The 712953-nt window shown below is 62.5% G+C and carries 626 protein-coding genes, 11 tRNA genes, 11 pseudogenes and 3 riboswitches; of the genes and pseudogenes, 308 read left to right on the forward strand and 340 right to left on the reverse strand.

The features are described from left to right. Nucleotides 1–146: 146 nt before the first annotated feature. Nucleotides 147–533 (reverse strand): fluoride efflux transporter CrcB, encoded by a 387-nt coding sequence (crcB, locus tag EDC35_RS00005; RefSeq protein ID WP_132974804.1) that lies wholly within the window; start codon nucleotides 531–533, stop codon nucleotides 147–149. Nucleotides 534–617: 84 nt separating this feature from the next. Further along, a riboswitch (Fluoride riboswitch) is annotated at nucleotides 618–684 on the reverse strand. 136 nt (nucleotides 685–820) lie between these two features. Here crcB and EDC35_RS00010 point away from each other — a divergent pair. The 7 genes from EDC35_RS00010 (at nucleotide 821) to lysS (ending at nucleotide 16798) form a co-directional block, all read left to right on the forward strand. Then, nucleotides 821–2980 (forward strand): alpha-amylase family glycosyl hydrolase, encoded by a 2160-nt coding sequence (locus EDC35_RS00010; protein ID WP_132974805.1) that lies wholly within the window; start codon nucleotides 821–823, stop codon nucleotides 2978–2980. Between the two features lie 45 nt (nucleotides 2981–3025). Next, entirely contained in the window at nucleotides 3026–6889 is a 3864-nt protein-coding gene (locus tag EDC35_RS00015) for a DUF1631 family protein (protein ID WP_132974806.1), read from the forward strand. Nucleotide 6890: 1 nt separating this feature from the next. Continuing rightward, on the forward strand, nucleotides 6891–7796 hold the full coding sequence (locus EDC35_RS00020; protein WP_132974807.1) for an alpha/beta fold hydrolase: 906 nt from the start codon (nucleotides 6891–6893) through the stop codon (nucleotides 7794–7796). Between the two features lie 4 nt (nucleotides 7797–7800). Beyond that, complete coding sequence (locus EDC35_RS00025; protein WP_132974808.1) at nucleotides 7801–8655, forward strand: HDOD domain-containing protein; 855 nt, start codon at nucleotides 7801–7803, stop codon at nucleotides 8653–8655. A gap of 203 nt (nucleotides 8656–8858) precedes the next feature. Continuing rightward, a complete protein-coding gene (locus EDC35_RS00030) occupies nucleotides 8859–13847 on the forward strand; it encodes a diguanylate cyclase (RefSeq protein ID WP_132974809.1) in 4989 nt (1662 codons plus the stop codon). Between the two features lie 132 nt (nucleotides 13848–13979). Further along, nucleotides 13980–15078, forward strand: a protein-coding gene (gene prfB / locus EDC35_RS00035; RefSeq protein ID WP_132974810.1) for a peptide chain release factor 2 whose coding sequence is annotated in 2 segments (ribosomal slippage) — nucleotides 13980–14054 and nucleotides 14056–15078 — 1098 coding nt in all. Because the reading frame shifts where the segments join, the coding sequence is not laid out codon by codon here. 202 nt (nucleotides 15079–15280) lie between these two features. Continuing rightward, nucleotides 15281–16798: a lysine--tRNA ligase gene (gene lysS / locus EDC35_RS00040; RefSeq protein WP_132975614.1), complete on the forward strand. Its 1518-nt coding sequence runs from the start codon at nucleotides 15281–15283 to the stop codon at nucleotides 16796–16798. A 146-nt stretch (nucleotides 16799–16944) separates the two neighbouring features. On the opposite strand, the gene ygfZ is transcribed toward lysS, so the two are convergent. Next, on the reverse strand, nucleotides 16945–17973 hold the full coding sequence (ygfZ, locus tag EDC35_RS00045) for a CAF17-like 4Fe-4S cluster assembly/insertion protein YgfZ (protein WP_132974811.1): 1029 nt from the start codon (nucleotides 17971–17973) through the stop codon (nucleotides 16945–16947). Between the two features lie 115 nt (nucleotides 17974–18088). On the opposite strand from ygfZ, the gene EDC35_RS00050 reads away from it, so the two are divergent. After that, entirely contained in the window at nucleotides 18089–19927 is a 1839-nt protein-coding gene (locus EDC35_RS00050; RefSeq protein ID WP_132974812.1) for an RNB domain-containing ribonuclease, read from the forward strand. Nucleotides 19928–20051: 124 nt separating this feature from the next. On the opposite strand, the gene mepK is transcribed toward EDC35_RS00050, so the two are convergent. After that, entirely contained in the window at nucleotides 20052–20594 is a 543-nt protein-coding gene (gene mepK, locus EDC35_RS00055; RefSeq protein WP_132974813.1) for a peptidoglycan L,D-endopeptidase MepK, read from the reverse strand. 387 nt (nucleotides 20595–20981) lie between these two features. On the opposite strand from mepK, the gene EDC35_RS00060 reads away from it, so the two are divergent. Then, entirely contained in the window at nucleotides 20982–21632 is a 651-nt protein-coding gene (locus EDC35_RS00060; protein WP_132974814.1) for a lytic transglycosylase domain-containing protein, read from the forward strand. 23 nt (nucleotides 21633–21655) lie between these two features. On the opposite strand, the gene EDC35_RS00065 is transcribed toward EDC35_RS00060, so the two are convergent. Beyond that, nucleotides 21656–21874, reverse strand: a complete 219-nt coding sequence (locus EDC35_RS00065) for a hypothetical protein (protein WP_132974815.1) — start codon at nucleotides 21872–21874, stop codon at nucleotides 21656–21658. A gap of 163 nt (nucleotides 21875–22037) precedes the next feature. On the opposite strand from EDC35_RS00065, the gene EDC35_RS00070 reads away from it, so the two are divergent. Both EDC35_RS00070 and EDC35_RS00075 read left to right on the forward strand, forming a co-directional pair. Beyond that, a complete protein-coding gene (locus EDC35_RS00070) occupies nucleotides 22038–23174 on the forward strand; it encodes a glycosyltransferase (protein ID WP_132974816.1) in 1137 nt (378 codons plus the stop codon). Continuing rightward, nucleotides 23171–24445 carry a bifunctional O-acetylhomoserine aminocarboxypropyltransferase/cysteine synthase gene (locus EDC35_RS00075; RefSeq protein WP_132974817.1) on the forward strand — a complete coding sequence of 425 codons (1275 nt, stop codon included), beginning with the start codon at nucleotides 23171–23173 and terminating at the stop codon, nucleotides 24443–24445. Before EDC35_RS00070 ends, EDC35_RS00075 begins: the two co-directional genes overlap by 4 nt. Nucleotides 24446–24449: 4 nt before the next feature. On the opposite strand, the gene EDC35_RS00080 is transcribed toward EDC35_RS00075, so the two are convergent. Continuing rightward, the gene (locus EDC35_RS00080) at nucleotides 24450–24884 is read right to left on the reverse strand and encodes a hypothetical protein (protein ID WP_132974818.1); all 435 of its coding nucleotides are present in this window, start codon (nucleotides 24882–24884) and stop codon (nucleotides 24450–24452) included. A 5-nt stretch (nucleotides 24885–24889) separates the two neighbouring features. Continuing rightward, nucleotides 24890–25843 (reverse strand): LysR substrate-binding domain-containing protein, encoded by a 954-nt coding sequence (locus EDC35_RS00085; RefSeq protein WP_132974819.1) that lies wholly within the window; start codon nucleotides 25841–25843, stop codon nucleotides 24890–24892. Between the two features lie 253 nt (nucleotides 25844–26096). Here EDC35_RS00085 and EDC35_RS00090 point away from each other — a divergent pair, with 253 nt between their 5' ends. From EDC35_RS00090 to EDC35_RS00115, 7 genes and pseudogenes are all read left to right on the forward strand, one after another. Next, nucleotides 26097–27851 (forward strand): diguanylate cyclase, encoded by a 1755-nt coding sequence (locus tag EDC35_RS00090; RefSeq protein ID WP_132974820.1) that lies wholly within the window; start codon nucleotides 26097–26099, stop codon nucleotides 27849–27851. Nucleotides 27852–27927: 76 nt separating this feature from the next. Further along, complete coding sequence (clpB, locus tag EDC35_RS00095) at nucleotides 27928–30525, forward strand: ATP-dependent chaperone ClpB (protein WP_132974821.1); 2598 nt, start codon at nucleotides 27928–27930, stop codon at nucleotides 30523–30525. A 105-nt stretch (nucleotides 30526–30630) separates the two neighbouring features. After that, on the forward strand, nucleotides 30631–31239 hold the full coding sequence (locus EDC35_RS00100) for a hypothetical protein (RefSeq protein ID WP_132974822.1): 609 nt from the start codon (nucleotides 30631–30633) through the stop codon (nucleotides 31237–31239). Between the two features lie 23 nt (nucleotides 31240–31262). Next, nucleotides 31263–32285 carry a hypothetical protein gene (locus EDC35_RS18420; protein WP_165903315.1) on the forward strand — a complete coding sequence of 341 codons (1023 nt, stop codon included), beginning with the start codon at nucleotides 31263–31265 and terminating at the stop codon, nucleotides 32283–32285. 86 nt (nucleotides 32286–32371) lie between these two features. Further along, a pseudogene (locus EDC35_RS00105) lies at nucleotides 32372–32818 on the forward strand (ISAs1 family transposase); the annotation flags it as partial. 100 nt (nucleotides 32819–32918) lie between these two features. After that, a complete protein-coding gene (amt, locus tag EDC35_RS00110; RefSeq protein ID WP_132974824.1) occupies nucleotides 32919–35999 on the forward strand; it encodes an ammonium transporter in 3081 nt (1026 codons plus the stop codon). Nucleotides 36000–36063: 64 nt separating this feature from the next. Beyond that, nucleotides 36064–36139: transfer RNA gene (locus tag EDC35_RS00115), tRNA-Lys, on the forward strand. A 708-nt stretch (nucleotides 36140–36847) separates the two neighbouring features. Here EDC35_RS00115 and tgt read toward each other — a convergent pair. Continuing rightward, nucleotides 36848–38014 (reverse strand): tRNA guanosine(34) transglycosylase Tgt, encoded by a 1167-nt coding sequence (gene tgt / locus EDC35_RS00120; RefSeq protein WP_132974825.1) that lies wholly within the window; start codon nucleotides 38012–38014, stop codon nucleotides 36848–36850. Continuing rightward, complete coding sequence (locus tag EDC35_RS00125; RefSeq protein ID WP_243651343.1) at nucleotides 38004–38771, reverse strand: HAD family hydrolase; 768 nt, start codon at nucleotides 38769–38771, stop codon at nucleotides 38004–38006. Before EDC35_RS00125 ends, tgt begins: the two co-directional genes overlap by 11 nt. A 163-nt stretch (nucleotides 38772–38934) precedes the next feature. Here EDC35_RS00125 and EDC35_RS00130 point away from each other — a divergent pair, with 163 nt between their 5' ends. Beyond that, the gene (locus EDC35_RS00130) at nucleotides 38935–39834 is read left to right on the forward strand and encodes a PHP domain-containing protein (RefSeq protein ID WP_132974827.1); all 900 of its coding nucleotides are present in this window, start codon (nucleotides 38935–38937) and stop codon (nucleotides 39832–39834) included. On the opposite strand, the gene EDC35_RS00135 is transcribed toward EDC35_RS00130, so the two are convergent. Both EDC35_RS00135 and EDC35_RS00140 read right to left on the reverse strand, forming a co-directional pair. Next, nucleotides 39808–40095: a hypothetical protein gene (locus EDC35_RS00135; RefSeq protein WP_132974828.1), complete on the reverse strand. Its 288-nt coding sequence runs from the start codon at nucleotides 40093–40095 to the stop codon at nucleotides 39808–39810. The two genes, EDC35_RS00130 and EDC35_RS00135, sit on opposite strands and share 27 nt — an antisense overlap. Beyond that, a complete protein-coding gene (locus EDC35_RS00140; RefSeq protein WP_243651344.1) occupies nucleotides 40092–40361 on the reverse strand; it encodes an ankyrin repeat domain-containing protein in 270 nt (89 codons plus the stop codon). The genes EDC35_RS00135 and EDC35_RS00140 overlap by 4 nt, the downstream gene beginning before the upstream one ends. Nucleotides 40362–40410: 49 nt before the next feature. On the opposite strand from EDC35_RS00140, the gene EDC35_RS00145 reads away from it, so the two are divergent. Next, nucleotides 40411–40779, forward strand: a complete 369-nt coding sequence (locus EDC35_RS00145) for a hypothetical protein (protein WP_132974830.1) — start codon at nucleotides 40411–40413, stop codon at nucleotides 40777–40779. Here the strand turns inward: EDC35_RS00145 and EDC35_RS00150 are convergent. Beyond that, nucleotides 40766–41350 carry a nucleoside deaminase gene (locus tag EDC35_RS00150; RefSeq protein ID WP_132974831.1) on the reverse strand — a complete coding sequence of 195 codons (585 nt, stop codon included), beginning with the start codon at nucleotides 41348–41350 and terminating at the stop codon, nucleotides 40766–40768. The two genes, EDC35_RS00145 and EDC35_RS00150, sit on opposite strands and share 14 nt — an antisense overlap. A gap of 159 nt (nucleotides 41351–41509) precedes the next feature. Here EDC35_RS00150 and EDC35_RS00155 point away from each other — a divergent pair, with 159 nt between their 5' ends. Further along, nucleotides 41510–42106, forward strand: a complete 597-nt coding sequence (locus EDC35_RS00155) for a YceI family protein (protein ID WP_132974832.1) — start codon at nucleotides 41510–41512, stop codon at nucleotides 42104–42106. Nucleotides 42107–42214: 108 nt separating this feature from the next. Here EDC35_RS00155 and EDC35_RS00160 read toward each other — a convergent pair whose 3' ends face one another. Both EDC35_RS00160 and EDC35_RS00165 read right to left on the reverse strand, forming a co-directional pair. After that, the gene (locus EDC35_RS00160; RefSeq protein ID WP_132974833.1) at nucleotides 42215–42448 is read right to left on the reverse strand and encodes a type II toxin-antitoxin system Phd/YefM family antitoxin; all 234 of its coding nucleotides are present in this window, start codon (nucleotides 42446–42448) and stop codon (nucleotides 42215–42217) included. A 29-nt stretch (nucleotides 42449–42477) separates the two neighbouring features. After that, complete coding sequence (locus tag EDC35_RS00165; RefSeq protein WP_132974834.1) at nucleotides 42478–42999, reverse strand: ferritin; 522 nt, start codon at nucleotides 42997–42999, stop codon at nucleotides 42478–42480. A 69-nt stretch (nucleotides 43000–43068) separates the two neighbouring features. Here EDC35_RS00165 and EDC35_RS00170 point away from each other — a divergent pair, with 69 nt between their 5' ends. After that, nucleotides 43069–43665 (forward strand): Lcl C-terminal domain-containing protein, encoded by a 597-nt coding sequence (locus EDC35_RS00170; protein WP_132974835.1) that lies wholly within the window; start codon nucleotides 43069–43071, stop codon nucleotides 43663–43665. 191 nt (nucleotides 43666–43856) lie between these two features. Here the strand turns inward: EDC35_RS00170 and EDC35_RS00175 are convergent, their stop codons facing one another. Together EDC35_RS00175 and EDC35_RS00180 are read right to left on the reverse strand one after the other, a co-directional pair. Then, the gene (locus EDC35_RS00175; RefSeq protein ID WP_132974836.1) at nucleotides 43857–44474 is read right to left on the reverse strand and encodes a response regulator transcription factor; all 618 of its coding nucleotides are present in this window, start codon (nucleotides 44472–44474) and stop codon (nucleotides 43857–43859) included. Nucleotides 44475–44487: 13 nt separating this feature from the next. Further along, on the reverse strand, nucleotides 44488–47046 hold the full coding sequence (locus EDC35_RS00180) for a PAS domain-containing sensor histidine kinase (protein ID WP_132974837.1): 2559 nt from the start codon (nucleotides 47044–47046) through the stop codon (nucleotides 44488–44490). A 106-nt stretch (nucleotides 47047–47152) separates the two neighbouring features. Between EDC35_RS00180 and EDC35_RS00185 the strand changes: the two genes are divergently transcribed. Further along, nucleotides 47153–47605, forward strand: a complete 453-nt coding sequence (locus EDC35_RS00185) for an RDD family protein (protein ID WP_132974838.1) — start codon at nucleotides 47153–47155, stop codon at nucleotides 47603–47605. A gap of 190 nt (nucleotides 47606–47795) precedes the next feature. Here EDC35_RS00185 and ispA read toward each other — a convergent pair whose 3' ends face one another. After that, nucleotides 47796–48689, reverse strand: a complete 894-nt coding sequence (ispA, locus tag EDC35_RS00190) for a (2E,6E)-farnesyl diphosphate synthase (protein WP_132974839.1) — start codon at nucleotides 48687–48689, stop codon at nucleotides 47796–47798. Then, complete coding sequence (locus EDC35_RS00195) at nucleotides 48686–48925, reverse strand: exodeoxyribonuclease VII small subunit (RefSeq protein ID WP_132974840.1); 240 nt, start codon at nucleotides 48923–48925, stop codon at nucleotides 48686–48688. Before EDC35_RS00195 ends, ispA begins: the two co-directional genes overlap by 4 nt. A gap of 279 nt (nucleotides 48926–49204) precedes the next feature. On the opposite strand from EDC35_RS00195, the gene parE reads away from it, so the two are divergent. Together parE and EDC35_RS00205 are read left to right on the forward strand one after the other, a co-directional pair. Next, the gene (gene parE / locus EDC35_RS00200) at nucleotides 49205–51091 is read left to right on the forward strand and encodes a DNA topoisomerase IV subunit B (protein WP_132974841.1); all 1887 of its coding nucleotides are present in this window, start codon (nucleotides 49205–49207) and stop codon (nucleotides 51089–51091) included. A 58-nt stretch (nucleotides 51092–51149) separates the two neighbouring features. Then, a complete protein-coding gene (locus EDC35_RS00205; RefSeq protein ID WP_132974842.1) occupies nucleotides 51150–53150 on the forward strand; it encodes a methyl-accepting chemotaxis protein in 2001 nt (666 codons plus the stop codon). A 145-nt stretch (nucleotides 53151–53295) separates the two neighbouring features. Here EDC35_RS00205 and EDC35_RS00210 read toward each other — a convergent pair whose 3' ends face one another. The 4 genes from EDC35_RS00210 to EDC35_RS00225 form a co-directional block, all read right to left on the reverse strand. Continuing rightward, nucleotides 53296–53661: an STAS domain-containing protein gene (locus EDC35_RS00210; RefSeq protein WP_243651346.1), complete on the reverse strand. Its 366-nt coding sequence runs from the start codon at nucleotides 53659–53661 to the stop codon at nucleotides 53296–53298. 257 nt (nucleotides 53662–53918) lie between these two features. Further along, nucleotides 53919–55142, reverse strand: a complete 1224-nt coding sequence (locus tag EDC35_RS00215; RefSeq protein ID WP_132974844.1) for an HD-GYP domain-containing protein — start codon at nucleotides 55140–55142, stop codon at nucleotides 53919–53921. Nucleotides 55143–55194: 52 nt separating this feature from the next. Further along, entirely contained in the window at nucleotides 55195–56862 is a 1668-nt protein-coding gene (gene recN, locus EDC35_RS00220; RefSeq protein ID WP_132974845.1) for a DNA repair protein RecN, read from the reverse strand. Then, a complete protein-coding gene (locus EDC35_RS00225) occupies nucleotides 56856–57755 on the reverse strand; it encodes an NAD(+) kinase (RefSeq protein ID WP_132974846.1) in 900 nt (299 codons plus the stop codon). The genes recN and EDC35_RS00225 overlap by 7 nt, the downstream gene beginning before the upstream one ends. A gap of 243 nt (nucleotides 57756–57998) precedes the next feature. On the opposite strand from EDC35_RS00225, the gene hrcA reads away from it, so the two are divergent. The 8 genes from hrcA (at nucleotide 57999) to EDC35_RS00265 (ending at nucleotide 65490) form a co-directional block, all read left to right on the forward strand. Further along, nucleotides 57999–59051: a heat-inducible transcriptional repressor HrcA gene (hrcA, locus tag EDC35_RS00230; RefSeq protein ID WP_132974847.1), complete on the forward strand. Its 1053-nt coding sequence runs from the start codon at nucleotides 57999–58001 to the stop codon at nucleotides 59049–59051. A gap of 174 nt (nucleotides 59052–59225) precedes the next feature. Next, on the forward strand, nucleotides 59226–59891 hold the full coding sequence (grpE, locus tag EDC35_RS00235) for a nucleotide exchange factor GrpE (protein WP_132974848.1): 666 nt from the start codon (nucleotides 59226–59228) through the stop codon (nucleotides 59889–59891). Between the two features lie 87 nt (nucleotides 59892–59978). Beyond that, complete coding sequence (dnaK, locus tag EDC35_RS00240; protein ID WP_132974849.1) at nucleotides 59979–61898, forward strand: molecular chaperone DnaK; 1920 nt, start codon at nucleotides 59979–59981, stop codon at nucleotides 61896–61898. Nucleotides 61899–62012: 114 nt separating this feature from the next. Continuing rightward, nucleotides 62013–63155: a molecular chaperone DnaJ gene (dnaJ, locus tag EDC35_RS00245; protein ID WP_132974850.1), complete on the forward strand. Its 1143-nt coding sequence runs from the start codon at nucleotides 62013–62015 to the stop codon at nucleotides 63153–63155. Between the two features lie 54 nt (nucleotides 63156–63209). Further along, the gene (gene dapB, locus EDC35_RS00250; protein ID WP_132974851.1) at nucleotides 63210–64025 is read left to right on the forward strand and encodes a 4-hydroxy-tetrahydrodipicolinate reductase; all 816 of its coding nucleotides are present in this window, start codon (nucleotides 63210–63212) and stop codon (nucleotides 64023–64025) included. A 14-nt stretch (nucleotides 64026–64039) separates the two neighbouring features. Then, nucleotides 64040–64822, forward strand: a complete 783-nt coding sequence (locus EDC35_RS00255; RefSeq protein WP_132974852.1) for a M48 family metallopeptidase — start codon at nucleotides 64040–64042, stop codon at nucleotides 64820–64822. A gap of 140 nt (nucleotides 64823–64962) precedes the next feature. Beyond that, nucleotides 64963–65039: transfer RNA gene (locus tag EDC35_RS00260), tRNA-Met, on the forward strand. Nucleotides 65040–65199: 160 nt separating this feature from the next. Continuing rightward, nucleotides 65200–65490 (forward strand): type I restriction enzyme endonuclease domain-containing protein, encoded by a 291-nt coding sequence (locus tag EDC35_RS00265; RefSeq protein WP_243651347.1) that lies wholly within the window; start codon nucleotides 65200–65202, stop codon nucleotides 65488–65490. Here the strand turns inward: EDC35_RS00265 and EDC35_RS00270 are convergent. After that, a complete protein-coding gene (locus EDC35_RS00270; protein ID WP_207896029.1) occupies nucleotides 65436–66671 on the reverse strand; it encodes a porin in 1236 nt (411 codons plus the stop codon). The two genes, EDC35_RS00265 and EDC35_RS00270, sit on opposite strands and share 55 nt — an antisense overlap. Before the next feature lie 258 nt (nucleotides 66672–66929). Here EDC35_RS00270 and EDC35_RS00275 point away from each other — a divergent pair, with 258 nt between their 5' ends. After that, on the forward strand, nucleotides 66930–67313 hold the full coding sequence (locus EDC35_RS00275) for a DUF779 domain-containing protein (RefSeq protein WP_132974853.1): 384 nt from the start codon (nucleotides 66930–66932) through the stop codon (nucleotides 67311–67313). 21 nt (nucleotides 67314–67334) lie between these two features. Here the strand turns inward: EDC35_RS00275 and EDC35_RS00280 are convergent, their stop codons facing one another. Together EDC35_RS00280 and pedF are read right to left on the reverse strand one after the other, a co-directional pair. Beyond that, a complete protein-coding gene (locus tag EDC35_RS00280) occupies nucleotides 67335–69578 on the reverse strand; it encodes a TonB-dependent receptor family protein (protein ID WP_132974854.1) in 2244 nt (747 codons plus the stop codon). A gap of 227 nt (nucleotides 69579–69805) precedes the next feature. Beyond that, complete coding sequence (pedF, locus tag EDC35_RS00285; protein WP_207896031.1) at nucleotides 69806–70252, reverse strand: cytochrome c-550 PedF; 447 nt, start codon at nucleotides 70250–70252, stop codon at nucleotides 69806–69808. Between the two features lie 244 nt (nucleotides 70253–70496). Between pedF and EDC35_RS00290 the strand changes: the two genes are divergently transcribed. Further along, on the forward strand, nucleotides 70497–72491 hold the full coding sequence (locus EDC35_RS00290; protein ID WP_132974856.1) for a sigma-54-dependent Fis family transcriptional regulator: 1995 nt from the start codon (nucleotides 70497–70499) through the stop codon (nucleotides 72489–72491). A 15-nt stretch (nucleotides 72492–72506) separates the two neighbouring features. Here EDC35_RS00290 and rapA read toward each other — a convergent pair whose 3' ends face one another. The 9 genes from rapA to nifJ form a co-directional block, all read right to left on the reverse strand. Then, nucleotides 72507–75287, reverse strand: coding sequence for an RNA polymerase-associated protein RapA (rapA, locus tag EDC35_RS00295; RefSeq protein WP_132974857.1), 2781 nt, complete (start codon nucleotides 75285–75287; stop codon nucleotides 72507–72509). Continuing rightward, complete coding sequence (locus EDC35_RS00300; protein WP_132974858.1) at nucleotides 75287–76330, reverse strand: DUF4340 domain-containing protein; 1044 nt, start codon at nucleotides 76328–76330, stop codon at nucleotides 75287–75289. Before EDC35_RS00300 ends, rapA begins: the two co-directional genes overlap by 1 nt. Beyond that, nucleotides 76327–79284 carry a Gldg family protein gene (locus EDC35_RS00305; RefSeq protein WP_132974859.1) on the reverse strand — a complete coding sequence of 986 codons (2958 nt, stop codon included), beginning with the start codon at nucleotides 79282–79284 and terminating at the stop codon, nucleotides 76327–76329. The genes EDC35_RS00300 and EDC35_RS00305 overlap by 4 nt, the downstream gene beginning before the upstream one ends. Continuing rightward, a complete protein-coding gene (locus EDC35_RS00310) occupies nucleotides 79277–80215 on the reverse strand; it encodes an ABC transporter ATP-binding protein (protein ID WP_132974860.1) in 939 nt (312 codons plus the stop codon). The genes EDC35_RS00305 and EDC35_RS00310 overlap by 8 nt, the downstream gene beginning before the upstream one ends. Nucleotides 80216–80416: 201 nt before the next feature. Next, nucleotides 80417–80501 (reverse strand) — tRNA-Leu (locus EDC35_RS00315). Between the two features lie 181 nt (nucleotides 80502–80682). Further along, complete coding sequence (locus tag EDC35_RS00320) at nucleotides 80683–82392, reverse strand: cation acetate symporter (RefSeq protein ID WP_132974861.1); 1710 nt, start codon at nucleotides 82390–82392, stop codon at nucleotides 80683–80685. Continuing rightward, nucleotides 82389–82697, reverse strand: coding sequence for a DUF485 domain-containing protein (locus tag EDC35_RS00325; RefSeq protein WP_132974862.1), 309 nt, complete (start codon nucleotides 82695–82697; stop codon nucleotides 82389–82391). The genes EDC35_RS00320 and EDC35_RS00325 overlap by 4 nt, the downstream gene beginning before the upstream one ends. Before the next feature lie 268 nt (nucleotides 82698–82965). Next, nucleotides 82966–83982 (reverse strand): dihydroorotate dehydrogenase-like protein, encoded by a 1017-nt coding sequence (locus EDC35_RS00330; protein ID WP_132974863.1) that lies wholly within the window; start codon nucleotides 83980–83982, stop codon nucleotides 82966–82968. Between the two features lie 217 nt (nucleotides 83983–84199). Beyond that, complete coding sequence (gene nifJ / locus EDC35_RS00335; RefSeq protein WP_132974864.1) at nucleotides 84200–87787, reverse strand: pyruvate:ferredoxin (flavodoxin) oxidoreductase; 3588 nt, start codon at nucleotides 87785–87787, stop codon at nucleotides 84200–84202. A 300-nt stretch (nucleotides 87788–88087) separates the two neighbouring features. On the opposite strand from nifJ, the gene EDC35_RS00340 reads away from it, so the two are divergent. Then, entirely contained in the window at nucleotides 88088–89341 is a 1254-nt protein-coding gene (locus EDC35_RS00340) for a NupC/NupG family nucleoside CNT transporter (RefSeq protein ID WP_132974865.1), read from the forward strand. An 85-nt stretch (nucleotides 89342–89426) separates the two neighbouring features. Here the strand turns inward: EDC35_RS00340 and EDC35_RS00345 are convergent, their stop codons facing one another. The 6 genes from EDC35_RS00345 to amrS all read right to left on the reverse strand — a co-directional run bounded on the left by EDC35_RS00345 (nucleotide 89427) and on the right by amrS (nucleotide 95685). Continuing rightward, the gene (locus EDC35_RS00345) at nucleotides 89427–91061 is read right to left on the reverse strand and encodes a hypothetical protein (RefSeq protein WP_132974866.1); all 1635 of its coding nucleotides are present in this window, start codon (nucleotides 91059–91061) and stop codon (nucleotides 89427–89429) included. Between the two features lies 1 nt (nucleotide 91062). Continuing rightward, nucleotides 91063–93423, reverse strand: a complete 2361-nt coding sequence (locus tag EDC35_RS00350; protein ID WP_132974867.1) for an SIR2 family protein — start codon at nucleotides 93421–93423, stop codon at nucleotides 91063–91065. A 94-nt stretch (nucleotides 93424–93517) separates the two neighbouring features. Beyond that, complete coding sequence (locus tag EDC35_RS00355; RefSeq protein ID WP_132974868.1) at nucleotides 93518–93763, reverse strand: BrnA antitoxin family protein; 246 nt, start codon at nucleotides 93761–93763, stop codon at nucleotides 93518–93520. 6 nt (nucleotides 93764–93769) lie between these two features. Beyond that, a complete protein-coding gene (locus tag EDC35_RS00360) occupies nucleotides 93770–94057 on the reverse strand; it encodes a BrnT family toxin (protein WP_207896033.1) in 288 nt (95 codons plus the stop codon). Between the two features lie 40 nt (nucleotides 94058–94097). Continuing rightward, the gene (gene rimI / locus EDC35_RS00365) at nucleotides 94098–94571 is read right to left on the reverse strand and encodes a ribosomal protein S18-alanine N-acetyltransferase (RefSeq protein WP_132974869.1); all 474 of its coding nucleotides are present in this window, start codon (nucleotides 94569–94571) and stop codon (nucleotides 94098–94100) included. 25 nt (nucleotides 94572–94596) lie between these two features. Beyond that, nucleotides 94597–95685, reverse strand: coding sequence for an AmmeMemoRadiSam system radical SAM enzyme (gene amrS, locus EDC35_RS00370; protein ID WP_132974870.1), 1089 nt, complete (start codon nucleotides 95683–95685; stop codon nucleotides 94597–94599). A 155-nt stretch (nucleotides 95686–95840) separates the two neighbouring features. Between amrS and hemC the strand changes: the two genes are divergently transcribed. Further along, the gene (gene hemC / locus EDC35_RS00375) at nucleotides 95841–96767 is read left to right on the forward strand and encodes a hydroxymethylbilane synthase (protein ID WP_132974871.1); all 927 of its coding nucleotides are present in this window, start codon (nucleotides 95841–95843) and stop codon (nucleotides 96765–96767) included. A gap of 3 nt (nucleotides 96768–96770) precedes the next feature. After that, the gene (locus EDC35_RS00380; protein WP_132974872.1) at nucleotides 96771–97535 is read left to right on the forward strand and encodes a uroporphyrinogen-III synthase; all 765 of its coding nucleotides are present in this window, start codon (nucleotides 96771–96773) and stop codon (nucleotides 97533–97535) included. Between the two features lie 197 nt (nucleotides 97536–97732). On the opposite strand, the gene EDC35_RS00385 is transcribed toward EDC35_RS00380, so the two are convergent. Further along, nucleotides 97733–98386 carry a hypothetical protein gene (locus EDC35_RS00385; RefSeq protein ID WP_132974873.1) on the reverse strand — a complete coding sequence of 218 codons (654 nt, stop codon included), beginning with the start codon at nucleotides 98384–98386 and terminating at the stop codon, nucleotides 97733–97735. A 222-nt stretch (nucleotides 98387–98608) separates the two neighbouring features. Between EDC35_RS00385 and EDC35_RS00390 the strand changes: the two genes are divergently transcribed. The 11 genes from EDC35_RS00390 (at nucleotide 98609) to EDC35_RS00440 (ending at nucleotide 109933) form a co-directional block, all read left to right on the forward strand. After that, nucleotides 98609–99913 (forward strand): TerD family protein, encoded by a 1305-nt coding sequence (locus EDC35_RS00390; RefSeq protein ID WP_132974874.1) that lies wholly within the window; start codon nucleotides 98609–98611, stop codon nucleotides 99911–99913. Between the two features lie 209 nt (nucleotides 99914–100122). Beyond that, nucleotides 100123–100845 carry a hypothetical protein gene (locus EDC35_RS00395; RefSeq protein ID WP_243651348.1) on the forward strand — a complete coding sequence of 241 codons (723 nt, stop codon included), beginning with the start codon at nucleotides 100123–100125 and terminating at the stop codon, nucleotides 100843–100845. 28 nt (nucleotides 100846–100873) lie between these two features. Further along, nucleotides 100874–101491 carry a hypothetical protein gene (locus EDC35_RS00400; protein WP_132974875.1) on the forward strand — a complete coding sequence of 206 codons (618 nt, stop codon included), beginning with the start codon at nucleotides 100874–100876 and terminating at the stop codon, nucleotides 101489–101491. A gap of 160 nt (nucleotides 101492–101651) precedes the next feature. Next, nucleotides 101652–102050: a hypothetical protein gene (locus EDC35_RS00405; protein ID WP_132974876.1), complete on the forward strand. Its 399-nt coding sequence runs from the start codon at nucleotides 101652–101654 to the stop codon at nucleotides 102048–102050. Further along, nucleotides 102040–102816: a MotA/TolQ/ExbB proton channel family protein gene (locus EDC35_RS00410; RefSeq protein WP_243651349.1), complete on the forward strand. Its 777-nt coding sequence runs from the start codon at nucleotides 102040–102042 to the stop codon at nucleotides 102814–102816. The genes EDC35_RS00405 and EDC35_RS00410 overlap by 11 nt, the downstream gene beginning before the upstream one ends. Then, nucleotides 102816–103304 carry a hypothetical protein gene (locus EDC35_RS00415; RefSeq protein ID WP_132974878.1) on the forward strand — a complete coding sequence of 163 codons (489 nt, stop codon included), beginning with the start codon at nucleotides 102816–102818 and terminating at the stop codon, nucleotides 103302–103304. The genes EDC35_RS00410 and EDC35_RS00415 overlap by 1 nt, the downstream gene beginning before the upstream one ends. Beyond that, nucleotides 103294–103932, forward strand: coding sequence for a hypothetical protein (locus EDC35_RS00420; RefSeq protein WP_132974879.1), 639 nt, complete (start codon nucleotides 103294–103296; stop codon nucleotides 103930–103932). Before EDC35_RS00415 ends, EDC35_RS00420 begins: the two co-directional genes overlap by 11 nt. After that, nucleotides 103916–104908 carry a hypothetical protein gene (locus tag EDC35_RS00425; RefSeq protein WP_132974880.1) on the forward strand — a complete coding sequence of 331 codons (993 nt, stop codon included), beginning with the start codon at nucleotides 103916–103918 and terminating at the stop codon, nucleotides 104906–104908. The genes EDC35_RS00420 and EDC35_RS00425 overlap by 17 nt, the downstream gene beginning before the upstream one ends. A gap of 49 nt (nucleotides 104909–104957) precedes the next feature. Next, nucleotides 104958–107630, forward strand: coding sequence for a bifunctional lysylphosphatidylglycerol flippase/synthetase MprF (gene mprF / locus EDC35_RS00430; RefSeq protein ID WP_132974881.1), 2673 nt, complete (start codon nucleotides 104958–104960; stop codon nucleotides 107628–107630). 18 nt (nucleotides 107631–107648) lie between these two features. Further along, nucleotides 107649–109238 (forward strand): virulence factor family protein, encoded by a 1590-nt coding sequence (locus tag EDC35_RS00435; RefSeq protein ID WP_132974882.1) that lies wholly within the window; start codon nucleotides 107649–107651, stop codon nucleotides 109236–109238. Between the two features lie 89 nt (nucleotides 109239–109327). After that, entirely contained in the window at nucleotides 109328–109933 is a 606-nt protein-coding gene (locus tag EDC35_RS00440; protein ID WP_132974883.1) for a hypothetical protein, read from the forward strand. Here the strand turns inward: EDC35_RS00440 and EDC35_RS00445 are convergent. Both EDC35_RS00445 and EDC35_RS00450 read right to left on the reverse strand, forming a co-directional pair. Then, entirely contained in the window at nucleotides 109930–110118 is a 189-nt protein-coding gene (locus tag EDC35_RS00445; protein WP_132974884.1) for a hypothetical protein, read from the reverse strand. The two genes, EDC35_RS00440 and EDC35_RS00445, sit on opposite strands and share 4 nt — an antisense overlap. 60 nt (nucleotides 110119–110178) lie before the next feature. Then, nucleotides 110179–110451 (reverse strand): ATP dependent RNA helicase, encoded by a 273-nt coding sequence (locus tag EDC35_RS00450; protein WP_132974885.1) that lies wholly within the window; start codon nucleotides 110449–110451, stop codon nucleotides 110179–110181. Nucleotides 110452–110789: 338 nt separating this feature from the next. On the opposite strand from EDC35_RS00450, the gene EDC35_RS00455 reads away from it, so the two are divergent. Then, complete coding sequence (locus tag EDC35_RS00455) at nucleotides 110790–112031, forward strand: HDOD domain-containing protein (protein WP_132974886.1); 1242 nt, start codon at nucleotides 110790–110792, stop codon at nucleotides 112029–112031. Then, entirely contained in the window at nucleotides 112021–112596 is a 576-nt protein-coding gene (gene mobB, locus EDC35_RS00460) for a molybdopterin-guanine dinucleotide biosynthesis protein B (RefSeq protein ID WP_132974887.1), read from the forward strand. The genes EDC35_RS00455 and mobB overlap by 11 nt, the downstream gene beginning before the upstream one ends. A gap of 10 nt (nucleotides 112597–112606) precedes the next feature. On the opposite strand, the gene EDC35_RS00465 is transcribed toward mobB, so the two are convergent. The 9 genes from EDC35_RS00465 to def all read right to left on the reverse strand — a co-directional run bounded on the left by EDC35_RS00465 (nucleotide 112607) and on the right by def (nucleotide 124501). Continuing rightward, entirely contained in the window at nucleotides 112607–114253 is a 1647-nt protein-coding gene (locus EDC35_RS00465; RefSeq protein ID WP_132974888.1) for a methyl-accepting chemotaxis protein, read from the reverse strand. A 183-nt stretch (nucleotides 114254–114436) separates the two neighbouring features. After that, nucleotides 114437–115888: a TrkH family potassium uptake protein gene (locus tag EDC35_RS00470; protein ID WP_132974889.1), complete on the reverse strand. Its 1452-nt coding sequence runs from the start codon at nucleotides 115886–115888 to the stop codon at nucleotides 114437–114439. Beyond that, the gene (trkA, locus tag EDC35_RS00475; RefSeq protein WP_132974890.1) at nucleotides 115888–117261 is read right to left on the reverse strand and encodes a Trk system potassium transporter TrkA; all 1374 of its coding nucleotides are present in this window, start codon (nucleotides 117259–117261) and stop codon (nucleotides 115888–115890) included. Before trkA ends, EDC35_RS00470 begins: the two co-directional genes overlap by 1 nt. Before the next feature lie 199 nt (nucleotides 117262–117460). Continuing rightward, nucleotides 117461–118828 (reverse strand): sigma-54-dependent transcriptional regulator, encoded by a 1368-nt coding sequence (locus tag EDC35_RS00480; RefSeq protein ID WP_132974891.1) that lies wholly within the window; start codon nucleotides 118826–118828, stop codon nucleotides 117461–117463. Next, on the reverse strand, nucleotides 118825–121023 hold the full coding sequence (locus tag EDC35_RS00485) for a sensor histidine kinase (protein ID WP_132974892.1): 2199 nt from the start codon (nucleotides 121021–121023) through the stop codon (nucleotides 118825–118827). Before EDC35_RS00485 ends, EDC35_RS00480 begins: the two co-directional genes overlap by 4 nt. Continuing rightward, entirely contained in the window at nucleotides 121005–121577 is a 573-nt protein-coding gene (locus EDC35_RS00490; RefSeq protein WP_132974893.1) for a DUF4390 domain-containing protein, read from the reverse strand. The genes EDC35_RS00485 and EDC35_RS00490 overlap by 19 nt, the downstream gene beginning before the upstream one ends. After that, nucleotides 121574–122950, reverse strand: a complete 1377-nt coding sequence (gene rsmB / locus EDC35_RS00495) for a 16S rRNA (cytosine(967)-C(5))-methyltransferase RsmB (protein ID WP_132974894.1) — start codon at nucleotides 122948–122950, stop codon at nucleotides 121574–121576. The genes EDC35_RS00490 and rsmB overlap by 4 nt, the downstream gene beginning before the upstream one ends. Then, entirely contained in the window at nucleotides 122916–123854 is a 939-nt protein-coding gene (fmt, locus tag EDC35_RS00500; RefSeq protein ID WP_132974895.1) for a methionyl-tRNA formyltransferase, read from the reverse strand. The genes rsmB and fmt overlap by 35 nt, the downstream gene beginning before the upstream one ends. A gap of 113 nt (nucleotides 123855–123967) precedes the next feature. After that, nucleotides 123968–124501, reverse strand: a complete 534-nt coding sequence (def, locus tag EDC35_RS00505; protein WP_132974896.1) for a peptide deformylase — start codon at nucleotides 124499–124501, stop codon at nucleotides 123968–123970. A 114-nt stretch (nucleotides 124502–124615) separates the two neighbouring features. Between def and EDC35_RS00510 the strand changes: the two genes are divergently transcribed. The 5 genes from EDC35_RS00510 (at nucleotide 124616) to EDC35_RS00530 (ending at nucleotide 131770) form a co-directional block, all read left to right on the forward strand. After that, nucleotides 124616–125830 (forward strand): LysM peptidoglycan-binding domain-containing protein, encoded by a 1215-nt coding sequence (locus EDC35_RS00510; protein ID WP_132974897.1) that lies wholly within the window; start codon nucleotides 124616–124618, stop codon nucleotides 125828–125830. Nucleotides 125831–125837: 7 nt separating this feature from the next. Beyond that, complete coding sequence (gene dprA, locus EDC35_RS00515; protein ID WP_132974898.1) at nucleotides 125838–126965, forward strand: DNA-processing protein DprA; 1128 nt, start codon at nucleotides 125838–125840, stop codon at nucleotides 126963–126965. A 51-nt stretch (nucleotides 126966–127016) separates the two neighbouring features. Beyond that, nucleotides 127017–127493 carry a Smg family protein gene (locus EDC35_RS00520; protein WP_132974899.1) on the forward strand — a complete coding sequence of 159 codons (477 nt, stop codon included), beginning with the start codon at nucleotides 127017–127019 and terminating at the stop codon, nucleotides 127491–127493. Nucleotides 127494–127801: 308 nt separating this feature from the next. Continuing rightward, on the forward strand, nucleotides 127802–130096 hold the full coding sequence (gene topA / locus EDC35_RS00525) for a type I DNA topoisomerase (RefSeq protein ID WP_132974900.1): 2295 nt from the start codon (nucleotides 127802–127804) through the stop codon (nucleotides 130094–130096). Nucleotides 130097–130195: 99 nt separating this feature from the next. Further along, nucleotides 130196–131770, forward strand: a complete 1575-nt coding sequence (locus EDC35_RS00530) for an AAA family ATPase (protein WP_132974901.1) — start codon at nucleotides 130196–130198, stop codon at nucleotides 131768–131770. A 268-nt stretch (nucleotides 131771–132038) separates the two neighbouring features. On the opposite strand, the gene EDC35_RS00535 is transcribed toward EDC35_RS00530, so the two are convergent. Further along, a complete protein-coding gene (locus EDC35_RS00535; RefSeq protein WP_132974902.1) occupies nucleotides 132039–133550 on the reverse strand; it encodes a J domain-containing protein in 1512 nt (503 codons plus the stop codon). A gap of 146 nt (nucleotides 133551–133696) precedes the next feature. On the opposite strand from EDC35_RS00535, the gene EDC35_RS00540 reads away from it, so the two are divergent. From EDC35_RS00540 to EDC35_RS00650, 23 genes are all read left to right on the forward strand, one after another. Further along, nucleotides 133697–134116: a PilZ domain-containing protein gene (locus EDC35_RS00540; protein ID WP_243651350.1), complete on the forward strand. Its 420-nt coding sequence runs from the start codon at nucleotides 133697–133699 to the stop codon at nucleotides 134114–134116. 142 nt (nucleotides 134117–134258) lie between these two features. Further along, nucleotides 134259–136028 (forward strand): fumarate reductase (quinol) flavoprotein subunit, encoded by a 1770-nt coding sequence (gene frdA / locus EDC35_RS00545; protein WP_132974903.1) that lies wholly within the window; start codon nucleotides 134259–134261, stop codon nucleotides 136026–136028. Between the two features lie 23 nt (nucleotides 136029–136051). Further along, entirely contained in the window at nucleotides 136052–136816 is a 765-nt protein-coding gene (locus EDC35_RS00550) for a succinate dehydrogenase/fumarate reductase iron-sulfur subunit (protein ID WP_132974904.1), read from the forward strand. Beyond that, nucleotides 136813–137208 (forward strand): fumarate reductase subunit C, encoded by a 396-nt coding sequence (locus EDC35_RS00555; protein ID WP_132974905.1) that lies wholly within the window; start codon nucleotides 136813–136815, stop codon nucleotides 137206–137208. Before EDC35_RS00550 ends, EDC35_RS00555 begins: the two co-directional genes overlap by 4 nt. Continuing rightward, a complete protein-coding gene (gene frdD / locus EDC35_RS00560) occupies nucleotides 137205–137555 on the forward strand; it encodes a fumarate reductase subunit FrdD (RefSeq protein ID WP_132974906.1) in 351 nt (116 codons plus the stop codon). The genes EDC35_RS00555 and frdD overlap by 4 nt, the downstream gene beginning before the upstream one ends. 96 nt (nucleotides 137556–137651) lie before the next feature. Beyond that, nucleotides 137652–138884 carry a glucose-1-phosphate adenylyltransferase family protein gene (locus tag EDC35_RS00565; RefSeq protein WP_132974907.1) on the forward strand — a complete coding sequence of 411 codons (1233 nt, stop codon included), beginning with the start codon at nucleotides 137652–137654 and terminating at the stop codon, nucleotides 138882–138884. 81 nt (nucleotides 138885–138965) lie between these two features. Then, nucleotides 138966–139643, forward strand: a complete 678-nt coding sequence (locus tag EDC35_RS00570) for an endonuclease III domain-containing protein (RefSeq protein ID WP_243651351.1) — start codon at nucleotides 138966–138968, stop codon at nucleotides 139641–139643. Nucleotides 139644–139663: 20 nt separating this feature from the next. Then, nucleotides 139664–140254, forward strand: coding sequence for a class I SAM-dependent methyltransferase (locus tag EDC35_RS00575; protein WP_132974908.1), 591 nt, complete (start codon nucleotides 139664–139666; stop codon nucleotides 140252–140254). An 80-nt stretch (nucleotides 140255–140334) separates the two neighbouring features. After that, on the forward strand, nucleotides 140335–141612 hold the full coding sequence (serS, locus tag EDC35_RS00580; RefSeq protein WP_132974909.1) for a serine--tRNA ligase: 1278 nt from the start codon (nucleotides 140335–140337) through the stop codon (nucleotides 141610–141612). Between the two features lie 79 nt (nucleotides 141613–141691). After that, nucleotides 141692–143101 carry a 3-isopropylmalate dehydratase large subunit gene (gene leuC, locus EDC35_RS00585; RefSeq protein ID WP_132974910.1) on the forward strand — a complete coding sequence of 470 codons (1410 nt, stop codon included), beginning with the start codon at nucleotides 141692–141694 and terminating at the stop codon, nucleotides 143099–143101. Next, nucleotides 143101–143754, forward strand: a complete 654-nt coding sequence (leuD, locus tag EDC35_RS00590; protein WP_132974911.1) for a 3-isopropylmalate dehydratase small subunit — start codon at nucleotides 143101–143103, stop codon at nucleotides 143752–143754. Before leuC ends, leuD begins: the two co-directional genes overlap by 1 nt. Further along, nucleotides 143751–144650: a HindIII family type II restriction endonuclease gene (locus tag EDC35_RS00595; RefSeq protein WP_132974912.1), complete on the forward strand. Its 900-nt coding sequence runs from the start codon at nucleotides 143751–143753 to the stop codon at nucleotides 144648–144650. The genes leuD and EDC35_RS00595 overlap by 4 nt, the downstream gene beginning before the upstream one ends. Then, nucleotides 144650–145588, forward strand: coding sequence for a DNA-methyltransferase (locus EDC35_RS00600; RefSeq protein WP_132974913.1), 939 nt, complete (start codon nucleotides 144650–144652; stop codon nucleotides 145586–145588). The genes EDC35_RS00595 and EDC35_RS00600 overlap by 1 nt, the downstream gene beginning before the upstream one ends. Nucleotides 145589–145699: 111 nt before the next feature. After that, on the forward strand, nucleotides 145700–146779 hold the full coding sequence (leuB, locus tag EDC35_RS00605) for a 3-isopropylmalate dehydrogenase (RefSeq protein ID WP_132974914.1): 1080 nt from the start codon (nucleotides 145700–145702) through the stop codon (nucleotides 146777–146779). 141 nt (nucleotides 146780–146920) lie between these two features. Then, the gene (asd, locus tag EDC35_RS00610) at nucleotides 146921–148036 is read left to right on the forward strand and encodes an aspartate-semialdehyde dehydrogenase (protein ID WP_132974915.1); all 1116 of its coding nucleotides are present in this window, start codon (nucleotides 146921–146923) and stop codon (nucleotides 148034–148036) included. 123 nt (nucleotides 148037–148159) lie between these two features. Then, entirely contained in the window at nucleotides 148160–151063 is a 2904-nt protein-coding gene (locus EDC35_RS00615) for a FimV/HubP family polar landmark protein (protein WP_132974916.1), read from the forward strand. 17 nt (nucleotides 151064–151080) lie between these two features. Next, nucleotides 151081–151869, forward strand: a complete 789-nt coding sequence (gene truA / locus EDC35_RS00620; protein ID WP_243651352.1) for a tRNA pseudouridine(38-40) synthase TruA — start codon at nucleotides 151081–151083, stop codon at nucleotides 151867–151869. A 29-nt stretch (nucleotides 151870–151898) separates the two neighbouring features. Beyond that, entirely contained in the window at nucleotides 151899–152531 is a 633-nt protein-coding gene (locus tag EDC35_RS00625; RefSeq protein ID WP_132975629.1) for a phosphoribosylanthranilate isomerase, read from the forward strand. Beyond that, nucleotides 152512–153762: a tryptophan synthase subunit beta gene (gene trpB / locus EDC35_RS00630; protein WP_132974917.1), complete on the forward strand. Its 1251-nt coding sequence runs from the start codon at nucleotides 152512–152514 to the stop codon at nucleotides 153760–153762. The genes EDC35_RS00625 and trpB overlap by 20 nt, the downstream gene beginning before the upstream one ends. Then, the gene (gene trpA, locus EDC35_RS00635) at nucleotides 153759–154571 is read left to right on the forward strand and encodes a tryptophan synthase subunit alpha (RefSeq protein WP_132974918.1); all 813 of its coding nucleotides are present in this window, start codon (nucleotides 153759–153761) and stop codon (nucleotides 154569–154571) included. Before trpB ends, trpA begins: the two co-directional genes overlap by 4 nt. A 75-nt stretch (nucleotides 154572–154646) precedes the next feature. Beyond that, entirely contained in the window at nucleotides 154647–155540 is an 894-nt protein-coding gene (gene accD / locus EDC35_RS00640) for an acetyl-CoA carboxylase, carboxyltransferase subunit beta (protein WP_132975631.1), read from the forward strand. Nucleotides 155541–155765: 225 nt separating this feature from the next. Continuing rightward, entirely contained in the window at nucleotides 155766–157199 is a 1434-nt protein-coding gene (gene ccoG, locus EDC35_RS00645) for a cytochrome c oxidase accessory protein CcoG (RefSeq protein WP_243651387.1), read from the forward strand. Between the two features lie 138 nt (nucleotides 157200–157337). Then, nucleotides 157338–157856 carry a FixH family protein gene (locus tag EDC35_RS00650; protein WP_132974920.1) on the forward strand — a complete coding sequence of 173 codons (519 nt, stop codon included), beginning with the start codon at nucleotides 157338–157340 and terminating at the stop codon, nucleotides 157854–157856. 14 nt (nucleotides 157857–157870) lie between these two features. Here the strand turns inward: EDC35_RS00650 and bioD are convergent, their stop codons facing one another. The 8 genes from bioD to EDC35_RS00690 all read right to left on the reverse strand — a co-directional run bounded on the left by bioD (nucleotide 157871) and on the right by EDC35_RS00690 (nucleotide 165953). Further along, nucleotides 157871–158512, reverse strand: coding sequence for a dethiobiotin synthase (gene bioD / locus EDC35_RS00655; protein WP_132974921.1), 642 nt, complete (start codon nucleotides 158510–158512; stop codon nucleotides 157871–157873). Further along, nucleotides 158509–159390, reverse strand: a complete 882-nt coding sequence (gene bioC, locus EDC35_RS00660) for a malonyl-ACP O-methyltransferase BioC (RefSeq protein ID WP_132974922.1) — start codon at nucleotides 159388–159390, stop codon at nucleotides 158509–158511. The genes bioD and bioC overlap by 4 nt, the downstream gene beginning before the upstream one ends. Next, nucleotides 159381–160154, reverse strand: a complete 774-nt coding sequence (gene bioH / locus EDC35_RS00665) for a pimeloyl-ACP methyl ester esterase BioH (RefSeq protein ID WP_132974923.1) — start codon at nucleotides 160152–160154, stop codon at nucleotides 159381–159383. The genes bioC and bioH overlap by 10 nt, the downstream gene beginning before the upstream one ends. A gap of 55 nt (nucleotides 160155–160209) precedes the next feature. After that, nucleotides 160210–161538: a 23S rRNA (uracil(1939)-C(5))-methyltransferase RlmD gene (gene rlmD, locus EDC35_RS00670; protein WP_132974924.1), complete on the reverse strand. Its 1329-nt coding sequence runs from the start codon at nucleotides 161536–161538 to the stop codon at nucleotides 160210–160212. Nucleotides 161539–161831: 293 nt separating this feature from the next. After that, nucleotides 161832–162476 carry a PqiC family protein gene (locus EDC35_RS00675; RefSeq protein ID WP_132974925.1) on the reverse strand — a complete coding sequence of 215 codons (645 nt, stop codon included), beginning with the start codon at nucleotides 162474–162476 and terminating at the stop codon, nucleotides 161832–161834. Beyond that, nucleotides 162473–164191: a PqiB family protein gene (locus tag EDC35_RS00680; RefSeq protein WP_132974926.1), complete on the reverse strand. Its 1719-nt coding sequence runs from the start codon at nucleotides 164189–164191 to the stop codon at nucleotides 162473–162475. Before EDC35_RS00680 ends, EDC35_RS00675 begins: the two co-directional genes overlap by 4 nt. After that, nucleotides 164142–165476 (reverse strand): paraquat-inducible protein A, encoded by a 1335-nt coding sequence (locus EDC35_RS00685; RefSeq protein ID WP_132974927.1) that lies wholly within the window; start codon nucleotides 165474–165476, stop codon nucleotides 164142–164144. Before EDC35_RS00685 ends, EDC35_RS00680 begins: the two co-directional genes overlap by 50 nt. Nucleotides 165477–165521: 45 nt before the next feature. Beyond that, the gene (locus EDC35_RS00690) at nucleotides 165522–165953 is read right to left on the reverse strand and encodes a hypothetical protein (protein ID WP_132974928.1); all 432 of its coding nucleotides are present in this window, start codon (nucleotides 165951–165953) and stop codon (nucleotides 165522–165524) included. Nucleotides 165954–166129: 176 nt separating this feature from the next. On the opposite strand from EDC35_RS00690, the gene murJ reads away from it, so the two are divergent. Then, the gene (gene murJ, locus EDC35_RS00695) at nucleotides 166130–167665 is read left to right on the forward strand and encodes a murein biosynthesis integral membrane protein MurJ (protein ID WP_207896035.1); all 1536 of its coding nucleotides are present in this window, start codon (nucleotides 166130–166132) and stop codon (nucleotides 167663–167665) included. Nucleotides 167666–167736: 71 nt separating this feature from the next. Then, nucleotides 167737–167812, forward strand: a tRNA-Thr gene (locus EDC35_RS00700). 258 nt (nucleotides 167813–168070) lie between these two features. On the opposite strand, the gene EDC35_RS00705 is transcribed toward EDC35_RS00700, so the two are convergent. The 5 genes from EDC35_RS00705 to EDC35_RS00725 all read right to left on the reverse strand — a co-directional run bounded on the left by EDC35_RS00705 (nucleotide 168071) and on the right by EDC35_RS00725 (nucleotide 173958). Next, complete coding sequence (locus tag EDC35_RS00705) at nucleotides 168071–168268, reverse strand: zinc-finger domain-containing protein (RefSeq protein WP_132974929.1); 198 nt, start codon at nucleotides 168266–168268, stop codon at nucleotides 168071–168073. A 210-nt stretch (nucleotides 168269–168478) separates the two neighbouring features. After that, the gene (locus EDC35_RS00710; RefSeq protein WP_132974930.1) at nucleotides 168479–169402 is read right to left on the reverse strand and encodes a branched-chain amino acid transaminase; all 924 of its coding nucleotides are present in this window, start codon (nucleotides 169400–169402) and stop codon (nucleotides 168479–168481) included. Nucleotides 169403–169571: 169 nt separating this feature from the next. Beyond that, a complete protein-coding gene (gene glnE / locus EDC35_RS00715) occupies nucleotides 169572–172457 on the reverse strand; it encodes a bifunctional [glutamate--ammonia ligase]-adenylyl-L-tyrosine phosphorylase/[glutamate--ammonia-ligase] adenylyltransferase (protein WP_132975635.1) in 2886 nt (961 codons plus the stop codon). An 8-nt stretch (nucleotides 172458–172465) separates the two neighbouring features. After that, nucleotides 172466–173383 carry a D-hexose-6-phosphate mutarotase gene (locus EDC35_RS00720; protein ID WP_243651353.1) on the reverse strand — a complete coding sequence of 306 codons (918 nt, stop codon included), beginning with the start codon at nucleotides 173381–173383 and terminating at the stop codon, nucleotides 172466–172468. Beyond that, on the reverse strand, nucleotides 173380–173958 hold the full coding sequence (locus EDC35_RS00725; protein ID WP_132974931.1) for a Uma2 family endonuclease: 579 nt from the start codon (nucleotides 173956–173958) through the stop codon (nucleotides 173380–173382). Before EDC35_RS00725 ends, EDC35_RS00720 begins: the two co-directional genes overlap by 4 nt. Nucleotides 173959–174094: 136 nt before the next feature. Between EDC35_RS00725 and EDC35_RS00730 the strand changes: the two genes are divergently transcribed. From EDC35_RS00730 to EDC35_RS00740, 3 genes and pseudogenes are all read left to right on the forward strand, one after another. Then, nucleotides 174095–176635 carry a type I restriction-modification system subunit M gene (locus EDC35_RS00730; RefSeq protein WP_132974932.1) on the forward strand — a complete coding sequence of 847 codons (2541 nt, stop codon included), beginning with the start codon at nucleotides 174095–174097 and terminating at the stop codon, nucleotides 176633–176635. Next, complete coding sequence (locus tag EDC35_RS00735) at nucleotides 176628–177914, forward strand: restriction endonuclease subunit S (RefSeq protein WP_132974933.1); 1287 nt, start codon at nucleotides 176628–176630, stop codon at nucleotides 177912–177914. Before EDC35_RS00730 ends, EDC35_RS00735 begins: the two co-directional genes overlap by 8 nt. A gap of 350 nt (nucleotides 177915–178264) precedes the next feature. After that, nucleotides 178265–178569: pseudogene (locus tag EDC35_RS00740) on the forward strand (HigA family addiction module antitoxin). A gap of 4 nt (nucleotides 178570–178573) precedes the next feature. Here the strand turns inward: EDC35_RS00740 and EDC35_RS00745 are convergent. Both EDC35_RS00745 and EDC35_RS00750 read right to left on the reverse strand, forming a co-directional pair. Next, on the reverse strand, nucleotides 178574–178984 hold the full coding sequence (locus tag EDC35_RS00745; RefSeq protein ID WP_132974934.1) for a type II toxin-antitoxin system VapC family toxin: 411 nt from the start codon (nucleotides 178982–178984) through the stop codon (nucleotides 178574–178576). Continuing rightward, nucleotides 178981–179208, reverse strand: coding sequence for a hypothetical protein (locus EDC35_RS00750; RefSeq protein WP_132974935.1), 228 nt, complete (start codon nucleotides 179206–179208; stop codon nucleotides 178981–178983). Before EDC35_RS00750 ends, EDC35_RS00745 begins: the two co-directional genes overlap by 4 nt. Before the next feature lie 235 nt (nucleotides 179209–179443). On the opposite strand from EDC35_RS00750, the gene EDC35_RS00755 reads away from it, so the two are divergent. Both EDC35_RS00755 and EDC35_RS00760 read left to right on the forward strand, forming a co-directional pair. Further along, a complete protein-coding gene (locus EDC35_RS00755; protein ID WP_132974936.1) occupies nucleotides 179444–182707 on the forward strand; it encodes a type I restriction endonuclease subunit R in 3264 nt (1087 codons plus the stop codon). Beyond that, nucleotides 182708–183406 (forward strand): M48 family metallopeptidase, encoded by a 699-nt coding sequence (locus tag EDC35_RS00760; protein WP_132974937.1) that lies wholly within the window; start codon nucleotides 182708–182710, stop codon nucleotides 183404–183406. 60 nt (nucleotides 183407–183466) lie between these two features. On the opposite strand, the gene groL is transcribed toward EDC35_RS00760, so the two are convergent. The 3 genes from groL to plsY form a co-directional block, all read right to left on the reverse strand. After that, nucleotides 183467–185113: a chaperonin GroEL gene (groL, locus tag EDC35_RS00765; protein ID WP_132974938.1), complete on the reverse strand. Its 1647-nt coding sequence runs from the start codon at nucleotides 185111–185113 to the stop codon at nucleotides 183467–183469. Nucleotides 185114–185183: 70 nt separating this feature from the next. Further along, entirely contained in the window at nucleotides 185184–185474 is a 291-nt protein-coding gene (groES, locus tag EDC35_RS00770; protein ID WP_132974939.1) for a co-chaperone GroES, read from the reverse strand. A gap of 259 nt (nucleotides 185475–185733) precedes the next feature. After that, nucleotides 185734–186330 carry a glycerol-3-phosphate 1-O-acyltransferase PlsY gene (plsY, locus tag EDC35_RS00775; protein WP_132974940.1) on the reverse strand — a complete coding sequence of 199 codons (597 nt, stop codon included), beginning with the start codon at nucleotides 186328–186330 and terminating at the stop codon, nucleotides 185734–185736. Nucleotides 186331–186405: 75 nt separating this feature from the next. On the opposite strand from plsY, the gene folB reads away from it, so the two are divergent. Beyond that, on the forward strand, nucleotides 186406–186765 hold the full coding sequence (gene folB, locus EDC35_RS00780) for a dihydroneopterin aldolase (protein WP_132975639.1): 360 nt from the start codon (nucleotides 186406–186408) through the stop codon (nucleotides 186763–186765). 158 nt (nucleotides 186766–186923) lie between these two features. Here folB and EDC35_RS00785 read toward each other — a convergent pair whose 3' ends face one another. Further along, nucleotides 186924–187562: an SOUL family heme-binding protein gene (locus tag EDC35_RS00785; protein ID WP_132974941.1), complete on the reverse strand. Its 639-nt coding sequence runs from the start codon at nucleotides 187560–187562 to the stop codon at nucleotides 186924–186926. Then, on the reverse strand, nucleotides 187559–188074 hold the full coding sequence (locus EDC35_RS00790) for a DUF2452 domain-containing protein (protein WP_132974942.1): 516 nt from the start codon (nucleotides 188072–188074) through the stop codon (nucleotides 187559–187561). The genes EDC35_RS00785 and EDC35_RS00790 overlap by 4 nt, the downstream gene beginning before the upstream one ends. A gap of 144 nt (nucleotides 188075–188218) precedes the next feature. Here EDC35_RS00790 and EDC35_RS00795 point away from each other — a divergent pair, with 144 nt between their 5' ends. The 10 genes from EDC35_RS00795 (at nucleotide 188219) to EDC35_RS00840 (ending at nucleotide 196126) form a co-directional block, all read left to right on the forward strand. Continuing rightward, complete coding sequence (locus tag EDC35_RS00795; protein WP_424565282.1) at nucleotides 188219–189406, forward strand: class I SAM-dependent methyltransferase; 1188 nt, start codon at nucleotides 188219–188221, stop codon at nucleotides 189404–189406. A gap of 73 nt (nucleotides 189407–189479) precedes the next feature. Beyond that, nucleotides 189480–189926: an ATP synthase subunit C gene (locus tag EDC35_RS00800; protein WP_132974943.1), complete on the forward strand. Its 447-nt coding sequence runs from the start codon at nucleotides 189480–189482 to the stop codon at nucleotides 189924–189926. A gap of 16 nt (nucleotides 189927–189942) precedes the next feature. Continuing rightward, nucleotides 189943–190341, forward strand: coding sequence for a V-type ATP synthase subunit F (locus tag EDC35_RS00805; protein WP_243651389.1), 399 nt, complete (start codon nucleotides 189943–189945; stop codon nucleotides 190339–190341). Beyond that, the gene (locus EDC35_RS00810; RefSeq protein ID WP_132974944.1) at nucleotides 190338–190985 is read left to right on the forward strand and encodes a V-type ATP synthase subunit E; all 648 of its coding nucleotides are present in this window, start codon (nucleotides 190338–190340) and stop codon (nucleotides 190983–190985) included. The genes EDC35_RS00805 and EDC35_RS00810 overlap by 4 nt, the downstream gene beginning before the upstream one ends. A gap of 10 nt (nucleotides 190986–190995) precedes the next feature. Next, entirely contained in the window at nucleotides 190996–192795 is a 1800-nt protein-coding gene (locus EDC35_RS00815; RefSeq protein WP_132974945.1) for a V-type ATP synthase subunit A, read from the forward strand. 175 nt (nucleotides 192796–192970) lie between these two features. Continuing rightward, complete coding sequence (locus EDC35_RS00820; protein ID WP_132974946.1) at nucleotides 192971–193534, forward strand: hypothetical protein; 564 nt, start codon at nucleotides 192971–192973, stop codon at nucleotides 193532–193534. Between the two features lie 98 nt (nucleotides 193535–193632). Further along, entirely contained in the window at nucleotides 193633–194781 is a 1149-nt protein-coding gene (locus EDC35_RS00825) for a phage/plasmid replication domain-containing protein (RefSeq protein WP_132974947.1), read from the forward strand. Beyond that, entirely contained in the window at nucleotides 194781–195020 is a 240-nt protein-coding gene (locus EDC35_RS00830; RefSeq protein WP_132974948.1) for a hypothetical protein, read from the forward strand. Before EDC35_RS00825 ends, EDC35_RS00830 begins: the two co-directional genes overlap by 1 nt. A 622-nt stretch (nucleotides 195021–195642) precedes the next feature. Then, complete coding sequence (gene relB, locus EDC35_RS00835) at nucleotides 195643–195867, forward strand: type II toxin-antitoxin system RelB family antitoxin (protein WP_132974949.1); 225 nt, start codon at nucleotides 195643–195645, stop codon at nucleotides 195865–195867. Beyond that, entirely contained in the window at nucleotides 195851–196126 is a 276-nt protein-coding gene (locus tag EDC35_RS00840) for a type II toxin-antitoxin system RelE family toxin (RefSeq protein WP_132974950.1), read from the forward strand. Before relB ends, EDC35_RS00840 begins: the two co-directional genes overlap by 17 nt. Nucleotides 196127–196379: 253 nt before the next feature. On the opposite strand, the gene EDC35_RS00845 is transcribed toward EDC35_RS00840, so the two are convergent. Further along, entirely contained in the window at nucleotides 196380–196826 is a 447-nt protein-coding gene (locus EDC35_RS00845; RefSeq protein ID WP_132974951.1) for a helix-turn-helix domain-containing protein, read from the reverse strand. Between the two features lie 108 nt (nucleotides 196827–196934). On the opposite strand from EDC35_RS00845, the gene EDC35_RS00850 reads away from it, so the two are divergent. Next, nucleotides 196935–197342, forward strand: coding sequence for a hypothetical protein (locus EDC35_RS00850; protein WP_132974952.1), 408 nt, complete (start codon nucleotides 196935–196937; stop codon nucleotides 197340–197342). 246 nt (nucleotides 197343–197588) lie between these two features. Here EDC35_RS00850 and recG read toward each other — a convergent pair whose 3' ends face one another. Then, the gene (gene recG, locus EDC35_RS00855; RefSeq protein WP_243651354.1) at nucleotides 197589–199706 is read right to left on the reverse strand and encodes an ATP-dependent DNA helicase RecG; all 2118 of its coding nucleotides are present in this window, start codon (nucleotides 199704–199706) and stop codon (nucleotides 197589–197591) included. A 66-nt stretch (nucleotides 199707–199772) separates the two neighbouring features. On the opposite strand from recG, the gene EDC35_RS00860 reads away from it, so the two are divergent. Then, nucleotides 199773–200204 (forward strand): secondary thiamine-phosphate synthase enzyme YjbQ, encoded by a 432-nt coding sequence (locus tag EDC35_RS00860; RefSeq protein ID WP_132974953.1) that lies wholly within the window; start codon nucleotides 199773–199775, stop codon nucleotides 200202–200204. 143 nt (nucleotides 200205–200347) lie between these two features. Here the strand turns inward: EDC35_RS00860 and mltB are convergent, their stop codons facing one another. The 4 genes from mltB to EDC35_RS00880 all read right to left on the reverse strand — a co-directional run bounded on the left by mltB (nucleotide 200348) and on the right by EDC35_RS00880 (nucleotide 203937). Then, on the reverse strand, nucleotides 200348–201409 hold the full coding sequence (gene mltB / locus EDC35_RS00865) for a lytic murein transglycosylase B (RefSeq protein WP_132974954.1): 1062 nt from the start codon (nucleotides 201407–201409) through the stop codon (nucleotides 200348–200350). A 125-nt stretch (nucleotides 201410–201534) separates the two neighbouring features. Beyond that, nucleotides 201535–201921, reverse strand: a complete 387-nt coding sequence (locus tag EDC35_RS00870) for a RidA family protein (RefSeq protein WP_132974955.1) — start codon at nucleotides 201919–201921, stop codon at nucleotides 201535–201537. Nucleotides 201922–202001: 80 nt separating this feature from the next. Continuing rightward, nucleotides 202002–202649: a hypothetical protein gene (locus tag EDC35_RS00875; protein WP_243651355.1), complete on the reverse strand. Its 648-nt coding sequence runs from the start codon at nucleotides 202647–202649 to the stop codon at nucleotides 202002–202004. A gap of 91 nt (nucleotides 202650–202740) precedes the next feature. Next, on the reverse strand, nucleotides 202741–203937 hold the full coding sequence (locus EDC35_RS00880) for a hypothetical protein (protein WP_132974957.1): 1197 nt from the start codon (nucleotides 203935–203937) through the stop codon (nucleotides 202741–202743). 321 nt (nucleotides 203938–204258) lie between these two features. Between EDC35_RS00880 and aceE the strand changes: the two genes are divergently transcribed. From aceE to lpdA, 3 genes are all read left to right on the forward strand, one after another. Then, nucleotides 204259–206916, forward strand: a complete 2658-nt coding sequence (gene aceE, locus EDC35_RS00885; protein WP_132974958.1) for a pyruvate dehydrogenase (acetyl-transferring), homodimeric type — start codon at nucleotides 204259–204261, stop codon at nucleotides 206914–206916. Between the two features lie 195 nt (nucleotides 206917–207111). Further along, nucleotides 207112–208458 carry a dihydrolipoyllysine-residue acetyltransferase gene (aceF, locus tag EDC35_RS00890; protein WP_132974959.1) on the forward strand — a complete coding sequence of 449 codons (1347 nt, stop codon included), beginning with the start codon at nucleotides 207112–207114 and terminating at the stop codon, nucleotides 208456–208458. 75 nt (nucleotides 208459–208533) lie between these two features. Then, complete coding sequence (gene lpdA, locus EDC35_RS00895; protein ID WP_132974960.1) at nucleotides 208534–210237, forward strand: dihydrolipoyl dehydrogenase; 1704 nt, start codon at nucleotides 208534–208536, stop codon at nucleotides 210235–210237. Between the two features lie 66 nt (nucleotides 210238–210303). Here lpdA and EDC35_RS00900 read toward each other — a convergent pair whose 3' ends face one another. From EDC35_RS00900 to EDC35_RS00915, 4 genes are all read right to left on the reverse strand, one after another. Beyond that, on the reverse strand, nucleotides 210304–210993 hold the full coding sequence (locus EDC35_RS00900; RefSeq protein ID WP_132974961.1) for a hypothetical protein: 690 nt from the start codon (nucleotides 210991–210993) through the stop codon (nucleotides 210304–210306). A gap of 13 nt (nucleotides 210994–211006) precedes the next feature. Next, nucleotides 211007–211561 carry a cyclin-dependent kinase inhibitor 3 family protein gene (locus EDC35_RS00905; RefSeq protein WP_132974962.1) on the reverse strand — a complete coding sequence of 185 codons (555 nt, stop codon included), beginning with the start codon at nucleotides 211559–211561 and terminating at the stop codon, nucleotides 211007–211009. A gap of 72 nt (nucleotides 211562–211633) precedes the next feature. Beyond that, nucleotides 211634–212173 (reverse strand): MerR family transcriptional regulator, encoded by a 540-nt coding sequence (locus EDC35_RS00910; protein ID WP_132974963.1) that lies wholly within the window; start codon nucleotides 212171–212173, stop codon nucleotides 211634–211636. A 75-nt stretch (nucleotides 212174–212248) separates the two neighbouring features. Further along, nucleotides 212249–212431, reverse strand: a complete 183-nt coding sequence (locus tag EDC35_RS00915) for a MerR family transcriptional regulator (RefSeq protein ID WP_132974964.1) — start codon at nucleotides 212429–212431, stop codon at nucleotides 212249–212251. A gap of 891 nt (nucleotides 212432–213322) precedes the next feature. Between EDC35_RS00915 and EDC35_RS00920 the strand changes: the two genes are divergently transcribed. Then, nucleotides 213323–214285 carry a 2-hydroxyacid dehydrogenase gene (locus EDC35_RS00920; RefSeq protein ID WP_132974965.1) on the forward strand — a complete coding sequence of 321 codons (963 nt, stop codon included), beginning with the start codon at nucleotides 213323–213325 and terminating at the stop codon, nucleotides 214283–214285. Between the two features lie 176 nt (nucleotides 214286–214461). Here the strand turns inward: EDC35_RS00920 and EDC35_RS00925 are convergent, their stop codons facing one another. Next, nucleotides 214462–214932 carry an Hsp20 family protein gene (locus tag EDC35_RS00925; RefSeq protein WP_132974966.1) on the reverse strand — a complete coding sequence of 157 codons (471 nt, stop codon included), beginning with the start codon at nucleotides 214930–214932 and terminating at the stop codon, nucleotides 214462–214464. A gap of 265 nt (nucleotides 214933–215197) precedes the next feature. Between EDC35_RS00925 and lexA the strand changes: the two genes are divergently transcribed. Beyond that, entirely contained in the window at nucleotides 215198–215662 is a 465-nt protein-coding gene (lexA, locus tag EDC35_RS00930) for a transcriptional repressor LexA (protein WP_132974967.1), read from the forward strand. 99 nt (nucleotides 215663–215761) lie between these two features. Then, on the forward strand, nucleotides 215762–216472 hold the full coding sequence (locus tag EDC35_RS00935) for an SDR family NAD(P)-dependent oxidoreductase (protein WP_132974968.1): 711 nt from the start codon (nucleotides 215762–215764) through the stop codon (nucleotides 216470–216472). An 88-nt stretch (nucleotides 216473–216560) separates the two neighbouring features. Here the strand turns inward: EDC35_RS00935 and EDC35_RS00940 are convergent, their stop codons facing one another. Together EDC35_RS00940 and EDC35_RS00945 are read right to left on the reverse strand one after the other, a co-directional pair. Then, a complete protein-coding gene (locus tag EDC35_RS00940; protein WP_132974969.1) occupies nucleotides 216561–218918 on the reverse strand; it encodes a Tex family protein in 2358 nt (785 codons plus the stop codon). A 229-nt stretch (nucleotides 218919–219147) separates the two neighbouring features. After that, nucleotides 219148–219291 carry a hypothetical protein gene (locus EDC35_RS00945; protein WP_207896036.1) on the reverse strand — a complete coding sequence of 48 codons (144 nt, stop codon included), beginning with the start codon at nucleotides 219289–219291 and terminating at the stop codon, nucleotides 219148–219150. Nucleotides 219292–219371: 80 nt separating this feature from the next. Here EDC35_RS00945 and EDC35_RS00950 point away from each other — a divergent pair, with 80 nt between their 5' ends. Both EDC35_RS00950 and EDC35_RS00955 read left to right on the forward strand, forming a co-directional pair. Further along, nucleotides 219372–220076 carry a 4'-phosphopantetheinyl transferase family protein gene (locus tag EDC35_RS00950; RefSeq protein ID WP_132974970.1) on the forward strand — a complete coding sequence of 235 codons (705 nt, stop codon included), beginning with the start codon at nucleotides 219372–219374 and terminating at the stop codon, nucleotides 220074–220076. Nucleotides 220077–220270: 194 nt separating this feature from the next. Then, the gene (locus EDC35_RS00955; RefSeq protein WP_132974971.1) at nucleotides 220271–221083 is read left to right on the forward strand and encodes an undecaprenyl-diphosphate phosphatase; all 813 of its coding nucleotides are present in this window, start codon (nucleotides 220271–220273) and stop codon (nucleotides 221081–221083) included. A gap of 65 nt (nucleotides 221084–221148) precedes the next feature. Here the strand turns inward: EDC35_RS00955 and EDC35_RS00960 are convergent, their stop codons facing one another. Together EDC35_RS00960 and EDC35_RS00965 are read right to left on the reverse strand one after the other, a co-directional pair. After that, the gene (locus EDC35_RS00960) at nucleotides 221149–222465 is read right to left on the reverse strand and encodes a homoserine dehydrogenase (RefSeq protein WP_132974972.1); all 1317 of its coding nucleotides are present in this window, start codon (nucleotides 222463–222465) and stop codon (nucleotides 221149–221151) included. Between the two features lie 228 nt (nucleotides 222466–222693). Then, on the reverse strand, nucleotides 222694–223272 hold the full coding sequence (locus tag EDC35_RS00965) for a DUF3501 family protein (protein ID WP_132974973.1): 579 nt from the start codon (nucleotides 223270–223272) through the stop codon (nucleotides 222694–222696). A gap of 381 nt (nucleotides 223273–223653) precedes the next feature. Between EDC35_RS00965 and EDC35_RS18705 the strand changes: the two are divergent. Beyond that, nucleotides 223654–223773, forward strand: a pseudogene (locus EDC35_RS18705) (IS630 family transposase); the annotation flags it as partial. Between the two features lie 134 nt (nucleotides 223774–223907). Here the strand turns inward: EDC35_RS18705 and EDC35_RS00975 are convergent. The 3 genes from EDC35_RS00975 to cysG all read right to left on the reverse strand — a co-directional run bounded on the left by EDC35_RS00975 (nucleotide 223908) and on the right by cysG (nucleotide 228113). Next, complete coding sequence (locus EDC35_RS00975; protein WP_132974974.1) at nucleotides 223908–224855, reverse strand: hypothetical protein; 948 nt, start codon at nucleotides 224853–224855, stop codon at nucleotides 223908–223910. 46 nt (nucleotides 224856–224901) lie between these two features. Then, nucleotides 224902–226584 carry a diguanylate cyclase gene (locus EDC35_RS00980; RefSeq protein WP_132974975.1) on the reverse strand — a complete coding sequence of 561 codons (1683 nt, stop codon included), beginning with the start codon at nucleotides 226582–226584 and terminating at the stop codon, nucleotides 224902–224904. A 101-nt stretch (nucleotides 226585–226685) separates the two neighbouring features. Continuing rightward, nucleotides 226686–228113 (reverse strand): siroheme synthase CysG, encoded by a 1428-nt coding sequence (gene cysG / locus EDC35_RS00985; protein ID WP_207896038.1) that lies wholly within the window; start codon nucleotides 228111–228113, stop codon nucleotides 226686–226688. Between the two features lie 88 nt (nucleotides 228114–228201). Here cysG and EDC35_RS00990 point away from each other — a divergent pair, with 88 nt between their 5' ends. The 3 genes from EDC35_RS00990 to dsrE2 all read left to right on the forward strand — a co-directional run bounded on the left by EDC35_RS00990 (nucleotide 228202) and on the right by dsrE2 (nucleotide 229499). Beyond that, nucleotides 228202–228525: a rhodanese-like domain-containing protein gene (locus EDC35_RS00990; protein ID WP_132974976.1), complete on the forward strand. Its 324-nt coding sequence runs from the start codon at nucleotides 228202–228204 to the stop codon at nucleotides 228523–228525. A 181-nt stretch (nucleotides 228526–228706) separates the two neighbouring features. Further along, nucleotides 228707–228937, forward strand: coding sequence for a sulfurtransferase TusA family protein (locus EDC35_RS00995; protein ID WP_132974977.1), 231 nt, complete (start codon nucleotides 228707–228709; stop codon nucleotides 228935–228937). 82 nt (nucleotides 228938–229019) lie between these two features. Further along, nucleotides 229020–229499 (forward strand): sulfur carrier protein DsrE2, encoded by a 480-nt coding sequence (gene dsrE2, locus EDC35_RS01000; RefSeq protein ID WP_132974978.1) that lies wholly within the window; start codon nucleotides 229020–229022, stop codon nucleotides 229497–229499. Between the two features lie 213 nt (nucleotides 229500–229712). Here the strand turns inward: dsrE2 and EDC35_RS01005 are convergent, their stop codons facing one another. From EDC35_RS01005 to EDC35_RS01040, 8 genes are all read right to left on the reverse strand, one after another. Beyond that, entirely contained in the window at nucleotides 229713–230150 is a 438-nt protein-coding gene (locus EDC35_RS01005) for a gamma-butyrobetaine hydroxylase family protein (RefSeq protein ID WP_132974979.1), read from the reverse strand. Between the two features lie 210 nt (nucleotides 230151–230360). Next, nucleotides 230361–231461, reverse strand: coding sequence for a ferrochelatase (hemH, locus tag EDC35_RS01010; RefSeq protein ID WP_132974980.1), 1101 nt, complete (start codon nucleotides 231459–231461; stop codon nucleotides 230361–230363). A gap of 4 nt (nucleotides 231462–231465) precedes the next feature. Then, the gene (locus EDC35_RS01015) at nucleotides 231466–232020 is read right to left on the reverse strand and encodes a hemerythrin domain-containing protein (RefSeq protein WP_132974981.1); all 555 of its coding nucleotides are present in this window, start codon (nucleotides 232018–232020) and stop codon (nucleotides 231466–231468) included. Nucleotides 232021–232085: 65 nt separating this feature from the next. Continuing rightward, on the reverse strand, nucleotides 232086–233792 hold the full coding sequence (locus tag EDC35_RS01020) for a potassium channel family protein (protein WP_132974982.1): 1707 nt from the start codon (nucleotides 233790–233792) through the stop codon (nucleotides 232086–232088). A gap of 192 nt (nucleotides 233793–233984) precedes the next feature. Then, a complete protein-coding gene (locus EDC35_RS01025) occupies nucleotides 233985–234368 on the reverse strand; it encodes a DUF6394 family protein (protein WP_132974983.1) in 384 nt (127 codons plus the stop codon). Nucleotides 234369–234407: 39 nt separating this feature from the next. Then, a complete protein-coding gene (locus EDC35_RS01030; RefSeq protein ID WP_132974984.1) occupies nucleotides 234408–235229 on the reverse strand; it encodes a carbon-nitrogen hydrolase family protein in 822 nt (273 codons plus the stop codon). Between the two features lie 69 nt (nucleotides 235230–235298). Then, on the reverse strand, nucleotides 235299–238739 hold the full coding sequence (locus EDC35_RS01035; protein WP_132974985.1) for a YhdP family phospholipid transporter: 3441 nt from the start codon (nucleotides 238737–238739) through the stop codon (nucleotides 235299–235301). Between the two features lie 277 nt (nucleotides 238740–239016). Continuing rightward, nucleotides 239017–239556: a hypothetical protein gene (locus EDC35_RS01040; RefSeq protein WP_132974986.1), complete on the reverse strand. Its 540-nt coding sequence runs from the start codon at nucleotides 239554–239556 to the stop codon at nucleotides 239017–239019. A gap of 437 nt (nucleotides 239557–239993) precedes the next feature. Here EDC35_RS01040 and EDC35_RS01045 point away from each other — a divergent pair, with 437 nt between their 5' ends. From EDC35_RS01045 to EDC35_RS01060, 4 genes are read left to right on the forward strand one after another with little or no spacing between them, the layout of a single operon-like run. Further along, nucleotides 239994–241091: a polyamine ABC transporter substrate-binding protein gene (locus tag EDC35_RS01045; protein ID WP_424565285.1), complete on the forward strand. Its 1098-nt coding sequence runs from the start codon at nucleotides 239994–239996 to the stop codon at nucleotides 241089–241091. Between the two features lie 20 nt (nucleotides 241092–241111). Next, the gene (locus EDC35_RS01050) at nucleotides 241112–242248 is read left to right on the forward strand and encodes an ABC transporter ATP-binding protein (RefSeq protein WP_132974988.1); all 1137 of its coding nucleotides are present in this window, start codon (nucleotides 241112–241114) and stop codon (nucleotides 242246–242248) included. A gap of 10 nt (nucleotides 242249–242258) precedes the next feature. Beyond that, on the forward strand, nucleotides 242259–243161 hold the full coding sequence (locus EDC35_RS01055) for an ABC transporter permease subunit (RefSeq protein WP_132974989.1): 903 nt from the start codon (nucleotides 242259–242261) through the stop codon (nucleotides 243159–243161). After that, nucleotides 243158–243949, forward strand: coding sequence for an ABC transporter permease subunit (locus tag EDC35_RS01060; protein WP_132974990.1), 792 nt, complete (start codon nucleotides 243158–243160; stop codon nucleotides 243947–243949). Before EDC35_RS01055 ends, EDC35_RS01060 begins: the two co-directional genes overlap by 4 nt. Before the next feature lie 12 nt (nucleotides 243950–243961). On the opposite strand, the gene EDC35_RS01065 is transcribed toward EDC35_RS01060, so the two are convergent. The 3 genes from EDC35_RS01065 to EDC35_RS01075 all read right to left on the reverse strand — a co-directional run bounded on the left by EDC35_RS01065 (nucleotide 243962) and on the right by EDC35_RS01075 (nucleotide 246727). Further along, nucleotides 243962–244585 (reverse strand): flavin prenyltransferase UbiX, encoded by a 624-nt coding sequence (locus EDC35_RS01065; RefSeq protein WP_132974991.1) that lies wholly within the window; start codon nucleotides 244583–244585, stop codon nucleotides 243962–243964. A gap of 118 nt (nucleotides 244586–244703) precedes the next feature. Beyond that, on the reverse strand, nucleotides 244704–246062 hold the full coding sequence (gene mpl / locus EDC35_RS01070) for a UDP-N-acetylmuramate:L-alanyl-gamma-D-glutamyl-meso-diaminopimelate ligase (protein ID WP_132974992.1): 1359 nt from the start codon (nucleotides 246060–246062) through the stop codon (nucleotides 244704–244706). A gap of 116 nt (nucleotides 246063–246178) precedes the next feature. Then, nucleotides 246179–246727, reverse strand: a complete 549-nt coding sequence (locus tag EDC35_RS01075) for a hypothetical protein (RefSeq protein WP_243651356.1) — start codon at nucleotides 246725–246727, stop codon at nucleotides 246179–246181. A gap of 173 nt (nucleotides 246728–246900) precedes the next feature. On the opposite strand from EDC35_RS01075, the gene gltX reads away from it, so the two are divergent. Next, complete coding sequence (gltX, locus tag EDC35_RS01080) at nucleotides 246901–248319, forward strand: glutamate--tRNA ligase (RefSeq protein WP_132974993.1); 1419 nt, start codon at nucleotides 246901–246903, stop codon at nucleotides 248317–248319. 126 nt (nucleotides 248320–248445) lie between these two features. On the opposite strand, the gene EDC35_RS01085 is transcribed toward gltX, so the two are convergent. After that, nucleotides 248446–249129, reverse strand: a complete 684-nt coding sequence (locus EDC35_RS01085; RefSeq protein ID WP_132974994.1) for a hypothetical protein — start codon at nucleotides 249127–249129, stop codon at nucleotides 248446–248448. A gap of 151 nt (nucleotides 249130–249280) precedes the next feature. Here EDC35_RS01085 and EDC35_RS01090 point away from each other — a divergent pair, with 151 nt between their 5' ends. From EDC35_RS01090 to EDC35_RS01110, 5 genes are all read left to right on the forward strand, one after another. Beyond that, a complete protein-coding gene (locus EDC35_RS01090) occupies nucleotides 249281–249526 on the forward strand; it encodes an AbrB/MazE/SpoVT family DNA-binding domain-containing protein (protein ID WP_132974995.1) in 246 nt (81 codons plus the stop codon). Further along, entirely contained in the window at nucleotides 249523–249981 is a 459-nt protein-coding gene (locus tag EDC35_RS01095) for a putative toxin-antitoxin system toxin component, PIN family (RefSeq protein WP_243651357.1), read from the forward strand. The genes EDC35_RS01090 and EDC35_RS01095 overlap by 4 nt, the downstream gene beginning before the upstream one ends. Before the next feature lie 14 nt (nucleotides 249982–249995). Further along, nucleotides 249996–250736 (forward strand): metal ABC transporter ATP-binding protein, encoded by a 741-nt coding sequence (locus EDC35_RS01100; protein WP_132974996.1) that lies wholly within the window; start codon nucleotides 249996–249998, stop codon nucleotides 250734–250736. Between the two features lie 196 nt (nucleotides 250737–250932). Then, nucleotides 250933–251781: a metal ABC transporter permease gene (locus EDC35_RS01105; protein WP_132974997.1), complete on the forward strand. Its 849-nt coding sequence runs from the start codon at nucleotides 250933–250935 to the stop codon at nucleotides 251779–251781. Nucleotides 251782–251794: 13 nt separating this feature from the next. Next, nucleotides 251795–252337 (forward strand): ZrgA family zinc uptake protein, encoded by a 543-nt coding sequence (locus EDC35_RS01110; RefSeq protein WP_165903317.1) that lies wholly within the window; start codon nucleotides 251795–251797, stop codon nucleotides 252335–252337. A 188-nt stretch (nucleotides 252338–252525) separates the two neighbouring features. Here EDC35_RS01110 and EDC35_RS01115 read toward each other — a convergent pair whose 3' ends face one another. Then, nucleotides 252526–252993, reverse strand: coding sequence for an Hsp20 family protein (locus EDC35_RS01115; protein WP_132974999.1), 468 nt, complete (start codon nucleotides 252991–252993; stop codon nucleotides 252526–252528). A 259-nt stretch (nucleotides 252994–253252) separates the two neighbouring features. Between EDC35_RS01115 and EDC35_RS01120 the strand changes: the two genes are divergently transcribed. Further along, complete coding sequence (locus EDC35_RS01120) at nucleotides 253253–253804, forward strand: Spy/CpxP family protein refolding chaperone (protein WP_132975000.1); 552 nt, start codon at nucleotides 253253–253255, stop codon at nucleotides 253802–253804. Nucleotides 253805–253902: 98 nt separating this feature from the next. Here EDC35_RS01120 and mobA read toward each other — a convergent pair whose 3' ends face one another. Continuing rightward, nucleotides 253903–254556, reverse strand: a complete 654-nt coding sequence (mobA, locus tag EDC35_RS01125; RefSeq protein ID WP_132975001.1) for a molybdenum cofactor guanylyltransferase MobA — start codon at nucleotides 254554–254556, stop codon at nucleotides 253903–253905. Nucleotides 254557–254606: 50 nt separating this feature from the next. Between mobA and EDC35_RS01130 the strand changes: the two genes are divergently transcribed. Then, on the forward strand, nucleotides 254607–255857 hold the full coding sequence (locus EDC35_RS01130; RefSeq protein ID WP_132975002.1) for an HlyC/CorC family transporter: 1251 nt from the start codon (nucleotides 254607–254609) through the stop codon (nucleotides 255855–255857). Nucleotides 255858–256003: 146 nt separating this feature from the next. On the opposite strand, the gene EDC35_RS01135 is transcribed toward EDC35_RS01130, so the two are convergent. The 3 genes from EDC35_RS01135 to EDC35_RS01145 form a co-directional block, all read right to left on the reverse strand. After that, nucleotides 256004–258160, reverse strand: coding sequence for a xanthine dehydrogenase family protein molybdopterin-binding subunit (locus tag EDC35_RS01135; RefSeq protein ID WP_132975003.1), 2157 nt, complete (start codon nucleotides 258158–258160; stop codon nucleotides 256004–256006). After that, nucleotides 258153–258617 carry a (2Fe-2S)-binding protein gene (locus EDC35_RS01140; RefSeq protein WP_132975004.1) on the reverse strand — a complete coding sequence of 155 codons (465 nt, stop codon included), beginning with the start codon at nucleotides 258615–258617 and terminating at the stop codon, nucleotides 258153–258155. Before EDC35_RS01140 ends, EDC35_RS01135 begins: the two co-directional genes overlap by 8 nt. A 206-nt stretch (nucleotides 258618–258823) precedes the next feature. Continuing rightward, nucleotides 258824–259774 carry an acetyltransferase gene (locus EDC35_RS01145; protein WP_132975005.1) on the reverse strand — a complete coding sequence of 317 codons (951 nt, stop codon included), beginning with the start codon at nucleotides 259772–259774 and terminating at the stop codon, nucleotides 258824–258826. A gap of 210 nt (nucleotides 259775–259984) precedes the next feature. Here EDC35_RS01145 and ndk point away from each other — a divergent pair, with 210 nt between their 5' ends. The 9 genes from ndk to EDC35_RS01190 all read left to right on the forward strand — a co-directional run bounded on the left by ndk (nucleotide 259985) and on the right by EDC35_RS01190 (nucleotide 268930). Further along, nucleotides 259985–260413, forward strand: a complete 429-nt coding sequence (gene ndk, locus EDC35_RS01150) for a nucleoside-diphosphate kinase (RefSeq protein WP_132975006.1) — start codon at nucleotides 259985–259987, stop codon at nucleotides 260411–260413. A gap of 13 nt (nucleotides 260414–260426) precedes the next feature. Further along, complete coding sequence (gene rlmN / locus EDC35_RS01155) at nucleotides 260427–261533, forward strand: dual-specificity RNA methyltransferase RlmN (protein WP_132975007.1); 1107 nt, start codon at nucleotides 260427–260429, stop codon at nucleotides 261531–261533. Beyond that, nucleotides 261530–262312, forward strand: coding sequence for a type IV pilus biogenesis/stability protein PilW (gene pilW / locus EDC35_RS01160; protein WP_132975008.1), 783 nt, complete (start codon nucleotides 261530–261532; stop codon nucleotides 262310–262312). Before rlmN ends, pilW begins: the two co-directional genes overlap by 4 nt. 15 nt (nucleotides 262313–262327) lie before the next feature. Next, on the forward strand, nucleotides 262328–263350 hold the full coding sequence (locus EDC35_RS01165) for a RodZ domain-containing protein (RefSeq protein ID WP_132975009.1): 1023 nt from the start codon (nucleotides 262328–262330) through the stop codon (nucleotides 263348–263350). 78 nt (nucleotides 263351–263428) lie between these two features. Further along, nucleotides 263429–264691, forward strand: coding sequence for a histidine--tRNA ligase (hisS, locus tag EDC35_RS01170; protein WP_132975010.1), 1263 nt, complete (start codon nucleotides 263429–263431; stop codon nucleotides 264689–264691). 29 nt (nucleotides 264692–264720) lie between these two features. After that, on the forward strand, nucleotides 264721–265347 hold the full coding sequence (locus tag EDC35_RS01175; protein WP_132975011.1) for a YfgM family protein: 627 nt from the start codon (nucleotides 264721–264723) through the stop codon (nucleotides 265345–265347). Nucleotides 265348–265515: 168 nt separating this feature from the next. Then, the gene (gene bamB / locus EDC35_RS01180; protein ID WP_132975012.1) at nucleotides 265516–266799 is read left to right on the forward strand and encodes an outer membrane protein assembly factor BamB; all 1284 of its coding nucleotides are present in this window, start codon (nucleotides 265516–265518) and stop codon (nucleotides 266797–266799) included. Nucleotides 266800–266803: 4 nt separating this feature from the next. Continuing rightward, on the forward strand, nucleotides 266804–268198 hold the full coding sequence (der, locus tag EDC35_RS01185; RefSeq protein WP_132975013.1) for a ribosome biogenesis GTPase Der: 1395 nt from the start codon (nucleotides 266804–266806) through the stop codon (nucleotides 268196–268198). Nucleotides 268199–268405: 207 nt separating this feature from the next. Next, complete coding sequence (locus tag EDC35_RS01190; protein WP_132975014.1) at nucleotides 268406–268930, forward strand: hypothetical protein; 525 nt, start codon at nucleotides 268406–268408, stop codon at nucleotides 268928–268930. A gap of 89 nt (nucleotides 268931–269019) precedes the next feature. Here EDC35_RS01190 and EDC35_RS01195 read toward each other — a convergent pair whose 3' ends face one another. From EDC35_RS01195 to EDC35_RS01220, 6 genes are all read right to left on the reverse strand, one after another. Then, nucleotides 269020–271593, reverse strand: a complete 2574-nt coding sequence (locus EDC35_RS01195) for a S8 family serine peptidase (RefSeq protein WP_165903318.1) — start codon at nucleotides 271591–271593, stop codon at nucleotides 269020–269022. 147 nt (nucleotides 271594–271740) lie between these two features. Next, complete coding sequence (locus EDC35_RS01200) at nucleotides 271741–272598, reverse strand: energy-coupling factor ABC transporter ATP-binding protein (protein ID WP_207896043.1); 858 nt, start codon at nucleotides 272596–272598, stop codon at nucleotides 271741–271743. Beyond that, nucleotides 272595–273347 carry a cobalt ECF transporter T component CbiQ gene (gene cbiQ / locus EDC35_RS01205; RefSeq protein ID WP_132975016.1) on the reverse strand — a complete coding sequence of 251 codons (753 nt, stop codon included), beginning with the start codon at nucleotides 273345–273347 and terminating at the stop codon, nucleotides 272595–272597. The genes EDC35_RS01200 and cbiQ overlap by 4 nt, the downstream gene beginning before the upstream one ends. Next, the gene (locus EDC35_RS01210; RefSeq protein WP_132975017.1) at nucleotides 273334–273663 is read right to left on the reverse strand and encodes an energy-coupling factor ABC transporter substrate-binding protein; all 330 of its coding nucleotides are present in this window, start codon (nucleotides 273661–273663) and stop codon (nucleotides 273334–273336) included. The genes cbiQ and EDC35_RS01210 overlap by 14 nt, the downstream gene beginning before the upstream one ends. Next, nucleotides 273660–274322 carry an energy-coupling factor ABC transporter permease gene (locus EDC35_RS01215; protein WP_165903331.1) on the reverse strand — a complete coding sequence of 221 codons (663 nt, stop codon included), beginning with the start codon at nucleotides 274320–274322 and terminating at the stop codon, nucleotides 273660–273662. Before EDC35_RS01215 ends, EDC35_RS01210 begins: the two co-directional genes overlap by 4 nt. Before the next feature lie 152 nt (nucleotides 274323–274474). Beyond that, nucleotides 274475–274673, reverse strand: a riboswitch (cobalamin riboswitch). A 61-nt stretch (nucleotides 274674–274734) separates the two neighbouring features. Next, entirely contained in the window at nucleotides 274735–275037 is a 303-nt protein-coding gene (locus EDC35_RS01220; RefSeq protein WP_132975019.1) for a YhbY family RNA-binding protein, read from the reverse strand. Nucleotides 275038–275408: 371 nt separating this feature from the next. Between EDC35_RS01220 and EDC35_RS01230 the strand changes: the two genes are divergently transcribed. Together EDC35_RS01230 and EDC35_RS01235 are read left to right on the forward strand one after the other, a co-directional pair. After that, nucleotides 275409–276380 carry an SLAC1 anion channel family protein gene (locus EDC35_RS01230; protein ID WP_132975655.1) on the forward strand — a complete coding sequence of 324 codons (972 nt, stop codon included), beginning with the start codon at nucleotides 275409–275411 and terminating at the stop codon, nucleotides 276378–276380. A 209-nt stretch (nucleotides 276381–276589) separates the two neighbouring features. Beyond that, nucleotides 276590–277174 carry an ankyrin repeat domain-containing protein gene (locus EDC35_RS01235; protein ID WP_132975020.1) on the forward strand — a complete coding sequence of 195 codons (585 nt, stop codon included), beginning with the start codon at nucleotides 276590–276592 and terminating at the stop codon, nucleotides 277172–277174. A 40-nt stretch (nucleotides 277175–277214) separates the two neighbouring features. Here the strand turns inward: EDC35_RS01235 and EDC35_RS01240 are convergent, their stop codons facing one another. After that, nucleotides 277215–277361, reverse strand: coding sequence for a hypothetical protein (locus EDC35_RS01240; RefSeq protein ID WP_243651359.1), 147 nt, complete (start codon nucleotides 277359–277361; stop codon nucleotides 277215–277217). A gap of 152 nt (nucleotides 277362–277513) precedes the next feature. Between EDC35_RS01240 and EDC35_RS01245 the strand changes: the two genes are divergently transcribed. Beyond that, nucleotides 277514–280387: a 2-oxoglutarate dehydrogenase E1 component gene (locus EDC35_RS01245; protein ID WP_132975021.1), complete on the forward strand. Its 2874-nt coding sequence runs from the start codon at nucleotides 277514–277516 to the stop codon at nucleotides 280385–280387. Continuing rightward, nucleotides 280384–281649, forward strand: a complete 1266-nt coding sequence (gene odhB, locus EDC35_RS01250; RefSeq protein ID WP_132975022.1) for a 2-oxoglutarate dehydrogenase complex dihydrolipoyllysine-residue succinyltransferase — start codon at nucleotides 280384–280386, stop codon at nucleotides 281647–281649. The genes EDC35_RS01245 and odhB overlap by 4 nt, the downstream gene beginning before the upstream one ends. Before the next feature lie 103 nt (nucleotides 281650–281752). On the opposite strand, the gene EDC35_RS19060 is transcribed toward odhB, so the two are convergent. The 6 genes from EDC35_RS19060 to aspS are packed head-to-tail and all read right to left on the reverse strand — an operon-like array spanning nucleotide 281753 to nucleotide 287231. Beyond that, entirely contained in the window at nucleotides 281753–281941 is a 189-nt protein-coding gene (locus tag EDC35_RS19060) for a type II toxin -antitoxin system TacA 1-like antitoxin (protein WP_132975023.1), read from the reverse strand. A gap of 11 nt (nucleotides 281942–281952) precedes the next feature. Further along, complete coding sequence (locus EDC35_RS01260) at nucleotides 281953–282765, reverse strand: pyruvate, water dikinase regulatory protein (RefSeq protein WP_132975024.1); 813 nt, start codon at nucleotides 282763–282765, stop codon at nucleotides 281953–281955. 37 nt (nucleotides 282766–282802) lie between these two features. Then, nucleotides 282803–284587, reverse strand: a complete 1785-nt coding sequence (locus EDC35_RS01265; RefSeq protein ID WP_132975025.1) for an ABC transporter transmembrane domain-containing protein — start codon at nucleotides 284585–284587, stop codon at nucleotides 282803–282805. A gap of 3 nt (nucleotides 284588–284590) precedes the next feature. Next, the gene (gene nudB, locus EDC35_RS01270) at nucleotides 284591–285037 is read right to left on the reverse strand and encodes a dihydroneopterin triphosphate diphosphatase (protein WP_132975026.1); all 447 of its coding nucleotides are present in this window, start codon (nucleotides 285035–285037) and stop codon (nucleotides 284591–284593) included. A gap of 40 nt (nucleotides 285038–285077) precedes the next feature. Next, a complete protein-coding gene (locus EDC35_RS01275) occupies nucleotides 285078–285443 on the reverse strand; it encodes a hypothetical protein (RefSeq protein ID WP_132975027.1) in 366 nt (121 codons plus the stop codon). 9 nt (nucleotides 285444–285452) lie between these two features. Further along, on the reverse strand, nucleotides 285453–287231 hold the full coding sequence (aspS, locus tag EDC35_RS01280) for an aspartate--tRNA ligase (RefSeq protein ID WP_132975028.1): 1779 nt from the start codon (nucleotides 287229–287231) through the stop codon (nucleotides 285453–285455). A gap of 200 nt (nucleotides 287232–287431) precedes the next feature. Between aspS and EDC35_RS01285 the strand changes: the two genes are divergently transcribed. Together EDC35_RS01285 and cls are read left to right on the forward strand one after the other, a co-directional pair. Next, nucleotides 287432–287851, forward strand: a complete 420-nt coding sequence (locus tag EDC35_RS01285; RefSeq protein WP_132975029.1) for a hypothetical protein — start codon at nucleotides 287432–287434, stop codon at nucleotides 287849–287851. Continuing rightward, complete coding sequence (gene cls, locus EDC35_RS01290; RefSeq protein WP_132975030.1) at nucleotides 287848–289302, forward strand: cardiolipin synthase; 1455 nt, start codon at nucleotides 287848–287850, stop codon at nucleotides 289300–289302. Before EDC35_RS01285 ends, cls begins: the two co-directional genes overlap by 4 nt. A gap of 131 nt (nucleotides 289303–289433) precedes the next feature. Here the strand turns inward: cls and EDC35_RS01295 are convergent, their stop codons facing one another. Further along, complete coding sequence (locus EDC35_RS01295) at nucleotides 289434–289757, reverse strand: FmdB family zinc ribbon protein (RefSeq protein WP_132975031.1); 324 nt, start codon at nucleotides 289755–289757, stop codon at nucleotides 289434–289436. Between the two features lie 148 nt (nucleotides 289758–289905). Between EDC35_RS01295 and EDC35_RS01300 the strand changes: the two genes are divergently transcribed. Then, entirely contained in the window at nucleotides 289906–290760 is an 855-nt protein-coding gene (locus EDC35_RS01300; protein ID WP_132975032.1) for an SDR family oxidoreductase, read from the forward strand. A gap of 223 nt (nucleotides 290761–290983) precedes the next feature. Here the strand turns inward: EDC35_RS01300 and EDC35_RS01305 are convergent, their stop codons facing one another. The 14 genes from EDC35_RS01305 to hisF form a co-directional block, all read right to left on the reverse strand. Next, entirely contained in the window at nucleotides 290984–293359 is a 2376-nt protein-coding gene (locus EDC35_RS01305) for a tetratricopeptide repeat protein (protein WP_132975033.1), read from the reverse strand. Nucleotides 293360–293534: 175 nt separating this feature from the next. Next, complete coding sequence (gene mutL / locus EDC35_RS01310) at nucleotides 293535–295445, reverse strand: DNA mismatch repair endonuclease MutL (RefSeq protein ID WP_424565283.1); 1911 nt, start codon at nucleotides 295443–295445, stop codon at nucleotides 293535–293537. 40 nt (nucleotides 295446–295485) lie between these two features. Further along, nucleotides 295486–296340, reverse strand: coding sequence for a ferredoxin reductase domain-containing protein (locus tag EDC35_RS01315; protein ID WP_132975034.1), 855 nt, complete (start codon nucleotides 296338–296340; stop codon nucleotides 295486–295488). A gap of 88 nt (nucleotides 296341–296428) precedes the next feature. Continuing rightward, a complete protein-coding gene (locus EDC35_RS01320) occupies nucleotides 296429–296656 on the reverse strand; it encodes a hypothetical protein (RefSeq protein WP_132975035.1) in 228 nt (75 codons plus the stop codon). Beyond that, the gene (locus EDC35_RS01325) at nucleotides 296649–297239 is read right to left on the reverse strand and encodes an electron transport complex protein RnfA (protein WP_132975036.1); all 591 of its coding nucleotides are present in this window, start codon (nucleotides 297237–297239) and stop codon (nucleotides 296649–296651) included. The genes EDC35_RS01320 and EDC35_RS01325 overlap by 8 nt, the downstream gene beginning before the upstream one ends. After that, on the reverse strand, nucleotides 297229–297924 hold the full coding sequence (gene rsxE / locus EDC35_RS01330; protein WP_132975037.1) for an electron transport complex subunit RsxE: 696 nt from the start codon (nucleotides 297922–297924) through the stop codon (nucleotides 297229–297231). The genes EDC35_RS01325 and rsxE overlap by 11 nt, the downstream gene beginning before the upstream one ends. 17 nt (nucleotides 297925–297941) lie before the next feature. Beyond that, nucleotides 297942–298631: an RnfABCDGE type electron transport complex subunit G gene (locus EDC35_RS01335; protein WP_341539418.1), complete on the reverse strand. Its 690-nt coding sequence runs from the start codon at nucleotides 298629–298631 to the stop codon at nucleotides 297942–297944. 160 nt (nucleotides 298632–298791) lie between these two features. Then, a complete protein-coding gene (locus EDC35_RS01340; protein ID WP_132975038.1) occupies nucleotides 298792–299820 on the reverse strand; it encodes an RnfABCDGE type electron transport complex subunit D in 1029 nt (342 codons plus the stop codon). Between the two features lie 3 nt (nucleotides 299821–299823). Next, nucleotides 299824–301170: an electron transport complex subunit RsxC gene (gene rsxC / locus EDC35_RS01345; protein WP_132975039.1), complete on the reverse strand. Its 1347-nt coding sequence runs from the start codon at nucleotides 301168–301170 to the stop codon at nucleotides 299824–299826. Next, nucleotides 301163–301372 (reverse strand): hypothetical protein, encoded by a 210-nt coding sequence (locus EDC35_RS01350; RefSeq protein ID WP_132975040.1) that lies wholly within the window; start codon nucleotides 301370–301372, stop codon nucleotides 301163–301165. The genes rsxC and EDC35_RS01350 overlap by 8 nt, the downstream gene beginning before the upstream one ends. An 89-nt stretch (nucleotides 301373–301461) precedes the next feature. Beyond that, nucleotides 301462–306372, reverse strand: a complete 4911-nt coding sequence (locus EDC35_RS01355; RefSeq protein WP_132975041.1) for a 2-oxoacid:acceptor oxidoreductase family protein — start codon at nucleotides 306370–306372, stop codon at nucleotides 301462–301464. Nucleotides 306373–306651: 279 nt separating this feature from the next. Then, nucleotides 306652–307512 carry a (Fe-S)-binding protein gene (locus EDC35_RS01360; RefSeq protein ID WP_132975042.1) on the reverse strand — a complete coding sequence of 287 codons (861 nt, stop codon included), beginning with the start codon at nucleotides 307510–307512 and terminating at the stop codon, nucleotides 306652–306654. Nucleotides 307513–307735: 223 nt separating this feature from the next. Further along, a complete protein-coding gene (locus EDC35_RS01365; RefSeq protein ID WP_132975043.1) occupies nucleotides 307736–308602 on the reverse strand; it encodes a COG3904 family protein in 867 nt (288 codons plus the stop codon). A gap of 6 nt (nucleotides 308603–308608) precedes the next feature. Next, complete coding sequence (hisF, locus tag EDC35_RS01370; RefSeq protein ID WP_132975044.1) at nucleotides 308609–310198, reverse strand: imidazole glycerol phosphate synthase subunit HisF; 1590 nt, start codon at nucleotides 310196–310198, stop codon at nucleotides 308609–308611. 347 nt (nucleotides 310199–310545) lie between these two features. Between hisF and EDC35_RS01375 the strand changes: the two genes are divergently transcribed. The 14 genes and pseudogenes from EDC35_RS01375 to EDC35_RS01440 all read left to right on the forward strand — a co-directional run bounded on the left by EDC35_RS01375 (nucleotide 310546) and on the right by EDC35_RS01440 (nucleotide 322639). Further along, the gene (locus tag EDC35_RS01375) at nucleotides 310546–311193 is read left to right on the forward strand and encodes a VPLPA-CTERM sorting domain-containing protein (RefSeq protein ID WP_132975045.1); all 648 of its coding nucleotides are present in this window, start codon (nucleotides 310546–310548) and stop codon (nucleotides 311191–311193) included. 118 nt (nucleotides 311194–311311) lie between these two features. Further along, a riboswitch (glycine riboswitch) is annotated at nucleotides 311312–311403 on the forward strand. Between the two features lie 203 nt (nucleotides 311404–311606). Further along, nucleotides 311607–312698 carry a glycine cleavage system aminomethyltransferase GcvT gene (gene gcvT, locus EDC35_RS01380; RefSeq protein WP_132975046.1) on the forward strand — a complete coding sequence of 364 codons (1092 nt, stop codon included), beginning with the start codon at nucleotides 311607–311609 and terminating at the stop codon, nucleotides 312696–312698. A 57-nt stretch (nucleotides 312699–312755) separates the two neighbouring features. Beyond that, nucleotides 312756–313148: a glycine cleavage system protein GcvH gene (gene gcvH / locus EDC35_RS01385; protein WP_132975047.1), complete on the forward strand. Its 393-nt coding sequence runs from the start codon at nucleotides 312756–312758 to the stop codon at nucleotides 313146–313148. A gap of 2 nt (nucleotides 313149–313150) precedes the next feature. Then, nucleotides 313151–314527, forward strand: a complete 1377-nt coding sequence (gene gcvPA, locus EDC35_RS01390; RefSeq protein WP_132975048.1) for an aminomethyl-transferring glycine dehydrogenase subunit GcvPA — start codon at nucleotides 313151–313153, stop codon at nucleotides 314525–314527. A 154-nt stretch (nucleotides 314528–314681) separates the two neighbouring features. After that, the gene (gene tpx, locus EDC35_RS01395) at nucleotides 314682–315179 is read left to right on the forward strand and encodes a thiol peroxidase (protein ID WP_132975049.1); all 498 of its coding nucleotides are present in this window, start codon (nucleotides 314682–314684) and stop codon (nucleotides 315177–315179) included. 188 nt (nucleotides 315180–315367) lie between these two features. Further along, nucleotides 315368–316843 (forward strand): annotated as a pseudogene (gcvPB, locus tag EDC35_RS01400) (aminomethyl-transferring glycine dehydrogenase subunit GcvPB); the annotation flags it as partial. Then, complete coding sequence (locus EDC35_RS01405; RefSeq protein WP_132975051.1) at nucleotides 316836–317207, forward strand: diacylglycerol kinase; 372 nt, start codon at nucleotides 316836–316838, stop codon at nucleotides 317205–317207. The pseudogene gcvPB and the gene EDC35_RS01405, both read left to right, overlap by 8 nt. Before the next feature lie 112 nt (nucleotides 317208–317319). Then, a complete protein-coding gene (gene moaB, locus EDC35_RS01410; protein WP_132975052.1) occupies nucleotides 317320–317850 on the forward strand; it encodes a molybdenum cofactor biosynthesis protein B in 531 nt (176 codons plus the stop codon). Between the two features lie 11 nt (nucleotides 317851–317861). Next, the gene (locus tag EDC35_RS01415; protein ID WP_132975053.1) at nucleotides 317862–319118 is read left to right on the forward strand and encodes a molybdopterin molybdotransferase MoeA; all 1257 of its coding nucleotides are present in this window, start codon (nucleotides 317862–317864) and stop codon (nucleotides 319116–319118) included. A gap of 80 nt (nucleotides 319119–319198) precedes the next feature. Next, nucleotides 319199–319453 (forward strand): molybdopterin converting factor subunit 1, encoded by a 255-nt coding sequence (gene moaD / locus EDC35_RS01420; protein ID WP_132975054.1) that lies wholly within the window; start codon nucleotides 319199–319201, stop codon nucleotides 319451–319453. Nucleotides 319454–319676: 223 nt separating this feature from the next. Continuing rightward, nucleotides 319677–319865, forward strand: coding sequence for a hypothetical protein (locus EDC35_RS01425; RefSeq protein WP_132975055.1), 189 nt, complete (start codon nucleotides 319677–319679; stop codon nucleotides 319863–319865). Then, nucleotides 319850–320281, forward strand: a complete 432-nt coding sequence (locus tag EDC35_RS01430; protein ID WP_132975056.1) for a type II toxin-antitoxin system RelE/ParE family toxin — start codon at nucleotides 319850–319852, stop codon at nucleotides 320279–320281. The genes EDC35_RS01425 and EDC35_RS01430 overlap by 16 nt, the downstream gene beginning before the upstream one ends. A gap of 36 nt (nucleotides 320282–320317) precedes the next feature. Further along, the gene (locus EDC35_RS01435) at nucleotides 320318–321187 is read left to right on the forward strand and encodes a hypothetical protein (RefSeq protein ID WP_132975057.1); all 870 of its coding nucleotides are present in this window, start codon (nucleotides 320318–320320) and stop codon (nucleotides 321185–321187) included. A 240-nt stretch (nucleotides 321188–321427) separates the two neighbouring features. Beyond that, on the forward strand, nucleotides 321428–322639 hold the full coding sequence (locus EDC35_RS01440) for an MFS transporter (RefSeq protein WP_132975058.1): 1212 nt from the start codon (nucleotides 321428–321430) through the stop codon (nucleotides 322637–322639). 303 nt (nucleotides 322640–322942) lie between these two features. Here the strand turns inward: EDC35_RS01440 and EDC35_RS01445 are convergent, their stop codons facing one another. Then, the gene (locus EDC35_RS01445) at nucleotides 322943–324955 is read right to left on the reverse strand and encodes a LamG domain-containing protein (protein WP_132975059.1); all 2013 of its coding nucleotides are present in this window, start codon (nucleotides 324953–324955) and stop codon (nucleotides 322943–322945) included. Nucleotides 324956–325322: 367 nt separating this feature from the next. On the opposite strand from EDC35_RS01445, the gene gloA reads away from it, so the two are divergent. Next, entirely contained in the window at nucleotides 325323–325718 is a 396-nt protein-coding gene (gene gloA / locus EDC35_RS01450; RefSeq protein ID WP_132975060.1) for a lactoylglutathione lyase, read from the forward strand. Nucleotides 325719–325875: 157 nt separating this feature from the next. Here the strand turns inward: gloA and EDC35_RS01455 are convergent, their stop codons facing one another. The 9 genes and pseudogenes from EDC35_RS01455 to EDC35_RS01495 form a co-directional block, all read right to left on the reverse strand. Beyond that, nucleotides 325876–326637: a queuosine precursor transporter gene (locus EDC35_RS01455; protein ID WP_132975061.1), complete on the reverse strand. Its 762-nt coding sequence runs from the start codon at nucleotides 326635–326637 to the stop codon at nucleotides 325876–325878. 22 nt (nucleotides 326638–326659) lie between these two features. Continuing rightward, nucleotides 326660–327952 (reverse strand): LAGLIDADG family homing endonuclease, encoded by a 1293-nt coding sequence (locus EDC35_RS01460; RefSeq protein ID WP_132975663.1) that lies wholly within the window; start codon nucleotides 327950–327952, stop codon nucleotides 326660–326662. Nucleotides 327953–328015: 63 nt separating this feature from the next. Beyond that, nucleotides 328016–328372, reverse strand: a pseudogene (locus tag EDC35_RS01465) (dCTP deaminase); the annotation flags it as partial. A 328-nt stretch (nucleotides 328373–328700) separates the two neighbouring features. Next, nucleotides 328701–329606 carry a 4-hydroxybenzoate octaprenyltransferase gene (gene ubiA / locus EDC35_RS01470; RefSeq protein WP_132975062.1) on the reverse strand — a complete coding sequence of 302 codons (906 nt, stop codon included), beginning with the start codon at nucleotides 329604–329606 and terminating at the stop codon, nucleotides 328701–328703. Between the two features lie 178 nt (nucleotides 329607–329784). Further along, nucleotides 329785–331335: a polyphosphate:AMP phosphotransferase gene (gene pap, locus EDC35_RS01475; RefSeq protein ID WP_132975063.1), complete on the reverse strand. Its 1551-nt coding sequence runs from the start codon at nucleotides 331333–331335 to the stop codon at nucleotides 329785–329787. A 454-nt stretch (nucleotides 331336–331789) separates the two neighbouring features. Continuing rightward, nucleotides 331790–332383 carry a chemotaxis protein CheD gene (locus EDC35_RS01480; protein WP_132975064.1) on the reverse strand — a complete coding sequence of 198 codons (594 nt, stop codon included), beginning with the start codon at nucleotides 332381–332383 and terminating at the stop codon, nucleotides 331790–331792. A gap of 45 nt (nucleotides 332384–332428) precedes the next feature. Continuing rightward, nucleotides 332429–333598 carry a DUF5610 domain-containing protein gene (locus EDC35_RS01485; protein WP_132975065.1) on the reverse strand — a complete coding sequence of 390 codons (1170 nt, stop codon included), beginning with the start codon at nucleotides 333596–333598 and terminating at the stop codon, nucleotides 332429–332431. Nucleotides 333599–333681: 83 nt separating this feature from the next. Further along, on the reverse strand, nucleotides 333682–333909 hold the full coding sequence (locus EDC35_RS01490) for a DUF2835 domain-containing protein (protein ID WP_132975066.1): 228 nt from the start codon (nucleotides 333907–333909) through the stop codon (nucleotides 333682–333684). A gap of 199 nt (nucleotides 333910–334108) precedes the next feature. After that, nucleotides 334109–334405: a PilZ domain-containing protein gene (locus EDC35_RS01495; protein ID WP_243651360.1), complete on the reverse strand. Its 297-nt coding sequence runs from the start codon at nucleotides 334403–334405 to the stop codon at nucleotides 334109–334111. Nucleotides 334406–334690: 285 nt separating this feature from the next. Between EDC35_RS01495 and EDC35_RS01500 the strand changes: the two genes are divergently transcribed. Next, nucleotides 334691–335950 carry a glucose-1-phosphate adenylyltransferase gene (locus EDC35_RS01500; RefSeq protein ID WP_132975067.1) on the forward strand — a complete coding sequence of 420 codons (1260 nt, stop codon included), beginning with the start codon at nucleotides 334691–334693 and terminating at the stop codon, nucleotides 335948–335950. Nucleotides 335951–336061: 111 nt separating this feature from the next. Here the strand turns inward: EDC35_RS01500 and phoU are convergent, their stop codons facing one another. The 6 genes from phoU to EDC35_RS01530 all read right to left on the reverse strand — a co-directional run bounded on the left by phoU (nucleotide 336062) and on the right by EDC35_RS01530 (nucleotide 342213). After that, nucleotides 336062–336820, reverse strand: a complete 759-nt coding sequence (gene phoU, locus EDC35_RS01505; RefSeq protein WP_132975068.1) for a phosphate signaling complex protein PhoU — start codon at nucleotides 336818–336820, stop codon at nucleotides 336062–336064. After that, complete coding sequence (gene pstB / locus EDC35_RS01510) at nucleotides 336820–337683, reverse strand: phosphate ABC transporter ATP-binding protein PstB (RefSeq protein WP_132975069.1); 864 nt, start codon at nucleotides 337681–337683, stop codon at nucleotides 336820–336822. The genes phoU and pstB overlap by 1 nt, the downstream gene beginning before the upstream one ends. 129 nt (nucleotides 337684–337812) lie before the next feature. Then, complete coding sequence (gene pstA, locus EDC35_RS01515) at nucleotides 337813–339126, reverse strand: phosphate ABC transporter permease PstA (RefSeq protein ID WP_132975070.1); 1314 nt, start codon at nucleotides 339124–339126, stop codon at nucleotides 337813–337815. Continuing rightward, entirely contained in the window at nucleotides 339119–340510 is a 1392-nt protein-coding gene (gene pstC / locus EDC35_RS01520) for a phosphate ABC transporter permease subunit PstC (RefSeq protein ID WP_132975071.1), read from the reverse strand. The genes pstA and pstC overlap by 8 nt, the downstream gene beginning before the upstream one ends. Nucleotides 340511–340610: 100 nt before the next feature. Next, nucleotides 340611–341651, reverse strand: a complete 1041-nt coding sequence (locus EDC35_RS01525) for a PstS family phosphate ABC transporter substrate-binding protein (protein WP_132975072.1) — start codon at nucleotides 341649–341651, stop codon at nucleotides 340611–340613. Nucleotides 341652–341793: 142 nt separating this feature from the next. Beyond that, nucleotides 341794–342213 carry a hypothetical protein gene (locus EDC35_RS01530; RefSeq protein ID WP_132975073.1) on the reverse strand — a complete coding sequence of 140 codons (420 nt, stop codon included), beginning with the start codon at nucleotides 342211–342213 and terminating at the stop codon, nucleotides 341794–341796. 83 nt (nucleotides 342214–342296) lie between these two features. Between EDC35_RS01530 and EDC35_RS01535 the strand changes: the two genes are divergently transcribed. Then, complete coding sequence (locus tag EDC35_RS01535; RefSeq protein ID WP_132975074.1) at nucleotides 342297–343484, forward strand: glycosyltransferase; 1188 nt, start codon at nucleotides 342297–342299, stop codon at nucleotides 343482–343484. 39 nt (nucleotides 343485–343523) lie between these two features. Here the strand turns inward: EDC35_RS01535 and EDC35_RS01540 are convergent, their stop codons facing one another. From EDC35_RS01540 to EDC35_RS01555, 4 genes are all read right to left on the reverse strand, one after another. After that, a complete protein-coding gene (locus tag EDC35_RS01540; RefSeq protein WP_243651361.1) occupies nucleotides 343524–343763 on the reverse strand; it encodes a hypothetical protein in 240 nt (79 codons plus the stop codon). Between the two features lie 178 nt (nucleotides 343764–343941). Further along, the gene (locus EDC35_RS01545) at nucleotides 343942–344943 is read right to left on the reverse strand and encodes a S49 family peptidase (RefSeq protein WP_132975075.1); all 1002 of its coding nucleotides are present in this window, start codon (nucleotides 344941–344943) and stop codon (nucleotides 343942–343944) included. Beyond that, nucleotides 344940–345617 (reverse strand): HAD-IA family hydrolase, encoded by a 678-nt coding sequence (locus EDC35_RS01550; RefSeq protein WP_132975076.1) that lies wholly within the window; start codon nucleotides 345615–345617, stop codon nucleotides 344940–344942. The genes EDC35_RS01545 and EDC35_RS01550 overlap by 4 nt, the downstream gene beginning before the upstream one ends. After that, nucleotides 345614–346549 (reverse strand): RluA family pseudouridine synthase, encoded by a 936-nt coding sequence (locus tag EDC35_RS01555; RefSeq protein ID WP_132975669.1) that lies wholly within the window; start codon nucleotides 346547–346549, stop codon nucleotides 345614–345616. The genes EDC35_RS01550 and EDC35_RS01555 overlap by 4 nt, the downstream gene beginning before the upstream one ends. A 790-nt stretch (nucleotides 346550–347339) precedes the next feature. Between EDC35_RS01555 and rne the strand changes: the two genes are divergently transcribed. Then, on the forward strand, nucleotides 347340–350258 hold the full coding sequence (rne, locus tag EDC35_RS01560) for a ribonuclease E (protein ID WP_132975077.1): 2919 nt from the start codon (nucleotides 347340–347342) through the stop codon (nucleotides 350256–350258). A 93-nt stretch (nucleotides 350259–350351) separates the two neighbouring features. On the opposite strand, the gene EDC35_RS01565 is transcribed toward rne, so the two are convergent. After that, nucleotides 350352–350840: a low molecular weight protein-tyrosine-phosphatase gene (locus EDC35_RS01565; protein WP_132975078.1), complete on the reverse strand. Its 489-nt coding sequence runs from the start codon at nucleotides 350838–350840 to the stop codon at nucleotides 350352–350354. 115 nt (nucleotides 350841–350955) lie between these two features. Here EDC35_RS01565 and EDC35_RS01570 point away from each other — a divergent pair, with 115 nt between their 5' ends. Both EDC35_RS01570 and EDC35_RS01575 read left to right on the forward strand, forming a co-directional pair. Then, nucleotides 350956–352950: a reprolysin-like metallopeptidase gene (locus EDC35_RS01570; protein WP_132975079.1), complete on the forward strand. Its 1995-nt coding sequence runs from the start codon at nucleotides 350956–350958 to the stop codon at nucleotides 352948–352950. Nucleotides 352951–353129: 179 nt separating this feature from the next. Further along, complete coding sequence (locus EDC35_RS01575) at nucleotides 353130–354350, forward strand: argininosuccinate synthase (RefSeq protein WP_132975080.1); 1221 nt, start codon at nucleotides 353130–353132, stop codon at nucleotides 354348–354350. A gap of 62 nt (nucleotides 354351–354412) precedes the next feature. On the opposite strand, the gene EDC35_RS01580 is transcribed toward EDC35_RS01575, so the two are convergent. Beyond that, complete coding sequence (locus EDC35_RS01580; protein ID WP_132975081.1) at nucleotides 354413–355579, reverse strand: PQQ-dependent sugar dehydrogenase; 1167 nt, start codon at nucleotides 355577–355579, stop codon at nucleotides 354413–354415. Between the two features lie 380 nt (nucleotides 355580–355959). Then, entirely contained in the window at nucleotides 355960–357255 is a 1296-nt protein-coding gene (locus EDC35_RS01585; RefSeq protein ID WP_132975082.1) for an OmpP1/FadL family transporter, read from the reverse strand. Between the two features lie 136 nt (nucleotides 357256–357391). Between EDC35_RS01585 and EDC35_RS01590 the strand changes: the two genes are divergently transcribed. Together EDC35_RS01590 and EDC35_RS01595 are read left to right on the forward strand one after the other, a co-directional pair. Continuing rightward, nucleotides 357392–357796, forward strand: a complete 405-nt coding sequence (locus EDC35_RS01590; protein ID WP_207896046.1) for a hypothetical protein — start codon at nucleotides 357392–357394, stop codon at nucleotides 357794–357796. Continuing rightward, the gene (locus EDC35_RS01595; RefSeq protein ID WP_132975084.1) at nucleotides 357793–358872 is read left to right on the forward strand and encodes an AI-2E family transporter; all 1080 of its coding nucleotides are present in this window, start codon (nucleotides 357793–357795) and stop codon (nucleotides 358870–358872) included. The genes EDC35_RS01590 and EDC35_RS01595 overlap by 4 nt, the downstream gene beginning before the upstream one ends. Before the next feature lies 1 nt (nucleotide 358873). On the opposite strand, the gene EDC35_RS01600 is transcribed toward EDC35_RS01595, so the two are convergent. From EDC35_RS01600 to EDC35_RS01610, 3 genes are all read right to left on the reverse strand, one after another. Next, complete coding sequence (locus EDC35_RS01600) at nucleotides 358874–359137, reverse strand: FmdB family zinc ribbon protein (protein WP_132975085.1); 264 nt, start codon at nucleotides 359135–359137, stop codon at nucleotides 358874–358876. A gap of 243 nt (nucleotides 359138–359380) precedes the next feature. Then, the gene (locus EDC35_RS01605) at nucleotides 359381–359635 is read right to left on the reverse strand and encodes a hypothetical protein (RefSeq protein WP_132975086.1); all 255 of its coding nucleotides are present in this window, start codon (nucleotides 359633–359635) and stop codon (nucleotides 359381–359383) included. Between the two features lie 383 nt (nucleotides 359636–360018). Continuing rightward, complete coding sequence (locus EDC35_RS01610; protein ID WP_243651362.1) at nucleotides 360019–360369, reverse strand: DUF2782 domain-containing protein; 351 nt, start codon at nucleotides 360367–360369, stop codon at nucleotides 360019–360021. A 153-nt stretch (nucleotides 360370–360522) separates the two neighbouring features. Between EDC35_RS01610 and EDC35_RS01615 the strand changes: the two genes are divergently transcribed. The 3 genes from EDC35_RS01615 to EDC35_RS01625 all read left to right on the forward strand — a co-directional run bounded on the left by EDC35_RS01615 (nucleotide 360523) and on the right by EDC35_RS01625 (nucleotide 363375). Beyond that, the gene (locus EDC35_RS01615; protein WP_132975087.1) at nucleotides 360523–362535 is read left to right on the forward strand and encodes a UvrD-helicase domain-containing protein; all 2013 of its coding nucleotides are present in this window, start codon (nucleotides 360523–360525) and stop codon (nucleotides 362533–362535) included. 74 nt (nucleotides 362536–362609) lie between these two features. Further along, nucleotides 362610–362686 (forward strand) — tRNA-Arg (locus tag EDC35_RS01620). 248 nt (nucleotides 362687–362934) lie between these two features. Beyond that, nucleotides 362935–363375 carry a YqaA family protein gene (locus EDC35_RS01625; RefSeq protein WP_132975088.1) on the forward strand — a complete coding sequence of 147 codons (441 nt, stop codon included), beginning with the start codon at nucleotides 362935–362937 and terminating at the stop codon, nucleotides 363373–363375. A gap of 43 nt (nucleotides 363376–363418) precedes the next feature. Here EDC35_RS01625 and EDC35_RS01630 read toward each other — a convergent pair whose 3' ends face one another. Both EDC35_RS01630 and EDC35_RS01635 read right to left on the reverse strand, forming a co-directional pair. Then, entirely contained in the window at nucleotides 363419–363847 is a 429-nt protein-coding gene (locus tag EDC35_RS01630) for an NINE protein (RefSeq protein WP_132975089.1), read from the reverse strand. Between the two features lie 67 nt (nucleotides 363848–363914). Beyond that, on the reverse strand, nucleotides 363915–364220 hold the full coding sequence (locus tag EDC35_RS01635; RefSeq protein ID WP_132975090.1) for a YebG family protein: 306 nt from the start codon (nucleotides 364218–364220) through the stop codon (nucleotides 363915–363917). A gap of 209 nt (nucleotides 364221–364429) precedes the next feature. Here EDC35_RS01635 and EDC35_RS01640 point away from each other — a divergent pair, with 209 nt between their 5' ends. Then, on the forward strand, nucleotides 364430–365737 hold the full coding sequence (locus tag EDC35_RS01640) for a replication-associated recombination protein A (protein WP_132975091.1): 1308 nt from the start codon (nucleotides 364430–364432) through the stop codon (nucleotides 365735–365737). Between the two features lie 29 nt (nucleotides 365738–365766). Here EDC35_RS01640 and EDC35_RS01645 read toward each other — a convergent pair whose 3' ends face one another. Beyond that, entirely contained in the window at nucleotides 365767–366213 is a 447-nt protein-coding gene (locus EDC35_RS01645; RefSeq protein WP_132975092.1) for a hypothetical protein, read from the reverse strand. Nucleotides 366214–366294: 81 nt separating this feature from the next. Here EDC35_RS01645 and EDC35_RS01650 point away from each other — a divergent pair, with 81 nt between their 5' ends. The 12 genes from EDC35_RS01650 (at nucleotide 366295) to anfO (ending at nucleotide 376112) form a co-directional block, all read left to right on the forward strand. Continuing rightward, a complete protein-coding gene (locus EDC35_RS01650; RefSeq protein ID WP_132975093.1) occupies nucleotides 366295–366762 on the forward strand; it encodes a MarR family winged helix-turn-helix transcriptional regulator in 468 nt (155 codons plus the stop codon). Nucleotides 366763–367012: 250 nt separating this feature from the next. Further along, on the forward strand, nucleotides 367013–368626 hold the full coding sequence (locus EDC35_RS01655) for a sigma 54-interacting transcriptional regulator (protein ID WP_132975094.1): 1614 nt from the start codon (nucleotides 367013–367015) through the stop codon (nucleotides 368624–368626). A gap of 250 nt (nucleotides 368627–368876) precedes the next feature. Beyond that, a complete protein-coding gene (locus tag EDC35_RS01660; protein ID WP_132975095.1) occupies nucleotides 368877–369215 on the forward strand; it encodes a hypothetical protein in 339 nt (112 codons plus the stop codon). Continuing rightward, nucleotides 369205–370032: a nitrogenase iron protein gene (gene nifH / locus EDC35_RS01665; RefSeq protein WP_132975096.1), complete on the forward strand. Its 828-nt coding sequence runs from the start codon at nucleotides 369205–369207 to the stop codon at nucleotides 370030–370032. The genes EDC35_RS01660 and nifH overlap by 11 nt, the downstream gene beginning before the upstream one ends. A gap of 25 nt (nucleotides 370033–370057) precedes the next feature. Continuing rightward, on the forward strand, nucleotides 370058–370375 hold the full coding sequence (locus tag EDC35_RS01670) for a P-II family nitrogen regulator (protein ID WP_132975097.1): 318 nt from the start codon (nucleotides 370058–370060) through the stop codon (nucleotides 370373–370375). Between the two features lie 14 nt (nucleotides 370376–370389). After that, entirely contained in the window at nucleotides 370390–370761 is a 372-nt protein-coding gene (locus tag EDC35_RS01675) for a P-II family nitrogen regulator (protein ID WP_132975098.1), read from the forward strand. A gap of 34 nt (nucleotides 370762–370795) precedes the next feature. Further along, nucleotides 370796–372364: a nitrogenase iron-iron protein, alpha chain gene (gene anfD / locus EDC35_RS01680; RefSeq protein ID WP_132975099.1), complete on the forward strand. Its 1569-nt coding sequence runs from the start codon at nucleotides 370796–370798 to the stop codon at nucleotides 372362–372364. Next, nucleotides 372361–372711 carry a Fe-only nitrogenase subunit delta gene (anfG, locus tag EDC35_RS01685; protein WP_132975100.1) on the forward strand — a complete coding sequence of 117 codons (351 nt, stop codon included), beginning with the start codon at nucleotides 372361–372363 and terminating at the stop codon, nucleotides 372709–372711. Before anfD ends, anfG begins: the two co-directional genes overlap by 4 nt. 16 nt (nucleotides 372712–372727) lie before the next feature. Next, a complete protein-coding gene (gene anfK, locus EDC35_RS01690) occupies nucleotides 372728–374116 on the forward strand; it encodes a Fe-only nitrogenase subunit beta (protein WP_132975101.1) in 1389 nt (462 codons plus the stop codon). 88 nt (nucleotides 374117–374204) lie between these two features. Continuing rightward, complete coding sequence (locus EDC35_RS01695) at nucleotides 374205–374702, forward strand: hypothetical protein (protein ID WP_207896048.1); 498 nt, start codon at nucleotides 374205–374207, stop codon at nucleotides 374700–374702. A gap of 185 nt (nucleotides 374703–374887) precedes the next feature. Next, nucleotides 374888–375382, forward strand: a complete 495-nt coding sequence (locus tag EDC35_RS01700) for a pyridoxamine 5'-phosphate oxidase family protein (RefSeq protein ID WP_132975102.1) — start codon at nucleotides 374888–374890, stop codon at nucleotides 375380–375382. Nucleotides 375383–375419: 37 nt separating this feature from the next. Further along, nucleotides 375420–376112 (forward strand): Fe-only nitrogenase accessory protein AnfO, encoded by a 693-nt coding sequence (anfO, locus tag EDC35_RS01705; RefSeq protein WP_132975103.1) that lies wholly within the window; start codon nucleotides 375420–375422, stop codon nucleotides 376110–376112. A gap of 581 nt (nucleotides 376113–376693) precedes the next feature. Here anfO and EDC35_RS01710 read toward each other — a convergent pair. From EDC35_RS01710 to cadR, 4 genes are all read right to left on the reverse strand, one after another. After that, nucleotides 376694–378784, reverse strand: a complete 2091-nt coding sequence (locus EDC35_RS01710) for a tetratricopeptide repeat protein (protein ID WP_132975104.1) — start codon at nucleotides 378782–378784, stop codon at nucleotides 376694–376696. Continuing rightward, nucleotides 378781–379764, reverse strand: a complete 984-nt coding sequence (locus tag EDC35_RS01715) for a hypothetical protein (protein WP_132975106.1) — start codon at nucleotides 379762–379764, stop codon at nucleotides 378781–378783. The genes EDC35_RS01710 and EDC35_RS01715 overlap by 4 nt, the downstream gene beginning before the upstream one ends. A 521-nt stretch (nucleotides 379765–380285) precedes the next feature. Next, the gene (gene cysE / locus EDC35_RS01720; RefSeq protein ID WP_132975108.1) at nucleotides 380286–381077 is read right to left on the reverse strand and encodes a serine O-acetyltransferase; all 792 of its coding nucleotides are present in this window, start codon (nucleotides 381075–381077) and stop codon (nucleotides 380286–380288) included. 170 nt (nucleotides 381078–381247) lie between these two features. Then, complete coding sequence (gene cadR, locus EDC35_RS01725; RefSeq protein ID WP_132975110.1) at nucleotides 381248–381700, reverse strand: Cd(II)/Pb(II)-responsive transcriptional regulator; 453 nt, start codon at nucleotides 381698–381700, stop codon at nucleotides 381248–381250. Nucleotides 381701–381805: 105 nt separating this feature from the next. Here cadR and EDC35_RS01730 point away from each other — a divergent pair, with 105 nt between their 5' ends. Further along, nucleotides 381806–382516: a cation efflux transmembrane domain-containing protein gene (locus EDC35_RS01730; RefSeq protein ID WP_132975112.1), complete on the forward strand. Its 711-nt coding sequence runs from the start codon at nucleotides 381806–381808 to the stop codon at nucleotides 382514–382516. Nucleotides 382517–382609: 93 nt separating this feature from the next. On the opposite strand, the gene dmeF is transcribed toward EDC35_RS01730, so the two are convergent. Further along, nucleotides 382610–383587 carry a CDF family Co(II)/Ni(II) efflux transporter DmeF gene (gene dmeF, locus EDC35_RS01735; protein WP_132975114.1) on the reverse strand — a complete coding sequence of 326 codons (978 nt, stop codon included), beginning with the start codon at nucleotides 383585–383587 and terminating at the stop codon, nucleotides 382610–382612. A gap of 74 nt (nucleotides 383588–383661) precedes the next feature. On the opposite strand from dmeF, the gene EDC35_RS01740 reads away from it, so the two are divergent. The 8 genes from EDC35_RS01740 (at nucleotide 383662) to EDC35_RS01775 (ending at nucleotide 391108) form a co-directional block, all read left to right on the forward strand. Continuing rightward, nucleotides 383662–383937: a metal/formaldehyde-sensitive transcriptional repressor gene (locus EDC35_RS01740; protein ID WP_132975116.1), complete on the forward strand. Its 276-nt coding sequence runs from the start codon at nucleotides 383662–383664 to the stop codon at nucleotides 383935–383937. Between the two features lie 413 nt (nucleotides 383938–384350). Then, nucleotides 384351–385193, forward strand: coding sequence for a MotA/TolQ/ExbB proton channel family protein (locus tag EDC35_RS01745; RefSeq protein ID WP_132975118.1), 843 nt, complete (start codon nucleotides 384351–384353; stop codon nucleotides 385191–385193). Beyond that, entirely contained in the window at nucleotides 385183–385578 is a 396-nt protein-coding gene (locus EDC35_RS01750; protein ID WP_132975120.1) for an ExbD/TolR family protein, read from the forward strand. The genes EDC35_RS01745 and EDC35_RS01750 overlap by 11 nt, the downstream gene beginning before the upstream one ends. Next, nucleotides 385575–386000, forward strand: a complete 426-nt coding sequence (locus EDC35_RS01755; RefSeq protein WP_132975122.1) for an ExbD/TolR family protein — start codon at nucleotides 385575–385577, stop codon at nucleotides 385998–386000. Before EDC35_RS01750 ends, EDC35_RS01755 begins: the two co-directional genes overlap by 4 nt. Continuing rightward, nucleotides 386000–386878: an energy transducer TonB gene (locus EDC35_RS01760; protein ID WP_132975124.1), complete on the forward strand. Its 879-nt coding sequence runs from the start codon at nucleotides 386000–386002 to the stop codon at nucleotides 386876–386878. The genes EDC35_RS01755 and EDC35_RS01760 overlap by 1 nt, the downstream gene beginning before the upstream one ends. Nucleotides 386879–386980: 102 nt before the next feature. Further along, nucleotides 386981–389098 carry a TonB-dependent receptor plug domain-containing protein gene (locus tag EDC35_RS01765; protein WP_132975126.1) on the forward strand — a complete coding sequence of 706 codons (2118 nt, stop codon included), beginning with the start codon at nucleotides 386981–386983 and terminating at the stop codon, nucleotides 389096–389098. A gap of 23 nt (nucleotides 389099–389121) precedes the next feature. Then, entirely contained in the window at nucleotides 389122–389727 is a 606-nt protein-coding gene (locus EDC35_RS01770) for a hypothetical protein (RefSeq protein WP_132975128.1), read from the forward strand. Nucleotides 389728–389851: 124 nt separating this feature from the next. Then, nucleotides 389852–391108, forward strand: a complete 1257-nt coding sequence (locus EDC35_RS01775) for a DUF4857 domain-containing protein (protein ID WP_132975130.1) — start codon at nucleotides 389852–389854, stop codon at nucleotides 391106–391108. Nucleotides 391109–391210: 102 nt separating this feature from the next. Here the strand turns inward: EDC35_RS01775 and EDC35_RS01780 are convergent, their stop codons facing one another. The 13 genes from EDC35_RS01780 to EDC35_RS01840 form a co-directional block, all read right to left on the reverse strand. Next, on the reverse strand, nucleotides 391211–393316 hold the full coding sequence (locus EDC35_RS01780) for a heavy metal translocating P-type ATPase (protein ID WP_132975132.1): 2106 nt from the start codon (nucleotides 393314–393316) through the stop codon (nucleotides 391211–391213). A 214-nt stretch (nucleotides 393317–393530) separates the two neighbouring features. After that, nucleotides 393531–393905, reverse strand: coding sequence for a hypothetical protein (locus EDC35_RS01785; RefSeq protein WP_132975134.1), 375 nt, complete (start codon nucleotides 393903–393905; stop codon nucleotides 393531–393533). Next, nucleotides 393902–394093 carry a carbon monoxide dehydrogenase gene (locus EDC35_RS01790; RefSeq protein ID WP_132975136.1) on the reverse strand — a complete coding sequence of 64 codons (192 nt, stop codon included), beginning with the start codon at nucleotides 394091–394093 and terminating at the stop codon, nucleotides 393902–393904. The genes EDC35_RS01785 and EDC35_RS01790 overlap by 4 nt, the downstream gene beginning before the upstream one ends. Further along, nucleotides 394090–394455: a magnetosome protein MamC family protein gene (locus tag EDC35_RS01795; protein ID WP_132975138.1), complete on the reverse strand. Its 366-nt coding sequence runs from the start codon at nucleotides 394453–394455 to the stop codon at nucleotides 394090–394092. The genes EDC35_RS01790 and EDC35_RS01795 overlap by 4 nt, the downstream gene beginning before the upstream one ends. Continuing rightward, nucleotides 394452–395081 carry a hypothetical protein gene (locus EDC35_RS18640; protein ID WP_207896049.1) on the reverse strand — a complete coding sequence of 210 codons (630 nt, stop codon included), beginning with the start codon at nucleotides 395079–395081 and terminating at the stop codon, nucleotides 394452–394454. Before EDC35_RS18640 ends, EDC35_RS01795 begins: the two co-directional genes overlap by 4 nt. A 217-nt stretch (nucleotides 395082–395298) precedes the next feature. Further along, the gene (locus tag EDC35_RS01805) at nucleotides 395299–396867 is read right to left on the reverse strand and encodes a cobyric acid synthase (protein WP_132975140.1); all 1569 of its coding nucleotides are present in this window, start codon (nucleotides 396865–396867) and stop codon (nucleotides 395299–395301) included. A 163-nt stretch (nucleotides 396868–397030) separates the two neighbouring features. Next, nucleotides 397031–398677: a magnesium-protoporphyrin IX monomethyl ester anaerobic oxidative cyclase gene (bchE, locus tag EDC35_RS01810; protein ID WP_132975142.1), complete on the reverse strand. Its 1647-nt coding sequence runs from the start codon at nucleotides 398675–398677 to the stop codon at nucleotides 397031–397033. Between the two features lie 405 nt (nucleotides 398678–399082). After that, nucleotides 399083–400180 (reverse strand): homoserine O-succinyltransferase MetA, encoded by a 1098-nt coding sequence (gene metA, locus EDC35_RS01815; RefSeq protein WP_132975144.1) that lies wholly within the window; start codon nucleotides 400178–400180, stop codon nucleotides 399083–399085. Between the two features lie 18 nt (nucleotides 400181–400198). Next, nucleotides 400199–401050 carry an ATPase gene (locus EDC35_RS01820; RefSeq protein ID WP_132975146.1) on the reverse strand — a complete coding sequence of 284 codons (852 nt, stop codon included), beginning with the start codon at nucleotides 401048–401050 and terminating at the stop codon, nucleotides 400199–400201. Between the two features lie 77 nt (nucleotides 401051–401127). Continuing rightward, entirely contained in the window at nucleotides 401128–403152 is a 2025-nt protein-coding gene (locus EDC35_RS01825; RefSeq protein WP_132975148.1) for an ABC transporter ATP-binding protein, read from the reverse strand. A gap of 15 nt (nucleotides 403153–403167) precedes the next feature. After that, nucleotides 403168–404583: an ABC transporter permease gene (locus EDC35_RS01830; RefSeq protein ID WP_132975150.1), complete on the reverse strand. Its 1416-nt coding sequence runs from the start codon at nucleotides 404581–404583 to the stop codon at nucleotides 403168–403170. 10 nt (nucleotides 404584–404593) lie between these two features. Next, entirely contained in the window at nucleotides 404594–405571 is a 978-nt protein-coding gene (locus EDC35_RS01835) for an ABC transporter permease (protein ID WP_132975152.1), read from the reverse strand. Beyond that, nucleotides 405568–407706 (reverse strand): ABC transporter substrate-binding protein, encoded by a 2139-nt coding sequence (locus EDC35_RS01840; RefSeq protein ID WP_132975154.1) that lies wholly within the window; start codon nucleotides 407704–407706, stop codon nucleotides 405568–405570. Before EDC35_RS01840 ends, EDC35_RS01835 begins: the two co-directional genes overlap by 4 nt. Before the next feature lie 387 nt (nucleotides 407707–408093). Here EDC35_RS01840 and EDC35_RS01845 point away from each other — a divergent pair, with 387 nt between their 5' ends. Continuing rightward, nucleotides 408094–408870: an enoyl-ACP reductase FabI gene (locus tag EDC35_RS01845; RefSeq protein WP_132975156.1), complete on the forward strand. Its 777-nt coding sequence runs from the start codon at nucleotides 408094–408096 to the stop codon at nucleotides 408868–408870. A gap of 265 nt (nucleotides 408871–409135) precedes the next feature. Here EDC35_RS01845 and EDC35_RS01850 read toward each other — a convergent pair whose 3' ends face one another. The 14 genes from EDC35_RS01850 to adk form a co-directional block, all read right to left on the reverse strand. Further along, nucleotides 409136–411058: a SurA N-terminal domain-containing protein gene (locus tag EDC35_RS01850; RefSeq protein ID WP_132975158.1), complete on the reverse strand. Its 1923-nt coding sequence runs from the start codon at nucleotides 411056–411058 to the stop codon at nucleotides 409136–409138. Between the two features lie 76 nt (nucleotides 411059–411134). Continuing rightward, a tRNA-Asp gene (locus EDC35_RS01855) sits at nucleotides 411135–411211 on the reverse strand. Between the two features lie 38 nt (nucleotides 411212–411249). Beyond that, nucleotides 411250–411325: transfer RNA gene (locus EDC35_RS01860), tRNA-Val, on the reverse strand. Nucleotides 411326–411416: 91 nt separating this feature from the next. Continuing rightward, entirely contained in the window at nucleotides 411417–411689 is a 273-nt protein-coding gene (locus tag EDC35_RS01865; protein WP_132975159.1) for an HU family DNA-binding protein, read from the reverse strand. 218 nt (nucleotides 411690–411907) lie between these two features. After that, the gene (gene lon / locus EDC35_RS01870) at nucleotides 411908–414370 is read right to left on the reverse strand and encodes an endopeptidase La (RefSeq protein ID WP_132975161.1); all 2463 of its coding nucleotides are present in this window, start codon (nucleotides 414368–414370) and stop codon (nucleotides 411908–411910) included. 221 nt (nucleotides 414371–414591) lie between these two features. Further along, nucleotides 414592–415869, reverse strand: coding sequence for an ATP-dependent Clp protease ATP-binding subunit ClpX (gene clpX, locus EDC35_RS01875; RefSeq protein ID WP_132975162.1), 1278 nt, complete (start codon nucleotides 415867–415869; stop codon nucleotides 414592–414594). 192 nt (nucleotides 415870–416061) lie between these two features. Then, a complete protein-coding gene (gene clpP, locus EDC35_RS01880) occupies nucleotides 416062–416706 on the reverse strand; it encodes an ATP-dependent Clp endopeptidase proteolytic subunit ClpP (RefSeq protein ID WP_132975164.1) in 645 nt (214 codons plus the stop codon). A gap of 97 nt (nucleotides 416707–416803) precedes the next feature. Then, a complete protein-coding gene (gene tig / locus EDC35_RS01885) occupies nucleotides 416804–418099 on the reverse strand; it encodes a trigger factor (protein ID WP_132975166.1) in 1296 nt (431 codons plus the stop codon). Between the two features lie 156 nt (nucleotides 418100–418255). Further along, nucleotides 418256–419641, reverse strand: coding sequence for an oxygen-independent coproporphyrinogen III oxidase (gene hemN, locus EDC35_RS01890; protein ID WP_132975168.1), 1386 nt, complete (start codon nucleotides 419639–419641; stop codon nucleotides 418256–418258). 276 nt (nucleotides 419642–419917) lie between these two features. After that, nucleotides 419918–420841 carry a 50S ribosomal protein L3 N(5)-glutamine methyltransferase gene (gene prmB / locus EDC35_RS01895; RefSeq protein WP_132975170.1) on the reverse strand — a complete coding sequence of 308 codons (924 nt, stop codon included), beginning with the start codon at nucleotides 420839–420841 and terminating at the stop codon, nucleotides 419918–419920. Between the two features lie 133 nt (nucleotides 420842–420974). Further along, nucleotides 420975–421460 carry an Rrf2 family transcriptional regulator gene (locus EDC35_RS01900; protein WP_132975172.1) on the reverse strand — a complete coding sequence of 162 codons (486 nt, stop codon included), beginning with the start codon at nucleotides 421458–421460 and terminating at the stop codon, nucleotides 420975–420977. Nucleotides 421461–421658: 198 nt separating this feature from the next. After that, on the reverse strand, nucleotides 421659–422189 hold the full coding sequence (locus tag EDC35_RS01905) for a DUF1249 domain-containing protein (RefSeq protein WP_165903320.1): 531 nt from the start codon (nucleotides 422187–422189) through the stop codon (nucleotides 421659–421661). 123 nt (nucleotides 422190–422312) lie between these two features. Further along, nucleotides 422313–422684, reverse strand: coding sequence for a thioredoxin (trxA, locus tag EDC35_RS01910; protein ID WP_132975174.1), 372 nt, complete (start codon nucleotides 422682–422684; stop codon nucleotides 422313–422315). Nucleotides 422685–422707: 23 nt separating this feature from the next. Then, entirely contained in the window at nucleotides 422708–423367 is a 660-nt protein-coding gene (gene adk / locus EDC35_RS01915; protein WP_132975175.1) for an adenylate kinase, read from the reverse strand. Between the two features lie 153 nt (nucleotides 423368–423520). Here adk and EDC35_RS01920 point away from each other — a divergent pair, with 153 nt between their 5' ends. Then, nucleotides 423521–424738: an AAA family ATPase gene (locus tag EDC35_RS01920; protein WP_132975177.1), complete on the forward strand. Its 1218-nt coding sequence runs from the start codon at nucleotides 423521–423523 to the stop codon at nucleotides 424736–424738. Between the two features lie 81 nt (nucleotides 424739–424819). On the opposite strand, the gene EDC35_RS01925 is transcribed toward EDC35_RS01920, so the two are convergent. The 3 genes from EDC35_RS01925 to EDC35_RS01935 all read right to left on the reverse strand — a co-directional run bounded on the left by EDC35_RS01925 (nucleotide 424820) and on the right by EDC35_RS01935 (nucleotide 428807). Then, entirely contained in the window at nucleotides 424820–425893 is a 1074-nt protein-coding gene (locus EDC35_RS01925) for a DUF2333 family protein (RefSeq protein ID WP_132975179.1), read from the reverse strand. Nucleotides 425894–425982: 89 nt separating this feature from the next. Beyond that, nucleotides 425983–427449, reverse strand: a complete 1467-nt coding sequence (locus EDC35_RS01930; protein WP_132975181.1) for a glycosyl hydrolase family 57 — start codon at nucleotides 427447–427449, stop codon at nucleotides 425983–425985. Between the two features lie 50 nt (nucleotides 427450–427499). Beyond that, nucleotides 427500–428807: a polysaccharide deacetylase family protein gene (locus EDC35_RS01935; protein WP_243651363.1), complete on the reverse strand. Its 1308-nt coding sequence runs from the start codon at nucleotides 428805–428807 to the stop codon at nucleotides 427500–427502. A 397-nt stretch (nucleotides 428808–429204) separates the two neighbouring features. On the opposite strand from EDC35_RS01935, the gene EDC35_RS01940 reads away from it, so the two are divergent. Further along, on the forward strand, nucleotides 429205–429528 hold the full coding sequence (locus EDC35_RS01940) for a DUF2934 domain-containing protein (RefSeq protein WP_165903321.1): 324 nt from the start codon (nucleotides 429205–429207) through the stop codon (nucleotides 429526–429528). Between the two features lie 58 nt (nucleotides 429529–429586). Here EDC35_RS01940 and EDC35_RS01945 read toward each other — a convergent pair whose 3' ends face one another. Continuing rightward, nucleotides 429587–430261, reverse strand: coding sequence for a DUF3334 family protein (locus tag EDC35_RS01945; protein ID WP_132975185.1), 675 nt, complete (start codon nucleotides 430259–430261; stop codon nucleotides 429587–429589). Between the two features lie 268 nt (nucleotides 430262–430529). On the opposite strand from EDC35_RS01945, the gene EDC35_RS01950 reads away from it, so the two are divergent. Then, nucleotides 430530–432398, forward strand: a complete 1869-nt coding sequence (locus EDC35_RS01950; RefSeq protein WP_243651364.1) for an LTA synthase family protein — start codon at nucleotides 430530–430532, stop codon at nucleotides 432396–432398. Here EDC35_RS01950 and EDC35_RS01955 read toward each other — a convergent pair. Then, nucleotides 432395–435073, reverse strand: coding sequence for a bifunctional acetate--CoA ligase family protein/GNAT family N-acetyltransferase (locus tag EDC35_RS01955; RefSeq protein WP_132975187.1), 2679 nt, complete (start codon nucleotides 435071–435073; stop codon nucleotides 432395–432397). The genes EDC35_RS01950 and EDC35_RS01955 overlap by 4 nt on opposite strands. A 147-nt stretch (nucleotides 435074–435220) precedes the next feature. Here EDC35_RS01955 and EDC35_RS01960 point away from each other — a divergent pair, with 147 nt between their 5' ends. From EDC35_RS01960 to xerC, 7 genes and pseudogenes are all read left to right on the forward strand, one after another. After that, nucleotides 435221–436153, forward strand: a complete 933-nt coding sequence (locus EDC35_RS01960; protein WP_132975189.1) for a histone deacetylase family protein — start codon at nucleotides 435221–435223, stop codon at nucleotides 436151–436153. A 205-nt stretch (nucleotides 436154–436358) separates the two neighbouring features. Next, nucleotides 436359–436475: pseudogene (lptM, locus tag EDC35_RS19030) on the forward strand (LPS translocon maturation chaperone LptM); the annotation flags it as partial. 88 nt (nucleotides 436476–436563) lie between these two features. After that, the gene (gene lysA, locus EDC35_RS01970) at nucleotides 436564–437811 is read left to right on the forward strand and encodes a diaminopimelate decarboxylase (RefSeq protein ID WP_132975193.1); all 1248 of its coding nucleotides are present in this window, start codon (nucleotides 436564–436566) and stop codon (nucleotides 437809–437811) included. Further along, entirely contained in the window at nucleotides 437808–438491 is a 684-nt protein-coding gene (locus tag EDC35_RS01975) for a class I SAM-dependent methyltransferase (protein ID WP_132975195.1), read from the forward strand. The genes lysA and EDC35_RS01975 overlap by 4 nt, the downstream gene beginning before the upstream one ends. Beyond that, on the forward strand, nucleotides 438488–439315 hold the full coding sequence (dapF, locus tag EDC35_RS01980) for a diaminopimelate epimerase (RefSeq protein ID WP_132975197.1): 828 nt from the start codon (nucleotides 438488–438490) through the stop codon (nucleotides 439313–439315). The genes EDC35_RS01975 and dapF overlap by 4 nt, the downstream gene beginning before the upstream one ends. 13 nt (nucleotides 439316–439328) lie before the next feature. Further along, complete coding sequence (locus EDC35_RS01985) at nucleotides 439329–440027, forward strand: DUF484 family protein (RefSeq protein WP_132975199.1); 699 nt, start codon at nucleotides 439329–439331, stop codon at nucleotides 440025–440027. Nucleotides 440028–440046: 19 nt separating this feature from the next. Further along, on the forward strand, nucleotides 440047–440958 hold the full coding sequence (gene xerC / locus EDC35_RS01990) for a tyrosine recombinase XerC (RefSeq protein ID WP_132975201.1): 912 nt from the start codon (nucleotides 440047–440049) through the stop codon (nucleotides 440956–440958). A gap of 9 nt (nucleotides 440959–440967) precedes the next feature. On the opposite strand, the gene ribBA is transcribed toward xerC, so the two are convergent. From ribBA to glyA, 7 genes are all read right to left on the reverse strand, one after another. Next, entirely contained in the window at nucleotides 440968–442098 is a 1131-nt protein-coding gene (ribBA, locus tag EDC35_RS01995; RefSeq protein WP_132975203.1) for a bifunctional 3,4-dihydroxy-2-butanone-4-phosphate synthase/GTP cyclohydrolase II, read from the reverse strand. Between the two features lie 126 nt (nucleotides 442099–442224). Continuing rightward, nucleotides 442225–442884: a riboflavin synthase gene (locus EDC35_RS02000; RefSeq protein WP_132975205.1), complete on the reverse strand. Its 660-nt coding sequence runs from the start codon at nucleotides 442882–442884 to the stop codon at nucleotides 442225–442227. A gap of 19 nt (nucleotides 442885–442903) precedes the next feature. Further along, nucleotides 442904–444043 (reverse strand): bifunctional diaminohydroxyphosphoribosylaminopyrimidine deaminase/5-amino-6-(5-phosphoribosylamino)uracil reductase RibD, encoded by a 1140-nt coding sequence (gene ribD / locus EDC35_RS02005; RefSeq protein ID WP_243651365.1) that lies wholly within the window; start codon nucleotides 444041–444043, stop codon nucleotides 442904–442906. Further along, a complete protein-coding gene (gene nrdR / locus EDC35_RS02010; RefSeq protein ID WP_132975207.1) occupies nucleotides 444044–444556 on the reverse strand; it encodes a transcriptional regulator NrdR in 513 nt (170 codons plus the stop codon). A gap of 72 nt (nucleotides 444557–444628) precedes the next feature. Next, entirely contained in the window at nucleotides 444629–444847 is a 219-nt protein-coding gene (locus EDC35_RS02015) for a type II toxin-antitoxin system HicA family toxin (protein ID WP_132975209.1), read from the reverse strand. Next, nucleotides 444847–445092: a type II toxin-antitoxin system HicB family antitoxin gene (locus EDC35_RS02020; protein WP_132975211.1), complete on the reverse strand. Its 246-nt coding sequence runs from the start codon at nucleotides 445090–445092 to the stop codon at nucleotides 444847–444849. The genes EDC35_RS02015 and EDC35_RS02020 overlap by 1 nt, the downstream gene beginning before the upstream one ends. 119 nt (nucleotides 445093–445211) lie before the next feature. Next, nucleotides 445212–446468, reverse strand: coding sequence for a serine hydroxymethyltransferase (glyA, locus tag EDC35_RS02025; RefSeq protein ID WP_132975213.1), 1257 nt, complete (start codon nucleotides 446466–446468; stop codon nucleotides 445212–445214). A gap of 211 nt (nucleotides 446469–446679) precedes the next feature. Between glyA and ubiG the strand changes: the two genes are divergently transcribed. Further along, nucleotides 446680–447402, forward strand: a complete 723-nt coding sequence (ubiG, locus tag EDC35_RS02030; protein ID WP_132975215.1) for a bifunctional 2-polyprenyl-6-hydroxyphenol methylase/3-demethylubiquinol 3-O-methyltransferase UbiG — start codon at nucleotides 446680–446682, stop codon at nucleotides 447400–447402. Here ubiG and EDC35_RS02035 read toward each other — a convergent pair. After that, nucleotides 447399–447656 carry a hypothetical protein gene (locus EDC35_RS02035; RefSeq protein WP_132975217.1) on the reverse strand — a complete coding sequence of 86 codons (258 nt, stop codon included), beginning with the start codon at nucleotides 447654–447656 and terminating at the stop codon, nucleotides 447399–447401. The genes ubiG and EDC35_RS02035 overlap by 4 nt on opposite strands. A gap of 12 nt (nucleotides 447657–447668) precedes the next feature. Between EDC35_RS02035 and EDC35_RS02040 the strand changes: the two genes are divergently transcribed. The 6 genes from EDC35_RS02040 (at nucleotide 447669) to EDC35_RS18425 (ending at nucleotide 451621) form a co-directional block, all read left to right on the forward strand. Beyond that, nucleotides 447669–448412 carry an SDR family NAD(P)-dependent oxidoreductase gene (locus EDC35_RS02040; protein WP_132975219.1) on the forward strand — a complete coding sequence of 248 codons (744 nt, stop codon included), beginning with the start codon at nucleotides 447669–447671 and terminating at the stop codon, nucleotides 448410–448412. A 99-nt stretch (nucleotides 448413–448511) separates the two neighbouring features. Then, entirely contained in the window at nucleotides 448512–449282 is a 771-nt protein-coding gene (locus EDC35_RS02045; protein ID WP_132975221.1) for a spermidine synthase, read from the forward strand. Nucleotides 449283–449433: 151 nt separating this feature from the next. After that, nucleotides 449434–450018, forward strand: coding sequence for an SOUL family heme-binding protein (locus tag EDC35_RS02050; protein ID WP_132975223.1), 585 nt, complete (start codon nucleotides 449434–449436; stop codon nucleotides 450016–450018). A gap of 35 nt (nucleotides 450019–450053) precedes the next feature. Continuing rightward, nucleotides 450054–450593 (forward strand): hypothetical protein, encoded by a 540-nt coding sequence (locus EDC35_RS02055; RefSeq protein ID WP_243651366.1) that lies wholly within the window; start codon nucleotides 450054–450056, stop codon nucleotides 450591–450593. After that, nucleotides 450586–451392: a phosphodiester glycosidase family protein gene (locus EDC35_RS02060; protein ID WP_243651367.1), complete on the forward strand. Its 807-nt coding sequence runs from the start codon at nucleotides 450586–450588 to the stop codon at nucleotides 451390–451392. Before EDC35_RS02055 ends, EDC35_RS02060 begins: the two co-directional genes overlap by 8 nt. A 67-nt stretch (nucleotides 451393–451459) precedes the next feature. Next, nucleotides 451460–451621 carry a hypothetical protein gene (locus EDC35_RS18425; protein WP_165903322.1) on the forward strand — a complete coding sequence of 54 codons (162 nt, stop codon included), beginning with the start codon at nucleotides 451460–451462 and terminating at the stop codon, nucleotides 451619–451621. 73 nt (nucleotides 451622–451694) lie between these two features. Here EDC35_RS18425 and EDC35_RS02065 read toward each other — a convergent pair whose 3' ends face one another. The 5 genes from EDC35_RS02065 to EDC35_RS02085 form a co-directional block, all read right to left on the reverse strand. Beyond that, nucleotides 451695–453662, reverse strand: a complete 1968-nt coding sequence (locus tag EDC35_RS02065) for a sensor domain-containing diguanylate cyclase (RefSeq protein ID WP_132975225.1) — start codon at nucleotides 453660–453662, stop codon at nucleotides 451695–451697. Nucleotides 453663–453989: 327 nt separating this feature from the next. Next, on the reverse strand, nucleotides 453990–454652 hold the full coding sequence (locus EDC35_RS02070; RefSeq protein ID WP_132975227.1) for a DUF938 domain-containing protein: 663 nt from the start codon (nucleotides 454650–454652) through the stop codon (nucleotides 453990–453992). 109 nt (nucleotides 454653–454761) lie between these two features. Next, nucleotides 454762–455253 (reverse strand): N-acetyltransferase, encoded by a 492-nt coding sequence (locus tag EDC35_RS02075; protein WP_132975228.1) that lies wholly within the window; start codon nucleotides 455251–455253, stop codon nucleotides 454762–454764. Then, complete coding sequence (locus EDC35_RS02080; RefSeq protein WP_132975230.1) at nucleotides 455222–455536, reverse strand: type II toxin-antitoxin system TacA family antitoxin; 315 nt, start codon at nucleotides 455534–455536, stop codon at nucleotides 455222–455224. The genes EDC35_RS02075 and EDC35_RS02080 overlap by 32 nt, the downstream gene beginning before the upstream one ends. A gap of 163 nt (nucleotides 455537–455699) precedes the next feature. Then, entirely contained in the window at nucleotides 455700–460832 is a 5133-nt protein-coding gene (locus tag EDC35_RS02085) for a RecQ family ATP-dependent DNA helicase (RefSeq protein ID WP_243651368.1), read from the reverse strand. A gap of 399 nt (nucleotides 460833–461231) precedes the next feature. Here EDC35_RS02085 and EDC35_RS02090 point away from each other — a divergent pair, with 399 nt between their 5' ends. From EDC35_RS02090 to EDC35_RS02100, 3 genes are all read left to right on the forward strand, one after another. After that, complete coding sequence (locus EDC35_RS02090) at nucleotides 461232–461534, forward strand: lysozyme inhibitor LprI family protein (protein ID WP_279387965.1); 303 nt, start codon at nucleotides 461232–461234, stop codon at nucleotides 461532–461534. 15 nt (nucleotides 461535–461549) lie between these two features. Further along, nucleotides 461550–462080: a DUF4124 domain-containing protein gene (locus EDC35_RS02095; protein ID WP_132975236.1), complete on the forward strand. Its 531-nt coding sequence runs from the start codon at nucleotides 461550–461552 to the stop codon at nucleotides 462078–462080. A 104-nt stretch (nucleotides 462081–462184) separates the two neighbouring features. Further along, on the forward strand, nucleotides 462185–462961 hold the full coding sequence (locus EDC35_RS02100; protein WP_132975237.1) for a hypothetical protein: 777 nt from the start codon (nucleotides 462185–462187) through the stop codon (nucleotides 462959–462961). Nucleotides 462962–463084: 123 nt separating this feature from the next. Here EDC35_RS02100 and EDC35_RS02105 read toward each other — a convergent pair whose 3' ends face one another. Then, a complete protein-coding gene (locus EDC35_RS02105; RefSeq protein WP_243651370.1) occupies nucleotides 463085–463315 on the reverse strand; it encodes a tyrosine-type recombinase/integrase in 231 nt (76 codons plus the stop codon). 64 nt (nucleotides 463316–463379) lie between these two features. On the opposite strand from EDC35_RS02105, the gene EDC35_RS02110 reads away from it, so the two are divergent. Together EDC35_RS02110 and EDC35_RS02115 are read left to right on the forward strand one after the other, a co-directional pair. Next, the gene (locus EDC35_RS02110; protein WP_132975239.1) at nucleotides 463380–463613 is read left to right on the forward strand and encodes a hypothetical protein; all 234 of its coding nucleotides are present in this window, start codon (nucleotides 463380–463382) and stop codon (nucleotides 463611–463613) included. Nucleotides 463614–463705: 92 nt separating this feature from the next. After that, the gene (locus EDC35_RS02115; RefSeq protein ID WP_132975241.1) at nucleotides 463706–463993 is read left to right on the forward strand and encodes a hypothetical protein; all 288 of its coding nucleotides are present in this window, start codon (nucleotides 463706–463708) and stop codon (nucleotides 463991–463993) included. Nucleotides 463994–464346: 353 nt separating this feature from the next. On the opposite strand, the gene EDC35_RS02120 is transcribed toward EDC35_RS02115, so the two are convergent. After that, complete coding sequence (locus tag EDC35_RS02120; protein WP_132975243.1) at nucleotides 464347–464982, reverse strand: trimeric intracellular cation channel family protein; 636 nt, start codon at nucleotides 464980–464982, stop codon at nucleotides 464347–464349. Nucleotides 464983–465220: 238 nt separating this feature from the next. Between EDC35_RS02120 and EDC35_RS18430 the strand changes: the two genes are divergently transcribed. Further along, nucleotides 465221–466483: a hypothetical protein gene (locus EDC35_RS18430; protein ID WP_165903323.1), complete on the forward strand. Its 1263-nt coding sequence runs from the start codon at nucleotides 465221–465223 to the stop codon at nucleotides 466481–466483. 423 nt (nucleotides 466484–466906) lie between these two features. Here EDC35_RS18430 and dbpA read toward each other — a convergent pair whose 3' ends face one another. From dbpA to EDC35_RS02145, 3 genes are all read right to left on the reverse strand, one after another. Beyond that, complete coding sequence (gene dbpA / locus EDC35_RS02135) at nucleotides 466907–468292, reverse strand: ATP-dependent RNA helicase DbpA (protein WP_132975249.1); 1386 nt, start codon at nucleotides 468290–468292, stop codon at nucleotides 466907–466909. Then, nucleotides 468289–468795, reverse strand: coding sequence for a YehS family protein (locus EDC35_RS02140; RefSeq protein WP_132975251.1), 507 nt, complete (start codon nucleotides 468793–468795; stop codon nucleotides 468289–468291). Before EDC35_RS02140 ends, dbpA begins: the two co-directional genes overlap by 4 nt. 87 nt (nucleotides 468796–468882) lie before the next feature. Further along, the gene (locus EDC35_RS02145; RefSeq protein ID WP_132975253.1) at nucleotides 468883–469104 is read right to left on the reverse strand and encodes a hypothetical protein; all 222 of its coding nucleotides are present in this window, start codon (nucleotides 469102–469104) and stop codon (nucleotides 468883–468885) included. A 246-nt stretch (nucleotides 469105–469350) separates the two neighbouring features. Between EDC35_RS02145 and EDC35_RS02150 the strand changes: the two genes are divergently transcribed. Both EDC35_RS02150 and fghA read left to right on the forward strand, forming a co-directional pair. Continuing rightward, complete coding sequence (locus EDC35_RS02150; protein ID WP_132975255.1) at nucleotides 469351–470460, forward strand: S-(hydroxymethyl)glutathione dehydrogenase/class III alcohol dehydrogenase; 1110 nt, start codon at nucleotides 469351–469353, stop codon at nucleotides 470458–470460. A 10-nt stretch (nucleotides 470461–470470) separates the two neighbouring features. Then, a complete protein-coding gene (fghA, locus tag EDC35_RS02155) occupies nucleotides 470471–471316 on the forward strand; it encodes an S-formylglutathione hydrolase (RefSeq protein ID WP_132975257.1) in 846 nt (281 codons plus the stop codon). Here fghA and EDC35_RS18715 read toward each other — a convergent pair. Next, the gene (locus tag EDC35_RS18715) at nucleotides 471286–471609 is read right to left on the reverse strand and encodes a BrnA antitoxin family protein (RefSeq protein WP_243651371.1); all 324 of its coding nucleotides are present in this window, start codon (nucleotides 471607–471609) and stop codon (nucleotides 471286–471288) included. The two genes, fghA and EDC35_RS18715, sit on opposite strands and share 31 nt — an antisense overlap. Before the next feature lie 126 nt (nucleotides 471610–471735). Between EDC35_RS18715 and EDC35_RS02165 the strand changes: the two genes are divergently transcribed. The 4 genes and pseudogenes from EDC35_RS02165 to EDC35_RS02180 all read left to right on the forward strand — a co-directional run bounded on the left by EDC35_RS02165 (nucleotide 471736) and on the right by EDC35_RS02180 (nucleotide 474058). Then, nucleotides 471736–471987, forward strand: coding sequence for a hypothetical protein (locus tag EDC35_RS02165; RefSeq protein ID WP_132975259.1), 252 nt, complete (start codon nucleotides 471736–471738; stop codon nucleotides 471985–471987). A gap of 205 nt (nucleotides 471988–472192) precedes the next feature. Beyond that, nucleotides 472193–472402: pseudogene (locus EDC35_RS19065) on the forward strand (hypothetical protein); the annotation flags it as partial. 25 nt (nucleotides 472403–472427) lie between these two features. Further along, complete coding sequence (locus tag EDC35_RS18720) at nucleotides 472428–472766, forward strand: tyrosine-type recombinase/integrase (RefSeq protein ID WP_279387966.1); 339 nt, start codon at nucleotides 472428–472430, stop codon at nucleotides 472764–472766. Between the two features lie 107 nt (nucleotides 472767–472873). Beyond that, nucleotides 472874–474058 (forward strand): lysozyme inhibitor LprI family protein, encoded by a 1185-nt coding sequence (locus tag EDC35_RS02180; RefSeq protein WP_132975265.1) that lies wholly within the window; start codon nucleotides 472874–472876, stop codon nucleotides 474056–474058. Between the two features lie 246 nt (nucleotides 474059–474304). Here the strand turns inward: EDC35_RS02180 and EDC35_RS02185 are convergent, their stop codons facing one another. The 3 genes from EDC35_RS02185 to EDC35_RS02195 form a co-directional block, all read right to left on the reverse strand. Next, nucleotides 474305–475111, reverse strand: a complete 807-nt coding sequence (locus EDC35_RS02185) for a hypothetical protein (protein WP_132975267.1) — start codon at nucleotides 475109–475111, stop codon at nucleotides 474305–474307. Between the two features lie 207 nt (nucleotides 475112–475318). After that, entirely contained in the window at nucleotides 475319–475603 is a 285-nt protein-coding gene (locus tag EDC35_RS02190) for a PilZ domain-containing protein (protein ID WP_132975269.1), read from the reverse strand. A gap of 119 nt (nucleotides 475604–475722) precedes the next feature. Next, a complete protein-coding gene (locus tag EDC35_RS02195; RefSeq protein WP_132975271.1) occupies nucleotides 475723–476043 on the reverse strand; it encodes a hypothetical protein in 321 nt (106 codons plus the stop codon). A 196-nt stretch (nucleotides 476044–476239) separates the two neighbouring features. Between EDC35_RS02195 and EDC35_RS02200 the strand changes: the two genes are divergently transcribed. Further along, entirely contained in the window at nucleotides 476240–476536 is a 297-nt protein-coding gene (locus EDC35_RS02200) for a hypothetical protein (protein WP_132975273.1), read from the forward strand. 63 nt (nucleotides 476537–476599) lie between these two features. Here the strand turns inward: EDC35_RS02200 and EDC35_RS02205 are convergent, their stop codons facing one another. Next, nucleotides 476600–477319: a putative metalloprotease CJM1_0395 family protein gene (locus EDC35_RS02205; RefSeq protein ID WP_132975275.1), complete on the reverse strand. Its 720-nt coding sequence runs from the start codon at nucleotides 477317–477319 to the stop codon at nucleotides 476600–476602. A 132-nt stretch (nucleotides 477320–477451) separates the two neighbouring features. Then, the gene (locus tag EDC35_RS02210) at nucleotides 477452–479221 is read right to left on the reverse strand and encodes an SPOR domain-containing protein (RefSeq protein WP_132975277.1); all 1770 of its coding nucleotides are present in this window, start codon (nucleotides 479219–479221) and stop codon (nucleotides 477452–477454) included. Nucleotides 479222–479332: 111 nt separating this feature from the next. Between EDC35_RS02210 and EDC35_RS02215 the strand changes: the two genes are divergently transcribed. Both EDC35_RS02215 and EDC35_RS02220 read left to right on the forward strand, forming a co-directional pair. After that, nucleotides 479333–479929, forward strand: coding sequence for a YfbR-like 5'-deoxynucleotidase (locus EDC35_RS02215; RefSeq protein WP_132975279.1), 597 nt, complete (start codon nucleotides 479333–479335; stop codon nucleotides 479927–479929). Between the two features lie 182 nt (nucleotides 479930–480111). After that, the gene (locus tag EDC35_RS02220; RefSeq protein WP_132975281.1) at nucleotides 480112–481728 is read left to right on the forward strand and encodes a methyl-accepting chemotaxis protein; all 1617 of its coding nucleotides are present in this window, start codon (nucleotides 480112–480114) and stop codon (nucleotides 481726–481728) included. Between the two features lie 144 nt (nucleotides 481729–481872). Here EDC35_RS02220 and greA read toward each other — a convergent pair whose 3' ends face one another. The 4 genes from greA to trxC all read right to left on the reverse strand — a co-directional run bounded on the left by greA (nucleotide 481873) and on the right by trxC (nucleotide 487967). Further along, complete coding sequence (greA, locus tag EDC35_RS02225; RefSeq protein WP_132975283.1) at nucleotides 481873–482349, reverse strand: transcription elongation factor GreA; 477 nt, start codon at nucleotides 482347–482349, stop codon at nucleotides 481873–481875. A gap of 299 nt (nucleotides 482350–482648) precedes the next feature. Beyond that, nucleotides 482649–485858, reverse strand: a complete 3210-nt coding sequence (carB, locus tag EDC35_RS02230; RefSeq protein ID WP_132975285.1) for a carbamoyl-phosphate synthase large subunit — start codon at nucleotides 485856–485858, stop codon at nucleotides 482649–482651. A 362-nt stretch (nucleotides 485859–486220) separates the two neighbouring features. Beyond that, complete coding sequence (gene carA / locus EDC35_RS02235) at nucleotides 486221–487372, reverse strand: glutamine-hydrolyzing carbamoyl-phosphate synthase small subunit (protein ID WP_132975287.1); 1152 nt, start codon at nucleotides 487370–487372, stop codon at nucleotides 486221–486223. A gap of 160 nt (nucleotides 487373–487532) precedes the next feature. After that, on the reverse strand, nucleotides 487533–487967 hold the full coding sequence (gene trxC, locus EDC35_RS02240; RefSeq protein WP_132975289.1) for a thioredoxin TrxC: 435 nt from the start codon (nucleotides 487965–487967) through the stop codon (nucleotides 487533–487535). A 150-nt stretch (nucleotides 487968–488117) separates the two neighbouring features. Between trxC and trxA (EDC35_RS02245) the strand changes: the two genes are divergently transcribed. The 12 genes from trxA (EDC35_RS02245) to EDC35_RS02295 all read left to right on the forward strand — a co-directional run bounded on the left by trxA (EDC35_RS02245) (nucleotide 488118) and on the right by EDC35_RS02295 (nucleotide 499728). Beyond that, a complete protein-coding gene (gene trxA, locus EDC35_RS02245) occupies nucleotides 488118–488981 on the forward strand; it encodes a thioredoxin (RefSeq protein ID WP_132975291.1) in 864 nt (287 codons plus the stop codon). A gap of 309 nt (nucleotides 488982–489290) precedes the next feature. Then, nucleotides 489291–490961, forward strand: coding sequence for a nitrite/sulfite reductase (locus EDC35_RS02250; protein ID WP_132975293.1), 1671 nt, complete (start codon nucleotides 489291–489293; stop codon nucleotides 490959–490961). 19 nt (nucleotides 490962–490980) lie between these two features. Then, nucleotides 490981–491709, forward strand: a complete 729-nt coding sequence (locus tag EDC35_RS02255; RefSeq protein WP_207896050.1) for a phosphoadenylyl-sulfate reductase — start codon at nucleotides 490981–490983, stop codon at nucleotides 491707–491709. A 162-nt stretch (nucleotides 491710–491871) separates the two neighbouring features. Next, nucleotides 491872–492786, forward strand: coding sequence for a sulfate adenylyltransferase subunit CysD (gene cysD, locus EDC35_RS02260; RefSeq protein ID WP_132975297.1), 915 nt, complete (start codon nucleotides 491872–491874; stop codon nucleotides 492784–492786). A 43-nt stretch (nucleotides 492787–492829) separates the two neighbouring features. Then, a complete protein-coding gene (locus tag EDC35_RS02265; RefSeq protein ID WP_132975299.1) occupies nucleotides 492830–494176 on the forward strand; it encodes a sulfate adenylyltransferase subunit 1 in 1347 nt (448 codons plus the stop codon). A gap of 198 nt (nucleotides 494177–494374) precedes the next feature. Then, nucleotides 494375–495832, forward strand: a complete 1458-nt coding sequence (locus EDC35_RS02270; RefSeq protein WP_132975301.1) for an NAD(P)/FAD-dependent oxidoreductase — start codon at nucleotides 494375–494377, stop codon at nucleotides 495830–495832. A 36-nt stretch (nucleotides 495833–495868) separates the two neighbouring features. After that, nucleotides 495869–496027: a hypothetical protein gene (locus EDC35_RS18435; protein ID WP_165903325.1), complete on the forward strand. Its 159-nt coding sequence runs from the start codon at nucleotides 495869–495871 to the stop codon at nucleotides 496025–496027. A 62-nt stretch (nucleotides 496028–496089) separates the two neighbouring features. Then, nucleotides 496090–497064, forward strand: coding sequence for a hypothetical protein (locus EDC35_RS02275; protein WP_132975303.1), 975 nt, complete (start codon nucleotides 496090–496092; stop codon nucleotides 497062–497064). Further along, complete coding sequence (locus EDC35_RS02280) at nucleotides 497055–497903, forward strand: spermidine synthase (RefSeq protein WP_341539419.1); 849 nt, start codon at nucleotides 497055–497057, stop codon at nucleotides 497901–497903. The genes EDC35_RS02275 and EDC35_RS02280 overlap by 10 nt, the downstream gene beginning before the upstream one ends. Nucleotides 497904–498049: 146 nt before the next feature. Continuing rightward, nucleotides 498050–498334: a hypothetical protein gene (locus EDC35_RS02285; protein WP_132975305.1), complete on the forward strand. Its 285-nt coding sequence runs from the start codon at nucleotides 498050–498052 to the stop codon at nucleotides 498332–498334. A gap of 70 nt (nucleotides 498335–498404) precedes the next feature. Beyond that, nucleotides 498405–498677: a hypothetical protein gene (locus tag EDC35_RS02290; protein ID WP_132975307.1), complete on the forward strand. Its 273-nt coding sequence runs from the start codon at nucleotides 498405–498407 to the stop codon at nucleotides 498675–498677. A 130-nt stretch (nucleotides 498678–498807) separates the two neighbouring features. Next, nucleotides 498808–499728, forward strand: a complete 921-nt coding sequence (locus EDC35_RS02295) for an EAL domain-containing protein (RefSeq protein ID WP_207896051.1) — start codon at nucleotides 498808–498810, stop codon at nucleotides 499726–499728. A gap of 160 nt (nucleotides 499729–499888) precedes the next feature. On the opposite strand, the gene EDC35_RS02300 is transcribed toward EDC35_RS02295, so the two are convergent. Further along, nucleotides 499889–500902 carry a sulfate ABC transporter substrate-binding protein gene (locus tag EDC35_RS02300; protein WP_132975309.1) on the reverse strand — a complete coding sequence of 338 codons (1014 nt, stop codon included), beginning with the start codon at nucleotides 500900–500902 and terminating at the stop codon, nucleotides 499889–499891. Between the two features lie 231 nt (nucleotides 500903–501133). On the opposite strand from EDC35_RS02300, the gene EDC35_RS02305 reads away from it, so the two are divergent. The 7 genes and pseudogenes from EDC35_RS02305 to EDC35_RS02340 all read left to right on the forward strand — a co-directional run bounded on the left by EDC35_RS02305 (nucleotide 501134) and on the right by EDC35_RS02340 (nucleotide 508526). Continuing rightward, entirely contained in the window at nucleotides 501134–502132 is a 999-nt protein-coding gene (locus EDC35_RS02305) for a sulfate ABC transporter substrate-binding protein (RefSeq protein WP_132975311.1), read from the forward strand. Then, on the forward strand, nucleotides 502132–502401 hold the full coding sequence (locus EDC35_RS18645) for a hypothetical protein (RefSeq protein WP_132975313.1): 270 nt from the start codon (nucleotides 502132–502134) through the stop codon (nucleotides 502399–502401). Before EDC35_RS02305 ends, EDC35_RS18645 begins: the two co-directional genes overlap by 1 nt. Further along, nucleotides 502401–502914, forward strand: a pseudogene (locus EDC35_RS18950) (ATP-binding cassette domain-containing protein); the annotation flags it as partial. The gene EDC35_RS18645 and the pseudogene EDC35_RS18950, both read left to right, overlap by 1 nt. 338 nt (nucleotides 502915–503252) lie before the next feature. After that, nucleotides 503253–505046 (forward strand): assimilatory sulfite reductase (NADPH) flavoprotein subunit, encoded by a 1794-nt coding sequence (locus EDC35_RS02320; RefSeq protein WP_132975315.1) that lies wholly within the window; start codon nucleotides 503253–503255, stop codon nucleotides 505044–505046. After that, nucleotides 505046–506749 carry an assimilatory sulfite reductase (NADPH) hemoprotein subunit gene (gene cysI / locus EDC35_RS02325; protein ID WP_132975317.1) on the forward strand — a complete coding sequence of 568 codons (1704 nt, stop codon included), beginning with the start codon at nucleotides 505046–505048 and terminating at the stop codon, nucleotides 506747–506749. Before EDC35_RS02320 ends, cysI begins: the two co-directional genes overlap by 1 nt. Nucleotides 506750–507033: 284 nt before the next feature. Continuing rightward, the gene (gene cysK, locus EDC35_RS02330) at nucleotides 507034–508011 is read left to right on the forward strand and encodes a cysteine synthase A (RefSeq protein WP_132975319.1); all 978 of its coding nucleotides are present in this window, start codon (nucleotides 507034–507036) and stop codon (nucleotides 508009–508011) included. Between the two features lie 74 nt (nucleotides 508012–508085). Next, nucleotides 508086–508526, forward strand: a complete 441-nt coding sequence (locus EDC35_RS02340; protein WP_207896058.1) for an RBBP9/YdeN family alpha/beta hydrolase — start codon at nucleotides 508086–508088, stop codon at nucleotides 508524–508526. 114 nt (nucleotides 508527–508640) lie between these two features. Here EDC35_RS02340 and nuoN read toward each other — a convergent pair whose 3' ends face one another. From nuoN to tpiA, 22 genes are all read right to left on the reverse strand, one after another. Beyond that, the gene (gene nuoN, locus EDC35_RS02345; protein WP_132975321.1) at nucleotides 508641–510086 is read right to left on the reverse strand and encodes an NADH-quinone oxidoreductase subunit NuoN; all 1446 of its coding nucleotides are present in this window, start codon (nucleotides 510084–510086) and stop codon (nucleotides 508641–508643) included. Nucleotides 510087–510225: 139 nt separating this feature from the next. Then, nucleotides 510226–511800 (reverse strand): NADH-quinone oxidoreductase subunit M, encoded by a 1575-nt coding sequence (locus EDC35_RS02350; protein ID WP_132975323.1) that lies wholly within the window; start codon nucleotides 511798–511800, stop codon nucleotides 510226–510228. A gap of 19 nt (nucleotides 511801–511819) precedes the next feature. After that, nucleotides 511820–513826, reverse strand: a complete 2007-nt coding sequence (nuoL, locus tag EDC35_RS02355) for an NADH-quinone oxidoreductase subunit L (RefSeq protein WP_132975325.1) — start codon at nucleotides 513824–513826, stop codon at nucleotides 511820–511822. Nucleotides 513827–514019: 193 nt separating this feature from the next. Then, nucleotides 514020–514325: an NADH-quinone oxidoreductase subunit NuoK gene (gene nuoK / locus EDC35_RS02360; RefSeq protein ID WP_132975327.1), complete on the reverse strand. Its 306-nt coding sequence runs from the start codon at nucleotides 514323–514325 to the stop codon at nucleotides 514020–514022. After that, entirely contained in the window at nucleotides 514322–514969 is a 648-nt protein-coding gene (locus EDC35_RS02365; protein WP_132975329.1) for an NADH-quinone oxidoreductase subunit J, read from the reverse strand. Before EDC35_RS02365 ends, nuoK begins: the two co-directional genes overlap by 4 nt. Before the next feature lie 125 nt (nucleotides 514970–515094). Then, nucleotides 515095–515586, reverse strand: a complete 492-nt coding sequence (nuoI, locus tag EDC35_RS02370; protein ID WP_132975331.1) for an NADH-quinone oxidoreductase subunit NuoI — start codon at nucleotides 515584–515586, stop codon at nucleotides 515095–515097. A gap of 14 nt (nucleotides 515587–515600) precedes the next feature. Then, nucleotides 515601–516635: an NADH-quinone oxidoreductase subunit NuoH gene (gene nuoH / locus EDC35_RS02375; protein WP_132975333.1), complete on the reverse strand. Its 1035-nt coding sequence runs from the start codon at nucleotides 516633–516635 to the stop codon at nucleotides 515601–515603. 7 nt (nucleotides 516636–516642) lie between these two features. Then, nucleotides 516643–519045, reverse strand: coding sequence for an NADH-quinone oxidoreductase subunit NuoG (gene nuoG, locus EDC35_RS02380; protein ID WP_132975335.1), 2403 nt, complete (start codon nucleotides 519043–519045; stop codon nucleotides 516643–516645). A 24-nt stretch (nucleotides 519046–519069) separates the two neighbouring features. Continuing rightward, entirely contained in the window at nucleotides 519070–519450 is a 381-nt protein-coding gene (locus EDC35_RS02385; RefSeq protein WP_132975337.1) for a pepsin/retropepsin-like aspartic protease family protein, read from the reverse strand. Nucleotides 519451–519506: 56 nt separating this feature from the next. Continuing rightward, complete coding sequence (locus tag EDC35_RS02390; protein ID WP_132975339.1) at nucleotides 519507–519710, reverse strand: type II toxin-antitoxin system HicB family antitoxin; 204 nt, start codon at nucleotides 519708–519710, stop codon at nucleotides 519507–519509. Between the two features lie 74 nt (nucleotides 519711–519784). Further along, complete coding sequence (locus tag EDC35_RS02395) at nucleotides 519785–520003, reverse strand: DUF4926 domain-containing protein (protein ID WP_165903326.1); 219 nt, start codon at nucleotides 520001–520003, stop codon at nucleotides 519785–519787. A 12-nt stretch (nucleotides 520004–520015) separates the two neighbouring features. Next, the gene (locus tag EDC35_RS19070) at nucleotides 520016–520348 is read right to left on the reverse strand and encodes a DUF6883 domain-containing protein (RefSeq protein ID WP_132975343.1); all 333 of its coding nucleotides are present in this window, start codon (nucleotides 520346–520348) and stop codon (nucleotides 520016–520018) included. Between the two features lie 582 nt (nucleotides 520349–520930). Then, nucleotides 520931–521293 carry a hypothetical protein gene (locus EDC35_RS02410; RefSeq protein WP_132975345.1) on the reverse strand — a complete coding sequence of 121 codons (363 nt, stop codon included), beginning with the start codon at nucleotides 521291–521293 and terminating at the stop codon, nucleotides 520931–520933. Between the two features lie 161 nt (nucleotides 521294–521454). Next, nucleotides 521455–522741, reverse strand: coding sequence for an NADH-quinone oxidoreductase subunit NuoF (gene nuoF, locus EDC35_RS02415; RefSeq protein WP_132975347.1), 1287 nt, complete (start codon nucleotides 522739–522741; stop codon nucleotides 521455–521457). Nucleotides 522742–522745: 4 nt separating this feature from the next. Beyond that, on the reverse strand, nucleotides 522746–523273 hold the full coding sequence (locus EDC35_RS02420; RefSeq protein ID WP_132975349.1) for an NADH-quinone oxidoreductase subunit NuoE family protein: 528 nt from the start codon (nucleotides 523271–523273) through the stop codon (nucleotides 522746–522748). Then, nucleotides 523273–524529, reverse strand: a complete 1257-nt coding sequence (locus EDC35_RS02425) for an NADH-quinone oxidoreductase subunit D (RefSeq protein WP_132975351.1) — start codon at nucleotides 524527–524529, stop codon at nucleotides 523273–523275. The genes EDC35_RS02420 and EDC35_RS02425 overlap by 1 nt, the downstream gene beginning before the upstream one ends. Continuing rightward, a complete protein-coding gene (locus tag EDC35_RS02430) occupies nucleotides 524522–525226 on the reverse strand; it encodes an NADH-quinone oxidoreductase subunit C (protein WP_132975353.1) in 705 nt (234 codons plus the stop codon). Before EDC35_RS02430 ends, EDC35_RS02425 begins: the two co-directional genes overlap by 8 nt. A gap of 15 nt (nucleotides 525227–525241) precedes the next feature. After that, nucleotides 525242–525718, reverse strand: a complete 477-nt coding sequence (locus EDC35_RS02435) for a NuoB/complex I 20 kDa subunit family protein (protein WP_132975355.1) — start codon at nucleotides 525716–525718, stop codon at nucleotides 525242–525244. Further along, nucleotides 525709–526065: an NADH-quinone oxidoreductase subunit A gene (locus tag EDC35_RS02440; protein WP_132975357.1), complete on the reverse strand. Its 357-nt coding sequence runs from the start codon at nucleotides 526063–526065 to the stop codon at nucleotides 525709–525711. The genes EDC35_RS02435 and EDC35_RS02440 overlap by 10 nt, the downstream gene beginning before the upstream one ends. 211 nt (nucleotides 526066–526276) lie before the next feature. Beyond that, a tRNA-Leu gene (locus EDC35_RS02445) sits at nucleotides 526277–526361 on the reverse strand. A 53-nt stretch (nucleotides 526362–526414) separates the two neighbouring features. Next, complete coding sequence (gene secG / locus EDC35_RS02450) at nucleotides 526415–526897, reverse strand: preprotein translocase subunit SecG (protein ID WP_132975359.1); 483 nt, start codon at nucleotides 526895–526897, stop codon at nucleotides 526415–526417. Between the two features lie 26 nt (nucleotides 526898–526923). After that, nucleotides 526924–527688, reverse strand: a complete 765-nt coding sequence (gene tpiA / locus EDC35_RS02455) for a triose-phosphate isomerase (RefSeq protein WP_132975361.1) — start codon at nucleotides 527686–527688, stop codon at nucleotides 526924–526926. 268 nt (nucleotides 527689–527956) lie between these two features. Between tpiA and smpB the strand changes: the two genes are divergently transcribed. Next, on the forward strand, nucleotides 527957–528436 hold the full coding sequence (smpB, locus tag EDC35_RS02460; protein WP_132975363.1) for an SsrA-binding protein SmpB: 480 nt from the start codon (nucleotides 527957–527959) through the stop codon (nucleotides 528434–528436). Between the two features lie 15 nt (nucleotides 528437–528451). On the opposite strand, the gene EDC35_RS02465 is transcribed toward smpB, so the two are convergent. The 3 genes from EDC35_RS02465 to hrpA all read right to left on the reverse strand — a co-directional run bounded on the left by EDC35_RS02465 (nucleotide 528452) and on the right by hrpA (nucleotide 536312). After that, complete coding sequence (locus tag EDC35_RS02465) at nucleotides 528452–529288, reverse strand: ATP-binding protein (protein ID WP_424565287.1); 837 nt, start codon at nucleotides 529286–529288, stop codon at nucleotides 528452–528454. Between the two features lie 259 nt (nucleotides 529289–529547). Further along, the gene (locus EDC35_RS02470) at nucleotides 529548–532046 is read right to left on the reverse strand and encodes a glycogen/starch/alpha-glucan phosphorylase (protein ID WP_132975367.1); all 2499 of its coding nucleotides are present in this window, start codon (nucleotides 532044–532046) and stop codon (nucleotides 529548–529550) included. A gap of 162 nt (nucleotides 532047–532208) precedes the next feature. Continuing rightward, entirely contained in the window at nucleotides 532209–536312 is a 4104-nt protein-coding gene (hrpA, locus tag EDC35_RS02475) for an ATP-dependent RNA helicase HrpA (RefSeq protein WP_132975369.1), read from the reverse strand. A gap of 163 nt (nucleotides 536313–536475) precedes the next feature. Between hrpA and EDC35_RS18955 the strand changes: the two genes are divergently transcribed. Beyond that, the gene (locus EDC35_RS18955) at nucleotides 536476–537537 is read left to right on the forward strand and encodes a methyl-accepting chemotaxis protein (protein ID WP_165903327.1); all 1062 of its coding nucleotides are present in this window, start codon (nucleotides 536476–536478) and stop codon (nucleotides 537535–537537) included. Nucleotides 537538–537668: 131 nt separating this feature from the next. Here EDC35_RS18955 and EDC35_RS02485 read toward each other — a convergent pair whose 3' ends face one another. From EDC35_RS02485 to EDC35_RS02495, 3 genes are read right to left on the reverse strand one after another with little or no spacing between them, the layout of a single operon-like run. Beyond that, nucleotides 537669–541187: an ATP-binding protein gene (locus EDC35_RS02485; protein ID WP_132975373.1), complete on the reverse strand. Its 3519-nt coding sequence runs from the start codon at nucleotides 541185–541187 to the stop codon at nucleotides 537669–537671. Next, on the reverse strand, nucleotides 541184–542503 hold the full coding sequence (locus tag EDC35_RS02490; protein WP_243651374.1) for a metallophosphoesterase family protein: 1320 nt from the start codon (nucleotides 542501–542503) through the stop codon (nucleotides 541184–541186). Before EDC35_RS02490 ends, EDC35_RS02485 begins: the two co-directional genes overlap by 4 nt. Continuing rightward, nucleotides 542493–543548 carry an RNA-guided endonuclease InsQ/TnpB family protein gene (locus EDC35_RS02495; protein ID WP_132975375.1) on the reverse strand — a complete coding sequence of 352 codons (1056 nt, stop codon included), beginning with the start codon at nucleotides 543546–543548 and terminating at the stop codon, nucleotides 542493–542495. Before EDC35_RS02495 ends, EDC35_RS02490 begins: the two co-directional genes overlap by 11 nt. A 222-nt stretch (nucleotides 543549–543770) precedes the next feature. On the opposite strand from EDC35_RS02495, the gene EDC35_RS18960 reads away from it, so the two are divergent. Both EDC35_RS18960 and EDC35_RS02505 read left to right on the forward strand, forming a co-directional pair. Beyond that, complete coding sequence (locus EDC35_RS18960) at nucleotides 543771–545132, forward strand: L,D-transpeptidase (protein WP_132975377.1); 1362 nt, start codon at nucleotides 543771–543773, stop codon at nucleotides 545130–545132. Then, a complete protein-coding gene (locus EDC35_RS02505) occupies nucleotides 545129–546265 on the forward strand; it encodes an aminotransferase class V-fold PLP-dependent enzyme (RefSeq protein WP_132975379.1) in 1137 nt (378 codons plus the stop codon). Before EDC35_RS18960 ends, EDC35_RS02505 begins: the two co-directional genes overlap by 4 nt. A gap of 102 nt (nucleotides 546266–546367) precedes the next feature. On the opposite strand, the gene EDC35_RS02510 is transcribed toward EDC35_RS02505, so the two are convergent. Next, a complete protein-coding gene (locus EDC35_RS02510; protein ID WP_132975381.1) occupies nucleotides 546368–546754 on the reverse strand; it encodes a DUF2750 domain-containing protein in 387 nt (128 codons plus the stop codon). Nucleotides 546755–546979: 225 nt separating this feature from the next. On the opposite strand from EDC35_RS02510, the gene EDC35_RS02515 reads away from it, so the two are divergent. From EDC35_RS02515 to EDC35_RS02550, 8 genes are all read left to right on the forward strand, one after another. Further along, the gene (locus tag EDC35_RS02515; protein WP_424565284.1) at nucleotides 546980–547597 is read left to right on the forward strand and encodes a Maf family protein; all 618 of its coding nucleotides are present in this window, start codon (nucleotides 546980–546982) and stop codon (nucleotides 547595–547597) included. 111 nt (nucleotides 547598–547708) lie between these two features. Continuing rightward, nucleotides 547709–549205: a lytic transglycosylase domain-containing protein gene (locus tag EDC35_RS02520; RefSeq protein ID WP_132975383.1), complete on the forward strand. Its 1497-nt coding sequence runs from the start codon at nucleotides 547709–547711 to the stop codon at nucleotides 549203–549205. A 281-nt stretch (nucleotides 549206–549486) separates the two neighbouring features. Continuing rightward, nucleotides 549487–551073, forward strand: coding sequence for a hypothetical protein (locus tag EDC35_RS02525; RefSeq protein WP_243651375.1), 1587 nt, complete (start codon nucleotides 549487–549489; stop codon nucleotides 551071–551073). Between the two features lie 276 nt (nucleotides 551074–551349). Continuing rightward, nucleotides 551350–552456 carry an efflux RND transporter periplasmic adaptor subunit gene (locus EDC35_RS02530; RefSeq protein ID WP_243651376.1) on the forward strand — a complete coding sequence of 369 codons (1107 nt, stop codon included), beginning with the start codon at nucleotides 551350–551352 and terminating at the stop codon, nucleotides 552454–552456. Further along, entirely contained in the window at nucleotides 552453–555539 is a 3087-nt protein-coding gene (locus EDC35_RS02535) for an efflux RND transporter permease subunit (RefSeq protein WP_132975387.1), read from the forward strand. The genes EDC35_RS02530 and EDC35_RS02535 overlap by 4 nt, the downstream gene beginning before the upstream one ends. Beyond that, a complete protein-coding gene (locus tag EDC35_RS02540) occupies nucleotides 555529–556218 on the forward strand; it encodes a DUF599 domain-containing protein (RefSeq protein ID WP_132975389.1) in 690 nt (229 codons plus the stop codon). Before EDC35_RS02535 ends, EDC35_RS02540 begins: the two co-directional genes overlap by 11 nt. 215 nt (nucleotides 556219–556433) lie before the next feature. Continuing rightward, nucleotides 556434–557039, forward strand: a complete 606-nt coding sequence (locus EDC35_RS02545) for a DUF3611 family protein (protein ID WP_132975391.1) — start codon at nucleotides 556434–556436, stop codon at nucleotides 557037–557039. Nucleotides 557040–557417: 378 nt separating this feature from the next. After that, a complete protein-coding gene (locus tag EDC35_RS02550; protein ID WP_165903328.1) occupies nucleotides 557418–558764 on the forward strand; it encodes a saccharopine dehydrogenase family protein in 1347 nt (448 codons plus the stop codon). A gap of 134 nt (nucleotides 558765–558898) precedes the next feature. On the opposite strand, the gene lolA is transcribed toward EDC35_RS02550, so the two are convergent. The 7 genes from lolA to EDC35_RS02585 all read right to left on the reverse strand — a co-directional run bounded on the left by lolA (nucleotide 558899) and on the right by EDC35_RS02585 (nucleotide 567484). Then, complete coding sequence (lolA, locus tag EDC35_RS02555; protein WP_243651393.1) at nucleotides 558899–559504, reverse strand: outer membrane lipoprotein periplasmic chaperone LolA; 606 nt, start codon at nucleotides 559502–559504, stop codon at nucleotides 558899–558901. Nucleotides 559505–559745: 241 nt separating this feature from the next. Next, nucleotides 559746–562370, reverse strand: a complete 2625-nt coding sequence (locus tag EDC35_RS02560; protein WP_132975395.1) for a DNA translocase FtsK — start codon at nucleotides 562368–562370, stop codon at nucleotides 559746–559748. 205 nt (nucleotides 562371–562575) lie between these two features. Beyond that, nucleotides 562576–562788: a cold-shock protein gene (locus EDC35_RS02565; RefSeq protein ID WP_105072743.1), complete on the reverse strand. Its 213-nt coding sequence runs from the start codon at nucleotides 562786–562788 to the stop codon at nucleotides 562576–562578. 458 nt (nucleotides 562789–563246) lie between these two features. Further along, complete coding sequence (locus EDC35_RS02570) at nucleotides 563247–564596, reverse strand: EAL domain-containing protein (protein ID WP_132975397.1); 1350 nt, start codon at nucleotides 564594–564596, stop codon at nucleotides 563247–563249. Between the two features lie 120 nt (nucleotides 564597–564716). Then, nucleotides 564717–565199, reverse strand: coding sequence for a Dps family protein (locus tag EDC35_RS02575; protein WP_243651377.1), 483 nt, complete (start codon nucleotides 565197–565199; stop codon nucleotides 564717–564719). A gap of 31 nt (nucleotides 565200–565230) precedes the next feature. Continuing rightward, entirely contained in the window at nucleotides 565231–565434 is a 204-nt protein-coding gene (locus EDC35_RS02580) for a DUF2061 domain-containing protein (RefSeq protein ID WP_132975398.1), read from the reverse strand. A gap of 136 nt (nucleotides 565435–565570) precedes the next feature. Continuing rightward, nucleotides 565571–567484, reverse strand: a complete 1914-nt coding sequence (locus EDC35_RS02585; RefSeq protein WP_132975400.1) for an ATP-binding cassette domain-containing protein — start codon at nucleotides 567482–567484, stop codon at nucleotides 565571–565573. 253 nt (nucleotides 567485–567737) lie between these two features. Here EDC35_RS02585 and EDC35_RS02590 point away from each other — a divergent pair, with 253 nt between their 5' ends. The 4 genes from EDC35_RS02590 (at nucleotide 567738) to nhaD (ending at nucleotide 571708) form a co-directional block, all read left to right on the forward strand. Beyond that, nucleotides 567738–569117 carry a V-type ATP synthase subunit B gene (locus EDC35_RS02590; protein WP_132975402.1) on the forward strand — a complete coding sequence of 460 codons (1380 nt, stop codon included), beginning with the start codon at nucleotides 567738–567740 and terminating at the stop codon, nucleotides 569115–569117. A 74-nt stretch (nucleotides 569118–569191) separates the two neighbouring features. Then, a complete protein-coding gene (locus EDC35_RS02595; RefSeq protein WP_132975404.1) occupies nucleotides 569192–569497 on the forward strand; it encodes a YkgJ family cysteine cluster protein in 306 nt (101 codons plus the stop codon). Nucleotides 569498–569521: 24 nt separating this feature from the next. Further along, on the forward strand, nucleotides 569522–570145 hold the full coding sequence (locus EDC35_RS02600; protein WP_132975406.1) for a V-type ATP synthase subunit D: 624 nt from the start codon (nucleotides 569522–569524) through the stop codon (nucleotides 570143–570145). A gap of 165 nt (nucleotides 570146–570310) precedes the next feature. Further along, on the forward strand, nucleotides 570311–571708 hold the full coding sequence (gene nhaD, locus EDC35_RS02605) for a sodium:proton antiporter NhaD (protein ID WP_132975408.1): 1398 nt from the start codon (nucleotides 570311–570313) through the stop codon (nucleotides 571706–571708). 53 nt (nucleotides 571709–571761) lie between these two features. Here nhaD and EDC35_RS02610 read toward each other — a convergent pair whose 3' ends face one another. The 14 genes from EDC35_RS02610 to EDC35_RS02675 form a co-directional block, all read right to left on the reverse strand. Beyond that, nucleotides 571762–573402 (reverse strand): complex I subunit 5 family protein, encoded by a 1641-nt coding sequence (locus tag EDC35_RS02610; protein ID WP_132975410.1) that lies wholly within the window; start codon nucleotides 573400–573402, stop codon nucleotides 571762–571764. A 182-nt stretch (nucleotides 573403–573584) separates the two neighbouring features. Then, entirely contained in the window at nucleotides 573585–575126 is a 1542-nt protein-coding gene (locus EDC35_RS02615) for a complex I subunit 5 family protein (RefSeq protein WP_243651378.1), read from the reverse strand. A gap of 14 nt (nucleotides 575127–575140) precedes the next feature. After that, nucleotides 575141–575467 carry an NADH-quinone oxidoreductase subunit K gene (locus EDC35_RS02620; protein ID WP_132975414.1) on the reverse strand — a complete coding sequence of 109 codons (327 nt, stop codon included), beginning with the start codon at nucleotides 575465–575467 and terminating at the stop codon, nucleotides 575141–575143. Next, a complete protein-coding gene (locus EDC35_RS02625) occupies nucleotides 575464–576420 on the reverse strand; it encodes a hydrogenase subunit MbhD domain-containing protein (RefSeq protein WP_132975416.1) in 957 nt (318 codons plus the stop codon). Before EDC35_RS02625 ends, EDC35_RS02620 begins: the two co-directional genes overlap by 4 nt. Then, the gene (locus tag EDC35_RS02630; RefSeq protein WP_132975418.1) at nucleotides 576417–576734 is read right to left on the reverse strand and encodes a monovalent cation/H(+) antiporter subunit G; all 318 of its coding nucleotides are present in this window, start codon (nucleotides 576732–576734) and stop codon (nucleotides 576417–576419) included. The genes EDC35_RS02625 and EDC35_RS02630 overlap by 4 nt, the downstream gene beginning before the upstream one ends. Next, nucleotides 576731–577042: an MrpF/PhaF family protein gene (locus tag EDC35_RS02635; RefSeq protein ID WP_243651379.1), complete on the reverse strand. Its 312-nt coding sequence runs from the start codon at nucleotides 577040–577042 to the stop codon at nucleotides 576731–576733. Before EDC35_RS02635 ends, EDC35_RS02630 begins: the two co-directional genes overlap by 4 nt. Beyond that, nucleotides 577029–577538: a Na+/H+ antiporter subunit E gene (locus tag EDC35_RS02640; RefSeq protein ID WP_243651380.1), complete on the reverse strand. Its 510-nt coding sequence runs from the start codon at nucleotides 577536–577538 to the stop codon at nucleotides 577029–577031. The genes EDC35_RS02635 and EDC35_RS02640 overlap by 14 nt, the downstream gene beginning before the upstream one ends. A 249-nt stretch (nucleotides 577539–577787) precedes the next feature. After that, complete coding sequence (locus EDC35_RS02645) at nucleotides 577788–578870, reverse strand: phospholipase A (protein ID WP_132975420.1); 1083 nt, start codon at nucleotides 578868–578870, stop codon at nucleotides 577788–577790. A gap of 235 nt (nucleotides 578871–579105) precedes the next feature. Further along, complete coding sequence (locus EDC35_RS02650) at nucleotides 579106–580560, reverse strand: GntP family permease (RefSeq protein WP_132975422.1); 1455 nt, start codon at nucleotides 580558–580560, stop codon at nucleotides 579106–579108. A gap of 3 nt (nucleotides 580561–580563) precedes the next feature. Next, entirely contained in the window at nucleotides 580564–581622 is a 1059-nt protein-coding gene (locus EDC35_RS02655; protein ID WP_132975424.1) for a patatin-like phospholipase family protein, read from the reverse strand. A 183-nt stretch (nucleotides 581623–581805) separates the two neighbouring features. Beyond that, nucleotides 581806–582978: an AI-2E family transporter gene (locus EDC35_RS02660; protein WP_132975426.1), complete on the reverse strand. Its 1173-nt coding sequence runs from the start codon at nucleotides 582976–582978 to the stop codon at nucleotides 581806–581808. Nucleotides 582979–583000: 22 nt separating this feature from the next. Continuing rightward, nucleotides 583001–583987: an alpha/beta fold hydrolase gene (locus EDC35_RS02665; protein WP_243651381.1), complete on the reverse strand. Its 987-nt coding sequence runs from the start codon at nucleotides 583985–583987 to the stop codon at nucleotides 583001–583003. A 61-nt stretch (nucleotides 583988–584048) separates the two neighbouring features. Further along, nucleotides 584049–585578 (reverse strand): bifunctional metallophosphatase/5'-nucleotidase, encoded by a 1530-nt coding sequence (locus EDC35_RS02670; protein ID WP_132975428.1) that lies wholly within the window; start codon nucleotides 585576–585578, stop codon nucleotides 584049–584051. A gap of 207 nt (nucleotides 585579–585785) precedes the next feature. Continuing rightward, nucleotides 585786–586535, reverse strand: coding sequence for a hypothetical protein (locus tag EDC35_RS02675; RefSeq protein WP_132975430.1), 750 nt, complete (start codon nucleotides 586533–586535; stop codon nucleotides 585786–585788). A 607-nt stretch (nucleotides 586536–587142) separates the two neighbouring features. Here EDC35_RS02675 and ppsA point away from each other — a divergent pair. Next, nucleotides 587143–589518, forward strand: a complete 2376-nt coding sequence (gene ppsA, locus EDC35_RS02680; protein WP_132975432.1) for a phosphoenolpyruvate synthase — start codon at nucleotides 587143–587145, stop codon at nucleotides 589516–589518. Between the two features lie 140 nt (nucleotides 589519–589658). Continuing rightward, nucleotides 589659–590708: a Fic family protein gene (locus EDC35_RS02685; RefSeq protein WP_132975434.1), complete on the forward strand. Its 1050-nt coding sequence runs from the start codon at nucleotides 589659–589661 to the stop codon at nucleotides 590706–590708. Nucleotides 590709–590712: 4 nt separating this feature from the next. Here EDC35_RS02685 and cbiB read toward each other — a convergent pair whose 3' ends face one another. Beyond that, the gene (cbiB, locus tag EDC35_RS02690) at nucleotides 590713–591672 is read right to left on the reverse strand and encodes an adenosylcobinamide-phosphate synthase CbiB (protein WP_132975436.1); all 960 of its coding nucleotides are present in this window, start codon (nucleotides 591670–591672) and stop codon (nucleotides 590713–590715) included. A gap of 75 nt (nucleotides 591673–591747) precedes the next feature. On the opposite strand from cbiB, the gene EDC35_RS02695 reads away from it, so the two are divergent. The 6 genes from EDC35_RS02695 to EDC35_RS02720 all read left to right on the forward strand — a co-directional run bounded on the left by EDC35_RS02695 (nucleotide 591748) and on the right by EDC35_RS02720 (nucleotide 604075). Continuing rightward, complete coding sequence (locus EDC35_RS02695; RefSeq protein ID WP_132975438.1) at nucleotides 591748–594213, forward strand: YbbN family protein; 2466 nt, start codon at nucleotides 591748–591750, stop codon at nucleotides 594211–594213. 79 nt (nucleotides 594214–594292) lie between these two features. Then, complete coding sequence (locus tag EDC35_RS02700; protein ID WP_132975440.1) at nucleotides 594293–594586, forward strand: DnaJ domain-containing protein; 294 nt, start codon at nucleotides 594293–594295, stop codon at nucleotides 594584–594586. Continuing rightward, on the forward strand, nucleotides 594586–595284 hold the full coding sequence (locus EDC35_RS02705; RefSeq protein WP_132975442.1) for a nucleotide exchange factor GrpE: 699 nt from the start codon (nucleotides 594586–594588) through the stop codon (nucleotides 595282–595284). Before EDC35_RS02700 ends, EDC35_RS02705 begins: the two co-directional genes overlap by 1 nt. A gap of 146 nt (nucleotides 595285–595430) precedes the next feature. After that, nucleotides 595431–597185, forward strand: coding sequence for an Hsp70 family protein (locus EDC35_RS02710; protein WP_243651382.1), 1755 nt, complete (start codon nucleotides 595431–595433; stop codon nucleotides 597183–597185). Further along, a complete protein-coding gene (locus tag EDC35_RS02715) occupies nucleotides 597185–597535 on the forward strand; it encodes a hypothetical protein (RefSeq protein ID WP_132975446.1) in 351 nt (116 codons plus the stop codon). Before EDC35_RS02710 ends, EDC35_RS02715 begins: the two co-directional genes overlap by 1 nt. Nucleotides 597536–597556: 21 nt before the next feature. After that, complete coding sequence (locus EDC35_RS02720) at nucleotides 597557–604075, forward strand: RCC1 domain-containing protein (RefSeq protein WP_132975448.1); 6519 nt, start codon at nucleotides 597557–597559, stop codon at nucleotides 604073–604075. A gap of 23 nt (nucleotides 604076–604098) precedes the next feature. Here the strand turns inward: EDC35_RS02720 and EDC35_RS02725 are convergent. Beyond that, nucleotides 604099–604380, reverse strand: a pseudogene (locus EDC35_RS02725) (transposase); the annotation flags it as partial. A gap of 96 nt (nucleotides 604381–604476) precedes the next feature. Here EDC35_RS02725 and EDC35_RS02730 point away from each other — a divergent pair. The 7 genes from EDC35_RS02730 (at nucleotide 604477) to EDC35_RS02760 (ending at nucleotide 614527) form a co-directional block, all read left to right on the forward strand. Beyond that, the gene (locus tag EDC35_RS02730; protein WP_132975450.1) at nucleotides 604477–604764 is read left to right on the forward strand and encodes a type II toxin-antitoxin system TacA family antitoxin; all 288 of its coding nucleotides are present in this window, start codon (nucleotides 604477–604479) and stop codon (nucleotides 604762–604764) included. Continuing rightward, the gene (locus EDC35_RS02735; RefSeq protein ID WP_132975452.1) at nucleotides 604761–605252 is read left to right on the forward strand and encodes a GNAT family N-acetyltransferase; all 492 of its coding nucleotides are present in this window, start codon (nucleotides 604761–604763) and stop codon (nucleotides 605250–605252) included. The genes EDC35_RS02730 and EDC35_RS02735 overlap by 4 nt, the downstream gene beginning before the upstream one ends. 195 nt (nucleotides 605253–605447) lie before the next feature. Further along, nucleotides 605448–606647 carry a BtaA family protein gene (locus EDC35_RS02740; RefSeq protein ID WP_132975454.1) on the forward strand — a complete coding sequence of 400 codons (1200 nt, stop codon included), beginning with the start codon at nucleotides 605448–605450 and terminating at the stop codon, nucleotides 606645–606647. A 2-nt stretch (nucleotides 606648–606649) separates the two neighbouring features. Further along, a complete protein-coding gene (locus tag EDC35_RS02745; protein WP_132975456.1) occupies nucleotides 606650–607408 on the forward strand; it encodes a class I SAM-dependent methyltransferase in 759 nt (252 codons plus the stop codon). A 265-nt stretch (nucleotides 607409–607673) separates the two neighbouring features. Then, nucleotides 607674–610892, forward strand: a complete 3219-nt coding sequence (locus tag EDC35_RS02750) for a CHAT domain-containing protein (RefSeq protein ID WP_165903329.1) — start codon at nucleotides 607674–607676, stop codon at nucleotides 610890–610892. 90 nt (nucleotides 610893–610982) lie between these two features. Beyond that, entirely contained in the window at nucleotides 610983–612266 is a 1284-nt protein-coding gene (locus EDC35_RS02755; protein WP_132975460.1) for a hypothetical protein, read from the forward strand. Beyond that, nucleotides 612263–614527, forward strand: a complete 2265-nt coding sequence (locus EDC35_RS02760) for a caspase family protein (RefSeq protein ID WP_132975462.1) — start codon at nucleotides 612263–612265, stop codon at nucleotides 614525–614527. The genes EDC35_RS02755 and EDC35_RS02760 overlap by 4 nt, the downstream gene beginning before the upstream one ends. Before the next feature lie 150 nt (nucleotides 614528–614677). Here the strand turns inward: EDC35_RS02760 and EDC35_RS02765 are convergent, their stop codons facing one another. Beyond that, nucleotides 614678–615490: a UDP-2,3-diacylglucosamine diphosphatase gene (locus tag EDC35_RS02765; RefSeq protein ID WP_132975465.1), complete on the reverse strand. Its 813-nt coding sequence runs from the start codon at nucleotides 615488–615490 to the stop codon at nucleotides 614678–614680. 204 nt (nucleotides 615491–615694) lie between these two features. Between EDC35_RS02765 and EDC35_RS02770 the strand changes: the two genes are divergently transcribed. Continuing rightward, nucleotides 615695–616684 (forward strand): serine/threonine protein kinase, encoded by a 990-nt coding sequence (locus EDC35_RS02770; RefSeq protein ID WP_132975467.1) that lies wholly within the window; start codon nucleotides 615695–615697, stop codon nucleotides 616682–616684. Between the two features lie 2 nt (nucleotides 616685–616686). Next, nucleotides 616687–617568 (forward strand): DUF6279 family lipoprotein, encoded by an 882-nt coding sequence (locus tag EDC35_RS02775; protein ID WP_132975469.1) that lies wholly within the window; start codon nucleotides 616687–616689, stop codon nucleotides 617566–617568. A gap of 78 nt (nucleotides 617569–617646) precedes the next feature. Here EDC35_RS02775 and EDC35_RS02780 read toward each other — a convergent pair whose 3' ends face one another. Next, entirely contained in the window at nucleotides 617647–618084 is a 438-nt protein-coding gene (locus EDC35_RS02780; RefSeq protein ID WP_132975471.1) for a BLUF domain-containing protein, read from the reverse strand. Nucleotides 618085–618408: 324 nt separating this feature from the next. On the opposite strand from EDC35_RS02780, the gene EDC35_RS02785 reads away from it, so the two are divergent. Then, nucleotides 618409–620667, forward strand: a complete 2259-nt coding sequence (locus tag EDC35_RS02785; protein WP_243651383.1) for a patatin-like phospholipase family protein — start codon at nucleotides 618409–618411, stop codon at nucleotides 620665–620667. 312 nt (nucleotides 620668–620979) lie between these two features. On the opposite strand, the gene EDC35_RS02790 is transcribed toward EDC35_RS02785, so the two are convergent. Together EDC35_RS02790 and EDC35_RS02795 are read right to left on the reverse strand one after the other, a co-directional pair. Beyond that, a complete protein-coding gene (locus EDC35_RS02790) occupies nucleotides 620980–622536 on the reverse strand; it encodes a GTPase family protein (RefSeq protein ID WP_132975473.1) in 1557 nt (518 codons plus the stop codon). 54 nt (nucleotides 622537–622590) lie between these two features. Then, on the reverse strand, nucleotides 622591–623838 hold the full coding sequence (locus EDC35_RS02795; RefSeq protein ID WP_132975475.1) for a YcjF family protein: 1248 nt from the start codon (nucleotides 623836–623838) through the stop codon (nucleotides 622591–622593). Nucleotides 623839–623962: 124 nt separating this feature from the next. Here EDC35_RS02795 and EDC35_RS02800 point away from each other — a divergent pair, with 124 nt between their 5' ends. The 3 genes from EDC35_RS02800 (at nucleotide 623963) to EDC35_RS02810 (ending at nucleotide 626313) form a co-directional block, all read left to right on the forward strand. Then, nucleotides 623963–624997 (forward strand): serine hydrolase, encoded by a 1035-nt coding sequence (locus EDC35_RS02800; RefSeq protein ID WP_132975477.1) that lies wholly within the window; start codon nucleotides 623963–623965, stop codon nucleotides 624995–624997. Between the two features lie 7 nt (nucleotides 624998–625004). Further along, a complete protein-coding gene (gene trhA / locus EDC35_RS02805) occupies nucleotides 625005–625619 on the forward strand; it encodes a PAQR family membrane homeostasis protein TrhA (RefSeq protein ID WP_132975479.1) in 615 nt (204 codons plus the stop codon). Between the two features lie 97 nt (nucleotides 625620–625716). Continuing rightward, complete coding sequence (locus EDC35_RS02810; protein ID WP_132975481.1) at nucleotides 625717–626313, forward strand: Uma2 family endonuclease; 597 nt, start codon at nucleotides 625717–625719, stop codon at nucleotides 626311–626313. A 10-nt stretch (nucleotides 626314–626323) separates the two neighbouring features. Here the strand turns inward: EDC35_RS02810 and EDC35_RS02815 are convergent, their stop codons facing one another. From EDC35_RS02815 to EDC35_RS02845, 6 genes are all read right to left on the reverse strand, one after another. Beyond that, nucleotides 626324–627463 carry an alpha-hydroxy acid oxidase gene (locus tag EDC35_RS02815; protein ID WP_132975483.1) on the reverse strand — a complete coding sequence of 380 codons (1140 nt, stop codon included), beginning with the start codon at nucleotides 627461–627463 and terminating at the stop codon, nucleotides 626324–626326. Between the two features lie 93 nt (nucleotides 627464–627556). After that, nucleotides 627557–627631: transfer RNA gene (locus EDC35_RS02820), tRNA-Gly, on the reverse strand. A 46-nt stretch (nucleotides 627632–627677) separates the two neighbouring features. Next, complete coding sequence (pgsA, locus tag EDC35_RS02825; RefSeq protein ID WP_132975485.1) at nucleotides 627678–628265, reverse strand: CDP-diacylglycerol--glycerol-3-phosphate 3-phosphatidyltransferase; 588 nt, start codon at nucleotides 628263–628265, stop codon at nucleotides 627678–627680. 3 nt (nucleotides 628266–628268) lie between these two features. After that, a complete protein-coding gene (uvrC, locus tag EDC35_RS02830) occupies nucleotides 628269–630092 on the reverse strand; it encodes an excinuclease ABC subunit UvrC (protein ID WP_132975487.1) in 1824 nt (607 codons plus the stop codon). Between the two features lie 737 nt (nucleotides 630093–630829). Further along, nucleotides 630830–631648 (reverse strand): S1 family peptidase, encoded by an 819-nt coding sequence (locus EDC35_RS02840; RefSeq protein ID WP_132975491.1) that lies wholly within the window; start codon nucleotides 631646–631648, stop codon nucleotides 630830–630832. Between the two features lie 268 nt (nucleotides 631649–631916). Beyond that, nucleotides 631917–632327, reverse strand: coding sequence for a hypothetical protein (locus EDC35_RS02845; RefSeq protein WP_132975493.1), 411 nt, complete (start codon nucleotides 632325–632327; stop codon nucleotides 631917–631919). A gap of 87 nt (nucleotides 632328–632414) precedes the next feature. Here EDC35_RS02845 and EDC35_RS02850 point away from each other — a divergent pair, with 87 nt between their 5' ends. After that, nucleotides 632415–632855, forward strand: a complete 441-nt coding sequence (locus tag EDC35_RS02850) for a hypothetical protein (protein ID WP_132975495.1) — start codon at nucleotides 632415–632417, stop codon at nucleotides 632853–632855. A gap of 14 nt (nucleotides 632856–632869) precedes the next feature. Here EDC35_RS02850 and EDC35_RS18650 read toward each other — a convergent pair whose 3' ends face one another. Continuing rightward, entirely contained in the window at nucleotides 632870–633016 is a 147-nt protein-coding gene (locus EDC35_RS18650) for a hypothetical protein (protein WP_207896060.1), read from the reverse strand. A gap of 224 nt (nucleotides 633017–633240) precedes the next feature. Next, nucleotides 633241–633531: a NifU family protein gene (locus EDC35_RS02860; RefSeq protein ID WP_132975497.1), complete on the reverse strand. Its 291-nt coding sequence runs from the start codon at nucleotides 633529–633531 to the stop codon at nucleotides 633241–633243. Nucleotides 633532–633791: 260 nt separating this feature from the next. On the opposite strand from EDC35_RS02860, the gene EDC35_RS02865 reads away from it, so the two are divergent. The 5 genes from EDC35_RS02865 (at nucleotide 633792) to EDC35_RS02885 (ending at nucleotide 639143) form a co-directional block, all read left to right on the forward strand. Then, the gene (locus EDC35_RS02865) at nucleotides 633792–635150 is read left to right on the forward strand and encodes an SLAC1 family transporter (RefSeq protein WP_165903333.1); all 1359 of its coding nucleotides are present in this window, start codon (nucleotides 633792–633794) and stop codon (nucleotides 635148–635150) included. Next, on the forward strand, nucleotides 635147–635341 hold the full coding sequence (locus EDC35_RS02870) for a Nif11-like leader peptide family natural product precursor (RefSeq protein WP_132975501.1): 195 nt from the start codon (nucleotides 635147–635149) through the stop codon (nucleotides 635339–635341). The genes EDC35_RS02865 and EDC35_RS02870 overlap by 4 nt, the downstream gene beginning before the upstream one ends. A 4-nt stretch (nucleotides 635342–635345) precedes the next feature. Continuing rightward, entirely contained in the window at nucleotides 635346–635693 is a 348-nt protein-coding gene (locus tag EDC35_RS02875) for a hypothetical protein (protein ID WP_132975503.1), read from the forward strand. Nucleotides 635694–635904: 211 nt separating this feature from the next. After that, nucleotides 635905–638031: a TonB-dependent receptor gene (locus tag EDC35_RS02880; protein WP_132975505.1), complete on the forward strand. Its 2127-nt coding sequence runs from the start codon at nucleotides 635905–635907 to the stop codon at nucleotides 638029–638031. Continuing rightward, nucleotides 638031–639143: an ABC transporter substrate-binding protein gene (locus EDC35_RS02885; protein ID WP_207896061.1), complete on the forward strand. Its 1113-nt coding sequence runs from the start codon at nucleotides 638031–638033 to the stop codon at nucleotides 639141–639143. The genes EDC35_RS02880 and EDC35_RS02885 overlap by 1 nt, the downstream gene beginning before the upstream one ends. Before the next feature lie 8 nt (nucleotides 639144–639151). Here the strand turns inward: EDC35_RS02885 and EDC35_RS02890 are convergent, their stop codons facing one another. The 3 genes from EDC35_RS02890 to EDC35_RS02900 all read right to left on the reverse strand — a co-directional run bounded on the left by EDC35_RS02890 (nucleotide 639152) and on the right by EDC35_RS02900 (nucleotide 642372). Then, nucleotides 639152–639790: a Vat family streptogramin A O-acetyltransferase gene (locus EDC35_RS02890; protein ID WP_132975507.1), complete on the reverse strand. Its 639-nt coding sequence runs from the start codon at nucleotides 639788–639790 to the stop codon at nucleotides 639152–639154. Between the two features lie 244 nt (nucleotides 639791–640034). Continuing rightward, complete coding sequence (locus EDC35_RS02895) at nucleotides 640035–640754, reverse strand: hypothetical protein (RefSeq protein WP_132975509.1); 720 nt, start codon at nucleotides 640752–640754, stop codon at nucleotides 640035–640037. Beyond that, the gene (locus tag EDC35_RS02900) at nucleotides 640729–642372 is read right to left on the reverse strand and encodes a TaqI-like C-terminal specificity domain-containing protein (RefSeq protein WP_132975511.1); all 1644 of its coding nucleotides are present in this window, start codon (nucleotides 642370–642372) and stop codon (nucleotides 640729–640731) included. The genes EDC35_RS02895 and EDC35_RS02900 overlap by 26 nt, the downstream gene beginning before the upstream one ends. A 433-nt stretch (nucleotides 642373–642805) precedes the next feature. Between EDC35_RS02900 and EDC35_RS02905 the strand changes: the two genes are divergently transcribed. The 5 genes from EDC35_RS02905 to EDC35_RS02925 are packed head-to-tail and all read left to right on the forward strand — an operon-like array spanning nucleotide 642806 to nucleotide 647328. Continuing rightward, a complete protein-coding gene (locus EDC35_RS02905) occupies nucleotides 642806–643909 on the forward strand; it encodes an ABC transporter substrate-binding protein (protein WP_207896062.1) in 1104 nt (367 codons plus the stop codon). Then, nucleotides 643900–644604 carry a GTP-binding protein gene (locus EDC35_RS02910; protein ID WP_132975513.1) on the forward strand — a complete coding sequence of 235 codons (705 nt, stop codon included), beginning with the start codon at nucleotides 643900–643902 and terminating at the stop codon, nucleotides 644602–644604. Before EDC35_RS02905 ends, EDC35_RS02910 begins: the two co-directional genes overlap by 10 nt. Continuing rightward, complete coding sequence (locus EDC35_RS02915) at nucleotides 644601–645611, forward strand: ATP-binding cassette domain-containing protein (RefSeq protein WP_132975515.1); 1011 nt, start codon at nucleotides 644601–644603, stop codon at nucleotides 645609–645611. Before EDC35_RS02910 ends, EDC35_RS02915 begins: the two co-directional genes overlap by 4 nt. Further along, a complete protein-coding gene (locus tag EDC35_RS02920; RefSeq protein ID WP_132975517.1) occupies nucleotides 645599–646192 on the forward strand; it encodes a nitroreductase family protein in 594 nt (197 codons plus the stop codon). The genes EDC35_RS02915 and EDC35_RS02920 overlap by 13 nt, the downstream gene beginning before the upstream one ends. 8 nt (nucleotides 646193–646200) lie before the next feature. Continuing rightward, nucleotides 646201–647328 carry a glutamate-cysteine ligase family protein gene (locus EDC35_RS02925; RefSeq protein ID WP_132975519.1) on the forward strand — a complete coding sequence of 376 codons (1128 nt, stop codon included), beginning with the start codon at nucleotides 646201–646203 and terminating at the stop codon, nucleotides 647326–647328. A gap of 60 nt (nucleotides 647329–647388) precedes the next feature. On the opposite strand, the gene EDC35_RS02930 is transcribed toward EDC35_RS02925, so the two are convergent. The 8 genes from EDC35_RS02930 to nifE form a co-directional block, all read right to left on the reverse strand. Then, complete coding sequence (locus EDC35_RS02930; RefSeq protein WP_132975521.1) at nucleotides 647389–647769, reverse strand: winged helix-turn-helix domain-containing protein; 381 nt, start codon at nucleotides 647767–647769, stop codon at nucleotides 647389–647391. An 18-nt stretch (nucleotides 647770–647787) separates the two neighbouring features. Then, on the reverse strand, nucleotides 647788–648267 hold the full coding sequence (locus EDC35_RS02935; protein ID WP_132975523.1) for a NifB/NifX family molybdenum-iron cluster-binding protein: 480 nt from the start codon (nucleotides 648265–648267) through the stop codon (nucleotides 647788–647790). Between the two features lie 118 nt (nucleotides 648268–648385). Continuing rightward, nucleotides 648386–649807, reverse strand: coding sequence for a V-containing nitrogenase subunit beta (gene vnfK / locus EDC35_RS02940; RefSeq protein WP_132975525.1), 1422 nt, complete (start codon nucleotides 649805–649807; stop codon nucleotides 648386–648388). 48 nt (nucleotides 649808–649855) lie between these two features. Next, the gene (gene vnfG / locus EDC35_RS02945; protein WP_132975527.1) at nucleotides 649856–650209 is read right to left on the reverse strand and encodes a V-containing nitrogenase subunit delta; all 354 of its coding nucleotides are present in this window, start codon (nucleotides 650207–650209) and stop codon (nucleotides 649856–649858) included. Next, nucleotides 650209–651636, reverse strand: a complete 1428-nt coding sequence (gene vnfD / locus EDC35_RS02950; RefSeq protein WP_132975529.1) for a nitrogenase vanadium-iron protein, alpha chain — start codon at nucleotides 651634–651636, stop codon at nucleotides 650209–650211. The genes vnfG and vnfD overlap by 1 nt, the downstream gene beginning before the upstream one ends. An 870-nt stretch (nucleotides 651637–652506) precedes the next feature. Beyond that, nucleotides 652507–653238 (reverse strand): NifB/NifX family molybdenum-iron cluster-binding protein, encoded by a 732-nt coding sequence (locus EDC35_RS02955; RefSeq protein WP_132975531.1) that lies wholly within the window; start codon nucleotides 653236–653238, stop codon nucleotides 652507–652509. Nucleotides 653239–653286: 48 nt separating this feature from the next. Then, a complete protein-coding gene (locus EDC35_RS02960; protein WP_207896063.1) occupies nucleotides 653287–653925 on the reverse strand; it encodes a NifB/NifX family molybdenum-iron cluster-binding protein in 639 nt (212 codons plus the stop codon). 16 nt (nucleotides 653926–653941) lie between these two features. Beyond that, complete coding sequence (nifE, locus tag EDC35_RS18965; protein ID WP_132975533.1) at nucleotides 653942–656743, reverse strand: nitrogenase iron-molybdenum cofactor biosynthesis protein NifE; 2802 nt, start codon at nucleotides 656741–656743, stop codon at nucleotides 653942–653944. An 806-nt stretch (nucleotides 656744–657549) separates the two neighbouring features. Here nifE and EDC35_RS02970 point away from each other — a divergent pair. The 4 genes from EDC35_RS02970 to rsgA all read left to right on the forward strand — a co-directional run bounded on the left by EDC35_RS02970 (nucleotide 657550) and on the right by rsgA (nucleotide 661003). Further along, complete coding sequence (locus tag EDC35_RS02970; protein ID WP_132975535.1) at nucleotides 657550–659235, forward strand: ATP-dependent nuclease; 1686 nt, start codon at nucleotides 657550–657552, stop codon at nucleotides 659233–659235. Nucleotides 659236–659354: 119 nt separating this feature from the next. Beyond that, nucleotides 659355–659627 (forward strand): BrnT family toxin, encoded by a 273-nt coding sequence (locus EDC35_RS02975; RefSeq protein WP_132975537.1) that lies wholly within the window; start codon nucleotides 659355–659357, stop codon nucleotides 659625–659627. Continuing rightward, complete coding sequence (locus tag EDC35_RS02980; RefSeq protein WP_132975538.1) at nucleotides 659614–659841, forward strand: hypothetical protein; 228 nt, start codon at nucleotides 659614–659616, stop codon at nucleotides 659839–659841. Before EDC35_RS02975 ends, EDC35_RS02980 begins: the two co-directional genes overlap by 14 nt. 88 nt (nucleotides 659842–659929) lie before the next feature. Further along, complete coding sequence (gene rsgA, locus EDC35_RS02985) at nucleotides 659930–661003, forward strand: ribosome small subunit-dependent GTPase A (RefSeq protein WP_132975539.1); 1074 nt, start codon at nucleotides 659930–659932, stop codon at nucleotides 661001–661003. Between the two features lie 90 nt (nucleotides 661004–661093). Here rsgA and EDC35_RS02990 read toward each other — a convergent pair whose 3' ends face one another. Then, the gene (locus tag EDC35_RS02990; RefSeq protein WP_132975541.1) at nucleotides 661094–661483 is read right to left on the reverse strand and encodes a NifB/NifX family molybdenum-iron cluster-binding protein; all 390 of its coding nucleotides are present in this window, start codon (nucleotides 661481–661483) and stop codon (nucleotides 661094–661096) included. A gap of 25 nt (nucleotides 661484–661508) precedes the next feature. Continuing rightward, a complete protein-coding gene (locus EDC35_RS02995) occupies nucleotides 661509–663182 on the reverse strand; it encodes a sigma-54 interaction domain-containing protein (protein ID WP_132975543.1) in 1674 nt (557 codons plus the stop codon). A gap of 618 nt (nucleotides 663183–663800) precedes the next feature. On the opposite strand from EDC35_RS02995, the gene EDC35_RS03000 reads away from it, so the two are divergent. The 6 genes from EDC35_RS03000 to EDC35_RS03025 all read left to right on the forward strand — a co-directional run bounded on the left by EDC35_RS03000 (nucleotide 663801) and on the right by EDC35_RS03025 (nucleotide 670171). After that, the gene (locus EDC35_RS03000; RefSeq protein ID WP_132975544.1) at nucleotides 663801–664604 is read left to right on the forward strand and encodes a phosphonate ABC transporter ATP-binding protein; all 804 of its coding nucleotides are present in this window, start codon (nucleotides 663801–663803) and stop codon (nucleotides 664602–664604) included. 28 nt (nucleotides 664605–664632) lie between these two features. After that, nucleotides 664633–665538 carry a phosphate/phosphite/phosphonate ABC transporter substrate-binding protein gene (gene phnD / locus EDC35_RS03005; RefSeq protein ID WP_132975546.1) on the forward strand — a complete coding sequence of 302 codons (906 nt, stop codon included), beginning with the start codon at nucleotides 664633–664635 and terminating at the stop codon, nucleotides 665536–665538. Further along, nucleotides 665535–666389: a phosphonate ABC transporter, permease protein PhnE gene (phnE, locus tag EDC35_RS03010; RefSeq protein WP_132975548.1), complete on the forward strand. Its 855-nt coding sequence runs from the start codon at nucleotides 665535–665537 to the stop codon at nucleotides 666387–666389. Before phnD (EDC35_RS03005) ends, phnE begins: the two co-directional genes overlap by 4 nt. After that, nucleotides 666386–667465: a FecCD family ABC transporter permease gene (locus EDC35_RS03015; protein ID WP_132975551.1), complete on the forward strand. Its 1080-nt coding sequence runs from the start codon at nucleotides 666386–666388 to the stop codon at nucleotides 667463–667465. Before phnE ends, EDC35_RS03015 begins: the two co-directional genes overlap by 4 nt. Nucleotides 667466–667475: 10 nt before the next feature. Then, nucleotides 667476–668270 (forward strand): ABC transporter ATP-binding protein, encoded by a 795-nt coding sequence (locus tag EDC35_RS03020; RefSeq protein WP_132975553.1) that lies wholly within the window; start codon nucleotides 667476–667478, stop codon nucleotides 668268–668270. Between the two features lie 149 nt (nucleotides 668271–668419). After that, a complete protein-coding gene (locus tag EDC35_RS03025) occupies nucleotides 668420–670171 on the forward strand; it encodes a radical SAM protein (RefSeq protein WP_207896068.1) in 1752 nt (583 codons plus the stop codon). Nucleotides 670172–670231: 60 nt separating this feature from the next. Here EDC35_RS03025 and EDC35_RS03030 read toward each other — a convergent pair whose 3' ends face one another. From EDC35_RS03030 to EDC35_RS18660, 3 genes are read right to left on the reverse strand one after another with little or no spacing between them, the layout of a single operon-like run. Beyond that, entirely contained in the window at nucleotides 670232–670552 is a 321-nt protein-coding gene (locus tag EDC35_RS03030; protein WP_132975557.1) for a HepT-like ribonuclease domain-containing protein, read from the reverse strand. Next, nucleotides 670545–670835 (reverse strand): nucleotidyltransferase family protein, encoded by a 291-nt coding sequence (locus EDC35_RS03035; RefSeq protein ID WP_132975711.1) that lies wholly within the window; start codon nucleotides 670833–670835, stop codon nucleotides 670545–670547. Before EDC35_RS03035 ends, EDC35_RS03030 begins: the two co-directional genes overlap by 8 nt. 59 nt (nucleotides 670836–670894) lie before the next feature. Next, complete coding sequence (locus EDC35_RS18660) at nucleotides 670895–671203, reverse strand: hypothetical protein (protein ID WP_207896069.1); 309 nt, start codon at nucleotides 671201–671203, stop codon at nucleotides 670895–670897. 211 nt (nucleotides 671204–671414) lie between these two features. Between EDC35_RS18660 and EDC35_RS03045 the strand changes: the two genes are divergently transcribed. The 3 genes from EDC35_RS03045 to EDC35_RS03055 all read left to right on the forward strand — a co-directional run bounded on the left by EDC35_RS03045 (nucleotide 671415) and on the right by EDC35_RS03055 (nucleotide 675327). Continuing rightward, the gene (locus tag EDC35_RS03045; RefSeq protein WP_132975559.1) at nucleotides 671415–673487 is read left to right on the forward strand and encodes a TonB-dependent receptor; all 2073 of its coding nucleotides are present in this window, start codon (nucleotides 671415–671417) and stop codon (nucleotides 673485–673487) included. Further along, nucleotides 673487–674548, forward strand: coding sequence for an ABC transporter substrate-binding protein (locus EDC35_RS03050; RefSeq protein WP_132975561.1), 1062 nt, complete (start codon nucleotides 673487–673489; stop codon nucleotides 674546–674548). Before EDC35_RS03045 ends, EDC35_RS03050 begins: the two co-directional genes overlap by 1 nt. 320 nt (nucleotides 674549–674868) lie before the next feature. After that, nucleotides 674869–675327, forward strand: coding sequence for an ion channel (locus EDC35_RS03055; RefSeq protein WP_132975563.1), 459 nt, complete (start codon nucleotides 674869–674871; stop codon nucleotides 675325–675327). Between the two features lie 116 nt (nucleotides 675328–675443). On the opposite strand, the gene EDC35_RS03060 is transcribed toward EDC35_RS03055, so the two are convergent. From EDC35_RS03060 to EDC35_RS03075, 4 genes and pseudogenes are all read right to left on the reverse strand, one after another. After that, nucleotides 675444–675989 (reverse strand): chromate transporter, encoded by a 546-nt coding sequence (locus EDC35_RS03060; protein ID WP_132975565.1) that lies wholly within the window; start codon nucleotides 675987–675989, stop codon nucleotides 675444–675446. A 4-nt stretch (nucleotides 675990–675993) separates the two neighbouring features. Continuing rightward, nucleotides 675994–676587, reverse strand: coding sequence for a chromate transporter (locus EDC35_RS03065; RefSeq protein WP_132975567.1), 594 nt, complete (start codon nucleotides 676585–676587; stop codon nucleotides 675994–675996). Continuing rightward, nucleotides 676580–677524: a hypothetical protein gene (locus EDC35_RS03070; protein WP_207896070.1), complete on the reverse strand. Its 945-nt coding sequence runs from the start codon at nucleotides 677522–677524 to the stop codon at nucleotides 676580–676582. Before EDC35_RS03070 ends, EDC35_RS03065 begins: the two co-directional genes overlap by 8 nt. A gap of 25 nt (nucleotides 677525–677549) precedes the next feature. Continuing rightward, a pseudogene (locus EDC35_RS03075) lies at nucleotides 677550–678315 on the reverse strand (IS1595 family transposase); the annotation flags it as partial. Between EDC35_RS03075 and EDC35_RS18760 the strand changes: the two are divergent. From EDC35_RS18760 to EDC35_RS03085, 3 genes are all read left to right on the forward strand, one after another. Further along, nucleotides 678292–678450 carry a hypothetical protein gene (locus EDC35_RS18760; RefSeq protein ID WP_243651384.1) on the forward strand — a complete coding sequence of 53 codons (159 nt, stop codon included), beginning with the start codon at nucleotides 678292–678294 and terminating at the stop codon, nucleotides 678448–678450. The pseudogene EDC35_RS03075 and the gene EDC35_RS18760 sit on opposite strands and share 24 nt — an antisense overlap. A 522-nt stretch (nucleotides 678451–678972) precedes the next feature. Then, nucleotides 678973–679947, forward strand: coding sequence for an ATP-binding protein (locus tag EDC35_RS03080; protein WP_207896071.1), 975 nt, complete (start codon nucleotides 678973–678975; stop codon nucleotides 679945–679947). After that, nucleotides 679940–681688: a tetratricopeptide repeat protein gene (locus EDC35_RS03085; protein ID WP_132975569.1), complete on the forward strand. Its 1749-nt coding sequence runs from the start codon at nucleotides 679940–679942 to the stop codon at nucleotides 681686–681688. Before EDC35_RS03080 ends, EDC35_RS03085 begins: the two co-directional genes overlap by 8 nt. A gap of 4 nt (nucleotides 681689–681692) precedes the next feature. On the opposite strand, the gene gapS1 is transcribed toward EDC35_RS03085, so the two are convergent. Beyond that, entirely contained in the window at nucleotides 681693–683351 is a 1659-nt protein-coding gene (gene gapS1, locus EDC35_RS03090) for a GapS1 family protein (RefSeq protein WP_132975571.1), read from the reverse strand. Nucleotides 683352–683715: 364 nt separating this feature from the next. On the opposite strand from gapS1, the gene EDC35_RS18665 reads away from it, so the two are divergent. After that, nucleotides 683716–683943 (forward strand): PDDEXK family nuclease, encoded by a 228-nt coding sequence (locus EDC35_RS18665; RefSeq protein WP_207896072.1) that lies wholly within the window; start codon nucleotides 683716–683718, stop codon nucleotides 683941–683943. Between the two features lie 79 nt (nucleotides 683944–684022). Here EDC35_RS18665 and phnD (EDC35_RS03100) read toward each other — a convergent pair whose 3' ends face one another. The 5 genes from phnD (EDC35_RS03100) to EDC35_RS03115 form a co-directional block, all read right to left on the reverse strand. Beyond that, complete coding sequence (gene phnD / locus EDC35_RS03100; protein ID WP_341539420.1) at nucleotides 684023–685054, reverse strand: phosphate/phosphite/phosphonate ABC transporter substrate-binding protein; 1032 nt, start codon at nucleotides 685052–685054, stop codon at nucleotides 684023–684025. 59 nt (nucleotides 685055–685113) lie between these two features. Beyond that, on the reverse strand, nucleotides 685114–685521 hold the full coding sequence (locus EDC35_RS03105; protein WP_132975575.1) for a TonB-dependent receptor domain-containing protein: 408 nt from the start codon (nucleotides 685519–685521) through the stop codon (nucleotides 685114–685116). A gap of 49 nt (nucleotides 685522–685570) precedes the next feature. Then, nucleotides 685571–686119: a WG repeat-containing protein gene (locus EDC35_RS03110; protein ID WP_132975717.1), complete on the reverse strand. Its 549-nt coding sequence runs from the start codon at nucleotides 686117–686119 to the stop codon at nucleotides 685571–685573. Nucleotides 686120–686189: 70 nt separating this feature from the next. Beyond that, the gene (locus tag EDC35_RS18670; RefSeq protein WP_207896079.1) at nucleotides 686190–686420 is read right to left on the reverse strand and encodes a nitroreductase family protein; all 231 of its coding nucleotides are present in this window, start codon (nucleotides 686418–686420) and stop codon (nucleotides 686190–686192) included. Beyond that, nucleotides 686389–687111, reverse strand: a complete 723-nt coding sequence (locus EDC35_RS03115; RefSeq protein ID WP_207896081.1) for a 4Fe-4S dicluster domain-containing protein — start codon at nucleotides 687109–687111, stop codon at nucleotides 686389–686391. Before EDC35_RS03115 ends, EDC35_RS18670 begins: the two co-directional genes overlap by 32 nt. 578 nt (nucleotides 687112–687689) lie before the next feature. On the opposite strand from EDC35_RS03115, the gene EDC35_RS03120 reads away from it, so the two are divergent. Beyond that, the gene (locus tag EDC35_RS03120; RefSeq protein ID WP_132975577.1) at nucleotides 687690–688625 is read left to right on the forward strand and encodes a hypothetical protein; all 936 of its coding nucleotides are present in this window, start codon (nucleotides 687690–687692) and stop codon (nucleotides 688623–688625) included. A 926-nt stretch (nucleotides 688626–689551) separates the two neighbouring features. Here EDC35_RS03120 and EDC35_RS03125 read toward each other — a convergent pair. The 14 genes from EDC35_RS03125 to EDC35_RS03190 form a co-directional block, all read right to left on the reverse strand. Next, complete coding sequence (locus tag EDC35_RS03125) at nucleotides 689552–690013, reverse strand: DUF1810 domain-containing protein (RefSeq protein WP_132975579.1); 462 nt, start codon at nucleotides 690011–690013, stop codon at nucleotides 689552–689554. 15 nt (nucleotides 690014–690028) lie between these two features. Then, nucleotides 690029–690160, reverse strand: coding sequence for a hypothetical protein (locus EDC35_RS18970; protein ID WP_279387964.1), 132 nt, complete (start codon nucleotides 690158–690160; stop codon nucleotides 690029–690031). After that, nucleotides 690145–690771 carry a LysE family translocator gene (locus EDC35_RS03135; RefSeq protein ID WP_132975581.1) on the reverse strand — a complete coding sequence of 209 codons (627 nt, stop codon included), beginning with the start codon at nucleotides 690769–690771 and terminating at the stop codon, nucleotides 690145–690147. The genes EDC35_RS18970 and EDC35_RS03135 overlap by 16 nt, the downstream gene beginning before the upstream one ends. Then, nucleotides 690768–691544 (reverse strand): class D beta-lactamase, encoded by a 777-nt coding sequence (blaOXA, locus tag EDC35_RS03140; RefSeq protein ID WP_132975583.1) that lies wholly within the window; start codon nucleotides 691542–691544, stop codon nucleotides 690768–690770. Before blaOXA ends, EDC35_RS03135 begins: the two co-directional genes overlap by 4 nt. A 276-nt stretch (nucleotides 691545–691820) precedes the next feature. Further along, nucleotides 691821–691897 (reverse strand) — tRNA-Pro (locus EDC35_RS03145). A gap of 37 nt (nucleotides 691898–691934) precedes the next feature. Next, on the reverse strand, nucleotides 691935–692309 hold the full coding sequence (locus tag EDC35_RS03150) for a MerR family transcriptional regulator (RefSeq protein WP_132975585.1): 375 nt from the start codon (nucleotides 692307–692309) through the stop codon (nucleotides 691935–691937). Next, nucleotides 692290–692589, reverse strand: a complete 300-nt coding sequence (ihfA, locus tag EDC35_RS03155; RefSeq protein WP_132975587.1) for an integration host factor subunit alpha — start codon at nucleotides 692587–692589, stop codon at nucleotides 692290–692292. The genes EDC35_RS03150 and ihfA overlap by 20 nt, the downstream gene beginning before the upstream one ends. Nucleotides 692590–692593: 4 nt before the next feature. Next, complete coding sequence (pheT, locus tag EDC35_RS03160) at nucleotides 692594–694972, reverse strand: phenylalanine--tRNA ligase subunit beta (protein WP_132975588.1); 2379 nt, start codon at nucleotides 694970–694972, stop codon at nucleotides 692594–692596. 145 nt (nucleotides 694973–695117) lie between these two features. Beyond that, nucleotides 695118–696149 carry a phenylalanine--tRNA ligase subunit alpha gene (pheS, locus tag EDC35_RS03165; protein WP_132975590.1) on the reverse strand — a complete coding sequence of 344 codons (1032 nt, stop codon included), beginning with the start codon at nucleotides 696147–696149 and terminating at the stop codon, nucleotides 695118–695120. Between the two features lie 211 nt (nucleotides 696150–696360). Continuing rightward, nucleotides 696361–696717, reverse strand: coding sequence for a 50S ribosomal protein L20 (gene rplT / locus EDC35_RS03170; protein WP_132975592.1), 357 nt, complete (start codon nucleotides 696715–696717; stop codon nucleotides 696361–696363). 216 nt (nucleotides 696718–696933) lie between these two features. Then, nucleotides 696934–697131: a 50S ribosomal protein L35 gene (rpmI, locus tag EDC35_RS03175; RefSeq protein ID WP_132975594.1), complete on the reverse strand. Its 198-nt coding sequence runs from the start codon at nucleotides 697129–697131 to the stop codon at nucleotides 696934–696936. A 147-nt stretch (nucleotides 697132–697278) separates the two neighbouring features. Beyond that, nucleotides 697279–697812, reverse strand: coding sequence for a translation initiation factor IF-3 (infC, locus tag EDC35_RS03180; RefSeq protein ID WP_132975719.1), 534 nt, complete (start codon nucleotides 697810–697812; stop codon nucleotides 697279–697281). A gap of 59 nt (nucleotides 697813–697871) precedes the next feature. Beyond that, nucleotides 697872–699791 (reverse strand): threonine--tRNA ligase, encoded by a 1920-nt coding sequence (gene thrS, locus EDC35_RS03185; RefSeq protein WP_132975596.1) that lies wholly within the window; start codon nucleotides 699789–699791, stop codon nucleotides 697872–697874. Between the two features lie 160 nt (nucleotides 699792–699951). Then, nucleotides 699952–700028: transfer RNA gene (locus EDC35_RS03190), tRNA-Val, on the reverse strand. Between the two features lie 142 nt (nucleotides 700029–700170). Here EDC35_RS03190 and EDC35_RS03195 point away from each other — a divergent pair. Further along, the gene (locus EDC35_RS03195) at nucleotides 700171–701694 is read left to right on the forward strand and encodes a fumarate hydratase (protein WP_132975598.1); all 1524 of its coding nucleotides are present in this window, start codon (nucleotides 700171–700173) and stop codon (nucleotides 701692–701694) included. Between the two features lie 79 nt (nucleotides 701695–701773). Here EDC35_RS03195 and EDC35_RS03200 read toward each other — a convergent pair whose 3' ends face one another. The 4 genes from EDC35_RS03200 to kdpD all read right to left on the reverse strand — a co-directional run bounded on the left by EDC35_RS03200 (nucleotide 701774) and on the right by kdpD (nucleotide 708150). Beyond that, nucleotides 701774–703093, reverse strand: a complete 1320-nt coding sequence (locus EDC35_RS03200) for a TldD/PmbA family protein (RefSeq protein WP_132975600.1) — start codon at nucleotides 703091–703093, stop codon at nucleotides 701774–701776. Then, a complete protein-coding gene (locus EDC35_RS03205) occupies nucleotides 703090–704532 on the reverse strand; it encodes a TldD/PmbA family protein (RefSeq protein WP_132975602.1) in 1443 nt (480 codons plus the stop codon). Before EDC35_RS03205 ends, EDC35_RS03200 begins: the two co-directional genes overlap by 4 nt. Nucleotides 704533–704725: 193 nt before the next feature. Next, a complete protein-coding gene (locus EDC35_RS03210; protein ID WP_132975604.1) occupies nucleotides 704726–705415 on the reverse strand; it encodes a response regulator in 690 nt (229 codons plus the stop codon). Next, nucleotides 705412–708150 carry a two-component system sensor histidine kinase KdpD gene (gene kdpD / locus EDC35_RS03215; RefSeq protein WP_132975606.1) on the reverse strand — a complete coding sequence of 913 codons (2739 nt, stop codon included), beginning with the start codon at nucleotides 708148–708150 and terminating at the stop codon, nucleotides 705412–705414. The genes EDC35_RS03210 and kdpD overlap by 4 nt, the downstream gene beginning before the upstream one ends. A 205-nt stretch (nucleotides 708151–708355) precedes the next feature. Here kdpD and EDC35_RS03220 point away from each other — a divergent pair, with 205 nt between their 5' ends. Then, entirely contained in the window at nucleotides 708356–709840 is a 1485-nt protein-coding gene (locus EDC35_RS03220; protein ID WP_132975608.1) for an Eco57I restriction-modification methylase domain-containing protein, read from the forward strand. Then, entirely contained in the window at nucleotides 709837–710790 is a 954-nt protein-coding gene (locus EDC35_RS03225) for a BsuBI/PstI family type II restriction endonuclease (RefSeq protein ID WP_132975610.1), read from the forward strand. The genes EDC35_RS03220 and EDC35_RS03225 overlap by 4 nt, the downstream gene beginning before the upstream one ends. A 53-nt stretch (nucleotides 710791–710843) precedes the next feature. On the opposite strand, the gene EDC35_RS03230 is transcribed toward EDC35_RS03225, so the two are convergent. Then, complete coding sequence (locus EDC35_RS03230; protein ID WP_243651386.1) at nucleotides 710844–711236, reverse strand: hypothetical protein; 393 nt, start codon at nucleotides 711234–711236, stop codon at nucleotides 710844–710846. Between the two features lie 264 nt (nucleotides 711237–711500). Between EDC35_RS03230 and EDC35_RS03235 the strand changes: the two genes are divergently transcribed. After that, nucleotides 711501–712631, forward strand: a complete 1131-nt coding sequence (locus tag EDC35_RS03235; RefSeq protein WP_132975612.1) for a TIR domain-containing protein — start codon at nucleotides 711501–711503, stop codon at nucleotides 712629–712631. 91 nt (nucleotides 712632–712722) lie between these two features. Here EDC35_RS03235 and EDC35_RS03240 read toward each other — a convergent pair. Then, nucleotides 712723–712953, reverse strand: a pseudogene (locus tag EDC35_RS03240) (IS110 family transposase); the annotation flags it as partial.

The following is a 712953-nucleotide window of genomic DNA, read 5'->3' on the forward strand; positions in this document are numbered from 1 at the left end:
CAGTCGTCAGTCGTCAGTCGTCAGTCGTCAGTCGTCAGTCGTCAGTCGTCAGTCGTCAGTCGTCAGTCGTCAGTCGTCAGTCGTCAGTCGTCAGTTTGAGCTTGGCACGACGAAACGGGGCCGCAAGTTTTTCTGCCAACTGCCAACTATCCCCCCCGCGCCAGCAGCAGATGCACCAGTCCGATGCCGAGCGCGGTCATGGTCAGCGAGCCGATGAGATGCGCCCCGATGGCGCTCAATCCCCACAGGATTTCGCCCCGCGACAGCAGATTGACGACCTCCGCTGAAAAGGTCGAAAAGGTGGTGAGCCCGCCGAGAAAGCCGGTGATGACGAATAGACGGATCTCCGGTGCGACGCCGGGGTGGCGCGCAAGCCAGGCGATGACCAGCCCGATCAGCAGACCGCCAGCGAGATTGGCGGCGAGCGTGCCGAGTGGCAGGATCGGAAACAGCGGATTGAGTCGTGCGCCGAGGAGCCAGCGCAGCAGCGCGCCCAGTCCGGCGCCGACGAAGACAGCGAGAGCGGAAAGCAATCAAGCACCTCCAGCAGGGCGGGTCATGGAGGGCGCTGAGGGAAGGCGTGCTGCGGGGCGCGCCTACCTTAACCCATCCAGGTTTTGTCGGTAGGCATCATCAGCCGGATAAAACGGCGGTTCAGGGAGGCATGCCATCTCCACTGGAGCGAAGTGTAATCCGGTTTCCGTTGCGCGGGAAACGCGCCATCCGGTCTCAGAAGCCTGATCGCGCGCATCACCAATCCTCTACAATCGCCGCTTCGCGCCGTCCGACTGGCGCTGCTGACTGAATGGAGGAATCGACGATGCCGGATCTGGTAATTCATTGCGAGCGGCCCGCAGGCTGGGCTGACACCATTCATGTCCATTACTGGAGCGGCCACGCTGATGGTGTCGCGAGCGTCTGGCCGGGGGTGCCCATGACACCGCTGGGGGATGGCTGGTTCAGCCATTGTTTTCAGGGGCTGAAGGCGCTGCATCTGGTCTTCAATGATGGTCAGGGGCGACAGAGCCCGGATCTGTTTCGGGCGGTGAATGGCTGGTATAACGCCTCGGGACACTGGACGCCGAACCGGCCCGCGCCGCATGCGATTGCGCCACCGGTGTCGCGCCAGTCTGTCCCGCGTCCGGTCGTCTCGACCGCGCCGCGCCCGCTGCATGAGCGCACCGATTTCCGCGAAGAGACCATTTATTTCCTGCTGACGACCCGTTTCTACGACGGTGATCCATCCAACAATTTTTTCTGCCGTGACCGCATCCAGTTCGACGAATCCGGCCAGCCGGTCGATCCGCACTGGCGTGGCGATTTCAAGGGGCTGATCCAGCGTCTGGACTACATTCGCGACCTGGGCTTTACGGCGATCTGGATCACCCCGCCGGTCGAAAACCGCTCGGGACTCGACTATCACGGCTATCACGCCTATGACTGGACGCGCATCGATCCGCGTCTGGAGTCGCCGGACGCGACCTATCAGGATCTGATCGATGCCGCGCATGCCAAGGGCATCAAGATCATCCAGGATGTGGTGGTCAATCATTCCTGTCAGTACGGCATTCGCGGCAAGGTACATATCGATCATCTGCCGATCAAATACTATGTGCCACAGGGCTCGGAGCAGGGGAGGGTGGATCACGGTCCCTATCAGGGCCATCTCGGCAACTATGCCTGGACCAACCGCGATGACATCGACAACCCGGTCGCGCCCGACTGGTATCGTGAACGTCACATGCGCGATCCCGAGGGCCGGGAGCCGCTGATCGATCCCAAGACCGGCGAGACGGTGCCCAAGCCCGGTTACAGACCTGGCCGTTTTTTTGGCGTCGATGCGCAGGATCTGGATCCCGACTGGTATCACCAGGAAGGCTTCATCTGCGGCGGCGACTGGGAGAGCGCCCATCCGCTCCAGCAGAAACATCTGGCGGGCGACTGCATCGATCTCGCCACCGAGCGCGAAAACGTCAAGGATTATCTGATCCAGGCCATCAACCGCTATCTGGATATGGGCGTGGATGCGCTGCGCATCGACACCGTCAAGCATGTCGAGCGCGACAACCTGCTCGAATATGTCAACGCCTGGAAGGCGCACAAGCCGGGGCTCTTCGTCTTCGGCGAGAATCTGGTCAAGGGCTATGGCTGGGGCGATCTGGGCGGCGGCGACAATGGTCCCTCACAGATCCGGCCCTGGTGGTACACCCGGCTCGGGCATGATCCGCGCGATCCCGAATCGGGCGGCGACTCGGGTTTTCCGCAGCTCGATTTCGGGCTCTTTTCGACCTTTCGCGATACCGTCAGCAAGGGTACTTATGCCGGCACCGCGCAGATCCTGAGCATGGACTGGATCTATGGCGACGTGACCCAGCTCGTCACCTTTCTGCAGAATCACGATGTCGGCCCGGACAACGATTTCAAATACCGCTTCAAGGGCGAGCAATGGATGGCGGCGGCGGCCTATAACCTGATCTGGACCGCACGCGGCATCCCCTGTCTCTACTATGGCGAAGAGATCGAGTTCATGAAGGGCGCGCCGCAGGATGTCGAGGGCGAGCGCGATGTCCTGAGTCAGACCGGACGCGCCTATTTCGGCGATCATTTATCCGACGAGCGGATCGCCACGACCCAGGCCCATCCGCTCTATCGTCATATCCAGCGCCTGAACCAGATCCGTCGCGCCATTCCGGCGCTCCAGAAGGCACCTATGGCCAAGCTGGCCGAATGGGGCAGCGGTCTGCGTTTCGTGCGTCATGATCCCGATCAGGACAGCTATGTCGTGGTCGGGCTGGCGATCGGGCTGGATCAGCAGTTTGCGGTCGAGGGCGTCAGGCCGGGCGCCTATCGCGATGCCGTGAGCGGGCGCGAAATCGACTGCGACGGTCATTTGAGCTTCCAGGTCAAGGCCAATTCGGCGGGGATCTATGTCCTCAATGGCCCTGGCAAGATCGGTGAAGACGGTCTGTATCTGCGGTGATATTCTCTCGCGAAGCAGGCTGTCTGAACAGGATTGACTCGACCCATGCCAGATCATCAAACAAACGGACGCGACCGCCGCATCCAAACCCGTTACACGGTTGAATTGCATGCCAAGGTTCGTGGCGCGAATCAGCTTCCAACCAGTTGTCGGGTGCTGAACATCTGCAACGGCGGCGTCTTGCTGGATACGCCCGCGAGCGAGCCGGAACTGCCTTTCAAGCGTGGCGAGCACATTGATCTCTATTTCGACCTGCCCGATGCGCAAAGCATGGATCCGGTGCAGGCCGTGATCGAAGTGTCACACCGCGTTGATCGTGGGCTGGGCGCGCGTTTCATTCGTCTGGCCGGAGATGGCCGGATGCGCCTGGCCCGCTTCATCCGCGAAACCGCCGCGAGACAGTCGCCGCCGACGGAAGACACCGGACGCCATCCGGTGCAGGCGCGGGCGCGCGAGGTTTTGGAGCAGGTTGGTCAGCAGGGTTTGGGCGTCCTGCTCGATTCACTGCTGGAAACCCTGGTCGATGAACTCTGGACGCATAGCGAGCGTGCCGAAAGCGATGCCGAGCGCACCCGTTTTGCAGGCGAAATCGCCCTCCTGGCGCGTGCGATCCAGAATGAAAGCGTTCCGCGTCAGCTCAGACAGCAGTTGCTGGATGCCTTGCGCAATCTTGGCCTGGGCGCTTCAGCGCCGTCTGTGGGGCAGGCACAGGATAGCCCGGCGGAAGGGCTGCAACTCGTCGATCAGGATGCCTTCGAGATCTGGCTGGCCAAGTCTGAATTGGCCAACCGTCTGGAGCAGGAATTGCACGAGCCGCTGGAGTCTCTGCGCAATCACCTGGCCGGTCTGTTTCATGATGCTGCGCTCCCGGTGGAGCCACTGGCGCTTGCTGAAACCATTGAGCAGGCATTGCAGGAGATCGGCGTCGGCTTGCAACTGCAACGCCTGTCCATGCAGATTGTCGCCAACCATCTCTCGCGCAATCTGGGCGCCTTCTATCGGGAAGTCTTGAATGCCTGGGTCTCGGCCGGACTGGATGCATCCGGATCGCCGTCCGCCATATCCGGGACACCCGATCTGCCGCCGTCCGCTGCGCCCGTCGGGAACCCGGTTGCCCCCCCTCCCGAGACCGCCCCGTCCTCCGAGCCTGCTGCTCCAGACATCCCCGTCACGCCGCCCGGTGCGACAACTGCCGCTGCCGCTGTCGATGCCCTGCCCAGCACCCAGGCTGTCGCGGGAACCATCGCCAACCTCCTGGCCGCGACCTGTTCTCCGATCAAGTTGAAAGAATCGCGTCAGTCAGGGGCTTTCGCCGGTGGACAGCACATTGCTGATCTGCTCGCCAGTCTGCCAGCGAATGAACAGATCGCCGCTGCGGATCCCGATCAGCCGCTGCGCGAACTGGTCGCCAAATGGCTGGTCGCCGCCGAGGCCCGGCAGCCCGGCGCCTCGTCCGGGCGACAGCCGGTGATGTCGCCGCAGGTGGAGGAGCGGGTCGAGGTCACGGATCGTCTGCTGTCGCACATGCTGGCGGATCCCGTCACCCCGCCCCAGGTCAAATCGCTCATCAAGCCGCTTACAACCCGTCTGCTTGCCATGACCCTTGCCGGATCCGGGGCCGTTGCCGACGGCAGACAGCCGCTGATCAACCTCATCAACCGGCTGGAGCATCTGGCCCGTTTTCTGCCCGGCGACGAAGACAGTCACCAGGGATTGCAGCGCGAGTTCGGGGAACTGGCGCAGAAGCTGGTGTCATCCGACGGGCAGGACCCACAGGCGCTGGGCGACCTGTCCAAACGCCTGGGAAAACTGGAGTCGCGCGTCGGCCACGAATATCAGGACAATGTCACCAACTGGATCAAGGTGTGCGAGTCGCGGGAGCGCGAGCGGCTGGCGCGCGAGGCGGTTCGCAAGCATCTGAACACCGCCTTTGCCGGACGCCGGATGCACCGGATTGTGGACGAACTCCTGCTGCTTGGCTGGCGCGGCCTGCTGGAACTGGTGTGTGTCAATGTCGGGATCGAGGGTCCGCGCTGGCGCAATCTGTGGTGGATCCTGTGCGACCTGCACGGGCTGACCGGCGGCGAAGAGCCGAAAGCCGAGCCTTCCGCCAGGCGGGCGACGGGCAAGGATCTGAAAGCGCTGATCCAGGAGGTGCGTGCCGCGCTGGCCTATATCGGTGCAGATCCAATTCTGTGCGACGACCTGCTCGGGCGGCTTGAAACCGCCGTGCGTCGGGCGCAGGCGGCGATGGATCGGGACGACGATTATCTGCTGTACTGTCCCGCGCCGCCGGATCCCGACAGCGCACCGGAAAAGATCCCGGCAGGACTGTCGCAGGCCGATTGGGAGCGCGGACTGGCGCAGGTCGGAGCCTTGCCGCTTGGCGACCTGATCTGGATGCGGGGCAAGGAAGCGGACAAGGCGCTGCGACTCATCTGGCGCAACGAGGATGGCTCGCGTCTGGCCGTCACCGATACCCTGGCCAAAAAACTGAAGGTGTTGCGTCGCGGTCGGTTGGCGGAGGCCTTTGCCCGTGGTCAGGCGCGCGCCGAGACCCCGAACACGCAGCCCATGGTGACGCGCGCCGCCGATGCGGCGCTATCGGAAATGCACCAGCGTCTCGCCCATCACGAGCATCAGGATGCCTTGACCGGTCTGGCTGATCAGCGGCGGCTGGTGGGCGCGCTGACCGAACTGCTGTTGACCGAACGCGGTTTGCCGCCCGCCTACGCACTGTTTTTCCTGGAACTGGATCGTTACGACACGCTCACCGGCACCTACGGTTACTCGGCTGGCGAACGAATGCTGCAGGCGGTGGCCCGACTGCTGGAAGGCGTGGTTGCGGATGCGGTCTGTCTGGCCTATCTGGGCGGGAGTCGCTTTGGGCTGCTGATGCCCGCCTGCGATCAGGATCACGCCGTCGAGATTGGCGAGTCGATCCGCGCCGGCCTGGCGGTGATGAATTTCGACCTGCAGGGCAGACCCTACCGGATTTCCGGCAGTCTCGGCATTGCCATGCTGACCAGCGACTCCAGCAGTCCGGAAAAACTCATGTCAGCCGCCAGCGTGGCCTGCCTGGCGGCACAGCGCGAAGGTGGCGATCATGCGGTTCTCTTCACCGAGGACAACGCAATCATCGCCAGACAGTTGGAATACATGCGCGGTTGGGCGCAGACGGACGATGTGATCAAGGCCGGACGCCGCCGGCTGCGTTACCAGCGGATCGTTCCGATCAATCCCGCTGCCGAACTCCTGCCCCACTGCGAGATCCTGTTGAGCGTCTACGATCAGCAGGGCAATCCGCTGCCGCTCCAGTCCTTTATCGCGACCGCTGAGGCCTTCAATCGGATGCGCGAAGTGGACCGTCAGGTCATCGACGACGCCTTCAGTTGGGTCCATCACCATCCGGACAAGGTCAGCGCGGTCGGTGGCGTCGCGATCAATCTCTCGGGTCAGTCGCTGAGCGATCCGGGGCTGCTGAATTACATCCGGGCCGCACTGGAGCGGTTGCAGATTCCGGTCGAGCTGGTCAGTTTCGAGGTCACTGAAACGGCCGCCATCGTCAATCTCGATCAGGCGGCGATTCTCTTGGCGGACATCCGGGCGCTGGGGTGCAGCATTGCGCTCGACGATTTTGGCGCCGGCATGTCTTCCTACAGCTACCTCAAACATCTGCCGGTCGATTATGTCAAGATCGACGGCTCATTCATCAAGGACATTCTGGTCAGTCCGCATGATCGGGAAATCGTCAAATCGTTCAATGAGATCGCCCATTTCATGGGGAAAAAGACCATTGCCGAATATGTCGAGAACCTGGAAATCCTGGAGCTGCTGCGCGATATCGGAGTGGATTATGCGCAGGGCTACGCCATTGAAAAACCGCAGTTTATCGATGAGATGATCTGATATGACCGAGACCAACGCCGCACTCGTCAGCGACAGCGGGGGTGATGCGCCGCTCCCCGATGCCCTAGACGCGCCCCGCGCCGATTTCTTGACCGAGCACGGACGGCGTCTGGCCTGTTACGCCGATACCGGCCACCCCGGTCGCCCACTGGTTCTGATCCACAGCATCAATGCCGCGCCCAGCAGTTTCGAGGTCAAGCCCTTATTCGACCATTACCGCCACAGTCGCCCCGTCTACAGTCTGGATCTACCGGGCTTCGGTCACTCCGAGCGCGGCGTCGGCCCCTATTCGCCCGAACTGTTCGCCGGGGCGCTGGCCGATTTTCTGGTGCGGGTCGTGAAGGAACCGGCGGATGTGCTCGCGCTGTCATTGAGTGCCGAGTTCGCCGCGCGTGCGGCTGGCCTGCTGCCACCGGGACAGATCGCCTCGCTGGTGATGATTTCGCCCACCGGATTCAGTCTGCGTCCCCTGCCGAACCCACGCCTCGCCCGCCTGACGCACAAAGTGCTGAGTCTTGGGGTGTTGCAGGGGCTCTATGATCTGGTCGCCTCCCGGCGCAGCATCCGCTATTTTCTCGGTCGCTCCTTCGTGGGCGAGGTGCCGGTTGAGATGATCGATTACGCCTATGCCACCTCGCATCAGCCAGGGGCCAGACACGCCCCGCTGACCTTTCTGTCCACCCGGCTGTTTACCGCCGACGCCATGGATCAGCTTTATGGAAAATTGACCGGGCTGCCTGTCCTGGTCATCGCTGACCGTGATCCTTACATCACCTTCGAACGGCTTGCAGACTTCGTCGCCAGCCATCCCAACTGGCAGGCGGTCAGTCTGGCCCCGCATCTGGGATTGCCGCATTGGGAGCGTCTTCCCGAGACGCTTGCGGCGCTCGACGCCTTCTGGAGCTGACCGCATGACCAGCGAACATTACCCGCCGCGCGCGGACCTCGAAGCTGCTTTTCAGGCCGTGCGACGGGCGCGGGTGCCGCAGATTCCGGATGTGGTGCTTGCCCTGCGCGAGGAGCTGACTCGCCCTGAGCCCTGCGTCAAGGTGGCGGCCGACCTCATTGCCCAGGATCCGGCGCTCACCGGCCAGCTTCTGAAGATGATCAATTCGCCCCTGTTTGCCGCCCGGACCAAAATCAGCAGCGTGCAACAGGCCATTACCATGATCGGCATTGAGCGCCTGACCAATCTGGTGACGGCCAGTGCGATTCAGCGGATGCTCAGTGCGAACGACGGCGCGGCGCGCATTGTCTGGGAATCGACCATGGAGCAGGCGCAGGTGGCGGTCGCCATTGCCGAGCGGGTGCCAGAGGTCAGTGCTGACACGGCCTATCTGTTTGGGATGATGCAGAATGTCGGCAGTCTCATTTTTGCCGATCTGCTGACCGACTATGGTACCGTCTGGGCGCTGCGCAATATCTCGGCACCGGACGATCTGTTGCGTTACGAGCGCACGGCGCTGGGCATTGATCATGCGACGGTCGGTTTCCTGCTGGCGGGCAACTGGCGTCTCCCCGAGCCCGTGGCGCTGGCGATCTATCATCACCATTCGGCCACTGCCGCTGACCTGGACGATCCCGAGACGCGCGCCCTGATCGCGATCTCGAAACTCTCCCACTATCTCATCGCCCTTTCGCTCGGTATCCATGAGCAACCCGAGATGCTCGCCTATCGTGATGCCGCCTGGCAGGAATTGAGCATCCGCGACGAAGACTGGCAGGCCCTCTGCGAGCAGGCCATGCAGGGCGGCTGGACGCATTAAACTGCGCCCGGCACGGCATGCGGTGTTTTTGGGTCGGATCGGCCCCGGCAGGCTCAGGGATTGTCGGAGGCGACGCGGTTTAAGAGATTAAAAAATATCCATTTCTAAACCGCGTCTCCACCGAGGTCGCTGAAATCCACAGCATTGAACACAAAAGAAAAACCATGCATTTCACTCCAGACGCGGTTTAGGCGATTTTCTGAATGGTTTCCCTTGACGGCTATTCCATTCGGGAAATGATTTACGAGAGTGGCCACAGTCAGGTCTTTCGCGGATGGCGGACTTGCGATGCGCTGCCGGTCGTCATCAAAACGCCCTCATCGTCCGGTTTTTCCGTTCGGGAAAACCTGCGCTACCAGCACGAATATAACCTGCTTGCCGCCCTGAATTTAAGCCGGATCGTCAAGGTTTATGACCTCGTCCAGTACCGTTCAGGATTTGCCATCATCGAGGAAGATTATGGCGCCTGCGATCTGGATCAGTGGTTGGGTGAACGCCGGATGGCGCTGGCCGAGTTCCTGCCGGTCGCCATGCAGATGGCCGAGGGTCTGGACCAGATGCACGGGCAACGGATCATCCACAAGGATCTCAATCCTGCCAATGTGCTGATTCATCCCGCAACGGCACAGGTGAAACTGACCGATTTCGGGCTGTCCACCCTGATCGGGGTGGAAACCCAGGAAGCCTGCGCCCCGGAACTGATCGAAGGCACCCTGTCCTATGTTTCGCCCGAACAGACCGGACGGATGAACCGCGCCATCGATTACCGCACCGATCTCTACTCGCTGGGTGTGTGCTATTACCGGATGCTGACCGGAACGCTGCCCTTTGTGACCACCGATCCGCTGGAGCTGGTGCATTGCCATATCGCCCGCCCACCGGTTGTCCCCGCCGTGCTTGATGCCGCCATCCCGCCGGTGCTGTCCGAGCTGGTGATGAAGCTGCTGGAGAAGAAGGCCGAGGATCGCTACCAGAGCGCCTATGGGGTGATGCAGGATCTGCTCGCTGTGCAGGCGGCGCTGGATGCCGGTGAGCCGCCGCCGATGCTGGAACTGGGCCGGTTTGACGTGTCCGGTCATTTTCAGGTCGCGCATCAGCTCTATGGCCGCAATCGGGAAACCCGTCTGCTGCTGGACGCCTTTGATCGGATCACTGAGGGGCGTTCCGAGTTGCTGCTGGTGGGTGGCTATTCGGGCATCGGTAAAACCTCGCTGGTCAACGAGGTCCAAAAGTCGCTGGTGCGCCAGCGTGGCTTTTTCATCGCCGGCAAGCATGATCAGTTTCAGCGCGATATTCCGTTTTCCGCGCTGATTCAGGCGTTTCGCCGGCTGGTGAGCCAGATGCTGACCCAACGGGAAGCGCAGCTTGCTCACTGGCGGGAGGCGCTCATGATTGCGCTGGGCAGCAATGCCCGCGTGATCATCGACGTGATCCCCGATGTGGAATGGATCATCGGGCCGCAGCCGCCAGCACCGGAACTGGCGCCCGCCGAGGCGCAGAATCGTTTTAGCCGGTCCTTTCAGCAGTTCATCGGGGTGTTCGCCCGCCCTGAACATCCGCTCGTGATCTTCCTGGATGATCTGCAATGGGCCGATGCGGCGTCGCTCGCGCTGATGGAGCTCTTGTGCAACAACCCGGACAGCCACCACCTGCTGATGATTGGCGCGTATCGGGATAACGAGGTGTCGGCGTCCCATCCGCTGGTGCTGACCCTGAACGGCATTCGCGACGCGGGCGCTCCCGTTGCAACCATCCTGCTCGGCCCGCTCGCACCCGACGATCTGAATCAGATGATCGCCGATACCCTGCATCAGCCGACGGCAGCCACGCATGAACTGGCGCGACTGCTGCTGGAGAAAACCGGCGGCAATCCGTTTTTCGTCGCCCAGTTCCTCGAGGAACTCCATGATCGGGGCTGGTTCCGGCTGGATCCGGCGCAGGGGCGCTGGCAGTGGGAGATGGCGCAGATCGAGTCCGCCGGTATCACCGATAACGTGGTGGATTTGATGGCGGGAAAGATCAGCCGGATGAGTCCGGCGACCCGGCAGGCGCTGCAGATCGCCGCCTGCATCGGCAACCGCTTTGCCTTGACGGCGCTGGCGACGATTCAGGAGCGGTGTGAGATCGCGACCGGCAGCGATCTGTGGGAGGCGATCCAGGAGGGGTTGGTGGTCACCGCCAAGACCGAGTTCCGGTTTCTGCACGACCGGGTCCAGCAGGCGGCCTATTCGCTGATCGCACCAGAGGACATCGGGCCGCTGCATCTGAAGATCGGTCGCCAACTCTTGTCTAACGCCAGCCCGGCGGAACTCGACGAACGTCTGTTCGATATCACCGGGCATTTGAATGCGGTGCTGGCGCTGATCGATGATCCGGGTGAACGGTTCCAGTGTTCCAGGCTCAATCTTCAGGCCGGGCGTAAGGCAAAAGCCGCGACCGCCTACGAACCGGCGTTACGCCATTTTCAGGCGGCGGCCGACCTGCTGGCCGCCGATTGCTGGACAACGCACGATCGCCATACGCTGGAGATTTACCGGGAACGGGCCGACGCGGCCTATTTGCTGGGCCAGTTCGCCGCCGCCGAGGCGGATCTGAACGCGGCGCTGATGCACGCCGCCGACCGCTATGATCAGGCCGACATCTATCTGCAAAAAATTATTCAGTACAATCAGTTGGGACGCTATAACGAGATGGTGGAGGTGGCGCGAGCCGCCCTGCATCTGTTCGGCGCAACCCTGCCCGACACCAGCGACGAGACGGGGTTGCAAGCCGATTTCGAGCAGCAGATGGCCGAGTATTCCCGCTTGCTGAACCAGCGTCAGATTGGCGACTTGATCGGGCTGGACGATGTGATCGACCGCGAGCAGGACGCGATCATCCGGCTGATGGCGATTCTGACCGATGGCACCTACATCGCCATTCCCAACCTGTTCCCGCATGTGGTGATGGAAGTCGTCAACCGGTCGATGCGCTACGGCCACAATGCCATGTCCGCGATCGGTTTTGCCTGGGCGACGGTCCTGATTGTCCGGCAGTTCGGCAATTATCAGGATGCCTACGCGCTGGGCGCACTGGCGATGCGCCTGAATGACCGTTATCCCAATCCGCGCATCCGCGCCCAGGTCACCTTTCTCTACGCGGTCTGCGCCCTGCACTGGGTGAAACCGCTGGCGGAACAGATCGCGGTCTATCAGCAGGCCTATCAGTACGGGATCGAGAATGGCAATCTGGTGTTCGCCGGCTATGCGCGCACCATGATCCCCAAGACCACCCTGGCCGCGCTGACGGTGGACAAGGCGCTGGAGGAATGCGCGGTCAGTCTGGCGTTCTACGCCAGGAGCGGTTCGCCGTTCCTGATGAGCGAACGGTTCTGCCAGCTTTTTCTGCAACGGCTCAAGGGCGAGGGTGACGACCTCACCTCGTTGAGCACGGACGAGATTGACGAAGCCGCCTGGCTTGCGCGCTGGCAGCACCCGGCCACCCGCTTCGGCCACGGCCTATCCTATTTTCTGAATTTCAAGCTTCAGTTGCTCTATCTATTCGGCCAATGGCGGGCGGCCTGGGACTTTGCGACGACCCACGCCGACTGGATGCAGTACATCCCGATTCTGTACGAAACCACCGTCTTCACCTTCTATCGCGCGCTGGCCGGGGCCACGCTGTATGAGCACGCGGATGCTGCGGAGCAAACGGCAATCACCCGTGTTTTAGGCGCGGCGATGGCCGATTTCACCCTGTGGACGGCCAATTGCCCGGACAACTTCGCCTGGCAGGATGAACTGTTGCGGGCGGAACAGGCCCGGATCAGCCAGCGCCCGGCAGACGCCTTCGCTGGCTACGGTCGCGCCGCCGTGCTGGCCCGTCGGTATCAACGACCGCTGGGGCTGGCGCTGAGTCTGGAACGGGCGGGGCGGCTCCATCTGCAACAGGATCAGCGTAAAGAGGCCAAGCCGGAGCTGGAGGAAGCGGTCTTCCATTATTACCAGTGGGGGGCAACCGGCAAGGCCCAGGCGTTGAATCAGGAATTCGCGGGACTCTTGACCCGCGCCGCTGTCGCGGGGCTGCCGGTCAGGATCCCGTCCGGCAGTGAATCCACGTCCGCCGTTTCCACGCACCGGCTGGATCTCGATACCATCCTCAAGGCGTCGCTGGCCCTGTCCAGCGAGATCCAGATCGACGGGCTGTTGCAGAAGCTGATGGCGATTGTCATTGAAAACGCCGGTGCGGAATGGGGCTATTTGCTGCTGCCCAGCGCGGACCACTGGATGATCGTCGCCCACGCCAGTGTGCTGGATCGCCATGCCCAACTGACGCGAATTCCGCTGACGGATTCGACGATGGTCTGCGAAGCGGCGATCCGCTATGTGATCCGCACCCGGCAGGATTTGACGCTGGACGATGCCCGTCAGGATCCGGCTTTTTGCCGCGACTCCCATGTCCAGCGCCAGGGCGTCCGTTCAGTATTCTGTCTGCCGTTGCTGGCGCAGAACCGCCTGAACGGGGTGCTGTATCTGGAAAACAATCAACTTTCCGGGGCCTTCGCTCCAGGCCGCATCCAGATTCTGAAGATGCTCTCGGCTCAGGCCGCCATTGCCATTGACAATGCCCGGCTGTATGAAAGTCTGGAGCGACAGGTCGCGGAGCGCACCCGCGAACTGTCCGAGGCCAACCGCCGGCTGCAACAACTGAGTGAGTGTGACGGCCTGACCGGCATTGCCAACCGGCGCAAATTCGATGCGGTCTGGATCGCGGAATGGAAACGAGCGGCGCGTCAGGGTTTGCCGTTAGCCGTCGCCATGGTTGATGTCGATCATTTCAAGGCCTACAACGACCATTATGGACATCAGGCCGGGGATGATTGTTTGCGACAGGTCACGCTGGCTCTGGCGGCAACCGTGCAGCGCGCCAATGATCTGGTGGCCCGCTATGGCGGCGAGGAGTTCGTGGTGGTGTTGCCCGGCGTGACGGCACCAGAATCGCTCCAGGTTGCACAGAAATTAGCGGCGGCGGTGGTCGCCTGCCAGATTCCCCATGCCCACAACAGCGCCGCATCCGTGGTGACAGTCAGTATTGGCGTTGCCTGGGGCATCCCGAAACCGGACGCGCCAGTCAATGACCTGATCGCCGAAGCGGATACCCGGCTCTATCAGGCCAAACAGGCGGGCCGGAACCGGGTCGCGCTTGCGCCCTGATCCGGCTTCAGTTCGCCCAATCACTTTGGCGAAGATTCCAACCCGGCGGCTGCATTGAGGGAATCAAGCATTCGCTGGCGTCTGGCGTAACAAGCCCACTATACTTCGCCGTTTTATCCGCCGGAGCCTGCGATGCTCGACATCAATCCGATTGCCGCTCAGATCAACGACCTGAAGGGACGTGTCACGTCCCTCAGGGGGTATCTTTGACTATGCGAACCGCCAGGAACGCCTGACCGAAGTTCTGCGCGAACTCGAAGACCCGACCATCTGGAACGACCCGAGCCGCGCCCAGGCGCTGGGGCGCGAGCGCGCCACGCTGGAGGCGATTGTCATCACTGTCGATGAACTCACCGCCGCCCTGACCGATGCTGACGACCTGCTCGCGATGGCGGTCGAGGAGGGCGACGAGGCGACGGTTGAATCGCTGGTCGCCGACTTGCAGACCCATGAGGCGCGCGTCGGCGAACTCGAATTCCGCCGCATGTTCTCGGGCGAAATGGACGCCAACAACGCCTTCGTCGATATCCAGGCCGGCTCGGGCGGCACCGAGGCGCAGGACTGGGCCGAGATGCTGCTGCGCATGTATCTGCGCTGGGGCGAGCGCAAGGGCTTCAAGACCGAGCTGCTGGAGGTCTCGCCGGGCGAGGTCGCGGGGATCAAATCGGCCACCATCAAATTCGAGGGCGATTATGCCTTCGGCTGGCTGCGCACCGAGATCGGCGTGCACCGGCTGGTGCGCAAATCGCCATTTGACTCGGGCAACCGCCGTCATACCTCGTTTTCGTCCGTCTTCGTCTCGCCCGAGGTCGATGACTCGGTCGAGATCGATATCAACCCGGCGGATCTGCGCATCGATGTCTACCGCGCGAGCGGTGCGGGCGGCCAGCACGTCAACCGAACCGAGTCGGCGGTGCGTATCACCCATCTGCCGACCAATACCGTGACCCAGTGTCAGAACGACCGCTCGCAGCACAAGAACAAAGACCACGCCATGAAACAGCTCAAGGCCAAGCTCTATGAGCTGGAGATGCAGAAGCGGCGGGCCACTCAGCAGGCGCTTGAAGACACCAAGTCGGATATCGGCTGGGGCAGTCAGATCCGCTCCTATGTGCTCGACCAGTCGCGCATCAAGGATCTGCGCACCGGCGTTGAGATCGCCAACACCCAGGGCGTGCTGGACGGCAACCTGGATCCCTTCATTGAGGCCAGTCTCAAGAGCGGGCTTTAGGCCGTTTCCTGAAAATTGATACCTGTCATCGTTTTGAATAGACAGGATTAACAGGATTTCGCAGGATCGACAGGAATTCCAAGTCTCTGTTTTTAAATCCTGTCAATCCTGAAACATCCTGTTAATCCTGTCCATTTCGAAGCGCTGGCGGCTGAGTTATCTGGAGATCCCCAAGCGGATGAGCGACGAGTCACGAAACGCGATGGAGCCCAAGCCGGTTCCTGAAACCGGCGAGCTGCCGGACGAAAACAAGCTGATCGCGCAGCGGCGCGAGAAGCTGGCGCATCTGCGCAGTCAGGGCAACGCCTTCCCCAACGATTTCCGGCGCGATGCCCTGGCCGGCGATCTGCTGGCCGAGTATGGCGAAACCGATGCCGAGACCCTGGAATCCGGCGGTCGGCGGGTGAAGGTGGCCGGGCGGCTGATGACGCGCCGGGTCATGGGCAAGGCGAGCTTTGCGCATCTCCAGGACATGTCGGGTCGCATCCAGATCTTCGTGCAGAAGGATCTGATCGGCGAGGAATCTTACGCCAGCTTCAAGCGCGATCTGGATCTGGGGGACATCCTCGGTGTCGAGGGCGTGCTCTTCCAGACCAAGACCGGCGAGCTGTCGATCCGCTGCGACCGCATCCGGCTCCTGACCAAGGCGCTGCGACCGCTGCCCGAGAAGTTCCACGGCCTGACCGATATGGAGAGCCGTTACCGCCAGCGGTATCTGGATCTCATCATGAATGCCGAGACGCGCGAGACCTTCCGCGTGCGCACCGCCATCGTCCAGTTCATCCGCGATTATCTGAACGGTCGGGGCTATCTCGAAGTCGAGACTCCGATGATGCAGGTGATCCCCGGCGGCGCGGTCGCGCGGCCCTTCGTCACCCATCACAACGCGCTCGATATGCAGCTCTTTCTGCGCATCGCGCCGGAGCTGTTCCTCAAGCGGCTGGTGGTCGGCGGCTTCGAGAAGGTCTACGAGATCAATCGCAATTTCAGGAACGAGGGTCTGTCCACCCGGCATAACCCCGAATTCACCATGCTGGAGTTCTATGAGGCCTATGCCGACTACCGCGACCTGATGGATCTGACCGAGGACATGCTGCGCCGCATGGCGATCACGGTGCTCGGAACCACGCAGATCCAGTATCAGGGCGCGACCTACGACTTCGGCCAGCCCTTCGCGCGTCTGAGCGTGCGCGAGGCGATTCTGCACTTCAATCCTGACCTGACAGCGGATGATGTGGACGATCCGGATCGCGCCCGGCAGGTGGCTGAGCGGCTGCGCATCCATCTCAAACCGGGCTGGGGGCTGGGCAAGATCCAGATCGAGATCTTCGAGCAGACGGTCGAGAGCCGGCTGATGGATCCGACCTTCATCACCCAGTATCCGACCGAAGTCTCGCCGCTGGCGCGACGCAGCGACGCCGATCCATTCGTCACCGACCGCTTCGAGTTCTTTGTCGGCGGACGCGAGATCGCCAATGGCTTTTCGGAGCTGAACGACGCTGAGGATCAGGCCGAGCGTTTCCGCGCGCAGGTGGCGGAAAAGGACGCCGGCGATCAGGAGGCGATGTATTTCGACGCCGACTATATCCGCGCCCTGGAACACGGCCTGCCGCCGACAGCGGGCGAGGGCATCGGCATCGACCGGCTGGTGATGCTCTTTACCGACTCGCCCTCGATCCGCGATGTGCTGCTCTTTCCGCACATGCGGCCCGAGACTTAGCCGCTTCCAGGAAAGCTCCTATCCGCCTGAAAGACCGTTAATTTGGACAGGATTAACAGGATTAACAGGATTAACAGGATTATTCAAGATTAAAATGATTAAAAACAATTGCTTGAAAAATCCTGTTAATCCTGTCTGATTTTCTGTTATTTATCGGCAAAGCCATAGGGCGGTGGGCTGAGATGGAGGATCGGTCCCTGTCCGCCGAGCCGCACCTCGCCCGCGTCGGCAGCCTCGATCTCGACCACGGCCAGTAGCGTATGGCGTCCTGCGCCGAGCGGAGAGGCTTCGACCACCCACCCGCTGGCCTGTTGCGAGGTGCTGGAGGGCGCATGGAGTTCGTCGCCCGGTTGCGGTGACGTCGCGCTCTCGACCTCGGCCACATACATGCGGCGCTTGAGCTTGCCGAGATACTGCATGCGGGCGACCACTTCCTGACCGGTGTAACAGCCCTTGTGGAAACTGAGCCCGTGGAGCAGGTGCAGGTTGACCATCTGTGGCACGAAGGCTTCGGCAGTCCGGTCGTGGATGGTCGGCAGGCCCGCCTGGATGTCGCGCCGGGTCCAGTCAACACGATTGGCCGGGGTCACCTGCGTGGCGAGCGCGTCCCAGAGTTCACTGATGGCGGCACAGGGGCCGAGGATCTCGAAGCGCGGCACGGGATCAGGGAGCCGGATCAGGGCCAGCGGGCCGCAGAGGGCGAGATCGTTTTCGCGTCCCAGCACCGCCAGACCCCGTTCGGCCAGCAGGCGCGGCGCTTCGTCGCCGGCCAGTCCGATGCGGATCAGCTCATCGCTGGCGTCGGACAGCGTGACCTGACTGCGCAGGATGAAGCGGCTCAGACGCTCCTGAAGAACGGGCAGCCGTTCCGCTTCAGTCTGGAGATAGATGGTGTCGTCGATGCCGATGACGCGCAGGATCGCTAGCAGACGGCCTTTCTGGTTACAGTGGGCACTGATCTGGCTGTGGGTTGGCGAGAGTTCGCGGATGTCGTTGGTAAGCTGGCCCTGCAGGAAGGATGCGGCATCGGCGCCACGCACGGCGAGCAGTCCCAGATGGGACAGATCGAACAGCCGGCAGCCGTCTGGCTGGGCTGACTCTGGAAACGAGACCCTGCCCTCCGCGTCGATGCGCGCCTGGCGCGCGGTGAGAAAGTCTCGCCATGGATGTGTCATCAGATGGACCTCAGAACTGGCGGCGCCTGAACAGGCGTCGGGAAGGGTGCACTTGCCGTATGATACTGGCGGAACGCATCGGCGACAAACCCCGAGAATAACCCAAGTGACTGGAATGAAAGGCAACTTGCCGGCATATCACGCAAATCCGCCGGTCGATAGTCTGGTGCTCTACAAGATTCGCCCGGCCCGCGTGGTCAGTGTCGGCGAGAAAATCGAGATCGAACTGGAAGGTGGACACAGCAAGCGGGTGCGGGCCAAGGATGTCGAGGTGCTGCATCCCGGCCCGCTGCGTCAACTCGCCGATCTGACTCCGCAGACGGGTGAGCTGACCGAGGCCTGGGAACTGCTGGAAGGCACCGAGACCACGCTCAGAGAGCTGGCTGAACTGGCCTTCGATGCGTTCACGCCAGCGACCGCCTGGGCCACCTGGCAGCGGGTCGCCGAGGGACTGACCTTCAGCGGCACGCCGAACGCCATTCGCGCACAGACCCGTGAGGCGGTCGAGCGCGAACAGGCCGAGCGGGCGGCCAAAGCCGCCGCCGAGCGCGACTGGCAGGATTTTCTGGCGCGAATGGCGGCGGCCAGTCCGGCGCCGGAAGACGCGCCGCGTCTCGCTGAGGTCGAACGTCTGGCGCTCGGCCAGAGCGAGCGCAGCCGGATCCTGGAGGCGCTCGGCCATCAGCAGACCCCGGAGAACGCCCATCGGGCGCTGATCCAGGTCGGTTACTGGGCGAGCCATCACAATCCTCATCCGCGCCGTTGCGGCGCGCCAATCACGGATGCCGATCTGCCGGTGCCCGAGCTGCCCGAGGACGAGCGGCTCGATCTGACTCATCTTGCGGCTTATGCCATTGATGACGAAGGCAATCAGGATCCCGACGATGCGCTGAGCATCGACGGCGAGCGGCTGTGGGTGCATGTGGCCGACGTGGCGGCACTGGTCGCTGCGGACAGCGAACTGGAGCGCGAGGCGCGCGCCAGAGGCGCCAATCTCTATCTCCCCGAAGGCATCGTCAACATGCTTCCGGCGGCGGTCACCGACCGGCTGGGACTTGGTCTCCAGCCGGTGTCGCCTGCGCTCTCATTCGGCATCCGCTGTGGCGAGGCGGGCGAGATCCTGGATGTCGAGATTCATCGGACCTGGGTGCGGGTTGAGCGTCTGAGCTATGAGACGGTCGAACAGCGCCTGGATGAGCCTGCATTTGCGCCCATGCGCACCATCACGGATCGCTTTCGCGCCTATCGCACGGCCCGGGGTGCGACCAGTCTGGATCTCCCTGAGGTCAGTGTCCGCGTCGTGGACGGGCGGGTGGTGATCCGTCCACTCCCCAAGCTCAACAGTCGTGCCCTGGTCACGGACGCCATGCTGATGGCAGGCGAGGCGGTGGCGCGTTTCTGTCTCGATCAGGGGATCCCCATCCCCTTTGCAACCCAGGCGCCGCCTGAAAATGGCGAGGAGCCGACCGATCTGGCGACGATGTACGCGCGGCGGCGCGGCTTCAAGCCGACTCGCCTCATGATCGAGCCGGATCGTCATGCCGGATTGGGGCTGGATCTTTATACCCGCGCCACAAGTCCGCTGCGGCGCTACTCCGATCTGCTGGTGCATCAGCAGCTTAGATCCTGGCTCGCCGGGCGCGAGCCACTTGTCGCATCGCAGATCGTCGAACGCATCGGCGAGTCCGATGCGGCGTCAGTCGCCATCCGGCGTGGCGAACGTCTCTCCAATCAGCATTGGAAGCTCCTGTTTCTGCGTGACAATCCGGATTGGCGTGGCGAGGGTATCGTGGTCGGGCGCGAGGAGCGCCGGGCGGTCGTGCTGCTGCCTGAATTGGCGATGGAGGCGCGGGTCAGGATCCGCGACGAGGTGTCGCTGAATCAGTCGCTGCGGCTGGCGGTGACGGAAGTGGATCTGCCTGGACTGACAGTGAACTTCCGGATCCTCGGCTGAGGGCGCCATCAGGTCGGCGCGATGTATTGATCTGGGTCAGTTGAACGGGTGTCAGCCAGGGGTTACCCTTGCCTGTGATATGGAATTGGGCCACCCGTCGCGGTGGCCCGGTTCGGAAATGGCCTCAGGCGCCCCAGCGTCTGACTTCACCGGTATCCAGATGGACGAAGTCCGATTTCGGATAATAGCCGACGCCACCACGGTTGAGCGCCACAGCCGTGTCACGGATATAACGGAGCGGCAGGTCGGGGAAGCGGATATCCGCCGCCTGACCGGTCAGGTGCAGGCTTTTTCTGGCGACCCCGCCTGATGTGCGACGGAGCTTCGCATTCGTGGCCGGCGAGCGGTAGGCGCTGACGACATCGAAGCGTGCATCCGGATCACCCAGACGGCTCTTGACATCGTAGAGCAGATCGAACAACTGCGGATCCATGGTTACGGCGTCGCCGGTACGGAAATCGCGGAAGAAGTAGTTCAGTTTCTGCAGCGCGGAACGCTGATAGCGATCACCGATGCGATAAACGACATCAATGCGGTCTTCGGTATGCAGGTGATAGAAGGACAGGACACGCGCCTGATCAGCGGTTTTTCTGGAAAAAACGGAACTTGCAAGAGCAGGCATGGAGGCGGCGGACAAAAGCGCCCCCAGGAAATAACGTCGATTCATGTTCCCCCCGGTACATTCTGGACGTTAACGATATGAAGTGGGCGATTATAGGCAGACAGGATGAGAAATCAATCAAAATTTTCTGCTATCGATATTTCGTTATCAAACTTAAAGTGTTACAAGAGGTTAAAAATATAACCAACTGGAAATCATGTCATCGTAATCAAATCTTCATTATTATCTTGCCGGTCTTCAACCACCTTGATTTAATGAGATTTTTGATTTCGTGGCAGGCCCGTTATCTGTGCCCAGGCATATCTACGGGGTAACGCTGTCTTCTGGTGCGAATTGAACTATGATTGACCTCTTCGCGGATCCCGGGGGTAACCGATGCATGGTTTTTTGATACGGCATGGTCTGATGCGACATGGTTTGATGCGATCCGTCATGATGGTGTGTATCGCCACGATGGCCTCGGCGGGAGTGGTCGAGGCGGATGTTTATAAATACGTCGATAGCGCGGGCAATGTCTATTTCACCGACACGCCGCTCAAGGGCAGCCGCTATCGGCTGGAATGGCATCGCGAGTCGAAGAAGCTGATGCGCGAGAGTCAGCAGAACCGGCAGGCGGTGTTCAGTCCCCGGCAGCGCGCCGCGCCCCCGAGCGGTTCGGTCTCCAAACGACGCGCCAACTACGAATATCTGATCTCGGCCAATGCGCGTCGTTACGGACTTTCCCCCGGACTGCTGCACGCCGTCATTCGCGCCGAATCGGCCTACAATCCCGAGGCCGTCTCATCGGCGGGTGCGCAGGGTCTGATGCAGTTGATGCCGGACACCGCCGCCCGCTACGGGGTCTCGGACAGCTTCAATCCGGTGGAGAACGTGCGGGGTGGCGCCGCTTATCTGCGTGATCTGCTGGATATGTTCGATCAGGATCTGCGGCTGGCGCTGGCTGGGTATAACGCCGGGGAGGGCGCGGTGATGAAACACGGACGCCAGATCCCGCCCTATGCCGAGACCCAGACCTATGTCCGCAAGGTGCTTGATTACTACTGGGCCGAACAGCCGGCCCGTATCGCGATGAGCGTGCGTTAAATCGACACGCCGGTCGTGTCTCCTCAGTCTTCGCTGCTCACGCGCGCATCATCTGTGACCGCAAGGTGTTTTTCCGCTTCTCCCTGCTGCCGCGCAAAGATCAGGCGATACTCGACGCCGGTCTCGCGCGGTTCGGCCTGACGCCTGTTGCGCACCGTCGCCCGAGCATCCTGATAACGCTCGACGGTCGCCAGATGTTCGAGCCGGCGTGGCGGGGCGATTTTGTAGACGAAATAAGGCATGGCGAGCAGATCCGTGGTAAAAACAGGCCATGATTAAACCCGCAGATTTCGCTGTCTTGCAACCTTCCTGTCTGATCATTCCGCTGCACCCCGATCCGTGCGCGAACCTGTATCGCTCCGTTCGGGCTCTCCTGTGTCGGAATGCGGCGTCCTGAGCTGAATCATGCGTATCGCCTGCTTTTTCTCCACCTCGGGACATAGTGGAGTCGATCGTCTGGCCCGCCATCTGATCCCGGCGCTGGCGCGGCGCGGTCATGCGGTGGATCTGCTCAAGGTGCGTCGGCATGGGCCGCATCTGGACGAGATCCCTGAAGGCGTGCGTGTCATCGATCTCGGTTCGCGCCATACCTACGGCTGTCTGCCGGCCATCGTCCGCTATCTGCGCCGCGAGCGACCGGCGGTCATGCTCTCGGACAAGGACCGGGTCAACCGTACCGCTCTCCTCGCCCGCGTCCTGGCGCGGGTGCCGACCCGGCTGGTGTTCAGTTCCGGGACGACGATTTCGATTGATCTCGCCACGCGCGGCCCCTTTGAACGCTGGATCCAGCGGCATTCGATGGGCCGGCTCTATCCCTTTGCCGATCAGGTGATCGTCACCAGCGCCGGGGTGGCCGACGACATGGCTGCTTACACCGGCCTGGCGCGTGAACGCATCCGCGTGCTGCCTTCGCCAGTGGTGCCGGCGAGCCTTTTCACGGACGAACTGCCGCGCCCGGATCATCTCTGGTTCGGTCAGCCCGGTATCCCGCTGATCCTGAGCGCGGGCGAACTCTGCGGACGCAAGGATTTTGCGACCCTGCTGCGCGCCTTCGCGCGGGTGCGCGCCAGTCGTCCCTGCCGGCTCGTCATCCTTGGTAAAGGCGCGGCGCGCGAGCGTCTGCTGATCCTGGCTGCCGAGCTTGGTGTTGACGCCGATGTCGCCCTGCCGGGCTATGTTGCGGATCCCTATGCCTGGATGGCCCACGCCGACCTCTTCGCCTTCACCTCACGCTGGGAAGGGCTGGGGTTCGTGCTCATTGAGGCATTGGCCGTCGGCACGCCGGTGGTTTCAACCGACTGTCCGAGCGGGCCGAGCGAGATCCTGGCGCAGGGACGTTATGGTCCGCTGATTCCGGTCGGTGACGATGAATCGCTCGCCCAGGCCATGCTCGCCACCCTGGATGATCCGCTGCCGCCGGCAATACTCCAGGAAGCCGCCCGTCCCTATGAGATCGAAACCAGTACCGACGCCTATCTGGAGGCGATGGGAATGCGGCGGCCCGCCTCATCACAACACGACCATTCACAGGAAGCGCCATGAAGATCGAAACCCTTGCCATCCATGCCGGCTTTGCGCCCGACCCGACCACCAAATCGGTCGCCACGCCCATCTACCAAACCACCAGCTACGCCTTTGACGACACCCAGCACGGTGCCGATCTGTTCGATCTCAAGGTCGCGGGCAACATCTACACCCGCATCATGAACCCCACCAGCGACGTGCTGGAGCAGCGGGTGGCGGCGCTGGAAGGCGGGGTAGGGGGGCTGGCGCTGGCCTCGGGCATGGCGGCCGTGACCAACGCCATCTTCACCATCGCCCAGGCCGGCGACAACATCGTCGCCGTTTCGACGCTTTATGGCGGCAGTTACAACCTCTTCGCCCATACCCTGCCGCGTCTCGGTATCCAGGTGCGTTTCGCCGCGCCCAACGATATCGATGGCATGGCGGCGCAGATCGACGCCAACACCAAGGCGGTCTTCTGCGAGTCGATCGGCAACCCGGCGGGCAATGTCGCCGATCTCCAGGCCATCGCCGATATGGCGCACGCCCACGGCATCCCGGTCATCGCCGATAACACGGTGCCCACGCCCTATCTCTGCCGTCCATTCGAGCATGGCTGTGACATCGTGGTCCACGCGCTGACCAAATACATGGGCGGTCACGGCACCACCATCGCCGGCGCGCTGGTGGACTCAGGCAAATTCCCCTGGGCCGAGCACGCCGAGCGTTTCCCCATGCTCAACCAGCCCGATGTCTCCTATCACGGCGTGGTCTATACCGAAGCCCTGGGTCCGGCGGCCTATATCGGTCGTGCGCGCGTGGTGCCGCTGCGCAACATGGGCGCCGCCATCTCGCCCTTTAACAGCTTCCTGATTCTCCAGGGCATCGAGACCCTGCATGTTCGCATGGACCGGCACTGCGAGAATGCGCTCGCCGTCGCCGAGTATCTGCAGGACCATCCGAAGGTCGAATGGGTGCGTTACGCCGGACTGCCCGACAGCCCGGACTATCCGCTGGTGCAGAAGTATATGGATGGCGCCAAGGCCAGCTCCATTCTGTCCTTCGGCATCAAGGGCGGGATCGAGGCCGGCGCACGTTTCATCGATGCGCTCAAGCTGGTGGTGCGTCTGGTCAATATCGGCGACGCCAAGACCCTGGCCTGCCATCCGGCGACCACCACGCATCGTCAGCTCTCGCCAGAGGAACTCGCCCGCGCCGGGGTCTCCACCGACCTGATCCGGCTGTCGATCGGCATCGAGCATATCGACGACATCATCGCCGATCTGGAGCAGGCGCTGGCGGCATCCTGACCGGTCACACTGCGGGAAACTGCCCCAACAGCAGCAGCAACAGAATGGCCAGGATGCCGACAGCGTTCCAGGCACGGTTGATCCAGCGTCGGCGCATGCGTCGGCGCTCGATTGCGGCGGACAGACGGGGGTTGGCGGCCAGCTCCGGATCCAGATACTGCACCTGATGTCCCAGATCGATGGCATCGACCGCTGCGACGGCGGTGAGCGGGTCGGTTCGGTACAGACCGGCTTCGACATCGATCAGGCAGCCATGCAGGGCTGTCTGGGCGTGCATGAGTGCGACATCAAGGCTGCCGAAGAAGGCGGCATAGCGGATGCGGGGCATGGCCGGATCCGTAGACTCCGACGCCGGGGCCGGCTGATGATCCACGCTGTAGATGCGCACCAGTCCGGCTTGATCGGCGCGGGTTTCGACGATGAGATAGCCGCTGCGCATCGAATTCAGGGGCGGGCGCTGTCCGGCACGGCCTGCCGCTCGCCGCCGATGCGTCGGACGCTCGTGGGCAGATGGTCGCGCACGACATCGGCGAACGCCTCCAGCGCGCGACAGCGCGGAAAGCTGCGGCGATAGACCAGTGAGATGCGCCGATAGGCGTTCGGCAGATCGAGTGGGCGGGTGACGATGCCGCTGTCGCTCATGCAGCCGCTGCGAATCGCCAGGGCCGGCACCAGGGTGCAGCCGAAGCCCGCACCGACCAGTTGCAGCAGGGTCTCCAGGCTCGCCGCCCGCAGATCGGCCATTTCGCCCTGCGTGGGTCGTTCCGCCAGTCGGCAGACATCCATCACCTGATGGGTGAGACAGTGACCGTCCGCCAGCAGCAGCAGATCCACGCCCTCCAGATCCTGCGCCGTGATCTCGTCACGCGCATTGAGCGGATGGTGCGTCGGGTGGGCGAACCAGAAGGGTTCGTCGAACAGCGGGATGGCCTGGAAATCGGTATTGTCGATGCGTGTGGCGAGCAGTGCGGCGTCGATCTCATGACGGGCGAGACGCGCCAGCAGCGAATCGGTGATCTCTTCGGACAGCACCAGTCTGAGCTTGGGGCAGGTGCGCTTCAGCGGCACCAGCACCAGCGGCATCAGATAGGGGCTCAGGGTCGGGATGGCGCCGATCCGCAGCGGGCCGGCGAGCGGATCCTGATGGGCGCGGGCGACCTGCTCGATGGCGTCTGCCTGTTCGAGCACCAGCCGTGCATGAGCGAGGATCGCCTCGCCGACGGGTGTGATCTCGACCGAGCGGTTGGTGCGCTCGAAGATCACCACATCCAGCTCATCCTCCAGCTTTTTGATCTGCCCGCTGAGTGTCGGCTGGCTGACGAAACAACGCTCCGCCGCGCGCCCGAAGTGGCGCATTTCGGCGACGGCGAGGATATATTTGAGGTCGCGTAGATTCACCCGCGCATGATAGCGGAAATTGCCGCGTTAAATCCTGTCTGCGCCCGATGCTGCATCAACCCGTTCCGGGCTGTTGCGCATGGCCAGTGAGGCTGGCAACGCCAGCCTTGCACTGATCCAGAGCTTGCGACTGATCGATATGCAATTCGTGTGTGCTGATCTTCGCGTCACGGCTGGAGGTATTCGTCGTGCTGTGTTTGAGCTAGATTGGCAGACTACGGATTCGCACCAGCACTGCATTTGAACTGTGAACATGCCAATCTCACCGTCTCATCCGCCATCGACCGATCCTGCGCCGCCCCCGCTGTGGCATGAGACATTGAGCGGTATTCGTGCGCGCCTGATCCTGCTTTTCGGCGGCGTTTCGCTCATCCTGGGGATCCTGTCCACGGTCGTCGTTGAGCATCTGGCCGCGCATAAGATGACGGTGGTCAGCGGCGAGCGGTTGCGCGAGATCTCGCGTTCGATCGCCGACACTCTCTCGCAAAACCTGGTGGAGCGGCTGCGCGAGATCGAACTCATGAGCCAGTCGCCGTTGCTCGTCGAGGGCGATTGGAACACCCCGGCGGTGCGGACGATCATCGAGGCTGTGAAGCAGAGCTATCGTCCCTATGCCTGGATGGGGGTCGCCGATGCCAGGGGGCGGGTGGTGGTGGCCACCGGCGGACTCTTGGAAGGCGTGGATGTCAGCCAGCGCCCATGGTTTGCGGGTGGATCTGCGGCATCCTTCCTGGGCGACGTCCACGAAGCTGTACTGCTGGACCGCCATCTTCGGCCTCAGTCCGAGGGTGAACCGCTGCGCTTCATCGACTTCGCCGCACCAATATACGATCCACAAGGTGTCTGGCGTGGCGTGGTGGCCACACATGCCCACTGGACCTGGATCGAGGCGGTCATCGCCGATGGTCTGCGTCCTGAGCATCGCGCTCAGGAGATCGAGGTCTTCCTGATCGGTCGGGATGGGGCGGTGCTCCATCCCTTCACGCGCGCCGAGGCGGTCCAGATGCCCAGACAGCTGCCTGTATCGACCGATACGATCCTGGAGTTGGACTGGGAATCAGGCCAAATCTACCTGACGGCTCAGGCGAGTATCCTGGCGCCGCGCGCCGACGCGCTGGAATGGCGGGTCGTGGTGCGTCAACCGGTCAGTGTGGCGCTGGCGGCGGTTGCCGAGTTGCGCCAGCACCTGCTTCTGATGGGGGTCGTGCTGTCCCTGTTGCTGGTTGTACTGGCTGATCGGGTGGCGGTCGGTTTCAGCCGCCCGCTGCAACAGGTCGAGCGGGTCGTCTGGCGCATCGATCATGGCGACGAGACCGCCAGCTTCCCGAGTCAATCCTTTCGCATCCGCGAACTGGATGCCTTGGTTGGTTCCATTCGCGGCATGACTGCCACGCTGATCGAGCGCAAGCGCGCCCTGGAAGACCTCAACCAGTCTCTGGAAGCCCAGGTTCAGGAGCGTACCACTCAGTTGTCTTCCGCTAATCAGCGTCTGGCGGCACTGGCAACGACCGATGGTTTGACGGGCGTCGCCAACCGCCGCCATTTCGACGAGACCTTGGCGCAGGAGTGGGAACGCGCTCAACGTGCTGGAACCGCCCTGGCGCTGATGTTACTGGATATCGACTATTTCAAGCGTTACAACGATCACTACGGCCATCAGGCTGGCGACGATTGTTTACGCCGGGTCGCCCAGGTGCTGCGGGACAGCGTGCATCGTGCCACTGATCTGGTGGCACGCTATGGCGGGGAAGAGTTTGTGGTGGTGCTGCCTGACACCCCGGTCGCCGGGGCGGGCGTGCTCGCCGAGGCCATGTGTCAGGCTGTGAGCGCGCTGGCGATTCCCCACGCCGCCTCACCTTTGGGTCGTGTGACCGTGAGTCTTGGCGTGGCGGGCAAGATTCCACTGCTGAACCATGATGCCGGCATGCTCATCAAGTGCGCGGATCAGGCGCTCTATCAGGCAAAGGCGGCCGGACGCCATCAGGTGGCGGTGGCTGGAAACGGTTGATTCGTCACGATCCTGCCCCATTTCCGCGCCAAATCCCCACGAACATTCGGGGCTCAACCGCTGAGAGTCAAATCGCATGAGAATGGACAAACTGACCGCGAAATTTCAGATGGCGCTGGGCGATGCGCAAAGTCTCGCCGTGGGCCGCGACCATCAATATATCGAACCCGTGCACCTGATGGTGGCACTGCTGGATCAGGAGGGCGGCACCGTCCGCCATCTGCTGACCCGCGCCGATGTCAACGTCAACCGGCTGCGCTCCGCGCTGGGCGAGATGCTGGACCGGCTGCCGACCGTGCCGGGGGCAAACGGTGAATTGCGTCTGGGCAATGACATCAACCGGCTGTTGAATCAGACCGACAAGCTGGCGCAGCAGCGCAACGATCAATATGTGTCGTCCGAGCTGTTCGTGCTTGCGGCACTGGATGACACCGGCGCGCTGGGCAATGCGCTGCGCGAGGCTGGCGCGAGCAAAGGGGCCATTGAAAAGGCGATTCAGGCCGTGCGGGGAGGGCAGAGCGTGAACGATCCCAATGCCGAGGAACAGCGTCAGGCGCTGGAGAAATACAGCATCGATCTGACCGAGCGCGCCGAGCAGGGCAAGCTCGATCCGGTCATCGGGCGCGACGACGAGATCCGCCGCACCATCCAGGTCTTGCAGCGGCGCACCAAGAACAACCCGGTGCTGATCGGCGAGCCCGGCGTGGGCAAGACCGCCATCATCGAGGGTCTGGCCCAGCGCATCGTCAATGGTGAGGTGCCGGAGGGTCTGAAGACCAAGCGGCTGCTGGCGCTCGACATGGCCGCGCTCATCGCCGGGGCCAAGTTCCGGGGCGAATTCGAGGAACGGCTCAAGGCGGTGCTGAACGACGTCGCCCGTCAGGAGGGCAACGTCATCCTCTTCATCGACGAGCTGCACACCATGGTCGGCGCTGGCAAGGCCGAGGGCTCGATGGATGCGGGCAACATGCTCAAGCCGGCCCTGGCGCGCGGTGAGCTGCATTGCGTCGGTGCGACCACGCTCGATGAATACCGCAAATATGTCGAGAAGGATGCGGCGCTGGAGCGGCGCTTTCAAAAGGTGCTGGTCGATGAGCCGAATGTCGAGGACACCATCGCCATCCTGCGCGGACTCAAGGAACGCTACGAGGTCCATCACGCGGTCGAGATCACCGATCCGGCCATCGTCGCGGCGGCGGTGCTCTCGCATCGCTATATCGCCGACCGCCAGTTGCCGGACAAGGCGATCGATCTGATCGACGAGGCCGCCTCGCAGATCCGTATGGAGATGGATTCCATGCCGGAAGAAATGGACCGGCTCAACCGGCGTCTGATCCAGCTCAAGATCGAACGCGAGGCGGTGAAAAAGGAGACCGATGAGGCGTCCAAAAAACGTCTGGCCGATCTTGAGGGTCAGATTGAGCGGCTGGAGCGCGAGTTTGCGGATCTCGACGGGATCTGGAAGGCGGAGAAGGCCGCCAGTCAGGGCGCGGCGCAGATCAAGAACACCCTGGACCAGGTGCGGCTGGAGATGGAGACGGCGCGCCGTGCGGGCGACTGGACACGGATGTCCGAGCTGCAATACGGGCGTGTCCCGGAACTGGAGAAGCAACTGGCTGCGGCGGCCAATGCCGAAAAAGGCGAAAACCGTCTGCTGCGTAGCAAGGTGACGGAGGAGGAGATCGCCGAGATCGTCTCCAAATGGACCGGCATCCCGGTGTCGCGGATGCTCGAAGGCGAGCGCGAGAAGCTGCTGCGGATGGAGCAGGACATCGAGCGGCGCGTGGTCGGTCAGGCCGAGGCCGTGCGCGCGGTGAGCGACGCCATCCGCCGCTCGCGCGCCGGGCTGTCGGATCCCTCGCGCCCCATCGGTTCATTCCTCTTTCTGGGGCCGACCGGCGTCGGCAAGACTGAACTCTGCAAGGCGCTGGCGGCCTTCCTCTTCGATACCGAAGAGGCGATGGTCCGCATCGACATGTCCGAGTTCATGGAGAAGCACTCGGTCGCGCGACTCATCGGCGCGCCGCCCGGTTATGTCGGCTACGAAGAAGGCGGCTATCTGACCGAGGCGATCCGTCGCCGGCCCTACAGTCTCATACTGCTCGATGAGGTCGAAAAGGCGCATCCCGATGTCTTCAACGTGCTGTTACAGGTACTCGACGACGGGCGGCTGACCGACGGGCAGGGACGCACGGTGGATTTTCGCAATACGGTCATCGTCATGACCTCGAATCTCGGCTCGGACATCATCCAGCAGCGCGCTGGCGAAGCCAATTACGCCGAGATGAAAGATGCCGTGATGGAGATCGTGCGTCATGTCTTCCGGCCCGAGTTCATCAACCGGCTCGATGAGATCGTGGTCTTCCATCCGCTGCAACCGGCGCAGATCCGGGCGATTGCGCGGATTCAGATCGATTATCTGCAACAGCGTCTGGCTGATCGCGACATGCGGCTGGAGGTTGATGACAGTGCGCTCGATCATCTCGGCACGGCCGGTTTCGATCCGGTTTATGGCGCGCGCCCGCTCAAGCGCGCCATCCGCGCCCAGTTGGAAAATCCGCTGGCGCAGGAGATCCTGTCCGGCAAGTTCGGCCCCGGCGATCTGATCGAGGTTACCATGGGGAACGGACAGCTTGCCTTCGAGCGCGTCCTTCAGGGCGAACTGGTCGATTGAGTTGAATTTGGACAGTATTAACAGGATTAAACAATTTAAATCAACGATTTAAAAATCCTGTTAATCCTGTCAAAAACTTTTAAGGTCTTTAAGGTGGAAGCTGTCATGATCATACTCAAACGCACACTCCTGGCTCTGGCCGTTGCCCTGTCCGTCACGACTGCCGTGTCGGCAGATGAGGTCACGGATCAACTGGAGACGGGGAAAAAGGCCTATGAAGCCGGCGAACTGCGCTCGGCGGTCGAGGCACTGAACTTTGCGGTCGCCAAGATCCAGGAACAGATGACATCACGTCTGCTGACCCTGCTGCCTGAACCGCTGGCCGGCTGGCAGGCGGATCCGGCTGCCTCGCAGTCTGGCGGCATGGCTGCCATGATCACCGGCACCGCACTGAGCCGGCGTTATTTCCGCGAGGATGGGGCCGAGGTCACGCTGAATCTGATGGCCGATTCGCCGCTCCTGCCCATGCTGACGATGGCGCTGTCGATGCCCTTCATGATGCAGGCAAACGATGGCATGAAGACCTATCAGCTCAAAGGTTATCGCGGCACCATCGAACACAAAGACGGAACCAGCGAATACGAGATCAACCTGCTGGTCGGCAGCCGTCTGCTGGTGCAGGGTAGCGGCAAGGGGATCACGGACCAGAAACTGCTGGAGCAGTATCTGGAGACGCTGGATCTGGACGCGATTCAAAAGTCGCTGACCAACTGAGCCCCGGCGATTGGCGTCGCACGATGAAGGCTGACCATCCGCAGGATGACCGACCAGCCGCCACGCCGTTTCTGGATCTGCCCGCCCGTTTGGGATGGCGGACGCGCTACGCCGAGATCATTTTCGCCGATCCGCCTTATGTGATCCTGCACGCGACGCCCATTTTTCCGCTCTGTCATCCCGAACTGGTCGCGCGCGGAATCGTCTGGGACAGCTTCAGTTTGCTCGATTCGCTGGCGCGACCGGGCGCGTACTGGATGCTGACCTGTACCTGCGGGATCGCGGATGATGCCGGCTTGACAACGCCGATCTTCGTCAGCCATCCCGACCGACAGCGGATTGTCTGGGAACTCGATCTCAGGGGACTGGCGCCGGCGCTGGAAGATCGGTTGACCGGCACCGATGGTTTTATCCGCCTGACCTTCGCGCGGGATGAATACGCATCCGATCTGCGCGCGCTGATCGGTGAACTGCGCGAGTGTGCGAGCAATCCCGTCACCATTGAGACGTTAGCCGAAACGGATGGCGTCGAATGGCTGCAACGGGAGTTTTCGCATCTGGCCCCGTTTCAAGTCGAGGAACTGGAGCCCGGTATCGGCGGGATGGCGCTGGAACGCCTGCTGGATCTCGATCCCGAGAGACTCCCGGCAAGAGCGCCGCGATGGCCGCCCGGCACGCTGATCGAATTCGGCTTGTTCGCGGATGGCGATGGACATGAATTGATGCGGGTCAATGGCGAGGTGCCGCGGCCTTCCTCCTGGACACCCCGCCATTTCACGCGCTGGGAAGCCTGGAGCGCCTTTCATCGCTGGATCGATCTGCTCCCGCGCGGCTTCTGGCTTGGTCATCATGGCTGCATCGTGCCGCCGGAGCGCGAATGGAATCGGTTTTTCCTGCTGCACGAAGCGGATCGGGCGCTGTGTCATGCCGCCGGTCGGCATCTGGCGGAGGTGGTTCAGCGCGGCTATGGCGAAGGCGAGACCGCACCGGGCGTCAGGGTCCGCTATGTCGAATGTCCGCTGGACGTTGCCAAGCGGATGAACTGAGCGGACCTGTTGCCGATCTCGGTTGCTTCAAAGGGCCGCGATCCGTCCTATGCGGTCATTTACCGCCTGACGTTGCGGAATTTGATGAGGTCGTCGAGAAGGATCACGGCCGCATCGAAACTCGACGCGGCTATACCTTCGACCAATTGGATTGCCTGCGTGCGCCCGAACGCTGGCCCAACCTGAAATCCTTCACGGTCATTGTTGCCGAGCGCACCATCAAGGACCAGACCACGACCGAGCAGCGCGGCGACATTTCCAGCCTGCCAGTGGATGCCGCCCGGATCAATGCGGCGGTGCGCCAGCATTGGCGCGTCGAGAACAGCTTGCACTGGTGCATGGACGTGGCGTTCAACGATGACCAAATGCGTCTCCGCACCGATTATGCCGCCCATAACCTTGCCGTCTTGCGACAGCTTGCCCTCAATGCCATCCGCCATGCGCCGGCCCCTTGTCAGGGCGGCCTCAAGACCCGGCGACTCGTCGCCGCCTCTTCCGACGACTACCGCGCGCTCATCCTCGGTCTCGTATAGGATTCGTGCGATTGCCCTGGCAGCTTGAGCCGGCCAGGAAAAATCGGCATCGATCTGGAGTACCATTGCGCCCATTTGATTGGTGGTGCCGACTTCCGTCATGTCCGACCCCTTGAATATCGCCTGGATTCTGCTCTGCGCCTGTCTGGTGTTTCTCATGCAGGCCGGTTTCCTCTGTCTGGAAACCGGCCTGGTCAGAGCCAAAAACAGCATCAATGTCGCGGTCAAGAACATCACCGACCTCTGTCTGGCCGTGCTGATCTTCTGGCTGTTCGGCTATGCCCTGATGTTTGGCGGCACCCAGGGTGGCTGGGTCGGCGGTGACGGTTTTCTCTTCGGTCAGGACCAGTCGGCCTGGAACCTGAGCTTCTTCGTCTTCCAGGCGATGTTCTGCAGCACCTCGGCCACCATCGTCTCCGGAGCGGTGGCGGAACGGATGCGCTTCCTGGCCTATGTTCTGACTACCGTCATGATGGTGGCCATCATCTATCCGGTCACGGGTCACTGGGCCTGGGGCGGTCTGCTCCAGGGCGAGCCGGCTGGCTGGCTGGCCCAACTGGGGTTCATCGATTTCGCCGGTTCCACCGTTGTTCATTCGATCGGTGGCTGGGTCTCACTGGCGGCCGTGCTGCGGCTCGGCCCGCGTCAGGGCCGTTTCGATGCCGCCAGCCGCTTTCGCCTGCAGGGCAGCAATCTACCGCTGTCGGCGCTCGGTGTTTTCCTGCTCTGGTTCGGCTGGTTTGGATTCAATGGCGGCAGCACCCTGGCAGTCAATGCGCAGGTACCGCTCATCCTCATCAATACCCTGCTCGCCGGTGCTTGCGGCGGCGTGTCCGCAATCATCTACGGGCATATCCGATACGGCCACTTGGTCGTGATCGACCTGTTCAACGGGATCATCGGCGGTCTGGTCGGCATCACCGCCTCCTGTCATCTCCAGGCACCGCTGCTGGCCGTGCTGATCGGCGCCGTGGCCGGACTCATCGTGCCGCTGGCGACCGACTGGCTGGAGCGTCTGCGTGTCGATGATGCCGTGGGCGCCATCCCGGCCCATCTGTTCGCCGGGATCTGGGGGACGCTGGCGGTCGCGCTCTTCGCCCCGGAAAGCGCCTTCACCCTGACCGGAGGTCGCGCGCAGCAGCTCTGGGTGCAGACGCTTGGCGTCCTGAGCATCGGCGCCTATGCCTTCCTGGTCAGCTTCGCGGCGCTCTGGCTCATCGATCGCATCTATCGGCTGCGGGTCGATCCCGAATCCGAACGGCTCGGGCTCAATATCGCCGAGCATGCCGCCAGCACCGAGATCCTCGACCTGCTGACCGAAATGGAACAGCAGCGCCGGCATGGCGATTTCTCGCAGCCGGTCACTGTCGAGCCCCATACCGAAGTCGGTCAGATCGCCCGTCAGTACAACCATGTTCTGCAACGGGTGAATGACGAAATTCACCAGCGTGAGGATGTCCTGCGTGCCCTGACCGCCAGCGAGAGCCGTAAGGGCGCCATTCTCGATGCGGCGCTCGACTGCATCATCTCCATTGATCGGGAAGGCGGCGTGCTGGAGTTCAATCCGGCTGCGGCACGCATCCTCAGTTGTCCCCAGCGTCGCGCCATCGGGCGCAATCTAGCGGACATCATGATTCCCGAGGAACACCGGGCCGCCTTCGCGCAGGCCATCGGAAGCGGCTTCACCCTGGAAGGGCGCTTCCTGCTCAATCAACGGATCCAGACCGTTCTGCAGCGGATCGACGGGGAAACCTTCCCGGCTGAGCTGAGCATCACCCAGGTGCTCGACGGTCGGCGGGCCGAATACACCCTGCACGTGCGCGATGTCACCCGCCAGCGCAAAATCCAGCGCCGGCTGCATCAACTGGCCCATTACGATTCGCTGACCGGACTGGCCAACCGCCATTATTTTCGTCAGACCCTGACGTATTATCTGGTGGCCGATACGCCCCGTCAGGTGGCGCTGCTCTTCCTGGATCTGGACCGCTTCAAGAACATCAACGACACACTGGGCCATGCCGCCGGGGATCAGTTGCTGCGCGAGGTGGCGGAGCGTCTGCGCCACTGCACCCGCAGCGATGACCTGCTGGCCCGCTGGGGTGGCGACGAATTCGTCATCGCCCTGCTCGGTCTGTCGAGCGTGCAGGCCGTGGAACAGAAAGCGCAGCACATCATCCGGGAACTGGCGCTGCCGCATCGTCTGGAGGGCCGGGCGGTGCGCGCCCCGGTCAGTATCGGCATCGCCCTCTATCCGGACGGCGGTGACAACGCCGATCTGCTGATCCGCCATGCCGATCTGGCGCTCTATCAGGCCAAAAGTACCGGGCGCAACAACAGCCGCTTTTTCACCCCGGAACTGGCGCTCCAGTTATCCGAACGACTCGATTGCGAGAACGATCTGCGCGAGGCGCTGGAACGGGGCGAATTCGAGCTTTTTTACCAGCCGCAGCTTTTCATCGAGTCCGCCGCCCTGATGGGGCTGGAGGCGCTGCTGCGCTGGCGGCACCCCTGCAAGGGACTGGTCGCCCCCAGCGTCTTCATTCCGATCCTGGAGGAGTGCGGGCTGATCGAACCGGTTGGCGAATGGGTGATTCGGGCGGCCTGCCGGCAACATCGCGTCTGGCAGGTCGCGGGGTTGCGGCCGCCGCGCGTGGCGGTCAACATCTCGGGCCGGCAGTTTCTGCGCGCCGGTTTCGCCGAGACCGTCGCCCGCATTCTCGCCGAGGAGGGTTTGGCGCCGGCCTTTCTCGAACTGGAGATCACCGAGACCGTGCTGGCGCGCGAGACCGAACAGTGCATCGAGACCCTGAAATCGCTCAAGGGTCTGGGGCTGGAGATCGCGCTGGACGATTTCGGCACGGGTTATTCATCGCTGAATTATCTCAAGCGTTTTCCGATCAACACGATCAAGCTTGATCGTTCCTTCGTCAGCGAATGCAACACCAAGAGCGAGGATGCCGCCATCTGTGCCGCCATCATCTCGCTCGGACGCACCCTGGGGCTCAAGACAATCGCCGAAGGTGTGGAGCAGGCGGGACAGTTGGATTTTCTGCGCAACGAAGGCTGTCTGGCCTATCAGGGCTTTCTCCACAGCCAGCCGATGTCGGCGCCAAAGATTGCCGAGCTGCTGCGCGGGCGCCAGCCGGTTGCCGCAGTTGAGGAATGTTCGTTCCCGCATTGAAATCTGAGAATGGCTGAATCCCGGTCTTGAAAATATGTAGCGATTCACTATAATTGCGAATTCGGCGCCCTTAGCTCAGTTGGTAGAGCATCTGACTTTTAATCAGGTGGTCGCGCGTTCGAGTCGCGCAGGGCGCACCATAAAAATAACGGCTTAGACGATCACCGCCTAAGCCGTTTTTCTTTGTGCCACAGTTTTCCTCCAGTTCAGGGCCAATGTCGCACCAGCGGAAGGCGGTGTCTGGGTAGACGTTGCCCCGCTAAAGATCGCTGGCAGATCGACTCAGGCGGCATGTCCCTCCCAGCCATGATTTTTTACCATCCGTGGAGCAATCTATCCGTATCCTCAACGACCTGACCATACTTGACCCTTTGCTTCGGGGGCGGATGGACCAATGCGCTCACGATCATGGTGCTTGGGTTTTTTGCCAGCGGTATGTTGATGATGTTGTCGCCTGGAGTCGTGCGGACGGGTCATCCATGCTGAGGGAGGACGCATTCAGGTATGCGAGTGACATCTGGCTCTATCTGCGCACGAATGATCCATCTCGCCGGGCAGGGACGCGGACACCATCAGGGGGTAGTGGGTAATCTCTCAACAAAAAAACCCGCCACTTGGGCGAGCCAATCGTTTGCGTCTCCTTGCTCCTGCTTTTTCTATAAAGCATCAGCCTTGCCTATCCCGTCCAGTCTTTCATGTCATCGGCTGTCATACCGTCCTCGCTCAACACGTCCAGATGGATCCGCAATAATCGCTCAATCTCCGGCCGCTCCAGGCTACGGATAAAGGACTCGAAGTCCTCGCCTGTCGCCGCATGATGTCGGTATGGAACCGGGCGTCATCCTCGTTCAGATACTTGGTGAATCCGTCCTGCCTGCCGATGCGTTGCTCCAGGGCGTTGAGGCGGCGTCTGCCTGACCCGTTTCGCGCAACGCCCTGAACTCGGCGACGAATGACGCGAGCCGACCGGCGGCGATGGCCTCGCGCAGACCGCGCATCAGGGTCTGGTAATAGCGCAGGTTATGGATGGTCGCGAGCCGCGCGCCGAGGATCTCCTTGCATTTGTCCAGATGATGCAGATAGGCCCGGCTGTAGTGGCGGCAGGTGTAGCAGTCGCAGAGCGGATCGAGCGGTCTCTCGTCGGTGCGGTTGGCGGCGTTGCGAATCCGCACCACGCCCTGATGGGTGAAGAGATGACCATTGCGCGCGTTGCGGGTGGGCATGACGCAGTCGAACATGTCGATGCCGCGCTGCACCGCCGCGACGATGTCTTCCGGGGTGCCGACGCCCATCAGATAGCGCGGTCGGTCGGTCGGCAGTTTGTCCGCGAGAAAATCCAGCACCCGCAGCCGGTCTTCCTCCGGCTCGCCGACCGAAAGCCCGCCGATGGCGTAGCCGTCGAAGCCGATGCGCATCAGTCCCTCCAGCGACTCGGCGCGCGGGCGCTCGTGCATCCCGCCCTGCACGATGCCAAAGAGCGCCGCCGGGTTGTCGCCATGCGCCGCGCGCGAGCGTGCTGCCCAGCGCAGCGAGAGTTCCATCGAGGTGCGTGCCTGTTCCTCGCTGGCGGGATAGGGCGTGCACTCGTCGAAGATCATGACGATGTCCGAACCCAGTTCGCGCTGCACCTGCATCGAGATTTCGGGACTCAGAAAGACCGGGCTGCCATCGACCGGCGACTGGAATTTCGCCCCCTCCTCGGTGATCTTGCGCAGCTCGCCCAGGCTGAAGACCTGGAAGCCGCCCGAGTCGGTGAGGATGGGTTTGTCCCAGTGCATGAAACCGTGCAGATCGCCGAGCCGGCGGACGATCTCGGTGCCGGGACGCAGCATCAGATGGAAGGTGTTGCCGAGCACGATTTCAGCGCCGATCTCCAGCAGTTCCTCGGGCGTCATCGCCTTGACCGTGCCATAGGTGCCCACGGGCATGAAGGCCGGTGTCTCGACCGTGCCACGCGCGAAGGTCAAACGGCCGCGCCGTGCCAGACCGTCCTGCCCAAGCCGTTCAAACTCCATCGTCGTCTCCGTTGTGCGCGCCAGTCATCCAGGCCGCGAATTGATGCAGATTCGTCACCGCTGCCAGCGGCGGTTTGAGTTCGGGCGGCCAGTCGCGCCCGGTACGATTGATCCAGACCGCGTGCAGACCGCAGGCCCGCGCGGCCTCAACATCCATCCAGGGATCGTCACCCAGATGCAGACAGTCGGCGGGCTGACAGCCGGTCAGTTCCAGCGCGCGGTTGAAAATGGCCGGGTCGGGCTTGGCCGCACCGACCTCTGCGGCAGTGAGGTGGTGCCGGAAGATGCCCCGCAGGGGCGTGGCCTCGACATCGGCATTGCCATTGGTGACCGAGATCAGGCAATAGCGCGCGGCGAGAGTCCGCAGCACCGGCTGCACATCGGCATAGGGCTCGACCCGGTTGCGGTGCGCCATGAACAGCGTCATGGCGTCGTCCGCGAGCCGGGCCGGATAACCGAACTCGGCCAGCAGCGCGCCAAGTGAGCGATGCCGGATCTGTCCAACATCGTGCGCAATCTCGGGCGATTGCCTCATGATCTGACCCCGATGCCGACGCTGACTCTGTACGTCATGCACCGCCGCGAGCCGGGGGGCATGGATCGACAGCCAGGTCTGCACGGCATCGTCTGCGGCCTGGATCACGGGCGCGCAGGGCCAGAGCGTATCGTCCAGATCCAGGGTGATGAGGCGAATGGCGGCGTGGTTCCGGCTTGATCTGGCGGGCTGCGGCAGGCGGTTGGAAGGGCTGACGGTCACGGCGATGCGGGTGTCTGGGAATACATTGAAGGGTATAGGGATCGGGGCAAGGGCGCATGAGAAACCAAATCCATAGCCCACGCAAGCCCGATTGCTGACGCCAGGATGCCCCTGTTCCCCGCTGGATCTCACGCCCTCTGCCGCATTCGGGTAAACTGACTCTATGCCTCTCATCCCTGATCTGCATACGCACTCGACCGCTTCGGATGGCACCCTGACGCCCAGGGCGCTGATCGAGCGGGCCGCCGCTGCCGGGGTCGGCGTGCTGGCGCTGACCGACCACGATACGACCGACGGTCTGGCTGAGGCGCAGTCAGCGGCGCATGAGCAGGGGATCGCGCTGATTCCAGGAGTCGAGATTTCAGTGACCTGGAATGCGCGCACCATCCATGTCGTGGGCCTGAAGCTGGACGCGGGCAACCCGCAGCTCAGTCAGGGGCTCGCTGCGGCGCTGGCGTTTCGCGCCTGGCGGGCAGAGGAAATGGGGCGTCGGCTGGCAAAGCATGGCATTGCGGACGCCTACGAAGGGGCTAGGGCACTCTCCAACGGCACCCTGATCGGTCGCACCCATTTCGCCCGTTTTCTGGTCAGGCAGCGGATCGCCGCCGATACCGGCGAGGTCTTCAAGCGGTTTCTGACCAGTGGCAAGCCCGGTCATGTGGCCGGTGAATGGGCGACGCTGGAGACGGCGGTGGGCTGGATTCGCGCTGCCGGCGGGCAGGCGGTGCTGGCGCATCCGGCGCGTTACGGCCTGACCCGCACGCGCATGCAGCGTCTGCTGGGCGAATTTCGCGAATGCGGCGGGGTCGGCATCGAGGTCGTCACCGGCAGTCACAGCCGGGATGACGCCTTCAACTTCGCCCGCCATGCGCGCGAGCAGCGTCTCCTGGCCTCGGCCGGGTCCGATTATCACGGACCCGAAAACCCCTGGCTCGATCTGGGGCGTCTGCCCGCACTGCCGGAAGGCTGCCGTCCGATCTGGCATGACTGGCCGGAGATGGCGGACGCGCATCCCTTGCTGCGGGTTGCGGCTGGCTCAATCCTCGCCAATCCAGCCCTGTAGGGCATCGATCAGACCCTGGGCCTGGGCGCGGCTGGAGATGTTGAACTTGGACTGCTGACGATACTCGCCGTTGCGCTTCTGATAACGGCGGATGCTGTATTTGTCCGGCCCGTATGCCTCTTTGGCCCGATCCCATTCCTGGTAGCGGAAAATGATCGTGGTCCAGCTTCCCTTGGACAGGATGACCTTGTCCAGTTCCTTCGTCGTCTCGATGCCGTCTTCGGTATAGGTGACGCTGAGGTCTTCGACCTTCTCGCTCATTCTGGTTTCTCTTGTGTCGTGATGGATGGGTTGATGGCCGTGTCGGCTCCGGTACGGGCACCGTTGCGTTCCAATAATCGCACGATGTCGCGTCCGTCGGGGCGCTGTCTCTGCGCACGTGCCAGATCAAGCGGCAGGCGGCCCTGGTCATCGGGCCGGTTGACATCCGCGCCATAGGCGAGCAGACGCGCCACGGTGGCCAGCCGACCCTGCGCGATGGCGAGATGCAGGGGCGTTTCGCCAGCGGTTGCGGCAAGGCAACGCATTGGATAGGGTGAAACCCTCTTTGCTTCGTCGCCTGAGGACTGAGACGCCATGATCTGGAAACTGCTCCTGACCGCCGCTGTGCTGCTCGGCGCCTACGGCGTCATCCGCGCGCGGATCCGTGCTGACCGGGTCGCCCGGGGTCTGGAGCCGCCGCGCCGGCCAGTGTTCCCGCCTGGCGCGATACGGCTGACGGCCCTGCTGGTGGTGGCGGTCATGGTCATTGGCAGCGCATTCTATTTATTCCAGGGCTGGCTGACCGATCACGAGGAAATCCAGGTTCAGGTCATCAACGCCAATACCGGTGCGATCACGCTCTATCAGTCCCGTCGCGGCAGCGTCGATGGCCGACGCTTCCGGACCCTGGACGGGCGCGAGATCCGGCTCGCCGATGTCGAGCGGATGATCATTCTGCCATAGCGCAGCCAGGGCCATAGATCTGGCCGCCCGTCGCGGCATAGTGGTTCAACACCTCAATCGCCTCATCCCGCAGCAGATCGCGGGTGACGTCGATGCCCCGCTGTGCATAGCCCGCCACCCAATCCGGCGGTTTATGACCCTCATCGAAGCCGATTGCCCGCACGTCCTCATCCCGCGCCGCACACACCAGACGCTCGATGCCCGACCAGGGCAGGGCACCCATGCACATGGCGCAGGGCTCGGCGCTGCTGAACAGGGTGCAGCCGCCGGGCACGGCCTGACGCAGATCCTGATGGCCGAGTCGCTGCTGTGCGCTGGCGATCGCCACCATCTCGGCGTGGGCGCTCGAACAGCCGGAGGACAGAACCAGATTGACCCCGACCGCCAGCAGCCGACCATCGCGGGCGGCGAAGACCGCCGCACTGAAGGGACCGCCGGTGCCGAGCCGGACATGCTCGCGCGCGAGATCCAGAACCAGCGCCATGCGTTGACGGTCATCGGAAAAATGAGTGGGGTATCGGGCCAGATAGCCATCGATCCAGTCAGGAAACACGATCTGAATGGGCTGCATCGGAACTCCGCTGATCAGCGCCGCCGGACGGCGGCTTGTTTCTGGAATTTTCGTGTCCAGCTTGTGAGAGTGGCGCGGGATGGTCAACCAGTGTTTGCTCTGACGTTCGAGTTTTTCCGCCTGCGCCGATCATTCCGTCAACCCGATGTGGAGAAACCCATGCGCAAATTGATTCTGCCTCTCATCCTGTCCGGCATGCTGGCTGCGACCCCCGCGCTGGCCGACTGGAGCCTCGATCCGGCGCGCTCGCATCTTGCCTTCGTCTCCATCAAGGCCAACGATGTCGCCGAAATCAATACCTTCGGCGACATCCAGGGGGTCATGGATGACGAGGGTCAGGTGAAGATCGCGCTCATGCTCGACAGTGTCGAGACCCTGATCCCGATCCGCAACGAACGGATGCGCGAGATGCTGTTCGAGACCACCAACTACAAGGAAGCCGTCCTCACGGCCAAGGTCGATCCCGCCGTAATTGCCAAGCTCGCGGTGGGCGACATCGCTCAGATCAACGCCGAAGGGACGCTCTCGCTCCACGGCCAGACACAGCCCATGACACTCTCGTTGCAGGCCGCCAGGGTCGCCGCCGGGACCGTCATGGTCGCCAGCATCAAACCGCTGATCGTCGATGCGGCCAAGTTCGGCCTGACCGAAGGGGTCGAGAAACTGCGCGAGATCGCCGGTCTGGCGAGCATCAGCAAGGCCGTGCCGGTGAACTTCGTCATCACCTTTGTCGAGACCCCGACTGCGGGTCAGTGATCCTGAATCAGAACCCGCCGGCGGGTGGACGATCGCGAAGATTCCGGGTCGATACGCTGTTCGAGCGCCGGTTTTTTCGCTCTCGTCCTCCCAGTGTGAGGCGCTGGGTTAGCCTTGCCCTGTCTGATCCTGCCGGATCGCGCGCGTCAGGGCCTCGGCATTGGCTGGCGTCGAGAGCAGATGCAGGGTTTCCATCAGGCTGTTGTAATGATCCAGGGACATCACCACCGCATCGCCCTCGGCGTCGCGACGGCTGATAATGGCCACATCCGCATCTCGTACCACGTCATCCAGCACGGTTTTCAGGGCATTGCGCGCATGGGAGTAGGTGACGACTTTCATGGCAAAAGGTCTGTTCCATGGACGTGATTTCAGGCCGCTGCGCTGCTGGCCTGTCCCATGGTCTGCGCGGTGGCGGCGAGTTCGTTGTCGAGCATCAACAGACCCTGGCCCGAGTCGCCAAAGAGCCGGAGACGTCCGAGGATGTCGTTGACCGTGGCTTCCTCCTCGATCTGCTCGGTGATGAACCAGTGCAGAAAAATACTGGTCGCATGATCCTTTTCACTGAGCGCATGATCGACGAGATCGTTGATGGCGGCGGTGACGCTGCGTTCGTGTTCCAGCGTGCGTTCAAACATGGCAAGCACGGTCTGGGCCTTGGGTGGCGGGGCGGTCACTCCGGCGAGCGTGACCTCAGCGCCTTGGTCCAGCAGATAGCGGACCATCTTCATGGCGTGCATCATCTCTTCATGATGCTTGGCGAGAAACCAGGCGCCTGTCCCGCGCAGGTTCATTCCCTCCGCTTCGGTGGACAGGGCGAGGTACAGATAGGCCGAGTAGAATTCGCGGTTGATCTGCGCATTGATCTGAGTGGCCATGATGTCGGAAATCATTGATCGATCCTCTGGTGATGCACGTCGTTGTCGTTTCTGAATACCTGATACATGGAGGATACCGAACCAATGGCAACCCTGTCTCGTGACCGCTCCAATACGATCGGTCTCTGCATCCTGCTGTTGCTCTCCATCCGCATGGCGCAGGCGGCGGACATTCCTGACGCCACCGATGCCTGCATCGCGGGAGTGGCGGAGACGACCCCTTCGACCGAGTTCGTCGCCATCGGTGATGGTGGCGTGGTTCGCCATGAGCGCACCACACTGGAATGGCAACGCTGCACCCTGGGCCAGACCTGGAATGGCAAAGAGAGTCTTTGCGACGGGCGCCCGACCCCTTATCCCTGGGACAAGACCAAAAAGCTCGTCGCTGGATTACAGGACGGCTGGCGTCTGCCCACAGGCGATGAATTGCTGTCCATTGTCGAAAAGTGCCATGTCGGACCTGCGATCAACCCTCAGGTCTTTCCGAATACGCCGGGGGTCTTCTTCTGGTCGTCCTCGACCGACATCGGTGGAGTTGGTCGGGCCTGGAGCCTCAGTTTTTTCAGCGGCACGCCTTACCGGCCCGGCAAGACCCAGAACGGACGGATTCGTCTGGTACGTGGCGTCATGCAGACGAACGACCCCAATCAGGCGCCCGCTCCAAACCCGCCAAACCCCTGATGTCGATCTCGTTAGGTGATTTTGTGAAAAATTCATACCTGCTGCTCGCCTCAAATAGACAGGATTAACAGGATTTTTCAGGATGGGCAGGATTTTCAAATCATTGTTTTTAATACTTTTAATCTTGAATCATCCTGTTAATCCTGTCCATTGACGGTGTTTCGGCGGGTACGAACTTTCCCTGACATCACCTAAAGCGGCGCGTCAGGCGCCGCCAACAGGGCCATCCGCACCAGTTCGGCCAGCGATTCGGCACGCATCTTCTCCATCACCCGCGCCCGATGGGCCTCCACCGTCTTGGCGCTCACGTTCAGGCTGGCGGCGATCTCTTTGTTGGATTTGCCGTCGGTGACCATTGCCATGACCTCGTGCTCGCGCGGGGTCAGTTCAGCCAGCCGCATGACGATCTCGGCCCGCGCGGCACGGCTGGCGCGGTGTTTCTGGTCGAATTCCAGGGCGTTGCGGATACTGCGCAGCAGGTCTTCGTCATGGAAGGGCTTTTCGATGAAATCCATCGCGCCCGCTTTCATCGCCTTGACCGCCATCGCCACATCGCCGTGACCGGTGATGAGAATGACCGGCAGGCGATAACCCTCGCGCGCCAGATAGGCCTGCAGTTCCAGCCCGCTCATGCCCGGCATGCGTACATCCAGCAGGAGACAGCCGGCGCGTCCGGGGTAATGGGCGGCGAGAAAGGCGTCGGCAGAGGCGTAGGTCTGAACCTGCATGCCGGTCGATTCGATCAGCCACTGGAGCGAGGTCCGCATGGCCTGGTCATCATCGACGACGAAAACGGTGGCATCAATCATGAGTGGTCAGTGGTCAGTGGTCAGTGAGTGGACAGCATGAGGCGTCTGGTGTTTCGTCTGGCTCGCCGACTTCTTCATTCGGGGCAGAGAGCGGCAGGGTCACATGGAAGCTGGAACCCTGCCCCAGGACGGATTCGGCCCAGATGCGACCCTCATGATTTTCAATGATCGTCTGGCTGATCGCCAGCCCCATCCCCATCCCGCCTTCTTTCGTGGTCACGAAGGCATCGAACAGACTCAGGATACGCTCGGACGCGATTCCCGGCCCGCTGTCTTCCACCACCACGCGCGCCTCGCCATTGTCCGTCGTGGTGCGGATGCAGAGATGCCGCTGATCCTCCGGTCGTTCCTCCAGCGCGTCCAGCGCATTGCCGGCGAGATTGAGCAGAACCTGCTCGATCTGCACCAGATCGACCCGCACCGGGATGTCTTCCGGCGCCAGAGCCAGCTCGATCTGCACCCCGACCCGATTGGTCTCGAATTCGAGGAAGGAACAGACCTCGCGCACCAGATGATTGAGATCCGTCTGGGCACGCAGCGGTGGCTGTTTGCCGACCAGTGCGCGCAGTCGCCGGATGATCTCGCCAGCACGCTGGGCCTGGGCGGCGATCTGACGCATGGCGCCGATCAATTCGTCCGTCTGACCCAGACCGCTTTGCAGACGCCGGCTGCAACCGTTGGCATAGTTGACGATGGCCGAGAGCGGCTGGTTGAGTTCGTGGGCCATGCCGGTCGCGACCTCGCCCATGGTGCTGAGCCGGCAGACATGCACCAGTTCGGCCTGATGCTGGCGCGACTCCTGCTCGGCGCGGCGCACGGCGGTGATGTCGCGGGCATAGATGTTGACATAGCCCAGATCACGGATCGGCGCGAACAGGAGCGAGTAGACCTGATCCGGCAGATCCAGTTCCTGTTCCAGCGGCTGGCCGGTCTCCAGCGCCCGTGCGACCTCGCTGCGCCAATCTTCCGGCAGACGGTCCCCCGCCTCGGCCTCCCAGGCGAGCAGGAGCGGGCGGCTGGCGTTGTTGGCGTAAACGATCAGTCCCTCAGCCGTCACGCGCAGGATCGGATTCGGGCTTTCGCTGGCAAACCGGGCCAGATTCTTGATTTCCTGCTCGGCCCGTTTGCGACTGCTGATGTTGTGGATATAGAGGGTATAGAAACGCTCGTCCTCCAGCTCGATCAGCACGATCGAGATCTCCACCGGGATCTCCGAACCATCCGGGCGCAGAGCCAGCAGCTCGCCCCGTCCCAGGGGCTCGCGATGCAGATGCTGCGAGCGGTCGAGCAGACGCTTGAAGGCGGCGCGGGTGACATCGGGCAGAAAATGTTCCGCGAAGACGGCGCCGAGCGCCTCCTGACGCTCCAGGCCAAACAGCCGTTCAGCCGCCGGATTGAACTCGATCACCCGACCGCCGTGATCCAGGGTCACGATGGCGTCCAGCGACGCCTCCATCATCGCCGCCTTGAGCGCCTCGCTCTCGCGCATCTCGGCCTGATGCTTGCGGCTCATTTCCTCGCGCGCGGTCAGCACCAGTTGAGTGAAATGCTGGATCCATTCCTCCAGCAGCAGCAGTTGGTTGCCGTCGCGATGAAATCCCGGCTCGGCGATCCCGAGCGCGCGCTGCGAGAACCGCGTCATGCGCTTGAGCACCTTGTTCAGCCGCGAGGACACCAGATAGATGACGGCAGTGAAGACGACGATAAACACGGCTGCCGCGATGAAGCGTTGACGGCGTTCGAAGATCCGCACATGACGCGACATTTTCTCCACGCTGGCATGGGGCACGAAGGTCGCAAACAGCAGATTGGAGTCGGACCCTTCGTATTCGGGCAGCGACTGCGAGGTGATGACATAGATCGCGTTCCAGTCGGCCAGCGATGAGCCAGGGGGCATGGTCCGCGAATCGATGCTGGCAAGGATGTGCTGATCGTCGCTATCAATGAGCGCCACGGCGGCGCGTCCGACATCGAGCCCGCGTTGCGAGGCGGCCAGAAAGGCGTCATTGACGGGCACCAGCACCACCAGATAGCCCATGTTATAACCGCCGGCATCCTCGACTGCATCGCTGGTGAGGAGCGACAGCCGTTCGCCGAACCGCTCGATCACCGAGCGGACCTCGCGACTGTCGAGAAACGACGCCGGCACCTGGGTTGCCAGCTCGGGCGGGACCGGATCCTCGCCCGCCTGAAAGATTTCGCGCACCCGACCCTGCGGATCGGTCAGCAGCACCTGACTCGGCGGCGTCAGCGCATCGCGATCAAAGAAATCCGGCAGCCAGTTGGGCCGGAAGTCTTTGTAAACGACCGGCGTCACCGCCTCGTCCTCCGACCAGAACAGCGGCTCCAGATATTCCGACAGACGCCGATGGTTGGCCAGCAGGCGGGTCGTCGCGGCATGGTTCGACAGATAGCGGTCGAACCGGATCAGACTCTCGCGTGCGCGCAGATCGAGCCGGACCTGCAATTCCTGGCCGAAAATCTTATCGACCTGCTGACTCTGCACCTGATCGAGAATGCCCCAGACCCCCAATCCTGCGACCAGGCCCACGATAATCGCGATCCAGGGCATGGGCACCCGTCGCAAAAGTCGGAACAGAAATGGTTTAATAGCGATCCGAACCCACATCGCGGCTTCCGTCCGAAGCTAACTCATCAACCGATCAAGAATGGATACCATGGAATTCGACATCACCCAGACCAAAACCCCATCCATCCCGCGACGCCTCGGCGCCATGCTCTACGACACGGTGCTGTTGCTGGGCATTCTGCTGGTTGCCAACGCACTTTATTTCATCCCCTATCAGATCCTGATCGGCCACCCGATCGAAGCCGGGCTGCCGCGCCTGTTGCAGCAGCTCTATCTGCTGGCGGTCATTGCCGCATTCTATGTTTACTTCTGGACCCACGGCGGTCAGACGCTCGGTATGCGCGCCTGGCGCTTGCGGGTCATCGACGAGGACGGCAAGGCGCTCGACACCGGCGCGGCGCTCACCCGTTTCGGCTGGTCCATTCCAAGCATTCTGGGCGCTGGAATGGGCCTCTGGTGGAGCCTGATCGACCGTGAAGGGCTTGCCTGGCATGACCGGAAATCCCGCAGCCGGCTGGTCATGCTGGAAAAATCGGCCTGATCGGCGTTCCAGCCTGGTGTCAGGCGATTTTCGGGAAACGCCATGCCCCTGGATCAGGGTTTTTGTTTAGACAGGATTAACAGGATTGACACGATTCTTAAATCGCTGTTTTTAATCTTGTTCATCCTGTCGAAAAAGACCTGATGGGCCGGGAGTCAGGCGATTTCCCGGACCCCCCAATCAGCACAGGTCAGTTTTTCCGCCCCAGCAGGGCGCTGGCGATTCCCCGCAAAGGGTCGGCACCAGCCGGGAAGATCTCGATGGCGGTCAGGGCCTCGCTGATGAGGCTGGCCGCCATCTCCTTGGCCTCGGCCAGACCGACCAGGGAGGGGTAGGTGGCCTTGTCGAGTTCCTGATCGCGTCCGGCGGTCTTGCCGATCTGGCTGGTCTCGCCTTCCACATCCAGCACGTCATCCTGAATCTGGAACGCCAGGCCGATGCATTTGGCGTAGCGATCGAGCCGTTCGGCCTGCTCGGCATCAAGGGCGCCATGGGCGAGAATGCCCATCTGCACCGAGGCGCGGATGAGTGCGCCGGTCTTGTGGATATGGATATGTTCGAGCATGGCGACATCAAGCGGCGTCCCTTCGGCCTCCAGATCCAGCGCCTGACCGCCGACCATGCCGCGCGAGCCGCTGGCGCGGGCCAGCGCCTCCACCATCGCAATCCGGTTCTCCGCCGACAGTCCGGGGGCCTCCGCCAGCGCCTGAAAGGCGAGCGTTTGCAGCGCGTCACCGGCAAGGATGGCAGTGGCCTCGTCGAAGGCGCGGTGACAGGTGGGTCGTCCACGCCGCAGGTCGTCATCGTCCATCGCCGGCAGATCGTCGTGAATCAGCGAATAGGCGTGAATGAACTCGACGGCGCAGGCCGGGTAGTCGAGCAGCGCGGCATCGACGCCCAGCGCCTCGCCGGTGGCATAGGTCAGCAGCGGGCGGATGCGCTTGCCGCCGCCTAGGACCGTGTAGCGCATGGACTCGTGCAGACGAAAGGGTTGCACGGTGGCGCGCGGCAGAAGTTCGTGAAGTGCGGTTTCGATGCGCGCCTGACAGCGCGTACGGAAGGCGTCGAGGGTGTGATCAGTCATTTGGTATCGAAAGGTTCGGGCTCGGCGTCGGGCCGGGCGTCGGTGAGAATACGCACCCGCTGCTCCGCCGTCTCCAGCGTCTGCTGGCAGATCCGGGTGAGGCCGATGCCGCGCTCAAAGGCCGCCAGCGCGTCTTCGAGGGGCATGTCGCCCTGTTCGAGGGCGGCGACGACCCCTTCCAGCTCGGCCAGACTTTGCTCGAAGGACGGCGGGGGCGGGTTGGCTGGTTTTTTCATCTTAAACCGCGTCCAGTGCGAGAGGCTGAGTTTCGGGTGAGTTCGACGTTTGGCGCATCCACCGATCCTGGTGGTGACGCGGTTTAAAATTTTTCAGATTTTTAATATCTTAAATCGCGCCAGCTCCGACAGTCGTGGATGCCGCCAGGGTTCGTTCGAGCTGAAGGCATGGCATACCGCACCGGGCGCGATTTATACGGTACCGTAGCGCGGTTGAGCGGTCAAACCGCGAGAAACCACAAGACCCGACCCTTTCCAGCTCAGGATACGACAGGATTCATGACCGGCCATTACGATGCTTCAGCAATCGAGGTTTTAAGCGGCCTCGACCCGGTGCGCAAGCGCCCCGGAATGTACACCGACACCACCCGTCCCAACCATCTGGCGCAGGAGGTCATCGACAACAGCGTCGATGAGGCGCTGGCCGGTCATGCCCGCCGGATCGAGGTGGTGCTCCATGCCGACGGTTCGCTGGAGGTCGCCGATGATGGTCGCGGGATGCCGGTGGACATGCACCCGCAGCAGGGCATGCCGGGCGTCGAGGTCATCCTCACCAAGCTGCATGCCGGCGGCAAGTTCAATGGCGACAATTACCGTTTCTCGGGCGGACTGCACGGCGTCGGCGTCTCGGTGGTCAATGCGCTCTCGCAGCGTCTGGAGGTCTGGGTCAAACGCGGCGGTCAGGAATATCACATGGCCTTCGCGGGCGGCCTCAAGACCAGCGATCTGGTCCCGGTCGGCGAGGTCGGGCGCGCCAATACCGGCACCCGGCTGCGTTTCTGGGCCGATCCCAGGTATTTCGATACGCCCAAATTCGCCACCCGTCCGCTCATTCATCTGCTGCGGGCCAAGGCCGTGCTCTGTCCGGGGCTGGAGGTACGTTTCCGCGACGAAACGAGCGGCGACGAGCAGGTCTGGTGCTACCGCGACGGGCTGAAGGATTATCTGACCCAGGAACTGAACGGGGCCGAGATCGTCCCGTCCGAGCCCTTTGTCGGCGATCTGGCCGGCTCGACCGAGGCCGCAAGCTGGGCGCTGGTCTGGTTGCCGGAAGGCGGGGAGCCGGTCGCCGAGAGCTATGTCAATCTGATCCCGACCGTGCAGGGCGGGACGCATGTCAACGGTCTGCGCACCGGGCTGACCGAGGCCGTGCGCGAATTCTGCGAGTTCCGCAATCTGCTGCCGCGCGGGGTCAAGCTGGCGCCGGAAGATGTATGGAACCGGGTCAGCTATATCCTCTCGGTGAAGCTGATCGAGCCGCAGTTTTCGGGTCAGACCAAGGAGCGTCTGTCCTCGCGCGAGTGCGCGGCCTTCGTGTCTGGCGTGGTCAAGGATTCCTTCAGTCTCTGGCTCAATCAGCATGTGGCCGAGGGCGAGCGCATCGCCGAGCTGGCCATCGGCGCGGCACAGACACGGCTGCGCGCCGGGCGCACCGTGACCCGCAAGAAGATCACCCAGGGGCCGGCCCTGCCCGGCAAGCTGGCCGACTGCACCGCGACCGATCCCGAGCGCGGCGAGCTGTTCCTGGTGGAAGGCGACTCAGCCGGTGGCTCGGCCAAGCAGGCGCGCGACCGCGAGTTCCAGGCCATCCTGCCGCTGCGGGGCAAGATCCTTAATACCTGGGAGGTCGATCCGGCTGAAGTGCTGGGCTCGCAGGAGGTCCACGACATCGCGGTCGCCATCGGCGTCGATCCCGGCAGCGACGATCTGAGCCGGCTGCGTTTCGGCAAGGTCTGCATCCTCGCCGATGCCGACTCCGACGGCGCCCATATCGCGACCCTGCTGTGCGCGCTCTTTCTCAAGCATTTCCGCCGCCTGGTGGCTGAAGGTCATGTCTTCGTCGCCATGCCGCCGCTGTATCGCATCGATGTCGGAAAGCAGGTCTATTACGCGCTCGACGACGACGAGAAACGCGGCATCATCGACCGTATCGAGGCGGAGAAGATCAAGGGCAAGGTCAATGTCCAGCGGTTCAAGGGACTGGGCGAGATGAACCCGTTGCAACTGCGCGAGACGACTATTCATCCCGATACCCGGCGGCTGGTTCAGCTCACCATTGAGACCGGCGACGACAGCGACAGTCTGCTGGATATGCTGCTGGCCAAGAAACGTGCCGCCGACCGCCGCGCCTGGTTACAGGAGAAGGGGGATCTGGCGGAGGTCTGACACTGTTAAATCGTGTCCAGTACGTTTTTTAGATTGATTCGATGAGAGGAGAGATGAGATGCGGCTCCAGAGGAAGGTCACACTTTATGTTGGCGGGGGCATGCTTTTAGCCGGTGCAGCGATTGGCATGACGACTGGCTATGCGGTCAAAAGCGCCATTTCCGACAATGCGATTAGCTATCTGAGCGGCGAGCTTGATCAGGCGGTGGCGTTAATCGATGCCTATCGTTTTCAGACCGAGCGACTGGTGGAGGAAAGTTTCAAGGTCTGGTCAATGATGACCGATGGTGAATGGAGTCTTTTGGAGCAAACGATGATCGAGACCGGTGGTCGTCCGCTGCCGACGCTGGAGTTTAATGGCGAACCCATCAATAATGATTTCGCCCTGCCGGATCGCTTTACGCAGCAGATGGGTTCGGTCGCGACAGTTTTTGCTCGAATGGGGGATGATTTTTTCCGTGTCACCACATCGCTCAAAAAAGATGACGGGAGCCGTGCTGTTGGAACAAATCTGGGTGAAAAGCATCCGGCCTACGCACACCTGATGAGAGGCGAATCCTATATCGGCCCCGCATTTCTGTTTGGGCGAAACTACATGACGAAATATCACCCTATCCAGAATAATTCGGGTGAGATTATTGGTGTTTTGTTTATTGGTGTTGACTACACGGAAAGCCTGAAAGGTCTGAATCAGGTCTTGAAATCACGCCGAATCGGCGATAGAGGCTATATTTTTAGCGTCGATGTCAGTCAGTCCGTAAACCGGGGTAAGTTCATCCTGCATCCTTCTCTTGAGGGGGAAAACGCTTTTGAGCTAACCGATCAGCAGGGCGAGCATTTTCTTGAAAAGGCGGCGGATCATGAAAAAGGCGTGATCTATTACAATTTACAGGATGAAGCCAAAATTTCCCTGTTTAGACATTACGCCCCTTGGCATTTCCAACTACATTATTCTGTGTATGCCAGTGAGATCGAGGCGGCGTCTCTCGCCGTCGTCAAGCCGTTCATCGCGATGTTTTTAATTGCAATGGCGGCCGTGACCGGAAGCATACTGCTGCTGATCCACCGGCTGGTCCTGCGTCCGCTGGGCGGGGAGCCGGCGGACGCGGCGGCTCAGGCGGCATTTGTCGCGGCAGGGGATTTAACGCATCCGATCAGTGCTCCGCCCGGGACGCTGATGGGCTCGCTGGCGAACATGCAGGAAAAGCTGCGCGTCATTTTTCAGGAAATCATCGAGAGCAGTAGTGAAATTGCCGCACGCTCCGAATCGCTGGCGGTTGCGTCCAGGCAGGTTGGCGCTGCCGCTCATGGCCAGGCCGAATCGACATCGGCGTCGGCGGCCAGTATCGAACAGCTCACCACATCGATTGACCAGGTCTCGCACATGGCGTCAGAGACCGAAGCCAATTCACAAAAAGTCGCGGACATGTCTGAGCAAGGTACGTCGCTGACGAAGGCGGCGTCGCAGGAAATCGGCGCGGTACGCGAAGCGGTGAGCCGTTCCACCGATCAGATCCGCATTTTGCGTGATCGCTCCCAGGAGATTGGCGGCATCGCCGAGGTGATTCGAGGCATTGCCGAACAGACCAATCTGCTGGCTCTCAATGCCGCCATTGAGGCGGCGCGCGCTGGTGAGCAGGGTCGGGGGTTTGCCGTGGTTGCGGACGAGGTGAAGAAGCTGGCCGAACGCACCGGTACAGCCACCACAGACATCGCCCGCATGATCGATACCATACAAAGCGAAACCGGCGAGGCGATGGACAACATGAATCAGGCCGACCCGCTGGTCGCAAAAGGCATGGCGATGGCTGCGGAAGCTGCACAGGTGCTGGAGGCGATCCACGCGCGCGCGCTGGATTCGCAGATCAAGGTGCGGGACGTTTCCAATGCAACGCGCGAACAGGCGGCGGCGGCGACCGAAATTGCCCGGCATGTCGAGAACATCGCCACGATGGCGGAGGAGACCAACGCCATCATGCAAAACAATGCCGAGGCGGCGATGGGGCTGGATCGCATCGCGCGTATCCTGCGCGAGCATGTCTCGATCTTCAAGGTTTAGGACGTGCCGCCGACAATGTTGTTGAGGCGTTTCCGGGAAACCGGACAGGGCGACTGATCGCTTGAGATTGAATGAGAGAAATGGGGTGGTCTGGGTGAGACTTCAGCAGGACGATCCCGGCAGGCGGGATCGTCCAGGGGAGCGATCAGGCAGGGAGGTAGCGTGGCCCGACCGATGCGCTCAGGCTTGCATGACGTGCGGATGGCGAATCCTTCGGTACGACATTCAGCGCGTTGCTCATGATCAGCGGGATCCGGCGTTGAATGTCCGGATGGTCGCTCAGGACGACGACGATGGCACCGATCCGTTTGAGACGTTCATTGAGCATCCACAGCAGCGCCAGACCGGAATCGAAAACCCGGTCGAGACCGGTCAGATCCATGATGCAGGTGCGCAGGCTGGCGGGAATGCTGGCAAAGACCTGACAGACGTCTTCGGACATGGTCAGATCAAGATCGCCGTGGAACGACAGATCAAGTCTGTCTTCGCTTGGAATAAACGATGTACTCATCGGCATAAGGCATCCTCCGCATAACGTACCGCATGCCGAGCTGAATCGACTGCGGCTTGATTGTTGGTCTCGGAACTGCTTGGAACGGCCGATGGATTGGTCGCATGACGTGGATTGAACCGCGTGCATCGCACCAGAACATGGCCACTCCTTTGAATCTCAACCAGTCTCGGAAGCTGAGATCAGGAGAGCCGAAGCCGTTAAAAGCAGATTCTTAATGGTTATGATGCGTTTGCAAAGTCCGTACAACTACTCACTCAGGATGGCAGCCGCATAACCTGCTCGGTATCGATTCGCCACTGTGCGGGCGATTCGGTGCTGACGATCCGCTCTTTCGAGCCTTTGGGAAGACGCGACAGATCCACGTCCTGCGCTGGCAGATAACGACGGTCGCGGGCATCCATCACCACTCGCACTACCGGATGAAAGGCGCCGCCGCGACCGGATTCCATGACGATGCCCAGCCGACCGCTGTGCAGCCGCACCAGCGAGCCGACTGGGTAGATGCCGACACAGCGGATGAATTGCTGCACCAGCGCAGGATCGAAGTGATGCGTGCTCCACTCCAGCAGCTTGCGCAGGGCCAGATGGGATTCCAGCGCCTTGTGATAGACCCGGTCGGAGGTGATGGCGTCGTAGACATCGACGATGGCTGCCATTTGCCCATAGCGGGAAATCGCCGCGCCGGCCTTCCGATGCGGGTAGCCGCTGCCGTCGAAACGCTCATGGTGCTCGCCCGCAACCGCTAGGGCGATGGGCGGAATGCCGGGGACGCGGGACAGAATGTCATGGGAGTGGACCGCATGACTGCGCATGACGACGAACTCCTCGTCGGTCAGTTGGCCCGGTTTGTTGAGGATGGCGGGGGGCACCAGGATCTTGCCAATATCGTGCAGCAGGGCGCCGATGCCGATGTCGTGGATCAGTGCCCGATCCAGCTCCAGAGTGCGGGCAAAGGAGACCATGAGCACAGCGACGTTGACCGAATGCTCGAAGGTGTAACGGCCCACGCGGCGAATCCGGGTCAGGGCCAGCAGGGCGTCCTGATTGCGGAAGATGGAATCGATCATCTCGTTGACCACTGGATTGGCGCGCTCCAGATCGATCTGCTGACCCAGGCGAACGTCTCCCATCAGGCTGCCGAGTACGCCAAGTGCTTCATTATGAATGCGTTTGGCCAGGACGCGCTCCTCGGCCAGCGGGGTCGCCGTGATCTCGCCTGCGCCCGCGTCGGCCATGTGGGCCAGACTCTCTTCCAGTTCGTGCTCGACCTCGGCGACGCTTGGGGCCGAGACGACATCAAGCCCCTGACCGGTATCGATATAAACTTCGCGGATGCCGAGCGCACGTATGCGCTCCAGATCCGCTGCCGCTTTCAGCAGAAAGCGACTGCGCATGAAGCCATGCTCCATCCAACCGCAGTTGAGGTCATGGATATACATGCCTGGTTGCAGTTGGTTGATTGCGATCTTCTTGATCATCTGTGGCCTCGGAATACGAATCTGGCGGGGATGAATTCAGCTAAGGCGATTTTTAACATCCCCAGCCCAGCATCTCGCTGGCATGGTCGCGGGTGCGGGCGGTGATTTCAGTGCCGCCGAGCATGCGGGCGATTTCTTCGACCCGCGCGGCGGCGTCCAGGCTGTCGATGCGGGTATAGGTCTGGCCATCGAGCGTTTCCTTGCGCACCCGCAACTGCTGGTGGGCCTGGGCCGCGACCTGGGGCAGATGGGTGACGCAGAGCACCTGACGGGATTCGCCGAGCCGGCGCAGCAACCGTCCGACGATCTCCGCCACGCCGCCGCCAATGCCGACATCGACCTCGTCGAAGACCAGAATCGGCACCTGTCCGCATTCGGCGGTGGCGACCTGAATCCCGAGACTGATGCGCGAGAGCTCGCCGCCGGAGGCGACTTTGGCCAGCGGTTGCAGCGGCTGACCGGGATTGGCGCTGACCAGGAAATCGATCCGTTCCAGTCCGCCGCCGCCGATCCGTTCGTCCGGCAGCGGCTCGCGCTGGATGGCGAAGCGACCGCCGACCATGCCGAGCGTCTGCATCGCCTGGGTGACGGTCTCGGCCAGACGGTCGGCGGCGCTGGCGCGCGCGGCGCTGAGATGCTCGGCCTGCTGCATGAAGGTCTGCCAGGCCGAGCTACGCGCCTCACGCAGTCCGCCAAGCGTCACATCGGCCTGTTCCAGGTTATCCAGTTCGGCACGGCGCGCCAGCAGCGTTTCCGGTAATTGAATCGGGAAGATGCGATATTTGCGCGCCAGATCGTGGACCTGGGCCAGACGGTTTTCGACCGACTCCAGCGCCGCCGGATCCAGTTCCAGTCCGTCGAGATAATGCCGCAGGCTGGCGGCGGCCTCGCCGAGATGGATGGTCGCGGTTTCCAGCAGATCCCGACTCTCGGACAGCGCCGGATCGATCATTGCCAGTTCCTCGATCTCGGCGGTCGCGCCGCGCAGATGATCTTCGACTGACGGCTCGGCCTCGGCGACTGTCTGGAGGACGCGCCCGGCGGTTTCCTGCAAGCGGCCCAGATGGCTCAGTCGTCGCTGTTCCTGATCCAGATTCTCGATCTCGGCGGCGCTAAGACCCAGCGACTCCAGTTCCTGGACCTGAAAGTGCAGGAGTTCAAGCCGCGCCGCCCGCTCCTGACTGGCCGCTTCCAGGGTCTTGAGCTGCTGATCGAGTGCGCGATAGTCGCGAAAGGCCAAAGCCACTGCATCAGCCAGAGGCAGATGACCGCCATAGGCATCCAGCAGATCGCGCTGCGCGCTGGCTCGCAACAGCGACTGATGCGCGTGCTGGCCGTGGATATCCACCAGCAGATCACCCAGCTCGCGCAGTTGTGCCCCGGTCGCCGCCCGGCCATTGATGAAGGCGCGGGAACGCCCCTCGCGCACGATCAGCCGACGGACGATACAGCCGTCTTCGTCGTCCAGACCCTGTTCGATGAGCCAGGCGTGGGCTGCGGGGCAGGCGTCGAGGTCGAATTCGGCGACGATCTCGGCGCGTTCGCCGCCAGCGCGGATCATGGCCACCTCCGCCTTGTCGCCCAGCGCCAGCCCGAGTGCATCGATGAGAATCGACTTGCCGGCGCCGGTCTCGCCGGTGAGCGCCGTCATGCCGTGCGCGCAGTCGAGTTCAAGACTGCTGACGATGGCCAGATCCCGGACCAGCAGGTGGGTCAGCATGAAGACGCCCGTCCTGAAGAATGTCTGCCCCAGTGCAGCTTGGCGCGCAGGATCTGATAGTGGTCGTGTCCCTTGGGATGCAGCAGACAGGCGCGGTCGGGATGACGTTCAATCCGCAACCAGGCATGGGGCGGAAGCTGGCAGGCGTTCTGCCCATCACAGGTGACCTGAACATGGCCCTGATCCTGTGCGCGCACCCGCACCTCAATGCGCCGGTCGCCGGGGATCACGAGTGGCCGGTTGCTGAGATCGTGCGGACAGATGGAGACCAGCAGGATCGCATCCAGCGCCGGATCAACCAGTGGTCCGCCGCCGGAGAGCGCATAGGCGGTCGAGCCGGTCGGGGTGGCGACGATGAGCCCGTCCGAACGCTGGGCGTTGACGAAGACGCCATCGATATAGGTCTCGAATTCGATCATGCGTGCGGTGTTCCATTTATGAATGGCGACATCGTTGAGCGCCGCATCGGAGCGCTCCGTCCCGGTTTCGGCAACCACGGAGGCGCGCAGCATGGAGCGGTGATCGGATGTGAATTCGCCGGCCAGTACCTGATCGATAGCGGTTTCGATGTCGTCGGGTGAGACATCGACCAGAAAGCCCAGCCGCCCGAGATTGATGCCCAGCAGGGGGACACCGTGCGGGGCCATGGCGCGGGCTGCGTGCAGCAGGGTGCCATCGCCGCCGACGACCACGACCAGATCGCAGCGGGCGCCAAGTTCATCCAGGGTGATGGCGGTTCCAACAACGGCATCGAGCAGGTGTGCGCTTTCCGCATCGAGCAGTACCTCCAGCGCCCGCGCGTGCAGATGCGCACTGAGTCGCAGCAGAGTGCCATGCACCTGCCCCGGCTCGCCTTGTTTGGCAATGAGACCGACAGTCTGGAATGGCGGCATGGCTCGCTGGTTTGAATTGCGGGTGACGGAGATCGCGAGACGTTAGCATGGGCCGGCAGGCGCGCCAAGACCGGGCGTTTTGCGCCCTGTCTCTGCGCATGAGCCTTGACAGGTCCGGATAGAATCCCTAAATTCACGTGTTAGCACTCTATTGAGGTGAGTGCTAAATCCGTTCGGTGCGGCATAGGGTGTTCTGGCTTCGGTCCAACCGCTTCAATTCATTGTGAACAATGGTCATTTACCTTGGCATTCGAGACGCGACAGACTGATGTGCCGGTCAGCGAACGGGCGCTCCATTTTCTGAAGGCGCTGGTCGAGCGCTACATTCGGGATGGGCAGCCGGTCGGCTCGCGCACGCTGGCGAAAGACACCGGACTGGATCTGAGTCCGGCGACCGTGCGCAATGTCATGGCCGACCTGGAAGACCTGGGACTGGTGGCCTCGCCACATACCTCAGCCGGTCGGGTGCCGACGGTGGCCGGGTATCGGCTCTTTGTGGACTCGCTGCTGACGGTGCGTCCGCCTTCCGAGGATGACATCAGCTCGCTGCGGACGCGCTTCGATGTGCGCGCCGACGCCAAGTCATTGATCGAGACGGCTTCGAATCTGTTATCCGGCATTACGCATCTGGCCGGGGTGGTGATGCTGCCGCGCCATGAGCGCAATGTCTTTCGCCAGATCGAACTCCTGCCACTGTCCGACGCGCGGGTGCTGGCGATCCTGGTGACCAGCGAGGGTGAGGTTCACAACCGCATCGTCCACACGGAGCGGCGCTTTACCCCGTCGGAGCTGGAGCAGGCGGCGAACTATCTGAATCAGATCTTCACCGGTCAGGATATTAAGGACGTGCGCAAGCGGCTGGTGGACGACTTGAGGCACACCCATACCAATATGGATCAGCTCATGCTGCGTGCGGTGGCGCTTGCGCATGATCTGGTCGAGACCGCCGAGCGTCGGGATGACTGCTTTATCGCCGGACAGACCAACCTGATGGAATTCGGGGAGCTGGCGAGCATGGAGCGTATCAAGCAGTTATTCGATGCGTTCACGCAAAAGCGCGAGATCCTGCATATTCTGGACCGCTGCATCGCCGCAGACGGGGTGCAGATCTTCATCGGCGAGGAATCCGGTTACGCGCTGCTTGGTGATTGCAGTCTGGTGACGACGGCCTATCGGGTCGAGGATCAGGTGGTCGGCGTGCTCGGCGTCATCGGCCCGACGCGCATGGACTACCAGCGCGTGATCCCGATCGTCGATGTCACCGCCAGACTGCTGGCGGCGGCTTTGCGGCAATAAGGTGATTTCTGGAAATTTCACACCAAGGGGCAGGAATCTTTAGACAGGATTAACAGGTTTAAAAACAGAATCTTAAAAAATCCTGTTAATCCTGTCAAAAATTGACACCCGCCTTGCCGTCGGACGCCGATTCTTGGCATGGCAGCGGGGCGATCTACAGAATTGGAGGTCATCATGAACACGGATCCACATCGCACGGAGTCTCCGGACCCGGATCCATCTTTTGTTGAAGATGCTACCGTGCGCGCAGCCATGGATGCCTACAGCGACGCCCAGACGGCGGATCGCGAACCCGTTCAGGCGACGGCTGCCGAGCAGAGCCAGGAGCAGGAGACGACTCCGGCGCCTGAGCCATTGGCGACACCCGAGGAACTGGCTGCTGCACTCGCCGCCGCGCGCGCGGAGTCGGAGGGGTATCGCGACCAGCTCCTGCGCACCCGTGCCGAGCTGGAAAACATCAAGCGGCGTCATGTCAGCGAGCTTGAAAAGGCGCATAAATACGCCCTCGACAGCTTCGTGCGCGAGCTGCTCCAGGTGCGCGACAGCCTGGAGCTGGGGCATCAGGCCGCCCTGGACGCATCGGCTGATCTCGACAAACTGCGCGAGGGCACCGAACTGACGCTCAAGCTGCTCGGCGATGTGATGGACAAGTTCGGGGTCGCGCCCGTCGCGCCGCTGGATCAGCCGTTCGACCCCGCCTTTCATCAGGCGATCTCCATGCAGCCGCGCGCCGATTTGCCGCCGAACACCGTAGTCGCCGTCATTCAGAAAGGCTATCTGCTCAACGGACGTCTGGTGCGCCCGGCGATGGTGCTGGTCTCCCAGCAGGCGTCCGCGTAAGCGGCTTGAACGGCGCGGGGTTTTGCCCCAATTCATTGCACCACCTGGCGCAGTGGCGCCACACCAAATATTTTGGAGAATCAGTTTATGGGAAAAATCATCGGCATCGATCTCGGCACCACCAACTCGTGCGTGGCCGTGATGGAAGGCGACAATGTCAAGGTCATCGAGAACGCTGAAGGTGATCGCACCACGCCCTCGATCATCGCCTACACCGGCGATGGCGAGGTGCTGGTCGGCCAGTCCGCCAAGCGCCAGTCGGTGACCAATCCGGCCAATACGCTGTTCGCGATCAAGCGTCTGATCGGGCGCCGCTTCGAGGACTCGGTGGTCGGCAAGGACAAGGACATGGTTCCCTACAGGATCGTCAAGGCCGACAACGGCGACGCCTGGGTTGAAGTCAACGGTAAAAAGATGGCTCCGCCCGAGATCTCGGCCAAGGTCTTGCAGAAGATGAAGAAGACCGCCGAGGATTATCTCGGTCACGCGGTCACTGAGGCCGTCATTACGGTTCCCGCCTACTTCAACGACTCGCAGCGTCAGGCGACCAAGGACGCCGGGCGCATTGCGGGGCTTGAGGTCAAGCGCATCATCAATGAGCCCACGGCGGCGGCGCTCGCCTACGGCATGGACAAAAAACGGGGCGATCAGAAGATCGCCGTCTATGACCTCGGCGGCGGCACCTTCGACGTGTCCATCATCGAGATCGCCGAGATCGAGGGCGAGCATCAGTTCGAGGTGCTGTCCACCAACGGCGACACCTTCCTGGGTGGCGAAGACTTCGACATGCGCATCATCGACTTCCTGGTCGAGGACTTCAAAAAATCCCAGGGCTTCGATCTGCGCAACGATCCGCTGGCGCTCCAGCGTCTGAAGGAGGCCGCCGAAAAGGCCAAGATCGAACTCTCGACCAGCCAGCAGACCGACATCAATCTGCCCTATATCACCGCCGATCAGAACGGGCCGAAGCATCTCAACGTCAAACTGACACGCTCCAAGCTGGAATCGCTGGTTGAGGAGCTGGTTGACCGCACCATTGATCCCTGCCGCATCGCGCTCAAGGACGCCAATCTCACCGCCGGCCAGATCGACGAGGTGATCCTGGTCGGTGGTCAGACCCGCATGCCCAAGGTTCAGGCCAAGGTCGAGCAGTTCTTTGGCAAGGCCCCGCGCAAGGACGTGAACCCGGACGAAGCGGTCGCCATCGGCGCCGCGATCCAGGGCGGCGTGCTGGGCGGCGAGGTCAAGGACGTGCTGCTGCTCGACGTGACCCCGCTGTCGCTCGGCATCGAGACCCTCGGCGGCGTCATGACCAAGCTGATCGAGAAGAACACCACCATCCCGACCTCCGCCAGTCAGACCTTCTCGACGGCGGACGACAACCAGACCGCCGTCACCGTGCACGTCCTCCAGGGCGAGCGCGAGCGCGCGGTCGGCAACAAGTCGCTGGGTCGTTTCGATCTGTCCGACATCCCGCCCGCCCCGCGTGGCGTGCCGCAGATCGAGGTCAAATTCGACATCGACGCCAACGGTATCCTCAATGTCTCGGCGAAAGATAAAGCCACCGGCAAACAGCAGTCGATCATCATCAAGGCGTCTTCCGGTCTGTCAGAGGCCGAGATCGCGAAGATGGTCAAGGATGCCGAGGCCCATGCCGAGGACGACCGCAACTTCCATGCCCTGGTCGCCGCGCGCAATCAGGCCGACACCATGATCCACGCGACCCGCAAGTCGATGGATCAGCTTGGCGACAAGATGGAAAGCGGCGAAAAATCGTCCATCGAGTCCGCTATCAAGGAGCTTGAGGAGGCCATGAAGGGCGAGGACAAGGAGCGCATCGAGTCGCTGACCAAGGCGCTGGGTGATGTCTCCGGCAAGATGGCTGAGCGACTCTATGCGCAGGGTGGTGAGGCCGGTGCTGGCGCCGAGGAGCCTCAGGCCAAATCGGCCGCTGGCGACGACGTGGTCGATGCCGAATTCGAAGAAGTCAAAGACGACAAAAAATGAGGTGACTGGCTAGCTGCCGGTCGCCGACCCCCAGGATGAAAGCGTACAGGCGCGGCGAGTGCCCGTGCGCTTTCGCGTTATGCGGGTCGGTCGTCGGTGCCTGGAAATCAAGATATGGCAAAACGCGACTATTACGAAGTTCTGGGTGTCCCGCGCAACGCGAGCGAGGCCGATCTCAAGCAGGCATTCCGGCGTCTGGCGATGAAATATCATCCCGACCGCAACCCCGGCGATGCCGAGGCCGAGGCCAAATTCAAAGAGGCCAAGCTGGCCCACGATGTCCTCAGCGATCCGAAAAAACGCGCCGCCTATGACCAGTTCGGCCATGCCGGGGTCGAGGCGGGGGCGGGCGGTTTCGGTGGCGGTGGCCCCGGCGACTTCGGTGGTGCGGGATCCTTCTCCGACATCTTCGGCGATGTCTTCGGCGACATTTTCGGAGGTCGTGCGGGCGGGCGCCGGGCGCAGCGTGGCGTTGATCTGCGTTACGATCTGTCGCTGACGCTGGAGGACGCCGTCAACGGCAAGGAGGTCAAGATCCGCATCCCGACCCAGGTCGATTGCCAGTTCTGCGGTGGCACCGGGGCCAAGCCGGGTACTCAGCCCAAGACCTGCACCACCTGCGGCGGTGTTGGTCAGGTGCGGATGCAGCAGGGATTCTTCTCCATCCAGCAGACCTGTCCCGCCTGCCGGGGCACCGGTAGTGTGATTGAGGAGGCCTGCTCGCACTGTCGCGGCCGCGGCCGTATCCAGGAAGAAAAGACGCTCTCGGTCAAGGTGCCTGCCGGGGTGGATACCGGCGACCGCATCCGCCTCTCCGGTGAGGGTGAGCGCGGCGAGCAGGGCGGGCCGCCGGGCGATCTCTATGTCCAGGTGCAGGTGCAGGACCATCCCATCTTCACCCGCGAGGACGCCAATCTCTACTGTCAGGTGCCGATCGGCTTCGTCGCTGCCGCGCTGGGTGGCGAATTCGAGGTACCGACCCTGGATGGCAAGGTTATGCTCAAGGTGCCTGCGGGTACGCAGACCGGCAAGATGTTCCGCATTCGCGGCAAAGGCGTGAAACCGGTACGCGGCGGCCCGGTCGGCGATCTGGTGTGCCGGGTCACGGTCGAGACCCCGGTCAATCTCACCGAGCGCCAGAAAGAGTTGCTGCGCGAGTTCGAGGCCAGCGTGCAGGAGGGTGGGTCGCGTCATAACCCGCAGTCACACTCCTGGCTGGATGGGGTCAAGAGCTTCTTCGAGCGTATGACCCAGTGATTGTTTGCGTTGCAAACAATCATAATTTGAATGGGTTTATCTGGAGTCAATCGAATGAGTGAAATCAGAATTGCCATCGCTGGCGCTGGCGGGCGGATGGGCCGGATGCTGGTGCAGGCTGTGACCGAGGCCGATGGCTTGACATTGGGTGCGGCGACCGAGCGCGCCGGGAGTTCGCTGCTCGGGGCGGATGCCGGGGAGCTGGCCGGGGTCGGGCGGCTGGATGTGCCGCTGGTGGCTGATTTATCTGCGGTGCTCCATGCCTTCGATGTGCTGATCGATTTCACGTCACCGGCGGCGACCATGGGCCATCTGGACATCTGTCGCGATGCCGGCAAGCGTCTGGTGATCGGCACGACCGGTCTGGACGAGGCGCAGCGCGCGCAGATCAAGGCAGCGGGCGAGTCGATTGGCATCGTCTTTGCCCCGAATATGAGCGTGGGCGTGAATCTCTGTTTCAAACTCCTGGACATCGCGGCGCGGGTGCTGGGTGACGAAGTCGATATCGAGATCATCGAGGCCCATCACCGGCACAAGGTCGATGCCCCGTCAGGGACAGCGCTGCACATGGGCGAGGTGATCGCCGAAGCCCTGGGCCGCGATCTCAAGGAGGTCGCGGTCTACGGCAGGGAAGGGCACACGGGTGCGCGCGAGCGCCGGACCATCGGCTTCGAGACCATTCGCGCCGGGGATGTCGTCGGCGAGCACAGTGTCTGGTTTGTCGCCGATGGCGAGCGGATCGAGATTGCGCACAAGGCATCGACCCGGATGAACTTTGCCCGTGGCGCGGCGCGCGCGGCGAGCTGGATCGCCGGGCATGAGCGGGGTCTGTTCGATATGCAGGATGTGCTGGGACTGCGTGCCGACTGATGAGGTGAAACCAGATGCCTGATCGATTCCGCCTGCTGTTGACCCTTTTACTGATGGTGCTGGCTGGCTGTGCGACCGCCCCCGAGACCGGACGCAGCCAGCTCCTCTTGATTGATACGGCGGAGGAGGCCCAACTCGGTTTCAAATCCTTCGAGCAGATCAAGCGTGAAACGCCTGTGGCGCGCAACCCGGCGGAGGCGAAGCGACTGCAAGAGGTTGGCGAGCGGATCGCCGCCGTGGTCAACCTGCCACATGCACAGTGGGAGTTCGTGCTGTTCGAGTCCGATCAGCCCAATGCCTTTGCGCTGCCGGGCGGCAAGATCGGCGTCTATACCGGAATTCTGCCGCTGACCAAAACCGATGCCGGGCTGGCGACGGTGCTGGCCCATGAGATCGCGCACGCCACGGCGCGTCATGGCGCCGAGCGGATGTCACAGGGACTGCTGGTGCAGGTCGGCGGGGTGGCGCTGTCCACGGCGCTGGGCGGTCAGTCGGCAGTCAGTCAGGAACTGGCAACACAGGCGTATGGCCTGACGACTCAGCTTGGCGTCATGCTGCCTTATTCGCGTGTCCAGGAGCTGGAGGCGGATCGGATCGGACTGCTCTATATGGCGCGCGCCGGTTACGATCCGGCCGAAGCCATTGGTTTCTGGCAGCGCTTCCAGGTCTATAGCCAGAGTCGTGGCGGGCAGGGACTGGAGTTCCTGAGCACACATCCACTTGATGACACCCGTATCGCACAGATCCAACGCTTCCTGCCTCAGGCTCAGGCCGAATATGCGCGGGCACGTCGCTGACGGCGGATGTCGCCAGGTGAGGCGCTCACGGAGAGCGCAAGTTAAGTGGCCGTTCTAAAAGGAATCGCAAGATTATCTGCCATAAAAAGCAAATAAAGCTTGCATGCAGCGAATGCTGCACATACAATTGCTTTCTCAGTTGCGGGGTGGAGCAGTCAGGCAGCTCGTCGGGCTCATAACCCGAAGGTCGTAGGTTCAAATCCTGCCCCCGCTACCATATAAAACAACGGCTTAGAGGTTTCGCCTCTAAGCCGTTTTTCGTTGCCTCGGCTTCATGTAAGCGCAGGTGTGAGCAAATTCTTGGGTGCCAGCTTGGACGAGCGTCATTGCTTGGATGACAGCACGGTACGAGCCGGCGCAAGCTGCTGAACGATGAGGTGCGCCCGCGCAGTCAGCGCAATGTCGTTCAGGGCAGGCAGTTCTCCGAGCATCTGGACGCGGCGATTGCCCGCCATCACACCAACGCGATCAGCACCGTCGAAATCCTGCAAGAGCTGATCGATCTGGCCCGGGAAATCCGCGCGGCGAGACCGAGGCGCTGTCGGCCAGATGGACGGGTTGAGCATGACCGCCTGTGGATCTGCCCATGGGCAGATCCCGGTGCCCATCAGGCTCAGAAGAAGATGATCCCGCCCAGCGAGATGGTATTCGTATCGAGATCGCCGTAACCGCCGGAATTGATCTGATCGGCGCCGGTCGCGCGCTCCTGATTGTATTCCGCCACCAGGGTGATGTATTTGTTCAGGCTGTGGTAGATGCCGATGGTGCCGCCACGGAAGCGGTTGTTGCCGGCCAGCAGTCCTTCGTCGTCACGGTTTTCGCCATAGTTGATGCCCACTTTGGTGTCGCCGAACTTGTAAGTCCCCTGCAGGAAATAGCCACGGCTCTCGGTCTCGCCGTAGGGTGAAAAGAACAGCGCGCCGACCGTGGAGAGCCCCAGACCCTTGCCGGTGAAGGCATAGGCCGTGGCCTCGAAGTTTCCGAAACCGATCCTGGTGCCCAGTTCGAAGCCGCGTGCGGCGAAGGTCTCGACATCTTCCAGGCCGGTGTCCGTGTCCTGATAGATGGCGCCACCCCAGACTGAGCCGGGCATCGATCCCTTCCAGTCATAGCCCGCGATGGCCTGGACGCCCGGCGTGGAGGTTTCGCCGCTGTCGGTGAAATCGCTGGGCTGGAAGACGCCCACCGAGGCCTTGAAGCCCGAGTAATCGGGCGTCGTATAGGTGATCTGCGGCTGGAAACCGGTATACATGTAGCCGTGGCCGATCATGCCGAAGGTGGTATTGAAGGGGGTCGAGGCATAGGTGTTGCCGCCGAGCCCGAGCAGGGTCATGTCGTTGAGAATGATCTTCTGACCGAACAGACCGATGTCGCGTCCGAGCTTGAAGGTGCCCATCCTGTCCGTGCCAAACTGGAAATAGAGATTACGGGTGTCGATCTGGCTATAGGGCTCGCCGCCGCCGCCGATCGGCAGACCCACCACCGAGGAGTCATTGTTGATGCCGGGCGCAAAGCCGACATGGGCCTTGATATCCAGATCCTCGACCCTGGTGGTGAAAACGAAATTGATCCAGCCCGGCAGCAGGCCGTTGGTGATGCCGGAGTTGCTGACTGTTCCGCGGTCATCTTTGGTTGTACGGTAAGAAAAAAAACCATTGATGGTTCCGTTGATGTCGAGGGTGGCATCGCCCTGGCTGAAACTCACCGCATGCGAGGCGCCGGACAGCGGGATCAGGGCAAGTGCAAGCGTTGCGACAGGGATGGACTGCTTTTTCATGGTTTTCAGGGTCTCCAGAATGGATGGCGTATGGGCGGCGTGTCCGCGCAATGGATCCTTGAGGATCGCCATTGGCGGCGCATCGCATGCTTGCCAGCACCATGCCCGAAACCTTGCAAGACCCCTGAAATACTGACGAAGGCTCGCCAATGCTGGATCCAGGCACCATGCGGGCGCCTGTCGACAGGCCCTGTCATCTGCCCTGGAGTGTCCAGATTGGAGACACCTGCTCATTACCTGAGCAACGATATGGAATTGGAGCGCCAACGCCGCTCAGGCAGGCGTCATGCCCGAGCCATCCACCCACCTGACCGCCGGAGATCGAACACCATGAATGAGCAGATTCCCAGGGTCATCGCTACCGAGACCGCGCTGGCGTTGATCGAGCGACTGAAGGCAATGCATGGCGCACTCATGTTCCACCAGTCCGGCGGCTGCTGCGATGGCAGCGCGCCCATGTGCTGGGCCGCCGACGAATTTCGTACCGGCGCCAGCGATGTGCGGCTCGGAACCATTGGCGGCTGTCCCTTTTGGATGAGCGAATCCCAGTTCGAGTACTGGCGTCACACCCAGCTCATCATTGACGTGGTACCTGGACGTGGCGGGATGTTTTCGCTGGAAGGGCCGGAGGGGGTGCGTTTCCTCACCCGCTCGCGGCTGTTCGAGGATGATGAACTGGCGCGGTTGAGCCCGGTCGAGCACGGCGGCGACTGAGCACCGCCGCCGTGCCGCGACTCAGAAGGCGTAGCTGGCCGTGATGCCGAACAGCACACTGGTGCCGGGGCCGGGCGCGTAGTAACGCCCATTGGCGTCGTTGACGCTGACGGCGGAGATGTAGGAGCGGTCGAGCACATTGTCCACGCGCACGAACTCGGACAGCCTGAACCGGTTCAGCGCCTGCGTGAAGCCAGCGCGCAGATTGACCAGCCAGTATTCGCCTGCCGTCTCGGTGTTGCGGTCGTTGACGTAGACCTCGTCCTGGCCATAGAGATTGACTGCCGCCTCGAAACCCAGGGGTTCATAGGCATAGGCCACTTCGCCGAAGACGGTGAACAGGGGTACGCCAGGGATGCGGTTGCCGGCCTCGACCATGGCGGCGTTGAGCGTCGGCGCGAGCGTCCGGCAGGGGATGTCTACGCAGGCCAGATAGCTGTCGGTCAGCTCGCTGTCCAGATAGGTCGCGGCAACACGTCCGCTGAAGCCGTGGCCGAGCTGGCTGTCCAGCGAAAGCTCGGCCCCCCGGCGACGCGACGCCGGGGCATTCTGATAGGTGGCGCGTCCGCCACGGTTGGTTGCCACCGTCAGCTCGTCCTGGGTATCGATCTGGAAGAGGGCGAGATTCAGCCGGGCATCCGGGCCGATCAGGATCTTGGCGCCGATCTCGTAGTGCCAGCTCATGGCCGGCTCCAGATCCAGGTTCAGGCCCGAGCCGCCGTCGGGACGATAGGCCAGTTCGGTAAAGGTCGGGGTTTCGAAGGTCTGGCCGACGTTCGCGTAGAGATTGATGTCAGGCGTCAGGCCGTAAAGCAGACCGATGGCCGGTGTCCAGGCGCTGTAGGTCTGGCTGCCACTGTCGTCCGGGTTGAAGTTGGTTGCCGTGATGCGGGTGGTCGAGCCGCTACAGGTGCCCGCCTGTGCGCCCGGTGCAGTCACCTGCCCGATGGTACAGATGAAGTGATCGTCGGAGTCGAAGCCGACACGGGTATAGCGCAGACCCAGATCCAGACTCCAGTCGGGCGCGAAGGCCCATTTGCCCTGGATGAAGGTTCCCCAGCTATCGACGCTGTTGTCTTCGTCGCGCTTGAGTGCGTCACGCTCGCCCAGTTGGTTGAGATAACCCGTGCGGTCCTCGGCGGATCGATCGTATTCGCCGCCAAGCGTGAGGGTCAGCGGGCCATCGGCGAGCGCCGTCTCATGGCTCCACCAGAGGCTGCCGCCGGCAAAGCGACGGTCGAAGGTGCTCACGCCGCCAGCGGCAGTGATGGCATTCTGGTTGGTGAGCGGCACGGCGAGAAACTGCTCGTTGCCGCGCGTTCCCGCGTAGAACATGGCGCGCAGGCTGTCCGCGTCGGTCAACGGCTGTTCCAGGATCAGGCCGCCCTGCATGTTGTCGAGCGTGCGGCGGGTCTCGAACTCCAGTGCGCTCGCCGCTGCCTGCCGCGGGTTCTGTTTGACCTGTTCAGCGGTCAGACCCAGCGGATCCTGGCTGTCGGGGAGGTTCATGGCGTTGGCGATCAGACTGAGCGTGCCGCCGCTGTCGAGCGCGACCTTGAGCCTGGCGTTGGCCTGCTCCTTGGTGGAACGGCTCCAGTCGCGATAGCCGTCGGTTTCGGCGTGGTAGGCGTCCAGGACATAGTTGACGGTTCCCGACTGTCCACCGAGCCTGGTTCCGGCGATCCAGGTGCCGTCGCTGCCGCCCATCAGGCGGGCGGAAAGGGTTGGCTCCTGCGGGCCGTCCTCGGTGAAGACCTGGACGACACCGCCCGAGTGATTGCCATAGAGGGCGGAGAAGCCGCCCCGCATCACCTCGATATTGCCCGCCGAGCCGAGATCGAAGAGACCCGGTCCGCCCTGTCCGTCGGGCGTACTCGCCGGGATGCCGTCCGCGATCAGCCGGACCCCGCGTGTGCCGAACTGGGAACGTCCACCGAAGCCGCGAATCATGATCTGCTCTTCCTGGGCAAAGGTGCCGCGATTGGTCACGACCGTCCCCGGGACGCGCGGCAGAACCTCGGAGATCAGGACGCCAGGATTGCGATCCTGGATGACCTGCCGATTCAGGACATCAATGGCGACGGGCAGATCGAAATCAGGCTCACCGACGCGGGTGGCGGTGACAACCACCGTCTCCAGTTGAGTGGGCGCATCGCCTTCTCCGATCACGTCAAGCTGCTCGGCTTCCTGTGCGACCGACACCCCGCACAAGGTGCCTGCGACCGCCAGGGCCAGGCGTCCCCGATGACCCAATGATTTTCCCATCAATCCACCTCGATATAATTGTTATGCGGTCGGCTCAAGCGCCTTATGCAAACCACCTGCAACGGACATCGGCATCTTGAGCCTGCCGTGCCGGGAGACCCGTCACACCTGTTCCGAAATGAAACAGGTGTGCCAGGGTGGAGCGACCCTGAATGGTCAGAGCCTTGTCAATCCAGTCGTCGGCGCCGCACGGCAGAGCGTGCGACCTGCTGGGGACTGGCGCCCATTCAGTCCTCATGGACGCTCTCAAGCCAGGCGCGAATCGCCCACATCCCCTCCTGCGGCAAAATGCCTTCGAATGGCGGCATGAAGACCCGTCCATCGCGGCTGGCGCCGTGGCGAATCCGCTGCATGAAGATCTCGTCGCCTTCGTCTTCCAAAGGTAAAAAGCGCAGATCGGGGGCAATGCCGCCGGAAACGGCGCCCAGCCCGTGACAGCGGGCGCAGTTTTGATTGAAGGCCGAGTCGCCGATGCGGATCGCCTCCGGATCCCCACGGTAGGGATTGGTGACGAGCCAATCCTCGCCCAATGCCTTCAGCGTGGAGACATCGACCGCCTGCGGCACGACATCGCCGTGTGCGCCAGCGAGTGTTGAGGCACCGGCCAGCCAGGCGGCAAGCGCCGTCTGGCGCAGGATGCGAGTGAATGTCTCCTCGTGATGCGTCTGTTCCACTGTGTTTCCCCTCAATGACCGATGGTTGATGCATTCCGCTGCGGATGTGCCCCTATCCCTGCTGGACTCGCCGAATGCAAACACTGCGCCATCGCCTTTCAAACCGAACCGGCAAGAAATTTGCTTTAAATCATGCATTGCCTCAATGGTGATAATTGATGCGATTCGTGACAGGTGCTAAATTCCAACGCATCCGCCCACAACAAAAACAATTCGCCTGCCAGCGAAAATTGAAGGAGGACGCATGATCGATCAAACGATTTCCCACGATCCACACGCATTGCGCCTCTTCGAGGCGCGGCGGAAATTTTTCGATCAGGGATACGGTGATGAGGGAGATGAGCGCGATCATCCTGACTGCAAATTGCCGCACGCGGTGCTGCGCTCATGGCAGCGGTGCCTGGAAAGCGGGCTGGATTATCGCGCCGACGGTCGTGGCGATCCGGAAGGACGGAGTGAACTGGCGGCGGCGCGCGAACGCAGCGAGCGGCTGCTGCGCAACGCCAGCGGGGTCATTGAGCATGTGTTCGACCAGATCCGCGCCTCCGGCAGCATGGTGATCCTGGCTGACGACCACGGCATGATCCTGCACAGCCTGGGTGATCCGGAGTTCTTTACGCGCGCCCAGCGCGTCGCCTTGCAACCGGGTTCCTTGTGGAGCGAGTCGATGCGCGGCACCAATGCGATCGGGACGACGCTGATGGAGGCGGGGCCGGTTGAGGTCATCGGCGCCGAACATTTTCTTGATCGCAACAGCATTCTGACCTGTAGCGCCGCCCCGGTCTTCGACCCCGAAGGCAAGCTCCTCGGGGTATTCGATATTTCAGCCGATTACCGCAACAATCAGCGGCACACACTCGGACTGGCCCGGCTGGCCGCACAGTTGATCGAAAAACACCTGTTCGAGGTCGAATTCTCCACCGACATTCTGGTTGCCTTCCATCTCCGGCCCGAGGGTGTCGGCGGTTTGCAGGAAGGCGTTCTGGCCGTCTCGGCGGAGGGGCGGATTCTGGGTGCAAACCTGGCCGCGCGCGCACTCTTTGCCGAATCGAACGGTCTGGTCGGACTGGATTTCAATGCGCTGTTCAAACCGTCATTCGGTCATTTCGTCGATCGCGGCAGTCGCCCTCCCTTTTTGCAGACGATCGAGACGCGCCATGGCGAGCGTCTCTACGCACGCCTGCGCAGCGCTCCCTCGTTGCGCAGCAATCCACCCGCACGCGGGACATCGAGCGCCGCTGCCGACAGGATGGCGTTCTGCGATGCGCGCCATGAACAGCGCGTCACGCTGAAGTGTCTGGCGACCGGGGATCCCAGTCTTCAGACCGCGCTCGACCGCGCCTCGCGTATCATGGGGAAAGACATTCCGTTGCTGATTCAGGGCGAGTCAGGTGTTGGCAAGGAGCTGTTCGCGCGCGCCTTTCATTACTCCGGCCCGCGTCAGGACGGTCCCTTCGTGGCGCTCAACTGTGCGGCGATTCCGGAGAATCTGATCGAGTCGGAACTCTTCGGCTATGTCGGTGGCGCCTTCACCGGCGCGCGCCGTGAAGGTTCAATCGGCAAGATCCAGCAGGCGCACGGCGGCACCCTCTTTCTCGACGAGATCGGCGACATGCCACTGAACATGCAGGCGCGTCTGCTGCGCGTCCTTCAGGAGCGCTGCGTCACGCCGGTCGGGGCGCAGCGTCAGGTACCGGTCGATATCTCCCTGGTCTGCGCCACGCACCGGGTGCTGCGCGACGCCATGCGTGCCGGCAGCTTTCGCGAGGATCTCTATTACCGGATCAACGGACTCACGGTCACGCTCCCGGCCCTGCGCGAACGCAGCGATATCCGCTCGATCGTGCATAAACTCATCGCTGCGGAAGCGAGCGACGGTGTTCAGGTCACGATCAGCGAACCGGTCATGGATTTCTTCGAGCGTTATCCCTGGCCGGGCAACGTGCGGCAGCTGCAGAACGTGATCCGGCTGGCGGTGGCGCTGCTCGACGAAGGCGAGACCGAGATCCAGAGCTGCCACCTGCCCGAAGACCTGTTCAGCGCGGATCAGATGGGCGAGACCAAGAGCGGTCAGGAGCCGGCGTTTCTGGTCGAGGCCAGCGGTCGCAGCCTGGACGAAATCAAGTGCGAAGCCATTGCGATGGTCATGAATGAATTCGGCGGCAACGTCTCGGCTGCCGCACGTCGTCTCGGCATCAGCCGCAATACCCTGTACCGCAAGATTGGCCGCATGAATTAAACCGCGTCCGGCACGTCACGCCATCACCAGTACCCTGACCGCATCCAGTCGCAGATGAACCCTGGTCAGCGCCCGCTCTAGCTGGTCGCGGCGGTTGCGCAGCGCGTCGATCTCGTCGGCGCGCACGCTGGGGTTGATCTGGGCCAGGGCCGACAGCCGCTCCAGTTCCTCATCAAGCAGGGTTCGCATGTCGGTCATGGCGGCTGTCTCCAGATCCGCAACCGCCTGCCGGGCCAGTTCCTCGCCGCGTTCGAGGAGGCTGGCAAGCAGACTGACCTGCGACTGGATCACCGCGCGTGCGACCTTCATGTTGCGGGTGAGACAGTCGCCGCGCAGGGTCTTGTGCGCGACCTCGTCGGCCAGGTTCCGGCCTTCCGCGTCCAGCAGCAGTCGCACCAGGGTCGGCGGCAGAAAACGTCCGACCTGCAACGCGGGCGGGGCCGGGCAGTCGGCCACATAGAGGAGTTCGAGCAGGAGCGAAGGCCGTTTGAACGGACCCTCGCGCAGGAGCGTGATGGATGAGGTGCCGAGGTCCGAAGCGGTCAGCAGCTCCAGGGTCTCGCGCACCATGGGGTGTTCCCAGGTGAGGAATTCGCGGTCCTCGTGGGCTAGGGCGTCGGCACGCTCGAAGGTGGCGGTCAGACCGTCTTCCGGCAGACGGGGGAAGGTCTCATGCAGCATCTGCGGGCCGGGACGCACTACCACCGAGCCACCGGCGCCGGATTCATGCTCCACCCCGAAGGCGTCCCAGAAGCCTTTCATGTAATCGGCGGCATCGCGACCGGCATCGATTTCTTCGATGGCGTCCACCAGCACGGCAGAGCGGGCAGGCCGATGCGAATGGAGCTCCAGCAGCCGGTCGCGACCGGCCGCCAGGTCGGCGTTGAGTCGGGCGCTCAGGTCGCGGGTGGCAGCGATCAGCGCATCGCTCTCGCACGGATCGGCCAGGGCCGCCAGCAGCCGCTCGCGCAACTGCGCAAAAACGATGGGCGCCGCCGGACAGATGGCGGTGAAGGCGTCCAGACCCTCGGCATACCAGCGAAAGAGCGTTTCGCCGGGGCTGCCGGTCAGCACCGGCACATGGATACGGATGGTCTCGGTCTGGCCGATGCGGTCGAGTCGCCCGATGCGCTGCTCCAGCAGATCCGGCTCCAGCGGCAGATCGAAGAGCACCAGATGATGGACGAACTGAAAGTTGCGTCCCTCGCTGCCGATCTCGGAACACAGCAGGATCCGGGTGCCGTCCTCGACCGCAGCGAAATAGGCCGCCGCGCGGTCGCGTTCGACGATCTCCATGCCTTCATGAAAGATGGCGGCATGGATGCCGGCACGTCGAAACAGCGCCTCGCGCAGATCCAGCACGGTCTGAGCGTGAGCGCAGATCAGCAGCACCTTGGCCGGACGCAGATCGCGCAGTGTGGCGATCAGCCACTCGACACGCGGATCGGTGTCGGTCCAGCCCGAGTCCACCAGACGCTCGGGCGTGAGTCGCGCCACGGCGTCCGCTGTCGATGACCGATAGACATCGGGCGCGGGCAGTTCGGTGTGCAGCAGTTGGCGCGCAGGAAAGCCGGGGATGGCGGCGCGGGTGTTGCGAAAGAGGATGCGCCCGGTGCCGTGACGGTCCACCAGACGCTCGATCAGCTCGTCGCGGCTCAGGCCGGCGGTCTCGCCGAGCAGCGAGCGCAAGAGCGTCTCGTCCGCTGCGTCCAGCGGTTCGTCGTCGAGCAGACGCGCCGCCAGCGCGGCGACCGGCGCATAGTGCGCCTCTTCGGCCTGAAAGGCGGCATAGTCGTGAAAGCGCGCCGGATCGAGCAGACGCAGACGCCCGAAGTGACCGGCATGACCCAGCCGGTCCGGGGTGGCGGTCAGCAGCAGCACGCTCGGCGTGCGTGCGGCGAGTGCGGCGATGATGTCGTATTCGGGGCTGGTTTGCTGCTCGGACCAGGTCAGATGGTGTGCCTCGTCCACCACCAGCAGATCCCATTGTCCGTCGAGCGCGGCGCGCCCGGCATCCGGCTGGGTGGCGAGCAGATCGAGCGGGCAGAGCACCTGCTGTTCGGCCTCAAAAGGATTGCTGTCGGCGATGGCGTCGAAACGCTCGCGGTCGAAGAGCGCAAAGCGCAGATTGAAGCGTCGGCGCATCTCGACCAGCCACTGATTCAGCAGCGGTTCGGGCGTCACGATCAGCACCCGCTGCGCACGTCCGGTCAGCAGCATCCGGTGCAGGATGAGCCCGGCCTCAATGGTCTTGCCCAGTCCCACCTCGTCGGCCAACAGCACGCGCGGGGCGTCGCGTCCGGCGACGTCTGCCGCGATCTGAAGCTGATGCGGGATGAGCGCGACCCGTGCGCCGAGCAGGCCCAGCACCGGCGAGCCGGCCTCGCGCATGCCCTGGCGCCAGGTTCGGTAACGCAGGGTGAACCAGCGGTCACTGTCGATCCGTCCGGACAGCAGACGCTGTTGCGGTCGGTTGAAGCGCAGACGGTCATCCAGTTGCGCTTCCGGGAGCGCGTGCGTCTGTCCTGCCGCATCCTCGCAGAGATAGGTGATGAGTCCGGCATCCGTGCGCAGGCCGGTCACAACCAGCGGGCGCCCGGCGTGATCGCGGATACGCTCGCCGGGCGCCAGTTCGACCCGCAGCAGAGGCGCGTCGAGCATGGCATAGAGACGGGTTTCGCCGGTGGCGGGAAAGGCGATGCGCACACAGCGCCCTTCGATGGCCAGGACAATGCCCAGGCCCAGTTCACCCTGGGTTTCGCTCAGCCAGCGCTGACCGGGTCGGAAATCATGCATTATGGTGTCGCAGTCTCATCGCTTGTGGGTGGTTCCGCTGTCGCGTCCGGCTGGTCGGGCGCTGCGGGCTGAATGGTGAGTTGACTGGCATGCAGATCGAGGAGTCCTTCCAGGTCGTATGCCGACAGCCTGAAATAATAGGGACGATCCGCATCCTTGAGGGCGTAGTCCTGGCTGTTTTCGACCTGCGAGATCCGGTAGCTGCGCGCGGTGCCGTCGGCCAGTCCGACGGTGAGCGTCAGTTTCGGCTCCTGCTGGCGGTAGGCGGGCTGATCCGTGGCGCCGAGTACGCCCCGATAGCCGAGATTGGCGATCCGCATCGCCACGTCGTCGGCCCTGGTCTGGTCCACTGGCTGATCGCCGCCTTCCAGTCGCCAGCCATCCTTGTCCCTGAGCAGGGTCCAGTCCGCCCCGGCGATCCGGGCGATCTGTTCCTGCTCCAGCCGCAGCAGACCGGTTGCGAGCCAGTCGTCGCGCCGGCTGGAGACATCCGCCAGCGACAGGCTCAGATCATAGACCGCCGGATCATCCGCCGGGCGTCCGAAGAGTCGCTTGAAACCGGGCGAGTCGCCCAGCAGAAGAACGCCCAGCGGTCCGTCCTTGCCCTCCAGGGTCAGGCGGCGCTCAAAGCCGGCATCGGCAACCTTGAAACGCTGGCGCGCCTCCTCGCTGGTCGCGACCGGCAGCGGGCGCTTGAGCGCGGCAAGCTGAGTCAGGAGCTGCTCGACCTTGCCCGGCGCGGTCGGGAAATCGGCCAGATCGGTGAGCACCCACTGATCATCCGGGTTGCGGCTGAGCGTCACCCCGGCAGCATCGCCCGCGCCCTCGATGCGGATGCGCGTGATCTGAGCGGGGGCGAAGGCGAGCAGCGGTGTCTGCGTGGTTGCGGCGACCATGTCCGGTTTTCTCAGGCCAAGGCCGAGCGCAAGCAGGAGTTGCAGGACCAGCAGCGCGCCCAGGGTCAGAACCAGCGGCGCGCGCCAGTCCTGGCCCCAGCCGAGGTCGGTACGGTCGAGATAAGAGAGTGTTTTGGTCTGCGTCATGATGTCTTGTCTCCAGTCCCCAGAATGGCCGCATAGCTCCGCTCGCGCCGTGCCCGCGCACGGCGATAAAGCCAATAGACCAGCGCCAGACCGCTCAGAGCCAGCAGATAGTTGAGCGACTCCCAGAACAGCCGTCCCTGCTGGCCGATGGGCTCAAGCAGACGGCTGAACTGGCCGCGTCCGCGCAGCGACAGGAGTCCGCGATCTTCCAGCGACCAGTCCACGGCGTTCTGCACCAGCTCAACAGGCTTGAGATAGCGGGTCTGGGTGGCCTGGGTCGCCAGACTGATGGCGGTGTCGGTCAGGAAGCTCGATGAACCGATGAGGATCAGACGCGCCGATGCCGGTGACGATTCGACCACTCCGGAGACCACCGCTGGCGTTTTCTCTTTTTCCTCGGGCGTCTCCGGCTCATCCTTCTGGTCGTCCGGGCTGTCCGGCGTCTCAGCCGCATCGGCTTCGCTCTCCGTTGGCCTGGCGAGCAGCGGCGAGGGCCTGCCGGCGAAGGGCGACTGGAAGCGTCCCTCAATGGCGACCGCCAGCACTTTGCGCCCCTGATCGTCGCCATGCGCGAAACCAAGGCTGCCGTGTTGGTCGAAATCCGGCTGCATGTTCTCGGACGCGCTGGTCCAGGCTTTGGGCGAGCTTTGGATCAGCTTGACGATCTGCCGCCCGGCGTTCTGCGCCGCATCGATGGCGATGGGCGAGGACCAGTTGACTGTGATCTGGCCCAGACTGGCGGTGATCCCTGAGTCTTCGGCCAGACCGTCGCCGCGAATATCCGGGAAATAGGGATAGTCGAGGGTCTGGATCTCCTGCACGCTGAAGCCGCCGAGATCACGCTGAACCGGGATCGGGAAGGGCGTGTTCTGCGGGTCGAGGACCAGCTTCGGCCCCAGCGTCAGTCCCTGATGCGCCAGCCAGTCTTCCAGTCCGGTGTTCGTCTTGCGGGCCGAGATCGAGCCGCCGCCGAGATCGACCTGGAAACGGGAGGCGGCGAGGATGACGGTTCCGCCCTGCATCAGAAACTGATCAATGGCGAATTGCTGTTTCTCGTCCAGTTCTTCGGGGCCGACGACCAGCAGCAGGTCGGCATCCTCCGGCACCTGGCCCGAGGTCAGGTCGGTTTCATGGACGCTGAAACCCTCGCGCAGACTCTGTTGCAGCAGGCTGTAGTCGCCCCCCGGCGCTGGTCCCATGCCGAACTGGTCGGGAGCGGGGGAGGGCGTATAGAGCGCCAGCGTCCGCAGCACGCCGGGGGCGAAACGCTTGATCCCGGCCTCAATGGCGCGGCTCAGGCCGGCGCGGTCGAGCGATTCGGGCAGCGGGATCGGCACCGCCTGGACGCCGGAATCCTGCTCGCCGGGTTGCAGCGCCATATAGAAATAGAATGGCGTGGGATTAAGCAAATCGACCACCAGCGGCTCGAAGCCGAACTGCTCTTTGATCGTCTTCGCCAGCGCGCCGTCGCCGGTCGCCGGATCCTGGATCTCGAAGCTGAAGCGTCCGCCCGATCTGGCAGCCAAGTCGCCCAGGACCGACTCCAGATCGGCGCGCAGACCGGGCAGGGGCTCCGGCAGTACCGCCGCATCCGAGATGAAGCCCCGGAAATGCAGTGGCCGGGTGATCTGCGCAAAGAGATCCCCGCCGCCCTGATAGCCATAGAGCACCTTTTTGATGGTGCGGGTCAGGTCGTATTCGGGATTGCGCAGACGCACATCGAGATTCGACTCGCCACGCACCTTGACATCGATCAGATCCTGAAAGCCCAGCTTCTCGAACTGGTCGCCGTATTTGACCAGGATGTCGAAGTAGGAATTGACCACTGCCGCCTGATACTTGGTCTCGGTCTGGAAGGCGACCGGACGGATGCCGTACTGCTCGCCGGCCTCGCGCTCCAGATCGGGCGATTCCTGCGGATCGACGAATTCGACCCGTACCCGGCCCTGACCGGCGATCTGCATCTCTTCCAGCAGATCGCGCAACGGCGGGACCAGCGGGGCCAGCAGCGGATGGGTCTGGGCGCTGAAATAGCCGCGAATCAGGAGCGGCTCCTGAAGCTGGCCGAGATAGGCGCGGGTCGCCTCGGAGAGGGTGTAGAGCCGGCCTTCGGTGAGATCGGCCCGCGCCCCGGAGACGTGAGACAGCCAGAGATGCACGGCGATGAGGTTGGCGACGGTCAGCGCCGTGACCAGGGTCCAGCGCCGGTGATGGCGTGGATTGGACTCGTGTTCCGCCCAGCGCAGACGCTCCAGGCTGTAGACCGTCAGGGCCAGAAAGACACCGACGAGGCTCAGATAATAATAGAGATCGCGCAGATCGATGACGCCCCGGGTGATCGACTCGAAGCGTGCGCCGCTGCCGAAGAGACGCAGGATTTCGCCGCCGCCGTGTCCGATCAGGCCGGTCAGCGCCGGGGAGCCGATCAGATAGATGACCGCACAGAGCAGGGTGCTGCCGATGAGCGCGACGATGGGATTGTCGGTGCGCGAGGAAACGAAGAGACCGATGGACAGATAGGCCGCCGCCAGCAGCAGGGTCGCCAGATAGGCGCCGATGACCGGACCCCAGTCGAGCGGGCCGAGCAGGGCGACCGTGACCGGCACCGGCAGGGTCAGCGCCAGCGCAATGGCGACCAGCGCCCAGGCGGCGAGAAACTTGCCGAGCACCAGCCGATAGGCCGCCACCGGCAGGGTCAGCAGGCTTTCCAGCGTCCCGGCGCGGCGTTCTTCGCTCCACAGACGCATGGTGAGTGCGGCGCACAGAAAGATCAGCAGGATCGGCATCCACTCGAACAGCGGGCGGGCGTCGGCGATGTTGCGGGCGAAAAAGGCATCGACCCAGAAGAAGACGAAGAGACAGACCGCCAGAAAGGTGCCGATGAAGAGCCAGGCCACCGGCGAGCCGAAGAAGGCCGCCAGTTCGCGGCGTGCGACGCGGGTGATGTCAGACATGGGCCGCCTCCATCTGTTCCAGGGTCACGGCGCCGAACAGCGCCTCCAGATCCTGCCGTTCGGGTTCGAGTCCGTACAGCGACCAGCCGCGCTGACTGATCGTCTGCGCGACGGCGGGCGCGGTCGCACGCGGATCGGTCGTCTCCAGTGCGAAACGCCGCAGATCGCCATCCTGGTCCAGCAGGGTCACGCCGGCAACGCCGGTCAGTGCCGAGAGCGCGGGCGTTACCTCGTCCGCTGCGCGATCCAGCGTCACCAGCAGCCGGGGTTGGCGACCGATGGCGTGCAGCTCGCTGTCGAGCGCCAGACGCCCGCCGCGCATGATGAGCACCCGCCCGCAGACGGCCTCGACCTCGTGCAGCACATGGGTCGAAATGATGAGCGTCGCATCAACCGACAGCTCGCGCACCAGTGCGCGCATGTGCTGGATCTGCGACGGATCGAGCCCGTTGGTCGGCTCGTCCAGGATCAGGATCAGCGGTTCGTGCAGGATCGCCTGGGCCACGCCGACCCGCTGACGATAACCGCGCGAGAGTGTACCGATGGTGGCGGTCGCCTTGGCGCCGAGTTCGGTGCGCTCCACCGCCCGGCGGATCGCCGTAGCGCGTTGCCCTGGGGCCAGTCCGTGCAGCGCGGCCTGATAATCCAGATAATCCAGCACCGTCATCTCGGGATAGAGCGGGCAGTTTTCGGGCAGATAGCCAATGCGCCGCTGGACCGCGCGGCGTTGCTCGGCGATGTTCAGTCCGTCGATGCGGATGGTGCCGGCGCTCGGTTCGAGAAAGCCGGTCAGCATCTTCATGATGGTGGTCTTGCCCGCGCCATTGTGGCCGAGCAGACCGACGATCTCGCCGCGCTGGATGTCGAACGAGACATCCTGGACCGCCTTGAGCGCGCCATAGCGGCGACTCAGGTCGCGAACCTCGATCATGGGGGAAACTCCTTGCACTCGGGTGAAGGTCTGATTTCGGGACCGCAAGATGGGCCGCCCGTGCACCGATTTCAAGCAGGCACGGGCCGGGAAGGACGAGACGATCAGCAGACCTGGCGTATCCGATCCGGGGAAGGTCTCGGGGCGATGCTGAACGGCCAAGCAGGCAGAGTGTTGCAGGGATCGTGCGACATAAGCCATTGGTGCGCGAGGGGGGAATCGAACCCCCACGGATTGCTCCACTGGAACCTAAATCCAGCGCGTCTACCAATTCCGCCACCCGCGCGAGCCGCAGAATTCTACAGTGGTTTGTGGTCGAGCGGTATGCAAAAAAAACGGGGCCGATGGCCCCGTTAGGGTTTGCCGGGACGTTTTTCAAACCACGTCAATGGCAAACGGCAGACTGGATTTGATCGGCGCCTCCGTGACATCCCGGTCGTGGAGGCGCCGGTTTGGTACGCGGTCCTTTAGTGGTCGGAAGCACCCTCGGCACCAATGCCGGTCTCGCAGCGGATCTTCTGCGCGTCGAAGGCGGCGCGGTCGGTCTTGGCGCGCTCGGAGTTGTCGAGCACCGAGAACAGCCAGATGCAGAAGAAGGAGAAGGGGATCGAGATGATCGCCGGGTTGTCCAGGAAGATCAGGCCAACCGGCTTGCCATCGGCGCCGACGTTGCCGAGCACGTCACCCCACACCGCCTTCGACATGACAGTCAGCGCCACGGCGCTGATGAGTCCGGCGAAGCCGCCGATCAGTGCGCCGCGCGTGGTCATCTTGCCCCAGAAGATCGAGGCGACCAGGACCGGGAAGTTGGCACTCGCCGCGATGGCGAAGGCCAGACCCACCATGAAGGCCACGTTCTGGCTCTCGAAGGCGATGCCGAGTGCAATCGCGACCAGACCCAGGCAGAAGGTGGCGATCTTGGACACGCGGATCTCGGTGGTCTCGTTGCTGCGACCGCGCGCGATGACGCTGGCATAGAGGTCATGCGAGATCGCCGATGCGCCAGCCAGGGTCAGACCCGAGACCACGGCGAGGATGGTGGCAAAGGCAACCGCCGAGATGAAGCCCAGGAAGAGATTGCCGCCAACGGCTTCGGCGAGGCGGATGGCGACCATGTTGGTGCCGCCGTTCAGACCCTTCACGTCAACCAGCGCACCATTGACGATGGCGCCTTCCTTGAACCATTCCGGATGCTGGGTGAGCAGCACGATCGCGGCGAAGCCGATGATGAAGGTCAGGATGTAGAAGTAGCCAATGAAGCCGGTGGCATAGAAGACCGATTTGCGGGCTTCCTTGGCGTCCGGCACGGTGAAGAAGCGCATCAGGATGTGGGGCAGACCGGCGGTGCCGAACATGAGCGCCAGACCCAGTGAGATGGCGTTGATCGGATCCTTGACCAGTGTTCCCGGACCCATGATGGCATCCGCCTTGGGATGGGTTGCAATCGCCTGACGGAACATCTCCTCGGGCGAAAAGCCGAAGGTGGAGAGCGCGGCGATCGCCATGAAGGTGGCGCCCGACAGCAGGAGCACGGCCTTGATGATCTGCACCCAGGTGGTGGCGGTCATGCCGCCGAAGATGACGTAGACCATCATGAGCACGCCGACGATGACCACGGCGATCCAGTAGTCCAGACCGAACAGCAACTGGATCAGCTTGCCCGCACCGACCATCTGGGCGATCAGATAGAAAGCGACCACGACCAGCGAGGAGATCGCCGCCATGGTGCGGATCTCGGTCTGACCGAAACGATAGGAACTCACGTCGGCAAAGGTGAACTTACCGAGGTTGCGGATCTGTTCGGCGATCAGGAACATGATGATCGGCCAGCCGACGAGGAAGCCGATGGAGTAGATCAGGCCATCGTAACCGGAGGCGAAGACCAGGCCGGAGATACCCAGGAAGGAGGCCGCCGACATGTAGTCGCCGGCAATCGCCAGACCGTTCTGGAAACCGGTGATGCCGCCACCGGCGGTGTAGAAGTCCTTGGCGGTGCGGGTGCGCTTGGCCGCCCAGTAGGTGATGCCCAGGGTGCCCGCGACGAAAGCCACGAACATGTAGATGGCGGTGAGGTTCAGCGCCTGTTGCTCGACCGCGCCTGACACGGCCGGTCCGGCAACGAGGGCAAAGGGAATCAGCAGGGCGAACAGAACGCCCCAGGTTGCGAAACGCTTCATTGCAGATCCTCGCGAATGGCCTTGGTCAGCGCATCGAACTTGCTGTTCGCGCGGGCGACATAGATACCGGTGAGAACAAAGGCGCTGACGATGATCGCCACCCCGATCGGCATGCCGACGGTGGTGACGGCACCAGCGGAAAGCGGGGTGGCCAGCAGTTTGGGCGCGAAGGCGATGATCAGGATGAAGCCGTAATAAATCACCAGCATCAGAACCGTCAGGTTCCAGGCGAAACATTTACGGGTACAGATTAACTCCTGATAGCGCGGATGCGCTTTGATGGCGTCGATCGAATGTTGTTGCATTGGCCACTCCTACCGTAATGAGTTGGAACTAAGGTTGTGAGAGTCAGGCAGTGCAGACAGACCCTAGGAGGTCGCGACGGGGGAGTCCCCGCCGACCGGAACACACGCACAAACCACCCCCGTGCTCGTGAGACGGGCACGGTGCCTCTCGTCATTTATTTTCTTGATTGCGCACGTGCGCTCCGGGGAGCGACGGATTGTGCTGGTGGAACCGCCAGCCGTCAACGCACCGAATGATTTTTTTTATCTATCGGGTTTATTTCGACCCTCAGGTCCGCACCCCTGCCGACACCGTATAACTGTCCAGAATGTTGACATAATTGGCCCTTTCGAATGCGGCTGGGTTGGGCACTGACAGCGCACTGACCCGGCCACGGAACTCAGCGACCGACTCGAAACCCTGCTCGGCCATCCAGTCCTGAATGCCGCGCAGAATCTGCGCGGTATAGATCGGGCCGTTTTCGAGCAGCACGCTGCACAGATGCACCACGTCGGCCCCGGCGAGCAGCAGCTTGATGGCGTCTTCAGAAGTGTGCACACCGCCGGTGGCGCCGAGCGACAGATCGCCCAGACGCCCATGCAGGATGGCGATCCAGCGCATCGCCAGCAGGATCTCGGCTGAGGTCGAAGGCCGCAGGGTCGATTGCAGACGCAGACCCTGAATGTCGATGTCCGGCTGATAGAAGCGGTTGAAGAGCGCGACCCCGTTGGCACCCGCCGCCGCCATCTGTTTGACCAGATTGCCGATTGAGCTGAAGGCCGGCGAGAGTTTCATGTTGATCGGGATCCGCACCTGACCGCGCAGCTCACGCAGGAGCGTCAGATAGCGTTCCTCGACCTCGGCGCCGGTCTGGTCGATGTCGCCCGCGACATAATAGACATTGAGTTCCAGGGCGTCGGCGCCGGCCTGTTCCAGTTCGCGCGCATGACGGATCCAGCCGCTGGACGTGACGCCGTTGAGACTGGCGATGACCGGGATGTCGAGCGTGTCCTTGAGTTTGCGGATGTGCTCCAGATACTGATCCAGCGCATTGGCGAAATCGGGCTGTTTGGGCAGGAAGCCGTTGCCGATCTCGGCGTTGCCGGTTTCCTGATGGTGCAGAAAACGCACCATGGATTCGGATTCGGCAGTGATGGCCTCCTCGAACAGCGACCACATGATGATGGCCGCTGCGCCATGGTCTTCCAGCTCGCGCGCGATGCTGACGCTCTTCGAGAGCGGCGAGGCCGAGGGGACGATCGGGTTTTTGAGTTCCAGGCCGAGATAATGGGTCGTCAGGTTCATCTGTTTCTGCTCCGCGAGAGACCCCGGCGTTCACTCCGGGGAAGGGATTTTTGACAGGACAGGATCTGTTTTCTAGTGCAACAGCTTATAAATCCCGAGGCCGTTCGTTGTCGTTGTCGTAATCGAAGATTCGCAAGCCGAAGACGACAGCGACAACGACAACGACAACGACAACAACAACGATCAGAGACGGTCTCGGAGCATCTGCATTGCTGCACTACTCCGCCGTCGGCGTCGGCGCCTTCTGCACCGCCAGATGCGCGAGCTGCTCGTAGAGACTGAAGCGGGTCTGCACATGCTTCTGCGCCAGTTGCAGATAACGCTCGGCGTCCTCGGGATGCGTGCGCGTCAACAGACTGAAACGGGTCTCGGAGGCGATGAAGTCGCGATAGGGCATGCTCGGCGGCTTGGAGTCGATGAGCAGCGGATTTTCGCCCTGCGCGGTGCGGCGCGGGTCATAGCGGAACAACGCCCAGTGTCCGGCGTTGACGGCCATGTCCTGCTGACGGAGATTGTTGGACAGATCCACGCCGTGTGCGATACAGGGCGAATAGGCAATGATCACCGAGGGGCCGTCATAGGATTCGGCCTCCATGAAGGCGCGCACCGTCTGCACATCCTTGGCGCCGAAAGCAACCTGGGCGACATAGACGTTCTCATAGGCCATTGCCATCATGGCCAGGTCTTTCTTGAAGGTCGCCTTGCCGCTGGCGGCGAACTTGGCGACCGCGCCCAGCGGGGTGGCCTTGGACTTCTGGCCGCCGGTGTTGGAATAGACCTCGGTGTCGAGGATCAACAGATTGACATTGCGCCCGCTGGCGAGCACATGATCGACGCCGCCATAACCGATGTCATAGGCCCAGCCGTCGCCGCCGACGATCCAGACGCTGCGTTTGACCAGTTGCTCGCAGAGCGATTCCAGGGTACGCGCCTCCGGGCCGTCGATGTCCCGGAGTTGCTCGCGGAGCGCCGCGACCCGCTCGCGCTGCTCGAAGATCCCGGCCTCGCTGGACTGATCGGCGGTCAGCAGACCCTCAGCCAGCTCGCCGCCGATGCGGCTCGACAGACTGGCGACCAGCTCGCGGGCCTGAGCGGTCTGCTTATCGACGGCCAGACGCAGACCCAGCCCGAATTCGGCGTTGTCCTCGAACAGCGAATTGTTCCAGCTCGGGCCGCGTCCTTCGGCGTTGGTGGTATAGGGCGTCGTCGGCAGATTGCCGCCATAAATGGACGAACAGCCGGTGGCATTGGCGACCAGCATGCGGTCGCCGAACAACTGGGTGGCGAGCTTGATATAGGGCGTCTCGCCACAGCCGACGCAGGAGCCGGAGAACTCGAACAGCGGCTGCATCATCATCGCGTGCTTGATCTTGCTGGGGTCCAGCCGGGTGCGGTCGTATTCGGGCAGGGTCAGGAAGAAATCCCAGTTGGCCTGTTCGCGGGCATGGATGACCCCGGCCTCGACCATGTTCAACGCCTTGCGGCTGGGATCCTGACGGTCGCGGATCGGACAGACATCCACGCACAGGCCGCAGCCTGTGCAGTCGTCCGGGGCGACCTGATAGGTGATGTGATGTCCGTCGGGAAAATCTTTGCCCTTGATGGGCGCATGCTGAAAGCTGGCGGGGGCGCTGGCGGTCAGGGTGTTTGGATAGACCTTGGCGCGGATGGCGGCATGCGGACAGACCAGCGGGCATTTGCCGCACTGGGTACAGAGCGTCTCGTCCCACTGCGGGAGCATGAGCGCCAGATTACGCTTCTCGAAACGGGTGGTGCCGGTCGGCCAGGAACCGTCCGCCGGCATCAGACTGACCGGAAGACGGTTGCCCTGACCCTCCATCAGCGTTGCGGTGACCCGGCGCACGAAATCCGGTGCCGAGTCAGGCACGACAGGTGGGCGATCGAAGTTGCTGGTGATGGTGCCGGGGATCGTCACCCGATGCAGCCCGGCCAGCGTGGCGTCGATGGCCTGATTGTTGCGCTCCAGCAGTTGTTTGCCCTTTTTGCCGTAGGTCTTTTTCACGGCGTATTTGATGTGGGCGATGGCCTCGTCTTTGGGCAGGATGCCTGAAATGGCGAAGAAGCAGGTCTGCATGATGGTGTTGATGCGCCGCCCCATGTCGGTCTGCGCGGCAATGGCGTAGGCATCAATCACATAGAACAGGATCCCCTTCTCGATGATCGCCTGCTGCATCTTGCGCGGCAGCTCGTCCCAGATCCGGTCTGCGGGGGTGGCTGAGTTCAGGAGAAATACCGCACCCTCACGGGCCTTGTCGAGCATGTCATAGCGGGTCAGAAAGGTCGGCTGATGACAGGCGACAAAGCTCGCATCGTTATCGCCGATCAGATAGGTGCTGTGAATGGGGTGGGGGCCGAAGCGCAGATGGCTGATGGTGATGGCGCCGGCCTTCTTGGAGTCGTATTCGAAATAGCCCTGACCGTAGTTGGGCGTCTCTTCGGCGATGATCTTGATCGAATTCTTGTTCGCCGAGACGGTGCCGTCCGAGCCCAGACCATAAAAAACGCAGGCGGTGACGCCCTGGGTCACATCGGGCCGGAAGGCCGGATCCCAGTCCAGGCTGAGACGAGTGACATCGTCGATGATGCCGACCGTGAAGGGATGCTGCGGACGCGCTTTCGCCAGTTCGTCGAAGATGCCCTTGACCATGCCGGGGGTGAACTCTTTCGAGGCCAGACCGTAACGGCCACCCATCACGCGCGGCATGCTCGCCAGCCGGCCCTCGCCATGCGCCTGAGCCAGCGCGGTCAGCACGTCCTTATAGAGCGGCTCGCCGTCGGCGCCCGGTTCCTTGCAGCGGTCGAGGACCGCGATCCGCGTGGCCGTGTCGGGCAGGGCGGCGATCAGATAGGCGGGATCGAAGGGACGGAAGAGCCGGACCTTGATCAGACCCACCTTCTCACCGTGGGCCACCAGATGCTCGACCGCCTCCTGCGCCGCGCCAATCCCCGAGCCCATGAGAATGACGACCCGTTCGGCATCGGGCGCGCCCACATAGTCGAACAGACCATACTGCCGCCCGGTCAGCGCAGCGAAACGGTCCATGACGCCCTGCACGATGGCTGGCGCCATTAGATAATAGCTGTTGACCGATTCGCGTCCCTGAAAATAGACATCGGGATTCTGTGAGGTGCCGCGCAGACGGGGATGATCGGGATTGAGCGCGCGGGTGCGGCAGGCCGCGACCAGCTCCTCATCGATCATGGCGCGGATGGTTTCGATTGGCAGTCTCTCGATCTTCGCGACCTCGTGCGAGGTGCGGAAGCCGTCGAAGAAATGCAGGAAAGGCACCCGGCTTTCGAGCGTCGCGGCCTGGGCGATGAGGGCGAAATCCATCACCTCCTGCACCGAGGCTGCGCACAGCATGGCAAAGCCGGTCGCGCGGCAGGCCATGACATCCGAGTGATCGCCGAAGATCGAGAGCCCCTGCGCCGCCAGCGCGCGCGCCGAGACATGGAAGACCGTCGGCGAGAGTTCGCCGGCGATCTTGTACATGTTCGGGATCATCAGCAGCAGACCCTGCGAGGCGGTGAAGGTGGTCGCCAGCGATCCGCCCTGCAAGGCGCCATGAATGGCGCCCGCCGCGCCGCCTTCGCTCTGCATTTCGACCACATCGGGGACGGTGCCCCAGAGATTTTTGACCCCCTGTGCCGACCATTCGTCCGCCCACTCGCCCATATTCGAGGAGGGCGTGATGGGATAGATGGCGATGACCTCATTGGTCAGGTGAGCAACATAGGCGGCGGCTTCGTTGCCGTCGAGTGTGACCATGGTCTGTTCTGACATCGATCTGTCCCGCATGAGTGATGAATAAAGGATGCGGCCGTGCCAACCCGGTATGGTCTGCGCAGGTCGGGGAGCCGTCTGGGTGGGGCAACTATAGCCCGAAATTGTTCGTCGTTGGCGATGGGGCTGTCTGGCCGCCCGTGCCAATCGATTCTGGCGTTATCGCACGCATTCGGCCTAAAGTGTCCAGCGCGACCGTGACGGATGGTAACGCGAGCAAGCGGATGATTTCTTCAACTCAGAGATGGACGGTCAGGCAGATGGTGCTCCGTCCTGAAAGACGTGGTTTCCTGTACCGCAATGATGACAACTCTCCTGCAACCATTACTCGGACTCAGCGTGCTGACCGCAAGCGCCTGGCTGTTGAGCGAAAACCGCCGCGCCGTGCGTCCGCGCCTCATCGTCGCGGGACTCGCACTCCAGTTTCTGCTGGCGCTGGCGCTGCTGAAACTGCCACCGGTCAAGGCGCTCTTTCTGAGCCTGAACGGGCTGGTGCTGGCGGTGCAGCAGGCCACCCAGGCCGGCACCGAGCTGGTCTTCGGCTATCTCGGCGGGGCCGCCGCGCCCTTCGAGACGCTCTATCCCCATAACAGCTTCGTGCTCGCCTTCCGCGCCCTGCCGCTGATCCTGGTCATCAGCGCGCTCTCGGCCCTGCTGTTTCACTGGCGCATCCTGCCGCTGCTGGTGCGCGGATTCGCCTGGCTGCTGCGCCGCACCCTGGGCACGGGCGGACCGCTGGGGCTGGGTGCCGCCGCCAATGTCTTCGTCGGCATGACCGAGGCGCCGCTGCTGATCCGGCCCTATCTGGCCGGCATGACCCGCCCGGCGCTGTTCGGACTCATGACCTGCGGCATGGCGACCATCGCCGGCACGGTCATGGTGCTTTATGCCAGTCTCATCGGTTCGGTCGTCCCGGACGCCATGGGCCATATCCTCATTGCCTCCATCATCAGCGCGCCAGCGGCACTGATGATCGCCGGGATCCTGATCCCGGAGACGCAGGAGGCCAGAGACGAGACACCCGTGCGGATCGAGAGCCAGTCACGCAGCGCCATGGACGCCATCACGCGCGGCACCCTGGAGGCGATCCCGCTCTGGCTCAACATCCTCGCCATGCTGGTGGTCATGGTCGCCCTGGTCAGTCTGGTCAACCAGTTGCTCGGGCTGCTGCCGATGATTGCTGGCGAACCGCTGACCGCGCAGCGTCTGCTCGGCTGGATCATGGCCCCAGTGGTCTGGCTGATCGGCATCCCCTGGCACGAAGCGCCGACCGCTGGCGCGCTCATGGGCATCAAGACCGTGCTCAATGAGCTGGTCGCCTATCTCGAACTGGCGCGCCTGCCGACCGAGACACTGAGCGAACGCAGCCGTCTCATCATGACCTACGCCCTCTGCGGCTTCGCCAATCTCGGCAGTCTGGGGATCATGATCGGCGGACTGGGCGCCATGGCCCCCAAGCGCCGCGACGAGATCGTCGCCATGGGGCTGAAATCCATCCTCGCGGGGACGATGGCGACACTCATGACCGGGGCAGTGGTGGGGATTTTGATTTGACAATGCAGGAAGCCGACGTTGTCTTCATCGTCGGCCTCGCGGCCGCATTGGCGGCTCCGATCATCGCGGCCCCACTGGATTCGAGCTACGCCTGCCGCAAGAAGGCGCGCAGGTTTTCCATTTCATCGGTGTTCTCAAGGCTGGGGTCTGATTGGCAGAGTTGATCCAACAGGCGCTTCAGCCGATCGCTGTGCCAGGGTTCGGTGGTCCCTGGAACGACAAGGGTATGCAGAAGTCTCAGCAGATCTTGTGGAAAGCGTTCGGCATAGGGGAACGGCTGATCTGAGAGATCGGCTGACGCCTTTTCCTGAGTCAGTGGATAGACGATACCGAAAATATCCTTCGCTCGACCGATTACCGGTTTCTGTTCGAGCAGAAGGCTTGTTGCCTCGGGGAAGGCTTCTCGTGTCTGCAACAACATCGTGCTCAGTCTGGCGCTCAATCCGGGCGATTGCTTGTCGGTCGATAGGGGCCAATAGGTCTCGAAGAAGGGGCCGATTCGTTCTCGCCAAGACTGTGCGGCGTCAAGGCCACGTGCGCGTAGGTCGGTCTCGAATTGACGGGCAATGATTGCGAGTTGCTTAGGCCCGAGGCGGGAGAAGATGTCGGCCAGTGGCTTACGGTCTATCTCTGCGTCGAAAGCGCCAGGATGAAGCAAGTGCGCGGCAAAAAAGTCAAGGAGCCGGTCCGCACTGTCTGGAAACGCCTCGAAATGGCGTAATGACGACCAGAGTGCTGGCTTCAAGCTGCCCCAGAGCTTTGAAGAGACCTGTGCCGGCCAGAGAAACGCCTGCCATAAGCTGACGGCTTGCTGAACATCCGGCTCGAAGCTGGCCATCGGTTCTACGAGATATTGTTGGCACCATGAAGGATCGATGCGATACAGCCAGACCAGCCGAGAGGTGAGCATGAGCCGGGCGTCCAAGTGTGGTGGGCTACCGCCCTTGACCAGAGCGTCGAAACGCCAAAGCAGGTTCTCTGGAAGACCGGCATCCTCATCGAGATCATGCTTCCAGAGCCGCTCCAGCAGCGTCAAAGCCAGTTCTCCGCCCGGAGCGTTCAGCGCTGCTGTGATCCTGTCGGCGCCACCTGCTGACGATGATTGCCGAGACGCGAGAGCCTTGCTCCAGAGCCGGTCCCACAGGCACCAGAACTCGGATTGCTTCTCCAGATCGATCGGCAACTGTTTGGCTGCCGATTGCAGCCATTCGAGAAAGCCCCAGCCGCCGACCTCTGAACTGTCGTCTTGGTCGAGATACCGAAGCAGTCGAGACCCAGCGTCACACAGAGTTTCGGCGTCTTGCGCTTCACTCACGCCTGAGGCCATTGAGTTCAACAAAGACTGGTTCGAATCCTGCCCAGACTCGATCAAGAGATCGAGGATCGCAAAGGCCCGCTCAGGCTTCTCGCGCGCAAGCGTCTTGATTAGCTGGCGGGTTTTCCATTCCCTGTGCTCTGCCAGTCGCGTCGCGACCTCTTCGTTCGAAAGGGTTTCCAAGTCGCTCGCATCGATCGGCTCGACCCAGCGTAAACCGCCATCTGCCGTTGGAACCCAGACGGTGCGGGGGTCTTCGGCCCTAGTGTTCCAGGCTTCCATCTGCCGCTTGGCGCGACGGTCAGCAGAGCCGGTCAGCTCCACGCCCCCAAAAGCGAGCCAGGCAAGACGACGGTCGATCAGTGCTACTCGTTCTTCTCTGTCAAGCTTGCGTCTTTCGCGCATGTCAGTCACCAGATCCTTGTCGCGAGGGTCCTTTCCGTATCACCTCCACTAGCTCTTCGAGCTGGTCTCGAGGTAGTCGTCGACCGAGCGACTCCAACAAGGGGTTGAGTTCTGGCTCCACTTGAGTCTCCCAGAGGAGCACCTCGCGATTACCCAGCAGGAAGCGCAGTCCCAACTCGGGGGAGCAGCCGTCAGACGTACATGCATGAAGCACTAGCCGGCCGAAGAGTATTCCCCAAGGTTGCCTCGCATACTCGACCCAACGCGAGAGCAGTCGTTCACCCGCAGTCGGGTTCTGGGCCACCAAAACAGCCATCGCATCGCGGCAGAGATAGACCAGGTCCACCCATTTGCGACGGCCGAACTCCTCTCGGTCAGCGTTGAACAGGCTCGCCAGGGAGGGTCTGTGCCCGAGGAGAGGTCCTATGTCGCCAATCCAGTCCGCAATCCGCAAGGTCTTTGCCAGGCACTCACCAAGGTCAGCGGCCAGATCCGCGAGCGCCGATTGTTGTTCTGACTGTTGCATCCATTCGATCGCCTCGGCCAGCTGGTAATTATCGCTGTAGTCCGCGAGCTGGATGACTGGCAATGCCACTGGATTGACGCCTGCCTCTTGACCTTCTGCATCGGCGTCGCGCGCTTCTTCGGCTTGCCGGGCTGGCTCACGAATGGAAGGAATCGGCTCGAAGCGATCCAGAAAGCGAGCCCGGCTTTCCGCGTCCAAGCCCCCCTCTGCCGTCAGATGCCGGTGCATCACTGGCTGCGTTTCGTGCAGACGATTGCCTCGTTGATCATGGGCGAAAACGACGATGCGCCAGAAGCGGACCAGATCTTCTGGGAGCTGATCCCTTGCATGCTCGATCTGCCGAACGATCTCGTCTCGCAGCGTATCGCTGATCTTGCCGTTTCGCTCAGCGACGATCAGAGCAAGTTCACGGTCGTACAGGTGAGCCGCGATCCACCTTGCCAGATGCCAACTGATCGGATGCTCCTCGAACCCTCGGGCGGCACGCTCGAACAGATGTGTGAGGCGGATATGGCTTCCCGAGTCATTGCGCCTTGCCGGCGGTGACAGTGGATCTCCTATCCAGTATCCATCGACACAAAAGGATCCGAACGGATTGTGCGGAGGTCTGAGCGGATCGGCCGATCGCGTCGAGTGCACAGGCGTATTCGATCTGTTGTCTGACCAGGCGAGCAGTGCCCGCAGCCAGGAGATGTTGGTGCGCGACTCGGGTGCCGATTGAAGGTCCGAGTTGGCGATCGCCTTCGCCACGGAGCCATCCGGAGCAGTCAGCGCCCAAACGAGGGCTGTGACATTCTGATCCTCGCCGCTCTTCGGTTCATATGGTTTGCTCAGTATTTCTAGCGCTTGGCCGAATCGTGAATCGAAACCACCGCGATGAAGTTCCGCCCACTTGGCGATGGTCTTCCGCAGATCATCATGGTCGTTCGCCGAGTCGTACAGAATCGGCTCGACACGTTTGCTTCGCCATTCACTGGCGGTCGCTTTGCGATTTGCTCCGGCTTCGATGCCGACCAAGGCATAAGGCTGGCGAAAGGGGCGACCCGAGGCGTGGTCCATCGCGATGGCATCGACGAGATAGGTCATGACAGGATCGTTGATGCTGTAGCCGATGAAGAGAACCGTGAACTCACGGAATAATTCGACCACGAAGCGGGCAGCCCAGCCGTCCTGAAGGTAGGCGCGTCCGAAGTCGGCACTGGTGATGACCAGGTCATTCAACCCGCCCGGTTCGGTGGCTTGACCCAGGATCCTGCCGTGCAGGAAGGTCAATGAGCGCCAGCTCTCGGCCCGCGGAGTGGCGATCCGCGGTGCCTCCCAGGTCTGGGACGGTTCAAAAGAAGCTCGGTGCCTGCCACTGGCCTTGGCGGCCTTCGAGGCGAGGTGGAAGCGGTTGTCGAAGTTGGTGGTCACCAGCCGATGTCCGACGCCTTTCAGTGCGGAGAGTTCCAGCAGATCCTGATGGAGCCCGCAGTCCTTCTCCGTCTCTGGTGGGCATTCGAGTAGCCTTTCGCTCAGGTAGCGGCGCATGGCGCCTGGCGACGTCTGAACCTCCAACAGACCCAAGGCGCGATCGAATTTGTCCTGCCAGAACGCAACCTCCCAAGGCTTGTCTGGCAAGCGCGCAAAGGTCTCGCAGAAATCCGCACGTCGCTCGGCGCTTTCCGCTAGTGGCACGTTGCATCGGCGGAACACATCGATGGTCAGTTGGCGGAAATTGGGTAGCTTTGTATAGACCGAGATTCCTGCACCGCAAAAGAAGACCAGGCGCTCCTCTTCGAGCGCCTGGTGAACGTCGTTCGGGAGGTCTACGCCGGTGCTCAGTATGGGCAACATCGCAATATCTTCCGTTCAACCGTCGGTCTTTCCATGCTCAGGGTAAGCGATTGTCGGCTTCCAGGTTTCTATTCCACTGATCGCTACCGGAGCATCAACCTGCCTGTCGCAGCTCTTCGCGAACGACGCGACGTAGCGTGCTTTCCAGGTCGGTGCCCTGCTTGTGCCGGATGTACTCCTGCAGTGCTTCATTGATGAGCGTCTGGTAGTTGCCACCGCCAGCAACCTGATCCCGAAACCACTGGATGATGTCTGGGTCGAGCCGAATCGTGATCCGCTCCTTGCCGGTCTTAATGACCGGCCCACTTTCAGCGTGGGAAAAATCGTATTCACCTCGCATAGATGATCACCTCTGTAAAAATGTTCGACGCTCCGACGGTGTTGCGGCACGTGCGGAAATGATGCGAATGGTAGTGTCGTCAGGTTGGCTGTAGACGACGACCAGCAGACGGCCTGACGTATCTATACCGACGAGGACATACCGATGCTCGGCGTGGTGATCGGGATCGGGAATAACCTTGCTGAAAGAATCATAGAAACACTCCACCGCATCGGCGAAGTCCACGCCGTGCTTGCGACGATTCGCCTGCCGTTTGTTTTCATCCCACTCGAAATCGATGTCATCAAGTGCCATGCCATGAAGTGTATGCACAAAAGACTGACGTTGTCAGCAGTCACACCGAAACCAGTTCCCGCGCCAGCACCGTGGCATCCTCGCGGCCCTTGCCGGCGGGATAATAGTTGCGCCGGGTGCCGATCTCGCAGAAGCCTTCGGCGGCATAGAGTGCGCGGGCGCTGGCATTGGAGGCGCGCACTTCCAGAAAGGCGGTCGTGGCCTGGCGCCTGAGTGCGAGCGACAGCAGATGACGCAGCATCCGCCGGCCCAGCCCCAGCCGCTGACAGCGCGGATGCACGCAGAGATTGAAGATGTGACACTCCCCGACCGCGACCGACATGATGCCGTGCGCGACGATATTCCGGTCGATCTCGCCGACCCAGCAGCAGTACCCGACCCGCAGACAGTCCGCAAAAATGGCCTCGCTCCAGGGATAGGGATAGGCCGCGCGCTCGACCGCCATGACAGCGTCCAGATCCGCCTCACACATGGGTCTGAGCCGCAGGGGCGGATCCTCGGTCAGGGTCGTCATAACAGGTTTGCTCCCGGTCATCGCTTCATCCCATGCCAACACCGGCTATCGCCGTTCCGCACTCGGGGCAGCATCCCTGTCGGATGCGGTTGGAGAGCAGATAGACACCGTAACGCTGGATCAGCCGCTGACCGCAGTGGTGACAGTAGCTGTCTTCGCCGCCTCTGCCCGGCAGATTGCCCTGGTAGACATGGCGCAACCCGGCCTGCCGACCGATGTCAGCCGCCCGTTGCAGGGTGGCCGCAGGCGTGGGCAGGATGTCGCGCATCTCGTAAGCGGCATGAAAGCGCGAGACATGCCAGGGAATGTCCGGCGAGACGGAATGAATGAAGCCCGCGATGTCGGCAAGTTCTTCATCCGAATCATTGACGCCCGGAATCACCAGGGTCGTCACCTCCAGCCAGACGCCAAGCGCATGATAACGCTGGATCGCATCCAGTACGGGTTGCAGTCTGATCCGGCTCAGATGCCGGTAACTCTCGTCACGGAAAAATTTCAGGTCCACATTGGCGGCGTCCAGCACAGTCGCCAGCTCGCGCTGCGGCGCCTCGTTGATATAACCGTTGGTGATGAAGACGTTGGACAGCCCGCTTTTTCTCGCCAGACGGGCGGTTTCACAGGCGAGTTCATAGAAGATGGTCGGCTCGGTGAAGGTGTAGGCGATGGAGCGCGCCCCGCTGTCGTGCGCGGTCTGCACGATCTGCGCGGGTGTCACCCGTTCGCCGGGAACCTGATCCCCCAGACGCGCGAGTCGCGGACAGACGGGCTCTGCGTCGCGCTCTTCGCCATCGGTATCCAGATGCCGGGGAAGGCGTTCCCTCGGCCACTGTGAAATCTCCCAGTTCTGGCAGAAGGTGCAGCGCAGGCTGCAACCCACGGTGGCGATGGAATACGCAGACGAGCCGGGGTGAAAATGGAACAGCGGCTTTTTTTCGATCGGCTCCAGATTGCGGGCGATCACGCGATCCGCCACCAGGGTAAAGAGCGTCCCGCCGCTGTTGTAGCGCACGGCGCAGACCCCGCGACCGCCATTCGCAATGATGCAGTCATGCGGACAGAGCCGGCATTGAACCCGCTTGTGGTCGAGCCGGTCGTAGAAAGCTGCTTCTTTCATCGCGCGCCTCCAGTTGGTTGAAACAGGCTGATGAGATGAGGGCCGTCCTGTGCAGTGACAGCCCGGTATGACACAATCGCGCTTCGCCGCCGCGCCTTGCGCGACTTGCCTTGCGCGACTCAGGGCGTTTTCACTGATTTGTCCCAGGATTCACCATGTCGAACATCATTCGTATCGCCACCCGTAAATCTCCTCTGGCCATGTGGCAGGCCGAGCACGTCACCGCACTGCTCAAGGGTCTCTATCCCGATCTGGTTGTCGAGATCATCGGTATGACCACCAAGGGCGACAAGATTCTCGATGCGCCACTGGCAAAGGTCGGCGGCAAAGGGCTTTTCGTCAAGGAGCTGGAACAGGGCATGCTGGACGGCGAGGCCGACATCGCGGTGCATTCCATGAAGGATGTGCCGGTCGATTTCCCCGAGGGTCTGCATCTGGCGGTCATTATGGACCGCGAGGATCCGCGCGACGCCTTCGTCTCCAATGTCTATCCGAATCTGGATGCACTGCCGCAGGGCGCCTGTGTCGGCACCTCCAGTCTGCGCCGTCAGTGTCAGATCGCCGATCTGCGTCCCGATCTGCGCATCGAGCCGCTGCGCGGCAACGTCAACACCCGTCTGGCCAAGCTGGACGCGGGCGAGTACGACGCCATCATCCTCGCCGCCGCCGGTCTCATGCGGCTGGGTTTCGAGGATCGCATCCGCGCCCGCATCGAGCCCGCCGTCAGTCTGCCGGCCATCGGTCAGGGCGCCATCGGCATCGAGTGCCGCGTCAATGACCCGCGCATCAATGACCTGATCGCGCCGCTGCATCATCGCGAAACCGCCGACCGGGTGCTGGCCGAACGCGCCATGAACGCCCGTCTGCATGGCGGCTGTCAGGTGCCCATCGCCGGTCATGCGGTGCTGGACGGCGACCGTCTCGTCATCAAGGGTCTGGTCGGCAGCCCGGACGGCAAGCTGATCCTGCGCGCCGAGGCCGAAGGTCAGCGCACCGAGGCCGAAGACATCGGCACCCGGGTCGCCGATGCGCTGCTGGCGCAGGGCGCGGGTGAGATCCTGAGCGCGCTCCAGGAGCATTGAGCCATGCCCCCCTGCGATCTCGCCGGTCGCGGCGTGCTCGTGACCCGGCCCGCCGGTCAGGCGGACGAACTCTGCCGCCTGATCGAGGCGGCAGGCGGGCGGGCGGTGCGTCTGCCGACCATCGCCATCGAACCGGCGCTGGAGCCGCAGCCGCTCGCCGCGCGTCTGGCCGAGCCCTGGGATCTGATGTATTTCGTCAGCCGCAACGCGGTGGAACAGGCGCTGGCGCTGATGCCCGATGGGCGCTGGTCGAACGTCGCCCAGGTGGCGGCCGTCGGACGCGGCACCGCACTGGCGCTCGCCGCTGCCGGGCGTGCGCCGGATCTGGTACCGAACGAGCGTTACGAAAGCGAAGCCCTGCTGGCGATGCCTGAACTGGCGGCGATGCAGGACCGGCGGGTGCTGATCGTGCGCGGGGATGGCGGGCGCGCGATCTTCGCCGAGACCCTCGCCGCACGCGGGGCGGAGGTCCGGTTCGCCGAGGTCTATCGGCGGGTCAGACCGGCGTTTGATCCCGCGCCGCTGCTGGCGCGCTGGTCGGAAGCGGTCGCGCTGACGCTGGCGACCAGTGACGAGGTGCTGCTGAATCTGGTCGAGATGCTGGGACCGGACGGTCGCGAGCCACTGCTTGCCACGCCGCTGGTGGTGATCGCCGAACGCACCGAACAGACCGCGCGCGGGCTTGGCTTCGTGACGGTCAAGGTCGCGGCAAAGGCGGAGGACGGGGCGATTGTGCAGGCGCTGTGTGATTTAAATGGACAGGATTAACAGGATTTTCCAGGATTGACAGGACTTTTTACTCTGGTCACGAAGCTCCAGCTTCGTGACCTCAGCGATGAAGCTCTGCTTCACGAGACGGCGACTTTGAGCCTTCGCCTGGATTGATCTGATCGCGACTCCTCAGATTCGTGAAGCGGAGCTTCGTCACCAGGTCCAAACATCGCATCCCGTATATTTTTCGCGGCTTATTCAAACGAACCGGAAGAGGCTTTCTTGGTAACCGCCCCGGCCAGCAGTCCATCCCTGCGCAGTTGCGCGATGACATCGGCGATGACCTGACTGATGGTCTGCTCCGAGTTGGGATCGAGCGGCTGCGAGCGACCGGACCAGACCAGGGTTTCGCGCTGCGCGTCGTAGAGGTTGGTCTCCAGTCGCAGCGATTGATAACCGGTGTAGTAATCGGGTCGGGCGACATCGCTATAAACCTGGTTGTAATAGCGGTCGAAGCGGCGGTAAGTATCAGGAATCGAGGTGGCGCGTGCCGCAGGCTCCGTGCTCTGCGCTGCCTCGGGGATGAGATGGGTGACGATCAGAGCGTCCGCGTCCGCGCCCGACAGGGCGCGTTTGATCTGCGCGGTGCGTCTGAGCGATTTTTCCGACACCAGGGTGTGACTGGGGCGGGCGCTGACCCCGGCGGCGGTCAGGGCCGTCGCAAAGTTGTCTTCGTAGGCGCGTCGCACGGTGGTTTTGGTGGCGATGCCGAACACCACCAGCGTGCGATATTGAGTCGGCTGTGCGCCGGGGTCGGTCCAGACCGAGGTGACGCGCGGCTGGGTTGCGCAGGCTGTTGTCAGCAGGGCGAGCACGCCAACGACTGCGGCGCGAAGGGCGGGAGGCATAGATTCATTCTCCGGGCGAAGGCAGGATGCCGGGGCGGGCGTCAGAGTGTGCCTTGGTGGAGACAGAGCGGCAAGAGGTTAAACCGAAGTTAGCGCGCCCTGGGTGACGGCCCGTCAGTTGCAAGAGGCGGCGGGTTGGTCTAACGTGCGGCGCAAAAATGCAAGCCGAGTCAATCCCGAGCGAGTTGGAGGAAACGCCATGCCGTCAGGGTTGTGGTGGACATGAAGATCCTGCCCAAGGGTGCGAATGCCCCGCTGACGAATGCGGGCGGCGTGCACGTCGAGCTGAACTGGCAGGCGAGTCGTGGCAGTCTGGATGTCGTCTGTTTCGCGGTCGGCGATGATGGGCATGTGCCGGGCGACGACTGGTTTCTGTTTTACAACCAGCTCCAGGCGCCGGATGGCGTCATCCGCCTGTCTGCGCCCGCTGCCGGTCAGTCGCACTGCCTGATTCAACTGGACCGACTCCCGCTCCGCATCCAGAGATGTGTCTTCGCCGCCGCGCTGGAGACCGGTTCGTTCCGACACCTGACCGGCGCGACCCTTACGGCGACGCCGGAGACAGGTGAGGGCGTCAGCTTCACGCTCGCCGATGCCGGCGACGAGCAGGCGCTCATCTTTGCCGAGATCTATCGCCACGGCGCAGGCTGGAAGTTCCGCGCCAACGGCCAGGGTTTTCGTGGCGGACTCCAGCCGCTGGCCGAGCATTTTGGTGTGGCGGTCGCTCAGAACGCTGTCGGCCCGCATTCAGCGCCAGCCGGAACAGGATCGCCGCTGTCAAGCCCTGAACCCGCGCGCGGCTCAACCGAGCCGCTTCCTCCGCCCCAGCCGCTTGAAGCGTCCAATCGTTCGCGCTGGTCCAGACGTTCATGGCTCAGGATTCCGGCGGTGCTGGTTGTCCTGCTGGCTTCTGGCGCTGGCGTCTGGTTTGTTTATCGGGCCGAAAACCATGATCCGATGATCTGGCTCAAAAATGCCGGGTCGTGGTTGTCATCGCACTCATCGACCCCGGCTTCCTCAACAGGGGCGATCCCGCGCAGTGGTCAGAAGGATCCGCCGCCGCTCTATGAGCCTCCGACCTGCACCTGGAGCAATACCGAGGTCTTCGACCGTTATCACGCCCTGGGCGAAAACTACATCAAGATCCTCCAGCGGATCGACCGCAGCAATCAGAACCTGGAGAAGTGGCGGCTGGATCTGCGCAACTCGGATGCGGACTGTCCGACCGCTTTTGTGGACGGCAACCGGCAGGAAATCGAGCAACTGCAAAAACTACCGGTTGCCGAATGGATGACCGAAGCGATCAAGCTCAATAATTGCGCGGGCCTGATCATCAATAAAGTCGAAACGGATCTGAATCAGGAATCCAGGCCAATCATCAGCCAGCGACTGGTGCGCGAGGCCGACCGCGCGCGCAATCTCGAATCGGATCTGACCGATATTTCGCGCGATCTGGCCTATCTGCGCAACAAAAGAGACCGTCTGCTCGAAGGTTTCCAGGAAAATCTGGAAGCCTGTTCGCAGTGAGTCCGCATCCAGGGCATGGAACCGGTTTCAGACGGGACATGTTTCCGATCGTTGTCGTCGTCGTAGTCGTAATCGAAGATTCGCAAGCCGACGACGACGACAACGAACAGCATCGGTGAAGACTGACTCCGGTGAGTCGCTCTAGCCGGCTGGTACGCGATTAAAAAATCCTGTTAATCCTGTCGAGATCCATATTGCATGGGGAGCCGATGAAAGAGACCGAACACCAAACCGATTCTCGTCGCACCGGCTGGCGCACCGCCAGCTTGACCGCGCTCATCGTCTTCCATGCGGTACTGCTCGCCATCCCCGCCTGGGCGCAGGACACCAATTACAGCGCCCGCAATCCCAATCGCACCAACCCGACCGTCATCCTCGAAAACGAGATGTCGAACATCCGCACCTCGAATGCGCAGCTCGGCGCGCGGATCCAGACGGCGATGGAAAAACTCGATGAAGTCGCCCGTCTGACCTCCGAGGACGAAAAGGAGGTGCAGGTCGATAATCTCTTTTTCACCCTGCGCGACGAGGTCTATGGCGTGCTGAACAAGCTGGATCTCAACAGCGATTTCGCCGATGCGCTCAATCGCGCCAAAGAGGGAACCATCGTCCTGAAAAGCTGGTACGAACGCCAGCCGCCCGACTACACCAACCGCGAGCAGAGCATCGCCCAGCTCGAACGCGCCATTCAGGAATACGACATCGTGGACGAGCGTCTCAATCAGAGCCGCACGCTTGCGCAGGAAAAGCTCTCGACCATCATGCGCCAGCATCGCGTGGTTCTTCAGGAAATGAAGATCGGCAAGGTGCTGGAGGCCATCGCCGCCGCGCGTTCAGTGGTCGAAGGACTCAACGACATCACCACGGCCATGACCGTCGTCGAGGAAAAGACTCAGCAGACACTCCAGAGCACGGTGCCCATCTCCAACTGAACGTCACTCAACCCGCCGCGAGGACAACATGAAGACACCCACCATTCTGCTTGCCGGACTCTTCGCGCTCACGACCGCCGGGACATTCGCCCAACCGGGCGGACAGCCTGACATGGCGAATCTGTTTCAGAAGGTCAACGAGGTTGCCCAGCAGCTTCAGGCCAATCTGGGCGATCTGGAAACCAACATCCAGGCCAGCCGCGATTCGATCGAAAAGGGCGGTCAGGTGCTCGACGAGATGCTGGCCTCCGTGACCAAGGTCCACGACAGCATGGCCGAGGACAGCGAGATCTGGAAGGAACTCGATGCGCTGCTGGCGCTCTGGGAACAGCGCCGTCAGGAGACACTGAAAAAGTCCGAGGCCAATCCGGCCTTCCTGCCGGTCGCGCAGTCCTGGCAGACCAAGCTCGATACGGGACGCACCCTGCGCAACCAGATCAGCACCGAGCGCGCCAATTCCGTGGCGCTCATGCGCTCCATCGAGTCTGACCGCGACATCGTGCTGGCCTATTACGAACTGGGACAGGCCGACAAGGCCATCGAAGGGCTGCAAAAGGTCAGCGCCAATCTGAGCAGTCTCAATGCCAATATGCAGGCCATTGTCAAGACCGCGAACGAGGCGCAGCAGACGCCGATTTCGCAGTGAGCGGGTTTTAGGTGGTTTCCGGGAAAGTTTCTACCAGGGCCAAGGCTCCAAATGGACAGGATGAAAAGGATTTCGCAGGATTCACAGGAGAAAAATTCTTAAATCCTGTCCATCCTGAAAAATCCTGTTCATCCTGTCTATTTGAGGTGAGTACGCCGGTATGAACCGTTCAGGAAATCACCTAAACCACGTCCAGTGGCGTCTCATCCCGCTGGCGCTCTGTCTGGCGCTGCCGGGGGGCAATCCCTGCGCCGCCGGGCCGACGGCGCCTGCGGCAAGCGTCACGGCGGATGAACAGGCGATTCTGGCCGCGCGTTTGCAGGAGGTGCGGCAACTCCTGACGACACTCGATGGTCTGGAAACCCATCTCACCAGCGTGGCCCAGCGGGCGCTCGATCAGTCCGACGCCGCGCCGACCCTGGATGAACGTCGCCGTTACGAACAGCTTTACACCGAAACCAGCGCCCGCCTCGGCGAGTTGCGGATCACCCGCCGCAATATGCAGGACCAGCTCGACCGGCTGGACGCACAACTGGATGCAGCCAGTAGTGAACGATAAGCCCCCGCCATTCGACATCGATCGCGTCGGTGGTCTCTTCTCGGAGCGGCAGATCGTCCTGCCGCTGGCGGTGGCCTCTCTCATCACCCTGGCCCTGTCGTTGACCTTTCTCCATGTTCAGACGCTGGTGACGCTGCCGGCTGGACTGAGCCGTTATCTCGACAACGGCTACTGCCAGTCCATGATCGCGCTCTTCGTCGCGATCCTGCTCTATGCCATGCTCCAGTATCTGGGCCTGCATGCCGAACGACTGCATCTGCAACAGCGGTTCGGCACTGATGAGGCGCGTCAGGGCTCGCGTCTCCAGGACTGGCTGGCTTATCTCTCCGGTCGGAGCATGCGGGACGAGGAGACGGTTGCCGCCGCGCTGCAACGCTGGTCCGGTCAGGCGCGCGACCGCGAAGACTGGACCCTGGTGAGCGATTATCTCCTGATGCTGCGGAGCCAGCAGCATCAGCACAACTTCGCCCCCATCGGCTTTGCCATCTGGGTGCTGCCATTGCTGGGCTTCATCGGTACCGTCATCGGTATCACCCAGGCCGTCAGCGGGCTCGAAGCCTCGATCATCCCGTCCGACGGCGGTGCCAGCGGTCTCGGCGGCGTGCTGGGTGGACTCGCGTTCGCCTTCGATACGACGTTCGTCGGTCTGGTGCTGGTGATTCCAACCATGCTGCTGCTGCTGATTCTGCGCGCCAGGGCGCAGAAACTGGACATGGTCTATTACCGGATCCTGCTCGACCGCCTGTTTCACGACCGGCCAGACTGATGCGCCGCCGACCTCCCGAGACGCTGCTTGTGGATATCAATCTGCTGCCTTTTCTCGATCTGGTCTTTGCCTTCATCGGGATCCTGATCGTCATCTTCGCCTTGCAGCAGATCGCCCAGCACGCCACGGGACGCCCCTTGAGCATCGACGATCTGGTGGTCTGTGTCGCCGATGGCGAGGTGACGCTCCATGCCGGCGCGACCGCCGCGCCGGTGCCTTATCGCGAGGAGCAGTTTGCCGCGCTGTTCGCGAGTCTGGCGGGGCAGGGCGGCGAGGTGCGCAATCTGGCGTTCGCCTTCACTGACGCCTGCTTCGATACCCGTCGCGCCTTCGAGGAGTCATTCGCCCGTTTCACCAGTCTGCTGCATGAGCGGACGGGGCCGCGCCGGGTCTTCCGGCTGGTCTTTCGACCCCTTTCCGCCTCGCCCGAGGCCGTGTCGCGACTGCTGACCGACTGGCGGGAAACGGAGACCGCGCATGGACCTTGAGGATTCTGGACAGAGCGCCTTTCTGGACATTGCCACCAATCTGCTGGCGATCATCCTGATCGTGACGCTGTTTTCACTGGTGTCGATACGGCACGCCACCCAGACCGCCGCGCATCCGGCCGCGCGCCCGGTATCCAGCCCGCGTTTCGTCGAGCCGCGACGCGAGCTCTTTCCGCCCTTTTCGCGCTTTTTCTTCGTGATTTCCGGGCGGGTGGTACGCTGGGATCAGGAGTCGGTCGTCGCGGCGCTGATCGCCGCGCCTGACGCCCTGTCCGGCACCACGGCGCAGGGGCGCTTCGAATGGCTCCCCGAACCGCTGGTGACACGCGACATCGATACCTTCCAGATCCGTTTCTTTCTGGATACGCCGGCCATCCTGGCGCAGGAACCGCCGTGGTCGGAGGATGCGACCGAACGTCTCGTCAGCGAGTTGGCGGCGGCTGACGCCAGCTCACGCATCGCGCCGGTCTTCATCGTCCATCCCGCCGGCATGGAGACCTTCGTTCCGCTCCATGAGCGGCTCCAGGCGGCTGGTCTGCGCTTTCGCTGGTTTGCTCAGAAGCCTGACGAACCGCTCCGGCTGGGCCGGCATCCGGAACAGTTCACCGCTCATGCCATCTACTGGTAAATCCGCCGCCGTGTCGGAGGGAACGGGCTTCGGTCCCCGTCGCGTCCTCTTCGCGGTCATCGCGCTCCTGCTGCTGATGCTCCTTCCGGTCAGTCTCCAGGGGTTGATCCGCGCGTCTCAGTCGGACGCCGCTGCTGGCGAGGATCGCGAGGCGCTGGCCTTCGCTCAGTGGCAGGCGCTCTGGTCGGATCTGGCGGCGCGCGGCGAAATCGCCCTGCAACCCGTACAGACCGATTCCTCGCTGCGCGCGGCGGGGGACACGGCCTTCATGCGCTATCGCAACCTCTGGGGCGCGGTGGACGAGCCGACGCGCCGCACCTTCCAGATGGCGGCCCTGAGCGGCGACCCGCAGCGCAAACTCGATCTGCTGCAACCGCTTGCCAGGGCCGCCGATGCCCGGATCCGTTTTCGCGCCCTGCTGGAGATGGCGCGGGTGCAACGGCGGCTGCGTGCGCCCGAAGCGGCGCGGGAGGCGGCGCTGACGGCCCTGATGATTGCCGGAGTACCCGAGCGCATCCGCGCCGACGCCCATTTTCTGCTGGCCGACATCGCCTGGGAGAGCGGCTCGCTCGACGCGGCCGAGTCCGCGCTGACGCTTGCCATTGCCGCCGATCCCGGTTTCTGGGACGCCCGCCAGATGCGTCTGCTGGTGCTGGGACGCCAGCTCGGCCAACCCCGGCAGCACACGGCCGACTGTCTCGACCGCACCCGTCAGATGATCCTCGATCTGGGCGCCATGCCGGCGCTGGCGCAGGATCGGACCCAGTTCCGCGATATCGCGGATCGTTTCGCCGCCGAGGGGTCGTCCGTCAATCCGGCCTTCGCCCTGATCGCCGGGCTTGGTTATCGCTGGTCGGGTGATCTCGCACGGTCGCGCGCTGTGCTCTCCAGCGCGGCAGTCGGGCGCGGACGTCTGCCCGCCGCGTGCGAGACGGCGATTCTGGACAAAGCAAGCGAGTGGATCCTTGCCATTTAAACCACGTCTAAATTGTGTTTCAGACAGATTCTTCAATGAAAAAGGCTCCATGAATCACCTCAAGCACCACACCCGTCATGCCAATCCGGCGAAACCCAGCCCTGGCGCCGATTCCAACCGTCGCGCCATTTCGCTTCTCGGCTGGCTGCGACGGGCGGCCCCGCCGCTGCTGGCGCTGGCTGCCCTGTTGATCCTTTGGTTCGAGCTTCAGGGATTCGACGTTCGCGCCCTGCACGAAAGCGTGCGACGCCTCCCCGTGGCGACGCTGCTGGGGCTTCAGGCTCTGGCTCTGACCGCCGTTTTCTCCATGGTTCTCTATGATTGGTGGGTCGGGCGCTGGCTCAAGATCGGTCTGCCGCTGGCCCGGCTGATCCGCTATAGCTGGGTCGCCAACACCATGAACAACCTCATTGGTCTATCCGGGCTGGCGGGCTCCGGCATTCGCATCCTGCTCCTCGTGCGCGATGGGGTGACGCCCCGTGTCGCCTCGCTCCATTCTGGGGTGATCATGCTCTCGGTTCCGGTGGGACTGTCAGTGCTGGTGCCGTTCATTCTGGCGCAAGGTCACGCCAACCTGCTGCCAGCGGTGATCCCTCAGTGGGCGGTGCTTACCGTTCTGATCGCCTGTGCGGTCTATCTGCCGGTCTTCCTCGCCCTGGCGTCCAGTCGGGCGGTCCTGCACCGAGTTCTCAGCGGAGAGACGCGGATCGGCCTGGCCGGCGGCGTGACCCTGGTCGGGATCTCAGCGCTCGACTGGCTGCTGGCGGTGATCGTGGCCTGGTGCTGTCTCGCCGCCTTCGGAGCCCGGGTCGATCCCGGCCTCTTCCTGAGCGCCTTCACCCTGGCTGCAACGCTGGGCATCGTCAGCCTGATCCCCGGCGGGATCGGGGTCTTCGATGCTTCACTGCTGGCGATGCTGACGCGCTCGGGGATGACTGCCGAGACCGCCTTGGCCGGTCTGCTCATCTTTCGTCTGGTCTACTATCTGGTGCCCTGGCTGATCGGGCTCTATCTGGGGAGCGGCCTGCTGACCCGCGCCGAGTCGCCCATGCTCGGACGACTTGCGCGCCAGTGGCAGGACAATCCGCTGCTCGGTCTGCTGCGGCTGCCGCTGCACTTCCTCGCCACCCTGGGGGTGCGCCTGCTCAGTTTGCTCATCTTTGCCACCGGACTGGTGCTCCTGGTTTCGGCGGCGCTGCCCGCGCTGGAAGAACGCATCGAGCGCCTGTTGCTGGTGCTGCCGCTGCCGGCCATCGAGATCTCCCATTTCCTCTCGGTTGGAGTTGGCGTGCTGCTGATCGCCCTGTCGCGCGGCATCGGTCTGCAAGCGCGCAGCGCCTATCAGGTGGCCATGCCGCTGCTCCTTGCAGCGGCGCTCCTCAGCTTGCTCAAAGGGGCGGCGGCGGGGTTGGTGCTTTTTCCGCTAACGGTAGCCGGTCTCCTCTGGCTGCGTCGGGACGCCTTTTACCGGCTTTCCTATCCATTGTTCGGAAAACGCGGTCTCCTCTGGCTGTTCGCCTTAGTTGCCAGTGTCGCCGCCTACATCCTGCTTGGCTCCTGGCTGCACACCGAGGAGCTGGCCGAGAGCGGACTCTGGCTCCAGTCCGAGCCGCATTTGCACGTCGCGCGCTATCTGCGCTCACTGCCGCTGGCTTTGCTGGTGCTGGCGGGGTGGCTCGCCTGGGGTCTGTTCCGGATGCCGAGACCCAGCTTTCCGCCGACCGACGCTGGCGCTCTGATCCAGGCACGCGACTGGCTGGAAACCCACGGTGGTGGCACCTTCGCCCATCTGCTTTTCATGGGCGACAAGCACCTGCTATACACGGAAGATGGCCGCTGCCTGATCCAGTACAAACGCATCCGTAGCCGTCTGGTGGCGTTGGGCGATCCCATGGGTGCCGAGCAGGGTTTCGGTCGCGCCCTGCTTGAATTCCGTGATCTGGCAGATCGCCACGACCTCGACCCGGTGTGCTACGAAATCGCCAACGAGCACCTGCACCTCTATCATGACTGCGGGTTCGCGCTCTTTAAGGCCGGAGAGATGGGACAGGTTCCCCTGGCCGAATTCTCACTCACCGGTCGGCGTAACCAGTCGCTGCGCACGGCGGTTAACCGTGCGGTTCGCGAAGGGCTGACCCTGGAGCTGTTGCAGCCGCCCCTGGATGCGGCCATCTGGGGGACACTCGAGGCGGTCTCCGACGCTTGGCTGCGGGAACGCGGCGTCGGCGAAAAGCGTTTCTCACTGGGTGCCTTCGACCGCGATTATCTGTCTTGGGCGCCCCTGTTCGTGGCACGGCAGGGACCGCGCATCGTCGCTTTCGCGAGTCTGACCCCCTCCTATCTGGGGCGCCGGGAATTGGGGCTGGATCTGATGCGGCATCTTCCCGACGCACCCTATGGGACCATGGATTTTCTCTTCACCCGAATCATCGAATGGGCGCGCGACGAGGGCTATACCTGGTTCAACCTGGGAATGGCGCCATTGAGCGGCGTCGGTAATATTCGCTATGCCCGTCCGGACGAGCGCTTGGCCGGACTGGCCTATGACTACGGGAGCCGACTTTACAATTACAAGGGTCTGCGCAGTTTCAAGGAGAAATTCCATCCGGTCTGGCAAAGCCGCTATATCGCCTATCCGCTATATCGGCCACTGCCCATGCTGCTGGTGGATCTGGCGGCCTTGGTTGCGGGCGGCTACCGGCGGATTCTGAGCAAGCCCTGAGCGCCGGATTCTTTCCCGATGCCCATCGAGAGGTTCACATCCATGGCGTCCGCCACTGAACATTTCACCACGACCAGGAAGCGTGGACTCCTGGTCTTGTCGCTCTGTCTCTGGCTGCTGTCCCAGCCGGCCCTCGCGGATGTCACCGAAGAGACGCTGATCAGCGACGCCGGTACCCTGCACCTGGTCCACCCGGAAGGTGAGCCGAAGGGACTGGTGCTCTTCCTGCCCGGTACCAGCGGCTGGGACTCAGACGCAGCGGCGACGGCTGGAGAGGTTGCGGATCAGGGACATCTGGTCGCCGGGATCGACTGGCCCGCGCTCGCACAGCAGCGGCCAGAACCGCCCTGGTGGGATTTAGGCGCCGCCTTGTCCCGCTTGCTCCACTGGATCGAAGCACTGTGGTCCGGCCAGCACGCCGAGCCAGCGCCTTCGTCCTGCTGGGACCTGAGCGTGGATCTGGCGCGCATCGAACAGTGGGTGGAGAAGCGCGAAACCTTGCCCAAGGGCGCCTTGCCCATTCTGCTGGGTCGGGCGGAAGGTGGCGCGTTGGTCTATGCGGCGCTGCTGCAAACACCGCCGAACCGTTTTCACGCGGCGGTCAGTCTGGGATTCTGCCCCCGTTGGCCGGTTGTCGTACCGGCCTGCCAGCGCGAGGGACTGACCGCTGCACTGATCCAGGGTGACCGATTGCTGCCCGCCTCTCAAGTGTCGAGCGGTTGGTTCCTGTTCGATGCGGAGAACCCTTCGACCTGTCTGTCGGATCCACCAGCGGATTTCATCAAGCCGATCGCCAATGCCCGGATGGCAGCCGCCGGCCCATCCCCAAGCCCGGCACCGGACGGGGAGGTGACGTTGAGCCCGCTGGCCTCGCTCTTCCAATGGCTGGATCCGCGCATCCCTGATCAGGTCGGTGTGGTGTCCGCACAGGGGGATACCGCTGGTCTGCCGCTGGTGGAGATCCGTGCGTCCCAGGAGGATCCCGCGACCTTCGCCATCATGCTCTCCGGCGACGGTGGCTGGGCGGCGCTCGACCGGGCGGTAAGCGCGCGCCTGGCCATGCGGGGGATCAGCACCGTCGGCTGGGATTCGCTCGGCTACTTCTGGAAGGCCCGCTCCCCCGCCGAGGCGAGTCGCGATCTGGCCCGCGTCATACGTCATTACCTGAGCGTCTGGCACAAGGAGCGGGTGATCCTGATCGGTTTTTCCTTCGGTGCGGAGGTGCTGCCCTTCATGGCCAATGATCTGCCGGACGATCTGCGCCCGCGTGTGGAGCTGGCTGCCCTGCTCAGTGTTGGCCGCACCGCCATGTTTCAATTTCACCTGAGCGACTGGCTCGAAGCCGTGCGGGGGAAGGACGCTCTGCCGGAATTGCCGCAGATTCAGGCGCTCGATTGGACGCGGCGTCTCTGTATCTACGGCGAGGACGACGACCAGAGCCTCTGCCCGGACCTCGTCGGAACCGGGGTCGAGGTCCGCAAGATGCGCGGAGATCATCACTTCGATGAGGATTATGCAGGCGTAGCGGAGATCATCCTTGGACAGCGGCTGGCTACGGGTGCTGACGAAAGGCCGCTGCCGAGCACGATGCGCTTTTCCAACCCCTGAAGCGCCAACTTGAATGCCTTAAGCTTAATGGCAAACGCGCCCCTGATCCGGCAACCTCACCTGAGCAACCGGATGCGATGACGACCCTCATGATTCTTATCTTTTGGTCGATGCTCATCGCTCTGGCGGCCTGGTGGCCGGACTGGTCGCGGCGTCATGGCGTCTGGCTGGCTTTGATCGCCGCGATCACCGCCCTGACGCTCTCGACCGCCTGGCGGGAGCTGACGGGCGGGCAGGGCGACGTTGCGCTGGCCGGTCCTGACGCGGCATTTCTGAGCATCTGGATGCTGGTGCTGCTGCCCATTCTGCAGCGTCGGCTCGATCCGGTTACGCTGGCGCGGATGCCGCTCATGGGATTGATCGCGGCGGCAGCCATTGGTCTGGCGCTGGATGTCGCCAGTCTCGCCCTGACGGGCTGGGCGCCTGAATCGCTGGCCGGTCCCGGCGCAGCGGCGCTGGTGCTGGCGATCCTGATCATTCTCTATCTGGCCGGTTTTGCATTCTGTCTGCTCGCCAGCCCGGTTCATTTTCCCTGGGATTATCCGGCCTGGTATGCGGGGTTGCTGCTGATGGCGCAGACGGCCATCCCCTTGCCGCTCGGGGTCGATCCGGGGGCCGGGCCGGGTCTGTGGATGCTGGGACTGACCACGGGTGTCGGCGCGCTGCTTTGGCGTGTGCTCCGCGCCGGTGGTTAGGGCATGGCCGGACTGATTGAGGCGGGCGCGCCGGTGACGGTTGGTCCAGTCGGCCCGCTCCACAGGAATCCGCCGAGCATCACGCCGATAATGAGCGCCTGCGGCAGCAGCGCCGTCGTCATCGCTGGCGCGATGCGCGGGAAACGCGATGCGGGGGGCGGAGGGGTGTGTTGAGTGCGTGTCATGGTCGCGGATCTCCAGCGGCGGGACGTTGATCGGGATGGTTTGTCATGGCGTTGACAGTCTCAGGCGAAGCTGCTGGTCAGCGGGACGCGCTGACTCGCGGCAAGCCAGCGCCAGTGACGCGCCAGACGGCGATAGGCGCACAACTGCTCGGCATCGCGGCAGTCAGCCGGGTGCAGACACAGCGCCTCGATGTGACAGAGGATGGTCTCAGCCAGTTCGACGGATCGCTGGTGTGCATATTGACGGATCAGGGTCGCGAGCCGACCGCGCAGCTCCGGCGCGGCGAGTTGAGTCAGATCATCGATATCGAGGCGGTCGCTGATCGCGGACATGGCGTATCTCCCGTGCAGTGGTCGGATGAAACACCCGGCGTGGCGATCCGGCAGAGACGACGCGGAATGGCTGGCGGGGAGTCGGCGGCTTTCTTTTTAAGAATTATTCTCATCATATGTGTTTCAGGGGCTCTGTCAAGACCAAAAACATCACATACCGCACGCGACGCGGTTTAACAGGAATCACGCTCATGGGCAAAAAGAAGAAAGACAAGTGCTGCAAGAAATACAGGGACGGTAAGCGATGCAAAAGCTGTCCCAGGGGCCAGAATTAACCGGAGCGAAAAAGGGTCGTGCAAAAATGTCTGCCGACGCTCACTGAACGGATGGATGACCGGATGACTCACACACTCTCCGCTTCGACACTGGATGATCTGATCCCGGTTCATCGACTGCACCGGGATCAGCGCGCACGTCTGGCCGCCAGCGGTCAGATCGCGGTGGTGCCGACCGGCAAAAAACTTACCGCCACACAGGAATATCCCTGGATCGGGTATCTGCTGGCGGGCAGGCTCTGTCTCGTGACGGACAGCGAAAAAGAGATCATCGAGGCCGGTTCGCTGCGGGCCTGTCAGCCGCTGTTCGTGACGGATCGGCTGCTGGATCATGCCGTGGCCCTGAGCGAGGTCGAACTGCTGCGTCTGGATCGTCAGCTTTACGAGAGCCTGAGCGGCGATCCGCCTGTTGCGGAGGATTTGCTCGATGCGCTGGAATTCAGCACGACTGAGACGGCGCTGCTGGGCCGGTTCTGTCAGGCGTGCAAGAGCGGCGAACTGGCCTTGCCCTCGCTGCCGAAGGTGGCGCGTGCGATCCAGGAGGCGATGCAGGATCCGCATATCAATTCGGCACGGCTGGCGCGCATCGTCCAGATGGATCCGGCGGTGACTGGCGGGCTGATCCGGCTCGCCAACAGTGTGGTTTATCGTGGCTCCAAACCCACTGCGGATGTACGCAGCGCCATCATCCGACTCGGTCTGGAGGTTACCCGCGCGACGGTCGTCAGTCTGGCGATGCAGCAGGTCTTCAAGACCCGTTCGCCGCTGATGAAGCACCGGATGAAGGCGGTCTGGAACCGCAGCGTGCATATTTCGGCGCTGAGTTTTGTCATCGCCCGGCATTGCCAGGGCTTCCATCCCGAAGAGGCGCTGCTGGCGGGACTGGTGCATGATGTCGGGGTCATTCCCATCCTCGACTATGTCAGTCGCTATCAGCGTGAGATCGATGACGACGAGCTGGAAGCGGTCATCCTGCGGCTGCGGATCCTGGTGGGCGAGCTGGTCATCCGTTACTGGGGGCTCGGTCCCGAGGTCGTGCAGGTCGTGCGCGAGTCGGGCAACTGGTACCGCGACACGAGCGATCAGCCCGATTACTGCGACATCGTGCTGGTGGCGCGGCTCTATCGTTTGAATCAGTCAGAATCGCGGGGTCCGCTGCCGCGTCATGAAGAGACGCCGGCCTATTTCAAGCTGGGTCTGGGCTTTTCCACGACAAGCGGTCAGGATGTCGATGTAATCGGCGAGGCGAGCGAAGAGCTGTCTGCCGTGATCGGGATGCTCAAGGGGAATGCCGATGTGCGTTGAGAATCGGGTTCTCCCCGACGAACATGGCACGACCGAAAATCGACCGGTGATTGGTTTCGTGGGGCCGAGCGGCAGCGGCAAGACGACCCTGCTGCGTCGGCTGGTCGCAGTGTTCCATGCGCGCGGGCTGCGGGTCGGCTATCTCAAACATGCACATCACACATTCGATCTGGACGTGCCAGGCAAGGACAGCTTTGAGATCCGCGCCGCTGGCGCGGCGCAGACCCTGCTGGCCTCCCGTCAACGCTGGGCCTTGCAGGTCGAAAACCCGCTAAAAGAGACCGACCCGGATCTGCGTGCGATGCTGACGCGCTTTGCGCCGGAGCCTCTCGATCTGATCGTAGTCGAGGGTTTCAAGCATGCGCGTTATCCCAAGATCGAGATCTATCGCGCCGTGCTCGGTCAGGCGCCGCTTTATCCGGACGATGCGGACATCATCGCCGTTGCCACCGCCGACCCGCTGCCCGATGGCGTACATCCGCCAATACTGCCGCTCGATGATGCCGGCATCATCGCGGATTTCATTCTGAGCCGGGTGAATCTGGACCGGATGCCACCGCATTGACAGGTCTGGTTCAGCGCCCGTTGCTCACCTTGAACTGACCGACCAGCAAGGCCAGATCCGTGCTCAGGCGCGATAATTCCAGACTGGCGCCAGCCGTGTGCTCGGAATTTTTTGCGCTCTCGTCCGACAGATCCGAGATGTTGACCACGCTGCGATCGATTTCCTGCGCGACCGCTGCCTGCTCTTCGGCTGCGCTGGCGATCTGGGTATTCATGTCGCGAATATTGCCGATCGTCCGCACGATCCGATCCAGTGCTTCCTGCGCCTGTGAGGCATGAGTGAGCGTTTCAGCGGTGATGACCTCGCCTTTGTGGATCGCGGCGACGGCCTCCTGGGCACCGGCGCGGAGATTTTCGATCATCTTCTGGATCTCGCTGGTGGACTGCTGCGTGCGACTGGCGAGTGTCCTGACCTCGTCAGCAACCACGGCGAAACCACGTCCCTGTTCGCCAGCCCGCGCCGCTTCGATGGCGGCGTTCAGGGCCAGCAGATTGGTCTGCTCGGCGATCCCGCGAATCACGTCCACGACCGTGCCGATGGACAGGCTCTCCGCGCTGAAACGGCGGATGCTGGCGGCGATCTGCTCGACCTCCTGGGCCAACTGCCGGTTCGCGTTCACCACACCGTTGACCGTTTCGCCGCCCTGCTGGGCGCTTTGATCGGCGGCGAAGGCCGCCGCCGCCGCTTCTTCCGCATTTCTGGCGATTTCCTGGATGGTGGCCGACATCTCGTTGACGGCGGTTGCGACCTGCTGGGCCTCGCTCTGCTGGCGGTCCAGTCCAGTGCGGTTGGATTGGGTAATGGCGGATAACTCCTCGGCCGCCGAGGCGATTTCGCTGGTGGCGGCGCCGACGGCGATCACCATGCGCTCGGTCTTGGCTGCGAACTGGTTGAAGCCGGAGGCCATTTCGGTGACTTCATCGCGTCCACTGGCGTCCAGACGCTGTGTCAGATCGCCGTCTCCGGTCGCGATGCCGAGCATGGCGAGCGCGGCCTCATGTACCGGTGTCACGACCGAACGCACGATGAGCGTGGTCAGCAGCAGCGCCACCAGCAGCAGCGCCAGTCCGAAACCGCCAATGACGACCGCCCGCTGCCAGAACAGGGCGTTGACGTCATCGACATAAATGCCGGTCGCCACCACCCAGCCCCAGGCGGGAAAGGAGTGGAAATAGGCGATCTTGGGCACCGGCTCGCTGTGGCCCGGCTTGGGCCAGACATAATTGACGAGACCCTTGCCATCGGTTCGCGCGCGTTCTGCGATCTCCGCGAAGAAAGGCTTGCCGTTGGCATCGGTCTGAGTGCGGGCATCCGTCCCATTCAGCTCGGGCTTGATGGGATGCATGACGATTTTTGCATCCAGATCGTTGACCCAGAAGTAATTGTCGCCGTCATAACGCAAACCGGCCAGGACTCGTAACGCAGCGGCCCGGGCGTCCGCCTCGCTCAGTTCGCCGCTGGCGGCGCGCTTTTGATGCTCGCTCAGGATGCTCTCGGCCGTTTCCACCAGTTGCGCGACCTGCACGGTTTTTTCATCCATGAGCAGCCTGCGCATCTCCAGCAGGGCCAGAGTCAGGGCAAGCATAAGCGTGACGACCAGGAATCCGGACAGGATCCAGAGTCGATTTTTGATGGTGAGCCGACGGAGTGCGTTCATGTTTGACCTGGCTGCGTTCAAAGTGGCTGGTGTGGGTGCTGAGCGGTATCAGTATCGTGCTCGCAAGATGTAACTGGCGAAACAGGGTTTCAATCAATATTTAAAAATAATTACACTGCGTTCAGGGCGGGAGGCTGGGTTTCGACTCAGTTCGAGGTTTGGCGCATCCACGACCATTTGGGTTTACCGCTGCCAGAAGGCCGGACTCAACAGCACCAGCAGGGTGAAGATTTCCAGGCGTCCGAGCAGCATGGCGACGCAGAGTATCCATTTTGCCGGATCCTCAAGATCGGCGTAGTGGGCGCCAACCTGCGCCAGACCAGGGCCGAGATTGTTGATGCAGGCGGCCACCGCCGAGAAGGCTGTCACCAAATCCAGGCCGGTCGCGGCAAGCAGCAGATACATGACGACGAAACAGGCGATATAGAGCGAAAAAAAGCCCCAGACCGCATCCACCACGCGATGGTTGACGCTCTTGCCGCCGACGCGCACCGGGATCTGTGCATTCGGGTGGATGAGCCGCTCGATCTCGCGCACGCCCTGCTTGATCAGGAGCAGAAAGCGGATGACCTTGATGCCGCCGCCGGTGGACCCGGCGCAGCCGCCCACGAAGCTGGTGAACAGCAGCAGAATGGTCAGGAAGGGCGGCCAGAAATAGAACTCGGTCGTGCTGAAGCCGGTGGTGGTGCCGATGGAGACGGCATGAAAGACCCCTTTGATCAGCGCCTCGCCCCAGGTGTCATAGGTGCCGGTGTGGATGAGTCCGAGGACGACGGTCACGATGACCAGTGTCATGACCAGGATGTAAAAGCGGAACTCGCTGTCGCGGACATAGATCCGCAGATCCTGCCGATGCACGGCGACGAAATGCAGCGCGAAGTTGATGCCGGCCAGCAGCATGAAAACCACGGCGATCAGCTCGATCAGGGTGCTGTTGAAATAGCCCAGGCTCAGATCGTGGGTTGAGAAGCCGCCGATGGCGACGGTCGAGAAGGCGTGTCCGATGGCGTCGAACAGGTTCATGCCGGCGCCCCAGTAAGCGAGTGCGCAGGCAATCGTCATCCACAGATAGATGTACCAGAGCGCCTTGGCGGTCTCGGCGATGCGCGGCGTGAGTTTGGTGTCCTTCATGGGGCCGGGCATTTCGGCGCGATAGAGCTGCATGCCGCCGACACCGAGGATGGGCAGCACCGCCACCGCCAGCACGATGATGCCCATGCCGCCGAACCATTGGAGCTGCTGACGGTAGAAGAGAATGGAGCGGGGCAGGTCGTCCAGGCCGATAATGACGGTGGCGCCGGTCGTCGTCAGACCGGACATGGACTCGAAGATGGCGTCGGTGAGTGACAGGTCCGGAAGCGGCGCCAGCACGAACGGCAGTGCGCCGGCCAGTCCCAGGGTCACCCAGAAGAGCACCACCACCAGGAAGCCGTCGCGCAGCCGCATGGGATGGCTGGACTGTCTGACCGGCAGGAAAATCGCGAGTCCCGCACCCAGGATGATGGCGAAGGCGATCAGGAAGGGCCAGGCCTGACCACCCCCATCGATGAGCGCGACTGCGACCGGCGGCAGCATGCTGAAACTGAAGACCATGAGCAGGAGCCCCAGGATCTTCTGGACGGCGGCGAACTTCATCAGAGAAAGGTGACCTCGACCTGGAACAGACGCTCCACCTCGTGAATCCGGCGTTTGTCCTGGAGAAAGAGGATGACATGGTCTTCGGCCTGGATGACCGTATCGTGATGCGCGATCACCACCTCATTGCCCCGCACCAGTGCGCCGATGCTGGCCCCTTTGGGCAGATTCAGCTCGCCGATGCGCCGTCCGACCACCTTGCTGGACAGCTCGTCGCCGTGCGCGATGGCCTCAATCGCTTCGGCGGCGCCGCGCCGCAGTGAATGCACCATCACCACGTCGCCACGTCGCACATGCTTGAGCAGACTGCCGATGGTGGCCTGCTGGGGCGAGATGGCGATATCGACGATGCCGGACTGCACTAGGTCCACATAGGAGGCGCGATTGATGAGCGCCATGACCTTGCGTGCGCCGAGACGCTTGGCGAGCATGGCGGACAGAATATTGGCCTCGTCATCGTTGGTGACGGCGCAGAAGACATCGGTGTTTTCGATGTTCTCCTCCAGCAGCAGCTCCTGATCGGCGGCGTCACCATGCAGCACGATGGTCTTGTCCAGATCCTCGGCGATGCGTTTGCAGCGTTTGAAATCGCGTTCGATGAGCTTGACGCGAAAACCCGGTTCCAGCGCCTTCGCCAGACGGGTGCCGATATTGCCGCCGCCGGCAACGATCAGGCGCCTGTACGGATGATCCAGACGCCCCAGCTCGCTCAGGACCGCGCGGATATGGATGGGCGCGGCGACGAAAAAGATCTCGTCGTCGGCCGCGATGACGGTGTCACCCTCCGGCTCGATGGCGCGATCCTGACGGTAGATGGCGGCGATCCTGGCCTCCACCTGCGGCATGCGCTCACGCAGCACGCGCAGTTCCTGTCCCACAAGCGGGCCGCCGTGATAGACCTTGACCGCGACCAGCCGGATGCGTCCGCCGGCAAAATCGAGCACCTGAAGCGTCCCCGGATTTTCGATCAGACGCAGGATGTAGTCGGTGACGAGTGCCTCGGGGCTGATGGCGACATCGATGGGGAGCGCATCGCTGCCAAAGAGCTTGGGCTGATCGAGAAAGCTCTGGGCCCGCACCCGCGCGATCTTGGTCGGGGTATGAAAGAGGGTGTAGGCCACCTGACAGGCGACCATGTTGGTTTCGTCGCTGTTGGTGACGGCGATGATCATGTCGGCGTCATCGGCCCCGGCGCGCGCCAGCACGTCGGGATGCGCGCCATGACCCTGCACCGTGCGCAGATCGAACCGCTCCTGGAGTTCGCGCAGCAGCTCGGGGTTATGGTCCACGACGGTGATGTCGTTGGCCTCGCTGACCAGGTTGGCCGCCACCGAGGCGCCGACCTGGCCGGCGCCGAGGATGATGATTTTCATCCAGCCGCCAGCTTCCAGCCGCCAGCTTCCAGCCAAGGGCTGCGACTCCGTTGATAGCTAGTGCAGCACCTTAGAAATCCCAAGCCCGTTCGTTGTCGTTGTCGTTGTCGTAATCGAAGATTCGCAAGCCGACGACAACGACAACGATCAGAGACGGTCTCGGGACATCTGCAATGCTGCACTAGAAGCTGGTGGCTCCTCATCGCCTTTCTTTGATCTCAATCCCCAGCGAGCGCAGCTTGCGATAGAGATGGGTGCGCTCCATCCCGGCCTCCTTGGCCATCTTGCTGACGTTGCCGGCGTGCTTTTCGAGTTGATAATCCAGATACGCCTTCTCGAACTGCTCGCGCGCCGTGCGTAACGGCTGGTCGAATGAGACCAGTCCTTCGAGGGTCTGGATCTGCACCGGGGACGGTGCGCCGAGCGCGCTCTCGACCTCTTTCTGGCTGATCTCGTCGCCCGCGCCGAGAATGAGGACACGCTGCACCAGATTCTTGAGCTCGCGCACATTGCCCGGCCAGCCATAGTTGCGCAGAAAATTCTGCGCGCCGACGCTGAAGCGGCGATAGGGCAGTTTTTCGTGGGTGGCGAAATAGTCCAGATAGAAATTCAGCAGATCCGGCACATCCTCGGCGTGCTCATGCAGCGGCGGGACGTTCAGCGGAACCACGTTCAGGTGGTAGAAAAGGTCTTCGCGAAAACGGCCGCAGCGCACCTCTTCTTCCAGATTACGCTGGGTGACGGCGATGATGCGCACGTCAATGCGCACCGGCTCGCTGCCGCCGACGCGCAGGAATGAGCCGCTGTCGAGCGCGCCCAGGAGCTTGGACTGAGCATCCCAGTCCATGTCGGCGACCTCGTCGAGAAGCAGGGTCCCGCCGGCGGCCTTCTCCAGACTGCCGTAATGGGTCTGCTCGCCGTCCTCGCTGCCGAAGAGTTCGCGCGAGGCATTGCCGCCGGCCAGCGAAGACACGCTGAGATCGACGAAGGGACGCTCACGGCGTGCGCTCTGCGAGTGCAGATAGCGGGCGAAGGTCTCGCGTCCGCTGCCGGCATCGCCGGTGATGAGCACCCAGGTGTCATGCTGGGCGATGCGCTTGACCTGTTCGCGCAGCCGCTGCATGGCGGCGCTGCGTCCCACCGGTTCATGCACCTGTGGCGCGCGGCGTTTGAGCCCGATGTTTTCCTGCTGGAGCTTCTCGGCCTCCAGCGCGCGTTCCACCGTGAGCAGCAGCTTGGCCATCGACAGCGGCTTTTCGAGAAAGTCATAGGCGCCGAGCCGGGTGGCCTCGACCGCCGTCTCGACCGTGCCATGACCGGACATCATGATGACCGGGCAGGGCAGGGCGTCGTCTTCCGCCCATTCCTTCAGCAGCGTGATGCCGTCCAGGTCGGGCATCCAGATGTCCAGCAGAATGAGATCCGGACGATGGTTGCGCAGGGCGTGCCGTGCGGCCTCGCCATTCTCCGCGATGGCGACGGCATAGCCTTCGTCTTCGAGAATTTCCTGCACCAGACCGCGAATGTCGGGCTCGTCGTCCACCACCAGGATATGTGTTGCGCTCATGTGTCCGCCTGTTGTCCCCGCCCCTGAACCGCCTGCGCGGCCTGCCAGACCGGCAGCCGGACCCTGATCAGGGCGCCCTCGCCGATGTTTTCAACCATGATCATACCGCCGTGCTCCTCAATTATCTTCTTGACGATGGCCAGACCCAGTCCGGTCCCCTTGGTCTTGGTGGTGACATAGGGCTCGAACAGGCGCTCCAGCAGATGCGCCTCGAAGCCGGGCCCGTTATCGGCGACCTCAAGCTGGACGAAGGCGGCGTCTGCGGATTCGATCCGCTCCGTGGTCACGACGATGCGTGCGGAGGCGCGGCCTTCCAATGCCTCCTGGGCGTTTTTGATGAGATTGTGCAGCACCTGACGCAGTCGCAACGGATCGCCCTGGACCTGAATCCCGTCCGCCCGTAACGCAATTTCCAGGGCGGGCGTGCCGGCGCTGCGATAAAGATCCAGTACCTCCCGGGCCAGTTGGTCGAAGACCAGCGGCTGGGGTTTGCTTTTGGGGCTGCGGGCATAGTCCGAGAAGTCGTTGACCATCAACTTCATGGCCTCGACCTGCGCGATGATGGTGCGCGTCGAGCGGTCGATGATTTTGGCATCGGCCTCGTCGGCCTTGGGCAGCAGCTTATGGCGCAGCCGCTCGGCGGATAGCTGGATCGGTGTGAGCGGATTCTTGATCTCGTGCGCCAGGCGGCGCGCCACCTCGCCCCAGGCGGCATTGCGCTGGGCGGTGATGAGCGAGGTGATGTCGTCGAAGACCACGACATGGCCCCGCTGGTCTGAGTCCGGCAGGGGCAGCGGACTGCCGCGACACAGGAGTGTCTGATTGCCCTCACCGCGTTGCAGGGTCACCTCGGCGCGCCACACCTGACCGGCGGCGAGATGGCGACGGACGGTCTCGACCCAGGGTACGAGACAGGGCTGATCCTGTTCGATGCGTTCGAGCGTCGGTCCCGCTTCGTTCGCGAAATTCAAATCCAGGATGGTACGCGCGGCCGGATTCGCGGTGCGCAGGCGCTGGCTGTCGTCGAAGGCGACCACGCCTGACGAGAGCCGTCCGAGCACGGTCTCCAGATAATTGCGCTGTGTCTCGACCGCCTGCTGGCTGCGCTGGGCCGCGTCGCGGGCGCGGGCGATGCGGCGCGACATGGCGTTGAAGGAGGACACCAGAAAGGTGAGTTCGTCGTCATGTCGGGGCAGGGGAATTTCCTGCTCATAATCGCCCTCGGCGATGGCGCGGGTGCCACGGGCGATGTCGGCGACCGGCGCCACCAGTCGCCGCGCGGTATGGAAGGCGGCGATCAGCGCGGCCATGAGTCCGAACAGCAGCACCAGCGACAGGGTCAGCGAAAAGCTGAACTTGAGCGACTGGCGCAGATAGGCCAGCTCGGTATAGCGGTCATAGGCGCCTTCCAGCCGTGCGGAGAGTGCACTGATGCGCGCTGAGGTCGGGAAGATCGCCTGCATCTGCATCGGACGGCCACGCGGATCCTGCACCAGTGCGCGCACCATCAGCTCCTCGCCGGGGCCGGTCTCCAGTCCCACATAATTGGCACCGCCACGCACACCCTGCTGGATCTCGCGGTCGGCATGATTGGGCACCAGTTGGGTGGGATCCTCATTGGCGGTGCCGAGCACCTGGCCGCCGGAGGTATAGACGGTCAGTTCAATGGCGCCGGCCTGACGGCGGAGACTGTTCAGGGTCAGGGCGACGGCGGTGCCTGACTGGTCATCGATGCCGGCCAGCAGTTGTTCGGTATATTTGCCGAGCACCCGCTGATTGAGATCCAGCGAGGCCTGATTGAGCACCAGCGCATCCTGCATGGCCTGTCCGATCTTGACATCGAACCAGCTATCGATCCCGCGCAGCAGAAAACCGAGCGAAAAATAATAGACCACGCCCACCGGCAGCAGCGAGATGACGGCGAAGAGCGCCACGATGCGTGCGGTCAGTCGCGAGCCGGCGGCCTGACGACGATAACGCCGCACCAGCTTGACCACGTTCACGATCACCAGCGCCACCAGCACCAGCAGCCCGGCGAGCACCAGCGACAGCAGCGGCACGAAGGCGCGACTCAGCGATTCGGAGTTCTGCACCGCATCGCGCATCAGCACCAGCACCACGAAGAGTCCGGCGATCAGCGCCGCGACCGGCAGGGTGCCCAGTCCGCGCAGCCGGCTCAAGGCGTTAATGGCCACTTGCTCCACTTGCTGGAGAGCTTCCAGGCGCGCGTCAGATAGGCCTGCGGCCGCAGTGGCAGCGGCAGTTCCTCAATATCCAGTGCGACCTGGATCTGGACCTCGTACTCCTGTTCCGGCTCCAGTTCATCCTGGTTCAGAAGCGGCTGATCGGTGAAGGCGCCAAGCGCGCGGATCGCCGCCTCGCGGGTCTCGAAACCGCGCCCGTGATCGCCGGGGATCCGGTAGACCTCATAACGGGCCGACAGTGGCTTGTAACGGATGGCATGACGTAATTGCAGATCAAGCAGGCTGTCCTCCCACAGCCAGGCGTTGACCCGTCTGACCTGGATATGCGTCACGATGGTCAGTGGCACACCATTGTCCAGCGCCTCCAGCGCCTCATCGCTGAATCGGTAATCGATGCTGGCGTTCAGGTAATAGACGCCACCGTCAAGACGGGTCTGGATCTGCTCGACCCGGAACGGATCTTTCGCCATGGCGGATGAGATCAGAACCAGCAGCAGACCCAGAGCCAGGGACAGCCGCAGACCTGTTGCACGTCCGGGCGTCATGCGCTGAGTTTCTCGATCAGGGCATAAAAGAAGCCGTCCGTGCCGCCCGGCGTCGGCAGCAACTGACGTCCATGCGGCATGGCCTGATCCGGATCGGTCAGCAGCGGCAGCTCGCGGGCCTGGGGCTGGCGGGCGAGAAAGGCCGCGATCTGGTGGTGATTCTCGTCGGTCAGCAGTGAGCAGGTCGCATAGAGCAGACGACCGCCGGGCGCGAGCAGGGGCCAGATGGCGTCCAGCATGCGCGCCTGCACGGCGGCAAGGGTCGGGATGTCGTCGGCGCGCTTGAGCCACTTGATGTCAGGATGACGGCGGATGACGCCGGTAGCCGAGCAGGGGACATCCAGCAGAATGCGGTCGAAGGGTCGCGCGGTCCAGTCGCCTGTCGGCGCTGAGGCGTCGCCGGCCACGACCTGAGCCGAGAGACCGAGCCGGGTCAGGGTCGCGTGCACGCTTTTCAGACGGGTTGCGTCGCTGTCGAGCGCGAGCAGATCCAGCGCGTTGCCGGCCCGCTCCAGGATGGCGGCGGTCTTGCCGCCGGGCGCCGCGCAGGCGTCGAGCACCCGCTGTCCGGGTTGGGCGTCGAGCAGTTGCGCGGCAAGCTGGGCGCCGCCGTCCTGAACCGACACCAGACCCTCAGCGAAGCCCGGCAGGTCACGGGTCGGACAGGGCTGATCGAGCATCAGGCCCATCTCGCAGCCGTCGATGGGCTGGACGCCAAGTCCCGCCGCCGCCAGTCGTTGTGCGTAATCATCCCGGTCGAGACGGGTGCGATTGACCCGCAGCGACATCGGCGGACGGGCGTTGCTGGCCTCAACGATTCGCTCCCAGTCGTCCGGCCAGTCGGCGCGCAGACGGGTCAGCAGCCAGTCGGGGAAGAGCCAGCGCATCGCCGGATCCTGATCGACCTCGGCCAGCAGCGACTCGCGTTCGCGCAGAAAGCGTCGCAGCAGGGCATTGACCAGCGCGGCCTTGTCGGGCTTGCCGAGCAGACGGCTGGCCTCGACGGTGGCGGCAACGGCGGCGTGTGCCGGGGTGTTCATGGCCAGGAGCTGATAGAGCCCGAGCAGGATCAGTGCATCCAGATCGCGGTCGTTTTTTTTCAGCGGGCGCTTGAGCAGACGGGCGGCAAGCGCCTCCAGTCGGGGCAGCATCCGCAGCACGCCGTAGCACAGCTCCTGGATCAGCGCCTGATCGGCGGAACCGGACGACGACTGCGGCGTTTGCAGAACCCGCGTCAGCGACTGGCCGCGATCACGCACCCGATGCAGCGCCAGCGCCGCAGCGGCGCGCGCCTCGGCGCCGGCTGGATGACGGAATGCGGTTTGGGATGTGCTGAGATCAGCCAAACCGCGCGCCGTCCAGGTGTCGTGCATTGAGATAATCGGCGGCGCTCATGGGCTTTTTTCCGGCGGGCTGAAGATGGGTGAGACGCAGGACGCCCTGTCCGGTGGCGACGGCGATGCCGCTTTTGTCGGTGGCGACGACTGTGCCGGGCGGCGACTGAGTCGCGACCGGATCAGCCAGTGCGTCCCAGATGCGCAGACTGGCGCCATCGAGATTGGTCTGGGCGACCGGCCAGGGATTGAAGGCGCGCACCTGACGCTCGATGGCCTCGGCGGGCTGAGTCCAGTCGATCCGCGCCTCGTCCTTGCTCAGTTTGTGGGCGTAGGTCGCCTGGGTGTCGTCCTGGGGCTCGGGAAGCCTGGAGCCATCGGCGATGCCCGGCAGGGCATCGATCAATGCCTGAGCGCCGAGGGTCGCCAGCCGGTCATGCAGACTGCCGCCGGTCTCGTGCGGATCGAGCGGCGTCTCCACCCGATGGTAGACCGGTCCCGTGTCCAGCCCGGCCTCCATGCCCATGATGCAAACGCCACTTGCGGCATCCCCGGCCAGCACCGCGCGCTGGACCGGCGCCGCGCCGCGCCAGCGTGGGAGCAGCGAGGCATGGACATTGACACAGCCCAGACGGGGCGCCTCCAGGACCGAGGCCGGCAGTAGCAGACCATAGGCCACCACCACCATCAGATCGGCGTCGAGTGCGCGCAGTTGGGCGACCGCATCGGGATCTTTTTTCAGGCTCTCGGGCTGGAAGACCGGAATGCCGCTGGTCTGTGCCAGGAGCTTGACCGGGCTCATCTGGAGCTTCTGTCCGCGCCCGGCGGGGCGATCCGGCTGGGTGTAGACCGCAACCGGCTTCAGACCGGCATTGATGAGCGCGGCAAGACTCGGGACCGCGAACTCGGGCGTTCCGGCGAAAATGATTTTGAGCGAGGTCATAACTTGAGCAATTATTTAGACAGGATTAACAGGATTTTCCAGGATGGACAGGATTTTCAATTCATTGTTTTTGATCCTGTTAATCTTGATTCATCCTGTTAATCCTGTCCAATTTAGAGAACGCCCCGCTTGGGCGGGTTGCCGGATGCGGCCTGACGCTGGTCTTTCAGCAGTTTGTGCTTGATGCGCTGGCGTTTGAGCATCGAGATGTGATCGACGAAGAGCTTGCCGTCCAGATGATCGATCTCATGCTGAATGCAGACGGCGAGCAAGCCATCGGCGTCGAGCGTGAAGGGGTTGCCGTCGCGGTCGAGCGCCTCGATTCTGATCCACTCGGCGCGGGTGACCGTCTCGAAGAAACCGGGGACCGACAGACAGCCCTCGTCCATCTGCTCGCGGCCTTCGGCTGACAGGATGTTCGGATTGATCAGGCACAGCGGCGTGTCCTTGTGCTCCGAGGTGTCGATCACCACCACCCGCCGCGAGATATTGACCTGGGGTGCTGCCAGACCGATGCCGGGTGCGGCATACATGGTTTCGAGCATGTCATCGACCAGACGGCGGATGTCTGCGTCAACCTGTGTGACGGGCAGCGCCTTGTTGCGCAGTCGGGGATCGGGGAAGGTGAGGATATCGAGCTTTGGCATCGTTCTTTGCGGTAAACGGGTGGATGGAATCGATTCGCGTGCGCTACTATCGCGCAAATACTACACCCCTTGACAGGGTCGGGTGAATCCCGCTTCGACCATCCAGGAGGAACCATGCGCGCCATCATAAACCCTTTCGCCGCCGTCTCTCTCCTCGCCGGTCTCTTGCTGTTGCCGATGTCTCCGGTGCAGGCCGTCGAACTCGCACCCGATGCCCCGCAGACCTATGTGGTGCGCGCGGGGGATACGCTCTGGGACATCGCGGGGCGTTATCTGCGCGAACCCTGGCACTGGGCCGAGATCTGGCAGGCCAATCCGGGGATCGATAATCCGAATCTCATCTATCCGGGCGACGTGCTGGAATTGACGATGGTCGATGGTCAGCCGCGCGTGCGGGTGGCGCGTGGCGGTGAGACCACGACCGGATCCCGTGACGGCATGCGCGTGGTGCGGCTCAGTCCGCAGGTGCGCGTTTCGTCGCTCAAAGCGGCCGTGCCGACCATTTCCATCTCGTCCATCGCGCCCTTTCTGACCCAGCCTTACATCGCCGATTCGGATCAGATCAGGCGTGCCGCCTATGTGGTCGGCTTTCCGGACGAGCATATCGTCGCCGGTCTGCACGATTCGATCTATGTCCGGCGCATCGACTCGAACATTGACACCCATTTCCAGGCGCTGCGTCCGGGCGACGCGCTCCGCGATCCTGACACCAATGAAATCCTGGGATACGAAGCGGTCTTTATCGCCAATCTCACGCTGGAACGCACCGGCGATCCAGCCAAGCTCCAGGTGACGCGCTCGGAACGCGAGGTCTCCATCGGCGACCGTGTGATTCCCGCCGCGCTCGAACAGTCGCTGGAGAACTTTTTCCCCCGGCCCGCGCCGCCCGGCACCAAAGGCCGGATCCTGTCGGTGCTCAACGGGGTGTCGCAGATCGGCCAGTTCGATGTCGTGACCATCAATCGTGGCACCCGTGATCGCATTGAGGTCGGCCATGTTTTCGAGGCATTCATTGGCGGCACCAGGGAACGCGATCAGGTGCGCGGCGGAAGCTTCGTCACCAACTGGCGTGACGAAAGTCCGTTTTCGACCGACTTCTGGTTCGGACGCGATCAGGTGCGCCAGGGCTGGCGCATGAACGAGCCCGACGCCGCGCCCCTGCCGCCGCATGTCGAATTCCGACGCGAAAACAGCCAGTATTTCAAGCCATTCGAGCGCGCTGGCATTCTCATGGTCTTTCGTACCTTCGAGCGGGTGAGCTTTGCCCTGGTGATGAATACGTATCGCGCCATCAACGTGGGCGACTGGGTCGCTCCGCCGCGTTCCTGAGCGCGTCTTGCGCCAGGCTGACTCCGAGCCGGTCGACGCCTGGCTCGCACTCGTCAATGCGCCAGGCGTCGGCCCGCGCACCGTCTCCAAACTGCTTGCCCATTTCGGCAGCCCGACGGCGGTTCTCCAGGCATCCGCCGAACGCCTGACCGCCGCCGGGCTCAAAGCGCCCGCTATCGCCGCCCTGAAAACGCCGGATCAGGCCGGCATCGACGCCATTCTCGCCTGGGCCGCGCAGCCTGCCGCCCACATCCTGACCCTAACCGATCCGCGCTATCCAGCACAGCTTGCCGAGATCCCCGATCCGCCGCCGCTGCTCTATGTGCGCGGCGATGCCGGTCTGCTCGGCGAACCCCAGATCGCCATCGTCGGCAGCCGCAATCCCACGCCCGGCGGGCGCGAGATCACCCGGACCTTCGCCCGCGAGCTGACCGATTTCGGTCTGCTCGTCTCCAGCGGTCTCGCGCTCGGCATCGACGGCGTCGCCCATACCGCCGCGCTGGAGCGCGGGCGCACCATCGCGGTGCTGGGAACCGGGCCGGATCGGGTCTATCCGGCGTCCCATCGCGATCTCGCGCGCCGGATTGCCGATGCGGGCGTGCTGGTCAGCGAGTTTCCGCCGGGACAGGAGCCGCTGGCGCATCATTTTCCGCGCCGCAACCGTCTCATCAGCGGCCTGAGCCTGGGGGTGCTGGTCACCGAAGCGGCGCTCAAGAGCGGCTCGCTGATCACCGCCCGCTGCGCGCTCGAACAGGGACGCGAGGTCTTCGCCGTCCCCGGCTCGATCCTCAACCCGCTCGCGCGCGGCTGTCATGCGCTGATTCGCGAGGGCGCCCGGCTGGTCGAATCCGCCGCCGAGATCCTGGCGGAGCTGGCGCCGCTGCTGCGGTCAGTCCTGGCGGCACCGGCGACGGGTACGGATGTGCCAGCGCCCGGGCAGTCCAGCGATGCGCTTGACGCCGACTCCCGACGCCTGCTCGATGCCATGGGCTTCGATCCCGTCGCGCCGGATGAGCTGATCGCGCGCAGCGGGCTGCCCGCCCAGCGGGTCGCGTCCATGTTGTTGACCCTGGAATTGAGCGGTCATGTATCATCGGTCCCTGGAGGTCGCTATAGCCGCTGTCGCGTCGGATAACGATCCTCCAGGGCGCGGATCGGCGCCTGTCTGCGTCCAAGAGGTTGGCTGATGTACGAAAATATGGTCGATGTCCTGATCTACCTTTACGAGAATTATATGGACGGCGAAGGCCAGCCACCCGTCAGCCAGAGCGATCTGGAAGAGGAACTGTCTCAGGCCGGCTTCAGCCAGACGGAGATCGCCCACGCCCTGCGCTGGCTCGACGAGCTGGCGGTGGGGGTTGAGACGCCGCAATATCATGCGCATACCGCTGGCGCGATCCGCGTCTACAGCGACAGCGAATGTCAGAAACTCGATACCGAGGCGCGCGGACTGCTGCTGTCGCTGGAGCAGAACGGCATCCTGGATCCGGTCAGCCGCGAGCTGGCGATCGATCGTCTGCTGGCCATCGAACATCCGCTGGTCATGATCGACGAGGTCAAATGGGTCGTGCTGCTGGTGCTGATGAACCGCCCCGGACGGGAAGACGCCTTCACCCTGATGGAAGACATCGTTTATCACGACGAACTGGTTTATCTGCATTAAACCGCGCCCAGTGCGGTAGGCGATGTTTTTGGGTTGGATCAACCTTGGCAGCATCGACGACCGTGAGAGCTGGCGCGGTTTAAGGTATTAAAAAATATATAAGCCGCATGACTGCCAAGGGCCGTCGATGTGCCAAAGGTCGAATTCACTCGAAACTTGGGCTGCCGCTCTGGACGCAATTTAAACCAGCTTCCAGCAGAACAGGCTGGCGGCTGATAGCTGGAAGCTGGTCCCTTGTCAGTTCCCCTTGACGCCCCGGCGCGTTATGGGTTTACCCTAATAAGACGACACCCCAACCAGAACCCCGCATGAACCTCGTCATCGTCGAATCGCCGGCCAAGGCCAAGACCATCCAGAAATATCTCGGACCCGATTTCGAGGTCATCGCCTCTTACGGGCATGTGCGCGACCTTATTCCCAAAGAGGGCGCGGTCGATCCCGAGCACGGCTTCGCGATGAAGTATCAGATCATCGACCGCAACGAGAAGCACGTTCAGGCCATCGCCAAAAAGCTGAAAAACGCGGAGACGCTTTATCTCGCCACTGACCCGGATCGCGAAGGCGAGGCCATTTCCTGGCATCTCTACGAACTGCTCAAGGGCCGCAAGCAGTTGGGCGAGCGTCCGGTGCATCGGGTGGTCTTCAACGAGATCACCAAGCGCGCGGTGCAGGAGGCCATCGCCAACCCGCGTCAGATCTCGGACGATCTGGTCAACGCCCAGCAGGCGCGGCGTGCGCTCGACTATCTGGTCGGCTTCAATCTGTCCCCACTGCTGTGGAAAAAGATCCGTCGGGGTCTCTCGGCGGGACGGGTGCAGAGTCCGGCTCTACGGCTCATCTGCGAGCGCGAGACCGAGATCGAAGCCTTCGTCCAGCGCGAATACTGGACCATCGAGGCCGATGCCGCCAAAACCGGCAAGCCCTTCGTCGCCAAGCTGACACTCTTCGGCGGCGACAAAATCGAACAGTTCAGCATCACCGACGAGTCCCGTGCAGCCAGCGTCAAGCAGGCGCTTGAGCTGGCTGCCAGGGGTCAGCTCAAGGTCGAAGAGGTCGAGCGCAAACAGCGCAAGCGTCATCCGGCGCCGCCCTTCATCACCTCGACCCTCCAGCAGGAAGCGGCGCGCAAGCTCGGCTTCACCGCGCTGCGCACCATGCGCGTGGCCCAGCAGCTCTATGAAGGCGTCGATGTCGGCGGCGGCGCGGTCGGTCTCATCACCTACATGCGAACCGACTCGGTGAATCTGGCGCAGGAGGCCATCGCCGAGATCCGCGCCTATATCGCCGAACGCTTTGGCGCCGATGATCTGCCGGACCAGCCGCGTCTGTACAAGACCAAGGCCAAGAATGCGCAGGAGGCGCACGAGGCCATTCGTCCGACCTCCATCCTGCGCGAGCCGTCACAGGTCAAGGCCCATCTGAGTCCCGAACAGTTCCGTCTCTACGAACTCATCTGGAAACGCACCCTGGCCTGCCAGATGGCCCACGCGCTCATCAATCAGGTCGCCATCGATCTGGCAGCGGGCGAGGGCAACCTGTTGCGCGCCACCGGCTCGGTGGTCGCCGAGCCGGGCTTCATGCGTCTTTATCTCGAAGGCCGCGACGACGCCAAGGGCGCAGACGACGACGAGGAACGCATGCTGCCGGAGATGCAGGTCGGCGATCTGGTCGATCTGCTGGCGATCCGCGCCGAACAGCATTTCACCGAGCCGCCGCCGCGTTATTCCGAGGCCTCGCTGGTCAAGGAGCTGGAAGAATTCGGCATCGGTCGGCCCTCGACCTATGCCTCGATCATTTCCACGCTCCAGGATCGCGAATATGTGGTGCTGGACAAGAAGCGCTTTCTGCCGACCGACGTGGGGCGGGTGGTCAACAAATTCCTGACCGACTATTTCGCCTCTTACGTAGACTACGACTTCACCGCCCGGCTTGAGGACCAGTTGGACGCGGTGTCGCGCGGCGAGGAAGACTGGGTGCCGCTGCTCGAAGGCTTCTGGAAGCCCTTCAAGGATCTGGTCGATCACACCCAGGAGCACGTCAAGCGCAGCGATGTCACCCAGGAAAAGATCGACGAGACCTGCCCCAAGTGCGGCGGGCAGTTGTCCATCCGGCTCGGACGCAACGGACGTTTCATCGGCTGCACCAACTATCCGGATTGCGATTACACCCGCGACCTGAACGCCGACAAGGCGGAGGCCGAGGCGCCGGAGATCGTCGAGGGCCGCGACTGTCCACTCTGCGGCTCTCAGCTTGAGATCAAGCGCGGGCGCTACGGCAAGTTCATCGGTTGCAGCGCCTACCCCAAGTGCAAGCACATCGAGCCACTGGAAAAGCCTGAAGACACCGGCGTCACCTGTCCCAAGTGCCAGAAGGGCACGCTGCAGAAGAAAAAATCCCGTCGCGGCAAGCTGTTCTATTCCTGCTCCACCTATCCCAAATGCGACTATGCCGTCTGGGACGAACCCATCGCCGAACCCTGTCCCCGCTGCGGCTGGGCGGTGATGACGATCAAGGTCACCAAGACCAAGGGCGCGGCCAAGGTCTGTCCGCAGAAGGAATGCGGCTATCGCGAGCCGCTGGATCAGGGCGAGGAGCAAGCGTAGATACCGTTCGCAGGCGACTGGCCTTGGCCTGACCTGAAGCAGCTTCCGGCTGCCCACCAGCCGCCCGCAAGCGGGTTCCCACGTTTCGCGAGGTGTCCCATGCGCTTTTTCAACACCGAAGGTCCGATCCGACCCGCAGACCATTACAGTCTGCCGCCTCTCTCCCGCTGGGATCTGGACGAGATTCTCAGCCTGATCGACCAGAAGAAATACTTTCTGCTGCACGCCCCGCGTCAGACCGGCAAGACCACCTGTCTGCTGGCGCTGATGGAGCATCTGAATCGGGAGGGGCGTTATCGGGCGGTCTACACCAATCTGGAAACCGCTCAGGCGGCCCGCGAAAATGTGGTGCTGGCGATCACCGGTATCGTCCAGGCCATTGCCAACAGCACGCGGCAGTCGGCACAAGCCCCGGATCTGGCTGTACTGGCCCGTGAGGTGCTGGCGGAACAGGCCGCCACGGTGGCGCTGCAAGCCTTTCTCAGTCGCTGGAGCGAACAATCGTCACAGCCGCTGGTGCTGCTGCTGGATGAGGTCGATGCCCTGGTTGGCGACACCCTGATCTCGCTGCTACGCCAGTTGCGCGCCGGCTATCCCCAGCGCCCGGCGGCCTTTCCACAGACCGTCATCCTGTGCGGGGTGCGCGATCTGCGCGACTACCGCATCCATGCATCGTCCGAGTCAGCGCCCATCACCGGCGGCAGCGCCTTCAACATCAAGGCCAAATCGTTGCGGCTGGGCGATTTCGACGCCGACGAGGTGACGACACTGCTGCTTGAACATACGCGCGAGACGGGACAGGTGTTCACCCCCGAGGCGCTGGATCGGGTCTGGGAACTGACCCAGGGCCAGCCGTGGCTGGTCAATGCCCTGGCCTATCGCGCCTGTTTCGAGATTCGCGCCGGACGCGACCGCGCCCAGCCGGTGACCCTGGAGCTGATCGATCAGGCCAAGGAGCAGATGATCATCGAGCGCGTCACCCATCTGGACCAGCTTGCGCACAAACTCCAGGAACCCCGGGTGCGCCGTGTCATCGAGCCGATGCTGGCCGGTACGCTGCCGGGCGAAGCCTCCGAGGATGACCGCCAGTATCTGGTCGATCTGGGTCTGTTGCGCCGCGACGGCGCGGGCGGGCTGGTGGTCGCCAATCCGATTTATCGCGAGGTGCTGCCGCGCGCCCTCGCCAGCGGCCCACAGGATTCGCTGCCCCGCATCGCCCCGACCTGGCTCAACGCCGATGGCACGCTCAATCCTGCGGCATTGCTCGACGCCTTCCTCGTCTTCTGGCGCCAGCACGGCGAACCCCTGCTACGGAGCGCGCCCTATCATGAAATCGCCCCGCATCTGGTGCTCATGGCCTTTCTGCACCGGGTCATCAACGGCGACGGAACGCTGGAACGCGAATACGCCATCGGCATGGGGCGGATGGATCTCTGCCTGCGTTACGGGGCGGTCATGCTGGGGATTGAAATCAAGGTCTGGCGCGACGGCGCGTCGGATCCACTGACCGAAGGTCTGACCCAGCTCGACGCCTATCTGGCGGGGTTGGGGCTGGACAGCGGCTGGCTGGTGATCTTCGACCGGCGTTCAAACCAGCCGCCCAGCGCCGAGCGCACGACAGGCAACGAGCAGATCAGCCCACAGGGCCGGCGGATCCAGGTTGTGCGAGCCTGACCGTTTAAGGCGATTTCCTGAAAACAATCTACCCACTGAGAGGTCGTGAATGGACAGGATTCACAGGATTTTTCAAGATTGACAGGATGAAGAAAACAATGGCTTACCTCCTGTGAATCCTGCGACATCCTGTTCATCCTGTCCATTTGGAGCCTTGACTCTGGTAGACACTTTCCCGGAAACCACCTAACCGCGCCAACGCCGACAGTCATCGATTCCGCCAAGATCGATCCAACCCAAAAACATCGCATACCGCACTGGGCGCGGTTTAATAGCGAACCCGCAACAGCAGCAGCTCGGCCCCGCGCGGCTCGAACAGAAATTCAATCACGCCGTTCTGATTGGTCAGCCCTCCCTGGGCATCCAGATAGGCCACCTGGAAAAAGGCGGTGGCGGCGCAGCGTTCGCCGTTAGCGGTGGGTTGCACGCGCAGTTGTTCGAAACGGATCCGGCGGACGGCTGTCTGGCTGAACCAGGCGGCGTAGGTCTGGCGAATGCCGAACCAGGTGTCGAAATTGTTTTCGCGTGCCGCCGGACTGTAGAGCGCCATGAGTCGTTCCAGATCGCCAGCGTCATAAGCCTGCTGGAATCGTCCCAGCAACTCGGGTACGGATCGGCAATCGATGGCTGCCGACAGTCCGCCGGGTGCGCTCGGCGTGGTCAAAGGCATGCGTTGCGCCAGAGCAGGCGGTGAGGGTGGCGTGGGCGAGATGGGCTGGCTGGGAGATGGCGCAGGCGGGATCGCCAGGCGTGGCTCGCGTGGCGCGGTCTGCTCTGGAACGGGCGGGGGAGATCTGTCGGGCAGGGCCGGAATCACTGCCGTCTGCGGCGCGGATGATGCCGGTGGAGCTGGCGGCGGACTGACAGCCGGATCCGGCGCAGGTGCGGGCGCGCTTGCGGCGATGTCTCGGCTCCTTTCCTGATCGTCTGGCGGTGGCGCTGGCGCCGATGGCTCGGTGTCGTGGACCTCCGCTGGCGGGCGACTCTCTGCCGTTCTGATCGCGGGTACGCTCTCGGTTGGCGCGGGCGCGGGCGGTTTGGTGTCACTGACCGCCGCCTCGTCGATCTCCCTTCTCTCCGTTGGACGCGCCGCGCTGTTCGGGCGCTGGTTCGATGGCGCGGCCTGGATGCTGTTCGACGGTACCGGCATGGCGACCGGACGCACTGGCGGCGGCTCGTCGAAGGATAGAAACAGACCGATCAGCAGCAGCCCGAGCGCACCGAGCCCCGCCAGACGCCAGCGCGGGAAGGGTGCGGTGAGATCCCAGGCATGACGCAGCCGACTCGCCGCCATTGACCAGAGCGTTTCCAGGACCGCGCGATAACCGGATGGCCTGGCGTCAGATGCGCTGGCGGATGCCCGACCTGACGCTGTGCCAGTCTGTCCCTGGCAGGCGCTGAACGCGAGGTTGATGCGCTCGGTGCGGCGCGTGGCCCAGTCGTTGTGGTCCGAGTGACGATCCGGGTGATAGACCTGGATCAGCCGCCGGTAACGCTGTTTGGTCAGCGCCGGATCAGTGTTTGCGGTCAGCCCGAGCGTGCGCGCTGAAGGCGGCCCGGCATGCTCGAAGAGCAATTGATCAAGCAGTTCGTAGGCCCGCTCGCTGGCCTGGAGGCGGGTCAGTCCGACGTGGCTGATCGCTGCGTCAAGATCAGCGGCGTGCGGATTCTCGGGATTGCTCAACCAGAGCAGAAGCGCGTCGAGGCGTGACTCGGGCAGCGTCGTCGTTCGCCCGTCGTGCAGGGCTCTCGCCAGTTGCTGCGTCCAATGCGGGGTCATGGGCGATCAGGGTCCGCGAGTTGGTCAGGACAGTGCCTGGGGAAGGCGTCAATATACCTGACCGGCGACCGAGGCGAAGGTTGGTCAGGTGGTTTTCAGCCTGCGCTATGCTTCTGTCTCACACTCATCCGCATCGATCCAAGCCCATGCCTGAACACATGCGCCAGTATTTGCGTCATCCGTCCGATGTGCCGATCAACTATCGTCTGGGCGAGGTGGTCGTCCACCGTAACGATTACCTGCGCAACATCGGCAAGGGCGGACTGTGCTTCACGTCGCGCATCGCCATGCCCTGCGGCACCCGCATTCATATCGAAATCCCCATCGCCGAACCCGTGTTCAATGCTGACGGGGTGGTCGTCTGGTGTCAGCCGCATCAGGATGTCTTCGAGGTTGGTGTCCGCTTCGAGGGGATCGAGACCGAGTACGGCGTGCGCATGGTCGAGCAGGTCTGTCAGATCGAGCACTACCGTCAGACGATCCTCAGGACAGAAGGGCGTGATCTCACCAGCGAGGAGGCCGCTCTGGAGTGGATCCAGAAATACGCTGCGTATTTCCCGGCATGACGGGCGACGGGAATCGGGCGCTGACCGCGCGGTCATGCGACGCGATCCTGAGCGGCGGCACCCTGGTCTGGTGCGTCTGCCGCCATGCCTCTGTTATCCTGCATCCGTAAATGGCTTGTCCCGCTGAATGTCAGGAACTGCGATGAACATCATCAAGAGCGATATTGTGGTCGTCGGTGGCGGCGGCGCCGGATTGCGGGCGGCGCTTGCGGCCCATCAGAGCGATCCCGGCCTGTCGATCTCACTCATTTCCAAGGTCGTGCCAATGCGCAGCCACACGGTGGCGGCGGAAGGCGGCTCGGCGGGCGTGATCCGCGACGAGGATTCGCTCGACAAACATTTCGACGACACGGTCTCCGGCGGCGACTGGCTGTGCGATCAGGATGCGGTGCAGTATTTCGTCGAGCATTGCACCGAGGAAATGATCCAGCTCGAACACTGGGGCTGTCCCTGGAGCCGTCAGGACGACGGGCGCGTCAATGTGCGTTTCTTCGGCGGCATGACGGTGCAGCGCACCTGGTTCGCCGCCGACAAGAGCGGCTTCCATATCCTGCACACGCTCTTTCAGACCTCGCTCAAATATCCAGCCATCCGGCGTTATGACGAGTTCTTCGTCGCCGATCTGCTGGTCGAGGATGGCCGGGTGCGTGGCGTGCTCGCCATCGAGATCGCGACCGGCGCCTTCTTTCTCTTCGACTGCAAGACGGTCATCCTCTGCACCGGCGGCGCGGCGCGTGTCTACAGCCAGAATACCAACGCCGGCATCGTCACCGGCGAAGGCATGGGCATGGCCTACCGGCATGGCGTGGCGTTGCGCGACATGGAGTTCGTGCAGTATCACCCGACCGCGCTGGCCGGCACCGGCATCCTCATCACCGAGGGCTGTCGCGGCGAGGGCGCGATCCTCACCAACAGACACGGCTACCGCTATCTTCAGGATTATGGTCTGGGGCCGCTCGATCCCTGGCCGCGACCCAAGGCGATGGAGCTGGGACCGCGCGACCGGCTGTCGCAGGCCTTCTGGCATGAAGATCAGAAGGGCAACACCATCGAGACCTCACAGGGCCGTGTCGTGAATCTGGATCTGCGCCATCTGGGCGCGCAGAAAATCCATGAGCGGCTGCCATTGATTACCGAAGTGGCGCGGACCTTCGTCGGCATCGACCCGGTCACCCAGCCGATCCCGGTCCGCCCGGCGGCGCATTACACCATGGGCGGCATCGCCTGTAACCGCTGGACCGAGACCGCGCTTCCGGGGCTCTATGCGGCGGGCGAATGTTCAAGCGTCGGCATTCACGGCGCCAACCGGCTCGGCTCGAACTCGCTGGCCGAGATCGTTGTCTTCGGCAGAGTCGCGGGTGAACGGGCGGCGGCCTATGCGCGCGAGCTGCCGGACGGCGATTCGCGCTCCATCCGCCAACAGGCCGAGGAATCCGCCTCACGTCTGCTGGCGCTGCTTGAGTGCCAGTCCGGCGAGCGCGTCGCCACCCTGCGCGATGAACTGGGCGCGAGCATGGAGACCGGCATCGGCATTTTCCGCGAGGACAGCGGTATGCGCGCCACCTGCGACACGCTTGCCGGGCTGCGCGCGCGCTATCGCGCCGGGATCAAACTCGACGACCGCAGCCGCGCCTTCAACACCGAATGGCTGTCGGCCATCGAACTGGGTTTCATGCTGGAGGTCGCCGAGGCGATGGCGCACTCGGCGGTCCAGCGCCAGGAGTCGCGCGGCGCCCATGTCCGGCTCGACGCTTATCAAACCCGTGACGATGATCGCTATCTGACCCACTCGCTGGCGCGCTACAGCGGCGACGGGCCACCGACCATCGACTACGCGCCAGTGACCATCACCCGCTCCTCACCCCAGACCCGCCACTATGGCGGCGCCGGCCAGCGCGCCGAGTTGACCTGATGCCACGTCCGGAGCCAGCGACCATGCCCGACGCCACCACCCGTACCATCGAGATCGAGTGCTTCCGCTACGATCCCGAAACCGATGCCAAACCGCGTTTCCAGCGCTATCAGGTGCCCTTCACCGACGACATGTCGGTGCTCCAGGGCTTGCAGTACATCAAGGATCATCTCGACGGCAGCCTGACCTTCCGCTGGTCGTGCCGGATGGCGATCTGCGGCAGTTGCGGCAAGATGATCAACGGTGTGCCGCAGCTCTCCTGTCACAGCTTTCTGCGCGACTATTATCCGCGCCGGGTGCGGGTCGAGCCGCTCAATCATTTCCCCGTCATCCGCGATCTGGTCATCGACCAGAGCGGCTTCCTCGATCATCTGGAAACAGTCAAGCCCTACCTCATTCCGAAAGAAGAACAGCCGCTCGCCGCCGGCCCGCAGCGTCAGACGCCCTTACAGATGGACCGCTATTACCAGTATTCGCAGTGCATCAACTGTCTGCTGTGCTATTCGGCCTGTCCGCAGTTCGGGCTCAATCCCGACTTCACCGGCCCCGCCGCGCTCGCGCTGCTGCATCGCTACAACGCCGATTCACGCGACCAGGGCTGGAGCGCCCGCCGCGAGGTGACGAACGCGGAGGAGGGCGTCTGGTCCTGCACCCTGGTCGGCTACTGTTCCGAGGTCTGTCCCAAGGGCGTCGATCCGGCCCATGCCATCAACCAGAATAAGGTCAACAGCACCCTGGACTACTTCGGCATCCTGAAATTTCTTTTGCCCAGGGGTGACGCGAAATGAGCCGCTTCCAATCGACCGCCAAGACCTACATCCGCCCCATGTCCGGGTGGTGGTTGAAGAACCCCTATTTCATCCGCTACATGATCCGCGAGGGTTCGGCAGTCTTTCTAACGCTCTATGCGCTGGTGCTGCTGGCGGGGCTTGCCTGTCTCGCCTGGAGTCCGGAGGCCTACGCGGCGTGGCGCGGCCTGCTCGACACACCGCTCTCGCTTGGCTTCCATGTCATCGCGCTGCTGCTCGTCGCCTATCACAGCCTGACCTGGTTTCAGGTCATGCCCAAGACCGCACCCAAGCTCCCCTTCGATCCCCGGCTCATCGTCCGGGGGGGGCTCGCCGCCAGCGCGGGTCTGTCGCTTTTGATCCTGGTCCTTCTCTGGTGGGTGACGCGATGAAAGGCTCCAATGAACCCGTTTTCTGGTCGCTGTTCGGTGCGGGCGGCGTGCTCTCCGCCCTGATCGGTCCCGTGCTGATCCTCATCACCGGCATCGCCGTCCCACTCGGCTTCCTGCTGCCTGAGGACACCCTGAGCCATGCCAATGTGCTGGCCTTCGTCCAGCATCCGCTCGGCAAGCTCGCCCTGCTGACGGTGATCGCGCTCTTTCTCTTTCACGGCTGTCATCGGATGCTGCACAGCCTGCATGATCTGGGATTCCGAACCGGAACGCGCGCTGCCTTCGGGTTTTACGGATTTGCCACGCTGGGGACGGTGATGACGGCACTTTTGCTGCTTATCTGGTGATCGGTTTTTGAATATGTGTCATCTGGCTTTTCGGGTGTCCTCACCGCTAGACTGTGCGGCGGTGACGACCGGTCACACTTTATTCGTCTGAGCGCCATGTCCGCCGATACACTCATCCTTCTCCTCGCCTATGATCGCGGTTTGGGACTCGACGCCCTGACCCGGCAGCGCACCAAAGCCGCCGTGCCCTTCGGGGGCAAATATCGGGTCATCGATTTTGCCCTGGCCAACTGTCTGCATTCCGGCCTGCGTCAGGTACTGGTGCTGACTCAGTACAAAAGTCACTCGCTGCAGAAACATCTGCGCGACGGCTGGTCGATCTTCAGCCCCGAGCTGGGCGAGTTCATCACCCCGGTGCCGCCGCAGATGCGCGAGAGCCAGGACTGGTATGCCGGCCCCTTCGATGCCATCCGCCAGAATCGCTATCTGATTGAACGCAACCGCGCGAGTCGGGTGCTGGTGATCGATGGTGGCGCTATTTATCGCATGGATTATGCCGAACTGGCGCGGGCGCATGAGGAATCACAGGCGCGCATCACGGTGGCGGTGCGCGCCGTCACCGCGCCGGGATCGGATACCCAGGCGCGGGTGGCGGCGGATGAAAACGAGCGCATCATCGGTTTGACCCTTGCCGGGGACGAGTCATCCGCGCAGATGCCAGCCGCCGAGCATCTGGAGACCATGGGTGTCTATCTGTTCGATAAGGCCTGCCTGCTGGAGCAACTGGATCGGATCGAGCGCGGCATGCGACCGGATCAGGATCTGGCGCTCGACATCATCGCGCCCCTGGTGCAAACCGAGCCGGTCATGGCCTATCGTTTCGGTCAGACGCGCGGACGGGTCACGCCGGATCGCTACTGGTGCGATCTGGCCTCCATCGATGCCTATTATCAGGCCAATATGGCTTTGCTGCGGGCGGAGCCGCCGCTCGATCTCTATCAGTCGGACTGGACGATCCTCACCTATCAGGGACAGTATCCGCCAGCGCGCACCGTGCCCGGCGCAACCAGCGGCAACGAAGGCGTCTTCGTCAATTCCATGCTCGCCGCCGGGACCGTGATCCGTGGCGGCGGGGTCAATCACTCGATTCTGTTTCCGCGCGTGCAGGTACGCGACGGCGCCATCGTCGAGGCATCGATTCTGTTCGATGGGGTGGTGGTGGGGGAGGGCGCCCATCTCAATCGCTGCATCGTCGAAAAGGATATCGAGATTCCGCCGCATGCACGGATCGGCTTCGACCTGAAACGCGACCGCGAGCGTTTCATGGTGTCCGAGGAAGGGATCGTGGTCGTCACCAAAGGACGCAGCGTGTCGGGAGATCCGGCATAAAGGAGGGCGTGGAATCTCGATCATGGGGTCAATCGGCTGTTTGCGCGGGCGTCCTCGTCCGCTGCGCGGCGGGTGGTGCGCTTGCGAAACGCCAGTGGTCATGATGCACTGACCGCGCGTCAGGCATCGACGCTCCATGACCGGCTGTTGGCGGCTTATGGCGCGCAGCACTGGTGGCCTGCCGAAACACCGTTCGAGGTCATGGTCGGTGCGGTTCTAACGCAGCACACCGCCTGGACCAATGTCGAGCGGGCGCTGCTCCGGCTGCGTGAGCGGGTTGCGCTCGATGCGGCAGCCATTCTGACGCTCGCACCGGACGATCTGGCCGAGGCGCTCAGGCCTGCGGGCTATTTCAATGTCAAGGCCCGCCGTCTCGCGGCCTTCTGCGCCGCTTATCTGACGGCAGGCGGCTTTACCGGGCTGGACGCGCTGCCGACCGACAGGCTCCGCCATACGCTGCTGGCGATCCACGGCATCGGCCCGGAAACCGCCGACGACATGCTGCTCTATGCCTTCGAGCGCCCGGTCTTTGTGGTCGATGCCTATACCCGCCGCATCTTCGCCAGGCTCGGTCTGCTCGACGCCCAGGCCGATTACGAGTCGATCCGCGCGGCCTTCGAGACGGCGCTCGGTCCTGACGCGCCTTTGTTCAAGGAGTACCATGCGCTGCTCGTCCGACATGGCAAGGAGCGCTGTCGGATCCGCCCGGTCTGCCCGGATTGTCCGCTGCGGCAGGACTGCCCCGGCGCGACCGCTTGATCGAGATTGAGAAGAACATCATGCCAAGAGTCGATAACGAGGCCTTTTATCGCGGTGCGCTGGCGGCGCACGGCGAGACCGCCGAGGGAGTGCACTGGAATTCCACCGAGACCCAGGAGATCCGTTTTCGGGTGCTGCGCGAATTTCTGCCGGATGATCTGTCGGACCTGACGCTGGTTGACGCCGGTTGTGGCTTCGGCGATTTTTACTGCTATCTGACCCGCGAGGGTGAGCAGCCGCATCAGTACATCGGTCTGGATGTCATGCAACCCATGGTCGAGACGGCGCGCGAGCGCACCGGCTGCGAGATCTGGATCCTGGATGTGCTCAAGGATCCGCTGCCCGAGGCCGATTATTATCTGTGCAGCGGCGCCATGAACACCCTGACCCGCGAGGAAAGCGCCCAGTTCATCCGCAACTGTTACGAGGCATCGACCAAAGGCTTTGCCTTCAATCTGCTCAAGGGCTGGAATACCTCGCCCATTTTCAACTATTACCAGCCGCGCGAGATCCGGCGTCTGGCCCAGGAGCTGGATGTCGATGACTATCGCATCGTGGAAGGTTATCTGGCGGGCGATTTCAGCGCGATTTTTCTGAAACCATCTTGTTAATTAGACAGGATGAACAGGATTCAACACGAGCGGTTCAAAAATCCTGTCAATCCTGTCAAAAGCGATATTAGGGAACCCGAATGCTAGATCCACGTTTATTGCGGACCGACCTCGATCTGGTCGCCGTGCAGTTGGCCCGTCGCGGCCTGATCCTGGACAAGGCACGGATCGAATCGTTGGAAACCGAGCGCAAGTCGCTTCAGATCGCGGTCCAGGAACTCCAGAATCAGCGCAATACCCGCTCCAAGGCCATCGGTCAGGCCAAGGCGTCCGGTCAGGACATCCAGCCGCTGCTGGCTGAGGTCTCGGATCTGGGCGACCGTCTCAAGGCCGCCGATGCGCGTCTGAGTGAGATCCAGCAGGAGGTGGCGGACATCGGTCTGAGCCTCCCCAATCTGCCCGACGCCAGCGTGCCGGATGGATGCAGCGAAGCGGACAACCGCGAGGAACGCCGCTGGGGCGAGCCGCCGGTCTTCAACTTTGTCCCCAAGGATCATGTCGATCTGGGCGCCGTCAACGGCTGGATGGATTTCGATCTCGCCGCCAAAGTGACCGGCTCGCGTTTTGTGGTGCTGTCTGGCCCCATGGCCCGGCTGCATCGCGCGTTGATTCAGTTCATGCTCGACACCCATACCGGCGAGCACGGTTATACCGAAACCTATGTTCCTTATCTGGTCAACGCCGACAGTCTCCAAGGCACGGGGCAGTTGCCTAAATTCGCGGCCGATCTGTTCAAGGTGCCGGGCGAGCGCGATCTCTATCTGATCCCGACCGCCGAGGTGCCGGTTACCAATCTGGCGCGCGATGTCATTTTCGAGGCTGACATGATGCCGCGCAAATGGGTCGCCCATACGCCCTGCTTCCGCAGCGAGGCCGGCTCCTACGGCAAGGACACGCGCGGCATGATCCGCCAGCATCAGTTCGAGAAGGTCGAGCTGGTGCAGGTCGTGCGTCCCGACGAGTCATTCCAGGCGCTGGAGACGCTCACCGGCCATGCCGAGAGCATCCTGCAACGGCTGGGTCTGGCCTATCGGGTGGTCACGCTCTGCACCGGCGATCTTGGCTTTTCTTCGCGCAAGACCTACGATCTGGAGGTCTGGTTGCCCGGCCAGCAGACCTATCGCGAGATTTCGTCGTGCAGCAACTTCGGCGATTTCCAGGCCCGCCGGCTCCAGGCGCGCTGGCGCAACCCCGAGACCGGCAAGCCCGAACTGGTTCACACCCTCAATGGCTCCGGGCTCGCCGTCGGTCGCACCCTGGTTGCCGTGCTGGAGAATTACCAGCAGGCGGATGGCTCGATCCGGATTCCGGACGTGCTGCGGCCTTACATGGGCGGGCTGGAGCGGCTGGGCGTCTGAGTGCAGGCGTCCCGGATTTGAGTTTGCCCCGCACCCCGACTATTCTACGCGATTCTCTTTATTGCACCGAGGTGGGGCCATGGGCGCCAAGACCCTCTACGACAAACTCTGGGACGAGCATGTCGTCCGTGTCGATGACAATGGCACGGCATTGCTTTATATCGACCGCCAACTGGTGCATGAAGTCACCTCACCACAGGCGTTCGAGGGACTGCGCCTGACGGGGCGCAAGCCGTGGCGCACCAGCGCGAATCTGGCGGTGCCGGATCACAATGTGCCAACGACCGATCAGGAACGCTCGGCGGGTATCGCCGATCCGGTCGCGCGGATCCAGGTCGAGGCGCTCGGCACCAACTGCGCGACCTTCGGCATCACCGAATTCGCGATGGGCGATCATCGTCAGGGCATCGTGCATGTGATCGGACCCGAGCAGGGCTTTACCCTGCCGGGCACCACCGTGGTCTGCGGCGATTCGCACACCGCCACTCACGGCGCCTTCGGCGCGCTGGCCTTCGGGATCGGCACCTCCGAGGTCGAGCATGTGCTGGCGACCCAGACTCTGATCCAGCGCAAATCCAAATCGATGCTGATCAGCGTCGATGGCGAGCTCGGTCCCGGCGTGACCGCCAAGGACATCGTGCTCGCCATCATCGGCGAAATCGGCACCGCCGGCGGCACCGGCTATGTCATCGAGTTCGGCGGCGAGGCCATGCGCGCACTCTCGATGGAAGGGCGCATGACGGTCTGCAACATGGCGATCGAGGCCGGCGCACGCGCGGGTCTGGTCGCGGTCGATGAGAAGACCATCGATTACATGCGCGGGCGCCCGATGGCGCCGGCTGGCGAGCTGTTCGAGCGTGCCGCCGCGCACTGGCGCACCCTGGTCAGCGATCCGGGCGCGCAGTTCGACCGCGTGGTGCATCTGGACGCCGCCAGCATCAAACCGCAGGTGACCTGGGGCACCTCGCCCGAGATGGTGCTGCCGATTGACGGCCATGTGCCCGATCCGGCTGCCGAGTCCGATCCGGTCAAGGCCAGCGGCATCCGTCGCGCGCTCGACTACATGGGACTCACCGCCGGGATGCCGATCAGCGAGATCCGCCCGGACAAGGTCTTCATCGGCTCCTGCACCAACTCGCGGATCGAGGATCTGCGCGCCGCCGCCGTGGTCGCCAAGGGGCGCCAGGTCAGCGACAGCATCAAGCTGGCGATCGTGGTGCCGGGTTCGGGTCTGGTGAAAGAGCAGGCCGAGGCCGAGGGTCTGGACAAGATCTTTACCGAGGCCGGTTTCGAGTGGCGCGAGCCGGGCTGTTCCATGTGTCTGGCGATGAATGCCGACCGTCTTGCGCCGGGCGAGCGTTGCGCCTCGACCTCCAACCGGAATTTCGAAGGCCGGCAGGGGCAGGGCGGACGCACCCATCTGGTGAGTCCGGCCATGGCCGTCGCTGCCGCCGTGACCGGTCATTTCGTCGATGTGAGGGAGCTTTAATGGAGCCGTTCAAGAATTTCACCGGCGTCGTGGCGCCGCTCGACCGCGCCAACGTAGACACGGACGCCATCATCCCCAAGCAGTTTCTCAAGAGCATCAAGCGCAGCGGCTTCGGGCCTTATCTGTTCGACGAGTGGCGCTATCTCGATCATGGCGAGCCGGACATGGACTGTACCAACCGTCCGTTGAACCCCGAGTTCGTGCTAAATGATCCGCGCTTTGCCAAGGCCGAAGTCCTGCTCGCCCGCGAGAACTTCGGCTGCGGTTCCTCGCGCGAGCATGCGCCCTGGGCCTTGTCGGACTTCGGCATCCGCGCCATCCTGGCACCGAGCTTCGCCGACATCTTTTTCAACAACTGCTTCAAGAACGGCATCCTGCCCATCGTGCTCGACACGGCGGTCATTGATGACCTGTTCGCCAAAGCGACCGGCGCGACCCCGCTGTGCATCGCGATCGATCTGCCGGGACAGACGCTGACCCTGGACGATGGCGCCTCCATTTCCTTCACCGTCGATGCCGGCAGCAAGCACTGTCTCATCGAAGGGCTGGACGACATTGGCCTGACCCTGAAGGAAGTCGATGCCATTCGCGCCTATGAGGCGCGCCGGCAGGTTGAGGCGCCCTGGCTGTTTGCGTTGGGCAATGCTGAATGAAAGATGAAGCGCGGCAACGACGATCTTATTGGGTTGCCGAACTTGAGAAGTTAAGTGGGTCGTTCGGCGATGATTCCGTGAGAATGATCGCCGAACTTCAAGCCGAAATTGCGCGCGATGGCATTGATGCGCTCGCCGACCATTTACATTTCTGCGGCGCAATGCCGGAGCGTTACGGTCATGATTCATCCGCAGAAAAACTTTATGCGAAATATACGGATGTGCTGGTAAGCGAGGTGCTTAATGCGATTGGGCTGAATAGCATGGTGATTACTGCTAGAGCTGATGCGGCTGACGTTCAGGCGCGTGCGCGGCTCTATTCATTGGTTGCGGATGCAAAATCCTTTCGGCTGAGCCGAACTGCAAAAAACCAGAAAGACTTTAAAATTCAGGCTATGGATAGCTGGCGAAATGGTCTTGACTATGCAATGGTAGTCTGCCCAATTTATCAGCTTCCGGGCAAGAACAGCCAGATCTACCAGCAGGCAATTGTGCGAAATGTTTGTATTCTCAGCTACACTCACCTTGGTGCCCTGGTTGCATTAGCCCGTGAAAAGTCACCCGCGATGGCAGAGCAGGGATTGCACCGGATACTCGATAAAGTTGCGCAGCTTCATCCGAGCAAAAATGCCCGTGATTACTGGGTCGGCATCAATGAGACACTGATAAGTGTTCTAGGCAAGCATAAGCATCTTTGGAAGATTGAAAAACAGGAGAGTCTTGAGGGGCTTGAGCTTGTCAAGCAAGAGGCATTGAGTTATCTACAGTTCGAACGTCATCGCCTGCTTGGTTTGTCGCACCAGGAAGTCTTGAAAGAACTTCTTAAATCGGTCGGCTTGGATGCCCGTATCGCTCAGATTGAAAGACTTCAGTATGGCGGATTACTGGAGACCTGATGCCAGTGGGCTGCGATTTACCCTTAAATAAAGTGATTCACGGTGACGGCATTAGTGGCTTAGCCAGTTTGCCAGAAACCAGTATTCATCTGATCCTCAGCGACATCCCGTATGGAATTGGTGCAGATGATTGGGATGTCCTGCATCAAAACACCAATTCTGCGCTGCTCGGGTCAAGTCCTGCGCAGGAGAAGGCAGGGGCAATTTTTAAACGTCGAGGAAAGCCACTAAATGGCTGGTCGGAAGCGGATCGCAAGATTCCGCTCGAATACCAGCATTGGTGTTCATCTTTTGCGGGTGAGTGGTTGCGCGTTCTGAAACCAGGCGGCTCCGCTATTGTATTTGCTGGGCGACGACTTTCACACCGCTGCATTGTCGCCTTTGAAGATGCCGGTTTTACGTTGCGGGATACCTTGGCATGGCTGAAGGAGTCTGCACCGCATCGTGCTCAACGTCTCAGTGTTGTTTTCGAGCGACGAGGAGATCTGTCTCTTGCAAAACGGTGGGAAGGATGGCGTGTTGGTAATCTGCGTCCAACATTCGAGCCTGTTCTGTGGTTTGTCAAACCCTATCCGATTGGAACCACCATTGCTGATAATGTGCTCGCTCACGGCGTAGGCGCATTCAATGAGCGGGCGTTCGTCTGTCACGAACAGGTACCCGACAATGTTTTGAAATCTGGTTTTGCCCGTGGCGAAAGTGGTCGGCACATCGCTCAAAAACCGCTGAAACTTATGCAGGCGCTCATCGATCTCACCACTCAGCCTGGTCAAACTGTTCTCGATCCATTTTGTGGTAGCGGATCGACTTTGGTGGCTGCACGAGCAAGTGGGCGAAATTATTTAGGATTTGAACGCGATGGTGAATCTGTCAGGATTGCACGAGAACGCCTTGCTCCAGATTTGCTTGATTTAATGGCGGTCAATTCATCGTCATGATCTGGCATTTTTGCGATGTAAAGTGGCGTAGTTAATTTTGTACAGATTCGTTTGCAATGCCGACTAAAACATTATATTGCGTGGATGAACACACGAATTGGAGAAAAACACTTGAGCAAGAAGATTCTGGTTGTTGCGGGCGATGGTATCGGCCCGGAAATCGTGGCCGAGGCGATCAAGGTGCTGAATGCGCTTCAGGCCGATGGTGCCATTGACGTGACCCTGCAACATGCGCTGGTCGGTGGCGCGGCCTATGACGCTTACGGCGATCCGCTGCCCGAGGACACGCTGGCTGCCGCCAGGGCGTCCGATGCGGTGCTGCTGGGCGCGGTCGGTGGTCCCAAATGGGAGCCGCTGCATATCTCCAAGCGGCCAGAAAAGGGTCTGCTGGGGCTGCGCGCGGGTCTGGGGCTCTTCGCCAACCTGCGTCCGGCGATTCTCTACCCGCAACTGGCCGATGCCTCGACGCTCAAGCCCGAGATCGTCTCCGGGCTGGACATCATGATCGTCCGCGAACTGACCGGCGACATCTATTTCGGCCAGCCGCGTGGGGTCGAGACCCTGCCGTCCGGCGAGCGTCGCGGCATCAACACCATGGTCTACACCGAATCCGAGGTCGAGCGCATCTGTCGCGTCGCCTTCGACATCGCCATGAAACGCGGCAAGAAGGTGTGCTCGGTCGATAAGGCCAACGTGCTCGAATCCACCGAGATGTGGCGCGAGGTCGCGATCAAAACCGCCGCCGATTATCCCGGGATCGAGCTTTCGCACATGTATGTCGATAACGCCGCCATGCAGCTCGTGCGTGCGCCCAAGCAGTTCGATGTCATGGTCACCGGCAATCTGTTCGGCGACATCCTGTCGGATTGCGCCTCCATGCTGACCGGCTCCATCGGCATGCTGCCTTCGGCCTCGTTGAGCGCGACGGGGCAGGGCATGTACGAGCCGATCCATGGCTCGGCCCCTGATATCGCCGGTAAGGGCGTGGCCAATCCGCTGGCGACCATTCTGTCAGTGGCCATGATGCTGCGCTATTCGCTCGGTGCGCCCGAGGCGGCGGATCGCATCGATGCGGCGGTTTCAAAGGTGCTTGATCAGGGGCTGCGCACCGCTGACATCATGTCGGCTGGCATGCGTCAGGTCGGCACGGTCGAGATGGGCGACGCCGTGGTCGCGGCCCTTTCGATTTAGACAGGATTGACAGGATTCTTCAGGATTAACAAGAAGATTCATGGTTTTTCAATGCGTAAAAAAACCTGTGAATCCTGCGAAATCCTGTTAATCCTGTCCATTTATTAAGAATCTCGAAATACTGTTTTGCGGGGCGTTGTGATGAATCGGGTTGGTTTCGTCGGTTGGCGTGGCATGGTCGGTTCGGTCCTGATGGACCGGATGCGTGCGGAGAACGATTTTGCGCGGATCGCGGAGCCGGTCTTTTTCACCACCTCGCAGGTCGGTCAGCCCGGCCCGGATGTGGGGCGCGGGGCGCAGCCGCTGCTGGACGCCGAGTCGCTCGATGCGCTGCGCGAGATGGATGTGATCGTCACCTGTCAGGGCGGCGACTACACCAAATCCATCCATCCGCGTCTGCGCGCGAGCGGCTGGGACGGCTACTGGATCGATGCGGCATCGGCGCTGCGCATGGAGCCGAACGCGACCATCATCCTGGATCCGGTCAACGGCCATGTCATCGACGCGGCGCTGGATGCCGGTCAGCGCGATTTCATCGGCGGCAACTGCACCGTCAGCCTGATGCTCATGGCGATTGGCGGTCTCTTCCATGCGGGACTGGTGGAATGGGTCAGCGCCATGACCTATCAGGCGGCCTCGGGCGCAGGCGCCAAAAACATGCGCGAACTGCTGGAGCAGATGGGTGCGCTCCATGCGTCCGTCCGTCCGCTGCTGGCGGATCCGGCGTCGGCGATCCTCGACATCGACCGGGGTGTGACCGAGACCATGCGCGATGCCGGCTTTCCGACCGCCAGTTTCGGCGCGCCGCTGGCCGGCAGCCTCATTCCCTGGATCGATACCCAGCTCGAAAACGGGCAGAGTCGCGAGGAATGGAAGGGTCAGGCCGAGACCAATCGGATTCTGGGGCTGGAGACAGCGCCGATTCCGGTCGATGGTCTCTGCGTGCGGGTCGGCGCCATGCGCTGTCACAGTCAGGGTCTGACCATCAAGCTCACCCGCGATGTCCCCCTGCCCGAGATCGAGCAGTTGATTGCCGGTGCCAATGAGTGGGTACGGGTGATCCCGAATGATCGCTCCTTGACCGTGCGTGAACTCTCGCCAGCGGCTGTCACGGGAACCCTGAGCGTTCCGGTCGGACGTCTGCGCAAGATGAATCTGGGGCCGGATTATCTGTCCGCCTTTACAGTCGGCGATCAGTTGTTGTGGGGCGCTGCCGAGCCCTTGCGGCGGATGCTCGCCATTCTGGCTGATCGCTGATCAGGTCGGTTTGCCGCGTGCGTCAGTTATTGGTGAAACAGGGACGATCAGATATAGTTCTGCCGCAGTAGGGTGATTCACATCGCTGATTGCTGTCTGTTGCTTGAAGCACGGGGGAGTAGGATGTCTCGCAAGCTCATTCTGGCATCGACCATGAGCATGATTCTGGCCGGCGCCGATGCCTTTGCCCTGGGTCTGGGCGGGCTGCGCACGCAATCGGCCCTGAATCAGCCCTTTGTCGGTGAGATCGATCTGCACGATGTCAAGCCTGATGAAGTGGATGCGGTCAAGGTCTCGATTGCCTCGCAGCAGGCTTTCGACAAGGCCGGGCTGGAGCGTTATTACTATCTGACCAATCTGCGTTTCACCCCCGAGGTCTCGCCTCAGGGCAAACCGCTGATTCGGATCTCAAGCCGCGATCCGATCCGCGAGCCCTACATGGATCTGCTCATTGAAGCCGTCTGGCCCGGCGGGCGGCTGGTGAAGGAATACACGGTTCTGCTGGATCCGCCAGTGCTTACCAGCCGACAGACCGCGCGGGTCGAGACACCAAGCGCGGGCGCTCACTCACCGGCTGCTGCACCGCCGTCAGGCGTCGGCGTGACACCGTCCTCTGCCTACCTCCCCGCGCCCGGCGATGGTTTCCCGCTGTATGTCGGTCCCATCGGCTCGGGTGCCGGCTTGTGGCGACTGGCGCGCGAGCACGGCCCTGCCGACGCCACCACGGCGCAGACCGCGATGGCGCTGTACCGCAACAATCAGCACGCCTTCGTGCGCGGCAATATCAACCGTCTGATTCTTGGCAAGACCCTGGTCATCCCGACCCGCGCCGAGCTTTTTGCGCTCGATCCGGCGGCGGCGGAACGCGACTATGCCACCGCGTTGCGCGGCGGTCCGGCCCGTCGCGAGCCGATCACCGGCATTCCTCCCGACGCACTTTCCCGCCTGCGGATTGCTGGGGCGACCTCCGAGACGGCGCCACCCGCCGTGTCTCCCACGTCTGCTGTGCCGGGTGCACCCTCTTCCGCCGTCCCTGCGCCAGCCATGGAGCAGGATCTGTTGCGTGCGCTGGAGACCAGCGAGAGCACGCGCCAGGAGGCCGTCGAACTCCGGGATCGCATCAAGGAGCTGGAAACGCAACTGGCGGATATCCAGACCCTGCTGCAACTGCGCAACGCCGAGCTGGCGCGCGCCCAGGCAGGCGAGCAGCCGACCGACACGTCACTCCCCGTCTCGATGCCGGTCCCAACGCCGGCTCCGCTGGATTCCGAGCTGGATGGAAGGCTGGAGCCTGCAACGGTCGCCTTGCCCGAGGGCGCGCCCACGCCCCCGGTTGACACCGCGTCGGTTGCGCCAGGCGATACGCAGCTGACCACCGAGCCGCCGTCCACCACCGAAGCGGGTCTTCTGCCGGTACCCGTGCCGACGTCGAGCGATGCTGCGCTCCTGCCGGTGCCGCAGCCTGAACCGGCCGCTGCTCCACCTGAGCCGGCTACCGCCCCAACGCCTCCGCCTCAAACCCCGCCCCCAGCGGCCCAGAGCACTGTCCCAGCCGCAGAGGAAGACGCCTCGACCTGGCATGCGCTGCTGCTGCCGCTGGCCGGATTCGCCGCTGTGACCGCACTGGGTATCCTGGTGTTTTCCTGGGTGACGGCGCGACGCCGTCGTCGCGAGGAAGCCGAGGGGGACGAGGATGATCTGTCGCTGGATGTGTTCGATCTCGCGGAACCCATTGCCGACTCAACCCCGTCGCGCGTGACGCCGGAATCCGAGCGGCCGGGCGCGCCTGTCACCCTGACCAAGGCCGAGCAGCCGGAGTCTGAGCTGGAATCGGTGCCCGTATCCGACCCGCTGTCGCGTCCGATCACGAACACCGACGATGGCGATGGCGCTGATTCAGCCCTGTTGCCCATGTCGTCTCTCAGCAATTTCGATGCTGAGACGGACGAGGCGGACGTCCTGTCCGAGGCGGATATCTACATTGCTTACGGACGCCATGGCGAGGCGCAGGAACTCCTGCGCAATGAAATGAGGCGTTACCCGAATCGCCTGGACATCAAATTCAAGCTGGCTGAGGCTTATGCCGGCACGAAGGATGTGCGGTTGCTGGCGGAATTGATGCAAACGATCAAGGCCGCTGGCGGTGATCGTGCCGAACCGGCTCAATGGAAGCGGTTGCAAAGCCTGGCAGGTTCCGCTGATTCGGCTGGTGAAATGCCTGTGGGTGCGAATCGGACTGCGTCCGATGACGCCACGCCGGTTGCGCGGCGTGTGCCTGAGCCGATGCTGCCTGACACCTTGACTGATTCGCAGGATCTGGGGCTGGACGATGTCTTTTCGCTGGACATCAGTGACATTCAGCGTGCGCTCCCGAATTCCACTGAACCATCGCCAGCGGAATCTGCCACGGTCGCCAATGCCTTGCGTGCTGGCGAGCCGGAGCATCAGGTCCAGCCGAAATTCACCGACGACTTCCTGCGCGATCTGGCCCCGGCAGCGGCGCCGGCATTCGATGACGTGCATCTGGATCTGGATTCGTTCGGCGATGCGCTCACTGTGCCGGCATCCAGGGACAAAGGCGTCTTGCGGCCGGAACCTGCACGCGATCTCCGGACGCCTGCCGACGATGGTTCCGAACTGGTGCTGACGCTGGACGAACCGCGCCCGGCGCTCGATGACGATCTGGATTCGGTCTTCAATGATGAGCCGACCCTGGCGCGCAACGAATTCGCTGGCGCCAAACCGTCCGGATCCAATCCCCTGCCGCTCCTGTCGCCGGGTCAGGACGAATTTAACGGAGTGGGTCTGCCGCCCGTGCAGGAAAGCGTGCCGACCGATCTGCTGTCTTCGCAGTGGCAGATGGATTCGGGCATCTGGGACGAGACCGCGACCAAGCTCGATCTGGCCCGTGCCTACATCGAAATGGATGATGCCGAGGCGGCGCGCGAGATTCTTGGCGAGGTCATCGCCGAGGGTCGCGACGAACAGCGCGCCGAAGCGGAGGCGCTGCTGCGCAAGCTGGCGTGACTGAGCCAGCGGGTGGCATGACGCGGATCGTGATGGGGGTCGAATACGACGGCACCGCCTTTCGCGGCTGGCAGACCCAGCAGCCGGGGGTGCGCACTGTCCAGACCTGTCTGGAGTCCGCCGTCAGCCGGGTCGCCGATCATCCTGTGACCGTGCATGCCGCCGGACGTACCGACGCCGGGGTCCATGCGCTCGAACAGGTGGTGCATTTCGATACCACGGCGATCCGGCGCGAGCGATCCTGGGTCTTGGGCTGCAATGTGAATCTGCCGCCCGACATCGCGGTGCATTGGGCGCATCCCATCGAAGCGGATTTCCATGCGCGTTTCAGCGCCATCGCCCGGCATTATCGTTACCGGATTCTGGTCAGGCGGACCCGTTCCGCCCTGCACGCTGATCGCGCGGTCTGGGTGCATACGCCCCTGGATCTGGCACTGATGCGTCAGGCTGGTGCGGTGCTGGTTGGGGAGCACGATTTTTCGAGCTTTCGCGCTGTCGCCTGTCAGGCCAAAAGCCCGATCCGTCGGGTCCATTATCTGGATCTGACCGAAGCGGACGGGATCATCACCCTGCATATCGGCGCCAACGGTTTTCTGCATCACATGGTGCGCAACATTGCCGGTGTGCTGCTGAAGATCGGGCGCGGCGACGCCCCGGTGAGCTGGGCGTCCGAGGTGCTGGCGGCGCGTGACCGCACCCTGGGCGGCGTCACCGCGCCGCCCCAGGGACTTTATTTCGTGCGTGCCGATTATCCGCACACCTTCGTGCTGCCTCAGCAGGAACAGGCCGGACCATCCCTTGATTGACTTCCATGACCCCCAGTGAACCGTCGCGCATGACCCGCACCCGCGTTAAGATCTGCGGTCTGACCCGCGCGTCCGATGTCGAGGCCGCCGTCGCCGCTGGCGCGGATGCGGTCGGCTTCGTCTTCTATCCGCCGAGCCCGCGCGCGGTGACGCCTGAGCAGGCGCGGCACCTCTGCGAGCGTCTGCCGCCATTCGTGAGCGCGGTCGGACTCTTCGTCGATGCCGATCCCGCCGTGGTGCGCGCAACCCTGGAACAGGTGCCGCTCGATCTGCTGCAATTCCACGGCGACGAGGCACCGGAAGACTGTGCGGGTTGCGGACGCCGCTGGATCAAGGCTGTTCGCATGCGTCCCGACATCGACCTGCTGGCCGAGCAGGCGCGTTATCGTGGCGCCGCCGGACTCCTGCTCGACACCTTCGAGCCGGGACGCGCCGGTGGCACCGGGCAGCGTTTCGACTGGTCGCGCATTCCGGCCGCCATCGCCGGTTCCATCGTGCTGGCCGGCGGGCTCGACCCCGCCAACGTGGCCGAGGCCGTCGTCTGCGTGCGGCCCTATGGCGTCGATGTCAGCGGCGGGGTCGAGATCACCAAAGGCATCAAGGACCGCGACCGCATTTTCGCTTTCATGCAAGAGGTAAGAAATGGCGACATACGCCGATAAGAGCCATGCGCAGCGCATGGAGTCAGATCCGGGGGCGCTCTATGACCTGCCGGACGCACAGGGGCACTTCGGGCCTTACGGCGGACTCTTCGTCCCCGAGACCCTGATGCATCCGCTGGAGGAACTGCGTCTGGCCTACGAGCGCTGCAAGGCCGATCCCGCCTTCCAGGCCGAGATGGATGCCGATCTGCGCGATTATGTGGGCCGGCCTTCGCCGCTCTATCACGCCGAGCGCTGGAGCCGCGAACTCGGCGGCGCGCAGATCTATCTCAAGCGCGAGGATCTCAATCACACCGGCGCGCACAAGGTCAACAACACCATCGGTCAGGCGCTGCTCGCCAGGCGGATGGGCAAGACCCGCATCATCGCCGAGACCGGCGCCGGTCAGCATGGCGTCGCCAGCGCCACGGTCGCCGCACGCCTGGGCCTGGAATGCGTGGTGTACATGGGCGAGGTCGATGTCGCCCGCCAGGAGGCCAATGTCTACCGCATGCGTCTGCTCGGTGCGCGGGTCGTGCCCGTCACCTCCGGCTCGCGCACACTCAAGGATGCGCTCAACGAGGCGATGCGCGACTGGGTGACCAACATCGACAACACCTTCTACATCATCGGCACCGTCGCCGGGCCGCATCCCTATCCCATGATGGTGCGCGACTTCCAGACCGTGATCGGACGCGAGGCCCGCGCCCAGATGCTGGAACGCACCGGTCGTCTGCCGGACGCACTGGTCGCCTGTGTCGGCGGCGGCTCCAATGCCATCGGGCTCTTTTATCCCTTCATCGATGACCGCGAGGTCGCCATCTACGGCATCGAGGCGGCGGGCGAGGGGATCGCGACCGGGCATCATGCCGCGCCGCTGACCGCCGGCCGGCCGGGCGTACTGCACGGCAACCGCACCTATCTGATGGAAGACGACAACGGTCAGATCATCGAGACCCACTCCATCTCGGCCGGTCTCGACTACCCCGGCGTGGGTCCCGAGCACTCCTGGCTCAAGGACAGCGGGCGCGCCAAGTACGATGCCGTCACCGACGACGAGGCGCTGGCTGCCTTCCATCATCTGACCCGGACCGAGGGCATCATCCCGGCCCTCGAATCGAGCCACGCACTCGCCTACGCCCACAAACTCGCCCCGACCCTGCGTCCCGACCAGAGCATTCTGGTCAATCTCTCCGGTCGCGGCGACAAAGACATGCATACGGTCGCCAGTCGCGACGGGTTGGTGTTATGAGCCGCATCGCACAACGCTTTACTCAACTGCGGGAACAGGGGCGCACCGCGCTCATCCCCTTCGTCACCGCCGGCGATCCGCGCCCGGAAACCACGGTGCCGCTGATGCATGCCATGGTCGCCGCTGGCGTGGATCTGATCGAGCTGGGCGTGCCCTTCTCGGATCCGATGGCTGACGGGCCGGTGATCCAGCGCGCCACCGAACGCGCCCTGGCGCATGGCGTCTCGCTGACTGATGTGCTTGGGATGGTCAGCCGCTTCCGCGAGCAGGATTCTGAAACCCCGGTGGTGCTCATGGGCTATCTGAATCCCATTGAGGTCATGGGCTATGAGTCCTTTTCGCGACAGGCCCAGGCCGCCGGGGTCGATGGCGCGCTGATCGTCGATCTGCCGCCTGAGGAAGGACATGACCTGGTCGCGACCATGAAGGCGCACACGCTGGATCTGGTCTATCTGCTGGCACCGACTTCCACCGATGCGCGGATCCGGCGCATCGGCGAGGTCGCCAGCGGCTTCGTTTATTACGTCTCGGTCAAGGGCGTGACCGGTGCGGGCAATCTGGATACGGATGCCGTCGCCGAGAAGGTCGGCACGATCAAATCGCTAATCAAACTGCCGGTCGGGGTGGGCTTTGGCATCCGCGACGCCGAGACCGCCGCCCTGGTCGCACAGGTCGCGGATGCCGTGATCGTCGGCAGCGCCATCGTCAGCCGCATCGAATCGCTGGCCGAGACTCCCGAGCTGATTCCGGGATCGATCACCGATTTCCTCGCCGGTCTGCGCGGGGCTATCGATGTGGTGGATGACTGACCCATGCGCAAACAACCCAATCCGAACGATCCGCAGCCAACCGAATCCGAAACCAGCGCCACCTTCAAACATGCGATGGACATGGGCAAAAGCTGGTTCGAGCGGCTGATTCCGAGCCGCATCCGTATCGAGTCCAGCACCAAACGCACCGTGCCCGAGGGCGTCTGGGCCAAGTGTCCCGGCTGTCAGGCGATCCTCTATCGCGCCGAGCTGGAGCGCAATCTGGAGGTCTGCCCCAAATGCAGCCATCACAATCGTCTGAGCGCGCGCCGTCGGCTCGATGCCTTTCTCGATCCCGAAGGGCGCGAGGAGATCGGCGGGGAGCTTGAATCGCTCGACCCGCTCAAGTTCAAGGATCTGAAGAAATACAAGGAGCGTCTCGCGCAGGCGCAAAAGCAGTCAGGCGAAAAAGAGGCGCTGATCGTCATGCGCGGTCGGCTCAAGGATGTCCCCATCGTGGCCTCCGCCTTCGAGTTCGGTTTCATGGGCGGCTCGATGGGCTCGGTAGTCGGCGAGCGTTTCGTGCGCGGGGTGAATGCCGCGCTGGAGCAGGATTCGCCCTATGTCTGTTTTTCAGCCAGCGGCGGCGCACGGATGCAGGAAAGCCTGTTTTCGCTGATGCAGATGGCCAAGACCAGCGCCGCGCTCGGCCAGATGCGCGCGCGCGCGCTGCCCTTCATCTCGGTCATGACCGACCCCACCATGGGCGGTGTCTCGGCCAGTCTGGCGATGCTGGGTGATGTGAATATCGCCGAACCCGGCGCGCTCATCGGCTTCGCCGGCCCGCGTGTCATCGAGCAGACGGTGCGCGAGCAACTGCCCGAAGGCTTCCAGCGCAGCGAATTCCTGCTCGACAAGGGCGCGCTCGACATGATCCTCGATCGCCGCGATCTGCGCGAACGCATCGCCGACCTGCTCGCGATCCTGGCCCATCGTCCGCGTTACTGTCGCAATATCGTGCCGGTTTAAACCGCGTCCAGTGCGACATGCGTAATTTTCAATTTGTGTTTAGCTCTGGGGAAGTCAACGACATCAGTGGAGACGCGGTTTAAAATTTCATGTTATTGAATATCTTAAACCGCGCCAGCGCCGATAATCCTTGAGTTTGCCAGGGCCGATCCGATCCACAAAGATCGCATATCGTGCTGAGCGCGGTTTGGGAGATGCCTTCAACTCCAGGAGATGGTCAACTTGATCACGAGCAAGCATGATGCGCCTCATCCATCCGCCGTCGATGATCTCTATGACGAAGCCGATCACTGGCACGTCAACACCGGCGGCCAGACGATCCACGCCAAGCGCATTGAGGGACGCTGGCGCCGGATCAAATGGCTGACGGCATCGGTCTGGCTGATCTATTTCCTCGGTCCCTATCTGCGCTGGGACGGTCAGCAGGCGGTGCTCTTCGATATTCCGAACCGGCAGTACCATCTCTTTTCCACGACCGTGCTGCCGCAGGATTTCTGGATGCTCTCGCTCCTGCTGCTCTTCTTCGCGATCCTGCTCGCCGTCGTCACGGCGCTGGTCGGACGGGTCTGGTGCGGTTTTTTCTGCTTTCAGACGGTCTGGACCGATATCTATACCCTGATCGAGGAAAAACTCGAAGGACCGCCGCCCGCGCGCCGCAAGCTCGACCAGTCGCCCATCAGTCTGGACAAGCTGCGCCTCAAGGCCATCAAACATGCGCTCTGGCTGCTCATCGGCTTCCTGACCGGTTTCAGTTTCGTCTCCTGGTTCACCGATGCACCGACGCTCTGGACCACCTTCTTCGTTGGCGAGGCAAACGGCGCGGCCTATATCACCGTGGCGCTGTTCACGGTCGGCACCTATGTGCTGGCGGGCTTTCTGCGCGAACAGACCTGTTTCTGGCTCTGTCCTTACGCGCGCATCCAGGGCGTGATGCTGGACACCACCACCATCGTCCCGACCTATGACCGGGCGCGCGGCGAGCCACGCGGCCGGGTCAGGCGGGATGTCGCAGGGGAGGGGCGTGCCAGTGGTGACTGTGTGGATTGCAATCAGTGTGTCGCCGTCTGTCCGACCGGCATCGACATCCGCCACGGTCAGCAGGAAGGCTGCATCACCTGCGCGCTCTGTCTCGACGCCTGCGATCAGGTCATGGACAAGGTCGGACGTCCGCGAGGACTGATCCGCTATGCCTCGCTCGACGAACTCGAAGGCCGACCGGTCAGAAACCTGCTCAGACGCCCGCGCGTCTGGGTCTACTCGACGATTCTGCTGCTGTCGCTGTCGGGCATTCTCTATGGCCTGACCGCCATTGCCCCGCTCGAACTCAAGGCGCTGCATGAGCGCGCACCGCTCTATGTCCTCTTGAGCGATGGCTCGATCCAAAACAGATACACCCTCAAGATCCTGAACAAGTCGCCCGAGCGACTGGCGGTGACCATCCGCGTTTCCGGTCATGATGACCTGACGCTGGTCGATGCCGGGAAGCCGGTGATGACCGAGCCGGGGGGCGTGACCCCGACGACCGTCTTCGTCAGGATCCCCAAACGTGCGCTTGCCGCCGAACAGCAGGGCATCGTTTTCCATGCCGAGGCGATTCGCGATACGGGTCTCCGGGTCGAAGCGGAACGCGAGAGCGTCTTTGTCGGACCCCGGCCATAAGGCGCGTTACCCGCCTGACAGGCCGTCAATGGACAGGATTAACAGGATGACTCAAGATTCACAAGATTAAAAACAATAGCTTGAAAATCCTGTCCATCCTGGAAAATCCTGTTAATCCTGTCTATTCGGAGAGATTCCATGACCACTGAAACAGCCCCGACCATCCAGGCCCAAACCCCCGCCCTGCGCAACCCCTGGGTCATCGGCTGGATTGGGCTGGTCGTGGCCGTGCTCACCGTGAATCTCATCATGGTCTATCTGGCGATCTCGACCAGTCCGGGGCTGGTGAACGCCGACTATTACGAGCGCGGACAGGATTACGAGCAGACGCTGCTGTCACGTCAGGCGCGCAGCCCGCACTGGACCATGCGCGCCGATATTCCCCAGCCGCTGCGGGTCGGCGAGCCGCAGTCCGTCCGCATCGTGCTGGTCGATCGCGCCGGTCAGCCGGTCGAGGCCGATGCCGTGACCTTCTTCGCCTATCGTCCGGCGGACGCCGGACGCGATTTTTCGCTGCCCATGATCCGCGAAGACAAGGGCCGCTATGTGGTCAAGGCCGCCTTCCCCCTGATCGGGGTGTGGGACACCCTGATCGCGGTGCAGTCCGGCGCAGACGAATACAGCGTCAGCGAGCGGGTGAACGTAGACGGATCCTGACATCTGCGGTCAGTTCATTGCGCCACAGCCGGTGGCTCAAACCAGGGGATGACGCCCAGACAGGGCGCCGTCATCCGTGCTTCAAGGGTCGCGAGATTAGCGTCACGGGCCACCATCTCGGGATCGACCTGATTGGCGACCCAGCCGGCCAGCCGGCAGCCGCTGGCGCGGATGCTGTCTGCCGTCAGCAGCGCATGGTTGATGCAGCCAAGCTTGAGTCCGACGACCAGAATCACCGGCAGATCGAGCGCGCGCGGGATGTCGCCGACGAACAGATCCGCACCCAGCGGCACCCTCCAGCCGCCGACGCCTTCCACGATGACCCGGTCTGCGGCCTGTCGCAGCGCCGCGTAAGCGGTTTCGATGACCGCCAGCTCGATCCGAACCCCGGCCTCGTCCGCCGCCAGATGCGGCGCGATCGGCGGGGCGAAGGCATAGGGATTGATCCGTGCATAGGGTTGCACGCTGCTGCCCTGCATCAGCAGCCGCTGTGCATCCTCGTTGCGCAGTCCATCGGGGGTGGTCAGACAGCCGCTGGCCACGGGTTTCATGCCGAGCACGTTCAATCCCTGGGCCTGCAAGGCCGCCATCAAACCGAGACTGATCTCGGTCTTGCCGCAGCCGGTGTCGGTTCCCGTCACAAAGAGACCGCTCATGTTGGTCCGGTGCTCCGTCCCCGACCGCCGATGGCGTCAACCGGAATGGCGAACTCAGCGGCGACCGGCTGGCGTTCCAGCGCCCAGGCGTGACCATAGACCACTTCATAGCTGGCGGGCAGTCGTCCGTCGCAGCGATGGCGCTCATAGGCCTGTTCGACCGCCGCGAGTCGCGCCCGCCCGGTCAACCCGCGCGGTCGTTCGCTGGTGGCGTTATTCGCGCCCAGGGTCTTGAGATCGCGCATCAGATCGCGCGTCCGCTCATAGGTGAGGGTCAGACGCTCGGCATCCATGACCACATCCGCGAAGCGCGCCCGCACCAGCGCATCGCCGATATCGTGCATGTCCAGGAATGCACTCACATGCGACTGTCCGTCCACCTCGCTCCAGGACTGACGCAGCTCGGTGAGCGTGTCCGGGCCGAAGGTCGTGAACATGAAGAGCCCGCCCGGTCGTAACACGCGACGACATTCGTCGAACGTCCGCTCCAGGTCATTGCACCATTGCAGGGTGGCGTTGGAGACGATCAGATCCACCGCGCCATCGTTCAGCGGCAGGGTCTCGGCATCGGCGCAGATGCACAGCGGGCGGCGCAGCGGGCCGCCGCGCTGACGCGCCTGACGCAGCATCCCCTGCGCAAAATCCAGCGCGATCACCTGCGCCTCGTGATAGCGACGCTGAAGCCCGTCGATGGCATAACCGGTGCCGGTCCCCAGATCCAGAATCCGGAGTGGTTCGAGCCGCACATAATCGAGCCGTTCCAGCAGGCGGTCGGTGATCTCGCGCTGGAGCACGGCGACGCTGTCATAGTCTGTCGCCGCCTGATCGAAGCGGTGACGCGCGCGCATTTTATCGATGGGTTTACTGCTCAGGCGCATGCTGCCTGCCCGTCGAGGAAGTCTCGAATCGCCGCCGCCGTCGCGGTCGGGTGGGAGAGATGCGGCGCATGCGCGGCGCCCGCGATGACCCGGGTTTGCGCCCCCGGCATCAGACATTCGACCCGCTCAGCCACGCGGGGCGGCACCAGGGCGTCGTGAGAGCCGAAGATCCAGAGCGCCGGACAGCGAATATCCGGGAGCCTTCCGCGCAGGTCTTCGTCCCGCAACAGATCCAGCCCCAGCGACAGCGCGTCCGGCTGTGGGGGAGGGCGGCTGTCCAGTTCCTGCCGCAGGGTGCGCAGGGTGTCGCGGGCGGATTCGCTGCCACGCACCTGAAGCGCGAGAAAGCGCGCGAGCGTCGCGACAGGATCCTGGGCCAGATCGGCATGGAACTGGTCGAGCGTCGTCTCCGGCATGGCCGGCGTCCAGTCCACCGCCTGCACGAAACGGGGCGTCGCGGTCAGCAGGATCAACCCTGTCACCCGCTTGGGCGCACGCAGCGCCGCCGCCAGCGCGACCAGTCCGCCAAGCGACCAGCCCAGCCAGATCGCCTGCTCGGGGGCGGCCTCCAGACAGGCATCGGCCCAGCTCCAGAGACTGTCGAGCCGGGGTTGAAAGGGGCTTGCGCCATGTCCCGGCAATTCGATGCGATGCTGGTCAAGACCCTGCCAGCACGCGGAGCAGCCGTCCCAGACGGCCGCATTCATGCCCCAGCCGTGGAGCATGACGACATCTTGATCAAGCGAAAGGGCGTTTTTTTGCATTAAACCGCGTCCGGAAAATCACGAAAATTCAGGCTTATGTCCTAGAATGAGCCGTTCACAGCCGCCGCTCAAAGAGCGCCATGGACTCCACATGCGCGGTATGCGGGAACATGTCCATGACGCCCGCCGCCTTGAGTTCATAGCCGAGTCCGTTCACCAGTCGATCCGCATCCCGCGCCAGGGTGGCGGGATAGCAGGAGACATAGAGGATGCGCTCGATCCCGAGCCGGGGCAGCCAGTCCAGCACTTGCAGCGCGCCGCTGCGTGGCGGGTCCAGCAGCGCCTTGGTGTAGCCCTCGCGCATCCAGGGCTCAAGCTCCAGCTCGCCATAGAGATCCGCCGTATAAAAGCGCGCATTGTCGATCCCGTTGGCCCTGGCATTGGCCTGCGCCCGCGCCACCAGACCCGCCTCGCCCTCGACGCCGACCACGGATGCCGTCTGGCGGGCCAGGGGCAGGGTGAAATTGCCGAGCCCGCAGAAGAGATCCAGCACCTGCTCGTCCGGCTGAGCGTCCAGCAATTCCAGCGCCCGATCCACCATCAGCCGGTTCAATTCCAGATTGACCTGGGTGAAATCGCTTGGCTCAAAGTCGATGCGGACCTCGTGGCGGGGCAGCCTGTAGTGCAGGTCGATGCCCTGTCCCGGCAGGGGACGGATGGTCTCGGGTCCGCCCTCCTGGAGATAGACATGGAAACCCTCGCGCTCGGCCAGCGTCAGCAGCACCCCGAGATCGGAGGCGCTGGGCGGCTGCATGACCCGGAACACCAGCACGCAGGGGGTGTCGCCCATCGCGACCTCGATCTGTGGCACCTGGTCGCGGATGCTCAACTGGTCAACCGTCTCGGCGAGGATCTGGAGTCGCTCGCCGACGCTGGGATGCAGCACCTCGCAGCGGCTCAGATCGGCCAGAAAGGCGTTGCCGCGCTCGCGAAAGCCGACCAGGGTGCGTCCTTTCTTGATGACATGACGCACCCCGAGCCGCGCCTTGCGGCGGTAGCCCCAGTGGTCGGCTACCAGCGGCTCCAGCCAGCGTTGCGGCGTCACCTTGCCGATGCGACTGAACACATCCGCCAGACTCGCCTGCTTCATTTGAATCTGCGCATCGGCATCCAGGTGTTGCAGACTGCAACCGCCGCAGAGGCCGAAATGCGGACATCTGGGCTCGACGCGATCAGGTGCCGCGCGCAGCACCTCGACAACCCTTCCCTCATCGAAGCGGCGCTGAAGGCGGGTATAACGGAAGCGCACCCGCTCGCCCGCCAGCGCGCCATCGACAAAAACCGCCTTGCCGTCGATATGGGTCAGTCCACGGCCTTCGTGGGTCAGCGATTCGATCTCAGCCTCAATGGGCTCCTGGGGAAGTGGTTTGCGTTTTTTCGACATGGACCTGTTGTGCTGGTGAAGCGGAATGGATGGAGACTGCGTGACAGTTAAACCGCGCTTGTTGCGGTATGTGATCGTTGAGGATTGAGCCGGCCTTGGCAGAATCGACGGACGTTCGAGCGGGCGCGATTTAAGATATTAAAAAATATAAAATTTTAAACTGCGTCTCCACTGATGGAGATGACATCTCCAAAGCTAAACACAAACTGAAAATCACGCATGTTGCGCTGGACGCAGTTTAAGATGATTTCCTGGAAATCTTATACCAACGATCAGGAATCGTTAGACCGGATTCAGGATGGGGGGTCTTGATCGGCGTGATCTGCCGGAGCGGGCGCTGTTTGAAATCTGGGCAGACCAGACACCACTGTCGCCACCTCCCGGCTGAAATCGCCGAGTACAGCACTGAGTGCGGCGATCAGCGCCTCGTCATCGCCGGGTGAGGCCAGCGGGCGACGATAGCGGCTCTCGCGCGCGATCAGCACGGTTTCGAGATCGCCATCCAGCACTGTCCAGCGCACCTTGAGCAGCGCCTGACCCTCAGGTGTGCCTTCAAAGGCGAGCACATCGGCGGCGATGCGCAGATCCGGCAGTGCGCGAACCTCGCTCGGGAAGATGAGGATCTGGCCGGTGCCGAGCAACTGGCCGAGGTTCTCGCTCCAGACCCGCAGAAAATCGTCCTGGATGGTGCCACCCCAGCGATGGAATTCGTTCAGCGTCAGTCGATTGCCGCTGGCGCGCGAGACAATCTGCGGTCGATCCAGAAAGACCGGGAAGGTCACGGGGCCGAGCCCGATGGCCAGGTCGGACGTATCTGCCGCCGCCTGGCTTGCGGCGGGCGGCAGGGACGAGAGACTGTAGAAGGTTGACGGCGGCGTGCTCGCACAGCCGAGCAGTGTCAGCGCGCCCAGGATGCTCAGACATGGCAGGAATTTCATCGCCCGGCCCTCCCTTTCCCTTGCAGCAGCGCCTCGGGATGACGCTCCAGATAGTCGGTCAGCAGCCGCAGCGAACGCGATGCGGCGGAGATTTCGCGGAACATGCGTTCCATCTCGATCATGGTCGGTGAACTGGCGGCGATGGTCTGATCCATGCTCCTGAAGGCCACAGTGGTCTGGCGCAGGGTCTCGACCAGTTCCGGTGCGACCCGGTCGTTGAGTTGTCCGGCGGTCGCGCGCACGGCGGCCAGCGTGCCTTCCAGTTCGACAATGGACTGTTTGAGTTCCGGCGCGTTGACCAGGGCGTTGGCCCCGGCGGCGGTCTCTGCCAGATCGCGCCCGATCTGATCCAGCGGAATCGTTTCCAGCTTGTCCAGGATGTTGGTGAGCTTGGTCGTCAGCGCCTCAAGCTGAGCCGGCAGGGTCGGGATCACCTGATAACCGCCATAGTGCGCGACCTTCTCCGTTTTGGCCTCGGGATAGACATCCAGATCGACGTAAAGCTGCCCCGTCAGCAGACTGCCGGATTTGAGCTGTCCGCGCAGACCGCTATCGACCAGCCGGTTCACCATCTGCGTCTCCTCCAGGCGTTCGTCGCCCTGGATCGCGATGCGGTCGGGTTCGACTTCGATCAATACCGGGATCTGAAATTGATCATCCGCGACATTGAACTGAAGCTGGATGTCGAGCACCCGGCCAATATCGATCCCCTTCAGCATGACCGGCGCGCCGATGCTCAGGCCGCGCACCGAGCCGCTGAAGAACAGCAGATAACGCTCCTTGCGCGAATAGGTCTTGGCATAGGCGGCCTCGCGGCTCGAATAGAGATGAAACAGCGGCGGCTCGCTCCCCGTTACGGCAGCCACCGGCGGTTCAGCCGGACGCGCCGCGTCGATGGTCTCCGGGGTATCGAAAGACACCCCGCCGATCAGAACCGACAGCAGCGATTGTGTATCGACGCTGATTCCTGCCGCCGAGAGCGAGAAATCGATTCCGCTTGCGTTCCAGAAGCGGGTGTTGGCCGACACCAGACGATCATGCGGCGAGGAGACGAAGATTTCGATGCTCACCGCCTGACCGTCCGCATCCAGCGCATAGCCGACCACCTGTCCCACCTGGATCTGACGGTAGGCGACCGGCGCGCCGATGTTGAGCGAACCCAGGGTCGGCGAGCGCAGGATGAAACGCTGTCCGGGCTCGGCTGTGGTGAAGAGCGGCGGCTCTTCGAGCCCTTTGAAATCACGCCGCGCCTGACCCTCGGTGCCCGGATCCAGGGCGATGAAGGCGCCGGACAGCAGGGTATCGAGCCCCGAGACTCCACTCAGGGTGACGCGCGGACGTTCGACCCAGAAACGGGTGTTTTCGGTCAGAAACTCAGCGAATCCGGGCTTGAGTTCGGCGGTCACGATCACTGTCTTGAGATCCGCGCTGACATTGATGGCGGTCACCTGACCCACGTCCACATCCTTGAATTTCACCTTGGTCTGACCCGCCGCGAGTCCCGAGGCGGTCTTGAATTCAATGTTGATGACCGGCCCGCGTTCGGCGAAGGTCTTGACCGCCAGCCAGCCGCCAATGACCACCGCCACCAGCGGAATCAGCCACACCAGCGAGAAATCGCCGCGCGCGCGGACGACCGCCTGCGGCAGCGGTTCAACGGGATCGTCAGAGGGTTGCCGGCTCACGACTGATGGATTGTTTGCGGTCTCCGACATGCTCCGGCTCCAGGGCGTCCCAGATCAGTCTGGGATCGAATGACATGGCGGCGAGCATGGTGAGGATCACGACCGCGCAAAAGAAGATGGCCCCGGACTCCGCCTGGACACTCGCCAGATTCCCCAGACGCAGCAGCGCTACCAGGATGGTGACCACATAAATATCCACCATCGACCAGCGTCCGATCAGCTCGATGATCCGATAGAGCCGGGTCCGGTCACGGGGACGCCAGGTCCAGCGCCACTGCACCGACACTAGCAGCAGGATCAGGATCAGCAGCTTGAGGAGCGGCACGAAGACGCTGGCGATAAAGACCACGGCGGCCAGCGGCCACATGCCATGTTCCAGCAGAAAGACGACACCGCTGAAGATGGTATCCGATTGGGTGCGCCCGAGCGAGGTCACGGTCATGATCGGCAGCAGATTGGCCGGGATATAAAAGATGATCGCCGCCAGCAGCAGCGCCCAGGTGCGCTGGAGGCTCCGTGGTTTACGCCGGTGCAGCACCTCGGTACAGCGCGGACAGTGCCACTGTCCCGACCGCGCGCGACCCGGCACCCGCGACCAGAGAGGATCGAAACGCCGGGGCACCCAGACAGCGGACGCGCGGTGCATGACCAGTTCGCAGACGCCGCACGCCAGATGATCATCACCCGGACGCAGCGGGCGCGACAGGTCCGTCGCCACCGGCACCCGCGACCACACCAGATCCGGATCCAGCGCCGCCTGCGCCGCCGCCAGCACCAGGATCAGCACCCCGAAGGCGAAGAGCGAGGCGCCGGGGACGATGGTCGCCATCTCCGACAGCTTCACCACCGAGACCAGAATCCCCAGCATGAAGACATCCATCATGCCCCAGGGTGTCAGATGCCGCACCCAGCGGAAGAGACGCGGCAGCCAGGGCGGCAGCGCCTCGACCGACAGGGGGATCAGCACCGCCAGCAGGAGCAGCAGTTGCAGACCCGGCGCGACGATGCTGGTGAAAAGCACCACGCCGGCGATGAACCAGTTTCCGCCCTGATAGAGATCCGTGACGCCCGTCAGCAGTGTGGTCTGGGTCGATTGTCCCTGCATCTCGAACGCGAGAAAGGGAAAGCTGTTGGCGACGATGAAGAGCACGATCCCGGCCAGGGTCAGCGCCAGCGAGCGGTTCAGACTGTCCGGGCGGTCGCGATGCAGCACTCCGCCACAGCGCGCGCATTCCGCCACCCCGCCCGGCGGTAGCGGCGGATTGCGCTGGAGCAGACCGCATTCGAGACATTCGGTCAGCGGATCATGGGGCACGGTCGTGGGTCGTGTCCTGTCTCAGACATCCCATCAGACGGCAGGCTAAGGTCGTCCCAGTTTGATTCCCTGTTTCTGATACCAGGCCCGATCCAGCGCCCAGATGACCGATTCCACATCAGGCTCTGCCAGCATCACCTGGATGGCCTGCATTTCATGCGCCCTGAATCGATCGCTGGCGGCGCGCATGGCCGGATCGTCGGCTGCCTTGCCGGCCAGTGTGGGATCGATCTGGACCAGAAACGGCTCAAGCGGCATTTCGGACGCATGCGGACTCGTCAGGGTGACGATGCCATTGAGGAACAGCAGGGCACGGAACTCATAGGGGTAGGCCGCCAGCATGGGATCCTGTTTCAACGCATCGTTGAGCTGCCAGATGCGCGGGGTCATGTCGATGCGGTGCCAGACCATCGACAGCACCAGCAGGATGAGGATGATGGCGGAAATGATGATGGCGTTGCGATTCAGGCGATCCATAAATTGTTCAAAACCCCTCGGTCATGTCGTCATGTCGAATGGCGCGCCGACCAGACAGACCGCTCAGGCGCACTCCAAGGGTGTCATCATGCTTGGATGACCCGGCAGGGCGCAAGTCGATCACACCCGGTCGCCGCCCGGCCCTATAATCCGCGCCTTTTGCGGAGCCTGAAACGGTGGTCTCACTCGCAGCCTCCATGACCCGGGTCGGCGGCAATACCCTGCTGTCGCGCGTCCTCGGCTTTGTCCGGGATCTGGTAGTGGCCCATGTCTTCGGCGCCAACGGCGTTACTGACGCCTTCTTTGTCGCCTTCAAGATCCCGAACTTCATGCGTCGCCTCTTCGCCGAAGGCGCCTTCTCGATGGCCTTCGTGCCGGTCCTGAACGCGTATCGCGAAAAACGCGGATTCGCGGCACTCAAATCCTTCGTCGATGACATCGCCGGCACGCTGGGGCTCGCGCTGCTGCTGATCACGGTGCTCGGCGTGCTGGCCGCCCCGGTGCTGGTCCTGATCTTCGCGCCCGGCTTTACGGAAGACACCGCGCAGCGCGAACTGGCGACCGCCATGCTGCGGCTGACCTTCCCCTATCTGCTGTTCATTTCGCTCACCGCCTTTGCCGGCGGCATCCTGAACACCTACGAACGCTTCGGCGTCCCGGCCTTCACCCCGGTGCTGCTGAATCTGCTGCTGATCGCCTGCGCGCTCTGGCTGGCGCCCCGGATGGAACAGCCGATCATGGCACTGGCCTGGGGCGTGCTGTTTGCCGGCATCGCGCAACTGGCCTTTCAGATCCCCTTTCTGATCCGGCTCGGACTGCTGCCGCGCCCGCGCCTGAACATCAGAGACCCAGGTGTCAGACGTGTCGCCCGGCTCATGGGGCCGGCGCTGTTCGGGGTCTCGGTCGCGCAGATCAGCCTGCTGCTGGACACCCTGCTGGCGTCTTTTCTGACCACCGGCAGCATCTCCTGGCTCTATTATTCCGACCGTCTGATGGAGTTTCCGCTGGGGATTCTCGCCGTCGCGCTCGGCACCGTGATCCTGCCGCGACTCTCGCAGCGTCATGCCGCAGACGACCCCGAATCCTTCTCACACACCCTGGACTGGGCGCTGCGCTGGATCCTGCTGCTCGGCGTCCCGTCCGCCGTGGGTCTGCTGGCCCTCTCCGGCCCCTTGATGGCGACACTCTTCCATTCGGGCGAATTCGGGGCGGAGGATGTGACCATGGCGGCCCGCAGTCTCATGGCGTATTCGCTCGGACTCGTCGGCTTCATGGGCATCAAAATCCTTGCTCCCGGCTACTATGCCCGTCAGGACATGAAGACCCCGGTGCGGATCGCCGTCATCGCCCTGCTGACCGGGCTGGTCTGTAACCTGATTCTCATGTTTCCGCTGGGGCATGCCGGTTTGGCATTGGGGACCGCCATCGCCGCCACCCTGAACGCCGGACTGCTGGTGCGTGGACTGCTGCAGGAGGGCATCTGGCGTCCGCGCCCCGGCTGGACGCGACTGCTGCTACAGGGGTTGAGCGCCAGTCTGGCGATGGGCCTCGTGCTCCTTCTGGGTGTCGATGCAACCCCTGACTGGATCGCGATGGCGTCGGGCGAGCGGATTGCGCAGTTGCTGATGTGGATCGTCATCGGCGGCGCTGTCTATGTCGGCACGCTGTTCGTCAGCGGGATCCGTCCGCGACATCTGCTGACGCCTTCCTGAATCCGGCTTTTCGTAAGTTGCCATTTCCTGTTGAGGATGCCTGGCAAAGTCACTATACTTGCGCGCCTGTTGCCGATGTAGCTCAGTTGGTAGAGCAACGCATTCGTAATGCGTAGGTCGGCGGTTCGAATCCGCCCATCGGCTCCATAAATTCAATGGCTTAGGCGAGGCTCAGGTCGCATCGGTCGTCCGGAATCGCCTCACAAAGCATCAGGCCGTGTCATCCATTGTGTCACGCGCGAAAATTGCGTCACGCGCAAAAAAACCGGCCTTGAGCCGGTTTTCTTTTGCCTGGACGCCGGGGTGATCGGCGTCGGCAATGTGCCCCAGTCAGTTCAAGCGCCGCTCGATGCGTTCCACCCGAGCGACCGGCCTATCCATTTCGACCTGATGGCGGGTGGTCTCTCAATCGCTCAGGACATAGTGCGCGCCGCAATAGGGGCAGACTGACTCCCCGCCCGGCTCATCCTCAATGGGCAGATAGACCCGTGGGTGCAGGTTCCAGACCAGGGCATCCGGCAGCGGGCAGGAGAGCGGGAGATCCCGGCGGCTGACCGGGATGGGTTGCTCCAGCGGACGGGTCGCCGTGGCGGTATTGGACATGAACTGAGCCCCCGTGATTCAGATCGCGAATAGACAGGATTAACAGGACTTTTCAGGATGGACAGGATTCTTTAAATCGTAACGTCATCCCGATGCTGTTCGTTGTCGTTGTCGAAAATTCGTAAATCGACAACGACAACGACCGGAGACGGCATCGGAACATCAGCACGGCGGCACTGGACAGTTAAAATCCTGTCCAATTGACGACCTTTAAACCAGCGTCAGCCACTCGGGATGGCGGTCGCGGCGTCCGTGGACCTGATCGAAATAGAGGCTTTGCAGACGCTCGGTGATGGGGCCGCGTGTGCCTGAACCGATGGCGCGTCCGTCGATCTCGCGGATCGGCGTCACCTCGGCGGCGGTGCCGGTGAAAAAGGCTTCATCGGCGATATAGACCTCGTCGCGGGTGATGCGCTTTTCCACCACCGGGATGTCGAGTTCAGCGCAGAGCGTCATGACGGTGCGGCGGGTGATGCCGTCGAGTGCGGAGGTCAGATCCGGGGTATAGATGACGCCATCGCGCACGATGAAGACGTTCTCGCCGCTGCCTTCCATTACGTAGCCGGAGGCGTCGAGCAATAGCGCCTCGTCATAACCGTCGCGCACCGCTTCCTGTAGAGCCAGCATGGAGTTGGCGTAGCTGCCGGTGGCCTTGGCCCGACACATGGTGACGTTCACATGATGACGGGTGTAGGACGAGACCCGGATGCGGATCCCGTGCTTCATGTTGTCCTCGCCCAGATAGGAGCCCCATTCCCAGGCGGCCACCACGCAGTGGACCCTGAGATTATCGGCGCGGATGCCCATGCCTTCCGCGCCATAGAAACACAGCGGGCGGATATAGGCGGACGCCAGATTGTTCTCGCGCACCACCGCGCACTGGGCGGCGTTCAGGGTCTCGCGGTCCCAGGGAATGGTCATGCCGAAGATGTGGGCCGAATTGAAGAGACGGTTGGTATGCTCCTGCAAGCGAAAAATGGCCGCGCCCCGGGATGTTTTATAGGCACGGACGCCCTCGAAGACACCCATGCCATAGTGCAGGGTATGAGTCAGAACGTGGGTCTTGGCCTCGCGCCAGGGCACCATTTCGCCATCCATCCAGATCAGACCGTCGCGGTCCGCCATCGTCGCCATGTCTTCACTCCGCCAGGTTCGGGAAACGTCCCGAGTTCTTAAAAAGGTCAGCTTTCAGATTGAACCAAAAAATTCCGGAATCAAAATGGACAGGATTAACAGGATTTCGCAGGATGGACAGGATTGTTAAATCTGTGTTTTTAAATCCTGTTAATCGTGAAACATCCTGTTAATCCTGTCCATTGACGGCCTCTCGGTGAGCATCCTCCATCAAAGCTCGCCACAACTCCCGCACCCGCCCGCGTTCGGCTTCGAGCTGATCGAGCGGGATGGTCTTGGGCTGTTCCTGCAGTGCACTGCGATGATAGGCCGCGCGCAGTGCCTTGTAGGCGTCGGTGAGCTCCTGCGCCGATTGTCCGGGCAGGAGATCAAACCGCGCCAGGGTTGCGAGCTGCCGGATATTGTCGGTCCAGTCAGCCAGCGTCGGATAGTCCGCCGCCCACCGCAGAACGGCGTATTGAACCATAAACTCGATATCCGCAATACCGCCGGCGCCCTGCTTGAGATCAAAACGCCCACCGCCGGTCCGATCGAGGCTGGCGCGCATTTTAGCGCGCATCTCGCGCACCTCGGTGCGTAACTGCTCAGGATCGCGCGGGCGACACAGCACGGCGCGTCGGACTTCATCGAAGCGCCGGGCCAGCGCCGGATCGCCAGCCACCGGACGCGCGCGGGTCAGCGCCTGATGCTCCCAGGTCCAGGCCGCCGTTTCCTGATAATTCGCAAACGACGCCAGTGAGCGCACCAGCATGCCCTTGGTGCCGTCCGGGCGCAGACGCATGTCGATCTCATAGAGCGCGCCGGTCGCGGTGCGCGTGGTCATCATATGAATGATGCGCTGGCCGAGCCGGTTGTAGAACTGCTCGTTGCTGATCGATCTGGGGCCATCGGTCATGGCCGTTACCGATTCGCTGCCGTGGATGAAGACCAGATCCAGATCCGAGCCATAGCCCAGTTCGATGCCGCCGAGCTTGCCATAGCCGAGCGCCAGGAACCCCGTGTCCTCGCCCAGGATGGCGGTCGGTCGGCCATGCCGCGCGACCAGATGGGCGAAGGCCAGACGCAGCACGCGCGCGACCGCGACCTCGGCGATCTCGGTCAGATAATCGCTGACCACCATCAGCGGGATGACCTCGGTCAGATCGGCGGCGGCCACCCGCAGCATGTTGCCCTGCGCGAACTGATGCAGCCGTTCCATCTGCTGTTCCAGGTCCTCTGCGTCCACCGGCGCCAGCAGTGCGTCGAGTTCGGATTCCAGCTCGTCGCGACGCAGCGGGGCATAAAGCCGGCGGGTGTCGATCAGCTCGTCCAGCAGCAGCGGATGACGGGCGATCCGGTCGGTGAACCAGGGGCTCATACCGGCCAGACAGGCCAGTTGCGCGAGGATGCCCGGATGCTCGCTCAACATCGCGAGATAGGCCGTCCGCTGCATGACGGATTCGAGCACGCGCAGCATCCGCTCCAGCACCCGATCCGGTTGTCCGCTGGCGGCGATGAGGCGCAGTACCTGAGGCATCAGGTGCCCCAGGCGATCATGACCGCGCGCACTGAGTCCTTTACGGGCGGTTGCATCGCGGAACTGCGCGATCCGGGTGCGTGCGACCTCAGGGTCGGCAAACCCGGACGCTTTCAGCAGCTCCAGTTCATGCGCCGGTTCGTGGCAGCCGTTCCACAGCATGCCCAGATTGATGTCGCCCGGTTCGGCTTCCTCAACCGGTGCGGCAAAGACGTGATCGAACTGCTCCTGTACCCGCTGCCGATGTTCCGCCAGCACCGCAGCGAAAGCCGTCCAGTCGGCGAAGCCCATGGAGCGCGCCAGACGTAAACGGTTGACCGCGTCATCCGGCAGGGTATGGGTCTGTTTGTCGCGATACGCCTGGAGCCGGTTTTCGACCAGACGCAGGAACACATAGGCCGCGTCGAGTCGTGCGATCACCTCAGCGGGCATCAGATCCCGGTCTGCCAGACAGGCCAGCACCTGTCGAATCGGTCGCACCTGCAACGCCGGGTCACGCCCGCCGCGTACCAGTTGGAACGCCTGACCGATGAATTCGATCTCGCGGATGCCGCCGGGGCCGAGTTTGATGTTGGCGTCCATGCCGCGCCGGTAGAGCTCCTTGGCGATCATCCGTTTGAGGTCGCGCAGCGACTCGAAGGCGCCGAAATCCAGATAGCGGCGATAGACGAAGGGTCGCAGCATCGCCATGAGCTGATCCCTGTCAGCCGGATCGCCAGCCACCGGGCGCGCCTTGATCATGGCGTAGCGTTCCCATTCGCGCGCCTGCGACTGGTAATAGTCCTCCATCGCCTGAAAGCTCATCGCCAGCGGGCCAACCTCGCCGAAGGGACGCAGGCGCGTATCGACCCGGAACACGAAGCCATCAACGGTCGCGCTAGCCAGTGACTGCACCAGCCGTTGTGCAAGCCGCACGAAGAACTGCTCATTGCTCAGGGCGCGCGGGCTCCCCGTCACCTCGCCGGTCTGTGCAAAGGCAAAGATCAGATCGATGTCCGAACTCAGATTCAACTCGCGCGCGCCGAGCTTGCCCATCGCCAGCACCACCAGCCGCTGTGGTCGTCCCTCAGCGTCGCGGGGCGTGCCCAGTTCGGCGCAGGTCCAGTCGTGGAGGCGCGCCAGCGCGGCGTCAATGCAGACATCCGCCAGCTCGGAGAGGTCTTCCAGGGTTTCCGGCAAGGGCGCGCGTTCGGCGATGTCGCGCCAGATGATGCGCAGCATCTCGCGGCGGCGGAAGATCCGCAGCGCACGCTGCAAGGACGGCTCGTCGGTCACGCTGGCAAGCGCCGTCTCCAGCCGTTGAGCCAGATCGCCCGCGCCATAGACCGACTCCAGATCGCCGCTCGCGATCAGCTCGGCGAAGTCGGCGGGATGCCGCGCGGCAGTGATGGCGACATATTCGCTCGCCTCCCACACCCGCGCGCGGGCCTGAGTGAAAGCGGGATCGGCGGGGACGGCGATACCCTGCGTGCCGGCCCAGTCCAGCCAGGTCAGCCAGTGCGCCTCGGTTGCCGGATCCTGATTGGTGTGGTCGGACATCATGGCAGTCACAGGGTTTCGATCCGATAGCTGGCGGTAAGTCGGGCGCTGCCCTGCGGCGGAATCTCGATCACCTCAGAGGCGGTATTGACCGTTTCAACACAGATGAAACGCTGATAGTCGTCATCGTCCAGATCATCCATCGCCCGTGCGGTCGCGATCCAGGGATTCCAGACCACGCAGGTACGGCTGTGCTGTGTTTCGATGCAAATCCGCCGGCCAAGCACCGGATCCTCAATGCTCAGACTGGCCGGAACCGCTTCGTAGATGCGATTGACCTCGCCAGCCACTGTCACCGGACCATCCTGCACGATGATCGCATCACCTGCGCCAGCGGCCTTGTCGATGTAACGACAGCCGGAGAGCCCGTTGACAGTCAGGCGCGTGGCATCGCCAATCCTGAAATAGGTATGCAGCCCCTGGGTGATCCGTAACGGCGTCTCGCCGGCATTACGGGTCGTCAGGGTCAGCGACAGGGTCGCGCCGACCTCGATCTCCAGCCAGAGATTGAAAGGATGCGGCCAGATGTCACGGGTCTCGGCATTGTCGGCCAGATCGAACCGGATCCGCGTCGCGCCATCGGGCAGTGACTCGCAGCCGCTCAGCGTCCAGGGCAGCATCCGCGCGAAGCCATGCAGACCCCGTCCGCTGGCGGTCGGATCCGGGCCGAACCAGGGCCAGCAGATCGGGATACCGCCCTTGATCTCACGGCCCGGCTCGAACCAGGCCCGCTCACTGACGAAGAGCAGGTCATCCGCCGCGCCAGCGGGACGATAGGACAGGATCTGCCCGGCATAGGGCGAGATCGTCGCGGTCGCCAGACCATTATCGATCTCGATCATGGTCAGACCGCCGCGCCCTTCGGCGAAGCCGAGTGTTCCGGGGATGCCGAATTCGGCATTCAAGGCATCGATGTTCACTGTCATTCCGGTTCATCCCACTGAATCAGGATCTCGGGCAGGATGCCGACGGGCGTTTCGCCAGTCAGCGCCTGCACATCCGGCTTGCCGTAAACGCCGTTCTCCAGCCGGTAGATCATCAGGATCCGGTCCTCGGGATGGACCAGCCAGTATTCGCGCACCCCGGCCGTCTCGTAGATGCGGCGCTTGACGATATGGTCGCGCGAGGCCGTGGCCGGCGACAGCACTTCCACCACCCAGTCCGGCGCGCCGCGAATGGCCTGCCGCTCGATTTTGGACGGATCGCAGATGACGAAGACATCGGGTTGCAGCACGGTGTGCGACTGATTGCCGCTTTCGCTGGTCTGGGGAAACAGGACATCGACCGGCGCAACGAACGGCTGACAGGGTTTGCCTTTGAGTGCATTTTGCGCCTGGGCGGCAATGCGCAAGACAACCTGCTGGTGCGCAATGACGGGTGCCGGCGCCATGGCATAAGGAATACCCTCGATCAGCTCATAACGCTGATCGTCCGGCCAGGTGCAGTAATCGGCATAGGTGAATCGCTGCGTCTGAACGTGTGAATGCGCCGGGTCGGTCATGATGGATTCCTCGCTGTGACCGGATGTCGGGTTGGATTATAACCAGGGTTAAACGGCAGGGTTCGACAGGCTCGCCACGAACGGATTTAATGACAGTGCTTGCCCGCCGACAAACCCACAGGAATCCCCGCTTGACATGTCCACCGCCAAACTCACGCTCGCCCGGCTCGAAAACCTGCTGCTCACCGCCTGCGACGATCTGCGCGGCAACATGGACGCCAGCGAGTACAAGGAATACATCTTCGGCATGCTGTTTCTCAAGCGCGCCAGCGATCTGTTCGACCAGCGCCGCGAGGAAATCAGGCGGCAGGGCCAGGCTGATGGTCTGAGCGACGAGGACATCGCCCTGAATCTGGAAGACCCGGACCAGTATTCCGGCAAATATTTCTTCGTGCCGCCGCGCGCCCGCTGGAACGAGCCCTGGACTGATGACGCCGGCCACGCGCAACCGGCGCTCAAGCACGTCAAGGAAAACGTCGGCACCCAGCTCAACAAGGCGCTGGAAGCGCTGGAAGAGTTCAACCCGGACGCCTTGCAGGACGTGCTCAGGCACATCAACTTCAACCGCCGGATCGGTCAGCACACGCTCGACGACGACACCCTGGTCAACTTCGTGCAGAACTTCGAGAAAATCCCGCTGCGGGATGACGATTTCGAGTTCCCGGATCTGCTCGGTGCGGCCTACGAGTGGCTGATCAAATATTTTGCCGATTCAGCCGGCAAAAAGGCGGGCGAATTCTATACCCCCGCCGAGGTCGTGCGCGTCTGCGTCGAAATCTGCAATCCCCAGCCCGGCATGCGCATCTATGACCCGACGGTGGGATCGGGCGGCATGTTGATTCAGGCGCGCGACTATCTGCGCGAATGCGGCGGCGATCCGCAGGAATTGACCCTGTTTGGCCAGGAAAAGATGGGCACCACCTGGTCCATCTGCAAAATGAACATGCTGCTCCACGGCATCGCCCACGCCGACATCCGCCAGCAGGACACCCTGCGCGAGCCGCAGCATCAGGCCGACGACGGCCAGCTCAAACGCTTCGACCGCGTACTGGCCAATCCGCCCTTCAGCCAGAATTACATCAAGAAAGACATCAAATTCCCCGGTCGCTTCCCGGTGTGGATGCCGGAGAAAGGCAAAAAGGCCGATCTGATGTTCGTGCAGCACATGCTGGCCGTGCTCAAGTCGGATGGCCGGCTGGCCTCGGTCATGCCGCATGGCGTGCTCTTCCGGGGCGGCGAGGAACGCGAGGCGCGCCGGTATTTCATTGATGGCGGTTATCTCGAAGCCGTGATTGGTCTGCCAAGCAACCTGTTCTACGGGACCGGCATTCCCGCCTGCATCCTCGTGCTCAACAAGGCCGGCGCGGCGGCGCGCGATCAGGTGCTCTTCATCAACGCCGACCGCGAATACCGCGAAGGCAAGGCGCAGAACCATCTGCGTCCCGAAGATATCGACAAGATCGTCCATGCCTACCGCGCCGGTCAGGATATTCCGGCCTATGCCCGCCGCGTCCCGGTCAGCGCGATCCAAGCCGAGGACTACAACTGCAACATCCGCCGCTATGTCGATAACGCCCCGCCGCCCGAGCCGCACGACGTGCGCGCCCATCTGCATGGCGGCGTGCCGGTCAGCGAGATCGACGGCCTGGCGCATTTCTGGCACAACTACGCCGGTCTGCGCGAAAGCTGTTTCGTGCCGCGCAACGCCATCGATCATGGCGCCCATTACGCCGACTTCGCCCCCGACCTGCACGACAAAGGCGCCATCGCCGACCATGTCAATACGCACCCCGGCGTCATCCAGCGCCAGACCGAGTTCATGGCCGACCTGCAACACTGGTGGCAACAGCATCTGCCCATCATCGAGGCGCTGGCCCCGGATACCGACAACCAGCAGGCCGCGGCCCGCAATGTCTACGCGGTGCGCGCCACCCTGCTCGACAGTCTCGCGCGTGCCTTTGCCGGTCAGAGCCTGCTCAACCGCTATCAGGTGCGCGGCGCTTTCGCCAACTATTACAAAGGGCTGGCCGCCGATTTCAAATCCATCGCCGCCAGCGGTTGGGGACCGGAGCTCATCCCGGACGAAGCGATTCTGCAGAGCCAGTTTCCCGAAGTGTTGGCCGAACTGGAACAGCAGCACAGCCGTCTGGCCGAATTGCAAGCGCTCTTTGCCGCCGCCAGCGAAGAGGATTTCGAGGACAGCGACGACAGCGGCGTGCTGCCCGCTGAAGAGGTGAAAACGCTCAAGACCCATCTCAAGGACGCCAAAGGTCGGCTGAAACTCGCCAAACGCGATCCCGCCTTCGGCGACTGGCGCGCCTGCCAGCGCGAGGCCGAGCGCATTGAGGCGCAACTGACCCGCCACAAGGCGCTCGAAGACGAGGCCAAAAACCTCAAAAAACTCATCAAATCGACCGAGAAGAGCCGCGATGAGCTGGTGGAGCAGGCACGGCAGAAGATCGACCGCGACGAGGCCCGGCAGGTCATCGTCGCGCGGCTGGGTGCGCTGCTGTTCGACAGCTACCGCCAGTATCTCCGCGCCGATCAACGCGCCTGCATCGCCGCGATTGAAAACCTGTGGAGCAAATACGCCGTCACCGCCAAACAGATCGAGGCCGAGCGGGATCAGGCGGCGGCTGAATTAAAGGCGTTTTTGGTGGAGTTGGGGTATGAGTGATATTGATGACGATGGCTGGTTAGAGTCCAGCTTTGGCGCGCTATGCTTGCGCATTGTGAATGGAGGCACCCCGGACACAGGTAACGCTGCATATTGGAATGGTGAAACACCATGGATTACCGGAGCAGATTTCACTGTTAATGGTGTCGGCGAGTTTCGGCGCTTTGTTTCGGATATTGGAATACTTGGCAGTGCGACATCAGTTGTCAAAGCCGGCAACCTCATAGTCGTTACCCGCACTGGCGTTGGTAAAATTGCAATCGCGCCATGCGATATTGCGATCAGCCAAGACATCACAGGCGTTTATATCGACACTGAAAAAGTCGAAACATTTTTTGTCTACTATTTACTGAGCCGAGAACTTGAGCAAATAAAAAAACTGAACCAAGGGACAAGTATTAACGGAATTATTCGCTCTGACCTTGAAAAACATGTCGTCAGGTTTCCTGCCGCAAAATCTGCGCAAATTAAAATTGCATCCATCCTCTCAAGCATCGACACCGCCATCGAAAAAACCGAAGCCCTGATTGCCAAATACCAGCAGATCAAGGCCGGCCTGATGCACGACCTCTTCACCCGTGGCGTCCTGCCCAACGGCCAACTGCGCCCGCCCCGCGAGCAAGCGCCCGAGCTGTATCAGGAAACGGCGATTGGGTGGATTCCGAGAGATTGGCGCGTTATCCGCTTGGAAGAAATCGCTGATGTTTTACGGGGAAAGTTTACGCACCGCCCTCGCAATGATCCCGCTTACTATGGAGGGCTGCACCCTTTTATTCAAACAGGTGATGTTTCTGCATCAAATGGCGGAATCATCAAAAACTATTCACAAACTTTGAGCGAAATTGGCGCGACGGTCAGTCAAAGTTTTCCTGCTGGCACTATCGCAATAACTATAGCAGCAAATATTGCCGATACAGGAATACTCGGCATCCCGATGTTTTTCCCTGACAGCATTGTCGGCGCTATTTTAAATGATGCCGCAAACTGCCGGTTTATTGAATTATGTATTCGGCGCTCTAAACACAAATTAGACGCCATGGCACCGCAAAGCGCTCAGAAAAACATTAACCTAAAAGATCTCAGGCCGCTGCAAATCCCTTATCCTTTTCGCGTGGAACAAGACCTCATAGCCAAACGAATCGATTTAGTTCAGGCAAAGATTGATATAGAGAAAAAGGCTCGCGATAAACTCAATCTTAAAAAACTCGGCCTGATGCAAGACCTCCTCACCGGCAAGGTTCCGGTGAAGGTCGATGAAGCGGACGCGACGGATGGCTAACCACTATGTAACCGTTCAGACCCTCTCCCCCCGGCCCTCCCGCCAGGGGAGGGGAGACGCAAACGCCTGGTTTGAGCAGACTCCCTCCCCCCTTGTGGGGGAGGGTTGGGGAGGGGGGCTGAACGCTTACACCGCTATCCCAATCTGAATCCACACAAGGCGCTGATCTGGCGCATCATTCACCGCGACAATCTGCCCTGGATTCTGGATCACGGTCTGCACTGCGCCCACTCGGGCTGATCAGCCCTGCTTCAACCGCATCAACGACCTAATGGCGGCTGTGCTTCATCTGGCGCGACGGTAACGCCTGTGCAGCGGAAATCATCGATTATCACTGAGGAGATGACCGCATGAACCCCATCGATGGCCTGCGCCCGGTTCATCCCGGCGAGATCCTGTGCGAGGACTTTCTTGTTCCGTTGGGTCTGAGCGTCAACGCGCTGGCCCACGCCCTGCGCGTGCCGGCGACGCGCCTGCATGAGGTCGTCAAGGAGCGGCGCGCGGTGACGCCCGACACCGCTTTGCGACTCGCGCGCTATTTCGGCGCCGATGCGCAGTCATGGTTGATCTTCAGGCCAGCTTCGACCTGAAATCGACCGAGCAGGCGGTGGGAGCCACCATCGTGCGCGATGTCAGACCGCGCGAGGTCGCCTGAGACGTCAATCCGCCGGAAGCGGAATCCACTCCGGCGCAATCGTCCTCAATGCGTTGAAATGCGGATCGGTGGTGACGAACCGTCCGCACCCATGATGCGTGGCGATCGCCACATGAACGGCATCCATTGCTTTTAGGCTCTCGGCGCTTGCAATAGTCAGGGCATCGGCGAACAAGGTCAGGGGGATATTCAAGGCTCGATTGGCGTCGAGTAAGCCACGATAGAGGCCGGCCAGCTTATCCTGCTTCATTCGTAACGGCCTGATCAGCACTTCTAGGCGCACGGCGTCGGATGTGCAAAACTCCCAACCGTTCTGAGCCAAAGCGGCGAGCGCGGCGCGAACCGGCGGTCGATATTGGTCCTGCCCCTCGACCAGGGTAATCCATACACAGGCATCGATATAAGCGAGCTTCATGTCGATTCGCGAAAGAGATTCAGTGTTTCCAGTATTTCCCGATGACTGCGACGCGGAATGTCAGCCGCATCGATCTCGTCCAGCATGGCGGATAAGGCTTGCCACTGCGATGACGACGGGCTTGCGCATTCTTCAATCTGGATGCGTACATGCTGCCCACGATACCGGTCCGGCACCTTGGCCGTCAGGACGCCCTCTCGCGAGACATTGGCTTCGATCTGCATGGAAAGTCTCTCGTCCGATTGATTCAATCAGGATTCTGGCAGGGCATGGCGTTCGTCGCAATCTCGGCAACCGCTTCGAGGATGGCGACGCGCACGTCGTCGATTATCTGGTGATCTGTGGCAACTGGACAGCCAGAAGGCCGGTCTGGGTGTGCAGCGGCTGGCGGCTTGAGCCGACCGACAGTGAGGCGCTTTTCCGAAAACGGCCCAAGGTCCAAATCGAAGGAAATGCCTGATGAGCGAATACACCGAAGTCGAGCAACCCTTTCTGGAGCAACTGGCCGGGCTGGGCTGGACGGTGATCGATCAGGGCACGGGCGTGCCGCAGGATGCCGCGCTCAGTCTGCGTCTCCACTTTCGCGAGTGGCTGCTGCCCGAGGTGTTCAAGGCGGCGGTGCGTGCCATCAACCGCACCGACGACGGATGCGAATGGCTGACCGACCGGCAACTGGAGGATCTGCGCGGTCAACTGCTGCGTCAGCCGGGCCGGACCCTGCTGGAGGCCAACGAGGCGGTGCAGGCGCTGCTGTTCAAGGCGCAGGTGGACGTGAACGAACTGACCGGCGAGGCCGATCCGGTGGTGCGTCTGATCGATTTCCACACGCCGGAGAACAACCGTTTTCACGCCATCAGTCAGTTCCGCATCGATACGCCGGGTGGCGTGAGGGCGTTCATCATTCTGGACATCGTGCTGTTCGTGAATGGCATTCCGCTCGGTGTCGTCGAGTGCAAGAAAGGCTCGGCGACCTGCGCCAATCCGATGCGGGAAGCCTTTGTGCAGTTCCAGCGTTATCTGGGGCGTCGCCCGGAGACGGCGGCGGCGGGGCTGAAAGAGGGCGAGCCGCGTCTCTTTCACAGCAATCTGCTGCTGATTCGCTCCTGTGGACTGGAGGCCGATTACGGCACCATCACCTCGGACGAGGAACATTTTCACGCCTGGAAAACCCTGTATCCGCAAGACGATGACGCGCGCGCGGGACTGAACGCGCAGCAGCAGTTGATCGCCGGCATGCTGACACGCGCCAATCTGTTGCAGATTCTGCGCACCAGTGCGGTGTTCATGGATGCCGACAGCGGGATGCGGGTGAAAGTGGTGTGCCGTTATCAGCAGTTCCGCGCGGCTAACCGAGTCATGGCGCGTCTGCGCACCGGCGGCTCGGCGCTGGAACGCAGCGGCGTGGTCTGGCACACGCAAGGCTCGGGCAAGTCGCTGACGATGGTGTTTCTGGCGCGGATGCTGCGCGCCAGCCACGACCTCAACGATTACAAGATCGTGCTGGTCAATGACCGGCAGGGTCTGGAGCAGCAACTGGGCCGAACCGCGACCCTGATCGGCGGGCGGGTGAACGTGATCGAGAGCCGTCAGGCGCTGCGCCAGCATCTGGCCAGCGACAGTTCCGACCTCAACATGGTGATGATCCACAAGTTCCAGGAGCACCGGCAGACCCTCAGCCATGCGGTGGCCGAGGCGCTGGGCACCTATCGGGCCATGCCGGCGGGCCGGACCTTCGGCGTGGTCAATGCGTCGGAACGGATCGTCCTCATGATCGACGAGGCGCATCGCACGCAAAGCTCGGATCTGGGCGACAACCTCTTTGAAGCCTTTCCCCATGCCACGCGGATTGCCTTTACCGGCACGCCCCTGATGACCGAGCGTCACGGCGAAAAGAAGACCCACCGGCGCTTTGGCGAGTACATCGACATCTATCGGCTGATGGACGCGGTCAAGGATGGCGCGACGCTGCAAATTTTGTACGAGGGCAAGACCGCCGACAGTGCGCTGAACGAAAAGCACGCATTCGATCAGGCGTTTGAAGACCTCTTTCGGGATCGCAGCGAAGACGAGTTGCAGGCGATTCGGAAGAAATATGGCGCGACCGGTGACATCCTCGAAGCCGAACAGCGCATCAATGCCATCGCCCGGGATCTGGTCGCGCACTACATCGACAACATTCTGCCCAATGGCTTCAAGGCGCAGGTGGTCTGTCATTCCAGGCTGGCGTGCGTGCGCTATCAGGCAGGCATCGAGTCGGCGCTGGCCGCGCGCATCGAACAGGAAGCGTCCCAGGCGACGCCGGACGCGGAGCTGATCCGGCGGCTGCGTTTCCTGAAAACGGCGGTGGTGGTGTCATCGGATGGCGTCAATGAGCCGGCCTATGTCACCCAGGCCCGCAAGCAGGCGGCGCGGATGAACGCGGTCGAGAATTTCTGCCGGGGTTTCGATCTTGACGACCCTGATCGGGACAAGACCGGCATTGCCTTTCTGATCGTCTGCGACATGCTGCTGACCGGCTTCGATGCGCCCATTGAGCAGGTGATGTACATCGACAAAAAACTGCGCGAGCACAGCCTGCTGCAAGCCATTGCGCGCACCAATCGGGTGAAGCCGGGCAAGCAGCGCGGCTATATCGTCGATTACATCGGTCTGGCCAATCATCTGACCGAGGCGCTGACCCTCTACGCGGCAACCGACGAGTTACAGGAACTGCGCGACGGGATGCGCTGCATCACCTCCGAACTGCCGATTCTGGAGGAGCGTTATCAGCGGCTGTTGCAGCATTTCACAACGCTGCGGGTGAAGGATATTCGCGCCTTCGTAACCGGCCAACTCAAGGGGCTCGATGCCGATGCGGCGGTGGTTCACGCGGCGGTCAAGGCGCTGAAGGATGAAAAACAGCGGGCGGATTTCGAGGTCTATCTGAAACAGTTTCTGATGAGCCTGGACATCATTCTGCCGCATGCGTCGGCGCAGCCGTATCGGGTGCCGGCCAAACGGTTCGGCTACATCCTGCAAGTAACGAAAGAGCGTTACAAGGATCGGAGCCTGGATCTGGGCAACGCGGGCGAGAAGGTGAAGGCGCTGATCAATGCGCATCTCATCAGCCTGGGGATCAACCCCAAGGTCGAGCCGGTGGAACTGCTGGCCGAGGATTTTCTGGAGCAACTGGCCGCGCACGCCGGCCACAACAGCGAAGCCAAGGCCAGCGAGATGGAGCACGCCATCCGTAAGCACTGCACGGTGCATCACGACGAAGATCCGGCCTTTTTCAAGCGTCTGTCGGAAAAGGTCGATGCGCTGATCGAGCGTCATCAGGATGAATGGGATCTGCTGGCGGAGCGGCTGGCCGAGCTGCGCACCCTGGCCATTGCCGGTCGTCAAATGGGGGAGGGCGGCATGAGCCGCGAGGCGACGACCTTTTACGAGCATGTTGCACAGGTTGGCTTTGCCAGCGGCACAGTGGATCCGGGGCAGAAAGATCCCTTCAAGACCTTGATGGAAACCACGGTGGAGATTCTTCAGGACAGCGTCGCCAGCCTCGACTTCTGGCGCAATCCCGACAAACAGAAGCGTGTGCGCGGCCTGCTCAAGACCGAGATCGCCCGCTCCGGTATCAACGAACTCAAGCATAACCGCGAACGTGTCGCCATCGAGATCATGAAACTGGCCCGAAACCGTCATGACGAACTGACCCGCGTCCAGCGGACGGGAGACGCCTGAATGCAGGTGCGCCGGGTACGTGACATCGAGTATCGGCTGTTGCCGGGCACCGAGCGCCGGACGACGGACATCGTGATCGAACGCGATGGCGTCATCACGGTGCGTCCGCCCCAACGGATGACGCCGGAGCAGGTGGATGAAACCGTCCTCAGCAAACGGCTGTGGATCTATCGCAATCTGGCTGAATGGCGAGCACTCAATGCCGCGCGCATCAACCGCGAATGGGTCAGCGGCGAGTCATTTCTGTATCTGGGCAGCCGCTACCGGTTACAGTTGGTCGCCGCGCAGGATGAACCGCTCAAGCTCAAGGATGGCCGTTTCTGTCTGCGGCGTTCGGTGGTCGAGGCCGGCGAGGCGCATCAGGCGTTCGTGACCTTTTACAGCGAAAAGGGTCTGCCCCGGCTCAGGCAGCGGGCGGTGATTTTAGCGGACAAGGTCGGGGTGTCCGTCGGAACGGTGCAGATCAGGAATCTGGGCTATCGCTGGGCGTCCTGCCTGACGCAGGGCGATCTGCATTTTCACTGGAAATGTCTGATGGCCCCCTTGACCGTCATCGATTACATCCTGGTCCATGAGCTGTGCCATCTGCATCATCGCGACCATTCGGACGCCTTCTGGAACGAGGTCGATAAGGTGTTACCGGATTATCGTGACCGTAAGGAATGGCTGCGGATGCGCGGCGCGGAGCTGGATCTTTAGGCCCCACAAAAAAAAGCCCCGCCGAGGCGGGGCTTTTTCAGGCTGGGACAGCGCCAGGGCTTACATCATGCCCATGCCGCCCATATCACCCATTCCACCCATGCCGCCGCCCGGCATCGGGGCGTCATCCTTCGGCTCTTCGGCGATCATCGCCTCGGTGGTGATCATCAGACCGGCGACCGACGCGGCGTTCTGCAGCGCGGAGCGGGTGACCTTGGTCGGATCCAGGATGCCCATTTCGACCATGTCGCCATACTCGCCGGTGGCGGCGTTGTAACCGAAGTTACCCGTACCTTCGGCGACCTTGTGCAGGATGACCGACGGCTCGCAGCCGGCGTTGGCGACGATCTGACGCAGCGGCTCTTCCATGGCGCGACGGGCGATGGTGATGCCGACATCCTGATCGTGGTTGATGCCGGTCAGACCCTTGACAGCAGTCTGGGCACGGACCAGGGCGACACCGCCGCCGGGGACGATGCCTTCCTCGACTGCCGCGCGGGTGGCGTGCAGGGCGTCTTCGACGCGCGCCTTCTTTTCCTTCATTTCCATCTCGGTGGCCGCGCCAACCTTGATGACGGCCACGCCGCCGGCCAGCTTGGCCAGACGCTCTTGCAGCTTCTCACGGTCGTAGTCGGAGCTGGTCTCCTCGACCTGAGCCCGGATCTGCTCGCAACGGGCCTTGATGTCGATCTCGGAACCGGCACCGTCGATGAGGGTGGTTTCGTCCTTGGCGACCTGGACGCGCTTGGCGGTGCCCAGTTCGTTGAGGGTGGCCTTCTCCAGCGACAGACCCACTTCCTCGGCAATGACGGTCGCGCCGGTGAGGACGGCGATGTCCTGGAGCATGGCCTTGCGACGGTCACCGAAGCCCGGCGCCTTGACCGCGCAGACCTTGACGATGCCGCGCAGGGTGTTGACCACCAGGGTCGCCAGCGCTTCGCCTTCGACATCCTCGGCGACGATCAGCAGCGGACGACCGGCCTTGGCGACAGCTTCCAGCACCGGCAGCAGCTCGCGGATGTTGGAAATCTTCTTGTCGTGGAGCAGGATGTAGGGATTGTCCAGCTCGGCGCTCTGGCTCTGCTGGTTATTGATGAAGTAGGGCGACAGGTAACCACGGTCGAACTGCATGCCCTCGACCACGGCCAGCTCGTTGTTCAGCGAGGTGCCGTCTTCAACGGTGATGACGCCTTCCTTGCCGACCTTTTCCATCGCCTCGGCGATGATGCGACCGATGGAGTCGTCGGAGTTGGCGGAGATGGTGCCGACCTGGGCGATAGCCTTGTTCTCGGTGCAGGGCTTGGAGAGCTTCTTCAGCTCTTCGGTCGCCGCTTCAACGGCCTTGTCGATGCCGCGCTTCAGATCCATCGGGTTCATGCCGGCGGCAACCGCCTTCAGACCTTCGCGAACCATCGCCTGTGCCAGCACGGTGGCCGTGGTGGTGCCGTCGCCGGCCACGTCGGAGGTCTTGGAGGCGACTTCCTTCACCATCTGCGCGCCCATGTTCTCGAACTTGTCCTTGAGTTCGATCTCCTTGGCGACGGAGACGCCGTCCTTGGTGACGGTCGGTGCGCCATAGGATTTCTCCAGCACCACGTTGCGGCCCTTCGGACCCAGGGTGACCTTGACGGCATTGGCGAGGATGTTGACACCCTCCATCATGCGAACACGGGCATCACCGCCAAACTTTACGTCTTTTGCGCTCATTCTTTCATTCCTCAATATGGATTCGATTCTTGGATTAACCGGGGTGCGGGATCACAGGGACGGAGGACGATCAGCCCTCGACGACACCCATGATGTCTTCCTCGCGCATCACCAGGAATTCCTTGCCATCGATCTTGACTTCGGTGCCGGAGTATTTGCCGAAGAGGACGCGGTCACCGACCTTGACATCCAGCGGACGCACGTCGCCGTTCTCCAGGATCTTGCCCTTGCCGACGGCGATGATTTCGCCCTGGATCGGCTTTTCGGTGGCGGAATCGGGGATCACGATGCCACCGGCAGTGGTGCGCTCTTCTTCCATGCGACGGACAACGACGCGGTCATGCAAAGGACGGATGTTCATGGATGCTCTCCATTGTGCGGTTGAGAAATTCGCGGAGTGCAGGCCGGGTCGGAGACAAACCAGCTATTAGCACTCACCTGGAACGAGTGCTAATGGTAGAGGGAAATCGTCGGGTGTCAAGTTTTTGATCGGGACAATCGCATGAATGCCGATGTCGTGAGCGCCGAAAAAATTTTTGACGGTCGATCCTCTGTCAGGGATCCGTTCGTAGTGAATTGATTTTTCAGCATTCCCATGGAATGCGACATATAGCTGCGGCTCAGTCGGATTTCTCGGTCAGACGATCCTCGGTGCCGGCGATGAGGTTGCGGATATTGCTGCGATGGCGCCAGATCAGGAGCCCGGTAATGACGAGCTGCATGCCGATCAAGGCCTGATCGGACCAGAACAGCCAGACGATTACCGGCGCCAGGGCCATGGAGATGAGCCCGGAGAGCGAGGAAATTTTCAGCACCTTGGCGACGAACAACCAGATGGCCGCGACACAGAGTCCGATCGGCCAGTAGAGCCCGAACTGCACGCCGAGCGCGGTCGCGACGCCCTTGCCGCCCTGAAAACGGAAAAAGACCGGATAGAGATGGCCGATGAAGGCAGCCAGACCGATACCCGCCAGGGTCAGCGGATCAACCCCGAGCAGATGTCCGGCAAGCATCGGGATCAGACCCTTGAGGCTGTCGCCGACCAGTGTGATGGCAGCGGGCCGCTTGCCGCCGATGCGCAGCACATTGGTCGCGCCAGGGTTGTTGGAGCCCTGGGTGCGCGGATCCGGCAGACCCATGAGGCGGCAGACGATAATGGCGCTGGAGATGGAGCCCAGCAGATAGGCGGCGACGATAAGCAGGATGGATGTCAGCATGGGTGGCAGTGGACCGGGGATGGTGAGTCAGGTCAAGATGACGGATCGGCCTGAATCATATCATTGGAGTTTACCCTGGACATCGTCTTCATCCGTGGTCTGCGTATCGAGACCACCATCGGCATCCACGCCTGGGAGAAGCACATCCGCCGCCCGGTCGTGCTTGATCTGGAGCTGGCAAGCGATATCGCCCGCGCCGCTGCAACCGACCGCATCGTCGACGCGCTGGATTATGAGGCCGTCACCCAACGCCTGATCCGCGAGGTTTCGAGCAACCGCTTCGAGCTGGTGGAGACCCTCGCCGAACGCTGCGCCACCATTCTGCGCGATGAATTCGGCATCCCCTGGCTGCGGCTCAGTCTCAACAAACCGGGCGCGGTCGGTGAAGGAATCGATGTCGGCGTGATCATTGAGCGCGGGCAGAGGTCGGACTGACTGCCGCCTGGAAGGCCGTCAATGGACAGGATTAACAGGATGCTCCAAGATTAACAGGATTAAAAACAATTCGTTACAAATCCTGTCCATCCTGCGAAATCCTGTTAATCCTGTCCATTTGAGGCATGTATCAGGTATCAATTTTTCAGAAAGTCAACTTAATCGTCCGCCACATCCATCAGAATCTCGTTGCGACGCAGAAAGCCGGGGGTGAAGGGATCGTTGTAATAGGCATAGACCGGCGCTGCCAGCGGACGCAGGTCACGGGCTTTGAGCCAGTCGCGCAGTGCCGTTTCCTGTGCGGCGATCAGATCGTCCGTGGTGCGGCCGCTGAAACGCACGACCGCACGCCGCTGCGCCGGCATCTCGCGCAGCCGCACCTCGTCAGTGGCGGGAGCGGGCAGGGTGTCGAGTTTATAGCCGGCGGGCATGATGAACTGCACGACCCATTCGCCGTCCGCATCCTGAGACTGGGTCACGGGCGCGGTCATGGCAATCCGTTCGGCGCGCTGCTGCGTCACCGGGGCGGTCATGGCGACCCGGTCGCCTGCGCGCTCTTTGGCGAAGATATAGCCAGCAAGCGGCGAAAAGCCGGCGCTGAGTGCCTCCCGGCGTTCGCCCCGGCGCGTCACCTCGGCGACCACCAGGGCCGGATAGTCGCGGATCTCGAATGGGCCGTCCTGCGCCACGACCTGATAAGCAGGCGTCTCCACGTTCTGCACCACGAAGACAAAAATAGCCATGGCGACGATGGCAAGCAGGATGATGGCGGCGACAACGATGAGCAGTGTTTTCATGGTGAGCGAGTAGTGCCAGGGTGATGGGGATGTTCGATGCCGCCGATGCGGAGCAACTGAGCAACCAGCTCGCCCGTCTCGTCGGTCGGCGTGGCATGATCGGTCGGCGTCCAGGAATAATCCGTTTCCAGTCGATAGGAACCGAGAAAGGCGTGCGGTGCGCGTCCACCCCAGTCTTGGGGCGACAGCATCGAAAAGAAGGGTTGACCGTCGGCGCGACGGTAAAGATGGTAGGTCTTGCCGGGGATGCGCTTGAAGGTGCAGCGGGCGGCGGTCAGCGCCTGGTCCTGCCGTGCGTCGGCCAGAATCTTGCGCGCTTCCGCCTGAAGCAGTTTGATCTGATCGGCGATGACGCGCAGTCTGGCTTCGGTGCGGATGCTCAGAATGGACTCGGCCCTGGCAATCTCGGCGGCCAGATCACCGCCATCGAAGGCCGGTGCCAGACGGCTGACCGGATACGGTGAACTGCGGGCGTCACCCTGATGGAGTGTGGCGGGCGGATTGTCGTTCATCTGTTGTGGCGTCTCCAAATAATCTGCTGAAATCGAAATAGACAGGATTAACAGGATTGTCCAGGATGGACAGGATTTTTCAAATCTTTGTTTTCAATCTTGTTAATCCTGCCAAAAGCCATCGTCACTTTCCTGGAAATCACCTTGAAGAACCATCGCAACCCGGCTCCGGCAGAGACAACGGCGGATTCAGACAGCCCCGAAACCCGTCTCAGCGCCCGGCTCCATGACCTGATCTGCGCCGAGATCGCCGCGTCCGGCGGCCTGCTTCCCTTCGACCGTTTCATGGATCTGGCGCTCTATGCGCCCGGTCTGGGCTATTACATCGCGGGTGCGCAGAAGTTCGGGCCGGGCGGCGATTTCGTTACCGCGCCCGAGCTGTCGCCGCTCTTCGGTCAGTGTCTCGCGGCGCAGTGCGCTGAGGCGCTGGAACGGCTGGACGGTGGCGACCTGTTCGAGTTCGGCGCCGGCAGCGGGGCGCTCGCGGCGCAGGTGCTCCAGCGGCTCGATGCGCTCGACGCACTGCCTGATCGCTATCTGATCCTTGAACCGAGCCCGGAACTCCAGGCGCGCCAGCGCGCATCCATCATCGACGCCGCGCCACATCTGGCCGACCGCTGCCGCTGGCTGACCGAACTGCCCCGTTCTCTGCGCGGCGTGGTACTGGCTAACGAAGTGCTCGACGCCATGCCGGTGCAGCGTTTTCGGGTGCGCGGGGATGGCGGCATCGACGAGATCTTCGTTACGGATGAGGGCGAGCGGTTAGCCGAGGTCACGGCCCCTGTGCGCTCGCCCGGACTCAGCGAGGCGGTCGCTGCCTTGCAGTCCGAGGGTTTCGCGTGTGCGTCCGGCTACAGCTCTGAGATCAATCCGCATCTCGCACCCTGGCTGACGGCCTTGTCGGACACGCTGGACGCCGGGCTGGTGCTGCTGATCGATTATGGCTATCCCAGGTCGGGCTATTATCAGCCGGATCGGAACATGGGTACGCTCATGTGCCACTACCGCCATCAGGCCCATGACGATCCCTATCGTCATCTCGGGTTACAGGACATCACCGCCCATGTCGATTTCACCGCCGCTGCCGAGGCCGGCGAGGCGGCTGGTTTCGCGCTCGCCGGTTTCACCAGTCAGGCGCATTTTCTGCTTGGCTGCGGCATCGATCAGCTTCTGGCTGAAGCGCCAGACGCAATTGATCAGGCACTGGCTGCCAAGCAGTTACTCCTGCCCACAGCGATGGGCGAACGGTTCAAGGTGCTGGGCTTGAGTAAGGGCGTAAGCGGCCCCTGGCGTGGGTTCGAGGTGCGGGATCTGCGGGATCGGTTGTATTAGCGACCAGCGATTGGGCTTGACATCGCCAAAAGGCGCAACACAATTTTTCACGATTTTCAACCCGGAGTGGAATATGTACTGGCTTGTCGCACTCATGTCCTTCGCCATTCTCGGCCTGATCGTCAGCGGCATTCTGCTGGAATGGCGACCCCGTTTCGTCAGCCGCATCCGCCCCTGGTGCAAACCCGCGCTGGGGACGCAACTGGCGGTCTTCATCGGCGCCCAGTTCGCACTGCTGCTGCTCGGCATCCAGGACGCCTTCGCCAATCCGGAAGACGTCGCCGCCGTCGCTGGCGAAATGTCGGTCGGCATGGGGCTGGCCATCATCGGCGTTGGCATCCCGACCGGACTCTCGACCATCGGCGCCGGGATCGCGGTCGGACCCATCGGTGCGGCCTCACTGGCGGCAATCACCGAGAAGCCGGAAAATCTCGGACGCACGCTCATCTATCTGGGACTCGCCGAGGGCATCGCCATTTACGGTCTGGTCATCTCCATCCTTCTGCTCAACAAAATCTGAGACCGGCATGCGACAGATGGCGCGGGGCGCTGACGTGGGGATCGACATGGATAACCAGGATGATCCGGTTCAATCGACCCGGATGCTGTTTTTCGGCGATGATCTCCTGGCCGACGGCCTGCGCCTGATCGGCTTCGAGACCTATCCGAGTCCCGACCCGCAGGCGGTTGACCGGATCTTTCGTGATCTGCGGCGGGGACACGAGCGGGCCTTCGTGCTGGTGGACGATGCGGTGATGGGCCAGAACATACCCAATCTGCAACAGGTGCGCCGCGAGGGTGGACACATCGTCGTGATCGCGGTGCCTGCGCTCAATGCACCGCCGCAGCTCAACAGCGAGGTGGCGCGCCGTCTCGCCGCACTCTTCGGCGCCAACCTTGAATCCGGCCAGTCCGGGGAGCGAGAGCCAGAGTGAATCAGGTAGACGAACTGGAACAGGCCATCCTCGCCCGTGCCGAGCGGCTGGCGACCGAATATCGCGAGCGCGCCGGACGCAGCCGCGACAGCATTCTGCGCGAGGCCGCCGAGCGTCTGCGTTTGCGCGAGGCGCGCGAGGAGTCCATCGCCAAATCGCTCGGTGACCGCACCTTCCGCCAGCAGGTGCAGGCCAGCGAGTTGAAGATGCAGACCCATCTTGATCAGGTGCGCTGGAACCTGGTCCGCGACGTGGAACGCGGACTCGCCGACCGCATGCGCGTCTTCATGGAGGATGAAGCCGTCTATGACGCCTGGCTTGATCGGCTGATCATCGAGGCCGCTGCCCTGATCGAGACACCCGACCTCATCGTCGCCGCCAACGCCCTGGATCAGCGCCGACTCAATGCCCGCTGGGATCGACTCACGGCATCCCTGCCGCCCGGCAAGACCGCCGCTCTCGCCCCTGCCGCCGACGCACTCAACACCCTCGGTGGTGCGGTCATCACCAGCCGGGACGGGCGCATCCGCGTCGATCAGACCTTCGAGGGGCGGATCGAGCGTCTGCGGCCCCGCATCCAGCAGACCATCCTGGAACGGCTGCTGCCGGGCGGATTCGAGACCGGCAACCTCTTTACCGGATGACGAGATCATCATGAGCGAAACCACCCGAGTCGGCGTCATCCGTGACATCAACGGTCCCATTGTCACCATCGACCTGCCCGGTGTGCGCAGTGGCGAACAGGTCAAGATCGGCGAGCTTGGTCTGTTCGGCGAGGTCATTTCGCTGCGCGGCCGGCAGGCCGTGGTCCAGACCTACGAATCCACCGATGGGGTGCGACCCGGTGAACCCGCCGTCGGACTCGGCTGGCCGCTGTCGGTCGAGCTTGGCCCCGGACTCATGGGCGGCATCTTCGACGGCGTACAGCGGCCCCTGTCGAAGATCGCGCTGGAGTCAGGCGATTACATCCGTCGCGGCATCAGCGTACCGGCGCTGGATCGTGGCAGGGAATGGGTATTCGCGCCCAACCCGGCGCTGGAGCCCGGCGCCCAGGTCGGGCCGGGAACCGTGCTCGGCACCGTGCAGGAAACCCAGACCGTGCTGCATCGCATCCTGGTGCCGCCCCATGTCGTCGGCGATCTGGTCGAGATCGCCCCCGCTGGCAGCTACGATATCGAATCGACCATCGCCCGCGTGCGCGACCAACGGGGTACGAGTCACCGACTCAGTCTCTATCACCGCTGGCCGGTACGCAAACCGCGCCCCTATCTGAAGCGCGACGACGGCATCGCCCCGCTGATCACCGGACAGCGGGTCATCGACACCTTTTTTCCGCAGCTCAAGGGCGGGAAGGGCGCGGTTCCCGGCCCCTTTGGTGCGGGCAAAACGGTGGTCCAGCAGCAGATCGCGCGCTGGTCGAACGCCGATATTGTCATCTATGTCGGCTGCGGCGAACGCGGCAACGAACTGGTCGATGTACTTGAAACCTTCCCGCAACTGGACGACCCCTATTCCGGGCGCAAGCTCATGGAGCGCACCCTGCTGGTCGCGAATACGTCCAACATGCCGGTGGTTGCCCGCGAGGCGTCGGTCTATGTCGGCGTCACCATGGCCGAATATTACCGCGACATGGGCTATGACGTGGTCATGCTGGCGGATTCGACCAGCCGCTGGGCCGAGGCGCTGCGCGAGGTCTCGGGCCGGCTCGGTCAGATGCCGGTGGAGGAGGGCTACCCGGCTTATCTCGCCTCGCGGCTGGCCGCCATCTACGAACGTGCCGGACGGATCGAGACTTACGGCGCCGGCTCCGGCTCGGTGACGCTCATCGGTGCCGTCTCACCCCCCGGCGGCGATTTCTCCGAACCGGTCACCAGCCATACCAAAGACATCATCGAAACCTTCTGGGCCTTGTCCAAGGAACTGGCCGACGCCCGTCATTATCCATCGATCGACTGGGTCACCAGTTTCTCGAGTCATGTCCACGCGGCGGCTCAGTGGTGGCACCAAGAAATCAGTCCGGACTGGGAGAAACGCCGCGCGAGCGCGCTCACACTCCTTGCGCGTGATGCCGAACTCTCGCGCATCGTCAATCTGGTCGGCCCCGAAGCACTCTCCGATTCTCAACGCTGGGAACTGGAAGGCGCCTCGCTCATCAAGGAAGGCGTGTTGCAACAGAGCGCGCTCGACGAGATCGATACCTTCTGCTCGCCGGCCAAGCAATTTGCATTGCTTGATCTGGTCATCGCCCTGTATCAACACGGAGAATCGCTCATCAAGCTTGGCGTGCCGGTTGCTGAATTACAGCGTCTGCCGCTGCTCGCCAAGATGCGGCGGATCAAATCCATGTATTCGAGCGAACAGTTGGATCAGCTCCAGGCATTCCGGCATGAGGTTGAACAGGCGATGGAGGCGATTCGTGTTGAGTATGCGAGGCAGGGTGCTGATCGTGATTAGAGCTTGCGTTCGTTGTAATAGTCTCAAATCCAGCGCCCCTTTCACTTTACATAATATACATTATGCGCAATCCGATCAGGGGCCAAAATCGGCTCCCCGATCAGCATCCGCGCGGCTTTCCGACCCGTCCACGGCCACCACGGGCGCGGTCAAGTTGTCATCTGCGGCGGTCACGTTGGCCGTCGAGCCGGCGGCGCTGGACAAGTTGTCATCCGCCGACGATTGGGCCGATGCCGACCTCCTGAGCGCCGGCTTCGCCGCCCATCCGCTGACTTTACGTAAGCTGCAACGCGCGTGCGGATTCACCGACCAGCAGGCGGCGGACGCTTGTCTGGTTTCCCTGCGGACTTATCGCCGCTGGTGCGCCACGGGCAAACCCGATCCGACCGCCGTCCGCTTGCTGGCGATCCTGGCCGGCTTTGTGCCATGGTCCGGTTGGCACGGCTGGGAAGTCCACCGTGGCTATCTGTTCCCGCCCGGCTATACCCGTGGCGGCATCCTGCCGTCCGAGTTCTTCGCCCTGGTCTTCTATCGTCAGCAGGTCAGCGAGTACCAGCGTCTCCATGCCCAACTGAAAGCCCGCGTCCAGCTCCTGGAGGCGCAACTGGCCGGGCATCAACCATTGGCGCGCGAGGTAGCGTTACAGGCCCGCGTGCAGGCGCTGGGCGTCCAGGTCCAGGCGTTGGGTGCGGAACTGGCCGGGCTGGTAACGACGCCGGAGAGCGCCGTTCATGGGTAATCGCGCGGGCGCCGGGATGGGCCGTTTTCAGGTGGGAGTGTTAGTAGCACTCCCACTTATTCTCACTAGTGAGAAAAACGCCCGGTTTCGGGGGTCCGATGGACCTCTCTAATCCAGCCCTGCATGTCGATTTTCTGGATGTCTGGCAGCAGCACGACGAGGCGCCTGAATGGGGTTCGTCGCGGCGCTTGGACATCGATCTGAAGACCGGTGAGCTTCAGTATCAGACGGTGAAATCCGATCAGCTCAAGGGCTCCTGGGAATCGTCGTTGATGATTCGGTCCTTCGGCGGGCGCGTCCAGGTCCAGGGCAACCCGAGCAAATGGGGCCGCTCGGAAGCGGTGGCCTTGGGCTGTCCATCGATCTTTGAGGCGGTGAAGGTCTATAACGGCGTCCTGGCCGAATTGAATCTGCCCCTTTTTCATTACCCGGATCGAATTCAAGTCCTGGGCGATGGGGGCGCGATTGATCGCACGGTTTTAAAAGGGCCGCGTGTGTCGCGTATCGATATTGCGGCGAATCTCATTCTTGGTTCGTCGGAATCTGTTGCGCATTATCTGAATTGGCTCTTGACGCAGCGCGTGGGGCATCGCGGTCAGCCGTTTAGCGTCAAAGGCGAGTTGTCGGTGCTGGCGGGCTCGCGGCGGACGCGGCAGCGGGCCTGCTACGGCAAGGCGGACGAGGTGCTGGAACAGATCAAGCGCTGGCGGCGCAAGCGCATCGGCGATATTGAGAGTGTGACGGACTATTTGAATGCACTGAGAGAACGGTTACATCGTGATGGTTGGGTACGTGATGAATTACGCCTTTATACAGACTACTTGAGCAGAGCAAATCTGGCGTATATCGAAAATTGGAGTGATGAAACGATGAAAGAGCAATGGCAAGCATTCAAGGTTGATGCGCAGGAAGTGGGCGCGGTGATTGATTGGAAATCGGAAGTGGTGGTGCGGCTGGTCGCGCGTGGGGTCGGCGAACGAGCTGCACGTCAGCGGCTGGAAGTCTTGTTGGCCTGGATGGGCGGGATTGACGTTGGTCCGGGTAACGGCCGCTCTCAGGCGACGTTCTACCGCATCGCCAAGGATCTCCGCGAAGTGGTGGGCGTGGACATTCGCAGCCGTCCGAATGTGGTGACGCTGGGTTCGCGGTCTCAGCAGTTGGCGCGGCCGGTCACGGCGCGGGTGGCGACCCTGGCCGATGTCCAGGCGCTCTATGAGGGGCTGCCGGAGTTGAGCGACGTCGCCTGATGGATCTGGTTGGCTTCTGCATTGGCAATGAGCGCCAAGAGTTTCTGGTGCGGATCGATTCGCGCCCTGGCGTCCGCTGGCTGTTCTGGGCCTGTACGCCGTTTCTGGCGAAGGTCTATCCCAGTCGGCGCAAAGCGGCATCGGTCGCGCGGCAGTTGGATCGATCGGGCCTGCTGGTGGTGCCGCTGTATGACCTGGGCGATGAATGGGCGGTCGAGTGGCCGGAGGTGGCCGGATGAACAATGTGCTGGATCGGCTGGCGATTCGCTTGGCCGATGTGTTGGGCCTGGACCCCTGTGTGATGGTCTGCCGCCTGCGTTGGCTGCTGTGCTGGCGCCCTGAGGTCCGTTCCGTCTGGCGTGAGATGCTGAATAGGGTCCAGGTTGGGCAGGTGCCGGCTCGCGCTGCTCGCCGAAGCGCCAGCGGCGGTGATCAGCGCGAGCCGGCTGCACTACCGCCGCAAGCTTCCCGACCCTGCTCTTGAGCTGAGGCCGGGGGGTGTGGGGGGAGCCCCCCACGAAAGGGTTGCATCACGCCAAGTTCGCGGGTCGAAGGGTCGGCGTAGCGAACCCTTGACACCGAGCACGGGGCGTTACAATGGTCTCGACGAAGCGGAGGGCGCGTTCCCCTGCTCCCTCGCTTCGGCGAGAGTGACAGAACGCCCCGCGCGCAGCGTGTCAAGGGCGACCCGTAGACCCTGGCGCTGTCGTCTCAGCGTCTTCCCCCCCCTTGAGGGGTGGCATCCGTGGAGCGGAGCGGAATGGATGACGGGGTGATCAGACGGTCGCGGCCATTCGACAAGTTGGGCCAACTGCGATCTGCTAGGCTTTCCGGATCCACCACTCTTTATAGGAGCTTTCTATGTTGGCTGTTCAGCTACCGTCCGAGTTTGAGGAATGTCTGATCGATCTCGCTCAAGCTGCCGGACAAACCGAATCCGATTATGTGCTCGATGTGCTCTTGGAGCATTTGCATGATGCGCAGGCGCTGCGCATCGCTGAACAGCGCCTCCAGGATCTTCGGGACGGGCGTTCTGAGACCGTTCCCCTTGAGCAGGTCATGAGGGACTATGGCCTGGAGAATTGACTTTGAGCGCGGCGCTGAACGCGACCTGCGCAAACTCGATCCGCCAGTTGCCCGGCGGATCCTGTCGTTCCTGCATCAGCGCCTGGCGCTCCTCGACGATCCGCGCACTCTCGGCGAAGCCTTGCAGGGTTCCCGGCTCGGTGCCTTCTGGAAATACCGCGTTGGCGACTATCGTCTGGTTGCCACCATCCAGGACGATACCGTCTGCATTTTGATCCTTCAGGTCGGCCATCGGCGTGAGATTTATCGGGACCACTGAGGGGGAGATCGGAGGTTTGGGGTGAGTCATTTGCGAAGTCTGCGTTTTTGACTCAGACCCATGTTGCATTTGCGAAGTCTGCGTTTTTGCAACATCCAGCAGGAAGGGCGACCAACCATCGTCACCGGAGATCGGCGGTTTGGGGTCTTGTACCATTTGCGCAGTCTGCGTTTTTGATACAGACAACACGCGGTTGACGGTCATCGGAGAAACGCCAACCAACTTGGCGAGTGGCTCTTCGGGTCGTTGCGCCCTACCCTTCTTCTTGCTTACTGGACATCGAAACCGCTTCGGCAGCTTCGTACAAAGTTCTGGGTGTCTGCGTCAATGCTTGCTCCATCTCACATGCGACACAGTACTTATCCAGGATTTCGAAGAGGGGTTCTTGCTTTTCTTCTGGTAGTTCACTGACCCTATTGAAGATCAGGCTGAGGACCGCGCCTGATTTGGTCCCTGGCGTTGGGTTCATTAGCAAGGCATTGGCTGTACATCCGAAGGCGTCGATGAGTTTGTAGACGGTCGATATTTTCAGATCGCCTTGGTCTTGTTCGATGCGCGACAGGTGCTGTATTCGGATCCCGGAGTATTCTGACAGTTGAGCTTGGCTCCATCCTTTGCTGTGTCGCAAGCTGCGTACATTTTCCCCTAACGACATCGTTTCGATCCTCGACCAGGTTGAGATAGCCAGTCTTTGAAGCATAAACGGTCATTTTGACATCCCCAGTTGAAGTCAACTTGCGAGTTGATATACAGTCAACTCTAACGAGGGTTGACACGGGGATGTTCATGGCGCGATCACTTAGACATTATGCGCAATCCGATCAGGGGCCAAAATCGGCTCCCCGATGGTAACCCCGATCCCACTGCGCTGCGCTTGCTGGCGATCCTGGCCGGCTTTGTACCGTGGTCCGGCTGGCACGGTTGGGAAGTCCACAACGGCTATCTGTTTCCGCCTGGTTATGTTCGTGGCGGGATCCTGCCGTCTGAGTTCTTCGCCCTGGTCTTCTACCGCCAGCAGGTCAGCGAGTACCAGCGCCTCCATGCCCAACTGAAAGCCCGCGTCCAGCTCCTGGAGGCGCAGTTGGCCGGTCATCAGCCCCTGGAGCGTGAGGCGGCCTTACAGGCCCGCGTGCAGGCGCTGGGCGTGCAGATCCAGGCGCTGGGCACGGAACTGGCCGGGCTGGTGGCCGTGCCGGATGGGTCGGCGCATGGCTGACCGGATGCGCGGCGGGTTGAATTCGGCGGGCGGCGAAGCCGTCCCGCCTGGGCTTGTCTCTTGCTCAACAAGTGACAAGCCCCCGGAGCGGATGCGTTCGGCGGTGCTGACGGCGTCGTCTCTCGTCTCCAACCGTCTGGGCGCCAGCGGGCGATGCCTTTGATCTGCGTCAGGTCTCGGGGCCGGTCAAATACATATAAAAATAAATAATTGTTTTTATTGGATTATTTTTTCAGGAATTGCTGATCAAACCTGCCCATAATTTTCACGATGCCCCATCCAGCGTGCAATCAGCGGCGTGGCCGACTCGGGCGCATGCGCCAGGATGAGGTCGGCTGCCCGCTGCGCCGCTGGTACCAGGCTCTGATCGCGCAGCGGATCAGCGATGCGGAACTGAACCGATCCGGTCTGGCGCGTGCCCAGTACCTCGCCGGCACCGCGCAGCAGCAGATCGCGTTCGGCGATCTCGAAACCGCTGGTGGTCGAGCGGATGATGCCCAGCCGCTCGTGGGCAACCTCTGACAGCGGGGCATGATACAGCAGCAGGCAATGACTCTCGACCGGGCCACGTCCGACCCGTCCGCGCAATTGATGGAGCTGGGCCAGTCCGAGCCGTTCGGGGTTCTCGATGATCATCAGGCTGGCATTGGGGACATCCACTCCGACCTCAATGACGGTCGTCGCCACCAGCAGACCCAGCTCGCCGCTGGCGAATCCGGCCATGACCGCCTCGCGCTCCGCTGCCTTGAGCCGACCGTGCACTAGCCCGACTCCCACCCCCGGCAACCGCTCGCTCAACTGGCGTGCGGTCTCCTCGGCGGCCTGACATTCCAGCACCTCGGATTCCTCGATCAGGGTGCAGACCCAATAGGCCTGACGCCCCTGCTCGCACGCCTTGAGCACCCGTGAGATGACCTCGTCGCGGCGGGTGTCGGAGACCGCGACCGTGGTGATGGGCGTGCGCCCCGGCGGCAGGCTGTCGATGACCGAGAGATCCAGATCCGCATAGAGCGTCATTGCCAGCGAACGTGGAATGGGAGTCGCGGTCATGATGAGCTGATGCGGCGCGCCCCCGGACTGTCCGCCCTTTTCGCGCAGTTTCATCCGCTGATGGACGCCGAAACGGTGCTGTTCGTCGATGATGACCAGTCCCAGATCGCGGAACTCCACATCGTCCTGAAAGAGCGCATGGGTGCCGATCGCCAGCCGCGCCTGACCGGAGGCGATGGCATCAAGCAGTTCAGCCCGCTCGCGGCCTTTGTGCCGTCCGGCAAGCCAGAGCGGTTCGACGCCGAGCGGCTTGAGCCACGCACTCAGACTGCGATGATGCTGCTCGGACAGCAGTTCGGTGGGTGCCATCAAGGCCGTCTGGCGACCGGCTTCGAGCGATTGCAGGGCGGCAAGCGCCGCCACGATGGTCTTGCCGGCACCGACATCGCCCTGCAACAGACGCTGCATGGGTCGATCCTGGAGCAGATCCGCTGCGATCTCGGATACCACCCGCTCCTGTGCCGGGGTGAGCCGGAACGGCAGGGCTGCACGCAGCCGCTGGCGCAGGTCGCCATCGCCGGCCAGCACCGGGGCCATGACCGCCCGCTGCGCGGTGCGCATCCGTCGCAGACTCACCTGATGCGCCACCAGTTCCTCGAAGGCCAGACGCAGAAAGGCCGGATGACGGCGTTCCTGGAGATCGGTCAGACTCGTCTCCAGCGGTGGGTGATGCAGATAGTGCAGCGCCTCGACCAGACCCGGCAGATTCAGCGGCGCGAGGATCTCGGCGGACAGATAGTCGGCGGGCGGGAGATGCCCCAGCCATTCCAGCGCCTGATCCATGAGTCCGCGCCAGGCCGATTGCTGCAAGCCTTCGGTGGACGGATAGATGGGCGTCAGACGCGACTCGGTCTCCGCCGATGCATCGTTCTGTAAACGGTATTCGGGATGCACCATCTCCAGCGAATTCGGACCCTGCCGGACCTCGCCATAACAGCGCACCCGTGCGCCTGCCTTGAAGGCCGTCACCTGCTGCGGCGAAAAATGGAAAAAGCGCAGCAGGATGCCACCGATGGGGCCGTCGCCGATCCAGACCTTGAGCGAGCGCCGTCGCCCGACGGCGATATTGGCCTCGCAGACCTCGCCCTCGACCAGTGCATCCTCGCCCACGCGCAGCTCGCGGATCGGCACCAGCCGGGTGCGGTCCTGATAGCGCACGGGCAGATGAAAGAGCAGATCCTGCACCGTGCGGATGCCGAGCCGGTCGAGACGCTCGGCGATGCGCGGGCCGACCCGCTTCAGGTGCGTGACCGGGATCTGTTCCAGCGATTGGAAAGATGGCGCATGCTCCGGGGCCATCTGCGCAGGAGCCATGTGTACCGGCATTTGCGGATCTGGTCTAATGGCTGTGATCGCTACCGCCTCCCGAGGATTGCCACGATGATCGTCCAGCAGACCCTGTCCATTCGCACCGAGGGGCGCGGCACTTACGACATCACGCGCGAGGTGCAGCGACAGGTGCGCGAATCCGGCGTCAGGCTCGGTCTCTGTCATGTTTTCGTCCATCACACCAGTGCCTCGCTCGTGTTGTGTGAGAACGCCGATCCCAGCGTGCGCCGCGATCTCGAAGCCTTTCTGTCCCGACTGGTGCCGGACGGCGACCGGCTCTTCTCACATACCGATGAAGGACCGGACGACATGCCGGCCCATCTGCGCGCCATCCTCACCAACATGGATTTGACCGTGCCGGTGCGCGACGGTCAGTGCCTGCTCGGCACCTGGCAGGGGATCTATCTCTACGAGCACCGCGCCCGCCACCAGCAACGCCGCGTCACCCTGACCATCAACGGCGAGTCAGTGCAGAATACATAACTCAAATAGACAGGATTAACAGGATTTTCCAGGATAGACAGGATCTTGCAGGTTATTTTTTAATCCTGTGAATCTTGAATCATCCTGTTAATCCTGTCCATTGACGGACTTTCAAACGGGTAGCCGCTTTCCTGCAAGACGTCTTAATCAGACGCCGACAGCCGCACTCCACCCTTGCGCGCACGGATCGCCTGCGCCAGTTGGTGCACCGCCATCGCGTAGTAGGTGCTGTGGTTGTAACGGGTGATGACATAGAAATTCGGCAGTCCCAGCCAGTATTCGTAACCGCCTTTGGCGTCCAGTTGCAGCAGGCTGACCTGAGTGACGCCGCCGAGCGAACCGGCTGGCGTGATGCCCTTTGCCGCCAGCTCGTTGACTCCATAGCGAGTGTCGAAGCCCGTTTTCAGCCGACCGGCATTGGATCCCGGCTGAACCTGCGCCCGTACCGCCACCGCCTGGCCGGCCTGCCAGCCGTGCCCCTTGAAATAATTGGCGACGCTGCCGATGGCGTCCGCCGGATCCCAGAGATTGCGATGACCGTCGCCGGTGAGATCCACCGCGTACTTGTGGAAACTCGATGGCATGAATTGCCCCAGTCCCATGGCCCCGGCGAATGAGCCGCGCGGCTGGAAGGGATCGACACCCTCGTCGCGGGTCATGATGAGATAGGCTTCCAGCTCGCTGGCAAAATAATCGGCGCGACGGGGATAGGCGAAGGCGAGCGTGGCCAGGGCGTCGATGATGCGCGTTTTGCCGACGAAACCGCCGAAACGGGTCTCGACACCGATGATGGCGATCACATATTCAGGCGGCACCCCATAGCGGGACTGGGCCTGCTGAAGCGCCGCCTGATTGCGCTGCCAGAAAGCGACGCCGTTGCCGATGGTGTCATCGGTCAGGAATTTGGCGCGATAGCGGGTCCAGGCTCCATTCGGCCCCGTGCTCCGGCTCGGAGCCTGCTGATTCATCAGGTCGATGATCGACTGTTTGCGCTGGGCGCGTGAAATGACGGCGGCCGTTTCGGTGGGATTGAAGCCATGCTGCTGCGCCATCCGCTGCACAAAACGCTTCGCCTCGGGCGAGCCGGCAAAATCGCCGCTGATCTGGACGTTGATCGCCGCCCCGGAATCCCTGGGCGGATTGGAACTACAGCCCGCCAGAAACAGGAGTTGAATGACAAGGACACAGAGCAAGGGGGCGCGCATGATTCATCTTCGACAATTTGATGAGTTGGACCAATATAGTAAGGCAGATTTTCAAGAGTGCAAACCAAGTGGCTAATCAATCTGCCAATTCATCCAATTTTGCCCGGCGGTCCAATGCACCGGTCTCAGTCACCAAGGACCATGATGGCGTCCATCTCCACCCCCGCGCCTTTGGGCAGGGCCGCAACCCCAATGGCGGCGCGAGCCGGATACGGCTCATCGAAATACTCGCTCATGACCTGATTGACCAATGGAAAATGACCGAGATCGGTCAGAAAGACATTGAGTTTGACGATGTCAGCCAACCCGCCATTGGCGGCCTGTGCCACCGCGCGCAGATTCTCGACCACACGCCGGATCTGCGCCTCCATATCGCCTGCAACCAGCTCCATGGTCTCCGGCACCAATGGAATCTGTCCGGACAGATAAACGGTATTTCCAACCCGGATGGCCTGAGAGTAGGTTCCAATCGCCTGGGGTGCCTGGTCGGTACGAATGACATGTCTGGTCATGTGTTTACCTCGTTTTACAGTGGGTTCTTTTTGCTGTCTCAGGCGGGGCATGGCCGGAATAGCGGCCAGGATTCGGCGGATCAGGGACGGGCGGTGCAGTCGCCATCACGGCACTGCACCCGGATCTCAGAACCCTTCCGGCAAAAGACACGATGGTGCTCCCAACCCTGGCCGCTGGCCTCCAGTTGAGTCGATCGCTCGGTCAGCTCGCAGCCGCGACTCTGGGCATAACGCTCGGCGGCATAGGCCCAGACGCCGACCGGTTCTGATGTCATCGGGCCGGTGAGCGGGGCGAGACGTCCCATGTTGACGGCGTCCTGAGCGGAAGACGGCGCGGCCGGGCTGGCGCGCTGCGCGTCCCATCTGGCCCGCAGTGACGAGAGCGCGTTGGTCAGATTGTCGGCGTAACGTCCCGTGACATCGGTCATCCATTCGGCATCCGTTGCCGGGCTCTCGACCTCCTCGGCACGCAGCGAGACCCGGATGCCCGCCGATTCCTCGGCAAAATCAGCGAAGATGCGCAGCAGACGCTGCGCGACCATGACGCCATCGACATCCTCGCCTTCGAGGACCTGCTCGAACACGGCGGTAGTCGAGGTGACGGATGGAATGCTCCAGCCCCGGCTGGCGGCGATCTCGACGGTGAAGGCGCGGGCATCGCTCAAGGCGGCATCGAAAAGGAGCACCCCCGGCACCTGTCGGGCCTGCACGGCCGTCAGGTTGAACAACAGCCATCCAGCCGCAAGACAGGGTAACCAGACCGCGCCTGATTGACCCGGCACGGATCGGCGCGATGGACTGACCATCGCGCCACTGAGGTTAGAGCAGTCCTTTACAGGTTCCATTCTGACATTTGACCAGAACGCTGTCGGTGCCGGTACAGGAGATCTTGTGCACCTCGCCATCCTTGCGCGACTCGATCAACTGCGTGCCCTTGCCCGAGACCTTGCAACCCTTTTGACGCGCATATTTTTCGGCGGCGGCGCTCCAGTTGGCTTTTTTGGCGGCTGGCGTCGCAGCGGTTGCGGGCTTGGCGGCGGCAGTCTTGGCGGCTGGCGCTTTGGCGACCGTGGCCGGAGCAGTCGATGCCTTGGCCGCCGGCGTTTTGGCGGTCTGCGTTTTGGCCGCCGGTGCTGATGGTTTGGCTGCCGGCGCCTTGGCCGCTGCCGTTGCGGCAGACTTGGTTGCCGGTGTTTTAGCGACCGTTGCCGGAGCCGCCGGAGGCTTGGCAGTCGAGACCTTGACCGCTGATGCCGGAGCCGCCGGTTTGGCCGCCGGGGCACGAACGGCCGGAAGCGCCATCATGCTCGTCTGCGACGCACGGCTGGCCGGCGTGGTCTGGCTGCGTGACGAACTGGCGTCAACGACCGGCGCCCCACCCGATGAGAGTCGGCGCGGCTCCGGCGCCGGGCGGGCGGGTTCAGGTGCGCGCTGCACCGGTTGCGGGGGAGATACCGCCAACGGGACTGGAGGCGTCTGAGCAATCAGAGCCGGTTGTTGCGCGCTGTCCGTGTCGATCTCCGCTGTCATCTGATTGGCAGCATCCCCATCTGTCGTGGTGCTGGTCATGCCCTTGTCATCGCTCCAAGGGTCTTTCCAGCCTCCCTCAGGGGGTGCTGCACGCGCCAGCCGCCCGCGATGCTGAGACCAGGCATCGCGCAGCGAAACCAGCGATTGTGTCAGGGGCTCGTGGAAGTTATCCGTGTAATCGATGCGTGTCGGCGCCGGCTGGCCAGGCATCTGAGAGACCAATTCAGCCTTGGTCGCGACATTGACCCCGCCAGACTGATCGATAAAGAAGGAGGTGACTTCCATGAGCGTGCCGGGTGACACGGGGACATTGGACGGGAGCCCTGCCAGCGTGCTCGCGTCGAGCGGACGCTGGACGATGAGGCGATCCGGCGTGGATTGGGACATGATCCAGCCTTTGCTGCGCGCCGCACCCATCGCCAGCGCCTTCACCTCGGCAGTGCTTGCGCCTGACAGCATCATTTGTGGCAGATTGCTGATATCCATCTGCGCGGCCGCCACCGGGGCGGCAGGACTGTCAGGACGGGTCGCCCCCCCTGCACAACCTTCAAGCAGCGTGCTGATCGCCGCCAGACAACAGACGGAGGCCAATAGACGTACCTTCACACCAAAATCCTCTCAACAGAAAACAGATCGCAGAAACGCGCAATGAATGCGCGGGATGCTAGCACATAGCGGTCGCGACAGGCGTCCCGACAAAAACATTGAATTGCATTAATAAATCCTTATTATTCAGAATAATCCACTGCGATATAATCGTGATCCAAACCCAGTGCCGACTGTCTTGCACGCCTTCCGGGAAACGCCATGACTCATCAGCCCGATATCGATCCGCAGGAAACGCAGGAATGGCTCGACTCGCTCGACGCCGTGCTGGAAAACGAGGGTATCGAGCGCGCCCATTTTCTGCTGGAGCGCCTGATCGACAAGGCGCGCCGCTCGGGCGCCTATCTGCCCTACAGCGCCAAAACCGCCTATCTGAACACCATTCCGGTACAGCGCGAACAGCCCTTTCCAGGCGATCTGGCCATGGAGCGGCGCATCCGTTCCTTCGCGCGGTGGAACGCGATGGCGATGGTGGTTCAGGCCAACCGGATCGCGTCCGAGCTGGGCGGACACATCGCCAGCTTCGCCTCCTCGGCAACCCTGGTCGATGTCGCCTATAACCATTTTCTGCATGCGCGCACCCCGGATCACGGCGGCGATCTGGTCTTTTTCCAGGGTCATGCCGCGCCCGGCATCTATGCCCGCGCCTTTCTCGAAGGTCGTCTCAGCGAGGAGCAGCTCCACAACTTCCGTCAGGAGGTCGATGGCAACGGACTGCCTTCCTATCCGCATCCCTGGCTGATGCCCGGCTTCTGGCAGTTCCCGACGGTGTCGATGGGGCTCGGCCCCATCATGGCGATCTATCAGGCGCGTTTCATGCACTATCTGCGTGACCGGGGACTGGCGGACACCACCGGACGCAAGGTCTGGGCCTTTCTCGGCGACGGCGAGATGGACGAGCCGGAATCGCTCGGCGCCATCTCGCTCGCCGCGCGCGAGCGGCTGGACAATCTGGTGTTCGTGGTCAACTGCAACCTGCAACGGCTCGACGGCCCGGTGCGCGGCAACGGCAAGATCATCCAGGAACTGGAATCGGTGTTCCGTGGTGCCGGCTGGAATGTCATCAAGGTCGTCTGGGGGCGCTACTGGGATCCACTCCTGGCGCGTGACAAACAGGGACTGCTGCTCAAACGCATGGAGGAATGTCTCGACGGCGATTATCAGGCGTACAAGGCCAAGGGCGGCGCCTACACCCGCGAGCATTTTTTCGGCAAATATCCCGAACTCCGCGACATGGTCGCCAACATGAGCGACGACGACATCTGGCGACTCAATCGCGGCGGTCACGATCCCATCAAGATGTTCAACGCCTACGCCGCCGCCATGGCGACCGTCGGCCAGCCGACCGTGATCCTCGCCAAGACGGTCAAGGGCTACGGCATGGGTGTGGCCGGCGAGGGCATGAACATCACCCACTCGCAGAAGAAAATGGGCGAGGCCCATCTCAAGGCGTTCCGCGACCGCTTCAATATTCCCATCTCGGACGACCAGATCGGCGCCGCGCCCTTCTACAAGCCCGACCCCGACAGCGCGGAATGCCGCTATCTGCACGCGGCCCGCGAGCGGCTCGGCGGCTTTCTCCCGGCCCGTCACGACGAGGCGCCGCCGCTGGAGATCCCGCCGCTCGCTGCCTTCCACGCCCTGCTGGAGGGCAGCGGCGACAAGGAGATGTCCACCACCATGGCCTTCGTGCGCCTGCTGACGACCCTCATTCGCGACCCGGCCATCGGTCAATCCGTCGTCCCCATTGTTCCCGACGAGGCCCGTACCTTCGGCATGGAAGGCATGTTCCGCCAGCTCGGTATCTATGCCTCGCAGGGCCAGCTTTACGAGCCGGTGGACGCCGATCAGGTGATGTTTTACCGCGAGGACAAAAAGGGCCAGATCCTGGAGGAAGGCATCAACGAGGCCGGCGCCATGTCGTCTTGGATCGCCGCCGCCACGGCCTATGCCAATCATGGCCGGAGCATGATCCCCTTTTACATTTATTACTCCATGTTCGGCTTCCAGCGCATCGGTGATCTGGCCTGGGCGGCGGGCGACATGCAGGCGCGGGGCTTTCTCATCGGCGGCACCGCCGGACGCACCACGCTTGCCGGCGAAGGCTTGCAGCATCAGGATGGACACAGCCATATCCTGGCCTCGACCATCCCCAACTGTGTCGCCTATGACCCCGCCTATGCCTACGAGCTGGCGGTCATCGTCCAGGACGGACTGCGCCGCATGTACCGGGAGAAGGAAAACGTCTTCTATTACATCACCACGATGAACGAGAACTATGCCCAGCCGGCAATGCCTGAAGGCAGTCGGGACGGCATCCTCAGAGGACTGTATCCCGTCCAGCGTCATGGCGAAGAGCATGCTCTGCATGTCCAGTTGCTCGGCGCCGGCACCATCCTGCGCGAGGTGCTCGCCGCCGCCGAACTGCTGGAGCAGGATTTCGCGGTCGGCTCGACGGTCTGGAGTGTCACCAGTTTCAACGAACTGCGGCGCGAGTGCATCGACGTGGAACGCTGGAACCGTCTGCATCCCGAGCAGACACCGCGCACCACTTATGTCGAACAGCAGTTGACCGGCACGCGCGGCCCCATCATCGCGGCGACCGACTATATGCGTCTCTATGCCGAGCAGATCCGACCCGCCGTCCCGCGCCCTTATCTGGTGCTGGGCACCGACGGTTTCGGGCGCAGCGACCGGCGCAGTCAGCTCCGGAAATTCTTCGAGGTCAACCGCTATCACATCGCCGTCGCCGCGCTCAAGGCGCTCGCCGACGAGGGCGGGATTCCGGCATCGATGGTGACGGAGGCCATCGCCAAATACGGCATCGACCCGGATTTGCCTAACCCGACGACGGTTTGAACGCCAGTTGGCAGTTCTCTGGTCACGAAGCTCCGGCTTCGTGACCTCAGCAATGAAGCTCTGCTTCACGAAACCGCAGCGTCGAACCTTCGCCTGGATCGATCTGAGCACTCCTCGGATTCTCGAAGCGGAGCTTCATATCACGGGTGACGAAGCCACAGCTTCGTCACCAGCTAAACGCAGGAGACATCGCGCGTGGCCACTCTCGAAGACATCCTCTTGCCCGACATCGGTGACTTCTCCAATGTCGAGATCATCGAGATCCTGGTCGCGCCCGGCGACCGGATCGAAACCGAACAACCGCTGCTGACCCTGGAGAGCGACAAGGCAACCATCGAGATCCCCGCCCCCCGACCGGGGACCATCCGGACGCTCAAGGTCAGGGTCGGCGACCGGGTCAGTCAGGGCTCGCCGCTGATGACCATCGAACCGGTCGTGGACAGCGGCGCACCGGTTGTCGATAACCCGCCAGTCGAGACCGCAACCCCGCTTGAGGCTGTGGCGGCGCCACCGAGCGAATCAGAACCGCCAGCCGCACTGCGCGCACCCGGCGAGTCCGAACCCAAACCGGCACCGATCCTGCCGCGCCCGGAAGACATGACCTCCATCGCACGCGGACGCACCCCGCACGCCAGCCCGGCGATCCGTCGCTTCGCGCGCGAACTCGGTGTCGATCTGGCTCAGGTCACGGGGTCTGGCCCCAAAGGTCGTATCCTCAAAGACGACGTGCAGGGCTTCGTCAAAATGGCGCTGACCCAGGGAACCGGCAGCGCATCGGGCAGCGCGTCCGCGACCGCCCTCCCCTTCGCGCTCCCGCCAGCACCCGAGGTCGATCACGCCCGCTTCGGCCCGGTCGAGATCCAGGAACTGTCGCGGATCAAAAAACTCAGCGGACGCCATCTGCACCGCTGCTGGCTCAGCGTGCCGCATGTCACCCAATTCGACGAGGCCGACATCACCGAGCTGGAAGCCTTCCGCAAGGGTCAGCAGGAGGCCGCCGCGAGCGAAGGGGTCAAACTCACCTTCCTGCCCTTTCTGCTCAAGGCCGTCGCCACCGCGCTCAACCGCATGCCGATCCTCAAGTCCTCGTTGACCGCCGATGGCGAGCGCATCGTGCTCAAGCACTTCACCCACATCGGCGTCGCCGTCGATACGCCCAACGGGCTGGTGGTGCCGGTCGTGCGCGACGTGGACCAGAAGAGCCTTTACGCCCTCGCCCGCGATCTGAGCGATCTCAGCACCAAGGCGCGCGACGGCAAACTGCTGCCGGGCGAGATGCAGGGCGGCTGCTTCACCGTCTCCAGTCTCGGCGGACTCGGCGGCACCGCCTTCACCCCCATCGTCAACGCCCCCGAGGTCGCCATCCTCGGCGTCTCGCGCTCGTCGATGAAACCCGTCTGGAACGGCCAGGAATTCGTCCCGCGTCTCATGCTGCCGCTCTCGCTCTCCTACGATCATCGCGTCGTCGATGGCGCCGACGGGGCGCGTTTCACCAGCCTGCTGGGTGGTCTGCTGGGGGATATCCGACGGTTGCTGCTCTGAAACCGCTGATCGTTTAGCATTGCACTCATCAACAGTCACCCAGCGTCGATTCAGACCCAGAGAGAAGCAGCACCCATGAGCGAGATGATCGAGGTCAAGATTCCGGACATCGGCGATTTCAAGGACGTGGAAATCATCGAAATATTGGTCTCACCCGGCGAGCGGGTGGAAAAGGAGACGCCGCTCATCACGCTGGAGAGCGACAAGGCGACCATGCCGATCCCCTCCCCCAGCGCCGGAACCGTCCAGTCGATCATGGTCACTGTGGGCATGAAGGTCTCGCAAGGCGATACGCTCCTGCGTCTGGAGACGGCGGACGCCGCCGGTCCTGCGACAGCGACAGCAACGCCCGCTGCCCGCGTGACGACCGATGATCTGGTCGCGGAAGTCGTGGTGCTCGGCGCCGGTCCCGGCGGCTACACCGCCGCCTTTCGCGCCGCCGATCTGGGCAAGGAGGTGATTCTGATCGAGCGTTATCCCACGCTCGGCGGGGCCTGTCTCAATGTCGGCTGCATCCCCTCCAAGGCACTGCTCCATACCGCCATGATCATGGAAGAGGTCAAAACGCTCGGCTCCATGGGCGTGACCTACGGCGAGCCCGAGATCGATCTGGACCGGATGCGTGCGGGCAAGGACAAGGTCGTCGCCCGGCTCACGGGCGGGCTTGCGGCGCTCGCCAAACAGCGCAAGGTCCAGGTGGTTCAGGGCACCGGACGTTTCGAGTCGTCCAATCGTCTCACCGTCGAGACCCCTGACGGCTCTGTCGGGATTCGCTTCGATCATTGCATCATCGCCTGCGGCTCCTCGCCCATGACCATTCCCGGTTTTCCGCACGAGGATCCGCGCGTCATGGACTCGACCAATGCCCTCGCCCTGGCTGACATCCCGGCGCGGATGCTCATCGTCGGCGGCGGCATCATCGGTCTGGAGATGGCGAGCGTCTACAGCGCGCTCGGCTCGCGCATCGACGTGGTCGAGCTGAAGGAGCAACTGATGCCGGGCACGGATCTCGATCTGGTCCGCTGTGTCGAGAAGATCATCAAGAAACGCTACGACCGGATCATGCTGGAAACCAGGGTCGAGCGCATGAGCGCCGAACCCGACGGCATCCGGGTCGTTTTCACCGGCAAGCATCCCGGCGAAGAGCTCTACGACAGCGTGCTGGTCGCGGTCGGGCGTCTGCCCAACGGCAAACTCATCCATGCCGAGGCCGCCGGGGTCCAGGTCGATCAGCACGGTTTCATCAAGGTCGATGCCCATCAGCGCACCAATGTGCCACATATCTTCGCCATCGGGGATGTGGTCGGCGGTCCCATGCTCGCCCACAAGGCCACCCATGAGGCCAAGGTCGCCGCCGAGGTCATCGCCGGGCTGCCCACGCGCTTCGATCCGCTCACCATCCCCTCGGTCGCCTACACCGACCCCGAGGTCGCCTGGATGGGCCTCACCGAGACCAAGGCCAAGGAAAAGGGCATCCCTTACGAGAAAGGCGTCTTTCCCTGGGCCGCCAGCGGACGCGCGCTCGGCATCCACCGCGAAGAGGGGCTGACCAAGCTGCTCTTCGACCCTGAGACCAAGCGCATTCTGGGTGCTGGCATCGTCGGCCCCAACGCGGGCGAACTCATTGGTGAAACCGTGCTGGCGCTGGAGATGGGCGCGGACATGGAAGACATCGGACTCACCATCCATCCGCACCCGACCCTCAACGAGACCATCGGGCTGGCGGCTGAAATGGCGCATGGATCCATTACGGATCTGATGCCGCCCAGGAAGCATTGATCATCCCGGTTCATGGCCGGCGGATCGGACGCCGGCCAGGATGCGGATATCAGTCCACGGGGAATCTCAATCCACTGAAGCCAAACGCCCCGCCATATCGGCCTTGCGCGCGATCATCTTCTCGGCCAGTGTGCGACTGCCGCCGTTATCGAGGATAACCTGACGAATCCGTGCGTCGGAAATCCGCACCACAACCCTGATGGCCTGCTCGATTTCAGCGGGGCACATGTCGGCGAAGAGCCTGACCGCGTGCGGATTGCCCTCGTCGCATCGCAGGACATCGAGCTCGTCCACGCGGGGGCCGAACGCCCGGCCTTTGGGATCACCCAGCGCCCGAAAGGCCAGGGCGCCGCCCAGATCGAGGGTCAGCACGGTTCCATTGACGACCCCCTGATTGTCCCCATCGAAACCGGCGGCGTCCCAATTGGCCGTCCAGGCATGCACGCCAAACCACTGCCGAGCCTGCCGGCGTTCGCTTTCGCTGAAGTGCGCGACTGACTTCCTGTCGAGCTGAAGCCATTCGGTTGCGATCTGGTCGGGCGCCGTGGTGGACACATAGGTCAGGGTCGGGGCGCCGGTCAGTTGGTAGAGCCGGGCGGCGATGATCTCATTGCGTGCATGCGCCGGAGATTCCAGGGTCTTGACGTAATAACGTCGCCCGCTCTCGTCTTGAAAAATCCCGGCAGGATTGGTGCCCAACTGACCGCCAACCCGCTGCATCCTGGCGGTATCGATCCGTGGCATGTCCGCGCTCATCGCGATTCTCCGCTCAGGGAATGGGCCGGGTTCGACGCACCACGGCAAGCTGCCCCGACGTTTCGATGGCCCCCTGGCGGACACGGCGAACGTCGCGGATCGCGTCCTCGGGATCCATGCCCAGTTCGACGAGCAGCCGCGCCGCGATCATGCCCGCCCGGCCCAGACCGCCCCGACAATGCACGAGCATGTCATCTCCATTGCGCAGCATCGCGCGGATCTCCTGACCCTGCACGGCCCACTGCTGCTCGAACGTCGCGCCTGGCACGGAGTAATCGGCAATCGGCAGATGACGCCACGCGATGCCCCGATTCTGGATTTCCTGACCGAGAGACGGCACCCTGAGCTCAGCCAGTTCCGCCGGCTCCACCAGTGTCAGCACCAGCTTCGCGCCCCAGGCGGCGATGGCGTCCACATCGATTTCGAGATCGCGTTCCCAGGCGCCAGTATGGGCAAAAGGGTCACACTTGCCCGGACAGAAGGTGATCCCGATCCGTCCATGCGACGGGCTCGCCCGGACTTCCGCGATCTGTAGAGGATGGGTCTGACTGGTCCGAGCCGCTGACATCGCGCAACTCCTAGCGGGAAATCCGTTCATTTCAACATAGAATCCAGGGCAAGACGAAACGGCCTGACATAATCACCCACTCTCGCGCGACCAGCCCCGGATCGCCGCGATCTCTCCGGCGTCGATGCCCAGCGAGACCAGAAACGCCTGATGGGCCTCGGGCGCCTGCTGCTCGAACTCCCGATGCCAGCGCTGCATGCCCGCCTCGTCCAGACCGGCGGCGCGTAACATCTCCACCCACAGCGCCTTGGTCACGACCGGGGCATCCAGGGTGAGCGGATCGGCCTGGAGGAGCTTGAGGATCAGCGCCTGCTGTTCGTGCAAGTGCTGGATCTCCTGGTTGATGGCGAACAGACGCTGCGCCAGCACGCCGCGCAGTCCCTCTCCTTCCTGGCGCAGGATCTGCTGGATCGCCTCCAGCGACAGCCCCGCCGCCCGGTAGTGGCGGATCTTGCTCAACCGTTCGAGATCCGTCCCGTTGTAAAGCCGATAGTTGCCGTTGGTGCGGCCGCTCGGTGTCAGCAGACCGATGCGGTCGTAGTAAAGAAGCGTGCCGCGCGCAAGCGTGAAGCGCCGGGCGAGCTGGCCGATGGTCCAGGTGTTGGTGGTCATGGGCTGAGATGCGTGTGGTGATGACGGACGACCGGCGGACGATCCCGTCCGCCGGATGGGTCAGATCAGATTAGATCAGCCCGCGCGGATTCGGCGGATCTCCGCCGCCGGGATACCGAGCCATTCGAGGAAGGCCTGATGCTGATCGGGATGGCGCGCCTCGAAGCACTGATGCCAGCGCTGCATCGTTGCGGCATCGAGTCCGATGGTCTCGAAGAGTGCGATCCACTGGTCTTTGGTCATGGTCGTCTGGGGCATGTGTCACTCCGTCTGTGGGTTGGTCAAACGTCCGCCGGGTGGCGAACGCTGGAGTGGAGCCTCAAGGATGTAGTGATGATCAGGTCAAGCGCGAAATGTCAGCGGCGAGATTGTGCGTGAGCGGGCCTATGCCAGCTTGCTGGGACACCGCTCAAGGCGTTACCGCACGGGCCGTGGACAAGTCGCCTCAATGGCGCCTTTCTCCGCACCCGCGCCATCGCAACCAGCCTGGGGCCGGACATCCAGGTCAATGCCGTCAGCCCCGACCGGCCCCAGGCAGAAGCAGGCCCGGCGCTCCCCGCTCACCGCCCGCTCGATCACGCCCAGCGCACCGTCGGGCAGCCGAAATCATCGCTGCGGTCGCCTTCCTCGCCAGCCCTTAGACCAGTTTCATCACCGTCCAGAACCTGGTGGTGGATGGAAACATGACGCGCACCATGTATTATGCGGAGTGAGCCGTCCGACGCGCCGCGACAGGGATGGTGGGGCGGGCCTCCCGAGGGCCGGCAGAGTCCGAGGCGTATCTGGCAGGAGTTTGGTCATAGCGATCAGTACCACACCGCAGGCGGCGGGCGATGCATCCCATCAGCTACCGCTCGGTTCATCAGACATACCAAGACCATTGCGACATCTAAGGTTCATGAAATCGGATAGATAGATGGCGCTTCAGATCACAGGTGCTTTGCAGACGCCATGGGTCTCGGCCCCGTGTGCCGCTTTATCTCCCACATCTCCGTCCACGACATTCAGCTTGGCAATACGTAAGCGAATCACCGCCCGTCAATCCCAGAAACCCGCCCCTCTTCATCAACCGCTACCATCACCCCACGGTGACACCTCCCGCCCCGGCCCACTATGATGCCGGACATGACCACTGCTGCGAGCCCTGCCATGCCCCCGTTGAACGGCGTCCTGCTGGACCTGGCCACCATCGACCAGGGTGATCTCGACCTGTCTTCCCTGGACCGTATCAATATCCACTGGCAGCGCCATGCCTATACCGAGCCCACCGACACGCTGGAGCGCATCCGCCACGCCCGGATCCTGGTGACCAACAAGGTGGCGCTGGATCGCCCCACTCTGGCCGGCGCCGAAGCGCTGCGGCTGGTCTGCATCGCCGCTACCGGCACCAACAACGTGGATCTGGAGGCGGCCCGCGCCTTGGGCATCGCCGTGACCAACGTGGTGCGCTATGCCACCCCGGCGGTGGTACAGCACGTCTTCGCCCTGATCCTCGCCCTCACCATCCGTCTGCCGAATTACCAGCGCGCGGTCTCGGCTGGCGCCTGGCAGCACCATGACCGCTTCTGTCTGATGGACTATCCGATTCGGGAACTCGCCGGGCGCAACCTGGGCATCGTCGGCTTCGGCGAGCTGGGTCAGGCGGTCGCACGGGTGGCCGAGGCCTTCGGTATGCGGATCCTCGTCGCCCAGCGTCCCGGCGGCCCGCCCCATGAGGGCCGGCTGTCGTTGGACGAGCTGCTGCCACAGGTGGATGTGCTGAGCCTGCACTGTCCACTCACGGAGGCGACGCGCGGGCTCATCGGCCTGCGGGAGCTGGGTCTGATGCGCCGCGACGCCCTGCTGATCAACACCGCCCGTGGCGGGATCGTCGATGAGCCGGCCCTGGCCGAGGCACTGCGCCGGGGCGTTATCGGTGGCGCCGGGATCGATGTATTGAGCCGCGAACCACCGCGCGAGGGCAATCCGCTGCTGGCCCCGGACATTCCCAACCTGATCGTCACCCCGCATACCGCCTGGGCCAGCCGCGAGGCCCGTCAGCGGGTGGTGGACGAGGTGGCGGCCAACATCGACGCCTTTCTGGCCGGACAGGCGCGCAATCGGGTGGACTGAAGCCGTGGGGATTGAGCCGTCGTTCGCTGAGGGTGATCCGGGCACCCTGCCCTGTTCGGTCAAGGCCGTCGGAGCGGATCGATCCGCTCTCCTGATGTGCAGACAGCAGATAACAACAGGCCGGGCACTGGGCCCGGCCTGTTCGCCGTCAGCCTGGCCTGATCAGGCCGCCGTCATCAAGCGGCTTGCGCCAGCTCGGTGGCAACATGCTCGATCGCGGGACTGGCGTCCGCGCTGCGGATGGTGATGCGACGGGGCTTCATCGCCTCCGGCACTTCACGCACCAGATCGATGTGCAGCAGCCCGTGCTCCAGTTTGGCCTCGACCACCTTGACGTAGTCGGCGAGCTGGAACTTGCGCTCGAAGCTGCGGTTGGCAATCCCGCGATAGAGGAAATTACCTTCGCTTTCCGTCACCTGGCGTTGACCAGAGACCGTGAGCAGGTTCTCTTTCGCTTCGATGTTGATTTCGTTCTCGCTGAAGCCGGCCACCGCCAGCGTGATGCGATACCGATTCTCGTCCTGCAACTCGACGTTGTAGGGCGGATAGCCGCCCGGCTCGCTACGATAGGCCGTCTCCAGCGCGTTGGCCAGACGATCGAAGCCGATCATGGAGCGGAACAGCGGTGAGAAGTCGAGCGTGGTCATGACATATCCTCCAATGAGCAATATGAACAGGGGTTTGGCGTTCGGTTGAACCGCCAGCGCACAGTCCCCGGATGGGCGACTGCTTGCGTTATGTAAAGTAGATCGGCATTAGCACTCTGTCAAGGGGAGTGCTAATTATTTTTTGCGGGGCGCTCGGACGGTGCCTTGGCCGATGGCGCCAGCCGTGCCTTCCGCTCCCCGCCAAAGTCCGCCAGACTCGATCCAAGCCATTGACAAATAATTTCTTTTCTTGCGGAGACCTGCGATGACGCAACCGACATTCCTGATGAATCGACGTACCCACCTGACCTGGACCCCTGTCCTTGAACCGCTGGCGCTGGAGACCGAGGACGGGGTGGAGCTTCCACTGTTCGGCTATGTCAGCGCCGGCCAGCCGATCGACGCGGTCGAAGAGCGCGAATGCGTGCGGGTGCCGCGTCACATGGTGCGCAAGAACAGCTATGCGCTGCGGGTGCGCGGCCACTCGATGGTGGACGATCAGATCCAGGACGGCGACATCATCGTCGTCGAGCAGCGCCAGACGGCCGAGAGCGGCGAGATGGTGGTCGCGCTGATCAACCACCAGCAGGTGACGCTCAAGCGTTTCTATGTCGAGGCCGACGGGATTCGCCTCCAGCCGGCGAATCCACAGATGGCTCCGATCTATCTGCGCCATGAGGAGATCGAGATCCTTGGCATCGTCTCGGGTGTGGTGCGTCTGGCCGAGTGAGCCCGGTCGGTCTGAGGCGCCGCTCCTGTCCCCGCTTGAATCTCTGGCCAACGCGCCCGACTTGTCCCCACAGGATCCATCCATCGACCGGAGAGTGCCGTGTCCGACATGCCCGTTGCCGTGATCACCGGGGCCAACCGTGGCCTGGGTTTTGAAACCAGCCGTCAGCTCGCCGCCCTGGGCTATCAGGTGCTTCTCACCGCCCGGCGTGAGCCCGAGGGTCGCGCCGCCGCCGAACGGCTGGCGGCCCTGGGACTGTCGGTCTGTTTTCATCCTCTGGATGTCACCGACGCCGCATCGATCCGCACCCTGGCGGAAAAGGTGCGCGGCATTGGCCGGCTTGAGGTGCTGGTCAACAACGCCGGGATGTTCACCGACCCCGCACCGGGCACCCCGGAGGCCAGCGTCTTCCGGGCCGACCTGGCGCGGATCCGTGAATCGTTCGAGACCAATGCCCTGGGGCCACTGCGGCTCTGTCAGGCGCTGATCCCGCTGATGGCGGGGCATGGGCGGGTGGTCAATGTCTCGTCGGGCATGGGTCAGCTCGACGAAATGAACGGCGGCTGCCCCGGCTATCGACTGTCCAAGGTCTCGCTCAACGCCCTGACCCGGATCCTCGCCGATGAGCTGCGCGGCACCGGCATCAAGGTCAACTCAGTCTGTCCCGGCTGGGTGCGTACCGACATGGGCGGAGACCACGCCGATCTGACGGTGGAAGAAGGCGCCCGGGGAATCGTCTGGGCCGCAACCCTCCCGAACGATGGACCGAGCGGCGGATTCTTTCGACATGGCGAGCCCATCGCCTGGTAGACCACCGCCCGGATCACAAGGATGCGGCGAGCCGCAAAGGATGCGCCTCGCGCATGTCTTCAGCCTGCATCCTGCTCAATGCATGGCTCTATGATTTCCTGGCCTTGGCGAAGGCATCGGCCATGGTCCCGCCTGCCGCCGGGGGTTGATTCACGGCTTTCACCGCCGCCGGACGATCCCGATCCTTCGCGTTTGGCTTTGGCGTCTGCTGGCGCATGTCGGATGATGCGCCGCGATTGGACGGGCGCTCGGCACGTCCGCCCGCGCCCTGATGCTGTTCGGCGCTGTCGCTCAGACGCATGGAGAGCGCAATCCGCTTGCGCGGCAGATCGACCTCCATCACCTTGACCTTGACCAGATCGCCGGATTTGACGACCTCGTGCGGATCTTTCACGAACCGATCCGCCAGCACCGAGATATGCACCAGTCCGTCCTGATGGACGCCAATATCGACGAAGGCGCCGAAGTTGGTGACATTGGTGACGGTGCCTTCGAGGATCATGTCCGGCTTGAGGTCGTTGAGCGTTTCCACCCCGTCCCTGAACTGCGCGGTCTTGAACTCGGGTCGCGGATCGCGTCCGGGCTTTTCCAGTTCCGCCAGAATGTCTTTCACGGTCGGCAGACCGAATCGTTCGTCGGTGAATCGCTGCGGATCGAGTCGGCGCAGGGTGGCGGCATCGCCGATCAGGCTGCGGATGTCTTTGCCGGTGAACTCGGCGATACGCCGCACCAGCGGATAGGCCTCGGGATGGACCGCTGAGGCATCGAGCGGTTCGTCGCCATCCGGCACCCGCAGAAAACCGGCGCTCAACTGGAATGCCTTGTCGCCGAAGCGCGGGACGGCCATCAGCTTTTTGCGATTGGCGAAGGCGCCATTGGTCTCCCGGAACTGGATGATATTCTCGGCAAGGGTGCGATTGAGCCCCGACACCTGGGTCAGCAGCGGCACTGACGCCGTATTGAGATCCACCCCGACCGCATTCACACAGTCCTCGACCACGGCATCCAGGGTCCGCGCCAGCCGGTTCTGATTGACATCGTGCTGATACTGACCGACACCGATGGCCTTGGGCTCGATCTTGACCAGCTCGGCCAGCGGATCCTGCAAACGGCGCGCAATGGAGACCGCACCGCGCAGCGAGACATCCAGCTCCGGCAGTTCCTTCGAGGCAAATTCGGAGGCCGAATAGACCGAGGCGCCGGCCTCGCTCACCACCATCGAGCGCAGACCCAGCTCGGGATGACGGGCGATCAGGTCGCGCGCCAGCCGGTCGGTCTCGCGCGAGGCGGTGCCGTTGCCGATGCTGATGAGCCTGACGGCGTGGGTCTTCGCCAGCGTCGCCAGCCGCGCAATGGACGCATCCCACTGGTTTTTGGGGACATGCGGATAAATGGTGTCGGTCGCCGCGACCTTGCCGGTTGCATCCACCACCGCGACCTTGACCCCGGTGCGCAGACCCGGATCCAGCCCCAGGGTCGGCAGCCGACCCGCCGGCGCCGCCAGCAGCAGCGCCTTGAGATTGAGCCCGAAGACGCGGATCGCCTCTTCTTCAGCCGACTCCATCAGACGACCCTTGAGTTCCAGATCGAGCCGGGTCAGGAGCTTGATGCGCCAGGTCTTGCGCACTGTCTCGGCCAGCCAGTCATCGGCGGCGCGGCCCTGGTGGCGGATACCGAAACGGCTGGCGATCAGCCCGCGACAGGTGGCGTCGGGATCCTCTCCCTCCCCCGCCAGCAAATCGAGCGAGAGCACGCCCTGATTACGTCCGCGAAAGAGCGCCAGCGCGCGATGCGAGGGCACTTTGGCGACGGCTTCGCGATAATCGAAATAATCCGCGAACTTGGCGCCTTCCTGCTCCTTGCCTTCGATGACCCTGGAGATCAGGATGCCGTGCTCCCAGAGATGGTCACGCAGCCGTCCGGTCAGTTCGGGATCCTCCGCGAAGCGCTCCATCAGGATCTGGCGCGCACCTTCCAGCGCCTCCGCCGCATCCGCGACGCCTTTCGCCGTCGAGACATAGGCCCCGGCCAGCTCATGCGGAATCTGGTTGGGGTCGGCCAGAATCGCATCGGCCAGCGGCTCCAATCCGGCCTCGCGCGCGATCTGGGCCTTGGTGCGCCGTTTGGGCTTGTAGGGAAGATAGAGATCTTCGAGCCGCTGCTTGGTCTCGGCACCATTGATCTCGGCCTGGAGTTCGGGTGTCAGCTTGCCCTGTTCATCGATACTCTTGAGCACGGCCACACGCCGCTCGGCCAGCTCGCGCAGATAGCCGAGCCGTTCCTCCAGGAGTCGCAACTGGATGTCGTCAAGGCCGCCGGTGACTTCCTTGCGATAGCGGGCGATGAAGGGCACGGTCGCGCCCTCGTCCAGCAGCCGGATGGCCGCCTCCACCTGCGCCGGACGGGCGGCGAGTTCGTTGCTCAGGGTCTCGGTGATACTGATCATGCGGGATGGTTCTTCCAAATGGACAGAATGAAACTGCGCGCTGTGCGGTATGCGATGTTTCTCTGGTGACGCAGCTCCTGCTGCGTCACCCGTGCGGAAAGTGGTGCTTTCTGACTCGCGAAGCAGAGCTTCGTCTCTCAGGTCACGAAGCTGGAGCTTCGTGACCAGAACTCTCCGGCCTCTGGTGACAAAGCTCCAGCTTTGTCACCCGCGCGATGAAGCTCCAGCTTCACGAACCCGACCATCCCTTGTCGATCTCGATCAGCCCCGGCTGGCCCAGATAGTCACGCGCGCTGGAGTAGCGCCAGTGCTCGGGGACATCGACATCGCCGCGCTTGACGGGATTGTAATGGATGTAGTTGCCTCCGTTCATGAAGCGGAGCTTCATCGCTGGGGTCACGAAGCTGGAGCTTCGTGACCAGAAAATCGACGGTTTAACAGGATTCTTTCAAGATGAAAAATATCCGCTGGCAGAACATGCACGATGCGCCCGATCTGTGTCCCGGCGCACTGCACCTGTGGCGCATCCGCATCGGTGACGATGGCGCAGATCCGGATCGCTGTGTCGTCCTGCTGGGGGAGCGCCAGCGCGCACGCGCCCAAAAGATGCGTCTGGATGCCGTGCGCGAGCGTTACATCCGCGCTCAGGCGGGACTGCGTCTGATCCTCGCGCGTTATCTGCACACCCCGCCACAGGCCATCGACTTTGGCTATGGCCCGGCCGGTAAGCCGTCTCTGCATGGCGCCTTGCACATCCTGTCGTTCAATCTGAGCACGAGCGGTGATCTGGCGCTGGTCGGTCTCTCGGCAGGCAGCGGCCCGGAGTCGGAACTGGGGGTGGATTGCGAATGGATCCGCCCGCGCATGGATCATCAGGCCATCGCCGCGCGGATGTTCGCGCCGGAGCGGGCTCAGGAGCTTGCAGCAACCCCGGAGCCTGAGCGCCTGAGCGCTTTCTATCGGGCCTGGACCGCGCTCGAAGCGGACGCCAAGGCCGATGGTCGCGGACTGTTTCGCCCCCGCCCGCCCGGCACTTGCCGACCTATGATCGCACACTGCATCCCCGAGCCCGGTTATGTCGCCGCTGTCGCCCGCGTCAATCTGCCGCCGGTGTCGGACTGGCTGACGTTCGATCTGCATTGGATCGATCTGACATGACGATCACCATCTCCGCGACAACAACTCCTTCATCACGAAGGGGTCGGCATGATCACTGAAGCCCCTCTCCCCAGTGGGGAGAGGGGCTTTTCGCTGGACGGGGGCTGGCGCGCAATCACGCAGGTCTTGATCGCTGATCGCTCTTTTACCCACCGCCCGGAGTATACTGCCGCCCCCTTTCCAGGAGCCTCCGCGTGGATACCATCCAGATCCTTTTACTCGCCTTCGTTCAGGGCATTACCGAATTTCTACCAATCTCCAGTTCCGGGCATCTGGTGCTCACACCACTGCTGTTCGGCTATGAGTTGCAGAGCCTGGCCTTCGATGTGTCCCTGCATCTCGGCACGCTTGCCGCCGTGATGCTCTATTTCCGACGCGAGATCGCGCGCATGACGCTCGCCGTGCTGGACTCGCTGCGCACCCGTCGCATCGCGAACCAGGACGCCCGGCTCGGCTGGATGATCATTGTCGCCACCCTGCCGGTACTGGTGCTGGGTCTGCCGCTGAAGACAGTATTGGATGCTCTGCGTGAGGACGGCACGCTGCTCGCCCTGACCATCGCCAGCACCAGTATCGGCTTTGGTCTGCTGCTCTGGTGGGCGGACTGGCGCGGCAGGCGCAGGCGGGATGAATACAGTCTCGACTGGAAGGACGCCCTCATCGTCGGCGGACTCCAGGCCATCGCCATCATCCCCGGCATCTCGCGCTCCGGGGTCACCATCACCGCCGGTCTGCTGCTGGGCCTGACCCGCCGCGCCGCTTCGCGCTTTTCCTTTCTGCTGGCGATTCCGACCATCCTCATGGCCGGCGGACTGGAGACCCTGGATCTGTTGCAGGACGCGGCCCCGGTCGATTGGACCGCGCTGCTGCTGGGCGCACAGTTTTCATTCCTGGTCGCCTATCTCACGATCCACTTCTTTCTGCGATTCATCGAACGCATCAGCATGCTGCCGTTCGTGCTCTATCGCTTTCTGCTGGGCGGGATGATTCTGTTCCTGGTCTGGTAGCGCGGACTGCCGGCCGGATTTCTCGGATGACCCGCAATCGGAGGACCACCCCGATTGCGGTCAACTCAACCCGACAGGCTCTCCATCCGAATCCGCGTCACCGGTCCCTGCACCGACTCCAGCGCCTCGATGCGGGCGATGGCCTCGTTCATCCGGCCCTCGATCACGCGATGGGTGAGCATGACCAGATGGACATGGGTCTCGCCCTCAGCCGGCTCCTTCTGCTTGATGGCCTCGATGCTGATGCCCTGTTCGCCCAGAATGCTGGCGATACGCGCCATGACGCCCGGCTGATCGAGTGCGGACAGACGCAGATAGTAGGCGGTCTCGACCGCCTCCATCGGCATGATCGGGGTGTCGGCCAGCTCATCCGGCTGAAAGGCGAGATGCGGCACGCGGTTGTTGGGATCCGTGGTCAGGGTCCGCGCCACATCCACCAGATCGGCGACCACCGCCGAAGCGGTCGGCAGTGCGCCAGCGCCCGCGCCATAGTAAAGCGTCGGTCCCACCGCATCGCCCTTGACCAGCACCGCGTTCATCACCCCATCGACATTGGCGAGCAGACGCCGCTCTGGGATCAGGGTCGGATGCACCCGCATCTCGATCCCGCCCGGCGAGCGCCGCGCGATGCCCAGATGCTTGATGCGATAACCCAGCTCGGCGGCATAGGCGACATCCAGCGCGCCGATCCGCGAGATGCCCTCGGTGAAGCAGCGCTCGAATTGCAGCGGGACACCAAAGGCGAGCGAGCCGAGAATGGTGAGCTTGTGCGCGGCATCGATGCCTTCGACATCGAAGGTTGGATCCGCCTCGGCATACCCGAGCGCCTGCGCCTCCGCCAGCACATCGGCAAAATCGCGCCCCTTGTCGCGCATCTCGGTCAGAATGAAATTGCCGGTGCCGTTGATGATGCCGGCGATCCATTCGATATGGTTGGCGGCGAGTCCCTCGCGCAGCGATTTGATGATGGGAATGCCGCCGGCAACCGCCGCCTCGAAGCACACCATCACGCCCCGCTCGCGGGCGGCAGCGAAGATCTCATTGCCGTGACGGGCGATCAGCGCCTTGTTGGCCGTCACCACATGCTTGCCGTTGGCGATGGCTTTCAGGACCAGTTCGCGCGCGGGCGAATAGCCGCCGATCAGCTCGACGACGATCTCGATCTCGGGGTCGTCCACCACGGCAAAGGCGTCGTCACCGATCTGGCCGATCTGTTCCAGCCCCTGAATCGTCTCGGGCCGGTAGTCGCGCGCCGCCGCGCGGGCGATCTCAATGCCGCGCCCGGCGCGCCGCGCGATCTCCTGTGCATTGCCTGTCAGCACCGTGACCGTCCCGCCGCCCACCGTCCCCAAGCCCAACAATCCGACCTTCACCGGTTTCATGCCTTTCCTCTCGATGACAGAAGGCGCGCCGTCGGCTGCATGTTCAGCTTCGCGAGCACCTGAATAAACACATAATGTAACCCGCGCCACTGCAATTCAGGATCCTTGACGCCAGCCGGGTCGATTCCCGGCCAGAAACAGCGTATCCCGCAGCGGGCGCGGTGCAGCCGGGCATTGTCTTGTATTTTCGACTGTCTGTCTGCCTGTCCGAACACTGGGGAATCCGGATCAAATCAGATCGGCAGCCAGTGCGTCGCGCACCTCGGGCGCAACCTCAACACGCTCGCCACAGGCGGGATGATCGATGCCGCAGGTGAGCGCGCCGCCCGTTTTCACAGCGGCGATCATGGCTGCCGTCAGCTCGAAGCGCAGAAAATGCACGGCAGAGGTCTTGTTCGCGTCTGTGCGCGGCAGATCCTCATCGGCAACCCCGTAGACCCGCTCACCGCCAGCGATCTGCACCCAGACCCGGTTCTCGATCCCGCGCAGGCGTGCGAGCGCGACCCGGCGCTCGGTCGCGTCTGCATATTCGATCATGAAGGTCGCCTTCCAGTTGGTGCCGTCCGGGATCAGCGGGTTATAGGCGTCCAGTTCATCCTGGATGCCGGCTGCCTCGAAGATCCGCTCGGCCCGCAGCATCTCCTGAATCTGGTACTGCATGGTCAGACGATCCTCGAAAAAGAGTCTGGCGTGCACGCCGAGGGCGATCTGGCGCCGCCGTTTGTGGGCCATGATCCGGGCACGGAAATCGCTGCGGATTTCGGCATAGTGTTCGAGACTGTAGAGGTCAGCGCGGGTCAGGTGCATGCTCAGCTCCGATGCGTCACAAATGCTCAATGATCGAGATGGCGAAGGTTCGTTTCGGGATTTCAGGGGATGACAGCAACCCGATCCGACGCCAGTGCAGCCGTGCAGATGTTCCGAGACCATCTCTGATCGTTGTCGTTGTCGCAATCGAAAATCCACAAATCGACGACAACGACAACGAACAGCCTCGGGATTTCCAAGGCGCTGTACTGCACTAGTAGTCAGTCACGCTGAATGAGAGATATTTTAGGCCCGTCAACAGACGCGGGCGCGGATTCTGCTGGAGGCCGCTGCGGGCTGCCCGGATGCGGCGATCATGGAGGCGTTGGGGGTCTCGGCCACGCTGGTTGGCCATACCCGGCAACGCTGTGTTGAGGGGTGATTCGCGTGGTCCTTGACAACCTCAACACCCACACGAAGGCCTCGCTCTATGACGCCTTCCCATCGGACGAGACGCGCACCATCGCCCGCAGGCTGGAGTTCCACTACACCCCCAGGCATAGGGTTTCGGTATAGGCCGGCGTGTCAAGGATGAAGGTTGTCATGCATCGCGTCCGGTTGATGGCTGCATCCCTGCTGCCAGTTCAGGCGATTGGATCGGCGGCAGCAGATCCTCGTCGGGTAAATGTCCGGATCTACTCAGCGCCGGTTTGCTGAGGAGCGGATCGCCTGTCGAGCGGGTAGCGAACCATGCACAGGATTCGTGATCGTCTGTTGCCAACGGACAGCTCCTGGAGATCAATGGTGTCGGTTGAAGTCATCGAATTCTCGCGGACACTGGAGATCTTGATACCCATCTTATCAATGGTGAGCTGTTCGCGATTCAGACTCAGCAATTGCTTTGGCGACGCCATTAACTGTTGCAGCACACTTAAATAAACCTTCGGATTGTCAATATTTTGTTCCGGATCGAGCGCATCCTGGCGGGATTTTTCATCCGTTCGTTCATGACGAATGCGGGTGGTTTCCAGACGGAGATGGATCACGACACTGTCGAACAGAATTGTTTTCAGCGCCGAGCGCAGGTCTGTCTCATTGGTCTTGATGTCGATGATTTCATGACCGACAAAACAGACGACAATCTGTGGCACGCCACTGACCAGCATCTCGCCCCACATGGCAGTGCCGAGAACCTGCTTTTCCGTTTTGAACAAATGGATCAGCGCATGGACCTCGTTGCAGATTTCGATTTGATGCTCAAGAAAATTCTCCAGGATCCGCTGCTCGTGAAAGAGCTTCTCGATGAGGCGTTCATCCTGAAAGAGTGAGTGCACCGTCGGGTCCATGACGAGTGTCTGTCTGGTCAGCAGAAGAGGCGGCGGCAGCTCCGCGACCATGTCTTCGATGTAGCGTAACAACGCTCTGGTGCTCTGACGCAGTTGCTCCTGATAATGACTGATCGCCCGCAAGCGTCCATCGGTTCCAGTGACCAGTATCTCGACGGCATGATTCAACAACCCCGTTTCCTGCCGTTCGCGCATCCTTTTCTGCTGTCGGCGATCAATGAGCTGCTGAAGATGATCCCATTGATCCTGAAAGAATCCTCTCAGTGACTCGGCTTCGATGACACGTTGATTCAGCATCGATAGAACCCCGCAATCGTTCGCCGTCGATGGAATTCGCCATCCGTCAGGGCGTTGTCCTGCCTGTGGGCGGATCGGCAATTTTGCAGCAATTGCGTCCTCCCTGTTTGGCGGCATACAAGGCCGCATCCGCCCGGCGATAAAGACTCTCGGTAGTGTCGCCAGTGAGGCATTCGGCCAGACCGCAGGACATGGTGACCGGCACCTGCTGACCGCGATACATGAATTGTGCGGTCGCGATCAGTTGGCGGAGTTTTTCGGTCACCTCGAACGCGGCCTGAATGCCGGTCTCGGGAAGCAGCAGCATGAATTCCTCACCGCCGAAACGGGCGACGAAATCGCTTTTGCGCGTCTGCTTGCTGAGCAGCTTGCCGAGAATCTTGAGCACGTTATCGCCGGCATTATGACCGTATGAATCATTGATGCGCTTGAAATGATCGACATCCCAGATACTCAGCACCAGTGGGTGTCCATAGCGCGCCCAGCGTTCGTATTCCAGTGCAATCCGCTCCTCGTAGGCGAGACGATTGTGGAGTCCGGTCAAGGTGTCATGCAGGGCGCGGTCACGCTCCTGGATCAGTCGCGTGCGCAGGGCGGAACTTTCCTCCTGCACCTGGCTGAGCGAATCTTTCAGACGCTGGATCTCCAGTTCGGTTCGTTTGATCCGGCTCTGTTCCAGTTGCTTGCGCGCATCCATGTGCATCTGAATATTGCTGAGGTGCGACTGAATCGAGTGTTTGATCTGATCGATATTTTCGGCCTCGCTCACCGATTTGCGGATCCCGGCAACCTCGGCGGAGAGACTGGCGTCAATGGCGTCGCCCTGACTGGTGGTTTCGCCATGGGTGCTGACCGTCTCCTTGAGCGATTGGTCGAGTTCCTGAAGACGCCCGGTGAGTTGCGACAGAAAGGACTCGATGTCCTTTTTCTCCCGCTCGACGTGCTGCCGCGCCCTGGCCATGAGTTCGGCGATGTCTTCCACGATCTGTCTGGCCAGCGTCGTCGAAGGCGGATCACACAGCCGGGCGGCGATCCGGTCGAAGTTTGCGGACAATTCCGCCGGCAGATCCAGACGATGAATCAGATCGAACAGCACCTGGTTGAAGGCGGGCAGTGTTTCGGCATCAGCGGCAGGCAGGGTCTGCACCGTCAATGCCGACGCATCGGCTGACGCGGTCTCACTCAGATCACCGTTGGCGTCATCAGTCTGTTTGCGTCCAAAAAGACGACCGAGGAGTCCGTCCCTGCTCTCCGGCTGCGGCGCGTCCAGCCAGGCGATAACCTGGGTCACGTAGTCCGCATAGGCATCCAGCGCCGGTTTGAGGTCGTGTGCATCAAGCGCTTGGCGCAACTGCTTCTGCAACGCCCGCGTCTCCCGCCTCAGCCCGTCCGGAACTTTGATTTTATTGATATTTTCTTCGATTCGCGACAGTTGTTGCTTGATGATATCGGTGTGATCACGCTGCTGGTCGAGACGCAGGATGGAGCTGGAGATCTCCTCCATCTGCTTGCCGATCTGACTCACGGTGGCGTTCTTGCGGATGGCGGTGCGCAGCGATTCCATCTGCTCGGTCAGACGCTTGTCGGACGTATCCGCCGCCAGAGTGAGCCGCGAAAGCGCCTGACGCAGGATGGATTCAACTTCTTGCCACGCCTTTTCCTTGCCCTCGATCTCTTCGAGACTGGCAAAATATTTGTCTTTCCACTGATTGGACTCGGGCTGCGACATCAGGCTGAATTCGGTTGACCGCACAAGGCGCGAAGTTTAGCGCCGAGTGCGGTCTGGTAGCCAAAGAGTTTCGATGTCTTGATTGACACTTGAATAAGGGTCTATGCAATTGGCGTCGCCGCACCCTGCACCGCTGCGTCGGGCGGACTGAACCAGTTCAGTTTGTCGCGCAGCCGCACCACCTCGCCCACGATGACCAGGGTCGGCGGTTGCGGCGGATCGGTCGCCACGATCTCCAGAATGCTCGACAGCGTGCCGCTGTAGACCCGTTGCAGGGGGGTCGTGCCCTGTTGAATCAGGGCGATCGGCATCTCGGGCGCCACGCCATGCGCCATCAGGCGTTCGACGATGACCGGCAGCCCCGCCAATCCCATATAAAAGACGACCGTTTGATGTGGCTGGGCGAGCGCCGGCCAGTTGAGATCGATGGTGCCGTCTTTGAGATGTCCGGTGACGAAGGTGACTGACTGCGCGTAATCGCGATGGGTCAGGGGGATACCGGCATAGGCGGCGCAGCCGGACGCGGCGGTGATGCCGGGAATGACCTGAAAAGGGATGCCCTCGGCGGCCAGGGTGTCGATCTCCTCGCCGCCACGACCGAAGATGAAGGGATCTCCCCCCTTGAGTCGCAGCACCCGACGCCCGTCACGCGCCAGATCGGCCAGCAGGCGGTTGATATCTTCCTGACGCATGGCGTGATGATTGCGCTCTTTGCCCACATAAATGCGGCGGGCGTCGCGGCGCGTCAGATTGAGGATCGGATCGGCAACCAGCCGGTCATAGACCACGACATCCGCCTGCTGCATGAGTCGCAGGGCGCGGAAGGTCAGCAGATCAGGATCGCCCGGCCCGGCGCCGACCAGATAGACCTCCCCCATCTCCCGCACCTGCGCAGCGGGCGCCAGCTCCTGTTCTATGATGGCCTCGGCCTCGGCGAACTGGCCGGCAAAGATGCGCTCGGCAACCGCGCCCTGCAACACGCGATCCCAGAAACGGCGGCGGTCGGGCTGTTCGGTGAAGCGGGTTTTGACGCGCGCGCGATAGCGTCCGGCCAGTTCGGCGAGTCGCCCGTAGCCGGCGGGAATCAGGGCTTCGAGCCGGGTGCGCAGCAGTCGCGCCAGCACCGGCGAGGCTTTGCCGCTGGAGACGGCGATGGTGACCGGCGAGCGGTCGATGATGGACGGCAGGAGAAAGGTGCAGGCGTCGGGGTCATCGACCACGTTGACCGGAATGTCCGCCGCGCCAGCCAGACGGGCGATCTGACGGTTGACCGCCGGATCGTCGGTTGCGGCGACGATCAGCCGGTTGCCTGGGATGTCGCCCGCATCGAAAGACCGCGCAAGATAGCGGAAGCGGCCCGCCTCGGCCTGATGGACGAGGGTTTCGCAGAGGCCGGGTGCAATGAGCGTGATCGCCGCCCCGGCGCGCAGCAGGCTGCCGGCCTTGCGGGCGGCGGTGACGCCGCCGCCGACGATGAGACAGGGCTTGCCCTGCATGTCGAGAAAGATCGGAAGGAGTTCGATGGACATATCAGCGATGATGACCCGACAGATCGTTGAGTTGAATTTCAATAACCATTAATATACTTAAATTATGAATTTATGGCTGGAACGAAACATGGTCAATGACATCGATTCCGCGTCACTGCACCAGCGTCTCACGAATGGGGAGGAGATGCTGGTGGTGGACATTCGCACGCCCGCCGAAAGCGCGCAGGGCATGATTCCCGATACCTTGCCGATGCCCATGCATCTGATTCCGCTGCGTCTGAACGAACTGCCCCGGGATCGGGATCTGGTGCTCTACTGCCGCAGCGGCGCCCGTTCCCATCAAGCGTGCGCCTATATGATGCAACAGGGCTACCACCGTGTCTTGAATCTGCGTGGCGGCATGATCGCCTGGGCACGGCATGGCTACCCGATCGTCGCCTCGGCAGGTTGAAGGGGTTGTGGAATGCGGGCCGGTCTGCGAGCGATTGGCGATGATCGCGGGTATTTGATGACGCCTTGCCCGCATCAAGGCGCATCTTCTGCCCGACTTGCCTTTTTGAGGGGTTTCACCTATAAACCTGAGCCTTTGTTTCTACTGATATTCTAAAATAGCCACAGACTGGAGGTATGCCATGGCCGATTTTGACCAAGAACTCGACGCCAGCGGACTGAACTGCCCGCTGCCGATCCTGCGCGCCAAGAAGACCCTGAACGCCATGGCGGGCGGTCAATTGCTCCATGTGATCGCCACCGATCCCGGTTCGGTGCGTGACTTCGATGCCTTTGCCAAACAGACCGGCAATGAGCTGATCGAATCCAGAGAAGATGGCGGCAAATTCCATTTCATGATCAGGAAATCCTGATCGCGGGACAGGCGGCTCCGCCGGTCCTCCCTGAATGACACCCACATAACTCGCGAGCCGAACACCCCGCGAGGAGGATCAGATGGCGCAAAAAAAACTGGCGATCATCGCCACCAAGGGTTCGCTCGACTGGGCCTATCCCCCTTTCATCCTTGCCTCGACGGCCTCGGCGCTTGGCTACGAGACCCAGATTTTCTTCACCTTCTATGGTCTCCAGCTGCTCAAGAAGAAGCTGGCCCTTGAGGTCACACCGCTTGGCAACCCCGGCATGCCGATGCCGATGGGGATGGACAAATGGTTCCCGGTGCTGGGCATGACGCTGCCCGGCATGCAGGGCATGATGACCGCGATGATGAAGAAGAAAATGAAGGACAAAGGCGTCGCCAGCATCGAGACGCTGCGGGATCTCTGTCAGGAGGCCGAGGTCAGGCTGGTCGCCTGTCAGATGACGGTGGATCTCTTCGACATGAATCCGTCCGACTTCATCGACGGCGTGGAATATGCCGGTGCGGCGTCCTTCTTCGAGTTTGCCGGCGACAGCGACATCTGTCTCTATATTTAACCCAAACTGCACCTTGCCGGATTAGTGCCCATCGGAGTTCGCCTGCGTTGTGACGGTATCGACGACGCAACGCGGGCGGAAAGCCCCGATGGACACATGCCTGTGCGATGATCCGCTGAAAATCTTGGCGTCGCGCGCCATCACCTCACATGCACGAGTCAGGGCGCGATCATCCAGAAACCAGACGCTGAGTCCGCGAAATCCATCAGTCGTTCAGCTCGCAGATACCGTGCCGACGGGCAACTCGGACGGCGCCTCGCCGCGCGCCTTGAGTTCGTCGAATGGGTCCGCTCCCTGCCGGACATGCCCCGCCTCCTTGAGCTGTTTCAGATAGTCGTACCAGAGCGGTTGCCAGGCGCGACCGAGCTTGTAGAGATAAGACCAGTCATAGAGACCGGATTGGTGTCCGTCGTCGAAGACGATCTTGATCGCATAACGTCCGACCGGACGGAGATCCCGAATGTTGACCTGCTCCTTGCCGACCTGAAGTTTCGCCGTCGCTGGCGAGTGACCACGGACCTCTGCCGAGGGCGAATAGACCCGCAGATACTCGCAGGGCAGGCGGAAGCGCGCGCCGTCGTCAAAAACGATGTCGAGCACGCGGGATTGCTGGTGCAGATTGATTTCGGTGGGGAATGAATGCTGTGGCATGGGGCTGAGTTAAGATCGCTGGTTGAAACCCATCAGCGCAGATGAGGGCGGCGGCGGCAACATGCCAGCGCCTTCTCCCGGCGATGATGGAATCCATTCGGCCAAGCGCCAGCCCCCAGCCAGAGACAGTGCATTCAGTGACTGACGCTTGCCATCCGCAGGCACGGCGGCTCTTGCCGTGCCTGCGGATGCAGTCAGGCAGCGTGATCTTTAATCCTTCGCCCCCATCGTCCGCGCACGACTGGCGCGCTCGGCCAGCCCGGCGGCATCGACCGCCGGGCCACTGACCTCCGGCCAGCCGCCACTGTGACGCACGACGAGATCGGCAAGCATGGTCATGTGATCCGGGCGGTCGTTGAGGCAGGGGATGTAGCTGTAAGAACCGCCGCCGGCCTCCTGAAAGAGATGGCTGTTCTCGATTGCAACCTCTTCCAGCGTCTCCAGACAGTCCGCCGAGAATCCCGGCGAGAGCACCTGGACCGACTTCACGCCTGCGGCGCCCCACTCCTTCAGGGTTTCATCCGTGTAGGGCCTGAGCCATTCCTGTCTGCCCAGGCGTGACTGGAAGGAGAGAAACCAGCGTTCGCGCGCCAGCCCCAGCCGCTCGGCGACCAGTCGCGCCGTCTTCTGGCACTGACAGTGATAGGGATCGCCCTGCTCGAAATAGTCACGGGGGATGCCGTGGAAGGAGAACAGCAGACGCTCCGGCTCGCCATGCCGCGCCCAATGCTCGCGGATGCTCGCGGCAAGAGCGTCGATATAACCCGGCTCATCGTGATACTGATTGATGAAGCGCAGTTCCGGCAGCCAGCGCCAGCGGGTGAGTTCACGGGTGACGGCATCGAAGGCGGAGGCCGTGGTGGAGGCGGAATACTGCGGATAGAGCGGGAACACCAGCACCCGGCGTGCGTTCGCCGCTTTCAATTCAGCCAGCGCCGCCGGCACCGATGGATTGCCGTAACGCATCGCCAGCGCCACCCTGACCGGTCCCGGCAGACGCGCCTCCAGCAGACCTTGCAGCGCCGTGGCCTGCCGACGCGCAATGGCGAGCAGTGGCGAGCCGTCTTCAGTCCAGATGGATTGATAGGCATGCGCCGAGCGCGCCGGACGGGTGCGCAGGATCATGCCATGCAGGAGCAGCCACCAGGGCAGCCGCGCCATCTCCACCACGCGCGGATCCCAGAGGAATTCGGCCAGATAGCGGCGCACATCGGGCACGCCGGGGGTATCCGGCGTGCCCAGATTAACCAGGAGCACCCCGAGACACTCCGGGGAGTCATGGCGAAAATCGAGCGTGTTGACAAAGCTCATCGGTTTAATTGTGCGCCTGCTCGGAGAGATAGCGATAGAGCGCCCGGAACCGCACCGGATCGGGGGCGGCAAAGACCGGATCCTCCACCACCGGGGCCGCCGCCTCGACCGCTTGCCAATCCTCTGCGGTGAGATATTTCAGGGCGATGGGAAAGGCCTCGGCGTCTTCCATCGCCAGATGGGCGCGCATGGTGGACACCAGTTCGCGACCGTCGGCTTCCACGTCTTCGCGCAGCAGCACCTCCTCATGCATGATGCCGTCGAGCGACTGGCGGAACCGCTTGCTGATCTGGGTCAGGGCCGCATGCTGGCGCATCAGCACCTCGAAGACATCGCGCTGTCCGGCGCCCTGGTCGAGCAGACGCCGAAAGATCAGGTCCTCCGTCGGGTGATGCACCATATCGGCATAACTGTCCATGTATTCGAGCATTTCGTGCATCAGATCGTAATCCGGCTCGGCGCCGTCATGAAAACGATTGAGCAATTCATCGAACAGATTGAGCAGCTTGGTGAGCCGGGCGTGGTCCTGGGCGAGTCGGGTCATGATGGCCGAGTGCATGGGCCTGTTCCTCTCTGGTGGCTGAAAGCGCATGGCGCCTCAGGCGCCGATGCCTCAGTATGACATTATCGCGTGCGTTGCCAAGCGGCGATCCACCGCCAGACCGCCCCTTCGCGATGGCTTTCGCCGGTGGCGACATAGCGCAGCGCATGGAGATTCTGCAAGACCCAATCCATGTCTGATCGGGTCTCGATGCGTCCGCAGAGCAGCAGCCGGTCGCCCCGACGCACGCGCTGATCAAGCGTCGGCAGCAATTGCAGCGAGTCATCCCTCACCAGCAACAGTGGAATCGCCTGCAAACGTCTCTCGCGATCACGCGGATCGCGCAGCAGCATGTCGAGCGTGATCGTGAAACCGCGCGCCTTGGCATGGCAGAGCGCGAACGCCTGTGTCTCGTCAATGGTGATCTCCCAGACATGCGGCACACGCTCATCGACCAGCCCGGCGACCCGGCTCACCAGTTCGCAGGCCCAATCCTCCGGCTGCGCGCGTGCGAGGTTGGAAAAATCGGCCAGCAGCGGGTTGACCAGCCTGACCCGGATCCGGTTCGCAATGATGGTGCTGGGATGCATGATGGACTGCGCACCCACCCGGTCGAACAGCTCCTGGTTGTCGAGATGATTTTCGCGGGCGATCACGAACAGGTCGGGATTGAGTTGCAGGGCGGTCATGACGATGGACAGATTGTCGGCATCCTCATCGGTGCCGGCCACCAGACCCACGGCACGCTGAATCTCGGCCTGCTCCAGCGTCACCGCCTCGGTGCCCCGCCCCTGCACGATCCCTTCCACCGGAATCCCGGTTTTGTGCGGCAGCGCCTCGATGATCGACAGGGTCAGTCCCTGCTGCTTGAGATGCTGGTACATCGCCTTGCCGAAGCGGCCATAACCGCAGATCACCCAGCGGCCATTGGTCGGCGGATAGCAGGGTTCGGACAGCGGCTCATCGTCGGCGGCGGACAGCCAGTCGAGCAGGAGTGTCAGGCAGGGCGACTGGATCGCCAGCGCCATGTAGACCGCGAAGGCATCGAAGGGGTCATAAATATGATCGGTACCGAAGGAGGCCATGTTGGCCTCGATCTCGTGCGAATCCGAGCGACAGATGACCTGGATGGTGGGATGCAGCAGCTTGGCCGCGATGGCGATCTTGAGGTTGGTTTCGTTGACATTGGTCAGCGCCACCACGCCCTCGCACAAGGGATGCTTCAGACCGGCTGCATCGAGGATCGATGGCTTGCGGGCATCCGCGCATAACGCGGGCACATATTCGCGCTGATTGTCGAGTTGCAGCAGGTTGATCCGGTCGGGATCGATATCGATGACCACGGCATGCCGATGACGGTCGGTCAGACCGCGCACCAGGGCGCTGCCGGTCTGACCGCAGCCGCAGATCAGATAGAAGGGCTGGCGCAGCCGGGCCACCCGGTTGCGGAAACGCCGCTCCTCAATGGCGCGTTGAAAGGTGTTGTCCTGCAGGAGCGCGATCAGCCGACCGATGGCGTAGATCCAGACCGCGACCGTGAAAAAAACCGACACCGAGACCCACAGCCGCTGTGCATCGGTAAAGGCGTTCGGGAGTTCGCCGAAACCGATGGTCGTGGACATATAGCTGACGAAATAGAAGGCATGAAAAAGACTCATGGTCGTCGGCTGACCCGTGGCGTCCTGGGCCGGGATGAGCGCCAGTCCCGCCATCGCCACTGCGTAGGCGATGATGAGCGTCAGCAGCGGCGTGCGCATGCGCCGCAGGATCAGAAAAAAGATCGTATCCACAAATTTAAACCGCGTCCTGTTGTGACATGGCTGGTTTGAGGGTGATTCGCACTCGGCGGTTGTCTGCTGACGCTGGCTGGACGCGGTTTAAATTTTATATTTTTTAATCTCTTGAACCGCGCCCGCTCATGGTCGTCGATGCGCCAGGGTCGATCCAGCCCAAAAACATCGCATACCCGCACTGGGCGCGGTTTAACGACGCAGCATCACGGTCTCGATCACCAGCAGCACGACTGAAACGACGTTGGCGATCATGGCGCCGCCGGACAGCGAGACGATGCTGGCCATGATCGAAGGGGTCATGCCCGCCTGACTGACATGCACTGCGAGCGTCCAGACCAGAACCGCGGCCAGCAGTTGCAGCATGGCCACCAGACTGGTCGCCAGCAGCACCGCCCCCATCTGCGTGCGATCACCGAATTTGAGGATGGTCGTGATCAGGTTGACCACCACCACCGCGAACAGCTCCCAGGCATGATGATGATCAGGATTGTCGATCTCCCCGACGAAAAAACCGAAGTTCAGGGTCAGGGCAAGAACGATGAAAAAACCGAAGACGACCTTCTCTGGATTCATGGCTCGCAGTTCCTGAGGTAGTTCGAGCAGACGCGGCGATCACCTTAAACGGCGATGTTCGATGGCGGGAAAGCTGCGTCGCACCGAGTCCTGGAAATCGCGGTCGATCTCGCAGCAGATGGAGCCGGTGGCACGGGTGGCCTGGGCCAGGATGCTTCCCCAGGGATCGACGATGAGGCTGTGTCCGTGGGTTTCGCGACCGTTGATGTGAAAACCACCCTGCGCGGCAGCAATGACATAGATCAGGTTTTCGATGGCGCGGGCACGCACCAGAATTTCCCAGTGCGCCTTGCCGGTGATGGCGGTGAAGGCGGAGGGAATGGCGAGCAGTTCCATGCCGTCGTCAAGCATCTGGCGAAAGAGCTCGGGAAAGCGCAGATCGTAACAGACGGCAATGCCGAGACGCCCGAACGGACTGTCCAGCACCAGCCGCCGCTCACCGCCTTCAATGGTGGCGGATTCGTGATAACGCTCGTCCGCCCCCGGCACCATCACGTCAAACAGATGAATCTTGTCGTAACGCGCGACCCGCTCGCCCTCGTCGTTATAGACCAGACAGGCCGCGCGGACTTTGTTGGGATCCGTGGCAACCATGGGGATGGTTCCGCCCACCAGCCAGATCCCCTGCTGCTTCGCGACCCGCGCCAGAAACGCCTGCAACGGACCTTCGCCATCCGCTTCGCGCCGCGCCACCTGATCCTGATCGTGCTGGCCCATGAAGGCGAAGTTTTCGGGCAGCACCACCAGACCGGCCCCCTGTTCCACCGCCTCTTTGATCAGACGCTCCGCCTCGAAGAGGTTGGCGCTGACATTGGTTCCGGTCGACATCTGGACCGCCCCGATCTTTGGTTTTGTTTTCATCTCTCTCACCGCTTCGTCCTCCAGTCTGTTGGAAAGATACCACCAGACCCGGCATCCCGAAACCGGCCATCATTCCGGATCCAGAAACAGACTCCTGCCGCCGCTTGACATGGCGCGGGGAATCGACTCGATGGCCGCCGCGCCGTTCATCCAGGGTTCCCAGCCGAGACGGCGGATCTCGGGTTCGCTCCAGGGACCGGTCACGCGATAACGATAGCGTCCAAGCTGATCAATGGGGTTGCCCGCCACCCGATCAACCAGATAGACCGCCGCACCCAGCAGCGGCCCGCCGACCACTGCGCTCGCCAGGGCGACGCTCGAACCGAGCTTGGGTTCGACGGTCACGGTTTGATCGAGATCGCGGGTCGCCAGATCGCTCGAACCGCCGACGATGAGCTTGCCCGCCGGTCCCGCAATGACGAAATCCTCGAACTGCGCCTGACCCGCGCCAACGGCGATCCGTCCGGCGATCTGCTCGAAGGCGAAACCCTGTCCGTAGAGATCCGAAAAATCCAGCATCAGACGCCGGTTCAGTGCCGAGAGATTGAGAAAACCCAGCACGCGCCCGATCCCCGGCTCCACTTCCGGCAGCCGTCCACCATTCACCTTGAGATCGATGACCCCATCTGCGTCCGGCCATGCAAAGTCGCCCAGTCCGCCCGGCCAGTTCAGACGCACTGTCGCCACGCTCTGCCCCGCCTCCAGGACGCTCTGCTCATCCAGCGCCCGCGCCAGCGCACCCAGATCGGCGGACCCCAGGGTCAGGTTGAGACGGCTGCGCCCGCCATCCGGGGCGCGGATCCAGTCGCCCTCCCCGCTCGCGGAGAGCAGTCCGGTTCCGCTCAAGGTCAGATTGGACAGATGCATGCCTGCCGCATCCTGATCCAGATCCAGATCGAGCGCGCCGAGCCGGGTCTGACCCCAGCGCAGACGCTCGACACGGAGTTGCGCGCCGGCCAGCCAGTCGGGCGCGGGGCTGGATCCGGTCGCGACCAGCGATGACGATTCGGCACGCGCAGTGGTGGCCCAGGTCAGCCAGACCGGCAGATCCAGTTCAGTCAACGTGCCATCCAGGAACAGACCCGGACGCTCCGGTGCGGGCACCGAGTCGTCACCGAGCCGCAGGCGTCCGCTGAAATGAGGTGTCGTGCCGCCGAGTCCCAGCTTCAGATTCAGCGCCAGATCGCCGAGCCGACCGCGACTGTCCAGCGTCTGTCCCGGCCTCAGCGTCCCCGCCAGATCCAGGTTGCGCGCAACGCCGGTCGCTTTGCCCAGCGGCGAGGGCAGATCGATGGACAGACCGCGCAGGGTGGAAGACAGACGGTAATCCAGCGCGGGTGCCTCGCGATCAAGATCGCGATGATGCAGCCTGACCGCCAGATTCCAGTTGAGATCGCCGCTCAGGTTCGACCAGAGCGGCGACGGCAAGCGTCGCGCCAGTTCGATCACGGGCGTTTTGGTGTGCGCCTCGATCCGGGTCAGCGAACGTGCGGAATCGCCCGCGCCCTCGGTGGTCAGGTCGAGTTGCAGCGGATGCCCCCAGAGCTGCGCCGCAATGGATTGGGCGCTGAGGCTGTGATCGGTCAGGTCCAGATGGCCCTTGAGCCCGGTCAGCAGCAGGGGCGTGCCCTGGATGCCCAGGCTCGCCTGAGCCGGCCAGGAGAGCTGGCCGGCCAGTTGCAGCGGCGGTTCACCCTGGGCCAGCGGCAGATCGATATCGAGCACCAGCCGCGAGGTGCCTTCAACCGTCAGCGTTGTGGCGAGCCGCCCCAGTTTCTCGGCCAGTGGCGTATCGGCCAGGGTGCGCAGCCCGTCGGCAAATGGCCCCTCGGCCTCGCCGTGAATCCGCATCCGCCGTAACCCACGAAGTTCGGGGATATCGACCTTGCCAGCGGAAAAGGCGCTGTCATAGATCCGTCCGCGTTCGACCCGGATCGTCAGACCCTGATTGAGAAATCGGAGATGCCCGGCGGCGGCGATGATCGGCGGCCAGCCCGAACGATAGTCGAGCAGCATGTCCTCGAAGGGCAGAAAGAGCTCAAAGCGGCCTTCGTGACGCCGAAAGGGATGGTGTTCGAGCGGCCCGCGAAACACCACCTCGGCCTGCGGCACCCGTCCTGCCTTGATGGAACGGGTCAGCCACTCGACCAGATCGGGGTGCATGATCCCCGCCGGGAGATAAGGCCGCAGATGGACGAGATCCTCATGGTGAAAGCGGGCGCGCAGATCCAGCACCGGACTCGCTCCATCGGCGGCCTGAGTCAGGGTGAAGCGGGTCTGGCCGGCGACATCGGCAGTCTCCAGTTCGATGTCCTCGGCGGCCAGACGCCAGCCCCCGCCAGTCTCCCGGCCCCAGCCGAGACGACCGCCGATGCGCTCCAAGAGCAGCCGCTCGCTGAACAGCGGATTGAGATCCAGTGACAGACGTTCGGCGTCGAAGCGCATCGACATCCGCCGACCCGCTTCAGTGATCAGCAGATCAAGATTCAGGGCCGATTCGTCGCTATCCCTGATGTCGGTTTGGAGATCCGCGATCTGTATCTGCCAGCCCGCTTCCAGCGGACGCAGCCGCGCCAGACCATGCAGCGGCCCCATCCCGATGGTGGCGGGAGCGGTCTGCCTGCCGGCAGATGGCGCCGGGGCCAGGGTCAATCCGGCCAGAGCGAAGCGCAGCAGCGATGTTTCCAGCCGACCGGCGCGGATGTGATTCCAGCTTTCCAGCCGAAAGGAACCGCTGTCCAGGGCGCGCAGACCCAACCGATCCAGCGGCAGGAGCCCGCCGGGATCCGTCCCGTCGAGCCGGACATCGACCCGGCCATGCCATGCGCCAGGATCAGACGCCGGCCCTTCCAGATCCGCACTCAGATACAGTTGGTTGTCCGGGGCCGGCATGTCGCTGTCAGCCCCGAGCGGAAGCAGACGGGCGGACAGTTCCAACCGATGGCGCGCGCCCTCATTGTGCAGGGCCAGACGGATCCCGGTGACATGCGCCAGCTCGGAACCCAGACCCTCATCGACAAAGAGGATGTCGGTCTCGATCAGGTTGACCCGTCCCTGTTCCAGAAACCGCTCCAGGGTTTGCGGATGTGCACCCTGAAGCCCGTCGAGCCCGACGAGACGCAGCCGTCCGTCGCGCAGACGCCGCACCTCCAGATGCGCGCCCTCCAGGGTCAGCGCGCTGATTTGAGGGGAGGCGGTACGCAGCGAACTCAGTGCATCCAGATCCAGCCTGATCGCCTTGAGGCCGAGTGACGCGGCCTCTGTTTTCGGGTCGGACAGCGTGACCTGTCCCAGGGTGAGACGCGGTGTCCAGCCGGAAAGGCCCAGGTTCAGGGTTCCGATCGATACCCGGTATCCCAGACGCTGGCTCAGGGTGTCGGCCAGCGTGTCTCGATAGTCGTCGGCAAGGGGCGGCGCCAGCCGCATCGCCGACACCAGCAGGGCCAGGGCGACCAGCAGCGCCAGACCGGAAATCGAAAGAAACGCCGCAAGGCGTCGGAGTACGGTCATGGAGTTCTGGCATGGTGTTTATCGCAATGCCTGGATTCTGGATGATCCGGCACAGAACCGCCAGCGACCCCCAGTGCGAATTCAGGCTAAACCGCGTCCAGTGCGATATGCGTAATTTTCAATTTGTGTTTAGCTCTGGGGAAGTCAACGACATCAGTAGAGACGCAGTTTAAAATTTTATATTTTTTAATACTTTAAACCGCGCCAGCTCCGATAATCCTTGAGTCTGCCAGGGCCGATCTGATCCACAAAGATCGCATACCGCACTGGGCGCGGTTTAATCGGGCGATGGATCGTGATCAATGCTGATGGACAGCATCAGGGGCTCAAGCTGATCCCAGGCATCCTTGGCCTGACGTTTTGAGAGCAGTGCCGGCAGCGCATCGCGCAGATCGTCCAGCTCGGCACGCAGCTCGCCGGGTGTGCTGGCCGCTTCGATACGCTGGGCGCGGCGTGCGCCAGCCGGCCCCAGGACACCGAGGATGACGAAACGCGCAAAACCTTTCGCCTTCGCCAGATTGAACTCGGGTTGCTCGGACAAGGCGGTGGCAATGGACGGAACCGCATCGCGGGGCGCCAGAAAACCCTCTGCCAGCAGGGTGCTGAAATGGGTCTCCAGGTCATCGTCCAGACCGGCGAGACGCTCAATGGTCTCGCCAATCGTGCTCTGTCCATCGACCATGATCAGCAATCGCCGCAGCCGCGCCGGGAGCCTGCATGCCTTGGTGCGGATTTCCTCCTGTCCCTTGGCCGTTTTGACCGGAATCCATTTCCGGTCCACTGTCTTGATAGAAGGCCGATTTGGTTCTGAAGACATGCAGACCTCGTCAGGACAATGGGTGATGAATGAAGGCCGGCATGGATCCTACGCAACACAGGTGGCACCTTCAAGATGGAGTGATCGCCTGATCTCAGTCATGATTCCAGCCTGATGCGGATCCTGGCGTATCGTCGCGAATTTGTCATACCGATCAGGACTTGCTTGCAGTAGCATTAAACCGCGCCCGGTGCGACAGGCGATGTCGGGGGATTGGGGCGGCCTTAGCAGCATCGACGACTGCTGGCACTGGCGCGGTTTAAGATATTCAATAATATGAAATTTTAAACCGCGCCCCCGCCAAGGTCCGTGGATGCGCCAAACGTCGAACTCACTCGACACCCCGCATCTGGCGCTGGAGGCGGTTTAAATGCCGCTCGTGAAACACTCTAACGAACACGCCATTTTCATTGAAGACAGAGGATCCCGCGTTGACCATCCAGCTTTTCGCCCAGCGTTTCCTGTTTTCCGCGTTCCTCCTTGCCTTCAGCGCCCTCGGTCACGCCGAAGGGCAGGTTCATATCTACAACTGGAACGACTATTTCGCCGAGGACACCCTGTCCGGCTTTCAGGCGCGTACCGGCATCCGGCCCGTGCTGGATGTCTACGACGCCAATGAGATCCTGGAGGCCAAGCTGCTCGCCGGCGCCAGCGGCTACGACCTCATCTTCCCGACCGCCCATCCCTTCGCGTCCAGACATCTCCAGGCGGGTCTTTATCAGCCGCTCGACAAAACGAAACTGCCAGGGCTCGACAAACTGGATCCCGCCATCATGACGAGCCTCGCTGGCATGGATCCGGGCAACGCCCATCTGGTGCCCTATATGTGGGGAACCTCCGGCCTCGGTCTGAATCCGGACAAGGTGAAGGCCGCGCTGGGCGAGGATGCCCCCATGGATACCTGGGCGCTGATCTTCGACCCCGAGAAGGCCGCCAAGCTGGCCGGCTGCGGCATCAGTCTGCTCGACGATCCCACTGAGGTCTTCTCCGCCGCGCTCGCCTACCTGGGCAAGGATCCCAACAGTCTGGCACCTGCCGATCTCGACGCCGCCGCCGAGCTCATCAAGGCCGCGCATCCGCATGTCCGCTATTTCCATTCCTCGCAGTACATCAGCGATCTGGCCAACGGCAGCCTGTGCGTGGCGCATGGCTATTCGGGCGACGTGCTTCAGGCGCGCGAGCGCGCCGACGAGGCAGATAAAGGCGTCAAGGTCGTCTACCGCATCCCGCGCGAGGGGGCGGCGCTGTGGACGGATGTCATGGCCATCCCCAAGGATGCACCCAACCCTGAAGCGGCCCACGCCCTGATCGCCTATCTGCTCGACCCCAAGGTGATCGCGGCGGTCTCGGATTATGTGTATTACGCCAACCCCAATCTGGCCGCCACGCCGTTGATCGAGGCCGAATTGCGCGAGGATCCCGAGATCTACCCGCCAGCCGAGGTCCGCGCACGTCTCTTTGTGCCAAGCGAGCGCAGCGAGCGCGAACTCCGTACCCTGAACCGGCTCTGGACCCGGCTCAAGGCCAACCGCTGAACGCACCCGGTCGAGCATCCATGTCCAGTCTCCCTGATCGTCGCCTGCTGGAATCCTGGCAGGATCCCAAGGCCGCGCCCTATGTGCGGATCGAGCGCCTCACCAAGAAATTCGGTGATGTCTATGCCGTCGATGATGTCAGCCTGAACATCTTCCAGGGCGAATTCTTCTCGCTGCTGGGCAGTTCAGGCTGCGGCAAATCGACCCTGCTGCGGCTGCTGGCGGGGCTGGAATACCCGACCTCGGGTCGTATCCACATCGACGGCGTCGATGTCACGGACGTGCCGCCCTACTCGCGACCCGTGAACATGATGTTCCAGTCCTACGCGCTCTTTCCGCACATGACGGTAGAACAGAACATCGATTTTGGTCTCAGACAGGATCGCCTGCCGCGCCGCGAGCGCGCCGAGCGGATCGGCGAGATGCTCGATCTGCTCAAGATCACCCCCCTGCGCAAGCGCCGCCCGGATCAGCTCTCGGGCGGTCAGCGTCAGCGTGTCGCGCTCGCCCGCAGTCTCGCCAAGCATCCCAAGCTGCTGCTGCTCGACGAGCCGCTCGGCGCGCTCGACAAACGTCTGCGCGAGAACACCCAGTTCGAGCTGGTCAATCTCCAGGAACGTCTCGGCACCACCTTCGTCACCGTCACCCATGACCAGGAAGAGGCGATGACCATGTCCAGCCGCATCGCGATCATGGAGGCCGGACAGATCATGCAGATCGACACCCCGACCGCCATTTACGAGTTCCCGAACTGCCGTTTCGTCGCCGAGTTCATCGGCTCGGTGAATCTGTTCGAGGGCAAGATCGTGGAGCGTCAGGGTGATCAGGTTCTGATCGAGGCCCAGTTCGGCGGTCTGATGCGGATGCGGAGTTTTCAGCCGCACGCCATCGGCACCCCGGTGATGGTGGCGATCCGGCCCGAGAAGATGCGTCTGTGCGAGACCCCGGGCGGCGATGGCGTCAACCGGCTCCAGGGGATCGTCGAGGACATCGCCTATCTCGGCGACGTGTCGATCTACCGCATCCGCACCGGCAGCGGTCTGCTGGCCGAGATGACGCTGACCAACATCCAGCCGCGTACCGAACAGGCGCTGACCTGGGAGCAGGAGGCCGTGATCGAATGGTCGCCCACCAGCGGCGTGGTTCTGACCGAGTGATCGCGCGGACATGAGCCATCGACATTCGCACCGCCTGAGCCGGCTGCTCAACATCGGTCTGCCCTATTTCTGGCTGGGGCTGTTCTTCCTGCTGCCCTTCGTCATGGTGCTGCGCATCAGTCTCGCCGAGCCAACGCTCGCCCAGCCGCCTTACACCGCGCTCTGGGAGTGGGTCGAACAGGGCGTGCTCCAGATCCGTCTCAACCTGGCCAACTTTCAACTGCTTCGGGAAGACGACATCTATCTGGCGGCCCTGCTGAATTCGCTCTGGGTCGCCCTGGTCGGCACGGTCTGCTGTCTGCTGCTTGGCTATCCCATGGCCTACGCCATCGCCACCGCCCCCGAACGGCGGCGCATTCTGCTCCTGATGCTCATCATCCTGCCGTTCTGGACCTCGTTCCTGATCCGGGTCTATGCCTGGATCGGGCTCTTGAACGCCAATGGTCTGCTCAACACCTTTCTGCTCTGGCTCGGCGTCATCGACGAACCGCTGAAGATCCTGCACACCCAGATGGCGGTCTATATCGGCGTGGTCTATTCCTATCTGCCCTTCATGATCCTGCCGCTCTACGCCAATCTGACCCGGCTCGACCCCACCCTGCTGGAGGCGGCGGCGGATCTTGGCTGTCGTCCGTTCCGCGCCTTCCTGCGGGTAACGCTGCCACTGTCGATGCCCGGCATCGTCGCCGGCAGCATGCTGGTCTTCATCCCGGTGGTCGGCGAGTTCGTCATCCCGGACCTGCTCGGCAGTCCAGGGAGTCTCATGATCGGCAAACTGATGTGGACCGAGTTCTTCGCCAACAAGGACTGGCCGCTGGCCTCGGCGCTCGCCATCGTCCTGCTCGCCGTGCTGGTGGTCCCCTTCGTGCTCATGCAGCGTCTGCAACAGGACGATGAGGGCACGCGGACATGAAACGACGTTCCTGGCCACTCCTGAGCATCCTGGTCTTCGGCTACGCCTTTCTCTATGTGCCGATCCTGCTGCTTATCCTTTATTCCTTCAACGAATCGCGGCTGGTCACGGTCTGGTCGGGCTTTTCGCTGAAATGGTATGGCGAGCTGCTGCATAACCGGCAGTTGCTGGATGCCGCCTGGCTCAGTGTGCGCATCGCCGCGCTCAACGCCAGCGTGGCCGTGGTGCTCGGCACGCTTGCGGCCAATGCGCTGGTGCGTCACGGGCGCTTTCGCGGTCGCACCGGGCTGGAGCTGCTGCTCACCGCCCCGCTGGTGATGCCGGATGTCATCATTGGTCTGTCCCTGCTGCTGCTCTTCGTCACCCTGCAACAGACGGTCGGCTGGCCGGACGGACGCGGCTTCAGCACCATCACCATCGCCCATATCACCTTCAGTCTGGCCTATGTCGCGGTCGTGGTGCGCTCGCGACTGGCGCGGATGGACGTCTCGCTGGAGGAAGCGGCGATGGATCTGGGCGCACGCCCGCTGACGGTCTATCTGCGCATCACCCTGCCGCTGATCGCCCCGGCCCTGCTGTCCGGCTGGCTGCTCGCCTTCACCCTGTCACTGGACGATCTGGTCATCGCCAGCTTCGTTTCCGGACCTGGCGCCACCACGCTGCCGATGGTGATCTATTCCAGCGTGCGGATGGGCGTCTCGCCCCAGATCAACGCGCTCGCCACGCTGGTGGTCGCTTTGGTCGCCGTGGCCGTCGTCATTGCCGGACTCTCGATGCGACGGCGTTGAACGAAAATCACCTTAAGCGCCCCAGCGCCGCATCAGATCATGCGGCACATCCAGATGATCCAGGACACGCGCGACCATGAAATCCACGATGTCATCCAGACTCTGCGGATGGCTGTAGAAACCCGGATTGGCCGGCATGATGACGGCCCCGGCCTGGGCAAGACGCAGCATGTTCTCCAGATGGATGGTGCTGAACGGGGTTTCACGGACGACCAGGATCAGTTTGCGGCGCTCTTTCAGGGCGACATCGGCGGCGCGTTCGATCAGCGAATCTGAGAGACCGGCGGCGATCCGCCCCAGGGTGCCGGTGGTGCAGGGGCAGATGACCATGGCCTCCGCCGGATTGCTGCCGCTGGCGACCGGCGCGGTCCATTCCTGGCGACCGAAGACCTGGAGCTGTCCAGGCTGGGCACCGAAGCGTTCGCTGAAAAAAGACTCTGCCTCAGCGGGTCGGGACGGCGCCTCAATCCCGGTCTCCATCCTGAGCACCACCTGCCCCGCCTGCGAGACCAGCAGATAGACCCGCACGCCGGCCTGGATCAGGCACTCGACCAGCCGCAAACCATAGAGCGCGCCGGAGGCGCCGGTGAAGGCGACGGTGATGGTTTTGGTCCAGGGTTGCATGGAAAGGGGCATCGGTGTTCAACCAATCGCTCTAAATAGACAGGATTTCTCAAGATTAACAGGCTTAAAAACAATGATTTGAGAAATCCTGTCCATCCTGGAAAATCCTGTTAATCCTGTCCATTCCGAATCAGGATCTGGCCGCCAGCGCATCCAGCAGTTTCTGGTGGATGCCGCCAAAGCCGCCGTTGCTCATGACCAGGATCTGGTCGCCCTCCCGGCTCTCGGCCACGACCTGCGCGACGATGGCCTCCACTGCGTTGAGCACTGTCACCCGCTCGTCCTGTCCGGCGAACAGCGCGCCGGCATCCCAGCCCAGATCGGGCGGCGCATGGAGATAGACCCGATCCGCGTCATTGAGCGAGGCGACCAGTTCGGCATTGTGGACACCCAGCCGCATGGTGTTGGAACGCGGCTCCAGCACCACCAGGATGCGCCGCTCGCCGACCTGTCGGCGCAGACCCTGCAAGGTCGTCGCAATGGCAGTGGGATGATGGGCGAAATCGTCGAACACCCGCACGCCGTTCACCTCGCCGCGCAGCTCCATGCGTCGCTTGACCCCTTTGAAGCGACCGAGCGCGTCGATCCCGACCGCCGCCGGCACCCCGGCATGACGGGCGGCGGCCAGCACGGCCAGCGCGTTCTGGACATTGTGCAGGCCGGTTTGGCCCCACTGGACGGTGCCCAGACAGTCGCCGTCCAGCCGGACATGGAAGTGCGAGCCATCCGGCTCGATCAGCTCCGCCGTCCAGTCGCCGCCCGCACCAAAGGTCTCGCGGGGGGTCCAGCAGCCCATGGCGATGACGGCATCAAGCGCCGCCGAATCGCCCAGCTGGACGACCAGCCCGCTGCCGGGCACGGTGCGCACCAGGTGATGGAACTGACGCTGAATCTGCGCCAGATCGTCAAAGATGTCGGCGTGATCGAACTCCAGATTGTTGAGGATCAGGGTGCGGGGACCGTAATGGACGAACTTGGAGCGTTTGTCGAAAAACGCCGTATCGTACTCATCCGCCTCGACCACAAAGAAGGGTGAAGACCCCAACCGCGCGGACAGCCCGAAATCCAGCGGCACGCCGCCGATCAGAAAGCCCGGATCCAGTCCGGCATCCTCCAGCACCCAGGCCAGCATGCTCGCGGTCGTGGTCTTGCCGTGCGTGCCCGCGACCGCCAGCACCCAGCGGTCGCGCAGCAGATTGTCCTTCAGCCACTCGGGGCCGGAACAGTAACGCAGCCCCTGGTTCAGCATGGCCTCGACCGCCGGGATACCACGCCGCATGGCGTTGCCCACCACCACCACATCCGGCGCGGGTTCCAGGTGCGCGGCATCATAGCCTTCCAGCAGCCGGATGCCGGCTGACTCAAGCTGGGTGCTCATGGGCGGATAGACATTGGCGTCCGAGCCGGTGACGGTATGGCCCAGCGCACGGGCCAGGAGGGCGATGCCGCCCATGAAGGTGCCGCAGATGCCGAGAATATGAAGATGCATGAATTGGGCCTTAATAACAGGACTGACAGGATGGACAGGATTTCAAGCTATTGTTTTATCTTGTTAATCATGAGAAATCCTGTTAATCCTGTCCAATTGAACGATTTGGATTGGGCTCAGACCCCGCCGAACAGCAGCCTGACCAGAACGATGGTCGTGAATTCAAAGGCAATCCCGATGGCGGCGCCCTGACCGAGCGTGATCCCGAAGGTATGGCGGAGGATATGGCCGGTCACGAGGATGCTCCAGACCACCAGCCCCAGCAGCAGCAGCGCGCCGAACGCGGCCAGATTGGTCGCCTCCTGTCCGACGGGATTGAGGCTGAGCGGCACCAGCGCGATCAGCCCCAGCAGCGCGCCGCTTCCCAGCAGGGCCGTCGCCGCTTGCAGAAAACGCGCGCCCAGCTTGAGCAGATTGAGTGCCGCATAGAGCACCGCGAGCATCAGCGCGATTTCAGCAAAGCCCTGCCCCAGCCCTTCCCACCAGGACAGTCCGGTGACCAGACCGACCAGCATCCCGGCCAGCAGGTCAGCCAGCAGCGCGAGACCAAACAGCACCTCGGAAGGCGGCAGATCCTGCGGGGCACGGCGCAGCGCGCACAACTCGATGAAAAAAATGACCAGTGCCTGCACGGTGAGATCCTGAATCCAGCGAAATAGGGGCAATGATAACCGCCAGCGGGAGTTAAACGACACTTGGGGATGCATTCCGCATACTGGCGGGGCTTAACACCCATGACCACCTCTCAGGCTGACGCCTGAAACGAACAGGCAGGCAGGAAGCGGGGGCTCTGTGTAGAATTCAGGGCTCTCCATTCATTCAGCCGATCTGGAAGCCCATGACCGTTCGCACCCGTTTCGCCCCGTCTCCCACCGGTTATCTGCATGTGGGCGGCGCCCGCACCGCGCTCTTCTGCTACCTCTATGCCCGCAGGCACGGCGGCCAGTTCGTGCTGCGCATCGAGGATACCGACCTGGAGCGCTCGACGGCCGAATCGGTGAACGCCATCCTGGAAGGCATGACCTGGCTCGGGCTGGACTATGACGAAGGCCCCTTCTATCAGACCCAGCGCTTCGACCGCTACAACGCCATCATTGATGAACTGCTGGCGAAAGGGCTGGCCTACCGTTGTGACTGCCCGAAAGAGCGCCTGGAAAAACTGCGCATCGACCAGATGGCGCGCAAGCAGAAGCCGCGTTATGACGGCTGCTGCCGCCTCAAACAGGTCGATCCGAACCAGCCGCACGTCATCCGCTTCCGAAATCCAGCCGATGGCGTGGTCATCGTCGATGACCTCATCCGTGGCCGGGTGCCATTCGCCAACGAAGAACTGGACGATCTGATCATCCGCCGCACTGACGGCGCGCCGACCTACAACCTGAGCGTGGTGGTCGATGACGCCGACATGCAGATCACCCATGTCATCCGTGGCGACGATCATCTCACCAACACCCCGCGTCAGATCAACATCCTGCGCGCACTGGGTCATGAGCCGCCGCGCTATGCCCATGTCCCCATGATCCTCGGCGACGATGGGGCGCGACTGTCCAAGCGGCATGGCGCGGTCAGTGTCATCGCCTATCGCGATCAGGGTTATCTCCCGGAGGCGCTGCTCAATTATCTGGTACGCCTCGGCTGGTCACATGGTGATCAGGAGATCTTCTCGATTGAGGAAATGATCGCGCTCTTCGACATTGGCGATGTCAACAAATCCGCCTCGGCCTTCAATACCGACAAGCTGGACTGGCTGAATCAGCAGTATCTGCAACATGCCGAGCCGTCCCGCATCGCCCGGCTGCTCAGTCCCCACATGGGGCGGCTCGACATCGACCCCTCGACCGGTCCCGATCTGGCGGATGTGGTCAAGGCACAGGCCGCCCGCGCCAAGACCCTGACCGAACTGGCCGAGATCAGCGCCTTCTGCTATCGCGATTTCGACGAATTCGACGAGGCATCGGCCAAAAAGCATCTGCGTCTGGTCGCCCGCGAGCCGCTGGAGAAACTGCGCGCCGCCTTCGACCTGATGGCCTTCGAGGACTGGACGCCTGAGCAGTTGAAACGGGTCGTCGAGCGGGTCGCCGAGGAACTGGAGACCAACATGGGCAAGGTCGCCCAGCCGCTGCGGGTCGCCATCGTCGGCCGCGCCGCCTCGCCCGGCATCGACGAGACCCTGATGCTGGTCGGCAAAGAGGCCACCCTGCGTCGCATCGACAAGGCGCTGGCCTATATCGCCGTGCGCGGGGGCGAGGCGTCCTGATTTGACGCCACGTTTAAACGGACAGGATTCACAGGATTTCAAGCCATTGTTTTTACAAATGTTAATCTTGAAGAATCCTGTTGATCCTGTCCCATTGACGGCATTTCAGGCGGGCAGGAAAACGCCTTAAACCAGCGGTCCCAGATAGGTTCCCAGCAAGAGCACCGCCGTAGCCGAGACCGTGATGAGGACGTTGTCATCGATGGGGCCGAACTCGTAGCGTTCGACCACCGTTGCCACCAGGGCCGAGAGCAGACCCCAGACCGGGATCGCCGGGTTTGCCATCCCGCCGATGATCCAGCCCATGGGCGCGCAGACCAGGAGCATGAAGACATTGCCGATGGGACTCTTGGAGCGTTTGCGGATGAAGAGATTGCGGGCGATCCCGGTCACGCCATCACCGAAGGCCATATACAGCGATGGCAGGATGGCGAGCCAGGGATTGTCCAGCAGCCACCACAGCAGCGAGATGGAACTCGACCACATGAGCGCGAATTTCACGTCATTGCGGTTGTCGTCGGTCTGAAACCAGTCGAACCGCATGCCCGTGGCATGGGCCGCATAAAGCAGCAGGGTCAGCAGCAGACCGCTGACCAGCGGGTACCAGGGATTGGTGAAGACCAGCGGCACCATCAGCGATCCCACGCCCCCGGCCAGCATATGGACGATCTTGCGGTTGTAATAGACAGCGCGGATGGGTTCCATGCCCCGCTCCACCATCGCTCGATAGGGAATGCGGGTCAGAAAGAGGATGGCCAGGACATAGAGACTGAGGCCAAAGGCCCAATAGAATTGCGGCGAGATGGTCATGGGGATTCTGTCAGGGGTTGAGTACGTGCCCGACATCCTAAATCAGGTGCGGTATCGGACGCATGGTTTCGCGCACGACGACAGCCTCTGCCTTGCCCAATCGACTGCGCTGCACTAAAGTAAGGCTGCATTACTTTAGCGGGGTATCGAGATGCTTGCCAAAATGACGGTCAAGAACCAGTTGACCTTGCCGAAAGCGGTGACGGACGCCGTCGGCGCAAGTGACTATTTCGAGGTGGAAACGCGCAATGGACAGATCATCCTGACACCGGTGCGTATTCAGCGCGCCGATGGGGTGCGCGCCCGGCTGGCCGAGCTGAATCTGTCGGAACAGGACATCCAGGATGCCGTCGATTGGGCGCGGCAGGCCGGCAAGCCCGTGTCAGATGTGTCGTGACGCTGTCAGTGCGACTGCCGCGCGTCGTTCTGGACACCAATCTGGTGCTGTCGGCCCTGGTTTTTGGCGGTGGCGTGCCGGGTGCTGTGCGTCGCGCCTGGCAGCAATCGCGTTTTCAGCCGCTGATTTCGACGCAGACGACCGCCGAGCTGCTCCGTGTCCTGAACTATCCCAAATTCAAGCTCTCGGTCGATGATCAGCAGGAATTGCTGGCCGACTATCTGCCCTGGTGCGAGACGGTCAGGATCCCCGACCCGCCCCCCACCACGCCCCTGTGCCGTGACCGACTGGACCAACCCTTCCTGTGGCTGGCCATCGCTGGCGACGCTCAATTCCTGGTGACGGGCGATGCCGATCTGCTCACCCTGGCGGCTGAGTTCAGTCCCGCGATCCTGACCCCAGCCTGCTTTCTCGATCACCTGACTCGATACCCGCTCGAAGGCCAGCCGTTATGACCGAACACGCTCCAATGAGCAACCTCTCCAGCAAACCTGCGATCCAGGTCCAGAATCTGAGCTTTTCCTATGGCGAATCGCGGGTGCTGGAGCATGTCGATCTGACCATCACGCCCGGCGAATTCGTTGGGCTGGTCGGCCCCAATGCCGGCGGCAAAAGCACGCTCCTCAAGCTGATCCTGGGTCTGCTGGAGCCGCAGACCGGGCAGATCCGGGTGCTGGGTCAGACACCGCGACAGGCCGCGCGACGGATCGGCTATGTCCCGCAGTTCCCCAGTTTCCCGCGCGATTTCCCGATCTCGGTGGAACAGGTGGTGGCGATGGGCCGGCTCGGCATCGGCTCCATGCTGGGGTGGCAGCGCGCCGCCGACCGGGACGCCGCACGGCGGGCGCTCAATGAGGTGGAGGCGCTGGATCTGGCGCGGCGACGGATCGGCTCACTGTCCGGCGGTCAGTTGCAGCGGGTGCTCCTGGCCCGCGCCCTGGCTGGCGAGCCCGAGATCCTCATCCTCGACGAACCGACCGCCAATATCGATCAGCGGGTCGAGACGGATGTCTTCGATCTGCTGGCAACCCTGAACCAGCGTCTCACCATCCTGCTGGTGTCGCATGACATCGCCTTCATCTCCGGCTATGTCAGCCGGGTCGCCTGTCTCAACCGTACTCTGACCTGTCACGGCACCGATGCGGTGGATGGCGAGACGATCCGCGAACTCTATGGCAGCCATGTGCGCCTGGTCGCTCATCACCATTAAAACGCGCCTGGCGGAATATGCCCTGTTCGTGTATTGGTTCAACCTCGCATGAACTCACAGGCGTTTTCGCTGGCGCGTTTTAAGAAAAAATTATATATTTTAATACCTTAAACCGCGCCAGCTCTCGCCGTCGTCGATGCTGAAAAAGTCAATCCAACCCAAAAATATTACATATCGCACGGGGCGCGGTTTAATCATGAGCGAATTTTTTTCGGCGCTTGGCCAACACGCCTTTCTGCAAACCGCGCTGCTGGCCGGTCTGCTGGCGAGCATCGGCTGCGGGGTCATCGGCACCTTCGTGGTCGTCAAGCGCATTGCCTTCATGGCTGGGGGCATCGCTCATTCGGTGCTCGGGGGCATGGGCGCGGCGCTCTATTACGGGGTCGATCCGCTCCTGGGCGCGCTGCTGGCGGCGATCCTCTCGGCATTGCTGATCGGCGCCGTGCGGCTGCTCTGGAAGACCCAGGAAGACACGCTCATCGGCGCACTCTGGGCGATCGGCATGGCGATCGGCATCCTCTTCATCGCCAAAACGCCCGGTTACGCCACCGATCTCATGAGCTTTCTGTTCGGCAACATCCTGCTGGTTCCGACCCGCGAACTCTGGTTCATGGCGGCATTGGATCTGGGTCTGATCCTGACCGTGGCGCTCTTCTACCGCCAGTTTCTGGCCATCACCTTCGACGAGGAATTCGCCCGTCTGCGCGGCGTGCCCGTGACCTTTTTCTATCTGCTGCTGCTCTGTCTGGTGGCGGTCACCGTGGTCCTGCTGATTCAGGTGGTGGGGTTGATTCTGGTGATCGCGCTCCTGACCCTGCCGGCGGCGATTGCGGGCCATTATGTCCATTCGCTAGGCGGCATGATGCTGATCGCGACCCTGCTCGGCGGACTCTTCACCTCGCTGGGACTGGGGGTCTCTTATGGCCCCGACCTGCCGGCGGGGCCGACCATGATCCTGATCGCAGGCGGCGTCTATGTCCTGTCGGCGCTGTTCAGCCATGCGCTGACGCGCCGTCGCGCCTGGCGTCGGGCGACGGCGGTTTAAGAGGAGGATGAAGGTGCATCTCGCTCCACTCAGCACGCCTTCACTGCTGGTCATGAGCCTTGCCATCATCGGACTGGCTGGGGTCGCAACTGCAGGGGACACGAAGCCCCCCAAACATGGCGCGCCTGTTCCGGGCGTCGCGCATCTGAGCGTGATTGCGGAGGGCGCCGAAGTGCGGGTTGATCTGGCGAGTCCGGCGGCAACCCTGGTGGGATTCGCGCGGTCTCCAAAGACGGACGCCGAGCGCGAGACACTGAATCTGGCTAAAGCGAACCTGAATGCAGGCGATGCCATGATCCGCTTCAACACCCAGGCCGGCTGTCGTCCGGTCGAAGCCAGCGTGAAGGCGGATTTCGGCAAGCCGGCTGAGATCAGGGCAAGCTACCGTTTCAGTTGCGATCAGCCGGATCGGCTGGACTCCGCCGCGCTTGGGCTCTTCATGGGTTTTCCGGCACTGCGCCGGGTGCTGGTTCGGTACACAACCAAAGACGGACAGGGAGGCGCCGAGCTGACACCCGTGAATGCGGTCGTGACCTTCGTGCCATTACCCGGGTAGGTGCGAATTCATTCGCACAGGCATCGTGGCAGTTGGCAGTTGGCAGTTGGCAGTTGGCAGTTGGCAGCATAGAGAAAAATCTTTTGAACATCCTGTCAATCCTGAAAAATCCTGTTAATCCTGCCTATTTTTAAAGACAACCCCGCCTCGCCGGGGCGAACCGACGAGGCGGGGCAAGTGACCGCCGATCAGGCTGCGGCCTGGGTCTTGGTCGCTTCGATGAAGCGGCTGGTATCGCTGCGGATCTCGATCTTGCGAGGCTTCATGGCCTCCGGGATCTCGCGCCGCAGATCGATGTGCAGAAGACCGTTTTCCAGCTTGGCGTCCAGCACCCGGACATAATCGGCGAGCTGGAATTTACGCTCGAAGCTGCGGTTGGCGATCCCGCGATAAAGGAATCGCCGGTCAGTCGCTTCCTCTTCCTCGGCACGACCGCCGGAGACGGTCAGGATGTTCTCCTTCACCTCCAGACTCAGATCCTTCTCGGCAAAGCCGGCCACCGCCATGGTGATGCGATAGTCGTTTTCGCCGCCGGACTCGATGTTGTAGGGAGGGTAGCCGCCCGGTTCGGTCCGGTAGGCGTTTTCAAGCGCCGAAGTCATGCGGTCAAAGCCGATCATGGACCGGAAGAGTGGCGAAAAGTCGATGTTGGTCATGGTCATATCCTCTCATGAGCAATATGGAAAAGGGCGTTCTTGCGAACCGCCTGGTTGACAGACCTCAGATGAGCGTCTGCGTTATGTAAAGTAGATCCATCGATTCAGGATGTCAAGGTTCCGCAATCCTTGCCCATTCCCTGCGCAGCCCTTGCATGGTTGACCGCTAATCTGCACACCGTCGGAGCTACTCAGCTTCGGTGTTCCCGGGCGGCCCAGGGGCCAACCGACCCATGACCAGACAGAGGAATGCGCCAGCATGCAAAACCAATCGATCCGTACCAAACGCACCCGTCTCGCCGCCACGATCAGCCTGTTTCTTGGCGCCGCGCTGCTTGCCCCGCTTGTACTCCAGGCTGCGCCGCCCGCTGGCGAGATGGATGCAGATCGCAGCGGCGAGCCGCGTATCGAGCAAATGACCCAGGATCTCGATTTGACCGAGGCTCAGCAGACCCAGATTCGCACGCTCATGGAGACCGAACGCACGCAGCGCGAGCAGCGGCGTCAGTCGTTGCGCGAAGGCATTGATGCCGTGCTCAACGAGGAGCAGAAGGTCAAACGCGACACCCTGATGCAGACGCGCCTGGAACGCCGGCTGGACCGGATGACCGACCGGCTGGATCTGACTGAAGAGCAGGTCGCGCAGATGAAGACCCTGTTCGAGGAGCGGCGAACGAATCCGGAACTGAGCCGCGCCGATCTGCGGGAGCGGATGTCAGGCGTCCTGACCGACGAGCAGCGTGCCGCTTTCGAGGATCGTTTCAAGCGTCATGACCGCGGAGGGCGCTCGGCTGATTGTGGCCGGTTTTAGATGCTTTTCCAGAAACCTGACAACCTGAATTGACATCGCAAAATGGACAGGATTAACAGGATTTTTCAGGATGGACATGATCTTTCAAATCATTGTTTTTAATCCTGTCCAAATTTAATCGTAACTGATTGACCTTGAGTCATTCTGTCCATTCCAACCCGTTCCAGCTCGCGCAGGTCTGCGAGGGTATTGATATTCACGAAGCAGTCGGGCCGGCCGCTGAAATCAGCCAGCGCCACCCGATGCCTGGCCTGCCAGCTCTCAACCCTGCGCTCGCCCCCGGCCAGAAACCCCCGCAGGCTGTCGATCAGGGCCACCGGCAGCAGGGCATAAAGGGGCTGGGTCCGGTTGCCATCGGTCGCCACCGCCAGCTCTGCATCCGCTTTGACCAGCGCATCGGCAAGACGCTCGCACAGATCAGATGGCGGTCGCGGACCATCGCAGGGCAGCGTCAGAATCCAGTCGGTGCGCACGCTGTTCATTGCACTGAGCACGCCGGCCAGCGGTCCCTGAAAGCCCGTTGCCAGATCCGGGACGACCGGCACGCCATAGGCGGCATAGATGTCCGGGTGACGATTGGCGCTGATCAGCAGATCGCCGACCTGAGATCTGAGCGACTCGATGACCCATTCCACCAGCGGACGCCCCACAAAGGGCAGCAGTCCTTTGTCGCGCCCACCCATGCGGCGCGCCTGTCCGCCAGCCAGGATGACGCCGGTGATGGATGCCCGCTCCGGTCGCATTCGCTGCATCGCCGTTCTTTCGCTAGAATGGCGTGAATTCATGCCAACCTCGGTTATCTGTGAACGATCTCCCGCTGACCGGACTTTTTTTCGCCCTGTTCGTCCTCATTGCGCTCTCGGCCTTTTTCTCCGGCTCCGAGACCGCCCTGCTCACCATGAACCGCTACCGGCTGAAGCATCTCGCCGATCAGGGGCATCGTGGTGCACGCATCGCCCGCCGGCTGCTCGACCGCCCGGATCGGTTGATCGGACTCATCCTGCTCGGCAACAACTTCGTCAACATCATGGCCTCGTCGCTGGCCACCATCATTGCGATGCGTCTCGGCGGTGAGGCCGCCATCGGCATTGCTGCCGGACTTCTGACGCTGGTCATCCTGGTCTTCGGCGAGGTCACGCCCAAAACCTACGCCACGCTCCACCCGGAGCGACTGGCCTTTCCGGCGGCCTATGTCTATGTCCTACTGCTCAAGGTTCTCTACCCCATTGTCTGGTCGGTCAACCTCGTCACCAACGGGCTGCTGCGACTCATGGGTATCGCCCCGGAGGGCGGCCCCGGCACGGCCCTGAGCCGCGAAGAGTTGCGTACCGTGGTCTGCGAGGCGGGCGCCATGATTCCCGAGCGCAGCCGCACCATGCTGCTGGCGATCCTCGATCTGGAGCGCGCCACGGTCGAAGACATCATGATCCCGCGCCATGAGGTCGAAGGAATCGACATTCAGGACAGCGAGGATGAAATCCTCCAGGCAATCCGTAACGCCAGCTATACCCGTCTGCCGCTGTTCGATGGCGGCGTCGATAACGTCATCGGTGTCTTCCATGCCCGGCATGCCCTGCATGCGCTGCTGGAGAAAGGGCTCGGCAAGGAGCATCTGCGCGAAATCGCCCACGAGCCTTATTTCGTGCCCGAGGGCACGCCACTCTATCAGCAACTGCTCAATTTCCAGCGCGGCAAGCGGCGGGTCGCGCTGGTGGTCGATGAGTACGGCGATTTTCTCGGTCTGATCACGCTCACCGATCTGCTCGAAGAGATCGTCGGCGAGTTCACCACCGATCCCGCCGACAGCATCGAAGAAATCCATTACGCAGAAGACGGCAGCCTGCTGATCGATTGCAGCATCGGCCTGCGCGAACTCAACCGCGCACTGCACTGGGAACTCCCGACCGACGGTCCCAAGACCCTGAACGGCCTCATTCTGGAATATCTGGAGACCATTCCGGAAGCAGGCACCAGTCTCAAGCTCCATGAGCACCCGCTGGAGATCATCCAGACGGCGGACTCCGGGGTGAAGACGGTCAGGACTTGCGCTTGAACCCTGGTGCTGGCCTGCGGGCTTCATCTGCCTGTGTTGCGGTCGCCAGCCTGCACCGGTGCCTTTGTAAAGTCGCTGAGATCCGCATTCCATTGCGCAAGTGTCGTTCGACCTTCATCGCTTTCACCCAAGAGGGGCGTCGCAGATCATGAAACAGCGACGCCGGATGCCAGCCGGATCGGCAGGGTGCGCACCGGCTGGCCGGTGAGCGCAAAAACGGCGTTGGCGACTGCCGGGGCGATGGCCGCCGTGCCGATTCCGCTGACCCCGCCGGGTGCGGATTCACTCGGGACGAAATGGACCTCGACTGCCGGCATCTCATCGAAACGCAGCAGCGGAAAGGTGTCGAACCCGCCCTGCTCCACTTGACCATCGGCCAGCGTGATCGCGCCCTTGAGCGTGGCGGTCAGGCCAAAGACGACCCCGCCCTCGATCTGGGCGCGCACCGTATCCGGATTGACGATCTGGCCGCAGTCCAGGGCGCAGACCACCCGCAGCACCCTGACCTGGTTGTCGCTGAGCGTGACCTCGGCGATCTCGGCGATGAGACTGCCGAACGCCTCGACGAGCGCCAGCCCGCGCGCGACCCCGGCGGGCGGGGGCGTGGTCCAGCCCGCCCGGTCGGCGGCCAGATCCAGCACCCGCAGGTGACGCGGGCTGGCGGCGAGCAGCCGGCGCCGCAGATGCAGCGGATCCTGACCGGCAAGGTGCGCCAGCTCGTCGAGAAAACATTCGGTGACATAAGCGTTCTGGGTATGACCGCCGCCGCGCCAGAGACCCGCTGGCACCGGGGTGTCGGCACGCCGGTATTCCACGCGCAGGTGTGGGATCGCATAGGCAAGATCGACGGCTCCAGCCACCAGACTGGGATCGATCCCGTCATGGATGGCTGACGGATTGAGCCGCGCCAGCACCGAAGGACCAACGATGCGGTGGAGCCAGGCGACCGGATGGCCCTGATCGTCCAGGCCGCCATGCAGCCGGTGCAGGGTCATGGGGCGATAATAATCGTGCCGGAGATCGTCCGCGCGGGTCCAGATGACCTGTACCGGTCGTCGGAGATACCCTGAGAGCTCCACTGCATCGGCGACGAAATCCTGCTCGCGCCGACGCCCGAAACCGCCGCCCAACAGGGTGGTCTGCACCGAAATGCGCTCCGCTGGCAGTCCGGTGAGACGTCGCGCGGTCGCCAGCGCGCCCTGCTGGGACTGGGTCGGCGCATGGATCGCGCAATGATCCGGGCCGACATCCGCCGTGCAGTTCATGGGCTCCATGCAGGCATGCGCCTGCAAGGGCACTTCGTAAAGCGCCTCGATCCGCTGTGCTGCCGTTTCCAGTGCCGTCGTTGCGTCGCCCGCGCGATGCGCCAGGGTGCCGCGCCCGGTCAGACCGATGCGCAGACGATCACGGATGCGGTCGGTGTCGGCGATGCCGCTGGCGGGCGAGCGACAGTCGAGTTCCAGACGCTCGCGACCGCGCAGCGCGGCCCAGGTGGTCTCGGCGACCACCGCAATACCCCGGCGCACCGGCAGCACTGCCACCACGCCTGGAGTCTGTCGGGCGGCGTCGCCGCGCCAGTTGCGCACGCTGCCGCCCAGTACGGGGCAGGGCTGGATGGTGGCATACAGCATGCCCGGCAGGCGCACGTCGAGTCCGAAGCGGGCCCCTCCCGTCACCTTGCCCGGCGTGTCGAGACGCCGCTGACGGGTGCCGATCAGGGTCCAGTCAGCGGGTGATTTCAAGGTGACCTGATCGGGAACCGGGAGACGCGCGGCGTCTGCCGCCAGCTCGGCATAGGTCAGACTGCGCACGCCATCGGCATGTTGAACCCGTGCACGGCGTGCCTGACATTCGGCTTCGGGCACGCCCCAGGTCGTCGCTGCGACTTTGATCAGAAGCGTGCGCGCCACGGCGCCGGCCTCGCGCAGCCCGGTCCATGCCTCGCGCACCGAGGTGCTGTCGCCGGTGGCCTGCTCGCCCAGGAGCTGGTTGATATAGGCCGGATCGACAGGGGCCGATTCGACCTCGATCTGATCGAGCCCGACCTCCAGTTCCTCGGCCAGCAGCATGGGCAGGGCGGTCATGACGCCCTGCCCCATTTCCGAGCGGGCCAGCACCAGCCGGATGCGTCCGTCGCCCTGAATGCGGATCCAGGCATTGGGCGCCAGTTCGGCGGGCGCCGCGTCCGGCGGCTCGGTGCGGGCGTGCAGCGGGAGCCCCAGCAGCAGTCCGCCGCCAGCCAGGGCGCCAATCTTCAAGAGGGTGCGACGGGTCAGCCGGCAGGCGTCAGTTGTCTCAACCATTGCGCGCCTCGGGGTTGGTGGCGCGCTGAATGGCGCGGCGAATGCGCTGATAGGTGCCGCAGCGGCAGAGTATGCCCGACATGGCGGCATCAATCTGCGCGTCGGTGGGACGTGGCGATTCGTTCAGGAGTGCCGCCGCTGCCATCAACTGGCCTGACTGGCAGTAACCGCACTGTGGCACATCTTCCAGGATCCAGGCCAACTGCAGGGGATGACGCCCATCCGGCGAAAGACCCTCAATGGTCGTGACGGTGCGGTCAGCCGCAGCGGCAAGCGGCGTCTGGCATGACTTGACCGGCGCCCCGTCCAGATGCACCAGACAGGCGCCGCACTCGCCCTCGCCGCAGCCATATCTGGTCCCGGTCAAGCCCAGATGGTCGCGCAGCACCCAGAGCAGGGGCGTATCCGGATCAAGCTCAAGCTCGTGCAGCTCGCCATTCAGTGTGACGGAGATCATTGGTTTTCCAGGTTCAGGTTAAACCGCGTCCAGCGCGGCATGTGATGTTTTTGGATTGGATCAGCCGCAGCTGCATCCGCGACCGTCGGAGCGGACGCGGCTTAAACGATTAAAAAATATAATTTTAAACCGCGTCTCCACCAGGGGCCGTGGTTGCGCCAACGCTGAACCCGGCTCGGGACTCAGCGTCTCGCTCTGGACGCGGTTTAAAATGCGGCGCGGAAGGCATCCAGAAAGCGGTCGAAATCCGTCTCCGGCAGATCGTTGATCCCCGCCGCTGCCCGGCGTCCGCCGCCGGTCGGAAAGTGACGGCAGAGCGTATCCGCGCCATCCGGTCGCGTCAGGGGTGCGCGCACGCTGACCAGAAAGCCTCCAGCCGGGAGCCGGGTCAGGATGGCATGGCCCTGATCCGGCGCCCCTTGTGCCAGTTCATTCGCCAGCACGCCGCTGGCACGGCGCGCCCAGGGTTCGTCAGGCAGGACGAACAGCCGGTGCGTGGCGTCCGCGAATTCCGGCACCAGGGCACACGCGCACGCCATATCATCCGCATAACCGTTGCGCAGCAACGCAAAGGCCGGATCCCCGGCGATGAAATCGAGCGGGTCGGCATAAGGCTGCAAGCGCCGGAAGAGTACATCCGGCGCGAGATGCAGATCCGCGACCGTTGCCCCATAGCCGTTGTAGTTGAGATAGATGCCGAGATCCCGCAACCGGCCAAGCTCGGCCTCGCTCAGCCCCAGCGGTTCCGCCGCGCGCCGGGCGGCCTGGTCGAAATTGTCGCCGAAGGTGCCGACCACTGCCCAGGCACGTTGAGTGCCGTTCAGTGCGTCATCCACCAGTAGACTCGTGCCCCGATCCGGCAGGGTTTCGATCTGAACATCGAGCGCCGGATGAGCGGGGATGTCGCCGGCAAAATGGTGATCGATATAGCGTACCTGAACGCCCGCATCCAGCAGCCGGATCAGCGCCGTCCGGTTGCTGTCCAGCGAGATGTCGAGCACGGTGACGCTCGCCGCATCCAGCGGCACCCGTTCGAGCAGATTGATTTCGCGTTTGGGACCGGTGATCAGCAGACTGTCGCGCGGTTCGGTCAGACGCAACTGCTGGAGTGCGCAGAGTCCGTCTGCGTCGCCATTGAAAACGTCATAATGAGTCATGAAGAGGCGTCCGGGTGCGGCAGGGTCGAAGCGCATTATCCACTCAAGCCGGAAGATGGGCCAACTGAACAGGGGATGTCCAGCATTGCCGGGTGCGGTCGCGACCGGTAGACTTAACGATTGACTGAACGTCGAGCCCTGATCGGATCGACAACCTCCCGATGTCAAATCCAACCACCCTTTGAATTCAATATCCTGTCTGGAGCCCGCATGGCCATCGAGCGTACCCTGTCCATCATCAAACCCAATGCCGTCGCCAAGGACGCCATCGGTGCCATTCTGAGCCGCTTCGAGGCCGCCGGTCTGCGCATCGTCGCCGCCCGCATGCTGCATCTGAGCCGCGAGCAGGCCTGTGCCTTCTATGCCATTCATCAGGGCAAGCCATTCTTCGACGAACTGGTCGATTTCATGATCTCGGGTCCGGTCATGGTCCAGGCGCTCGAAGGCGAGGACGCGGTCGCCAAGAACCGCGACATCATGGGCGCCACCAATCCGGCCAACGCCGCACCTGGCACCATTCGCGCCGATTTCGCCGACTCCTTCACCGAAAACGCGGCGCATGGCTCGGATGCGGCGGATACGGCCGAGGTTGAGATCGCCTTCTTCTTCCCGGAAGGCGTCTGCCCCCGCACCCGCTGAAACAGGTCCGTCCATGACCGCCACACCCATTGCGACCGGGTCCAGACCCAATCTGCTCGATCTGAGCCTTGCCGAGTGCGAGGCGCTGGTCGTTGGACTGGGGGTGAAGGCGTTTCATGGACGCAATCTGTTCAAATGGATTCACAAACATGGCGTGACCGATCTCGACGCCATGACCGATCTGTCCAAGACCCTGCGCGAAGGGCTGCGCGAGACGGTCGAGATCCGTCTGCCGCGTCTTGCTGCGGCCCATCCCTCGGCGGACGGCACCATCAAATGGATCTTCGAACTCCATGACGGGCAGCGCATCGAGACGGTTTTTATCCCCGAAGGACGCCGCCGCACCATCTGCGTGTCGTCGCAGGTCGGCTGCGCCCTGGAATGCGCCTTCTGCGCCACCGCCCGCCAGGGCTTCAACCGCAATCTGACGGTCGGCGAGATCATCGGCCAGGTCTGGCACGCCGCGCGCCAGCTCGACAAACCGCCAACCAATATCGTCATGATGGGCATGGGCGAACCGCTCGCCAACTTCGAGGCAGTGGTCAAGGCGATGGACATCATGCAGGACGATCTCGCCTATATGCTCGCCAAACAGCGGGTCACGCTCAGTACCTCCGGCATCGTCCCCAACATCTACCGGCTGCGCGAGGTCAGCGATGTCTCGCTGGCGGTCTCGCTGCACGCGCCCAACGACGCGCTGCGCGATCAACTGGTGCCGATCAACCGCAAATATCCGCTGGCGGAGCTGCTGCCCGCCTGCAAGGCCTATGTCGCGAACGACAAGCGTCGCAAAGTGACCTGGGAGTACGTCATGCTCGATGGCGTCAATGACAGTCTGGCCCACGCCAAACAGCTCATCCGTCTGCTCGAAGGCGTGCCGTCGAAGCTCAATCTGATCCCCTTCAATCCCTTTACCGGAAGCGATTTCGGTACCTCGCCGCCCGAGCGCATTGAGGCGTTCCGGGTGCGGCTCACCCGCGCCGGCATCTTTGCCATGACCCGCAGGACGCGGGGCGACGAGGTGGCGGCGGCCTGTGGACAACTGGTCGGTCGCGTTGAGGATCGCACGCGCCGGCTTGGGCCGGTGCGGATCGAGACCGGACGGAGGATCGCTTCATGAGCAGCCGACTCGTGCGTCGTTTCATGCTCGCCCTCGGACTCAGTCTGCTGCTGGCGGCCTGCGCCGGCAAAAAAGCCATCCAGGCAGACAATGAGGCGCTTGGCCTGAATCCGGAGGACAGTCCGGCTGAACTCTATGTCCGCATGGCGGAAGAGTATTATTCGCGCGGACAGACTGAAGTCGCCCTCCGCCGCGCACTGCAGGCGATCGAAGCGGATAACAGCTATCCGCGCGCCCATGTCTGGCTGGCTTTTCTCTATGAGGAGATTGGACAGGCCGACAAGGCCCGGCAGCACTATGACCAGGCACTCGAACTCGCGCCGAACAATGCGGACGTGCTCTACGCCTACGGTTCCTTCCAGTGCCGGCAGAAACGCTATGCCGAGGCCGACGCGCAATTCGCCAAGGCGCTGGCCAATCCGCTCTACAGCACCCCCTGGATCGCCATGACCAACGCCGGCAACTGCGCCGCAACGGCGGGCAACGCCAGCAAGGCGGAGACTTACTATCGCTCGGCGCTCAACGCCAGCCCGACCTTTGGCCCGGCGCTGGTCAAGCTGGCCGAGATCGCCTACAACCGTGGCGACACCAAGGCGGCGAAAGGCTATCTGGACCGCTACTTCGAGCCGGCGACGATCCGCACGCCCAGCACATCCTATAGCGCCCTCACCATCGGCACGCAGATCGAACGCAAACTCGGCAATCGCAAGCGCGCGGACGAATACGAGCGGGCGCTGAAAACCAATTTCCCTCAAGCGCCCAAAACCCGAGAGTTGTAGGAACCACCTGTCGTCATGAATCAATCAGACATCATCCACCCAGACACGGACACGCTGGCTGATCCCGTCGAGCGCCCGGGCCAGCGCCTGCGCGCGGAGCGTGAGTCGCGCGGGATCGAGATCGAACGCATTGCCGCGCAACTCCATCTGCGCCGCGAGGTGGTGGAGGCGCTGGAGCAGGATCGTTACGAGGCGCTGCCGGCCCCGGTCTTCATCACCGGCTATCTGAGCAATTACGCGCGTCTGCTTGGCATCGATTCTCAGTCCATCGTCCAGTCCTACCGGGCTTCGCTCTCGCCCGTCGAGCTGCCCATCCCGCATGCCATGTCCGCGCCGCCGCGTCCTGGACACGCTGGCGGACTCTGGGTAAGCCTCATCAGTCTGGCCCTGATCGGCGCGGTCATCGCCATGGTCATTCTCTGGTGGCAGGATCGTTCCAGACTGGAGCCGGGATTTGCCTCCGATCTCGCGCCATCGCTGTTCGGTCAGGCTCCGCCAGCCGCTGAACCCGACAGCGGGACCGAGAGTCCGCTTGACCAGACCTCAGCCGCCGTCATGGATCCGCCGGTCGATCCCACGCTGGAGCCTGTTGTCGATCAGCCGCCGCCAGCCGAAACGGCGGCATCGACGGCCGCGCCGGCTGTTCAGCCGGTCGTGCCGCCGATGGCGCCCGCCACGCCGCCGCCTGCCCCGAACCAGCCGGTTCCGGATGCGCCCTCTCAGCCACCCGCAGCGACCGCTCAGCCCGCCCTGGTTGCCGAGGATGCCGAACCTACTGACGAGGCAACATCAGCCGAGATCGTCCTCGAATTTTCCGGCGCGACCTGGGTCACGGTGCGGGGGAGCGATGGCAAGGTGGTTCTCAATGGCGAAATGCGCGACGGCGACCGCCGCGTGCTGGGCGGTCAACCGCCCTATAAATTCGTCATTGGCAATGCCGCCGCGACCCGGATGACCGTCGGCGGCGAACCCTTCGATGTGGTGAACCGCTCGCGCGGCAATGTGGCGCGTTTTTCACTCGACCCGACCGTTGAATAATCCGCCAGCCGCCAGTCGGCTTCGCTCAGAACCAGCTTCGATTATCCGCTCCGGCACCGATCAGACCTCCCATCGCACATGAGTAAACATCTCCAGGCCATTCGCGGGATGCATGACATCCTGCCGGAACGGATCGCCCTCTGGCACTGCGTCGAAGACACCGCGCGTCAGGTACTCGCCGGTTACGGCTATGCGGAAATCCGCACGCCGCTGGTCGAAGTGACCGATCTCTTCAAACGCTCCATCGGCGAGGTCACCGACATCGTCGAAAAGGAGATGTACAGCTTCGACGACCGCAACGGCGACAGTCTGAGCCTGCGTCCCGAGGGCACGGCAAGCTGCGTGCGCGCCGCCATCGAACATGGTCTGCTGGTGCAGCCGCAGCGGCTCTGGTATCGCGGCCCCATGTTCCGTTACGAGCGCCCCCAGCGCGGACGTTACCGGCAGTTCCACCAGATCGGGGTCGAGGCCTTCGGTCTGGCCGGCCCGGACATCGATCTGGAACTCATCCTGCTCACCGCCCGTCTCTGGCGTCTGCTCGGACTCAGTGGTTTCCGGCTGGAGATCAACAGTCTCGGCGATGCAGACGAGCGTCTGGCCTATCGCGAGCAGCTCATCGCCTATCTTGCCAGTCATGCCGACCAGCTCGACGCCGACAGTCTCAAACGTCTGCACACCAACCCGCTGCGTGTGCTGGATTCCAAACATCCGCAGACCCAGCAGATCGTCGCCGGTGCGCCCTCGCTCATGGATCATCTGGGCGAGGAGACCCGCACTCATTTCGAGCGGATCTGCCGGGGACTCGATGACGCTGGCGTCGCCTATCGCGTCAATCCGCGTCTGGTGCGTGGACTGGATTATTACAACCGCACCGTTTTCGAGTGGATCACCGACGACCTCGGCGCTCAGGGCACCGTCTGCGCCGGTGGGCGCTATGATGGTCTGGTTGAACAGCTTGGCGGTCGTTCCACCCCGGCGGTCGGTTTCGCAATGGGACTGGAGCGCCTGATCGAACTGCTGGAACTTGCCGGTCATACCAGCGAACCGCCGCTCGACGCCTATCTGGTCGCCGTCGGCGAGCCGGCACAGGCCGCCGCCCCGCTGCTGGCCGAGCGGCTGCGCGACGCCGTGCCCGCGCTGCGTCTCCTGACCCACAGCGGCGGCGGCAGTTTCAAGAGCCAGTTCAAGCGCGCCGACAAGAGCGGCGCCCGTTATGCGCTGGTGCTGGGCGAAACCGAGCTGGAACGCGGCGTGATCGGGGTCAAACACCTGCGCGAGGAAGGCGAGCAGCGCGAGCTGGGGTTTGACGAGCTGGCGGCGTTTTTGCGTATGCCTGGCTGATTCTGCGATTATTTCTGACGGAGAGACAAGTGAGTTACGAAACCGACGAGGAAAAGGTCGAAGCCATCAAAAAATGGTGGAAGGAGAACGGGGTGTCCGTGATGGCGGGCGTTCTGATTGGCTTCGGCGCCATCTATGGCTGGCGTTTCTGGGGCGAGTATCGCGAAAACGTCGCGGCTCAGGCATCCAGTACCTTCGAGCAGGTGCTCAACAACGCCACAGCCAATCAGACTGACGCGGTCGTCCAGCAGGCGGATGTGCTCAAAGACGAGTTCGGCTCGACGCCCTATGCCACGCTGGGCTCGCTGGTCGCGGCGAAGGCGCTCTATCAGTCGGGCAAGACCGCCGAGGCCATTGCCGCGCTGCAAGAGACGATCAAGCAGGCTCCGGATCCCGCACTGGCCAGCATCGCCGCGTTGCGGCTGGCGCGTATTCAAGTCGCTGAGGGTCAGTTGGACGAAGCGACGGCGACCATCGCGGCCCATGACAAAAGCACAGCCTTTGCCGGTGAGTTCGCAGCGGTGCGCGGCGATATCGCGGCGGCACGCGGGGATCACGCCGCCGCGCGCGTCGCCTATGAGCAGGCCATCGAGAAAGGCAGCGGTCTGTCGCAACTGCTGCGGCTCAAGCTCGATAATCTCCCAAGCGCCGGGTAGACAATATTCTGGGAATCGCATGTCCGAATCATGATTTTGATTCAGACAGGATTAACCGGATGAATCAGGATTAACAAGATTTAAAACAAGGATTTGAAAAATCCTGTTAATCCTGTTAATCCTGTTAATCCTGTCAAAAGCTATATCAAGCACCGCACACAGGCTCCTATGGCATTCCACCGCAGATCGCCCCCATTCAGCGCCGCAACCGTCCTGCTGGCCGGGTTGCTCACGGGCTGTAGTTATATCCCCTGGTTCGGTCGCGACAAGGATCCGACGCCGCCGACCAAACTGGCCGACATCGTCCAGGAGGTCAGTCTGACCCCGGTGTGGTCGGTGCGGCCCACGCGCGGAACCGAAGGGCGGCTGCTGTTTCTGGTGCCGGCGCTCGCCGACGGGCGGCTCTATGTCGCCGATGCGCGTGGGCGGGTGGCCGCGCTGGCGGCGGACAGCGGTCGCGTGCTCTGGGAGCGCGACACGGGTCTGGCCTTCAGCGGCGGACCCGATGTGCAGGGCGATCGGCTCACGCTCGGCACCAGTCAGGGCGAGCTGGTTTCACTGTCCACTACGGACGGACGCGAGCACTGGCGCGCCCGGCTCGGCAGCGAGGTGCTATCGGTGCCACGCTTCACCGGCGACGGCAGGATCGTGGTCCATACCCTGGACGACACGCTCTATGGCATCGAAGCCGCGACCGGCAAGGAACTCTGGCGGCTCGCCTATCCCGCGCCCGTGCTGACGCTGCGCGGCAGCAGCACGCCCGTGGTGGCGCCGGGCGGCGTGGTGGTCGGACTCTCCGGCGGCAAACTGGTCAACCTCGATCCCCAGGATGGCGCACCGCTGTGGGAAGTCATCGTCTCGCGTCCAAGCGGGCGTTCCGAACTGGCTCGCATCGCTGACATCGACGCCGATCCGGTTCTGCTTGGCTCCACGATCTTTGTCGGTTCCTACAATGGCGATCTGGCCGCCATCGATGCCACCACAGGCGACATCCTCTGGCGACGCGAACTCTCGGCCCACGCCGGTCTGGCCGTCAATGACGGCGGACTCTTCGTCACCGATTCGCAGGATCAGGTCTGGGGCGCCGACCCGGCAGACGGCGCGGGACGCTGGAAGCAGGAGCATCTGCGTTATCGTCAGGTCACCGCCCCCGCGCTGATCGGCAGTCTGATTGCGGTCGGCGATCTGGAAGCCTATCTGCACCTGCTCAATCAGTCCGATGGACGTCTGGTCGGACGTACCCGGATCACCAGGAAAGGCGGCATCACCGCCCGCCCGCTGGTGGCTGGCGGACGCCTCTATGTTTATGCGGAAGACGGCACGCTCAGCGCCCTGACCGTCGGTGCTTCACCCGCGCCCCAAGCCCGTGGCGGCGCTCAAGCGACTGATTCCGCTTCGGCGGCGCCAGCCGACATGGAGTCCGTCCCCCCTACTCCCAAGACGGTCCCCTGACATCATGCTCCCCGTTATCGCCCTGATCGGCCGACCAAATGTCGGCAAATCGACCCTGTTCAACCGGCTCACCCAGACCCGTGACGCACTGGTCGCCGACTTTCCGGGACTGACCCGTGACCGTCAGTACGGCGTCGGTCGCATCGGCCCCGGCCCCTATATCATCGTCGATACCGGCGGCATCGGCAGCGCGCCGGAAGGGATTGAGGCGCTGATGGAGCGTCAGGTCCAGCTCGCCATCGACGAGGCCGATCACCTGCTGTTCCTGGTCGATGCGCGCGACGGCTGCACCCCCGAAGACCTGGATATCAGCCAGCGTCTGCGCCGACTGGGCAAGGCCATCACCCTGGTCGTCAACAAAAGCGACGGCACCGATCCGGTCCAGTCCAGCGCCGAGTTCCATCGGCTCGGTCTCGGCGATCCGGTGTCGGTGTCATCGAGCCAGGGCCAGGGCGTCCGCAGTCTGCTCGATCAGGTCTTCGAGCGCCTGCCCGAGCCCGATGAAACCGAGACCGCCGAGGATCAGCCCGGCATCCGGGTCGCGGTCGTCGGACGTCCGAATGCCGGTAAATCGACCCTCATCAACCGTCTGCTCGGCGAGGAACGGCTCGTCACCTTCGACCTGCCCGGCACCACCCGCGACAGCATCTTCATCCCCTTCGAGCGTCTCGGTCGCCATTACACCCTGATCGACACCGCCGGTCTGCGCCGCCGCGCGCGCGTCCATGAGGCCATCGAGAAATTCAGCGTCATCAAGACGCTCCAGGCCATCGAGGCGGCGAATGTCATCATCCTCGTCATCGACGCCCATCAGGGGATCGGCGAACAGGACGCCACGCTCGCCGGGCACATCATCGACAGCGGTCGCGCGCTGGTGGTCGCCATCAACAAATGGGACGGCTTGGACGCCGATCAGCGTGAGACGATCAAGACCCAGTTTGCGCGCAAGCTGGCCTTTCTGGATTTCGCCAAACCGCACCGGATCTCGGCCCTGCACGGCAGCGGGGTCGGTCTGCTGCTCGACGAGGTGGATCAGGCCTATGCCAGCGCCACCCGTGATCTCAGCACGCCGGTCCTGACGCGGCTGCTGGAAGCGGCGGTGCAGGAACATCAGCCGCCGCTGGTGCATGGACGCCGGATCAAGCTGCGCTACGCCCATCAGGGCGGGCGCAACCCGCCGATCATCGTCATCCACGGCAATCAGACCGAGTCCGTCCCCGAGACCTACCGGCGTTATCTGATCAACCGTTTCCGCAAGGAACTCGACCTGCCCGGCACCCCGCTGCGGCTCGAATTCAAGAGCGGCGCCAATCCCTTCGCAGGCCGTCGCAACCAGCTCACGCCACGCCAGATCAAGCAGCGGCAGCGACTCAAGGACTTCACCACACGCAAGCGTTGAACCGCGCCCCGTGCGACAGGCGATGTTTTCGGTTTGGATCGATCTTGGCGCCATTGACGACCGTGTGAGCCGGCGCGGTTTAAGATATGAAAAATATGAAAGTTTAAACCGCGTCGCACTGAGGACTTTGACATCCGCAGAGTCAAAGACAAACTGAAAATGACGCCTATCGCGCTGGACGCGGTTTAAACAGACGGAGGATTCCGCATGAGCGTCATCCCATCGGCCTATCTCGGCATCATTGAGCCGCTGATCGAGGTGTCGCGCGGCCTGCTCGAACAGGGCGAGTCACTGGCACCCATCGCCTTCGTCGGCAATCTCACCACCGGCGCGACCATCCCCGTCCTCCTGCGCACCGGCAGCAACCGCGAAAAAGACGAGTCAGCCGCCGCGATCCGCCAGCTCGCCGCCCTGCACGAAGCGGATTTCATCTTCACCATCATGGAAGCCTGGACTCTGCCGCCCGACAAGGCGCGTCAGTTCGAGGTCATCATCGAACGCTATGGCTCCATTGGCGCCTCGCCCTATGCGGTTGACAGCGTCACCTTCGGCCTGGAGACGCGCCACGGACTCTGGATGGCGCAGGCGCCGCTCAAACCCAAGGGGCTGTCCAAAAAGAAGCGAATCTTCGTCCTGCCCGACTTCCAGCACTTTACCGATGTACAGGGCCGTTTCGTCGATCTGCTGCCGAACAAAGACCCCATCCAGGGACCATCGCGCGCACTGCATTAATAATGCCGCACCGCGCTTTCACAGAAAGCGCGGTGCGGATTGTTGTCACCACGTCCGGATCAGTCCGGCGAATGGATCGATACTCAATGTCAGGGAGCGGTGACCAGCATTTGCACCGGGGAATCTGCGCTGGTGCCGGAGCTGTTAAAGGCTCTCACGCGATAGTAATAGGTTGTGTTCGGGATCAGCCGTGTGACGTTGCGACCGGTAACACGAAGGCTTAGATTTTTATAACCACTGACATAGGTGCTGAAGCTGTCCGTGGTGGAAACATCCAGACGATACCCCGTGGCACCGACGACCAGGTTCCAACTCGCCAGAAAACTCGTGGGCGTGATATTCACCGCCTCGTTTGCCGTCGGAGCCTCAGGAATGGCGACGCGCGTGGTGACGGAGCGGGGCTTGGAGTCGGCACTGACACCGTTTGCGTTGTAGGCGCGTACCCGACAGTAATAGGTGGTGCTGGCACTGAGACCGGTGACGGCAAGGATTTTCAGGTTGCCCATGTCGCGATCCTGATAGCCATCGACAAAGCTGGTGAAGGCGGCGTCGGTGGCGATGTCCAGCCGGTAGCCCGTTGCGTCTTTCACACTGCCCCACTTGGCGGTGAATCCATCGCTCGTCACCTTCGCTGCCGCGCTGAGGGAAGGGGCTGCGATGCGGGTGGTCACCGTGACGGTATTGGAATTCGCACTGACACCAACCGAATTGTAGGCTCTGAGCCGGTAAAAATAGGTTTTGCCCGGACTCAGACGAGTGATCAGCAGTCCGGTTTGACTCCCGACATCCCGATTTTTATAGCCGCTGACATAGCTACGGAAGGTGTTGCTGGTGGAGACATCCAGACGATACCCAGTTGCGCCAGGCACGCTCGACCAGTCTGCGGTCACTTCGTTGCTCGTGACCTGAGTGGGCGCATTGGCGATGGGAAAGGTTGGCGCGGTTGGGACGCTGGCCGTCGTCACCGTGATGACATTGGAGACAAGACCGGTCCCGGCTGTGCTGTAGGCACTGACCCGGTAAAAGTAGGTGGTGCTGGCGCTGAGGCCGGTGATCGCCAGACTGTTCTGTTTACCCGTATCCAGGCCGTCATAGCCGCTGACATAGCTGCTGAAGGTGTCGCTGGTGGAGACATCCAGACGATAACCGGTCGCACCTGTCACCCGACCCCAGTTTGCGGTGAATCCCGTGTTGTAGACAGCGCTGGCAGGCGTTGCGATTGGAGCGGACGGAACATCCACCCCATCTCCGCTCAACACGGCGATCGCGTCATCGATCTGGATACGCGCCATCGACAGGCCATTTCTGGAGTCGGTGACCATGGCGCCCTGTTCCTGCAGGGCCGTGAGGATTTCCGCAACGCTGGCAGTCGGCTTGACTGATTTCATCACGGCCCAGGCTCCGGCAACATGCGGGGCAGCCATTGACGTGCCATTCCAGGAGGCAAAACCGCCGCCCACGACCGATGAGTTGATGGCACTTCCTGGCGCCAGAAGATCCAGTAAAGGGGCGCTGTTTGAGAACGAGGAAACGCTATCCGTTTTGGTGGTGCTGCCGACCGTGATGGCGCTGGATACGCAGCCTGGCGAGCTGATCGCGTTGGTATAGCCATCGTTTCCGCTGGCGATGACGGTCGCCGTTCCGGCTGCGCTCAGGGCATCGATGATGGTCTTGATCGGGTCGCTGTCACAATGGCTGGTAAATGAACCGCCGCCCAGGCTGAGATTGGCGGCTGCGACCGAATAGGTGCCGAGGAGATCATAGACCCGCTCCAGCCCTCTGATGATGTCCGACGTATAAGCCCTGACACAGGGCGACCCACCGCAGGATGTGCTGCTGAAGACCTGAATTGCGATGACGCCTGCATTTTGGGCGACGCCAGAAAAGCTGGATCCCTTACCCGCCGCAATCCCGGCAACATGTGTCCCGTGGCTGCATCCAGCGATGGCTGGGTTGCAGTTCAGACCTGAATTGGTAGCGGTGGACGCAGTGAGCCCACCCGGACAGAGATTCGACGAATAGCAGGCCTCTGAGACGACCTTGCCAGCGAGGAAAGGGTGATTCTTGTCAACTCCGGTATCCAGAATGGCGACGACCTGATCTTGTCCACTGTAACTTGTGCCGCCACTCTGGAAGGTGCCATCGCTGCTGGCGCCGAGCAAAGGCAGGGTATCGATGAGCGCGGGCGGATAGGCAACATCCTCGAAGACATCCTCGACCTCGGGATTATCAAGCAAGTCCATCAGATCGATGACATCGACGTGCAGCGCCAGCCCCTGAACGCGACTGAACCGCTTGATCTTCGCGCCTGATCTGTCGCGTTCATTGCTCAGTCCCAATTGATTGAGAACGCCCTGCTGTCTGGCGGACAGTCGGGTTCGTTCCGCCTGGGTCAGGCGGGTTCCCTGTCCGGCAAGGGGTGTCCCCTGTGTCTTGAAGCGCACGATCACAGGGATGGAGCCTTGTCCCAGCGCGCGATCCAGGAGAGCCTCATGTCTCTGTTCCGGTGCAGCATACGCAGTCGTATTGGCTATGCCATCCCCATCCTGCGCTCCCAGCCAGGGGTCGATTTGGTCCGGCGACGTTCCTGACCAGGCAGTCAGGGTGAATGACAGACTGAACGCTGCGACGAGTTGCCGCCAGACCCCATCTCGCGTGTTCATGTTTGAGGATCCCCGCTGGCTGAGTGCTGGATGCATTCAATCTGGATTGGGCCGATCAAAAACGCTCTACCCGAATGACATCATTGCAGATCTGCCGCGCGAAGGATGTGAGTCCGTTCGCGTTATCGGGATATTCTCCGTGATGTTTCAGTTCCTTGCGTGAACGGAACGCTGACGAATCAACTCCACCAGCTCACCCTGAGTGCGCGGCGGTTGCGCGTCCGACCACTCCAGATCGCCGCTGTCGCGCAGTGCGGTGGCGAGGGCGAGGATGGTGGGTGTCCGCAGATGGGCGGACCCCAGCAGATTCGAGTCGGCGAGCGCCTCCACAGCAGTGCCCTGACGGAGCACACGGCCTGCGCCGAGGATGGCGATGTCGTCGGCCCAGGCGTAGGCCAGATCGACATCATGGGTGGAAAAAACCAGGGTCGTGCCGCTGTCCTGAAGATGGCGCAGGGCGCCGAGCAGATGCGCAACGCCATGCGGATCCAGCCCGGCTGTGGGCTCGTCGAGGATGACGACTGCCGGGCGCATGGCGAGGATGCCGGCGATGGCGACGCGCTTTTTCTGACCGAAGCTCAGGGCATGCGTCGGACGCCCGGCGAGATGGGCGATGCGCAGACTGGCGAGCGCCTCGTCCACGCGCGTTCGCGCCTCGGCGTCGGAGAGTCCCTGATTCAGCGGGCCGAAGGAGACATCCTGCGCGACCGTGGCGGAGAAAAGCTGATCTTCCGGATCCTGCAACACCAGACCGACCCGGCTGCGCCAGGCCAGACGGGCGGCGCGATCGTAGCCAAGGATCTGTCCGTCGAGCCGCACCTGACCGCGCGCGGGACGCAGGGTGCCGTTCAGGTGCAGGAGGAGCGTGGTCTTGCCGCTGCCGTTGGCCCCCAGCAGGGCGAGCCTGCGCCCCGGCTGAACCCTGAGATTCAGCCCCTGAAGCGCCATCACAGCATCCGGGTAGGCATATTCCAGCCCTTCGGCGAGGAGGATCGGATCGCTCAACCCAGCCACCGATCCAGCCGCAGTGCGAGCAGCGACACCGCGCCGAGCAGGACGCCGATGCGGAGCAAACGCGGCCAGGAGAGCGCATGGACAGGCGACAGGACGCGCAGCTCGCCCTCGAAGCCACGCGCAGCGAGTCCGGTTTCCAGACGCCGCGCCCGTTGCAGCGCCCGTTGCAGCAGTGTCGCCACCAGTTGGCCGAGCGAGCGCAGACTGCGTCCGAAGGTGCTGTAACCCTGACGCGCCGCCTGGGCGTGCTGGCCGGTGATCGCCTGCTCCATGAAGAGAAAGATCAGGCGGTAAATCAACAGCATGATTTCGACGATGGCGGACGGCACGCCAAGCCGTCGCAGCAGTGCAACCAGTTCGACGACCGGCGTGGTGAGCGCGAGCAGGGCCAGACAGGAGAGCGCAGCCAGCGAGCGTAACGTGACTTCCAGCGCGGTCATGGCCCCGGCAGGCGAGAAGGCGAGCCGTATCCCATCGTTCAGGTCGAGCGAAACCGCCAGAAAAGGCGCGCCGGTCAGCAGGAATCCGACCGGAATCGCCATGAAGGCCAGCAGGTCTCGGACGGGGATCCCGGCCCCCGCGACCGTCGCAATGGTCATGACCAGCAGGATCAGGGGCGCGGTGGTGAAGACGGGCAGCAGGCTGAGGATCAGCAGCCCACCGCCCGCCAGCAGGAGACGCTCGCCCGGATGCCGGTCGCGCCAGCGGTTGGCCCAGGCGTGACGGTCAATCGCGAACATCGGTCGTCCGATCGGGACGCCCGCCAGCCGTGCGCCCTGTGCCCTGACCGCGCCGCAGACCCAGATAATAACCGAGCAGTCCGGCCCCGAGTGCGGCCTGGAGGGCGAACAGCAGGCTCTCGATCTCGCCGCTCGGCGGCTCCCACAGCGGCGCAAACCAGGGCTCGTAAGCGGGATGACCGGCGAGAATCGCCGCCTCGGCCTGGCCATCGGCACCGGCGAAGGGCTCATCAAGCCCCCCGGTCACTGGCAGCAGCAGGGGCAGAATGGTCAGCGCCAGCACGGCGGCAAGGAGCAGCAGATTGGTCCGGGTCATTTCGCGCCTCCGTGGGCGAAGGCCAGCGCATCGAGATCGTCGCGGCTGTACTGGGTTAAAAGATTGACCACGATCACGGTCAGCAGACCCTCGATGACGGCCAGCGGGATCTGGGTCAGGGCGAAGACACCGCCGAACTTGGTCAGCGCGCCCAGGATGCCGCTGGTCGGATCGGGAAAGGCCAGCGCCAGTTGGATGGAGGTCATCAGATAAGTGGCCAGATCGCCCAGCATCGCCGCCAGAAAGACCGCAATGGTCAGCGCGCCGCCCAGCGAACGGGTCAGGCGAAAGACGCCATAGGCGACCCAGGGACCGACGACCGCCATCGCCACGATATTGGCGCCGAGCGTGGTGAGTCCGCCATGGGCCAGCAGCAGCGCCTGGAACAGCAGCACGATGGCGCCGAGTACCGCCATCACCGAAGGGCCGAAGAGGATCGCGCCGAGCCCGGTTCCGGTGGGATGCGAGCAGCTTCCGGTGACTGAGGGAATTTTGAGTGCCGACAGCACAAAGGCGAAGGCGCCGGCACTGGCGAGCAGCAGCCTGGTCTGCGGTTGCTCGCGGGTCAGGGTGACGACACGGCGCGCGCCCACGACCAGAAAGGGAACCGCCACGGCGGTCCAGGCAGCGGCGTGGATTGGGGGTAGAAACCCCTCCATGATATGCACAGCGATCTTCTCCCAGAGGTGAAGGGCGGCGCGGATTCGGGAGGAGAGACCCCAGGCGTGCGGTCGCGCCAGCCGACGGCTGACACAGGCGCGGTCAGATCATGAAGCAGTCTCGCCACCGGAGCACCCCGCCCGGATTGACATAGCGACAGGCGGGGCCGGCAGGTCTCCTGGCTTACAGGTCGGCATCGATACCCACCTTCCCAGCCGGAGTGGCCAGTGGTCTGTTCGGGATCGACTCGCTGCTTACAGTTGCGGGGGCAGCCATGGCATTGAACCATGTTCCCTTTTCATCCCCCACAGCCAAATAGCTGAGGGGGAACCGGTCTCGCGACGGCGGGCATCATAGGGCGGGGGGATTGGCTGAGTCAAACCAGCCCGTTGGCAGTTGGCAGACTGACGACTAAATCTTCGGCACCGGCAGCGGATCGCGTTTCTGCGGATTGGCGCGATAGAAGGCGGCGACATTGCCGATACGGGCGATGAGATCAGCCTGCGTGCGTTCCTGGATGAGCGCGATGCCGGCGTCGCGCTCCTCGCGGTCGCCGGCGTTGACCCGGATCTTGAGCAGCTCGTGATGGTTCAGGGCGATTTCGATCTCGGCGAGGACCGGCTCGGTGATGCCGTGCTGGCCGACGAGGATGACGGGCTTGAGGTGATGGACCTGCTTCTTCAGCCAGCGTTTTTGTTTTTCGGTGATGGTCATGGAGTCAGTGGAGTCTGGATGGTCGTGGTTAAAAACTGGGTGATGGCGTCTGCCGACAGCGGTCGGCTCACCAGATAGCCCTGCATCGCGTCGCATTGTAGCGCGCGCAGACAGTCCGCCTGCGGTTGATGTTCGACGCCTCGGCGATCTGGTGATTGTATAACCTCACATGGCCGGTGAGGGTCCGCCAGACAGACGCATCGCCGGTGACAAAGTCACGGAAAATCCCGCGCGATCCGGATAGGCTGACTCCAACCTCCACCAGACCGGCGCAATCCGCGCCGGTCGCTACCCATGCAGAGGGCTTCACAGGAGTCAAACATCCGTGAACGAGCCTGAACTTCACTGAAACACCAATGCCAGAGACCCAGATGACCAACCCCATCGTCACGCCATCCCGACTCGAACATTTCCCCATCTCCTTTTTCGCCATGGTGATGGGCATGTCGGGTCTGACCATTGGCTGGGAGAAGGCCCAGTACATCCTCAGTCTGGATCTCAAGGTCACGCCCTGGCTGCTCGGCACCACCTCCGCCCTGTTTGTCGTGCTGGCCCTGATGTATACCGCCAAACTGGTGTTCAAGCGCCAGGCCGTGGTCGCCGAGCTGCGTCACCCGGTCAAGCTCAATTTTTTCCCGACCATCTCCATCAGTCTGCTGCTGCTCAGTGCCGCCTTTCTGCCCCTGCTGCCAGACCTCGCGCTCGGTCTATGGCTGGCCGGAACCAGCCTGCATCTGGTCTTCACACTCTATGTGGTGAACATCTGGATGCACCATGAGCACTTTCAGATCCAGCACATGAACCCGGCCTGGTTCATCCCGGCGGTGGGCAATGTGATCGTGCCCGTGGCGGGGGTGCCGCTGGGCTATGCGGATGTATCCTGGTTCTTCTTCAGCGTTGGCATGCTGTTCTGGATCCTGCTGATGACGATCATCTTTTACCGTGTGCTCTTTCACACGCCAATCGATGAGCGTCTGCTGCCGACCCTGTTCATCCTGATCGCCCCGCCGGCTGTCGGCTTCATCGCCTACAGCCGACTCATGCCTGAACTCGACCCCTTTGCCCGCATGCTGTATTTCAGCGGTCTCTTTCTCACCCTGCTGCTCTTCACGCAGGCCAAACGCTTTCTCAGGCTGAAATTCTTTCTGTCCTGGTGGGCCTATTCCTTTCCGCTGGCTGCGATCAGCATCGCCACGCTGGTGATGTCTGAGCGTTCCGGGATGGTTTTCTACCAGTATCTGGGACTGGGGCTGCTGGCTTTACTGACGCTGATCATCAGCATTCTGCTGGTGCGCACCCTCATCTCCGTCTGGCGGGGCACGATCTGCGTGCCCGGACATTAAACCGCGCCCCGGCCAAGGGCCGTGGATGCGCCAAATATCGAACTCACTCTAAACTCAGCCTCTCGCTCTGGACGCGGTTTAGCGGTTTGCTCACCAATCAAGGCACTGGTGGTGACAAAGTCACGGAAACACCTGCGCGCTCCAGATACGCTGACGCTCACATTCACCAGACCGGCGCAATCCGCATCCAGGGTTGCGAACAAGCCACTATGAAGCCTGTGTCATTACCCCTGCTCGTCATCCTGCTCCTGATCACTCTGGTCGCCTGTAGCCCATCCGATTCCGACGACTCCCCGGACAACTCCTCCGGTGAGGCGCTGCTCGATGTCGCCGAACAGGGCAATCTGGACGCACTGAACGCCCTGCTCGTGCGCCATCGGCCCGATGTACGCGACAGTTGCGACTGGACCCCGCTCATGAAGGCGGCACTCTACGGGCACACGCCGGTCGTCGCGCGTCTGCTGGATGCGGGCGCCAGCATCGACGCCGTGGACAAGGGCGGTTATACGGCCATGATGCTCGCGGCCTCGAACAATCACGCCGCCACCGTGGAGCTGCTCATCGAACGCGGCGCCATGATCGATCACCGGGAAGACACCGAGGGCTTGACCGCGCTGATCTGGGCCGCCAAACAGGGACACGCCAAGACCGTCGAGACCCTGCTCCGTCATCGCGCCGACCGCACGCTCAAGGATTTCGGCGGCAGAACGGCGGCAGATTGGGCTGCCACAGGCGGATATACCGAGGTGCAACGCCTGCTCGCCTCGCTATCGGATCATCCGTCACCGATCTGAACGAAACCGCCTCGAAACAATCTGTTGTGCCAGACGCGGTTTAGTTCAGATCGGCATAACGCCGCTTGACCTTGAGAATTTTACTCGCCACCGTCTTGTACAGCAGATTGAAGACCTTGCGCTGCGCCGCCAGATTGTTCGTGTCTGGCTCGCCGATCAACTCCAGACGCGCCTGAAAATAGGCCATGTCCGCCTCCAGTCGGGCGAGACGGACGCGTTGACGCCTGCTCTCCTCGGAGTTAGCCATCGGGTCGTTGTTAGCTGCCATTTCACTCGCGGCGAATATGTGATAATTCTCGGCAATAAAAACAAAAGCCGCCAACGAGAGCATATCAAAGCATGAGCGCAATCCTAGAATTGTTTCGGAATTCCGGTGCCTTGTATGGTGGCAACGCGGATTTCATCGAAGACCTGTACGAACGCTATCTGATTGATCCGGAAAGTATCGATCTGGCGTGGCGGGCGCGTTTCGACGACCTGCGTCAGAATGCCGCCAACGAGACCCTGCCCGCCGAGACCCCGCACCGCCCGATCCGCGAGAACTTTCTGCGTCTGTCACAGGAGAGTCGCGCCCGTGCCCGTTCGCGCTCGGTCGAGCACCTCACCCCAGCCGCTGCCGAGAAGCAGTCGGCGGTTCTGAGCCTGATCAACGGGTATCGCTATCGCGGTCATCAGGTCGCCAATCTCGATCCGATCAAGCTGCGCGAACTGCCCAAGATCGCCGATCTGGATCTGGCCTATCACAACCTGGGGCCGGACGATCTGGAACAGGTGTTCCATACCGGCTCGCTCTATGCCCCGGATCGCATGACCCTGCGCGAGATCGTCGCGATGGTGGAGCAGACCTACTGCGGGACGGTCGGCTCCGAGTACATGCACATCACCAACACCCAGGAAAAACGCTGGATCCAGAAACGACTGGAAGGCTACCGGGTCACGCCGGAACTGGAACCGAACGACCGCCGCTGGCTGCTGACCCTGCTGACCGCCGCCGAGGGGCTCGAAAAATATCTGCATCAGCGTTATGTCGGTCAGAAGCGCTTTTCGCTCGAAGGCGGCGAGGCGCTGATCCCGCTGCTGGACGAACTCATCCAGCGCGCCGGACGCAAGGGGCAGAAAGAGATCGTCATCGGCATGGCCCATCGCGGGCGGCTGAACGTCCTGACCAACATCTTCGGCAAGCCGCCGCACGACCTCTTCGATGAGTTCGAGGGCCGGGTACAACTGGACTGGAGCAAGCGGGCCGGTGATGTCAAATATCACATGGGCTTCGCCACCGACATCGACACCCCCGGCGGCATCGTGCGGCTGGCGCTGGGCTTCAACCCCTCGCACCTGGAGATCATCAACCCGGTGATCGAAGGCTCGGTGCGCGCCCGTCAGCGCCGCCGCCGCGACCGCACCGGCGATCTGGTGCTACCGGTGCTGATTCACGGTGACGCCGCCTTCGCCGGTCAGGGCGTGGTGATGGAGACCCTGCAACTGTCGCAGACCCGCAGCTATGGCACGGGCGGCACGGTGCATGTCGTCATCAACAATCAGATCGGCTTTACCACCAGTCATCCGCTGGACGCCCGTTCCAGCACCTATTGCACCGACATCGCCAAGATGGTGCAGGCGCCGGTCTTCCATGTGAACGGCGACGACCCGGAAGCGGTCATCTTCGTCACCCGTCTGGCGCTCGATTTCCGCAACCAGTTCCACAAGGATGTCGTCATCGATCTCCTGTGCTACCGCCGTCTGGGCCACAACGAGGCCGACGAGCCAGCGGTGACCCAGCCGATGATGTACGAGAAGATCCGGCACCATCCCACCGCCCGCGCCGTCTATGCCGACCGGCTGATCGCCGCCGGACTCATCGCGAAGGACGAGGCGGACGCCATGGTGCTCGATTATCGCGACTCACTTGAACAGGGTGTGGTCATCGCACGACCGGTACTCTGTGGGCTCGACCACGCCTATCGGGTGGACTGGAGTTTCTGTCGCGGGGCAAGCTGGGACCAGCCGGTCGAGACCGGTGTTCCGGTCGCCACCCTGAAGGAACTGGCCGAGGCGCTGCTGCGCCCGCCCGAGGGCTTCGTCTTCCATCCACGGGTCGAGAAGCTGTGGGACGAACGCCGCAAGATGGCCCACGGCGATCAGCTCCTGAACTGGGGCTTTGCCGAAAATCTCGCCTACGCCAGTCTGCTCGATGCCGGCATCCCGGTGCGTCTCTCCGGTCAGGACGTGGGACGCGGCACCTTCGTTCACCGTCATGCCAAGATCCACGACCAGCATACCGGCGACGCCTATACCCCTTTGCAGCACCTCAGCGAACACCAGGGTGCCTTCATCGCCATCGACTCCATCCTCTCCGAGGAGGCGGTGCTGGGCTATGAATACGGCTTCGCCACCGCCGAGCCCCACGCGCTGACGATCTGGGAGGCGCAGTTCGGCGACTTCGCCAATGGCGCACAGGTGGTCATCGATCAGTTCATCACCTCCGGCGGCACCAAATGGGATCTGGCCTGCGGGCTGGTGATGCTGCTGCCGCACGGACTCGAAGGACAGGGCGCGGAACATTCATCGGGGCGGCTCGAACGCTTCCTGCAACTCTGCGCCGAGCACAATATCCAGGTCTGCACACCGACCACGCCGGCGCAGATGTTCCATCTGCTGCGTCGTCAGATGCTGCGCGACCTGCGCACGCCGCTGATCGTGATGACGCCCAAGAGCCTGCTGCGCCATCGTCTCGCCGTCTCCTCGCTGGAAGAGCTGGCCAGCGGTCAGTTTCAGACCATCATCCCCGAAGTCGATCCCATCGATCCCGCCGAGACCGAGCGGGTGATCTTCTGTGGCGGCAAGGTCTATTACGACCTCCTGGAGGCGCGGCGCACGCGCGGTCTGACCAACTCGGCCATCGTGCGGATCGAACAGCTCTATCCCTTCCCCAAGGAGGCGTTCGAGGCCGTCGTCGCCCAGTATTCCGCCGCCGAAGAGATCGTCTGGTGTCAGGAGGAGCCGCAGAATCAGGGCGCCTGGGATCAGATCAAACATCGCTTCCACAACCTGATCCAGGACGGCAGACGGCCTTATTATGTCGGTCGCGGCGCCTCCGCCGCGCCCGCCGTCGGCCACCGTACAGCCCATGTCGAACAGCACGAACGTCTGATCGACGAGGCGCTGACCGGCCAGTTCAACCCCCGCATGAATAAAAGGATCCCCCCGCAATGAGCCGTGAAGTCCGCGTCCCCGCACTCCCTGAATCCGTCGCCGACGCCACGGTGCTGGCCTGGCACAAACAGCCCGGCGACCCGGTGCGCGAAGGTGAGAATCTGGTCGATCTGGAAACCGACAAGGTGGTGCTGGAAGTCCCCGCGCCGAGTGACGGCGTACTGGGTGCGATCCAGGCCGGCGAGGGCGACATCGTCCAGGCCAGCGCGGTGCTGGCGCTGATCGAAGAAGGTGCGCGTAGCGCAACCGCCGTGCCTGTCCGCGCAACGCCCGATCCGGTCAAGGTGCCGGCCAAAGCCCCGCCACCTGCACCGCAGCCGGTCGCACCCCGCGCGCCAGTCGCCGCGCAGGCCGAGCCGCTGGTCGCCCCGGCGGCGCGGCGTCTGGTCAAAGAAATGAATCTGGATCCGCAGCAGATCCCCGGCAGCGGCCGGGATGGGCGTATCCACAAGGCCGACGTGGTCGCCTATCTGGACGAGCGCGAACAGGCACCGCCAGCCCGTGATCCTGAGGTGCATGAGCAGGCCGTGCCCGCCGCGCCGAGCCTGAGCGGCGAGGCCGGGCGTCCCGAACAGCGGGTGCCCATGACCCGTCTGCGCGCACGCATTGCCGAGCGGCTGGTTCAGGCGCAGCAGGCGGCGGCGATGCTGACCACCTTCAACGAGGTCAACCTCAAGGCGGTCATGGCCCTGCGCACGCAGTACAAAGACCTGTTCGAGCAGCGTCACGGTGCGCGACTGGGCTTCATGTCATTCTTCGTCAAGGCCGCCATTGAGGCACTGCAACGCTTTCCGGCCATCAATGCCTCGGTCGATGGCACCGATATTCTTTATCACGGCTATTACGACATCGGTATCGCCGTCAGCTCGCCGCGCGGACTGGTCGTGCCCATCCTGCGCAACTGCGATCAGCTCAGCATGGCCGACATCGAGCAGGGCATCGCCGACTTCGGCCAGAAGGCCAAGGACGGCAGCCTGAGCTATGAGGAACTGACCGGCGGCACCTTCTCCATCACCAACGGCGGCGTCTTCGGCTCGCTGGTCTCGACGCCCATCATCAACCCGCCACAGAGCGCCATCCTTGGCCTGCACAAGATCCAGGAACGGCCCATCGTCGAGAACGGCCAGATCGTCGCCGCGCCGATGATGTATCTCGCGCTCACTTACGATCATCGCATCGTCGATGGCCGCGAGGCGGTGCAGTTCCTCGTCACCATCAAAGAGGCGCTGGAAGAGCCGGCACGGTTGTTGTTGAGGGTTTAAACCGCGCCTCGTGCACTATGTGATGTTTTGGTTTGGATCGACCTTGGCAGCATCGACGACCGTATGAACTGGCGCGGTTTAAGATATTAAAAAATATAAAATTTTAAACCGCGCCCCCGGTCTGCTTTGGCAGGGCGTGAGCGGCCGCCATGAGTTTTGCATTGGGTGCGGGCGGGTTCTCCAACAGCTCCAGCGCAGACAGGCTATCCCGTTCACTGAGCTGGATTCGCTCTGCCTGATCGATCACAGCGCACCCCGTTTCGATGGCAGGGCGAATGACAAATTCGCTCATATTGACGCCCTTCAGCGTTCGAGATTGCTCCGCAACCCCTTGATGATATGGGATGAAATCTCCTCGATCGACTGGCTGGTGGTGTTGAGCACCGGGATCTGAAGCCGCTTGAAGATCTGCTGCGCCTGACGGATATCCTCCTGGCAGCGCTCCAGCGAGGAATAGGGGCTGTTGGGCCGCCGCTCCTCGCGGATGAGTTGCAGCCGCTGCGGATCGATGGTCAATGCAAACAGCTTGTGGCGGCAATCCCAGACCAGTTGGGGCACGTCGCCGCGCTCGAAATCTTCCTCGGTGATGGGATAGTTGGCCGAACGCAGGCCATAGTGCATCGCCAGATAGAGACAGGTCGGGGTCTTTCCCGAGCGTGAGACGCCGGTCAGCACCACATCGGCGCGATGGAAATTATCGGGCCGGATCCCGTCGTCGTTGGCCATCGCAAAATTGATCGCCTCGATCCGCTTGGTGTAGTAACTGGGCTTGATGGAGTGGCTCTGACCCGATTTGCGGCTCGGCGGCACACCCAGTTCGGCAGAGAGCGGATCAATGAACCCCTCGAACAATTCCATGTAGAAACAGTTGCCGGACTTGAGAATGTCGCGGATCTCGTTGTTGAGCATGGTCGCAAAGACGATTGGCCGCACCCCGTCGCGGTCGGTGGCCTCCTGCATGCGCTGGGTCAACGCCTTCGCCCGCAGATCGGTATTGATATAGGGCATGTAGACCTGCTCGAAGTCCAGGGTGTCGAACTGCGACAGCAGGCTGTGACCGAGCGTCTCGGCGGTGATGCCGGTGCTCTCGGAGACGAAATAAACGGTACGGCTCATGCGGAATGATCCAGGTCAGGGTGATCGAAAGAGGCCGCTACTGGAACTGAAGCGAGGCCAGCCGTGCATAGAGCCCGCCTTCGGCCATAAGCTGCTCATGACGACCGGCGGCGACGATGCGTCCCTGATCCAGCACCAGGATACGGTCGGCATCGCGCACCGTCGCCAGACGGTGGGCGATGACGATACTGGTGCGTCCGCGCATCAGCGACTCCAGCGCATCCTGCACCAGCCGCTCGCTTTCAGCGTCCAGCGCGCTGGTCGCCTCGTCCAGCAGCAGTAAAGTCGGATTGCGCAGTACGGTGCGGGCGATGGCGATGCGCTGGCGCTCGCCGCCCGAGAGCCTGACCCCGCGTTCGCCGAGAAAGGTATCGAAGCCCTGCGGCAGCCGGTCGAGGAAATCGACTGCGTGCGCGGCCTCGGCGGCGCGGCGCACCTCGGCATCGCTGGCCGACTCCAGACCGTAGCGGATGTTCTCCCAGGCATTGGCGCCGAAGATGACCGGATCCTGCGGCACCAGTGAGATGCGTCCCCGCAGATCAGCCGGATCCAGATTGCGGATGTCGATGCCATCGAAGCGGATGGTTCCCGCCTCCGGGTCATAGAAACGCAGCAGGAGTTGAAAGAGCGTGGTCTTGCCTGCCCCGGACGGCCCGACCAGCGCGAGCCGTTCGCCCGGCTCGACGATGAGCGTGAGATCCGACAGGGCCGGGGTCGCGGGACGCGCCGGATAGACGAAGCGGACCTGCTGAAATTCAATCCGACCACACGGTGCAGCCGGCAGCGATTCGGGCTGTGTCGGCGGCAGGATCGCCGAAGGCACGTCGAGCAGTTCCATCAGACGCTCGCTGGCGCCCGCCCCGCGCAGCAGTTGGCCCATCAGCTCGCTCAATGAGCCGACCGCGCCTGCGACCACTACGGCATAGAAGAGAAAGGCCGAAAGCTCGCCGCCGCTGATCGTCCCGTTCAGCACCTGATGACCGCCGATCCAGAGCACCACGCCAATGGCGCCGAAGGTCAGCAGGGTGGCAGCACCCGCCAGCACGGCGCTGGTCATGGAACGACTGAGCGCGACATCGAAGGCGGCCTCCACCTGTTCGCCATAATGGCGGCGGTCGAGCGGCTCATGGCAGAACGCCTGCACGGTGCGGATGCCGTGGATGACCTCATCGACGTAGGCGCCGACATCGGCGATGCGATCCTGACTGGCGCGCGAGAGCCGGCGCACCCGCCGCCCGAGCATCCAGGCCGGGCCGATGACGAAGGGCAGACCGATCAGCACCAGACCGGTGAGCCCCGGACTGGTGACCGCCAGCATGGCGACGCCGCCCAGCATCAGCAGCGAGGTGCGCAGCGCCATCGCCAGGGTCGAGCCGACGACGACTTGCAAGAGCGCGGTGTCGCTGGTCAGACGCGAGATCACCTCGCCCGCGCGCGTGGTCTCGAAGAAACTCACGTCCAGACTCAGGACGCGCGCAAAGACCGCCTTGCGGATATCCGCCACCACCCGCTCGCCGATCCAGTTGAGCAGATAGCTGCGGGTCAGCACCGCGCCCGCCGTCAGCACCACGACCGACAGAAAGAGCAGCAGCGCCCGATCCAGCGCGGCGGGCGACTCGCTGCCCAGACCGGAATCGACCAAGGTGCGAATCACCTGTCCGAAGGCGAGCACCGAACCGGCGGCGACCATCAGAGCCAGCACCGCGCCGGTCAGTCTCCAGGCATAGGGCCGGGCGAAACGCAGCAGACGCAGCAGTGATTCCAGATTGCGGGTGCCGGGGCGGTCGATCCCGTCAGTGGGGTTGGCTGGTTTGGGAGGCATGGGTCAGCCGTGCGCGCCGGCCAGGGCGCGGATGGCCTCGCCGTTGGTCCGCGACCCGGTGAGCCGGGATGCCGCCTGCGCCGACAGCCAGCGATATTCCAGATGTTCGCGCGGATTGAGCTGAATCAGACGGCGCGTCTCCAGCATCAGCGCAAACCAGTATTCGCGGTTGAAACAGACATTGGGCGCGTAACGCTGACGCCAAGACTGGATGATGGGGAAGAGTGCCGAATGACGCAGATCGATCAGCGCGCCACCAGCACGCAGTCCGGTTTCTTCCATCACCTCGCGCGCAGCGGCGAGCCGGGGCGTCTCGCCGGGGGCGAGACTTCCGGTCACTGACTGCCAGAAGCCCGTCGGTCGGGTGCGCCGCATCAGCAGGAACTCGCCGCCACGGGTATGGATGACGACCAGGACGGACTGGGGACGCTTGATAGAGTCTTGGGACATGGCATATAGACCTTGATCGCGTGAAATGTCCGCTGACTCGTCAGGCATATCCCCACCATGTGGCGATCAGCAAAAAGGGCAGCGCCACGAGGAAAGCGAACATGCCCAGGCATCCCGATCTCTCCGAACGTCCTGCACGATTATGTGCAGGAGCAAGTTCTGCACGGTTATGTGCAGCAGGAGCGGGATGAGAGCGTAACCACCGAGCATGACAGGCATTACAAAAGAACTTCGTTTTGCCCGAGCGCCAGGCGTCAATCGTGCGGGGCGTATGTTCCGCAATCGTCGAGCAACGGCTACATTTGAATGTGCGCTCTTTGGGTCGTCGCCGCCGCATCAGCAGCGACAGCACGATCAAAACGGCAAAAGCAATCCCGGCGATGACCTCGATGCTCATGTTTGGCATGACGCTGTCTCAGGCCCGCGTCCGCAGACGCAGCGACAGTTCCTTGAGCTGCGTCTCATCGACCGGCGAGGGCGCGTCGGTCAGCAGACAGGCGGCGGTCTGGGTCTTGGGGAAGGCCATGACATCGCGGATCGAGGTCGCGCCGGTCATCAGCATCACCAGCCGGTCCAGACCGAAGGCGAGCCCTCCGTGTGGCGGGCAGCCGAACCGCAGCGCCTTGAGCAGGAAGCCGAAACGCTCCTCAGCCTGCTCGTCGCTGATGTTCAGGAGCTTGAACACCTGACGCTGCACCGCATCGCGATGGATACGGATGGAGCCGCCGCCGATCTCGGTGCCGTTCAGCACCATGTCATAGGCGCGCGACAGACAGGCACCCGGATTGGTTTCGAGCAGATCAAGCTGATCTTCCTTGGGCGCGGTGAAGGGATGATGCAGCGCCATCCAGCGCTGATTGGCCGGGTCTTCCTCGAACATCGGGAAATCGATGACCCACAACGGACGCCACTCGCCTTCCAGCAGACCGCGTTCCTGACCCAGCTTGACGCGCAGCGCGCCGATGGACTCATTGACGATCTTGGCCTTGTCGGCGCCGAAGAAGATCAGATCGCCATCCACGGCCCCGGTACGGGCCATGATGCCTTCCAGCGCCGCGTCGGTCAGGTTCTTGACGATGGGCGATTGCAGACCCTCGCGGCCCTTTGCTGCCCACTCGTTGACCTTGATGTAGGCCAGCCCTCTGGCCCCATAGATGCCGACGAACTGGGTGTAACCATCGATCTCTTTGCGCGACAGCTCGCCGCCCTTGGGCAGACGCAGCGCCACCACGCGCCCGTCGGGATCCTTGGCGGGACCGGCGAAGACCTGGAAATCGACCCCTTCCATCAGATCGGCGATATCGATGAGTTCCAGCGGCACGCGCAGATCCGGGCGGTCGCAGCCGAAACGGCGCATCGACTCGGCATAGGTCAGGCGCGGGAAGGGATTGGGCAGCTCGATCCCCTGCACCTCGCGGAACAGCAGGCGGATCATCTCCTCCATGAGATTCATCAGCTCGTCCTCGGTCATGAAGGAGACCTCGATATCGAGCTGGGTGAATTCGGGCTGACGGTCGGCGCGCAGATCCTCGTCGCGGAAACAGCGGGCGATCTGATAATAGCGATCCAGACCCGACATCATCAGCAACTGCTTGAACAACTGCGGCGACTGCGGCAACGCGAAGAACTCGCCGGGATGGGTGCGGCTGGGGACCAGATAATCGCGTGCACCTTCGGGGGTGGACTTGGTGAGGATCGGCGTCTCGATGTCGAGAAAGCCGTGCTCATCGAGAAAACGGCGCATCGCCTGCGTGACCTGGCTGCGGGTGCGCAGACGCGACTGCATCTCCGGGCGGCGCAGATCGAGATAGCGATAACGCAGACGGATTTCCTCGGAGGCATCCGCCGCGTGCGAATCGAGCTGCATGGGCGGCGTCTCGGAGGCGTTCAGCACCTCCAGGTCCAGACCCAGGATCTCGATCGCGCCGGTCGGCAGATCCGGGTTGACCGTGCCTTCGGGACGCGGACGCACCCGCCCGGTGATCTTGAGCACATATTCGCTGCGCACCTGTTCGGCGCGGCTGAAGATCTCGGCGCGATCCGGATCGAAGACCACCTGCACCAGACCCTCGCGGTCACGCAGATCGATGAAGATGACCCCGCCGTGGTCGCGTCGCCGCTGCACCCAGCCGCACAGTACGACCTCCTGTCCGTCGTGGCTGCCGTTCAAGTCTCCACAGTAATGCGTGCGCATTGATCTCTTGCCCTGATTGTTTGTGATCGACGGATTCGGCATCCGTCGCTGGATCGCCCCCGTCATGAAAAAAACCGGGAAGATACTGGTCGTGCAAGCTTAACGCAAGCCGGGCAGGAATTGACTGGTACGCATCGGTTGAATCTTCAGTTACGCTGGGATCTCCGAATCATGCTCAAGCCACGGAGGCAGAGACAACCATGTGGCAAATCGAATTCTCATCCGCCGAGTTCCTGCCCGTCCTGCCCGAACACTGCCAGGGCAATCCCGGCGTCTATGGATTCGAGCTGGCGTGGTGGCTGGCAACGTCGCTCGCGGCACGGGATCTCATCACGAGCTATCCGATGGGAGAGGATTGGGGCTGGCTTATCGAGCACATCAATCCGTCAGGAACGGAGTTCACCATCGGATGCGCCAGCATGGCCGATGAAGGCGAAGGCTATGCGCAGCAGCCAATTCAATGGTCAATCTTCATCCGTCCCCACACCTCGTTAAAGCAGCGCCTGACCGGTGTTTCTCATGACGCCGAGGTGCAGCGAATCGCTCAGGTCATCGTCGCCGCGCTCAGGGAAAAGGGCATCGCGCCGGTCGAGCCCCCCGCTCAACGGAGGACACCATGACCAACAGCCCGCTGATCGCCGCACTGCTGCTGGCGCTGCACCTGTCGCTTCAGGCCGGACTGATCGCGCGGGTGCTGCTGCGTCCGCACCGCGATCCGGCCTCGCGCATCGCCTGGGTCGTCGTCATGGCGGCGCTCCCCGTGGTCGGCATCGTCGCCTATCTGTTGCTCGGCGAGGTCAACATCGGACGGCGGCGGATCGAGCGGATGCGCGCAACGCTGGCGGGGCTGCCGGACCCGGTCGCCGCCCCTGGGATGGACCAGGCCATCGCGCTCGCCCGGCCTCCGGAGCGTATGGCGCATCTGTTCAGCGTGGGCCGCTCCATCAGCGGCTTCGCGCCCGTCGGCGGCAACCGCGCGCGACTGTTGCCGGATTCCGATGCGACCATCGCGGCGATGGTGGCGGACATCGACGCGGCGCGGGAGACGGTCCACCTACTTTTCTACATCTGGTTGCCGGACGACAACGGCTGCAAGGTCGTCGCCGCACTGAAGCGGGCCGCCGCGCGTGGTGTGCGCTGTCGCGCCATGGCCGACGATCTGGGGTCGAAACAGATGATCCGCTCGCCACACTGGCAGGCGATGCGCGTGGCCGGAGTGAGGCTGGCCCGCGCGCTGCCCATCGGCAATCCGCTGCTGCGCCCGCTCAAGGGCCGCATCGATCTGCGCAACCACCGCAAGATCGTCGTCATCGACAATCACATCACCTATTGCGGCAGCCAGAACTGCGCCGATCCGGCGTTTCGGGTCAAACCCCGATACGCGCCCTGGGTGGATGCCATGATGCGTTTCGAGGGACCGGTCGCACGGCAGAATCAGTTCCTCTTTGCCGCCGACTGGATGTCGCACACGGGCGATGACCTGCGCGAACTGCTCCGGCGTCCTCTGGAGGTTGCGGAAACCGGATTCGCCGCGCAGGTAATCGGGACCGGCCCGACCGTGCGTTATGCAGCCATGCCAGAGTTGTTCGAGACCCTGATGTATGACGCCCGGCGTGAACTGGTCATCACCACACCTTATTACGTGCCGAACGAATCCCTTCAGGCCGCGCTGTGCGCCAGCGCCCGACGCGGCGTCGAGACCGTGATCGTTTTCCCGGCCCGCAACGACAGTTGGATCGTGGGTGCGGCGAGTCGCAGCTATTACGCCGACCTCCTGAGTGCCGGCGTCAGGATCTACGAGTACCAGGGCGGTCTGCTGCACACCAAGTCGCTGACCCTGGACGGCGAGGTGACGCTGATCGGCTCGGCCAACATGGACCGGCGCAGCTTCGATCTGAACTACGAGAACAACATCCTGCTCCACGACCCGACCCTGACCGCCGCGCTGCGGCAGCGTCAGGACAGCTATCTCGCCAGCTCGCTGGCGGTGACAGCCGACAGGGTTGCCGCCTGGCCCCGCCGACGCCGACTCTTGAACAACGCCATTGCCATGCTCGGCCCGATTCTTTGAGTTGGATGGATTTTTGGTGTTTCAATCCACGACCGGCCGGTTGACCGGGCGATGCAGCGCCACTGTAATCGCTTGATTCAACAGCGTGACGCCCGGAATGGGCGGGATCAATGCCCGCCCGAATTTCTACATCAGGCAGCCGATTTGCTGTCAGCCGCCTTGGCCGGGGCCGCTGGCTTGTCGGTCCCGCTGGACGAACCCGAGCCGCCTGCGTCCGCCGGCTTCGACTCCTTTTTCTCACCGCTGTCGTGCAGGTTCCGCTTTTTATCGCCGTCCTTTTTGAAATCGGTCTCATACCAGCCGCCGCCCTTGAGCCGGAAACCGGCGGCGGAGATCTGCTTTTTCAAAGTTGGCTGACCGCAGGCGGGGCAGTCGGTCAGCGGCGCATCGCTGATCTTCTGTATTTTCTCCAACTCGTGACCGCAGCTCTCGCAGCGATATTCATAAATCGGCATGATGTGTTTCCTCATGATTGTCAGTTGAGCAACGCCAGCCTCAGCAGGCAGGCCGGTCGTCGCCATCGAATCGGGTTGCGATGCGGCGCGGGATTCGCCTTAATGCGGGGCCATGCCCTGAACCGCAAGCCATTCCGGCCAGATGCCCATGACTCCAGACAACGCCCGCACCATCCTCATCACCGGCTGCTCCAGCGGTATCGGCCACCACTGCGCCCACGGACTCGCGCGGCGCGGCTGGCGCGTCATCGCCTCGGCACGCAAAACGGAGGATGTCGCCCGGCTCGGCGCCGAAGGTCTGACCGCGATCCGGCTGGATCTGGACGATCCGGTCAGCATTCGCACGGGGGTTGCGCAGACGCTCGACCTGACCCAGGGCCGGCTCGACGCGCTTTTCAACAATGGCGCCTACGGACAGCCGGGCGCGGTCGAGGATCTCAGCCGGGACGTGCTGCGTGCCCAACTGGAGACCAACCTGCTGGGCTGGCACGATCTGACCTGTCAGGTCATCCCGGTCATGCGCGCCCAGGGTCACGGACGCATCGTGCAGAACAGCTCCATCCTGGGCTTCATCCCACTCCCCTATCGCGGCGCCTATGTCGCCAGCAAATATGCGCTGGAAGGCTTGAGCGACACCCTGCGTCTGGAGCTGCGGGGCACGGGAATCAGCGTCTCGCTGATCGAGCCGGGGCCGATTGCGAGCCGCTTTCGCGCCAACGCCCATCGCGCCTTTCTGGACAGGATCGACCGCGAACGGAGCGTCCATCGCGACGCCTATCAACGGGCTGAGGCGCGACTGACCAAGGAAGGCCCGGCGCAGCCGTTCACCCTGCCGCCGTCGGCGGTCCTCCTCAAGCTCATCCACGCGCTGGAGCATCCACGCCCGAAGGCGCGCTATTATGTCACCTTCCCGACCCATCTGCTCGGCACGCTCAAGCGCATCCTGCCGACCAGCGGGCTGGACTGGGTGCTGGCGCGGGTGTCGCGCGGCGGAGAGGGATAGGCCGCCGCCAAGCTGCTTTCCTGATCAACATTTATTTCAAATGAACAGGATCAGGATCAGTTCAAAAATAAGTGAAACAACTCGACGAAAGAACACCTTTGCCACAGTCGTTGTCGTTGTCGTAATCGACAACGACAACGACAACGACCTTGCTAATGAATCATCCTGTTAATCCTGTCCATTGGCGGTCTTTCAAGCGGGTAAAAACTTTCCTGGAAAGTGCCTAAAGCGTCTCCAGGATCGCGCGCGCCTCATCCATTCCGGGAAAACGGTCATCCGTCTCCAGTGCGCGCGTGAGCTGGGTCTTGGCCTCATCCTGACGTCCGAGCGCGACATAGGCCATGCCAAGGTGATAGCGCACCTCCGCAGGCGTCGGCTCGATCAGACTGGCGGCCTTTTCCAGGGTGACGAGGGCCTGTTCCGCCTCCCCATTGCGCAACTGGACCCAGCCGAGCGTATCCAGCAAGACCCATTGATCCGAGCCCTCGAAACGCCGTGTCAGCTCACGCGCACGCGCCAGACGGGCCGGGTCGGCCCCCGGCCTGACCAGCAGCATCGCCAGATTGTTGATGACGGCATCCGCGTCCGGATTGCTTTTCAACACCTCGTCATAGAGATCAACGGCCTCGTCGCTGCCGCTTTCCTGAAGCGCCATGCCGAGCCTGAAGAGCAGAAAGGCATTGCGGTTGGTGGCCGTCACACCGGCGCGCAGGGTCTCGATGGCGGCTGGCAGATCGCCGCCGCCACCCTGCAATTCAGCAAGCTGGGCGTAGGCGATGGGTGATTTGGGATAGAGCGCGATCACCTGCCGGAACTGCGCCTGGGCATCCGCCGGACGCTGCATGGACACATAGACCTGTCCCAGCAGATTGAGCGCGGCGGCATTGACCGGCTGCTCCGCCAATAATTGCTTCAGGCGCTCTTCCGCTTTCTCGGGCTTGCCCATGACGACATAGGCCCGCGCCAGCGCCAGCATCGGCTCCATGGCATCGGGTCGCTTGGCGAGCGCGATCTCGAATTGCTGAATGCTCTCTTCCGGTTTTCCAGTCTGTTGCAGAATCAAACCCTTCAAATAATAGCCAAGCGGGTGTTCGGGACGGGTGGCAAGCAGATCCGCCGCCGTTTTCTCCATCGCCGCCCAATCCTGCTGGCTCAACTGGATGCGCGCCAGGGCGCTCTGCACGAGATCGTTGTCCGGAACACGTTCGAGAAAGTTCTGGAGCACGGTCGAGGCACCCTGGGCATCGCCGGTGTCAACCCGCAGTTGCGCCAGTTCCAGATAGGCCTGAGGTTCGGTTGGCACCGCCCTGATCGCCTTTTCCAGCGCATCCTGAGCCAGTGCGGTTTCCTTGCGCAGCACATGGGCCCGCGCCAGCAGACGCAACGCCGGCAACGAATTGGGCTCGTTCTGCAAAATGTTGCGGACATCCGCAATGGCCTGATCGGCATCATCGCGCCCGAGCGCAATGGCGGCCCGCACCATCAGGGCATCGGTTTCGCGCGGATCGTCCTTCAACACCTCGGCGACCAGCGCCGACGCCTCGTCCTGCCGGTTATTGGCAAGCAGGAGTCCGGCGAGCTTGCTGCGGGCGCGCAATCCCTGAGGACCGCGCACATCGCGGTCGATGATGGCGCGATAGACCGCCGTGGCGTCATCGGTACGTGCGGCGGCGGCATAGAGATTCGCAAGCGCAAAGCGTAACTCGTAGGCGTCGGGCATTGCGGCGACCCAGCCATTCAGCAGGGTCGCGGTCGGCTCGACACCACGCTGCCGGGCGGTCCACTCGGCCAGCAGCAGCCGGGCCTGGAGCTGCTCAGGGTTGGCGGTCACGGCGGCCTGCAACGCCTGTTCGGCGGCGTCCAGGTCTCCCTGCTGGGTCAGGAAGCCCGCCAGACGCGCCACATGCGCCAGTTCGCCGGGCTGGGAGGCGACCAGTTTTTCGAGTTGCACGCGCGCCGCCGCCGGGTCGCCACCGTCCAGACAGACGCTGGCCAGCGCAAGCCGCAACCGCACATCCTGCGGATAGGCCGCGACGGCGGTTTCCAGCAGACGCCGGGCCGCTTCAGGATCCTTCCGGGCGACATGGATTTCGGCCCGCAAAGCAAGCGCATTGCGATGGTTCGGCTCGGATTGCAGGACCGCTTCGGCATCGGCAGTCGCCTGCTCCAGATCGCCCTGCCGCGCACGCACCGCACCACGCAGCGCCAAGGCGTCCGCGAGTCCGGGATCGGCGGCCAGGATGATCTCGGCATCCGCCAGCGCCGCATCGAGCTGATTGGTGTCAAACAGCAGTTGGCCACGTTTCAGGCGCGCCGGCAGATTCTGGGGATCGAGCTCCACCGCCTTGCTATAGGCACCAAAGGCCGCACCCCAATCCTGGCGCGCAGATTCGGCCTCGGCCAGTCGGTACCAGGCCTGGCTATCCTTGGGATCGATTTGCAGCACATTCTTGAATTCGAGCCGGGCCTTATCGTAATCGCCCGCTTCCAGCAGTGTGAGACCGCGCTCGAAATAGGCCTGCTTGCGTTCATCGGCGCCACAGCCGACGAGCAGGACGGGCAACAGAACCAGCGGGGCCACCTTGAACCATCGTTTCATCGTGTACTCCAGTCAGTCAGACTCAATGCCAATCCGCCACGCCAGCGCCCGATCAGATCCTGATCGGCATCTCAGCCGCAGCCGTTTCAATCAACGCGAAGCGGTGGATGATAGCCAAGACCGCCATGCCCTGCACACCGCAGCAGACACCATCAAGTGGGAAACGCCGTCGCCGTCAGCGACCGCGCGCAAAACGTCGATCCAATTCCTCGTGCGTCAGACGGATCCAGGTCGGGCGGCCATGATTGCATTGATCGATGCGTTCGACCCGCTCCATGTCCCGCAGCAGCGCATTCATTTCATCCAGACTCAGGCGCCGATTGGCCCGCACCGCGCCATGACAGGCCATGGTCGCCAGCACGGCATGGACCGCCTCGTCGAGTCGCGTGCTCTGACCATGCTCGGACAGATCCGCAAGCAGATCGCGGACCAGACGCGACAGATCCGCCTGCCGCAGCAGGGCCGGCGCCTCGCGCACGACCAGCGAACCGGTATCGATGCGATCGATGATCAGCCCGAGCCGCGCCAGCATCTCCGACTGCTCATCCAGCAGCCCGGCCTCGCGCGGGCTGACCGTCACGGTCAGCGGGATCAGCAGCGGCTGACTGACCACCCGTCCCTGCTCCCAGGCGGTCTTGAGTCGCTCGTAACCGATCCGCTCATGAGCGGCATGGATATCGACAATGATGAGTCCGTCCGCCGTCTGAGCCAGCAGATAGACACCATTGAGCTGCGCCAGGGCATAGCCGAGCGGCGGCATCCCGGATTCTTGAACAGCGATGGGCGCGGAAGGGGCGCCCTCGGGCACAGGTCGCTGAAAGGCCAGATCCGCCCGATAGAGATCCGCCCGATAGCGATCAGGCGTTTCGCGAATGCCGAGCGGCAGATTGAAGGGGTGCGATGCCACTGACGCACTCGAACCCGAGTCCGATTGATGCGCGGCGCGCGGCGCGGCAGGTCCGTCCGCCGCCTGGAGCATCACCGTTCGCCCGGCGTCTGATGCGGCTCCCAGCGTTCCCAGACCCAGACAGCGCCGCAATACCCGAAAGATGAAATCGTGGACCTGTCGGCCTTCGCGAAAACGGACCTCATGCTTGGCCGGATGAACATTGACATCGACCAGCCGCGCCGGGAGTTCCAGAAAGAGCAGATAGGCCGGATGCCGGCCATGATGCAGCACGTCGCTGAACGCCTGACGCACCGCATGCGACACCAGCTTGTCGCGGACCATGCGCCCGTTGACATAGAAAAACTGCTGGTCGGCCTGACTGCGCGAGAAGGCCGGGCGCATCACCCAACCGTGGAGTCTGAGATCCACCGCTGTCTCCTCAAGTGGCAGCGACTGCTCCACGAAGTCGTTGCCCAACAGCCGTTTCAGACGCGCGTCGAGACGGGCCGCATCGTCGCCGGTCGCCGCCAGATCCACCACCGTGCGACCGTTATGGCGCAACTGGAAACCGATGTCCGGTCGCGCCAGGGCGATGCGGCGGACGACCTGCTCCAGATGATCGAACTCTGTCTTCTCGGTGCGCAGAAACTTGCGACGCGCGGGGACATTGAAGAAGAGATCACGAATCTCGACGCTGGTCCCCGGCGGATGGGCGGCGGGACGCAGGGGCTCGATCTGTCCATCGGCACCGACCGTCACCTCCCAGGCCATCCCCTCCCCTTCGTCTGCGCCGGACAGGGCCGCCCGCGAGGTCAGGGTCAGCCGGCTCACCGAGGCGATGCTGGGCAGCGCCTCGCCGCGAAAGCCGAGCGTGGCGACCGCTTCCAGATCGGCCAGATCCACGACCTTGCTGGTCGCATGCCGCGCCAGCGCCAGCGCCAGTTGCTCGCGCGGAATGCCGCCGCCGTCGTCGCGCACCCGCAGCCGCTTCACCCCGCCCTGCTCGACGTCGATCTCGATCCGCGTACAGCCGGCGTCCAGACTGTTTTCAATCAGTTCCTTGACGACCGAGGCCGGACGCTCGACCACCTCGCCAGCGGCGATCTGGTTGACGAGATGACTGGAAAGCAGACGGATGGGGTTGGTCATGTCTGACGCCGAAGCAGGCTGGCGGACGGCGATGTCGTCGCCTGCCATGTGGCTCTGCTCCGCTCCGCTTTGCACAGCCAGACGTGTTTCAGTCGTACATCAATTCGGACCAGCGACCGTCTTCGATCAGGTGTCGCTTGAGCTGCTGCCAGGTCTCCGGCGAGCCGGCCTGTTCGGCCATGACCCGGTCAAACACCTGCGCGACCTTGCCCAGCCCGGACAGAAAGACATGGGTATCGGGTTCGTTGATGAGCTGCCAGGTCTCGATGGCATGGTCGGCAAGACCCTGCGCCAGTGCCTGTGAGGAGGTTGTCAGCGGGCGTGTGCCGAGCGCGCGGAAGGCCTTGAAGGTCTTGTCATCGTAATAGTTGGCAAGGTCGCTGATCTCGTCATTGGCGTACATGAGATCAAGACCGCTGCGTCCGCCATAGTAGAGCCGCACCTGACCGCGCCAGCCGCCCTGATGTTCATAGATATGCTGGACGAAGGCGCGAAACGGCGCAATGCCGGTGCCGGTGCCGATCATCAGCAGATTGGCGTCTTCGTTCTGAGGAATGCGGAACGGGCTCAAATAAGGTCCGCTGAGTGTGATGCGGTCGCCCGGTTGGGCGTCGCACAGATAATTCGAGGCAATGCCTGGATAACGCTCGCCGCTGACCTCGTCGAGATAGAAACAGCGCCGGACGAGGATGTCCAGGGTTACGCCCGCGTTTGATCCCTGCGCATTGGCGATGGAATAACGACGCAGATGATAGGGATTGCCAAACGGATGCGGACCCGGCACCACGACGCCGATGCTCTGCCCCGCGACGAAGCGCAGACCCGGATCCAGGACGTCGAGGGTCAGATGACGCACCTCTTCCGCCGTGTCCGGGGTGATGCGCTGAGACAGCTTGAGCACGGCTTCGGTGGTTGGACCGATCTCGGGTGGAAGTTGATTCATCGTGCTGATTCCTCAATGCCGCAGCCAGCCGGCTGTGGGGCAATAAAACGAAAGACTGATCGAATAGACGGGATTCGAATGGACAGGATTAACAGGATTGCCCAGGATGGACAGGATGTTTCAAACCATTGTTTTTAATACTGTCCAATGACGGCTGCTCGCACCGGCCGCTGCCGCAGGAACAGCCGCCGTCTTCGCGCCGAAAGGGGCCAAGTTGCGGATTTGCCGTCGCAAAGCGCGCATACAGCCATTGCACCCAGACCCAACCGGCCAGCACGGCGAAGACGATCAGCGGGGCCAGCAGGACTTTAACCATGCCCGCTCCCCAGCCCGGCGAAGCCCATGAAGGCCAGCGACAGCAGACCCGCCAGCATCAGACTCAGGGCCGCGCCCTGACTCACGCTCGGTACCCGCGCCAGGGCGAGCTTTTCGCGCAGCCCGGCCATCAGCATCAGGGCCAGCATGAAACCGGCCCCGGCGCCGGTGGCATAGACCAGACTCTGCACGAAATCGTATTCCTTCGCGGTCTGGAACAGCGCCAGACCCAGGATGGCACAGTTGGTGGTGATGAGCGGCAGAAAGATCCCCAGCGAGCGAAAGAGCGTCGGGCTGGTCTTCTTCACGAACATCTCGACCAGTTGCACCGTCGAGGCAATCACGGCGATGTAGCAGATCAGACGCAGAAAGAGCAGATCCAGCTCGGTCAGCAGCCAGTTGATGCCGAAGGCGGCGACCGAGGTCACCAGCATCACGAACAGGGTCGCCAGCCCCATGTTCCAGGCCGTCTCCTTCTTGGCCGAGACGCCAAGAAAGGGACAGATGCCGAGAAAGAGCGCCAGCACGAAATTATTGACCAGCGCGGCGTTGAGAAAGATCAGCGACAGGGGTTCAGCGTGCATGGACGGTCGCTCCGCTCGGCGCCGGATGTTGCTTGCGCAGACGCAGCCAGTTGAAGAAGAGCAGCCAGGTTCCAAGCACGAAGAAGCCGCCGGGCGGCAGCATCATGATGACCCAACCCTGAAAATTGTCCGAAAAGAGCTGGACGCCCAGGATACTCCCGCTACCGAGCAACTCGCGCACCGTGCCCAGACTCAGGAGGGCCAGGGTGAACCCGACGCCCGTGCCCAGACTATTGACGATGGTCGGCAGCAACCGTTGCTTGGAGGCGTAGGCCTCTGCACGACCCAGGATGATGCAGTTGACGACGATGAGCTGGATAAAGGCGCCGAGCGCGGCATAGAGTTCCAGACTGATCGCCTGAATCAGATAATCGACCAGGGTCACGAAGGTGGCGATGATGACGATATAGCTGGCGATGCGCACCTGCTTGGGAATCCAGTTGCGCAACGAAGACACCAGCGCGCCCGAGAAAATCAGCACGAAGGTCGTAGACAACCCCATGCCCAGTGCATTCAGGGTGGAATTGGTGACGGCCAGCGTCGGACACATGCCAAGCAGCATGACGAACACTGGATTTTCTTTCCAGAGACCGCGAATGAAGGTATCCGCTGTCAGCGACTCTTCCCGCTCGAACAGGAACGCGGACGCCTCTTTTCCCGCACCCTGATTGGCTGTTTCGGCCATGTCTGATCTCTCCCCGGTCAGTTCGGTTGCGACAGCGTCGCCAGCTCGCGCTGGATGGCTGGAATGGCGCGCTGCGCGGCCTGATTCGCCGCCCTGCCCATCGCCCGCGAGGAGACGGTTGCGCCCGTGATGGCATCGATCTGCCAGGGATCGGTCTTGGTGCCATGTTTGACGGTGACGATGGCGTTGGCGAGCGCGGTGCCCTCGGCGTTCAGGCTGGCATCCAGCGCCTTGAAATTCTCAAGAAAGGCGGGATCGGTATCCAGCTTGTCGCCAAACCCGGGCGTCTCGTTGGATTTCAGCACCTTGCTGCCAGTGATGCACCGGCAGCCCGGATCGTAGGCAAACATCACCCGCACCGGCCCTGCATAACCTGCCCCCGTGCCGGTGATCGCCAGCCCGACCAGCCGGCCAGCCGCATCATAGGCCGCATAAACCGGATCGCCGACGACGCCTGCCGACGCCGGCTCCAGATGCCTTTCGGCGGTCACGACGAAATCGCGCTTGGTGGCCGCGCCCGGCAGCACCTGAAAGACCAGCCGCTCGGTCAGGATGCGCTGTTTGTCGGCGATCAGGGGCAAGGTCGTCTGATAGGCGACGACCACCAGCAGGCCCGAGATCACGGCGATCACGACCAGCGTGCGCAGCATGAGCCAGGCCGGCGTGGCGGCGGGTGGCGGTTGAGTCTGTACGTCGGCATTCATCATTTGTCTGCTTGCGGGGAATCGACAGGATTAACAGGATTTTTCAGGATTGACAGGATTTGTAGAGGGTGACATTCCTGTTTCTGACTCATCCTGACAATCCTGTTAATCCTGTTAATCCTGTTAATCCTGTTAATCCTGTTAATCCTGTCTAATTGGAACGTCACTTCGAGCCATAGACGCGCGGCTGGGTCCAGCTTGAAATCAGCGGGCCGACGGCGTTGCCGAGCAGGATGGCGTACATCACGCCCTCCGGCAGTCCGCCAAACAGACGGATGACGACCGTCAGCACGCCGATGAAGAGTCCATAGAGGATCGCCCCCTTCGCCGTCACCGGCGAGGCGACCATGTCGCTGGCCATGAACCAGGCGGCGAGCATGAGCCCGCCCGAGCAGAGCACGAATCCGGGGCTCGGATAGAGGTGCGGATCGAGCAGCCAGAACGGCAGCGCGGTCAGGGCCGCGCCAGCCAGCACGCTGACCGGGATGCGCCAGTCGAGCATCCGCCGCCAGGCCAGCCACAACCCGCAGAGCAGGATCAGCAACGCCGAGGTCTCGCCGGCGGAACCCGCAATCAGGCCGGTGAAGGCATCGGTCAGCGGCGCTTCGAGATGCTGGAATTTCTGCATCGCCAGCGGGGTCGCCCCGGTCCAGCCGTCCAGGTTCAGCCCGGCGACCCAGTCCGCGACCGGGACCGGCTGCATGAAGGGCAGCGTCAGCGTCGAGGGGATCAGCTCGACGAAACGCCCCGGCGCGAAGGCCGGGGTCCAGGTGGTGATGGCGACCGGAAAGGCCGCCTGCACGAAGGCGCGCCCCACCAGCGCCGGATTCATGACGTTGTAACCCAGTCCGCCGAAGAGCGCCTTGCCCAGCGCGATCGCGACGAAGGCCGCAACCGCCGCCATCCACAGCGGAAAGCCCGGCGGCAGGGTCAGGCCCAGCAGCAGCCCGGTGATGACCGCCGACCAGTCGCCAATGGTATTGCCCTGACCGCTCTGACGGGCAAAGAACCATTCGGTCAGGACCGCCACGCCCGTTGTGGTGACAAGCAGCAGCAGCGCGCTCAGACCGAACTGCCAGACCGCAAAGGCGCTGATCGGCATGAGCGCCAGCACCACGGAACGCATGATCCGGTCAACCGTCATCTTCCGCTTGAGATGCGGCGATGAGCGGATTTCGATGTCTTTAACCATGCCTTATCCTTTTCTGTCGCGATTGATCGACTTGGCGATGCGGAAATACTGGGTCAGCGGAATATTGGACGGGCAGACATAGGCACAGCAGCCGCACTCGAAGCAGTGATCGAGATGATGCTGCCCGGCCATGGTCGCGTAATCGCGTACCAGCGCCAACTCACCCAACAACGAAGGATTCAGCGACATCGGGCAGGCGTTCAGGCACTCGCCGCATTTGATGCAGGGATAGACCCGGAGGTCTTTCTGGCTGCTCTCCTCGCGTTCCATGACCAGAACGCCGGACACCGGCTTGGTCACCGGCACATCCAGCGAGGCGACCGACATGCCCATCATGGGTCCGCCCAGGATCACCTGCCCGATGGCGCCATGCAGACCGACCTGTTTGAGCAGGAAACGCAGCGGGGTGCCGATGGGCACCATAAAATTGCCGGGGCGCTCGACCAGCGGCCCGCTGACCGTCACCACCCGCTCGATCAGTCCCCGGCCTTTGGGCAGCAGATCGCCCATCTGCGCCAGGGTGCCGACGTTATAGACCGCCACGCCCACATCCGCCGTCAGACCGCCGGGCGGAATCTCCAGCCCCAGCAGGCTCTTGATGAGCATCTTCTCGGCGCCCTGGGGATATTTGGTCTTGACCGCCTCGACGGTGATCGGCAGATGGGCCGGAAGACGCGCCCGCAGATGCGCCAGCGCATCGGGCTTGTTGTCCTCGATGCCGATGATGGCGCGCTCGGCGCGGGTCGCCCGCAGCGCGATCCGGATACCGCGCATCAGGGCATCCGTGTGCTCCAGCATGATGCGATGATCGCAGGTGAGATAAGGCTCGCACTCGCAACCGTTGACCACCAGGGTCTCGATGATGCGCCGCCCCGGCGGTTTCATCTTGACATGACTGGGAAAGGCGCCGCCGCCAAGCCCGACCAGACCGGCATCCTGGACAGCATGAATCAAGTTCTTCGCATTCATCCGCTCCGGTTCGCAGTCCAGACCGTAGAGCACCTGCTGACTTGCGGCGTGATAGACCTTGAGAAAAATCGCCGGGGTCTTGGGGCCTTCAGCGGTCGGCGCCAGACCGATGGCGCGGATCACGCCCGTGGCCGGCGCATGCATGGGCACCGACACGAAGCCATCGGCCTGAGCGATGGGTTCGCCGCGCACCACTTCCTGGCCGACCTTGACCACGGGAATCGCCGGACGCCCCTTGTGCTGCGATAGCGGGATGATCAGCTCGGGCGCAAACGGCAGCCGCCGGATCGGCTGACCGGCCGTCAGTTCCTTATGCTCGACCGGGTGGATGCCGTGGCCAAAGGTTTTCGGGCGCTGAAAGAGGTTGAGCACGTCAGCCATGCTCACGCTGATGGGCTTTGATCATGCGCCCCAACGAGCGCAGGGCATCATTCACTTCCCGGGCGCTGCGAAAGATCTCGGCAACATCGTCATCCAGCTTCACCAGATTCGTCCCTTCTCGATAGCTGGCCGCATATTTGCCGCGCATGCCACCCGAAAAATCATATTCATCCAGCATGTCGGGATCGCTCTGCTCAGTCATTCCCCCTCTCCCCAACCCCTCTCCCGCGAGGGGAGAGGGGCTAATACCCCAAAAAAATCAACCTCATCCGGATTGCAGCGCAATCCGGATTACTGGTACTTCGCGGCGCGTTTGAGCAGCTTGTCCACATCCGCCTCAGCCGGATTCCAGGGCGTCCCCGGATGGATGCACTCGGCGCTGCATTTTTCAGCGGCCTTGACGATGTCCTTGAAGGATCCCGCTTTGGGATTGGCGATCTCGATCTTTTTGTCGCCGTTGTACCTGAAAATGCTGGGGTTGATGTTGATGCATTCGTCGCAGGCGGTGCATTCGGGGGTCTCGACCCAGACCGCCTCCCAGTCGGCTGATGACCCGTTGCCGGAGCCGTTGGCACCAGCCGCCACGCCGTTGCCGCCGTGTCCGTTGCCGCCTGCCAGGGCCGCAAGATCGCCGCCGGCCATCGCCAGCAGACTGGCGGTAAGCTTCTGCGCCATCTCGGCCTTGGCCTCGTTGCGTACCTGTTCGACATCGACCCGGTTCAGTCCGCCGCAGAGTCCGCGCAACTGGGTCCAGAAGCCGCGCCGCTCCTCGCAGCTCAGCACCAGCTCCTGGGCGACCAGCACGCGCATCAGACGGTTTTTGGCATCCACGCCCCAGATATAGGGATAACGCCCGTCGCGCCCGTCCTCGTCCAGATCCAGGAATTCGGCCAGCGGGATCATGGCGTCGTTCCAGGTCTCGGGTGGCGCCTTGCGGAAATGTTTGCGGAAACGACCCTCGGTCATGGCGAAATCGGCGAAGGTGAAGGGCACCTCCATCGCCGCCGGCTCACCCTTGTCGTTGGTGTACTTCAGGGTCCAGGAAATCCAGTCGCGATCCGGTTCCGGATTGCCCGCGATGGAACAGCATTCCTCGAAGCTCGCGCCCAGATCCGGGTTATAGGTGAAGAGCGGATAGGCGCGCGACTCCACCGCCATGCGGGCATGCCTGTTCGACATGTCGTCGCCGATGCCATGCTCGGGCTGGCAGGAGGTGTAGATATTGAACAGCGCCGGACGCCGCGAGTTGATGCCGTCGATATAGCCCTCCAGCAGATGCGTCAGGTGCGACGCCGAGCTGCTGAGGACAAAGCTGGTCCGGTGCGCCATGCCGATCAGACCCATTTCCTTGCGGATCTCGGTCTTGCCTTTCCACTGCTTGCCATAGGGCGCCATGTCCGCGACCTGACCGATGAAGCCCGAGGTGCAGGACTGACCGCCGGTGTTGGAATACGCCTGGGTGTCGAGCACCAGGATCTTGACCGGATGCCCGGTCATGAGCGCACGCGAGAGGTTCTGGAAGCCGATGTCGTACATGGCCCCGTCGCCGCCGACCGCGACCACCGGGGGACAGAGATGCCATTCCTCGTCGCTGAAGTCCTTCCAGCCGAAATAGGTCAGACTGGATTGCGGGTCGCTCGGCTTGAAGCGGCCTTCCAGCTCCAGACGCGCCTGACGGATCGCCTTGAAGCCCTCGCCCATCCGGCGCATGTGGCCCTCGAAGAGACCCAGCGCCATGGAGGGCGCATCCTGGAAGAGGTTGTTCGACCAGGGGAAGGGATAGGGGTTGTAGGGGAAGGTCGCGCCCCACACCGACGAGCAGCCGGTGGCGTTGACGAAGCCCAGGCTGGCGCGCGGCTGCGGGCTGACATACTGCGCCCTGAGATGACGCAGCTTGTCGAGCAGCCCGGTGACCCAGCGCAGCCAGTCAGGATCGACCGGCTGTGCATGGCGGCCCTCCAGTTCCGCCGACAGGCTGGACAGGGTCAGATCGCCGTCCTGATGGGTCTGCACGGCCTTGGCGATGGCGGCGCTGTCGCTCAGATCCATGCTGGCGGCCAGCTTGAGCCGGACATGGGTCTCCAGCCGGTTGATGAGATCCTCGATCTCGGCCACATGGCGCCTGACGCGCGGCTGCATGAGCGCGGTGACGGTGGCGGTGAAGAGATGGATCGCCGTCTTCTCGCCGCAGCCCATGCAGGAACCGTCGCCCGACACCATCGACTGATAGCTGGTCTTGTCGAGCAGCAGGGTTTCGAGCGCGCCGACCTTGTCGTCCAGGTTCTCGATGCGGATGAAATCGGGATCGGTCGTCGGCAGGTCGAGCCACATGCCCCAGCGCGACTGCATCTGGCGGATGCTGGCATCGGTCTGGGGTTCGTCGATCAGTGCACCGTCGCCGCAGACCTCGATGCACTCCATGCAGCCTTTGCAGGTGTAGGGATTCACGGTAATGCTGAAGAGCCCGCCGCTGCCCTTCTGCTTCTTCTCGCGATTGGTCCAGTAGGGCTTGGTGATGGCGAACTGATAATCGCCGAGCGCCTGCATCAGAAGCCCGAATTCCTGTTCCATCACGGTTTTCTGTTCCGGTTCGCCAGCGAAGGCGGCGAGCGTCTCCAGCACCGCCTGATCCATGAGCAGACGCAGATCGGCGGACTCGCCCGCCCCCTCGACCAGTTCGCGCAGACGTTTCTCGACATTGCGTGTCTCGCGGCGCAGATGCTGGGTCGGCATGCCGCGCTCGACCCGTGCGATGGCGGTGGCGAAGACATCGGAGATTTTATTGACCAGACCCGGGATGGCGCTGTCCGGACAGACCGAGAAACAGTTGCCACAGGCGGTGCAGTTCTCGGGAACGAATTTCGGATAGGAAAAACGGATCTGGGTCATGTCGCGATAGACGCCGGTGGAGGCCGGCATCAGCGACAGGGCCATCTGCGGATCAGCCAGATTGTCACTGCCGCGACCCGTGGCGTAGAAGGCGCCGGTCTGTTCCCAGAAACGATGGACATCGGTGACGCCGCCGTCGCCCTCAGGCAGTGCCTTGAGCATGACCGGCAGACCGACCTCCTGACGCGGCATAAGCTGCCCGCCAATGATCGGCTTCTCGGTGATCTCGACGATCTCATCGAAACCGCGCCGCACGATGCGCAGATTGTCCTGCACCACGCGCTCGCCCTTGCCGCCGAACTTGGCGCGGATCTGCTCTTCCATCGCGGCAAAGAGACCGGCCTCGGTCAGCCCGGCGCGCTCCATCAACGGCGAGGCCGCAAAGAAGGCGCCCTGGAAGGCGTTGCCCTGCATACGGAACTGCAACTCGGGATCGGACGCCTCTTCGCGGGCGATTTTGAAGCCGTCGATGTAGAAGACGCGGATCTCGCGCTCGATCATGAAGCGGCGCGCGGCGGGCGGGAAGCTCATCCACACCTGTTCGGGGTCGGTCAGGCTGGACTGGATGACGAAGGCGCCGCCGCGATCCAGACCGGACAGCGGATTGGAGTGGGTGAAGACATTGGGATCCGGGCTCAGGACCACATCGACATAGGTGTATTCGCAGTTGAGCCGGATCGGCTCGGGCGCGGCGGAGAGGAAATAGGTCGTCGGCTGGCCTTTCTTCTCCGAGCCGTATTTGGGGTTGGCGCGGATGTCGAAACCCAGCAGATCATAGAGGGTCATCGCCAGATTCTTGCCGGTGGTCACCGCACCCCAGCCGCCGACCGAGTGCATGCGCACCGTGACCGCACCCTTGGGCAGCAGGTTGGGATTTTCGCTGCCGCGCAGCGCCAGTTCGCCAAGACGCGGATAGGCGTCCTTGAGCTGCTGGATGCGGATCTCGTCCTTGGGGTCGGTCGCTTCACGCAGGAAATCAATCGACAGATAGAAGAATTTGCGCTGCGGTCCATCGGGCAGCATGTTCTCGATCGCTGCGATCACACCCTCGGGCTGGAGATCGCGCGACCCCAGGCCATAGCAGCCGGAATAGAGTCGCGGCATCTCGCCTGCTTTGTAGGTCGGATACTGCGGATAGGGCAGCGCCTCGCCCTTGCCGGCCATGCCGTTTTCCAGGCATTTGGTCAGCGCCGCGCGGATCTCGCACATGATCGGCAGATCCTCGGCCAGCGGCTGATCGGTGCGCTCCAGGATGGCGACGCCCTTCCGGCCCTGGAGCAGACGCGCGATGAGATCGCCGGGGAAGGGCCGGAACATGGTGAGATTGACCACGCCGACCTTGAGTTTGCGGGTCTCGCGCAGATAATCGGCGACCGCCTCGGCCTGGGTGATGAGACTGCCCTGACCGATGAGCAGATACTCGGCATCCTCGCAGCGATAACCGCTGGCGCGCTGATAACGCCGTCCGGTCAGTGCGGCATATTCGTCCATCACCTGATCGGCGATCTCTTCGATGTGGTCGAAGAAATAGGGACGCTGCGCAGCGACCGCCTGCATGTAGGCGTCCTGGTTCTGCACCGTACCCGACGAGACCGGATGGTCCACGTCCCACACCAGCGGCACACGCCGACGGGTCGGGCCATAGACCAGACGCTGGGCCGGGGTCGGGCACTCGATGATGTCGTCCGGACGCCCGCAGAATTCGGCGATGAGTGCGCGCTCAGGCACCATCAGCGGTTCGATCAGATGCGTGGTCAGAAAACCGTCCTGGCCGACCGCCGCCGGGGTCAGGGTCAGTTCAGCGATCTTGCGGGCGATCAGATTGAGGTCAGCGGCCTCCTGGGCATTCTTGCCGAAGACCTGGAAAAAACCGGTGTCGTCGATGCAGTGATAATCGTCGTGGGCGCAATGGACGTTCAGACTCGCCTTGGTGATGGCGCGCGAGCCGATGTTGAGCACATAGGGCAGACGCTTGCCGACGGCGGCATAGAGCGACTCGTGCATGAAGGCCACGCCCTGTGCCGAGGAGAAATTGGTCGCGCGCAGCCCGGTCATGGACATGCCGGCGGTCACGGCGGCAGCGGCGTGCTCGGACTCGGGTTCGACGAAGATCAGCGGATTGCCCGAGATGTTGAGATGCCCGTTGGCGATCTCCTCGGCCCAGTATTCGCCCATCTGGGTGGACGGCGTGATCGGATAGGCGCCAGCGGCATCGGACGCCTCGCGCTCGCAGAGGATGACGGCGGTGTTCCCGTCCATCGCCATACGGGTGCCAGGATACTTGAACTGCTTGTCGTCTTTCTTGCCGAACATGGGCCTTTATCTCGTGTTGAACCTTCATGACGCCAGCCTTGAAAATAGATCGGGCAAAGGCGCAAAGGGGATTTTTATCAGTCGTCAGATTTAAACCGCATCCAACGCGACATGCGTCATTTTCAATTTGCGTTTAGCTCTGTAGATGTCACCAGCGTCAGTGGGACGCAGTTTAAAATCTCATATTATTTAATACCTTAAACCGCGCCGACTCCGACAGTCATTGAGTCTGCCGCGGCCAAATCTGATCAAAAAATCACATACCGTGCTGGGCGCGGTTTAAGCTGACAGCGCTTTCTTACGGACAACCTTGCGGGCATCCCGACCTTTTTCGACACGTCCCGACTCCAGCCAGACGATGGCGCCGGTCGGACAGCGTTCGAGCGCCACCCTGGAGGCGAGGTCGTTCTTGGTGTAATCAATGACGGCCAGACCGTCCTGGATCTGGATCAGCCCTTCTGGCGAATCCTGGGCGCAGCGTCCGCAGGCGGTGCAGGCCACTTCGCAATGCTGTTCGGCCAGTGCGCCGAACTCGGGATTTTTGCAGGCGATCCAGAGACGATGACTGAGCGGCTCAATGCTCAGGAGATCCTTCGGGCAATGGGTCACGCAATCGCCGCAGGCGGTGCAGCGATCCTCGTCGATTACCGGCAACCCCTGAGCATTCATCCTGATGGCGGCGAATTTGCATGCCTTTTCGCAATCGCCAAAGCCGAGACAGCCCCAGGCGCAGCCACGTCCGCCGCCAGCGACCAGTGCAGCGGCGCGACAGGATGGAATGCCACGATACGTCGCCCGCACATGGGCAACATTGCCGCCGCCAGCGCAGGCCAGACGCGCAACCCGCTTTTCATCCACCCCCAGATCGACGCCCAGAAAATCGGCGATGACCTGATTCAGCGACGAGGAATTGGCCGTGCAGCGCGAAGGCTCGATCTCACGCTTCACCAGCAGCTCAGCAAAGGGGCGACAGCCGGCCGTCCCACAGGCGCCGCAGTTGGCCTTGGGCAGCAGATCCTCGACCTGATCGATGCGGGGATCTTCATAGACATACAGCCGTCGGTTCGCCATAACGAGCATCAGGGCGAGCAGCAGGCCGAGCGCTGCCATGAAACCAACGGCAGTGAGGATGGTTGCCATAAAAACTGCAAATCCGGAAAAAAGCGGTCAGGGGAGTCGGGATTCAGGAAGGGAACCACTCGCCCAGGTCAGGCGTCCCGAAGGGTGTGACAGGATCGCTGCAAAAGAGGATCGCGTTGGCGGCGCCAGAAAAATTAAGGCTACTTTACCGAACGATGATCGTTTGATGCTCCTGAATATTTCAATCGTTAACATTAAAAGAGATAAGCTTATTGCTTTCGGATCATTCGAATCCCTCGACCACCTTCGTCACCAGCCCGGTCGCCAGGGCGTCAGACAGCGAAATCAGCAGGATCTGATTGTTCGGAACCGAGGCGGCGGCGATGGCGACATCCGCATCGATGCCCATCTCGCGCAGATAGCGGAAGGAATCGGCGACATAGAGCTGACCGCCTTCGTGACTGCTGTAACGGCTCGGCACCCGGCTCTGATGGATGCCGAGCCTGGCGTTCTGCGTCACATAACGCTCGACCCCGCCCGCCAGCACATCGACACAGGCCGAGGTGCAGGCCCGATCAACCGCCGTGCGCAGTCCATTCACCCGCAGAAAACGACCCAGCTCACGCGCCTCATGAACCGAGCCGCCGGGGCTGTTGATGACCAGCCCGATGGCCCGGCGCCGGTTCAGTTCGGCGATGGTCTGCGCCGCGAATCCGGGAGCGATCTCGGCACCATCGATCCGCAGCCAGGCGGTGCGCGGCTGACCGTCGGGCTCAAACCGAACCAGGGCTGAAGTCACCCCGGTGTCGTCAGCCAGACGCTCACAGGCCTCGACCGCCCGCGCGATCAGCGCCAGACCGCGCGATTGATAGACCTGAATCAACCGATTGGCGCGCGCGACGACCGCCCCCAACGGATAGCCATATTGATTCGTGGCGGCGATGACAGTGGTGTCGGTCGTCGCCACATCGTTCGTCTGACCGACCCGGAGCAGATGACAGGCAGCGATGGTCGAGAGCTGTTCGTCCCGATTGACGCCCGGTACCGCAGCGGTCGGGGCGGGCGTCGGCCCATCCCGACTGACCGGCGTGCAGCCGGACAGCGCGAGCGCCGTCAGCAGGACGATCAGCCTGATGCGCAAGCGCCGCATCGCCCGTCAGAGCCGGGTTTCGATCCCCTGCTCGCGCAGATAGGATTTGACGGCCTGGATGGGCACCTCGCGCCGATGGAAGATCCCGGCAGCCAGCGCGGCCTCGACCCCGGTGGCGGCGAAGACCTCGGCGAAATGTTCCACACAGCCCGCGCCGCTGGAGGCAATGACCGGGATGCTCACCGCCTCGCTGACGGCGCGGATCAGTTCCAGATCGAAACCGGCGCCGGTGCCGTCGCGGTCGATGGAGTTCAGCAGGATCTCGCCCGCGCCCAGATCCTCGCAGGCCCGTGCCAGTTCGACGGCATCGACATCCCGACCCTCGCGACCGCCTTTGACGGTGCACTGGAACCAGCAATAACCCTCGCCGCCGGGTCCGGGCGTGATCGTGGCAACGGTTTGGTGGCGCGTCGCGTCGGGCGAAGACACATAGACCCGGCGCGGATCAATCGAGATCACGACCGCCTGATTGCCGTAGACCCGGGCGATCTGCTCAATGGCGCTGGTGCCATCCTTGACGCCGCCGGACGCCAGATAGCGTTCAACGGTCTCCACTGCATCCGAGCCGATGGAAATCTTGTCCGCGCCCGAGCGGAAATATTCGTCGGCCACGTCCAGCGCCGAATACGCCCTGCCCTGCCCGTCCGTAAAGGCGCGGATGCCGCCGCCGATGGTCAGCGGCACGAAAACCCGCTCGGAGGTGCGTCGCAGCACTTCGAGCATCGGTTGATCGGCCAGCGGGAAGTCGCGGAAGGCGGTGATGTTGAGAAAGGTGATCTCGTCCGCGCCTTCCTCGAAATAACGCTGGGCCAGTTCGACCGGCTTGCCGAGATTGCGCACCTCACCGGCCTCACGCACATCGTATTGATCGCCCTTGGTCACCACCAGATCGCCGGCATCGTTCGCACGCACGTCCAGACAGGCGATGATGCGCTTGGCGAAACGGGTGGATGCGGTCTGGATGAACGGCCCACAAGACCTCGCTTCCTGAGCGTCGCCAAGAAAACGATGCAGGAGTCTCAGGCCGGCAGCGCCGCTTTTCTCCGGGTGGAACTGGACCGCCGCGACATTGCCCCGCTGCACCGCACTGAGAAAAGGTTGACCGTAATCGGTGGTCGCCAGACGCCAGTCGGCATTTTCCGCGCTCGGCGCGGCACGATAGGAATGCACGAAATAGAGCTTTTCGCCCGCATAGTCGGCAAAGAGCGGCGATTCACGCTCGACCCGCACGTCGTTCCAGCCCATGTGTGGCACCGAGAGCGCCCCGGTCTCGAAGCGGCCAATGCGCCCCGGAATCAGGCCCAGACCGGCCACGCCGGGCGACTCATCGCTGCCCTCGAAGAGCGTCTGCAAACCGATGCAGATGCCGAGAAAGGGCCGGTCAGCCGCCAGGTATTCCTTGAGCGGCTCGACATAGCCGAGCCGGTGCAGACGTTCCATGGCCGCGCCGAAGGCACCGACACCGGGAAAGATCAGGCGTTCGGCCTTGAGAATATCTTCGGGCCGCTCGATCTCGGTGAGCGAGAAGCCAAGCGCCTGAACGGCATTGCGCAGACTGCGGACATTGCCCGCGCCATAGTCGAGAAGCGAAATCATACGTCGAGTCCGAGGGGTTCAATCGGTCAGCGGAGCGTCCGGACAAACATCGGACGCACGGGGTTCAGAAACTTGGTTTAGTTTAGCGCCAACCAGCCGTTGGATTCAGTCTTTCCGCGTCAGACGCCGCTCCGACAGGCGAGGTGTCGGAATTCGCCAAACTGGAACAACTATCACAGTTATGAGACTGTTTTTGTCTCACCATACGGACACGAAAGCGGCATGCGGCAAAATAAATCGTTGCAATCCAAAAACCTGTCATATCGGCTTGATCTTTGCCTTTAAATGCTGATACGTGGCTTGCAGACCCGACCCTGGCACATTCAAATTCCATTGAGGCCAAATCCATGACATCCAAAACACTCGCCTGGCTGATTCCATTGGCGGGGGCTGTTTTCATGGCCTCTGCACAGGCCGCCACCCTCGAAATCTATACGGACAGGTCTGCTTGGGCATCCAAGACCGGCGCCTTTGCGACCGAAACCTTCGATGACAGTCCGCTCGACAATGGCCTGAAACTCACATCGACACAAGGCAGAGTCGCGCAGGGAATATGGCAGGATGTTCTCTCTCAGGATATCTATGGCAATGAACTCAGCAACACCCGATTCAGCTTTGCGGATGGTGTCACGAGCATCGGCGGCGACTGGGATACGCGGCCAGCCGGTCATGGCACCAAGATCTGGCTTACCCTCTTTCATGGCGCAACCCAGATTCTCTCCAGAGAGATCCCCCACATCGAAGGGTCTTTCTGGGGTCTGATCTCCGATACGGCCTTTACCGACATCGTGCTGACTTCCAGTGATGGTTCGGGAAGCCAGGAGATCTATCGCCGGGAGACCTATCATCTGGATAACTTCACTTATGGCACATCCAACGCCTCCGACAAGTTGGCGTCCGTCCCATTGCCAGCCGCCTTCTGGCTCTTCGCATCAGGTCTGCTGGGTCTGTTCAGCATCAGAAGACAAAACAGATCCCCGCGCTCCGCTCTCTGATCAGCAACTCTGGAGGCAGGGAATGCCCATTGCCCGCTTGTAAAACAAATCTGCATCATGTCTGTCGGCATGGCGGCTGGAAATCCCGTCCTCCCGCGCTTATAGTGCGCCCTTCGTGTCATGTCCCGTGGGAGAGACCGGCTGCACCAGCCGGCGCCGAAGGCGCAACACCGCCCGGAATCGCTCAGGCAAACGGACCGCGGGGATAACGACCGACTCTGGAGAGCGGTATCGGCTGACAGATCAACCGATACCCACCGACGGGGCAGCAGCAGGAACCGCCCGGTTCTTCGCCGCAAACTCTCAGGTTTAGGACAGAGGGGCGATGTCGGAGGCTTGTGCCTTCGGCGTTGTTTCGTTGTCGATGGCCCACAGGTCGCGGCGATGCCCACATCAGTCCAGCGGAGAGTCGAATGGGATTGCGCACGCCACTTTTTTCAGAGCACGAGCGTCTCGGCGCCCGTCTCGTCCCCTTCGGCGGCTGGGACATGCCGCTGCACTATGGATCCCAGATCGAAGAGCATCACGCGGTGCGCCGCACGGCGGGCATGTTCGATGTCTCGCACATGCGCCCCGTCGATGTCGAAGGTCCGGATGCCCAAGCCTTTCTGCGCCGCCTGCTGGCCAACGATGTCGCCCGGCTCCAGTCGCCCGGCAAGGCGCTCTACAGTTGCATGCTCAACGAGCAGGGTGGCGTGGTCGATGACCTCATCGTCTACGCGCGCGGCCCGCAGCACTACCGTCTTGTGGTCAACGCTGGCACGGCTGACAGAGACATCGCCTGGATGCGCGCCCACAGCGCCGGTTTCGCGATCAAGATCCAGCCCCGCACTGATCTGGCGATGATCGCCGTTCAGGGTCCGCAGGCGCGTGAGCTGGCCGCGCCCTTACTGCCCGAGGCGGTTCGCGCGAACGCTATGCAGATCCAGCCCTTTTTCGCCGCCGAGGACGCCGACTGGTTCGTCGGTCGCACCGGCTATACCGGCGAGGACGGTTTCGAGATCATGCTTCCCAACACGCAAGCCACCGATCTCTGGCGGGCGCTGCATACCACCGGGGTCACGCCCTGCGGACTCGGCGCGCGCGATACGCTGCGTCTGGAGGCCGGCATGAACCTCTATGGCCAGGACATGGACGAGACCGTCGGCCCGCTCGAATCCGGGCTGGGCTGGACCGTCGCCTGGGAGCCGGTCGAACGCGATTTCATCGGACGCACGGCACTCGTCCAGATGCGCGACGATCCCGCCCGGCGCGAGTTCGTCGGTCTGCTGCTGACCGGACGCGGAATCCTGCGCAGCCATCAAAAGGTATTGAGCAACGGGGTTGAGGTCGGCGAGATCACCTCCGGCGGATTTGCGCCCACCCTGGATGGATCCATTGCGCTGGCGCGGGTCACGCCCGGCCTGGGTTCGACCTGCGAGGTCGAGATCCGTGGCAAGCCGGTCGCCGCGCGGGTGGTCAGGCCGCCGTTCGTGCGACATGGCACCATCCGCATCGAACGCTGAATCATCACCAAACAAACACTGACAGGTCCATCGCGGACCCTCACGGAGCACAGAAAAATGAGCGACATTCCTGCCGACCTGAAATACACCAAGACCCACGAGTGGGTGCGCGACAACGGCGATGGCACCGTCACCGTCGGCATCACCGACCATGCACAGGAGGCGCTGGGTGACATCGTCTTCGTCGAGGCGCCGGAGTCCGGTCGCGAAGTCGATGCCGACGAAGCCTGCGCGGTGGTCGAGTCGGTCAAGGCCGCTTCAGACATCTATTCCCCGCTGGCCGGCGAGATCGTTGAGGGCAATGCGGTCCTCGCCGATACCCCGGACGCCATCAATACCAGTCCTTACGACGAAGGCTGGATCTTCCGTCTGGCACCGAGCGATCCGGGTGCGCTCGCCGGTCTGCTGGACGCTGCCGGCTATGAAAGGGTCGTCGAAGACGAGTCCTGATCATGCCTTTCATCCCTCATACCCCTGACGACATCGCCGCCATGCTCGCGACCATTGGCGTCGGCTCCATTGATGCCCTGTTCGACGAGATTCCGTCCGAGCTGCGGATCGGTGAACTGGCTGCCATCCCGACCGCGCTGTCCGAGATGGAGATCGCCCGGCTGATGCAGACACGCGCCCGCGCGGACGGTCAGCCGGTCTGTTTCATCGGTGCCGGCGCCTACGATCATCATATCCCCGCCGCCGTCTGGCAGATCGCGGCGCGCGGCGAATTCTACAGCGCCTACACGCCCTATCAGGCCGAAGCCAGCCAGGGCACCCTGCAGGTGCTCTATGAATTCCAGTCGATGATGACTGCGCTCACCGGTCTGGATGTCTCCAATGCCTCGCTCTATGACGGCGCTTCGGCACTAGCCGAAGCGATCCTGATGGCGGTACGCGCCAATCGTCAGACCAGATCGACCCGCGTGCTGGTGCCGCGCGCGCTCCATCCGGCCTATCGGCGCACGGTGCGCGCCATCGTCGAGTCGCAGGGAATCGAACTGGTCGAAGTGTCATTCGATCCTCAGAGCGGACAGACGCCGGTCGCGCAACTGGAAGCGGCTGCCATCGGCGGTGAATTCGCCGCGCTGATCATCAACCAGCCCAATTTTTTCGGCGTGCTCGAAGACGTGGACGTGCTGACCGATTGGGCGCATGCGCGCAAAGCACTGGTCATCGGCGTCGTCAACCCCATCGCACTCGCGCTGCTGTCGCCGCCGGGCGAATGGGGATCAAAAGGTGCGGACATTGCCTGCGGCGAGGCTCAATCGCTGGGCATGCCGCTGTCGTCCGGTGGACCCTATGCCGGTTTTCTCTGCTGCAAACAGGAATTCGTGCGCCAGTTGCCCGGACGCATCGCCGGACGCACCCTGGATCTGGACGGCAAGCCCGGCTTCACGCTCACGCTCCAGGCACGCGAGCAACACATCCGGCGCGGCAAGGCGACCTCCAACATCTGCACCAATCAGGGTCTGCTGGTGACGGCGGCGACCATCCATTTGGCGCTGCTCGGCGCCGAAGGACTGGAGCGGGTGGCGAGCGCCTGTCACGCCAACACCCGCCGTCTTGCTGAGCTACTCAGCGTGATCCCCGGTGTCGCACCGCTATTCGGTGGATCGGTTTTCCACGAACAGGCGCTGCGACTGCCTGTGCCGGCCCCCGACTTGCTCGATGCACTCGCCGCCGACGGCATCCTCGGCGGCTTCGCTCTGGAGCCGGACTATCCCGATCTGGGTCCGGCCATCTTGATTTGCGCCACCGAACTCCGCACAGAGGATGAGATGCGCGACTATGCCGACAGGCTGGCACGGATTCTTGCCACGCGGATCGAATGCTGAACCGCCAAGGCGCGAAGGACGCCAGGAAAAACAAGGCACACCTGGCGACTGACCGCCACGGCGCGTAAAAATCCTTGAAAGCCTTCGTGTTCTTTGTGCCCTTTGCGGTTCAACCGCTTTTTCTTAACGCCACGTCTGACAACCGGAGACTCGCATGGCCCACACCGCACTCCAAGGCAACCCCGTCTCACTCAATGGCGAACTGCCCGCCGTCGGCAGCAGCGCACCCGATTTCACGCTGGTCGATAAGGATCTGGCCGACCGGACGCTGGCCGATTTCGCTGGCAAGAAGAAACTGCTGAACATCGTGCCCAGTCTGGACACCCCGGTCTGCGCGACCTCCACCAAAACATTCAACGCCGCCATGGCCGGCAAGACCGACGCCGTGGCCCTGGTCATTTCGGCTGATCTGCCCTTTGCGATGGGCCGCTTCTGCGGTGCGGAAGGGATCGACACTGTCATCAGTCTCTCGATGATGCGCTCGCGCAACTTCGCCAGGGACTATGGCGTGCTGATCGAAGACGGCCCGCTGGCCGGCATCACCGCCCGTGCGGTCGTCGTGCTCGATGCCGACAACAAGGTGCTTTACACCCAACTGGTTCCGGAGATCACCGAGGAGCCGGATTACGAGGCGGCCCTGGCGAAGCTCTGATCGTCACTAAGATTCATCGCCACAAGCCATGCTGCAATAGACAGGATTAACAGGATTTTGCAGGATTAACGGGGTTTTTAATTCTTGACTTTGACTCCGTCAATCTTGGAGCATCCTGTTAATCCTGTCTATTTTTTATCCGCGTCCTTCTTTGAGAAGACACGGCTACCCTACAACACAGTCACTCTGCCATGCTGATCCACGACCACTCCCGCCCCGGCCGCCGCGCGACCGCTCAGGCGCCACTCAATCCGCCCGCTGTCACGGACATTCCAGCGGGGCTGCGCCGACGCGCCCGCCCGATGCTGCCGGAGGTCTCCGAGATGCAGGCGGTGCGTCACTATACCCGGCTGTCGCAGAAGAACTTTTCCATCGACACCCATCTCTATCCGCTCGGCTCCTGTACCATGAAGTACAACCCGCGCGCCTGTCACAGTCTCGCCAGCCTGCCCGGATTTCTCGCGCGTCATCCGCTGGCGCCGGACACCCAGGGTCAGGGTTTTCTCACCTGTCTCTTCGAGCTTCAGGAGATGCTCAAAGAGGTGACCGGCATGCACGCGGTTTCGCTGGCGCCATCCGCTGGCGCACAGGGCGAATTCGCCGGGGTCGCCATGATCCGGGCCTATCATCGGGCGCGCGGCGATCTGGCCCGTACCGAGATGCTGGTGCCGGACGCCGCGCATGGCACCAATCCGGCTTCGGCGGTCATGTGCGGTTTCACGGTGCGCGAGATTCCGACCGGCCCCGATGGCGATGTCGATCTCGACGCACTGACCGCCGCCGTCGGCCCGCAGACCGCCGGTATCATGCTCACCAATCCAAGCACGGTCGGCGTCTTCGACCGCAATATCCAGGCGATTGCCCGCACGGTTCACGAGGCCGGCGGGCTGCTCTATTACGACGGGGCCAATCTCAACGCCATTCTCGGCAAGGTGCGTCCGGGCGACATGGGCTTCGATGTCATCCACATGAATCTGCACAAGACCTTCTCCACCCCGCACGGCGGCGGCGGTCCCGGCGCGGGCCCGGTGGGCGTTTCGGCGCGTCTGGAACCCTATCTGCCAGTGCCGCTGGTTGCGCGCGATGGCGATGAATACCATTGGCTGACCGAGCGCGACCGTCCGGACAGCATCGGGCGCCTCACCGCCTTCGGCGGCAACATGGGCATCCTGCTCCGCGCCTATGTCTATGCCCGGATGCTGGGGCGCGAGGGCATGGGGCGGGTGGCTGAATTCTCCACGCTCAATGCCAATTATCTGATGGCGCGTCTCCGGGCCGCCGGCTTCGAGGCCGCTTATCCCGAGCGTCGCGCCAGTCATGAGTTCATCGTCACACTCAAGCGCGAGGCCAGAGAATTGGGCGTCAACGCCATGGACTTCGCCAAGCGTCTGCTGGATTACGGCTATCACGCCCCGACGACCTATTTCCCGCTGCTGGTGCCCGAGTGTCTGCTGATCGAACCGACCGAGACCGAGACCAAAGAAGACCTGGATAGCTTCGTCGAGGCGCTGATCGCCATCCGCCACGAGGCGCGAGAGGAACCTGAGACGGTCAAGGGCGCGCCCCATACCCTGCCAGTGCGCCGGCTTGATGACGTGCGCGCCGCACGCCAACTGGATCTGGCCTGGAAACCGCTGACCGCAGGTGAGAACGCGCATGGCTAATCACAATGTGCGCGGCTGGCGGCGTGTGATCCGCGCCTTCGGTTATTCGATGAAAGGATTCAAGGCCTGCTTCGAGCTGGAAGAGGCCTTCCGTCAGGAGGTCTTTCTGCTGATTCCGCTGATCCCGCTGGCGCTCTGGCTCGGCGAAACGCCGGTCGAGCGGGCGTTACTGATCAGTGCGCTGCTGCTGGTGCCCATCGTCGAACTGCTGAATTCGGCCATTGAGGCCAATGTGGATCGCGTCGGTCTCGAACGTCACGAACTCTCCGGGCGGGCCAAGGACATTGCCTCGGCGGCGGTGTTTTTGAGCATCGCCTTCTGCGTGGTGATCTGGGCGCTGATTCTGATACCGAAGCTGGCCTGACCTAAACCGCGCCCGGTGCGGTATGTGATCGTTGAGGATTGATTCGGCCTTGGCAGAATCGACGACCGTTCGAGCGGGCGCGGTTTAAATGTCATATTTGAGAGAAATAACGATGAGCGGGCATTTCACCGAGCAGGATTTTCTGCCACTCCGGATCGCCATCCTGACCGTCTCCGACAGCCGGGGCGAGGATGAGGACAGCTCAGGAAAGCTGCTGCGGGACAGCGCCGAGTCAGCCGGGCATCAGGTCGTGGCGAAAGAGATCGTGCGTGACGATGTTTATCAGCTCCGCGCGGCCTTCTCGCGCTGGATCGCCGATCCCGAGGTGAATGTCATCCTCAGCACCGGCGGGACCGGCGTGACCGGACGCGACAGCACGCCGGAGGCCGTGCTGCCGCTGCTGGACAAGGTGGTCGAAGGTTTTGGCGAACTCTTCCGGCAGGTTTCCTTCGCGGACATCGGCGCATCCACCCTGCAATCGCGCGCATTCGGCGGACTGGCCAACGGCACTTTCGTTTTCTGTCTCCCCGGTTCGACCGGCGCCTGCCGCACCGCCTGGGAGCAGATTTTGCTGCCGCAACTGGACATCCGCACCCGTCCCTGCAACTTCGCCCAACTCATCCCGCGTCTGCGCGAACGCTGAGACGATCCACCATGACGACGCACCATGACTGCTGCGGCCCCGCATCCGCCAAGCGACCGACGCTCACCAAAGCGGAGGCCATCGCGTTCCTGCTGTCGCGGGTCCAGCCCATCGCCGACACCGAAACCGTTCCAACCGATGCGGCGCTCGGGCGCGTGCTCGCGGCCCCGGTGACGAGCGCCATCGAGGTTCCGGGCTGGGACAACAGCGCGATGGACGGTTACGCCATCCGTCATGCCGATCTGGCAACACACCACGGACGGCTGCGGGTCGCGCAGCGCATCCCTGCCGGAGCGGTCGGCACAACGCTGGAACCCGGCACGGCGGCGCGCATCTTCACCGGCGCGCCCGTCCCGGCTGGTGCGGATACCGTCGTGATACAGGAAATCTGCGAGCGGTCGGGCGAGACGGTTTTGATTCCGCTCGACTGCAAAGCGGGCGCAAACATTCGCCACACTGGCGAGGACATCCGCGCCGGGGCCGAAATCCTCGCCCCCGGCATCCGCCTCGCGCCGCCGCATCTGGGACTGGCGGCCTCGGTCGGCGTGGGCGCTCTGGCGGTCTATCGCCAGCTGCGGGTCGCGGTCCTCGCCAGCGGCGACGAACTGGTCATGCCGGGCAAACCGCTGGGACCGGGTCAGATCTACAACTCGAACCGCTTCACCCTGATTGGACTCCTGCAGGCTTTGGGCTGCGAGGTGGTTGATCTCGGAATCGTCGCCGATACGCTGGAGGCGACGACCGAAGCCCTGATCCGTGGCGCACGCGAGGCGGATCTGATCGTCGCCAGCGGCGGTGTCTCGGTAGGCGAGGAAGACCATCTCAAGCCAGCCGTCGAACGGCTCGGCACCCTGGATCTCTGGAACATCGCCATCCGTCCCGGCAAGCCGGTCGCGTTCGGCCAGGTCAATGGGATTCCCTTCTTCGGCAATCCCGGCAACCCGGTGTCGCTCTTCGTCACCTTCACGCTCTTTGCCGCTCCGGTCGTGCGACGCTTGCAGGGAATGACCGGCGATCTCAGCCCGCGCGCGATCCCGATCCGCGCCGGTTTCGACTGGCCCAAACCGGACAAACGCACCGAATTCCATCGTGTCCGCATCCAGACCGGCGCCGATGGCAAGCCTGAACTGGCGATTTTTCCCAGCCGCTCATCGGCAGTCCTGTCCTCGGTCGTCTGGGCGGATGGTCTGGTCGAGATTCATCCGGAACAGATCATCCAGCGCGGCGATCCGGTCGATTTCATGGCGTTCGCGGATCTGTTACGCTGATGCGGCGGGTCTGAACCGGTCGCCTGCGCAAACCGGCTTCCAAACCCAGCAATTTGCACCGCGAAGGACACGAAGAGAAGATGATCAGAATCCTCTATTTCGCCCGTCTGCGCGAACGGCTCGGCCTCGGCGAAGAGCGGCTGTCGCTCCCCGCAGATGTTGGTATGGTCGGCGAGCTGCTGGATCATCTGCGCGCGCGCGAGGGGATCTGGGCGGAGAGTCTTGGCGAAGGCGAGTCGCTGATGACGGCGGTCAACCAGGAGCTTGCCCGTCCGCAGACGCCGCTCGCTGATGGCGACGAGGTCGCCATCTTTCCGCCAGTAACCGGGGGTTGATCAACGGCTGATCACTAAACCGCGTCCAGAGCAAAATGTGTCATTCTCATTCTGTGTCTAACTTTGGGGATTTCTTCGACCTCGGTGGAGACGCGGTTTAAAATTTCTTATTTTTTAATACTTAAACCGCGCCCGCTCCGATCATCGTCGAGGCGCCAAGGTCGATCCAAACCAAAAACATCGCATCTCGCACCAGGCGCGGTTTAACAGGAGGATTCAACCCATGCCGACCGCCAAGCAAGAGGTGGCCGACCTGCTCCGCCAACTGCCCGATGACTGCTCGCTGGAAGACATCCAGTATCGTCTCTATGTGCTGGAAAAAACGAACCGCGGACGCGAAGACATCGCCCAGGGACGCGGTTACGTCAACGACGAAGCCAAGCAGCGGCTGGACCGATGGCTGGAGAGCTGATCTGGTCGCGCACGGCGCTGGACGACATTGAGGCCATTGCGGTCTTCATCGCCCGCGACTCGCTGATCCATGCCCGGCGCATCGTCGAGCAGATCATCGCCTGTGGCGAACGTCTGCTTGTCCAGCCGGCACTGGGCGAGATTGCGCCTGAGTCGTCTCGGGAAAGGGTGCATGAATACAGTCTCTACGGCTTTCGCATTCTCTTCGAGCGGCAGGGCCAGGATCTGCATCTGCTGGCGATCATCCATAACCCTGGACCGCAGCTCGCGGCAGCCCCGCCGCCGAGTCTTGCCCGGATCGCCGGGCGTCCCGCTGCAACCAGTACCTATGAAAACCCCTGGCTCGCCAGTCCAGCACGGGATACCCCGGCACCCGTCATGCTTAACCCGCTGGACGATCTTCATGAGCTGGAGTAGCTTCGCGCCAAACACCCGCAGCAGGAATCCACGCTCATGACGCCCTCTTTTGCACGCACCGCTCTGGCGGCGACCATCGCCGCTGGCGTTCTCCTGGGTCCATCCGGCTGTGTCATGGCCCCCTATCCAACCGAGGTGGCCATTTCGGGACCAGCGGTTTATTACTACACGCCGTTGTTTTATCAAGGCTATGTCGTCTATTACGATGGCGATCGGCCCTATTACTATCAAAATGGCGTCAATATTTATATCTCAACGAGCTACTCCGGCTATCGCGGACTGGTCGCGCACTACCACAAACATCGTCCGCAGTACGAACGCTGGTATCACTCGCACGGCGTCAACTATCGCCAGTATCGCGATCCCCGTTTCCAGTCCGCGCCACCGCCCGGCGCACGTGAATCTCAACCATCGCGGGATCGTTTTTCTCCGCCTCAGTCGCGGAACATCGAGCGGGACAGTGTCCCGGTTTACCGTGACCGGACATCGCCATCCCGAGACGACTGGACCGGACGTGACGGCTCATCCTCGCCCCGCTTCAACCGCGAGAGCCCATCCAACTCCGCACCGCGTGAAGCGACTCCGGTTTACCGCGAGCGGACATCGCCCTCCCAGAACGACTGGACCGGACGCGGCGCCACCTCATCGCCACGCTTCGAACCGTCCTCCCCATCGCCGCGCTTCGAGCGCAGTGCCCCATCCTCTCCGCCCGCCTTCGAGCGCGGCGCGACAACGGGCCTTCCTGATCGAAACACGCCGTCCCGAGATGGCTGGAGTGGAGGCGACTCATCGTCTTCGTCGCGCTTCGAGCGCAGCACACCGTCCGCTGGGCCTGCCTTCGACCGTGGCTCAATGGATCGCAGCGCCAGCCCGATGGATCAGGGGCGCTTCAATTCACCACGTTAGGCGGGCTTAAGGTGTCACGTTCCGTATGATCATATACGGTCGTGCTTGATGCGACTTCAAATGTCAGAGCCTTGACGATGGTCGTCTTCAGGGGCCGGCGTTCGCCCGATGTTTCGGCAGCGGAGAGATCGGCGGCCTGGGCAGGGGTTAGCGCCATCAGCAGTAGAAGGAGTAAGATCCACCTGGACGTTTTCGTCATTCGCGTTTCCCCGCCCTGTCTGTTTAAACCCTTCGAGAGTCATGACGCATTCAACCACCGACCCCACCGCCTTTCGGGTGCTGGGTGCCATCAGTTTTTCCCATTTCCTCAACGACACCATGCAGTCGCTGATGGTCGCGATCTATCCGCTGTTCAAGGCCGGGTTTCACCTCAGCTTTGCGCAGATCGGCCTGATCACCCTGGCCTTTCAGTTGACCGCTTCGCTGCTGCAACCCCTGGTCGGTCTCTATACCGACCGCCACCCCAAGCCGTTTTCGCTGTCCGTGGGCATGGGTTTCACCCTGCTCGGTCTGCTCACCCTGTCCATGGCCTCCAGCTTTCCGATGCTGCTGGTGGCGGCTGCAATGGTGGGCACCGGTTCGGCGGTCTTTCATCCTGAAGCCTCGCGGGTCGCCCGGATGGCCTCCGGTGGACAGCATGGTCTGGCGCAATCCATCTTTCAGGTCGGCGGCAATGCCGGCGCTGCCTTCGGTCCATTGCTCGCGGCCTGGATCATTCTGCCCCATGGTCAGCGCAGCATTGCCTTCTTTTCACTGATCGCCCTGGTCGCCATGATCGTACTTGCCGGGGTGGGGGTCTGGTATCGCCATCAGAATCGACGGCCCAGGCCGAAGGTGGCTCCTGCCGTGCTCGCGCTTCCCCGGCGTCAGGTGATGACGACACTGGGTGTGCTGCTGGCGCTCATGTTCTCCAAATTTTTCTATCTGGCCAGCATCGGCAGCTATCTGATTTTTTACCTGATGCAGCACTATGCCATCGACGCGCAAACAGCCCAGTACCACCTGTTTTACTTTCTCTTCGCGGTGGCGGCCGGCACCCTGCTTGGCGGCCCGCTCGGGGACCGCATCGGTCGGCGGGCGGTGATCTGGATTTCCATCCTCGGGGTGGCGCCCTTCACTCTGGCGCTTCCCTATGTCGGTCTCGGGATGTCGGCTGCCTTGACGCTGATCATCGGCTTCATGCTGGCCTCGGCCTTCCCGGCCATCGTGGTCTATGCGCAGGAACTGATTCCGGGGCGCGTTGGCATGGTCTCCGGGCTCTTTTTCGGGCTCGCCTTCGGTCTGGCCGGAATCGGCGCCGCCGTGCTCGGGCAGGTGGCGGATCATTGGGGCATCGAGACGGTCTATCGCGTCTGCTCCTTCCTGCCGCTGATCGGACTGCTGGCGGTCTTTTTACCGGATCTGCGGACGGCCAGGGCGGTGACGGGCGCGCCAGCGCCAGTCCGGACGTGACGCCCGAGTCTGGAATCCGGCTACACTTGCTCAGGCTTCAAACCACCCCGATCAGGAAACGGCGGTCGGTAGTGCCCTAATCCGTAGGAGCCCGCTTGCGGGTGATGCGGTGGTGAGACGGCTGATTTCGTGGGCCGATCACCCGCAAGCGGGCTCCTACGTCGGGCTGATCAGGGCACTACCCGGCGGTCATACAAGGGGTGTAGCAGATGTCGAGGCTCGTGCGAATGTTCAACCGGATCTGCGCTAATGCGTGGAAGATGGTTGACTTCGTTGCTTCGCCAAATGTACATAATTTGCAAGTCAATTTACTGAAGTGGCTTTCGATCCCTGATAGATTGCACGAATCTGCTTAGCAGAAAGCGCATAATTGTAAACCCTAACCTCATCGATTGATCCATTAAAGTAGTTCGGTGGATTAGCATGGAGTTTCCCAATATAGAGTGGTAGGTCTGTCGTAGAGAATCGCTTGATCAGATGCGTTTGCTGAGGGTCCAGCTCTCCGTTGACATAGAAACGCAGAGTTGCCCCGTCGTATGTTGCAGCAATATGAGACCATTTTCCTGTCGGAACGATAAAGCTCGAATCTCCACCAGCATGGGATGTTTCACTATTATTACTGCTGATGAAGCGCAAGGCTCCGGCTTGAGTCAAAATCAAACCATAAGACATATACCATACGGACCCTTTTGTGACTATTCCGGAATCAATGCTAATTTCTACCGGATTCACCCAAGCCGTCAGGGTTACCTGATCGGTTATGTTGGATAATAATTTATCGACCGTATCGACTTCGATATAATCTCTTTCTTGAGGATTGAAAAAATACGCCTGATTAGGCATTCTTCGCCTGTCCGTTGTTAGCGAAGCGCCAACAGCGACTCCGTCCTGCTGATTTTTGGTTGCGTCATTGGTATTGCCGCGGAATGGATAGTTGGCTGCCAGGCCAAAAGAGTGAATGTAACGGTATTGAGTGGATTTGACCTTGTCCGCCCTCTCGGCAGTAATCACCAGACGATGAGATCCAATATGGTAGCGATGCTGGAACTGGCCTGAACCGCTTTCTTCAACTGACGATCCGTCTCCATAATCAATGGAATACTTTTTAATCGAATAAGGAGATGTGCACTTTATGGTGACATCTAGCGGCCCCATTCCAGACTCTGTATCAGGCGTGATGGAAACCTGAAAAAAAGCGGCCTGACTCGCCTCATAGGCGCCCATGTCCACTCCTTTCCCCTTTGGTCTGGCTTGCCCCTTGAGATCGGTTGCCGGAGCGCCCTCATCTGTTGCTGCATCAAGGGCGGCTGATGTGATGCGCAGATGGTAATCCCCTTTTCCTCTAAAAAGAGGGTCTATATCCAGATTTCCAGACCCATACCCTCCCTGGTACAAAGAGTGACTGAACTTCGGGTTACAGAAATTCCAAAAACGCATCTGATTTGGCCAGATGATGCTATTTGTTATTTTCGGATTGAATTCGGTAGCCTGATTATAGCCCATGCAAGCGATAGCCGAGGCTGATGAGTCCGGGCTACTAATGGTGGAGTTCATGATCGAAGCGTTGGAGAAAAACATCGCGATACCCACTCCATCCATCGCCTCATTTTCGGCCATCAAGTTATTGATGAGGGTCGGCGACGCGCCCCATATGCCAACGGCTCCGCCGTTAAAAACAGCCTCATTTCTGATGAATTCGTTTCTCTCAATAACAGTTGCCTTGGATCCATCCCCCCAGACATCGACAGCCCCGCCATCTTCATTCGATTTATTTTCTATGAAAGCGTTTTGAGAAATAATTGAAGACGCATTGATATTAGAAATGGCACCGCCAAATTTCGCTGCAAAATTGCCGATAAACCGATTTTTTTCGATGCGGGAAGAGCATTGATGGCAACGAATGGCGCCTCCATAGTCAGTAGTAGCCTGGTTGCCTGTAAATATATTCGTTGCGATAGTTGGTGCGCCGCGCTCGATACTGATTGCGCCTCCTGTTGTTTCGAGGCCATTACGAAATGTGAAACCGCTCACGCGCGTGATTTCGGTTTTATCTTCAATCGTTAAAATTCTACGTGTACCACCGCCATCAAGGATGCAATTTTTGGCTCCATCCTTGCCTTTAAGCTGGATACCCTGTACTTGCGGCCAGATAATGCTCTCGGTGTAAAGACCACTTCTGACCCAGACAACATCGCCCGTCAAGGCATTGTTGAGCGCATCTTGAATGGATGAAAATTGATCTGGAACCCAAATGTTTTTTGCCCAAGCGTTATTGCAAAGGCATAATAAAATAGCTACATTGATTAGGCTTTTCATGGCTTATTCCTAATTGATAGGTTAGTGGCTTGCCTGTCATCTATTGCCTTCAGAAAACTCATTTACTAAACAATGCGCAAAAAGACCACTGATTATTACATCAGATTGGGATTCATTGATCAACCCCTGACGGAGAAAGCGAACACGGAACTCGGTGCATGACATCTCCAGCCATTCGCGTTACCCGCGAAAGATCTGTTGCACCTGCTCCTTTCTGCCACTGATCGGCCTGCTGGCGGTCTTTTTAGCGGATCTGCGGACAGGCGGTGCGGTGCTGGCGCACCAGCGCCAGTCCGGACGTGACGTCTGAGACTGGAATCCGGCTACACTTGCTCAGGCTTCAAACCACCCCGATCAGGAAACGGCGATGAGAATTTTGCACACCATGCTGCGCACCGGCAATCTGCCGCGCGCCATCGACTTCTACACCCAGGTTCTGGGAATGAGACTGCTGCGTCAGAAGGATTACCCGGACGGCGAATTCACCCTGGCCTTTCTCGGTTATGGCAACGAGTCGGAACAGACCGTCATCGAACTGACCTACAACTGGGGTGTGGAGCAGTACGATCCCGGCACTGGTTACGGCCACATCGCCATCGAGGTGGATGATGTCTATCGTGCGGTTGAGCGAATCAAGGCGCAGGGCGGAAAGATCCTGCGCGACGCCGGCCCCATGAATGCCGGCGCCACCATCATCGCCTTCGTCGAGGATCCGGACGGCTATCCGATTGAGCTGATCGGCGCGGGGCAGGATGCGGCATAGGAAGCTGGGCAATCGCATCAAGCTTTTCTAATATTCGAGGATTTGCGCGCAGATGATTCCACAGCCGACCTTCAGACTTCGGAATCTTCTGCGTGCTCTTATCCAGTGTGAACGCCATTCCACGTCATCCTTGGACAACTGAATTCCGGGGAAAACCTCAGTGTCCAGCCGCCCTGGCTGTCAGCGTTTTGGACAGTTCCGGGCCCAGATAGCGGTCGATCAGATAACGCCCCAGATAGATGACTGGCGTCAGCGCGATGGCGACGACGAATTTATAGAGATAGTTGACCGTCCCGACCGCCAGAAACAGCTCCATTGACCACTGCTGCGGCCCCAATACAAAGGCGATATAGAGCACCACGAAACTGTCGATCAACTGCGATACCAGGGTCGAGCCCGTCGCCCGCGCCCAGACATAGCGCCCCCCTGTCGCGCGCCGGATGTGATGGAAGATGGTCACATCGATGATCTGTCCGATCAGAAAGGCGATCACCGAGCCGCCAATGATCCACATTCCCTGACCGAAGATGACGCTGAAGGCCGCCTGCATGTCCGGCACGCCCTGCCCGGCCTGGATCCCTACCCACCAGTCTGCGGGAACGAGCGCAATCGCCAGATAGGCGAAAGCGAAGGCATAGAGGATCAATCCGACCGTCAGATAAGAGAGAAAACGCACCCCGCGCCGGCCGTAATATTCATTGATGATGTCAGTCATGATGAATACCACCGGCCACAGCAGTACGCCCGCCGTGAAGCTCAGTGAGCCGGACTGACCGAATAGATTCCAGTCGAATGGCGCCAGCCCAAGCGTGTCTTCCAATGCGAAGATCTTGACGCCGAGAAACTCGGCGATCAGCGCATTGCAGACAAAGAATCCGCCGAGTATGACGAAGAGCCGGGTTGAGCGATCGAATGTCATGGTCCCGGTCGCGCGATGGGGATCAGGATTTCGGCAGGGTTACGCCGCGCTGGCCCTGATACTTGCCGGCGCGGTCTTTATAGGAGGTTTCGCAGATCTCGTCGGATTCAAAAAAGAGAATCTGCGCCACACCCTCATTCGCATAGATCTTTGCGGGCAATGGCGTGGTATTCGAGAATTCAAGGGTAATATGACCTTCCCATTCAGGCTCCAGGGGCGTGACGTTCACGATCAGACCGCAACGCGCATAAGTCGAATTATGCACGATCATATCATTGGCAACAAAGTTATGAAGATTCGGAATGGTCAAGTCAAAGACCTCTTCTTCGCCGGCTGGCTGAATATCGGCCACCATATCCCAAACGGGGCCATTGACAAGGGGCGACAGGTCGGTACCTGCTGTTTCTAGGGCAAATTGAGCTGAATTTTTTTTGGCGCCAATTGAATTCAGGTTCATTCCGGCGTCCGTAACGGCTGTCTTCGTCACCCCCAAAGCAGGTTGTGACAGTCTGTCAAAATGACCTTGAAAACCGGTTGACGCCTGCATGATGGCAGGCAGAATCTGCTGCTCCAGATGCAGCTGCTTGATGGACTCAGGCCAGAATCCGACCTCTTGAGCAAAAAGCCGTATTTGTTCCCTGTCCGTGATCTGGATGCAATAAGCATCGGCGCCAATCGTCGTCTTTTTTTCACGAGTGAGTGAAAAAACCCCAAACCGCAGCAGAAGATGATGAACATCCTCAATCAATCTGCGTGACGCTGAATCGTATTCGACAAAGAAATCCGCATCTGATTCATAAACACTGCCGTCCACTGAAAACAAAGCACGCAGAAACAGGCGAGTCGTTTCCTTTGGCGACATGAAAATCGCCTGAGGCACGAACCTGCTTTCGGCTGAAACATTCAGTCCATAGCGTTCAAGCCATCGAGCGGCATGTTCATCTTCAGGCGCTTCGCCCAAATCGCCATTTTCGATACAGTCTTTTAGCAACTCGGTCAGCACCGGATTACCAGTCGAGAAGGTCGGATGATCATCGGGCGTTTTGCATTGTCCTGCCGCGATCATCAAGCCGAGCAGAGTCGCCTCCCAATCCGGCAAGGGGATTTTTCCAAAAACCGGAATCTCTCTTGCCACGGCAATCCTGTCACCGGGTTTCAGATCGCCGAGCTGGGTCCAACCATGCAATTGTCTGAAAGGGTGATTCGCCGTCGCGCGTATCTTCAAACCAGCCCGGGTCGTCAATTGGTAGACAGGCTTTTTCCCCTGCGGCAGAAAGGCGCTGACCCTGACCGGTTGCAAGCGCCAGTTCTGCATCCCCAATGTTTTGCGTCCAAATGCAAAATCGACGATGGGCAAATAAGCGCCGGACTCGGCGTCGACCACGCGCGTATCGGCCGTGAGACACTTGCCCAGACAGATGGTCATGACATTGCGCGGAATACGAAAGTATTCCACCGTCCGCGCCAGCGCAAATGAATTGGGCGGAATGATGCACACGTCGGATTTGAGATCGACGAAGCTGTTTGAATCGAAATTCTTGGGATCGACGATGGCCGAATTGATATTGGTGAAGATCTTGAATTCGTCGGCGCAGCGGACATCATAGCCATAGCTCGATGTCCCGTAGGAAATCACCCGCCCGTTTTCACCTTCGCGCACCTGACCCGGCTCAAAAGGATCGATCATCCCCTGTTCAGCCATGCGGCGGATCCAGCGGTCGGATTTAATGGTCATACGTCAACCTCAGAGAGAAAAATAACGGGCGCGAAAATACCCGTTCCAGTTTTTTGATCAGACAGGATTAAACCGCGTCCAGAGCGAAATGCGTAATTTCCATTTGGTGTTTAGTCTTAAAGATTTTTTCGATCTCAGTGGAGACGCGGTTTAAAATTTTATATTTTTTAATACCTTAAACCGCGCCCCTCTAACGGTCGTCGATGCTGCCAAGGCCGACCCAATCCCCAAACATCACATACCGCACCGGGCGCGGTTTAATCCTGTCAAAATCCATACGACGATGCACAGCGGCACGCAAAAGAAGCGCGCCGCCAAATCGGGCGGATCAGCCGCGCACGGCGTAATCCAGCAGCAGGCCGACGAAGATCGCCATGCCGAAAAAATTGTTGTTCAGAAAGGCTTCAAAACAGGCGCGGGGTTCACGGTCGCGGATCAAGACCTGCTGATAGACCCCGAGTCCGGCGGCAACGGTGAGCCCGGCATTGAACCAGCCACCCAGCCCGACATGCAGACCGATCCCGAACAGCATGCCGAGCATCAGAATCTGCAATAGCCCGATGACCAGCCGATCCCAGAGACCGAAGAGGATGGCGGTCGATTTGATCCCGACCTTGAGATCGTCCTCACGATCAACCATCGCATACTGCGTATCGTAGACGAGTGCCCAGACCAGGGCAGCGATGAAGAGGATCCAGGCATAGACCGGGATCTGACCGGTGACGGCCATGAAGGCCATGGGGATAGCCCAACCGAAGGCGGCGCCCAGAAACAACTGCGGGACATGGGTGAAACGCTTCATGAATGGATAGATGAAGGTCAGCAGCAGCGCGACCACGGACAGCGCCACGGTCTGCCAGTTCAACTGGAGCACCAGACCGAACGACAGCAGGCTGAGCACCACGAACACCGCCAGCGCCTCAGTGGGTGTGGCCTCGCCGGTCGCCAGCGGTCGCTGGCGGGTGCGGGCGACATGCCCATCGACCTTGCGATCCGCGAAGTCATTGATCGCGCAGCCAGCCGAGCGCATCAGCACCACGCCCAGAACGAAGATCAGCACCACGAACCAGGGCGGATGCCCGTCGCCAGCGAGCCACAGCGCCCACAGCGCCGGCCACATCAGCAGAAAGATACCGATGGGACGATGCAGACGCACCAGCACCACATACGTCTGCAAACGTTCGCGCCAGGACGGCAGACGGGGTCGTTCGATGTTGATGTCGGAAAAGCTCATAGTGCGGATCGTATCCTGGTTTGATCTGATCGCCCGCCGGGCAGAAAGCTGTTGATTATGTCATAGGGGATTGCTGAAAAAGCCCCTATTCCAAATTGGATCCGATTGCCCTGGAATGGAGGTGTAAACGATTTATCACCCCGTCCAGATTGCATCGCGCACTGCACGCGATTGATCTCTAACCCCCGCCCACAATCCGCTTCTCGCCGCAGGGCACATAGCCCGCTGTCGGAATCGGATCGCCCTTCAACGATTCGCTCAGGGTGTCGCAGATGGTGCGCATCACCTTCACCCGTGCATAGGCCTTGTCGTCGCCTTCGATCAGGGTCCAGGCGGCGTGCCGGGTGCTGGTGCGGGCGACCATCTCGTTGACGGCCTCTTTGTAGTACGGCCATTTCTCGCGATTGCGCCAGTCGTCTTCGGTGATCTTGTAGCGTTTGTAGGGGACGCTTTCGCGATCCTTGAAGCGTTTGAGCTGTTCGTCCTGGCTGATGTGCAGCCAGAATTTGAGGAGGATGACGCCGCTGTCGACCAGTTGCTCCTCAAAACGGTTGATCTCCGAATAGGCGCGCCGCCACTCGGCATCGCTGGCATAGCCTTCGACCCGTTCGACCAGCACCCGGCCATACCAGGAGCGGTCGTAAAGCGTGATATGGCCGGCGCGCGGGATGTGACGCCAGAAGCGCCACAGATAATGATGGGCCTTTTCCTCGTCGGTCGGCGCAGCGACCGGGATGGCCCGATAGAGCCGGGCGTCGATGGCGGTGGTGATGCGCCGGATCGCGCCGCCCTTGCCGCCTGCGTCCACGCCCTCGAACATGAGCACGGTCGAACGCTTTTTGTTATAGGCGGTCCAGGCAAGCTCGTTGATTTCGGTTTGCAGACGCTTCAGGTCGGTCTTGTACTGGTCGCGCGGCAAGGACAGCGACAGATCCAGTTGGTCGAGCAGGGTGATCTGGGCGCTCGGGCTGCCCGGCAGATCCGGACTGACGAGATTGTTGGCGGCATCGCCGTTCGATGCCTCGGCGAGTCGCGAACGGATGGCGTGCAGCAGGGTCTTGCCGACGGTCAGATCGCGATAACGCCGGTCACTGGCCTCGATCAGATACCAGGGCGAGACGCCGCGATCCGTATGCAGAATGATCCGCTCGGCGACCTGCTCGAAGGTGGCGTAATGCTCGGAGAACTTGCTCTTGTCCGGCAGCATCTTCCAGCGGCTCTTGTCGTCGCGCGACAGTTCTTTGAGCCGCGCCTTCTGATCCGCCTCGGACAGATGGAACCAGAATTTGACGATCAGCGCCCCGTCCTGGATCAGCATGCGTTCGAAATCGACGATGCGGTTGAGCTCGCCGTCCAGCTCCGCATCGGTGCAGTAGCCGTTGAAACGGTGCTCGATGGGGGTCTGATACCAGCCGCCGAAGAGGATCGAGATCTCGCCGCGCGGGGGCATCGCCCGCCAGAAGCGCCAGTAGCGCGGACGCTCGCGCTCTTCGTCCGATTCATTCCAAAAGGCGAAGGTCTGTACTCCGCGCGTATCCAGCCATTCGTTGAGACGGTTGATGACTTCGCCCTTCCCCGCCGCCTCGACGCCTGACACCAGAATGATGACCGGAATCCTGGATTCCTTGAGGTCATGCTGGATGGCCAGTAACTGGGTGCGGAGTTCTTCCTGCTGCGCCTTGTAATCTTCCTTGCTGACTGAGCGACCGACTTTCGTTGCCTCGAACATCTGATGCTCCTGAGTTTGACCAAGCCTCACCTAATGCCCGTCTGCACTGAGATCAGTCTGTCGCGACGGAGCCTGCGAATGATACCGGGAATCGGCGGCAGGCCCACCACGGCTTCAGCCCCCGCTTCATTGGGAGGATGGCGTGTGCACCTAAACCGCGTCCAGAGCGACAGGCACCATTTTCAGTTCGTTCGTTGTCGTTGTCGCTGTCGTAATCGAAGATTCGATGCACAAGCCGACAACGACAACGACAATGATCGGAGAGACGCGATTTAAGGTGGTTTCCGGGAAAGTTTCTACCAGAATCAAGGTGCCAAATGGACAGGATGAACAGGATTTCGCAGGATTCACAGGAGACAAATCATTGTTTTCCGAATCCTGTCAATCTTGAAAAATCCTGTGAATCCTGTCCATTCAAATCCTCTCCGTGGGTAGATTGTTTTCAGGAAATCACCTAAAAGAAATCGATTGGAATGGAGCGCTGCTGCTCGCGCAGGGCGTGCTGCAAATAGGCCCGCTCGTCCGCCGCGATCTGCTCCGTGCTGCGCCTGGGAATGCGACGGAGATAGACCGTGAAATCAGCGCCATGAAAATGGATTTGCCGGCCTTCATCGCCGCCAAGATCCTCCGCGATCAGCGGAATGCCATCCTGATTCAGGAAATGTCGCACGAACTGGATATTGGCACTGCCGATATTGAAACGATCAGGGGGATCCCGATCCGCGCTGTTCAGCAGATTACCGCCGCCGAAGGCCTTGGCGCGCAGACGCTCGCGCCTGGCGCCCAGGTTCAGCAGACCGTTGATCAGCAGCTCCATCGCCCAGAGACCGTAGCGCCCGGCATCGGACGCCAGGAGCGGCTCGCTGCCAATCAGATTGCGCGCCGGCAGCAGAAAATGATTCATGCCTCTGACCTGCGCCACCGGATCGAAGAGACAGACCGAGACGCAGGAACCCAGAAGCGTCGAAAGCATCACCGGCTCACGGGTGACGAAACACTCCCCAGGACGGAGGAAGTGTTTCTGGATCTGGTCATCGGTCATTGGCATGAATCAGGGTACGTCCGCTCCGTAAAACGAACAGCGAGATCGAACCTATGACGGTTCTTTGATCGAGCCCAGCAACCGATCCAGATTGCTTTGATAAATCGACTGCTGCTCGGATGAGGCATCCTTGAAGCGGCTGTCCTGTTCCATCAAGCCCTGCATGAGCTGGCTGGCGACTTCGCGGGCCTGCTCCAGGAATTCCAGCGCCGGTTTCTGGAAACTCTCACGCAGATCGTTCGCCAGATGGCCGAGACGGCGCCCCGCGTTGGCCTGCTCCGGGTTCTCCAGTTGCTGGGTCTTCTGATACTGCTGAACCGAGCTGTACTGCTCGGAGCGGCTCATGCGCAGATCCATGGACGCGAGCTGTTTGCTGTCGAACGAGACATTCGAGACCTGATCGAACGCCTTCTGCACGTCGCCACCATAGAAATCGTTTGCCACCTGACCGACATCGCGCATCAGGTTCTGGATCGCGGTGATTTCCTCCTCGTTCAGATCGCCTTCGACACTGAATTCATAACCGGTCTTCTCGGTGCGGCTGAGATCCACACGGGTCGCCTGATTGCCTTCCCCGTCCTGAACGGTCGCAAAGCTGCTCTGCGCATCAAGCGAGCGGCTGAAATTCACCTTGACCACATCGCCTTCGCGGGTCTTGAGCGTCAGCGAAAAATCATCGGCGCGCTGATAACGCTCGGCGGCGGCCAGACTGGTCGTGCCGCTGGTGGTGCTGACCGCCTCTACCGGCTTTGACGGCGAGAGTTTCTCCAGCGCGGCGAAGGTGGCATCCTCGGTCGCCTGCACCTGGGTGGCGATGTCGCCGTTGAGCACCTTGAGATTCGAGAGGATGTCCTTGGCCTCCTTGAAACCCTGCTCAGCGCCCTTCATCGCGCTGTCATAGAGCGCCTGCACCTCTTCTTCCGATTTGCCTTTGGCACGGGCGTTTTCCAGCCCCATCGCGACGAAGCTGCTGATCCGGTCGGCAATCTTCTCGGGGGTGTATTCATTGGCATCCACTTTCTTCAGGGTGCTGATGTCCATGCCCGGCACATTGCTCAGGGCGTTCAGCGCCTTTTCCTGAAGACTGGACAGCGCCTGAGCGGTGGGATTGCTGCCGGGCTGAAGTCCCGTTCCCGCACCGAGCCCGCCGGATCGCATCGTCTGCTGGGCGTTGGCGTGGACGTTCGAGTGCGATGAATAGTTCGAATGGATGTTGATCACGGCGGACTCCGTTAAGGCGGTAGGTACACAGAGGCTATCGGCTGACCGGCCGGTTACTTTAAGGTGATGTCTGTCGGGGCGAATCAACTCACCCCGACACGTTCCAGAGAAACCAGCCGATTCTGATCATCCACGGTCATGCAGAACTGACCACGCACGCCATCGGCAGTCACGAAACGCCGCAGATTTGCGGCGGGAAAAGAGAGTGTCCGTCCATCATGGGCACGCACCACGACCTGCTTCACAATGCCCTGATAATAAGGCAGATATTCGGTCGCCGTGATCGCAAGACTGAAATAAAACCGCTGCATGTTAAACCGCGTCCGGAGCGATATGTGTCATTTTCAGTTTGTGTTTAGCTTTGGAGATGTCATCAACATCCGTGGAAACGCGGTTTAACATTTTATATTTTTTAACATCTTAAACCGCGCCCGCGCGAACGGTCATCGATTCTGCCAAGACCGACTCAATCCTCAACGATCACATGCTGCACCGGGCGCGGTTTGGTCATCAAACCGACTCGCTCAGAAATTCCACTCCGATCAGATAATCCGACTCGCGTGGCGTCACCCGCGCGATCCGCGCGCTCCGTCTCAGCGGCTCAATCCGCTCGCTTGGACTGCGCACCAGGATCTCGACCTCTTCGTTCTGATCGATGGCCGTTGTGGTCACAAAAGCACAGCCGGAGGCACTCAGGTCAATCAGCCAGGCGGTCAGCGTCTCGCCGGTCGTCAGCCGGGTGATGGTCGCCTCGGTCTGCGCCGCCAGGCGCTTGAAATCACGTCGTTCCGCATCGCGTAACAGCATTGTCATGTCTCCTTCGGTGCATGAAATTTCAAGGTGTCGTCTCTACCGGGACGACAGGATTCTAAACCGCGCCCAGAGCGAGATGCCAAGTTTCAAGTGATTTCGACGTCTGGCGCATCCCCGGCGCTTGACGGGGCGCCGTTTAAGGGGATGCCCTGAAAATTTTATCCCCGCATCAACCGGGGTTCCGATAATCGGGAAACCTCTCGGTGACAGGTTTATGATTGCCGCCCGAGACCAACACCCAACAGCGAAAAGGCCCCGACACGGGCTTGCGGAGGAACCATGCAGAACGAACGAATCATCGCCTTCGTCATGGCCGGCGGCCAGGGCGCAAGGCTTCAACCCCTGACCACCGGACGCTCCAAGCCATCGGTACCGTTCGGTTCACGTTATCGCATCGTCGATTTTGTGCTGAGCAATCTGGTCAATTCGCAGATCCAGACCATCTATCTGCTGGTCCAGTACAAATCCCAGTCGCTGATCGAGCATGTGCGCAAGGCCTGGACCATCTCGCCCCTGCTTCAGAGCCAGTTCGTCACCGTGGTGCCGCCGCAGATGATGTCCGGCGAGCATTGGTTCCAGGGCACGGCGGACGCCATCAACCAGAACATCAACCTGATCGAGGAACATCGCCCCAATCTGGTCGCGGTTTTTGGCGCCGATCACATCTATCGGATGGATATTCGCCAGATGGTCGAGTTTCACAAGACGAGCCGGGCCGATGTCACCATCGCCGCCCTCCCCGTCCCGCTGCGCGATGCGGCCAGTTTTGGCGTGATCGCCGCCGACGCGGAGGGGCGCATCCAGGCATTTGAAGAAAAACCCGCCAATCCGACGCCCCTGCCCTCGGATCCGACCCAGGCGTTTGCCTCAATGGGCAATTACATCTTCAATGCCGAAGTCCTCATCAAGGCGCTGAAGGAAACCCAGGAGGCCGGCGAGACCGATTTCGGCCAGCATGTGCTGCCGCGACTGCTGCGCACCCATCGACTCTTCGCCTACGATTTCGCCACCAATGCAGTGCCCGGCGTGCAGCCCTACGAGACGCCGGTCTACTGGCGTGATCTCGGCACCATCGACGCCTATTTCGAGGCCCATCGGGATGTGCTCGGTGCGGAACCGGCCTTTGACATGTTCAATCCCGACTGGCCGATTTTTTCCAGCGGCTATCAGGGTCCGGTCGCGCGCGTGCTCGGCGGTGAGATCCGCAACAGCCTGCTCGGCGCAGCAACCATGATCCATGAGGGGGCAAAACTGACCAACTCCATCATCCGCCGCGAGACCGTGATCGAAGAGGACGTGGAGCTGGAAGACTGCATCGTCATGGACTATGTGCGGATCGGGCGTGGCGCGCGGCTGCGCAAGGTGATCGTGGACCGGCACAACATCATCGAAGCCGGCGATCAGATCGGCTTCGATGCGGCTCAAGACCGTCGGCGCTTCCATGTCAGTGAGGGTGGCGTGACCGTCATCCCACAGGGGCGCGTCAGCTATTTCGCCCGCGATACGCGGGGCTCGGGGCGTGGGGGATATTCCGAATAAGGCTGTCTGGCGGCACGGCAGTGCAAAAGGCCGCCAGTTTTCAGACGTCAGCCATCCGCGTTTCCAGAAGGCTGACGACTGATCGCTGGCGGCTGACGGCGTGTTTCAGGATCAATAGCCGCGATGACGCAGGGTCTCGATCAGGATCTCGCGGTTGCGATAACGGACATCCTGACCCAGTGCAACATAGATGACCTGCTCGGCGATATTGGCGGCATGATTGCCGATTCGCTCCAGGGCGTGGGCGCAGGTCAGCAGGCAGACGGTCTGGCGCGGGGTCAGACCCTCTCGATCCTGCTCGCCGAGGAGTTTGCGGGCCTTATTGGACGCCTGGTAGAGATCCGGCTCATCCTCGAAGATGCCGAGCGCGAAGGCGACATCGAAGCCGGCAACCGCCTGAATGCTGCGCTCGAACATGCAGCAGGCCTTCTCGTCGAGCTGACGCAGCGCCTCTTTCAGGGAATCCGACAGACAGCCCGAATCAGTGGAAAACTCCTTCAACTCCAATGCCTGACGGGCGATCCGCACCGCCTTGTCGCCAGCGCGCTCGACATCGTCGGCAATCTTCGACAGCGCCAGGACAATGCGCAGATCAACCGCTGTCGGCTGGCGACGCACAATGACGCGAAAAACCTCTTCATCGGCGTCGAGCGAGAGAAAATCGATCTGAGGCTCGCGGTCGAGCACCCGGAAGGCATGGCTGTCCTCGCGATCCACCAGGGCGAACACGGCCGCCTGGGTCTGTTCGACCACACGCTCGCCCATCTCCAGGATGATTCCGCGCAGCTTGGCAAGCTCCTGATCGTAGCGGCGCACGGTATGACCGCTGGCAAGATCGCCGGTCGGTTTGGCGGAACTGATGTCTGTCATCAGCCGAATCGTCCAGTGATGTAGTCTTCAGTCAGCCGATGCTGCGGATTGGTGAAGATCTGATTGGTCTCGCCGACTTCGATCAGATCGCCCAGGTGGAAATAGGCGGTGCGCTGCGAGACGCGGGCGGCCTGCTGCATCGAGTGGGTGACGATGGCAATGCTGTAGTTGGCGCGCAGTTCGTCGATCAGTTCCTCAATGATCGCTGTCGCAATGGGATCGAGCGCGGAGCAGGGCTCGTCCATCAGGATGACCTCGGGCGACACGGCAATGGTGCGCGCGATGCAGAGCCGCTGCTGCTGACCGCCGGAGAGACCGGTGCCCGGCTGGTCGAGCCGGTCCTTGACCTCTTTCCAGAGACCGGCCTTTTCCAGACTGGACTCGACCAGCTCGTCCAGTTCGGCCTTGCTATTGGTCAGGCCATGGATGCGTGGCCCGTAGGCGACGTTCTCATAGATGGACTTGGGGAAGGGATTGGGCTTCTGGAACACCATGCCGACCTGCGCTCGCAGAGGCACCGGGTCGAGCGATTTGTCATAGATTTCCTGACCGTCGAGCTGGATCGAACCGGTGACGCGGCAGCCATCAATGGTGTCGTTCATCCGGTTCAGACAGCGCAGGAAGGTCGATTTGCCACAGCCCGAGGGGCCGATCATGGACACGACTTCGTTCTTGCCGATGTCCAGGCTGACCCCGTTGATCGCCTGCTTGCTGCCATACCAGACATCCACGTTGCGACAGGTCATGCGGGGATCGGCGGCGGTGAAATCGCCGACCGTGGTTCTGGAGTGTCGTTCGCTCGCCAGTTCGGCGGAACTCATCGCGCCAGTCATCTTTTCCATTTCGTCAACCGTGATATTCATAATTCAATCAAGCCTCTCGATAGGGGTTTCCGCTGCCGGGGGAACGAGGGATTTCTCCATACTGGCCCCATCGATCAGCGGCGCGCCATGCTATACCGAGAAGATGGGTTTCGCTGCGTTCCACCCATCCTACCAGCGACGCTCGAAGCGTCGACGTAGCAGCACGGCAACCAGATTCATGAGAAAAAGAAAGGCCAGCAGCACGATGATCGCTGCCGAGGTGCGCTCAACGAAGCCACGCTCGGGGCTGTCGGCCCAGAGGAAGATCTGCACCGGCAGGACCGTCGCCGCATCCGTGAATCCGCTCGGGATATCGACGATGAAGGCGATCATGCCGATCATCAACAGCGGTGCGGTCTCACCCAGCGCGCGCGCCATGCCGATGATGGCACCGGTCAGCATGCCGGGCAGCGCCAGCGGCAGCACATGATGGAACTGGGTTTGCAGAGGTGAGGCACCGACCCCGAGCGCGGCCTCGCGGATCGATGGCGGCACCGATTTAAGCGCCACGCGGCTGGCGATGATGATGGTCGGCAGGGTCATGAGGGTCATCACTAGGGCGGCGACCAGCGGTGTGGAGCGTGGCGCACCGAAAAAGCCGATAAAGACCGCCAGCCCCAGCAGACCGAACACGATGGACGGCACCGCCGCCAGATTGTTGACGTTGACCTCGATCAGATCAGTCCAGCGGTTCTTGGGCGCAAACTCCTCCAGATAGAGCGCGGCGCCCACGCCGATGGGAAAGGACAGAATCAGCGTCAGCAGCAGCGTGTAAAAGGATCCCATCAAAGCTCCGGCGATGCCGGCCAGCTCGGGTTCGCGGGAGGTGCCCTGGGTGAAGAAGATAGTGTTGAAGCGCTTTTCAATCCGTCCCTGCTCCTCCAGGTGCTCGACCCAGCCGAGCATCCGGTCATTCACCCGCCGGCTCTCTTCAGGGGCGTGGCGGTCGATCTGCCCCTTCACCAGCATATCGATGTCGTCGTCGGCCAACACCCAGACTTCCTGAGTGGTACCGATCAGATCAGGATTTTCCATGACCTGCTCGCGCAGGAACTGCGGCGCACCGACACTTACCATGGAGTACAGCTGACGCAGCTCGCGGCGCTCGGTCACTTCCGGGAACTGCTGACGTAGCGCGGCCCGGATCGGCGCCATATAGTCCGCTGTGGATAGCGTTTCCGGCTCGCGCGTGCCGGCTGGATCAATCTTCTCCGCGCTCAATTCGATCGGCAGTTGGAGATAGGTCTGCTGAAAGGCGGTATAGCCCTTGCCAACGATGTCGGCAAAGAGAAGCACAACGAACGCCAGACCAAGAGCGACCGCGATCGCGCCGATACGCCGGAAGCGTCGCTCCTGCGCATGGCGTCGCTTGAGCGAGGCGTTGACGATGTCGATGGTGCGCCGGACCGGAGCCTGGGGCGCGTTGAGGGTGGGTTTACTCATATTGCTCCCGATACTTGCGCACGATCGACAGGGCGATGACATTCAGAACCAGAGTCACGAGGAACAGGGTCAGACCCAGCGCAAAAGCGGCGAGCGTTTTGGCGCTGTCGAATTCCTGGTCGCCGGTCAGCAGGGTCACGATCTGCACCGTCACGGTGGTCACGCTGTCGAGGGGATTGGCGGTCAGATTGGCGGACAGGCCGGCTGCCATCACCACGATCATGGTCTCGCCGATGGCCCGTGAGACCGCGAGCAGAATGCCGCCGACGATGCCGGGCAGCGCGGCGGGGATGATGACCCGGCGGATGGTCTCGGACTGGGTCGCGCCCAGGGCATAAGAGCCGTCCCGCATCGACTGGGGCACGGCGTTGATGACGTCGTCAGACAGCGAGGAGACGAAGGGGATGATCATGATCCCCATGACCAGACCGGCCGCCAGCGCGCTTTCAGAAGCGACATTCAAACCGGCCAGGGCACCCAGATCGCGAATCAGTGGCGCGACGGTGAGCGCGGCAAAAAAGCCATAAACCACGGTCGGGATGCCGGCCAGCACCTCGATGACCGGCTTGGCAATCGAGCGCACGTTGCGTGGCGCGTATTCGGCGAGATAGATGGCGGACATGAGGCCGATCGGCACGGCCACCAGCATGGCGATCAGTGAGACCATCAGGGTGCCGGTGAAGAGTGGAATGGCGCCGAATGCGCCGGATGCGCCGACCTGATCCGCGCGCAGTGCGATCTGCGGACTCCAGTTGGTGCCGAGGAAAAATTCCAGCGGCGAGATCATCTGGAAGAACCTGAACGACTCGAAAACGACCGAAAGCACGATCCCCAGCGTGGTCAGGATCGCGATCGAGGAAAAGGTGATCATGATAAATTTGAAGATGGACTCGACCCGGTTGCGTGCGCGCATCTGGGGTTCGGTCCGCAGCCAGGCGTAGGCCATGCCGCCCACCGCCACCGCGAGCACCGCCAGCCACATGGCCCAGTTCGCGATGCGTGCCAGCCGGGCGTATTGATCGGCCGCCGCCTGCACCTCGGGGGTCACGGTCGCTGAAACGATATTGCCGGTCGCGAGGTTTTTGATGTCGTTGAGAATCAGGCCGACACGCCCGCTGGACTGTCCATCCAGCATCTCAGCCGGCAGATTGGCCGTCACCAGACTGGTGACGATCTGATCCTGGAATCCGAACCAGAGCCCCATCAGGAGCAGAGCCGGAAGCCCGGCCCAGATGGCGGCATAGAGTCCGTAATAGGATGGCAGCGAGTGCAGGGTGTTGATCTGCGTCACCCCGCCCGCGCTGGCGATAGCGCGCTTGCGGCCCAGGTGGTAGGCCAGGGCCATGACCATGAGCAAAACGACAATGAGGGTCCAGGCGTACATCGGGATTCCAGTGAATTAGCGATTCGGAGGCCGGCCACAGCAAACGGTGGCCGGTGAATGGCGGGGCTCTCCGTGCCCCGCGACGTCCGATCACCCGAACTTATTCGGGTTTGGACATGGGCGTCAGAGCCTTGGCCGATTTAGCGACACTGGCACGCTCGGCATCGGGCAGAGCGATCAAACCCTTGTCGGCCAGATAGCCTTCCGGACCAAAGGCCTTGTCGCTGGTGAACTCGGTGACGAACTGCTTGATGCCGGGAATGGTCGCGACGTGGGCATTCTTGACATAGAAATAGAGCGAACGCGAGATCGGATAGGAGCCGTCGGAGATGGTGTCATAGGTCGGCGCGATGCCGTCGATCTTGGCACCCTGAACCTTGTCGGCATTCTGTTCGAGGAAGCTGTAGCCGAAAATGCCCAGCGCGTTCTTGTTGGACACCAGTTTCTGCACGATCAGGTTGTCGTTCTCGCCGGCTTCGATATAGGCGCCATCCTCGCGGATGCCCTGACAGACCGCCTTGTGTTTTTTCTCGTCACTTTTTTTCAGCGCCTTGAGTTCCGGAAAACTGTTGCAACCACCTTCCATCGCCAGTTCGACGAAGGCGTCACGGGTTCCGGAGGTCGGCGGCGGACCCAGCACCTCGATCTTGGCGTCCGGCAGCGCGGCGTTCACGTCTTTCCAGGTCTTGTTGGGATTCGGTACGAACTTGCCATCAGCGTCCGGGACATCCTTGGCCAGCGCCAGATAGATATCCTTAAGTGTCAGATCGATATGCTTGGCCGATTTGGAATTCGCGATGGCGATGCCGTCAAAGCCGATCTTGACCTCGGTAATCTCCTTGGCGCCAGCTTGCTGGCAGTTCTCGAACTCGGACGCCTTCATGCGACGCGAGGCGTTAGTGATGTCGGGATGATCGACGCCAACGCCCGCACAAAACAGCTTCATACCGCCACCGGTGCCGGTGGACTCGACTTTGGGGGTGTTGTAGCCCAGGGTCCGACCAAAGGTCTCGGCAACAGCGGTGGAAAAGGGGAAGACCGTCGAGGAACCGACGATATAGATGGAATCGCGGGCCATGGCCTGGGTCGAGAGCGAGGCTGCTGCCAGGGTGACGGCGGCAGCGATCAGTGTTTTATTCATAATTAGCGAGTCTCCACAGAGGGCATTGAATGGCGAGGCCGTATTTTGATCGCCGGTCATGCCCATTGTATGAATGATTCATGACTGTTTTGTGACGACGGCGCACCCGAGAAGATCGCTAACCGGCCAGGTCGCCAACCGCTTATTTCCCCTTCAACTGCCCCAGTGAGCGCACCAGACGCAGGCTGGCGTTGAAAAAGTCGTCTTCCGGCTGGCTCTGGCAGGAGGCGCGGATGCGCAGCAGTGCGGCATCGAGTTCAGCGCCGAGCAGCACGTCGCGTCCGGTCGCGAGATTCAATCCGGTAACCAGACCGGCCAGCCATTCGCGATATCGCAGATACTCCGGATCAGCAAGCGCCGCAGGTGCACCCTCCCCCGGCGCGGCCGCAAGAAAGGCGGGGCAGGGCTTGACCCCATAACCCCACAGAGCCGGAACGGACGCCGGGATCGACTGCGACACAGCGTCTTCCGGCGCAGCTCCGGCGGTCGCCGTGAAGAGCGACATCACCAGCGCCAGACTGGTCACAAACGAGAGAGAGGGGGGATTCAGGCGACGGGACATGTCAGCTTTCCTTCATGAGGGTACGAATACGGATTGACTGAGGTTATCATCGCAAACTTTGCCGGTTGACTGCGAATTCAGTTATGCGCGTGTTGATGATCTCGGATGTCTATTTTCCCCGCGTTACCGGCGTCTCGACGTCGATTCAGACCTTCGCGCGCGAATTCGTCGGCAAGGGTCATGAGGTGACGCTGATCGCGCCGGAGTATGGTCAAAGCGACCCGGAACCCTTCGATATCCTGCGCATTCCCTCGCGTTATCTGCTGATCGATCCCGAGGACCGGATCCTCAAGCCCCGTCAGATCCGCCGACAGGACACCGATCTCATGCGTCGCGGATTCGATCTGGTGCACATCCAGACGCCCTTCCTGGCCCACTACAGCGGACTCGGCCTGGCGAAGCGACTGGGCGTCCCGGTCGTCGAGAGCTATCACACCTTTTTCGAGCAGTATCTGCATCACTATGTCCCGTTCGTCCCCGCCGCCTGGATGCAGCGCGCCGCCCGCTATTTTTCGGTGGCGCAGTGCAATGCGGTCGATGCCCTGGCGGTGCCCTCCCAGGCGATGCTGGACATCCTCAAGGGCTATGGCGTCAGGACACCGGCAAGCGTGATCCCGACCGGCATCGAGCTGGTTCAGTTCAGTCAGGGTGACGGCAGCCGCTTCCGCGCCCGCCATGACATCCCGCCCGAACGCCCGGTGCTGGTGCATGTGAGCCGGCTCGCCTTCGAGAAAAACATCGATTTTGTGTTGCGGACGCTGGTGCGGATCAAGACCCAGGTGCCGGACGTGCTGCTGGTGATTGTCGGAGAAGGCCCGGCCCAACCGCAGCTTGCCGCCCTGATTCAGACGCTGGGACTCGCCGGGAATACGCTCTTTACCGGCTATCTCAATCGCGACGGCTCACTGGAGGACTGTTACTGCGCCGGTGACGCCTTCGTCTTTGCCTCACGGACTGAGACCCAGGGTCTGGTGCTGCTGGAAGCAATGGCGCTCGGCGTGCCGGTCGTTTCGACGGCGGTGATGGGCACCAAAGAGGTGCTGGCTGGCGGACTTGGATCGCTGATCGCGGAAGAGGACGAGGCGGATTTTGCGGCGAAGGCGGTGCGCCTGTTGACGGATCAGCCGTTGCGCGAGCAGTTGTCGCGAGAGGCTGTCCAGCATGCGCGTTCCTGGTCGGCGCCGGCCCTCGCCGACCGCATGCTGACATTCTACGCCGAGGTCATCGAGAAACGGCTCGACCAGCCGTTACCAGCGCAAATTCCAGTCTAAACCGCGCCCCGTGCGTCAGACGATCACGCTGGACGCGGTTCAGGCCATCCGATCGATCAGGCGGCCGATCATCTCGTCTTCGGTTTTCAGCACCTTCGCGGAGGCTTCGACCTGCTGAAGATTCTGGGTCTGCTCCACCAGCGGTTTGCTGATGTCGCGCACCGCGCTACCGTCCATCTGACTTGACCTGGCGATCTCGGCAGCGTTCTCGCCAAGACCATTGATACCCCGTTGCATGCCCATCGTCGCCGACTGCATCGCACTTGTAATCGCCATCATGATGTGACCCTCGCATGACTGCCTGTTTGATCTGATTTTAGCTGATGTTCGCCGCCTCCGTTAAACCGCGCCCCGCCGAACGTCCGTGGTGACGCAGGGCGAGTTGAAGCGCCACAAAACGACGTTTCTCACTGGGCGCGGTTTGGGAAGCGGGTCCATCTGGCGGTCTCGCCGGCGTTCAGCGCACCACGCCACCCCCCATCCCGATCGTTTCCAGCAACCCGCTGGCGACGCCAACTCCCAACCGCTTTGCCAGGCTTTCGTAGAGATCGCGCTTCCTGGTGTAATCGACGAGGGTTTCAGCGCCGATGATGTCACGGGCAACCGAACTGGAGCTGCCGAGACCATCAGCCAGACCCAGTTCGACGGCCTCCTGTCCACTCCAGAACAGTCCGCTGAAGAGTTCGTCTCCGCCTTTGAGCCGGTCGCCCCGCCCCATCTTGACCTCGCCGATGAACTGTCGATGTAGGGTATCGAGCACGCCCTGGATAAAGATCCGCTGCGACTCCGGCAAGGGCGAGAAGGGATCCAGGATGCCTTTGTTGTCGCCAGCGGTCAGCAGACGGCGCTCGATGCCGAGGTCTTTCATCGCCTCCTCGAAACCGAAACCGTCGATACGCACGCCGATGGATCCGATCAGACTGGCCTTGTCGACATAGATGGCGTCGGCGCCGACCGCAATGTAATACCCGCCCGAGGCGCAGAGATCGACAGCCACGGCATAGACCGGCATCTCTTTGCCCTTGTCTTGTTTGTATTTGGCCTTGAGCCGCTTGATCTCGTCGTTGATGTAGCCGGCCTGCACCGGGCTGCCGCCCGGGCTGTTGATGCGCAGGATGACGCCTTTGACCTGCTCGGTCTCGAAGGCCTTGCGCAGGGCCGCGATCACACGATCCGCACTGGCGTCGGTCTCGGAGGCGATGACCCCTTTCACCTCGATCAGCGCCGTATGCGCCTTACCAGAGTCGCCCCCATCGATCAGATCGCGTGCATAAGCCGCGACCAGAATCGCGATCAGATAAAGCAGGATCAGCAGCTTGAAGAAAATCCCCCAGCGTCGACGATTGCGCTGGTCACGCAGATAGTCGAGCGCCATCCGATTGATGAGCGCACGCTCCCAATCCGGCTGGCTCGGGGATGGCATGGCGTCTCGGCGACGGGTCCAGAATGTCCAGCTCATGATTCGAGTCCCAATGAATGACAGCGCGACCGGGCCAGCCATTGCGGAATGGCCTGTACCGAATCCAGACAGGCCAGCGGCTCCAGCGCCAGCAGGCGTTCGCGTTCATGCACGCCACAGGAGACCGCCAGCGCCCTGACCCCGGCATTGCCGGCCATCTGTAGGTCATATTCGGTATCGCCGATCATGAGCGTCTCGGCGGCACGCGCGCCGAGTTCGTCCATCAGTTCGAACAGCATCTGGGGATTGGGCTTGGAGAAGGTCTCGTCGGCACAGCGGGTGGCGTGAAAAAAACCGGTGAGTCCGGTCTCGACCAGCGATTTGTTCAACCCCATTCGACTCTTGCCGGTGGCGACCGCCAGACGGTAGCCCTGCGCAGCCAATACGTCCAGGGTCTCGCGTGCGCCGGGGAAGAGCGCGGAAGGGGTCGGATGGCTGCCCAGAAAATGCCAGCGGTAGCGTTCGCCCAGTGCGGCGCGCGTGGTCGGCTCCATCTCGGGATTGAGACGGAGCATGGCTTCGGCCAGACCCAGCCCGATGATGTCGCGGGCGGCCTCGCGGGTCGGTGGCGGCAGGTCCAGATCGGCGAAAGCGGCCTGCACACAGGCGACGATCCGCGCCTCGGAGTCCATCAGGGTGCCGTCCCAGTCAAAGACGATCAACTCAAAGTTCATGCCGCAGCCTCCAGCGCAACCAAAATCTGTTCCAATTCATGCGGTAATGGCGCCTCCACGCGCAGGGGTCGGGTCATGTAATCCAGCCGCAAACTCAAGGCTGAGGCATGTAAAAACAAGCGCGTGAGTCCAAATGGCTTGAGCGCGCGGTTGGCCTGCTCGTCGCCATACTTGGGATCGCCGGCCAGCGGTGTGCCCAGATGCGCGGCATGGACGCGGATCTGATGGGTGCGCCCGGTGATGAGTTCGGCCTCGACCAGGGTGACGCATTGATCGCCGAAGGCCAGCCGCCGCAGCCGCCGGAAACGGGTGCGGGCCGGCTTGCCCTCGACCGGATCGACCTGAACCAGACGCTCCCCGCCGCGCAGGATGTTCTTTTTCAGCGGCGCATCAACCGTCAGCTCCGGGCGCGCCAGCTCGCCAAGGATCAGCGCGAGATAACGCTTGTCCATCGCGCCCTCGCGGATGATCTGGTGCAGTTCACGCAGCGCGCTGCGCCGTTTGCTGATGATCAGACAGCCGGAGGTGTCGCGGTCGAGCCGGTGCACCAGTTCCAGTTCGCGCCCCGGTCGTAACTGACGCAGCGATTCGATCAGGCCATAACTGAGACCGCTGCCGCCATGCACCGCCAGCCCGGCGGGCTTGTCGATCACCAGCAATCGTTCGTCCTCGAAGAGCACCGCCCGGTCGAGTCGGGCCAGTTGTCCGTCCGGCACCCGCGCCGGGGTTTCGGGCGCGGCCAGGCGCAGCGGCGGGATGCGGACCAGATCGCCCGTGCGCAGCCGGTAATCGGCCTTGATGCGTCCTTTGTTGACCCGCACCTCGCCCCGACGCAGGATCCGATAGAGATGGCTGCGCGGCACACCCTTGACGAAGCGGAGCAGAAAATTGTCGATCCGCTGACCATCCGACTCGGCATCGACACACAGCAGTTGCGGAGCGGCGCCCTGACCCCCACCCTCTTCCCGAGCGGAATGGTGATTGGTTAGTGATGCAGCGGCGGTGTCCGCGCGGGATTTGGAACGGTGGTCTGATGCATTCAACGGCTTTTGGCCCTGCTCTTTTGGCTTAATTGCTGCTGTTAAATTTCGCTGATACCATTGGCCGTCTGCGCTGGCCAGTGGAATCGAGATTTTACCGGAGCGGCGAGTGCAGCCGAGGGTCGTCACCCACGCCGATCAGTCAGGCGTCGATTCGCCCCTCAGACCGGAACCGACACCTGACCATGCCGTCTGACAGGCTGCGCGGTGCGTCCAGTGGACTCGCGACAGCGCGAGACGCGGATTCTACACCCAGCCTCACTCGGCGGCATGCGCAAGACCGACCAGCGCAGCCAGCGCCATCTTCGCTGCTCTTGAGATAACGGGCTTCCTCCAACCGGACGAGGCTCAATGCATACGGGTGCTCAACCAGCCCCGTCAACGATTGTTCATGTGCGCGTGCCCGTTTGGTTTGCGCCCAGCGGCCAGATCAATCTAAACAAGCGGCTGAACCGTAAAGAACATAAAGAACACAAAGAACGCAAAGGATTTCAGAATCCTGTCCTGACTGTTGGCTGCGCCTGATGGATGTCTCGCAGCAGACTGGCAACCATTCGTTTTCTTTGTGCCCTTTGCGTCTTTGCGGTTCAACTTGCCGGATTGATGACCGGCGATGCGCCGCCTGCCCGCAGCGAGGCGTGCAACCACGGATCACGCGCCGTGGTGTATGAGAAGGAACAACATGAAAAGAATGCTGATCAACGCAACTCAGCCGGAAGAGTTGCGCGTCGCGACCGTCGATGGCCAGATCCTTTACAACCTCGACATCGAATCGCCCGGACGGGAACAGAAAAAAGCCAATATCTATAAAGGAACCATCACCCGCGTCGAACCCAGTCTGGAGGCCGCCTTTGTCGATTACGGCGCCGACCGTCACGGCTTTCTGCCGCTCAAGGAGATCGCGCGCGGCTATTTCGAGCCGGACACCACCAGGGCTGGCTCGCGGGTCAGCATCAAGGAATCGGTGCGCGAAGGCCGCGAGGTCGTGGTTCAGATCGACAAGGAAGAGCGCGGCAGCAAAGGCGCGGCGCTGACGACCTTCATCTCGCTGGCCGGGCGCTATCTGGTGCTGATGCCCAACAACCCGCGCGCGGGCGGCGTCTCGCGCCGGATTGAGGGCCAGGACCGCAACGAGCTGCGTGACGCCATGAGCCAGCTTGCGATCCCCGAAGACATGGGGCTGATCGTGCGCACGGCCGGCGTCGGCAAGAACGTCGAGGAACTCCAGTGGGATCTGGATTACCTGCTCCAGCTCTGGAAGGCCATCGAGGCCTCCGGCGAGGGCCGCAAAGCGCCCTTTCTCATCTATCAGGAAAGCGATGTCATCATCCGCTCCATCCGCGACTATCTGCGCGCGGACATCGGTGAGATCGTGATCGATGATCGTGCGGTCTATGAGCGGGCGGCAAGTTTCATCCAGCAGGTGATGCCGCAGAATCTCAAGAAACTGCGGCTCTATCAGGACGAGGTGCCGCTGTTCACCCGCTATCAGATCGAGAGTCAGATCGAGTCGGCCTTCCAGCGCGAGGTGCGTCTGCCCTCTGGCGGCTCCATCGTCATCGATCATACCGAGGCGCTGACCTCGGTCGATATCAACTCGGCCCGCGCCACCAAGGGCGCGGACATCGAAGAGACCGCACTCAACACCAATCTGGAAGCCGCCGACGAGATCGCCCGCCAGTTGCGGCTGCGCGATCTGGGTGGGCTCTTCGTCATCGACTTCATCGACATGAGCCCACCCAAGAACCAGCGGGCGGTGGAAGACCGGCTGCGCGACGCGCTCAAGCAGGATCGCGCCCGCGTCCAGGTCGCGCGCATCTCGCGCTTCGGTCTGCTGGAGATGTCACGCCAGCGGCTGCGACCCTCGCTCGGCGAATCCAGCCAGCAGGTCTGTCCGCGCTGCAAGGGTCAGGGCACCATCCGTGGCGTCGAGTCGCTGGCGCTCTCGATCCTGCGCATCGTCGAGGAAGAGGCGATGAAAGACAGTACCCAGCGCATCGTCGCCCAGCTTCCGGTTAGTGTTGCAACCTTCCTGCTCAACGAAAAGCGGCGAGCCATCCTCGACATCGAAGAACGTCAGGGCGCCGAGATCCTGCTGGTTCCCAACGAGCACCTACAGACCCCGGATTATCGGATCGAGCGTCTGCGCACCCAGGATGCCGCCAGGCTGACCGAACTCCAGTCCAGCTATGAGCTGACCGCTCCCCCTGAACCGAGCGCCACGCCGCATTACGCCAAACTCGCCCAACCCGTACAGATCGCGGAGCCGGCAGTCAAGCAGGTCACGCCCAGTTCGCCGGCTCCGCAGCGCGAGATGGCGCGCCCCTCGTCCCCGGTCTCATCCGCCAGAGAGGCCGAACGCGCCGAGTCGGAAAGCCTGCTCAAGCGTATCTGGACCGGTCTCTTCATGGGGCGTGCGTTGGAACAGGAGCCATCGCGCTCGACACAGGCGCCCGAGCCGGAGCCAATCCGCACCATTTCGGAGCCGCCGCAAAGCCCGGATCGCGATCCGCAACCGCAACGGTCACGTCAGGGCGACATGAGTCGCCGGGACCGGCCCGGTCAAGGACGTGCGCCACAGATGCGTGAGGATCGCGCGCGAACCCATCCCCCGAGGGGCGAGCAGGCCCGCCCGGACGCAGAACGCGGCGGTCAGGAGCGACGCCCACGCGTCGAGCGCGAAGACACGGCATCCACGCCGCTGACGGAAGGCGATGACCAGCTCAACGCCGAAGGGCGTTCACGTCGCAACGGATCGCGCGGACGCAATCGACGGGGACCGGGCGAGGCGCGCAACCCCACACAAACGGACGAGAATCAGGATATCCGTCGCAGCAGCGTCAGACCATTTGAGACCGTCCATCAGCCCCGCCCTGTCACCGAACCGGATGAATCCCTGCCGGGATCCGCGCCCATCGACGACACAGCCAATACCCCGGCGGCACCGCTTCAGGGTGAATCAGGCTACCGCTGGTGGGAAAGCACGCATCAGGACAGCGACGAGGTGTCGGAATGGGAGTCGGCGCCAAAGCCGGAATCCATCCGGACGGCCAGACCGTCATCCGACACGCTGGACACCACTGACGACGAGGCGGACGGCAACGATTCCGAAACCGAAACCGGCGATGGGACACCAGGCGGCCCCGAGCAGCGGCCACGTTCGCGTCGTCGTCGCGGTGGACGCAATCGTCGGCGTCCCGCCGTTAGCGCTGAAACAGCGGTGACAGCCGGCATACCGGACGGCGCATCGGCGTTCACCCCGGAGTCGGACGCGGAGCCCACTCAATCCCTTTATCGCCCGTCACCTGACAGCCAGCCGACAAGCGACCAGACACCGGAGTCCGCCCGCGAGTCCGCGCCGGAGGTGAGTCGGCCCGCCGCTCCACCTCGCTTGCCCGAGACGACATCCGCGCCACAGGGTTTGCTGCCGGCTCCGGTTTTCGTCTCTGAGACCCTACCGGTTGCCAGCACACCAGCGCCGGAAGCGGTCGAACGGAGTACACATCAATCCGAGACAGGATCCGCCGCAGCGAGTGAACCGGCGGCGCGATCACACACAAACGCGCACACAGAATCCGCTCAGACCAGCGACGGCTCCTGAGTCGGCGAAACCGATCAGGCGCGGTGACTCGTCACCGCCGCCTGCATGACGGCCCGGCCATGGTGCCGGGCTCCATTCCAGTCTGATCGCGCTTCAGCGCAACCGCCCATGCAGCTCTGCCAGCAATCCGCGTGACGCCGATTCCAGCAGATCAAACACCAGATCGAACCCGCGTGCGCCCCCATAATAGGGATCAGGCACCTCCCGCACCTGAAGCTCCGGCGCAAAGTCCATGAACAGCTTGAGCTTTTCCTCCATACCGGACGGGCAGAGTTCAGCCAGATTGCGATAATTGTCCTCATCCATCGCCAGGACGTAATCGAAATCGAGAAAGTCCTGCGACCGGGCGCGTCGGGCGCGCAGATCGCCAATATCGACCCCCCGCTCCCGCGCCGTCTCGCACGAACGTCGATCCGGCGGCTCGCCGAGATGATAGGCATGCGTCCCCGCCGAATCGATCTCGATTCGATGTTCCAGCCCCGCCTCCCTGACCAAATGACGGAAGACGCCATGTGCGGTCGGCGAGCGGCAGATATTGCCCATGCAGACGAAAAGGATCTTGATGCGGTGATCTGTGTTCATGATTTCTGGTCAAACATAGACTGGTTTTTGTGACGACCGTTGAGAATCTCGATTTTCTGGCCGTTATACTGGATAGCGCACGCATACACCGCAGGTTTAGCGAACGGAGGAATTCATGTCTTGCCAACCGCAACACCCCCGCGCCGGTCTCGTCAGCCTCGCTGCTGCCGGCCTGCTACTCGCCTTCAATGTCATGGGAGCTGACACAGCATCCTCTCCGATTCCGCTCCTGATGGCGCCTGCCGCCCTTGCCGACCAGAATGCGCCGCTACCGGATCGTGTGAGCGAGGCACTGGCGGCTGCGCAACGGTTTCGCATGGTACAGATCAATCCCCAAGCACTCACGCCCGATAGCCTGACCAAGGGCAGCAGCCTGTATCTCGGGCTTTTCGACGATGTCCATCTGTGGGCAGTCATTGATCGTGTCGCGACCGATATCAACGGGGTGCGCTCAGTTCGCGGACGCATCCAGGATAGCGAGCATGGCACGGTGCTGCTCTCGATCAAGGATGGACGCATACTCGCAACCATCAGTCTGCCTGAGCGTCAGCAGGAGTACATCATCTCCGACTTCGGCCAGAAAGTCGGCCATGTGGTGCAGGATGTCGATCCCGACCTGAAAGACGTGCTGGAATCCGGCCCTGATCTCCTGCCGCCCGATCTTCCCGCGCAAAAAAAGGCATTGCAGAACCGTCCGGACGCCTCTGCGGACACGCCAGCGACGATTGATCTGATGATTGTCTATACGCCAGCCGCGCGCCAGTGGGCGAACAGCAGCGCCACCAGCATTCAGCATGTCATCGATCAAACGATGCAGCGCAACCAGTTGGCGCTCGATAACAGTCAGCTCGGCATCACCATGAATCTGGTCCATACGGCTGAAATCAATTACACCGAAAGCGGCGATTCAGGCACCGATCTCTACCGCCTGACCTTCCATGCCGAATACGACCCCTGGGGAATGGAGGGGACACCACGCTACATGGAAGAGGTCCATGCCTGGCGCGACACCTATGGCGCGGATGTGGTCAGTCTGCTCGCCAGGGTCGAGGATACGGGCGGACTGGGCTGGCAGTTGAACACGGAACAAGGATGGCAGCAGCTTGCCTTTAATCTGAATCGCGTGCAGCAGGCCCACAATACCTACACCGTGATCCACGAAATCGGCCACAACATGGGCGCACACCATCATAAGGCGCAAAATTTCCAGCCCGGTCCAGGGCTGTATTCCTATTCTGGCGGATGGCGCTGGACGGGTCAGGACAGCGCTCGCTATTGTTCAATCATGACATACGAATCGGGAAGTTATTTCAGCGACGGACGCGATCATGTACGGGTGCCTTATTTTTCCAGCCCCAACATCAGCTATCAGGGGGTAGCGACCGGACAGGCCACGGACGGTGACAATGCACGCACACTGATGAACACGAAAGCGACGGTTGCGGCGTATCGCGTCTCCAGCGCCACGCCGCCACCCGCCGTGCCATCTGACTTGACGGCTACTGCGGCCTCGGCCACTGCGATCAATCTGAGCTGGACGGACAACAGCGACAATGAAACAGGGTTCAAAATCGAGCGCAAGACCGGGACTAACGGCTCCTGGTCGCAGATCGCAACCACCGCAGCCAATGCCACCAGCCATACCAATACCGGCCTCACCGCCGGTCAAACCTATCTCTATCGCGTGCGAGCGACCAATTCAGCCGGCAATTCAGCCTATTCCAATGTGGTGACGATCACGCCGCAAGCCGTCAAACGAGCCGATTTCGTGGTGACGGCGATCACCCTGACCCCTGCCAATCCTGCCCCGAACACCCTCTTCAGCGCCACCGTCACGGTCAAGAATCAGGGAACGGCAGCGGGCGATGGCGGCTGGCTCGATGTCTGGACGCACCGCGCTGCGGCCGCCACCTGTGGCGTCGAAGGCAATCAATACAAGACGGTAGGCACCCTGGCGGTGGGACAGGTCAAAACCCTGACCTTCTCGGGACTCCGCGCGGCGCGCGCAGCAGGCGCCAAGACCTTCCGCGCCTATGTGGACAGCTTCTGTCGCGTGACGGAGCTCAATGACGGCAACAATCAGGCCATCAGAAGCTATCAGGTCCAGTAGCAAGACGGTCCAATCGTCAGTGGGGCGAGGTGAGGTGACGCCTCATCCCGCCCTCAGACCCAGCCATTGGGCGCGACTCAGGCCGTTATGGCCTGAGATCCGCTGCCCCTGCCCACGGCTCCCGATCTATACTTGCGCTTTGCCCGCGAGGGCGTTTTTCCGTGATCTGGAGCAAGACGATGGCGCAAGGCGCAATCAAAAAGGTGGTTCTGGCCTATTCGGGCGGACTGGATACCTCGGTCATCCTGAAATGGCTGCAAGAGGAATACGGCTGCGAGGTGGTGACCTTCACCGCCGACATCGGTCAGGGCGAGGAACTGGAGCCAGCGCGCGCCAAGGCGACGGCGGCGGGCGTGAAAGAGATCTATATCGACGATCTGCGCGAGGAATTCGTGCGCGATTTCGTCTTTCCGATGTTCCGCGCCAACACGGTCTATGAAGGCGAATATCTGCTCGGCACCTCGATCGCCCGCCCGCTGATCGCCAAGCGTCTGATCGAGATCGCCGCCGAGACCGGGGCCGACGCCATCGCCCACGGCGCGACCGGCAAGGGCAACGATCAGGTCCGTTTCGAGCTGACCGCCTATGCGCTCAATCCCGAGATCAAGATCATCGCCCCCTGGCGCGAATGGGATCTGCTCTCGCGCGAAAAGCTGATGACCTATGCCGAACAGCACGGCATCGCGGTCGAGATGAAGCGTGACGGCACCAAGTCGCCCTACTCGATGGACGCCAATCTGCTGCATATTTCCTATGAAGGCTACGACCTGGAGGATCCCTGGGTCGAGCCGGGTTCGGACATGTGGCGCTGGTCGGTCGCGCCCGAGCAGGCGCCCGATCAGCCGACCACGATCGAATTGACCTTTGCGCACGGCGATCTGGTCGCCATCGACGGCCAGACCATGAGCCCGGCGGCGCTGCTGGCCGAACTCAACCGCATCGGCGGGGCCAACGGCATCGGTCGCGCCGATCTGGTCGAGAACCGCTATGTCGGCATGAAATCGCGCGGCTGCTACGAAACCCCCGGCGGCACCATCCTGCTCAAGGCACATCGCGCCATCGAGTCGCTGACGCTCGACCGCGAGGCCGCGCATCTGAAAGACGAGCTGATGCCGCGCTATGCGAGTCTGGTCTACAACGGCTACTGGTTCACGCCCGAACGCCAGATGCTCCAGGCCGCCATCGACCAGACCCAGCAGGTCGTCAACGGCGTGGTGCGTCTGCGGCTCTATAAGGGCAACGTCATGGTGGTCGGGCGCAAGTCCGAGACCGACAGCCTGTTCGATGCCTCGATTGCCACCTTCGAGGAAGACGCCGGTGCCTACAATCAGGCCGACGCGACCGGTTTCATCCGGTTGAATGCGCTGCGGCTGCGGGTTGCCGGGCGCAAGCGGGGTTGATCGTTTAAGCGATTTCCGGAGAATCACCTACTGTAGGGGCGATTTAAATCGCCCCTACTTGCTCACCCCTCCTCGGTCAGAATACGCAACAACGCCCCGCTGGGTTCATCGGTCAGCACATAGAGATAGCCGTCCGGACCCTGGCGCACATCGCGCACCCGTTGACCGATGGTCAGCTTCTGCTCGCCAACCACTCTCATCCCATCGAGATCGATGCGGCGAATCTGGCCGAATTTGAGCGCACCGCTGAAGAGATCGCCTTGCCACTGTGGATAGCGGTCGCCGGTATAGAACGCCAGACCACTGGGTGCCTTCGACGGCGTCCAGACCACCGTCGGTTCCGCGATACCGGGACGGCTGGTCTCGTCGGCGATACGTGACCCCCAGTATTCCATGCTGTAGGTGACCAGGGGCCAGCCGTAGTTCCTGCCAACCTCGATTCGATTCAGCTCGTCGCCGCCCCGCGAGCCGTGCTCGGTCGCCCACACCCGCCCGCTGACCGGATCCAGGGCCAAACCCTGGATATTGCGGTGGCCGTAGGTATAAATCTCGGGACGGGTGCCGCGCTGCTGACTGAATGGATTGCGCGGAACAGGACGGCCATCCTCGCGCAGACGCAGAATCTTGCCAAAATGGGTGCCGAGCCGTTGCGCCTGATCGCGGATGTTCCCGCCGTCGAAGGCAAGCGGCGGATTGCCGCCATCGCCGATGCTCATCAGCAGGCTCTTGTCGGGCAACCAGAGCAGTCGGGAGCCAAAATGCTGACCGCCGGATTTGGCGTCGGCGTTCTGGAAGATGACCTCCAGATTCTCAAGCCGCGAGCCGTCGAGACGCGCGCGCGCCAGCGTCGTGCGGTTGGCGTCCTGAGTGCCGGCGGCATAGATCAGATAGATCAGCCGGTTGGCGGCAAAATCCGGATGCGGCAGGACATCCAGCAGACCGCCCTGCCCCTGGGCCAACACCCTCGGCACGCCGCTGATCGGCTTGGGATCGAGCACGCCGTCGCGGAGCAGCCGCAGTTGCCCTGGTCGCTCGGTGATCAGTGCGGAGCCGTCTGGCAGCCAGGCGATGGACCAGGGATGCTCCAGGCCGGACACGATCACTTCGGCACGCCAGCCGCTTGCCTCCGGCACATCACCGGTCGGCTCGATCGCGCCGGGAACCGGTCCGCAGTGAGCCAGCGGAATCCAGCACAGAAGCGGTAACAGCATCGCCAGACGGGGAGTCATGACCGGTTCCTCCGTTGTTCGGACCAGCTTGTTTCGTGCATCGTCGTAATTGGTGGCAGCCAGCAGCTCGGACGGCGCCGCGCGCCTAGGCACTGCGACTGCGGGCAATCTGGCGCAAGGAACAAACAATCAAGTCCGCGAGGCCGCGCATCTGAAAGGCGAGCTGCGGGTGGCGGGGCGCAAGCGGGTTTGATTCCAGGCGTCCATCCGGGATGTCTCCCGGATGGACGGTCTTATACCGATGGTGTTTTCGCTGATTTTTCCGCTTTCAGCAATGCGTTGATCCTTTTTAAGCTCTTAAACCGCGCCAGATCAAACAGCCGTCGGTACGACCAGGGCCGATCCAAACCAAAAACATCGCCTGCCGCACTGGGCGCGGTTTAAAAGACCTTGACGATCTCCAGCCCGATCAGATGTGCGTCCATCGCGTAATCGCCATTGAGCGCATCGCTGCCATTGAGATCGCTGCCCGAGACATAATGTCTGCTGCTGCGATAATCGCGATCCACACCCTTCACATACATGTAGCCGGCCTCCAGCGAATAGCCCTGCCCCAGCGCCTGGGCCACACCGATGCTGAAGAGATGACGGTCGTTATCCGGTACACGGGCGCTGTAGTGATCGTCCCCCTGCCCGGTTTCATCATAGGCATAGCCAAAGCGCAGTTGCGTCTCGGGGCGGAGCTGATAGGTCGCACCCAGACGCCAGGCGCTGGCGTCGCTCCAGTCGTTGGCGTCGGAGAAGATCAGCGCACCGCTGTTCTTTCCCTTGATCTTGAGATCGTTGAACTCGCTCCAGCCGGTTCGCGTCCAGTCGAATTCAACTGCCAACTGATCGCTGAAGGCGTAACGCGCGCCGATTTGCAGCCGCCACGGCAGATCCACGTCGAGTTCGGCGGACTGCGCGGGTGCCAGCCGCCTGAGTGCGACCAGGGTCTGACTGAGCGGCAGGTAATCGCCTTCGAGCCCGAGGGTCGCGGTGGAGCGGAAGGCCGCCCCCAGACTCCAGGGTCCATGGCGATAGAGCGCACTGAGATTGAAGCCGAGTCCGGTGCCGTCGCCGCTGAGTTCACCGGCGGTCGAGTTGAGCTGGGCGCTCCTGGCCCAGTAAATGTCCAGTCCGCCGGAGAGACTCAAGTCCTCATTGACGCGATAGGTGGCAGTCGGGCTGACATCCAGAATTTCGAGCTTGCTGGCGGTCGGTTGTCCGCGCGGCACCTTGGGATTGAGCGGGGGCGGGACCGGCAGGGTCGCGGTGCCGCTGACGGCGGGAAAGGTGCCGTCGCGCCAGCGCGTCTCCAGGCCAAAGGGAGCCGTCACACCCAGACCGAGCCGCCACTGCTCATTGAGCCTGAAGGCGCCCTGAATCATGGGGCCGGCCAGCCAGTCCGCACCCTGGCTGTCATGGTCGCCGCTGGCGGTGGTGACGCTGAAACTGGGGCCGATGAGCACCGTCCCGACCGCCAGACTGGAGGTCTCATGGAAGCCCATTGCCGCCGGGTTATAGGCGAAGGCGCCGGTTTCATTGGGGTTGGCGACCATGGCGTTGGTGGTGCTCAGACCGGCGACGGACGCTTCGGGCAGCGAGAAGCCGGAAGCGAAGGCCGAATGCTGGACACCAGACGCGCCAGCAGCCAGGATGAGGGCAATGGAGCAGAGAGTCTTGTATTGATGCATCAAAGGGTTCCCAAGCAGATTTTAGCCGCGCCAAACTCTATGCGAAGCATCTGTCTAATTCCATCCCTTCGTTACGATAATTTGACATGTCCGTGATATAAACCGCGCCTGTCATTGAAATATGGAGTGCAGACCTGTGTTAACCCGGCCCTCCGGATGTGCAGACGAGCGGCGCCTGACGACCCTGTTTCACGATCTGTCCGCAGCCGACCGCTCGACCCTGCTGGCATTCGCCGATTTCCTGACCCAGCGCGCCTCGTCCGCGACTGACGAGGCTGGCGAGGCTGAGGTGCGCGAGCCGCGACCGCTGGCGCGCCCTGCGAACGAAAGTGTGGTCGGCGCGATCAAGCGTCTGTCGCAGGCTTACGATATGCTCGACCACGGACAACTGCTCAATGAGACCACGACGCTGATGTCGGCTCATGTGCTGCAGGGCCGCGCCGCCGCCGAGGTCATCGACGAACTGGAAGCCCTGTTCGACCGTCACTATCAACTGTATCGGGTCGGCTGCGACCCTCAAGACCCATCACTCCCGTCATGAACCTCATCACCAACTGGTTTCAGCGCCATTTATCCGATCCGCAGATCGTCTTTCTGGCGCTGTTTCTGCTGATCGTCTTTGCGATCGTGCTGATCCTGGGCAACATGCTTGCGCCCGTGCTGGGCAGTCTGGTCATTGCCTATCTGCTGGAGGGGCCGGTCGCCTATCTGATGCGACGCGGTCTGCCACGCCTGCCCAGTGTCATCCTGATCTATGTGCTCTTCATGCTGTTCGTCACCCTGGTGCTGATTGGCGTCATGCCGCTGGTGTCGCGCCAGATCACCGAGCTGGTGCAGCAGTTGCCGACCATGATCTCGGAGGGGACCAAATTCCTCACTGATCTGCCCGAACATTATCCGGAGCTTGTGACCATGGCCCAGATCGACGCACTGATCGTCGCCCTGCGCGCCGAGGCCGTCTCCTTCGGTCAACAGGTGCTATCCTGGTCGGTGGCGCGCGTGGTCGGGGTCATCACCGCCCTGGTCTATCTGATCCTGATGCCGCTACTGGTGTTTTTCTTCATGAAGGACAAGGATCTCTTTCTGGACTGGTTGCGCCGGCTGCTGCCACAGCATCGGGGGATCGCGGGCGATGTCTGGCGGGATGTTGATCGCCAGACCTCCAACTATGTGCGGGGCAAGGCGTGGGAGATCATCGTGGTCTGGGTCGCAAGCTATGTGGCCTTCTACGCCTTCGGACTGAAGTACGCGATGCTGCTGTCGCTGCTGGTCGGGCTGTCGGTCATCATTCCCTATATCGGGGCGGCGGTCGTCACCGTGCCGGTGCTGCTGGTGGCCTGGTTTCAGTGGGGCTGGGACAACACCTTCATCTGGCTGGCGACGGTCTATTTCATCATCCAGACGCTCGACGGCAACGTGCTGGTGCCACTGCTCTTCTCGGAAGTGGTCAACCTGCACCCGGTGGCGATCATTGTCGCCATCCTGGTGTTTGGGGGGATCTGGGGCTTTTGGGGGGTCTTCTTCGCGATTCCGCTGGCGACCCTGGTGCAGGCGATCCTGACCGCCTGGCCGCAGCGGCTGGCTGAAGAGCGTGCGGACGCGCTACACGCCGATTGATTCAATCGAGTCCGCAGAAACCACCGTTGCAGCAGGAACCGGCGGACGGACAGGCCGCCGGGGCGCGTCCGCTGCCAAGGCTGTGGCTGGAAATCACGTTCCCGCCGGTCGCCAGTCGATGCACCGGCGCATCAGCCGGCGTGTCGCCGGCATCGATCCCGGCACGGGCGCAGAGATCGCCCCAGTTGGTCAGGCTCTCGCTCATGCGGTGCGAGACCTCGATCACGCGGTCATTGGTCTCGCAGCGATAATCGTAAGTGGGCATGGTCGTTTTCCTCCGGTATTTCCACAAATGTCGCGTCACTGGAATTATATCCTGAGAAGGGTCAATTCTTTGTTCCAGGCTCGCGAGGCGCTACGCATCCTGGTCGATGAGCTGAGGACGCGCAAGCGCCTTCTGCCGAACCATCACCGACCTGACGGAACACCTGACAAGAAGGCGCGGGGGCACATTGCGCCGATTCAAGCACTCAGGTCCAAACCGCGCCAGTCCTCCTGCGTTCTCGATTCAACGGCCCTCAGTCGCTTGCATCTCCTGATATGCGCGGCACCGGCTCTCAATTCGCTCCAGGCGATTTTCCAGGGCGTCCATGCGCTGGGTGATGGTCTCAGGTTCATGCTGAGGGGATTCCGCCTCCAGGATGTGGAGTGCAAGCACAGCCCTTTGAATGACGCTGGCAATGGATTCACCAGGAAGGGCGAGCGCGCGAATCTGGGTCAGGGTCTCGGTCGTCAGATGAATGCCTTGATGCGGGAGTGACATAGCGGTCTCTCTGAAATTTCGCAAGGGATTTGGGGTGAGCGAAGAGCGGTATCCTGATTCTGTCGGCGGCGGCAACAGCATCAAAAATCTTGAGCGACAGCGGACAGACTGCTTCGGGAGCCGGTACAGGGCGACGATGACACGCACTGAAGCGGTCAGGAACTTGTCCGGCGGGCTCGGGTCACATTGAACGAGCGAACCGGGGTCGTCACTCTCCCCCTGGATGACGACCTCAGATCCCGGCCAGCCGGGAAAGCCTTCCCCCGACGCCTCCACCCCTGGGTCTCGGGGGTTCTTTATTTTAGCGCCGCCCCATGCGCAGATCGATCAGCGGCGATGAGCGATTGAGCGCGCTTCGCCACCTGCCCCAGCCGTGTCCTGCGTCAATTCCACTGAAACAGCACCCACTGCGGCACTGCCGTATTACGCGACGAGCGTTCCTGCGCATCGATGATGCCGTCGCCATTGAGATCATAGAGATAATAAGGCGGTCCGATCTGGGGCTGCACCCGCACCATATAAAGCATGCCACGCACCCGGTATTCGTAGATCACGTTGCCGCCGGACTCGGTGATGTTGATATCGGGCTCCACCGGCTCGCCGGTCACCGGCGAGGGCTCGACCGTCGGCGCCTGGAGAAACCCGCCGCCCTCGGTGGCCGGTGGTTCGTCCTGGGCACGCAGGGTTCCGCAGGCGAGCATCAGAATCAGACTGGGTAGGATTCGACTGAGCACAAGGCCATCCTTTAGGTGACGAAAGACAGATCAAATGGTATTACGAACGCCGCCGGATTGCTCGCTCGCATCGACCAGTCGTCGATTCTGCCAAGGCCGACTCAATCCCCAAACATCACATACCGCACCGGGCGCGGTTTAAGGGCAGACAGCATGACCGGACTCAATCCCCGACAACTCGACGCCGTGCGTTACACCGCCGGGCCGCTGCTGGTACTGGCCGGCGCGGGGTCGGGCAAGACGCGCGTCATCACCCAGAAGATCGCGCATCTGATCGGCCATGTCGGCATCCAGCCCCGTCATATCCGCGCCGTCACCTTCACCAACAAGGCCGCACGCGAGATGCGCGAGCGGGTCAGCCAGCAGTTCAAAGGGGTCAACACCCGTGGTCTGACCATTTCGACCTTTCATACCCTGGGGCTCGACATCCTGCGCCGTCATCCCGAGCGCAGCGGACTCAGGGCGGGTTTTTCGCTGCTCGATGCGCAGGATGCCGAATCGCTGATCAAGGAGCATCTGCGCGGTATCCGCAATGCCAGCGCCTTCAGCCCGCCCGCCGTGCAGCACCGCATCTCGCGCTGGAAGAACGAACTCATCGCCCCGGAACAGGCCATGAGTCAGGCCGAGGACGAGTTCGAGTCGCAACTGGCCGATCTCTATGCCGGCTACGAGCGCAGTCTGCGCGCCTATAACGCGGTGGACTTCGACGATCTCATCCTGAAACCGGCGCATCTGCTTGGCACGCAACCCGATCTGCTGGAAAGCTGGCGGGGCCGCATCCGGTATCTGCTGGTCGATGAATATCAGGACACCAACAGCGCCCAGTATGAGCTGGTGCGTCATCTCACCGGCCCGCGCGGGGCCTTTACCGTGGTCGGCGACGACGATCAGTCCATCTATGCCTGGCGCGGCGCGCGACCAGAGAATCTGGCCCGGCTCAAGGCAGACTACCCGACCCTTGAGGTCATCATGCTGGAGCAGAACTATCGCTCCAGCGCGCGCATCCTGGCGCTGGCCAATACACTCATCGCCAACAATCCGCATGTCTTCGAGAAACGGCTGTGGAGCGATCTCGGCCCCGGCGAGCGACCGCGCGTGCTGACCTGCAAGGACGAGGCGCACGAGGCCGAGCGCGTCGCCTCAGAGATCCTGCATCTGAAGTTCGCCGAAGACGTGGCGTTCGGCGACATCGCCATCCTCTATCGCGGCAACCATCAGGCACGACCTTTCGAGCAGGCGCTGCGCGAGCACAACATTCCCTATTTCCTGAGCGGCGGCACCTCCTTCTTCGCCCGCGCCGAGATCAAGGACATCATGGCCTATCTGCGTCTGCTGGCGAATCCGGCGGACGACGTCGCCTTTCTGCGCATCGTCAATACCCCGCGCCGCGAGATCGGCCCGACCACACTCGAACAGCTCGCCGGCCATGCCCGCGAGCGCGACATCAGCCTGCTTGCCGCCTGCGCCGAACCGGGCCTGGACGCCGAACTGACCGCGCGTCAGCGCGACCGGCTCGGCGCCTTCGCCCGGCTGATCGCCGACCACGGCCAGCGCACGGCCAGCGATCCGGTCAGCGCCGTCAGCGCCCTGATCGAGGCCATCGACTACCCCGCCTGGCTGCGCGAGAACGCCTCCAGTCAGGCGGTGGCGGATCGACGCTACGAGAACGTCACCGATCTCCTGGACTGGATCGGCAGACTGCGCAAAGGCGATTTTCAGGACAAAACGCTCGCCGACCTGGTCGGCCATCTCACGCTCATGGACGTGCTGGACCGTCAGGACGAGACCGAGGCCGGCGACCACGTCCAGCTCATGACCCTGCACGCCGCCAAGGGTCTGGAGTTCCCGCAGGTCTTTCTGGTCGGCATGGAAGAAGAACTGCTGCCGCATCGGGTCAGCATCGAGGACGACAGCATCGAGGAAGAGCGCCGGCTGGCCTACGTCGGCATCACCCGCGCGCGTCAGGCGCTGACCTTCACCCTGACCCGCCGTCGCAAACGCTATGGCGAATGGGTCCGCAGCGAACCGAGCCGTTTTCTTGGCGAACTCCCCAAGGATCAACTGAACCGGGATGGCGAAGGCGCAGACGCAGACACCCCGGAAAGCCGCAAAGAACGCGCACGGAGTCATCTGGACCGGATGAAGGACATGCTCCAGAGCGGCTGATCCGCCGTCTGGCGCAAAAATCGACAAGTCCTTTGACGAATGCGCCACCAGAGGCCATAATCCGCCCTCTTCACGCGCCCGTAGCTCAGATGGATAGAGTACAGCCCTCCGAAGGCTGGGGTCACAGGTTCGAATCCTGTCGGGCGCGCCAAATTCAATGCCTGCCCCCCATCAAATCGCTCTGCTTTAGAGCGCCCGCTTTGCGCCACGCACCAACCCGGTCGCGCTGCTTCAAGCCCTTCCCAAGTTTCAAGATGGCAATGCGCTGCTCGGCACCTCTGGTCACCAGCGCGTCTGGCTAACTGTGCCGAACGCGCCGCCCCACTCGTACCAAAGTAAGCGGCTGAGAACTCGCCGGATCCTAGAGCCGGCTGCTTGAGGGCACAGGCATCACGACGGATGATCGATCTCAGCGTCTATCTGGGGCTCTTCGCGGCAGCCTTCGCCGCCGCCTCGCTGCTGCCCGCGCAGTCCGAAGCGCTCCTGGTCGCGCTCCTGCTCGCCAAGGCCCAGCCCGTCTGGATGCTGCTGACGGTCGCCAGCCTCGGCAATGTACTGGGTTCGGTGCTCAACTGGCTGATCGGTCGCTCGCTGGAGCGCTATCGTGACCGCCGCTGGTTTCCGGTCCACTCCGCCCGGCTGGCACAGGCGCGGCGCGTCTATGCGCGGGCAGGGTACTGGTCGTTGCTGTTGAGTTGGCTGCCGATCATCGGCGATCCGCTGACCCTGATTGCCGGGGTACTGCGCGAGCCGCTGTGGCGCTTTGTGCTGCTGGTCACCCTGGCAAAAACCGGACGCTATCTGGCGCTCGCCGCCCTGACGCTGGGGGCGCTGAAGTGAGCGACACCAGCCAACTCAGACGGCGACCCTTATCGGGCTCGATTCAGGCCCGCGCCACGCGCAGCTCATCATTGACCGCCTCGATCTGCTCGTTGAGCGTCCAGTAATCGTAGAGATAGCCGACCAGGAACAGGCCACCGGTCAGCATCCAGATCAGGCCTGTGATCCATTTGCCCAGATAGAAGCGATGGACGCCGAACAGTCCCAGAAAGGTCAGCAGAATCCAGGTCAGGTTGTAGTCCTTGACACCCGGACCAAAGCGTCGATCCGCCCGGCGATTCATCCCCGGAATCAGCAGCAGATCGATCAGCCAGCCGACCAGAAGCAGGCCCAGGGTCAGGAACCAGAGCGTGCCGGTGACCGGCTTGTCGTAGTAGAACCGATGCGCGCCCATGAACCCGAAGATCCACAGCAGATAACCCATCAGGATCGAGTGGCTGGACTCATCCTGATCGCGTCGTGGGCCATTCATCGCGCGCGCCGGGCGGCATGTCCCGCTCGCGCACCAGGGACGCTGAACGACCCCTGTTCCCTCACCATCACGCCTTCACCACTTTGAGCGACGCCACTGGTTCCGCTGATTCCTGAGGCGGCGTCTGCTCGCGCTCCATCGGCTTGCCCTTGAGGATCTGCTCGACCTCACGGGCATTGCGCGCCAGATAGATCGTCAGGTTCTCCAGATCCGTTTCAGGCAGGTTGGGCAAGACCTGATCGGCGCGGAGAAGCTGCGCCAGACGCTCGGCGTTCTCCAGGATCCGGTCATAGGCATCGGCGGCCTTCTTATCGGCAGTGCGCAAGCGTTCCACTCCCCGGCTGTCTTTCACGATATATTCGATCTCGATCATGGTGCTGGCCCCGTTCCGGGCTTCGGTTGTCTGGAACGGGGAGTATAGCCATCTTACGGCTGCCCGCGACTCATCCATCACACTCTCCAATCCGACTCACACGAGGAATCCATGTCCATCCTGCTGCACATCGATTCCGGTGTTCAGGGCCAGGGTCACGGGGGCGACGCCCTGACCCAGGCCAGGCCATGCGCTGGACCCGGATCAACATGACTGACCTCTTTGCCAAAGTCCCTGCCCCACCGCTGGCCGAAGCCCTCAGACCCAGGGTTCTGGAGGATGTGATCGGGCAGTCCCACCTGCTGGGTGAAGGCAAGCCCTTGCGACTCGCTTTCCAGTCCGGTCAGGCGCACTCCATGATTCTGTGGGGACCGCCGGGGGTTGGCAAAACGACCCTGGCCAGACTCACGGCCCAGGCGTTCGGCAGTGAGTTCATTGCGCTGTCGGCGGTCTTTGCAGGCGTCAAAGACATCCGGGCGGCGATTGAACAGGCCGAACTGAACCTGTCGCAAGGCCAACGCACGATCCTGTTCGTCGATGAAATTCATCGCTTCAACAAGTCCCAGCAGGATGCGCTCCTGCCCTATGCCGAATCCGGGCTGGTGACCTTCATCGGCGCCACCACGGAGAATCCGTCGTTTGAAGTGAACGCGGCCCTGCTGTCCCGCGCTCAGGTCTATGTCTTGCAGTCACTCACCGACGATGAATTGCGGCAACTGCTGGCGAGGGCGAGGGATCAGGCATTGAGTCATCTTCAGTTCGATGACGCAGCGGTTGACACCCTCGTCGGCTATGCCGACGGCGATGCCAGACGCTGTCTGAATCTGCTTGAGCAGTGCAGCACCGCCGCCGGAGCGGCTGGTGTGACCCGGATTGACGCCGACTTCATCCAGAACGCCCTGACCCTCAACGCCCGACGGTTCGATCAGGGCGGCGATTACTTTTATGACCAGATTTCCGCGCTTCACAAGTCAGTCAGGGGCTCCAACCCGGATGCCGCGCTCTACTGGCTGACCCGGATGCTGGACGGCGGGGCGGATCCTCACTATCTGTCCAGGCGCATCCTGCGCATGGCGTGGGAAGACATCGGACTGGCTGATCCCCGAGCCATGCAGATCGCCAACGAGGCGGCGCTGACCTATGAACGGCTGGGCTCGCCAGAGGGCGAGCTGGCCCTTGGACAAGCCGTCATTTACCTGGCGATCGCGGCCAAAAGCAACGCCGGCTACAAGGCTTACAATGCCGCGCGCGCCTTTGTGAAACGGGACAGGAGCCGTGACGTGCCCGTGCATCTGCGCAATGCCCCGACGCGGCTCATGAAGGAACTGGGTCATGGACAGGCCTATCGTTACGCCCATGACGAACCTCATGCCTATGCCGCCGGTGAAACCTATCTTCCCGACGGCATGCCTGAGCCGCACTGGTATCAACCGGCGCCACGCGGTCTGGAGATCAAGATCGCGGAGAAAATGGCGTTTCTAAAACAGCTTGATGAGGACGCGGAAAAGAGGACGTAGCGGACGGTTCAGGTTCGGTTGATTCGATTTCAGGCCGGGACGTGACGCAACCGTCCCGTCAGACGCAGGCCATCGCGCATGTTCAGACCAAGCAGCGTGATGTTGACGGCGCCAGCGACCAGTTCGAGCGCCTGCACGGCGTAAAAGACGGCATCAAGCTCGCCTGCCTGGGCCTTGAAGGCCAAAAACAGGGCCGCCGGCATCAGGATCAGCAGGCCATTCATGGCGACGACCGGCATGCGCCGACGCTTGGCATCGACCAGACGGCCACCGCGCTGTCCGGCGAGCACGAATCCCGAGCCGCCGGTCGCCATCAGCGCGGGAATCAGCAGCAGGAAGCCCCAGGGGATCAGGCTCTTGACGAGCACAACGGTTGTCGGCGGGCCGAAGACCTCGGACACCAGGGTCGTGCCCCAGAAGGCCAGGATGATCAGCAACGCCAGCGCACCGGCAAGCGGGTGAAGGGTTTTGGACATGGGACGGCTCCTCTCCAGAAGATTAAACATAGCATGCTATATAGCATTGCATTCCAAGCTATGCAAGTGTTAGGAAGAGACGTGGAATTCATCACAGACCAATCGGCGGGCTATCTTGTCAATCACCTGGCAAGACTCTTTGCCCGCCAGCTTCAGGACCGGATCAAGCCGCTTGGCCTGACAACCGGAACCTTCCCTGCCCTGCTGGTGCTCTGGGAGGGCGACGGCCTGACCCAGCGCGAGCTGATCGACCGCCTGGACATCGAGCAGCCGACCCTGGCCAACACCCTGGCGCGCATGGAGCGCGACGGGCTGGTAATCCGCAAAAAAGACGCAGTGGATGCCAGGGCGCAGCGCATCTGGCTGACCGATCAGGCCCGCGCCCTGCGCGCCCCGGCCATCGCGGCGGCCATGCAGGTCAACAGCGAGGCGCTGGCCGGACTGACGGAGGCCGAACGCGACCAGTTCCTCGCGTTGATGCGCCGGATCATTGCCGGAATGCAGAAGGATGCGCTGGACGAAGTGGAGGACCGACAGGAGACAGGATGAGCGGGGCGCCACCACCTGCCCCATCTTCTCCGCGCTGTTCGGTGTCTGCGTCCATCAGTCGCGGGCAGGCAATACGGGCACCCCAAGCTGCCCGACTATCTGCCGCCGGATACCGCCGAGCGTCTGGCCGGCCAGGGCGTGCAGGATCACTGCCAATCTCGTCAGGGAATCGTCCGCTCCGGCGACCACCAGAGTTGGCCTGTTATTTGCTGAATAAAAACCCTTCTCAGCCTCGCATACGCCACCGCCCATGAATGACACCGTCACCCTGGAGTTCGACATCAACGACTTCGTGGAGGAGTTCACGCACTGCTTTACCGGCGAGTGCCGGGTGAACGTCCTGCCTGTCCTGCACCGGATCGGTTTTGTCAGCACGCAGAGCGCCGATCTCTCCGCCCTGCTCGCCATCATCCTGGAGGTCATGCAGCAGCCACTGAGAATGCAGCGGGGCATGCTGATGCTCTATGACCGGCACTCCGACACCATCTTCATCCACGAGAGCTTTGGCCTGACCGATGAGGAAAAGGGGCGCGGCATCTACGCCCCCGGCGAGGGGATCACGGGCAAGGTGGTGGAGAGCGGCAAGGCGATCGTCGTCGCGCGTCTGCACGAGAACAGCGATTTTCTCGACCGGACCCAGGCGCACGCCGACCGTGGCCGCGCCAATGCCTCCTTCATCTGCGTGCCCATCGTCCGCGCCCAGAAGGTTCTGGGGACCATCTGCGCCGAGCGCGTCTACATGAGCCGGCGGCTGCTGGAACAGGATGTCAAGCTGCTGGCGACCATCGCCGCCATGATCGCCCCGGTGGTCGATCTGTATCTGATCGAGAACATCGACAAGGTCCGGCTGGAGAACGAGAACCGCCGGCTCAAGAGCGCCCTCAAACGCCGTTTCAAGCCCTCCAACATCATCGGCAATTCCAAACCGATGCAGCAGGTCTACGAGCACATCCGCAAGGTCGCCGGGGCACGGGCGACGGTGCTGATCCTGGGCGAAAGCGGGGTCGGCAAGGAGCTGGTCGCCAGCGCCATTCATTACAACAGCCCTTACGCCGAGGGGCCGTTCGTCAAGTCCAACTGTGCCGCCTTCCCCGACAACCTGATCGAGAGCGAGCTCTTCGGTCATGAGCGGGGATCCTTCACCGGCGCGGTGGCGACCCACAAGGGCTGTTTCGAGCAGGCCGACGGCGGCACCATCTTTCTCGACGAGGTCGGCGAACTGAGTCTGGCCAACCAGGCCAAGCTGCTGCGGGTGCTACAGGAACGCACCTTCAAACGGATCGGCGGGGTCAAGCCAATCAAGGTGGATCTGCGCATCATCACCGCCACCAACCGCAATCTGGCGGCGATGGTCGAAGAAGGCACCTTCCGCGAAGATCTCTACTACCGGCTCAACGTCTTCTGCATCACCATCCCCCCGTTACGCGAGCGCGGCAGCGACGTCATCACCCTGGCCGACCATTTCGTCACCCGCTACGCCGCCGAGAACGGCAAGAGCGTCAAGCGCATCTCGACCCCCGCGCTCAACATGCTGATGAGCTATCACTGGCCGGGCAACGTGCGCGAACTGGAGAACGTCATCGAGAGCGCGGTCATCCTCTCCGAAGACGGCGTCATCCACAGCTACGACCTGCCGCCTTCGCTCCAGACCTCGCACGAGAGCGGCACCGTCAACGGGTTTTCGCTGGAGGACAAGCTGCGCGCGGTCGAATACGAGATGATCGCCGAGGCGCTCAAGAACAACGGCGGCAGGGTCGGCGAGGCCGCTGAAGAACTCGGGCTCACCCGCCGCATGCTGGGCATCCGCATGCAGAAGCACCACATCAGCTACAAACCATTCCGCAGCACGTCACCGCTCGACTGATCCCTCCTTCCCGCCCGATCACCCGGTCATTCCTGGCCGGCATCTCCCATCTCCAGCCGCCAAAACCCGAAAGGGACTTCCCGACAGTATCCCGACTCGCCGGGCAGTCAGGGCGCCCCGCGCCCCTCCTGATGGGGCACGACCTCTTTCCCAAGCCAGAGAGCCGTGCTTCGAAAATTGACGCCTGACGAACAATTTGTCAGCGAATTCGACCGGAACGGTCAATTCCCGAAAACCAGGGTCAGAGGCCGTGAATGACGAATTGCTCATTCAGGAACAGGATGCCGCGAATGAACATTTCAGCCGACTCTGCCGTTCTGTCAAAAAGCATATTCGCCAGATCAACTCATTTCATTTCAAACACTTCCGGGATCCGGACGCATCAATCCTCCTTTCTTCCGCACGCCAGTCCATTTATGGCACACCGCTTGCGAATAGCCTGTTGCCGGACTGCTCTCACAATCCGGACGAATCTTCACTCGACAATGAAGCATTCATTTTCAATCAAATGTCAGCATTCACTCCCTCTCCTGACAGGAGAGGGAGTGAACGGCACAATCAAATCGGAAATCGACATCATGACACGTAAAGTCGCCATCTATGGCAAAGGCGGTATCGGAAAATCGACCACCACGCAGAATACGGCTGCGGCATTGGCTCATTTCCACGGGCAGAAGGTCTTCATTCACGGCTGCGATCCCAAGGCGGATTCAACGCGCCTGATTCTGGGCGGCAAGCCGCAGCAAACGCTCATGGACGTGCTGCGCGACAAGGGCGCGGAGAAGATCACCAACGACCAAGTCATCAAGGCCGGGTTCAAGGACATCCGCTGCGTCGAGTCCGGTGGTCCGGAGCCGGGCGTCGGCTGTGCCGGACGCGGCGTCATCACCGCCATTGATCTCATGGAAGCGCGCGGCGCCTATACCGAGGATCTGGATTTCGTCTTTTTCGACGTGCTCGGCGACGTGGTCTGCGGCGGGTTCGCCATGCCGATCCGCGACGGCAAGGCGCAGGAGGTCTACATCGTCGCCTCGGGCGAGATGATGGCCATCTATGCCGCCAACAACATCTGCAAGGGTCTCGTCAAATATGCCAAGCAGAGCGGCGTGCGCTTGGGCGGCATCATCTGCAACAGCCGCAAGGTCGATGGCGAGAAGGAATTCCTGGAGGAATTCACCGCTGCCATCGGCACCAAGATGATCCATTTCGTACCACGCGACAATATCGTACAGAAGGCCGAGTTCAATAAGAAAACGGTTACCGAATTCAATCCGGAAGAAAACCAGGCATTCGAATACAGTGAACTCGGGCGCAAGATCATCGAGAACAAGGATCTGGTGATTCCCAATCCGCTCACCATGGATCAGCTCGAAGAGATGGTCGTGAAATACGGGCTCATGGATTAACAGGCGAGATACAGGAGTCAATGCAATGAAGATGATTCGCGCAATCGTCCGTCCGGACGCCGCCGACGCTGTCAGCGAGGCACTGGCCGAAGCGGGCTTTTTTTCGATGACTCAGGTTCACGCCTTCGGACGCGGCAAGCAGAAGGGGATCTCGCTCGGCAGCATCCGTTATGACGAGCTGCCCAAGACCATGATCCTGATGGTGGCCGAAGACGAGGACGTCGAGGAGATCGTCAAGATCGTCAACTACAAGGCGTACACCGGCAACTTCGGCGACGGCAAGGTCTTCGTCTCACCGGTCGAGGCGGCCTTTACGGTGCGCACCGGCCAACCCGGACTCTGAGCCCGGAGGATCCCATGAAAGAGATCATCGCCATCATCCGCCCCAAGAAGATGGGAGCCACCAAGGCGGCGCTCGAAGAGCTGGGCTTCCCCTGCTTCACCGCATTTGCGGTCATCGGGCGCGGCAAGCAGCGCGGCATCGCCAGCGAGGTCGCCTGCGAACTGCCGGCCGAGGTGCAGGGCCAGGGCCGTTCCAGGGGTATGAAGTACATCCCCAAGCGCATGCTGAACATCGTCGTCGGCGACGCGGACGTCGAGCCGGTGGTGCACGCCATCATGACGGTCAACCGCACCCAGCAGATCGGCGACGGGCGCATCTTCATCTGTCCGATCGACGACGCCGTGCGGGTCCGCACCAGGGAATCCGGCGAGCACGCCATCCTTTAACCGCCATTCGGAGCGCCCATTCGGAGCACCAGCCATGCCTTATCATGAATTTGAATGCAGTACCTGCATTCCCGAGCGCAAGAAGCACGCCGTCGTCAAAGGGCCGGGCGAGACCCTGGCCGACGCCCTGCCGCTTGGCTATCTCAACACCATTCCGGGGACCATCTCCGAGCGCGGCTGCGCCTACTGCGGTGCCAAGCATGTGATCGGTACGCCGATGAAGGATGTGATCCACATCAGTCACGGCCCGGTCGGCTGCACCTACGACACCTGGCAGACCAAGCGCTACATCAGCGACAACGACAACTTCCAGCTCAAGTACACCTTCGCCACCGATGTCAAGGAAAAGCATATCGTCTTCGGTGCCGAGAAGCTGCTGAAGCAGAACATCATCGAGGCGTTCAAGGCGCATCCGACCATCAAGCGGATGACCATCTACCAGACCTGCGCCACGGCCTTGATCGGTGACGACATCGACGCCATCGCCCAGGAGGTCATGGAAGAGCTGCCGGATGTCGACATCTTCGTCTGCAACTCGCCCGGCTTCGCGGGTCCCAGTCAGTCCGGCGGTCACCACAAGATCAACATCGCCTGGATCAAGAACAAGGTCGGCACGGTCGAGCCCGAGATCACCAGCGACTACGTCATCAACTATGTTGGCGAGTACAACATCCAGGGCGACCAGGAGGTCATGCAGGACTTCTTCAAGCGGATGGGGATCCAGATCCTCTCCACCTTCACCGGCAACGGTTCCTACGACGACCTGCGCGCCATGCACAAGGCGCATCTGAATGTCCTGGAGTGCGCCCGTTCGGCGGAGTACATCTGCAACGAACTGCGCGTGAAGTACGGCATCCCGCGTCTGGACATCGACGGCTTCGGTTTCGAGCCGCTGGGCAACTCGCTGCGCAAGGTCGGTCTCTTCTTCGGCATCGAGGATCGTGCCCAGGCGATCATCGACGAGGAAACCGCGCGCTGGAAGCCCGAGCTCGACTGGTACAAGGCCCGCCTCATGCACAAGAAGGTCTGCCTCTGGCCGGGCGGCTCCAAGCTCTGGCACTGGGCCAACGTCATCCACGAGGAAATGGGCGTGGACGTGGTCTCGGTCTACACCAAGTTCGGCCATCAGGGCGACATGGAGAAGGGCATCGCCCGCTGCGAACAGGGAGCGCTCGCCATCGACGATCCCAATGAACTTGAAAGCGTGGAGGCCATGTACAAGCTCAAGCCGGACATCATCTTCACCGGCAAGCGTCCCGGCGAGGTGGCGAAGAAGATCCGCGTGCCCTATCTGAACGCCCACGCCTATCACAACGGCCCCTGGAAGGGCTACGAAGGCTGGGTCCGGTTCGCGCGCGACATCTACAACGGCATCTACTCGCCGATCCACGAACTCTCCAAGCTGGACATCAGCAAGGACGAGATCCCGACCGACAAGGGCTTCGTGACCCAGCGCATGCTCTCCGACGCGAACCTGCCAGACGAGGTCCGCAACGATCCCAATCTGCGCCAGTACACCGGCAAGTACGACATGCTGGCCGCGCTGCGCGGCAAGACCTACCCGGCTTTCGAGCAGCACACGCCAAAGGAGGCGGCGGCATGAGCGAAGTGAAGACCGAGCGCATCGAGCAGATGATCGATTACATCATGAAGAAATGCCTCTGGCAGTTCCAGTCCCGTGCCTGGGACCGACGCGACCAGAACCTGGGCGTGCTGAGCAAGACCACACAGATCCTGTGCGGCGAGCACGTCGAGCTGGAGACCCCGGCCGACCGCTGCTACTGGGTCGATGCGGTCTGCCTGGCTGAGGCCTATCGCGAGCGCCTGCCCTGGCTGGCCGCACTGAGCGTGCCCGAGATCAAGGACCTGATGCAGGGGCTGCACGAGCGGCTCGACTTTCTGACCATCGACGGCTCGCTCAACGAAGAGTTGACCGACCAGATGTATTGACCGGGGATCGAACACCATGCATTGCGAACTCAAAGAGAAAGACCGGATCGGGACCATCAACCCGATCTTCACCTGCCAGCCAGCGGGCGCCCAGTACGCCAGCATCGGCATCAAGGAGTGCATCGGCATCGTCCACGGCGGCCAGGGCTGCGTCATGTTCGTACGGCTGCTGATCTCGCAGCACCTGAAGGAGAGCTTCGAAATCGCCTCCTCCTCGGTGCATGAGGATGGCGCCGTGTTCGGCGCACTTGACCGCGTCGAGCAGGCAGTGGACGTGCTCCTGATGCGCTATCCGCACGTCAAGGTGGTACCCATCATCAGCACCTGCTCGACCGAGGTCATCGGCGACGACATCGACGGCGTGGTGCGCAAGCTCAACGAGGAGCTGCTGCCCGAGAAGTACCCGGGACGCGAGGTCCATCTGATCCCGATCCACACCCCGAGCTTCGTCGGCAGCATGGTCACCGGCTACGACGTGGCGGTGCGCGACTTCGTCAAGTACTTCGCCGAGAAGGGCGAGCCCAACGGCAAGCTCAATCTGATCACCGGCTGGGTCAACCCGGGCGACGTCAAGGCGCTCAAGCACCTGCTGGCCGAGATGGACATCCAGGCCAACGTGCTGTTCGAGATCGAGAGCTTCGATTCGCCGCTGATGCCCGATGGCAACTTCGTGTCACACGGCAGTACCACGATCGAGGATCTCAAGCGCACCGGCAGCGCCAGCGCCACACTCGCGCTCAACCGCTACGAGGGCGGTCAGGCGGCCAAGTATCTGGAGAACGAGTTCGGTCAGCCCACCATCGTCGGCCCGACGCCGATCGGCATCCGCAACACGGATACCTTCCTGGCGAATCTGAAGAAACTCACCGGCAAGCCGATCCCGCACTCGCTGGTGGTCGAGCGCGGCATCGCCATCGATGCCCTGACCGACCTCACGCACATGTTCCTGGCCGACAAGCGGGTCGCCATCTACGGCAACCCGGATCTGGTGATCGGGCTCGCCGAGTTCTGTCTGGACCTGGAGATGAAACCGGTCCTGCTGCTGCTCGGCGACGACAACGCCAACTACGGCGACGATCCGCGCATCCAGGCGATGCAGCAGAACGTCGATTACCCGATGGAGATCATCACCAACGCCGACCTCTGGGATCTGGAAGACCGGGTCAAGAACCAGGGGCTGGAGCTGGACCTCATCCTCGGGCATTCGAAGGGACGCTTCGCAGCGATGGAATGCAACGTACCGATGGTGCGGGTCGGGTTTCCGACCTACGACCGGGCCGGTCTCTACCGCTACCCGGTGGTCGGCTACGAGGGCGCGACCTGGCTCGCCGAGCAGATGGCCAACACCCTCTTCACCGACATGGAATACAAGAAGAACAAGGAGTGGGTGCTCAACGTCTGGTAAGCCGCGCGCGATTCCACACCATCACCGCCACCGGCCCCGCCGCTCCCTGCATGGGAGCGGTCGGGCTCAACCATCAGCAGGTTCGACGATGTCACTCGTCCTCTTCGAAACGTATGAGAAGAAACTCCAGCGCTGTCTGACCGACGCCCGTGGCTATCACCAGCGCGCCATGCAGTTCGCCACCGATGGCGAGCGCGTGAGCCTCGTCTTCAACATCGCCGCCGTGGCCATCGAGGCCTATCTGATCGCGCTCTGCGCCCGCCACCAGATCATGCCGTTCAACCACGACTACGGCAGTCTGGTGACTGCGGCCGAGGAGGCGGTGGCGTTCACGCCGGAGCTGAAGGAGGCCATCCTCTCGCTCGACGGGATCTTCGGCATCTGTTCGCTCGAAAATTACCATCACGGCACGCCGTTACAGATCGACGCCGACCGCACACTGACCATCTGCAACGCGCTGGCGCAGATGTTCGAGCCGCCCGGGACCACCGACGGACAGGGACGGCTGATCGGTCAGGCTTACCGTCATGACAGACCGTCCCAAAGCCCCTCCCCCTCGATGGGGGAAGGGTTGGGGAGAGGGTGAAAGCAGTCGGTCGAACGCCGGACCCCGATCACCATTTCACCCGAATGTCAGCCGGTCGCCTCATGGCCGATGGCCGCATCGCACCGCGCTGCCCCCTCTCCCCCAACCACTCCCTCGCCAAGGGGGAGGGGAGTCGGAGGGCAGCGTTTCCATCCAAAACGAACACCTGACTGGAATCCACGACCATGACGGCAAATGCCAACCACCCGCACGGCGCCATGCGCCGCAGCGACCGCGAGATCACCGACCGCGCCGCGATCGACGCCATCATCCGATCCGCACGGGTCATGTACCTCGCGCTTGCCGAGGCCGACGCACCCTTCGTCGTCCCGGTCTTCTACGCCTATGACGGCACCTCGCTCTATCTGCACTCGGCCAAGAGCGGCAGCAAGATCCGTATCCTCAAGCGCAATCCCAGGGTCTGCTTCGCCATCTCGACCGACCATGGGGTCATCGAGAGCCAGCAGGCGTGCGATTTCGAGGCGAAACACCGCACCGTCATCGGCATGGGCCAGGCACATTTCGTCACGGACGAGGCCGAACGCATCGCCATCCTCGACCGCATCGTCGCCCGCTTCACCGACCAGCATTTCGAGTATCCCAAGACCAACCTCGACGCCACCGCCGTGATCCGCATCAACATCGAGTCGATCAAGGGCAAGAGCCACGGTTTCGGCTGAATCGGCCGAGCGTCTTATTCCACCGGGAGAGCCAAAGATGAAAATCGCCGCCTGCATCGACGGCCAGGGTGAGCCCCTGTCGCCACAAGAACCCTGCATCCTGCGCCTTTTCGCGCACGAGGACGGCGCCTGGCGCCACGTCTCGGATACCGCCTTCAATGGCATCACCGCGCGTTCGATCGCCGAGATCACACAGCAGGCCGAACGCCTTGGCGCCCTGCTCGACGGCGCCGAGGCGCTGCTGGTGCGCGATGTCAAAGGCATCGCCGTCACCCTGCTGCAGAATCTGGGTCTGCGCCTGTGGCGCCTCGACGGACCGCCGGAGGCCGCGCTCGACGCCGTCCGGCGCGAACTCGAAGCCGCCGCCCGCGAACTGCCCGACCCGGCCCGCTTCTTCGCGTCCGGCGAGACCGAGGGCGAGTACCGGATCGACCTCGCCGCCGTGCTCGCCAGCGACTCCAGCCTCAACTCGCAGCTCGTCCTGGTGCCCTTCATGCAGCAAACCCCGTTCAGCCGGCTGGAAGTCGTCTGCGACCACCCGCCGCGCTGGCTCGACAGGCAACTGCCAGCCGCCGGCTTCGACTGGGAAGACGCCTCGCAGGAGGGTGTCTGCCGGCTCATCATCCGCCCGAGCGGGGAGTCGACCGGCATGCCGCCCCGTGGGGGCGGGTGTGGCAACCATGGCGCCTGGCCGACGGGTGGGGGGTGTAGTGGGGGTGGATGCGCGTAGCGGCAGCTCCATCGGCACGCCGCCCGCTATCGACGTTCGCTGTCCCTGTCCATGCTCGCCCTGACGGATTGCTGAAGTGCGATCAGCCGGGGACACGACACCTGGCCGGCTTCGATTTGTCGAGCGGGTCGGAGAGCGCCTGTTCGCGGTTGTCACCAATCTGTCTGCACACAACGATCAGGAAGAACCCGGCCAAGTCCCGACGCTCGGCCGACGTCGGTAAGCGGCCGCAGCCGCTCTTTCAGCGGACACTTGATCGGTCGGGGCCGGCGAGCATCGGGCGGACGTCATCGGGCTCGATCAGTGCGGTGCGGGCGATTCAGCGCAGCACCCGTACGCGCCCTCGTTCAAAGATCGCTGCTACGGCGTCCGGACGCGTACAGCCGGAGATGCCAGTCGCATCTTCGACGGGCTCGAACACCCCGTCGATGACGCAGCAAGGCAATGAACATGGCGGTTGAGTGAAGCGCCGAAGCGGTGGATGAAGCACACCGCACCGGCACGCGCGGGGGCCGCTTGTATTGCAGGACTCCGCGCATAATGCAGCAAGGGGCGGATGTCCCGTTGGATGTCGTGGTTGGTCAGACCAGGAGATGCCGAGCGGACAACAGATCCTCCTCGGCGGTATCGCGCAATGACGGATCAGCCTTGTCCATCAGACCCAGGAACCAGGCGTCCTGGCGCTGCTCCTCGGTGAGATCCTGGTCGGTGGGATCGATGTGGCGGATGCGGGCCGGCGGCTCGCCGTTGATCTCGGTCTCGATCACGGTTGCCAGATAGGGGTAGCGCTCCCGCTCCAAGGACCAATCCACCGCGTCGCCGACGCGGGCGTGGGCACGGTTGCGGTGGACGCGCAGCACGCCGTCGCCGGCGTAGCGCCCCCAGGTCTGGTCGAACCAGTCCGCGGCGGACCGCCAGCCATCGGATCGGGCGCGCCAGAGCCCGGTCTCGATGAGTTGGACGGTGCCGGCAGGCAGGGTCTGGATCTCCGACCAGGCCCGCGCCAGGTCATCGCCACCGCTCCGTCGTAGCAGGATGGCGCGGCCCAGCGCGGGGTCGTGGGCCAGATCCTCGCCGGTGATGTCGGCCAGGGCGGCCAGGTCGCCGGCCCGGCCTTCGTCGGGTTGCCGCGGCTGCGCGGGTCGGACCGGCTGGCCGTTCCGGGCCTGTTGCAGGCGGCGCTGGACCTGTTCCCGCTTGGCGGCGCTCCGCTCATCCATGCCGAGTTGATCGGCCCAGTCGAGGACCGCTTTGGCCTCACCGAGCCGCTCCAGATCGATCAGGGTATTCACGAGCCCGACGATAATCGCCGGATCCTGCGGGAAGTGCTGCTGGGCCTCGCGATAGACCTCGACCGCCCGCTGGGGACGGCCGGTGACGCGCAGGGTATGGGCCAGGTCGGCGCGGCAATAGGGATTGCTCGGGAACAGTCCGATGGCCGTGTCATAGACGGCCTCTCCGAGCTCGACGTCGCCGTGGACGATCAGGGCATGGGCGAGTTGGCTGTGGCTGTGGACGTTGTGCGGAAAGCGCCGCCGGGCGTGCCAATAGACCGCCTGGGCCCGGTGCCAGTCGCCCTCCGCCTCCAGGGCGCGGGCGAGCAGGGACCAGGGATAGGGGTCCTGGGGATTCCAACGGGCGGCCTCGTGGGCCAGATCGCGGGCCCAGGTTGGATCCAGGTTCAACAGCCGGTCACCGGCGAAGCAGAAGGCCCGCACCAGATAGTAGCTGTCACCGCTCTCGCGGCAGTACTGGCGATGCCGATCGAACAACGCCTCGAGCTGCGGCCTGATCGCCGTGAGGTTCGCGGGCAACTGTCGCAGCAGTTGTCGAAGCTCATCCTGGTGTGGCGCCTGTAAGAACCCCTTGGTCTGCTGGGGATCAAAGGGCCGCAGGGCGCCGGGATAACGCTGATCCAACCACTTGCGCACGGTTGCGGAGACGTCCCGCGCCTGCACCAGATCGCGGAAGCGCCGGCCCCATTGGTCGGTGCTCATGGGGTAGACGGCGGCCAGGTAGTCCAGCTCGGCGAGCCAGGTCTTACCCTTGAGGTCGCCGCGTCGCGCCAGAGCCTCGCCGAAATCCAGTACTCCGCGCAGCATGGCCACCGGCACGGAGCGTTCGATCTCGCCCGCGTCGTCCGCCGGCATCAGGCGCAGGCCGGTGATGGCGAGGCGGCCGTAGTCCTCCGACACCCCGCCGGACAGCCGGGCCAGCCCGAGCCAGAGGCCGAGCAGGTGGCGATCGCGCTGATCCCCGGTGAGCGCGACCAGCAGGGCCGCCTCCGGGTCACGGGAGTGGCCGAAATAGAAGCCCCGCAGCCAGGAGCGCAGCTGGCCCTGGTGTTGGGTGCACCAGGCGCGCGACTCGCGCAGGGGGACCAGGGAGACGGCACGGAAGGCCTCGCTCAGGGCATCGGCGAAGCGCTTGCCCGGCAGGTCATCCCGTGCCGGGGCGCCGATGACCTGTTCGAGCCAGGCGCGCAGGGCGCGGTCGGCCAGGGGCATCTCGTCGGGGGTGAGGAGCTGGACCAGGGCCTCGGAGGGACGCGCCCGGGCGAAGGGACCGAGGAAGAGGCGACCGGCCAGCAGATCGCCCATGGCCTGTACGGGGTCGGTGGCGAGGCGGGCGCTCCAGCGCTCGACGGCGGGGCTGACGGGAATTGCGCTCACGCCTCGGACCCCGCGAAGACGTCGACCCCGAAGTCATCGCGCTCGGCGTACAGACGGACCCAGGGGAGGTGAAAGCCCCGCGCCCGGGCGAGCGGCATGGTCACCGGCTCATCGATGAGACCCGCGCGATAGAAGTGCTCGGGGCGATAGGCGATGCGTGGGTGCAGCAGCTCGCAGCCCATCTGGTAGTCGTTTTCGCTGTCCAGGGTTGTCAGGTTGACCGTCCGGCCGCCGGGAAGCCAGTGTGCCGCCCCCGCTCCGGGGAGCGGGCTGGGGAAGAAAAAGGAATTGATGTCGCCATCCAGCACCGTCGGAATGGCCGGGTGGCCCTGTCCGGACAGCGCGGCGACGACCTCGGCGACGGTGTAGCGCATCAGAAAGATCTCGATCGGCCGTCCGGCACGGCCTGGATCGTAGTGCCCCAATCCAAGGCGATTGCGCAGCTGTACGGCCCAGTCGTCGATCCCATCGGCCAGAACGTCCTCGACTTGGATCTCGGTGGTGACATAGGTCGGACGCTGGTCCCGCCGCGGGTTCCAGGCATCGCACAGACCCTGGAGAAAATCCACGGCCGCCGCGTCGCCGCCCTGAGCCGCCTCGATCCGTGCCTTGACCTCCTCGAAGCCGTGCCCGCGCAGAGAACAGGGCCAAGTTGCTTCCTCGACCCGGATCAAGTACAGGCGCGGGTCGATCCGCGTCAGCCGGTTGGGGTCGTTGATGGAGCGGAAGGTATAGGGAACCTGGGGCTCATCGGGGTCGAGGTTCAGGTGCTCAATGGCGTAGCCATGATGGCGGCCGAACCAGTCGTCCAGATCCGAGATGGGAGCGCCAGCGCAGTGCGGGGCATACAGATCAGACGCGCTCGCCGGAGGGCGCTCGTCGAGCAGAAAATTCTGGGCGCAGGCCCGCTCCTCTGGATCGACCGACGATGCGGCCGTTTGCAGGTAGCCGTCGAGGTTGGGGATAGGTCTCGGGTCCATCGGTTGTCTCGGGCCAAGCCGCAGATGCGACGGTGCGACGGTGCGACGGTGCGACGGTTTACGGATAGGAAATCCAACCGCCCCTGCACGTCCAGCACCGCCAGATTAGCGGTTGTAGTGGGGGCGACGATCAGTCAGCGCGTCATTGTAGGCGCTAACGGTGTCATGATCGACCAGAATTCCGTATTGCCAAGCAGCGGAACAGGACTCCTCAGCCCGCGCGGGCGCAATAGCGATAGCGTATTGCGCCGCATGATTGGCAGGCCGCTTGCCCCAAGATACAACCACCAGTGCATGGCCCTCGCACCTCGAACTGCGTCTTTGCGCCACTACACATCTGATGGGTCTGTGCCAATCTCCTTTCGGCGCAATACGCTATCGCTATTGCGCCCTACGAACGACCAACCGGCAAGGGTTGCGTCGCTTGGACTGGTGGTGAGCATCCCAGCCGTCCGCTATCGGCGGCTCTTCCGACATCGGAGATCGCCGCCCATCTGACCGTCGGGCGTGACTGAACGCCATCAGACCTTGGGATAGCCGGGGCGCGGATTGGGCACCTCGCAGACCTTGACCGCTTCGCAGGATTCGCACTCGTCTTCCGGTGTCGTACCGTGCAGCAGGCAGCCGTGGATGCCGACCTCCTGCTCCAGGTGGCGGATCCGTTCCAGCAGACAGGCGATGGCACCGGCCACCGGGTCTGGAATCAGATGATGGTCCAGATCGATGCCATGCGGCGTGAGGCTCTGGCTCCGGCGCGAACGCACGATCTTGGCCGGGATGCCGACCACGGTGCTGTTGGCCGGCACATCGCCGATCACCACCGAGTTGGCGCCGACCTTGACGTGTTCGCCCAGTTCCACCGGGCCGAGGATCTTTGCCCCCGCGCCGACCACGCAGCCGTTGCCCAGCGTCGGGTGCCGTTTGCCCTTGTGCCATGAGGTGCCGCCGAGGGTGACGCCGTGATAGAGGGTGACGTCGTCGCCGACTTCAGCCGTCTCGCCGATGACGACCCCGGCGCCGTGGTCGATGAAGAACCGCTGGCCGATGGTGGCTCCGGGGTGGATGTCGATGCTGGTCCAGATGCGCGCGAGGTACGAGATGAAACGCGGCAGCCAGCGCCAGCCGCGATGCCAGAGCGGATGGGCGAGCCGGTAGAGGATGACGGCGTGAACCCCCGGATAGGTGGTGTAGACCTCGAAACGGGTGCGGGCCGCCGGATCGCGGTCGAAGATGCAATCGACATCTTCGGCGATGGCGGCCCAGACGCCGGGGCGTCTGCGCGGCTGGGGTAGGGGTTCGTTGATGGCGTTCATCCAATGCTGACTCCGTGACGGCTGCCTTGCGGGTGGCTGATCTCGACGAGTAACCGGCGCTGATCGCCGGCCCCGGGAGCGTGTTTGGTCGCGGTGAATGGCTCGCTGCAACGGCTCGAACAGGAGGAACTGAGCGCCGCCAGGAACGCCGCGCCAGCTCAGACGAGGGCTCAGTCGCCGGCTCCGGTTGGCGCTGACCCGCCCGGATGACAGATGCAGCCCTCGCCCTGGGCCGCCGCGACCAGCTCATGCAGGATGCCGCAGGTGTCGGTGGTGTGTTGCGAGCGGCAGCGCGTGCGCAGGGCGCTCAACTGACGCTCCAGCATCTGCATGGACTGAAGACGCTCCCGCACCCGTTCAAGCTGGGCATCGATCAGACAGTTCGCGTCGTGGCAATCCGCCTCGGGATGGGCCAGCAGATCCAGCAGCCGCTGCACATCGGCCAGCGACATGCCGAGCGCCCGGCAATGCCGGATGAAGGCGAGCCGTTCCAGATGATCGCGGGCATAGGTCCGATAGCCGTTGGACCGTCGGGGCGGCGCGGGCAGCAGGCCGAGCCGCTCGTAATAGCGGATGGTCTCCACATCCACCCCTGCCGCCGTCCCCAATTCGCCGATCCGCATTCCGCTCACCGCTGAGTCAGCCTTGATCGAGCGCAGTTTAGACGCTTGACTCCGTAGTCGCTACAGGGTGTTCACTTCCGGAAAGCCTTCTGGAGGAGAATCATCATGGGTATCGGTTGCTGCGGTTCGTCCTGTTCGACTCATCAGGCGGTCAGCCCGCGCTTTCGCCAGGCACTCTGGATCGCGCTGGTCATCAACGGGGTCATGTTCGGCGTGGAAATCCTCGGCGGACTGCACGCGGGTTCGGTGTCGCTGCTGGCCGACGCCGTCGATTTCGCTGGCGACGCGGCCAACTACGGACTCTCGCTGGCCGTGCTTTCCATGGGTCTGGCGTGGCGCTCGCGCGCGGCGCTGGTGAAAGGTCTGTCGATGACGGCCTTCGGCGTCTTCGTCATCGGCAAGACCATCTGGTCCGCGTTTGCCGGCGTGCCCCCCGAACCCTTGACCATGAGTCTCATCGCCGTTCTGGCGCTGCTCGCCAACGCCAGCGTGGCGCTCATCCTCTACAGCTATCGTGAGGGCGACGCCAACCAGCGATCCGTGTGGCTGTGCAGCCGCAATGACGCTATCGGCAATCTCGCGGTCCTGTTCGCCGCCGCTGGCGTCTTCGGCACCGGCAGCGTCTGGCCGGACCTGATCGTGGCGCTGGCGATGGCCGGGCTCGCCATCTCCGCCGGCCTCATGGTCATCCGTCAGGCGCGCGGAGAGCTGCGGACGCTGCGCCCCGCGCCCATCGCGCAATCGCCGCAGCGGGTCTTGGTCCAGATGCCGATGCCAGCGGCGTATCGACAAAAGGTCGCGACGGACAGGGAGTGATGGAACCCCGTCCTGGCGCATCTCCGCAAACATCCGGCGCAGTGATTGCATCGGTGGCTGAGCGATTCTGCCAGGCCGGCATTGCCCCAGGGCTCAGGCCGCCAGCATCCGCGCACTGGGGCGACGATTGATCTCGACGGTGACGTGGACCAGCTCTTCATGAATGCTCAACGCCTGCCGAACCGCGTCCGGCTCAAGAGGCGCGTTTACCGCCAGTGAGAGAATGCAGGCGTAACTGTCTTGGCCGACCCGCCACACATGCAGGTCGGCAATGTCGGCGGCGACCGGCAGCTCCGCCACGACCTCGCGGATTTCCGCCACGACGGGACGATCCATCTCGGCGTCGATGAGCACCCGACTGGTATCGCGCAGCAGACCATAGGCCCAGATCGATACCAGCGCGGCACCCACAATCCCCATGACCGGATCGAGCCAGGCGGCGCCCCAGAGCTTGCCGCCAAACAGGGCGACGATGGCGAACAGGGAGGTCGCCGCGTCCGCCAGGACGTGCAGATAGGCGGCACGCAGATTCAGATCGTGATGGTGGTCATGTTGGTCATGTTGGTCATGTTGGTCATGGTGGGCGTGGCCGCCATGATGATGGTGATGCGCATGACCGTCTTTGAGCAGCCAGGCGCAGACCAGATTGACCACGAGGCCCAACACCGCAATCGCGATCGCCTGGTTGTAATGAATCGGCGTCGGCGCAAGCAGCCGTTCGACGGACTGATACACCATCAGCCCGGCCACCGCGACGAGAAAGATGGCGCTGGTATAGCCGCCGAGGATCTCGATCTTCCAGGTGCCGAAGGCGAAACGGGGATCCTGGGCAAAGCGGCGCGCGGCGGCATAGGCCAGCACCGAGAGGCCAAGCGCCAGAGCATGCGAACTCATGTGCCAGCCATCGGCGAGCAGCGCCATGGAATTGAAGATCCAGCCGCCGGTGATCTCAGCGACCATCATGGTCGCCGTCAGCCACACCACCCAGCGCGTGTTGCGCTCGGCCAGCGGATTTCCTTCGTCGAAGACATGGGAGTGTTGCCAGTTCTCAAGCGTGGCGGCGTCTTGCATCGCGGCGTACCCTTGGCAGTTGATCGTCGCATATACTGTACCCCCGTACCCTATTTACAGCAAGACGAACGCCCATGCCTCATACCGTCAAGGAAAAAAGCGCCCTGCTCGCCCGCGTACGCCGGATTCAGGGTCAAGCCGCCGCCCTGGAACGCGCACTCGAACAGGAGAGCGACTGCTCGGCTGTCCTTCAGCAGATCGCCGCGATTCGCGGCGCGGTCAACGGTCTGATGGCGCAGGTTCTGGAGGGACATCTGCGCGATCACCTGGGCGCAGAGGATCGGACCCCGCAGGAACGGCAGGAGGATCTCGATCAGGTGATCAGCGTCTTGCGGTCGTATCTCAAGTGAGATCGGCCCGCATGTCGGCCTGAGCGCCGGCTATTTGGGGCGATACGGCGGCATCACGATCCCCCTCGCGCGCGACCAGCCCCGGATCGCGGCGATATCCGATCTCCGATCTCACCCTGAGCGCGGCAATGTCCTATCTGGATGCCAAGATCCACAACGACCTCGACGCATGATAGCCGTTCAGCCGCCGCATCCAGGATTGAGCGCCAGCCGGAATCCGGTTTATCATAAACAAGAATTATTATTATTGAACGTGACACGGTATTCCGCTCGCAGATGCCGACGACCAAAGGCGCTGACATTCCTGTTCCTGTCGGCTTTGACGACGACCGGTGGAACGCTTCAAGTGACATCGATCACCGACATTCCGCCGCCGACGGCAACCGGCGAGCGCCAGCCATAGGATCCACGCCATGCCCGACCCCGTTTCCAATGTCGCACCACCGGCTGCCGAGCCGATCATGCCCACAGCTTCTCCGCTGCCGAGCGAAGGGCCGGTTGGCGCGGCGCCCATTCCCGCACCGGCGACCGACCTGCTGCCTGCCGATGCCCCCGCCGACTGGCTGACGACCGCGCAGACCCAGATCGGCGCTTTCGTGGATGCTGGCGGCCCGGTGGTCGTGGTTCTGGCACTGCTCTCGACGGTCGCGCTCGCCATCGTGCTGCTCAAGCTGTGGCAGTTCCGCCAACTGCGGCTCGACCAGCGCGAGCCGGTTGAGACGGCGCTGCGGCACTGGCGGCAGCACGACGCCCGCTCCGCGCATGCACTGGTGGCCGGCAGCCCCCAGCCGGTGGCGCAACTGGTCCATCTGGCGCTGGACGGACTGGAGCAGCCCAGGGTCGATCTCGCCATCCTGCGCGAAGAGCTGGCGCGGGTCGCCAGTGCCCGGATGGAGCAGCTCCGCAGCTATCTGCGCGCCCTGGAGATCATCGGCACCCTGAGCCCGCTGCTCGGACTGCTCGGCACCGTGCTGGGCATGATCGAGGCCTTCAGACAGCTCCAAACCGCCGGGGCACGGGTCGATCCCGCACTCCTCTCCGGCGGCATCTGGGAAGCCCTGCTGACTACGGCGGTCGGACTGACCGTCGCCATTCCGGTAGTGCTGGCCCACACCTGGCTGGAACGCCGGGTGGATCGCTGCGGACACCGGATGGAAGACGCCGTCACTCAGGTCTTCACCCGCGATCTCAGCCCGCCGGGCAGACAGCAGAGCCCGCGCAAGGCGGCCGCTCCCGGGGTCGGCTATGCGGCTTGAGCTTCAGGCCCGCCGGACGCGACGGACGATCAGTCTCACGCCGCTGATCGATGTGGTCTTCATCCTGCTGCTGTTCTTTCTGGTCGCCTCCCACTTCAACTCGTGGCGCGCCCTGCCATTGAACACACCGACCGCCATCACCGGCGAGGTCTCCGGTGATGACGCACCGGCGGTTCTGCTCCGGGCCCATGCCGACGGAGGACTGGATCTCAATGGCGAGCCGCTCGATCCCGCGCTGCTGATCCCGACCCTGGAGGCCCATCGCGCCCGCCATCCCGATCTTTCGGTGGTGCTGCAATCCGATCCCGACCTGGAGTTGCAGGCCCTGGTGTCGGTCATGGATGGCATCGCTGCGGCGGGCGTGCAGGAGTTGAGTCTGCGATGAGATTCATCCGTACCCGGCCCCGCGCGCAGGACGACGATCATCTCGTGCCACTGATCAATGTCATCTTTCTGATGCTGATCTTCTTCATGATCGTCGGACGCATCAGTCCCGCCGAGCCACTGGCAGTCGAACCCCCGGTCTCGGCACAGGGTCGCGATGCCGACGACCAGGCGCGGGTGCTGCTCCTGAGTGCGGATGGCCGACTCGCACTCGATGGCGAGATCCTCACCCGCGAGACGCTGGGCGCACACATCGCGGACTGGCTGGCATCGACGGGCGGTTCGGGTGCATCAAGCGGAGCCACCTTGACCCTCAAGGCCGACGCCACGGTGCGCGCCGGGGCGCTGCGTGAAACCCTCGACCTGCTGCGGGCGGCGGGGATCGGGAAGGTCTCGCTCGTCACCACCAGGATGGATCGCTGATGGAGATCCGCGCGCGTCATTGGCTGTTCGCCCTCAGCCTCGCCACGCTCGCGCATGCCGCGCTGGTCACGGCGGTCAATCTTCAGCCGCGCACGCCCCGACCGGCGCCGGCCATCGTCATCAACCTGGGCGAGACGGGCGCCCCGGAGGGGGCTTCGGGAGGCGGCGCGGGTCGCGGCACCCAAATGCTGGAGCCGCTGGCGGCCGAGCCGGTCCAGGCGCTGGCGGCCACCGACAGTCCGACGCCCGTTCGCGAGACCGAGCGGGTGGAACAGGTCGAAGTCCGGAAGATCGTACCGCCTCCCGTGCCCCCTGCCCGACCGATCATCGAACGGCCCAAGCACGAACCCAAGCCAAAACCGAAGCCGAAGATCACGAAGGCTTCGCCCCCGAAACCCGTACCGGCCACGCCTCCCGCCCGACGCAACGACCAGCGAGAGACCATCAAGGCGACCGAACCGGCAACCGGCAGCGTCAGGGCTGTCGGACGGGGTCAGGACGCCGGCATGGGGACGGGGGCAACGGGCAACAGCACTGGTAAGGGCGGCGCTGGCACGGGAGCGGGTCGGGGGAGCGGCGCGGGTGGCCAGGGGGTCGCGAACTATCAGGGTCGTCTGGTCGCCTGGCTGAACCGCCACAAACGCTATCCGGATCGGGCCCGCCGGCTGCGTCAGGAAGGCACGGTCAAGGTGTCATTCACCATCGATCAGCGCGGACGCCTGCTCTCTCACCGCATCGTCGGCGGATCCGGGCATCCGCTGCTGGATCAGGAGGTGGCTGCCATGCTCAAGCGCGCCAGCCCCATGCCGGCCTTTCCGCCCGGCATGAGCCAGACTCAGCTCACCGTCACGGTGCCGATCAGCTTCCATCTGCATTGATGCCAGACCGGCACCCAGCATGATCATGAATACATCCCAGCCACCGAATGCCCCGATGCGGTATCGGCAGCCAGATTCCATCCAGGCATTCGGAGCATCCGCATGAACACCGCCTCTCAAACCCCGACCGCTGGTCCGTCGGTTCGTTTTTTTGTCCTGCTGGCGCTGGGCTCGGTCCAGACGCTGGCGGGCGCCGCCAGCGAGACATCGATCGACCTCCCGACGGTCTATGTCACCACCGCGACCCGCACCCTGCACGACATCACCACCGCCCCGGCGCCGATCCAGTTGATCGACTCCGCAGATGTCAAGGCGGCGGGCGCAACCACGCTGCGTGGCATACTCGATCTGGCGCCCGGACTCTATGTCAGCCCCTCCGGAACCAACTTGCAGATCCGTGGCCTCGGCGGATCGGATACGCTTTATCTTCTGGACGGACGCCGGATCAAGGGCGAGTTCAGCAACACCTTCGAGCTGGAGCGCATCGCCGCCTCCATGATCGACCGCATCGAGATCGTGCGGGGTCCGGCCAGCATGCTCTACGGCGCCGACGCACTGGGCGGTGTGGTCAACATCATCACCAGGCGCCCGGCGGCCGGGCTGGAGGGCGGCGTCGATACCCAGTACGGGGCCAACGACCGGGGCGATGGCGCGCGCGGCATGCTCGCGGCGGATCTGCGGGGCGGGAACGAAACGCTGAATTTCAGCTTCTATGCCAGCCATCTGCATCGCGACCCCTATGCCGAGCGCGAGACGGCGCAGGTGACCGTGCCTCAATCCGGGGTTCAGATCGCGCCCTCCAGGCATCCCAATGCGAAGATCAAAAAGGGGCTCGCGGACAGCTATGCGGTCGATGTGGATTACCGCGACCAGGCCGATGTGGACACCATCGGCGGCGCGCTCGAATGGCAGGCGACCCCCGATGTCAGGCTGACGCTGGATCTCAACGCGATGCGCGAGGAACGCGAGGGCACCTATATCAGCAGCCGCTACGCGACCAATATCCTGGCCGCCGGCAAGGCGATCCAGGCGGCGAACATCCCGGCGCGCCAGTATGACGACAACGAACGGCTGGATACCGCCCTGACGCTCGACTGGTCGCTGCTCGACACGCTCGATCTGCGCTATCGCCTGCACCACAGCCGCTACGACAAGGATCGTGTGGTCTATGCCGTCCACTATGCCGATCTGGGCTACACCACCCGCAATGACTCGGCCAGCTCAATCAACGAATCCACCATGACGCAATGGGTCAACGAGCTGACCAGCGTCTGGCGACCGGGCGCGAACCATACCCTGGTCGGCGGTCTGGAGCACCGCGACAACGACGTGGAATCCACTGCCTACGATGTCGACGCGCGCACCTTCGATTCGGCCTTCCTGCAGCATGAGTGGCAGATCCTGCCGAGTCTGAATGCGGTCTATGGAGCGCGCTACGATGACGACTCGGTCGGCGGTTCGCATCTGTCCTTCCAGGCCGGCGGCATCTGGACGCTTTCGCCGCTGGCGCGACTGCGCGCGAACTTTGCCCAGGGCTACAAGGCGCCGGATGATCGCAGTCTCTATGTCGACCAGGTCAATCCGCAGGGTGTCCCCATGCTCGGCGCCGAGGTCATCAATCCGGACCAGGGCAAGACCAGCGCCCACAGCCTGGATCCCGAATCAAGCGATACCTTCGAGATCGGCCTGGCCGGCGGGGCCGCGACCTGGGACTACGGCGTCACCCTCTTCCACACCAGCGTCACGGATCGCATCGAAACGGTGCGCGAGGGCAGCGGCCAGTTGACCTACAACACCTTTCGCAATATCAGCGAGGCGCGCATCCAGGGTGTCGAAACGGAAGGGTCGATCAGTCTGACCCCATCGCTGCGGGCCCGCGCGGCCTTCACCCGCTTCAACGCCGAGAACCGCGAGACCGGCGATCCGCTGCTCAACACCCCCGAGACCCTCGCCAGTCTGACCCTCGATTACAACCGCGCGGACTGGCTCCTGCAAACCATCGTCAGCTATGCAGGCGAACAGGACTACTCCGGGCGCAACGGCACCGAAACCGCCGCCGGCTACACCCTGGTCCATCTCAAGGCGAGCTATACGCCGCCGATGCTGGCCGGCGTGGAGGTCTACGGCGGCATCGACAACCTGCTCGACGAGAAGATCGATCCCGGTCTGGGCTCGGATCCCGGCCCCTATGCCTATCTCGGCGTGCGCTACACCTTCTGATCCATCAAGCGAGCAAGCCATTCATGACATCGAGAGCCCATCGCCGATCCCGACAGCGGCCCGCCCGCTGTGGCGCACGTCTTGCCCGGACGCTGGTGCTATGCACGGCCCTGGGTCTGCCAGCCGGCGCGCTGGCGGAGGAATCCGGAACACGCATGCCGGTCAACCTGCCAGAGGATGACAGAGAACATCTCCTGGAGGAGATGCGGGGGTTCCTGGTCTACACGACGGCGACCCTGAACGCGGCCATCGAGGGCGACATGACGACCGTTCAGCGACTGGCTGAACAGGTGCGTCCGCCGCTCGAACGGGCGCGGATGCTGGCGTCCGGGGATCACTCGCCCGCGCCACCGATGACTGAGCGGAACAGCGCCCCGGCGCCGGCGGACGATGGTCGCCGTCATCATCCCAGTCGCTTCGAGCGCATGCGGCGCAATCTTCCGCAACCCTTCCGCGTCATGATGCTCCAGATGCGCGAGGGCATCGCCGAGGTCGGTCGCGATGCGGTGACACGCAACGACCCGCTGCACAGCCTGCGACAACTGCATCGGGTGCAGGAGGTCTGCATCGCCTGTCATCAGGCTTACCGGCTGGAGTCGGGCAGCCCCGATGCAGCCGGACAGCCCTGAGCGGAACATTGGGCGCGACGGTTGCACGGCTGGAAAGCGATAGCACCTGACAACTCGTAAAATGCCCGCCATCCAAGTCGATCAACTCGCGCACCGCTATCGTCACCGGAACTGAACTGACCCCATGACCGCCCGACTCGCCCGTTTCTCGCTGCTGCTGCTCGTCGTCTTTCTGCTCGCCGTCTGGCTGCCCCAGCTCAAGGGATTGCTGTTCGAATACCGCTTTGGCAAGACCCAGCTCTTCTACAGCCCGGTGATTGAGCGCTTCGTCTATACCGAACTGCTCGACGAGGGGCACCAGTTCGTCTATCGCGACCAGGACGGCAGGGACTACAGCCGCGAGGAATTCGAGACACTCATCCCCTTCATCGACTACAGGAACATGGAGCCTTGGGGCCGGCTGCCGCTCAAGCTGGGCGGGCGCACCTTCGACAAGGCGGCCATCGTCGCCGAACGCCAGGTGATGGAACTCAAACCCGATGAGCTGCCGGAGCACGCACCGCGCATCCCGCTCTTTCCGCTGCTCGAATCCAGACCAGCGCGCGCGGGACTGACCTTTCCGGAGGACATCCTGAGACCCGGTGAGCGGCTCGGCTTCATCGACAGCGATACCAACCGGCTCAATCCCGAACTGACCGCGACCTTTACCCAGGCGCTCGAACACGCCGGGTTCCGCTTCCCGGTCCAGGCCAGTTTCGGGCGCGTCTCCATCCTCAGGCCCTTCGATGCCGGTTACTTCCTGCTCGATGCGTCGGGTGCGCTCTTTCATCTCAGACGCATCGACGGCGCTCCCGACATCAAACCGGTGCCCCTGCCCCAGGGGATGGACGTGCGTCACATCCAGGTCGCCGAGAATCCGCGACGCGAATTGAGCGGACTGCTGCTGACCGAAGACGGACGGATCTTCCTCATGGCCGAGCAGAACGACACCCTGATCCCCCTGGATCTGCCTGGCTATCGCCCGGACAGCATGGAGCTGAAGATCCTCTTCGATCCGCTCCAGCGCACCGCGATCTATTCCGACCGGACGACCATCCACGCCGTCGCCATGAACCGCGACTTCCAGCCGATCGATCGGTATTCACGCCGGGTGACGATGGCGCAGCCGCGCCTGATGGATCGGATCTGGGAAATCCTGGTCCCTTTCGATGTGGCGCTGCGCGACCCCGACAGCCGTTATCTGGGCCTGAGCCCCCGCTTCCACGGCCTGGCGGCCGGCATCGGCATCGCCTTTTCGCTGCTCCTGGCCCTGGAGGTGCTGCGGCGGCGCGACATCCCGCCAAACCGGGCCAGGGGGGATCTCTTACTTGTTGTCCTCAGCGGTCTTTATGGCCTGCTCGCGCTCATCCTGATCCCGCCCGAGCGCAGCCGCGAAACCTGACGCCATGTCGTTGTCGTAATCGAAGATTCGCAGCCGACGATTACGACAACGACAACGAACAACACGATTAGAGACGGTCTCGGCGCATCTGCACAGGCTGCACTAATCGCCCTTGATGGCTCGCTCCGCACCAGTCACCCGCGCCCCGCGCAGGGCATGGACCAGCACCCCGAGCGTGGTGCCGTTGTGCAGCAGGGCACTGGCGACAGGTGAGAGCCGTCCCAGCACGGCACCGGCCATGATGGCGGTGTTGATCCCCACCGTGGCATTGAAGTTGGTGCGGATGACACGCAGAGTGCCCTGCGCAATCTCGCAGGCATCGGCGACGGCGAACAGACGGTCGTCGGTCAACACGATGTCGGCGCTGGCCCGCGCCAGATCGGCCCCGCGTGACATGGCGATACCGACATCGGCGGCAACCAGGGCCGGGCCGTCATTGATGCCGTCGCCGACGAAGCCGACCCTGCGACCCTCGCGCTGAAGCGCGGTGATGAGGGCGGCCTTCTCCTCGGGACGCACCTCGCCGTGGACCTGGTCGAGCCGCAGCGTCCGACCCAGCGCCTCAGCCTTCTCCTGACGATCACCCGAGATCATCACCAGCCGGTCGATACCGAGTGTGCGCAGCCGCCGCAGGGTCGCCTCGGCGTCCGCGCGCAGGGTGTCGCGCAGGGCGATCAGACCCAGGGGGCCGCGCTCGCTGGAGATATAGAGGAGTGTCTTGCCCTCTGCCAGCAGACTGGCGATCTGCGGTTCGTGGGGCTCGAAGCCGATGCCCTCATGCTCTTCCAGATAATGGCGGCTGCCCACGATGATGCGCCAGCCATCGAGCTGGGCGCTCAGACCGTGGGCGACCATGTAGTCCACTTCGCCATGCGAGATGTGTTGCAGATCGCGTTCACGCGCCGCCTCGACGACCGCCTGCGAGAGCGGATGGGTCGCGTGCTCTTCGACCGAGGCAACCACGGCCAGCAGCGCCTCTTCGGACTGGGCGTGCCGGGGATCGAGCACGATGACATCGGTAACCTCCAGCTCGCTGCGGGTCAGCGTCCCGGTCTTGTCGAACACCAGGGTGTCGATCCCGGCCAGGCGTTCCATGGCCTCACCGCCTTTGATGAGGATGCCGTGATTGGCGGCGCGGTAGAGTCCGGACTTGAAGGCCATCGGGGTGCCGAGCTTGAGGGCGCAGGAATAATCGACCAGAAACACCGACTGCACCCGGGTCAGATCACGCGTGAAGGCGTAGACGGCGCCAGCCGACACCAGGGTGAGATAAACGCGCTGGTCAGCAAGCTCATCGGCCAGACGCTGGGTGTCGGATGCCTGATCAAGCGATTCCTGAATGAAGCGGGCGATGCGGGCGGTCGTGGTGTCATCGCCGACCCGGGTGGCGGTTATGCGCAACCGTCCCTCGACCAGCACCGAACCGGCGACCACGCGCCTGGGCGCCTCGCGCGCCACCGGCACATCCTCGCCGGTGACGGCGGACTGGTTGACCAGGGCCATGCCATCGACGACATACCCATCGACCGGGATGGTCTCGCCGACGCCCACGACCAGGATCTCGCCGAGACGGACCTGATCGCCCGGCACCTGCACGAGCTGGCCGTCACGTTCGACCCAGGCCAGCGTCGGCGCCGGACGCAGCAGACGTCGCAGCAGGCGGTCGGACTGCTGCTGGGTACGCTCTTCCAGATACTCGCCAAGGGTGAGCAGAAAATCGGTGATATTGGCGGTGTAGAGCTTGCCCCGACTCGCCGAGAGACCAACCGCCAGGGCGTCCAGCACCTCGACCTTGACGCCCCGGTGGATCAGTGTGTCCGCCCCCTTGAGCAGCTTGGCGCCGATGTTCAGGAGGGTCGCGACACGCTGGGCCGGACGCGGCAGCAGCGGCAGCAACAGAATGGTCACGACGCTTCTGACCAGAGGGGTGACGGCCGGATCGTCCGAGGTTTCCGGCGTGCTGCCCGACCCATGCTGCGGTTTGAAGGCGGCGAGCCGCGCAAGCAGCGGGGCGCGTGCAAGCCGACGGGGATCGTAGTCGATGACGAGGCTGCATGCGCTGCGGTTGATGCGCACATCCTCGACACCGTCCTGCGCCTCAAGCCAGTAGCGCACGGGCTCTGCGACCCCGGGGCCGGCAAGCTGCGGGAGGCGCAGGCGCAGACGTCCGGGCAGGTCATGGAGAATGTGGTAAGAGATAGAGGTCATGATGCCCTCGCCTGCTGGCGGTCAACCACCAGCGATCAGTCATTCGAGAGCGGCTTGCCCCGCGCGCAAGGCCCGCGAGGCCGCCGCATGCACAGCCAGGATCGCAACGGCGGCGCCGTTGCGTGCGAGGGTCAGTGGCTGCAAGCGGGAAACTGAGTGACGCGACTCAATTCCGCTTATTTTCAAGCCCGCCTATTTTCAAGCCCGCTTGTTTTCAATCCTTCTTGTTTTGCTGCTCGCTGTAATGCATCTCCGCCACGGCATCGCCGAAGCGTTCCTTGACCTCTTCGACCCCGCCCTGCAGCAGCGACCAGGTCTTGACGATGCTTTTGATGGCGGTGCGCTGCACCTGCTCATTGGTCACGAGATAGGTCACGGCGGCGCCAATCAGCAGACCTTTGAGGAAACGGTCGTTCGGCATGCTGAACAGCGAGGGACTGGTCTGCTGTTGCGGGTAGTAGGCCGGATAGGCGTAGGGATAGGGCTGGCCCATCCCCTGCGCCTGACCCTGGCCCGGATAAGCGCCTGCGGATTGGCCGGTGCCCGGCTGGGGCTGGGCTGACTGCGGCTGATAATAATGCTGGCTCATACTGAATCTCCAGAAGTGGCTTGAGGCATGGTTCCGTCGTGGGCGGCAGCGGGCTGACGAGTGTTGCGCCGTTTGGCGAGACCGCGCAGAAAGAGCACCAGAGCGGCCCCAGCCAGAAAGCCGCCGGCACCCTCGACGAGCTTCTTTGTGACCCCATGACGGCGCTGCTGTTGGGATGGGTGGCTCATGATCGATCCCCGCTGTCTGACAGGCGACTGTGAATACCATAGACAACCGCCGTGCCGACCAGGAACATCAGCCCCAGCCGGGCCAGACCCTGGTCGGCAAAACTGTTGGCGATGGCTCCGGCGGCGGCGGTCGCCAGACCGGCGGTGACCGCCGCTTTGCCGGTCTCGGCCAGGGCCGCCCCGGGTGTCTGGTGACCGGCCTGAAAATGCCGGATCTGCCGCGCGGCGGCGGCGCTGCCGCCAACGATGGCGCCCATGGTCGCCAGGCGCATCAGGGTGGCGCAATCCGGCCCGCTCTGGGGCTGAACCATGTGAGGCACGCCAACCGGGGACGGGGCATACACTGGATTATCGCTGCTCATTTGCCCGACTCCGGTCGATTGTCATTTTCCTTGCCGTTACCGGACTTGAAAAGCGCCTGCTGCACCGAGTCACTGGTCAGCAGCAGCACCGCCGCCGCCCCCACCAGAGCGCCCTTCCAGAAATCCGGATCGTCGAAATTCAGCATCCTGGACAGCGTGGACAGACCATTGCCGCCGCTGGCAACCTCCTCCATCAGATCGCTCACACGAGGACCAGGGGCATTCCCGGCGCCCGGCGCCGCACCATAGGCGTATCCCTGGTGCATGCCCGGTGGTGGATACATGCCGGGCGGCGGGTACATGCCCGGTGGCGGATACATGCCGGGCGGCGGGTACATTCCCGGTGGCGGGTACATGCCGGGCGGCGGTGGCGCATAGCCGCCATAGCCCCCTTGATGCATCGTCGCGCCCTGATGCGGAGCAGAATCATGACCGCGCGATGTTGCGCCGTCCCATTGACCGCCCACCCCGCCCTGGGGCGCTCCAGTCTGATCGGCGGGGGCGCCTGCTTCGGGTCGCCAGTGTCCGCGCATCGCCTCTGATGCGCCGTCCTGCCCCTGAGCCTCCCGACTGGAACCCGACTCCGACGCGCCATCCACACCCGCGCCCCTTTGATACTCACTCATGCTGGATTCTCCGTTGACCTCGTGGTGATCGCCCTGTCGCGACGCCCGACATGTTATTAGAGATAAGATGGATTTTCATTACCATTATAAATATCTCTGCAATGCGCGCAATGGGTCGGTCCGAACCGACATCAACCTGAACAGCGTCGCGCCGGGCGTCGTTGGTCACCGCAAGGTTCGCCCATCCTTGAAACAGAGCATGTCACGCCAGACAGCGTCAGCGGGCCAGCTTCAGCAGTGCATCCAGATCCAGACACGCCTCGCAGTGATCGGCGAGGGCGTCCAGCGCGGCCTCGATCCGGGCCTCGAAGTCGATCCGGGCGGCCTGCGCCCCGGCCTGTTCCAGCCAGTGCGCGCGAAAGGCGTCCGCGCCGAAGATCCCATGCAGATAACCGCCCATGACCCGCCCGTCTGCGGTCATGGCGCCTTCGGGGCGCGTCTCGCCCCTGCCGTCGTCGAGCAGCAGCCAGGGGCGATCCAGTCCGGGGCCGCTGGTGCGCCCCATGTGCATTTCATAGCCGGTGATGCGGCAACCGCTGCGCTGCTCCTGGCCGTCGATCTCGATCAGCCGCTTGTCGCCACCGATCTCGGTCTCGATATCCAGAAGGCCCAGTCCAGGCGTCTCGCCCGGTTCGCCCTCAATGCCCAGCGGGTCACGCACGACACGGCCAAGCATCTGGAAGCCGGCGCAGAGTCCGACCACGCGACCGCCCCGGCGCACATGGGCCAGGATATCGATGTCCCAGCCCTCGCGGCGCAGAACCTCCAGATCGGCGCGGGTGGCCTTGGATCCGGGCAGGATGACGACGTCGGTTTCAGCGGGGATCGGCTGCCCCGGCTCGATCCAGCGCAGATTGACGGCGGGTTCAGCGGCGAGCGGATCCATGTCGTCGAAGTTGGCGACACGCGACAGACGCAGGATGACGACATTGAGCGTGCCGCCGGTCGTCTCGGCCGGACGCGCCAGCGCCAGTGAGTCCTCGGCGGGCAGGCGGCCCGCGTCCTCGAACCAGCGCACCATGCCCAGGAAGGGCCAGGAGGTGTGTGCAGTGATGGTTTCGCAGGCCGGCTCGAAGAGCGAGAAATCGCCGCGAAACTTGTTGACGATGTAGCCGACCACCCGCTCCCGATCCGCCTGGTCGAGCAGGAGCCAGGTGCCGACCAGCGAGGCCATGGTGCCGCCTTTGTCCAGATCGCCGAGCACCACCACCGGCACCCCGGCGCGTTCGGCGAAGTGCATGTTGGTGATGTCGCTGCGGCGCAGATAGACCTCGGCGCCGCTGCCCGCGCCCTCGACCAGCACCAGATCGGCCTCGGCGCACAGCCGCTCGAATGAATCGAGCACCGCCGGCATCAGTCCCTGACGCATCTCGTGATAGACCCGCGCCGGGCAGTTGCCGAGCGCACGCCCCCGCAGCACCACCTGCGAACCGATATTGGTCTGCGGCTTGAGCAGCACCGGGTTCATGTGGATCGAGGGCGCGACCCCGCAGGCTCGCGCCTGGAGCGCCTGGGCGCGACCGATCTCGCCGCGCGGCGGCTCACCGTCGGGACCGGGCGGGGCATCGGTGTCGATGGTGACGGCGGCGTTGTTGCTCATGTTCTGCGCCTTGAAGGGGCGCACGACCAGCCCGCGACGGGTATAGGCGCGACAGAGTCCGGCCACCAGCATGCTCTTGCCCACGTCCGAGGCGGTGCCCTGGATCATGAGCGCGCGCGCGCGGCGCGGGCCGTGGTCTTGCAGTGGCGGCAGATCGATGGTGATGGTGGGAGTGGAATCGGTCATCGGTTCAGTCTCGAAACGAAAAGGCCCGTATTCACCATCTTTGGCGAATACGGGCCGAATTAAAGATTCATCATCTAAACCGCGTCAGCGCCGACGTTTGTTCGTTGCCGGTGAGACCGGACCAAGGCGCAAATGCCGCAGATCACACTGGACGCGGTTTAGATCAGGCGTTCTCGTACTGCTTGACCTGCTCCTCGGTCATCTGCTCCGTGCCACCGCCACAAGCCTTGGGGCCGCCACCGCACGCCTGGGGCGCGGCACCGACCGCGCTGATGACCGCCGGACGCTTGGCCGGAGGCGCCTTTTTCCAGGCGTTGTGATCCGGCTCGACGATCTTGGATCTGGACTTGTCGTAGTCGAATTTAATGAGCTTCTTGAACAGCGGACCCCAGTAGTTCTGCTTGCCCAACTGATAGAAGCGACGCTCCATGGCGCTCTTCAGGAACGCCTTGATACAGCCGATCAGATAACGGCGGCGGAAGGGATCCTTCACCCAGGGATACTGGAAGAACATGCGCCGCATGTAGAAGCGCCGATAGTTGGCCATGACCCCGTCGAGCAGCTCGGCACGGTCGATCTTGTCGGGCTTCATGATCGGCGAGACGAAGTTGTACTTGGAATAGTCGAAGACCTCGACCTTGTCGCCCATCTCGGCAAACATGTCGGAGAAGGGCCAGGGGGTGTACATCGACCAGTTGGCCATGTCCGCGCCCCAATCCATGACCATCTGATAGGTCTCTTCCAGGGTCTCGCGGGTCTCGTTTTCCAGACCGACGATAAACTGCGCCTCGGTGACGATGCCGTTCTTCTGCAAGAGCTGGATGGCACGCTTGTTCTGCTCGATCGTGGTCTCCTTGACGAAGCGATCCAGATTGAGCTGCGCGGCGGCCTCGGTGCCGAGCGAGATATGCACCAGACCCGCCTTGCGGTAGAAGGGCAGCAGATCCTCGTCGCGCATGACGTCGGTGACGCGGGTGTTGATGCCCCAGTGGATGCCGAGATCGCGGTCGATCAGTTCCTGACAGAACTCGACGAACTTCGCCTTGTTGATCTGCGGCTCTTCGTCGGCGAGGATGAAGAAACCGACGCCGTGAACCTTCACCAGCTCTTCGATCTCATCGACCATGCGCTTGGGATCGCGCACCCGGTAGTCACGCCAGAACTTCCATTGCGAGCAGAAGCTACAGGTGAAGGGGCAGCCACGCGCCATGTTGGGGGTCGCAACCGGCACGCCGAGCGGGATGTAGATGTACTTCTTCCACTCCAGGATGCCCCAGTCGGGCCAGATGGAGTCCACATCCTTGATCGAGGGCTCGGCCGGGGTGGCGATGACCTGATTGTTGTCGTCCAGATAGGCGATGCCGTTGATTTTCTCGCGCTCGGCCGGCCAGCGGCCCTCGTCGATGGCGCGCACCAGATTCAGAGTGACGGCCTCGCCCTCGCCGCGCACGATGACATCGATCCAGGGTGCCTCGCCCAGCACCTGCTGGAACATGAAGGTGCCGTGGATGCCGCCGAGCACGGTGATGGCGTTCGGGTGCTCTTCCCTGGCGATCTGCAACACGCGCTGCGCGGTGTAGATCATCGGTGTCATCGCCGTGGTGGCGATGATATCGGGCTTGGCGTCACGGATGGCTGCGCGCAGTTGGTCGTCGTCCAGTTTGTCCACCAGGGCGTCGATGAACTGATAGTCTTGGTAGCCACCCGACTTCAGATAGCCCGCGATATAGGCAACCCAGGCCGGCGACCAGTTGCCAGCGATATCGGCGGCGCCGGCGCTATAGTTTGGATGGACAAAAAGGATTCGCATTCGTCAGCTCCGGGTTTTCGACAAGGATCAGTCATCAGCCAGAGATGACTTTACACCGATGGCAACAGAGAGGCCACAGGCGGAGCGGGCCGCATCAGGCAGGCCAACCCTGGGTTCTTGTCTTGAATAGGGATGTGTGTCTTGATCGACCGATGCGCTTGAAGCGGTTGCGCGCCCGTATTGCGGTTAACCGGCAGAGTCACAGGGATGACCCCGACCCGCCAGCCAAAGTCAAACAGCGTGACAGCCAGGATCCGGTCAGCGTCTTGCTGATCGCGCGTGCGACGGGGCGCCGCCCGCTGCCGCAACAGTTCGCCTGAGTTGAGCCCGTAGTCAATCACGGGCGCGATGATAGACGATAGCCAGCGCTTCGCGCTAGTACAGTGGCGCAGGGTGCCTGCGCCATCACTCAACCTCTGCGGACGAAGCAGGTCTCCAGCCGAGTGCAAGCGGGTCGTCCGGGTCGATGTGCGACATGAAGGTCTGTCTGCGATCCTGATTGGTGACCTGATAGATGAGCCCCATCCAGTTGCCGACCACACCTTCGGCGGTGTCGTGCCAGGTATTGTGGAGCCGGGGGATGAGATGGTCTTCCGGAAAGGCCGGGGGTTCGCGCCCCTGCTCCAGCGCGTCCAGCGTCTGGTCGCGATGCTCGTCCAGAATGGCGCGCGATTGCAGGCCGAAATAGTTGCCCGGAAAGGGTGGATAGTCCGCCCGTGCGCCGCTGACGAAGCCTTTGACCTCGCGCTTGTACTCTTTCAGCAGGGAAATGATGTCGTACTCGGGATGCCCCTGGAAAAACACCTGCCTGAATCCATCCGGGCTGACCGCCAGATGCACCCCGGCGTCTTCGCTCTCGGCCAGCACATGCAGACCGGCGGACTCGAACTGCGCGCGGCCGATGTCGTTGAAGCGTGAGTGAGGCACATCGAAGCGGGTGTTGACATCGCTGACCAGCGGATGCGAACGCACCAGCACCCGATGCGGATAGACGCCCCAGCATTTGGCCGGCAAAGGCTGGCGTCGCTGACCATACCGAAACTGCATCACGGCATGGGTGGCGAGACAGGAACAGAGCGTCGAACAGACATTGTCATAGGCCCAATCGACGACCTCGATCAGCGGCTGCCAGAACGGTTCATGGGAGAGATCGGGACCGGTGACATTGGCGCCGGTGATAATGAGCGCATCCAGCCCTTCCGCCCGAATCTGCTCGAAGGACTCGTAATAGCGATCGATATAGGCCCGACGTTCGGGGCCGCGCTCCAGACCATCGAGCGTGAAGGGATGGACATAGAACTGGGCGATCTGATTGCTCTGTCCGATCAGCCGGAAGAACTGACGCTCGGTGGCCGCCAGCGCCGCATCCGGCATCATGTTGAGCAGACCGATATGCAGCTCGCGGATGTCCTGCTGCAAGGCGCGGTCGGGATCGAGGATCTGCTGACCCTCCGCGCGCAGACGGGCGAAGGTCGGGAGGTCGTTATGGGCGACGATCGGCATGGTTGAGAGTCCTGGCGCTCAGGCGGCCGCGTCGCGTGCGATCGCCGATTCGATCAATGACAGAAAATCCCGCTCGTCGCGCACCTGCGCGACATCCTCCGACGAGACCGTATAGCCATGCGGCCGCGCAATCGCCTCGTAACGCGGCACCCGCGAATGGAAGAGACGCGGAAAGACCCAGCGGGTGAAATCGTCCGGTTCGATCTCGGCGACATAGCTCAGACGGCGCTCGGCCAGATAGTCCGCAATCGCCGCCTTCAGGAATTCCGCACGGTAATAGAGCGGCTTGGGATCGGCCTGAGCGCGCTGGATCAGCTTGATCTCGTCCGCCTCCGGCACCCGGATATAGAGGATCAGACTGTGGCGGGCGAGCAGATCGATGACGCGCGGCTCATCGAGTTCGCACAGACTGCCGCCGACATCATTGACCAGATGCGGATAGCTGTAGATCTCCTGCGCCTTGCGCACGAATTCCGGCACATCGAGCATGGCGGCGATCTCGGCCTCGCGATAGAGCGCCTGACGGCGGCTGAATTCATCCAGCGGCAGGCCGCCCAGTTCGGGGTTGCCGAGCTTGCCGATGAAACTCAGCACCGGTCCCAGATCATGCACCTTGATGATGTTGCGGATGGTGATCCAGTCGCGCCGCAGGAGGTCGCGCAGAAAGGGATCGCGCATCGCCCGCGCCTTGATGAGATCCAGGATCGGCTCATCCAGATAACGGGTGCCGATACGGTAGTCGCCCGAGTAATGGAACCAGTCGCTGCGGCGCAGCATGGCCGAGAGATAGGTCTTGCCGACCCCGGACATGCCGAGCAGGGTCACGCATTTGTGCTTCCAGGCACGGAATTCATCGACGGTGAACTTCAAGGGTGAAACTCCTGCAAAGGGAGACGCCGGTCGTCAGGGGGCTGGATGGTAATGCAGCACGCGCATGGCTGACCAGATCATTCCTGGTTCGCGCGCAGACAATGCACCACCCGCGCATCGTTCAATCGCGTCTCGCCGGGATAGCTGCGTGCGCAGGCGTCAATGGCAACCGGACAGCGGGGGTGGAAGTGGCAGCCCGGCGGCGGATGACTCGGTGAGGGCATGTCTCCCTCCAGCCGGATGATCTCGCGACGCCGATCCGCGTCGATCACCGGCACCGCCGACAGCAGCGCGCGGGTGTAGGGATGACGCGGATCGTCCAGCACCACGTCCACCGGCCCCTGCTCCACCACGCGCCCCAGATACATGACCGCCACCTCATGGGCCAGATAGGCGACCACTGAAATGTTATGGCTGATGAAGAGATAGGCCAGCCCGAGACGCTCCTGCAAATCTTTGAGCAAATTGAGAATCTGCGCCTGGACCGAGACATCCAGCGCGCTGGTCGGCTCGTCGCAGATGATGATTCTGGGTTCCACCGCCAGCGCGCGGGCGATACAGATGCGCTGTCGCTGACCGCCGGAGAACTCATGCGGATAGCGGTTTGCCGACGCGGGATCCAGACCGACCAGTTCCAGCAGTTCGGCCACCCGACGCATCCGTCCGGCACGGCGCGGCTCGATACCGAGCGCCTGCAAGCCCTCGCCGACGATGTCCCCGACCAGCATGCGCGGGTTCATGGCGGCATAGGGATCCTGGAAGATGATCTGCAAGTCCTTGCGGATGGTGCGCATCCGGCGATGCCCTAGGCCGATGAGTTCGCGGTCGCGATAGCGGATCGATCCACCCGTGGGCTGGACCAGTTGCAGGATGCCTTTGCCTGCCGTGGTCTTGCCGCAACCGGACTCGCCCACCAGCGCCAGGGTGCGACCGGCCCGCAAGTCGAGCGAGACCCCATCGACCGCCCGCACCTGCCCGACCACACGCCGCAGAATGCCGCGATGAATCGGGAAATGGACCTTCAGATCCGTGGCGCGCAAGAGGATGCCATTCCCCGCAGCAGGATGCCGGTCCGATTCACCCTCACTGGCTCCGGACGCTGCCGACTGCCAACTGCCAACTACCGACTGAAGACTGTCCGCCCAGAGATGACAGCGCACCCCCTGCCCTGCCCCGATCTCAAACCAGCCCGGCGTCTCCTCGCGACAGACCGGCATCACCGACTGACAGCGATCCGCGAAACGGCAGCCCTGGAAGACGCGATCCAGCGGCGGCACCCGCCCCGGAATCACCGCCAGCCGACCGCTGCGCCTGTCCGCGCTCGGCAGGCTCTCCATCAGCCTGCGGCTGTAAGGATGCGCGGGTCTGGCGAAGAATCCGGCCACGGTCGCAGTCTCGACGATCTGACCGGCATACATGACCGCCAGCCGGTCGGCGGTCTCGGCGACCACGCCCAGATCGTGCGTGATGAGCAGCACCGCCAGACCGGTGTCGCGCTGGAGATCCTTGAGCAGACGCAGCACCTGAGCCTGGATGGTGACATCCAGCGCCGTGGTCGGCTCGTCGGCAATCAGGATCTGCGGATCGCCGGCCAGCGCCATGGCGATCATGACACGCTGCTTCATGCCGCCGGAAAGCTGATGCGGATACTCGCCCGCCCGCTGCGCCGGATCCGGAATGCCGACCGCACGCAGCAGCTCAACCACCCGTTCCGGCACCTGCGCACGCGAGCAACCCGCATGAACCCGTACCGCCTCGGCGATCTGCGCCCCGACCGTCAGTACCGGATTGAGCGAGGTCTGGGGTTCCTGGAAGATCATGGCGAGCCGCCCGCCGCGCACCGCGCGCATCTCGGTTTCGGTCAGACGCAGCAGATCGGTGCCGCCGAGCCGGACCGACCCGGCGAGGATGCGCCCGGACGGTGGCAGGAGACGCATCAGGGACAGCGCGGTCATGGATTTGCCGCAGCCCGACTCGCCGAGCAGCGCAAGGGTTTCGCCGGCCTGGAGGTGCAGATCCAGACCATCGACCACACGCAGCGGCTGCGCGGCTGCGCCGAGTTCGGTCGTCAATCCTTCAACTTGAAGCAGGGTGTCGGTCATATCTGTCGCCAGTCATCAAATCCCGCGCAAACGCGGATCGAAGGCATCCCGCACCACGTCGGCGAAGAGATTGGCCGCCAGCACCAGGGTGAACATGAACACAAAGGCGGCAGTCAGGGACCACCAGACCACTGGGTCGCGCGCCAGTTCGAGCCGGGCGCTGTTGATCATGTTGCCCCAGGAATTCATGGTCGGATCGACGCCGATGTTGACATAGGACAGAACGGCCTCGGCCAGTACCAGTCCGCTGAAATCCAATACCAGTGTGATGAGTACGATGTGCATCACGTTCGGCAGGATATGCCGGCCAATGATGGTGGCGTGACCGACGCCCAGCGCCGATGCGGCCTGGACATAATCGACTTCGCGCAGTTTCAGCGCCTCGCCGCGCAGCAGCCGGCACAGCCCGGTCCAACTGGTGACACCCAAGATCAGACAGAGAAAGAGCAGCCGCAGATCGGCGCGCTCGACCAGACTGGTGAAGTCCTCGGCATGATTGCTCATGTAGACCTGGAGCATGAGGATGGCGGCGGCGATCAGCAGCACGCCCGGAATCGCATTCAGTGTGGTGTAGAGATACTGGATGACATCGTCCACCCAGCCCCGGAAATAGCCGGCGGCGATGCCGAGCAGGATGGCGGCGGGCAGCATCACCAGGGTGGTGAGTGTGCCGATCAGCAGCCCGGTGCGGATGCTCTTGAGGGTCTGGAAGAAGACATCCTCACCGACCTTGTCGGTGCCCAGGATGTGGTATCTGGCGGCCAGCTCCCCGGCAACAAAACCAAGGATCAGCAGCAGACCGAGCATCGACAGCGCGGTGAGCCAGGGGATCGGGGTGCGTCCGGCGCGGATCGCGGTCCAGGTCTGCTCCATGAGCTCCCCGCGCCGACGGGCGATCAGCCACAGGATGGCGAACGCCGTCAGCACCCAGAAGACCAGCCCTTTCAACATACCGAGCATGGCGGTGAAAAGGATGTCGGCCCCGCGCTGGGTGGCCGGGTCGGCCAGATGGCTCCCGCCGTGCTCCAGTCGCGGGAAATCGCGGATCACACTGCCGTCGGGCTGTTCGATAGCCTCCTTGACAAAGAGATGGGTGGCGAAGGGCGCCGAATAGGTCTTTTCCTGACGCTCGCGCAGTCCGCTCAGGGCCAGATCAAGCAGGCTCAGGATCTCGGGGGCGTACTGGGGTGCGGCGCTTGAATCAGCGGGCGTGTCGAGCTTGAGCCGGACATGCACCGTATCCAGCAGACCCACCATTCCGTAGGCGGACAGCACGACCAGCATCGCCACCCCGACCCGGGATTGCACCACCCGTCGCCAGGGCGCGCGCAGATGCTCATGACGCGCGGCATAGAGACCGAACAGCAGTCCCAGCGCAATCAGCAGGAAGACCAGCGCATCGGTCCAGAGGACGACCGGCATCAGCGGCATGACGGCACCCTCATTGCAATCTTACCCGTGGATCCACGAGGGTATAGGAGATGTCGGTCAGGATCAGGCCCAGGATATAGAGCACGGCCCCCAGGAACACCATGGCGCGCACGATGGCGAAGTCCTGATTGCTGATGGCGTCGATGGTGTAGCTGCCGAGTCCGGGGATGCCGAAAAAGGACTCGGTAATCAAACTGCCCATGAACAGCAGCGGCAGCACCACGACCACGCCGGTGAGAATAGGGATGAGCGCATTGCCCAGCACATGCCGGAAGAGCACCAGCCGCTCGCTCAGACCCTTGGCGCGTGCGGTGCGTACATAGTCCTTGCCGACCTCTTCCAGAAAGAGCGTGCGATACCAGCGGGTGCCCGCGCCGATGCCGCCGATGACCCCGACGATGACCGGGAGGATCAGGAATTTCCAGGCATGCAGACCCGTGTCATAGCCCGAGATGGGCGCCAGATGGAAGACCTTGCTCAGCAGAAACTGACCGCCGATGATGTAAAACAGACTGGAGATGGACAGCATGGCGACCAGCAGCACCACACTGCCGATATCGACATAGGTCGCGCGGAAAAAGACGATGAAGAGCGCATAGCTGATATTGAAGGCCAGACCGACCAGCAGCACCGGCACCGCGATGGCGAGGCTCGGCCACATGCGCTGTGAGATGTCGTAACCGATGTCGCGCCCGTCGTCGGACGAACCGAACTGGAAGGCGAAGAGGCGCGCCGATTTCTCGAAGAAAATGGTCTCGGTCAGACGTGCCATACCGCTGGCCTCGGCGTTGTAGAGCAGCGGCCTGTCATAGCCATGCGCTGCCTTCCAGCCCTGGACGGCCTCCTCGGTCACGCGCTTTTCGCCCAAGTGCATCCGCGCCATGTCGTCCGGCGAATTGACCACGAAAAACAGCACAAAGGTGAGCAGGTTGACGCCGATCAGAATCGGCACGGCATAGAGCAGTCGGCGCAGGATATAGGCGGTCACAGCGCGGTACTCCGTTCACGGCGGCGCACCAGCCACCAGGCCGGCACGATCAGCAATACCAGCAGACCGGCGCCGGCCCACAGCGGCCAGAGGATCGGTCGATTCCAGTCGTGACGCAGTTGCTCGCGCAACGCTGGATCGATCCGGCGATATTTGAGCGTGTTGTTGGCCATCTGATTGGGATGAGCGTTGTGCATCCATTGATGATGCAGGCTGAACGCCTTGGGATGGAAGCCCCAGATCCAGGGCGCGTCGGTGCGTGCGATTTCCACCAGACGGTCGAGAATCGCCTGACGCTCGGGACCATCCTCCATGAATTTCATCTCGTCGAACAGACGGTCAAACTCGGGATTGGCATAATTGGCCGCGTTCTCGCCCTGATATTTGACCTTGCCATGCGGCCCGTAGAGCAGGAACAGAAAATTCTCGGGGTCGGGATAATCGGCGTTCCAGCCGAACATGAAGACCTGTCCGGTGCCGTTGCGCAGCTTGTCCTGAAAACGGTTGTAGTCGGTGGAACGGATCACCAGTTCGATGCCGAGCTTGGCGAACTGCTTGCGAATCCAGTTCAGCCGGGCCCGATCATCCGGTCCAGTGGCGACCGCCTCATAATTGATCGTGAGCGCACGCCCGGTTTCTCGATCCATCCCGCCCGGATAGCCGGCCTGCTCCATCAGCACCCGCGCCTCGTCGAGACTGCGGCGCACCGCGTGACCCTGACGCCATTCATAGACGAATGGATTGATCCCCGACTCGCCCTCGCGATGGCCAAAAATGCCCGGCGGGATCGGGCTCTGCGCCACCAGGCCGCGTCCATTCGCAAAAATGGAAATGAACTCCTCAAAATCGACCGCGATGGAGATCGCCCGGCGCAGGAGTCGCGCGCGCGGCGAATCGCCGCCGATCACCGGATCGAGCATGTTGAAGCCCAGGTAAAAAATCGACGGCTCGACCGAGGTCAGGAGCGAAATCCCCTGCTCGCGCATCGCCTCGGTCAGGATCGGTTCGCCCTGGCTGTCGATCTGAATGGCCTGATCGAAGGCATCGGACGAAATGCCCGAGCTGTCGTAATAGCCCTGAAGAAATTTGTTCCAGCGGGGAATGCTTTCTTTTTCCAGACTGTAGATCGCGTGATCGATCAAGGGCAGCGGCTTGCCCGCATCGTCCAGAATGCCGGATTCGCGGTCACCCGGCATGCCTTCGGTCGGATAGGTTTCGCCGTGGAAATGCGGATTGCGCGTCAGCACCATGCGCAGATTCGGGTTGTTTTCGCTCAACATGAAAGGCCCGGTGCCGACCGGGTACCAGTCGAGCGTGATGTTGCGCTCGGCCATGCCCGGCTGGGCATAGAAGACCTCGGCCTCCCAGGGCATGGGCGCAAAAAAGGGCATCGCCAGCCAGTAGGCGAATTGCGGATATTTGCCGGTGAGGCTGATGCGGAAGCTGTAGCGGTCCAGCGCCTCGACGCCTTCCAGGCTGGATGCGCGCAGGGTTGCGATCTGCTCCAGAGGCGCCTGCCCTGCGGCGGTTGCAAGCTGCTCGGCGAGCGCCTGAAAACCACGGATATGCTGCTGCATCAGGCCCGCGATGGGTGAGTGTGTCCAGGGTGCGGCCAGACGCTTGATCTGATAAACGAAATCCTCGGCAGTCAGCTCGCGGGAGCCGGTCTCGGGGAAATCGGCCAATCGATTGATGCCGGTCAGATCAGACGGACTGAGTGCGTGATAACGATGACGACCCTCTGCATCCACCGCAAAGGCCGGGTGCGGCTGGAAGCGGATACCCGGCTGGATGCGGATCAGATAGTCGCTGCGCGCGATCTCGCTCGCAGGCGCATCTGCTGGCAGGGGGTTGCCCGCCGCGTCGAAATAACTCGGCACCGGCACCTCGACGGCGGAGAGCGGGGTCAACCGATAGGGTCGCAGCAGAAAGTGATACTGGAGCGGCGGCTCGTAGATCTGCGCCAGAAAGACGTTTTCGTTGACGCTGTAGGAGCGTGCCGGATCCAGATGTTTGGGGCGTTCGTCGAAGGAGCTGTAAACCGTCTGGCTGACGGCATCGGTTGCCGGATAGGGGCTATTCCAGGACGCGTCACCGCAGCCGCTCAGAAGAATCAGCAGACTGAGCGCAGACATCAGCCTGCTGCCACGCAAACCTTTTTTGCTCGAACCCGTCCCGCTCAAACCATTCGCTCCCGCTTCGCCCTTTCGCCGGAATACAAGTTTCGGTACTGTTAAACCGCGTCCAGAGCGAGAAACTAAGTGTCGGGCCAGTTCGACGTTTGGCGCATTCACGAATCCCGACGGGGACGCGGTTTAAAATTTTATATTTTTCAATATTTTAAATCGCGCCAGATCCCACGGTCGTCGATGTTGTCAAGGTCGATCCAAACTAAAAGCATCGCCCATCGCATTGGGCGCGGTTTAAAGCGTGCAATGCTTTCGCCTCGCCTGCCACTCACAGAGGCTGCGGCTGATGCAGTGCGATTCTATCCCTAAACCGAACGGAAGAGACGATAAACCATGGGTTTTCTAGAAGGCAAAAAGATTCTGATCACCGGCGTTGCGAGCAATCGCTCCATCGCCTGGGGATGCGCCGAGGCCATGCATCGGGCGGGCGCGGAGATCGCCCTGACCTATCAGAACGAGAAACTCAAGTCGCGTGTCGAGGAGATGGCGGGCAAATGCGGCTCGGATCTGGTGCTGCCGCTTGATGTCGGCAGCGATCAGGAGATCGAGTCGATGTTCAAGGCGCTGGCCGAACGCTGGGACGGTCTCGACGCCATCGTTCACTCCATTGCCTTCGCCCCGCGCGAGCAACTGGAAGGCGATTATGTCGATGCTGTCACGCGCGAAGGTTTTTCCGCCGCGCATGACATCAGCTCCTACAGCTTCGCCGCGCTCGCCAAGGCCAGCCGGCCCCTGATGGCGGGACGCAATGGCGCGCTGGTCACCATGACCTATCTGGGCGCGGTGCGGGCGGTGCCGAATTACAACGTGATGGGTGTCGCGAAGGCCAGCCTGGAGGCGAACATGCGCTATCTGGCGGCATCATTGGGGCCACAGGGCACACGGGTCAACGCCGTTTCAGCCGGCCCCATCCGCACCCTGGCCGCTGCCGGCATCTCGGATTTCCGCGACATGCTGAAAAAGGTGGAAGAGCGCACGCCGCTGCGGCGCAATGTCACCATTGAAGAGGTCGGCAACGCCGCCGCCTTCCTCTGCTCCGATCTGGCATCGGGCATCACGGGCGACGTGCTCTATGTGGATACCGGTTATCACATCCTGGGACTTGGCTGATCCGGTCTGAGCCGGGATTGAACCGCAAAGACACAAAGGACGCAAAGGACACAAAGAAAAACAGGATGTTGCTGCCCTGTCTGGCTTCGCTCATCAAGCGAAGCCAGCGGTTGGGACAGGGCTAAAATCCTCCGTGTTCTTCACGCTCTTTGCGGTTCAACAGCTTTTTTAGCATCTTAAACCGCGCCAGCTCACAGGATCGTCGATGCAGCCAGGGCCGATCCAGCCCAACAATATCGCATACCGCACTGGGCGCGATTTAAGATCAAAGATCGACTTCGGCGCGGATCGACTGACGCTCAATCTTGGCGCGACCTTCCATGTCACGCAGCATCTCGGTATAGAGTTGCCGTCCCATGAGCTGAGAAAGCATGGAGGCTTCCGGCGCGATCTGCCCGCTATCGGCTGGCTTGATCTCACCATCCTGCACCTTCGTCAGCCGCACCACAACGGCATCGCCATTCTCCAGAACGGCCGTGCCGATGCTGGCGCCGCCATCGACTGGTGACGGGAGCCTGAAGGCCGTATCACGGACGGGGGCGGGCACCGTCGCCGCGTAGCGATCCACCAGACCGGGTTCTTCCGGTTTGATGCTTTCCAGCACGACAGACCAGTCGGCACCGTCACGGAGTTTCGCGGCAGCGGATTCGGCGGCAGCAACAGCTGCGGTGCGGGCTGACTGCTCACTGAGTTCGGCCTGGATCTCATCACGCACCTCAGCCAACGGCCTGACTGACGCCGCGCGATGGTCGATGACCCGCAGCACGACAGCCTGGAGCTGATCGCGTTCCGGCTCAATCAGATCGCTGTTGCTGCCCTGCGTCATCACCTCATCGCTGAATGCAGCGGCCGTCACCTTGGGTTGGGACAGGATGCCCTCCCCGCCCTCGCGACTGATCCAGTCGCTCTGCTGAATGGTCAGGCCCAAGGCCTGCGCCGCCGGCTCCAGACTGTCCGGGGACTCATAGATGATGGTGCTCAGACGTTCGGCCAGCTCATAGAATTGGGCATCCGAGCGTTGTTTGGCGAGTTCCGCGCGCAACTGTTCGCGTACCTCGTCGAACGGCTTGATCTGCGCCGGGACGATCTCCGTGACCTCGATCAGGTGATAACCGAAGCGGGTCCGCACCGGTTCGCTGATCTCGCCAACTGGAAGGGCGAAAGCGGCCTGCTCGAAGGCGGGCACCATGACCCCTTTGTCGATGATCCCCAGATCGCCACCCTTCGCGGCGCTGCCTGGATCTTTCGATTGGGTTTTCGCCAGTTCCTCAAAGGATTCACCGGCAACCAGACGCTCGCGAATGGCCGTGATGTCAGCCAGCACCTGATTGGCGGCTGCATCATCCGCATCCTCCGGGACGGTCAGCAGCAGATGCCTGACCTGACGACGCTCCGGCTGACTGAAGCGCGTTTGATCGGCATCGTAGCTTTGGCGCAGTTCTTCATCAGGAATCTCGGCCTTTGAAGCAAGCGCGCTGGCATCAAGCACCAGATAGGCCAGTTTGACCTGCTCCGGTGTTTGGAAACGCGCGGGATTGGCCTCGTAATAAGCCGTGATCGCCGCCTCATCAGGCGGCGCATCGGTCTTGAAATCAGCGACTGGAAAGCGTGCGTAAGCCAGCTCACGCTTCTGTTCGGCCAGACGCTGATACTGGGCGAGTTCCTCACGCGTGGCGAATTCGCTGGCAGCCACTGCGCGGATGAGCTGAGTGCCGGTCATCTGCTGACGCAACTGCGCCTCGAACATCACCGGGGTCAGACCCTGAAGTTGGAGGAGGCGCTCATAGGATTCGCGGTCAAAGCGACCGTCCCGCTGGAAAGCTGGTTCAGAAAGAATCTGGATCTGGATTTCCTGGTCGGAGACACGCAATCCCAAACGTCTCGTCACATCCAGCAGCAATATCTCCCGAATCATGTCATCCAGCACCTCGGAGCGCAGTTGCGCAGCCTCGAACAGGGCCGGATCATAGGCGGCACCCAGGCGTTCACGGAGTTCGATTCCGGCCTGCTGGACACGGCGATCCAGATCCCGCGCGGGGATCTCGACCCCATTGACCTTGGCCGCGATGGGTTCGCCACCGACACCCAGATAGGACTGAATGCCCCACAAAGCGAAAGGAATACTGATGAGTGCGACGATTGCCCAGGCGATCCAGCCCTGAGCGCGATCCCGGATGGTTTGCAGCATAGTGACAGGCCGAAACAGGGAGTGGGATGGACAAAAAAATGGGGTACCCTATGGATACCCCAATTTTCTCTTTTATTGGCGGAGCGGACGGGGCTCGAACCCGCGACCCCCGGCGTGACAGGCCGGTATTCTAACCAACTGAACTACCGCTCCAAAACTTTGGCTCCAGAACGCTGGCGCTCTGAACACCTTGGTGGGTGCTGCAGGGATCGAACCTGCGACCCTCGCCTTGTAAGGGCGATGCTCTCCCGGCTGAGCTAAGCACCCTTGCGAAGGACGGCTATTCTAAGACATCTTTCAGCAATTTGCCAGCTTTAAAACTTCTTGCTGAACATGAAGCGCCTTCGTTAAGAGCTGGTTATTGTACGGCGTCTTTCAGCGCTTTGCCAGCTTTAAATGCAGGTGTTTTGGATGCCTTGATCTCGATGGCCGCGCCGGTCTGCGGATTGCGCCCGGTGCGGGCCGCACGCTCTTTGACAGAGAAGGTGCCGAAACCGATCAGCGAGACGGTGTCCCCTTCTTTCAAAGCAACGGCTACGGAATCGGTCAAGGCATCCAAAGCGCGCGCGGCGGCGGTCTTGGAGATCTCTGCGGCATCCGCCATTTTTTCGATGATGTCCGATTTATTCATTTATTTCCCCTGTTTATTGCCTAGGTTTTCGCCAGTGACCTGCGTAGACACGCGACTATCGATCAACGCCTCTTTCGATGAAGCGGATCGGGCGCCCTGTCAGTCATTCCGGGGCGCCCCTGATCGTTGCTGCATGCTAAAACGGAGATCGCAGAAGGGCAACCCGCTTTTACTGTTCTCGCCCCGGCTGGCGGAACAGGTGTCTCGTCCCCCAACGATCAGTGATGCAGCCGCGCATTCTGGTCACGCGCGGGATCAAGCGCCGCATCATGTGCATCGACCTCCACGGTCACCGGATCTTCATCGTCGCCCCGCGTGCGGGTCGCCTCGGGACGCTCGGTGAGCGCCAGCTCCAGCACTTCATCGATCCAGCGCACCGGATGAATCTTGAGATGCTGCTTGATGTTTTTCGGGATCTCGGTGAGATCGCGCTCATTTTCGAGCGGTATGATGACCGTCTCGATCCCGCCGCGATGCGCTGCAAGCAGTTTTTCCTTGAGACCGCCGATCGGCAGCACCTCACCGCGCAGGGTGATCTCACCGGTCATGGCCACGCTTGAGCGCACCGGAATCCTGGTCAGCGCGGAGACCAGCGCCGTGCACATGGCCACGCCCGCGCTTGGACCATCCTTGGGCGTCGCCCCTTCCGGAACATGGATATGCACATCGAAGTTGGTATGGAAATCCAGCGGCAGACCCAGCGCATCGGCGCGCGAGCGAACCACCGTCATAGCGGCCTGGATGGATTCCTGCATCACATCGCCCAATTGCCCGGTGTAGGTGAACTTGCCCTTGCCGGGAACCAGAGCGGATTCGATCCGCAGCAACTCGCCGCCCACCTCGGTCCAGGCCAGCCCCGTCACCTGGCCGATCTGATCATGCTCGTCGGCACGGCCATAGCGGAAACGCTGCACACCGAGATACTTTTCCAGCGTCCTGGCGCTGACCGTCGTCGGCGCATCCCGTTTCTTGAGCAGCACCTCCTTCACGACCTTGCGACAGATCTTGGAGATTTCGCGTTCCAGATTCCGCACCCCGGCCTCGCGGGTGTAATGCCGGATGATGTCGCGCAGTGCGCTCTCGCGAATCACCAGCTCGCCATCCTTGAGGCCGTTATTCTTGGTCTGCTTGGGGACCAGATAACGCTCGGCAATGGCGACCTTCTCGTCTTCCGTATAGCCCGAGAGACGGATAACCTCCATGCGATCCAGGAGCGGCGGCGGAATGTTCAGGGTGTTGGCGGTGGCGACGAACATCACCTCGGAGAGATCGAAATCGACCTCCAGATAATGATCGGCGAAGGTGTGGTTCTGCTCGGGATCCAGCACTTCGAGCAGCGCCGAGGCCGGATCACCCCGGAAGTCCATCGCCATCTTGTCGATCTCGTCGAGCAGGAAGAAGGCGTTGCGCGAAGCGGCCTTGGACAGATTCTGGATGATCTTGCCCGGCAGCGCGCCAATATAGGTGCGCCGATGACCACGAATCTCGGCCTCGTCGCGTACCCCGCCAAGCGACATGCGCACGAACTTGCGGTTCGTCGCCCGCGCGATGGACTGACCCAGCGAGGTCTTGCCGACACCGGGCGGGCCGACCAGACAGAGGATCGGCCCCTTGAGCTTGCGCACCCGCTGCTGCACCGCGAGATATTCGAGGATCCGCTCCTTGACCTTTTCCAGACCATAATGGTCCTTGTCCAGGACGCCCTCGGCCACCTGGATGTCGTTGCGAATGCGGGTGCGTTTCTGCCAGGGCACACCGACCAGGGTATCGACATAGTTACGCACCACGGTCGCCTCGGCTGACATCGGCGACATCAGCTTGAGCTTGTTCAGCTCGGCCTGTGCCTTGCTCTTGGCCTCGCGCGGCATCCCGGCCGCCTCGATCCGCCGCGCCAGATCTTCGATTTCATTGGGTGCGGCATCCTCCAGCTCACCGAGCTCCTTCTGGATCGCCTTCATCTGCTCGTTCAAATAGTACTCGCGCTGATTCTTTTCCATCTGGCGCTTGACGCGCCCACGGATGCGCTTTTCCATCTGGAGCAGATCGTTTTCCGCTTCCATCAGGCCCATCAGATGCTCCAACCGGGCCTGCACGTCGATGATTTCCAGCACGCGCTGCTTTTCGTCGAGCTTGAGCGACATGTGGGCCGCCATGGTGTCGGCGAGCCGGCCTGCGTCGTCGATGCTGGCCAGCGAAGTGAGCACCTCCGGCGGCACCTTTTTATTGAGCTTGACGTATTGATCGAACAGCATCATCGCTGACCGCATCAGCACTTCCTGCTCACGGGCATCGGCATCCAGGGTTTCGTCCATCGGGTCGATGATCGCGGAAAAGGCGTCTTCCGTGGTCACAAAGCGCTTGATGCGGGCGCGGCGACTCCCTTCCACCAGCACCTTGACCGTGCCATCGGGGAGTTTGAGGAGTTGCAGAATATTCGCCAACGTACCGATTTCGTGCAGATCCTTAACGCCAGGATCGTCTACGTCGGCGCTTTTCTGCGCGATCAGCAGAATCTGTTTGTCGCTCGACATGGCGCCGTCGAGGGCGCGGATGGATTTGTCGCGCCCGACGAAGAGTGGAATCACCATATGCGGGTAGACAACCACATCGCGCAATGGCAGAACAGGCACATCTGCCGAAGACAGGGGTGCGGAATCAGAAGCAGTAGTATGTTGCGCCATGGAAACCCGTTCTCATTCAAGCAACATCCGCTGGTTTGACGGCAGAACTTGCCAAAACCGGCCAGCCCGCACATCGTTGCCGCAGATATCAGTGTGGTGGGGAAGATATAACTAAGAAATCAGGGCGAACAGCATCGCGTTCAACGATGCCGCTCGCCCTGACCTGAATGAATCCAGGCAATCTCACCAGGATGGCGTATCTGCACCTGGCGCGAAGGTCATCATTCCGCCCCGACGGCGGCCTGCTTCTCGATCCCGTCATAGATCAGGAGCGGCTTGTTTTCGCCAGCGATGACGGAGGAGTCAATCACGACCTTGCTCACATGATCCATTGACGGCAGATCGTACATGGTGTCGAGGAGCACCTGTTCCATAATGGTCCGTAAACCGCGCGCGCCGGTTTTGCGATCCATCGCCTTGTGCGCGATGCCGCGCAGGGCGTCGTCCCGAATCTCGATCTGCACCCCTTCCATCTCGAACAGCCGCGCATACTGCTTGACCAGCGCATGTCTGGGCTCGGTCAGGATCCGCATCAGCGCGGCCTCGTCGAGTTCATCAAGGGTCGCAATGACGGGCAGACGACCGACGAATTCGGGAATCAGGCCATAGCGGATCAGGTCTTCCGGTTCCACCGCGCTCAGGAGTTCGCCGATCTGGCGGCTGTCGTCCTTGCTATGGACATCCGCCGAGAACCCGATTCCGGTCTTGCGCGAGCGGTTCTGGATCACCTTGTCAAGACCAGCGAAGGCGCCGCCGACGATGAAGAGGATATTCGAGGTATCGACCTGGAGAAATTCCTGCTGCGGATGTTTGCGCCCACCCTGCGGCGGCACCGAAGCGACCGTCCCTTCGATCAGTTTCAACAGCGCCTGCTGCACACCCTCGCCCGACACGTCGCGCGTGATCGACGGGTTATCAGACTTGCGCGAAATTTTGTCAATTTCATCGATATAGACGATGCCGGTCTGCGCCTTCTCGACATCGTAGTCGCACTTCTGGAGCAGCTTCTGGATGATGTTCTCGACATCCTCGCCCACATAACCGGCCTCGGTCAGCGTGGTGGCGTCGGCGATGGTGAAGGGGACGTTCAGCAGACGGGCCAGGGTCTCGGCAAGCAGGGTCTTGCCGGAGCCGGTTGGCCCGATCAGCATGATATTGCTCTTGGCAATCTCGATGTCTTCCTTGGCGCCGGCTACTTCGAGACGCTTGTAATGGTTGTAGACCGCGACCGAGAGAACCTTTTTCGCCTTTTCCTGCCCGATCACGAATTCATCCAGACGCGCATTGATCTCGCGCGGTTTGGGCAGATGAGTCGTGGTCTCATCGACGCTCTCCTGCATCTCCTCACGGATGATGTCGTTGCAGAGTTCAACGCATTCGTCGCAGATGAAGACGGAAGGACCGGCAATGAGTTTGCGGACTTCGTGCTGGCTCTTGCCGCAGAACGAACAGTAAAGCAGTTTGCCTTCGTCGCTCTTGCCGTGATTGTTTCCACTCATTGAGGATAGGTCTCCGGGGGGTCGGTTGGGGGCGCGAATCCAGTCGTCCCGAGCGATGCCAGCTCAATCATAACGGTTTGAATATAGATGGCAAGACAGTTAAACACAGAGGATGCCATGCGTCACGGAATCGTGGCGCATGAGAGAACCAGCAGACTTGACGGGAACCGGCAGCAGGCGAAAGCGCCAGCTTCAGGTCTTGGCGGGGGCCGGGCCACGTTCGGTGATAACGGTATCGATCAGACCATATTCACAGGCGGCCTCTCCACTCATAAAGCGATCACGATCAGTATCTTCAGCGATCTTCTCGATCGGCTGGCCGGTGTGATGGGACAGGATCTGATTCAGCCGCTCGCGGATATAGAGGATCTCGCGTGCGTGGATCTCGATATCGGTTGCCTGACCCTGAAAACCGCCCAGCGGCTGATGAATCATCATGCGCGAATGTGGCAGACAGAAACGCTTGCCCTTGGCCCCACCCGCGAGCAATAGCGCACCCATGCTGGCTGCCTGTCCGATGCACATGGTGCTGACATCAGGACGCACGAAGCGCATGGTGTCATAGATCGCCAGCCCCGCCGTGACCGATCCACCGGGCGAATTGATGTAGAGATGAATATCCTTGTCGGGATTCTCCGACTCCAGGAACAGCATCTGCGCCACCACCAGATTGGCCATATAGTCCTCGACCGGGCCAACCAGAAAGATCACGCGCTCTTTCAGCAACCGCGAATAGATATCGAACGAGCGTTCACCACGCGCCGTCTGCTCGACGACGATGGGAACCAGCCCGAGCCCCTGGGGCTGCCAGTCGGTATGACTCAGAGGATTGCTCATGGTTTGGCCTTTCACCTGTTAGTGAATTCATCAAGCAGGGCCGGGCAGCCCAGGAATGGCCGCGCCGCTGTCACGCGGCACTGGCCATCGACCGCAATCAACCTGCCGAGGCGGGGCTGGTCAGATCTGTAAAACCAATGGTCTCGTCTTCGACCGTCACCTGAGTCAGCACCAGCTCGACAACCTGTTCTTCCAGTACCACCGTTTCCACCGTGCCAAGACGGTTGCGATCACTGTAGTAATAATCGATCACCGCCTGGGGATGCTCATAGGTCGCTGCCAGTTGCTCGACCCGCTCACGCACCCGCGCCGCATCCACTTTCAGCTCATGGTCCTTGATGATCTTGCCGAGAATCAGCCCCAGCGCCACCCGGCGACGCGCGCCTGACTCGAACAGCGAAGCCGGCAGGTTCAGTTTGCCGCCACCCAGCGCCTGCCCCATCTGCTCGGCCATCGACTGCATCTCGCTCTGCACCGGCGCCTGGGGCAGATCAATTGGATTGGCCTCGAACAGCAGATCCATGACCTGCTCCTTGGTGCGCGCTTCCAGGCGCTGCTTTAACTCACGTTCCATGTTGGCGCGCACATCGGCCCGAAAACGCTCGATATCGCCATCTTCAACGCCGAACGCCTGCGCAAACTCGGCATCAACCTCCGGCAAACGCGGTTCGGACACCTCATCCAGCGTGACCTCGAAGCGCACCGGCTTGCCGGCCAGATGGGCGGCCTGATAGGGGTCGGGGAAGGTCAGGTCGAGTGTCCGCTGCTCGCCAACACTCGCGCCGGTCAGCCCGTCCTCGAATCCGGGAATCATGCGTCCCGCGCCAAGCTCCAGCTTGAAACCGGAGCTGGCGCCGCCCTCGAAGGCTTCGCCATCCACTGTGCCAGCGAAGGAAATCGTGATCTGATCGCCACTCTGGCAGGGCCGCTCGACGGCTATCCAGGTCTTGCGCTGATTGCGCAGGCGCTCGATCATTTCCTCCAGATCGGCATCCGTCAGCTCGCAAACCGGGCGTTTGAGCACCCGATCCGACAGCGATGCCAGATCGAATTCAGGCATCACCTCAAAAATGGCGGTAAAACCGAACCGCTGCGCGTCCAGATCGATATCCGGCTCGATCTGCGGCATCCCGGCTGGATTCAGGGATTCCTGAGTCAGTGCCTCAAGAAAACTGGACTGCACCTGTTCGCCAAAGACCTCCTGGCGCACACGGTCTTCAAAACGCTGACGCAGAAGCCGCATCGGCACCTTGCCGGGACGGAAACCGGGCAATCTGGCGCTGCGCGCAAGCTGCTGCAAACGCTTTTCGACCTCAACCGTGATCTGTTCGAAAGGCAGATCGATCTTCATCCGCCGTTCGAGCCCCTCGCCCGCTTCCACCGAAACTTGCATTGACTGTCTCCCGTCGGCGCCGCGTAGATGATGCGCCCCCGACGTTGCTGAATTTCTGGCACGGGCACCTTGCCCGCACCCTTAAAAGCCGGTCAGTATAGCCTGTGCGCCACGCTGGCTCCAAGCGCCACGGGACGCCAGCGGCGCCAGCCGCGATCAAATCACCTTGGAGAAACCGATCGGCCCGGTCTTGGTCGCCAGATAGGCATCGAAGGCCATGCAGATGTTGCGCACCAGCAGACGACCGCGCGGCAGGATGCGGATTCTGTCGGCCTCGATCTCGACCAGGCCGTCATCGGCCATATCCTTGAGCTTGGCCAGACTCTCGGCGAAATACTCGGCGAAGCGGATGTCCCAGGCGGCTTCGACGGCGTGAATGTCCAACTGGAAGTGACAGATCAGCTTGGTGATGACATCACGGCGAATCAGATCATCGCGGTTCAGCTCAATCCCACGGAACACCGGCAGACGACCGGCGTCGAGGTCGGCGTAATACTCGGCCAGCTCACGGCGGTTCTGACCATAGGTGTTGTCGATCATGCCGATCGAGGTCACACCGATACCGATCAGGTCGCAGTCGGCGTGGGTCGAGTAGCCCTGGAAATTGCGGTACAGGGTGCCGGCCTGCTGGGCCAGCGCCAATTCGTCGTCCGGGCGCGCGAAGTGGTCCATGCCGATATAGACATAACCCGCCTCGGTCAGACGCGCGATGGTCGACTGGAGGATGTCGAGCTTCACCTCAGGTGCTGGCAGATCGGCTTCGCTGATCCGACGCTGCGCCTTGAATCGCTCCGGCAGATGGGCGTAGTTGAAGATCGAGAGACGCTGCGGATTGACCTCGATGATGCGTTCCAGGGTCTTGCCGAAGCTCTCGACCGACTGGAAGGGCAGCCCGTAGATCAGATCGATGCTGGTGGAGCGGAAGCCCTCGGCAAGCGCCGCCTCCAGCACCGTCATGGTCTGTTCTTCGGTCTGGAAGCGATTGACGGCGGCCTGCACGCGCGGATCGAAGTCCTGCACGCCGAGACTCATGCGGTTGAAACCGATGCGTCGCAGCAGCTTGACGGTGGAGGCATCGGCCTCGCGCGGATCGATCTCGATCGAGAACTCACCGACATCGTCTCCGGCCAGGGTGAAATGACGGCGCGTCACATCCATCAGCTCGGTCATCTGGTCATGGCTGAGGAAGGTCGGGGTGCCGCCGCCCCAGTGGAGCTGCTCCACCTGACGCGACCTGTCGAACAGCGCCGACTGCATTTCCAGCTCGCGGTAGACGCGTTCCAGATAAGGCGGCGCCAGCGAGCGATCCTTGGTCGCGATCTTGTTGCAGGCGCAGTAGAAGCAGACCGTGTCGCAGAAGGGGATATGAAAATAGATCGAGAGCGGTCGCCCGCTCTGGTTGCTGCGTGCGCAGGCGACCTTGTAGGCGGCCTCATCGAAGGCCTCGTCGAACTCGACCGCCGTCGGATACGAGGTATAGCGCGGACCGCTCTGGTCGTAGCGACGAATCAAATCGAGATCGAAAGAAACACCTTGCTCCACCGTTCACTCCTCCAGCCGGCGGGAGGAATCGAGCCCCCGCGCGACATCAAATCGTAAAGCCTGTTCAGGCCGATCATCCCACTCACAGCGAGGGTGTTGCCGGGCTGTTCAAGCAGGGTCTAAATTTTTGACAGGATTAACAGGATTTTTTAAATCGCTGTTTTTAATCCTGTTAATCCTGTTAATCCTGTCTAAATCAACGACCTGATTCAGGTGTCAGGTTTCCAGGACATCACCTAAAGCCCGTCCCGTCGGCTGACTCGCCGACGCACAGGCTCATGCCGTGAGCGCCTCTTCGATGTGCGTCTGATACTGCACAAGCTGTTCGCGGGTGAGGAGAAAGACGCCCTCGCCGCCACGCTCGAACTCCAGCCAGGTAAAGGGCACGCCCGGCAGGCGCTGTTCGAGCGCGGGAGCGGAATTGCCGACCTCGACAATCAGAATGCCGTCATCGGTCAGATAACGCGCCGCCTCATAGAGAATGCGCGCCACCAGATCGAGACCATCCTCACCGCCGAGCAGGCCGAGTGACGGCTCGTTATGATATTCGGCCGGCAGGGTGTCAAACTCAGCGCGCGAGACATAGGGCGGATTCGAGACGATGACATCGTAGCGACTCCCCGCCAGAGAGACGAAGAGATCGGATTCCAGCACCCGCACCCGATCCCCGACCCCATGACGCTCGACATTGAGCCGCGCGACCTCCAGGGCGGACGGCGAAATATCGACCAGATCCACATCCGCATCCGGCAAATGGACAGCGGCGGCGATGCCGATGCAGCCGCTGCCGGTACAGAGATCCAGGACGCGACCGATACTTTCGGCATCGATCCAGGGGTCGAATCCGGCCTCGACCAGCTCCGCAATCGGGGAGCGCGGCACCAGGACGTGCTGATTGACCGCGAACGCCAGCCCGGCAAACCAGGTGCGACCGGTGAGATAGGCGGCGGGAAGACGCTCGACGACCCGCCGCTCGATCAGATCGGAGATCACGACCCGTTCCGCCGGGGTCAAACGGCAATCGCGGAAACCCGCCGGCAGCCCGGGCTCCAGGTGCAGCCCGCTCAGCACCAGATGAGCGGCCTCATCAATGGCATTGTCGGTGCCGTGCCCGAAATGGAGACCGGCAGCATTGAATCGACTCGCGCCCCAGCGCACGAAGTCCTGAATCGTCATCAAACCGTCAGGCTGTTCTGCCATAGCGAATATCAGTCAGTTGAATCCTGGATGAAGGATCTGGACGCGCGGCAGACTGGCCGCGCCGGGTAAGAGGATAAGCATAACACCGCCGGGGGAGCATTTTCAGCCCAAGCTGAGGGTTCCTTGCCGGAGATCAGGCGGCACGGCGCTTTCGATGCTCCTCCAGATCCGGATTGGGCGTCACCTCGACCGGAGGCGCCAGCACGGCTCCGCGATCCTGCCCGCGTTCGACCAGATCCTGGAGCGAAATATCGCTCAGAAAACGAAAGATTTCATCGCTCAACTGATCCCAGAGATGATGCGTCATGCAACGCTGGCCCTCGCGGCAGTTTTCGCGTCCGCCGCAGCGGGTGAACTCGACCCACTCGTCCACTGCGCAGATGATGTTCGCGATGGAGATCTCGTCCGGCTCTTTCCCGAGATAGTATCCGCCCCCCGGCCCACGCACGCCGCGCACCAGCTTTTTCGCGCGCAGCGCCGCAAACAACTGCTCAAGGTAGGACAGTGAAATCCCCTGACTGGCCGAAATATCCGCCAGTGTGACGGGGCCCTTGCCGGCATGCAGCGCAAGTTCGAGCATGGCGGTCACCGCATATCTGCCTTTCGTCGAGAGTCTCATGGTTCGTTTGCCTGCAACAGGTTAGGTGGTTGATCCGGCCGGCGTGTTCATCGCCTTGACCCCCATCGACTAAATCAGTCGGGAATCGTGCCATTTCAATATGTAGGCATTTTCTCTGTCGGCAATTTGCCCACACGCCAGACGGACAAAATTTGTTCGGGATGGGGCTCGATGACCGGTCAGTGGCTGCGAACCGGCTCAGCCTGAGGTTTGTACCGCTTCGGTACAGGCGGGCATGAGGACATGACCACCAGATGTTGAGGCCGTCAACCGCGCACAGGAATCAAAGCAATGTCCCTGATCAAGACAGAAAGTCAGCCATTTGGCGAGAAAGAGGTTTGCCTGCCATTTATCCAGCAGCGCCGGGTGCCGGTAGCGGTCAGGTCTTGACCAGAGCGATTGCCGGAGATCCAGCAGTTCGACCTGGCAGGCGTCGTGATAGATCCGCAGACGCGCGTCGGGCTCCGGATGCGGATTGACGCCAGCGGACACCTCGAAAAAATAGGTCAGGCGCACTTGCGTGGTATAGCGCGCCTGTTCCTGAATCTCCAGATGCAGATCCAGACAGCCGGGGCGATGAGAGGTGAGACGACCCGCATCATGACGAAGTCGTGGCGCCAGACGCCGCAGCAGGCCGTAATTCTCCTCGCAGAGACTCATGAGGGCGCCCACATTGGGGCGCCCCAAGAGCAGAGCAGGCGCAGAACAGGGATGCCAGGGGCGCTGCATGAGGCCGCTTTCAGGCCATGCCGTCAGGCATGACAGGACTCAGCCCGGTCATACGCGACGACTTGCCTGCCCGATCCTGTCTGTCGCCATGGCGCGCATTCACTCACTCGCAAGATCGCCAGTTCAGGCCTGATTGGCAGCTTGTCCGGCGATCTGGCGCTTCACATCCGCCATATCGAGTTCGCTGGCTTTGGCGAGCAGTTCACGCAAGGCGCCTTCCGGCAGCGCACCGGCCTGAGAAAAGATGATGATCTGCTCACGAAAAATCATCAGAGTGGGAATGGAGCGGATCTGAAAATGTCCCGCAATCGCCTGATGCGCCTCGGTATCGACCTTGGCGAAGAGGATGTCGCCGAAATCCTGCGATACCTTGTCATAGATCGGCGCGAATGAGCGACAGGGACCGCACCAGGGCGCCCAGAAATCGACGATCACGAAATCGTGGTCCTGAATGGTCTGTTCAAAGTTGGCGGTTTCGAGTTCGACGACGGCCATGATGGTTTCCCATGAAAAACGGTTTAAAGCGCGCCGAGTTGCTCGATGATGCGCCCACGAATCTCCTCAACGGTCCCGATGCCATGCACCTTGATGTAAGTCGGCGCACCCGCGCCACCTTCCGCCGCCCATGACGAATAGTAACCGATCAGGGGCTCGGTCTGGTCGTGATACACCTTCAGGCGCGCCTTGACGGTCTCTTCCCGGTCATCGTCACGCTGAATCAATGGCTCACCCGTTTCGTCGTCCCGACCCTCGGCCTTCGGCGGATTGAACACGACATGGTAGGTTCGTCCAGAAACCAGATGCACCCAGCGCCCCGACATGCGGAGGATGATCTCCTCGTCCGGGACATCGATCTCAACCACGGCGTCGATCGCGACACCGGCATCTTTCAGCGCATCCGCCTGAGCCAGGGTGCGCGGGAAGCCGTCAAAAAGAAAGCCATTGCGGCAATCCTCATCGGCGATCCGCTCCTTGACCATCCCGATGATGATGTCGTCGGAAACCAGACCGCCTTCGTCCATGATCTTCTTCGCCGCCCTGCCAAGCTCGGTGCCCTGTTTGACGTGCGCCCGCAGCATATCGCCAGTGGAGATCTGCGGAATATTGAAATGCGCCTTGATGAAGCCGGCCTGAGTGCCTTTGCCGGCGCCAGGGCCGCCGAGTAAAATGATACGCATGGTGTTGAGTTCCTCGTTGCGTGATGAGTCGTCGGCGAAGTGTGCCACAGCCGGCAGGGGCGCGACCACTCGATCTGGACGAAAGCGAAGAGGATGGCTGTCGCCTGATACAATCCCGGCCATGATTCGTTGTTGAAGCGGCCAGCAGGGCTCATGACTTCCGCCATCTCCGAGACCGAGCTATCGACACACGCACATCCTGTTGTGACGGGCAAACTCAGCTATCTGGATTTCTTCGGGTTGCAAGCGCCCCCGTTTCGCAACGCCTCGGGTGTCTCTGATCCCTTTTTCAATCGAACTCTGCGCAGCGCGCAGGAGCGTATCGATGCCGCCCTGGATCGCCTGGATAGCGGGCTGATTATCGTCAATGGCGAGGCGGGCGCGGGAAAAACAACCCTGGTCAATCATCTGGCCAATCGTCGCGCCGCTCATTCGGTCGTCGCCAGGATCAACCACATGACCCTGGATGAACCGTCCTTTTTACAGACCCTGCTCCTGGCCTTCGGGCGACGCCCGGATGCACGCACCCGGAACTCGTCCCTGGCCGACCGCTTCAGCGATTTCCTGTGCGAGCAGGAACAGGCCGGACGCGCCGTGATCCTCGTCATTGACGAGGCGCAGAATCTCAAGACCGGCGTTCTGGAATGGCTGCCGCGACTCATGACATCCAGAGAGGAAATGCCGACACGGTTTTCCATCATCCTCGTGGGCCAGGACACATTCTGCCGCACCCTGGCGCTGCATGTCGGCAGGTCTTTCAAGCAGTTCATCCGCGATCAGATCTATCTGACGACACTCGACCTTGCCGATACCGGTGCCTATATCCGGCACCAGATGAAAACAGCCGGTTACGGGCCGCAGACGCTCTTCACCGAGTCGTCCGTGCGACACATTCATCTGCATACAGGGGGCAGTTTTCGACGCATCAACACGCTCTGCGATTTCGTGCTCTTCAATGCCTGTCAGCGGGGCGTCTGTCGCGTGACCCCGGAACTGGTGGGGGCAACCCTCAAAGCCCTGCAATGGCAGTCAACCGACGACGCCGGGCAGACTTCAACCGCATCCGGTACAAAGCCGCCTATCGCCACACTGATTCTGGAGTTCGACAACAATGCGACGTTCCCACTCAGCAAGCCAACCGTCAGCATCGGGCGTGCCGCAGACAACGATCTCTGCATTCGCGACCTGAGAGTCAGCCGCTACCACGCCCGGCTCCTCGCCTTGCCGCACGGCATCTGCATTGAGGATTTGGGCAGCACGAATGGCGTCCATGTCAACCAGACGCCAGTGCAGAAGCAGGTCTTGCAGGATGGCGACTGCATCACCATCGACACGCACCGCATCCGCTTTTCGCAGCCAGACAGACGTTGAGAATCGCGGTGAAGATCGTCGCGCGCTCAGGATGGTGCTGACCGGACGTGCTTCGATACGGGCACGTCCGGCAGAACCGCCTCAACCCTGTTCGAGAAGTTTACGCAGGTCGATGATCGCGGCATTCGCGCGCGAGATATAAGACGCCATGACCAGTGAGTGATTACCCATTGGTCCAAAGCCGGTGCCATTGAGGATCATGGGGCTCCAGATGGGGTTCTGGGTGTTGCGCAGCTCACGCCCGATCTGTTGCAGCGACACCAGCGCGCCCTTGCCCACGAGCACGGACTCGAAATCGATCTCCATCGCCTGCAGGGTATGCAGCAGCGCCCAGGTATAGCCGCGCGCCTCAAAAAAGACATCGTCGATCTGCATCCAGGGGGTTTTATTGCTGATCTGCTGCGGCGCCGATCTCGCCTGGGTGGCGTTCGGATCACCCGCAAGATCGGTATTGAGATGCGCCTGACCCACGGCATAGGACAGCCGCTGTGCCAGATTGCCGAGACGTTTTTCGACCAGCCCCAGATACATCCCCAGGTTATCGGCGCGGGCGAAAAACTGGCCATCCGCCCTGTTGTCGTCAGCGAGACGCTCGAAGTAGCGCTCAAGCGCAGTCAGCCCCTTGCCATATTCCGATTCGGTCGAGGGCAGGATCCAGGACTGGGAGTCGTAATTGAACTGGGGTTGGGCAACCTGCAGATCCTTGTCTTCAACCGATTGCGACTGGGCGCGGCTGAAGTGATTGCGCAGCGAATCCGCCAGATCGCGCAGCTCGGTCAAAGCGCCGAATTCCCAATTCGGGATGTTGTCCAGATAGATGCCCGGCGGGGTCTTGTCATTCATCAGATAGCCGCCCGGCTTGTCCAGCAGGGTCTCAGCAATGCCGATCGCGGTCGCGGTCGTGTAGGTGCCGGGCACCAGGCGGCTCTCGTCTCCCTTGACCATCTCCAGCGCATTCTCGCGCACATCAAAAAGGCTGGGCGAGCGCGACCAGACGATACCCAGGATCAGGACGATGACGAGGTAAGTGACGAAAAAGAGACCGACCGTCCACCAGAGACCCTTTTCTTTCCACATACGCGGGTCATAGAGGGTGACGACTTGAGAGACCTTCTTGGTTAAAGCCGGCTTTTTCAGTGAGGCGTGAATATCCATTGTTTTCTCTTTAAAAGTAGATTCATGAAGGCGTGGAGGGTGCCCGGTGACAGCACCTGAATTCGGAACGAACCGACCGCTTCAAGGCATCAGGCGAAACCCTGACGCACGATGTCATCGACCCGTCGGCAGATCTCCCGCGCATAATCGGTCCAGAGCCCCTGCCCCCAGTAACGGTAACAACTGGTTTGGGAGGCCATGAGATGAAAGAGCGCATTGCGGTAACGCGGATCATCGGTCGGCGTACCGGGTTGCAGAACCCTGTCGTGGAAGAGCGCGCTGACGGCATCCATCGGACCCAATACATTCTCATAACCCTTGACCCAAGACAGGTCACTGGTCCAACTGCCACCTTCCATATGAAAGCGGCCGTCCTCCTGTTTGAGTTCGGCGATTGTGCTGGCCAGCTTCTCGGGACCGTCGCCGGGCTGCATGCGCGCCCAGATGCGATCCTGGAACAGCGGCTGGATCTCAGTGAAATCGCTCTCCTTGACCCCCATCGCGAACAGATGTTCCAGATATTCGCTGACATTCATCATGGGGGTCGCGGTGTGACTGGACAGCGCAACCACTTCCATGAATTTGCCGGGGAATTCGTTCATCATGACCCCGCCGTTCTCACCGTCGGCGATCTGGGTCACGAGAGGCGGGATTGAATGCCCGGCCAGTTTAACACGATCAAGCCCCTGCGCTTCGTACCAGGGCTGCATCTGGGCCACCAGCTTGGTGTCCGAGCCCTGGGTCTTGATGATGGCGATGATGCTCGCGGTCTCGCCTTTGGAGTTGGTGCAGACCAGACGGTGCGGGATGTGCGGCTGCTCCGGATGACGCCCGTTGCTGACCTGCTGGACGGTGTGCTCCTGAATCAGCACCCATTGAAAGCCGCAATCGACCAGGGTTTTGACGAACTCATAGGCCACATCGGGATGATTCGGCAGGGCCATCTCGGAGGGCGAGAAACCGCGCACCCGTTCCAGCGCCTCCCAGCCGAAAATCGCGGCGAAATGATGCTGGAAGGCGCGTACATGCAGCCGGTAATCCTGCACCGGCGTGGATGGCGCGACCGCATGACCCCAGGGCATCCCCAGCCATTCGGCGGCCCAGTTGTAGTCCGGGTTGCAGGTGATGGTCTTGAGCGCATCAATCACATGATCCTCGCCCATCTTGCGCAGGCCGTGCAGCAGGGTGCCCGAGTATTCGAGCATGCAGCGCGGCGACTTCCCCTCGCTGATCAGCTGCGGGATGAACTCGCCGATCCGCTTGTAGCACCAGACAAAAGCCGGCGCGTTGTAGTTATCGCCGATGTGCTGATTGTGCATCATGTACTGGAGATTGCTGATCAGCGCAGCCGTGCGCAGATCGTCACCACCCGCCGGGATCAGCGGCTGATGCTGATGCAGGGCGATGGCGGTCGCGGCGCGGATGGAGCCGAAGTCGATTCCGCCGCGCCCGGCGAACAGGGCGCGCCCGCGTCCACGCGCGACGACCTGCTCCAGATCGGCTTCATGGCCGGAGAGGTTCGGGACATCGCCGATGTATTCGGGTAATTGGTTCACTTGGGAACTCCTTGATTAAAACGAAATGGATGCGGGAACACAGACAGCCTTCAGTCCGGACGGGCATGCGCCATCACATCCGGGCCATCCGGACGCTCACCTGACTGATCGGTCGAAATCGGCGGCGCGGATTCGGTGATCGTTTCCGCAGGCTCTGCCGTGACGGCTTCTCCCGAGGGTTCAAGACTGACCCCGACCCGCGCCAGCACCGCCTGGGTGGACGCCAGATCGGCCTCGGCGCGCGGCACCCAGTCCTCACCCCAATAGAGATTGCAGCTCGTCTCCGCGCGCAGCAGCAACCCGAGCGCCTCGTCGAGGGATTCGGCATAGGGTCCATCGTCGAGACCATGCTCGCCAGCGAACCAGCGGGCGTCATGGACCGCCCGACTGACTCGGGCGAACTCGGCCACCGCCTGACGCTGCCGCTCCGATCCAGTCCACTGGGTGAAATCACGGCCATGATGCCAGCCGGTATTCCAGGCGCCGGTGCGCACCCGCACCTCGCCATGCGCGCCATGCGTATCGAGATAATCGCTGATGAAGGTCGGCGCCACACCTGACTGACCAGCGGCGACCCGCTCCAGCAGCGGCAGATAGAAGGCGCTCCAGAAGTTGGCCCCCTCGGTCACATTGCGGAACCAGCCCCCATTCTCGCCGTCAGTGCAGGTCGTCACCAGCGGCGGAAAATCGCACCATTTGGTGCGCTCGGCCACCTCACTCAGGAACCAGTCCAGATCCATGCCCGATTCCTGCGCGTCCGACAGCTCGCGATCACGCACGATCACGGTGATCTCGGCGTCGCCATAACGGGCGATATGGGGGCGATAACGCATCTCCTGCCAGCTCATCTCGTTCACGGGTTCGATATGTTCGCTGTCCACCAGCACATAGCGATAACCGAAGGCGCGCAGCAGCGGAATCAGCTCCATCGAAAAGCCCATTTCAGGCGGCCAGAAGCCCTGAAAACGCGGTCGCCAGAGCAGATGATGAGCGATGCCAAGCCAGCGTTGCAGATGTTCTTTACGGTCGGCCTCCGGGATCAGCGGCAGCACCGGATGGTAATAGCCGGTCCCCAGAACCTCGAACAGCGACTGATTCTGAAGATGCCAGAGCAGCGATCCGCAATCCACGATGCCGTAAACCTGCTGCTGAAAGGTCGGATCGGACAGGGTCTCCAGCAGGGTTCCCGAGAGCGACAGATGCACGCGGGCATGCGCTTCATGGCCCCACAGGCTGCGCGGAATGCGATCCAGGGCAAAGAGGATCTCACGCGCCTCCCAGTTCTGGTTCTCCAGCAGATCCTGAAGATTGCCGGGGGGCTGGTGGAGATTCAGTACGAGTGCATGATGAGCGATCATCGAGACGAAATCCGGTCGGTGATGGATAGGGGGAGAATACCAAACCACACCCTCAAGACCCACTACAGCGCCATGAACAGACCGCCGATCAGGCGACGCGCATCGGATTCTCGCGCGCAAACGGCGAACCTCCCTGGAATTATGTGTATGCTATGGTGGTCCAACACATGGCTGAGTGAAGACTTCTGAGATGATCGCCTGACCAATGGGGCGCAGGCGATGACATTAACGAAAGAAAACCAGAATCCAAGAGGCGGCGAACGCGATGGCTGAAAACAAGATCGTAACCAGGAAAACAGCGGCTAAAAAACCGGCCCAGAGCAAGACGACAGCCCCCCCGGAGTCCACCAGCAAGACAGCGGCTCAGTCGGTTCGCAGCCCTTCGACTGCAAAAAAGATGGCTTCTCCTGCGGCCACGGCAAAGAAGGCTCCCGACGCCCCACAAACCCCGCAGGCCGAGCCGGCCGCCAAAAAAACGACCGCTCGCAAAAAGACGACCGCTGGCGCCGCTGCCCGCTCGGCGCATCGGGAGAATCCGGGCAGCCTCAAACAGCTTGCCACGGTCACGCCCGAGCAGAGGCAGAAAATGATTGAGGAAGCGGCTTTTTACAAGGCCGAAAAGCGCAACTTCGCGCCCGGTCATGAGCAGGAGGACTGGACCGACGCTGAACGCGAGATCGATGATCTCATCGCACGCGCCAGGGCGATGACCGGCGCCTGAGAGTCTGTCCGTCAACGCGCACCGATCCCAGGCGGCAGATCGGCGCGCCTGCCAGCCCTTACAACCCCAGTTCGTCCAGAAACGCCGCGTCAATCAGCGCCTGCTGATCCGCTGTCACCGTCTCGGGCGCCTGCCGGGCCTGCTCCTCCACGATCCGATCCGGATCAACCTCTTCCTGTTCAAAATCATGGAGCTTGATGAACTCGGTCTTGTCCATCGCCAGCTCCAGATAGAAGACATTGCGGCGCGCCGTGGTGAATGACACCCGCCGCGACTGTGCCCGGTCCAGATTCGTATCGATACTGACCATGACCTCCTTGTTGATGGTGAGCATCTTGGGCTGATTCTGGTTGATGGAGACCATCAGCTCATGCCCGACATTGCCGGTAAAGTCGCCCACGATCTGATTCATCAGTTCGCCCAGCATGTTGCCGACTTCATCGGTGGTGTGCTGGGTCGCCAGTTCGGACTCCGGCATACCCATGTTCATCATGTAGGCACGATAGAGTTCCATCGCGGACTGCGCCGAGAAATTGATGATGACCAGACCGGAAAAACCACCGTCGAACAGCACGAAACAGCCAATATCGGGCCGCAGACAGGTGCGCGTGATGCGTTGCACCATGGGGGAATAGCTGATCTGGGTTTTGGTTGCGGTCGAAAGCACCTTTCTTACGGAGCCGCACAACATCACCAGGATGTCATCGGTCGATAGCGTCTTTGTCTTTGCCACCAGTTTCGATCTCAACAGGATTGAAATTTAGACCCCTCATTCATGAGGTCGCCACCCCGCAGCACTGATGGAAGCCGGCCGGACAGGCCTGCCAGCGACCATTCATTTTCCATTCAGGATGTGCCCGCCCCGGAACTGTAACACGACCCGGCCTGGATCGGCTCCGTTCACCAGACAGTGATTCATGACGGAATGATGACTGTTTCGCGACATTTTCGTGACAATCAGCTAACCTCTGGCGCTTATCCACCTGATACCCGCCAATGCCGTGAATCGTCTGTCTCCATCGCTCGGACCAGGTCACGCGCTGCCCTCCTGGGCGGCTGCGCTCGCCTTTGTGGCGCTGTGGTATGCCGCAGCACAGGCAACGATGTGGCGCGTGTTCCAGGTCGAACTCTGGCCTTCGACCTATGCGCCCGATCTCATCGCCCATCTGCTGCTCGGCGCTCTGCTGTTCGGCATGGCCCGCAGCCTGCCGCGCTTCATGCTCGCAACAGCCGCGATCTTCACCACGCTGACCCTCGGCAACGCCTTCAAGCTCACCATTCTGGGCGCACCGGTCACGCCGGACGATTTCGTCGCCGCGCGCAATATGTTTTTGCTGCTTGGCGGCTGGCAGCTTGCGGGGGTCATCCTGATGGTCACGGCACCGCTTCTGCTGCTCGGCTGGATGATCGACTGGCGCCAACGTCGAACCTGGTTCAGTCTGGGCGCGATCGGTTGTGGCATCGCGGCGGTAGTCGTCTTCCCGGTCTCGCTGACGACCGCGATGGACGACTATTTCGACAACTCGGTCTGGAACCAGACCGAGAATTTTCAGAGGCGCGGCCTGCCCATTCACCTGCTCCAGGAGAGCGCGCGCAACCTCTCACGCCGCGAAACGCCGCCGACGCCAGCACAGGTCACGGCGGCGCTGTCCCAGCTCAGGGGTCCGACCGAACAGCCTTTCGTCGATGTCGCTGGCGGCGCAACCTCACTCACGCCCCAGCGCAACCTGCATATGATCGTGCTGGAGTCGTTCTGGGATCCCCGTCCGCTCAAGGCGTCCAGGCTATCCGGCGATCCGCTGGATCCCGCCTTTCGCAAACTCTGGGCTGCCGCCGGCCATTCGCACGGCCTGGCGCCGGTTTTCGGCGGCTATACGGCCAATACCGAATTCGAGGTGCTGTGCGGCTTTCCCGTGACCCGCGACAATGTTTTTTTCGAGGGCAGTCTCCGGCGCGATGTTCCCTGTCTGCCGCGCCATCTGGCCGATGCCGGTTATCGCACCCTGGCCTCGCACCCCAATGCGGCGTCCTTCTGGAATCGGGTCAATGCCTATCGGCGCATCGGTTTCCAGACCTATTGGGCCGACAAGGATTTCGTGCTCGACGACATGAACCGCGAATTCCTCAGCGACGCATCGCTTTACCGCCAGGTATTGGCAAAACTGGAACCCGAACTGCGCGGGCCACAGCCGATCTTCAACTATGTGCTGACCTATTTCGGTCACATGGACTATCCGCTGAACGCGCAGCGACCGGCTAAAATCAAGGCCGCAAAAGGGCATGACATGGTCGCCGCCTATGCCAACACGCTTTATTACAAGTCGCGCGAACTCATGGCCTTTCTGCGTGATCTGCAGCGGCTCGATCCGGATGGGCTGATCGTCCTCTTCGGCGATCACCTCCCCTTTCTCGGCCCCAATTTCGGCGGCTTCACCGAATCCGGACTGCTTGCCAGCCAACGGGGCGATTTCACCGACGCCATGTTCCGCACGCTGGTTGCAACCCCATTGATCGTGATCGATGGTCAGCGCGGCCCGGTTGCAATCGGCGATCTGCCCTTTTATCAATTACCCGCACACCTGCTCGGTCTGCTGGGCGATCAGCGTCCATCGATCATGGACGTGACGCGCCAGGCGCCTGACCGGCCCCGGGTCCGTCCCCTGCCGGGTCTCCATCTCGTACTGGGGCAAAAGAAGGTGACGACCTGCCGGGGAGCGGAAACGGATGGGGCGGGCTGCGGTGTCTCGACGGACTGGCTGAATGCGGTCGAAGTCATAAAAGCCGATCTCTTCAGCGGTGCGCAGCATGTGCTGCTGGATCAGCATCGGCCTGACGCCCCATTCAGGGAAGCGTCGGCGACACCTCATTAAAGCACCTTCGTCACCAGCTTGATCGCCACATCCTGAGGATCGCTCTCGATCCGGAACCCGAGCGATTTGACCAGCGCCAGCATGCGGTTGTTGGCGGTCAGCACTTCGCCATCCATGACGCGGAAGCCGCGCGAACGGGCATTCTGCATCAGCGAGCGCATCAGCCGCGCACCGATCCCGAGGTTGCGCCAGTGGTCGGAGACCACCAGCGCGAACTCGCACGCCTCGCCGCCCGGACGCGACATATAGCGGGCCACGCCGACCTCGACATCCTTGCCCTCCTGCTCGATCACGCCGATCAGGGCCATCTCGCGGTCATAGTCGATCTGGGTGAAGCGCACCAGCATTTCGGGGGTGAGTTCCTTGATCGCCTGCATGAAACGGAAGTATTTGGTCTGCTCCGACAGACCGCGCACGAATTCCTGCTCCATCTCGGCATCTTCCGGGCGGATCGGACGGATCACCAGATCCCGACCGTCGGGCAGTTGGACATGCTCGATCAGGTGACTCGGATAGGGGTGAATGGACATATGCCCATAGGTCGGCTGCTGCGGCGGGCGATAATCGACCTGGATGCGGGCATCAACCGCGATCACCTCCTTGTCGTTGCCGATCAGCGGATTGATGTCCATGCCGATGATCTCCGGCAGCTCGCAGACCATCTCGGAGACCCGTTGCAGGATCTTGGCGAGCGCCACGCGATTCATCGGCGGCATGTGCTGAAAGGCACCCATCAGACGCACGATGCGGGTATTGTCGATCATGGTCTGGATGATGAAGGCGTTGAGCGGCGGCAGACCCAGCGCCCGATCCTCCAGCACCTCGACCTTGGTGCCACCGGCGCCAAAACTGATCACCGGGCCGAAGATTTTGTCGCGGGTCACGCCCACCATCAGCTCACGTGCGGCGCGGGTTGAGGCCATGTGCTCGACGGTGATGCCTTCGAGCCGCGCATCGGGACGCAGCCGTCTGGCGCGATCCAGGATCTCGGTGAAGGTCCGGCGCACCGACTGTGCATCGTCGATGTTCAGCTTCACGCCGTCCACGTCCGACTTGTGCTCCAGGTCGGGTGAGTTGATCTTCATCACCACCGGAAAGCCCAATGCCTGCGCGGCCATCAGCGCCTCGTTGGGGGTGCGGGTCACGACCGCCTGCATGGTCGGAATACGGAAGGCGGCGAGGATCGCCTTGGCCTCGACAGTACCCAGGATCTTGCGACCTTCGGCCATCACGCCTTCGATGATGAGACGCGCGCCCTCGACATCCGGTGGATCCTCATAGGACAGCGGTGCCGGCGACTGCATCAAGAGCTTCTGATTGTGATGGTAGGTCGCGAGGAAGGAAAAGGCCTCGACCGCCGCTTCGGGGCTCTCGAATTGCGGGACATCGTGTTCGGCGAGCAGCTCCTGCGCCTCGGCGACCCGATTGCCGCCCATCCAGCAGGCCAGCACCGGCTTGCGGCTGAGCTTGGCGGCCTGGATCACCTGCTCGGCGGTCGCCACCGGGTCACCCAAGACCAGCGGCGCCAGGATGCAGAGCACCCCATCGACCTCCGGATCGGCAAGACAGGCATCCAGCGCCAGACGATAGCGCTCGGGCGGGGCATCGCCGATGATGTCCACCGGATTGCCATGCGACCAGTAACCCGGCAGCGCCTTTTCGAGCGTCTGGCGCGTGCTGTCGCTGAACTGAGCAAGGGTCAGCCCCAGTTCGACGGTGCGATCCGCCGCCAGCACGCCCGGCCCGCCGCCATTGGTGACGATGGCGATGCGATCGCCGGCCAGACGGCGACGCGCGCCAAACACCTGGGCCGCCGCGAAAAGTTGATCCAGTTCCGAGACCTGCACCACACCCGCGCGCTCGGTGACGGCGCGAAAGACATCCGAGGAGCCGACGAAGCCTCCGGTATGCGATTTGATGGCGCGCGTCCCGGCCGGATGGCGACCGGCCTTGACCACGATCACCGGCTTGAGCCGCGCCGCCGCCCGCAGTCCGCTCATGAAATGCCGGGCATGGCGGACCCCTTCCACATAGAGCAGGATGCACTGGGTCTGGGTATCGAGCGCGAGATAATCGAGGATGTCGCCGAAATCCACATCCGCCGCCGCGCCCAGCGACACCACGGCGGAAAAGCCCACCTTGCGCCGCTCGGACCAGTCGATCATGGCGGTACAGATGGCGCCCGACTGCGACACCAGGGCGACATTGCCCCGGCGCGGCGGATCCTGCCCGACGCTGGCATTGAGTCCATGCTGCGGACGCATCACCCCCAGACAGTTGGGACCGAGCACCCGGATCCGGTTACGTCGGGCGGCCTCGACCATCTTTTCCTGGAGGGCCGCGCCGCGCTCGCCGTGCTCGCCGAAACCGGCCGAATGGACCACGGCCACCTTGACCCCATAGCCCCCGCATTGATCCAGGATCGCGGGCACGCACTCGGCGGGCGTCGCGATCAGGGCCAGATCGATCTGTCTGTCGAGCGCGCTCAAGGCGCTGTAGCAGGATTCGCCGGCAACCTCCTGATATTTTGGATTGATGGCGTAACATTGGCCCTTGAAACCGCCTGCAAGCAGATTGCGGAACACCATGCCACCGATCGAGCCCTCGCTGTCGCTCGCGCCGAAGACCGCCACGGCAGCCGGCGTAAAGAGTTGGTCAATATCGGACAGGCGCATGGATCTGCACTCCAGGGCAAAAAAGGGTTTAATCTTGACGGTGCCGCAATCGGCGGTCACCGTTCATTGTTATCGGACAGTCTCATCGATCGAAATTGCCCGGGATCCGTTGCGCCATGCGCCACGATCAAGCCTTGAGGATCTGCCATGAATCTGGCCTTTATTTCTCATTCGTCCTGCAAAGAACACCGCATGGGCGCGCACCACCCCGAGTGCCCCGAGCGACTCAACGCGATCCAGGATCGCATGATCGCATCCGGCATGGAGATGCTGGTCACCCATTACGACGCACCCGCCGCCACCGTCGAACAACTGGCCCGGGTGCATGACCGCGACTATATCCAGAGCATCTTCGACGCCGCCCCGACCGCCCCCGACACCCTGGCCTGGGTCGATGGCGACACCGCCATGAACAGCCACTCGCTCGAAGCCGCGCTGCACTCGGCCGGGGCCGCGATCCTGGCGGTCGATCTGGTCATGAGCGACAAGCACCATACCGCCTTCTGCTGCGTGCGCCCGCCGGGTCATCACGCCGGACGGCGCAGCGGGAGCGGTTTCTGCATCTTCAACAATGTCGCCATCGGCGCCGCTTACGCACTCGATCATTATGGACTGGAGCGGATCGCCATCGTCGATTTCGACGTGCATCACGGCGACGGCACCGAGGATATCGTCAAGGGCGACGAGCGGATTCTGTTCTGCTCCAGCTTTCAGCACCCCTTCTACCCCGGCACCGGGGCCGATACCGACGCGCCCAACATCATCAACCTGCCATTGCCGCGACTCACCGACGGCACCGCCTTCAAGGCCGCTGTCGAAGCCGCCTGGCTGCCGCGTCTCGACGCCTTCACTCCCCAATTGATCATGATCTCCGCCGGCTTCGACGGCCACATCGAAGACGACATGGCGCATTTCAATCTGCACACCGCTGACTACGGCTGGATCACCCGCGAGCTCCATCAGCTCGCACGCAAACACTGCCGGGAGCGCATCGTGTCCTGTCTGGAGGGCGGCTACACCCTCTCGGCGCTCGGACGCTGTGTCAGCACCCATATTGACGAGCTCATCGGCCACGCCTGAACAGGCCGCCTGACTCCAGCCTGAGCGGCCACGAAGCCTCGGCTTCGTGGCCGGGGAATCGCCAGTGTTGCAATGCAGCAATCAGCATAGCCCGCGCCCTTCCGGGTTGCAATGACACATGCAGTCGCGCAGCCATTCTCATCATCCGAACCTTGCCATGTATACTTGTCTCCCCTGGTCAACCTCTCACCGCGCGAGACCCCCCATGTTCTGCCGGGCCCGTTATCTCTTCATCGCTGTCGTCGTGACGCTCGGGATACTCAGCATGCTGGGCGCCTGCGGTCAGAAGGGCGCGCTCTATCTGCCCGATGAGACGCCAACCACCACCCCAGGCGCGGATGTGCCGGTCGCACCGGCGACCTCCGCGACCCGGCCCAATCCGCCCTAGACGAGTGTTGCCGCGACCCGACATGGATCATTTCAACGAACGCGATGGTGTCCTCCATGCAGAGGACGTGCCCCTGACCGAGATCGCCGAACGCTTCGGCACGCCCTGCTATGTCTATTCGCGAGCGACGCTGGAACGCCACTGGCGCGCCTTCGACCGCGCCTTTCGCGATCATCCGCACCTGATCTGCTTTGCGGTCAAGGCCAACTCCAATCTGGCGGTGCTCAATGTGCTGGCCCGCCTGGGGTCGGGGTTTGACATCGTCTCAGTGGGCGAACTGGAACGGGTGCTGGCGGCGGGCGGCGATCCGGGCAAGGTCATCTTTTCCGGCGTCGGCAAGCGCGAGGATGAGATCCGCCGCGCCCTGGAGGTCGGCATCCGCTGCTTCAATGTCGAGTCCGAATCCGAGCTGATCCGGCTGGACCGCATCGCGGGCGAACTCGGCGTCATTGCCCCGATTTCGCTGCGCGTCAACCCCGACGTGGACGCCCAGACCCACCCTTACATCTCGACCGGGCTCAGGGAGAACAAGTTCGGCATCGACATCCAGTCAGCCGAGGCCGTCTATGTCCAGGCCGCTGCGCTGCCCAATCTGCGCATCACCGGCATCGACTGTCACATCGGCTCGCAACTGACCGATCTCGCACCCTTCATCGACGCGCTGGGACGGGTGCTGGCGCTGGCCGACCGGCTTGAACAAGCGGGCATCGCCATCGGCCATCTGGATCTGGGCGGCGGGCTGGGCATCCGTTATCGCGATGAACACCCGCCGGAGCCCGCCGCCTATGCTGCCGCCATGAGTTATCTGCTGGCGAATCGCCCCCACGAGATCATCCTGGAGCCAGGACGCGCCATCGCCGGCAATGCCGGCATCCTGCTGACCCGGGTGGACACGCTCAAGCACAATGACCGCCATCATTTCGCCATCCTCGACGCGGCCATGAACGACCTGCTGCGCCCGGCGCTTTATCAGGCCAAACAGGACGTCGTGCGGGTGGTGCACGAAACCGACGCCGAGCCCGCCCGCTACGATCTGGTGGGCCCGATCTGCGAAACCGGTGACTTTCTCGGCAAGGACCGCACCCTGGCCCTGAGCGAAGGCGATCTGCTGGCCGTGCGCGGCAGCGGCGCCTATGGTTTCACCATGAGTTCCAATTACAACAGCCGCCCGCGCGTGGCCGAGGTCATGGTCGATGGCGATCAGGCGTATCGGGTGCGCGAGCGCGAGACCGTCGCCAGTCTCTTCGAGGGAGAATCGCTGTTGCCATGAAACGCCGGCCCGAACCCGAACTCATGGATGACGCCGAACAGGCGCGCGCCTATGCCGAGGCGGATTTCTCCGAGTCCAACACGCTCTTTCTGGAACTCTTGAGCCGGCTCAAGCCCGGCGCGCTCGACGGCGCGCGGGCGCTTGATCTGGGCTGCGGTCCGGCGGACATCAGCATGCGTTTTCTGCGCGCCTACCCCAAAGCGACCTGCGATGCGCTCGACGGCTCGCAGGCGATGCTCGATCTGGCTCGGACGGCGCTGGACGCCCTGCCCGGTCTCGCGCCGCGCTGCCGGCTGATCCATGACCGCATCCCCTCGACGCAATTACCTGCGGGCGGTTATGACCTCATTCTGTCCAACAGTCTTTTGCATCATCTGCCCGATCCCCAGGTGCTCTGGCACACCATCCGGCAGGTCGGCAGACCCGGCGCGCTGGTGCTGGTCATGGATCTGATGCGCCCAGCCTCCCCCGGCTGGGCCGAGGCGCTGGTCACGACCTATGCCGAGGACGCGCCGGAGGTCTTGCGCACCGACTTCCGCAACTCGCTGTTCGCCGCCTTCGAGCCACAGGAAGTGGTGGCTCAGCTTGCCGAAGCGGGACTAAGTGGACTGGGGGGCGGACTGGAGGTCGGGGTCGTCAGCAACCGACATCTGGCGGTCTCGGGACGCCTGCCGACATGAGCCTGCGCTTCACCAAAATGCAGGGTCTCGGCAACGACTTCATCGTCTTCGATGGCGTGCGTCAGCCGGTCGATCTCGATGCCGCAACCATCCGTCGGCTGGCCGACCGGCGTTTCGGCATCGGTTGCGATCAGATTCTGCTGGTCGAGCCGCCCCGTCTGCCCAACACCGATTTCCATTACCGCATCTTCAACGCCGACGGCTCCGAGGTCGAACAGTGCGGCAACGGCGCACGCTGCTTCGCCCGCTTCGTCCGCGATCAGGGGTTGAGCGACCAGGATGAGATCCCGGTCGGCACCGCCGCTGGCCCGATCCGACTCTATCTGGAAGCGGACGGACAGGTGCGGGTCGATATGGGTGTGCCCCGATTGACGCCCGCGCAGATCCCCTTTCTCGCCGAGAGCGAGTCAGTGACCTACGCGCTGGAGGTCGCGGGCGAGACCCTGACCATCGGCGCGGTCTCGATGGGCAATCCGCACGCGGTCCTGTTGGTCGAGGATGTGGAATCGGCCCCGGTCGCGCGGCTTGGACCCCTGATCGAACAGCATCCGCGCTTTCCGCAGCGCGTCAACGCGGGCTTCATGCAGATTCTGACCTCGACGCAGATCCGGTTGCGGGTGTATGAGCGCGGCGTCGGCGAAACCCTGGCCTGCGGCACGGGTGCCTGTGCAGCGGTCGTCAGCGGTCGCCTGCGCGGCTTGCTCGATTCGCGTGTACGGGTTAGTCTGCCGGGCGGAGAGCTGACAATCGAATGGCGCGGATCGTCCCAGACCCTCTGGATGACGGGGCCGGCCACCACCGTCTTTCAAGGCGAGATCGAATGATGAGAGGGCAGTCGTGAGCAGCCAGCCGGCCGAACAATCCATCCCCGAGGATCCCGAACGCGACACCCTGGTCGCCGACTATCTGCGACAGCATCCTCAGTTCTTTCTGCGCCACCCGGACGTTCTGATCGCCATGCAGGTGCCGCATCTCAGCGGCGACGCGGTCTCGCTGATCGAACAGCAGGTGCGCATCCTGCGCAAGCAGCTTGAGTCCGAGCGCCACCGTCTCGCCCATCTCATCGCCCGCGCGCGTGAATACGAGGCGCTGTCCACCCGGCTGCATGGGCTGGTGCTGCAACTCATCCTGGTCAAGGATCCGGCTCATCTGTGCCATCTCATCAAGGACGGGCTGCGGCATGAGTTCCATGCCGAGGGCGTTACCCTCAAACTCTTCCAAGTGCCGGAAACGGACGATGAGCCGGCGGATCCGCTGACCGCCGCGTTCCGCGATTTCGTGGATCGCGAACACGCGCTCTGCGGCCCGCTGGATGAAGAAAAAGGCTTCATGCTGTTCGGCAGTCTGGGCGTCTCGGTCAAAACCGCCGCGCTCATTCCGATCCGCGCCGATGGTCAATCCGGCGTGCTCGCCATCGGCAGCGCCGACCCGGAACGCTTCCATCCCGACATGGGCACCGAGCTGCTGGATCGGCTCGGCGAGGTCGTGAGTCACAAGCTGCGCGCGGTTCCACTGGATCCCAGCCAGCATTTCTGACCCCTGCCGGGGGCCACGCATGGACACCTCAGCGTCACCCGGTCTGATCGATGCCTTTCTCGCGCATCTGGCGCATGAACGACGGCTCGCCGAGCACACGCTCACCAGTTACCGTCGCGATCTGGAACGTGTCAGTGTCTGGCTGGCTGACAATGGAAGTGCCACGCTCGATCAGATCGACGCCCAGACCCTGCGCCAGTATGTCGCCTGGCGCCGTCGCAACGGCGCCGCCGGCAAGACCCTGCAACGCGAACTCTCCAGCCTGCGCAGTCTCTATCGCTGGCTGCTGCGCGAAGAGCGGGCGAACGTGAATCCAGCCGTCGGGGTACGCGCGCCCAAGACCGCGCGCAAACTGCCGTCCACCCTGGATGCCGATCAGCTTTGCAGCCTGCTCGATCATGCCGACGACGATCTGCTGACCATCCGCGACACGGCGATGATCGAATTGTTTTACTCATCCGGGCTGCGTCTGGCCGAACTGGTCGCAGTCAACCTGGGCGAGATCGACATGGCCGAAGGGGAACTCTCGGTCATCGGCAAGGGCGCCAAGACCCGCCGGGTGCCGGTCGGCACCAAGGCCCGCGAGGCCGTCCAGCACTGGCTGCGCGTGCGCGCCAATCTGGCGAACGCCGACGAGCCGGCGCTCTTCGTCAGCAGTCGCGGCAACCGCATCCACCGGCGCACCGTGCAGGTTCGTCTCGACCACTGGGCGCAACAGCAGGGGGCGGCACGCGGCATCCATCCGCATCTGCTCCGCCACAGCTTCGCCACCCATCTACTGGAATCGTCCGGCGATCTGCGGGCGGTGCAGGAACTGCTTGGACACGCCGACATCGGCACCACGCAGATCTACACCCATCTGGATTTTCAACATCTGGCACAGGTTTACGATCAGGCGCATCCCCGCGCGAAAAAGAAACCTGAGGCCTGAACCGACCTGTCAGGCTGAACGGCCTCCCGTGTACTCCACCACTTCCAGATCGAATCCCGAAATGGCGTGCATCGACTTGGGCGCGCTCATGACCCGCATCCTGCGCACCCCGAGGTCGGACAGAATCTGCGCGCCGATACCGTAGGTCCGCAGCTCGCTGCGGTCCTGACGCCGCACCGGCACCGGATCATCGCTGTCGTGCAACTGAAAATCCCTGAGCCGGGCGAGAATGTCGGCTGAACTGTCGCGATTGCGCAGCACCACGATGACACCCTCGCCAGCCGCCGCGACCTGATGCATCGCATCCCGCAGCGGCCAGCCGCAGGCGTTGTGAGTGGTGCCAAACAGATCGCAGAGCGTGTTTTGCAGATGCACGCGCACCAGTGTCGGGCGCTCCGGACTGATGTCGCCCAAGGTCAGGGCCAGATGAATCTCATTGTCGATGGTGTCGCGGTAGGCGACCACGCGAAACCGCCCTTCGGCTGTTGGCAGATCGCATTCGCACTCGCGCCGCACGGCCTTCTCGGTTCTGACCCGGTAGTGGATCAGATCGGCGATGGTACCGATTTTGATGCCGTGGGTGCGGGCAAAGACCTCCAGGTCCGGACGCCGCGCCATGGAGCCGTCTTCGTTCATGATCTCGACGATTGCCGCCGCCGGGGTGAAACCGGCCAGACGTGTGAGATCGCAACCGGCCTCGGTATGCCCGGCACGCACCAGCACGCCGCCGGGTTGGGCCATGATGGGAAAGATGTGGCCGGGCTGGACCAGATCCTTGGGGCCCGCTTCGGGCGCGACGGCGGCGCGGATGGTGGTCGCGCGATCGGCAGCGGAAATACCGGTGGTAACACCCTGCGCGGCCTCAATGGAAACGGTGAAGGCGGTCGAATGGGCCGCCTGATTGTCGCTGACCATGAGCGGCAGACGCAGACGCTCGCAGCGTTCCTTGGTCAGGGTCAGACAGATGAGTCCGCGACCGTATTTCGCCATGAAGTTCACGGCTTCGGGGGTCACGCAGTCGGCGGCGAGCAGCAGATCGCCCTCGTTCTCGCGATCCTCGTCATCCATGATGATGACCATTTTGCCTGCGCGCAGGTCTTCGATGATCTCCTCGGTGCTGTTCAGGCCGGTACTGCTCATAATGCAAGACGCTCAGAGTGTTTTAGACAGGACAAACAGAATTAACAGGTTTTAAAGCAATGGTTTAAAAAGCCTGTCAATCCTGTCAAAAATCAGGGCTGGCATGAAAAATTCCGGACAATCGTCTTATTTGGCGAATCCATGCTCGGCCAGAAATTCAAGGGTCATGCCGGGCGTCCGGGGATTGGCGGCCTGCTCGCCAAGCAGCAGACGCTCCAGATAGCGCGCGATCAGATCGACCTCCAGATTGAGGCGCGCACCTGACCGGTAGTCGCCGATGATGGTCTCCTGGATGGTATGGGGCACAATATTCAGCTCGAACGCCGCGCCATCCACCCGATTGACGGTCAGACTGACCCCATCGACACAGATGGATCCCTTGTGGGCGATATAACGCGCCAACTCGTCCGGCGCCTGGATCCGCAGCCGCCAGGAGCGCGCGTCTTCATGACGCTCCAGCAGGGTTCCGACCCCATCGACATGACCGCTGACCAGATGTCCGCCAAGCGGGGTCGCCAGTGTCAGCGCCTTTTCCAGATTGACCCGACTGCCAGGGGCGAGCGCGCCCAGGGTGGTCAGATCAAGCGTCTCGCGCGAGACATCGGCGGCGAAACCCTGCCCGGTCAGCTCGACCGCCGTCAGACAGACGCCGTTGACGGCGATGCTGTCGCCGGGCATCACGCCATCGAGCGGTAGCTTGCCGGTTCCGATCAGGAGCCGCACGTCGCCGCCGCGCGGCTCCAGGCGCTGGATCTGACCGACGGATTGGATGATGCCTGTGAACATAAATAACTCGTCAATGACCTTAAGCAGGTCGTGCCCGGATGCGTAGATCCGGGCCGACACATCTGACATCCAGCAGTTCCAGCGCGATGCGATCCGTCATGGTCGCCATCGCCGGCAGATGGAAGAGTCCTCTGGCGGCATCGCCCATCAGATGCGGCGCCAGATAGAGAACGATCTCATCGACCAGCCCGGCTGCCAGCGCGGCGCCGGCCAGGGTCGCGCCGGTTTCCAGCAGGATCTCATTGATTCCCCGCTGCGCCAGAATCACCATGAGTGCAGTGAGATCGACCCGTCCGTCCCGTGCGGGGGCACGCAGCACCTCGGCGCCTGCGGCCTTCAGCGCCGCCATCCGCTCCGGGGCATCCGCAACCCCCACGACCAGCGTTGCGCCCGGCAGAGCCAGCATTCGCGCCTTCAGCGGCATCCGCCACTGGCTATCGACCACGACCCGTAGCGGCTGCCGGATCGGATCGGACGGCTCCATGCCTGGCAGATCGCTCGCCGCCAGACGCACGTTCAGACCCGGATCATCCACCAGCACGGTGCCGATGCCGGTCAGGATGGCCGAACTGCCCGCGCGCAGGCGTTGCACATCGCGCCGCGATGCCTCCGAGCTGATCCATTTGCTTTCGCCATCCGGCATCGCGGTGCGGCCATCCAGGCTCGCCGCCAGCTTGCAGCGGACAAAGGGTCGTCCCCGCTCCATGCGCTGAATAAAACCGGGGTTGAGGGCATGCGCCTCAGACTCCAGCACGCCCGTTTCAACCTCAATTCCAGCCTGACGCAGACGGGCGATGCCTTTGCCTGCCACCAATGGGTTCGGATCGATCATGGCGCAGATCACCCGCGCCACGCCAGCGGCAATGAGCGCATCGGTGCAGGGCGGGGTCCGGCCCTGATGGCAGCAGGGCTCCAGGGTCACATAGGCCGTCGCACCGCGCGCCAGCTCGCCCGCCTGAGCCAGGGCGTTGCGTTCGGCGTGCGGCTCGCCGGCCCGGCGATGCCAGCCCTCGCCGACGATATTGCCATTGCGCACCAGCACAGAGCCCACGCGCGGATTGGGGTCGGTCGTGTAACGTCCAAGCTCGGCCAGACGCAGGGCGCACGCCATGTATGCCTGATCGGCGCCGTGCGCCGCTTCAGCCGGCACGCCGCTCATTCAGGATTCCGGCTTCAGGTCGCCGAGCAGATCCAGTTGCTGGCGCGCGACCTCGGGCGTGGGCTGGCGTTCGAGCCGGTCGATTTCCTCGCGGAATGCCGCCACGTCCTCGAATTGACGATAGACCGACGCGAAACGCACATAGGCGACCTGATCGAGCTGACGCAGCTCGTCCATCACCAGCTCGCCGATCCGCAGCGCCGGCACCTCGCTCTCGCCGCTCGACATGAGACGCCGCTGGATGTGTGACATGGCGGTATCGATCTGCTCGGTGCTCACCGGGCGCTTCTCCAGCGCCCGCGCCATCCCCGAGCGCAGCTTGCGGCTATCGAAGGGGACACGGCTGCCATCGCGCTTGATGACCCGTGGCAGATTGAGTTCAGCCGATTCGTAAGTGGTGAAGCGTTCCTGACAGGTCAGACACTTGCGCCGCCGCCGCACCTGATCGCCTTCACCGGACAGACGTGAATCGACGACACTGGTGTCCTGGGCTCCGCAGAATGGACAGCGCATGGGTTCAACCGCAAACCTTGATGGCAAACCGGATGCCGATGGAAAACAGACTCATGCCTTCGCTGCGTGCTTTCAAAATTGCTCCCACTCTTCACGGCTAATGCCCGCCTGACTGAGGATGCGAGCAAGCAGGTGGCGTCCAATATCACCGCCATGCGGGTTGGGAATATGGACTTTCAGCGTGCCCCTCACCAGATATTCGTGTCTGCCACCCGGATAGGGGCCACGATACCCGGCCTGCTGTAACAGGCGAATCAAGTCACGTCGCTTGGTCGGATCAAAGGGTGGCATCAGGCGGCATCTCGCTGCACGATCAGGGTCTGACCATCGATCTCCGGAAAGGGATGACCCATCGCAAGCCCCAGCATGATCCAGCCTTCCAGCACGCTCTGTAATTCATCGCGGCAGGCTTCCAGCGTGTCCGCATTGGCATAGACGCCCTGCATAGCGGGAATTTCGCCATAGAATCCCTCGTTGTCGGGCAAGAGATCATAGGCCGCACGCCGCATCGCGGCACGAATGTACGCTGTCAGCATCGCCTGTTCCTCATTCAATCCGAGCGAGCAAATCAAGACAGGATGAACAGGATTGAAAGCAAGGCATCAAATATTCCGTCAATTCTGGAAAATCCTGTTAATCCTGTCTATTCAATTCCTTAACGCCCGTAGACCGGGAAGCGCCGACAGACATCCAGCACCCTGGACCTGACGGTATCGATCATGGCCTGATCGCCTCGCGCATCAATGAGATCGCACATCCAGCCCGCCAGATCACGGGCTTCATCGACCCCGAATCCGCGCGTGGTGATGGCCGGCGTGCCGACCCGGATGCCGCTGGTGACGAAGGGCGACTGCGGATCATTGGGGACGGCGTTCTTGTTGACCGTGATGTTGGCTGCACCCAGCCAGGCGTCCACATCCTTACCGGTCAGCCCCTGACGAATGAAACTCACCAGGAACAGATGATCGTCCGTCCCGCCTGAAACCACGTCGTAACCGCGCTCGATGAAGACCCCGGCCATGATCCGCGCATTGCGCACCACCTGCTCCTGATAGGTCTTGAAGCCGGGTTCCATGGCCTCCTTGAAGGCAACCGCCTTGGCGGCGATCACATGCATCAGGGGGCCGCCCTGGATGCCGGGGAAGACCACTGAGTTGAGCTTCTTCTCGATCTCGGGATTGGATTTGGCGAGGATCAGACCGCCACGCGGGCCGCGCAGGGTCTTATGCGTGGTGGTCGTGGTGACATCGGCAATCTGCACCGGACTCGGATAGACCCCGGCGGCAACCAGACCGGCGACATGCGCCATATCGACCAGCAGATAAGCGCCCACACTGTCGGCGATGTCGCGGAACCGCTGCCAGTCGATCACACGCGAGTAAGCCGAGAAACCGGCGATGATCATGCGCGGCTGATGCTCACGGGCCAGACGCTCGACCTCGTCGTAATCGATCTCGCCGGTCTCAGGATTCAAACCATATTGAACAGCGTTGTAAATTTTGCCGGAGAAGTTCGGCTTGGCACCGTGGGTCAGGTGTCCGCCGTGGGCCAGACTCATGCCGAGCACGGTGTCGCCCGGATTGCAGAGCGCCATGAAGACGGCGGCATTGGCCTGCGAACCGGAATGTGGCTGGACGTTGGCATAATCGGCGCCGAACAGTTCTTTGGCGCGGTCGATGGCCAGTTGCTCGGCGATATCGACATGCTCGCAGCCGCCGTAATAACGCTTGCCCGGATAGCCCTCGGCATATTTGTTGGTGAGCACCCCGCCCTGCGCCTGCATCACGCGCGGGCTGGCGTAGTTCTCGGAGGCGATGAGTTCGACATGTTCCTCCTGCCGACGCTCCTCGTCCTGAATGGCGGCCCAGAGTTCCGGGTCATAATCGCTGATCTGCATGGACTTCTCGAACATCTTTCCTGCCCCCGGCCAATGAAAAGCGGGCAATCTTAGCAATTTTGCAGCGGCAAGTCGCCACTTTAAGGATTTGATTTAATGCTGAACGCCGCGATCATCATGCGCCCAACATCGGGTCAACCTCCAGCGCAATGGATCCAGTGCATTCGCTTCGCTGTAGAATGCCCGCTCGCGCCTCTGCGCATCCCACATGACCGGACCCACAGACATGACTGAGACTTACCATAACGTCGACCAAGCCGAAATCAGCAAATTCGAGGAACTGGCCTCCCGCTGGTGGGATCCGCACAGCGAATTCAAGGCACTGCACGACATCAATCCACTGCGTCTGGATTATATTGATCGTGGTGCGGGCGGACTGGCCGGCAAACGCATCCTGGATGTCGGCTGCGGCGGCGGCATTCTCTCCGAGAGCATGGCTCTGCGCGGCGGGCGCGTGATGGGCATCGACATGGGTGCCATGCCGCTGCGGGTGGCCGACCTGCATACCCTGGAAAGCGGCGTCGAGGTCGAATACCGCCGGGTACCGGTCGAAACCCTCGCCGCCGAGCAGCCGGGGAGCTTCGATGTCGTGACCTGCATGGAGATGCTGGAGCACGTCCCCAGTCCGGCCTCGGTCATCGACGCCTGCGCGCGTCTGGTGCGGCCGGGCGGTCATGTGTTCTTTTCGACCCTGAACCGCAATCCCAAATCCTTCCTGCTGGCGGTCGTCGGTGCCGAATACGTCCTGGGCATGCTGCCGCGCGGCACCCACGATTATTCACGCTTCATCCGACCCGCCGAGCTGGACGCCTGGATCCGCCCCACCCGGCTGCGCACCATCGACATGACCGGCATGACCTACAACCCACTGACCCGCACCTATCATCTCGACCCGCGCAACCTGGATGTGAATTATCTGGCGACCTGCGTGCGCGAGACGGATGACTAGTGCAGCATGCGCAGATGTTCCGAGACACCGTCTCCGATCATTGTCGTGGCGCTGTCATTGTCGTCGGCCTGTGAATCTTCAACTACGACAACGACAACGAATAGCCTCGTGATTTCCAGGGTGCTGCGCCCGGCGCTTTCCTGAAAAACACAGACCTGCAAAGGCATCGAACAGACAGGATCAACAGGATGAAAAGGATTTTTCAAATCATTGTTTTTAATTCTGTTAATCCTGTCTAAAGCCATATCCTTCAAGAGCTTCGATCCATGGATCAACCACCACTCCAAGGCGCCCGACTCCAGGCGCGTGTCATCCTCGTCACCGGCGCCACCGAAGGCATTGGCCGCGCGGTTGCACTCGCCTGCGCCGCTGAGGGGGCAACCGTCATTCTGTCCGCCTTCAGCGAAACCGATCTGGAGCCGGTTTATGATGCCATCGTCGCCAGCGGCCATCCCGAACCCGCGATCCTGCCGCTGGATCTGGAGCACGCCACCGAGGCCGATTTCATCAATGCCGCCAATCTTGTTGGCGACACCTTCGGGCGTCTCAACGGACTGGTCCACTGCGCCGCTTTCGCGCCCTATCTCAGCCGCATCGATGACTATGACGCCAGCGAGTGGGAGCGCGTCATCCGCATCAACCTGACCGCCCCCTTCCTGCTGACGCAAACCTGTCTGCCATTGCTGCGGGCGGCTGAATCAGCCTCCATCGTCTTCACCTCAGACCGGGTCGGACGCGCCGGCAAGGCGTACTGGGGTGCCTATGCGGCGGCCAAATTCGGCATTGAGGGGCTGATGCAGGTGCTCGCCGACGAGACCCGTGAGAGCGGGCGTCTGCGCATCAACAGCCTGGATCCAGGCATCCTGCGCACCGCGCTGCGGGCCAGCCTTTATCCAGGCGAGGATCCCGGCAGCCATCCCGCGCCCGAGACGGTCACAGACAGCTATATCCGTCTGCTGGCGCCGGCTGGAGAGGAGATGACCGGACAGGCGTGCAGCACGCAGAGCTGAACCACGAAGACCGCCAGGTGGCTTCTTCTGCGATCCTGGGATGGAGCCAATTACGTTATTTGACTGTCCGCAGCGCCTGAACGAATCGACACATCAGTTATGCCCACGAAAGATCACTATGCAGCCATCACCACGACCCTGCTCGTCTGGGGGCTCTCCGGAGCCCTGTTCGGCGCGCTTTTCGTTGGTCTCTATCAGGTGTCATGGTCGCTCGGGCTGCCGGGCTGGCAGACCCTGCTGGTCGCCACGATGATCGCCGCCATGACGACCTCGGCCTTTTACAGCGCCATGCCGGTCGCGCTGGTCGGCACCATGGCCGGCGTCCTGGCCTCCATCAGTTATTTGATTGCCTTCGGACTCAAGGCGGAGTTGATCACCATCGCTGGTGTGGCCGGTGTGGCCGGCGTTGCGGCAGGCAGCCTCTATGCCTGGATGGTCACGCGCGGCAGCCGCCCGCTGGCCGAGATTCTCAACGGACTTATCGCCGGTCTGCTGGCGGGCGGTTTGCTGGTGCTGGCCTTCGCGCTGACCGGCTGGCAGGTGAACATGTTCGTTCTGGCTGCCGTTGCCGTGGCCTGCGTCGGCACCCTGTTCCAGCTCTCGGATGGCTGGCTGGTTGATCGCGTGGCGCACTGGCTGCCCGCGATGCTGTCTGCGCCCGTGGTCGCTGGCGTCATCGCGGCAGTCGTCGGTGCCAGCATCTGGTTCATCGGCGGCACCACGACCGCCCTGCTGGATGACCGGATGACCGCTGCGCTTGAGGAGATTCTGAGCAGCATCCCGTCCGGACTCCTGGGCGGGTTTGTGGGCGGCGCGCTCTCCGGGCTCCTGCTGGAATTCCTCGGCTTTCGCCTTGAGGCGGGACGTTGAACCTTGTCAGATCCCACGACACCTTCCATCCGCCGCTCAGGCTCCCAGACACGACCGCGCCGAGACAGGATCACACATGAGAAGCTGGTTGAAGCAATCCATCGTCCCCATCCTGGCTGGACTCATCTTGAGCGGATCGGGAACGCAAACGATGGCCACCGAAGAACCGGTCTACGAGACCATCCAGACCACCGCCGATTACGAGCTGCGGCGCTATGCCCCCTACCGGGTCGCCGAAGTGACGGTCAGCGGAGCCTTCGATCAGGTCGGCAACGAGGCGTTTCGGATTCTGGCGGGCTATATCTTTGGTGATAACCAGGGCGAGGCGAAGATTGCCATGACGGCACCCGTCTCCCAGCGACCCGCAGACGCGGCATCCGCCGAGGGCACGCGGATCCCGATGACCGCCCCGGTCAGCCAGCGGCCTGAGCCGGGACAGACGAACGCCTATGTCGTGAGCTTTGCAATGCCAGCCCGTTTCACCCTGGAAACCCTGCCGGTGCCCAACAACCCGCGCATCGTCTTGCGCGAGGAGCCAGCACGACGGGTGGCGGCGCGTCAGTATTCCGGGAGCTGGAGCGAGGCGCACTACCGTGAGGAAGAACGGCAGCTGCTGGATGCCTTACGCCGCGATGGACTCCAGCCGCGCGGGGCGCCGATCTATGCCCGCTACAACTCCCCGTTCTCGCTGCCGATGTTCCGACGCAATGAGATCCTGGTGCCGCTGGCAGACTGACCCTGTTCAACCGTTCAATCCTGACTGGAGCCGCTGTGAAACCGCCTGCGCCTTCCGCGCTGCCGCTGCGCCGATCAGGGAGGTGGCGATCCCGGGCGACCCGCCTGCTGCTCTTCACCAGCGTTCTGATGGGCGTTCTGGCCTGGAGCCTGAACCGGGCCGAGGTCGCGATCCCGTCTGTCGCATACCTGCCCCACACCGATGGCGCCGAGCGGTTCGCCCCGCCCCTGAATCCCGGGCATTTCCGCGCCGCTAAACGCGCCTGCGACGGTCCCTGCGTGACCCCGTTCGGCACCGCGCTGGGCCGTGCGGAGGGCGTCGAGTCCCGTTCCAACTCCGAGTGGCGCGCCGGGCATGTCGCGGTCGTGATCGAGGCCGATCCGGAACAGGGCTGGGTCGCCCTGGCCGAGCAGAACTACGACAACCGCCCCTGGCAGGCGCCCGAGCGTTACGCCCGGCGAATCCGGATCCTGCGGGTCGGTGAACGCTATACCCTGCTCGACCTCGACCCGGATCAGACCGACAACCCCGAGGGCGGGTTGATCACCGGCTGGATTTACCCGCGTCTTGACTGATTCACTGGCCCGGATGGCTCGCCGCTGGTGGCTCGCGCTGTGGCTGGCGGCGCTGCCCGCCCTCGCCACGGCCTGGATGCCGGTCGGCGATCCCGCCTGGCCGGATCCCCAACTGGCCCTGGTCTATGTTGAGCGCACGTTGAAGCGCTCAGACGACGGCCTGATCCTCAGCGCGCATCTGGCGCTGTTCCGGTCGTCGGTCTATCGCCTGACCGTCATCGATCCGGGCGCAGACGCCGAGACGCCCCGCCCGACCCTGCCTGAGTCCTTCCAGCAGGCCGGCAGCGTTGCCGGGGTCAATGGCGGCTTCTTCCATCCGGACGGCCAACCGCTCGGGCTGGTGATCGCGCAGGGCCGGCGGATCAACCGCTTCGAGACCACCCGGTTGCTCAGTGGCGTGCTCTATAGCGATGCGCGCGGGATCCATCTCCAGCGCCGGGCGCACTTTCAGGATCAGCCGGGGATCGACGCCCTGGTGCAAAGCGGTCCCTATCTGGTGGAGCACGGGCGCGCGGTACGGGGGCTGTCCACCGGCGACCCCAGCCAACGCACCTTTGTGGCGACGGACTGGCACGGTCACTGGATCCTGGGCGCGACCCGCACCCGGCTCACCCTCGCCGACCTCGCGGCGGCCTTGAGTACCCCCGGTGCGCTGACGCCGTGGCCGGTCGAGCGGGCGATCAATCTCGATGGCGGTTCATCGAGCGGCTTTTTCTTCGACCGTGGCCCTGACGTTGAGCCGGTGGTGATGCGACCCTGGAAACCGGTGCGTAACCTGATTGGGCTGACGCCGCGCTGACGGAGCAGAATCGTCAGGGCGCGGGATGTGGTGTAGAGTCTGCGTGAGACCGCTCCAGGAGCCTGCCATGCCCAAACCCCCATCACCCGTGCGCCCCGCCACACCGTGTCCACCGGCCAGTGCGAAGAAGCCCGCTGCTGTGCCACGCGCGCCACGCCTGACCACCCCACTCAGTCCCAACGAAGCCAAGCGGATGGCTGCGGTGCTGATGGCGATGCTGAAGGAGTGAGTCAGGCGCGCGTGCGCCTGTCTGAGCCTTGGCCGGGATTCTTCACTGATCAGATCGCAGCCATGACCGATGGTCACGCCCAAGCCGCAGCCACCCGATTGCGCCCGGTTTCTTTCGCTCGATACAGTGCCGCGTCAGCCGCCGCGACGATCTCTCCTGGATCCAGATGGTGTCGCTCAGACAGGGCAACGCCGATGCTGGCGGTGAGCGCGTGACCGGGGAACCGATCACTGAGGAGGCGTCCCCGGCGTTCGATCTCCTGGCGGACCCGCTCCGCATAGCTCAGCGCACCCTGCTCACCGGTATCCACCAGCACAAACAGAAACTCCTCGCCGCCGTAACGGCCCAGAAAATCGCCGGGACGGATCAGACTGCGCAGGGTGTCGGCGACGATGCGCAGCACGTCGTCGCCGGCCTGATGACCGAAGGTGTCGTTGAAACGCTTGAAGCGATCAATATCCAACAGCCCCACGGCGAAACGCCGGCCCGAGTCGGCTGCTTGCCGGAACGTCTGATTCAGGACACGGTCCACCGCGCCCCGGTTGTGCAGCCGGGTGAGCGCATCGATCTCAGCCTTGGCCCGCTCCTGCGCAAAGGCCCGGCTGCGCTCCAGTGCAATCCCGAGTTCGCCGGCTACCAGCAACACCTCCGGCAATGGACCGATATTCAGGGGGACGCTGGCGTCCTCGCTGCTCAACCAGAGCAGGCCCATCAGCCGTCCGCGATTCATGACGGGCACGGCGGCGGCTTCGGTCACGCCCAGTCGGGCCAGGATCGTCGCGTGCTGATTCGACTCAGTCTCCCGGATGACGACTGGCCGGTGCTCACGCAGACAGCGGACCAGATCGCCGGACAGCGCGGAGATCGTCAGCTCCAGAGGCGCGTCGGGAGCCGGGTTGACCGGCTTCGGCAGGAGATGGGTCGCGACCAGGCAACGGCGCCTGGACTCGATCTGCATCATGAGCAGGCGCCCGATCCCGAATTCCTGCCGAAGCGCCTCCAGTGTCCGGGGAATGAATTCGTCCGGATCCAGGCTGTGATGGGGCGCGGTGTAACTGGTACGAGGTCCGGTCGCCACCGGCTGCGCCACCCCGTCACTTTGACTCAGGCTGATCGCCGTGATCACCATATTCGCCCGAAGCTGCATGGACGACGGAAACTGCAAGCCATAAAAGGCACCGATCTCGGTGATCTCGGTGTCGGCACGTGCGAGCAGGTCGGCAAGATCGAGCTGCTCCGGTGTCAGCAGTGCCAGCACCTCCGGCGACAGACAGGGACTGCTGAGTGTTTTCACCGAGCCGATCCCCTGGGTCCAGGCAATGAAGTCGGCCAGTGCAACAATGGCCACCTCCTGGGCCTGCTGGGGCGTGAGTCCGGCATCGGAGAAGGAGCGATGGTGCAGAGATTGCACCCGGCACACCAGTTCCGGCAGTTCCCAACTTGCGCAGATGACCGCGCCGACCGTGTCGTGGGAGACGCCGAAAAAAATCCGTTCATCTTCTCTGGACGGGTTGCCGCTATGGATCGAGGCGGCGAGGAAATCGCTGTAGCGAACCCGCCCGTGTGACTCCAGGATCACTTTTCCCAGGTCGTGCAGCAACCCTGCGGCATAGAGCGAATCCGCATCGGGGTGGCCCAACCGCTGGGCGATGCTGCGGCTGAGGATGGCCACCAGCAGGCTGTGCTGCCAAAAATAGACGCGGTTGAACGTCCCTTTGTCGCTACCCCGGACCAGGTCGTCGTAGAACAGCACGTTCAGCGCCGCCTGACGCACGGCGGACAAACCGAGCAGCGTCACGGCGCGTGGGATGGAGCGGATGCCCCGGGGAAAACCGTAGAAGGGGGAATTGACGATACGCAGAACCTTGGCTGCCAGGGCGGGTTCGGTCTCGATCACGCGCGAGATATCGGCGACCCCCGTGTTGTCGTCGCTGGTCAGCCGCAACAGCTTGACCGCCGCCGCCGGGGCCGGGGGAAGATCACCGACCCGGCTCCTGAGCGCGGTGCGAACAGAGTGCGCGATGGTGTCTGGATCGTCCACTGTTCCTGGCTGGTTCCGTTTTGTAACGCCCTCACTATACACTGACACTTTTTGCGCAGAAATGCCGTGAAGTCAGTACCAGAATACGAAAAACCATACCTCCGCTTCAGTGAATTAAACCGCGTCCAGAGCGAAATGCGTAATTTTCATTTTGTGTTTAGTCTTAAAGATTTTTTCGATCTCAGTGGAGACGCGGTTTAAAATTTATATTTTTTAATAGTTTAAACCGCGCGCTCCGACGCATCATCGATGCGGCCAAGGTCGATCCAATCCAAAAACATCGCATACCGCTCTGGGCGCGGTTTAATCTGAAAAGGCGTCTCACCCTCATGCTGGTATTCTGATTACCCCGCCAGCGTGCTCCGCAACAACCCGGCGATCTCCTGCGACACGCGCTCGCTCCCACACCAGCGTGACGTTATTCACTGGCATGGCGTGCTCGGCGATGCGTTGCAGGCCCTGCGCCGCTGCAAGCGACTCTAGCCATCGCTGGTCGCGCACCCCCATCGCCGGATCCTGGGCACGCAGCCAGGCATCGAAGCGGGCATTGCTCGGGCTGGTGTGCTGACCATTGCGACTGAAGGGACCGTAGAGCGCGAAGACGCCGCCCGGCTCCAGATGGGCGCCGACGCCCGCGAACATCGCCTCGACGGCGTCGATTCCCATGATGTGCGCGGTATTAGCACTGAAGATGGCGTCGAACCGCTCGGCGGGCCAGTGTTTCAGCACATCGAGTTCAAGCGGCGGGGGGAGGTTGCTCAGTCCCGCCTCTGCGATCCACAGACGGATTCCGGCCAGATGCTCGGCCCGATCACTGCATTGCCAGGACAGATGGGGGAGGGCTGCCGCGAAGTAGACGGCATGCTGTCCGGTGCCGCTGCCAATTTCGAGCAGTCGATGGCGCTCGCGGAACAGCGGCGCGAGCACTGCCAGGATCGGTTCGCGGTTCTGGTCGCAGGATTCGGCATAGGGCTTATCGACTGGAGGCATGCGGCGGTCTCTCAATGTGACTTCCCCGTGAGATCTTAAGGGTTCAAGTTGTTCCGCAAAGATGAGCAACAGAACTGTCCCGAACACTTCAAAAAGCGGGCCTATGATCTCACGGGACTTGTGATATCTGATGCACAGGCAAAAACAGCCTCAGCGGGGCATCGAGAAAGGCTACAGCGCCATAGCGGACATAAAACCCGGCCGCCTGTTCATCGAACGCATCGACGAACAGACCCACAGCGCCGGCCTGTTCGCGAATGGCCCGCACGCGCGACATGGCATCCATCAACAGCAGTTCGCCCAGCCCTTTACCTTGCTGGCATTGATCGACCGCCAGGCGCCCGAGCCGCACGCCGGGGATGAGGCGCGGGAGTTTTTTCGCCAGGGTTGCCGGCAGGGCGCGGGTATCCACTTCAGTGAGCGTCAGGGCGTAGTAACCCAGAATGATCGCAGGCAGGGCTTCCTGAACCGCGACAAAGGTCTTGGACAAACCTTTGTCCTGGTGCTGGCGGGCGACCTTTGCCAGCCAGTCATTGAGTTCCGGGCGTCCGCAATCGAAGTCATGCCGGTTATGGCTGCCAGTTAAAGCCTGAATCCGCATCGCGCTTGAGTTCCTGGTAACGCACTTGGGCGGCGGCGAGTGCGGGAGTCGGTGGAGGCGGGTTTTCCAAGAGGTCGAGCAACCGCTCGGCGTCGCGACGGGTGAGTGTCAGCGTCTGCTCGCGCTTGATCACGGCCTGCGCTTCCTTGAGTGCCGCCTGGACCAGAAACTGGTTAAGCGTGGCCCCGGTGAGGGCGGCTGCCTGATGCAGGGTATGAAAAACCTCGGACGGCACCCGTGCCCCGATGCGTTCGAGCGATTTGGAATGCGTGGTGGAGACCATGACAGGCTTCCTCGGATTGGGATCCATGCAAAGTAGCATTGTCGCCAAAATGGCGCCAACATTTCCTGGTCGGAAACGCTCCCAAGCTTGCAAAGACGGACAGGCGGTCTTCCTGATAGGCCAGGTCTTTAGGTTCCTGCCCCGTGACCTTGTCGTTTCGTGTTCAAAATCCATGTACGCGGGGACCAGACGAGGGCCGGTACTCCACCTCCGCCAACACCAACTCCCACCGCTCGCACCGCAGCCCCTCATCACCCTTCGCCATCCTGACCAGCACCGCCGCCACCCGCACCGCCACGATCTCGCCGGCAGGCGGCTGGAACTTCGCCGCCATCCGCGTCACCGCAACCCCGTGACGGTCGGCCAGCTCCCACCCCGGCTTTCCGTCGTGCCGGGTCATCGGACGCAGTTCGAGCGGATCGCCAACCTCCAGGACCGCAAGCGCCCGATGGATCGGCGCGTGCGGGGCGAATCGGCCCGGCCAGTCCAGATAGACCATCGAGGGATCGGCAAGCCAGGTCCGGTGATTGAGCGTCGGTTCCAGGTCCGGCACATCTGGCCGACTGCGCAAGGCCAGCCCATCGGTCGCGCGCACGAAGGGATGACCGCCACCCTGCACCTCGCACAACGTCAGGCTCTTGCGTGCCCGTGTCATGGCGACATAGTAGAGCCGCCGTTCGTCATCGCCGCTGCCTTTCCAGCCGCCGCTATCAAGGACGAGCACATGGTCGAACTCAAGCCCCTTGGCGCGGTGTGCGGTCATGAGCACCAGGGGGCCGTTGGGTCGGGATTCGGCAATGGCCTTGGCGCCTGTGCCGAACTCATACAGCTCATCGACCATCTCATCGATAACGCGCTGTCCTTCGGGTGCGAGCGATTCGACCTCGGTGATGAACTGCGCCAGGACGGCACGAACGGGATGTTCGATCAGCCCGTCGATGGGAATGCCATAGCGACGCCGAAACCACCGCGAGAGGGTGCGCACACGGAGCAGAACACGTCGTTGCGTGACGCGGCGTCGGGCGCCGCGCAGCAGATCCAGCACACTACGGCCTTCGCGCGTGGTGTGCAGATTCGGCTGATAGCCATCGCGCAGCAGGCACACCGGAATGCCGCGTTGACGACAGAGCGCCGCGAGCGGTTCGAGGTCTTTCCACTGTCGCCCGATCACGGCGAAACGTCCCCAGCGTCCTTCAGGAGTGACGTCGATCAGCGCATAGAGGCGCTGGAGTTCCGCCAATGCCATCTGCGCTTCGAGCCGGGGATCGGCGGGGACTTCGAGCACCTGCACGCGCCCTGTAGTGACCGGATCGAGTCGGGCCAGCTCGCCCCCGGCGGGCCACTCCCGGCGGGCATCGTCGATCCGGATCCTCTCTTTCGCCTTCATCCGCTCGCACGCGGCTTCGATGACCCGGTTAGCGCATTGGATGATGTGTTGCGTCGAGCGATAATTTTCGATGAGCTGATGACGCCGGGCCTGATAGTCGCTCTCGAACTGGCGGATGTAGCGGACACTGGCGCCGTCGAAGGCATAGATGTTTTGATCATCGTCCCCGACGGCGAGCAGCGATAAGCGGTCTTCCTCTGTCTGGAGCGAGCGCCCGGCTACCGCGCTGATGAGATCGTAATGGTCACCGTTGATGTCCTGATACTCGTCGATCAGCAGATAGCGCAGCCCGGCCAGCAGGCGATCACGGGCCAGCGACACCCCGCCATCCCCTTCCGCAGTCGCCCGTAACTGGACGGTCGCCCGGCGCAGAACCGCCGAGAAGTCGATGGTCTCGCCGCGTTCCATCGCCACGGCATAACTGGTCCCGGTCAAGCGCATGGCCAGACCGTGCAGCGTCTGCACGGCGACGCCTGCCGCATCCGCACCGGCCAGCACCCAGAGGCGCCGGCGGATCTCGGCGGCGGCCGAGCGGTTATAGGCGAGCACCATGATTTCCTGCGGACGCACCAGGCACTCGCGCAGCAGCCAGGCGACACGATGCACGATGACGCGCGTCTTGCCTGCGCCGGGACCGGCCAGCACCAACAGACTGTCCTCAGGCGGGGCGGCAACGATGGCCTGCTGGGCGGGATTGCGCAGCTCGACGAGGATGCGCCGGTGTGCCGCCCCGGACGTGGCGATCTCCAGGATCTCCTGGCGACCGGCGAAGTGGCGGCGGATGAATTCGCCGCGCTCCAGGCGGAAGTAATCGGCGATAAACTGCATCGCTGACTGGATCTTGGCGATTCCGAGTCGCGCGTACTCGCCCATCACATGCACCTGGACGATCTTGTCTTTGTAGTGCAGATCCAGTTCGGCGTAGTCGCCCCGGCTGAACTGGCGGCGGCGTGCGTCGGCATTCAGGTTGATATTCATCGCCGCCCGGAAGACCGCCTTGCCGCGCGCCAGATGCAGCACGTCGTTGCCATCCAGATAGAGCAGCGCGGACGACAGCGCCATGTCCCAGTTCCGGATCGCCAGATCCTGGAGCGTGAGATCCCCTTGCAAGGCGCGCTCAAGCTCACCCTGTTTGCAGACCACGAGCAGGGTGTTGCCCTGACGGACGGCATAGAAGTGCTCGACCAGGGCTTGAGCGAAGCGCCGCCGACGTTCGCTGATCGTCTCGATCACGCCCCAGGAGCGCAGCAGCTTGACGTAGCGGTTGTCCATCCCGGCTGGACGCAGCTTGAGAAACGCCTGTTGTCCATCATCGTTGCCGAAGGCCTCGGCGAAGGACTTGAGCAGGCGCGTCAGACGTTCGGGATCGAGATCGGTGTCGGTTTCGCGGCGCAGGGTGTCGCAGAGACGGCGAAGGTTGAGGATCTGCCAGTCCTCCTGATCGGCGTCCGGTGCGGCCTCGCGCAGTTGGGCGATCAGGGCGGTTTCCAGGCGCACGAGTTCATCCAGACGTTTGCGCGTGTCGGGGTCGCGGTAGAGGGTGACGCCGATCTCGGTCTCGTTGGCGAGCAAACCCCATTGATCGAGTTCGCGCAGCATCGCGCGGAGCCGGCGCGAGTCCAGCCCGGTCGCCAGCATCAGATCGTCGGTCGAGAGGCTTTCATCGTCTCCGACCTCGATCAGTTCGCGCAGGATGGCTTCATAGGGGGCGATGTCAGTCTGGGTGCCGAGCCGCTTGCGCAACATCGCCACGGCCTCATCCAGGGCCGAGACACGCAGACTGCCGGGAAAGACGCGAGTGTGGTTCTCCAGTCGCTCCAGCAGGCGCGCTTCTTCCAGCCAGGCAATCGCGATGCGGACCTTGGTATCGGCATCCCTCCCTTCGGCCTCGATGCGGTGTTGCTCGGGCGTCTCCAGCAGAATTTCGCCCGTGGTGACAACCACCTCGCCCTCACTGCGATCCTTGCGCTCAATCGCCCGTAGTGCCTTGAGGATGGCGCGGATGTCGTTCTGGCTCAGGCGCGAGTGCTTGAGCAACCGAAATTGGATGTCGAGGTCGGCATCGTCGTAGAGCAGCACGCATTGGGCCGGTTCCTGATCGCGCCCGGCGCGTCCAGCCTCCTGGATGTAGTTCTCCAGCGATCCCGGCGTGTCGAGATGGATCACCAGCCGTACATCGGGCTTATCGACGCCCATCCCGAAGGCATTGGTGGCGGCGATGACGCGCCGGCGGCCGGCGATGAAATCCTCCTGCACCGCGCGCTTGTCGGCTGGATCCAGACCGCCGTGGAAGTAGCAGCAGTCCAGGCCCGCTTGCTGGAGAAAGTCCGCGACCTCCTGCACCGTCTTCTGACGGGCGCAGAAGACGATGGCACCGCCGTCCTCGCGCAAGGCGTCCTTCAAGAGCCGCAGCACTTCGCCGAGCTTGGCTTGCGTCGGCACGGCATGCACCTCGTAGACGAGATTGTCCCGACTGACGCCACCTTCGAGCCGGTCGAGCGTCAGGCCCAGGCGCTCTTGGAAGTGCGCGGCGATATCATCGACGACATCAGGTTTGGCGGTGGCGGTGAAGCCGAACACCGGCGAAGGATGATCGCGCTGGAAGGTCTTGATGAACTTGGAGACGTAGAGATAGTCGGGCCGGAAGTCATGGCCCCACTTCGACAGACAGTGTGCCTCGTCGAAGATCCAGGCGCCGATCTCGCGGTGACTGAGCGCCTTGGTGAAGGCGGGACTGCGAAACTGCTCGGGGGCGACGAAGATCAGCCCCAGATCGCCCAGCCGGAGCTTGTCGAGCATGGCGCGCCGCTCAATGGGTGTCAGTAGGCCATTGAGGTAGCCCGCGCAGGCGATCCCGCGCGCGATCAGGTTATCGACCTGATCCTTCATCAGCGACTGCAACGGCGAGATCACCACCGTCAGGCTGCCGGTGCGGTCGTAGCGCGCTAGGGCCGGGAGCTGGAAGCAGAGCGACTTGCCGCCGCCCGTGGGCAGGATCGCCAGCGTGGGCCGTCCGCCGAAGCCGTTCTCCACGATGGCCCGTTGCAGCGAACGCCCGTCAGGCGTGGCGGGCTTGGCGCGAAAGCGGGTGATGCCGGGGAAGTAGCTGGGTAGCAGGTGGTCGAGGTTGTGTTGCTCGCGGCACCAGACGCACGCGGGATCGTCGCAGGGCACATCGCGCAGCGCAGCGATAATCTCGCGGGTCTTGGGAAAGGCGAGCATGACCCAGGGCGGCAGGACCGAGTTCCCGCCTGCCACGCCGAGCCAAGCCAGCGCATAGGCCAGCGGCTTATGCCAGTCGGGATCGGGAAGCCAGTGTGCAATGAGCCGGCGATGCCCGGTGAGGCAGACCTTGCCTGCCGTCGCCTGCGTCCAAGCGCGTGCGGTGTCTTCGAGCGAGGGCCGCGCGCATTGGCGTACCGCGCGGAAGACCTGGGCCAGACCCGAGCGATCTTCGCCCCCCATGAGCGCGTGCAGACAGAGCAGTTCATCGGGCGATTCGACCGCGCGCGCCGTCAGCGCGGCTTGCTCATCGAGAAAGAGCTGATAGGCCAATTCGGCATCGCGCACCGGATCGTTGCGCGAGGTGGTGCAGAGCCGATAGTCCTTGACCAGCTTGTGGTAGGGGTTGCGCGGGAAGGCAATCGGCGAGAGTTCGAGCGTATCGATCAGCGGCAGCCGATGGAGGGCCAGATCGGGATGGAGCACGGACAGGGCCGGTTGATCGAAGGCCACGATGTTGTGACCGAGTACGCCGGTTGCGCCATCGGTCAGGGCATCGACCTGGGCGACCAGACGCGGATCCTGGCCGGAAATCCTCAGCCGCGCGCCCGTATCGGGGCGGTATAGGCCGATCTCGCGCAGCTTTAGCCGATCGTGGCGGTCGGTTTCGATGTCGAGGCAAAGCAACCTTACTCTTGGTTGCGCGGTCGGTTCCTCCATCCACTCCCCTGGTGCGAAACGTCGTTCACGGATTATTCGTCAGGGTCATATTACAGGATGCGCCGTTGATGAGGCGATCAGGGTTTAAGATGTTGAGCATCCCCAAAGAACGATTGCCATGTATGGAGTTAGTGGCGATGATCAGCGGCTACCCAGCCAGCACGATTGAACAGGCCGTCTCGACTCTGCTGGAGTCCCTGGACGAGACTGAGCGCCGCGTCTTGACCGCGATTGAATGGATCTTTCACTCTGATGTAACCGGAAAACCATCCCATGCGTAGACTCGCTCTGTCCGTCTTGTTGCTTGGCACCTGCTTGATCACGCACGCGAGCGATGAGCTTTACACATCGCGCTTTTCAACCTGCATGAACCAAGCGGGCGGAGTCACCGCCGAGATGCTGGACTGCATTGGGGAAGAGCTGAACACGCAGGATGCGCGGCTCAATGGCGCTTATCAGAAGCTGAGGTCTCAGCTTTCAGCCGAACGCAAAAGGGCGCTCCAGGGTGCACAGCGTCTGTGGATTCAGTATCGCGAGGCGAACTGCGATTTCTACAACGACCCCGAGGGCGGAACGCTCCATCGCGTGATGGCCAGCGACTGCCTGTTGCGTGAAACCGCACAACGGGCCAAAGAGCTTGAAAATCTGGCTGAATATCTCAGTCAGTAGCTGGCAATCGGGGACATGCAACGAATCCTGACGGGATTGATCGGGCTGATGCTGGCGGGCGGCGCGCTGGCGGTGGAGGTCTACAAGTGCGCGGATCCGTTCACCGGCAATCTGACGATCTCGCAACTGCCGTGCGCGCCGGATGCCCGCCGCGAAGCGGTGAACGTGACTCGCCCGTCGGATGACGCGATCCAGGCCTCGCAGCAACTCTGGGAGGAGATCGGCGCGCAGCAGGATGTGGCCCGCCGTCAGCGCGAGCTGGCCCGGCAGGCGTTACGCGAGCAGGAACGGTTGCAGGCGGAACAGCGGGCCCTGAAGGCGCAACAGGAGGCATTGCGCGACGCCTCGCGAGCTGCGGGGCAGCCGCGTGAATTCGTCTATCCTGACCCGCGATGGACGCCCCGCCCCCCTCATCGCCAGCATCGCCCGGACGATGATCGCCACCGGCCGCCGCCTGCACCGCGCGAGTCTGAAACACGCGGCAGAGGGATCAACGGCACCGCCTGGCCGGGCCTGTCGATCAAGCCGGTGACGGGCGGGCGTTGAGGATGAGCGAATGCGACTCCCAACTTTGGCTGCCAATGGTTGGAGTTCGTCAACGCACACCCCAACCTGGATGGGCTAACCCTGTTGCATAAAGCAAGGTCGTGATGTCACAGATGCCTATCCGGCTCAGCTTCCTGGTGTTTGGTCTGCTCGTGCTCGCTTTAAGCGCCGGCTTCATCGGCGGCGCCCCCGTCGTGACCCAGCTCTGGCCGTGGCCGGACGGGCGCTTGTCTTACCTCTTTGTGGCCTCGATCCTGGCGGCATTCGGCGTTGGCAGTCTGCTGATTGCCTGGACCCGGGACTGGCGATCAGCGGCGGGTGGAGGCGTGGCGCTCCTGTTCGGCTTTGGCGGTATGGCGGCAACCCTCGTGAGTCTGAGGCTGCACGGTGCGCCGGTGCCCATTGGCTATCCGCTTGGCTATGCCCTCGTCGCGGTTCAGGGGGCGACCCTCTGGTACTGGGGGGCGACCCATCGCCACGCTGACACGCGCAAGATGCCGGCGCTCGTCCGTCTCTCCACCTGGGTCTTTGCGATCACGCTGCTGTTGGTCGGCATCGCCTTGACGCTTCAGGCACCCACCATCTTCCCCTGGCCGCTGAACGCCAACTCATCGATTCTGTACGGTTGGCTGTTTCTCGGGCTCGCGCTGAACTACGGTTATGTCAGCCTTGGCAACCGCTGGAGCGATGCCAAGGTCTCGCTGATCGGATTTCTCGCCTACGATCTGGTGCTGATCGTCCCCTTTCTCCAGCACTTCTCACGCGCTCGTCCGGAGCATTTGACCAGCCTGACCATCTACACGGCGGTGTTGATCTACAGCGGCGCACTCGCGGTGTATTACCTGTTCTTCGACCGGCATTGGCGATTGTGGACGCGATGATCACGTTCGCGTGAGTGCGCGTTCAGGGCTGCTCCAGGAGCAGATTCTGGAAGCGCACCGCCGTCCGAACCGCGATCCCGGCACTGCACCATCGTCCAGTCGCCCGGCAGATCCCGCACCAACTCAATCTGGTAATAGCGTCTCGTCGCAGCGTTGATCCACCGCCGCCGCCAGACGCGCGTTGCTGACATGCGTATAGAGCTGCGTGGTCGCCAGATTGGCATGGCCCAACAGCGCCTGGATGTCGAGCAGATCGGCCCCGGCTTCGAGCAGGCGGGTGCCGTAGGTGTGCCGCAGTTTGTGCGGGGTGACACGCTTGTCGATCTGCGCCTGTTGGACAAAGACCGCTTGCAAAAAGGTCGGCCGGCTGAGTAAGGTTAGGTCCGATCACTGATCCAATCCCACCCCGGAGTGAACCATGAACCGCTATCTTGCCCTGACCGCACTTGCACTCCCGCTGACTCTCGTCGCCCTGCCCGCCAGTGCGGTGGTGTATTGCAAAGCCGTGGGGGTGCCGAAAGGCTGCGTGGTCGCGCCCGTTCGCGTGGCACCAGTGGTCGTTGCGCCTGTGGCCCCAGCGGCGCGGGCGATCGCCGCCCCGAAACCCGGCAACTGGAACGGCGGCGTGAATCGCCTCGGCGTCAGACGCTGAACCCTTGTCGTCACGCTCCAAAACGTCGGGGAACGGTCATCACCTCACGCTTGACCGTTTTTCATTCACCTGTTGTGCGTGCGTATCTGTTTATGAACAAACCACTGCTGCGGACGGTCCTGCTGTTCTGTGCCTTGAGCGCCCCGATCAATTTCGCGCAGGCCGCGCTGATGCGTAACATTTTTGAATCCTGCGCGTTTGGGGCTGGTGCACTGGCCAGCACCACCTATCTGGGACTGACTCCGGCCCTCAGTTCCGGCGTACTGACGCTTCCCGCCACGGAGGTGATTGCCGCCAATGCCATGATCGGTTGCGGGGTCGGCGCGGTGGGCGCCACAGCGGCGACCCTGACCGGCTGGATTTACGACAGTCTCTTTTAAACCGCGCCCAGCACGGTATGCGATCTTTGCGGACCGGGTCGGCTCTTGCAGACTCAAGGATTATCGGAGCTGGCGCGGTTTAAGACATTCAATAATATGAAATTTTAAACCGCGTCTCCACTGATGTCGTTGACTTCCCCAGAGCTAAACACAAATTGAAAATTACGCATATCGCACTGGACGCGGTTTAGTTCAAGCGGTCAGCGCCACGGGGGGACGGCATCTGCTGGCGGATCTTGCCATCCAGCATGGCGACAGACTCATCTGCGCGCCGCCCGCGTCTGGCGTCCGGCCTGCTTCACCTCGTCCGGGTTCCGCTATGGCCATTTATAATTCAGATACTTGACTCATCTTCAGGTATCACGTGTGGGGCGCGCCCGAAAGCGCGGCAGGCCGATGTCCCAGCGGATCGCGATCAGCCGCAGCACAAAGATGCCGATTCCGGCGGCAATGGCGGCATGATTGGCATCGATTCCCCACGCCGCGAGGCCGAGAAAGGCGAGCGCGCCAAGCCACGCCGCTGTGGCATAAAGCGGCCCCTGAAAGACCAGCGGCTCTTCGTTGCACAGCACGTCGCGCAGAATGCCGCCCACGACACCTGTGATGACCCCCATAAAGCTCGCGACCAGCCACGGCGCGCCCGAAAGCAGCGCGAGTTTGGTGCCACTGATGGTAAAGAGCGCGAGTCCTGCCGCATCGGGGATCAGAAAGAGCCGCACCGGCAGAATGAAGAGGCGGGCGAGGAAAAAGGTGAGCAGGGCGGCGATGAGCGCCGCGATCAGATAGGTCTGATCGGCGACCCAGAACACCGGTCGATCGAGCAGCACATCCCGCAGCGAGCCGCCCCCGAGCGAAGCGGCCAGCGCGACCACTACCATCCCAAACAGATCGAACGGCTTGCGCCCCGCTTCCAGCACCCCGGCGGCGGCCATCGTCGCGACCGCACCCAGGCCGATGACGTACAGCAGAGAATCGACTGGCAGATCCATGATGTGGCCCTGTCTGCGTCAAGGAGAGCAGCGATGATCGATCAAATAGATAGATAGCTTAAAGATAGCTATCTATCCAGCTCGAAATGGGTACTGATCAGCCGCTCGACAATTTCAGTCTCGGTCACACGCCGTCCGCTCGCGGCGCTTTCCTGAGCGGCTCCGAGCTTCAAGGCATTGGCAATGTCCCAGCGCAGACGAAACAGCTTCTGTTTTGCCGGCGAAGCAGGAGGAATCGATGGTGCAACAGGGTGATTTGGACCGCTGGTTTGACGTGGGCCGGGCGACCTTAAAAGGGCTGGCGCTAGCGGCCTATCGTCTCTTGATCGATCATCGCCGCTGCATGCTTCCCACGGGGATCCTGGCGCTGCTGCTGTCGAGTAGCCCGCAAGCGCAGATACTGGAATCGGCGCGCTTCGGATCGCTCGACGCGGACGTCGGCGCGCTGTCGATCCTGCACCAATACGACGGCGCGACCGACAAGGGACTTGGCGCCGCCTTCCTGCAACTGCGCTACCGCAGTCCGGAACTGGCCGGCGCACGGCTCGGTGCCTGGTGGCTCGGGCTGCGCCAGTTGGGAGAGTCGCACCCAGGAGATTATGACGCGCTGTGTGAAACCAGTCAGGCGCTGCGCGAGCTGCATGTGACGTTACCCCTGCCTGGATCCCTTAAGTCGTCACGGCTGCAAATCGGTCGTTTTGACATGCGCTCGACCGCCATGGATGGCAATTCGCACCAGGGTATCGCGTGGCAATTCGAGTCGGATACCGATCTGCGACTGGAGGTTGGCCTGATTGATCGCTGGGCCAAGTACAATCGCATCCACCTGAACTTCCAGGGTCTGACCGAATGGGGCGACGTCAGCGATGTGCATCCACAGGCCGGCGATCAATTCTGGTTCACGCAACTGCGTATCCCGTTCGGAGAGACCGGGATGGTCGAGCCCTTCCTGCGTTATCAGGATCGGGTCATGCTGGTCAGCGGCCTGAACTGGGATCTCGGCAGGTCGATGCCTGCCGGAGCGCGGATCGGCCTCGACGGTACGCTGGCCCACTATGGCAATCGCTGGCCGCGCGCGCTCAAGCCCGACTATCAGGACGTCTTCTCCTGGCTGGTGCATGGTTATCGGCAATTCGGTTCGCTGCGGGTCGGGATCGGCTGGCATGGCGTGAATGACCGGCGCGGGAATCTCGGTGCCGGTCTCTTTTACTGGATCGACCCGCTGATGGTCGATGAGACCATTCCATACGATGATCGCAACGCGGCCCAATTGTTCTATGCGGACGCCAAGCTCAAGCGCGACCGATTGGATCTGACGCTGCGTTATGGGTACGGCGTCAATCGCGCTATCGACCTGGATTCACACGAAATCGACATCCTGACCTACTATAACCTGACCCCGTCCTTAACTTGGGGCTGGCTGGTGTCGATCAATGTTTACTCTGGGGATCTGTTGCCGGATTACACCCGGATCGGCACCCTGCTGAGTTACGCCTTCTGAGCCGGCCCTGTTCAAGGCCATAAATCAGTGGGGTGAGCTGGTCAGCCTGGCGGATGATCGTGAAGCGATCAAGGCCACCCGCAAGCGTCTGCGTCGCGCGGCCGTGCGTGCGCTCACGATCTGGCGCGAACAGCCCGGCCATGTCGGTTGGCGCGACGCGGATCGATCTCCACGGACAATCGGCGGGAAGGGTCAAATACACAGAGCCAACAGTTCAGGTCGCGTGAGTCCGGCCAGGTGGCGGGCGGCGCTGGCGTTGAGCAAACCGCCGTGACAGGCTGTGCGCAATCCAGTAGAAAGCTGTTCCCGATGTTGCGGATCGAGCCTCGCCAAACCGCAACGCAGATCATGCGACGATGGTTCAGGATGCGTTTCTCTGCTTTGCATGCCCGGATCCTCCTTCGACATTGCGCAATCTGCTGATTAGTTGATCAGCCTGACACGAAACGCGCGTCCCTTCAGCCTGCCGACGGACAGCTTCTTCAGCGCCGCCCCCACGCTCGCTCGGTTGACCGCCACATAGGCCCACTGGTCGGCAATCTGGATCTTTCCCACTTGGTCACCGCGAAGACCACCCGGCCCCGTCAACGCGCCCAGGATATCTCCCGGACGAACCTTTTGCTTCTTGCCGCCATCGATCTGAATGGTGGCCATCGGCGGCACCATCGGGCGGCGTTCCAGCAAGTCGAGTGACGGCAATGCCTCGCTGTCCAGGATGGGATCCACCGTGGTGTCCAATGAGGCAACGCGATGCGCCTCCCCTTCATCGTAGAGAGAAAAGGCCGCCCCCTTGCTGCCGGCACGCCCGGTACGACCAACGCGATGGGTATGCACCTCCGCCTCCAGTGCAATCCGATAGTTGATCACCGCATCGAGTGAGTCGATGTCCAAACCACGGGCCGCCACATCGGTGGCCACCAGCACCGAGATGCTCTTATTGGAGAACCGCGCCAGAACCTCATCCCGCTCCCGTTGCTCCAGGTCACCGTGCAGCGCAAGGACGCTAAAACCACTGTCCTGCAACCCCTGAGCCACGTGTCGCGTGTCGACCTTGGTATTGCAAAACACCAGGGTCGACACCGGTTGGTGCTGCAACAGCAAGAGGCATAGCGCGCGTTGCCGCTCTCGATCGTCGGTCACGCGATAGAAGTGCTGGGCGATACTGCGATTGTCGTGGGTGGACGCCACTTGGGCCATGACCGGTTCAGTCAGGATCCGCCGAGCGATGGCCTGGATCCGACTGGGGTAGGTGGCGCTGAACAGCAGTGTTTGGCGTTTCTTCGGTATCCGGTCGATGATCGCATCCAGCGCCTTTTCGAAGCCCATCTCAAGCATCCGATCCGCCTCGTCGAGCACCAGCATGGTCATTTCATCCAACCGCAGCGTGCCGCGCTCCAGATGATCCTCGATCCGGCCCGGGGTTCCCACCACGATATGGGCACCGTGTTCCAGTGAGTCGATCTGAGGGCCAACGGCAACCCCGCCGCAGAGTGTCAGCACCTTGATGTTGTGCCTCCGGCGTCCCAGTGCGCGGATCTCCTGGGCCACCTGATCGGCAAGCTCACGGGTGGGACAGAGAACGAGAGACTGGACCCGAAAGCGTCCGACATCGAGCCGCTCCAGGAGACCGAGCCCAAACGCAGCGGTCTTCCCCGAACCGGTCTTTCCTTGTGCGATGACATCCCGTCCCGCCAGGATATCTGGACAACTCAGTGCCTGGATGGGGGTCATGGTGTGATAGCCGAGCGAGGACAGATTCTCCAGCAGATCCGGGCTGAGGTTGAGCGAGGTGAAGGACGTCTTGGTCAAGAGGGTTGTCCCGCCGTGGCGCTGGAGTCGTCCTGTTGCGTGCGACCATCGCGGTACTCCAACTGCACGCCGCTGAGAAAGTTTCGCAGAATTTGATCTTTACATTGGCGGTAGTGCTTATGATCCGGTTTGCGAAAGAACGCACTCAACTCATGCTTGCTGATGTGAACATCGCTTGCTGCCAGGAGACGCAGGATATCGTCCGCCTCCAGACCCAACGCGATCTTGAGCTTCCTGAAGATGATGTTGTTGTTCAATGATTTCTCCGGCTTGGGCTGTTCACCGTCTTTCCTGCCCCGTCGCTCATTGATCAAGCCGTTGAGGAAGATCGCCAATTGGTGATCGCTACATTCCTCGAACTCCGGATCATCGTCTTTCTTCAACCAATTGCTGACTTGCGGGCGCGTCACCTGACTGTCCGCCGCAGCAAACACCGCAATCATCTTGAGATCATCGAAATCGAATGTGTATCGAAGACGGCGCAGGACATCGTTGTTGGTCATACAAGGGCTCAATGGTTAAATAAATAAAGCAAGGCCATCCCCCGGCCATACCAGGCGGAAGCGGCATCTGTCGGATCGTCTCGCCCATCAGCAGAATTCGCCGCGCCAGCACCCGCTCGGCCTGATCCGGTTCCTCATAGGCGAAGCCGCATTTGCCGCTTCCAGTGCATCGATCAGTGTGATGCTCTCGTCGCGCGTGAGACGGCCATTCTCCCGCATCCGCAGCTCAAGCGCCTGTACGCGCTCCAGGTTGCGGTGATTGCGCTCACGCAAAGCGGCGCGGATGCACTCAAGATCCATTGTCGCCATTGCTCCAGACTCCCCGCCCCGCCTGCTGCGCCCGTTCCTGCGCCGTAAGGAACCGCGTCTCAGGTCAGGATCGGGGAACTGTCGCCCACCCGCCCTCGACCAGCGCGAGGTTCAGGCTCTGGCCGGCCTGGAGCGACTGAGCCGTGCCATTGTGATCATGCTCACGCGGACCGATTTTCCTGAACTCGCGTGCGCTGCGCTTCGCGACACCTCGATGCATCCCACCATCTTCCACCGGAGAGACCCATGAAAGCTAGAGCCGCCGTTGCTTGGGAGCCCGCCAAGCCCCTCTCAATCGAAGAGATCGATGTCGAAGGCCCGAAGGCGGGCGAAGTGCTGCTCAAGGTGGTGGCCTCCGGGGTCTGCCATACCGATGCCTTCACGCTCTCCGGACAGGATCCGGAAGGCGCCTTTCCCTGCGTGCTCGGCCATGAGGGCGGCTGCGAGGTCGTGGAGTGCGGAGCGGGCGTCAGGAATCTGAAACCCGGCGACCACGTCATCCCGCTCTACATCCCGGAGTGCGGCGAGTGTGCCTATTGCCACTCCACCAAGACCAATCTCTGCCAGTCCATCGCCGCCACGGTCTGGACCGGCTACATGCCGGACGGCACGCGCCGCTTCTCCCAGAACGGTCAGCCGATCTTCCACTATATGGGCTGCTCGACCTTCTCCGAATACACCGTCGTGCCCGAGATCGCGCTCGCCAAGATCAACCCGGCAGCGCCCCTGGACAAGGTCTGCCTGCTCGGCTGCGGCATCACCACCGGCATCGGTGCGGTGCTGAACACTGCCAGGGTTGAGCCGGGTTCGACCGTCGCGGTCTTCGGTCTCGGCGGCATCGGACTTTCGGTCGTGCAGGGCGCGGTGATGGCGAAGGCGGCGCGCATCATCGTCATCGACCTGAATCCGGCCAAGTTCGAAATGGCCCGTCAGCTCGGTGCCACCGATTGCGTCAACCCGAGGGAGCTGACCGGCAGCGTGACCGAGGCCATCATCGAGATGACCCAGGGCGGCGTCGACTATTCCTTCGAGTGCATCGGCAACGTGGACGTGATGCGCGAGGCCCTGGAGTGCTGTCACATGGGCTGGGGCGTTTCGACCATCATCGGCGTGGCCGGCGCCGGGCAGGAGATCCGCACCCGCCCCTTCCAACTGGTGACCGGACGCACCTGGAAGGGCACCGCCTTTGGTGGCGTCAAGGGCCGCAGCCAACTGCCGGGGTATGTCGAGCGCTACCTGGCCGGCGAAATCGAGGTGGACCGGATGGTGACTCACACGATGCCGCTGGAGGACATCAACCGCGCCTTCGATCTGATGCACAGCGGCGAGAGCATCCGTTCCGTGATCGTGTTTTGAGGAGATGACCATGGAACGCATCGAACGTATCCGCGAATTCGGCGGCTGGCTGGAGCGCTACCGCCACGACTCCGAGACCTGCCACTGCCCGATGACCTTCTCGGTCTATCTGCCGCCACAGGCCGAGTCCGGTCCGGTACCCGCCGTCTATTTTCTCTCCGGGCTGACCTGTACCGACGACAATGTGCGGGTCAAGGCCGGCGCCCAGCGCTATGCCGCCGAGCTGGGACTGGCACTGGTCATGCCCGACACCAGCCCGCGCGGCGAGACGGTGTCCGACGCACCGGATCGGTACGATCTGGGCCAGGGCGCCGGCTTCTACGTCAACGCCAGCCGCCCGCCCTGGGCGACGCACTATCGGATGTTCGACTATGCGAACCTGGAACTGCCGGCCCTGGTGGAGCGGGCGCTGCCGCTCAGGCCGGGACGGCGATCCATTACCGGTCATTCCATGGGCGGCCACGGCGCCCTGATCAGCGCGCTGAGAAATCCAGGTCTTTATCGTTCGGTATCGGCCTTCGCGCCGATCTGCAACCCGGTGGCCTGCGGCTGGGGCCAAGGCTGCCTGGGTGCCTATCTGGGCGATGACCCGGCGGCCTGGAAGGAGTGGGACGCGACCGAGTTGATCCGCGCGGGCGCCACACCGCTCCCGTTACTGATCGACCAGGGCACCGATGACGAGTTTCTCGCCGAGGGTCAGCTCAGACCCGAGGCGCTGTCGCGGATCTGCGCCGAACGCGACGTTCCACTGACGCTACGGATGCAGCCCGGCTACGACCACAGCTACCACTTCATCGCCACCTTCATCGGCGAGCATCTGGCCTATCATGCGCGCGCCTTGGCGGACATGCCGTGATCTGAACTGGCGGTCGAGACGATGCCGTCGTGCGCGCCGGGCACAGCGGCCCGCGGCCAGCCGATGCGGTCCATGCGGTGGTGTTCCTTGTGGCGTTGCCGCCCGGTCATGGTGCCGCGATCAGACCGCATGCGTGGTGACCCGAGCGACATAGCATCCTGGTCGAAGCGAATCGTGATGCGCTCTTTGGGTCGCTCGGTCTTGGGGCGGCCTGGTAAGCGCGCGAGCGGACGCAACTCGGCCATCTCCGCGTCGGTCAGTTCATGGGTGTCTGGATCCGCAAGTGGTGGCACAAGCGCAAGACTCGGCGGTCCCATGGATAAGCAGCTAGAATGAAAGCGTCCCCGCTCTGCCTTGGCATCGGGCTTCCCGCGAGCAACGGATGCTCGCGCCTGAATCAGTGACCTTTAGGCTCTTACATGCCAACGCTTAACGATACCCAGCAGACGATTGAAGAGACTAAGGCATCAATTGATGCGCTAAGCCAAACGGCAGACAGCACCAAAACCAAAATTGACGGTCTGGTCGCGCGGAAATACTGGATTCTAGGCGGCGCGATGGTGCTTGGCGTTCTGTTCATATTGCTTTTGATCGTCATCACGATTGATTCGCCGTCTCAGCCAGTGGTTCAGACGATTGACCCCACTCCACGCAGCTCCGTGACAGAATAACCCCGCTCCTGATTAGCAAGATTCCTCAGCCAGGCGGATCCAGCGCTCTGGGCGCGGCCCGACGGCAATGGCGGCGACGAGCAATCGACCCCCAGCCGGACGGGGCATTCGCCCCGTCCGAAATGTTTTGATCTGGGCCGATTGGCCACCCAAAACGTGCGGGACGGGCTGAATACCCCGTCCTGCTTGAATATTCAAGCTGGCGGTGCAGTGGGAGCGGATCGAGAAGAATCCGTGTCAAGGTGTCCAGACGTTCAAGGAGAACAATCAACGTCATCGCTATCTGTCCGCAGACGAGATCCAGCGGATGTTTCAGGCGATGGAGGCCGAGCCGAATCGGGTGATCGTGGCGGCGTTGAAGTTGCTGTTGCTGACCGGACTGCGCAGGGAGGAAGCCTTGCAGGCCCGCTGGGAGCATATCGATCTGGAGAAGGGGGGCACTGTTCCTGCCCGATACCAAGAGCAGCAAGTCGCGGCATGTGGTGCTCAACCCGGCAGCCCTGGCCCTCCTGCGGGAACAGCCGCGTCTGGAGGGGAACCCGTATGTCTTTCCCGGGCGGGTCGCTGGACAGGCACTCAATAATCCGATCAAGGGCTTTCAGCGGATCTTAACGGCGGCGGGGATCGAGAATCTACGCATCCATGACTTGCGGCATTCATTCGCTTCGCTGGCGGTGAATGCGGGGGCGACGCTGTATCAGGTGCAGCATCTGTTGGGGCACGCCAGCCCACAGACGACGCAACGCTATGCCCATCTGAGCGACGAGGCACTCCGGTAGGCATCGGGGGCGGTCGGGGACGTGGTGCCGCAGCGGTCATTCTGACAACGCAGCGCCTTTTGGTGCATCATCACCCGCCCATGTCCTCGGCAAAACGAATGATTCGGATGATGATAAAAACCACCCTGAGCGGTCAATGCGCGGCACTGCTGTTCGGCCTAGCGGTTTATGGCCCGGTCGCGGCGGAATGCGAGCGTGTCGATCACGCCGCCAGTGTGTGCCGTTACCCGGCGGGCGATGCCTGGTGCGCCAGGCACGGCGACGGAGCGCTTTACGCTTATCAAGACGGGTGTGTCGAAGACACCAACACCGCTGAGACCGAGACCAACCGCGCGCCCCGCCCATCGCCTCCGACCACGTCCTGGAGCCCCATGGTAGCGTGGGACTGCGCGAAAGCAAAAACCCGCGTCGAGCATTTGATTTGCGCCAACCCGGAGGTACGTGCCCAGGATGCGCGGATGGGTGCGCTCTACGCCGACTTGCGGTCGCGTGGCCGGTTGCCCGAGCGGACGCAAAAGGCTTGGCTCCTCGGCCAACGCAATGCCTGCGAGACCGTGGATTGCCTGCGTGCGGTCTATGCTGAGCGGATTCGCGCGCTCGAAACGCTCGCGACGGCGGCGCCCGTGGCCGACGTGCCCCCAATGGCCGACGGGCAGGCGATCGAGGTGCCGGATGCGGCCCCCGAGACGGCTCATCCTCGCCCACCCTCGTCCGCGACGGTGGAGGCGCTGGCAGAAATCCCCGCGCCGACACCGACCACGCAGTCGCCAGATGCTCCGTCCCCGGATGGCATTCCGATGCTGCCGCGACCGGAAACATCGACCACGGCCACGGAGCGCGACCCGGTGAGTCAGGCTTTGATTGGTGCGTCTGCGGGAACCACGCCGCACTTTTTCATCCCGAGCGGTGGTCTCGTCCTGATGGGTGCGGTGCTGCTGGTCATGGGGTTTGGTCTGTTCGCCTGGCGGGGCGGTTGGCGGATCGGCGCCGCCGCCCGTCGCGCGCTCGCGGTGTTGGCCAAACGGCAGCGGATCGCCGTGGGTGTCTGGTTCGGCGGTTGGCGGAGAACGCGCCGGTCAACCCCTGCGGACCCGGAGCCCCCGGCGGGCACTTTCGACGCGGTGCCGGCACTGGCACCGGTCGCCGTGCTACTGCCGGATGACACCCTGGCCCGCCTGTGCGCCCTCGCCCGGCCAGGCGAACCCTTGCCGTCGGTCGTCGCGCGCGCGGTCACGGCCTTGGAAGCGGTCGCGGAGCCGCTCCCGACCGCTTCGATCACAAAAACGGCCTGAGCTGCTCAGGGATCCGATCCCCCCGCCTCATCGCTTCCAATCCGGTCCTGATCGGTGGAGAGGGGGTATTTCTTTTGAAATTAACCGGGCCTGTCGTCAGCACGCTTCTACGGTCACCCCGGCAAAGCCAGGGGATTTCTCATTTTATTAAAAAATATGAATTTCTAAACCGCGTCTCCACCAAGGCCGCTGAAATCCACACCATTGAACACAAAACAGAACGATACCTTTCACTCCGGACGCGGTTCAGGCGAGCTGCCGGTACCCCAACTGCACGTCGGATGCCTCGCCAGTGCTCCCGTCAGATCGCTGAAACTGGCCGATCTGCGCGACATAATCATATACATTCAATGCCTTGCGAGTATTCTGGTAGCCTAGATCAATGGCTGTGACACCGGCCTCAGCCAATGATTGGAGCACCTGTTCGCCATCACTGCCCATCTGAAACAGACGCAGACGCGCAAAGACCTCGTCGTTAGCATCGATGACCCCATCGGCATTCCCGTCATGGCGCGCCAGCTCGGCGAAACCGTGCGCCGCACCGTTCTGATCGCCGAAGAGTTCGCGTCCGCTGTCGATCTGTCCATTGTCGTTGCTATCCAGCGCCAGGAACCAGCTATCGCCAGTCACGAAACTCACCTGTTCCAACTGACCATCCCCGGTCAGGTCGAACTGAACCCCGGCATCGACGCCGGTGGTGGTGACGCCACGCCCGGACAGATCCAGAACCAGCGGATCGCCGGTCTGTACGGCGGTCAGATTGCCCATGCTGAGATTCAACTGGACGGCCTGACGTTGAAAATCCGCAGACTGGAGCGCGAAATTGAGATCCGCGCTGGTTGCGGAAAATTCAAAGCGGCTGCTCGACTGCCGACTCCAGGACACTTGCAGATCGAAGCTGGCGATCTCGATAGAGCCATCGCCCAGACTGGCGGCATAAGCGTTTTGCCCAGAGCCGATGCTATGCGTCCGCTCCGCTGACAAGGCGGTTGAATCGGTGCGATCCAGCGCAAAGGATTTGCGCAGGATCAGATAATCGAGATCTCTTTCCATGAGTGCAGCGATTTCAGCGCGGAGATCACCGCCACCTCTGGCGCTCTGAGCGGTTGAGGTGACTGAGGGAGCGGGTGATCGCTCCATCGCCCGACTTGTGGCCTGCCCCGCGCTCGACAGCAGACGTGAGGTGGAAAGATGCGAAAGATTGGTGGCAGTCGGGAGCAACATCATCTCACCTCACGATGGACAGAGGTCCATACCGGATTATTGCGTCGAATCGTCGGCGAACTGGATCGCCATGCCCTCGCCCACATGACGGACAACCAGCCCGTCAACCAGGGGCGGGATCTCACCCTCGCCGAGCATGCCCACCACCCGGACCTGCACCCGGGTGCCTAAAGGCGGACGCTCGATCTGGCTCAGAACCAATGAGACACCGCCACAGCTCAGGTCGTCGGTCCAAACGATGCGTACAGGCTGGCCGGGGCAGTGCAACTCAACCTCGACTGCCATGGGAAGACGCGGATGCCTACGTCGGTCGGAGTCCATCTTGATTCCTCGGTCCTGTTTTCGGCGCCAGATAATCCCTGAGGGTTTATCCTCGGATGACCGCATGGTTCCGAATTCTACCGAAAACATCCTTCCTGGCTAAAGCGCCTGCCCCATCACTACCCATCCAGACCGGGATGCATGAGATCCCCCAGGGTCCAGAATGCATCGCCGCGCAGATAGCCGGCTTCAATCGCCGCGATCAGGACAGTGGGACGACCACGCCCATCGCGCACAGCAACCCAGTCTGCCGGCAAGGAGTCCAGCAGATGCATGGAGGCAACCCGCCCGTCAATAAATTGACACAAACGAACTTCACCGGTTTGCTGATGACGAAAAGCGGGCAGAAAACCGACAAGCAGGGCCGGAGAGATGGGCCATGAGAGACTGTCCGCAACCAGCGCAGCGGTCGAAAAAGAAACGCCCTGACCAAGCATCATGACCTGTTCCTCCATCAAGAATCACTGCGGCTAACGGCACTGTGCTGCAAAACTTGAGTCATTGTGGAAAGCGCGGTTCGGATGGGCTCAGACAAACATCTCCGAGCAGGATCGGGCAACAAAGACCTGAACGGATTTGTGCTGCATTCGACGGTTAGACCGATCCACTTGGTCTACAATCTCATCAGGTTTTGGCATGTCGCATCCACCCGGGCGGGTTAACGGCCGGCTCAACGCGATCAACAGAGAGGCTCAGGTGATGGACGGTTCATTAGGCATAACAGGCAGCTTCACCCCGACATCTCCCGGCAGCAGTCAACTGACCAACAGCGTAGCAGCGACTGCAAACAATAAGCTGCGCGATATTCAGGATCAGACAGCGGCACAAGCAGTGCAGAGCATTGCGCCTTCCAGCCCGCCTCCTGTCACCGAAACACCTTCGACGCGGGGTCTGCCGGAAAACGTCGGGCGACATATCAATATCACGGCTTGAAAGATCCATGGCGACTGTGACCGCAGCATGATTTGATCGATTCGATTTCACGGTCCAGCCGCATCAGGCGAACTGACTGAGGCTCCCTGTCGCCGGTTCTGCGAAGAAACCGGCGATTCGCTGTTCGAGGCGTTCACGGGCACCCAATGCAGTTGGCCGATTCGCTTCCGTCTGCTCTGTCTCGTCAGCGGCGGCTGTGCTTCCGGTGTCCCACCCGCCAAACTTCCCTAAAGACTGCTGCATCATCAGTTCACCAAGCTCGCGCAGCGCCTCGCTCTCCATCTTGCTGGCTGACGCCGCCACGCTCATATCCTGCGACGATGGTTCGGCGGGTGCCAGCGCGGCGCGGCGCACCGTGCGCGCTTTTTCGACTGTTGCCGCCGGATCGCCAGGGATCTTTGACGAATCGATCCCGACCTCGCCGCCAATCGCATACCGCACGCCATCAGGTCCGGTCTGATAATCGTAGGTCGGCCCGCTGGTGACATAGCGACCGCCGACAGCGACATGCGCCTGTTCATGTGTGCGCACTTCGGTATCACGCTGTTTCAGGCGTTGCAGTTCATCCAGCTCATCAGCCGAGAGATCTGACGCAGAGCCGCTCGCCCCGGTTCGCTGCGTGGCCTCCTCCTCATCCTCACCTTCTTCGACGGGAGCCGCACCGGTCGCACCATCCGCACGCTTGAATTCGGCGTCGCTCGCAGCCGCTGACGCCGACGGCGTGAAACCGGCCGAACGCGGCATGCTGTATGGTGTTGCAATGATGGCTGAGTGGATTTCCATCGGGCCGACTCTGTCTTTTCCCACCTGAAGTGTAGCGGGTCAGCGGTTTTCCAACTGCCAAAGCGTTCTCAAGGACGGCAGGGCAGCGGGTCAAACTGCCGACCGATGTCAGGCTAAACCGCATCAAATGGGTTAACGCTGGGACTCCCGTATCGAGCCAATGGTGCGGATCCAGGGCTCCTTCTCACGCACGGCGGCGGGCAAATCAGGCAGTGCGCGCTCCGCCTCGGCGCGGCTGGGAAAACTGCCGATGACGGCGATCATGAAGGAGCGGGTCTGAATGTAATGGATTCCCCCGAGCTTGTGGCGGGCGACAAAGGCCCGTGTGGTCGCCGGATCGCGCGCGGCAATGAGCTGAATGGTGTAGCGGCTGGCGTTCTGCCGCATCAGCCAGGACTGACCTTCGGCAGGATCCGCGACCGCTGGCGCTGGCGGTGCGGGTGGCTCGATCAGCTGCGGCTCGGGTTCCGGCTGTGATTCGGGATCTGGCGCTTCGACAGCGGGTGCAGCCGGAATCACGGTAACGGCCTGATCCGGCGGCACATCAGATCCTGCTGCATCTGGCTCGACCGGATCCGCAGCGGACTCAGGAATGGATGGCGTCTGTCCGACGCTGGCGACGAGCGGCTCCTGCCCGGAGGTTTGATCCGACTGCGCCATGATGTCGGGTCGCTTCAGCGGATCCAGGTCTGGCGACGACGAACGATTGGTGAGCTGCCAGACCACCGGTACCAGAATCGCGAGAATCACGACCGACAGGATCGCCGGCATGAACCAGCGGCGGCTCCAGTCAGGGGTGGGGGGGACGCTGGCAACCGGCTCGGGCTGGCGCTCGATCTCGGGTGGCGATTCCTCCAGAATCAACCTGCTGTTGCGGACATGACGCAGCACCTGTTCAAAGTCGTAGGTTTCCGAGTGTGCCGGACGTTCATCTTCCTGCACCAGAAAATCGGCGAGATGCGGCACGGTTGGCCGAAAAACCTCGCCTTCGATTTCAGAATCCAGAATCCCGGCAGGGTCTGTCGATACCGCCTTTTCCCCCATCGGAACAACGGCGGCTCTAACCTCCTGCTCCACGACACCCGTGGCGACCGCCGGTTTGACCAGAGTGCCGATCCGTCCGGCGATGGCCTGCCTGAATCCTCCGACGCTGCGGCACCGTCGGGCCAGCCAGGCATTGGCGTTGGCGTTCAAGGCCGCCGGAAGACCCTGGCTGTTGGTTTGCAGGGCGGCAATGTCGCCCGCCGTCAGAAAGACTTCAGGATCATCGATGCCGGCCACCCGCAGGCGATGACGCAGATAAGCTCCAGCCTGCTCGGGATTGAATGGACGCAGATTCAGCCGCACGATCTGGCCCTCGTCCGCCGGATCGGGCAAGGGCAGACGCCCCCGGTTCAGGGTCTGATCGCCGACCAGGATCAGACGCATCCCCTGCCCTCGCGCCTCCAGAATCTCGGCGCGCAGACGCAGCAGACGACGCACGATCTCCGGGCCCAGCAGATGGGCGTCATCGATAGCCAGCACAATGGGCAGGCCGGCCCGGCTGCGCTCGGTCAGTAACTCGTCGAGTGTCCGCGCGGGAGCATCGAAGCCGCTGGCACGCAGGTGATTGCGGATAGTGGCATCAATGGCGTCGAAGGCAATATGGTGACGCCCGCGAAAGGCGATCAGCTCGAAATGCCCCCCCACGGTACCCAACAGATGCATCAACTGGATACTGCGACCGGAGCCGTCGGCGCCCGCGAGGATCACCATGGCGCCTGGTGCCGCCAGCGCCCGGGCGGCAGTCTCGATCAGGCTTTCCAGCAGCGGGTCGCTATAGAGAAATTCCTCGCTGGGAATGGCCTCGAATGGTGCCTGCCGCAGCTTGAGCCGGGCCAGGCAATCGGCAGTGAGAGACATGATTTTGGTTTCTGATTCAAGCGTTTCGGAGAAAATGTCGGGGCGATGCTACACCCCGCCTCAAGGGGCTTCAAGACGCCATCATCCAGCCATCTGTGGAGAGCCGGAATCATGAAGGACATGACACTCAACATGCAGGATATTGCGCGCTCCGGACATGTCACCCGCTGGCATTCGGTGCGCTGTGCACGCAGCCAGACCCTGGCCGAGCATCATTATCTGGTGACCATGATCGCCCGTGAGCTGATACAGCGCATCCTTGGCGATGCCCTCCCGGCCGAGACCCGGCTGCTGGCGCTCGAATACGCCCTGACGCACGACGCACCCGAGCTGCTGATGGGCGACCTGCCCTCCCCGCTCAAGCGCCGGATCGCCGAGATTGCCGGCCACGCCGACCCGTTGCTGCGCATCGAACGGGAAATTGCACCGGAGATTGCTGCGCGCCGGGATGCGCTCCAGGGATCCGCGCTGGCAGCCATCATCAAACTTGCCGACCTGATGGATGCCTGTCTTTTCATCCGTGAAGAAGGGATCGGGCGCCATGCCACCGTGGTGGCGGAGAAAACCGAAACGGCCTTGCGCGACAAAATCCTGGAGTCGCAAAGGCGCTTTGCCGACCTCGACTGGTCACACGCAACCAAACTCTACGTCCAGATGCGCGGTGAGTCGGGCACCGATAACCGGCTGCTCTTTGAAGGATCCTTGTGAACACCGGGTTCCGGGCCTTGGCATAACCGTCAAAATAAGTTCAAACTACCCCGCCAAAAAAAATAACCAGCGACTCATTTACACTCGCCGAAGGAGCTGAGGGGGTCGGGCAGTGACGAACATGATTCTGACAGCACTGACCACTCATCAAAGCCAATGGCAACGACACACGAGATAACGCTATGCGACGTATCAATGATCTGCCGATCTGGATCCGTTTGGTCGGAGCCATGTGGCTCATCCTGATGCCAGCCTGGACCGGAATGATCTTTTGGGCGGCCCACGAACAGCGCCAGACCGCCATCGATCAGGCCGAGGCCTTCACCAGCACCCTGCACGAAATGACTCTCGCCGGGCTCACCACCCTGATGCTCCATGGCACCATCGCCAAACGGGCCGATTTCCTCAATCAGATCACCGAGCTGAAAAACGTCAAGGATCTGCGGGTGCTGCGTGGCGCGAATGTCAAAAAACAGTTCGGCCCGGGAACCGAACACGAACAAGCGCGCGACGACGTGGAGCGCGGCGTGCTGGAGACCGGCAAACCTTATCTGAGCCTGTCGCGCGACGGCAGCATCCTGCGCGCGGTGGCACCCGCCTTCGCCCGGAAAAATTATCTCGGCAAGGACTGCACCTCCTGCCATGCGCTCGCCCCGGTCGATTCGGTGCTGGGGGCCGTCAGCATGGAAATCACCCTGGATGACGTGAATGCCAATGTGCGTCTGTTCGGCATCAAGATTTTCGTCATTGCCGCCGTCCTGAGCCTGCCGGTGCTGCTCTTTCTCTATTTCTTCACCTCGCGCGTGCTGACCCGTCCCATGCAGCAGATGACGCTTGGGCTGGAGGGCATCGCCCATGGCGATGGCGATCTGACGCATCGCCTGCCGATCAAAAGCAACGACGAGATCGGACGCGCCTCCCGCGCCTTCAATGCCATGATGGACAATTTCCGCGATCTCATCGGGCGGATTCTGGACTCGACCGCACAACTGGCGCGGGCGGCCGGCGATCTGGCGACCGTGACCGAGCACACCAATGCGGGCGTCAGCCAGCAGCGTAGCGAGGTCGATCAACTGGCCTCGGCGATGAACGAAATGAGCGCCACGGCACAGGAAGTGGCTCACAGCGCCCAGCAGGGGGCGGACGCCACCCATGCCGCCCACGCCGCCGCCATGGCTGGCAAGGATGTGGTGTCCGGCACCATGGCGCACATCGAGCAGCTTGCGCAGGAGATCCAGCGCGCCGCCGATGTGATTCGCGAACTCGGTCAGGACAGCCAGGAAATCGGCAAGGTGCTGGATGTGATCCGGGGCATCGCCGAGCAGACCAATCTGCTGGCGCTCAACGCCGCCATTGAGGCAGCCCGCGCTGGCGAGGCTGGCCGCGGCTTCGCCGTGGTCGCCGACGAGGTCCGCTCGCTGGCCAACCGCACCCAGAGTTCAACCCAGGAGATCCAGGCCATGATCGAGCGGCTCCAGCAGGCCAGCCGCCGCGCGGTCGCCGTCATGATCGAGAGCCAGCAATACGCGCAATCCAGCCGCGCCAGCGCCGCCGAGGCCGAGCGTTCACTGGATACCATCACGGCGGCAGTCACCACCATCAACGATGTCAACACCCAGGTCGCCAGCTCCGCCGAGGAACAGAGCGCGGTGGCCGAGGAGATGAACCGCAACGTCACCAGCATCTCGGACGCCGCTGAAGGCAACGCGCAGGGCGCACGTCAGACGACTGAGGCATCGGAGCAACTGGCGCGGCTGGCGTCAGAACTTCAGACGTTGGTGGGGCGGTTCAGGGTATAACTGGCAATTGGACAGGATTAACAGGATGACCCAGGATCAACAGGATTAAAAACAAGGGCTTGAAAATCCTGTTCATCCTGAAAAATCCTGTTAATCCTGTCTATTTGAGGCGAGTATCAGGCATGAATTTTTCGGGAAATCACCTCAGAGGTATTGAACCTCCAGAATCTCGAATTCGCGCACCCCGCCCGGCGCCTGGAGCGAGGCCACATCGCCCTCGCCCTTGCCGATCAGACAGCGGGCGATGGGCGAACTGATCGAGATCATGCCCTGCTTGAGATCCGCCTCGTCTTCGCCGACGATCTGGTAGCAGAGCTCCTCGTCCGTCTCCAGTTCGAGCACTTTCACGGTCGCCCCGAAGACCACCTTGCCCGTCGGCGGGAGCTGGGTCACGTCGATGATCTGGGCATTGGAGAGCTTGCCCTCGATATCCTTGATTCGTCCCTCGACGAAGCTCTGCTGCTCGCGCGCGGCGTGATATTCAGCATTCTCCTTGAGATCGCCGTGCGCACGCGCCTCAGCGATGGCCTCGATGATGCGCGGACGCTCAATCCGCTTCAGCCGTTCCAATTCCTCGCGCAATTTCTCAGCGCCTCTGGCAGTCAGAGGGACTTTGCTCATGGTGATTCCTCGCATGAAATCGCCGGGCATCAGCGCCTGGCTCAATGACGATGACCCATTGCGGGTCTCGATCAGACAATTACAGTGGTCCATGTCAAGCCAGGATCAACTTCAAAAGATCGACTCAACGCATGAACACAAAGCTCCGCCGCCTGGAGAGCAGGCGGAGACACATGCTGCCAACAGGACGCAGACCGACACCAATTAAAAAATCATTTCTTAAATCGCGCCTCCACCAGCCTGACAGTGACTGTGAGATCACCATCACGGATACCCTGGCTCGCCGCTCAGGGCGCGATTTAATAAAGGTCTTGTAACCGATTGACGCTGACGATGTCCACCTGTTTCAACGCCAGACAGGTGGCCTCGGCGCCCGCAATCGTCGTGGTGTAAGTGACCTTGTGCTGGAGCGCGGCGCGGCGGATTGCCGCCGAATCGGCAATCGCCTTGGTCCCTTCGGTCGTGTTGACGATGAATCCGATCTCGTTGTTTTTGATCATATCGACGATATGCGGACGACCCTCGGCGACCTTGTTGACGCCAACACAGTCCAGACCAGCCGCCCGCACGGCCGCCGCCGTCCCATGGGTGCCATAGAGCGTGAAACCGAAGCCGAGCAGATCGCGCGCGACCCGGATCAGGCGCGCCTTGTCCGCCTCGCGAACGCTCAGCATGGCCTTGCCGCCGCGTCGTGGCAGCAGACTTCCCGCACCTTCCTGAGCCTTGGCATAGGCTTCGCCGAAGGATTCGCCGACCCCCATGACCTCGCCGGTGGACTTCATCTCAGGCCCAAGCACCGTATCCACGCCGGGGAATTTGATGAAGGGAAAGACGGCCTCTTTAACGAAATAATGCTTGGGCTGGATCTCGCGCCGCAGTCCCTGTTCGGCCAGCGTCTTGCCCGCCATGCAGCGGGCCGCGACCTTGGCCAGCGCCAGACCGATGGCCTTGGAGACAAACGGCACGGTGCGCGAGGCGCGTGGATTGACCTCCAGAATGAAAATATCGTCGCCCTTGATGGCGAACTGGGCGTTCATGAGTCCCACCACGTTCAGGGCACGGGCCATCCGAGACATCTGCTCGCGCATGCGATCCTGGATCGAGGCCGACAGCGTATACGGCGGCAGCGAACAGGCCGAATCGCCCGAGTGCACACCGGCCTGTTCGATGTGCTCCATGATGCCGCCGATCAGAACATCGTTGCCGTCGCAGATGGCGTCCACATCGACCTCAATGGCATCGTCGAGAAAGCGGTCGAGCAGCACCGGCGATTCATTGGAGACGCGCACCGCCTCGCGCATGTAGCGATTCAGCTCCGATTCGTCGAAGACGATCTCCATCGCCCGCCCGCCCAGCACATAGGACGGACGCACCACCAGCGGATAACCGATGTCGGCGGCCTTCGCCACCGCCTCGGATTCGCTGCGGGCGGTCGCATTCGGCGGCTGACGCAGACCCAGTTCCTGGATCAACTGCTGGAAACGCTCGCGATCCTCGGCCAGATCGATGCTGTCCGGACTGGTGCCGATGATGGGCACGCCGGCTGCTTCCAGGTCGCGGGCCAGTTTCAACGGAGTCTGACCGCCATACTGGACGATGACCCCGAGCGGGCGCTCCCTAGCGACGATCTCCAGCACGTCCTCCAGGGTCAGCGGCTCGAAATAGAGCCGATCCGAGGTGTCGTAGTCGGTCGAAACCGTCTCGGGGTTGCAGTTGACCATGATGGTCTCATAGCCATCCTCGCGCAGGGCGAAGGCGGCATGGACGCAGCAGTAGTCGAACTCGATGCCCTGCCCGATCCGGTTCGGCCCGCCGCCGAGCACCATGATCTTCTGCCGATCGGTGGGATTGGCTTCGCATTCCTCCTCATAGGTGGAATACATGTAAGCCGTGCTGGAGGCGAACTCGGCGGCGCAGGTATCAACCCGCTTGAAGACCGGATGCAGACCCTGCTCGTGACGCAGATGGCGGATATCGCCCTCTTTCGCACCCACCAGACGGGCGAGACGGCGATCCGAGAAGCCCTGACGCTTGAGCGCGCGCAGACGCTCCGCTGTCAATCCGGCACGACCGGCGGCGCGCAGCTCGCCTTCGGCCCGGATCAGATCCTCGATCTGCGCCAGGAACCAGGGATCAATCCAGCTCAGTTCATGAATCTCTTCCAGGGTCATGCCGACCCGGAAGGCATCGGCGACATAGAAGATGCGTTCGGCCCCGGTCTGACGCACCTCCAGGCGGATTTTCTCAAGCGCATCGGGAGCGCTCAGATCGACGATCTCATCGAGCCCGTAACGATCGATCTCCAGGCCGCGCAGCGCCTTCTGCAGCGACTCCTGGAAGGTGCGCCCGATAGCCATGACCTCGCCGACCGACTTCATCTGGGTCGTCAGGCGGGCATCGGCCAGCGGGAACTTCTCGAAGGCGAAACGCGGGATCTTGGTGACCACATAATCGATGGTCGGCTCGAAGGAGGCCGGGGTCGCCCCGCCGGTGATCTCGTTGCGCAGCTCGTCGAGGGTGTATCCCACCGCCAGCTTGGCGGCGACCTTGGCGATGGGGAAACCGGTCGCCTTGGACGCCAGGGCCGAAGAACGCGAGACGCGCGGATTCATCTCGATGATGATCATGCGTCCGGTCGCCGGATCGATGGCGAACTGCACGTTCGAGCCGCCGGTATCCACACCGATCTCGCGCAGCACCGCAATGGCGGCGTTGCGCATGATCTGATATTCGCGGTCGGTGAGCGTCTGCGCCGGGGCGACCGTGATGGAATCGCCGGTATGCACGCCCATGGGGTCGAAATTCTCGATGGAGCAGATGATGATGCAGTTGTCCGCACAATCGCGGACCACTTCCATTTCATACTCTTTCCAGCCGAGAACGGATTCCTCGATCAGCAGCTCTTTGGTCGGCGAGAGATCGAGCCCGCGCCGGCAGATCTCCTCGAACTCTTCCTGGTTGTAGGCGATGCCGCCGCCGCTCCCGCCCATGGTGAAAGAGGGCCGGATGATGGTCGGGAATCCGATCGGCGCCTGGACCTGGATCGCCTCTTCCAGACTGTGGGCAATGGCCGAGCGTGGCATATCCAGCCCGATCTTGCGCATCGCCTTGCGGAAGAGATCGCGATCCTCGGCCTTGTCGATGGCCTCGCGCGAGGCGCCGATGAGCTCGACGCCGAATTTTTCCAGCACGCCCTCGCGCACCAGATCGAGCGCACAGTTGAGCGCGGTCTGTCCGCCCATGGTCGGCAGCAGGACATCCGGGCGTTCTTTCTCAATGATGGCGGCAACCGCGCGCCAGGTGACCGGCTCGATATAGGTGGCGTCCGCCATCTCGGGGTCGGTCATGATGGTGGCCGGATTGGAGTTCACCAGGATGACCCGATACCCCTCCTCACGCAGCGCCTTGCAGGCCTGCGCCCCGGAGTAATCGAATTCGCACGCCTGACCGATAACGATGGGGCCGGAGCCGATGATCAGGATGCTATGGATGTCGGTACGCTTGGGCATGGGGTCTCACGCGGTAGTTCAGGCGTTTGGAATTAGACAGGATTAACAGGATTTCTCAGGATTGACAGGATTAAACCGCGTCCAGCGCGATATGTGTCATGTTCAGTTTGTATTTAGCTCTGTGGATGTTAGTAACCTCAAGTGGAGACGCGGTTTAAAATCATAATTTATTGAGTGATTTAAACCGCGCCAGCACCAGCCGTCGTCGATTCTGCCAAGGCCGAACCAGTCCCCAAACATCACATACCGCACCAGGCGCGGTTTAACAGGACGGATAAAACTCGTTAACACTTTGTTTTTAATCCTGTTAATCCTGTCTAAATTCCGCAGCATGGCGGCCCTGCGAGAAGCGATCCCGGATATCAGGCCGGATGCTTGCGCTCTCGCATCAAGTCGATGAAATGATCGAAAACGGGCGCCACATCGTGCGGTCCGGGACTGGCCTCGGGATGGCCCTGAAAGCTGAATGCCGGGCGCTCGCGGTGATGGATACCCTGAAGCGAACCATCGAAGAGCGAGCGATGGGTCGCCTCCAGTGTCTCCGGCAGGGTCCCTTCATCGACCGCGAAACCATGGTTCTGGCTGCTGATCATGACCGCGCCGGTCTTGAGATCCTGTACCGGATGGTTGGCGCCATGATGACCGAATTTCATCTTGAGGGTGCGCGCGCCGCAGGCCAGACCCAGCAGCTGATGACCGAGACAGATGCCAAACACCGGGGTATCCGTCTCCAGCAGGTCGCGGATTGCGCGGATCGCATAGTCGCAGGGCTCGGGATCGCCGGGGCCATTGGAGAGAAAGACCCCGTCCGGCTGGAGCGCCAGCACGGTCGCCGCCGGCATGTGCGCCGGCACCACGGTGACATGACAGCCGCGCTCGACCAGCATCCGCAGGATGTTGCGCTTGATACCGTAATCGTAAGCGACGACATGATAGGGCAGACGGTCGCCCACCGGCTTCATCGACTCCGGCAGACCGTGCTCCAGGCTCCAGACACCCTGGGTCCAGGGGTAGGCTTCCTGGGTCGATGCATGCTGGGCCAGATCCATGCCCTTGAGCCCCGGAAAGGCGCGGGCCTGTTGCAGCGCGGACGCCTCGTCGAGGGCATCCCCGGCCTGGATACAGCCGTTCTGGGCGCCTTTTTCGCGCAGGATGCGTGTCAGACGCCGGGTGTCGAGATCGGCGATGCCGACCACGCCCTGACGCCGCAGATAGGCATCAAGCGGCTCCTGCATCCGAAAGTTGCTCGGACGGATCGGCAGGTCGCGGATGATGAGACCGGCGGCCTGAATCGCGCCGGATTCCTCGTCTTCGGCATTGGTTCCGACATTGCCGATATGCGGATAGGTCAGGGTGACAAGCTGCCGGAGATAAGAGGGATCGGTCAGGATCTCCTGATAGCCTGACATGGCGGTGTTGAACACCACCTCACCAACGCTTGCGCCGTCGGCGCCAATCGACGTTCCGCAGAAGACCGAACCGTCTTCCAGAACCAGAACTGCGGGTTTTCTCAAGGGTTTCTCCGAATCCGGACGAGGACGTGCGACGACCGCGACGGAAAGTTTAGATGGTGACATCAGGACACCGGAGCGGCGCATCGACCGGCGGCGTACTGAACTGGATGAATTCTAAAGAACCGCCGCCGGGCTGTCCACGCGCGACAGCGGGTCTTGATCATAAGTTTTGCCTGACCCAGGCCAGAATGCCCGATATGTCCATGGCGCCGGCCTGTCGCGCCAACTCAGCACCGCCCCGGAACAGGGCCAGCGTCGGGATGCTGCGAATGCCCAGTCGACCAGAGAGATTCGGCGCCTCTTCGGTGTTGATCTTGATCAGACGCAGCGCCGGTTCCAGCCGCGCCGCAGCCGACTCAAAGGCTGGCGCCATCATCCGGCAGGGACCGCACCAGGGTGCCCAGAAATCCACCAGCAGAGGCAGATCGCTGCGCGCAAGATGACGGGCGAAGCGCGACTCGTTGAGCACCAGCGGCGCCCCGTTGAACAATGGCGCGTGACATTCGCCGCATTTGGCGCCGCCGTCCAGACGGCTCCGGGGCACCCGGTTGACCGCATCGCAGACGGGACAGACGACATGGACTGCATCGGACATGAGCAATGACTCCCTGAGCCTAAAAAGATCCGTCGAACCGCAAAGAACGCGCGGCAGCCCGGTCAAACGCCGCGCGGACTTGAAACAGCTCGACCCGACGGCTATTTTCGGTCGCTCTGCCCGATTTCCAAGCATCCAGGCTCCATGACCATGACGCATTCTCCCCCTGTTGTGACCGTCACCACACAAAACTTTCAGTCGCTCGTTCTCGACGGCTCCTTCGAGCGTCCGGTGCTGGTCGATTTCTGGGCCGACTGGTGCGCCCCCTGCCGCGCCCTGATGCCCCTGCTCGCCAAACTGGCCGAAGAATATGGCGGACGCTTCCTGCTGGCCAAGGTCAACACCGAGGAAGAGCAGGCGCTCGCGGCCCAGTTTGGCATCCGCAGTCTGCCCACGGTGCAGTTGTTCAAGTCCGGTCGTGTGATTGATCAATTCATGGGTGCGCTGCCTGAACTCCAGGTGCGTGAATTCCTTGACCGTCACCTCCCGCGCCTGTCAGACGGTCTGCTGGCGCAGGCCCGGGGCCTGCTGGCAGCCGGGGAGCTCGACGCGGCGCAATCGCTGATCGAGCAGGCGCGCAGCCAGGATCCGGCAAACGCCCGGCTGGTACTGGCCGAGATTCAGTTGACCGCCGCGCGCGGTGCGATCAATCAGGCGCTCGCCGATCTCGACCGGCTGCCCATCGAGCTGGCGCACGATCCCGAGGCCAACGCGCTGCGCGGACAACTGCGCTTCGCCAGCGCGCTCGAAGGCGCGCCTGCCGCCGCCGATCTGACCACCCGGCTCGCTACCGATCCACGCGACAGCGAAGCCCGCTACCAGCTCGCCGCCCATCATGCTCTGCACGGCAACTACGCCGAGGCGCTCGCGCTGTTGCTGGAACTGATGAAGCGCGACCGTGCTTTCGCCGACGATGCCGGACGCAAAGGCATGCTGGCAATCTTCGACCTGCTTGGCGGACAGGGCGAGCTGGTCGCCAGTTATCGGGCAAAGATGATGAGCGCGCTCTATTAAACCGCGTCCAGTGCAATATGCGTCATTTTCAATTTGTGTTTAGCTCTGGGGAGGCAAACCAAGAAAAATTCAGTTGCATTGCAGGAATCGTTAAAAGGCGAGACTGATCCATCGCGACGGGGAGTGCCCCCAAGACTGCGAGCCATCACACAACAAATGGCTCCTTGTGTTTTGACGGTCGCATCGATCTCATCAAGAACAAATAACAAAATACTATATCGATCTAATTTAAAATTCTTTTTTCGTTCTAACGCGGCTCGCTAGGATAGGGACCAATCCACTGAGACTGATCCCACCGCGAGCCCTGGCATGTACCGATACGACGCTCTCGATCAGCAGCGACTCACTGATCGGGTCGCGCAGTTCCGCGACCAGACCCACCGCTATCTGCGCGGCGAATTGAGCGACGACGCCTTTCGTCCGCTGCGGCTGCAAAACGGCCTCTACGTCCTGCGTCACGCCCCCATGCTGCGGGTGGCGATTCCCTATGGACTGGTCTCGGGCGAGCAGTTGCGCCGTCTGGCCCAGGTCAGCCGCACCTATGGTCTCGGCCCGGCGCACATCACCACCCGCCAGAATCTCCAGTTCAATGGCCCGAAGCTGGAAGTGGTGCCCGACATCCTCGCCGAACTGGCCGAGGTGCAACTGCACAGCATCCAGACCTCCGGCAGTTGCATTCGCGGGATCACCACCGATCCGCTGGCGGGCGCCGTCCCCGACGAGCGCGACGATCCGCGTCCCTGGTGCGAGCTGCTGCGCCAGTGGAGCATCACCCATCCCGAATACACCCGGTTGCCGCGCAAGTTCAAGATCGCGGTGAGCGGGACACGGGCGGGCCGCACCCTGCTGCGCGTCCATGATCTGGGACTGGAACTGGTGCGTAACGAACAGGGTGAACTCGGCTTCTGCGTGCTGGTCGGCGGCGGACTGGGACGCTGGCCGATGCTCGGCCAGGAACTGACACCCTTCATCGCCTGGCCGCATCTGCTGACCTATATCGAAGCCATCGTGCGCGTCTATGATCGGCACGGACGCCGCGACGATGCAGCCAAAGGCCGGCTCAAGGTGCTGGTGCGAACCCTCGGCATCGTCGCCTTCCGCGCCCTGGTCGAGGACGAATGGTCAAGCCTTCGCGACGGCCCCGGCACCCTGACTGCTGCCGATGTCGCGCGGGTCGCACGCCATTTCACCGCCCCGCCGCTCGATGCCGCCGCGCCGGAAGGGTTCGTCGATCAAGACAGCGCGTCCGATCCCGCCTATGCCGACTGGCTGCGTCACAACGTGCGCCCGCATCGCCAGGGCGGTTATGCCATCGTCACGCTCTCGGCCAAGGGGGCGGACGTCGCATCGGGCGAGCTGACGCCGGAGCAGTTGGAGCAACTCGCCGACTGGGCTGACGCCTACAGCTTCGGCGAGGCGCGTTTCAGCCAGCGCCAGAACCCGGTACTGGCCCCGGTGCGCCAGCGCGACCTGCCCGCCCTGTGGCAGGCCGCCCGCGCAACGGGTCTCGGGGCCAGTCACGGCGGACGCCTCATGGACCTGGTCGCCTGCCCGGGCGGACGCCATTGCGACCTCTCAACCGTCGAAACTCAACCGGTGGCGACCGCGATCCACCACCATTTCGCCGACCGCACCGATCTCGGGGAACTGGCGGTGCATCTCTCCGGCTGCATCAACGGCTGCGCCCATCATCAGCTCGCGCCTATCGGTCTGCGTGGCACCGAGAAACAGGGACAGCCGCATTTCCAGATCGCCATCGGCGGACGCGCGGGACGCGACACCCGGCTGGGCGAGACCCTCGGTCCCGCCATTCCGGGCGCCGCCATCCCCGCCGCCATCGAGACCCTGATCGCAACCTATCAGACGCAGCGTCTGCCCGGCGAAGATTTCAGCGCGACGGTGCAGCGGATCGGCGCCACGCCCTTCCATCACGATCTCTATGGCCCCGAGACGGCGGCGCGGCAGGTGGCTTATGGCTGACAGCGTCATGAACCCGAAGATGAACCCCGATCTGAGCAATCCGGAGTTGCTCGCCGCCCTGGACGCCAAACGGCAAGCCGTGGTCGAGACCCTCGGGCTGGCCTGCGAGTTGCTGCCGTCGGTCAGTTTCGCCAGCAGTCTCGGCGCCGAGGACATGGTGCTGACCGAGATCATCCTGAAGGCGCATCTGCCGATCCGGATCTTTTCGCTCGATACCGGGCGGCTGCCGCCGGAGACCTATGACCTCATCGGCGAGATCGAGCGTCATTACGGCCACCGCATTGAGCTTTATCTCCCCGAGCGTGAGGCGGTCGAAGCCTATGTGCGGAAATTCGGCGTCAACGGTTTCTACGCCTCCCTGGAGGCCCGTCACGCCTGCTGCGGACTGCGCAAGCTGGAGCCTCTCAGACGCGCGCTGGCCGGTCAGGCGGCCTGGATCACCGGCCAGCGCGCAGCTCAGTCGATCACGCGCGCCCGCTTGCCGATACGCGAATGGGACGCCGAGCACGGTCTGGAGAAGCTCAACCCGCTGGCCGACTGGAGCGAGCGCGAGGTCTGGGGCTTCATCCGCTTGCACCGGGTTCCCTACAACCGGCTGCATGACCGGGGCTACCCGAGTATCGGCTGCGCCCCCTGCACCCGCGCCATCAGTGTCGGCGAGGACGTGCGTGCCGGACGCTGGTGGTGGGAGGACGCCGGGAACCGGGAGTGCGGACTGCATCGTCAGACGCCAGCGGTCAGCCACTAGTGCAGCCGTGCGGATGTTCCGAAACCGTCTCTGATCGTTGTCGTAATCGACGTCGTCGGCTTGCGAATCTTCGACAACGACAACGAACGGCCTCGGGATTTCCAGGTGCTGCGATGGTTTTTAATCCTGCCTGAATTAACCACTGGAACGGCGATAACGCACATGACCACCCTCAGCACCCGCACCCTCAGCCATCTCGACTGGCTCGAAGCCGACGCCATCCATATCCTGCGCGAGGTCGCCGGACAGTGCGCCCGTCCGGCGCTGCTCTTCTCCGGCGGCAAGGATTCGATCTGTCTGCTGCGGCTGGCCGAAAAGGCGTTTCGCCCCGGCGGCTTTCCCTTCCCGCTGCTGCACATCGATACCGGACACAACTACCCGGAGGTAATCGCGTTCCGTGACCGGCATGCCGCCGCACTGGGCGCGCGGCTGATCGTGCGCACGGTCGAAGACTCGATGGCGCGCGGCTCGGTGCTGCTCAAGCATCCCGGCGAATCGCGCAACAGACATCAGTCCGTCACCCTGCTGGAGGCCATCGCCGAATTCGGTTTTGACGCCTGCATCGGCGGGGCGCGTCGCGACGAGGAGAAATCGCGCGCCAAGGAGCGGGTCATGAGCTTCCGCGACGAATTCGGTCAGTGGGATCCCAAGAATCAGCGTCCGGAGCTGTGGAGTCTCTACAACGCCCGCACCCACAAAGGGGAAAACATCCGCGCCTTTCCGATCAGCGACTGGACCGAGCGCGATGTCTGGCAATACATCCAGCGCGAACGGCTGGACCTGCCGTCGATCTATTTCGCCCACACCCGTCCGGTGGTGCGCGACAAGGGGCTGCTGCGCCCCGTCACCGAGCTGACCCCGGCCCAGCCCGGCGAACAGGTGGAGCAACTGCGGGTGCGTTTCCGCACCGTCGGCGACATCCCCTGCACCGCGCCGGTGGAGTCCGAGGCCGACACCATCGACCAGATCCTCGCTGAGACCGCCGTGACCACACTCAGCGAACGCGGCGCCACCCGTCTCGATGATCAGACCAGCGATGCCTCGATGGAAGAGCGCAAGCGGGCCGGTTATTTCTAAACCGCGTTCAGAGCGGTTAAACAGCTTTTTAAAGGACGCCACCATGTCAAATCCGCACGAGTTCCCGAACGAGATCGACCACGGACTGCTGCGCTTTCTCACCTGCGGCAGTGTCGATGACGGCAAGAGCACGCTCATCGGGCGGCTGCTCTATGACACCAAGGCGATTCTGGCCGATACCCTCGGCGCACTCGCCGCGACCTCGCAGCGGCGGGGCCTGACTGAGCTGGATCTGTCGCTCCTGACCGACGGGCTCCAGGCCGAGCGCGAGCAGGGCATCACCATTGATGTCGCCTACCGTTATTTCTCCACCGGCACCCGCAACTACATCATCGCCGACGCCCCCGGTCACGAGCAGTACACCCGCAACATGGTCACGGCGGCCTCGACCGCCAATCTGGCGATCATCCTGGTCGATGCCCGCAAGGGTGTGCTGACCCAGACCCGGCGGCATTCCTATCTGGCGCGACTGGTCGGCATTCCGCATCTGGTGGTGGCGGTCAACAAGATGGATCTGGTGGACTATGACCCGGCCGTGTTCGCACGGATCCAGGAGGACTATCTGGACTTCGCCGCGCGTCTGGGGATCGGCGAGGTGCGCTTTATCCCGCTCTCCGCACTGACCGGCGAGATGGTGGTGGAGCGCGGCGAGCGTCTGGGCTGGTATGACGGGCCAACCCTGCTGGAGATTCTGGAAAGCGCACCGGCCGCGCACACCGAGCAACCCGAGGCCTTCCGTTTTCCGGTGCAGTATGTCTGCCGCCCGCGTGACGCCGCCAATCCGGCGCTGCACGATTACCGGGGCTTCATGGGCCGGGTGGAGGCGGGCGAGATCGCCATTGGCGATCCGGTGACGGTGCTGCCGTCCGGATTTGAGACACGCATCAAGGATATTCAGCTCGGCGGCGTCAGTCAGCCAACGGCGATCCACGAACAATCGGTCACGCTGCTGTTGGAGGACGAGATCGACATCTCGCGCGGCGATCTGCTGGTCAGAACCGGCGCGGCGCCGGAGGCCATCCGCGAGATCGACGCCTGTGTCTGCTGGCTGGCCGAGACGCCGCTGTCGCCCGCCCGTCACTATCTGCTGCGTCACACCACGCGCGAGGTCCGCGCCAGGGTCGCCGACATCAAACACCGGCTCGACGTCAACACGCTCGAACGCGGGCCGGCGACCCAGCTCAGGATGAACGACATCGCCCGTCTGACCCTGAAACTGGCCCAGCCGATCTTTCCCGATCCCTATGTCGTCAACCGCGCCACCGGCGCCTTCATCCTCATCGACGAGAGCACCAACAACACCGTGGGCGCGGGCATGATCAAAGAGTCGGAACATCTCCCGCACTGGCGGCAGGCCGTCACGCAGTGGGCGGGCGATTGCGGCCAGTAACGCCAGTGTGAGGCGTCGCGATTGTCGGCTCCAGTCAGCCGGCATCCGGTGCCATGTTCTTTTTTAGTGCGTTGCTTATCAGAAAATCTCGTTTCTCTGGATGCCTGCTGTGCCCCAACAATGCCGACCTGGAACCCATGGCCGGTCGAGTCGCCATGGCGCACCCGATCAAACCCATCTCACCGCAGAGCGTCTTTCATGGCACGTATTCTCATCCTCGGTGCCGGCATCTCCGGCCATACGGCGGCTCGCTGCCTGGGCCGCTGGGTTGGCAAGCAACATCAGGTCATCGTGGTCTCACCCAAGCCGACCTGGAACTGGGTGCCCTCGAATATCTGGGTCGCCGTGGGCGAGATGACCGAATCTGAAGTCACCTACGAACTGGCGCCCATCTACAAAAAAGTGAATGTGGATTTTCGTCAGGCCAGTGCCCTGTCCATTCACCCGGAAGGCGACGCCGAACACACCAAACCCTTCGTGCGGATCGAATACACCGATCCCGCGCGGGTCGGTGAAGCCGAGTCCATCGCGTACGATTTTCTGATCAATGCCACCGGACCCAGGCTGAATTTCGCCGCCACGCCGGGACTGGGGCCCGAGACCGGCCACACCGTGTCGGTCTGCACCCCGCCCCATGCGCTGGAGGCGAACCGTCGTTTGCAGGCCGCCATCGCGGCGATGAAAAACGGTGCGCAGCAGACGCTGGTCATCGGGACCGGACATGGCATGGCGACCTGCCAGGGCGCGGCCTTCGAATACATCTGCAATGTCGATCACGTCCTGCGCGAGGCCGGCGTGCGCCAACAGGCGCGTCTGATCTGGCTCAGTAACGAATACGAAGTGGGCGATCTCGGGATCGGTGGCGTGCTCATCACGCGCGGCGGCTATGTCACCAGTGGCAAGGTCTTCGTCGAATCACTGATGGCCGAGCGCGGGATCGAGTGGATCACCCGCGCCCATGTCAACCGGGTCGAGCCGGGCATCATTCATTATGAGTTGCTCGATGGCACGCATCACACGCTCGACTTCGATTTCGCCATGCTGATTCCGGCCTTCGCCGGGGTGGGGCTGAAAGCCTTCGACCCGTCTGGAACAGACATCACCGATCAACTCTTCGCGCCCAACGGCTTCATGAAGGTCGATGCCGATTACACCCCCAAAGCCTATGAGGACTGGGGCAAGCAGGACTGGCCGAAGACCTATCAGACGCCGAGTTATAAAAATATCTTTGCTGTCGGCATCGCCTTTGCGCCGCCGCATCTCATCAGCAAGCCGATGAAGAGCCCCAACGGCACCCCGGTCAATCCGTCCGCCGCGCGTACCGGCATGCCCTCGGCGGCGATCGGCAGGGCGGTGGCGGCAAGCATCCGCGACATCCTGAAAGGCGCGCCCGCGCCGACCCACACTGCCTCAATGGCTGAGATGGGTGCGGCCTGCATGGCCTCGACCGGCAAGCATGTCCTGCGCGGCTCGGCGGCGACCATGACGGTCTTCCCCGTGGTGCCCGACTACGAGACCTATCCCCGCTTCGGACGCGATCTCAAGCTCACCTATGGCGAGGTCGGGCTGGCCGGGCACTGGATGAAATTTCTCCTGCATCATGCCTTCATCTATCAGGCGCGGCTGCGACCGGGCTGGTTCCTGCTGCCGCATTGAGACCTTCACCACTCCATCTTCAGCGAGGTTTTAAACATGGCAGGCGCGAACAAAGGCCCCTATCAACCGGATGCCTATCCACCCATTCCCACGCGCTTCACGCGCTATCTGCGCACGGCGGTTATCTGGCAGTTCATCCGCTTCTGGGTCATCGGTTATCGCGTCCTCAAGCTCATGTGGAAGCCGCATGGCTGACTCCCGGCGCCTGGACCCATTTGCTTGAACACTGCAAGCGGCTGTATCCGTCGAGACCGGCATTGAGTCTTTCCCATTTCCTTTTTGGCGGACGTCAGAGGACACGCGGGCATTACCCCGAAACGCTGGTCCAGGCGGCCATCGAACGCACCGTCGATCATACCGATGCGCGGCTGAGGCTGCTGCCGGGGTATCGTCGGCGTCTCCGCGAACCCGTCATCCAGGCCATCCGTCATGTGGGGCGGCTGGTGGACGAGACACCGGCGCCCATCCTGGTCGGGCGTGCCGAATTCGCCGCCGACCCGCGTCTCGCCGCACTCTTTGTCTCGGCCAACGAGATGCTGGAGCGTCTGGCGGGCGAAACCGCTGGTCTGCATGCCCGAGCCGAGCGGCGGCCGGCACGCATCACGGCACTGCTGCTGGTCGAGCGGTCCGAAAAACACATCCTTGGCATGGATCTGGTCAATGGGCTGGTGCAGCGCGAGGTCGCACAGATTGCGGTCAACTTTAACGGTCATCGGCTGTTGGAACCCAGCGCGAGCGAGTGCAAGACACGCCGCCACCTGAAGCGCCGGGCGTTTGATCATCTGCTTGCCCTGGCGCGGATCCGTCTTGCCGAAATCCGCGCGGAACGCGCCGATCTGCTGCATCAACGTGATGCGTTATCCCACAGACTGACGGGAAGGCATGCAACCAGGCTGTCCGAGCCGGCGGCTTTACGCGCCGGGCTGGACCGGATCGCCCGCGAGCTGGCAATCCGGGGCGAGGGCGGCAGCGTGCTCCGGGCGCATTTGGAAATCGTCGCCGGGCTGCTCGGACAGGCCGCACAACAGCTCTGGGTCGAAGACCTCAGCCTCCATCTCGACCCCATGAATATCCGCCGCCATCCGCAGGATTCAGGGGCACGTCTGATCCGGCTGCGGGAGTTGCACGATGCCCGTGGTCGCCGCATCGTCCCGCTCCTGATCGCATTCCGCGCGGGCGAATGGCTGTCAGGCGAAAATGCCCGCCCATCGGCACAACGCACATGTCTTTGATCGATGCGCAACGCCGGTTGCCCGCCACCTTCGTTCCCCGTTCGGAAGATCAGAGGCATTGGAACATCATGCTCCAGAAAGATCAGCTTGCCCAAATCGCCATGATCCTGCTCGTCTGGGGTCTTGCCGGTGCCCTGTTCGGCGCACTCTTCGCCGGTCTCTATCAGGTGTTATGGATCCTTGGTCTGCCGGGCTGGCAAACCTTGATGATCGCCACCGCGATAGCCGCCGTGACGACGGCGGCCTTTTACAGCGCCATGCCGATCGCGCTGATTGGCACCATGGCCGGCGTCCTCGCCTCGATCGGTTATTTGATGGCCGCCGCGCTCAAACTTAACCTCATTGCCATTGTCGGTCTGGCGGGAGCGGCCGGGGTGGTGGCGGGAACTCTCTATGCCTGGATGGTCACGCGCGGCAGCCGTCCGCTGGCCGAGATTCTCAACGGTCTCGTTGCCGGGCTGCTGACCGGCGCTCTGCTGGTCCTGACCTTCGCGCTGACCGGCTGGCAGGTGAACATGATCATTCTGGCAGCCACTGCCGTGGCAGGTGTCGGCACCCTGTTTCAGCTTGCGGAGGGCTGGCTGGTCGAACGCGCGGCCCGCTGGCTGCCGGCGATGCTGTCGGCGCCCGTGGTCGCGGGGCTCATCGCGGCGGTCGTTGGCGCCAGCATCTGGTTCGTCGGTGGCGCCACGGCCGCCGTGCTGGATGATCGGATGACCTCTGCCTTTGGACAGATCCTGGCGCACATCCCCGCCGGGCTCCTGGGCGGTTTTATGGGCGGGGCGCTTTCCGGACTCCTGCTCGAATTTCTCGGCTTCCGTCTGGATGTCGGGCGTTAAACACTGTTTCCAGTCAGCGGCTTGTCGAGCCGCTGACATGAATAAGGAATGCACAGAATCGAATTTGTAACCGGATGTTTACAGCGCACAATCGAGGCTAACCATGACCTCGATGCAGGCCGTCCAAACAGCGGGAGCGCGCCATCTTGTCAAACCTCGATCCGACCTTTCTCTTTCTCAACCTCATCCCGAACCAAGCGGCCTTCAGCACCATCGTCGCTGACCGCGATCTGGCGGTCGATGAGTTTGCCGTCAAACACCGTCATACCCTCCTCGCCCACTTCGCCCAGACGGATAACGACCTGGATGGCGAATGGGCCTCTCAGGCCGCAGCAGAGTTGTGGCGATATATCCAGTCTCTCCTGTCATGGACGGATAACCTGATTGCAACTGTCACGTCAACGGAATGCGGCATTCAGACTGACGACTGAATTAACGGATTTTTTCGCATCGCGTCCGGGTGACCGGGATGAGATGCCTTCAGTCAGGGAGTGCGCCACCATGCCAAACTTTGAGCCTGCAAGGCTTTTTTACGATCTGGCTGCCACCAATCGGACAACCTTTAGCGTCATCCTTGATGACCGACACCTGCCGATTGATGACTTCATCGTCATTCATCGTCGGTCGATTCGCGAGCACTACATCCGCAAGGGTTATATCGAGGTGGACGGCGAGCGAGCGTCCCAGGCGGCGGCGAATCTTTGGGGCTATATCCACTATCTCCAGGCATGGGCGGAACAACCGCCCCGGCCTGACCGACCGCATAAACGGTGACGGCCTGAATGGCCGGGCTTGCCCGGCTTCCATGGTTTTGCAATTTGCATAGAAGGATTTGTGTCTTGCAGCAAAGAAATTGACTCACTAAGGTTCAGAATCGATGCTGCATTGCACAATTGGAGCGGACATGGCCTTCAACGAGATTCTGGCTTACTTTGAGGAATGGAGTGGTGATCGATCCGGAACAGCACATCATCTCCGCTTTGACGATCAGGGCGCCTTTGGCTCCTATCGCGGGATGCGCTTGTACAGCGCCTTTCAGCCACTCTTCGCCGGACAGGATTTAGCCGTTGTCGCGCACGAGGCACTGCTGCGGGTGCGCGATGAAGATGGCCGGGCGCTCTCCCCGGCGGAGGCGTTTGCGGTGCCGACGACACCCAGCGAAGCCATGTATTTCGACCGCCTGTGCCGCATGGTGCATACCCTGAACTTCGTTCAGCAGGCCGAGTCGGAGGCCGAACTCTTTCTCAATGTCAGCGGACGCCATCTGCTCAGTTTAAGCAGTGGTCACGGCCAGACCTTTGAACATCTGCTCAACCTGTGCGGACTGACACCAGACCAGATCATCCTGGAAATTCTGGAGGGGCATGTCGATGACATCGGGCGTCTCAATGACGCAGTCAATGCCTATCGGAGCCGGGGTTATCGCGTCGCCATCGACGATTTCGGCTGTGAGGACTCGAACTTTGATCGTCTGTGGAAATTGACGCCGGACATTGTCAAGCTCGACCGCTCGCTGATCGTCCAGGGCACCACCAACGAACGCGCCCGGCGCATTCTGCCCAAGCTGGTCGAAATCATCCATGAACTGGGCGCGCAGGTCGTCTGTGAAGGCATTGAAAACCTGGACCAGCACAGTCTGGCGGTCGATGCCGGGTCCGATCTGGTGCAAGGTTATTACTACGCCCGACCCTCATCGGATCTGATCGCACCCCTAACGCAGACGGACGCCCGCCTGTTCCATCCGATCAACAGCCTGAACCGGCCTCGCCAAATCCCTCTGCTGGTTCAAACCGGCTCCACGTCCACCCAGGTTGTGTGCTCATGAAACTGATTGATCGCATTCACCGGGAATAAGGGAAGGACAGAGGGTATCTGTTATCTCAGACGCTTATGAGCGGCAGCGATGTGCGATCTGAGTTTCTCGCCTGCGGGCATAGACAGGGTCGATCCCCGGTCTGGCCGGGGATCCTTCACGCCGCGTCGGATCAACGCGCCGACGGACTGTAGATCTGGTCGAACACCCCGCCATCGGCGAAGTGTTTCTTCTGCGCCGCCTGCCAGCCGCCCAGATCCTCGATCTTCACCAGATTGATGTCGGCGAACTGACCCTTGTGCTTGGCGGCTACCTCGGCATTGGTGGGACGATAGAAATGCTTGGCGGCAATTTCCTGTCCTTCCTGCGAGTAGAGGAATTCCAGATAGGCGGTCGCGACCGCGCGGGTGCCCTTCTTATCCACCGTGCGGTCCACGACGGTGACCGGCGGTTCGGCCAGGATCGATAGTGACGGCACCACGATCTCGAATTGGTCCGCACCGAATTCCTGGAGCGCCAGGAAGGCCTCGTTCTCCCAGGAGAGGAAGACATCGCCGATGCCGCGCTGGACGAAGGTGGTGGTCGAACCGCGGGCGCCGGAGTCCAGCACCGGGACATTCTTGTAGAGCCGCGTGATGTACTCCTTCACCTTGGCCTCGTCGCCGCCGTATTCCTTCTCGGCCCAGGCCCAGGCCGCCAGATAGTTCCAGCGCGCACCGCCCGAGGTCTTGGGGTTGGGTGTGATGACGGAGACGCCGTCTTTGACCAGATCGCCCCAGTCCTGGATCCCCTTCGGATTGCCCTTGCGTACCAGGAAGACGATGGTCGAGGTATAGGGCGAGCTGTTCAGCGGCAGGCGCGTCTGCCAGTCCTTGTTGAGGATCCCTTTCTCGGCAATGGCGTCGATGTCATAGGCCAGCGCCAGGGTCACCACATCGGCCTCCAGTCCGTCGATCACCGCGCGCGCCTGCTTGCCGGAACCGCCATGCGATTGCTGGATACCGAGCTTTTCGCCGGTCTTCGCTTCCCAGTGCTTGACGAAAGCCGGGTTGAACTCCTGATACAGCTCACGGGTCGGGTCGTAGGAGACATTGAGCAGGGTGGTCGCGGCGTGCGCGGGCGTGAGTCCGGACAGACCCAGCACGATGCCTGCGAACAGGGCTTTCAAGGGGAAGGATGTCTTCATGGTTGGATTCCTTTGGTTCAGTGGCATGAATGGGAGGGTTCGTTTTAATCGCTCGCATCGCCGCGCGCCAACCAACAAAAACTGCAAACCTTATCCCGCGCCCATCAATCCGGTATGTTTTGGTAACGATATATCAAAAAGCGAATAATGAAATAACATTTCTGTCGTTCCAGTTATTTTGTCATTGCACTAACCTCTGCGCTTTCTTTTCTGCAACCGAGGCCACCTGCCATGACGAACCGGATTTCTCTCCTGATCGGCGCCGCCCTGACCGCGCTGTCGTGTTCAGCCATCGCCGAGACGAGCCTGCTCAACGCCTCTTACGATGTCTCGCGCGAGCTGTACAAGGACATCAACCCGGCCTTTACCGATGCCTACCAAGCGCAAACCGGCAAGACGGTCACGGTCAATCAGTCCCACGGCGGTTCCAGCAAGCAGGCGCTGGCGGTTGCTGCCGGGCTCGAAGCCGATGTCGTGACCATGAACCAGTCCACCGATCTCGACATCCTGGTCGAGCGCGGCGGTCTGGTGGCAGCTGACTGGCGCGAGCGCTTCCCGCATGGCGCCACACCCTACACCACCACCTCGGTGTTCCTGGTGCGCCAGGGCAATCCCAAGCACATCCATGACTGGGCGGATCTGGCCCGGCCCGGACTGTCGGTGATCGTGCCCAACCCCAAGACCTCCGGGAACGGCCGCTACACCTATCTCGCTGCCTGGGGCAGTGTCATCGCTGGCGGCGGCACCGATGAGCAGGCGCGCGAGTTCGTGCGGCAGGTGTTCGCCAATGTGCCGGTGCTGGATGGCGGCGGGCGCGGCGCGACCACGACCTTCACCCAGCGTGACATCGGCGATGTACTGGTGACCTTCGAGAACGAGGCGGCGCTGATCGCGCGCGAACTGGGCGCGGATCGGTTCGATGTGGTCTATCCCTCGATCAGCATCGATGCCAGCGCGCCGGTGGCCGTGGTCGAAACCGTCGTCGCCAAACGCGGGACGGCGGCTGAGGCCAAGGCCTATCTCGACTTTCTCTTCTCCGAGACCGGTCAGCGGATCATCGCCAAGCATTATTTCCGTCCACGCTCGCCCGCTGTCCTGGCTGAAAACGCGGATCGCTTCCCGGCGGTCAAGACCTTTGATGTCGAGACCCTGCTCGGTCCCTGGAAAGCGGTTCAAGCCAAGCATTTTGCCGACAACGGCACCTTCGATCAGATCGTGATCAACCGCTGATGGGTGTGGCGCCCTTCTTCAATCCCACCCGCCAGACACGGGTGCTGCCGGGTTTCCATCTGGCGCTCGGCTATACCCTGGTCTATCTGTCGCTGTCGCTGATCGTGCTGATCCCGCTGGCGGCGGTCTCCATCACCAAGCTCGAACAGTACGACTATGTCGGCGCGACCGCCGTGGCGGTGGTGATGCTGGTCTTTTCCTTCATCATGCTGCTCGCCATCAATCTGTTGCAGGCGTGGAGCGCCAAACGCACCGGGAGGGATCGCTGATGGCCGTCGCTGGCGTGCTGCACGCGCGGGTCGATGCCCGTCGTTACCAAACCAATGCCGCCACCCGCGAGTCGCCCTGGATCAGGCGTCTGATCCTCGGCGTGGCTCTGCTCTTCTTCGCGCTCTTTCTGCTGATGCCGCTGATCGCGGTCTTCGCCGAGGCGTTCCGCAAGGGCTGGTTCACTTATGTCACCGCACTCTCCGACCCGGACGCGCTGGCGGCGGTGCGTCTGACGCTGCTGATTGCGGCGATTGCGGTGCCGCTCAATCTGGTGTTCGAGAACGTCGCCTTCGGACTGCGGGTCAAGCCCCGGCGCGAGCGTCCGAAGGAGGCCGAGATCCGGCAGCGGGTGCATCGTCTACTCGATCTGGTGCAGCTCGATCCGCTTGCCAATCGCTTCCCCAGCCAGCTATCCGGCGGCCAGCGCCAGCGGGTCGCGCTGGCCCGCGCGCTGGCGGTCGAGCCGAAAGTCCTGCTGCTGGACGAACCCTTCGGCGCGCTCGATGCGCAGGTGCGCAAGGAATTGCGGCGCTGGCTGCGGCGGCTGCACGATGAGCTGCACATCACCTCCCTCTTCCGCGGTCATTATCTGCGCGACTACGCACTCCGCTTCATTCTGGAATGCGCCCCAAAGCTGACCACGGAGCAGATCAAAGAGGCGGCCTTTCCCAAGGTATCAATCGCCTGATTCCGGTTGTCGGCGTCAGACGCAACTTATGACTCATCTTCATATAGAAAGAAAAGAATATACGTTCCATTTTTTATTTCCGGGCAACACACTCAACTCCTCGGCTGGGCCTCAAACCTGATCCCGATGGCCTTTATCGTATGAGATTCGCCCGGAGTGCCCATGGCATTGTCGCAATTAACCCCTTTAACGAGTCCGCTGGACGAGCGCCAGTTGACTGCTCTGCAAACGGCCCTGACGGGTCTCTCGCCACTCCAGATCGCCTGGGTCAGCGGGTATCTGGCCGGACGCGGCGCCGTGGAATCGATTCCCGCCAGTGTTCAGGCCAGCGCGCCCGCCTCCGGGCTGACCATCCTCTACGGCTCGCAGACGGGCAACACCCGTGGCGTGGCTGAATCGCTCGCCGCGCGGCTGCACGGGCGCGGAATCGAACCCCGCCTGCTCTCACTGGGCGATTACAAATCACGCGACATCGCCAGCGAACGGCTGCTGCTGCTCTTGGTCAGCACCCACGGCGAGGGCGAGCCGCCGGAGAGTGCGCAGGATCTCTTCAAGTATCTGCATGGCAAACGCGCGCCCCGACTGGAGTCGCTGCGCTATGCGGTGCTGGGACTGGGCGACTCCAGCTATGCCCAATTCTGTCAGGCCGCCAGGGCGTTCGATGTCCGGCTCAGGGAGCTGGGCGCCCACCCCCTTTTGGATCTCCAGTGCGGCGATGTCGATTATCGGGAGACGGTTGCCGACTGGTCCGGGCGCGTGCTGGAACTGACCGCCGGTCTGGTCGAATCGCACAGGGCCAAGGTCATCCCGATCCACGGCGGCAAGGGCGGCGAACCGGTCGCCGCAAAATCGGCGGCGAGCGGCCCACTGGTTGCGGAACTGATCGAGCGACGTCGGCTGACCACCGCAGACGCCGTGGGTGAGGTCCATCATCTGGTGCTCGCGATCGATCCCGAACGACTGCGGTTCACGCCCGGCGATGCACTCGGGGTCTGGTTCCGCAATGATCCGGTGCTGGTCGATGCGATCCTGACGCGGCTGCAACTCGACGGGGACAGCCCGGTCACGCTGGAGAACTGCGATCTGGCGCTGCGTGAGGCGTTGTCCGAACACCTGGATCTGACCCAGTTGCACCCGAACGTCGTCAAGGCCTGGGCCGAACGATCCGGTTCGGACGCGCTGGCAGACCTGAGCGCCGATGGCGCGCGGCTGCGCGACTATGCCGGCTCGCGCCAGTTCGTCGATCTGATCACCGAGCATCCGGGCCGCCTGGAGCCGTCCGCGCTGGTGGGATTGCTCCAGCCGCTGCGTCCCCGTCTCTATTCCATCGCCTCCAGTCAGACCGAGATCCCCGACGAGGTGCATCTGACGGTCTCTCTGCTGCGCTATGCCGTCGATGGACGTGAGCGTCTGGGCGGCGCCTCGGGCTTCCTCGCCCGCCGTCTGCGCGAAGACGAGCCGATTCAGATCGCGATCACCGAAAACCCCGGTTTCCGGCTCCCGGCGGACGATGACACGCCTCTCATCCTGATCGGCGCCGGCACCGGTATCGCCCCGTTTCGCGCCTTTCTCCAGGAACGCGCCGCGCGCGGCGCACGCGGTCGTCACTGGCTGATCTTCGGCAACCGTCATTACCGGCGCGACTTTCTCTATCAGCTCGACTGGCAGGCCCATCGCAAGGCCGGACGGCTGGAGCAGGTCAGCGTCGCCTTCTCGCGCGATCAGGGCGACAAACGCTATGTCCAGCACCGGCTGCGCGAACAGGGGCGCGACCTCCATGCCTGGCTTCAGGACGGCGCGCATCTCTATGTCTGCGGCGCCACCGCGATGGGCCGTGCGGTGCACGAGGCCCTGCTTGATGTCATCGCGCACGAGCGGGGCATCGATCATGAAAGCGCCGACGACACGCTCAACACCCTGCGCCAGGATGGCCGTTACCAGCGAGACCTTTACTGATGAACGCCAATCTCACCGAACATGAACACATCAAGTCACGCAGCCAGCGTCTGCGCGGCACCCTGGCGGCGAGTCTGGCCGACGAACTGACCGCCGCCATCGACCCGGCGGATACCCAGATCGGCAAATTCCACGGCTTCTATCAGCAGGACGACCGCGACCGGCGCGCCGCGCGCCGCGAGCAGTGGCTGGAGCCTGAATACAGTTTCATGCTGCGCGCACGGCTGCCCGGCGGGGTCTGCACCCCGGCGCAATGGCTCGCCATCGACCGCATCGGACGCGAGCTGGCGAGCGGCAGCGTGCGGCTGACCACGCGCCAGACCTTTCAGTATCACGGCATCCCCAAGGGCGATCTGCGCGGGGTCATCCAGGGCATCCATCAGGCGCTCATCGACTCCATCGGCGGTTGCGGCGACATCAACCGCAATGTCATGTGCAACCCCAATCCGGTCGAATCGCCGCTGCATGCCGAGGTCCATGCCTGGGCGCAGCGGATCAGCGAACATCTGCTGCCCAGGACCCGCGCCTATCATGAGCTCTGGCTCGATGGCGAACGGCTCGCCGGCAGCGGCGAAGAGGATGAGCCGATCTATGGCGAGACCTATCTGCCGCGCAAATTCAAGGTCGCCATCGCCGTGCCGCCGCACAACGATGTCGATGTCTATGCCAACGATCTGGGTTTTATCGCCATCACCGACCCCAACGAACCCACCCGTCTGCTGGGCTTCAACTGTCTGGCCGGCGGCGGCATGGGGACGACCCACGGCGATCGCACCACCTTTCCCCGGCTGGCCGACGATCTGGGATTCGTCACCCCCGAGCGGGTGCTGGCGGTGGCCGAGGCGGTGGTCACGGCGCAGTGCGACTTCGGGAATCGCGTCAGTCGCCCCCATGCGCGGCTCAAATACACCATTGAACGCCTGGGTCTGGACGCCTTCAGGTCCGAGGTGGAGCGGCGTGCCGGGCTGACCTTCGCGCCGCCCCGGCCCGTCGCCTTCACGGATCACGGCGACCGCTACGGCTGGATCCGGGGTCATGACGGACGCTGGCACCTGACCTTGTATATCGAAAACGGACGGTTGCACGACGCCCCCGACCGTCCGTTGCTCACCGGGCTGCGGGCCATCGCCGAGGTCCATCGCGGCGATTTCCGTATCACGCCCAATCAGAATCTGATCGTTGCGGGGGTGCCGGCCCGGCAGAAACAACGCATCGAATCGCTGGCGCGCGCGCATGGCCTGCTGGCAGAGGGGCGCTCGACGCTGCGGCTGGGCGCTATTGCCTGTGTCGCCTTTCCGACCTGTCCGCAGGCGATGGCGGAGTCGGAGCGTTATTTCCCGGATCTGCTGACCCGCATCGAAACGCTGGCCGCGCGTCATGGTCTGGAGCGGGAGGCACTGGTGATCCGCATGACCGGCTGTCCCAACGGCTGTGCACGGCCCTTCCTGGCCGAAATCGCTTTCGTCGGCAAGGGACCGGGCACCTACAACCTGCTGCTCGGCGGCGACGGACGCGGCGCCCGGCTCAACAGCGTCTATCGGGAGAATATCGGCGAGACCGAGATCCTGACGGAGCTTGACGGACTCTTCGCTCGCTTCGCCGCCGAGCGCCAGCCGGACGAGCGATTCGGCGATTTCGTGGTGCGGGTCGGAATCGTGCGGCGCGTGGTGAATGCGGCGCGGGATTTTCATCAGGCACCATGACTTTATTTAGACAGGATTAACAGGATTTTTCAGGATGGACAGGATTTCTCAAATCCTTGTTTTAAATATTTTTAATCCTGAAAAATCTTGTTAATCCTGTCCGTTGAAGGAATTTCAGGCGTTTAGAGATCTTCCTGGAAAGCGCCTTCAGTTTTATCAGAATCTGAATTCTTCTTCGTTCGACTCCGGCAGCGAAAACCTTAAAGTGAAACCTCTGTGGCCGTCCGGCATTCAACCGGCGTCACACCCCCATCCAGACCGATCCGGTCTGAGGAGCACTCCCGATGTCCAGTTGGTTTGCAGACAATGCGCAGTCGATCGGCCGCACCCCGCTGGTGGCGCTCAATCGTGTCACCGATGGCGCGCCCGCCCGCGTGCTGGCCAAGATCGAGGGCCGCAATCCGGCCTATTCGGTCAAATGCCGCATCGGCGCGGCCATGATCTGGGATGCCGAGCGGCGCGGTCTGCTCGGTCCCGGCAAGGAGCTGGTCGAGCCGACCAGCGGCAATACGGGGATCGCGCTGGCCTTCGTCGCCGCCGCCAAGGGGATCCCGCTGACCCTGACCATGCCCGAGACCATGAGCCTGGAGCGGCGCAAGCTGCTGGTGGCCTATGGCGCCAGACTGGTGCTGACCGAAGGGGCCAAGGGCATGAGCGGGGCGGTGGCGAAGGCGGAGGAGATCGCCGCCGCCGATCCCGAGCGCTATGTGCTGCTGCAACAGTTCAAGAACCCGGCCAATCCGGCCATCCACGAGAACACCACCGGTCCCGAGATCTGGCACGACACCGAGGGCCAGATCGACATTCTGGTCTCGGGCGTGGGCACCGGCGGCACCATCACCGGCATCTCGCGCTACATCAAACAGACCCAGCGCAAGCCCATCCTCTCGGTCGCGGTCGAGCCCGAGGCCAGTCCGGTACTGACCCAGGCCCGTGCCGGCGAACCGCTCAAACCCGGCCCGCACAAGATCCAGGGCATCGGCGCCGGCTTCGTCCCGGACACCCTGGATCTGTCGCTGGTCGATCTCATCGAGACCGTCAGCAACGAGGACGCCGTCCGCTATGCGCTGCGTCTGGCGCGCGAGGAGGGCATCCTCTCCGGCATCTCCAGCGGCGCGGCGGTCGCGGTCGCCGCGCGGCTCGCGCAGCGTCCGGAGCACAGCGGTAAGACTATCGTCGTGGTCCTGCCGGATTCCGGCGAGCGGTATCTCAGCTCGATTCTCTTTGAGGGGCTGTTCGACGAGAAGGGCGTGGCGATATGACTTGAACGGAGCCGGTTTCACCCCGGCGGGCGGCACCCTGCGCGCGCCCGACATCGCCGTGGCTCCTGCGGGCGATGAGCGCGGCTGGATCCCCGGCGCACCGCCGCTGGCGCAGGCGCACTGCTGGTCGCCCCGGCGGATCCGGAGCGTTTCTCGCCGCGCGGCGTGCGTGCCGACCCGCGACGCAAGGGTCAGCTTTCGCTGGCTGCCGATCTCCCGTCGGCCCCCTGCCCTTCCCGAGCCTGGTGGTGGCGAGCCGCAACGATCCCTGGATGCGTCTGGAGACAGTCGAGCACTGGGCCGGGCTCTGGGGCAGCGTGATGATCGACATCGGCGATGCAGGCCACATCAATATCGATTCGGGATTCGGCCCCTGGCCGCAGGGACTGGCACTGCTGCGCGCCCTCCAGTCTGGCCGGTTTCAGCGTCGGGCGGTGACACCGACACCCGCGCGCCGCACCCTGCCCTACCCGCGAACGACACGACAATCCGCCCATGCCACTCCGACCTTTTGATCAAGGCATTCAATCGTGACTGATCTCAAGGCCAACTACCGCTACGAAACGCCCCAGGTCCATGCCGGTCAGTCGCCCGCACGGTGTCCATCCATCAGCGCGAAAGTGACGCGATTACTGCACCGCAAACGCCGCCTGACACAGCGACAGCAGCGCGGCGGGAAAAAGCCCGAGCGCCAGCAGGGCCAGACCATTGGCTGTCATGGCGATCCGCACGCCGCCGCTGGTGACGAGGATCGGCGCGTCCGGGGCCGGTCGGTCGAAATAGATGAATTTGATGACCCGCAGATAGTAGAAGGCGCCGATGATGGAGAAGGCGACGGCCACCAGCGCCAGCCACACCAGATCAATGCGGACGACGGATTCCAGCACCAGCAGCTTGGCCATGAAACCGACTGTCGGCGGCACCCCGGCCATGGAGAACATGACGAGCGTCATCATGGCGGCGTACCAGGAATCGCGATCATTGAGCCCCTTGAGGTCTTCGAGGTTCTCGGCATCGAATCCCTTGCGACTGAGGATGAGGAGGATGCCGAAGGCACCGGCGGACATCACGGCATAGACGATGGCATAGAACATGGCCGCCGCGTAGCCCTGCTGTGATCCGGCGAGCAGCCCGAGAAAGATGAAGCCGGCATGTCCGATGGCCGAGTAGGCCAGCATGCGCTTGATGTTGGTCTGGGCGATAGCGACCAGATTGCCAAGCCCCATCGAGAGCACGGCGAGGATGATCAGCATGCCCTGCCAGTCGGCATGGAGCGACGGCAACCCCTCCACCAGCATGCGGATGGCAAGCGCGAAGGCCGCGATCTTGGGCGCGCTGCCGAGAAAGAGCACGGCAGGCGTCGGCGCGCCTTCGTAGATGTCCGGCACCCACATGTGAAACGGCACGGCGCCGAATTTGAAACCGATACCGATCACCAGAAAGACGATCCCGAACACCAGCACCTTGTTTGCGATGCCCTGTGCGGCGACAGCCTGAGCGACCGGCCCCAGTTCGATGGAGCCGGTCGCGCCATAGATCATCGAGATGCCGTAGAGCAGCAGGCCCGAGCCGAGCGCGCCGAGCACAAAATATTTCATCGCCGCCTCAGCGCCCTTTTTGGAATCGCGGTCGAAGGCGACCAGGGCATAGAGCGAGAGCGCCTGGAGTTCGAGCCCCAGATACAGCGTCAGGAAGCTGTTGGCGGAGACCATGACCAGCATCCCGAGCACCGCGAACAGGCCCAGGACATAAAACTCGCCCACCAGCATGCCGCGATCCTTGAGCCAGGGTCGCGCATAGATGAAGGCGAGGATACTCACCACCAGAATCGCGCCCTTCAACAGATCGCTGATACCGTCGCGAACCAGATTGCCATCGAAGAAGATCTGGCGCTCGCCGCCGCCGACCGCGCCGGTCAGCGCAATGGCGATCACCAGACCGATCAGACTCAGGCTGTGATTGAGTCCCTTGTCCTGATCCTTGAGATAGAGATCGACGATGAGCACCACGCTCGCGGTGATGAGGATGGCGATCTCCGGCAGGATGGGCACGAGATTGGCGGCGTCGAATGGCATAGTTGGTTCCAAATTCTGAGACTGGCTGTCAATAGACAGGACTAACAGGATTTTTCAGGATTGACAGGGTTTTTAAGATTTTGTTTTTAATCATGTTAATCTTGATTAATTCTGTTAATCCTGTCTATTCCCACAAACCTCAACGCATGACAGTCGCAGCGGCTTCGGGACGAACCAGCGCGCAGTCGCCGCGCTCGTCAGCGGGCAGCTTGCACGCGCTGACCTGGACGACCAGCTTCTCGATCGTCGTGTGCATGACGTTCACCAGCGGTGCAGGCCAGAGTCCGAGCGCGAGCACGGCGGCAGCCAGTACGCCGAGATTGAAGGTCTCGCGGCGATCCAGATCTTTCAATGCCGCGACCTTGTCGTTTTTGACCTCGCCGAAGATCACCCGCTTGACCATCCAGAGGGTAAAGGCCGCAGCCAGGATGAGCGTGGTCGCGGCCAGCACCGCCCACCAGAAATCGGCGCGGAAGGTGGCGAGGATGACCATGAACTCGCCGACGAAGCCGGAGGTGCCGGGCAGCCCGGCGTTGGCCATCGCAAAGAAGATCATAAAGGCGCCGAACCAGGGCATGGTGTTGATCACGCCGCCATAGTCGGCGATCTCGCGTGAATGGACGCGGTCATAGAGCACGCCGACACAGAGAAAGAGCGCACCGGAGATGAAGCCGTGCGAGATCATCTGCACCATGCCGCCCTCGATGCCCATGATCGAGCCGCCGCTCACCTCGGGCCGCACCGCCAGGGCGAAGACCAGAAAGAAGCCGAGCGTGGCAAAGCCCATGTGGGCGATGGACGAATAGGCGATGAGCTTTTTCATGTCCTGCTGCACCAGGGCCACGAAGCCAATGTAGACGATGGCGATCAGCGACAGCGCGATGATGAGCCAGGCCAGTTCGGCGCTGGCGTCGGGTGTGATCGGCATGGAAAAGCGCAGGAAGCCATAGCCGCCAATCTTGAGCATGATCGCCGCCAGGATCACAGAGCCGCCGGTGGGCGCCTCGACATGGGCGTCCGGCAGCCAGGTATGCACCGGGAACATGGGCACCTTGACCGCGAAGGCGAGCAGGAAGGCGATGAAGATGAGGATCTGCGCAGTCATTCCCAGTTGCAGCGCGTGGAAATCCAGGATGCTGAAACTCTCGGCCTGGAATGACATGTAGATCAGCGCGATCAGCATGAAGACCGAGCCGAAGAAGGTGAAGAGGAAGAACTTGATGGTCGCATAGACCCGGTTCGGCCCGCCCCAGACCCCGATGACGATGAACATCGGGATCAGCATCGCCTCCCAGAAGACATAAAAAAGAATGGCGTCGAGTGCCGCGAAGACGCCGACCATCACCCCTTCCATGATGAGAAAGGCCGCCATGTACTGCGTCGGCTTATAGGTGATGGTCTCCCAGCCGGCAATGATGACGAAGATGCTGATGAAGGTCGTGAGAATGATCAGCGGCATCGAGAGACCATCGACGCCGAGAAAATACTCGACCTTGAAGCCAGGGATCCAGGGCGAGCGTTCGACGAACTGCATCTGGGCGGTCGTCGCATCGAAGCCGAACCAGAGCCCGAGGCTGATCAGGAAGGTCAGGATGGCGAAGATCAGCGCCGTCCAGCGGGAGATGTTCGTGGACTGCTCGCCGCTTGCCAGCACGACGATGCCGCCGATGATGGGCAGCCAGATGATCAGCGTCAGCAGGGGAAACTCGTTCATTCAGATTGCTCCCTTGCCGTCAGAAGGTCACGAAGATCGTCAGCAGGCCGACCAGCCCGACGATCATCGCAATGGCATAGTGATAGAGATAGCCGGTCTGCAAATGGCGCGACCACTGAGCAAAACGGGCGACACGCTGGGCCGAGCCATTGACGATGGCGCCATCAATCACGGCCTGGTCACCAGTCATCCAGAGCATCCGCCCCAGATCGCGCCCACCACCGGCAAAGACCCGCTGGTTGAAGTCATCGAAACCGTATTTGTCCTGAAGGACACGGGTCACGGGACCGCCAAGCGTCTGCAACTGTGCGTCGATGCGGGGGTTCCAAGCGAAGATCAACCACCAGACGACAGCCGCCAGCCCCAGTCCGGCCATCGCCAGGAAGAAGGGCAAGGCGGTGAGCCCGTGCTGCACGAAGGCCGCCTGACCGTGCCAGTGCTCGCGCAGATGCGCCAGCGAATCGTGCTCGGGCGCGACCAGGATCGGATTCCAGTCACCGGAGGTGAACCAGTCGCCGATCAGCAGCGGCTCGACGGTGTACCAACCGATGAAGACGGAGGGAATCGCCAGCAGAATCAAGGGCAGCGTGACGACCCAGGGTGTTTCGTGCAGATGATGCCGGGCATGATCATCCATCCGCTCCTTGCCGTGGAAGACCAGGAAATACAGCCGGAAACTGTAGAGCGCGGTGACGAAGACGCCGAGCGTCAGCAGAACGGCGGCATAGCCCGAACCGAAGAGGCTGGAATGCCAGACCGATTCGATGATGGCGTCCTTGGAGAAGAACCCGGAGAAACCGGGGAAGCCGATCAGCGCCAGCGACCCGAGCAGGAGGGTGACCCAGGTGATCGGCATATATTTACGCAGCCCGCCCATGTCGCGGATGTCCTGCCTGTGGTGCAGAGCGATGATGACCGAACCGGCGGCCAGGAACAGCAGCGCCTTGAAGAAGGCATGGGTCATCAGATGGAAGATGCCGGCGGCATAGGCCGAGGCACCCAGCGCGGCAACCATGTAGCCGAGCTGGGACAGGGTCGAGTAGGCGACGATCCGCTTGATGTCGTTCTGCACCAGACCGATCAGCCCCATGAAAAAGGCCGTGGTCGCGCCGATGATGAGGACAAAGCTCAGTGCCGTCTCGGACAGCTCGAAGAGCGGCGACATGCGCGCCACCATGAAGACGCCCGCCGTGACCATGGTCGCGGCATGGATCAGGGCCGAGATCGGGGTCGGGCCTTCCATCGAATCCGGCAGCCACACATGCAGCGGCACCTGGGCCGATTTGCCCATGGCGCCGATGAAGAGCAGCACGCAGATGAGGGTCATGAGCGAGACGCCGCCGAAGACCGCGATCCGGGTTTCGGCGTGCTCGGGGGCGCGCGCGAAGACCTCGGCATAGTCCATCGAGCCGAAGAACATGGCGATGGCGGCGATGCCGAGAATGAAGCCGAAGTCGCCCACCCGGTTCACCAGAAACGCCTTGAGGTTGGCGAAGATCGCCGTCTCGCGGGTGGACCAGAAGCCGATCAGCAGATAGGACACCAGACCCACCGCCTCCCAGCCGAAGAACAACTGCATGAAGTTGTTCGACATCACCAGCATCAGCATCGAGAAAGTGAAGAGCGAGATATAGCTGAAGAACCGCTGATAGCTGTTCCTGCCCGACAGTGCCCCGTGCGGCCAGTTGTGCTCGTCGTCGGCCATGTAGCCGATGGTATAGATATGCACCATCAGCGAGACGAAGGTGACGGTCGCCATCATGAGCGCGGTCAGCTTATCGACCAGGAAACCGACCTCGAAGCGGATCCCGTCCGAGACCATCCAGATATAGACGGCCTCGTTGAAGACCGGCAGATCGCTCCAGATGAAGCGCGCCAGCACCCACAGCGAGAGCAGGGTCGAGAGTCCCACGCCAGCAATGGTCACGCGATGCGCTCCCCGACGGCCGATCCGACCGCCGAAGAACCCGGCAACGATGGCGCCGATGAGCGGCGCAAGCACAATGGTCAGGTAGACGTTTTCCATTCGCTGGCTCTTTCGCTTTTTTAATGGGCAGGATTAACAGGATTTTCCTGGCTCTGGCTCCCACGCTCCAGCGTGGGAGCAAGTCTGACCGCTCCAGCGGTGCGTCCTGTCATGAATCGCTGTTTAATCACGCCACGTGACGCTGGAGCGTCGGCACGTGCTCCCACGCTGGAGCGTGGGAACCAGATTGTGTTTAACCCTTGAGCGCATCCAGATCCTCGACATTGATGGTCTGCCGGTTGCGGAAGAGCACCACCAGAATCGCCAGACCAATCGCCGCTTCAGCCGCCGCGACGGTGAGGATGAAGAAGACGAAGACCTGCCCGGTCATGTCGCCGAGAAAATGCGAGAAGGCGACGAAGTTCATATTGACCGCCAGCAGCATCAGCTCGATGCACATCAGCAGCAGAATGACGTTCTTGCGATTGAGAAAAATCCCGGCGATCGAGATGGAAAAGAGCAGTCCGCCGAGGATCAGATAATCCGAAAGCGCGATCATTCGTCTGACTCCTTTTCCAATGCGGGCGCAACGACTGGAACAGGCGTTTCGGACGCCATTTTGACCAGCCGGATCCGGTCCGGTCCCTTCTTGACACGCACCTGTCGCGCCGGATCGACATATTTGTTGTCGGGACGGCGGCGCAGCGTGAGCCGGATGGCGGCGATGATGGCAACCAGCAGAATCACCGAAGCAATCTCCACCGGATAGACATAGACGGTATAAAGCAGCAGCCCGAGTTCGCGGGTGTTGTTCAGGTCTGTGCCCGCTGGCGCGGGAGCGGGGAAGGCATGCAGGCCAAAGTTCGCCGGTCCCACGATCAGAAAGATCTCGATGGCCATGATCCCCGCGATCAGCAGACCCAAAGGGAGATAGTCGATGAAACCGGCGCGCAGGGCGGCAATGTCCACATCGAGCATCATGACCACGAAGAGGAAGAGCACCATCACCGCGCCGACATAGACCAGGATCAGGACGATGCCGAGGAACTCGGCCTCCATCAGGATCCAGAGCGCGGCACTGGAAACAAAGGCCAGCACAAGAAAGAGCACCGCATGCACCGGATTGCGCCGACTGACGACCATACCCGCCGCCCACAGCGTAATGAGGGCGAAGAGATAGAAGAGAAATTTTTCAAAGCCCATGATTTTTAAACCGCATCCGGAGTAATAGGCGGAGTTTCGAGTGAATTCAGGCTTATCTGCATCAATGGCTGTTTGCGTTGATGCGGTTTAAAAATCAATTTTTTCATGATCTTTTAAACATTCGCTCAACGATAAGGCGCGTCGGCTTCGCGGGCGGCAGCGATGTCCGCCTCGTATTGGTCGCCGATGGCGAGCAGCATTTCTTTGGTCATGATGTGATCGCCGCGCGTCTCGAAATGATATTCGTAGATTCCGGTCTCGACGATGGAATCGACCGGGCAGGACTCCTCGCAGAAGCCGCAGTAGATGCACTTGAAGAGGTCGATCTCATAGCGCGTGGTGCGGCGCGATCCATCCTCTCGGGGTTCGGCCTCGATGGTGATGGCGAGCGCCGGGCAGACCGCCTCGCACAGCTTGCAGGCGATGCAGCGTTCCTCACCGTTCGGATAGCGGCGCAGCGCATGCAGACCCCTGAAACGCGGCGAAATCGGCGCCTTTTCCTCCGGGTACTGCACGGTGAACTTGCGCTTGAAAAAATAACGCCCGGTGACGCGGAGCCCCTGGAAAAGCTCCAGCATCAGGAGACTGTGGAGGTAATCGCGCACGGTTTTCAGCATGGCTTGTCTCCGGATCACACCGACCACCAGGGCGGCAGCTTGTACACCACCGCCAGCGCCACGACCAGAATCCAGACGATGGTGATCGGGATGAAGACCTTCCAGCCCAGACGCATGATCTGGTCATAGCGATAACGCGGGAAGGTCGCACGCAGCCAGAGCAGCAGATACATGAAAAAGAGCGTCTTGAGCAGCAGCCAGTGGAAACCGTCGTCCAGCAGAAAGACCCCGTCCACCCAGACCTGCGGCAGCGGCGACAGCCAGCCGCCGAAAAACAGGAGCGCGGTCAGTGCCGAGATCAGGATCATGTTGGCGTATTCGGCGAGGAAGAAGACGGCAAAGCCCATCCCCGAATATTCCACATGAAAACCGGCGACGATCTCGGACTCGCCTTCCGCCACGTCGAAAGGCGCGCGGTTGGTCTCGGCCACGCCCGAGATCAGATAGACCCCGAACAGCGGCAGCAGCGGCAGCCAGAACCAGGAAAACAGCCCTCCCTGCTGTGCCGCGACGATGGCGCCCAGATTGAGACTCCCGGCCGCCACCAGCACCCCGACCAGGGCGAAGCCCATGGCGATCTCATAGGCCACCATCTGCGCCGCCGAGCGCATCGCGCCGAGCAGGGCGTAACGCGAGTTGGAGGCCCAGCCGGCGATGATGATGCCGTAAACGCCGAGCGAGCTCAGGGCCAGGATATAGAGCAGACCGGCGTTGATGTCGGCCAGCACCAGCCCCTCGTCGAAGGGAAAGACCGCCCACACCGCCATCGCCGGGGCGATGGCGAGCATCGGCGCCATCAGGAACAGCGTCTTGTCGGCCTTGGTCGGGATGATGATCTCTTTCATCACCAGCTTGACGGCATCGGCGATGGGTTGCAGCACGCCGCGCCAGCCGACACGGTTGGGGCCAATGCGCACCTGCATATAACCGATGACCTTGCGCTCGGCCAGGGTGTAATAGGCCACCAGACCCAGCAGCGGCAGCAGGATGGCGGTGATCTTGAGCAGGATCTGAATCACCAGCGGCAATGCGTTCCAAAGTTCAGTCATGGCTGTCTCATCGCCTCTCGCCGGTATCCGACTCGGTCAGACGTGCCAGGCTGATCGGGCCGATCTGATCGCCCAACCCCTCGCTCCCGGCCACCCCGGACGGGATGCGCGCGCAGCCCATGGGAACCCGGTCATCCAGTATCACCTGCGCGGTGGCGGTCGCCTCGTTTTGGGTCAGACGCACCGTATCGCCCGCGTTCAACCCCAGGTCGGCGGCCTGATCCGGGTGCAGATAAACCCCGAAGGCTGAGCCCGGCATCGTCATCTGCTGCAATGCCGGGGCGCGCCGGACGAGCGGATCCAGGGCATAGATGGGAACGGGGCCGATGCGCATCAGCGCCGATTCGGTCGGGCCATTGGTTAGCGGGAATTCACCGCGCACGGCGTTATCGATGACCGCATCGGCACAGAGCGCAGCCAGCTCATCACGAACCTGTGCACCGTCGCGATAATCGAAACCCTTCAGATCCAGCAGATTGCCGAGCACCCGCAACACCTTCCAGCCCGGACGCGCCTCACCCGGCGGTGGCACTGCACCCTGAAAACGCTGCCAGAGTCCGGCGGCATTGACGAAGGTGCCCGAAGTCTCCGCAAAGGCACCGATAGGCAGGAGCACATCGGCGACCCGCTCCAGAGATGGACTGCGGAAGGCCGAGCAGGCAACGACGAAATCGGCTTTGTCGAATGCCGCCATCGCACCGGCTGGATTGCCCAGGTCGCGATCCGGCTCCAGTCCCCAGAGCACCAGGGTCCGGCGCGGCGCGGCCAGCATCCCACCCAGCGAGAGTCCGGGCTGATCGGTCGGCCTGGCACCCGGCAGACGCTGCGGATGCGCACCGGCCAGATAGGCGCCCACACTGTTGGCCGCCGCCGGCAGATAACCGATGCGGCAATTGGACGCCTCGGCGATGGCATGGGCCAGCGCCTTGAGCAGCGAGAAATCCGGGTGCGCGGTGGCGAGCGCCCCGAGCAGGATCAGCCCCCGGCCCTGTTCACCCATCCGGCTCAGACAGTCCGCCGCCATGTCGTGTTCGTCGCCCGGCTCGCTCACGGCGATGCAATCCTTGAGCGCACCTGTTGCGGACACACCCAGGCGCTTCGCGATGGCGGCGAGGTCTGCGATCATCGCCGCTGGCGTACCGACGATCTGGCGCGCGGGATGGTTCAGATCCAGCCGGATGGGATTGATGCAGATCATCTGCGCGCCGTCCAGAACCGCCTTGCGCAGACGATGCGCCAGCAGCGGCTGTTCCTGACGGAGATCGCTCCCCACCAGCAGCACGCACCGCTGCACTTCCAGTTCGGCAATGGGGAGACCCAGCCAGGGCACGAGTGGATCGGCGTCATCGCTGCGGAAATCCTGCTGACGCAGACGGTGATCGATGTGCGGACAGCCCAGCTCGCGGGCGATGCGCGCTGCCAGATAACATTCTTCCAGGGTGGCGTTCGGGGCCATCAGCCAGCCCGTCTCAGCCGGATCGGCCGACTTGAGACGCTCGGCAACACGAGTCAGCGCCTCCGACCAGTCAACCGTGCGCCAGACGCCGTCTTCTTTGAGCAGGGGCGCGGTCAGTCGATCCAGGCTGTCGAGCCCGGCATAGCTGAAACGGTCGCGGTCGGCGATCCAGGTCTCGTTGACCGCCTCATTATCGCGCGGATGAACACGCATCACCCGCTGACCGCGCACATGCAGCCGGAGGTTCGAGCCGACACTGTCGTGCGGCGCGATGCCGTCGCGCGCGGTGAGTTCCCAGGCGCGGGCGGTGAAGCGATAGGGCTTCGAGGTCAGGGCACCGACCGGACAGAGATCGATGACATTGCCCGAGAGTTCGTGCGTTACGGCATGGGCGACGAAGGTGCCGATACGCACCTCCTCGCCGCGTCCGGTCGCGCCCAGTTCGCGCACCCCGGCGATCTCGGCACAGAAACGCACGCAGCGGGTGCAATGAATGCAGCGGGTCATCTCGGTGGCGATCAGCGGCCCCAGATCCTCATCCTTCACCACACGCTTGCGCTCGACGAAACGCGAGACATCGTCGCCATAGCCCATGGCGACATCCTGCAACTCGCATTCACCGCCCTGATCGCAGATGGGGCAGTCGAGCGGATGATTGATGAGCAGGAATTCCATCGTTCCCTGCTGCGCCTCAATGGCCTTGGGCGAACGGGTCCACACCTTCATGCCGTTGCCGACCGGGGTCGCGCAGGCCGGCACCGGCTTGGGAAAGGGACGGCCGCCCTGCTCCGCCTCGACCAGACACATCCGGCAGTTGGCAGCGATGGACAGCTTTTGGTGATAGCAGAAACGCGGGATGACGATGCCCTCGCGATCCGCAACCGCGATGATCATCTCGCCCGGCGTCGCCTCACAGGCGCGACCGTCGATCTCGATGGTGAGCTTATCCGTCATTCGGGTCTCTCGGCTTTTATCATGTTACTTCGCAAGCGCAACGGGGATATATGGACTTTCCGGATTGACGGTCAATGACTGCGTGCTCGGTTGCAGAACCAAATCCATCATTTCCATCGGAACGGCACCCAACAAGGCTTCGTCGCCAAAGACAAGCGCCGAAAGGTCGCAATAGCGGTCACGAAAATGAACCCGTAAAGGTCCGACCATTGGCACCTGCTTCCTTGATCCATCCGCCAGAATGACTTCCCTTGTGCTGACCTCTTCAATATCGAAGCCAAGCTGGATGGTTGCGTGTTGTGGAATGATCATGAACACCGCCCCCGAGCCCACCAATGCCCGCACCGACATCCTCCGGGCTCGGAAGGTTGATTCCAGTTCGATGTCGGCGTAGGTTAAGCCCATTTCTATTTTGCTTTATCGGGTGTTTGATTTAGAAAACTGTTTGCCCGAAATTGATTTCACACTGCGAGTTCCAACACTCTGTCATTCTTGGATATTTCAATTTGCCCCAAGTCCACGGAAAGACAGCCTTCAACGGCCTCATATAAATTTGCAAGCAGTTCTTCAAACGTATCGCCTTGTGTGGCGCAACCTTGAATTGTAGGCACTTCCGCCCAAAAACCGCCTTCTTCTGCGGGATGTATAATTACTTTTAATTTCATGTTTGGCCTCCTTTTACTTAATATTTAGCACGGGCATATTTTATCGCGTGGCTGCTCTACCCATCCTACCTTGCTCACGCAGCTTTATCTTGCGAATAATGGAGCACCATTAAATCTTCTTCTTTAATGCCGAGTAACGCATAGATCTTGCCGTCGTCTCCGCAAAATTCGACCTCATAGGCGGATTCTCCAAGCGTCTCCACGACAGTACCGACCTGCCCTTTGATGAGTTTTGCTTCCGGAAAATCTCGAAGCAAGGCAACCACATCTAACTCATTGATTTTATTTGACATAATATGATTGCCTCATAACACAAAACAAGATGTCAGGCGAGGCATGCTCTCGCCGGCCTTGATGATCCATGCGCTTCTTATCATGGCTTCCCTGTCACCTCTAACGTAAGTGAAGTCCACAACGTAACGAGTGCCGTACTCATCCAGTGCGCCGATGACACATTCCTCGGACTTCACTTTTTGTAACAAACAATCCCGGAGTTCTGTCGCGTGAGTGCAGGTCATCCCTAAAACAGACAAAAACACTCGCGCCTTGTGCTTGCCTCTAGGGTGTTCGTGACTCAAACAGTAATCCGTCAGTTTCCGAATATCGACAACCGCCTTGTCTGCGTTCGGGACTTTCACTTTACTGAATGATGGGTTTCACGGCCAACAGGCATCATTAGGCAATCGTCAAGGTTATCGCATGGCCATTCTACCCATCCTACCTTGCTAAAGGCTTTGTCTTGCCTGCGCGATGTTCTTCAAGAGCCTCGTCAGCGAGGTTTGCTAACAAATCTTCAGAGTCTGCAAACAAAGAATCCCATTTTTTTCCGTCAATAATTCATCCAGTAACCATCGCACGATCATATTCTGCTGCATACCAGGGAGCTTGGATGCCTCTTGAAATGCGTGTTCAAGTAATTGTGTCATATCATTTTCCTGAAAATACGAATTGTAAAATATTGTCCGGCGTAAAGGTTAACCGCATGTCGCTCAGGCCAAATCATTAAGCGTAGGATGGGTAGAGCGAAGCGAAACCCATCATTTCTCATGCACTGACGTGAATAATGGGTTTCACGGCCAATCGGCATCACTGGCAATCGTCAAGGTTATCGCATGGCCGTTCTACCCATCCTACCTTGCTACCTTGCTAACGCGATAACATAAGAAAATGAAAAACAGTTTCAGGAGCCCCGTAAACCAGATGCTGAGCACTGCTTCATATCACGCGACAAATAATCTGACGATTTCCCTGATTACTGATTTAATCCCTTCATCTTTTCCCGATTTCAAAACATTCTTAATCTCATCACCGAGAGTACTTTTTTCGTTAATAGCTTTCGGGGTTGAATTGAGCACCATGAACCCTTTTGCAGTCAAGACAACGCCCATATAGCCGCCGTATACTTTATCGTTGCATTTTATGAAGCCTTCGCTATCCAAAAAATCAACAGTGGAGAAAAATATCTCCCTGTTTTCGAGATCATCGTATTCTGGAAAGCTTTGAATTTCGATATCGGTCCTTATGGGAAATCTTTCATACAGTAAGCCAAATATCTCAGCGGCGCACTTATTAAACTTATCCATGCTAGTCATTTTCAACAACCCCCCTGATTGTCAAGCACTTAACATGTTCTAGCTTGCAGTTTAATTTTCGTCACCTAGACAGAGTGCAACTAACCCCAAACCAGTCTGAGCATGTCATTCGCCAAGCCACACCGAGTCAGCCGCAAGAATGGCTCATTACCCTAACCCGCCCCCAACCCCCTCCCATGCTCAATCAAATAAGCAAACTCATGCCGATAATGCTTAAGAAAACTCTGCACCGGCATGGCCGCCGCATCGCCCAGGGCGCAGATGGTGCGTCCGCCGATGCGTCCGGCGACGCTTTCGAGCAGCTCCAGATCTTCGGGCCGTCCCTTGCCGTGCAGGATGCGGCCCAGCACCCGCGCGAGCCAGCCGGTGCCTTCGCGGCAGGGCGTGCACTGACCGCAGGATTCGTGCATATAAAAATGTGAGAGATTGTGCAGCACCCGCACCATGCAGGTGCCTTCGGCGATGACGATGACCGCGCCCGAACCGAGCATGGAGCCGGCCCTGGAGAGCGAGTCGTAATCCATATCGACGCCCATCATGATCTCGCCCGGCACCACCGGAACCGACGAGCCGCCCGGAATCACCGCCTTGAGCGCGCGGCCATCCTTGACCCCGCCGGCCAGTTCCAGCAGATCCTTGAACGCGGTGCCGAGCGGCACCTCAAAATTGTCGGGACGATTGACATGGCCGGTCACTGAGAACAGCTTGAGTCCGCCATTGTTGGGACGCCCCTGCTCCAGAAACCATTTGCCGCCGCGCTCCAGGATCACCGGCACCGAGGCCAGCGACTCGGTGTTGTTGATGGTCGTGGGTCGGCCATAGAGCCCGTATTGGGCCGGAAACGGCGGCTTGAAGCGTGGCTGACCCTTTTTGCCCTCGATGGATTCGAGCAGGGCGGTTTCCTCGCCGCAGATATAGGCGCCAGCGCCCAGATGGGTGTAGAGATCGAAATCGACCCCTGAGCCCTGAATATCGCGGCCCAAGAGCCCGGCGGCATAAGCTTCTTTCAGCGCGCCCTCAAAGCGCGTGATCGGCTCATAGAACTCGCCACGGATATAGTTGTAGCCAACGGTCGCGCCGATGCAGTAGCCGGCGATGGCCATGCCTTCGATCACCTGATGCGGGTTATAGCGCAGGATGTCGCGGTCCTTGCAGGTGCCCGGCTCGCCTTCGTCTGAATTGCAGACGATATATTTCTGACCCGGTGCGGTGCGCGGCATGAAGCTCCATTTGAGTCCGGTCGGAAAACCGGCGCCGCCGCGTCCGCGCAGATTGGAGAGCTTGAGTTCTTCGATCAGATCGCTGGGGTCGACTCGGTCACGCAGGATCTTTTCCCATTGCGCATAGCCGCCGAGACTGCGATAGGCATCCAGGGTATGCCGGATGCTCTCATCCAGATGCAGATTGCGAAAGCAGACGGTGTTCTGGTTCTGGATCATGATCTCACTCCAGCCCGTCGATCAGTCTGTCCAGCGACTCGGGGGACAGCTTTTCGTGATAGGTCTTATCCAGCAGCACCGCAGGCGCATGACGACAGGCCCCCAGACACTCGACCTCCTTGAAGGTGAAGCGGCCGTCTGCCGTGGTCTCACCCGGCTTGACGCCATATTTATGCTCAATGTGTTCGATAAGTTCCTCGGAACCATTGAGCAGACAGGAGATGCTGTTGCAGACACAGACCTTGTGCCGACCCTGTGGGGTGAGGTCGTACATGCCATAGAAGGTCGCCACCTCGTAGACCGCGACCTCGGGCATATCGAGATAGACGGCCAGCGCGTCCATCAATTCGGTGGTGAGCCAGCCGCCGTTGCTGTCCTGGAGCAGGGTCAGCGCCGGCATCACCGCCGACTGTTTCCACTCGGGCGGATACTTGGCGATCAGGGCGTCGATGGCGGCGCGAATCTCGGCGTTGAAGAGCGCCGATTGGTCCTGATCGCGGCTGACGGCAAGTGGTGCATTGCGGAAGCTCATCAGCGATCAATCTCCCCGAACACGACATCCAGGGTGCCGATGATGGCCACCACATCGGCCAGCATGTGACCCCGCGCCATCTCGTCCAGCGCCGCCAGATGCGGGAAGCCGGGCGCGCGCACCTTCAGCCGATAGGGTTTGTTGGCGCCATCGGAGACGATGTAACAGCCGAATTCACCCTTGGGCGCCTCGACGGCGGCATAGACCTCGCCGGGCGGCGGGCAATAGCCCTCGGTGAAGAGTTTGAAGTGGTGGATCAGGGCTTCCATGTCCTCTTTCATGGCCGCGCGTTTGGGCGGCGAGACCTTGTGATCGTCAATGGCAACCGGCCCTGGATTGGCCCGCAGCCAGTCGATGCACTGGCGGATGATCCGGTTCGACTGGCGCATCTCCTCAATCCGCACCAGATAGCGGTCATAGCAGTCGCCATTGACGCCGACCGGGATGTCGAAATCCACCCTGTCATAGGCGGCATAGGGCTGTTTCTTGCGCAAATCCCATTCGACCCCGGACCCGCGCAACACGGGGCCGGTAAAGCCCAGTTGCAGCGCGCGCTCGGGCGAGACCACGCCAATCTCGACCGTACGCTGTTTCCAGATGCGGTTGTCGGTCAGCAAGGTTTCGTACTCATCGACATGCGCCGGAAAACGCTCGGTGAAGTCCTGGATGAAATCCAGCAGTGAGCCCTGACGGGCCGCGTTGCGCTGGGCGATTTCTTTCGCGCTGTGCCACTTGGATTCGCCCCGGTACTGGGGCATGCGGTCGGGCAGATCGCGGGCGACGCCGCCCGGACGGTAATAGGTCGCGTGCATCCGCGCACCCGAGACCGCTTCGTAACAGTCGAGCAGATCCTCACGTTCGCGGAAGCAGTAAATGAAGACGCTCATGGCGCCGATGTCGATGGCATGCGCCCCGAGCCACATCAGGTGATTGAGGATGCGGGTGATCTCGTCGAACATCGTGCGGATGTAATGGGCCCGCAGCGGCGGTTCGACCCCGAGCAGTCTTTCGATGGCGCGCACATAGCCATGCTCGTTGCACATCATGGAGACATAATCGAGCCGGTCCATGTAGCCGATGTTCTGATTGTACGGCTTGAACTCGGCCAGCTTCTCGGTGCCCCGATGCAGCAGACCGATGTGCGGATCGGCGCGCTCGATGATCTCGCCGTCCATCTCCAGCACCAGACGCAGCACGCCATGCGCTGAGGGATGCTGAGGCCCGAAGTTGAGGGTGTAGTTGCGGATCTCAGGCATGATTGTTCGGCTCCCGTCCGGCGTAGCGACTGTCCTCGCGGATCACGCGCGGCACCAGCACACGCGGCTCGATCGAAACCGGCTGATAGACGACACGGCGCTGCTCGGGATCGTAGCGCATCTCGACCTGACCGCTGAGGGGGAAGTCCTTGCGGAAGGGATGACCGATGAAACCGTAATCGGTCAGGATGCGACGCAGATCCGGGTGTCCGCGAAAGAGAATGCCGAAGAGATCGAAGGCCTCGCGCTCGAACCAGTTGGCGGCGGCCCAGACCGGGATCAGCGAATCAACCATCGGCTGACTGCCGCCAGCATGGACTCGCAGACGCAGACGCCAGTTATGCGCCAGCGACAGAAGCTGGCAGACGACGGCGAAACGACGCGGATCGTCGAGCGTCAGATCGGGATCCCGATCCACACCGCGCCCGAAGCCGGTAAAGGTGGCGTCCCCGGTGTCCCACTCGGATTGACCGTAGGCGGCGTAATCCACGCCACAGAGATCAATCAACTGCTCGAAACGCAGATCAGCGTGATCGCGCAGCATTCGCGCGACATCAAGCAGACGCTCGGCAGGCACGATCAGGGTCAGCTCGCCGAGCTGGTCGATCAGCTCACAATCCTGGTCCGCGACCTGTTCGCGGATCGCAGCGGCGAGCGTATCCAGCCTGGCATTGCGGGTCAGGGAATCTGTAGTCATGTGTTCTGAAGCAACTCAGCGGGCGATGGTGTTGGTGCGACGGATCTTGTTGTGGAGCTGCAGGATTCCATACAGCAGCGCCTCCGGGGTCGGCGGACAGCCCGGCACGTAGATATCCACCGGCACGATGCGGTCACAGCCGCGCACCACGGAATAGGAATAATGGTAATAACCGCCGCCATTGGCGCAGGAGCCCATCGAGATCACCCAGCGCGGCTCGGCCATCTGGTCATAGACTCGACGCAGCGCGGGGGCCATCTTGTTGACCAGGGTGCCGGCGACGATCATGACATCCGACTGGCGCGGGCTGGGACGAAACAGCATCCCGAAGCGGTCCAGATCATAACGCGCGGCGCCAGCATGCATCATTTCAATGGCGCAGCAGGCTAAGCCGAAGGTCATGGGCCAGAGCGACCCGGTGCGCGCCCAGTTGATGAGCTGATCGGCGCTCGTAGTCACAACGCCTTCTTCGAGCAGACCCTCTATTCCCATTCCAGCGCCCCCTTTTTCCACTCGTAGAAAAAGCCTACTACGAGAATGCCGAGAAAGACGACCATCGCCCAGAAGGCAAAGACCCCGAGTTCATCGAGCACGACGGCCCAGGGAAAGAGAAAGGCGATTTCCAGATCGAACAGAATGAACAGGATGGCGACCAGATAATAACGGACATCGAATTTCAGACGCGCCGTCTCAAATGCCTCGAAACCACATTCATAGGGTGCGTTCTTGTCCTGATCCGGACGGCGGGGGCCAAGCAGATAACCAAGTGCCAGCGGACCAACCCCCACCAGGATCCCAACCAGGATGAATATCAGGATAGGCAGATAGTTGTCGAGCACTGTCCCCTCTCTATCATTTTTCTAATATAGGCCATTCGGGCATTGAGTCTAGTTCAGCGGCAACAGCGGTGTCAACCGGGAGTTCAATCCAAATTATTATATTTTTCAGGCCATTAAACCGCATTGAAAAACATCGCATACCCTGCCGGGCGCGGTTCCGCAAAAAAAAAACGGCATACCGTTTAAGCGGTATGCCGTTTGCTGCTGCAATTGGTGCCGACGGCCAGACTCGAACTGGCACGGCTTTCGCCACTACCCCCTCAAGATAGCGTGTCTACCAATTTCACCACGTCGGCAGGGTAAATCATTATTTCAAACCACAGGCTTAAACGTCAAACTTCATTAAAACTTATTCTTCCGCCGGCTTAACTGGGGCTGAATTTACATCCGCCGCCGGAGATGCTTCCTGCTCATTGGCGTCAACCGCTGGCGAAGAGATGGCGGGCACATCCGATCCATTCGCGGCCTGAGCCGAACCTGACGCACCGGGAACGACCGGAATATCAGAATCTGGAGCAGTGACAGGCGCAGATGGAGCGGGCGCTGCATCAATGATCGCCGTATCGCCCAGCTTATCCATCAGTCCAGTCGGCTCAGCCGCGCCCTGAGTCGCGAAATAAGCCAGAGCCATGCTGGTCAGAAAGAACAGGGTGGCGATGATAGCAGTCAGGCGCGTCAAAAACGAGCCCGAACCCTGAGATCCGAAAACCGTCTGCGATGCCCCGCTACCGAAGGCCGCACCGGCGTCCGCGCCCTTGCCGTGCTGAATCAGCACCAGCCCAATCAGGCCCAGCGACAGGAAGACCTGGGCAACTGTCAAAATCGTTTGCATGCGTTACTCACACGTTGGGAGCTGGTTCAGCCCGCCACCAAGTCACCAGCCTGACAGATCGCCAGGAAATCATCCGCGACCAGAGACGCCCCGCCGATCAGTCCGCCATCAATGTCAGGCTGCGACAGGAGATCGCGCGCATTCGCCGCCTTCATGCTGCCGCCATAGAGGATCCGGATCTTCCCGGCAATGGCCTGACTGTCTCCGGCGATGCGCTGACGGATGAAGACATGCACCGCCTGCGCCTGCTCGGGCGTCGCGGTCATGCCCGTGCCAATCGCCCAGATCGGTTCATAGGCGATCTCGATCCGACTGAATGCATCGATACCGATCCGGCTGACGATGCCATCGATCTGGCCTGCAATCACCGTTTCGGTCTGCCCCTGCTCGCGCTGTTGCAGCGATTCGCCAACGCACAGAATCGGCGTCAGGCCCTGCGCGAGACAGGCGCTCAATTTTTTCGCGACAATTTCGTCTGTTTCGCCGTAATACTCGCGGCGCTCGGAGTGACCGCAGATCACATAACGGCAGCCGAATTCAGCCAGCATCGCGGCTGACACCTCACCGGTGTAGGCACCTGACGGCTCGGTCGAGACCGTCTGCGCACCGAGACGAACCGTGCTGCCAGCGAGCATCTGTTCACCGAGCGACAGAAAGGGAAACGGCGGACAGACCGCGATTTCAGCCTTTGCAATCGCCGTTGCACCAGCAATGACACCAGACAGCAGCGCTTCCGCACTGGCTTTGGTGCCGTTCATCTTCCAGTTTCCTGCAATCAGTGGCTGGCGCATGACGGAACTCCATGAAGGCGAGCCGGGGATCATAGCCATTTTTACGGAGAATTCAAGCACCAGTTTCGTCAGCCCGAGGATCCGGGCCGCAAAGCCACAAAGGACACGAAGAAAAACAATCACTTGCCACGCCCGCACGACTCAATCCGACAAGCCGATGCAGCCAGATCAACAACACCTTGAAATACTTTGCGTTCTTCGTGGTCTTTGCGGTTCAATCGCGCTCTTTTGATTTAAATTCACCGCCTCTTTCATATAGACTCGCACCATGACCAAAGCGAAAAAGAACACCTCCAACGGCGGCTCGACCATCGCCCTCAACAAGAAGGCGGGCCACGATTATTTCATCGAACAGCGGATCGAGACCGGCATGGTGCTCGAAGGCTGGGAGGTCAAGAGCCTGCGCGCCGGGCGTATCCAGCTCAAGGAAAGCTACGTCAAGATCCTGCATGGCGAGGGCTTTCTGATCGGCTCTCATATCTCGGCGCTGGCGGCGGCCTCGACCCATGTCAATCCGGACCCCACCCGCAGCCGCAAGCTGCTGCTCAAGCGCGCCGAACTGAACCGTCTGATCGGTCTGATCGAACGCGCCGGCTATACCCTGGTGCCGACGGCCATGTACTGGAAACGGGGCCGGGCCAAGCTCGAAATCGGACTGGCCAAGGGCAAGAAACAGCACGACAAACGCTCGACCGAGAAAGACCGCGACTGGCAGCGCGACAAGGAACGGCTGTTCAAGACCGGTTGAAGCGGACAGTCCGCCCTATTCCGCCATGCGCCCCACCCAGTCGCGGGCGAACTGCCAGGCGGTGCGACCGCTGCGCGAGCCGCGTTGCAGCGCCCATTGCAGGGCGGCGCGTTCGACCGGCGCCCAGGCCGCCTCAGTCCAGTCCGGCTGATTGGACGCAAGCCGGTCGAGCCAGTGGCGCACCACGTCAAGATACTGCGCCTGACTGAATGGATGAAAGGCGACCCAGAGACCAAAGCGGTCGGACAGCGAGATCTTTTCCTCCACCGACTCGCCGTGATGCAGTTCGCCATCGAGGAATCGGGCCTCCCGGTTCTCGGAGTGGAACTCAGGCAGCAGATGGCGGCGATTGGAGGTGGCATAGATGAGGACGTTGTCCGGGGTCGCCGCAATGGACCCATCGAGCGCCGCCTTGAGCGCCTTGTAGCCGGACTCGCTGGCCTCGAAGGACAGGTCGTCGCAGAAGAGGATGAAGCGTTCGGGACGGTCGCGGATCCGCTCCAGAATATCGGGCAACTGGATCAGATCGTCCTTATCGACCTCGATCAACCGCAACCCCGCCGCGCGATGGGCATTGAAGACCGCCTTGACCAGCGAGGATTTGCCGGTGCCGCGCGAACCCCACAGCAGGACGTTATTGGCCCCCCGCCCGGCGAGAAACTGCCGGGTATTGCGGTCGATCTCCGTTTTCTGACGATCCAGACACAGCAGATCGTCCAGCGCGAGCCGATGCGGGCTGGGTACGGTCTGCAAGGCGCCGCGTTCGCCGTGGCGACGCCAGCGGAAGGCGTGGGCCGACCAGTCGGGCGGCGCGTCGGCAACCGGCAGCAGATGCTCCAGACGCTCCAGCATGGATTCGACACGCGAAAAGAGCGGTTGGATCGAGTTGTCGTTAAAAATCCTGTCCATCCTGAGAAATCCTGTTAAACCGCGCTCAGCGCGAGAGGCGTCATTTTCAGTTTGCGTTTAGCTTTGGGGATTTCACCGGCCTCCATGGAGGCGCGGTTTAAAACATATTATTGAATATCTTAAACCGCGCCAGCTCAAACGGTCGTTGATGCTACCAAGGTCGATCCAACCCAAAAACATCCCATACTGCACTGGGCGCGGTTTAATTGAGAGCCACCGGCAGCGGCTCGATCTGCCAGATCCGCTCGGCGTACTCGCGAATCGCCCGATCAGACGAAAATTTACCCATGCGCGCGACATTGAGGATCGACATCCGGTCCCACTGCGCCGGGTCGCGCCAGACGGCGCCGACGCGCTCCTGACAATCGAGATAGGCGCGATAATCGGCCAGCACCATGAAAGGATCCTGATGGAGCAGATGGTCGGTCAGAGGCCGGAACAGATTGGTGTCGCCATACGAAAACAGCCCGGAGCTGATCAGGTCGATGTCCGCCTTGAGTTCGGGGTCGCCATTGTAAATGTCCCAGGGCCGATAGCCAGCGCTCTGTTTCTGCCGCACCTCATCAACGGTCATGCCGAAGAGGAAGAAATTCTCCGCCCCGACCTCCTCGCGGATCTCGACATTGGCGCCGTCCAGGGTGCCGATGGTCAGTGCGCCATTCATCGAGAATTTCATATTGCCGGTGCCCGATGCCTCCTTACCCGCCAGCGAGATCTGTTCGGAGAGATCGGCGGCGGGATAGAGCCGCTGGCCGTTCTTGACATTGAAATCGGGCATGAAGACGACACGGATGGAGCCATTGACCTGCGGGTCGTGATTGATAACCTCCGCGACCGAGTTGATGAGCTTGATGATGAGCTTGGCCAGATAGTATCCGGGCGCCGCCTTGCCGCCGAAGACGAAGGCGCGCGGCACCATCTCCTGGCCGGGATTCTGCTTGAGCCGCTGATAGCAGCGGATGACATGCAGGATACTGAGATGCTGGCGTTTGTACTCGTGGAAGCGCTTGGCCAGCACGTCGAACATGACCGCCGGGTTCAGTTCCACTCCGGTATTCTGCCGCAACCAGACCGCCAGGTCCTGCTTGGCGGCGGTCTTGACCTGACGCCAGCGGGCCTGCACCTCAGGATCATCGGCATGAGACTCCAGTTCGCGCAGCCGGCCCAAATCGCGAATCCAACGGTCGTCGCCGCAGACCTCGGTGATGAGGTGAGCCAGACGCGGATTGCTGACCACCATGAAGCGACGGGGGGTGACGCCGTTGGTGACGTTGTGGAACTTCTCCGGCCAGAGATCGTGGAAATCTTTGAGGATGGTCGTCTTCACCAGCTCCGAATGCAGCGCCGCCACGCCGTTTACCGCGCGACTGCCCACCACCGCCAGATGCGCCATCCGCACCCGGCGCACGCCCTCCTCGGCGATCAGCGACATCCGCGCCACCCGCGACTCGTCGCCGAGAAAACGCATCCGCACCTCATCCAGAAAACGGCGGTTGATCTCGTAGACGATCTCCAGATGGCGCGGCAGCAGACGCTCGAAGAGGTTGACCGACCAGGTCTCCAGCGCCTCGGGCAGCAGGGTGTGATTGGTGTAGCAGAAGGTGCGGCGGGTGATGTCCCAGGCCGGCTCCCATTCCATGCCCTGCTCGTCCATCAAGAGCCGCATCAGCTCGGCCACCGCCAGTGAAGGATGGGTATCGTTGAGCTGGACGACGAATTTATCGGCGAAGGTCTCCAGCGGGCCGACCGTGTTCAGATGCAGCCGGATCATGTCCTGAAGCGAACAGGAGACGAAAAAGAACTGCTGTTTCAGCCGCAGCGCCTTGCCCGCCTCGGGCTCGTCGTTCGGATAGAGTACCTTGGAGATGGTCTCGGCCTCGATCTTGGCATGGACGGCGCCGTAATAATCGCCGACATTGAATGCCTGAAAATCGAACGACTGCGAGGCTTCGGCCTTCCACAACCGCAGCAGATTGACATTGCCGACCCCATAGCCCAGGACCGGGGTGTCATAGGCCATGCCATCGATTTCCTGATCCGGCACCCAGCGCGTGCGCGCCCGTCCATCCTGATCCTGGTAAGACTGGGTATAGCCGCCGTACAGCACCGGAAAACGGATCTTGGGACGCGGGATCTCCCAGGGATTGCCATTACGCAGCCAGGTATCGCTTTTCTCCACCTGCCAGCCGTCCTCGATGGCCTGATCGAAGATGCCGAATTCGTAACGGATGCCGTAACCGATGGCCGGGATCTGGCAGGTCGAGAGCGAATCCATGAAACAGGCCGCCAGCCGCCCGAGCCCGCCGTTGCCCAGACCCGGCTCCTCCTCTTCCTCCAGGATGGCGTTGAAGTCCAGATCCATTTCAGTGGCTGCCTCGCGGCTGGCCCTGGTGATGCCGAGATTGACCAGGTTGTTAAGCAGATGCGGCCCCAGCAGAAACTCAGCGGACAGATAGCAGACCGTGCGTGCATGGGTGGTCTTGAAGACCTGCGCCGATTTGAGCCAGCGATCCAGCAGCCGGTCGCGCGCGGTGAAGGCGGCGGCCATATAGCGATCATGGGGCGTCGCCACTTCACGGAAACGCCCCTGGATATAGAAAAGGTTATCGATATAGGCCTGCATCAGGGCCGCTTTCGACAGACCGGTGCGGGTGTGTTCGCGAACCGGATCCGAGGTTTCGGCGGGGGCCGGGGTGCTCATGACGACCTCTCATCGCTGGCTGATTGAAGATCAGGCGTGGCAACAGAATGGGCTTGTAACCCCGCTGGCACTATAAACCGCGTCAGCGTCAACGACCATCAAGTCTGCCGGGGCCAGCCCATTCAAAGAAAACATCGCCTGCCGCTCCAGGTGCGGTTGAATTCACAACCCCAGTTCGCGCCAGCGGGTCTGGATGCGCTTGACCGAGACCGGGCCGACCGCGCCAAGCTGCTGGGCGAAGAGCGCCACCCGCAGTTCTTCGAGCAGCCAGCGGATCTCGTCGAGACGCGGATCCTGACGGCCTGCCGTGTTGGCCGCCGCGACCCGTTCACGCCAGCGGTTCTGGATCTCGGCCATCTCGGTCATCCATTGCTGATCGCGACCGGGGGCATGGGCCAGACGTTCCAGCCGGAAGTCGATGGCCTTGAGATAGCGCGGATAGTGTTTGAGACGCTCGAAGGGGATCTGTTGCGGGAAACCGCGAAACACCAGCCCGTCGAGCTGTGTCTGGACATCCAGCACGGACGGCATCCAGTTGACCTGGGTGATGCCGGACAGACGCTGGCGCAGCGTCTGATAGCTGGTGAGGATGCCCCCGATCAGCTCGCAGACCCTCTTGATCGTGGCCGGTACCTGGCCCTTGCGCTCGGCCAGACGCTGGAGAAAGACCGCCTGCTCGCGGATCGGCGGCAGACCCTCGGTGAAGGTCAGATCCAGGATCAGGGCGATCAGCTCGTCGGTCAGATCAAGGGACTTGGCTGCTGCCTCCCCCTCTCCCCTGCCCCTCTCCCGCCAGGGGAGAGGGGATTGAGGCGCCTTGGCATATTGCAGCCGCATCTGGTCCAGGCCGGGCAACTGTTTGCGCAACTGACGCAGATCGCCCGCCAGATGCAGCATGAACAGACGCCGCAGACCCTCGCGCTGGGCCAGCGCTGCCGTTTCAGCCGAATCCAGCACCTGAATCGCCACGGCATCGCCCCGATCAACCAGCGCCGGATAACCGCGCAGGGTGATGCCAGCACGGGTCAGTTCGACCTGTTCGGGCAGATCGCCGAAATCCCAGCGGGTGATGCCCTCGCGTTCAAGATGCGCGGTCGGGATGTGGGCGAACCGCTGCTGTGCCTGACCGGCGAACTGACGCTTGAGCCGGAGCGGATCGTCGCCAACCGCGACCGCCTGACCCGACTCGTCCACCACTTTGACCTTCATCCGCAGATGCGCGGGGATCGCGGACTGATCCCAGGCATCTTCCGGGATCTGGATCCCGGTCAGCGACTTGATCTCCTCGGCCAGCGCCTGGATCAGCGGTCGCTCCGATGGGGTCAGGCGTGCAGCGAGCCGGGCGGCGGTATCGGGGATGGGCACGAACGACTTGCGCAGGGTCTTGGGCAGACTGCGCAGCAGTGCGGTGATGCGTTCAGTCAGCAGCCCCGGCACCAGCCAGTCGAGCCGTTCGGCGGAGACCTGATTGATGAGCGGCAGCGGCACCACCAGGGTCACGCCGTCGCCCGCGTCGCCCGGCTCGAAGCGGTATTCCAGCGGCAGCGCCGTGGCCCCGACCTGGAGACTGTCGGGAAAGGTCTGCCCGGTCACGTCCGCCGCCTCGTGGAGCATGAGATCGGCCATCTGCATGTGCAGAATGCGGGGCTCTCTGCGCGTGGCCTGTCGCAGCCATTGCTCGAACTGCGGGGCCGAATAGATGCCGCTCGGCACCCGCTCGGCATAGAAGGCGTAGATCGCCTCATCATCGACCAGGATGTCGCGGCGGCGCGATTTGGCCTCCAGATGATGGACGGATTCGATCAGCTCGCGGTTGTGCCGCCAGAAGGGTGCACGGGTCTCGAAATCGCCCTCGGTGAGCGCAAAGCGCAGAAAGATCTCGCGCGACTCGGCTGGATTGATGGGGCCATAGTTGACCCGTCGTTTGGCCACCAGTGTCACGCCGAACAGGGTCACTTTCTCGAAGGCCGCGACCTGACCGGATTTCGCCTGCCAGTGCGGCTCGGAGTAACTGCGCTGGAGCAGATGCCGGCCCACGTCCTCGATCCAGCCCGGCTGCACGCTGGCGGCGATGCGCCCGTACTGGCGTGTGGTCTCGACCCGTTCGGCGACCATCACCCATTTGGGCGGCTTGGCGAAAAGACCGGAGCCGGGATGGACGAAGAAACGGCTGTTGCGCGCCCCCTGGAATTCGCGCTCGGCCTCGCGGAAACCGATGTTGCCGAGCAACCCGGCCAGCAGGGCGCGGTGGATGTTTGCGTAGCTGTCAGCGTCCAGCTTCCAGCCGTCAGCTTCCAGATTTCCATCAACAACCGGCCGCTGATGGCTGGTGGCTGATCGCTGGCGGCTGACCGCTGGAAGCTGACGGCTGGAAGCTGACGGCTGGAAGCTGGACGCTGATTCCCGAAACCCCATCTCCAGCATCTGTTCGCGCAGTTGGGCATGGATGTCGCGCCATTCCTGCACCCGGTTCCAGGACAGGAAATGACGCTGGCAGAGCTTGATGAACTTGTTGCGCGACAGCGCCTTGTGCTCTTTTTCGAGGAAACGCCAGAGATTGACGAAGCCGAGAAAATCGGACTCTGGATGAGCAAAGGTGGCATGGATCTCGTCGGCGGCCTGCTGTTTGTCCTGTGGACGGTCGCGCGGATCCTGCACGCTCAACGCGGCGGCGATGATGAGCACCTCGGCCAGACAGCCCAGATCCGTCGCCGCCAGCAGCATGCGACCGATACGCGGATCGACCGGCAGACGCCCGAGCTGGCGCCCCAGGTCGGTCAGGTCGCCTTTGGTATCGATGGCGCCCAGCTCTTCCAGGGTGCGATAGCCGTCCGTCACCAGCCGCGAGTCGGGCGGATCAATGAACGGAAAACGCTCGATGGCCCCGAAGCCGAGCAGCTTCATGTGCAGGATGACGGCGGCGAGATTGGTGCGACCGATCTCGGGCTCGGTGAATTCGGCGCGCGCGCCGAAGTTGTCCTCACTGTAGAGCCGGATGCAGACGCCCGAGGCGACACGCCCGCAGCGTCCCTTGCGCTGGTTGGCGCTGGCCTGCGAGATGCGCTCGACCGGCAGGCGCTGCACCTTGGTGCGATGGCTGTAGCGGCTGATGCGCGCGAAACCGGGATCGATGACGTAATGGATGCCGGGCACCGTCAGCGAGGTCTCGGCCACATTGGTGGCGAGGATCACCCGGCGCGTGCTGTGACTCTGAAAGACCCGCGCCTGCTCCTGCGGCCCCTGTCGCGCGAACAGCGGCAGGATCTCGGTCGAGGGCGGATGGTGTTTGCGCAGCGTCTCGGCGGTCTCGCGGATCTCGCGCTCGCCGGAGAGAAAGACCAGCACATCGCCCGGAGCGCTGCGCGCCAGTTCGCTCACCGCATCCGAGATGGCCTGCTGCATGGCGTCGTCACGCTCGGCGGCGCTCTCCTCCTCCGGCGGACGATAGCGAACATCGACCGGCCAGGTCCGCCCCGAAATCTCGATAATGGGCGCAGGCTGTCCCTGGGCATCGCTGAAATGCGCCGCGAAGCGTTGCGGGTCAATGGTCGCGGAGGTGACGATCAGCTTGAGATCGGGTCGGCGCGGGAGCAGACCCTTCAGATAGCCGAGCAGGAAATCGATGTTGAGACTGCGTTCATGCGCCTCGTCGATGATCAGCGTGTCGTATTCGTTGAGAAATCGATCCTGCTGGATCTCGGCCAGCAGCATGCCGTCGGTCATCAGCTTGATGCAGGTCTCGGGGCGGATGCGATCATGAAAACGCACCTTGTAGCCGACCAGCCCGCCGGTCTCAGTGCCGAGCTCCTGCGCGATGCGTCCGGCCAGGCTGCGCGCGGCGATGCGCCGGGGCTGGGTGTGACCGATGCGCCCCGCCCGCCCGCGCCCCAGATCCAGACAGATCTTCGGCAGTTGGGTCGATTTGCCCGAGCCGGTCTCACCGCAGAGCACGACCACCTGATGCCGGGCGATCAAGTCGGCCACCGCATCGCGCCGTTCGCTGACCGGCAGGTCAGGCGGATAGTCGATGACCGGCACCAGCGCCTGACGCCGCGCGAGCAAATCCTGTGACTGCCGGATCCTCTGCCAGAGCGCGGCCAACCCCTGATCGAACGGCTGACCGGCGCGCACCCGCTTGCGCAGTCCGCGCAGACGCGCGCGCAGGCCCGGCTGATCCTGGAGCAGACAGCCGGCGAGATCTGGCTCGGCGGGAAAGTCGGACGGAGTAGAAAGAACTGGATGCAAAACGGATTCGACGGGATTCATGGGATTGTTATGATGCGGGTGTAGATATTCCGACCAAGCATGGAAGATCAGGCGTCGCTGACGCAATCAGCGATCAAGAATCATTTTTGGAGACGTTTTGATGTTCGTCCTTAAATGGAGACATAAAGAACAGATTCGTTTGTTGCAGGGGGAAAATACGGCCTTGGCAGCGGAAAACGCCTCGCTTCGCGCTGAACTTGAGCAGTTGCATCAGGCTCTTGCCGCACAGCGTGGCGATGAGCAGGGCACGGAGCAGATCAACGCACTCATGGCTTACCAGGACGAACATCTCAAAACGGGGCTGATGGATATTCAGGGCAACCTCGTCATCTCGGTCGATGAAGCCAAGCAGACGCTATCGACCATCGATGGCGTCTCCGGCGATTTCAGCGGCGTCGCGACAGAGATCGTCCAGATTTCAGGCTTCCTTGGTTCCCTGGCGAGCACCGCACAGGACTCCAATCAAGTCGTCCAGCAACTTTCGGCGCATGCATCCAAAATCAACGCCGTGCTCACACTCATTCGCACCATTGCCGAGCAGACCAATCTGCTGGCATTAAACGCGGCGATCGAGGCCGCTCGCGCTGGTGAGGCCGGCAGGGGCTTTGCGGTCGTGGCCAGTGAAATCCGTTCGCTGGCTGACAAGACCCAGTCCGCGATCCTTGAGACCCGCGAGGTCATTCAGAATATGCTGGCGAATGTTGCCAGCGTGGAGTCCACCTCGCTCAGGCTCGTTGAGGGCGTGCAGGAAATCAATGGCAATGTACTGAGATTCGAGGAGCGTCTGAGCGCGCTTCAGACCCACGTTGATGCTTCTTTCAACGACGTGCGGGACATGAACAGCCGTGTCTTCATGAGTCTGGCGAAACTGGATCATGTCATCTGGAAGGTCAACACTTACCTGTCGATCAGCAAACGCGCACCCGCTTTCTCGTTTGTCGATCATCACAACTGCCGGCTTGGCAAGTGGTACGAGCAGGGCGAGGGTAAGGCGTTCTTTGCTCACTCACGATCCTATCGCGAGCTGGAGGCGCCTCACGCCAAGGTGCATGACGGCACCCGATGCATCTTCGACTTGATCGAGCAAACGCCGCTCGATTACACCGCCCTGATGGAAGCGGTCAACGAGATGGAAAAAAACAGCGACCGGGTCTTCGCATCGCTTGACCGGATCCTGAGCGATGCGGCATCGTCCAGGACACAGCCTGCCAGTGGGATCAAATGATGCCCGGCTGTCCCAACAGCCGCGCCGGACGATCCGTTGCGATCAACAGCATGGCAGAGGGACTGCGGAGCAAGGCGCAGTAACGAGTCGCCATGACACTGAGAGAGTGCTGGAAGCCGATCACCCCGCACTCAGATCAACTCATGCACCATCACCCGCTCGCCAGCCGGATCCAGCTCGCGCGCCTGTTCGACGACCCGCTGGTGATGGGTGAAGAGAACCACCTGGGTTCGGGCCGAGAAATCGGCCAGCGCCGCCAGCGTCGCACGGGCGCGGGGATCGTCGAATTGAATGAGGATGTCATCGACGATGAAGGGCAGCGGCTCGGCGTGGTCGAGACGATGATCGAGATTGGCCAGTCGCAGCGCCAGATAAAGTTGATCGCGGGTGCCGGTGCTCATGCCTTCGACCCGCAGCCGCTCGCCGGTGGCGCGCAGACCGACGAGGACGGGCTGATCGGCGTCGTCGAAATCGGTCTCGATGGCGCTGAAGGCATCGCAGGTGAGTCGGGCGAAATAGCCGCTGGCACGGGTCAGAATGGGGTCGCGATGCTGACGGCGGAAACGCTCGATCTCATCGCGCAGGATGCGCGCCGCCAGTTTGAGACGGACATAACGCTCGGACTGACCGCGCAGACTGGCAAGTGTCTGCTGCGCCGCTTCGGCCAGTGCCGCCGCCTGGTCGCTGCCGGCCATGTCCGCAAAATCGCGCTCGGCGTTCAGCTTCTGTTCGAGCAGCTCCGCCTGCCGGGGCCGAAGTTCGGTTTCGATGCGCGTCTCCAGCGCCGCCAGTTCAGCCGGCAGGGCGTCACGGTCGGTGCGGTCCGCCTCCGCCTCCGCCTGCAGGTCTGCCAGACCGAGACCGTCTCCGGCACTCACCAGCGCGGATTCCAGCTCGTCAAGCTGCGTCAGACACTGGCGATGGGTCTGGGCGCGCTGCTCGACCGCAATCAGGTCGTCCGGGCTGGCGCAGCCGGCCTCGCGGCAGAGTTCGGCCAGGATGGCGTCCGCCGCCTGGATCGCCGATTCCGCCTGCTGGCGATCCGTCCCGGCCTGTCGCAACTGGGTCAGGAGTTCATCGCGCCGACTTTGGTCCTCGCGCTGCCGGCCAAGCCGCTGGTGCAGTTCGATCACCGCCTCATCCAGCGGACGCGCCAGCAGGTCAGGCGCAAGCCGGGTCAGGAGTCCGCTGGCCCGCTGGCCGAAGGCCGCCGCATCGGCGTCGATGCCGGCGATCCGTTCGGCCAGCCGTTCGGCCTCCCGGATCTGCTTGAGGCTGTCATCGAGCGTCTTGAGATGATCCGACGCCTCGCCAGGGCTGGTGTCCTGCGCCAGACCCAGTTCATTCATGAGCGCGGCCCAGGCGGTCAGCCAGTCATGCCGTTCCTTTTCCGCCGTCTCGACATCCAGGACGAGGCGCTGCTCGGTTTCTTCCAGTTCAGTGAGATCTTTTTTCAGTCGCTCGCGTTGGCGTCCGGTTTCCATGAGCGCGGTCAGATGGGTCTCGGCCTGATTGAGTAACAGGCTCAAACCCCGCTCCGGCGGAGGGGCCGGCAGACCCAGCGCGGTCAGCGCGGCATGCAGGGCCCGCGCGTGCATCTGCTGTCTGGCTTCAAGCTCGGCGACTCCGGCCCGCAATTCGTCAGCCTGAGCAGCCCGCTCGCGCAGTCGCACGGCGCGGGTCAGCCACGGCTGCATCTCGCGGGGCGGGAGCGGGGTGATCCCGCACGCCAACCAGAGCGACTGCCAGGACTGCTGGAGCGCAGCACGCCGTCCGGCCTCCAGGGTCAGCGCCCGCTCGATCTCGCGAAGCTGCTGCTCGCAGGTCTCCAATCGCGCCTGGGTGGTGGCCTGTTCATAGACCCGCTGGCTCTCGCGGCGCAGCCGGTCGGCAACCTCGTCGGCGGCTGATAGCGATTCCTCGAACACCGCTGGCAGCGCCCGCCCCGCACCATAATCCCTGGTCTCGGCGGTGACATCCGCGCCATCCAGCCACTGCCGCTTGAGCAGCCGCCAGCCCTGGTCGCGATGCGCGCGCGCCTGATCCAGATCCGCTTCCGAGGGCACCCGCCCGGCCAGTTGGAAGGCCCGCAGCGATTCCGCGATCCGTCGCCGCTCGGCCTCTGTCTCCGCGCGGCTTTTGTCCAGTGTCCGACGGCTCTCATCCAGCGCCTGGAAGTCGGTCGCGAAGCGTTCGATGGTCTCCGGGACGGGCAGTGGGGTGCGGCACAAGTCATCCAGGCCGGCATCCCAGCAACCCAGCGCGGCCAGTTCACGCTGAGAGTCGTCCAGATGGCGCAGCAGACGCGCCCGTGCCTCCGCGCCGGCCTGCTCCAGATCACCGGCGCGACGCGCCTCATCCAGCGCCCGGCGCAGACCATCCAGCGGCGGTTCGGGCGGCAGCGCGGCGAACAACTGGTTCTTGTCGGCCAGCCTGCGCCCGGACTCGGCCAATTGACGAGCGGCCTGCTCGACCGCCGCGAGACGGGCCTCGCGGCTGCCGCCGAGCTCGGTCACCCGTCGCCGACGATTGAGCCGTGATCGCAGACCGGGGGCGTCGGCCAGGGTCAGATCGGGACGCACCTGAGCCAGCCAGACGGCGGCTTGAGACTCCAGCGCGGCGCGTTCGGCGACCAGCGCCGGGCGGTCTTTGGCCGCTTTGCGGTGACTGCCGAGCGATTCGCGCAGATCGTCGATGGCCTCGGCCTCGGCCAGGAGATCCTCGGAGATGGTCAGCGCGGCGACCTTGGCCTGAAGCTCGGTGTGACGGTTCTGCGCCGCCCGTTGGGCGGCGACGGCGAGCGCACGCTGCGAGACGGACGCCTCGCGCCGCTGGCCGAAGGTCGGCGACAGATGCGGCGTCTCGCCCAACTGCGCGAGCTGTTCGCGCAACGCCGCACGCCGCGCCAGATCCGGGAGTGTGCGACGGATGCGTTCCAGACGGCTGCGTTGACGGACGGATTCGCTCAGGTCGGCATCGAGTTCGGCCAGCCGCCGTTGGGCCTGCTCGACGATTTTGCGCGTCTCCTCCCAATGGCGGGCGGACAGCGAGGCGTCGCGCTGCTGGCGTTCGATCTCGACGAATTGATTCAGCGTTTTGTTGATGAGCGGTTTTGAACCGCGCGGCACGAAGAGCTGGCTCGCCTCCTCGTCGAGTCCTTTCAGCACGGCATGGAGATTGACGCCGCCCAGCCCGCTGCCGAAGAGCGCCTCGGCCTCCCGACCCTGCTCGGCCAGCAGTTCCTGCCCGCCACGCACCAGGCTTTCATGGTCGATGCCAAACAGACGTTCAAAGAGCGGCCCGTCAACCCCTCCCAGAAGACGGGTCAGACACTCATCGTCGATGGCGGCCTTGCAAGCCGCGTCCAGAAGGGTGTTTTTGTGTCCCTTGCGGCGGAAGCAGACGAGATCCGCCCCATCCGATCCGCGCAGACGACCGCCGATGCGCAGTTCCTGTTTGCCGTGCAGAAAATCATCCTGGGTGCGCTCCGGGATGCCATAGAGCAGCGCCCGCAGTGCGCGTAGCGCGGAACTCTTGCCGGCCTCGTTGTGACCGAAGATCAGATGCAGGCCATGCTGACCGCCGCTCAGGTCCAGATGACGGTCGGTGAAGGGTCCGAAGGCGCGCAGATGCAGATCCAGAATCTTCATGCCGCTCTCCCCGCCTCCTCATCCCGACCCAGCAGACGGTCAAGCAGCAGCGATTTGACATCCTCCAGACAGTCCTGGAGCGCATCAGGCCGGGTCGGATCGAAGTCGTCCTCACCGACGCGCAGCGCCGCCGGCAGTTTGAGACTCAGATCGGCCACCTCTCCCGCCAGCGAGGACAGACGTTGCGAATCCAGCTCCAGATCGCGGATCGCTCGCAGCAGACCACCGAGGGCGTCATCGCGATTCAGCGCCGACTCGCTCACCGCACCCCGGGTCTCGATCAGCACCTTTTCCACCCAGAGCGCGTCCGCGCCGATGGTGTTGGCGAGCGCGCGGCAGTCATTGATCGTCTGTTCCGGCGCGGCGCGCAGCCGGGCGTGGAGGGCGCACGAACCGGTGAGTCGGAGACGCACCGCCAGCAGGCGTCCAGCGGCGGTCGCGACCGCCGCGCGCAGGACGGGCTCGGCCCGGTCATAAACGTCCTCCAGGGTCGCGGCGTCAGTCAGATCCACCCGACAGACGGCCCAGCGCGCCACATCCAGCGATGGATGGTCCATGTCAGCCACCCGCCCATTCTCGACCCGTACCAGCACGCAGCCCTTGGCGCCGGTCTCGCGGACATGGCGGCCCTGGATATTGCCCGGAAAGACCACCCAGGGATCTTCGGCGACGATCTCGTGCTGATGCACATGACCGAGCGCCCAGTAGTCATAGCCGCGCGAACGCAGACCCTCCAGGCTGCATGGCGCATAGGATTCATGTCCGGGGCGACCGTCGAGCGAGGTGTGCAGCAGACCGATATTAAAGAGTCCCGGCAGCGCCTGCGGATAACGGCGGGTGAGATCCTCGCTGACCGCGCGGGTGGCGAAACCCTGACCATGCACGGCGAGGCCGAGCGCGTCCAGGATGCGGGTCTCGGGCTGACGGGTGGAGAAGTGATGAACATTGTCGGGCAGACGCAGCAATTTGGTCATCTGGCTCGCTGCGTCATGATTGCCAGCGACCATTAGAACCTGAATATCGGCTTCACGCAGACGTCCCATCTGGTGCGTAAAGAAGAGTCCGGTGTTGTAATCCTTCCAGTCGCCGTCATAGAGATCGCCGGCCAGCAGCACGAAATCGACCGCTTCACTGAGCGCCAGATCGACCAGATTCTCGAAGGCGCGACGGGTCGCCCCGCGCATGGCCTCCACCGGCGCCCCGTCATAGCGTTCCAGCCCACGCAACGGGCTGTCGAGATGGATGTCTGCCGCGTGGATGAATTTGAACCTCCCCATAGCTAAAGCCTGGGGATTCCGGGAGGGATCACGCGGCATGGCGCGTCTCCCATTCGAGGGTCGTTCCGACCCCGGCCATGAGCGTGTTGATCGCGGCGTTTTGATCGCGATCATGAGGGGTTCCACACCCCGAACACACCCACTTCCTCACTGACAGTCCTGCTAGGCCGGTGGGTCCAGACAGGCACCCACAAGCCGAGCAGATCCTGGTGGAATAGCGGGAATCGACTTCGAGATACTGCGTACCGCCGGTAGGGCTCTTGTACGCCAGCATCGCGCGAAGTTGAGCATGGGCACTGGAAGCCACACTCTTCCCAAACGTCCGGGCCATTCCTTGGGTATTGTCCTTGGAAAACACGATGACCGCATTTTCCTGGACCAGCCGCAACGACAGCTTGTGATTGCGGTCTTTGCGCTGGTTCTTGATCCGTTCATGGAGGCGGGCGGTCAGCTTGCGGTTGATCCCGCGCTGCGCCTGCCCCAACCGCTCCAGCGAGCGTTGCAGTTCTCGGGGATGCGTCACCTTCTCACCATCGGAAAGGGTCAGCAGGTCGATGAACCCCGGATCGATACCGATTGCGCCATCACCCGTCGAGACGATGGGCGCGCGTTCGGCGTCGATAAACAGGCACAGATACCAGCCCGAGGCGCGCTTGACGAGGCGGGCGCACTTGATCTTGCCGGACGGAATGTCTTGCTGGTGAAAGCGCAGCGAGCCGATGCCGGGGAGCTTGACGCGGTTTCCTTCGATGGTCCGCAACGGGTCAGGAAACGGGATGCTGTTGAGCTTGTTGCGTATCCCCTTGAGCCGTGGCTTGCCGCCGAGCTTCTTGAAACAGCGGCTCCAGGCGGTATGCGCCATCAGCAGCATGCCTTGCAACGTGTGGCTGGGGATGCCAATCTTCTGTCCGTGCCCGGCCAGCAGGTTCTGAAAGGTCTGTTTGGAGTAATAAACCTCACCCTTGGCATCATTCTCGATCTTGCGGATCGCCCAGTTCCAGACCCCGGTCAGCATGAACAGCCAGCCGTTGAGCAATGTTTCCTGGGTGACGTTGAGACGCAGCTTGAGTTGGGTCTGGATCATGGTTTCGATCAGCTTCTGTTGGTCGGTGAACGGTCATACGTTTCGTGATACCAAGTCAAGAAAGCGTCGGCTTAACCCCACGCATGAAGGCGGGGGATTGCGCCGACAAGACGTTCAATCTCGCTCCCCATGACGGATCCGCCAAACCGTCCGCTCAATGCGATGCGTCGCGCGTGCCCTCAGGGCCGTCGCGCGTTATCCTATCGTAATTGAACCATCATCATGCCATTGAGAGTGCTCGCCACACGCGGGGAAGATGCCGATATGACCAGCCAGACACCCATTTTTCACGTCTCCCGAAACCTGTTCAGGATCACCCTGGCGCTGTTGCTGCTGTCTGGACTGACGGCCTGCAATGGGCTGGCCGGTTTTGCCGCGAAGCCCGACGCCAGACCGGGCGAAACCCTGGAGGCCAAACCCAAACCTGCACCCGCGACGGCGACGGCAGAGACCGAGGAACCGATCGAAGAGAGCAAGCCCAAACCCAGCCCGCTTTATGAATGGAAAGGCGATGGCCGTCGGGTGTCACGGATCGTAGTGAACACCAATGAACAGAAGGCGCACTTCTACGCGGGCGAGGATGAAATCGGCTGGAGCACAGTCGCCACTGGTATCTCCAAATACCCAACCCCAACCGGTGATTTCGCCGTGATGGAAAAGGTCGAGAACAAACGCTCCAATCTCTACGGCAAGGTCTATGGCAAAGGCGGTCAGGTCATTAAAAGCAGCGTCAAGGTCGGTCGCGATCCGATTCCGGCGGGCGGACGCTTCGAGGGCTCGCACATGCCCTACTTCATGCGCCTGACCCATGACGGCGTCGGTCTGCACGCTGGGCCGATCCCGAATCCCGGCCAGCCGGCCTCACACGGTTGTATCCGCATGCCGCGCCAGCTCGCCCCGGTGCTCTTCAAGCATGTCTCCAACGGTACCCAGGTCGCCATCGTCGGCAAGGGACCGAGTTACGGCAATTATGTCGAAAAGCAGCGCGCCATCGCGGCAGCGCGCGCAGCCGAACAGCGGCGGGTCGCGGCGCAGAAGGCCGAGGAAGCGGCCAGGGCGCAGCAAATTGCCGCCAATGAGCCGACGGCGCCTGCCCAGTCGCCCGCGACGACAACCCCCCTGGCACCGCCGACACAGACCATCCCCGGTCGCGTCATTGAGGAACAGGCTCAGGCCAAGGACGATCTGGCGATTGTCGAGCCCGTCACCACACCGACCACAGGTGAGACCAAGCTCAAGGCCGAGCCGGTTCCGCCAGTCGCCCCTGCGCCAACGCCAGTCCAGGAGGTGAAGCCGACGCCCGACACGGCGGCAACCGTGACGCCAGGCATTCCGCAGCCGAGTCCGGCGCCAACCGAGCCAACCGCTCCGGCACCCGCTCAGGTCACGCCTGCCCCTGCGCTGCCAGCCGCCCCGGCAGCACCGGCCCAACCGGCGCCGATCCAGCCTGTGCCTGTCGCCCAGCCGACACCGGCACCTCAGCCCCCTGCGCCAGCAGCCAAGCCTGAGCCAGTCGCCGCGCCGCCTCAGCCCGCCCCGGCTGCACCCGCGCCCGCCGCCCCGTCGGAAAACAAAGCGGGATGACCGACGAATTCCCGCTTGATCCGGGGCTCTGCCATCTGAACCACGCCGCCGTCGGCCCCTGGCCCCGACGCACCGCCGAGGCGGTGGCGCGGTTCGCAGCGGAGAATGCGCGGCAGGGCTCGCTCGACTACCCGCGCTGGCTGGCGACCGAACAGCGTCTGCGCGAGCGTCTGGCGCGGCTGATCGGGGCCGGGTCGAGCGCGGACATCGCCCTGGTCAAGAACACCTCGGAGGCGCTCTCGGTCATTGCCCAGGGGATCGACTGGCGGGACGGCGATGTCATCGTCGGGATCAAGCAGGAATTCCCGTCCAACCGCATCGTCTGGGAATCGCTGGCGACTCAGGGCGTCGCCTGGTGCGGTCTGGATCTGGAGCAGTCGGCGGATCCGGAGGCCGATCTCATCGCGCTCTGCGACGACCGCACACGAATGCTTGCCATCAGTTGGGTGCAGTATGGCCGTGGACTGCGGCTGGATCTGGCGCGGCTCGGCGCCTTCTGTCGGGCCAATGGCATTCTTTTCTGCGTCGATGCGATCCAGGGTCTGGGCGCACTGCCCTTCGCGCTCGACGACATGCAGGCCGATTTCGTGGTCGCCGACGGTCACAAATGGATGCTGGGACCGGAGGGTGTCGCCCTGCTGTATGTCCGTCCCGACCTGCGCCCGACCCTGACCCTGCGTCAGTTCGGCTGGCACATGGTGGAACATCCGGGCGATTTCGAGCGACGCGACTGGGCTCCTGCCGCCGACGCACGCCGCTTCGAGTGCGGCAGCCCGAATCTGCTCGGCATCCAGGCGCTGGAGGCCAGTCTGTCATTGCTGGAGGAGATCGGCCTGGATGAGATCCAGAAACGGCTGGAGACGCGCATCGACCATCTGATCGGACTCATCGACCGGCGCGGTTTTGAACTGCTCACCCCGCGCGACCCCGCGCGCCGCGCCGGCATCCTCACCTTCCGCGTGCCCGATATCTCCGCCGACCGGCTCTATCACGGCCTCATGGCGCGGCAGGTGTTCTGCGCCCCGCGCGGCGGCGGCATTCGCTTCTCGCCCCATTTTTACACCCCGTTCGCGGTCATTGAACGGGCGATGGAGATCCTCGACGAGATCCTGTCATCCAATGGACAGGATTAACAGGATTCCGCAGGATTGACAGGGTTTTAAAACCCCTGTCTGAACTCAAACCAATCCATCCTGTGAATCTTGAAAAATCCTGTTAATCCTGTCTATTCCCTTTTACAGACCCGGCCCGCGCTCCTCCTGGAGATCCTGAAGCAAAGTCAGTGGATCGATGACGATGGCCGATCCATCCGGCGCGGGGAAGACCGACACCAGACGCCCATCGCGCGCCATACCGGTCAGCCAGCGGTCCATGAAGACATCGAGCGTCAGGGGTTCGGCGCGACAGTCGGACCAGTCGTCATCGGCCAGCGCCTCGGCCAGGGCGGGTGCGGGCCAGAAAGGAAAGCATTCGTGGCCTTCGTCGTCGCGGAAGGCGACGAAGCCGCCCTCCCCTTTGAGCGCCCAGACCCTGCCCTGCGCGGTCGCTTCGGTCACAAAGAGAAAATAGCGTTCAGGTGCAGGCAGGCTGAAGGCGTCGGATGAGGCGTGTGGTGCAGTCATGGAGATCAATGGCCCTGATGGCAGGTTGCGAACGCTGTGCTCGCGAGCATGAGACAGGCACTCTAGCAGCCGCACGCCAGCCGGGCAAAGACTTGGGAGAGGTTCTGAAAACCTGCTGCCGGGATCGGGACATTGAGATTTCGACAGGATTCACAGGATGAAAATTATTGAAAACAGGCGCTTACAGCCACGGATATGCACTTTGCCGGAACACACCTTAAAACCATGAGCCATTATTCCCCTTCCATGCCATCCGCTTCCCCCTCGCTGGTTCTGGCCTCGACCTCACCCTACCGTCGCGCGCTGCTGGAACGGCTGGGCCTGACTTTCGCCACCGCCGCGCCCGATGTCGATGAGGCCCGCCGCCCCGGCGAACCGCCGCAGGTGCTGGTGCTGCGACTGGCCGAGGCGAAGGCGCGCGCGGTCGCTGCGTCACATCCCGACGCGCTCATCATCGGTTCGGATCAGGTCGCCTGTCTCGATGACGCCGTGCTCGGCAAACCCGGCGACCGCGCCGGCGCCATCGCCCAACTGGAACGGGCGTCCGGGCGCACGGTGCTCTTTCAGACCGGGCTCTGTCTGCTGGATGCCCGCAGCGGTCGCGCGCAGACCCTGGTTGAGCCGTTTCGGGTGCATTTTCGTCCACTGAGCCGAGCGCGGATCGAGGGCTATCTGGATCGCGAGCAACCGTACAACTGCGCTGGCAGCTTCAAATCCGAAGGGCTCGGGATCGCACTCTTCGAGCGTCTTGAAGGCGAAGACCCCAACGCCCTGATCGGCCTGCCGCTGATCCGTCTGATTCCTCTTCTTGAAGCCGCTGGCATCTTCCCGCTGGGGGTCTGAAAGCAACGGCAAGACCGGCATTTTCGCCTTGCAAGACCGTCGCTTGTGCGCGACACTTCAGACTTTGCAAGAGACCCCGCAGCGGGTCGATCCGCCAAGAGGAACCGCGACATGCGCCCTGCACCCCTCAACGCCCGCCTGCTCTGGACCCTGCCCGTTTCGCTTGCGATCCTGCTCCTGGCCGGCTGCGCCGGATCCGGCGGCGAACGCCCGATCACCCAGGAACAGCGCGATTACGGCGATTCGGCGACTTTCCCGGTCCCACCCGAGATTCAACAAAATGTCGATTTCTGGCGTCATGTCTATGGCGTCTGGAGCCGGGGCGAAGTCGCGCTTCACGACGAAGAACACATGGGCGTCATCTATGAAGTCGCGCGGATTCCCGGCCCCATTCAGGCCGGCTACAGCGAATCCCAGAAGGCGTGGCTCGACTCGCGCATGAACTATTACAAGAGCCGGCTCAGGATGCTTGAGGAACAGGTGCGCAGCGGTCAGACCCCGAGCCCAAATGATCGCGAGCTGCTCGCCAAATTCGAGCAGGATGGCGGTGTGGCGGGCGTCTATGGCGCCTCGGAGCGGATCCGCGCCCAGCGCGGTCTGCACGAACGCTTCAAGCGCGGACTCGAAATCAGCGGGCGCTATGATCCGGCCTTCCGCGAAATCATGCGCAGCCACGGCGTTCCCGAAGACCTCGCCTATCTGCCGCATGTGGAATCGTCTTTTCAGACCAATGCCAAATCCAGCGTCGGCGCAGGCGGTGTGTGGCAATTCATGCCGGCTACCGGCAGGATGTACATGACTGTCGATGACATCATCGACGAACGCTATGACCCCATCCTTGCCGCCGATGGCGCGGCACGCTATCTGGCGAAGGCGCATCAGAAACTGGGAAGCTGGCCGCTCGCCATCACCTCCTATAACCACGGCAAAGGCGGTATGGCCAATGCCAAAGCGCAGCACGGCAATGACATCGGGCGCATCGTCAAGCAATATAAAGGCCCGGCCTTTGGTTTCGCCTCGCGCAATTTCTATTCCGAATTCATCGCCGCCCGTGAGGTCGCCAGCCATCCCGAACGCTATTTCCCCGAAGGCGTCCAGTTCGAGCAACCCTGGCCGCACGACCGTCTGGTGCTGCGTCACAGTATGCCCGCCGATCATGTGGCGCAGCACTATGGCACCTCCACCGCACGTCTCGCCGATCTGAACCTGCACTGGAGCGGCAAGGCGCGCGAAGGCCGCGCCCATCTGCCCGCTGGCAGCACGGTCTGGCTCCCCGCCGGCTCGATGCAGCGGGTTGCCAGTCAGCCGCCGCCAGTCACGGTCATGCTGGCGCGTGCCGAGCCTGAGCCCAGGGCGGTGGTGGCGATGAAACCGGCGTCGGCATCGAAAACGGTGCGCGGTCAGGCGGTTGCCAGGGTCGAAAAGTCCGCACCCAACCCAGCCACCGCAGCCGCCAAGACCCGTTACCATGTCGTCAAACCCCAGGAAACGCTCTATCGGGTTGCCGTGCTGAATGGTCTCTCGGTCGATGAATTGCGGCGGCTCAACAAGATGCGACCAAATGACAACAACATCCGTCCGGGGCAAAGATTGAAGGTAGGGATCTGAACCGCGTCCAGAGTGACAGGCGTTGATGGACGCCCGGTCATGTGGCGGCTAACTGTTGATCAGTCGCCAGTAAGGTTGGACAAATGCACGGCCCCCCGCAGTACTGGACGCGGTTTAACCTGAATCGGTGACACGGGTCGCTTGATCGAAAACCGGGTTAAGCTACACTTGGCGGGCGCCCGTTGCGACCTGTCACTGCGTCCTCCATGCGTCTGAGCGCGAGCCTTTTTCAAGCGACATATTTAGAGGAATGAACGATGAAGCCCCTCGTCTCACTCGCCATGAGTCTGGCTCTGCTGATTCCGGTCGCCGCCAGCCAAGCGGACTCGCTCGGCGATTATCCACCTCCTTCGGATCCCTGTCTGGCCGACCGGCAGGCCGCTTATACGGCGGGCTATAACGCGGGCGATCTGAATGGCTACAACCGCGGCTATGCGATCGGCTTCTCCGATGGAACCGGGGCCGGCATCGCCAGATGCTTCGCCAATCCGGCAGACTGCAATATCTCTCTGGCCTCCTGTCTGCCCGATCCCGATTACGGCGAAACCGAGCCGAATGACAATCTCATCGCTGCCGATCCGCTGAAATTCAACACGAAATACTGGGCGCAGAGTTATGGCGCCGCTGACCAGGATTGGTTTTATATCGAAACGACGGCCGCCAACCAGAATCTCGCAGTCACCTTTGCGGTGCCGAACCTGAACGGCGCCAACCTGCTTCAAGGCAACCCGTCAATCTGGAATCTGACGATCCGGGATGCGGCAGGCAATGTCTTCGCCAATTTCGATACCAATACCATCGGTTCCTTCATCACGCAGGAGGAACTGGATAAAAAGCCCTATCAAATGACCTATCGGGCCACGCTTGGCCTGGTTGGAACCTATTATCTTGTCGTGCAGCAGAGCGACAAGACTGTGAAAAATGCTTATACCTACAGTATTGCAGCGTCCCCGCTGGAGAATACCGACCTGGACGGCAAGCAGCCCATCGTGGGTTTTTATGATTCAGAGATCGAACCGAATGACGTGCCAAGCCGCGCCAATCCGCTGGCGACGAGCGTGACCATGTTTGGGTTGATCAATCTGACCTTCAATACGCCTTTGCCGACAGATGAAACCTATGTCTGGGGTCAGGGCGAAAATGACTGGTTTGTTTACAATACTGCCGGCAATGAGATCATCAGTCTGACGTTCTGCGCCAAAGAGGCATGCGGCCCTGGCAACTGGTTCGTTGAAATCTATGACAAAACCACAGCCCAGAAACTGGAGGACGGGGCCTTGCTCAAGGATGTCAAGCCGTTGCTCGCCTTCAACACCGACACGGTCAATCAGCCATCCGCCATCTACCGGCTTGGACTGAAAGATCCCGGCTATTATTTCATGCGGGTCAATCACAAACGGCTTTTCGATGCGCCCTGTCTTGGCCATCAATTTGTCTCGACCGCTACTGATAGTGGTTTTATCGGCTCATGCGAATGCGCAAGTGGGAATTCCTGCGATGTGCCATCGGATGGTTGCAGCGAAGACGCGCTGGGACTGCAATGCAAGCAGGAAACGAAGACCTGTAATCCAGGAATCGATCCAGGATGTCTGCTCGCGGATGGTCAAGGCGGAAGACCACAATATCCGGCTGGTTGTCCATTGAAAGAAGATCCTGAAAATCCAGACAAGATCACGACCCCTTGCCAAACTTACCAGACGCTCGCGCGTTGCAGCTGCTCAAGTTATGGTGGGGTGGTTGAAATTCCGGAAAACGAATACTCCGGCCCCTACAACTTCACCTGGTTCGGCACCAAACTGCCCCCGAACACCATCGATACCGACGCCTATCTGGACTTCCTGAACCGCTCCAATCCCTATACGCCTTAGCGGACTCTCGGAAGACAGCCTGAGGCTTCCAGCCAGCCGCCCCCGGAACCACACCGGGGGCGGTACAGCGTCCTTCCGCACTCACGGGATTTTCCGTCCCGGTCCAGAAATCAGGGCCACCAGATCAGGTTCCATCATGGGTAAAAGCAGGTCAGGCTCTCTTGCGTGACGTGAGAATTTCGTTTTTCATGCGCCCTGCGCCGACCTTTCCGCCTGCCACTGACGCCCGCACGCCAACGAGCAGGCCATCGCTTCCCGATCCCGGAGGATCCTCCCTTGGCGACGACCGCTTCATCCCCACGCCCGGTTTACGGCCTCATCGTCGGCACTGCGCTGACGCTCTGTCTCACCGCCTGCGTTCCCGATGAGACGCCCGAAGCCGAGCCGCCGCCGATTCGCCCGGTACGGGTCATGACGGTCGAACGCGGCGAAGGCGGCGAACGGGTGAGTCTCACCGGACAGGTCGAGGCCCAGGACGAGGTCAGTCTGGCCTTCCGGGTTGGCGGGCGCATGATCGAGCGCACCGTCAATGTCGGCGATCAGGTGAGGGCCGGTCAGTTGATCGCGCGACTGGAATCCGACACCGCACGCGATACCCTGCGTTCGGCGCGTGCCGAGCTGACCGCTGCGCGGGCGCGTCTGGTCGAGGCCCGTAACACCTTCGAGCGTTTCAGCACCCTGATCGAACGCGGTTTCATCACCCGCGCCATGTTCGACGAGGCGCAGCAGTCCTTTCTCAGCGCCGAGGCGCAGGTGGACGCCGCCCAGGCGCGGGTGAGCACCGCCGAGACACATCTGAGCTACACCGATCTCCTGGCCGATGGCAACGGTGCAGTCACTGCGCGCGGCGCGGAACCGGGCGAAGTGGTCGCGGCGGGGCAGATGATCGTGCAGCTTGCCCGGGCGGGCGGGCGCGACGCCGTGTTCGATGTCCCGGCGTCGGTCATTGAGCGTGCACACAGCGATATCGAGGTCGAGGTGGCTCTGAGCGGCGACCCCGGCGCACGCGCCACCGGACGGGTGCGCGAGGTCTCGCCGCAGGCCGATCCGGTAACCCGTACCTTCAGGGTGCGCGTCAGTCTCATCGATCCGCCACCGGCGATGCGGCTCGGCTCGACCGTCACCGGCAGCATCCGGCTCGGCGGCGGCGCCGGGATCGCGATCCCGGCGGCGGCGCTGACCCTGACCAACCAGCAGCCGGCGGTCTGGATCTTCGACCCCGACACCCGCACCGTCGCCCTGCGCAATATCGAGGTGCAGCGCTACGATCTCGCTCAGGTCGCGGTCGCCGGCGGACTGGAGCCGGGCGACATCCTAGTCACCGCCGGGGTGCAGACCCTGCGTCCGGGTCAGGAAGTGCGCCTGCTTGGTGAGCGTCCATGAGCGGCTTCAATCTCTCAGACTGGGCGATCCGTAATCGCTCGGTCACGATCTTCATCATGCTCGCCGCGCTGGTCGCGGGGATTCTGTCCTTCTACCAGCTCGGACGTGCCGAGGATCCGCCCTTCACCTTCCGCACCATGGTGGTGAAGGCGGTGTGGCCGGGCGCGACACTCGACGAAACCATCCGGCAGGTCACCGAGCGGCTCGAACGCACCCTCCAGGAGGTGCCGAATCTCGACAATCTGCGCAGCTTCACCCGTGCCGGGACCACGACCATCTTCGTCGATCTGCTGGGCAGCACCCAGGGACGCGCGGTCGCGGACACCTGGTACGAGGTCCGCAAGAAAGTCGGCGACATGCGCCACACCCTGCCGTCCGGGATCGTCGGCCCCTTCTTCAATGACGAATTCGGCGACACCTTCGGCATCATTTACGCCTTCACTGCCGACGGCTTCACCCACCGCGAACTGCGCGACGCGGTCGAGGACGTGCGCTCGCGTCTGCTGCTGGTGCCGGATGTCTCCAAGATCGACATCCTCGGCGCGCAGGACGAGGTGATCTATATCGACTTCGCGTCCGAACGGCTCGCCGGTCTGGGCTTCGATCCGAACACCCTGATCGCGGCGCTGCGTGCGCAGAACATCGTCAGCCCGGCGGGCGTGCTGCGCACCGGCGAAGAAAGCATCGCGCTGCGGGTCTCGGGCGCCTTCGGCTCGGAACAGGACATCGCCGATGTCACCTTTGCCATCGGCGAGCGCATGCTGCGACTGAGCGACATCGCCGAGGTGCGGCGCGGCTTCGCCGATCCGCCGCAGCCCCTATTCCGCGTCAACGGCGAGCCGGCCATCGGTCTGGCCATCGCCATGCGTGACGGCGGCGACACCCTGGCGCTCGGGCGCAACGTCGCGCAGGCCATCGCCGCGATCACCGCCGACCTGCCGCACGGCATCGAACCGCAACTGGTGGCCGATCAGCCGTTGACGGTCGATCAGGCGATCAACGATTTCACGACCTCACTGTGGCAGGCCATCGCCATCGTGCTGGTGGTGAGTTTCGTCGCCCTCGGGGTGCGCGCCGGCACGGTGGTGGCCGTCGCCATCCCACTGACGCTGGCAGTGGTCTTTCCGATGATGGACATTGCCGACATCGATCTGCAACGGGTCTCGCTCGGCGCGCTCATCATCGCCCTGGCCCTGATGGTCGATGACGCCATGACCACCATCGACGCCATGAGCCGACGCCTCGCGCTCGGCGACGACAAGACCAGCGCGGCGACCTATGCCTATACCCATCTCTCGTTCGCGATGCTGATCGGCACCCTGGTCACCATCGCCGGCTTCGTCCCCATCGGTTTCGCCCAGAGCTCGGCGGGCGAATACACCTTTTCGATCTTCGCCGTGGTCGGCATCGCACTCATCGCCTCCTGGCTGGTGGCGATGGTGTTCGCCCCGCTGATCGGCATGGCGCTCCTGCGTCCGCCCAAACCCGGTCAGGCCGATCAACCCAACCGCACGGTCGAGCTTTACAAGGGCTTGCTGACCCTGGCGATGCGTGCGCGCTGGTTCACCATCGCCCTGACCCTGGCGATCTTCGTCGCCGCCGTCGCGGGCCTGAGTTATGTGCCGCGTCAGTTCTTCCCCTCGTCAGACCGGCCCGAACTGCTGGTCGATCTGCGTCTGCCGCAGAACGCCTCGATCCATGCCACCGAACGTCTAGTCGATGAATTCGAGACCGTGCTGCGCGAGGATCCCGAGTTTGCGCCCGAGATCGCACGCTGGAGCACCTATATCGGTCAGGGCGCGATCCGCTTCTATCTGCCGCTGGATGTGCAACTCGCCAATCCCTTCTTCGCCCAGGCCGTGGTCGTGACCAAAGACATCGCGGCCCGCGAGCGGTTGCAGCCGCGTCTGGAGCAGCTCCTGGCCGAACGCTTCCCCGAGGTCGTGGGGCGCGTCTCGCCGCTCGAACTCGGCCCGCCGGTCGGCTGGCCGGTGCAGTATCGCGTCATGGGGCCGAATCCCGCGAAACTCCGCGACATCGCCCGGCAACTCGCCGACCTCGTCGCCGGTCACAGCGGGACGCGCCGGGTCAATTTCGACTGGATGGAGCCGGAGCGCGAGCTGCGCATCCGGATCGATCAGGAGCAGGCGCGGCGGCTGGGCCTGAGTTCGCAGGCGGTGGCGACTGCGCTCAACACCAACATCTCCGGTACCGCCATCACCCAGGTGCGCGACGACATCTATCTGGTGAACGTGATCGCCCGCGAACAGGGGGGCCAGAGTCTGTCGGTCGAGACCCTGCGCACCCTGCCGGTCTCACTGCCCAACGGGCGCACCATTCCCCTGAAACAGTTCGCGACCTTTGAATACGGTCAGGACTTCCCGCTGGTGTGGCGACGCGACCGCGTGCCGACCCTGACCATTCAATCCGATGTCGCCCCCGGCACCCTGCCCGAAACCGTGGTCGGCGACCTCGCCCCCGCCATCGCTGAACTGAACGCAGACCTGCCCACGGGCTACCGGATCGAGGTCGGCGGCACGGTCGAGGAAAGCGCCGCCTCACAGGCATCGGTGTTCGCGGTGGTGCCGCTGATGATCCTCATGATGCTGACCCTGCTGATCTTCCAGCTCAAGAGCTTCCAGCGTCTGCTCATGGTGCTCAGTCTGGTGCCGCTCGGCATGATCGGCGTGGTCGCGGCGCTGCTGGCCTCCGGCAAGCCGCTCGGCTTCGTCGCCATCCTCGGCATCCTGGCCCTGATTGGCATGATCGCCAAGAACGCAGTCATCCTCATCGACCAGATCGAGGCCGAACGCGCGGCGGGCAAGACGGTCTGGGACGCGGTGCTGGAGGCCAGCCTCTCGCGCTTCCGGCCCATCATGCTGACGGCGCTCTCGACCATCCTCGGCATGATCCCGATTGCGCCCACGGTCTTCTGGGGCTCGATGGCCTACGCCATCATGGGCGGGCTCGCGGTCGCCTCGCTGCTCACGCTGGTGTTTCTGCCGACGCTCTATGTGACCTGGTTCAAAGGCGTGCCGCCGCGCACCGGCACCGATCCCGTCCAGCCGGCTCATGTCGCCTGATGCGCTGCCTGCTACGCTCGCCAGTCCGTCGCTCTTCTGGATCGCGGACGGCCTGGGCGTGGCATTGCTGATCGGCTACCACCTCTATCTGCGCCGGGTTTTCCGGCGTCAGCCTGAGCGCACCTATCGCGGGCGCTCCAACCGGCTGCGCCGCGCCTGGGTCGAGACCATGCGTGCCAGCGGCAACGGTATTCTGGCGATTCAGACCCTGCGCAACTGGGTGATGTCCGCGACCCTGTTCGCCTCGACCGCCATGCTGATCGGGCTGGGCGTCATCGGCAAAGCCTTCGATGGAGTCGATCTGGCGGGTCTGTCGCAGGCGCTCAGTCTGGTGCCAAGCGGTGCCGCGCTCGTCCGGATCAAGCTGCTGCTGTTGGCCGCCATCTTCTTCGGCGCCTTTCTCCATTTCGCACTGGCGCTGCGCTACTACAATCACACCGGCTTTCTGATCAATCTGCCAGCCGGACACTTTGATGGCCTGGAGGTTGCCTCCATCGCCGACACCCTCAATCATGCCGGCGGTCACTACCATCACGGCACACGTCTCTTTCTCCTGGCAGTGCCCGGCGTGCTCTGGCTGATCGGGCCGGATTGGTTTCTGGGCGGCGTGTTCGTCGCACTCTTTCTGCTTTATCGCTTCGATTTCCGCATCGACCAGGAACATGATCACGCCGCTTAGACGATTGCCGGAAATGAACGTCCCCGCTCGGTCACCCTTCAAATGTTCCCGGCGGCTTTTTACCCATTTTTCGGGAATTTTATATACACTTCGCCCGCGTCACCGATCGATCCTGTCATAAAGCGATAGCGCGCGCCTGTCAACCTGGGGCGGGATCCCCGCACCCAGCTCAATCCACTGTTAAACCGCTCCGCGCGGTGGAGGTGCCTGTGAATATGTTGAAGCAAATCATTGAAGGTCTGCACGTCTCCAAGATCGATGGTCTGGCCCGAACCTTTACCCGTCTGGGCTGGACCGGCTTCTGGCTCCAGTTGGTGCTGGGATCCATTCCCGTCGTTCTGATGCTCTATGTCTTCGCCTTTTCAGGCAACCTCTCAGGCCCGCGCGCCGGGCTCCAGATCGTCGAATATCTGAGCATGGCGAATCTGCTGGTGCTGCTGTTCACGACCATCTGGTTCTACCGCTATACCGGACTGGCCAAAACCTTTGAGAATCCCAGCACGCGCCCGACCGAATCCGCCGTCCTGGGCACTGTCTGGACGGGTCTGGTCGCCAGCAGCCTGGGCATCCTCTTCTCCATGCTCGTCATGCTGATCGAAGTCGGGCAACTGCTCTTTTACTTCCTGGCTGCACCTCAGGGCGGCATCCCGGCGATCCAGACCACCACTGGCGCGGCGGCAAGCTGGGTGTCGGCGGTCGATCTGGTGAGCCTCATGTCGCTGCTGATGACGCTCGCTGCCGAGGTCATTGCCCTGGTTCTGGGCCTCTGGCTGATGTTCCGCACCACGCAGACCGCCGGCGAATTCCCGAAGTCCGTCTGAAGCGCATCCAGTCCGGTTCAGTTCAGCGGTCATAGACAGGATTAACAGGGTTTCAAAACAGCGGCTTAAAAATCCTGTTAAACCGCGCCCGGTGCGACATGTGATATTTGAGGATTGAATCGACCTTGGCAGAATCAACGACCGTTCGAGCGGGCGCGGTTTAAAATATTAAAAAATATAAAATTTTAAACCGCGTCTCCACTGAGGTCGGTGGTCTCTCCAAAACCGAATACAAACTGAAAATGACGCCTATCGCTTTGGACGCGGTTTAATCCTGTCTATTTCGATGCCTTGATTCGGTATGATTTTTCCCGGAAAGCGCCTTAGAAACATCAGCGTCCGCTCTGTCGCCGCGAATCGATTTCCAGGAGGATCTCCGTGCCCGATGCATCCCTGAGCGGCAGTCAGCCGCCGCCCGCCACCATCGTCTTTTTCGGCCTGGGCGCGGTGGGCTCCAGTCTGCTCATCTGTCTGTCCGAGCTGGCGGAACGGGATGGGGTGCCGATCCGCTTTCTGGTGTACACCATCGATCCTTCCAGCGCGCGCGATGCGCTCTTTCACGCCGAACCCCTGCTGGAGCATATCGATCTGGTCGGCGTGACCGATTTTGCGCCGATCTTCGCCCTGGAGCCGCCTTACGACAGCCAGTTGGCAGGCGCTGCACTGCTCGTCAACGCCGCGCTGCCGTCATTCAACTGCCCCATCATCGAACTCGCCCTGCGTGTCGGCGCCCAGACGCTGGATCTCGCCTCCGATATGTATGATGCCGAGACCGCGCGCACCCGCACCTTTGCGCAATATCGGTTCGACAAGCGGCTGCGCAAACGCGGTCTGGCGGCGCTCATCAACATGGGCATCTCACCTGGAATCACCAATTTTCTGATCGGCAAGCGCGTGCATGACCTGCTGTCGGCGGGGCGCCGGGAGCTGGAGATCGAGCGCATCGATCTCTATCTGCTGGAAGACATTGACGCCGACGCAGTCATCTTTTCCTGGTCGCCGGTGGTCGCACTCGAAGAGCTGTCGCAGCATCCACTGCGTCTGGAGCAGGGTCGGATGGAGACACTTCAGCCCTTCACCGGCGCCCGCGACTACACCTTTCCGCACGAACCCAAACCGACGCGCCAGTATCCGCTCTATCAGGAGGAACTGCTGTCGCTGCACCGCTCCTTTCCGGAGATCGAGTCGATCGGCGTCTATACCGGCGGCTCCGAGGTGGAACTGGTCAAGGCGCTGCATCAGCTCAATCTGCTCTCCAAGCGCGCCCTGCCCGATCAGCCGGGGCTGACGGTCGAAGCGGTGGTGCGAGCGGTGCTGCCCGGCATGAAAAAACCGCGCCGCATCGAGGACTATCTGCGCTCGGGCGTCATTCGCCGCACCCATTTCTGCGCCGCCGCCGAGATCCGGGTCAGCGAGGCGGTGCGCAACGAGCGTCAGACCCTGATCGAGACCGTCGGTCTCAGCTATCTGCGCTATCGCGGTCTGCTCGATACGCCCTATGCCGGGGCGACCTATATCTCTTATCCGACTGCGGTCGGCGCCGCCATCCTCGCCTGGCACACCCTGGAGCACGCGCGCAGCGATCCGGGAGCGATCCGGGGCGTGGTGACTGGCGAGGATCTGGCCGCGCTGCTGCCGCGCGCGCGCATCGATGCGGTGCGCCGCGATCTGGTTGCCTGGGATATCGACCTGTTCGAGAGCGTGCGGGATGCCGCGAGCGCTTGATGCAGCATTTTTCGTACCCCTAACCAAATCTTTTTCGACAGGATTAACAGGATTTTTTAAACCACTGTTTTAATTCCTGTTAATCCTGCCCATTAACGGCATGTCAGGCGGGTGGAAACAGTCCTGGAAGGCGCTTAATCCACCTGTAGAAAGTCAACCACGGCACGCTGGTCGATCTTGAACAGATCGGGCTTGAGACTGGCGTTGCGCTGTGCGCCGGAGAAATTGAGCCGGGTCTCCTGACCGAAGCTGTCTTCCATGATGAGGCTGTCGAGCGTGTCTTTGCCAAAGCCAAGCTCAATCCGCACCACATCCGTCTCGCGATCCCTGGGGATGAGTTCCACCCAGTCACGACCATCCGTGCTCTCGATTGGCCGGGCCGTGAAATGCTGTTCAATCGGATCGTTGCTGGCGAGCAGCAGGGCCGGTGTCCCGCGCAGCGCCTTGGCCTGACTCTGATGCGAGACCTGTTTCAGGTCCAGGTCATGGAGATAGACGCGCTTGCCGTCGGCGATGATGACCTGCTTGTTGGGCGTCTCATATTCCCAGCGGAAGCGACCGGGACGTTGCAGATAGAGCGTGCCGCGCGCCTCCAGCATCTGGGTCCGGTCGGCGTTGAAGGTGTACTGCTCAAACTTAGCTTGCAGGCTGTTGAGTCCGCTCAGATAGTCGTTGACACGCTGCGCCCCGTTATCGGCAGCAACCGCGCTGCCGATGAACAGCCCGGTCATGAGCGCCATCCCAACGAGTGATGCGATGACGGACGGCAGGCGGCGAATGGACGAAAGATATGGCATGGTGAGTTTTTCCGGAATCGATGGAGATCGCAGAGACAGCCGGGGCGCGCAGAAGTGCCCCCATGGGGGTCAAATGGACAGGATTAACAGGATGATTCAGGATTAACAGTATCGGAAACAATGGTTTGAAAAATCCTGTCCATCCTGGAAAATCCTGTTAATCCTGTCCCATTAGCAAGCCGGCTCAATCGCTGATCGGCGGTGGCGCCAGCACCTCGCGGTTGCCGTTGGTCTCGGCGGGGCCGACGATGCCGATGCGCTCCATTTCCTCGATCATGCGTGCGGCGCGGTTGTAGCCGATCTTGAGCCGGCGCTGCACCCCGGAAATCGAGGCGCGACGGCTCTCGACGACGATCTGCACCGCCTCGTCGAAAAGCGGATCAGTATCCTCGGTGTCGCCACCGCGCGGTTCGGGATCGATGCCGGGCAGTGATTCGGTCGGCTCGCGCAGCACATCCTGGATGTAATTCGGCTCGCCATACTGCTGCTTCAGGAATTCCACCACATGATGGACCTCATGATCATCGACGAAGGCGCCATGCACGCGCTGCGGGATATTGCCGCCGGGCGGCAGATAAAGCATGTCGCCGTGACCGAGCAACTGCTCCGCGCCCATCTGATCGAGCACGGTGCGCGAGTCGATCCGTGATGAGACCTGAAAGGCGATACGGGTCGGGATATTGGCCTTGATGAGTCCGGTCAGCACGTCCACCGACGGCCGCTGTGTCGCGAGCAGCAGATGGATGCCCGAGGCGCGGGCCTTCTGCGCCAGACGCGCGATGAGCTCCTCGACCTTCTTCCCCACCACCATCATCATGTCGGCGAGTTCGTCGATGATGACGACGATATAGGGCAGATGGTCGAGCGTGGGCACCACGCCATCCGTACCCAGCGCATCCTCCGGAGTGAAGGTCGGATCCGGGATGGGCGTGCCAGCGGCCTCGGCATCCGCGACCTGGCGGTTGTAGCCGCCGATGTTGCGCACCCCGAGCTTGGACATCAGCCGATAGCGGCGCTCCATCTCGCCGACACACCAGCGCAGGGCGTTGGCGGCCTCTTTCATGTCGGTGACGACGGGCGTCAGCAGATGCGGGATGCCCTCGTAGACCGACAGCTCCAGCATCTTGGGGTCGACCATGATCAGCCGCACGTCCTCCGGCCCCGCCTTGTACAGCAGACTGAGGATCATGGCGTTGATGGCGACCGACTTGCCGGAGCCGGTGGTGCCGGCAATGAGTGCATGCGGCATGCGCGCCAGATCGACCACCACCGGCAGACCGGAGATGTTGGTGCCCATGCCGAGCGTCAGCGGCGAGGTCGCCTCCTGGTAGACATCGGAGGCGAAGATCTCGCGCAGAAACACCGTTTCACGCTTTTTATTGGGAATCTCGATCCCGATCACCGACTTACCGGGGATGATCTCCACCACCCGCACACTGATGGTCGAGAGCGCACGCGCCAGATCCCGTGCCAGCCCGGTGATCTTGCTGGCCTTGATGCCCGGAGCCAGTTGCAGCTCGAACAGGGTCACCACCGGGCCGGGATAAACGGCGACGACCTGGACCGCGACCCCGAAATCGGCCAGATTGGATTCGACCTGACGCGAGAGCGCCTCGATCTGTTCGTCCGAGTAAGCCCAGCCGCTCTTGTGCGGCTCATCGAGCAGATCCAGTGGCGGGCGTGGACGTTCCCCCGGCGGAAACCGGGTAATGTGGCTGTCGTCCGCCGCCTGTTTCTGCGCGGTTGGGAGCGGAGAAGCAGGCATCTGAGCCACCACAGGCTTGACGGCAAGCGTCGAAGCTGGAGGGAGCGGTGTCTCGGGCGGCAGTCTTTCAGGCTGCGGTGTCTCAGGCTCTGCTGGCGTGATCGCGCGCTGGACATTTTTCACTCGCGAAGCATCTCTGGAAGTCTGCTTCCGGGTGCGAATAAGGTCTTCCAGCGACATCAACTCCTCTGCCTCCGGCTCAATCTCCGCGCCCAGCGATCCCGGCTCGGCCATGGCGTCCCGCACCCCCTGCGGCAAGCGCCCGGACGGACGCCGGATGCGGGATTGAGGTCTGTCCTTCGCCAGAGTGGACGATGCCGGAGGATCAATGAGCTTCAATGCCTTCGGCAAGCCGGTCTGGATCTCGTCCTCAGCGTCCGCAGCGGCACGATGACGGTAGACGGACACACGGGAAGCCACAACGTCGAACATCGACCAGACCAGCCGCGCCCCCTGGAGCGCGGCAGCGCCAAGGCTATCCAGCAATCTGATCCAGGAGATACCCGAAAACAGGGTCAGGCCGACCAGCAGACCGCCGCCCAGGAGCAGATCTGTGCCAACGACATTGAAGGCGTCGCGCATGCGGTGGCCGACCAGCAGGCCAAGCCCGCCGCCCGCGCCATTCGGCAGATGCATGCCGAAGGCTCCGACATGCAGTGAGGCATAACCACAACCGGCCGCCAGCGTAGCCAGAAATCCGACCCAGCGCAGCGAGAGCACCCAGGTGCGCTGGGCGGGATCTTCGCCACGCCCGCGAAAGACCAGCCAGGCACTCCAGGCCACCATGACCGGCAGCAGATAGGCGAAAAAACCGAAGAGATAGAGTGCGATATCGGCGAACCAGGCGCCGGTTCGGCCTGCGGCGTTAGTGACTTGACGAATCTCGCCGACATAAGACCAGCCAGGGTCTTCCGGGGCATAACTCGCCAGGGCAATCGCCAGATAAATGGCCACGCACATAAGCGTCCACATGGCGCCTTCGCGCAATGCACGCTCGACATAATCACTGAATGTCAACTGACCGTAGCGGGTTGCCTGTGCCATGCGCCTCTCCATAAATTTTGTGGCGCATTATAGCGTTACCGACGGTTTTTCGCGCAATTTCGACTTGAAGCCGAACGCGAAGCAGAGGACCGAACAAGACGGGAAAGGCGTCGACAGGCGAGGGAATAAAAAGGCGGGATCCAAAGGCCGGACCCCGCCGAGACGCACCGACCGGCGTCAATGACAAACCGGTCGGACAGCCCGATCAGTTCGGGGTCACATTCTCGGCCTGCGGGCCTTTCGGACCCTGAGTGACTTCCATCGTCACCCGTTGACCTTCGAGCAGGGTCTTGCGACCCGAGCCATTGATGGCGCTGTGATGGACGAACACGTCCTTGCCACCTTCGCGCTCAATGAAGCCATAGCCCTTCTCGTCATTGAACCACTTGACCGTACCGGAAACCAATTCGCCTGCCATATCAACCTCATCACTATAAACGCACCAGCCTTCAGGCTGGCATTACTCAAACCGGCCTCTGCTTGAGACCGGTGTCACGCCCACTCGAATCCGAGCGGAATTCCATTTAAACACCTCGCCCGACCATCCTTCCAAAACTGGATCCGGATCGTCAGTGGGGGAGTCAATTGAAGTTTAATAAATTGAAGCCTGGATTGTGATCTTGCGTCGTCATCTTCGGCACAGGAAAGCCGCAAAATGGGTTACGGAAGACGACGGGGCTGGATGGAGGGTGTCGGCATCATCACGCACTGCACGCGCACGAAACGACCAACGGCGTTCCGTGCGAGGGGAATGCATGACTTGAAATCGCCATATCCTTTGCTTCATGGATGGCTAGTGTACCGCGAAACACCAAAAAGTCTGCTGTATAAATTGCATATTCAATTCAAAAAATTCAGGACCGTATCGACAACTGCTCAGACGGAAGCATCCGGTCCACGCCAAACCGCTGCGGCGCCAAACTCAATGCGCTGCACACTGGGATAGACCAGGCTTTCGTAAGGCATGCTCATGAAGTTTCCCTGGATGGCGTCCACTCCTGCACCAAACAGCATCGGCAGCAAGGCGGCGTGGTCAACCGCCAGCGCAATGACGCGCACATCTTCCTGATGGGCGCAGGCCACGAAAGCGTTCAAAGCATTCTGCGAGGCCGCGCCTTCAACCAATCCCTGAGTCGTGGCACGGTCGAGCTTGACATGGGTCACAAGCCCGCGATGGTTTTCCAGAAAGGATCCATCGTCGAGTTTGGCGTCTTCGACCAGCAGCCCATGCCGCTTGACTCGCAACATGGCGGCCAGTCGATTCAGTGCCTCCGGCGTCTCCTTGAAGGCCGTCTTGTGCACTTCAAGCACAATCGAGCCGGGGGCAAGCGACGCGGCTGACACAAAAGCGCCGATCGCCCGCACCGTCTGCTCAGAACGCAGGGTCTCGGTTGCGATATTGACAAAAAGAACGGCGTCGGGCGCGCCGCCCGACTGGATTTCTTCGAGGATAGCGAGCGCCTGCCGCACGATCCAGAGATCGATCTTGTCCATCCAGCCAGCGGCCCGAATGATCGGCAGGAAGGACTCGGGCAACAGCAGACGCCCCGACTCGTCTCTGAGCCGGACCAGCGCCTCGAACATGTTGCGGTGCTCTTCATTCGCCTTGAACGAGATGATCGGCTGATATTCGAGGACGAGCCCGCCGGCATCGATCAGAGACTTGATGCGGGTCTGCGCGGCAGAGGATCCCGCTCCCGACACCTCGCCAGGTTCATCAAGGAGCAGATCCGCCTGCTTCGATTTGAGTTTGCTGCTGAGATCGGTAATGGTCGCCACCATGAGCGATCGGTTCGTCTCGGCATCGGGATAGGCCGATGAATAAAGCAGATGACGCACCCGTTTGCGCACGGCAGCATTTTTGAGCTCGCGCTCGGCGACCATGAGCAGATGGTCGAAATCGCCACGCAGCAGGACGTCCGCTGCGCCGCGACGATAGCCTTCGGCGGGGGAAAGCTGAATTTCGGGGGATTTCAGGAGCACCAGCGAGGCGTCAAGTCGATCCCTGACCTGACTCAATGATCCGACCACATCAAGATCGTAATAGGAGGCGGCGTCACAGAGGATGAGATCCCACCACTGGGGCTGGCTGATCGCCATCCTGAGCGTGTCGGACGAAGACACCTCCGTCAAGTCAACAGCAATGCCCTGCCGATTCAGGAGGGCACCGATGCACAGCTCGGCGGGCTCAGGGTGAATGCAAAGAATCTGCTTGACTTTGGCCATCCGAAGTCGGTTTTCGCGCATCACGCGGATGCAGTCGCTGAATGCGCGAACCTTACGTTGCGGCGGGTCAAAGCGCAAGCCTTTGGCGACGGACGCTCCAGCGAGCGTCCGTTGCAACACTCAGGATGCGAGCAGGCTCCGCAGCATCCAGGCATTCTTTTCGTGCACCTGCATGCGCTGGGTGAGCAGGTCGGCGCTGGGCTCGTCATGCGCTTCATCGACCAGCGGGAAGATGGAGCGCGCCGTGCGCACCACCGTCTCCTGACCGGCCACCAGACGGCGGATCATCTCTTCGGCATCGGGCGCGTCGTCTTCTTCCGGGATCCCGGTCAGGGCGGCATAGGCCCGATAGGAGCCGGGCGCCGGATGCCCGAGGGCGCGGATCCGCTCGGCGATCAGATCCACCGCCAGGGCCAGTTCGGTGTACTGCGCCTCGAACATCAGGTGCAGCGTATTGAACATCGGCCCCGTGACATTCCAGTGATAATTATGCGTCTTGAGATACAGCGTGTAGCTGTCGGCCAGCAGCTTGGCGAGCCCGCCAGCAATGGCTTCCCGGCTGGCATCCGAGATGCCGATATCGATCTTCATGGATGTGCTCATCTGTCTTCTCCGTGAGTGGCGGCCCGGTCGATCAGGCCGTTAAGTGTAAAGCGGTTTGCTGACGAGCGGCGCGAATCCGCTCCCAAACCTGCTCGTGAAAGAAATAAGCGACCGTGTTGACCACTGGCTCGACGAGTGCGATGGCGCCGCCAACGACCAGACTGCCGGTCATGAAATAAGCGACAGTGAAGGCCACGGTCATGTGGACGGTACCGAAGGTCAATGTCTTGATCATGGCGGGACTCCCCCGTTTGAATGCTTGGGGAAGAGTCTAGCCAACATGAAGCGAGAAGAAAAATCGATTATTTTATGCAAAGCAATCGTCATTGCCGATCAAGACATCACCCTGCCGCTCGCCTGTCTCGCCCCGTTCAGCGCCGCGCCTCCAGGCTCTCCCAACGGGCGTAAGCCTCCTCCAGCCCGGCGTCCACCTCGCCCAGCCGCGCCTTGACCTTCGCCGCCTCCCCGCCTTCGCTCTGATAGAGCGCGGGATCGGCCAGACGCACATGAAGCGCCGCCTGTTCCTGTTCCAGGGTCTCGATGCGGGCCGGCAGCTCCGCGAGTTCGCGCGTCTCTTTGTAACTCAGCCTGTCGGCGCCGCGTTTGGCCTTGACGCTGTCCGCACCGGCTGTGGCTGAGGCGACAGGCTTCGCCTGGGACTCGACTGTCCGGGCCGGAGTGACCGGCGCCGGACGCTGACGCAGCCAGTCCTCGTAACCGCCCACATAGTCGCAGACCCGGCCATCGCCTTCAAAGACCAGGGTGCTGGTGACGACATTGTCGAGCATGGCGCGGTCATGGCTGACCAGCAGCAGGGTGCCGGCAAATTGAACCAGCAGATCTTCCAGCAATTCGAGCGTCTCGGTGTCCAGATCGTTGGTCGGCTCGTCCAGTACCAGCAGATTCGCCGGGCGGGTGAAGAGCTTCGCCAGCAGCAGACGATTGCGCTCGCCACCGGACAGCGCCTTGACCGGCTGCCGGGCGCGTTCCGGGGTGAAGAGAAAATCCTTCAGATACGAGAGCACATGCCGGCTCGCGCCGTCCACCTCGACCTGATCGCTGCCCCCGGCGACGTTGTCCTGCACGCTCTTTTCCAGATCGAGCTGGGCGCGTAACTGATCGAAATAGGCGATCTGCAGACTGGTGCCGCGCCGGATGTGCCCGCTCTGCGGCTCCAGATCACCAAGCAGCAGCTTGAGCAGGGTGCTCTTGCCCGCACCGTTGGGGCCGATGACGCCGATCTTGTCGCCGCGCAGGATGAGCGTGCTGAAGTCACGGATGACCGGCCGCTCACCCCAACCATAGGTCACGCCTTCGGCCTCGACCACTAACTTGCCCGATCGCTCGGTGTCGCTCACCCGCAGCCGCGCGGTGCCCAACTGCACACGCCGCTCGCTGCGTTCCTCGCGCAGCGCCTTGAGCGCACGCACCCGACCCTCGTTGCGGGTGCGTCGCGCCTTGATGCCCTGACGGATCCAGACCTCCTCCTCGGCCAGTTTGCGGTCGAACTGCTCGGCGGCCATGGCCTCAGCGTGCAGGCGCTCCTCGCGTCGGCGCAGATAATTGGCGTAATCGCCGGGCCAGTCGGTGATGCGTCCGCGATCCAGTTCGAGAATCCGGGTCGCCACCCGCTGCAGAAAGCGCCGGTCATGGGTGACGAACAGCAGCGAACCCGGAAAATCCACCAGAAAGCCTTCGAGCCAGTCGATGGCGTCGATGTCGAGATGGTTGGTCGGCTCGTCGAGCAAGAGCAGATCCGGTTCAGTGACCAGCGCACGGGCGAGCAGCACGCGCCGCTGAAGCCCGCCCGAGAGCGACTGAAACGATGCCTCGGCGTCCAGCCCCAGCCGCGAGATCACCCGCTCGGTGCGACGCTCGATCTCCCAGCCGTTGCGGTCATCCAACTGCTGCTGAACCTGCGCCAGCCGGGCGAGTTCATCCGCACCGGCATTGGCGCTCAGTCCATGCGACAGCCTGAAATACTCCTGCGCCAGCGCGCCCAGCTCACCCAGGCCATCCGCCACCACCTCAAAGACCGTGGCAGCCGTCTGCTCGCGCGGGATCTCCTGCGCCAGCTTGGCGATACGAATGCCCTGCGCGACCCGCACATGACCCCCGTCCGCTGACACCTCGCCCGCGATGATCCGCAGTAGCGTGGACTTGCCGGCGCCATTGCGTCCGATCAGACAGATCCGCTCGCCCCGGTCGATGGTCACGGACACCTCGTCCAGCAGCGGCGGTAAACCATAGGACAGATTGATCGAATCGAGACTGAGCAGGGTCATTGAGTTTCCTGGGATTGAGCACGGGCGACGCCACCTGATCGCATTCTGGCAAGTCAGTGGAAGATCGTTGGGGAGATTAGAGAGCGCGGCGCGCCGACGCAACTGCCGTTGCAACTCCCTGCCCCTTGTGACTGGGCCGTGGCGTCTGGACGAGCAGCCGGCCAAATGGAGCTTTAACAGGTAAACTCCTGAAAGCGGCTTAAATCGATCTGTGCACGCCGGTCGAAGCAGGTTTTACCAACGGAAATCAGCCATGAGCATCAAAGCCTATCGCACCGCCGTCGAGGCCCGGGGCGGCCTCCTGGTGGTCAAAGACACACCCGGTGTGGCCTTTGGCGACCGGGTCTGGATTCAGGATCATGCCGGACGGATCCGTAACGGGCAGGTCATCCGCGCGGCGGACAGCGAGGTCTTGATTCTGATCTTCGAGGGCACCGACGACCTGGATCTGGACCACACCTGGGTTCGTTTTCTTGACGAGCCGATCGAGATCGCCCTGTCGCCGGAAATCCTCGGACGCGAGTTCAACGGTCTGGGCGTGCCGCGCGACGGTCGCCCGCCAGTGCTGTCCAGTCTCCGGCGCCCGGTCAGCGGTTCGGCCATCAATCCGGCGGCGCGCACCTATCCGCGCGAGTTCATCCAGACCGGCATTTCCACCATTGATGGCCTGAATTCGCTGGTACGCGGACAGAAACTGCCGATCTTTTCCGGCTCGGGCCTGCCGCACAACCGGCTCGCCGCGCAGATCGTGCGTCAGGCCAGGCTGGTCGATCAGGACTCCAGCTTTTCGGTCGTCTTCGCCGCCATGGGCGTGTCCTATGCCGACGCCAAGTTCTTCCGCGATGAATTCACCAATTCGGGCGTGCTGCGCAATGTCGTCATGTTCGTCAATCTGGCCGACGATCCGCCGGTGGAACGGCTCACCCTGCCGCGCACCGCGCTCACGGTCGCCGAATATCTGGCCTATGACCTCGATCGGCATGTCCTCGTGGTGCTGACCGACATGACCAACTATGCCGAGGCACTGCGCGAGGTGGCAACGGCCAAGGGCGATGTGCCGGCGCGCAAGGGCTATCCGGGTTATCTCTATTCGGATCTGGCCGAGATCTACGAACGCTGCGGGCGCATTCACAACCGTCATGGCTCCATCACCATGATGCCGGTGGTCTCGATGCCCTCCGACGACATCACGCACCCGATTCCGGACCTCACCGGCTATATCACCGAGGGCCAGATCGTGCTCTCGCGCGAGCTGCACAATCAGGGCATCTATCCGCCGGTGCATATCTCGCCGAGCCTGTCGCGCCTCATGAAGGACGGGATCGGCAAGGACGATACCCGTGAGGATCATCCGCGTGTCGCCGCCCAACTCTATGCGCTCTATGCCCGCGCGCAGGAGACGCGCAATCTGGCGTCCATCATCGGCGCGGACGAACTCTCCGAGCGCGACCGGCGTTATCTGCGTTTCGCCGACGCCTTCGACCAGCGTTTCGTCGGTCAGGGCGAATCCGAAGACCGCTCAATCGAAGCGACGCTGAATCTGGCCTGGGAGCTGATGAGCCTCTTCCCGCGCGATACCCTGACCCGCATGAAGGAAACGGATCTGGCCAAGTATTATCATGAAAGCGACTGATGCCGAGGTTTGCATCAACAATGCTGTTGAACCATCTATTGAACTTTGACTATTGGCCGGAATGATCCCGTCTCATGCCTGAGCAAGCACCGATCAAGACGAATTCCCATCCCCCGCCTCCCGCAGTCACCTGCGACACCTGTGCCGCAGCCTGCTGTCGGCTGGAGGTGCTCTGTCTGACTGACACCGGCGTGCCGCGCCGCTTCACCACGCGGGATGACTGGGGCGGCACCGTCATGGAACGGCTGGATGACGGCTGGTGCGCGGCGCTCGACCGCGACACCCTGCTCTGCCGCATCTACGAACAGCGCCCGCTGGTCTGCCGCGAATTCGAGATGGGCGGGCCTGACTGTCTCGCTGAGCGTGAGGTATCAACCTGAATCCGGGGAATCTGAACCGCAAACATGGCACAGCAACTCATCAAGGCCCCACCGACCAAGAACACCCTGCTCAAACTGAAGAAGCAGGAAAAATTCCTCACAGACGGCCACGATCTGCTGGAGCGCAAACGCGAACTGCTCACCCGGCTGGTCTATGGGCGTATCGATGACTATCGCCGGCTGCGGGATGAGTCTGAACAGGCGCTGGCGATGGGCTATCGCTGTCTGCGCGTCAGCCATCTGCGCCTGGGCAGCCGGGGCATCCATCAGGCAGCGCTGGGCGCAAAGCCGGCACTCAAGGTCGATATTCTGCCCCGCCGCGCGCTGGGCGTGGAATATCCATCGGTAAACAGCGAGCGCATTCAATTGAACCCGTCCGGCCTGCTCGGCACTGACGCCAGTTTCGACACCACCCGTGACAGTCTGGCCAATGCCGCCGTCCTGCTGGCCCGTCTGGCCGAGGTCGAGATTGCGCTGCATCGTCTGCTGGAAGAACAGCGCAAAACGCAAAAACGGGTCAATGCGCTCAAGTACAACATCATCCCGCTCTACCGGCGCACCATCCATTTTATTCAGTCATCACTGGAGGAAGAGGAGCGCAACACCTTGTTTCAAATAAAATTATTGCGGGAGCAGGCGGAGGCTTAGAGAGCTGCCGACCATGGCAGGGCAAATGAGTCAAACAGGGAACTTTTTATCATTCAAGCACCACTCTGCCGCTTTTCAGGCTTGGCGGAGGTGCGGTCAAGAAGGTATCTTGGGCGACAGATCCCTCGTCGAAACGGTCTCCACAGCTCAACACAGGCTCCGCTCATGCCCTCAGCGCGAATATTTCTCATCGGTCTCGTCATCCTGTTTGCACCCTTTGCCGCCTTTGCAGCGAATCCATCCGCATCCATCGATCTGACCGATCACACCGTCGGCTATATCGCACTGCTCATCTTCGCTCTGGCTTACGCCCTGGTCATGGCGGAAGAATTTCTGCACCTGCGAAAATCCAAGCCGGTCATCATCGCCGCTGGCGTCATCTGGTGTCTGATCGCCTACGTTTACATGGAGCAGGGCGAGCCGCATCTGGCCGGCGAGGCGGTGCGTCACAACCTGCTCGAATACGCCGAGCTCATGCTCTTCCTGCTGGTGGCCATGACCTACATCAACGCCATGCAGGAGCGACAGGTCTTCGATGCGCTGCGCGCCTGGCTGATTCGCAGAGGTTTCGGCTTCCGCACACTCTTCTGGCTGACCGGCGGACTCGCCTTCATGATCTCGCCGGTCGCGGACAATCTGACCACGGCCCTGCTGATGTGCGCAGTGGTGATGGCGGTCGGTGGCGACAATAAACGCTTCGTCGTTCTGGCCTGCATCAATATCGTCGTCGCAGCCAATGCCGGTGGCGCCTTCAGTCCCTTTGGCGACATCACGACCCTGATGGTCTGGCAGAAGGGCATCCTCGATTTCTTCGTATTCTTCAAGCTCTTCATTCCCTCGCTGGTCAATTTCCTGGTGCCGGCGCTGCTCATGCACTTTGCCGTCCCCAACCTTAAACCAGAGGCGGCCTCGGCGGACGCCTATATGCGGCGGGGCGCGCGGCGGATCATCCTGCTCTTTCTGCTGACCATTGTCACCGCCGTGAGCTTCCATAATTTCCTGCATCTGCCGCCTGTGATCGGGATGCTGACCGGTCTCGGCTATCTGCAATTCTTCGGGTTCTATCTGCGCGCCAGCCATGATCGCTGGCAGCAGCGCAACGGTGATCGCGCCGCACTGGTGGGGGACATGACGCCCTTCGATGTCTTCAACAAGGTCGCACGGGCCGAGTGGGACACCCTGCTGTTTTTCTATGGGGTCGTGCTCTGCGTCGGCGGTCTGGGGCAGATCGGCTATCTCGCGATGGCATCCGATGTCATGTATAACCAATGGGGACCGACGACCGCCAACATTGCCGTGGGTCTCCTCTCGGCCATCGTCGATAACATCCCGGTCATGTTCGCCGTACTGACCATGAACCCGCAGATGGACGAAACCCAGTGGCTGCTGGTCACGCTCACCGCTGGCGTCGGCGGCTCGCTGCTCTCCATCGGTTCGGCAGCCGGTGTCGCGCTCATGGGTCAGGCGCGTGGGGTCTACACCTTCTTCGCGCACCTGGAATGGACGCCCGCAATTGCCTTGGGCTACATCGCAAGCATCGCGGTGCATCTTATCCTCAATTAGAGCATTTTCACGGCGGCTCGATGCGTGCCGACTTGATCACAGAAATCATGTGTTCAGGGTCTCGTCAGCATCGGCAGCCACAGCACCAGGGTCAGGATCAGCAGGGACAAACCGGCCACGGGCCACTGACGCAGCCAGGTTTCCGTCCGCTCCAGCATCTCGCCCACGGCATTCGCCCAGCGCGGGGAGCCGGTAAAGAGCGCCAGCAGATCGCCCTCGGGCACGCGCGGCAGGCGCGCACCCCAGCGTTGCAGAGCGAGGGCCAGCACCCCACCGGCCAGAATCGGCCAGAGTCCGGACCAGAGCAGAGACCGGTCGGTCATCACTGACCAGGGACTAAGTCCGGCAAGCGGCGCCAGCGTCCAGGGGAGCAGCAGCGCGGCGAGAAAGAGCAGCCACCAGGGCCAGACGAGTCCGGCTGCGGCCCTCGCGCCGGGATCCGGCGAGGCGCTCGCCGCCGCTCGATACAGAAAATGGATCATCAGAAGTGTGGAGCCGGCTGCCGCAAGGCTGGCGAGCAGCCCGACCAGCCCGGATCCGAGCACCGGCTTGGCGGCGAGCTTGGCGAGAAAACCGCCGGTCGGCGGCAGACCGGCGAACCCCAGGGCCAGGATCGCGGCTGGCACCAGCACCGGCCACAGCCGCCGCCGGGCGGTCGCAGCGAACACGCCGACAGCCAGAAAGAGCGCGCCCTTGGCGAGCAGGTGATGGGCGGCATAGACCGTCCCTGCCGTCACCGCCTCGCGGTCGCCGACGGCCAGACCCATGCCGAGGATGGCTGCGACCAGACCCATCTGACTGGCGGTCGAATAGGCGAGGACTGTCTTCGGATTGGACTGGACGATGCCCATTGCCACGGCATAAAAGGCGGTGACCAGACCGATGCCCGTCAGCGCCGCGCCCCACCAGTCGAGTCCGGCGTCCCAGGGCAGAAAGCGGATCAAGCCAATGATGCCCGCCTTGACGATGACGCCGCTCAAAACCGCCGAGGCCGGCATCGGGGCCGCCGGATGGGCGACCGGCAGCCAGACATGCAGCGGCGCCAGACCGGCCTTGAGGCCGAAGCCCGCGATCAGCAGGGCCAGCGTTGCGGCGAGCCAGGGCGATTCGGGCAGTGTCGCCACGACCGTATCGATGGCGAGACTGGCGCCAGGACTGGCGACGTCCAGCAGGACGAAGGCCAGCAACAGCAAGACCTCGCCCACCACCGCCAGCAGCAGATAGATGACGCCGGCCCGCCGCGCGCCGGGCGTGTCATCGTGCGCGACCAGCCCCCAGGCCGCCAGACTGACCAGCGCGAAGGTCAGATAGAAGCTCAGGAGATCGGCGGCGACGAAGACGCCCAGGCTGCCGGTCAGGGTCAGCAGCCAGAAGATGGCGAAACGTCCGCCGTGCGGCTTGCCGCGCAGATAGGTCGCGGCATAGGCGCCGGCTGCGCTCCACAGCAATGCGGCGACCCCGAGCAGGATGGCCCCCGGCTGGTCAAGGCTCAGCCCGATCTGGCGGCCTGGATCCAGCATCAGCGCTGGCATCGCGTCTGCGTCCAGGAGTGCGACGAGGGCGACCGCCAGGGCGGGCAGCGGCGCCAGGACCAGCAGCGACAGCATCCGCTCGCGCGCCGGACGCCACAGACAGGCCAGGAGCAACGCAACCGGCGTCGCCAGGGCGAGGGCAAAGAGTAGGTTGAAGTTCATTAGGGGATTTCCGGAAAAGTTCGTACCCGCCCGAAACGCCGTCAATGGACAGGATTAACAGGATAATTCAAGATTAAAATGATTAAAAACAATTACTTAAAAATCCTGTCCATCCTGGAAAATCCTGTTAATCCTGTCCATTCGAGGCGCGTAATCAGGTATGGATTTTTCAGGAAATCACTTTAAGGCAGACCGACCCCGATCCCGCTGACATCGCGGCCGATCTGGATCAGCGAGAAGGAGGACAGCGGCACCAGTCCGAGCAGGACTGAGATCAGCGCCAGCCCCAGCACCACCCATTCGCGCGAGCGATCCACCGGCTTGACCAGCACGGGAGACGGACCCTGGGTGGACAGCGCCGTGGCCAGCACACGATAGAGATAGGCGCCGGTGAGCAGTCCGCCCGCGAGGATGACCAGCATCCACCACCATTGACCGCATTGCATGGCCGCCAACAGCAGCAGCCATTTCGCCATGAAACCGCCGCTCGGCGGCAGTCCCATCAGCGACATCCCGGCGATCCCGAAGGCGAAGAGGGTCATCGGCAGGGCGCGCCCGATGCCGCCTAAATCCCGAATCCGGTCGTGACCGAGCGAGGCGGCGATCAGTCCCGCCGCCATGAACATGGCGGCCTTGGCGCAGGCGTGCGAGACCAGTTGCAGCGCGCCGCCGGTCCAGGCGCCCGGCGCGTTGCGCAGTTCCGCGAGCGGCGCGGTCTCGGGGCTCGCGACCAGCGGAAAGATCAGAAAGAGATAGCCGATCTGGGCGATGGTCGAATAGGCGATGAGCATCTTGAGCCGCGCCTGCCGCAGCGCCAGCACACCGCCGAAGAGGATCGCCGCCGCACCAAGCGCGGCGAGAACCTGCGCCGCCATCTGCGCCAGCAGTTCGGGCATCACATCGAACCAGATCCGCAGGATCAGAAAGAAGGACGCCTTGACCGCCAGCGCGGAGAGCAATGCGCTCGCCGCCGCCGGGGCGCCGGCATGAGCGGGCGGCAACCAGAGATGCACCGGGAAGAGCGCGGTCTTGGCGAGCAGTCCGGCGGTCATCAGCGCGGCGGCGATCAGGGCCGCCGGTTCCAGCGGGTCGCCGCCGATGCGCGCGGCAAGCTGGCCGATGTCGAGAGTGCCATAGGCGCCGTAGAGCAGCGCCGCCCCGAGCAGATAGAGGACCGAACCCAGCAGTGCAAAGACCAGATAGCGCAGCGCCGCTGCCAGCGTCTGCGCGCGTCCGTCCAGGCAGACCAGCGGAATCGCGGCGAAGGTCAGCAGCTCCAGCGCGACATAGAGATTGAACAGATCCTCGCCCAGAAAGACCGCGTTCAGCGCCGCCCAGAGCGCAAGCAGCAGGGTCCAGAAGGCAAACGGCGCGCGGCTCTCGGTCGTTCCCGGCGGCACCTGGAAATCGGCCCGCGCGAAGAGTCCGACGGCGACCATCACCACGGCAGTGGTCAGCAGCATGATGGCCGAGAGTCCGTCCGCCCGCAGCGCCACGCCGAGCGGCGGCGCCCAGCCGCCCAGATCGGTGTGGAGCGGCGCATCGCCGTGCAGGACCGCCGCGGCGATGGCGACCGCGACCGCGAGTCCGATAGGCAGGGTCGCCAGCGCGATGCGTTCGGCGTGACGCCCGCCGAGCACGAAGGCGAGCATCAGGCTCGCGACCGGCAGTATCAGCGCCAGGACAAGCAGCCTGTCACCCCCGGCGACGAGATTGGAGAGCATGGCCGAAATCTCCATCAGCGGTCAGATCTCTCGTCTTCATCCCAATCGTCACGACCGGTTTCCTGGAGCAGACGCCGCAGCAGGGCGACCGCCAGCGCCGTGGCGGCGAAGGCGACCACCAGCCCGGTGATGATGAGCGCCTGGGGCACCGGATCGCTGCCGGTCCCGGCGATCACGCCGCCACCGCGTCGGGCAATGACGCCGAACAGCAGAAAGACCCCGCTGCCGAGCAGATTGAAGGCGATGATCCGGCGCAGCGCGCCCGGCAGAACGATCAGACCATAGAGCCCCAGACCGACCAGGGCCGCACCGCAGAGTCCGAAGAGGGTCACGCTGCTCATGGCTGACGCTCCGCTGCGGACGGGTGTTCAGGTGGACCGGCCAGCAGGAGACCCAGTGCCGCCGCGATGGACAGGGTGAGCGCCGCCTCGATGACGAGGATCAGCGGCTTGGCATAGGCGACCGGATAGGCCAAAAATGCTCCGGCGAGCCAGATCCCCGCGATCCCAACCGTCAGAAAGAGCGCAGGTCCGGCCACCAGCATCAGACGCAGCCAGCGACGACTGACCGCAGGCGGTCGGGCCAGTCCGGCGATCATCGCGAGCACCCACATCGCCGCCAGCACCGCACCGCCCTGAAAGGCACCGCCGGGCGCAGTGGCGCCGGTCCAGAACAGATGGATGCCGACCAGAATGCCAATCGGGGGCAGCAGTTGGGCCAGCAGGGTCAGGGCGCTGCCCAGCGGCGCGGGGCGCAGCCAGCCCGGACGCTCGCCCCAGCCGTCTTTGGGCGCGAGCGACCAGACGCCGATGATGGCGAAGACCAGCACCACGGATTCAAGCAGGGTGTCGATGGCGCGGAAGGCGATGAGCACGCCGGTCACCGGATTGCCGAGCCCGGTCGCCGGGAGATTGGCCGCGACGGACGGGGCCAGGGTCGGCGCGGGATCGGGCAGGAGCAGCACCACCGCAGCCAGACCGCCGGCGACCGCCGCGCTCAGAAAGCCGGCCAAGAGCCGTGTCCCCAGTCCGGTCGGTGGTCTGGTCAGCCGCGCGGATCGCGGCAGACGTGTGGCGACACCGAGCAGCAGCAGGCCGGTCAGCCCGCTTCCGATCGCCGCCTCGGTCAGGGCCACATCCACGGCCGCGAGACGCACCCAGACCAGCGCGACCAGCAGACCGTAAGCGATATAGCCGACCACTGCGCCATTGTTCGAGCGGGCGGCGACGGTCCAGACGCCCAGGCCCAGGATCAGCAGCGTCAGACCCAGATCGACGATCAGGGCAGCGCTCATCGGGGCGGCTCCAGGTCAGTGGATCCATTCCAGGCGTCGGATCGCGCGGCCTTCGCCATGAGCTGGCCGACCGTGGCCCCGGCGAGGAGCACGACCAGCCAGACCGCAATCAGCTTGAGTCCGCCGACAGGCCAATCGACCTGCGGCAGCAGACCCAGCACGATCAGACCCAGCCCAAGGTTGTCCGCCTTGGTCAGTGCGTGCAGACGGGTCAGGGTATCGGGGAAGCGCAGCAGTCCGACCGTGCCAGCGAGAAAAAAGATCGCGCCCAGCGAGATCGCGATCAGGGTGAAGAGCGTCAGGGCAAGCGTCATGTCCGCGTCTTCCCTTCTGGATGAGCGTCATCCGGGACTGGCTCGGGCTCCGGGCGTCTCGCGTCGGCAACCAGGGCGACCGAGGCAAAGGCGGCGAGCAGCGCCAGCACCAGGGCGAGATCGGTGATGGCATTCATGTCGGTGGCAACACCAAGCAGCAGGAGCGCCGCGACACCGCCGGTCCCCAGCAGTTGGGCAGCCATCATACGGTCCACATCGCTCGGTCCGCGCAGGATACGGGTCAGTCCCAGTGCAACCGTCGCCAGCACGAACACGGCCGCAGCAAGCAGAAAATCAGCGATGTCCATCGTCTTCGCCCAGCACGCGGAGCAGAAGCATTTCGTCGATGGCCAGCGACTCGGCGACCGGCTGCGTGACATCCAGACAGTGATAGATGAGCCGGCCTGCTGCATCGGTGCCGACCGGCAGGGTGCCGGGCATGAGGCTGGTCAGGGCGCCGAAGACGGCGCGCCCCGGACCCGGCGGCAGACGTGTCGGATAGGTCAGATAGCCGGGTTGCAGCGACAGCCGGGGCGACAGTGCGCGCCGCGCCACATCGACCCCCGAAACGACCGACTGCGACAGCAGACGCCAGATGAGCCGGGCGAGTGCGCCGTAGCGCATCCGTCCGACGGTTGGCGGCAGGAGATGCAGGCTGGACCAGGTCGCCGCGACAGCAGCCGGGACGCCCACCGCCAGATCCGCGAGCAGCTCGGTCGTGACCGGCAGACGGGGATCGGCGAGCAGCAGCCAGCAGCCGTAAAACGCGATTCCGCGTGCGAGCGCGAATCGGGCGGGGAGCAAGCGATCTCCCCCTCCCCCCTTGCGGGGGAGGGTTGGGGAGGGGGCCGGGGGGAGAGGCGGTCCCATCTCGACGGCATTCTGAGTTGAAATCCTCTCCATCCTGAAAAATCCTGTTAATCCTGTCTATTCGAGGCGCGTTATCAGGTCTGGATTTTCAGGACATCACCTAAACCGCGCCAGCTCTTACGGTCGTTGATGCGACCAAGGTTGATCCAACCCCAAAACATCCCATACCGCATCAGGCGCGGTTTAGAGCAGATCGTTGAGCGTGATGCCGATACCGAAGGTGTTCTGCTTCCAGTCGTAGTCGATCATGCTCTCGCCATAACCAGTGAAGGCGGTGACATAACCGCGCAGCGGGCCGATAAGGGGCGGCGAGGTCCAGGTAAGCCGGGCAGCGCCTTTGTCGGCGTCAGGATTACCGCGCCCCATGAGGGTGAAGCTGTGACCGCGCCATTTGTAGATCGCCGTGATGTCGCCGTAGCCGTAGTAATCGGTGATGTTGGGGTTGTCGTCGTCGCCGTCGTTGAGGACGATCCAGGGGCGGAGCAGGAGCGCGAAATTGCCGGACTCGATGCCGAATTCCATGACCAGACGGTCCCAACTGCGCGAGATGGGGTCGGAACGGCCATTGGACTGATGGTTATAGCCGAAATTGAAGAGTTTCCAGGTCACGCCGCCGACCGAGACATCCGGCTGCGCGCTGACCATCAGCTCCGGCTGATAGTTGGTCTCGCGGAAGGGACGCGACAGCTCGTCGTTGTAGATCTGCCACTGGCTCTGCTGGGTGTAGGCGCCCCAGATGCCGACGCGGCGATTCTCGGTCGCCCACAGACGCGCCTTGAAACTGATCTGGAACTCGGCCTCGGTGGAATTGATCTCGGCGTCCGGGTTTTCCAGCGCATTGAACAGTGAATTGAACGGCTTCTCGTTGGGACGACTGGAGTAACGTCCAAGCAGCAGATAATTGGGACGATAGACATCGATCAGATAGCGTGCTGACGAGGGATCGAAGCCCCAGGCCGTATCGATCAGCGAATCAGAGGTGGACGCTGCGCCCGGCGTCGGATCGCCCGACAGCGCCTGCGTTCTCGGGGCCGTCATGGCGAGGCGAGCGGGTTCCTGCGCCACCTCGGGTGCAACCGCCAGCGTCTGTTGGCTGGCGCGGTCGTAACAGGCAAGCCGTTTGCTGTCGGACTTGATCCCGGCGCAGTCCTGAAGACCGGACTGGGCGAATGACTGGCCGCTGACGGCCAGAACCAGTACCGGCGTGATCAGGAGCAGGGACGCGAGCCGGGGGGCGCGGGGTTTTTGGTGCGATGGGTTGGTCATTTTTGATGAAGTCGTCAGTGGTCAGTTGGCAGTGGTCAGTATCGTTAAACCGCGTCCAGCGCGATAGGTGTCATTTTCAGTTTGTGTTTGGCCCTGGGGAAGTTACCGACTTTAGTGGAGACGCGGTTTAAAATTCCATATTGTTTAATATCTTAAACCGCACCAGATCCAACAGTCGTTGACGCTGCCAAGGCCGATCCAATCCCCAAACATCTCATGCTGCACCGGGCGCGGTTTAAAAAGAGCCGAACATCGTGCCCAGAACGATCACGGCGGCGAGCGCAACGATGGCGCCGACGATGGCGACCATCACGATGTCCAGATAACTGTCCTTGTGGGTGGTGCCGCAGACGGCGAGCAGGGTGACGACGGCCCCATTATGCGGCAGGCTATCCAGCGTGCCGGCGCCAATCACCGCCACACGGTGCATCAGTGCCGGGTCGATGCCCAGTTCGCCGGCCAGTTGCAGATAGGTCGATCCCAGCGCCTCCAGAGCAATGGTGAGCCCGCCCGAGGCCGAACCGGTGAGCGCGGACAGGATGTTGGTGGACACCGCGAGCGACACCAGCGGCCCGCCACCGACCCCGAGCACCCATTCGCGCACCAGCTCGAAGGCCGGCAGCGCGGCGACGACCGAGCCGAAGCCGACCAGACTCGCCACGCTGATGACCGGCAGCACCGAGGCATTGACGCCGGCATCGACGCTCTCGCGCAGATTGGGCAGACGCTTGCGGTTGAGTCCGAGCAGAACCAGGATGGCCGCCAGCAGCGCCACGATCACCGACCAGACACCGCCAACCGCCGCTGGCGAGGTCGGACCCCAGCGGTCTTCAGCCAGATAGGCCAGATCGAGATTGGGCAGGACCAGCAGGGTCATGGCGAGATTGACCGCCACCACCACAATCAATGGCAGGATGGAAATCCAGACCGGGGGCAGATCGGTGCTGACCTGACCATGATGGATCTCAGCCGGATCGAATGCCTGCGCGACCGTGGCACGCTCGCGCACCAGCGGATCGTCGGCGGCCTGCTCGGCGCTCATGATCAGCGCCCCGTCGAAACCGATGCCGCGCCGCCGGGCGGACGCCACCCCGCGCCCCAGCCACCAAAGCCCGAACACCAGCATGATGAGCGCGGCAATCGTCCCCAGACCGGGCGCGGCAAAGGGCGTGGTGCCGAAGAAGGGCATGGGGATGGCGTTCTGTACCGCCGGGGTGCCGGGCAGCGCCGACATGGTGAAGGTGGAGGTGCCGAGCGCGATGGCCGCCGGCATCAGATAGCGCGGGATATTGGCGTCGCGAAACAGCGCCTGCGCCATCGGCGCCAGCACGAAAAAGGCGACGAAGAGACTGACGCCGCCATAAGTCACCATGGCGCCGGCCAGCACCACCGCCAGCACGGCATGACGCGCGCCCAGCTTCTCGCCCATGAAACGGGCGATGGACTGCACCGAACCGCTGTCTTCCATCAGCTTGCCGAAGAGCGCACCAAGCAGAAAGATGGGGAAGAACTGGGCCAGAAAGCCCGCCGCACCGCCCATGAAGGTCTGGGTCCAGTGCGCCAGCAGCGGCTCGCCCGCAAAGATCGCCGCGATCAGGGCCGCCGCCGGGGTCAGCAGCAGCACGCTCCAGCCGCGATAGGCGAGCCAGATGAGGAGCGCAAGACCAAGCAGAATGCCAATCAGACCCATGAGTTAGATTCCTTCCAGCAGATAATCGAGATCGAAGGTCGCACGCCGCCCCAGATCGTGCCCGTGTTCGGCGAGGAAGGTGTCGGCGCAGCGCCGGCCTTCGTCACGCAGCATGCAGAGAAAGGCCCATTCGGCATTGAGCTTGGACGAGTAACCCAGGTCAGTCATGGCGGGACTGGCGATGCGGTGCATGCGCATCGATGCCCAGAGCGCGCCTTCGCTGTGCCCCGGATCCGCGACCTGACGCAGCAGGGCGATCATGCGCAGTTCCTTGAGCAGCGGTGCGTTGAAGGCGATCTCGTTCTCGCGGTTGAGGATGTCGCGGGCGGTGCGTGGCGTGCCGACGCGCTCGACCGGATTGATCTGGATGAGGATGGTGTCATCGGCGCTGGATTCGCGCACCAGCGGCGAGATGGTGGGGTTGCCGGAGAAACCGCCATCCCAGTAAGCCTCGCCATCGATCTCGATGGCCTGAAACATCATCGGCAGACAGGCCGAGGCCAGCAGCGCGTCCGGGGTCATGTCAGCGTTGCGAAAGACACGCGGGCGACCGGTGCGCACATTGGTCGCGGTGACAAAGACATGCACATCGGAGCGGGCGAGACGCGCGAAGTCGATCGATTCGGCCAGGATATCGCGCAGCGGATTGATGTTCGCCGGATTGGTGTCGTAGGGTGAAAACAGCCGCGAGGCCATATCGAGCGCGATGAAGGCCGGCGAGTTGTCCATCGTCCAGCGGCCCATGAGGATGTCCAGCGGCGCGCGGCGCAGCGGACTCATGAGCGCCGCGTCCGAGACCCGCCGCCAGAAGCGCTCCAGCGCAACCCGCGCACCCTCGGCACCGCCCTCGGCGAAACCGTCGCTCAGGACCGCCGCGTTCATGGCGCCGGCAGAGGTGCCGGAGAGTCCGTCGATGGTCAGCCAGGGCTCTTGCAGCATGCGGTCCAGCACGCCCCAGGCGAAGGCGCCGTGCGCGCCGCCGCCCTGGAGCGCGAAATCGACGGAGACCGGGACACGTGGTTTATCGGCAGTGGAACTGGGTTGCGGAATGGAAATGGCCATCTCAATGACTCCTGAAAACTAACCTGTCATGCGCGGATCGTGACGGAAACAAAGCCGTTGATGGCCAAAACATCGAACACGAAATGTATCAGCATCATAACATCGCCCGGTCGCCGCGCCAATCCCAGACGACTGGCGGGCAACCGGGTGGTTTTGATCTGATCAGATCGCCAGCAAGCCGGCCTAATGCCGTCGTGAGTCGCGCCAGTCTGAGAATCGCTGCACGAGCGGTTGAAACCGCTGTTGCAACAGCCCGGAGATCTGACGCAGACGATCAGCCATCGCTGGACCTTTTGCGCCCTCATCTGCGGCTGGCCTGGACTTATCCTCAATCTCCGGCCCGAGCAGGATGGCGATGGGCCGCGTGTAGGGGCTGGAGTCGAGCGCGACCTTGATCGCCATGGTCAGGGGCACCGAGAGAAAGACACCGACCGTGCCCAGCACCAGTCCCCAGAACAGCAGCGACAGGAAGACCGCCAGGGTCGAGATACCCAGTCCGCGCCCCATGATGCGCGGCTCCAGGATGCTGCCGATCACGGTATTGATCACCAGATAGCCGAGCGCGACCAGCAGGGTCGTCGGGATGTCGGTCTGCACCAGTGCCAGCAGCACCGCCGGGATCGCCATCAGGACCGAGCCGAGAAAGGGCACAAAATTGAAGAGGAAGGCGAGGATGCCCCAGAGAATGGCGAAGTCGATGCCCAGGAACCACAGCCAGATCCAGACCAGCAGCGCGGTGGCCAGACTGGTCAGCGACTTGATGACCATATACTGATTGATGGAATCGAAAACCAGTTTGATCCGCGCATCCGTGTCTTCAGTGGTGTTGAAGGCGGCCTGCATCTTGGCCGGCAGACTGGATGCCTCAGCCAGAATGAAGATGACCGTGAGCAGGATCAGCACCCCGCTGGAAAAGAGCCCGCCCACACTCGCGAGGAGCGAACGCACCATGGCGACCGTCTTGGCCGGATCAAACATGCTGGGCGACTCGATGCCTGCCGGCTCCATCCCCAGGCGCTGCATCCAGACGTGAAACTCATTGGACAGCAGGGTCAGCCGCTCCTGATAACTGGGTAGGCTCTCGCGGAAGCCATCCAGCGCGCCGGTCGAAATCAGGGCCAGCAGACTGCCGATATCGGCCAGCACAAAACCAACGATCAGCAGCGCCGCCCATTTCGACCAGCCGCGATTCGTCAGCCAACGCAACGGCGGGGTCGCGATCACGGCGATGAAGACCGCCAGCAGAAAGGGTGCAACGACCGAGGCCGCCAGATGCAGACCGGCAATCACGATCACGAATGCCGCACCCACGATCAGGGCGCGGGCGGGCGGGGTGAAGCTGGGCGTGGAATGCATGGTGTGATATCCGTTCCAGTGGTTAATCAGACGGTTGCGTGTCGCGGTCGAACCAGCCGCTGCGTCGCGTCGCGAGGAAATCGAGATAGCGTTGCGCCGTCTCGGCGGGTTGTTCCAGATGCGGCAGATGACCGGTCGCAGCGGGTTGAATGAGCCGGGCGCGGGGAAACCGGCGACGGATGTGTCTGGCCCCGTCTTCGGCGGCGAAGATCCGATCATCCTGACCCCACAGGACCAGGGTGGGCAGCCAACTTGTCACGCCCGACTCAAGCGACCGCGCATCCAGACTGACGATGTTCCAGACCTGCTGATAGAAGCGGTTGTGCTCGACATAGTCCGCGACCAGCGCCGCTTTGACCGCATCCGGGATGACGGGCGGATTGACGAACAGCAGGCCCATTTCCAGATCGAACTGCGCGAGATCGACCGGCACGAATGGATTGACGCCATCCTCGATGGCCGCTTGAACCTGCGGGCTCCAGTCGGTGAGACCGAAGGGTGCGCCGATCAGCGCCAGTGAGCGCACCCGCTGCGGATCAGAGCGGGCATAGAGCGCGGCAATGGCGCCGCCCATCGAATTGCCGGCCAGATCAATGCGCCCAAGCCCCAGGCTGTCGATGAACTGACGCAGCAGCTCAACCTGTCGCGCCAGACGGTAATCCGGGAGCGCAAAGGGGACGCTCTGACCATAGCCCGGCAGATCGGGGGCGATGGCGGTGTAGCCGACGGCGGCGAGCTGGCACAGCAGCGCGTTCCATTGCTCCTTCTGCGCAAAGAGCCCGTGCAGCAGCATGACAGGCGGCCCGGTTCCCGCACCGGCCTGGCTGTAATGCAGCGTGCCGCCATCAAGCGTGGCCTGCGCGGTCTGAATCGGACAGGATCCTGCGTCCGCCCCGGCGCACACCGGATAGCCGAGCCCCCAGACCAGCAGCAGGATCCCGACCGCCAGCAGGAGCGAAGACCGGACACCGGCCCGACAGACCACAACTGAATACCACATTGCCTGCATGCCAAATCCCCCCTGTGATGACTAAACCGCGTCCACTCCGACAACAGACTGAAACGGGGACTCAGAACGGCTGGCGCCGTATCCTTCCGTCCAACCGGGGCGCAATGATCTGTCCCTGACGAAAGGTATCGATCAGCAGATCCGAGATCAGACGACCGGTCATCTCTGGAGCGGTCATCTGCGTGAAGACGGCATAGCCATCGCCGCCGGCAGCAAGAAAATCAGACATCACGACCCGATAGACCTGCTCGGGATCAATGACACCAGTGTTCAGCGTGGCTGAGTCCAGACGCCGCCCGGCGATGACATAGCGCAGACCGGAGACCTGCAAAAACCCGCCTGGATTGTCTTCCGGATCCAAAGCGGCGCTGTGCTCCAGCGCATCAATGATCTGCGCGCCGGTGAGCTGGCCGACAACGAGCTCATTGCGAAAGGGAAAGGCCTGATAGACCTGCTTGAGCGTCACCGGACCGCGCGGGATGGTCGCCCGGAAGCCACCGGCATTGAAGAGTGCGACATCGGCCTGAGTGACCTCGCGGGCCAGATCGGCGAGCAGATTGCCAAAGACCGCCTCGCCACGCCGGATATCCTCACGCCGGGCACTCAATTCCACGTCCGTGACGCCCACCTGATCGGCCAGCCCGGCCTCCGCCTCGGCGACGATGCGCGTGACCTCGGCGGCGATCTCAGGGTCTTCCGCAATGCTGGCGTCAACCGGCAGCAGCCGGTAGGCCGTGCGCTGCATCTGTCCATTCTGACACGCCAGATCCATCCTCCCCAGCCAGCGGCCACGGTCGCCGGCCTGAAGGATCGGAACCCCGCCGGCCATCACCGGCTGATCAAGAACGTGATGATTGTGCCCGCCCACGATCAGATCGATCCCCGGCACCGCCTCAGCCAGACGCCGGTCTTCGGCGAGCCCGAGATGCGAGAGCACCACCACCAGATCGGCCTGCTCGCGCAGACTCGGCACCAGACGCCGGGCGACGCTGACCGGATCCTCGACGCTCACGCCCAGGGCATTGCGCGGATGGGTGCCAGTGGTCAGTTCCGGCGTGGTCAATCCGAGCAGGGCGACGGTCGGGCCGCCGGGTCTGGCGAGGATCAGGCTCGGACGAACCGGCAGCGGCTCGGGATGGGTCTGGACATTGGCCGAGAGAAAAGGAAAGCGCGCCAAGCCGGCCAGACGGCGGAAGACACCCTGTCCATAGTCGAATTCATGATTCCCCATGACGGCGGCATCCACCCCGATACGGTCGAAGAGGGTGACATCGGGGATGCCGAGAAAGAGGCTGGAGGTCATGGTTCCCTGCAACAGATCGCCGGCGAACAGCAGCACGACCGGTCGCTCGGGATCCTCAGCGCGCACCCCGGCGACGAGGGTCGCCAGACGCGCGAGACCGCCCGGCGGGATGCCCGGCTCGGGGCCAGAATCGGAGTCGGAATCAGGGGCCAGTTGGCCGTGAAAATCGTTGAAATGCAGCAGGGTGAGCGCCTCGCCCGTGCGGCAGGCGGCCTGGACGGACGTCTGGACAATCAGCGCCAGCAGACAGACAGAAATGAGACCGAGGCGACGAAGCGGCAACGACATGTACAGACATCCTGCGGGTTGGCCCGAGCTGACGGGGTTTACCTTCCATCCGGCAGACTGAACCGCAAAGGCGCAAAGGACACGAAGAAAAACAATTGTTTGGACATCCTTACAGATCACCCGACGGGTGAACGCGGCCTGTTAGACAATGCCCTGAAATCCCTTACATGCTCTGCGCTCTCTGCGGTTCAACCGCTCCTTTCAGGTTTACCGATTCGAGTTCAAGGGGGCCATGTGCATCATCCAGGCGGGCTGTGGCCGTGCGGACGGCGCCGCGACAGGTGCAGGCTCGACCGCAGCCGGCGTCGTCTCGGTCACTTCGGCGGCAGGTTGGGCCTCGGCAGCAGCCGGCTCAGTTGCTTCGACCGGGGTTTCAGCGGCGGCAGGCGCCGGCTCGGCTTCAGGTTCGACGGCAACCGCTGGTGCGGTCTCGACCGCTTTCACAGCCGGCGTTGTCTCGGTCACTTCAGCGGCAGGTTGGGCCTCGGCAGCAGCCGGCTCAGTTGCTTCGACCGGGGTTTCAGCGGCGGCAGGCGTTGGCTCCGCTTCAGGCTCGACGGCAACCGCTGGTGCGGTTTCGACCGCTTCCGCAGCCGGTGTTGTCTCGGTCACTTCGGCGGCAGGTTGGACCTCGGCAGCAGCCGGCTCAGTTGATTCGACCGGGGTCTCGGCGACGGCGGCAGCCTCAGTCGTTTCAGCAGGCGCATCCGTGGTTACAGGCTCGGCGGCAGCCGGGGCCGGTGGCGCAGGCGGCGGAACCAGGGTCAGGGTGCCGATGGGCGCGAGATTCGTCGCGACCTTCTGTGGATCCATTGGCACATCGGCGTCCAGGTTGATCATGACCGCCTTCGCCGTGCCGACGACAAGCAGGAGCGCAACCACGCTCAGAATGAGCTGGCTGTTGTCCTTGACGCCAGTAATGGCTCTGATTTCCGCGAGTCCGGGCAGTTCTTTCATCAGGCTAAAACCTCTTGTTACGAATGTTGAGTGGCAGAATCATGTCGTTTTTTAAGCCGCGTCCGGCATGACCACTGTTGTTTGTGCATTGATCCTTTAACCCTGCACCAGGCAACCGACAATGTCGCTGACGCGGCTTAAATAATCCGTGAGATTAAATATTTAAACCGAATCAGCCGCAACGCGCATGGGTTGCAGGCGAGACCGACACCAATGCAAAAACACCGCACGCAGTACTGGGCGCGGTTAGGCTGCCTGAACAACTCACTTGGTTCAAGTGAGTTGTTCAGCTCCAGTCCAGCAGTGACGAGCCGTCATGGATCGGCCAACACCAGGGATCCGGCACGGGATGCTGGCGTGGCCTGACATGCCCCGCTCAGAATTGCGGTTAATCCAATTTTCAATATTGACTGCCTGCCGGGACGCATACCCCGACACTGCGCTATATTTCGCGGTTATTTCGGGATCCCTGCGGGCATTGCGCCTGTCCTCCCGATCCCGCGCCAAGCCTCGGTCGAATCGTCCCTGGCCGCAACGCCCTGGCATCCAGCCCATGTGTCGAGCCGGGTGTCGATTGATAGTTTACTAAGACCGGAGAACGAACACGATGACCGATTATGTGCGTTGGCTGAGCGACCTCGGGATGGACGACGTGCCGGTGGTAGGCGGCAAAAACGCCTCGCTGGGCGAAATGATCCAGAACCTGACCCATCTCGGGGTGCAGGTGCCGGGTGGTTTCGCGACCACGGCCGATGCCTATCGCGAATTCATCGGGCACGACGGGCTGGATGACCGCATCCAGGCCGTGCTCGACGCGCTGGACGTGGAAGATGTCTCGGCCCTGGGCGAGGCCGGCCCGCGCATCCGTGGCTGGGTGATGGAGCAGCCCTTCCCCGCCGCATTGGAGGCCGCCATCGACGCCGCCTATGCGCGTCTGACCGCCGAGGCCGGCACCGACGCCGTGTCCTGGGCCGTGCGTTCCTCGGCCACCGCCGAAGACCTGCCGGATGCGTCCTTTGCCGGGCAGCAGGAGACCTTCCTCAACGTCCAGGGGCTTGACCACATCAAGCACCGGATCAAGGAGGTCTTCGCCTCGCTGTTCAACGACCGCGCCATCGCCTATCGCGTCCATCAGGGCTTCGCGCACCGTCATGTCGCACTCTCTGCCGGCATCCAGCGCATGGTGCGCAGCGATCTGGCGTCGTCGGGCGTCATGTTCACGCTCGACACCGAATCCGGTTTCCGCGACGCCGTCTTCATCACCTCCAGCTACGGTCTGGGCGAGATGGTGGTGCAGGGCGCGGTGAACCCGGACGAGTTCTATGTCCACAAGCCGACGCTCGCCGCCGGTCGTCCCGCGATCCTGCGCCGCACCGTCGGCGACAAGGCGATCCGCATGGTCTATAGCGAACCGGGTGCCGACAAACCGGTGCGCACCGAACCGGTGCCGGAGGCGCTGCGTCCGCTGTTCAGCATCACCGACGCCGAGATTGAGGAACTGGCCAAACAGGCGATCCAGATCGAGCAGCACTATGGCCGCCCGATGGACATCGAATGGGCCAAGGACGGAACCGACGGCAAGATCTATGTCGTCCAGGCCCGTCCCGAGACGGTCCAGAGCCGTACCGGCAATGTCATCGAACGCTACATGCTGCGCGAAAAAGGGCCGGTTCTCACCAGCGGACGCAGCATCGGCAGCCGCATCGGCGCCGGCAATGCGCGCATCGTCGAGAGCATCGCCGACATGCACAAGGTGCAGCCGGGCGATGTGCTCATCACCGATATGACCGATCCCGACTGGGAGCCGGTGATGAAGCGTGCGGCGGCCATCGTGACCAATCGCGGCGGACGCACCTGTCACGCGGCGATCATCGCCCGCGAACTCGGCGTCCCCGCCGTCGTCGGCTGTAATGACGCGACTGACAAAATCCAGGAAGGTCAGCCCGTCACCGTGAGCTGCGCCGAGGGCGATACCGGCTATATCTACGACGGCAAACTGGACTTCGATTACAAGACCATCGAACTCACGGCCATGCCCGAGATTCCGGTCAAGATCATGATGAACGTCGGCAATCCCGACCGCGCCTTCGCCTTCTCGGCCACGCCCAATGCGGGCGTCGGTCTGGCGCGGCTGGAGTTCATCATCAACAACATGATCGGCATCCATCCCAAGGCGCTGCTCGAATTCGACCAGCTCCCGGCGGATCTCAAGGCGCAGATCCAGCCGCGCATCGCCGCCTATCCCAGCCCGCGCGAGTTCTATGTCGCCAAGCTGGCCGAAGGCATCTCAACGCTCGCCGCCGCCTTCTCGCCCAACACCGTGATCGTGCGTATGTCGGACTTCAAGTCCAACGAATACGCCAACCTCATCGGCGGCAAGCGCTACGAGCCGGAGGAAGAGAACCCCATGATCGGCTTCCGTGGTGCCGGGCGCTACATCGCCGACCATTTCAAGGCCTGCTTCGAGATGGAATGCGAGGCACTCAAGCGGGTGCGCAACGACATGGGCCTGACCAATGTCGAGATCATGATCCCATTCGTGCGCACCCTGGGACAGGCCAAGGCGGTTGTCGAGGCGCTGGCCGGTCAGGGCCTGGAGCGCGGCAAGGACGGACTGCGGCTCATCATGATGTGCGAGCTGCCGTCCAATGCGGTCCTGGCGACCGAGTTCCTGGAGTATTTCGACGGCTTCTCGATCGGCTCGAACGACATGACCCAGCTCACCCTTGGTCTGGATCGCGATTCCAGCCTGGTCGCCGAGAGCTTCGACGAGCGCGATCCGGCGGTGAAGAAGATGCTGTCGATGGCGATCAAAGCCTGCCGCGAGCAGGGCAAATATGTCGGCATCTGCGGTCAGGGACCATCCGACCACAAGGACTTCGCCGACTGGCTGCTGAAGGAAGGCATCAGCAGCATCTCGCTGAATCCCGATACCGTGATCGATACCTGGATCTATCTGGCCGAGCAGGCCAGGACGCTCTGATCCGACTCGTTACGACGGCGTAGCAAGCTCGTCGTCTACCGTTGTGACGGTGAGGCGACGATGCCCAATCCAGCCAAGCCGTCATCTTGCTCCAAGGTGGCGGCGACCAAAATGGGCGTAAATGGGTGTAGTATTGGTTCATGCTAAAAACCGACACCATCCAGATCACCCCCGAGATCCTGACTCTCATCGCCCGGATCGACGAGTTCAAAGGTGCCTGGCGCGCCCTGGGCACACTCGCGCCTGACCGTCTGTCGGCCCTGCGGCGGGTGGCCACCATCGAGAGCATCGGTTCCTCGACCCGTATCGAGGGCAGCAGGCTGTCTGATCGGGAAGTGGAACGGCTGCTGTCGAATCTGGAAATCCAGTCCTTCGCGACCCGTGACGAGCAGGAAGTCGCCGGTTACGCTGAGTTGATGGATCTGGTCTTTTCATCGTGGCAGGACATCCCGTTCACCGAGAACCACATCAAACAACTGCACCAGATCCTGCTACGCCACAGCGAGAAAGACGCCCGGCATCGCGGTCACTACAAGACCCACTCGAACAGCGTCGCCGCCTTCAATGAAGCGGGGACACAACTCGGTATCGTGTTCGAGACGGCCTCGCCCTTCGATACGCCCCACCTGATGGCCGAGATGGTGGCCTGGATGAATCAGGCGCGCGAAACCGCTCGACTGCATCCACTGCTGATCATCGCCGTCGGCGTCGTCGTGTTTCTGGAAATTCATCCCTTTCAGGATGGCAACGGGCGGCTCTCACGGGTATTGACCACACTCCTGCTCCTACAGGCCGACTATGCCTACGTGCCGTACAGCTCCCTGGAAAGCGTGATCGAGCAGAGCAAGGAAGCCTACTATCTGGCCTTGCGCCAGACTCAAGGAACGATCCGCACGGAGTCACCGAACTGGCGCTCGTGGCTGGAGTTTTTCCTGCGCTCCCTGGCCGAGCAGGTACGGCGACTGGAGAAAAAGGTCGAGCGCGAGCAGATCGTACTGGCGACCATGCCTGAATTGCAGCTTGCCATCGTCGAGTTCGCCCGCGAACATGGCCGCATCACCATGGGTGAGGTCATCACGCTGACTGGCGCCAGTCGCAATACGCTCAAGCAGCACTTCCGCGCCCTAGTGGAACGCAGCGTGCTGAATCAGCACGGCAGTGGGCGCGGGGTTTGGTACGGGCTGCGCTGACTGATTACATCGACATCCGCAACGTCGCCAGCATCAGCCCGACGACCAGCGCCAGCAGGCAGCAGACCAGAATCAGACGCAGCGCGGCGCGCAGGTGCCCGGCGTCCAGATCAGCCGGCCAGTCAGGATCGCCCATGTACTGCTCAGTGACCAACTGACCGTCAGATTGGATGGGGCCGATCAGGCGCACCCGTAACGCGCCGGCACAGGCGGCCTCGCTCCAGCCGGAATTGGGGCTGGGGAGCATGGCGTGATACCGCCGCGCGGATTGCAGGGCGAGTCGCGGATGCAGACGCAGCAGCACGGCGGCGAGGGTGATCAAGGGGACGGAAAGCCGCGCCGGCAGCCAGTGGATCAGGTCATCGGAACGTGCGCCGGCCCAGCCGAAACGGGCATAACGCGCGTTCCTGTAGCCGACCAGCGAATCCAGGCTGGAGACCGCCTTGACCAGAATCAGCCCCGGCAGACCGAACAGACAGAGCGCCCAGAGCGGCGTCAGCACCCCATCGGTCAGGTTTTCGGACAGGCTCTCGATGGTGGCGCGCACGATGCCGTCGCGCGGCAGACGCCCGGTATCGCGCGCGACCAGCATCGCCAGACACTGCCGCGCCTGTGGCAGATCGTCGAGCGCAAGCAGCACCCGCTGACCGTGGGCCAGCAGATCGCGCATGCACAGCAGACTGTAGGCGATAAAGAGATCCCAGCCCGGCGCCAGCCAGGGATGCAGCCAGCCGAGACCGGCGCGCACGCCGCACCAGACGGCGAGCGCGCCGCCAACCACCAGCAGCCAGTGAAGGATCCCGCCAAAGCGTCCGTTCAAACCGATGGCGAATAGCCGATGTTCGCAGGCCAAGCTCCAGGCAGCGATCAGCCGGATCGGATGAAAACGGTAGACCGGATCGCCGAACAGGGCATCGAGCAGACAGGCGGCGAGGATCAGGACAAGCTGTTCGACCAGATCCATTGACGAGCGGAACCTTTCTATTTAATTTTGAAATCAAAGGACGCCCATCATACTGAAGTTCAAAGCAGGCGACTCATGTCGAAAAAAGCCAGGCGGAGCACGCCCCGCGCTGCGATCAGCCAGACCCCGCTGACACCCGACGCCATCGCGCACAAGGCCCGCGCGAATCTGAGCGGTGGGCATTATCGCGAGGCCATCGCCGACTTCAAGCAGCTTATCAAGCAGGATCCCAACCCGGACTGGCGGGTCGGACTTGCTGACGCCTATGCCGGACGGGCGCGCGAACTGAGCGCCAAGGGCATGCTCAAGGAAGCGCTGGTGATGTGGGAGAACCGCGCCAGTCTGGGCCAGGGCATCCCCCGCGACCTGGACCATGCCCGGCTCCTGCTGCGTCTGGGCCAGACCGCCCCGGTGTGCGCCCTGCTGACTGCTGCCTCCACCCTGCCCGCCCCGGAACTCGACCGGCTGCGTGCCCTGCTCGCCGCGCGTCTCCTGTCCGGTGATGCGGCCATCGCCGAGCGTCTGGCGGAGGACGATCCGGTACGCCGTCATGCCGGGGCGGCGCAGGCGGCGCTCGCCGCCTGTTGCGCGGGCGACGAAACGGGTCTGCGCGAGGCGCTGGCCGCCCTCCCCTTCCGCTCGCCCTATCGCGACTGGGCGCAGATCCTCAAGGCCCTGCAGTGTCTGCCGGATCGACCGCGCGAGGCCGCTGAACTGCTGAGCCGGATTGGCGCGGATTCGGCCTTCATCGACTTGAAACAGGCGGTGGAACTGGCGCTGCTGCCGGAATCCGCCTTTCTGGAGGCGCTGCGGACGGCGGGCAGGAGCAAAGGCCGCTTTGCCTGCATGCTGCGCGGCTGGTCAGCCGGGCGGATCGCCCTCTGGGACAAACTCGCACGTCTGGGTGCCGAGCCCGCGCCGCAGGCGCTGCTGCGCGTGCTCCATCAGCATCGCGAGTCGCTGGGCGCGGACTGGGTGCGCCGCCAGTCGCTGCGCCTGCTGCGCGGCGATTTCCCGGCCAGCGGCAAATGGCCTGCTGCGGTGGGTGCGCCGCCTCTGACCACTGAAGAGGCATTCCTGATCGCGGCCTGGCGTGCCGAGCAGGATCAGTATGCCGGGACAATCAGCGAAAGCTGGCAGAAATACGCGAAGCTGCTGATGAATGCCTGCCGCGAGGGCCGGACCGATCCGCTCGACCGGCTGCGCATCGCCCTGGCGCTGAGACGAACCGAACGCATCGGCGGGGTGCTGCACGACGCCGACATGACCCACGATGCCTGGCAGGTCGCCAGACAGCTCGAAGCCAGCCTGGACTGGGATCCGGACGACATCGACACCTGGCTGATCCTGATCGACTACTACCGGCGCAACCAGCAGCCAAAAGATGCCCGCCGTCTGCTGGATGGCGCCACCGCACGCTGGCCGCAGAACCGGCGTCTGCTGGCAGCGGCGATGGATGTGGCGCTCGATGCCAGCGCCTTCAAAAAGGCCGCCGGTCTGGCGCGCGGCATCCTGGCGCAGGATCCGATCAACACCGAGGTGCGCGAACGACTGGTCGATGCCTATCTTGCGCACACCCGCAAACAGGTCGCCAAAGACCGCCTGGATCTGGCGCGCAAGACGCTGGCCGAGGCCGACGAATGGGCGAGCGGCGGCGCGGCGCGCGAACGGCTCGATCTGGTGACCGAACTGGTCGCCCTGATCGAGAACAGCGCGACCGGCGCCCAGGCGCTGCGCGAACGGGTCAGACGGCTGGGCGACGGACTCGCCGCACTGGTTGCACTCGCCCTGGCCGGGGATGGACTCAGGCTCTCGCCGACCCGGCTCTTCAAGACCATCGACCGTCCCAAACTCGCCGCCCGGAACGCCGAGGATCTGCTCGCCGCGCTTGCCCGGCTGCGCGTCCATCTGGATCGCGGCGGCAAGCTCTCGCGCGACTTGAGCGAGTATCTTGCCAAACCACTCAAGGGCGCACCCTGGAAGAGCCTCGCGCGCAGCGACCTGGAAGCGGCCTGCGAGACCCTGCGCCGCAGCAGGCTCCATCCTGTGCGGCTGGCGGTCGCCCAGGCAGCGCTCAAACAATGGCGCGGCGCGCCCATCTTCGCCTTCCATGCCTTCGAGGCGAAGTACCCCAACGGTCAGCCCAATCTCCGGGGCAAGGACGTGTTTGATTTGGAGATCGCCATGAATCGTGCCCGCGATGAAGGCGATGAGCGTACCGCCCTGCGTATCCGCGAGCTGCTCATGAGCGCCAGTCCCTTCGGTTTCGGTCCCTCGCCCTTCAGGTTCGCACCGGAGGACGATTTCGACGAGGACGATCCGCTCGACAGTCCCATCGATGACGATGTCGCCGTCGATGCCATCATCGCCATGATCCGCACTGCCGGACTGGAGCAGGCGATGGATCTGATCGGCATGCCGCCGCATATCAAACGCGACTTCAGAAAGATGGCGCGTCAGATCGGCGAAAAGAATGCGTTGGAAAAAATCATCACGCTGTTCGAGCAGATTCGCGACGGCCAAATTCCAGACGAATTTTAAACGGCGTCTCGCGGTGCCCTGGAGGCGATCGCAGTGAACGCAGTGAGAAACCGTCACATACCGTACTGGACGCAGTTTAATGAGCGACCCCTATCTGATTCTCGGCGTACCGGACGACGCAGACGATACCGCCATCGAAGCGGCCTATCTGAACGGCATCAAGCGTTATCCGCCGGAGCGCGACGCCGAACGCTTCCAGGCGCTGCGTGCGGCCTATGAAAGCCTGCGCACCCGGCGCGACCGGCTCGCGCACGCGCTCTTCGACACCACACCGCCCACGCTGGCCGACATCCTGGACCGCGCCGCGCCGGTGACGGCGCCGGGACGACAGGATCCCGCGCTCTTCGCCGCCCTGCTGCGCGGAGACGACTGATGGACGAGGCGACCAAAGACCAGCTCATGGCCGCTTTCCGGGCCCATCTGGACAGGGCCGGCACCCTGGACGATCCGGACGCCGCGCCCGAGGCGGAAACTGCCCCCGATCTCTTCACCCTGCTCGCCGAGCTGGCCGCGCTCAGGAATGAGGTCAAACTGGAGTCACGTCAGGTCAAATCCGCGCTCGACGAATTCCGCTCGCTGTTCGATGCGCTGCGCGAGTCCGGCGCCCGTCTGGGCGAGGAACAGGAGCGCCGACGCGAACAGGAGCGGCTGGCGGATCAGCAGGGACAGAAAGACCTGCTGCTCGATCTCCTGGATCTCCGCGACCGTTTGCAGGCCGGACAGGAGCAGGCGCGACGCTTCCGGCCCGGCTGGTTCGATGGTCGCGCCACCGCCTTCATTGTCTCCATGGCCGAGGGTCTGGAGATGAATCTGCGCCGCTTCGATGAGACCCTCGCCCGGCGCGGCGTCACCCCGCTGCGCACGCTTGACCAGCCATTCGACCCGCATACCATGCACGCAGCGGAACTGGTGAACTGGCCCGCGCGACCGGCTGGCATCGTGGTGCGCGAGCTGCGCAAAGGCTTTCTGCTGCATGACCGCCTGCTGCGTCCCGCCGAGGTCGCGGTCAACCGGCCCAGCCAGCGGCACGATCCCAACACATCACCAGAGGGCGTCTGGCCGTTGGCGTAAGCTGCGCTCACGTTAAATAGACAGGATTAACAGGATTTTCCAAGATGGACAGGATTTTTCAACCGCCTGTTTTTAATCTTGTTAATCTTGAATCATCCTGTTAATCCTGTCCAATTAACGGCGTTTCCGCCTGCCAACTCGAATCCATGAACCAACCAGGGACCAAGACATTGAGCGACATCATCATCGGCATCGACCTGGGAACCACCAACTCCGAAGTGGCCGTGGTTCAGGACGGTCGCACGCGCATCATCCAGGTTGATGGCTCCGAGATCCTGCCCTCCATGGTCGGGGTCGCCGACGATGGCGCCCTGCTCGTCGGCCAGGCCGCGCGCAATCAGTACACGCTCTACCCGGAACGCACCATCCGCTCGGTCAAACGCCGCATGGGCGAGGATGTGCATCTGCCGATGGGCGAGCAGTCCTACACGCCGCAGGAGATCTCTTCGCTGATCCTGCGCCGGCTCAAGCGGGCAGCGGAAGATGCGCTCGGCCAGCCCGTGACCAGGGCCGTCATCACCGTGCCGGCCTATTTCTCCGATGCCCAGCGACAGGCCACCCGCGACGCCGGGGGACTGGCGGGGCTGGAGGTCGTGCGCATCATCAACGAGCCCACTGCCGCCGCGCTCGCCTATGAGGCCGAACACGCCAGCGCCAAGAATATCCTGGTCTACGATCTCGGCGGCGGCACCTTCGATGTCTCAGTAGTCCGCATGAATCAGGATGTGACCGAGGTGCTCGCCAGCCACGGCAACAATCATCTTGGCGGAGACGACTTCGACGCCCGGCTGGTCGGGCATGTCGTCGCCCATCTTCAAGAAACCCAGGGCATCGATCCGAGCGAGCAGCGTGCAGCCATGGCCCGTCTCGTGCGCGCCTGCGAGACGGCCAAGATCGCACTCAGCGACGCGCCCTTTGCCCGGATCGAAGAGGAATATCTGCTCGAAGCGGATGGCAGACCGGTGCATCTGTCGCTGGAGGTGAACCGCGAGGAATACGAGGATCTGATCACGCCCTACATCGACGAGACCCTGGAAGCGGTCCATATCGCGATGAAAGGGGCCGGACTGGCGGTTACGGACATCGACGAGGTGCTGCTGGTCGGTGGCGCCACCCGGACCCCACTGGTCCAGCGGCGCCTGGAGCAAGCGCTCGGCATGCAGCCGCGCGCCGAGGTGGATCCCGAGCTCTGCGTCGCCGCCGGCGCGGCGATCCAGGCGGCGGTGATCGCCGGGCAGAAGGTCGCCAGCGTGCTGGTCGATATCACGCCCTACACCTTCGGCACCAGCGCCCTGAGCGAGCTCAACGGCGAGATCTATCCCTACACCTACATCCCGCTGATCCGCAAGAACACCCCCATCCCGGTCACCAAAAGCGAGGCCTTCGAGACCGCTTACGACGGCCAGACCGTCATTGAGGTGCATGTCTATCAGGGCGAAGATCCCGACGCGCTCAACAACACCGAGATCGGTTCCTTCCGCATCGAAGGTCTGAGCGATGTCCCGGCCGGCAACATCATTCTCACCACCTTCTCGCTCGATCTGAACGGCATCCTGCACGTCACCTCGCGCGAGAAGCGCACCGGGCTGGAAAAGCACATCACCATCGACAACGCCACCACCCGTTTCGAGGAACAGCATCTCGACGCCGCCCGCGAGCGGCTGTCCGCGCTGATCGAGGGCGAGGCCCGCGACGTAACCGAGGAACAGCGCGACAGCGTCCAGACGCGCGCCCTGATCGAAAAGGCCGAGCGACTGCTGGACACGGCGAACCCCGAAGACCGCGAAGACCTGGTGGATCTGATCGAAGCCGTGCGCGACCGGCTCGATCAGGATGATCCGTCCGGACTGGAACAGGCCCGGGTCGCGCTGGCGGATCTCATTTACTATCTGGAATCCTGATGGACCGCTGTCCGAACTGCGCCGCCCGCACCGACGGCAGCCCCGCCTGCCGGCGCTGCGGCATGGACCTCGCCAGTCTGCTCCGGGTCGAGCGGGCGGCTGAGGGGCTGCTGACGCAGGCGGTCGCACATCTGGCCACCGGCAATCCCGAAGCGGCCTGCGCCGCGCTGACACAATCGCTCGCCCTGCATCGCACACCCAACGCCGAACGGCTGCTGGGTTTCGTTCGGCAGTTTGCAGGACAGGATAGTCATCTTACCGAACCTCATTCTGTAGACGAGGAAATGGCTCGTGTAGAAAATAGACAGGGTTGCACTGGCCTTGCACATCCGCCATTGCTGAGACTGTGATTCCGACTCCGGAGCCCACGCATGTCACCGTTCCGCGCCCTTCCCTCACGTATCGCCCTGCTGCTCGGTCTGTTCGTCGGTGCCGTCCATGCCGCCGACTCCTCGGCGCCGATCTCCTGGCGCGATCAGCCTTTGCCGCTGGCACTGGCCGAACGGAGCAACGCGCCGCTAGTCGTTGCAGACTGGCGGACTTGGTTGGGTACTCAATCGCGGTTGCCGCTGAACGTGACCCTGCGCGTTCCGACCGTGGACACGGCAAGCCTTGATGACGCCCAGTGGTCGATCTGGCTCGATGGCCTGGAACGGGAGGCGCAAGGATTGCTCGACGAGTTGCCTGAGCAAGGTGTCGATGTCACCCCGCGTACCACGGACTCGCCCCGGCTCGGATTGCGCGTCGATCTCGCCGGACTGGAGACCTTACTGATGTCGCCCCGTGTGGCAGCGTTAGGATTTGGCGACCACCCCGACCTGACCCGCCTTGCGGCCGGCGCCGCGCACAACCTGTACGTGCAGGGCGACGGGCAGCTCTGGGCCTGGGGCGCCAACGATCACGGGCAACTGGGTGACGGCACCAACACCGACCGCGCATCGCCCGTACACGTATTTGACGATGTGACCGCTGTGGCGGCTGGAGACGTCTACAGCCTTGCACTCAAGTCGGACGGGAGCCTTTGGGCCTGGGGCGCTAACGACCACGGGCAATTGGGCGACGGCACTCACGTCGATCAAGCCACTCCGGTCAATGTGTTGAACGACATAACGGCCATCGCAGCAGGTGCCAATCACGCCTTGGCGCTTGATACGCAGGGCCAGCTCTGGGGCTGGGGAGTCAACGCTCAAGGTCAGATTGGCGATGGGAGCACGGAAGCACGGCCCCGCCCGGTGCGGGTATTGGCCGATGTGGTCGCCATGGCTGGCGGCGGTGCCCATACCCTGGCGCTAAAACCCGACGGCACGCTATGGACCTGGGGGGCCAATGATCGCGGGCAGCTTGGCGACGGTAGCACCACGAACCGCACCCTGCCAATGCGTGTGATGACTGATGTGCTCGCCTTGTCGGCAGGTCGTCGCCACAGCCTCGCACTCACGTCGGATGGTCGGCTGTGGACCTGGGGTGCCAACGAGCGCGGACAACTGGGCTCCGGCAGCACCCAGGACGAAATCACGCCGATCCAGGTCTTGAGCGACGTGACCGCAGCTGCTGCGGGCGCTAATCATAGTCTGGCGCTGACCTCCGACAACCGACTCTGGGCCTGGGGTGCGAATGACCATGGGCAGGTGGGGGGAGGCGCGACCATCGATTTTTGGACTCCGAACGCTATCCTGTCGGATGTCACTGCGAGCGGTGCAGGAAGCGAAGGAAGTATGGCTATTACCGCCGATGGTCGCCTGTGGCTATGGGGAGCAAATGACCACGGTCAACTTGGCGATGGCACTCACAAAGATCGTCACACGCCGGCGGCGTGGAATGAGAACGGGAGTTTTAGTCGATGGTTGGTGGAGCATACTCCCCATATCGGGAACGTGAATACAAGAGTAGGTAGCTTGGGCTGCGACCCCATTCCCAATGGGAGCGGGCTGTATTATCCGTGCATCTCCCAAGCTGAGCGGTCTATCTTGGTCGCCATGGGCTTCCGTGCTCCTAGCTCGCCGGAGGATTGGTGCTACATGACCGGCGCAGGGCAAACAGGAGAAAAATATATACAGTGCACCATCGAAATGATTGAGCCTGATCAACATACACGCATCCAAAAGATCAATTTTGATTCGAGCAATCTAACCGGCTCAATTACCGGCCTCGGTAATCTGAAAAAATTAACAGATTTTTCTTTAGGATATAATCAGCTCACTGGATCTCTTCCAGTAAATCTGCATGAGCTAGATCTAGAAAGATTCAACGTGGCGCTAAATCAGCTTGATGGCTCAATTCCGAGCCTAAAAGGCATGACGAATTTAAGGAGCTTCAATCTAAGCGGCAATAGATTTAAAGACTCGATACCCTCCTTGTCCGGATTGGCAAGCCTAGAGTCATTCGAGGTTGGAGCGAATCAATTGTCGGGAAAAATTCCTCCTTTAATCGGCCTTGTGAATCTTAGATCTTTTGGGGTGGATCTCAACAATCTTGTCGGACCAATACCAGATCTTGCCGGGTTGAAAAATCTGCAATGGTTCGGGGCATCGGTGAATCAGTTGACTGGCCCGATTCCAAGCTTGGCGGGCTTGAGCAATCTGGTCAGTTTCGTGGCGTATAGGAATAAACTCACAGGTCCAATCCCATCTTTGGCCGGTTTGAGCAACCTGTTTCAATTTTCTGTTAACAATAACCAGCTCACCGGTTCTCTACCTGATCTGACTGGCTTGTCGAGCCTCGCGAACTTCGACGTTTCGAACAACCAGCTCAGCGGCCCGATGCCGCTCCCGCCAACCGGCTTATCCGCTGGCACTGTTCATTTCTGCAATAACTTTCTCGAGACGACCGGTTCTGCCGAGGATGATGCTGCTTGGGATGTGCTCGCGGGCCTCACCCCGGTGAACGGCGTCCCCGGTTGGCTCGCCTGTCAGCGAACAGATGGGCTTAAGGTCAGTCGGAGAGGCAAAGGCACGGTAACCAGCAGTCCCGCAGGCATAAATTGCGGAGACGACTGCCGCGAGATCTATCCTGACGGCAGCCTTGTCACCCTGACGGCCACCCCGAACGACAGCCACAGCTTTCGGGGCTGGGGCGGTGACTGCACGGGCGCGGCCAAGAACTGTAAACTCACCATCGCGGGCCCCCAGAACGTGGTCGCAACCTTCAGCAGCGAAAAAAACAACGGTGAGCCGCCCTGCCCGATTGCGAGTGCCGGCAATCCGATCAATACCGCCACCGGCAACAAATTCCAGGCCGAAACCGACTTCATCGCGGCGGAGAAGACCCACCTCGCCCTGCGCCGCTATTACAACAGCCTCGGCACCAGTGGTTCCGCTTTTGGCAGCCATTGGCATAGCACCTGGCATCGCGGGCTGGGCATCAGCTCGGACAATGTCACCGTCACCCGCGCCGATGGACGTCAAGATATTTTTACCAGGAAGGGCAGTGCCTGGGTGGCCGATCCGGACGTTACCAGCAGATTGAGCGGAAATGCTCAGGACGGTTGGATACTTACCACAGCCGATGACATCCAGGAGCGTTACGGCAGCGATGGCCGGCTCTTAAGCCTCACTGACCGTGCCGGACTGACCACCTCCCTAATCTATGACGCGAGTTCACGGCTCACGACGGTCTATGGCCCCTTCGGCCATGCCCTGTATTTCAAATACACGGCTGAAGGCAAGGTCAGCCACATGACAACTCCTGATGGTAAGGTTTATGCCTACGCCTACGATGCCCAAGACAACCTCGTCTCAGTCACCTATCCCGACGCCGAGGTGCGCCGCTACATCTATGAAAACAAGGCCTTCCCCCATGCCCTGACGGGCATTATCGATGAGCGCGGCAACCGCTATGCCACCTTCGCCTACGATGGCCTGGGACGAGCGATTCTCACCGAACATGCTGGCGGCGCTGATCGCACGACAGTGGCTTATGACAGTGATGATTCCGCAACGGTGACCGATCCACGCGGTCATGTACACGGCTTCAAATTCACCAACCAGTTCGACCTGATCAAGCCCATGGCCGTCAGCGGCGCGCCTGTTCAGACCTGTGGCGGTAAAGCCTTGAGTTATGACAACAACGGCTTCCTCGCCAGCCGCACCGACTTCAATGGCAATTCAACCAACTACACCCACAACGCGCGCGGACTGGAGACCCAGCGGGTCGAGGCGGCTGGCACGGCCAAGGCCCGCACCATTCGGACAACCTGGCATCCGAGCTTCCGTTTACCGACCCGCATTGTCGAACCCAACCGCACCACCAGCTTCAGCTACGACAACCGGGGCAACCTGCTGACCAAGAGCATCAGCTCGGCGGGTAAAACGCGCACCTGGCGCTATACCTATGACGATGCATCCCAGCTCATCACCATCGATGGTCCGCGCACCGATGTCGAGGACACCACCCGCTTCACCTACGACGCCAAATTCAATCTCGCCAGCGAGACCAACGCCCTGGGACAGGTCACCCGCTACACGGACTATGACGGCAGCGGCCGCCCCCTGAGCATCACCGACCCCAACGGACTGGTGACCAAGCTGACCTATGACGCACGTGGGCGTCTCAAAACCCGCACCCAAGGCACCGAGACCACGACTCTGACCTATGACGCTGTCGGCAATCTGATCAAGGTCACGTCACCCGACGGATCCTTCATGAGCTACAGCTACGATGCCGCCCATCGCTTGACCGAGAGGAATGACGCGTTGGGCAACCGTCAGATCTACACGTTGGACAAGGCAGGCAACCGCATCAAAGAGCAGACCCTGACTGCCGCCGGGAAGGTGATGCGAACACATACCTCGACCTACGACCAGGTGAATCGACTGCTCAAAACGATCGGCGCCGGAGGCGAGACGACGGCTTATGTCTACGACGAGAACGGCAATCTGACGCAGACCACCGATCCGCTCGGCGCCGTCACCCGGCATGACTACGATGCCCTGAACCGACTCATCGAGACGCTCGACCCGAACGCGGGCACCACTGCATATGGCTACGACGCCAACGACCATCTGACCTCGGTAACCGACCCGCGCAACCTGAAAACCGCCTATGCCTGGGACGGGCTGGACAATGCGCTCGCCGTCACCAGCCCCGATACCGGGAAGACCGCTCGAACCTATGACGCCGCCGGCAACCTCCTGTCCTCGACAGATGCGCGCGGCAAGAAGACCCACTACGCCTGGGACGCACTGAATCGCAAGATCAAGGAAACCTTCGCCGACGGCACGGCCATGACCTGGCAATATGACCAGGGCACGAACGGGATCGGGCATCTGACCAGGCTGACTGACCCGGCGGGCACCACCGCCTGGACCTATGACCGGCATGGCCGCGTGCTGACCCGGAAGCAAACGACGGGCACGGTAACGCTGACGACGCGGTATGGCTATGACGCCTTCGGGCGGCTGGGCAGTCTGACCTATCCGTCAGGCAAGACCCTGACCTTCAGTTACGACGCTGCCGGACAGTTGCGTGACATGACTGCGGGAGGCGCGGCACTGCTGAGCCAGGTGGTTTACCAGCCTTTCGGTTTCGCTTCTGCCTGGAAGCAGGGCAACGGCGCGACCTACCGCCGCACCCTCGACCAAAACGGGCGCATCACGAACATCGATAGCGGCGGCACTCACCCGACCAGCGTTGGCCTGGATTACGACGCCGCCAGCCGCATCGCAGCGATGACCGAAACCGGTCTGGCGGGCAAGGATTTTACTTACGACGCGCTGGGACAACTGACCCGCTACAGCATCGGCAAGAATGCGACCGCCCTCACCTACGACGCCAACGGCAACCGGCTGCAATCCCGCGCCACGGCGGGAACCACGGTCTATACCTATCCAGCGACCAGCAATCGGCTCACGCAGCGATCGGGATTGATCAAAGAAACGAATCAATACGACCCTGCCGGCAATCTGACCAGCGACGGCAAGCGCGCCTACACCTACAACGCACGCGGGCGGCTGGCACAGGTCAAGGTGGGCAGCGTCACGACGACCTACGGCATCAACGGACTGGGACAGCGGGTGAGCAAGCGCGGCGCGGGCGGCTTGGCGGTGTTCGTCTATGACGAATCCGGTCATCTGCTCGGCGAGTATGACGGAACGGGCCGCGTCGTGAAGGAAACCGTGTGGCTGAGCGATACGCCGGTGGCTGTCCTGACCGGAACGGGTGGCAAGGCGGCAGCGTATTACGTCAACGCCAACCATCTCAATGCGCCGCGCAGCATCACCAACCAAAATGGCAAACCGGTCTGGACCTGGGATCCGCTGGCGTTCGGCGATAACCCGCCCAATCAGAATCCGGCGGGGCTGGGCAAATTCGTCTACAACCTCCGGTTTCCGGGGCAGTATTTCGATGCGGAGACGGGGCTGCATTACAACTATTTCCGGGACTATAACCCGAGTCTGGGGCGGTATGTGCAGAGTGATCCGATTGGGTTGGGGGGTGGAATTAATACTTACAGTTATGTATCGAATTCCCCAGTTGGGTCTTCTGATCCACATGGTCTTGCCGATTTGAACCTAGGTTGCAGCATAAGTAGCCAGTTATCTAATCAATGGGAAAGCGATGCTAAAGGGCTCTATGATGTTATGGGCCACAGCAACTCTGGGCACGGTTTTGATCCGCCCTCACATATTCATGATGAACGCGGTGAGAAATGCGATTCTGACTCAGATGAAAATTGGATGACACCGGAGGATCTGGCGAAGGAAATTATTAGCGATCCTAGTTGGGGAGGCAGGCCCGTTCGCTTAATAAGCTGCAGTACAGGAGCCAGTGATTTTGCCCAAAGGTTAGCAAATGCACTAGGGCGACCTGTGATTGCACCAACGAGTGCTGCTGCAAATTTTCCGGGGGGGCCGATAACGCTGCTAGGGGAGTGGAAGCTATTTTGGCCATAGCAAGGTAGATACCGTCTTTCCTGTCAAGCCGCTTTCGTATAATCGGCTTGGTAGGGTGTTTGGTTTTTGAGGACGCCGAAGCACAGATGGACGAGTTTGCGCATCGCGGCTCCGAGCGCGGCCATTTTAGATTTGCCGCGCGCCAACAGGCGTTCGTACAGGGCTTTGACATGTGGGTTGTAACGGATCGCCACGATGGCGGCCATATACAGGATGGCTCGCACCCCGGACGGACCGGCTTTCGAGAGGCGCGGGCGTCCATGCACGGAGGTGCCGGATTGGCGTTCGATGGGCACAACACTGAGGTTCCCTCGGTTTTTCGTCTTTCAAGAATGACATAGACTGTACTGACAGTGACACTACGCCTATACTGCGAGACGGTCACATAGAGAGTTACTGTCATGACTGCAACCAACCTCGTCGCCAAGCGCGACACCCTGAATCTGCGCATCAAGCCCGAAGTGCGCGGCCTGATTGATCGGGCGGCCAAGGCTCAGGGGAAAAACCGCACCGACTTCATTCTCGACGCGGCCCGGAGCGCAGCCGAGGAAGCCCTGCTGGATCGAGCCTTATTGATGGTCGCATCGGACGCCTACGCCGAGTTTGTGGCGCGTCTCGACCGCGCCCCGGCGCCCAATTCGCGCCTACGGAAAACCCTGCAAACCCCGGCTCCCTGGGATGAGTCGTGAGCCTTGCCGCGCCGGAGCCGCTCGCCGCTCATCATGGCACGATAGCCTTTAACTGCGGTGTCGAGAGCCTGGATCACTGGCTCAAACAACGCGCCCTGAAAAATCAGGCCACCGGAGCCTCACGCACCTTCGTCGTCTGCGATGCAAGCCGGGTCGTCGCTTATTACGCCCTGGCCTCCAGCGCCGTGACGGTTGAGATGGCCACTGGCCGTTTGCGGCGCAATATGCCTGATCCCATCCCGGTCGCGGTTCTGGGGCGGCTTGCGGTCGATCAGTCACGGCAAGGCTCCGGGCTGGGGCGTGCCCTGGTGCGTGATGCCTGTTTGCGCGTCATGGCGGCTGCGGATGCCATCGGGATCCGGGGGCTGATCGTCCACGCCCTATCGCCGGACGTGCAAGCGTTTTACGAGCGCGTTGGATTCGCTCCATCTCCTCTCGATCCCATGACGTTGATGGCCACCATCAACGATCTTCGCGAAGGACTGTAAGCAAGGGAAATAATGGGGGACGCATCACGTTTATTTCCGCTGTGGTTCCAATTGCCGAATTCAGGTTGAAGCACACATCGGCAAAAAGCAACGCTCGCCGTCACACCACGGTCACACGCCAGTCACCGGCGGGTCATGAACCATCGTTAGACTCCGGTTCCTTAACGTGCCCTTCGACCCGCTTCGAGATCTGACGTGAAAGCGACCCTCACCCTGCGTGACCGTATCGACCAAGCCGTCTTCAACGCCATCTATACCCGGTCGCTGGTGTACAACACCTGCTGGGAGGATCCGGCGGTGGACCGTCTGGCCCTGAACCTGACCCCGGACGACAGCCTGCTCGTCATCACCAGCGCCGGCTGCAACGTCCTCGACTATGCACTCGCCGGCCCCCGGCGCATTCACGCGGTGGACGCCAATCCGCGCCAGACGGCCCTGCTGGAACTCAAGCTGGCGGGCATCCGTCATCTCGACTTCGCGGACTTTTTCGCCCTCTTCGGCGCTGGCGTCCACGGACGTTTTCGCGAGATCTATCATGACGCACTGCGCGCCGATCTCTCGCCCTTCGCCCAGGACTTCTGGGACGACCGTCTGCAATGGTTCAGCCGGCAGCAGGGCGGACTCTATTTCCAGGGGCTCGCCGGTGTCGTTGCCCGCGCCTTCCATGCCTATCTGAAGGTCCGCCCGCAACTGGCGGCAGGCATCGGGGATCTCTTCCAGGCGCAATCGCTGGAAGAACAGCGCGCCATCTATGACTCCAGGGTGCAGCCGCTGATGTGGGGCTCCGGCATGAACTGGACCCTGTCGCGCCAGCTCACCATGAGCCTGCTCGGGGTTCCCGCCGCCCAGCGCCGCCAGGTGCAGGCGCAGCATCACCAGGGTGTCGCCGGCTTCATCCGCGAGGCCATTGAATATGTGTTCCGCGAACTGCCTGTGTGGAGCAATTATTTCTGGGCCGTCTATATCAACGGGCATTACACCGAGAGCTGCTGCCCCGAATATCTCAAGCGCGACAACTTCCAGGCGCTCAAGACCGGGCGGGCCGATTGCATCGTCCCGCACACCTGCACCGTCACCGCCTTTCTCCAGGCGACCGAAGAACGTCTGTCCCGCTTCGTCCTGCTCGATCACATGGACTGGATGAGTTCCTATTACCCTGAGGCGCTCGCCGAAGAATGGACCGCCATCTTCGACCGCGCCACCCCCGACGCCCGCGTCATCTTTCGCAGCGCCCACGCCGCGCCGGCCTATCTCGATCTGATCGAGGTCGGGCAGCCGCGCGTGCATCTGCGCGAACGCCTGACCTTCCAGGACGAACTGGCGCAGGATCTGCAAAGACAGGATCGGGTTCACACCTACGCCGGCTTCCATGTCGCCGACCTGGTCGGTGCCTGACGATGGGGCTCGGCGATGCGCAAGTCCTGTGGCGGATGGTTCGCGGCCAACCGCGCAGCGGCAGTCTGGCCGAACGGCTGACGGCCTTCTATGGACCTCAGGCCGCCCATTACGATGCCTTCCGTGAACGTCTGCTGCACGGACGCGCGGACTTGATGGCGCGGCTGGCACCCATGCCCGGCGCCCATGTCATCGAACTGGGGGCCGGCACCGGGCGCAACCTGGGCTTTCTGGGTGATCGCCTGTCCGGCCTGGGGCGGGTGGAACTCATCGATCTCTGCCCTGCCCTGCTCGAACAGGCGCGCCAGCGCACACAGGGACTGTCCAACGTCCGGGTGGTGGAGGCCGACGCAGTGACCTACCGCTCCGACCGGCAGGCAGACGTGGTCTATTTTTCCTATTCGCTGACCATGATCCCCGACTGGGAAGGCGCGCTGCGCAATGCGCTCGCCCTGCTCAAACCGGGCGGACAGCTTGGCGTGGTGGATTTCTATGTCTCGGATCCGGAACCGGAATCGGGCCTGGCGCGGCATGGCGCCCTGACCCGCTGGTTCTGGCCGCGCTGGTTCGGTCATGACGGCGTGCATCCCAATCCCGCCCATCTGCGCACCCTGCGCCGTCTGCTGCCAGAGCATACGCTGACCGAGCATCGCGCGCCGGTGCCTTATCTGCCGGGGGTGCGGGTGCCCTATTACATCTTTGTGGGACGGGCGCCCAATCCGAGCAAGATGACACGCAACGCCCGGCCGAGCGGACAATAACAGCGTCTGTTGTTTCCAAAACCATTTCGGCGCGAATGTCCAAGATTCGCCCGCCTCGCCACCGGCGATGTTGCCCGCATTGCCACACCGCCCCAGGGATGGCGGCCTCCCCCGCGATGCGATTGCATCCACAGTATGCTATGTTGGCCATGGCTGCTCACAAACCGCTCCGGCCGCGTCCCAACGCGCGGGGCGACGTCAAAGCGGCTATCGAGCGCACGCCTTCGTAGAGTGTGACCACGCCGACCAGGATGAGGACGCCGTCATGCAGGCCAGTATCGAGCAACTCGGCAGCGACATCTTCTGCCGTTCCCCCCAGACCCGACCGCCGGAACTGCGGCTCGATGCCGCGGCGGCCGGTTCCCTGCTCCAAGACTGGTCGGCGCGCTATGCCAAGGCCGTCCGGGCGGCCGATCCGGGCGAGCTGCTCGCCATCGGCCGCGCGATCTTCGACTGGCTCGACGCCAACGGCTGGGCCTCCGGCTGGGCCGGCGGCACCGGCGGCCGCCTGCTCGAGATCCGGGTGACGGATCCCGGCTCGACCATCGGTCGCGCGCTGCTCGACGCGCCCTGGGAACTGCTCGCCGACCGCAATGATCACCTGGCCGGCGACGCCGTGCAGCTCTTCGAGCTGGTGCGGCGCATCGGCCCGGCCGCCGAGCCGACCAAACCCATCCACAGCGATCTGCAAGTCATCTTCATGGCCGCCGCGCCGGAGGGCCAGAAGATTCTCGACTTCGAGGCCGAAGAGTCCGCCATCCTCGATGCCACCCGGCACTTGCCGCTGCATCTGGTGGTGGAGGAGAGCGGCACGGCCGACCAGCTCGGCGTGCGGCTGAAACTGGACGGACCGTTCGAGGCCCTGCACCTCTCCTGCCACGGCGACATCCACCCCGAGCGCGGCCCCGTGCTGGCGCTCGAGGACGCGGTCGGCGATCTGGCTCCCATGAGCCCGGGCGACCTGGTGCAATGTCTCGGCGACCCCGCCCGCACCCCGCTGGTCTTCCTCTCCGCCTGCCGCACCGCCGAGCAGGACGACGGCGCCCGTGGTTTCGAGCCATTCGTGCGCGAGCTGATCCGCGCCGGCGTGCCCAACGTCATCGGCTGGGACGGCTCGGTCTACGACACGGACGCCATGGCCTTCGCCGAGTGTCTCTACGGCGAGCTGGCCGGGCGCGCGCGCACCCCGCGCGCCGTGGCCAAGGCCCGGCTCGCGCTGCGCCAGACGGCGCGGGACGACCCCCGGCGCGGGAGCCACTGGCACCTGGCCCGGCTCTATCTGGGGCCAGCCGGCGGCGGCGCGCTCGCGGGCAAGGGGCTGCCCAAACGCAGGCTCGCCAGCGAGACCTGCGCGGACCAGTTCCTGGATGGCGAGCGTGGCCAGGTCCCGGTCGCCCGCCGCGCCGAGTTCGTCGGCCGCCGCCGTCAGATCCAGTCCGTGCTGCGCGCCTTCCGCGACGGTTCGGCCGGCGTGCTCGTCCACGGCATGGGCAGCCTCGGCAAGTCCAGCCTGGCCGCGCGCATCGCCAGCCGCCTGACCGGGCACCGCACGGTCGTCATCTTCCTCGGTGCGCCGCACCTTCGCAGCTACGACGCCCTGACCATCCTCGACCGTCTGCTCGAGGCCGTCCCGGTCCAGCAACAGCAACGCCAAGCCGCCCGCGACACCTGGCGCGAGACGGTGCTGGCAGACCCGGGCGCACTGGCCGAGGCACTGGAAGACCTGCTGGAAGGTCCGCTGGACGCCGAGCCCGTGCTGCTGGTCGTCGACGACCTGGAATCCATCCTGGAGACCCCGACGCCATCCGAGCCGCTCACACCCGTCCAGCCGAGCGACCGCATTCCGCTGGCCGCCGTCCTGACCGCCTTCGCCCGCGCGTCGACCGCGTCGCGTCTGCTGCTGACCAGCCGCTACCGCTTCACCCTGCCGGACAGCCGTGGCCGTGACCTGGCCGAGACACTCGACCCTGTCCCGCTGCGCCCGATGGACGGGCTGGAGCGCCGCAAACAGCTCGGCGCCGCCGCGCGCACGGCGAAGACCGCCGAGCTGTCTCCAGGCCAGCAGTCGCTGGTCGAGCGTGCACTCGATGCGGCCGGCGGCAACCCCGGCCTCCAAGCCACGCTGACCAGACCCATCCTGAACGGCGAGGACGCGGTGGCGGAGCAGGCGCTCGCCGCCATCGAGCACTTTCGCCGCGTCGGCACCCCGCCGGCCGAGATCCAGGCGCTGCTGGACGCCGGCACCGCCGGGGACGCGGACAATGCCCTGCTCGCCTTCTTCCGCCGCATGGCCTTCGCGACCTACCGCAAAGCCCTGAGCCCAGACCAGGCACGCATGCTGCGCGCGGCTGGCGTCTTCTCGGAAGACCTGCCGATCCCGCGCCCGGCGCTCCATGCCGCCGGCGCGGCGGACGGGGTCGGCGATCCGCCAGCCGCGCTCGACCGTCTCCTGGCGCTCGGTCTGGCGGACGACTGGGGGCTCAGCGGCGGTATCGACCAGGCCGCCGCCAATCCGCTCGCCCGCCCACTGGAGCCGCCACCGCCACCCGAGCTGGCGGCGAGCATCGCTGCTGCCGCCCTGCCGGCGCTGGACCAGGCCTGGCGCGCTGCCGACGGCGACTTGCCCCAGGACCGGCGATCCTGGGAGCTGACCCGTCTCACGCTCGCCGCCCCCGAGCTGGACACCGGGCTGCTCTGCCGCGCCGCCGAGCCGGCGGCACGCTGGCTGTTCGGCACCGAGCAGGACGCCAGGCGCGCGCAGGCCGAGGTGCTGCGGCCATCCCTGGAGAGGCTCGACGCCTACGGCGCCGAGCCGTCCCATGGTCTCCTGCTGATCGCGGTGGATTGCGCCGAGCGCCTCGGCGACCGCGAGGCCGAGGGGCGAGCGCTCGGGATGATGCGGAGCATCCAGGCCGAGGGTTGGGACGATGCGGGTACCAACCTCTACGTCGCCCGCCAGCAGCAGCGGCTCGGCGATCTGGACAGCGCGCTCCGGTCGTTCGAGTCGGCCGCGCAAGGTTTCCTAGACTCCGGGCGGGAGCGTGAATGGGCGATTGCGCGTGGCCAGATCGCCGACATCCTCCAGGCCCGCGGCAACCTCGACGAGGCCCTGCGCATCCGCACCGAGGAAGAGATCCCCGTCTACGAGCGCCTCGGCGACGTGCGCGCCAAGGCCGTCACCATGGGCCAGATCGCCGACATCCTCCACGCCCGCGGCAACCTCGACGAGGCCCTGCGCATCCGCACCGAGGAACAGCTCCCCGTCTACGAGCGCCTCGGCGACGTGCGCGGGCTACTCGTCTGCCGGACAAATATCGCGCTCGCGCTGCTTGTACGGAGAGCCCGAACGGGTGATGGAAAGGACGCCGCGGAGGCCAATGATCTGCTTTGCCGAGCCCTTGCCGATGCCCGCCGGTTGCGGCTCCCCGAGGCCGGTCAGATCGAGCAGATCCTGTCCCAAGTCGGTATGGCGTGCGGCGATTGATCCAATCGCCATAGGTGCCCGAGAGAAGGCGGGCGGGCCGATGCTGAGTGTCCGCCGCGAGACTCCCTGATCGACCCAGGAGATCCAACGATGCCCATCCTCTACGTCCACGGTGTCAACACCCGCAGTCGCGACCACTTCCTGGCGATGGAAGGATTCCTGCGCCGCTATGTGGCGCCGGCCATCGCGTCGGACCCCGAGAAGGTCCTGATCGACGACGCCTTCTGGGGCGATTGCGGGGTGCAGTTCGCCTGGGATGGCGCCTCGCGACCGCGCTCGCGGCTGCTCGGCCAGGGGGCGGGGGACGCGCGGGTCTCCGACCTCCAGGGTGCGCTGACGGCGGCGGCCTTCGGCGAGACGCTCGGGCGTCTGCCGGAGCCGGCCGCGCCGTCCGGCGCCAGCGGCGGTCTGTTGGCGGGCGGCGGCAGCGGCCAGCCGGGCACGCCGACCCTGCGGCTGCACCGGCTGACGCCCGCCGAGCTGTCCGACCTGCTCGCCTCCATCATCAGCGAGACCACTGCGCCGGGCGCGGAACAGACGCGTCTGATCCTGGCCGCGGACGCGGTGGCGGAGGAGGCGGCGACCGCGACGGCCCTGGCCGGCGCCGCGACGCCCGCCGATGAGCTGGAGTGTCTGCTGGAGCGGGTGCGCGACCGGGCCGGCGCGCCGGCACCGGGCGCGCTGGTCGGCATGGGCGCGGACGGGGTCTGGAGCCGCATCGGCGACCGGCTGCGCGAGACGACCGACCGCGCGCTGGGTCTGCCGGCCTACGCGGTCTCGGTGGCGGCGTCCGAGCTGCGCCGGCCGCTGAACGACCTGGTCAGCCAGTTCGCGGGCGATGTCTTCGTCTATCTGCGCGAGCGCGGCCAGGCCGGCTCGCCCGGCCCCATCCCGACCCGGCTGCTGGACAAGCTGATCGTCGCCGCGGACAACAAGAAGGCACGGGGCGGCGAGCCGCTGGTGGTGCTCACCCACAGCATGGGCGGGCAACTGGTCTATGACGCGGTGACCCACTTCCTGCCCCGGACCCCCGAGTTCAGCGGCATCCGCGTCGATTTCTGGTGCGCCACCGCGAGTCAGGTCGGTTTCTTCGAGGAGGCCAAGCTCTTCCTGGCCAGCGACAAGGCCATCCGCGCCCCGGCCAGGGTGCCTTTCCCGGCCGCCCATCTGGGGGTGTGGTGGAACGTTTGGGACCACAACGACGTGATCAGCTTCACCGCCCAGGGCATCATCGATGGTGTGCGTGACGAGCCCTACGACACCGGTCTGTCACTGGCCAGCGCCCACGGCGGTTATCTGTCCCGGCCGAGCTTCTTCCGCCGGCTGGCACAACGGCTCGCGGACGCCAAGGCCGCGGGGTGGGTGACGCCATGAGCCTGGCGCCCGTCGCCGACACGCCCGGGCTCTGGACCGCTCCCGACTGGTCGCCGGGGCGGGCCGGCACCTTCGCCGTCGTCATCGGGGTGAGCCGCTATCCGCACCTGGACGGCGGTGGCCAGGAGGCCGACGATCTCGGCGAGCCCTGGATTCGCGAGGCGCGGCGGCTCGGTCAGCTCACGGTCTCCGCGACCACGGCCTGGCGCTTCTTCCGCTGGCTGCGCGACGACTACCGCTACCCGGACGCGCCCATCGCCCAATGCTGGCTGCTGCTGGCGCCGACGCCGCTCGAGCTGGCGCGCGACCACACGCTCATGGAGCACGCGGCGCAGCCCACCCTGGCGGCCTGCGAGCGGGCACTGAGATCCTGGTCGGCGACCCTGCGGCGGCTGCCGGCCGTCGCCCAGCACGCCTCGCGCGCACTCTTCTTCTTCAGTGGGCACGGACTGCAGGTGCACCACGAGAAACAACTGCTGCTGCCGGCTGATTACCTGGGCGGCGAGTTGCCGCACTGGGACGATGCGCTCAGCACCAGCAACCTGGTGGCCGGTCTGGATGCGGTGGAGATCCCGGACCGGCTGTTCCTGATCGACGCCTGCCGCAACGATTTCCAGGCGATCCGCGCCAAGCAGCCGCGGGGCCGGAGCATCCTGACCGAGGACGAGACCGCGGCGAGCTATGCCGACACCCGTCTGAGCGCCGTGCTCTACGCCACGGCCGCCGCGCAGCAGGCGTGGAGCCCGGTCGACCCGAGCGAGGGCCCGTCGCTGTTCGGCCAGGCGGTGCTGGAAGGGCTGGCCGGGCGTCCGGACATCGAGCTGACCGCGACCGGCGGCGGTTATGGCGTGCAGCTCGGCAAGCTGCACGGGTTCGCGATGGAGCGTGTGGTGCAGATCCTTCAGCAGCACGGGGCGAGCGTCAGACAGCCGGTCACGCTCGGCGGTCCGGTCGCGCACGGTCAGGTGACGCTGACCGAGATCCCGGGGTCGGCCCTGGCGGCGGTGCGGCCCGACTTGGTGCGGGGGGCAATCGACATCGCCAAGGGCATGCCAACGAAGGGGCCGGGCTTCACCGTGGCTCGCGCCGCCACGGTGCGCGGACTTGAGCTTGAGAATTTGCTGGCGGAGAGGCTGACGGTCAGCCGGCCGCTCCCGACCGGCATCGGCGTGACGACATCCGCGGCCGGGCTCGGTGAGCCTGTCGAGACCCTGGACTCGTCGGTCTTCGGCAGTGAGACCATCACCCGGGTCTGGACAGGCCAGTCCCGGTTGTTGTGCCTGTCAGAGCGCACGCCGCCCAATGAGACACAGATCCAATTGGAACGGGTGGAGCGCGACGACGCGGCCCGGAGCTTCCGGGTCAGCGTGAACGGCGCTGCGGAGCCGCGCGGCTACTGGCTGCAAGTCGGCGAGACGGCGGAGATCGCGCACGGCCTGGTGCTACCCTCGCTCGGCGAGGCGGTGCGCTACCGGATCGAGGCCGAGATGGTCGTCGCCCAGGGACAGGCGAGCTTCGGGCGTCTGGAGGCCAGTCTGTCGCGCAGCAACACGGGCCCGCTCGGCGAGGTGGCGCGGCTCTGGGAGCGCTACCGCACAGCTGACGTCGAGAGCGCCATCAGCGGCCTGAATCTCGGCGCGCTGTGGGACCGGGCGCTGACGAAGCGCCAGTCCCCGCTGGCCGCGACTGTCGCGGCGCTGGTGTTGCTGCGGGCCAACCGGCTGGACCTCATCGGCGACTGGCTGGCCAATCTGGCTGACTGGTTCCCCCTGCTGCCGGACGGCGCGGTGCTGCGGGCGGAGCAACTGATGCGCCAGCAGACCGACCGGGCGCGGGCGATCGCCGAGGCCGCCGAGTCACTGTGCCGACTGAACGAGCGCGGCCTGCCCTTCACCAGCGAGGCGATGAGCTACGCGGCCTCGCTGGCCGAGCGTCTGGGCCGGGCCCAGCGCCTGCTGCCGGACGAGCTCCGTGGCCGCTTCGACCGGGTGCGGTCGCACATCGGGGAGGCATTGGTCTACTTCCGTCCGGGCGGACTCTTCACGGCCTACGCCGGCTTCGATGCAGACGCGGCGGCGCGGCTGATGCCGCCATTGCCGACGGGGGCCGCGCATTCGAGTGCCAACGGATCGGGACCAGGCGCAACGGAGGGGTGGGCACCAAGCCAGGAAGAGCACGGCGTGAATCAGAAGCCGGACGTGGAGATCACCGACGATGCAATCGGAATCGACGCGTTCCACCTGTCGCGTCAGAGGGATTGACGTGGCGCGCACCATGCGCTGGACGGCGCTCGCCGTCGTCGCCCTGATCGGAGCCGGGATCTAAGCCGCATCCTTTCGGCGCAATACGCTGCGCTATTGCGCCCTACGAACGACGAACACGCAAGGACGGCGCACACGACGGTAATCGCTTCAGCCCGCACTGGCCCGGGCAAATGCCGGAGCCGGCATGGGAGTCTGTTCAGGAACGGCATCGACCCAGCGCAGCAGCTCCAGCCGGCCATCGTGATGCTCCACCAGGGCGGTGCAGCTTTCCACCCAGTCTCCGCAGTTGCAGTAGATCACCTCGTCGATCTCGCGCATCTCGGCGTGATGGATGTGACCGCAGATCATGCCGTTCAGGCCGGCGCAGCGCGCTTCGACCGCCAGCGTCTGCTCGAAACAGCCAATGTAATTCACGGCGTGCTTGACTTTCTGTTTGAGATAACCGGCCAGCGACCAGTAGCGAAGCCCCAGGCGTCGGCGCACCCGACTCAGCAGACCGTTCAGGGCCAGTAGCTGGTCATAGGCGTGGGCGCCCAGACGGGCCAGCCAGCGTCCATGCTGAATCACCCCATCGAACCGATCCCCATGCAGCACCAGGAAACGCTGGCCGTTCGCCGTCTCGTGGATCACCTCGTCACGGATGAGCACATTGCCAAAATCGGCCCCCAGATGCGCGCGTAACAGCTCGTCGTGGTTCCCCGGAAGATAGATCACCTGGGTGCCGGAGCGGGCCTTCTCCAGTACCTCCCGCACCACGGCATTGTGGGCTTCGGGCCAGTAGACGCCGCTTTGCATCTGCCAGATATCGACGATATCCCCGACCAGATAGAGATGTTTGCACTGAGTGGATTGCAGAAACTCCAGCAGATATTCGGCCTGACAGCCGCGACTGCCCAGATGCACATCGGAGATGAAGAGACTACGATATTTCAGTGGCTTCATACGCTTGATCTCAGACATCGCTTGGCCGGCCTGGATGGAAGAGTTTGCGTATGCTCGGCAGATTGCGTTGCAGGGCGATGGGGAGAGGATGAAGATGCCGTGAATTTTTTTCGTCCGTTCGATGACGGCAGCACGGGGTTTGCGGCGTTGCCCGAACGATTCGGGTGATCGCCGGTCTGAACCGCTTCGATCAAGGTCTAGGAAAATCGATAGAATCGCGGCATGACGACACTCAATCCAACTCCTTATGCCGACCTCACCCCGGATCGCGTGCTCGATGCGGTGGAGAGTCTCGGACTCCTGACCGATGGGCGTCTGCTGGCGCTCAACAGCTATGAAAACCGGGTCTATCAGGTCGGGCTCGACGAGGACGCGCCGGTCATCGCCAAATTCTACCGTCCGGGACGCTGGAGCAGCGCGGCCATCCTGGAAGAGCAGGATTTCACCCAACAGCTTGCCGAGCGCGAGATCCCGGCGGTCGCACCCTCGGTCATCAATGGGCGCACCCTGCACGAATTCGAGGGTTATCGTTTCTCGCTGACGCCACGTCGCGGCGGACGGACACCGGAGCTGGATGACGCCAAGGTGCTGGAATGGATCGGACGTTTCATCGGGCGCATCCACGCCATCGGCGCCATCACACCCTTTGCCCATCGCCCGACGCTCGATCCCGACAGCTTTGGCGTCGAGCCGCGCGATTTTCTGCTCGCGCACGACTGGATCCCGACCGACCTCCTGCCCGCCTATACCAGCGTGGTCGAGCAGGCGCTGATCGGGGTGCGCGCCTGCTATGCGCGCGCCGGTTCGCCTGCATACATCCGGCTGCATGGCGACTGTCATCCGGGCAATCTGCTCTGGACCGACGCCGGGCCGCATTTCGTCGATTTCGACGACGCCCGCATGGGACCGGCGGTCCAGGATCTCTGGATGCTGCTCTCGGGCGAGCGCGCCGAGATGAGTCGTCAGCTTGCCGATGTGCTGGCGGGTTACGAAGACTTCCATGAGTTCGATCATCGCGAACTGCATCTGATCGAGGCGCTGCGCACCCTGCGCATCATCCATCATGCCGCCTGGCTCGCCCGTCGCTGGGAGGATCCGGCCTTTCCCGCCGCCTTCACCTGGTTCAACACCCAGCATTACTGGCAGAACCACATCCTGCAACTGCGCGAACAGATCGCGGCGATGGAAGAAGGACCGCTCTGGTCGGCCTGACGATGAACCGGCTCACCAACCTCCTGCGCTGGCACCTGATGCTGCTGGCGACGCTGCTGATCCTCGTCGGATGCAGCCGCGTCACCATCGCCTACAACACCGCCGATTTCTTCATCGGCCAATACGCGCGGGATTATCTGAAACTGACCGACGAACAGCTCGCGCGCTGGGAACCGCGTCTCAAGGCCGAACTGGCGCGGCATCGCGCCGAGGAGCTTCCCTATCTCGCGGCCTTTTTCGACCAGACGCTCAAGGCCAGCCGGGCCGGCTTCGACGATGACAACATGACCTGTCTGACCGGCGCATTCCGCGATCTCTACCGGCGTCAGGCGCGGTTCGCAGTCACCCTGTCAGCGCCACTGCTCGCCGGGATGACGCCACGTCAGATCGACACCCTGGAGCGCCGATTCCGTGACGAGGCAGCGGAAGATCGCGCCGATCTGGCGGCACGCGATTGGAACGCCGAGCTGCGCAAGCGCGCCCGGCGCTATGTGAAGGCCATTGAGGACTGGACCGGCCCGCTGAACGCGAGTCAGCGTTCGCTCGTCGCCGAGATCACGGGACGCATGCCAGACTCAGAGGCCGCGGTGGTCGCCTATCGCACCCGCCAGCGCGAGGCGCTGATTGCACAACTGAGACGCTCCGCCAGCGAGGCCGAGATCCGATCCTTCATGACCGCCTGGCTGGTCGATTTCAGCGATCTGCCGCCCGAACTCGACCGTGCCGGCGTCGCCATCGGCGCGCAGATCAGCGAACTCTTCATCCGTCTCGGCGCCAGCTTCGACGAGCGCCAGCGCCAGCGATTCGACAAACGCCTGCGTCAATTGCGGGACGATCTGATGCAGCTTCAGAAACAGCCGCGAATGGCGCCCCTGTCATGCTGAACCGCACCCATGCGCCATGCGCTGTTTTGGGATTGAATCAAGCCTGGCCGCATCGACGACCGTGAGAGCCGGTGCGGCTCAAGACGACCAGCCCTGCTGACGCAACCCGAAGCTCTTCAGCACATTGAGCGCGAGCCCCGGATGGGCGCCAATGCTGGCCGGATCGAAGCCATGCGTGAAAAACGGTGCAAAACTCGGATGCGCGCGGATTTCTTCTCCCGCGACACAGGCAAAGCCCATCGACCACTGATCGAAGCTCCGTTGCGCGATCTCTTCCCGGGCCAGTTCGATCAGACCGAAATGACGCGGATCCGCCTGAATTCGTGCATAGGTTTCATCGACGGCCTCGGCTTCGCCTTCGAGCACCTGTAAGAAACAGCCGTCCGTATAGAGCAGCATCCCGGTGATATCCTGTGACTGGTTGTGTCGAACCGACGAGTCGAGGATTTTTTCCAGTTCCGGCGTGGCATATTCCTGCCGGGCTGTGCTCACATAAATCAGATGAATGAGGGACATGATTTCCAACCTTGCTGAGAAACATCACTGGCAACCGAAAAATGGACGATGATGCGGGAGGCTGTCAAAGAACGGCCTGGAATCCTCAAGTCCGCCTTCAGAAAGGCATCCAGATAGCCTTTGTCGCCTTCGACACCAATCCGCAGAACGGCCAAATCATCGACGGACGGCTGATCGTCCGCAATCCCCTCGCCGCGCGATCATCTGACGCGCCAGCACCGCCCGTACCATATCGCATGGCGTTGAGGATTTTTCTATTCGCTGTCACATCCTGCCGGTAGACTTTCCGGCTGCCTCCATTCGCCGCATCCGGACGAGACATCCATGAGACCGCGCCTGCCCGCCCGCTTTGTCCTGCTTGCCACTGCGCTTGCCATGCTCGTTTTGACCACGCCGATGCTGCTTGCCGCCGAGCGCACCCATTCGCCTCATCATCCACGCATCGGTCTGGTGTTGAGCGGCGGTGGTGCGCGCGGATCGGCTCATATTGGCGTGCTCCAGGTGCTGGAGAAGCTGCGGATCCCCATCCATGTGGTGGTGGGCACCAGCATGGGCTCGCTGGTCGGCGGCGGTTATGCGGCTGGATTGACGCCGGATGAGCTGGCGCAGCGCGTGACCGAGGTGAACTGGGATCAACTCTTCAACGACGATCCGCCACGTCGTGAATGGCCGGCCCGGCGCAAGGAGGCGTCGATGAATCCGACCTGGAATTTCACTCTCGGGGTGCGTGACAACGGCTCTTTCAGCCTGCCGCCAGGCGCGATTTCCGGTCAGCAGGTCCAGTTGTTTTTCAACGATCTGGTGAAGGGCGTCGAGACGGTCCCGGATTTCGATTCGCTGCCGATTCCATTCCGCGCCGTGGCGACCAATCTGGAAAACGGCGAGATGGCCGTCTTCGAGCGAGGACCGCTGCCGGTCGCCATGCGCGCCAGCATGTCGGTGCCCGGCATCTTTGCGCCCATGGAATGGGAGAATCATATCTATGTGGATGGCGGTCTGGTGCGCAATCTGCCCATCGACGTGGCGCGGGACATGGGCGTGGATGTCATCATCGCGGTCAATCTCGGCTCCGGCTATCTGCCGCGCGAACAGCTCACCAGCATCCTGGGCGTCACCGGACAGATGATCGCGATCCTCACCGAGCAGAATGTCCAGGCCTCGCTCAAGCAGATCGATCGGCGGCGCGATGTGCTGATCGTGCCGGATCTGGGCGACATCGGTTCCGGTGATTTTGCCCGCGCAGCGGACGCCATCGCGACCGGCGTCGCCGCCGCCCAAAAGGCCGCGCCCGCGCTCGCTCGCTACAGCGTCAGCGAGGCCGAGTACGCGGCCTGGAAACGCGAGCGCTTTGGTCCGGGCCATCCAGTGCAGCGAGTCGCAGCCGTGGAGGTCGCGGGCCTCAAACGCGTGAACGATGGGATCTTCACCAACCTGATCGAGAATCAGAAGGGGCAGCCGCTGGATCGCGCGCAACTGAATCGGGACGCGCAACTGATCTATGGTCGCGGCGATTTCGAGCGGGTCAATTATCACTTCAGACCCAAGGACGACAGCGGCGATCTGCTCATCGTCGATGCCATGGAAAAACGCTGGGGGCCGGGCTATCTGAGCTTCGGCCTGGGGCTTCTGAGCGACAACCAGGGCGACAGCCGTTTCGGGCTGCATGCCACCTATGACCGCACCTGGATCAACTCGCTCGGGGCCGAATGGGGCAGCGAGCTGACGCTCGGCAACTCCCCGCGCTTCAAGACCGAATTCTATCAGCCGCTGGATCTGGATCGGGCGGCCTTTGTCACCTCCTATCTGGATCTGGGGGTGAGCCCGGACAGCGTCTTTATCGAGGATCAGCGCGTCGCCCGCTATGACGTGACGCGCGCACGGATCGGCGCGGATCTGGGCACCACGCTTGGTGGCATCGAGATGCGGATCGGACCCTATCTGGGGCAAACGAAGGTCACGCTGGACACCGGTTCACGCGAGCTGCCGGAAGGCCGGATCATGGATAGCGGACTGCGCGCCCGACTCGTCTACGACACACTCGACAGCGCCGGCGCGCCGCGCGAGGGCGTGCGGATCGCGCTGGAGGCGCTGAGTCCGCTCGAAGCCATGGGGGCGGATGTGCAATACACGCGCGCCCTGTTGAACGCGACCACTGCCCATAGTTTTGGCCGCAACACCGTCGCCGCCCGCATCGAGGCCGGGAGCAGCTTCGGCGACCGCATGCCCTATTACGACCAGTTCCCGCTCGGCGGTTTCCTCAAGCTCTCCGGCTATGCCAACGAGCAGTTTCGCGGCAACAACGTCGTCTTCGGCGGGCTGGCCTACTATCGCCAGATCGCCACCCTGCCCCCGCCCATCGGACGCGGGCTCTATCTGGGTGCCTCGCTGGAGGCCGGCTGGCTGTCGGAGGGCGCCATCGACAAGGAGACCGCCGGTCAGGATGTCACCCTGAGTTCGGAAGCCACCCGTTTCGGCGGCAGCATCTTCTTCGGCTCCGACACCTGGATCGGCCCCGCGTACCTGGGGCTTGGGCTGTCGGAGGACGGCGACAGCGCCGTTTATGTGCTGATCGGGCGTCCTTAGGTGGTTTCCGGGAAAGTTTCTACCAGCGTCAAGGCTCCAAATGGACAGGATGAACAGGATTTCGCAGGATTTACAGGAGACAAGCCATTGTTTTCTTCATCCTGTCAATCTTGAAAAATCCTGTGAATCCTGTCCATTCACGACCTCTCAATGGGTAGATTGTTTTCAGGAAATCGCCTTAGTAACGTGATCGTTGTCGATTACGACAACGACCGTGGCAGAGGTGTTTTCTTTCGTCGAGTTGTTTCACTTATTTTTGAACCGACCCTTAAAGAGGCCGGTCGTGCCGTTGCTGACATGGCGTGATCACAGTCAGCCTTTGAAGGTCGATTTGCGCCCGGTCCCGCCCGGCAGCGCGAGCAGAAAGCGTCCGGCATTCGCCAGTTGCCGGCGCAGCAGCATCCAGTTCTCTTCGCGGCGACGGGCATCCTGACAGCGCAGCAGACGGACGCGCTGGGCGCGGTCCATCTGGTCCAAGAGGGCGGCCCACAGCGTATCCTCGACGTTGTAGACCCGCCCTTCGCCGAGACAGACCGGAATCACGTTGCCAACCGGCACCTCCAGATCGGTCGCCAGGGCGGTGACAGCGGCCTGGATGCTCATCGCCTTGAGACTGCGCGAGTCGGTCAGATCATAGGGCGGCTGCCACTCGCGCAGCGGACGCAGATGATCGATGTGGGTGACGACGACCAGCAGCGGCGGCGCGCGACGGTCGATCCGCGCGGTCTGCGCCAGACGCAGCGCATCCAGGGTCTGCCGCTCGGCCTGCCGGTCGGGACGATGCGCGGCGCTGACCCAGAGAATGAGGTCGGCGATGGCGGCCGCTTCGTGCAGGCTCTTGTCGGCGAGCCTCTCCACCCCCGGCGTATCGAAGATGAGCGCGATCTCCAGACCCTCGCGCTCCAGTCGGTAAGGGGTGAGCGCCCGCGTGGTGTCCGGCGTGAGATCGGTCGCGGCCCGGAGCTGGCCGAAGAGTGCATTGATGAGGCTCGACTTGCCGGCATTGGCGCGACCCAGCACCAGAATCCGCAGCGGTTCGCCGGTCTGGGTCTCGGTGGTCACGGCCTCGGCGGTGTCCAGATCCCGGGCTGAACGCGCGGTCGCCCGTCCTGCCGGATCCTCGTCCAGTGGCAGATGGCCGCTGTAGAGATCGATGGCGTAGCCGCCGATCTTGCGGACGTATTCCTGCAACAGCCAGCGATAGAGATCTTTGCGGGCCAGGGCGTAACCACGCCCGCGCAACGCGGCCCAAACCTCGTTGAGTACGGCGCTGGCCGGATTGACGACGAACTGTCCGGCGCGATAGAAGCCGAGCAGACGCTCGGCGAAGGGCTTCCAGCGATAGGCGCGTGCCAGCGTGCCGAGGGAGAGCTGATGACTGAAGGGGATGTGGTCGGTGAGACTGGCGCGCAGATCGCGGCTCGCCCGCTCGATGATCAGCAGGGTGTGCGGCAGGGTCAGCTCGAGCAGCGGCTGCTCCACTTCAGGATGGAAATAGCCGGCGACCCGTTCCAGGGTCTGTTGACCGAGCGCGCCGAGGCGTGTGTTCTCGTCGAGCGGCCAGTCGTCCGGCTCGATCTGTGCTGCCAGTTCCTCGACCAGCGCCCAGGCCGCCTCAGCGGTCGGCGGCCAGTCTGGATTGGGCGGGGTCTGCGCCGCGACGAGACGTTGCTGCTGACGCGCCCGCAGCCAGACTTGCAGACCATAGCCGGCGATGCTGAAGAGGATGAGTGATGCCATCCAGTAGAAAAACACGCCTTGCTGGTGCAGCCAGAGCAGACCCAGTGGCAGCAGGGCGGCGAATGGCACCAGCCAGAACAGGAGCCCGGCCAGCCACCAGCGGTCGAGATGATTAAAGGGCGTCTTCATTGGCAGCGTCTTGAAACCGTTCAAACCCTTCGCGTTCTTTGCGTTCTGCGCGGTTCATCTGATTTTTTCGGACTCATCTCGCTCCGGACGGACGTGGTCGCGAAGCATGCCTGAACCCTGGGTCAGTTGCTCGGCGAAGACCCGACGCAGGGCTTTGGCGTCGGTCGTCAGACCCAGATTGCGATGATTGAAATGGAAACCGGCCGCCTTGCCCAGTGCATAGGTGGCCGCGCCGCTGGCGGTCGCGCCCCACACCGCACCCACCGTCTGACCGATGCCGGGCACCAGCTTCACCAGCGCCCGTCCGGCCATCCGCACACCATAGGCGATGCCGATTCCGGCGCCCAGCAGACCCAGAAATTCGGCGATCTCGCGACGCTCCCAGGTCTGTCCATAGAGTGTCGCCAGGCTGTGCAGCAGCTTGGCCTGAATGGCCGGCACCCCGACCAGATCCACCAGCGGCAGGGCGCCAACCCCGGCGGCCGCCAGGGCATAGCCGACGATATGCGGATGCGCCGCCCGTGCATAGACATCCCGCACCCCGGCATCGCCCAGCAGCAGCACCCGCAGACGCCCGGTCGAGACGGCGTCGATGGCCCGCCACAGCGCCTCCAGGCCATAGTCCGCCGGGGTGAATCCGTCCTCCGGCAGGGTGAGATCGACCGGCACCCAGCATACCGGCGCACTGCCGGACAGGACGCCCGCGCGGTCACGCTGAACGCGCAGCGCGCGGGCGAGATCGACCGGGACCGAGGCCGGCCAGGGTTCCTGCTCGAAGGGATAGACGGCGGGATGACCGGCATCCTGGGGATAGGCTTCATGCAGCCCGGTCTGAGCAATGACCAGCGACCATTCGGGATGGCGCTGGCGCACCGCGCGCAGGACATCCAGGACGGTGTCCTGATTGATGTCAGTGGCCTTCATGGTCGCCAGCAGGAGATGAGACTGCGACTCGCCGACCCGCAGATCCTCGGTCGGATCATAGGCCACCTCGCCCAGTCCGCGCGTATCAAGAAAGCGCACCACCGGCGCCTGGGACGGAAAATCATAAAGACGCAGGGTCGCGGTGCAGGGTTGAAAACCGTTGCCGATCTCGGCCTCGGTGCTTCCGGTGAGCGCGCGAATGATCGAGGTCTTGCCGGACTGGGTCTTACCGATGAGCCAGACCACCGGCAATGGATGCCGCTCCCGCGCCGCGCGCAGGGCCGTCTCCAGCGTCGCGTCGTCCACCTGGGGTTCCAGCAGCGCCTGACGCAGTGAGCGCCAGCGATACGGCCAGTTTTTCCAACGGTGAGTCGTCATCGGGCAAACATCCGGGTGGAACATCCGCGCCATTGTATCCATTGGGCGTTTGCAGCGCGTTCCCATATTCGGTGTGCAATAATTACTGCCTCATCGAATCCAGACCACGCGAGAAAACGCCGACATGCCAAGGTTGCACGCACTGCCCTCCCTGCCCCGGACCTCCTTTCGATTGCTGCCCGACAAATGGGGCAGAAGTGTTCTGCTGACAGTGTTATTCAGCATCCTGATCCTGAGCGGGACGGCCTGTGCGTCGAATCACGAAAACCAGTCAGCCGCCGCACCCGTCGCCAATGCCCAGACCTGGTCGCAGACAGCCTCGGGTTCCGATCTGGATCACTGGATGCAGACGAACCAGCGGCCCCGACCCAATAGCTGGTCCCAGCTCAATCGCTCCCTGCTGCATCTGCAATCCGCCAGCGCACTGATCGTCGATGAGGACGGCAACCGTCTCTACAGCAAGAACACCCAGCAGATCAAACCCATCGCCTCGGTTACCAAGCTGATGACGGCGATGGTGGTGCTGGATGCCGGCGTGCCAATGAATACCCCCATCAAAATCATCGAGGACGACCGCGACCGGCTGCGCAACAGCCGCTCCCGACTGCGCATCAACGAGGCCACCCTGTCGCGCGGCGAGATGATCACGGTTGCGGTGATGTCGTCCGACAACCGCGCCGCCCATGCCCTGGGGCGGACGACCTTTCGCGGCGGCACGCCAGCCTTCATCAACGCCATGAACCGCAAGGCCAAATCGCTCGGGATGTACGATACTTATTTCGAGGATTCGAGCGGACTCAACGGCAACAATCGCTCCAGCGCCGAGGATCTCGTCAAGATGGTCAAGGCAGCCGCCACCTATCCTTTTCTCCGTGAGATCACCGCGCGCGGCCAGATCACCGTCTATCCCTTCGCCAATGGCACCGCACTCCAGTATCGCAACACCAATCCGCTGGTCAGGGATCCCGATTGGCAGATCGACGTCAGCAAGACCGGCTTCATCAACGAGGCCGGCCACTGCCTGGTGATGCAGACCCGCATCGGCGACCGGCGGGTCTATATGGTCTTTCTCGATTCAGCCGGGCGACAATCCCCGGTCGGCGATTCCAATCGGGTACGCAACTGGATCCTGACGGGACATCAGACTGCTGCGAGGTAACGTCAGGATGTACGCCGGTGAACGCTTCAACAGCATCTCGCACCTCGTCGGTGCGGTACTGGCCCTGATCGGCGCCACCGTGCTGGTGACGCTCGCCGGAGTCGAGGGCGGCGCCCTGCGCATCGTCAGCTTCAGCGTCTATGGTGCGACGCTGTTCCTGCTCTATCTCTTCTCGACCCTCTATCACAGCCTGCGCGGACGGGCGAAAGCGGTCTTCCAGATCCTCGACCATCACGCCATCTATCTGCTGATCGCCGGCACCTATACGCCTTTTACGCTGCTGGCGCTCAAGGGGGCGACCGGCTGGTGGATGTTCGGCGCGGTCTGGGGGCTGGCGCTGCTCGGCATCATCATCGACTCCTTCCCCCGCAAAGGCCCGCGCCTCCTCTCGCTCGCCATCTATCTCGGCATGGGCTGGCTGGTGGTGTTTGCGCTGGATCCCCTGATCGCCGCGCTACCACCTGCCGGGTTCTGGTGGCTGCTGGCGGGGGGACTCTTCTACACGGTTGGCGTCATCTTCTACGTCCTCGACGACCGCTATCCCTGGTGCCACGGCATCTGGCACCTGTTCGTCCTGGCCGGCAGCGTCAGTCACTACTTCACGATCCTGCTTTATCTTTAGAGACCGTTCGTTGTCGTTGTCGTTGTCGTTGTCGTAATCGAAGATTCGCAAGCCGACAACGACAACGATCAGAGACGTTTCATCTGAGGAATCAACCATGTCTCTACCCGCACAGATCCCTTGCCTCAGCCCCGATGACTATCTGACAGACGAACAGGCCAGCGACATCCGGCACGAATATGTCGGCGGTCAGGTGTTCGCGATGGCCGGGGCGGGAGAGAAACACAACCGCATTGCCGGGAATCTCTTTTTCCAGATCCGCTCCGCTACGCGCGGCACGCCCTGCGGGGTTTTCATGAGCGATATGAAGGTACGGATTCTCGCCCATGACGCCTTTTATTACCCGGATGTGGTGCTGACCTGCGACCGCCAGGACACCGCCTCGCTCTATAAAGAAGCGCCCTGCCTGATCGCCGAGGTGCTGTCGCCCTCGACCGAGGTGATCGACCGCCGCGAGAAACTGATCGCCTATCGCACCCTGGAGTCACTGCGCTATTACCTGCTGGTGAGCCAGGAGCAGCGACGGATCGAACTCTACAGCCGGGAGGCAGGCGGCGTCTGGCAGCACCGGATCATCGAGACAGAAAGCGATCTGGCGTTTGACTGCGGCGATCTGCGGATCGCCTTTACCGTGGCGGATGTATACGAAGACGTAGTGCTTGAAACCGCGCCACCGCTTCACTCCGGTCAATGACCATCCCCGCTCAACAGCGGATCAGAATGCCGCGATCCACCTGGCGGATGTCGGTGTGACCGCAGAAGGCCATGGTGAGATCGAGTTCTCGCGCGATGATGTCGAGACATTTGGTCACGCCAGCCTCCCCCAGGGCGCCGAGACCATAGAGAAAAGGGCGACCGATCAGCGTCCCTTTCGCGCCCAGAGCAACCGCCTTGAGCACATCCTGACCGCTGCGGATGCCGCCGTCCATCCAGACCTCGATCCGCTCCCCCACCGCCTCGACAATGGCCGGCAGCGCCTGGATGGAAGACGGCGCGCCATCAAGCTGACGTCCGCCGTGATTGGAGACGACCAGCGCATCGGCCCCGCTGTCGGCGGCGAGACGCGCGTCCTCCGCATCCATGACGCCCTTCAGGATCAATGTGCCGCCCCAGCGTTGTTTCAGCCATTCCACATCGGCCCAGCTTAACGCCGGATCGAACTGCTCGGCGGTCCAGCTCGCCAGCGAGGAGAGATCGCCCACCCCCTTCGCATGGCCAACGATATTGCCGAAGCCATGCCGTCTGGTGCGCAGCATGCCCAGACACCAGCGCGGCTTGGTGGCGAGATTGATGAGATTGGCCAGCGTGGGCCTGGGCGGCGCGGAGAGTCCGTTTTTGATGTCCTTGTGACGCTGACCGAGGATCTGCAAATCGAGCGTCAGCATCAGGGCCGAGCAATTCGCCGCCCGTGCGCGTTCAATCAGACGCTCGATGAAATCCCGGTCGCGCATCATGTAGACCTGGAACCAGAAGGGTGCACGGGTGTGCGCGGCCACGTCCTCGATCGAACAGATGCTCATCGTCGAGAGGGTAAAGGGAATACCGAAGGCTTCCGCCGCGCGCGCGGCGAGGATTTCGCCATCGGCATGCTGCATGCCGGTCAGCCCGGTGGGCGCGAGCGCCACCGGCATCGCCACCGCCTGCCCCGCCATGCTGGTGCGCAGGCTGCGGTTTTCCATATTCACCGCCACGCGCTGGCGCAGCCTGATCGACTGGAAGTCGGTTTCATTGGCGCGATAAGTGGATTCGGTCCAGGAACCGGAATCGGCATAGTCGTAGAACATGCGGGGAACGCGCTTTTCGGCAAGCCGGCGCAGATCTTCGATGCAGGTGATAGTGGTCATGGCCCTTCTCCGCGTCAGTCAGTCTGCGCCGAGGCGAATCCCGGCGAGCGCGCAAAAAAAAACGGCGTCCCGAGGGACGCCGTTTTTCATATTTGGAGCGGGAAACGAGGCTCGAACTCGCGACCCCAACCTTGGCAAGGTTGTGCTCTACCACTGAGCTATTCCCGCTTAGGAGCCCGCAATTTTAAGGGCTTTTCAGATCCTGTCAACCCCCTTATGCAGATTTTTCGCTTTTGTCTGCGATGGACTTCTTACCCGCGAGGCTGGGCCAGGCGGCAAGCAGATAAAACGCCATCGACCAGAGCGTCAGGATGGCGGCGATATAGAGCAGCGCCACACCGATGTCATATACCCAGGGACCAAACACTGATTCGCGCAGGATCAGCAGCGCGATTGAGACCATCTGCGCGATGGTCTTGATCTTGCCAAGTCCGGAGACGGCCACTGCCGCTCGGGCACCGATTTCAGCCATCCATTCACGCAGAGCCGAAACGGTGATCTCGCGCCCGATGATGACCATCACCGGCAACGCCATGAGGATGCGCGGATCCGCCTGAAGCAGGACCACCAGCGCCACGGCCACCATCAGTTTGTCGGCGACCGGATCGAGGAAGGCGCCGAGCGGCGAGGTCTGTTCCCAGCGCCGGGCCAGATAGCCGTCCAGCCAGTCGGTCAGGGCGGCGGCGCCGAAGACCAGCGCGGCGGCGTAAGACGACCAGGGTGCCTCCACATAAAAGAGCACGACGAAGACCGGAACCAGGATGATCCGCAGCAGCGTCAGAAGATTGGGCAGATTCCACATCAATCAGGATCCTGGGGCGTCTGGATGAAAGGCATCGTAAATCTCTTGGGCCAGTTGCCGATTGATGCCAGCCACACCGGCGATGTCCTCGACTCCGGCCCGCGCCAGACCGCGCAGTCCGCCGAACTGTTTGAGAAGCTGCTGACGGCGTTTGGGGCCGATACCGTCGATCTCTTCCAGGATCGAAGTGGTGCGGGCCTTGGCGCGACGCTGACGGTGAGCGGTGATGGCAAAACGATGGGCTTCGTCGCGGATCTGCTCGATCAGATGCATGGCCGGCGAATCGCTGGGCAGTATAACGGGGGCATCATGACCCAACAACCAGAGCTGTTCGGTCCCCGCCCGTCGATCCGGCCCTTTCGCGACCCCCACCAGGAGCGGGCCATCGACCTCCAGCTCCCGCAGCGCCTCGTCCACCGCACCAAGCTGACCGCGCCCGCCATCGATGAACAGAATGTCCGGGGAAGCATGCTCGCCCGCTTTGACACGGAGATAGCGGCGGGTCAGCGCCTGACGCATGGCGGCATAGTCGTCGCCGGGCGTGATGCCGTCGATATTGAAGCGTCGATAGTCGGATTTCCGCGGCCCTTCGCCATCGAAGACCACGCAGGAGGCCACAGTACGCTCGCCCTGGGTGTGGCTGATGTCGAAACATTCCATCCGTCCCGGCGGATCCTCCAGTCCCAGCGCCTCCCGCAGCGCGTCCAATCGACGGGCATAACCGGCCTGACTGCTGAGGCGCGATTTGAGCGCGACCCGCGCATTGCCGAGCGCCATCTCCAGCCAGCGTGCGCGCTCGGCGCGTACCCTGGTCTTGATCTGGATCCGGCGACCGGCGCGCTCGGACAGGGCCGTTTCCAGCAGCGCCGCATCCTCGGGCGCAACGCTGACGACCAGCTCGGGCGGGATGTCTCGTTCAGCATAGAACTGCGCCAGAAAGCCGCCCATGAGCGTGGACTCGTCGGTTTCGGCGGGCGCCTGGGGAAAGAACGCCTTGTTACCGAGATTGCGTCCACCACGGATGAAAAAGACCTGCACGCAATGGACGCCGGCCTCCTGGGCGCAGGCGACGAGATCCAGATCGCCCGACTCGCCGTTGACATCCTGACGCTGCCAGATCCGGTGCAGCATCGCGATCTGATCGCGCAGGACCGCCGCGCGCTCGAATTCCAGACGGCCCGCCGCCGCCTCCATGGCGGCGGCCAGTTCGTCCACGACCGCCTGCGCGTGACCGTCGAGAAACTTAACGGTGCGAGCGACATCCGCTGCATAGTCCGCCGCGCTGACCAGACCGACACAGGGTCCGCTGCAACGCTTGATCTGATATTGCAGACAGGGGCGCGAGCGGTTGCGAAAGAAGCTGTCTTCGCACTGCCGGACGGGAAACAGCTTCTGCATCAATTGCAGCGTTTCGCGCACCGCCCAGGAGCTGGGATAGGGTCCGAAAAAACGCCCCGGCCCCTTGCGCGAGCCCCGATGGAAAGCAAGCCGGGGAAACGCGTCCTGGGTGCTCAGGTAAAGATAGGGATAGCTCTTGTCATCGCGCAGCAGCACATTGAAACGCGGCAGCAGCGATTTGATGAGGTTGCTTTCCAGCAGCAGCGCCTCGCCCTCGGTGCGCGTGACCGTCACCTCAATCTCGGCGATCAGGCTCACCATGCGTTGCAGACGGTCATTCAGGGTGCGACCGAAATAACTGCTCACCCGTCGCTTGAGGTTTTTGGCCTTACCGACATAAAGCACACCGCCGCCGGCATCCAGCATGCGGTAAACGCCCGGACTGTCTGGCATGGTTTTGAGCAGGGGGCGATGATCGAAGGCGGGCATCGAATCCAGGGGCGGTTTAAAGCGGTTTTCAGTCGTGTCTTAAACCGGGCCAGATCCCACGGTCGTCGATGCTGCCAAGGTCGGTTGAACCCAAAAACATCGCCTACCGCACTGGGCGCGGTTCAGGCGGCGTTCTGCAGCAGATTCGCGAAATCTCTTCCAGATGTCGCCCGTGGAAGAAGCTTATTATCGAGTCTGTAAAGTTCAATCATCTCTTCCACGATTTGGCAAAGCTCATCAAAGACAGCCTTTTCGTCATCGCCGTGGCAGCCTCCGAACATTAGACCAGAACAACTTCCCACATAACAGCCGTCTCTTTCATTTCTGCGATTCCTCGATAGCTTTCTGCACCACCTTCACGATGCAATGCCGGGCGTCATCGCTGGGCTTTCATGAAACAGTGACCGGCTTCGTGACTCGTGAGTGTACGTAGTTCCTGTGACTTCCTTTTCTCTTGCAATCGAGAGCGTTTCCTCTTCGCGCGCGTCTCGAAACGATGCGCGCGCTTCAGTGCGCCCTTGCTATTTTCTTCGCAATCACTCGGAAACGTAAGCCTTGTTGCGATCTATCCAAACGCCGTTTACAAAATTTTCTCTGACTTCTGATTCGCCGAGTTTTTCGAACTTTGCCGCAAACTCCTCGAATGCTTCCACGGACTCTCCTTTTTGTTAGCTAATTTTTAATTCAAATACTTGCGCAGTTTTTCGCGCAGATCCGGTGGAATGATAGGTTCGACATCATTTTAGCATCCCTTCAAAGACGTTCAGTTGGCTACTTTTGATAACGATGCCAAGATTATTTGGAATTGCAGCAACTGAGATTTGCTTCTGCAATGTAGGTACTGTCACGACTTGTATGTCGCCTTGAATGGTGTGCTGAGGACCTGCATAGAGAACACCCAGCAGCATTATGCGTGACCCCACAAAAAGCCCATTTCTCGTTTGGTAGCTACCGACGTCAAAAAGCAACACAGGCGAGCCACTAGAGCCCGGAAAGCAGGCAGCATCAATAAGGAATTCTTTCTTTCCGTTCCAGTCGTACTTGTAGTCTGATGCAAGAACACCCTTCCTGAAAATTGGGAGGTTATTAACTTTGTCCCAGAGTCCGTTGGGGTAGCCAACCATTACTATGGTTTCCAAGCCCTCCATTTCGTCCAAATCAGACGCGGCAGGAATCATGTTTTTGTCCAATGCTGAGAAAAAGAACTTCGTATTCGTTTCTTCGGCCTCATGCAGTAGCGGCGCAATCGGCATCACGCAAAGATCAACATCGCTATCAGGATGAGGAAGCCACCGATTTTGAAAAGAATCGAGTTCGTAAGCTTGAACCTTGCCGATGGCTGGCTCATCGTCACCATTGCGTAACGTGAGGAGGAAACGGCCTTTGACCGCACCCTCCACGACATGCTTATTGGTGACGATAACTGGAATGTGTTGATTTTCATTGCGGTCGAGACTATAGAAGAAACCAGTTCCTGTTCCAACACCACCACCAGCAAGATCACACTCGATCCTCACCGTGCTGTGTGCAAGTTGTTCCGCTGGGCTAAGAGGCATAGGTCACTCTCCTGGATGCCGTTGTTTTAGATTGCATCAGAATATTCAGGCACTCGACAGCAGCCCATCCAAAATTCTCGCGTCCTCTCGGACCCCAGTTCGAGCATCCACTATAACCGAGCGGAATATTACCCCGTTTCCGCCAAAAGCGAGTATTTCGGACACAGTACGTTAGACAGATGTTGAACGGCTACCTTATGGACCCGCCGACCAACCTGCCCGCTGCTGCTCTACCCGGCTGGGTCAGAGTACGCAAGCGATCCGTCCCTTATGGGCGGTAAAAAATGACGATCAACCACACCACAAGCGCGCACACAGGAAAGGCGAGTAAAAACCAGGGCACAGTCAGCACACATGATCGCCCCCTGAGTCGGTAAGCGGCTCGCTGCAAGACCAACCCCGCCAGACCCAACCCAAACGACACCCCCCATACGAGCGGCGCCTGCTCACGAATCGCAGACAGGGTGCTGATGAGCGGGTTCAGACAACCGCTGACCCGCGCCCACTGATACCAGTCCAGATAATCGCTGATTGACGATGCCGCCCAAAACGCCGGAACCAGCCAGGATCCCGTTAGCCAGACCATCGCCAGGATCCCGGTTGCGGCAACGGCCAGATGGCGGATGACCGAAGGAGCATGGATCATGAACGCGCGTCTCTCGTGGAAGATGTGTCGCAAGCCCTTTCTGTCTGTGGGCGGCTCGGCCTCACTCAACCCGCCACGGCGTACACTGACATCCGTTCCCGTTTTCTTTGGAGTGCTCCCATGCCAACGATTCAGCGTCTGTTCCTGATTCCCTTCATCCTGCCAATGGTGGCGATGTTGTCAGGTTGCTCTCATTCAGGTGAGGACGTGCGCCTCACACTCTGCCGTGACATGGTGCGCGTGACCCTCGGTGTCGAGCCGAACTGGCAGGATCACCGGATCGCGCTTCAGCGCCATGACGAAGCGGTGGTGACGTTGAACTGGGCGCGCGCGGGCGGCGGTGTCGGACAGGCGACCTGCCATTACCCTTACAACGCGGTCGAGGACGATATGATGAACGCTGCCGACCCCTTGACGGCGTACAGCACCTCGCCAACGCGGTTCGTTCTCGATGGGCGCAACATCGCCAATCCCGAATTGGCGCGCATCATCGGTCAGGCCATGCTCCGACAGGGCCGGGAATGGCTCGACCGCGCACGCGAGACGTTGGGAGTCCGGTAGCATCCGACCGCTCGTCACGACACGAAACGCACCCATTCGTCGAGCGGCGCACGCGGCGTGCGCAGCCGGTTTTCGGGGGCATCGGGATCGGCATAACCCAGCCCGCGGGCGCAATAGCGATAGCGTATTGCGCCGCATGATTGGTAAGCTGCTCGCCCCAAGACACAACAATCGGTGCCTGTCCCTCGCGCCTCGAACTGCGCCTTTGCGCCACTGCGCATCTGATGGATCTGTGCCAATCTCCTTTCGGCGCAATACGCTATCGCTATTGCGCCCTACGAACTGGACCAGGGAGGTGTAACCCAAGGTGGGCTGTAGACGCTTGCGGTTGTAGAACACCTCGGTGTACACGAAGGCGCTTCCTGCTTTGCGATGCGCAAGCGCATCAGTCGCTAGCGGGCAATACCCGCACGGGTACCCCAAGCTGCTCGACCATCTGCCGCCGGATACCGCCGAGCGTCTGGCCGGCCAGGGCGCAGTGCAGACAGGCGCCGGTCAGGCGCACGCGGATGATGTCGCCAGCAATGGCGACGAGTTCGATGTCGCCGCCATCGCCCTGGATCATGGGTCGCACGGACGCGATGATCGCCTCGATCAGCGATCGTTGTTCCGGATCGAATTCCCCGGTACGGGCCGAAACGCTGGCGGCTGAGTCGGATGTGTCGGTGTCAGGCATCGCATTGTCCCCATTGAGTGCATTCGCGGCGGCTCGGTCACGAGGCGGCCGAGATCAAGCGTTTTGTCTTCGCTGCATACAGCAGGATCAGTGCCAATCTCGAACGAAAGCGCGACGTCCGGTCGCTGAGTCAGACGAGACAGTGACGCCAGAACACCCGGTCACATCCGCCAACACACGTGAATGGCGGGACAATTGATCGTGATTCGTGATGATTCAGACAAGAATCATTCGTTGGATGCGTTGATCGAGCATGGGGTATCGTCCCGCCCAACACGGAGCAGGCGGCGCAAAGCGTTCTGGCCGGCGCGGCGGAAATCGGCTTCGTCGAGGGCGCAGTGGATGATCGGTCGCTCGACCGCTGGCTGGTCGCGCGCGATCGATTGGTCCTGGTCAGCCGGACGCCGGTCGAGCACATCGACGATACCTGGCTGAAGGCGGCTCGCTGGAGCGTGCGGGAACAGGGATCGGGCACCCGCTCGACCTTCGAGGAGACGCTGCGGCAGCGCGGGATCGATCCGCACGCCCTCGACATTGCCTTGACCCTGCCCTCGAACGAGTCGGTGCGCATCGCTGTGGAGACCGGCGCGGGCGTCGCGGCGCTTCCCGAGCTGGTCGTCGCCCGCGCGATGCGAACCGGCGCACTGCATGCATTGCCGTTCGAGCTCGCGGCGCGACCCTTCTTCGGTCTGCCGCGTTGGGGCGAGGGTGTGATTCCAGTCGCTCAGGCGCTGTGGTGGATCGATATCGCCCTGTCGCTCGGCTGCGGTGTACTCATTCCCTATCTGATGTTCACCCGTCAGGAGCACCGGATCGATCAGATGACCGCCGTCTGGCTCTTGCCAGTGGCCGCAGCGGAAGTCGCAGCCGTGAGCGGCGGCCTGCTCGCGCCTCATTTGGCCGACGCACAGGCTCAATTCGTGACGCTGATCGCCAGCTACGTGCTTTGGGCCTATTCGGTTCCGGTGGCGTTCGCCATCCTCACGATCCTGGTTCTGCGCATGGCGCTCCACAAGCTGCCGCACGCCAGCATGGCGGCGTCGAGCTGGCTGGCGCTTGGCCCGATCGGGACCGGTGCGCTGGGCCTGCTGATCCTGGGAACCGAGGCTCCGAGCATCCTCGCCGCGCAGGACATGGCGAGCGCCGGCCTGGTCGCGGCGGGCATCGGCGTCATCGCGGGAACGCTGCTGTGGGGCTTCGGCCTCTGGTGGCTGCTGTTGGCCAGCCTCATCACCATCCGCTACTTCCGCGCGGGGGTGCCCTTCAACCTCGGCTGGTGGAGCTACACCTTCCCGCTCGGCGTCTATACCGTCGCGACCCTCAAGCTCGGCGAGTTGTACGGACTCGGGTTCTTCTCCGGCCTGGGCACGCTGCTAATGCTGACTCCGTTATGGCTGCCTTGCGGGCGGCTGATCTCGACGCGGAACCTGCCCCGCCTGGTGCAAGTCTGGCGCGAAGCAGTTAGCAAGCCATGCGCCACGCAGGCCGGAAATCATCGCCATCCCCCACAGCCGCCCCTCCCGCTCAACTCACAGCCGGCCCGCCAATGTCGGCATGGCGTTTGCTGTCAACGCATGGACACTGACCGCCAACCTACCGACCCAGGAGATTCACCATGACCGTCGCCTCAGCCAAGGCTTACATCTACCGGATGCGCGAAGACGAGACCTTCCGCCAGACCGTCAATGCGTGCGAGGACGAGACTGCCAACTGGGAGTTCCTGCGCCAGAACGGCTATGAATTCAGCCTGCCGGACTTCAAGGCGGCGCAGGCCGAGATCTACGACGAATACGGCATCACGCCGCTCTGACGCCATGACTCACCTGACCAACAACCAGTATTTCCACCTGCTGCTCGGGGACATCGCCATGGCCATGGCCATCGCGACCTACGACCAGGACTATGTGGTCGCCGAGCGGCTCACCGACTATGTGCCGGGACGGCTGCGTGACGACTGGCTGGCCCAGGTCACGGCCGCCGACCTGCGCCAGCGCGTCGTCGGGCTCGCCAATGCCGCCATGGGCTCGCTGCAACGGCTCGAACAGGAGGAACTGAGCGCCGCAGCAACCCGCTACGGCATCCCGATCGAGGCCGCACTGGCACAGGAGGTCGCCGACCACTTCGAGCGGCGGCGCAATGCCGTGCTCCGCTACAGACGCTGATCTGCGTTCGCTGGCGGCGGACAGCGACGTACAGCACCCTGTCCGGCCGCACATCCACGAACATCCGTCCCGCTCCTGACCTCCTGTTCTCCGTTCGCTCCGGAACGACCGCGCGCATTCGTTCCCGGAGGTGCGATGCTGCCCCCGCATCCGCGCTGGCATAGGGCTTGCGAAACGGCGCTGGTCAATCGCCGTTATCGTCAGGAGTCGTATGAAACGTCACGCGCCCCTTCAAACCTGTCTCGCCCTGGGCCTTCTGAGCATTCAGGCCGCCAGCTTCGCCGAGACGACGGAGAGGGAAGAGACCACCACCCTCTCGGAAGTCCTGGTCACCGACAGCCCTGCTGCAAGCGGTAGCGCCGCCGAGGGCTATCGGGTCGATCAGGTGAGTCTGGGGCCACTGGGGAACGTCAGTCTCCAGGACACGCCCTTTTCGATCGAAACCGTCTCTGCCGATCTGATCCGGAACACCCAGGCCACCAACACCACGGAGGCGCTCAAATACCTGCCGACGGTGTACGCCAATACCGGCGCCAGTCAGATCACGCCCTATTTCACGCTGCGCGGGTTTTCGGCCTCGACCTGGACGTACAACCTGGCACTGGATGGCATGCGTTCGTTCGACATCTTCCAGCCGCTGGACGACAAGGAGCGAATCGAGGTGATGACCGGCGCGACCGGCTTTCTGTACGGGATCACCTCCCCGGCCGGGATCATCAACTACGTCCTCAAGCGGCCAACAGCGGCGCCGCTGCGTGAATTCACCCTCGGCAGCTACGACCAGCAGATCTACGGTCAACTGGATCTGGGTGGCCCCCTGGAGATCAACCCGGATCTCGCCTACCGGCTCAATCTCGTCTATGCCAATCCGGGCGAGACGGGCGTCGAGGAGCAGACCCAGGAACGCTATGTCTTCTCCGGGGCGCTGGACTGGCAGATCGCACCGGATACCAAACTGGCGCTGGATGCCAGTCAATCCAGACGCGAGCTGGACTACGCCCAGGCGCTCTTCATGACCACCACCGCCATCGGCATCCCGGAAGCGCCGGACGCCTCGAAGAACTGGGGTGCGCCCTATACCGGCACCACGGATGCGACCACGCGCGTCGGCGCCGCGCTGGAGAGCCGGCTCAACGCTATCTTCAGCCTGCGCAGCCAGTTCCGTTACAGCGACATCGAGCGCGACTATTTCCTCAACCGGATCGCCTTTCAGAACAGCAGGCTGGACTATAAATGGCGGGTCGATTCCCAGCAGACCTTCCATACCATCGTGAGACAGTACAACCTCTTTCTGGATGCCGATTTCGCCACCGGCCCCTTCACCCACAAGATCACTCTCGGCGGAACGCTGGACGACTACTCCTCAGGCAACAACGGCTACCGGGGCACGACCTATCCGACCCTCTACCCCGGCAGCCTCTACGGCGACCCCAGCTATCCGGCCTGGAGCCTGCCGCCTGCGGGCACCTCCAGTTCCCAGGAGACCACCTACAGCACCCTGATGCTGGCCGATCGCATCGCCCTCGGCGACCACTGGTCGCTGATGCTTGGCGGCACCCAGGCGCGGGTGGATGACGCGCTCACCTCGACGACCGCTGCCGGCAAGAGCACCACCAGCGACTATGACGAGAGCCGCATCACCCCGGCCGTCTCGCTCTCCTTCAAGCCGATTCCCGCCGTTACGACCTATGTTTCATACATCGAGGGGTTGCAGCAGGGATTCGTCGCCGGCAGCACGACCGCGAACGTCGGCGAGATCTTCGCGCCATTCGTCAGCGAGCAGGTCGAGGCCGGCGCCAAGGCCAGTCTCTGGGGCATGGATCTGAGCGCCGCCTGGTTCCGTATCGATCAGGCCAACCAGTATGTCGATCCGGCGACCAACATCGCTTCGCAGGATGGCCGGGCGGTTCATCAGGGCTGGGAAGTCGCACTGACCGGCAGGATCCTCGAACACCTGACCCTCACCGGCGGCTTCACGATCCTGGATGCGAACATCGACAAAGCCGTCGCCAACGAGGGCAAGACCCCGCAGGGAGTGCCCGAGGAGATGGCCCGGCTCTACGCCGAATACGACCTGCCGGTGCCCGGTCTGACCCTGACCGGCGGCCTGTCCTACACCGGCAAGGTGCCCTGGGACGCCGCCAATACGCTCTACGTCGATCCGGTCACCCTGTTTGACGCCGGACTGCGCTATCAGCGCAGGCTCTACGGCAAGGAAACCACCTGGCGACTGACCGTTGCCAACCTGACCGATGAGGATTACTGGACCACGCGCTCCGGCATCCTCTATCTGGGCAGCGACCGCATCCTGTCGCTCTCGGCGACCGTGGCATTCTGATGACGACGCCTCGCCTGTTCGTCCGGGGATTCGGCGCCATCCTGATCGCGCTGACGATGGTTCTCTTCTTACTCCACGTCGGCACGTCAGAAACGCCCGAGCCGCTGCCCGGCACGCCTGGTCGCACCCTCGTGGATCAGGCGGGACAGACCCTGCATCTGTCCGAGCCCGTCCAGCGCATCGGCACACCGGGGATCTCCATGGCCTCGCTGATCCTGGCCATCGGCGGCGGCGACAGTCTCCAGGCGGTCGCGCCGGAGGTCCGGGACAATCCCTGGCTCCAACGGCTCCTACCCGCATCCAGTGACCTGCCGACTCCCTTCACCCGCCCCGCCGGGGTCAATCTGGAGGAACTGCTGCGGGTCAGGCCCGATCTGGTGACGCTCTGGGTCGGCAACGAACCGCTGGGCAAACGGCTCGAAGCCGTCGGCATCCCGGTGCTCTATCTGGGCTACGCCAATCCCGAGGAGATGAAGACCGCCGCGCGTCTGCTCGGCCAGGCGCTCGGCCCGGCGGCCAGCGCACGGGCGGAAACCTTCGTCCGTTATTACGACGACAACCTGCGGCGGGTCGCCGAGCGGCTGGCCGACCTGCCCGAGAGCGCCCGACCCAAGGTCTACTACGCCTCGATCTCCCCGCTCCAGACCGAGGGCCGCGACTCCATGATCGATGCCTGGATCGGCGCCGCCGGTGGCATCAATCTGGCGGCCCGTGCGGGTCTGTCGCGAGACGTGCAGGTTCATCTGGAAGACGTGCTGGCCTGGAACCCCGACCTCATCGTCACCCTGGACGCCACCCAGCAGCAGGCGATCCTGACCGACCCGCGCTGGCAGGACATCCGCGCCGTGCAACAGGGCCGGGTGCTGGTCAGTCCGCGCGGCATCAATGCCTGGTGCACGCGAGCCGCCGAGACCTCGCTACAGATCCTGTGGGCGGCCAGGGTGTTCCATCCGGAACGCTTCGCCGACCTGGACATCGGCGCCGAGACACGCCGCTTCTACCAGCGTTTCTACGGCTATGCGCTCAATGACGAGGAACTGGCGCGGATCCTGAGCGGGGCGGCGCCTCTGGGTCTGACGGCTGCGACACCAGCCCGCCCGCTTCAACATTGAATGAGTTGCTAGACATCAGAGCACGTCCTCAGTGCTTCGACGTCTGCGGACACGATAACCGCCAAGTGTTTTGAAATCTTTTCGATTGGCCAGTCCCACCAAGCGATGTCCTCAAGCGCCGATACGATTTCCGGCGAGAAACGTTGCTTGATCATCTTTGCCGGATTGCCTCCGACCACGGTGTAGGGAGGCACATCGGCAACCACCACCGAACGCGATGAAACGATCGCACCATTGCCGATCTTCACGCCCGGCATAATGAGACAGTCATAGCCTATCCAGACATCGTTCCCGACCAGGGTATCGCCCTTGTACGGAAGATCATCGGACTTTGGCATGACACGTTCCCATCCGTTGCCGAAAATCTGGAATGGATAGGTGGAGATACCGGAAATCTTGTGGTTGGCGCCGTTCATGATGAATTTGACGCCACGGGCTATCGCACAGAATTTCCCGATGATCAGACGATCCCCGATGAAGGGAAAATGGTACAGGACATTACGTTCGAAGTTCTCCGAATCGTCTGGGTCGTCGTAGTAGGTGTAATCCCCGATGACGATATTCGGATTCGTCACCGTATTCTTGATGAAGCAGACCTGCGGAAAACCCGCCATCGGGTGCTTGTCAAGTGGACTCGGGCCGTTCAAGTGAACTCCTGTCGAGATGTCCAACGCTTAGATGCCGCCCAGGATTCGCCTTGCCATTCAACCTCTCGTTCCCACGCTCCGCGTGGGAATGCAGTCCGGGCCGCTCCAGCGGCCTGAGCCTCGACGCTTAATTGGAACCAGGCTCATTTTCTCTCAATTGCCCGGCGATTCTTCTCTAAGAGCCAGAAAATAAATCCGTCCCCTTTTCGGTTTACCGCGTCCGCTTGAACGACTTGTTAGCTGCTTATTTTCGATTTGCAGCCTTACGAATAGCATCCTCTAGATTGTCATCTTTAAGTTCATACTCGGATAACACATGAATGTTGTCGTGTTTAATGTGCAGCTGCCCCTCATTCCCTTTATTGCCTCTATGCTGCCCTTTTGAATAAAGAGGATTGCTCTGAACTTCAGTTGAACTCATTACCCACAACACAATCTCATCGCGAAAAACTGCAACCCATATGAATACATCACAGCATTGTGGTTTCAATTGCTGAAAATTCATAAGAAATTTCTTCTTCGTATCTCTTGCCAGAGCTTTCACATAAAGAGGTTCTTCGCTGTCACTGTCTACTGCTCTAGACGCCTTTACCTCAATGGTGATTCCATCGAGCCATAGGTCATACTCCCCCGCATAATTTGGATCTAGCTTTTTAGAGGGGATTTTTAATTTTGAGCACTTTCCATGCACATACGTCTGAGCGAACTTCTCACCAAACCCTCTTGGTGCAGATATTTCAAAAATCCACAAATTTGGATTTTCACTTATGTATTCTGATCTTATTTCAATGTATTGACCATAGGTAAGGCCGCCCTTTTCAATCAGATTGCAGATCAAATGCTCGTATTCATTAAATGGAAATACGGAACGATCTTTCTCAACCAATTCCAAGACTTCATTTAAATCATCTTCTGTGCCACTGAATGAGGCAATGATTCTATCTTTTAATTCTGAAAGTTCCACAACTAGTCCTCTCAATATTGATGGAAGCCAGATATTCTGACTCTACAAAGTTGTTTCCCGAAAGAAACTGGTCGTGAATTGGGAGTAGCTCCAGGTCTCCCCTCAAGACCTTGTGGGTGTTAAAAATTTTTCTGAACACCCAATTCATGAAATCACTATTAAACAAGCCGCAAATGGTTTTCATTGGAACAGGAAAGCTCTCTTCAGTAATCAGTATATTTGCGCTGTTTATAACAAACCTCGAATCTGCGTCATGAAAAAAACACAGATTCGATGAAATAAATTTGTAAATTAGCTTTTCGCGTGCTTCATATAGGCTTATTGGGGCGACTTGTTGATACAGTGAAAAATCTTTTGGAATATAGATTGATGCTGGCTTCAGCCCGTTTTTTGTTATATCAGAGCCTTTGTAGACTGGAATAAGACCTTCTCTGAAGCTGCTCTCCACATATTTTGTATTATTTCCAGTAACTATACCAAGCCCCCACCTCGCTCGACCGCTAAGTGTTATATGTGGGATTGAGTAGATGTGTTCGATTACTTCCGCATCATCCGCCGTACATGAGATGTTGAAAATTGACTTGGGATTTTTATGAAATGAAATACCATTCCTTTTAAAAACCTTCTTTTCGTAAGTGCAGTCTATTGCGCTCTGAAGATTGCAATTCTGCTTGCGGAGAACTATTCCGACCGCACCAGTCACAAGACCTTTGAACGGTTTACCATAATGAGACAATCGTTCAATTTGGAAAGAAAGCGCCGACACTCTTGCATCTTCGTAGGTTGCTACATTAAAAAATGACTCTGGCAGCAACAACCCCAAAGTACCACCTTGGTTTAATGAGTTTATACAAGAGAAATAAAACAGCGAGCAAGTATCCAGACTGCTTCCAGCCTTTAACATTTTGCTTATTAGTTCTTTTTCCGTTTTTTCAATCTTTTTCCCCCAAGGAGGATTAGTGAAAATATAGTCATAATTACCCGCCATTTTTGAAATTGAAAGCTGAAGAAAGTCAGAGCATTTTATATTTTCACTTTTGTAGCCTGTTTTTTCGTGAATTCTTCTTTTTGCGATTTCTACTGCCACATGATCGACATCAAAACCAAATATATTTTCAGGTTTAAAGCCAGCATCTAGTGCCCTAACCAGAAAGTTTCCTGATCCGCAGCATGGATCACAGAAGGTTTCATTTCCGGTCAGTTCATTTTTTAACGACAGCAGGTCATTAACAATATCATTGGGTGTGTAATAAATTCCTTCTTTATTCCTATAGGAATCTGAAAGACTGCTTTCATAGCACTCCCCAATAGATTCCAAAGATTCACTTTCAGATTTGGCTTTTTTCAAGAATTCGACTGCAACAGATTCATGGTTATGGGTGTCTTTTTTTGACTTATTTGCTCTCTGATTGAGCTTCTCTACCCCAGATATGTTATTCTTAAAATTTTCTACCGAATCTCTTGAAACTTGACCTTTTGACGTGACCTTCAAGTAGCCGGTCTTAATCCAGTTTCTTACAGTGGCACCAGACACCCCAAGAATCTTTGCGCTATCCTCGATGCTAACGCATTCTGAATTTTGGTCATCAAAGAGAGCTTGCTGTCCTACGTTTCTCATTTCATATATTTCCGTTCATAACTTGTGCACGTGTAGAGCAGCTAACAGTGTGTTAGACAGATTCCGTAATTATCGCGCTAGACAGAATCTGCGTTAATTGAGACAGACAGCAATTCACCCACAGTCTACTGCAACTGCAATGATCCGTGCAAAGCGACAGCTCAGTCGATACGAAGAGGATGGAAGTCTGATAACGTGATGTAACGCCTGAACCAGACAAGCGCCGTCTCCCCCAACCACCCAAACGCCCCTCCAGGTACCCCCCACCGCCCAAGTGTTCCGATCCGTACGCGCCAAGAGCCCTCGCCAGCCATAAAATCATTCCATAACAGCCACCTGCAAACAACAACCCGCACCCACCAAAGCTGGCCCATCTCCTGCACAACAACCGATCTAAGGGTCTCCCCCAGACGTTGCCGGCCAGGAGTCGTCCATGAGCACGCCATCCAACCCAGCCTTACTCGCCCCGGTCCCGAGCATGCGCCTCGGCGCGCCGGGCGGGCAGCCGCTGACCCAGTTCACACCGGCCGGTCCGGATCCGGGCCGGCTGGACTTCCTCGGCCGTCTGCCGATCCCGCTGCGCCGTCCCTTCAAGGCCGGCCTGGATCGGGCGGTCGCCGCTCATCGCACCCGGACCGGCTTTCAGCTCGACTGCTGCTTTCTGTCGGGCGCCGAGTGGTACCACCCCTTCGACGGGCTGGCCGGCGTGCCCGACGCCGACGGGCTCCCGGAGATGCTGGTGACCACCTTCTATCACGACATCCTCGATCCCGCGCTGCTCGCCCATTACACCCCGGATGCAGGGCAGCGGCGCCAGCCGCCCTGCCACCCGGTCTGTCTGTCGGGCGGACTGCTGGATCCCCTGGGTGCGTTCAGGACCTTTGCCGTCATCCCTTTCGTCTTCCTGGTCGATGAGCGGCGGCTCAAGGGCCGCCCCATGCCTCGCGTCTGGAGCGATCTGCTCGATCCGATGTGGGCCGACGACATCGTCTTCGGCGGCTGGCGGCCCAATGAACGGGTGCCCTATCAGGACTACAACAGTTATCTGCTGCGCTGTCTCGCCCTGGAATTCGGCCCCGCCGGGCTGGATGCCTTCGCCGCCAATGTCCGCCATTTGCAGCACAATATCCGCACCGCCACCCAGGCCGGCTCCAACAGCGCCAGCGTCGGCGCCATCGCCATCCTGCCCTGGCTCCAGGCGGCGCTCTGTCCGCGTCGGGAGCGCACCCGGGTGATCTGGCCGGAGGACGGCGCGCTCGCCATGCCCATCGGCTATCTGGTGAAGCCGCAGGCCGAGTCCCGGCTGGCCCCGTTGATCGAGTACGTCACCGGCCTGGAGTGGGGAGCGGTCCTGAGCCGCAACTGCTATCCGCCCATCAACCCGTCCGTCCCCAATGCCTATCCGCCCGGCGCCCGCCTCAAGTGGCCCGGCTGGGACGATTGCCGCACGCACGACCTGGCCGCCGAGACCGAGCAGGCGACCCGCCTCTTTTTCGATGCCTGGTACCGGCGACATGAGGTGCGGGCATGCAGTTGATCACCGTCGCCGGCTCGCCCTCGGTCGGCAAGACCTCGGTCATCCTGCGGGTCAGCGAGATCCTCGGCCAGCAGGGTCTGCGCGTGGGTGTGGCCAAATTCGACTCGCTCTCCACCTCCGACGACAGCCTCTACGAGCAGAAGGGCATCCCGGTCGCCGTGGGTCTGGCCGGCTCCATCTGCCCGGATCATTACTTCGTCTCCAACGTCGAGGACTGTCTGGCCTGGGGACAGCGTCAGGGGCTGGACATCCTCTTCAGCGAGAGCGCCGGTCTCTGCAATCGCTGTTCGCCCCATATCGCCGGGGTCATGGCGGTCTGCGTGGTGGACGCGCTGGCGGGCGTGCAGACCCCGAAGAAGATCGGCCCCATGCTGCGTCTGGCTGATCTAGTGGTCATCACCAAGGGCGACATCGTCTCCCAGGTCGAGCGCGAGGTCTTCGCCTACAAGGTGCGGCTGGCCAATCCGGGTGCTCGGGCCTGTTTCTGCAACGGCATCACCGGACAGGGCGCGAGCGATCTGGCAAACGAGATCGTACAGGCCGCTCACACACCGTCGCTCGAAGGTCAACGGCTGCGTTTCCCGATGCCGGCAGCGGTCTGTCCCTATTGCGTGGGTGAAACGGCCATCGGCGAGACACACCAGCGGGGTAATGTGAAGAAGATGACGTTCGCCGACCAGGCGGAGGCCGTATGAATCCGGTCATCGATCTTCCACTTGAGCGCCTGACGCTGGACCATCCCTGCGTGAGCGACTTCCTCGCCTCGCTGGGATTCAGCGAACCCGATGGCCGGCAGTCGCTCCGGCACTGGCTGGACCAGCTTGCCGACGAAGACATCCTGGATGCCGGGATGGAGCGGCACCAGATCCTGGACCATGTCCAGCGGCTGATCCGGGAAGTGCAGCGCATGGAGCAGGATCGCCATGCGCGCGTGGACAGCCTGACCCTGATCGGCGGACGGAACAAGCAGGGTGAGCCGGAGCCGGTAGAGATCAGCGTCCGGGCGGGACAGATCCTCTGCATCGTCGGCCCCACCGGTTCCGGCAAGAGCCGCCTGCTGGCGGATATCGAATGTCTGGCGCAGGGCGACACCCCGACCGGACGCCGGATCCTGGTGAACGGTCAGACACCCGCCGGAGACTTCCGCCATGCGCTCGACCGCAAGCTGGTCGCCCAGCTCTCGCAGAACATGAATTTTGTGGTGGACCTGAGCGCGCGCGAGTTCATCGGGATGCACGCCCAGTGCCGGATGGTGAATGAGCCCCAAGCGATGGTCGAGCGCGTGATCGCCTGCGCCAACGATCTGACTGGAGAGAAGTTCAGCCCGGAGACCTCCGTGACTCAGCTCTCCGGCGGTCAGACCCGCGCCCTGATGATCGCCGATGTCGCGCTGCTGTCGGCCTCGCCGGTGGTGCTGATCGACGAGATCGAGAACGCCGGGGTGGACCGCCAGCGGGCGCTGGAGCTGCTCGTCACCGGCGAGAAGATCGTCTTCATCTCCACCCATGACCCGCTGCTCGCCCTGCGTGGGGACCGGCGGATCGTGATCCGCAACGGCGGCATCGTGGATGTCCTGACGACCAGCGCCCTGGAGCGCGAGAACCTCAATCGCATCGAAGCGGTTGATGCGACCCTGATGAATATCCGCGACCGGCTGCGTCGCGGCCTGCGCATTGAGGAACCGGTCCAATGGCCGCAGTGACTTCGGAACCGCCCAACCCGGCGCCATCCAATCCAGCACTGGAGCTGCTGCTCAACCGCCGCTCCTGTCACAGGCTGACCGCCCCCGGACCCTCGGATGAGGAACTGGCCCTGATCCTGCGCGCCGCGCGGCGGGTGCCTGACTTCGGACATCTGCAACCCTATCGGTTCCTGGCGGCGCGCGGGGACGGGCTGGACCGGCTGGGTCAGGCGATGCACCGTGCCGCCGAAGCCGCCGGCAAGCCCGCTGAGATCATTGAACGCACCCCCCGCATGCCGCATCGCGCCCCGCTGGTGATCGTGGTCGCGGCCAGTCCGCGTCCCCACCAGACGATCCCGGTCTTCGATCAGCAGCTCTGCGCCGCCAGTACGGTGCTCACCATGCAGCTCGCCGCCCGGGCGCTCGGCTACGGCGGGGTCTGGCGCTCCGGCTGGCTCATGTATGACCCCGGCTTCCATCGCGAACTGGGTCTGGCGGAGCAGGAGCAGATCGTCGGCTTTCTTTATCTGGGCACGCCGGCACGGCCCGAAGAGCCCGCGCCCGAACCCGTCGATCCTCTCGCGCCTCTGTGCTGGCTATAGGCTCATCAATGCGCTGCGGCATCGAATTCGAGTATCTGATCGTCGATTCAGGCGGCCCCGAACCGGGCCGGATCCGCGACTTCAGCAACCTCGCCTATGAGGAGATCCGCCCGCTACTGGAGGACAAACCCGGTCGGGACGATGCGACCCTCGCCACCGGCGACCTGGGGATCCGCAGCGGTTACTGGTATCTGGAAGGCGACGAGCGGTTCCATGACGACGGGAGCTTTCGCACCCTGGTGGTCAAGGGCGTGGAGATCCGCACTCCGCCAGCCCCGGACGTGGATCGGGCCATCCGCTCCCTGGTCGGGATCGAATCCCAACTGGCGGCAGTGCTGGCCCGGCATGGCCTGGGACTCGCCATCGCCGGCTTCAATCCGATCCGTCCGCGCTATGACTTCGACCCGCCGCTCAATGCCTGGGAAGTGGCGGAGCGCCAGCGTGACCGCAGTTACGACGGCACCCACATCTCCACCCTCAGCTACGGACCGGACATCAATCTGTCCCTGCCCGGCTGGAGCGCGGAACACAGCCTGGATGCCGCCCGCAAGCTGAACGCCTATGCCCCCTATATCGTCCCCTTCAGTTTCAGCAGCCCCTTTTACGCCGGGATCCTGTGGGACGGACTGTCCAAACGGACCTATGAGCGGGCGGCCTTCCGCCCGGCGGTCAAGCTCTATCTGGCCCCGGAGATGTCTGCCGATGGCGCGGAGCATTCCGGCTTGATCCATCCCGCCCGTCTTCCCGGAGAGGTTGGCCGCATCGAGTTCAAGGCATTCGACGCGATCCCTTCTGTGGAGGTGTTGACGGCCTGCTGCCATCTGCTCGAAGGGATCTGTCTGGCGACCGACCTGACCCAACGCAGCGAAACGCCCGATCTGGATCTCTACCGGCGCGCCGCGCTCGCCGGTTTCGCGGACGCGGCCATCGCAGAGGGCGCCCTGGAGGTGCTTGGTAAGGCGCAGCGCGCGCTGCGCCGTGCGGGCGATTTCCGCGCCGCGCAATCGCTGGAATCGTTGGAAGCGAGCCGGGATCAAAAAACCACGCCGGCCCATGATCTGTTGGGCAGGTATTTCCGCCATGGCGACCTGTACAGCGGACGACTTGGCGCCGCCACAGTATCGGGCCGGACCTGAACCGCTCGGGGCCGGGAACAGGGTGCAACCCCTGGTGAAACCATCCGCTGAATGGGGGCGTCAGATCAACAGTTCGTAGAATCGATCAAAGTCCTTGAGACGACGGCCAAGTGTGGCGAGAAACCGGCGATGCTCCTGTTCGGCGGCATCACAGACGGCAATCAGGCGTCGTCCCTCGTCAGTCAGCGCTGTCCCGCCGCCATGCTGCCCACCCGTCTGACATCTGACGAGCGGTTCCGCCGCCGACTGGTTCATCGCATCAATCATCTTCCAGGCGTGCCTGTAGGATACGCCCATCGCCTTCGCGGCCTGACTGATCGAGCCTGTTTCGCTGATCCGACGGAGCAGCTCGACCCGTTGGTGTCCGGCGAAACCGGGTTTGGCCCGGCCAAATTGCAGGGGGCGGACGATGGCCATCTCCGGCTCCATAAAATGGCTCATGCACATCACCATCGCGATTCACAGCCAGGACGCCGCCGTGACCTCCAGCGGCGGTTCGATCCCCAGCGCCCGACGCAGCCACAGCGGCGGACGGCTGATCAGCCGCTGGACGTAGAGGATGACCTCCGGAATCTCGCGCGCCTGTTCGAGCTTGACCGGAAAGGCACCGAGATTCTTGACATTGACGGCGTGCAGGTCGCTCAGACCCTTGCTGAACAGCAGGGCGCAGCCGCGCACGGCCTCAAGGCGTTCCTGGATCAGTTCGCTGCTGGCCCCGTTGCTGGGATCGCTCATCGAACAGCCCTGCCCCCCGCCCGGACCCCGTGTCGCCGCACCAGAGATGGTCGCGCTGCGCCGGAACTGCACGCAATCGACGAACTCGGCGGAATCTGCGGAGATGTCGTAGATGACGAGTTGTTTCGCCGAGGCAAAATGACCGTTCGCCTGCAAGAGGTCGTTGGTGGCGATGGCGATCTGAATATGGCCGGGCTGCGGCATGGGTTTCTCCTTGAGATGCGTGAACAAGTCATCAGCAGGCAGTCGTCAGTCACGACCGTCCCTCCGACTGAGGCCAGGGACGGTCGGCGCCGCGCGGGCGCCGACCGTCTTCTCGCGATCACCAGGTGTTGAGGATCCACTCCCGATCGTGCGTGTATTCCATGTGCGCGAACAGGGTGTTGGCGATGGTCTCGGCCAGTTCCATGGCGCCGCGGTAGCCGATGGTCGGCTTGCGGTAGAGACCGGCGCGGTCGAAGGTCGGGAAACCGACGCGCACCATGGGGATCTTGGCGTCGATGGCGATGTAGCGTCCTTTCGAGTGTCCCATGATGAGGTCGTACTTGACCGGCCCCTCCTTCACCCGCTTCTCCAGCTCCCACAGATCGGCGTTGTGGATGATCTCGATGTCGAAATGCGCCTGTTTCTTCAGCTCGGCGATCCGCGGATCCTTCTTGTACTTGCTGCCCTGATCGTCACCGATCAGCAGCAGCGCCGGCTCAAGCTCCACTTCCATGCAGAACTGCGCCAGCCCCAGCACCATGTCCGGATGACCGTAGATGGCGACCTTCTTGTTGGCGAAGAACATGTGCGCCAGGTCGGCCAGTGCATCGAGCGCGATGCCGCGCTCGCGCACCAGCGACTCGGGGATCGGCTTGCCGGTGACCTCGGAGAGCTTGCGCAGCATGTCGTCGGTGTTCTTGATGCCGTAGGGTGCGTTGACCAGGTGGTGCGGCACCTCGAAGTTATCGCGCAGATACTCGCTGGCGCCGGCCCCTTCGTACTTGGCGAGCGCGAAAGAGGCGGTGGCGTTGGCGGTGTTCTGCAAGTCCTCGACCGTGGTGCGGCCATAGGTCTCGATCGCCTTGTTGGGCAGCATCGGCGAGTCGAAATCCTCGATGTCCATGAGGAAGTTGGCCGCGACATCCATCTCGGCGAAATAGTGCTTGAGCTCCGCCAGGTCGCCCGGGTTGATCCAGCCGGTGAAGACGTTCATCCTGCCGGTGGGCTCGCCCTTCTTCGCCATGGTCTTGACGATGGACTTCACCGCCTCGGCATAGCCGGTGACGTGACTGCCCTTGAAGCTCGGGGTGTGCACCGGGATGAGATGGATCTCACGCCCCGGCAGTTCGGCTTCGAGCTGCTTGTAGCACTTCTTGATGGTGCCCTCGACGTCATCGCCGATGACCTCGGTCGAGCAGGTGGTGATGATGGGGATGACGCGCAGGTGCGGATAGCGTTTGGCCAGCACCATCACGCCTTCCTGGATGCGGTTGTGCCCGCCGAACACCGCCGAGTCCTCGTGCAGCGAGGTCGAGGCGATATCGAAGTTCTCCTTGAAATGCTGGGCGAACAGCAGGCGGACGAACATGGTGCAGCCCTGACCGCCGTGGACCAGCGGGATGCAGTCCTCGATGCCGATCCCAGCATACTGCGCGCCAGCGGGCTGGCAGTCGTACATGGGGTTGATGACACCGGCCCGTTCACGCGGAGCGAGCTTGACTTCATGCGGCCGTGGGGCCGCCACTTCACAAGCAGACATGGGATTCTCCTGACGCGCCAGCGGACTCGTCCGCTGGCCGGGCGTCGATCAATAGAGGTGATGGTTGAGCTCGCGGTTCTTCGAGCGGGTGATGACGTTCTCGACCAGCCGTCCCTTCAGGTCGTCCATCATCTGGCGGACCTCTTCCTCGCCGGCCTCGTCGAGCCAGGGGAAGCGCTCGCGCACATCCGCGACCAGAATCTTGGCGTCGGCGTAGAAGAGGCTCTCCATCGGCGTCGAGCGGGCCGGATCCTTACCGCTCAGCAGGCGTGACGCCTGGTCCAGCACCCCGTCGATGTTCTCCTGACGGTCCCAGGAGCGGGAGAAGAACTGCCACAGACAGCGCTCCTCGATGTAGCCGTAGAGATCATCGACCTTGTCGTCCAATGCATGGTTCTTCATCAGGCGGCCTCCCGCAGACGCTCGGGCATGACGAGCGGCAATGGATCCCGGATGTCCTGGGCGGCCAGGAAGCGGATCGGGTTGTAGGTAGCGTTGTAGATGTCGCGGGCCATGTTCACGAAGCCCTCGAAGCCCATGTAGGGACCGTTGTGATAGCCGTGGCCGTTGATATAGGGGATGTGCATCTTCTTGATCAGCTCGCCGACGCGCGGGCCGGTGAAGATGACGTCCGGTTTGACGTGCTGGAGGACCTCGAAGAATTCGAGTTCGTTGGCGTCGTCGATGTAGTAGGTGCCATCACGACCGCGGGCGACGACCTTCTCGAAGTCCTCCTCGTGACCGAACTTGGATGACATGGCGACCACCTCGATGCCCATGTCGTCCTCGACCGACTTGGTCCAGTGCCACAGACGCGGGCCGCCGGTCCAGATCGCCATCTTCTTGCCCTTCAGACGCTCCTTGTACCAGTCCATCTGCGGCTTCCACTTGGCGTATTCCTCGGCGATCAGCTGCTCACCACGCTCCTCGATGCCGAAGAAGGCGCAGACCTTCCGAATCCCCTCGGCCATGTAGTTGAAGCCCCAGGTATCGATGTCCAGACGCGGGACGCCGTATTTCTTCTTCAGCTCGTTGGCGATGTAGCCGGCGGAGCGGGCACAGTTGACGACACTGAGCTTGGCCTGGTGCATGCAGCGCAGGTCGTCATAGGTGCCATTGCCGGTGAAGTGCGAGATGACCTGGATGCCGAGACGGTCCCAGTACTGCTGCAACAGGAAGGTGTCACCCTGGATGTTGTAGTCACCGATGAAGTTGATGGTGTACTCGCTGGTGATCTCCTTCTCGGCCGTGCCGACCTTCTCATTGATCCAGCCGATGTTGAGGACGTGATGACCCTTGGACTGGGAGACACCGGAGAAACCGGGGCACTCGACGGTGAAGATGTCGACGTCCGGGCGCTCCTTCATCACCTGCCTGACCACGGCTCGCACGTCGTCGCCGATGAGCGCCGTCGGGCAGGTGGTATAGACGATCATGCGCTTGATCTCGGGCATCTCATCGAAGGCTTCGTGAATGCTCTGGGCCAGACGCTTCTCGCCGCCGAAGACGATATGGTTCTCCTTCATATCGGTCGACCAGACGTACTTCATATTGAAGTGCCCGTTGTCCGTCGGATAGCGTTTGGTATGCCAGGTGTCATACGCGCAGCCGATCGGACCATGGATCATCTGGATGGTGTCTTTCAGGACACCGCCGATGACGAGCTTGGCGCCGCAGAAGGCGCAACCGCGTTCGGAGAGCGTACCGGGAATGGTGGGTACATTCGCGATCGGCAGACATTCGCGCGCATCGTCATCCGGTGCTTTCAGATAGATGTGTCGCTGCCGTTCGGGAATATCCTTATCGCATTCGAGCAAGACCATTGGCATGGCGTTTTCCTCTGGCAATGCCTCCGCCATTCGGAGGCTGGGTGAATGAATCACCTAGATCGGGCTAGGCTGACATCAATAGAGCAGCATGCATGCCATCTTTCAGGACGAATCGGAAAAACGACATGGCGTCCGCAAGCGCCATAATAAAACAAATTAAAAACAGATACTTGAGAGACCGGCCCCGACGGACTGCCCACCCGCACGCCGAGCGATTCCGCAGAAATAGGACGATCGATTTCACCATGGCTCGCCGAATGCCCGATGTCGCTCTGGGTGTCCGTACCTGAGGGTACCAATACCTTCTCAACGTTCCTGTCTGTACGATCCGAATCGAATTGATCACGGGCGAATCAAATCTTTTTTTGGCGTCGATCATCGTTCCGACCACTCGGCAATCCCAGAACGATCAGCGATGATCAAGGCACCTTTTTGGTATGGCGCTGGCGAATCATTCGCTCCTGTTAAACCGCGCCCGATCACATGGTCGTCGATGCTGCCAGGATCGATCCGACCCAAAAACATCACATACCGCACCGGGTGCGGTTTAATCATTTCAAGACAATACGTATCAAGGGACCGCTTGCGGATGGAGTGCGGCTCAATCGGAAAATTGGGGGGAGAAGGCGGGATAATGTCGGGAAGGGGTCCGACGCCATGGTCAGTGGCGCCGGTTTGACGAGGATGAACTAAACCGCGTCAACGCCGGGGCTGGTCAATCGATGTAATACCCCCCCACAAGGGGAAGGGGGTCCGTTCAAACCAGGCTTGAGCATCTCCCCCTCCCCTGGCGGGAGGGGGCCGGGGGGAGGGGGGTTGAACGGTGACGCCGGATTGACATTAAACAGCGCCTACCAGACTGGACGCGGTTCAGGCGAATGAGACGCTCGATCTCGCCGTCCGGGACACTGAAGCGGGTACCCGTACCGCAGATCCAGTCAATTCGAGCCCCATGATCTTGGCCAACCAGGGCGGCGGGCTGTTGCGCAGTACCCGCCGCAGATCGTCGATCGCCTCCGGCGCCGTGGCAGGTAGCAGATCGGTGACAGGATAGACATCCAGATGGACGAGCTGCGCGACGGAACGGATGCCGATGGACCGAGCGAGAAGCACCTGGCAGTCCTGAATGAGCGCCGTCCGCCAGACCAGACGTTTGGCGACTCCCTTTTCGCCGGCAGTGCCGCGCACATCGATCAGCCGACTCTCCTGGCGCGAGACCTGGTAGATCAGGAAGCGCGCGCAGTCGCCGAAATCGCCGTCCAGCGACAGCCCTTCGTTGGAGGCGACCGCGATCCGGATCGAGCCGGGCAGATCGCCTTCGCGATAGGGCGACACTGGCGGAATCGCCGGATCGATGATGTCCACACCGGCACGATCCTGCAAATAGAGGATGGCCTGATCAAGCGCCTTCGCCTGCTGCGCGGCGAACACGCCCTGCCCGGCGGCATGCAGTTGCGCAACGGTCAGACGCTTCAGCTTCTGATCCGTCAATGGCAGTTTGAGTGCGCGGATGAGCACCGGCATGAGCTGCGCCGGGGCGATCCTGAGCGTGCGGGCGGCCAGACCGATGCGCAGGGCCAGTTGGGGTGAGAGTGCCGACATGCTGAAATCCTCGTCGATCAGAATGGATATGGAATCCCGCTCGATCCGTCAGTAAGGATCAATCCGGACCTGTTCGTCCGAGTACGACGGGATCGACGCCTGCGACGGGAGCGAGTTGGCGACCGCGCGGCCAATGGCCTGCTCGACCCAGGCGACCCCGCCGTGATGCATCGCCGCATTGACCCGATTGAGCAGATCCTCAATGGCATGCCCCGGCTCGACGATGATGGGTTGGATATTGGCCGCCATCAGACGCTTCACCGAGGAGGCGCCAATGGAAGCGGCATAGACGGCGGCGCAGCCTTTGAGGAATTCGAGCTTGGCGACCACCTTGTCTTCGGGCGGACGATCCGACGGCAGCCCGGCCTCCTCCAGGCTTGGCGCATAGGGCTCTTTGCCGAGTCTCGCCAGTTTGGTGAAGACGCTCGCACGGTTGCGGAAGACACGCCAGTAAAGCGTCCGCATAAAGGGCACCCGGCGCAGCAGATCGGTGATGTCGCGGGTCCGCTGCTCCTCGGGAAGATCGATCAGACGATTCTCCCCTTTCATCTCGACCTTGGTGAATTCGCCCACGCCGACCAAATCGGCCCGATTGCGGGCGATGTCGAACACCACCAGACGCTCGGCGGCGCCGAAATGCATATCGACGTGTTCATTATCGGTGGACGCGAAGGCAACCCGAATCATGCTGTTTTCCTCGAAATCAGTTGGTCAGCGCGCCGAGCGTCTCGCACTCGCGCGGCGTGCCCTGCCAGTAAATGGAACGATAGGGCGGGATCAGCCGGTACTGCGCCGCCAGCAGGTTGGCCAGCTCGAAGACGGTCTGACGGCTTCCCCGATAACCAACCCACTGGCGCAGATGCGCCCCCGCCTGGTCATAAATCGGGAATCCGGCCCGCAGCAACTGCACCCCGAGACGCCCGGCGATATCGACCCCGTGCGAGTTGGTCACCAGCACCTGGGCCTCGCCCTGCCGGGCCTGATGTTCCGCGTCCTCCAGATCGCCGATGATGATCTGACCCAGCGGCAGTTGCTCCAGGAGATCGGATCGGGCGGTGGTCACGGCCGCCACGGTCTCCATCCCCAGATCGGCAAAGAAGCGGCTGAAGGCGCCAAGCAGATCGGGATCGGCGGCGACGGCCATGCGCGCCCCGCCAAGCTGGAACTGACAATCAACCATGGCGTCGAGCAACTGACTGCGCTGACGCTCGATGATCTGAGGCACGGCGGTATTGGCGATCTGGGCCAGGATCTGGGTGAAGTCATCGCAGGCATCCAGCCCCATGAGGCTGTCGAAACGATGATCCGGCACGCCGGTGCGCGCCTTCAGCAGATCGGCGGCACGGTTCAGCGAAGCACCGATCACCAGGGTCGCAGCGGATTCGCCCAGCCCCGCGATCTGTTGCCGGCTGACGCCGCCGTAGGTCAGGGTCGAATAGCCTTCATCGATCAGATGGCCGTCCAGCGAGTCGCCGATGTCCGGCACCACCACGGCGTGCAGCCCGAAGGCGCCGATCCATTCTTTGATCGCCTCGATATCGCCGGGGGTGATCATCGACCCGACCAGCACGTTCACCTGGCGGAGACATCGCACCTTGCCGTGCGGGTCGTCCGGGACCAGGTGCCGGACGATGGCCTCGACCGCCTGCGCAAAACCGGTCTCCAGACAGCCCAGTGCATCGCTCGCGCTGACCGGAACCACGGCGGTTTCCGCATACTGCGGATGCGTCTGGCGGAACGCCTTGATGGTGCGCGGGATGTCCGCGCCCTGGGTCTCGGAGAGCCCGGTCGTGATGAGCCCGATGACCTCGGGACGGTTCGTCTCGCAGATGGTCTGCAAGGCTTCCACGACATTGTCGTCAGCGCCCATCACGGTCACGACCTGATCCATCGCCGTGGTCTGGAGCGGGATCGGCTCGTTGAAGTGGCGCATGAAGAAGAGCTTGTTGAACGAGGTGCAACCGCGCCCCCCATGCTCCAGCGGCATGGCGCGGGCGATGCCGAGAAAAGGCAGCGACGCGCCCACCGGCTGGCTGACCTTGAGCGGATTGACTGACAGCGGCTTGCTCGACTGAACGAGGGCAGGCACAGGGCGTGGGGGCATGGCGATGACCTTGGTTGGACGCGGGGCGGTGAGCCAGGGCGGCAGGTCGCGCACCTGCCGCCACACCGGGTTGTGGATGGCGATGACCAGATTGCGCGCCAGTTCCAGCATGCCCCGATAACCGGCATAGCCGACATGGCGCACATGGTCGATGTCGAGGAAAGGCAGGCGCGATTTGAGCGTCGGGTAAATGTAGCGGTCGCCCGCAACCATGATGTCGGCCCGGCACTCGTGGAAGGCACTGAGCAGGGCGAGCTGATCGTTGTCGGCGATCATGCGCGCCTCCGGCCCCATGAGGGTGAGGATGCGCGCCTTGTCTTCCTCGGTGGATTTCTCGGTGCCGGTGGCGACCACTTCCATCCCCAGATCCTGCATGGCCGAGACGATCGACCAGGATTTGTAACCGCCGGTGAAGATGAAGGCGCGTTTGCCCGCGAGCCGTTGGCGCAGGGGCGCAAGCTGCTCACGGATGCGGGCCTCCTCACGGGCGATCAGCGCCTCGGTCCGCCGGCTGAGATCCGGATCGTCGAGCAGACGCGCAAACCCGCGCAACGCCTCGGAGGTCTCCTGCACCCCGTAGAAACTGCCCTCGAAGAAGGGGGTGCCATGGTCCTGCTGCAAATGGCGCGCGACCGCGAGCATGGCCTTGGAACAGACGACCATGCTGGCCTCTGCCCGGTGCATGGTCTGGATCTCCCGAAATCGCGCATCGCCCGACAGGGTGCAGAGGATGCGCAGCCCCAGCTCGTCGAACAGTGGGGCCACGTTCCAGAACTCGCCGCCGACATTCCATTCGCCGATCAGATTGATGTCGTGAATGCGGAGACCGGGACGCCGGGCGGACACCGGCGCCGAATCCGGCTCGCGGGTGCCGATGACGTGCTTGAGCAGGACATCCCCGGCGATGCGGTTGCCGAGATTCTTGTTGCCGTAGAAGCCGGCGCAATCGACCGGAATCACCGGCACCCCCCAGCGTTCGGTCGCCGCCCTGGCGACTGCCGGAACGTCATCGCCGTTCAGGGCCGGGACGCAGGTGGTATAGACGAAGACCGCCGCTGGACGATGGGTCTCGATCGCCTGACGGATGGCGAAGAAGAGCCGCTTCTCGCCGCGCCCCATGATGACATCCAGCTCCGAGAGATCGGTGGTCATGCCGACCCGGAAGAGACGGGCGCCGCTGGAGCGCGAACCGCGATTGTCCCAGGATGAGCCGGCGCAGCCGATCGGACCATGCACCAGATGCGCGGCATCGGCGATGGGGACCAGGGCATTGCGCGCCCCATCAAAGGCACAGCCGCCCTGGGTCGCACCCGGCTTCGCCCGCGCGCAACCCGACTTGTTCTTGTGGTTGTGCGCACAGGCCGGTTCGTCCTGGAGGGCGGTAATCTCGCTGGCATTCATTCGATGTCTCCCGATGAGCGATCGCTGCTCGGGAGCGATAGAGCAAACCTGGTGCCAGTCGGGTTGCGACGATGGGGAAACGGCTCGACCGCCGACCTGAATCCCGAATGAATTCAATCCGATCAGGCGGCTGAAGGCGCCAGTCATGAATCCGATCGATCCGCCCTGCCCTTCGCGCATACCGACCCGAACCGCGCCAGCCGTACCGATCAGAACGATTCCCCCGGTCAACGGACATTTCCGAGCGATCAACGAATCGGCATAACCGACGCCATTCTGGAAACGCCACCTTGTCATCCGCCGTTGGGAGTCCGAGAATCCGGCTGACTGTTGAGGGACCATCACCCTGTCCAGCAAGCCCATGTAGATACCGTCTATCCGCGTTACTGCCGTGACTTACGCTTTATTCGACGCCAAGGCCGCACGGCGCGGGATTTGGGAGAAGGCAGGGGAATAGCAGAGGCCGTGGATGTAGCGACAGGAGCAACGGTGAGTAAAGGCGCAATCCGGCCCGGCAAACGTCCACGTTTAGGCTGGATTTCTGGCGAAGGCAGGGAGTATATTCCCCGCTGCCATACAGGCTTTAATAGCGCAGAACGTGTTGCCGAGAACGGCAGACAAAGGTGGCGGCGGATGGACAGTGTTGGTTGCCGGGATCCTGAACAGGGCGGCTTGAAGCGAAATACGAAAAGGGGATTAGGAGATTAGAGGTTTAGATGGATCGCCGTCTAGCACCTGAGAATCCTAATGCAGTCTAAATACACTATTATGCTTACCACGGGTCGCGGCAGTATCTAAGGAAAAACATGAAACTAAGAAGGCTTAAAATTTCTAATTTTCGTAGTATCGAATTACTTGTTGTCGAGTTCCCTTCGTTTTATACCGCTATCAGCGGCAAGAACAACTCGGGAAAATCTAACCTATTAAAGGCTATTAAAGTTCTATTCCAGCAGGAACCTCGCTACAGGTACCGTCTACGCGAAGAGGAAATCAGCTTTTCTCAGCATTTCCCTGCTTGGAAAGGAAAGAACACCTCCGAGACAATCAAGTTTTCGGCAACACTTATAATCGAGAAGGCGCTGGACACAAGCGTCTTCAAGCTTATTGAGGAATTCTTTAAATTTGAAGATGGCAGAGCATTAGTAGAACTTGAAGTATCAGCCGAGTATCTCCGCGATAAGGACCAAGCAGAATTTGTCGTTCAGTATGGCGATATGCAACTTGACTCATTTAAGTCGCGCACAGTAATTAAATCAATTCGCTCATCAGGAGCATTTCAATTTTATAACTCTACTGAACCTGATGATCCATTTTTTTCGCATCCTCAACTTACCGATCTATTAGGTGAGCTATCGAAGGCGGATCGAGATCAGTTGGTGAAAGATCGCGACCGTCTTTCAAGAACTGTATCGGGTTTTGCAAAAAAGCATCAAAAAGACATCTCTGAGCTTCTTGGACGTTTGGAGGAAAAATACACGGTAGGCCTTTCGGCCCCCCAACTGGATATTGATTTCCTTCCAATCAACATTACTCTAGGCGACAAGAAAATAGATGTCTCTCTAGATGAATGGGGAAGTGGTACTCGTAACCGAACTAACATCTTGCTTACATTATTTAAAGCCAAGAGATTAAGTGAGTCACAGGAGGACGATACAAAGATTACGCCAATTATAGTAATCGAAGAGCCTGAGAGTTTCTTGCATCCTTCCGCACAAGCTGAGTTTGGGAGACTAATACAGGATTTATGCGACGAGTTTCAAGTACAAGTCTTGGTCGCAACGCATAGTCCATATTTCTTAAGTCAGCAACGCCCCGAAAGTAATGTGCTTCTATGTAGGGAATCTGAGTCCGGCCACCCACGGTATACAGAACGCCTACCAGTTAACGGTGATAACTGGATGGAACCGTTTGCATTAAATCTTGGGCTGTCAAATCCCGAGTTCGAACCATGGAGAGATCTGTTCTTTTCTCGTACCAATAAGATATTGCTTGTCGAAGGAGAAATAGATAAAGAATATTTCGAGATGCTTCGCGACGAAAATCATGGCCCGAACAAATTATGCTTTGATGGAGAGATATTCGCGTTCGGAGGTACGGGCAATATTGATAACGGCGTGTTGTTGCGATTCATAAAAGGCAAATATCATCGGTTCTTCGTTACTTATGATCTTGATGCGGATGCCAAGCTATCTAAATTACTTCAAAGTTTAGGAATGGAACGCGCCAAGCATTACTATCCAATTGGAATACAGGGCGGCGGGCGCAACAAAATTGAGGGCCTACTTCCAGAGAGCGTCAGAAATGTCGTTTTTGGACAAAATGGCGATCTAGTACAGCAGGTTATAGGCGGAGCGAATGATGAGGCAAAGTCAGCGAAGCAGCGACTTAAGCGCCTGTTGCTCGATGAGTTCGTCAAACAAGCGAAACCTGGCCTTGAGTATTTTTCCGAATTCTACAAAGTCGTGAAAGTTATCAATAAAGCAATGATTTAAAAAACACACACCTCAAGCCGACCCCATACTGCGCACGTCGCTTAGTGTATTCCTTCAGCCTCATTGCAGCGCATTACGGTTCGGCGTTAGGCAAAAAATAAGCCTCAGAGTCCATCGACGTGAAACTTGACTGGGATGCAAAGAAGGCCGCTTCAAACGTCCGAAAGCACAGCGTCTCGTTTGAAGAAGCCGGCACTGTTTTCGGGGATCCGATGGCGCTCACGTTTGATGATCCAGATCACTCAACAGGTGAAATGCGTTTTTTGACGTTCGGGGTGACGAGAACTCATAAGTTCGTGATCGTGTCTTACACTGAAAGGCAAGGCGTCACCCGAATCATTAGCGCCCGCAAGATGAGCAAGCAAGAAAGAGATATTTATGAAAAAGACTGAATCTAGCGGTGACGAAATGCGTTCGGAGTACAAGCGCGAGGATTTAGGAGTTGGCGTGCGTGGCAAACATTATCGATCCTACATGGAGTCACATAATCTCGTCCTGCTAAGGCCTGAAGTGGCCGAAGCTTTTCCATCAGAGGAAGCCGTGAACGAGGCGCTATTGTCTCTTATTAGGATAGCAAAAGCATCAACAAGCCTAACAGGCGGTTAAAGAGCAAACCCCGCCGACACGGCAACGCACAATCCTCTCGCATCCATGCCGGGTTTCAAATTCAAGTCGCTGTTTATAGCGAAAAACAATGAGCGATCAGCACCCTGAACTGCATGAACTGGGCTGGAGCGACTGGTTCGAGCACAGGGCGGAATGCAAGCCGGGTGAAACCATCGCCCGCGTTGCCGCCGTGGATCGCGATCAGTTATTGCTCGTGGACCAGAACGGCCATTTCCGGGCGAAACTGGCCGGCAGCTATCTGTACCGCCATCCGTTCTCCCACGAATTGCCGTGCGTGGGCGATTGGGTGTGTCTGGACAGACAGCCGGGCGACGATTTCGGGGTGGTTCACGCGATCCTGGAGCGCCGGACCTCGCTGCGCAGAAAGTCAGCCGGGAACGCCACCGACGATCAGATGATCGCGGCGAATCTGGACAGGGTCGTGATCGTCCAGTCCTGTCATGTGGATTTCAATCCGAAGCGGTTGGAACGCTATCTGGTGATGGTCATGGATGGCGGGGCCGACCCCTGCATTCTGCTCACCAAGACCGATCTGGTGGAGCCTGCCGTGCTCGCCGCGCAACTGGCCGAAATCGATTCGATTGGGCTCATGGCGCCGGTCCTGACCTTGAGCAACGTCACGCGGGATGGTCTGGATGCACTCAAGCGGTTGCTGGCGCCTGGAAAGACCTATTGCTTCGTCGGCTCGTCGGGGGTTGGCAAGAGCACCCTGATCAATCGTCTGATCGACCGTGAGCGGCTGGAGACCGGGACGGTCAGCGGCACGGGCGAAGGACGGCATACGACCGTGCGCCGTGAGCTGATCCGTCTCGACGGCGGCGCGCTGGTGATCGACAACCCTGGGATGCGCGAATTCGGCATCGTCGGCGCGGACAGCGGCATCGCGAGTCGTTATGCCGACATCACCGACCTTTCATCCAACTGCCGTTATCGCGACTGCACCCATACCGGCGAGCCGGGTTGCGCCGTGCTCGGGGCGGTGAATGCCGGCGACCTCAGCCGTGAACAGGTTGCAAGCTACCTGAAACTCAGCGGAGAGTCCGACTTCCACCAACTGTCCCATGCCGAAAAAAGAAAGAAGGATCGGGATTTCGGTCGCTACATCAAATCGGTCAAAACGGACCTGAAGAATCGTCATTAAACCGCGCCAGTGCACCATGCGATGTGTTGGGTTGGATCGCTCCCGGCAGCATTGATGACCGCAAAAGCTGGCGCGATTCAAGACAGCGGTTCAGGCCGTCGCGGTTCGATACCAGACGCCAAGCGACTCCTCGATCGCCCCGAACGGATAGTCATCGACCGGGATGATTCCCGCCGCCGTGAGCTTGGCGCGCGGCCCGTCGCCAACACGGGCGACAAAGAGGGCCGAGCAGTCGGCGAGTGCGCGCAGGATGACCTCGCGCTTGTCCTCGTCGCCATAACCGCCCTGACAGTAATGCTCGACCACCCGTGTGGCGATGAAGCGCACGCCATCCGGACCGACGGCATAGACCTTGAAATCGTCGGCATGGCCGAAATGCTGGTCGATCTGACCATTGCCCGTGGTCGCGACGGCGACCAGGCGCTCATTTGGTCCGAGTTCAACCGTTTGGGTGTGTTCAGCAACGGCTTGGGACATCATCTTCTCCGGCAGGGATGGTTGAGGATCAGCGAAAGACCTTGCGGTCGAGATCGTATTTAGCCATGCGCAATCCCAGGATCCGGCGCGTCAGGCCGAGCTGACGGGCCGCTTCGGTGGTATTGCCATGGGTCGCCTTGAGCACGTCCACGATCATTTCGTACTCGACCGCGTTGAGCTTCGCCTCCAGCGAGCCGACATCCGAGGCGTCGGAGACGACCGGGGTCTGCAATGAGGGCGGCAGGTTGTAGGCATGAATGACGCCATCCTCGGCCAGGATGATCGCCCGCTCGATGACGTTCTCCAGTTCGCGGACATTGCCCGGCCAGTCGTAGCAGAGCAGCATGTTGATGGCCGGCGTCGAGATGCGGTTGACGCCAACGCCCATCTCCTGGGAAAACCGGGTCACGAAGTGATCGGCGAGCGCGATGATGTCATTGCCGCGATCACGCAGGGGCGGGATCGTGATGGGGAAGACGTTCAGCCGGTAATAGAGGTCTTCCCGGAAGGTTCCCTTTTCCACCATGTCGATCAGGTTGCGATTGGTCGCTGCCAGGATGCGGATGTCCACCTGGATCGGCGTGTTCCCGCCCACCCGCTCGAAGGTGCGCTCCTGCAGGACGCGCAGCAGTTTCGCCTGCATCGACAGGGACAGTTCGCCGACCTCGTCGATGAAAATGGTCCCGCCGTGCGCCTCCTCGAAACGCCCCTTGCGCTGCGCGGTCGCGCCGGTGAAGGAGCCTTTCTCATGCCCGAACAGCTCGCTCTCGATCACGGTCTCGGGCAGCGCCGCACAGTTGAATTTGATGAAGGGGCCGGTCGAGTTGAGGCCATGATAGTGAATCGCGCTGGCGACCAGCTCCTTGCCGACGCCGCTCTCGCCCAGGATCAGCACCGTGGTCTTGGAGCGCGTGACCTTCTCGATCAGGTTGTAGACCTCCTGCATCGGCTTGGAATGCCCGATGATGTTGGAGGGTTTGAACTTCTCCTTGAGCGCGCCGCGCAGCCGGCGGTTCTCGGCCTGAAGCGCAACGGTCTGGACATGCTCGACCAGATAGAGCTCGACCGACTGCGCCAGGGTGGCGGCGAGAATCGTCATGATCCGGGCGTCCAGATCGAGCAGTTGGCGGTTCTCGTAGATGCGTTCGGCGCTGATGGCGCCCATGATCTTCCTGCCGCGCCGGATGGGGACACACACGAAGGACAGGCGGGTCTGAGCCAGATCGCCCCGGCTGTCGGTGCGGTTGAGGAAGTTGGGTTCATCGCCGATGCAGGGCACGACCATCGCCTGCCCGGTTTCGACCACCCGACCGGTAATGCCTTCGCCCAGACGGTAAACGCCGCGCGCGACCTCGTCCGGGCTCAGACCGAAGCTCTCGTGGATGAAGATCTTGCCTGAATCCCGGTCGTAGAGGCTGACCGCCCCGCGAATCAGCTTCATGTGCCGTTTCATCAACTGAAGCAGAATCGTCAGCGTGGTCTGCAAATCGCCGGCCTCCGCGACCAGCCGGCTCATCTCATAGAGCAGCGGCAGCACTTGCGTGCGGCACTCGCCGAAATCGCATTCGCAGGATGGCGTCGAAGCGAGATGGATCGGCTCGGCAACCGGGAGTTTCTCCCCCTGACTCCTGTCGGGACAGATCAGCGAGACCCGCTGGGCCCGTCGATCCACAGCGGAGGGCAGTGGGTATTGAGTCGTCATGTGAATCATCTGCTCATGTAGAGAAAGCCGTCGGTCGGGTTCGCGGGGCCGACGGGGAGCGGTCGGCAACGAACCCGACGCAGATTGGGCGGTGAGCGCCGATGATGATCGGCTGTCGAGGCACGGCAGATCAGCGGCGCCGCTTCGCTATATATTTTCACATATAACGATTTGCAAGCAACCACGTTCGTTGCGTACCGTCCCGAACGCTGGCGGAACGACAGGGTACCGATCCGAACACCTGAGCGATCCGGCGTTTTTCCGGCTGGGGCCGCCCATTGCGACCGATCGGTACGCATTGACCCTTTTGTACATCGGCGTGCACTGGCCCCGTGCCCTTCCAACTGCAAACAAGACAGCAGAATACGCGCCAACTCTTTGTTACAGGATGGAAAGCCTCTCTTTCCGGCACAACGCCCGGACAGATCGGCGCCATTCAAGCCGCCAATGTGGCAGACCACTTGCTGAAGGGTGAGCAGACCGATCAACAGGCGAGCGTCCGCCGCCGGGTCGCATCGACTTCATCCGTCTTCAGGGGGAATCGCCATCATCAAGGCCAGCATCACCGCACTCGACGCGCGCCGTCCATCACCGGCTGCTGCTGCGCAGGCAGGCGGCATGGGGGTCGTTCAGGGTCCGGCACAGCAGACCCGGCCCAGTCTCCTGCTCCGGGACATCCAGGTTCACCGGGGCCGGCAAACGGTGCTCAAGGGGCTCTCGCTCACCATTGCGACCGGCGCCATCACCGTGATCGTCGGTCCCTCCGGGGTCGGCAAGAGCACCCTGATGGGCGTGCTCAACGGTCTGATCCGACCGGTCGCAGGCGAGGTCTCCGTCGCGGGTCTGGGTCCGCTCAGCGACCCCGGCGTCCTGCGCGAGCATCGCCGACGCACGGCCACGGTGTTCCAGGAACATGCCCTGATCGACCGGCTGACCGCGCTGGACAATGTGCTGCTCGGGATGGCCGACAGGCGCCATCCGCTGAGTCCCCTGCCCTGGCCGGCGGATCTGCAACGGCGGGCGGCTCAGGCGCTGCTGGAGGTCGGACTGCTCCATCGTGTCAACGCCCGTGCCGACACCCTGAGCGGCGGCGAGCGCCAGCGGGTCGGCATCGCGCGGGCACTGGTCCGCAACCCCAGCCTGCTTCTGGGCGACGAACCCTTTTCGGCGGTCGATCCGGCCCTGACCCGGCGTCTCGGCGACGAGTTCAAGTCACTGGTGAGCGGCGCGGGCATCACCGTGGTGCTGGTCCTGCATCAGATCGACATCGCCCGCCGTCTGGCCGATCGCATCGTCGGTCTGGCCGATGGCCGGGTCGCCTTCGACGGGCCGCCCGAGACATTCGATACCGCCGCCCAGTCCCGCGTCTTTCCGCGGCACGAGCTTCAGCACGACTCACCCGCGTCTCAATCAACGTCCTAACCAACCCCACCAACAGGAGTACTGACCCATGTCACTCGCCAACTTGATCTCGGGCCGCCAGCGATGGTTCGCCCTCTTCTTCTTCCTCTCGCTCCTTGGCGGGCACGCCTTCGCCAAGTCAGAGACGACTGACCGTCCCAAGGAACTGGTGATCGGCCTGCTGCCGGGCGAGTCGGCGCCCACGGTGATGCGGCTGAACGAACCGCTGCGCGCCTATCTGGAGAAACGTCTCGGCATCCCGGTGAAGCTCATCGTCGGCGCCAATTACGCCGCGACCGGGGAAGCACTGCGCTTCGGGCGGCTCGACATCGCCTATCTCGGTCCGGTCACCTATATCCTGCAAAGCCGCCGCGCCAGGCTGGAACCCTTCGCCCGTCCCAGTCATGCCGTGGTCGGCCCGACCTTCCAGGCCGTCATCATCGTGCCCAAGGACAGCCCGGCCAAGTCGCTCGCCGATTTGAAAGGCGGCGAAATCGCCTTCGGCGACCCGGCCTCGACCTCCGGCACCTGGGTGCCGCGCTATCAGCTCCTGGATGCCGGGCTGGTGTCCGGTCGGGACTACAAACTGCGCGTGCTGGGCGCCCATGATGCGGTCGCGCTGGCCGTCGCCAACAAGAAGGTCGCAGCCGGCGGGTTGTCGATGCCGATCTACAAGCGGCTGCTGAAGGAAGGCAAGCTCAATGCAGAGGCCGTGCGGGTGCTGGCCGAATCGCCCGCCATCCCGGAATATCTCTGGACCTTCCGCGAGGGTCTGGATCCGGCGTTCAAAGAGGAGATCCGTCAGGCGTTCATCCATGTCGATGACCCGGAGGCGCTCAAGGTCTTCCGGGCGGAAGCCTTCATTCCTGCCGTCGATTCCGATGTCGATCGGGTGCGGATCTGGATCGATGCCATCCGCGCGGCAAACCCTGACGCCATCCCGCCGGCCAAATGACCGGCGTCATCACACCGCATGCCGCACCGGCGACCGCGACCCGTGTCGCGGTCGAAGGGGTGCTGGCCGCCAGCCGTCACCGTCATCGGCGGCGGCTGGTCCAGACCACGTTTGGGCTGATCGCCGTCCTGTTCGCCTGCGGTTATGCGGGCGTGCTGGACCCGGCACGCTATGCCGACGCCATCCCGACCATCCTCCAACTGCTGACCGACGCCATGCCGCCGGACTTCAGCCGTTGGCGTGACTGGGGCCGACCGCTGCTGGAGACCCTGAGCATGAGTGTCGCCGGCACCGCGCTCGGATTGGCCCTCGCCCTGCCCCTAGGCGCACTCGCGGCGCGCAACATCGCCCCGAACTGGATCGGCTCGCCCGTGCGGCTGCTGCTCAATACCTGCCGCTCCATCCCGACGCTGGTGTGGGGCATCCTCTATGTCGCCGCAGTCGGTTTCGGGCCGCTCCCCGGCGTGCTGGCGCTGGCCAGTCATTCGATCGGCATGCTCGGCAAGTTCTGCGCTGAGATCCTGGAGCACGTCGATCCGGCACCCGGCGATGCACTGCGCAGTCAGGGCGTCTCGCGTCTCGGGGTGCTGCGTTTCTCGGTCTGGCCGCAGATCCTGCCGCGCCTCATGGATGTCGCCGTCTATCGCTGGGAGCACAACCTGCGGGCGGCAACCACTGTCGGTGTGGTGGGTGCCGGCGGGCTGGGGCTGGAGATCATCACCGCCTTCCATCTCTTCGAGTACCGGGAGGCGCTGGCGCTGATCCTGGTTCTGTTGGGGCTGGTCAGCCTGATCAATCTGGCCGGGGCCTTCGTGCGTGGTCGTTTGATCAATGCGGGGATGCGGGAATGAACGTCAAAACCCTGCCTGAATGCCCTCCGGCGTCCGCGTATCAGGCTGGCGCGCCGGGCAGCGGCTCGACGACATGGAGGCGCGTCGCCGGACTCGCGGCCCTGGTCCTGGTCCTCATGCTCCTGTCGCTGGCGGTCGGGCGCTATCCCGTCCCACTGGGCGATGTCCTCGGCGTGCTCCTGTCTCACCTCGCCCCGATCCAGCCCCATTGGACACCCGAGGCCGGGACGGTGGTGACACAGATCCGGCTGCCGCGCATCCTCGCCGCCATCCTGGTCGGGGCCGCACTCGCCGTCTCGGGCAGCGCCTATCAGGGGCTGTTCCGCAATCCCATGGTCTCGCCCGGCATCCTCGGCGTCTCCGCTGGTGCCAGTCTGGGCGCCGCCATCGCCATCCTGCTCGGGCTGGGCATGGTCGGCATCCAGATGCTGGCCTTCGGCTTCGGGCTGCTCGCGGTCGCCATGACCTGGGCAATCGGCGTCAGCCTCGGCAAACGCGGCGACCCGGTGCTGGTCACGGTGCTGGCCGGCATCATCATCGGCACCCTCTTCACCGCCTTCGTCTCGCTGGTGAAGTTCGTCGCCGATCCCTACAACACCCTGCCGACCATCACCTTCTGGCTGATGGGCAGTCTGGCCTCCATCGACATGCCGGACCTGGCGCTCGCCGCCCTGCCCATCCTCGGCGGCATGGCGCTGCTCAACGCCCTGGGCTGGACGCTCAACGTGCTCTGCTTCGGTGACGAGGAGGCGCGGGCGCTGGGGCTGGAGACCGGACGGCTGCGTCTGCTGATCATCCTGGCCGCGACCCTGGTGACGGCTGCGGCGGTCGCCATCAGCGGCATCATCGGACTGGTGGGACTCATCGTGCCACACCTCGCCCGCATGCTGGTGGGACCGGATCACAAGCTCCTGATCCCGGTGTCGGCGCTGATGGGCGGCGGTTTCCTGCTGCTGGTCGATGACCTGGCGCGCTCGCTGTTCGAGGTCGAGATCCCGCTCGGTATCGTCACCGCCATCATCGGCGCGCCCTTCTTCCTGCTGCTGCTCAAGCGCAGCCAGCGCGGCTGGTCCTGAGGCGCCCGACATGCTTGAGATCCACAACCTGAGCTGCGGCTACGGACGGCGCACCGTGCTGAACGGCATCTCCTTCGATCTGGCGGCCGGCGAATTGCTCTGCCTGCTGGGTCCGAACGGGGTCGGCAAGACCACACTCTTCAAGACCCTGCTCGGCCTCCTGCCAGCGCACGGCGGTGAGATCCGTCTGGACGGACAGCCGCTCGGCCACTGGTCGCGCCGACGCTTCGCCCGTCAGGTCGGCTATGTCCCCCAGGCCCATACCCCGCCGTTTCCGTTCAAGGTGCGGCAGGTGGTCGCCATGGGCCGCACCGCCCATCTGGCGGCTTTCGCCTCGCCCGACCACGCCGACCTGGACATCGCCGAGTCCGCGCTGGAGACCCTGGGCATCACCGCCCTGGCCGAGGCCACCTACACCGAGATCAGCGGCGGCGAACGCCAGCTCGTCCTCATCGCCCGCGCACTCGCCCAGCAGCCGCAGCTACTCATCATGGACGAGCCGACCGCGAATCTGGACTATGGCAACCAATTGAAGGTCATGGCCCACGTCCGCCGCATCGTCGCCGACCACGACCTGAGCGTTATCCTCACCACCCACGACCCCAACCAGGCGCTGCTGCATGCCACCCGCGCCCTGGTCCTGGATCGCGACCAGCGCTACAGCGTCGGCCCGCCCGCCGAGGTCATCACATCCGAATATCTGCGCCGCACCTACGGGGTCGAAGCCGAGATCCTTGATCTGACCCGCTCACCGGGGACGCCACGGCGGATCTGTGTCCCCGCTGATCTTGGCGTCCGAGCATGACCCCTTCTCAGGGCGCGCGTTCGGCTGAGGTGATCGCGCGTCCACCGATGCGTTATTGAAATAGCATATAGCGATAAGGTAGCCTCTGCCGTCGATCTGCCCTCGCGGTACAAGACATGAAATGCACCATCTGTGAAATCGGATGCTCCATGCCCGAAGGGAGAACCGGGGCATGCGGGCGATACATCAACGACAAGGGCACGCTGACGGAGCGCTACCCCGATACCTACCTCGTGGTCTGCCCCATCTCGGCAGAGACGATGCCCGTCATGCACTTCCACCCCGGAGCCAAGTTCCTCCAGATCAGCACCACCGGGTGCAATTTCAACTGCTCGGGCTGTGTGGCAAGCGTGGTGGCGAAAGAGATCGGTACCGACAGCAAGGCACTGAAGCGGCTGACTCCGCAGCAAGTCATAGGGAAGGCATTGGACGAGGAATGCATCGGGATCGTCTTCCTCATGAACGACCCGCTGGCGTCCTTCCATACCTTTCTGGCAGTCGCGAGGACAGCCAAAGCCCAGGGACTGCTCGTGGGCTGCTCGTCCAACGGCTATTTCACTCAGGACTCGGCGGACGCGCTGTCGCCCTATCTCGATTTCATCAACGTCGGCATCAAGGGACTGTCGGATGCGGACTACAAGTGCTGCGGGGCGCCAGGGTACGCGCCGGTATTGAGGAACATCAGAGATTTCCATGAGGCAGGCATCCATGTCGAGGCGGCCTGCATGCACAAAAAGGGCGAGGATGACGTGGTCATGGCAATCGCCGCGACCATCGCGGACATCGCCGACGACATCCCGCTCCAGATCATGCGCTTCATCCCGGTCGATGACGCCGACATCGGCAGCGAGCCTTCGGTACGCGAATCCGAGCAGATCCAGCGGATGGCGTCCAAGCGGCTGAAATACGTCTACCTCTTCAACGCGCCCGGCACCGACTGCATCAACACCTACTGTCCGGAATGCGGACAGCTCATCGTCGAGCGCGACTTCTACGGCCCCATGGGCTCAAAACTCCGCCGGTCGCTCCTCTCCGCCGATGAAAGACACTGTCCTCAGTGCGGCTACGCGCTGGAGATCAAGGGGGCCATCGCCACAGGCAGATACGACGAGAACGACTTCGAGGGCGGATATCCCTTCACCCGCGCACTCGAAATCATCGAGGGGACGCTGGCCGCCATCGGCGTCAAGGATCAGGGCTCCATCGCCCGATGCTGGGAGCACAGTTTGCAAGAGAATGGCCTCCAGAAACTGCACGGGAGCATTCAAGGCTTCGAGCGATACGCCGACAGCATCCGCAGATTCGGTGCCCTGACAGGGAAAGAATCCGAGGCCGCGAGACTGATCTCATATATGGACGAGCGCGTGCAGGCGATCGGGACGCAGGCCGCCCGGATCGAGACCAGACCAAGGGTCTACTATGCGATGAGCACGCCGCTGTTCGCCCTGGAATACGAGCGGCTGGAGAACGGACTGGTCGAGCTAGCCGGCGGCGCGAGCATCAACAAGGCGCTGGCCACCACCGGCCGACCGGGGATGAAAGTGACACCGGACGCCCTGAACGCACTCGATCCGGAGGTCATCTTCATCTCCGCCTTCATGCAAGCGCCGCTGGAGGATTTCTATGCCGATTGCGACGAGCTGGGAATCCGCGTCGAGGCGGTGCGAAACAAACGGATATACAACCATCCGATCCCCTGCATCGACTTCGGCAGTCCCAGATGGATACTGGGGCTGATGCACATCGCCCAGTGCCTGCACCCGGACAGATTCAGCTTCGACATCGAAGCCGAGGCGAAGGTCTTCTACCGTGAATTCTACGGACTGGAATTCAGACTGGAGGACGTGAACCGGTCTTTCGCCAAACCGAGCAAACGCTGGCGAATCCTTGAAAGCGGATGAAGGCGGTCTCAAACCAGCCAGTGCGCCGAGATGATCGATCAGTCTCTGAATTATCCCCGATCATTCGGCCTGGCCGCGTTCGAGATATAGCCTTGGTACCTGATATCCAGATATGGCCTTGGCGTAGGCCAGTCGATTGCGAGTCGCGACGATCAGCCACCAGGGAATCTGGGGATTGGCAGATCGCACCGCCTCCGGGACATGGGTCGCGGCCTCGCCGATCAGTTCCAGGTTGCGCAGGGTGGCATCGTAGATCAAACCATCGCTCAGGAATCCGTCCTGGTCCAGGCCGTCGGTGTAGGCCACGACCTTGTCGGCGAATCCGATCATGTCGTCCAGATAGAAGAGCCATTCCCTTGGGCTGCGGGTGATTTCAGACATGAACCGCTTCCCGCTCGATGTGTGGCCGCAGCTCGGGGCGCAGGACCTTTTCCGTGACCAGATCGACGGGGCTGCCGAGCAAGTCCTCGAGATAGAACTGGACGCCGAAATAGCGCTCCGAGGTGGCCGGCCCATCGAAGGCCACCAGGATATCCACGTCGCTATCCTCCCGCGCCTCGTCCCGAACCGTAGAGCCGAACACGGCGAGCGAGGTCACACCGAAACGCCGGGTCAGGAGCCCTTTGTGCTCGGCGAGAAGTTGCAAGGCACGGCTGCGCATCATTTTCTTCGTCTCCTGGTTGCAACGAAGGTCTTGCGGTTCGATCAACTCGCTCAACGGTCTCACGGGATGCAAACAATCAAATCCCGAAGCCCGTCGCCAGCGTGCCTTAGGCAACCCTCCGAATCGGGAATCACATCCCCGGCGTCAGGGTTTTCGGCGATGTAAGCGGCGAAGCTGCCGCGTTCGTCCTCCGTCCAATACAGAGGCCATTGCTTCTGGAACAACGGGGTCTCGATCATGATCAGCATCGGTTGAATGTACGCCTGAGAAATAGCTCCGTCCATCTCAGCGAGCCCGGGCGGGACCAGCGGCTCGGTGGATTCGTCGTCCAGATGCCCGGACCAGACCGCAGCCAGCCAGCCGAGCACGATCGCACCAGCCGGTGCACAACCGTCTTTCGACGTTCATCGACGAACGCAGCGGACCTTCCTCGCCCCATCGACCAGCACCTATACTGGCCCTTTCGGTACACCTCGACCATTCCGTTCCTCGCTGAACGTCATCTGACCGTGGCATAGGGCTTGCCATTGCACCAAAGGGCCAGTTTGGCCCGAAGGCTCATTTGGCAGAGGAATCGAGATGATCCGAAAGAACCCTGTAGTACTCCTGCTGGCGGCGGCGCACCTGGCACCGTGCCGGCTGGTGTCGGCGGATGGCGGAGAGCAGACGCTCCCGGTCGTGGTGGTCGAGGACAGCGGCAAGAGCGATGCCAGGCAGGCCGCGCCCGAGCCCGCTTATAGCCGGCTCGCCATGCCCCAGAGCGTCGTGGCCGTCCAGACGCTCACCCGCGAGGACATTGAGGAGATCCGTCCGCGCGATGTCTATGACCTGATCGAGCGCGCACCGGGCATGAGCATCCTGCGCCAGGGCGCGCGCGTCCATAATTTCGCTTTCAGTCGGGGAGACGACGTCGGCATCATCCTGGACGGCGTCTATCTGACCCAGACCGAGGCGCGGCGCGTGCTCGGGGATTTACAGCCGGAACTGATCGAATCCATCCGCTTCGTGCGCGACTCGACCGTGCTGACCATCGCGCCACTCGCAGGCTTCGGCTCGGCCTCGGCTGGGTCGCCCAACCAGGGATTCATCCTCATCACCACCCGCCGCAGCGTCCCGGACGGGAAGCGCGCGGAGCTGCGCACCAGCTACGCCACCTACGACACCTGGAAGGCCAGCGGCTTCACCGCTCAGTCCTGGCTGGACGGACGCGCGCGCATTGGGGCCGGATACCAGCACACCGCTTCCGAAGGCAAACCGGACTGGAACAACGGCTACAACGGCAACAGCTTCCTGCTCAACGGCGGCTACACGGACGCCCGCTTCGAGGCCACCGCCTCGCTCTACGTCAATCGCGCCTCACGCGAGATCCAGCGGGCGATCGGAACCTATACCGGCAAGACCAGGTACCCCGTCAGCGGCCCGACCCCGAACGGCGTGCTGGACAAGAACGTCTGGGAGTACGACCCCATGAACATGGAGGTCTTCTCGACCAATCTCGCCCATCACTGGAACGCGGCCCAGACCACCGCGCTGCTCTACGGCTGGACCGAGGCCGAGGGCACCCGCTACCCCTACACCACCACCCAGAACCGCTCGCAGGTGGTGGGCGACGAGGGCCGGGACTGGGCGCAGGAATGGAATCTCTCGCACACCATCGAATGGGGCTCCAATACCCTCAAGGTCGGCGCTCAGAGCCTCAACTGGTATCAGCTCACCGAGGGCAACGAAACACCCCGGCGCGAGAAACTCTACGGCTACTATCTCACGGACGAGTACCGGCTCAATCCGGACTGGACGCTCGATCTGGCGCTGCGGACCGACCGCAGGCAGATCGTCAGGGGCGGGGAGAAATATCTCTCCAGCGGCAGCGAGGTCCAGCTCGCCGACGGCGAGTGGAGCGACAACGCCATGGCGGCCTCCGTCGGCACGGCCTGGCAGATCAACCCCATCTTCCGCGTCTCGGCCCGCTACTCCTACAATCTCACCCCGACCCCGGATGTGCTGACCACGGTCGATGACGCGACATTGCCGGACGAGATCCGCAGCCGCTATGAGCTGGGGCTGGAGGCCAATGTCAGCCGCGCCTTCACGGCCACCCTGACCCCCTTCTACTACGATATCAAGGACGCCAAGGTCGCCGCCGGAACCCTGACCGCAGACGCCAGCGGCGCCCCCATCATCGATCCGGGCACCGGCGAGGAAACCAGCGTCACCCTCTACGACGCAGCCAATCGCATCCGCAAGGGTCTGGAATTGACCCTTGCGGGCCGCCTCGTCGATGACGCCCTCGGCTACGAGCTCGGCTGGACCGCCTTCACCGACAACGAAGAGGACGGCGAGTACGGCAGCGAATTCCCGGACAACAAGTACAGCGCCCGGCTCAACTGGCGCCACGGACCCTGGGACAGCACCCTGAGTCTGCTGAAGGTCGATCCCTATCTGAGCTACGGCTACACCGTGGGCGACTTCACCACGGTCAACCTGAGCGTGGCGCACCGCTTCGACCACGGCATCACCCTGGCCGTCTACGGCCAAAACCTGACCGACGAGCAGTACGGTACCAACAACAAGGGCTATCCGCCGCAGGCCAACTGGGGTGTGCTGCGCGATGTGGGTGCAACCTATGGGGTCGAAGTGGCGGTGGTGTTCTGATGAAAATGCGCTCTCCAATCCTCAAGTCCCTGATCCTGATCGGCGCCTGGCTGGTCGCCAACCCCGTGCTGGCCGAGCGCCAGATCGTCGATATGGCCGGCCGCATGGTCGCCCTGCCCGACAGGATCCACAAGGTCTATGCCGTGGGTCACTGCATCCCCATCGTCGGCGCCATGGCACCCGACCTGCTGGCCAACAGCTATCGTCTGCCCGAGGCCGCGCGGCCACTGCTGGCGCCCGTCTTCTTCGAGGGCAAGACCACGCCCAACTCGGGGATCCGCTTCTCCGACGAGGAGGTGATCCGCATGGCACCGGACCTGGTCGTGATGGAAGCCATCCCAGGTGCCGCAGAACGGGCTGAACGCATGCAGAAGCGGATCGGCGCGCCCGTCGTCCTGGTGGATCAGGACATGCTCCATTACAAGGAGGCTTTCGCCGTCCTCGGTGAAATCCTGGACCGCCGCGAGCAGGCCAGGGCGATGACGGATTTTGTCGTCCGCCATCTGGACCCCATCCGGGAAGTGGCCCAGACCATTCCGGAGGACCAGCGGGTGCGGGTCTACTACGCCGAAGGGCCGGACGGGCTGTCCACCAACCCGGCCGGCTCCAGCCATACGCAGGTGCTGGATTTCGTCGGTGCCGCCAACGTCGCACAGGTGAAGAATCTGCCCGACGAAGGACTGAGCGCGGTCTCGCTGGAGCAGATCTATCTGTGGCAGCCGGAGCTGATCCTGGTCTGGACCCCGGCCGCCGACCGGCTCACCACCTGGCGAGCCATCGTCGAGGATCCGCTCTGGCAGAAGATCGCTGCCGTCAGGAACGGTCAGGTGGTCCAGATCCCCTGGCTGCCCTTCAGTTGGTTGGACCGCCCGCCCGGCACCAATCGCATCCTCGGCGCCCTCTGGCTGGCGGAGCTGTTCTATCCGGATCGCTATGACATTGATCTGGCGGCGGCGACCAAGGAATATTTCGCCATTTTCTATCACCGCGAGATCGCGGATGAGAATGTGCGGAAGTTGCTGAGGCTGACCCGTCCGGACGAGGCGGCATCGACGCTTTAGCCACTCGCCCACAAGTCAGGAAAACCGCCGTGATGTCAACTGGTGCGGTCGTTTGATTTTGTGCGACACCGTAGAAATCGGCCAGCCCCGACAGGCTTCTGGCCGATCACGACGCCATCCTCTAAAGTAGATGCCCGGACGTCCTGATGACGCTCCGCCTGTTTCGCGCAATCCAGGCGCAGCAGCCTGGTCAGCGCGCGGGCCATGACCGCGACATTCAGACAGCGGGGTCTGTCGTGTCGGGCCGTCATGGCGTGGAGGATCATCACCAAGGATGACGTGTCAGGTTGCGGCTCAGACAAAGCGAGGTGCGTCGCGTCATGCCATCCATCGCCGGCATCACCGGACGTCGTGTGCAGGTTGTCTTTATCCTGGCCTGGCTGCTGGTCGCGGTCCTGTTTCTGTTCCATGCCAGTCTGCTCTTTGAAGTCGCCTGGCAGATTCAGATGTTCGTCCCATGGCTCATTCTGCATCTCGGCCCACGCAGCGCTGGCAAGGCGATCATCCTGGGCTGCTTCGTCGTGCTCTTCTTCACCCATCTCGCGGAGGCCATGGCCTGGGGTCTGCTGATCTGGCGCGCGGGGCTGGCTCCGAGTTTTTCCGAAGGGCTCTATTTTTCCGCCACCTCGATGACCGCACTCGGCTATGGCGATGTCGTGCTGGCTCCGCCCTGGCGCCTCATCGGCCCACTGGCGGCGATCAGCGGCCTGCTGATGTTCGGTTGTTCGACCGCCTTTCTGTTCGTCGTCATCCAGGCGGTCTGGGAGCATCAGGGTTGACGGCTGTGACGCCTCTCGCTGGCATGACGGACCCGAAGATCCAATCAAACCGCACCCGCTTCGACTACCGTCGAGGTGGCCAAGGTAAAGACATCGCCTGCCGCGCTGGGCGCGGTTTAACGCAGGATGAACCAGCCCAAAACGCCGCAGGTCAGGATGAGGAGGGCCGGGTTGATGCGCTTCCAGAACAGCAGCAGGACGATGGCGAGACCGAATCCGAGGGTCACGCCGTTGAACCAGAGCGGCCGATCGAGGTTGAAGCTGGCCGTCTTGCCCACGGCATAGACGCCCGCGAGCATCAGCCCGATGGTGATCGGCGCGAGTCCCCGCTGAACCGCCTCACGCCAGGGGTTCTCCCGGTAACGGTCCCAGATGTAACTGACCCCATAGGTCAAGAGACTGGCGGGAAAGTAGAAGGCGAACAGCACCAGTAAGAAACCAGCCACACCGGCAGCGTGATAACCGATGATCCCGACCATGGTCATGTTCGGTCCCGGCGCGAGCTGACCCAGACTGTAGATGGCGGCGAACTGGGTATCGGTCACCCAGTGATGAACGGTGACGGTTTCGTGCTGCATCTCCGGAATGACGGCCGTGCCCCCGCCCACGGCCATCAGTGAGAGCAGGGTAAAGACGTTCAGGAGCGAGACCAGGTCTTTCATGGGGTTACGGCCTCGACTCGGAGGAAGACAGAGGCGGCTTCTTCAACGCGGCAGGACGGTTCATCCAGATGGCGATGGGCGCCAGCAGCAGGAGGGTGGTGACGAGCGAGACATGGAAGACGCCGACCATGAGAAAGGTCGGGAGGATGAACATCAGGTCTTTGGGACGGAGAAACTGGCGTCCGCCGATCTTGAGAGTCACCTGAAGCAGCAGGCCGACCGAGGCCGCCGCGACCCCGGCCAGGGCGGCAGTGACATCCGGGTTGTCGTGGAGCCGCGCATAGAGCACCCCGAGTACGCTCAGGATGACCGCGCCCGGCAGGATGAGCCCGAGCGCTGCGGCCAGCGCCCCGCGCGGCCCACGCAATTGACGCCCGACGATCACCGCCACATTGGTCGAATTCAGGCCGGGCAGGGTCTGGCCGATCTCCAGCGCGCCGAGAAACTCATCGTCGGTCAGCCATCGCTCGCGATCGACCACCACATCGCGCAGATAGGCGACGAGACCGCCGCCAAAGCTGGAGATCCCGATCAGGGCGAATGCCCTGAAGATCCGACCGATCGATGGCGGCTGCGTGACCCTGGCCGATTCATTCATGGTTGGTCGATGCCTGCTGACCGAGTCCGTAGACGATGGCCGTCTTGGTCGCCCCCAGGGTCACCCATTCGTAGGCGTCCAACTGGAGCGTCTTGTAGAAATCGGCGGCGCGTTTCAGACTCTCGCGGTGAAGATCCTCGCGCCGGTCGAACTTGCACTGGAAGGCGAATTCGCCGCAGATCGGGCGTTCGTGCTGACGATCGCGCCACACGGCAATGGTGGCCTTGGCCTTGATGCCGTGTCCGAAATGCAGCTCGCCGACGTTCACCTGCACCTCCTCGACGGCGAAATCGTTGACCAGCGCGAGGCGCTCGTCCGACCTGGCCTTGGCCTGGAGCAGGGCCGGAAAGGAGCGCGTGAGATCGGCCACGGCCATATCGATCTGCTCACGCGGCGTCGCCAGTACACAGTTATGCGAAAAGATCGAGCGCATCCCGCCCAGTCCCTCGCGCAGGGGCAGCAGTTCCTCTTTGAACTTGATCCGGATCCGCGCACCCGGGGTGGCCGGGCGCACATCGACCGCCGCCGCTGTTTCGAAATCCGGGTGTCTGAATTTGACGGTCAACTCGGGCAGACCGTCCGGCCAGCCGCTCTTGTAGAAGGTCCGCAGTCGCACGATGAAATGATTGTTGTAGAGATCGAAGCTCGGCGTATCGAAGAAGAGGACCTCACGCACCTGGTTGTCGAATCCGTCGTCAGCGTCCTTGACCGTTACGTCGAATTTCCTGGCTGAATGCCGGACGATCTTCCAGAAGTCCCGGAACGCATGAGACGTCACGAAATGCTGCGGTTGCAGGATCACCTTGCACTCGTAATAGTGCACGGCGGAAAAGGGCGTATTGACGACTTCGATGGCGGTTTCGTTCATCGCAACCCCTGGATGGCGCATGGATTGGTCGAGCACGATGTTGTGATGCCCGATCTGACCACGCGACACGCCGGGCGGTCAAGGAGCGTCCTGATTAGAAAGGAGCTTCAGCCACGCGCCGGATCCAGGACTCGGGGCACGGAGGGCAGACCAACGCCGCCACCAACAGGCGGGTCGGCAGCGCCTGCAGATCGAAGCGGCGGTTGAAGCGATAGGCGATCGCACCGAGGTAGCGCTCGGTATACCTGCCGAAGTCGAAGCGGTGGTAAGCCTCACTGAAACCGGTCTTGAGGTTGCCCAGAACGGTGTTGACCCAGCGAAACATCGGCAAGTCTTCGGGTTTGCGCATCCCGACGACAGTCGGCTGGTGGGTACGGCCGATGTCGGTGACGCCGGTGAAGCAGGCCAGGCCATCGGAGACGACGGTGCTGAACGGGGCGAGGTGCGCGCCCGCCCCATCGGCGATGGGGCGGCGGGTGAAGCCGGGCAACGGGGTGAACTTGGCGCGCAGCGGATGGCCTTGGTGGTAGAGCGAAAAAAGGCGCCTTGTTCTCCGAGCCCCGTCCTGCAGTGCCGCCGGTGAGTTCGCCGCCGAGGTAGGCGTCATCGACCGGCACGGTCCCGCACAACACCGTGGCGGCCTCGCGCTCGACCATCGCCTGCATCCGCTTGTGATGGATCCGCTAGGCGGTGGGGTAACTGACCTCGAGGTCACGTTTGAGCGTTAGGGCCGAGAGCCCGGTCTTGGCTTCGCCGATGAGATAAATGGCCAGGAACCACACGGTCAGCCCCAGCTTGGTGGCCTCGAACAGGGTTCCGGCGATCAGCGAGGTCTGATGATGGCACGCGTTGCATTGGAAGGGCTGGTCTTGTGCGCCTACCGGCAGGCCGAGGACGTTCCGGACCTGCGCCGGCAGTGCCTGGATCTGTTCGACCAGCTGTTAGAGGTGAGTGGCTACGGTGCCGACAAGGCGGTTGAGGCGCTCAGCCGATGACCGCAAGGCTGCCTCGGCAGCCGCCATGCCGCGTCGCTTGATTTGCTGGGCGGGAATGCAGTTCAATCGAGCGCCGACAAGTCCGCAGCGATGTTGCTCCGCATGGATCCTTGATGCGCCAAACAGCGCAGATGGCGGTAGCGCCATACGGACGGAGCCGACCAAACACCCAGCCCGAAGCCCTGCGCTTCGCCAAACTGCGAACAGACCGCCCATGACCAGACCGCCCGCGTCCGTCGTCGCCGCACTCGAAGCCGCACTGCTTCAATCCCCGGACGATCTCGGGCTGCGCAACCATCTGGCGCAGCTTCTGCTGGACGATGAGCGGCCCGAGGCCGCACTCGACACCTGCGTCGGGACACTGGCGCGGGATCCCGCCAACCTCTCGGCACTGCGGCTCGCCGCCGGGCTCGCGCAGCAGCTCGGCCGACCCACCGCCGCGCGCGCCTGCTGGCCGCGCTCGACCCGAGCCCGAGCGCCCCCAGCGCGCCCACGGCACCGGCCCGACCGACCCTGGCCGCCGTGGCGCCCAGCGGTAGCCCGGCCACCGGCAGCCAGCTCAGCGACGACGCGCGGCCCAGCCTGCGCCTGGCGGCGGAGGACGGCGAACTGGTCGAGGAATTCGAGCTACAGACACCGCGGATCGGTTTCGCCCAGGTCGGCGGCATGGACGAGGTGAAGAAGAAGCTCGAACTCGCGGTGCTGGGCCCGCTGCGCAACCCGGAGCTGTACAAGGCGTTCGGCAAGACCGCCACCGGCGGTCTGCTGCTCTATGGGCCGCCGGGCTGCGGCAAGACCTACCTGGCGCGCGCGCTCGCCGGCGAGATGGGCGCGCGCTTCGCGTCCATCGGGCTCGAAGACGTGCTGAACATGTGGTTCGGCGAGAGCGAGCGGCGTCTGCACAAGATCTTCGACCGCGCACGCCGGCTCGCCCCCATGGTGCTCTTCTTCGACGAGATCGATGCACTGGGCCACAAGCGCAGCGAGCTGCGCGGCGGTGGCGGACGCAACCTGGTCAACCAGTTGCTCTCCGAGATGGACGGCGCGCAGTACGACAACACCGACGTCTTCGTCCTGGGTGCCACCAACCACCCCTGGGACATCGACCCGGCACTGCGCCGCCCCGGCCGCTTCGACCGCACCCTGCTGGTGCTGCCGCCCGACCAGCCCGCGCGCGCCGCCATCATCGCCCACCATCTGGCGGACTGCCCGCACCAGGGCGTCGACATGGCGGCGCTCGCCAAATCCACCCCGCTCTTCTCCGGCGCCGACCTGGCGCACCTCTGCGACCTGGCGCGCGAGTCGGCCATCGAGGCGAGCGCCTCGGCGGGGGCGATCCGCCCGGTCGGACCGAGAGATTTCGAGCGCGCGCTGAAGACGCTGCGGCCCTCGACCATCGAGTGGTTCGCGCAGGCGCGCAACTTCGCCCTGTTCGCCAACGAAAGCGGCGTCTACGACGACCTGCTCGACTACATGAAGCGGAACAAACTTGGCTGAGGCGCCCTCACCGCGCCAACTGGCCGACGGGCTGGTCGAGCGCAGCCAGTCGCTGAGCGCGATCGGTCGCTGGAAGGACGCCGAGGTCCAGGCCCGGCGCGCCGTCGCGGCCGATCCCACCCATGGACGCGCCCGGCTGCAGCTCGCCCACGTCGTCATGACCCTGGGCCGCGGCAACGAGGCGGCGGAACTCGCCAAGGGCGTGCTGGCCCAGGAACCGACATCCGCCTGGGCGATCCGCATCCTCGCCAACTGGCACGGGTCGCAGGGCCGGCACGCCGAGGCCGTGGCGCTGGCCGAGCAGGCGGTGCGTCTGTCCGACGGCGACCGTGTCGCGCTCTTGTACCTGTCGTACGCCAAGCGCGACGCGGGTGACCTGGTGGGTTCGCGCATCGCCGCCGAGCGCCTGGTCGCGCAGCACCCGGACTGGCCGGACGGCTTCGTGCGTCTGGCCGAGACGCGGCAGTCGCCCGAGGCCGCCGCCGCGGCCTTCCGCGAGGCGCTGCGACTGGACCCGCAGTGCGACACGGCGCTGGCCGGACTCGCCGCGCTGAGTGGCGCGCTGGCGCAATACCGCGAGGCGGTCGCGCTGGCCTGGAGCGCGCTGCGCGCGGATGTGACCGACAAGACCCGCCAGCGCCTCTTCGCCCGCGCGGCCTGGATCTATCTCGCGCTCAGCCGCATCGTCGCGCCGCTGCGCGGCACCCATCGCGCCCTGGCCGAGCCATTCGGCGAACCCTGTGCCGTCGCCTTCCGCGCCACCGGCACCAACGTCGCCGCGCGTCTGCTGTTCGCCTTCCGCTTCGAACTCTGGGTGCTCGCCATCTGGTCCGCGCTGGCCGCGTCCATGGCGGGCGCGACCTACCTGCCCGACTCAATATCCGAGGTCCTGGTGCCGCTGCTGGGGATTCCGGTGTTCCTCGGTCTGGCGATCCCCTTCGTCATGCTGTTCGGCTTCATCGGTGCAGCGCGCCGACTGCTGGACCTGCGCCTCGTCCAGTGGGCCGGACGCGGCAGCCCGCGGTCGGTGCTGGCGCGCGCCGCGGTCTCGGGCGGCATGGTGTGCGCGCTGGCCGTCGCCCTGCTGCTCCTGTGGCCGGCCCGGGCCGAACTCTGGAGATGGATCCTACTGCTGAGCATCCCGCTCTTGATCCAGGATCTCACGCGCTGGCGAGACCAGTGGCACGACAGCCGGCGTACCACCGAGAGGGGTTCGACGCGCCAGAGACTGGCCGAGCTGGTGAGCGAGCGGGCACAGCGCTGGTTCACGCCGGGACGGCTGGCGGTCTTCCTGGTCATCGCCATCCTGGCCGAGGTCGGTCTGCGCGGCATCGAGCCGTCCATGAACCCGGCCGATCCGCCACTCACGGCGCTCGCCGCACTGGTCGCGCTCGTCTGTTTCACCATCGACGTCGTCGCCCGGCGCATCGCGGCGGCCTGCGAACCCGGATCGCGCGCCGATCGCTGGCGCGCGCTCGGCCGGACGCTGCTGGACCTCGCCTGGATGCAGGCCGCCGTCGCGGCCATGGTCGGCATCGGCGGACGGCTGCTGCAGAACGACCCGATCGAGGCGCTCTTCCCCATCCTGCTGATCCCGCTGATCCCGCTGATCGTCGGCGGCGGCTGGCTGGCGATGCGCGCGGGACTGGCCGTGGTGCTGGTCGTGGGTGGGGAGATCGCCGGGCTGGTGAGGAGAGTCTGGCGGCGGGATGCGACAGGTACGTCTGGCAGCGATACCTAAAACATCAAGTGTTTCCAGTGAGACCAACCCGGAGCCGTTCGAGAGACTGATCGAAAGCGTTCGTCACGAGACAGGAACGGAGTTCGCCGAACTTCAGATGGTCCAAATGCATCGCGAAATGGTAACAGCTAGTCGCTGGATCAGAATCTCGCAATACGCAATCCTCAAGTATGTCAGGCAATGAACGCTCCCCAGTCTCAAGGCCGGCAAGCAGCCTCTCATAATCATCAACAAAAAGGATGTAGACATGGTCAAGCGGAAGGAGCGTTTGTGCTAGATCATTAGGGTACTCTAACCGCCCTAGCTCAAACATCGCAGCGAGCATCGATGCTCTGCTTGCATTGATATCTTTGTTCGTAATAACTAGCAAGTAATTGTTCTTTGCCAGCCTGATCTCGCACGGCGCGTGCTCGTTACCGGATATCCCCACAGACACGGCCCAGGCTTGATGAATCGCTTTCCTTATCAAGCTCGTTTTGTCGGCAAAGATCCTATTGTGCCCGGCCACCAACACTGAATCGTCGAAAAGCCCAGCCTTGGATTCGAGAAACACGTTCGTTCCTTGCCATGCTAGCAAACCGTCTGGAACTTTTGACTCCTCACCGAGCATGCCCCTCAACATCGCCTCGTCATAGAACTTCGGTGCAATCCTTTCCGCTTGATCGACTATGTGTCGCTCAAATATCTTACTGAATCGATCTATGTACGGCTTTCCTTTCTCGCTAAGCACTGAATGGACGAACCCCTCAATTCCTCGCTCGAACACCTTGGGGTGCCAGCATTTCAGCACATCGCCCTGCAATAGGAAAGGATAGCGGCGAAGCGGGGTAAACTCGTAGTACTCCGATTCTACTTTTCGGTTTCTGCCAGATTCTGGTAGACCACGAAAGAAATCTATCAGCTCCGGTTGTGTTCGCGCGATGCAATTGACGAAACACTGAATCTTCGCACCTGAATGAATCCGGGCGAGCGGACGAAACCATTTGACGGAAAAATCAAGATTGCCATTTGCTATAGCTCCATGCGCGGCGACTGAGAAATCAATAAATTCCGCCGGACTCAAGCCCGTTAGTCCCCTGAACATTATAATAAGCGGATGGTCATGCTGAAGTTGATCCAGCAATGCTGCCTCCCGCACGAATCCGCGCGTGAGCCGACGCTGGAACGGGATTTGAGGGTTGATGAGCTGCCTTAGAAAAAGAGGCCCGGGCCGGGTTTCTGACAAATGGGTATGGCCACCCTCCGTTAAATTCCAGAGCCGGTTTCGTAGATCGTTAAATTCAGAATCGCTGACATCTCTTCCAATATTTCTATCGAAATACGGGTCCTGGCAGATCCACTTCAAGAACAGGAATGAGATCCACGGCGCGCGCTGCAACGCCTCGAAACGGTCGAAATGTCTTCGCTGGAGCAAATTGAGAATCGTAACAATAAGCGAATTTCGTGAGTACTTTCGGGCGCGATTTCGCCAGGTCTTGTAAGCATCATTAAAACTCAACGAATTTGAGGGCATCAATAAAATCTGCGCTTCAAGCGGAAAACAATGGAGAATATTCGACGGCAACTTGTGTTGCAGGTGGTTCTGTGCACGCCGGTGCGGCAATGTATCTTGAAAGCGGGGTCGACAATTACATCGGCACATCCATATTTGCTTGGGGGACATTCCGGTCAATCTGCACCGATTACCCCGTGCTCTCGGTTTCCAGGAAAACGGTCGGCAGATTGTTCAGACGCGGATCAACCCGAACGCCACCATGACCTCGGCTCTGCCCCTGAACGCCGCGAATGCCGAGCGTTCCGGCGATCATCGTCGTTTATAGAACATCTCGCCATATCCGCAACCCGAGAGGATGACGTAATCGGTTCGGATCGAGAGTCATGCGGCTCGAATCAGGCATGACTGGATCGCGCTGGCGTCCGCACACGGCAGGATGAAGGACGCAGCTCCAACGGGCAACACATCCGCTAGCATGAGCCCTGTCACTTCGAAGGCGAAACACCGTGGGAACCTCGGAGAACCGACCGCCATGCCGCAGGGCACAACCAAGGTGGGCCGTTTCAGCTATGGCGACTATTGCCGCTGGCCCGATGACGAACGCTGGGAACTGATCGATGGTGAGGCTTGCGCGATAGCGCCCGCCCCGTCACGTCTGCACCAGGAGTTCACGGTCGAGCTGACGCGCCAGATCGCGCCGTCATCTACGACCCCGCCAGACTGGACGAGGTCGGTATGCACAGTATCAAGCGGTCCATGAACCCGTTCGATCCAGCGCTCACGCCGCAGAATGACACGATCGAGGCACGCTTCCCCTCGCACACCGCACGGGGCGCGGTTTAACCAGCAACCGCAGCAATTGATGTGGGCGACTCCGCAGTCTGACCCGTTACCGACGGACGGATGCGAGCCTGGAGGATGCGCTCCATCCAGTTACGCATCCGATCGACATCCGCGTCCACAGCCGGAATGAAGGACACTGCGCGGAAGGCCCGCAGTGCAGCGGGGTCGCGCAAGTCCAGGAAGGCTTCCCGCAGCGTCTCGCGCTGGTCTTCGTCAAGCCCTTCGCGAAAGGTCCACATATACTCTGGAATGGGTGGCGACTCGGCCAGCAGGCGCACCGATTCGCCGTCCACCCGGCCTTCCGCCAGCAGGCGTCTGAAGACGGGGAGCGAGAGTCCGCCAGCCGCGACCTTGCGCTCGGCGACGGCGGCTGCCACTGCATCGTGCGCGCCCAGGGTGCGGCGCACATAGTCCCGATCCTGTGTCAGCCCCGCCTCCAGCAGCATGAGCCGGGGCACCCAGGTGCCGGAGGTCGAGACCAGATCGCCCATGGCGATCTCGCCGCCACGCAACTGCGCGAGCGATTGGACCGGGCTGTTCATCGGGACGATGATCGCCGCCTGGAAGGTGGGGCCGATCCGCCCGCCATGCGTTGGGCGCGCGAAGGGCTCCAGATCGGCATCGCGACTTTGCAGGATGTAGGTCACCGGTCCCAGATAGGCCAGATCCAGTTCGCCCCTCCGCAGCGCCTCCCCGGTTGCGACATAATTGTGCCCCACGACCAGCTCCACCGGTGTGCGCAGGCAGCGCTCCAGATAGACCCGCAGGGGCTCGTTGATGCGCTCCACGACCGACCGGGATTCGCCCGGCAGCAGTCCGCATTTGATGGTTTTCATGGCCGAGTGGTCCTTGACGTTTCCGTTATGGGTCATCGCCACGTCCAGCGGACGGACGGCATCAGACGGGCGAAAAGCAAACCGCGTTCCAGGCGGGCGGATCAACAGGCTGCGGCTGAATGTCAGGGGGCATGCCCCGGTTGTCCGCATGAACCAGTACCCTGCCGAACGTCTCGCTGCGCAAGCGTCCATTCGCGAACACTTTCAGCCTGATGCGGATATCAACTGCGAACGCTGGCGGATCTTAACTTCTATCTATCACTTAACAAATGCCCGCCTGGACTAAAATCGCACCAGCCCCGCCACCGCAGATTGCGGGTGAGCGCCCAATTGATTTCCAGCTCTGCGCCCTCGCCGACCTGACGTCCGACATTCTCCGGTTTGGCATAGGCTCCCCGGTCTTGCTGGCGAATCTGGTCGACGGTTTCATGCCGGAAGAAATTGAGGCCGAGCGCAAAACGGGGCCGTGGCTGATACTGGAGCGCCAATTCCGCCGTGCGCAGACGCTCCGGTTGCAGCGACGCAGTTGCCTGGTACAGGGGCAGGATGCCGCCCCGGGTCTCGAAGACTGTCGGCGTGCGAAATCCCTCGCCATAAAGCAGCTTCGCCGTCCACTCCGGCAGCGGGGTCCAGACCAGCACCGCGCGCGGACTCAACACGGCGCCGGCACGGACGCGGTACGCTCCCGAACTGGGTGCCCAAGCCCCTTCAGCGTGCCCGCGCCTGTGTTTCGCTTAGCCGCACCGGCACCACTTCCCGACCCTGACGATCGATCCAGCCCCAGCGCCCACCGCTCAGGCGGGTATGCTCACCGTCCTGGATCGGGCGGCAGCCGCGACACACCAGCGCCCTCCCCCGCGCGAAGGGCCAGCCCCAGTCATAGCGGGGCGCGATGACCTCTCGGAATTGGGCGTCGACATAGGCGATACGGCCCTGACGTGGCGAGCGGACCAGCCCTTCGGCAAAGGGATCCGGACCGTTGTCCAGGGTCACGACTGGCAATGACTCGCCCGTGGGGCGGACGTAGTACCACTGTCCAGTGACCCAGACGGCGGCAAGCCCTTGGATCTCGAAGCGCATCTGTCGAAGCTGCGTCGGCGCCAGCATCAGATCCTCGCCCTTCAGGGCCGCGCAGTCGCGGTGGGACGCCAGTTCAGCCTCGGTGCCTCGCGCGACATCGACGCAGGACAGCGGAAAACCAGCGGCGCCGGTGAAGGCGCTCCAGAGCGAGAGTGTCAGGAGGGAACAGCGCGTCATGGCGGCATCCCGGTGGTTTGATGTTCGCGGACGCTGAGCCACCCGGGCGCCGCGAGGACTGGCCAGCCCGTCACCGCGCCCAATCGATCGAGGCGAAGGTCCGTTGAATCCCTTGGTGGTACCTCAGGCGCGGATAACCGAAGATCACGAAGAGGCCCTCGCGACTCGCCGAGCGGATGCCGTGGGCCTCGCGGAAGGCCTTCGCCTTGCGCCCCTGCTGGATCAAGGGGTGGATACCGCCGAGCATGCAGGTTCCCAGCCCCAGGGACTCACCGGCGAGCATGGCGTAGGTCGCGGCCACGATGGGATCCGCCGGATCGCAATAGGCGGAGCCGTAGAAATAGAGCGCCAGGGGGGGCGTCGTAGGTCACCGCGTTCACGCCCTGGCGCCTCTGCTCGATGTAGGTGTGCAACATCGGCCGGACGAAGTCGCGAAAGAGCGCATCATTGGCCTGGCCCCAGAGCGGGCGCATCAGCCACAGCATCCAGTCCGACACCAGCCAGCGCATCCCGTCGAGGTCGTCGCAGAAATCGCGGGCGAAGGCATCCACCCTCTCCCGCCCGTCCAAGACCAGGACATGCACATCCGAGGGCGGAATCCCCATGGGCGCCGTCCGGGCGGTCGCCAGGATCTTGTCGATCAGTTCGGGCGCGATCGGCCGGTCCTGAAACTCCCGAATGCTGCGGCGGCGCTGCAACAGGGCGTGCAGGGGCGCATAGGGGGTGGCCGCCGCGCGCTCCGGCAGGTCGAAGAGATCGTCGGACGAGAGGGTCCGGCCCAGGATACGGATCGCGCCCGTGGGACAGATCGCCATGCAATGGCCACAACCGAGACAGCCGAAGACCGGATGTCCGCTGAGCGCCACACGCCCCTGCGCGAGGGTGAGTTCATTGTCCTTGCAGACGGCCACGCAGAGCCCGCAGCCGTTGCAGCGCTCGGGATCGAGCTGGATGGTGGCGGCAACCGTCGTTCTGGAGGTGGGGATGGCCATGGCTGGCAGTCTCTCATCGCGTGCTCGCCGCCAGCGTTTGGCGGTCCGCGCTCCTCAATAGATGCATGCCAAACGAGCGCGGCGACGCTCGACGACACCGTCATATGATGCGCCTGGTCGGAGGTGATCCGCCATCCGGGCGGATCGACACGGATCGGTTAGAGCCAAGCCGACCCGCCACCTGGCGACCGGGCTCTTGACCTCGCGGCCAATGGCTTCGATCCGGTCCGGCTCGATGCGCCGCTGTTCCTCCTCGCAGTCGCGATCTTTCTGGCCTGCACGCGCCACTGGACCCTGACACTCGTGCGGGAGTTTCGACTGCCAAAGGACTCGGGCACCTGGCAGGAGGCGCTGCGAGCCGGCGGCTGTCCCAAGGTTGGACTGGAACGGGGTGCGTGCACGATTCGGTGGGATCGAGGTAGACTGATCTGCCTAGGCGACGGCATCGTCCTAGGAGCGGACAACGGCGCGTCGCCTGCGGAGGCGGTAGTCCCCAGGGAAAGCCGCCGCTCGCCCTGGTCAGGAGTTCCGTATACTATCTCTGGAGATCCTATTCTTGAGTCATAAGGAAGAAACTCATGGAGCAAGACCGTCCCTTTGTTGTTCTCAGGTATTTTCTAATCGAAGAAGCTCAGCAATCCTTCAATGCGGAACCGTTGCCGGCAATAAAAGGAATGGCGATTCTTGATGCATTGATGCCCGAGAGAGAGTGGAGGAGGAATGGAGTGTTCTACAGCTTCGTGGGTTTTTCGGCTATTTCCCCAAACATAACTAACACCTTCCCTCCCAACCGTTTTTACGCAGGAAAGATCGCGAAGCTTCGCAAGGCCCATGTTGGAGAGAAGATCCCTGGTGATATCGTTGAGCATGAAAAGGACGATTGGATCCCACTAACAACCATAATTGACTCTCAAACCCAGACTATTCTTGTCCAGAAAGACTGGCGATTTGGAACAACGGATCAAATATGCGCCGCTCTGGAGTCAGGTTTACGCGGACCAGTCCTAGCCGTCTACAACCATAGGGTTTTCGTAGAGTCGAAGCCGATCCGAGGAAAATTCTGGGAAGTAATCAATACACACAGCAAGCTCTATAAGCTTGAACTCCGCCTAATATCCCCAAATATACTTCAAACAAATGTCAAAGCACGTAACGCCATACTGGCGTTGAAAGAGCTTTTTGGGCAAGATGAATTTCAGCTAAAGATGAAGAATGACTCTGGATCTTTGGAAGTTCCGGAAAATCCTACCTCAGATTATATTGAGTACATTGAGGAAGGTGAAGGATCATGGAGAGTAACGACCGAAGGGCTTCGTGGTGGCAAGAGAGTTCATAGCAGCGAGGATTCTGCAGAAACGTTAGATCTGGGTGCTGCATCATACGAAACCAATGAAATTAAGTCTTTGCGCAGCCTAGCCTCTGAGGAATATGAGCCCGCTCTCAATCGTGCTGAACGACAAAAGAGCATGGTCGAGAAGGCATTTCGACATATCACTGGTAGATCTGGCTCATGACATGCTTAGGCTGTTCTTGACGTTCCTGATTTCTGCAAGTCTCACATTTTTAGCTTTGTGGGCGTCGAATGGGATCGCCTCGCCCGTGTTTGTTAGTCCCCTTTCTTCGTTCATCGCAATCGCCGCCCTTTTTGGCGCCCTCTCTTTCGCGTTCTACAATTATCTCGACGCCATCACAAAAGACATACCAAAGGGCCTATTGGGCGGGAAACCAACCGAGTATCGGAATGCACTTGACGCATTAGACGAGCTAAAGCGGGAGGTTATATCGAACGTAATATTGATGGTCTGTCTATTGATTTTGGAAAGGGTGCTATTTGGTGTTGGAGACCTTATCGCGGGATCACACTTGAATTCGAAGGTGCTGATGTCATGGTGCATTTTGTCAGCTAGGACCGCATGTCTCGTAACAGCCTTGCTTGCGGTACTTATTCAATTAGTCGGGTTTCGCACAGCGACGAAGTTACGGACCATGCTTATGCGGAATGAGACATAACGAAACACTGGGGGTAGCGAGCCTTGGGTCGCCATTTAGCCCGCGTAGGGCGCAATAGCGATAGCGTATTGCGCCGCATGATTGGTAGGCTGCTCGCCCCAAGACACAACCACCGGTGCCTGTCCCTCGCACCTCGAACTGCGTCTTTGCGCCACTGCACATCTGATGGATCTGTGCCAATCTCCTTTCGGCGCAATACGCTATCGCTATTGCGCCCTACGAACGACCAACCGGCAAGGGCTGCGTCGTTTGGCTTGGTGGTGAGCATCCCAGCCGTCCGCTATCGGCGGTTCTTCCGACATCGGAGATCGCCCCCTCTGACCGCTCCCCGCGTTCTCCAGCCACCGGACTTGGCGGCGTGCCGCTCGTCTGGACTTGGCCGACTCCGGTCCGCCCATCGTCTTTGTCCCAAGGAAAGCCGCGTGGCGACTCACCCACTCGAAGAAGCCTCGCCAGGCCCCTGGCTCAACCGACACTCCGTCCGCGGATCCGGCTGGCCATCGAAATATCTGTCCAGCAGCCGGTGAAAGACCGAGCCCGGTGCCAAGACGCCGGCAAAGAGCGTGGCGCAGGATCTCAACTTGCTGTCGTCCGGTGCGCCGAGGATCTCCCGCGCGGATCGGCCCTCGATCGCCAGCACGACCTCGGCGCATTCACGCAGACGCGACCCGAGCAGCGGGTGCCGCAGGTAGGCTTCGGCCTCCGCGCGATCCCTGATCGCGTAGCGCCGCGACAGCGCACTGAAGCCCAGGCCCGCGATCTGCGGGAAGATGTACCACATCCAGTGGGAGCGTTTCCGGCCCGCCCGGAGTTCGGCGAGCGCCTGGTCATAAGCGTCGCGCTGCGCCGCAACGAAGCGATTCAGGTCATGTGGATCGGTGCTGTCGGTCATGGCGGTCTCCTGGCGTCAGCCCGCCACCTGACGGGCACCGATCAGCTCGATCGGGTAGCCGTCCGGATCCTCGACGAAGGCGATGATCGTCGTGCTGGCGGATGCGGCTCGGGCGCGGCGGGCGGTGCGCGTCACCCGCTCGTCCATCCCAGCAAGGCCAGTCCATCGACCAGGAGGACCGCAGCGAGCACGACCAGCAGGGCGCCGAGCAGTCGCATGATGAGGAGATAGGCTGGGCCGGTCAAAAAGACCTTCGATCGCCCGACCGCCAGGGCCAGGAGGATCTTGGCCCCAACCAGCGCGGTGTAGAAGCCGCCCAGAAAGAGCAGGGGGGCGATCGGACTCAGCGCCCACGCCTTGGTCATCAGGGGGCCACCGACGCTGAGCCAGAAGAGATAGGGATGCGGACTCAGGGCGTTGGCCAGGACGCCCTTCATCCAGGATTTCGGCGCGGAGTCGCGCGACGGGAGGGCGAGGCCCTGGGTGCGCAGGCTGGCGTATCCCATCGACAGCACGAAGGCACTGCCCGCGAGCGCGATCGCCCCGAGGATCCACTCGAACCGGGCGAGCCGGGACAGGACGAACAGGGTCGCGAGGATGATCGGAAGATCCGTGATGAGGGGCGCGAGCGCGACCCTGATGCCGGACCTGACGTCGTGCCGCAGCGTCTCGGCGATCACCAGCGTCAGCAGTGGTCCGGGGGCGAGGCCGGCGGAGAGGCCGAGGACGAGGCCGGTGGCGAGCGAGGCGGTCGTCATTCGATGAGGCCCTTGACCTGCAAGGCCGCGCGCGTCAACGCCGCCCGCAGCGGCAGATCGGCTTCGTCGCGCAGGTCGAGATGCATCGCGAAGACCCAGGTATCGTCGTGCGTCTCGATGTACCCGACGTACCAGCCGAGCGACGGGGTCGAGCGCGTCGACCAGCCGGTTTTGGCACGCAGCGTCCAGGCGGGGGTCTGCTCGACGACCATGATGTCGCGCAGGGTGTCATAGGCTTGAGGCCCGAACGGCAGGGTCCGGCGCACCACCTGTTTCATGAACGCGACCTGCTCGATGGCGCTGATCCGCAGCGACCCGTCCAGCCAGAACTCGGTCAGCGCGAAGGGCTCCGACAGCGCGCCGTACCCCGCCTGGCGAATCGCTTCACGATAGGTGGTCGCGCCCACGCGACGCGCGAGGGTCTGATAACACCAGACGCAGGACACCCTGAAGGCGCTGGCCAGCGTCTGGTCGCGGTTCCAATCCGGGAAGGCGTGGCGCTGACCGTCCCAGGCCAGGCGGTCGTCGGCCCCGCCGATCGCCTTGGCCTCCAGGGCGATCAGGGTGTTGAAGATCTTGAAGGTGGAGGCCGGCGAGACGCGGCGCTGCGCGCGCGCGTCATGGTGGATGAAGGTTTCCCCGGTACGCAGCGAGGACAGCACCAGCGTGCCGTCGCGGTCTACCCGCGCAAAGAGCGCGGCGATGTCCGCGTCCCCGGCGAGGACGGGAAGCGACAGCAGCACGGCGGTCAGGGTCAGGAGCAGGCGAAGCATGATGGATACCCGAACGAGTATGGTCGACAGACCGATGGCAGGGCGCTGGCCATCAGGATCGGCGGTGACCGCCCGCTCCGGAGGGACGCGACGCCCGCCCGCACCTTGATCCAGGCGGTGCAGGAATGGGTGGATCGGCAGGGCGAACGAACAGCGCCGGAGCAAGACGAGTCATCGCGCGTGCGTTGACAACATTCACACGCGACTACAAAACTGATCGTCTGGCCAAAACGAAAAAGCGATTAGCTAATTTCTTAGCTAATCGCTTGTTTTTGCTGGTCGGGGCGAGAGGATTTGAACCTCCGACCACCTGAACCCCATTCAGGTGCGCTACCAGGCTGCGCTACGCCCCGTGAAGAAGCGGAATTATACTGTCTTATCTTGTCAGCGTCAACGACGCAGGACTTGCAGAATCTCTTCAAGTTCAAGACGCATCTGGCGCAGGATCTGATGGGTCTGGTTCAGATCGTGTTTGGCGCCTTCGCCACTCAACTGCTGACGGGCACCGCCGATGGTGAAGCCCTGGTCATAGAGCAGGTTGCGGATCTGGCGGACCATCAGGACGTCGTGCCGTTGATAATAGCGCCGGTTGCCGCGGCGCTTGACGGGTTTGAGCTGGGGGAACTCCTGTTCCCAATAGCGCAGGACGTGCGGCTTGACGCCACACAGCTCGCTGACTTCACCGATGGTGAAATAACGCTTGCCGGGGATCGGCGGCAATTCGCCACCGATCAGCTCGTCACCGCTATCGGTCGGATCCAGCATAGGCTTCCACCCGTGACTTGAGCTTCTGGCCCGGTCGGAAAGTCACGACGCGGCGCGCGGTGATCGGGATTTCTTCACCCGTCTTCGGATTGCGCCCTGGCCGTTCTTTTTTCTCGCGCAGGTCGAAGTTGCCGAAGCCGGACAGCTTGACCTGTTCGCCACGCTCCAGGGCAGTGCGAATCTCTTCAAAAAACATCTCGACAATGTCTTTGGCCTCACGCTTATTGAGACCCAGCTCATCGAACAGATGTTCAGCCATGTCGGCTTTGGTCAACGCCATACCCTCAATCCCTCAATCGCGCATCAAATTCAGAGGCCAGACGGGCCAGTATCCGCCCGACCATATCGTCAATGAGATCTTCCTCCAGTGTCTGAGAAGAAGACTGTAAAATCAATCCAAAAGCAAGGCTTTTTCGACCAGAATCGATGTTCTGGCCGGTGTAGACATCGAACAGCACCAGATCGCGCAGGAGGTCGGATGCGGCGGCGCGAATGCAGTCCGCAACGGCACCATAGGGGATGGTTTCATCGACCACGATGGCGATGTCGCGGCGAATGCCGGGAAAGCGCGAGATCTTCGTATAGCCGGGCAGAACACCTTGAGTCAGCGGCGCCAGATCCAGCTCGAACAGGAAGGCGTTGCCGGTGAGATCCAGTTGAGCCGCCAGCGCGGGATGCAGCATGCCCAGCAGACCGACCGGCTGTCCGGCGCGTTCGATGCGCGCCGTCTGCCCCGGATGCAGGGCGGGATGCGCGGCCGGAACGAAGCTGAATTGAGTGGCTGCGCCGGTGAGCGTCAGCACGGCCTCCACGTCGGCCTTGAGATCATAAAAATCGACTGCGCGAGATGTCTGACCCCATTGCTCTGGGTCGGCGCTGCCAGTGACCAGTCCGGCGATACCCGGCTCCTGTCGCAGACTGTCCCCATTGCAACGAAACCGCAGACCGGACTCGAAGATCCGCACCCGCCCCATCTGGCGGGTCTGGTTGTGACGGGCGGTCTGCAACAGCCCTGGCCAGAGACTGGTGCGCATGATGGACATCTCGGCGCTGATGGGATTCGCCAGACGCAACGTGTCCACCTCGGGCTCCACCAGCGCCTGGATCTCGGGGCTGACGAAGCTGTAAGTGATGACCTCATGAAAACCGCGATCAACCAGCGCCAGCCGCGCGCGGTCAAGATCGAAACCGGCCTCGGCGGTCGCCGGGGTGACGGCGGCTGAACTGACATGACTGACCGGAATCCTGTCATAGCCATGAATGCGGCCGATGTCAGCGATGAGATCGACCTCGTGCACCAGATCGAAACGTGCGCTCGGCGGCGTGACCTGCCAGCCGTCATCGCGCGCTTCCAGGGTCATGCCCAGGCGTTCCAGCACATCCGTGATGATCGCAGCAGGCAGGTCAAGCCCCAGGATCTGCGCTACGCGCTTGTGGCGCAGATGCAGTGACGCGCGTTGCGGAAGATGCACCTCGGCGGTCGCCTCAATCACCGGGCCGGCCTCGCCGCCGACGATGTCGAGCAGCAGCCGGGTGGCGCGCTCAATGGCGCGAATCTGGAGTTCAGGATCCACGCCGCGCTCGAAGCGATGCGAGGAATCGGTATGGAGCCCGTAGCTGCGCGCCTTGCCGCTGATGGCGAGCGGCGCGAAAAAGGCGCTCTCAAGCAGGACATCGCGGGTATCCGCACTGACGGCGGTCGCCGCGCCACCCATGATGCCGGCCAGGGCGACCGCTTGAGTGGAATCGGCGATCACCAGTGTGTCCGCGCGCAACGTCACGGTCTCGCCATTGAGCAGGGCAAGACGCTCGCCCTCGCCGGCCAGACGGACCTCGATCCCGCCGGTCAGTTTGGCCAGATCGAAACCATGCATGGGCTGACCCAGTTCGAGCAGGACATAATTGGTGACATCCACCACCGGGCTGATGGCGCGCAGCCCGCTGCGGCGCAGACGCTCCTGCATCCAGATCGGTGTGACCGCACTCGGGTCGATCTGGCGAATGACCCGGCAGACATAGCGCGGACAGGCGTCGGGGGCCGTCAGACGCACCGCGAGCCGGTCATCACAGGTCGGGGCGACGGGCTGGACGATGTGCGCGCGGAGCGGGACCCGATTGATGACCGCGACCTCGCGGGCGAGTCCGGCGATGCCGAGACAGTCGCCGCGATCCGGGGTCAGATCGACCTCGATACAGTGATCGTCCAGGGCCATCCAGGCGCGGAAGTCTTCACCGACCGGCGCATCGGCGGATAGCGGCAGAATGCCTTCGGAGGATTCGGCCAGGCCCAGTTCGCTGGCCGAGCAGATCATGCCGAAGGATTCAACGCCGCGAAGTTTAGCCCTTTTGATCTTGAAATCGCCGGGCAGGCAGGCCCCAATGGTCGCCACCGACACCTTCATGCCCTCGGCAACATTGGCGGCCCCGCAGATGATCTGAAGCGGCTCGTCCCGGCCCAGATCGACGGTGCAGACCCGCAGCTTGGCTGCGTCCGGATGAGGCGCGATGGACTGCACCAGACCAATGAAGACGCCACTGAAAACCGGCGCAGCCGGTTCGACAGCGTCCACTTCCAGACCCGCCATGCTGAGTTGATCGGCCAATTGCTGGGTATCGACCGGCGGATTCACCCATTCGCGCAGCCAAGCCTCACTGAATCGCATAACCTGCCTTCCCGACTCTCAATGCGCGCTGCGCATTGAGAGATGTTTAAGATTTTTTGACTTGATCGAACAGGATAAACATGAAAGGGGTATGACAAAAAATCCTGTCAATCCTGAGAAATCCCGTCTATTCCCTCACTCAACATCAGGCAAATTGCCGGAGATAACGGAGATCGTTATCGAAATTGAGCCGGATGTCGTCGATACCATAGCGCAGCATGGCAAGCCGCTCGACGCCCATGCCGAAGGCGTAGCCGAGATAACGGTCGGGGTCGATGCCGACATGTCTGAAGACCTCGGGATAGACCATGCCGCAGCCGAGCACTTCCAGCCAGCCGGTCTGCTTGCAGACCCGGCAGCCGTCGCCGCCGCACATGACGCACTGGATATCGACCTCCGCCGAGGGTTCGGTGAAGGGGAAATAGGACGGACGGAAACGCAGATCCAGATCGCGCTCGAAGAAGTTGCGCAGGAAGTCGTAGAGCACGCCCTTGAGATCGGCGAAGCTGACCTGTTCATCGACCAGCAGACCCTCGACCTGATGGAACATCGGGGTATGCGTCAGATCGGAATCGCAGCGATAGACCCGGCCCGGCGCGATGATCTTGAGCGGCGGCGCCTGCTGTTCCATGACCCGGATCTGCACCGGCGAGGTGTGGGTGCGCAACAGACGATCCGCATCAAAATAAAAGGTGTCGTGCATCGCTCGCGCGGGATGGTGCGCCGGGATATTGAGCGCCTCGAAATTATGATAGGCGTCCTCGACTTCCGGTCCCTCGACCACCGCAAATCCGGCGTTCGCCAGCAACCGCTCAATGCGTCGCAGCGCGCGGGTCACGGGATGCAGACCGCCCGGCTGTTGACCGCGCCCCGGCAGACTGATGTCGATGCGTTCGCCGGCCAGCCGCGCGGAAAGCGCCGCCTGCTCCAGCACCGCTTTGCGTTCATCAAGCGCGGTCTGGACAACGACCTTGGCCTGATTGATCTCCTGCCCGGCGGCGGGCCGCTCCTCGGGCGGCAGGGTGCCGAGCCGCTTGAGCAGGGCGGTCAGCTCGCCGCTTTTGCCCAGATAACGCACCCGCACCTGATCGAGCGCCATGAGATCGGCGCTCTGTGCGATACGCTCGATGGCGGTCTCCTGGAGCGACTGGATCCCGAGCGCGGTCTGTTCGGCCATGGTGATCTCCGGAAAACGACTCCCGGTGCCGCAGGCTGCGCGGTATGGGCGGGAGTTAAATAGACAGGATTAACAGGATTTACGGGATGGACTGGATCTCTTTCTTCAATCCTGCGAAATCCTGTTAATCCTGTCCATTTTTCAATGGATCAAAGCAAAGAGGGAAAGACCTGCGCCTTTCCCTCCGTGTCGATAGACGACTGGCGGCGGATCAGGCGAGCGCCGTCTTTGCCTGCTGCGCCAGCGCCGCAAAGGCCACGCTATCGTGGAAAGCGATGTCCGCCAGCACCTTGCGATCAACCTCGACGTTGGCCTTTTTCAGACCATCGATCAGGCGGCTGTAGGACAGACCGTTCTCGCGGGCCGCTGCATTGATACGGGCGATCCAGAGGGTGCGGAACTGACGCTTCTTCTGGCGACGGTCACGATAGGCATATTGCCCGGCCTTGATGACGGCCTGCTTGGCGACCCGATAGACCTTACTACGGGCGCCATAATAACCTTTGGCTTCTTCAAGCAGCTTCTTATGACGGGCATGCGCGGTCACACCGCGTTTCACTCTTGGCATCTCAACTCTCCGGTAATCTGATCAAATTAAACCGCGCCCAGTGCGGCATTCAGGATGTTTTGGTTTGAATCGACCTTAACCGCATCGGCGACCATCGAGCTGGCGCGGTTTAAGAAATTAAAAAATATAAAATCTTAAACTGCGTCCCCGCTAAAGGCCGTGGATGCGCCAAACGTCGAACTCACTCGAAACTTGGCATCCTGCTCTGGACGCAGTTTAGCAGTAAGGAATCATCCGACGCGCTGACCGCACATCCGACGCATGCAGCCGCTTCGGCGCACGCAGTTGACGCTTACGCTTGGTGCTCTTTTTGGTCAGGATATGACGCCGGTGAGAGGATTTGCATTTGACTGAACCGGAGGCGGTGCGCTCAAAGCGCTTCGCGGCTCCGCGATTGGTTTTGATCTTGGGCATCTGTTCTGCTACTCCGCTATTGCTGATGAGTTTGATGCGACGGATGACACTTTTGCCGGTTCATGAACATCGCGGGCGCCAATGGCGCCCGCGATCTTCCGGCTGGTCGCTCAGGGGATGCGCCCCGCGACCGGCGTCTGTTCATCGCTATTTCTTTTTGGGGCCCAGCACCATGACCATCTGACGTCCTTCCATGAGTGGCTGCTGCTCCACGATGCTGAGTGGGGCCAAATCGGTTTCGATGCGCTTGAGTAGATCCAAGCCGAGTTCCCGGTGCGCATGCTCGCGCCCACGGAACCGCATGGTGACCTTGGCCTTGTCCCCTTCCTGGAGGAAACGGGTCAGGTTGCGTAGTTTGACCTGATAGTCTCCTTCATCCGTCCCTGGGCGAAACTTGACTTCCTTGATCTGAACCTGCTTCTGCTTTTTCTTGGCTTCGTTCTTTTTCTTCTTCTGGTCGAAAAGAAACCGTCCGAAATCCATTAACCGGCAGACTGGCGGATCTTCAGTGGGCACGATCTCGACCAGATCCATGCCCGCTTCGGCGGCCATGCCCAAGGCTTCGCGCGTATTGACGACCCCGACCTGATTTCCATCCGCGCCGATCAGCCGGACCTCCGGAACATTGATCTCCTTGTTGACGCGGTTTCTCTTTGGCGCAGCGATAGCAGGTTCCTCCAAAAACACAAATGAAAAGGGCCGGACGATCGCCGGAGCGATCCGCCTCGCCAAACCGAAGGTTAGTGAATGCGGTTTGCGACCTCTTCGCTCAGGCGCTCAATGAAGGCACCGAGTTCGAGTGTACCGAGATCCTGACCCTGACGATTTCGGACGGCGATGGAGCGGGTTTCGACCTCCCGATCTCCGACCACGAGTAAATAGGGCACCCTCTGTAAGGTGTGCTCGCGGATTTTAAAGCCGATCTTCTCGTTTCTCAAGTCTGTTTCGGCACGGAAGCCCTTGTCGCGCAAGGTCTTAGCGACCTCTTTGACAAAATCGGCCTGACGGTCGGTGATATTGAGCACGACCGCCTGCACCGGCGCCAGCCAGACCGGGAACAGGCCGGCATAATGCTCGATCAGGATACCGATGAAACGCTCCACCGAGCCCAGAATGGCGCGGTGGATCATCACTGGAACCTGCTTGCTGTTGTCTTCGGCGATATAGTGCGCGCCGAGCCGGCCCGGCATGGAAAAATCCACCTGGATGGTGCCGCACTGCCAGGCGCGACCGATGCTGTCGTGCAGGGTGAATTCGATCTTGGGGCCATAGAAAGCGCCCTCCCCCGGCTGAACCTTGAAGCTCAAGCCTTTGTCGGTCAGGGATTGCTCCAGTGCGGCCTCGGCCTTGTCCCAGAGTTCGTCGGCGCCGACCCGCTTCTCGGGCCGCAGCGACAGAGCCAGATCGATCTGTTCGAAGCCGAAATCGCGATAGGTCTCGAACACCATGTCGATGAGCGTGGCGACCTCGGCCTGAAGCTGCTCCTCGGTGCAGAAGACATGGGCGTCGTCCTGGGTGAAACGGCGTGCGCGCATCAGACCATGCAGGGTACCGGATGGCTCATTGCGATGGACCACGCCAAACTCGGCGATCTTCAGGGGCAGATCGCGATAGCTCTTGAGCCCCTGGTTATAAAGCTGGATATGGCCGGGGCAATTCATCGGCTTGATCGCAAAATCACGGTCATCCAGATGGGTCGTGAACATGCCGCCAGCGAATTTATCCCAGTGGCCTGAGCGTTCCCACAGCGAGCGGTCGAGCACCTGGGGCGTATCGACCTCCTGATAGCCGTATTCGTCCAGCTTTTCGCGCATGTAGGCTTCGGCCAGACGATAGATGATGCGACCCTTGGCGTGCCAGAAGGCCATGCCGGGCGCTTCATCCTGGAAATGGAAGAGATCAAGCTGTTTGCCGAGCTTGCGATGGTCGCGCTTTTCCGCCTCTTCCAGACGGGTCAGATAGGCGTTCAGCTCTTTCTGATCGCGCCAGGCCGTGCCATAGATACGCTGGAGTTGGGCGTTATTCGAATCGCCGCGCCAGTAGGCACCCGCGACCTTGGTCAGCTTGAAGCCCTTGCCCAGCTTGCCGGTGCTCGGCAGGTGTGGACCGCGACAGACATCGAACCAGTCGCCCTGACGGTAGATGGACACCGCCTCGCCTTCGGGGATGATGTCCTCGATGATCTCGACCTTGTACTGCTCGCCCAGCTCGCCGAAGACCCGCCTAGCCTCCTCGCGATCCCAGACCTCGCGCACGATGGGCAGGTCGCGACTCACGATTTCGTGCATGCGCGCCTCGATCTGCGCCAGATCCTCGGGCGTGAAGGGTTCGGCGCGGGCGAAGTCGTAATAGAAGCCGTTTTCGATGGCGGGACCGATGGTCACCTGCGTGCCCGGATAGAGTTCCTGCACCGCCTGCGCCATGACATGCGCCGCATCGTGGCGCAGCAATTCGAGCGCCGTTTCCTCGTCCCGGCTGGTGACGATAGCCAGGGTGGCATCCCGCTCGATCAAATAAGAGGTATCGACCAGCTCGCCATCGACCCGCCCGGCGAGCGCGGCCTTCGCCAGCCCCGCACCGATGGCGGCGGCGACAGCATGGACTGATACAGACTGGTCGAACTGACGCTGCGAGCCGTCGGGAAGGGTAATCAGAGGCATGTCGGATCCTGGTTTCAGTGGTGATCGATACGAGAGATCACATGAGTCGTTGCACGCGACCGGACGAGCGGACAATAAAAAACTGCCAGCCCTCAGCGATTGACTCTCAGCCATGAATTGTTGCTGAAAGCTGATCGCTGAAGGCTGACAGCCTGGCATTTGGTAGGCGCGATTGGACTCGAACCAACGACCCCCACCATGTCAAGGTGGTGCTCTAACCAACTGAGCTACGCGCCTGTCGTTGAGCCGCGAATCTTACAGAAGCGAGACGGCAGGATGCAAGCATTTTTTGCGTGCGGCGGAGCAGGCGTCGAATTTCGCCCGGCAACCTCGTTATACTCGCGCCACGGTCCATCCCAATCCGACTCCAACTCAGGCCATGACCACCATCCACGAAAGCGATTTCATCCAAAGCATCGCCGATGCGCTCCAGTTCATCTCCTATTATCACCCGCGCGACTATATCCAGGCGCTCGCGGCGGCCTATGAGGCCGAAGAATCCCCTGCCGCGCGGGATGCCATGGCGCAGATTCTGGTCAATTCGCGGATGTGCGCCGAGGGCCATCGCCCCATCTGTCAGGACACCGGCATGGTGGTCGTCTTTCTGAAGATCGGCATGGACGTGCGCTGGGAGACGACCCGCAGCATCCAGGCAATGGTCGATGAAGGGGTGCGCCGCGCCTACGGCAATCCGGACAATGTGCTGCGCGCCTCCATGGTGTCGCCACCCATCGGTGCGCGCAAGAACACCGGCGACAACACCCCGGCGGTCGTCCACATGGAACTGGTGCCCGGTCACGAGGTCGAGGTCCGGCTCGCCGCCAAAGGAGGCGGATCGGAGAACAAGACCAAATTCGCCATCCTCAATCCGAGCGACAGCCTGGTCGATTGGGTGCTGAAAACGGTGCCGCAGATGGGCGCGGGCTGGTGTCCGCCCGGCATGCTCGGCATCGGCATCGGCGGCTCATCGGAGAAGGCGATGCTGCTGGCCAAGGAGTCCCTGCTGGGACACATCGACATCCACGAACTCAAGGCGCGCGGCCCGTCCGACCCCATCGAAGAACTGCGTCTGGAACTCTTCGAGAAGGTCAACGCGCTCGGCATCGGCGCTCAGGGTCTGGGCGGTCTGACCACGGTGCTGGATGTCAAGATCCTGACCTACCCCACGCATGCCGCCTCGCTGCCGGTCGCCATGATACCCAACTGCGCGGCCACCCGGCATCTGGAGTTCACCCTCGACGGCTCCGGTCCCGCTGTGCTGACCTTGCCCAATCTGGACGACTGGCCGGCCATCGTCTGGGAAGCCGGCGCCGGCGCGCGACGGGTGAACCTGGACCAGATGACGCGCGAAGAGATCGCCACCTGGAAGCCCGGCGAGCGCCTGCTGCTGTCCGGTAAACTCCTGACCGGACGCGACGCCGCGCACAAACGCATCACCGACCTGCTCAATCGTGGCGAAGCCCTGCCGGCGGGCGTGGATCTGACCAACCGCTTCATCTATTACGTCGGCCCGGTCGATCCGGTGCGCGACGAGATCGTCGGTCCCGCCGGCCCCACCACGGCCACGCGGATGGACAAATTCACCGAGCAGATGCTGAGTCAGACCGGGCTGATCGGCATGGTCGGCAAGGCCGAGCGCGGCCCGCTCGCCATTGAGGCCATCAAGCGTCACGGCGCGGTCTATCTGATGGCGGTCGGCGGCGCGGCCTATCTGGTCGCCAAGGCGATCAAAAGCTCCAGACTGGTCGCCTTCGGGGATCTGGGGATGGAGGCCATCCGCGAATTCGAGGTCGAGGACATGCCGGTCACGGTCGCCGTCGATAGCCAGGGCGAATCGGTTCATCAGACCGGGCCAGCTGAGTGGCGCAGCCGGATCGGACTGATTCCGGTTGAGGTCGTCTGAATCTTAATCCAGCGCGAGCGTGTCGCGGTCGCTGGCTGTCTGAGCCAGGGACACGCTCGCGACACTGAGCGCCAATACCTCAAAGCGCCAGATCGATCCCCGACACCAGCAGACCCGGCAGCAGTGCGCTGTCGGTCGAGCGCCCATCATAGGTTTGAGCCGACAGGATCAGCTCGCGCTCAGCGGTCAGCGCCTCCAGCCGGTCGCCGAGCAGATGATAAAGACTGTCGTCGAAGCGCATGACCCTGACCGGGGCAACGATCTCGCCATTCTCGACCCAGTAGGTGCCGAAGCGGGTCATGCCGGTGATGCGGCAGTCGTTGGGGTCGGACCAGTTGCAGTACCAGAGATTGCCGATCAGGAGCCCGGTGTCGAGCCGGGCGAGCGCCTCGCTCAGGGGCAGATCGCCCGCCTCCAGCGCCACCGATTCAGGCGACTCGCCAGCGGCATTGACGGTCTCGCCGTATTCCCTGCCGCTGCGCGCATCCACCAGACAATCACCGAAGCGGCCCCCTTCGATCAGGTTCACGCCAGCCGGCTTGATGAAGCCCTCGGCGGTGAAGCCGGCGGTCAGACCGCGCGCGTGCTCTTCGCGGATGTTCACCCGCGCATCGAAGGCCCGCTCACCGCGCACCAGTTTCAGCAGCGGGGTCTGATGGGTGCGATGGCTCTTGAGATCGAAGCCGCCCCAGGCCAGCATGTCCATCAACTCGCCGACCGCCGCCGGGGCCAGATAGGCGCGATAACGTCCCGGTTCGAGGGTGCGCGCCGGCCGCGCCATGACGCGCAGTCCCTCGCGCATGACGGCGAGTTTCTGATGCAGCGGCCCGGCGTCCCAATGAAAACCGGCATAGCTGGCCTTGACCGCCTTGTCGGCCTCCAGATAGGCGCTCCAGTCGAGATTGAAGCTCAGGCTCCGGTGCCAGTGACGATGTCCGATTGAACTGGCGAGTCCTTCGCTGATCTCACCGCTGGCCCAGATGCCGACCAGATCCAGCCCATCAGCGGCGGCGATCAGCTCGGCGATGGCCTCCTCGGCAGGCGGCGCCTCTTCGCCAACCTGCCGCTGGCTCTCGCCCGGCACGGTGGAATAATTGAGATAGGGATCGTCCGGAACGTGATCGAGACGTGTGCGCAGACGTGTGAGCAGATGACGCGCCCGCACCAGGTCCGCTTGCGGATCGCCGCTCAGGCCGCAGGTGCCGTCGGCCTGTCGCGCCCCATCGATCAGGGTCAGACCCAGCGCGGCGGCACGCACCTGGCCGGCCTGACGAATACGGTTGCGGTTCAGCCGCGCGAAGTCCGAGACCTCGCCGTCAAGCGAACAGAAAAGGACTTCAGACCCCGTCAGTTCGGACTCAAGCTGGTCGGCCAGGGCAAAAAAGGCGTCCTGATTCATTCGCCACCTCCAAAAACGGCCACATCCCGAAACAGACAGGGCGGCGAGGCATGACCCACATGGACCGCCTGATTCGGTTCGCCCTTGCCGCAGTTGGTCACACCGCGAATCTCCAGGGTCTCGGGACCGCCGACACCATCGAGACTGCGCCAGAACTCGGCTGAGATGCCGCGATAGCCCGGATTGCGGACCAGCCCCTTGAGTTCGCCGTCCTCGATCAGCCGCCCCAGTTCGCAGCCGAACTGGAACTTGTTGCGGCTGTCGTCGATGGACCAGGAGCGATTGGTGTCCATCAGCACACCGTGCTCGACCCGTGCAACGAGATCGGCAAGACTGCCCTCCCCCGGCTCCAGATTGATGTTGCCCATGCGGTCGATCGGCGGACGATCCCAGCCGCTGGCGCGGGTGCAGGCCACACCCGGCAGTCCGGCGCGCACCTGCGACAGCACCCCGCCCAGCGGACGTTCGAGGATGCCGCTGCGGATCAGATACTCGCGTTTGGCCGGGGTGCCCAGATCGTCTGCAACCATTGAGGCCAGCTCGCCGGGCAGTGTGGGATCGAAGGTAACATCCAGCAGTTCGGACCCGTAGCGATAACGCCCGAACATGCCGGGGGTGACGAAGCTGGTGCCGGCATAGTTACGCTCATCGCCGAGGATGCGGTCCAGCTCCAGCGGATGGCCGATGCTCTCATGGATCTGGAGCACCATCTGGCTCGGCATGAGAATAAGGTCGCGGGTGTCGTCGGGACACTCGGGCGCGTCGAGCAGTGCAATGGCCTCTTCCGCCACGCGCAGCGCATCCTCAAGCAGACGGGCGGCGGCGAGTCGCTCCAGCCCGCCCTGCTGCGCCCAGTCCGAACCGCCACCGTGCCGGCGCTGGGTCTGGCTGCCGGCATTGGCGACCGCGACCAGTCCCGGATGGACCGACTCGAAGACCTGCGACACCCGCCCACCATCGCTGGTGATCAGCAACTGGCTCACCCGGCGGCGCGTCAGCCAGGCGGACCAGTCGAGGATGCGGTCATCGACGGCAAGCGCGCGGTTGGCGTCCTGAAGCAGGGCCAGCTTGTCGGCCACTGACAGTGATTTCCAGGATTGACCAATCGGCGAGTGATAGTCGGCGCGGGTGCTGGTGCGCGGATAGAATTCGGCATCGAAGAGACCGAGCCGGGCCTGGATCCGCGCCCAGTCCGCCGCGCGTGCACCGGCGGCGCGCAGTCCGGCGGCACTCAGGTCGCTGGTGGCCCCATAGCCGATCCCGCCACCCTTGACGACGGTGATCATGGCCCCGAGCGAAGAACCGAGCAGACTCGGCTCCATCACGCCCTGACGGACTTCCAGATGATCGGAATCCTCTTCGACCAGACGCAGGGTCCAGTAATCGCAGGCGGGAGCCTCTGCGGCGAAACGATCAGCGAATTCGGACAGTTGTTCCATGTGTGTGCAGAAATCGGTGGCGAGACAATGGAACGACTGTCGCCAGAGTCGGGGCCGCTGTCAACTTGCGATGGACCGCCGCTCTCGACCGGGGGTCTCTGCAAGACCGCACGGCAAGCCGGCCTCACGCCCGAGGTGCGTGCGGGAAGTCTGAACCGAGCGGGCCGTGAGTGCCTTTGGTCCGGTCTCTGTGTCAGGGAATGAAGCGATAGCCGATGCCCGTTTCCGTAATCAGATGTTGCGGCCGCGACGGATCCTCCTCGATCTTCTTGCGCAACGAGGCCATGTAGACGCGGACATAATGGCTGTGGTCGGCATGGGATGGTCCCCAGACCTGCCTGAGCAGTTGGCGATGCGTCAGCACCGCATGCGGATGGGTCGCGAGATAGATCAGCAGACTGTATTCGATCGGCGTCAGGTGCAGCGGCTGGCCGGCCCGTTCGACGATCCGCCGTCCGCAATCGACACGGATGGCACCAAAGTCGATGACCGCACCCGGCGCGGCCCCCACCGCCTGGCGTCGCCGCTGGGCGCGCACACGGGCGAGCAGTTCCGCGACCCCGAAGGGCTTGGTCAGATAATCGTCGGCGCCGGCATCGAGTGCGGCGACCTTGTCGCGCTCGGTCGTGCGTGCCGAGAGCACGATGATGGGGATCTCCGACCAGCCGCGCAGCGCGCGGATGAAATCCAGGCCATCGCCGTCGGGCAGGCCGAGATCAAGCAGCACCAGCGCCGGATGGCGTGTGCCCGCCTCGCTCAGTCCCTGCCGCACCGAATCGGCCTCGACGACCTGACAGCCCTCCCGCTCCAGCGACAGACGGATGAAGCGGCGGATCTTCGGCTCGTCCTCGACGACGAGTACCACGGCGCCCGGCTCGTTCATGCCGGCAACTCCAGCGTGCGGGGCGCTTCCTCATTAGCGATCTCGATAACGGGAGGATTGCCGCGCGGCAGCGAGACGATGAAGCGCGCGCCGCGCTGATCCAATTCGGCGCGGCCCGATTCGGCGCGAATGCTCCCGCCATGCGCCTCGACGATGATGCGGCAGAGCGCGAGTCCCAGGCCGATGCCCGGCGTCGCGCCCTCCTTCCTGCCACGCTCGAAGGTCTGAAAGATCGCCTCCTCTTTTCCGGTCGGCACGCCCGGGCCGTTGTCCTCGACCCACAGCTCGATCCGGTCCGGTGCGACCGGCGCGGCGCCGATGCGGATCTGGCTGCCCGGCGGGGTGTATTTGGCCGCGTTTTCCAAAAGATTCGAGAGCACCCGTTCCATCAAAACCGCGTCGAGTTCGAGCAGCGGCAGATCCTCGGGCAGCGCAACGCTTACCCGATGCCGGGCGAGCGCCGTCTGCATCGCCCGCAGCGCACCGCCGACGATTTCCTCCAGCGGCTGCCATTGGCGGTCGAGCCGGACCATGCCGGATTGCAGACGCGCCATGTCGAGCAGATTGTTGACCAGCGCGCTCATCCGCAGCGCCTCTTCGCGCATCGCGGCGGCCAGTTCGGCCTGCTCGGCGGTCGGCGGCGGGCGGGTCATCGCGAGCGAATCGGCCAGACCCACCAGCGCGGTGAGCGGGGTGCGCAGGTCGTGCGAGATCGCCGCGAGGAAGGCATTGCGCAGACGCTCGGATTCCATCTGCAGGGTCGTGGTCTGGGCAACCTCCACGTAGTGAACCCGCTCCAGCGCGATCGCGATCAGGCGCGCGAAGGTATCGAGCAGACGCCGTTGCTCGGGAACCATGATCTGGCGCGGATCGCGCGGCTCCAGTGCCAGCACGCCACGCACGCGCATCGGCGCCTGGAGCGGGAGATAGAGGAGCGGGCTGCCCGGCAGGGTATCGGTGCCGCAGCCGGCCTCGCCGCCATGATCGAAGGCCCATTTGCCAATGCCGACATCGACCGGCAATTCGCCCGGCGAGGGCAGGACCAGCGCGCCGAACCGATCGCTGTCATTGGCCAGGATGATGGCCGAGCGGGCACCGAACTCCGACTCGGCAAAGCGCTGACCAATGTGGGCAATCTGCTCCGGCAACAGCGCCCCGGAGAGGTCGCGCGACAGCTCGTAGAGTGCGCGCGCCCGGCGTTCGCGGCGACTCGCCACCCGCGCCTGATACTTCATGCCAGTGGTGAGATGCGCCGTCACCAGCCCCACACCCAGCATGACGACGAAGGTGAGCAGGTACTGGATATCGCTGATCGAAAAGGAGAAGCGCGGCGATACATGGAGAAAATCGAAGGCGGCGACATTGAGAAAGGACGCCATGATCGAAGGTCCAAGTCCATAACGCGCCGCGACGACCACGACCGCCAGCAGAAAGAGCATGGCGATATTGGCGAGCTCGAACATCGCGTGCAGCGGGGCCGTCGCAACCGCCGCCGTGGCGCAGATGAGCAGGCTCATCGCATAGGACCGCCAGGGTGCCTTCAGCCGCTCCAGCCAGGACTCGTCCGTCCGTTCCTGGTCGGGCGACGGCGGGCGCGCCTCGTCATGGGCGACCAGCATCACCTCCAGCTCCGGCGCCTGTCCGCCGATCCGGTCAGCGAATGAACGGTACCAGGGCCGCCAGCGACGCGGATGATCGCGTCCGAGCAGGATCCGAAACAGATTGTGGCTGCGCGCATAGCCGATAACCACCTCGACCGGGTCGCCGCCGGACAGGGTCGCCGTCTCCGCCCCCAGCTCCTGGGCGAGCTTGAGCCGTTTCAGGATGCGCTGCCGCTGCGCCCGCGAGCGACGCTGCAATGAGGGCGTCTCGACATAGAGCGCATGCCAGGGCACGTCGTCGCGCGCGGCGATGCGGGCGGCGCGGCGAATGATGCGCTCGGCGCTCTCGCCGGGACCGATGCAGGCCAGGACGGATTCGCGGGTCTGCCACACCGGCGCCACGGATTGATCGCGCCGATAGTCCAGCATCTGGCGATCGACCCGATCGGCGGTGCGGCGCAGGGCCAGCTCGCGCAGCGCGATCAGGTTGCCCTTGCGGAAGAAATTCTGGATCGCCCGCTCGGCCTGATGGGGCAGATAGATCTTGCCCTCCTTCAACCGCTGCAACAGCTCATCCGGCGCCAGATCGACCAGCACCACCTCGTCGGCGGCATCGAAGACATGATCCGGCACCGTCTCCCAGACGCGGATGCCGGTGATGCCGCCCACTACGTCGTTGAGCGTCTCCAGGTGCTGGACGTTGACCGTCGAATAGACATCGATCCCGGCCGACAGCAGCTCCTCCACGTCCTGCCAGCGTTTGGGATGACGTGATCCCGTCAGATTGGAATGCGCCAACTCATCGATCAGGATCAGCGCCGGACGGCGCGTCAGGGCGCCATCGAGATCGAACTCCCGCAGCACCCGCCCCCGGTATTCCAGCTCTTTGAGCGGCAGCCGTTCCAGCCCCGTCAGCAGCGCCTCGGTCTCCCGACGGCCATGGGTCTCGATGACCCCGACGACGAGATCGACCCCCTGCTCCGCCTGCGCCCGCGCGGCGGACAGCATGGCGTAGGTCTTCCCGACCCCCGCCGAGGCGCCGAAGAAGACCTTGAGCCGACCGCGCATCGCGCGCTGCTCATCTTCTTTGATTCGCTCCAGAAGCGCATCGGGATCGGGGCGGCCGTCGGACATGGGTGGTTCCTCTTGGGCGGGATGGTTTGAATGATGAGGGCCGGGCGTTGCGTGTTGGGCTGATTTCAATTGGTTGACGGCGTGCGGTATCGGGCGAGACTATAGGCAAAGTCAGACGAAAGCGTGATGTCTGGCTTCCAATTGAACCCTGCTCGGAGATGAGGCCGATTCTGTCTGGTTAAGGAGTAAAGAAGGAGGCTCTGTATTGCTATCGATTATTGAGAAAAAAAGACTTCAAGTTTCAAAAAGCACCGATGCCAAAAAGAAGTCGCAATTCGGTCAATTTTTTACGCCAGAAAAAACCGCAAAATTTATGGCGAACCTTTTCCCGGATAAAACAGGAGACTGTCATCTTTTGGACGCAGGGGCAGGGATAGGTTCTTTATCGGCAGCTTTTTTGGATCGCTGGAGACATGGCGGTTTTCATTTTCAGCGAGTGGAAGTGGATGCCTTTGAGATTGACCACAATTTAATTGGCCATTTGTCCGAAACGCTTGACAAATATGATCAAACAGGAAATTTTTCCGGCCATATCCATGAAGAAGACTTTATCCATGCTGCGGTTGAGTCGCTATCCGGAAGCCTATTTTCGAGACCATTGAAACATTATACGCACACGATCCTTAACCCCCCCTATAAAAAGATCAATAGCCATTCGGCACATCGTCTTGCCCTGCGGCGTGTCGGCGTCGAGACGGTGAACCTGTATTCTGCCTTCGTGGCGTTGGCCGTCGCCCTGGCTGTGCCGAATGGGCAGATCGTGGCTATCATCCCGCGTAGTTTCTGCAATGGGCCGTACTACCGTCCGTTTCGCGATTTCATCCTTGCGCGGGCAGCAATCCGCCACATACATCTGTTTGAATCACGCAGTCAGGCATTCAAGGATGACGCGGTTCTTCAGGAGAACATCATCATCCGCCTGGAGCGTGGCGGTCAGCAGGGACCGGTGACCGTAACGACTTCGACCGATGACAGCTTTTCCGACCTCACAACCCATGAACATCCGTTCGACCGGATCGTATTTCCGGACGATCCCGAGCGCTTTATTCATGTGCCCATCACGACAGACAAAAGCACCATTGAGCTATCGCCCGCTGTGCGCTACTCGCTGGTCGATCTCGGTATCAAGGTATCGACCGGCCCGGTCGTCGATTTCCGCCTGAAAGCGCACCTGCGCGACATGCCGGGGCCGGGTACCGTGCCCCTGATCTACCCCGGCCATTTCAGCAGCAGCGGCACCGCATGGCCGATCGATGGTATGAAGAAACCGAACGCCATCGAACGCAACGCCGACACCGAAAAGTGGCTGTACCCGAATGGATTCTATTGCGTGGTGCGGCGTTTCTCATCTAAGGAGGAAAAACGCCGGGTCGTCGCGAGCGTGGTTGAACCTGGGGCATTCGGTGACGCGCCCATGCTTGGCTTCGAGAACCATCTGAACCTGTTCCATGAAAACAAAAGCGGTTTACCCGAGCCGCTGGCCCGTGGGTTGGCCGTGTTCCTCAACACGACCGCAGTCGATGAGTCTTTCCGACGCTTCAACGGCCATACACAGATCAATGCGACCGACCTCAAACTGATGAAATACCCCTCGCGTTCCGCACTGATCCAGCTTGGCGAGTGGGCCATGCAGCAGGAAACACTCACACAGGACCGGATCGACGCCAGGCTGGGAACCCTGACCGCATGAAAGACAGGAACCATTACATCGAGGCGGCGCAGCAGATCATCTTTTCCCTGGGTCTGCCCCGCGCACAGCACAACGAACGTTCCGCCCTGTGCCTGCTGGCGCTGTTGAACCTCGCGCCGGGCAAGCGATGGGCTGACGCAGAAAACCCGCTGATCGGCATCACGCCAATCATGGATTGGGCGCGTCAGCACTACGGCAAGGACTATGCGCCGAATACCCGCGAGACGTTCCGCCGCCAGACCATGCACCAGTTCTGCGACGCTGGCGTGGCCCTCTACAACCCGGACAAACCAGACCGCCCGGTGAATAGCCCGAAGGCGGTTTATCAGATCGAGCCCGCTGCACTGGCCCTGCTGCGCATCTTCGGCACCCCGGCATGGCATGACAGCCTCGCCGCCTATCTGGCCGAGCGTGAAACGCTGGTTGCCCGGTACGCCAGGGAGCGTCAGCAGAACCGCATCCCGGTTGACATTGCACCAGGCCGGCAAATCACCCTCAGCCCCGGCGAGCACAGCGAACTGATCCGGGCCATTATCGAGGACTTCGCCCCGCGCTTCGCGCCGGGTAGCGTGCTGGTCTATGCCGGCGACACAGGCGACAAGTGGGGCTACTTCGACGCTGCCCTGCTGGCCGGGCTGGGTGTCGATGTGGATTCACACGGCAAGATGCCTGATGTGGTGCTGCACTATACCGAGAAGAACTGGCTGCTACTGGTGGAATCCGTCACCAGTCATGGGCCGGTCGATGGGAAACGGCACGCCGAACTTGCCACGCTGTTTGCCGGATCGAAGGCCGGACTGGTCTATGTCACTGCCTTCCCGAACCGCGCCATGATGGGCCGCTACCTTGGCGAAATCGCATGGGAAACCGAGGTCTGGGTGGCCGACGCACCCTCTCACCTGATCCACTTCAATGGGGTGCGGTTTCTTGGTCCGTACAATGCGACCTAACAGCGCCGCAAAAATGAACGAAACCAGCCAGCCTGAGACATGCCCACTGGCGGTTACCCACCCGCGCGCGGCTTGGGATGACGCGACCCGGTCAGATTGGAGTGCGCCAGCTCGTCGATCAGGATCAGCGCCGGACGGCGCGCCAGGGCGCCATCGAGATCGAACTCCCGCAGCACCCGCCCCCGGTACTCCAGCTCCTTGAGCGGCAGCCGTTCCAGCCCCGTCAGCAGCGCCTCGGTCTCCCGACGGCCATGGGTCTCGATGACACCGACGACGAGATCGACCCCCTGCTCCGCCTGCGCCCGCGCGGCGGACAGCATGGCGTAGGTCTTCCCAACCCCCGCCGAGGCGCCGAAGAAGACCTTGAGCCGACCGCGCGCCGCGCGCTGCTCATCTTCTTTGATTCGCTCCAGAAGGGCATCGGGATCGGGGCGGCCGTCGGACATGTGGTGGTTCCTCTTGGGCGGGATGGTTTGAATGATGATGACCGGGCGTTGCGTGTTGGGCTGATTTCAATCGGTTGACGGCGTGCGGTATCGGGCGAGACTATAGGCAAAGTCAGGCAAGAGAGTGATGCCTGGCTTCTGATGGGAACTTGTGCGGAGATGGCGCATATTCTGTCTAGTACGGCGAACGCAGAATCTGTCTAGCACCATAATTACGGATTCTGTCTAATTCACTGTTAGGCAATCATCAAGTTAAGGTGATAAATGTCACTTAGAAAGAAGAAAGCCGAGATAAAGCGACTGATAGGTTCTTTTGAGCGCGAAGCAGAAAAATTTCACGATTTGACGTTCAGTCTATTCTATGTGACAGATGAGGGACCTATCGATAACAGGAAGTTCAAGTCTCCAAACCATACAATAATGCTGTGGCAGTATTATGGAAAAATTGATCCTCAAGGCAGTGCTGAGAAATTTGTTGAGAATCTAAAAAGTAGTGATCTTCAGTGGGGTTTAAGAGGAGCTAAGTTATCAGCATTTGCTGTGATTGAAGGTGATAGTTGTGCTCTCTTTTGTCGCATGGCAAAACGCGCTGGTAGTTTGTTTAACGAAAAGGAATCTTCTGCTTTAAAGAGTCGCGTGGTTTCTGAAATACAGAATTCCGAAATAGATGGGATTTCTAAACCTACTGCCGCTGTTAATGATAACGCGATGGCTGTTTGGCTAAGCTATCTTCTCTATTACATTTCTAAAGTCAGTCCAGGAAAAGATAAATTAGAGAGAATCGATCCTGATCCTTTTTCTCTTTCGCTATTAGCCTTAGAGGATTTATTAGAGAGTCCAAGAATAGAAAAGGCAGATAAATCGATGAGTCGAGTCGATGAGTTAAATTTCAAAGTGGCTTTGTCGTTTCCGGGAGAGAAGCGTGGCTATGTTTCAAATGTTGTTAGCTCGCTAAAAGAAAGCTTAGGTAAAGACCAAATTTTCTACGACTTTGATTATCAGTCACAGTTGGCTAGACCTGACTTAGATACAATATTGCAGAATATTTATAGGAATAATTGCGATTTGGTCGTTGTATTCTTGTGTAAAGAGTATTCGGAGAAAGAATGGTGCGGTTTAGAGTGGCGTGCTGTAAGGGATATCATCAAGGCTAAGGAGGGTGAGCGAGTAATGTTTGTTCGATTCGATGACGCTCAAATAGACGGTGTATTCTCAATAGATGGTTACATTGATGCCAACCATTTCACGGAAGTCGAGGTTTCTAAGTTTATTCTGGAACGTGTTGAGCTCGTTAGTGGTGAAAATGCCCAACAAATCGCTGCTAGGGACAAACCTACGCTACGCTTCGGCTTGCCCCAGAGCGCGGCGTTAGATTCTTTGAGGCAGCATGACTAGCACCACCACACCACATTATGAAAAAGAGCCGTAGATACTCTGTTCTGACGCAAGTCCTTTTTGCCTCCTGTCCATCAAATTGATGAATGATTCAGACCGCTTGCGGGAGGACATAGAAGCGTTGCCCGTCGAAGGGTTTGCCGGTCTTGAGCATGCCATGGATGGCATGCAGGAGCTTGCGCATGACGGCGCAAACGGCTTGGATCTTCTTCAGTCCCCGATCCTCAATCAGGTGGCGATAATAGCCCTTAACGTGTTCGTCATGGCGCGACGCACTCAAGGCGGGCATGTACAGGCTGCCGCGCAGATAGCGGTTTCCGGC

The organism is Thiobaca trueperi, from assembly GCF_004342175.1.
GTDB lineage: Bacteria > Pseudomonadota > Gammaproteobacteria > Chromatiales > Chromatiaceae > Thiobaca > Thiobaca trueperi.

Bases quoted from the DNA above. Each gene is read 5' to 3' on its own strand.
- EDC35_RS02705 (WP_132975442.1), top strand. From the start codon at position 594,586: ATGGACGAGGCGACCAAAGACCAGCTCATGGCCGCTTTCCGGGCCCAT.
- EDC35_RS00555 (WP_132974905.1), top strand. From the start codon at position 136,813: ATGAGCCGCTTCCAATCGACCGCCAAGACCTACATCCGCCCCATGTCC.
- EDC35_RS00020 (WP_132974807.1), top strand. From the start codon at position 6,891: ATGACCGAGACCAACGCCGCACTCGTCAGCGACAGCGGGGGTGATGCG.
- EDC35_RS00255 (WP_132974852.1), top strand. From the start codon at position 64,040: ATGCCTGATCGATTCCGCCTGCTGTTGACCCTTTTACTGATGGTGCTG.
- EDC35_RS00870 (WP_132974955.1), bottom strand. From the start codon at position 201,921: ATGACCAGACATGTCATTCGTACCGACCAGGCACCCCAGGCGATTGGA.
- EDC35_RS00705 (WP_132974929.1), bottom strand. From the start codon at position 168,268: ATGTCCAATACCGCCACGGCGACCCGTCCGCTGGAGCAACCCATCCCG.
- vnfG (WP_132975527.1), bottom strand. From the start codon at position 650,209: ATGAAGAACCATGCATTGGACGACAAGGTCGATGATCTCTACGGCTAC.
- cls (WP_132975030.1), top strand. From the start codon at position 287,848: ATGACCAACAGCCCGCTGATCGCCGCACTGCTGCTGGCGCTGCACCTG.
- EDC35_RS00425 (WP_132974880.1), top strand. From the start codon at position 103,916: ATGCCATCTACTGGTAAATCCGCCGCCGTGTCGGAGGGAACGGGCTTC.
- EDC35_RS02410 (WP_132975345.1), bottom strand. From the start codon at position 521,293: ATGGATAAGTTTAATAAGTGCGCCGCTGAGATATTTGGCTTACTGTAT.
- EDC35_RS01365 (WP_132975043.1), bottom strand. From the start codon at position 308,602: ATGCGGCGCTTGCGCATCAGGCTGATCGTCCTGCTGACGGCGCTCGCG.
- nhaD (WP_132975408.1), top strand. From the start codon at position 570,311: ATGCCCTCAGCGCGAATATTTCTCATCGGTCTCGTCATCCTGTTTGCA.
- EDC35_RS02525 (WP_243651375.1), top strand. From the start codon at position 549,487: ATGAGTCTGGCTCTGCTGATTCCGGTCGCCGCCAGCCAAGCGGACTCG.
- hemC (WP_132974871.1), top strand. From the start codon at position 95,841: ATGTCGAACATCATTCGTATCGCCACCCGTAAATCTCCTCTGGCCATG.
- EDC35_RS02495 (WP_132975375.1), bottom strand. From the start codon at position 543,548: ATGATCCAGACCCAACTCAAGCTGCGTCTCAACGTCACCCAGGAAACA.
- bioH (WP_132974923.1), bottom strand. From the start codon at position 160,154: ATGCAAAAAAACGCCCTTTCGCTTGATCAAGATGTCGTCATGCTCCAC.
- EDC35_RS01845 (WP_132975156.1), top strand. From the start codon at position 408,094: ATGGGTTTTCTAGAAGGCAAAAAGATTCTGATCACCGGCGTTGCGAGC.
- EDC35_RS01215 (WP_165903331.1), bottom strand. From the start codon at position 274,322: ATGGAGGGGTTTCTACCCCCAATCCACGCCGCTGCCTGGACCGCCGTG.
- EDC35_RS00595 (WP_132974912.1), top strand. From the start codon at position 143,751: ATGAAAGATGAAGCGCGGCAACGACGATCTTATTGGGTTGCCGAACTT.
- EDC35_RS02780 (WP_132975471.1), bottom strand. From the start codon at position 618,084: ATGTCCCTCATTCATCTGATTTATGTGAGCACAGCCCGGCAGGAATAT.
- EDC35_RS00065 (WP_132974815.1), bottom strand. From the start codon at position 21,874: ATGCCTTATTTCGTCTACAAAATCGCCCCGCCACGCCGGCTCGAACAT.
- nuoL (WP_132975325.1), bottom strand. From the start codon at position 513,826: ATGGAAAACGTCTACCTGACCATTGTGCTTGCGCCGCTCATCGGCGCC.
- EDC35_RS02165 (WP_132975259.1), top strand. From the start codon at position 471,736: ATGCCAACGCTTAACGATACCCAGCAGACGATTGAAGAGACTAAGGCA.
- recN (WP_132974845.1), bottom strand. From the start codon at position 56,862: ATGCTGACCCACCTGCTGGTCCGGGATCTGGCCATCGTCAGCAGTCTT.
- amt (WP_132974824.1), top strand. From the start codon at position 32,919: ATGTCCGACCCCTTGAATATCGCCTGGATTCTGCTCTGCGCCTGTCTG.
- EDC35_RS00980 (WP_132974975.1), bottom strand. From the start codon at position 226,584: ATGTCGCAGCCCGAGTCCAATCAGTGGAAAGACAAATATTTTGCCAGT.
- EDC35_RS01030 (WP_132974984.1), bottom strand. From the start codon at position 235,229: ATGAAAACAAAACCAAAGATCGGGGCGGTCCAGATGTCGACCGGAACC.
- nifJ (WP_132974864.1), bottom strand. From the start codon at position 87,787: ATGTCAGAACAGACCATGGTCACACTCGACGGCAACGAAGCCGCCGCC.
- rsxE (WP_132975037.1), bottom strand. From the start codon at position 297,924: ATGGCCGAAACAGCCAATCAGGGTGCGGGAAAAGAGGCGTCCGCGTTC.
- EDC35_RS00520 (WP_132974899.1), top strand. From the start codon at position 127,017: ATGTACGAAAATATGGTCGATGTCCTGATCTACCTTTACGAGAATTAT.
- relB (WP_132974949.1), top strand. From the start codon at position 195,643: ATGTTGGCTGTTCAGCTACCGTCCGAGTTTGAGGAATGTCTGATCGAT.
- EDC35_RS01285 (WP_132975029.1), top strand. From the start codon at position 287,432: ATGTGGCAAATCGAATTCTCATCCGCCGAGTTCCTGCCCGTCCTGCCC.
- EDC35_RS03110 (WP_132975717.1), bottom strand. From the start codon at position 686,119: ATGACGCGCTGTTCCCTCCTGACACTCTCGCTCTGGAGCGCCTTCACC.
- nudB (WP_132975026.1), bottom strand. From the start codon at position 285,037: ATGTCCCAAGACTCTATCAAGCGTCCCCAGTCCGTCCTGGTCGTCATC.
- der (WP_132975013.1), top strand. From the start codon at position 266,804: ATGCTCCCCGTTATCGCCCTGATCGGCCGACCAAATGTCGGCAAATCG.
- gcvT (WP_132975046.1), top strand. From the start codon at position 311,607: ATGGGATTGCGCACGCCACTTTTTTCAGAGCACGAGCGTCTCGGCGCC.
- anfG (WP_132975100.1), top strand. From the start codon at position 372,361: ATGAGCGAAGTGAAGACCGAGCGCATCGAGCAGATGATCGATTACATC.
- nuoN (WP_132975321.1), bottom strand. From the start codon at position 510,086: ATGCCATTCGACGCCGCCAATCTCGTGCCCATCCTGCCGGAGATCGCC.
- EDC35_RS02520 (WP_132975383.1), top strand. From the start codon at position 547,709: ATGCGCCCTGCACCCCTCAACGCCCGCCTGCTCTGGACCCTGCCCGTT.
- EDC35_RS01235 (WP_132975020.1), top strand. From the start codon at position 276,590: ATGAAGCCTGTGTCATTACCCCTGCTCGTCATCCTGCTCCTGATCACT.
- EDC35_RS01455 (WP_132975061.1), bottom strand. From the start codon at position 326,637: ATGACATTCGATCGCTCAACCCGGCTCTTCGTCATACTCGGCGGATTC.
- EDC35_RS02630 (WP_132975418.1), bottom strand. From the start codon at position 576,734: ATGACGCTTGCCCTGACGCTCTTCACCCTGATCGCGATCTCGCTGGGC.
- EDC35_RS03020 (WP_132975553.1), top strand. From the start codon at position 667,476: ATGCTTGAGATCCACAACCTGAGCTGCGGCTACGGACGGCGCACCGTG.
- vnfK (WP_132975525.1), bottom strand. From the start codon at position 649,807: ATGTCTGCTTGTGAAGTGGCGGCCCCACGGCCGCATGAAGTCAAGCTC.
- EDC35_RS02990 (WP_132975541.1), bottom strand. From the start codon at position 661,483: ATGATGTCCCAAGCCGTTGCTGAACACACCCAAACGGTTGAACTCGGA.
- EDC35_RS00185 (WP_132974838.1), top strand. From the start codon at position 47,153: ATGGAATTCGACATCACCCAGACCAAAACCCCATCCATCCCGCGACGC.
- EDC35_RS01640 (WP_132975091.1), top strand. From the start codon at position 364,430: ATGACTGACCTCTTTGCCAAAGTCCCTGCCCCACCGCTGGCCGAAGCC.
- rpmI (WP_132975594.1), bottom strand. From the start codon at position 697,131: ATGCCCAAGATCAAAACCAATCGCGGAGCCGCGAAGCGCTTTGAGCGC.
- EDC35_RS00550 (WP_132974904.1), top strand. From the start codon at position 136,052: ATGCCCGACGCCACCACCCGTACCATCGAGATCGAGTGCTTCCGCTAC.
- EDC35_RS02050 (WP_132975223.1), top strand. From the start codon at position 449,434: ATGGCCACCGAAGAACCGGTCTACGAGACCATCCAGACCACCGCCGAT.
- uvrC (WP_132975487.1), bottom strand. From the start codon at position 630,092: ATGCCCGCCTTCGATCATCGCCCCCTGCTCAAAACCATGCCAGACAGT.
- EDC35_RS02660 (WP_132975426.1), bottom strand. From the start codon at position 582,978: ATGCATTCCACGCCCAGCTTCACCCCGCCCGCCCGCGCCCTGATCGTG.
- EDC35_RS01025 (WP_132974983.1), bottom strand. From the start codon at position 234,368: ATGAATCCAGAGAAGGTCGTCTTCGGTTTTTTCATCGTTCTTGCCCTG.
- EDC35_RS01495 (WP_243651360.1), bottom strand. From the start codon at position 334,405: ATGCTGTTACGCGATGCGGAACGACGTGATTTCAAGCGCCTGGCGGCG.
- EDC35_RS00690 (WP_132974928.1), bottom strand. From the start codon at position 165,953: ATGGATCGCCTGAATCGCAACGCCATCATCATTTCCGCCATCATCCTC.
- EDC35_RS02920 (WP_132975517.1), top strand. From the start codon at position 645,599: ATGGCCGCAGTGACTTCGGAACCGCCCAACCCGGCGCCATCCAATCCA.
- EDC35_RS01220 (WP_132975019.1), bottom strand. From the start codon at position 275,037: ATGACCATCACCGAAAAACAAAAACGCTGGCTGAAGAAGCAGGTCCAT.
- EDC35_RS00830 (WP_132974948.1), top strand. From the start codon at position 194,781: ATGGATCTGGTTGGCTTCTGCATTGGCAATGAGCGCCAAGAGTTTCTG.
- EDC35_RS02905 (WP_207896062.1), top strand. From the start codon at position 642,806: ATGAGCACGCCATCCAACCCAGCCTTACTCGCCCCGGTCCCGAGCATG.
- EDC35_RS02685 (WP_132975434.1), top strand. From the start codon at position 589,659: ATGCTAAAAACCGACACCATCCAGATCACCCCCGAGATCCTGACTCTC.
- EDC35_RS00175 (WP_132974836.1), bottom strand. From the start codon at position 44,474: ATGATTGATGCCACCGTTTTCGTCGTCGATGATGACCAGGCCATGCGG.
- mprF (WP_132974881.1), top strand. From the start codon at position 104,958: ATGAATCACCTCAAGCACCACACCCGTCATGCCAATCCGGCGAAACCC.
- EDC35_RS01265 (WP_132975025.1), bottom strand. From the start codon at position 284,587: ATGCCTCCCAAACCAGCCAACCCCACTGACGGGATCGACCGCCCCGGC.
- EDC35_RS02930 (WP_132975521.1), bottom strand. From the start codon at position 647,769: ATGAGCCATTTTATGGAGCCGGAGATGGCCATCGTCCGCCCCCTGCAA.
- grpE (WP_132974848.1), top strand. From the start codon at position 59,226: ATGAACACGGATCCACATCGCACGGAGTCTCCGGACCCGGATCCATCT.
- EDC35_RS03035 (WP_132975711.1), bottom strand. From the start codon at position 670,835: ATGATGCGCAGCCGTGCCTTGCAACTTCTCGCCGAGCACAAAGGGCTC.
- EDC35_RS00280 (WP_132974854.1), bottom strand. From the start codon at position 69,578: ATGGGAAAATCATTGGGTCATCGGGGACGCCTGGCCCTGGCGGTCGCA.
- EDC35_RS01675 (WP_132975098.1), top strand. From the start codon at position 370,390: ATGAAAGAGATCATCGCCATCATCCGCCCCAAGAAGATGGGAGCCACC.
- EDC35_RS02700 (WP_132975440.1), top strand. From the start codon at position 594,293: ATGAGCGACCCCTATCTGATTCTCGGCGTACCGGACGACGCAGACGAT.
- pstA (WP_132975070.1), bottom strand. From the start codon at position 339,126: ATGAGTAAACCCACCCTCAACGCGCCCCAGGCTCCGGTCCGGCGCACC.
- EDC35_RS02320 (WP_132975315.1), top strand. From the start codon at position 503,253: ATGGCATTGTCGCAATTAACCCCTTTAACGAGTCCGCTGGACGAGCGC.
- rsxC (WP_132975039.1), bottom strand. From the start codon at position 301,170: ATGGCTGACGTGCTCAACCTCTTTCAGCGCCCGAAAACCTTTGGCCAC.
- gcvH (WP_132975047.1), top strand. From the start codon at position 312,756: ATGAGCGACATTCCTGCCGACCTGAAATACACCAAGACCCACGAGTGG.
- groL (WP_132974938.1), bottom strand. From the start codon at position 185,113: ATGAGCGCAAAAGACGTAAAGTTTGGCGGTGATGCCCGTGTTCGCATG.
- EDC35_RS01350 (WP_132975040.1), bottom strand. From the start codon at position 301,372: ATGACTGAGCAGAGCGATCCCGACATGCTGGATGAATATGATTTTTCG.
- EDC35_RS00290 (WP_132974856.1), top strand. From the start codon at position 70,497: ATGATCGATCAAACGATTTCCCACGATCCACACGCATTGCGCCTCTTC.
- EDC35_RS02395 (WP_165903326.1), bottom strand. From the start codon at position 520,003: ATGTCAAATAAAATCAATGAGTTAGATGTGGTTGCCTTGCTTCGAGAT.
- fmt (WP_132974895.1), bottom strand. From the start codon at position 123,854: ATGACCTCGCTCAAAATCATTTTCGCCGGAACGCCCGAGTTCGCGGTC.
- EDC35_RS01935 (WP_243651363.1), bottom strand. From the start codon at position 428,807: ATGATCGCTCATCATGCACTCGTACTGAATCTCCACCAGCCCCCCGGC.
- EDC35_RS02080 (WP_132975230.1), bottom strand. From the start codon at position 455,536: ATGGTCTCCACCACGCATTCCAAATCGCTCGAACGCATCGGGGCACGG.
- EDC35_RS18645 (WP_132975313.1), top strand. From the start codon at position 502,132: ATGGGTGTGGCGCCCTTCTTCAATCCCACCCGCCAGACACGGGTGCTG.
- EDC35_RS00060 (WP_132974814.1), top strand. From the start codon at position 20,982: ATGATGGTGTGTATCGCCACGATGGCCTCGGCGGGAGTGGTCGAGGCG.
- EDC35_RS03055 (WP_132975563.1), top strand. From the start codon at position 674,869: ATGCCATCCATCGCCGGCATCACCGGACGTCGTGTGCAGGTTGTCTTT.
- EDC35_RS01745 (WP_132975118.1), top strand. From the start codon at position 384,351: ATGCCCGACCCCGTTTCCAATGTCGCACCACCGGCTGCCGAGCCGATC.
- EDC35_RS01960 (WP_132975189.1), top strand. From the start codon at position 435,221: ATGAATCTGGCCTTTATTTCTCATTCGTCCTGCAAAGAACACCGCATG.
- EDC35_RS00680 (WP_132974926.1), bottom strand. From the start codon at position 164,191: ATGTCGGAGACCGCAAACAATCCATCAGTCGTGAGCCGGCAACCCTCT.
- EDC35_RS01920 (WP_132975177.1), top strand. From the start codon at position 423,521: ATGACTTCCGCCATCTCCGAGACCGAGCTATCGACACACGCACATCCT.
- EDC35_RS18430 (WP_165903323.1), top strand. From the start codon at position 465,221: ATGGTGCAACAGGGTGATTTGGACCGCTGGTTTGACGTGGGCCGGGCG.
- EDC35_RS00050 (WP_132974812.1), top strand. From the start codon at position 18,089: ATGAAAGGCAACTTGCCGGCATATCACGCAAATCCGCCGGTCGATAGT.
- EDC35_RS00945 (WP_207896036.1), bottom strand. From the start codon at position 219,291: ATGAACGGAGGCAACTACATCCATTACAATCCCGTCAAGCGCGGCGAT.
- EDC35_RS00575 (WP_132974908.1), top strand. From the start codon at position 139,664: ATGCCAAGAGTCGATAACGAGGCCTTTTATCGCGGTGCGCTGGCGGCG.
- EDC35_RS00960 (WP_132974972.1), bottom strand. From the start codon at position 222,465: ATGAAACCGGTGAAGGTCGGATTGTTGGGCTTGGGGACGGTGGGCGGC.
- EDC35_RS01840 (WP_132975154.1), bottom strand. From the start codon at position 407,706: ATGTCTGCGCTCAGTCTGCTGATTCTTCTGAGCGGCTGCGGTGACGCG.
- EDC35_RS00710 (WP_132974930.1), bottom strand. From the start codon at position 169,402: ATGGCGACGATGGCGGACCGCGACGGTCTGATCTGGATGGATGGCGAA.
- anfO (WP_132975103.1), top strand. From the start codon at position 375,420: ATGAAAATCGCCGCCTGCATCGACGGCCAGGGTGAGCCCCTGTCGCCA.
- EDC35_RS03225 (WP_132975610.1), top strand. From the start codon at position 709,837: ATGAAAGACAGGAACCATTACATCGAGGCGGCGCAGCAGATCATCTTT.
- EDC35_RS00450 (WP_132974885.1), bottom strand. From the start codon at position 110,451: ATGTCCGCGATCAGCGACCGCCTCGATATCGATGATCTGACTCAACTC.
- EDC35_RS02730 (WP_132975450.1), top strand. From the start codon at position 604,477: ATGACTGCAACCAACCTCGTCGCCAAGCGCGACACCCTGAATCTGCGC.
- anfD (WP_132975099.1), top strand. From the start codon at position 370,796: ATGCCTTATCATGAATTTGAATGCAGTACCTGCATTCCCGAGCGCAAG.
- EDC35_RS02785 (WP_243651383.1), top strand. From the start codon at position 618,409: ATGAGACCGCGCCTGCCCGCCCGCTTTGTCCTGCTTGCCACTGCGCTT.
- EDC35_RS00735 (WP_132974933.1), top strand. From the start codon at position 176,628: ATGAGTGATATTGATGACGATGGCTGGTTAGAGTCCAGCTTTGGCGCG.
- EDC35_RS00160 (WP_132974833.1), bottom strand. From the start codon at position 42,448: ATGAAAGTCGTCACCTACTCCCATGCGCGCAATGCCCTGAAAACCGTG.
- nrdR (WP_132975207.1), bottom strand. From the start codon at position 444,556: ATGCGCTGTCCATTCTGCGGAGCCCAGGACACCAGTGTCGTCGATTCA.
- EDC35_RS00940 (WP_132974969.1), bottom strand. From the start codon at position 218,918: ATGATCAGTATCACCGAGACCCTGAGCAACGAACTCGCCGCCCGTCCG.
- nuoG (WP_132975335.1), bottom strand. From the start codon at position 519,045: ATGACGGATAAGCTCACCATCGAGATCGACGGTCGCGCCTGTGAGGCG.
- EDC35_RS01355 (WP_132975041.1), bottom strand. From the start codon at position 306,372: ATGTTCGGCAAGAAAGACGACAAGCAGTTCAAGTATCCTGGCACCCGT.
- EDC35_RS01580 (WP_132975081.1), bottom strand. From the start codon at position 355,579: ATGACTCCCCGTCTGGCGATGCTGTTACCGCTTCTGTGCTGGATTCCG.
- EDC35_RS02280 (WP_341539419.1), top strand. From the start codon at position 497,055: ATGTCTTTGATCGATGCGCAACGCCGGTTGCCCGCCACCTTCGTTCCC.
- EDC35_RS00805 (WP_243651389.1), top strand. From the start codon at position 189,943: ATGGCGCGGGGCGCTGACGTGGGGATCGACATGGATAACCAGGATGAT.
- EDC35_RS02465 (WP_424565287.1), bottom strand. From the start codon at position 529,288: ATGCTGGAGCGTCTGGAGCATCTGCTGCCGGTTGCCGACGCGCCGCCC.
- EDC35_RS01825 (WP_132975148.1), bottom strand. From the start codon at position 403,152: ATGACCGACACCCTGCTTCAAGTTGAAGGATTGACGACCGAACTCGGC.
- EDC35_RS01500 (WP_132975067.1), top strand. From the start codon at position 334,691: ATGCAGAACGAACGAATCATCGCCTTCGTCATGGCCGGCGGCCAGGGC.
- EDC35_RS01535 (WP_132975074.1), top strand. From the start codon at position 342,297: ATGCGCGTGTTGATGATCTCGGATGTCTATTTTCCCCGCGTTACCGGC.
- EDC35_RS02430 (WP_132975353.1), bottom strand. From the start codon at position 525,226: ATGACTACAGATTCCCTGACCCGCAATGCCAGGCTGGATACGCTCGCC.
- EDC35_RS02675 (WP_132975430.1), bottom strand. From the start codon at position 586,535: ATGAAAGAACTGCCCGGACTCGCGGAAATCAGAGCCATTACTGGCGTC.
- EDC35_RS01435 (WP_132975057.1), top strand. From the start codon at position 320,318: ATGACGCCCTCTTTTGCACGCACCGCTCTGGCGGCGACCATCGCCGCT.
- EDC35_RS01940 (WP_165903321.1), top strand. From the start codon at position 429,205: ATGGCTTCTCCTGCGGCCACGGCAAAGAAGGCTCCCGACGCCCCACAA.
- EDC35_RS01090 (WP_132974995.1), top strand. From the start codon at position 249,281: ATGCTTGCCAAAATGACGGTCAAGAACCAGTTGACCTTGCCGAAAGCG.
- EDC35_RS01305 (WP_132975033.1), bottom strand. From the start codon at position 293,359: ATGAAACGATGGTTCAAGGTGGCCCCGCTGGTTCTGTTGCCCGTCCTG.
- EDC35_RS00390 (WP_132974874.1), top strand. From the start codon at position 98,609: ATGAAGATCCTGCCCAAGGGTGCGAATGCCCCGCTGACGAATGCGGGC.
- pstB (WP_132975069.1), bottom strand. From the start codon at position 337,683: ATGAATATCACGGTTGACGAAATGGAAAAGATGACTGGCGCGATGAGT.
- EDC35_RS00090 (WP_132974820.1), top strand. From the start codon at position 26,097: ATGCCAATCTCACCGTCTCATCCGCCATCGACCGATCCTGCGCCGCCC.
- EDC35_RS01530 (WP_132975073.1), bottom strand. From the start codon at position 342,213: ATGTCCCGTCGCCTGAATCCCCCCTCTCTCTCGTTTGTGACCAGTCTG.
- EDC35_RS02095 (WP_132975236.1), top strand. From the start codon at position 461,550: ATGCAACGAATCCTGACGGGATTGATCGGGCTGATGCTGGCGGGCGGC.
- metA (WP_132975144.1), bottom strand. From the start codon at position 400,180: ATGCCGATCGTCGCCCATAACGACCTCCCGACCTTCGCCCGTCTGCGC.
- EDC35_RS02995 (WP_132975543.1), bottom strand. From the start codon at position 663,182: ATGACGACTCAATACCCACTGCCCTCCGCTGTGGATCGACGGGCCCAG.
- EDC35_RS02620 (WP_132975414.1), bottom strand. From the start codon at position 575,467: ATGAGCAGCGTGACCCTCTTCGGACTCTGCGGTGCGGCCCTGGTCGGT.
- nuoK (WP_132975327.1), bottom strand. From the start codon at position 514,325: ATGATCGCGCTTTCGGATTATCTGATCCTCGGCGGACTGCTCTTTTCC.
- lolA (WP_243651393.1), bottom strand. From the start codon at position 559,504: ATGGCGCTCATGACCGGGCTGTTCATCGGCAGCGCGGTTGCTGCCGAT.
- EDC35_RS00350 (WP_132974867.1), bottom strand. From the start codon at position 93,423: ATGTTGCCCATACTGAGCACCGGCGTAGACCTCCCGAACGACGTTCAC.
- EDC35_RS02840 (WP_132975491.1), bottom strand. From the start codon at position 631,648: ATGCCTCTTAGCCCAGCGGAACAACTTGCACACAGCACGGTGAGGATC.
- trkA (WP_132974890.1), bottom strand. From the start codon at position 117,261: ATGAAAATCATCATCCTCGGCGCCGGCCAGGTCGGCGCCTCGGTGGCG.
- bioC (WP_132974922.1), bottom strand. From the start codon at position 159,390: ATGCGCCTGAGCAGTAAACCCATCGATAAAATGCGCGCGCGTCACCGC.
- EDC35_RS03015 (WP_132975551.1), top strand. From the start codon at position 666,386: ATGAACGTCAAAACCCTGCCTGAATGCCCTCCGGCGTCCGCGTATCAG.
- EDC35_RS18420 (WP_165903315.1), top strand. From the start codon at position 31,263: ATGAAGGCTGACCATCCGCAGGATGACCGACCAGCCGCCACGCCGTTT.
- EDC35_RS02900 (WP_132975511.1), bottom strand. From the start codon at position 642,372: ATGAGAAACGTAGGACAGCAAGCTCTCTTTGATGACCAAAATTCAGAA.
- EDC35_RS01900 (WP_132975172.1), bottom strand. From the start codon at position 421,460: ATGAGACTCTCGACGAAAGGCAGATATGCGGTGACCGCCATGCTCGAA.
- EDC35_RS00445 (WP_132974884.1), bottom strand. From the start codon at position 110,118: ATGACACGCACTCAACACACCCCTCCGCCCCCCGCATCGCGTTTCCCG.
- EDC35_RS00730 (WP_132974932.1), top strand. From the start codon at position 174,095: ATGTCCACCGCCAAACTCACGCTCGCCCGGCTCGAAAACCTGCTGCTC.
- moaD (WP_132975054.1), top strand. From the start codon at position 319,199: ATGATCAGAATCCTCTATTTCGCCCGTCTGCGCGAACGGCTCGGCCTC.
- mutL (WP_424565283.1), bottom strand. From the start codon at position 295,445: ATGGCAGGCGACGACATCGCCGTCCGCCAGCCTGCTTCGGCGTCAGAC.
- EDC35_RS00180 (WP_132974837.1), bottom strand. From the start codon at position 47,046: ATGCCCTGGATCGCGATTATCGTGGGCCTGGTCGCAGGATTGGGGGTC.
- EDC35_RS01795 (WP_132975138.1), bottom strand. From the start codon at position 394,455: ATGAGCAGCGATAATCCAGTGTATGCCCCGTCCCCGGTTGGCGTGCCT.
- EDC35_RS03065 (WP_132975567.1), bottom strand. From the start codon at position 676,587: ATGAATGAATCGGCCAGGGTCACGCAGCCGCCATCGATCGGTCGGATC.
- EDC35_RS02615 (WP_243651378.1), bottom strand. From the start codon at position 575,126: ATGCTCTCCAATCTCGTCGCCGGGGGTGACAGGCTGCTTGTCCTGGCG.
- EDC35_RS02760 (WP_132975462.1), top strand. From the start codon at position 612,263: ATGAGCCTGGCGCCCGTCGCCGACACGCCCGGGCTCTGGACCGCTCCC.
- EDC35_RS03025 (WP_207896068.1), top strand. From the start codon at position 668,420: ATGCCCGAAGGGAGAACCGGGGCATGCGGGCGATACATCAACGACAAG.
- EDC35_RS01325 (WP_132975036.1), bottom strand. From the start codon at position 297,239: ATGCACGCTGAACCCCTGTCGCTGATCTTTCTCAACGCCGCGCTGGTC.
- EDC35_RS02575 (WP_243651377.1), bottom strand. From the start codon at position 565,199: ATGAGCACATCCATGAAGATCGATATCGGCATCTCGGATGCCAGCCGG.
- prmB (WP_132975170.1), bottom strand. From the start codon at position 420,841: ATGGCAGAACAGCCTGACGGTTTGATGACGATTCAGGACTTCGTGCGC.
- cysD (WP_132975297.1), top strand. From the start codon at position 491,872: ATGACCACCCTCAGCACCCGCACCCTCAGCCATCTCGACTGGCTCGAA.
- EDC35_RS03195 (WP_132975598.1), top strand. From the start codon at position 700,171: ATGACCACCATCCACGAAAGCGATTTCATCCAAAGCATCGCCGATGCG.
- EDC35_RS03115 (WP_207896081.1), bottom strand. From the start codon at position 687,111: ATGGCCATCCCCACCTCCAGAACGACGGTTGCCGCCACCATCCAGCTC.
- EDC35_RS00210 (WP_243651346.1), bottom strand. From the start codon at position 53,661: ATGAGTACATCGTTTATTCCAAGCGAAGACAGACTTGATCTGTCGTTC.
- clpB (WP_132974821.1), top strand. From the start codon at position 27,928: ATGAGAATGGACAAACTGACCGCGAAATTTCAGATGGCGCTGGGCGAT.
- EDC35_RS01565 (WP_132975078.1), bottom strand. From the start codon at position 350,840: ATGAACACAGATCACCGCATCAAGATCCTTTTCGTCTGCATGGGCAAT.
- EDC35_RS02870 (WP_132975501.1), top strand. From the start codon at position 635,147: ATGACCGTCGCCTCAGCCAAGGCTTACATCTACCGGATGCGCGAAGAC.
- EDC35_RS02040 (WP_132975219.1), top strand. From the start codon at position 447,669: ATGGATCAACCACCACTCCAAGGCGCCCGACTCCAGGCGCGTGTCATC.
- EDC35_RS00270 (WP_207896029.1), bottom strand. From the start codon at position 66,671: ATGGCGATCCTCAAGGATCCATTGCGCGGACACGCCGCCCATACGCCA.
- EDC35_RS01600 (WP_132975085.1), bottom strand. From the start codon at position 359,137: ATGCCCACTTACGATTATCGCTGCGAGACCAATGACCGCGTGATCGAG.
- EDC35_RS03150 (WP_132975585.1), bottom strand. From the start codon at position 692,309: ATGCTGGATCCGACCGATAGCGGTGACGAGCTGATCGGTGGCGAATTG.
- ribBA (WP_132975203.1), bottom strand. From the start codon at position 442,098: ATGAGCAGTACCGGCCTGAACAGCACCGAGGAGATCATCGAAGACCTG.
- EDC35_RS01135 (WP_132975003.1), bottom strand. From the start codon at position 258,160: ATGGTTGAGACAACTGACGCCTGCCGGCTGACCCGTCGCACCCTCTTG.
- EDC35_RS00435 (WP_132974882.1), top strand. From the start codon at position 107,649: ATGCCCATCGAGAGGTTCACATCCATGGCGTCCGCCACTGAACATTTC.
- EDC35_RS00275 (WP_132974853.1), top strand. From the start codon at position 66,930: ATGAATGAGCAGATTCCCAGGGTCATCGCTACCGAGACCGCGCTGGCG.
- ygfZ (WP_132974811.1), bottom strand. From the start codon at position 17,973: ATGACACATCCATGGCGAGACTTTCTCACCGCGCGCCAGGCGCGCATC.
- EDC35_RS02720 (WP_132975448.1), top strand. From the start codon at position 597,557: ATGTCACCGTTCCGCGCCCTTCCCTCACGTATCGCCCTGCTGCTCGGT.
- EDC35_RS02020 (WP_132975211.1), bottom strand. From the start codon at position 445,092: ATGCTGACAGCGTACATTCGTGCCGCGATGCGGCGTGCGGCCTATGAT.
- blaOXA (WP_132975583.1), bottom strand. From the start codon at position 691,544: ATGCTTCGCCTGCTCCTGACCCTGACCGCCGTGCTGCTGTCGCTTCCC.
- EDC35_RS02885 (WP_207896061.1), top strand. From the start codon at position 638,031: ATGACGACGCCTCGCCTGTTCGTCCGGGGATTCGGCGCCATCCTGATC.
- odhB (WP_132975022.1), top strand. From the start codon at position 280,384: ATGAGCCGTGAAGTCCGCGTCCCCGCACTCCCTGAATCCGTCGCCGAC.
- EDC35_RS02540 (WP_132975389.1), top strand. From the start codon at position 555,529: ATGTCGCCTGATGCGCTGCCTGCTACGCTCGCCAGTCCGTCGCTCTTC.
- EDC35_RS02290 (WP_132975307.1), top strand. From the start codon at position 498,405: ATGCCAAACTTTGAGCCTGCAAGGCTTTTTTACGATCTGGCTGCCACC.
- EDC35_RS02190 (WP_132975269.1), bottom strand. From the start codon at position 475,603: ATGGACTCCGACCGACGTAGGCATCCGCGTCTTCCCATGGCAGTCGAG.
- EDC35_RS02205 (WP_132975275.1), bottom strand. From the start codon at position 477,319: ATGGAAATCCACTCAGCCATCATTGCAACACCATACAGCATGCCGCGT.
- EDC35_RS01415 (WP_132975053.1), top strand. From the start codon at position 317,862: ATGACGACGCACCATGACTGCTGCGGCCCCGCATCCGCCAAGCGACCG.
- ubiG (WP_132975215.1), top strand. From the start codon at position 446,680: ATGACTGAGACTTACCATAACGTCGACCAAGCCGAAATCAGCAAATTC.
- EDC35_RS02545 (WP_132975391.1), top strand. From the start codon at position 556,434: ATGTTGAAGCAAATCATTGAAGGTCTGCACGTCTCCAAGATCGATGGT.
- cysE (WP_132975108.1), bottom strand. From the start codon at position 381,077: ATGAACGCCATCAACGAACCCCTACCCCAGCCGCGCAGACGCCCCGGC.
- ihfA (WP_132975587.1), bottom strand. From the start codon at position 692,589: ATGGCGTTGACCAAAGCCGACATGGCTGAACATCTGTTCGATGAGCTG.
- EDC35_RS00015 (WP_132974806.1), top strand. From the start codon at position 3,026: ATGCCAGATCATCAAACAAACGGACGCGACCGCCGCATCCAAACCCGT.
- EDC35_RS03205 (WP_132975602.1), bottom strand. From the start codon at position 704,532: ATGGAACAACTGTCCGAATTCGCTGATCGTTTCGCCGCAGAGGCTCCC.
- EDC35_RS00815 (WP_132974945.1), top strand. From the start codon at position 190,996: ATGAGCGAAACCACCCGAGTCGGCGTCATCCGTGACATCAACGGTCCC.
- pgsA (WP_132975485.1), bottom strand. From the start codon at position 628,265: ATGTGGAATCTGCCCAATCTTCTGACGCTGCTGCGGATCATCCTGGTT.
- EDC35_RS00880 (WP_132974957.1), bottom strand. From the start codon at position 203,937: ATGGATATCAGCAATCTGCCACAAATGATGCTGTCAGGCGCAAGCACT.
- EDC35_RS00010 (WP_132974805.1), top strand. From the start codon at position 821: ATGCCGGATCTGGTAATTCATTGCGAGCGGCCCGCAGGCTGGGCTGAC.
- EDC35_RS01635 (WP_132975090.1), bottom strand. From the start codon at position 364,220: ATGATCGAGATCGAATATATCGTGAAAGACAGCCGGGGAGTGGAACGC.
- cadR (WP_132975110.1), bottom strand. From the start codon at position 381,700: ATGCGGATCGGCGAATTGGGGACGGCGGCAGGGGTGGATGTGGAGACC.
- clpX (WP_132975162.1), bottom strand. From the start codon at position 415,869: ATGAGTGGAAACAATCACGGCAAGAGCGACGAAGGCAAACTGCTTTAC.
- EDC35_RS00755 (WP_132974936.1), top strand. From the start codon at position 179,444: ATGAGCGAATACACCGAAGTCGAGCAACCCTTTCTGGAGCAACTGGCC.
- EDC35_RS02970 (WP_132975535.1), top strand. From the start codon at position 657,550: ATGAAACTAAGAAGGCTTAAAATTTCTAATTTTCGTAGTATCGAATTA.
- EDC35_RS02610 (WP_132975410.1), bottom strand. From the start codon at position 573,402: ATGAACTTCAACCTACTCTTTGCCCTCGCCCTGGCGACGCCGGTTGCG.
- EDC35_RS02115 (WP_132975241.1), top strand. From the start codon at position 463,706: ATGAACAAACCACTGCTGCGGACGGTCCTGCTGTTCTGTGCCTTGAGC.
- EDC35_RS01165 (WP_132975009.1), top strand. From the start codon at position 262,328: ATGAATCAATCAGACATCATCCACCCAGACACGGACACGCTGGCTGAT.
- EDC35_RS02650 (WP_132975422.1), bottom strand. From the start codon at position 580,560: ATGGGTCTGATTGGCATTCTGCTTGGTCTTGCGCTCCTCATCTGGCTC.
- EDC35_RS01315 (WP_132975034.1), bottom strand. From the start codon at position 296,340: ATGAATCAACTTCCACCCGAGATCGGTCCAACCACCGAAGCCGTGCTC.
- glyA (WP_132975213.1), bottom strand. From the start codon at position 446,468: ATGTTCGAGAAGTCCATGCAGATCAGCGATTATGACCCGGAACTCTGG.
- EDC35_RS03050 (WP_132975561.1), top strand. From the start codon at position 673,487: ATGAAAATGCGCTCTCCAATCCTCAAGTCCCTGATCCTGATCGGCGCC.
- EDC35_RS00745 (WP_132974934.1), bottom strand. From the start codon at position 178,984: ATGAAGCTCGCTTATATCGATGCCTGTGTATGGATTACCCTGGTCGAG.
- EDC35_RS02850 (WP_132975495.1), top strand. From the start codon at position 632,415: ATGCCAACGATTCAGCGTCTGTTCCTGATTCCCTTCATCCTGCCAATG.
- moaB (WP_132975052.1), top strand. From the start codon at position 317,320: ATGAGCGGGCATTTCACCGAGCAGGATTTTCTGCCACTCCGGATCGCC.
- EDC35_RS02955 (WP_132975531.1), bottom strand. From the start codon at position 653,238: ATGTCGGCACTCTCACCCCAACTGGCCCTGCGCATCGGTCTGGCCGCC.
- hisS (WP_132975010.1), top strand. From the start codon at position 263,429: ATGAGTAAACATCTCCAGGCCATTCGCGGGATGCATGACATCCTGCCG.
- EDC35_RS01765 (WP_132975126.1), top strand. From the start codon at position 386,981: ATGAACACCGCCTCTCAAACCCCGACCGCTGGTCCGTCGGTTCGTTTT.
- EDC35_RS18665 (WP_207896072.1), top strand. From the start codon at position 683,716: ATGCCGCAGGGCACAACCAAGGTGGGCCGTTTCAGCTATGGCGACTAT.
- frdD (WP_132974906.1), top strand. From the start codon at position 137,205: ATGAAAGGCTCCAATGAACCCGTTTTCTGGTCGCTGTTCGGTGCGGGC.
- EDC35_RS01100 (WP_132974996.1), top strand. From the start codon at position 249,996: ATGAGCAACCTCTCCAGCAAACCTGCGATCCAGGTCCAGAATCTGAGC.
- EDC35_RS01375 (WP_132975045.1), top strand. From the start codon at position 310,546: ATGACATCCAAAACACTCGCCTGGCTGATTCCATTGGCGGGGGCTGTT.
- EDC35_RS00215 (WP_132974844.1), bottom strand. From the start codon at position 55,142: ATGATCAAGAAGATCGCAATCAACCAACTGCAACCAGGCATGTATATC.
- EDC35_RS01140 (WP_132975004.1), bottom strand. From the start codon at position 258,617: ATGATCTCCGTCACACTGAATGGCGAGCTGCACGAGCTTGAGCTTGAT.
- tgt (WP_132974825.1), bottom strand. From the start codon at position 38,014: ATGGAGTTTGAACGGCTTGGGCAGGACGGTCTGGCACGGCGCGGCCGT.
- EDC35_RS01585 (WP_132975082.1), bottom strand. From the start codon at position 357,255: ATGCATCAATACAAGACTCTCTGCTCCATTGCCCTCATCCTGGCTGCT.
- EDC35_RS00310 (WP_132974860.1), bottom strand. From the start codon at position 80,215: ATGATCGAGGTTCGCGACCTGAGTCGCCGCTATGGCGCGCTCAAGGCG.
- EDC35_RS00325 (WP_132974862.1), bottom strand. From the start codon at position 82,697: ATGCAACAACATTCGATCGACGCCATCAAAGCGCATCCGCGCTATCAG.
- aspS (WP_132975028.1), bottom strand. From the start codon at position 287,231: ATGCGCACGCATTACTGTGGAGACTTGAACGGCAGCCACGACGGACAG.
- EDC35_RS01830 (WP_132975150.1), bottom strand. From the start codon at position 404,583: ATGCCGCTGATGCCGGTCGTCCTCTGGACCGATGCGCTGGTCTTCCTG.
- EDC35_RS02150 (WP_132975255.1), top strand. From the start codon at position 469,351: ATGAAAGCTAGAGCCGCCGTTGCTTGGGAGCCCGCCAAGCCCCTCTCA.
- EDC35_RS01055 (WP_132974989.1), top strand. From the start codon at position 242,259: ATGAGCCATCGACATTCGCACCGCCTGAGCCGGCTGCTCAACATCGGT.
- EDC35_RS01570 (WP_132975079.1), top strand. From the start codon at position 350,956: ATGTCTTGCCAACCGCAACACCCCCGCGCCGGTCTCGTCAGCCTCGCT.
- ispA (WP_132974839.1), bottom strand. From the start codon at position 48,689: ATGACTGATCACACCCTCGACGCCTTCCGTACGCGCTGTCAGGCGCGC.
- accD (WP_132975631.1), top strand. From the start codon at position 154,647: ATGGACATGGGCAAAAGCTGGTTCGAGCGGCTGATTCCGAGCCGCATC.
- EDC35_RS02350 (WP_132975323.1), bottom strand. From the start codon at position 511,800: ATGAACGAGTTTCCCCTGCTGACGCTGATCATCTGGCTGCCCATCATC.
- EDC35_RS01630 (WP_132975089.1), bottom strand. From the start codon at position 363,847: ATGAATGGCCCACGACGCGATCAGGATGAGTCCAGCCACTCGATCCTG.
- EDC35_RS02960 (WP_207896063.1), bottom strand. From the start codon at position 653,925: ATGATTCGGGTTGCCTTCGCGTCCACCGATAATGAACACGTCGATATG.
- EDC35_RS00380 (WP_132974872.1), top strand. From the start codon at position 96,771: ATGCCCCCCTGCGATCTCGCCGGTCGCGGCGTGCTCGTGACCCGGCCC.
- EDC35_RS01525 (WP_132975072.1), bottom strand. From the start codon at position 341,651: ATGAATAAAACACTGATCGCTGCCGCCGTCACCCTGGCAGCAGCCTCG.
- EDC35_RS01105 (WP_132974997.1), top strand. From the start codon at position 250,933: ATGAGCGAATTTTTTTCGGCGCTTGGCCAACACGCCTTTCTGCAAACC.
- EDC35_RS03135 (WP_132975581.1), bottom strand. From the start codon at position 690,771: ATGACGACCGCCTCGCTCGCCACCGGCCTCGTCCTCGGCCTCTCCGCC.
- phnD (WP_132975546.1), top strand. From the start codon at position 664,633: ATGTCACTCGCCAACTTGATCTCGGGCCGCCAGCGATGGTTCGCCCTC.
- EDC35_RS01865 (WP_132975159.1), bottom strand. From the start codon at position 411,689: ATGAATAAATCGGACATCATCGAAAAAATGGCGGATGCCGCAGAGATC.
- ribD (WP_243651365.1), bottom strand. From the start codon at position 444,043: ATGAGCGGCGTGCCGGCTGAAGCGGCGCACGGCGCCGATCAGGCATAC.
- pilW (WP_132975008.1), top strand. From the start codon at position 261,530: ATGAGCAGCCGACTCGTGCGTCGTTTCATGCTCGCCCTCGGACTCAGT.
- EDC35_RS00860 (WP_132974953.1), top strand. From the start codon at position 199,773: ATGATCGTCCAGCAGACCCTGTCCATTCGCACCGAGGGGCGCGGCACT.
- trhA (WP_132975479.1), top strand. From the start codon at position 625,005: ATGTACGCCGGTGAACGCTTCAACAGCATCTCGCACCTCGTCGGTGCG.
- EDC35_RS00465 (WP_132974888.1), bottom strand. From the start codon at position 114,253: ATGAACGCACTCCGTCGGCTCACCATCAAAAATCGACTCTGGATCCTG.
- EDC35_RS02515 (WP_424565284.1), top strand. From the start codon at position 546,980: ATGAGCCATTATTCCCCTTCCATGCCATCCGCTTCCCCCTCGCTGGTT.
- EDC35_RS01300 (WP_132975032.1), top strand. From the start codon at position 289,906: ATGACTCCAGACAACGCCCGCACCATCCTCATCACCGGCTGCTCCAGC.
- EDC35_RS01320 (WP_132975035.1), bottom strand. From the start codon at position 296,656: ATGGTTAAAGTCCTGCTGGCCCCGCTGATCGTCTTCGCCGTGCTGGCC.
- EDC35_RS01425 (WP_132975055.1), top strand. From the start codon at position 319,677: ATGCCGACCGCCAAGCAAGAGGTGGCCGACCTGCTCCGCCAACTGCCC.
- bchE (WP_132975142.1), bottom strand. From the start codon at position 398,677: ATGCGAATCCTTTTTGTCCATCCAAACTATAGCGCCGGCGCCGCCGAT.
- EDC35_RS02420 (WP_132975349.1), bottom strand. From the start codon at position 523,273: ATGAGCTTCCGCAATGCACCACTTGCCGTCAGCCGCGATCAGGACCAA.
- EDC35_RS01145 (WP_132975005.1), bottom strand. From the start codon at position 259,774: ATGACTCATTATGACGTTTTCAATGGCGACGCAGACGGACTCTGCGCA.
- EDC35_RS02340 (WP_207896058.1), top strand. From the start codon at position 508,086: ATGAGCGCGGCTGGATCCCCGGCGCACCGCCGCTGGCGCAGGCGCACT.
- EDC35_RS01700 (WP_132975102.1), top strand. From the start codon at position 374,888: ATGACGGCAAATGCCAACCACCCGCACGGCGCCATGCGCCGCAGCGAC.
- EDC35_RS00965 (WP_132974973.1), bottom strand. From the start codon at position 223,272: ATGCACCTGACCCGCGCTGACCTCTACAGTCTCGAACACTATGCCGAA.
- EDC35_RS01975 (WP_132975195.1), top strand. From the start codon at position 437,808: ATGAAACGCCGGCCCGAACCCGAACTCATGGATGACGCCGAACAGGCG.
- EDC35_RS02390 (WP_132975339.1), bottom strand. From the start codon at position 519,710: ATGAAATTAAAAGTAATTATACATCCCGCAGAAGAAGGCGGTTTTTGG.
- EDC35_RS01715 (WP_132975106.1), bottom strand. From the start codon at position 379,764: ATGGACCCGAGACCTATCCCCAACCTCGACGGCTACCTGCAAACGGCC.
- EDC35_RS00155 (WP_132974832.1), top strand. From the start codon at position 41,510: ATGCGCAAATTGATTCTGCCTCTCATCCTGTCCGGCATGCTGGCTGCG.
- phnE (WP_132975548.1), top strand. From the start codon at position 665,535: ATGACCGGCGTCATCACACCGCATGCCGCACCGGCGACCGCGACCCGT.
- EDC35_RS00405 (WP_132974876.1), top strand. From the start codon at position 101,652: ATGAACCGTTCAGGAAATCACCTAAACCACGTCCAGTGGCGTCTCATC.
- EDC35_RS00080 (WP_132974818.1), bottom strand. From the start codon at position 24,884: ATGCGCAGCGGCTATCTCATCGTCGAAACCCGCGCCGATCAAGCCGGA.
- EDC35_RS00140 (WP_243651344.1), bottom strand. From the start codon at position 40,361: ATGCGTTGCCTTGCCGCAACCGCTGGCGAAACGCCCCTGCATCTCGCC.
- EDC35_RS01925 (WP_132975179.1), bottom strand. From the start codon at position 425,893: ATGGATATTCACGCCTCACTGAAAAAGCCGGCTTTAACCAAGAAGGTC.
- EDC35_RS00510 (WP_132974897.1), top strand. From the start codon at position 124,616: ATGCGCGCCATCATAAACCCTTTCGCCGCCGTCTCTCTCCTCGCCGGT.
- EDC35_RS02750 (WP_165903329.1), top strand. From the start codon at position 607,674: ATGCAGGCCAGTATCGAGCAACTCGGCAGCGACATCTTCTGCCGTTCC.
- EDC35_RS00750 (WP_132974935.1), bottom strand. From the start codon at position 179,208: ATGCAGATCGAAGCCAATGTCTCGCGAGAGGGCGTCCTGACGGCCAAG.
- EDC35_RS00355 (WP_132974868.1), bottom strand. From the start codon at position 93,763: ATGCGAGGTGAATACGATTTTTCCCACGCTGAAAGTGGGCCGGTCATT.
- EDC35_RS03030 (WP_132975557.1), bottom strand. From the start codon at position 670,552: ATGTCTGAAATCACCCGCAGCCCAAGGGAATGGCTCTTCTATCTGGAC.
- EDC35_RS02795 (WP_132975475.1), bottom strand. From the start codon at position 623,838: ATGACGACTCACCGTTGGAAAAACTGGCCGTATCGCTGGCGCTCACTG.
- EDC35_RS02220 (WP_132975281.1), top strand. From the start codon at position 480,112: ATGCGACGTATCAATGATCTGCCGATCTGGATCCGTTTGGTCGGAGCC.
- EDC35_RS00330 (WP_132974863.1), bottom strand. From the start codon at position 83,982: ATGAACCTGACGACCCATTATCTCGGCCTGGAACTCAAAAACCCGATC.
- EDC35_RS01760 (WP_132975124.1), top strand. From the start codon at position 386,000: ATGGAGATCCGCGCGCGTCATTGGCTGTTCGCCCTCAGCCTCGCCACG.
- EDC35_RS03045 (WP_132975559.1), top strand. From the start codon at position 671,415: ATGATCCGAAAGAACCCTGTAGTACTCCTGCTGGCGGCGGCGCACCTG.
- mobA (WP_132975001.1), bottom strand. From the start codon at position 254,556: ATGCAGCGAATGCGACCGGAGCGGGCATCCATCACCGGCGTCATCCTG.
- EDC35_RS18760 (WP_243651384.1), top strand. From the start codon at position 678,292: ATGATGGCACGCGTTGCATTGGAAGGGCTGGTCTTGTGCGCCTACCGG.
- EDC35_RS00480 (WP_132974891.1), bottom strand. From the start codon at position 118,828: ATGAGCGCAACACATATCCTGGTGGTGGACGACGAGCCCGACATTCGC.
- EDC35_RS02185 (WP_132975267.1), bottom strand. From the start codon at position 475,111: ATGGAAAGAGATCTCGATTATCTGATCCTGCGCAAATCCTTTGCGCTG.
- EDC35_RS02715 (WP_132975446.1), top strand. From the start codon at position 597,185: ATGGACCGCTGTCCGAACTGCGCCGCCCGCACCGACGGCAGCCCCGCC.
- secG (WP_132975359.1), bottom strand. From the start codon at position 526,897: ATGCAAACGATTTTGACAGTTGCCCAGGTCTTCCTGTCGCTGGGCCTG.
- EDC35_RS00130 (WP_132974827.1), top strand. From the start codon at position 38,935: ATGCCTCTCATCCCTGATCTGCATACGCACTCGACCGCTTCGGATGGC.
- EDC35_RS00530 (WP_132974901.1), top strand. From the start codon at position 130,196: ATGCGCTTTTTCAACACCGAAGGTCCGATCCGACCCGCAGACCATTAC.
- EDC35_RS02470 (WP_132975367.1), bottom strand. From the start codon at position 532,046: ATGAGCACCCCGGCCCCCGCCGAAACCTCGGATCCGGTTCGCGAACAC.
- EDC35_RS02200 (WP_132975273.1), top strand. From the start codon at position 476,240: ATGTCGCATCCACCCGGGCGGGTTAACGGCCGGCTCAACGCGATCAAC.
- EDC35_RS00490 (WP_132974893.1), bottom strand. From the start codon at position 121,577: ATGACGCCCGGACGTGCAACAGGTCTGCGGCTGTCCCTGGCTCTGGGT.
- EDC35_RS00455 (WP_132974886.1), top strand. From the start codon at position 110,790: ATGACTCACACACTCTCCGCTTCGACACTGGATGATCTGATCCCGGTT.
- EDC35_RS02695 (WP_132975438.1), top strand. From the start codon at position 591,748: ATGTCGAAAAAAGCCAGGCGGAGCACGCCCCGCGCTGCGATCAGCCAG.
- EDC35_RS02980 (WP_132975538.1), top strand. From the start codon at position 659,614: ATGAAAAAGACTGAATCTAGCGGTGACGAAATGCGTTCGGAGTACAAG.
- EDC35_RS00150 (WP_132974831.1), bottom strand. From the start codon at position 41,350: ATGCAGCCCATTCAGATCGTGTTTCCTGACTGGATCGATGGCTATCTG.
- EDC35_RS02645 (WP_132975420.1), bottom strand. From the start codon at position 578,870: ATGACCAACCCATCGCACCAAAAACCCCGCGCCCCCCGGCTCGCGTCC.
- EDC35_RS01605 (WP_132975086.1), bottom strand. From the start codon at position 359,635: ATGTCACTCCCGCATCAAGGCATTCATCTGACGACCGAGACCCTGACC.
- EDC35_RS01730 (WP_132975112.1), top strand. From the start codon at position 381,806: ATGGGTATCGGTTGCTGCGGTTCGTCCTGTTCGACTCATCAGGCGGTC.
- EDC35_RS03060 (WP_132975565.1), bottom strand. From the start codon at position 675,989: ATGAAAGACCTGGTCTCGCTCCTGAACGTCTTTACCCTGCTCTCACTG.
- lpdA (WP_132974960.1), top strand. From the start codon at position 208,534: ATGAGCGAGATGATCGAGGTCAAGATTCCGGACATCGGCGATTTCAAG.
- EDC35_RS02015 (WP_132975209.1), bottom strand. From the start codon at position 444,847: ATGCCACCCTTTGATCCGACCAAGCGACGTGACTTGATTCGCCTGTTA.
- rne (WP_132975077.1), top strand. From the start codon at position 347,340: ATGAAAAGAATGCTGATCAACGCAACTCAGCCGGAAGAGTTGCGCGTC.
- EDC35_RS00725 (WP_132974931.1), bottom strand. From the start codon at position 173,958: ATGACCGACCCGGCGCATTCACACGTTCAGACGCAGCGATTCACCTAT.
- EDC35_RS02925 (WP_132975519.1), top strand. From the start codon at position 646,201: ATGCGCTGCGGCATCGAATTCGAGTATCTGATCGTCGATTCAGGCGGC.
- ppsA (WP_132975432.1), top strand. From the start codon at position 587,143: ATGACCGATTATGTGCGTTGGCTGAGCGACCTCGGGATGGACGACGTG.
- EDC35_RS02485 (WP_132975373.1), bottom strand. From the start codon at position 541,187: ATGAAGATTCTGGATCTGCATCTGCGCGCCTTCGGACCCTTCACCGAC.
- EDC35_RS00650 (WP_132974920.1), top strand. From the start codon at position 157,338: ATGACCACTGAAACAGCCCCGACCATCCAGGCCCAAACCCCCGCCCTG.
- EDC35_RS02435 (WP_132975355.1), bottom strand. From the start codon at position 525,718: ATGGGAATAGAGGGTCTGCTCGAAGAAGGCGTTGTGACTACGAGCGCC.
- EDC35_RS01540 (WP_243651361.1), bottom strand. From the start codon at position 343,763: ATGATGGCGATTACAAGTGCGATGCAGTCGGCGACGATGGGCATGCAA.
- EDC35_RS00950 (WP_132974970.1), top strand. From the start codon at position 219,372: ATGAAAAATATCCGCTGGCAGAACATGCACGATGCGCCCGATCTGTGT.
- EDC35_RS02810 (WP_132975481.1), top strand. From the start codon at position 625,717: ATGTCTCTACCCGCACAGATCCCTTGCCTCAGCCCCGATGACTATCTG.
- EDC35_RS02045 (WP_132975221.1), top strand. From the start codon at position 448,512: ATGCCCACGAAAGATCACTATGCAGCCATCACCACGACCCTGCTCGTC.
- EDC35_RS01595 (WP_132975084.1), top strand. From the start codon at position 357,793: ATGAACCTCATCACCAACTGGTTTCAGCGCCATTTATCCGATCCGCAG.
- lexA (WP_132974967.1), top strand. From the start codon at position 215,198: ATGACGCAACCGACATTCCTGATGAATCGACGTACCCACCTGACCTGG.
- EDC35_RS00600 (WP_132974913.1), top strand. From the start codon at position 144,650: ATGCCAGTGGGCTGCGATTTACCCTTAAATAAAGTGATTCACGGTGAC.
- EDC35_RS02300 (WP_132975309.1), bottom strand. From the start codon at position 500,902: ATGAAGACATCCTTCCCCTTGAAAGCCCTGTTCGCAGGCATCGTGCTG.
- EDC35_RS02000 (WP_132975205.1), bottom strand. From the start codon at position 442,884: ATGTTCACAGGCATCATCCAATCCGTCGGTCAGATCCAGCGCCTGGAG.
- hemH (WP_132974980.1), bottom strand. From the start codon at position 231,461: ATGAGCTTTGTCAACACGCTCGATTTTCGCCATGACTCCCCGGAGTGT.
- EDC35_RS00990 (WP_132974976.1), top strand. From the start codon at position 228,202: ATGGTCAATGACATCGATTCCGCGTCACTGCACCAGCGTCTCACGAAT.
- EDC35_RS01210 (WP_132975017.1), bottom strand. From the start codon at position 273,663: ATGACCCGGACCAATCTGCTGCTCCTTGCCGCCGTGCTGGCGCTGACC.
- EDC35_RS00790 (WP_132974942.1), bottom strand. From the start codon at position 188,074: ATGAACGACAATCCGCCCGCCACACTCCATCAGGGTGACGCCCGCAGT.
- pheT (WP_132975588.1), bottom strand. From the start codon at position 694,972: ATGCGATTCAGTGAGGCTTGGCTGCGCGAATGGGTGAATCCGCCGGTC.
- EDC35_RS01440 (WP_132975058.1), top strand. From the start codon at position 321,428: ATGACGCATTCAACCACCGACCCCACCGCCTTTCGGGTGCTGGGTGCC.
- EDC35_RS02655 (WP_132975424.1), bottom strand. From the start codon at position 581,622: ATGGCCATTTCCATTCCGCAACCCAGTTCCACTGCCGATAAACCACGT.
- EDC35_RS02305 (WP_132975311.1), top strand. From the start codon at position 501,134: ATGACGAACCGGATTTCTCTCCTGATCGGCGCCGCCCTGACCGCGCTG.
- vnfD (WP_132975529.1), bottom strand. From the start codon at position 651,636: ATGCCAATGGTCTTGCTCGAATGCGATAAGGATATTCCCGAACGGCAG.
- EDC35_RS00910 (WP_132974963.1), bottom strand. From the start codon at position 212,173: ATGACCACCAACACCTGGACCATCGGCCAGCTCGCCCGGCGCTTCACG.
- EDC35_RS00845 (WP_132974951.1), bottom strand. From the start codon at position 196,826: ATGCTTCAAAGACTGGCTATCTCAACCTGGTCGAGGATCGAAACGATG.
- rsgA (WP_132975539.1), top strand. From the start codon at position 659,930: ATGAGCGATCAGCACCCTGAACTGCATGAACTGGGCTGGAGCGACTGG.
- EDC35_RS01195 (WP_165903318.1), bottom strand. From the start codon at position 271,593: ATGAACACGCGAGATGGGGTCTGGCGGCAACTCGTCGCAGCGTTCAGT.
- EDC35_RS02635 (WP_243651379.1), bottom strand. From the start codon at position 577,042: ATGGACATCGCTGATTTTCTGCTTGCTGCGGCCGTGTTCGTGCTGGCG.
- EDC35_RS02710 (WP_243651382.1), top strand. From the start codon at position 595,431: ATGAACCAACCAGGGACCAAGACATTGAGCGACATCATCATCGGCATC.
- tpx (WP_132975049.1), top strand. From the start codon at position 314,682: ATGGCCCACACCGCACTCCAAGGCAACCCCGTCTCACTCAATGGCGAA.
- pap (WP_132975063.1), bottom strand. From the start codon at position 331,335: ATGTTCGAGGCAACGAAAGTCGGTCGCTCAGTCAGCAAGGAAGATTAC.
- nifE (WP_132975533.1), bottom strand. From the start codon at position 656,743: ATGAATGCCAGCGAGATTACCGCCCTCCAGGACGAACCGGCCTGTGCG.
- dmeF (WP_132975114.1), bottom strand. From the start codon at position 383,587: ATGCAAGACGCCGCCACGCTTGAGAACTGGCAACACTCCCATGTCTTC.
- EDC35_RS18435 (WP_165903325.1), top strand. From the start codon at position 495,869: ATGGCAGGCGCGAACAAAGGCCCCTATCAACCGGATGCCTATCCACCC.
- EDC35_RS02800 (WP_132975477.1), top strand. From the start codon at position 623,963: ATGCCAAGGTTGCACGCACTGCCCTCCCTGCCCCGGACCTCCTTTCGA.
- EDC35_RS01790 (WP_132975136.1), bottom strand. From the start codon at position 394,093: ATGAGCCACCCATCCCAACAGCAGCGCCGTCATGGGGTCACAAAGAAG.
- greA (WP_132975283.1), bottom strand. From the start codon at position 482,349: ATGAGCAAAGTCCCTCTGACTGCCAGAGGCGCTGAGAAATTGCGCGAG.
- EDC35_RS02090 (WP_279387965.1), top strand. From the start codon at position 461,232: ATGAACCAAGCGGGCGGAGTCACCGCCGAGATGCTGGACTGCATTGGG.
- cysI (WP_132975317.1), top strand. From the start codon at position 505,046: ATGAACGCCAATCTCACCGAACATGAACACATCAAGTCACGCAGCCAG.
- EDC35_RS00075 (WP_132974817.1), top strand. From the start codon at position 23,171: ATGAAGATCGAAACCCTTGCCATCCATGCCGGCTTTGCGCCCGACCCG.
- EDC35_RS00225 (WP_132974846.1), bottom strand. From the start codon at position 57,755: ATGCCGCCATTCCAGACTGTCGGTCTCATTGCCAAACAAGGCGAGCCG.
- EDC35_RS02670 (WP_132975428.1), bottom strand. From the start codon at position 585,578: ATGTCGTTGCCGCTTCGTCGCCTCGGTCTCATTTCTGTCTGTCTGCTG.
- EDC35_RS02860 (WP_132975497.1), bottom strand. From the start codon at position 633,531: ATGCCTGACACCGACACATCCGACTCAGCCGCCAGCGTTTCGGCCCGT.
- EDC35_RS00905 (WP_132974962.1), bottom strand. From the start codon at position 211,561: ATGTCAGCGGCTCGGACCAGTCAGACCCATCCTCTACAGATCGCGGAA.
- EDC35_RS02100 (WP_132975237.1), top strand. From the start codon at position 462,185: ATGTCACAGATGCCTATCCGGCTCAGCTTCCTGGTGTTTGGTCTGCTC.
- ndk (WP_132975006.1), top strand. From the start codon at position 259,985: ATGGCCATCGAGCGTACCCTGTCCATCATCAAACCCAATGCCGTCGCC.
- frdA (WP_132974903.1), top strand. From the start codon at position 134,259: ATGAACATCATCAAGAGCGATATTGTGGTCGTCGGTGGCGGCGGCGCC.
- EDC35_RS01190 (WP_132975014.1), top strand. From the start codon at position 268,406: ATGAGCGTCATCCCATCGGCCTATCTCGGCATCATTGAGCCGCTGATC.
- ubiA (WP_132975062.1), bottom strand. From the start codon at position 329,606: ATGAGCTTTTCCGACATCAACATCGAACGACCCCGTCTGCCGTCCTGG.
- EDC35_RS00305 (WP_132974859.1), bottom strand. From the start codon at position 79,284: ATGTCTGACATCACCCGCGTCGCACGCCGCGAACTGGCGGCCTTCTTC.
- EDC35_RS00100 (WP_132974822.1), top strand. From the start codon at position 30,631: ATGATCATACTCAAACGCACACTCCTGGCTCTGGCCGTTGCCCTGTCC.
- EDC35_RS02915 (WP_132975515.1), top strand. From the start codon at position 644,601: ATGAATCCGGTCATCGATCTTCCACTTGAGCGCCTGACGCTGGACCAT.
- EDC35_RS02565 (WP_105072743.1), bottom strand. From the start codon at position 562,788: ATGGCAGGCGAATTGGTTTCCGGTACGGTCAAGTGGTTCAATGACGAG.
- dsrE2 (WP_132974978.1), top strand. From the start codon at position 229,020: ATGGCGCAAAAAAAACTGGCGATCATCGCCACCAAGGGTTCGCTCGAC.
- EDC35_RS00170 (WP_132974835.1), top strand. From the start codon at position 43,069: ATGGCAACCCTGTCTCGTGACCGCTCCAATACGATCGGTCTCTGCATC.
- EDC35_RS03000 (WP_132975544.1), top strand. From the start codon at position 663,801: ATGGGGGTCGTTCAGGGTCCGGCACAGCAGACCCGGCCCAGTCTCCTG.
- EDC35_RS01755 (WP_132975122.1), top strand. From the start codon at position 385,575: ATGAGATTCATCCGTACCCGGCCCCGCGCGCAGGACGACGATCATCTC.
- EDC35_RS02665 (WP_243651381.1), bottom strand. From the start codon at position 583,987: ATGCAGGCAATGTGGTATTCAGTTGTGGTCTGTCGGGCCGGTGTCCGG.
- kdpD (WP_132975606.1), bottom strand. From the start codon at position 708,150: ATGTCCGACGGCCGCCCCGATCCCGATGCGCTTCTGGAGCGAATCAAA.
- serS (WP_132974909.1), top strand. From the start codon at position 140,335: ATGCTAGATCCACGTTTATTGCGGACCGACCTCGATCTGGTCGCCGTG.
- EDC35_RS01955 (WP_132975187.1), bottom strand. From the start codon at position 435,073: ATGCGCCTGTCCGATATTGACCAACTCTTTACGCCGGCTGCCGTGGCG.
- nuoF (WP_132975347.1), bottom strand. From the start codon at position 522,741: ATGATCCAGAACCAGAACACCGTCTGCTTTCGCAATCTGCATCTGGAT.
- EDC35_RS01775 (WP_132975130.1), top strand. From the start codon at position 389,852: ATGACCGCCCGACTCGCCCGTTTCTCGCTGCTGCTGCTCGTCGTCTTT.
- EDC35_RS01040 (WP_132974986.1), bottom strand. From the start codon at position 239,556: ATGTCTTCAGAACCAAATCGGCCTTCTATCAAGACAGTGGACCGGAAA.
- EDC35_RS01230 (WP_132975655.1), top strand. From the start codon at position 275,409: ATGACCAACCCCATCGTCACGCCATCCCGACTCGAACATTTCCCCATC.
- cbiQ (WP_132975016.1), bottom strand. From the start codon at position 273,347: ATGTTCGCGATTGACCGTCACGCCTGGGCCAACCGCTGGCGCGACCGG.
- EDC35_RS00785 (WP_132974941.1), bottom strand. From the start codon at position 187,562: ATGAAAACACTGCTCATCGTTGTCGCCGCCATCATCCTGCTTGCCATC.
- EDC35_RS02600 (WP_132975406.1), top strand. From the start codon at position 569,522: ATGGCACAGCAACTCATCAAGGCCCCACCGACCAAGAACACCCTGCTC.
- EDC35_RS02755 (WP_132975460.1), top strand. From the start codon at position 610,983: ATGCCCATCCTCTACGTCCACGGTGTCAACACCCGCAGTCGCGACCAC.
- smpB (WP_132975363.1), top strand. From the start codon at position 527,957: ATGACCAAAGCGAAAAAGAACACCTCCAACGGCGGCTCGACCATCGCC.
- bamB (WP_132975012.1), top strand. From the start codon at position 265,516: ATGGCATTCCACCGCAGATCGCCCCCATTCAGCGCCGCAACCGTCCTG.
- pstC (WP_132975071.1), bottom strand. From the start codon at position 340,510: ATGTACGCCTGGACCCTCATTGTCGTTTTGCTCATGGTCATGGCCCTG.
- gltX (WP_132974993.1), top strand. From the start codon at position 246,901: ATGACCGTTCGCACCCGTTTCGCCCCGTCTCCCACCGGTTATCTGCAT.
- EDC35_RS02070 (WP_132975227.1), bottom strand. From the start codon at position 454,652: ATGCCTCCAGTCGATAAGCCCTATGCCGAATCCTGCGACCAGAACCGC.
- trpB (WP_132974917.1), top strand. From the start codon at position 152,512: ATGGCGACATACGCCGATAAGAGCCATGCGCAGCGCATGGAGTCAGAT.
- EDC35_RS00205 (WP_132974842.1), top strand. From the start codon at position 51,150: ATGCGGCTCCAGAGGAAGGTCACACTTTATGTTGGCGGGGGCATGCTT.
- EDC35_RS02775 (WP_132975469.1), top strand. From the start codon at position 616,687: ATGAACCGGCTCACCAACCTCCTGCGCTGGCACCTGATGCTGCTGGCG.
- EDC35_RS01460 (WP_132975663.1), bottom strand. From the start codon at position 327,952: ATGCAGAACTGGCGCTTGCAACCGGTCAGGGTCAGCGCCTTTCTGCCG.
- EDC35_RS01750 (WP_132975120.1), top strand. From the start codon at position 385,183: ATGCGGCTTGAGCTTCAGGCCCGCCGGACGCGACGGACGATCAGTCTC.
- truA (WP_243651352.1), top strand. From the start codon at position 151,081: ATGACGCGGATCGTGATGGGGGTCGAATACGACGGCACCGCCTTTCGC.
- EDC35_RS00675 (WP_132974925.1), bottom strand. From the start codon at position 162,476: ATGAAATTCCTGCCATGTCTGAGCATCCTGGGCGCGCTGACACTGCTC.
- EDC35_RS18425 (WP_165903322.1), top strand. From the start codon at position 451,460: ATGCCCAAACCCCCATCACCCGTGCGCCCCGCCACACCGTGTCCACCG.
- EDC35_RS01060 (WP_132974990.1), top strand. From the start codon at position 243,158: ATGAAACGACGTTCCTGGCCACTCCTGAGCATCCTGGTCTTCGGCTAC.
- EDC35_RS01480 (WP_132975064.1), bottom strand. From the start codon at position 332,383: ATGCCAATGACCGATGACCAGATCCAGAAACACTTCCTCCGTCCTGGG.
- EDC35_RS02215 (WP_132975279.1), top strand. From the start codon at position 479,333: ATGAAGGACATGACACTCAACATGCAGGATATTGCGCGCTCCGGACAT.
- EDC35_RS18640 (WP_207896049.1), bottom strand. From the start codon at position 395,081: ATGAGTGAGTATCAAAGGGGCGCGGGTGTGGATGGCGCGTCGGAGTCG.
- EDC35_RS01340 (WP_132975038.1), bottom strand. From the start codon at position 299,820: ATGGTTAAAGACATCGAAATCCGCTCATCGCCGCATCTCAAGCGGAAG.
- EDC35_RS01740 (WP_132975116.1), top strand. From the start codon at position 383,662: ATGCCTCATACCGTCAAGGAAAAAAGCGCCCTGCTCGCCCGCGTACGC.
- phoU (WP_132975068.1), bottom strand. From the start codon at position 336,820: ATGACAGACATCAGTTCCGCCAAACCGACCGGCGATCTTGCCAGCGGT.
- trpA (WP_132974918.1), top strand. From the start codon at position 153,759: ATGAGCCGCATCGCACAACGCTTTACTCAACTGCGGGAACAGGGGCGC.
- topA (WP_132974900.1), top strand. From the start codon at position 127,802: ATGAACCTCGTCATCGTCGAATCGCCGGCCAAGGCCAAGACCATCCAG.
- EDC35_RS00400 (WP_132974875.1), top strand. From the start codon at position 100,874: ATGAAGACACCCACCATTCTGCTTGCCGGACTCTTCGCGCTCACGACC.
- dapB (WP_132974851.1), top strand. From the start codon at position 63,210: ATGAGTGAAATCAGAATTGCCATCGCTGGCGCTGGCGGGCGGATGGGC.
- EDC35_RS02180 (WP_132975265.1), top strand. From the start codon at position 472,874: ATGATGATAAAAACCACCCTGAGCGGTCAATGCGCGGCACTGCTGTTC.
- cysK (WP_132975319.1), top strand. From the start codon at position 507,034: ATGTCCAGTTGGTTTGCAGACAATGCGCAGTCGATCGGCCGCACCCCG.
- EDC35_RS02265 (WP_132975299.1), top strand. From the start codon at position 492,830: ATGTCAAATCCGCACGAGTTCCCGAACGAGATCGACCACGGACTGCTG.
- xerC (WP_132975201.1), top strand. From the start codon at position 440,047: ATGGACACCTCAGCGTCACCCGGTCTGATCGATGCCTTTCTCGCGCAT.
- EDC35_RS02365 (WP_132975329.1), bottom strand. From the start codon at position 514,969: ATGGGCTTTGAAAAATTTCTCTTCTATCTCTTCGCCCTCATTACGCTG.
- EDC35_RS02570 (WP_132975397.1), bottom strand. From the start codon at position 564,596: ATGGCCAAAGTCAAGCAGATTCTTTGCATTCACCCTGAGCCCGCCGAG.
- EDC35_RS02875 (WP_132975503.1), top strand. From the start codon at position 635,346: ATGACTCACCTGACCAACAACCAGTATTTCCACCTGCTGCTCGGGGAC.
- EDC35_RS01015 (WP_132974981.1), bottom strand. From the start codon at position 232,020: ATGCACTCGGCCATCATGACCCGACTCGCCCAGGACCACGCCCGGCTC.
- EDC35_RS02255 (WP_207896050.1), top strand. From the start codon at position 490,981: ATGAACCCCGATCTGAGCAATCCGGAGTTGCTCGCCGCCCTGGACGCC.
- EDC35_RS01695 (WP_207896048.1), top strand. From the start codon at position 374,205: ATGTCACTCGTCCTCTTCGAAACGTATGAGAAGAAACTCCAGCGCTGT.
- EDC35_RS00850 (WP_132974952.1), top strand. From the start codon at position 196,935: ATGCGCAATCCGATCAGGGGCCAAAATCGGCTCCCCGATGGTAACCCC.
- EDC35_RS02110 (WP_132975239.1), top strand. From the start codon at position 463,380: ATGAACCGCTATCTTGCCCTGACCGCACTTGCACTCCCGCTGACTCTC.
- EDC35_RS00920 (WP_132974965.1), top strand. From the start codon at position 213,323: ATGCCCCCGTTGAACGGCGTCCTGCTGGACCTGGCCACCATCGACCAG.
- EDC35_RS00720 (WP_243651353.1), bottom strand. From the start codon at position 173,383: ATGACAGTGAACATCGATGCCTTGAATGCCGAATTCGGCATCCCCGGA.
- EDC35_RS02910 (WP_132975513.1), top strand. From the start codon at position 643,900: ATGCAGTTGATCACCGTCGCCGGCTCGCCCTCGGTCGGCAAGACCTCG.
- bioD (WP_132974921.1), bottom strand. From the start codon at position 158,512: ATGAGCGGTCTCTTTGTGACGGGAACCGACACCGGCTGCGGCAAGACC.
- EDC35_RS00360 (WP_207896033.1), bottom strand. From the start codon at position 94,057: ATGGCACTTGATGACATCGATTTCGAGTGGGATGAAAACAAACGGCAG.
- dnaK (WP_132974849.1), top strand. From the start codon at position 59,979: ATGGGAAAAATCATCGGCATCGATCTCGGCACCACCAACTCGTGCGTG.
- leuD (WP_132974911.1), top strand. From the start codon at position 143,101: ATGGAGCCGTTCAAGAATTTCACCGGCGTCGTGGCGCCGCTCGACCGC.
- EDC35_RS01780 (WP_132975132.1), bottom strand. From the start codon at position 393,316: ATGACCTCTATCTCTTACCACATTCTCCATGACCTGCCCGGACGTCTG.
- anfK (WP_132975101.1), top strand. From the start codon at position 372,728: ATGCATTGCGAACTCAAAGAGAAAGACCGGATCGGGACCATCAACCCG.
- EDC35_RS03230 (WP_243651386.1), bottom strand. From the start codon at position 711,236: ATGTCCGACGGCCGCCCCGATCCCGATGCCCTTCTGGAGCGAATCAAA.
- EDC35_RS00615 (WP_132974916.1), top strand. From the start codon at position 148,160: ATGTCTCGCAAGCTCATTCTGGCATCGACCATGAGCATGATTCTGGCC.
- plsY (WP_132974940.1), bottom strand. From the start codon at position 186,330: ATGCTGACATCCATCCTGCTTATCGTCGCCGCCTATCTGCTGGGCTCC.
- phnD (WP_341539420.1), bottom strand. From the start codon at position 685,054: ATGGACGCTTGCGCAGCGAGACGTTCGGCAGGGTACTGGTTCATGCGG.
- EDC35_RS02580 (WP_132975398.1), bottom strand. From the start codon at position 565,434: ATGATCAAGACATTGACCTTCGGTACCGTCCACATGACCGTGGCCTTC.
- clpP (WP_132975164.1), bottom strand. From the start codon at position 416,706: ATGAGCAATCCTCTGAGTCATACCGACTGGCAGCCCCAGGGGCTCGGG.
- EDC35_RS01275 (WP_132975027.1), bottom strand. From the start codon at position 285,443: ATGCCAAACATGAGCATCGAGGTCATCGCCGGGATTGCTTTTGCCGTT.
- EDC35_RS02815 (WP_132975483.1), bottom strand. From the start codon at position 627,463: ATGACCACTATCACCTGCATCGAAGATCTGCGCCGGCTTGCCGAAAAG.
- EDC35_RS00395 (WP_243651348.1), top strand. From the start codon at position 100,123: ATGAAAGAGACCGAACACCAAACCGATTCTCGTCGCACCGGCTGGCGC.
- EDC35_RS00535 (WP_132974902.1), bottom strand. From the start codon at position 133,550: ATGACCCCGCATTGGACGCAGCAACTGGCGAGAGCCCTGCACGACGGG.
- EDC35_RS00420 (WP_132974879.1), top strand. From the start codon at position 103,294: ATGGACCTTGAGGATTCTGGACAGAGCGCCTTTCTGGACATTGCCACC.
- EDC35_RS00195 (WP_132974840.1), bottom strand. From the start codon at position 48,925: ATGAAAAAACCAGCCAACCCGCCCCCGCCGTCCTTCGAGCAAAGTCTG.
- EDC35_RS02585 (WP_132975400.1), bottom strand. From the start codon at position 567,484: ATGACCCTGCTCAGTCTCGATTCGATCAATCTGTCCTATGGTTTACCG.
- EDC35_RS01245 (WP_132975021.1), top strand. From the start codon at position 277,514: ATGAGCGCAATCCTAGAATTGTTTCGGAATTCCGGTGCCTTGTATGGT.
- EDC35_RS02935 (WP_132975523.1), bottom strand. From the start codon at position 648,267: ATGCCGCAGCCCGGCCATATTCAGATCGCCATCGCCACCAACGACCTC.
- EDC35_RS01005 (WP_132974979.1), bottom strand. From the start codon at position 230,150: ATGCCACAGCATTCATTCCCCACCGAAATCAATCTGCACCAGCAATCC.
- EDC35_RS01550 (WP_132975076.1), bottom strand. From the start codon at position 345,617: ATGAACTTTGAGTTGATCGTCTTTGACTGGGACGGCACCCTGATGGAC.
- EDC35_RS19060 (WP_132975023.1), bottom strand. From the start codon at position 281,941: ATGAGCGAATTTGTCATTCGCCCTGCCATCGAAACGGGGTGCGCTGTG.
- EDC35_RS01545 (WP_132975075.1), bottom strand. From the start codon at position 344,943: ATGAGCTGGACATTCTGGACCCGTCGCCGAGACGCCATGCCATCCCCG.
- EDC35_RS01785 (WP_132975134.1), bottom strand. From the start codon at position 393,905: ATGAGCCAGCATTATTATCAGCCGCAGTCAGCCCAGCCCCAGCCGGGC.
- parE (WP_132974841.1), top strand. From the start codon at position 49,205: ATGACCGGCCATTACGATGCTTCAGCAATCGAGGTTTTAAGCGGCCTC.
- EDC35_RS02590 (WP_132975402.1), top strand. From the start codon at position 567,738: ATGAGCATCAAAGCCTATCGCACCGCCGTCGAGGCCCGGGGCGGCCTC.
- gloA (WP_132975060.1), top strand. From the start codon at position 325,323: ATGAGAATTTTGCACACCATGCTGCGCACCGGCAATCTGCCGCGCGCC.
- lon (WP_132975161.1), bottom strand. From the start codon at position 414,370: ATGGCGCAACATACTACTGCTTCTGATTCCGCACCCCTGTCTTCGGCA.
- EDC35_RS02120 (WP_132975243.1), bottom strand. From the start codon at position 464,982: ATGGATCTGCCAGTCGATTCTCTGCTGTACGTCATCGGCCTGGGTGCG.
- EDC35_RS00825 (WP_132974947.1), top strand. From the start codon at position 193,633: ATGGACCTCTCTAATCCAGCCCTGCATGTCGATTTTCTGGATGTCTGG.
- EDC35_RS00565 (WP_132974907.1), top strand. From the start codon at position 137,652: ATGTCCGCCGATACACTCATCCTTCTCCTCGCCTATGATCGCGGTTTG.
- rlmN (WP_132975007.1), top strand. From the start codon at position 260,427: ATGACCGCCACACCCATTGCGACCGGGTCCAGACCCAATCTGCTCGAT.
- EDC35_RS02195 (WP_132975271.1), bottom strand. From the start codon at position 476,043: ATGATGCTTGGTCAGGGCGTTTCTTTTTCGACCGCTGCGCTGGTTGCG.
- EDC35_RS02140 (WP_132975251.1), bottom strand. From the start codon at position 468,795: ATGACCAACAACGATGTCCTGCGCCGTCTTCGATACACATTCGATTTC.
- trxA (WP_132975174.1), bottom strand. From the start codon at position 422,684: ATGGCCGTCGTCGAACTCGAAACCGCCAACTTTGAACAGACCATTCAG.
- groES (WP_132974939.1), bottom strand. From the start codon at position 185,474: ATGAACATCCGTCCTTTGCATGACCGCGTCGTTGTCCGTCGCATGGAA.
- hrpA (WP_132975369.1), bottom strand. From the start codon at position 536,312: ATGAATCCCGTCGAATCCGTTTTGCATCCAGTTCTTTCTACTCCGTCC.
- gcvPA (WP_132975048.1), top strand. From the start codon at position 313,151: ATGCCTTTCATCCCTCATACCCCTGACGACATCGCCGCCATGCTCGCG.
- nuoI (WP_132975331.1), bottom strand. From the start codon at position 515,586: ATGCTGAAAACCGTGCGCGATTACCTCCACAGTCTCCTGATGCTGGAG.
- EDC35_RS01850 (WP_132975158.1), bottom strand. From the start codon at position 411,058: ATGCTGCAAACCATCCGGGATCGCGCTCAGGGCTGGATCGCCTGGGCA.
- EDC35_RS00300 (WP_132974858.1), bottom strand. From the start codon at position 76,330: ATGACGCAGACCAAAACACTCTCTTATCTCGACCGTACCGACCTCGGC.
- EDC35_RS00625 (WP_132975629.1), top strand. From the start codon at position 151,899: ATGACCCGCACCCGCGTTAAGATCTGCGGTCTGACCCGCGCGTCCGAT.
- EDC35_RS00165 (WP_132974834.1), bottom strand. From the start codon at position 42,999: ATGATTTCCGACATCATGGCCACTCAGATCAATGCGCAGATCAACCGC.
- EDC35_RS00415 (WP_132974878.1), top strand. From the start codon at position 102,816: ATGCGCCGCCGACCTCCCGAGACGCTGCTTGTGGATATCAATCTGCTG.
- def (WP_132974896.1), bottom strand. From the start codon at position 124,501: ATGCCAAAGCTCGATATCCTCACCTTCCCCGATCCCCGACTGCGCAAC.
- EDC35_RS02075 (WP_132975228.1), bottom strand. From the start codon at position 455,253: ATGCGGATTCAGGCTTTAACTGGCAGCCATAACCGGCATGACTTCGAT.
- trxA (WP_132975291.1), top strand. From the start codon at position 488,118: ATGACGCATTCTCCCCCTGTTGTGACCGTCACCACACAAAACTTTCAG.
- glnE (WP_132975635.1), bottom strand. From the start codon at position 172,457: ATGTCCGACCACACCAATCAGGATCCGGCAACCGAGGCGCACTGGCTG.
- EDC35_RS18960 (WP_132975377.1), top strand. From the start codon at position 543,771: ATGCCATTGAGAGTGCTCGCCACACGCGGGGAAGATGCCGATATGACC.
- hisF (WP_132975044.1), bottom strand. From the start codon at position 310,198: ATGATTTCGCTTCTCGACTATGGCGCGGGCAATGTCCGCAGTCTGCGC.
- rlmD (WP_132974924.1), bottom strand. From the start codon at position 161,538: ATGTCGAAAAAACGCAAACCACTTCCCCAGGAGCCCATTGAGGCTGAG.
- EDC35_RS01770 (WP_132975128.1), top strand. From the start codon at position 389,122: ATGACATCGAGAGCCCATCGCCGATCCCGACAGCGGCCCGCCCGCTGT.
- EDC35_RS02385 (WP_132975337.1), bottom strand. From the start codon at position 519,450: ATGGGCTTAACCTACGCCGACATCGAACTGGAATCAACCTTCCGAGCC.
- rimI (WP_132974869.1), bottom strand. From the start codon at position 94,571: ATGACGACCCTGACCGAGGATCCGCCCCTGCGGCTCAGACCCATGTGT.
- gapS1 (WP_132975571.1), bottom strand. From the start codon at position 683,351: ATGTCCCCCAAGCAAATATGGATGTGCCGATGTAATTGTCGACCCCGC.
- rapA (WP_132974857.1), bottom strand. From the start codon at position 75,287: ATGCATGATTTCCGACCCGGTCAGCGCTGGCTGAGCGAAACCCAGGGT.
- EDC35_RS01805 (WP_132975140.1), bottom strand. From the start codon at position 396,867: ATGACCGATTCCACTCCCACCATCACCATCGATCTGCCGCCACTGCAA.
- asd (WP_132974915.1), top strand. From the start codon at position 146,921: ATGAATCGGGTTGGTTTCGTCGGTTGGCGTGGCATGGTCGGTTCGGTC.
- leuC (WP_132974910.1), top strand. From the start codon at position 141,692: ATGGGCGCCAAGACCCTCTACGACAAACTCTGGGACGAGCATGTCGTC.
- nifH (WP_132975096.1), top strand. From the start codon at position 369,205: ATGACACGTAAAGTCGCCATCTATGGCAAAGGCGGTATCGGAAAATCG.
- EDC35_RS01035 (WP_132974985.1), bottom strand. From the start codon at position 238,739: ATGACCGTACTCCGACGCCTTGCGGCGTTTCTTTCGATTTCCGGTCTG.
- EDC35_RS00340 (WP_132974865.1), top strand. From the start codon at position 88,088: ATGATGACAACTCTCCTGCAACCATTACTCGGACTCAGCGTGCTGACC.
- EDC35_RS01405 (WP_132975051.1), top strand. From the start codon at position 316,836: ATGGCTAATCACAATGTGCGCGGCTGGCGGCGTGTGATCCGCGCCTTC.
- EDC35_RS00800 (WP_132974943.1), top strand. From the start codon at position 189,480: ATGTACTGGCTTGTCGCACTCATGTCCTTCGCCATTCTCGGCCTGATC.
- EDC35_RS00345 (WP_132974866.1), bottom strand. From the start codon at position 91,061: ATGCGCGAAAGACGCAAGCTTGACAGAGAAGAACGAGTAGCACTGATC.
- EDC35_RS00925 (WP_132974966.1), bottom strand. From the start codon at position 214,932: ATGACCACGCTCGACTTCTCACCGCTGTTCCGCTCCATGATCGGCTTC.
- EDC35_RS00900 (WP_132974961.1), bottom strand. From the start codon at position 210,993: ATGAGCGCGGACATGCCACGGATCGATACCGCCAGGATGCAGCGGGTT.
- EDC35_RS02535 (WP_132975387.1), top strand. From the start codon at position 552,453: ATGAGCGGCTTCAATCTCTCAGACTGGGCGATCCGTAATCGCTCGGTC.
- EDC35_RS00470 (WP_132974889.1), bottom strand. From the start codon at position 115,888: ATGAAGTTCGCCGCCGTCCAGAAGATCCTGGGGCTCCTGCTCATGGTC.
- EDC35_RS01670 (WP_132975097.1), top strand. From the start codon at position 370,058: ATGAAGATGATTCGCGCAATCGTCCGTCCGGACGCCGCCGACGCTGTC.
- EDC35_RS01050 (WP_132974988.1), top strand. From the start codon at position 241,112: ATGTCCAGTCTCCCTGATCGTCGCCTGCTGGAATCCTGGCAGGATCCC.
- EDC35_RS01645 (WP_132975092.1), bottom strand. From the start codon at position 366,213: ATGTCCAAAACCCTTCACCCGCTTGCCGGTGCGCTGGCGTTGCTGATC.
- EDC35_RS02505 (WP_132975379.1), top strand. From the start codon at position 545,129: ATGACCGACGAATTCCCGCTTGATCCGGGGCTCTGCCATCTGAACCAC.
- recG (WP_243651354.1), bottom strand. From the start codon at position 199,706: ATGGCTCCTGCGCAGATGGCCCCGGAGCATGCGCCATCTTTCCAATCG.
- EDC35_RS02145 (WP_132975253.1), bottom strand. From the start codon at position 469,104: ATGGCGACAATGGATCTTGAGTGCATCCGCGCCGCTTTGCGTGAGCGC.
- EDC35_RS02250 (WP_132975293.1), top strand. From the start codon at position 489,291: ATGTACCGATACGACGCTCTCGATCAGCAGCGACTCACTGATCGGGTC.
- EDC35_RS00975 (WP_132974974.1), bottom strand. From the start codon at position 224,855: ATGCTGAATCAACGTGTCATCGAAGCCGAGTCACTGAGAGGATTCTTT.
- EDC35_RS03200 (WP_132975600.1), bottom strand. From the start codon at position 703,093: ATGAATCAGGACGCCTTTTTTGCCCTGGCCGACCAGCTTGAGTCCGAA.
- EDC35_RS02765 (WP_132975465.1), bottom strand. From the start codon at position 615,490: ATGTCTGAGATCAAGCGTATGAAGCCACTGAAATATCGTAGTCTCTTC.
- EDC35_RS00995 (WP_132974977.1), top strand. From the start codon at position 228,707: ATGGCCGATTTTGACCAAGAACTCGACGCCAGCGGACTGAACTGCCCG.
- EDC35_RS00440 (WP_132974883.1), top strand. From the start codon at position 109,328: ATGATTCTTATCTTTTGGTCGATGCTCATCGCTCTGGCGGCCTGGTGG.
- amrS (WP_132974870.1), bottom strand. From the start codon at position 95,685: ATGAAAGAAGCAGCTTTCTACGACCGGCTCGACCACAAGCGGGTTCAA.
- EDC35_RS01905 (WP_165903320.1), bottom strand. From the start codon at position 422,189: ATGCAGCGCCCCTGGCATCCCTGTTCTGCGCCTGCTCTGCTCTTGGGG.
- EDC35_RS00030 (WP_132974809.1), top strand. From the start codon at position 8,859: ATGGTTTCCCTTGACGGCTATTCCATTCGGGAAATGATTTACGAGAGT.
- carB (WP_132975285.1), bottom strand. From the start codon at position 485,858: ATGCCCAAGCGTACCGACATCCATAGCATCCTGATCATCGGCTCCGGC.
- EDC35_RS01625 (WP_132975088.1), top strand. From the start codon at position 362,935: ATGATCGATCTCAGCGTCTATCTGGGGCTCTTCGCGGCAGCCTTCGCC.
- pheS (WP_132975590.1), bottom strand. From the start codon at position 696,149: ATGGCCGAACAGACCGCGCTCGGGATCCAGTCGCTCCAGGAGACCGCC.
- EDC35_RS00070 (WP_132974816.1), top strand. From the start codon at position 22,038: ATGCGTATCGCCTGCTTTTTCTCCACCTCGGGACATAGTGGAGTCGAT.
- EDC35_RS02425 (WP_132975351.1), bottom strand. From the start codon at position 524,529: ATGCCTGAGATCCGCAACTACACCCTCAACTTCGGGCCTCAGCATCCC.
- cbiB (WP_132975436.1), bottom strand. From the start codon at position 591,672: ATGGATCTGGTCGAACAGCTTGTCCTGATCCTCGCCGCCTGTCTGCTC.
- EDC35_RS00915 (WP_132974964.1), bottom strand. From the start codon at position 212,431: ATGCCCCAGACGACCATGACCAAAGACCAGTGGATCGCACTCTTCGAG.
- EDC35_RS01115 (WP_132974999.1), bottom strand. From the start codon at position 252,993: ATGACCAACATCGACTTTTCGCCACTCTTCCGGTCCATGATCGGCTTT.
- rplT (WP_132975592.1), bottom strand. From the start codon at position 696,717: ATGCCAAGAGTGAAACGCGGTGTGACCGCGCATGCCCGTCATAAGAAG.
- EDC35_RS03235 (WP_132975612.1), top strand. From the start codon at position 711,501: ATGTCACTTAGAAAGAAGAAAGCCGAGATAAAGCGACTGATAGGTTCT.
- EDC35_RS01240 (WP_243651359.1), bottom strand. From the start codon at position 277,361: ATGGCCTATTTTCAGGCGCGTCTGGAGTTGATCGGCGAGCCAGACACG.
- EDC35_RS01065 (WP_132974991.1), bottom strand. From the start codon at position 244,585: ATGCCCCTTTCCATGCAACCCTGGACCAAAACCATCACCGTCGCCTTC.
- mepK (WP_132974813.1), bottom strand. From the start codon at position 20,594: ATGAATCGACGTTATTTCCTGGGGGCGCTTTTGTCCGCCGCCTCCATG.
- EDC35_RS01085 (WP_132974994.1), bottom strand. From the start codon at position 249,129: ATGACCATCTCGCCGCAATTCTATTGGGCCTTTGGCCTCAGTCTCTAT.
- lysA (WP_132975193.1), top strand. From the start codon at position 436,564: ATGGATCATTTCAACGAACGCGATGGTGTCCTCCATGCAGAGGACGTG.
- EDC35_RS01430 (WP_132975056.1), top strand. From the start codon at position 319,850: ATGGCTGGAGAGCTGATCTGGTCGCGCACGGCGCTGGACGACATTGAG.
- EDC35_RS02295 (WP_207896051.1), top strand. From the start codon at position 498,808: ATGGCCTTCAACGAGATTCTGGCTTACTTTGAGGAATGGAGTGGTGAT.
- nuoH (WP_132975333.1), bottom strand. From the start codon at position 516,635: ATGACTGAACTTTGGAACGCATTGCCGCTGGTGATTCAGATCCTGCTC.
- trxC (WP_132975289.1), bottom strand. From the start codon at position 487,967: ATGTCCGATGCAGTCCATGTCGTCTGTCCCGTCTGCGATGCGGTCAAC.
- EDC35_RS01295 (WP_132975031.1), bottom strand. From the start codon at position 289,757: ATGCCGATTTATGAATATCGCTGCGAGAGCTGCGGTCACGAGTTGGAG.
- thrS (WP_132975596.1), bottom strand. From the start codon at position 699,791: ATGCCTCTGATTACCCTTCCCGACGGCTCGCAGCGTCAGTTCGACCAG.
- EDC35_RS00760 (WP_132974937.1), top strand. From the start codon at position 182,708: ATGCAGGTGCGCCGGGTACGTGACATCGAGTATCGGCTGTTGCCGGGC.
- mltB (WP_132974954.1), bottom strand. From the start codon at position 201,409: ATGCGCGCCCCCTTGCTCTGTGTCCTTGTCATTCAACTCCTGTTTCTG.
- EDC35_RS03210 (WP_132975604.1), bottom strand. From the start codon at position 705,415: ATGAACGAGCCGGGCGCCGTGGTACTCGTCGTCGAGGACGAGCCGAAG.
- EDC35_RS02490 (WP_243651374.1), bottom strand. From the start codon at position 542,503: ATGCCGCGTGATCCCTCCCGGAATCCCCAGGCTTTAGCTATGGGGAGG.
- EDC35_RS00135 (WP_132974828.1), bottom strand. From the start codon at position 40,095: ATGAGCGAGAAGGTCGAAGACCTCAGCGTCACCTATACCGAAGACGGC.
- lysS (WP_132975614.1), top strand. From the start codon at position 15,281: ATGGAGCCCAAGCCGGTTCCTGAAACCGGCGAGCTGCCGGACGAAAAC.
- mobB (WP_132974887.1), top strand. From the start codon at position 112,021: ATGTGCGTTGAGAATCGGGTTCTCCCCGACGAACATGGCACGACCGAA.
- EDC35_RS03120 (WP_132975577.1), top strand. From the start codon at position 687,690: ATGGAGCAAGACCGTCCCTTTGTTGTTCTCAGGTATTTTCTAATCGAA.
- EDC35_RS00320 (WP_132974861.1), bottom strand. From the start codon at position 82,392: ATGAAGCGTTTCGCAACCTGGGGCGTTCTGTTCGCCCTGCTGATTCCC.
- EDC35_RS02880 (WP_132975505.1), top strand. From the start codon at position 635,905: ATGAAACGTCACGCGCCCCTTCAAACCTGTCTCGCCCTGGGCCTTCTG.
- cysG (WP_207896038.1), bottom strand. From the start codon at position 228,113: ATGTCCATCGAACTCCTTCCGATCTTTCTCGACATGCAGGGCAAGCCC.
- dnaJ (WP_132974850.1), top strand. From the start codon at position 62,013: ATGGCAAAACGCGACTATTACGAAGTTCTGGGTGTCCCGCGCAACGCG.
- EDC35_RS01655 (WP_132975094.1), top strand. From the start codon at position 367,013: ATGAATGACACCGTCACCCTGGAGTTCGACATCAACGACTTCGTGGAG.
- EDC35_RS02790 (WP_132975473.1), bottom strand. From the start codon at position 622,536: ATGAAGACGCCCTTTAATCATCTCGACCGCTGGTGGCTGGCCGGGCTC.
- EDC35_RS01120 (WP_132975000.1), top strand. From the start codon at position 253,253: ATGCAAAACCAATCGATCCGTACCAAACGCACCCGTCTCGCCGCCACG.
- EDC35_RS18970 (WP_279387964.1), bottom strand. From the start codon at position 690,160: ATGGACGAGCGGGTGACGCGCACCGCCCGCCGCGCCCGAGCCGCATCC.
- EDC35_RS01445 (WP_132975059.1), bottom strand. From the start codon at position 324,955: ATGAAAAGCCTAATCAATGTAGCTATTTTATTATGCCTTTGCAATAAC.
- tpiA (WP_132975361.1), bottom strand. From the start codon at position 527,688: ATGCGCCAGCCACTGATTGCAGGAAACTGGAAGATGAACGGCACCAAA.
- fghA (WP_132975257.1), top strand. From the start codon at position 470,471: ATGGAACGCATCGAACGTATCCGCGAATTCGGCGGCTGGCTGGAGCGC.
- EDC35_RS01490 (WP_132975066.1), bottom strand. From the start codon at position 333,909: ATGCAGCGGTTTTATTTCAGTCTTGCGATCACGGCGACCGAATATCTG.
- dapF (WP_132975197.1), top strand. From the start codon at position 438,488: ATGAGCCTGCGCTTCACCAAAATGCAGGGTCTCGGCAACGACTTCATC.
- EDC35_RS01335 (WP_341539418.1), bottom strand. From the start codon at position 298,631: ATGATGAATGCCGACGTACAGACTCAACCGCCACCCGCCGCCACGCCG.
- EDC35_RS02595 (WP_132975404.1), top strand. From the start codon at position 569,192: ATGCCTGAGCAAGCACCGATCAAGACGAATTCCCATCCCCCGCCTCCC.
- rsmB (WP_132974894.1), bottom strand. From the start codon at position 122,950: ATGCACGACACCTGGACGGCGCGCGGTTTGGCTGATCTCAGCACATCC.
- EDC35_RS01260 (WP_132975024.1), bottom strand. From the start codon at position 282,765: ATGAGCCGTACCGTTTATTTCGTCTCCGAGAGCACCGGCATCACCGCC.
- EDC35_RS01615 (WP_132975087.1), top strand. From the start codon at position 360,523: ATGACCGGACTCAATCCCCGACAACTCGACGCCGTGCGTTACACCGCC.
- tig (WP_132975166.1), bottom strand. From the start codon at position 418,099: ATGCAAGTTTCGGTGGAAGCGGGCGAGGGGCTCGAACGGCGGATGAAG.
- EDC35_RS00540 (WP_243651350.1), top strand. From the start codon at position 133,697: ATGCCTGAACACATGCGCCAGTATTTGCGTCATCCGTCCGATGTGCCG.
- EDC35_RS01575 (WP_132975080.1), top strand. From the start codon at position 353,130: ATGGCGCAAGGCGCAATCAAAAAGGTGGTTCTGGCCTATTCGGGCGGA.
- EDC35_RS02210 (WP_132975277.1), bottom strand. From the start codon at position 479,221: ATGTCTCTCACTGCCGATTGCCTGGCCCGGCTCAAGCTGCGGCAGGCA.
- EDC35_RS02270 (WP_132975301.1), top strand. From the start codon at position 494,375: ATGGCACGTATTCTCATCCTCGGTGCCGGCATCTCCGGCCATACGGCG.
- EDC35_RS02770 (WP_132975467.1), top strand. From the start codon at position 615,695: ATGACGACACTCAATCCAACTCCTTATGCCGACCTCACCCCGGATCGC.
- EDC35_RS00145 (WP_132974830.1), top strand. From the start codon at position 40,411: ATGATCTGGAAACTGCTCCTGACCGCCGCTGTGCTGCTCGGCGCCTAC.
- EDC35_RS02745 (WP_132975456.1), top strand. From the start codon at position 606,650: ATGGGGCTCGGCGATGCGCAAGTCCTGTGGCGGATGGTTCGCGGCCAA.
- EDC35_RS00385 (WP_132974873.1), bottom strand. From the start codon at position 98,386: ATGCCTCCCGCCCTTCGCGCCGCAGTCGTTGGCGTGCTCGCCCTGCTG.
- EDC35_RS02510 (WP_132975381.1), bottom strand. From the start codon at position 546,754: ATGACTGCACCACACGCCTCATCCGACGCCTTCAGCCTGCCTGCACCT.
- EDC35_RS00840 (WP_132974950.1), top strand. From the start codon at position 195,851: ATGGCCTGGAGAATTGACTTTGAGCGCGGCGCTGAACGCGACCTGCGC.
- mpl (WP_132974992.1), bottom strand. From the start codon at position 246,062: ATGCATCTTCATATTCTCGGCATCTGCGGCACCTTCATGGGCGGCATC.
- aceE (WP_132974958.1), top strand. From the start codon at position 204,259: ATGACTCATCAGCCCGATATCGATCCGCAGGAAACGCAGGAATGGCTC.
- EDC35_RS02560 (WP_132975395.1), bottom strand. From the start codon at position 562,370: ATGGCACAGGCAACCCGCTACGGTCAGTTGACATTCAGTGATTATGTC.
- EDC35_RS00025 (WP_132974808.1), top strand. From the start codon at position 7,801: ATGACCAGCGAACATTACCCGCCGCGCGCGGACCTCGAAGCTGCTTTT.
- EDC35_RS03125 (WP_132975579.1), bottom strand. From the start codon at position 690,013: ATGACCGACAGCACCGATCCACATGACCTGAATCGCTTCGTTGCGGCG.
- EDC35_RS02625 (WP_132975416.1), bottom strand. From the start codon at position 576,420: ATGAGCGCTGCCCTGATCGTCGATCTGGGTCTGACGCTGCTGATCCTG.
- EDC35_RS01360 (WP_132975042.1), bottom strand. From the start codon at position 307,512: ATGGCAACCATCCTCACTGCCGTTGGTTTCATGGCAGCGCTCGGCCTG.
- adk (WP_132975175.1), bottom strand. From the start codon at position 423,367: ATGCGTATCATTTTACTCGGCGGCCCTGGCGCCGGCAAAGGCACTCAG.